This is a genomic window from Mesorhizobium sp. P160219, from assembly GCF_057786095.1.
The window spans coordinates 2,773,709-3,673,362 of the sequence record NZ_JBYNWG010000001.1 but is presented as its reverse complement, the minus strand read 5'-3'; the positions used below and the strand labels follow the sequence as shown (position 1 = coordinate 3,673,362).

Sequence of the window (899,654 nt, the reverse complement as noted above, 5' to 3'; positions counted from 1 at the left end):
CATCGAGGCCGTCTGCCAGCGCCATGGCGTCAGGCTGATCGAGGCGGCGCTGCAGTTTCCGCTGCTGCACCCCTCCGTGGTGTCGGTCATCCCCGGCGGCCAGCGGCCGAGCGAAGTCGAAAGCAACCGCGCCCTGCTCGATGCCAAGCTGCCCGCGGCGCTGTGGGCGGACCTCAAGCAGGAAGGCCTGATGCGCGCGGATGCGCCGGTGGGCTGAAGGCTCGCCTCAGCGGGCTGACGGCTTGCCGCGATCGAGGCAAAAGAAAAGCCGGGCGAACCCGGCTTTCCAACATTCTCTGAAAAAATTTTTAGTTGACCGCGTCCTTGAGGCCTTTGCCGGCCGAGAACTTCGGCACGGTACGCGCCGGAATCTTCACTTCCGCGCCAGTCTGCGGGTTGCGGCCAGTCGATGCCGCACGCTTGGAGACGGTGAAATTTCCGAAGCCGACGAGCCGTACATCGCCGCCCTTCTTCAGTTCGCCAGTGATGACGGAGAACACCGCCTCAACCGCCGACTGTGCGTCACCCTTCGAAATGCTCGCGGATTCAGCGACAGCGGAAACCAGTTCGTTCTTGTTCATAAAAATTCCCTTCCATGAGAAAACCGGAACTTTCGACTCATCCGGCAGGAGAGGGACTTTAGAAAGAAGCGCTCGCAAACCCAAGTCAAAAAGCCGGAAATAAGTTGAAAAAAGCCCGGAAAAGGTGGGTTTTTCACATGAAAAAGCCGGGCTCAAGGCCCGGCTCTCTCTTTGTGCACTGCAACTTTAGTAGTTTCTAATGTGCAAGCGACTTTCCAGCATCGTCAACGGTATCGGTGGAAGCCGGCGGATTGACCGGCTCGACCCACTCGATCGGCTCCGGCATGCGCACCAACGCGTGCCTTAGAACCTCGCCGACACGTGAGACCGGAATGATCTCCATACCGTTCTTCACATTGTCCGGTATCTCCGCCAGATCCTTGGCGTTGTCTTCCGGGATCAGCACCTTCTTGATGCCGCCGCGCAATGCGGCGAGCAGCTTCTCCTTGAGGCCGCCGATCGGCAAGATGCGGCCGCGAAGCGTTATCTCGCCAGTCATCGCCACATCGGCCCGGACCGGAATACCAGTCATGACAGACACGATGGCTGTCGCCATGGCAGCACCTGCAGACGGACCGTCCTTCGGCGTGGCGCCTTCGGGCAAGTGGACGTGGATGTCACGCTTGTCGAACAGCGGCGGCTCGATGCCGAAATCGATGGCCCGCGAGCGGACATAAGAGGCCGCCGCCGAGATCGATTCCTTCATCACGTCGCGCAGATTGCCGGTCACCGTCATGCGGCCCTTGCCGGGCATCATGACGCCTTCGACCGTCAGCAGCTCGCCGCCGACTTCCGTCCAGGCAAGACCGGTGACGACACCGACCTGATCGTCAGCCTCGACCTGGCCGAAGCGGAAGCGCGGAACACCGAGGTAATCGGCGAGGTTCGCCGCCGTGATGCTCACCGTCTTCTTCTTCGTCTTCAGGATCTCGGTCACCGCCTTGCGCCCGAGCTTCATCAGCTCGCGCTCCAGGCTTCTGACGCCCGCTTCACGGGTGTAGGTCTGGATAATGCCGCGGATCGCGTCCTCGCCGACGGAGAATTCCTTCGGCTGCAGGGCATGATCGCGGATCACCTTGGGCATCAGGTGACGCTTGGCGATCTCGATCTTCTCGTCCTCGGTGTAGCCGGCGATACGGATGATCTCCATGCGGTCCATCAGGGGCGCAGGGATGTTCAGTGTGTTCGCCGTCGTCACGAACATCACGCTCGATAGGTCGTATTCGACCTCGAGGTAATGGTCCATGAACGTCGAGTTCTGCTCGGGATCGAGCACCTCGAGCAAAGCCGATGACGGATCGCCACGGAAGTCCTGGCCCATCTTGTCGATCTCGTCGAGCAGGAAGAGCGGGTTGGACTTCTTGGCCTTCTTCATCGACTGGATGACCTTGCCGGGCATCGAGCCGATATAGGTGCGGCGGTGGCCACGGATCTCGGCCTCGTCACGCACGCCGCCAAGCGCCATGCGGATGAACTCGCGGCCGGTCGCCTTGGCGATCGACTTGCCGAGCGAGGTCTTGCCGACGCCGGGAGGGCCGACGAGGCACAGGATCGGCCCCTTCAGCTTCTTCTGGCGGCTTTGCACGGCGAGATACTCGACGATGCGGTCCTTGACCTTGTCGAGGCCGAAATGATCGGTGTCGAGCACGTTCTGCGCAAACGCCAGGTCCTGCTTGACCTTGGAGTTCTTGCCCCACGGGATCGACAGGATCCAGTCGAGGTAGTTGCGCACGACGGTCGATTCCGCCGACATCGGCGACATCGTCCGCAGCTTCTTCAACTCGGCTTCCGCCTTTTCGCGGGCCTCCTTGGAGAGCTTGGTCTTCTTGATGCGCGCCTCGATCTCGGCGGCCTCGTCGCGGCCGTCCTCGCCTTCGCCGAGCTCCTTCTGGATCGCCTTCATCTGCTCGTTGAGGTAATATTCGCGCTGCGTCTTCTCCATCTGGCGCTTGACGCGCGAGCGGATGCGCTTCTCCACCTGCAGGACGGAGATTTCGGCTTCCATGAAGCCCATCGCCTTTTCCAGCCGTTCCTTGACGGACAGCGTGGCCAGCATCTCCTGCTTCTCGGGGATCTTGATGGCGAGGTGCGAAGCAACCGTATCGGCGAGCTTGGAATAGTCGTCGATCTGGCTGGCGGCGCCCACCACTTCAGGCGAGATCTTCTTGTTCAGCTTGACGTAGTTTTCGAAGTCGGTGACGACCGAACGGGCGAGCGCCTCGACCTCGACCTCTTCCTCCTCCGGCTCGACCAGCGCCGTGGCGGTAGCTTCGTGGAAGTCCGGACGGTCGGTGAACGAGACGATCTTGGCACGCGACGCGCCTTCGACCAGCACCTTGACGGTGCCGTCGGGCAGCTTCAGCAATTGCAGCACATTGGCGAGCGTGCCGATGTCGAAGATCGCATCGGGCTCGGGATCGTCATCGGCGGCATTCATCTGGGTGGCAAGCAGGATCTGCTTTTCCTGACCCATAACCTCTTCCAGCGCCTTGATCGATTTTTCACGCCCGACAAAGAGCGGAACGATCATGTGCGGGAACACCACGATGTCGCGCAGTGGGAGGACTGCGAAGACGCCGTCGCTGGGAGCCTTGGATATTTTGGCCATTGTCCAACCTTTCATGTCGCGGCCGCTAATCGAGCCAACCGCGAATCTCATATTAACGACCGAGGATCGTTCCGCCTACCACCGTTTGTGACGGGAGTTTTACAGCACAGAATTCGGCACCACGGCCTTCCGATGTTAGTTGGATGCACGAGGGGCAAAGATCAAGGGTCGACACGTTCGTTCATCCACTCCGTCACAAGGATCGGTACCTCACCACAGCAAAACGGCGCCCCGCGGGCGCCGTTCCATAAAAAGGTTAGGCCAGATGCCAGATCAGGCGCTGACGTTGCCCTTCTTTTCCTTCTGCTCGGAATAGATGTAGAGCGGCCGGGCGCTGCCGGTCACCACTTCTTCCGAAATCACCACTTCGCGCACGCCTTCCAGGGCGGGCAGTTCGAACATGGTGTCGAGCAGGATCGCTTCCATGATCGAGCGGAGGCCACGGGCGCCGGTCTTGCGCTCGATGGCGCGCTTGGCGATCGCCGACAGCGCATTCTCATGGAAGGTCAGGTCGACACTTTCCATCTCGAACAGCCGCTGATACTGCTTGACCAGCGCGTTTTTCGGCTCGGTCAGGATCTGGATCAGAGCCGGCTCGTCGAGGTCTTCCAGCGTCGCCAGGACCGGCAGACGGCCGACAAACTCGGGGATGAGGCCGAACTTCAAGAGATCCTCGGGCTCGACCAGGCGGAACACGTCACCGGTGCGGCGATCCTCGGGCGAAGCGACGATGGCGCCGAAGCCGATGGAAGTCTTCCTGCCGCGATCCGAGATGATCTTGTCCAGCCCGGCGAAGGCGCCGCCGCAGATGAACAGGATGTTGGCGGTGTCGACCTGCAGGAACTCCTGCTGCGGATGCTTGCGGCCGCCCTGCGGCGGCACGGAGGCAACGGTGCCTTCCATGATCTTCAGAAGCGCCTGCTGCACGCCCTCGCCCGACACGTCGCGGGTGATCGATGGGTTGTCGGACTTGCGCGAGATCTTGTCGATTTCATCGATGTAGACGATGCCGCGCTGGGCGCGCTCGACATTGTAGTCGGCCGACTGCAGCAGCTTCAGGATGATGTTTTCGACGTCCTCGCCGACGTAACCGGCTTCGGTCAGCGTCGTCGCGTCGGCCATGGTGAAGGGCACGTCGATGATGCGGGCCAGCGTCTGGGCAAGCAGCGTCTTGCCGCAGCCGGTCGGGCCGATCAGCAGGATGTTGGACTTCGCCAATTCGACGTCGTTGTTCTTGCCGGCATGCGCGAGGCGCTTGTAGTGGTTGTGGACCGCCACCGACAGCACGCGCTTGGCGTAGGGCTGGCCGATGACATAGTCGTCAAGAACCTTCAGGATCTCCTGCGGGGTCGGCACGCCCTCGCGCGACTTCACCATCGAGGTCTTGTTCTCCTCGCGGATGATGTCCATGCATAGCTCGACGCACTCGTCGCAGATGAACACCGTTGGGCCGGCGATCAGCTTGCGCACCTCGTGCTGGCTTTTGCCGCAAAACGAGCAATAAAGCGTGTTCTTCGAATCACCGCTGTTGTTGCCGACTTTGCTCATTTTCCTGTCCTTTCATGGCCGCCCGCCGATGGTCTGGCTGAAAGGGCGCATATTCTATCTATCGCGGGAATTCGCCGCCGCCAGTGTCCCGGCTCCCGCAACGCATTCCGTACGAAACACAAATCAGAAAACGTCGCAATGATTCGCGCCAACCCTGCACAAAGCTAAGCCGTCGAAAATCAACATAGCCTTAACGTAGGCAATCCCATCCACCGAGGGAACAGCCAATTGTGGCCGAAATGCCGCAAATCCCAGCAAAAGCGCGTTATCCCGCCACCCAACTGCCATGCAGCGATTATGCCGCAGCGCCTTCGACCGGCTCGCGCGACGAAATGACCTTGTCGATGAGGCCGAAATCCTTGGCTTCGTCGGCTGTCATGAAATGGTCGCGGTCAAGCGTCTTTTCAATGTCTTCGTAGCTCTTGCCGGTGTGTTTGACGTAGACCTCGTTGAGGCGGCGCTTCAGCTTGATGATGTCCTGCGCGTGCCGCTCGATGTCGGAGGCCTGGCCCTGGAAACCGCCGGAAGGCTGGTGAACCATGATACGGGCGTTCGGCGTGGCAAAACGCATGTCCTTGTGGCCGGCGGTCAGAAGCAGCGAGCCCATCGACGCCGCCTGGCCGATGCACAGCGTCGACACCGCCGGCTTGATGAACTGCATGGTGTCGTAGATCGCCATGCCCGAGGTCACCACGCCGCCCGGCGAGTTGATGTAGAGATTGATCTCTTTCTTCGGGTTCTCGGCCTCGAGGAACAAAAGCTGTGCACAAACCAGCGTCGCCATACCGTCTTCGACCGGGCCGGTGATGAAAATGATGCGCTCTTTCAGCAGGCGCGAGAAAATGTCGTAGGCCCGCTCGCCGCGATTGGTCTGCTCGACCACCATCGGAACGAGGTTCATGTAGGTTTCGACGGGGTTCTTCATGGACTACCCTTTTTGGAGATGGGGATTCCGGCGCCGGAACATCGGGCAGAATCGGTTCTTGATGGTTAGAATGTAAATAGGATGCCGGCTCACCCTAGCGCAAGGCCGCCTCCTCCTAGCCATCTGGTTAAGTCGAATCAAGGTTTCCGCGCAAGGGAAAGTCCGAACGCGGCCAGCGGCGTTTTTGCGGTGTAGCAATTCCTTAACCGCGTCGCTTAACGAAATGCGGCGAAACCGCTTTCCCCCGGAGAACCTTCCCCTACAATTCAACATTGAACCTCACGTTTCGGGTTCAAACAGGGGGAGTGCCATGATCAGGAAAACTGCTTGCCTCGCCATCTCCGGCCTTGCCGGTCTCGGCATGGTGTCCGATGCGGTTGCCGGCGGCCGGGCCGCCGAATGCTATGAGCCGGTGCACAGGCCGGCGCTCTATGACACCGTCTATGAAGACGTCATGGTCAGTCCCGGCGGGCAGTTGGTCGACTATGATCCGCCGATCTATGGCACCATGGAGCGCGTCGAGCAGATCGCGCCGCCCCGAGTCACCTATGACATCGTACCGGCGAGAACCCGCACCGTTTACCGCACGGTCCAGGTCGACGATGGCGGCTATGCCTGGGAATGGCGCGTCATCCACGGCCGCAAGGTGCTGTGCAAGGTGTGGCGCAAGGCCCGCTACGCGCGTGTGGCCGAAACAGTGGTGGTTGAACCGGAGCGCACCCGCCGGGTTGTGCTGCCGGCCGAATATGAGAGCGTCGCCCATGAAGTGCTGGTGCGGCCCGAGCGGCGGCACGTCACCCAGATAGCGCCGTCATACCAGAGGATGGCGCGCCGGGTGGTGGTGCAGGAAGGCTCGACCAGCTGGCGCCGCGTGCATATTGCCAGGCATTGCGAGGATTAGACTTCGGTACTTCGCCGAGGTCCGCCTCGGTTGGCTCAATCCATAGGGCCGTCGGGTGCCAACATCCGGTCTGGCACCAAGCCGGCAAGCCGCGGTAATGGTCTGGCATGACCACATCCATGCCGCCCTACCTCGCCTTTGATCCAGCCACGCGCCGCCTGCGGCTCGATCCGCACGAACCGGCGTTTTTCCAGAACCCCTACGACGCCTATGCCGTCCTGCATGGCGCATCGAATGCCTTCTTCTGGGAGGAATTCGGCTTTTGGTGCTTTGGCGGCTTCGACGACGTCAACCGGCTGTTGCGCGACCGCCGCTTCGGTCGCCAGAACCCGGCCGGCATTCCCGACAGCCGCGGCATCGGCGAGGATCGCTCGCATTTGGCCGCTTTCGACGGCATCGAGAGCAATTCGATGCTGGAGCTGGAGCCGCCGGTGCACACCAGGCTCAGAACCCTGGTCAACCGCGCCTTCGTCTCGCGCCAGGTCGAGCGGCTGCGGCCGCGCGTGGAGGCGCTGGCCAATGAGCTGATCGACCGTTTCGAACCGCGCCAGGTCGATCTATTGCCCAGCTTCGCCGCACCTTTGCCGATCACCATCATTGCCGAAATGCTCGGTGTGCCGGTCGAAATGGGGCCGCAACTGCTCGACTGGTCGCACCGGATGGTGGCCATGTACATGCATGGCCGGACGCGCGAGACCGAGGAAGCGGCCAATCGCGCCGCGCACGATTTTTCCGACTTTTTGCGCGGCTATGTCACCGAGCGGCGCAAGAAGCCTGGCGACGACCTGCTGTCGCTGCTGATCGCGGCGCAGGAGGATGGCCAGAAGCTGTCGGAAAACGAGTTGGTCTCGTCCGCCATCCTGTTGCTCAATGCCGGCCACGAGGCGACCGTCCATCAAACCGGCAACGCCGTGCGCACGTTGCTGGCGCAAGGCGGCGACCCCGGCCGTTTTTTCACCTCGCCGGAAGCAACCGCTGCAACGGTCGAGGAGTGCCTGCGCTTCGACGCGCCGCTGCACATGTTCACCCGCTACGCCTATCAGGAGGTCGAGGTGACATCGGGGGTTGTCGTACAACCGGGCGAGACGATCGGCCTGCTGCTCGGCATGGCCAATCATGATCCGCTTGCCTTTGCCGAACCTGGCGCCTTCCGGCCCGGCCGACTAGACCAGAAGAATGTCTCGTTCGGCGCCGGTATCCATTTCTGCATCGGTGCGCCGCTGGCGCGGCTGGAGTTGCAGGTGTCGCTGAAAACCCTGTTCGAGCGGCAGCCGCAACTCCATCTTGCGGAGCAGCCGCGCTTCCGCGACACCTATCATTTCCATGGGCTGGAAAAGCTCACTGTGAGCTTGTGAGGACGGCGGAGCCGACGCATGCCCGAGAAAATGAGATTCGCCTTTCTACAGGAACCACCCCTTCTGCTTTATCGACGGATCGGGACGTCTGGGCGGCAGCGATGCCCAACTGGCCAAGAGGGTCTGCCTGACGCTCGGGCTGGAACTTTTGCCCATCGAGACCGAGTTTGCCGAGCTGCTGCCTGGGCTTGCCGAAGGGGTGGGACATGACCACCGGCCTGTTCATTTCCGAAGACCGCCGGAAGCTGGTCGACTTCACAAGGCCGATCTGGATGCTGGCGGATGGATTGCTGGTCGCGAAAGACAATCCCCGCGCCTTTGATGGCTATCGGTCCGTCGCCAATGATCGGACGGCGCTGATCGGCGTCATATCGGGCCAGATCCAGCACCGGACGGCCCTGCAAAACGCTATTCAGCCCGAACGGCTAAGGATATTTGCCACCCAGGCCGAAGCAGCTAACGCCGTCGCGGCCGGCGTGGTGCATGCCTATGCGAGTGTAGCGCTCGCGCATCGCGGCTATCTGAGCCGGCGACCCGACGCGCCTCTCGACGTCGTCGACGTCCCGGCAGTCGAAAAACAGCCAGCGCCCGGCGCTTTCGCTCTCGCCAAAGGCAGTGCCACCCTGCTCCAGCGCGTCGACTTATGCCTCAGTGATTTGCTTGGCAGTCCCTGGCACAGGGAGATGATGAGCGGATACGGCTTTTCCGACACTGACATCGATCGGCTTTTGTGAAGTCCAAGCGCGCCGCGAGATCAGAGCTTGACCACATACTCCTTGCGGGTCGTTTCAAGCACTTCCCAGCTGCCCCTGAAGCCTGGCCTGAGCACGAAGCTGTCGCCGGCCCGGACCGTGCGCGCCTCGCCGCCATCCTCGGCAACCACCGAGACGCCGGACAGGATGTGGCAGAACTCCCATTCGTCATATTCGATGCGCCATTTGCCCGGCGTCGCTTCCCAGATGCCGGCATAGAGGCGGCCATCGCGCTCCTCGACATTCCAGGTGCGGAACTTCGGATCGCCCGCAATCAGACGATCCGGCGCCGGGGCGCCATGTTCGGCGTCGACGCTGTCGGTCGATATTGCCAAGTAATGCGCGGACAGGGTTTGCCTCCAACAGATTAGTGACTAGTGAGTAGTGCAGAGTAGTGACTAGTGAGTAGTGAGTAGTGAGTAGTGAGCGGAAAGCGCTCCCTCGAGCGGGTGGCTGATCACTAATCACTGCTAACTAGTGAATACCGACTACTACTCACTACTCACTACTCACTACTCACTACTCACTACTCACTACTCACTACTCACTACTCACTACTCACTACTCACTAAAAAAATTCAAACCTTGGTCAAAGCCTGTTCCAGATCGGCGACGATGTCGTTGACATCCTCGATGCCGACGGAAAGCCGGACCGTGTCCGGTCCGGCACCCGCCTTGACCTTCTGCTCGTCGGAAAGCTGGCGATGCGTGGTCGAGGCCGGATGGATGACCAGCGACTTGGTATCGCCGACATTGGCGAGGTGCGAGAACAGTTCGAGCGCCTCGACGAACTTGATGCCTGCGTCGTAGCCGCCCTTCAGGCCGAAGGTGAAGACAGCACCGGCGCCTTGCGGCGAGTATTTCTTCTGCAGCGCGTTGTTCTTGTCGCTGGGCAGGCCGGGATAGTTGACCCAGGCGACCTTGGGGTGGTTGGACAGCCAGCCGGCTACGGTGATCGCATTGTCGCAATGGCGCTGCATCCTGAGTGGCAAGGTCTCCAGCCCGGTCAGGATCAGGAAGGCATTGAACGGCGAAATCGCCGGGCCGATGTCACGCAGGCCAAGCACGCGCGCGGCGATGGCGAAAGCGAAATTGCCGAAGGTTTCGTGCAGGACAAGGCCGCCATATTCGGGGCGCGGCTCCGACAGCATCGGATATTTGCCGGATTTCGACCAGTCGAACGTGCCGCCATCGACGATGGCGCCGCCGATCGAATTGCCGTGGCCGCCGATGAACTTGGTCAGCGAATGGACGACGATGTCGGCGCCATGCTCGATCGGCCGCACCAGATAGGGCGAGGCCAGCGTGTTGTCGACGATGAGCGGCAAGCCGTGCTTGCGGGCGATGTCGCCGATTTTCTCTATGTCGACGAAGGTGCCGCCGGGATTGGCCAGGCTCTCGATGAAGATCGCCTTGGTCTTGTCGTCTATCTGGCTTTCGAAGGTGGAGACGTCGTTGGTGTCGGCCCAACGCACCTCCCAGCCGAAATTCTTGAAGGCATGGCCGAACTGATTGATCGAACCACCGTAAAGCCTTGTGGCGGCGACGAAATTATCGCCAGGCCGCATGAGATTGTGGAACACGATCACCTGTGCGGCATGGCCGGAAGCAACGGCAAGTGCAGCCGTGCCGCCTTCGAGCGCCGCGATCCGCTCTTCCAGCACCGCCTGGGTCGGGTTCATGATGCGGGTGTAGATGTTGCCGAAGGCCTTCAGCCCGAACAGCGAGGCGGCATGGTCGGCATCGTCGAACACAAAGGAGGTCGTCTGGTAGATCGGCGTGGCGCGTGCGCCCGTCGCCGGGTCGGGCTTGGCGCCGGCATGGACGGCGAGCGTGTTGAAACCGGGCGTGCGGGTCATCGAAAACCTCCCTGAGCGGTAAACGTGTGAATGATGAAATGGTCAATGGTGAGCGATGAATGGTGGTCGCAAAGTCGGCCAGTCCCACCTTGATTGCAAGCCGCTCATATGCGGCTTTACCCGGCTTCCAGGAAAATCCTTCTATTCACCATTCACCATTCACTGCCTTACTTCTGGCGCACACCGAAACTCTGGAATCCCGACCGCATCAGCGGCTTCTTCGACGAAAGCACACCGGAGTTGACGCCGGTCCAGCCGATCTCGCCCGACAGCTTGCCATATTCGATCTTCGGGCAGCGGTTCATCACCACCTTTATACCGGCCGCCTCGGCACGCGCGGCCGCCTCGTCATCGCGCACGCCAAGCTGCATCCAGACGACTTTCGGCAAGGGGTCGAGCTTCAGCACCTCATCGACAATGCCGGGCACCGCTGCGGAGGCGCGAAAGATGTCGACCATGTCGACCGGTTCAGGCAGATCGGCAAGGCTGGCATAGGTCATGCGGCCGAGGATTTCCTTGCCGGCCTGCCCCGGATTGATCGGAAACACCGAAAAGCCCTTGGCCAGCAGGTATTTCAGCACGAAAAAGCTCGGCCTGACATCGTTGGCCGACGCGCCGACCATGGCGATGGTCTTCACAGAATTGAGGATGCCGCCGATATAGGCATTGTCGTAGCTATCGTGATTCACTCGTCGGTCTCCCTCAGTGCTTCCTCCATAAAGGACTGCGGGTCCGTGCAGAAGTCGCGCATCATGCGAAAATGATCGGTATCGGTGAAATCTGTGGGGTCGAGGCCGAAGCGGCTGATGCGGAACAGCCGCGCGCCCGGACAGGCCATCAGCAGCGGCGAGTGCGTCGCCATGATCACTTGAGCCGTGCCGGACCGGTCCATGCGCCGCAGCATCTTCAGCAGCTCGATCTGCCGCGATGGCGACAGCGCGCTTTCGGGCTCGTCGAGGATGTAGATACCTTGCCGGCGGCAGCGCTCCTCGAAGAAGCGGATGAACCCTTCACCATGCGACCAGGACAGGAAATCCGGCGGCGCCCCGCCAGATTCCAGCGCCGCCTGATCGAGATAGCGGGCAACCGAGTAAAAAGATTCGGCGCGGAAGAACCAACCCGCTGTGACCTTCGGCAGCCAGTGGCCGCGCAACGTGTCGGCAAGCGCTGCACCACTCTCGTCGATGGCGCCGGAGTGGTCGACGGGCATGTAGCCCTTGCCGCCGCCGGCTTCGTCGTAACCGGCCAGCGCGCCGATCGCTTCCAGCAGCGTCGATTTGCCGGTGCCGTTTTCGCCGACAATGATGGTGATCGGCGTGGTGAATTCGAGCTCGAATTCGCGGCCGCGGAACAGAGGCAGGTTCCAGGGATACTTGTCCCAATCTTCCACGCGCTCGGGGTCAATCAGGATGCGTTTGAGATAAGGCGCCTTAAGCCGGGTCAGTTGCTTGCGATAGCCCATGCGGACGCTCAGTCCGGCAGCGAGATGGTGCCGTCATCCGCGATCGGGAAGGCCGGATTGTGTGCGACTTCCCAGACATGGCCGTCGGCATCGGCGAAATATCCATACCAGCCGGCCCAGAAGGCGCGGCCTGCCGGCTTGACGATCCTGCCGCCGGCCTTCTCGGCGGCCGCCAGCACGTCGTCGACTTCGGCATCGGAGCGGGTGTTGTAGGCGAGGTAGACCGCCGACGGTGCTGCGGCGAAGGCAATGCCTGAATCCTCCTCGGCGCTTGGCCTCGGGAACAGGCCGAGAATGGCGCCGCCCATCTGGAAGAAGGCGACGCCATCGGTGATGCCGGCGTGGCGCTTCAAGCCCATGCCTTCGTAAAAGCGCACGGCGCGCTCGAGATCGTCGGTGGCGATGGTGATGATGGAGATGCGCGGTTCCATGGATCGAAAACCTATTCGTCCGTCCATTCCGGTTTGCGCTTGCCGATGAAGGCGCCGATGCCTTCCTCGGCGTCGCGGGCCAGCATGTTCTCGACCATGACGCGGCCGGTATAGGCATACGCGTCCGCCAATCCCATCTCGGCCTGCGCGTAAAAGCCTTCCTTGCCGGTCTTGACCACCAGAGATGATTTGGAGGCAATGGTTTGCGCGTATTTGGTGACGATCTGATTCAGGTATTCGCGCGGCACGACGCGGTTGACCAGGCCGAATTCCTTGGCGGTTGCGGCATCGATGGTCTCGCCGGTGAGCAGCATTTCCATGGCGTGCTTGTGAGACACGTTGCGTGACAGCGCCACCATCGGCGTCGAACAAAACAGGCCGATATTGACGCCCGGCGTGCAGAAGGTCGCTTCATGCGAGGCAATGGCGAGGTCGCAACTGCAAACCAGTTGCAGCCCCGCAGCGGTGGCTAGGCCATCGACTTCGGCGATGATCGGGAGCGGATGGCGCACGATCTGCTGCATCAACGCCGCGCAAGCCGAAAATGTCTGCTCGAAAAACCCCTTGCCCTTGTCGGCGTCGGCGCGGCGCGCGGTCATTTCCTTGAGATCGTGACCGGCGCAGAAGACTTTCCCGGCGGCCGCCAAGACGATGACGCGGACCGATTTGTTGGCCTTGGCACGGTCGAGCTCGGCGCTCAATGCCGCCATGACGGAAAGCGACAAGGCATTGGCGGGCGGATTGGCGAGCGTCAGGCGCAGCACGCCCTTGTCCAGCCCGGCGATGACCGGCCCGTCTATGGCAACAGGTTTGATCGAAAGGATTTCGGCCATGACAAGGGTCTCCGCGATTCCGCCGGGCGCCGCCAGACTATCTAATATCGGATCGAGTTTCATCAACACCCATCGCTTGCGCCAGAGGTGTTGCCAGAAGCGCATCATTGCGTTCATACAGGCCCGGCATAGAACGAGAGACCGACATGCCCGCCCAGGACAATCTCAAGCCGGTGCTGACGGCGGCTGAAGTCAATGCGCTGATGGCCAGCGTCTACCCCCAGCTCAACGACGAGTTCACGTCGTATGAGGCGCTCGATGTGTTTCCCGGCGGCTGCACGGTGCGGCTCAACGCCAGCGAACGGCATTTGCGTCCCGGCGGCACGGTGTCCGGGCCCTCGCTGTTCACGCTGGCCGACATTGGCGGCTATGTCTGCGTGCTCAGCCATGCCGGGCCGGATGCGCTTTCGGTTACCGTCAACCTCAACATCAATTTTGTCCGCAAGGCCGAAGCCGGGCCGATCGACGGCCATTGCCGCATCCTGAAGCTGGGCAAGAGCCTGATGGTGTTCGATATCGACATCGTCGCCGGACCGAAGGGACACACGGTAGCGCATGCGACCGGCACCTATTCGATCCCGCCGAAGCGCGCCGCCGATGTGGTAAAATAATACCTTTTGATCAACCCTTTGTTTTTATTACACTTTACGAGCAGACGTGCTTTTCCCGCGCCTTGACGTGCACCACCCCCTCGCCTATAAGCCGTCACGAAGCAGCGGCCCGCAAAGGCCGCCGTTTTGTTATTGGCGGCGGGCAAGTGCCTTGTCGCCAATCCAAGCAACAAGAAACGCCTTCTTCGGAAGGTCAAAATCGAAAGCAGAAAATCCATGGCAACCTTTTCGCAGAAGCCTGCGGATGTGGTGAAGAAGTGGGTGCTGATCGACGCCGAGGGTCTCGTCGTCGGCCGTCTCGCCACTGTCATCGCCAATCATCTTCGCGGCAAGCACAAGCCCACCTTCACCCCGCATGTCGACGACGGCGATAACGTCATCGTCATCAATGCCGACAAGGTGGTGTTCACCGGCAAGAAGTTCACCGACAAGGTCTATTACTGGCACACCGGTCACCCCGGCGGCATCAAGGAGCGCACCGCGCGCCAGCTGCTCGAGGGCCGTTTCCCCGAGCGTGTCGTCGAGAAGGCCGTCGAACGCATGATCCCGCGCGGGCCGCTCGGCCGTCGTCAGATGAAGAACCTCCGCGTCTATGCAGGCACGGAACATCCGCATGTCGCCCAGCAGCCCGTCACCCTCGACGTCGGCGCGCTGAACGCCAAGAACAAGAAGGTTGCATAAGATGGCTGAGCTTTCCTCGCTCGCAGAATTGGGCGCCGCCACCGGCAACACCAACACCCAGCCGGCAGCACCCGTCCATGTCCAGAAGCTCGACAAGTCGGGCCGCGCCTATGCCACCGGCAAGCGCAAGAACGCCATCGCCCGCGTCTGGGTGAAGCCGGGTTCGGGCAAGATCGTCGTCAACGACAAGGAATTCGCGACCTATTTCGCGCGTCCGGTCCTGCAGATGATCCTCAACCAGCCGATCATCGCTTCCAACCGCGCCGGCCAGTACGACATCGTCGCCACCGTCATCGGCGGCGGCCTGTCCGGCCAGGCCGGTGCCGTTCGTCACGGCATCTCCAAGGCGCTGACCTACTATGAGCCGGCACTGCGCGCCGTGCTCAAGAAGGGCGGCTTCCTGACCCGCGACAGCCGCGTCGTCGAGCGCAAGAAGTACGGCAAGGCGAAGGCCCGTCGTTCCTTCCAGTTCTCGAAGCGCTAAGCGCTGCGACGTTCCAGACATCGAAAGGCCGCCTCCGGGCGGCCTTTTCTTTTGGGTCTCGGCAGTCACCCCACCCGGCGCTTCGCGCCGACCTCCCCATCGAGGGGAGGTAGGAGGTCGCGGCAGTTTTGCCGCCCGGACAATCCACGATGGTCCAGCGGCTAGCAAACCAGTTCGACCATAAAAACGCGGCACCCTACCTCCCCTCGATGGGGAGGTCGGCGCGAAGCGCCGGGTGGGGTGATGGCGCCGGCCTCGGTTCAAGTCTCAGAACTTGCCGGCCTTGATGTAATCGATAAACGCCCGTAGCGGCGCTGGAACCAGACGCCGTCCGGGATAGTACAGAAATGGTCCGGGAAAACTCTGCCACCACGGTTCGAGCACGGGCTCCAGGGCGCCGCTTTCGAAGTGAGGGCGAAGCCAGCCCTCGAAGAGAGCGACGATGCCGCTGCCGGCAATGGCCGCATGGACGGCAAGATCGCTCGCCCCGCCGATCCGCACGATCAACGGCCCCGTCGTGTCGACACGCACCACCTCGCCGTCGCGCTCGAATTCCCACGGCAGCATCGCACCGCTGGCAAAACGACCGCGCAGACAAGCATGGCCAAGCAGGTCGCTCGGGTGCTGCGGCCGCCCATGGCGCTCGAGATAGGCGGGGCTGGCGCCAGTGGCGAAGCGCTGGACGCGCGGTCCGATCGGCACCGCGATCATGTCCTGCTCCAGTCGCTCGTCATAGCGGATGCCGGCGTCGCAGCCCGCCGCCAGCACGTCGACGAAGTTCTCATCGGCGATGACCTCCAGCCGAATGCCGGGATAGGCGGCGAGGAAGCCCGGAACGATGTCGGGCAATATCAGCCGCGCGGCGCTGACCGGGACGTTGAGGCGCAGCGAACCAGCCGGCCTGTCGCGAAAGCCATTGACCACGTCGAGGGCCGCCTCCACCTCCGACAGCGCCGGGCCAAGCCGTCCGAGCAGGCTGAGACCTGCGTCGGTCGGAACGACGCTGCGTGTCGTGCGGTTGAACAGCCTGACGCCGAGCTGCGTCTCCAGGCGGCGCACCGCTTCGCTCAGGCCCGACGCGCTGCCGCCGCCGGCGCGAGCCCCTTCGCGAAAGCCGCCGGCACGCGCCACCGTCACGAAAGCGTTCAGATCGCCAAGGTCCATCATTGTTCGCCATTCCGCACAAGCTGTACGGATTGTACCTTATTATCCCGAGGTTGAGCAGCGTCTATCTTCGCCTCCTCAAAGGAGACCGACCATGTCCACCATCCAAAAATCCGGCACATTCACCCTCGGCAGCCACACCGTGAAACGGCTCGGCTACGGCGCCATGCAACTTGCCGGCCCGCACGTTTTCGGTCCGCCGAAGAATCATGACGCGGCCATTGCAGTGCTGCGCGAAGCGGTGGCCTCCGGGGTCAACCACATCGACACCAGCGACTATTATGGCCCGCATGTCACCAACCAGCTGATCCGCGAAGCGCTGGCGCCCTATCCGCAAGACCTCGTCATCGTCACAAAGATCGGGGCGCGGCGCGGCAGCGACGGCTCATGGCTGCCTGCCTATTCCGCCAAGGAACTTGAGCAGGCCGTGCACGATAATCTCAGGAATCTCGGTCTTGAGGTGCTGGATGTCGTCAATCTGCGCATCATGTTCGGGGTGATGGGTCCCGCCGAGGGCTCGATCGAGCCGCAGTTGACCGCGCTTGCCGAACTGCAGCGCAAGGGTCTGGTGCGCCATATCGGCCTGAGCAACGTCACCCCAGCGCAGGTCGAGGAAGGCCGTGGGATCGCCGAGATCGTCTGCGTGCAGAACCAGTACAATCTGGCGCATCGCGACGACGACGGGTTGATCGATGAACTGGCGCGCGCCGGTATCGCCTACACGCCGTTCTTCCCGCTCGGCGGTTTCAGCCCGCTGCAGTCGTCGACCTTGTCGGATGTGGCCGCGCGGCTCGGCGCCACACCCTTGCAGGTTGCGCTCGCCTGGCTGCTGCGCCGCTCGCCGAACATCCTGCTGATCCCGGGGACGTCGTCGATCGGGCATTTGAGAGAGAACCTGGCGGCGGCGGAACTGGAGCTGTCGGCCGATGTGCTAAGGGAATTGGATGGGGTGGCGAAAGCGGCGTGAAGATTTTGCGGGCGGCGCTGTCACCCCACCCGCGCCTTCGGCGCGACCTCCCCATCGAGGGGAGGTAGGAGGTCGCGGCAGCCTTGCATGCCTCGCAATCGCTACGACTGTCGGAATCTAAAGCGCCAACGCCCTACCTCCCCTCGATGGGGAGGTCGGCGCGCAGCGCCGGGTGGGGTGATGGCGCCGACGTACGATTACTAATTGATACTCGCCGTATTCGCGGCTCGGCCGGCTTCGCCTCATCCACATAAGGCACCCTAAACCCGTTGGCCCCCAGCCAGCCAATGGCAGCCTTCGGTTCGTCGGTCTGGATGATGGTGGCGCCGCGTTCGGCCCAGAAACCGTGGTCTCGGCCGGCATGCCGGCCTGCACCGCCAGTTCATCGCCGCAGCCGCCGGAGAGGAAGCCGCCGGGCCTTGCACCTTGGCGATACAAGTCCTTCGCCAAGCTGTGACTGGCATCTTGCGTGCCGGTTCTGTAGTTGTGGCAGCCCGATGAACAAAGAAGGACCCGTAATGGCGAACCAGACCATCGACAACGCGTTCACCGCCCGCTCCAAGACGGGGCCTTCCTTCGAGCCGACCTATGCCGGCGCGCTCTCGTTCATGCGGCGCAAATACACCAAGGATGCAAAGGGCGCGGACGCCGTCGTGTGGGGCATTCCGTTCGATGCCGCCGTCACCAACCGGCCGGGCGCGCGCTTCGGGCCGCAGGCGATCCGCCGCGCCTCGGCGATCCTCGACAACGACCCGCAATATCCGTTCTCGCGCGACCTGTTCGAGCATCTCGCCGTCATCGACTATGGCGATTGCCTGCTCGATTCGGGCAATCACCAGAAGACACCAGGCACGATCGAGCGCGAGGCGGCGAAGATCCTGAAATCGGGTGCCTTCCTGTTGTCGCTCGGCGGCGACCATTTCGTCACCTGGCCGCTGCTCAAGGCGCATGCCGCCATCCATGGGCCGCTGGCGCTGGTGCAGTTCGACGCGCATCAGGACACCTGGCCTGACGATGGCAAGCGCATCGACCACGGTTCGTTCGTCGGGCGCGCCGTCAATGAGGGCATCATCGATCCTGATCGTTCGATCCAGATCGGCATCCGCACGCATGCCCCCGATACGTTCGGCATCAAGATCCTTTACGGTCACGAGATCGAGGAGATGCGGGCTTCCGACATCGCCTATGCGATCGTCGACCGCACCGGCGGCAGGAAGACCTATCTCACCTTCGACATCGACTGCCTCGACCCGGCCTTTGCGCCCGGCACCGGCACGCCGGTTGCCGGCGGACCGTCCTCGGCGAAAATCCTGTCGACGCTGCGCCAGCTCGGCCAAGTCGATATTGTCGGCGCCGACGTCGTCGAGGTTGCGCCGGCCTATGATCACGCCGATATAACGGCGATCGCCGGCTCGATGGTGGCCATGCACTATCTCGGCCTGGTGGCCGAGCGAAAAGCGCGGGCGGAAGAGCTGAACAGCGGCAACCATGGCGCGGCAAACCATGGCCAGGGCATATAGGCCTGAATTAGCAGGGAATTGACGGGCACATGAAACCGAAAATCTTCATCGATGGCGAACACGGCACCACCGGCCTGCAGATCCGGGCGCTGCTGGCCGAGCGCGGCGACCTCGAGATCATCTCGATCCCGGCCGAGCGCCGCAAGGAAACGGCGGCGCGCGCCGAGTTCCTCAATGCAGCCGATGTCGCCATCCTGTGCCTGCCGGATGCGGCTGCCAAGGAAAGCGTATCGCTGATTGCCAACGACACCACCAAGGTGATCGACGCCTCCACGGCGCATCGCGTAGCCGAGGGCTGGGAATATGGCTTTGCCGAGATGGAAAAGGGCCAGGCCAAGATCATCGCCAATGCAAAACGCGTCGCCAATCCCGGCTGCTGGCCGCAAGGACCGATCGCGACACTGCGGCCGCTGGTCGCCGCCGGCCTGCTGCCGGCGGATTTCCCGATCACCGTCAATGGCATTTCGGGCTATTCGGGCGGCGGCCGGCCGATGATCGAGGACTATGTCGCCAAGGGCGAGGATGCCTCTGAATTCCAGGTCTATGGGCTGACCCTGCAGCACAAGCATGTGCCGGAGCTGCGCACCTATGCGAAGCTGTCGCACGATCCGATCATGCAGCCGGCGGTCGGCAATTTCGCCCAAGGCATGATCACAGTGGTGCCGCTGCAGCTCGGCGGGCTCGACCATGTGCCGGTCGGCGCCGAACTGCACGCGGCAATCGCCGACCATTTTGCCGCCATCAAGGGCGGCGTGGTCGAGGTAGCTCCTTACGAGCACGTGGAGCGCCTGCCCGAGATCAATCCCGAGGTCTATAACGGCACCAACCGCATGAAGGTCTATGTCTTTGCCAATGACGACAGGGCGCAGGCGCTGCTGATTGCGGTCTATGACAATCTCGGAAAGGGCGCCTCGGGTGCTGCCGTTCAGAACATGGATCTGATGCTCGGCCTTTAATTCAGTTGGAGAGAGCATGTTGCCCGAAAACCGCTTAACACTTTTCGGCATCACGCTCTGAATGGACGCGCCTGCATTTCCAAAGCGCTGGAAGATCAGCGCGCCCGAGCTCATTGCGGAGACGTTTTCGAGCCGCATCTGGAAGGTGCGGCGTGAGGACGGCTCGCCGGCCATCGTCAAGGCGCTCAAACCATTCGACGATGTCGAGGACGAGTTGCGCGGCGAGCACTATCTCGCATGGCGGCGCGGCGAAGGCGCGGTGCGGCTGCTTGGCCGGGACGGCCACCGCATGCTGCTCGAATATGCCGGCGACACCCTGCTTTCCGACGTTCTGGCCAAAGAAGGCGACAACGCCGCGACCGCAATCGCGGCCGAGTTGATGGGGAGACTGTTCTCGCCCTCAAGACACCCTGCCCCGCCGGACCTGCAGCCGCTGCGGACACGGTTTGCCAGCCTGTTCAAAAAGGCCGGAGCCGATCGCGACGCCGGAGAGCACAGCCTCTATATCGAGGCCGCCGAAATCGCGGACCGGCTGCTCGATGCCCCGCATGCGGTCAAGCCGCTGCATGGCGACCTGCATCACGACAACATTTTGCACGGTGCGCGCGGCTGGCTGGCGATCGACCCGAAGGGCGTGCTCGGCGATCCCGGCTTCGACGCCGCCAATCTGTTCTACAACCCACTGGGGCGCGACGACCTCTGCCTCGATCCCGAGCGCATCGCGCATATGGCTGAGATCTTCGCCAGGACACTCGGCCAGACGCCGGCTGCCATTCTCGACCATGCCATCGCCTATGGCTGCCTGTCGGCCGCATGGCATCATGAGGACGAGAATGCGGTCGACGAGAACCGCGAGCTGTCGGTTGCGGGAGTGATCCGAAAGGTGCGGCTCAGCTTCTGACCGGCGCAGCCTCGCGCTTTAGACGTAGCGAGGCAGTTCGTTCGCGAAATAGATTATTGCGACGGCCAAGACACCGTAGACGATGTACCTGCGTTCATGGGCGGCCGCGTTGGCAGTGGATAGGCGCCCTTGTTGCCGCGCCAGTGGGCGGCGGCAAATCCCAGCAGGACCAGCGCGAAGGCCTGATGGGTCAGCGCCATGTGCAGCGGCACCTGCATCAGCAGCGTGCCGATGCCGATCGAGGCCTGCACCAGCACCAGCAGAAACAGCAGCGTTGCGCGGCGTGCGTGTGTCGTGCCCGGCAGCCGCCGGCGCGTCGCTATCATATGCCAGAGCGCGATGGCAAAGACCGTATAGGCGCCGAGCCGGTGGACGAACTGCACCGTCTTCGGGTTCTCGAAGAAATTGCGCCAGGCCGGTTCGAGCAGCAGCAGCTCGCCGGGGATGATCTTGCCGTCCATCAGCGGCCAGGTGTTGTAGCTCAGGCCGGCGTCGAGCCCTGCGACCAGCCCGCCGAGATAGATCTGGACCAGCGCCAGCAGCACGATGAAACCGGCCAGTCTTTGCGTCGACCGGCCGGCGGCAGGCTCCGAATGCGGCGCCAGCCCGCGCGCGACCACCATGGTGGCAGTGAAGATCAGGGCGGCAAGCGTCAAATGCGTCGCCAGCCGGTACTGGCTGACGGAGACGCGGTCGACCAGGCCGGAGGCCACCATCCACCAGCCGATGGCGCCTTGCAGGCCACCAAGCAGCAGAATACCGACCAGCTTTGGCCCAAGGCCGCGCTCGATGCGGCGCGTCGCCCACAAGACCAGCAACGGCAGGCCGAAGACCAGGCCGACACTGCGCGCCAGGATGCGGTGCGCCCATTCCCACCAGAAGATCGATTTGAAGGCGTCCAGGCTCATGCCCTTGTTGAGCTCGGCATATTGCGGAATCTTTTGATAAAGCTGGAATTCCTCCTGCCACTCCGCGTCATTGAGCGGCGGTATCACACCGTGGATCGGCTTCCACTCGGTGATCGACAGGCCGGAATTGGTGAGCCTGGTGGCGCCGCCGACCAGCACCAGCGCAAACAGCACCAGAAGCACGACATACAGCCAGCCGCGCACCAGCGCCCGATTTTTCAAGTCGCGATCGCGGTCAATGTAAGGCGCGGCGGCTGATATGGCGGCCATGGTTGGTCCCGGCAGGTTGACGTGGCGGATTGGTGAACCATCGCAACCCGGCTGACAAGACCGGACGGCGCGGCACGCCGTCGCGCCGCATCTCCCGGGTTGCACAGGCGCGCGGTTGGGCCTAAGCGGAGGCGATCAACGAGAACGCTCATGCCCATCCGCCTGAAAAAGCTGATCGGAACTTTCCTGCTGGTGGCGCTGGTCATCATCTATGCGCTGGTCGCGTCGATCATAGCGGTCGCGCAGCTGTCGCAATCCAGCCCGCTGGTGCACTTCCTGTTCTTCCTGTTCAGCGGCCTGTTCTGGGTGCTGCCTGCGATGGGCATCATCAAATGGCTGATCCTGGAGCCGCCGCCGAAAGGCTGAAGAGCCCGCCCCAGGTTAGATGGTGACCACCATTTTGCCGGCATTGGCCAGCGGCGTCGTTAAGCCCGACAACATGGTGCGGATATGGGCGACGCTCTGGTAGCGGCCGTTGATCGAAATGCGCGGCAGCGCGTGCAGGAAGCCGGCGTGCTCGGCGTGCAGCACGCCGTGGCGAGTGGTCACCGCCGAGGCGAAGCCGGCGTCGCGGGCAAAGCCCACTTCGCGGCAGCCGACAGCGCTGGCGTAACCATAGGGGTAAGCGAGATGACGGGGGTCTTCGCCGAGCTGCGCCTGCAGTTGGCGCCTGACGTCGACGATCTCATGGCGCGCATCGCCTTCGTCGAGCCGCTTCAGATTGCGGTGGTTGACCGTATGCGCGCCGATCGTCACCAGCCTGTGCCCGGCCACGGCGCGGATATCGTCCCAAGTCATCAGCGTGCTTGGGCGCAAGCCATCGAGGTCGATGCCGTTCGAGCGCGCCAGATCGCGCAGCACAGCGCGCTGATCCTCCTCGCGCACCTCGAGCGTCAGATAGGCATGCAGACGCGCATTGGCGTGGAGTTTCTTGCCGTGGGTCGAGCAGTCGATGGTCACCGGCCCCTTCGGCGTCGCCAGCGTCAAACGCTCCCGCGCGTTGACGATATCCTCGACCACGTCCCACCATAAATCGGCGCTGCCGTCGATCAGACCCGGCGCGACATAGATGGTGATCGGCGCGTCGTGCTTTTCCAGCACTGGCAGCGCTTCGGTCATGTTGTCGCGATAGGCGTCGTCGGCGGTGATGGTGGCGAACTGGCCGTCCTTGCCGCCGGCCTTGATGCGCTCGATCGCCTCGTCGAGGGTGACGAAGGCATAGCCCCTCGCCTTCATGTCGGCGACGAGAGCGTCGAGGAATCGCGGGGCGATGTTGAGGTGGCGGTTGACGCCGTCCGGCTTCTCCGGCGTGGCGGTGACCCGATGCAACATGAGGATTGCGCCAATGCCGCCGACGAACGGCTTGGCCAGCGGTGCAAGGCCGGTAAAGCGGGCGATATTAAGCGCCAGTTTCCGAACTGCCTCACCACCGTCGATCATTCATTCACCTTTTGCGCCTAGGCTCGATCCAAGCACGGAACGCGCCGACGCGAACTCCTGATCGCGACGAATACGCCTTAAGGATTGAGGTATGGTTGACGCCACCGCGTCATTTGACGGCAATCGGCTCGCCGCAAGCAAGGCGTCTGCGCGTGCGCCGGCTGCCGACCAGACCAGTCTGTCGGTGTCGATCGCAGATGCTGCCGCGCTCGCCTCTTACGGCGAATTCTGCCGTTCGGCGCTGTTTGCGCCGGCGCAAAGCGCGGCCTGGGTTCGTGCCTGGACGGCGCAGGCCAATCCCGATGCCGTCATTGCCACGCTGACAATCGAGGACAGGCCGGTCTTTGCACTGGCACTGGAAATCACGCGAACTGGTCCATTCCGCGTCGCCCGCTTCATGGGCGGGCGCCATGCCAACGGCAATTTCGCCGCCGCCGATCCGGCATGGCTGGCAAAGGCCGATGCCGGGGGGATCCGCAGGCTGGTGACGGCGATCGGCAAGGCGCGTCCCGACATCGATCTCGTTGCCTTGGAAAGGCTTCTGCCCGACCTCGATGGCGTTGCCAATCCGCTGGCGGCGTTCTCCAACTTTCCGAGCCCAAACCTGTCGCTCGCCGTCAATCTCGACGGTGGTTTCGATGCGCTGCTGTCGCGTGTGGGCGGCAAGCGCAAGCGCAAGAAGCACCGTTCGCAGACACGCAAGTTCGAGGCGGTCGGCGTTCATCGCCGCATCGAGGCGCAGACACCCGAAGACGTGAACCGGCTGCTCGACGCTTTCTTCGAGATGAAGGAGTTCCGCTTCGCCAAGATGGGCATCGCCAATGTCTTCGGCGAGCCGGAGGTGCGGGCTTTCTTCCGTGCCCTCTTCGCCGGCGCGCTGGCCGAGGAGAAACCGGCCTTTGTGCTGCATGGGCTCGAAGTGGCCGGCAAGCTGCGCGCAATCACCGGCTCGAGCCGCTCGGGCAAACGCCTGATCTGCGAATTCGGCGCCATCGCCGAGGACGATCTCGGCCACACCAGCCCCGGCGATTTCCTTTTCTTCGACATCATCGAGGAAGCCTGCCAAACAGGCTTCGATGTCTATGATTTCTCGGTCGGCGACGAGCCCTACAAGCGGCTCTGGTGCGATATCGAGACCCAGCATTTCGAGGTGCTGGCGCCCCTGACGCTGAAGGGACGCGCCCTGGCGTCGGCGCTGCGGCAGGGCGCACGGGCGAAAGCCTTCATCAAGAACAACCCGACGGTCTGGAAGCTGACCAAGATGCTGCGCCGCAAGGCCGCCGGACAGGCAGCGCCCGCTCCCACGGACGACGAAAACTAGCGTTCAGAAATTCAGCGCTTCGCGGAGCGCCGGGCCGGCCCTGACCCGCAGGTCGAGATCCGCCTCGATGTGGTCGATATGGTGCAGCATCAGCCGGCTCACCAACCCGCAATCGCCGCTTTCCAGCGCGCCGACCATTTCCGTGTGCTCACTGTGTCCGCAGGCCGACACGCCGGATCGTCCGTAAAGGGCGATCACCAGCGACGAACGCGCCACCAGCTCCTCCATGAAGCGCTGCAGGATGGCATTGCCGGCGACGGAGGCGAGCAGCAGGTGGAAATCGCCTGATGCCTTGATTTCGGAGCGCCGCGCGGTTGGGCCGCGCTCGGCGATGAAGCGGCCTTCCTCGTCGAGCTGCGCGCGGAACGCAGCGATATCGGTGGCTGTGACCCGCCCGCAGGCGGCAATGGCGATGCCCGGCTCGATCAGCCGGCGCGATGCGAACACCTGGCGCGCTTCCTCGGGCGTAGGGTTGGCGACGAAGGCGCCACGGTTGCGCTCGGTACGCACCAGCCCCTCGAAGGACAGCATCTGCAGCGCCGCGCGCGCGACCGTGCGCGAGACGTCGAACAGCGTGCCGACCTCGCCTTCCGACAGCTTGGTGCCGGGCGTCAGCCGACGGTCAACGATGGCGTCCCGCAGATTGTCGCGAATCGCCTGGGCGCGATCCTGGTTGGCGCTGTCGGCGGAATGGATCTGATCGGCAATGTTCATGGCGATGATGGTTCCCAGCCTCTTTCTAGCGCAACTCGTCGCCTGCGCACGAGAGGCAAAGTGGACACGAAGCCAAAAAAGATTGCATACGATTCTTGCGCGGATCGCGCACAATCGCCCATAATTTGTGCAATGCACAAGATAGCCCACCGGCTAGGCAGTGGGCACGAATTCCGATTTTGCTGATGATTCAAACGCTTGGCCGAATCTCGCCGATTGGCACGCATAATGCATTGGTTGACGCGACCAAACGGGGAAGCCTGAATGTCCAAAGCCGCCGAGATCGACATCGTCTCCGTTTCGAAAGTGTACGGAACGACGACTGCCGTCGAGGCCATCAGCCTGAAGATACCGGCAGGCACCTATTGCTGCCTGCTTGGCCCCTCCGGCTGCGGCAAGACCTCGACGCTGCGCATGATCGCCGGCCACGAAAGCATTTCGTCGGGCGATGTCCGCCTCGGCAACATCGTCGTCACCGACTTGCCGCCGGCAAAGCGTGGCACGGCGATGATGTTCCAGTCCTATGCGCTGTTTCCGCATCTCGACCTTGTCGACAATGTCGCCTTCAGCCTGAAGATGAAGGGCGTCGACAAGGAGCAGCGCCGTGCCAAGGCGCTCGACATGCTCAAGCTGATGCAGATGGAGGCCTATGCGACGCGCCGGCCGGCGCAGCTTTCCGGCGGCCAGCAGCAGCGTGTTGCACTCGCCCGCGCTCTGATCACCGATCCCGAGGCGCTGCTGCTCGACGAGCCGCTGTCGGCACTCGACCCGTTCCTGAAGATACGCATGCGCGCCGAGCTGAAGAAATTGCAGACCTCGCTTGGCATCACTTTCGTCCACGTCACCCACAGCCAGGAAGAGGCCATGGCCTTGGCGGACCTGATCGTGGTGATGAATGACGGCCGCATCGAACAGGCGGCGCCGCCGCGAGATGTGTTCGAAAGGCCGGCCACCGCCTTCGTCGCGCGCTTCATGGGTGACCACAATGTCATCTCCGGCCGGGTTACCGGCGCGCGCGACGGCATGGTCGTCTTCGACGTCAATGGTGGCGCCTCGCTCGCCGCCCGCGGGCAAGGCCGGGAGGCGGGCCAGGAGGTGGGCACGCCGATCGACATCGCCATCCGCACCGACCATGTGCGCATCGGCGAAGCACCCTCTCCCGGCCTCGGCTTCACCGGCATCGTCTCCAACATCGAATATCGCGGCGCCACGGTGAAGCTGTCGGTCACCGGCGGCGGCATCGACGATTTCACCGTTATCATCGACGATTCCGACTTCTTCGCCAAACCCGTCGCCCTTGGCGACGCCGTACCGCTCGCCTGGGATTCCGAGGACGCCATCGTCCTCGGCCGCCTTCATTCATGAATTCAACGAAGCAAAACAAAACAGGGGAATAGGAATGACAAAAACAGTAGAAACAAAGACCGGAATTTCGCGACGTTCGTTGCTCAAGACAGGTGCGGCCGCCGTCGGCCTCGCCGCAGGCTCGGGCGCCATTACAGGCTTCCCGACCATCTGGGCGCAGTCCAACATCACGCTGCGCCAGTTCGGCACCGGCGTGTCGAACCTGAACGCGATCGCCGACAAGTGCAAGGCCGACCTCGGCATCACGCTGGAAATGACGGCGACCGATTCGGACGCGGCCGCCCAGCGCGCCGTGACCCAGCCCGACAGCTATGACATCGCCGACATCGAATACTGGATCTGCAAGAAGGTGTTCCCGAGCGGCGTGCTGCAGCCGATGGATGTCAGTAAGCTGAAATACTACGACGAGCTGGTGCCGTTGTTCAAAACCGGCAAGCTGACGCCCGACAGCATCATTGCCCAGGGCACCGCGCCGCACACGGTCGGCTATGTCGAAGCGCAGGACTCAAAGACCTTCGCCAAGGCGCCGACCAAGTGGTTCACCATGGTGCCGACGATCTACAACGCCGATACGCTAGGCATCCGGCCCGACCTCGTCGGCCGCGACATCACCACCTGGGCCGACATCATGGACCCGGCCTTCAAGGGCAAGACCGCGATCCTTAACATCCCGTCCATCGGCATCATGGATGCGGCCATGATCATGGAGGCCACAGGCAGCATCAAATATGCCGACAAGGGCAACATGACCAAGGAAGAGATCGACAAGACGATCGACTTCCTCATCAAGGCCAAGCAGGCCGGCCAGTTCCGCGCCTTCTGGAAGTCGTTCGACGAGAGCGTCAATCTGATGGCATCGGGCGAAGTGGTCATCCAGTCGATGTGGTCGCCGGCCGTCGCCGCCGTCCGCTCCAAGGGCATCGCCTGCCGCTTCCAGCCGCTCAAGGAAGGCTACCGGTCATGGGGCGGCGGCCTTGGCCTTGCCGCCCATCTCAAGGGCGCCGAGCTCGACGCCGCCTACGAATACATCAACTGGTATACGTCGGGCTGGGTCGGCGGCTATCTCAACCGCCAGGGCTACTATTCCGCCAATATGGTCTCGGCCAAGAAGTTCATGTCCGAGGACGAATGGGGCTACTGGATCGAAGGCAAGCCGGCCAAGGGCGAGATCAAGGCGCCGGACGGCACCGTCATGGAAAAGGCCGGCGCCGTGCGCGACGGCGGCTCGTTCGAAGAGCGTATGGGCAAAGTCGCCTGCTGGAACTCGGTCATGGGCGAGGACCGCTACATGGTGAAGCGCTGGAACGAGTTCATCGCGGCGTAGAGCGGACGCGTTCACTGTGATGTTGCGATCCTTCGCGCCCCCCTCTGTCCTGCCGGACATCTCCCCCACTTGGGGGGAGATTGGCAGCGTCATGGCCGGCTCTTCGTTAGCAACGTTGGAGTTTGGCGAAGGCCGTTATGAGAGTTCGATCTCCCCCCTCGTAGGGGAGATGTCCGGCAGGACAGAGGGGGGCGCGAAGGATCGCAAGTCATCGCGATCACGCGGAGGATTTTCCCAATGACAGTCGCGCTCGAACGCCCCGCCATCGCAGCAGCCAAGCCCGCCAGACGCCGGCGCTTCTCCATCAGTGCCGTCACGCCCTACCTCCAATCGGCGCCGCTGGCGCTCATCCTCGGTGCGTTCCTGCTCTTGCCGATCATCATGATCGTCGTCGTCTCCTTCTGGGATTATGACTTCGCCGCCATGTATCCGGATTTCCTGACGACGAACTATTCCGACGTGCTGGGATCATGGGTCACCTGGAAGACCTATCTCAACACCATCAAATTCGCTGCCATCGTCTGGGCTCTGACCTTGTTCATCGGCTTCTGGGTCGCCTATTTCCTCGCCTTCCATATCCGCACCACCGCCATGCAGATGGTGCTGTTCCTTGTCTGCACGGTGCCGTTCCTGACCTCCAACATCATCCGCATGATCTCGTGGATCCCGGTGCTTGGCCGTAACGGGTTGATCAACTCGACGCTGGTGCAATTGGGGCTGGTGCCAAAACCCATCGAATGGCTGCTCTATTCGGAATTCGCCGTGGTGCTGGCCATGGTGCATCTCTACACGCTGTTCATGGTAACGCCGATCTTCAACACGCTGATGCGCATCGACCGCTCGCTGGTCGAGGCCGCGCGCGATGCCGGCGCGTCCGGCTGGCAGGTCTTGTGGAACGTCGTCATCCCGCTGGCCAAGCCCGGCATGGCGATCGGCACCATCTTCGTCGTCACGCTGGTGATGGCCGATTTCTCCACCGTGCAGGTGATGTCGGGCGGCCAGAGCGCGTCGGTCGCACTGATGATGAAGAACCAGATGTCGCTGCTGCAATATCCGGCTGCGGCCGCCAACGCAGTGGTGCTGCTGGTGCTGGTGCTCTTGATGGTCGCCGGCATCCTGCGCATCGTCGACATCCGCAAGGAGCTCTGAGGTGAGCCACGAAAAACGCACCGCCGGATTCTACGTGCTGGCCGTCTTCTTCACCCTGTTCGTGCTGTTCCTCTATGGCCCGCTGTCGGCGATCCTGATCCTCTCTTTCCAGGGTGAGACCGGCGGCCTCACCTTCCCGCTCAACGGCGTGTCGCTGCACTGGTTCGCCAATCTGTTCGAACGCCAGGCGGTCGGCGATTTCGGCGGCAGCTTCAAGCGCTCGCTCGTGCTCGGCCTGATGGTGATGATCGTCACCGTGGTGGTGTCGTTGCTCGCTGGCCTCGCCTTCCGCCAGAAGTTTCGCGGCGCCACCGCTTTGTTCTACCTGGCGGTCGCCAGCCTCGTCGTGCCCTCGATCATCATTTCATTGGGCATCGGCGTCGTCTTCCAGCAGGTCGGCTTCCGCCCGGCCTGGTATACGTCAGCCTTCGGCGCGCACCTGACCTGGACCTTGCCCTTCGGCGTGCTCATCATGTTCGCCGTCTTCAACCGGTTTTCGCCGGCTTACGAGGAAGCCGCGCGCGACCTTGGTGCCTCGTCCTGGCAGACCTTCGCCCATGTCGTGCTGCCGATGATCACGCCGAGCCTGATCGGCGTCGGCCTGTTCGGCTTCACGCTATCCTATGATGAGTTCGCCCGCACGCTGATGACGTCGGGCACCTTCAACACGCTGCCGCTCGAGATCTACGGCATGACCACCAATGTCACGACGCCGGTGCTCTACGCACTGGGCACGGTGACCACCGTGTTCTCCTTCCTGGTGATCCTGGCCACACTGGGCGCCATCCTCTATGTCGGCCGCAAGCGGGCCAGGGTTTGATCGTGCAGATACTGGTGGTGAACCCCAACACGACGGCGAGCATGACCGAGACGATCGCGGCGGCGGCGCGCGCCGTTGCCGGCGCCGGGACCGAGGTGATCGCGGTCACCTCCTCGATGGGTCCTGCCTCGATCGAGGGCTATTATGACGAGGCATTGGCCGTGCCCGGCCTTTTGATGGAGATCGCCGCCGGCGAACGTGCGGGGGCTCAGGCCGCCATCATCACCTGCTTCGACGATACCGGCCTGGATGCGGCACGCGCCATGGCCTCCATTCCGGTCATCGGCATCTGCGAGGCCGCACTCAGTGTCGCCTCCTACATTGCCCAGCGCTTCACAGTGGTGACGACCACCGAACGCTCGCGTGTCCCTGTCGAGGGGCTGGTGCAGCGCTACGGCATGGCCGGGCGTGCCCGCGTGCGCGCCGCCGACATTCCCGTACTCTCGCTTGAAGACGCTGCTTCCGGCGCTGTCGAGAAACTGCGCGCCGAGATCGCCCGCGCCATAGCGGAAGACCGCGCCGAGGCCATCGTGCTCGGCTGCGCCGGCATGGCCGACCTGGCACACCGGTTGCAGCAAGAGTTCGACCTGCCCGTCATCGACGGCGTCGGCGCCGCCCTCAAACAGGCCGAGGCGCTGATCGCATTGGGCCTGTCGACCTCGAAGCGCGGCGCCTATGCCAGTCCGCTGGCCAAGCCCTATCGCGGCGTGCTGAAATCCTTCTCGCCGGGGGTGATCGCCGCGGAGTGAACGCTATGAAGCCTACCGTCCGCGCATTGTCTCCGCCGGAACTGACCGTTCTCATCGACTGGGCGGCGGCTGAAGGCTGGAACCCTGGCCTTGATGATGCCGCCGCGTTCCGGCCAACCGATCCTGAAGGGTTCATCGGCGCTTTTGTCGACAACGAGATGACCGCCGCCATCTCGGCTGTCGCCTATGGCGGCAACTTCGGTTTCATCGGTCTCTACATCTGCCGACCAGACATGCGCGGCAAAGGCCATGGCAAAGCAGTCTGGAATGCGGGCATGGCCAGGCTGGCCGGCCGAACGGTCGGCCTCGACGGCGTCGCCGCGCAGCTGGCGAATTATCGCCGCACTGGTTTTAACTCGGCATACGAAACCATCCGCTTCAGCGGCCGTATCGCGACCCCGCCCGTCCGAAGCGAAGGGGTGCGCATGATAACCACGCAACTCGTGCCCGACATCATCGCCTATGACGCCCGCTGTTTCCCCGCGCCTCGACGAGCCTTCCTGCACCGCTGGGCGCAGCCGCCGCATTGCGGGTTCGCCGCGATCAGTTCACTCGGCACCATAGGCTACGCCGTGGCTCGTCCCTGCCGTTCGGGTTACAAGATCGGCCCGCTGTTTGCCGACGACACCGAGACGGCGATGCAGCTCATGGGCAGTCTGGCTGCCGCATGCGAAGGTGGCGACCTGCATATCGACGTTCCTGCCGAAAATTTCGATTTCACCACGGCGCTTTCAGCAATTGGTTTCAGGCCGACCTTCACCACAACGCGCATGTACAAGGGCCCGCCTCCGAAGGTCGACTCGCGCCGAATATTTGGCGTGACGACCCTGGAGTTGGGGTAGATCCCGGCGCCGGCTGACAGGCTTGGTTTTTCGGGAGCCGGCGGGCGATGGACGAGCCGATCCGTAGTAGCGCCGCCTAAGTCGAATTGTCTGATGTCTCAGGCGGCGCTACGTCGTCCCGGCACGGGGTTACCCGGCGTCTCGTGGCCGATCGGCGTCACCAGAGTGAGGTCGGGATAGCCGCTTTCGATCAGCTCGACGGCGGCCTGCGCCACCTCATCGTCCGCCTGCAGCATGGACATGAAGACCTCGGTGCTGTCGCCGACCAGTCGGCTGATGCCTTGCGCATCGGCCGGTCCGCATTCGACGATGACCAGATCATAGGCGGTGGTCAGCGACTGCATGATGATCGGCAGCCGGTCGGCGGCGCGCATGGCGCGCACCGGATCGGCGGTGCCGACGGGAACGACGTGGCAGTCCGAATAGAGGTCGGCGTGGATGACGTCGCTGAACTGCGCTTCCGAAGCCAGCAGATTGGTGATGCCGGGGAAAAGTCCGCTGTCCAGCATCGGCCGCGACGCCGCGCCCGATGCGGTCAGATCGAGCAGCAGCACGCGCAGGCCGGCGTCGGAGACTTCGCGCGCTACCAGCACTGCCGAGGCCGCGGCCTCATCGCCTTCGGGCGAGACGAAGATGGCGCGCGCAGCACCGCTGGCGATCAGCTTCTCCGCCGCCTTCTCGACATCGATCTCGCCAAGGCTGGAGCGGACAGGTTCAGGTTCGGCTTGCGGTTCTGGATCGGCAGCCGCTGCTCCTTCCAGCACTGAAGGAGCCGGCTCCTGCTCCGGCTCGGGCGCCAGTTCAGACTCCATGGCCGTCCGCTGATCGACCACCTCCTCGGCCACGACTGCGGCCGGTTCCGGGTCGACGACCGGCGCCGACATTGCCGGCATCGCAACCTGTTCGATGCGGTCCAAGCGGGCGCCGGGCGCCGGGCGCATGGCGCGGCCGGAAAACAGCTCCTGCAGCAGCGTGATGACCGACATCAGCAGCAGCGAGCCGACTAAGGCGGCGCCGACGATCGGCACGAGCTTGGGGAAATAGGGTTCCGACGGCACGCGCGCCTCGGAAAACACGCTGGCATCGACCGGCAGGTAATTCTTGCGCGAGGACACTTCGCGAAAGCTCGCCATATAGGATTCAAGCTGCTGGCGCCGGACGTTCGCCTCGCGCTGCAGCGCATCCAGCTGGACCTGCTCCTCGCCGGCCCGCGACGACGCCGCTTTCAGCTTGTTGACGTCCGATATCAGCTGGTTTTCGCGCGCCTGGGCGGTCTGCGCCTGCGTCAGCAACCCGCGCATGATTTTTTGCGCTTCGTTGCGGATCTGGCCGTCGAGATCGGCAAGCTGCGACCTCATCGCCCGCAGGCGCGGATGGTTGTCGAGCAAAGTGGTGGAAAGATCGGCAATGTTGGTCCTGAGCTCGATCTGACGCTCACGCAGCCGCTGGATCAGATCGGACGACAGCACTTCGGGTACAGCGTCCAGCGAACCGCCATTCTGCAAAGCCTGGCGCACCCTTTCGGCCGTTGCCTCGGCCGAAGCGCGGCTGGCGCGCACACGCGACAGCTCGCTCGACAGCTCGGACAATTGCTGTGTCGCCAGCACCGAATTGTTGCCAGCCATCAACAGGTCCGACTGAGCGGAGCGGAAGGCCGCGACCTTGGCCTCTGCATCCCTGACCTGCTTCTGCAGCTCCTCGATCTCCGGCCCGAGGAAGGCGGTCGCGGCGGCGTTCGACGTGGTCTTGGCGTCCGCCTGATAGGCCAGGTAGGCCTTGGCGATGGCGTTCGGAATGTCAGCGGCAAGCTGGGGATCTTCCGAGGAAAATTCGACGGCGATGACGCGGGTCTTTTCCACGCCATAAACATTGAGCTTGTCGCGCATCTTCGTCAGCACGCGCTCTTCGAGCGGAATTTCTTCCGGATCACTTTTCAGTCCGGCAATGACAAGAAGTCGGGCTGCCGGCGACATGCCGAGCGCATCGTTGAACTCGGGCTTGTCGCCCAGATGCAGATTGCCAGCCACCTTATTGAGAATGTCGGACGAGGAAATGACCTGAACCTCGGTTGCTACACCTTCCGCATCGAGCACAGGTTTGTCGTCTTCATTGGTACCGGCAGGCCGCGTATAGGCCGATTCGCTCAACTGGATTTTCAGCTGCGTCGTCGCCTTGTAATGCGGCGTGGCAAGCCACGCGAAGGCGAAGGCGAGACCAGTGACGAGAAGCGTGATCACAAGAATGCGCAGCCAGTTCCGCGCCAGGCTGGCGAAGAGCTGTCTCAGGTCGACATCGACATCTGCGGCCGCGGACTGGTCGGACATGCATTCCTGCTCCGGAACATGAGGCTAGATGGTAGCGTAAACAACTATGGTAACTCAGCCGTTAAGATCGCGGTAAGCAGCTGTTAGGGTTTGCTGACATCCGGTAAACAAAGCCAGCAAAACTATACGGCTTTTTGTCGATTGCCGCCAAATCGGCCGCGTCCCTTTACCGGCCATTAACCCTAACAGGATGATAACGAACCCAGATCCTTAAGGTTTGCCGCCGTGTCCTGGCGGCCATAGCGACGAAGGTGTGTGTCCGATCATGAAAAGCGCTGCTGGTCTGTTTCGCGCTCTGCTGGCCGTGTCGATCCTCGCCGGCTGCTCCAGCTACCGGCCGACGCCGGCGGCCTTCCACGAGGTACTCGACCAGCCCTATCGGCTCGGCGCCGGCGACCGTGTCCGCGTCACCGTGTTCGAACAGGACGGTCTGACCAACACCTACAGTGTCGATCAGTCCGGCTACATGTCCTTCCCGCTGGTCGGCGCGGTGCCGGCGCGCGGCCACACGGCCCAGCAGCTGGAAAAAGCGCTCGCCGACAAACTGCGCCAAGGCTATCTGCGCGACCCCGACGTGTCGGTCGAGATCGATCGCTACCGGCCGATCTTCGTCATGGGCGAAGTGGGCGCCGCCGGCCAGTATTCCTACGTGCCGGGCCTCACCGTGCAGAAGGCCATCGCGATTGCCGGCGGTTTCTCGCCGCGCGCCAACCAGGAAAGCGTCGACATCACCCGCGACATCAACGGCAAGGTGATGACAGGCCGGGTGGTTACCTCCGATCCGCTGCTGCCGGGCGACACGGTCTACGTTCGCGAACGCCTGTTCTGACATCAACGTGGCGGACCAGCTCAGGATCGTCCACTGCTTTCGCTCACCCGTCGGCGGGATCTTCCGGCATGTGCGCGACCTGACGGAGGCCCAGCTCGCCGCCGGACATGTTGTCGGCATCGTCTGCGATTCGACCACCGGCGGCGAATACGAGGAACGCCTGTTCGACCAGATGAAGGACAGCCTGGCGCTCGGCATCCATCGCACGCCGATGCAGCGCCATGTCGGGCCGGGCGACTTCGCCTCGGCCTGGCGCACTTACAGGATCATCAAGGAATTGCAGCCGGACGTGTTGCACGGACATGGCGCCAAAGGTGGCGCCTATGCCCGTCTGTTCGGCTCATTGTTGCGGGTATCTAGGTCTCGCGTAGCCCGCCTCTATTCGCCGCATGGCGGCTCCCTCCACTATGATGAAACGACGACGACCGGGAAGCTGTTCTTCGCGCTCGAGCGCTTCATGGCGCGCTTCACCGACTGCCTGCTGTTCGTCTCCGACTATGAGCGGCGCACCTATCGCAGGAAGGTCGGCGAACCGCCTATCCCGAACACGCTGGTCTATAACGGCCTGCGCGCCGCCGAGTTCGAACCGGTGGTCGCGCAGCCCGACGCGGCCGACCTGCTCTACATCGGCATGATGCGCGACCTCAAAGGGCCTGACATTTTCATCGACGCGCTGGTGCTGGCCGGGTCCCAGCTTGAGCGCCGCTTGACCGCGGTCATGGTCGGCGATGGCGACGACCTGCCGCGCTACCATGCGCAGGTGAAACGGCTGGGCCTCGGAAAACAGGTCCGCTTCTTGCCGCCTATGCCAGCCAGGGAGGCCTTTGCACTGGCCGACCTCGTGGTTGTGCCGTCGCGCGCGGAAGCCATGCCCTATATCGTGCTGGAGACGCTGGCCGCAGGCAGGCCGATGATCGCCACGGCCGTCGGCGGCATTCCCGAAATCTTCGGTGAGGGATCCCCTGCCCTGATCCGTCCCGATCCGCGCCAACTCGGCGACAAGGTGGGTGAAGCGCTGCGCGATCTCGACGCATACCGGCGCGTCATGCCCGACACCGCCAGGCTCAGGGCGCGATTCGGCGCCGATGTGATGGCCGCCGAAATCGAAAAGGCCTATTTCGCCGCGCTCAACAGATAGACGACCGTCCAAAACCACAAGTTGTCTCAAGGTTTTTTTAGCTCTCTTTCTGCTATCGTCATCGCGGAAGCTTGTGGGAAACCCGATGAACGAGACCGACCCCACGCGCCGCTTTTCGGCCGATGCGGTGCGCAAATTCGACAGTCCTGCCGAGAGCCCCACGCCCGGCGGCATGAACAGTGTTGCCCGCCAGGTCGCCTCGCAATACCGGCGCGATACGATGTCGCCGGTCATGGTCAGCGGCGTATTGCGCATCGTCGAATTCGGCTTGCTGTTCCTGTCGGGGCTCGCGCTCTACTTCCACTTTGTCGGCTTCTTCAACTATCTCGCCTGGCAATATCCGCTGACCATTGCCGCGGCGTCATTCGTGGCCGTGGTGCTGCTCGACGTCAGCGATTGCTACCAGATCTCCGCCTTGATGCGACCGATCTCCAATCTCGGCCGCGTGCTGATGGTCTGGGCCGGCACCTTCGCGCTGATGGCGCTGACGGCCTTCATCATGAAAATGTCGGAGGATTATTCGCGTCTGCTGTTCGGCACCTGGTTTGTCGTCGGCCTGCTTCTGCTGTTCGGCCTCAGGCTGGTGATGTCGAAGCTGATCCGGCGCTGGGCGCGCAACGGCCGCATGGAACGCCGCGCCGTCATCGTCGGCGGCGGCAAGGCGGCCGAGATGCTGATCCGCTCGGTCGAGAAGCAGCCAGACAACGACATCCGCATCTGCGGCATCTTCGATGACCGCGGCGACAAGCGCTCGCCGCCGATCGTGGCCGGCTATCCCAAGCTCGGCACCATTTCGGAGCTGATGGAATTCGCTCGCATCGCGCGCATCGACATGCTGATCGTGTCGCTGCCGCTGACTGCCGAAACGCGCGTGCTGCAGCTGCTGAAGAAGCTCTGGGTGCTGCCGGTCGACATCCGGCTCTCGGCGCATTCGAACGCTTTGCAGTTTCGCCCGCGCGCCTATTCCTACATCGGCTCGGTGCCGATGCTCGATATCTTCGACAGGCCGATCAACGACTGGGATTCGGTCGCCAAGCGCGCCTTCGACATCGTCTTCTCGCTGATCGGCATTGTCCTGTTCTCACCGGTGATGCTGGCGACGGCCATCGCCATCAAGCTCGACAGCAAGGGTCCGGTGCTGTTCAAGCAGAAGCGGCACGGTTTCAACAACGAGATCGTCGAAGTCTACAAATTCCGCTCCATGTATACCGACCGGTCGGACCCGACCGCCAAGCAGACGGTGACCAAGAACGATCCGCGCGTCACCCGCGTCGGCCGCTTCATCCGCAAGAGCTCGATCGACGAGCTGCCGCAGTTCTTCAACTCGCTGTTCGGCACGCTGTCACTGGTTGGCCCGCGCCCGCATGCGATTGCCGCGCAGTCGCACAACCTTCTCTACAATGAGGTGGTCGACGGCTATTTCGCCCGCCACAAGGTCAAGCCCGGCGTTACCGGCTGGGCGCAGATCAATGGCTGGCGCGGCGAGATGGACACCAATGAGAAGATCCGCATGCGCACGGAATACGACCTCTATTACATCGAGAACTGGTCGATGCTGTTCGATCTGCGCATCCTGCTCATGACGCCGCTGCGGCTGCTCAACACGGAAAACGCCTATTGAGCGCGATTTCCCATGATGTGCCGCAGGCTGCGGTCAATGCCAAGCTGATCGCGCTGATATCGTCGGGCGCGGTGTTTTTCGGCGTCTTCCTGTCAGGCTTCGTCATCGACGAGCCGGCGCCTTACGATCTTTTCATGGTCGGGCTGATCGGGGTGTGGGGGCTGTTTGGCCTGCGCATATCGCGCGCGGCCGTGCCGCTGCTCGTGCTGCTGATCACGATGAACATCGGCGGCATGATTGCCATGACGCAGATGGCCGATCTCGCCAACACACCGCTCTATCTCGCCGTCTCGCTGTTTCTTGCGTTCACCGCGGTGTTCTTCTCGTCGGTGACGGCGGTGCAGCCCGGCCTCTACCGGCTGATCTTCATCGCCTATGTCGTCTCCGCGGTGGTGACCTCGCTGCTCGGCATTGCCGGCTATTTCCACGCTTTCCCCGGCGCTGAAATCTTCACCAGATACGACCGCGCCCAGGGCGCCTTCCAGGATCCGAACGTGTTCGGACCATTCCTGGTGCTGCCCGGCATCTATCTGCTCTATCTCCTGTTGACCGGCTCGATCGCGCGCATGCCGCTTCTGGCGGTGCCGCTGCTGATCATCACCGCCGGCATTTTCTTCTCCTTCTCGCGCGGCGCCTGGGGCATGTTCGCCGTCTCGGCCATCCTGCTCACCGGCGCCCTGTTCCTGCAAAGCAACAGCGGCAAGTTCCGGCTGCGCGTCATCATCATGAGCATTGCCGCCGTCACCCTGCTGGTGGTCGCCATGATCGTCATCCTGCAGCTGCCCGGCGTCGGCGAGATGTTTTCCAGCCGCGCCCAGCTCGAACAGAGCTACGACACGGCGCGCCTTGGCCGCTTTGCCCGCTACACGATCGGCTTCGAGATGGCGCTCGAACATCCGCTCGGCATCGGCCCGCTGGTGTTCGGCACCATTTTCGGCGAAGACACGCACGACATATGGCTGAAGACGCTGATGGATTATGGCTGGCTCGGCTTCGTCTCGTTCCTGTCGCTGACGCTGTGGACGATCGCGGCCGGTTTCCGCATTCTTTTGCGCGACCGGCCGTGGCAGCCCTATCTGCTCTGCGCCTACGTCGCTTTCGTCGGCAATATCGGGCTCGGCACCTTCATCGACATCGACCACTGGCGCCATGTCTACCTGCTGCTCGGACTAATCTGGGGCGCGATCGCGCTGGAATACAGGCATCAGCGCGGGTTGCGGGCGGTGGCGGCAAGCTAAACCGATGGGAAAGCCGCCGAGTTCGGATGACTTCGCCTTCAGAACGAATTGCGACCGACGATTTCGTCTATCTCGCGATACCGGTCACCCGCTCGGGATACCGCACTGCCAGCATCGATTTGTCGGCGTGATCGGCAAAGATGGCGCTAACCTTTTCGGCGTCGAACCGCGCCCGTCGCTTGCGCTTCTCGTCGTTGAGCAAAATCCCGCTGATGGCGTCGAACTTGCGGCCGAGGTTTTTCAGTATGCCTCTCTTGATCGGCCAGTTGCTGCTGAAACGGCCGGCCCAGGGAGTGCCTTTCGCCAGATCGCGATAGATCGCCATGGCGTCGACCTCGACGCCGATCGGCGGACGGTCCCAGGGCTTGCCCCAGGCGAAGTGGCGGGCGTAACAGCGGCTGAAAGGGATCTGGCTGGTGTAGTTGGTCATCACGTTCCAGAACGGGTGCATCGTCTGCCACCTGCCCTCGAAAGCCACGTTCAACGCACCTTGATCCATCCCGTAAACCTGCTCGGAGGCCAACTGCCGGGTACGCTCCAGAAGCCCCTCCTGCCTGACCAGCGGCATGTTGAACACCAGCACGCCGGCATTGAACTTCGGCGCCCCTGGCTGCATCGGCAAATGCTGTCGATACTTTACGTCGAAATAGGTCTGCTCGTCGTGTGCGGCCAGCAGCGGAGCGTTGAGCGGGGTGTTGCAGAGATCTGCTATCGATCGGTTGAAAAGCACATCGGCGTCTGAATAGGCGATGCGGTCATATGGTTCGAACTCCGGCAATTGATCGGCAAACAGCCTGATGTAGGTCGCAAGGGTTGGGTGCGTTCCGCGGTTGAAGTTTGTCGCCTCCATGAACTTCGTTACGTCGATGATGCCGATCCTCCCCTCGAGCAAACGCTCACCGGCAGACCGGTCGTCACTGGGAATGACGCCGGTGTGCAAAATAAAGCCGTCGACGGCGCCGGACAAATCCAACACACGGCGCGCCGCCAAGCAGGTGTACGGAAAATACCTTTGATCGGCGGCGAAAAAGAAGCATGGCTTTTGCGACACAGTCTAATTCTCCTGCCCTGCGCCTTACGGATCAAAGTCGCGAATATCTCAAGCGAAACCGCCGAGTATTTCAGGAAACTGCACGGCCATCGCACCGGCAAGGGCATGCTCGGCATAAATCCTATGCACCTTGCTTCCATCATACCTTGCCCGCCGCCGATACCGATCCTTGGCAGGCAACATCCCCATGATGCCGTCGAATCTGCGAGCGAATCGCCTCATGACGCCTCGCTCGAAGGGAATGCGCTGCCGGAAGGGCTGGAGCCAAGGCGTATCCCTTGCCAGACCGCGCCAGACGGCAAGCGCCTCAAGTTCCACGTCGACCTGGCTCCCCCACGGCTTGCCGCCGGCGAAATGCCGGGCATAGGCTTGGGCGAACCGAAATTCGTTCGTATCGTTGGACATCAAATTCCAGTTCGGATGCATCGTCTGCCACTTGCCCTCGAAGACGATGTTCAGCGCGTTCTGATCGTTCATTTGCCCGGCAACGGCAACATCTCTGGCGCGGTGCAAAAGTCCCTGTTGACGCACCGGCGGCATGTTGAAGACGATGATGCCGGCGTTGAAATAAGGCGCCCCCGGCTGCATCGACAGTTTGTTCCGATAGCCCGGGCGGAAATACATGTAATCGTCGTGAGCGGCCAACAACGGAGCATGAAGTGTCTGGCCCACCAGGTCGGCGATATCTCGATTGAACAGAACATCACAATCGACATGGGCGATGCGGTCATAGTCCGCGAACTGAGGCAGTTGGTCGGCGAAAAGCCGAACAAAAGTGCCGACATTGCTTGGCCGGAAAGTATGGCCAGCCTCCGCAAACAGCCCCGAAACGTCCACTATGCGAAGACGGTTCGTCAGCAGGCGTTCAGCAACACGCATATCGGCATCGCGTGCGCCGACATGCAGAATGAATCCCGGTGTTGCCTCTCCCGAAACATCCAGAATTCTGCGCGCCGCCAAGCATGCATACGGAAAATAATTGGCGTCGGCCGCCAGAAAAAAACAGGAATTTGCCACGCGCAATCCTTCGTATCGATACTGCGCGAGCCATATCGCCTTGGCGTTGCGGCGACAAGGCCGAATGCTGGCGACTTTCAGGCCCGGCGCGCCGTTTTAGCGCTTGCACCATACCCCTTGAAAATATATGGCTTTGCGCGGTCCGGAGTGTAGCGCAGCCCGGTAGCGCACTTGACTGGGGGTCAAGGGGTCGTCGGTTCGAATCCGGCCACTCCGACCATTTTTAGACAGGACTTGCCCCCAAAGGTCCTGCTTCTCAAATCACCAACATTCATCCTTGGCAGACGTCGACCCATTCGGCGCCGACAATCTGTGCCATGCGCTGCGGGCTGAGCCTTACAGCGGCGTTGGTGGCGCCGGCCGCGGGCACGACTTCATCGAAGGCGCGCAGCGAGACGTCGCAATAGACCGGCAGCGGCGCCGGCAGGCCGAATGGGCAGACGCCGCCGACGGGATGGCTGGTAATCGCGACAACCTCGTCGGCGTCAAGCATGCGCGGCTTGCCGCCGAAGCGGTCCTTGAATTTGCGGTTGTCGAGTCTCGACATGCCGCCGGCCACGATCAGCATCGTCGCACCGCCGACGCGCAGGCAGATGGTCTTTGCGATCTGCGCCGGCTCCACGCCGTGCGCCTCAGCCGCCAGCGCCACCGTCGCCGAACTCGCTTCGGTGACGAGCACTTCGACATCGGGCGCATGGGCAGCCAGGAAGGCGCGCACGGATTCAAGGCTCATCTCGGCATTGTCCCATTCGAAAACGGTTAGCGTTCACACTGGATAGCTTCACGCTCGGTCGGCGGCAACCTCCCCGCCCCTCGACGGCTGCAGCGGTACCAGGCCGGGCGGGTCGCGCCGCATGTCAGCAACACAAGGCGCATCCCCCGTGCGGGAGATGTGTTCGGGCTGCTGCATTGGTAGGTCGCAATGGATCAGGGCCGGCGCTGATGCTGTGCTCCCACGACCAACCGGAGAGATCATCATGCTCAAGTTCGCCTCGGCTCTGGCGCTGCTGCTTATCGGGACGGCGCCGCTGCTTGCCGACGACATGCCGATAAACGCGGGCGCCATCAAATGGGGCCCTGCTCCTGCTGTCTTGCCCGCCGGCGCGGACATGGCTGTCATCGCCGGGGACCCCTCGAAGGATGGCATCTACGTGCTGCGGTTGAAGCTGCCGGCCGGCTACAGGATTGCCGCGCACAACCATCCCACCTCGGAATATGTGACGGTGATTTCCGGCAATTTTCATATCGGCATGGGCGACAAGCTCGACGAGACCAAGGGCATCGAACTGACCGCCAGCGGCTTCGGCGTAGCCCCACAGGGAATGAACCATTACGCCTGGACGACAAGCGCTACGATCGTCCAGGTTCATGGCGAGGGGCCGTTCGCGATCACCTACGTCAACCCGGCGGACGATCCGAGCAAGAAGTGACATTCGCCGTTGGGCGAATGCAACAAGCCCGCCAGGGCAAACCATGGCGGGCTTGTTGAACGACGCTTGGCCGTTGTTTATGAAACGGACCGGTTTTCCACAGGCGCCGTGGGCGCCGGGGCATCGATCAGGGCCGTTTCCGGCAATTGCAATGCTGCGGCGATCCGGCGAAGTTTCGTCGGATCGGTGTCCTTGCCGCTCTCTATGTCGGCAATCTCGCTGGTCGACAGACCGCAGGTCAGGGAAAGCTCTTCAATACTGTATCCCTTTGTCTCCCGGATGGCTTTGAGGCCGGGGTGCTCGAGCGCAACGTCGGCCGCCAGCCTGGAGAAGGGTTCGTGTTTTGCAGTTTGGGGCATTGGCAACTCCATGGGGCTAAAGAGTTTTGGATCAAATGATAGGGTGTTGCCTGAGAGCCGGGACAATGCCCGCTTGACGGCGATTTGCCAAGGCCCAAACCGACCGTCACAGCATCGTGAACCGGCGTCAAAACCGCAGGCGCCAGGGCACATATAGGATCTCCGCCCCGATCTCCCAATCAAGTTCTTTTGAAGGGCCGCACGCCGAAGTGTTCAGCGGTTTTGCGCCGCTCGCGCGTTAGCCTGATGTTGCTGGCAGCCGCATCGGGCCAGCTTTTCCCAAGAGGATCAGATCCATGACATTCAAGACATCAGCCATCGTGCTCGCCACGATTTCAGGCCTCGCTGGCGCGAGCATGGTCGCGGCGCAAGCCGCCGAGGCCGTGCGCATTCGCGGCACGGTGACCGCCTTTGCCGGAGCGACGCTGACGGTGAAGACCCGCGAAGGCGCTACCGACGCCATCGCCCTGGCTGAAGGGTGGAAGATTTCCGGCGTCGCCAAGGCGGATGCCGGGGATATCAAGCAAGGCGATTTCCTCGGCATTGCCTCTGTTTCGAAGGCCGATGGCGGCAGCGGCGCGCTTGAGGTGGTGATCTTCCCGGCCGCGCTGAAGGGCGCCGGCGAAGGCGACCGCCCGTGGGATCTCGAGCCCAACAGCCGGATGACCAACGGCACGGTCGCCGATGTCACCGAGATTGCAGGTCGCACGGTGACGCTGACCTACGACAATGGCCAGAAAAAGCAGATCGCGATCCCGCAGACGACGCCGGTGGTGACCTTCGCGCCGGCGACGCCCGCCGACCTCAAGCCTGGCGCTGTGGTGTTCATCAACGCCGAGCGCGGCAGTGACGGCAAGCTGACCGCGGGCCGGGTCGTTGTCGGCACCAACGGCGTCATTCCGCCGATGTAAGTTGCCGACGAAGCCGCCAGACACAATCCAGAAACAAAATTCTACAGTCCGGAAAAACTGTCGAAAAGTTCGGAGGCGATAGTCATGACTGCGGGGTTCACCGGCACCGATCTTGCTCGGTGACGGCCAAATTCAGCCCGCGCAGAAAAGGAAACGAAGTCATGAAGAAGTCCCTCCTGTCGGCTCTCGGGCTGGCTTTTGCCCTGGCTGTCTCTCTGCCGCTCATCGGCGCCAGCAGCGCCGACGCAGCACCGCTGCACAAGAAGCATCACCACCATCATCATCATCACAACAAGCATCACCGCCATCACCATCACCACCACCACCACCACCACCACAAGAAGGTGGAGGCCAAGAAGGCCTGACACGGCCGACTTGCCCAACGGGGAAGGCTGGCCCTGGAGTCCTCGCCAAGGCCGCCTTCCCGTTGGTTTTTGCCAGGCGACATGTGGAAAAGCTGAAGGCAGGATTCGATGGCGCCGATGCGCCAGAACGCGAGCAACCACAGCGCACCCCAACGAACGTATCAGGCGCAAGGCCGACAACACAGCGGTTGCCAGTTGCAGGACACCACGGGTCTCTCAATGCTGTCGGAACCCGCTAGGACGGCGCCGCGAACGCGAGCACTATTGCGATCAAAATCAAAAGCGGTCCCATCCATTTGAAATGCTTCGCGACCTGCAGCCACCATGGCTGCTGACCTTGCTGGGCCTGAAAAGGACTTTGGAGCAGCCCAAAACCAACGCCTGTCATCCACAACCCAGCGCAGAACATGATGAACTCGTCGATGTAATTTGCGACCACGCCCGTCTCCTCCGCCGGTACCTTTGGACTGGCGTTATAGTCGCAGCCGGGAGTGGCAGAAAGCGCGGTGCCAAGTGGCGGCAATGACTGCTGCCGCCACCTGACAAGAGCCGGGGGCGGACTAGGTCTTGGCCGGCCATTTGGGCACGCCACCGTGTGACCTTCGCATGGGATGCCGCGCTGCTACGTCAGCGCCCTTCACGCGAAATGCATGATCGATGCCGGCCCCGCCAGGCGCCGTCCGTTGGCGAAGGTTAAAAATCGACGTCGCGAAAAAACGCGAAGAAAATTCGAACCACGCATGAACCTTTGCTTTGGAGGCCGCACTAACCGGCATGGACGCCGAGAAGGCGATCCCAACACAGAAGGACGCCATGGTGGCGATCCTCGATCCAGAGAAGGAAATGCTCAAATGACCAACTCCAAGCGCATCACGCTCGCCGCGGCCCTCATCGTCTCGGCCTTCGGTTCGGCTTCCGTTCCGACCTCGGCTTTCGCCAACGGCACGCATCCCACGGGCGACGGCGGCGCGGTTTGCAAGGGCTCCGGTCATTGCCTGGTGCTCTCGATCGAGTGCAAAGGCACCTATACCGACGCCACGGACAAGAATGGCACTGTCTATGGCAAGTGCAGCCAGACCGCGCAGGTTTCGCCGCAGGCCAAGATCAAGCTCGCCAAGTAATCGGCCGGAGATCAGGGAAATGGCGGTCGTCCGCGGGACGGCCGCCATTTTCTTTTTGTTTTCGTGAATTGTTTTAGCGCCGGCTGAGCAACAAGCTGGCGAGAAGGCCGACCACGACCAACCCAACAGCAGCGGCTGTTGCCGGACGATCGCGCGCCGTCTTTTCGATCGCCCTGCCCTGCTTCCTGATCGCCGGCAGCGCATCGCTGACAAGGTCGGCAAGCTGCCCATAATAGTCCGAAGCGGCATCGCGCCCGTCCTCGTAGTAAGCACCGCCGCGTTTGGCCACGACTTTGCGCAACGCGGCGAGCTCTTTGGAAAGGGTCGCGACCTGCTTTTCGAGATCGAGATCGGAGAGGGTCGAAAGCGATACCATGATTGTTTTTCCTTCTTTTGAGAGAAGGCCAAACGCATGGCCGCAGAACCGGTTCCGGTCTGCTTGCCCGAGGGCAGCTGAAAGGTTAGCGCACCTGGTCGAGCAGGCGCTTGCACTCCAGGAGGTCAAACAGCGCCTCCTGCAGCAAGGCCCGGTTGTCGCGCGACAGTTTCGATGCGCCGGGCTGGACCGGACCTTCCTCCTCGGTCTTGCCCAGGCCGAAAAAGCGGCGGCTGGGTTTTACCTTGGGCTGACCGACCAGCATCTCGTCATCCATGCCGCGCGGCTGGGCGGCTGGCGTCAGCGGCACCTGATCGGCCTGCCTGCGCTGCGAGATCGCTTCGACGGCAGCCATGTCGCCATTGCCGATGGCGACCAGGAAATGGTTGCCGTTCTCGCGCAGCAGTTTCTGCACGCCCTTGATCGTGTAACCCTGGTCGTAGAGCATGTGGCGGATGCCCTTGATCAGTTCGACATCCTGCGGCCGGTAGTAGCGGCGGCCGCCGCCGCGCTTCATCGGCTTGATCTGGTTGAAACGGGTTTCCCAGAAGCGCAGCACGTGCTGCGGCAGATCGAGATCCTCCGCGACCTCGCTGATGGTGCGGAAAGCGTCGGGGCTCTTGTCCATGGGCGAAATCCTCACGCTGGACGGCGATCCGGCCCAGTCTACCGAATCGGGTATCATTTCAGCGGTTTATGAAACAATATTCAAGCCCGGCGTCAAAACGGCCCGGCGTTTTCAACCGAAGCCTGCGGCAGAACCTATTTGCCGCCCTTGGCCTTGCTGTTCTGGTGCGAGCGCAGGATACGGCTTTTCAGCACGTTCGACGACTTGAAGGTCATCACCCGGCGCGGCAGGATCGGCACTTCCTCGCCGGTCTTGGGATTGCGGCCGATGCGTTCGTTCTTGGAACGGACGTGGAAGGTGGCGAAGGACGACAGCTTCACCGTCTCGCCGCGTACGATGGCTTCACAGATTTCGTCCAGCACCGCTTCGACGAGTTCTGCCGATTCAGTGCGTGACAAGCCGACCTTACGGTAAACAGCTTCGGCAAGGTCGGCGCGCGTAAGTGTCTTTCCCCCCATGCGACCGTCCCATCAGTTCAAAAAACATAAATCGATACAGGTAAAGGCAGAGCCTAAGTAATTGATCCGGCAAGGTCAAGGACCGAAACCGGACCGTTCGGCACTTACCAGCGAACGAGAACCGCGCCCCAGGTGAAGCCGCCGCCCATCGCTTCCAGGAGCACGAGATCACCCTTCTTGATGCGACCGTCGGCGACGGCCACCGAAAGCGCTAGCGGCACGGAAGCAGCGGAGGTGTTACCGTGCAAATCGACGGTGACCACCACCTTTTGCTCAGCAATCCCGAGCTTCTTGGCCGAAGCGTCAATAATGCGTTTATTGGCCTGATGCGGCACGAACCAGTCGAGGTCGTCGGCGGTTATGCCGGCCTGCGAAAACGTCGCCTCGATGACGTCGGTGATCATGCCGACGGCGTGCTTGAACACCTCGCGGCCTTCCATCCTGAGATGGCCGACGGTGCCGGTGGTCGAGGGACCGCCATCGACGAAAAGCTTGTCCTTGTGGGCGCCGTCGGAGCGCAGGCTCATCGCCAGCACGCCACGGTCGGCAATGCCGCCAGTGCCCTCATCCGCTTCCAGCACCAGCGCGCCGGCGCCGTCGCCGAACAAGACGCAGGTCGAGCGGTCGCTCCAGTCGAGGATGCGGGAAAAGGTCTCCGCGCCGATCACCAGCACGCGCTTGGCGAGGCCGCCTCTGATGTAGAGGTCGGCGGTGGTCACCGCATAGACGAAGCCCGAGCACACCGCCTGCAGGTCGAAGGCAAAGCCGTGATGCATGCCGAGCCGGTTCTGGATCTCGACGGCGGTCGCCGGAAAGGTGTTGTTGGGCGTCGAGGTCGCCAGCACGATCAGGTCGATGTCGGCAGGCGCAAGACCAGCATTGTCGAGCGCTGCGCGCGCCGCCGCCTCGCCCAGGGATGCCGTCGTCTCGTCATCGGCGGCGATATGGCGCTGGCGGATGCCGGTGCGCTGGGCGATCCACTCGTCCGAGGTCTCGACCATGCCTTCGAAATCGGCATTCTTCATGATGCGGCGGGGCAGCGCAGCACCGGTGCCGCGCACGACTGATCTGATCAAAGCTCTTTCCTATTCCTTTTCGTCGACGGTGGCGTCGGATTTCCTGCTTGCCTGGGCATGCGGGTTGCGCGCATGGAACAGGTCGAGATCGGCCTCGATGCGGTCGATCAGATTGTTGCGCACCATATCGTAGCCAAGCTCGATCGCTGCCGCGAAACCGTCCGAATCGGCGCCGCCATGGCTCTTTACCACGATGCCGTTCAGACCCAGGAAAACGCCGCCATTGGAGCGGCCCGGATCGAGCTTTTCGCGCAGGCGGTCAAAAGCGCCCTTGGCGAAGACATAGCCGATCCTGGCCATCAGCGTGCGGTTCATCGCGGCGCGCAGATAGCCTGAGATCTGGCGCACAGTGCCTTCTGCCGTCTTGAGCGCGATGTTGCCGGCAAATCCTTCGGTGACGACCACGTCGACCGTGCCCTTGCCGATGTCGTCACCCTCGACGAAGCCATGATAATTCATCGAGGCCATGTTGGCCTCGCGCAGCATGCGCCCGGCTTCCTTGACCTCTTCCTGTCCCTTGATCTCCTCGACGCCGACATTGAGCAGGCCGACTTTCGGCCGGTCGATGCCGAACACCGAGCGCGCCATGCCGGTGCCGAGAATGGCAAAGTCGATCAGCTGGTGCGCATCGGCGCCGATGGTGGCGCCGACATCCAGCACCACGCTCTCGCCGCGCATCGTGGGCCAGATCGCCGCGATCGCCGGACGGTCGATGGTCGCCATCGTGCGCAGGCAGAATTTCGACATCGCCATCAGCGCGCCGGTATTGCCGGCCGAAATGCAGGCCTGCGCGCTGCCACTCTTGACTGCTTCGACAGCCTTCCACATCGACGACTTCCAGCGGCCGTGGCGCAGCGCCTGGCTCGGCTTGTCGTCCATCCTGACCGCGACTTCGCAATGGTGGAACTCGCTGACCTCGGCCAGTTTGGGGAATTTGGCGAGTTCGGGGCGCACCAATTCCTCGCGCCCATATATGACGAAGCGGATGTCGGGACGCCTGACGGCGACCGTCATGAGTGCCGGGATGACCACGTTTGGCCCGTGATCGCCACCCATGGCATCGATGGAAATCCTGATCACGCGGTCTTTATCTCACTAGCTTGGGCCAGGGCACATGGCCCGCGAAAGAAATACTAAACTCGCGAAATTCGGGGGCTCGCGAAGGTTCGGCGAAAATAGCGGTTTTGGGCTGCCGCACAACCGGCTTTTCTCCGATCGCTTCGTGTTTTAGGATTTTCCAAGCAAGGATCGCAGCTTTTGCTGGAATTCATTCTCGATGGGCTCGTTCGGGCCGGCGGCATCGAGCGAGGCGCCTGCCTTGCGCGGATAGGGATCGATCGCCAGCCCGAAGAACTGTTCGGCGAGCGCGCCGACGTCGATCGTGTCGCCGGAGAAAGTTTCCGGGCTGTCCGGCCCTTCGGCGTCGAGCAGGATTTCGCCACCGCCTTCGAAACCTTGCCGTCCGAGTTTGGATTGTTCGGGCAGGAACAGCGCCTCGACCTCTTCGTCGATATGGGCCGCGACCGGCTCAAGGGTGACGATGCAGGCCTGGGTGATATCAGCCTCGACGCGGCCGCTGACCTTGACGCCATTGCGCTTCCACGGCGCCACCAAAAGCTCAGCACGGTAGTTTTCGACCGAAAGCAGCTCGTGCTCGCGCGCAAGCATTGCGCGCTGCGCGGCGTCGGCGTCGATCACCACCTGCAAACCTTTGTGCGGCAGGCGGCCGACATTGGCCGCAAATGAGACCGGGCTAGGCGTGTCCACATGTTTCATCTTGGTCTCCCCTCCTCACTCCGCTTTCGCGACGGGAAACGCCACGGCACCGGAAACGATCGATTCGGACGGCTGTGCTTCAAGCTGCCTTGCGGCATCGATTACATAGGACGCCAGCGGCAAGGCTTGCGGCCAGGCGCCGGCATCGGGTCTGACATTGCGCGCCAGGGCGGCAGCAAGCGCGTCGCGGTCGCTGCGTTCCAGCGCGTCGTCATAGGCGGCGGTACGGCCGTAGAACATTTTGGCCAGCCTCTTCATGCGCTTGGGCACGCCGACATCGCCAACGCCCAGTTCCCGCAGCGAATGCTCGACATCGAGAAAGAACTCGTCGATCAGCACCTGCGCGACCTCATGCGCGACGCCCTCTTCGCCGCGCAGCCGGTGCTGAAACAGGAACATATGCAGCGACAGCATCTCGAAACGGCCGAGCGGCGTATCCGGCACATTCCAGTGGGAATAAAACACGGTCTGCCGCGCCGCCGCCACGATTTGTGCGTAAAGCGCCTCGGTGATAGCGCGGTTGGCGTTGCGTTCGCGGCCAAAAAGGCGCTGGAACATTGAGGGTGGTCTCCTGGGGACCGATTGTTTGAATGGGCCTTGTTGCATCGGCAAGCAAGCTGGTTTACCGGTTTTGCCGCCCAGCGCAAGTTGCGGCCAGCTAATGGAGTTGTTGTTGCGCGCGCTGAAATTCAAGTCGACTTTTCTGCCTGGGGCCACCGCCGCGGTTTCGCTGGTGCTGGTGGCTTCCGCGCTGTCGGGCTGCAATTCGTCCAAGATGTTCGGCGACCTTAACCCTAGCGAGACGCTGACGCAGGGCTATGTTATCGACCAGCAGGCTGTCGATTCGGTGCCGGTGGGCTCCAGCCGCGAACAGGTGCTTCTGGCGCTCGGCACGCCATCGACGAAAGCCACCTTCGACAATGAGGCGTTCTATTACATTTCGCAAACGCGCAAGCGCTATGTCGCTTTCGACAAGCCGCGCCTGGTCGACCAGAAAGTGCTCGCGGTCTATTTTGGCGAGGACGGGCGCGTCACCCAGATTGCCAATTACGGTCTGAAGGACGGCAAGATCTTCGACTTCATCTCGCGCACCACGCCGACCGGCGGCAAGGACCAGAACTTCCTCAGCCAGATCATCAAAGGCGCCAGCAAGCTGGCGCCCCCCATTCCTGGCGGCGGCGCCTAAGAAGCGACCGCCTTCCTTAGATTTTTGCTTCCCCCGAAGCGACACCATCTCAGGCGACCAAAAGCCCGCGGGAGCGATCCTGCGGGCTTTTGTTTTGAGGTCATGCGGCCGCAACACCCGTCGCGCTTTGCCGCGCGTGGCCTGTTCGGCCGCCGGGCTCCAGCGAGGCGCGGTGCACAGCCGCACTCTGCCGCGCTTCCGAAGGCGTCATGCCGAAATGCCGGCGGAAGGCGTGGTTGAAGGTCGAGAGATCGCCGAAGCCGGCGTCGAAGGCGATGGCGCCGATGGTGCGGTGTGCCAGGCGCAGGTCGGATAGCTTGCTGCAAACCAGCGCCAGCCGCCGGCCAAGCACGAACTGCGACAGCGAGGTACCCTCACCCTCGAACAGCTTTCTGATATAGCGCGCGCTGACGCGGTGGCGCCCGGCCAGCGCGTCGGACCCGACATCGCCGGAAGCCAGATTGCTTTCGATATCGGCTTTGATGGCGCGCAGCCGCGCGGCGCGTATGCCGCGGCCTGCGGCGACCTCAGTGGCGTCCTGCGTTGCCCCGACCACGACCGCGACAAGGTCCTGTATGTGCTTGGCGGCAAGCCAGCGCAATTCGGACGCGGCCAGGTTCGGCTCCTGCATCAGCAGACGGACATAGCTGGTCAGCAGCAAGAACTTTTCGCCCACGCATGACATCGGCGTCATCAGGGCGGCATCCGCATTCGCAGCCACGGGCCCGAGCGCTGCCTTGGGGATGGTGATGAAGAGATGATGCGACATCGCCCGCTCGATCACATGCGGATCAGAGGAGGACAGAAGGATTGCCTGGCCGGCCTCGATGCTGGCCTCGCGGCCGAGATGCGAGAAGGTGGCAGCGCCCTCCAGACACATGAAGAAAATGTAGTCATCGGTCCCCTTGGCCATGGCGCTGGAACGGATGGTGCGGAAGGCGGTGGTCCTCGAATTGGCAATGCCGACGCCCGGCAGCCGCAGGATGGTCGCGTCGACGGAGAGCTTTTCCTCCGTGACGTTAAAATCCATGTCGGTCACCATCCGGCGCAACAGGTCGCAATAGACGTTTCTCCATTCGGCTCGGGGCCACATGGCGGTCGAAAAGCGCGCATGCGCAAACTCGGGGGGTCGAATAGTCATGGGGTACTCCCAAGCGATTGTCTTCATTTCACTGTCGTTCGTAGTCGAGGCTCGTTCCATGAACGGCCTCTCATTCCGACGGCGGCAATCGGGGGGCAGTGGATGGCTACAATGATTTGCGCACTTGGACAAAAGACTATTTACGAAGCTATGGATGAGCTTAGTTCATTCATGCTAAGGAACCCATGGGCAGGATAGGGTAACGGCAAATGACAAGACGGCTTCCACAACTGGAATCCATTCGGGCTTTCGAGGTCATTGCCCGGCTGGGCAGCTTCAAGCGCGCCGGCGATGAGCTGAATGTTACGCCAAGCGCGCTCAGCCACCGCATCGCCGATCTCGAAGCCGATCTCGGCGTGCTTCTGTTCACCCGCCATGTCCGCCGCGTCGAACTCACGCTTGAAGGCGAAAGATTGTCCGCAGGCGTGCGACGCGCATTGCTGGAAATCCAGAGCACGATCGCGAGTGTCGCGCGCAACGAGCGCACGAGGCTGAGGGTCACCGCCATTCCTTCGCATGCCGTACGCTGGCTGGCCCCGCGCCTGCACAGGTTTCGCAAAAAGCATCCCGAAACAGAGATCGACATCAATGCGGATCTTGCAGTCGTCGACCTTTCGCAGCGAACAGTCGACATCGCATTGCGCTTCGGCGGCGGACACTATCCGGCCGTCAAGACCGAATGGCTGATGGCAGATGCGATCTTTCCTGTCGTCAGTCCCGACTATCTCGCCGCCAACGGCCCGGTCAGAGACCAGCACGATGTGCTGCGACTGTTTCGCATCCTCGACACGACGGCCGAAAATGACGAGAGCGGCGCCAATTGGCGCCACTGGTTCGAGAGAAACAATCTGCCGCTGGATACGGTTGGCGACGGCATGAATCTGAACGGCACCTTGCTGGCGGTCGAAGCGGCGGCGAGCGGTCTGGGCGTCGCCATCGCGAGGAAGTCGCTGGTCGAGAGCGATTTGCGCACAGGCAGGCTCGTCCGCCTCCTGACAACGGACATACCGACGAACTGGAACCACTACGTCGTCGTCCACCCGTCCATCTCCGCCTGGGAGCCTGCCAGATCATTCATCAACTGGCTGAAGGCGGAAGCCGGCGACAGCGCCGGCGCCGGTTGACCTCGGCGGCCGTTTGGGAACTCTCCTCGGGAGGTCAGCAGAAGGCGCCCCCCGGTGCTCACGGACTCATTGCACCGGCCGGTTGGTCATCCTTGCGGCCCGACTGGTTCGCGGCCTTGGCGGCAAGCGCTGCCGCCATCTGGCTCTCCAGCTCGCGCAGCTTGGCGTCGAGTGTCGCCATGCCGCCCCAGGCGAATGTCGCGCGGTATAGCGGTGCGATCTCGGGCGTCAGGAATTCGACCAGGGTTTCGTCCTCGACCCAGACCTTGAGCACCTTGAACAGGCGGGCATCGATCAGCCCGCTATGCCAGCCCATGCGGGCGGCAATGCCCTGGATGGTTTCGGTCGAATTGGGCGTGCTGAGCAGCACATGCGAGCCGGAGCAGGCGCATGTTCGGGTCGAAGCCGATGCCGAGCGGCGCTTGCTGGTCCAGAACCGTGCCGCACGGCAGGATTTCGATCAGCGAGCCGAAATCGTCGCCGAGGCAGACAAACCATGCGCCCTGCGGGAATGGCGGCGACGGCGCACGAACCGCAGTGGCGACCAGCATTTCGGGAAGGACGCTGGCGACGGCCTGCGGATCGCGGGCGTTGAATGAAGCGTGGTGCAGCATGGCAATACTCCTGTTTTCAACGGCGGCGGCCGGCAGAAGTGCCGACCCATGCCGCGGCGTTCCGCGAAAACTGAATCACCGGCTGAGCGTCAGGATGACCGCGGCAAACAGGCAGGCGTATTCGGCCAGTCCAAGCACAAGGCGCAGATTGTGGTTGGCCGCCCAGCTGTCGCGCGTCTGAGCCCAATCATCGGGGATGGTCACCGGCGTCCAGCTCTGCACCTGTTTGTTGAGCGGCACCTGACGGCTGACGGTGAAGCCAATGTCGATCACCACCAGCGCCGCGGCGACGATGGTCAGGATGCGCGGCAGGCCGGCATCGACCGCAAACATCGCCATCGCCGCGATCAGCACCAGCGTCGTCAGCCTGACTAACGGCATCACCCGGGTAAACGTCCGGTCGCGCATCTGATGCATGGCCATGTACTGGCCGGCGGTAAGATCATCGATGCGAAAATCGTGGATTACGCCCGAGACGTAGATGCCGGCAATAATTCCAGCCAGCGCAAGCGAAGCCGTCATCAAAAAAATGTCCATTTCTTTTCCCTGCCGAAATGTCGTTTCCCTGGCCAAAATCGCCGCAAGGGCGGCGGACACCGCGTCGATCGCAATGTCCTGGCCAATGGCCGGGGTATTAAAGCAGGCGGACGGTCCGGGCTTGGGCAGAACGGAACGACGTTTTGGGCAATGCGGCCCTCCGATGCGTCGGAAACATCAAGTGCCGTGAGGTCGAAACCCATCAGCAAACCTTGACGCGTACTTGCCAGCGACCGGTCAAATTCGTATCAGACCGTGCTGGCCAATCGCGCATCACGCTGAATTGGGGGAGCATCCGTGCAGGACAAAAACCGGACAAAACCGACAGGCTGGATGGCGACCGGAACGGCTGACGGCCAGGTGGTCACGCCTGACTGGATACCCATCGAGCCGGTGGCGATCGATGGCGTGAGGGTCAAGGAGATCAGGCCGGTCGCAACCTCCACCGGCTATCTGACCGAGATCTTTCGCGAGGAGTGGGAGCTCGATTCGGAGCCGGTCGGCCAGGTCTTCCAACGGACCTTGTATCCCGGCGCGGTGACTGGCTGGCATGCACACGCGGTGACCACCGACCGGCTGTTCTGCTGCGTCGGCAGCGTCCGCATTTCGCTGTTTGACGGACGCAAGGCCTCGCCGACCTTCGGCGCCGTCTGGCACAAGATTATCGGCCCGTTGCGCCCGGCGGTCGTCATCATTCCACCCGGAATATGGCACGGTGTTGTTTCGCTCGGAGCGGAGACGGCGGTGCTGCTCAACCTCGTCGACAAGGCCTATGCCTACGATCAGCCCGACCATTGGCGCCTGCCGCCAGACACCGACCACATTCCCTACAGACTGGTGTAGCGTGGAAGCATCGGCGCAGCGCGATCAGGCCGGCGGCGAACCGCTGGTCTCGATCGTGATCGCGACGCACAACCGGCCGGCAGCACTGCGGCAGGCATTGACCAGCGTCATGCGCCAGACGTTGCAAGGCTGGGAAGCCTTGGTCATCGGCGACGATTGCAGGCCGGATACGGCGGCCGTTGTCGCTGAATTTGACGATGCCCGCATCGTCTACATCGATCTTCCTGTCAATTTCGGCGAACAGTCCGGTCCCAACAATATCGGCTTTGCCAGGGCGCGTGGCCGCTTCGTCGCCTTGCTCAACCACGACGATCTGTGGTTTCCCGACCATTTGGCGGCGATGACCGGCTGGATCGACGCCTCGGGCGCCGACGTGGTGCTGGCGCGCGGTGCCGTCATCCAGCCGCCGTCGGCGGCCGGCAATCCTGTCAATTCGATCTTCGGGATCGGCAAGGATGGTTATTACGACCCCGTCACGACGGAAGGATTTGGCTCGGCACACATGTTTCGCCGCGCTTCGTTCAGCCTGCTCGGACCTTGGCGACCCGCCAGCCAGTGCTTTTGCGAAAGCTCGCAGGACTGGCTGTTTCGGGCATGGCGAAAGGGCGCGGTGATCGCGACGATGCCGCACCTCACGGTGATCAAGTTGCATTCCGGCATACGCAAGGGTTCCTATCTCGGCGACAATGCGCAGGAACAGAAGGATCTTCTGGATGCCATGCAGACGCCGGACGCCTTGCGCGTGAAAATCCTTGGCTGCGCGGGCGAACCCATTCGCCTGGCGGCATCGAGTTATCTCAGGCGCAGGCTGATGGCGGCTCTTGGCATCCATCCCCGCGCCCGCGCCTTCCGCCGCAAGTATAAGCGAGGCGCCTTCCTTGCCAAGCTGCGGCGCCTGCGTGGCCTGGCGCCGATGCCTGAGCGCGAACCTGGCGTGAGAGAATTGCTGGATCGCTACAGCAAGCGCGGCGATGTGGGGACCGAGCCGGATGAGGGTTGACTGCCACCAGCGTAAATCTCAAACAAAAACCCGCGGGATCGCTCCCGCGGGTTTGTTCCTGAAGCAGTGGCGTTGCCTTAGCCGTGCGCGAGCACGGCCAGCAGCAGAAGCGCCACGATGTTGGTGATCTTGATTGCCGGGTTGACCGCCGGGCCGGCGGTGTCCTTGTAGGGATCGCCAACCGTGTCGCCGGTGACCGAAGCCTTGTGCGCTTCGGACCCCTTGAGGTGCTTGACGCCGTCCTTGTCGACAAAACCGTCCTCGAACGACTTCTTGGCATTGTCCCAGGCGCCGCCGCCCGAAGTCATCGAGATGGCGACGAACAGGCCGTTGACGATGACGCCGAGCAACGAGGCGCCGAGCGCCGCAAAGGCGGACGCCTTGGAGCCCGAGATCAGCTGCACGCCGAAATAGACGACGAGCGGCGCCAGCACCGGCAGCAGCGAGGGGATGATCATTTCGCGGATCGCCGCCTTGGTCAGAAGGTCGACGGCGCGGGCATAGTTTGGCTTGGAGGTGCCGGCCATGATGCCCGGATCCTCGCGGAACTGCTTGCGCACTTCCTCGACGATGGCGCCGGCCGCACGGCCGACGGCCGTCATGGCGATGCCGCCGAACAGATACGGGATCAGACCGCCGAAGATCAGGCCGGCGACGACGTAGGGATTGGAGAGGTCGAAGGAGACATCGCCCATGCCCTGGAAGTACGGATATTTGTCGCCATTGGCGGCAAAGAACTTCAAATCGTTCGAATAGGCCGCAAACAGCACCAGCGCGCCGAGGCCGGCCGAACCGATGGCATAGCCCTTGGTCACCGCCTTGGTGGTGTTGCCGACCGCGTCGAGCGCGTCGGTGGAGTGGCGCACTTCCTTGGGCAGGCCGGCCATTTCGGCAATGCCGCCGGCATTGTCGGTGACCGGGCCGAAGGCGTCGAGGGCGACGATCATGCCGGCCAGGCCGAGCATGGTGGTGACCGCGATCGCCGTCCCGAACAGGCCGGCGAGCTGGTAGGTCGAGATGATGCCGCCGACGATGACGATTGCCGGCAGTGCGGTCGATTCGAGCGACACCGCAAGTCCCTGGATGACGTTGGTGCCGTGACCGGTCACCGAGGCCTGGGCGATGGAGTTCACCGGGCGCTTGTTGGTGCCGGTATAATATTCGGTGATCACCACGATAAGACCGGTCACAACGAGACCGATCAGGCCGCAGATGAACAGGTTCTTGCCGATGATGGTCATGCCGGCGACGGTGCCGACCTCGCCCCAGCCGACGGTTGCCGAGGTAGCGACGCCGAGACCGACGATCGACAGCAGGCCGGTGACGATCAGGCCTTTGTAGAGGGCGCCCATGATCGAGCCGTTGGAACCGAGCTTGACGAAGAAGGTGCCGACGATCGAGGTCAGGATGCAGGCACCGCAGATCGCGAGCGGATAGAGCATCGCCGCACCCAGAGCGGCGGTTCCGCCGAAGAAGATGGCGGCCAGAACCATGGTGGCAACGACGGTCACCGCATAGGTCTCGAAGAGGTCGGCGGCCATGCCGGCGCAGTCGCCGACATTATCGCCGACATTGTCGGCGATGGTGGCCGGGTTGCGCGGATCGTCTTCGGGAATACCGGCTTCGACCTTGCCTACGAGATCGCCGCCGACGTCGGCGCCCTTGGTGAAGATGCCGCCGCCCAGACGGGCGAAGATCGAGATCAGCGAAGCGCCGAAGCCGAGCGAAACCAGCGCATCGATGACGATGCGGTCATTGGGCTGCAGGCCCATCGGGCCGGTCAGAATATAGTAGTAAATCGACACGCCGAGCAGCGCGAGGCCAGCCACCAGCATACCGGTGATGGCGCCCGACTTGAAGGCGATGTCGAGACCGGCGGCGAGGCTGTTGGACGCCGCCTGCGCGGTGCGCACATTGGCGCGCACCGAGACGTGCATGCCGATGAAACCGGCGGCGCCAGAGAGCACGGCGCCGATCAGGAAGCCGACCGCGGCGGTGATCGAGAGCAGCCACCAGGCGAGCACAAGCACGACCACGCCGACGATGGCGATGGTGGTGTACTGGCGCGCCAGATAGGCTTGCGCGCCTTCGCGGATGGCGGCGGAGATTTCCTGCATGCGTGCGTTGCCCTGATCGGCTGCAAGAACCGATCGTGTCGCCCAGATGGCGTAAAGGATTGAAAGCAAGCCGCAGGCGATGACGGCAGAAATGATGGTCATTGCCGAATTTTCCTCGATTGATGGCCCAAAAGAACCCCTCCCTGGGCCGTTGGTGCGGGGAGCGGATAAGCCTAGGCGGAATCCGTCCTTCGCAGCGGTGTATGCGAAACAGGGCTCGGAACGTCAAGATATTGTTCGGTTTTTGCCCCGCTTTCAGCCAAAAGGTTTAGGCCAGAACATTCCCGTGGCCGATGCCTTGCTATTAGATCGGTTGAAATGACGCTGCGTCAGTCAATGCTTTGCCCGCAGTCCAGCGAAGGTCAGTCGCCAGTCTCCTGCCCCATCTTGCGCGCCGTATAGCGCTCGATGGCGGACAGTCCGTCATAGATCAGCACCGCCAGCGCCGCGACGATCAGGCCGCCTTGCAGGACGAAGGCGAGATTGTTGGACAGCAGGCCGGCGATGATCACCTCGCCCAGCGTCTTGGCGGCAACCGTCGAACCGATCGTCGCCGTGGCCAGGCTGATCACCACCGACAGCCTTATGCCGCCCAGAATGATCGGCGCGCTCAGCGGCAATTCGACCTTGATCAGCCTTTGCCAGCCCGTCATGCCGGCGCCGCGCGCGGCCTCCATGATGTTGCCGGGCAGTGTCGTGAGGCCGGTCAGCGCGTTCTCGAAGATCGGCAGCAGGCCGTAGAGAAACAGCGCAATCAGCGTCGGCTTCTCGCCGAAACCGACGGCGGGCACCGCCAGCGCCAGCACCGCCACCGGCGGAAAGGTCTGGCCGATGTTCACCAAGCTGCGCGACAGCGGCAGGAATTCGGCGCCCGCCGGCCTGGTCACCAGGATGGCAAGCGCCACGGCAACGATGGTTGCGGCGACGGTAGCGATCAGCACGGTCCTGAGATGCAGCAGGGTCAGCGTCAGCAGGCTGCCCTGATTGTAGATCGCCGGCGCATTGTTTTCGGTCAGCGGCTTCAACAGCGGCTCGAACCAGCCGGGATTGGTGACGAAGGCTATGAGAAGCACCACCAGTGCAAGCCTGAGCAGCGAAGGCAGCCAGGCTTTTAGACCGGCCCCTTTCATGCCGGCCTCGCCGCGCGCTTCACCAGCCCGTCGACGGTGACGCGGCCGAGCGGCTTGCCGTCTTCGCCCTTGACCGGCAGCGCGGGCCGGCCCGACCACAGAAGCTCGGCCAGCGCGTCGCGCTGGCTGGCGTCGCCTGGGATCGCCTCGCCTTCGGCAGACCCCTTTTCCACGGCCTCGCGCACGCGGCCGAGCGACAAGAGCCGGAACGGCTTTTCGCTGGCGCCGACCAGGGTTTCGACGAAGGCGTTCGCCGGCCGCGCCAGGATCTCTTCCGGCTTGGCGTATTGCACCAGCTTTCCGGCATCCATGACGGCGATCTTGTCGCCCATGTGGACCGCCTCCTCCATGTCGTGGGTGACGAGGATGATGGTGGTACCGAAGCGCTTCTGGATTGCCAGCAGGTCCTCCTGCGCCTTGGTGCGGATGATCGGGTCGAGTGCGCCGAACGGCTCGTCCATCAGAAGCACATTGGGCTCGGCGGCGAGCGCGCGGGCGACGCCGACACGCTGCTGTTGCCCGCCGGACAGTTCGTGCGGGTAGCGCGGGCCATAAGCCTCGGGGTCGAGCTGGTAGAGTGTCATCAACTCATCGACGCGGGCCTTGATGCGGTCCTTGTCCCAGCCCAGCAGGACCGGCACGGTGGCGATGTTCTGCGCAACGGTGCGGTGCGGGAACAGGCCGTGGCCCTGGATGGCGTAGCCGATGCTGCGGCGCAGTTCGTAGCCGGGCAGCGAGCGGTTGTCGTTGCCGTCGAGCTTGATGACGCCGGCGGTCGGCTCGACCAGCCGGTTGATCATTCGCAGCAGCGTCGTCTTGCCGGAACCGGAGGTACCGACAATGACGCAAACCGTGCGCGGCTCGACGACCATGGACACGTCGTTGACCACGGTCGTCGCGTCATAGCGCTTGGTAATGCCTTCGATCTCGATCATGCCGTTTCAACCCTGCGCCTGGTGGCGGTCATCTCGATTACTGCGTCGAGGATGATGGCCGCGGCAAAAGCCAGCGCCACCGTCGGCACGGCGCCCAGCAGCACCAGGTCCATCGCCGTCTGGCCAACGCCCTGAAACACAAACACACCGAAGCCGCCGCCGCCGATGAGTGCTGCGATGGTGGCCAGGCCGATGTTCTGCACCAGCACGATGCGGATGCCGGTGAGGATCACCGGAAAGGCCAACGGAAACTCGACGCCGAACAGGCGCTGGCCATCGGTCATGCCCATGCCGCGCGCTGCATCATTGGCCGCGCGGGGTACGCCGGCAAGCCCGACCACGGTGTTGGCCACCACCGGCAGCAGCGAATAGAGGAACAAGGCAACGAAGGCGGGCGCGGTGCCGATGCCTCTGATACCGAGCGCTGCGGCACCCGGAACATGGGTGGCGACCCAGCCGAGCGGCGCGATCAGCAGGCCGAACAGCGCGATCGAGGGTATGGTCTGGACGATGTTGAGCACGTTGAGCACACCGGCGCGCAACCGTTCGACGCGATGGCATAGAATGCCGAGCGGCAGGCCGACGATCACCGCCGCCGCCAGCGACCCCAGCGCCAGTGTGATGTGCTTGGAGCCTTCGGCCCAGAAACTATCGGCGCGGTTTGCATATTCCTTGAGGATCGACAGGCTATCCCACTGCCCCGATATCAGCAACAAGCCGATGGCCAGCGCCGCGACGACGAGCACGCCGACGCGGGCCGCTGGCGACAGGTTGAGCCTGGTCAGCACGTCGGCGAGCAACAATGTGAAGGCAAAGATCAACAGCCAGAACCCGGAAGCCGGCGAGATGCGGGCGAAGGTGTTGCCGGCCGGCATCAGGAAGGTGCCGGCGACACCGATCAGGATGGCAAGGGCGGCGAGCGCCACGACGCTTGCGGCCAGGCGCAGGACAAGCGGGGTTTTCAGCAAGGCAACAATTGCGGCCACGACGACGATCGCCAGCAGTAGCGGCCCGACTGTGGCCGGCAGCGCCTCCAGGATCGAGCGCGCCTGACCGGGAACGATACGATTGGCGCGGAAGGTGGCGAACGGAGCCAGAAACGCCGCATAGGCAACGATCGCCGCGATAACCATGCCGAGCTTGTCGAAACGCAGGGTCATGGATGCCCCTCATGAGGAGCGATTTTCCACGTTGCGCAGACTACGCTGGTGATCGGCGCAAGCCGACGCGAAGTCCGATCTCCCCCCTTGCGGGGGAGATGGCCGGCAGGCCAGAGGGGGGTGTGAAGGATCGTCAGCTTTCGAGCGTCGGCCTGTTCGGAAGCAACCCTGTCGAGGCACGCACCTGCTACCGGTTGTGAGGTCGGTGGGACAGCACCCGCCTCTGTCCTGCCGGACATCGCCCCCGCAAGGGGGGAGATCAGCAGCTTCCAGAGAGGGGTGTCTCGCACCAGCGTCACGATCAAATATGCGCTGACTACTTCAAAAACCCGTTCTTCTTCAAAAAGTCCTCGGCGACACCCTTGACCGGCTCGCCGCCGACCTGGACGCGGCCGTTGAGTTCCTGCAGCGTGACGAGGTCGAGCTTGGCGAACACCGGCTTCAACAGCGTCTCGATCTCCGGATGCTCTTTCAGCACCGCTTCGCGGATGATCGGCGCCGGCTGGTAGACCGGCTGCACGCCCTTGTCGTCGGCGAGCACGACCAGGCCGGACGGCGCGATGCCGCCGTCGGTGCCGTAGACCATGGCGGCGTTGGCGCCGTTGGTCTGGTTGGCGGCAGCACCGATTGTCGCGGCGGTGTCGCCGCCCGAAAGCGTGATCAACTGCTCCGGCTTCAGCGTGAAGCCGTAAGTGGTCTGGAACGCCGGCAGGGCTGCCGCCGAATTGACGAACTCAGCCGACGCCGCCAAAACCACCGTGCCGCCGCCGGCGACGTATTTGCCGAAGTCGGTCAGGGTCGCCAGCTTGTTGGTCTCGGCAACCTCCTTGCGCAGCGCGATCGCCCAGGTGTTGTTGGCCGGTGACGGCGACAGCCAGACGATCTTGTTGGCGTCATAGTCGAGCTTCTTGGCGGTCTCATAGGCCTTGGCGGCATCCTTCCAGACCGGATCGTCGGCCTTCTCGAAGAAGAAAGCGGCATTGCCGGTGTACTCGGGATAGATGTCGATCTCGCCGGCGGTGATCGCCTTGCGTACCACCGGCGTGCCGCCGAGCTGGATGCGGTCGGTGGTCTTGATGTTGTTGGCGTTGAGCACAAGCTGGATGATGTTGCCGAGCACGCCGCCCTCGGTGTCGATCTTCGAGGAGACGACCACCTGGGCATTGGCGGAGGCGGCCGTGATGCCGAGCGCCAACGCCGCGCCGGCCAGAATCTTGACTGAAAACATTGTGAAAACCCCTTGCTTTGGACCGAAATGCGGTGGCCGCATATGAGCATGGCTTCAACGCCCCGTCGGGGCACACGGTTTCATAACAATGGGTACAGAAGCAATAATTTTATGCGGTCGCCGCGATTCGGTCGGCGCCATGCTGACAGGTCGTGCCAAGCCAAAGATAGAACCGGATCAGGCGCGGGCTTTGCGCGATCCGGTCAGTTTGAGCGCGCCAAGGGCGACGAAACACAGGGCGACGACCGGGAAAACCAGCCAGTTCAGCATCTCCCAGCCCCAGGCATTGTAGATGGCGCCCGACATTAGCGAGGCGAAGGCGACGGAGCCGAACAGGACGAAGTCGTGGAAGCCCTGCACCTTGCTCTTTTCGGACGGATGGTAGCTGTCGGCGACCATGGAGGTGGCGCCGATGAAGGCGAAATTCCAGCCGAGGCCAAGCAGGATCAGCGCCGTCCAGAACTGCCACAAATGCAGGCCGGACAATGCCACCGCGGCGCAGCCGATGAGCAGGACCAGGCCGGTTGCGACGATGCGTTCGGCGCCGAAGCGATGGATCAGCGATCCGGTGAAGAAGCTCGGCGCAAACATCGCCATCACATGCCAGGAAATGCCGAGCGTGGCGTCGTCCGTCGACAGGCCGCAGCCGACCATGGCCAGCGGCGCGCCGGTCATGACGAAACTCATCAGCGCATAGCTGCCGACGGCGCAAAACAGTGCCGCGACGAAACGCGGCCGGGTGACGATCTCGGACAGCGGCCGGGCGTCGCTTGACGCGACTTCCGCGTGGCCGGGAGCCTTGGCCGGGATGCGCAGGAATGACAGGATGATGGCGCCGGCCGCCGCCAGAACCGGAATGGCCACGAACGAGCCGGCAAACATCACCGGCGCCAGCAATTCGCGGGTGAAGATGACGATCTGCGGCCCGAGAATCGCGGTGATGACGCCGCCGGCCAGCACGAAGGAAATGGCGCGCGCCTTGAATTCGGGCGGAGCATTATCGGCGGCGGCGAAGCGGAACTGCTGAACGAAGGCGCCGCCGACGCCGATCACCAGCAGCGCGAAAGCGAACAGCCAGAAGCTGGCGTGGAACAGAGCCAACGTGGAGATGACGCCGCCAAGCGCGGTGACGATGGTGCCGGTCATGAAACCGCCGCGCTGGCCGAGCCAACGGATGATGGCCGCGGCCGGCAACGCGCCGAGCGCCACGCCGATGTTGAAGCCGGTGATTGGCGCCGTTGCCAGCGACTTATCGGGGCCAAGCAGATATTGCCCGGCCAGCCCGCCCATGGAAATGGCAATCGGCGCGGCCGAACCGATAATCGCCTGCGACGTCGCCAGGATGATCGCCGTGCGGCGCGCGTCCCGTGCTGCGCCGGCGACGGTGCCGGTCACAATGCGTCCTTGCCGCGCCCCTCGCCCCGCACCCGGCGCGACACACGGTCGAGCACGGCGTTGGTCAGCTTCGGCTCGTCTTCCTCGTAGAAGGCCTTGGCGATGTCGACATATTCCGAAACGATGACGGCCACCGGCACGTCGTCGCGCTTCATCAGTTCGTAGACGCCAGCGCGCAGGATGGCGCGCAACGTCGAATCGAGTCTGGACAGCGGCCAGTCTTCCGTCAGCGCCTGGCGTATGATCGGATCGATGGTCGTCTGGTTCTCGACGACGCCGGCCAGGATGGCGCGGAACCACTGCGCGTCGGCCTCCCGATAAAGCGCGCCGTCGACTTCCTTGCCGAGCCGGAACGCCTCGTATTCGGCGGTGATCTCGAAGACGCCGCTGCCGGCCACGTCCATCTGGTAAAGCGCCTGCACGGCGGCCAGACGGGCGGCGCCACGCTTGTTGGCGTGGCGTATCGCGGGCTGGCCGGGCGAAGCGGGTTCGCTCACGATTGCGCTCCCAGCTTCTCCTTGAGCGCGATCATGGTCAGCGCCGCGCGCGCGGCAAAGCCGCCCTTGTCGCCCTCCGAGCGCTTGGCGCGCGTCCAGGCCTGCGCGTCGTTCTCGGTGGTCAGGATGCCGTTGCCGATCGCAATCGCTTCCTGCACCGAGAGATCCATCAGCGCGCGGCTCGATTCATTGGCGACGATGTCGAAATGATAAGTGTCGCCGCGGATGATGGTGCCGAGCGCGACAAAACCATCATAGTCCTTGCCGCCCTCGCCCATGCCGTCGAGCGCAAAAGTGATCACGGCTGGAATTTCCAGCGAACCGGGAACGGTGACGACGTCATAGGTCGCGCCGGCTTCGTCGAGCGCGCTCGTCGCGCCGTCGAGCAGTGCGTCGGCAAGATCGTCATGAAAGCGCGCCTCGATGATCAGAAGGTGGGCCTTCTTCTTCGGGCGAATGAACGCTTTGCCGTGTTGGGATGTGCCAGCCATAAATGTCTCCGGGGGTAGCCGGTGACTTAGGCCGAAGCCGGTTTGATCGCAAGCGGAAGATTGCTGGAGGCGAAGCCTGGCCTAGCGCGTCTTTGGGCTGGGCGTCGGTAGCGGGCACTCGCTGCAGAGGCTTTCAGCCCAGACGAGAACAGCTTCGTGATCCACTACACGACCCGCGTCTACATCGGCCATTGCTTCGCGCGTAAGCCGCTTTTTCTGTTCGATTGTGAGTTTTGCGGCCATCAAAGCCCCTCTTTCGCCGCCTCGACTAGGCGCGCGGCGTAGCGGGCCATGGTGTCGATCTCGAGGTTGACCTTGTCGCCGACCTTGCGCTCGCCCCAAGTGGTCACGGTCAGCGAATGGTGGATCAACAGCACATCGAAACGGGCGCCTTCGACCTTGTTGACGGTGAGCGAGGTGCCGTCGAGTGCGACGGAGCCTTTTGGGGCAATGAATTTTGCCAGTTCGCGCGGCGCCTCCAGCGTGAAGCGAACGGCATCGCCTTCATCCTTCCGCTCGACGATTTCGGCCATGCCATCGACATGGCCGGAGACGATGTGGCCGCCAAGTTCGTCGCCGATCTTCAGTGCCCGCTCGAGATTGACCTTGGTGCCTGATTTCCAGCCCGACGCCGTGGTCAGCCTGAGGGCCTCTTCCCAGGCTTCGACCTCGAACCAGCGTGCGTTGGACCCGCCATCTGGCAGCGCCGTCACCGTCAGGCAGACGCCGCCGCAGGAGATCGAGGCACCGATGGCGATCGTCGCGGGGTCATAGGCGGTGTCGATGCGCAGGCCGACGCCTTCGCTCAGCGGCTTGACGGCCGCGACGGTGCCGATATCGGTGACAATTCCAGTGAACATTTCAGATATCTCTCACCCATTCGGCATAGCTGTCTTCCCCGAAGCGTATCTCGCGCAACTTGCGGAAGCCTGCCGGGATATGGTTGGCGTCGATGGGCGACGCAATGCCGCCCTCGCCGATCGCTTCCGGTCCCTGGAACAGCACGATGCGGTCGACCAGTCCTTCGGCGAGGAAGGCGCTGGCTACCTTGGCGCCGCCTTCGACCAGAACGCTGGCCATGCCGAGCGCGCCGAGATCCTCGAGCAGCTCCGGCAAGGCAATGCCGCCTTCATGGGTTTCGGTGCCGATGAAGCGCACACCGGCACGCTCCAGCACCGACCGCCGCAGCGGGTCGGCCTCCAGGCTCGCGGCGATATAGAGCGGCACCCGGTCGATGCCGGAGACCAGCTTCGAGGCTTCGGGCAGCCTGATCTGGCGGTCGAGCACGATGCGCGCCGGCGAGCGGTTCTCCAGCCCCGGCAGCCGGACGGTGAGCGCGGGATCATCCTCCAGCGCCGTGCCGATGCCGACCAGTATGCCATCGGCTTCGGCGCGCATCAGATAGACTTCGCGGCGGGCGATATCGCCGGTGATCGCAACCTGGCCGGCGCCATGCCTGCCGATCTTGCCGTCGCTGGAAAGCGCAAGCTTCAGAGTCACTTCCGGGCGCTTTTTCAGGGATCGAATCAAATAGCCGGCCATCTGCCCGGCGGCTTCCTCGACCAGCACCTTTTCGACCACTTCGATGCCGGCGGCGCGCAGGATGGCGTAGCCTTTGCCGGAGACGCGCGGATCGGGATCGCTGGCAGCGCCTACCACCCGCGCCACTCCGGCATTAACCAGCGCGTTGGCGCAAGGCGGCGTGCGGCCATGGTGGGCGCAGGGCTCCAGCGTGACATAGGCGGTGGCACCGCGCGCCAACTCGCCGGCTTCAGCCAGCGCTTCGGTCTCGGCATGCGGCCGGCCGCCAACAGCGGTGACGCCGGTGCCGACGATCATCGGGCCGGCGCCATCGTCGCGAACGATTATGGTGCCGACGGAAGGGTTGGTGGAGGTGCGGCCGGCATTTTTCCGCGACAGCCGCAGCGCCGCGGCCATGAAGCGGCGATCGAGGGCCTGCTGATCGGCCTTCCCTGACGTTTGGCTTGCCATGCTCAGCCGGCGTCCTCTTCGCTCTTCAGCTCGTCGCCTTTGAGTTCGTCACCTTTGAGCTCACCCAGCACATCGTGGAAATCCTTGGCCTCGCGGAAATTGCGATAGACAGAGGCGAAGCGGACATAGGCGACGTCGTCGAGCGACTTCAGCGCTTCCATCACGAGCCGGCCGACCTCGCCCGAGGCGATTTCCGTCTCGCCGGAGCTTTCGAGCTGGCGCACGATGCCGGTGACGGCGCGGTCGATGCGCTCGGGATCGACATTGCGCTTGCGCACCGCGATCTCCACCGAACGCAAGAGCTTGTCGCGGTCGAACGGCACCTTTCTGCCGGACTTCTTGACCACCACGAGGTCCCGCAACTGGACGCGCTCGAAGGTGGTGAAACGGCCACCGCAATCGGGACAGACGCGCCGCCGGCGGATCGCCGCGCCATCCTCGGCGGGGCGCGAATCCTTCACCTGCGTATCTTCGGACTGGCAATAGGGACAGCGCATGGAGAGCCTTCGGGTTGGCGATTCTGGCGGAACGATAGGCTTAGAGGTTTTTGCCGGGACGGCAAAGGTTCGGCAACGGCCGCTCGCGCCCTCAGAGATAGCGAGGCGGGAGGAAAATTGCCAGCCGCGCCAGATATGTCAGGGGGCGACGTCCTTGGTCGGGAAGCCGCAGGACGTTCCGAGGTTGCGGTAGGCCTTGGTGAAGCCATCCATCGGGATGCTGGCGACAGCCTGCTTGCCGAACGTCACATCGAGCGAGATGACCTGGCGCATGGCCCGCAACAAAGCGAGACTGGTCTTGGCCTGGTTGTCGACGGTCCAGCTCGGGCGGCCGGCATCATTGGAATAGACGGTCGCGGAAACCTTGACGCCGGGGTCGCCAAAGGTCGCGGCGATCTTCTTGCCGGTCGGCAGCTCCTTGTTGGCGATGGTGAACATGATCGCCGGATAGGCATCGGGCGGCAGGGCGTCGCCAGTCGAGATCGAAAGCGTCAGCGTGCCGGCATTGCCGTTGCCGTCGACAAAGGCTGTCGAGGCCGCACAGGTCTTGTGCGAATCCTGGCCGGTGTCGAGCGCATCGATGATCGTGGTCCACCTGCCAAAGGTGCTGGTGGCCGGGATATCCGTGCCCGGCTGCGTCTGCTCCTCGGCGATCGCGCACGACACAGTGAAGGTGGCAAGCAAGCCGAGGAAGGCCAGAACGGCAGGATGGAACATGCGCATCGTCAGATCTCCACAGGCCGCGCCGCCCGGACAGCAAGCGGCGCAGAGCGCGGGATAAAAGACGATGCGCCGCTGGCGGTCAACCGAGATAGGGATAGAGCGGGAAACGATCGGTCAGCGCCACGACCTTGGCCTTCACGGCTGCTTCCACAGCCGCATTGCCTTCGTCGGAATTGGCGACCTTCAGCCCGTCCAGCACCTCGGCGATCAACTTGCCGATTTCGCGGAACTCGGCCTGGCCGAAGCCGCGCGTGGTGCCGGCCGGCGTGCCCAGACGCACGCCCGAGGTGACGAAAGGCTTTTCCGGATCGAACGGGATGCCGTTCTTGTTGCAGGTGATGTTGGCGCGGCCGAGCGCTGCCTCGGCGCGCTTGCCGGTGGCGTTCTTGGGCCTGAGATCGACGAGCATCAGATGGTTGTCGGTGCCGCCGGAGACGATGTCGAGGCCGGTTTCCTTGAGGCTCGACGCCAGCGCCTTCGCGTTGGCGGCGACACTCTCGGCATAGAGCTTGAAGCTCGGCTTCAGCGCCTCGCCGAAGGCGACCGCCTTGGCGGCGATGACATGCATCAGCGGGCCGCCCTGCAGGCCGGGGAAAACCGCCGAGTTCATCTTCTTGGCGATGTCCTCGTCATTGCACAGGATCATGCCGCCGCGCGGGCCTCGCAACGATTTGTGCGTGGTCGTGGTCACGACATGGGCGTGCGGCAGCGGTGACGGATGCACGCCGCCGGCAACCAGGCCGGCGATATGGGCCATGTCGACCATAAGATAGGCGCCGACCGCATCGGCGATCTCGCGAAAGCGCTTCCAGTCCCAGATGCGCGAATAGGCGGTGCCGCCGGCCAGGATCAGCTTCGGCTTGGTCTCATGCGCGGTCTTTTCGATCGCGTCCATGTCGAGCAGATGGTCGTCCTTGCGCACGCCATAGGAAACGACCTTGAACCATTTGCCGCTCATATTGACGGGCGAGCCGTGCGTCAGGTGGCCGCCGGAGTTCAGGTCGAGGCCCATGAAGGTATCGCCCGGCTGCAGCAGCGCCAGGAAGACCGCCTGGTTCATCTGGCTGCCGGAATTCGGCTGGACATTGGCGAAGTTGCAGCCGAACAGCTTTTTGGCGCGCTCGATAGCGAGTTCCTCGGCGACGTCGACGAACTGGCAGCCGCCATAATAGCGCTTGCCCGGATAACCCTCGGCGTATTTGTTGGTCATGATCGAGCCCTGCGCCTCGAGCACGGCGCGCGAAACGATGTTTTCCGAGGCGATCAGCTCGATCTCGTGACGCTGGCGGCCAAGCTCGTTGCGGATCGAGCCGAAGATCTCCGGATCGGCATCTTCCAGCGTGGTTTCGAAGAAGGATTCGATTTTGTTCGACGCTGCCGCTGCAGTTGCCATGGCCTGAAATCCTTCGGTTCGGGGCATTTATCTATGCATATCGTTGCCCCGAAACCGCTGCACGGTTCCGGGCGACATGCATTGCCGCGCCATTAACACAGTTGTTTTCGCCTCGCCACGTTTGCAGCGCGAAATTTGCTGGCCGGATTGCGCCGGAGCGGCCCTGAACCGCTATTTTCGCTCCTGCCGCCCCTGCAGCAAGGCTTCGGTGAGCGTGATCTCGGTAAACAGCGCCCGCGCCGTATGGTCGTTGATCGCGCCGCTGCTTAACATGTCGCGCACGGCGATGCGCTCGGCCTCGATGCCGGCAAGCCGCATTTCGAGCTCCAGCCGCCCGGCTTCGCGGGCCTCCGCCCGGGCGTCGTCGGCCTCGTCCGAGGTGGCGATGCGGCGCCGGTAGCCGGCGACGATGTTTTCGGCGGCGGCAAGCCTGGCGCCGGGCACCTCGCCCTGGTCGTCGTCGCTGGCGCCCGCCATGCTTTCGATGCGGGCGATGGCCGCCTTGGCGGCGCCGATGCGGGCGAGACGCTCCTCGATGGCGCTGCCATCCTCGCCCGGCTCGACCAGTCCGTGCGCTATCTTCGGCAGCGCCACGCTGGCGATGGCGAGCGAACAGATGATGACGCCGGCGGCGAGGAAGATCACCAGGTCGCGCGCCGGAAAAGACGAGCCGTCCGGCATGGCAACCGGCAGCGACAGGATGCCGGCCAGCGTGATCGCGCCGCGCACGCCCGCCACCGAGCCGGCAAGCCGCACACGCATGCCAAACGGCTCGGCCTTGCGCTTTCCCCATTTTGCCTTGAGGCCTGCCGCGATATCGCCGACCCAGATCCAGAGGAAGCGCAGCGCGATCAGGCACAGCGTCAGCGCTATCACCGTCGCGACCGGCTGGATGATCGGGTAATGGCCGGTCAGTTCGGGCGGCACGCGGCGAATGATTTCGGGAAGCTGCATGCCGAGCACGATGAACAGCGCGCCATTGTAGACGAAGGACAAGGTCGTCCACAGCGAGATCGTCTGCATGCGCGCCGAGACGCCGAGGAAGCGGAAGACGCCGGAGCCGCCGGTCAAAAGCCCGGCGGTGACCGCCGCCAGAATGCCTGAGGCATGCAGATGTTCGGCGACGAGATAGGCAATGAAGGGCAGCAGGACCATGACCAGAACCTGCGCCTCGGCCGGAACGCCGCCGATGCGATTCAGAAGCTGCAGGAGCCTGGCGGCGATGAACAACGCGGCGATGCCGGCCAGGATGCCGATGGCGACGGCATAAAAGAAGCTCAGCGATGCATCGGCGAAGGAAAAGCTGCCGGTCACGGCGGCGGCGACGGCGAAGCGGAACATGACCAGGCCCGAGGCGTCGTTGAGCAGCGCCTCGCCTTCCAGAATATGCATCAGCCGCGCCGGCACCAGGCTTCTGTCGACGATCGAGGACACCGCCACGGCGTCGGTCGGGGACAGCACGGCAGCGAGCGCGAAGGCGACGACCAGCGGGATGCTCGGCACCAACCAGTGCAAGGCATAACCGAAGCCGACAATGGTAAAGAAGACCAGCCCGATGGCCAGATCGAGGATCGGTCCGCGCAGCGCGATCAGCTCGCGTTTGGGCGCTCCATAGGCATCGCCGAACAAAAGCGGCGGGATGAACACCAGCAGGAAGAGTTCGGGGTCGATCTCGACATGGATGCCTTTCACCGGCCAGGCGAGCGCGGCGCCGATGGCAATCTGCAGCACCGGCAGCGGCACCCGAACCAACCGCACCAGTGCGCCGGAAAGAGCGACGAAGACCAGCACGGCGAGGATGAAGATTGCGACCTGCATGGCGCGATTCCGGCTGTTTTGAGGACCATGCGCAATTGCCGTTAGTCCGTCCAGATGGGCCTGCGGCGCAACGTCCGGCAGTGTTCATGGCCTGCATGGCTGGCGGCCACCAGTCTTCTTCTGTTGGGATGTCGAACGGAAAAGGCCACCTTGCGGTGGCCTTTCCTGAAGGAGATCAGCCGCTTAGAGCGAAGAGGTGATCTGCAGTTCGCTGGCGCCATCGAGCGCGTAGACGTCGTCGCGGAACTGCACGACGCCCGGACCCGTCGACCAGGCCGACACATAGAGGAAGTGGACCGGAACCGGGTTGACGACCTGCACCGGCGTGTTCTCGCCGGTCTTGATGGTCGCCTCGAAATGCTGGCGGTCCCAGCCGGGTGTGTCGCGCAGGACCCATGTGACGAGGTCGCGCACGTTCTGGACACGCACGCAGCCCGAGGAATCGAAGCGCATCATCTTGCCGAACAGGCTTTGCTGCGGCGTATCGTGCATGTAGACGCCGTCGGGGCTGGGGAAGTTGATCTTCACCGAGGCCATGGCGTTGCCGGAACCCGGATCCTGGCGGAAGCGGTATTTTGCGGCATCATCCGTCGACCAGTCGACAGTCATCGGATCGACTTCGCTGCCATCAGGCGCAAACAGCCGGATGTGGCTGTCCTTGAGATAGTCGGGGTTCTTCCGCATCAGCGGAATGATGTCCTTGCGCACGATCGAGACCGGCGCGTTCCAGTAAGGATTGACGATGATCTCGTTGATCTTGGAATTGACCACCGGGGTCTGGCGGTCGATCTTGCCGACGATTGCGGTGTGGCGCAGCACGACGCGATCGTTCTCGACCGCCTCGATCTGTGCCGCCGGGATATCGACCAGCACATAACGGCTGCCCAGCGTGCCGGCCTTTTCGCGCAGGCGCTCCAGGTTGGTCTGCAGCTGACCGAGGCGGATCTGCGCCGAAACGTTCATCGCCGCATAAGTGTATTTGCCCATGGCGCCGTCGGCCGGCAGGCCATGGCGCGCCTGGAAGCGCTTGACCGCGGCGTCGACGTAGGAATCGAACGACGTCGAAATGCCGGCGCTCTGCGCCAGGTCGCCCGAAATCATCAGCCGCTTGCGCAGCGGCACCACGTCCGGATCGTCGACGCCAAGCTGCAGCTTCTTGGTCGCCGGCACCTCGCCCCAGCCGCCCTGGGCGACGATGTTCTGATACTGCGCCACCGCCTGTTCGGTGAAGGCGACCGTCTGCAGGCTGAAGATCGGCAGCGTCGAGGCGACCTTGCCGCCTTCCGAGGCGCGGGCGTCGAACTGGTCGTCCCAATTGCCGCGGGCCGAAGATTTCAGGATATCGTCGATGACATCCTGCGCGCTGGCGGCATTGGCAACCATGGCGACGGCGAGCGCGGAGGCTCCAGAAAGGAAAAAGCGGCGGCTGGTTCTCATGGACGTTCCAGACATTCTTGTCGTGTTTGGCTTGTAGCGTTTGGCTGTTGCAGCGTTCGGCTACGTGCTCGATGTTGGGCGATATCGCCCGCACTTTAAAGTTGGCACTGTTAACAATTAGCCAACCATGACCTGCGTCACCTGGCCGTCAAAAGCGGACGGCGATGCGACCTTACAGGCGCGCGAACAGCTTTCGCCGCCGCATACCCACACCCCTCGCTTCCACCGCGAATATGGCGGCAACGTGGCTTTGCGCCGAATTGGAAGCGCAGGCGGCTCGAAAAAGAAAAGGCCGGTGCTTTTCGGCACCGGCCTGTTGGCTGAGACTTGCCTCCGGCCGCGCTTCTTCCGGCGCAGCTGCTATTCAGGCCCGCTGATTACATCCTGTAGGCAATCGTGTCGTTCCAGAAGCGGTCGAGGCGCTGCAGCGCGCGGTTCATCTGCTTGAACTCTTCGCTGTTGATGCCGCCGACCTGTTCGATCGAGCCGACATGGCGCTCATAGAGACCGGCGACGACTTCCGCCACTTCATTGCCCTTCGGCGTCAGCGAAACGCGGACCGAACGGCGGTCGATGCGCGAGCGCTGGTGGTTGATGAAGCCGAGATCGACCAGCTTCTTCAGATTGTAGGAGACGTTCGAGCCGAGATAGTAGCCACGCGAGCGCAGCTCGCCGGCGGTCAGTTCGGAATTGCCGATATTGAACAGAAGCAGCGCCTGGATGGCATTGATGTCGGAACGGCCGTTGCGGTCGAACTCGTCCTTGATCACGTCAAGCAGACGGCGATGCAGACGCTCCACCAGCTGCAGCGATTCCATGTAAAGCGAACGGATAGCCTCGCGGCGATCGTCGGATACGTTGGCGGTCTTCGCCGCCGGACGCGAATTGATCATTGTCTTTGCCTCTCGTTTGTCGCCCTGGTGATTTTTTGTTTTTCACCTTGATTGCGACACTATCGAATACTCATAAAATTCGACTTAAACGCTAGGGCTAACAAGAGCTTACCGGTAATAGGTTTCGCAAGACGCTTAACGAACGGTCACCCGAGCAAGGATAATTAACCTAAAGATTTACCCAATGGCTGCGGGGCGGCGTTTCAGGCGCGCGCGGGGCGCTTGCGCATCCAGATAACGGCGCGGAAGGCGATGTAGAGCAGCGCCACCGCGGCATGCGAGAAGACGATCAGCGGCCGGTGGCCGTACAGATCGGGGAAGCCGGCATACATGATGGTCTCGGTCACCGCGCAGATGAACCAGATCACCGGGCCCCACGACGCCAGCATCCAGAGGCCGGCGGCGGCGAAGGGGAAGAACACGGCCAGCATCACCGCCACGACCTGCCAGTGCACCGGCATCAGGTCGAAGCGCCACAGCGGGCCGGGATAAAAGCCGATCAGCCGGATCCAGTACAGGATGCCGAACAGCAGGCAATAGCCCGCTATGACGCGCTGGAACCAGGCGAAGATGATCTCGACACCCGAGGGCTGCAGCACGATGCGCCGCGACGTGACCTCGCTCACAGTTCGAGCTCCCGTTCGAGCGGCGCGAAATAGGCGTCCACCGAAGCAGCGTCGACCTCGGCCAGGCTTGCCGGCCGCCACTGCGGCGTCGAACCCTTGTCGACGAGGACGGCGCGGATGCCTTCATAGAAGTCGTGCCCGGCCAGCATGCGGTTGAGGATGCGGAACTCCATCTTCATGCAGGCTTCCATCGACAGCGTCAGCCCGGCGCTGATCTGGCGCCACGCGACATTGAGGCTGGTCGGCGAGCGGGTGCGGATGGTGGCCAGCGTCTTGGCGGCAAACTCGTCGGCGCCTGCCGCCCGCTCCAGGCTCTCGAGGATTTCGGCGAGCGAGGGTTGGGAAAAATGCCGGGCAATGGCTTCCAGCACCGGCTGGCCGGTCTCCCGCCTGGCCGGCACGAAAAAGCCGCGCAGCACCGATTCCGGATCGCCATTGGCGCAGAGCCGATCGAGAAAGGCAGCCTGGTCGGCGGCCTTGATGGTGTGGGTGGCCAGGCCAGACCACAGCGCATCGCCATAGCGAATGCGGTTGCCGGTCAGCGCCAGATACATGCCGAAGCTGCCGCCAAGGTCGGGCAGAAGATGGCTGCCGCCGACATCGGGGAAGAAACCGATGCCGACTTCGGGCATGGCGAACTGGGCGTTCTCGGTCAGCACACGCTGCGAACCGTGGAAAGAGATGCCGACGCCGCCGCCCATAACGATCCCGTCGATCAGCGCGACATAGGGCTTTTTGTAACTGTTGATGCGGGCGTTGAGCCGGTATTCGTCGGCGAAGAACTCGACCGGCGGCTTTCCGGCGCGGGCCTCGTAGACGTGCATGATGTCGCCGCCGGCGCAAAACGCCCTGCCCTCGGCCTTGACGATGACGACATCGACGCCGGTATCGCGCTCAAAAGCGTCGAGCGCCTTGTCCAGCGCCTTGATCATGCGATGTGTCAGCGCATTGAGCGCCTGCGGCCGCGTCAGCGTGACGACGCCCGCCTTGCCCAACCGTTCGAAGCGGATCTCGTCGCCGCCGCCAAAAACCATCGTCAGAGAATCCCTCCCCGCGCCTGCGGGACTGAAGTGCTAAAGGTGGCGCATGGGTGCGTCAACCGGCGGGCGCGGTTTGGATTTTCGCAAGGGAACGCGACCGTGCTTTGCCCCCGACAGAAATGCGCGCAAAATTGCCGGGCAAAACAGCCTTTCTTCTGATGCAGGGACAAACGCATGACGCTTGAAACCGCAGCGCCGAGCCATGGCTGGGAGATGCCGAAAAGGTTCGACCCGGATGATGTTCTCAGCCGCCCGCTGATGGCCAATCTGGCGACCGTGACGCCTGACGGCGCGCCGCGCAACGCGCCGATGTGGTTCATCTGGGAGGACGCTGCGATCTGGCTGCTCGGCTCGACCGGGGCAAGTGCTGTCAAACACCTCGAACGTGACCCGCTGCGCCGTGGAGATCGTCCATTTCGACAATGAGGCCGGCATCCTGCTGCATCTCGGCCTGCGCGGCGTCGCCACCATCGAAGCGATGGCGCCGAACCGCTTCAAACGGCTGCTGCACAAATATCTCGGCCCGGAGGCGACCTGGAACCGCTGGTTCATCGACAATGTGGCCGACATCGACCATCCGGACGGGCGCCTGATCCGGCTCGCCCCGGAGAGCATCTTCACCAACAATGTGTCGTTCTTCAAAACCGGCCCCGAGCTGGCGTGGCCGCCGAAGCCGTAAGCAGCGCGTTATCGACTGGCACAATCGTGTCGCATTGGTCAGAGGCAAGGCCTCGTGGTAAAAGCCGCCTCGACCCGGAGTTTTTGCGATGAACAAATTCACCCCCGCGACGAGCAACAAATTCGCACCGGCAAAGCCCGCCGGTGCGCGCAGCGTCGACGAGATCACCGGCAGCCGCCGCTTGCGGCGCATGCGCAAGGCCGACTGGTCGCGCCGCCTGGTGCAGGAAAACCGGCTTACCGTGGACGATCTGATCTGGCCGATCTTCGTGATCGACGGCAAGAACACGCGCGAGCCGATCGCCGCCATGCCCGGCGTCTTCCGCCTGTCGCTGGACCTCGCCGTCAAGGAGGCCGAGCGGGCCGCTAAGCTCGGCATTCCGGCGATCGCCACCTTCCCCAATGTTGAACTCAGCCTGCGCGACCAGACGGGATCGCACATCCTCGACCCGGAAAACATCATCAACCGCGCCACCCGCGCCATCAAGGACGCGGTGCCGGAGATCGGCATCATCACCGATGCGGCGCTCGACCCGTTCACCTCGCACGGCCATGACGGCATCTTGCGCGACGGCATCATCGTCAATGACGAGACAGTGGAACAGGTGACCGCCGCGGCCGTCATCCAGGCAGCGGCCGGCGCCGACATCATCGCGCCGTCCGACATGATGGACGGCCGCATCGGCGCCATCCGCGACGCACTCGACGCCAATGGTTTTCAGGATGTGGCGATCATGTCCTATGCGACGAAATTCGCCTCCGCCTTCTACGGCCCCTACCGCGAGGCGGTCGGCACCGCCGGCCTGCTCAAGGGCGACAAGAAGACCTACTATCTCGACCACGCCAATTCCGACGAAGCGGTGCGCGAGGCCGAGCAGGATATCGCCGAGGGCGCCGACATGCTGATGGTCAAGCCCGGCCTGCCCTATCTCGACATCATCCGCCGGCTGAAGGACGAGTTCCAGATGCCGACCTTCGCCTACCAGGTGTCAGGCGAATATTCGATGATCAAGGCGGCGGCCGCCAATGGCTGGATCGACGGCGAAAAGGCAATGCTGGAGAGCCTGCTCGCCTTCAAGCGCGCCGGCTGCGACGGCATCCTGACTTACTTCGCGCCGGAAGTGGCGCAAATGCTGAAGGGATAAATTCACTCCAGCACATAACTCTCTTTGACATTTCTTGTTTCGAAGTCCAGCCGACCACGCCCGCAAACCGACATGTCTTGGAACAAGTCGGGCTTCTTGATGCCTGCTTCAACACAGGCTTCTCTCAATTTGGGGGTGCAAATGACAATGCCCATGTTCTTCTGTTTGAAGATATGCGCATCGCCAACAATCTCCTCCTTGAAATAGAAGCAGGCGCCTCCGGCGCGGTCGTAGTGGACGCCTCCATTCTCGCCGATCAAAAGCCTAAACTTCGACGATTCGAGATCCACGGCATCAATCTTGCGAACGATGTCGCAAAGGTAGTGCTTTGGTTCGATCGGCTTTCCGCTCAAATAGAATACGTCGCAGTCGTTAAACACGACCCCATCGGGGTCGACTGACTGCAGAACGTCCTTCAGGCGCTCGGATACAAGCCAGTAACAATGAAAATCTTCTAAGTCTTTTGGTGGCCTGCAATAGGCTGTCGCTTCAGGCCGTAGCCTGGGCGTCTCCGGGTACTCAGGAAAGCCGTATCCCCCAAACTCCGTCGGCCCGAGCAGTATGCGGGGTGGCGGCACCAAAGCTTGGGCGTTTTCCAGCTGAAGACAATGGGACCCGCCGCGATATGTCGGTCCGATCTGGAAGAATTTTCCATGTTTCTTGAATTTCGCCTCTTTGCGGAAAACCCGCTCTGGGACTTGAGCTGGCCTATTCTGCGGGCGGTTCCGGTTGGCAAACAGTTTTGCAATGAGTGAAATAATGGTCACGTGCGCGCCTGCTCAGTTTACCGACTTTCGAGTTCAAGACTAAATCGCGTGAGAGTACCCGTCCACCTGCTTCGCGCCCGAAGTGGCGCAAATGCTGAAGGGTTAGCCGGAACCCTGATACACCGGGTTCCGGCTTTTCCTCACGCCTTCGGCAAATAAGGGATCGTTCCAGCGAGATCGGTATCGTCGATCAGTTGGAAGCGGCTGTCGCTGCCCTTCCGGCGCTCCGCCACAAACGGAGCGTATTGCGGATCGTTGGTGAAGGCTTCGGCTGCCTTTGCCGACGGAAACGCCATGATGGCGATCAGGCTGGTGTCGAGCGGCTTGCCCTCCAGCGTCTTCACATTGCCGCTGCGGGCGAGATACTTGCCGCCATGCTTGTGGACGAGGTCATGCACCGAAGCGGCATAGGCCGGCACCCATTTGTCGTCCTTCACCTTGATGTCTGCGATCACGTAAGCGGTCATTGTCCAACTCCTCATGGATCGGCACCGGACTGCCCGGTGACGTGACCGCTGCCTCGCATGGCGGCGCCGGACCGCTCCAGTCACAGAACTGTACCGGGGGTGCCAGTACAGCTTCTGTACTGGCTGAACTCAGGTTTTCTGAATAAGGTCCGGCAACATCTTTTGGAGCTCACCACATGACACAAGCCGGTTACAAGCAATTCTGCCCGCTCTCCATGGCCGCCGAGCTGCTCTGCACACGCTGGACCATGGTGCTGCTGCGCGAACTGGTGGCGGGATCGACCCGCTTCAACGATTTGCGCCGCGGCGTGCCGAAAATGTCGCCAACCCTTCTGTCGCAACGGCTCAAGGACCTCGAGGCCGGCGGCATCGTCGAGCGGACCGAGATCGCGACCGAGAAGGGCGTGTTCGAATACCGGCTGACCGAGGCGGGCCGGGATTTGCGCTCGGTTGTCGAGGCGATGGGGTTTTGGGGCCAGAAATGGGTCGAGGCCAGGCTGTCGCTCAAAAACCTCGATCCGTCGCTGCTGATGTGGGACATGCGGCGCAATCTGAACCCCAGTCCGCTGCCGGACGGGCGCACCGTGATACAATTCCTGTACCATGACCTGCCGGCGTCAAAACGATCGTGGTGGCTGATCGTCGAAAAGCAGGGCGAGGTCGATCTTTGCTGGTACGATCCGGGCTTCGACGTCGATCTCTACGTCTCGACCGATCTGTGCACCATGACCTCGATCTGGATGGGGCTGACGACAGTTCACAAGGAACGCGACAAGATCAGCCTGACCGGCGATCTCGACGTCGCCGGCAAGATGCAGATCTGGCTTGGGCTCAGCCCGTTTGCGGTGATGCCGAAGCGCGTGGCGGCTTGAGGTCCCTGCGCATTCCACAGATCGGTTTGCCTCTAAAAATACTAGTTGCAAAATGCAATCAGTTTGAATACTGATTGCAAATCACAACTGGTCACCAAAGGGAGTCTTCCATGTCCAAACTGCGCGTCAATGCCTTCACCTTGTCGCTCGACGGTTTCGGCGCCGGTCCTGACCAGGACCTGCAAAATCCGCTCGGCGTTGGTGGCGAAGATCTGCACAAATGGATGACCGGCACCCGCACCTTCCACGAGATGGTCGGCAAGGATGGCGGCAGCACCGATGTGGACGACCGGTTCACCGTCCGCAGCTTCGACAATGTCGGCGCCTGGATCCTCGGCCGCAACATGTTCGGCCCGATCCGCGGCGAATGGCCGGATGAGAACTGGAAGGGCTGGTGGGGCAACAACCCGCCCTATCACGTGCCGACCTTCGTGCTGACCCATCACAAGCGCGACCCCATTGTGATGGAAGGCGGCACCATTTTCCGCTTCGTTACCGGCGGCATCCACGCCGCGCTCGAACAAGCAAAGGCTGCGGCCGGCGGCAAGGATGTCCGCGTCGGCGGCGGCGTTTCCACTATCCGGCAATATCTCAAGGAGAAGCTCATCGACGAGTTGCATCTGGCTGTGTCGCCAGTGTTGCTCGGGAGGGGCGAGAGCCTGTTTGCCGGGCTGGATATGCTGAAGCTGGGTTACCAGTGCACCGAGCAGGTGGCCACGGCGCTCGCCACGCATGTGACGATCAAGCGGGTATAGTGGCGAAGTAACAGGCGCAGGCTTCTTTCTCCCCGTTTTGCGGGGAGAAATGCCCGGCAGGCAATGAGGGGCAGCGCTGCTTTTGGAGGTTAGCAGCGTCCGACGGCTGTGAATTCGTCGATGCCGGCGCTGCCCCTCATCCGCCCTTCAGGCACCTTCTCCCCGTGAAACGGGGAGAAGGAAAAGTGCTCAATACTTCTCCGGCACGTAAAGCTCGCGCGGCAGGACCTGGCGCTCGTACTCCGGGTTGAACACCCGCTCGGGCAGCGTGATTTCTTCGTGCGGCACGTCCTCATAGGGCAGCTGTTTGAGGAGATGGTCGATGCAGTTCAGCCGCGCCCGCTTCTTGTCGTTGCCTTCGACGATGTACCACGGTGCCTCTGGGATGTTGGTGCGGGCAAACGTCTCTTCCTTGGCCTTGGTGTACTGCTCCCAGCGCACGCGCGACTGCAGGTCCATCGGCGACAGCTTCCACTGCTTCATCGGATCGTGGATGCGCATCATGAAGCGCATCTGCTGTTCCTCGTCGGTGATCGAGAACCAGTATTTGACCAGCGTGACGCCGGAGCGGACCAGCATGCGTTCGAACTCCGGCACATCGCGGAAGAACTCTTCGACCTGATCGGGTTCGGCAAAGCCCATCACCCGCTCGACGCCGGAGCGGTTGTACCAGGAGCGGTCGAACAGCACGATCTCGCCGCCGGCCGGCAGATGCGGCACGTAGCGCTGGAAATACCATTGTGACTTTTCGCGCTCGGTCGGCGCCGGCAGCGCCACGACGCGGCAGATGCGCGGGTTGAGGCGCTGGGTGATGCGCTTGATGACGCCGCCCTTGCCGGCGGAATCACGGCCCTCGAAAACCACCACCAGCTTCTTCTTGTGGTAGGCAACCCAGGACTGCAGCTTGATCAGTTCCGACTGCAAGCCGATCAGGTCGCGGAAATACTGCATGCGATCGATCGACGGCGGATGCGCGTTCTTGTAGATCTTGGCGATCTCCAGCGACAGCGCCGGCTCCGAGATTTCCAGCTCATAGTCCTCATCGAGCGTGTCGGCGAGTTCGGCTTCCAGCCAATCCCTGGCCGCAGAATTCTGCTTTAGCTCATTCATTTCCACTGCTCCGCTTGCCGGCTGACATGAAACCCTGAGCCGACTTGATATAGGCCGGCAATGACGGTTTTATTGCAAGCCGCCGGCCAGCCGGTCATCACTGCAAACCAGCGAGCATTGCCGATCCATCGCCCTGGGATGGCGACAAGCCGCTCAAATTGTCCTACAAATGGCGGACCCGTTCGGGCTTCCCCGCCCTTTCCTGCTAAAACCACCTCCCCACCAAAACTACGAGGATCTGACATGGAATACCGCACGCTTGGCCGTTCCGGCTTGAAAGTTTCGGCGCTGACCTTGGGAACCATGACCTTCGGCGGCAGCGGGCCGTTCGCTGCCGTCGGCAATTCCGATCTCGCGGAGGCCTCGCGCATCATCGACACTTGCATCGATGCCGGCATCAATCTCATCGACACCGCCAATGTCTATTCCAACGGTCTGTCGGAAGAGATCATCGGCGAGGCGCTCGGCGGCAAGCGCAAGAACGACGTGCTGATCGCCTCCAAGGCGCGCATGCGGATCGGCAAGGGCCCCAATGACGAAGGCCTGTCGCGCCATCATCTGATCCGCGAATGCGAGAAGAGCCTGAAGCGCCTCAGGACCGATGTCATCGACATCTATTTCCTGCACGAATGGGACGGCGCGACACCGCTCGAGGAAACCATCTCCGCGCTCGACACGCTGGTTGCCCAGGGCAAAATCCGCTATGTCGGCTGCTCCAACTATTCCGGCTGGCAGGTCATGAAGGCGCTCGGCATCAGCGACAGCCAGCACCAGCCGCGTTTCGTCACCCAGCAGATCCACTACACGCTGGAAGCACGCGAGGCCGAGTATGAGCTCTTGCCGATCTCGGTCGACCAGGGCCTTGGCGTGCTGGTGTGGAGCCCGCTCGCCGGCGGCCTGCTGTCGGGCAAATACCGCCGCGACAGTCCGACGGCGCGCCAGATCGGCGGCTGGTCGGAACCGCCGATCCGCGACGAGGGCCGGCTGTGGCGGATCGTCGACGTGCTGGTCGACATCGGCGCCACTCGCGGCGTCTCGGCGGCCCAGGTGGCGCTGGCTTGGTTGCTTGGCCGGCCGGCCGTCAGTTCGCTGGTGATCGGCGCACGCAACGAGGCCCAGTTGAAAGACAATCTCGCCGCGGCAAGCCTGACGCTGTCCTTTGATGAACGCCAGCGTCTCGATGCCGTCAGCCGGCCGCCGGTGCTCTATCCCTACTGGCACCAGCAGTTTACGGCGAAGGACCGCTTCGGCCCGGCCGATCTGGTTATGGACCGCAGCGTCATCTGACTTAAGGGCGCCGGAAGCCGCTAGCCCGCGATAAACCGCCAGACCTGCGGATCGGGCTCGATCTGGCCGCTGAGCACGAAATATTTGTAGAGCACGAGCAGGCAGATCGCCTGCTCGGCCCGCTCGTCGGCGAATTTGCGGCAATAGGCGTTGGCCGCCGCAACGATGCGCTGGGCCTCGGCCGGATGCTGCTCGAGATGATGCACCCGCTCGGCCAGATCGCTGAAGTCGGGCGCCAGCGGCACATAATGGACATCGGGCTCGAGCTGCCCCTCGGCGAACCAGGTCTCGTAAGTCGGCAGCGGCATCAGGCAGAGCGAGTTCGAGCTCATGATCCATTTCAGATTGGTCGCGACATCATTGCCTTCGAGCGAGATGATGTAGCGGTAGCGGCGCTGCTGATCGATGCTGAGATAGGGCTTGCGGTATTCCGCAGGTGCTGTCGCCCTCGGCGTGCCGACATCGCAGAACGGCAGATTGCGGGCTGCATCCAGCAACAAGGTGCGGATCGGATTGTTGAGTTCGCCGCGCCAAACGACGAGCGGATGCTTGTCGGCGAAGGCGACATCGTCGGCCGGCATGTAGAAATGACGGAACTTGTTCAGCTTGAACAGGACGCCGTTGCCGTTGTCGCCCGCTATCGGCCGATCCTTGACGATCGACGGCATCTTCGGCACTTCGATGACGTCGCCGAATTCCAGGTCGATGCGCAGATCTGGGTCGAAATAACGGGTGAACTCCTTCAGATCGTAATAGTACATGCTGCGGTCCGACGGCAGTCGGCTGACCGGCACGGCCTCGGGGCTGGGGCTAAAAGGCTCCCGCAGCGTGTTGTAGTAATTGAGCCGCTGGCGGACCGATGCGTCGGAAAGCCTGGCCTGATCGAGCAGCCGGCCGAGCCGGCGCCGGAAAAGAACCGGCGGCGCGATGTCGCGCATGGCGTTGCGCGCATAGTAGATCAGCTTCTGTGCGTTTCTTTGAAGCGTGGCCATCGGTCGTTTTGATTCGAAATCGGTCGGCGGCGGCTCCAGCAACTGTCCCGCAGCCTTTTCTAAACCATTGTGTTCGCCATCACGCAAGTCCAGAACCGCTGGCATCTGCCTCGCGGCGCTGTTGTGTTTGCCGGCCAATGCTTCTAGGCAGGATCAGGCACAGCGAAAGGAAACGATATGGCTCGACCACCGAATTACGGTCAGGAACGCAAAGAGCGCGACCGGCAGAAGGCCGCCAAGAAGGCGGAGAAGCTCGCCGCCAAGGTCGCGGCCAAGGAGCGCGCCGAGCCTGAGAACGAGGCAAGTTCGAAAACCGACACCGAGACAGAAAAATAGGCAAGACAGGATCACCGGCCCGCGAAACGGGCCGGATCCTGGCAAAATGCCGGTCTGATCAGGCCGATGTGATCAGGCCGGGGCCTTGTCGCTGACGAAGACGTTGACCTCGCGCGCGGCGGCGATGAAGGCGCGTCTTGCAATCATCGCCGGCTTGTCGCCGGCCAGCGCGTCATGGCAGGCCTGCAGCGCTTCGCGGTGCTTGGGGCTGCGCTTGCCGGGCCAGCTGTTGAGCAGGTAATCGGAAGCCTCGCGCACCGTACGCAAGAGCTGAGTGCTTCCCTCCGTGCCCGACTTAACGGTCACGGGTGTTTCAAATCGGTTGTTTTCCATGGCCGCCTCTTACGCCATCGGCGTCCGCGAAGCGAGGCCGAAAGCGGATCGCGACGGCGTTCTTTCGTTTTCGTGACCAGTATCAAGCGGCGACGACGGCAAAACCCCTGGCGCGCAGGCCGCGCCGGTCATTGTGCAACGACGTCACCAGGCGGTCGCGGCTGCCGGCGATATGGGCCGAAAGTCGCGCCGCCGCCGCATCGGCATCGCCGGCCCGCACCGCCGCCAGAATGGCGTGATGCTCGCTCCAGGCGCGGCCAAGGGCCGCCTCGTCGCGCACCTCCAGCCAGCGCGCCCGCGACAGCCGCGTCATGGCGTCGCGCACGGCCCGAAACAGGAACTCGTTGCCGGAGAGCCGCGCCAGTTCGATATGGAAATCCATGCCGACGCGGTGCCATTCCTCGCGCGGCGTGGCAGTGTCGCAGGAGCCCAGCATCGCCTCGATGACATCGGCTGCGCTCCTGTCGGCCAGCGCCGAAGTCAGCCTGACCGCCGCGACCTCGACCGCTTCGCGGTACACAGCGATCTGTTCCAGTTCGGCAAGGTTGATCGGCGACACGGTCCAGCCGCGCCCGTCGCGGCAGATAAGCCCTTCCGTCTCCAGCCGCAGCAGGGCTGCCCTGACCGGCGTACGCGAGGCGCCGAAGCGGCTCTCGATCCAGCGCTCCGTCAGCCGCTCGCCAGGACCGACCTCGAGGCCAAGGATCATCTCGCGAAGCGCTTTTTCGACGATCTGCATCTGCGACATAGTTGCTTCCATTGCTGGCGATCAGCCTTGCCCATTGGTCTTGCCGATCACATTGAGAGCGCCTGATTGACAGCAGCCGGGCTTTGCGTCCATGAGGGTGCCAAATTGGTATCCCAAAATGGTATCCGCAGCAAGCGGACAGGACAGGACATGCCGCAGGACAGTGCAGCGCAGGCCGCCGAAGCGCCTTCCACCCACAACATTCATTGGCGGCGCAACCTGTTCGTGTGCTTTGCCGGATCGTTCAGCACGCTTGTGGCGATGACGTTGCTGCTGCCGTTCCTGCCGCTCTATGTCGAGCAACTGGGCGCCGTCGGCCACGCGGCGATCGTGCAATGGTCGGGCATCGCTTTCGGCGCCACCTTCCTTGCCGCCGCCCTTGTCGCGCCGCTGTGGGGACGACTGGGGGACCGTTATGGCCGCAAGGTGATGCTGGTGCGAGCCAGTTTCGGCATGGCGACCTGCATGTCGCTGACCGGCATGGTGCAGACCGTCTGGCAATTGGTGCTTTTGCGCCTGTTGATCGGCTTTGCCGGCGGTTATTCCTCAGGCTCGACGATCCTTGTCGCCATGCAGACGCCGAAGGAGCGCTCCGGCTGGGCGCTCGGCGTGCTGTCGGCCGGCATCACCGCAGGCTCCCTGGTCGGCCCGTTGCTTGGCGGTGCGCTGCCGCCATTGATCGGTATTCGCGCTACCTTCCTCATCGCGGGCGGCGTCATTTTCCTGGCGGCGCTGGCGACGACGTTCCTGATAAAGGAGATGCCTCGCCCGCCAGTACAGGCAAAACGCGAGGAGAAACCAAAGGGAAGTTGGGCGCAGATCCCCGACAAACGCCCTGTCGTGGCTATGCTGGCGACCGGCATGCTGTTCACCTTCGCCAACATGTCGATCGAGCCGATCATCACCGTTTACGTGCAGCAACTGGTCGCGGACGCAAGCCGGGTGACCCTGGTCTCAGGTGTGGTCATGTCGGCGGCCGCACTCGGCGCCATCCTGTCGGCGTCACGGCTGGGTAAGCTCGCCGACCGCATCGGCCACTGGAACGTCATCGTCGCATCGCTGGCCGTCTCGGCGCTGCTGTTGATACCGCAGGCCTTCGTCACCGAGAGCTGGCAGTTGGTCGGGCTGCGGTTCCTTATGGGTCTGGTGCTGGGCGGGCTGTTGCCCTGCATCACCAGCGTCATCCGCCACAATGTTCCCGATGGGGTCGGCGGCAATGTGCTGGGCCTGGCAATCTCGGCGCAATATGTCGGCCAGGTTGCGGGGCCGCTGCTGGGCGGCTTCGTCGGCGGCCATTTCGGCATGCGCGCGGTGTTTCTCGGCACGTCGGTGCTGATGGCGGGCGGTGCCGCGTATAATTGGCTGGCCCAGGCGCGCCGCACGCGCGACATGCTGGCGATATCGGAAAAATCCTGACAGACAGGTTGCGCCGCCTATCGTCAATCACGGAGCCCGAGACATGAGCATCGCCGAGTCAGCACCAGCAAACAGCGCGCGCATCCTCGTTTTAGCCGGCGGCATTGCCGGCGCGGCGGGCGTGGCGCTGTCGGCGGCATCAGCGCATCTCGGCGGCGCCTTCGTCGGCACTGCGGCATCCTTCCTGATCATGCATGCGCCGGTGTTTTTGGCCGTCGGCCTCGCCGGCGCAAGCCGGATCTTGCGGATCGGCAGCCTGGTGCTGCTCGTCGGGCTTGTTCTGTTCTGCGGCGATCTGCTGGCACGGGATTTCGTGGGATCGCGGCTGTTCCCGATGTCGGCGCCGATCGGCGGCACCTTGCTCATCGCGGGCTGGCTGGTGATCGCGGCCTCGGCGCTCGTGCGACAACGGTCCTGACGAGGCAAGAACCCTGCCCCATCAGATATCACACGAGGCTTAATCCTGCCGGTTTTCCGGCAGCAGGTCGCGGTTGCGCTTGGCAGACTTGGTCGGCCGCCGCCTTTCTGGCTGCTCCGTGGCAGGCGAGATACCCCAGTAGTTGCGATAAATGTCTTCGAACAGATGCTTCACGGGATGCATGTTCGTCTCCTCTTTAAGAACTTGAATCGATCCAATCAGCTGGCACGAAAATGCCGGGGCCGATCAGCTGCGCTTGCGTTTCACAAGGTATTGCAGGTCACGCCTCCACGGCCCGACCTTGTCGCGGCGCCTGCGGGCGGCGGCGTCGGAGACTATGCCCCAATCATTGCCGTAGATGTCTTCGAACAGATAATTCACGGGATGCATGGCACCCTCCTCTTGAATCGATCCAAGCTGTACCTGGTGAATCCCTTGGATCGATTCAAATGTAGACCCTCTCCGTCGTCCGATCAAGGGAAAATTTGAACCGATCCAACGAAAGTGCTAAACAGGCTCCGGTTCAGGAGACGAAAATGACGGCATTGACCTCCGGCAAGACGAGACCAGTGCGGCTTGCCGACATCGCCAAGGCGGCCGGGGTCTCGCACGGTACCGCGTCCAACGTGTTCGCTCGCCCGGAAATCGTGCGCGAAGAGGTCCGCGAGCGGGTCAAGGCGGCGGCGGAAGCGATGGGCTATGCCGGCCCGGATCCCAAGGGCCGGCTGCTGCGCGCCGGCAAGGTCAACGCCATCGGCGTGGCAACGGCAGAACCATTGTCCTATTTCTTCGACGATCCCTTTGCCCGCGTCATGATGGCCAGCATTTCGCAGGCCTGCGACGCCACCGGCGCCGGAATTTCGCTGGTCTCGGCCGCCAACAGCGAGCAGCTCGCCTGGAACATCCAGAGCGCCCTGGTCGACGGCTTCATCGTGTTCTGCATCGAGGGTGGGTCGCGGCTGGTCGAACTGGCGCGCGAACGCAAACTGCCTTTCGTGGCGCTTGATCTCGATTCGGAAAATGAGGCGGTCGCTGCGATCGGCGTCGACAACGTCGCCGGCGCGGGTCTGGCGGCGCGCCATCTGGCCGAGTTCGGCCATCGCAGCTTTGCCGTCCTCGCCCTGGAATCTGCCGACGCTGGCTTTGGTCCCGTCACGCAGGAGCAAGTCGAGACGACATCCCTCTACTCGGGCACACGCGACCGTCTGCGTGGCTATTTCGGCGAGCTCTCCCGCTTCGGCATCGACGTCTCGCAAGTGCCAATCTACGAAACCCTCAATGACGAGGCGAGCGTGCGGGCCGGCCTCGATCATATTTTCGCGCTGCCGCAGACGCCGACGGCAATCCTGGCCATGTCGGACAAGATCGCGCTGCATGCGCTCGACTGGCTGCGCGAGCGTAACATTGCCGTGCCGGGCGATGTGTCAATCGTCGGCTTCGACGGCGTGCCGGAAGGCGCCGACTCCGAGCCGCCACTAACCACTGTCGCCCAGCCGATCGCCGAGATGGGCCGGCTGGCCGTCAAGGCGATCCTCGAAAATGACGGCTCGCAGCACCGGCAATTGCTGCCGGTCGATCTTGTGGTGCGGGGGTCGTCCGGCCCCTCGCCTGCTAGCTAGGCGGCTGATGTGGGATCACCGGCTTAGCCTTGGCATCGCGGGCATGCCGAAGGTCTGGTGAACGGCTGGCGCTTCTTTGCGAACCGGCTTTTTGCCCAAGCCGATGCCGGACAGCCACTCAAGATAGAAGGCGAGCGCGAATTGCATGGCGATGCCGGCCGAAATCAGCAAGACGTCATAGGCAAAGCCGCCCGGATTGATCAGCTTCATCACCTGCGCCGCCATGGCGATCAGCGTGCCGGCGAGGAACACCGGCAAGGAGCGCTTGCCGAGCAGGGCAAGCGGATGGTCCGGGCTGAGACGGAACAGGTTCGAGAAAGCCGGCAGGGCGACGATCAGATAGCTCACCGCCAATATGTGCAGGAGCCGCGGCAGCGACAGGAACGTCTTGTCGAAGCCGCCGATCACCACGGGCAGGTTAAACCACGTTATCTCGCCCCAGAGCGGGCTGTGCACCCAGACCGCCGCTGCCGCGACATAGGTCGCCGCGGCGCCCACCAGCCAACGATTGACGGGAATTGTGCCGCCGCGCCTGACATGCAGCATGCCGGCAAGGCCGATGTTGAACAGGAATTGCCAGGACAGCGGGTTGAGGAACCAGAAGCCGGGCTCGGGATAGTTCGGCGGCGCGATCTGCCAGAGGCCGGCGACGAGCCACAGCGCGCCGGAAAAGACCAGCGCCGGCAGCGGCCGGTAGCTGACGAAGAGCAGGAAGAGCGGCGCCATCAACAGCAGCGCCGCATAGACCGGCAGGATGTTGTTGTAGCCAAGCTGGTGGCCGAGCGTGACAATGCCGATCATGACCTCCGGCGTGTTCTTCATCAGCGGCTCGATGTTGATCAGCTTGAGCAGTTCCGGCCGCCGGCCGAACACCGCCGCGGCGCAGAATAACGCCATCACAACCATGGTGGTGACGATGTGGGCGCTGTAAAGCACGCCGGCCCGGCGCCACATCTTCAACGTCGCCAGTAGCCGGCCGCCCGGCTGGAACTTGTTGCCATAGGCGAGTGCGACCGACATGCCGGAAATCAGCACGAAGGCTTCCGCCGCGTCCGAGAATCCGAAATTCTTGTAGGTCAGCGTTTCGAAGACGGTGCCCGGCACGTGGTCGATATAGATGGTCAGGAGTGCGAGCGCACGGAACACGTCAATGCGCGTGTCGCGATCGGGGATACGCGGAGCGCGATCGGCGATACGCGGAGCGCGATCGGCGATACGCGGGGCGCGATCGGGCGGGACTGGCAGGGTCATCGACAAAAGGCCTCAAAGGAGAGCAAGGATGCTCGCGTTGTTCATGCCGGGATGCGACCATCGGCGCACACCGCTTCGATTCCTCCCGCAGGGAGCATATCGGCGCAGAAACGGTCTGAAATGAGCCTGTTGCAATCACATTTGGCGGAGCGTGAAAATATTCCGTTTTGAAGCTGGCAAAGGACCAATGTCTCCGTGAAAACAACGAGATATGAGCGTGCATCGATATAGCGACGAGAACGCCTTTCTGCACCAGGATCTGGCCTTTCCCTACCGCCTCCTCAAGCCGGAGAATGCCGGCGGCGAGAGCCTGTTTTTACTGCACGGATCGGGTGTCGACGAAACGACGATGGTCCCGATTGCGAGGCAGATCGCCCCTAACGCCACGCTGGTCGCGGTGCGTGGCCGCATCCGCCAAGAAGACGGCTTCCGCTGGTTCGAGCGGATCACGCCGACCAGTTTCGAACAGGCGAGCATCCGTGCCGAAACATCGTACTTTGCCGCCTTCGCAAGCGAGGCCGCAAAGCGCCACGGGCTCGACCTCGCCCGGGCGACTTTCCTCGGCTATTCCAACGGCGCCAATCTGGTTTCCAGCCTGATGCTGCTCAACTCCGGCCTCGTCCGAAAAGCGGCGTTGCTGAGAGCAATGCCCGTGCTTGACGATGCGCCGGCAACCAATCTGACCGGAACGCGCGTCCTGATTGTCGCCGGTGCCGCCGATGAGACCTACGGGCCGTTTGCGCCGCCACTGGTGACGCTGCTCAACAAACATGGCGCCGAGGTCGATGCGCGCATCGTGCCTTCAGGTCACGAAATCGGCGACCCGGATGCCGCCATCGTCCGGCAATGGCTGGCGGGACCAGCATTGGTCGCACGCCAGGCAGGCTAAGAGACCTTGGTAGACCGCATCGGCGCCCGGCGGAACGGCTGAGCAGATGCTCGTCGCCTAGCCCTGTCCCATCCGGTTCCAGGCATCGAGCCCGGCGATCTTGTAGGCTTCGGCCAGCGTCGGATAGTTGAAGGTGTTGTTGACGAAGAAATCAACCGTGCCGCCGAGGTTGATCACCGCCTGGCCGATATGGATCAGTTCGGTGGCGCCTTCACCGACGATGTGGGCGCCGAGCAGGCGGCGCGTTTCGACCGAGAACAGCAGTTTCAGAAAGCCGGAGTTGACGCCCATTATGTGGCCGCGCGAGGTTTCGCGGAACCGCGCCAGACCGACTTCATAAGCAGCGCCGCTCTCGCGCACCTGCTCCTCCGACTGACCAACGGTGGAGATTTCCGGCACGGCGTAGATGCCATAGGGGAAGGTTTCCGGCGGCGGTGGCAGTTGCACGCCGAAGGCGTGGCAGGCGGCCACCCTGCCCTGCTCCATCGATGTCGAGGCAAGGCTGGGGAAACCGATGACGTCGCCGGTGGCATAGATGTTGGGCGCACTGGTCTGGAAGGTCTGCGGATCGACCTTGATGCGGCCCCGGGAATCGGCCTCGATGCCGACCACGTCGAGGCCGAGGCTGCCGAGATTGCCGCTGCGGCCGGCGGCGTAAAGCACGATCTCGGAGCGGATGGTGCGGCCATCGGCGAGCGTCACTTCGGCATAGTCGGGTTTTGAGACGATTTCCTTGACCGTACTGCCGAGGCGAATGGTCATGCCGCGGTCGCGCATCTGGTGGATGAAGTCGTCGACGATCTCGCGGTCGACGAAATCGAGGATGGTGTTGCGCGGCTCCACCAGCGTCACCGGTACGTCGAGCGCCGAAAAGATCGTCGCATATTCAACGCCGATGACGCCGGCGCCGATCACCGTCAGCGTGCGCGGCAGATGGTCGAGTTCCAGCATCTCATCGCTGTCGAAGACGCGGATCTTGTCGAAAGGCACGTCGCGCGGCCGGTGCGGCCTGGTGCCGACCGCGATCAGCGCATTGGTGAAACCAACCTCCGAGTAGTCGCCATTGTCTGCCGTCAGGCTGACCTTGTTTGGGCCGACGAATTTCGCCAGGGCGCGGACGCTTTTGACGGCGTTGCGCATAAACTGGTGCTGCAGCACCTCGACCTCGTGGTCGAGCGTCTTGTGCAGCCGCTCGACCAGGTCGGCGATGGAGATGTCCTGCTTGACCCGGTAGCCGCGGCCGTAAAAGCCCCGCTCGCGCCAGCCGGACAGGTTCAGCACCGTCTCGCGCAGCGTCTTCGACGGGATGGTGCCGGTGTGCACCGAGACGCCGCCGAGGCGCCGGCCCCTGTCGACCACCAGCACCGATTTGCCGAGCTTTGCCGATTGCACCGCGGCGCGGCGCCCGGAAGGGCCGCTGCCGATGACCAGCATGTCGTAATCCATGTAACCCCGTCCCCTCGGCGTCTTGTTGCGCCGCAGCAAGCTAACGCCATCCGTCCACCAAATTCAATCGGCTCAACCGCGCCACACTGCCGACCCGGACCGATGGACGAACCGATCTTGATTCCGCCCGCGGTCTTCACCATTTCAGTGGCGGCGCACCCTAGCGTGGCGCCTGTTACGAGGACATGACATGAACGCGCGCGTACTTGACGGCGAAATCATCACCAGCAGGCTCGACGACGTCAGGGCCTATGACGGTGTGCGCACGCGGCGCATCCTGGCCTTCATAATCGACTATTGCATCGTGGCGCTGCTCACCATTCCGTTCGCGATCCTGGTGGCCGTGCTTGGCCTTTTGACATTCGGTCTTGGCTGGGCGCTGTATTCCATCCTCGTGCCGGCGGTCGCCATTCTCTACATCTGGAACACGCTGGGCGGTCGCAACCAGGCCACATCAGGCATGAAGATGATGGGCATTCGGCTCGATCGTCTCGACGGCAGCCGTATCGACGGCCTCACCGCCGTTGTCCATTCGGTGCTGTTCTGGGCGAGCACGGTCATCCTGACGCCGCTCGTCCTCCTGGTGACGCTGTTTTCCGATCGCAAGCGCACACTGCACGACCTGCTGCTTGGCACGGTCGTCAGCCGCAGCGACCGTTGAACCGGCGTCCAACCGACGCCAACAGGCATTTGTGCGCAAATGTGAAGGGGTCCGTTCAACCCCGCCTTCACAATCCTGTTGAATTTTTCGCCAGCCAAGCCAAAGGTAGAGCGATTCGCAGGAGTGTTCCCAAGGTTCGATGACGCACCATCCGACCCAGTCGCCGCAGTTCTTCCTGACCGCGCCATCGCCGTGCCCGTATCTCGAGGGCCAGTTCGAACGCAAGGTGTTCACGCATCTGGTCGGCGACAAGGCGCCGGAGATGAACGATCTGTTGACGCAAGGCGGTTTCCGGCGCTCGCAGAACATCGCTTACCGTCCCGCCTGCGAGACCTGCCGCGCCTGCGTCTCGGTGCGCATCCTGGCGCAGGAGTTCACCGCCAGCCGCAACATGAAGCGGGTGATCCAGCGCAATTCCGATCTGATCGGCGCCATGCACGACGCGCAGCCGTCGACCGAGCAGTATTCGCTGTTTCGCGGCTATCTCGACGCTCGCCATCGCCGCGGCGGCATGTCCGACATGACGGTGCTCGACTACGCCATGATGGTCGAGGATACCCATGTCGACACCAAGGTGATCGAATACCGGCGCCGCGGCCCCGACACATTCATCACCGGCAAGGGCCAGGGCGAGCTGATCGCCGTGGCGCTGACCGACAAGATGGCCGATGGCCTGTCGATGGTCTATTCCTACTTCAATCCCGAGTTCGAGGACCGTTCGCTCGGCACCTTCATGATCCTCGACCATATCGCCCGCGCCCGGGCCATGGGCTTGCCCCATGTCTATCTCGGCTACTGGGTCAACGGCTCGCGCAAGATGAACTATAAAATGCGCTTCATGCCGCAGGAGCATCTCGGCCCAAAGGGCTGGGAACGCTACGACCACGAAGCGGTCACGAGCTGATTTTTCTTCTTACCAAATCCTGATCTAAACATTTTCAGCCGAGACGATGCTGGTCTTTCCGCCCGTTGGCGGGGCGATTGCGCCGACCGGCATCTGCTCAAATCATTGCGAAAGCCGTTGCATGTCCTCTCACAATGCCCACACCAAAGGACTTCTGCTCACCGCGCTTGGCGGGCTGGCGCTGACCATCGACATTCCCCTGATCCGGCTCGCCCATGGCGAAGCCTGGACGATCCTTTTGCTGCGCACCGGCTGCACCTTCGTGGCAGGGCTGATCGTATGGGCCATCTGGCGCTCGTTCAGCAAGAATGCTCCGCAGCTGATACCCGGCTGGTCGGGGCTCGTCGTCGCCACCCTCTACGGGCTCGGCGCAATCGCCTTCATCACTGCCGTCTACAACACCTCGACCGCCAATCTGGTTTTCATCCTGGCCTTCTCCACCATGTTCTCGGCGCTGCTGTCGTGGCTGTTCCTGAAGGAGCGACCACAGCCGCTGACGCTTGCGGCAATGGCGCTGATGATCGTCGGCATCGCGATCATCGTCGGCGATTTCGTCGGCACGGGAAATCTGTTCGGCGATGTGATGGCGCTGTGTTCGGCCTTGGCGATTGCCTGCGCCATCACCGTTTCACGCGCCAGCGGCAGGGATATGGGATTCACCGCGCTGACCGGCGTCCTGCTGCCGTTCGGGCTGGCGGCGCTCATGGTCTCCAGGACCGGTTTCCAGGTGGAAGCGCCATGGTGGATCGTTTTCAACGGCGCCGTCATCATGCCGTTCGCCTTCTTCTGCCTGGCCAATGGGCCGAAATACATTTCAGGCCCGGAAGTGGCGATGTTCTATCTCCTGGAAACGGTTCTGGCGCCGGTCTGGATATGGATGATCTTTGCCGAGGCGCCGTCGCGCAACAGCCTGATCGGCGGCGTGATCCTGATCGTCACGCTGGTCGCGCATTCCCTGTGGCAGTTGCATGAAGGGCGCAAGCGCCGGGCAGCGCCCGCCGTCGCTTACCCAGCCTGACTTTTCTTCGCCGGGCCGGCGACAATCTCGATCTGCGGCGGCCCGCCTTCGAGCTCGGCCGCCCCGTCGGGAACGGTTTCTTCGGCCAGTTCCACCTCGCGCAGCCATTCGCGCCATATCGCCACCAGCAGCGCCATCAGCACGGGGCCGATGAACAGGCCGAGAAAGCCCATCGTCTTGACGCCGCCGATCAGGCCGAAAAAGGTGGGCAGGAAGGGCAATTTGATCGGTCCGCCGACCAGCTTCGGGCGCAAGGTCTTGTCGACGATGAACAGTTCCACCGCGCCCCAGATGAACAGCGCCAGACCCGCCATCGGCGAGCCGCTGGCGGCGAGGTAGATCGACACAAGCGTAAACGACAGCGGCGCGCCGCCGGGGATCAGCGCCATCACGCCGGTCAATGCGCCCAGCGTCACCGGCGACGGCACCCCGGCCAGCCAGTAGGCGATGCCGAGCACCAGCCCCTCGCCGATGGCGATCACGGTCATGCCGGTAACGGTCGAGGAAATGGTCGCCGGCACGACGCGCGAAATCCGCTCCCAGCGCGTCGGCAGGATGCGTTCGCCGAGCCGGTCGATCTGGCTGGCAAAGTGTTCGCCGTCGCGGTAGGCGAAGAACAGCGCGATCATCATGAACAGCAGCGTCAGCAACAGGCCGAAGGCGCTGCCGCCGGCAGCCAGCACGCCGCGATAGATGCTGCCGATATTGGCGCCGCTGACCAGCTGGATCAGCTCGCCGATGCCGCCGGGATGGCCGAAATTGTCGATCCACTGTTCGTTCAGCCACTCGCCGACGACAGGCAGCGAGGTGATCCAGTGCGGTGTGACCGCGCCGTGCCTGTTGGTCTCGATCGCCCAGCCCACCCATTCGCGGACCTCGTTGATGGCGTAGGTGCCGGCGAGCGCTATCGGCACCACCAGGAAGGCGAGGATGAACAGGATGGCGAGCGTCGCGGCGACGGTGCGGTTACCGCCGACACCGGCAAGCAGCCGGCGGTAGAGCGGCCAGCTGGCAAAAGCAATGACGAGGGCTGCCAGCACGGGAAACAGGAACCCGTGGAAGAAATAGACGCCGGCGGCGACGATCAGCACCAACAGCCAGCGCGCAGCCGACAGCGGCGGAATGACGGCGGATCGCAACGGTGTCGACAGGCCGAACAGGCGCTGCTGACGTTCCGGCTTCTGGATCTTCGCTTCCTTCAAACGGTCAATTCTCCCCAGCCTACACAGCGTTTATGCACTGTTATAGTGCCGCAATCGTGACGATAGTCCAAATGGTTGGTGAAGCTGCCAATCTCCCCCCTTGTGGGGGAGATGTCCGGCAGGACAGAGGGGGGCGCGAAGGATCGCCAGCCTGGCACCCGACATTGAAGACCCAAGAGTTGCGACCGAGTGGCGAGCCATGACCATTTGATGCGCTGGCGGGACAGCGCCCCCCTCTGGCCTGCCGGCCATCTCCCCCACTTGGGGGGAGATCAGCAGATTCAACCAAATTTCCCGGTCCGCGGGAATCCCTTCGGCACCATGCGACCGGCCGACGCTCTCGCGCCGATCCATTCCGCCAGCTCCTCGCGCGACCTGACGAAGGTGCGGTCTGCGGAATCCTGCCACGACAGGCCGCTCGCCAGCGTGAAAGGTTTCAGGTCGAGCAGACCGCCATCCTTGTATTTCTGCAGGCGAACGCCCTTGCCGCGGCCCATCTCCGGAATTTCGGAGAGCGCAAACACCAGCATCTTGCGGTTCTCGCCGACAATGGCGAGATGATCGCCTGACACCGGGACGCAGGCCTTGGCCTCGTCGGGCGCCTTGACGTTCATCACCTGCTTGCCCTTTCGGGTGTTGGCGACGACCTCCTCCTCCGGCACGACGAAACCATTGGCATCGTAGGAGACGAGCAGCAGCTTGCGCTTCGGGTCGTGGACGAAGGCGGTGACGATGTCCTGGTCGTTGTCCATGTCGACGATGATGCGGATCGGTTCGCCATGGCCGCGGCCGCCCGGCAGCCGGTCGGCGCCGATGGTGTAGAATTTTCCGCCGGTGGTGAAGACCAGGATCTTGTCGGTGGTCTGGGCATGGAAGGCGAGCTTGAGGCTGTCGCCTTCCTTGAAGGTGAGCGTGGAATGGTCGGCCAGATGGCCTTTCATCGCCCGCAGCCAGCCCTTTTCCGAGACCACCACGGTGACCGGCTCGCGCTCGATCATGGCGTGCGCAATGTCGGTCAGATCATGCTCCGGCGCGTCGGCGAACTGGGTGCGGCGCTTGCCGAGTTCGGTCTCGGGGCCGAACTTGTCGCGAACCTGCGTGACTTCCCATTTGATCGTCGACCATTGCTTGGCGTCGGATGCGAGCAATGCCTCGATCTGCTTCTTCTCGGTGGTGAGACCGTCGAACTCCTTGCGGATCTCGAACTCTTCCAGCTTGCGCAGGGCCCGCAGCCGCATGTTGAGGATGGCTTCGGCCTGGGTGTCGGTGAGCGACCAACGGGCCATCATCACCTGCTTGGGCTCATCCTCCTCGCGGATGATCCTGATGACCTCGTCGATGTTGAGATAGGCGATCAGGTAGCCGGCAAGGATTTCCAGCCGCTTCTCGATCTCGCCAAGCCGATGCTTCGAGCGGCGGATCAGCACATCGCGCCGATGGTCGAGCCACTCCTTCAGCACGCCCTTCAGCGACAGGACGTTAGGCACCTTGCCCCGCGACAAAACGTTCATGTTGAGGGGAAACCGGCTTTCGAGCTCGGTCAGCTTGAACAGCGATTCCATCAGAATGCCGGGATCGACCGAACGGCTCTTCGGTACGAGCACAATGCGGACGTCCTCGGCGCTTTCATCCCTGACATCCTCAAGCAGCGGCAATTTGCGCGCGATCAAAAGCTCGGCGATCTTCTCGATCAGCCTGGCCTTCTGGATGCCGTAGGGGATTTCAGTGACGACGATGCTCCAGGTGCCCCTGCCCTGATCCTCCTGGCCCCATTTGGCGCGCACGCGAAAACCGCCGCGGCCGGTCTCATAGGCCTCCAGGATGGATGCGCGGCTGTCGACGATGATGCCGCCGGTCGGGAAATCCGGCCCCTGGACGAACTCCATCAGCTTTGTCACCGGCGCGTCCGGCTGCTCGATCAACTGCAGCGCTGCGTTGCAAAGCTCGGCGGCATTGTGCGGCGGGATGGACGTGGCCATGCCGACCGCAATGCCGGAGGAACCGTTGGCGAGCAGATTCGGGAAGGCGCCGGGAAGCACTACGGGCTCCTCGTCCTCCTCATTGTAGGTTGGCCGGAAATCGACGGCGTCCTCGGTGATGCCGGCAAGCAAATCGCTCGCCACCTCGGTCATGCGCGCCTCGGTATAGCGCATGGCGGCGGCGTTATCGCCGTCGATATTGCCGAAATTGCCCTGCCCGTCGACGAGGGGATAGCGCATGGAGAAATCCTGCGCCAGGCGCACCAGCGCGTCGTAGATCGACTGGTCGCCGTGCGGATGGAACTTGCCCATCACGTCGCCGACAATGCGGGCGCATTTGGCAAAGCCCTGGTCGGGGTTGAGCCTGAGCAGTCGCATGGCATGCATGATGCGACGATGCACAGGCTTCAGCCCGTCGCGCACGTCAGGCAGCGCCCGGTGCATGATGGTCGACAGCGCATAGGCGAGATAGCGCTCTTCCAGCGCCTTCTTCAGATCCACCGGTTCGATGTGGTCACCGCCGCCATTTTCAGGCGGCAAAATCCTTTTTCCCATGCGGCTGGACTAGCCGAGCGGGTGATTCGCGGCAAGGCGGGGCTGCGGAAATCCGCACTTTGCAGCCTTTGGCTTACGAGGGCGGCTCAAGGTCCGACGATGGATGTGACGAACTTCATGTTCCAGCTTGCCGTCCCTGTGCAACAGCACCGGTAGCAGCGCTGTTGCCAACCAACATCAATCTGTTACACGCCCTCTCTAAGGCAGGAGACGGTACGCAGGGGAGCCCGACCTTCATGACATATTCACCGCATCGAGCGAAGGCTCCCGCTCCGATTTGCCTTTCGCCGTGATTTTCGACAACTCTGCGGGAAAGCGCCTTTTTCCCGTCCAGTTCGTCACGGAATAGTGATGGCGTAGAATTGAGAAAACACTTTTTCAGGACTCTCTCAGGGAACTCGCGATGACAATCCAACGTTCGACACTCAAGAAACTTGCTTTTTCGACCTTTTTGCTGACGCTGCCGCTGAATGCCGCCTTTGCGCAAGACACGGCGGTTGCCGACCGACTGAAGGCCGCACTTGCCGTCCAGGGCGTCGATATCACCTGGACCGGCGTTACCGGCGACAATTCCAGCATGGTGCTGCAGGGCGTGTCGGTCAAACCGGCGGCCGAAAAGGAGGCGCTGCCGATCGGCGACGTCAAGCTCGAGGGCGTGACCGAAGCCAATGGCGGCTTCGATGTCGCCACCATCACGACTTCGGCCTTCGAGCACAGCAAGGACGGCGTCACGCTCAACCTCACCCCCTTCGTCATCCACGACGCCAACATCCCGGCCGAGGGCGCTACAGGCCCGCTCGGCTCGATGATGATCTACAAGTCGGCCGAACTCGAAAACCTGACGGTCAAGGTTGCCGACAAGACCGCCTTCTCGGTGGATGGGCTTGCTGTCCAGATCACGCCGCCGGCCGACGGCAAGGCGATGGAGTTTTCCGCCACCACGGAAAAGTTCAACGCCGACCTGACCCTGGTCGACGATGCGAAGTCCAAGGAAGCCATCGAGGCCCTCGGCTACCAGAACATAACGGGCAATATCGAGATCGGCGGCACCTGGCAGCCGAGCGACGGCAAGATGGACCTGTCGAAATACGATATCTCGGTCGAGAATGCCGGCACGCTCGGCATGACCTTCGGCCTCGGCGGCTACACGGTCGACTTCGTCAAGTCGCTGCAGGAGATGCAGAAGAAGATGGCGGCGCAGCCCGAAGGGGCTGACAATTCGGCGCAAGGCATGGCCCTGCTCGGCCTGTTGCAGCAGCTCTCCTTCAACAGCGCATCGATCCGCTTCGATGACGATTCGCTGACCGGCAAAGTGCTTGAGTATGTCGGCAAGCAGCAGGGCATGTCGGGCAAGGACATCGCCAACCAGGCCAAGGCGATCGTGCCGTTCGGCATGGCGCAGCTCAACAATCCCGAACTGACCGCCGAAGTGACGGCCGCGGTGAGCAAGTACCTCGACGATCCGAAGAGCCTCGAGATTTCGGCCGAGCCGCCGGCAGCGGTGCCGTTCGCGCTGATCATGGCCGGCGCCATGTCCAACCCGGCCGACCTGACCAAGACGCTGGGCGTCCACGTCAAGGCCAACGAAGACTGATCGAAGTTCGCTCCCTTCTCCCCGTCACTATACGGGGAGAAGGTGCCGGCAGGCGGATGAGGGGCGGCGCCAACGCCTGCAAATTGTAGTTCGATGCTGAACCGGTTGTCAGAAGGCGCCAACTGCTAAGGCCGTTCGCCAATCGCCTGCATGCGTGCTGCCCCTCATTGTCCTGTCGGACATTTCTCCCCGTATAGAGACGGGGAGAAAGGGCAGCTGCAACGCTGCCGTCAGTCCTTCTTCACTGCCGCGACACGCAGCGACAGATCACGCAACTGCTGCGGCGAGGCTTCCGAAGGCGCGTTCATCAACAAATCGTAGGCCTGCTGGTTCATCGGGAACATGGTGATCTCTCGCAGGTTCTTGGCGCCGACCAGCAGCATGACGACACGGTCGACGCCGGCCGCCATGCCGCCATGCGGCGGGGCGCCATACTGGAAGGCGCGGTAGAGGCCACCAAAGCGTTCTTCCACCGTGGCGCGGTCGAGGCCAACCGTCTCGAACGCCTTGACCATGGTTTCCGGCAAATGGTTGCGGATACCGCCAGAGGCGATCTCGAAGCCGTTGCAGACCATGTCGTACTGGAAGGCCTTGATGCCGAGCAGGTCGTCGCCGTTGAGCGCGTCGATACCGCCTTGCGGCATCGAGAACGGGTTGTGGGCGAAGTCGATCTTCTTCTCCTCCTCGCTCCATTCGAAGAACGGGAAGTCGACGATCCAGCACAATTCGAAGCGCTCGCGGTCGACAAGGTTCAGTTCTTCGCCGGCACGCGTACGCGCGGCACCGGCGAAGGTAACGAACTTCTTCGGATCGCCGGCGACGAAGAAGGCGGCGTCGCCATCGGCAAGGCCGAGCTGCTGGCGGATCGCCTCGGTGCGCTCCTCGCCGATGTTCTTGGCCAGCGGACCGGCGCCTTCAAGCTTGTCGCCTTCCTTGCGCCAGAAGATGTAACCCAGTCCCGGCTGGCCCTCGCCCTGCGCCCACGAGTTCATGCGGTCGCAGAAGGCGCGGCTGCCGCCGGTCTTGGCCGGAATGCCCCACACTTCGGCCTTCGGATCGTTGGCCAGAATGTTGGCGAAGACCTTGAAGCCGGAATCGCGAAAATGGTCGGAGACGGCCTGCATCTCGATCGGGTTGCGCAGGTCCGGCTTGTCGGAGCCATATTTGCGCATGGCGACATCGTAAGGAATGCGCTGGAATGTCTGCGTCACCGGCTTGCCGTTGGCGAAGGTCTCGAAGACGCCGCGCATCACCGGTTCCATGGTCGACAGCACGTCGTCCTGCTCGACGAAGCTCATTTCGAGGTCGAGCTGGTAGAATTCGCCGGGCAGACGGTCGGCGCGCGGGTCCTCGTCGCGGAAGCAGGGCGCGATCTGGAAATAGCGGTCGAAGCCCGAAACCATGATCAGTTGCTTGTACTGCTGCGGCGCCTGCGGCAGCGCGTAAAAGGTGCCGGGATGGATGCGCGACGGCACCAGGAAGTCGCGCGCGCCTTCCGGCGACGAGGCCGTCAGGATCGGCGTCGAGAATTCGGTGAAGCCGACATCGGTCATACGCTTGCGCATCTCGGCGATGATTTTCGTGCGCGCCACGATGTTCCTGTGCAGCGTCTCGCGGCGCAGGTCGAGAAAACGGTACTTCAGGCGGATGTCTTCGGGATAGTCGGGCTCGCCGAACACCGGCAGCGGCAATTCCTTGGCTGCCGACAGCACCTCGATCTCGCGGGCAAAGATCTCGATCTCGCCGGTCGGCAGGTTGGCGTTGGTGGTGTCCGGCAGGCGCGCCTTGACCTCGCCGTCGACGCGGATCACCCATTCGCCACGCAGCGTCTCGGCCACCTTGAAGGCGGGCGAATCCGGATCGGCGACGATCTGGGTCAGGCCGTAATGGTCGCGCAGATCGATGAACAGCAGGCCGCCATGGTCGCGCACGCGATGCACCCAGCCCGACAGGCGAACCGAAGAGCCGACATCGCTCTTTCTCAACTGGGCACAGGTGTGGCTGCGGTAACGATGCATTGTCATGTCAAAATTCCGGGGTGCTGGGTTGTGGGTCGAGCATCAAAGCCCGGTCCAAAATTTGCGCGAAAAGCGCATGGGAGGCCCGATTTGTCAAGGCAAGCCGGGTTTGGTCGTCTCTCTATCCGCTAGTCAGTGTTGAAGTCTTTGCCAGGCTTGGCGCATTGCCGCCAGAAGTGTTTCTCGCGACAGTGCAGTCATCGAATGATCTGGAGATACTTCATGCCAGAACCCACAGTCCCGCCGGGTGTCGGGCCACATAATGGCCGCGAATTGGAGCTGATGCTTCAGGGCGACAAATCAATGGCCTTGTTCGCGGCGGAACCGGGTATGGACGCCGACGATATTGGCGATGCAGGTTTTGCACCGTTTGTCGACGAAGGTCGCATCCTGAAGTTCACCCAGATTGTTCCTAAAACCTCAGTGGAAGAGCGCTGCTACTGCCTGCCGACAGAAGAATGGCGCTGCAAACTGAGCTTGTTGATCTCCAGAATGTGCCGCAGCGGAGAGGCCTTTGACATCTTCACATCGAATGATCTGGCGAGGCTTGAAGGAGCCCTTCTCGGTTATTCAAAGGAAGATGTCGAAGTGTTCGTCGCCCATGCTGCGTCCCGGACTGCCCGCGCGCCGAGCTCCGTTTAAGCCAAATGGATTTCGGCGCCCTGGCGTTCGAAATCCGCGAGGATCGCGGCCGGCGCGGTCTTTTCGACCACGAGGTGGCGGATCGCCTCTGGCCTGGCAACCCGGTAGGGTGCGGCTGTGGCTAGCTTGTCGTTGGTTACAGCGATGACGATGCCTGCGCTGTTCTTGGCCATGGCCCGCTTTACCTCGGCCTCAGCCGAATCGAAGGCCGTGACGCCGCGCGACGCATCGAGACCGCAGGAGCCGAGAACAAACAGGTCCGCGCCAAGTTGCGCGACAGCGGCAAGCGTGTCGGCGCCGACGCAGGCGCCGAGATGGCGGTCGAACCGCCCGCCCAGCACAATCAGTTCGACCAAAGCGTGGTCTGACAGGACGGAGGCAATTTCGAGCGAATTGGTGGCGACGGTCAGATCGATGTCGCGCGGGATGGCCCTGGCGATCGCGGCATTGGTCGAGCCGCTGTCGATGAACAGGGTCTGTCCGCGCGAAAGCAGTGCCACGGTCGCGCGGGCCAGCCGCGTCTTTTCTTCGACCGCATGGCCGGCGCGCAGGCCGACCGGCGTGGCCGCGAAGGGTGCGGCCGCGACCGCGCCGCCATAGACGCGGCGGCACTGCCCGGCCTTGGCCAACTCCCTGAGGTCGCGCCGAACCGTGTCTTCCGAAACGCCGAAGCGGCCTGCCAGCTCGCCGGCCAGCACCCTTCCCTCGACGGCCAGGCGATCGCGAATAATTTGATGCCGCTCATCGGTCAGCATTGCATGATCCTGTTTTTTTCCATGCACGTTCTTGCACGATTTGCATGTTTGTGCAAGATGTAGGCATATCAAACAGTGACAACCGTCGACTCTCTTCCCCGATAGCATCGTCATGACCTTTGGCCTCCGCCTCGCTCCGCAACACCGGGTCTACGCCGGCTTTGCGATCTATTCGTTCGCCATGGGCCAAATCTTCCCGCGGCTGCCCGACATCAAGCACGCCATGGGCATCGGGGACGGCACGCTCGGGCTAAGCCTGATCGGGACGCCGATCGGCACCTTGACCGCGCTGACGCTGGCGGCGCCGATCCTGGAGCGCATCGGCTTCCGCCGCGCGCTGCTCGGGCTGGTGCCGCTTTTGTCGGTTGTCTTTGCCATTGCCGTGCATGCGCCTGGGCCGCTTGCGCTGTTCCTGATGCTGTTTCCGGTCGGCCTGATGATCGGCAGCGTCGAGATCATTCTCAATGTCGAGGCCGATAGAACCGAATTCCTGCTCAAGCGCCGGATCATGAACCGGGCGCATTCGTTCTGGAGCATTGGCTTTTTCGGCGCCGGCCTGTTCGGCGCCGCGCTTGCGCATCTCGGCATATCGCCGCAACTGCACCTGGCGATTGTCGTACCGATGGTGGCGACAGGAATCGCGCTGTTTCTCGGCGGTTACGAACCGGCGCCGAGCCGCTTCGCCGGCAATGACGAGACGGCGCCAAGGCTGGCGCGGCCGACGCTGCCGATCCTCGCCCTCGTCGCGGTGACACTGTCGGCGATGCTGATGGAAGGCGCCAGCATCGACTGGTCGGCAATCTACATGCGCACCGTGTTCGATGCGGGCCCTTTCGTCGCCGGCTTCACCGTGGCGCTGTTTGCATTCTCGCAAGCGAGCACGCGCTTCTTTGCCGACTCCTTTGTCGACCGCCACTCGCCGAGCGTCGTGGCGCGGGTGCTGCTGGCGACGATGGCGGTCGGCGTGCTGCTCGTCTTCTTCTCGCCTGCCCCGCTCGTATCGATGCTGGGCTTTGCGCTACTTGGCATCGGCAGCAGCGCGATCTTTCCGCTGGCGATCTCGGCGGCGGCCCAACGCACGGACCGCTCCGCGGCAATCAATGTCGCGGCGCTGTCGCAGATCTCCTTCGTCGCCTTCCTGCTCGGCCCGCCATTGCTCGGCTTCGTCTCCGACCATTGGGGCATTCGCTCGGCCTTCGGTATCGGCATCCCCTTCATCATCCTCAGCCTGCTGACTGCCGGCCCGCTTGGCCGAAGGGCGTCCCGGGGCAAGCCTGCGCCGGCGAGCGAAGCTTTGGCGAGGGGCCGACGGAGCTTGAACGGCCGCACTTGAAGCCACACACCTGTTGGCGGCGGGACAAGCCACTGGCATTGGCCACACCGATGGTTCAGAACTGTGGAGCCACCTAAGCAACGGTTCCGTATGTCCTCCATCCGCCCGCTGATCCCGCTCCTCATCGCCGCCGGCATCCTGCTTGGCGGCAACGGGCTGCAGGGCACGCTGATCGCGTTGCGCGGCGCGCAGGAAGGGTTTTCGGCCTCCGACATCGGCCTGATGGGCACGTTCTATTTCGCCGGCTTCCTGCTTGGTTGCCTCGCAGTCACCCGCATCCTCAAGGCAGTCGGCCATGTCCGGACGTTTTCAGCGCTCGCCGCCATCGCCGCGGCCAGTACGCTGCTCCTGGTGCTGATCATCGATCCGGTGATGTGGTGCGCGGTGCGCTTTGCCGGCGGTTTCTGCTTTGCCGGTCTGTTCACCGTCATGGAAGCCTGGCTGAACTCCGGCGTCGAAAACAAGGATCGTGCGCGCGTGCTGGCCATCTACCGCATGGTCGATATCGGCTCGGTGACCGGCGCGCAGTTCCTGATCCCGATCTTCGGCCCCGGCGGCTTTGCCATCTTCGCCATCATGTCGATGATGATCACGCTGTCGCTGGTTCCGGTGTCGCTCGGCGACCGCTCCAACCCGACGCCGCCGGAAGACGTCAAGCTCGATCTCGCCCGCGTCTGGCGGATTTCGCCGCTCGGCTGCTTCGGCTGCATCTGCGTCGGCGTCACCAACAGCGCGTTCCGCACGCTGTCGCCGGTCTATGCCGAGCAGATCGGCATGTCGGTGGCCGATGTCGTCACCTTCGTCAGCGTCGGCATCTTCGGCGGCGCCCTCATCCAGTATCCGCTGGGCTACCTCTCCGACCGCTGGGATCGGCGCGCGGTGCTTTTGGCCACGACATGCGGCGCCATGTTCGCGGCGCTGGCGCTGGTCTTCGTCGCCGGCGCCGATCCGACCCTCAATTTGATCATCGTCTTCATCTTCGGCAGCTTCGCCATGCCGCTCTATTCGCTATCGGCGGCGCATTCCAACGACCGCGCCGACAAGGGCGAGTTCGTGCTGATCAACGCCGCCTTGATGCTGTTCTATTCCTTCGGCGCCATTGGTGGCCCCTTCGCGGCGTCCGCAGTGATGCAACATTTCGGACCGGGCGCCCTGTTTGTCTTCAGCGCAGTCGTCTACGCCACCCTCATCGCCGTCATTCTCTACCGCATGCAGGTGCGCGGCAGCGTGCCGGCGGGCAAGCGCAGCCGCTTCACGGCGCTGCTGCGCACATCAACCGTCTTCGCGCGGCTGGCGCGCAGAAATGGCGATTCCGACGGATCGGCTGATACTTGACCGAAGGGCGGCTTGACGAAAGCGCCCATGGCTGAAATTGAAAGAGAACCTTACCCGTTACTAAAAAGCGATTTGATGCACGTCATCACCACCCAAAATGAGCTCGAGTCCGTTCTCGCCGCTTTTGAAAAGTCGGATTTCGTCACCGTCGACACCGAATTCATCCGCGAAACGACATTCTGGCCGATTCTGTGCCTGATCCAGATGGCGGCGCCCGGCGTCACCGCGCTGATCGACCCGCTGGCGCCCGACATCAACCTCGCCCCGTTCTTCCGGCTGATGGCCAATGAGGCGGTGGTCAAGGTTTTCCATGCCGCGCGCCAGGACATTGAAATCATCGTCCATCTCGGCGATCTGGTGCCCCATCCGGTGTTCGACACCCAGGTCGCGGCCATGGTCTGCGGCTTCGGCGACAGCGTCTCCTACGATCAGCTGGTGCAGCGCATCACCGGCGCACGGCTCGACAAATCCTCGCGTTTCACCGACTGGCGCCACCGGCCGCTGTCGGACAAGCAACTCGACTATGCCTTGGCCGACGTCACCCATCTGATCGACGTCTACAAGCATCTCAGCGCCGAACTGGAGCGGGAAAACCGCGCCCATTGGCTAAACGAGGAAATGGAGGTGCTGACTTCGCGCGAGACCTACGATCCGCACCCCGAAGACGCTTGGAAGCGGCTGAAGATGCGGCTGCGCAAGCCGCAGGAGCTGGCGATCGTGCAGACGGTGGCGGCATGGCGCGAACGCGAGGCGCGCGAGCGTGACGTGCCGCGCGGCCGGGTGCTCAAGGACGACGCCATATACGAGGTCGCCCAGCAGGCGCCGCGCGATGCGGCAGCGTTGGGCAAGCTGCGCACGACGCCGAAAGGCTGGGAGCGTTCGTCGACGGCTACCGCATTGCTTGGCGCGGTCAACACGGCGCTCGCTTTGCCCCGCGAAGAGATGCCGAAGCTGCCCAAGAGCTTTCAGCCGCCCGAGGGCTCCAATGCCGCCTCCGAGCTGCTGAAGGTTCTGTTGCGGATCGTCGCCGAGAAGGAAGGCGTCGCCTCGAAAGTGCTGGCGTCCAGCGACGACATCGACCGCATCGCCGCCGAGGGCGAGGATGCCGACGTGCCGGCCCTGCAGGGCTGGCGACGCGCCGTGTTCGGCGAAGCCGCACTGAAGCTGGTGCGCGGCGAAATCGGCATCAAGTTCGACAAGCGCAAGATCGCGGTGTTCGATTTGTAGACCCCCACCCCGCTCCGCTGCGCGGAGCGACCCTCCCCACAAGGGGGAGGGTAAACAACTGCCCTACACCGCTCCGAGCAGGTGTAGCGCGAACCAGATCCATGCCAGCAAGAGAATGATCGCGCCGACGTAGAAGGCGCGGCTGCGAAACCGCAGATTGTTGCTGGTGAGGTGGACCCAGGCGTGGCCATAGCGGGAAATCACGAAAATCCACATCAAGGCCAGGGTCAGATAATTGACGCCATTGGTCGCGTGCAGCGCCAGGCACAGCACATAGAACAGCACCGGCAGTTCAAACTGGTTGATGAGATTGTTGGCAACCGTGACGCTCGACCCGGGCTCGGTCGTGCGCACCTTGTATTGACCGACCTTGGCCTCGCCCGATTTGACCGCGCCGTAGCGGCGCCGGCCCATCACGACATAGACGATATAGACGAGCAACACCTGCGCCAGCATCGGCCAGAAAATCGCGGTCTGGCTCATGGCGTTGCCCCTGCTCTGTCGTTCATGCCTGTGGACGCCGCTGGGCGGCAAGGATCAAAAACGCGATGACGATGACGGGGATCGCCAGCAGCGCGAATTTGGTGACGATCAGCGACGAGGCCAAAGACAGAGAATCCGGGTTGGCCGACAGCGCATCGGACAAGAGCCGCGCCACCGCAATGTTCTGGGCGTAGTCGGCGCATGTGTAGGGCAGCACGATGACCAGCGCGAACAGCGCCTGAAGCTGCACCGGCATGGCACGAAAATTCTTCAGCCGCCGCCCCGTTGCCAGGATCAGGCTGACCATGGTCAGCGACAGCAGCGCCGGGAAGAGAAGGTCGAAAGTCAAATAGTGCCAGACCAGGATGATCTCGCTGCCGCGTCGGCCGAGTGCCGTCAGCCAGGCCATGCCCTCATCGGGCGTGAACCCGCCAAGGCGCACGTCGAGCGACGGCAGGCCACCGCTCAGCCGGCGGAAATAGAAGAATTCCAGCAGCGTCATGATGATGAAAACCGCCGCGGCGGCAAAGCACAGCGCGCCGGCATGGCGCGCCAGCCGCAGCACGATCGTCGCCTGGTGGCGCCAGAGCATGTACCGCTCTGGCTGCCGGTCAGGCTCCGCCAGGATAGTTCGGGCTTTCGCGGGTAATCGTGACGTCATGGGCGTGGCTTTCACGAAGTCCGGCGTTGGATATGCGCACAAAGGTGGCGCGTTCGCGAAAATCGGCAAGGTCGCGGCCACCGACATAACCCATAGCGGCTTTTAGCCCGCCCGCAAGCTGGTGCAGCACGCCAGACACAGGTCCCTTGTAGGGCACCTGCCCTTCAATGCCTTCCGGGACCAGTTTCAGCGTGTCGCGAACCTCGGCCTGGAAGTAGCGATCGGCCGAGCCGCGCGCCATGGCGCCGACAGAGCCCATGCCGCGATAGGCCTTGAAGGAGCGGCCCTGATGCAGATAGACCTCGCCCGGGCTTTCGTCGGTGCCGGCCAGCAGCGAACCGATCATGGCCGCACTGGCGCCCGCGGCAAGCGCCTTGGCCAGGTCACCCGAATATTTGATGCCGCCGTCGGCGATGACCGACACGCCTGATCTATGCGCCGTCTCGACCGCCGACATGATCGCCGAAAGCTGCGGCACGCCGACGCCGGCGACGATGCGCGTGGTGCAGATCGAGCCCGGGCCGATGCCGACCTTGACGGCATCGGCGCCGGCGTCGATCAGCGCCTGCGTGCCTTCGGCGGTGGCGACGTTGCCGGCCAGGATGCGGACGGAATTGGAAAGCTTCTTGGCCCGCGTCACCGCATCGAGCACGCGCTGCGAATGGCCATGCGCGGTGTCGATGACCAGGAGGTCGACACCGGCATCGATCAACCGCTCGGCGCGCTCGAAGCCGTCATCGCCGACGCTGGTGGCTGCCGCCGCCCGCAGGCGCCCCTGCGCATCCTTGGTGGCGTGCGGGTTGAGCTGCGACTTCTCGATGTCCTTGACGGTGATCAGGCCGACGCAATTGCCGGACTTGTCCACGACGACGAGCTTTTCGATGCGGTGCTGATGCAGCAGCCGCTTGGCCTCGTCCTGGTCGACATTCTCCTTGACCGTGATCAGGTTCTCACGGGTCATCAATTCGTAGACTTTCTGCCCCGGATCGGAGGCGAAGCGCACGTCGCGGTTGGTCAGGATGCCGACGAGGCGGCCGATCTTCTGGCCGCCGGTCCCGCCATTCTCGACCACCGGAATGCCCGAGATGGAATAGGTGCGCATCAGCGCCAGCGCGTCGGCCAGGGTGGCGTCGGGGCCGATGGTGACCGGATTGATGACCATGCCCGATTCGAACTTCTTGACCTGACGCACCTGCTCGGCCTGTTCGGCCGGCGAGAAATTGCGGTGGATGACGCCGATGCCGCCGGCCTGCGCCATGGCGATGGCGAGCCTCGCCTCGGTGACGGTGTCCATGGCGGCCGACAGGATCGGCACGTTGAGGTCGATGTCGGTGGCGATGCGGGTGCGGATGTCGGTCTCACCGGGCATGACCTCGGAATGACCGGGCTGCAACAGCACGTCGTCAAAGGTCAGCGCCAGCGCGCCGGTGGACGTTTCGATGATTTTTGCCATGGCCAGTCCTCGGATACGAAAAGCGCCGGGAGAATACAAAAAAGCGCTGGACCGAAATGGACAGCGCCGACTCGTTTCTTCCCTTTCAGGATTGGCGCTGGCTGGTAACACGTCGCGGCGTGGTTGAAAAGCCGGTCGTGGCCTATTCGGCGGACTTGCCCAACAGGGCATCGAGCAAGACATGGCGCGGTGACGCGAAAGGATTGACGACCGTTACGCCGCCCCAGGTGAAGCCGTCCTGCAGATCTTCCGACAGCAGCAGCCGGCAACCGGTTTGCGAGGCAACAGACAGGATGGTCGCATCCCAGATGCCGAAATGGTGATCGGTCGCAAGATCAGCCGCGACCGTCATCACCTCCGGCGTCGTGCCGACAACCGGAAACGCGTCGCGCCAGCTCAACAGGGCGTCGCGCGCTTGTGCACGTGATCGTCCGGCCTTGCGTGTGAGAACGGTGAACAATTCGCCGAGCACTTGGACTGGAATGACGGCTGCCTCTTGCGCAATGTCGTGCAGCAGGCCGAAAACGATGTCGCGCTTCTCGGCTCCGTTGATCCCCTCGGCATAAACAAGGATGTTGGTATCGAGCGCGACCTTCACCGCTCGTCCTCGTAAAGCTCGTCGCGGCTCCAGCGCCCGGCTTCTACAACAGGCTGGCGTTCGAGGCGCGACAGCAGCGCTGTGCGCGAACGAGACGCCGCAGGGTCGGGCTGCCCTGCAGGCACGATCCGCGCCACGGGACGCCCATGGCTGGTCACGACATAGCTCTGTCCTTCGCGGACACCGCGCAGGAGGAGCGAGAATTTGCGGTTGGCGTCGGCTGCGGAAACGGCTTCTTCCATGGCATTGTCCATATAGTAGTTATATTCACTACAGCATAGTGAACCCGGTCAATTTTCGCAAGTTCATTCAATGTGGCGAAACGCAGCGACGCCTCTTGTCCGCCCACGGTCGCACAAAAGTGACAGCAAATTAATGCGACATCGCGCCTGAGGCGTGATAACCGCCGGTTCGTATCGCTTGCCCCGCCTTTTCATTGCCTGGATTGGCCGGCACGCAATTTTGGCCAATTCGGACGCGTTCGTTGAACCGCATCATTCCGCTCATTCTGGCGGTCGCCTTGTTCATGGAAAACATGGATTCGACCGTCATTGCGACATCGCTGCCGGCGATCGCCGTCGACATCCACACCAGCCCGATCGCGCTCAAGCTGGCGCTGACCGCCTATCTGGTGTCGCTGGCCATCTTCATTCCGATCAGCGGCTGGATGGCCGACCGGTTTGGCGCCAAGACCATTTTTCGCGCCGCGATCGGCGTGTTCATCGTCGGCTCGGTCTGCTGCGCCGTCTCCAACTCGCTGCCGGCCTTTGTCGTCTCGCGCTTCCTGCAAGGCATAGGCGGCGCCATGATGACGCCGGTCGGCCGGCTGGTCCTGGTGCGCGCGACGCCGAAGAGCGAGCTGGTTGCCGCCATGTCGTGGCTGACGGTGCCGGCGCTGGTCGGACCGCTCGTCGGACCACCGATCGGCGGCTTCATCACCACTTATTTCACCTGGCACTGGATCTTTCTGATCAACGTGCCGATCGGCCTGATCGGCATCTGGCTGGCGACGCGCTTCCTGCCGCAAACCGACTCGATGGAGACGCCGCCGCTCGATTTCGTCGGTTTCGTGCTGAGCGGGCTGGCGGCCTCCGGCGTCGTCTTTGGCCTGTCGGTGGTCAGCCTGCCCTATCTGCCGCCGGCGACCGGCCTCATCACCGTGGCGGTCGGGCTGATTTCCGGCGTGCTCTATCTGCTGCATGCGCGGCGCGCCAAGAACCCGCTGCTGGCGCTGGAACTGTTCCGCAACCAGGTGTTCCGCTCCTCGGTGCTCGGCGGCTCGCTGTTTCGCATCGGCATCGGCGCGGTGCCGTTCCTGTTGCCCCTGATGTTCCAGATCGGCTTCGGGCTGACGCCGTTCCAGTCGGGCATGATCACCTTCGTCTCGGCCATCGGCGCCATTGGCATGAAATTCGTTACCGCGCTGATCTTCCGGCTTGCGGGGTTCCGCCGGGTGCTGATCTGGGGCTCGCTGATCGCCGCGGCATCGATCGCCATATACGGCCTGTTCACGCCGGAGACGCCTTACGCGCTGATGCTGGCGATATTGCTGGTCGGCGGCTTCATCCGCTCGATGTTCTTCACCGGCGTCAACGCGCTCTCCTATGCCGAGGTGACGGCTGAAGACACCAGCAAGGCAACGCCGATCACGGCGGTGTTCCAGCAGTTGTCGATCGCGCTCGGCGTGGCGCTGGCCGGCGGCATCCTGGAAGTCTCGACCTCGATCCATGGCGGACCGCTGGCGCTCGGCGATTTCCACATCGCCTTCTTCATCGTGGCGGCGGTGTCGGCGGCAGCGTCCGTGTCATTCATGCGGCTGGCGCCGGATGCCGGCAATGCCGTGTCGGGACATGGCCGGCTGACGACGCCGAAGACGCTGGAGCCGGTGAGCACGGCTGGGAAGTAAGGGGCGAGCGCCCCTCATCACTTCGTTCATCCTAGGGCGAAGCGACTCAAAGCGTCGCGCAGACCCTAGGATCCATGCCGTGATCTTGATCGAAGGATGCAGCGGCACAGAATTCTGCAGCGTTTCAACGCGTTAACGTCACGGCATGGATCCTAGGGTCTGCGCTGCGTCGCTTCGCTCCTTGCTTCGCCCTAGGATGACGATGCCACTGGTGGCTCTCTGCCCTTAAAATCCTTCGCCAGCAAATACAGTTCCACCGACTCATCGCGCGACGCCGGCGGCTTCACGTGGTGCACCGAGCGGAAGTTCTTCTTCAGCATCGAAAGCAGCTCGTTCTCGGCGCCACCCTGGAAGGTCTTGGCGAGGAAATGCCCGCCCGGCTTCAGCACCGACAGCGCGAAATCGGCGGCCACCTCGCACAAATGCATGGTGCGGATGTGGTCGGTTCGCTTATGACCCGTCGTCGGCGCGGCCATGTCCGACAACACGACATCGGGGTCGCCGCCCAACGCCTCGGCGAGCTTTTGCGGCGCTTCCGGGTCGAGGAAATCCATCAGCAGCACCGGCGCACCCGGCACCGCATCTATTTCGAGGTAGTCGATGCCGATGACATGTGGATTTTCCGCCGTCGACTTGGTCCTCGCGGCCGCCACCTGGCACCAGCCGCCGGGGGCCGCACCGAGGTCGATGACCTTCATGCCGGGCTTCAAGAGATGGTGCTTGTCGTCGATCTCGATCAGCTTGTAGGCCGCGCGCGACCGGTAGCCGTCGGCCTTGGAGCGCTGGACATAGGGATCATTGATGTGGCGCTGCAGCCAGCGGCGCGACGATTTTTTGAGGCCCGACTTCTTCTTGATTCGTGTTTTGAGGACGCGAATGCTGGCGGAGCCCGGCTTTTCCGGCTTCTTTGTCATGACGTTATTTCTTGTTTGAGTTTTTGCACTCGCCGAGTTGCCGCCGTTTTTCGGCCGCTTCGCGTTTCGCGGAGGGCTTCCCCCACTCCGTCGCCGCTTCGCCGCGCCACCTCTCCCCCCTCCGGAGGGAGAGGAAAGGCGCTGGTCTGCATAAGTTCGCGCCCTTCCTCTACCCCGTCGATCGGGGGAGAGGTGTCGAGCGAAGCTCGACGGAGTGGGGGTCGACCGTTCACCAAAGCAATGCGGATCATGCTCGGCCCCGCCCACTGTTGCGCCAGACGCCGTCATCGGCCATCAGCTCGCTCAAAATCCCTTCGCGTAAGCCCCGGTCGGCGACGCGCAGCCGCTCCGACGGCCACACCGCACGGATGGCTTCCAGGATAGCACAGCCGGCCAGCACCAGGTCGGCGCGGTCCGTACCGATGCACGGGTTGGCGCAGCGCTGCTGGAAATCCCAGCCGACCAGTTTTTCGACCATGCGGTCGACGCTGTCGCGGTCCATCCACAGCCCGTCGACGCGGCGCCGGTCGTAGCGTTCGAGGTCGAGATGGACGCCGGCCAGCGTCGTCACCGTGCCGGATGTGCCCAGCAGATGGAATTTCGGGCTGGTCAGCACGTGGCTCAACCGGTCGCGACCATCAAAGGATTTTAGCCGCACCGCGACGTCGTCGACCATGGCGGCAAAGATCTCGCGCGTCACCGTGCGGCCGCCAAAACGCTCGGCCAGCGAGACAACGCCGACCGGAAGCGACGTCCACGACACGATGTGGTTGGCAAGCCGCGGCGAGCGCTGGCCGGTGAGGTCGATCAGCGCGATTTCGGACGAGCCGCCGCCGATGTCGAACAGGACCACGCCTTGCGTGTCGCGCTCGACCAGCGAGCCGCAGCCGGATACAGCAAGCCGCGCCTCGGTCTGGCGGTCGATGATTTCCAACTTCAACCCCGCCTCTCGTTCGACGCGCTGCAGGAATTCGACGCCATTATCGGCGGTGCGGCAAGCCTCGGTGGCGATCAGCCGGGCTTTCCTGATCTTGCGGTTGCGCAATTTGTCGCCGCAGATTTTCAGCGCCTCGACGGCGCGGTCCATCGCCGCCTGGCTAAGGTGCCCATTGGCGGTCAGCCCCTCGCCCAGCCTGACGATGCGCGAGAAGGCGTCGATGACGCGGAACTGGCCATGGCGTTGCGGCACCGCGACCAGCAGCCGGCAATTGTTGGTGCCGAGATCGAGCGCGGCAAACACCGGCAGTTCCTGCATCGGCGGCCGATGCATGGGCTGTTCCGGTCGGGGTTGTGGGGCCGAGGGCAAAGGCACGGGCGCTGGAGCGGCCGGGCCGACGGAGGCCGGCGCACCGACCGCCGCGGCCGTTGCGAGAGGGCTGTCGTCGCGCGCAAAAACCTTGCGCCCACGCCGGCGCTTGCGCCGCTTTCTCGCCTTGCCGCGCTGATGCTGGGCGTCGCCGGCCTGTCCGTTGCCGGACTGGGGCCCCGCCTGGCGGGGCCGCCCGGCGGATGGGCTTGGCCCGCCTGATGGCGGCGAAGCCCTGGACACGCCCACTTCCGGCGCGCCAGCGCCGGTGTCGTGGTCTTCCACTTCAGTTCCTTCCGGCGCCGCGCGAACCGGAAAACCGGACGCAGCAGGCGCTTCAATCTTTTAAGTTGCCGCCAGAGTAGCAGCGCCGGACCGGATCACCAAGAGCAAGGACTCAAATTTTGCCGGCTGCGTCCTGCCAGATCCCCGCTGCTTTGCAGCGTCCCGGCGTTCGCTAGCCTTTCATCTTGCCACTGGCACGACGAATTCGCCGTTGGCGAACCGGCTGCTCACCCTTGCCGGTTGAATAGCCGGCTTCAATGAGGCATTTTTGAAATGAGGGGGAATTGGTGAATCGCGGACGTTTTAACGCCCGCCTGGGCGATGGGCAGCAACACATGACGACAACTCCATGAATTGGGGGGCCACGAATTGGAAGCGCTATCTGTGGCCGGTCATCGGTGTCGCGGCGGTCATCGGGTCGCTGTTGTTGCTGTGGCATGAGTTGCGCGGCATCTCGATCGACGATGTCTGGGACGGCATATCAGCCATCCCGACGCGCGGATGGATGCTTGCGGCACTGAGCTCGGTGGTCGCCTACGCCTCGCTTGCCGGCTACGACCACATTGCCCTTCTACATATCGGCAAGAAGATGTCGTGGCTGTTCGTCACCTTCTGCTCCTTCACCACCTATGCGCTGTCGCACAATATCGGCGGCTCGGTGTTTTCGGGCGCCGTGATCCGCTACCGCGCCTACGGCACCAGGGGGCTGACCGGCCAGGATGTCGGCATTCTGGTGGCGATCTGCTGGATCACCTTCGTGCTCTCCAGCATTCTGGTCGGCGGCCTGGTGCTGGTTTTCGAGCCTGCAATCATCGACCGCTTTTCCGGCGCCCCGCACCACGGCCTGGCGATCGCCGCCGGCATCGCTTTGCTGATCCTGGTCGGCGCCTACATCTTCGGCAGCTGGCTGCATCTGAAGCCGCTGAAAATCGCCGGCTTCCAGTTGCACTACCCGGCGCTGCCGATCGTGGCGCGGCAATTGCTGATCGGCCCGATCGAGCTTCTGGCGGCGGCGGCGATCATCTTCTTTGCCCTGCCCGTTGCCGGCAATCCCGGCTATTTCGTCATCCTCGGCGTGTTCCTGGTGTCATTCTCGGTTGCGCAGATCTCGCACGCGCCGGGCGGGCTCGGCGTGTTCGAGGTCGTGTTCCTCGCCGGACTGTCTGATATGGACCCGGTCGGCGTGCTGGCGGCACTTCTGGTGTTCCGGCTGTTCTACCTGATCATCCCGCTGCTGATCGCGCTCGGCGTGGTGCTGTTCTTCGAGCATTCGCAATACAGCCGGACAGAGAGCTGAGGATCATTGGGTGCGGCGCGCCACCCGGGCGTAATTGCCCCTATGAAACGCTGTGATTGAAACGCAGCTTAGGCTTGACTATTTTCCGGCGGCGGCTACAAGGCACGCGCGGCTGCTTCGGCGGCCCACCAGCGCGACAGCGCCTGCTGGGGAATAGGTTAACGGTAGACCCACGGACTCTGACTCCGTTAGTCCTGGTTCGAATCCAGGTTCCCCAGCCAAGGCACGTCATGCCCACTGACAGCCAGTACATCCTCGAACGCATCCGCCAGGGATGCGTGGAGTTGTCCGACGACGAGTTCGCCATCGACAGGCTGGCAAAATATGTCGGCAACGGGAGAATCCGCTGGCATGTCGAGTTCCGTGGGCATCGCATCGAGCTGACAACCGGCCAGATCAAGAAGCAGCCTACCTTTCGCAGGAAAATCCTCGAACAGGCCGGCGTTCTGCCGCCGCAGCGTGCCGGGGCGGACTATAGGCGATGGGCTCTCGATCTGAGGCGGAACGCCATCGAGCTTCCCTGGCGGGACAGGCCGGTCGATGCCGGTTTTGCCATCGACAGGCTGACCAGCCACGGCGATGGGCGCTGGACGGTGGAATACCAGGGCAAGGCGACAAAATTCACGACGACCAAACTGCGCAGGCAGCTCAGCTTCCGTAAACGCATGCTGGCCAAGGCCAAGGTGCTGCCGCCCGAACTGGCCCCAGCCGCTTATCGAAAGTGGATGGACTGGCTTATTCAAAACGCCACTGAGGCGGCACCACAGGCCGGCGAAATCTTGATGACGGAGAAAAGCTGGCTGGACGACCTGCCGGAGCTGGCCGGCTGGCAAGATGAGGCGCCGCCGGAAGGGACCGACTAGGGCAGCGACAGCATCTCCCATAAGGATTTATCCGCATTTTAACTAATGTAGATCATCCTTTCGGATTGTGTTCTCCCGGCTTTTGGACAGAGCAGAATGGTCGATTTCGTGGACAAGGATGACGTTCCAGCACCCGGCCCGCCCAAACGCTGGCGCGCAATAGCTTTGGCGGCACTCCAGATCGTCCCGCCGGTCATTTCATCATGGCCGGCTATTTCACCTATGTGACCTCGCACAACAAGCCGCCTGCAGACATGGCGGCGCTGGCCGTGTCGATCATGAAATCGGGCGATGCTTCTCCAGAACTGCGCGATTGGGCAGCTGGCGTTCTCCGGCAGGAGTTTGGTTGCGCCCAAGCCAGCGGCCGGCGCCGCTCATCCAAGAGATTGCCTGAGGAGGCGCCGGCCAGGCGGGCATTGGGGTACCCGCCGACGCTACATTAGCATTGGTGCATAGATGCGATATGGCGCGAACGCGGAAGGTCGGCAGCCGCGGCACTACAGCAATTTTTCCCAAGACCCGGGCCCGCAACGCTGCAAGGGTTGTGGCGCCCAGCGTTTCCGCGAGGCTTGCCCTGGAGACAATCATGACGACGTTTCTCACCGCTCTCGCATCCGAAGGTCCGCCAGCCGACCGGGCGAAAGACATGGACCTCTATGGATGGTTGATTGGCAGTTGGGACATGGAGACGGTTCACCACCGCAACGACGGCACAATCCAGAAATCGGATGGCGAGTGTCACTTTGGCTGGGTGCTCGAAGGCCGCGCCATTCAGGACATCTGGATCAGGCCCAGGCGCCCTGCCCCGTCCACCATGTATGGCACGACCTTGCGCGTCTTCGATCCCGGGATCGGTGGCTGGCACATTATCTGGAGCGATCCGCTCAACCAGGATTACTCGCGCCAGATCGGGCGGGCCGAAGGCAAGGACATCGTCCAGATGGGCGCCGACTCGCGCGGCCTGCAGGCGCGGTGGCGGTTCACCGAGATCACCGCCGCCAGCTTTCACTGGATCGGTGAGGAGAGACGAGCGGAGAGCGACCCCTGGCGCGTGACATATGAACATTTCGCGCGCCGGACGGGTTCCTGAAGCACGCTTGCGCATTCAGCCCCTCGTGCCTACGGGCGAGGTACGACCATAGATTAGCGATAGCTCAATTAACACCAAACCAGTATCTCAAAACCCGCCGGTACAAGCGCGCCCAAGAACCTTCATATGTACCGAGCGCGAACTGAGGCTAGACAAGTGAAGATTCCAATAGCATTGTTGGCACTGGGACGGGGCTCGACCGGCAAGCGCAAACGATGCTTGTCGGTGGTTGGCAACTGCTAAACCGTACAGCCGTAATTGCCACGGCTGCGAGACCAAGGAGTCCCAAGGATGCCGAACTCAAGCCAAACCAGCGATCAATGGTGGGTCAACGACCAGACGCCGGACAACCCGTACGGCAAAAGCGAAGATTACGGGGCCTTCCTCACCTACCTTGGAGCGCTGGACCGGTCGATAACGCCGGCGATCGCGGCGGGAACGCTGAGGATAAATGTCTCCGAGCTCAATGACCATCCCGAATACAAGGCCGCCGCGATCGGCGCCTTGCAGATGTGGGCCAGTGTCACCCCGTTGAAGTTCGAAATCGTCGACAATGCACCATACAACAGCGCAACGGACTGGATGCAGGTTGTCAGCCCCGAACTGGGCGAAGAGGACGACGGCAGCGCCTATTCCAACGACCGCTATGTCAGCATCGGCCAGCGTTTCCACGACACCGAGGTCAACAAGACGGATATTGGCGGCTATGTCTTCGATTCCTTCATCCATGAATTCGGTCATGAGTTCGGGCTGAACCACCCCGGGCTCTACAATTACAGCGGCCCCGGCGGCGTACAGATCAATTATCTGAACAATGCGACCTGGACCTACGACCGTCAGCAATACAGCGTCATGTCCTATTTCGACGGGATCGATGTCGGTGAAACCAGCCGCTGGTCGGCGTCAACGCCGATGATGGCCGACATCGAGGCTGTCATCCGCCGCTTTTTCTCCACCGTCGACGAGAACGGCGTGCGCACCTATCAGCATATCGATCTCAACACGGGCGACAACGTCTACGGCTTCGGCAGTGCCGTGGACGGCTACCGGCTGACCTCCTCGGGCATGCAGCACGATATCGGTTTTGTCATCCATGACACCGGCGGAACCGACACGATCGACTTCTCCGGCTCGACGGCCGGCACGATCCTCGATTTGCGCGCCGGACAGTTCTCCAGCGTCAACGGCCACAGCAACAATGTGTCGATCTTTGCCGGGCACAACGCCGATGGCACCGATTATTACATCGAGAACGGCATCGGCAGCAGCTATGATGACGTCCTGATTGGCAATGACGGAGCCAACGTGCTGGATGGCCGCGGCGGCGGCGACCGCATGGCCGGCAATGGCGGCGACGACACCTACTTCGTCGATTCCCTCGACGACGTCGTGCGCGAGGAAGCGAATGGCGGGAATGACACGGTCGTTCTGCTGAACCGGAACTTGAATATCCGGAAAATCGCCAACGTCGAACACATCATCTACGCCGACGAGTCGACACTCCAGCCTGGAGACGGCGGCACCGAAACCGCACCGACCATCGGCGACAACACGATGACCAGCGTCATCTTCGGCGACAATGGCAACAATACGCTCGACGGCGGCGCCGGCGACGACACGATCTTCGGTCAGGGCGGCGATGATCTCATCATCGGCGGCCGCGACTCGCTCGCCAGCCGCGACATCAACAACACCATCGATGTCGCCGACCTTCCAGACCAGACCGAGAGCGACGACGGCAATGACACGCTCTATGGCGGCCGCGGCAACGATACGATCCTCGGCGGCCAGGGCAACGACATCCTCGACGGCGGCGACGGCGACGATACGCTGAGCGGCCAGGATGGCGTCGATATATTCAGGGGTGGCGCCGGCGTCGACACGGTAGACTTCAGCAAGGAGAGCCCCTTCCAGCTGCTCGTCAACCTCGAGACGAACGTGGCCAGCGGCGGAACCGCTACGGGCGACACCTTCTACAGCATCGAAAACCTGATCGGCTCCGATGACCGCATCGACCGTTTCATCGGCACGTCGGCGGCAAATCATTTCTGGGGCCGGGGCGGCGGCGACTATTTCAACGGCGGCGGCGGCAACGACATACTGGATGGCGGCAATGACGGCGACATCCTGTACGGTGAAGCCGGCAACGACACGATCATCGGCGGCGCCGGCCAGGACTATCTGGATGGCGGCGCCGGCATTGATACGGTCGTCTACGAAGGCAGCTCCGCCGGCGTGACGATCGACCTCGCCAATGGCACGGCCAATGGCGGCGACGGCGATGGCCCGGTGCAGATCGTCGGCCGCGGCACCGTTGTCCGGCACGACATCCTGGTCGGATTCGAAAACGCCGTCGGGTCGTTCTTCGACGACCATCTCATCGGCAACGCCCAGGCCAACAAACTTTCCGGCGGCGCCGGCAACGACACGCTGACCGGCGGTGGCGGCGCCGATATATTGAATGGCGGCGCCGGCAGCGACACGGCGGACTACGCCGACGCGGCCAGCGGGCAAAACCTCAAGCTGGGTGGCGGCAAATCCGGCGGCGACACCTATATCTCGATCGAAAATCTGGCTGGCTCGGGCTTCAACGATCACCTGACCGGCGACGGCGCGGCCAATGTGCTGACCGGCCAGGGCGGCGCCGACAAGATCGACGGCGGCGGCGGCGATGACACCCTGCTCGGCGATTTCGCCTATCAGGGCGATGCTCCGCCACGCCCGGGCATGGGCACCGGCTACGCCACGCTCGGACCGGACGCGACCAACAATTCGGTCTCGACCGCCTTCGACATCTCGAACAACTTCTCGCTGACCGCCGACCCCGACATCTTCGATTCGACGACCACCCTTCACACCACCGTCAATGCCACCGGAAACGGCTTGGGCGGATATTACAGCATCAACCTGGCGGCCGGCACGATCATCACCATCGACATCGATGGCATTGCCGACCCCAATGTCCATGACAGCATCGTCAGGGTGCTGGACAGCGATGGCAATATCGTCGCCCAGAACGACGATGGCGGCAACGACCCCGGCTCCAACAACGGCCGCGATTCGAGCACCAGCTTCATCGTTCAGGAAACCGGAACCTACTATATTGTGGAGGGCGAATGGTCGGACTCGGCTCCTGGCGATGGCTGGGTTGAATCCGTGCCGGAGGGCTCGACTTACAAGCTGAACGTGTCGGTCGAATTCCCGCCGGCACCAGCTCAGCCGGGCGTTGCGGGCGCCGATACGCTCAACGGCGGCGGCGGCAGCGACCTTTTGGATGGCGGGCTGGCTGCCGATACGCTGACCGGCGGCGCCGGCGACGACTATTTCCGCTTCTCGACAGAACTCGGGAACGGCAATATCGACTGGATCAAGGACTTCAAGGTCGCCGACGATACGATCCTGCTGGACAACCTCATCTTTGCCAGCGTTGGCGGCGACGGCGCCCTCGCTTTGGGCTCATTCTACAAGAGCGCAGCCGGTGCTGCTCATGATGCCGACGACCGCATCATCTACGACACCGACAGTGGAATATTGTCTTACGACGCCGATGGTTCCGGACAGGGAGCAGCCGTTCAGTTTGCACACCTGAACACAAATCTGGATCTTTCGGCTGCAGACTTCATCGTCATCTAACGCGTTGCCGGGAGGGGTGCCGTCAGGCTCCCCTCCCGCATACCCCAGCGCAGTGAAAAGGGAGAGGACGCGATGACCGACCGCCGCACAGTGTTAATGGCCGCCGGAGTTGCGGCAGTCGCCGCGGCCACCGGGGCAGCGGCAGCGCAATCGCCAGATATTCGCGCGCCAGATATTCGCGCAACAGATATTCGCGGCGCCGTCACCTTTGTGGGCGGCAAGGCTATCCCGGAAGGTCATCTCGAGATCTATCTTGAGGATTCCGCCATTCAGGACAGTGGGCGACGCCGCGCCGCCAAAACCAGCCTCAAGAGCGAGGGCGGCTCAAAGACGATAGAATTTTCCTTGCCCCTGCCCGCAAGCTCGACCGCTTCACCAACGCTGCAGGTCGTTGCGCGCCTGGAGCGTGCGGACGGCTGGCTGGTGGCGCGGGGCAGCGCGCAGTTCCAGGCCGGCCTGCCCGTCCATGTCACACTCAAGGCAGTTATCTATTGAAGGACGAGATGCCATATCCTGATTGCGAGCCTGCATGCAGCTGACGCCATCGACGCCGCTTACGCTGGTCGGAATCCTGGCGTCGTTTCGACGTGCGTTTTCGGGCATCGTCCTGATGAGCGGGGTCGTCAACGTGCTGACCCTGACCGGCTCGTTCTTCATGTTGCAAGTCTATGACCGCGTCGTTCCGGGTCGCAGCGTGCCGACGCTGGTCGGCCTGGCGGTGCTTGCGGGAACATTGTTCGTGTTTCAGGGAGTGCTGGAGCTGATCCGCTCCCGCCTCATGGTGCGGCTGGGACAGGAGCTGGACGCAAAGCTGAGCCCGTCGGTCTATTCGGCGCTGATGCGCCTGCCGCTGCGCGCCAAGCCTTCCGGCGACGGGCTGCAACCCCTACGGGATCTCGATCAGGTCCGATCCTTTATCGGCAGTGCCGGACCGACCGCTTTGTTCGACCTGCCATGGATGCCGCTCTATATCGGCATCTGTTTCATTTTTCATTTCTGGATCGGCGTTACCGCGCTTGCCGGCGCCGTTGTCCTGTTTGCACTGACGCTTCTGGCCGAATTCCGGACCCGCGGCCCGACAAGGATCGCCGGACAGCACGCAGCCGTCCGCAGCACGTTGGCCGAGGCGACAAGGCGCAATGCCGAAGCCATGCAGGCCATGGGTTTTGGCGGGCGTATTGCCGAGCGGTGGTCTGCCGTCAATGCCGAGTACCTGAACGCCCATGCGGCGGCCAGCGATGTCGCGGGAACGCTTGGCACGATTTCCAAGATCCTGCGATTGATGCTGCAATCGGCAATGCTGGCGATCGGCGCTTATCTGGTCATCAAGCAAGAGGCGACCGGCGGCATCATGATCGCAAGCTCGATCATGATGGGCAGGGCGCTGGCTCCGATCGAACTGGCGATAGCGCATTGGAAGGGTTTCATTTCGGCGCGGCAAAGCTGGGCACGCCTGAAGCAGCTTCTGTCCGCGCTGCCGGAAGGCGCAACCGGCGTGACCCTGCCCGCGCCTGTCAGCGCGCTGGCGGTCGAGAATGTCAGTGTCGCGCCGCCGGGCGAACGCACGCCGGTGGTGTGGGATGCAAGTTTTTCACTGGCCAGGGGAGCAGGCCTGGGGGTCATCGGCCCGAGTGCTTCCGGCAAATCATCGCTGGTGCGTACGCTTGCAGGTGTCTGGCTTCCGGCGCGCGGCGCCGTGCGGCTGGACGGCGCGACGCTTGACCAGTGGCCGGCCGACGAGCTGGGTAAACATATCGGCTATCTGCCGCAGGATGTGCAGTTGTTCGACGGCACGATTGCGCAGAACATCGCCCGCTTCGACCCGGATGCGTCATCCGACATGGTGCTTGCGGCAGCCAAGGCCGCCGGCGTGCATGATCTCGTCGTGCATCTGGCCGACGGTTACGACACGAAGGTTGGCGAAGCCGGCGCCTCGCTGTCGGCGGGGCAACGCCAGCGTGTCGCGCTGGCGCGCTCTCTTTATGGCGATCCGTTCATGGTCATCCTGGACGAGCCGAATTCCAATCTCGACTCGGAGGGTGAAGTGGCCTTGTCCGCAGCGATCCAGGGCATCAGGGACCGCGGCGGCATCGTTATCGTCGTCGCGCACCGGTCCAGTGTGCTGGCCAATGTCGATACGGTGCTGGTGATGGCCAATGGCCATGTGCAGGCCTTCGGTCCGAAGGACGAGGTGCTGAACAAGGTCTTCCGATCGGCAGCGCCGCTCAAGGTCGTTGCCGCCACGGAGCGAGGCGTTCCGGCATGAGCGAGGACAGAAGCGCTTTGCATCACCGGCAGGTCCGCCGCTATCTCGTGGCTGGCGTTGCTACCTGTCTGCTGCTTGTCGGAGGTGTTGGCGGCCTGGCGGCGGTGACCAAGATGTCGGGTGCGGTGATCGCAGCTGGCCGGCTGGTGGTCGATTCCAATGTAAAGAAGGTTCAGCATCCGACGGGCGGCGTGGTCGGCGAGATCAGGGTGCGTGAAGGCGACCGGGTCAAGGCGGGCGATATTCTGGTGCGGCTGGATGAAACGACAACACGCGCCAATCTGGCGATCGTCTCAAAAGGTCTGGATGAGTTTTATGCACGGTTGGCGCGCCTGGAGGCGGAGCGTGACGGCAAGGACACGATCAGCTTTCCGGACGTTTTGACATCGCGGCGCGACGAAGCCGGTGTTGCCGCATCGATGGCCGGAGAACAATCGCTGTTCGATTTCCGGCACCAGGCGCGGTCTGGCCAGCGATCGCAATTGCGCGAACGGATCGCGCAGTTGAAGCAGGAGAGTGCCGGCCTGACCGAGCAGCTGCAGGCGAAACGCCGCGAGATCGAGCTGATCCAGATCGAGCTGGAAGGTGTGCGGTCGCTCTGGCATCGCAAGCTGATAGGAATCGACCGCATGACGTCGCTGGAACGGGACGCGGTGCGGCTCGAAGGCGAGCATGGCCAGTTGACCGCGGGAATTGCCCAGGTGAAAGGCAAGGCGTCCGAGATCGAACTGCAGATCATCCAGATCGACCAGGATCTTCGCAGCGAGGTCGCGACCGATTTACGCGATACCCAGGGAAAGATCTCCGAGTTCGTCGAACGCAAGGTAGCGGCCGAGGACCAGTTGAAGCGCATCGATCTGCGCAGCCCGCAGGATGGCGTGGTGCTGCAGTTGGCGGTGCATACGATCGGCGGGGTCATCACCCCCGGCGAACAGGTGATGCAGATCGTACCGGTGACGGACGACCTGACCGTTGAAGCGCATATCGCACCGCAGGATATCGACCAGGTGACGATGGGCCAGAATGCGATTTTGCGCCTGTCGGCGTTCAATCGGCAAACCACGCCGGAGCTGACCGGGACGCTGTCGCGGATCTCGGCCGATCTCACCGTCGAAGAGCGCACCGGAGCAGCCTTCTATGTGGCGCGGGTGACGCTGCCGAAAACGGAGGTCGCCAAGCTGCGCGGGCTGGCGCTGGCGCCGGGCATGCCGGCCGAGGTGTTCTTCCCGACGGGCGACCGGACGATGCTTTCCTATCTGGTGAAGCCGCTGTCGGATCAGATCCAGAAAGCTTTCCGGGAAGAGTGAAGCCGCACGTTTGAGAGCTGAAGCCTCGGGACCGGCTGGTTGCCGGTCCCCAAGGGGTAGCCCCTACTCCGCCGCCTCGTAGCCGGCGATGCCCTTGATCTCGAGGAAATCCTCGAGGCCGTATTCGGCGTATTCGCGACCGTTGCCGGATTGCTTGTAGCCGCCGAAGGGCAGGCCGGCGTCCCATTGGGGATAGTTGATGTAGACGTTGCCGGTGCGCATGCGGGCGGCGACTTCGCGGGCCTTCTGAATGTCCTTGGCCTGAATGTAGGAGGCCAGGCCATAGACGGTGTCGTTGGCGGTGCCGATCGCCTCTTCCACTGTGTCGTAAGGCATGATCGCCAGCACCGGTCCGAAGATTTCCTCGCGTGCGATGCGCATGTCGGGCGTGACATCGCCGAACACGGTCGGGCGGACATAGTAGCCGCGGTTGAGTTCGGCCGGACGGCCGGGGCCACCGGCAACGAGCGTCGCGCCTTCATCTATGCCGGCCTGGATCAGGTCCTGGATCTTGTCGAACTGGATCTGGCTGACCACCGGGCCGAGCTTGGTACCGGCCGCATCGGCCGGGCCGACGGTCAATTTTTCGGCCGCCGTCTTGGCGTAGCCGGTCGCCTCATCATGGCGGTCGCGCGGCACGAACATGCGGGTTGGCGCGTTGCAGGACTGGCCTGAGTTGCTGAAGCAGCCGGCGACGCCCTTGCTCACCGCCTTTTCAAGATCGACATCGGGAAACAGGATGTTGGCCGACTTGCCGCCGAGTTCCTGATGCACGCGCTTGACCGTCTCGGCGGCCGCCTTGGCAACCAGGATGCCGGCGCGGGTCGAACCGGTGAACGACATCATGTCGACATCGGGATGGCTGGACAGCGCCTGGCCGACGCCCGGGCCGTCGCCATTGACGAGGTTGAAGGCGCCCTTGGGAACGCCGGCCTCGTCGATGATTTCGGCAAAGATGATGGCGTCGAGCGGCGCGATTTCCGAGGGCTTCAGCACCATGGTGCAGCCGGCGGCGAGCGCAGGACCGACCTTGCAGGTGATCTGGTTCAGCGGCCAGTTCCACGGCGTGATCAGGCCGACGACCCCGATCGGCTCCTTGACGATCAGCGACGAGCCCTTGACTTGGCGAAATTCGAACGACTTCAGCACCTCGGCCATCTTCCGCAGATGTGCCAGGCCGATGCCGACCTGGCTGTCGAGTGCCATCTGGCGCGGCGCGCCCATCTCGCGCGATACGGCCAGCGCCAGATCGGCGCTGCGCTTCTTGTAGACCTCGATTATGCGGTTGAGGATATCCAGGCGCTCCTCGACCGAAGTGAAGCCGAATGTCTCAAAGGCGCGCTTGGCGGCCGCAACCGCCTTGTCGACATCGGCCTTTGAGCCGAGCGAAATCTGCGCGAAAGCATCTTCGTTTGACGGGTCGATGACGTCGAGTGTGCTGGGCACGACAGGATCGACCCACACGCCGTCGATATAGAACTGCAGATTGTGTGACACGGGCTTCTCCTCGGGGGATTTCTGAATTGATGGGGGGCGATCGCCGGATCGTCGTATCGGTTCAGGAATAGGCATGGGGCAAGAGCGATGTCAAACGCAAGGGCGGGCGATTGAGCCTACGGCTACAGAAGCGTGTGCCCCGCCGCGACCAGAAGCCCCCTTGCCGCGGCTTCATCCTTGGCTTTGACGAGCAGATGGTCACCATCGAAGGTGGATACCAGAAAAATGCCGAGTTCGTTTTCCGACAATGGTTTTATCACCGACAGGACGATGCCTGTTTCGTCGAAGGCAAAGGGACCTTGGAGTTTCAGGGCGACCCAGTCCCTGTCATGCTTCACCCCGTCCGGCACCCGATCCTGCAGGCAGACAACCGAAAGCTCGTCGTCGGTCCTGGTAATGCTGACGAAGCCCGGCCCGTCCGCCCAGCCGGGAATGCTGTCTTTTGCTTCGAGGCGCGAAACCGCATACCGCCCCGAGAGCGGCTTCAACCGGACCCTGACTGCCATCCGATCCTCCCTGTTATCGGCCGTCACCCAGTTTCTTGCTCATATAGACCGTCATGCCGCCCATGAACGGCTCCTCCCGGTCGATCGTATAGCCATGCCGTTTGTACAACAACACATTGGCCATGAAGGCGCCATTGGTCAGCAGGCGCAGCTCGAAGCAGCTGGCCTCCAGCGCCTTCTGCTCCGCCCGTTCAAGCAACAGCCGGCCGATTCCCCTGCCCTGCGCCTGTGGCGCGACGCAGACATTCTCGATCCAGAGATGATCGTCGGCCGGCATGGTCTCGATCATGCCGACGATGCGGCCATTTTCCATGGCGAGATCGAACGGATGTTCGGCGACCGCCTTGTCATAGTCGGCGCGCATTGGCAGCGCCTCGCGGCCGATCAGAGGCACCCATTTGGCATAGGCGGCACGCACAATGTCCTTGATGGCAGCAGCGTCCGCCGGTTGGGCCGGCCGAAACAGGATGGAAGAATTGGACATGGCAAAGGCTCCAGACATGAAAACCCCGCCGGCAGACGTCGCGGGCGGGGCTGGAACGAACGAACCGGAATTTTATTGGGCCGGTCCTTTTCGTCGCGCAAACAGCTTGCCGCGCTGCGTGGTGCAGGAACGGCGTCGCTTGGCGATGGCGAACGAGAAAACGAACATGACGCCACGCTGGAGCAGGAAGCGCGGCGCTGTCAAGATTTTGGCGTTGGCCCAGCCTCCGAGTTGACCCGCGCGGCTAGAGCGGGCGGCGCCGGCAAGGCCATAAGTGTACTGCCAGGCAACGCCAGTCTTCACCTTGCGCGGTGGTTGCTCGCCTAAACTGCTGCGCCGTCGAGTAGGGCTCTCGTACGCGTACAAAAAAACAGCAACAGCTAATATTGTTGGACATTCAACCTACCATTGGTTCAAATTTCTATTTGATCTAATCTTGGCATCATAATATAAGCGGAGAAGCACTGGACGGGCTGACGGGGGGCGCCATGCATCGGGGGCTGGCAAAGCGTACAATCTCACGTTTGTTAGGCGCGATGACGGTCGTCTACGCGCTCGCGGGCACGACGTCAGCGCTCGGGCAGTCTTGTAGTCCCACACAGACAGCTCATGCTTTTAGCTTTACTGGCGGCGACCAGTCCATCTCGGTTCCTGGCAACACCCATTCCGCCACAGTATACCTCAAGGGAGCGCAAGGCGGGGTTGGCAAGAGCGGCGCCGGCACCATCGGGGGCAGCCCATTGAGCCCAGGCGGCGCCGGCGGGCTCGGCGGCCAGGTGAGCGGTTCCTTGACTGTCGCGCCGGGTGACATCCTTTCTGTCGGCGTTGGCGGCCGTGGCTCGCTCGCGGTCAATCCCGGTGGCGCGAGCGGTACTCCCGACGGCGGCAATGGTGGCGGGGCGACCGACCTGCGGCTGGGCGGAACCCGCCTGGCAATTGCTGGCGGCGGTGGCGGCGGTGGCAACGGGGGCTGGCACACTACAAATTCGATAGCTGGTGGCGCCGGTGGCAAGAGCGGGGGATCCGGCTCGGCAGGAACCGATGTTTCGGGCGGCCTTGGCCCCTTTGGCGGTGAAGGTGGCACTGTAGGTGCCGGTGGCGCGATCGGCGCTGGGTGCGATAGTTTTCCTGGCACGGCCGGTCAGACAAATGGCCAAGGCGGAACTGCACGAAATTTCTCAGGGTCTTTCCTGGGCGCCGGATATGCTGGTGGCGGCGGTGGCGGGGCTACTGTCGGCGGCGGTGGTGGCGGCGCAGGCGTCGGCACGACCTCGTGCCAGCAGAACTGGAACGGCGCCGGCGGCGGCGGCGGCGGCGGATCATCGGATGCCGGCTCGCTGCAATCGGCTGCGGTGGCGGAAGGCGTCAATTCAGGCGATGGGTCCGCATTGATCTGTTTTGATGAGCCGCTCTATGTGATCAGCGGCACGGCGAGCGGTCAGACCGGGACGGTGAGTTTGAAATTGACATCAAGCTCGCCGGCAGGGACGCAAACCAGGGACGTGAATGTCGGCGATACCACCTTTGCCTTTGCGGATGGCCTGCTGACCGGCTCCAACTGGAGCGTTGATGTTACTGCCAAGCCGGCCGACCAGACATGCACGGTCACGACGGCCTCGGGCACGGTGGCGGGAGCCGACGTGACCAATCTTGTCCTGTCCTGCACCACGGTGACGGTGGAGTTTTCGCCGGCAACATTGCCGAATGCACATATTGGCACGCCGTACAGCCAGACCATCACCGCAAGCAGCCCCAATGGCGGCGCCGCACCCTACACCTTCACCGTGGTTTCCGGCTCGGTGCCTCCCGGCCTCGCACTCTCGCCTGGGGGTACACTGGCTGGCACACCCACTGTCGCGGCCAATTACGATTTTACGGTGCGGGCCACGGACAGCAACGGCTTTACCGGCCAACGTGACTACACTGTGGTCGTCGAGATCCACTTGCCGTCGGCACAGGACCACACGCTGGACGTGATGGCCGGAACGACCGGGTCCCTCGACCTGACGCAAGGGGCTACGAATGGGCCGTTTACCAGCGCCACGATTGCCTCGCCGCCGCCGAGCGAAGCGGGCACGGCTTCCATTGTGCCCGATGGCGGCGCTTATATCCTGCAGTTTGCCGCGGCAGCCACCTTTGCCGGCACAACCAGCCTGACCTACACGCTCTCGAATGCCGACGGAACGTCACCTCCGGCAACCGTGACCATCAACGTCACGGCACGGCCCGACCCCTCCCGCGATCCGGAAGTGATCGGCCTGATTCGGGCACAGGTGGAGGCGGCAAAGCACTTCGCCGACATTCAGATCCAGGGATTTGGACAGAGGCTGGAACAGCTCCACAATGAGGGCGACCAGCGCCACAATTCGATAGGCCTCAGCGTTGCCGTCCAGCAATCGTCGGACAATCCCGACGCATACGCTCAGCAGCAGAATGCGGCGAACGATCCGGCGCTCGCCGCAATCGCCACGGCATCGTCGCAGTCCACTTACGGAGCGCCCAATCCGGAGCGCATTCAGCCCAACGCCAACGCAAAGCAGGACAGGACTTCGACCGGCGCGTCGCCGATCAAGACCGGACAGTCTTCAACTGGCACGGACGTGGACACCCAGACGTCGTCACTGCCGGCCGAGAACCCATTTGGCGAACTGGCCTTCTGGAGCGGCGGCTACGTCAATTTCGGCACCGATGACGATGGAGCCATCAAGCTCGACCATACGCTGGTCGGCGTGAGCGTCGGTGCCGACTACCGCTTTTCCCCGACCTTCACCGCCGGTCTCGGGTTTGGCTATGGCCATGACGTCACCGACGTCGGGAGCAACGGCACCGAAAGCCGCGCCCATGCCATCTCGGTCGCCGCCTATAGCAGCTACCGCCCGGCGCCAGATTTTTTTGTCGATGGCCTTGCCGGCTATGGCGCCCTCAATTTCGACAGTGAGCGCTATGTGACCGATACCGGCGATTTCGCGTCTGGAACGCGCGACGGAAGCCAGGTCTTCGGGTCGCTGACGGCGGGCTACGAATTTCGCCGGCCGGACTCTCTGATATCACCCTATGGACGTCTGTCGGGGTCCCACTCCACGCTTGACGGCTTCACCGAGACGGGTGGCGACATCTATAATCTGACCTTCGGCAAGCAGACCGTCGACACGCTGTCGGGCACCCTTGGCCTGCGCATCGAGAACAACATTCCTACCAGCTGGGGTCTGCTCACACCGCGCGCGCGCTTTGAGTATACGCACGACTTTGCCGGCTCCAGCCGCGTCAGCCTCGGCTATGCCGATATCGGCACCACGCCCTACGCGCTGGACGCAGATGCCTTTTCCAACGACTATTTGTCAATCGGGCTCGGCGTCGATGCGCAAATCGGCGGTATTGCCTTCGGGCTGAACTACAGCACCGCGGTCGGCAGCAACGGCGACAGCCAGGACCATACGATCGCCGCGCGAATTGGGATGAAATACTAGGGCATGATCCCAAAAAGTGGGGTTAGATCGTGATGGGAATTCATCATGATCTAGGGCGGCTCCAGGTTTCGCCCGGCCGCTCTTTCTCATTCTGACCTCGGCCGCCCTAAACGTTCACAAAAATCGATCATTTCAACAAAAACAATTCGTTGGAAAGATCGATTCTGGAATGACATTCTCCTGAGGTCCTTGCGTGGAGAATTGCATTGTCTTCCGCCGCCCAGCTAGCGAACGATATTCCGATCAGCATGATTTCCGCCGATCTGGCCGTGGGCCGGAAGCGGCTCGGTTCCGTGTGGAATGGCGTCATCCCCGGGATCGTGCTGGTGGCGATGATCACGGGGGTGGCCTTCTCGGCCCATAATGTCTCCGGCTTCGCGCTGTTCAGCCCGATGATCCTCGCCGTCGTCGCCGGCATGATCTATTCCAACGTGCTCGGCACGCCCGCCCACGCCAAGGCCGGCATTGCATTCTCGCAGAAGCGCCTGCTGCGCTTTGCCATCGTGCTGCTCGGCTTTCAGCTGACGCTCGGCCAGGTCGTCTCCATCGGCGCCGGCGGCGTCGGCATCGTGGCGCTGACCCTTGGAGCGACCTTCGTCTTCACCATTACGCTTGGCCGGCTGATCGGCGTCGACGCCAAGCTGGCGCAGCTGATTGCCGCCGGCACCTCGATCTGCGGCGCTTCGGCGATCGTTGCCACCAACATCGTCACCGATGCGCGCGACGAGGACGTCACTTATGCCGTCGCCTCGATCACGCTGTTCGGCACCGTCGCCATGCTCGGCTTTCCGCTGCTGGCGCCGGTGCTCGGCCTCGACCAGCACGCATTCGGCCTGTGGGCCGGCGCCTCGATCCACGAGGTGGCACAGGTCATCGGCGCCGGCTTCCAGAACGGCGCCCAGTCCGGCGAGATCGCCACCGTCGCCAAGCTGACCCGCGTCGCCCTGCTGGCGCCGATGGTGATCGCGCTCGGCCTGATGACGCGCCGCAAGAGCAATGGCGATCGCCCAAGCAGCCAATCCGGTGCGCGGCCGCCGATACCGTGGTTCGTCGCCGCTTTCGTCGCCGTCGTGGCGCTGAACAGCCTGGTTGCCGTGCCGGCCGAAGTGAAGTCGGCCATGGCGTTCGCCACCACCATCATGCTGACCATGGGGCTCGCCGCCATGGGTCTGCAGGCCAACATTTCGCAGCTGCGCTCGCGCGGCCTTCGCCCGCTGGCGCTCGCCTCCTGCGCCTTCCTGTTCATCGGCTGCTTCAGCCTGATGCTGGTGAAGTTCGCTTAGTCCTCGAACGAACTCGCCGCGACATAGATCGCGGCAAGCGCCTCGATGCCGGCCTGGTCGTCCTTGTCGAAGCGGCCGGGCGTCGGGCTGTCGAGGTCGATCAGGCCGAAGACGCCGTCACTGTCCCTCAGCAGCACGACGAGTTCCGAGCGCGAGTCGGCGTCGCAGGCGATGTGGCCGGCAAACTCGTGCACATCCTTGACCAGCATCGACATTTCGAGATCGATCGCGGTGCCGCACACGCCCTTGCCGACGGCGATGCGCACGCAGGCCGGCTTGCCCTGGAACGGTCCAAGCACCAGCTCCTCGTCGGACGCCAGGAAATAGAAGCCGGCCCAGTTGAGATCGGGCACCATCTGGAAGATCAGCGCCGATGTGTTGGCGGCGTTGGCGACGGAGTCGCTCTCGCCTTCCAGCAGCGCCTTCAACTGGGTGGCCAGTTCGCGGTAGAAGGCCGGCTTGTCGGTGCTGTCGATGGTCTGGGCCGCAAACATGGCGTCGACTCCATTGCCGGCGGGCCAAAAAGCCCGCTACATTTCCTGTCTGCCACCAATGACGCTCCCAGGAAATACACAATTGTGAATACCGACCGTGCCAGCCAAACACACGACCGGGCGCAACCCGCAGCGAGCGAAGGTCCCCTCACCTTCGCCGTGCTGGTCTTTCCCGGCTTTCCGATGATGGCGTTCAGTTCGGTGATCGAGCCATTGCGCGCCGCCAACGTGCTGGCCAAGCGCGATTGTTACCGCTGGGTGATCGTCGGCGCCGACCAGGGCACGGCCGAGGCGTCCAATGGGGTTGTCATACAACCGGGGTTCTCGGCCTCCGGCGCGCCGAAGGTCGACCGCATCGTCGTCTGCTCCGGCGGCAATGCGGACTTGCTTGTCGCGGACGATGCGGTTGCCTGGATCCGCAGGAGCCTGCGCGCCGGCGCCCATATCGGCGCGGTGGCCGACGCCGCCTTCTTCCTCGCCCGGGCCGGCCTGCTCGACGGCCATGCCTGCACCTTGCACTGGACCAGCCAGGCCGCCTTCACCGAGGCCTTCCCGGATATCGAGCTTCGGCGCGACCTCTATGTCATCGACCGCAAGCGCTTCACCTCGGCCGGCGGCGTCGGCAGCCTCGACATGATGCTGGAGATCATCACCAACGATTATGGCGGCGAGCTCGCGACGGGCGTTGCCGAATGGTTCGTGCACAGCCCCTTGCGCTCGAGCGTCGACCGCAAGCTGATGCCGCTCAGGCTGCGCACCGGCGTCCAGAACGAACTGGTGCTGTCGGCCATCGCCATCATGGAGGATGCGGTGGAAGAGCGGCTTGGCATGACGGAACTGGCGGCCCGTCTCGGCGTCTCCTCCGACAAGTTGGAGCGCAATTTCCGCGCCCAGCTCAGCATTTCGCCCAATGGATATTACCGGCGGCTCCGGCTGCGGCGCGCCGCCGACCTGTTGGCCCATTCGACGCTGATGGTGCGAGACGTGGCGCTGGCCTGCGGCTTCGCGTCCATGTCAAGTTTTGCCCGAGCGTTTCGCGAGGAGCATGGGCACGCGCCGAAGGCGATGCGGCGGCATTAGAGGGCGCTGCGCGCTAACGCGGTGAGATGCTGGCGGGACAGCGCCCCCCTCTGTCCTGCCGGACATCTCCCCCACACGGGGGGAGATCAGATGTCGCCTCGGCTTTCGCCAATCACCATCGTTGCAGGGCGAGCGGGACGCGAAAGCTGCTAATCTCCCTCCTTGTGGGGGAGATGTCCGGCAGGACAGAGGGGGGCGCGAAGGATCGCAACATTGCCCTTTGTATCCATGCCCTCTTGCGGCATTTCGCACGACATCTGCGGATTCTCGCACAGACATTCTGCAGTTCGTAGCTATGTTCAGGCCTTCAGGAGGCGCACCATGAGCATCGTCGTTTTCGACCCGGACAGCACCGAGGATGTGGATTTCAAGGACCGCATGCGCCACCCGGTCGCGGCCGACTCCGCCGGCGGCATGTGGCTGTCGGATACCGAGCCGTCCTTCATCGATGCCGACGCCTTGCGCAAAGGGCGGCTGGCGAAACTGCGCGGCTGGATGCGCGAGGCGGGCTATGGCGGCGTCGTTTTGTTCGACCCCTACAACCAGCGCTACGCCACCGGCTCGCGCAACATGTTCGGCTATTTCCTGCGCAACTCGACGCGGTATTTCTTCATCCCCACCGACGGGCCGATCGTGCTGTTCGAGTACCCGCAGAGCTACCATGTCTCGATGGTGCTCGACACGATCGACGAGGCGCGCCCGTCCAAGCTGGTATGGTCTTCGGTGTCGGGCCGCGACGACGAAACCGCCGGCCCCTTCGCCGACGAGATCGCCGAGCTTTTGAAGAAACATGGCGGCGGCTCGATGAAGCTCGGGCTCGACCGCTGCAGCCATTTGCAGGCGCTGGCGCTGGAAAAGCGCGGCTGCGACGTCAGGGATTGTCAGGGCGAGATCCTGGCGGTGCGCGCGGTGAAAACACCCGAGGAAGTCAAATGCCTGCAGGTATCGATGGCTGGCGCGGAAGCCGCTGTTTATGCCGTGCGCGAGGCGATCAAGCCCGGCGTCTCCGAAAACGAGCTGTTCGCCATCATGTATGGCGAGGTGATCCGCCAGGGCGGCGAGTTTATCGAGACGCGGTTGCTCACCTCGGGACAGCGCACCAATCCGTGGTTCAACGAGGCCAGCGGCCGCAAGATCCGGCCGGGCGAGCTTCTGGCGCTCGATACCGACACGATCGGCTGCTATGGCTATTATTCCGATTTTTCGCGCACCTTCCGCTGCGGGCCTGGCAAGCCGACCGACTATCAGAAATCGCTCTACCGCATGGCGCACGACCAGGTTCAGCACAACATTTCGATTGTCAAACCTGGCATGGCGTTTCGCGAGATCGCCGAAAGAGCGTGGAAAATCCCGGACCGTTTCGTCGACCAGCGCTATACCTCGGTGATGCATGGCGTCGGCATGCATGGCGAGACGCCGTTCATCGCGCATGCCATGGACTATGAGACCTATGGCCGCGACGGTGTTGTCGTGCCCGGCATGGTGGTGAGCGTGGAAAGCTATATCGGCGAGAAAGGTGGCCGCGAGGGCGTCAAGCTGGAGGACGAAATCCTGATCACCGACACCGGCACCGAGCTTCTGTCGCGCTTTCCCTACGAGGATGAGTTTCTGGAGAAACAGGTTTGATGGTCGTTTCGCATCCCTTGGCAACCAGCGCGAACGCCAATCCCGTCGTCATCCTAGGGCGAAGCAAGGAGCGCAGCGACGCGGCGCAGACCCTAGGATCCATGCCGGGACTCATCCGCGCCGCAACGGTGCAAGTTCTGCTCCGCCGCACCCCACGGCCAACCTCACGGAATGGATCCTCGGGTCTTCGCGACGGAGCTTCGCTCCTGCTTCGCCCGTGGATGACGAAGGTGGGGAGGCACCCGCTAATCGCCACCGTTTGCGTCGACACGACCCGAGCGGCGTTGGCGACGACAGGCATAGGCCCATCCGCATGAAAAGCCCCATCTCGATCAAACGCGGCGCGGTCGCCGCGGCGTTCATCGACCTCCAGGAAGAGCATCGGCAGGACAAGCGCTATCTGGTCGAAGGTTATGGCGAGGTGCTGGCCAACGTCCAGCGCCTGCAGGCGGCGGCGCGGCGCAACTTCGTGCCGCTTTGCCACTGGGCCTATATCGTCGATGCCGCCAAGGCGCATCCCTTCCATCCGCTCGACGCCGACGGCAAGTCCGCCTTTTCCGACAAGAGCGATCCTCTGACGGAAATCTGCCCGGAAGTGGCGCCCGCGGCCGGCGAGACGATGCTGGTCAAGACGCAGGCCAGCGCCTTCGGCGCCGGGCCTGCCGCAACCGAACTCAAGGCGCGCGGCATCGAATGGCTGATCGTCGCCGGCGTCTGGACCGAGGCCTGCATCGACGCCACCGTGAAGGACGCGGTGGCATCCGGCTTTCGCGTGCTTCTGGTCAAGGATGCCTGCGGCAGCGGCAGTGCCGCCATGCACCAGACCGCCATCCTCAACCTTGCCAACCGGCTCTATGGCGGCGCCGTCACCAACACGATAGACGCGTGCCGGCTGATGGCGGGCGACACCATCGATGCATGGCAGGTCGAAGGCTCGGTACCGCTGCGCTTCACCTTTGAAAACGCCGAACGGCTCTACGGCGAGCTCTGAGAGATGGGCACGGTCCACAAGCTCAAGACCGCCAGGCGGGGGAAATACGCCACCCTGCTCGATCCGGCGCTGTGGGAGTATATCGACCTGGTCAATGACTGGTTCCCGCCAGAAATCGCCGAACTTCCGATCGCCGAGCAAAGGTCGGTCTATGATGCGATGTGCCGCGCCTTCCATCAGGGTTATCCCAAAGGGGTTTCGGCCAGCGGCGGCATCATCGCCGCCGATGCAGGGCACGCCATCCCGATCCGCTACTATCGGATGGCGGGCAAGCCCGTGCGCGCCGTCATCGTCTACTATCATGGCGGCGGCTTTGTGCTTGGCGGGCTCGACAGCCATGACGACATCTGCGCCGAGATCTGCGCCGGCACCGGTTTCGACGTTGTCTCGGCCGACTACCGGTTGGCGCCGGAACATCCCCACCCGGCCGCCTTCGACGACGCGCTGACCGTGTTCGAATGGGCGGCGGTGACAACGGACCTGCCGATCGTGCTCGTCGGCGAAAGCGCCGGCGGCAACCTTGCCGCCGCGGTCGCGCACGCGTCTCGCCGCCACCTGCGCCGGGCGGCCGGCCAGGTGCTGATCTATCCCGGCCTCGGCGGCGACGAGAGTGCCGGCTCCTATGTCGAACATGCCGAGGCACCGTTGCTGACGCTGCGCGACATCGCGTTCTACCGCACCATTCGCGCTGCCCCGGCACAGTCGCCCGACGACCCGACTTTTTCTCCGCTGAAAGACAACGACTTCTCCGGCCTGCCGCCGACTGTCATCATCACTGCCCAGTGCGATCCGCTGTCGTCGGACGGCGAGACCTATCGCGACCGCGTCGTTGCCGCCGGCGGCCGCGCCTGGTGGTATGAGGAGCCGCGGCTGGTGCACAGTTTTCTGCGCGCCCGCAAAAGTGTTCCGCGCGCCGGCGAGGCGTTCGTGTGCACGCTTGCAGCCATCGCCGCCGTCGCCGTGCTCGGCAAGAACGACTGGCCATATTGAGGCGGCGAAGCGCTGATCTCCCCCTCATGGGGGTTGAGGAGTGGTCCGCGTAGCGGATGGAAAGCCAATTGCTTGGCTTTCCGAACGACGAAAGCCGGCAGGCCAGAGGGGGGCGCGAAGGATCGCGGCCCTTCAGTATCCTAAATCAACGCAACGATTATCTGTGAAGATACTCCAGTCGGCAGACGGGATGGCGGGACAGCGCCCCCCTCTGTCCTGCCGGACATCTCCCCCACAAGGGGGGAGATTGGCCGTCTACCTCTGCGGAGTGGCGCACAAGAATTGCGGAAATGAGAACATTTCCCGGGATCGGCCCGCTTTATCATCACCTGCTCAGGCAACGGCGCCCGATGATCGCATCCGCCCCCCAGCGGAGGCGGACCGTCGGGGCGCCCGACAAAAGAGGGAACAACGATGAAATTCATGCTGACCGACCGCAATTTGCACCCGCAGGCGAAGCCCGTTGCCGATGATTTCAGGAAAGGCGGCGTCAACCGGCGCGAATATCTCGCCATCATGGCCGGCTTCGGCGTCAGCGCCGCCGGCGCGCTGGCGCTGGGCGGCCTTTCCCCTTCGCCTGCCCGGGCCGAAGAGCCGAAACGCGGCGGCACCTTGCGCGTCGCCATGAACGTCAAGGGCTTCAAGGATCCACGTACTTTCGACGGCGTCGAAATGTCCAATGTAGCGCGCCATTGCAACGAATATTTGGTGCGCTGGAACCGCGACTTCACCTTCGAGCCGTGGCTGCTCGAAAGCTGGGAAACCAGCGACGACGCCAAGACGCTGACGCTTCATGTGCGCAAGGGCATCGCCTGGTCGAATGGCGACGCCTTCAACGCCGATGACGTCATCCACAATCTCAGCCGCTGGTGCGATGCTTCCGTCGCCGGCAATTCGGTCGCCGCACGCATGGGCGCGCTGGTCAATGCCGACACCAAGAAGCCGGTCGATGGCGGCATCCAGAAGGTCGACGACTTCACCGTAAAGCTCAATCTGCCGAAACCCGACATTTCGCTGATCGCCGGCATGGCCGACTATCCCGCGCTGATCATGCACCGCTCCTATGAGGGCGGCGACGACCCGATGAAGGCGCTGGCGATCACCACCGGCCCCTGCGAACTGGTCAGCTGGAATGCCGAGACCAGTGCGGAGGTGAAGCGCAAGGACAAGCCCTGGTGGAAGGGCGACTTCTACCTCGACGGCATCAAATGGGTCGATTACGGCTCCGACCCCAACGCCATGCTGTCGGCGTTCGAATCCGGCGAAATCGACACCGACCACGAGACCGCGTCCGACGCCGTGTCGCAGACCGAGCAAATGGGCTTGTTGAATTCCGAGATCGCCACCGGCTCGACTATCGTTGCCCGCTTCAATGTCGGCAACGCGCCCTATGACGACGTCAAGGTGCGCCGCGCCGCCCAGCTTGCGGTCGACAATTCGGCCGTGCTGGCGCTCGGCCTCGGCGGCCGCGGGAAGCCTGCCGACAATCACCATGTCGGCCCGATGCACCCGGAATTTGCCGATATCGGCCCGGCCAAGCGCGACACGGAACAGGCCAAGAAATTACTCGCCGAGGCCGGCAAGACGGACCACGAATTCGAGCTGATCTCGGTCGACGTCGAATGGCAAAAGAGCACCGGCGATGCGATCGCCGCGCAGATGCGTGAGGCCGGCCTGAAGATCAAGCGAACCGTGCTGCCCGCCGCGACCTTCTGGAACGACTGGAGCAAATACCCCTTCTCCACAACCGAATGGCTGGGCCGCCCGCTCGGCGTCCAGGTGTTGGCGCTCGCCTACAAATCGGGCGCCGCCTGGAACGAAAGCGCCTATGCCGACAAGGAATTCGACACGCTTCTCGACAAGGCGCTGGCAACGCCGGACGCCGCCCAGCGCAAGGAGATCATGGCCAGGGTCGAGCAGAATCTGCGCGATGCCGGCATCATCATCCAGCCCTACTGGCGCTCGGTCTACCGCACCTATCGCAAAGGCGTGCAGGGCTGCGAACAGCACCAGTCGCTGGAGCAGCATTTTGAGAAGGTGTGGCTGGAGGGGTGATCCTTTCCAGAACGAAAACGGCTGGGGGTTCGGAGGACCACGCCAGCCGAATGCCATTTGCCATGCGCAAGAATTTTGGCACAGATTGCGCCTGACCGACTCTCGGCTCAGAGCGAATCAGGCATGGATCATTTCGACCTCGGCACCTATCGCCACCCCATTCCACCACCTCGGCCGAGACGCAGCGCTGGTTCGATATCGGGCTGAACTGGTGCTACGGCTTCAACCATGAGGAAGGCATAAAGTGCTTCGAGAAGGCGCTGGAGACAGATCCTGATTGCGCCTTCGTGCATTGGGGCATCGCCTATGCCGCCGGGCCTTTTTATAACCTCACCTGGAAGGAGCACGGACGAGCGTGCAGGCGAAACACGCTTGTTGTCACTGAGATCCCGCCGTCCGACCAGCCGAGTCAGCTTTCGCCTCCTACGAGAAAATCTCCGCCAGTTCGTCGACGCTGGTGCCTTCCTTGACCTGGCGCAGTTCGACATAGGTGACGGCAATGGTCACCGACAGCATCGTCGAAAAGATCGTCGACACCAGAGTGCTGCCGAGCGCTCCGACCAGGACACCGACGCCGGTAATGCCGCCGGTGGTGGCGACCGCCAGTCCGAAAAACAAAGTGAACACCGCCTGGATGAGCATCGCCGCCACGCCAATGATCAGCAGCAGCCAGAATATCGACCAGCGGCTGCCCTTGGTCAGGGCACGGCTACGCGATATCGAGCCGAATACGCCAAGCCGCTCCTGAACCGCAATGGGCACGGAAACCGACACGGAAATCAGCCACATAAAAGCTGGGATCAACGCCAGGGCAAGCCCGATCAGCCAGCCGATAGGGGGGATGACCCAGGCGATGAAAACCATCACAAAAACAGCCACCACCACAGTGACAATGACCAGAATGCCTATGCCCAGCGTGGGCAAGAAGCTGCGCAATGCTATCTGGATGCAGTCGCCGATGACCGGCCGCTTGCCGTTCAAATCCTCGATCGCCGCCCTGACAAGCGCCGCTTGCACCAACAAGGCCAGCACGAAAATGATCAAGGAAGCGATTATCGACAAGGCCGAGTAGTCTCCCATGGCCGACGTTTCGAAAGCGGCGGCGTTCCCGGCGCTGTCGACGTTCACAGATGTAGCCGCCCGGGACAGGTTCCAGAGGTTGTACAGCAGTGCGGGCAGTGTCGAGAAAAGTCCGACAACCACAGCAAGGAAACCCAGATTGCGGCCAATAACCGCGAAGCTGTTGCTGAAGACCCTGCCGATGCGGAATTTTTCCGGTCGGTCCTGCGCCAGTGACGTCACGATGCCTCCTGCCCTGGCACCCGCCTTGACCTGACCGGGTCAAGGCGGTGCAAACCCGTCGGCTTACGAGAAAATCTCGGCCAGTTCGTCGATGCTGGTGCCTTCCCTGACCTGGCGCAGCTCGACATAGCTGACGGCGGCGGCGACCGACAGCAACATCGACATCACGCTCTGCACCAGTGCCGCCACGACAGTAGCGACAATGTCGTGAAACAGGTAGACAAACACGCCCACCGCGCCCTGGATGACCATGCCGATGATGATCAGGACAAGGAACAAGCCGAAGAGCGACCAGCGGCTGCCCTTGGTCAGGGCGCGGCTGCGCGACATCGAGCCGAACACGCCGAGCCGCTCCTGGATCTGAACCGGTATCGCAACCGACCAGCCCAGCCACAAGATGATGCCGGGCACCAGCAACGCAAGCGCGGCTAGGCCTGCGCCCAGGCCGACGAGCAGGCCGATCGCCAATGTCGGCAGAAAATATCGGATGGCTATCTGCAGGCAATCGCCCAAGGTCGGCCGCTTGCCGTTCAAATCCTCGATTGTGGCTCGCACGAGCGCCGACTGCAGCACCAATACGAAAAGGGAGGCAATGAAACTGGCCGGGAGCGTCACCCAAATGTTGCTAAACACCAGGGCGGGGTCGGCCGCAGCGCCGGGATTGGCCGTTAGGAGCGCCTGCATGCGCGATTCGGTCCATAGCCGAAGAATAACTGCCGGCACCCCCGCAAACAGCACCGAAAGCCCCACGAAAAGTACGACGTTGCGGCCGATGACGGAGAAGCTGTTGTTGAAGACCCTGCCGATCTGAAATTTCTCAGGCCGTGCAAATGTTGCCGAAGTCATGATGCGCCCCCTGTTCCACCGCCGAATATTGTCCGGCAGCCGCAGTAGTAAATTTGCCAAGATTAACGACTGGCGTCTAGCCCACTTGCAAAAGTTACGCTGCATTGCCAGTGTCGGCTCGGGGACCGCAGGTTCATGGGGGCGAGAAGGTGACTGCTGCACAGCCGGACGCTGCGCAAGCCGAATGGCTGGCCAAACTGCACAAGCAGTTGCTGTCGGACGATTCGATCCAGTTCGACCTGCCGGCCTTCAGGCCGCCGGAGACGCCGGAGTGGCTGAAGCCGCTGGGCGAGTTCCTCAAGTGGCTCGGCCCCTATATGATCTACCTGTTCTGGGGAGCGGTGATCACAGGTGCCGCCATCATCCTCATGCTGATTTTCCTTGAGGTGAAAGGCGTCGCCTGGCGCCTGCCCTGGTGGCGCAAAAAGAGCGTGACCGAGGCGGAAGCGACATGGCACCCCGACGTTGGCGCCGCGCAGGTCCTGCTGTCGGAAGCCGATGCGCTCGCCGCCCGGGGCGAGTATGACGAGGCGGTGCATCTCCTGCTGCGCCGCAGCGTTGCCGACATTGCCGGCCGCCTGCCCGACTTCCTGCGCCCGTCGCTGACCGCGCGCGATATCGCGGGAGCGGCGTCGCTGCCAACGCGGGCGCGTGGCGCCTTTACCCAGATCGCGCGCATCGTCGAGGCCGCTCTGTTCGCGCGCCGGCCGGTCGGGCCCGAGGGCTGGCAGGAGGCGCGCAGCGCCTATGAGCGATTCGTCTTCAGGGATGCCTGGACGTGAGCGACGCGACAGCCGACATCGCCCAGCAGGAACCGTTCAGCCGAAGGACGCTGTTCTGGGGCATTTTCGCCAGCCTGCTCGCGGCAGCGGGCTTCTTCCTTTTGTCCACCTATGCGCCCGACTTTCGCCAGCCGAGCGTCGGTGGCGCAACCCCACTGTCGAAGAGCGGCATCGGCTATGCCGGCTTGGCGGAATGGCTGAAGCTGACCGGCGAGCCGCCGGATATGGCGCGGTCCGACAGCGATCTTGAGATCGACACGGCGCTGCTGATCGTCACCATTTCGCCTGACAGCAACCCAGATGCGCTCGCCAACATCATCAAGCTTCGCAAGGGCATGCATACGCTGTTCGTGCTGCCCAAATGGGCGACCTTGCCGCTGTTCCAGCACGAGGGCTGGGAGATGAAGATCCAGCGACTGCCGGATGTGGTGGTCAACGACTGGCTCGGCCGCATCGCCAAGGCCAAGCTCGGCGAAGGTGAGACCACGGTCAAGCAACTCGACGTCTCAGGGCAAATGGTCAGCGTTCCCGACCAGTTGCAATGGGTGGCCGACGAACACCCGCTGATTGCCGCCGGCAACGGCAAGGCCGTGCTGACCGAGGTCGAAGACGAGCGGTTCTACATTCTGACGGACCCCGATCTCATCAACAACGCTGGCTTGAAAGATCCCGACAAGGCGGCGGCGGCGCTCAAGCTGATCGAGCTCCTCCAGCCCGAAGAGGGTGCCGTCATGTTCGACCTGACGCTGCATGGCGTCGGGCGAAAATACGATCTCGCCAAGCTTCTGGTTGAACCGCCTTTCCTGGCGCTGACGCTGACCATCCTGGCGGCCGCGGCACTTGCCTTCCTGCATGGCCTTGGCCGGTTCGGGCCGCCACGGGCCGATCAGCGCGCCATCGCCTTCGGCAAACGCGCGCTGGTCGACACCACGGCGATGCTGTTGCGCCGCGCCGGCCGGCTGGAGGAACTGGGCGACCGCTATGGAGCACTGGCACGCGTGCGCGCCGGCGCGCTGCTCGGCGCGCCGCACGGTTTGCAGGGCGAAGCGCTCGACCGCTGGCTCGATTCCCGCGACAAGGACGAAGCCGGCGGTTTCACGACCCGCCTGCAAGCTGCGAACGCGGCAAAGACCCTGACACAAATGCATGATGCAGCCGAAAAGCTGCACGACTGGACGGCAAGGAGGCTCGGTGAACGTCGATGATGTGAAGGCCCTGGCGACACAGATCAGGGAAGAGGTGGCCAAGGCCATCACCGGGCAACACGATACGGTCGATCTGATGCTCACGGCATTGTTCGCCGGCGGGCATATATTGCTCGAAGGACCACCGGGAACGGCCAAGACGATGACGGCGCGCTGCTTTGCCCAGGCGCTGGGCGTCGCCTATGGCCGCATCCAGTTCACACCCGACCTGATGCCCGGCGATATCGTCGGTTCCAACATCTACAATTTCCAGACCGGGCAATTCACGCTGACGCGCGGCCCGATCTTCTGCGACCTTTTGCTCGCCGACGAGATCAACCGCACGCCGCCCAAGACCCAGGCTGCCCTTTTGGAGGCGATGCAGGAGCACGCCGTCACCTTCGACGGCACCACCCATGCGCTCGGCCAGAATTTCATGGTGGTGGCGACGCAGAACCCGATCGAGCACCAGGGCGTCTATCCCCTGCCCGAAGCCCAGCTCGACCGTTTCCTGTTCAAGCACCGGGTGAGCTACCCCGGCCCCGAAGAGGAAAAGGCGATCATCATCCACCATGGCGGCGGCACCGCCTCGCACGACATCAAGCAGTACGGCATCAAGGCCCAGGCCGACCGCAAGACGCTGGAAAAGGCGTTGGCGACCGTCGGCGAGGTTACGCTGGTCGATGATGTCGTCGACTATATCGCCAGGCTGGTGCGGGCCACGCGCGAAAGCCCCGACCTCGAGGTCGGCGCCAGCCCGCGTGCGGGCGCCATGCTGGCGAGAGCCGCACGCGCCCGGGCAGCGCTCGACGGGCGCGCCTATGTCATCCCCGACGACGTCAAGGCGCTTGCCGTGCCGGCGCTGCGCCATCGCGTTATCCTGTCGCCGGCGGCGCAGATCGACGGCCGCCTGGTCGAACAGATCGTGACCGACCTTGTAGACCAGACGGAAGCGCCACGTTGATTTATCCGAGCGGCCGGGCAGTCTGGGCAGGTGCGGCCGGTGCAATACCGGCCTTCCTGATCGCGCTCGCACTGCCGTCGCTGTGGTATCTCGGCCTGTTGTGGATCTGCGTGCTGCTTGCTTTCCTGGCCGTGGACGCCGCCGCCGGGCGCGGACGGGCTTCCCTGGATGCCAGCATCCATGCCCCGCCGCAAGTCAGCGTCGGCGGCCAGTTCACCGTCAATGTCACCGCCAGGCTCAGCGGACGGTCGCGCGCGGTGCAGGCGCGTCTCGGCCATGACGAGCGGCTGGAACCGCTGGGCGGCATCGGCGGCGCATGGACCGCCGAGGCCGGCAGCGCATCGCTCGATCTCAATTTTCAGGCGCTGCGGCGCGGCATTGCCAGGTTCGACCGCTTGTGGGTGCGCTGGCCCGGGCCGTTCGGCTTGGTCTGGAACCAGGTCGTACTGCCGATGGCGAGCCAGGTGGCGGTGCTGCCCGATGTCAGCAGCGCCCGCGACGAGGCGATCACGCTTCTGCAGCGTCAGGCGCTGCCCGACGGCCATGCGCAGCGCCGCGCCGGCCAGGGCCGCGAATTCGAGGCGCTCAAGGACTACCAGCCCGGCATGGGCCGGCGCATGATCGACTGGAAGCGCAGCGCCCGCCACGGCAGGCTTCTGGCGCGCGAATTCCGCATCGAGGAGAACAACAACATCGTGCTGGCCATCGATAGCGGCCGGCTGATGTGCGAGCCCGTCGACGGCGTGCCGAAGGTCGACCGCGCCGTCACCGCCGCCTTGCTGTCGGCGTTCATCGCACTGAAGGGCGGCGACATGGTTTCCCTGTTCGGCTTCGACGCGAGGCCGCGCGTTTCCAGCGGCGCCGTGCGCGGCTCCGCCAGCTTCGCCATGATCCAGAAGCGGGCGGCGGAAATCGACTATTCCACGGAAGAGACCAATTTCACCCTGGCGCTGACGACCCTTGCAGCAAAGCTCGACCGGCGTTCGCTGGTGATCATCTTCACCGACTTCGTCGATCCGATCAGCGCCGAACTGATGCTGCGCACCGTCGGTCGGCTCACCGAACGGCATCTGGTGCTGTTCATGATGATGAAGGATGTCGAACTGGAGACACTGGCCGACATGCCGCCGGACGCACCGGAGGATGTGGCGCGCTCGGTCGTCGCCGGCGGGCTGCTGCGCGAAAGGCAGGTCGTCATCGGCAGGCTCAGGCTGCTCGGCGCGCATGTCATCGAAGCCGACCATCAGAGGCTCGGACCGGCGCTGGTCGAGCGCTATCTCGAGCTAAAGCGGGAGGATCTGTTGTGAACGCGCTGGTCGGCAAGGATGCGGTGCGCCAGTCGCTGGCGAGCTTCCGTTCGGAGCGCGAGGCCGACTGGAAGGCGTTCGAGGCGCTGCTTGCCCGGGTCGAGAAACGTGCGCCACGCACGCTATCGGAAGACGAACTGCTGTCGCTGCCGCTGCTCTACCGCTCGGCGCTGTCCTCGCTTTCGGTGGCGCGGGCGACGTCGCTCGACAATGCGCTGGTCAGCTATCTCGAAGCGCTTTGCCTGCGCGGCTACTTCTACCTCTATGGCGCACGTCGCGGCTTGCGGCAGCGCATCGGCGACTTCTTCCTGCATGACTGGCCGCATGCCATTCGCGATTTGTGGCGCGAGACCTTGCTGTCGGTCGTCCTGACCTTTGTCGGCGCCGGCGCCGGCTACTGGCTGGTGGCCAAAGACAAGGGCTGGTTCGACGCCATCATTCCGCCGAGCCTGGCCGGCGGGCGCAACCCGGACGCCTCAGTCGAAGTCCTGCGACAGGTGCTTTATGACGGCGCCGACAGCAATTTCCTGTCGGGCTTCGCCGCCTATCTGTTCACGCACAATGTCCAGGTGGCGATCCTGGCCTTCGCGCTGGGCTTTGCCTTCGCGGTGCCGAGCGTGCTCTTGATCCTGATGAATGGCTGCCTGCTTGGCGCGATGTTCCAGATCTACGTCGCCAAGGGGCTTGGGCTGGAGCTGGGCGGATGGCTGTCCATCCATGGCACCACCGAGATGTTCGCGATCGCCTTGGCGGGCGCCGCCGGCATGCGCATCGGCACGCGCATCGCCTTCCCCGGCGAACTGACGCGGATGACGGCTGCTGCCGATGCCGGGCGCGTGGCCGCCACCACCATGGTCGGGGTGACGATCATGCTTTTGTTTGCCGGCCTGCTCGAAGGCATCGGCAGGCAGGTGATCACCAGCGACGTGACACGCTATGCCATTGGCGGCGTCATGCTGACGCTGTGGCTTTGCTATTTCTATGTGTTCAGGGTGGTGCGGCATGGCGACCGCTAGGCGCGCTGCCGTCTCGACGATACGGCCGCTGATCACGCCGGAAGGGGTCGATCTCCGGATCAAGCTCGCCGATGCCGGCACCCGCGCCGCCGCCTTCCTGCTCGACTTTGTCATCATCATCGTCACGGCGATCGTGATCTCGATCGTTGCACTGTTCGGGCTGGCCGGCCTCAAAGGCGAAGGCGCGCAGCCGCTGTTCATCGTCTGGATCATCCTGATCTTCTTCCTGCGCAACGCCTATTTCATCGTCTTCGAAGCCGGCCGCCGCGCCGCCACGCCCGGCAAACGGATGCTCGGCATCCGGGTGGCGTCGCGCAGCGGCGCCGGCCTGTCAGTCGATCAGGTCATTGCCCGCAACCTGATGCGCGAGATCGAGATCTTCCTGCCGCTGTCGATCATCCTCGGCCGCAGCGAGATGGGGCTCGCCGACACGCTGACGACGATCTTCGGACTGGTGTGGACGCTGCTGTTTGCGCTCTTCCCGCTGTTCAACCGCGACCGCATGCGCATCGGCGACCTTTTGGCCGGAACGTGGGTTGTCGAGGCGCCGAAACTGGCGCTGGTCGAAGACCTGTCGCAACGCCAGGACACCACCACCCGCGCATTCCGCTTCACCCAGGCGCAGCTCGATGCCTATGGCATCGCCGAACTGCACAAGCTGGAGGAAGTGCTGCGCCGCGACGACTATTTCGCGCTGAAAGCCGTGGCCGAAACGATCGGACGCAAGATCGGCATGATGGTCGAGCCGGTCGATTCCAGGGCCTTCCTCACCGCCTATTACGGCGAGCTGCGGGCACAGCTTGAGCGGAAGCTTTTGCTCGGCACCCGCAAGGCAGATAAGTATCAGCTGTAGATCGGAGTTCGGGATGCCGGCTCAAGTTAGCGAAGCGGAAAAAGCCAGAATAGAACGCGCCATTCAGGCGGCAGTCTCCGGATCCTGGAAGGAATTTGCAGAACTCACCGACGAACCGTTTCTAAACGATGCATCGATGAGGAAGCAATTCGGAGATTCTTCTTCCCGACTTCAGCAAGCCGATGGAAATTGGGAAATGACGTCAGGCATAGGTATCGTGCCTGACGGCAGCGCGCGCCTGATCACAGTCTTGAGCAAGGCGCCGCCCACGGTGGATATTGTCCTGACGCTGCACAGCACGAGCGATCGGGATGACAGCACGATCAGCATCTGGACGTTCTTTCAGCAGCTGAATTGGGGCGATTAGGCCCTCGCCTACCCCACCCACTTCTCATAGTCGGACACCAGCAGGTGCACCGGCGCGACATCGTCGTCGATGTTAGAGAAGCGGCCGATCGGCTCGCGGAAGACGTTGTCGGTGAGATCGTCATTGACGGTCGAGACCTCACCGATCAGCACATCCTTGCCCTCGGCCCAGAAGGCGTGCCAGACGCCGGGCAGCAGCGTCACGCTCTGGCCCGGGTCGAGCTTCAGGAGCCCGCCTGCCGGCAACCTGTGGATGGTGCCGTCGACCGGCACCGTCACTTCGGCCTTCGGATCGATGCCGCCGTCGCGATCGTGCATGAACAGTTCCAGCACGAGCTTGCCGCCGCCGCGGTTGATGATGTCCTCGGCCTTGATGTTGTGGCGGTGCATCGGCGACAGCTGATCCTTGCGCGAGATCATGATCTTCTCGGCATAGAGCATGCCCATGCCCTTCTTCATGTCGGCGTAGACGCCGTTGCGAACGGTGAACAGGAACAGGCCGAGTTCGTCGAATTTTTCCTGGCCGTAATCGGTGATGTCCCAACCGAGCCGCGAGGTGAAAATGGCGGCGGAGTCGGCCTTGCGCGCCTTCATCTCTTCCGGGCTCCAGTAGGCGAAGGGCGGCATGATGTAGCCGAACGAGCGGATGAAGGCGTCTGCATCGCGGATGATGTCGTTGACGGTGGAGCGTTTCATGATCGTGATCCCTTCGCGTCGCGTTCCCTGGAGTTATCTGAAGCGCATAGCCGAATAGCGCTGCGGTGTCGACGCAAACTGCATGCTGGCCCCATGACATCCATGCGGATCGGGGCCATAAGTCCAGCCAGATTTCCCAGGGTGACATTCATGCAAGGCATAGACGACCTCGACACGCCGGCGATCCTCATCGACGCGGCCCGCGCCGAAGCCAACATCGCACGAGCGCAGGCGCATGCCGACCGCCACGGGCTGAAACTCAGGCCGCACATCAAGACGCACAAACTGCCTTATTGGGCGAAGAAGCAGATGGCGGCCGGCGCGGTCGGCATCACCTGCCAGAAGATCGGCGAGGCCGAAGTGATGGCCGATGCCGGGCTGACCGATATTTTCCTGCCCTACAACATCCTTGGCCGCGCCAAGCTGGAGCGCCTCAAGGCGCTGCATGGCCGCGTGACACTGTCAGTGACGGCCGACAGCCTCGAAACGCTGGAGGGGCTCGCCGCCACCTTCACCGATACCGGGCACCCCCTGCCCGTCCTGGTCGAATGCGACACCGGCATGGGCCGTTGCGGCGTGCAGAGCGCCGCCGAGGCGCTGGCACTGGCGAAGTTGATCGACCAAGCCAAGGGGCTCACCTTCGGCGGGCTGATGACCTACCCCGCGGCCGGCCGCGCCGCCGAGGCTGAATCCTGGCTGGCCGGCGCCAAGCAAACGCTCGCGGCCTCGGGTCTCGCCTGTGATCGCATTTCAAGCGGCGGCACGCCTGATATGTGGCGCTCCGGCGAGGACAGCGTCGTTACCGAATACCGCCCCGGCACCTACATCTATCTCGACCGCTACCAGGTCGCCAAAGGCGTCGGCACGCTCGACGATTGTGCGCTGACGGTGCTCGCCACCGTGGTCAGCCATCCGACGCCGGCCCGCGCCATCCTCGACAGCGGCAGCAAGGCGCTGTCCAGCGACACGCTGGGGCTCCCCGATTTTGGCGAGCTGCTCGGCATGCCCGGCGCCCGCGTCACCAGCTTGAGCGAGGAACATGGCACGGTCACGCTTGGAAATGGTGCGAAGCTTCGCATTGGCGAGCGCGTGCGCGTGGTGCCTGATCATTGCTGCGTCGTGACCAACCTGTTCGACCAGGTGCATCTGATCGACGGTGACAAGGTGCTGGAAACGCTGAAGGTGGAAGCGCGTGGGCGGATGGAGTGAGGCTTTTCGTTTTGGAGGCTCGCCCTATTTCGACATTGACGAATTGTAATTTATAACTTACTAGCCACCATGGCAATCCTGAAGCAGACAGCCACCTTTCGGAGGTGGCACCAAAAGCTGAAAGACGGAAGAGCCAAGGCGGCAATTGCCGTTCGGCTGCAATGTTTGATTGTAGGAAATCCCGGCGACGTGGCCCCAGTGGGTGAAGGCATCAGTGAATTGCGCATTCACTATGGGCCCGGCTATCGCGTTTATTTCATAAGCGCGGTGAAACGGTCATCCTGCTCCTGTGCGGCGGGGATAAAAGTTCACAAGAAACCGACATACGGACAGCAAAGCGCCTGGCCGTAGAATGGAGTGACGACAATGGTTGAAAAAATCTATGATTTCGATCCCGCCGAAATGCTCGATTCCGATACGGCAATCGAGGCGTTTCTGGCAGAGGCAATGGAAACCGGAGACGCCAAATTCGTCGCGTCCGCCCTCGGTGTCGTTGCCCGCGCCAAGGGGATGAGCAACATTGCCAGAAAGACCGGCTTGGCTCGCGAGCATCTTTATACCTCGCTCAGCGAAAACGGTAATCCTACGCTGGAAACCACACTGGCGGTCATGAAAGCATTCGGCTTTCATTTGGCCCCAAAGCACGATGCAACTCAGGTCTAATCTACGCCAGCGCGCGTCGAGCGCGAGGTTGTTCGGGCCAACTGAAATCAGGACGGATAAACCGGACCCAGCGCCGCCTTCAGCGGATCCAGCGCGTCGCCATACAGCTTCCAGCGCTCGACCGAGGATGAATAGATCGGCTGGCGCACCTGCCAGCGGCTCGGCGTCCGCACGGTGCGCTCGGTCTCGTTGAAACGCAGGCAGGCATCGTCCCACTCGATGCCGAGGAATCCGATCAATCCACGGGCGCGATTTTCGAAATCGGCGACCGTTTCTTCGTAGGGCATGTCGTGGATATTCAGCGGGATGACCTTGGTCCAATGGCGCATCAGGCGGTCATACTGCCGGTAATACTGCCCAAGCTTGGTAAGATCGGCATTATAGCCGTGCGCCTCGGAAAAATTATGCATGAAACAGGACGCGCAATTGTCCATCGGGTCACGCCGGCAATGGATGATGCGGGCGTTCGGCAAGATCAGGCTGATGAAGGCCAGCAGCTCGAAATTATGCGGCATCTTGTCGACGACAAGCCGCGCCTTGCTGTTGCGTCTGCTGAGATCGTCGAGATACTTCGATCCAAGCTCCTTGGCCTTGGCCGCAGTGAGCGCCGCCATGCCCTTGGTGAAAATGGCTGGGTCGAGCTTGTCGAACCCAAGTTCGCCGGCAAGTGAACGAATGGTCGACAACTCGCCGGCGCCATAGATATCGCGATGGCTGGCGCATATCTGCTCGGTCAGCGTCGTTCCCGACCGGGGCATGCCGACGATGAAGACCGGGCGCCTGGATGGATTTCCCAAACTGGCTCGCGTCTTGAAGAAGCCAGCGTCGAAAGTGTCGATGAAGCTGTCGTAAAGCTGGGTGTGCCGGTCGATGTCGAAATCATTGCCGGAAATCGCCTTGGCCCTCGCGAAATGGCGGATGGCCGGGCCATACTCGCGCTGATCGTTGAGCATCTTGCCGGCGGCGTGGTGCAGCACTACCCGCTCGCGATCGGTGGTTGTCGGCAATTCCAGGCGTTTCAGCACCAAAGGCAACGTCGGATCGTCCTTGACCGCCCGGCGCGCAAGCACCATTCCAGCCAGCGCCTCGACATGGCCCGGGTCGATGGCAAGGGCCTTGCTGAAGCATTCGACCGCCTCGGCCGGCCGGCCAATGTCGGTGAGCAAATCGCCCATACCGGCAAGTGCCATCACCGACTGGCCGTCGATAGCCAGCGCCTGGCGATAGAACCCTTCGGCAATGTCGCCCTCGAGCTGGCTACGATAGGAGCGGCCGAGATTGCACAGCGCTTCGATGAGCCCTCCGTCGAGCTCGATCGCCTTTCTCAGATGTCTGCGCGCCTTGTCGACGTTGCCGGTGACATTGTAGGCATTGCCGAGATTGTTGCGGAAGATGGCGTTGTCCGGTTCGAGCTTGACCGCCCTTTCCATATAGGCAATGGCGGCGTCATGATGCTCGGCCTCGATGGCGAGCGTGCCCATCAGGTTCAGCGCCATGGCATTTTTGGGCTGCGTGCGAAGCACCGTCTGGTAGCAGAACTCGGCCTCGCGAAAACGCTTGCGCCGTTGCAGGTCGATGCCGCGCTGCAATGTCTTTTCCGCCGGCTCACCGGCGGTCGGCAGCGAGGCTGAGATCATTGCCGGCAGACCCAGGGGTTGCCGGCGTGGCAAGAGCGGCATCCGTCAGATCCCGGTCGCGACCTGCGACGAACCAATCAGAACTTCAGGGTAACGCCAAGCTGGAGATTGTGGGAGTACAATTTGGCGTTCTCGTATGTGCCGCCGCCATCATTGTCGTCTAGATCCACGCTTGTCACGGCCTTGAAGCGGTAACCGAAATCGAGGTCGACATTCTGCGTTACCGCGTAGGTAACACCGGCGCCCACCTGGCCGGCGAAACCCCAGCCGCCAGGCCCGTATCCATAGGCGTGGCCATCAAAATGAGTATCGGCGGTAACATAGGCCGCGCCGAGACCGCCGCCGACATAGAGTTTGGCATCACCAAAATGCGCAACATCGGCCCAGACGTTGGCGAGAAGATAGGTGGCCGACAGATTGCCGGAAGCTGGGCCGGAACCTTGGTCGGCAGGAGGGAAGCTGAAGCTGTACTCGCTTGCCTTGTAGCGCGCGTAGGACAGTTCGCCTTCCACGCGGAACGTGTCGTTGATCCGCCGACCGACAGCGCCGCCGATCACGAACCCACTGTCAAGATCCACGGAATACCGACCACTATCGTAGTCCGTCTTCACATTGTTGGCAAAGCTGGCGCCGCCGAAGAGCGTGACGTACCAGAGATCCTCCGCCCTCGGCACGTCGACAAGCGCGTCTGCGGCGTAGGCCGAACTCCAGCCAAGCGCCAATGCAAATGTCGAAACGCCAGCCAGCAGGCACAGTTTCATCGTCGAATCCCCTCGCAACAACTAGTGACTAATATCACTCTTGCTTGGCGGCCGAGCTGTCAAGAACGCAAACGAGATCAAGGAGCAAAGCGAGGTCGGGAACGATCTTTTGAGAATTCTTGTTGCCGCACCGCAACATAGCAGCACATGCTAATGTTTCTGGCGGCAGGCGCATGGCTGTCCCTTCCGTTTGAAATCGCGCTAGTCGGCCTGCCTTGCCGCCACCCTGCGCATGGAGATCACCCGCCGGCGGCGGATCTCGGTGCGCATCACCGTCAGGTGCAGCGCGAAGAACAGCACGGTGAAGCCGAGCGCCATCACCAGCAGCGGCCATAGCAGGCTGGGATCGATCGTCGGTCCGCCGAGCCGGAACACCGAGGCCGGCTGGTGCAGCGTGTTCCACCAGTCGACCGAGAATTTGATGATCGGGATGTTGATGAAGCCGACCAGCGTGATGATGGCGGCGGCCCAGGCGGCACGGCTGGCGTCATCCAGCGCGCGCGTCAGCGCGATGATGCCGAGATACATCAGGAAGAGGATGAAGACTGAGGTCAGGCGGGCATCCCACACCCACCAGGTGCCCCACATCGGCTTGCCCCAGATGGAGCCGGTGACCAGCGCAAGCGCGGTGAAGGTGGCGCCGATCGGGGCTGCAGATTTCAGCGCGACGTCGGCCAGCGGATGGCGCCAGACCAGCGTACCGAGCGCGGCGACCGCCATCACCGTGTAGCACATCATGGCGAGCCAGGCGAAAGGCACGTGGATGTACATGATGCGCACCGTGATGCCCTGCTGGAAATCCTCAGGCGCGGCAAAGCTCATATAGAGACCGATGGCTAGCAGGATCGCGGCGATCGACGCCAGCCACGGCACCAGCCTGTCGGCCAGCCCGACAAAGCGCGTCGGGTTGGCGAGGTCGGTCCAGCCGGCGAGGCGTGAGGAGGTGTCGCTCATAAGGTCTAGATAGACCGGCGGCGCGTTCGGGGCAATCGAGCGGTTGTCGCAGTGCTTACCCTCTCCCTTGTGGGGAGGTCGCTGCAAAGCAGCGGGGTGGGGGTGGTGGGGCACTACCTCCACCCGGACCCTACGGGTCCGACCTCCCCACATGGGGGAGGTAAAAAAGCCTACGCCGCTTCGATATTCACCGTGCGGCTGAGACGGCGGACTTCCTCGTCGTTGAGCAGGCCGCCGGCGCGCAACAGGCTGGCGAAACGGCCATTGCGCAGCGACAGTTCGGCGAAGCCGCCCATCTCGACCACCTTGCCCTTGTCCATGAACACGACCAGGTCGGCGTCGCGAACGGTGGTCAGGCGGTGGGCGATGATGAAGGTGGTGCGGTTGCGCCTCAGTTCGTCGATGGCTTCCTTGACGCGGTCCTCGGTCTCGACGTCGAGCGCGCTCGTCGCCTCGTCGAGCACCAGGATCGGTGCGTCCTTGAGCACGGCGCGGGCAATGGCGATGCGCTGACGCTCGCCGCCCGAAAGCTGGCCGCCGCGCTCGCCAACGACGGTGTCGTAACCGGCGCTCTTGGCAAGGATGAAATCCTGCGCGGCAGCCGCGTTGGCGGCGGCGTGAACCTCGTCATAAGTCGCCTCGGCACGACCGACGCGGATGTTGTCCTCGATCGAGCGGTTGAGCAGGCCGGCATCCTGGAAGACGGTGGCGATCGAATGACGCAGCGACTTGCGGGTCACCGTGCGGGTGTCGATGCCGTCGATCAGGATACGGCCATGAGACGGCGAGAAGACGCGCTGCAAGAGGTTGATCAGCGTCGTCTTGCCGGCGCCGGTCGGGCCGACGATGGCAACCGTCTGCCCGGCCTGGACCTCGAAGGAGACGTCGTCGACGCCCTGCCGCGAATTGGCAAACTCGAAGCCGACATTCTCGAAGCGGACATGGCCGGTGACGTTGGTGAGGTCGCGCAAGCCGTCCGGCTCGGCGGAGTCGGCGGCCGAATCCTCGAGGTGATAGAAGTCCTCGAGCTTGGCGCGGGCTTCGGAAATCTGGTTGGCGAAAGCCGACATCTGGTCGAGGCGGGCAATCAGCAGCGTGGCAAAGCCGGTGAAGGCGATGACGTCGCCGATCTTGAGCTGGCCATGGGTGACCAGATAGGCGCCGATCAAAAGCACAACCATCATCGAAATGGTCGACGACAGGCGGTGCAGCGCATTGGCCATCGCCCACCAGTCGAGCACCGGGTTCTGCGCGTCGAGCAGGTTCTTGACATAGCGGCGCAGCGTATCGGCCTCGTGGCCGAGACGGTTGTAGCTCTGCAGCACGGCGACATTGCTGACCGAGTCGGTCACATGCGCGAACACCTGATGGTAGTGGCGCTCGACCGCGGCCTGGCCCGCCTTGGTGCGCTTCATCACAAGCCGGCCGATGCCGACATAGAGAACGCCCAGCGCCATCAGCACCAGCGACATGCGAAGATCCATGCTTATAGCGGTCGGAATCAGCAGAGCCAGCGCAACAGCCGTCGACAGATGCTGGCGCATGAATTCAAGCCACAGGCTGAACAGCGTCTCGACGGCGCGCAGCAGCGTGTGCAGCGCGTTGGAGGTGCCGCGCTGGTGGTGCCAGGCGAGCGGCATGGTGATCACGCGCTCGAACGACTGGCACAGCACCTCGCTGCGCCGCTTGTGGGCAAAACGGTCGGCGCCGCGCGCCACCAGCACGAAGGCGACGATGTTAAAGGCGCCGAGACCGGCCCACAGCGCCAGCGTCGAAAACACCGAACCCTTATCGGAGATGGCGTCGATTACCCGGCCGAACATGATCGGCTCGAGGATGGCGATAATGGCGAGCGCGACATTCGCACCGCAGATAAACGCAACGCGCTTCCTGTCGGCTGCGAGATAACCCAGCGCTCTCCAGTAGATTTGCAGAAGTGACACTTCAGCTACTCCGCCCAAAACATTATTGTGCACCGCACCATTTCTTGACACGTACCGGTTAACGGGTCGCAAAACAATGCCCGTCTACCTCTTCCGTTCCCATTCTGCGAACAAAAGATGACGACGTTGCGAAATCTGCCGTGATCACCTAACGGTTTGAGATAAAAGGTGAAATGTCAGTCTTGCGGCAAAATCATGGCAGCAGCTGGCCCTGCCACATTTTTAGTCACTGCACGCTTGGACCGCCGTTATCGGGAAGGCACGCCGTTCTGCGCCAGGAGCATGCCGAAGTAGAAAACGCGCGCCTCGAAAGGCGCGCGTCAATAACCTGAAGCCTTTGATTTTACGAGGGTATCTTGACGACCACCTCGGTCTTGTCGCCGGCTTTCGGCTGAAAACCGGAAGATTTTGTCTTGGTTCCATTGACTTCGAGCGAGATGGATTTGGCCTTTTTGTCGCGGATGACGCGAACCTTGATCTCCGACCCCAGCATCTTCAGCGTGGCAGAATAGCCGTCCCAATGGCTGGGCAGTTTCGGCCGGAACGTGATCTGCTTGCCCCGCCGCTCAATGCCCAGAATGCCTTCGACCGCAGCACGGTAGAGCCATCCCGCTGAGCCCGTATACCAGGTCCAGCCGCCGCGACCGCCCTTGTCCTCACCGGAATAGATGTCGGCGGCGACGACGTACGGCTCGACGCGATAATGCTCGGCCGATGCATCGTCGAGCGCATGGTTGACCGGGTTCAGCATCGAGAAGCAGCGATAGGCATCGTCGGTGCGGCCCATTTCGGCGAGCGCGATCACGAACCAGGTCGCCGCATGGGTGTACTGGCCGCCGTTCTCGCGCACGCCCGGCGGATAACTCTTGATGTAACCAGGGTCCTTTCTCGTGTTCTGGAAGGCCGGGGTAAACAGTTTGACGATCTTGAGCTTGTCGTCGACCAGCAGGTTCGTCGCCTGCTGCATCGCCGTGGTCGAGCGCGCGGGGTCGCCCTCGCCGGAGAGCACGCTCCACGACTGCGCGATGGAGTCGATCTTGCACTCGTCCGAATTGTGCGAGCCAAGCGGCGTGCCGTCATCGTAGCTGCCGCGGCGATACCACTGGCCGTCCCAGGCGGTGCTTTCCAGCGCCCGCTTCAGCACATCGGCGTGTTTTGTCCAGGCCTGCGCCCGCTTGGTGTCGCCCTGCCCCTTGGCTACGGTGGTAAAGTCGCCCAGCGTCTTCAAAAGGAACCAGCCGAGCCAGACACTCTCCCCCTTGCCGGCTTCGCCGACGCGGTTCATGCCGTCGTTCCAGTCGCCGCCGAGGATCAGCGGCAGCCCGGCCGGGCTGCTGCGCTTGACCGCAAGGTCGAGCGCGCGCGCGCAATGGTCGTAAAGCGAAGCGCTCGTCTTGGAGATTTCCGGCGTGAAGAAGGCGTCGTGCTCGCCCTCGCCCAACACCTGCCCGTCGATGAAAGGCAGCTGCTCCTTCAGGATCCCTGTATCGCCGGTCACCTCGATGTAGCGATTGGTGGCATGCGCCAGCCAGACCACATCGTCGGAGATCATAGTGCGCACGCCGGCGTCGGTGCGCGGCAACCACCAATGCTGGACGTCGCCTTCGGGGAACTGCCGGCGCGCCGCATTGAGGATCTGGTTGCGCGCCAGTTTCGGATCATGCGCAAGCAGGGCCAGCGTGTCCTGTAGCTGGTCGCGGAAGCCGAAGGCGCCGCTTGCCTGATAAAAGGCCGAGCGGGCGCGGATGCGGCAGGCCAGGCTCTGATAGGGCAGCCAGTGATTGACCATGGCGTCGAGCGCCTTGTCGGGCGTCTCGACCTGGATGGTGTCGAGGAAGCCGCGCCAGACGCGTTCATTATCGGCCAGCCGCTGGTCGAAATCCTTGCCCGAATGGGTCTGCACCAACGCGCTCGCTTCGGCTGATGTAGCGGCGTCGCCAAGCAGCCAGACCAGCGTGACGTCGCCGCCGGCAGGGATGTCGATGTCGCTGGCGACAGCTGCGCACGGATCGTCGCCGGCCTCGACGCGGCGCGACAGGCCGGCGCCGCTGACGACAGTGTGCGGGAAGGCGCTGGTGCCCTGCCTGCCGATGAACTCGCCACGATCGGCTGTCACCGAATGCACCGGACCGGTGGCGGCCAGGAAGGCCACCCGGTCGCCGAAATCGAGACCGTAGGGGTTTTGCGCCAGAAGCGCGCCGGTCGCTGGATCCCTGGACGGGATGATGGTCGCAGCCGTGCTCGAGCGATGGCTGCCGAGAACCCATTCGGCATAGGCATAGATGCGCAGCCGCGCCGGCGCCGAGCCCGAGTTCTGGATGCGCAGCCGCGTGATCTTCACTGGATCGACGGGATCGACGACGTGCGTCAGATCCATTGACAGCGGGCCGCGTTTGGATCGGAAGGTCGAGAAGCCCTGGCCGTGCCATGTCTCATAGGTCATCGAGGGATCGCGGACCACGGCAGCCAGCGGCGAGAATGCCTTGCCGCTGGCCTGATCGTAGATGTAGATGCCCTCGCCCGGCCGGTTGGTGACCGGATCGTTCGACCATGGCGTCAGTTGGTAATCGCGGCTGTTGCGGCTCCAGGTGAAGGCAGCGCCTTCGGCCGAGACATGGAATCCGAACGAGGCGTTCGAGACGACGTTGATCCAGGGCTGCGGAGTCGTGCGCCGGCCGGTGAGACGCGTGACATAGTGACGGCCATCGCCTTCGAAACCGCCGAAGCCGTTCCACTGGCTGAGGCCGCTGCCGTCGGCGCTGCTGTCGGACGCGGCATGGTATGCAGGCGCCGCCGGCACCGGCAGAGACGGCTCGCGCAGTGACGCGGGGGCCGCCGGCTGCAGGCCATCGCGTGCTTGCAAGGCTGCCGCCTCGGCGCGTTCGATCTGGTCGAAGATGGTGCCGTTGCGCGTGTGCAGAACCACGCGGGCAACCGCCAGCAGCGTCTTGTACGTCGCCTCGTCCATCAGGTCGCGGCGCACGGCGAAGATGTGCTGGCGCGGCCCGAGTTCCTTGCCGCGCAGGCGGCTGTTTTCGCACAGCGTTTCGACCGCGCGCTGCAGGTCCTGGACATAGGACGATGCCTGCTCGTTGACGACCACGAAGTCGATCATCATGCCGCGGGCGCGCATATACTCCTGGAAGCGCAGCGCCTGGGCGACAATTTCGAGGTCGGCCACGTCGCCGATGCGGACCAGGAAGATCGGGAAATCGCCCGAAATGCTGGTCGGCCACAGGCTGGACTGCTTGCCCAGCCCCGAAGCGATGGATTCGCCGGGCAGGCGCAGGAACGGATCGGGATAGATCAGGAAGCGCGCCAGCTTCTGCACGTTGGCGGCGTCGGTCAGGCTGAGACCAAGATGGCGGGTCTGCACCTGCGAACGCGTCCAGGCAAGCATCGCCTGGCGAGCAAAACTTTCGGGATGGTCGAGCCTGGCGATGGCCTCGTCCAGTTCGGCGCGGTTGGCGCCGACGGCGGTCCAGAAGGTCAGCGATATCTTCTTGTTGGCCGGCACCCGCACCTGGCGGCGCAGGGCCGCTACCGGATCGAGGGTGAAGCCGTGGTGACCGCCAAGCTTGGCGCCGGGATCGAAGGCCGCCGCTTCCGCGATGGTACGGCCACGGCCGATGAAGGCACGGCGGTCGGTTTCGGCCTCGGCATCGCGCGCCGACCCGGACGGATCGGTGACGAAATGCACCATGGTGACGTCAGGCTCGTTCTTCTCGCGCTTGCGCCTGGTGGCAAAGATGGCGCCGTTATTGGCAGCGATCTCGGTCTCGATAAACATTTTCGAGAACGCAGGATGGGCATTGTCGGAGGCTTCGTTGCCCAGCACCAGCTCGGCAAAGGAGGTCACCTCGATATGCCGGTCAGTGGCGCCGTCGTTGTAGAGCGTGACGCGCCGTCCCTCGCCATTGCCTTCCGAGATGACGATGCATTCGACCTCCGAACGAAGCGAGCCCACTGTTTTGACGAAGCTCGCCTTGTCGTCGGAAAACAGCGTCTGCACTCTCTCGCCGGTCGCCTGCTTCGGCTCCGCGGTGGCCGACCACCAGTCGCCGCTGCCGGCGTCGCGCAGGAAGATGTAGGAGCCGAGCCGGTCTTCGGTCGGGTCGGGCTGCCAACGGGTGACGGCGAGTTCGCCCCAGCGGCTGTAACCGGAACCGGTGGCCGAGACCATGACGGAGTAGCGGCCATTGGACATGACGCTGGTGGCGCGCAACGCCCTCAGCGGGTCGAGGACGATGCGCGAATCCGGGCTCTCGACCTCGGTCTCGTCCTTCGAGCGCTCGTCGGCTTCGGTCCTGACCGTGGCGGTCGGGATGTCGCGCGGCGCCCTCTCCTGCAGCAGGAGTTCGGCAGACTCGATCACCGGATCGCTGTGGAAGCGGTCGCGCAGCCGGCCCTCGAAGATGGCGTCGGCAACGGCGGCGATCGACATGCCGGAGTGATGCGCCATGTAGTTCAGGACAACAGCGTGGTCGGTGCCTTCCGGCACGCGCTGCGGCGTGAAGTCGACGGCGTCGTAAAAGCCATGCCGGCCGAGAGCGCCGATGGAGCGCAGCCTAGCCAGATTCTGGACGGATTCGCGCGGTGTGAACTGCGCCGCGAGGATCGTGGCGTAAGGGGCGATCACCGTGTTCTGGCCAAGGCCGCGCTTGAGGCCAAGTCCGGGCACGCCGAAATTGGTATACTGGTAGGTCAGTTCGCGGTCGCGGGCATTGTAGGCCGCTTCCGAAATGCCCCAGGGCACGTTCTTCGAACGCGCGTACTGGATCTGGCGCTTGATGATCAGCTTGCTGGTCTGGTTGAGGATCGACCCCTGCGGCTCCTTCATTACCAAAGGCGGCATCAGATACTCGAACATCGAGCCCGACCAGGACATCAGCGCACCCTGGAAGCCGATCTCGACGATCGGCCTTCCAAGCCGGAACCAATGCTCCGTCGGCAGGTCACCCTTGGCGATGGCGAACAGGCTGGTCAGCCGCGCCTCGGAGGCGAGCAGATCGTAGCAGCTCTCGTCGAGCTGGTGCTCCTCGACCCGGTAGCCGATCGAGAGCAGTTTGCGCTCCTGACGCATCAGGAAAGAGAAATCCATCTCGAAGGCATAGCGGCGGCAGCGTTCGCGCAGCGCCAGCAGCTTGGCGCGCAAGGCTTCGACGGCGTTTTCGTCGCTGTGCGAGTCATGCACATGCGCCTCGCAGGTCGCTTCCAGCCGGGCCGCCCAGTCGGCGATAATGTCGCTCCGCTGCGATCCGGCCTCGGTGTGGATGGCGGTGGCGAGCTTGCGGATCTCGCCGGCAAGCACGGCCAGGTTGATCGTGCGGATCGAGGCCATCTCCGGCTGCGCCTTGATGGTCATGACGGCGCGCCGCATGCCATCGAGGCGATCGGCCAGACGCTGGCGCAACGGCCGCAGTTGCCGGCGGTCGTCAGGCAATTCCTCGAGGCTCTCGTCGAGGATACTCACCGTGTCGAGGACGCCTTCGAAATCGCCCTGCAGGTGAACGGACGGGGCTTCCGCCCATTCGGCGCAGGCAGCCGCCACCGCGACCAGATGTCCGGCGAGATTGCCGCTGTCGACGGCGGAGATGTAGAGCGGATAGAGCGGTTTGAGCGTCGTGGTGTCGTACCAGTTGAAGAGGTGGCCACGGTTGCGCGGCATGCTCTCGATGGTCGTCATCGTGGCGTCGATCCGGGTGATGGCGTCGGAGAGCGCAATCCAGCCGAAATCGCGTGCCGACACCACCGACAGCAGGTAGACGCCGATATTGGTCGGCGACGTCCGCGGCGCTACAACGGGCGCCGGGCTTTCCTGGAAATTGTCGGGCGGCAGATTGTGGTGCTCGGCCGTGACGAAGGTTTCGAAATAATGCCAGGTGCGGCGCGCCACGGTGCGCAGCGCGTGGATGTCGGCCTGCGATATGCGCAGGCGGTCCTCGGTCTCGGCCGAGCGGCTGATCCAGCAGGCAACCGCTGGCGAACCGATCCAGAACAGAGCGAAGAAGAAGGCGACGAAGGCACCGGTGGAATCGGCCAGCACGGGGATAGCGAGACCGACGACGCCGATGATCACGGCGCCATACATCATGCTGTAATAGGAGCCGATATCGTTGTCGCCGCCCTTGTGCGCCTGCGACGCGGTGCGCCATTCCAGCAGGTTCTGGCGGCTGACGAACAGGCGGTAGAGCGTGCGCACGATGGCGTCGCCCATCATCCAGGCATTGTGCGCCATCAACAGCACTTTCAGCGCCACAAGGGCCGTGCCGAAGACGGTGTCGTGCGCCAGCGCGGAGAAATGGCCGCGCGGCGTCTGGTCGCCGCTCTTGGGCAGGATGGCGTTGACGACATCGAAGGTCGGCGCCATGAACAGCGACAGGATCAGCAGCGCCTGCCACTGCGCGGCCTGCGTGAAGGGCAGCAGCGTCCAGCCGGCGATCGCCGCCATCACCCAGAAGATCGGGGTCAGCGAGCGGCGCAGATTGTCGACCATCTTCCAGCGCGACAGCGCCGGCACGCCGGAACGCGGCGAGAAGATGAAGCGCAGCAGCTGCCAGTCGCCGCGCGCCCAGCGGTGGTGGCGCGAGGCGTCGACCGAGTAGCGGGTAGGATAGTCCTCGACCAGTTCGACGTCGGTGACAAGTGCTGCGCGCGCCAGCGCACCTTCGAGCAGATCGTGGCTGAGGACGGTGTTTTCCTCGATGCGGCCCTGCAGCGCCGCCTCGAAAGCGTCGACGTGATAAAGGCCCTTGCCGGTGAAGGAGCCGTCGCTGAAGACGTCCTGGTAGAGATCCGAGACGGCAAAGACGTAAGGATCGAGACCGCTGTTGGACGAGAAGACGCGCTGGAAGAAAGAAGCGTCGTCGCCGCTGGTGAGCGAGGCTGTGATGCGCGGCTGCAGAATGGTGTAGCCGGCGGTAACGACGCGCTTTGTCGCGTCGAAATGCGGGCGGTTGAGCGGATGGGCGAGCTTGCCGACCAGTGACGACACGGCGTCGCGCGTGGTGCGCGTGTCGGCGTCGAGCGTCATGACATAGACGACCTTTTCCGGCAGCGGCACGTCGAGCGGCAGGAAGGTGGTGTCGCTGTCGCCGCGCAAGAGAAGGTTCAGCTCATGCAGCTTGCCGCGCTTGCGCTCCCAGCCCATCCAGGCGCCCTGCGCCTGGTTGTAGAGCCGGCGGCGATGCAGGATATAGAAACGCGGCGCGCCTTCCGAGGGATAACGGGCATTGAGCCTGGCGATCTCGTCGCGCGCATATTGCAGGATCTCGATGTCGGCGGCGTCGATCTCGGTCTTGGAATCCGGCCAGTCGGACAGCAGCGCGAAATGGATTTCTTCGGCCGTGTTGGCGAGGTGATGCACCTCGATGTTGCGGATGTTTTCCTCGACATCATCGCGCGAGCCGATCAGCGACGGCACCACGACCAAGGTGCGTGATGCCGCTGGAATGCCGTGCTTGTAATCATAGCCGACGAGCCGCGTCGGCTTCAGGAACAGTGAAACAACGGTGTTGAAGAAGGCGAGCGCGCCTTCGCTGGCAGGCACCGCAAACAGCGCCAGCATCAGCGTGATGGATTCCACCGACAGGCCAAGATGGGCAAGCGCATTGCCGGAGACAACCAGCAGTAGCACCGTAAGCAGGAAGACCGGCACAACGATGCCGAGCCAGCCCGTGGCGGTGAAGGCGCGCTTGAAGGTCACATGGAAGGGCGGCCGGTAGCCGATCGCCTCTTCCAGATCCGGCCGGCGCGGGCCGACCAGGAAGAAGCCGACATCGGTATGCATGGCCGGATCGGCTGATGCATCCGGCACGCCGGAGGCATCGGTGACGCCGGGGACATGGCTGGCCAGTTCGATGGCCTTTTCGGCGACACGGAATTCGGACAGGTCGGAGCGGCGCGCCAGTTGCTCGATCGACGTGCGGTACTGGTCGCGCGAAAAGAAATCGAGCGCGGCGAAATCGGTGCGCTCGCGCAAGAGCGTGTCGATGCGGCTGACGCCCTCGAACCACACCGTCCAGTCGACGTCGTTGATGAGGCGCAGGCCGCGGATGATGTTGCCGGTGGTGACATTGCCGCTGGACAGCGTGCGATGCTCGGAAATGATGATTTCCTCGGCGTCGGAGCCGGTTTTCTCGAGCTCGACCTCCAGCCATTCCAGCGCCCTGCCGGCATTCTGCGAGCCGTCGCGCAGGCGGTAGAGCAACTGGGTGGCGAAGGTGGTGTCCTGCGCATGCGCGCCGTAGCCCGACAGGATCTTCCGGCGGTCTGCATTGTCGTCGGTCGCCAGCACGCGGTCGGCGACCTCGTTGGCGATATGGCGCATCTGCCTGGTGCGGTCGACGCGCACGGCGATGCGGCGCAGATTCTCGATCAAAACGAAGCGCAGCAGCGACGGCAGCGCCCAGAGCTCGCCGATCTTGAGCGGCTCGACCGACTGAAAACCCTCGACGATGGATTTGAACATGGTCGCCGAAACCGAACTGTCGGAATGGGCAACATAGCTCCAGGCCAAGGCCAGCGCGCGCGGCACTGCGGCGCGATCGGCCACTTCCAGGGTCGGCAACTGCCGGTAGAAACGGCGCGGCAGGTCGCGCTTCACCTGAAAAATGGTCTCCTCGACGAGATAATTGTTGTCGAGCAGCCATTGCGCGGCAGGCGTGATGGTTTCGCCCTTGGCCTGGGCGGCATTGGTCGAGCGGTAGACTTCGAGGATTTTCTTTGCGCTGTCGCGGATGCGGGCCTGGAAATCGAACTGCGTCAGGCCGAACAGGTCCTTGATGTCGCCCTTGGCGAGGCTTTCGCCCAGCGCGCGCAGCCGCTCTTCGGGCAGGAAATTGGAGCGTATCGGCTCTTCGGTGATGACCGGGAAGCCGGCGCTGGACTTTTCGATATGGGCAGGATTTGTCTGGATATTCATTGAAAATTCCGCATGGGGGACGCGATGCGGCGCCACCGCCACGGCAATGTCCCTAAAACCGATTCAAATGCAATTGGTTGCATGATTACACTGGCCGAAAGTTTTGCTTCGCACCACGCCAGAGGCGTTATCCCTTCGACATTTTAAGTGGGGCTTTCGACAACTTAAGGACGAGCACCCCTGCCCTCCCGTCCGCCTTGGAACGACGGAAGGATTCGGGCTTTTTCGTGATCCAGACAACAGCTTACGCCAGATTTCTCCGGCGTGCGATCATGTTTGGCAACAGGCGTTAATCGTTGTGCTGGCGGTGCGGCTAGCCCAGGCTGGCTATCCGGACGACGAACACGATCGTCGGCCGCACCGGTTCAAGCCGCAGTTTCGCGGCCTGCGGTCCGAGCAACAGCGTGTCGCGAGGTCCAAGGCGCGACGATGTCGCGCCCGTCACGCCGACCTCACCGTCGAACGGCAGGATCAGGGTCATAGCGCTGGTCGGCCGGATATCGGTCGGAACCGAAACCATCAGACGCTGGACCGAGTGCGTTGCCCGCCCGCGGCGGGTCATGACGTTGAGGTCGGTGATCGGACCGGAGATCAGCGCGGCCGTAGTCGGCACATCGGCCGGAAAGGACAGCGGGGCGGAAGCCGCCGTCACTTCGGCCGGCCGCCGGCCAGCAATGTCGAGGACGATGCCCTCGCCTTCCAGCACGGCCAGCGTGCGGTCGACGCCGGCAAAGCCCGAGAACGGCCCGCTATCCTCGACTCGCGCCATCGAAACGCGCCAGTCGAAATCGTCCAGCCCGGCGCCGTCCGGCGAGACGGCGATCTCGGTGGTCGTGCCGCCGCCATTCTTCCACGGCATGACCCGGTAGTCGGCGGCCCATAGGATGCGCATCATTTAAGCCAATCAGCCTAGAATACCGGGCAGATTGAGCTGGTGCTCCTTCGCGCACTCGATGGCGATGTCGTAGCCGGCATCGGCGTGGCGCATGACGCCGGTCGCCGGATCGTTCCACAACACGCGCTCCAGGCGCCTTGCGGCGTCCGGCGTGCCGTCGGCGACGATGACCATGCCGGCATGCTGCGAGAAGCCCATGCCGACGCCGCCGCCATGATGCAGCGACACCCAGGTCGCGCCCGACGCGGTGTTGAGCAACGCATTGAGCAGCGGCCAGTCGGAGACGGCGTCGGAGCCGTCCTTCATCGCTTCCGTCTCGCGGTTCGGCGAAGCGACCGAGCCGGAATCGAGGTGATCGCGGCCGATGACGACGGGCGCCTTCAGTTCGCCCCTGGCCACCATTTCGTTGAAGGCGAGGCCCAGCCTGTGGCGGTCGCCGAGGCCGACCCAGCAGATGCGCGCCGGCAGGCCCTGGAAGGCGATGCGCTCACGTGCCATGTCCAGCCAGTTGTGCAGATGGGTGTTGCCGGGGGTGAGTTCGCGCACCTTGGCGTCCGTCTTGTAGATATCCTCGGGATCGCCCGAAAGAGCAGCCCAGCGGAACGGGCCGATGCCACGGCAGAACAGCGGCCTTATATAGGCCGGCACGAAACCCGGGAAGGCAAAGGCGTTCTCGAAGCCTTCGTCCTTGGCGACCTGGCGGATGTTGTTGCCATAGTCGAGCGTCGGCACGCCGGCATTCCAGAACGCGACCATCGCCTCGACATGCTCGCGCATTGAGGCGCGGGCGGCCTTCTCGACAGCCTTGGGATCGGAGACGCGCTTCTCGCGCCACTCAGCTATCGTCCAGCCCTTGGGCAGATAGCCGTTAATCGGGTCATGCGCCGAGGTCTGGTCGGTGACCATGTCGGGGCGGATGCCCCGCTTGAACATTTCCGGCACGATGTCGGCCGCATTGCCGAGCAGGCCGACCGACTTCGCCTCGCCGGCCTTGGTCCAGCGCTCGATCATTTCCATCGCTTCGTCGAGCGTCTCGGCCTTCTCGTCGACATAGCGGGTGCGCAGCCGGAAATCGATCGAGTCCGGATTGCATTCGATGGCGAGGCAGCAGGCGCCGGCCATGACGGCGGCAAGCGGCTGGGCGCCGCCCATGCCGCCGAGGCCGCCGGTCAGGATCCATTTGCCCGTAAGGTTGCCATTGTAGTGCTGGCGGCCGGCCTCGACGAAGGTCTCGTAGGTGCCCTGCACGATGCCTTGCGTGCCGATATAGATCCAGGAGCCGGCCGTCATCTGGCCGTACATCATCAGGCCTTTTTTATCGAGTTCGTTGAATTTGTCCCAGGTCGCCCAATGCGGCACGATGTTGGAGTTGGCGATCAGCACGCGCGGCGCATCGGTGTGCGTCCGGAAGACGCCGACCGGCTTGCCGGACTGGACCAGCAGCGTCTCGTCTTCATTGAGGGTCTTCAACGAGGCGACGATGCTGTCGAAATCGTTCCAGGTGCGCGCGGCCCGGCCGATGCCGCCATAGACGACGAGCTCATTGGGGTTTTCGGCGACATCGGGATCGAGGTTGTTCATCAGCATGCGCAGCGGCGCTTCGGTCGTCCAGTATTTGGCGTTGAGCTTGTCGCCGCGGGGCGCGCGCACTTCGCGGATGTTGTGGCGAGGATTGTTCATCATTGTCCCTTTGGAGTAAGGCGGCGTCTCAGCGCCCGGCCCAGTCAATGGCGGATTGGAGGATTTTCGTCAGTGTGGCGCGCATCGGCGCGGCGAACTCGGCATCATAAGGCACCGGCCAATTGTCCGGTTCGCCCTTGCCCTCGGGCTCGCGCAAATAGCCGCGATCGGCAAGTTCCATCTGCAGCGCATGGTAGCCGCCTTGCGGATTGCCGAAATAGCGGGTGATCCAGCCACCCTTGAAACGGCCGTTGATGACATTGCTTTCACCGCTCTCGGCCATGATCTGGCCAACCAGCGCCTGCAGCGTAGGATCCGCGGTCTGGCCGTCATTGGTGCCGAGATTGAACACCGGCAGCGTGCCGTAGAACAGGCGCGGCAGCACCGACCGGATCGAGTGGCAATCGTAAATGACGACCTTCTCATGCAGGCCGCGCAGCCTGACGGACTGAGCCGCCAGCATTTCATGGTAGGGCACGAAATACGCTATGCGGCGCTGGTCTATCTCCGATGGCGTCGGTTCCGCGCCGGGCAGATACAGCGGATCGCCGTCGAAGGTCTCGGTCGGGCATAGCGTCGTTGTCGTCTGCCCGGGATAGAGCGAGGCGCCGGAAGGATCGCGGTTGACATCGATGACGGTGCGCGAGATCGACGTGTGCACGACAGTCGCGCCAAGGCCGGCGGCAAAATCGTAGAGATTGTCGATCCACCAGTCGCAATCGCGGCGGCCGAGCCAGGGCGAGACCAGCCGATTGTCGATGCCGGCGAGATCGATACCCGTGTGCGGGATGGACACCAACAGGGGTGCCGTGCCTTCCGTCACTGTCAGCCAGTCGGTCATGTCAGACTCCCGAGATCGAAGGCAATGTCACCGCGCTCGCAGCCTTGATGGCAGCGCCGCTGCGCACCATGGCGATGGCTTTTTCCATGTCAGGGTGGAAATGCCGGTCATTGTCGAGATGCGGCACCTCGGCGCGGACCAGCTTACGAACCGCTTCCAGAGCTGCACTCGACGCCAGCGGCGCATGGAAATCGCAGCCTTGCGCGGCGGCCAGGAGTTCGATGCCGATGACGGCCGTGGCGTTTTCGATCATGCCGATCAGCCGGCGAGCGCCGTGTGCGGCCATCGAGACATGGTCTTCCTGGTTGGCCGAGGTCGGGATGGAATCGACACTTGCCGGATAGGCCTTCTGCTTGTTCTCAGAGACGAGCGCCGCCGCCGTCACCTGCGGGATCATGAAGCCGGAGTTCAGGCCGGGCTTCGGCGTCAGGAAGGCCGGCATGCCGGACAGCGCGGGGTCTACCAGCATGGCGATGCGGCGCTCCGACAGCGAGCCGATCTCGCAGACGGCAAGCGCGATCATGTCGGCAGCGAAAGCCACCGGCTCGGCGTGGAAATTGCCGCCGGACAGCGCAGTATCGTCCTCGGCGAAGATCAGCGGATTGTCGGTGACGCCATTGGCCTCGGTGCCGAGCGTATCGGCGGCCTGGCGCAGCACGTTGAGCGCCGCACCCATCACCTGCGGCTGGCAGCGCAGGCAGTACGGATCCTGCACGCGCTCATCGCCGACGCGGTGCGATTCACGAATGGCGCTGCCGGCCATCAGGTTGCGCAGCGCTTCCGCCGTCTCGATCTGGCCGGGATGTTTGCGCAGGAGATGGATGCGCCGATCGAAGGGCGCGTCCGAGCCCTTGGCAGCGTCGGTCGACAGCGCCCCGGCGACCAGCGCCGACTGATACAGCACTTCGGCCTCGAACAGAGCGGCCAGCGCGTAGGCGGTGGAAAACTGCGTGCCGTTGAGCAGCGCCAGACCTTCCTTGGCGCCGAGCGTCACGGGCTCCAGGCCGTGCGAGACGAAAGCGACCTTGGCCGGGAAGCGGCCATGCGGTGTAAAGCATTCGCCGACGCCGATCATCACCGCCGTCATGTGCGACAGCGGCGCGAGATCGCCGGAGGCGCCGACCGAGCCCTGCGCCGGCACCATGGGGATGACGTCGTTGGCCAGCATCGATTCCAGCAACTCGATGGTTTGCGGCCGTACGCCCGACGCGCCCTGCGCAAGGCTGGCGAGCTTCAGCGCCATCATCAGCCGAACCACCGAAACCGGCATCGGCTCGCCGACACCGGCGGCATGCGACAAAACGATGTTGCGTTGCAGGGTCTCTAGATCCTCGGCCGGAATGCGGACGCTGGCCAGTTTGCCGAAGCCGGTGTTGATGCCGTAGACCGGCTCACCCTTGGCGACGATGCGGGCGACTGCCTCGGCGCTGGCCTTGATTTTTGGCCGGCAGGAGGCGTCGAGCTTCGGCATGGCGCCACGATAGATAGCGCGCCAGTCGGCCAGCGTCGCATTGCCGGGCTTCAGGTTAAGTTCGGTCATTGTCCTCTCCAGATGCGGGCATGGAGCGGGTTGAAGCCCATGCGGTAGACGAGTTCGGCCGGACGCTCGATGTCCCAGATCGCCAGGTCGGCGGATTTTCCTGCCTCAAGCGTGCCGGTCTTGCCAAGCAGCCCAAGCGCGCGGGCAGCCTCGCGAGTGGTGCCGGCCAGGCATTCCTCGACGGTCAGGCCGAAAAGCGTCGCTGCCATGTTCATGGTCAGCAACAGCGAGGTCAGCGGCGACGTCCCGGGATTGTTGTCGGTGGCGACCGCCATCTTGACGCCGTGCTGGCGGAACAGGCCGACCGGCGGCTTCCTGGTTTCGCGGATGAAATAGTAGGCGCCGGGCAGGATGGTCGCCACGGTGCCGGCCTTGGCCATCGCTGCGGCGCCGGCCTCGTCGGTGTATTCGAGATGGTCGGCCGACAGCGCGCCATAGCGGGCGGCGAGTTCGGCGCCATGCAGGTTGGACAACTGGTCGGCATGGAGTTTGACCGGCAGGCCAAGCGCCTTGGCCTTGTCGAAGACGCGGGCAATCTGTTCCGGCGAAAAGGCAATGCCCTCGCAAAAGCCGTCGACGGCGTCAGCCAGGCCCTCGGCGGCGATTCCGGGGAGGATGGTGTTGGCGACGAGATCGACAAAAGCGTCCTTGTCGCCTTTTGCTTCCGGCGGCAGCGCATGCGCGCCGAGGAAGGTGGTGCGGACCGTGACCGGGCGTTGCTTGTCCAGCTGCCGCGCGGCGCGAAGCGACTTCTGTTCATGTTCGAGATCGAGCCCGTAACCCGACTTTACCTCTACCGTGGTGACGCCCTCGGCCATCAGCGCATCGAGGCGTGGCAGCGTCTGCGCAACCAGTGCGTCTTCGCTCGCGGCACGCAGGGATTTGACCGAGGAGACGATGCCGCCGCCGGCACGGGCGACTTCTTCATAGGTGGCGCCGGCCAGCCGCATCTCGAACTCGTTGGCACGGTTGCCGGCATGGACGAGATGGGTGTGGCAGTCGATCAGGCCGGGCGTGATCCAGCGGCCTTCGCAATCGGTAGTCTCGCCGCCCTGAGCCAACGCTGACGGCATGTCGGCTTCCGGGCCGGCATAGACGATGATGCCGTCACGGGAGACGATCGCGCCCTTTTCGACGATGCCAAGTCCGGCAACGCCTTCGGCCATGGTTGCCAGGCGCGCATCACGCCAAAGCTGAAGGCCCCCTGCCCGGCTTTTGTCTTGTGCCGCCATCATCTTTTTCCGTTGCTTGGATGGCGATTATGTATATACATATTGAAACGCGCTGCAAGTGCATTGTTTATGGAATTCGGAGAAAAACGTGACGGCGATCTTTGCGGAACAGGCGCTGCTGACCGATGGCTGGCATGACAAGGTGCGGATCTCGCTGAGCGGCGGTCAGATCGCGAAGGTGGAGCCAGGTTCTTCGCCGCGGAGCGGTGACGAACGCCACGCCATTCTGGTGCCCGGCATGCCGAACCTGCACAGCCACGCCTTCCAGCGCGGCATGGCCGGGCTTGCCGAACTGCGCGGTCCCTCCGCCGACAGCTTCTGGAGCTGGCGCGAGGTGATGTACCGCTTTGCGCTGTCGATGACGCCGGACCAGGTCGAGGCGGTCGCCGCCCAGCTTTATGTCGAAATGCTGGAGGCCGGATTCTCGCGCGTCGGCGAATTTCATTATCTCCACCACGATCGCGACGGAAAACCCTATGCCAACCTTGCCGAGATGGCCGAACGTATTGCCGCGGCCGCCGGCGAAACCGGGATCGGCCTGACGCTGCTGCCGGTGTTTTATGCCCATTCCTCCTTCAGCGGCGCTGCGCCCAACGAAGGCCAGCGGCGATTCATCAACGATGTGAATCGGTTCGAACGCTTGCTTGAGAAAAGCCGCGAATCGGTTCGTGCGTTGAATCAGGCTGTCGTTGGCGTCGCCCCGCACAGCCTGCGCGCCGCGACGCCGGAGGAACTCAGCGCTGTTGCCGCCATTGCGCCGGACGGACCGATCCACATCCACGTCGCCGAGCAGGTGAAGGAGGTCGAGGATTGCCTGGCGTGGTCGGGTGCGCGACCGGTCGAATGGCTGCTCGCCAATGCCGGGATCGACAAGCGTTGGTCCCTGATCCACGCCACCCACATGACCGAGGCTGAGACAACCGGCATGGCCAGAAGCGGCGCCATTGCCGGGCTTTGCCCGATCACCGAGGCCAATCTCGGCGACGGCACCTTTTCAGCACCTCTGTTCATCGAACATGGCGGCCGCTTCGGCGTCGGCTCGGATTCCAACGTGCTGATCGGCCTGCCGGATGAATTGCGCCAGCTCGAATATTCGCAGCGCCTCGCACACCGCGCCCGCAATGTGCTGGCGGTGGCCGGCGGCTCGACCGGGCGGGCTCTGTTCGACGCCGCCCTCGATGGCGGCAGCACCGCACTCGGCACCGGCCCGTCGCGGATCGCCGCCGGCGCCGCGGCTGATTTCGTCTCCCTCGACGAAAACCATCCTTCGCTGGCCGGAAAAAGTGGCGATGCGATCCTCGACGCCTGGATCTTTGCCAATGGCGGCAAGGTCGATTGCGTCTGGGTGCACGGAAAAAAACAAGTCAGCGGCGGCCGGCATGTAGCGCGTGAGACTATCGCCGAGCGCTTTCGTCAGGTGATGACAGCGCTTTCGGCATGAGCATTTCAGAGACAGCGGTGGTAGAAGGCGGCTCGCTGCACCAGCGCATCCTGTCCGACATCAGCGAGAAAATAATGTCCGGCGCCTGGGCGCCGGGCCACCGCATCCCGTTCGAGCACGAGCTGACGGCGCAGTATCATTGCTCGCGCATGACGGTGAACAAGGCGCTGTCGCAACTGGCCAAGGCCGGGCTGATCGAGCGCCGCCGCCGTTCGGGCAGTTTCGTGCGCCAGCCGCAATCGCAGGCCGCGGTGCTGGAAATCCACGACATCAGGATCGAGGTCGAGGCGCTTGGGCTGGCCTATCGCTACGAGCGCGTGGCGCGGCAGAAAAGGCGCAGCAGCGCCGAGGATCGCGCCTTGCTGGAATTGGGAGCGGCTGGACAGGTGCTGGCGCTGGAATGCCGGCATTTCGCCGGCAAGCGGCCGTTCGCGCACGAACAGCGGCTGATCAATCTCGCCGCCGTCGCGGAAGCCGCCGAGGAGGAGTTTCTCGACATCGCCCCCGGCCCTTGGCTGATCGGCCGCGTGCCATGGAGCGAGGCAGAGCACCGTATCCGCGCGGTGGCGGCCGACAGGCATATTGCCGAAGCGCTCGACATCGCAACCGGCGCGCCCTGCCTGGTGGTCGAGCGCCGGACCTGGAGCGCCGAGCACCCAGTGACGCAGGTGAGGTTCACCTACGCCGCGGAGAGCCACACGCTGGTGGCGCGGTTCAGGCCTTCGCAGGGGTAGCTCCTTTACCCTCCCCCTTGTGGGGAGGGTCGCTGCGAAGCAGCGGGGTGGGGGTCGGCGCCAAGCCCCCCACCCGGACCTTCGGTCCGACCTCCCCACAAGGGGGAGGTAGAAGGCTGCACTTTAAATCGCCGCCGTAACAATAATCTCGACCACATATTCCGGCCCTGCAAGCTTGGCCTCGCCCGTGGCGCGGGCGGGCGTGTTGCCTTGCGGGACCCACTTGTCCCATTCCTTGTTCATCTCGGCGAAGGTGCCCATATCGGCCAGCCAGATGATCGCCTGCAGGATCTTGGTCTTGTCGGTGCCGGCCTTGGCCAGCAGTTCGTCGATAGATGCGAGGATCGACCTGGTCTGTTCGCCAACGCTGGCGCCGGGCGTTCCGACCTGGCCGGCGAGATAGACGGTGTTGCCGTGGATGACGATCTGGCTCATGCGCGGGCCAACATCGATGCGACGAATGCTCATGGGATGGTTCCTTCGTTTGTCGGTGCGCCTGTTTAGAGTCGCTGCCGCCTCCGGGCAAGGCCAACAGCGCGAAACCTCTTGAGCCTGGGTTGGATCTTGGGCCGCAAATGTCTATCTGCGCCGAGGTATTTCTTTCCGGCGCGGATTGCCGACCTCGTGTGAGAGTGGCAAGACTTCGCGCCAAACCAGGTTGAGAGGATGAGAGCCATGGAATATCGAGAAATCAGCGAGGACTATTCGGTCTCGGGCCAGATCCAGCCCGAAGATGCCGCCGCCATCAAGGAAGCCGGTTTCAAGAGCGTGATCTGCAACCGGCCGGATGACGAGCAGCCCGACCAGCCTTCGGCCGACAGCGTCAAGGCGGCGGTCGAAGCCGCGGGGCTGGCCTTCCGCTACATCCCGGTAATCAGCGGCCAGATCACAGCCGAGAATGTCGAAGATCAGGCCGAAGCGCTCGACGCGCTCGAAGGCCCGGTGTTTGCTTATTGCCGCTCGGGCGCGCGCTGCACCAATCTCTACGGGCTGATTCAGCAGTCCAAGGGGTGAGCATCTGAGGCGCTGGCGATCCCTCACACCCCCCTCTGTCCTGCCGGACATCATCTCCCCCGCAAGGGGGGAGATCGGATGTCGCCTTCGCTTTTCGCCAATCGCCGACATTGCAGGATGAGCGCTATCGACAAAGCTGCTGATCTCCCTCCTTGCGGGGGAGATGGCCGGCAGGCCAGAGGGGGGTGCTGTCCCGCCGACGTATCAACTGAAACTCTCTCAAACTAGATCGGCAGCGCCCCGGTCTCCTTCAGCGTCTCCAGCACGATCGCGGTCTTTACATGCTGCACGGAGTCGTGCGGCAACAGCACGCCGTTGACGAATTCCGACAGCGATTTCAGATCGGGGGTCACCACTTTCAAGATGTAGTCCATCTCACCGGTCAGCGCGTGCGCCTCCTGCACTTCCGGCAGCCGCGCCAGCAATTCGCCGAAGCGCCGCGCATTGTCGCGGTTGTGGGTGGCCAATGTCACCGAGATGACATTGACCAGCGAGAAGCCGAGCTTGTCGCGGTCGAGCACCGCCCGGTAGCCCTTGATATAGCCGTCCTCTTCCAACCGCTGGCGGCGGCGCGAGCATTGGGAGGCGGAGAGGTTCACCCGCTCCGACAGGTCGTTGTTGGTCAGCCGCGCATCGCCCTGCAGAAGTGCCATTATCTTGCGGTCGAACTGATCGATGCGCGTCTCATTCATGATCTTTGGCCCGTTTGTGCACAATTCACGCACGATCTGATCATTTCAAGCGTTTGAATGCAAGCACCGTGCAGCCGCTCCGCGTTATGATTGCACGTGGTCCGCTGCGGCCACCGCCAGTTTTGGAGCAATGCCATGGGTCCCTTTCCGCACGACGCCCCGCCCGCCAAGATCAGCAAGGAAAACCCCGCCGGCACCGACGGTTTCGAGTTCGTCGAGTTCGCCCATGCGGAGCCGCAGAAGCTCGCCGAGCTGTTCACCCGCATGGGCTATGTCGCGGTGGCCAAGCACCGCACGAAGGACATCACCGTCTGGCGCCAGGGCGACATCAACTATGTCGTCAATGCCGAGCCGGGTTCGCATGCGATGAAATTCGTCGACAAGCACGGCCCCTGCGCCGCCTCGATGGCCTGGCGCGTGGTCGATGCAAAGCATGCGTTCGAGCATGCGGTATCGAAAGGCGCCACGCCCTACGACGGCAACGACAAGGCGCTCGACGTGCCGGCCATTGTCGGCATTGGCGGCTCACTGCTCTATTTCATCGAAGCCTATGGCAAGAAGGGCTCGGCCTATGATGCCGAGTTCGAGTGGCTGGGCGAACGCGACCCGCGGCCGCAAGGCGTCGGCTTCTATTTCCTCGACCACCTCACCCACAATGTCTATCGCGGCCAGATGGACAAATGGTGGGACTTTTATCGCGAGCTGTTCGGCTTCAAGCAGATCCATTTCTTCGACATCGACGGCAAGATCACCGGCCTGGTCAGCCGCGCCATCACCTCGCCCTGCGGCAAGATCCGCATTCCGCTAAATGAATCCAAGGACGACACCAGCCAGATCGCCGAATACCTGAAGAAGTACAATGGCGAAGGCATCCAGCATATCGCCGTCGGCACCGACGACATCTACGCCGCCACCGACAAGCTTGCCGACAACGGGCTGAAGTTCATGCCCGGTCCGCCGGAGACCTACTACGACATGTCGTACAACAGGGTGAACGGGCATGAAGAGCCGATCGAGCGGATGAAGAAGCACGGCATCCTGATCGACGGCGAAGGCGTGGTCGACGGCGGCATGACCAAGATCCTGCTGCAGATATTCTCCAAAACCGTGATCGGCCCGATCTTCTTCGAATTCATCCAGAGGAAGGGCGACGAAGGTTTTGGCGAAGGCAATTTCCGCGCGCTGTTCGAGTCGATCGAGCAGGACCAGATCAAGCGCGGCGTAATCAAGGTCGATGGCAAGGCGGCGTGAACCCCCGTTTGCGGCTCGATCGGCCTTGATCTAAGTTTCGATCAAAAGGGTCAAGCCGTGAACGTCTCCATAACCGAAGCAAAGGCCAACTATCGGAACTCGTCGGCCGCGCGGAAGCCGGCGAGGAGATAGTCATCACTCGTCACGGCAAGATCGCGGCGCGGCTCGTGCCACCAGTTCGAGAAGACTTGTTGTCGCGCATAGGTGCCCTGAAGGGGAAGATTTGGATTTCAGACGATTTCGACAAACTCGGCCCTGAATGGAACGAGTACACCAGATAAAGGTCAGAGGCCCAACCGCTCGACCTCTTCTTTCCTCACCTTCAAATCATAATCGAGCAAAAACTCGTCCAGCTGCGGCGGCGCGACCGAGCTGCCCGAGAGCATCGCGTGCACCTGGCCGCGATGATGGATGTCGTGCAGGAAGACATGGGCGAGAATGTCGCCGATCTTTTCGCGGATCATGCCGTCCTCGCGCCGGTCGGTGATGACCTGACGGTCGACATCCGCTTCCGACAGCTTCTCGCAAAAGGCGATCAGGCGCCAGTCGGCCGCGACCTGAGCGGCAAACAGCGCCTGCGGGTCATCGAACGGCACGTAATCGTCATGGGCGGCCGCGCCGACGCCGCCCTCCTCAAGGAAATCGAGATAGAGATGATCGACCGCGAGGATGTGGTTGAGCGTTGCCTTGATCGACGGGAAGAAGCTGGTGCGTTCGGCTTCGAATTCGCCGGGGTTTAGCTGCAGCACGGCGCGATAGAGCCGGTCGTTCGACCAGAGATTGTTGCCGGCCATGCGGCTGAAATGCTCGAGCAGGGTCACGCGTTCATTCGTCTGATCAGGCCAATGCCTGCCGCCATCACCGCGAAGCCGGCGACGACGATCAGCAGCAGCCGGTTCATGCGCCGGCGCATGGCCTGTGTCTCCTCGTCGCGCGCCACGTTGGTGTTGGTGATGGTGTGAAACATCATCGCCTTGCGCGGGTAGCCACTGTGGTTGGTCAGATCGGGCGAGCGCGCCTCGATGCGGTAGCTCAGCCGGATCGCCTGGATGAAGACCACCAGAATGGCCAACGCCCAGACGCCGGCCAGCAGGTAGAACGCCTCGCCCGTCATTGCATTGCCCCTCTTATGCCTGGGACTTCTCGACCTTCTGCTCGATGGCGCCGAAGATCGAGTTTCCGCTTTTATTCTTCATCTCGATACGCACTGTATCGCCAAAGCGCAGGAACGGCGTCTTGGGCTCGCCAGACTCAATGGTCTCGATCATGCGCAGTTCAGCGATGCAGGAATAGCCGGCGCCGCCGGCCGCCACCGGTTTGCCCGGCCCGCCATCCAGCTTGTTGGAGACGGTGCCGGAGCCGATGATGGTGCCGGCAACCAGCGGCCGTGTCTTTGCGGCATGGGCAATCAGCGCCGGGAAGTCGAAGGTCATGTCGACGCCGGCATTGGCACGGCCGAACGGCTTGCCGTTGACGTCGGCGAGCAGAGGCAGGTTGACCTTGCCGCCATCCCAGGCGTCGCCGAGTTCGTCCGGCGTCACCGCCACCGGCGAAAAAGCCGAGGACGGCTTCGACTGGAAGAAGCCAAACCCCTTGGCGAGCTCGGGTCCGGTGAGCGCGCGCAACGTCACATCATTGACCAGCATGACCAGCCGGATGGCGGCGCGCGCCTGGTCGAGGCTGGCGCCCATCGGCACATCGTCGACGATGACGGAGACTTCCGCCTCCATGTCGATGCCGAAGGCTTCGTCCGCCGTGCGGATCGGCTCGCGCGGCGCGATGAAGGAATCCGAGCCACCCTGGTAGATCAGCGGATCGGTCCAGAAGCTTGCCGGCATCTCGGCGCCGCGGGCTTTGCGCACCAGCTCGACGTGGTTCACATAGGCAGAACCATCGGCCCATTGATAGGCGCGCGGCAGCGGCGAATGGGCGTCATGCTCATGGAAGCGTGCCGACGGCACCGCATTGTTCTCCAGCGATTCGGCGATCGTCGCCAGGTGCGGCGAAATCCGCTGCCAGTCGTCGAGTGCCGCCTGCAGCGTGCGCGCCAGGAACGAGGCGTCGGTGAAGCGCGTCAGGTCGCGCGAGACGACGACAAGCTTTCCGTCGCGCGTCCCGTCCCTCAATGTGGCAAGCTTCATGCGGTTTCCTCTCCTGATGCGGCTTTGGCGCCGTCTAAGTTCACAACAAGGCCGTCGCGGGCAATCGTCAAGTCACCCGCCCACGATTTCCTGACGGCCGCCTCCCAGTCGGCCTCGCCGATCGCGGCATCATCGGCCGGAATGAGGTGGTTGAGCACCAGCCTCTTCACCCCGGCATCGCTGGCGATGCGACCTGCCTGCTCGGCAAATGAGTGGCTGGCAAGCAGATGCTCTTTCAGCCGCGCCCCGTTGCCGGTCCTGGCGACCAGCCGCTCGATGCCTTCTTCCAGCATGGCCTCATGGACGAGAATGTCGGCATTTCGGGCAAAGCCTGCGAGCGGCGGAAAGAAGGCTGTGTCGGCCGAGAAGACGATGCTTTTGCCAGCGTGGTCGAAACGCAGCGCGAAACAGTCCGTGACCGGCGGATGGTCGACGCGCAGTGCCGAGACCTTCAGGCCGCGCTGCGCAAAAATCTCGCCCTCGCCGAATTCCACGATCGAAGCCATTTCGCGAATGTCCGGCCTGCCCTCATCGACGATGCGAATTTCAATGTCGAACTCCATCGCCTGGCAGAAGCGGCGCCAGTATTGGCCGGTGCCGGGCGGTCCGAACAGCGTCACCGGGCTGGCGAGGCCGGCGGTCCAGGCGGTGTGGAGCAACGGACCCAGTTCCAGCACATGGTCGGAATGCAGATGGGTGATGAAGACCAGGTCGAGCGCCTTCAGGCTGACGGCGGAATCGACCAGGCCGCGCGTGACGCCGAGCCCGCAATCGACGACGATGGTTCGCCCGCCCAGTTCCAGCAGCGACGAACTCGGCCACGGCCCGCCCGGCCGCAGCGCCGGGCCGCCCTTGGAGCCGAGAAGCACCAGCCGGTCGTTCATCGGGCTGATCTCAAGACCAGTCGCCCTCCGGCGTGCCGTTGAAACGCTTCTTCAGATCGGTCCAGCAATCGATGTAATTGTCCTGCCTTGTTTCAAGCTCGGCGCCGTAGCGGGTGAGCATTTGCGGGAATCGGGTCTCGAACATGAAGGCCATGGTGTTGTCGAGCTTGACCGGTTTCAGCTCGGAGCGCGAGGCCTTTTCGAAGCCAGGCGCGTCTGGGCCGTGGGCCAGCATCAGATTGTGCAGGCTGATGCCGCCGGGCACGAAACCTTCCTCCTTGGCGTCATACTGGCCGTGGATCAGGCCCATGAACTCGCTCATGATGTTGCGGTGGTACCAGGGCGGCCGGAACGTATCCTCCGCCACCAGCCAGCGCGGCGGAAAGATGACGAAGTCGATGTTGGCAGTGCCTTCCTCGCCGCTCGGCGCCGTCAGCACGGTGAAGATCGACGGATCGGGATGGTCGAACAGGATGGCGCCGACCGGAGAAAACGTCGCCAGATCATACTTGTAGGGCGCGTAGTTGCCGTGCCAGGCGACGACGTCGAGCGGCGAATGGCCAATCTCGGTGACATGGAAATTGCCGCACCATTTCACCGTCAGCCGGCACGGCGTCTCCTTCTCCTCAAACCAGGCGCAGGGCGTCTTGAAGTCGCGCGGATTGGCGAGGCAATTGGCGCCGATCGGACCGCGGTCGGGCAGCGTCAGCTTGGCACCATAGTTTTCGCAGACATAGCCGCGCACTTCCTTGTCGATGAGCTCGACCTTGAACACCAGCCCGCGCGGCAAAACGGCGATCTCGCCGGGCCGCAGCTCGATGACGCCCATCTCGGTGACGAAGCGCAAGGCGCCGACCTGGGGGACGACCAGCAACTCGCCGTCGGCGTTGAAGAAATGATCGTCGACCATCGAGCGGTTGGCGACATAGACATGCGCCGCCATGCCGCTTTGGCCCAGCACGTCGCCGGCGGTGGTGATGGTGCGCATCCCTTGAATGAAATCGGTCGGCTCCTTCGGCATCGGCACCGGGTTCCAGCGGTACTGGCCGAGCGCCAGCTCGTGGTCGCCGACATTGGGAGCGGTCTTCCACAGGGGATAGCTCGCCGCCTTGAAGCGGCCGGTGTGTTTTACGCTCGGCCGGATGCGGTAGAGCCAGGAGCGCTCATTGGTGCCGCGCGGGGCGGTGAAGGGCGAGCCCGAGAGCTGCTCGGCATAAAGTCCGTAAGCCGGCCGCTGCGGGGAATTGCGCCCTTGCGGCAGCGAGCCGGGCAGCGTTTCGGTCTCAAAATCATTGCCGAAGCCCGGCATGTAGGAAAATTCCATCCGATCCTCCCTGATCCCGACCGCCGCGAAGCGCGGCCTGCCGGCGATGTTGACCAAACTGGTTTCATTTGTAACCATCGAAAATGTAACTATCAACGGCTGATGCCGCATCCACGGTGCGCATATGGAAACCCTCGAACTCGAAAATTTCCTGCCCTACCGGCTTTACCGGCTGGCCGACGCTGTCAGCCGAGAATTTTCAAAAATCTACCGCGACCGTCACGGTCTGACGCGGCCGGAATGGCGCACACTCTCTGGGCTCGGACAGCGCGGCACGATGACCGCGACGGCGCTCGGCGAGCAGTCGGCCATGCACAAGACCAAGGTTTCGCGGGCGGTGGCGGAGCTTGAGCGGCGGCGCTGGCTGACGCGCACGCCGGACGAGAATGATCGGCGTGTGGAGCATTTGGCGCTGACCAAGGCGGGACTGGCCGCCTATCGCGAGATGGTGCCGCTGGCGAAAGCCTTTGAACGGCAGTTGCTGGCGAGGCTTGGTACGGAAGAGCGGGCGGCGATTGTGAATGGGGTGGCGGCGCTGGAGGCAAAACTCACCTTGGGTTGAGATCTTCCCATAAGTTCGACCGTCGCTGAAATCAGATCGCGAATGCGGCAGGCAACGCCCCTAGACCGTAATAGGCGCGTTCGGCTTCAATGAAGCCTCTGACACGGCTTCGAAATGCCGCCGGATCATCAATGTAGGCTAGAAGCGCCTGCGCTTGCGAAGCCGCGTGTCTTTGAGCGCTTTCAAACAGTCGCCTTGCCGTTTCAAAATCACCGGCCAAACCAGCCGCCACCCCGGCGTGGAAGGCCGCCCACTCGCCGTAGGCGCCCGGCTGCAATTCACTCACGAGGATTTTCGCTGTCGTTTGGACGGAAGGGAACATCGATCGGTGAACCTGATCGATTTCGACGACCTTCTTGGCCATTTGATCAACCGCGAGAAGAAACTGTGGCGGGCTCTCGAACGGAACGAACTGTCCAATGCGCTCAACGCGATCGAAGGTAATCGTTTCCGGAAGCGAACCCCAGAGCCAGTGGACTGCTACGTTAAGGTAAGTGCCCTTGGACCAGGAACTGGGCTGGAACTCGACTACACTTAGCCAGAAGCCGCGATCGGCGATCCAGATTCGGGACTGCCCTTTGCGTCGAAATCCGGCCGGCTTCAGTACGAGCTTTGCCTGCGAGGCAATGATACGACCGTGCTCATTGTCCGCCATCTTGCACCCACACGTGCCTCACCAATCCATCACCACCTTGCCCGAACTGCCGCTCCGCATCGCGTCAAACCCCGTCTGGAAATCGTCGATCCCAATGCGGTGCGTAATCAGACCCGACACATCCAGCGGCCCCTGCACCAGGGCGATCATCTTGTACCAGGTCTCGAACATTTCGCGGCCGTAGATGCCCTTCAAGTGCAGCATCTTGAAGATGACCTTGTTCCAGTCGATTTCGAAGCCGGTCGGCGCGATGCCCAGAATGGCGATCTTGCCGCCATTGTTCATGGTGTCGATCATGTCGCGAAAGGCGGGCGCGGCGCCCGACATTTCGAGGCCGACGTCAAAACCCTCGGTCATGCCCAGCGCCGGCATAATGTCGCGCAGTTTTTCCTTCGAGGCATCGACGACATGCTGGACGCCGAGCTTTTTGGCCAGCGCCAGCCGCACCGGGTTGATGTCGGTGATGACGACTTTTCGCGCCCCCACACATTGGGCAACGAGCGCGCCCATGATGCCGATCGGCCCGGCGCCGGTGACCAGAACGTCTTCACCGACCAGGTCGAAGGACAGAGCGGTGTGGACGGCATTGCCCAGGGGATCGAAGATCGCGGCGATCTCGTCGGGCACATCGTCGGGGATCGGCACGACATTGTGCTGCGGGATCGCCAGATATTCGCCGAAGGCGCCGGGGCGGTTGACGCCGACGCCGAGCGTGTTACGGCAGAGATGCCCCCTGCCGGCGCGGCAATTGCGGCAATGGCCGCAGACGATGTGACCTTCGCCGGAGACACGCTGGCCGACCTTGTATTCGGTGACCGCAGCGCCGAAATCGGCCACCGTGCCGACGAATTCATGGCCGGTCACCATCGGCACCGGCACGGTCTTCTGCGCCCACTGGTCCCAATTGTAGATGTGGACGTCGGTGCCGCAGATCGCCGTCTTCTTGACCTTGATCAGCACGTCGTTGGGGCCGATCTCCGGCACCGGCACCTCTTCCATCCAGATGCCCGGTTCGGCCTTGGCCTTCACCAGCGCCTTCATCATGTTCGACATGCTACAACTCCTTACCCTCCCCCTTGTGGGGAGGGTGGCCCGAAGGGCCGGGTGGGGGTCAAAAACTGGCGGAGGTCGTGACCCTGCAGACCCCCACCCCGCCTCCCGCCCGCTTGCTTCGCAAGCGGTCGGAAGTCGACCCTCCCCACAAAGGGGGAGGGTAAAACTCTCAGCCAATCACGCCCAGTTCCTTGCCGACTGCGGCGAATGCCGCCACGGCGCGGTCGATGTCGGCGCTGGAATGCGCCGCCGACATCTGCGTGCGGATGCGCGCCTGGCCTTTCGGCACCACCGGGAAGGAAAAGCCGATGACATAGATGCCGCGCTTCAGCATGCGCGCCGCCATTTCCTGCGCCAGGCTGGCATCGCCCAGCATCACCGGGATGATCGGGTGATCGGCGCCGGCCAATGTGAAGCCGAGCTTGCCCATCTCGGACCTGAACCGCGCCGCATTGGCATAGAGGCGCTCGCGTAGCGCATCGCCATTTCGGATCAGCTCGAAAACCTTGATCGAGGCGCCGGCGATCGCCGGCATCAGCGTGTTGGAGAAGAGATAGGGCCGCGAGCGCTGGCGCAGCCAGTCGACCACCTGGCTTTTGCCCGAGGTATAGCCGCCCGACGCGCCGCCCAGCGCCTTGCCGAGCGTGCCGGTGATGATGTCCACCCTGCCCTCGACGCCGCAATGCTCGGCCGAGCCGCGGCCGTTTTTGCCGACGAAGCCGACGGCATGGCTGTCATCGACCATGACCATGGCGTCGTATTTTTCCGCGAGGTCGCAGACGCCTTTCAGATTGGCGATGATGCCGTCCATGGAGAACACGCCGTCGGTGGCGATCAGGCGGAAGCGGCAGTCTTTCGCCTCTTTCAGCCGCGCTTCGAGGTCGGCCATGTCGTTGTTGGCATAGCGGAAACGCTTGGCCTTCGACAGCCGCACGCCGTCGATGATCGAGGCATGGTTCAGCGCATCGGAGATGATCGCATCCTCCTCGCCGAGCAGCGTTTCGAACAGGCCGCCATTGGCGTCGAAGCAGGAGCCGTAGAGGATGGTGTCGTCCATGCCGAGGAATGATGAAATCGTTGATTCAAGCTGCTTGTGCTCTTCCTGCGTGCCGCAGATGAAGCGCACCGAGGCCATGCCGTAGCCGTAGCGGTCGAGCGCGCCTTTGGCTGCATCGCGCAATTCTGAGCTGTCGGCGAGGCCGAGATAGTTGTTGGCGCAGAAATTCAGCACCTTGTCGCCGCCGACTTCGATCTCAGCCGACTGGGTCGAGGTGATCACCCGCTCGGATTTGTAGAGCCCGGCGGATTTCAGCCCTTGCAGTTCGTTGTCGATATGGGAGAGGAATGCCGCGCTCATGGATCAGGTCCTGTTGAGATTGGCGCGACTGTCGCGCTACGCGCACTAAAAATCCATCGCAAAAGCGACCGTTTCGGTGGCACGGCGGGCTCAACCCTGGCGCGACCCGATCGCATGGCCCGCATGCTGGAGTAGCAGGCACGCGAATACGGCTATGCCGCGAAAGAACATGATAACCATCTCGGCAGCTTTCGTTTACTGCCGAAGCAACAGTTCCGCCGGCTTCCAGACCTGTTAACCCTTTCAAGCCAATGGTCTTCTCGCCACGAATCAGTGGCAGAAATCCGTCGACCGAGGGGTCACCTAGAATATGTCGCAGCAGCCGGCGCAAACCGTCTCGGGCAAACTCATCCTGCTGATCAAGAGCGGCTACTGGCTGGCGCTGCTGATCATCGCCGCCATGGTGATGGCCTCCTTCATCCTGCTGCAGCAGATGATGGCGGCGCAACAGCACAACCATACTCTGCTCGACATCGTCAGCACCCAGAAGGCGCTGTCGCAGCGTATTGTCTTTTTGACCAGCGCAACCGGCTCCGCCGCGCGTGACAAGCAGCCGGCCCTGGTTGCCGCGCTGAAACAGGCGACCGCCGAGTTCGAGACGAACTACGACCTGCTGCTCAAACAGACGGGAGCCGACCCACTGTCACCGGCATTGTCCGATCCAAAGTCGATCGAGAGCGTGCTTTACGGCAAGCCGTTCCACCTCGACTATTTCTCGGTCGGGCTGGTCGCCAATGGCGAAAGGCTGATCTCGTCCTTCGAATCCCAGCTCTCCGGCAATGCCGCCTACAAGGGCGGCGGCGAGCGCGTCAATCTCGATGCTTCCGTCGCCAATGCGACGCTGTCGGGTTATGCCGCGCTCGGCCAACGCATCGCCGCATTCGCAGACGAGCGGTCGGAAAAGCTCCTCGATCTCCATCGCACCTTGTTCTACGCCACCATCGGCGTCATCGTCCTGGTGGCGCTTTTCATCTTCCGGCCGATGTCGAAGGCGATCCTGCGCAAGACGCACGAGCTTGTCGATGCCCGCAATTCGATGGCCTTCATCGCCGTACATGACGGGCTGACCGGCCTGCACAACCGCACCTTCCTGACCGATCACTTCGAAACGCTGATCAAGGGCGCGCATCGCCGGCGTGAGAGGCTGGCGGTGATCCAGCTCGACCTCGACCGGTTCAAGCAGATCAACGACACACTCGGCCACGCCGCCGGCGACTATGTTCTGGTCGTCACCGCGCAGCGCATGCGCGATTCCTGCCGCGCGTCGGATCTCTGCGCGCGCCTTGGCGGCGACGAATTCGTGATGATCCTCAATGGCGCCGGCGGCCCCGAGGACATCAACATGCTGGCCCGGCGCATCCTGGAGGAGATCAACGAGCCGATTACCTTCCAGGGCACGACCATCCTTCCAGGGGCCAGCGCCGGCATTGCCGTCTATCCCATCGACGCCGACAATGCCGAGGATCTGCTCGTCCACGCCGACCTCGCGCTCTATTCCGCCAAAAAGCTCGGCGGCGGCAGCTTCTCGTTCTTCTCCGAGGAACTCAGGCGCGAGCTAGACTACCGCAAGCAGCTCGAGCACGACATCAAGGTCGCGATTTCGGAGAACGCCTTCCAGGTCTATTTCCAGCCGCAGGTGTCGCTGAGCAACGGCGCCATCAGCGGCATCGAGGCGCTGGTGCGCTGGAAGCATGCCGAGCGCGGCATGATTGCGCCGGGCGAGTTCATTCCGGTCGCCGAAAAATGCGGCTTCATGCCCGAGATCGGCCGCATCGTCTTTACCAAGGCGATCGAGCAAGCAGCCGAATGGGATCGCGCCGGCATCGCTTTCGGCCGGCTTGCCGTCAACGTGTCCGGCACCGAGCTGCGCGAACCCGACTTCGACCGCTTCCTGTTCGCGACGCTGGAAAAGGCCGGCCTTGCTCCGCAGAAACTGTCGCTGGAAATCGTCGAATCCGTCATTCTCGACGACGAGAAGACGGGCATCGCGGCGAAGCTGCGCCACATCCGCGCTGCTGGCGTCCATCTTGAGCTCGACGATTTCGGCACCGGCTATGCCTCGCTCAGCCACGTCAATCCCAACGAGATCGACCGGCTGAAGATCGACCGCCGCTTCGTCCAGAACATCAACGAGAATGGCGACAACACCAAGATCGTGCGCGCCATCACCGAGCTGGCGCGCGGTCTCGGCATTTCGATCGTCGCCGAGGGCGCGGAAACCGAAGCCGAGCTCGATTCGCTGTTGGCAATCGGCTGCGACCAGGTGCAGGGCTATTCCATCGCCTTCCCGATGCCGCAGGACAAAGCGCGCGAATGGCTGCTGGCGCGCAGCCCGAAGAAAGCCAAGCTGAAGGTGCTTCAGGGCAATTTAGCCTAGACTATTGCCCACCGGTGCCGGTTATTTGGCCGGCGCGACATTCGCCCGCAATGCCGCCAGCACCTCGGCGAACTCCGCCAGCCTGTCGTCCGGCAATCCCGCGCGCAGCCGCTTGTCGAAGATGAGAGCCGCCGCCCGCAGCTTCAGGAACATCGTTTCGCCCGCCTGCGTCAGCTCGACCAGATGAACCCGGCGGTTGTCCGGATCGCGGCGGCGCGTCAGCAAGCCTTGCGCCTCCATGGCGTTGAGATGGTGGGTGAGCGTGGCGCCCTGGATGCCGATCATGCCGGCAAGTTCGCGCTGGTTGGCAAGCTCGCTCGACTTGACCGAAAGCAAGGTCAGCCACACCGGCAGCGTGCCGCCGGCCTCGACCAAAGCGGCGTCAAAGGCCTGCGCCACCAGCTTGGAGGTGCGCGCGAGATTCATGCCGATTGGCGGACGGTCAAAGGGAGTCATGCGCCGACAGTAGAACAAGGCGCCGAGCGATGGAACGCGGCATTATACATTGACATCGAACAATTTGATATCTAACTATTATGCGTGTCGATCTACCGAGTTCGTATCATCCTGCATTCGACAGGGATCCGAGGACGGGCGGCGGGCAAGGAGGAAGCGGTCATGCAATATGTCTACATCGTCGTTATCGGCCTTCACGTCATGGCCGGTGTGTTCTGGGCCGGCACCACCATCACGCTTGTCCGCGACCCCGAGATCAGGGCGGAGCGCTTTATCGGACCGCAAATGGGCTCGGCCGGCATGGTGTTCGTGACCGGCGCCCTGCTCTGGTATTTCTTCCACGGCGCCTATTTCGGCTCGATGGAAATGGTGCTGGCGCTAGGCATCCTGGCCGCCTTCGCCGCTGCCGGCGTTCTCAGCGTCGTCGTCCGCAAGACCAGCCGGCAGCTTGCCGGCGCGGACGCCGCAACGGAAGCGGCGCTGCGCACCAAAATGGCCCGCGGCGAGCGCATCGCCGCCTGGCTGCTGGTGCTCACCGTGCTTTGCATGGCGACCGCCAGGATGATTTGAGCCCTGCCGCACGTCGCCTCCCGGTTGAAGACCATTCCGCATCGTGCGTCGCCTGGCTCTCGGCTGGTGGCGTACGCGGCGCGCAGTTCGGACGGATGTGCAAGGTGGCTCTCCGCACAGAGGTTTGGCTGCGCGCCACCCATCACTTTGATCGATCGGGATGCGCCCGCCGGAAGGGTGAGATCGAGCTTTGGAACAAGCCGTAGGCCGGCTTGTAGGCTCAAACCCGCAAGCCGAACCTGATGCCATCATAGATGGCGGCGTGGATGTTGCGCGAGGCGACCGCATCGCCGATGCGCAACAGCACGAAGCCGCCTTCGGGGTTGCGTGAAGGAAAAATATCGCCGCCGCCGACCAGCCGCTCGTAATCGACCGCGCCACCATTCTTCGACAGCGGTTTCAGCTGGAGATAGAGATCGTCGAGCGGCGCCGTGCCGTGCTCGACCACCACCTGGTCGACCCGCCTTTCGCCACGCCAGCCATCGGCAAAGTCGGACGCGAGTTCGGCGACCAGCTGGTTGCCCTCGCGCCGTACCGAGCGCAGCCTGGTGTTGATGGTGATGGTGACGCCCTTCTCCTGGAAGGCGCGCATATAGGGCACGTGGTTCATGCCGCCCATTTCGGGGGCGAAGAAGCGCTCCGGCGAAACCAGCTCCAGCTTCGAACCGGCATTGGCGATCAGCTCCGCCGCGCCCATGCCCTGATGGCCGCCATTGTCGTCGAAGAGCAGCACGTTCTCCGCCGGCTTGACGCTGCCGGCCATGATGTCCCAGCTCGACGTGACGAGATTGTCGCCTGATGTCAGCGGCGGGTTCTGCGGCAGGCCGCCGGTGGCGATCACCACCACGTCGGGCGACAGCGCCAGCACATCGTCCTGCTCGGCCCATGTATCGTAGCGGATCCCGACGCCGAGCCGGTCGAGTTCGGCCAGCCGCCAGTCGATGATGCCGATCAACTCCTTGCGGCGCGGGTTCTGCGTTGCCAGCCGAACCTGGCCGCCGGCCTGACCGGAGGCTTCAAGCACCGTGACATGATGGCCGCGTTCGGCCATCACGCGAGCTGCCTCGAGCCCGCCAGCGCCAGCGCCAACGACAACGACGTTCCGCCTGGGCCCTTCGGTCTTCAGGATGATATGCGGAATCTCGGCCTCGCGGCCGGTCGCGGCATTGTGGACGCACAGCGCCTCACCGCCTTCATAGATACGATCGAGGCAATAGGTGGCGCCGACGCAAGGCCGGATCTCGTGCTCGCGACCTTCCATGACCTTCTTGATGATGTGCGGGTCGGCGATATGGGCGCGGGTCATGCCGACCATATCGAGCTTGCCGGTCGCGATGGCGTGGCGCGCCGTGGCGACATCGGAAATCCGCGCCGCATGGAAGGTCGGAAATTTTGTTGCCGCCCTCACCTCGCCGGCGAAATCGAGATGCGGCGAAGAGCGCATGCCGGTCACCGGGATAACCTTGGTGAGCGCCGCATCGCTTTCGATCGAGCCGCGGATGATGTTCAGGAAATCGACCTTGCCGGAATTGGCGAGCCGTCTGGCGATCTCGACGCCCTCCGCCTTTGACAGGCCTTTGTCAAAATCCTCATCGGCGACCATGCGGATGCCGACGATGAACTTTTCACCGACGGCAGCCCGCACGGCATCCAGCACCATGTCGGTGAAGCGCAGCCGGTTGTCGAGCGAACCGCCGAACTCGTCGTCGCGATGGTTTGTGGCCGGCGACCAGAACCCGTCCATCAGATGGCCGTACGATTCGAACTCGATGCCGTCGAGGCCGGCCGCCTGGCAGCGCTGCGCAGCGGACGCATAGTCGGCGACGATGCGCTCGATGTCCCAGTCCTCGATGGTTTTCGGGAACGCGCGGTGCGCCGGCTCACGCACCGGCGAGGCCGACAGCACCGGCAGCCAGTCGGCCTTGTTCCAGCCGGTGCGGCGACCAAGATGGGTGATCTGGATCATCACCTTGCAGTCATGCTCGTGGCAGGCGTCCGCCAGTTCGGCCAGCCACGGCACGATGCGGTCGTCATAGACATGCAGATTGCCAAAGGCGGCCGGGCTGTCGCGCGAGACGATGGCCGAGCCCGCCGTCATGGTCAGCGCCATGCCGCCCTTGGCCTTTTCGGCGTGGTAGAGCCGGTAGCGCTGTTTCGGCATGCCGTCCTCTGAATAGGCCGGCTCGTGGCTGGTCGACATCACCCTGTTCTTCAGCGTCAGGTGTTTGAGCTGGTAAGGCTGGAGAAGCGGGTCGTTGCTGGTCATCATCTTCCTGCCGTTCCAGTTTGTGTCGGAGCAGCGCGCGCTGCTCCAGTTCTTGTCTTGAGCATCGAATTTATCCGAAAATCGCTGCACACTTTTTGATCCGATGCTAATGAGCGCGGAAAATCCCCAGGAAAACCACGATGATCGATACCAAAACCCTCACCCAGCTCGGCGCCCACGTCGAGACGCCACAGAGCCCGGAGACCGCGGTCCTGGAGACCGTGCCGTTCCAGCGCGGCGACGGACCGCCGGCGATCGTGCGCTTCACCTGCCCGGAATTCACCTCGCTCTGCCCGGTAACCGGACAGCCGGATTTCGCTCATATCGTCATCGACTACGCACCCGATGCCACCCTTGTGGAATCGAAGTCGCTCAAACTGTTCATGACCTCGTTTCGCAACCATGGCGCTTTCCATGAAGACTGCACGGTGATGATCGGCCGCCGCATTGTGGCGGCAACGAAGCCGCTGTGGTTGCGCATAGGCGGCTATTGGTATCCGCGCGGCGGCATTCCGATCGATGTCTTCTGGCAGACCGGCGCTCCGCCCGAAGGCGCCTGGTTGCCCGACACCGGCGTTGCCCCCTATCGCGGCCGTGGCTGAACTGACGTCAGCCATAGGCGGCTCGGCAGAGCTTTGTCGCCAGAAAGGGAAGGACGGCATCGCGATAGCGCGGCTGGTCATACCGCAGCAGGTCCACATGGCCCGCTCCTTCGAACCAGACCAGTTGTGAGCCGGCAGCAGCGCTGTGCGGCGCCTGCACCTGGCTGCGATTGATGAAGGGATCGGTGCTTCCCGCAAGCAGCATCAGCGGTTCACCGATCTGGCCGAGGCGATCGACCGGCCTGACATTGTCGGCGCTCAACCCCAGACGAAGCGGCATCTGCGCCAAAAGCACATCGGCCTGAAAACCGCGCCAGAAGTTGAAAGGCATGCGCCATGCCGTGGTCTCGCGCAAACTCGCGTAAAGCTGCTCCAGAACATAGGCATCGGCGGGCGCTTGCTGTGCCGCAAAGACGAAAGCAGCGGCGCCTAGCGACGAGCCGACAGCGCCAAGCTTCTGGCCAGGAAAACGTTGCCTGGCATAGGCAATGATGCGGGCGGCGTCCTGCGCTTCCGTGTAGCCGAAACCTTGAATGGCACCGCCGCTCTCGCCGTGCCCGGACAGGTCGAACAGGACGACGGAATAGCCGGCGTCGAACAAAAGTTTCGCTCTTTGAACCAGGGCCAGCCTGTTGGCGCCGCGCCCATGCAGCAGTACGACCGCGCCGCAGCTGCCCTTTCGATCAGCCGCCCAGCCGACCAGATCAGGAGCGCCGGGCTGGTCGAGCACGACGCGCTCGACGGGCAAATCGCCGGGAGCCGCCAAAGCTTGCCAAGGCGCGCGGGCGATCAGCATCGTGCCGATGTGCCAGTCGAGGCCGCAGCCGGCAGCGCCCAACCCGACCAACGCGATCGCGAGCAAAACGCGAAGCTTCATTGCCGACCACCCGGAAACAATCGGCGGCTTATTCGCACTGATACTGGCTGAGCGCCCATTCACCGGTCACCGAAAGCAGATCGGATATCTTCCAGTCGCCGTCGACCTTCTTCAGCTTCCACTCCAGCCGGTGCTGGTTGCCTTCGACGACGAAGGCGACCACCACCTTGGCCTGGTCACCATTGACGGCCTCGATGCTCTTCAGGCTCTTGTCGATCGCAAGCTTGTCGTAATCGGCATTGTCGAGCGCCATGTTGGGGTCGAGGCATTCGCCCTGCCCGGATTTGCGCAACGCGTCGCTCTTGTCGAGTACGGTCTTGGCCGGGTCGACGAAGTTCTTGCGCTGGGTCGGATCGAGCTCCAGTCCGAGATGTTCGTAGAACGGCTTGACCACAGCCGTCGGCGAGCCCGCCAGGACGGGCGCGGCCGGCTCGGCCGGCGGCCGCCCAACCGGCGGTGTCGCCGGCTCCACCGCTGTCCCGGGTGGATTTGCGGGCGGTGCTGCGCCGCCCGGCACTGTCTCGGCCGGGGCATTTGCAGGTGGCGGACCGAGCAGCCCTTGAGCGGCAGCCGTGTTCAATCCTGCCAGCAGGCATACAGTCAACAAAGTCGGAAGACGGCTATGGGCCATCACGCATCACTCCAGGCCCGATCAGTCACATACCGGCCGAAACGTTCAGCCATGTCATCGGCGCCTGGCGGCAAAGATGCAGACTTTGAGGAAGCTAACAAGCCCTCGATTGCTTGCTCCGCCCGGGTGGTTCCCGCGCGAAGCGCTGCAATCCGCAAACCTATTTCTGCGCAATGGTTGGCGGGTTCGGACCGTCAGCCGTGTTGCCGTTGAGCTGATTGGTGCCATAGGACGATATGGCACCGCCATTAACGATGGCCGTGCCCGTCGCATTACCGGAGATCGTCGATCTGCCGACCCGGATGGTCGCGTTGGCGCCGTCGGCACGCAGGCCGCCTGCCGCTCCGTTGTTGGCCACGGCAACGCCGTCAACCATGATGTTGATCGCAGGCCCGCCGACCGGATTCAGGATGCTGATGCCGGCATTCGTGTTGCCCGACACGCTGCTATCCACGATCGTCGTGTTGGAGCCGCCCGTGTTGCTGGTGCCGTCAGCCTTCACGCCGGCCAGGTTGTTGTTCTCGATCGTCGAGTTCTCGATGATGACCTTGGCAACGCCGGCTGCGGTCGGCTGGATATGAACGCCGTCCGCGCCGTTGCCGGTGATGAAGCTGTTGGTGATATAGAGTTCGGACGCGCCCGACGGTGCGAACAGGATGCCGTTGCCGTTCGGCGCCGCAGAGCTGTTGCCACGAATGACGCAATCCTCGATGTGCAAGGCGGCGCCGACGAGAAAGCGGACGCCATTGATTCCAGGCGATGCCGTCGCTGTGTCGATATCGAGACCGCGCAGAACGACGACGTCGGTCGCCAACGCGTTGATGGTCACTTGCGTCCCCGCATTCGATATGCCTGCCTCGACGTCCTCGCAAGCGATCGTTATCGACTTGGTGATCGTCACCGCGCCAAAGCCGCCCGGGTCGACGCAATTGATTTCGCCGCCGGCAGCCGTTTTCGAGATCGCGCCGGCGAAAGTCTTGCAAGGTGCGGTGCGGCTGCACGGATTGACGTCGTCGCCAACGCCGGAAACCCACGTCCGGGGCGCCTGCGCGGACGCCGGCGTGGCAAGACAAGCCATCACCATGGCGACTAAAATAGAAGATACCATGTATACAATTTTATTCATCTTCTCACCCCCTCAATGGAAAACAACTACTATCGCAGATATGCAATAGAAATCTAACACACCACAGCCAAAAGAGCAACTATACCACAATTCAATCTGAAATCGGCTCTGTTTCTCGGCCGGCAAAAGCGATCCCCGCGAAGATTGCGATGGTCTCACTGACAGCCCGGTGGAGCGGACCGACAAATCGGGCGCCCTTGGCAAGACATCGATTTCGGTCGTCTTGTAATCTGGCTGTCAGCCACGCCCTACTTCGCGTGGTCCTGCCTCGAGATCATGTCATCAGGACTGGCAGTCGACAACGACAGAGAGGACTGGTGGCAGTACTCCGGGACCCGCCCGGTCATTCAAACTGGTTGCGCGTCCAGCCATAAAATGCACTTGGCGCGGTGTTGCCGCGCCAAGCGTTGCTATCAACAGTTAACCCCTGCAGCTATTTCAGCGCGATGGTTGGCGGATTGGGGCCGTCAGCAGTGTTGCCGTTGAGCTGGTTGGTGCCGTAGGACGAGATCAACCCGCCGTTGACGATGACCGTGCCGGTGCCATTGCCGGAGATCGTCGAGCGGCCGACGCGGATGGTTGCGTTGGCGCCATCGACACGCAGCCCGCCGACCACGCCGTTATTGGCGACGGCAACGCCGTCGACCATCATGCTGATCACCGGCCCACCAGCCGGATTGAATATGCTGATGCCGGCGTTGGTGTTGCCCGACACGCTGCTGTTCACGATCGTCGTGTTGGAGCCGCCCGTGTTGCTTGTGCCGTCAGCCTTCACACCGGCCAGGTTGTTGTTCTCAATGGTCGAGTTCTCAATGATGACCTTGGCAACGCCGCCGGCGGTCGGCTGGATATGAATGCCGTCATTGTTGCCGGTGATGAACGAGTTGCTGACATAAAGTTCGGCTGTGCCCGACGGTGCGAACAAAATGCCGTTGCCGTTCGGCGCCGCAGCCGTGTTGTCGCGAATGACGCAATCCTCGACATGCAAGGCGGCGCCGGCAAGAAACCGGATTCCATTGAGACCTGGCCCAGCCGTCGCGCTGTCGATATCGAGACCGCGCAGAACGATGATGTCGGTCGCCAACGCGTTGACGATGATGCCATTCACCGACGCATTCAACACGCCCGCCTCAACGTCCTCGCAGGCGATCGTCATGGATTTGGTGATGGTCACCCCGCCGAAGCCGCCTGGATCGATGCAATTGATTTCGCCGCCGGCGGCGGTTTTCGAGATCGCACCGGCGAAGGTCTTGCAAGGTGCGGTACGGCTGCACGGATTGGCGTCGTCGCCAACACCGGAAACCCATGTCCGGGTCGCCTGTGCGGACGCCGGCGTGGCAAGACAAGCCACTACAATTGCAACTAGAATTGATGACAATAGATATGTGATCGATTTCATATGCCCCACCCTCCAAATTTTGAGCAAGTTAATACTTGCAGCCGAGCAAGGAAACGTACCCCGCCACCCCTAAAAAAGCAACTACTGATGTGACCGGCCGTGCGGATGCAACTGTTTCTGGATCCGGCTTTTCTGCAACCGCAAAATAATGCTGAATCGCCGTAAAATATAGCGACCATCACAAAAGATGTTACGATATTTTGCTTAGCAATTTTATGGCTGTCGCGCTGAGAGACCGCCGTTACAGCATGAAAACAATCACTGACCCAGGGTGCTGACCGTTGCACGATTCGGCAAGCCGCGACAATTGCGGCTGTCATGGGCCGAATACACCCTCGCCTGGACCCGGCGGCGGCGATTATGTCTGAATGCTGCCAATATGCTGGCGAGCCGCGACGCCGGAACAGCGCGTCGGGATCACTCCGGCGCTTTGTCGGGCATGCATTCCAGCGCGCTCAGCGTCCAGCTGCTGGTCTTGGAGGTAATGTCGGCGACCTTCCATTTGCCGTCGATTTTCTTCAGCGACCACAGCATTTCGCGTTTGGAATCATCGCCTTCCGCAAAAAGGCTGAAGGTGGCGGTGACTTCGGCCGTATCGCCATTGACGGTCTCGGCCAGCTTCAATGTCTTGGCAATCGACTTCTGGTCGAAATCCTGCGCGTCGAGGCCGGGATCGAAGTCGAGGCAGGCGACTTCGTCGGGCTTGTTCTTCGTGGCCTGGTCGTTGAGATCGAACAGCTTGGTCACCGGCTCGGTGAAGCGGTCGCGGTACTTTGCATCTCCCTCGAATTTCACCTCGGGCAGATAAAAGAACTTCACGGCGTTGGAAGCCGGCCCGGCCAGCACCGTCGCTGGCAAGGCAATCGAAAAGACAGCGGCAAGCACTATCGGTTTCATGCAGGATCTCCGGACGTTTGGCGGCAAGGTGCAATACCAGACATCCTGCATATCGGTTTTTTTGCGGCTCATGAAGCCCCGGCTGCACCGTCTCAGCCATCAAGCCAGACGTTCTGCAGGTCCATCTCGAAGGTCTGGTGGACGCCGTAGTTCTTCACCTTCTTGTTCATGTGGCTGTAGAGCTTCTGCCAGAAGGGTTGAATGATGACGCCGGAATCCTGCAGGATCTGCTCGACATCCTTCATCACCTCACGCCGCTTCTCCACATCGATCAGCGACAGCGCCTGCTTCAGCTTGGCGTCGAAGTCCGGGTTGGAATAGGCCAATTCATTCCAGGCTTCGCCGGTGCGATAACCAAGCGCCAGCACCTGGACGCCAAGCGGGCGCATGTACCAGATGGTCATCGAATAGGGATATTTCGTCCAGTCGTTCCAGAAGGTCGAGCCCGGCAGCACCGTGCGCTTCACCTTGATGCCGGCGTCGCGCAGCTGGCCCGCAATCGCGTCGCCGGTGTTCTTCTGCCAATCGTCCTCGACGGTGATCAGCTCGTGCTCGAAATCGGCCTGCCCTGCGTCCGCCATCAGCTTCTTGGCGCCGGCCGCGTCGCGCGTCTTCTTGGGCAGCGCGAAATATTCAGGATGGATAGGGCTGACATGGTGGTTTTCACCGACCGTCCCTCGCCCGGCATAGCCGAGTTCCAGCACCGCATTGTTGTCGACCGCCATCTGCAGCGCGCTGCGCACCCGCTGGTCGTCATAGGGCTTGTGGGTAACGTTCGTGCGGGCAACCAGCGTGGTTGCCGTCGCAACCTCGGACTTCTCCAGCCCCATCTTATCCAGGATGTCGATGAAGTCGGCCGGCGTCTCGAAATTGAGGTCTATCTCGCCGGATTCGAAGGCGTTGATCGAAGCGTTGAAGTCGGTGCCGTAGTCGATGAACTCGACGCTGTCGAGCGGCGCTTCACCACCCCACCACTTGCCGTTTTCACGACGCTTGACCACCGCCTTCTGGCCAACATCGTAGGAGACCAGTTCGAACGGGCCCGTGCCGATCGGCTTCTTGACCGGGTCGGCGCCTTCGGCGTCGAAATTGCGGTGGACGACGAGCGCGGGATAATCGGTGAGGTTCGGGATCAGCGAAATGTCGGGCGCGCTGAGCGTCAGCTTGACCGTATTGTCGTCGACCTTGGCGATCGCGCCTTCCCTGGCCTTGCCCGACTTTTCGTCGATCAGCCCGCCGACGCGAGCGGCCATGGAGTTGCCGGCGACCTTCTTCTCGCACCAGCGGGTAACATTGAAGACCACGTCATCGGCGTTGAAGGCATCGCCATTGTTCCAGGTGATGCCCTTGCGCACATGCAACGTGTATTCCGTGGCGTTGTCATTGATGTCCCAGCTTTCGAGCAGCACTGGCTCGAAGGTGAATTCCCTGGTGTAGCGGACCAGCGGCTCCAGCCAGCAGCGCGAGATGTTGGCCAGTTCCACCCAGTCATAGGTGCGCGGATCTTTTTGTGCCTTGACCGACATCGATATGTGCAGCGTGCCGCCCTTCTTCGGCTCCTCGGCAAAAGCCTGTCCCGGCGCGGCAAGGCCGATCATGCCGTAGGCCAGCGCCGTCGATGCGCCGAACGCACTTGCCAATGCAAGAAACTCGCGCCGGTCCATACGGCCAGCACGCGTCTCTTGCGCCATCGCCTCGATGGCCGTCGGCACGCGATCGCCATTGCTTTTGAAAAGTGTCATGTCTTTCTCCCTTGCGGTTCCCATCGGGTCTTCGCCCGTTATCAACTCATTCGTCGTTCTCTTAGCTAACGCTGTCGGGCAGCCTCTCTTCGCGCTGCGCGATAAAGTCCCTGAGGCCCTCGGCAATGCCCTCATCGAGTTTCGGCTCTTCATAGTCGGCCAGCATGTTGCGGGCTTTCTCGCGGCCGCGCGTGTCGTGGTCCTTCGCCCCTCCGGCCTTCCATTGTTCGTAGGAGTTGAAATCCATGATGGTGGGCATGAAGAATGCCGACTCGTAATGATCGAGCGTGTGCTGGGTGCCGAGGAAATGGCCCTGCGGCCCGACTTCGCGGATCGCCGCCATGGCCTCCTTGAAATCGTCGAACGGCAGGCCGCCGGCATATTTATACCAGCCGACAAGCTGCTCGCAGTCGGTGGCGAATTTCGAATAGCCGCATGTCAGCCCGGCCTCCAACCAGCCGGCGGAGTGCCAGATATAATTGGCGCCGGCGAGGATGGCGGCATGCATCAGCATGTTGGATTCATAGCCGGCCTGGGCGTCGTTGAGCTTGGAGCCGACATGGAAGCCGGAGGTTCGCCAGGGCAGTTTGTATTTCCGCGCCAGCGCGCCCATCAGATACATCATCTGGGCGGCTTCCGGCGTGCCGCCCATCGGCGCGCCGGTCTTCATGTCGACCGTCACCATGAACTGGCCGTAGATTTGCGGCGAACCCGGGCGCAGCAGTTGGGTGAAAGCGACGCCGGCCAGTGCTTCGGCATTGACCTGCGCCACCGCGCCGACGGCCGAGGCCGAAGTCGATGCGCCGCACAGCGCGAAGGGCGCCAGGATCAGCGGCTGATTGCTGCGGGCATAGACCTTCATCGCGTCCAGCATGGTGGCGTCCCATACCAGCGGCGAGTTGCAGTTGGTAATCGACACCAGCACCGGGTTGTCGCGAACGAAATCTTCGCCAAAGACGATGCCCGCCATCGCCATCGTGTCTTCGGCCCGATCTTTGGAAGTAACGATGCCCATGAACGGCTTGTCGGAATGCTTCAGCGCCGAATGGATGATGTGGAGATGCCGTTTCGGCACCGCGATCTCCATCGGCTCGCAGATGATCGAACTCGACGAATGCAGCGCCGGGGCCATGTAGGCGAGCTTGTGAAAATTGTTGAGGTCTTCAAGCGTGCCATAGCGCCGGTTGTTATCGAGGTCACGCACGTAAGGCGCGCCATACATCGGCGCGAAGATGGAGTTCTTGCCGCCGACGCGCACGGTGCGCTCGGGATTGCGCGCATTGAGAGTGAACTCGGATGGAACCTTCGCGACCAGTTCCATCAGGAGGCCGCGGTCGATGCGGACGCGTGTCTCGGACACGTCGGCGCCCGCCGCCTTCCACATGGCGATCGCCTCGTCGTCGCGGAACTCGCAACCGACCTCTTCGAGGATGGCGAGTGACTCCTGGTGGATCAGTTCCACCGCCTCGTCCGGGACCATCTGGTAGGTGGGGATCTCGCGGACCAGCGTTGGGAACGAGGTGACGGGGGCGCTCCTCAGCGCCTTGCGTCCGAGGCGACCGCCGCCGCGGCGGTGGGTTTGCTCGGTCAGTTCAGCGGCCGGTGCGTTCATGGAGCCTCCTCATTCCGTCCAACCAAGTTAGCGAGAGGAAATATGGATGTGATGCTGGAAAATCCTGATCTCTTGTATAAGCTCAGCTTATGCGAAGCCTGCGCCATCTCCTACCCTCGGCCGGCAGCCTGATCGTCTTCGAGGCGGCGGGCCGGCTGTCGAGCTTCACCGCCGCCGGGCGCGAGCTCGGCATGACGCAGGCCGCCGTCTCCTATGCGGTGCGCGGGTTGGAGGAACAGCTTGGCGCGCAGTTGTTCCAGCGCCGCCACCGCCAGGTCGTCCTGACAGAAGCGGGCGAACGCTTCCATGCCGACGTCTCGCTCGGCCTGTCGCATATCCGCAAATCGGCGGAGGATCTGCGCCTGCAGGCGACCGGCGGTCATGTCACGCTGGCGGCGTCGACCGCCTTCGGCTCGTTCTGGATGATGCCGCGGCTGCAGCAGTTCCGCGACGAACTGCCGGGCATCGACTTGCGCATCCAGACCGCCGACCGCGATCTCGACATCATCGCCGAGGGCATCCCGCTCGCCGTTCGCGGCGGCGAACCGCGGGACTGGGCCGATTATCATTCGCTGCCGCTGGCCGACGAGGAGATTTTTCCGGTGGTTGGCGCCAGCTATCTCGCGAAATTCGGCATGCCAAGGAGCGTCGCGGAGCTGGCGACGCATCGCCTGATCCACCTCGAGGAGCCCTACCGCGAGGCGGCTAGCTGGGACGAATGGTTCCAGTCGGCGGGCGGCAGCCTCGACAACACCGCCCGCGGCCTGCGCATCAACGATTACGGCCTCGTGATCCAGGGCGTCATGGAGGGCCAGGGCATCGCGCTTGGCTGGCGGCATCTGGCCGAACGGCTCCTGGCGTCGGGGCTGCTGGTGCCGGTGACCGACCATGTGCTGAGAACCGGCAAGGCGTTCTACGTGGTTTGGCCGAAGAACCGGGAGTTGAGCGAGAATGCGCGGAAAGTCAGGGACTGGCTGGCGGCGCAGGCTTGAAATCGGTTGCAGCGTAGTCACTATCGCGGAGTTCCTTCACACCCCCCTCTGTCCTGCCGGACATCTCCCCCGCAAGGGGGGAGATTGGCAGTTCATATGTCGCGTCACCCTTCAAGCATTGAAGATTGGCGAAAGCCGTCGTGACATCTGATCTCCCTCCTTGCGGGGGAGATGGCCGGCAGGCCAGAGGGGGGTGCTGTCCCGCTGGCGTCTCCAATGTCCGGCATTCATTGAAGCCTTCCGCACACCCTTCGAATCCGCCTATAATACCCCCATGCCCATTCGCCAGCTTTCCGAAACGATGATCAACCAGATCGCCGCCGGCGAAGTCATCGAGCGTCCGGCGAGCGTGGTGAAGGAACTGGTCGAAAACGCGCTCGACGCCGGCGCCTCCCGCGTCGAGGTCGTCACTGCCGGCGGCGGGCTGAACCTGATCCGCGTCACCGATGACGGCTCCGGTATCCCCGAACAGGAACTGGCGCTGGCCATTGCGCGCCACTGCACCTCGAAACTTGCCGACAACATTCATGATATCCGCTCGCTCGGGTTCCGTGGCGAGGCATTGCCGTCAATTGGTTCGGTGTCGCGACTGTCGGTTCGCTCGCGCACGGCCGCAGGCGACGCTGCAGCCGAGATCGCCATCGAAGGCGGCCGCGTTTCGGCGGTCAAACCGGCGGCGGCCAACCGCGGCACCACGGTCGAGGTGCGCGACCTGTTCTTCGCCACGCCGGCGCGGCTCAAATTCATGAAGGGCGAGCGCGCCGAAAGCTCCGCCACCAGCGACGTGGTCAAGCGCATCGCCATCGCCTTCCCTGCCGTGCGCTTTACGCTCGCCGGCTCCGACCGCTCGACGCTGGAATTGCCGGCAACCGACGACACGGCGGAAGGCAGCCTGCGCCGCGTCGCGCAAGTCATGGGCGCCGAGTTTCCCGACAATTCCATCGCTATCGACGCCAGCCGGGACGGCGTGCACTTGACCGGCCACGTCTCGATCCCGTCCTTCACCCGCGCCAACGCGCTGCAGCAATATGCCTATGTCAACGGCCGTCCGGTGCGCGACAAGCTGATCGCCGGCGCCATTCGCGGCGCCTTCGCCGACGTGCTGCCGCGCGACCGGCATGCTGTCACGGTGCTGTTCCTGACGCTTGATCCGGCGACCGTCGACGTCAATGTCCACCCAGCCAAGGCCGATGTTCGCTTCCGCGATCCCGGCCTGGTGCGCGGGCTGATCGTCGGCGCCATCCGCGAGGTGCTGGCCAATGCCGGCATCCGCGCCGCCACCAGCGGGGCCGCCGGGATGGTGGCGGCGTTCCGGCCGGGAGCCGCCTCCTACGCCCATGCGGGTCCTGCCAACGGTCATCGCAGTTATGACGCGGCCTACCGGGCCTCGGGCTTTTCGGGCTTTGACCGCTCGCCACAGCGGCCGCTGGATATGGGATTTGACGGCGCCGGCTTCCGCGAAAACGACCAGGCTGCATTCGACGCCGGTCCGCTCGCCAGCGCCGATGCGCGTGCCGGCTTAGCCGAGCCGGCCGAGACGCTGCTCGGCACCGCGCTGGGCGCCGCCCGCGCGCAGGTCCACGAGAACTACATCGTCGCCCAGACCAGGGATTCGCTTGTCATCGTCGACCAGCACGCGGCGCATGAGCGGCTGGTCTACGAGGCGCTGAAGAATGCCCTGCACTCGCGCGCGGTGCCCTCGCAGATGCTGCTTCTGCCGGAGATCGTCGACCTGCCGGAGGAGGACGCCGAGCGGCTGGCCATGCATTCCGAAACGCTGGCCCGGTTCGGCCTCGGCATTGAGCGTTTCGGTCCCGGCGCGGTGGCGGTGCGCGAGACGCCGTCGATGCTCGGCGAAACCAATGTCCAGCAATTGGTGCGTGATCTTGCCGACGAGATCGCCGACAACGACACGATCGAGACGCTGAAGGAACGACTGGACAAGATCGCCGCGACTATGGCCTGCCACGGCTCGGTCCGCTCCGGCCGCCTGCTCAAGCCTGAGGAGATGAACGCGCTGCTGCGCCAGATGGAAGCAACGCCGGGCTCCGGCACCTGCAACCACGGCCGCCCGACCTATATCGAACTCAAGCTCGCCGATATAGAGCGGCTGTTTGGGCGGCGGTGAGCACAAGCCAGGTCAGGGCACACGCTCAATTCACCAACAGGCGATAATCCTTGAACCTATGAGAGAAAACGTAATCCCTTGAGTAACCGGCGCTACCGCCGCGAAAATTCACGGAGATTATCTCGAAGCTTCTCCCAACCTGTTTTTGAACATTCATGTAGATGGGAGTCATCAGCATGCCGGCATCGCAATCGTCGTCATCGAAAGCGATCTCCTGAACGACCTTCTTTTTCTTCTTATCGATGACCCGCAGCTTATTCATGCAGACGAGAAAGCCCGCTTTCTCGTAGACCCCGGCAAATCTGTGGGTTGCTGTCTGCGCCCAGAAGGGAATCTCGACGGCGCCGTCAACCTTCGCCTCACCGGTATCGTCGAGGCTTGCGACCTTCTTCAGCGTGATCGGGAACTTGTCCGAGCCCTTGCTCCAAGTCCCTGTTGCGCCGCTTTCGCCAAGGTCAAGAGAAAACGGACATCCGGCGGTGCCAACGGGCGTTTTCGATCCCATGACCAGCAACCTGTCGAACTCCCTGTCGTCCGCAATCTCGCAAAGGAAGAGGCTGGTGCCACTGATCTTGCCGTACACCGCTATCGGGCTTTGCTTCGCGTCGTAGAAATAGCTCCCCTCGACCGTAATCCCGCTGCCGAAACTGTCATATCTCTGCAGCGATAGGTGGACGGGGTTAGGTCCGATGGAGCCTTCGTAGTTTTCGACCTGATACCAGCCCGCAGCGGCTTTCCCGGTCAGCAGCAAAACGCAAAAAATTGCCGATATGAACAGTCTTCCCATTCCGTCCCCCAGTGAAGGCAGCATACCACAGCTGTCCTTCCTCTGGGTGTCTGCATTCTGATGGAATGCGGTTCCCGGTTTGAGTCCGAAAACAGCTCAAATCATTTGTTTTAACGCTTTAAATTCACCACGATCACGCCGCCCAGCGCCAGTGCGCCGCCGAGGATACCAAGTAGCGTCGGCACTTCGCCCAGCCAGAAGAAGCCGATCAGGGCTGACATGGGCGAGACCAGATAGAGGAAGTTCGACGCGCGCGCTGCCGGAAGACGCGACAGTGCGGTTGCCCAGGCGGCATAGGCGATCAGGCTGGGCACGATGCCAAGAAAGATCACGGCGCCGATACCGGCCGTGTTGGCGACCGCGGCCTGCGCAAAGCCGCTCGGCAGAAAGGGTGCCAGGCAAAGAGCGCCAAGAATCATGTTCGAGGCCGAAATGGTCAGCGGGTGATGGCGGGCAAAGAGCGGCTTCTGGACGATCGTGTTGACGGCCGAGCACAGCGCGGAGCCAAGAACCAGCAGCGCGCCGGTGTCGAAACTCAAGCCATTGCCGTCAGCCACAGCGATGATGCCGATGCCGGCGAAAGAAATCGCCGTGCCGAACCAGGCCCAGCTTGAGAAGCGCTCGCCGAGCAATGCCATTGCCATGATGGCGGTGAAGATCGGGCTGACATTGATGATGAAACCGGCGGCACCCGCCGAAACCGTCAATTCGCCGAAATTGAGCATGACAGTGTAGAGCGCGACGAAGATGGCGCCGCCAAAGACCAGGCGCCACACTTCGTCGAGCCTCGGCAGCGCCGGGCGCTTGACGGCAAGAAAGATCGCCGCCGGCACCGCGGCAATGGCAAAGCGCAACGCACCGAGTTCCAGCGGCCCGAAAGCGGCGAGGCCGGCACGGATCGCGGGAAAGGCCGAGGCCCAGCCGACCACCGTCAAGGCCACGGCGATGGCCGCCGTGGTGTCCATCCGCTGTGTCGGATTCGACGTGCTGGTCGTTGCGCTCATCTGCCTGTCCTCGGGTTCCCAGAGTGTTGAAAGGCAGAAAGCGCCTTTTCGGCGCCGTTGACAAACGATCAAATCGAGGATCACCTGTGACTATGGATCACAGCTCAGACACAATGGTGCCGCTCGAGACCCTGCGCGCCTTCGATGCGGCGGCGCGAACGGGGAGCTTTTCGGCCGCGGCCGAGAAGCTCAACATCACCCACGGCGCCGTCAGCCGGCAGATCGCCAAGCTGGAGGACTGGCTGGGCTTGAAAGTGTTCGACCGCGGCGCGCGCGGCGTCTCGCTGACCATCGAGGGCAACCGCCTGCATCTGCGCACGGCGGAAGCCTTTGCGCTGATCTCCAGCCATTCCGACCGCTGGGTCGAGCCGCGCGGCACCGCCGTGGTGCGGCTGACCTCGATACCCTCCGTCAGCGGGCTGTGGCTGATGCCACGCATGGCGGCGCTGGAGAACAATCCAACCAAGCTGCGCATCGTGCTCGACGTCGACATCCGCCAGGGCGACCTTGCCGATGAAGGCATCGACCTGTCGGTCCGCTGCGGCCGCGGGGGCATTCCGGGCCGCATCTCGGTGAAGCTGTTCGAGGAACATGTCTTTCCCGTCGCCGCGCCCGGCCTTGCCCGCGAGATCGGCCGCGGCGACCCGGCCCGGCTGCTGAGGTTTCCACTGATCAACGATTCCGACGCTTCGGGTTGGCGTGCCTGGTTTGCCGCGCAAGGGATGGACTACCGCCCGCGCCCGCAGGATCGCCGCTTCGAGGACTACAATCTGGTGCTCGACGCCGCAGCTTACGGGCTCGGCATCGCGCTGGCGCGGCCGCCGCTGACCGGACACCAGTTGGAGGCAGGCCGCATCGTCGCCGTCGACGAGCGCACGGCGCTGAACCCGGTGTCGTACTGGCTGGACCGGCCGCTGGGGCGGCCGCGTACGGCTGCCGCCGAACTTTCACGCCGTATCGCTGTCGAGGCGGGGCTGGCGATGGACAAGATGGAAGCTTTCCTCGAAGCCGAGCGATAGCGGCGATCGTTCGGTGCTCAGCCAAGCACCAGCAAGGCGAGCCCGACAATGGCGACGGCCAGAAACCCGGCTGCCAGCGCCATCAGGCCGACACGCATCTGCTGCCGGCCTTCGGGCTGGACCGTGTCATTCGACCCAGACATCGCCTGCCCCCGCTTCGCCGCCGCGTCGGTGGCGGAGGCGCGGCGCGGCGGCGAAACCCCCGGTGCGAGAAGCGCAAACCAGGGCAGTCCTGCCGGCTTTGCGGCAGCGCCATCATCGGCCCTGGCCGGCGGCACCGGCAGACCGCGCTGTGCATCGTCGTTGGCTGGCGTCGCCTTGCCTGTCGCAGCCGTTGTCGGCCCGAAATCGTCGGGCGCCGCGTCACCCGGTTCGGCAAGCGCCAGATAGGCCTGCAGGATCTCGGCTGAACCCGTCTGCTGCCCCTTTGCGACGGCTGCGGACAACAGCGCCTGCAGCGCCGGCGCCGCTGCCGGCTGCAAAGGCGCACCGGATGGCGTCGGCGGCTGCACCAGCGCCTTTATAAGTGCTGCTTTCGCCGGATCGGCCTTCGCCGACGGCACCGCTGCCAATATCATGGCCTCGCGCAGCAGCGCAGTCAGGCGGGCGGATGAAATGTCCATGCCGGTCCCATAAGAATGGTTTGGAGCCGACAATAGCGCCTCAGCATTGCGTCAAGCTTGACCTTGCCGGCAATTTATGGCGATGAAATCAGCATGAACTCTGGCACCACCCCATGATGAACCGCTTCGAAGGCCCTGGCGGCAAGGAAGCCCGGATCCGCTATCTCGACGGCGACTTCCAGGTCACCAGCCCCGGCGCATTCGTGCGCTGCGCTGTGACCGGTGAGAGCATTCCGCTGGACGAGCTCAAATATTGGAGCGTCGCCAGGCAGGAGCCCTATGTCAGCGCCGCCGCCTCGCTGCGCCGCGAGATCGAAACGCATCCGGACCTGCGCAGCCGGGGCTAGATCGGCACACCGGAAAGCAAGGCTCACCGTCGATCTGATTTTCCTGGAACGCCTGCAGGACTATGGCTTTGAGGATGCCGGCGCGTTTTCGACCGAAAAGTCGAATTTATGAACAAGCCGATCTCCGACAAGCACTTTGATGGAATACGGCCCGATCGGATCACCCTCGGCCATGCACCACCCATGCGAGATCCATCCGTCCTGCGGTTTGTAGAACATGGTGGTCTCGAAGACCCTTCGATCGCCCGATAGCTTGCTCAAGCTGTATTCGTTTCCGTCGATACCACCCCACTGCCTGGGCTCCGCGGGAAGCGCGAACACCTCGGTGACCGATACCAGTCTGTCGCCTTGCGCCAGACGTACGCGCCATTCAAAGCAGGCGCTATCGGGGATAAGCGGTACAATGTTTGAGGGCCGAACGTGGGTAGCACCGTCCGCTTCGGTGACCGAGACCAGAAATTCGCTGTCGGTCGCGGTGGGTGCCTGCGCCGAAGATGGGTTCGCCATCGCCACAAGAACAAAGCCCACAAAGAGTGCCCGCAACCTAACCATTCCACCCCCCGCGCTGAAGCCGGTCTGACTTATAATTGTGATAAGCGGCGAGAAATATCCTGTGTCAACGCGGGAGCGCCCTACCCTCGCAGCCGGCGCTGTCTCCAGGCATCCAGCGTCTCATCGATGATCCGCTCCGGCACATTGTCGAGTTCGAACGTGGCGTCTATCTCCAGCACGTCGAGTTGACCAAGGAATTCAGCCGAGGCTGCGCCATGGCGCAGCCGGGCTGCGTCCTTGGCGGTGGTCACGAGGCCCAGTCCCTCACGGCGCGCGGTTGCCGCCAGTTCGGCGAGTTCGTCGGGGGCATAAAAATGATGGTCCGGAAACGACCGGCTCAGCGCCACTTCCGCGCCCGTGCCGCGCAGCGTCTCGAAGAATTTTTCGGGATGGCCGATGCCGGCAAAGGCGAGGAACCGCCGGCCGGCGAACCGCTCCTTGCCGCCCGGTTCAGCATGCGCCTCGAAGATCGGCCGGCCGGCGCGCGCCGCCTGGCGCACGACCTGGTCGGCGGCGGTGCCCTCGCCCATCTTCAACAGCCCATCGGTGAACACCAGTTGGTCGACGACGTTGGCGCGCAGCGGCCCACCCGGAATGACGCGGCCATTGCCGATGCCGTAGCGGGCGTCGACGACGACCAGCGCATAATCAATATGGATGCGCGCGCTCTGAAAACCGTCATCCATGATCAGGAAATCGCAGCCATGGGCTTCCATGAGCAGCTTGGCGCCGGCGGCGCGGTTCGGGCTTACCGCGACCGGCGCGTGCTCGGCCAGAAGCAGCGGCTCGTCGCCGACATGCTTGGCGGCGTCGTGACTGGCATCGACGACATGCGGCTGCGCAAACGAGCCGCCATGGCCGCGCGACAGGAATCCGGGATTGAGCTGCATGCGCCTGGCCTGCTTGGCCAGCGCGATGGCGACCGGCGTCTTGCCGCTGCCGCCGACGGTGAAGTTGCCGACGCAAAGCACTGGCGCGTCGATCTTTTGACGTATCGCCCGATGCATATGGCGGCCGGCGACCATGCCATAGACCGCTGATAGCGGCGACAGCGCAAAGACCCGCCAGTCCGGCGCTTCCCACCAGAAAGGTGGTGCTTCCGACGCCACCTATCGCCCGTCGGCGCCCTTCAGGCGCGACTTGACGATCAATGGCTGGATATAAGGCTCGAGCGACTTCAGCGTGTGCGCCAGCGCACCGCGCATCTGGTCGACTGTGGCGGCACCGGCCGCCATCATCTCATGGCGCGCAACTTCATTGCTCAGCAGGAAATTGACGGCGCCGGCCAGCATGTCGCGGTCGCGCACCAGCTTGGCGCCGCCACTGTCGAGCAGGCGCTGATAGGCCTCGCGAAAATTCTGGACGTTGCGGCCGGCCAGCACAGCGGTGTCGAGCATGGCCGGCTCCAGCGGATTCTGGCCGCCTTCCGAGGTCAGCGAGCGGCCGACAAAGGCGATTTCCGTCAGCCGGAGATAAAGCCCCATCTCGCCGATCGTATCGCCAAGGAGGATATCGGTGTCGGCGGTGATCCGGTCCCCCTTGCTGCGCCGCGCCAGCTTCAGGCCCATGCCGGAAATCTGTGCTGCCAGCGCTTCGGCGCGGTCGGGATGGCGCGGGACGATGATTGTCAGCAGGCCATGGTGGCGCTTGTAGAGCGTGGCGTGGACTTCCGCCGCGACCACCTCCTCGCCGTCATGGGTCGAAATTGCCGCCCAGGTCGGGCGGCCGGCGATCTGGCGCTTCAGCGTCGCCAGCGCCCGTTCGTCGACGGGCGGCGGCAAGGTGTCGACCTTGAGGTTGCCGGACACGGTGACCGGCCGGGCGCCAAGCGCGCGAAACCGTTCGCCGTCGACATCCGACTGGGCAACGACATGTGCGAGGTTCTCGAACAGCGCCTCGGCGATGTTGGCGCGCTTCTTCCAGGATTTGAACGAACGGTCGGACAGCCGGCCGTTGACCAGCACCTGCGGCACGTGTCGGGCGCCGAGCTCGAGGATGGTCATCGGCCATATCTCGGATTCGGCGATGATCGCCAGGTCCGGCCGCCAGTGATCGAGAAAGCGGCTGACGGCCGGCTTCAGGTCGAGCGGAACATATTGGTGGATGATGCGGTCGCCCAGCCGTTCGTCGGCAACCTGCGCCGAAGTGACGGTGCCCGTCGTCAGCACGATGTTGACACCGTAGTCGAGGATGCTTTGCACCAGCGGCACGACCGCAAGGGTCTCGCCGACGCTTGCCGCATGGATCCAGATCACCGGCCCTTCAGGGCGCGGCCGCCCGGCAACGCCGTAGCGCTCACGGCTGCGGCTGCGGTCTTCCTTGCCCTGCGATGTGCGCCAGGCGACATAGGGACCCATCAGCGGATAGGCGGCGGCACCGGCAAGGCGGTACGCCGCCAGGAAGGCGCGCGCCCAGCCGACGCTCATGGCCTGCCGTCCACGAGCCGATAGGCCTCGGCGGTCGCGGCATTGAGCGCGGCCGTGACTTCCTGGCGCTTGCGCTCCATTTCGGCCTCGTCGGCATTGGCCGGCACGAAAACCGGCGTTCCGATGACGATCGAGGAGCGGCCGAACGGCAGGTTGATGGTGGTCTTGTCCCAGCTTCTTTCCAGCACCTTGCGGCGGCTGGTGGCGATGGCGGCAGGCATGATCGGCCGGCCGGAAAGGCGTGCCAGCAGAACGATACCAAGCCCCGCGTCGCGCGGCGTGCCGTGGGGAATGTCGGCGATCATGGCGACGTTCTTGCCGGCGACGAGTGACTTTTTCAGGGCGATGAGCGCCTTGGCGCCGCCCTTGTCGAGATGCTTCGTGCTTTCACGCCCGCCGGAGCCGCGCACCGCCTCGATGCCGAATTTTTCGATCATCAGCGCGTTGAGTTCGGCGTCGGCGCTGCGCGAGACCATGGCGACCAGCGGCCGTCCCTTGGGATAATAGGCTGGGGTCAGCAGATGCTGGCCATGCCAGAGCGCGATGATGCCGGGTTCGAATTCGGCGTAGTCGCCGCCTGAAAATTTAGCCGAGCCTTCGACCACGAGGTTGGTCAGGCGCACCAGGCGGACGAACTGGGCGAGCAGGCTGACGATGATGCTCTTGACGATTCGCGACTGCGCCAACGGCTCGCGGATCTTGCGCCAGAACGTCTTCGAACTGCCGCCGCGTCTTCTTCGGACCGCGGCGCCGGTGGGCTGCCCTTTCACCGCTTCATGCTCCATCACTGTCAACCGGCGGCCTTGCTTTCAGGGTCGAGCAGCCGGTGCAGATGGACGACGAAATAGCGCATATGGGCATTGTCCACGCTGGCTTGCGCCTTGGCCTTCCACGCGGTGTGCGCGGTTTGATAGTCCGGATAGACGCCAACGATGTCGAGCGCGTCGAGATCGCGGAACTCGGTGCCTCCCAGTTGCTTCAGCTCGCCGCCGAACACCAGGTGCAAAAGCTGTTTCTTTCCGTCTTCCGCGGCCATTTCGGTCCTTCACATATTGTGAGTTTGCGACAGGTCTAGCCCAAAGCTGCCGACTTTGGAACCTTCGATCACGCTTCCGTATCGGCAATGACGCCGGCAAGCACGGTCAGCAGCTGCCCGCTGCCGGCGACCAGCGCGCCGTGACGGATGATCTCCCCGGCATAAAGCGGCGCGCGGCCATGGCCGTCGAGCACGGCGCCGCCAGCCTCGCGCAAGATGAGATCGGCGGCGGCGATATCCCAGTCATGCGCGTTGGGCTTGACGAAGGTTGCGTCGAGCGTGCCGTTGGCGACCATCGCCAGCCGGTAGGCGAGAGAGGGAATGTGCGCCGCGCGCCGCACCCGGCTTTGCCATTGCGCCGGCATCAGGTCGATCAACTGCTTCAGCCCGCCGATCTCGACCGTCTTACCCAGGCCGCGCACGGCAATCGGCTTGCCGTTGCGGAAAGCTCCATGGCCAGGCAGCGCCCAATAGGTTTCGCCCTTGGCCGGACATTCGAGCACACCGGTGAGCGTGCGGCCATTCTCGACCACCGCGACGCTGACGCACCACGAGCGCAGACCTTCGAGGAAGCCGCGGGTGCCGTCTATGGGGTCGACGACAAAGGTGCGCCGCGCCAGAAGCCGTGCCGGATCGTCAGTCGTTTCCTCCGACAGCCAGCCATAGTCCGGCCGCGCCGCCAGCAGGGTCTCGCGAAGATAGGCGTCCGCCGCGTGGTCGGCTTCGCTGACCGGCGAGGTGCCGCCTTTCATCCACACTTGCGGGTTCTTGCCGAAATAGCGCATGGCGATCGCGCCCGCCTCGCGGGCGGCGTCGCGCAGCAGATCGAGGTCTTCCGAGGCCCCGGCCGATATGACCGGGTCACGCTCCGGCAAGGGTCATTCCTTCGATCAGCAGCGTCGGTGCGGCAGTGCCGAAATCGCGGTCAAGATCGCTCGCCGGAACCATATTGAGGAACATCGTCTTCAAATTGGAGGCGATGGTCACCTCGGCCACCGGATAGGCAAGCTCACCATTGTCGATCCAGAAGCCGGATGCGCCACGGCTGTATTCGCCGGTCACCATGTCGACGCCCTGGCCGAACACTTCAGTGACATAAAAGCCGGATTTCAGCGACCTGATCAGGTCTTCCGGCGTCCTGTCGCCCGGCTCGATGGCGAGATTGGTCGAAGACGGCGATACCGACGAGCCGCTGCGCGCGCCGCGTCCGTTGGTGGTCAGCCCCAATTCCCGCGCGGCGGACGTCGACAGGAACCAGTGCTTCAGCACGCCGTTCTCGACCATCAACAGCTTTTCGCCCTCGACGCCTTCGCCGTCGAACGGGCGCGAGGCCTGGCCGCGACGCCGTAGCGGCTCGTCGGTGACGGTGATGGCAGCCGACGCAACCTGCTTGCCCATCATCTCGCGCAAAAAACTCGTCTTGCGCGCCACCGAAGCGCCGTTGATGGCGCCGGCGAGATGACCGGCAATGCCGCGCGCGACGCGCGGATCGAACACCACGTTGACCGGACCGGTCGCCGCCTTGCGGGCGCCGAGGCGGCGCACGGCGCGCTCGCCGGCCTTGCGGCCGATCAATTCCGGTGCGTCCAGATCGGAAAAATGCTGGTTCGAAGAGTATTCGTAGTCGCGCTCCATGCCGGTGCCTTCGCCCGCAATCACGCTGGCCGAACGCGAAAAGCGCGACGCGACATAGTGGCCGACGAAGCCGTTCGACGTGGCAAGCACCAGCCCGCCGAGGCCTGCGCTGGCGCCGCTGCCGGCCGAATTGGTGACGCCCTTGACTGCAAGGGCCGCTTCCTCGGCGGCCAGGGCCGCTTCCTTCAACTGATCGGCCGAAACCTCGGTGGCGTCGAACAGATCGAGGTCGCGCACCTTGCCGACCAGCAAAGCCGGATCGGCGAGACCCTGATAGGGGTCCTCGGGCGAGACTTTGGCCATGGCCACGGCGCGCTCGGCCAATGCCTTGGGGTCCGATGCCGCCGTCGCCGAGACGCTCGCCACCCGGTTGCCGACGAAGACGCGCAGCGAGACATCGTCGCCCTCGGACGCCTCAGTGTTCTCGACCTTGCCCAGCCGCACCGACACGCCGATCGAGCGGCCGCGCACGGCAACCGCGTCGGCGGCGTCGGCGCCGGCCCGCTTGGCAGCCTCGACCAGTGCCGCGACGCGGTCGGTCAATTTCGCTGCCTCTGGTGTATCGGTCATGCGCATGGTCCTGGCTGAAGCCGCGCCGGGCGGTAGCGGCTGTTGCACCATCTATTGTCCCAATGCGGCTTGTGCAATGGCGCACGGGCAATTGTCCCGCTGCGGCATAGCGCCCAAGCGGCCCGCAAAGCCCATCCGCGGCGGCCGCCACAGACGCGCGGCTTGACCGGTTTGTGAGTTTAACCGAGGCCGATTTCCGTCAAGGAGTGGCGACCGGCGTCCAGATCACGTCATCGATCCTCGTCGCGCCCGTTGCCAGCATCACCAGCCGATCGAAGCCAAGCGCCGAGCCGCTGGCTTGCGGCATGATGGCGAGGGCGGCGAGAAAATCCTCATCCAGCGGATAGCGCTCGCCATAGACGCGCTCCTTCTCGTCCATCTCGGCGGCAAAGCGCCGGCGCTGCTCGGCCGGATCGGTCAGTTCGCCGAAAGCATTGGCGAGCTCGACGCCGCAGCAATAGAGCTCGAAGCGCTCGGCCACGCGCTGGTCCTCCGCGCTCGGCCGGGCCAAGGCGGCCTCGGAGATCGGATAGCCATAGAGGATTGTGGCCCGCCCCTGCCCCAGCATCGGTTCGACCTTTTCCACCATCACGCGGCTGAACAAATCGGCCCAGTTGTCATCGTCGGCCGTGCGCAGGCCGGCCTTGACCAGAGCATCATGGAGTGCGGCGCGGTCTGTGCCGCCATCGGCAGAAACGGTGGCAAGAAGATCGATGCCGGCGTAACGCGCAAAAGCTTCCGCCACGCTCACGCGTTCCGGTTCGGCGAACGGATCGGCCTCGCGGCCGCGAAAGCGGAAGGTTTTGGCGCCGGCCCGCTCGGCTGCCAGCTTCAGCAGTTCGGCGCAATCGGCCATCAGGCTGTCATAGGTTTCGCCGACCCGATACCATTCCAGCATGGTGAATTCGGGATGGTGCAAGGGGCCGCGCTCGCGGTTGCGCCAGACGGCGCCCAGGCTGAAGATGCGCCGCTCACCGGCGGCCAGCAGCTTCTTGCAGGCGAACTCCGGCGAGGTGTGGAGATAAAGCGGCCGGCGCGCGCCGTCGGCGCCGATCGCCTCGGTGGCGAAGGCTGAGAGATGCGCCTCGTTGCCGGGCGAAATCTGCAATGCCGCCGTCTCGACCTCGATGAAGTCGCGCTCGCCAAACCAGCCGCGCATGGCGGCAGCTATGGCGTTGCGGGCCATCAGCCGCGGCCGGCGGTCGGCGTGAACATCCGGCGTCCACCAGGGCGAAGCGCCAGTCATGGGTTTGCCGGGCAACGGAATTGCTGACAGGGCTGGCGGTTCGGGCCAAGATGCGCTACGGCGACGGCTCTCGCAGCCGATTTGCGCCGAACGATCGTTTCAGGCCAACGAAGTCTAGGATTGAAAACCGTGGTGAAGGTCATCGCCAGTTCGCTCCGTAAAGGCAATGTCGTCGACAAGGACGGCAAGCTTTACGTGATCCTCTTTGCCGAAAACATCCACCCTGGCAAGGGTACGCCGGTCACCCAGCTCGACATGCGCCGCATCTCCGACGGGGTGAAGGTTTCGGAGCGCTACCGCACCACCGAGCAGGTCGAGCGCGCCTATGTCGAGGAGCGCGAGCACACCTTCCTCTACGCCGACGCCGAGGGGTATCACTTCATGAACCCGGAAAGCTACGATCAGGTCGCGGTGCCGGAAAGCGTGGTCGGCGACATGGCGCCCTACCTGCTCGAAGGCATGGCGGTGCAGATTTCGCAGTTCAACGGCATCGCCATAGCCCTGGTGCTGCCGCAGCGCGCTACTTTCGAAGTGGTCGAGACGGAGCCGACGACCAAAGGCCAGACGGCGTCCTCGTCATACAAGCCGGCCGTGCTTTCCAACGGCGTGCGCACGCTGGTGCCGCCGCACATCGCGCCGGGCACCCGCGTGGTGGTGATGACGGCCGATGGCGCTTATGTGGAGCGGGCGAAGGACTGAGGCGCGAGCGCCTCCGTCCTGGTTGATCCGTTGCATTGCCTTCTGCGGCCGCTGGCTCGATAGTCCTGCCGATGTGGCAGACCTTTGTGACCTACTGGCCTCTGATCCTTGTGATCATTCCGATGCTGATGGCCGCCATCGGCATCGTCCACGCAATCATGACCAAGGAAGACGTGCGCGCCGCCACCGGCTGGGTCGGCGTGATGATCTTGTCGCCATTCCTTGGCGCGATCATCTATGCCATTGCCGGCATCAACCGCATCCGCCGCGCCACGATCAGCGCCATGCGGCCCGTCGCCGGTGAAGCCGAGACAGCCAAACACGACCACGACATTGCGCTCGAAACACTCATCTCAGCCGAATTCGGCCAGCGCTTTGCCGGCCTGAAGACGCTAGGCGACAGGGTGGCGCGGCGCGGCCTGCTTTCGGGAAATGCAATCACCATCCTGAGGACCGGCGACGAAGCCTATGCGGCAATGTGCGGGGCGATCGACGGCGCACGGCGCAGCATCCTGCTCGAGACCTACATCTTCGACAATGACGAGATCGGACGACGTTTTGTCGGATCGCTGGCCGGCGCGGTCCGGCGCGGTGTGACGGTTCGCGTGCTGATCGATGCGGTCGGCGTGCGCTATTCCGTGCCCAGCATCCTTGGGACACTCCGGGAAGCCGGCGTCACCGTCGATCTGTTCAACGGCAACATCGTCATGGGCCTAAGACTTCCCTATGCGAATTTGAGGACGCACAGGAAAATCCTGATCGTCGACGGTGTGGTGGCGTTCACGGGAGGCATGAACATCCGCAAGGGGTTCTCGGCTGAATTCGCTGGCACTGCCAGCTCGGCGGATACGCATTTCCAGGTCACGGGGCCGGTCGTGGCCGACCTGTTCGCGGTTGCCGCCGAGGACTGGCGTTTTGCCGGCAACGAGGCCCTCAAGGACGAGGTCTGGCACGTGGCAAAGCCCTCGCCGCCTCCCGGTCAGCCGATCCTGGTGCGGGCGGTGGCGTCGGGGCCGGACGCCAGCATCGAAACCAACCACAAATTGCTGACGGGGGCATTTTCCGTCGCCCGCAAATCGATCCGCATCATGTCGCCCTATTTCCTGCCGGACCGGGAATTTGTCAGCGCGCTGGTCACGGCTGCCCGGCGCGGCGTCGAGATCGACATCGTCGTGCCCGCGGTCAACAATCTCTTCCTGGTCGGCCGCGCCATGACGGCGCAATACGACCAGGTGCTGAAGCATTATTGCCGCGTCTGGCGCCATGAAGGGTCGTTCGACCATTCGAAGCTGTTGTCGGTCGATGGCGTGTGGGCCTATGTCGGCTCCTCCAACCTCGACGCCCGGTCGCTGCGGCTGAATTTCGAAATCGACCTGGAGGTGCTGGATACCGGCTTTGCCGCCGAGATCGAGGGGCGCATCGGAGCGGCAATCGCTTCCGCCAAACCCGTCACACTCGCAACCCTAAGAGCGCGGCCATTTGTCATCCGGGTTTTTGACCGGTTGTTATGGCTGGGATCGCCCTATCTTTAGAATCAGGACAGATTGAACGCAGGCCTATGGATATAAACGGACGCAGCCTTCCTGAAACCGTGCTCCTGTCGATCCGCGGCAGGAAAGCGCGCAAGGCGAACGCGACGCCGCGCAAGCACATTGAAGGGGCCCAGATGGTGGTCGCCTCCTACAACGTCCACAAATGCATCGGCACCGACCGCAGGTTCGACCCCGAACGGACCGCCCGCGTCATCCGCGAGATCGGCCCCGACGTCATCGCGCTGCAGGAAGCCGACAACCGATTCGGCGACCGCGCCGGGCTGCTCGATCTTGCCCGGATCGAACACGAAACCGGGCTGGTGCCGGTGCCGGTTTCCGGAAGCGGCAAGGGCCATGGCTGGCGTGGCAACGTGCTTTTGTTCAAGCGCGGCACGGTGCGCGACGTCCATCAGATCAAGCTTCCGGGACTGGAGCCCCGCGGCGCGCTGGTTGCCGAGATCGACCTCGACGAAACGCGCACTCTGCGCGTCATCGCCGCGCATCTCGGCCTGTTGCGCCGCTCGCGCTCGGAGCAGGCCCGCGTCGTGCTCGACATCATGAGCAACCAGGATGAAAGGCCGACCTTGCTGCTCGGCGACCTCAACGAATGGCGGCTGGGCAACCGCTCGGCGCTCAAGACGCTGCACGCCACCTTTGGTTTCACGCCGGCGGCGGTGCCGACTTTCCCCTCAGGCCTGCCGGTACTGGCGCTCGACCGGATCATGGCCAACCGGCACGGCATGGTCTCGTCGGTGGAAGCTCATGATACGCCGCTGTCGCGGGTTGCGTCGGATCATTTGCCGCTGACGGCGTTTGTCAGCCTGTAACTCATCCGTCCCGCAGCCAGACCAGCATCTCACCGGGTTCACGGTTGTCCCAGGCAAAGTACGGGACGGCGGTGATTTTCGTTTCGCTCACCGCCGGCGGATCGGTGCGATAGAGCCCGGTTTCCCAGTTTTCCTGAGCTTCCTTGCTGGCAAGTGCCGAAAGCGTGACGATGCCGCCGAGCAGGTTCGGCTCGGCATGCGCCTCGATTTTTGCCGTTCGCGGCAGAGCGATCCGATGCAACTGGCCGGCATTGTCGGTCTCCTCGACGCAATAGATCAGCGGACCGCGCGCAAGTGCGACGCGGCCGATGTCCTGACGCACCTCCGGATTGGCGAACAGACGGGCGATCGACATTTCGAGATCGAGTTCGACCCGGTCGCCCTGGCGCCACTCGCGCCGGATCGCGGCATAGCCGTCGCTGGTGATGCCGTCCAGATCGACCGCGGCGCCGTTGATCTTGAGCGCCGCCTTGCCGCACCAGGACGGGACGCGCAGGTGCAAGGTGAATTCCGCCGGAGCGTCGGCTTCGATCCGGATCGAGACCGCGCCATCCCAGGGATAATTGCTGGTCTGAATCAGACTGACCGCCCGGTTCGATATGTCGAAGCGCGCGGTGCTGTCGCCGTAGAGATGAACGGCCAGCGCGTCGTCCGACAGGCTGTAGAAATAGCTGCCGATGGAGGCGACCATGCGGCCGATATTGGGCGGGCAACAGGGGCAGCGATGCCATTTCCAGCGATTGTGCCTGCCCCGGCTCTCCAACGGGTTCTCGTAGAAGAACAGCGAGCCGTCGAGCGACAGGCCGGAGATCGAGCCGTTGTAGAGTGCCCGCTCCATCATGTCGGCGTAGCGGGCGTTGGGACCCATGCCGAGCATGCGGCTGGCCCAGAACACGAGGCCGACCGAGGCGCAGGTCTCGGCATAGGCGGTTTCGTTGGGCAGATCGTAGTCGCTGGTAAAGCCCTCATTGTGCGCCGATGGCCCGAGGCCGCCGGTGATATAGAGGTTTTTGGTGGTGAGATCGTTCCAGAGCCGGTCGAGCGCTACCCTGAGCGTATCGTCGCCATATTCGGTGGCGATGTCGGCCATGCCGGAATAGAGGTACATCGCCCTGACCGCATGGCCGACGACCTTGTCCTGCTCGCGCACCGGCTTGTGCGACTGGTTGTACTCATAAGTCTTGAAATGATAGGCCTTCGGGTCGGCGCCGCGCGCACGCGCCTCCTCGTCGAAATAATGCGGCTGCTGCCCGCGCTGGTCGATGAAATACCTGGCCAGGTCCATGTATTTCTGCTCGCCGGTCGCCCGCGCCAGCTTGACCAGCGCCAGCTCGATCTCCTCATGGCCGCAATAGCCCTTCTTCTTGCCCGGCTCCGGACCGAAGGTGTCGGCGATATGGTCGACGTAGCGGCACATGATATCCAGCAGCTTGCGCTTGCCGGTGGCCTGGTAGTAGGCGACCGCGCCTTCGATCAGATGGCCGGCGCAATAGAGCTCGTGGCAATCGCGCAGATTGGTCCAGCGCTTGCCGGGCTGGATGCGCTGGTACCAGCTGGAGAGATAACCGTCTTCCTGCTGCAGTCTGCCGTAGAGGTCGATGACGGCATCGATCTTCGTCTCGAGTGCCGCATTCTTGCGCCGGTAGAGCGAATAGGCCGCGGTCTCGATGGTCTTGCCCCAATCGGAGTCCCAGAACATCTGCGTCGTCACCGTCGAGCCGGTGAAGCCGGGGCTGGCCGCCTCGTCGGGCGACGGCGAATGGAACGGAATGACGACGCCCGGCGAGGGCCGGTCCGGGTCGATCTGCTCCAGCATGCGCGCCTCGACGCAGCGCTCGTAGAGGATGTCGGCGGTGCGCGACGCCACGGCATCGACACGGTCGCCCCAGAAGCCGCGGACATCGACCTGCGGCACCGGCAGTGGGCGGAAGGCGAGTTTGCCGGGCTTGGCGGATGGTTGAACGGTCATCGTGTCACTCCGTTGGATATTGGTCATTTCACGGCGGGTCATTTCACCGCGCCGGCCATCAGGCCGCGGATGTAGAAGCGCTGCAGCAACAGGAAGAGCACCAGGCACGGCACCATCATCACGGTGACGCCCGCCTGCACCGCGCCCCAGTCGATGGCGCCGAAGCGGCCCGACTGAAGTGCGGTCATCATGATCGGCAGCGTGAATTTGGACTGGTCGGTCATCAGCACGAGTGCGGCCAGGAATTCGTTCCAGGCGCCGAGGAAGGCGAACAGCGCGATGGTGACGATGCCCGGCCAGACCAGCGGCAGCATCACCTTCAACAGCATGGTGACGTTGTTGGCGCCATCCATGCGCGCGGCCTCCTCGATCTCGCGCGGCACCGCGTCGAAGGCGTTGCGCATCATGAAGATCGAGAACGGCAGTTGCAGCGTGACGTAGACCAGGACCAGCCCGGTCAGCGTGTTGTGCAGGCCGACCTTGGTCAGCACCAGGAAGATCGGCGTCAGGATCGACTGGAACGGGATCATGATCGTCGACAGGATGACGATGAAGAGCACATCCTTCATCGGAAAGCGGAAGCGCGAAAAGCCGTAGCCGGCGAGCACGCTGACGATCACCGACAGGATCACCGTCATCGAGGCGACATAGAGGCTGTTTTGCGCCGGCAGCCAGAGGCCGTCGCCAAAGGTGTCGAGCGTGCGGTAGTTCTCGACCGAGAAGCCGGTCGTCGGCCATGGCGGCAGCGGCGGCTGGCGCGCCTCCTGGGCCGGCTTGAAGGTCGACAGCACGGCCCAGACGATCGGCGCGATGAACAGCACTGAGGCGATCATGCCGGTCGAATGCTCGGCGATCCTGAGCCAGAGGCGGCTGCTGCGGCTTCTTGCCTGCGCCATCAGTCGATGCCCTCCGGCTTGCGCAGCAGCCAGAGCTGAACCAGGCTGAGCGCCACCAGTATGGCCAGCAGGATCATCGACAGCGCCGCACCATAGCCGAGCTTGAACGAGACGAAGGACTGGTTGAAAATCCAGTACACGGCGGTCAGCGTCTGGTTGCGCGGGCCGCCGCGCAGGATGATGTAGAACTGGTCGAAGGCGAGGATCGAGCCGGCGATCGACAGGATCAGCGCCAGCGCCAGCGTGCGGCGCATCAGCGGCAGGGTGATGGCGCGAAAGCGCGCGAACGGCCCTGCCCCGTCGATCATCGCCGCTTCCTGCAGATCGGTCGGGATCGACTGCAGGCCGGTCATCAGGATGATCATGGTGAAGCCCGCCACCTTCCACACGACCATGGCGATGATCGACCAGAAGGCCGGCTGGAACGTCGCCAACAGGTTGAACTTTTTCGCGGTCAGGCCGAAATCGTAGGCGGCCGGGCTGAACAGGCCGGAATCGACATTGAGCAGCCACGACCACAGCAGGCTGGCCGAGGCGAAGCCGACGACCGCCGGCATGAAGAAGGATGTCCGGTAAAAGCCGGTCAGCCGCCTGGGCTTTTCGATGAACAGCGCCAGCGGAAAGGCGACGGCGAAGATCACGATGGTGACGATCACGGTGTAGTAGGCGGTGAAGCTCAGCGCGTTCCAAAAACGGTTATCGCGCAGGATCGCCCGGTAATTGTCGAAGCCGATATAAAAATGCTCGCCCATCAGCGGCCAGTTGTGCAGCGACATCCACGCGGTCATGCCGAGCGGGATGATGAAGAAGACGACGACCAGCGCCACGGCCGGCGCGACATAGAGCAGGCCGATCCACTGCCGGCGGCCGGCGCCGACGAGTTTTCTGGCGCGTGGCGGGGTGGTGGTGATGGCGGTCATTTACCCTCCCCCTTGTGGGGAGGGTCGCTGCGCAGCAGCGGGGTGGGGGTGCGGCGCCGGCCCCCCACCCGAACCTGCGGTCCGACCTCCCCACAAGGGAGAGGTAGGGCGTCGGTGCGATGATTGAGAATGCCAGGGGTCATGCTGCTCTTCCGTTGGATCTCGTAGGGCGGTGGGACACACCTCCCCCACCCCGCTGCTGCGCAGCGACCCTCCCCACAAGTGGGAGGGTAAGGAGCGCCGGCCGCCCGTCCAGGGAGACGGATCGGGCGGCCGGATCAGGACCTGCGACGGCAGGGGCGTCATGCGCCCTCGCCGCCGGCCAGTCCTTATTTCTGCGCCTGGTCGATGATCGACTGCATGGTCTCTTGTGCATTGGCGATGGCGCCATCGACGTCGTCGCCGAAGACAACCTCGTTGATCATCTGCGTCCACGGACCGTTGGCCGAGTTGATCAGGTCGTTGAACACCACGGAATAGGGCGTGCGGCCCTTGGCCATGGCTTCGGCGGCGATCTGGTAGCGCGGATCGAGATCTTTCAGCGCCTCCTTGGCGATGTCGCCGCGCACCGGCAGGCTGCCGTATTTGGCCAGGATGGTCTGGCCTTCGAGCGAATAGGCGAAGTCGAGAAACTCCTTCACCACGGCGAGCTTCTTGGTGCCCTTGGTGACGACGAAATTGTCGCCGCCGGCAAACGAAGACCAGCCGCTGTCCTTGCCCGGCAGGAAGGTGACGCCATAGTCGATATCCGGATATTGCGTGTTGAGCGCGCCGATGGCGAAGGCGCCGGACGGCGAAATGCCGATATTGCCGGTGGCGAAGGCGGCAAAGAAATTGGCGCCGGTGTCGGTCTGCGCGCCGGCCGGCACCAGGTCCTTCTTGACCATCGAGCGGTAGAGGTCGATGGCGCCGCGCAGCTGCGGGCTGTCGAGCGTCGCCTTCGAGCCGTCCTCGGAGAGGATGTCGCCGCCCGAGGCCCAGATCAGCGGCGTGAAGGTGAAGATGTTGCAGCCGCCGCAATTGCCGGAGAAGTAGAAGCCCTTGATGTCGCCGCCAAGCGCGTTGACCTTTTCGGCATCGGCCTCGATCTCGGCCCAGTTGGCCGGCCCCTTGTCGGGATCGAGCCCCGCCTGCTTGAACAGTTTCTTATTCCAGATCAGCACCGAGGCGTCGGCCGAGAACGGCAGCCCGTAAATGTGGTCCTTGTAGGTGCCGGTCTTGACATGCGCCGGCGACAGGCTGGCGAAATAGGGCAGCGATTTCGCCCAGTCGGTGATGTCTTCGAGCTGGCCGGCGGCAGCAAAGGACGGCGTGTAGATCAGGTCGAGCGACAGCGCGTCGGGCGCCGTGCCGCCGGCGGCGGCGGCGCCATATTTCGGGATGATCTCGGCATTGGGAATGATGTCCAGCTTGACCTGGTTCTCATGGCCCTTGTTGAAGGCATCGACGATGCGCGGCATGAAGTTCGAGCCGTCGGCGCGAACCCAGATGTTGGCGGTGTCGGCGGCCATTGCAGGCAAGGCAATGATGCTCGCGGCGAGCGCAAACCCGGTAATCACAGTCTTCATGGTTTTCCTCCTCATGGTTTTGTTCTCCTCCCTGTTGCGGCGCAGATCGCGCCGCGCGTTCTCCTAGCCGTCCGGCGGACGGCCGCAAGACTGACGCACCACCAGCCGGCACGGCAGTTTTCGAATGCCCGGCGCGGCCGGTTGGCCGCCGACGAGCGAAAGCAGTGTGAGGCCGGCCTCGCGGCCGAGCGCTGCCAGGTTCATGTCGACCGAGGTCAGCGGCGGGCGGGTCGCCTCGGCCACGATCTCCCAATTGTCGAAGCCGACGACGCCGACATCGCCAGGCACGTCTAAGCCTCGCTCGCGCAGCGCATCGATGACGCCGCGCGCGATCTGGTCGTTGCCGCAGAACACGGCGTCGGGTCTCGCTCCCTTCTTGTTGAAGAGCGTTGGGCCGTCGAACAGCTTTCCGACGGCTTCATGCCCCCAGGCTTCCGACCACGAGCCGAGCAAGGGCTCGGTGACCGGCAGGCCGTGGGCGGCCAGCACATCGCGAAAAGCCTGTGCCCGCTCATTCACCACGGCAAAACTGGCGGGACCGCTGACATGGGCGATGCGCCGACGCCCGAGCCGGCAAAAATGCTCGACCGCCAGCCGCGCTCCGCCGGCATCGTCGGAGACGAAGGCGATGGCGCCGGGATCGGGCTGACTGAAGGCGTAGATGACGGGCACGCCGAGATTGGCGAGGTCGACCGGCAGATGGCGGTCGATGCGCTTGCCGCTGGCGATGATGCCGTCGATGCGCTTGTCCAGCATCGCCTCGACATGCAGCTGCGCCAGCCGCGGGTCGTCCTCGACATTGCACATGAACACCGAGACACCGGCGTCGACCAGCGCATCCGAAATGCCCGACATGACCGGCAGCGAAAAGCGGCCATAGGTATCATTGGTCAACAGCCCGACGGTGAAGGAGCGCCGCCGCAGCAGGCTCTGCGCCAGGCTGTTGGGGCGAAAGCCGAGCCGCTGTGCCGTCTCGCGAATGCGCTGCCGCGTCTCGGCAGTCATTCGCCCCTGCCCGTTCAGCGCCTTCGATGCCGTGGCCACACTGACGCCAGCCATCGCCGCCACTTCACGCAGCGTGACGGGTTGTTTGGCGGGTGGTGGCGTGTCGGAGGCCATTGTTGGAATGTCGGTCCTCGGTTGGGAAAAGGTTTTCTCTTACAGGGCTGCGGCGTGTCGAGATGGGCGAACGACGAGTATTGCGAGGTTTGGGAAAACGTTTTCTCAAGAGAGATTAGGATGAGAATTTGGGGATGGCAAGTGGGGATGGTGGAGAATGGTGAGGTGTGGGCGGGTCTACGAAGCGGCCACCCATTAACGACTGCCTAGCGCCACACGGGGACCATCGAGTCATGGCGGGCCGAGCCTGCACGAACTCAGCATGTGCCTGTTCCGGCGTATTGATTGGCTTTCGGAAACTTTGCCGCCGGTTTCGTTCCTCGATGGAATCACTGCCACCGTCTCAGCGGAGAACCCACCGAAGGAGCAAGAAGCCGCACGAATAACTAGTTACTTAATGATTTTTCTATTTCTTAGGCGTATTCCAAGGTAGATGTATTTGCCTCTAGGAGAAGACCCATCCAAATTACTGTGGATAAACAAATAAAGCATTTCTGAGGAGGGGACAGACCCTGCCAACGCGGATACAAGGCAAGCAGCCAACATGACCAAACCGATTCACCCATTTCCCGCTCGCATGGCGCCAGAGATCGCACTGGACGCCTTGTCGGGCTTGCCCGTGGGGAGCGTCGTTCTCGATCCAATGATCGGTTCGGGGACCGTCTGCCGGCAGGCTTCGGATCTCGGCCACACGGCTCTCGGTTTCGACGTGGATCCCTTGGCGGTATTGATGACCCGTATTTGGACCACGCCAGTAGATGACAGTCTCGTATCGGAGATGTCTACCAAGCTCTTTGCGAGGGCAAAGGAGCTCGATCCGGATGAAATCGTGCTGGACTGGATGGACAGCGACCCGGAAACACTCGCCTTTAGCAAATACTGGTTCGGTGATCGCCAGCGCGTCGAACTTCGAAAGTTTTGCTACCTACTTGAAGATTGGAAACGCTCCGCAACAGCAGAGGATCAAAAACACTCCATCGACTTGATGCGCCTCGCCTTAAGCCGCATCATCATCACCAAGGACTCTGGCGCGTCTCTTGCCCGGGACGTTTCGCATAGCCGACCACACAAAGTTACCGACGAAACCAACTACAATGTCTCCGAAGGGCTAGCGAAATCTATTGGACTAATACGCGCTCGTCTTTCGGCAGCACCGCCGTCGGGGAACGTTTACGTCGGACTCGGCGATGCCAGGCGCATGGATAAATTGAAAGATGGCAGTGTCGACGCGGTGTTGACATCTCCACCCTATCTCAATGCGATCGACTATCTGCGCGGCCATCGATTGTCGCTCATATGGCTGGGCCACAAGCTCGGCGATCTGCGAACAATTAGATCTAACGGTATAGGTACAGAGCGCAGCCCAGATACCAAGGACGAGGCCGAGGCCTTTACCGTCGTCCGGCGCTCCATCGGTGACATTGAACGTCTCCCTCCTCGCTTCCAGAATATGATCGACCGCTACGTTCAGGATATCCGGAGTCTGCTCGCGGAGATTTCTCGGGTACTAAAGTTTGGAGGACAGGCAACCTTCATCGTAGGAAATTCGTGTTTACGCGGATGCTATGTTGGCAATTCGAATGCTGTTGCAGCATCCGCAGCACAGGCAGGCCTTTCTTTGATTGCACAGTCCGAACGCGAATTACCAAACGCGAGCAGATATCTACCGCTTACAAGCGATAAGTTGGCGAAACGGATGAGAACTGAGGTCATCCAAACATTTACCCGAAACGCGTAGCCTTGTTTTGTTTCTGCATGTAATTGTAACTGAATTAGTCCTTACATTCATTTATGGCAGGCAGGAGATGGTATGGACGATGAGCAATTCGACCTTGAGGCTATCAAGAGCGCTGCTTCACTGAAGAACCGCTACGAAAAGCAACTCGATGCAATGATAAGCAAAGGGCTGCAGTCGGAATTTGTGAAGGAAGCGGTCGAAGGCTCTTTGAAGAATTTGGCGGGCGGTGGCAAAACTGCCTTTGTCATTTACGGCGATCCTCAGAGTGGGAAGACCGAGATGATGATCTGCCTGACTGCAAAGCTCCTGGATGATGGAAACAAGGTTATTGTCCACCTGATGAACGACAGTGTGGATCTTCTGGCCCAAAACCTGGACCGCTTTAGCACATCCGGCTTGTCGCCAGCTCCCATAAATTCAGTAGAGGCGATTAAGAAGGGCATCTTCGACCAAGAAACCATCATCTTCTGCAAGAAAAATGGACGCAATTTGGCGGCTTTGCTAGAAGCAATCGATGACGCTCGGAAAAAGGGGCAGAGTGTGGACTCGGTTGTCGTCATTGACGATGAAGCCGATTTCGCGTCGCCCAACTCGAGAATTAATTCTGGAACGAAAACGCCAATCAATGATTACATTGATACATTGATCGGCAAGAGTGGCATTTACATTGGGGTTACTGCCACACCTGCCCGCCTCAATCTCAACCATACCTTCGACAACAAGCCTGAGCATTGGGTGCGCTTCCCCGCCCACACCTACTATACAGGTCAAGATACGTTCTTTCCGCAGAACCTGGAAGCTCCAGTTGATTTTCGTAGGATATGGCTCGCAAACGGTGGGAGCGAGACAGAAGCGCGCAGCGCGATCATCCGCTTCTGTGTAACCGTGGCACATCTCAACCAAGGCGATGCATCAGATAATTATTCAATGCTTTTCCATACCAGTGGCAAGAAGGCCCAGCACGAAGTCGACACCGCTACAATCGAAAAGCTTATTCAGGATTTACGTGGCCATGCGGGGCCCGTATTCGAGGCACTAGCAAAGGAAGCGTTCGATGCTGCAAAGCAACTTTATCCGGCTGATTCCGCCAATGCACTAGCAGCCTATGTCATCGGAAACATCTCAAAATCCAGACTCTTCGTGCTGAATAGCACCCGAGACAGGAATGCGCTAACCGGCAGCGCAACCAAACCGAGTTCGCCATTTACCTTTTACGTTGGCGGCAACATCGTCTCGCGAGGCGTCACGTTTGATAATCTACTATCAATGTTCTTTACTCGTAACGTGGCCAATAAACTGCAGCAGGATACTTATATCCAGCGCGCTCGAATGTTTGGTGCCCGCAACAAGTATCTGAAACATTTCGAACTTTCGATACCACAGGCTCTCTATAACGACTGGCAGCGCTGTTTCGTTTTCCATCGCTTGTCGTTGAGATCGATCGAAAACAAGCTGCAAGCTCCAGCATGGGTTGGAGACAAGCGGATCGCCGTCGCCGCACCCTCAAGCATAGATCAGACTACAGTTCAAGTTGATAAGGGCGAAATGTCATTTGCAATGTTTGCATGGGACCCGCAATTGGATGACATAGCGGCAGCAGCGCCCCATTCAATCACTTCGTTGACTGCTATGCAGCAAATCGTGGGGGAGGAAGGGTTGCCCTCGTATCTGATCGAATTTCTCCAGCAGTATGACGATCAGGGGAAGTTGGCTATCCACACCTCATATCAGCTTCAGCGTTATCAGGGCGAGGTAATGGACAAAATTGAACGTCGGCAAGGCTTTCTAGGCAACAACCAGCTCGAACCAGTGAAATTTCCAGACGGAATTCATCACGTGAGAATTATCCGCAACTCTTCCGCAAAGGCGCGTGTGTTCTTCAAAATCAAGGACTCCACCTTTACCAAGCAAGCTGTATAGGGTCATGTCAATCAACTCGGCAATTTCGTAGTCATCGCCCACAAACATGAAGACCGAGATTTATTTTATTCGTGCTATCGGAAAACGCGGCGAGCAACTGCTCGAGGCCGTGGACCGAAACGGGTATTTTGCGGAAGCTGTCGATGATGATCTACATCGCCGCGGCGGTCCGTCACTTCCATGCCTCATGAGTTTCAAAAATGGACGCATTACTCACTTCGGTTCCCTATTTGTTGGGAATAAAGCGGCTGAGGGATCCAAGCGCGTTAATGTACGGGACCTTCGGCGACTAGACACGGAAATCCGAACTGCCCATTTAGTGGAATTGATTTCACCTCGCTTCCAACGAAGGGTCCAGGAGCGCCTCCGCAGTAGTGGTCTCATCGCGGACGAAGCCGCAACCATTCTCACTGAAGCAATTCGGTCGTTGAACCCCAGTCTCGCTAGGCAGATCGAAAGGTTTGCGCAGGATTGGGGCCGCATCAATGCACTATCGCGGCGGGAAAAGCATGCCTTGGCCGTTGAAAAGGAGATGGTTGCGGCGGCTCTATCGTTTGCCGGCATCGATCGGGACGAACTTCGGGACTGGTCGCTGCCGCATAGACCCGGTAGTTCCTTCCTCGATGGTCTACCTCAGGTCAGACTGCGTGAAGATGCAATGGTCATGAACGACATGACCAATGTTCCGGGTTTCGAGTATGTGAGAACCGTAGCTAGGTCGGCAGCCGTTTTTGAGAACGGCAACACGCGCCTGACCGTCGTTTTGGCAAACCACTTGGCAATTGAAGAGCAATTGGGCGGTGATCTAATTTATTACAACGAGACGTTAGGCGCCTTTACCATCATTCAGTACAAAGCAATGGAAATGGGCGAGAATAACACGGCAATCTTCCGGCTGCCGGATAGAAAGCTTTCGGAGGAAATCGGTCGAATGAAGGTTCACCTAGGCGCCCTGCAATCCTGCAGGCCCAACGATCTTCCCGAGGGCTTTCGGCTCTTAGAGAACCCTTTCTTCATAAAGCTTTGTCCCAGAATTGATTTCGAGGCTGGCGAAACTGGGTTGATAAAAGGGATGTACCTGCCTTTGGATTTCTGGAATCTGCTCGAAGCCGACTCGCGCAAGGTTGGATCACGTGGTGGTAGGTTGATAACGTTCGAGAACGTTGGTCGATATTTTGACAACACGAGCTTCATCTCCTTGGTTGCAAATGGTTGGATCGGCACCTCCATCTATCAATCAGCGCTACTTCGTCCGATCGTGAGGGACCTCGTCGAAACTGGGCGTCCATTTACCGTCGCCGTAGCCGCCGATACTACAGGGGTGCAGCCTTGGTCATCGCCTAGGGCAGGACTGATCGATCCTGCACAATGACTGACAAATAAGGTCGGTATCCGCCATTGGGGCAACGCCAGAGGGATCACACGAATCGAGCGCCCGAATTTTCGACGTCGCCGGTTGGGTGAACTGGCTGTTGACGATGATCGGCCGCAGGCGCCGAACATGTTATTGACCGCATCTTAGGAAAACCTCGTCGGCCGAACGCCATATCACGCCCGACGTACGCTGCGTTGCCGCCGCAACTTCAGCCAGGGCGCCAGATGAAAGGCGCTTACCAGCAGGCACACCGGCACCGTGCCGCTGAGCGGCGAGGACCCGCCCATGCAAAGCATGGCTGCCTAGCCTCTGAAAATATACGTCAGCACCTCCATGAGCGCGAAAATCGGCTCTGCTGCAAGCGATAGAAAATCGGGCTGCGCCCTGGCCTGCCTCGCCGGCGCCGTCTGCATGAGGCTCGCTCTCTCTCTCCCTTGAGCTACGGAGGGCCGCCGCCCCCCGCAAGGGTCACAAGAGCCGGGCAATATCCCCGCCCAGACACACTCCAGAAACAAAATTCAACAGTTCGGAAAAACCGGCGAAAAGATCGGGTGGCATAAGCTTCCCAGTCGGGATTCCGGGTTCTTCCTTTTTTGGACCTCCACCAACAAAATCGCAGCGGCGGCGCAGTGCCTGCTGCAGCGGCGGCATGAACAGCCGGGCGATGCCCAGGTAGAACCTGCCATTTGCCAATGTCAGCTTCAATCCAAACAGTCCCTGCGGTCAGATGCGATGGCGGAGCGCGTCGATGATCACCGCCATCGCAGGGGAGAGCTGTCGCCTGCTCGGATAGTAGAGGTGATAGCCGGCAAATGGCGGGCTCCAGTCGTCAAGCACGAGCCTGAGGCGTCCCTCGGCGATGTGGTGGCTGACGAGGTTTTCCGGGACATAGGCGATCCCGAAACCGCTTGTCGCAGCCTCGATCATGGGAATGGACGAATTGAAGGTGAGTTGGCCTTCCACCCGCACACGAAGGTCGCGGCCGTCCCTGGCGAATTCCCACACATACAGTCCGCCGAACGTCGCCTGCCGCATATTGATGCAGTCGTGATCGACCAGGTCCTGGGGCGCGGCCGGAACCGGATGGCGGGAAAAGTAGTCCGGCGAAGCCACGGCCACGAGCCTCCAATCCGGCCCGATGCGCACTGCGATCATATCCCTGTCGATGCTCTCGCCGAGCCGCACGCCTGCGTCGAAGCGCTCCTCCACAATGTTCTTCATGCCGTTGTCGCTGTAGAGCTCGACGCGCACGTCGGGATTGTCGTTGAGCAAGGGCTGGAGCTTCGGCCAGACGGTCGTCTGGAGCGCATGGTCGGACAGGGTGATGCGGACCGTTCCGGAGGGCTTGTCGCGAAACGCCACCAGGCTTGCGAGGTCGGATTCGATTTCCTCGAAGCGGGGAACGAGAGATTGGAAAAGTCGCTCGCCGGCCTCGGTCGGAGAGACGCTCCGCGTCGTACGCGTCAGCAGGCGGACGCCAAGGCGAGCTTCAAGCTCCTTGATTGTCGAACTCAGGGTCGACTGTGAGGTTCCGAGCTTTGCCGCCGCCCTGGTGAAACTGCGCTCCCTGGCGACCGCCACGAACCAGAGCAGATCCTTCATGCCATCGCGCTGCATAGGGCACCTCCCGCCGGACATTCATATCATGAGCAGATAAGTCCATGCGGATTGCTTAGTCTACTTAAATGGGTTCCCCTGCAATATCTTCTGGCAGCGACGGGGATTTGCGGCCGATCCATCCGGCCGCCTTGCCAGGATGCCAATCATGGAAACGACGTACGACACAAGGCTTGTTGAAAACCGCGCCGCATGGGGCGCGGTGTTGTCGATGGCGCTGTGTGTTTTCGTGCTCATCGCGTCGGAATTCATGCCGGTCAGCCTGCTGTCGCCGCTAGCGGCCGATCTCGGCATCACCGAGGGCCGGGCGGGACAGGCGATCTCGATTTCGGGCGCTTTCGCCGTCGTGACCAGCCTGCTGGTCGCCGGCCTCACGCGCCACATCGACCGCCGACTGGTCGTGACCGGCTTCACCTTCCTCCTCATCGTGTCCGGTCTGGCTGTCACCTTCGCGCCGAACTACGCGTTGCTCATGGTCGGCCGGGCGCTGCTCGGCATCGCGATCGGCGGGTTCTGGTCGATGTCGACCGCGATCGTCATGCGCCTCGTGCCGCAAGACATGGTTCCGAAGGGTCTCGCCATGCTGAACGCCGGCAATGCCATTGCGGCCACCATCGCCGCGCCGCTGGGCAGTTTTCTTGGCGCCTATGTCGGCTGGCGCGGCGCTTTCTTCCTCGTCGTGCCGTTTGGTCTCCTGGCGCTGGCCTGGCAATGGACAAGCCTGCCGCCGCTGCCGCCGCGCCGCAGGAATCGTGCCGGCAACCCGCTGGCGCTGCTCGGCCGTCTTCGCATCGCCACCGGCATGGCGTCGATCATGATGCTGTTCATGGGTCAGTTCGCGCTCTTCACCTATCTGCGGCCCTTCCTCGAGAACGTCACCCGGCTCGATATCGCCGCCCTCTCGGCGGTCCTGCTGGCGATGGGGCTGGCCGGGGTGCTCGGCACATGGTGCGTCGGCCGGCTTTTGCGCACGCGTCTGTTCAGCATCCTCACCGTCATCCCGCTGGTCATGGCTGCGCTGGCCGCCGCGCTCATCGCCTTCGGTGCACTCCCGGGTCCCACAGCGCTGCTGCTCGTTGCCTGGGGCTTCTTCGGCATGGCCGCGCCGGTTGGTTGGGGCACGTGGCTCAGCCGAACCTTGCCGAACGACGCGGAGGCCGGCGGCGGGTTGCAGGTAGCCGTGATCCAGCTCGCCATCACCGGCGGCGCGGCGATCGGCGGCACGCTGTTCGATACGGTCGGCTGGTGGGCACCGTTCACTCTGGGCGCGCTGCTGCTCTGCGGATCGGCGCTCGCCGCCCTTGCCGCAGCGCATATGGCCCGGAGGTCTTTGCCATGACGATCGAACATGCGCCGCTCAGCCGCCGGACATTGCTCGGCGTCGCGCTCGCGGCGGCGGCACTGCCTCGCACAGCCGCCAGCCAGGAAGGCCAATCTCCCGTCAGCCAGGAGCCCACCGACATGAAGATCAGGATGGTTTTCAACGGCCGCACCATGACCGCCACGCTCTACGACAATCCCTCGGCGCGCGACTTCTTCTCCATGCTGCCGCTCGACCTCGAGATCGAGGATTACGCCCATAACGAGAAGATCGCCTATCTGCCGCGCAAGCTGACCGAGGAGGGAAGCGGTCCGTTCGCCGACGAGCAGCCCTACGACCTGTGCTATTTCATGCCCTGGGGCAACCTGGCCATGTTCTACGCCGACTACCGCCATCCCGGGCTGATCAGGCTTGGCCGCTTCGACGAGGGCGAGCAGGCCCTGCACATTCGCGGCAAATTCCCGCTTCGCATCGAGCGCATTTGAGGACGCAAAGGAGATCACCATGGACATTCTTCGCGCCGGCACCAGGCCTTCCGGCAAGGGACCGCCTGACTGGTTCACCGGAACGGTGCGGATCGATCCGCTCTTCAATCCCTTCGACGCCGAGCGGGTTCAAGGCGCACAGGTGACCTTCGAGCCCGGCGCCCGCACCGCCTGGCACACGCATCCGCTCGGCCAGACGCTGATCGTCGTCTCCGGCCTCGGCCGAGTTCAGCGCGAGGGTGGCCCGGTCGAGGAAATCCGTCCGGGCGACGTCGTCTGGTTCGCGCCCGGCGAAAAGCACTGGCACGGCGCGTCACCTCGGACCGCCATGACCCACATTGCCCTCCAGGAGGTCAAGGACGGCAAGGTCGTGGACTGGCTGGAACATGTCAGCGACGCCGACTACGGCGCCTGATCTCTCCCCTCGAAAGGAACCAACATGCTTGCAACCGTTCTTCACAAACCGGGCGACATCCGCTGCGAGGAAATCGCCGATCCGAAAATCATGCGGCCGACGGACGCCATCATCAAGCTGTCGGCAAGCTGCATCTGCGGCTCGGACCTGTGGCCCTATCGCGGGCTGCAGCCGGTCGCGGGGCCGATGCATATGGGCCACGAATATTGCGGCATCGTCGTCGAGGTCGGCGCAGAGGTGCGCACGGTCCGCCCCGGCCAGTTCGTCGTCGGGTCATTCTGCCTCTCGGACAATACCTGCCCGCATTGCCGCTTCGGCTTCCAGTCGTCTTGCGTGCAGCGCGAGTTCATGTCGGGCGCGCAGGCGCCTTACGCTCGCGTACCCTTGGCCGATGGCACACTGGTCGCCACCGCCGAGGTGCCGCCGGCCGACCTCATCCCTGACCTGCTGGCGGTGTCCGATGTGCTCGGCACCGGCTGGTATGCGGCCGACGCAGCCGAGGTCCGCGAAGGATCGACGGTGGTGGTGGTCGGCGACGGTGCGGTCGGCCTGATGGGCGTGCTTGCGGCCAAGGAGATGGGCGCCGAGCGCATCATCGCCATGAGCCGGCACGCCAGCCGCCAAAAGCTCGCCCGCGAGTTCGGCGCCACCGACATCGTCGCTGAGCGCGGCGAGGAAGGCGTGGCCCTCATCAAGGAACTCACCAAGGGCGTCGGCGCGGACTCCGTGCTGGAATGCGTCGGCACGGGAGAATCCTTCGACCAGGCGCTGGCCTGCTCCCGCCCCGGCGGCACCATCGGCTATGTCGGCGTGCCGCACGGCGTGAACTTCGACGGCCAAAAACTATTCTTCGGCCAGAAACGCATGCTGGGCGGCCCGGCGCCGGTGCGCCGCTTCCTGCCCGACCTGATGGACCGTGTGCTGCAAGGTCGGATCATGCCCGGCAAGGTCTTCGACCTCAAGCTGCCGTTGGCCGAGGTCGCTGAAGGCTATCGCGCCATGGACGAGCGTCGCGCCATCAAGGTCATGCTTTCGGTGTGAGCAAGATCGGGCGGACGGCCTGTGCGCACCCACAACTCAGAAAAGGAACAACGACATATGACTATGAGATTAAAGATTGCCGCCCTTGCGCTTGCCCTTTCGGTCGCCACGCCGGCTTTCTCGCAAGAGCCTCCGATCATCGGCGCATGGCGCATGATTTCGCTCGAGGCCGGCGCCGAGGGAAACCTGAAGCCCGTGCCCTATTCCGGCCAGGTCATCTTCACCGAGGCCGGCACCCTCTCGGTGCAGGCGCAGAACCCCGACCCCAAGGCGCCGGACACGCCTTACACGGCGAATGGCTACGAAGCCTATTACGGGCCGGTCGCCATCAACGACCAGGACAAGACTTTCGTCATCACGATCGAGTCCTCCCTGGTCCGCAACCTTGTCGGCAAGAGCATGAAACGCAAATTCGAGGTCTCGGACAACAAACTGGTCCTCACGCCTGACAACCCGGCCGAAGGCTGGCGCGTGACCTACGAACGCTACTGATCCGAACAGTTGGGCTGCCGATGGCCAAAATGGCGCGGATTCCAGACCGAGATGGCGTCATGGCGGAGCTGGTACCGATCATGGCGGCCGTCTTCGCCGGCTTCCTGCTGATCGGCCTGGCGCTACCCGTCCTGCCGCTGCATCTTCACCTGCAGCTCGGCGTCGGCCCCTTCGCAGTCGGGCTGGTGACGGGCAGCCAGTTCGTCGCCTCGATGCTGTCGCGCATCGGGGCTGGAAACTATGCCGATGGACGCGGCGGCAAGCGCGCCGTCGTCCTCGGCCTCATTGCCGCTGCCCTTGCCGGGCTATTTTACCTCGGCTCGCTGGCATTGCTCGACCGGCCGGTAGCGTCCGCATCGGCCCTGTTCGCCGGACGGGCGGTACTGGGCGCGTCCGAGAGCTTCATCATCACCGGCGGCGTCGCCTGGGGCCTCTCCGTTGCGGGCGGACAGAACTCAGGAAAAGTCATAGCCTGGGTGGGCACGGCGATGTTTGCGGCGCTCGCGCTGGGAGCGCCGGCCGGATCTGCGCTTTATGCAGCGAGCGGTTTCACCGCGATCGCGCTCGCGACGATCCTCCTGCCGCTGGCGACGCTGCTTGCCATCCTGCCGATGCGCGGCACCGGCGCCGCCGCGGGCAGCGTGCCGCAGTCATGGAGGAGCGTGGCGAAAGCGGTCTGGCTTCCTGGCGTCGGAGCTGCTTTCAGCAGCCTCGGCTATGGTGCTATTCTGGGCTTCGGCGCCCTGCTCTTCGCCGAGCGGGGCTGGCAGCCGGTATGGCTTCCCTTCACGGCCTATGCCGCGTCGCTGATCGTGGCAAGGCTGTGCTTCGGCCACCTGCCCGACAGGCTTGGGGGCGCACGCGTCGCTGTGATCTTCGTCGCGGTCGAGGCGGCAGGGCTGATGCTGATCTGGCTTGCGACCGGGCCTGTTGTCGCCGCGATCGGAGCGGGCCTGACTGGCCTCGGCTACTCGCTGGTCTATCCCGGCCTCGGCGCCGAGGCCGTAGGCCGTCTTCCGTCGCGCAGCCGCGGCCTGGCCATGGGACTCTACACCGTCTTCCTCGACGTGGCGCTCGGCTTCGGCAGTCCGGCGCTCGGCCTGGTCGCTGCGTCGACCGGGCTGCAATTCGTCTTCTTCGCCGTCGCGGCGGCGACGCTTCCGGCGTTGGGCATCGCTCTGCTGCTGGGTCGCCGTAGCGCTCCATTATAGACAGCTCGCCGGCGCCGTCCGCATGAGGTTCGCTCATAGTCTCTTTCCGGGCCGCCACTGAGGCTGAACCCCTGCCCCGCAAGGGTCAACGAGGCCCGGCAAATCCCCGCCCAGACACACTCCAGAAACAAAATTCAACCGTTCGGAGAAACTGGCGAAAAGATCGGGTGGCATAAGCTTCCCCGTCGGGATTCCGGGTTCTTCCTTTTTGGAAGCCCTCCACCAACAAAATCGCAGCGGCGGCACAATGCCTCCTCGAGCGGCGGCATGAACAGCCGGGCGATGCCCGGCCAGGGACGAGAAGAGTATGGACATGGACTTCGATATCGCCGAACTGGACAGCGACGCGGCAACGGCTATCAGCCAAACCGGCCTGGCAAGCATCGATGCGCTGGCACGGATCGCTCGCGGCCCGGCAAGGGACGGCCAGGTCCTGACGGGCGCCGACTTTGCCCGGCAGCCGGGTGAGCGGCTCGATACGGTGTTCGAGCAGCTCGCCGTAACGTTTGCCGCACTGCCGGCGGTGATCTCCGACGGGCGCGTCTGGACGTATCAGGAGCTGAACAGCCGTGCCAACCAGTGCGCCCGCATGCTGATCAAGCACGGCGTGCGGCCGGGCCACCGGGTCGGGCTCATTCTCGACCGGTCGGCGGAGACCTATGTGGCGTTGCTGGCGGTGATGAAGGCGGGGGCTGCCTTCGTGCCGCTGGCCACCGCGTTTCCGCAGGAGCGGATGGCGCTGATCATCGAAGACGCCGCCGTCAGCATGATCGTCACCATCGCCGCCTATGCGTCGCGCGCCGGTCAACTGCCCGTTCCCCATGTGCTGATCGACAGCGCCGCCGCCGAGATTTCCGCGCAGTCGCCCGCGCCGCTGAAGCCGCAGGCGGCCGACGACATTTGCTACATCCTCTATACCTCGGGCACCACTGGCAAGCCCAAGGGCGTGGTCATCACGCACCAGAGCTTCGTCAATTTCATACACGTCGCGGCCGCCTCCTACGGCTACCGGCCGGGCGACCGGGTGTATCAGGGCATGACCATTGCCTTCGACTTTTCCTCCGAAGAGATCTGGGTGCCGTTCGTCGCCGGCGCGACGGTGGTGCCGGCTCCTGGCCAGATGCCGCTGGTGGGCGAGGAACTGGCGGATTTCCTGCGCCTCCATGACATCACCTGCATGGCCTGCAGCCCGACATTGTTGTCATCGATGACATCGGACGTTCCCAGCCTGCGCACGCTTTTGGTGGGCGGCGAGGCCTGCCCGCACAATCTGGTGGTGCGCTGGTCGAAGCCGGGCCGGCAGATCCTCAACACCTACGGGCCGACCGAGGCGACCGTCACCGCAACGATGGGGGCGCTGACGCCGGACCGTCCCGTCACAATCGGCGCGCCGTTGCCGACTTACTCGATCGTCATTCTCGACGCTTCGCTGCCGCAACTTGCCGAGCCCGGTGAACTGGGCGAGATCGGCATTGCCGGCATCGGGCTCGCCGTCGGTTATCTGAACCGGCCGGACCTGACCGACCAGAAATTCATCGCCGATTTCGTCGGCCTGCCGAACAACCCGTCGCAGCGCATCTACCGCACCGGCGATCTTGGCCGGATCAACGATAGCGGCGAGATCGAGTATGCCGGGCGCATCGACACGCAGGTGAAGATTCGCGGATATCGCATCGAACTCGGCGAGATCGAGGCGGTGCTGCTCGACCAGCCCGAGATCGCCCAGGCCGCCGTGACCACCTGGGAGATCGAGCCCGGCCGCGTCGAACTCGTTGCCTATTACGCGCTTAAAACCGGCGTAGCGGCGGTTTCCCGTGCGGATCTCGCCCAGACGATGAAGCGGCGGCTGCCCGACTACATGGTGCCCGCCTATCTGGAGGAACTGCCTGCCATCCCGATGACCGTCTCCAACAAGGTAGACCTGCGCCAGCTGCCGAAGCCGACGAGCATCCGGCTTTCGGCCGATCGCACGATGGTGCCGCCCGCCAATGAGGACGAGCGTTTCCTGGCGGAAGCGCTGGCCACGGTGCTGAAATTCGACGCGGTGTCGGTCGAGGATCACTTCTTCGACGATCTCGGCGCCAACTCCTTGCTGATGGCGCATTTCTGCGCGCGCGTGCGCACCAGGAAGGAATGGGCGACGACGTCGATGCGCGACATCTATCTCTATCCCACAGTGGCGCGCCTGGCGCTGCATCTGGGGGTAGCGGAGGAGATGACGACGGCAACCAACGAGCCGGTCCTCACCCGCCGGGCCTCGAATTTCGCCTACTGGACCTGCGGCGCGGCGCAGCTTTCGTTCTACGGCCTCTACAGCTACGTGGCGCTCTGGGCGATCAATGACGGCCTCAACTGGATGTATGACGCGCTCGACGATCCGCTGCAGCTCTATATCCGGTGCGTGGCGCTCTCGGCCGCCGTGTTCTTCGGCATGTCGGGCTTTGCAGTCCTGGCGAAATGGGTGCTCATCGGCCGCTGGAAGGCCGAGGCGTTTCCGATCTGGGGCGTGCGCTACTTCCGCTTCTGGGTGGTCAAGACGTTGATCCGCACCGCACCCGTCGTGCTGTTCCGCGGCAGCCCGCTCTACAGCCTCTATCTGCAGCTGCTCGGCACCAAACTCGGGAAAAACGCCGTCATCGAATCGAAGTCCGTGCCCGTCTGCACGGATCTTATTTCCATCGGCGCCAACACCATCCTGCGCAAGGAATCGATGATCCTCGGCTTCAGGGCCCAGTCCGGTTATATCCACACCGGGCCGCTGACCATCGGCCGCGATGCCTTCGTCGGCGTCGGCTCCACGCTCGACATCGACACCAGGATCGGCAACGGCGCCCAGCTCGGCCATTCGTCCTCGCTGCATCGCGGGCAAAGCATTCCCGACGGCGAGCACTGGCATGGATCGCCGGCGGTGCCGACCACGGCGGACTATTGCAAGGTGCGCAATGTCAATCCTTACCAGGTCCGGCGCTTCCTCTATGAAGCGCTGCAGCTGGTCGGCCTGTTTGGCCTCGTCACCCCGCTGCCGCTCCTGTTCCACAGCTACTGGGAATATGTCGGCGACGACTATCAGGAGACGATCGGCCTTGTCGCAATCGGCACCACGGTCACGCTTTTCGGCTATATCGCGGCGGCTTTCCTGGCAGCGACGCTGGTGCCGCGCCTGACGAGCCTGATCTTGAAGCCGGGCCGCACCTACACGCTTTACGGTTTCCGCTACTGGCTGCAGACCGTCGCCGAATTCGCCAGCAATTCCCGCGTGCTCGGGCTCCTGGCCGGCGACAGCTCGGCGATCGTGCACTACATGCGCGCCATCGGCTGGAACCTCAACAGAGTGGTGCAGACCGGCTCCAATTTCGGCTCCAACCAGCAGCACGAAAACCCGCTTCTGTGCGAGATCGGCACCGAGACCATGGTCTCGGACGGGCTGTTCATGATCAACATGCACAAGTCCGCCTCGGCCTTCAGGCTCGAGCCGACGCGCATCGGCGAACGCAACTATCTCGGCAACAACATCTACTATCCGCCGGACGGCCGCACCGGCGACAACGTGCTGCTCGGCACCAAGGTGATGATCCCCATCGACGGGCCGGTGCGCCAGAATGTCGGCCTTCTCGGTTCGCCTGCCTTTGAAATCCCGCGCATGGTGAACCGCGACAAGGAGCTTATAGCCGGCGTCGACGAGGCCGACCGGCGCCGGCGCATCCCGCACAAGAACCGCCACAACCTGGTGACCATTCTTCTGTTCCTGGCAACGCAATGGGTCATGCTGTTCGTCACGCTGGCGATCTGGGACCGGGCGCTGAACTACTATACGGAATGGGCGGAGGTCGCCCTGTTCGCCGCCGTGCTTTTGACCTCGGCGATCACCATTCCGTTCTACATTCTGGTCGAGCGGGCAAGCCTTGGCTTTGGCCGGTTAAAGCCGCAGATGACGACGATCTACGACGTCACCTTCTGGCGCCACGAACGCCACTGGAAGCTGGCGGATTCGCCGATCGTGCGCCTGTTCGCCGGCACGCCGTTCCGGCCGATGATCCTGCGCCTGCTCGGCGTCAAGGTCGGCAGGCGGGTCTATGATGGCGGCAGCAACCTGACCGAGCGTTCGCTGGTCGAGATCGGCGACGACGTCACGCTAAACGAAGGCTGCGTCATCCAGGCCCATTCGCTGGAAGAAGGTGCGTTCAAGTCCGATTTCATCCGTATCGGCAAGGGCTGCACGCTCGGACCGTCCGCCTTTGTCCACTACGGCGTGGTGATGGGTGAAGGGTCGATGGTCGATGCGGACTCCTTCGTGATGAAGGGCGAAGAGCTGGAGCCCAACTCGATCTGGCGGGGCAACCCGGCCAAGCTGCATCGCTTCGTCACGCCGGTGCCGGAGGATAGCGTCAAGGCAACGGCTTGATGAGCGCAGACATCCGCCTCGTTTCGGTGACCGGGGCCAACCGGGCCCTGGTCGCGGCTCTGGAACTGGCTGCGGATCAGATGGATTTCGTCGCCAGCAATGCGGAGTCGCTGGACGAAGCCGAAAGCGACGGGGACGCTCGGCCGCGCGTCGTCATGGCAGGGGATCGCGTCGTCGGTTTCCTGATGTACGAGGCGCCGCAGGACGACGACGAGGCGCGGATCTACCGCTTCATGATCGATCGCGTCCATCAGGGCCAAGGCTACGGCAAGGCCGCTTTGCGCGAAGTGCTGGATGAAATCATGCGGCTCGGCCACATCAGCCACGTTTCGATCTGCTACGAACCTGGGAATGAAGCGGCACGCCGCCTCTATCGCGCTGCCGGTTTCGTCGAAGAAGGGCCCGACGAGGACGGGGAAATGATCGCCGACCTCGCTCTGCGGGGCGAACAGCCATGACGCGCCGGCTCGATGCCGGTGCCAGCCTGTCGGCGCAGTTGCTGGCGGCGATGGCCGCCATGGCACCGGCCGGCGTTCGGATCGGATGCCGCACGATCCGCGAAGGCGATGAGAACCATTTGCTGCCGCAGGAAGCACGCTCCATCCCGTCACGCCTGCCGCTGATGCGGCGGGCGAGTGGCGCGGCGCGGTGGATCGCGCACGAGCTGCTGGCGGATATGGGCTTGAACGACGTCGCTATCCTCCGCGGCTCCTCCGGCGCACCGGTATGGCCTCATGGAGTAACGGGGTCGCTGGCTCACGACGACGAGATGGCCGTGGCGGCCGTCGCGCCGCTCTCCCACGTCGCCTCGCTCGGCATCGATATCGAGCCCGCTTTGCCCCTGCCCGACGACATCTTCGCGCTGGTTGCAGCCCCCGCTGACCGGATCGACGCAACCGACTTGTATCTTGCCGGTCGCATCCTTTTTGCCGCCAAGGAAGCTGTCTACAAGGCCGCCTACCCGCTTGATGGCGAAGTGCTGGGCTATGAGGACATCACCGTCGATCTCGACGCAAGCGACGCTGTGACGAAGACGGGCCGCAGAGCGAGACTGGTTTACTGCGTTGCTCCGTGTGTGGTCGTTCTGGCGTTTGTCGATGGTGTCCGAAGCGCCCCCCTTTAAGCGCGATGGGCCAGCGCCCGACAGCAACGCCTGCTCAACAAAGCGCTTTTTTTCGCAGAGCGGTCGCAAAAGGCTCACACGGTTCGTCCTTTGACAGAAGAAGGAGAGCGCCATGAGAAACCTTATTGTCACCGAATTCATCAGCATCGATGGCATCGCCGAGGTCGAGAAGCTGCCCAGCGTGACCTGGAACGATGAGATGCAAAGGTTCAAGGAGGACGAGCTTGCCGACAGCGGGGCCATGCTTCTGGGGCGCACGACCTACGAGATTTTTGCCGGCTCTTGGCCCAAGGAAACCGGAGACTTCGCCGACCGGTTCAATGCGCTGCCGAAATATGTCGCGTCGACAAGCCCGAAGGCACTCGACTGGAAACCGGCCGAGTTGCTGAAGGGTGTGTTGCCGGAAGCGGTTCGGGCGCTGAAGCAAGGCAGCGGCGGCAACATCTATGTGCATGGCAGCCTGAGCGTCGCGCGGGAATTGCTGCGCCATGGTCTGGTCGATCGCGTCAGGCTGCTGAGCTACCCTGGCTCCGTCGGGGAGGGCAAGAAGCTGTTCCCGCCCGATATGCCGGTGGCGTTGGAGCCGATCTCGACCGTACAGTTCAGCAATGGCGTGGTGGCGCTGGAATATGCGGCTGGGAGGGTGTGAGACGCTGGTGGGGTAATCTCCCCTTTAGGGGAGATGTCGCCGAAGGCGACAGAGGCGGTCGGTCCGTCCTGACGCAACCTCCTATCGACAGTAGGAGGTCTAGCTTCACGCGAAACGACCCCCTCTGGCCTGCCGGCCATCTCCCCCTCGAGGGGGGAGATCGGCAGCTCACCCTACTTTCTTCCCCCGCTTGCCCTTGGCACGCGCCTCGACCACTCTTTCCACCTCGCGCTTCAGTTCGTCCTTGACCTCCTGCGTCTCGGCCATCAGCGTGTCGATCTTCATGAAATCGAGCACGCGGTATTTCGACACTGGCGGGCGGATCAATATGTCTGGTGGGCGCTGGTTCAGCTTGTGGGCGATGATCGACTGCATCATCAATTGCGTCGCGCCGTACATCAGGTCGACCGTGGTCGGGTGCTTGCGCTCGGCCTCGCTCGGCGCGCCGACGACGTCGATGGCGATGATGATGTCGGCGTCGTTTTCGATGAGGTCGAACGGCACCGGATTGTAGATGCCGCCGTCGATCAGCACGCGGTCGTCGCGCGTCACCGGGCGGAACACGGCGGGAATGGCAGCCGAGGCGGCGAGCGCCGAATGCAGGTCGCCCTCGTCGAAGACGGCCAGCTTGTGACCGAAATAGTCCGTCGCCGTCACCTTCAGCGGGATTTTCAGCTCGGCGAAGGTTTCCGGGATGGCTTCCGGCAGGAACGCCTTCAAGATGCGCTCTATGTTGAACTGGCTGACTCGGATGCCGCCCTGCATCGCCTCGGCGATGGTGCCGGGACGCGAGCGCCACATGCGCGCCGCCACCTCGGCGCGGCGGCCGAGGATCGAGCGGGCGTAGTCCTCGATGTCCTTGCCGCTCATGCCCGAGGCCATGCCGGCGCCCATGATGGCGCCGATCGAGGAGCCGGCGATGGCCACGGGCTTGATGCCGAGCTCGTCCAGCGCCTCGACGATGTGGATATGGGCGAGGCCGCGCGCGCCGCCGCCGCCAAAGGCGATACCGAAAGTCGGACCTGTCATTTGGCCTCCAGCTTCGGCCCGATGCTCATGATCGCGGGCGCCGGCGTCAGCAGCTTCTTCGCCGCTGCCTTGACCTGATCGAGCGTCACGCCGTTGATGAGCGCCGCGCGGCGCTGCACGTAGTCGATGCCGAGATTGTCGAGCTGCAATTCCACCAGGGTCGCGGCAATGGCGCTGGAAGAATCCAGATTGCTGATAGCATAGGAGCCGACCATGTATTTCTTGGTCGCGTCCAGCTCGGCCTCGGTCGGCCCCTCCTGCGCCATCTTCTTGACCACCTCCTTGACGATGCCGAGCGTCTCGGCGGCGCGGTCGGAACGCGTCGCCGTGGTGATGATCAGCGCATTGGAATGCTGGTGGTCGACCAGGTTGGAATCGACGGAGTAGGCCAAGCCGCGCTTTTCCCGCACCTCGTCATAGAGGCGCGAGGTGAAGGTGCCGCCGCCGAGAATCTGGTTCATCAGCACCGCAGGGAAGAAATCCGGCGCATCGCGCTTCACACCGGGATAGGCAAACTGCAGCGAGGTCTGCGGCAGGTCGTAGTCGACCTCGAGCTGCTGGCCGAGCTTCAGCTCGGTATCGGCAACCGGTTGCAGCACCTGCTTTTCCGGCAGATCGCCGAAGACCTCGTCGAGCTTCCGTTTCAGCGTCGCGGCATCTATGTCGCCGACCACCGCAACATGCAGGCCGCTGCGGGCGAAATTGGCCTTGTGGAAGGCAGCCAGATCCGCCGCCGTGATGGTGGCGATGCTGTCCTTGGTGCCCTGGTCGGGCCTGGAATACGGATGTTCGCCATAGATGGCGCGCAGCCATTTGGTTTGCGCGACGGTGTTGGGGTCACGCTCATTGGCGATGATGCCGGACAGGATCTGGGCGCGGATACGGTCGATCGGCGCCTGGTCGAAGCGCGGGCTGGTGACCGCCAGCCTGAGCAGGTCGAAGGCCGCATCCTTCTGCTCGGCCAGCATCCGCATCGCGCCATAGGTGCCGTCGCGCGCCGCTTCGAAGCCCATTTCGGCGCCGGCATCGTCAAGCTTGATCTGGAAGGCCTCGCTGTCGAGGTCGCCGGCGCCCTCGTCGAATAGGCCGGTCATCAGATTGACCAGCCCTTCCCGCCCCGCCGGATCCTGCGTCGAGCCGCCATCGAAGACGAAGCGGATGGCGACGATCGGAATGGAGTGGTCCTCGACCAGCCAGGCGTTGACGCCTTTCGATGAGGTCACCGGCTGAATGTCCATCGCGTGCGCGGCAAGCGCCGGCAGGATGAGGAAGAAGATGCCGAGGAACAGTGTGGCGAAGACGTGGAGAACCGCGATGCGCCTATGAGTAATCCCATCAGGCCATTGATCGCCAAGGTCAGCTCCGCCCCTCATCGCGCTGCCGGGCACTTCTCCCCGTATAGTGACGGGGAGAAGGGGTCTCGCCGCGACGCTGGCGCTCTTCTTACGACGCTGATGGTTGGCGAAATCGACGATGACAGCGCCCCTCTCCCCGTCACTATAGGGGGAGAGGATGCCGGCAGGCAGGTGAGGGGCAGCGCTAACGCTCAATCTCGTCATCATCAATTCCCCGCCTGTTGCTGCGGCAAGAGATAGCCGGTCGTCGTACGATCGAGCAGCAGATAGCGTGCGGCGACCGCCTTGATCTCATCGGCGGTGACCTTGCGAATGCGGTCCGGCCATTCCTCGATATCCCTGACGTTGCCGCCGGTGGCGAGCTCGGCGCCGTAGAGATTGGCCATCTCGTCCTGCTTGTCGCGGGCGAAGATCATGGCCCTGATATAGCGGGCCTTGGCCTTCTCCAGCTCGTCCGCGGTGACGCCGTCCTTGACGATGCGGGCGATCTCGGCCTCGACGGCCGCCTCGACGTCGCTCAGCTTGGCGTCGCCGCGCGGCGCGCCATAGACGGTGAAATTGGTGGCGTCGAGCATCGTACCCTGGAAGAAGGCGCCGGTCGCCGATGCGATGCCTTGCTTGACCACGAGTTGCTGGTAGAGCCTGCTGCGGCTGCCGCCGCCAAGGATCTCTCCCAGCAGGTCGAGCGCCTCGGCCTCGCCGGGTTTTGCCGTGTGGTAGGACGGAACCACCCATTGCGTCGAAAAGCTCGGCACCGAAACGCGCCCATCGGTGAGCGTCACCGTGCGCTTGGTGTTCTGCTCCGGCTCGACCGGGCGGATGCGCGGGGGCAGGTCGGGACCGCGCGCGACCTTGCCATAGGTTTTTTCGGCCAGCGCCTTCACGACCTCCGGCTCGACATCGCCGGCCACGATCAGCACCGCATTATTGGGGCGGTAGTATTTGTCATAGAAGGCAACCGCATCGGTGCGGTTCAACTGCTCCATCTCCTGCATCCAGCCGATCACCGGAATGCGGTAGGGCTGGTTCTGCCAGAGCGTCGCGTCGACCTCTTCGTCGAGCACCGCCTGCGGATTGCTGTCGATGCGCGCGCGGCGCTCTTCCAGGATCACGTCGCGCTCGGTCTTGATGACCTCGTCGGTCAAGATGAGGTTGCGCATGCGATCGGCCTCGAAGCTCATCATCTCACCAAGTGCCGAGGGCGCCACCGTCTCGTGGAAGGCAGTGTAGTCATATGAGGTGAAGGCGTTGTTGGAGCCGCCGATGGCCGATATGGCGCGGTCGAACTCGCCCGCGGCGTGGTTGGTCGTGGCCTTGAACATCAGGTGTTCGAAGAAGTGCGCTATGCCGGACTTGCCTGGCGGCTCGTCGGCGCTGCCGATCTTGTACCACACCATATGGGTGACGATGGGGGCGCGATGATCGGGAATGACCACCACCTCCATGCCATTGTCGAGCAGGAAGTTGGCCACCTTGCCATCATCCGCGGCCAGGGCCGGGCCGGCCATGGTCAGCGCGGTGGCGAGCAAGGCTCTCCGCAGCCATTCAGTATGAAATGTCATTGATGGCTCCGGTTGTTATCGCGCGACGATAGGCAAGGTTAGCCGCGGAGGCAAAGTGAATTGTGCGTCATTTTGAAGGCGCCGATCGCCCCACCCTTACGCAAGCTCGATGAACCGGACCACCGTCTCGCCGTAGTTTCGTTCATCAACCACCGAGAATTCCGGCCCAATCTCGAAGGGCGCCGAGGCGGCTTCCTCGACCACGCAGAGCGCGCCGGGCAGCAACCAGCCGCCATCCCTGGCCGAGCGCAGGGCGCGCTCGCCAAGGCCCTTGCCATAGGGCGGATCGGCGAAGACCAGGCCGAATGCCGCAAGCGTACCGGCCTCACCCAGGGCGGTCGCGTCGCGGCGGAAGATCTTGGTGCGGCCGGTAAGGCCAAAAGCTTCGACATTGGTGCGGATCAGGCCGCGCCCTTCGGCCGATTCTTCGATAAAGACGCCATAGGAAGCGCCGCGCGACAGCGCTTCGAGGCCGAGAGCGCCGGTGCCGGCGAAAAGGTCGAGCACACGCGCGCCGTCGAGCTTGTCGGCAAAGCGGTGCGCCAACACGTTGAAGACGGCCTCGCGGGCGCGGTCGGTCGTCGGGCGGATGGCATGGTCGCGCGGCGTCGCCAGCGGACGCCCGCGAAATTGGCCGCCGACGATTCTCATTTATGCCCGGGTCTCATTTAAGGCCGGATCTCATTTAAGTCCCGGCATCATCTGGTCCTCGGGCCCTTGGGACCGTTGCGTGGCCGCTCGCCGCCCCGACCGCCATCCGGACGCTCGCCACCCGGCTTGCCGAACGGCTTGGCTCCGCCCGGCTTGCCATAGGACGGCTTGAACGACGCCTTGCGCGCCTTGGCCTCAGCCGCCTTGGCGGCATCGGCTTCCGCCCTGCCCTTGCCGATCGGACGCGCGCCCGGCGCCATCCAGACATTAGCCTTGCGCTGGCCCGGCGGATCGATCGGCCGCTGCTCGCGCTCGGGCTTCTTGCCGCCGCGCGGTTTGTCACCAAAGGCGCCGCGCGGCTTGTCGCCGAAGCCTCCACGGGGCTTGTCGCCAAAATCGCCGCGCGGCTTTTCGCGAAACTCGCTGCGCGGCTTGTCCGAAAACTCGCTGCGCTCAGGTCTCGGGCCGCGTTCGCCAAAGCTCTTTTCCGGCCTCGCGCCCCTTTCGGGACTGGTCGACAGCTTGCCGAGCGCTTCGTCGCGGCTGCCTTCGCGGCGCTTGCGGTTCTTGATCAGACCGCCCTCGCCGATCGGCCGATGGTCACCCTCGCGGGTGACTTTCGGCCGTTCCGGCTCCACGTCACGCTCTCGCCGCACCGGCTGGTTGGAAAACGGCTTGATGATCTCGGCGTCGAAATTGGCGCCGGATTCCTCGACCAGTCGCTCGCCGAGCTGGTCGCGCAAGACGCGGCCCTTGATCTCCAGCACATGGCCTTCGGCGAGATCGTCGAGCTGGAACGGTCCGTAGGAGATACGGATCAGCCGCGTCACGTCGAGGCCGAGCGATCCAAGGATGTTCTTCACTTCGCGGTTCTTGCCTTCGCGCAGGCCGATCGTCAGCCACGCGTTGGTGCCTTGTTCACGATCGAGCGTCGCCTCGATGGCGCCGTAGAAGACGCCGTCGACGGCAATGCCTTCACGCAGGCCTGCGAGCATGCTTTCCTCGACCTTGCCATGAACGCGCACGCGGTAACGGCGCAGCCAGCCAGTGGCAGGCAGTTCGAGCACGCGCGACAGACCGCCATCATTGGTGAGCAGCAGCAGGCCTTCGGTGTTGATGTCGAGGCGGCCGATGGTCATCAGCCGCGGCAATTCGGCCGGCAGCACGTCGAACACGGTCTTGCGGCCCTCGGGGTCGCGGTTGGTGGTAACGACGCCGGCCGGCTTGTGAAACAGGAACAGGCGGGTGCGCTCGATCGGCGGGATCTCCATGCCGTCGAGATGGATGATGTCGCCCGGCATGACGTTGAAGGCCGGCGAGGTCAAAGCCCGGTTGTTGACCTTGACACGGCCCGCCGCGATCAGGTCTTCGGCGTCGCGGCGCGACGCCAGGCCGGCGCGGGCCAACCGCTTGGCGATACGCTCGCCGGCTTCTTCCGCATCTGCCGGACGCGGGCGCGGCTTGAAGGCGCCGCCAGATGCTTGCGGCCGGTCACCACCGAAATCGCGCTTGGGGCGATCGCTGAAGTCACGCTTGGGACGATCTCCGGCGTCGCGCTGCGGGCGATCGCCAAAATCGCGCTTTGGCCGGTCAAAACGCTTTTCGCCCTCGGCGGAAGCAGGCCGATCGCCACGCGGTGCGTAGGGCTTGCGCGGCCCTTCACGCTTTTCGAAAGGCTTGCCTTCGGGACGCGGCCCCTTGCTGAATGGCCGATCGCCGCCCTTGAAATCGCGCTTTGGCCGCTCGCCATCGGCCGCAACCGGCCGATCGCCGCGCGGTGCATAAGGCTTGCGCGGCCCCTCGCGCTTTTCATACGGCTTGCGTTCACCCTCGGCCGCCATAGGGCGATCCCCACGCGGCGCATAGGGTTTGCGCGGCCCTTCGCGCTTTTCATACGGCTTGCGCTCGCCTTCGGCTGCCATCGGCCGGTCACCGCGTGGTGCATATGGCTTGCGCGGTCCCTCGCGCTTTTCGAAGGGCTTGCCTTCGGAACGCGGACCTTTGCTGAATGGCCGGTCGCCACTTTTGAAATCGCGCTTGGGCCGCTCGCCCTCAGCCGCTGCGGGCCGGGCGCCTCGCGGTGAATAGGGTTTCTTGGCCCCGAAGGAGGGTTTGCCGCTTTTGCCGGCGGCGCCATCGCGGCGCGGCCCCGCGGCTCCAGGGCCGCTTTTGCCCGGGCCTTTGTGGCGCGGAGATTTCTTGTCGTTGTCGTCCATGTGGCCTTTGCCTTGTTGCGCTGCTACAGCGTGGCGCATCCTTTCGGACGCGCAAAGGACGCTATAGCACTTTGATTTGGCGCATGATCATTTCCGAAAATCTGTTCCGATATTCGGGTTGACGCGCTCCATAACAGGATCACCGCCAAGTGGCGAGGAGATAATCGGAATGGAAACCGCGTGAAGCGGCCGGATTTCATGGCGCTGGCGCTGAAAGAGGCGCAAGCCGCCGCCTTGCGTGGAGAAGTTCCAGTTGGCGCCGTCATCGCCAGCGGCGACACGGTGGTGGCATCCGCCGGTAACCGCACCCGCGAACTTGCCGATCCGACGGCGCATGCCGAAATGCTGGCCATCCGCGCGGCCTGCCAAACGCTCTCCAGGGAGCGGCTGACCGGCCACGACCTCTATGTGACGCTGGAACCCTGCGCCATGTGCGCAGGCGCCATTTCCTTCGCCAGGCTGCGCCGGCTCTATTTCGGCGCGGCCGACGAGAAGGGCGGCGCGGTGGTCAACGGCGTGCGCTTCTTCGCCTCGCCGACCTGCCACCATACGCCCGACATCTATCCGGGCATGGCCGAGGCCGACGCGGCGCTGCTGCTCAGGGAATTCTTTCGGGAAAGACGCGAAACGTAGAGCCTTCAGCTACCGAAGGCGACGGTTCCTACCAGGAGGGCAGCCAGTCGAAGAGCCCGCCGCTCTTGCCCTTGGCGGCCGCTTCCTTCTTGAGGCGGCGTTCCTTCTTGTATTCATCCTCGCCGAGTTCGCCCTGCGGCGCCGTGTCGGAGGCAGCTCGATAGGCCAGAGGCGGCTCGCTCAGATATCTGCGAGTGTTGGGGTCGCCCTGCTTTTGCTCTGCGGTGCGGCGCTGGATCTCGGCGGCGCGGCCCTTGTCTGAATCCTTCGGCGACCAGGCCGGCGGGTGGCTGGAGCCCGAATCCGCCAGCGCCTTCTTCACGGAAGCCGGATCGGTCTGCACGTCATCGACGATCCCCGACTGATAGGACGGGTCGTCCTGGTGGGCAGTGGCGTCGGCACGCAGGCGGGCGCGGCGCTGCTCGGGCGATTCGGGCCAATCGGTGCTCGCCGTCTCGATGCTTTCCTGCGGCGGCGGCAGCACTTCCTTCTGCCCCGGCGCCGGCTTTACCAGCTCCGGACGCGGCCTGTAGTCGATCTGTTCCTTGTGCTTGGGCGTGATCGCGAAGGCGCCGGAAAGGTCTCCGGCAAGCTGCTCGCCAGCCGTCTTGTCGGTGCCGTAGGTAGGCGAGCCCATGCAACCGGACAGAGCGAGGCCGGACGCGACAAGCGGCGCCAGCAGCGCAACGCGCACGGAAGTTCTGTCGATCATGCCAAAAAGTCCCACTCTAGACAGCCTCTCGATCGTCACCGGCCAAAGGCCCGGTCCCCATCGTCCACGCTCTTGCGACGGAATTCCGGCGACAATTTGTCTTCCGGAGTTTCGCGTGTTTATCTCAACCACTCGTTAAGGGCAACGCGCGGGCGGTTTTCGCCCACGCGGCGTGGCATTTGTGCACCGGCTTATGAGCAGTCACAAACGTCCCAGAGCCTTGAGTTCATGCAGGACGGCGGCATCGCGGGCAGACACGTCGGGGAATTCCACGTCCTGCCCGACATCGGCGGTATAGCGCCACGAACGCGCGCATTTGACCAAGCCGCGGTCCTCGGCTTTTTCGACCACCACCGCGACACCCTTGACGTCGTCGAGCGCAAAGGCGCCTTCCGGCGCCTTGCCATGGGCGATGACGAGATCGCTGGTGATCGCCATTTCGGCCATGTCGACATCGGCGATCGCGGCTTCAAGCGCGGCATCGTCGAGGGTCACGACCGGCACGGCTTCCAGCGAGGCACCGATGACCTTCTGAGCGCGTGCGATCTCGAGCGCGCCGGTGACGACACGGCGAACCTGCCGCACCTTGCGCCATTTTTCCGCCAGCGCCTCGTTCTTCCAGTCGGCCGGAATCTCGGGGAACTGGTCGAGATGCAGCGAGACAGCATCCGGATGACGGTCGAGCCAGGCTTCTTCCGTAGTGAAGGGCAGCATCGGGGCCAGCCATTTCACCAGGCAGTCGAAGAGGTGGCGCACCACTTGCACCGAGCCCTTGCGCTTCACGCTGGCGGGCCCCTCGCAATAGAGCGCGTCCTTCCTGATGTCGAAATAGAAGGCCGACAGCTCGACCACCATAAAGTCCAGCAAAGTGCGGGTGATGCGTTTGAACTCGAACGCGTCGTAGCCCGAGCGCACGACCTCATCGAGCTCGGCCAGCCGATGCAGCATCAGCCGCTCCAGCTCCGGCATCTTTTCGAGCGGCACTTCCTCGCCATCGTCATGGGCGAGCGTGCCCAGCATCCAGCGGATGGTGTTCCTGAGCTTGCGATAGGCATCGATGTTGGTCTGCAGCACGTTCTTGCCGAGACGCTGGTCTTCCCAATAGTCGGTCGTCACCACCCATAGCCGCAGAATGTCGGCGCCGGACTGCTTGATGACGTCCTGCGGCACGACGGTGTTGCCGAGCGATTTCGACATCTTGCGCCCCTCCTCATCCATGGTGAAGCCATGGGTGACGACGGTGTCGTAAGGTGCCCTGCCCCTGGTGCCGCAGCTTTCGAGCAGCGAGGAGTGGAACCAGCCGCGATGCTGGTCGGAGCCTTCGAGATAGACGTCGGCCGGCCATTTCAGGTCCGGACGGTCTTCCAGCGTGAAGACATGCGTCGAGCCCGAATCGAACCAGACGTCGAGGATGTCCATCACCTGCTTCCATTTAGAGGCATCGTGATTGCCGAGGAAACGCTCCTTGGCGCCGGCAGCGAACCAGGCGTCGGCGCCTTCCTTCTCGAATGCGTCCATGATGCGCTGGTTGACGGATTCGTCCTTCAGCACATTGCCGTCCTCGTCGGCAAAGACGGCGATCGGCACGCCCCAGGCGCGCTGGCGCGACAAGACCCAATCCGGGCGCTCCTCGATCATGGCGCGGATGCGGTTCTGGCCGGCCGCCGGCACGAAGCGTGTGTCGTCGATCGCCTTCAGCGCACGGCTGCGCAGCGTCGTGCCGTCGCCGAGGTCCTTGTCCATATAGACGAACCATTGCGGCGTGTTGCGGAAGATGATCGGCTTCTTCGACCGCCACGAGTGCGGATAGCTGTGCTTCAGCCGGCCGCGCGCGAACAGCGCGTTGCGCTTGATCAGTTCGTCGATGACCGCCTGGTTGGCATTGCCCTTCTTGCCGTTGTCGTCGATGACGCGCGCCGCCCCGCCTTCGCGATCCGGGCCAAAACCCGGCGCGTCCCTGGTGAAGAAGCCGGCATCATCTACAGTGAAGGGGATGGCAGGGTCGATGCCACGTGCGCGCAAATCCGATGCCGCATCCATCCAGGCATCAAAGTCCTCGCGGCCATGGCCGGGCGCGGTGTGGACGAAGCCGGTGCCGGCGTCGTCGGTGACATGCTCGCCGGCCAGCATCGGCACGGCGAATTCGTAGCCGCCGCCGAGACCTTTGAAGGGATGTGAAAGTGTAAGGCTTCCAAGCTCTTCGACCGAAACGCTGCGAAGCCGATTCAAGGTGACCTTGGCCTTGGCCGAGGAGTCTTCGGCAAGCGCATCTGCAAAGATCAGCTTTTCACCGGGCTGTGGACCGAACGAATTTTCGGCTGCGGTAACTTCATAAAGGCCGTAGCCGATCCGTGACGAATAATTGACGGCACGGTTGCCGGGGATCGTCCACGGGGTTGTCGTCCAGATGACGACGTGGGCGTTGTCCAAAAGTGCAACGCTTTCCGGAACGCGCATGGACGGTGCAGCGTCTGATACAAAGTGCTCAACGCTCCAAAATCCTGACACAACTGGAAACTTCACCCAGATCGTGTCGCTCTCATAATCATGGTATTCGATCTCGGCCTCGGCCAGTGCGGTGCGCTCGACGACGCTCCACATTACCGGCTTGGAGCCGCGATAGAGCTGGCCCGACATGGCGAACTTCAACAACTCCCCGGCGATGCGCGACTCCGAGTGGAAAGCCATCGTCGTATAGGGGTTCTTGAAGTCGCCGACGACGCCGAGCCGCTGGAACTCGCCACCCTGCACCGTGATCCAGTTCGCGGCGAAGTCGCGGCATTCCTTGCGAAACTCGTTGACCGGCACCTCGTCCTTGTTCTTGCCCTTGGCGCGGTACTGTTCCTCGATCTTCCATTCGATCGGCAGGCCGTGGCAGTCCCAGCCGGGCACGTAATTGGAGTCATAGCCGCGCATCTGGAACGAGCGGGTGATGACGTCCTTAAGGATCTTGTTCAGCGCGTGGCCGATATGGATGTTGCCGTTGGCGTAGGGCGGGCCGTCATGCAGCACGTATTTTTCGCGGCCGGCGGCCGCCTCGCGCAGCTTGGCGTAAAGGTCCATATCCTGCCAGCGCTTGACCAGCAGCGGCTCTTTTTCAGGCAAGCCGGCGCGCATCGGGAAATCCGTCTGCGGCAGGTAAAGCGTCTTGGAATAGTCGATCGTTTCAACAGTGTCGGTCATTGGTCTGCCATGTGCATTGCCCGGCGGGCGTAAAAGCTCGGGCGTGAACTATCATGATTTGGAAAAAGCGCGAGGGCGCGCGCAAAACTCCCGGCGGCTCCGGCGGCGCTCAGGCCGCCCGGAACACCGGGCCTGTAATTCGTATCGTCAGCGCGCGAAGGCGCGAAAAGCTCGTCATTGCCGGGCTTTTAGCCGAGAAAGCCGCAGGAATAAAGCGTCTCTTGTTCGATTCACTTACATCGCGAAGTCGAAGCGATAGGTGGTCGAGACGCCGACCGTGAACTGGTTACGGTCGCCGCGCTCCTTGACCAGGCTGGAATCGGCGGCCGGGCCCGTCAGGCGCGCATATTCGCCGAACAGGCTGGCGGTCATCGGATCGGTCACCTTCCAGGTGATGGCGCCACCAAGGCCGGTCGATTTCAGGCCGCCGCCAGGATGGTATTCGCTCAGGCCCGAGGCCGCAGCCTCCTTGGCGTTGACACCATAATAAGAGTTGAAATAGCCCGACGAGGCAAAGGACACGCGTGGTCCGCCCGAAATTCTGACAGTCGGCGTCACGTCGTAGAAAGCATCGGCGGCGATGTCGGCGACAAAGCCATCATGGGCACGAATGCCATGGCGCAGTTCGGCGCGGGCGCGCAGCCAGTCCGTCGGATAGATTTCGAAGAAGCCGCCGACCTCACCGCCCCAGCGCACCGGGTCGAGGCCCTTGAGCTCATCCTTGCTGTCGCGGGAAAACAGGAATTTTCCGGTCAGGCCGGCGCGGACGCCGCCATCGTCGACCAGCGCCAGCGAGATGTTGTCGTTGCGCGAGCTAAAGCGTGCGGCCGGGCCGGCCTTGCCCAGCGAGATGATCGGCGATGCGCTGAGCAGATAGCTGTTGGAGCCCTCGAATTTCGGCGCGACCATGCCGGTGGCGCCAAGCGTCAGGTACCAGTCGCCGGACATCCAGCCGAAGGCACCCTCGCCCGCATTGGCGGTGGACACAGTGAGCAGCGCCGAGGCGAGAAACAGCGGAATCGTCCAGACAATACGCATCATCACCCCATACGCGAAACAAAACGGAGAGAACACCCGGCAGCCAAAGCCATGGCGCCGGTTCGGTAAAATTTGACTTAAAATCTACAGCAGTGGCGGCAACTGCGACCCTGTTTTTTGCGCTGTGGCCCATTTGAACAGGGCGCCGCCGGGCCTGTGGCGAGTTGACAGAAATAGCGAGGTTGCCTAAATTCGCGTTAGTGCAGACTAACATGAACAGATGGACAGCGCTTGGCGACCCGACCAGGCGGACGATCTTCGAACTGCTGGTCGAACAACCCTGTTCGGTCGGGGAATTGGCTCGTGCGCTTCCTGTCACCCGGCCGGCGGTCTCGCAGCACCTGAAGGTGCTCAAGGACGCCGGCCTCGTGGCCAACACACGGCTAGGCAAGCAACGCATCTACCGGGTCGAACCGGAAGGCTTGGCCAGCCTGCGCGCCGAACTCGACCGGTTCTGGAGCAAGACCTTGGCGGCCTACAAAGTGGTCGTCGAACAGCCCTTGAAGGAGCAGGAATGAGCACGCATCAACCGCCCGTGAGGCACTCCATCCTTGTCGAGGCTACGATCGCACATGCCTTCAAGGTCTTCACCGAGGACTTCGGCAGTTTCAAACCCAAAGAGCATAACCTGCTTGCGGTGCCGATCGCGGAGACGATCTTCGAACCCCGCGTTGGCGGTCACGTCTACGACCGCGGTGTGGATGGCAGCGAGTGCCGCTGGGCACGGGTGCTGGCCTACGAGCCGCCGAACCGACTGCTTCTGAGTTGGGATATCAGCCCTCAATGGCAGATCGAGACCAATCCGGACAGGACCAGCGAGTGGGAAGTCCGGTTTACGGCGGAGACGAATAGCCGGACCTGCGTCGAGATCGAGCATCGCAATCTCGAACGTCATGGCGAAGGCTGGGAAGGCGTGCGCTTTGGGATTGACGGTGATCAAGGCTGGCCGCTGTATCTCAGGCGATTCCAAGATCTTTTTGCCAGCAAGGTGACCTGAAGGAGCACAATTATGGAACCCTATTGGCTAAGCATCCTCGGTGTACTGATCCTCTGTCTTTTGTCAGTCGCGCTGGCGGTTTACTCGGGTTCGTCCAAGGGATTTGCCGGAGCGCTTTCCGGTCCGGTGATCCCGGCCGACGACGCCAATCTCCTCTACAGGATCGACCGCGTGCATATGAACTCGGTCGAGGCGCTGGCGCCTTTTGTCGTCCCGGCGGTGCTGGCCATGATGGTTGGCGTTGGGTCGGCCACGTTGGCGACCATTGTCTGGGTTCATGTGGCGATACGCCTGCTTCACCTGGGGGTTTACCTACGCGGCGGCAATGCCGCCAAGGGTGGCAGTGTCAGAACGATCGTCTACGTCTCTGGAGCGATCGTCACGCTTGTCCTCGTCCTTGTGACTGGGTGGGCTGCCATAAATTGACACGTACGCGCGAGCCTCAAGCCACCGACGCTTTGTTTGTTTGCTAGCCGTCGCCATCGGCTGGACGTCCGCTACAGCCGGGGCTAACCTCCCGGCAAGGTGCCAGGCGATTTCGAGGAGATGCAGCCATGACCCTGCACGGTGATACCCTGAAAGATGCGATCGGCCGGACACGGGACAAATGGGGGTGGTTCGTCGCGCTCGGCGTGCTGCTGCTCATCTTCGGCGGCATTGCCTTCGGCAATCTGTTCATCGCCACCGTCGCCTCGGTCTATGTCGTGGGCTGGCTGATGCTGATGGCCGGCATCATCGAGATCGTGCATGCCTTCGGCGTGAAGACCTGGAGTCGCTTCTTCTATTGGCTGCTCAGCGGCCTGCTTTATGCCGTTGCCGGTTTCTTTGCCTTCGACAATCCGCTGCTGGCCTCGACGGTGCTGACCTTGCTGCTGGCGGTGGCGCTGGTCGCTTCAGGCGCGCTCAGGGCCTGGGTCGGCTATAGCCACCGACCGGAAAAGGGCTGGGGCTGGGTCGTCGCGGCGGGCCTGATCAGCGTGCTGGCGGGGCTGACCATCGCCATGGGCTGGCCGGTCAACAGCCTGTGGGTGCTCGGCCTGTTCCTGGCCATCGACCTGATCTTCCAGGGCTGGAGCTTCATCGCTCTCGGACTGGCGTTGAAGAAGTAGGGGCTTGAAGAGGTAAGCGGCCGGAAGGCTCAAAAAGCGATGGCGCCGTCCAGATCCGAAAGCGGCCTGACGCCGGCCAGCAGCGCGCGCGCCTCCGCCTCGTCGCGCTTCATTTGTGCCACCAGCCCATCGAGCCCATCGAACTTCACCTCGGGACGCAAAAAGCCGAAGAGCGATACGTCGCAGATCTCGCCATAGAGATCGCCGGCAAAGTCGAAGACGAAGGTTTCGAGCAGCGGCGCGCCATTGTCGTCGACAGTCGGGCGACGCCCGAAGCTGGCGACACCATCATAGAGCGTGCCGTCGGCGCGGCGAAAGCGGACGGCATAAATCCCTTCCTTCAGAGTCGTTTCCGGCGAAAGCCTCATGTTGGCTGTCGGGAAGCCGAGCGTGCGGCCGAGCTGCTGGCCGCCGATCACTTCGCTTTCGACGGTGAAGCGGTAGCCGAGCAGGCCTGCGGCCTCGGCGACCTCTCCCTCGCAGAGCAGCTCGCGGATACGGCTCGACGACACCACCTCGGCGCCCTCGTCGCGAAAGGCGTCGACCAGGGTGACGCCGAAACCATGGCGCTCGCCTGCCGCCATCAGAAACGCAGGACCGCCCTGCCGGTCCTTGCCGAAGTGAAAATCGAAGCCGGTGACGGCATGGGTGATGCCGAGGTTCGTCTCCAGCACATCGGTCACGAAAGCCTCGGCCGACAGGCCGGCAAAGGCGCGCGTGAACGGCTGTTCGACGAGTGCGGCAAAGCCCAGATGCGACAGCAGCCGCGCCTTCATCGGCGGCGGCGTCAATACGAACAGCGGCATATCGGGCCTGAACACCTTGCGCGGATGCGGCTCGAAGCTCAGCACTAGCGCCGGCACGCCGCGCCGCCCGGCTTCGGCAAGCGCGCGATCGAGCACCGCCTGGTGGCCGCGATGGACGCCGTCGAAATTGCCGATCGCCACCACGCCGCCGCGCAAATGCGGCGGCAGCGGCGCGGTTGCTGAAATGTGTTCGAAAGCTGCGCTCATGCAGCAACCCTACCGCAGTCTCGGAATGACGGCGACCGGCCGGTAGCCGTGCTTTTGCAGAAAGGCTGCAAGCCTGGCGGGGTCCGGCTGCATGGGATCGCCATAGTCGCGCGCGTGAATGCCGCCCGAGACGTAAAGCACGTCGATGCCGTTGTCGGCGGCGCCCTTGACGTCGGTCATCATGCCGTCGCCGATGGCCAGCACCTCGGTGCGCGCGACGTCTCGGCCTAGAAGCACGGCAACCTCCCGCAGCGCTACGTCATAGACCGGCGCATAAGGTTTTCCGGCGATCAGCGTGCGGCCGCCAAGCTGGGCATAGTCGCGCGCCAAGGCGCCGGCGCACCAGATCATGCGCTCGCCGCGTTCGACCACGATGTCGGGATTGGCGCAGATGAAAGGCAGGTTCCTGGCGCGCAGCCGGCGCAGCAGATCGGCGTAATCCTCAGGCGTTTCCACCTCGTCGTCGAACAGCCCGGTGCAGACCGCGCCGGAGGCCTCGAACTCCTCGACGAGCTCGACGTCCAGACCGTCATAGAGGGTGAAATCGCGGTCGGCGCCGATATGGAAGATTTTTCGTGGGCCTTCGGCGATAAGGTCGCGGGTCACATCGCCTGAGGTCACGACGCGGTCGTAGGCGGCGGCGGGAACGCCGATCGCATTCATCTGCGCCACCACATCGGCATTGCGGCGCGGCGAGTTGGTGATCAGGACGACCGGGACCTTCGCCGCACGCGCGGCGGCAAGCGCTTCGGCAGCCGCCGGAAAATGCCATTCGCCATTGTGGATCACGCCCCAGACATCGCACAGGATGGCCGAGTAGGCGCCCGACAAATCCGCGAGCGAGCCGATGATATCAGGCGAATCCGCCATGCCGTTTACCTGCTGTGACGATCATTGCGAGAGCTGCAGCCGACGGTCCGCCGCAACCGGCCCCGCATTAACCGAAGCGTTTCATCCTGTCACCAGCTTTTCGGCACTTGCCAGGCTGTTGCGCAACGGCTGATCGAAGGTTGCACAGGCAGGAACCACCCTTCTCCGAGCTTCGGTCTATCGAAACAATGTCGCACCGCTGATCACCAGGGCCGAGTGGTTAACGAGCCTTGAAAAGATGGGCCCATGTTGAACGCATTTCAGCAACCTGAAATTTAACGATTTTGTGGGCATCTTCGGACCGATATTGGGGTCCTGGCAGGGGTGCTGAAGGCATGATCCGCAGATTTCTGAACGACAGACGCGGCAACTATGCCTTGATGACAGTGATCACCATGGTGCCCTTGATGGGCGCGCTGGCGCTTGCCATCGACTACACCGATCTCTTGCGCCAAAAGCAGAACATGCTGAACGCGCTGGATGCCGCCGGGATTGCCACGGCACAGCAGATCGTCACCGGGGCGACCGACACGGCAGTCAAGGCCTATGCGAAGGATTTCTTCGAAGCCAATCTCGGCCGCGTCAAAGCAGCCAATACGGCCCTGACGGTGACGCTTCCCAACAACAACGCAGGTGGTGGCACGCTGAAGCTGTGCGCCGAATTGACGTACCACCCCTATTTCCTGCCGGCAGCGGCCATGATGATCGGAAGAACCGCCGCCGACGTCACAACATCGGCATGCTCGGAGATCCGCCTCAAAAACACGCTGGAAGTGTCTCTCGTGCTCGACAATTCCGGCTCTATGAGCATCAACGGCTCCGGCACCGGCCAGCCGCGAATAGATTTGCTCAAGAAGGCCGCGACCGAGCTTGTCAATACAATGGCGCTCCAGGCCGCACAAATGAAGCAGGTGACCAAGCCGGTGCAGTTCTCGCTGGTCCCGTTTTCTGCGTCGGTCAATGTCGGCGCTCCGATCCCCCCGGCTCCATTGCCGACGTGGCTGGACACGACCGGCATTTCCCCGATCCATCATCAGAACTTCGATTGGTCGACGATGACAGCGGCGGCAAATGCCACCAAATGGATCGAAAAAGTAGGCAGCGTTTACTACCAGCGCGGCACGGGCTGGGGCACTGACAAAGACAAGGAGATGACGCGTTTCACCCTCTATCAGGACATGATGGCAACGACCTGTACGAAGAAAAACTCGAACGGCACTTGCAAGACCTCCGTCGTCGCCAAATACGAAGCCTGGAAGGGCTGCGTGGAGGCGAGGCCGTATCCCTATAATGACGACGACACGTCGCCGACCACTGGCACGCCCGCCACCATGTTCGTGCCGATGTTCGCGCCGGACGAAGCTGGCAATTTCTGGACCGACACAACTCGCACCAGCACATCGACGTGGGGTTACGCCAACAATTGGTGGATCGATTATTCCGACACGCTGACTGTCCCCAAACGCCAGGCGGATATGCGCAAGTATTTTCTGACAAAGCCCTGGGACGCAGCAGCCGCTGCGGCCGATGATGGACCCAATTCGGCATGCACGACCGCCGCGATCACGCCGTTGCAGGACATAACCACCACCGATGGCAAGAAAATCCTGACGGATGCCATCAATGCCATGGCCCCGACGGGCAACACCAACGTGCCGGAAGGGCTGGCCTGGGGCTGGCGGACGGTGTCGAGCAACGAGCCTTTTACGCAAGGCCGGCCGAACACCGAAAGAGGCAACGACAAAGTGGTCATCGTCCTGACCGACGGCGCAAACACCTATAGCATCGGCCCCAGCAACGACATGACCAGCAACTACGCCAAGAATGGATCGACCTACGCCGCCTATGGCTACACCGGCCCTAATTTTCCGAAGCCAGTGGAGCCTGCGACCCGCCTGTTCGTCAACACGACCGTCGCCAAGACAACCTATACGGCGACCAACTACACGGCCGCGCTTGACGAGCAGATGCAAACCCTTTGCGCCAATGCGAAGAATTCGAACATTCTCTTGATGACCGTCTCGCTCGACCTTGTTAGTTCCAAGCCGGCGGAAAAGACTGCCATAGATGCGCTCAAGAAATGCTCCTCGGATTCGCGCTTCCGCAAGGATCCGACCGACCCGAGCAAACCGGCGAAGCTGTACTGGAACGCGACCGGCGCCACCTTGTCGCAAAGTTTCAAGGAAATCGCCGACGAACTGTCGAACCTGCGCATCGTCAGCTGATCGGCGCGATCTTTCGAACAAGGCGCTCCGCCTCGGCGGGGCGTTTTGCGTTCGGCAGCTGGCGCATTTGGTTAGCGCCTGGTGAAGCGCTATCCGCGCAATCGAGCAGTTTCCCAAACCCGTCCTTCAACGTTTTGTGAAACTGTGGCGGCATTGAAGAATCCGCAGGCGGGGCCGCTTACATCACATGCGTGAACTCTGGCGCACATTCCGGCGTGACTTCTGGCGTGACCGCCGCGGCAATTACGCTCTGATGACCGTTGTGGCGATGGTGCCACTGATGGGCGGCGTGGCCATGGCCGTCGACTACACCGGCGTGGTCAGCGAGAAGCAGAGGGTGGTCAACGCGCTCGACGCCGCCAACTTCGCCACCGCGCGCCGGCTGGTGGAAGGCGCCACCGACGACCAGTTGCGGGCCTATGCGCTCGACTTCTTCAAGGCAAACCTCAACGACGTCGATCCCGCCGACACGACGCTCAGCGTTACGCTGCCCAGCAGCACGACCGGCGGCGGCATCGTCAAGCTGTGCGCCAGCCTGGTCTACAAGCCCTATTTCCTGCCGGCAGCGGCGATGCTGATCGGCAGGACGTCGGAAAACGTCACCTACTCCGTGTGTTCGCAAGTCCGGCTGAAGAACACGCTGGAAGTGGCCATGGTGCTCGACAATTCGGGGTCGATGTCGAACACGGGCACGGGTGCCGGACAAAAGCGCATCGACCTTCTCAAGCAAGCCGCCAAGCAGCTCGTCGACACGCTTGCCTTGCAGGCCGCGATGATCAAGCAGATCGACAAGCCGGTCCAGTTCAGCCTTGTGCCGTTCGCCGCCTCGGTCAATGTCGGCGCCAGCAACGACAACGCGTCGTGGATCGACGCCTACGGGCTGTCGCCCATCCACAATGAGAATTTCGCCTGGTCCACCCTTAACGCAGCCGACAAATATGCCCAGAAGATCGGCGGCATCTGGTACAAGAAAGGCACTGGCTGGGGTGAGCAGGAGGGGCAGATGCTGACCCGCTTCTCGCTCTACCGCGACATGAAAGTGGTCACCAGCCACGAGCGCATCGTCGGCAGCAAACGCGTGGTCTGCGACAAATATCGTGCCAATCATACATGCTCGGACAGCCACAACGAATACGACTACAACGACACATACGGACCGTTCGCCAGCTGGCAGGGCTGCGTCGAGGTCCGTCCCTACCCCTATAATGTCACCGACGCGCCGGCCTCCGGCGGACCGAACAACACCGGCACCGGCGTCGGCGATCCCGCGACCATGTTCGTGCCGATGTTCGCGCCGGACGAGCCGGGCAATCATTGGTACATAACGCAGGACCCCGACGAGGTGGCCCCCAAGACCTATGGCGCAGCCAACAGCTGGTGGAACGACGATCCGGCGAGCACCACCGGCAAGACCAGGCAGTCCAACATGGCCAAGTATTTCCAGCCACGGCCGATCAATGCTCCGGTGCTGGGGACGGGTGCAGGTCCGAATTACAGCTGCACCACCACGCCGATCACACCGCTGACCGACGTCGCCAACGCCGCCGGGCTGACCAAGATCAAGGCAGCAATCGACCTGATGGCGCCCAACGGCAACACCAATGTGCCGGAAGGCATGGCCTGGGGCTGGCGCACCGTCTCCAGCACGGAGCCTTTCACAGGAGGACGTCCTGAGACGGAACGAGGCAATGACAAGGTGGTCATCGTGCTCACCGACGGCGAGAACACCTATTCGACGGTGAGTTCCGACCCCGCCGGCAACAAGTCGACCTATGCCGGCTATGGCTATACCGGCGTCGGCTACAACGGCACTGCGGTCACCCGCCTGTTCGGCGGCACGTCGAGCGCCATCGGCCAGCTCAACTATTCGTCGAGCAACTACACCGCCGCGCTCAACGAGCAGATGGCGACGCTGTGCAACAACGCCAAGGCGGCCAACATCATGGTGATGACGGTGGCGCTCGACATGTCGACGACCGACGCCGGCGACAAGAGCGCGATGGAGGCACTGAAGACGTGCTCGTCGGACTCGCGCTTCCGCAAGGATCCGACCGACCCGAGCAAGCCTGCAAAACTGTTCTGGAACGCGACCGGCGCCACGCTGTCCGACAATTTCAAGGAAATCGCCAACGAGCTCTCGAACCTGCGCGTGGTGAGCTGAGGGTTGAAGCTGCTGATCTTCCCCCTTGCGGGGGAAATTGGCGGCTTCGCCGCTTTCGCCAATTTTCGACGCTGGCGCAAAGTCTCCGGCCATCATGCTCTTGCGGTGAGTCAAAACGCGTGCTCGGTATCGTCACCGCTTCCCGGAGATTGCCCGTGCCCGAAACCGCCAACCATCTAGCCTTCGCGCTGGTCTGCCTGGGCATGGTGCTGACGCCCGGGCCGAACATGATCTACCTGATCTCGCGCTCGCTGTCGCAAGGCCCCAAGGCCGGGCTGATCTCGCTCGGCGGCGTGGCGGCCGGCTTTCTGTTCTATGTCGTATCGGCTGCGCTGGGCATCACCGCGCTGCTGCTTGCCGTGCCGTTTGCCTATGACGCACTGCGCATTGCCGGCGCGCTCTATCTGCTATGGCTCGCCTGGCAAGCGGTGCGGCCCGGCGGGCGCTCACCATTCCAGGTGCGCGAACTGCCGAAGGACAGGCCGCGCAAGCTGTTCGCGATGGGCCTGATGACCAATCTCCTCAACCCCAAGGTGGCGGTGCTTTATCTGTCGCTGCTGCCGCAGTTCATCTCGCTGGGCAAGGGCCATGTGCTGTCGCAGCTTCTGGTGCTCGGCGCCACGCAGATCTCGATCAGCCTGACCGTCAATGCCATCGTCGCGGTAACGGCCGGTTCGATCGCCACCTTCCTTGCCGGACGGCCGCTATGGATGGTCATCCAGCGCTGGATGATGGGCACGGTGCTTGCTGGGCTGGCGCTTAAAATGGCGACCGACGCGCAACGCTGATCGGACGCAGCGCGCCGAGACTACATCGGCCGCCGACCTTCCCATTCGAATCGGCCGGCCGAACCTGCACGGAGGCCAGCGATTGAGATTTTCGCAGCCCTGCCCGGCAAAAGCCATGATCGCCGCTAAGTCAGGCAGGCATGACAATGATCTGCACCACCAATCACCCGCTCGCGCAAACCCGCTCTGGCGCAGCAAGTCCAAAACCAAACAGGCGCCTACTGCTGATCGGCCTTGCAGCCATGGCCGGCCTCGCTGCTTGCAGCACGGTCTCGGTGCCGACCGGCGAAGGCGCCGGTGTGTCGTCCTCGGCCACCGCGACGCTGGCCGGCATCCGAGCTTCGGCCGGACTGCCGGCGCTGGTGCCGGACGCCCAGCTCGAGCAGGCCGCTCGGCAGCAGGCCGGCTATATGGCCTCACGCGAGCGCATGAGCCACACGACGGGCTGGGGAAAGGATTTCGCGTCGCGGATGAAGGACAATGGCGTGCGGGGCGCCGCCGCCGAGAACATCGCCGAGGGCCGCTTCGACCAGCAGAAACTGTTCGACATCTGGATGCATTCGGCTGGCCACCGCCGCAACATGCTCGATCCGGATTTCAGCCGCTTCGGCCTCGCCTATGTACGCGACGGACGCGACAGCGCCATCCGCTACTGGAGCCTGGTGCTCGGAAAATAGCAGCCAGCGGTTACGGCGCGAGCCAGCCGTCAGCCTTTCGCGATCAGCTCGCCGATATCCCCAGCCGACAGGGGTTTGCTGAAATAATTGCCCTGCACCTCGTCACAATTGTTCTTGCGCAGGAAGGCGACCTGGTCTTCCGTTTCGACACCTTCGGCCAGCACCCGAAGGTTCAACTTCTGCCCCAGGGAAATCACGGCGCCAGTGACCGCCTGATCGTTCTCGTCGGTCGCGAGATCGTTGATGAAGGACTTGTCGATCTTCAGCCGCGCCACCGGAAACGTCTTGAGGGCGCTGAGACTGGAATAGCCTGTTCCGAAATCGTCGATCGATATCTGCACGCCGAGCTTTTGCAGTCCGTTCATCGTTGCGACCGCCAGCTCGAAATCCTGCATGATCAGGCTTTCCGTCACTTCGAGCTCGAGATACCTCGCCTCCAGGCCGCTTTCCTTCAATGCGTTGACGACGCGGTCGATCAGGTTCTTCTCCCGGAACTGCCGCGCCGACACGTTGACGCAGACGGTTACGGGCGACAGACCGGCGCGCTGCCAGGCTTTGTTCTGCCGGCAGGCTTCGTGCAGGATCCAGTCGCCGAGCGGCACGATCAGCCCGGTCTCCTCGGCGGTCGGGATGAACATCGCCGGCGAAACCAGGCCTCGCGTCGGGTGGTTCCAGCGCACCAGCGCTTCGACGGCGAAAACCTGCCCCGATCGCAGATCCACCTGTGGCTGATAATGCAGAGCGAATTCCGACCGGGCGAGCGCGTTTCGCAATTCCTCCTGAAGCAGGAATTTTTCATGTGCCGTTGAGTTGAACTCCGGGGCATAGAACTGGAAATTGTCGCGGCCGAATTCCTTGGCGCGATACATGGCGGCGTCGGCATTGGCCAACAGCGTATCCGGGCTGGTCCCGTCCTTCGGGTAATTTGCGATGCCGATGCTGGCCGTCGTTCTCAGCCGATGCTCTCCGACAAGAACCGGTTCCGCGATCGCATCCCTGATCGTCTGCAGGGTTTCCGAGACCACATCGACATTGGTGGTTTGGTCGAACAGGACGATGACAAATTCGTCGCCGCCAAGCCGCACGACGGTGTCGGTGGCCTTCACGCATCCAACCAAACGGCTGGCGACGGTCTTGAGGAGTTCGTCGCCGGCATTGTGGCCAAACGTATCGTTCACCAGTTTGAAATTGTCGAGATCGATGAACACCACCGTCATCCAGCGATTGTATCGCTGCGCGTAGAGGACCGCCTGGGAAAGCCGATCCTCCAGCAAAGCGCGATTGGGCAGGCCGGTCAGCGCATCATGGTTGGCCATGAAGTGGATCTGGTCTTCCGCCAGTTTGCGCTCGATCGCGATGCCGGCAATGTGTGTGGTGAATTCGATCAGGCGGGTCTCGGCATGGGTGGGTTCGCGCACGGTCATCGAATACATGGCAAAGGCGCCCAACACGACGCCCCGATGCGACAGGATCGGGGTTGACCAGCACGAACGATAGCCATGGGGTGCCGCCAGTTCGCGGTAATCGTCCCAAAGCGGATCCTGCAGAATATCGGTAACAATGACCGGTTCCCGCCGGTAGATGGCGGTTCCGCAGGATCCCACCTTGGGACCGATGGCCGCCCCATCGATGGCGCTCGTATAGGCTTTCGCCAGGCCCGGCGCCGCACCGTGACGCAAATGAATGCCGTCCTTGTCGAGCAGCAGGACGGAACCGAATATCCCCTTCAACTGAGCCTCGACGAAGCGCATGAGGCGGTCGAGCACGTCCTCCAGCGGCGCGCTCGTGGCAATCATTTCGAGGATCTGCGCCTGCCCGCTGCGAAGGACATCCGCCTGCTTGCGGGCGGTGATGTCGTGGGCGATGCCAACCAGGCCGAAGATTTCATTTTGGCGATTGCGCAACGGCACCTTCGTCGACGAAAGCCATTTGCCGTTCCCCGACGCATCGACGACAAACTCTTCCGCGTCGATCATTGGTTGTCCGCTCTTGAGCAGGCGCTGCTCGACCAGGCGAAATTTCCGCGCAACTTCCGGGGGGTGGAGATCAAAATCGGTCAAACCGATCATGTCGCTGGTCTTGTTGCGGCCGCTATCGGTCGCAAGGGCGCTGTTGACCACGACGAAACGGCTTTGCGTATCCTTGACCCAGAGATAATCGGGCACCCAGTCGATCAGCGCCTGCAGCGAAATGCGCTCGTCGACGATCTGCCGATTGGCGAGGAGTTCAGTGATGTCCTCATGCGTGGCGATCCAACTGCCATCGGGCATGGGCTGGTTACGGATCTGGATTGTGCGACCATCGACAAGTTTGGCGGTCCAGAGCCGCGAAGCCTTGCCCGAATTGATCGAGCGAGCCGTTGCGAGATAGGTGTCGGCGGCCGTCGCCGCCGTGCCGGCGGCAACGCGGCGTTCGACTATTTCGCTCAGTGTCACGCCAGGCCGCAATTCCTCGGGCGCAATGCGGTAGATTTCCGCATAGCGCCGGTTGCTCAGGATCAGGCGTTCATCGGCATCGAAAAAGCAGATGCCTTGCGAAATATTCTCGATCGCAGTCTCGAAGCGCAGGGTCTGCCCTTCGAGACCCGCAATGGTCGTGCGAAGTTCTCCCTCGAGCGTATCGTAGGAAACGTCAGCCAGTCTTGCCAATGCGGCTACGCCCACCGGCCCGCGCGCCCCGACGGATCTTCTGGATGACTTCGTGACCAAACAGACCTCCTCCGGTTTGGCACCTGAAACAAGAAAGGGCCTCTGTCGTGCCAAACGAAAGTCGACTGACAATGTTACAGATGTGCTAATTCAAGATGAACTGTAACGGAATTGGAGGCGTCAGCAACCAGATACCAAAGGTGCAAATGTCATTTCAAATCAACTTCCAACGGCTCATTATCGATATTCTTTTGCACACGCGGGTTTTGACGATCATCCGAGCAACAATCATCAGGGGCAACCAGCTTGCTGCCAGCGCTACCGGCGCCCGCCTCAATCCATATGCGCGGCAGGAGCGGCCGCGCCGGCCGGAGCGGTCTTCGGCTTGCGCAGCAGGAAGACAAACGGAATGGCAACCAGCGTCATCACCATCAGCAGTTTGAAGTCGTTGACGTAGGAGATCATCATCGCCTGGATGTTGACCATGCGGTCCACCTGCGAAAGTGCCGTCGGATCGCCGCCTGCTGCCGCCGGCGAGGCCGCCCACAAATTGGGGTTGAACGGGTTGATGAAAGCCGACAGTTCGGTGTGATTGACCTGCGTGTTGCGCACCATGAGAACCGTCACCACCGACACGCCGATCGACGAACCGAGATTTCGAACCAGGCTGAACAGGGCCGTGGCGTCGGTGCGGAAGCGCACGTCGAGCGTGGCGAAGGCCACCGTCGACAGCGGCACGAACACCATGCCCATGCCGAGGCCCTGGATGACGCCGGAGCTAAGGATCAGCCAATTGTCCATCTGCGGCGTGAAGGAGGACATGGTGTAGAGCGACTGCGCGGTGAGCAGAAAGCCGATGACGACGAGGATCCGGGCGTCGATCCTGCTCATGAGCCGCCCAACGACAAGCATCGAAATCATCGTGCCGACACCGCGCGGCCCCAGGACGACGCCGATGGTCACGGTCGGATAGCCGAAGATGGTCGACAGCATCGGCGGCAGCAGCGACATCGAGGCCAGGATCAGCACGCCCATGACGAAGATGAAGGCCAGACCGGTGACGAAATTGCGGTCGAGGAAGATCTTGGGGTCGATGAAAGGACGTTCCGCCGTCAGTGTGTGGATGATGAACACCCAGAAGCCGGTGATCGAAAGAGCAAGCTCGATCCAGATTTCGACCGAGGAAAACCAGTCGACCTCGCCGCCGCGGTCGAGCAGCAGCTGCAGTGCGCCGACGCCGAGCGAAATCATGGCGAAACCGAAGAAATCGAAGCTGCGTATCCGCCGGGCAATGACCGGCAAATAGGCTGCCATGCCGAGGAAGGCGATGATGCCGACCGGCAAATTGATGAAGAACACCCAGCGCCAGTTGAAATTCTCGGTCAGCCAACCGCCCAGCGTCGGACCCAGGATCGGCCCCAGCATGATGCCGGCGCCCCAGATGGCCATCGCCTGGCCGTGGCGTTCCCTGGGGTTGATGTCGAGCAGGAAGGTCTGCGACAGCGGCACGATGGCTGCGCCGAACACGCCCTGCATCAGCCGGAAGAACACAATGCTCTCCAGGCTCCAGGCAATGCCGCACAGCATCGAGAACACGGTGAAGCCGACAACCGCCGCCAGGAACAGTTCCTTGCGGCCGAAGCGGTCGGCCAGCCAGCCGGTCACCGGCGTCATGATCGCGGCGGCAACGATGTAGGAGGTCAACACCCAGTTGATGTTGTCGGGCGACGCGCCGAGGTCGCCGATCATGGTCGGCAGCGCGACATTGGCGATCGTGGTGTCGAGCGCCTGCATGACCGTCGCCAGCATCAGCGCCACGGTGATCAGGCCGCGATGCGGCACTTCCTTGAAAGGTTCTGGTGTGGTCATGATGCGGAACTTCCGACAGGTAACAAAAACGTGTACATTAGGTTTCCGGGCGGCGAGGCCTTCTCTGGTGAAGAGACCCTCATCGCGGTGGGACGCGATCTATCGATGTGGGGGTTACATCGATCGAAGGTCTCGACACATCAGGCGCTTGCCGCCCGGAAATCCAAGGTCCGAGGGATGGGCGCCGAGATGGTCCAGGTTCTGGGCAGGCCGCGATGCGGCCCGGTCCAATCCACCCCTCGTTCAACCTGCCGTCGGACCGATCCTGTCATCTCAACTTCACCTCGCCTGCGGCGGGCGTTCTGCCGGGCCGTGATCCTGTTTTTCGAGATCACGGTCCATTCACAGTCTATTGTGCTTCGCCTGCGGTGGCGTGGCCGAAGATAGCGGGGAACCCGCGAGCAACGCCGGTATCCACCGTAACCGAGGCGCTCATGCCGGTGCGCAGCGCCATTTTGGCGTCGGCATCGGTCAGCTCCAGGCGCACCGGAATGCGCTGGGTGACCTTGACCCAGTTGCCGGTGGCGTTTTGAGCCGGCAGCAGCGAAAACTCCGCGCCAGTGCCGGCGCCGATCGCCTTGACGGTGGCCTCGAAAGTTCTGCCCGGATAGGTGTCGACGACGATCTCGGCCTTCTGGCCAGGCTTCATGTGGGTAAGCTGGGTTTCCTTGAAATTGGCATCGATCCAGGTGTCGCCGGTCTCGACCAGCGCAAAGAGCGGCGTGCCGGAACCGACATACTGGCCGACCTTGAACGAGGAGGCCTGGCTGATGACGCCGTCGGCCGGCGCCTTGACCGTGGTCTGCGCCAGATCGTAGGCGGCCTTGTCGCGCGCGGCGAGTGCGGCCATCACCGTCGGATGCTTGTCGGTCTCGATATCGGGATTGCCGGCGAGAGCCGCCTTGGCGCTGATGATGCCTTGCTCGGCAACGGCCAGTTGCTGCCTGGCCTTGTCGAGATCGTTCTTGGCCTCGTCCAGCGACGATTTGGCGTTGATGCCCTTCTGGGCAAGGTCGGCGGCGCGGTCATACTGCGACTGCGCGTAGTCGACCTGGCTGGCATCGGACTTTTCCTGCGCCAGCGCCTGGCTGTAGGCGGCGCGCAGCTGTTCGATACCGACGCGTGCGACTGCGACCGCCGCGTCGGCCTGCGCCAATGCAATCCGGTAGGGCTCGGGGTCGACGGCAAACAGCACATCGCCCTGCTTGACCTGCTGATTGTCCGAGATGCCGACCTGAACGATGCGGCCGGCGGTGTCCGAGGCGATCGACACCTTGGCCTGCTGCAAATTGGCGTTCTCGGTTTCCTGATAGCGGCCGCCGGTCACCCAGACATAACCGCCACCAATGGCCAGCGCGGCCGGCAGGACGACCATCAGCAGCAAGCGGCCGAGGCGGCGCTTCTTGACCGGAGCCGGAGTGGGCTGCACCGGGGGAGCCACCGCGACAGGTGCTGCGGCCGGCTGTGCAGGCGCTTCGGCGGCCGGCTTTGCCGGCGTCTCGATCTTGGTTACATTCTCGTCCAGCTTGGCTGCCGCGTTCATGCTGCTGCCCCTTCCGTACTCTTCAAGGACGACGTCTCGCCGTCCGCCAGGTTTTGCACGATGGTGTCCAGCGCCCGGATAAGGACGCGGCGGTCGTCCGGCGAAACGCCGACCAGCGATTCCTCATAAACTTCGCCAGCAAGGCTTTTGACCTCGGCATAGGCCGCGTTCGCCTTGGCTGTCGGGAAGATCATACGCACGCGCCGGTCAGTTGCGTCGGAGCGCCGCTCGATCCAGCCGCCCTCCTCCATCCGGTCGACGAGGCGTGAAACGCTGATCGGCTCGATTTCGAGAAGTTCGGCGAGGCGAGCCTGGGCGACGCCCGCCTCCTTGGCAACGCGAACCAGAAGCCGCCATTGTGCCGAGGAAAGGCCAAGTCCGCTGGCGCGCGCCTCGAAGCGCTTGCGCATAAGGCGCTGCACGTCGTGGATCAAAAAGCCCAATCTATCTATGCCGTCGGAAATCATGAGCGGTATATATTATAAGCGTGCTTACCATTCAAGGCGCCGCATTGCACCAGAGCCGAAAAAGAGGGATGGCAGCCATGCAGATGCGGTCATGGCACAGGCAATGACGGTTGCGGATGACCTCCCGACCGAGACGTGAATTGCCGTCGAGAACGCCGTGAGAAGAAATGTCGTCTTGCGCGTCCTCGCCACCGGCACACCTAGGCTTTCGGCGGCATTTCGCCGGCGGCGAAGGCATCGAGCCGGCGGTGGTTCCACAGCGCATAGGCAAGGGTGGTGCCCGCACCCAGCGCGCCCGGATATTGTCCCAGCGAGCCAGGCCGAGGCCGCCCAGCAACGGCTTTCCACGATGGTGACCTGCCACAGTCGACCAGCGCCTTCGATTTTACGACAGGCGCAATTTCGATCAAACTGGCCTCGCAAAAAGCCGACAAAATGTGCCGCCAAATGCGAGGAGACCTATGAACCCGACCGAGAAAGCGCTGTGGTTTGTCGAGAGCCATTTGCCGGAAGCGATCTCGCTTGAAGATGTCGCGCAAAGCAGCGGCGTCTCGCGCTTTCATGTGACGCGCGCCTTTAGCGCCGCCACCGGCCGTTCGGTGATGGGCTATATGCGCGCGCGCCGGCTGACCGAAGCGGCGCGCAAGCTGGCTTCCGGCGCGCCCGACATCCTCGAGGTCGCGCTCGATGCCGGTTACGCCTCGCACGAAGCCTTCACCCGTGCCTTCCGCGACCAGTTCGGCACGACGCCGGAACTGGTGCGCGCGCAGGGCAGCCTCAGCAATCTCGACCTCGTGGAGCCGATCCTGATGGACCAGTCCTTCCTCGCCTCACTGCCGCCGCCGCGCTTCGAGACCGGCCGCCCCTTCCTCATTGCCGGGCTCGGTGAACGCTACAGCTGCGAGACCAGCGCTGCCATTCCGATGCAGTGGCAGCGTTTCGGTCCCTATATCGGCAACATTCCGGGCGAGACCGGCGACGTCGCCTATGGCGTCTGCGTCAATGGCGACGATGCCGGCAATTTCGACTATATCGCCGGGGTCGAAGTTTCGGATTTCTCGGACCTGCCGAAGGAGCTTTCGCGGGTGCGGGTGCCGGCGCAGAAATACGCCGTGTTCACCCATGCCGAGCACATCTCCACCATCCGCCGCACCGTCAACACGATCTGGAACAAATGGCTGCCGGCCTCGGGGCACGATATAGCCGACGGCCCCGAATTCGAGCGCTACGGCCCGGAGTTCGATCCGCGCAGCGGCAATGGCGGACTGGAGATATGGGTCCCGGTGGCCTGAACGCCGCTACAGCTCCAGGTTCCAGTTCTGGCCGACCAGATCCTTGCCGAAGGCGTGATGGCGCTCTTCGTCCACCAGCCTGAAGCCGGCACTCTCGTAGATGTGGCGGGCGGCGGTCAGGATGTCGTTGGTCCATAGGGTCAGCGTCGTGTAGCCCTTGGCACGAGCAAAGCCGATGCACTCCTGAACCAGCCGCTTGCCGATGCCGAGGCCGCGCGCCGATGGTTCGACATAGAGCAGGCGCAGCTTCGCCACCGCGTCGGATTTGCGCACGACGAAGACCGAGCCGACCACCTCCCCTTGCCGTTCGGCAATCCAGCTGCGTTCCCATTCTGGATCGAAGGATTTTACGAAGGCGCCGAGGATCTCGGCGACCAGCGCCTCGTAGGTTTCGTCCCAGCCATAGTCCTGTGCGTAGATCTGTCCTTGGCGGCGCACCACCCAGCCGATGTCGCCGACCTGCAAGGGGCGCAGCATATACGGCACTTTGGACTCCGGGCTGTCGCCCAGGAGTTGCTGCACCGTCTGCATGGCCTTGACCAGCCGGTCCTGTTCGGCAGCAGGAAGCCGCTCCAGCAAGGCCGCGACCTGGTCGTGCGAAGCCCGGTTCAGCGGCGCGAAGGCCTGCCGCCCCACCGGCGTCAGCGTGATCGACGACTGCCGCGCATCCGACGCCAGCGGCGCGCGCGCAATCAGCTGCAGGTGCTCGAACTTCTTCAGGAGCCGGCTGACATAACCGGCGTCGAGGCCGAGATCGCGGATGAGATCGCTGGCGGTCAGGCCATCGCGATGCGCCAGTTCGTAGAGCACCCGCGCCTCGGTCAGCGAGAAGGCGCTTTTCAGCAGGCCTTCGTCGAGCAGACCTATCTGGCGGGTGTAGAAGCGGTTGAAAGCCCGCACCGCGTCGATGCGTTCCTTGCCGGGTTGATGATGGATCGTCATGGGAAGCCTCCTGCCCCATCAACGATCGGTCATTTATTTGACTTAGTCAAGTATCGAGGAGATGCTCCCCCGGTCGTGTCTCAGGCGATGGCGCGGCGGCGCCGTGCGATCAGGACGAACAGGCCGAGCAGCACGACGCTGGCCGCAGCACTGGCGGCGGCAAATTCCGGCACCGGCCGAAAATCCTTGCCGTCGATCAGCAGCGATGCCGCGACCGGGCCGATCGCCAGACCGAAAAGCTGGGCCGCCGGCACCAGAAGCACGGCCGTGCGCGTCTCGTCGGCGGTGATCGCCAGCCGGATCTGATAGGGCACGATGAACAGAAGGATGAAGCCCATGATCAAGGCCGCGACCCAGAAAACCGTCAGGCCGGGGCTGCCGGCGAGCATCACGGAACTGGCGACGGCGACCACGCCGATCGCCACGATGGCGAAGCGGTAGTCGATGCGCGCCTCGAAGACGGTAGCCGTCATTGCGCCCAGCACCTGCAATGCGAGGTTGGCCGAGACGATCAGGCCGACGGTGCGGCCATCGATGCCGTATTGTGCGCCAAGCGGCTCGAGAAACGCCCAGACCGAGCCGAAGAACATGAAGTAGCAGAAGACGCTCAGCAAAGCGGCAAGCGAAGGAACGGTCAGCACATTGCTGAACTGTTCCTCCTTGGGCAGGTCGGCATAGCTATCCGGGACGATGAAGGCGACGGCCACCGAGGCGATGCAGACGACGGCAAGGACGATGAAGCCGCCCGCCGATCCGGCGGCCGGGATGACGTAAAGCGCCAGCAGCAGGGCAAGGGCGCATTGCGCCAGGGTCTGAAGGGTGACGAAGAAGCCGCCGATGCGCTCGGCCCGGCGTGAACGGGCGATCAGTTCCGTGGCGACCGCCACCAGCCCACCCTCGGCGAGGCCTGCCACCGCGCGGGCGGCAATCAGCGAGGTCGAGGTCAGCGCATAGGCGGTCGCCCCGTTCGCCAGCGCCAGCAAGAGCAGAAGGACGGCACTTTTCAAGCGCATATTGTGGGCGGACAGCATCATGGCGATGGCCGCCGATCCGATGCCGATGGCGATCATCTCCGCCGTGGCGACCAGCGCGAGTTCGTCACCGCTGACATGCCCTTCGGTGTAGAGCGCGCCGAGAAGCACCGGCTGCAGCCCGAGAATGAGCAGGCCGACCGAGCCGATCCACAATGCCGAGGCGAGTTGCGCCCCAGTGGGGTTGCCGACCAGCCAGTCGCCGTTCCCGGCATCCGCGTTACCAGCAGAAGTCACGGTCGCCTCCCAACGTCCTTGCCTGACGGCAAAAAAACTGACAGTCTGTCAGCATTTAGAAACTGATACTCGATCATATTCGTTTGTCAATCAGTAGCGGGACTTGGCACCAACAAGGCTGGGGATGGTCTTGGCGATCGAATGGTCTGGGCGATCGAGAGGATGGCGGCATGAACGAAGCAGTGCAGATGACGACCGAACCGAGGCGCAGGCCCAAACAGGAGCGCAGCCGCGAGCGCATCGACGCCATCCTGTCGACGACCATGCGGCTGATCGGCGAGAAAGGCATCGACGCCGTCACCATGAAGGAAGTCGGCGCACAGGCCGGCGGGCCGATCGCCACCGTCTATCATTACTTCCCCAACAAGTCGGCGATCCTGGCGATGCTCTACGAGCGATTCTCCGAAGTGAGCCGCGCCCGGCTTGCCGCGATCGTTGCCGACGTCGGCGGGCTGAGCGACGTTATCGCTGCGGCCGACCGGCTGCTCGACGACTACTATGAGCGCGTCGCCGGCGACCCCGCCATTCAGGACCTGCAAAACGCCATCCAGGCTGACAAGGCGCTGAAGAATCTCGACATCGCCGAAACCCGGCACCAGGCGACGATGTTCTGCGACCATGTCGGCCCCTTTCTCGCGCCAGAGCGACGCAATGAGTTCGGCCGTATGGTTTTCCTGATCTTCCAGCTGGCCGGCGGCGTCGTGCGCATGGCGCTGACCCAGGACCAGGAGGAAAGCCGCCACACCATCGAGGACTACCGGTCGATCATCCATACGCAGTTGGGACTGTTTCTCTAGCGCCCGATTCGACCCCGTCCGGTCTGGTGGATGAGGTTTTCGAAGCCGTCGGACAGGTTGGCTGTGCCGGCGGCAACAATCTTCGACAGGTTCCTGGCGCGACCTGGGGTCTTGTTGGCATCGAGCAGCACGGCCCTGCCCTCATGCACGACAAAGTCGAATTTGCCATAGTCGAAGCCCAGCTTCCGACGCAAGGCGCGCAGTTCGTCGGGAACCGCAACCGGCTGCCGGCGGACGGTGTCGTCGCCCTTGACCAGGCGCTGCGGCGAGACATAGCGGGTGCAGCGCTCCCGATCGCCGCAGAATATCCAGAACCGCGCCGCAAACCCGTCGGGCTCGATTTCGGGAATGAATTTTTCCACGATCAGGTCGGCACGCCTGAAAATCTCCGGCGCCACATCGGCCAGCGAGGCATGCACCTGATAACGGTCGAAGGTCTGAGCGCCCGGGAAAGGCACTGCCTTGCCGGCGCGAACGGATTTTCGGTTGAGCTGCTCCTCGGGCGTCCCCCAATGATTGAGGTTGCTCTTGACGATGACCTGGCCGCTCCAGTTGGCACCCTCCTCGAGGATCGCACCGCTGATGCGGCGCTTGGAAATGTCGGTTGCACCAAGATTGAGACAAATCGGAAATCCGCGCGCGTAGTCGACATAGTCCGATGGCGTCACTGTCGCGTCGACATGCAGGACGGCAATATCGGCGTTATGACTTGCCGAGGGTCCACGCATGATCTGCACGGAGTGACCGCGCCGTTTCAGCTCCGCCAGGACGTCGAACAGCATGTAGGGGCTGTCCTGGCGCAGCAGGAGGCCCCGCCGGCTCTGGAAGCGGTCAAATTCATGCGTTATGACGGCAATGCGGGCCATGGCCTTTCCTGCATGAGGTAACTCGCAAGGCAACCAACAGCCTGGAAGGAAATATGTCCAGCCTTTCCCCAAACCGTTCCGCATGACTGAGCATTGGGACGCAATTCGCCGTCATTGGCGGCTTCTCGGGTCGCCGCTGTGTCCACCCCCGGAAGCTGTCGCCGCCTATGAGCGCGAACTTAGCCTGCAATCAGTCGATGTGGTGCTGCTCGGGGTCACGCCGGAGCTTGCCGGCCTCGGAAGGACCATGCTCGCGATCGACGAGTCCACTGCCATGATATCGGGCATCTGGCCGGGCGATACCGCCTCACGCAAGGCGGTGATCGGCAACTGGCTGGAGTTGCCGCTGGGCGACGAAAGCGCCGGGGCGGTGATCGGCGACGGCTGTCTGTCGGCGCTGGACTCCTCGGTTGCACGGCAGGCGCTGCTTGCCGAGATCGCGCGTGTGCTGAAGTCCGATGGGCGGGCTGCATTGCGCGCCTATGCAAGCCCTCAGGTGCCGGACGATCTGCAGGAGGTCCGGGCGCTGACGCTGTCCGGTGGTGTCGCGACCTTCCACGAACTCAAATGGCGCATTGCCATGGCTTGTGCCGGCGGCGATCCCGACCGCGCCATTCCGGTGCGGGCGATCCTCGACGCCTTCGATGCGCTGTTTGCCGACCGGGAGGCCCTTGCCGCGACGACCGGATGGGAGATGCCGGTCATCGGCACCATCGATGTCTATGCGAATTCGCAGACTGTCTACAGTTTCGCCCCGGCGGCGACGCTGGTCGAAGAGGCGAGCCGGTTTTTCGGCCGTGTCCGCCTCGCACCGACAGGGGGTTATGGGCTGGCGGAACGATGCCCGCTTCTGGTGCTTGAATCGCCGCGGCGCCGGTAGGGTCTGCCGTCGGATCGCGGCACGGCTCCAATTGGCACAATTGTGCTCACCGTTCGCCTTGACTCTCGAAAGCCACGCGCTTATTTCAGCGCACGTTAGCACTCTCCCCAGGTGAGTGCTAACGCACATCCGGCACCGCCGGATCGAGGAACAGCTCTCACCGTTCTCATTCGAGGAAGAAAAAATGGCAAAGTCGAAGTTCCGCCCGCTTCATGACCGCGTGGTCGTACGCCGGGTCGAATCCGAATCCAAGACCGCCGGCGGGATCATCATCCCGGATACGGCAAAGGAAAAGCCGCAGGAAGGCGAGATCATCGCCGTCGGCTCCGGCGCTCGCGACGAAGCCGGCAAGCTGGTCCCGCTGGACGTCAAGGCCGGCGACCGCATCCTGTTCGGCAAGTGGTCGGGCACCGAAGTCAAGCTCAATGGCGAAGACCTTCTGATCATGAAGGAATCCGACATTATGGGCATCATCGGCTGATCATCGGCCTCACCGTCAACTAAATTCGGGCTTGATCGCAAGCCCCCTGCCAGGAGCTAAAAAATGGCTGCTAAAGACGTAAAATTCTCCCGCGACGCCCGCGAGCGCATGCTGCGCGGCGTCAACATCCTCGCCGACGCAGTGAAGGTCACGCTCGGCCCCAAAGGCCGCAACGTCGTCATCGACAAGTCGTTCGGCGCACCGCGCATCACCAAGGACGGCGTCACCGTCGCCAAGGAAATCGAGCTTGAAGACAAGTTCGAAAACATGGGCGCGCAGATGGTCCGCGAAGTTGCTTCGAAGACCAACGACATCGCCGGCGACGGCACCACGACCGCGACCGTTCTGGCGCAGTCGATCGTCCAGGAAGGCCACAAGGCCGTTGCCGCCGGCATGAACCCGATGGATCTGAAGCGCGGCATCGATCTGGCCGTCACCGAAGTCGTTGCGGCTCTCGGCAAGGCTGCCAAGAAGATCAAGACCTCCGAGGAAGTTGCCCAGGTCGGCACGATCTCGGCCAATGGCGACGAGTCGGTCGGCGCCATGATCGCCGAAGCGATGCAGAAGGTCGGCAATGAAGGCGTCATCACGGTTGAGGAAGCCAAGACCGCCGAGACCGAGCTGGAAGTCGTCGAAGGCATGCAGTTCGACCGCGGCTATCTCTCGCCCTACTTCGTCACCAACGCCGACAAGATGGTTGCCGAGCTCGAGGACGTCTACATCCTCCTGCACGAGAAGAAGCTGTCCAACCTCCAGGCCATGCTGCCGGTTCTCGAAGCCGTCGTGCAGACCTCCAAGCCGCTTCTTATCATCTCGGAAGACGTCGAAGGCGAGGCTCTGGCCACGCTGGTCGTCAACAAGCTGCGTGGCGGCCTGAAGATCGCCGCCGTCAAGGCGCCGGGCTTCGGTGATCGCCGCAAGGCCATGCTGGAAGACATCGCCATCCTGACCGGTGGCCAGGTCATCTCGGAAGACCTCGGCATCAAGCTCGAGAACGTCGGCCTCAACATGCTCGGCCGCGCCAAGAAGGTGTCGATCTCCAAGGAGAACACCACCATCGTCGACGGCGCCGGCAAGAAGGCCGAGATCCAGGGCCGCGTTGCCCAGATCAAGCAGCAGATCGAAGAGACCACGTCGGACTACGACAAGGAGAAGCTGCAGGAACGTCTGGCGAAGCTCGCCGGCGGCGTTGCGGTGATCCGTGTCGGCGGCGCGACGGAAGTCGAAGTCAAGGAAAAGAAGGACCGCGTCGATGACGCCCTCAACGCGACCCGCGCGGCCGTGGAAGAAGGCATCGTTGCAGGCGGCGGCGTCGCACTGCTGCGCGCTTCGGCCAACATCAAGGTCACCGGCGTCAATGCCGACCAGGCTGCCGGCATCAACATCGTTCGTCGTGCACTGCAGGCTCCGGCCCGTCAGATCGCTTCGAACGCAGGTGCTGAAGCTTCGATCGTTGCCGGCAAGATCCTCGACAACAAGGGCGCGACCTACGGCTACAACGCCCAGACCGGCGAGTATGGCGACATGATCGCCATGGGCATCGTCGACCCGGTCAAGGTCGTTCGCACCGCTCTCCAGGACGCGGCTTCGGTCGCCGGCCTGCTCGTCACCACCGAAGCCATGATCGCGGAGGCCCCCAAGAAGGAGTCTGCTGGCGGCGGCATGCCTGGCGGCATGGGCGGCGGCGGCATGGGCGGCATGGGCGGCATGGATTTCTAATCCAAGCTATCTGGCTTATGCATACGGAAAGGGCGCCGAGAGGCGCCCTTTTTGTTTTGGAAAGCGGATGGTTAGGCGGCGCTGTCCGCCTGCCGCGCAACCTTGCCTGCAAGCACCGCCTGCTCGACAAGCGCCGCGACCTCGTCGGCCACCACCAGCACCGGGCCACGATCGCGGGTGGCCCTCGCAATCACCATCAGCCCTTCCAGCGAGGATTCGACCAGCAGTGCCAGGGCATGCGCCCGGCGTTCGGGCACTCCTGCCCTGACAAAGGCCTGTCGCAGCAAGCCGATCCATTGCTCGAAAGCCGATCGGCAGAGTTCCGCCAGTTCCGGCACATCGGTGGGTGAATCCAGCACCACCGGCGCGATGGGGCAACCCAGCGAAAAATCATTGTCCTCCAGCATGCGCCCGACCGACTGGTAGATGTGATGGACGGCCACTGCAGGATCGCTCTCGGCTGCCAGTGCTTCGCCCAGCCTTTTCGTGACGTCGGCAACGCTGTTGCGCGTCACCTCGATGACCAGTTGGTCCTTGCCGCCTGGGAAATGAAAATAGAGCGAGCCGCGCGGCGCCCCGCTGGCGCCCAGAATGTCGTTGAGCGAGGTGCCGTGATAGCCGCGCTGCCTGAGCAACAGGCCTGTGGTCTCGAGTATGCGGGTGCGGGTGTCGTTGGCCATGTCAACCTCTGTCAGCAGTGACGCATTATAGGCCTTGCCAAGAATATGACAATCGGTCTATATAATATGTGGATCAGTCTATATACTATTAAGGAGAGTGACATGCGCAGCTACCGTCTCGAAGGGTTTGGTGGAACCGAATCCCTGGCGATGCGCGACGAGGCGCGGACGGAACCGAAACCGCATGAGATCGTGGTGCGAGTCCGCGCCGCCTCGCTCAATCGGCGCGACACGATGATCCTTGGCGGCACCTATCCCTTGCCGGCGCGGCAAGGCATCGTGCCGCTGAGCGACGGAGCCGGTGACGTCGTCGCAATCGGCGATGCCGTCACCCGTTTTGCCGTCGGCGACCGCGTCACCGGCAGCTACTTCGCCCGCTGGATCGATGGCCGCATCAATGCCGGTCTGATCGACCAGCTCGGCTGTACGCTTGACGGCATGCTGACTGAGTTTGCCGTGCTCGACGAACAATGGGCGGCGCGACTGCCCGATCATCTGAGCTGGCACGAAGCGGCGACGCTGACCTGCGCCGGCGTGACGGCCTGGAACGCGGTGACCGGGACCCGGATTCCGAAGCCTGGTCAATGGGTTCTCACCATCGGTTCGGGTGGCGTTTCGCTGTTTGCTCTGCAGTTCGCCAAGTTGCTCGGCTGCCGGGTTGTCGCCATCACATCGCGCGCGGAGAAGGCCGACAGGCTGCGGGCGCTGGGCGCCGACCTCGTTGTCTCCAGCACCGACATACCGGAATGGGGCGGCTGGGCGCGCGAGCAGACAGGCGGAGTCGACCTCGTCGTCGAAACCGGCGGCCCGGCCACCTTCGCGCAGTCGCTGATTGCCAGCACGCTTTATGGACACATCGTGCTGCTGACGCTGCAGGACGCCAGTGGCAGATCGATCGAGATGCCGGCAGCGCTTTATCAGCGCAGCCTCGCCACCATCAGCCGCCTGTTCGTCGGCAGCCGCAGCAATCTTGAGGCCATGCTGCGCGCCGTGTCGCAGCATCGCCTCAAGCCCGTTGTCGACAGGGTCTTCCCCTTTGCCGAAGCCCCCGAAGCGTACCGCCACTTCCAGCAGGGCGACGTGTTCGGGAAGGTTGTCATCGACTGCGCCTGACCCAATTGCCCGCTTTTCAACCCCGAATCAGGAGAACGACCATGACCATCCGTGAAGCTTCCGCAGAATGGCAAGGCACGCTGAAGGAAGGCGGCGGCCGTCTGCGGCTTGGCAGCGGCGTCTTCGAAGGCGCCTATTCCTTTCCGTCGCGGTTCGAGGACGGTCCGGGCACCAATCCCGAAGAGCTGATCGGGGCAGCACATGCCGGCTGCTTCTCGATGGCGCTGACCTTCATCCTCGGCCAGGAAGGCCACGTCGCCCGCACCATCCGCACCGTCGCCAAGGTGCATCTCGGCGCGACCGCCGCCGGGCCGACGATCACCCGCATCGAGCTCGAAACGGAAGCAGAGATTCCCGGCCTTCAGCCTGCCGAATTCCAGCGTATGGCGGAGACGGCGAAGACGACCTGCCTTGTCTCTCGCGCTTTGGCCGGCGTTACAACCATCACCCTCAAGGCCGAGCTGGCCGCCACCACTGCCACGGAACAATGAAAACCAGGAGGTATGAGATGAGCCAGGACAGCATCACGAGCATTCATCCGGGCGACCACTCTAGCCAGACGGCCGAGATCATGCGTCGCTTCAACGATGTGTTCCAGTTGCACGATCCGTCCGCGCTTGCCGAGTTGGTGGCGCAGGATTGCGTTATCGAAAACACCGTGCCGGCGCCGGACGGCGCCCGCCATGCCGGCAAAGAGGCATGCATTGACCTATGGTCGGCGATCGCCACCCAGCCCGGCACGCGCTTCGACCTCGAGGAAACCTTCGTCGCCGGTGAACGGGCGACGATCCGCTGGCGCTACTTCATGGCCGACGGCAACTCCATCCGCGGCGTCAACCTGATGCGTGTCGCGGACGAGCTGATCGTCGAGGCGATGGGTTACGTCAAAGGATAGAAGCGTTGCCCGGCACTCCCGTTCCCAGCCCGGAATCTCGCTCAAGTCGAGTTTCCGGGCCGGTTTTCTGGTCACTGGATGACGCGGTGCAGCTTCACCGTGGTGCTGGGACTGTTCTGGATGGTCTGGAAGATCACGCAATAGCGATCCGTGAGTTCGAGCAGTTGGTCGAGCTGACTTTGGGGAGCGTCGGTGTCGATGTCGAAGCGCAAGCGGATTTCCTTGAAGCCGACTGGAACACCCGCAGTCACGCCGAGCGTGCCGCGAAGATCGACGTCACCTTCCGCGGAAACTTCGGCGGACCTGATCGGAATTTCGAGCACGGCCGCCGCCGCGCGCATCGAGACACCGGCGCATGCGATCAGCGCCTCCAGCAGCATGTCGCCGGAGCACAGTTCCTGGCCGCTGCCCCCGGCCATCGGATGAATGCCGGCAAGCGCCAGCCCGCGTCCGGTCTCGACCTTGCAGGTCACGGTGGACGCGTCGGCGACGCCTTTGGCCTTCAAGGTGAGGAACGCGGCCTTCGCATCCCTGCGATAGAGATCCTTGATCGGCTCCTGCGTGGCGCGAAATGTTGCGATTTCCATGAACAATCTCCTGTCTTGAATTGTCGTTGTCAAAAATGGCGAGCAGTGGCCGGGCCTTATTCCGGCACCGCGATGCCGGAGCCGCCGAGCTCAGCCGGAAAGTCCCTGAGCTTGGGCAGCCCATCCTTCATCGGCAGCACGGTCTCAGCGTAGTTGACGTGAACCCCAGGCGTGAATTTCACGCCTGGTATGGTTGCCGCATAGACATCGACCAGGCCGAGCGGCGGATGAACGGTCATCAGATGACCACCGCATTTCGTGCAGAACTGGCGATCGCTCATTTCGGTCTTCTCGAACCCGGACAGGAACTCCGCGCCCCTGGTGACCTTGACGTTCTGAGGCTTCCACAGCGTGAAGGCGTTCACGGGAGACGCCGACCACGATCGACACGAACCGCAATGGCAATAGCCCATTGCCTCGGCGGCTCCGTGCACTTCGATTTCCACGGCGCCGCAAAAACACCCGCCCTTATGTACCGTCATGACATTTGTCCCTGGTTGGTTTCGACAGCACTCAGCGCCCTCTCTCGGCAGCGCTTGAGCACCGGTGCAGGTTTAGGAGTTCTGGCCGCGAACTGAATGATACGGCGTCCGCCTCGCTTGACAGCGCGTCCGGAACTCGAAAGGGATGGCTGACCGGCTAGCCGGGTGCGGGACGAAACGGAATGGCCGGGGATGCTCTGTCTGATCTGTTGAGGACGGTACGCCTTACCGGCGCGACGTTTTTTGACATTGAGGGCCACGAGCCGTGGGCCGTCTGCTCGCCGGCGCCATCGTCCATCCTGCCGAAGATCCTGCCCGGTGCGGACCATCTGATCTCCTACCATGTGGTAACGGCCGGTCGCTGCTTCGCGCGCATCGTCGGCCAGGAAGCGATCGCGCTGGAGGCCGGCGAAGTCGTCGTCTTCACCAGGAGCGACCCGCATATTATGTCCAGCAATCCGGCGCTGCGCGCCGATCCGCCGACAGCCGACGTTCTCGACATCGCAACAGCCGGCCGGATGCCGTTTTACATCAACTGCGCCGGCGACGGCGCGACCTCGGCCAGGCTGGTTTGCGGCTATCTCGCCTGTGATGCACAGCCTTTCAATCCACTGCTCGAGGCTTTGCCGCCGGTGATCAAGGCCGGAGCTGCCAAAGGCGATGGCGGCTGGCTCAGCCAGTTCATCAACCTGGCTGTCACGGAGGTGGCGCAAAAGCGCGCAGGCAGTGAAACGGTGCTCACCAAACTGAGCGAACTGATGTTTGTCGACGTGTTGCGCCGTTACTTGGAATCGCTGCCGCCACAAACCACGGGATGGCTGGCTGGCCTGCGCGATCCGCACCTGGCGAGGGCACTGGCGCTGATCCACGACCGGCCGGCGCATAACTGGACGGTGGAGGCGCTGGCGAAGGACTCCGCGCTGTCGCGCAGCGTGCTCGCCGAACGCTTCACCAGGCTGGTCGGCATGCCGCCAATGCATTATCTCGCCAAATGGCGCATGCAGATCGCCTCGGAGCTGCTCAGCGCCGGCTCCAGCAACATGGCCAGCATCGCCGCTGAAATCGGATACGAATCCGAGGCAGCGTTCAGCCGCGCCTTCAAGAAGATGATCGGCCTTCCGCCCTCCGCCTGGCGTCTAGGCATCCGGACCGGATCCGGAACCGACGAAGAGTAGGCCGATGCCTGCCAGATCCTGTTCTATCGATCAGCAAGCGCCAGCTTGGCCCCAAGCATGACAAAGGCGCCGGCGAAGGTGCGGCGCATCCAGGTCAGCACCATCGGCCGCGACACGACATGGCTCCGGATCGAGGCGGCAAAGATGCCGTAAGCGACGAAGACGACGAAGGTCAGCAGCATGAAGACGCTCGAGAGCTCCAGCATCTTGGCAAATGCGTTCGGTTCGGTCGTGCTGACGAATTGCGGCAGGAAGGCAAAGAAGAAGATCGACAGCTTCGGGTTCAGGATGTTGATCAGGATGCCGGAGGTGATGACCTTGGCTGCCGAGCGGGGTGCCGCGTTTTCATCGACGCTCAGGCCGCCCTTCTCCTTCAGCGTGTTCCAGGCCATGTAGAGGAGATAGGCGACGCCGAGATATTTCAGCGTCTCGAAGGCGACAGCACTTGTGTGCAGCAGCGCCGCCAGGCCGGTGATGGCGGCGGCCATATGCGGGATGATGCCAAGCGTGCAGCCGAATGCAGCAGTGATCGAGGCGCGCGCGCCTCGCGAAAGCCCGGCGCTCAGCGTGTAGAGAACGCCGGTGCCGGGCGAAGCCACGACGATCAGCGACGTCAACAGGAATTCGATGCTCATGGTTCCTCCAACGCCCTGCCCGTGGTGGAAGCTATCGGGGGATGTGGGATGAGGCAAGGTGGGCGTCGGCTAGATCGTTGGCATCCCGTGCGCCTTGCGCGCCATCAGGCAATCGTCGCCGCCAGGCATGCAGGCGTGGCAGACGTCCGGGCGGATCTCGTAGATGCCGCAGGCTGTGTGCTTGCCGATCTCGCCCGTAAGCGCCGAACAGCGCACGCCCTCGCAGCGCATCCCGGACAGGTCGGCGGACACGAACTTTTCCGGAATCCGGTCAAGTTGCGCATCGTCCTCGGTCGAGAAGCGCGGCCATTCGGCCGAGTAGGAACAGCAGGCGCCGCAGCTCTGGCAATCGAAAACCGGCTGGTCGTCCTGTTTTGACGACCGGATATCCCTGGCGGCCAACGCGACCAGCCCAGGTGCTGCGAGATTGCGATCGGCTTGGTGCGGCAAGGCGCTATTTCTTCTTGCCTGCCTTGCCCTTGGGCGTGGCGGCTGGCGCCTCGAACAGATCGGTTGCCGACGGTTCGGCGGCCTTCGGCGCGGCAGCGGGCTTGGCCTGCTTTGCAGTGGCAGCAGCCGGCGCTGCCGGCTGGTCCTTGGTGGAAAACTTTATGGCCATGTCAGTCCTCGTCGGAAAAGCGGGATGATGGTGCGCGCGGATTGCGCAAGCGGCCGATCAGCGCCGAGACCGCTGTGATGTTCATTTCCTCGGGCGACCAGTTCCTCGCCTCGGCAATGTGGTGCGCCGCCAGTTCGCGATGCGTGCTGCCGCTATAGGCGGCATCCTGGTAGGTCACGCGCTCCTGGGTCTTTTTGTCCTCGCGGACATATTCGACCAGATAGTTCGGGGCTTCGGCACGGCCGCGCACGCCGACGCGCACCTGGGCATCGCCATGCGCGCGCTTGCAGCGCTCGAGCTTTTCCAGCACACGGCGGACATATTCGACCGGCTTGTCCAGGCCCGGGACCATGGACGCTATGGTCGCATCGGCATCGATCGGCGTGGGCGGTACGCGCTTGGTGGCCATCAGCGTTTGCCTGCCCGCTTTGGCAGCGCCGCAAGGACTGCGGCCGCTGCCATGTCGTCGGCTTCCTTTTCCTTGCGCAGTTCGCGCAAGCGCGCGGTCTTGGCTTCGCGCGCCTCGCTGACGGCATCACGCTCGGACAGGATGCGGTTGAGTGACATCGACTGGGTTTGCGTCTTGCTGAACAGCGAGCCGGCCTGGTCGGCGGTCTTGGATTGAGTGGTCAAAACTTTCTCCTGTCGGGAGCCTGGTGCCGATAGAGCGAGAGCGGTCTTCGATTACGACCAAAGCAATACGGCAGCGGGGCAGTATGGGCGGTTCAGATTGCTGGAGCGTCCCTTAGCACGTTCCGGCCGGCGTGCGGCGCACTTTTAGCGGCACGACGCACAAAATGAAAAAGGCCAGGCACCGCCTGACCTTCCATGAAAGCGCCGCGCATCCAGTTGGATGCGCAAGGCGCTCCTTTCAGCCTTTCATCGGTGCCAGTACATCCGTGGTCACCGGAAGGCCGAATTCCTTATCAGGCCGCCTTCAACTGGTCGGCGGACATCTTGCCCGACTTGTTGTCGCGGGTCATCTCGTAGCCGAGCTTCTGACCCTCGACGATGTCACGCATGCCGGCGCGCTCTACGGCCGAGATGTGGACAAAAACGTCGGCGGAGCCGTCGTCAGGCTGAATAAAACCAAAACCTTTGGTGGCGTTGAACCATTTCACTGTGCCGGTGGCCATGAAGAACCCTTTCCCTGGCAAACATTCGTTCACCATCGTGCGACTGCACAACAGCGTTTTGTCTCGATTTTTGATGGGGAAGTTCGTCAAAGGCGCGCATCATGCGCGGATAACAAAAGTCGGTCAAACAAATATCGACATGTTTCTTATAGACTTCTTTTAGCGCCCAGTCAATTTCTGGTTTGGCCGGAGCCCAAATTCAACCTGAGGGTGCCTGAGGCATAAGCCTCAACTGACGAGGTGGCGGAGCGCAAGGCGTTCCAAAAAATATTCCACGCCCCGGAACCAATCGCAAGCCGGCGCATTTCCGTGATGTCAGCAATTCAGAGAACAATCTCGGTAATGCTGGCAAAAGAACGCCTCCCGCACATTAAACGGTGCGAGAGGCGTTCTTGTATGTGCCGTTGTCTGACACAATTCCCAAGTGGAAAACCGTTTCACATCCATAAACTTACGCTCGCCTACAGGATCGCGCTGATCAGCGGCAGGATCTCGTAGTGGAAACCGCGGCCGAAGCTCGACACCGGATCGCCGTCGGTGACCGCTCTTGCCTCGGCTTCGCTGCCGACACGCAGGATCAGCAGACCCCAAGGGCCGGCCGGGTCGGCGACCGGCCCGGCCAGGATCATGGTGCCCTCGGCAAGCTTGCCGCGCAGATAGTCGGCATGCCGGCCCATCAACTCCCTCTCCTCCTCCGTCAGGGTGAAGGCGAAGTCCGGCCGAGGCGGGATCAGCCGGCAGTGGAAGATTGTTGGCGCGGTAGTCTCACGCGGTCCATCATTGCTGGCCATCGGTCACTCACCGTGATGTCACTAGTGGTCCTATTCGTCCGGGCCGGGTTCCGGCCAAGTCTCCTTCGCCGCTTCCGCGTACCAGTGCCGCATCGCCGGCGTTGCCAACACGGCGTCGACATAGGCGCGCGTGTCGGGCGCGAGTTCGCCGCCATAGGTGTCGAAGCGGGTGACGACAGGTGCATACATGGCATCGGCCGCGGTGAAATGACCGAACAGGAAGGGGCCGCCCTTGCCGTATTGTTCCCGGCACTGGCGCCAGATCGTTTCGATGCGCGCGCGCTGCATTTCGCCTTCGGCGTCGAGCGGCTTGTGGGCCTTCGGCCGGCGCAAATTCATCGGCCAGCCATAGCGCACCTCGCGAAAGCCGGAATGCATCTCGGTCGCCACCGAGCGAGCCAAGGCGCGGGCGCCGATATCCTGCGGCCAAAGTTTTTTCTCAGGAAACAGGTCGGCCAGATATTCAAGGATGGCAAGGGTTTCCCAGACGATCCTGCCATTGTGATTCAACACTGGCACAAGGCCGGTCGGCGACACTTTCGCCAGATTGGCAAAAGTCTCGGGCGTGCGCAGGCGCACGAAACCTTCCTCGAACGGGATCTCCAGATGCTTCATCGCCACCCATGGCCTCAGCGACCAGGACGAAAAGCACTTGTTGGCGATGATGAGCGTAAATTCAGCCAAGGCGGTCTCCCCAAAATTTCGACACACTAGTCACACGATACGACGCGGCAAAGCGTTTCGGCGACCATATAAGCGACCAGATGCGACGATGATCGCCGCCCAGGGAACCTAAGCCAAGCCGGCCCGTTTGCCTCCTGCGAATGAATCCCCGGAATCCCAGGAGATGCAAAGATGGTGAACAAGGATCAGGTTGCCGGCGTGGCCAAGCAGGTCAAGGGCTCGGTCAAGGAGGCCGGCGGCAAGGCGACCGGCAACAGGCAGACCCAGGCCGAAGGCACGGCCGACAAGACCGCCGGCAAGGTGCAGAAGGTCTATGGCGACGTGAAGGACAAGATCAAAAAGGCGCTCTGACCCGATCTTGCAGGCAATGAGGAAGGCGGCTCAAGGCCGCCTTTTTCTTGTCAGAGGCTGAGGCTCTTGCTGAAGGCGCTGGTGAACTTGACCCCGCCCCGGTCGCCCGCCGCCTCGCCCAGCACCACGTCCATGCCGTCCCCGGTTACCCTCACCAGCGCGAAGCCACCCATATAGGCAGCCTTCGGCTTGAACAGGTCGAGGCCATCGCTTTTGTAGATCATAGGCACTTCGTGCTGATGGCCATGGAAGATGGCGATGACATTGTAGCCCTTCAGCGCCGCCAGCAGCGCCTGGCGGTCGGCCTCGCTCCACCAATGCGGCGCGCCTGCGCCGTCATCGTCATAGGTGCGCTTGGCCGGGTCCCAGCGCTCGACCGAGAAAGTGTCCCAGCCATAGTGCTGGAACAGGATGACGGGACGGCCATCCGCAGCGTAGGTCGTCAGATCCTGCTTCAGCCACGGCAGGCTGCTCACCGCGCCGTGGCCGGTGTCGCCGGCAAACCGGTGGGTCTGGACGAGATGCAGGCCGCCCCAGTCCCAGGAATAGCAGTCGGTGTCGACATCGTATTCGGTGGCCGGCACCGGGGGCTTGAAGAACACGCCGGGGCGATGGTTGACCTCGACATAGTCGCGCAATTCGCGCCGGTACCAGTCGACGTGCGGCGGCGAGCCGTTCTGGTCGAGATCGTGATTGCCGAGGCCGACATAGACCGGCATGTGCACGCGATCGGGACCGACGCCCTGTTGATAGCGCTGGCTGAACTGCAACAGTTGCGTGCCTTCGCTGGGCTCGGTGATCTGGCCGCCGCCATCGTCGGTGATGTCGCCGCCGACAACGAGGCCGAGCGGCGCATCGATGCGGCCGCCGGCCGAACGCAGGCGGGTTGCAACGCCATCGATCTCGACTGGCCATTGCCGGCCGGCCAAGCCATTGAGGACAGCGACATTGCGCAACAGCGCGGCATCGGTCTTGCCTTCCTCCAGGCAGTTGGGGCTGAGGCCGCTCGACATGCGGCAGGCATGGACATCGGCGATGAACAGAAAGGTGGCGTCGATGGGCTGGATGCGCTTGCCGGTCTGGCCAAGCGCGGCGCGCGGCAGCATGCCAGCCATGGCAAGGCCGGCTGCCTGTGCGAGGAAATTGCGACGGGAGAGGACGAGCTTGCGATTCATGACCTGAAATTCAGCACAGCCGGCGCCCCACCGTCCAGTTGCCAGGAATTGGCAGGTCGACACGGCACTGAGGCTCTGGCATTTCTTGGGTCATGCTGGCGCGCAGCAAATACAAGCAGAGGGGAGGATTTCATGAGAGCCGTTTCGATAGGCGTGGTGCTGGCTGGGTTGCTGCCGGCGGCTGCGGTGCATGCCGCCGATTGTGTCGACGCAAAATCGGCCAAGGCCGGCTTCGTTCTGGAAATGCCCGGCGTCCGCAGCGAGTTTCGGCCGGTGGCCGGCGGCATGGTCTCCGTTGCCAACACCTACGAATCGCAATCGCCGCAGACACAGTTCCTGTTTGCCGGCCTGGTCGAAGTGTTTCGCGACAGCGATACCGGACGGGTGGCGACGATCCCGTTTTCCGATCTGCGAAAACTGTTTCCGCTGAAGACGGGAGCCAAGAGCACGATCGAATTCGTCGAGTTGTCGCCGAACAAGCAGCCGAAGAGCACCAAGACACTGAGCCTGGTCGTCAAGGGCAAGGAGACGTTCAGCGTCGGCGGCTGCAAATACAACGTGCTGGCGGTCACGGAGACCTTCAAGAACGGCGCCGGCGAAACGCTGGACACATTCACCGCGCTTTATGCTCCCGATCTGCAAGCGTCTCTCGCCCGGCGTTACGACGAAGGGACCAGCGCGGAATCGGTGAACGGTTACGAGACGATCAAGCCGCTTTCCAACTAGAACAGCGCAGTTCCGGCCTCAAGGTTTTCCCGGCCGCAGCAGGATCCTGCGACGCCGCTTCGCTCTGCTCGGGAATGGCGGCGTTGAGCTGCGCTGAAGTTCGGCCAGGCAATCGCGCAGCACGCTGGCATCCTGTGCCGCCTTGGCCATCGACATGGCGCCGGAATAGGCGGCGATGGCGAGTGCCGCAAAGCGCTCGGGGTCGGTGCCCTGCTCCCTCCCCGACTGCTGGTCGGCTCGCACCTTGTCGGCAACCGCCTGACGCCATCCGGCAAAGATATCGTCCAGAGCGGCGCGGAAATCCGGGTCAGCGAGCGACAGTTCATGCGCCAGATTGTTGAGCGGACAGCCGCGCACGAAGCCTTGCTGCTCAAGCTCGGTCGCCACCGCCTCGAACACCGCGCGCACGCCTTCGCGCGCCGAGCCTGCCGCCCGTACAGGGTTGATCCAGGTTTCATCGAGGGCCGCTGCCACGCGCTCCTCGATCACCGCCAGAGCGAGCGCCTTCTTCGTCGGGAAATGATGATGCAGCGCGCCGCCGCTGACGCCTGCGGTCGTCATCAGCTCGCCAAGGGCGGATGCATGATAGCCACGCGCCTGGAACGACGCTTCGGCGATATCGAGCACCTTGTTGCGCAGCCCTTCGGGATCGTTGGTGCGTTTTCGCGGCGGCCCTTTCGGAGCCCGAGCAATCTCTGCTGACATTTGCCAACGATAGCAGATTGACAAAACAGGACAACCGGTCTGTTTTATAAACCGGATGATCATCCTGTTTTTTGGAGACGACACAATGACCGTACCCCTGAATGCGCCTGCGGCGGCAAAACTGCTCGCTTCGCCTGTCGTCGAGTTGCGGCAGTACACGCTGAAGCCGGGCCGGCGCGAGACGCTGATCGACATCTTCGACAGTCGGTTCATCGAAGGCCAGGAACACGCCGGCATGACCATCATCGGACAGTTCCGCGACCTCGACCGCCCCGACATGTTCGTCTGGCTGCGCGGCTTCGATGGCATGGAAGCGCGGAAGCAGGCGCTCACCGCCTTCTATGACGGGCCGGTGTGGACGGCGCACCGCGACGCCGCCAATGCGACGATGATCGATTCCGACGATGTACTGCTCTTGAAGCCGGCATGGCCAGGCGCCGGCTTCGATCTGTCAGGCTCGCAGCGAGGCGCCATGCCGGCGGATGGAAAGCCAAGCGCAGACAATGGCTTGACCGGTGTTGTTGTCATCCAGATTCATCATCTGCGGTCTGGCGCCGAAGCCGATTTCGCCGGCAATTTCGAAACGGATGCCGTTCCGGTCCTTATCGGCGCTGGCGGACGGTTGCTTGGCGCCTTCATCACCGAGCACGCTGAAAACAGTTTTCCCCGCCTGCCGGTGCGCTTGAGCGAAAACGTCTTTATCGCGGTGACGGGTTTCGACAGTCCCGAGGCGCATGCCAGTTACGAAGCCGCAGTTGCCGCTTCGCCCCAATGGCAAGCGGCCGATGTGACGTGGCGGACCGAAACCTTGCGCCTGACGCCGACGTCGCAGTCGCTGCTGCGGTAACCGGATCGGCACGCGGCCAACCGAAGTTCATACTGAGCGATAGGCCGGCGGCTTGACCGCCCTCGCCGATCGGCATTGCTTCGTGACGCGGGCAACAGCGAGAGCATTCGATGCGACTTGGCCTTCAATGAGACTTTCTGGCAAGCGAGCACTGGTGACCGGCGGCTCGGACGGCATCGGCCTGGCCATATCGGAAGCTTTCTTGCGCGAGGGCGCCGACGTGCTGATCATCGGCCGCGACACCAGCAAGCTCGAGACCGCCCGCGAGACACTTGCGGCGGCGGGCAACGTCGGCACCCAGTCGGCCGATCTCTCGACCTCTTCCGGCATCGATGCCGTGGTCGATCGCGCGAAAGCAACCGGCCCGCTCGACATCCTCGTCAACAATGCCGGCGTCGCTTATCTGGTGCCTTTCGAGACCGTCACCGAGCACCAATTCCAGCAATCCTTCGCGCTCAATGTGACGGCGGCGTTCTTCCTTACCCAGCGGCTGCTGCCGCATCTCGGCGCCAACGCCTCCGTCATCAACATCTCGTCCTACTTCGCCGACAAGATGATCCCGAAGCGGCCGTCGAGCCTGTATTCCTTGTCCAAGGGCGCGCTGAATTCGCTGACCAAGTCGCTGGCCTTCGAGCTTGGTCCGCGCGGCATCAGGGTCAATGCGATTGCGCCCGGCACGGTCGACACCGCCATGCGGCGCAAGTCGATCGACAACCTGCCGGCGGCAGCGCAAGCCGAGCTGAAAACCTATGTCGAGCGCAGCTACCCGCTCGGCCGCATCGGCCAGACCAGCGATCTTGCCGGCATCGCCGTCTATCTGGCCAGCGACGAGGCGGCGTGGACCAGCGGCGGCATTTTCGCGATCGATGGCGGGTATACGGCGGGGTGACCGTTTGGACGGCCCTCGGCCTCGAACAAGCGGAGCACTTGACCAAACTTCCGATACCGCGTCTGTCTGCAGATTGAGCAATGCTTCAGACATTCGTGGTGCCATGCCGTCTATCGATCCACTGATCCTCTTCTACACAACGTTCTTCAGCAAACCCGTCGATATCGCGTCGATACAGTGCGAAATGCCCGGGCGGTGGACACTGGACAAACGACGGATTTCCGAGGCCGCGGCAGTCGTCTTCCATATTCCGAACTTTCGCGAAGTTGGCGATGCCTACAAATACCCTGGTCAATATTGGGTCGCCTGGTCGATGGAATGCGGCCAAAACTACAAGCGACTTGCCGACCCCAAATTCATGCGGCACTTCGATATCATCATGACGCATGAATCCCGGTCCGATGTCTGGGTACCCTACCTTCCGCGTGCGGTGTGGTGGAAAGATGCGCTGGCCAGACCAATCGTGCCGAAAACGGAAGAAGCGCCGGTCGCACTCTTCCAGTCGGCCGGCCTGAATTATAGCGGCCGTGTCGATTTGGCGAACGAACTGGCGCGCCACATCAAGATCGATTCTTATGGCCGATATCGCCACAACCGATCGGTCTCTGGCCCCGATCTGGGCTCGAAGACCAAGATCGAAACCATTGCGCGGCACAAATTCTGCCTGGCCATGGAGAACTCGATCGAGGCCGACTATGTCACCGAGAAAATCTATGACGCGTTCATGGCGGGCACGGTGCCGATCTACCTTGGCGCTCCCAATGTGGACGAGTTCGTTCCGGAGCACTCCTTTATTGACGCCAGTGCCTTCGCCAGCGCCAGCGATCTTGCAGCCTATCTCCAGCACCTGATCGCAACGCCGCAAGACTACGAGGCTTATTTCGACTGGCGCTCAAAGCCATTGCCCGACAATCTCGTCAAACGGGTGCAATCATTGGAAACACCCGCGTTCTGCAGACTGATGAGCGTCGTGCGCCAGCGTCTGGAGGCGCGGACAAGCACGCCTTCCGGACGGCGAACACTTCCGTTCGGCTATAGATCCTATCTCAGGACAAAGCTGCGCCGTTGGAGGAAAAAGGTTCCGAGCTGACGGTCCGCGATCAGGCGCGTTTCAGCAAAATACGGAGGACAAAGAGCGTCACTTGCGACGTCGAGACGGCTTCGACCTTGCCGCCATGCATCTTGGAAAACTCCGAGGCCATGTGGAGGCGCTCCCAGGGTGGACTTGAAATTCTCGGCTTCGCGATCCGAAGCTCGATCCGGATGCGATGCCGGATTTTGGACGGAAACTGAACAGAAGGACAAGTGCATAAGCTACCTCATCGCTGCTGTTGCCAGTGAGACGCCGGCACGGATGGTAGTTTGTGTGGCAGCGTCGCTCGTAGGTAGACGTGAATTGCGCATTGCTGATCCTGGGGGAAGTTTGCGTAGAGCAATCCGCCAGCTCGACATGATCTCATCGAGCTAAATCCGCAAGTTTCCGTCCACTTTATGGGATCAAGCCGCACTGAGGAGCAATTTCCTTCACACGAAAGTGGAGGGTGCAGGATTCCGAAGGGCGGCGCTACTGCTTCAACCGATTTACTGCCTGCCGGCCGCAATCTCTGCTTGAAGGCCATTGTGCAACGCGATACGCCGTTGCCGAATTCGATCGTCGGAGAGACAAGTGACCGCTGCCAGGACCAGAACCGAAACCGACACGTTCGGCCCCATCGAGGTTGCCGCCGACCGTTACTGGGGCGCGCAGGCGCAGCGTTCCCTCGGCAATTTCAGGATAGGCTGGGAAAAGCAGCCGGCCTCGATCGTGCGTGCGCTCGGCATCGTCAAGCGAGCGGCGGCGGAAGCCAATATGGAGTTGAAGCGGCTCGATCCGGCAGTCGGCAAGGCGATCATCGAGGCGGCGCAAGAGGTGATCGACGGCAAGCTGAACGATCATTTCCCGCTGGTCGTCTGGCAGACCGGCTCGGGCACGCAGTCCAACATGAACGCCAACGAGGTGATCTCCAACCGGGCCATCGAACTTCTGGGCGGCGTCATGGGCTCGAAGAAGCCGGTGCACCCTAACGACCACGTCAATATGAGCCAGTCGTCGAACGACACCTACCCGACAGCCATGCACATCGCGTGCGCCGAGCGCATCGTGCACGATCTGCTGCCGGCGCTGAAGCATCTGCACGCTGCGCTCGAGGTCAAGACGAAGGCCTTCGCCCACATCATCAAGATCGGCCGCACCCATACGCAGGACGCGACACCCCTCACGCTGGGCCAGGAATTTTCCGGCTACGCCGCGCAGGTGGCCTCTTCGATCAAGCGCATCGAGATGACGCTGCCCGGCCTGCAGGAACTGGCGCAGGGCGGCACCGCCGTCGGCACCGGCCTCAACGCGCCGGTCGGCTTTGCGGAAAAGGTGGCGGCGCGCATCGCCGACATTACCGGCATTGCCTTCGTCACCGCGCCGAACAAGTTCGAGGCGCTCGCCGCGCACGATTCCATGGTGTTCTCGCATGGCGCCATCAACGCGGCGGCCGCCGCCCTCTTCAAGATCGCCAACGACATCCGCTTCCTCGGCTCCGGCCCGCGCTCGGGCCTCGGCGAACTGTCGCTGCCGGAAAACGAGCCGGGTTCCTCGATCATGCCGGGCAAGGTCAACCCGACCCAATGCGAGGCTCTGACGCAGGTCTGCGTGCAGGTGTTCGGCAACAACGCCTCGCTGACCTTCGCCGGCAGCCAGGGCCATTTCGAGCTCAACGTCTACAACCCGCTGATGGCCTACAACTTCCTGCAGTCGGTGCAGTTGTTGGCCGACGCCTCGATCTCCTTCACCGACAATTGCGTCGTCGGCATCGAGGCTCGCGAAGACAACATCAAAGCCGCGCTCGACCGCTCGCTGATGCTGGTGACCGCGCTGGCGCCGACGATCGGGTACGACAATGCCGCCAAGATCGCCAAGACCGCGCACAAGAAGGGCACCACCTTGCGCGAGGAAGCACTGGCCACTGGGCTGGTCAGCGAGGCAGACTACGACCGGCTGGTGCGGCCGGAGGACATGACGCATCCGGGTTAAGCCATTCCAGGGAAAGTGCCTTGCGTTTCCTCGGGAAGCGCGCAGCCCTCTTCTTGGGGATTGCGTCAACTAGAAATCCGAATTTGTGGCGGGACAATTTGCTCCCGCCGCTGCTGGCCGCGACAAGAATTTTGCGTCGGTCGAACGATCCCGAAATGTACGTCCTGTGAACAATGTGTCGCCGGACTGGCGGCTTTGGTGAACAGTCGGCTTGGTCTATCTGACGGGACATCAACCCTTTTCGGAGAGCCACCATGTCCATCAACACTTCCGCTGCCGGCGCCGGCATCGCGTCCAACAGTTCCACCACCATCCTGCTCGGCCGCATCCTGCTCGCCGCCATCTTCCTGCTTTCCGGCTTCGGCAAGCTCACCGCCATTTCGGGCACCGCCGGCTATTTCGGCGCCATGGGCCTGCCGGTGCCGACCGTAACGGCCATTGTCGTCGGCCTGATCGAATTGCTCGGCGGCCTTGCCGTGCTCGTTGGCTTTCAGACCCGCATCGCCGCCTGGGTGCTCGCGGTCTTCACCATCGCCTCGGCCTTTGTCGCCCATACCGGCTGGGCCGACCAGAACCAGATGATCCATTTCCTGAAGAACGTCGCCATCACCGGCGGTTTCCTGCTGCTGGCTTCCTCGGGCCCTGGCGCCTACTCGATCGATGCCAAGCGCGGCTGAGCTTTCCCTTCCCAAGCCTGAAAAAGCGGCGTGGAATTTTCCACGCCGCTTTTTCGTTGTCTGCCCAAGCGCACGCTCGTCCCATCCCTGCTAGGATCGGTCTCGAAACAGCCGGCGGACAGACAACGGAGATCACCATGCCCCGCGATGCATTGCTTCTGATTTCCCGGCTGCTGCTCGCCGCCCTGCTCGTTCCCTCCGGCTACCACGCGCTCGCCGACATTGCCGGGACGACCGGCTATTTCGCCGGCCTCGGCATGCCATTGCCGACGCTTGCCGCCTGGGGCACCGGGCTGTTCGAGTTGATTGCCGGTCTCTTGATACTGGTCGGCTTTCAGACGCCGGTCGTTGCGATACTTCTTGCCGCTTTCTGCATCGTTGCAGGCTCCATCGGCCACTACGGCCAGGGCGGCGATGACCCGATGCTCACCTTCCTGCACCAGCAGATGCTGATGAAGGATATTGCTATCGCCGGTGGATTCCTGGCGCTAGCCATGGCCGGCGCCGGGGCCTGGTCGATCGACGGGCGCCGCGCCGCGGTCTGACATCGTCAAATATCGTCCCGGATGAACCATCGATGCCCGAGGCAGGTCGACCCCCACTCCGTCTCGGCTTCGCCGAGCCACCTCTCCCCCGATCGACGGGGTAGAGGAAGGGCGCGAGCCTATTGCCGCCAACGCTTTCCAACGAGGCTCCCTTCCTTTCCCTCCGGAGGGGAAGGTGGCGCTGCGAAGCAGCGACGGACTGAGGAAGCCGGTCCTCGAACGCGAGTTCGACGACGACATGGTTTTGCTGTCAGGCCGCGCCTACTTCACCGACACGCTCTGCCCACCCTCGACCGCCAGCACCAGCCGGCGGTTGGTGATCCGCGCCAGTTGCGCCAGCCGTCCGGCCGGGCGTTCGCCGTAAAGATCGGAAAGTGAGGCCGGCAGCACCAGCGCCAACGTGCCATTGCCGCGGTTTTCCCATTTCAGCCGCGGCATGACGCCGGGCATGGCCGCAGTCAGCAGATAGACGACGCGCAGCACCGCCGCCAGGATGCGGGCGCGCTCGAGATAGCGCGGCGTCGCCAGGCCGCGGATTTCCGGCGCCGCATCGTTGAACACGCCTTCGTGGCGGAACAGGCCGACCAGCGCCAGGAAGGCACGGCCGGGGTGATCGACGCCAATGAAGGAGGCGTGGGCAATGATGTTGAGCGACTGCTTGCCGCGATATTCCGGGTGTGCGCGCCAGCCTATATCGGCCAGCAGACAGGCAGCGTGGCGATAGCGCGCCTCATCCTCCGTCTCGTCGATGCCGAAGGCGGCAAAGGTCTTGTCCGTCCATTCGACAAGCTCATGCGCATGGGTGACCGAGCGCGACCGCAGCCGCGCCAGTTCCTCCGAAGCGGAGACCAGCGGATCGGCCTTCTGCTCGGCAGGGTCGAGCAGCGAATAGAGAAACCCTTCGCGCACGCCCAATGCCGAGACGATGATCTTCGACGGCTGCATCGCCGCCATGATCTCCTGCAGCACGACCGCGCCATAGGGCAGCAGCGAACGGCGGTTCTTCGACACACCTTCGATGCCCTTGACCTTCTCGATCTCGCCTTTCGCCACCTGCTTCAGGAAATTGGCGGCGCTTTCGACACCGATCTCATAGTGGTGCATGACGCCAAGCGGGTAGTTGGTCATTTCCATGTGCAGCCGGGCAAGGTTTCGCCAGGTGCCGCCAACGGCGTAAAAGGGCCGTCCCAGCCCGCCCTTCAACAATTTGGCGCGCGCCAGTTCGTCGCGGGTGATCTTTGCCGCCTGGGCGAGCGAATTCCTGGCCATGTCCTGCAGCCGCAGGCCACCCAGCGGCAGCGTGATGCCGTCGCCGATCGCCTCGCCATTGATGTCGATAAGCTCCAGGCTGCCGCCGCCAAGATCGCCGGCAATGCCATTGGCGGGGTGGAAGCCCGAAATGACGCCAAGCGCTGAATAATGCGCCTCCTGCCGGCCAGTGAGCACGCGGATCTCGGTCTTGAGCACATCCTGGGCGCGGTGGATGAAGTCGGGTCCGTTGATCGCTTCGCGGGCCGCGGCCGTTGCCAGCACAAACATGTGCTCCGCACCCGCCTGGTCGGAGAGCGCGCGGAAACGGCGGAACTCCTCCATCGAGCGCGTCACCGCCTCGGGATCGAGCTTGCCGGTCGAAACGATGCCGCGGCCGAGACCGGCCAGCATCTTTTCGTTAAACAGCAAGGTAGGCGAGCGCGCCAGCCCTTCATAGACGACAAGGCGGATCGAGTTCGAGCCGATGTCGATGATGGACAGCGGCCGGCGATCCTGCAGCCGGCCTTGGGACGTTGAAATCATCAGCCGGTGTTCTTCTTGCGACGCTTGAACTGCGCGATGCGCTTGGGCGCATGCGACTTCAGCGCGTCACCCCGTCCCGACAGGCTCGGATTGGTCATGAAATATTCCTGCGCGTTGAACGGTTCCTCACCCTCCTCCAGCACGACGCGCCGGGAGGTTCCGTCAGCCAATACGTCGAAACTTTGCTGGTTGTCCATGATGTTGCCCAGCATGATCTGGCCAAGGATCTGTTCATGCACCGTCGGATTGGTGATCGGCACCATAGTCTCGACGCGGCGGTCGAGATTGCGTGGCATCAAGTCGGCCGAGGCGATGTAGACGATCGCCTCGTCCGACGGCAGGCCATGGCCGTTGCCGAAGCAGTAGATGCGGCTGTGTTCGAGGAAGCGGCCGACGATCGACTTGACCCTGATGTTTTCCGACAGGCCGGGCACCTGCGGCCGCAGGCAGCAGATGCCCCGCACGACGAGATCGATCTCGACGCCGGCACGGCTGGCGTCATAGAGCGCGTCGATGATGTTGGGATCGACGAGCGCGTTCATCTTCATCCAGATGCGCGCCGGACGGCCAGCCAGCGCGTAGGCGACCTCGTCGGCAATGTGCTTGAGGATACGGCTGCGCAGCGTAAACGGCGAGATGGCGATCCGCATCTCATCGGTCGGCTCGGCATAGCCGGTGATGAAGTTGAACAGCTGGGCGACATCGCGCGCGATCGTCGGATCGGTGGTGAAGAAGGACAGGTCGGTGTAGATGCGCGCGGTCACCGGATGGTAGTTGCCGGTGCCGAGATGCACATAGTTGCGCAGCTTGCCGTCCTCGCGCCGCACTACTAGCGACATTTTCGCATGGGTTTTGAGTTCGAGGAAGCCGAACACGACCTGAACGCCGGCGCGTTCGAGGTCGCGCGCCCAGCGGATGTTGGCTTCCTCGTCGAAGCGCGCCTTGAGCTCGACCAGGGCGGTTACCGACTTGCCGGCCTCGGCCGCGTCGACCAAGGCGCGCACGATCGGGCTGTCGTTGGAGGTGCGGTAGAGCGTCTGCTTGATCGCCACCACCTCGGGGTCGGCCATCGCCTGGCGCAGGAATTGGACCACCACGTCGAAGGATTCATAGGGGTGGTGGACGACGATGTCCTTCTCGCGGATGGCCGCGAAACAGTCGCCGCCATGCTCGCGGATGCGCTCGGGAAAGCGTGGATTGTAGGGGGTGAACTTCAGGTCGTCGCGTGGCACGGCGACGATCTCGGAAATCTGGCTGAGCGCCAGCGGGCCGGTCAGAACGCTGATGCGGCTCGAAGAGACGCCAAGCTCGCCGGCGACGAACTCGCGCAATTCGCCGGGCATCGACTTGTCGAATTCGATGCGGATGACCGAACCGCGGCGGCGCCGCTTCAGCGCCGTCTCGAACAGGCGCACGAGATCTTCCGACTCTTCCTCGACCTCGATATCGCTGTCCCGGATGATGCGGAAGGTGCCGGAACCCTTGACCTCATAGCCGGGGAACAGCTTGCCGATATAGAGGCCGACAGCCTCCTCCAACGGAATGAAGCGAACGTGCTGCTTGCGGTCGGGCAGACGGATGAAGCGCTTCAGCGCCACCGGCAGGCGCAGAAGCGCGCTCATCTCCTCGCCATTCTTGCGATGGCGCAATTGCAGCGCCATCGAGAAGCCGAGATTGGGAATGAACGGAAACGGATGCGCCGGGTCGATCGACAGTGGAGTCAGCACCGGGAAAACCTGGTCCTGGAAATGGTCTTCCAGCCAGACTTTTTCATCCTTGGTCAGTGCATCGCGGGTGATGCTCTCAATGCCTTCCTTGTTGAGCAGCAACATCAGCGCCGAAAGGCTATTCTGCTGGTCCTCCTGCAGCCGCTCGACCTCGCGCAGCAATTGTTCCAGCTGCTGCTCCGGCGTCCGGCCGTCGGGGCTCTTGAGCGCAATGCCTTCGCGCACCTGGCCCGCAAGGCCGGCGACGCGGACCATGAAGAATTCATCGAGATTGGCGGCCGAAATCGACAGGAAACGGACGCGTTCGAGCAGCGGATGGTGCTCGTTCTGCGATTCCTCGAGCACACGCCGGTTGAACTGCAGCCAGGAGAACTCACGGTTGACGAACCTATCGGGGTTGCCGCCCTCGGGGCTCGCCACCTCGACATTGATGAATTCGCTCTGCACCGGCTTCAGTTCGTTCATGGTTCCTGCTCTTCCCCGCCAACCGTCCCTTGGAGCGCCGCTGGACGTGCCATGCCTCTAACACGCTTTTGTGACGCATGACCCTTCGGCGAAAACCATTCCGATTTCAGGGACATGCACTTAACCGGCTCACCGTATCCTCTGACAGGCTTTTGCGACAGTTTCATTTCATCGATCTTGCAAACAGGCCTGTTATGTTCCAGATGCTTTTCGACGAGATCAAGGAGACGACGATGGCAGGCGGTTCCATTCCCCATTTCCAGAACGATGCGGGCCATCCGGCAATCGACATCGGCGTCAAGGAATTCATGTGCACCGGCGCCAACCCGCCCTTCGACCACCCACATGTGTTCCTCGACATGGGCGACGACAATGAAAAGGTCTGCCCGTATTGCTCGACGCTCTACCGCTATTCGGCGAAGCTGAGGGCGACGGAAACGCTGCCGGCTGGTTGCCTTTATATCGACCAGGCCGCCTGATCCTTCCGCGACAAGCCCGATGGAAGACATAAGGTCCCGGCAGGTCATAATCGCCGGGGCCGGCATCGCCGGGCTGACCGCCGCCCTTGCCTTCGCCGGAGGGGGTTATCCGGTAAAGCTTATCGAACAGGCACAGCACCTAGAAGCGGCTGGCGCCGGCATCCAGCTTTCGCCCAACGCAACACGCATTCTTGGAAAACTCGGCGTGCTCGACCGACTGCTGCCCGCAGCGTTGCGGCCGGAAGCGGTCGTGCTCAAGGACGCCGGGACGCTGCGCGAACTGGCGCGGGTACCGCTCGGGCACGCCGCCGAAGCGCGCTGGCAGTCGCCTTATCTCGTTGCTCACCGCGCAGATCTGCAGGCAGCGCTGTTGGCGCAAATGGCTGAACGGCCGGAGATTGAGTTCATCACTGGCGCCCGCGTGACCGGCATCGTCAAAGACGCGCAATATGTCGCCGTGACCGCCGAAGTGGACGGCCGCGAGATCGAGGCAGGCGCCAAACTCCTGATCGGCGCCGATGGCGTCTGGTCGGCGGTCCGGGCGCAACTCGCAGGCGAGGACTTCGTCAAAAGCCGTTTTTCGGGCGAACTCGCCTGGCGGGCTACAATCGCAGGCGACGGTGCGGCCGGAGAGGCCTTTGCCGCGATCGGCGCCGCCGACTGCGTCACCACGTTCCTGCATCCAGGCTTCCACATGGTCGCCTATCCCGTCAGCAAAGGCCGGGCCTTCAATCTCGCCGCCTTCACCAAGGGTGAGCGCATGGCCGAAGGTTGGTCGGGCCATGCCGATCCCGCGATCCTCACGGCTGCCCTGCGCGGCACCGCGCCGGGCCTGACGAAGCTTGTGGCACTGGCCGGCCCATGGACGGCCTTTCCGATCCACACCGTCGAACAACAGCGGTGGACGAGCCCGCAGGGCATCGCGCTGATCGGCGACGCTGCGCATGCGATGACGCCGTTTGCCGCACAGGGCGCGGCAATGGCGATCGAAGATGCCATCACGCTTGCCGACGCTATCGCCGATTTCCCTGGCGATCTGCCCAGAAGTTTTCAAATCTGGGAAAATCTTCGGCGGCCGCGTGTCGCCAAGGCCGCGCGTCGTGGGGCCGTAAACCGCCTCGCCTGGCATGCTGCCGGCCCGGTGGCGATCGCCCGCAATCTGTTCCTGGCCATGCGCTCGCCCGACAAGCTCGCCGCCGACCTCGACTGGCTCTATGGATGGCGAGCGGACGCTCGGCAGTCTAGATCGTCGACTTAGCGATCCTTCCCACCCCCCTCTGTCCTGCCGGACATCTCCCCCGCAAGGGGGGAGATTGGATGTCGCCGCCGCCTTCGCCAAAATCGCCGGCGTTGCAGCAGGAGCGCCGCGGGCAAAACGGCTGATCTCCCCCCTTGCGGGGGAGATGGCCGGCAGGCCAGAGGGGGGTGCTGTCCCGCTGGCTTCAAAAGATCCAACACTGTCGCGGTGCGATGAAGGACTGCTAGTTATAAAACCGCATCGACAAGCCCAGCGAGGCCGGCAGCGGGTTCCACCAGCCGGTGCGCAGGCCGGCGGTGCGCAGGCCGGCGGCTGTCCAGGTGTTACAGCCGACAAGCGCGTTGAAATGGCCGTTCGCCTCGAAGAAGCGGTCGAAGCTGGAATAGGCGGCGTTCTCGATGACGACCGGACCATGCGGCCCTTGCTGGAAACTCGCGTCGATATAGTCGAGCAGCGCTGCAAAACGTTCCTCATCGATGTCGAAACCGGTGACAGCAGGGTGCGGCTCGGCGATGGCCCCGGCGATATCGACATGCATGACCGAGGCGTCCAGTGTCAGCGCCTTGAGGACGGGCACTGCTTTCAGCTGCGACCAGCTCGGCGTCTCCAGATAGAAGGCCCGGCCGCCCCAGCCAAAGACGATGTAGCTCACTTCCGGGGCGTCGACAGGGATGCCGGCAGCGACCAGGAAATGGAAGCGCCGGTGCACCTCGTCATCGACGGGAATGGCGATGTCGGTGTGGATCGGATTCTCCAGCACCAGAATATGGCGCGTGCCCTCACCCGCCGCTGACGCCGGCCACAGCGGACGCGGCACCAGCGTGCCGAGCGTGGCAGCGAGCGCGACCACGATAATCAGCATGGCCACGAAACGCAGGGCTTTTCTCATGCGGCGGCGGCTTTGTGTTTCAATGGAGAAGATCAACCCCGACCCCAGATAGCAAAAGAGCCCGGCCGCATTACGGCCGGGCTCTTTTGGTTCGCATGAAAATGCTCAGTGCAGGATCTGCGACAGAAACAGCTTCGTGCGCTCGTGGCGCGGATGGTCGAAGAACTCGGCCGGCGTGTTCTGTTCGACGATCTGGCCCTGATCCATGAAGATCACCCGGTTGGCGACCTTGCGGGCAAAGCCCATTTCGTGAGTGACGCACAGCATGGTCATGCCTTCCTCGGCCAGGCCCACCATCGTCTCCAGCACTTCCTTGATCATTTCTGGATCGAGCGCCGAGGTCGGCTCATCGAACAGCATGATGCGCGGGTTCATGCACAGCGAACGCGCGATCGCCACGCGCTGCTGCTGGCCGCCCGACAGCTGGCCCGGATATTTGTTGGCCTGTTCGGGGATCTTGACGCGCTTGAGGAAGTGCATCGCGATTTCCTCGGCCTGCTTCTTCGGCGTCTTGCGCACCCAGATCGGCGCCAGCGTGCAGTTCTCCAGGATGGTCAGATGCGGGAACAGGTTGAAGTGCTGGAACACCATGCCGACCTCGCGGCGCACCTCGTCGATCTTCTTGAGATCGTTGGTGAGTTCCTTGCCGTCGACGATGATCTTGCCCTTCTGGTGCTCTTCCAGCCGGTTGATGCAGCGGATCATGGTCGACTTGCCCGAGCCCGAAGGACCGCAGATGACGATGCGCTCGCCGCGCATCACCTTGAGGTTGATGTCCTTCAGCACATGGAACTCGCCATACCATTTGTGCATGCCGATGATGTCGATTGCGACATCGGTGGTCGAGATGTGCATCTTCTTGGCATCGACCTTGATCTCTTCGGCGCTGACGGCGTTTTCTATGACCATGGCAGGTTCCCCTTTTTTGTTTTTAACGTTTGTGGCCGGTGTCCAGCCGGCGTTCCGTATACATCGAATAGCGCGACATGCCGAAGCAGAACAGCCAGAAGACGAAGGCAGCGAAAATCAGGCCGGACTTGGTGGTCTGCGGCGTCGCCCAGTTGGGATCGGAGAAGTTCTGCTTGACGACACCGAGCAGGTCGAACATCGAGATGATGATAACCAGGCTTGTGTCTTTCAACATGCCGATGAAGGTGTTGACGATGCCGGGTATGACCAGCTTCAGCGCTTGCGGCAGCACGATAAGGTTCATCTTCTGCCAGTAACCGAGACCAAGCGAATCCGCACCCTCATACTGGCCCTTGGGGATCGCCTGCAGACCGCCGCGCACCACCTCCGCCATGTAGGCGGCGGCAAACAACGAGAAGCCGATCAGCGCCCTGAGGAACTTGTCGAACGAAACGCCGGGGGGCAGGAACAGCGGCAGCATGACGCTGGCAAAGAACAGGACGGTGATCAGCGGGATGCCGCGAACGAATTCGATGAAGATAACGCACAGCATCTTGACTATCGGCATCTTCGAGCGCCGACCGAGCGCCAGCACGATGCCGAACGGCAGCGACACTGCAATGCCGACGAAGGCCAGGCTGAGCGTCACCAGCAGGCCGCCCCATAGCTGCGTCTCCACATGCGGCAGGCCGAACATGCCGCCGACCAGCAGCACGAAAGCGACGATCGGCAGCACCAGGAAAAGCAGGATCGCGTTCAGCCCCTTGCGCGGCACGCGCGGGATCAGCAGCGGCACCAGCAGCGCCACGAACAGTATGGCGACCAGGATCGGCCGCCAGCGCTCCTCAATAGGATAGCGGCCGAGCATGAATTGGCCGAACTTGGCGTTGACGAACGCCCAGCAAGCGCCGGACCAGCCATCCGGCTGAACGCCGCCTTGCGCCGCCGTGGCGCATACCGAGCGATCGGACCCTACCCACTGGGCGCTGATGAAGGCCCAGTTGATGATTGGCGGCAGGATCATCACCACCAGTGCGATGCCCAGTACGGTCAGGATGGTGTCGCCCACCGAACCGATCAGGTTCTTGCGGACCCAGGCGATAGGCCCCCGCACGCCGGCCGGCGCCTGTTGCGCCAGTGCCATTTCGGTCCGCACCCAAGCGGTATCATGTTCCTGCATGGCCTTACCTCTCCACCAGCGCCATCCTGGCGTTGACCACATTCATGACCGCCGACGTCACCAGGCTGATGACGAGATAGACGACCATCATGATCAGCACGTTTTCGACCGCCTGCCCCGTCTGGTTGAGCACTGTGCCGGCGGTCGCCGTCAGGTCCGGGTAAGCAATAGCGATGGCCAGCGACGAGTTCTTGGTCAGGTTCAAATACTGGCTGGTCAGCGGCGGGATGACGATGCGCATGGCTTGCGGCACGACGACTAGCCGCAGGATCGATCCCGGCCGCAGCCCGAGAGCGCCAGCCGCTTCCGACTGGCCCTTCGAGACGCCGAGAATGCCGGCACGCACGATCTCGGCGATGAAGGAGGCTGTGTAGCAGGACAGCGCCAGATAGAGCGACAGGAATTCCGGCCCGATGTGGAAACCGCCGGCCAGGTTGAAGGTCGATTGCTTCGGAAAATCGAAGGTCAGGGGAAAGCCGCTCAGCGCATAGGCCAGAATCGGCAGGCCGACGATCAGCGCCAGGGACGTCCAGAATACGGGAAACTGCTGACCGGTCGCCATCTGCCGCTGGCGCGCCGTGCGGGCGACGAACCATGCCATGGCGATGCCGACAAGCAAGGCGACAAAGATCAGCCAGGAGCCATCACCCCAGATTGCACGAGGAAGATAGAAGCCGCGCTGGTTGAGAAACGAGCCGAATGGCAGGTTGATGCTTTCACGCACCACGGGCAAGACCGCCAGCACGCCCGAATACCAGAAGAAGATCACCAGCAGCGGCGGGATGTTGCGGAAAATCTCGACATAGACCGTGCAGATCTTGCGGATCAGCCAGTTGTGCGACAAGCGGCCGATGCCGACGATGAAGCCGATGATGGTTGCGGTGATGATGCCGGCAACGGCGACGATGAGGGTGTTGATCAGCCCGACGACAATGGCTTTGCCATAGGTATCGTCCGAGTTGTAGGGGATGGCGCTGACTGAGATATCGAAGCCGGCACGGCTTTTCAGGTAGCCGAACCCGGAAGAAATGTGCAGGCGCTGCAGATTGTCGATGACGTTGTGGACAATCCACCAGACGCTCGCCACCAGCAAGACGACAACCACCGCCTGGAAGACAACTCCACGGACTTTTGGATCGTTGATGAAGGAACCGCGGCTCGGCTCCTCGCGTAGGACTTCCTGCGACGCCATTGCCCATCCCCTGCAAAGAGAAACCGGAAGGCAGACAATCTGCCTTCCGGATCGCATTTCGATCAGCGGATCGGTGGCGCGTATTGCAGGCCGCCCTTGGTCCACAGCGCATTGATGCCGCGCGCGATCTTCAGCGGGCTGCCGGTGCCGACATTGCGCTCGAACATCTCACCGTAATTGCCGACTGCCTTGACGATGTTGACGACCCAGTCATTGCTAACGCCGAGATCGGTGCCGATCTTGGTTTCGGGTTCCTGGCCGAGCACGCGCTTGATCTCCGGGTTGTCCGAGGTCTTCATCTCGTCGACATTGGCCTGGGTGATGCCCAGTTCCTCTGCCTGCAGCAGCGCGAAATAGGTCCACTTGACAATGTGGTACCACTGGTCGTCCCCCTGGCGCACGGCCGGGCCGAGCGGTTCCTTGGAGATGATCTCGGGCAACACGACATGGTCTGCCGGCGCGCTGAGCGTCAGGCGGATGCCGTAGAGACCCGACTGGTCGGTGGTGTAGACATCGCAACGGCCCGCGTCGTAGGCGGCGTTGACCTCTTCAAGCTTTTCGAAGACGACCGGGTTGTACTCCATCTTGTTCGCCTTGAAGTAGTCGGCGAGGTTGAGCTCGGTCGTGGTGCCGCTCTGCACGCAGACTGCCGCACCCGAAAGCTGCAGCGCCGAATTGACGCCCGGCAGCTTCTTGGCGTTGATCATGAAGCCCTGGCCGTCATAATAGGTGACGCCGACGAAGTTCAGGCCAAGTGCCGTATCGCGATTGATGGTCCAGGTGGTGTTGCGCGACAGGATGTCGACTTCGCCCGACTGCAGTGCGGTGAAGCGCTCCTTGGCGCTGAGCGGCGTGAACTTGACCTTGGTGCCGTCGCCGAAGACGGCGGCCGCGACCGCGCGGCAGAAATCCACATCGATGCCTTTCCATTCACCCTTGTCGTCAGGCGCAGCGAAGCCGGCAAGACCTGTGTTGGTACCGCACTGGATGAAGCCTTTCGCCTTGACGTCGTCGAGCGTGCTCGCCGACGCGGCCGAAGCCATCCATCCAAGCGCAGCGGCGCCGAGAATGCCAATTGCAATGTGTTTCATAACCCACAGACCCTTTTCTGTTTTCAGGTAAACCCTGATCCTCAGGCAAATCCTGATCTTTTCCCGCGTGAACCCGGCTCCCATCCGGCTCATTCCCGGAACCCCGCGTCGTAACCGACGCCCGGCCCCTCCCATTCACGAACTGCATCGAAGGCGATTATCTCTGTGAGGTCAAGGGAAATGACCGTTTCACGACAGCTTTGAAAACCAATTGCCGCAAATGCCTGAATTGCAGACAACATCATCAGGAAAGCAGCAAGCCCCGCAAATAAAACCGGCAAAGTCCGTCGACGCTAATCCACATCCACTCATGAAATCCGCGGCTCTGGATCGCCACGCATTCCAGACTATTCATGGGGGAATTGGCCTATGCAAAGGGCACCGTCTGGCGGGCGCCCGCTGTTGCACGGCCAATGCCGCCGCTCTATGGCTAGCGCTTTCACCACAAGGCGAAGAGCAATGGCGACTGACGGCAACGAAATGGGTATCAACACGCGGCTTGCCCATTCGGGCAACAATCCGCACGACTATTTCGGCTTCGTCAATCCGCCGATCGTGCATGCCTCGACCGTGCTCTATCCCAACGCGTCGGTGATGGCGGCGCGCAGCCAGAAATACACCTATGGCACACGCGGCACGCCGACCACCGATGCGTTGGCGCATGCGATCGACGCGCTGGAAGGCTCCGCCGGTACCATAATCGTGCCGTCGGGCCTGGCGGCGGTGACCGTCCCGTTGCTGGCGTTTCTCTCGGCAGGCGATCACATCCTGATTGTCGATTCCGTCTACCATCCGACCCGCAATTTCGCCGACACGATGCTGAAGCGGCTGGGTGTCGACGTCGAGTATTACGATCCGCATGCCGGCGCCGGCATCGCCAGCTTGATCAAGCCGAACACCAAAGTCGTGTTTACGGAATCACCGGCCTCCAACACCTTCGAGGTGCAGGACGTTCCGGCGATCGCCAAGGCGGCGCATGAAACGGGCGCCATCGTCATGATGGACAACACCTGGGCAACGCCGCTCTATTTCCGTCCGCTCGACCACGGCGTGGATATCTCGATCCATGCGGCGACGAAATATCCGGCCGGCCATTCGGATGTGCTGCTGGGCACAGTGTCTGCCAATGCCAACTGCTGGAAGCAGCTTTGCGAGACGTTCTACACGATGGGCTGCTGCGCCGGCCCCGACGACGTCTACCAAGTCCTGCGCGGCCTGCGCACGATGGGCGTTCGGCTGGATCACCATCAAAAGAGCGCGCTTGCCATTGCCGTCTGGCTTGAAGGCCAGCCCGGCGTGGCCCGCGTGCTGCACCCGGCGCTCCCCAGCCACCCCGACCACGCGGTGTGGAAGCGTGATTTTTCCGGCTCGAGCGGCATCTTTTCCATCGTGCTCAAAGGCGGCGGCCAGAGACAGCAGCACGCTTTCCTCGATGCGTTGAAAATCTTCGGTCTCGGCTATTCCTGGGGCGGCTATGAGAGCCTTGCCGTGCCGGTCTTCCTTGGCGACCGTACCGTTGCCAAGGGCCCCTATGACGGCCCGCTGATCCGGCTGCAGATCGGGCTCGAGGATGTCGAGGACCTCAAGGCCGATATCCTGCGCGGGCTGGAAGCGGCCGCTGCGGCATGACACCAGCAAACTTGCGAAGCTGATTCCGCTGGTCCGCCCAACCCGTTGAAAGGATTGGCGAGCGACTTTCGCAGGCGATCGACGTCGCAAAGCCGCTCATCGGTCAACCAAGCGCAATGTTATTTCCCCAATGCGCGCTTTTTCGGATCGGTTTGACTTTCAAAATCGTCGGTCCAACGCCATTGCAGGCGCTGCGCGCACAATTCCAGCCGGACTGAGCTTGCCATGGCCTTTCGTCTCTTTGTCCCCATTCTCGCCGGCGCGACGCTGCGCGAGCGCCTCATCGCCTGCATCGGGGCGATGATCGGCATTGCGCTGACCGGCGCGATCGGCGCGCTGGTGCTTGGCAATGGCCCGCATGTGCCGCTGCTGGTGGCGCCGATGGGGGCGTCGGCGGTGCTGCTGTTTGCGGTGCCTGCAAGCCCGCTGGCGCAGCCATGGTCGATCATCGGCGGCAATACAATATCGGCGCTGGTCGGCGTGATCGTGGCCCATTTCGTCCATCAGCCCGTTCTCGCCACGGGCATTGCCGTGGCGATGGCGATCGCCGCCATGTCGTTCTCGCGCTGCCTGCATCCGCCGGGCGGAGCCGCCGCACTGACCGCCGTGCTCGGCGGGCCGGCCGTGATCGGTGCGGGCTTCCTGTTTCCGTTCGTGCCGGTGGCGCTGAACTCCATGATGCTGGTCGCGCTCGGCTATGCTTTCCACAGGCTGTCGCGACGCAGCTACCCGCATGTGCCGGCCCCTGCCCCGAAAAGCACGCACGGAACCATCGATCCGCCGGCTCAGGAGCGCATCGGCTTCCGGGCCGAGGACATCGATGCCGCGCTGGCTGCGCTCGACGAGACCTTCGACATCGACCGCAACGATCTCGAACAGCTGCTGCGACAGGTCGAACTGCAAGCGACGATGCGCGCACACCGAACCATGTTGTGCGAGGACATCATGTCCCGCGACGTGATTTCGGTCGATGAACACGCGTCCGCCGATCGGGCGCGTCATCTGCTGCTCGACCACAATATCCGCACGCTGCCGGTTGTCGACAAGGACGCCAGGCTGGTCGGCACCGTTGGATTAAGGGAATTGGCGCGAGCCGACGAAGCCGTCGGAAGCGTTACCTCGACAGCGTCGACCGCCGCCGCCGGTACGCCCGCCATGGCCCTGCTACCGGTGCTCACCGACGGCCGCACCCATGCAGTCATCATCTTGGACGGGGACAGCCGCATCCTTGGCCTGATCACGCAGACCGACCTGCTTGCGGCCACGGCGCGAGCGCAGGCTGCTGACAAGCCGCTGGCGGAAGCAGTATTCTAGGCGCCGTCGGAGCCGGGCGAAAATGGCCGGGAACCTTTTGCCGGCGATGTCATCCAATGTCTTGATCGAGGTTTCGGACGGGGATTGGATCGAGGAACTGACCATGCCTGCTATGTCTGTACCAATGCCCACAGCTGCTTCAAGCGAGATGCTTCTCGTGCGCCGCGCGCTGGCACGCGAAGGCAACGCCTTCCGCATCATCATGAAGACCCATAATCAGCGGCTCTATCGCATCGCTCGCGGGGTGGTGCGCAACGATGCCGAAGCCGAGGACATCGTCCAGGAGGCCTATGTCAGAGCCTTTGCCCATCTCGATGCCTTTCGCGGGGAGTCCTCATTGGCCACCTGGCTGTCGCGCATCGTCATCAACGAGGCGCTCGGCCGTCTGCGCAAAAGGCGGCGGACGGTGGCGAAAAACCCGCAAGCCGAAATCATCCAGTTCCCCCTCAATCCCAGCGACGATCCGGAGCGGACGATGGCGCAGCGGCAGATCCTCGAGTTGGTGGAACGGGCGACCGACAGCCTGCCCGATGTTTATCGGACGGTGTTCGTGGCGCGGGTTATCGAGGGGCTCAGTATCGAGGAGACCGCCGAGCTGCTTGGCGTGCGGCCGGAAACCGTCAAGACAAGGCTACACCGCGCCCGCGCCCTGGTACGCAAGGCACTCGACGACCAGATCGGGCCGGTGCTGCTCGACGCCTTCCCGTTTGCCGGCCGGCGCTGCGACAGGCTGACCAGCGCCGTCATGCAGCGGCTCGGCCTGGAGAGCTGATCATCGGCTGATTTGGCCGATTTCCCCGGGAACGTTTGCCGCCGCTGCGCATCCAATGACCGTCAACTGAAAAACATGGCCCGGCGCGATCCCGCGTCCGGGCGAAGGAGATGCCATGCTTACCCGACACACCGCCGCCCTCGCTGCCTTGCTGCTGCTTGGCGCTGCCCCGCTCGCACAAGCCGCCGACAAGCCGACGGACCCGCAGATCGCCCACATCGCCTACACGGCAGGCGTCATCGATGTGGAAGCCGCCAAGCAGGCGATCAAGAAATCGAAGACCAAGGAGGTCGTGGATTTCGCCAACGACATGGTGCGCGACCACGAAGCGGTCAACGCGCAGGCACTGGAACTGGTAAAGAAGCTGAAGGTGACGCCGGAAGACAACGCAACCAGCCAGGCGCTGACCAAGGCTGCGGCCGAGGAGCGGGCGAAGCTCGCCAAACTCGACGGCGCAGCCTTTGACAAAGCCTATGTCGACAACGAGATCGCCTACCACAAACAGGTCGACGGCGCGCTTGAAACCCTTTTGATCCCATCGGCCAGCAATGCCGAGTTGAAGAGCCTGCTGCAGACCGGCCTGAAGATTTTCCAGGGCCATGAACAGCACGCCGAGCATGTTGCAGGTATGCTGAAGTAAGGACCAGGCCATGTCGAAACGGCTGCTATGGATTGCACTGGCGCTGGTCTTCGGGACCTCACCCGTGCAGGCCGAAACCATCCAGGTCACCATCGACAAGCTTGTCTTTTCGCCGACCACCGTCGAGGCGAAGGTCGGCGACACGATCAAGTGGGTGAACAATGACGTGTTCGCCCACACGGCTACCGTCAAGGGCGGCTGGGAAGTGATGATCCCGCCGAAGTCAACAGCGAGCCTGACCCTGCAGAAGGCGGAAGCGGTCGACTATTTCTGCCGCTTCCACCCCAACATGAAAGGTCATCTGGCCGTGACGGCGCCTTGATCGCGGTCCGCAAGCCCGTCCTGCTGCGTTGAGGCTCGCCTGGCTTCATCCGGCCGGGTGATGTGCGTCCACGAGCCGTGACAGCCCGGCTGGCGGCGTGCGATCCAGGCATCCAGCCCTTCGCGCAGATCAGCGGTCGGAGCCATGCGGGCGAACTGCTCGGCCTCGACAGCCAAGCCATCCGCGATGCTCTGGTTCAGGCCGCGCGCCACTGCTGTGAGGATCGAGGCAATTGCTGCAGGAGAATGCCTGGTCACGCGCCGGGCGAGATCAATTGCGGCGGGCATCAGCTCCTCATGCGGCACCACCTGATTGACGAGGCCGAGTTCGAGGGCGCGCGGCGGCGGGAACCAATCGCCGGTCAACAGCAGCTCGAGCGCCCGCTTGCGCCCTGCCAGCCTCGGAAGCCGCTGCGTGCCGCCGAAAGCAGGCGGCATTGCAAGGTTGATCTCAGGCTTGGCGAACAAGGCGCGGTCGCTGGCGATAGCGAGCGGCACGGCTTCGGTGATCTCGCAGCCGCCGCCGAAGGCGATGCCGTTGACGGCGGCGATGACGGGCTTGCGGAATGCCTCCAGCCTTGCAGTCAGCCGCTGTCCGCGCATGACGAAGTCGCGCAGGGCAACGTCGACGCCGATGGCCACGCTGCCTGAGAATTCAAGGATGTCGGCGCCGGCGGAGAAGGCGCGCGCTCCTGCTCCAGTGAGGATGATGGCGCGGATGGCATCGTCGGTCTCGGCGGCATCGAGGAGCGCAAGCAGGCGATCAATCAGCGCATAGTTCAAGGCGTTGAGCTTTTCCGGCCGATTAAGTGTGAGGATGGCGATCCCGTCGCGGGCCTCGGTGAGCACAAGCTCGGTCATGTCTTTTCCTTCCCTGTGTTTGTCGACCGGAGAGGATCAGGCTTTCGGTTGTATGTATATTCACTAGTCGGTATACTTGCCCTATGAGCGAAGCACCGAACCCCACCCGCAAACGCATTGTCGATGCCGCAACGAAGCTGTTCTATGCCGAGGGGATCGGCCGCGTCAGCGTCGATGCAGTGGCGGAAAAAGCCGGGCTGACCAAGCGCACGCTCTACTATCATTTCAAGAGCAAGGACGATTTGATCGCGGCCTATCTCGACGGTCGCGACCAGCCGAACCTCAAGCAGATGGCCGGCTGGTTCGAGACGGCCGAAGGCGATGTCGAGCGCAAGGTCGAGGCGATTTTCACCAATCTGGCGCGCGTGGCGAAGCACCCGAAATGGAGAGGCTGCGGCTTTCTGCGCACGGCAGCCGAACTCGCTTCCATGCCCGGACACCCGGCCGTTAAAGCGGGGGCGCGGCATAAGCAGAATTTCGAGACCTGGCTGGCCGGCGAACTCACAGGCCACGGCGTCGACGAGCCGCAGACCCTGGCGCGCGAAATCGTGCTTTTGATGGACGGCGCGTTCTCGATCATGCTGATCCACCGCAACCCCGACTATGTCGAGGCGGCCGGACATGCCGCTGCAACGCTGGTTCGGGCAAGGTCAGGATCGGCGACTATCCGCTAGAGCGTTCATCGTTTAATGAAGACGGCGAAACACGCTATCTCTTTGTTTTGACGCAATTCCGGACCGAAAAACCGCTTCACACTTTTTCCTGGAATTGCTCTAGAATCCAGCCGCCAGCCATGCCGTCCCGACGGCAAGGGTCAGCAGCGTCAGTGGCAGGCCGACCTTGAAGAAGGCTGAGAAGGACAGCTGCGTGCCGGCCGCCCGCGCCTGTTCGGCGACGATCAGGTTGGCGACTGAGCCGAGCAAGGTGAAGTTGCCCGCCAGCGTCGAGCTCATCGCCACCACCAGCCAGGCACGCCCGGGGTTTTCAAGGCCGGGTATGAATGGCCGCAGCGCCAGCACGGCCGGAACATTGCTCATGATGTTGGAGAGCACCGCGGTGAAGCCCGATAGACGCCAGACGTCGTCCAGCCCGAGGTTCTTGGCCGAGGCGATGATGTCGGGCGTCAGCAGCGTCTTTTCGGCGCCGGCGACAACGATGAACAGGCCGGCGAACATGAACAGCAGCGGGCCGTCGATCTCGCGGTAGATGCGGGCCGGCTTGATGGCGCGGGTGAGCAGCAGGATGGCCCCGCCGATGAGCGCTGCCTTGGCAACCGGAACGCCGGCGAAGAAGGCGATGGCCAGGCCAATGCAGACAACCACCGCCTTCAGCACCTGTCCCGGCAGCATGCGGCCGCGATAGACTTCCGGGTTGAGATCGGCGGGGCGGGCGAATTCGGCGCGGTAGACGATGCGCACGATGACGACGACCGCGACGAGGCCGAAGAGGGCAACCGGCGCCAGGGCGGCCGAAAAGGCTGGGTAGGAAATTCCCGACAGCGCGCCGATGACCATGTTCTGCGGGTTGCCGGTGATGGTGGCGACGCTGCCGCAGTTGGACGCGGTGGCGGTGGCGATCAGATAGGGAATGGGATTGCGATTGATGACACGGGTGACGTGGACGACGATCGGCGCCATGACCAGGCAGATGGCGTCGTTGACCAGGAACGCCGACAACACGCCGGTCAACAGCGTCACCATCACCAGCAGCACGAAAGGCGCGTGCGCATGCTCGATAGCGTAGGCGCCAAGCGCCCGGAAGGCGCCGGACACCTTCAGATGCGCCACCACGATCATCATGCCGAGCAGCAGCGTAATGGTGTCGAAATTGATGGCGCGATAGGCATCTTCCATACTGAGTGCGCCGATGGCGATCATCGCCGCCCCCCCCAGCAAGGCGATCCCTGCCCGGTCGAGACGGAGGCCTGGAATACGCCCGACTGCGACGCCGGCATAAGTCAGGACAAGGATCAAAAGTGCCGCTGCGCCCATCAATGTCATTGGCAGACATCCTTGTCCAAACGAACCGACGCAGGAACGGACTGTTCCCGCTCAGGATTTGCCGGGCAGCTTTAACGCCGCTCCAGCAAAGCGAAAGCCTATAACGATCCGAATGCGAAAATCGGTGGGCAAAATCGCGGGTCGACCGATGCCGGGAGCAACCGGAGCTTGATCTTGAGACGGCCGAAATTGGGAATGAGACACGCGCGGCGGACTGCGGCGGACTGAGATCGCCATCCGCGAAACTTCCCCCTCGGAAGGCTCGTGATCTATGTGATTAAATTCTAATTTAGGCTTTCCGGGTATGGATAGCTTAGCCGTATTTCGGCCTTGGGGTTTCAGATGGTCCAGGTTCTTGAGAGGGAATGCCGTGTCTCGGAAAACGAGGCTCTGCTGGCGCGTCCGATAGAATGTCCACAATGCCACGGAACCCGCAAGGTGTTTGTCTGTGCCCGGTGGGCGAGCTCGAACGGCCATTGCTGCCCTGGAGGAACACACCGGCTCAGGTGCCCCGGTCACAGCGTCACGTGCATGGAGTGCGAAGAGAACCTTGAGCGTATCTGAAAGCGATCGCGACCATTTCCTGTTCGGAAAACGCAAAAAGCCCGCTCCGGCGAACCGGAGCGGGCTTTGCAACCATACGCCAAGAGTACCCTGCTGAGACCAGTACCCTGCCGAGAGCCGACCCGCTTTGCGTTTCCGCCACTGCAATAAATTGGTAGCGGCACTTCCAGAAAAAGCGATTGTTGGCTAACCGCCGTCGGATTACTCGCCCGACTGGCCGTCGCCAGTCACACTGCTGCCCAGAATTCCAAAGTCCTGAGACTTAGTTCCTTGTCCCGCAGTCAGGAATCCATCCGCATCCAGGCCGCGCCGCAGCAGTTCCCGCACCGCCGCGGACCGGCTTGGCATGCGCTTTTCGAAGCGCCAGTTTTCCAAGGCAGCCAATTCCTCGGCTGTCAGCATGATCTGCAGTCGCTCGGGTCGTTCCAGCTCGGCCATTCGCGCCTCCAACCGTCAAGACCAAAAATATGGTGAGTTAGTATGTGTCTCAATTGCAGTATAGCTAGGGGTCCCCGTGCAGCGCGTCAAGAGAGGCTGATGGGTGACTCACATACAAGACCAACGATGAGGAAGACACGCCGATAGCACAACCCGCGCAGTCTGCTAACTACTTGATTTACCTGAGAATATTTTATATTCTTCTTGCCATCGGAAGGTCGTTGGCGCATCTTGACCACGACGGGACAACCGGCTCCTGAAAGGAAGGTTTCCATGCGCTACGGATATTCGGCTCGGCTACGGGAGGATCTCAATTCACGGGTCCTGGGCGCGCTGCGCTCGCGCGGAATGGTCAATATTGCGGTGGTTGCCGAGGACATACGATTGCGTAACCTGGACGAGAACGTCGCCCTTGAAGATGTCGAGCGGCTTGTGATGCAGACGGCCCAACTCTACGGCGCGGTGATGGAATTGGACGGACTGACCTCCGTCGAGGCGGGGAGATTGACTTCGCTTGCCGACGATAAGCACGAACTGTCTGGCATCGGCAATTCCGACACCACAGGCGGCCAAACCGCTCCCCTGCTGGGATTGTCCTAAGGCGCGACCCGCTCTTTCAATCGACAAAATCCGCGAGAGAGATTTGGACCGAGCGCAGCGGCGCCTGGAGCGTCCAGACGACGCCTTGTTCCCCAAATTCCAGTTGTCCGGTGCCGCTAAGCGCTTGTGGTGCAACCCGCTTGAGCACGACGGAGCCAAAACCGCGGCGCGTCGTCCCACTCAGGTTCGGCGGCCTCGTTGTAGAAGGTGATGCGGCCCTGTGTGTCGATGGTGTAGGCTGCAACGGGCAACGCTTCCAACAAACTGGCGGGCCCGACACCTGGGATTCCAATCCCCGCATGTTGGATGACGTATTCCCCTACCCCAAATTCCCCACCTGCTCGATTTGCCCGTTCCGCGGTAGCTGAGATGCACGTGCGAGGTTTCGGTTCCCGTCGTCCCCTTGGGACGGCAATTGTTCTCCTCAGAAAAGGCGATCACCCGCCGGGCGGCGCCGGATCTCAGGGCTCGCGCAAATGTCGACAACGAAGCGCAACTCAGGCCGTCTTTGTCGGAAGCTCGTCAACCCGAGGCGGTTCTCCCGTTAGCCCCGCCTGACGCCAGCAACAAGTTGCCTGGAACTGTGTCGCCGATGGCAAACGACAACATTGCGGCAAACAGGCCCTGATCGGCATCCAGCTTCAAAGGCCGCGGAACGTTGTTTCGCAGCCTTTACGCTGCGCCGATGGCTTCGCATCGACAGGAACCAATCAAGGGCCAGAGCGTTTGCCGCTGCGTACTCTTCTCAGACGTAGCCAGACGGAGTGAGGGACATGGCTTCATCGGTACTTATCGGCATTCTGATCACTTTCCTGGTGATCATCCTGGTGCTCTATCTCATCCAGCGTCTGCCGCTCGATGGCCGCACGAGGCAGATCGCGCAGATCGTTGTCATCATTATCGGCATCATTTCGCTGTTGAAATACCTGGCCGTATTTTAGGATAAGGATCGCCATGACATCCCAAACAATCGCATGGATCATTGGAACGGCGTTGTTTGCAGCAACAAGCACGGCCTACGCCCGACCCGACACGCGTTCGATGAGCTGCGAGGAGACGCAGCACCTGATCCAGAGCCATCACTCGGCGGTGTTGACGACCGGCCGGAATACTTACGATCGCTATGTCCGCCAATACGGCAACGAGTGCGACTGGCCGGAGGTGCCGGTCGCTGCCTCCGTTCCGACACGTGATGGCCAGTGCCGTGTCTATTGGTGCCGGGAACCGGTGTTCGATTTCCCGAACTGACATATCCAGCAGCCTTGCGGCGGTCGTTGCCATGGCGCTCCCGGGTTCAGACGATGCATTGCGCGAGGCGACATGGAACCCTTGCGCCGCGCGTGAATTGATTGTGCGCATGGCGCTGCAAGATGTAGCGGTGTGATGCCCAACCAGATGGAGGAGCGGTCATGCCCAATGATACAAGGCGGAGCGGCAGCTGCCTGTGCGGCGGCATCCAGTTTTCGGTGACGGGAGATCCCTTTCGGATTGGCCTTTGCCATTGCAAGGACTGCCGCAAGGCTAGCGGGTCGGCTTTTTCGGCGTTTGCAGTGTGGCCGCTCGAGGCGTTCGAAACGACGGGTATCGTCAACAGCTACGGCGACAGAAGTTTTTGTCCCACCTGCGGCGGCCGGGTCCCTTTGGTTCGTGAGAATGAGGTGGAAGTGACGATTGGCAGCCTCGATGAGGTGCCCACCGAAGGGCTGGAGCCCAGCTATGAACTCTGGGTCAATCGCCGTGAGCACTGGTTGCAACCCTTGCCTGCCGCCCGGCAATTCGAGCACGACCGGGTCGATGACGAGCCGACAAACCGGACAGCCGAACCGATTTCTGACGGTGTCGAGACGCCGTCTAGCTTGCCGCAACGCAAGTCGGCCTAGCGCGAGCGGCGCAGAAAGCCGGCAGGCAGGAAATTCATTCTCGAAACCGCCCGATGCCGACAGGACCGGGTCCGACAACATTTCACCCGGTAGAAGCCAAACGCAAAAAGCCCGCCTTGGCGTCAAGCCAAGGCGGGCGGTAGATCATCCGGCCTGCGCTGCCGTGGAACGATGGGTTGGCCAAAGCCCTGGGCTGAGACCCGGTGCCGTTTGTAACCGGCGATTGACTACGGAGCGGCCCCGGTCAGCTGGAATTCGTCTTGTGGTTGCAACGATGCTACGTTTTGTTTCGAAACGAGAGCCTAAGGCCACGCAATATCGTTACGTCAACTATGCTGTCCAAGTATCTCATGGTGTGAACTGAAGGAATCTTCCTGTCTTGTACAAAAGAACGCTTTGTTTATTTTCTTTCCGTCAAATAGTGTAGCGAATCTTGAAGCCGGATGGGGCGGCTTTCATGCAGCCAGCGCCTTCGCAGGATTGCGGTCCGCACGTGCAATATCCACTTCACGGCAATCTTCATGCAAGCATAGCCAGCGCAAAGTTCATACGCAGACGTTGGGGGGCACCGATGGACCAGCCGAGCAAAATGGAGAACCTGCAGTTCGCGCAAGGGATACTGCGGGAGCTTAGGCAGAAAGCCGAAGCCGACGGCGAGAAGCTTCTGACTTATCTCATCGACATGGCCTACCTTGAAGCCAGCGACCGCATCCGTGCACATTGGGTCGGCAATCACGAGCCCGAAAGCCGCAGGGCCATGGGGTAACCGAAACGCGGCGATGGTTGCCCCCACGGGGCGTTTTTAACCAGACGCCTGGGGCCGGGGAGACCATTGGTCAGTTGGCGATACCGGCTGAGATGTCAGCCAGAGCCTCCCTCACCCGAGTTTCGCTGATGCCCCGCGTGTCCTTGACCCAGCTGGGCGTCGAAAGCGGCGGTTCGATAAAGCGAACATGGTTGTTTACGGGCCCATGCACATAGGGGCGATTCAGCCCGTAGATGAGCGCGCATGGGACGTTCAGGGCAGCGGCGGCGTGGGAAATCCCGCCATCAACCCCGAGGAACATGGTCGACGCAGCGATTTGGCACATCGCGTCAGCAATCGACGGGGTCGAGGTGAAGTCGATTGCCTCAGGAATGGCGGCGCGGATTTTTGCGGCACCGGCGTGCTCGCGCGGTCCGCCTACAATCCAGATTGCCCAGCCGCGATCATGATGGTCTCTGGCGATCGAAATGAAGCGCTCGACGGGCCACGAGCGGAAATTCTCAATGTCGGCAGTATAGAGCGCCAGGGCCGGTCGGCCGGCATCGATCTTCTTGTGCTGGCGCCAATCGTCCAACTCGGCCGGATCGACCACAAGCCGGGGCGCCGGCCACTCTGCGCCCGCAGCCGGCTTTTCGCCAAGCGAGGCAATCGAGCAAACCTCCTCGAAGAGCCGCGTCTTGCGGGGTCCGAAGGCCCATAGATGCGCCAACCAGCCGGCGGGGAAGCGATTGAGGAGGCCGAATTGCAACTCCTGCGGATAGCCGATGCGCTCCTCTATTCCGGCCATGAACGCCATCAGCGCCGCCTTGGTGCTGCTGGTCATCAGATAGGCCGTACGGTAATTTTCCTTGCGCAACTCGCCAACCAGGCGGCTGCGCTCGCCAAAACCGGGGCGCTGATGACGCTTGGCAAGCGTCCAGCCCTTCCTGACATGCGGCATCAGGCGCGCCAGCGGCGCTGCGACAGGCGAGGTGACGACATCTATGGGGCGATCAGGAAATCGCGCAGCGATGATCTGGATGGCGGAATGGCAACGGACGAAGTCGCCGACCGCGGGGAAGCCGACGAAGAGGATTGGATCGCCGGTCGTCAAGGAAGCGCTTCGCCGTCAACGATGCGGAGTGTAGGGGTCGCGCGAAAATGGACGGGAGGCATTTCGGGATCGATCGAGGCGTGCAGGACTTCGTCCTGTGGGCGGCCGGTGCCGGCCGACGACCTAGCGCCGGTGCAAACCAAATCGACATGACGCTGAATCGGCCGCATTGACCTTGCCTCACAATGCTCTCAAGACGGCCCAGTTGCGTCACGGGCTGGGCATTGTCAAGGTCGCGCCAGAAACGCAAAAAGCCGCGGCGGCCTCGACCGGGTTACGGAATCGTTAATCAGCGCTTGCTACTATTCTGGATGACCAAGAATCTCGGCAATGCGCCCACGACCATCTCCAGGCAACAGCCAAAGACCTCCGCTCTTGGTCGGCTGGCGCCCGCCCTGTTTCCCCTTGTGGTCGTCGCGCTTGGATACATGATCGGCCGGCAATTCTTCGGCTTCTAGGGCGACTCGACTCGTCTATCCGCGCACGGTTAAGCCTCGCGCCTCGCCGGGGATGCAGTCAATGTCCACCCAACCTCCAAAATCAACCGGCGGCACGTACGCCGCTACCCACTGCCCCGCACGTAAGCAAATTTTGTGCAATAACGGGAACGTGATATTCACTGATCACCGGACAAAGGGGGCGCTGATGAGGTGTCTGGTGATCAATCTTGATCGTTCTCGCGATCGGCTGGCGCATGTCGCGTCCGAGTTCGGCCGGATCGGAGTACCATTTGAGCGTGTCTCCGCCATTGATTGCCCCGATTGCTGCTCTGTCGCCAAAAGCCCGCTGAGCGCTGCTGAGGTTTGCTGTTTCCTGAGCCACCGCTCGTGTTGGGAGATCGTTGCGAACGGCGCGGATCAATATGGCGCGGTTTTCGAGGACGACGTCGTTTTCGGCGCTGGCGCCGGCTCGCTGCTTGCTTCCGATCGATGGGTGCCACGCGATGCCGATGTGATCAAGCTGGAAACGCATTTTGCCAAAGTGAGGGTCGGACGCAAGGAAGTCGCTCTCGATGATGGGTTTTCGCTTGCCAGACTTTATGGGCTGCACGCGGGCGCCGCAGGCTATGTCCTCTCCAGATCGGCAGCGCAAAGATTGCTGCGCAGGACCATGCATCTGAGAGGAGAGGTCGACTTCGTTCTTTTTCACCCAGGATTCATGACCTGCTCGCTCAACCGAATCTATCAGATCATGCCGGCGCTTTGCGCACAGCACCATTTTGTTTCGGGACGAGAGCGCAAGCCTCGTGCGACGGCCCGGGAGGCGGCCAAAGCCGTTTCTCGATCGAATTGTTGGAGAAGCGGTGCGAACCTTCGCCTATCTTCGAAACCAGAGCCTGACCGGAACAAAGAAGATCGAGGCCGTCGCGTTCTCAGACTCTGAGGTCGACGACAAACCCGTCCACGGCGCGTTCGTCTATGGGCAGCCCGAGCACGGCCACCTGTACGAGGCGGCCGGCATACCGATCGCGCGGAAGAATAGTTCGACCGCCAGATAAGCAGACGATAGCGGCTGCGTTACGAAACAGCCTTTTCGCGGACCGGAAGCTTCCAGCCCGGCCTGACAAAGTGGCAGGTATAGCCGTTGGGGTATTTCTCGAGATAGTCCTGATGCTCTGGCTCCGCCTCCCAGAAATCGCCCACCGGCGCAAGCTCGGTGACGACCTTGCCCGGCCACAGTCCAGAGGCATCGACATCGGCGATGGTGTCTTCGGCGACGCGCTTCTGCTCGTCGCTGGTGTAGAAGATCGCCGAGCGATAGCTCATTCCGATATCGTTGCCCTGGCGGTTCCTGGTGGTCGGATCGTGGATCTGGAAAAAGGATTCGAGCAATGTGCGAAAGCTGATCCTGGCCGGATCGAAAACGATCTCGATGGCTTCGGCATGGCTGCCGTGGTTGCGATACGTGGCGTTGGGCACATCGCCACCGCTATAGCCGACGCGGGTAGAGATCACGCCGGGATAGCGCCGGATCAAATCCTGCATGCCCCAGAAACAGCCGCCGGCAAGGACTGCACGTTCGGTGGACGTCGCCATATCATACCTCCATTGGATTGCTCCTTAGGTAGGCATTGTCGCTGGCTTCTTCCAGCATCTCAAGTGCATCACTCGTTGCCGGCCGAGCCGAACCGCCGCACGATGACCTCGAAGACGATGTCGGAAATCCACATGGCCGAGACGCCGATCAAAAAGGCGGCGGCGAGCGTCGTGGTATCGTCGGCCGGATCGCGGATAGGCATGCCGGTTGCCCTGACCCAGGCGACGGCAGGCAGCGTCAGATACGCAGCCGCCAGCGCCCCGCAGATCGGCGAGGCAATCATCTCGCGCAGCTTGTAGCGATGGCGCGACAGTGCTCGCAGCACGCCGCCGGCTAGCCCGGCGGCGACGACCGGCCCCTTGATGCCGAGCATGTCGAAGAGGTCGTGCATCGGCTAAGGCCTCCATCCGCAGAGCTTTTGTCCCTTGCGGTTGTGCGCCAGGAGCGCTCTCGCCTCGGCGTCCGACAGGACGTCGACGGCTTCGGCCGACAGGCGCAGCGGGCTCGAAATCGCGCAGAAGCCGCCCGAAGCAGTCGTGCACCCGGCAAGCGCCACAAGCAGCGCAAGCATCAGTCCCTTGCCCATGATTTCAGCTCCTTTCGAACAGCGTCCGCCGGCAGTGCGCCGACGTCGTTCTGCACCTGCTCAGCGACCGCGCGCGCCGCGGCCTCAGCGGCCGCCAGTTTGCCGCGCTCGGCCCTGGCGCCGGCCAGCCGCTGGTGAGCGCCCCAGCAAAGGGCGGCGATGACCGATGCCAGGAAGCCCAGCAGCGCTTTGTTGCCAAGCAGGACGGCGAGGAGCGCGCTCACAGCAGCCACCCGGCGACAAGCCCGGCGGCAAAGCCGATAGCAGAGGGTTTCGCGGCTTCGAGATAGGCGATGAGCAGTTGTTGAAACCCTTCCATGTCAGTGCTCCCAGCCGGATTTGCGGGCCAACCAGTGCCAGGTCTCGGTGACCGAGGCGATGGCGAGACCGGCGGCGATCTCCAGACCAGCTTGAATGTCGGGGTCGGAAGAAAATGCCGCCGCGTCGTCGGCGCCGAGCAGGCCACGCGCGACCAGAACACCGGCGCCGTAACGCAAGCCGATGCGGATGAAGACGGCGATCATGTCGAACTCCTTGCGAAAATCGATTTCAGGATTTGAAGCAGCGCACGCCAGAACGGCAGGCGTTCGACGGGGCTGACGCGCCCGCCGGTAGACACCGGCGGCATCGCACTGCCGGGCTTCGGCGAGAGCGCTGATGGCAGGGTCGGGGAGCCCGGCAAAGGTGCCGGAGCGGGCTGTAGTGCCGACATCAACAGCGCCTGGGAACGGACCGACCTGATGCGATCGCTCCAACCCTTGCCGAAAACCGGCCAGGTCGGCAGCCGCCGCAGGAATGCCAGGCGGGCATCGCAAAGATCGTCGATGACTGCGCCCGGTGGCCTGGCGCCCACAGCTTTGAGCGTGGCCGGGCCGATCCTGCCGTCCTGTGCGGTGCCAACTGCCGCCTGCAGATATTTAGCCGCCCTGCCCGGCCCACTGTTCACGGCGAAGTCGAAGACAGCATAGTCGACACCGCCGGGAAGCTCGGCGCCGGCTACCGCGTCCCAATAGAAGCGGCGATAGACCGTCGCCACCTGAGCGTTGCTGATCTCTCGCAGATCGGCCTTGCTGGCATCCGCCTTCACGTAGCGGCGGAAATTGGCGATGGTAACGCCTTTCATGGTAGCGCCACCGGGATCGGCCGGATTGTCGGACCAGCCGCCTTCCGATTTGAGGACGAGCGCAAGCGCCCGCGCGAAGTTGCGGTCCATGGGTAACCTCTGGAGATTGTGGAATTTAGCTCGGAGATTTTAGCCAGTCACAGATCACGCAAAGGAGACGAGTGTCCTGTTGATCCTGTTTGTGCCGACGGCATGTCGGTTGGCCAGCTATAACGCTTCCTCACCGGATAGGAATTTTGGATGGAGCGGCTAAAGCGGGCTCACGGAAGCACTTCGCCGTCAAGGATGCGCTTATAGAGTTCCAGGTAGGCCGTTGCGGTTTTCTGGATCGGAAATCTTTCGGCTGCCGATTCACGGCATGCTCGCGCGGAAATGCTGTTGATCTCATTGAGACCGTGAGCAAACTCATCATCGGTTTCGAAGAAACGCCCGCTGTCTGCATCGACCGTTTCGGCAAGCGCACCGCACCGAGTGGTCAGCACAGGCGTTCCGCACAGCATTGCTTCGACCGCCGCCATGCCGAACGGCTCTGCCCAGGAGATCGGGTTAAGGAAGGCGTACGCCTCGCCGAGCAATCGGAGCTTTTCCTCGCCATCAACAGTGCCGTGGAAGCGGTAGCGCCGCGATAAGCTCTTGAAGAACAGAGACTCTTTCCGGGTTTGGCTGCGCCCGAGCAACTTCCACCTCGAGCCACCCGCAATATCGAGAGCGAAGTTAAACTTCTTCGCCAGATCGACGGCCCGGTTGAGGCCCTTCCCGGCCCTCGCGATACCGCCCAAAAACAACAGCCGCTCACCTTTCCGATCTGCCAGCCGGTAGGCATCCACAGGGAAGCCGTTGTAAACAAACGTTTCTCGATCATGATGATGCGCGTGACTGGCGCTGACGAAGCTGTAATTTTGCCCCTTCCTCGGGGCGTTTGGAACATAGCCGTGCAGAGTGTAAAGCGCACGATATGGGCTTTCTACATCGTACCAGCCGTTGAAATGCACGATGTCAGTATTGATAGGGATCGCCCCCAGACATTCCACTACTGACGCGGCCTGCCGGACCTCGCAACGCGGATGGGTGGAGCCCACTCCGGCAATGAGTGTGATTTCATGTCCGAGAGATGCGAGTGCGCTGGCGAGCCAATCGATTTGCCGCTGGGTGCCGCCATAGCCTCGACAGGGAATTTTGCCTTGCACTGCAATAGTAATATGCATGTTCCAACGTTTAGACCGTTGCTCACATTTCGCAAGCTAGGCCCACGCTCTCACAACGAGTTTCCAGCTAGCGTTCGTTATGTCGTTAAAACCTGTTCCAGCCTTGTTAAGGACTTTAAGTGCGCCAGCAGCATTACCAATCCGTACATTCAAATTGGTCGCATCTGGCACGATGCTAATAGCTTGAGCGGTCGCATCAGTTGTATTGAGAGATGGGTTAATGGGTATCTCGTCACCAACCGAATACCCCGAATTAACCGTAGTACATTGAATGAAGGCCGCATAGAGCTTCGGCTTCACCCCCAGCCCATGAGCCAACGTCAGCGACCCGCCGGATGTGATGGTCTGTTGCGGGCTTTCATAAAACTTCTGAAGCAACGCCGTGGACGACTGGACATAGCGTGCATCCTGTTCGGCCTGCGACCATTGCAGCTTGATCCATCCTCCCCAGGCACCGCCAGCCTGCCTGCGCCGCCATAGCTTTTGGTCTGCCGCCGTAGTGTCGTTGACGAAATCATGCACCGTCTGCGTCCGGTAGCCAGTGCTTCCGTGCGCTTCCACAAACCCCAGGAACCAATTTACGCCGTCTGGCGCATTAGCCGCCGCCGAGGCCATATACCAGCCGTTGTCCAGGGCGTTGTTCCAATCGGTGATCGTCTGCGCGACGACACCGAGGTTAGGTCGGCTATCAAGTTTCAGATCAAACCCAGCCTTGACGAACCCCGTTGTAGCCAATTGCGTGGTATTCGTTCCAGGCGCTGCGGTCGGCCCCGTTGGCGTCCCGGTAAATGTCGGGCTGGCCTTCGGCGCCAGGCTGGACACCGCGATCCCACTATCCTTCCCCACCTTGCCCGTGGTGCCCGCGAAAGTGACAATATTGTCGGTTGCCGAAGACGCAGGCCCCAAAAAATCTCCTACTCCCGTCCCGTCGGCGCCTCTGTCGCCGGTACGGTCGAACATCAGCCAGATGCCGTTGGCCACCGTCGGCAAAGTGCCGGCGCCGCTGACATAGGCGAGCGTCAGTTTGCGGTAGCGCGTCGCGGCCATCAAATCGTCGCGCAGTTTCACCACCTTGCCGTCCTTTCGGTGAAAAAGCCTGAATTCCTCGAACCAGGGCAGCAGCGTCGAAAACACCTTGAAGCGGCCGGATTGCATGCGGTCGAGCATTTCCATCAGCCCCGCCTCGACCGAGACCGAGCCGTCGGCGAAGCGGGCGTGGCCCGACAGCATGTTCAGCCCGTGCGCGGCGTATTGTCTGGCAAGCGCGGTGCCCGCGCCTTCCAGCGTCTCGCGGCGGCCGTCGCGCGGCCAGGCCCAGGGCAGCCACTCGCCCCACGGCTTCAGGGCCAGTACCTGCATGGCCGGCGTCTGCTGCGAGGCCCGCGCCGCCTTGGAGATATAGACGACATCGGCCTCCGTATCCCAGGCCAGCTCGACCGCGGCCGACGGATGGTCCCAGCCGAAATCGAGGGCGCCGATCCGCGGCCAGTAGCGCGGCAGCCGGAACGGCTCGCAGGCAATCAGCTCCTCGGCAATCGGAAAGATGCGGCCGGAGCCCAGCACCGGAATGCCCTTGGCCCTCGCTTCGCGCTCATGTTCGGGATAGGCGGCGATGATCGCGGCACGCTCGTCCGGCGAATAGTGTTCGACGTCGTCTATGGTCATGAAGGTGACGTGACGGGTCATGCAAGCATGCTCCAATAGAGTGTGGCCATTGATACCAGCGCTCATCAATGCGAAGCTGACCCAAGACTTGGGGGAACACATGATTCGGATTGCAATCGTTGTCGGCATTGCCGCCAGTGCAACGGCATGCACCAGCCAGGCGAATGTTCCTTACGATACTAGTAAAAAAATCTGCAGAACCCGTACCGATCCAGGAACAGGGTTCAAACGCGAGGTCTGCGTCCCCGACACTCCCAATCAATCCTGTATGCTCTATATATATCAGTATACCGGTCGAGAGAAAATATTGTGCGGCCCATTAACGCGCAAATCGTCAACCGCCGAAGGTCGTGCCAGGCAACTTGCCGGCACCAAATACCCCTGATTCGACTTATCAACTGGGTTTGATGCGGATCACCTTTGGCGCCTGCGCATCCATGAACATGTAGCACCTGCCAAGCAGCGCCTTTTTGCCGAGCTCATCGAACACATTCTGCCCCAGCGGCGTGATCAGCACCTCGCCCGTAGCCAGCCCATCCTGGTGGCGGGCCTCGATCTCTTGCCAATGCGCATTCGCAACGTCGGAAAGCACGACATTGAAGGCTGGATGATTGTAGCTGACCAGCACGTTGCCATCATCCATGTCAGACGGCTTCATGTCCGGGTGATAGTTGTAAATCATGGCAAGCGTCTGGATGGCGGCCATGGCTGCCGCCTCATCGGACAGGCCGGCTTCCGTCAGCACGCAGGTGCCGTTTCAAGGATGGCAAAGTCACGGCCTCTGTCGAAGTAATAGCCGAACCGTTCCTCGATGCGATCGATGGGTTGTGAAAACGAGGGTCGCCATTTGGGCACCTGGGGCTTTGATACCTCAGCACCACCCGCCGGCGACACGACAAGCGAAGACAAACCGCCTGTCAATACCTGCCGCCTGTTCATGGACTTGGTTCCTCGACAACCTGGCCACCAGTCTAGTCGCGGTTCGCAATTCCGCAACGCGCCGAAACGGGAAAGCTTCGCTCTCATCTTTTCCTTTATCGCTTTATGCGGTAGGTCTTGCCGTGCATCGGCGACATCGATGCGTCTGGGCTGGTGCATTCTGCGCGGCCTGTACTCTACGCGGGTGGGACAGCCACTCTTTGCCATGACAGATCTATTCGAGGCGATGCGCCTGTCCGCCGAGGACAGCGAGGTTGCTCATCTTTTTTTCAGCGAAGGCGGTAAGATCCTGCTGCCACTCGGCAAATCGACAAATGCCATGACAGGTCAGGAGATGCTGGAGCGGCTGCTGTCGTCCCCGCATGATGACGATGGCGCGCTTGCCAACGACCTTCTCGGCGAGCTCGGCAAGACGGTGCCGTTGGAAAGCCTTCGTCTCCTGCTGACATCTGCCAATGCTGAGACGCGAGCGGCGGGTGCGTTTATTGCCACCTTTCAAAACCAGAACATAAGTTCGATGGTGGGTGAGCTGGCCGCGCTGCTTGGGGACAGCAACCCGCGCACGCGCTTCGATGCCGTGGAGTCTATCTTGCGATGCAGTACGCGGAACGATGGTCAGCATCTCGCGCAGGCGTTGTTTGCCCTTGATGATTATCACGATGGTGTACGCATGGGAGCCGTCAAATTTGTGCGCTTTGCAAAAGACTGGCAGTTAAAGCTTGCGCGTCAGCACGCCGCGTTGCTCAGGCCGCAAACGCCGTTTTCGGCGATCGCCGATATCTCCGGGCAATGGCGAGGTGATGCATCAGGCATGATCCGTGCTATGCTCGACCATTCAGAGCCGGTAGTGCGCCGTTACGGCTTGGGGCTGGCCAGCCGGGCGAGGTTGGTCGTTGTTGACGCGTTCGTCGAATGGGCGCAGGCGTCCGCCGATCCTGAAATCAGCAAACTGGCAACCGATTGCATCGAGCACAACCAGATATCGCACCACGCCGTATGGCAATCATCGTTGCCGGCAATCGCCTGAGGCACCGCTGATCTCGGGGTCAAGATAGCGACGTGACAGGGCGTAGAGCCTGCCGAACTGATTCAAAGTAATGTCGTATGATGTTGTCCGCGCACGATATTTGCGCCGGGCGTGGCGGTTCTTACCTTCTCCCTTTGTGGGGTGAGAAGCGGTCCGCGTGGCGGACGAAAAGCCAATTGCTTGGCTTTTCGAGCTTCGAACGCCCTGAGCCTGCGAAGGGCCGGGTGGTGGCCGATCCAACCTGCCGGGTCCCCGCTGCTCCGCAGCGTCCCGGCGTTCGCCGGCCTTTCGTCGTGCCACTGGCACGACGAATTCGCTTCGCGAACCAGCTGCTCACCCCACAAGGGGGGAAGGGAGAACCTCCTGCGCCGTCAAGAACCGCAGCACCACGTCGCTCATGCCAAGCAGCGGCGTAAACGTCACCATGGTGATGCCGCCCGTCGCGTTGGTGCGGGTCAGGCCTTCGGAATAGATATCGAGCGGCGGCTCCTCGTCGAACCAGACGCCGTGCAGGGTTTCGCCCTGCCACTTTTCGCGGCCCTTCTCATAGCTCTTGAACGACAGCACCGATTCATCGGCCTGCACGTCGCCGCCGCCGCCCCAGCGCACCACGATGCTGTCGAGCGCGCCCGGCGCGCCGCGGCCCATCGTGGTCTGGCGGATGGCATCGGCGGGGATCATGCCGGTGCCCCATGCCGCCTGCTGCTGCGGCGGGCCGACCAGCACGCGCTGCGGGTTGTCGCGCGTGCCCTCCCCCGTCACGCCGGCAGCCCATAGCCTGACGGGGGTGTCGAAGGTCTTGCCCTGCCACCACGCGGGGTAGCGGCCGGTGAGATGCATGGCCCATTCGGCGCCGCCGGCCCTGGTCTTGCCGAGCTGGTTGCCGGCCATGAACAGACGTTCCCGGTTCTGCGCGCCGGCGGCGTGAAACTGCGCCTGCCTGGGATAAGGCCGGTAGGCGGCAAGCTGGTTAGTCCTGCGCCTGCGGTCCAGCTCCTGCAGCAGCGCCAGATAGTGGCGGCGCGCCTTCAGGCTGGTCGCCAAACGGCCCGAGGACGGCTTCGAGGCCGCGGATGCGGCGGCGGATCTCGTCATCGCTCAGGGCTTCCAGATTGTCAGATGAAACATGCAAATCCTTGGCCAGATCCTTGGGCAGCACCGATTGCACGATCTTCAGATACTGGTCGGGCTTGTCGGCCCGGACCGCGGCAATGACGCCGGCTCCATGGGCGCGGAAGTCGGCGCGCACCGCGTCGAGGAAATCATCGCCAAGCGTCTTCTTCGTCCGCTTCGGCTTGGCAGCGGCGGCGGCAGGCGCCTTGCGGTCAGGGCGCGCACGCGGCGCCGTCCGGTCAGCCATGATCCGAGATCCCGGCGGGCTCGGCAGTCGCTGCCTGCTTCGCCGGCCCCTTGATCTTGCCGGACTTGATCTTGCCGGACTTGCGCCGTGCCGATTTTGGCCCTGACCGTTTTGGGGCGGCCTTGCGGGCTGCATCAGCGGCCGGCGCGTGGCGCTTTCCGGCAGACGCGGCTTTCAGGCTTGCCCTGGCGATCGCCCTTGCGTCGTGCGCGCCGCGCGGAAAGCCGAAGCCGCCGATGGCATCGACAGGACCACCGCGAACCATGCCGATCAGCACGCCCGGCACGACCGGCTCCATACGGCCGATGCGCGCCTGCGGGGCAGCGCCCTCGAACACGCCAATGGCGCTGACGACCTCGCGGCCGTCATCGTCGGTGATGATGGTGGCATAGCGGTTGGACAAGGGAGGCCTCGCGGATAAGGCAGAATGAACCGAGGATAGCGTTCCTTCACGCCCCCCTCTGTCCTGCCGGACATCTCCCCCTCAAGGGGGGAGATTGGCAGCTCCAGGGTCGCGACCAATTTGCAGCGCCGACGATTGGCGAAAGCAAGGCGGCAGTCCGATCTCCCCCTTTGAGGGGGAGATGGCCGGCAGGCCAGAGGGGGGTGCTGTCCCGCCGACATCCGATATCCGCACGTTGTGGGCATCAGGAAAACAAAACCCGCCTCGTGGGCGGGTCGGTGGCGCAAATCAGCACCATGGACAAATCATAGCAAAGCTGCCCTCACCCGTCAATGCAAAAAAGGAAATAATTCCTACTCCGGTCAAAGCCTCGTCCTTGGCGGCGGCGCGCATTGCGCGAGGGCCGCATCGATGGGATGCTGGGTCTCGTCGGAGAGCGCAATGAGCGATGTGACCAGTCACTATGGCAGCGGCGGCATTGTCGAGCGCATCCTGTCGGCTGTGCCGGACGCAAAGGCCGGCAGCCTCGCAGCCAAACAACTCTATCCGTTCGATCAGCTTCATGGCCGCGAGCTGATCGCCACGCAGGACCATGCTGCGCGTCTTGCGCCCTCCGCCGGCGATCGGGTTCTGGACATCGGCAGCGGCATTGGCGGCCCGGCCCGGTTCCTTGCCGAGACCTATGGGTGCAGCGTCGACGGCGTCGACCTGACGCAGGCGTTCGTCGAGGCATCCCGCCGATTGACCGAGCTCTGCGGCCTCGGCGACAAAGTGCGTTTCCATGAGGCCGATGCGACAAGGCTGCCTTTTGCGGACGACACATTCGACGCGGCGATCTGCTTCTATGTCGGCATGAATATCGCCGACAAGGCGGCGGTCATCGGGCAAGCGTGGCGCGTACTGAAGCCGAAGGCCAGGCTTGTCTGGACCGAGGCGGTGCTGGCGGACGGCGAGCCTCACTATCCCTTGCCTTGGGCGGTGTCGGCTGTGGCCAGCCATCTCGTCGACCGCGAAACCCTGAAGGCTCTGTTTGCTTCAGCCGGATTCCAGGTCGACGACGTCATCGACGAAACCGGCGATCACGTCGAGCTGGCGTTGAAACGGGCAAATTCCAGCATGGTTCCGTCGCCCGCCCAGCAGCAGGCCAATGAGATCGTGCTCGGCGCCGAGTTCGTGCATCGGCGAAAAAACTACATAAGCAGCCTGAGCGAGGGAAAACTCGCCTCACTGGCCGTTATTGTTTCCAAGCCGGCATGAAACAAAAACCCGCCTCGGCGGCGGGTTGCTGGCGCAAATCAGCACCATGAAAAAATCATAGCATAGCTGCCCTCACCGGTCAAGATATGTCAGGAAATAATTCCTACATCGACATCGATCGGAGACTCGGCGATGCTAGCGCTACCACATCCGGCGTCAAGTCATATGCATATGTTCTAAAGTGCCATGCCGTCGGCGGATGTTGTCTGATAATTTGCCCTTTGGCATCAAGGGGGCAAAAGAAGCCATGTCTGAGGACAAAATCCGAAATATAAATCTGACCGCCGACATCGTCGCGGCATTCGTGCGCAACAATTCAGTGACTCCGGATAGCCTGCCGGCGTTGATCGAGAGCGTCAATTCGGCGCTCGCGGCCGTGGACAATCCCGTTGCTCCGCCGCAACCTGCGCCTGAGCCCGCGGTCAACCGCAAGCGCTCGGTGACGCCCAATTTCATTTACTGCCTGGAGGATGGCAAGAAGTTCAGGTCGCTGCGGCGTCATCTCGGCTCCGCCCATGGCATGACGCCGGAAGCCTATCGCGCCAAATGGGACCTGCCCGGCGACTATCCGATGACGGCGCCCAGCTACGCCGCCAAGCGATCGGAGCTGGCAAAGGAGTTCGGGCTCGGCATCAGGACACCCGAGGCGCCGGCCGCCAAGGCGCCGGCCAAGAGCAAGACCAAGGCGTAAAGGCACGCCCCCTCCGTGTCGTACGCCTGCTGGAGGACGATCGTGGTGGCCGGAGAGCCCAATGACGTTCGCGTGGAACGTGTGGACCGCCGCCAATGGGCGGTGCTGGTTGCCGAGAATGGCACGGTGACCCAGCATCTATTCATGGCCCAGGAAGCGGCCGAGGAGTTTGCCGACGGCGAGCGGACAAGACTCGGCCTTCCCGCCAGGCCGCCGGCGGCGGATCCGCTGGCCTGAACAGTCCTTCAACGGGCTGCAGGATACAAGACGCAGCCTTCGACAGGCCGTCTAGCGACTGGTCATTAGCTGGCTCTTATGGAATCATTCCACTCCAACTCGGGGGAGAGCGGGATGGACAAACCAGCCATGGCATCCGTGTTCAGGATGCGGCAAGCGCCAGCCACTGTTTCGGGCGTTCGCAGCGTCGGCCAAGGCCAGGCCGATCCGGTCATCGGCAGAAGGCCGCTCGGCGAGGCGATCCGCTTCGTCATCGACGCCCATCCCCATTACGACATCAGCGGCGTTTCGATCGCCTATGGCGACGGCTCGGCCCCGCGCCTCGGCAGCCGGGATGTCAAGGCGCTGTGGGCCGAATATGGCCGCCGCTGGATGGAAGAGTAGCGCAGGTCGGCCGACGCCTATCGCTTGCATCCCCGTCCGGATCGTAACAGCGGCTCATGCGTTGAGCGTGAGCCAAATGGGAGCAACAGCCATGAACGTCGCCAATCTGCAACTCGAAGGCCTGCTGATGGCCGTCGCCTCGATCAATCAGGTGCTGGTGCGCAAGGGCCTGCTCACGGTGGAGGATATCGACATCGCGCTGCGCAAGGCCGAGGCCATCGAAACCGGCGAGGAGCGGTCCGACGGCATGTCGGAGTCCAACCGCGACGCCGTCAACTTTCCGATCCGACTGCTGGAACTGGCCAATCAATGCCAGCCGGAGGCGGACATGCCGTCCTTCTCGAAACTGGCCCGCATGGTCGGCCAGATGAAGGAACCCTACAACGACCAGATGTGAGGCGGTCTGCCGACGCGGGGCCTCACCCTCGGCCGAGCTTCGAGGCCAGCACGCTGCCCGGTCCATGCACGGCGGCGAACAGCAGGCCGGCGGCGAACGGGAAATGGGACATGAAGGCGCCGAACTCGGCCTGGTTGCCGGTCCAGTGCGACGGACCGTGGAAGGCAAAGCCGAGGAAGACCACGTAGACGGCGGCGACCAGGGCGGCCGGTGTGAAGAATGCTCCGGTCAGGAGGGCGATCACCAGCAGCGTTTCGAGGATCGCGGCGCACCAGGCCAGAAACAGCGGGAACGGGAAGCCGGCGGCGGCGATGTAGCCGGCGGTCATGTTCATATCCATGAACTTGAAGGCTGCCCCCATCGCGAACATGGCGGCCAGGGTCAGGCGGGCGATGAGAATGGCCGCGGTCTGCCACGGCGATTGAACGGCTTCCATGATGTTCTCCAAAGGTTTGCAACGGGTTCGTCCCAAGGACGGGCGCCACGCCTCCGATCCTACACCAGCCCGCGAAATTCTTTCCCGGCAAAGCCGGACCTCGCAAAAGGAGGCGCTTGCAATCCTCTTGCCGCGCGTGGCCGCTCAGAGCTTCGCCATCAGCTCCCGCCCCAGCCGCTTCGGCGGCTCGGCGCGCAGCACCACATTGGTCGTCACCGCGCCGTAGCGGCCGATGGCGTCGACGATGCTTTCGAGGTCGGGCGGCGACGGGACGACGACCTTGACCAGAAAACAATCCTCGCCGGTCACCCGCAGCACCTCAACCACTTCCGGCATGGCCGCGAATTTCTTCAGGCAGGTCTGGATGTGCTCATGCGTGGTGCGCAGGCGGATCATGGCCATGGTGCCGAGACCGAGGGCGGTGGGATCGATCGCGGCCCGGTAGCCGGCGATGATGCCGCGCTCCTCCAGCCGCTTCACCCGCTCCGACGTCGCGGGCTGGGACAGGCCGACGCGGCGGCCGAGTTCGGAAATGCCGATGCGGCCATCCTCCTGCATGATCTCGATGATTGCCATGTCGGTGGGGTCGAGCCGTGGCCGGTAATCGCCGTTTGCCATGAACACCTTCAATCCATCGGAATTCTTCGTCGCTTTCCGATGATCTCTCATTCCGCGAACAAGGAGAAGCCCTAGGATTGGGACATCATCTGCGGCGAAGAAACAGGATTTTCCATGACCGACTTCATCATTCTGCCGGGCAGCGGCGGATCGGGCGAGGCCCACTGGCAGACACGCTGGCAACAGGCCGACCCGGCGATGCGCCGCTTCAGCCCGGCAAGCTGGGAGCTGCCGGATTTCGACGACTGGGTGGCGGCGCTGGACGTCGCGGTGTCACAGGCACAGACCCCGCCGGTGCTCGTCGCCCACAGTCTCAGCTGCCTGCTGGTCGCGCATTGGCAGGCGGTGTCGAGCCGTCGGATCGGCGGGGCGTTTCTGGTTGCGGTTCCCGACCCGGCCTCGCCGGTCTATCCCGCTTACGGAATTCCCTTCGCCGATACGCCGCGCGGGCCGCTTCGCTTCCCCTCGCTGATCGTGGCCAGCACCGACGATCCCTATGATCCGAACGGCTATGCCGGTGAGAAAGCCACACAATGGGGCAGCGAACTGCACATCGCCGGGCCGCTTGGTCACATCAACAGCAATAGCGGGCTGGGCGACTGGCCGGCGGGAATGGAGCTGCTGACGGCCTTCGTGAGAGAGAGACAGGCCGACCACGCAATCGCACCGTAGGCGCCCGAAGCGTGCGCGCGGGCTTGCCCCGACTTGTCCCGCCAGCTATCTCTCGGGAGGGGCCTTTGTGAGGGAGCCTGCGAATGGTGTCCGTCCGATATCTGGTCCGCGATGTCGATCTGTCCATCGCGTTTTATACGAGCCATCTGGGCTTCGCGCTGAAGCAGCAATTCGGTCCGGCGATGGCCATCCTGACTCGCGGCGACCTCTCGCTCTGGCTCGCCGGTCCCTTGGCGTCGGCAGCCAGGCCGATGCCGGACGGCCGGACACCCGAGCCGGGCGGATGGAACCGCTTCGTGCTCGAGGTCGAGCAATTGCCGTCAATCGTGACTAAGATGGGCGAGGCCGGCGTGGGGTTCCGCAACCAGATCGTCGAAGGTCCGGGCGGGCGACAAATTCTTTGTGAAGACCCCTCCGGCAACGTGATCGAGCTGTTCGAGCCAAGCTAGGCTTCGGCCGTCGCCTCGGATTCGGCGCCGGGCTTTGCCTGGCCTTCCCACTGCCGCTCCGCCTCTGCTTCGCGCTTCGGACAATCCTCGTAGTCATGCTCTCGCGAACCGCAATAGGAGCAGCATTTTGCCGGCGTGTCGGTTCGAAGCATTGTGGCCATGCACAAGAATGCACGAAAATTCATCCGGTTGCAGCAGCGTCCGCGACGTCGCTGCTGGGATGCGTGACCGCCAGCCTGGCACCGCCCTCAATAGCCGCCGCCGAGGATCGGCAGAATCTCGGCGGCAGACATTGCGCGCGGCGCGTATTCGTCCGGCCTATATCAAAGTTAAATGCGGATGCTGGGCGTGAGGTGGTAGGTGATCGCGATGGGGGGACTCTCAACGCGCTCGAGGTGTCCCATGGACGTTCGAAATCTGATTGCCAAATTGTCAGCCGCGGTATTGCACCGCCGCGCCGCGTCTTCGCCGATACTGTTCAGGCCGATCCGCAACTCGCTCGCCGACATCCCGTTGAAGCCGGCGCCGCGGCCGCCTTATCGTCCGCATCGGCCGATCTGGCCGGCAAGCAACATGTAGCTCGCCGGGCTGCAACCAGTTTGTGATTTCCTCGTTTATGGCGATCCCGTTTTCAAGGAGGCAAGTGATGAGATCGATCCGGGCGAGGCGCGAATGGTTTGGATGGTGAGCGCATGAGCCGTTTTCTGCCCCTGACGATCAGATTCGTGGACGGCAGCGCGATGACGGTGTCGTCGATCGCCGACGCCAGGAGGGCGCTAGGCGGAACATGGAAGAACAAGCAGACGGCGGCCTACAAGGCGGCCGACAGGCTGGTGGATGACGCGTTGAACGGCATTTGCCGCCCGGACATCGCCTTTGCCGCTTTCCAGAATGCCGCCGCCCAACAGGGCTTGCTGAAGCCGGCGAAGCCAAGTGCCGCCCTTGCCATGCTCGACGAATTGGCGTCGCTGGATGGGCATCGTTGAAAGACCGGCTGACGGATTGCCTGCGATGTCATGGCGAACGCCGGATAGCCTATCTCGGCTCGCGGTTCATGCTGAGATAAGTCGGGTCGAACTCGGCGATTTCCACCAGCTGCTGCCAGTCCAGAATGGTCACCATGTAATTTGCCCAGCCGATCACACCGATCTTGCGCAGCGCGCCGATGACCCGGTTCATGTGGACGACCGAAAGCCCAAGCACATCGGCCAGTTCCGCCTGCGACAGGGGAAGCCGGAAACTCATGCCGTTGGTCTGCTTGACGACCTGGAGCCGCACGAACAGCTCGCACACAAGATGCGCCAGATGCGAAGTCTTGGACCGCCGGCCCATGGCCACGATCCATTCCCGATGGATGGCGCCATCGACGAGCGTGTCCAGCCAAAGCAAGCGGCTGAGATGAGGCGCCTGTTCGGTGATCGTCCTTAGCCGACTGTGGTCGGCGGCGATCACCCGGCATGGCGACAAAGCTATAATGCCATGGTCCATTGTCTTGAGCAGGAAGGCGTGCAAATCGACAAAATCGCCTGGCACCTGCAACGAGGTGAACTGGCGGCCGCCATCCTCCAGCACCTTGTAGCGCGCCGCCAGACCCTCGATGATGAGCGTGCTGTAGCCTGGCCTCGATCCCTCTGAAACGATGTCCTGACCGGTGGCAAAATCCATCTCGATGGTCATGGCGGCGGCCAGCAGCCCCTTTTCCTGCTCGGACAAAGCGTCATGCTGGCCAAGGTTGAGATAAAGCGGTTCTAGCATCGAGGATCCAGTTCGAGATTTCGTGGACATTCGTGGCCTAGCCAAACGCCGGAGATCGGGTGCGGTTGCAATCGGCCGGCACGGCGACGGCTCCTGGCAGGAAATCTGCTCAGGGCACAGTCGCATGGAACCATGGGTGCGGGTTGGGATTTAATCCATGTCGCTCAAAAATGGCCCCGATTTTGAGACAACGACATGCATAAAAACACAGACCTGAAGCGCGTCGCCTGCGTCCTTCAACCGCGATGCGCCTTAGCGTTCTCACGCAGGGATCCTTGCACACATGGAACGGTTCTACTTCGACTTGTACAACGCCGAGACCCAGATTGATGAAGAGGGGCAGCTTTTTCCCAGCCGGGAGCGTGCGGGAGCCGAAGCGCTGCGCATATTGCACGATGTGGCGCGCGACGAGATACCGGAGGGCGACCACCGGCGGATCACCGTCAAGATGCTGAACGAGAACAGGGAGCAGATATTCGAAGCGTCGCTGACCATGGCGTCGCTGTGGAGTTGAACTCGTCGACCCTGTCGAGGACTGTATGGAACCTCTTGCCCTCCCCTCTGTTTCCTAAGGAGGGGCCAGCGGCAGAAGCTGCACGGCTGATTGACTGGAGGCATCTATGTCCTTGCAAAAGCTTCATCCCGAGCAGGTCGACGACACACGCAGGCTTGCCTATTCGACCTTTGCCCCGGCGCTGATCGGTTCGCTCACCAAGCGTCTGGCGCGGTGTCAGGGCGTCAAGGAACTGGGCGCCCTGGAAAAGTCGCTCATCCGCCTGATCGAAGACTCTGATGTCGATGGGCCGCAAGCCGAGGCGATGAAAGAGTTCGCCATCGAGCTGGTGGTGTCGACGATATCGGAAGCCCGCGCTCACCCCGACACCAAGAGCGATGTCGAAGCCGTTGGCGAGCGCCGCGCCGAAGGCCGCTCCGAGAACCCGCAGACGCTCGAGGAGCAGTTGCAATCAGGCCTCGAAGACAGTTTTCCGGCCAGCGATCCGCCCGCCGTCCTCTCGACCGCCATTTCCGGCGGCTCGAAGGACCTTGTCGGCACCGACGAGGTGTTGCGCCGCAAGAAGGAGGCGGCGCAGCGAAAGCAGGAGAAGGCCGACGCCGGTTAGCCGGACAAGTCGCGCCAGCTCGGGCGATGAGAAGCCGTCAGCCGAAGCGCTTTTCCGGTGACTGTCCGCTGGATGGTGACTGTTCGCCGGCCCGCGCGACGATCGCCTCGAGCGGCTCCGGCCGGTGCAGCAGAAAACCCTGGCCATAGGCCACGCCCATGCCGCGCAGAATGTCGAGCGCTTCCTGCTGCTCGATCTTTTCGGCCACCACCGCGCAGCCGAGACTTTTGGCGATGCCCGCTATGGCCGAGACGATCTCGCGGTCGAAACGGCTTTCCGCGATATTCTCGATGAACGAGCCGTCGATCTTGATCTGATCGACCGGAAAGCGCCGCAAATATTCGAACGAGCTCATGCCGGCGCCGAAATCGTCGAGGCTGACACGGCATTGCCGCTCGCGCGCCTTGCGCACGAACTGCTCGGCGGCGTCGAAATTGGTGACGGCCGCGGTCTCGGTGATCTCGAAGCCGATGCCGGAATGCGGCGCCCCGGTCTCGGCGATGACGGCGTCGACGAAATCCCATAGCAGCGGATCGCTCAGCGTCTGCGCCGACAGGTTGAAGCCGAGCATGATGGCGCCTGACCGCATCGCCGCGCCATGCTGCGAAAGCGCTGTCCTGATGATCCAGCGGTCCAGCCGCGAGGCAATGCCGAAGCGCTCGGCGACCGGAATGAATTCGTTGGGCGGGATCAGCTTGCCATTGCGCCCGGCAAGCCGCGCCAGCACCTCGACGTGGCGGCTCTCCTGCCAGGGCTGGCCGAGCAGATGGATTTCCTGGCCGAACAGTTTCAGCCGCCCGTCATCCATGGCGTCGACCGTGTCGGCGGCGACACGCGCCGCGTTGAGGCCGCCGGAGCCCGACGCCGCATCGGCCGAAAACACCGCGAAGCGATTGCGCCCGGCCGCCTTGGCGGCATAGCAGGCGTCGTCGGCGCAGGCCAACGCATCGGCAACTGTGGTGGTGGTGTCCTCGACGAAGGCGATGCCGATGCTGGCCGCGAGTTTTCGCGAGGTCGCCGGCAGTCCGAGGTCGGCGTCACGGACCGCCGCAAGAATCGCGCCGGCCAGCGCCTCGGCCTTGGCCGATTGGCAATTGGGCACCAGCAGCGCGAACTCGTCGCCACCGAGGCGCGCGGCACGCGCCGATGCCGGCAGGCAGCCCAGAATACCGGCGGCCACACCCTTCAGCGCCAGGTCGCCGGCGGCGTGGCCGGCGAAGTCGTTGAGCGCCTTGAAGTAGTCGAGATCGACGTAAAACACCGCCAGCGGCAAAGCCCGCTCGGTGGCGATGTGCACGGCCAGCAGCCGGTCGAAGGCGGCACGGTTCAAGAGGCCCGTCAGCGCATCGTGGTGAGCGGCGTAGGCGAGTTCCCGCTCGCGCTTCTTGTCCTCGGTGATGTCGCGCACGGTGCCGAGAATCTGGCCCGCCGTCTCGGGCGCCGCGATGAAGCGCACCAGCGATTCGACATGGCGGATTTCGCCGTCGCGCCTGACGATGCGGTATTGCGCGGCGACGACGCCGTCGGTCGAAAGCGGCGCCAGATGGGCGCGCTCTGCGGCATCCTTGTCGTCGGGGTGCAGATAGGAATGCCAAAGGTCGGCAGCCACCTCGTCGGCGTCGGCGACCAGGCCGAATATCTCCCTGGTGCGGGCGTCCCAATAGCTCTTGTTGGCGTCGATATCGTGATGCCAGATGCCGGTGCCGCTGGCCGCCAGCGCCAGGCGAAAGCGCACATTGACCCGCTCCAGTTCGGCTTCCGCCTCTTTCTGCCGGCTGATGTCGGTCTGCACGCCCATCAGCCTGACCGGCCTGCCCGTCTCGTCACGCTCGACAATGCCGCCGCGGTCCAGCACCCAGATCCAGTGGCCGTCCTTGTGCTTGAGGCGTAGCTCGGTCTCGATCGAGGCGGTCAGGCCGGAAATGTGCCGCTCTCCGCTGGCCAGCGCCCGCTGGCGGTCGTCGGGATGCGTCAGCTTCAGCCAGAGGTCGTCGCTGTTGGCAAGCTCGCCATCCTCATAACCCAGCATGTGCGACCAGGTTGGCGAATAGAAACAGTCGCCGCTCAAAATATCCCAGTCCCATACGCCGAGATGAGCGCGTTCGAGCGCAAGCGCCCAGAATTCGCCGTTGCGTATTTTCTCTTCAGCCATGCCCTGGTTTCGCTCACTCCGTCGCCGCCACTATGCACGCAAGCAGAGAAGAAACCGTTACCGGGTGCGCCGCGCCCACAGTGCGGACAAGGCCTGCAATCGTGCCGGACCATGCCGTAAGGCGTCATCATGCGATTGGGGCTCGTCATGCCATTGGCGCCCTGATTGGAACCGCCCTGGCCGGGCCTGGCTCGACGATCCTTATCGCGCGGCGGCGCGCATTGTCCTCGAGCAGGCCGCGCAGTTCCTCACGGCCGCGCGCAATGCGCGACATCAGCGTGCCGGCCGGCACGCCGAGCATCTCGGCGGCCTCGGCATAGGAGAAGCCCTCGATGGCGACCATGGTCAGCGCGGCACGGCGGTCCGGGCTGATCGCCTGCAGCGCGTCGATGATCTCGCGCGCGGCGACGTTCTCCAGTTGGTCGGCGGGAGAGGCTTGCGCCTCTCCCGCTTCCAGCGGCAGCATCGACGCCTCGCCACGCCGGTTCACCTTGCGCATCTGGTCGATGAACAGATGATGCATGATCGTGAACAGCCATTTTCGCGGGCTCTCTCCCTTCTGCCAGTTGTCCAGCCGCAGCAGCGCCCGCTCCAGGCAGTCCTGGACGAGATCGTCGGCGGAATCGCGGTCGCGCAGCAGCGAGCGCGCATAGCGGCGCAGGCGCGGGATTTCGTCGAGAATGGCTCTCTGCTTTTCGTCCATGACCTTTTGTCTTCGTTTCGGCATGCCGTTGCCGCAAAACCGCTGCGCCCCCGGGTGAGGACAGCTTTGGCTGATCTGAAAAATTCCTCTGTTCATGCCTATCGTCGGCTCCAAAAACGCTGGGCACTTTTGGGCGACAGGCATGACGCGCTCAGCTCAGCGCGGCGTGGCGTCGATGGTGACCCGGTCGGGATAGAAGGCGCCGTGGGCGCGAATCTCGGCCATCTCGTCGAAGGGCTGCTCATAGGCCCACATCGCGTCGTTGCCGGTTTCACCCGCCGGCAGCACGTTCCAGTAGCTGGAGTCGCCCTTGTAGGGGCACAGCGTCGACCGCTCCGTCTTCCTGAGCTTCCGGAAGTCGATGTCCTCGAACGGGATGTAGAAGGAGAAGGGATGGGGCGGCTCGGTCACCATTTTGGCTTTTGCCGAGGAAGCGATGATGGTGCCGTTTGCAAACACGACGACACGCCCGTTGAAGGGCTCGACGGTGATCACCTTGCCCGGATTGCGCCTGAAGCCGGGTGACGGGTTCGCATGCTGATCCATGACTGCTCTCCTTGTCCGCTGGTGGTTCGATGTCGGTCGACGGCGTCAGCTCTCACTGGTCACTGACGGGCCGGCGACAGCGGTCACACGCGACAGCTTCTGGCGCTTTTCGAGCTGTGGCTTTTCATAGGTCTTCTTCATCGTTCTTCCTTTTCTGACGTCTGGCAGCCGGTCCGCGCGGCTGCCGGCCGTGGATCATGGCTCCAAGGGACAACAGGCGCATCTCCCGTCCGGCCGATGCGCCGCCGAAGGAAATCCGGGCCAGCGTGGCAAGAACGATTCGCATGTGTTTCGCCGCGATCCGACGGCGGTGGATTTATCTCAGCCGGGACGGCCATGCTTGGGCCGGGCGGAACACGGTTTTGGCGGATGCGGCCCTGTCAGCACGGCCGCAAGGCTTGGACAGGCGCGAACAGCTACCGGCGCGGCTATGGCGATGGCTGCTTGGCGCCGGTGCACGCCGCGAAATATCGATAATAAAGGACGACAGGTGAGACTCTACAAAATCAAGATGATTTGCCAGATATTTTCGCCTTTTCGGCACGAGAAGCAAAATAAATTTTCGACAGACGAACTTTCACTTCGGAAAAATGTCCATTTCATCTCTGTTAACCAAATATTAACCAAAATTATCCGATACATACCGAAGTTATTCGCTGTCGTAATCCGAATCTAAGTTGTAATAATCATTGCACAGTTCGCTTCTGACATTACTGTATCGTTGATGTCTTGCGAAGCATGCAACGGAGGAGCTGTAGGAGTGAAATCCGGGTCAAGACTGTGTTGCGAGGAACGGTCTGCCCGACGGAGGAAACACGCATGAGATTGCTGAAATATGCGCTGCTGGCGGGAGCGTCGCTGCTTCCCATCCTGCCCGCGATCGCCGCGACCGCGACGGGCAGCATGAATGTCCGCATCACGATTACCGACGAATGCAAGGTGCAGACGGCGAGCGATCTCGATTTCGGCTCGCACGGTGTCATTGATGCGAATGTCGACCAGACCAGCACCATCAACGTGCAATGCACGACCGGCAAGTCCTACAATGTTGGTCTGAGCGCCGGAGCGGGCGCGGGCGCAACGGTTGCTGTTCGCAAGATGACCGGGCCGGCGTCGGCGACGATCGACTACACCATCTACAGGGAAAGCACCCGGACGCAGCTTTGGGGCACCACGATCCCCACCGACACGGTCGGCGGAACCGGCAACGGCGCCATTCAGCCGCTGACGGTCTACGGGCGTGTTCCACCGCAGACGACACCGGCGGCGGGCCTCTACACCGACACCGTTGCGATCACCATAACGTACTGACAATCGATACCAACACGAGGACGATCATGCGATCCATGCTTTCATGCATCGGAGCCACGGCTGTTCTGTTGCTGTGCGCCGGTCTCTCACAAGCCGCTTCGCTCAGGGTGGCGCCGACAGGTCTCGAGCTGATCTCGCCCGACGCCTCGGCGGTTCTCAACCTCAGCAACGATGACGCCAAGCGGCCGATCAATGTGCAGATCCGGGTCTTCGCATGGAGCCAGGCCGGCGGCATCGAAACGCTGACGCCGACCACGGACGTGGTCGCCAGCCCACCATCGACCAAACTCGGACCCAATGCCCAATACGTGGTTCGCGTCGTGCGCGTGTCGAAGGCGCCGGTGCGGGCCGAGGAAAGCTACCGCGTCATCGTCGACGAACTGCCGGACCCCTCACGCAAGAAGGCCGGTACGGTCGCGCTCGCGCTTCGCTATTCGGTCCCGGTGTTTTTCCGCGACGCCGATGCCGCCGCGCCGGCAGTCGCCTGGAGTGTTTCGCGCAAGGGCGGCAGTCTTGTGCTGACAGCCAGCAATACCGGCGAAAGTCGCCTCCGCCTGTCCAACCTATCCCTGACCCAGAACGGCAAGAAGCTTGGCAGCCGAAACGGACTCGTCGGTTATGTCCTGGGCGGCGCGACCATGCAGTGGCCGATCGGCAGCAGCAAATCACTGTCCGCGGGCTCGGTGCTTTTGAAGGCACAGAGCGATCTTGGACCCTTCGATGCCAAAGTTGCCGTCAAGGGCAAATAGGATCGCGCTAGTCGTCGCGCTCGCGATTTTCACACCTTTCTCGGCGGTGAACGCGCAAGAATTGCCGGCCGTGACGAACCCTGAAGACCCTGGCCAGCAAGCCGGCCGCAGCCTTTATCTAGAGGTGTTCATCAACGACGTCTCGACCAAACTGATCGGCAGCTTCACCCAGATGCCGGATGGCGGCCTGGCATCGACGCCGCTAGAGCTGAAGGAGCTCGGGCTGAAGCCGCCGCAGGGCGCTGTAGACACCGACGGCCTGGTCAGGCTCGACCAGCTGGCGGATGTGTCGTTTCAGATCGACGAAGCGGCGCAGCGCCTCTACGTCACCGCCGCCAATGACAGCCGCGAGGCGCGCATGGTCGATCTCGGCTTGCGCTTGCAGGACCGGCCGGCGCCGCAATCGGGCTTGGGCGCGGTTCTCAACTATTCGCTGTTTGCCAGCTCCAACACATTGTTCGACAAGGACGTCGAGCTGTTCCAGGGCGTTTCCGGCGGCTTCGATGCGCGCGTGTTCAGCCCCTATGGAACGCTCAGCCAATCCTTCATCGCCGGCTATTCCGACGGCAGGCTGGGCGGCTTCACGCGGCTCAACACGACATGGAGTTATTCCGACCCCGACCGGCTGATGACCTATCGGGCCGGCGACTTCATCTCCGGTGGATTGTCGTGGACGCGTCCGGTCTATCTCGGCGGCATCCAGGCGCAACGCAACTTCCACCTGCGATCGGACCTGGTGACGCTACCCCTGCCCTCCTTCGGCGGCACCGCGGCAGTGCCGTCGACGCTGGAGGTCTATACGCAGAACGTGCGCACCTATTCCGGCGACATCCAGCCCGGGCCGTTCCAGGTCACCAATCTGCCGGTGTTCACGGGCGCAGGACAGGCGCAGGTGGTGCTGCGCGACAGCCTGGGCCGCGAGACCACGGCCACCTTGCCGTTCTATGCCTCCAGCATGCTGCTGCGCCAGGGACTGCTCGACTTTTCCGTCGAGGCAGGGATGGCGCGGCGCAATTTCGGCATCTCCTCCGACGATTATGACAGCCGCGTCATGGGGGTCGCCAGCGCGCGTTACGGCGTGACCGACCGGCTGACATTGGAAGCCCATGCCGAGGGCGGCGCCGATCTGATCAATGGCGGCATAGGTGCTGCCTTCCCGCTCGGGGCATATGGCGCAGCTTCGCTGGCCGTCGCCGGCAGCCATCATGACGGACGCACCGGGTCGCTGGTCGATGCCAGGGCCGAGTTCGGTTATGACGGCTGGGCGATCAACGCCCGCATGCAGCGGTCATTCGGCGGCTTTGAAGATATCGCTTCGGTGACGGCACAGCCGGTCATACTCGATCCCGATGATTTCACCCGTTTCAGCGCCGGCGTGCCGCGGGCGGTCGACCAGGTGACGCTCAGCGTGCCGATGCCGATCGACTTCTCCAGCCTCAACTTCTCCTATACCCACCTCAAGGATGCCGAAGGCGAGACCAGCCAGATCGTCGGCCTCTCCTATAGTCAGGAGATCTTCAAGCGCAGCACGCTCTATGCCACGGCCTTCGCCGATCTCGACGACGGCGACAGTTATGGCATCTTTGCGGGGATTTCGATCCCGTTCAATGACGACGTCATGGCGTCGACGGGTGTCGAGCATGGGCCTGACGGCCTCAATGTCGTGGCCGACCTCGCCAAATCGGAGCGGGCCGAGGACGGCAGCATCGGCTGGCGGCTGCGCACCTCCGAAGGCGAGGTTCCCAACCGTTCGGCAGCGGTGAGCTACCGCGCGTCGTTTGCGCGTTTTGAGGCCGGCGCCCAGCAATTCGACAAGGACTTTCGCGTGACCGGTCAGATGGACGGCGCCATTGCGGTCGCAGGCGGCGGGGTGTTCGCCACCAACCGCATCGACGATGCCTTTGCCGTCGTCGATGTCGGCACGCCTGATGTCGAGGTCTTGCATCAGAACCGGCCGGTAGGCAGGACCGACAGCAAAGGCCGCATCCTGGTCACCGGCCTCAACTCCTATGAGCTGAACACGGTCTCCATCGACCCGAAGAATCTACCAGTCGACGCGGATGTCCCGGCTACCAAGGAGACCGTCGTCCCAGCCGACCGCAACGGCGTCGTGCTGAAGTTCGGCGTGTCCGAGGCGGCGCAGGCCGCGCTGGTGACGCTGGTCGACTCGAGCGGAACGCCGCTCGAAGCCGGACTGTCGGGACGCGTCGATGGCGGCACCGAAGACTTCGTCGTCGGCTATGACGGGCAGGCCTATATCAAGGGCCTCGGCAAGCAGAATTCAGTGCAGGTCGAGCGCGCTGACGGCGGTTCATGCCGGGCAGAGTTTCCCTTCGAGGCGGCGCGCGGCCGGCAAGTGGTGATCGGGAACGTGGTGTGCCAATGAGAGCTGGAGGAAAAATGCTGCGCGCCGTAATCATCGCCCTGCTGCTGGTGCTGCTCCCGTCGCTCGCCCGGGCGCAGAGCTGCAGTTACACCGTCACCAGTTTGAATTTCGGCATCATCGACACGCTGTCGGGCACCGCGGCGACATCGACAGCCACCTTCACCGCGACTTGCAGCGGCAGTTTGCCATTGCTGCTGCCCGTCCTGGTCTGTCCGCATATTGCCGCCGGCACCGGCGGTGCAACCTCGGCGGCGGCCCGGCAGATGGCGAGCGGCGTCAACAGCCTCAACTATCAACTCTATTCGGACCCCGCAATGAGCGTTGTCTGGGGCACCTATAACTGGGCCTATGCCTCGCGCCCGCCACCGCTGCTGCTGAGCCCCAATCTCTTCGGCAACTCAATCGACACCCTGACGCTCTATGGCCGGGTTCCCGGCGGCCAGGCGACCGTTCCGCCGGGCACTTATCTGTCGACATTTTCGGGCGGGCAACTCGAGTTCCGCTCCCGGACAACCCTGTTGAGCAGCAGCTGCAACACCGGCGCGGGCAACTTGGGCACCAGTCCGACCTTCACCATCAACGCCACGGTCGCGGCAAACTGCCTGGTCGCCACCCAGAACATCGATTTCGGCCCCAAGGGGGTGCTCGACGCCAATGTCGATGCCGCCGGCCAGGTTACGGTCACCTGCACCCCGTCTACCGCGTACACGGTTTCGCTCAATGGCGGCACGACAGGGGGCACGCCGACCACCCGCAAAATGTCGAAGGGCGCCGAGAGGGTCACCTACGGCCTCTACAAGGATCTGGCGCGCTCGCAGCCCTGGGGTGACGCCGGAACGCCGGGAAGCACGGTGGCCGGCACCGGAACCGGTACGGCCCAGGCGCTCACCGTCTATGGCCGCGTGCCGCCGCAGACGACGCCCTCGGCCGGCGTCTACACCGACACGGTGGTGGTGACCATCACCTATTGATCGCGGCCATTGCCTGGTGAAAGCCAGCGCGCGTAAATCTCGCCGACGATGCCGCGGCGAAAGACCAGCACGCAGATCATGAAGATCAGGCCGGTGGCGATGGTCACCGGGAAGCCGGAGGTGGCGAGCGTGTTTTCCAGCCCGACGACGAGGCCAGCGCCGACGACCGGCCCGACCATGGTGCCGATGCCGCCGAGCAGCGTCATCAGGATCACCTCGCCCGACATCTGCCAGGTGACGTCGGTCAGCGTCGCGAACTGGAAGACGATCGCCTTGGTGGCGCCGGCAAGCCCGGCAAGGGCTGCCGACATGACGAAGGCGGCGAGCTTGTAGCGGCCGACCGAATAGCCCAGCGAGATGGCGCGGTTCTCGTTCTCGCGGATCGAGCGCAGGATCATGCCGAAGGGCGAGTTGACGATGCGCCAGACGGCGAAGACGCCGATGAGGAAGACGGCAAGCACGACGAAATACATGTTGAGCGTGACGTTGAGATCGACGATGCCGAACAGATGCCCGCGCGGCACGCCCTGTATGCCGTCCTCGCCTTCGGTGAACGGCGCCTGGACGCAGAAGAAATAAAACATCTGCGCCAACGCCAGCGTGATCATCGAGAAATAGATGCCTTGCCGGCGGATGGCGAGGAAGCCCATGACCAGGCCGAGCACGGCCGCGCCGGCGGTGCCGAGCAGGATGCCGGCCTCGGGCGGCCAGCCCCATGCCTTGACGGCGTAGGCGCAGAAATAGGCGGCGGCGCCGTAGAAGGTGGCGTGGCCGAACGACAGCAGCCCGGTGTAGCCGAGCAGCAGGTTGAAGGCGCAGGCAAACAGCGCGAAGCACAGCATCTTCATCAGGAAGATCGGATAGACGAAGAAGGGCGCGGCTATCAGCGCCAGTATGGCCAATGCCAGCAATACCCGCTCAAGCCGCACGGAGGCGGCGGTGCGCTGGTCGTGAAGGGCTGCCTCGCTCATCTCAGGCGTCCCTTCCGAACAGGCCGGCGGGGCGCAGGAGCAGCACGACCGCCATGATGACGAAGACGACGAGGTTCGACGCCTCGGGATAGAACACCTTGGTCAGGCCCTCGGCGAGGCCGAGCATGTAGCCGGTGACGATGGCGCCGAGGATCGAGCCCATGCCGCCGACCACGACGACGGCGAACACGACGATGATGAGATCCGAGCCCATCAGCGGGCTGACCTGATAGACGGGTGCGGCGAGAATACCGGCAAGGCCGGCGAGCGCCGCGCCGAGCCCATAGGTGAGCGTCAGCAGCAGCGGCACGTTGACGCCGAAGGCCTGCACCAGCTCGGGATTTTCGGTCGCGGCGCGCAGATAGGAGCCGAGCCTGGTCTTTTCGATCAGGAGCCAGGTGCCGATGCAGATAATGAGCGAGGCCACCACCACCCAGCCGCGATAGTTGGGCAGGAACATGAAGCCGAGATTGGTGCCGCCGGCAAGCTGCGCCGGAACGGCATAAGGGTTGCCCGACACGCCGTAGTAGAAACGGAACACGCCTTCGATGACCAGCGCCAGTCCGAAGGTGAACAGCAGCCCGTAGAGCGGATCCAGGCGGTAGAGCCGCGACAGCGCCACGCGCTCGACCGCCATGCCGAAGACGCCGACGATGAGCGGAACCAGGAGCAGCGCCGGCCAGTAGCCGATGCCGAGATGGACGAGCAGCAGGTAACCGATGAAGGCGCCGAGCATATAGAGTGCGCCATGGGCGAAATTGATGATCCGCAGCAGGCCGAAGATGACGGCCAGGCCGAGGCTCAGCATGGCGTAGAAGGAGCCGTTGATCAGCCCGACCAGCATCTGGCCGAGCAAGGCCTGGACGGGGATGCCGAAGATCATGGTCATGGCGTCACCGAGGGTGTTGCAAGCGGGATGCGTCTGTGCGGCACGTACCCCACCCGGACCTTCGGTCCGACCTCCCTACAAGGGGGAGGTAGGGCGGTGGCCCTCCACCCTCCCCCTTGTGGGGAGGGTCGCTGCGCAGCAGCGGGGTCGGGGTACTGCCGTGGGCTGTCGTCATCATACCCCCAACACCTCGTGCAGCTGTTGCGTGTGAGCGGCAAGCTCGCTTACGGCAAAACCCTCCACCACCTTGCCATGCTCCATCAGATAGAAGCGGTCGGCGATGCGCGCGGCGAAGCGGAAATTCTGCTCGACGAGCAGGATGGTCATGCCGCGCTTTTTCAAGGTCGCCAGCAGTTCGCCGATGCGCTGGACGATGACCGGCGCCAGGCCTTCGGTTGGCTCGTCGAGCAGCAGCATCTGCACGCCCGTCCGCAGGATGCGGGCGATGGCCAGCATCTGCTGTTCGCCGCCGGAGAGTTTGGTGCCGGGGCTGTTGCGGCGCTCCTTGAGGTTGGGAAAGAGATCGAAGATCTCGTCGACGCTCATGCCGCCCTTGGCCACCACCGGCGGCAGGATCAGGTTCTCGTCGACGGTGAGCGTGGCGAAGATGCCGCGTTCCTCCGGCACGAAGCCGATGCCGCGATGGGCAACACGATGCAGCGGCAGGCGCATCAGGTCGCTGCCATCGAAGGCGACGCTGCCGCTGCGCTTGCGGACCAGCCCCATGATGGCGCGCAGCGTTGTGGTCTTGCCGACGCCGTTGCGGCCGAGCAGCGTCACGGTCTCACCGCGAAAAACGTCGAGGTTGACGCCATGCAGCGCATGGCCCTCGCCATACCAGGCATGGAGATCGCGCACGGCAAGCAGCGGCTCACTCATGCTCGGTCCCCCTGCTCGGTCCCCATGTAGGCGACCCTGACGCGCTCATCGTTGCTCACCGTCGCGTAGTCGCCGGCGGCGAGCACCTGGCCGCGCTGCATGACGGTGATCCAGTCGCAGAGGTCGGCGACGACGGTGAGATTGTGCTCGACCATCAGCACGGCGCGGTCCGTTGCCAGCGAGCGGATGATGCCGGAAATGACGCCGACATCCTCGTGCCCCATGCCGGCCATCGGCTCGTCGAGCAGCAGCACTTTCGGGTCGAGCGCCAGCGTGGTGGCGATCTCGAGCACGCGCTTTCGGCCATAGGAGAGATCGCCGGCCGGACGATGCGCGACATCGTCGAGACCGACGACGGCAAGCAGTTCGCGCGCCCGTGGAGTCAGTTGGTCAAGCGCGGCCAGCGAGCGCCAGAACTGGAAGCCGAGCCCGCTCGGCCGCTGCAAGGCGACGCGGACATTGTCGAGCACGCTCAGATGCGGAAAGATCGCCGATATCTGGAACGAGCGGACGAGACCCATGCGCGCCACCCTGGTCGGCGCGGTGCGGGTGATGTCGTTGCCCAACAGTTCGATCCTGCCGCTGCTCGGCTGCAGGAACTTGGTCAAGAGGTTGAAGATCGTCGTCTTGCCGGCGCCGTTCGGCCCGATCAGTGCATGGATCTGGCCGTGATGGACGTCGAGGTCGACATTGTTGACGGCGACGAAACCGGCAAAATCGCGCCGCAGGCCGCGGGCGGAGAGCACCACCCGCGGCTTGATTTCGGCACCGTCCGGCTGGACGGCCACGGCTTGCGCCAGCGTCACTTGGTGACGAGCGGGCAGCCGCTGTCTTCAGCCTTGATGAAGGCCTTGTCGCCCGGAATGGTCGCAAGGTAGGTGTAGTAGTCCCAGTCCTTCTTGCTCTCCTCGGGCTTCTTGACCTGGTAGAGATACATGTCGTGGACCATCGAGCCGTCGGCCTGTACCTTGCCGTTGGCGTTGATGATGTCGTCGACGGGCATTTCATGGAGTTGCTTGGCGACCGCCTCGGTCTCGTCGGTGCCGGCCTTGTCGATGGCCTTGAGATATTGCAGCACCGCCGAATAGGTGCCGGCCTGGATCATGTTGGGCATGCGGTTGGTGCGCTTGAAGAAGCGCCCGGCGAAGTCGCGGCTCTTGTCGTCGCGGTCCCAGTAAAACCCTTCGGTGAGCACCACGCCCTGCGCCGCCTGCAGTCCGAGGCCGTGCACCTCGGCAAGCGTGAACAGAAGTGCTGCCAGCCGCTGGCCGCCGGCGACGATGCCGAACTCGGCCGCCTGCTTGATGGTATTGGAGGTGTCGAGGCCGGCATTGGCAAGGCCGATAACCTTGGCGCCGGAGGACTGCGCCTGCAGCAGGAAGGAGGAATAATCCGTCGATCCCAAGGGGTAACGCACCTCGCCCAGCACTTTGCCGCCGCTTGCCTCAACAACCTTTGAGGTCTGCTCCTTCAGCGAATAGCCGAAGGCATAGTCGACGGTGATGAAATACCAGCTGTCGCCGCCCTGCTGCACAAGCGCGCCGCCGGTGCCGACCGCCTGCGAGTGGGTATCGTAAGCCCAGTGGAAACCGTAGGGCGAGCATTGCTTGCCGGTCAGGTCGGCCGATGCCGCTCCGGTAACGATGTCGATCTTCTTCTTTTCCTTGGACAACCCCTGGACGGCGAGCGCCACCGAGGATGTCGTCAGTTCCATGATCGCGTCGACCTGCTCGGTGTCGTACCACTGGCGCGCAATGTTGGAGGCAATGTCGGGCTTGTTCTGGTGATCGGCGTTGACGATCTCGATTGGCGCGCCCTGCACCTTGCCGCCAAAATCCTCGACCGCCATCCTGGCGGCCTCGACCGACCATTTGCCGCCGAAATCGGCATAGACGCCCGACTGGTCGTTGAGGATGCCGATCTTGACCTTGCCGTCGGAAATTTCGCCGGCCGCCGCCGGCATCGCAGTCGCCGCAAGCAGCACGGCTGAGACGAGATAGGATGCTTTCACAGGTGGTTCCTCCCTTGTGGCCGACGCTGGAAAACGCGGCGGCCTTGCAATGGTTCAACAACTCCGTCCGGTTCTCGCTGAAATCCGGGCCAGCGCCCGCCACTTCTCCTCTTGGCAACCCCTCCGCCCTGGGTGCGCCGGGAACCGTAGCATCACATTTCGCGAGGCGAGAATGCTATTTTCGTAGCATGGCGTGCTAGCGCGGCCGCTACCAGTCGGGCTCAATTGGAGAGTCTTCGGAAAAGCCGCTCGGGCCAGGCAGAGAGAGCGTTGCGGCCGCAGCGTCCAGCAGTGCCCCCGGAAGCCCTTTGAGATGCTCGCTGTCCAGCGGAAGCGCAAGATAGCCCGTGGCAATGCGTGCAGCCGCTTCCGCCTGTTCACGATCTCTCATTGCCTTGACCGCAGACCGATCAGGCCGCGTGGCCAGCCAAGCCTTGTGCAGAGCGAACATTCGAGGGTCGACCGTCGGCATGCTTACGGGATAGCCACGCTCATCGATCGCCACAGCCTCCACCTTCGGGGCGTTGATGAGCCATTGCAGCCCCTTCATGGGTGCGCTGTCGAGGTCGTCGGCAAGCTGTGTAATCGAGGTAGTGGCGTTGTCCTTGAGGACATGTCTTGCCCGCGGACGGATCAGGTCGACCAGATAGCCATCACGGTTCGCTGCCCTGAAGGCCCGGGGCTGGAGCGGCTTGAAGGACCTGTCCACTTTACGCAACACGCCTATCAGGCCGGACTGGCTTACCCTCTCGCCGGTCACGAAGCTGATGCGGCGTCGGGAATCGAAGAGCAGGTCGATGTCGCCGGTTGCCGTGAGACCGCTGGTGATCTGGACGCCCGCCAGAGCCTCGTAAGCGAACAGCGCATTCGTGCCGACGACCAGCAACTGCTTGCCCAGCGGGTCTGTTTCGGCGCACCGCCGCAATATCCGTGCGGCGATGGCCGGTACCCTGCCCAACCCCATTGCCACATTGACTTTCGCCAGGCCGTTCAGGCGATCGGCCAGACCTGCCAGCAGATCCTTGTTCTGCACCCTGCCCTCGGAAAACGCAGCGAACGCCTTCTCCGTCTGGCTGCTTTTCGGCCCGAGTGAATTCTCGACCTGCCGGACCTTCCGCAGCAGGTATTCAGCACCGCTGCGCTCAACCCAGCGCATGCTGCCTGCAAAGCGCCTTTGGCGCTGGTCATCAGCACGCTGCCAGGCCTCGTAGACCTGTTGCGTATCTATGAGTTGGCGCCGCTGCTCGCCGGTCAACTCTCTCAGCATCGTTTTCCACTCTTAAGCCAGGATCAAGTTAACATAGTGGAAAACTCTTAATTAACAATAAGTTGCTATGTTTTTTCCACTATCGCATCTATCACCCACACGCCGAGTGGAAAATACCGTAAAAACAATAGGTTATGTCCGAGAAAGGGAGGCCAGAACCTCACACGCGGGTTTTTAGCTGCGCGCGCCATGGCAGCCGCTTGCCGTCGCCTCACCGCTTCTGCGGATAGATCGGCTCGCCGCGCTTCAGCATCTCGACAAAAGCCTCGATCTTCTTCCTGCGCCCCGCCTCCGTCTTCATGTTGTGCGTTCGAAACGCCAGCGCGAACCGGTTCTGGGCGGAAAGCTTTGCCAGCATCTCCTTCGCCTTCGGCTCGGCGTCGATGGCGGCCTGCAGATCGTCAGGGATCTTCATGTCCTTGCCTGAGGCATAGGCGCGGTCCCAGCGGCCGTCGGCCTTGGCCGCCTCGACCTGTTTCAGCCCGTGTTCGGTCATGCGGCCCTCCTCGACCAGGCGGGCGACATTGTCGATGTTGATCTTGCTCCAGATGCTCTTCTTGCCGCGCGGCGTGTAGCGCTGCAGAAAGCTCTTGTCGTCGAGCGGCTTGCGTATGGCGTCGATCCAGCCGAAGCACAGCGCCACGTCGATGGCCTGCTTCGGCGTGATCGAGGCGAGGCCCGAGCCGACCTTGTGGACCTTGATCCAGACCTCGCTCTCGCCGGCATGATTTTCGCGCAGCCAGGCGTAAAAACTGTCGGGATCGGGGAATTCATGAACCTTGTCGGGATCGACCTTGAACGGCGCCATCATCACCTCGTTGTTGCCGGGCCGGCTGTATCGGCTGTCGATGCCAGTTTCCGTCAGCGGCGTCGATACCCCCTAGCCTATTGCGAGCCGGCTTGCGCCCAAGCCGGCGCTCATGGCAGTTTCCCGGCTGGTCGAGCCGGGCAAGGCAGACTGCAATTCGGGGGAAATGCCATGCGATCGATGTTACTCGGCCTCATCCTTCTGCTGCCGGCCTCGGCGCTCGCCGAACCCATCGAAACCCAGAAGATCATCACCGCGCTGACCGGCGACTTCAATGGGGACGGCGCCGCCGATCTGGCGATGATCGTCGAGACCGAGCCCGAAGACGATACCATGGACATGCATTTCTTCCTGAGGGACAAAAAGTACAATTTTCTGAAACCCGCCGGCGTCGTGCATGAGCAGGTCTACGGCGAATGGAACGACTACGACCAGCCGCATTATGAGGGCTCCGGCATCGAACCGGAGTTGACCTTGCTGCCCAACGGCTCGATCAAGATCTATCTGCCGGGGCTGATCGGCCCCGGCGAGCGGACCGACATGACGCTGACCATCGCCTGGCGCAACGAGGCCTTCGTCGTCGCCGGCGTTGCCTATGACCATTACAAATACCAGTCCGTTGTCGTCTACAGCAGCTGCGACTACGACGTGCTGACCGGCAAGGGCAAAAGTATGCAGACGCAGGATGATGACAGCAAGGTGAACAGTATCGTGTCTGTCGAAGGCCAGGTCGTGCCCTTCGCGGAGTGGGACACGGGGACGCCTTTTAGGGTATGCGGGGATTGAGGGGGCAGCCAATCTCCCCCCTCGTGGGGGAGATGGCCGGCAGGGGGGCCGCTGTCCCGCCAACGCACCGGCCAGTGTCAGCCACGTTTATCCCGCGATTCTTGTCAGAAAATATAGATTGAGAGGTCGCGATCCTTCGCGCCCCCCTCTGCCCTGCCGGGCATCTCCCCCACTTGGGGGGAGATTGGCTTCACTGCAGATGCGGTTTCTTCAAAAAGCTGTTTCGGTCGGCGGATTTCACTCGCAGCCAAGTCTCACGACCGTCACGCACGACCCTGAGAGGAATCTCCGAACCCGCCGGATTCTGCCATAGCTTGCGGTAGAAATCGGCGAGACCGTCGACCTCGCCATCGCGCACGTCGGAGATGATGTCGCCCTGGCGCAGGCCGGCCTTGGCGGCGGGGCCGCCTTCGGCGACGCTCATCACCACGACCGCACCGTTCGACTCGGCCGAGAAGGCGCCGAGCCATGGGCGCGGCGGCTTCGCCACCTGGCCGCGCGTCAGGAGATCGTCGAGGATCGGGGTCAGAAGGTTGATCGGCACGACCATGTTGATGTCGGCGACCTCGCCGTTGCGGCTCATCTGCAAAAGCAGCGAACCGATGCCGAGCAGGCTGCCATCCTGGCCGATGAGCGCCGCGCCGCCCCAGGACGGATGCGCCGGGGCAATGAAGATCGCCTCGTCGAGCAGATATTCCCAATAGCCGGCGAATTCCTGCTTGGTGACGATGTGTGCCTTGACCGAGCGGCCGGTGCCGTCGGCAAACACCACGGGGTCGCCGATCTTCGCCTTCGAGGCGTCACCCAGCGCCACCGCCGGCAGGCCGAGCGGCGCCAGCGCCTGCACTAGGCCGAAGCCTGTCTCCTGGTCATAGGCCAGCGCATGCGCCGGCACGACGCGGCCGTCCTGGTCGGTCAGCCAGACCTCCTCGGCCTCGGTGATGAGATAGCCGATGGTGAGCACCAGCCCGTCGCCGCGGATGACGACGCCGCTGCCTTCCCGGCGCGTGCCCAGGGCATTGGCCGTGAAGGCATCGTCGGGAACCATGGCGCGCACGCCAACGACGGAGCGCAAGAGCGGGGAAACGGGATCGATCGGCATGCGGTCATCCTGGCAGATATGCGTGGGCAGTATCCTCTATAGGTATGCCGCGCTGCACAGGGCGCAAGGGCTTAGGCAACAAGGCAATCATTTCAGAGGCTGGCGCTGCCCCTCATCCGCCTGCCGGCACCTTCTCCCCGTATAGTGACGGGGAGAAGGGAGATGGCCGCAACATCGGCGCTCTTGGCAACGCTGGCAATTGGGGAAATCAGTAGGCGACAGCGTCCTTCTCCCCGTCACTATACGGGGAGAAGTGCCCGGCAGGGCGATGAGGGGCGGCGCCGACATCGATAATAGTTCAACACAAGTTGAACCTTTCTGAATTGCACCTATGTGTTCCCGTATCTAGGTTCCGCCGACTTTTCCGCCATCAGTCTCGCGCCGTCGCGCAAGTCGTTTCGCCCGCCAAACCAAGGAATTTCCCGCATGACCGAATACACCCCGCCGAAAGTCTGGAGCTGGAAGAAAGCCAATGGCGGTACGTTCGCCAGCATCAACCGGCCTATTGCCGGTCCGACGCATGACAAGGTGCTGCCGGTCGGCAAGCATCCGCTGCAGCTCTATTCGCTGGCGACGCCGAATGGGGTCAAAGTGACTGTCATGCTGGAGGAGCTTCTGGCGCTCGGCCACAAGGGCGCCGAATACGACGCCTGGCTGATCCGCATCAACGATGGCGACCAGTTCGGCTCGGGCTTTGTCGAGGTCAACCCCAACTCCAAGATCCCGGCGCTGCTCGACCGCAGCGGCAAGACGCCTGTCCGCGTCTTCGAGTCCGGCTCGATCCTGCTTTATCTCGCGGAAAAGTTCGGCGAGTTCCTGCCGACCGAACAGCCGGCGCGCGCGGAAACCTTGTCCTGGCTGTTCTGGCAGATGGGTTCGGCGCCCTATCTCGGCGGCGGCTTCGGCCATTTCTACGCCTATGCGCCCGAAAAAATCGAATACGCCATCGACCGCTTCGCCATGGAGACCAAGCGCCAGCTCGACGTGCTCGACCGGCGGCTGGCGGAGACTGAATATCTCGGCGGCGCCTTCTATTCGATCGCCGACATGGCGGTATGGCCCTGGTATGGCGGCCTTGCGCTCGGCCGCATGTACAATGATTCCGCCGAATTCCTGTCGGTGCAGGACTACGAGCACGTACAACGCTGGGCCAAGGCGATCGACGCCCGCCCGACGGTGCAGCGCGGCCGCATGGTCAACCGCGCCTTCGGCGACCCGGCCATGCAACTGCACGAGCGCCACGACGCCAGCGATTTCGAGACGAAGACGCAGGATAAATTGGTGGTGGCGGAGTGAGCTAATCTCCCCCCTTGAGGGGGAGATGGCCGGCAGGCCAGAGGGGGTCGGCTCGACTGGGCGCGACCTCCTGCGACTGATGAAGGTTAGCGCTCCACGCGCGGCGACCCCCTCTGTCGCCTTCGGCGACATCTCCCCCTCGAGGGGGGAGATTAGCCCATCAATTTCGCCAGCCTCGGCACGCCTTCACCCACGGCGCGTTCATCTGCGAGCGTAAAGCTCATCCGCATCGTGTTGCGGCCCGAACCGTCGGCGTAGAATGCGTTGCCCGGCACGAACGCCACGCGGGCTTCCTTGACCGAGCGGGCGAGCAGCGCGGTGGCATCCGAACCCTCAGGCAACGTCAGCCAGACGAACATGCCGCCTTCCGGTCGGCTCCAGCTGACGCCATCCGGCATTTCCGCTTCGAGTGCCGCAAGCAAGCCGTCGCGGCGCTGGCGATAGGCGCCGATCAGCTTTTCCACCTGGCCGTCATACACGGCCTCGGAGACGCGGTGCATGACCAGCTGGTTGATCGACGGGCTGTGCAGGTCCGACGCCTGCTTCATCAGCACCAGCCGCTCGACGACGCGGCGCGGCGCGCAGACCCAGCCGACGCGCATGCCCGGTGACAGGATTTTCGAGAACGAGCCGCAATAGAGCGTGCGGGCGTTTTCGATGCCGCCGGAGCGTTCGCAGTCGAGCGCCAGGATCGGCGGCTGGCCCTCGCCGTCATAGCGCAGCGCGCGATAGGCGGCGTCCTCGATGATAGCAATGTCGAGCTCGTCGGCGAGGTCAAGCACCGCCTCGCGCTGCTGGCGGTTCAGCGTCTCGCCGGTCGGGTTGGCGAAATCGGGCACCAGATAGGCGAATTTCACCTTGCCGCCTGCAGCGGCAGCAGCGGCCTGGTAGGCGGCAGGCGTCATGTTGCCGCCGTCCGGCGTCAGCCGGTCGTAGCGCGGTTCGTAGGCGTTGAAGGCCTGCAGCGCGCCGAGATAGGTCGGCCATGTTACCAGTGCTGTGTCGCCGGGCGACAGGAAAAGCTTGCCGAGATAATCCAGCGCCTGCTGCGAGCCGGAGGTGATGAAGATGTTGTGCTCGTCGCAGGCAATGCCGAGCTTGCCCATCTGGCCGGCCAGCCATTTTCTGAGCGGCAGATAGCCTTCGGAGACCTGATACTGAAGTGCTGCGCTCGCCTCCGCACCGCCCAGCACCGAGGCATAGGCATCGGCGATCGCCTGGGCCGGAAACAAGGCCGGATCGGGGATGCCGCCGGCAAAGGAGATGATGTCGGGCTGGTCGAGCAGTTTGAGCAGCTCGCGGATTTCCGACGCCTTCATGCGCGAGGCGCGCGACGCCAACAGGTCCATCAAACTCACGAGCCCACCTCCCGGGATACGGCATCTGGTCCAGCATGACCGTTCTGGCCATGCGATTTAGGTCAATCTGACTGACCTATTATCAGGCTCCCTCACCCGCTGGAATAGCCAAACCCTCATTCCGCGTGGCCCAGACGAAAAAGCAAACACATTTCTGCCCTGGACAGGGAAAATTGTTGCGCGCCGAGGGGCGCGGATGCAACCTCATTCCGAGCGGACCGGCATAAAAAGAAAAGCGGTCTCAACAAGGGGGGTAAAATGACGCTTGAGCTCATCGGGGCCGGATTCGGCCGCACCGGCACATGGTCGACCTTTGCCGCGCTGAACAGGCTGGGCCTTCCCAGCTATCACATGCAGGAAGTCATCCTCAACAAGGCCAACAAGGGCCATCTCGACTTCTGGCGCAAGGTGGCCAACAGCCCGCCCGGCAGCCAGCACGACTGGACCAGAGTCTTTGCCAATTACAAGGCGACGGTCGACAATCCGGGATGCTGCGTGTGGCGCGAATTGATGGCCGCCTATCCCGACGCCAAGGTGCTGCTCACCCTGCATCCGCGCGGCGCCGAGGCCTGGTACGACAGCACCATCGACACCATCCACTTCACCGAGACATTGTGGCAGTTCAAGGTGCTGGAATGGCTGACGCCGTTCGGCCGCAAATTCGGCGACATGTCGCACAGGCTGATCTGGGGCCGCACGCTTGCCGGCGTGATGGACGACCGCGCCAAGGCGGTGGCGCGCTACAACGCCTATACCGAGGAGGTGATAGCGGCCGTGCCGCCGGAGAAGCTTCTGGTGTTCAAGGTCAGCGATGGCTGGGCGCCGCTCTGCGGCTTCCTCGGCGTGGCGCTGCCCAACGAGCCTTTCCCCAACCTCAACGACCGCGAAAGCGTGAAGAAGATCATCCGCGACATCATCAAGGGCAGCTACATCATGCTGGGGCTGTCGGTGGCGGCGGTGCTTGCGGCGGTCGCGGCGCTGTGGTGGTGGCTGGGGTAGCCGCCGGACCGTCAGAATATTGCTACTTGCGCGTGATCCAGCCGAGCAGATCCGGCTCGACGTCTTCGTGGTCGGTCAGGTCGCGAACCAGGGAGGCGGCGAGCGCGCGCCACCGCTTTTCCGGGACATTGTCTTCCATCACCGATTTGATGAAGGCGGCGCGCAGGATGGCGCAATCGAAGGCGGATACATCGAAAAGCAGTTCTGCCATTTCGGTTTTCCCCGTTCACATCGGGCGCGCGAGCCTGTCGAAGTCTCAGGCGCCAGCGCCCCATACAATGGTCGACGACAGCGGATTCATACTCTTGCCGAACCAAGGTTCAACACAATTCGATTGTACGGTTTTTACCAAGCGATTGCGGTTCGTTGCCCGCTTTTGCGCCGATGCTAGATTTGCCGGGCGGCCTCTCCCCAGATGGCCGCAAATGGCCGGCGCGGCTCTGGCAACATGCTTTCACCGGCATTCGCGTCGGCCATTTCCAGCCCGTGCCAGGCTCAGCCCAGCAGCCGTTCGTATTCGGCCTCGGCCTGGCCGTAGAAACCATCGGCGACGGCGATCAGGCCATCCCGGTCGCGAATGACGATCTCGCCGCGCCGCGACCGGATCAGGCCGCGCCCTTCCAGGATCTGCAGGCCGATGGTGACGCCCGGACGCCTGACGCCGAGCATGACGGACAGGAACTCATGCGTGATCTGGATCTGATGGCCGACCACCCTGTCGTCGCACATCAGGAGCCATCTGGCCAGCCGATCCTCGAGCTTGGCGCGGGCATTGCTCAGCGCTGTGGATTTGGTCTGGCCGTGCAGATAATGGGCATAGCGCAGCAGGAAGGCGCGAAGCGTCGGGCTTTTCTGCAACGCTGCCTTGAACGGCTCGGAACCGATGCACACCGCCTCGCCCGGCATCTGCATGTAGCAGTCATGGGGCGCCCAGTCGGCGCCCATCACCAAGGCGGAGCCCGACATGCCTTCGTGGCCGATGATGCCGACCTCGGTGTCCAGGCCCGGCCGGTTCCTCGCCACCACCGAGGCCAGGCCGTTTTCCAGGAAGCAGACCGAGGCGACCGGCTCGCCCGCCATTTCGAGCGGGGCTTTGAGATCGAGCACACGATGGTGCAAATGCGGCGCAAGCAGTGCGAAGTCGGCCGGGTTCATGCGGCGCAAGAGGCCGCTTTTCTCCTTGCTGACCGACTGGTCCATCGCTCTCTCCCGTCAAGGGCAAGAGCACATGTCATCTCCCAGCCGTCGGCGCCCTGCCCAAATGCAAACGGTCATTGGACGATAGCTGACTCGGATTCAGCCATTGTACTTCGTACAAAACCGACAAATCAGGGGCGACGCCCCATCAATCAATCCAGCAGCTTTTTCCTGGATCAGCGCTTCGGGCGGTCAGCCGCAACCATGCGCGCTTCGCGCACGATGGACGAGCGATCGTTGCCGATCAGCGATGCGATCTCTTGTATCTGCTGCTCGGAGGCCCCGGTTTCCCGCGCCAAGGCCGCGAGCGTCTCGGCGCTCAGACCGGACTGTCTCGGTTGCTCCGCCATGGCTCCAATGCCTCCTGTCGGGGCAGGAGTGCGATGGTCGCTCCCAAGCGTCAGCGCCCATTGATGTGGCCGACGATGCTGCACTGTACGCTTCCGAACAATCGATGGCGAGCGATATATTAGCGACGCTGGATGCGGCCCTAGAACGGCAGCCTTATCTCATCGATCGACCTCGACTCCGTCCAGCCAATGTCCTTCTGGATCTCCGTCGGCAGCGCATTCAGTGCGCGGACGGTCTTCCTGTGCTTGCTGGCGCGCGCCAGGGCAGCGCGAATTCTGCTGAGACTTTCAAACATCGGTTACCTCCATGCAGCAGCAGAGCGCTGCCTTAGGCCCGCTCTTGCGCCACCTCTGTAACCGATCGATTGCGCGGCAACGGTGAAGCGCTTCACAAACCGATGCCGCCAGAAACATTTGTATACAAATCAATTCAGGGAACGGGAGAGTCGCTAAGGAGGCCGCGCCAGACTGCCCGCGTCCAAAAGGCCGATATCCGCGTCGAGCTTGCGGGACGCTGGACCAAGGGCATCTGCAATTTCGAGAAAATGGGCGGCATGCACCATTTCGGCGGCACGGCGAGCGAGCAGACCGACTTCCGTCACAGCGTGGCGGTGAAGCTCGACCATGCGAAGTTTTGCGATCTGATCGTGGCTGCGCTGGAGCGGCTCAAGGGGTGACTCCCTCTTCCCGGGCAATCGCGTAGGATGCGCCGCCTTATGCGATTGCCCTGCCCTCCGGCGTCCGCCCGCCTCGGCTATGGACGAATCCCATCATGCGCAATAAGGATGGGGTCTGCCGTGGCGCTTTCGCGCCGAGGCAGGCGACGTTCGATCAATGACGCTGCGCCGGGCGCCTTTGACGCCCCGCAAAAGTGTCGATACCGGGGGATCTGGTCATGACCGACAACAAGCCGACCGTAGACGTAACCAAGGACTGGCAAGCAACGCAGGGCCAGAAGTCCGGGGCCACGCGGCTGCGCCTGTTCGCCGTGCTGTCGTGGGTCATCGCCATTGGCGGCGAGATCGCCGGGATCGTACTGCTCTACAAGCACAAATTCGACCAGGGCAACCTGCCGCTGCTGATCGGCATCCTGGTCGGGATCGCGATCTTCGCCATCGCCGGCAGCCAGCTCTGGAAGGCGGCCAACCGGAAGGACCCGGCCCGCGAATCCGACACGTTCCGGTTCTTCGTCCAGAACCAGCTCGGCGCGATCATCACCCTGATTGCCTTCCTGCCGCTGGTTCTCTTGATCCTCAACGACAAGAACATGGACCCGAAGAGCAAGAAGGTGGCCGGCGGCATCGGCGCCGTGCTGGCCGTGCTGGCGACGCTGATCGGGGTCAGCTACCAGCCGCCATCGGTCGAGCAGTACACGCAGGACATGAACTCGTGCGCGGAACAGATCAAGGCGGGGCAGCCGACGACGGCCTGCTCGCCCGAAGTCGCCGCCCAGGCGCAGGCGATCGCCACCGACTCCACCACGGTGGCCGCGGCGACGAAGGACGCGGCGCACCCCAATGGCCAGGATATCGTCTACTGGATCGCGCCGGAAAACGGCGCCGCCAAGTCCGACACCGAGCATGTCTTCCACCTCTGCGCAGCGGTCAGCCCGCTGAAGGACAAGACCGTCAACAGCGGCTCGGTAACGCAAGCCTACGCCCAGAACGCCATCCGCATCACGAAGCAGATCGAGATGGAACAGAAGCAGTGCGGGTTTACGGCTGCGCCGTGAATGAGGCTGCGGGCTGGCGTGGCCGATTGGGTGCGCCAAACTGGTGGTCCACATCATAGTTGTCCGTCAGTGGCGTGCGGTCCCTCGTGGCGCGAAGGCTTACATGGCGGGACTAGACGCAACGTAAGCGGCTGGGGCACGCCAAATCCCTGGCAGGGGCACGACGAAAATTGAATGTCGCATTTGGGCCGCTTCCTGCCTGTCCGGTTTCGGGTGGTAGCATTCGGAAAGCGGACACACTCGTTGACTGGCGCGACAGCTAAATCCCGTTTGCCGGACACGGCGAGGATGCCGAGTGCCTCTCGGATATCGATGTGATGAAGCCTTTCGCGTTCGTGTCGACAGGATTCAATGGATCTCGGCCGGCGGTGACAACCAGGGCGCACAACATGGCCATCGTGCGGAACTCCCGTCGCCAGTTATGTCGCCGAGCCGATGCGCCCCACGCCCGCCCTCTAGACCGAGGACAGCCCCGAGACCAAGACACGGAAGGCCGTACCCAACCCGCGGAATGAGAGTCTGATCAACCGTCGTCTCTGAGCTCCACCCCCAGCCCTGTGCAGCTTCAGCCGATCCGACTGCATGGCAAACCTGCCAAGCAGGCGAGCCTTCTTGCCTTCAACCTTTGACAGGGAACATGAGAGACTAGTCGTTCAGCTTTCCGCCACGGTGTCCCATCGTCATCTTGGATGCGTACATCGTCGGTGAACGCTTGCCTGGAAGGTTCGCCTCGAGGACGATCTGTTCGACAAAGCCCTGGTTCATCTCCAACTCCACGCATTCGTTGAGCTTATCGACGAGCCAAACCGCGTAGCCTTCAGGTTCCTTGGCGTCAAATTCCGAATCGTCCGCCGGAATCTTGGGTTCCGGAAACGCCGGGATGATCATTATCTTGGGCTTTGGCAAATCGTAGGTATGTCCCTCATAGGCATAACCGACAATTATCCCGCACGATGTTTTCTGTTCTGGAGATGATCCGAGCATGAAGGTACTGCCTACCGTTGAAAGGACCGCAGCGCCAAAATTCTTCAGGTCGATCTTGAAATGGTAGGAGACTCTGATTGGTATTTTTGGAAATGGGATATTTCCATTTATTATATCTTGGCGGCCTTTGTTGCTGTCATACTTCTTCAATACTTCAAGTGCGTTGACATGTTGCTCGTCGGTGATAGGTTCCCCAGGCGCGGTTTCGACATACATGCCGGTGTCACCAAAGGGTGCTGGCGCACCGGGCACGCTGAGTCCAATTTCCGCCCCCAAGCCATAGAGCCTAACCTGTGTTGCGTTGTAAGCGCCTGACGGAAAGGTTAGTGTCGGTCGGTGATAGTCGTCGCTCATTTTCCTCGCTCCTTTTTGCTGCATCCTTCAGTTCACAAGATCTCCCGCCAGCTGAAATTCTCATCGAATTTTTCCGCGAGCATCGGCGCGACGCGATCGCTGGAGTCCACCACCAACGCCGCGGCCTTTTCGAACGACAGGTCGTCCGCATCGAGGCGTGGCCATGCCTGAGCAAGTGCGAGAGCCACCTCGTCCCTTGCTCTGATCAGCATGCTCTTGAACATGAAGGGCCGAGCGCGGAAGGCGCGGGACGTGAAATCCGAAATGCGCTGCATGTCGGATTGGTCGACATCCTTGATATCGATCCCCAGCAGCCGCTCGTCGGCCAACCCCTCGTGCACCAGTGCCGCGTGGTAGACGTGGACGATCGTGTCGAACACAGCCCCCGTGAATGGCCGTGACCTGTCATGGATTTCCGCCGTCACCTCCGACATGCGGCGTGCGTTGCTGGCGAGGCGGATCTGCCGATCGCCAGTCAGCTCGGCAATCCGGTTCAACTCATTGAGAACAAGCAGGTTGCCATTGCAGTGCCGCAGCAGCCGGTCCATGCCGCTGTCGAAATTCAGGAAGGACAAGAGCGAGACCAGATCCGAGCTGGCTTCGTGGAACGGTCCGAAATCGCCTTGAGTCAGGCCGCCAGTTGGTGTCCCGAACAGCGAAAACAAGATTGCGTGGCCGACCTCATGTGCGATCACATCGAAGTTGAGCGCATAGGGATAGTTGCCTCCGTCGATGCCGCGCTCTCGGCCGAGTTCCAGATAGCCATAGCCCGATTGCGCATTCTCCCAGTCGACGAAGGGGATGATTTCGAGCCGCTCGAACGTCTCGGCGAAATACCAGACAATCGGTTTGCCGAGGTAGCTTTCCCAGATGTCCAGCACGCGGCTGACCGAGGCGAAAGCGTGCGCAGAAAGGAACTGCCGCGAGGTCAAGGAAAGCTGATCGAAATGGCCGTCAAAGCCAGCCTGTGCAGGTGGAAAGGTTTCGCCGACAAACGGTGGCAGATAAGGGTAGTCGTAAGGCTCCTTGTCGAGGAGCGGATCGCGAACGTAGATGCGGTGATCTTCCGGGCCGGAGCGGATCAGATCGGGTGGAGTAGAAATCCATACTGTTTCGGGTGTTCCGTAACCCGAAAGGTGAGGGACCTGCGGGTAGACCAGGAACCGCGTACCCAGCACACCTTGCGCAACGGCACGATCGACCGCGTCCAATTGCTTGGCCCCCTCTGACGATGCCACGCTATCACGGTGCTTACGTTACGTAAATCGTCGGCCGCCAAGAGGTCAGGGCCTATAGCGCCAGCCCCGCATCATCCATATCCTTGGAGAAGGCCGTGGTTAGCTGTAATTCCGGCACGGGGTATGCTTTTTCAAATGCTTGCTCTCGCAAAAGTTCGAGTGCCCGCAGGGCATCTTGCTTTTTTTGCTGGACGAAAGCGGCGCCGAGCTCCCTGCACAATTTCTCGACGTCGTCCTTGCCGTCGTGCGCATCCCGGACCATCCGTGCCAGGGTGCGATCGCGAAAATTGACGGCCTGCGCCGCACCCTCGAGCCTCGCCTGCTGTTCGGGTGAAATCACGCCGCGCCGGCAAGCAGCACGAAGGGTCCGGCGCAGGTCAATCAGCGCATGCGTCAATTGAGCGAAATTCACCTCGGCCGGTCCATGCAATACCGCTACTGCGTCGTCGGGTGCAAAGGCGCAGCGGCGATACCATCGGTAGATAAGCCCGACGCCTTGCATATGGGGGAACAGCTCGGCTGCTCGAAGGGCACCCATGCTGGCCGCGCCGACGACATGAATGCCGCGGCTGAGGGCCCACAGGATTTCCTTGTGCCGAACCGCCGGCTCGGTCTGAAAACCGCCATCTATGAGAAGGATCGCACTCGGGTCGAAATGCTGCACGGCCGAAACGATCGAGCCTTGCACGGCCGGGGGAAGGCATACCGCATCGACGACCTTCAACGCGTCGGAATGGGACACGGTAGGGCCAGTGAAGACGAGTTTCGGGCGCATAATCCCTACCCCTGCAAGAGCGGCTGCAAGGCAGGGATGACAATCCTGACAACCGACAGGGCGTCGAACGGTTTCGTTCCCACCCGGATTAGGTGAACCGCATCGAACCCTCTCTCTTCGAGAATTGCCAAGAGGACCGACAGCCCGTCCGACGCCGTGTTGAACTTCTGCTCGGCGAACGCGCCGAAATCCACGCTGTGCGGGCCGTCGCGGAGGAGCCGGCGATGCGCTGCAATCACCTGCCGATCGGGGTATTTCGGATAGGACGCGCGCGTCAGGTCATCGCGCGCGCCCGAGATCGCCGCCAGACGGGCCTGGGCCGCTTCGTAGATGGCGTGCACCGCCGCGCCGGCGGGACTGAAACCGGCAGCCGAGCCATCAGCCGGATGATCCAAAAGGACCGTTTCTGTCGGTTCGTCTTCCAGCAGATGGCACCACACCACCGGTATGCCCAACGGCGACAAAGCTTGCCAAAGGCCAACCAGCACGTTCTTGGCCGCCAAAGTTTCCAGGAGATCGCGGAGCGACGGATCATCGATCGTCTCGGGATCGATGCGTTGACGGTGGAAAAACCCGTGGGTCCGGTATGCCGTGGCGATCGCGTCGCGTTCGATGCATTCAAGCATGCCATGAACGATGGCATCCGGCTCCGCGAAGCCTGCTGCCAAACCGCTCGTCGATGCCGCGAAAATGCCGTCATGGGGCAGCGACGGCAACACATAGGCGGTGTGCACGAGCTCGAACGGGACCAGGTCGCGGCTGCCGGTAAGAAGATTGTCTGCGGCTACCCACGCGGTCTCCCTGCCGCGCCATCCCGGCGCGGTGCCCCCTTGGAGATACCTTTCGAAACGATCTGGCGGGATGCCCAATTGATCGGCGCAGCCGACGACTGGTTCGAAATTCGCCACCTGCTCTGCAAAGAAGCTCTCGGCCGATTCCAGCATGGCCGATATCCCGGCTTGCACCAGGGTGGCGCCCTTGCCTTGCGCGACCGCGTTGGAGAGCGAGAAAGGTCTTGTCACCTGCACGACCGGGATGCCGAGCTGGTCGAGCCCGGTGATGTCGGCGATCCGCGTGATGCCCAGGCCTTCGCGCATCTTCATCAGCCTCGCCAGCGCCTCGTCGGGCGGCGGACCAAGGCGTTGATATCGCTCCAGCATCGCGGATGCTCTTGCAGGGCCCGCTAGTGCCGAACGGCCGATTCGGGATTGACGATCAGCGCGGCGCCCGGCTCGAGAGCGGATTTCGCACGTTCGACCCGATCGCGATAGCGCGACGACAGTTCAGGCGACAGGCCTGATGATTGAAGGGTCTCGTATGTACTGACGAGGAAAGGCACGGCACTTTGCTCCGCGGCTATGGCGATGCTCTTTTCGAGGGCAGCGATTACGTCCGCCTCCGCATCGCCCTGGAGAAGAAGTAGCTCCGCCCTTCGCCTGTAGAGCTCTGCCAGCCAGAAGCGGCTGCCGCCGGCCTCGGCCTGCGCCACAGCCGAGCCCAGCAACGCGAGCGCCTCATCGACCTCGGCAGTTCGTGTCAAAAGCTCTGCCAGCATGCCGCAATAGACCGGTTCGTCCTCAGGCGTCTGGAACTCGCCATGGAGGCCAAGGCCTTGCCGCATTTTCTCCCTGCCGCTCTCGACCTGGCCGGCGTTGCCGTCGCACCAGCCTTCGAAGATTTGCGCTGCGGCGGCGAGAGCGGGCATATAATGGCGCTCCGTCAAGTGGCGCAGATCCGCTATCACGCTTCGTAACCTCGAAAAATCTCGGCGATAGCAATGCAGCATCGCCTCGTTGAGATAGGCATGTGCGATGCTGCCGGCATGTCCGGTTTGCTGCGCCCAGCTCCTAGCTTCCGACATCGAATGGATCGCGCTTGCCGGCTTTCCGACAAACCAAAGCGACAAGGCGCGGTGGGCGAGCCCGCAGACCCTCGCGTCATGCCCGCCGAACAACGCAGCATTGGCTTTGCCCTGGCCGTGCTCATAGAGCGAAAGTCCTGCGTCGACTGCCGCGATGCAGCGGTCGTGGCGGCCAAGATTGAAGTCGATTGCCCACACGCAATGCCTGGCCTGGAGTTGCACTTCGGCATCCTCGACATCCCTGAGATCGCTGAGCACCACTTCCGCGCGCTCGCCGTCCATGACGGTATCCGTGAACCACCAGCCCCAGTAGATCGGGAACCACTTGGCCCGCTCGGCCACCGGCCGCCGCCGGGCTATCACCACGCCGTCCTCGTACAATTTGCGGGCGGGCCCCGAGTTCGGACCTTCGACAGCGGTCAGGATGGGACCGAGCACGATCATGGCCGATAGCCGCAGCGCGTCTCGCCTGTCGGCTGCCGCAACGTGCTCGCAGAGCGCCAATGCATGCTCGAGTATCTGCCTCGCTTCCGCCATTGCCGAGCGCGACGAGCTTTCCGTGCCTGCGATCACGAACTGAGCGATCGCGTCCTCCATAAGGCCTGCGCGCTCGGCGTGCTCGGCGACCTCGGCGGTGCTCAGCCACCCGGCCAGGTTTCGGTTGCGGCTCACCGCGGCAAACAGGTGGCGATGCAAGGCCTGCCGTTTCTTGCGCAGCGTTGCGTTGTAGATCGTCTCCTGGATAAGCGCATGGCGCACGCCATAGACCGGAACGCCAAAAGGCCGCACGCGGATCAGGAACCCGGCCTCGCTCAGTGAATCCAGCGCGTTTGTGATGATTTCGTCGTCGAGCTCCGGCAACAACGCGCGCAGCAATTCCTGATTGAAACGATTGCCCGCGACGGCCGCGGCGCGCGCGACTTCACGTGCCGGCCCTAGCGTTTCGAGCCTGGCCTCGATCACGCTTTCAAACACCGAGGCATGACTGCGCGTCGCGGTCTGCGCCAGCCGATCCGTTGCCGAGGCCGCGTTCTCGGCCATCCACTGGCAGATTTCTTCGATGAACAGCGGGACGCCTCCGGTCACGCGTTCCACCACGTCGAGCAATTCCGGGGAAGTTGAAGGCTTGCCTTGCGGCCACATGGCCGCGATCGCCAGCCGCGTTTGCTCGCGGTTGAGCGGCTTTAGCGAGATATGCCTTGGATTCGATGCTCCCAGCCAGCTCCCGGATTCAGGGCGCGTGGTCGCGATGACAAGCGCCCGGAAGTGACGGGCCGACTGTGCAAGCTCAGCCAACAATTGTCTAGACGTCAGGTCGATCCAATGGATGTCCTCGACCACCAGGACGATCGGTCCGCTGGCGCACAGGGCTTCGAGCGAGTGGCGAACCGCCCAATTGGCTTTCGCGCGCATCGCCTCGGCGTCGATTTCCTTAAGCATCGGATCGGCTCCCGCAGCGCCGAGCAGGAACGAGAAGACGTCTATGATTTCAGGATCGCGGACGTCATGATCGCGGAATACTTCTGCCACAGCGGCAGCGCTCAGCTGTCCTTCGTTGCCGGCGAAATCGCCGCGTACGTTCTGTAGCAGCGGATGCAGCGCCGAGCGCAAGCCGCCGGGCGTGCACTGGAAGAGCAGCAGTTTCGCGCGCTGGTGACGCGTGCGCCGGCGCACTTCGTGAAGAATGCGCGACTTGCCGATCCCGGCCTCGCCCTCGATCACCACCACGCCGCCGTTTCCTGCAACGGCGCTGTCCCATGCTTCGGCGATCGTGGCAAGTTCGGCCTCGCGATCGACGAGCGGACTGCTCAGCCGCCCGAAGGCGAAGAAGCGGTCGACCTCGCGCTTGTGACTCAGCGCGCGCCAGACCAGCTCCGGCTCGGCAAAACCCTTGATCGTATGGCTGCCCCTAAAGCTGAACACATGCGACCGTCGCGCCAGGTTGCGTGTCGCCTCCGAGACTAACACCGTATCCGGCTGCGCGATGGCCTGGAGCCGCGTGGCCATCGCGAAGGCAGGGCCGGTGACATTGTCACGACCCGTCTCGGCGTCACCCTTCTGGATCAGGGTCATCGATGTCGCGATTCCGACCCGGACATGCAAATCGGCGCGGCCTTGGTTCGAACCGACGCGCCTGCAGGCGTCGATGATTTCGAGCCCGGCCCGGATCGCCAGCGATGCCGCATCCTTGGCGTCTATTTCGGCAGGAAACAAAGCAACGCCGCCATCGCCGACCTCGACCTCTACGGCACCCGAGCACGACGCGACCGCCTGTCTCGCCGCCCGCTGGAAGGCTGATATCAGTTCCTCGAACTCTTCGATGTCCAGGATGCCAAGAAGGTCGGTCGATCCGACCAGGTCGTAGCAGAGCGCGGTCAGGATCCGGCGCTCATGCCGGGCTTCCGACGCATTGTTGCCGTTGCCGCCCAGAAAACCTGTTGCCACCGACGCCGCCGGCAACGCGACCGGACTCTTCTCCGACATGCTGGGATTTCCTCGCCGAGCACAGTGACGGCAATATTAGCAAAGTGCGATGCTGTTCACAAAACACTTGATCGGTGGGCAGGGCAGGAAAAAGCCGATGCTGGGATCATTATGGAGAGAAATGCTCACGGCGCAAACTCCCCATGGCGTTGACACCAACTGTGACCGCTTTTGGCGGGCGGCCGGGATGACTTCGATGACCGAGATGAGGCGCGAAGCGGCCGTTCCCATACGTTGCCGCAATGCAACAAGGCCCCTCGGGGCCTTGCGCATCACCTCAATAGACGCGCTCTGCCCGCCCCTCACTTCCCCATCAGCTGCTTGGCATTCTCGGCCGTGATCGCGGTGGTCTCCACCGTCACCGTCTTGTCCACCTCGGTCGCGCAATCGAGCAGGATCTTTTTCGACATCTCGATCGCTTCCTTGGCGCCCGTCGGGTAGGTGAAGGTTGCGACCCAGTCGCCCTTGGCCACCGCCTCGATGCCGCCAGCCGGGCCCGGCAGGCCGTCTGTGCCGATGATCTTGACGTCCTTGCCCGCCCCCTTGGCGGCGAGCAGCGCGCCGGCGGCCATCATGTCGTTGGAGGCGTAGAGCACCTTGATGTCGGGGTGCGCCTGCAGCATGGCGGCGAAGGCGACTTGCGCCTTGTCCGGCACCCAGTCGGCGGCCTGCTCGGCGACGATCTGGACCTTCGGGTTTCCCTTGACGCCTTCCTTGAAGCCGTTGAGGCGCTCGACGGCCGGCGTCGAGCTTGGCAGGCCTTGCAGCACCGCCGCCTCGCCGCCATCGGGCAGCAGGGTCTTGGCGGTGTACTTTCCGGCTTCCTCGGCGATCTTGAAATTGTCGCCGCCGATGAAGGCGGTGTAGTCCTTGCCGGGGTCGCCGACCGTCTTGCGGTCAAGCTCGATGACCGGGATGCCGGCATCCATGGCGCGCTTCACCGCCGGCGTCAGCGGTGCGGCCTCGAAGGGCGAGATCAAAAGGATATCGACCTTCTGGGTGATGAAATTGTCGACCTGCGAGGTCTGCGTGTTGACGTTGCCGGCGCCGTCGGCGATCTGCAGCGTGAAGCCGGGCACTTCCTTGGCCGCCGCCTCAAGCTCGTCATTGACGTGCTGGCGGTAGGGCTCGGCATTGTTGGCCTGCGAAAAGCCGATGACGAACTGGCCGTCCTTTGCGCAGGCTTTCACCAGCGGCTCGGCGGCGTAAGCGGAGCCTGCAATGCACAGGCCAGCGCCTGCCAGCAGGACGGCCTTGAGGGTCGATCCTCTTAGTGTCGTTTTCATAACTCACTCTCCTCCTCGTCTGGCCGGGGGGCCAGACCTTGGTTTGACGTTCACGTGTTGCCGTCTCCTCCTTGTTTGTTGGTGCATGTCGTCATCGCAAAACCTTTTGCGCGACATGCACTAACGACCCAACCCCTCGCGGCGGCGAACGAGGGACTGAAGCACTGCCGCCAGGACGATGATCGCGGCGGTCGCGAGCAGCTGCATGGCGGGCGTGATGTTGTTGAGCTGCAGGATGTTGGCGAGCGCGCCCAGCATGATGGTGCCCGCAACGGTGCCGACCATCGAGCCGGCGCCGCCAAACAGGCTGGTGCCGCCGATGACCACGGCGGCTATGGCCGTCAGCTCATAGCCCATGCCGTCATTGGCGCTGCCGAAATTGAACTGGCCGGCATGCACGATGCCGGCAAGGGCGGCGGCAAAGCCGGTGATGGCGTAGACGGAGATTTTCACCATCGAGACCGGCACGCCGGATATGCGCGCGGCGCGCTCATTGCCGCCGACGGCAAAGACATAGCGGCCGAAGCGCGTGGTGTTGAGGACGATGGTGGCGATCGCGGCAAAGACGACGAACACAAGCGTCGCCACCGGCACGGTGTTGTTGAACAGCCGCTCGCCCAGCACGGCGAACACCGGCGGCGCCAGGCCCGGCCCTTCGCCATAGGAAATGTTGATGTACTGGTTGCCGGAGACGACCAGCGCCAAGCCGCGCGCGGCCTGCAGGCCAGCCAGCGTGACGATGAACGGTTCCAGCCTGAAACGCGTCGAGATGGTGCCCTGGATGGCGCCGAAGACGATGCCCAAAGCGAGCACGGCGAGGATGGTGGGGATCAGGCCGAAGCCGCCGGAGATCATCATCGATGCGGTGACGACGCTGGACAGGCCAAGCACCGCGCCGACGGAGAGGTCGATGCCGGCGGTGATGATGACGAAGGTCATGCCGATGGCGATGATGCCGGTCTCCGACACCGCGCGCACGATGTTGGCGATGTTGTCGGGGTTGAGGAACAGGATCTCGCCGTGGCGGCGCGGCGAGAAGATGATGCCGCCGATCGCCACCAGCACCAGGCCGATCAGGCTCTGGAAGCGCACGATCAGCGCCAGCGGGTCGCGATGCTTTTGCGCTGCTGCTGTGACTGGGCTTGCTGCCACGGAAATCTTCTCGTCAGACATCAGGCCTCCCTGCCGTTAGCCGCGGCAAGCACCGTGTGCTCGTCGACGCCGCCCAAAAATTCCGCCACATTGCGCCCCTGGCGCAGCACCACGATGCGGTCGCACAGACCGATCAGCTCCGGCATCTCGCTGGACGCCACCAGAATGCCCAGCCCTTGCGCGGCGAGTGCCCTGAGCCGCTGGTAGATCTCGCCCTTGGCGCCGACATCGACGCCGCGTGTCGGCTCGTCGAGAAGCAACAGGCGCGGGTTGCCGAGGATTTCCTTGGCCAGCACCACCTTCTGCTGGTTGCCGCCCGAGAGCGCGCCGACGGCGATATCGGGGTTCTTCGGCCGGATATCGAACTGACCGAAGGATTCCTTCACCGCCTCGGCCTGGCGGCGCGGCGAGACCAGCCAGTTCGGCGAGATTCGGGATATGACCGACATCACCAGATTGAGGCCGACGGCCATGCGCAGCATCAGGCCCGAGCCCCGGCGGTCGTCGGTGACGAAGGCGATGCCGGCGTGGCGGGCAGCGCTGATCGAATCCAGTTTCACCGGCTTGCCGCCGACAGCGACCTCGCCCTCCCAGCGGCCGGACAGGCCGGTGCCGTAGAGCGCGGACAACAGTTCGGTGCGCCCTGCCCCCATAATGCCGGCCAGGCCGACGATCTCGCCTTCATGGACATCGAGCGAAACGCCTTGCGGCGCCTGCCAGCCGGCGCTGTCGCGGGCGAGCTTGAAGCTGGCGTTCCTCAGGCTGAGCAGCGGCTTGCCCGCGGCCTTGGCGCGTTGCGGATAGAGTTCGTCCAGCGGACGTCCGACCAGCAGCCTGACCAGCTCGGCCTGCGGCGCGTGCGGCTCGGTGATGCCGGCGACACGGCCGTCGCGCATTACCGTCACCCGGTCGGCAATGCCGGGCACTTCCTCCAGCCGGTGCGAGATGTAGACGATGCCGACGCCGGTGGCGGCGAGCTTGCGCATGATATCGAACAGCCGCTCGACTTCGCCGACGGTGAGTGCGGCCGTCGGCTCGTCCATGATCAGCACGCGGGAGGCGTAAGACAGCGCCTTGACGATCGCCACCACCTGGCGCTGGCCGATCGACAGATCCGCCACCATGGCGGCCGGATCGATGGCGATCTCGATGGCTTCCAGCCGCTTCTTGGCCTCGCGGCGCATTGCCGGCACGTCGAGGAAGCCGCCCGGACGCATCAATTCGCGGCCGAGGAACAGATTGGCGGCGACATCGAGCGACGGCACCAGGTCGAGCTCCTGGAAGATGGTGGCGATGCCGGCCGCTTGCGCCTCACGCGGGTTGTTGAAACGCACGGGTTTGCCGTCGATCTCGATGATGCCTTCGTCCGGCGTGTAGACGCCCGACAACAGGTTCATCAGCGTCGACTTGCCGGCGCCGTTCTCGCCGAGCAGCGCGTGGATCTCGCCCGCCTTGAGGTCGAAGTCGACGCCGCGCAGCGCCTGCACGCCGCCGAAGCGTTTGACGGCGCCCGTCATCACCAGCAGCGGCGCGGTCATGTTAGCCTCGTGTGGGTCGGCCTCCCGCAGGAGGCGCGCGCCCGCAGCGTCGCCTGCAGCCGCACCGAACGTGGCTCTGAACCGGTCGCCGCGATGCGGGCGCTGAGCAGGGCTGCCGCCTGCCTGCCTATCTCGGTGCAGGGCTGCGCGACCAGCGTCAGGCGCGGCTCGAAGCAATCGGCCCATTCGAAATCGTCGAAGCCGGCCAGCGACAGATCGCCCGGAATGGTGAGGCCTTTTTCGCGGATGGCGCGGACGGCTCCGATCGTCGTCATGTTGTTGCCGGTGACCAATGCGGTTGGTGGAGACGGCAGGGACAGGATGGCGTGGGTGGATGCGGTCGCCGCCGCCGTGTCGACATTCTCGGCCGAGAGATAGCGCGGCACGCACTCAAGTCCATTGGCGGCGAGCGAAGCCTGGAACGCCTCGATGCGCTCGCGCGTCGTCGTCAGGCCCGGCTGTCCGGCGATATAGCCGATGCGCTTGTGGCCGAAGGAGGCGACATGGTCGATCAGCGCGCGCATCGACGTTTCGTTCTCGACGCCAATCTGGTCGAAGCGCTGGTCGGCGAAACGGTCGATCAGAACGCATGGCATCTTCTTGTCGGCGAGATAGTCGATGGCCCGCTGCGGCGAGCCCGAGGGCGCCAGGATGACGCCGTCGACGCGGCGCTGATGAAAAGCGCGCACCACCTGCAGTTCGCGGTCGGGATCTTCCTGGGTGTCCGACAGGAAGACCATCAGCCCGAGCCGCGCGCATTCGGCCTCGACCGCGCAGATGATGTCGGTGAAATAAGGGTTGGAGATCGCCGAGATGGCCAGGCCGACGCTGTTGGTGGTCGAGGCCTTCAGCGAGCGCGCCAGCTCGTTGGGCTGGTAGCCCATGGCGGCAATGGCGTCGTTGATCAGCCTCGCCTTTTCCAGCGAAACGAAGCGCGTGTTGTTGACGACATGCGAGACCGTCGACACCGACACGCCGGCGCGCCGCGCCACTTCAGCCATTGTCGGCAAGACTTATCAGCGCCTGCAAGCGCTCCTCCCGATGCGTTTTCCGTCCGCTCTGATGGCGGATTTTAAGGGAGCTTAGGGCCATCGAAACGTTTGCGCAATCGATTCGATGCAAATTTTTAGCGGGGCTTATCTCCCCCCTCGAGGGGGAGATGTCGCCGAAGGCGACAGAGGGGGTCGCCGCGCGTGAAGCGCCAACCTTCCATCTGCAGCAAGGACGTCGAGCCCAGTCGCACCGACCCCCTCTGGCCTGCCGGCCATCTCCCCCTCAAGGGGGGAGATTCGCGGTTTCACCGAACTCAGCCACCAGCCCCTCATATTCCTCAAAGGCCGGCAGCGCCTCGTAACTGTGCACCGCAGGCGTGGTTGCCCAAGGCAGCTTCTCGCTGGTCCATGTCTCGATGAACGGCGTGAACCAGCCGGGCTCGTCGAGCATGGTCGGACGCAGATTGACGAACCAGTCGAGCCCTTCGGGGCGCGTGAACATCCAGCTCATGCAATAAGGGCAGAAGTAATGACGCGAGGCGCCGTGCAGCCCGCCGATCACCGGCTCGCCTTGCATGATTTCGAAGCCGTCCGAGGGAATGGCGGCGCTCAGTGAATAGGCGCTGGCCGACATGCGCTGGCAGCCGATGCAATGGCAAGCCATGGTCAAAAGCGGTTTTGCGGAAATCTTTAGCCGCACACGTCCGCAGCGGCATCCGCCTTCGGCCGGCAATTTCAGGGTTGGCACGGCAGTCTCCCACTCTTCGAAGCGCGGTGCTTCAGTCGCCGGTCAGCGCCTTCGTCGTCACCAGCGTGACGCCGGCATCGGTGAAGTCCGCATTGTACCGGGCGATGATCTCGGTCGCGGTTTCGCCTTCAGTGTCCAGCGTCGAGTGCGCATCGGAAACGACAGTGACGCCGAAGCCTTCGGCCAGGGCGCCCTCAACGGTGCCGGCGATGCAGAAATCGGTTTGCGCTCCGGCAAGCACGACTTCGCCGACCCCTTGCCCGGCCACCCAGGCGCCAAGCTCGGCATTCGAGAAGGCGTTGCGGACGGTCTTGGAGAATGTCGGCTCGTCCTTGGCCTGGCCGAGTTCCGGCCATACCGGCCAACCCGGCTCGCCGGGCGCCAGCGGATCGCCGGCCGGCCCGTCATGCCTGACGAAAGCAACCTTGCGCCCCTCGCGCCGCGCCCAGTCGATCAGCGAGCAGGTACGCTCGGCTATGCCAGGCGCATCGTGGATCGGCGGCTCGACGCGGCCGTCGAACATGTTGGTCTGGAGGTCGATGACGATGAGGGGAGCGAGGTTTGGCATGGCGCGAAGATAACGCGGGCGATGGGAGGGTCAAGACGGCGAAGCTGCTGATCTCCCCCTTGGGGAGATTACATGTACCTCACCCGATTCCACCCGCGACCACGTAAGCACCAGCCGTGCGTCCATCCTCCAGCCGGATGACGGCCGTAACGATCGAGCCGTAAGCGCCTCGCCACACACTGTGCATTCTTTCGTGCTCGCCGGCGGGCACCAGGATGCGACCGTGAAAGCTTGTGCCGCTGCGCCGCAGAGCGACCGGTTCGCCATTGACGTGAACCTTGACGCCAGCGGTCTCCGCATCGAGTTCAACCGTCACGGCGATCTCGGCCTGGTCTCCTCGCCGCGTCGTCTCGGCAACAAGCGTAAGCCTCGGCGCCGGCGCATCGCTGGCCCGCAATCCACCAGGCCGCCCCGCAAACGCATCGTCCGGCAATTCCGGCGTGCGCGGCGGGCTGGTGCGGCGTTGGGTGGCGCGCTCGTAATCGCCGGCGAGCCGCAGCAACTCCGCATCATCATAGGCCTTGCCCGCAAAGGTCAGCCCGACCGGCATGCCGATATCGGCCATCGTTCCCATAGGCACGGTGACGGTCGGAATGCCGAGATGACGCCACACCAGATTGCCATTGGCGACCCAGGTGCCGTTGCGCCAGGCGATTTCTGCAGAGGTCTGGTTGACGTCGGCGCTGGCCGGCCCGACATCGGCGACCGCCGGCAGCACGACGGCGTCGAGCCTGTGCTCGTCCAGCCAGTCCTCGAAGTCGATGCGCCGCGTCGCCTCCAATCCCTTCAGACCTTCCGCCAGCGTTGGGATATCCAGCAATGGCATCACGCCCTGCTTGACGCTCGTGACGTAGTCGGCCAGATCGAAACCGTCGTCGCCATAGCGGTCCGGCAGCGCGCCCGGCGGCTGCGGGAAAATCTTTGGGCCGTCGACCGCAGCCAGATCGGGGATCGCCGGATCGGCATTTGCGCGCAGGAAATCGTCCCAGCCCCAGATGCAGAGATCCCAGATTTCGCGCTCTGCGAATGCTTCCGGCACCAGCCCGCGTTCGACCATGGTTTTTGTGCCCGGACGGTCGCGCTCATAGTTCGAGACGACGGGGAAATCGACCTCGACCACCTCCGCGCCGAGCTTTTCCAGATCACGCGCCGCCTGCCGCCAGAGGTCGAGCACCGAGGCGCGGGTCTCGATGGGTTTGGGCGCGCCGCCGTCGCGGCAAATATACATTTTCGGCACGCCGAGGCGTTTGCCTTGTAATGAGCCTTGCAGTTGGAGCGCAGTGTAGCTTGGCGGCCTGAGAGCAGCGCTTTTCGCGATCGACACCCAGGGCTGCACACGCCAGAAATCGCCGCGCGTCTCGGTATCGTCGGCGACGATCACGTCGAGCAGCTCCAGCATGTCGGCAATGCCGCGCGTGTGCGGCACCACCACATCCATGGTCGGCACCAGCGGCCAGTTGCCCCTGACCGAAATGACGCCGCGCGACGGCGTGTAGGCGACAAGTGCATTGTTGGACGCCGGCGCGCGGCCGGAAGACCATGTCTCCTCGCCCAGCCCGAAAGCGGCAAAGCTGGCGGCGGTGGCCGTGCCCGAGCCGTTGGACGAGCCGGAAGCGAAGGCGGCGGTCAGGTAATCTGCATTGTAGGGGCTTTCGGCCCGGCCATAGACGCCGCGCTGCATGCCGCCATTCGCCATTGGCGGCATGTTGGTCAGCCCGATCAGCACAGCACCACCGGCCCTCAGCCTGGCAATGGTGAAAGCGTCCTCATTGGCGACGAGATGCTCGAAGGCGGGCGAGCCGGCGGCCACCGTCAGGCCCTTCACCTTATAGCTGTCCTTGGCGGTGTAGGGGATGCCGTCGAGCGGCCCGAGGGTGGCGCCATTGCGCCGCCGCAGGTCGGACGCCGCCGCCTCCTCGAACATTGCCGGGTTAAGCACCGGCACGGCATTGAGCGCGATGCCATGGCGGTCGTAGTGCGCGATGCGCCTGAGATAAGCGCCCACCAGCTCGACGCTGGTGACGGTGCCGTCTTCGAGGGCATGCCGCAGATCGGCAATCGAGGCTTCGACGATGTGGAGGTTGGGCATGGGATTCTCGAGATGCAGCGGCAAATAAGTCTTCGCATCGTGCGATGCGAGTGTCATGCCTCAAACGGAAGGCGTGACGGCGACGCTGCTGGTCTCCCCCCAATTTAGGAGATGGGCCGGTAGGCATAAGTGGCCTCCGAAATTGACTGATGAAAGACAGTTTTGGTGTCCGCTGCCGATGTCCGTTATATGACACGATCTCGGCGATTTCAGCGGAGTTGCCTGACCTCAGCTCACAGCGTCTTGCTGTCGAACTGGCCTTTTTCCTTCATCATTTCGAGGAAGATCCTGGCCTCGGCGTTTCCGTGGCTTGCCGATGTGGAAAACCACTTGGCAGCTTCCGGATAGTTCGGCTTGCCGTCGATGCCGGTGTAATAAAGCTTGCCAAGGTTGAGTTCTGCTTCGACATTTCCCACCTTGGCTGCCTCCAGCAACCAGAATTCGGCGGATTTGTCATCCTTGGCTATCCCTCTGCCGCGGGCATAGGCAACAGCCAGGTACAGTTCAGACGAAACGTCCCCCTGCTTTGCGGCCTTGAGCCACCACGAAACGGCATCAGCGTCGCTCTGGGTCAGTCCGGCGCCCGTCCAATATGCAAGGCCGAGGTTCGCCTGCGCATAAGCGTCTCCCTGGCTCGCCGCCTTCAGCCACCAGGACGATGCTTCGGCATCACTTTTGGCAGTGCCCTTGCCCGTAGCATAGGCATAGGCCAGCGCAGACTGCGCCGGGACATTGTCCTGTTCCGCCGCCTTGACCAACCAGGCGAACGACTGGGCGTCGTCCTTGCCGATGCCTTTTCCCAATTCATACGCGTTTGCTAAGGAGTATTGCGCTTCCGGCACACCGGCGACCGCGGCCTTCATCCACCATTCGAAGGCCAGGCGGTCATCCTGACCGACGCCGTGGCCAAGCGAATACAGCGTGCCCAACAGAGACTGGGCACTCGGCTCACCCTTGTCGACCGCCTTTCGCACCCACGTCACGGCGAGCTGATCGTCCTTCTCAACGCCTTCACCGAGATAATAGGACCGACCGATGCAGTAGGCAGCTTCGGTACTGCCGCCATCGGCTGCCTTGCGCCACCAGGAGAGAGCTTGCTCATAGCTTTGCGGAACACCTTGGCCCTGCGCGTACAGGGTGCCGATGGCATAGTAACCATTCGCGTTGCTCTTGTCGGCCGACTGTGTGGCAAATTTTAACGCCAGTTGGTCGTTTCTTTCGACACCTCGGCCATGGGAATAGGCCTGGGCGAGCAAGGATGCCGCATCTGCATTTCCTTGCTCGGCTGCTTTGCCCCACCAGTAGGTCGCCTGCCTGTCATTTTGGGCAATACCCTGGCCACGCCAGTACATTAATCCCAGATTGTACTGTGCGTCAGCATTTCCCATGTCGGCCAGCACGGAGATCTGATGGAATTGCTCGCGATAATCCTTTGCCAGGACAGCCGCTTGAATCTTCTTAATGGCTGACCACTGCACATAGTAATTTCGGCCAGGCCCGAGCAGCACAAAAGCCGCCAGCAACACCAGAACGACGGTAAGGACCCCTCGGCGACGCGACTTGGGCGGGCTGTAGACAGGTGTATCCACTTTGGGCGCCCAGTCGTTGTTGCTCACCGTCCCCAATCCATTTGCAGCCACCAGTAATCCATAGCGCAAGCCAGGCCGTTCTGGAATATCCAAAGCATTTGATGTCGCTACTGCGGTGCGCCGGCGAACAGGATTTCGCCATCGCCGCCAGCCGCCGGCCAATCCCTGATGGTGCGATCGTCGCCGCCGGTGACCAGTGTGCCGTCGGTGGCGAAGGCAACGGCGTAGATCGGGCCGGTGCGGCTGTCGAACATGGCGATCTGGCCGCCGGTGCCGACATCCCACAGCCGCGCCGTGCCGTCGAGCGAGCCGGAGGCCAGGCGCTTGCCGTCGGCCGACAGCGCCAGCGTATAGACGGTGCCTTCGTGACCCTCGAAGCGGCGCAATTCCCTAAACGTGTCGAGGTCCCAGAGCTTGATCGTGTAGTCGCCGCTGCCGGTGACGACATGATGGCCGTCGGCGGTGAAGACGGCGCCGTAAGTGCCCTGCTCGTGGCCGTGCCAGCTGCGCAATTGCTTGCCGCTTTCGACGTCCCAGAATTTCAGCGTGCCGTCGATGGAGCCGCTCAGCGCGCGCGTGCCGTCGGGCGAAATTGCGACCGTGCTGATCGGCCAGTCATGTCCGGTCATCACATGCAGCACCGATTTGTTGACGAGATCCCAGACGATGACGTTGCCGGTGTCGTGGCCACTGACGGCGCGCTTGCCGTCCGGGCTGATCGCCAGCTTACGCACGCCGCCATTCGCGCCCGACGAGAAGACATGCAGCACCGCGCCGTCGGCAAGCTTTCGCAGCACGATCTCGCCATCGTCGCCGGCGGTCAGCGCGGTTGCGCCGTCGGGCATGAACAGCGCCGTGCGCGCCATGTCCTTGTGTTCACCAAGGTTGCGGATCAGCCGCTTGCCGGCGATGTCCCAGAGCTTGATCATGTGGTCGGTGCTGGCGCTCATGACGTCGCGGCCATCGGCCGAGACGGCGAGCCAGACGACGGCGTCGCGGTGGCCGTCGGGCTCGGTCGGCAGCGTCGGCGGAGGCGGCGGCAACGGCGCGACGGTCTGAGGTGGCGTGGCCGGAGCCGGCGGTGGAGCAGTCTCCGGTGGCGGTGTCGCCGGAGCGAGTGCGACTTGTGGCGGCTGAGGGGGAGCAGCCGGAGGCGTAGGCTGCGCCGGCTCGGGCGGTTTGGCTGCCTGCACCGGCGGAGTTGGCTCGGGCGGCATGGTGACCTGCGGCGAACTCGGCGGGGCCGGTGGCGTCGCCAGGGCCGGCGGGACACCGTCGATGCCCTGGTTCTTCGGCTCGGCTTTGGGTTCGTTCGGGGCGGCTACCTCAGCGCCCGGGCCGGCGTCACGCGCCCAAGGGAAGTGGTCGGCCAGCAGCGCCAACACGGCGAGCACCGGCAACATGAGGAAGGCGCGCCGCAGACCGGGGCGGCCCTTTGGGTCGATCTCGGCGTCGCGGCCAAAAAGCGGCGTTCCAGCAGGCTGGCTTCGCCGACCCGGCAGCAGTCCGGCCCAGAACAACAGGGCGCCAAGCAGGCAAAGCCCGCCGACGGTCAGGAACACCACGGGCTGCAGCGTGGCTGGGCCGTGCAGCATGTGGTCGATCCCGCTCCAGCTGAAATCTCTGTCGCCGAGCAGCAGATACGCCCGCACCAGACAAGCCAAAGCGGCCGCCAGCAGCGGAAGCGCAAACAGCCTTTCGGCCAACCTGTCCATCGGACTCCCCCTCCGGTGCCGCACCTTGCTCATCATGCGGCCGCCGCAGCGAAACAAATAGCGCAAAACTGCGCCCACGAAAGTGGGCGCGATCACGCAGCCAAATTCACTTCAATTCGACCCATACCGGCGCGTGGTCGCTGGCGCCGTCCTCACCTCTGACATCGCGGTCGATGCCGGCAGCGGTGAGGCGGCGCGCCAGTTTCTTCGACAGCAAGATGTGGTCGAGCCGCAGCCCGGCATCGCGCAGCCAGCGGTTGCGGCGATAATCCCAGAATGTGTAGAGCGTTTCCTTCGGATGCTTCTTGCGGAGCGCATCGGTCCAGCCCTGCTCGAGCAGACGCTGGAACGACGCCCGGCTTTCCGGCTGCACCAGCGCGTTGTCGTCATAGGAGCGGGTGGCGTAGATGTCGCGCGGCTCGGGCACGATATTGTAGTCGCCGACCAGCGCCACCGGCAGGCCAGTGTCGAAGAGTTCTGCGGCATGCGCCTCCAGCCTTTCATGCCAGGCCAGCTTGTACTGGAATTTCGGCCCCGGCTGCGGGTTGCCGTTGGGCGCGTAGACACAGGCGATGACGATGCCGTTCACGGCCGCCTCGATGTAGCGGCTCTGCTTGTCGGCGGTATCGCCGGGCAGGACGTCACAGGTCAGCACCGGCTCGGACCCGCGCGCGAGTATCGCGACGCCATTCCAGGTCGGTTCGCCCTTCCACACCGCGCCATAGCCGGCCGCCGCAAGCGCCGTGCGCGGAAACTGCAGGTCGCGCGCCTTCAGCTCCTGCAGGCAGACGACATCGGGCTTGGCTGCCGCCAGCCACGCCAGCAGGTTTTGCAGCCGGCTGTTGACGTTGTTGATATTGAAGGTGGCGATTTTCATTTGGCGATCAGGAAACGATCCGCCCTGTCCACGCCTTCACCGTCCCGGCCAGCGTCTTCAAATGATCGGCGGTCGAAAACCCCGACACGCTCTTGCGCGGCTTCAGGTCGTGGTCGCCATCCTCCAGCCAGATCACCTCGATGGCTTTGGAAAGGCCGTAGGTCGCGACCTCTTCTTTCGTGCCGAACTCGTCGCGGGTGCCCTGGAAGATCAGCGTCGGCGTCTTGAGGTCGGCGAGATGTTTTGTCCTGAGTTGCTCGGGCTTGGCCGGCGGATGAAAGGGATAGCCGAGGCAGATGAGGCCCGAAATCTCGCCCTTGGCGAACATCTCGTCGGCGACCATCGAGGCGACGCGCCCGCCCATCGACTTGCCGCCGATGATGAGCGGACCAGCGACGCCCCTCGCCCTCAGATCGGCGATGGCCTTGATGTATTCCGGGTTGACCGTTTCGGCGCGCGGTGGCGGCTTGCGCTGGCCATAGCGGCGGGCCGCCATATAGTGAAATTCGAAGCGCGCGACCTGGAAGCCGGCGGTGGCCAGCGCCTTGGCGGTGGCGGTCATCGAAGGCGAATCCATCGACGCGCCGGCGCCGTGGGCTAGCAAGATGGTGACCGCGGCGGTTTCGTTACCGTCGAAGAGGAAGGCGGTCATGGGGTGCGCTGCCATTGCGCCTCACCCCGCCGTCCGCGCCAGCTGCAGATCGACGAACTGTATCCCCTTTTGCGCAGTGCGCGCCCATTCGCTGTCAGCATCGAGTTCGAGATAGCGCACCCAGTGGCGGCGGGCTTCGGTCAGATTGCCGGCGTCGAACTCCAGCCGGGCAAGGTTGAACACCGGATCGGCGTAGCTCTTGTCGAGCGCGATGGCCTTGACCAGATGCCGGCGCGCCGAGGCGATCTTGCCTTCGTCGCTCATCAGCCCGGCGAGGTTGAACCAGGCCTCGACGAACGCCGGATCGAGCTTGATCGCTCTTGCATAGTCATGCGCCGCGTCGGCCACGCGACCGGCGCCACGCAAGCAATTGGCGCGGTTGAACGCGGCGATGGCGTCGCTCGGATCGATGCTGAGGCAGCGTTGGTAGAGCGCCGCGGCATCGTCGTGCCGGCCCTCCTGTTCCGCGCTTTCAGCCTCGGCGAACAATTCTTCCAGCGTGTCGTCGCCGGCGGCGCTTGCGCTGCCGAGATCGAACAGCAGCTGGCCGTCGAGTTCGCTCTGGCCATCCTCGAGATAGATCTGATCGGGCCGGCCATGCTGCGAGCCGACATTGAGCGATTTGGCGGTGAGCGAAGCGACCGGACCGGAGCGATGCACGGAGCGCGCGATCGCGCCCCAGGATGCACCGCCGGCGACCAGCCCGGCATATTTGCGGGCAAGGATCAGATCGCGGAACGAGTAGGGTTCACAATCGTGCTCGAAGGCGTCGAACAGGCTGAGCAGGTCGAGGTCGGCACCGGACAGTCTGGACTGGTCGACGAGAGACTGCCTGGACAGCGAAGACGCCTCCGGCGCCTTCATCAGACCAAGCAGGCGCAGGAAGCCATTTTCGCTAAGGAGTGTTCGGCCAGCGGAGCCCTCGGCTGCAACCCGGCGCTCGATCTCGGCATCGCCGCCCTTCGCCGTGCCGGCCTTGGCGATCAGCGTTCGGCCGAACACAACATGGCTGGTGCGCCTGGTGACGCCGCGCCGCAACTGGCCGTGCTGACGCTCCACCTCACGGGCCGCGAGCCGCAGCGGAAATGCCGCCAGCGCGCCGATGGCGCCGAAAACGGCGCCCGGGATTATACCGGTCGGCGCCGTCACCCCTTGCTCTTGCCGACGGCCTTGAGCAGATTGGCCTTCAACGGGTTTTCCTTGGCCGCACCCGCCTTACCCTTGGCGGCAGGTTTTTCAGCGTCGTCGGCCTTGCTCTTCGACTTGGCCGGCGGCTTGGCTGATTGCGACAGGCTCGCCTTCAACGCGTCCATGAGGTTGATGACATTGCCACGCTCGGGCGCCGCCGCAATGATCGGCTTATGGCCCTTCAGTTTCTCGCGGATCATCGTCATCAGCGCGATCTCGTAGCGGTCCTCATAATTCTTCGGATCGAAGGTGGTTTCCTTCTGCTTGATCAGCGCTTCGGCCAATTGCAGCATTTCGGGATCCGGCTTGCCAGCCGGGATGTTGCCGAAATATTCAGCCGTGCCGCGCACTTCGTTCGGGTTCCTCAAGGTGCAGACGAACATGCCGTTCTCGCGCGCGCCGATCGTCACCACGCGCTCGCGGCTGGACAGGACAAGGCGGGCGATGGCCAGCTTGCCGGATTTGCGCATGGCCTCGCGCAGCACAGCGAAGGTTTCCTCTGCCATGGCGCCATCCGGCGCCATGTAGTACGGCGCATCCTGATAAATGACGTCGACCTCGTCTTCGTCGACGAAGGCCTCGATGTTCATCGTGTGATTGGATTCGATGCGCACTGCTTCGAGGTCCGCCTCATCGATGATGATGTACTGCTTGTCCTCGTATTCGTAACCCTTGACCAAGTCCGCGCGCTCGACGAGGCCGAGTTCAGGGTCGACCGGCTTCATGTTGATGCGGTTGTGGGTCTTCTTGTGCAATTGGTTGAACGATATGCGCTCGCTGGTCGTCGTTGCCGGATAGAGCCGGACCGGACAGCTGACGAGGCTGAGCTTGAGGTAACCTTTCCAACTTGCCCTGGGCGCCATGATACTCTCCTACGCGGCCACGCACTGACATTTCAGACTGAGCATGATCTTAACCGAAAATCGGTTCCCACGTTTCGGGATCATGCTTACTGCAGCGCTTCGTCCAAAGGACGAATGGTGCTGCGGAAATCCTACACCGGCCCCAAACATACCGGCAAATTCCTGACGAAACCTTCCAGGTGAGCTGGAGGGCACCGACGGAGGATAATTCAAATTGTCCGCATGGTCGATGGACTTGGGGAAGTAAGTCATGCCGGAGGGACAGCACCCCCCTCTGTCCTGCCGGACATCTCCCCCGCAAGTGGGGAGATTGGCAGCTTCAACCTTATCGCTCCTCTTGCAAGGTTTGCGATTGGCGAAAGCAGAGGCGACATCCGATCTCCCCCCTTGCGGGGGAGATGTCCGGCAGGACAGAGGGGGGTGTGCCGGATCGCCAACACCTCCCGATCTACTTCCCCGAAAACAACGGCAAATCTCTTGCGAAATCCTCCATGTCCGCCCACGGATCGCCCGACGTCGCCAACAGCCCCGGCAAGGACGAATAGTTCAGATCCTGCGGCGCATCGATCGTCTCAAGGTCTGCCCAACTCACCGGCGTCGACGCCGGCAGGTTGGTGCGGGCGCGCAGCGAATAAGGCGCCGCGGAGGTGTGGCCGCGCGCGTTGCGGTGATAGTCGATGAAGATGCGGCGCTTGCGGTTTTCCTTGCCCATTGTGGTGGTGAAAGTGTCGGGCGCGGTGGCCGCCAGGTGCGTGGAGATGGCGCTGGTCGCCTGGTGCAGCTTCTTCCAGTTCTGCTTTTGCGTCACCGGCACGGTTATGTGGATGCCGCTGCCGCCGGATGTCTTGGCGAACGGCACCAGGCCGAACCGCTCCAATTCGCCCTTGATGTGGACGGCGGCCTCGACCACCTCGCGCCAGGCGATGCCCTCACCCGGATCCAGATCGAAAACGATCTGGTCGGGCTTGTCGAGGCTCAAGCGATGCGTGCCCCAGGTGTGGAACTCAACGACGCCGAACTGCGCGAGTGCCAGATAGCCTTTTGCTCCCTCGACCGACAGATAGGATTTGGTTTCACCTTCGGAGTTGGTGGCGTCAAAAGTGACCACCGACGGCGGCATGCCGGTGAAGGCGTGGCGCTGGAAGAAACAGTCCTTCGGCAGGCCCGTCGGGCAGCGCACCAGCGACACCGGGCGGCCCATAATGTGCGGCAGCATGAAATCGCCGACCAGCGCGTAATAGACGGCGATGTCGAGTTTGGTCGGTCCGGTCTTGCCGAACAGCCGCCGCTCCGGATTGGTCACCCAGATGGTTGCGAGATCAGCTTCGGCGATCAGCCGCTTGCGCTTCGGCGACACCGGCGTCGACAGGCCGACATCGCGCAAGCCCCGAAACACACCGTGGCGCAGCGAATTGTCCGCCGTTCGGTTGGCGTAGTGGATGCGGGCCGACAGCATCGGCCGCACCCATTTCATCTCGCGCATGATCTCGCGCGGCACACCCTCGGGTGCTGTCGCGCCGTCGCGCAGCGGCTGCAGCCGGGCCAGCAAGTCGCCCGCCGTAGCGGCATCGAAGCCGGTGCCAACCTTGCCGCGATAGTGCAGTTCGCCATCCGCGAATTCAGCCATGCCGAGTGCCGCCAGTCCTTCGGCCGCGTCGGAAACGGTGTAGCCGGCGATGATGAAATCGCCGGTCTCCAGCGCCTTGACCTTGGTCCAGCTCTTCGTGCGGCCGCTCTGGTAGATGGCGTTGGCGCGCTTGGAGACGACGCCTTCCAGCCCAAGGATCGAGGCCTGATCGTACAGCCCCTGTCCGTCGCCTTCGACATGGTCGCTCAGCTGGATGGCGGAGTTGGCGCCCTGTCCGGCTAGCAGTTCGGCGAGCAGGGCCTTGCGCTTTGCGAGCGGCGCCTTGCGGAGGTCCCAGCCGTCGAGATGCAGCAGGTCGAAGGCATAGAAATGGAGCTTGCTGCCCGCACCCGCCGACAGCGCATCCTGGAGCAGCGCGAAACGCGAGATGCCCTTCTCGTCCAGCACCATGATCTCGCCGTCGATGATCGCCTGGCTGAGGGGCAGCCGGGCGAATGCCTGCGGCAGGTCGCCGTAACGCTTCGTCCAGTCGATGCCGCCGCGGGTGATCAGCCTGACCTCGCCATCGGCGATATGCGCCATGGTGCGGTAGCCGTCGAATTTTATTTCGTGCAGCCAGAGTTCACCTGTGTCTTCCACTGGCCCACCCGGTGGCTTCGGCACCTGCGTGGCGAGCTGCGGCTCGATGCGCGACGGCGGATCGCCCCTGGCCGCACCGGGCAGCGCGCCGGGTTTCAGCGCGCCGGGCTTGGGCGGCAGGCGGGCCGGCTTCTTCGGCGGCGCCACCAGCTCCTCGATCCGCTTGCCGGACTTCACGCTTTCCGGCCGCGCTTCCAGGATGTCGAGGCCGGTATCGGCGGCGAGATCGCGCTCCTTGAACAGCAGCCAGTTTTTCTTCTCGCTGTCTTCGCTGGGCTTGGGCTTCAGACGGGTCAGCATCCAGCCGCCATTCAACTTGTCGCCGGCCAGCCGGAACTTGAAGGCGCCGGTGCGCAGGCTCTTGTCGACATCGTCCATCGGTGCCCAGGTGCCGGTGTCCCAGACGATCATCGGCCCACCGCCATATTCGCCTTCGGGAATGACGCCCTCGAAGTCGATATATTCGAGCGGATGGTCCTCGGTCTCGACTGCAAGCCGCTTGTCGGCCGGGTTGAGCGAAGGCCCGCGCGGCACCGCCCAGCTTTTCAGCACGCCGCCGACCTGCAGGCGCAAATCGTAATGGTCGGCGGTGGCGTGATGCTTGTGGACGACGAAGCGGTTGCCGTCGCCTGAAATGAGCCCGCCAGCCGGTTCCGGCGTCTTCGTAAATTCGCGCTTGGCGCGATAGGCCTTGAGTTTTGGCGGGGTTGGCATGGGTCAGGCGGGAGCGGCGGCGGCGGACGAACCTTCCCTGCGCCGCGTTCCTGCACAGTGCTGTCCCGCCAACATTTCAGATTTCCCAGCGTGGTGCGAAGAATGTGGAGATCACGCTCAATCGTCTGAGGCGGGCGTCAGGTCTAGCTCGGCCGGGGACAGCCCTTGTTGGAGCTGGCTCAGCCGGAACTCGTCGACCCAGTAGGCCTCGCCGTCGACCAGCACGCGGGCCGAGTAGACGCCGCCGGAAAAGCTTTGCGCGGTGACGTAGACCTTGTGGCGGTCGAGCGCCTTGCGCACCGCGGCGCGCTTGGAATTCTGGCTGGTGACGGAACTGGCCATGGCTCACTCATACACAAGACCGCAAGACATGGCGGCGGCATAAGGATGCTGGAGATCGGCCGCTCTGTCAATTTTGACCGCCTGCTTCTGGCAGCGCTACGATCCGGCGGCAGCAAAAAACCGCTGCGCCTCGGCAGCGGACTTTGCAATGGCGACGACAATATTCGGTTAGTGGTCCGAAGGAATTATGAGCGCGGTGACGCGCGAGAGCTGCTGACGCCGGTTCAGCGTCGGCTTCTCGTAGATCTTCTTCATTGGTATCCCATGGCCCCCAATGGCCGCCGGCAAAGGCGCTTGCGGCTGGGTTTTGTCAAGGGAAGCGCTGTTCTTCCGCCGAACAGCTATGGAAACTGGAGGAGCGGCCGCTATAGTTTTCCTCAGCCCCAAGGAGAACGGCAATGACCCTCAGCACCCGCAAACTCGGCAGCCAGGGGCTGCAGGTCTCGGTGATCGGCCTCGGCTGCATGGGCATGAGCCAGTCCTATGGCCCTGCCGACGAGGCGGAATCGATCGCTACCCTGCACCGAGCCATCGAACTCGGCTGTACCTTCCTCGACACGGCGGAAGTCTACGGCGCCTATGCCAATGAAGAACTGCTCGGGCGGGCGCTGAAGGGCCGGCGCGATGAGGTGACCCTTGCCACCAAATTCGGCTTCCGCATCGAAAACGGCAGACAGGTCGGCACGGAGCGTGACAGCCGGCCCGACCATATCCGCGAGGCGCTGGAGGGCTCGCTGAAGCGGCTCGGCACCGACCATATCGACCTTTACTACCAGCATCGCGTCGATCCGGCGGTGCCGATGGAAGACGTCGCCGGCACGGTCGGCCGGCTGGTTGCCGATGGCAAGGTGCGCTTCTTCGGCCTGTCGGAAGCGGGCGCGGCGAATATCGGCCGTGCGCATGCCGTGCACCCTGTCTCGGCGCTGCAGAGCGAGTATTCGCTTTGGGAGCGCAATCTGGAGCCGGAGATCATCCCGCTGCTCAAAAAGCTCGGCATCGGCCTGGTGCCGTTCGCGCCGCTCGGCCGCGGTTTCCTCGCCGGCGACGTCAAACGCGCCGAGGATTATCCGGAAGGCGATTTCCGCCGCGGCGACCCCCGCTATCAGGGCGCCAACTACGACGCCAATGTCGCGGCTGCGGCTGCGGTGCAGGAGGTGGCCGCGGCCAAAGGGGCAAAGCCCGCACAGATCGCGCTGGCCTGGGTGCTCGGCAAGGGCGACGGTTTCGGCATTGACATCGTGCCGATCCCGGGGACAAAGCGGCGCAAGTATCTCGAAGAAAATGTTGCTGCGGCCGCGATCACGCTCGACGCGGCCGAGATAGCTGCGCTCGACGCAGCCCTTGCGCCGGGCAAGGTCTCAGGGCCGCGCTACAATGAGCGGGTGATGACAACGATCGACAGGTAGAGGCGTCTAAGCTGCCAATCTCCCCCCTCGTGGGGGAGATGCCTGGCAAGGCAGAGGGGGGCGCGAAGGATCGCCCGCATCAAGTATTCTGCGTAGAGGTTAGCTCAAAGATGTAAGTGAAATTGGCCAATGTCGGCGGGACAGCGCCCCCCTCTGTCCTGCCGGACATCTCCCCCACAAGGGGGGAGATTAGCAGTTTCAGCCCCTCGCCTCACCTTGCGTAATCGATTTTCCTTGGCTAGCATCCTCGGGTCGGCGCCGTGCGGAGGAGAACGTTGCGGCGGACCGGCTGGAGCGCCTCGCGTCCCCTCGGGGCGGTCACAGGACACTCCATTTTTGAATTGACGCAAGGACCGTCCCGAGCCGCTCCCGGTTTCGGGCTCCTGCGTTCATGTGGAGGATATCTGATGAACAGACGCGAATTCCTGTTGTCGACCGTGGCGACCGGCGCCATGGCGCTGGCCGCGCCCATGGCCTTTGCCGCCGACAAATTGACCATATTGGGCTCGGTGCCCAATCTCGGCTTTCCGTTCTTTGTGCACATGCTGAACGAGATCAAGGCGGAGGCGCAGGCGCAAGGCGTCAATCTGACCGAGAGCGACGGCCAGAACTCGGCGCCGAAGCAGACCGCCGACATCGAGGCCGCACTTGTGCAGAAGGTCAACGCCATCGTGATTTCGCCGCTTGACGTCAACGCGCTGGCGCCGGCGATCGAGGAAGCGGTCAAGGCCGGCGTTCCGGTGGTGACGATCGACCGCCGCGTCGACGGCGTCGAGGGCATTCTCGCCCATGTCGGCGCCGACAACGTCAAGGGTGGCGAAGCCGAGGCGCAGGCCATGGTGGCGGCGTTCCCGAACGGCGCCAAGCTGTTCCATTTGCAGGGCCAGCCGGGTGCCGGGCCCGCGATCGACCGCAACAAAGGCGTCCACAATGTGCTCGATCCGCTCAAGGACAAGTACCAGATCATCTTCGAGCAGACCGCTAATTTCGCCCGCGCCGAAGCGCTGTCGGTGACCGAGGCCGGGCTTGCCGCCAACGGCAAGCCGGACGCCATCATCTGCGCCAATGACGACATGGCGCTCGGCGCGCTCGAAGCCTGTGCCGCGCGCAACTTCACCGACGTCAAGATCTACGGCTTCGACGCGCTGCCGGAAGCGCTGGTCGCCGTGCGCGACGGCAAGCTCGCCGGCACGGTCGAGCAGTTCCCCGGCGAACAGTCGCGCAAGGCGGTGCAGATCGCGGTCGCCTTCGCCAGGGACAAGACCGAGCCGAAGGAGAAGCTGGTGCTGTTGACGCCGATCGTCATCGGCAAGGACAATCTCGACAAGGCGGAGAGGTTGAACGAGACGAAGTGAAAGTAGGGCCCATGACGGGTGGAGGTCGCGCTCTGTCGCGCCCCCCTCTGTCCTGCCGGACATCGCCCTCACTTGGGGGGAGATTGGCCGTCACGTCTGCTTTCGCCAATCGCCAACGTTATAGAAATAGTGCTGCCGGCAAAACTGCTGATCTCCCCCCGTGTGGGGGAGATGTCCGGCAGGACAGAGGGGGGCGCTGTCCCGCTGCCTATCGCAATCCGGGAGCAATGCTTGTCCGCCGTTGAACCCACCGCATCATCGCCCCCGCTCCTTTCCGTCGAAGGCGTGACCAAGCATTTTTCCGGCGTCACCGCGCTCATCGACGTTTCGCTCGAGGTGCGGCCCAGTGAGATCCTTGGCCTGCTCGGCGAGAACGGCGCCGGCAAGTCGACGCTGTTGAAAATCCTGTCCGGCGTGATGCCGCCGTCAAGCGGCCGCATCGTCTTCGACGGCGCCGACTACGCGCCGTCCAGTCCGCAGGATGCGAAGCGGCATGGCATCGTCACCATCTATCAGGAACTGAGCCTGATCCCGACGCTGACGGTTGCGGAAAACATTTTCATCGGCCGCGCGCCGCTCGGGCCGCTCGGGCTGGTCAGCTGGCGCAGGATGGAGGACGCCTCGCGCGCGATCATCGCCCGCGTCGGTCTCGACATCGATCCGGCGACGCCGGTGTCCTCGCTGTCGGTAGCCGAACAGCAGCTGGTCGAAATCGCCCGCGCTCTGTCGCTGGAAAGCCGCCTGATCATCATGGACGAGCCGACCTCGGCGCTGACCGAGACCGAGGTGCAGAAACTGATGTCGATCATGGACAGGCTGCGCAAGGACGGTGTCGCCATCATGTTCGTCACCCACCGGCTGGAAGAAGCGTCCGCCATTTGCGACCGCATGACCGTGCTGCGGGACGGCAGGCTGGCCGGTCATCTCGACCGCGACGGCCGGCCCATCCAGATTCCGAAGATCATCGAGAAGATGGTCGGCCGCGCCGCCTCCGAACTCTACGCGCGGCCGACGCAGCGCGACGTCGCCGGCGAGGTCCGGCTCTCGGTGCGAGGCTTGCGAACGGTGCGCGATCCGCTGGCGCCGCACGCCATCGTGCTCGAAGGCGTCGACCTCGATGTGAAGGCCGGCGAAATCCTCGGCGTTGCCGGTCTCGTCGGTTCCGGCCGCACCGAGCTTGCCCGCGCCATTTTCGGCGCCGACCGCATCGCGGCGGGTAATATCACGCTGGACGGCAAGCCGATCGCCCCGGCCTCCCCCGCCGACGCCATCAAACTCGGCATCGGGCTGGTGCCGGAAGACCGCAAGCACCAGGCGATTTTTGCAGCACTTGGCATTCTCAACAATTTCTCGATCGCCTCGCTCGGCCGCTACAGCAATGGGGCCGGCTTCATGGCCGAACGGCGCGAGCGCGAGGCGCTGGCCGGCTATCGCAAGGCACTGTCGATCCGCATGGCTTCGCCCGAGCAGGCGATCGAGGGGCTGTCCGGCGGCAACCAGCAAAAGGTGATCCTGGCCCGCTGGCTGGCGCGCGACCCGAAAGTACTTATCGTCGACGAGCCGACGCGCGGCGTCGATGTCGGCGCCAAGGCCGAAGTGCACCAGATCCTGGTGCAGCTTGCCGCACGCGGCATCGCCATCATGATGATCTCGTCGGAGCTGCCGGAGGTGCTGGCAGTGTCGGATCGCATCGTTACGATGCGGCGCGGCCGTATCACTGGCGAAATGCCGGGCATCGAAGCGACCGAGGAAAAACTGATGGAACTGATGGCGCTCGACCGCAAGCAGGACGCAACGCAATGACCAGCACCACCGAACAGACCCGGCGCAGCGGCATCAACATCGCGCGGCTTCTGATGAGTTTTGGGCCGCTGATGTTCCTGGCGGTGTTGATCGTCATCTTCACCGTGCTGAAGCCGAGCTTCATCGATCCAATCAACCTGTTCAACATTTTGAGGCAGATCTCGATCACCGGGCTGATCGCGCTTGGCATGACTTTCGTCATCCTCACTGCCGGCATCGACCTGTCGGTCGGCTCACTGCTCGCCTTCTGCGGCATGGTGGCCGCGGTGGTGGCCAAGGGCGGCACCGCCAACACGCTGTCGCTGTCGACCACGGGCACGCAAGGCTATGGCTGGTTCGCCGCCTTGCTTGCCGCCGTCATCGTCGGGGCGCTGGCCGGCGGCGTCCAGGGCTTTGCCATCACCCGGCTGAAAGTACCGCCCTTCGTCGTCACGCTGGGTGGGCTCACCGTGTTTCGCGGCCTGACGCTGACCATCTCCAATGGCGGACCGATCTCCGGTTTCGACGCCTCGATGCGCTGGTTCGGCACCGGGCTCATCGGACCGGTGCCGGTGCCGGCGATCATCTTCGCGGCGGCGGCCATCCTGTGCCACATCGTGCTGCGCTATACGCGCTATGGCCGCGCCGTCTATGCCGTCGGCGGCAATGCCGAGGCCGCACGCCTGTCGGGCCTGCGCGTCGACCGCATTCTGATCTCGGTCTATGTCATCGTCGGCTTCTTCGCCGGGCTGGCCGCCTTCGTTTTGTCAGCACGGCTCAACTCCTCCGAAGCCGTGGCCGGCATCGGCTACGAGCTTACGGTGATTTCGGCCGTGGTCATCGGCGGCACCTCGCTATTCGGCGGCATCGGCTCAGTCGGCGGCACGGTGGTGGGCGCAGCACTGATCGGCGTGCTGCAGAACGGGCTGCAGTTCAACAATGTCTCGTCCTACACACAAAGCATCGTCATCGGCCTGATCCTGATCCTCGCCGTGGCCTTCGATCGTTGGCTGAAGTCGCGGGTGAGGCGGTGAGGATTTAGGCCATGGTTCAGATCAGGGCGATGACCGAGAAAGATATAGCGGCGGTGTCGCGGCTGTTGGGGGAATCCTGGCGGCGCACCTATTCGGCAATTATGGGGCCAGAGACCACTGCGCGGCTCTCGGACGACAAGCATGCGCCCGAGCGGCTGGCCGAGGAACTTGCGGACGACAACAAGATGTCGTTCGTGGCCGAACGGCCGGACGGTTCGATCGCCGGCTACGCGATGGCGGCGATGGACGATCGTGGCGATGTCCTGCTCGACCGGCTGCACATCGAAAAGACAGAGTTTGGCAGCGGGCTCGCCACCGACCTGCTGCACGCGGTGCTTGTCGCGCATGCCGGCATCCCCAGCATTGCGCTGGAAGTGATCGAGGGCAACGACCGGGCGATCGCCTTCTATCGCAAGCACGGTTTCGAAGTGGTCGAGCGCCACACGGCCGCGCACGGCGTTGGCGGCCACGCCTCGCTGATCATGCGCCGGCTGCTGTCGAGGGCGTAAGGGAAGGGAATAGGCCGTAGGGAATAGGGAATAAGGTGGCGCAGACCGATACCCTACGCCTACGGCCTACTGCGACGCCGCTTGCCGGCCGTCCTCGTCGTCCGGCATATCGAGAATTTCGATCAGCCGCGCCACCTTCGTTCCCGGCAAGGGGCGACCCTCGTTGACCAGCGCCTCGTCGGCACCGAGCCAAGCGAACGCCTCGCGCAGTTCTTCAAGGGTGGCGCCGGTCAGCGCGATGTCGGCTATGACCGCCTCGTCTACCGGCCCCAACACCGAAATGATGTCGTTGCGTGTCATGGTCACCTCCATGCTAAGTGCCGGCCGGTCGTCGAGATGACGCCGAGACCCGGCCATCCAGCCAACGGATTGCGAGAAAAAACCGCCGACAAAGCAGAATCTGGGTCTTCTTTTCGACTAAGCAAGGTGAACGCGCCTTTTGCCTTCAAGCAGCCGAATGCCGATCGATGCTGTAGAGATGCACGGGATAGCCGGGACCGATGGCGTCGCGTACCCGGCCCGTCCAGGCACGAACCGCCGGATAAGCCGCCAGCGCAAAGCCGCAATCTTCGGCACGGTGGCCGTAGGCATAGACAGCAATGTCGGCGATGGTGAGCATGTCGCCGACAAGGAAGGGCGTGTCGTTCAGGCTGCGCTCCAGCGCTGCCAGCGTGCGGGCGCCGGCTTCGCGCTTGGCCGGAAGCGTCGCCTGGTTGCGCTCCAGCCTTCCGGCCAGCGTCCAGAAGCGCAGGGAGCCGATGACCGGCTCGACATGGTACTGTTCGAAGAACAGCCATTGCATAACTTTCGCGCTGACATAGCGATCCGCCGGCAGCAAGGGCGTGCCTTCGGCGAGATAAATGAGGATCGCATTCGATTCGGCGATCGCACGGCCATCCTCGAGTTCGAGCACAGGAACGGCGCCGGCCGGGTTGAGCTTCAGGAAGGCGTCGGTGTGGCTCTCGCCCTCGAAAATCGACACCAGGCGGCTTTCATAGGGGATGTTGAGCAGGCCGAGCACGACCCTCGCCTTCCAACCGTTTTGCGACGGCAGATAATCATGAAGCGTGAGCATGGCTGTCCTTTCACTGCGGTCGACGCCTGATTTGCACGGTGCCACGATCCCAGCCACCCGAATCCTGCAATGTGTACGCGCAGAATAAATAAACTATACGCATGTAAGGTTTTATTGACTTCGCCCTATGTGCGATTTACCCGATAAACATTTGTGCCGAACAACTGCGCGAGCAAGCAATCAGTCTGTGACAAGGAGGAATCGCAAGCATGAGCCTTTCGCGCCGCAGCGAAATCGCCGCCGAGGCCGTGGGGCCAACAATTGCCGCCGGCGAAATCCTGGTCGAGATCATGGCGACGGAACGGGGTTTCGGCTTCCTCGAGCCGCAAACGCTCGTCGGGCCATTCCCCAGCGGTGCGCCGGCGATCTTCATCGATCAGGTTGCGCGGCTGGGGGGCGGCGCCGGCATTATCGGCTGCGTCGGCCGCGACGATTTCGGCACGCTCAACCTGGACAGGCTGAAGCGCGACGGTGTGGACGTCTCCGCCGTCGATATCAGCGACCGCTTCCCGACGGGATGCGCCTTCGTGCGCTATCGGCCCAATGGTATCAGGGACTTCGTCTACAACATCGCCGAATCCGCCGCCGGGCAGATCCACCTGACCACTGCTGCGCGCCTGCTGGCGGACAGAGCCGGCCATCTGCATATCATGGGATCGACGCTGTCGGTGGCAGGGCTGAAGGAGATTGTGACCTACGCAGTGAGGGCGGTGCGTGCCCGCGGCGGCTCAACCTCGTTCGACCCGAATGTGCGCAAGGAGCTGATCGGCGCCGACGGTGCGCTGTTTTCCGCACTCATCGACGATGCCGACCTGCTGCTGCCGTCCGGCGACGAATTGCTCGCTACGGCGGGCGTCGATGACGAGCATCAGGCGGTGGCGGCGCTGTTTGCCAGAGGCGTCGGCGAGATCGTGCTGAAGCGCGGTGCTGACGGCTCTTCCTGGTTCGGCGCCGACGGCGCCAGGATCGACTGCGCCGGTTTTCAGGTCGAGGAAGTCGACCCGACGGGCGCCGGCGATTGTTTCGGCGCCACTTACCTGACCTGCCGGCGCCAGGGGATGGAGCCCGGCAAGGCGCTGCTTTATGCCAATGCCGCCGGCGCCCGCAACGTCACCCGGCGCGGCCCGATGGAGGGCACCGCCGGCTTCGATGCGCTTGACCAATTCATCAAGGGAACAGCGAGACGGACATGAGTGCCAACCCGCTTGCAGGCCTCGCCAGCGCGCGCAAAAACGGCCCGCCCTACGGCATCACCTCGATCTGCTCGGCTCATCCGCTGGTGATCCAGACAGCAATACGGCGCGCCGTTGCCGACAGGGATAAAAGCCTGCTGATCGAGGCAACCTGCAATCAGGTCAACCAGTTCGGCGGCTATACCGGAATGACCCCGGCGCTGTTCGTCGCCTTCGTGCTGGAGATCGCCTGTCGCGAGGGGCTGGAAGCCTCGCGCATCATCTTCGGCGGCGACCATCTGGGACCGAACCCGTGGCGCGCAGAGCCGGCGGCGCAGGCGATGGACAAGGCCGAGGCCATGGTCGGCGCCTATATCGCGGCCGGCTTCACCAAGATTCATCTCGACGCATCGATGGGCTGCGCCGGCGAGCCGGCGGCGCTTGACGACGAGACCATCGCCACCCGGGCGGCGCGACTGGCAAAGGCGGCCGAAACGGCCGCGCACGCCGCAGGCAGCACCTTGCCGGTCTACATCATCGGCACCGAAGTCCCCGCCCCCGGCGGCGTCCACCACGCGATCAGCGAGTTGAAGCCGACCGAGGCGGAGGCGGCGCGGCGCACGATCGAGGTTCACCGGGAGATCTTTGCCCGTGAGGGGCTGACGGAGGCCTTCGGCCGCGTCATCGCCGTGGTGGTGCAGCCGGGCGTGGAATTCGGCAGCCAGAACGTCGTCGCCTACGCGCCCGAGAAATCCAAGGGCCTGACCGGCTTGCTCGATGAGCAGCCGTCGCTCGTCTACGAGGCGCATTCGACCGACTACCAGAGCCGTGCGGCTTTGACCGCGCTGGTCGCAAACGGCTTTCCCATCCTCAAGGTCGGCCCCGGCCTGACCTTCGCCTTGCGCGAGGCGCTTTACGGGCTCGACCTGATAGCATCCGAAATGATCACGGATTATGGCGACCGGTCGCTCGCCCGGACCATGGAAGGCGCGATGCTGGCAGCACCCGGCCATTGGCACAGCCACTATCACGGCAACGAAGCAGAGCTCTATGTGCAGCGGCATTACAGCTACAGCGACCGCATCCGCTATTATTGGAGCAACCCCACCGCTGTCGCGGCCGTCGAGCGCCTGCGCAAGGCGCTGGACGGGGTCGCCATTCCCGAAACGCTGATGCGGCAATTCCTGCCGGCGCTGCCGGCCGAACTCGGGTCGGCGGGCAATCCCGAGGCTATCCTTCTCGAAGCTGTCGATCAGGTGCTGGCCGACTATGACGCGGCCTGCCGTGGGACCTGAGTGCATTTGCGCCGGGTTGATCTTTGCCTCAGCCCAGTGTCTCTGACGTTTCCATGAAACCAGCCATGTTCTTTCTCCTGTTCGCGGCCTCTCTGCTGGCGTCGCCGGCACGCGCCGACTGGAAGCCGGTCGAAAAGGTCGAGACCTACGCCATCGCAGGGCGGACCGGCCCGGAACTCTATGCCGCGATCGGTGAAGCCGGCCCCTTGCTCGGCAAGGGCCGGGTCATCGCGCACACCAATTTCAAGCTGACCTGGACCAGGGACTACAGGCCGAAAGGCGACGCCTGCGAGCTGGTGTCGGCGCGGCCGAAACTGATCATCACCTATACCTTGCCGAAGCCGGCCGAACCGTTGCCGGCTTCCGTCCAGAAGAACTGGACGGTGTTCATCGCCGGGCTCGCCGCCCACGAGAGAGTGCATGGCGCAGCCATCGCCGAGATGGTGCGCAAGATCGAGGCGGTGAGCGTCGGCCTGACCGTTACTGATGACCCCGGCTGCAGCAAGATCAGAACCGAGCTGACGAGGCAACTCGCCCAGATCTCGCTGGCTCAGCGGCAGGCGAGCCGCGACTTCGACCGGGTCGAATTCGGCCCCGGCGGAAACCTGCAGAAGCTGGTGCTGGCTTTTGTGAATGGGGGGTAGTTTGCCGGCGAACCGGTCATTGCGCCGGTGTTCCGAACGACAAGAGCACCGGCCGCATGGCCGCTTTACAGGCAGGCTTGGTAGCGCTACCGTCTGATCGTCACGCGACCTGTTGGGGGAATGGGAGACGGTCGCGAGGCGGGAGAGGAGCGGTTTCCTTCGGGGCGTCGCAAGAAGCATTCGGGAGGAGATCGATGGCGTCTGTCGCGATCGGCGATGTTTACAAATCGTTCGGGACCGTCGAGGTCCTGCATGGCGTCAGTGTGGATATCGACGACGGCGAATTCGTCACGCTGGTCGGCCCGTCGGGTTGCGGAAAATCGACCCTTCTCAGGATGATCGCCGGCCTGGAAAAAATTTCTCGGGGCGAGATCGCGATCGGGGATCGGGTCGTCAACAACGTTGCGCCGAAAGAGCGCGACGTTGCCATGGTGTTCCAGAACTACGCGCTCTACCCGCACATGACGGTCGCCGAGAACATGGCGTTCTCGCTCATGCTCAAAGGTGTTTCGAAGGCCGATTGCGCTACCAGCATTCAGCGCGCCGCCGAAATCCTCGGGCTGGTGCCATTGCTGACGCGATATCCGCGCCAGCTTTCCGGCGGCCAGCGCCAGCGCGTCGCCATGGGCCGGGCGATAGTGCGCGATCCACAGGTTTTCCTGTTCGACGAACCGCTCTCCAATCTCGACGCCAAGCTCAGGGTGCAGATGCGCGCCGAGATCAAGGAACTGCACCAGCGGCTCAAGACGACCACAGTCTATGTCACCCACGACCAGATCGAGGCCATGACCATGGCCGACAAGATCGTCGTCATGCATGACGGCATCGTCGAACAGATCGGACCGCCGCTGGAGCTCTACGACAGGCCAAACAATCTCTTCGTCGCCAGTTTCATCGGCTCGCCCGCCATGAACCTGATCAAGGGCGAGATCGTCACCGACGGATCTCCGTCCTTTCGCGGCGCCGGGGGAATTTCCGTGCCGCTGGCCGGCGCGCCGGCCGTTGGCAACGGTCATCCGGTGGTGCTGGGAATACGGCCCGAGCATTTGCGGCTATCGTCAGACCAAGGCATTCCAGTCACCGTCGCGGTGGTCGAGCCGACCGGGTCGGAAGTGCAGATCATCGGCCGCACCGCCGGCGGCGACGAGATCGTCGCCAATTTCCGCGAACGCCATGCCTTCACACCGGGCGAATCCATACGGCTCTCTGCCGCGCCTGGCCTGATTCATCTCTTTGACGGCAAGACCGGAACACGATTTGAAACGCGTAAGGGATGGTAAGGACCGCATAGCAAGGAAGATAAACCGGAGGAGACGACCATGAAATTCACGAGACGCGATGTAATCCGCACGACCGCAGGTGCCGCGGCGGGAGCTCTGGGAAGCCGGTTCGTCGGCTCGCCGGCTTTTGCCCAGGAGGGCTTGAAATACAAGCCCGAGGAAGGCGCAAAGCTGCGGCTGCTGCGCTGGTCGCCCTTCGTCAAGGGCGATGAGGATCAATGGCTGGCCAACACCAAGCGCTTCACCGAGGCGACAGGTGTCGAGGTTCGTGTCGACAAGGAAAGCTGGGAGGACATTCGCCCCAAGGCAGCGGTCGCCGCCAATGTCGGTTCCGGCCCGGACCTGATGTTCGTCTGGTTCGACGACCCGCATCAATATCCCGACAAGCTGCATGACGTGACCGAGCTCGGCGAGTATCTGGGCTCGAAATATGGCGGCTGGCACGACGGACCAAAGCAATATGCGACGCGGGACGGCAAGTTCGTCGGCCTGCCGCTGGCCACCATCGGCAATGCCATCGTCTATCGCGAAAGCTGGGTGAAGGAGGCCGGCTTCTCGGAATTTCCGAAGGACACGGCAGGCTTCCTCGAGCTCTGCAAGGCGTTGCAGGCAAAGGGACATCCGGCCGGCTTCACGCACGGCCATGGCGTCGGGGACGGCAACAACTACGCGCACTGGCTGCTGTGGAGCCATGGCGGCCAGATGGTCGACGAGAGCGGCAAGGTGGCGATCAACAGCCCCGAGACGCTAAAGGCGATCGGTTACGCGCAGGAACTCTACAAGACCTTCATTCCCGGGACCGAAAGCTGGCTGGACGTCAATAATAACCGCGCCTTCCTGGCCGGCGAACTCGGCGTTATCGCCAACGGCATTTCCGCCTACAACACAGCCAAGATCAACAAGGACAACGATCCGAAGCTGGCTGAGATCGCCAAGGACATCCGCACCACCAACCTGCCGATCGGTCCCGTCGGGAAATCGGTCGAACTGTTCCAGGTGACCACGGCCGTCATCTTCAACTACACGCCCTACCCCAATGCGGCCAAGGCCTATCTGCAGTTCATGTTCGAGGATCCGCAAATGACCGACTGGATCACCTCCTCGGCGGGCTATTGCTGCCAGACGCTGAAGGCCTTCGACAACAATCCGGTGTGGACGGCCGACCCGAACAACGCCGCCTACGCAAAGGCCTCGGCGACGCTGCGTCCCAACGGCTATGCCGGGCCGCTCGGCTATGCCTCGGCGGCGACCATGGCCGACTATGTCCTGGTCGACATGTTTGCCAAGGCGGTGACCGGCCAGGCGACGCCGCAGGAGGCGATGGAGGAGGCGGAGAAGCGCGCCAACCGCTACTACCGCGTTTGATCACGGCACCGCCGGGCAGCGTCTAGTGCGCTGCCCGGCCCGTCGCACAATCCCATGGCGGCCGTTGACGCCGTGACCTGATTCCCCGATGAGGAGCCCTCCATGGCCGTGCCGTCCGTTGCCGCCCAGCCGCGTCCGTCGATGCTTTCGCGGATTCCCGAAAGCCGCAACGCGCTGGGCTTCGGCTTCATGCTGCCGGCGGCGGCGCTGCTGCTGGTCTTCCTGACCTATCCGCTCGGGCTGGGCGTCTGGCTCGGTTTCACCGATGCCCGGATCGGCCGCCCCGGCATATTCATCGGCGTCGAGAACTATCAGTACCTTTGGAATGACAACGTCTTCTGGCTCTCCGTCTTCAACACGCTGCTCTACACGGTCAGCGCCTCGATCCTGAAGTTCGTGCTCGGCCTGTGGCTGGCGCTCATCCTCAATGAAAACCTGCCGTTCAAATGGTTCTTCCGCGCGATAGTCCTGCTGCCCTGGGTGGTGCCCACCGTACTGTCAGCCATCGCCTTCTGGTGGATCTACGATTCGCAGTTCTCCATCCTGTCCTGGGCGCTGCAGCAAATGGGCCTGATCGACCACCGCATCAATTTCCTCGGCGATCCGGAGAATGCGCGCGCTTCGGTTATCGCCGCCAACGTCTGGCGCGGCATTCCTTTCGTCGCCATCACGCTGCTCGCCGGCCTGCAGACCATTCCGCAGTCGCTCTACGAGGCGGCCACGCTCGACGGCGCCAGTCGCTGGCAGTTGTTTCGTTATGTGACTCTGCCGCTGCTGACGCCGATCATCGCCATCACCATGACCTTCTCGGTGCTGTTCACTTTCACCGATTTCCAGCTGATCTACGTGCTGACCCGGGGCGGACCGGTGAATGCCACGCATCTGATGGCGACATTGTCTTTCCAGCGCGGCATTTCCGGCGGCCAGCTTGGCGAGGGCGCGGCCATCGCGGTGGCCATGATCCCGTTCCTGCTGGCGGCGATCCTGTTCAGCTATTTCGGCCTGCAACGCCGCAAATGGCAACAAGGCGGCGGAGACTGACATGGTCAAGACGGCCGCGACAAGGAAGGCGAAACGTGGGGATATCGACGAAGGCGGCATGGGCTACCTGCAGAGCCTGCCGCGCCGCGTGGTGACGGTCTATCTGCCGCTGCTGGTGTTCGTCTTCGTGCTGTTGTTTCCGTTTTACTGGATGACGATCACGGCGGTTAAGCCCAATCTCGAGATGACCGACTATGCGCAGTTCAATCCGTTCTGGGTGGTGCATCCGACATTGGAGCATATCCGCTATCTCCTGTTCGAGACCTCCTATCCGGGCTGGCTGCTCAACACGATCATCATCTCGACCGCCGCTACTTTCCTGTCGCTGCTGGCGTCGGTGTTCGCCGCCTATGCGATCGAGCGGCTGCGGTTTTCCGGGGCGCGGCAGGTCGGCCTCGGCATCTTCCTCGCCTATCTGGTGCCGCCCTCGATCCTGTTCATTCCGCTGTCGGTAATGGTGTTCAACCTCGGGCTCTACGACACGCCCTTCGCGCTCATCCTTACCTATCCAACCTTCCTGGTGCCGTTCTGCACGTGGCTGTTGATGGGTTACTTCCGCTCCATCCCGTTCGAACTGGAAGAATGCGCGCTGATAGACGGAGCGAGCCGGTGGCAGATCCTCACCAAAATCGTGCTGCCGCTCTCGGTGCCGGGCCTGATCTCCGCCGGCATATTCGCCTTCACCCTGTCATGGAACGAGTTCATCTACGCGCTGACATTCATCCAGTCCTCGGAAAACAAGACCGTGCCGGTGGGTGTGCTGACCGAGTTGGTGCGCTCCGACGTCTACGAATGGGGGGCGCTGATGGCGGGAGCGCTGATCGGCTCGCTTCCGGTGGTGGTGCTCTATTCGTTCTTCGTCGAGCACTATGTCTCGTCGATGACCGGCGCGGTGAAGGAGTGACGCGCCGGCTCACGCAAGGCGACCGGCGCGGTCAGATCGCGCCGATGATGCCGCCGTCGACGCGGATGTTCTGGCCGGTGATGTAGCCCGCACCTTCGGAAGCGAGGAAGGCGATGGTCGCGGCGATCTCCTCCGACGTGCCGTAGCGCTGCATCGGCACGCTGTCGCGGCGCTCCTCGGTGGCCGGCAGGCTGTCGATCCAGCCGGGCAGCACATTGTTCATGCGCACATTGTCGGCGGCGTAGGTGTTGGCGAAGATCTTGGTGTAGGCGGCAAGCCCGGCGCGGAACACGGCGGATGTCGGGAACATCGGGCTCGGCTCGACCACCCAGGCGGTCGAGATGTTGATGATGGCGCCAGCCCTCTGCTTGACCATCTGCGGCGCCACGATGCGCACCGGCCGGATGACGTTCATCAGATAGACGTCGAGACCGGTGTGCCACTGCTCGTCGGTGATTTCGAGGATCGGCGCGCGTGGCCCGTGGCCGCCGCTGTTGACCAGCACGTCGATGCGGCCGAAGCGCTCGAGCGTCAGATCGGCGAGCCGCTGCAGATCGTCATTCGACTGGTTGGAGCCGGTGACGCCGAGGCCGCCAAGCTCCTTGGCCAGAGCCTCGCCCTTACCGGAGGACGACAGGATCGCGACCTTGAACCCGTCCGCCGCCAGCCGCTTGGCCGCCGCCGCGCCCATACCGCTGCCACCCGCGACGACGACTGCTACTTTTTCTACACTCATCTCGATTTTCCTTCGCACGGGCTGGCGGGACTCTGAAGCACATGTTTCCGACCTTCGAGCAATGCTATAAACGGTTTTGCCATCTGGTTCGAACCAGAAAGCCTGAAATCAAGCTGTAGAAAAACTCCTGCATGCCTGAAGCCTTCCTGAGCCTGCCACCATTGAATGCGCTGCGTGCCTTCGAAGCCGCCGCGCGTCATCTCAACTTCCGCATCGCCGCCGAAGAGCTGAACGTGACGCAAGGGGCGGTGGCGCAGCATATACGCGGGCTGGAGGCCGATCTCGGCACAAAACTCTTCGACCGGCTGCCGCGCGGCCTGGCGCTGACCGATGAGGGCCGCGCCTATATGCCCAACATCCGCCGCGCCTTCGAGCTGATCTCGGAGGCCACCTTGCTGCTGCGGCCCGAACCGGCGCGGCTGACGATCAGCGTCACGCCGAGCTTTGCCACCAAATGGCTGATCCCCAAACTGCCGGAGTTCGTCGCGCACAACCCGCTGGTCGATTTGCGAATCCTGGCCAGCGAAAGCCTGTCGAGTTTTCAGGCCGATGGCGTCGACATTGCGGTCAGGCAAGGCCGCCTGCCCTCCGGCGCCGGCCTGATGGTGGATCTTTTGTTTCCACAGCAGATCATCGCCATCTGCAGCCCTGCCCTGCTGCCGACCGGCGCGAACGAGATCGCGGCGGCCGATATCCAGCATCACGTCCTGCTGCACGACGCGCACAATCTGTGGCCGGAATTCATGGAGAGAGTACTCGGCCTGAGGATGGCCACCGAGGCCAAACGCATGCGCTTCAACCAGACAGGCCTCGCGATCGACGCCGCCATTGCCGGCCAGGGCATCGCGCTGGCCAGCCGGTTTCTCGTATCCGCCGACATTGCCGCCGGCCGGCTGGTGCAGCCGATCAACGCGGAGATGCGTGGGACGCACGATTTCTATGTCGTGATGCCGCGCAAGCAACGGCACCCAGAACCGACGCAAGCCGTGCGGCGATGGCTGCTGGATGAGGGCGATGCGGCGCGGCTGTGATGGATAGCCGATCTCCCCTTTTACCGCCGCCGCGCAATGTCGGCCGCCACCGCCTTCGCCTCCCTGCCGATTTCTCGTAGCAGACCGGTGACCGGATTGTAGAAGCCGACGAGGTAGAGGCCGAGTTGAGAGGCGCGGGCGTTGACGCCACTGCGCTCCGGCTGCAATTCCACGGGCAGAAACTTTTCGTAGCCCGGGCGATAGCCGGTGGCGAGGATGACGGCGTCGAAATTTTCCTGCCTGCCGTCGGTGAACGCAGCGCCGCGCTCGGTGAAGCCCGCTATGTCGGGTGCGATCTTGATGGCGCCTTTGGTGATGGCGTCGACCGTGCCGACGTCGATGACCGGGATGCGGCCGACTTCGTCGATCTGCTGCAGGATGCCCTGCTTCGGCCTGACGATGCCGTATTTCTCGAGCTTGCCCAGCGCGAAATCGAGGATGATCGGGAACATCCAGTCGTTCAGCGCCTGCGGCATCGGCCGGCTGGCGATGCCGACCATCTGGATCGGCACGCCGAACAGCTGGCGCGGCACGATGTGGACGCCCTTGCGCACCGAAATGGTCGGACGCGCGCCACTTTCCGCCAAGTCGAGCGCGATCTCGGCGCCGGTGTTGCCCATGCCGACGATCAGCACGGAGCGGCCGGCAAAGGGCGCCGCTTGCGTATAGTCGGCGCTGTGCAGCACCTCGCCCTTGAAAGCCTCGATAGCAGGGAGCCGGGGGACGATCGGCTCGGCATTGTTACCGCTGGCGATGACGACATGGCGCGCCTTGATGTTGTCCGATCCTGTCTCGACCAGAAAACCGCCGTCCCCGAGGCGAATGGCTTTCACCGTCACGCCGAAGCGCGGGCGCAGATCGAATTTTTCCGCGTAGTCGTCGAGATAGCGGACCACCATTTCGCGCGGCACGTAGCGCGGATAATTTTTGGGAAAGGGCAGGAACGGCAGCGACGAGAACGACTTGACCGTATGCAGATGCAGCCGCCGATAGTGCCGCCGCCAGGCGGGCGCGATCTCCTGCGATTTTTCGAGCAGGATGAAATCCACTCCTGCCCGCTTCAGGCAGGCACCGACCGCAAGGCCGGCGGGCCCGGCGCCGACAATAACGACAGTGGTGTCCAAGCGATTCTCCTCCCGCTAGCTCCTTAGGCTACGCGTAGAAGCGCAGGCGGGACAAGGCGCGCCTCACCTTCTCCCCTTGTTGGAGAAGGTGGATCGGCGCGCTAGCGCCGAGACGCCTTCGCATCGCGGCGCGCACGCTGCGCATCCTGTCCGGTCTCGGCTCACCCCCGGTGACGAATGTCTATCCCGGCAATCGCCCATGCTGTCGGACGGGCTGCCTGTCGCCGGCCGCACCGCGGTCGAAGAGCTCTACGTGCATGGCGGCATGGGCCAATCGGCATGCATGCCGCCCCCGCCATCGCGCGCTGGCTGGAAGAGGCCGTGGTTCGGGCGATGGCAATCCGAAGCAGACATGGCTCCGGCCACAGCGATTTGCGGGATGGGAAGGGTGAGGCTGCGCGACGTCGTGTCGATGTAGCCCGCCATCGGCCCGAAGGGAGGGCTGGCGTTGCTCCCTAGCCGATATGCTCGGCGCGCAGCTTCTTCTTTATCTGCTCCAGGCCTGCCTCGCCGCCCGTCGCCAATTCATCGGCGATCCTTGCCAGCTTGTCATCGGCGGTGCGGTATTTGCTGCCCCAGGCGCCGAGCGTCGCCAGCACCGGCAACAGGTCGATGCCCGCCTCGGTCAGCTTATAGATCGCCTTGAGCTTGTGCGTGGGGTCGTCGCTTCTGGTGACAATGCCCTCATCCTGCAAGGTCTGCAGCCGCTCGGCCAGCGTGCGCGACGAGATGCCTTCGCCTGATAGCAGAAACTCCCGGAAGTGCCTTTTTCCCGCGAAAATCATGTCGCGGATGATCAGCAGCGTCCAGCGGTCACCGAGCAATTCGAGCGACAGGCTGATGGGGCAGCCGGATCTTTCCCTGGTCGACATTCTCAATGCTTCCATTTCTAAATCACTTTACTATTGACATCATTTTTCTCTCATGTCAATGGTTCCGAAAGTAAAGCGATCACCAACGCCGCCTGACCTGGCGCTGGTGACACCAGAGCTCAATCAGGAGAACGACGATGAGAAAACTGATCCTGCAGATGCAGATGTCGGTCGACGGTTTTGTCGGCGCGGCCGGCGATGAGCACTGGCAGCTCTGGGAATGGGGCGCCAACTGCCCGTGGGACGACGACTTGAAGCAGGATTTCAACGCGGTGTTCGCCGGCATCGATACCATTCTGCTCAGCCGCAAGATGGCCGAAGAAGGCTATCTAACCCATTGGGGCAATGCGGCAAAAAACTATCCGCGCGATCCCTTCTACGCCTTTGCGCAGCGCATCGTCGAGGCGCGCAAGGTGGTGCTGAGCGACAAGCTCGCGGCATCGCGGTGGGAGCGCACGACGCTTGCCAGCGGCGACCTGCCGCGCGAGGTCAAGGCGCTGAAAGCTGAAGGTGAAGGCGACATGGCGGTATTCGGCGGCGCCGGCTTTGCCTCGGCCCTGATTGCAGCGGGACTGGTCGATGAGTTCCAGCTGTTCATCAATCCGGCCGCGCTGGGCGACGGCGAGCGGATTTTCGACTGTGGCGGCTTCCTGAAATTGCGCCTGCTCGGCTCTAAAGCCTATGCCTGCGGAATGGTGGTGAACCGCTACGCGCCGGCAATGTGAAGTAGTTCAGCGATTGAATCCGTGGACCGCTTCAACTCTTTGTTTTTACGAGAACTCCGGACGGATCACCGCAACCCGCTCCTCGTGAACCTGCGCTAGAAATTGATCTCGACCGAAGCGGCACTTCGCTTTGCCGGCCCGTGAAACACCGCCTCGATGTTGTTGCCGTCGGGGTCGAGCAGGAAGGCGGCGTAGTAGCCGGGGTGGTAGGGCCGCTCACCCGGCGCGCCATTGTCGGCGCCGCCGGCATCGAGGCCGGCCTTGTAGAACGCATCGACCATGGCCTTGTCCCTGGCCTGGAGGGCCAGATGATGGCGCCCGGTCAGCTGTCCCCTCGCCGCCCGGCTGTCGAGGCTTGAGATGAACAGCTCGTCGGCCCAGAAATAGTCCTCGGCCTCGCCGCCGATCGGAATGCCGAGCACCTTGAAGACGGCTTCATAGAAGCGCCGGCTCGCCTTGAGGTCCCTGACCACCAGCTGGACGTGGTCGATGAGGCGGCCGCGATGCAGTTCCATGAGCGATATCTCCCGTCGCGAGACCACAAAGCTAGTGCCGCGGAGCGGCTCGTCAATTCGGCAGTCTATCTTGTCGGCGCGCTTGGCAGCCTTACACCCCTGCTTTTGTCATATCCGGATGGACTTCCACGCAGACCGGATAAAAAATGCAACCGGATTGTCGGATTCGAAATCCCGCCAACGTCCTTCGGACGCAAGCGGCGCAACGGAGCTGGAGCGAGTGGCGCCGCATCGAAACCGATCTCGGGAGAAGAGCATGAACAGTTCCTACCGTTGGGTGATCGTCGCGTGCGGCGCGCTGATGACCTGTGTGGCGCTCGGCGCGATGTTTTCGCTGGCGATCTTTCTCGAGCCGATGGCGCTCGACACCAACTGGTCGCGAACCGGCATTTCCAGCGCCATGACGCTGAATTTCTTGGTGATGGGTGCAGGCGGTTTCGCCTGGGGCGCCATCTATGACCGTGTCGGCGCCCGCCCGGTGCTTTTTGCCGGCGCGGTGCTGCTCGGCCTGTCGCTGGTGGTGGCGAGCCGAGCCCAATCGCTGCTGGTCTTCCAGCTGAGCTATGGCGTCATCGTCGGGCTGGCGGCCAGCGCCTTCTTCGCGCCGATGATCGCGCTGACCACCGCCTGGTTCGAGACCCATCGCAGCCTGGCCGTGTCGCTGGTCTCGGCCGGCATGGGCGTGGCGCCGATGACCATTTCGCCCTTCGCGCGCTGGCTGATCACGGCCTATGACTGGCGTACCGCCATGTTCGACATCGGGATCATGGCCTGGGTGCTGTTGCTGCCGGCCGTCTTCCTGGTGCGCCAGCCGTCGGCGGCGGTCGCGGCAGCGGATGGCAGCGCGCCCGCGCCTGCCGCGGCCCCCGGCATGTCAGTCGGCCAGGCGCTGCGCTCGCCGCAATTCCTGGTGCTGGGCATGACCTTCTTCGCCTGTTGCGCGGCGCATTCGGGGCCGATCTTCCACATGGTGAGCTATGCCATGTCGTGCGGCGTGGCGCCGATGGCAGCCGTGTCGATCTACAGCGTCGAGGGCCTTGCCGGCCTTGGCGGGCGCGTGCTCTACGGCGTGCTCGGCGACAGGTTGGGCGCCAAGCCGGTGCTGATCGTGGGCCTCGCCATCCAGGCGGTGGTGATCGCCGCCTATCTCGCCGTCGGCAATCTCGAGCAGTTCTATCTCCTGGCGATCATCTTCGGCGCCACATATGGCGGCGTCATGCCGCTCTATGCGGTTCTGGCGCGCGACTATTTCGGGCCACGCATCATCGGCACGATACTTGGCGCCGCGACCCTGTTGTCCAGCCTCGGCATGTCGTTCGGCCCGCTCGCCGGCGGCATGATCTTCGACGCCTATGCCAGCTATTCCTGGCTGTTCATCGGCTCGGCGCTGATCGGCCTCGGTGCTGCCGGCATCGCCATCGCCTTCCCGCCGCAGCCCGGCCGAGAGAGGCTGCAGGCGGCATGAGCGAAATTTCCCCTCGAGGGGAAATACTCATCACCCTGTCCCCGTTCCCGAGCGCAGCTCTTCCCTGCCCTCGTCGTCGCGGCTGAGCCTGGCGTCCGAGATCAGCACCACCGGGCATTGGCAGCGCTGCAGCACGCCGGTGGTCGTCTCGCCGAAGAAGAGTTCCTCGCCAGGGCGCCGCGCCACGCCCATGACGATCAGCGCCGCCCCCCTGCCGGCCTGGCGGGCAATGGCATCGGCGGCGGCGGCCCGGCTGCGGATGGCCGTCTCGATCTCGACGCCATAGCGGTCGGCTAGTGCGACGGTATCCTTCAGCACCGCCTCCCTGCGGCGATGCGAGACAGTGTCGCGCGGTTCGTCGCGGCCGACGCGCGCGACATAAAGTATCTTGACCCGCGCACCCGTGACCGCTGCAATCGCCAGCGCCATTTCGGCACCCCGGCGGGCGATCGCGGTGCCGTTGACCGGAACCAGAATCTTCCCGCCTTCAGGTCCTAGCCTTGGCATCTGGCGGCCGGCGCCGGTCGCCTTCAGCACCAGGCATAGCGGGCCCTCGAAGGCGCCAGCGATCTCGTTGATGCGGCGGGCAAACCCACCTTTCGACGTGACCGCGCGGCCGAGCCCGATCAGCAGCAGCCCATAGCCTTTGCGCGCCTCCTTGGCAACCGTTTCGGCCGAAAGCTCGGCCTCGTGGCGCCGCGTGACAGGCGCCGCGCGGGCCAGCTCCTCGTCCGAACTCCTGGCGGCCTCGCGGCTGTCCTCGGCACCCTTTTCGATCGGCTCGAGCTTCGCATCCGTGCCGGGCTCGGCCTCCTCCCCCTCGCCTCGGGCATGCAGCACCGTCGTCGGCCTGCCGGCGCCCACGACTCCTGCGAGGTAAGCAGCAAAGCGGCCGACGACGCCCTCATCGGTCACCACCAGCAGTCGTTCCAGATTGGCGATGAAGCCGCGTTGGTCGATCTCCTCGCGCTCCAGACGCTTCTTCTCGTTCTCGCCCATCGGCAAGCGGCCGAGTGCCCAACGCAAGGTCGGCGGCATGGCGAGCGTGGTGATGACGGCCATGGTCACGATCATGGTGAAAAGATTGTGCGACAGAACGCCGATCGACAGGCCAATAGAGGCGACGATGACTTCGGTCGAGCCGCGCGCGTTCATGCCGCAACCGACGGCGATGCCTTCCTTGCGGCTCATGCCGGCAAGCTCGGCGCCGATGAAGGCGCCGGCGAATTTGCCGAAGCTGGCGATCAGCACCAAAGCGGCCGTGAGTAGCGCAAGCTCGTGGTCGACAAGCACTGTGAGATCCGCCGAAAGGCCGGCGACGCCGAAGAAAACCGGCATGAACAGCGCCATGATGACGCCGCGCAATTGCCCTTCGATATGACGCGACAGGATCGGCGATTCCCCAACCAGTATGCCGGCGACGAAGGCGCCGAGCACGGTGTGGACGCCGATCAGATCGGTGATCAGCGCCATTGCGCCCATGATGGCGAGAATGACGGTGACGACGGCGTATTCGCTGCGGAACGTATCGTTGGTCCAGCGGATGGCGTCGAAGACGATGCGGCGGCCAATCGTGAAGGAAAACCCCATGAAGGCGGCGACGCCGACAATGGTGAAGGCAAGGCTGCCGAGCTCGATGCGCCCCTTGGTGGCGATGCCGATGGTGATGGCGATGATCACCCAGCCGATCGTGTCCTCGATGATGGCCGACGAGACGATGGTCTGACCGAGATCGCGGCGCATGAAGTTCATCTCGCGCACCACCATGGCGACGATCTTGACCGAGGAGATCGACAGCGCCGTGCCGAGGAAGAGACCGGCGACAATGCGCTCGGTTCCGTCGGCCAGCAGCGAGGCCGGCATGAACTGCGCGGCGGTGAAGCCGAGCGCGAAAGGCACGGCGACGCCCGCGGCGGAGATGGAAAAGCACGCACGGCCGACCCTGCGCACCAGCCGCAGATCCGTCTCCATCCCGGTGAGCAACAGAAGCATCAACACGCCGAGCTGGGCGATGGCGCTGATCATGCTCTTTTGGGTGGCGTCGCCTGAAAAGATCACGCGTTCTGCTTCCGGCAATAGCCAGCCGAGCAGCGATGGCCCGAGCAGGATGCCGCCGATGAGCTGACCCATCACCGCCGGCTGGCCGAGACGCTCCAGCAACTCGCCGATGCCGCGGCCGACGAGAAGCAGAAGGAGGATTTCGAGAACGAAAATGCCCTCGCTGGACATGCCGGTCTTTTCGGCTGCCAACGATGCGGCCGGCATGAATGCCAAAGCTGCCACGGCAAGCGCGACCGACCGGCGCCGGTTGACCACGAAGGACATGCACCCCCTCATTGTGCCCGGTATAACGTTTGCGGGCGAGATCGGTTGCACGCCACGCTCCCTTGGCGCGCCGCAGGTTCCTCCTTACCTGAATCGCATAACGGGCCTATCTGACTGCGGATAAACCGCCGAGACCCGGGCCGGCGACGGAACATTTTCAACCGATTGCGCGTTGCGCAGATGGGGATGACCGGCGTCGTTTCGGCCGGCCATGGCGTTGGGAGGCGCGTGGCAAGGGATGTCCCAGGTCAAGACCGTGAAAACCGACGAAGCGGCTGCAGCGCCGCGGGCCTCTGATGCGTTCGCGCTGAAGCTCACCTCATCGGAATTCGTGGCCACCATGTCGCATTTCCACCGCGCCGAAATCGCCCGCATGGCCGGCTGCGCGACCGGCTGGACCGTACCAGCAACTGGGCGATTACTGTCGTCGCCGCCATGCTCTCAGTCTCACTCTCGACGCCCAGCGCCCATCACGGGGTGCTGCTCTTTGCCATGCTGCTGACCACGCTGCTGCTATGGATCGAGGCGCGGCGCTATCGTTTCTTCGATGTCTACCGGGCCAGGGTGCGCCAGTTCGAGCGCTATTATTTCGCGCAGATCTTCTCGCCGCAGCCCGACTACGCCTCCAACTGGCTGGCCATCGTCGGCGAAGGCCTGCGTTCGCCGCGCTTCCTGATCTCGCAACGCGCGGCGTTGGTGCGCCGGCTGCGCCGCAACTACATTTTCATGTACACGATCCTGATGCTGGCGTGGGTGCTGAAGATCACGACGCCCAGTCTGCAGCGCGAAGGGTCGCCGATAGGCTTGGGCGCGTCATTTCTCGACGCCGCGCGCGTGGCGCAGCTCGGCCCGGTTCCAGGCATCTATGTCGTGTGCATGGTCGGGCTGTTCTATGTCGGCCTACTCGCAGCCGCTTTCCTCATCTCAAGCGACGAGGGCGAGCTTTCGCATGGCACCGTGCATGTCTGAGAGCGGCCTCGAAAAGCGCAATCTGCCGCGGTGATCTTCAGCAGACATTGTCGACCATCAGAGCGGTCGCTTCCGACCGGCTTGCGGCTTCCTCAACCGGAAGCCGTGCGCGATGGCGCTTGTAGGCGGTGAGCGCGATGACCAGCACGCAGCATACGGCGTTCAGCCAGTTGATCGCCGCCAGCGCGGGATCGTTCAGATTGATGTGGGCGTAGAGTCCCGTCGTGGCGTTGGCGCCTGTCCACAACAGCCAGGTCGCGTAGGAAATCGCCGACGCCCCGTGCCTGTCCCGGGCCACCCGCACGATCTGCGGCAGGTAGGACACCACGCGCAAGCCATTGAAAATAGTGAAGAGATAAAAAGACAGATCAGCAAGTGTCATCCGAAACCCCTGTCATGGCCGGACGTCCCATAGCGTTCCTTGCAGTGGCGGCATGTGAGCCCGTTCACATGCCGGCTTCGATTTTCTTGTTGCGGCCCGGCACCCGGATTCTTTCGCCATGTGGGCGTTCGCCGTGAGCCAGCCCGACGAGGTCGACATGAACCAGATCCAGTTTCGGCCGACGGCGCGGGAGTACTAAACAGATCTCGTGCTTGGGCAAAGTTCGGGTTGACCGCTGCCAAGAGCGCGGCGACTATCCCTGCAACGTGCAGGAGGACATGAGAATGGACGAACCCGATCGCTGGCGGCACATGGCGAGCGCGCCCAAGGACGGCAGCCGCATCCTGGTCACGGTCAGGCCATCGGAGCAGGGGCCGGCCGAGGTCGACCTCGCTTACTGGTCGCGCGCCGACCAGTTCGGCACGGAGGGCTGGCGCTCTTCCGATTCGTCGCCAGGACGGGTGATCGAATACCCCGAACCGGAGTTGAAATGCTGGATGCCGCTGCCGACGGCCAATCTGAGCCGGGCTTCAATGCCAAGTCCGTGGCAAGGCGAAGACGTCCCGCTGCTCGACGGCTCCGGGATATGATCTCGGCGGGATGACCGTAGGAAATACGCTGCCGGCCCAATACTTGACGGCCTTACTTCGGCCGACGCACCGATCGCACCATGCCGCCAGGGCCGCTGCCGCAAAAGAAGCGGTCGCCGCCGTCGGATTCGAGCCCGGAAACGCCCACCCCCGCCGGCATGTCGAGCCGTTCCAGCACCTTGCCAGTTTGCGGATCGACGCGCCGGACATCGCTCTGGTCGCCTTCCCAGGTGCCGTGCCAGAGCTCGCCATCGACCCAGGTCACTCCGGTGACGAAGCGGTTTGAGTCGATGGTGCGCAGGATTTTCCCGGTCTCGGGATCGATCTGGTGGATCTTGCGCTCCCGGTTCTGCCCCACCCAGAGCGTGCCCTCGGCCCAGGTCATGCCGGAATCGCGGCCGCCGCCGGGCGCCGGGATGGTGGAGAGCACCTTGCCGGTATCGGGGTCGATCTTCTGGATGCGGTCCCCGGCGAGCTGGAACAGATGCCGGCCGTCATAGGCGGTGCCGGCATGTGCCGCGACATCGATCGAGCGCAGCGTCTCGCCGCTTGCCGGATCGAAGGCGGTCAGCCGCTCGCCCGTCGCAAACCAGACATTCTGTCCGTCGAAGCTCACGCCGTGCACGGTGTCGACATCAGGAAAGGGCCCGTATTCGCGCAGGATTTCCGCTGCTGAATGTTTCATGTCCTGGTCCTCGATCATGGTCACCTTTCCTAGCCGTTCGGCAGCGGCGACGGGAGTAACAAGGTGGTCGTGAAACCAGCGACCGGTGGCGTCATCCAGCGCCGCGCCCGGCCGTGGCCGAAGGACTGCACTTTGCCGGTCTCGGCCAACTGCTCGAGCGCCCGCTGTACGCTGCGCTGTCCGGCGCCCAGCGCCAGCGCCAACGCCGAGCTGGCCCAGGATTCACCATCGGCCAGGAAGGCCAGCACCGCGGCGTGCCGCTCCTCGATCGGCCGCGCCAGCACCGCCACGGAGCCTGCTTCGCGCGGCTTTAGCGCAAAGCCCTGGCTGGTCGCGCCGATGCCCGCCAGCGGCCGCAATTCGGCGCGCAGCCGGCCGATCTCGACCCGCAGCCTGGCGCGATGCGATTCATCGGCATGCCGGCCGCCAAAGGCGCGGGCAATCAGCGTCGCCCTCGGCACATCCGCCGGCCAGGCTTCGGCAAGCGCGCGCGCCAGCGCAAACAGCACCGGCCGCGTTGCCAGCGAGATCGTTGTTTCCTGCTTGTGCACGATATAGCGGAACGTATCGACGACCAGCGCGCGCGACGCCTGCAGCGCCTCGACTTCTTCGAGCAACAGCGGATGCTCCTCGCCGCCTGCGATCAGCCGCGCCGCCGGCGTCTCCAGCGCCAGGAAGGCGCTGTCGACCTCCGCCATGAGACCCGGAATGCCGGCCCGGCGGGCGGCATGGCGCGCCCACTCAAGGGCTGCGCGCGCGGCCTTCGTCTTCAGGCGCCGCATGGCGATGCCGGCAACCGCGAGTTCATGCGCGGCGCGTGAGGCCGGCGGAAGCGGCGACGGATCGAGCCCAGCCAGCACGTCTTCAGCCTCGTCGAGGCGGCCGATCAGCAGCAGGCGGCGCACTTTGAGATGCCCGGCATGCGCCGCGTTCAGCCGGTCGCCATGCTTTTCCAATGTCGACCGCGCCGCGTCGAGCGCCTTGGACGGCCAGCCGAGATCACGCGAAACAAGTGCGATCTCGGCTTCGGCGACAACGCACCTGGCGCGCGCCACCGCCTCCTTTGGACCGAAGGCACGGCCGGCCCTACGCAACAGTACTTTGGCGCGATCGAAATCGCCGAGCTGCGCCATGGCAATGCCGCGCAACGCCAGCGCCGGGGCATCCTCGCGCAAGGCGACGCGGTCGAGTGCCGCCAGCGGATTGCCCGCCGCCAGCGCCAGCCCTGCCGCGGTGATCAGCGAGTCCATGCAAATCCCGTCACATTTGTAACTCCCACCGCTCCCCTTATCGGCCCTAACTTAAGTCACCACCGCCAAGCAGCAAGCCGCGGACGGCGACCTAGCCATCTGGACTGGTTGAAGACGCCCAGGCCTGCGTTGACGGCAATATTCGCATTCGCTAGCCTGAGCATCTCAGACAGTCGCGTTAAGCTTCTCAATAAGGAAAAACCGACCATGCCTGCTTCCGAGGACTTCGAGCCCACCGTGCGGCCTCGCCACCCCTGCTGCGGTGGCCCGCCTGCAAATGCCGTCACATTTGTAACTCCGCCCTCGCCGCCTCGCGGCCCTAGCCTGCCTCACGATCAACAGGCAACGACAAGCCACAACGGCTCAACAACTGGCAAAGGAAACAAGCAATGACCAAGCACGTGGCAATGAAGACCCCACCGGTCGTTTCAAGGCAAGAATGGGAAGCCGAGCGCGAAAAGATGCTGGTGAAGGAAAAGGCAACGATGCGCGCCAGGGACGCGCTGTCGGCCGAGCGCCGGCGCATGCCATGGATGGAAGTAGACAAGGCCTATGTGTTTGAAGGTCCCAACGGCAAAGCGAGCCTGCTCGATTTGTTCGAGGGCCGGCGCCAGTTGATCGTCTACCGCGCCTTCTACGAACCCGGCGTCCACGGCTGGCCCGAACATGCCTGCCGCGGCTGTTCGCTCGGCGCCGACCAGGTCGGCCATCTCGCCCATCTCAACGCCCGCAACACCACGCTTGCCTATGCCTCCCGCGCGCCGCAGGCCGACATTGCCAGCTTGAAGCAGCGGATGGGTTGGGAGATGCCCTGGTACACAATCACCGACAGTTTCGACAAGGATTTCGGCGTCGACGAATGGCACGGCCACAACGTGTTCATCCAGGACGGCAAGAAAGTGTATCGCACCTACTTCATCAACAACCGCGGCGACGAGCAGATGGGCACGGTCTGGAGCTACCTCGACGCAACGCCGCTCGGCCGCCAGGAAATCTGGGAGGATTCGCCCGAAGGCTATCCGCAGACCGAGCTCTACAGCTGGTGGAACTGGCACGACAATTACGACGCCGCACCCGACAAGACGTGGGAGGAAGTGTCGGCGGCCGGCGAAGCCGCGTTCCGCAACAAGGACGGCAAGTAAGGACCTGGAGCGGCGCCCATCCAGCTTGGTTTCCTGTCCCTCACGGGACAGGAAACCCGGGCATTGATCATCAAGGGATTACGACCATGAGCGATATCGGCACAGGGACCGACAGTGAGGTCCCTAAACGCTCCGATGCAGTTTCTCTCCGCACCGCCGACTGGCTGTGCCTCGCCGCGGCCCCTGTTTTCGCCGTGATGGCGCTGCTTACCTGCATTCACGCTGGCGACGGCGTCATGTCGTGCCTGGGGGCCGATGCCTCCCCGCTCACCGGCATGCCGCTGATGTATCTCTTGATGAGCGCCGTCCATCTGGCGCCTTGGCTGCGCGTGATTTCCGGCCGGCCGGTCCGGCGATAGGCTGGACCGCCGCCGCCATGCTAACGCTCTTTACGTCGGAGAGAGACTATGAAGCTGGTCAGGCTGAGAGCGCCGGGCGGGTTGGACAAGCTCGACCTGGTCGAGGTGGATCAGCCCCGGCCTGGGCCGGGAGAAATGCTGGTCAGGATTCGCGCCTGCGCGCTGAACATGCGCGACGATTTCGCCGTACAAGGCAAGGTGCCGCTCGCCGAAGGCCGCGTGCCGCTGTCGGATGGCGCCGGCGAGGTGATCGCGATCGGTGACGGCGTCGACACGTTCAAGCCGGGCGACAGCGTCGTCAGTGTTTTCTACCCCTGGTGGCTGGCCGGCGACATGAGATCCGATACAAGCCGCGACATTCCCGGAGACAGTTTCGACGGCTTCGCCAGCGAGTATGTGTGCATGCCGGCGCACGCATTCACCAGGGCGCCGGCGGGCTATACGCATCTCGAGGCGGCAACGCTGACCTGCACGGGCGTCACCGCCTGGCGCGGGCTGGTGACATGCGGCAAGGTAAAGCCCGGCGACACGGTGCTGATCCTTGGCACCGGCAGCGTGTCATTGTTTGCGCTGCAATTTGCCAAGGCCGCCGGCGCAAGGGTCATCGCCACCTCGTCCGATGAAGGGAAGCTGGAGAAGCTCAGACGACTCGGGGCCGACAGCGTCATCAACTACAAGGCGGTGCCGCAGTGGGGCGGCAGGGCCAGGGAACTGACGGACGGACGCGGCGTCGATCATGTGATCGAGGTCGGCGGACCGGCGACGCTGGCGCAGTCGATAGCGGCCTGCCGGACAGGCGGGCATATCGCACTCATCGGCGTCCTGACCGGCTTTGCAGCAGAAGTTTCAATCCCGGCGCTGTTTTCAAACCAGATCCGCATCAGCGGAATTTCCATCGGCAGCAAAGCCGACCAGCAGGACATGATCCGTGCGATAGAGGTCAACCGCCTGAAGCCTGTCATCGACAGCAGCTTTCCACTGCAGGATATCGCCGCCGCCTTCAGGCACTACGAAGCGCAAAGGCATTTCGGCAAGGTCTGCCTCGAGCTTTAGATCCTGCGATCGGCATTCCTACCCAGCGGCCGGCGCCAGCGTCCCGCTTGCCATCAGGCCCCAGAGCTGATCGGCGGTCAGCTGTTTGGCCGAGCCGTCGTAAGCCACCCTGCCGAGGCTGAGCACGACGATCCTGTCGGCCAGCGCCCTGACCGTCGACAGGTCGTGCGTGACCAGGATGACGCCGGTGCCGCTGGCGGCGATCGAACGGATCAGCTTGACGACCTGCGCGGTCTGCTTGACGCCGAGCGCGGCGGTAGGCTCGTCGAGGCAGATCAGCTTGACGTGATCGGCAAGCGCGCGGGCAATGGCGATGGACTGCCGCTGGCCGCCCGACAGCGAGCGCACCAGAACGTTTTCGTCGCGAAGCGTGACGCCCAGCGCGGCAAGCCGGGCACGACACTGCTCGGCGGCCTTTCGGTCGTCGCGAACCGGGAAGACACCGAGCCAACGCCGCGTTTCCTCACGCCCGAGGATCATATTGTGGGCGACGCTGAGGTTCGGGCAGAGCGCCAAATCCTGATAGACGGTCTCCAGGCCGGCGACGCGTGCATCCTGCGGGCTCCTGAAGGAAATCGGCTGGCCCTCGAGGGTCATCGCGCCGGCATCGGGCTGGATGGCGCCCGAAATAATCTTCACCAGCGTCGACTTGCCGGCGCCATTGTCGCCGAGCAGACAGACGATCTCGCCTTTGCCGACCGTGAAACTCGCCTCTTCCAATGCCGTCAGCGCGCCGTAGGATTTGCGGGCGCCGGCAATCGAGAATGCCGGACCTTGCGGGGCCTCTCCATTGCCCTCCGTCACGGCAGGGCCGGCCGAGGCGACGGCACCATTGTCCGCCACCGTGAAGTTGGTCGCGGCGGCCCGAGCGCGCCGGCCGCGAAAACCGATCGCAGCCTGGTCGGCCACCAACGCCAGCAACAGCATGCTTCCCACCGAAATGGATTGCCACCATGATTGCAGGCCGACGAAGATCAGTCCTGCATTGAGGATGCCGATGGTGGCAACGCCGATGGCGATGCCGAGCGGCCGGCCGGAGCCGCCGGAAAAAGCGACGCCGCCAAGGATCGCGGCGGTGAGCACGTCGAGCGGAACGCCGATGGTCGGCGTGATGCTGCCGAGACGACCGGCGATCAGAACCGAGACCAGGCCGATCAGCAAGCCATTGGCGGCGTAGAGGCCAACCACCGTGCGCCCCACCGGAATGCCGCAGAGTTCGGCTGCGCGCGGGTCGCCGCCTATGGCGTAGAGCCTCAAGCCGGTGACCGTGCTGGTCAAGATAAAGGCTCCGATGACAAAGACAGATGCGGCGATGATCACGGTGTACTGGATGCCGAAGATCTTGCCCCGCCCCAATTCGAGCAGAGCCTCGGGAAAACCATAGACCGCGGTGCTGGAGACGACGAAGGCAAGGCCGCCATAGAGCGCCAGCATCGCCAGCGTGACGATCAACGGCGAGATGCTCAGCCTGCGCACCAGCAGACCGTTGAGCAGACCGAGCAAAAGGCCGAGACCCAGGCCGACGCAGATTGCCAGCGGCGCGCTCTGCGTCGCCACCGCAACCTTGGCAGTGATGATGCCGATCAAGGCGACCATGCTGCCGATGGAGAGGTCGACATAGCCGGCGATCAGCAGCGCGGAGGTGCCGAGCACGGCGATCAGGATCGAGGTCGAGTTGACGCCGATGACGACGAAATTGTCGAGGCTGAAGAACGATTTGTTCAACAGCGAGAAGGCGATGATCAAGCCCAGCGCGACCAGCGCCAGCCCGATGCGGCCAGACGCTTCGCCCGGCGCCTTGACGCCCGGCAGCAAGGATGAAAACCGGCCCGTTTGCAGCGGTGTCGTCCCCGTTCGAAGGCTGTCTGTGCTCATGCTTGCCTCTCACTGAAGCGGGCGGTTTCAGGTCAGGCTGAACCGCCCGTATCGCGCGGGAAAAACAGGCGCTACTTTGCCTCGGATGACCAGGGGAAATTCACATACTGGTCGCGCGTATCGTAGCAGATGTTGCCGTACATCCTGAGATAGATATCGCGGCGCTTCGGGTCCTTGTAGACCGCGGCCGGGTCGGCGACATCGGCCTCGTACTGGGCCATGTAGTCGCTGGTCAGCGCCACGGGCAGGATATCCATCGCCTGCGGGATGCTCTTGCCCTCCAGCCAGTCGGCCGCGTGCTGGCCCATGGCATAAGCGAAGACCGGCGACGCCAGGCTGATGCTTGCCTTGTAGGGACCGCCGCCTTTCTTGATCGCGGCGACTGCCTCCGGTTCGCCGTCGATGCCGCCAAGGAACTGGTCCGGCCGCGCCTTGCCCGCCGCTTCCAGGGCAGCCAGCGCGCCGAGCACGACCGTGTCGGCGCCGAGCACGACATCGACGTCGGGATGGGCCTGGAGAATGGTGCTCATCGTGGCAAAGCCGCCTTCCTTGTTGACGGGATTGGGTGAGATGTCGGCGACGATGGTGACATCAGGCATGGCCTTGAAGATGTCGCGCATGGCGGCAAAGCGCGGCGCCAGGAATTCCATGCTGTCATGGGACAGGATGACGACATTGGCCTTGCCGCCGAGCTTGTCCTTTATGTAGGCTGCGGCCGCTTCGGCCAGCACCTTGCCGGTCTCGTATTGCGGCGCATTGAGCAGCGACGTGGCTGGCGGCGGCACGATGGTGCCGACATAGGCGCCCGACCAGATAAGCTCCTGCAGGCTGCGGCTCATGGAGGCCGGGTCCACAGGCGCCGCCACCAGACCGCCGATCTTGGAGGCGAGAAACAATTGCACCTGCTCGACCCCCTTGGCGGCGTCATTGTTGGCAAGCGCGCGGCGATATCCCAGCCCGCGATCCTTGGCGGCGGCGGCCAGGCCGCGGTCGACGCCCTGCATGAATTCACGCTCGTTATCCTGCGCGAAGGCCAGCACCTTGTTCAGGCCGGGCGGTGGGCTGCAGGCCGGCGCCTTCGGATCGAACGGCGCAAATACCGCCGGCTTGGTGAGCCCGGCCGGGCCGTCCTGCGCGCCTGCCAGAATGGTACCGCCCGCGAGCACACCGGCAACGCCGAGCAGCGTCGCCAGCATCATGTTCCTGTCAGATCGCATTTCACTTCCTCCCTGTCGTTGATTGTTGCCGCGCATCGCAAGCCTCGCGGTCGCTACTCTTCCCAGTCTCCCCAGATACCCACCTTCCCGCTCGCAAGTCAAAACTTTTTCCAGTGGAATTAATTAATCAGAGATAGTCGGGTGACTCGCCCACGCGATCACGCCTTGCCGATCAGCGACTGGACGACTTTGGCCAATTCCGTGCCGAGCACGCGATGCGCGTCGCTGTCGAGGTGAATGCCGTCTACCGCGCTCGACTCGACGACATCGCCGGCGTTGAAGAACGCGGCGCCGGCGCGCCGGGCGGCATCACGGAACAAGCCGGCAAAGTGCATCGACTTTGAAGCGCCGCCCAGGAACATCTGGCCGAACCAGTCGACCTCCAGCATCGGCGGCGGCGCAACAATCAGGACCGCGGGCGCCACGCCTGCGGGGCCAGCTTCGCTGCGCAGCACAATTCTGGCCAAGATCTCAATAGAATCAGCGACATCATTCGGCGTTACCGAGAACCTATGCTTGAGATCGTTGGTGCCGAGCATAAGGATGACGAGGTCGAGCGGCATATGCGTTTCCAGGCACACCGGGAGCGATTTGAGCCCGTTCTTGTGGAGACCTTCGATCGGATCGTCGTGCACGGTGGTGCGCCCGCCCTGCCCTTCTTCGATCACATCCCATCCGCTGCCGAGCTGGCGGCGCATGATGCCCGGCCAGCGCCGGTCGGGCGTGAAGCGGCGCCGTCCGACGCGGGCCAGGGTGGGAATGGCGCCATAGGTATTGGAATCGCCAAAGCACATGATTGTCCGGGTCTGCGTCACGGCATTGCTCCTCCAGGCTTGCATACTTTGAACGACAGCAGGCCGGCCGGCGTCAACTACATTTTTCCATCGGGTGGATTTAAGTGTTGCCTTGCCGTTCCCGCATTGCTACGTCAGCGCTTTGATCGGCTCGCCTTGCGGCCAACCTCCTTGCGCAGGGGAAAGCGTGACCGGCACCAGCTTCTTCAGTCTCGAAAAGATCGCCGAGGGCCGCAGCGGCGGAACCACGCAGGCCGAGAGCCGCGTCTACAACGAACGCCTGATCGTCTCGCTGATCCGCCGGCACGGCCAGCTGGCCAAGACCAATTTGACGCGGCTGACCGGGCTGGCCGCGCAAACCATCACCACCATCGTCAACCGCGCCGCCGACAACAAGCTGCTGCTGCGCCTGGAGCCTTTGCGCGGACGGCTGGGGCAACCCTCGGTTCCCTATGCGTTGAACCCGAAAGCCGCGTACGCCTTCGGCCTCAAGGTCGACCATCGCAGCGCCGATGTCGCCCTGGTCAATTTCGTCGGCGACGTGATGGCGTTCGAACGCACGCTGTTCCACTATCCGACGCCCGTCGAGGTGATGAAATTCGCCAAGGGCGCCATCGCGCGCATGTGCCGCAAGCACAGATCGATAGAGCAAGACCGCATCGCGGGTCTTGGCATCGCCTCGCCATTCCATCAGTGGAACCTGAGCGAAGAGGGCGCGGTGCCGGCGAGCAGGCTGGATGCCTGGAGGGAAATCGACATTCGCGCCGAACTGGACCGGGCGTTCGACTGGCCGGTGTTCCTCTACAACGACGCCACGGTGTCGGCCGCGGCCGAACTGATGTTTGGCGCCGGCGGATCGCGCGCCGACTTTCTCTATGCCTATGTCGGGCACTTCATCGGCGGCGGCCTGGTGCTCGATCATCACTTGTTCCCCGGCCGCAACAAGCTGGCCGGGGCGCTGGGCGACATGCCGGTGCCCGCGCCGGGGCGCAAGGGCGACCGGATGACCCCGTTGCTGCGCGTCGCTTCGCTGCATTCGCTGGCCGGCAAGCTCAACGACCAGGACAATGGGGACGAGGGCGCCGGCCGCATCTGGTCGTCGCCCGACGACTGGGGCGACCTTGGAGAGCCGCTCACCGCGTGGATCGATGAGGTTTCGGACGGGCTTGCCTATGCCGCCCGCAGTGCCGTTGCCTTGCTCGACATCGACAATGTGGTGATCGACGGCGCCATACCGAATGGCGTGCGCAAGGAGATCGCCAAGGCCATGCGCAGAAAGCTGGCACGGATCCTTGTCGATCGCCCCGAGCCGTTCTCCGTCATCGAGGGGACGTTTGGCCATCTCGGCCCCGTTATCGGCGGCGCCAGCATTCCGTTGCTGGTGAAATATTCGAACGACAAGGAACTGCTCTTCAAGGAATAGGCGCGCAGCCGCCGGCACCAGGCATTCCCCAAACAGCGAACTGTGAGACTTGTCACATACCTGCTCGTGAAGCGCGTGCTACTTGCACCCTGCGGTCGGTCGACGCCGAAAGAAATCGCCTGCCATGGTCTGGCGGTGACGGGCCTTTCACTTTATGCTGTGGCAGGTTGCATACTCTCAACGGACCTTGATGCCGCAAGCGGTGTTCTCGTCGGCGTCAGGCCGCGACCAGGAGTTTTGTCATGCTCCGACTTTGCGGATTTATCGCGGCCTTCATCCTTGCCGGCTTCACAAGCTTCGAGGCCTGCGCCGATCGAAGGGTCGCGCTCGTCATCGGCAATTCCGATTATCGCGACATCCCGGCGCTGAAGAACCCGGCCAAGGATGCCCAGGACGTATCGGCCACGTTCCGGCTGGCCGGCTTCGAGGTTTTCGTCGCCGAGAACCTCACCAAGCAGCAGTTCGAAGGCCAGTTCCGGGACTATCTGGCCGCCGCCGACGGCGCCGATCTCGCCGTCGTCTACTATTCCGGGCACGGCTTTCAGATCGGCGGCGAGAATTTCCTGATACCCGTCGACGCCTCGTTGAAGAAGGCGGCCGACATCGAGGTCCAGGCCATCAAGCTCAACGACGTGCTGGAGCAGCTGCGCTCGAAGTCGAAGATCCAGGTGATCATCCTCGATGCCTGCCGCAACAACCCCTTCCCGCGCAACAATTACTGGCTGCGCGACCAGCTTGTCACCGCCGGCAATACCGGGCTGGCGCAGGTGCGAAGCTCGCTCAACACGCTGATTGCCTTCGCCACCGAACCAGGCGCGGTCGCCTATGACGGCAGCGGCGACCTCAGCCCGTTTTCATCGGCCTTTTCGCGGCGCGCGCTGGCGCCGAACCAGGAGATCCGCACGGTCATGTCGGCGGTGCGCCGCGATGTCGTGCAGGCCACCAACGGCATGCAGGTGCCCTGGGAAAATTCCTCGCTGATCGATGACGTGGTGCTGGTGCGCCGCAACAACCGGCCTTCGCTGCCGCCAGTGCTGGAGAAGGTAGTGCTCTCGGGGGTCGGTCCTGTCGCTCTCGGCCTGCCGGAGCCGGTCGATGTCGATGGCGGCGCTATCAGCGTCAGCATCGAACGTCCGCCGGCAATGGGCCGTCTGGTGCTGGACGGCAAAGACGTCGCGGTGGGCGAACCGATCGCCGGCAAGGACCTGCCGCGCCTGCAAATGGATGTCCCCAAAGGCGCCGCCACGCAGGACGAGGTGGATATGCTGGCCTATGCCACGCATGACAATTGGGGCGGCGGGAGCCAGGGCATACTCGTGTTCCGCGTCAAGAGCGGCGAAGGTGCGGCGGGTCAGCAGATCATGGCTTCGCTCGAGGCCGAGCAGAAGCAGCAGGTGCTGGATCGCGGCATCCACATCACCGGCGCTGCCGAAGCGATCGAGAACCGCAAGCTTGATATTCCCGTCGGCGTCGGCCCGGTCGCGCTCAATCTGGATTTCCCCACCGACGATCCGGCGGTCAGCCTAAAGGTCACGGGGTATCCGGCAACGGGAACGCTGTCATTGCCTGATCGAACCTTGTCGCCGCAATCCAGCCTTCTGGCCGGTGAAGTCGACCATCTCCGTTACGAGCCGCAGATCGGCGCCGGCGCGCCGGTCGAGGTCGGCTTCGAAATCCGGGCCGACAGCAGCTCGGCTAAGCCCGCGACAATGAAGCTGTCGCCGACGGTCGATGCCTGCGATACCGCCGCCGGCGAGCCTCTCGACCTGCAAGGGGTGGTGCCCGGCCTGCTGCCGAACGAGATCGGCGCCGGTGCGGTGGCAGCCTGCGAGGCGGCCGTGAAAACCTATCCAGACGTCGCCCGCTTCCACTACGAGCTCGGCCGCGCCCTGCTTGCGGCAGGCAGGGTCGGCGAGGCCAGGTCAGCCATCGAGGACGCCGCCAAGAAAGGCCATGTGCGCGCCGTCTTCGAACTCGGCTATCTCAACGCAACCGGAACCGGAACGACCATAGACCGCACCCAGGCCAACGCTCTCTACAAGGCTGCCGCCGACAAGGGTGATCCTTACGGTATGACCTCGTGGGGACGCGCGCTGTTCAATGGCTATGGCGTCAACCGCGATACGGCCAAGGGCCTCGACCTGCTGCTCAAGGCGGCGGCCATGGGGCACACCTATGCCATGAACGATCTTGCCGCCATCTTCACCGAGGGCCGCAATGGCGTGCCTGCCGATCCGGCCCGCGCCGTCGCCTTCCTGCAAGCGGGGGTGCAGCGCCAAGACATGTATTCGATGAACCTGCTCGGCCGCAATTACCTCGCCGGCCAGGGCATCGACAAGGATCCGAAGACGGCGCAGGCCCTGTTCCAGCAGGCCACCGATCTTGGCCAGCCCTACGCGCCCGGCAGCCTCGCCCGCATGTACAGGGATGGCGCCGGTGTGCGCCAGGACCCGGCGGAAGCGCAAAGGCTGTTCGAACTGGCGACCACGCGCGGCGATCCGTCGAGCGCCTATGATCGCGCGGCGCTTGAAATGGCGAAAGGCGACAAGGCCGATCAGGCTGTCGCGGTGCGCTTCCTGGCATTCGCCGTCGCGCTCGATCTGCGCAAGGAGCTGCCGGACGCCAAAAAGGGCCTGGCGCAGTTCGGCACCAAGCCGAAAACGGCAGCTTTGGACGCCCTGCGTCGAGAGCTCAAGTCGAAGATTCCCGCGTCCGGTTCGCTGGACACGCAACTGGTCAATGCGGCCCGGGGGGTCTGGGAAGAAGCCAATCCGCGTCGGGATTTGTTCTGAACAATAAGGAGGCCATGGTGGGCAAGGCATTCAAGCAGACATTCGGGCAGGCATTCATCGGGATAATTCTATCCGGCGTTCTGGCCGGGCTCATGGGCTGCACCTCGGTGTCGCCGATGTTTGAGCCGGCGCCGCCGGTGAACCATCGCAAAGTGGTTCGCGTAGCACCTCAGCCAAAGGTGGTCAGATACAAGAAGGCGGCCACCGGCAAAGTGGTCAAGCCGGCCGAGGAGATCCCGCAAAAGCCGCCCGTGATTCCTTCTCTCGGCGGCAGCGGAGGCGGCGGTGGGGCTGGCGGCGGCGGCGGCGGTTGGGGATGAGATCGTCGACCAAGGGCGCTGCACTCAGCGGCCCCAAAGGGTCTTGCTAAATTCCGCATGAGCCTTGGACAACGTCAAGCCGAAATCGTCCATCCCTGTCGCGGCATCGGTTGGCCAGCGGACAATTCGGCGCAGCGCTGCACGGAAAAGGCAGCGGACGAACGCTGCCAGTGCAGAGGCCACGACCGCCGCCGGATCGAGTCTGCGAGCCGCCAATGCCCGATGGGCCTGTTGTGTTTCGAGATAGCGGGCCAGCGCAATATCGTGACGCGATGGTGCGCCAAGCTCCTGCCGGTCGCGCCCGGGGTCGTCATGCCAGATGGGCCACTCGGTCGGGCCAGGGTGATGCACGGTATCCTCCTGCGAAAAGAGATCCAGTGCGAACAATCTCCTCAAGCGCCGTGAGCAACGCGTGGGAACCTGCGTGATGGAATCGTGAAAAGCGCCTCGGCGGCGGAATAAGTGTTGAAATGGACCGAGCTTGAGCGGATCGTCGTCGCGCTGTGACCGTGGCGGATCCGATGACCGGACCTTATCTTCACCTGCTGGGTGGTTTCGACTTTGCTGGCGTCGGGGCCACGGTTCCAGCCATCAGCCGCAAGGCGCGTGCGATGGTCGCCTATCTCGCGCTGCAGTCGGGGCATTCGCAGTCGCGCGAGAAGCTGGCGACCCTGCTCTGGGGCATCAACAGCGAGGCGCAGGCGCGAATGAGCCTGCGGCAAGCGGTATCGTCTGTCAGGAAGGCCATGCAGACGTGCGGCGGCGGCCGCTTCCTCACCGATGGCAACAGCGTCGCTCTGCATCTCGACGGCCTTGATTTCGACGTCGCGCGGTTCGAGGCGCTGGTCGCCAGCCCGGCACCCGAAGACCTCGAACTGGCGCTCAATGTCTACCGCGGCGACCTGCTCGACGGCTTCGGCCTGAAGGAGGAGCCATTCGAGGACTGGCTGAGGATCGAACGCGAGCGGCTGCGGGCACTGGCCGTCGCGGCGCTCGACAGGCTCGTCGCGCATTATGCCGCGACGAACGATCCTGCCGCATGCGTGCGCGCGGCGGCGCGCCTGCTGGCCATGGACCCGTTGAGGGAGGATGTCCACCGTGCCCTGATGCGCGCCTATGCGGCGCAAGGCAGGACCAATCTCGCGCTGAAGCAATATGAGCACTGCCGCACCGCGCTTCTACGCGATCTCAAGCTGCAGCCGGAGCCGGAGACGCGGCAATTGTTCGAGACGCTGCGCACACGCCGCACAATGGCGCCGGCACGGCCACCCACGACTGATGCGGATGACGCTACCGGCTTCAGCCACGAACTCGCAGCCCCCCCGACCCACTATGTCAAATCGGCCGGGATCAACATCGCGTATCAGGTGACCGGCGACGGTCCGGTCGACCTGATCCATGTGCCGGGATGGGTCTCCAACCTCGACCACGCCTGGGGCTCGCCGCGGCTTTCGCATGTGCACCGGCGGCTCGGCACTTTCTCGCGCCTAATCCGCATGGACAAGCGCGGCACCGGGCTCTCGGACCGCAATGTCGGTCTGCCGACCCTGGAAGAGCGGATGGAAGATGTGCGGGCAGTGCTGGATGCGGTTGGCTCGAAGCGCACGGTGCTTTTCGGCAGCTCCGAGGGCGGCCCGATGTGCATGCTGTTCGCGGCGACCTATCCCGAGCGCACAGCGGCACTCGTGCTCAATGGGGCCTACGCCCGCGGCAGGTGGTCACAAGACTATCCGTGGGCGAAGACAAGCGAGCAGGTGGAAGAGGATCTGGCGATCGTCGAGAAAGAATGGGGAGCGGCGGCGGATATGAGCAACGCGGCGCCCAGTCTGATGAGCGACACGTTCGAGACAGAATGGTTCGCCGCCTATCTCAGGAATTCTGCCTCGCCCGCCGACGCGATCGCCCTGTGGCGCTGGGGAGCCGAAATCGATGTTCGCGACATTCTGCCTGCTGTCCATGTTCCGACACTGATCATGCAGACGACTGGCGACGGCTGGGTGAAGCGGGAAGAAGGACGTTACCTGGCGACGCACATCGAGGGCGCCCGATACATTGAGTTCGCCGGCCGCGACCACGTCATCTGGGGCGAGAATTCCGATCGGATCGTCGACGAGATCCAGGCTTTCGTCACCGGCGCCTTGCCGGCGGCCCCAGGCGAACGGCTGCTTGTGTCGGTGCTGTCCCTCGATATGACGGGCTCGCCTTTCGGCATCGACCCGGCCGAGCGGCACGCCGAAGCGCTCCGTGGCGAACTCCTCGCGGCCGAAGGCAGAGAGATCAGCCGATCGGACGGCAAGGTGCTCGCGGTGTTCCAGCGGCCAACGCGGTCGATCCAGTGCGCGATCGCCATCCGCGATCGCTTGCGGCAATCCGGTGTCGAGGTCCGCTCGGCGGTGCATATCGGCGAGTGCGAGCAGCGGGGCCATCAATTTTCAGGCGCGGCGATCGAACTGTCATCGCGTCTGCTTGACCATGCGCGGCCGGGCGAAATCATCGCATCAAGGACGGTGCGCGATCTCGTGGTCGGCTCCGGCCTGCGGTTCGAGGAGCGTGGCGAAATGGCGGCAAGCGGGCTGCCCGGCGCGTTTCGGTTCTATGCGGTCGATGGTTCGGCTTGAGCCGCTAGGTCACCTCTTCCCTGCCCCGAACCGCAGCCCGTCCATCAGCAGCTTGACCAGCCGGCGCGAGCGGTCGCGCCAGTCCTTGGTGTCGGGGGCCGAGTAGATGCCGCCGAGTGCGTGCAGCACATCGGAGGCGTCGACGTCGCTGCGGATCGAGCCTTCGGCCACCGCCGCCTCGACCAGTTGCCGCAAGGCCAGCGACACCCGGCCCGACATGTCGGAGAACACGGCGGAATTGGTGTTGAACAGGATGCGCAGGCTGGCCGCCAGGCCGCGCTTGGTGGCGATGTAGTCGACGAAGCGCTGCATCCACTGTTCCAGCGCCATGTCGGCCGAATGGTGGCTGGCGAGGTCATCGGCCGCCGCACAGAGCGCCTCGACTTCACGCCGGTAGACCACTTCGACCAGATGCTCGCGGGTTGGGAAATGCCGGTAGAGCGTGCCGATGCCGACGCCGGCCTGGCGCGCGATCTCCTCCAGCGAGGCATCGACACCGTGCTCGGCAAAGGCCGCTGCCGCAACCTCGACCAGCCGGTCGCGGTTGCGCTGCGCATCGGCGCGCAGCGGCCTTGGCGCTGCGGCTTCGCGCTTCTCGTCGGCAATTGCTTGCGACTGCTCGGTCAATTTTTTCTCCACTGTCGATATATGGGGGCTTGAACCCAAAGGGGTAAGTCCCCAACTAGATAAACGGAGGCGCCTCCGTTTTAGTGGAGCAGTCTTATCATATAATCAGGGGAGCCGGTATGTCACGTGTTGAGATTGTGAAGACTGAAGCATCCCTGCCCGCTGGAGAGTTGGGGCGGCAGAGCTGCCAATCTCCCCACTCGTGGGGGAGATGTCCGGCAGGACAGAGGGAGCGCTGTCCCGCCGACCAACACCCGCTTGGAAAGGTCTATTTCGACGCATGTAAATCGGGAACGTCGCATTCCTTCGCGCCCCCCTCTGCCCTGCCGGACATCTCCCCCACAAGGGGGGAGATTAGGCGCACCGTCGCCTCTTCCCTTGTCCTCTCCCACTCGAGCCCATTTCAATCCCCTAGCGTCAAGCAACTGGAGCCAGACGCCTCATGACCGACCAAACCAAATCCACCACTATCCCAATCCGTCTCACCATCAACGGACACAGTCACGAACTGCAGGTCGAGCCGCGCGTCACGCTGCTTGACGCCTTGCGTGATCGCCTCGACCTGACCGGCACCAAGAAGGGTTGCGACCAGGGCCAGTGCGGCGCCTGCACGGTGCATGTCGAGGGACAGCGCGTGCTGTCCTGCCTGACGCTTGCAGCACAGGTCGAAGGCCGCGAGATCACCACCATCGAAGGATTGGCCGGCGATGACGGCACGCTCAACGCGGTTCAGGCTGCTTTCCTCGACCAGGATGCTTTCCAGTGCGGCTACTGCACGCCGGGACAGATCATGTCGGCGGTCGCCTGCATCCGCGAGGGCCATGCCGGCTCGGATGACGAGATCCGCGAATACATGGCCGGCAATCTGTGCCGCTGCGGCGCCTATCCGCACATCGTTGCCGCCGTGCGCCAGGCGGCACTGGAGGTCGCGTCATGAGGGATTTTTCCTACGTTCGCGCCGATAGCATCGATGCGGCACGACAGGCAGCCGCCCTGCCTGGGGCCATGCTGCTTGCCGGTGGCACGACGCTGGTCGATCTCGCCAAATGCGGCGTGGCCGAACCCGACAGCCTGGTCGACATCACCCATCTCAAAGGGCTCGACGCCATCAAGGTCGACGCTGACAGTGCCATGATCGGCGCGCTGGCCAAGATGAGCCACGTCGCCGACCATGCCGAGATCAAGACCCGCTTTCCCGCGGTCTCCGAAGCGCTGTGGCAGGCGGCTTCCGCGCAACTGCGCAACATGGCGACCATCGGCGGCAATCTGATGCAGCGCACGCGCTGCCCCTATTTCCGCGATCCCGCGAATTTTTCCGCCTGCAACAAGCGCTCGCCCGGCACCGGCTGCTCGGCGATCGGCGGCGTCACCCGCGGCCATGCCGTGCTCGGCACCAGCGACGCCTGCATCGCCATGTATCCCGGTGACCTCGCCACCGCGCTGGTCGCCTTCGATGCCGTGGTTCATCTTGGCGAACGCCAGGTTGCCGTCGACGACTTCTTTCTCCTGCCCGGCGCCACGCCCGACAGGGAACATGCCATCCAACCGGGCGAGATGATCACCGCCATCAGCATACCGGCTTCCGGCACGGCCCGGCGTTCGACCTATCTCAAGATCCGCGACCGGCAGTCGTATGAGTTCGCGGCTGCAAGTGCCGCAGTCGGCATCGACTTCGAAGCCGATGGCCGCACCATTCGCGACCTGCGCGTCGCGCTGGGCGGCGTCGCGACGAAGCCGTGGCGGGCGCACGCCGTGGAAGCGGCGTTGAAGGGCAAGGTGCTCAGCGAAGACAGGGTGCGGGCAGCCAGCTTGCTCGCCGTGGAAGGGGCCATCGGCCACGGCGCCAACCACTACAAGATCGAACTGGCGCCGCGCGTCGTCGCCCGCGCCATCCTCAAGACGGGAGCCATGGCATGACCATTCACGACCCCAGGACACGGCACGGCGACGCTTCGGACGGCACTGCCGATCAGGTTGGCGGGCGGCTGTCGCGCGTCGACGGCCCGGCCAAGATTACCGGTGCGGCAAAATATGCCGTCGAGCAGCAGCTCGACGGGCTAACCTACGGCGTCCTGGTCGAAAGCACGATCGCATCAGGCAAGGTGCGCTCGATCGACACGTCAGCCGCCGAGGCGGCACCTGGTGTGCTCAAGGTGCTGACGCCGGACACCATCATGCCGCTGAAGACTGCATCGGACTGGTTCGGCACACCGCCGCCGGACAAGCCCTACTGCCCGCTGGCGCGCGATATCACCTTTTCGGGCCAGCATGTCGCCGCGGTCATCGCGGAGACCTTCGAGCAGGCCGTTGCGGCCGCAGCCCTGGTCAAGGTCAGCTATGACGAGACGCCGGCCATCGTCGACCTCAGCGACGCCAAGGCGGGCGACGGCATTCCGATCGCCGCCATGACCAAGGAATGGGGCGATGCGCAGGCCGCTTTCGCCGCTGCCCCGGTGCGCGTCTGCGGCGCCTACAACACGCCGCGCGAATATCAGGCGCCGATGGAGCCGCATGGCCTCATCGCCCGCTGGGAGGGCGACAAGCTGACCGTGTGGGAACCAAGCCAGTGGCTCGACGGTATGGCCCGCACCTATGCCGAATGGTTCGGCCTGCCTTTCGAGAATGTGCGGCTGGTCTCGCCCTATATCGGTGGCGGCTTCGGCTCCAAGGCGCTGGCGCTCGGCCACGGCGCGGTAGCGGCTGCCGCAGCCAAGATGCTGGGACGGCCCGTGAGGGTGGTCATGACTCGGCCGCAGACTTTTACCGGCTATGGCGGCCGCGCCGCGACCCGCCAGACGGTGACGATCGGCGCCGACCGTGACGGAAAAATCCAGTCGATCGTGCATCGCGGCGTCAATGAAACGTCGATCGACGGCATGTGGGTCGAGCCGTTGGGCGTGGTCACCTCGATCATGTATGCGACGCCCAACTTCTCCTCGAAGCAGAATGTCGTGCGGGTGAATTCGGTGGTGCCTGGCGCCATGCGCGCGCCGGGCGAAAACCCTAGCGCCTTCGGCATCGAAAGCGCCATTGACGAGCTCGCCTACGAGGTCGGCATCGATCCGCTGGAGATCCGGCTGAGGAATTACGCCGAGCAGGATCCGCACGCAAAAAAGGCTTGGTCGACGCGGCAGTTGCGCGAGGCTTTCGCGGCTGGCGCCGAACGCTTCGGCTGGCCCCAGCGCACGCCCAAACCGCGTTCTATGCGCGATGGCAACCAGCTGATCGGCTGGGGCGTCGCCGCCGGCACCTATCCGGTACGGCGCGCTTACGGCGAGGCCATCGTGCGTATCCTTGCCAACGGCTCGGTCGAGGTCGAAAGCTCCTCGATCGACATGGGCCAGGGCACCTACACGATCCTGGCGCAGACGGCGGCCGAAACGGTCGGCGTGGCGGCCGACCATGTCGTCGTGAAGCTCGGCGATTCCCGGTATCCCCGCGCCGGCGTGGCCGGCGGGTCGCGGCTGGCCGGCGTGATGACGGGCGCGGTCTACAAAGCGGCGACATCGGCGCTCGATCAGCTTGTCGGACTGGCGATCAGCGATCCGCGCTCGCCCTTCCACGCGCTCCAGGCCAACACGCTGGTCGTCGCCAATGGCCGCATGAGGTCGCCGCGCGGCGATGGTCCCGATGTCTCGATCGCCGACCTGCTGGCCAGCGTCGGCCGCGACCGCATCGAGGCCACCGGCGACACCATGCCGGCGAACTCGACCGCCGAGGATCGCTACAAGAACTACACCACCATCGCGGCGGCACTGCCGCACACCGAGGGCGACTATTCGCGCCACTCCTGGTGCGCGCATTTCATCGAGGTGCGCGTCGACGAGGATTTCGGCACCGTGCGCGTGTCGCGCGTGGTGTCGGCGCTGGATTCGGGCCGGCTCTACAACCCCAAGCTGGCCGAAAGCCAGTGGAAGGGCGGCATCATCATGGGCATCGGCCAGGCGCTGCTGGAAGAAGGCATTGTCGACCGCAGGCATGGCCGCATCGTCAACAACAATCTCGGCGACTATCTGGTGCCGACCAATGCCGACATCCCCGATATCGAGGTCATCTCGGTCGGCATTCCCGACCTGCACTCTTCGGTGCTCGGCGGCAAGGGTGTCGGCGAACTGGCCATCGTCGGCGTAGCGCCAGCGATCGCCAATGCGGTGTTCCATGCGACGGGAAAAAGAGTGCGGGATTTGCCGATCACGCTGGAGAAGTTGATCTAGGAAGCGGCGTGCGTAATCTCCCCCCTTGAGGGGGAGATGTCGCCGAAGGCGACAGAGGGGGTCGCCTCTCGTAGAGCGCCAACCTCCTTCCGCCGCAGTAGGTCGAGCCCGGTCGGACCGACCCCCTCTGCCCTGCCGGGCATCTCCCCCTCAAGGGGGGAGATTGGCAGCTCGCGCGCCTCGGTTACCAGTCGAGCTTGAACGCAAGCTTGCCGAAATGCTGCCCGCCTGCCGCCATGTGCGCGTAGGCTTCGGCCGCCTGCTCCTGGCTGAACACCTTGTCGACGACCGGGTCGATGCGGGCGGCGGCGATGGCGCGGACGGCGGCGCGAAGGTCAGATACCGACCCGGTGTTGTTGCCGATCACCTTCAGTGCCTTGATGATGATCGGCAGCAGGTCGACCGTGGCCTCGGCGCCGGTGACGAAACCGATGGTGAACAGCGTGCCGCCAGGCGCGGTGGCGTTGACGGCGCGGGCGAAGGTGGCGGTGCCGGCGGTCTCGACGACGAGGTCGGCGCCGAGGCCGCCGGTCAGTTCCAGCACCTTGCCGTCCCAGTCGGGCGTTGCGCGGTAGTTGATGAGATGATCGGCGCCGAGTGCCTTCGCCCGCTCCAGCTTCTCGTCCGACGAAGAAGTGATGATGACGGTTGCGCCGGCGGCTTTCGCCAGCTGAAGGGTGAAGATGGAGACGCCGCCGGTGCCGAGCAGCACGACGACCGAGCCCGGCCCGACATCGGCGGCGCGGACGGCGTTCCAGGCGGTGGTCGCGGCGATCGGCAGGGTCGACGCCGCCTCGAAGGAGAGACGAGCCGGTACCGGCACGAGCGAGTTGGCCGGCAGCGCGACATATTCGGCGAGCGACCCCGGCAGCGAAATTCCGCGCATCTGCGTCATCTCGTTAGGCCGGGGCGGACCGCCGATCCAGCGCGGCTTGGCATGGGCAACGACGCGATCGCCGACGGCGAAATCCGTAACGCCCTCCCCCAGCGCGACGATCTCGCCGGCGCCGTCGGCGACGGGAATGAGCGGAAAGCCGGGCACGCGATAATTGCCGCTGGCCACCGCCACATCGACGAAATTCAGGCTCGCGGCGCGCTGGCGGATCAGCACTTCGCCGCGCTGCGGTTCAGGCGTGGCAATGGTGGTGGCGCGAAAGGCGTCCAGCTTGGCGGCGGTCAGTTCGATGGCTTTCATGGCTCACGCATTCCTGTTTAAGGGGTCAATCGTCAGGATTGAGTGAAGCTATCTGCTGCGCTACAAGCAGATAATCTGGAATTTTTACATTTGAATCCTGTGCTTTATGCAGCAATCACACGACCCCGCCAGCCTTGCCGAAATGGCCGCCTTTGCGGCCATCACGGAAGCGCGCTCCTTCACCAAGGCAGCGTTGCGCGTCGGGCGCGACTCGACGGTTCTGTCACGCCGCCTGCAATCGCTGGAGGAGCGGCTCGGCGTGCGGCTGCTGCACCGGACCACCCGAAGCGTGTCGTTGACGGAGGCCGGAGCGGAGTTCCTGGTGCGTGTCCGCGCCATCCTCGCCTCGGTAGACGAAGCTGAGGCTGCTGCTTCCGCGCATGCCAGCGGGGCTCCGCGGGGCTTGCTGCGGCTGGCGATGCCGGGAACCTTTGGCCGTATGTGGATCGGGCCGCTGCTGCCGCAATTTCTAGCGACGTTCCCGGATGTCCGCATCGAGGCCGAGTTCTCCAACCGGTTCGTCGATCTCGTTGCAGAGAACTTCGATGTCGCCGTCCGTCTCGGCGCGCTGGAGGACTCGCGCCTGGTGGCGCGCAAGATCGCGACACGGCGGCGGTTGCTGTGCGCTGCTCCCTCCTACCTCGCCCGCCGGGGCACGCCGGAAGCGCCGGAAGCGCTCACAGAACACGCCTGCCTCGGCTTCTCCGGCTTCCAGACCTTTCCAACCTGGGAGATGACCGACAGTTCGGGACGCCGCGTCAACGTCGACGTCTCGGGGCCGATGGTGTGCGACGATGCCGAGGTGCTGGTCGAAGCCGCGGTGCAAGGCCTCGGCCTGATGATGAGCACCGACTGGCTTGTCGGACGCGAACTCGCCGACGGACGGCTGGTGCCGGTGCTGGCGGACTGGACGCTGGCCGACGAAGGCGCGGTCTATGTCGTCATGCCCTCGGCCAAGGGACAAGCCGCCAAGACACGCGCCTTCGCCGAGTGGATCGGCAAGCGCTTCGCGCCGGAGCCGCCCTGGACGTCGAGGCCGGTCTCAAAGGCTTGATCAATGGGGCGCGCCGGGGGCTAAGACGGCATATGCCGCTGTCACCAGGCCTTTTGTCCTGTATGATCTCGTTGAATGTAGCTTGGGAGGGGATCATGCAAAGTGCATTGGCGAAGTTCATGATGGCAGGTTCCGTTCTGGCCGCGCTGCAAGCCGCGCAGCCGGCTTTTGCCGCATCCTGCAACTGGAGCGCCAAGATGGAAGAAGACGAAGGCGGCAGCGTGCTGACGGCTTCGGTGTGCGGCGGACCGAAGGCCGATGCGCATCTGATGCTCGTCTGTTTCGACAAGCCGGTGCTGAGCTACGATCTGGGTGCGGCCGGCCAGCAGCTGGAACCCGGCATCAGCGCTTCCTTCACCTTCAAGGGCGGTGACAAGAGCGTGACCAAAAAGCTCGACCTCGAGGCCATGTATAATTACTTCACGGCTGAGCTGAGCAAAGACGATCCACTGCTCGGCCTGTTGCGCGGCAAGGGCGACGTCACGGTTACGGCCGACAAATATGGCGAGAACAGCTTTCCGCTGACGGGCTCGAGCGCTGCGATCGGTAAGGTGCTGGCGCAGTGCGGCAAAAGTTCGGCCGGCGAAGCGGACTGAAGCTCCCTACTTTCGACCACGCAGCTTGGTCCCGCGCCTCCATCAGGGCAAAGCCAAGCAGGTTCTCGCCGCGCCCGGTTTGCCGTTTCGCTCATCGACGGGGGCACGGGTTTGGAGGCGGCAATATGCGGCCTGAGTTTTCAACGCGAGCTGCGCTTTCCCTCCGGTGTCGCCACCAGCGAGGCGGCGGCGGCATTGGCCGTGGCGATCGCCGCTTCCATCGGATGGCCACGGGCGAGGCCTGCCGCGAAGGCGCCGACGAATTCGTCGCCGGCGCCATGGGTGCTGACGACCTTGACCGGGACGGCCGCCAGTGCGAAGGCCGCGCCGGTCCGGTCGCAATAGGCGACACCTTCGCCGCCGGCGGTGACGATCGCCGAGGGGTAGGCATCGATCAGCCGCCGCGCGGCTTCGGTTGCGCCGGCGAGCGTATCGACGACCGGAACGCCGGCCAAAAATTCCGCTTCGATGGCGTTGACGATGACGATGTCTATCAGCGCGGTCAATTCGGCCGACAGTGTTCGCGCCGGTGCGGCGTTGAGCACGACGCGGCCTCCGGATGCCCTCACCGCGCGCGCGGCAGCGATGTTGGCGGCATCGGGCACTTCGTTCTGCAGCAACAGCACTGCCGTCTGTACCACCACCTCGCCCGCAGCCGCGATGTCATCACTGCCCAGGGTGAGATTGCTGCCGGAGACGATCACCGCACCATAGTCGCCATCGCTGTCGAAGATCGCCACGCTGATGCCGGAGCCTGCGCCTGCCGCCACGCGCACGAAGCGGCGATCAACGCCGGCGCGATCGAGATTGGCCAGCAGCGCCGTGCCGAAATCGTCGTCGCCGACGGCGCCGATCATCGCCGCACGCACGCCGGCGCGTGCCGCCGAGACCGCCTGGTTGCCGCCCTTGCCGCCGCATTTCGGCTGCCAGGCATGGCCGGTCACAGTCTCGCCCTTGCGCGGACGGTCGGGCGCGTCGACCATGATGTCGTAGTGCAGGCTGCCGAAGACGGTGACCAGCGGAACCGTCATGTGCCCCGGTCTTTTCGTTTCGAGGTGACCGCCGACATGGTGCGGCCGAGATTGCGCTCCGCCGCCTGGTAGTCGCGCTGCGCCACCGCCACGAACAAAGCGTCGAGGATGTTGAGTTGCGCGATGCGCGCCGCTGCGTTTTCGCCCATCAGCGGCGAGCCTTGCGCGGTCGAGCACAGCACGATGTCGGCAATCCGGGCCAGCGGCGAGTTGTCGTAGTTGGTGATGGCCAGCGTGCGGGCGCCGCTCTTGCGGGCAAGATGGATGGCGTCGATGACGGCCGACGTGTTGCCGGAATGCGAAAAGCCGACGGCGATGTCGTCGGCGCCGAGCAGCGAGGCCGACATCAGCATCATGTGCGAGTCGTCATAGACAGACGCGCGGATGCCGATGCGCAGGAATTTGTGCGAGACGTCGCGGGCGATCTGGGCGGAGCCGCCGACACCATAGAAATCGCGGTTCCTGGCGCGGTAGAGCAGATCGGCGGCACGGTCGAAATCGTCCATGTCGAGGATCGCGAGCGTCTCCTCCAGCGCCTGGATCGAGGTGCGGAACACTTTCTGCACGATCTCGGCCGAGCTGTCGTCGACCGACAGTTCCTGGTGCATCTCGGCGGTCGGGAGGCGGCTGTATTCATAGACGGCGGTGCGGAAGTCGCGGTAGCCGGAGAAGCCGAGTTTCTTGGCGATCTTGACCACCATCGCCTCGGACACGCCGGCCTCCTCGGCGATCTGCTTGAGCGGAATGGTCTCGTCGAAACCGCGCCGGCCGAAGACGGTTTCCACCACCTTGGCCTCAAGCGGGGTGAGATGCGGCATCATCATGCGGATGCGCGGCCCCACGGCTTTCAGATCGAGATTGCTCAACGTCATCCACGTCCCCTCGTCTCCGGCCCGAGCATGGCTTCCTGGACGATAGCCTGCGACGTCACGGCGTCCTGGCTGTCCATGGCGGCGGACAGGCGGTTATCCTTCTCCAGCCGGTCGACAACGCGCAGCAGGCGCTTGACGGTGGCGATGTTGACTTCGCATTCGCGCACCGGATCGAGCCCGGTCATGTCGGGAAAGGTGTCGAAGTAGATGGCGCCGGCATAGCCGTCGCACCGAATCTGGCGCAGCAGTTCGATGGTCTGCAGCGTGTGCACCGCGCCGACCATCAGGCCGTCGTCGCGCTTGGCATAGCCATCGTTGAGATGGACGCCGAGCAGCTTGCTGTGGCGAGCGATCAGCGCCGCGGCGAAGGCCGGCTGTTCGTCGGCATAGAGCACATGGGCAAAATCGAGCGTGACGCCGAGATTGGGTAGGCCGACATCGCGGATCGCCAGCAAGGTGGTCGCGGCATCCGGCATCAGCGAGTAGGAGCGCGGTTCGTTAGGCTTGTACTCCAGGCTGATCTGGCAGCCGGGATCATGCGCGGCAACTTCACGAATCCCCTCGATTTCGTGCTGCCAGAGCGTCGCATAGTCAGTTTGAAATGCATAGTCGAAGCCATCCTGGCCCAGCCACAGCGTCATCAGACTGGCGCCGCACGCGCGCACCGCATCGATACCGGCCTTGGTCAAGTCGATGGCTTCGCGGCGCACCGCCGGGTCCGGATTGGTGAAGGCGCCGAGCTTGAAGGCCGGATTGGAGTAGTAACGCATGGCAAAGCCATTGATGGAAAGCCCGAGACCGCCGAGCTTTCGGGCGATTTCAGCCGGCTTTTCACTGACATGATCGGGGAAATTAAGATCAAGATCGGTCAACCCGTCGACCTTGGCCGCGCGAGTGGCCATCTGCAGCATGGACGGCTTGCCGGTGAGATCAGGCCATTCGGCTTGCGGCCGCGAGGCGAAGGAATTCAGGCGGGTGGCGAAGCGACTGTTTGTCATGATCGACCTTTCAGTGATTTACTTCACATAAATACGAGTATTTGTAAAGTTCTCATTTGCGAGGCGGTTTGTAGCGCGCAACATCCTGCTTGGCCGAGATCTTCGGCTGCGCCTCTGCATCCATGCCGGGAGTTTCGAGTCCCGCAACGGTGCGGATGCTGGTGCGAGCCCTTGCGCCCTGCCTGCCGATTGACCAATCTCGCCGACACTGTCATGAGCCGCGGTTGGGGGATCGCACATGCCAACGCTTTATCAACTGAAACCGGCCTTTCAGGCCAGGCTGCGGCCGCTGGCCGACCGGCTGGCCGATGCCGGCGTCACCGCCAACCAGATCACGCTTCTCGCCGCCGCGCTCTCCATCGCCACCGGCCTGGTGGTCGCGGCCTTTGCCTTCCATCCCCTGGTTTTCCTCTTGATGCCGGTGGTGCTGTTCGTGCGCATGGCGCTCAACGCCATTGACGGGATGCTGGCCAGGGAACATGGGCAAGCATCAAAACTCGGCATGTATCTCAACGAACTCTGCGACGTCGTCTCGGACCTGGCGCTGATCCTGGCCTTTGCCACCTTGTTCCCGGCCTGGGGTGTCGTCGCCTTCGCTATTACCGCCATGCTTGTCGAGTTCGCCGGCGTGTTTGGCGTTGCCGCAGGCAGCGGGCGCAACTATGCCGGGCCGTTCGGCAAGAGCGACCGAGCCCTGGTGCTCGGCGTCATCGCCTTCCTCATCGCCTGCGGCCTGTGGTTCCAAGCGATTGTGCCCTTTGTGTTTCCGGTCATGGCTACACTGTCAGTCGTAACCGCCATCAACCGGATACGCGGCGGCCTTAGAGCGGGCGGCGCATGATGCCAAAGCGTCAGGCACCCGACCGCCAGAGGGAAACCATGATCCACCAGACCATTGCAGCCGGAGCACCGGCAAGCCTCGAGCGCATCGCGCAGGAGCGCACGTTCAAGAGCCATGACGGCACCGAGATCTTCTACCGCTACTGGCCGGCCGCCGGGTCGACGCCAAAGGGTGCGATCCTTCTGTTCCATCGCGGCCACGAGCATGGCGGCCGCATGGCGCATCTGGTCGACGAACTCGCCATGCCCGACCATGCCTTCTACGCCTGGGACGCGCGCGGCAATGGCCGATCGGCCGGCGAGCGCGGCTATGCGCCATCCTTTGCCGCCCTGGTTCGTGACATCGACTGCCTGGTGCGCGAGATCGGCCGGGATGGTTTTGGCCAGCGCGACATCGCGCTGATCGCGCAGTCCTTCGGCGCCGTGCTGGCCGCTGCCTGGGTGCATGACTATGCGCCCGACATCCGCGCGCTGGTGGTGGCTTCACCGGCCTTTTCGGTCAAGCTCTACGTGCCCTTCGCCAAAGAGGGCATTGCGCTGTGGCAGAAGCTCAAGGGCCGCTTCTTCGTCAATTCCTACGTCAAGGCGAAGTTCCTGACGCATGATGCCGAGCGCATCGCTTCCTTCGACGCCGATCCGCTGATCACGCGACCGATCGCCTCCAACATCCTGGTCGAGCTTTACGACCACGCTGCCCGCATCGTCTCGGACGCGCGCGCCATCACCGTGCCGACGCAGTTCTTGATCTCCGGCAGCGATTGGGTGGTGCGGCATGGACCGCAGCACGAATTCTTCGTCAATCTCGGCAGCAGCGCCAAGGAGCGGCATGTGCTGCCCGGCTTCTTCCACGACACGCTGGGCGAGCGCGATCGCCAGCAGGCGCTGGACTTGATCCGGCCGTTCCTCGAAAAGCAATTTGCCACGCCGGAGAAAACCATCGACTTGCTTCAGGCCGACCGCGCCGGCTACACCCGCGACGAGGCCGAGAGGCTCGCCTCGCCGCTGACGCTGTTGTCGCCCAAGGGAATTTTCTGGGCGATGAGTCGCGCCTCGATCCGCATGGGCGCCTGGCTGTCTTCGGGCATGAAGATCGGCATCGCCACCGGCTTCGATTCCGGCTCGACGCTCGACTATGTCTACGAGAACGATGCGCGCGGCACCGGCTTCATCGGCCGCATGGTCGACCGCACCTTCCTCGACGCCATCGGCTGGCGCGGCATCCGCCAGCGCAAGCTGCATCTGGAAGAGCTGATCGGCAACGCCGCCGCCAGCCTGAAGGCAGCCGGCCGTCCCGTCCACATGCTCGACATCGCCGCCGGTCACGGCCGCTATGTGCTCGATGCCGTCGCCAAATGCACTGAACCACCAGCAAGCGTGCGGCTGCAGGATTATTCCGAGCTCAATGTCGGGTTGGGTTCGAAGCTGATCGCCGAGCGGCGTCTGCCGACCAGCGTCAGCTTCCACCAGGCCGACGCCTTCGATGCCGACATGCTGGCCGGGCAAAAGCCGGCGCCGGACCTCGCCATCGTCTCCGGGCTTTACGAATTGTTCGCCGACAACACGATGATTTCCCGCTCGCTCGGCGGGCTGGCCAGCGCCATGCAGTCCGGCAGCCTGCTCGTCTACACCAACCAGCCATGGCATCCGCAGCTGGAGATGATCGCGCGCAGCCTGACCTCGCATCGCGGCGGCCAGGCCTGGGTGATGCGGCGGCGCACGCAGGGCGAGATGGACCAGTTGGTGACGGCTGCCGGTTTCGAAAAGATCGACCAGCGCATCGACCAATGGGGCATCTTCACCGTCTCGGTCGCACGGCGCGTCTGAGACCATGGCCCTGCCTGTCACTGACCCTGCCCCGGCGCGGGAACCCTATTTGGGCATCGTGCTGAGGGCCGCCCTTTGGCTGGCGCTGCTGGCGCCGTTCTTCTATTCGACCTATGGCTTTGCCAACTGGCTGGCGTCGCGGCGCGACCATGTCGGCAGCATCGTGTTTGCCTGGGAACACGCCATCCCTTTCGTCGCCTGGACGATCGTGCCCTATTGGTCGATCAATCTGTTCTACGGCCTATCGTTGCTGCTCAACACGACCAGGCGCGGTGTCGACCGGCTCGCCGGCCGTTATCTCTCGGCGCAGATCATTGCCGTCGCCTGCTTCATCGCGTTCCCGCTGACGGCGACATTCGTGCGGCCGGAAACCACCGGCCTGCCGGGTTTCCTGTTTGCAGTGCTCGGTGGTTTCGACAAGCCGTTCAACCAGGCGCCATCCCTGCACATCGCACTCCTGGTGATCATCTGGGACCATTGGCGTCACGTTCTGGCACGTCACCGTCTCGGCGGCATTCTCCGCCCCGTCTGGCACGTCTGGTGTTTTCTCATCGGCGCCTCGGTGCTGACGACGTGGCAGCATCATTTCATCGACATTCCGACCGGCGCGCTGCTCGGCCTGTTTGCGCTATGGCTGTTTCCGTTCAAGGGCGAATTGCCTTTCTGGGGTTTTCGTCTGACCGCCGACCCCAAGGCGCGGCGGCTGGCGGGCTACTACGCGCTGGGCGCCGCCCTTGCCTTGGCCGGCGCTGCCGGCGGAGCGTTTGTCTCCGCCGATTTTCTCATCCTGTTGTGGCCGGCATTGGCGCTGGCCATCGTCGCCTTCGCCTATGCCGGGGCCGGCGCCAAAGTGTTCCAGAAGGCGGCCGATGCCAGTGTCTCACTGGCCAGCCGCATCCTGCTCCTGCCCTACCGGCTTGGCGCCCGGATCAATGTGTGGGTATGGACCCGCCAACTGGCGCCGCAAGCGGAGATCACCGACGGTGTTTTCCTCGGCCGGTTTCCGAGTGCCGACGAGGCCAACCGCTTCGGCACAGTGATCGACCTTGCCGGCGAGATGGAACGGCCGCGCGGCGTGACCTGCCGCTGGATCAGCTACGCGATGCTCGACCTCGTGGCGCCGCCTCACGACAGGCTGGAGCGAGCGGTGGCGGCGATCGAGCTGGCGCGCCGGCGCGGCACCGTCCTGGTCTGCTGCGCGCTCGGCTTCCAGCGCAGTGCAGCCGTCGTCGCCGACTGGCTGGTGGTGACGGGGCGCTCGTACACAGCTGCACAGGCGCGCAAGAAACTCGCCGCGTCGGGCAGGCCCGTGCACCTTCAGATCGGGCTGGATGAACCGGGGCTGGAAGAACCGACATGAGTTGGCCGGCATGAGTGGCGACAATTTTCCCGAGAAGGCCGAAATATTCGCCGCCGGGCTGATGGTGCAGGCGGTGTGGCCGATCCTGCTGGTGGTCGCGGCTGTGATGGCAGCGCCGGTCATCGGCCTGGTGGCCGGACCGCAGACGACAGCGCTGTCCGCGGCGGCCTGGCTGGTCGCGGCGGCGAGCGCCGTGGCCACGCTGGCTCTTTCGGCCTTGCTTTTGTTCGATGCGCTGCTGTTCCGGCTGATGGCAAGCCACGCCAGCGAGGCCGCCGGGGGTGCCGCGGTCGACGATGTGCTGGCGCGCATGCGCCTGAAATCCACCACTGCCGGCGGCCGCTCGCTCGACCATCGCATGGCAGGCACGCGCCGCCTGCTGACAAGGCAGCGCATGGCGCTCGCCATGTTTGCTGCGGCATCCCTTTTCGCAGCATTTGTTTGAGCCATGACAAAACTTCACCTGCGCGCCAACACCTTCACCTTGCTGCAGACGGTGACGTCGGTCGGCCTGTCGGCGGCGGCCTGGGTGGTAACCGGCGTCAGACCAATCTGGAACGGCAGCCAGCCGTCGGAGCGGCAGCGCATCTACTTCGCCAACCATGCCAGCCATGGTGATTTCATCCTGCTGTCGGCCTGTCTGAGTGAGAAGGTGCGCGCCCGGACCCATGCGATCGCGGCGGCCGAATATTGGGGCAAGTCGCGGCTGCGCCGCTTCATCGCGCAGGACATGCTGTCGTCCGTGCTCATCCACCGGCAGTGGACCGACGAAACGCAACACCCGATCTCGATCATGCTGTCGGTGCTCGACGACGGCCACTCGCTGATCCTGTTTCCCGAAGGCACTCGCAACACGACGGAGGCGGATCTGCTGCCGTTCCGCTCCGGCCTCTACAATCTGTCGATGGCGCGGCCCGATGTCGAACTCATCCCGTGCTGGATCGAGAACATGTCGCGCGTGCTGCCCAAGGGCCAGTTCCTGCCGGTGCCGCTTCTGTGCCGCGTCGTCTTCGGTCCGCCGGTGGCGATCGCGCCCGGCGAAGAACGCCGCACCTTCCTCGAGCGCGCGCGCCAGACGCTGCTGTCGCTCAACCCGCGTCCCGATCGGGACCACTAGCATGACCAGGCAAAGAGACTTCGTATGACACTGCCGCCAATGCATGAAACCGTCATCCTGCTGGCCGGCCTGATCTGCGTGCTGACCATGGCGAGCATCGTTGCCGGTATCCTCTCATGGCGGGCGCCGAAGCCGCTGCCCTCGACGCTCGTCAACTTGAACCAGCGCATCAACGCCTGGTGGGTGATGGTGCTGGCGATCACCGTCGCCTTCTTCTTCGGCCGCACCGGCATGACCATCCTGTTTGCGCTGATCTCGTTTGCCGCGCTGCGCGAGTTCGTGACGCTGACGCACAGCCGGCGCAGCGACCACTGGGTGCTGCTCGGCATGTTCGGCATCATCATTCCCTTCCAGTACTGGCTGGTGTGGACCGCCTGGTACGGGCTCTTCACCATTTTCATCCCCGTCTACTGCTTCCTCTTGATGCCGGCGGTCACCGCGCTCAACGGCGACACCGAGCGCTTCCTCGAGCGCGTGTCCGCGCAGCAATGGGCGGTCATGATCTCGGTCTACTGCGTCAGCCATGTGCCGGCGCTGCTGACCCTCAACGTGCCCGGTTTCGAGGGCCGCAACCTCCTGCTCATCGCCTTCCTGATCATCACCGTGCAAGGCAGCGACGTGCTGCAATACATTTTCGGCAAGCTGTTCGGCAGGCATCTTCTGTCGCCCTCCGTCTCGCCCTCGAAGACCTGGGAAGGGCTGGGCGGCGGGCTGGTGGCATCGAGCCTTCTCGGCGCGCTGCTGTCGTTCCTGACGCCGTTCTCGCCGCTGGCGGCGGCAGGCGTCGCCTTCATCGCCTGCCTGATGGGGTTCCTCGGCGGGCTGGTGGCGTCGGCGATCAAGCGCGACCAGGGCGTCAAGGACTGGGGTCACCTGATCGAGGGTCACGGCGGCATGATGGACCGCGCCGACAGCCTGGTCTTCGCCGCACCGGTGTTCTTCCACATCGTCCGCTATTTCTGGACGTGAGCGAAGCCGTTCAATCGCGGATGGCCCGGCCTGCCTGCTGCAGCAATTCGAAGGCGGCGAAGCGCTTGTCGTGCCAGGGCACGAGGTCGCCACCGGCCGGGCGATAGATGTCGCCGATGCGCGACATGCCGGTCATCGCCGCGATCACATCGGGAAATTTTTGCGCCGCCACCGCAGCCAATATGGCTGAGCCGAGCAGCACCGGTTCGGGCGAGGTCGAACCGGCGACGGTCAGGCCTGTGGTGTCGGCCAAAAGCTGACGTACCAGCTCGCTTTGCGCCGCACCGCCGCTGACGACGATAGTGTCGATGGCAATGCCTTTTTTGGCCATCGCCGCCAGGATCTGGCGAACGCCGTAGCCGATGCCCAGCAGGCCGGCGACATAGAGCGCGACCAGACTGTCGAGGGACGTGTCCATGCCAAGCCCGGCGATCAGTGCCTTGGACTCGGGATCGGCGAAGGGCGAGCGGTTGCCGAGGAATTCCGGCACGACATGCAGTCCATCGGCTAGGTGCGCTACTGCGGACAGGTCGGCGGACTGTTTCGCCGCCTGCTGACCAAGCCAAGCGGTCAGGCCGAGACCTTCCGCCTTGGCTTTTGCGGATGCCTCAGCCGTGGCCGGATGGAAAGCGACGAGGTGGTCGATTGCAGCACCCGCCGCCGATTGCCCGCCTTCATTGAGCCAAAGCCCCGGCACCATCGAGGAAAAATACGGACCCCAGACGCCGGGCACGAAGGCCGGCTCGCTGGTGCTGGCCATGGTGCAGGCCGAAGTGCCGAACACATAGGCCATGCGCGACTGCAAGGTGCCGACCGAGCCCTGCCCGCCAACCGTGCCGACGCCGCCGGCATGGGCATCGATCAGGCCGGCCGCAACCGGCGTTCCCGGCAGCAGGCCGAGATCGGCCGCGGCGGCCTCAGTGAGGCCTTGGGCAAGTGCCGTGCCACCCTCGACGATTTCGGTGCCGATGCGGGCAAAGCCTTCATCGGCGAGCGCGCCGAGGCCGATGGCACGGAAATAGGCATCGTCCCAGCGCCGCTCGTGGCCGAGATAGGTCCATTTGCAGGTCAGCGTGCAGATCGAGCGCGCCAGGCTGCCGGTTGAGCGCCAGGTCAGATAGTCCGTCAGGTCGAAGAAATGCTCGGCCGCATCGAAGGTGGCGGGCAGGTTCTCGCGCAGCCACAGCAGCTTCGGCGTTTCCATTTCCGGCGAGATGGTGCCGCCGACATAGTCGAGCACGGCGTGCTTGCCGGCATTGATGCGCTGCGCCTGGTCGAGCGCGCGGTGATCCATCCAGACGATGATGTTGCGCTGGCTGTCGCCGGAACTGCCGGCCGGCAACGGCGCGCCATCCTGGCCGACCACGACCAGCGAACAGGTGGCGTCGAAGCCAATGCCGGCAATGTCGCGCCCGGCAAGCCCCGACTCCGTCACCGCCTCGCGCACGCTGGCGCAAACCGCGCGCCAGATGTCCTCGCTCGACTGTTCGGCGATTTCGCCGGACTCGATGAACAGAGCGATGTCGCGCTTCGCCGAGGCAAGCATGGTGCCCTTGCTGTCGAACACCCCCGCCCTGGCACTGCCAGTGCCGACGTCGATGCCGAGGAAGTGGGACATGGGAAACCTCAGAAGTTAGGCAGTAGGCAGTAGGCAGTAGGCAGTAGGCAGTAGGCGAGATGGTCAGCAGTGAACGGCCAGTTGCAAGAGCCTCTCCCCATTCCCTACTGCCTAATGCCTACTGCCTCACAAATCATTGCTCTGCGGCAGGATCACCAGGTCCCGGATGGTGACGTTCCGTGGCCTAGTCAGCATGAACAGCACGGCTTCGGCGACCTCGACCGGTTGAATCAGGCCGCCCTTGGCCAGTTCATCCTCAAGCTTGTCCTTCGGCCAGTCGCTGATCAGCGCTGTCACCACCGGCCCCGGCTGCACCGCGCCGACGCGCAGGCCGTGCGGGGCGACCTGGCGGCGCACCGTATGGACGAAGGCCTGCACGGCGTGTTTCGACGCTGTGTAGATCGGCTCCCAGACCACGGGCACCAGTCCGGCGATCGAAGACGTGACGATGATGTCGCCGGTCTTGCGTTCGACCATATGCGGCAGCACGGCGTGGATGGAACGAAAGACCGCATTGATGTTGAGGTTCAGCATGCGGTCCCACACATCGGGGTCGCCTTCGAGCACCGGGCCGCCGACATAGGCGCCGGCATTGGCGTGGAAGATATCGAGCGGGCCGGCCTTGTCCAGGATTTGCGGCATCATCGTCGCGACGCTGGCCGGCTTCATCAGATCGATCACCAGCGGGATCGCGTCGGGACCGAGTTCGGTGCAGACGCTTTTCAGCGCGTCTTCGGCGCGGTCGACGAGCACAACGCGAACGCCGGCGGCAATCAGCGCTCTCGCGCATTCCAGGCCTATGCCCGACGCGGCGCCGGTGATCGCCGCGACCTTTCCACTCAAATCCTGAGCCATTCTATCCTCGTATCGATTGCGGTTGCGTTCAGGCGCGGCCGTGGGAAACCCGCGAGCGGCGTGCCAGGGAGTCGACGATGACCGCAATTGCCAGAACGGCGCCGGTGATCATGTAGCGAAGCGACGATGACAGATCGAGCAAGGTCAGCCCGCTGGCGATCGACTGGATGACGATGATCCCGAGCAGCGCGGAATAGGCGCTGCCACGGCCGCCAAACAGGCTGGTGCCGCCTATGACCGCCGCCGCAATGGCGTTGAGGTTGACGTCGCCGGTGCCGGCCTGCTGGCTGGCAGAGGCCAGCCGCGCCGCCGACAGCACGCCGCCAAGGGCGGCGAACATCGAGCACATGACGAAGGCGCTGAGGTAGATCGAGCGCACCTTGATGCCGGCGCGGCGCGCCGCTTCGCGGTTGCCGCCGACGGCGGTCATCGAGCGGCCCCATTGGGTGCGGGTCAGCGCATAGTTCATCGCCACCACCAGGCCGACGAACAGGCCGAACATCCACGGTATGCCGCGCGCCTGGTTGAGATAACCGACGATCAGTTCGAGCAGGATGGTCAGGGCGGCGACGCGCACGATGAGGCCGCCGACAGACGGCGCCGACAAATTGACGGCCCGGCGGCGGCTGACGGTGCGCAGGCCGGCGATCAGCATGACAATGCCGGGCAATGCCGCCAGTGCATAGGACAGCCAGTCCGGCATGACCAGCAACTGGCCGAAATTCACCAGGTTCGAGCCATAGGGCAGATTGATCGAGCCGGTGGAGCCCAGAATATACAGCTGCAGGCCCAGCACGGCGAGCAAGCCGGCCAGCGTCGAGACGAAACTCGGCATGCCGAGCCGGTTGAACAGCAAGGCATAGAGCGCGCCGATGAAGCCGCCGACGGCGATCGCGGCGAGGATGGCGAGCGCCACCGGCCAGCCCTGGTTGACCCACAGCGTGCCGACCATGGCCGAAGCAAAGCCGCTGATCGAGCCGACCGACAGGTCGATCTCACCGACCATCAGCACACAGACGATACCGAGCGCGATGACGCCGACGGTCGAGCAGTCGAACAGGAGATTGACCAGATTGCTCGACGAGACGAAGACCGGATTGAGGGCAGTGAACACGCTCCAGATGATGACCAGTCCGACAATCACCGGCAGCGAGCCGAGGTCGCCGGAGCGGACGCGGTCGAAGAAGGCGCTGATGGCGCCACCAACGCCGGCCTGGTGCTTGACGCGGACGTCGCTGCGGTCGAGCGCCGTCGACGAGGAGGTGTCCTGCTTGGGCTCCGCGCTCATGGCCGCTGCTCCTGATTGTTCGCTTGTTCGGCGGCCTTGCGCCGTTCGGCGCGGCGCGACACTGCATTGTTGGCGGCGCCGGTGATGGCGCTGACCAGTTCCTGGTTCGAGGCGTCGGGTTCGAAGACGCCGTTGTTGCGGCCGAGCCTGAGCACCACGATGCGATCGGCGACGGCGCGCACGTCCTCCATATTGTGACTGATCATCAGCACGCCGAGCCCACGTTCGCGCACCCGGTCGATGAGGTTCAGCACTTCCGCCGTCTGGGCGACGCCAAGCGCGGCGGTCGGCTCGTCGAGGAGGATGACCTTGGGGTCGAGCAGCAGCGAGCGGGCGATCGCCACCGTCTGGCGCTGGCCGCCGGACAGCGAGGCGACCGCCTCGCGGACGCTTGGAATACGCGCCGACAATTCGTTGAGCAGCGTCCAGGCGCGAATTTCCATCGCCACCTCGTCCAGCCGCAGCGGGTTGAGCTCCTTGCCGAGAAAGATGTTGGCTACGACGTCCAGGTTTTCGCACAGCGCCAGATCCTGGAAAACGGTGGCGATGCCGAGCGTCAGCGCGGCGCTCGGGTCGGGCATCGTCACTTGCCTGCCGCGGAAATTGATGGTGCCCGAGCTCGGCTGGTGGACGCCGGCCAGAATCTTGACCAGCGTCGACTTGCCGGCGCCATTGTCGCCGACCAGCGCCACCACCTCGCCGGCATGGACATCGAGATCGATATCGGTGAGCGCCGAAACGGCGCCGAAATTCTTCGAGATGCCGCGCAGGCTGAGCACCAGCTCGCCTGCCGAAACCGGTCCGTCAGAGATGTCAGACATGGTGGCAAACCTTTCCGGATGGACGGTCAAGAGTGACTGCGAACTTCCGGCCGCCGCAAGGGCGGCCGGAAAGCAGGATCAGGATTCTAGGTCATCCTTTTATGCATGTCTTATCCCAAAACCGCTGCGCGATTTTGGGCGACCTGCATTGTCACTTTGTGATGCCGAGCTTCTTGCAGCCTTCGGCATAGCGGTCGACGCAGAGCTCTTCGGCGGTGTTGATCTTCTTGTCGATGATCTCGGCCTTGAGGTTTTCCTGCGTCACCACCGCCGGCGTGAACAGCTGCGATGGGGTGTCGTAGAGGGTCATTTCGGCCTTCGGCGTCTCGCCCGACAGAAGCTGGACGGCGACGTTGGCGGCAGCCGCCGCAACGATCTCGCTCGGCTTGGAGATGGTGTTGTACTGATCGCCGGCGATGATCAGCTGCAGTGCGGCGATCGTCGCGTCGTTGCCGGTCACCGGCGGTACCGGATCGACACCGGCGGCCTTGAAGGCGGCGATGGCGCCACCACCGGTGCCGTCATTGGCCGCAACGACGCCGACGATCTGCGTGGAGAAGCGGGTGATCTGGCCGCTTGCCCATTGCTGCGCCTTCGGCGGCGCCCATTCCGGCGTGTCGTATTCGGCAAGGATCTTGTAGCCGCTGTTGTCGAGGCTGGAATGGATGCCCTTCTTGATCAGCCCGGCGGCCGCGTCGGTCGGCGATCCGTTGATCTGCAGCAGGCCGCCGCTGGCGGGGTCGACCTTCAGCGCCTTGAGGTGTTCGACGAGCGAGTCGGCAATGGCCTTGCCGATGCCTTCATTGTTGAACGAGACGTAGAAGTCGGCAGGTGCGGTCGGGATCGGGCGATCATAGGCGATGACCTTGACGCCCTGGCTCTGCGCCAGCTTGACCAGCGAGGCGGCGGCGGTCGAGTCGACGGGGTCAAGCACGATCGCCTTGGCGCCTTGCGAGATCACCGAGTTGAACTGCTGCTGCTGGCGCGAGGCGTCGGCATCGGCGTTCTGATAGATCACCTTGCAGCCGGGGCAGAGTTTTTTCATCTCGGCGACGAAGCCGGGATAGTCGTGCTGCTCGTAGCGCGTCGAGGCCTGGTCGGGCATCAAGAAGGCGACCGTGGCGTCGGTAACCGGGGCGGCAAAGGCAGCGGTGCCGCCAAGAAGAGAAAGAGTGAGCGCGATGGCTCCCGTCGATTTCCAGGCAAATCTGGTCATTTCGATAGCTCCGTTTCAAGGAATGGTTTCATGAAGCCTTGGACACCACATGGCGCCGGGCCTTGACTGCAGTCGGCTGTTGCGAGGAACAACGGAGCACTTGATCCGTGCTGCGCATCCTCTTGATATCTCTGGATTTCGGGACAAGCGATCTCCAGCACGGGGCGCCTCCAACGCACCCCGCGTTCTTACCTCAGTAAATGTCTAGGCTCCTCCCGGTCCTCCCTGTTAGGCGGCAATCTCCGCGCTGACGTTTTCCGCCAGCAGGGCCCTGAAGCGCGAAGGCGACATGCCTTTCTGGGTCAGGAACTGGCGGTTGAAATTCGAGATGTTGTTGTAGCCGGCGGCGTAGCAGATCTCGGTGATCGGCATGTCGGCCTCGCTCATCAGCAACTGGCAGGCAAGGTTGATGCGCAGCCGGTTGACGTACTGAACCAGCGCCATGCCGGTATGACGGCGGAAGCTGCGCGAAAACGCGCTCGGGCTGCGCCCGGCAATCGCCGCCAGATCGCTTTCGCTGAACGGCTCGGTCAGGTTGGCGTTGATAAAGGCAAGCGCCTTGTTGACGCCGGCCGACATGAAGCCTGAGGGATCCGGCAGATAGCCGGCGCTGGTCAGCGTCCGTACATCGGCGGCGCGGCTCAGAATATCGATCAGCTCCATGAACAGCGCGATGCGGCGAACGCCTTGCGCCTCGACCAGTTCGGCCAGCACAGGTGCGGCGAGCTTGGCGGTAGCGGTGGAGAACAGCGCGCCGCGGCGGCTGAGCTCGAGAATGTTTTCACAACCGGCAAGTTCCGGCAACGCGGCGGTGGCGTCTGCGATGAACTCTTGCGAGAATTGCACGACGCGGCCGCGCAGCGGCACGCTGGCGCCTGCCGGCACGTCGCTGACCCAGTTGTGCGGCAGGTTCGGGCCGGTGAGCACGAGATTGCCGGGCTCGAACTCGCCGATGAAGTCACCGACGAAATAATGGCCCGTGGTGGCGACGACGTGATGGATTTCGTATTCGGGGTGGAAGTGCCAGCGCACCGTGTGGAAGGGGTAGCCGTGGGCCCAGGCCTTGAACGACTCGCCGCGTCTGATCTGGACGACTTCCAAGTCCGGATTCATGTCAGTTCCTCCCGGCGCCGGTCCGGTCATGCGACCAGTTGCAGTGCCATCTCCCGCAGGCCGCGTTTGCCGCTCTCTGCAGTGATCGAAGCTTAGGCGGCAATTCATGCAGCCGCCACCACGGTGTGTCCACCTCACTGATACTTTTTTGACGTTTTTGTGGTCAAGGCGATACGTTTGCGAGTACGCGGGAGAGATCAGGCCCCGCTTGCGAGACGGTGACGACGCAAACGATGTCGCCGGCGGCGAGAGCTGGTCGCTCGATTTCGGCTCCGTCACAGTGATAATATGCAAAGGGAGCGGATCGGCATGACAAGGACGTTCACCTATTCCGGCAGCCCTGCGCATATTGTCTTCGGCAATGGCGCGTCGTCCGAGGTGGGCACCTGGATCGAAAAACTCGGCTGCAATCGCGCGCTGGTGCTGTCGACGCCGCATCGGGCTGCCGACGGCGAGGCGCTTGCCAAATCCCTCGGCGCGCTGGCGGCCGGCACCTTTTCGGGCGCCGCCATGCACACGCCGGTCGAGGTAACCCAAACGGCAATGGCCAAGGCGACCGAGGTCAACGCTGACTGCGTTGTCGCGCTTGGCGGCGGCTCGACCACCGGTCTCGGCAAGGCGATCGCCTGGCGCACCGACCTGCCGCAGATCGTCATCCCGACCACCTATGCCGGCTCGGAGGTGACGCCGATCCTCGGTCAGACCGAGAACGGCGAAAAAACCACAATGCGTGACGCAAGGATCCTGCCGGAAGTGGTGATCTACGATCCAGAGCTGACCGTCGGCCTGCCGATAGCGATGAGCGTCGCGTCAGGACTCAACGCCATGGCGCACGCGGCCGAAGCGCTTTACGCGCAGGATCGCCATCCGATTTCCACCCTGATGGCGAAAGAAGGATTGCGCGCCATGACGGCGGCGCTGCCGGTGTTGACCAAGGAGCCTGGAAATATCGATGCACGCGGCGATGCGCTTTACGGCGCCTGGCTGTGCGGTACGGTGCTCGGCGCCGTCGGCATGGCGCTGCATCACAAGATCTGTCACACGCTCGGCGGCTCTTTCGACATGCCGCATGCCGAGACGCATGCGGTGATGTTGCCGCACACGATCGGTTTCAACGCCGTCGCGGTGCCCGACTTGTTGAAGCCGGTCGCCGACTTGTTTGACGGCAGCGCCGGTAGCGGTCTCCACGATTTCGCCAAGGCGGTCGGCGCGCCCCTTACATTGAAAGAACTCGGCCTCAAGCAGGCCGATCTCGACCGCGCCGCCGAGATTGCGACCAGGAACCCATACTGGAATCCGCGGCCTTTCGACCGCGCCGCAATCCGCGCCCTGTTGCAGGACGCGTGGGAGGGAAGGCGTCCGCAAAACTGACGGCAACAAGCAAGGAACTTACCCGCCGCGAATTCATCAGGATACCGCCACGACCGGTGTGCTCGCGGCGGCCTCGCGGTGCCGGCGATCGCCTGCCCTTTCGCATATAGCCGACAGGCATGAGTGGCTCCGCCTGAACGGCGCAGGCCGCTCACGCTTTTGTGCGCGTGAAAAACTGCGCGGCTCGAAAAGCCCATTGACATCAGCCGTATTTTCGACGCAAACGTTATATTGTTACTGTTATACAGTTACACAGCCCGCCTCTCCGGCGACATACCTTTCAGACTGCAAGGAGACCACGGATGCGTCGCATTCCCTTTCTCGCCGCGCTGCTCGTCGCGGTGCCGCTTTTGACCGGCACGGCTGCCCGCGCCGAAGACAAGCTGACCATCGTGGCGGCCGAGAATTTCTATGGCGACCTTGCCCGCCAGATCGGCGGCAGCAACGTCACCGTCACCAGCATCCTGGCCAATCCCGATGACGATCCGCATCTGTTCGAGACCAGCCCGTCGACGGCGCGCACCATCGCCGACGCCAAGATCGTCATCTATAACGGCGCCGACTACGATCCGTGGATGGACAAGCTGCTGTCGGCCTCGACAGCCAAGGATCGCACGACCATCGTCGCCGCCGACCTGATCGGCAAGAAGTCGGGCGACAACCCGCATCTGTGGTACGACCCGGCGACGCTGCCGGCCATCGCCAAGGCGCTGAGCGCCGACCTTGCCAAGCGCGATCCGGCCAATGCCGTGTATTATGAGACGAACCTGAAGGCATTCCAGACCTCGCTCGAGGCCATTGACAAGGAAATCACCGACGTCAAGAACACCTATGCCGGCACCGAGGTGACGGCTACCGAGCCGGTCTTCGGCTACATGGCGGAAGCGCTCGGTCTCAAGATGCTGAACTACGATTTCCAGGTGGCCTTGATGAACGATGCGGAGCCGAGCGCCACGCAGGTGGCGGCGTTCGAAAACAGCCTGAAGGACGGCTCGGCCAAGATCCTGTTCTACAATTCGCAGGTGACCGACGAGGCAACGACAAGGCTGCTCGACATCGCCAAGCAGAACAAGGTCACGGTCATCGGCGTCACCGAGACGGAACCGGCGGGCCAGACGATCCAGACCTGGTTCGGCGGCCAGATCGACGCGGTCCAGAAGGCGCTCGCCGCCCGCACACAATGAATGTGACTGCGAATGAATGTGACTAAATGAACGCAATCGAATTCGACAAGGTCACGCTGACCTATGGGGGACGCCGGGTTTTATCCGACGTCTCCTTTTCTCTACCGCAAGGCGCCTTTGTCGGCCTGCTCGGCGCCAATGGCGCCGGCAAGACGACGATGCTGCGCGCCATTCTCGGCCTGATCAAACCGGCCGGCGGCGCCATTTCGGTGCTTGGCAAATCGCCGACGCGCGGCAACGCCGACATCGGCTATATGCCGCAGGCGCGGCGCGCGCTTGGCGATGTCGGCGTCAGCGGCCTCGACTTCGTGCTGAGTGCCGCCGGCGGGCATCGCTGGGGCTGGCCCGTCGCATCGGCTGCCGAGAAGGAGGCGGCGTGGAAGGCTCTTGAAGAGGTGGGCGCCGGCGACCTTGCGCGGCGGCCGCTGGGCGAGCTTTCCGGAGGCGAGCGCCAGCGCATCCTGATCGCGCAATCCTTGATCGGCAATCCGCAACTGCTGCTGCTCGACGAGCCGCTGATCAGCCTCGATGCAGGCCATCAGCGCGCGATCATCGACCTGGTGCATCAGATCGGCGAGCGGCTCGGCATTGCCGTGCTGTTCTGCTCGCACGAGATCAACCCGCTGCTGCGCGCCGTCGACCGCGTGCTCTATCTCGGCAACCGCAAGGCGGCGATCGGTTCCGTCGACGAGGTCATCAGCGGTCCGGTGCTGTCGAAACTCTATGGCACGCATATCAATGTGGTGCGGGTTGCCGGCCGCATCTTCGTCATGGCCGACGATGTCGAACTGGAGAGCGGGGCGCATGTCCACGATCTTTGACTATGAATTCATGCGCAACGCCTTCTATGCCTGCACCATCGTCGGCATCGTTTCGGGCGCGGTCGGCTATTTCCTCGTGCTCCGGGGCCAGACCTTCGCCGGTCATGCGCTCTCCCATGTCGGCTTTCCCGGCGCCACCGGCGCCGGCCTGATCGGGCTGTCGCCGTTTCTCGGCCTCACCGTGTTTACCGTCGCCGCCGGCATCGGCATCGGCCTGCTCGGCGAACGCGCGCATCGCGACGTCGCCATCGGCATCGTTTTGACGCTGTCGCTCGGCTTGGGCTTGCTGTTTCTGCATTTCTACACCGCCTTCGCCTCGCAGGCGACCAACGTGCTGTTCGGCAATGTGCTGGGCATCAGCCTGCGCACCGTTATCGTGCTTGCGGTGCTGGCGGTGGCGATCCTTGTCGCGCTTTTGCTGATCGCGCGGCCGCTGCTGTTCGCCAGCCTGCAGCCGGAACTCGCCGAAGCGCGCGGCGTGCCGCTCACTCTTGTCTCGACCCTGTTCATGGTGCTGGTCGCCGTCGCCACGTCCGAGGCGGTGCAGATCGTCGGCGTGCTGCTCGTCTTCGCGCTGATGGTGGCGCCTGCAGCCACCGCGCTCAGGCTTACTAGCGGCGTCGGAGCCGGCGTGCTGACGTCCATCGCGCTTGCCGTGATCATCGCCTGGATCAGCCTGACGCTCGCCTTCCTGACCGACTGGCCGACGAGCTTCTGGATCACGGCGCTGGGCGCGGCGGCCTATGTCGTCAGCGGCATGGTCCGGCGCCCGTCGGTCCGAGAGACTCAGAGCGCCGACGCCGGCCCCTGAGGCTTGCCCTCCGGCGGGTCGATCGGGCCGGCTGGAGTGCAAAACTGACGTGAGGGAAATACACCCAAAAAAAGTCAGGTTTACAAATCGGCTCCTGAAACGTTTCAGCCGCGAAAGACAAATTCATCCAATCGCCTAGATCGCGACCTCTGTCGCGCCAAAGGGCCGCTCCGGAGCGGCCGGAACACCCGGAAAACCGCCATTTCAAGCGCATTTTGTAGCGGCGAATGGCGTCCGCGCGGCCGGTTGGAAGCTGGCCGGGAGGTGCAAAGGCGACCCCCCGCGGCCATCGCGGGCGGCGTTGACAGACCGCGGTGCTGCATGCGTATAGCAAGCCATGGGTCACGCCATGGCCGTGGCGGTTGAGACGGGGCTGGGGGGTTTCGTAACAACAGCATTGACGGCCCGGCGCCGGACGGGCGGCATGCACTCTCGAAGTGCGCCGCTCGCTCTTGGCTGACGCGCCGGCGACCCGGCAGCAGTCCTGGCCTGCGTTATCTCGACCAGGCTCCGCAGAACGCCATCGTCTCAGCTTTTCGATCCGCATCGGTTCGAAGCGAACGAGGTGACGCCCTCTTAACCGATATTCGCTTCGCTACGTCCCCCTCCCCCTGCTGGGCGAGGGGGACGCTGGCGATGAACCGCGCCGGCCGACGTGTATCGGCACCGATCAGGCACTCCTGACGACGCGATCAAGCAAGCCTGACGACGAGCCGATCAGGCGACCCTGGCGACGTCGATCAAGCAAGCTTGACTACGTCGATCAAGCAAGCTTGACGACGAAGTGCTTGGTTACCGGCTCGAGGATCTGCCAGGTGCCCTTGAAATCGGCTTCGACCACGAACGCATCGCCCGGACCGACCTCGACAGGCGTGCCGCCATCGGGCGTGATGATGATGCGGCCGGCGATCATGTGCACGAACTCATAGTCGGTGTAGGTGGCGTGATAAGTGCCGGGCGAGGCCCGCCAGGTGCCCGACAGCACCTTGCCGTCGGCGGTGGTGTGCTGCACGGCGGTCTGCATGGTCGGCCGGCCCGCGACAACGATCCAGCCCGGTAAGTCGCCGCCCTCGGCATGCTCGACAGCGCCGAATTTGAAAATGGTGGTGTTGGTCATGGGAGGCTCCGTTTGAATTGCATGGCTGCCGGTTGGATAGCCGATGCGTGTGACGGGGGCAACGCAAGGGCCGACCCCGGATGTCGGAGATTTGGCGAAGGAGGCGGGGACCTAATCTCCCCCATCGAGGGGGAGATGTCGCCGAAGGCGACAGAGGGGGTCGCCGCGCGTGGAGCGCCTGCCTTCACTTGCAGGATTGGGCCGAGTCCGGTCGAACCGACCCCCTCTGGCCTGCCGGCCATCTCCCCCTCAAGGGGGGAGATCAGCGGCGTCGCCTCCTCCAATGTTGCACTGCGTTAGATTTGTTGCATTGCGATATCGACCCATAGGGCGGAGTCTTGGTCCGACTGTGAACGGTTGCAGCGCCGTGTCCCGTTGGGCGCAAAGCTGCCGCACGTATGATCCCGGCGCGATCGTTACTCGCCGAGGCGGGGTCATGCACCAGCACGAGGTGGCAAATCGTGTCAGCATCGTTCCGGCCCGATATCGAAGGACTGCGTGCCTTGGCGGTGGCAGGCGTGATCGCCTTTCATTTCGGCTTCACCGGCCTGCCCGGCGGCTTCACCGGCGTCGACATCTTCTTCGTCATCTCGGGCTATCTGATCACAAAACACCTGCTTGCCGAAATCACCGAGACCGGGCGGCTCAACCTGTGGCGCTTCTATGCCAGGCGCGCTCGGCGGCTGTTGCCGGCGTCGCTGTTCGTCATCCTCGCCACACTGGTGGCCGGCGCCTTCATCCTGTCGCCGGAGGAACAATCGCTCTATTCCAAAGGCGCCATGTTCGCCTCGGCCTACATGATCAATTTGTGGCTGATCCGCTGGTCGTTTGATTATTTCGCCGCCGATGCGGCCAGCAACCCGTTTGTCCATTTCTGGTCGCTGTCGGTGGAGGAGCAGTTCTATGTCGCCTGGCCGGCGCTGCTTGTGCTGGCGGCATGGCTGCGCCCCGGCAAGCGCGGCGCGATCCTGGTGATCGGCATTGCCGGCCTCGTCTCGTTCGCCGTCTGCGCGTGGCTCACCACGGTCTCGCAGCCCTGGGCCTTCTATTTCTCGCCGCTACGCGCCTGGGAGTTCGCCGCCGGCGGGCTGGCCAGCATGGTGCCGCAGCAAGTCTGGCAAAACCGCCCGCGGCTCGCCACGCCGCTGGCGTGGCTCGGCCTAGCGCTGATTGCCGGCGCCTATCTTTCCTTCAGCGACGAAACGCCCTTCCCGGGTTTCCTCGCCCTGGTGCCGGTGGCCGGCACCGTGCTGTTGCTGCTGGCAGGAGCGGCGCACGCGCAGCAGGAGAGCGCTAAGAAAAGCCCGATCGAGGCACTGGCGCTGGCGCCGCTGCAATGGGTCGGCAAACTCTCCTACTCGCTCTATCTCTGGCACTGGCCGGTGATCGTGTATGCCACGATGCTGACGCCGGAACTTTCGCCGCTGCAGCGGCTCGGCTGCTTGGCGCTGACGCTGGCGCTGTCGGGGTTCACCTATCATGTCATCGAAAACCCGATCCGCCGCAATGGCTGGCTGATGGCCAGTGCGGCGCGGGCGCTGGTGCCGGCCGTCCTCCTGACCGGCACCGGCGTCGCAGCCGCCTACGCCAATGCCAGGCTTGCCGTCCACGATCTGGACCCTGAGCAGCGCAGCATTGCCGCCAGCGCCGCGCAGCCGTCCACGGCGCGCGCGGCCGGCTGTATTCTCTCCTTTGAGACGGTGACGCCGAAGGCCTGCGTGTTCGGCAACAAGGACGCCGGGCGCTCGATTGCGCTGTTCGGCGATTCGCATGCCGACCACTGGTCGACGCCGCTGATCGACGCGGCGGCCAAGAACAATTATCGCCTCGTCACCTATCTCAAATCGTCCTGCCGTGCCTCGCGGGTGACGACCTGGAACTGGCGGCTGAAGCGCGACTACACCGAATGCGACCAGTGGCGGGAGCAATCGGTCAAGGACATTATCGCGTTGCACCCGCACATGGTGGTGATCTCGGAATTCTCGATCGGCAATGTGATGAAGGAATCGCCCGAGGAACTGAAGCACGCCGATTGGAACGAGGAGTGGAAGGCCGGCCTGCGCTGGACGCTGGCGGCATTCAGCCGGGCCGGGATCAAGGTCGCGGTAATCCGGGACGTTCCCTACAATGGAAGCTATGCCGACAAATGCGTGGCGCGGGCGCTGTGGCGCGGGCAGGTGCCTGAAGTCTGCGACACGCCGAGGGACGCGGCGGCGAACGACGACATCGCCGCGGCCGAGCGCGACGTCGTGCGCAGCGTGCCCGGCGCCACCTATGTCGACCTGACCAGCCAGTTCTGCGACGCCCAAACCTGCCACGTGTTCATCAACGGCCAACTCGCCTTCCGCGACCGACACCACCTGGCGACGCCATTTGCTGAATCACTGGAGCCGGTCTTGGAGAAGGCGGTGTTTTAGGGGGCGGCGAGGTAGGGGGACCTGACGGCTGACCGCTCAGTTGATGCGAGCTATGCCACAAACACATCCTCTCGATGGTGAGCGAGGTAAGCCTGCTGCGGCGGGGTGAAGGTGCTAGTGCGCCAGACGGCGGGGGCTTCGGCAAAGCCGAAACTCTGCATCACCAATTGCTCGAAACCGAGCCGCCGCAAATCAGTCTTGTCGACGCGCTGGGATATGAGGACCTGCCCGCTATCTTCAAAACTGATGAAGCCACGGTCAAAGAGGTGGTCGGCATCAGGCGTGAGGAGCAGCCCGTTCATGCCGTCCAAGCGCTCCTGCGCGGAAGCGCATAGGCGCCAAGGCTTGATGTGGCTTGCAATCAGCAACGAGGGATTGGTGACCCCTGTGAGTCGGCACGAGCGCTCCATGGCTTCGACATTGGAACGAAATTTACCTTGGCCGCGACGAGCTTGAATGACGCTCGTCTTTACAGTGTCCTCGAGTTGGAGGTCGTCTCGGATACGGCGCTCAACGACGTCCTCTAAAATTTCATTGACGACTTCGAAAGTGAGACTGTTTGCGCCACCACGCCTCAGAGCTTCGCGGTCGAAAGCTGTACCCGCGACAATTGTGTGAAACACCTCTTGCGATACGCTCGCGAGATAGGCGTTTTGACGGCCTGATCCGGAGTTTGGGTCGATGGGCGAATATCGGGGAGGCAGAAGCGGACCCAATTCGCCAATTATGTCCGACGGGCGCACCGTCGGCAGGAGCGGCGCCCAATACACCGGGAGAAGCCAACCTTCCTCGTTCCAATTGGCTCCAGTGTTCTTGAACTCCGGTGGTTTCGGTGCTGTGAATGCAAACTCCGCTACCCGACCAATATAGCGCACGGCTTGACCGAAAAAAGACAACACGAGGTCACCAGGTGTCGCCCGACGCATATTTTTGTAGAACTCGCTGCGTGCCCCATTCTTCTGAGTTTTGGGCGACCAGAGATATTGCCCGTCGATCTCTTGGCAGGCGGTCTGACTGTGATTTACCCACCAGAATTGCGACATCGTTTTTGATTTTAATAGTTGCCGTCGGCTGGGTAAGCTCTATTCGAGACCTGTCTCGCCTACAAGCATGGAGCCGACCTTATTGCCAGGTGCGACAGGCGGCGTAACTGCATCTTTCGGCGAGACGCCAAGAAGAGCGTAGGGCGACGATAGTCGCCGCCCCCACCCCGCTTGCAAATCCCCACCCAAATGCCATCTACATCACAGGCGCACCGCCGGTGCGCGGCATCCACGGAGCATTCACTTGACGCAGCGAAGCGGCAGTGCGGACTTGCCGCTGCATGGCGGGCGGGTTCCGAAATGGCTGGGCGATCGTATGACGCGACTGGGCGCGGTGTTGTGCGAGGCGATCATCCATCACTATGGCCGCGACGAGCTGTTGCGGCGGCTGGCGCATCCGTTCTGGTTCCAGTCCTTCGGCGCCGTCATGGGCATGGACTGGCACTCCTCAGGCATCACCACCTCGGTCGTCGGCGCGCTGAAGCGCGGGCTGAACCCGATGTCGCGGGAGCTCGGCATCCATGTCTGCGGCGGGCGCGGCGCGCATTCGCGCAAGACGCCGCAGGAGCTGACCGCGATCGGCGAGCGCGTCGGCATCGATGGTGCGGCGCTTGCCACCGCCAGCCGCCTGGTCGCCAAGGTGGACAGTGCGGCCGTGCAGGACGGTTTCGACCTCTATCTGCACGGCTTCATCGTCACCGACGACAGCCGCTGGGTGGTGGTGCAGCAAGGCATGAACGGCGACAGCCGCCAGGCGCGGCGCTATCACTGGCTGTCGGAAGGGCTGACAAGCTTCGTCGACCAGCCGCATGCGGCGATCGAGGGCGAGCGGCAGGGCGAGATCGTCAACCTCACCGACCATCGCGCCGAGCCGTCGCGGACCGGACAGCTCGATTTGTTGAAGACCATGAGCCCGGAGCGGATCCTTGACGAGCTTGCCCTGCTGGAGCCGCCGCCGAAAGCGGAGCCTGCGAAGCCCCCGGCGCAGCCGATGCTGCCCAATCTGGTGATGCCGGCACATCATGACGTGCGCGAGAGCGACATCGTCATGCACCGGCTGCACGGCAACATTTCCGCGGCAATAGAAAGCGGGCCGGCCGATTTTCCCGAACTGCTGCTGGTGCCCGGCGTCGGCGCGCGCACAGTGAGGGCGCTGGCCATGGTGGCGGAAGTGGTGCATGGCGCGCCTTGCCGCTTCTCCGATCCGGCGCGCTTTTCGCTTGCCCATGGCGGCAAGGACCGGCACCCCTTCCCGGTGCCGCTGAAAGTCTATGACGAGACGATCGCGGTGCTGAAATCGGCCGTCGGCAAGGCCAAGCTCGGCCGCGAGGAAGAGCTCGGCGCGCTGAAGCGGCTGGATGGCGAGTCGCGTCGGCTGGAGCGCTACGTCACCGGGCCGAGCCTGAAGGAAATCGTCGCCGGCGAGTTCGATCAGTCGCATCTGCTGGGAGGGCGCAGTGTGTTCGGGTGGGAGGGGGCGGCGGAAAGCGACGACGGTTCAGACAGGGGCCGCCAGTAGCGGCCTGTCCATCATGCAGAGATAGTGCGCGGCCCATAGAAACACGTGCTCGGCTTGTTTTGATAATGCTTGCAAAGACCCATTTCTCAAGTGATGCTCTGCCAGGCGAGGCTCGGCATGAAGACATTCGCATGGACGTTGGTTTTCGTGCTGCTGGCGATTGGCGGCGCGATCGCCCAAACGACGCCTGAGCCTGCCATACTGGCATATACACCGCCGATGCACTTCGTCGTTGTACGCAACAGCACGCCAGGATGCGAGCCGACATGCCCGGAATGGATTTCGGCGGAAGGTCACATCGTGGCCGGCACGCCAGCTTTGCTGAAGGCTTGCTGAAAAAACTCGGCCCCCGCAAATTGCCTTTGGCGTTGAATTCCCCGGGCGGCGAGACCGATGCGGCGATGGCGCTTGGCCATATGATCCGCGCCAGCGGGCTCGACACGATGGTTGGCAAGACGGAGTTCTCCGAATGCGCGCCAGACACAAAAGCCTGCGGGCCGGGCGACCTCCGCTTCGGCGTCGCCAACCCCGTCGGCGCAGTCTGTTCGTCAGCTTGTACGATGGTTCTTGCGGGCGGCGTACGGCGCCTGGCAGACAGCCGCGCCTTTGTCGGCATTCACCGGATCATGCTGCCGACCGCCAAGAAAATCCACGGCAAGAAGACCATCGTCCTCGTTCCGATACCCAAATGGTATGAACGCAAGGTCGACAGCTATTTCACCGAGATGAAAGCAGGTTCGTGGATCGTATCGGCCATGCAAAAAACACCCGACGACAGCATACGATACCTCATGACATACGAACTTTTGGACCTGAATCTGATAACCGAAACCGGTCACGGCGACACGCGCACCTCCATCGATATCTGCAAGACCACGCCGCCGGCGGGCAACTGCCGAACGGTCAGGCAATAGGAATAGCGGGCCACGTAGGTCGTCGAAGCGCCTGTTTCTCAACAGCAACCCTTCACTTTACGCGGCACCCTTCAACAGGTCTTCCGGCCGGCCCTCGACCAGCGCCGCAATATAGCTTTCCAGGCTGGTCGTGCCGCGCTCCGGGTTTTCCGGCTGCATCGGCTTGTCCAGCGTGGCCCCGGTCATGCGGGCATAGGACTCGGCCGCCGTTTTGGAGAAGCCGAGTTTTTCGTAGGTTTCTGTCCAGCGCTCGCGCGGCACCGTGACCACGCGCACGTTTTTGCGCAACGCCGCACTGAAGGCTGCGGCGACATCGGCGGCTGAGTAGCGCCGAGGGCCCTCGATATAGTGCGTGCCGGTCTTGTCCGCCGGCTCCAGCAGACGTCTCGCCGCGGCCTCGCCGAGATCCTGCGGCGCCACCATCGGCAGCTCGAAATCCGCCGGGAAGAAGGAGGTGATGACGCCGTCGCGCCGCGCCGTCTCCAGGGCCTGATCCCAGTTGCTCATGTAATAGGCGGCGCGGTTGATGCTTGCCGGAATGGCTTGGGCCTTCAGCTTCTGCTCGAGGCCGTAAAGGACGGTGAGATCGCCGACACCCTCGCCGGCCTGCGCGCCGTAGGTCGATTCCGCCACCAGCTTTTCGAGGCCGGAGCCCTCCAGCGCCGCCGCAATGGCGCCAACCGTCTTGCGCTCCTCGGCGTCGGTGTCGGTCGATGGATCGGCCGGCGGGTTGAGCAGAAACGCCCGCTTGCCGCGCCGCAAGACTTCACGCAGCGCCTCGACATCGAGCACATCGGCAACCGCGGCCTCCGCGCCCTGTTCAACCAACCATGCGGCCTTCGACTCGTCGCGCGTCACCACCGTGACATCCTCGCCCTGCCGCAACAGCGCCATTGCCGCCGCCGAGCCGACATGGCCGGTACCTCCAAGAATGACATGCATGGTCTCGTCCTTCCCTTGCTGATTCATGCCGGATTAATGGCTGGGGCGGCGAAGGGTTCAAAAATCGGGGGACGATGCTGACAGGAGGTGACGCTGACTTTCCTCGCAATGCACGGCGCAGGGGTCGTTCGCATCTTGCAAAATTATGGAACGAGGTCGTGTCCAGCGAGTTATATTAGCGCAACCTTGAATAGGAGGCAGCTATGAGAAAGCTCCTGCTTGCTTCGGCTATCGCTATCACTGCGGCGGCGGCGATGATCGCTCCGGCGAATGCCGGCGGGCGCGTCGTGATCGGCATCGGCAACGGCTACTATGACGATGACTACAATGACAGCTATGGCGACTATTACGATCGCTACGCTCCTCGCCCTTACTACCAGTATAATGCCTACGATAACGGCTTCAGGTACCACAGGTATCACAGGCACCATCGCCATTGCCGCATAGAGTTGGTCAAGCATTGGCGCCATCATCACAGGATCGTCGAGGAAATTCGCGTTTGCGAACGGTGATCCGATAGGGTGAAACCGGTTCGGCCGGCATCTGCCGGCCGGCCGCTTCACTACGCGGCTGCCGGCCTTATCGCGGCTTCCGCATCATCATCCCGTAATCAACGGCCAAAAGGTCGAGCCCGACCTTCAACAGCTTCACCACCACATCTCGTCCCTCGCCGGTGCGTTCGGCGAGCGCCTTCACCGACTGGCCTTCGAGGCAGATTTTGCGAACCACCTCCGCCACTTCCCAGTGGGCCATGGCGGCGATGGCATGGGTGTGGGCGCGGCCGGCGTTGAGCACGCGGTCGGGGATGCCGCCATTGATGCGGCCGCCGTCAATGCGCTCTTCCCACGGCATCGGCCGCAGCCCGTCACGCGAGGCGCGCTCGAAATCGTCGCGAAACCGCTGGCCGGCCTCACGCTGCTGGCGGGTCAGTGAGGTGATGCCGACCAGCGGATCGACATTGCGCACCCGCACGATGCCGCCGGTCGCGGTGTAGCCGTCATTGGAGACCTCGTAGACGCGCCGCGCCTCTTCGGTGCCGACGCTCAACCGCTTGCGGCCGAAGCGATCGTCCTTCAGCGCGAAATCATGGCCGATCTCGCGGCGGATGCGCACCTGCTCGGCTTCGCCTGTGGGGAGTTTTGGTGGCTGCCGTTTCTGCGCGGTTTTTTTGCTCATCGGAGGATCCTTGTGGGATTGGGTTGTTGAGCCGGAAGGTTGGCGTTCCTTCGCGCCCCCCTCTGCCCTGCCGGGCATCTCCCCCACGAGGGGGAGATTGGCAGTTTCGGCGGCTGCGCCTCTGCAACGTTGGCAATTGGCGAAATCGGCGGCGATATCCGATCGCCCCCCTCGTGGGGGTTGAGGAGTGGTCCGCGAAGCGGACGGAAAGCCAATTGCTTGGCTTTCCGAGCGACGAACGTCCGGCAGGACAGAGGGGGGCGCTGTCCCGCCGGCTTTCGATCATTGGTGGGGTCGTCCGGAGGCGAGGAACGGAGCCCAGCCGCTCACACCACCTCCGCCACAGGTCGGTGGAAACGCGTCTGATGATATTCGCAGTAGCTTTTCAGCGCCCTTGTGCGCAGGCCGCAGCACAGCATCTCGAGCCCCGGCCGACTGCCGGGAGCATCGTTGTCGGGGTCTTCCTCCAGCGTCAGGTCGAGCGGCGCGCGGCAGCGGTCGAACAGGCAGTCGATGAAGCGCATGGCGGCGACATGCGGCTGACGCCCGAGCGAGGCAGGGCGCGGCGCCGGCACATTGAAGCGGTAGATTTCGCCGTCCACCACCAGCCGTCCTTCGCCCGGGATCGAGGGCGCCGGACGGGCTGGCAACAGAGGCCTGGCCGATGGCTGACGGCTCGGTTTGGCGGCCGGTTTGACCGGCGCGGCCTGCTTCGAAACTCCTACTTCCGTTACGGGCTTGCTTGGCTGCGCCGGCGGATTCCTCTTGGCGGTATTCTCGTTTGCCGCAGTCTTCCCCGTCGCATTCTTCCTCGGTCGGCCGCCGGACCTGCCGCCTCTGGGGTTGGCGAAGCCGATGGTCTTCAACGCGCTGTTGCGGTGGACGATGCCGATGATGGCATTGCGCGAGACCGGACTGCCGCGCAGCGCCGTGAAGCGGACGGCGATCCCTGTGGCCGACAGGCCATCCCTCAGCCAGACGGCGATCTCCTGCAATTCGGTGTCGGTATAGGCAGTCATGTCGGTATCCATTGATTGCGCGCGCAAAGGCCGAGCGCCGGCCCCGGGGGCCCACGGGAAAAAATCAGAGCGGATGGTCGGTGCGGTCAGCCGATACTGGCGGCCGGCAGCGAGCCGGCGAGATGCCGCAAGGCGGCTTCGGCGGCCGCTTTGGTGAGGGCGGAAACCGCCCTGCCCGTCAGCCGGTCGAACAGGATGACGGTGCCATCTTCCGTGCGGATGCAGGAAATACCCTGCCCGCCGGAGACAGCCCTTGGCGCACCGGCGGCGCCATGGGCTGAAGAGGTGGCCGGAGCCGGGAGAGGAGCGGCTCCGGCCGTTCCGGTCGATCGGGGGGACGACGGTTCGACCGGATCCGGGGCAGAAGCCCCGGTTTGCGTCCGGACCGGGGAGGAGGACAGCCCGGACGATGGGAGAAAGCTGAGGATGTCTGCGGAAACGCTTGCGATTTGTTCGATCATGCGCTAAGCGTACGATATGTACGAAACGTACGCAAGCGAAATCGTACATATTGGACGATAAATTTCAGGCAATTTGTACGATGCAGGAACCGAGGCACAGATTGCAGCAGGCGCGGGCGGAGGCGGGCTATGCCTCGCCGAGCGACGCTGCGCGGGCATTGCGCGACATCAACAAGAACACGCTGATCAGTCACGAGAACGGTAACCGGCCGCTGTCGCGCAAGGCGGCGGAGAAATACGGCCGCCTGTTCGGCGTCGATCCCGGCTGGCTCTTGTTCAACGGTGACGGCGGCAGCCTTGCGGGGGGCCATTTCGGCTTTGACGAGTCGGGCCGGCAGATCCCGATGCCGTCGCTGGCCACCGTCGATGTGCCCATCGTCTCGTGGATCAGCGCCGGCGAACTCGGCAGCCAGGATACGGTGGTCAATCTCAGCGACTATCCGACCATCCCCACCACCGATCTGGAGCAGGGCCAATGGATTGCGCTGCGCGTCGACGGCCTGTCGATGAACAAGATCTCGCCACCGGATTCGATCATCTTCGTCAACCTCAGGGACAAGCGGCTGGTGACCAATGGCTGCTATGTCATTTCGGACGAAAGCGGCCAGGCCACCTACAAGCGCTATCGCCCCAACGAGAACCCGCCCTTCCAGCCGGCCTCCTACATGGACATCCCGCCGCCGGCGCTCGAAGGCGCCATCACCATCATCGGCCGGGTGAAGCGCTCGATGATCGATATGTGAGGGAGAAGGCGGTGAGGCGCAATCTCCCGCCTCGAGGGGGAGATGGCCGGCAGGCCAGAGGGGGTCGCCGCGCGTAAGGCGCTGACGTCCTCTGTCCGCGATAGGAAGTCGCGTCAGGACGTACCGACCCCCTCTGTCGCCTTCGGCGACATCTCCCCCTCGAGGGGGGAGATTACGCTCCCAAAAACTCGTTCGTAAAATACCCCCCGAAATCCGGCTTCTCCTTCAGAGCCTTGCCATCGCCATCGAGCAATATGCCGGCCCTGAAGAGGTAGGTACCGATCGCCTCGATCTTGGCCCTGTCGATGGTGCCGATGACGCCGTCCTGGCTGCGCAAGAAATGCCCGTCGACGAGCATCTTCAGCGAAGCGTGGATCAGCGCCGGGTCGGTCAGCGCATCCTTGTTGGAAGCCATCAGCAGATCGCCGGCTTCCTGCGGGTGATCGCAGGCAAATTGGTAGCCGCGCCGCGTTGCCTCGACGAAGGCCGATGCGGCCTTCGGGTTTGCCTGGAGATAGGCATTGCTGGAGGCGATCAAGGTAGTGTGCTCGTCGGGCACGCCGTAGTCGGCGTAGCGGAAGCCGCGCTGCCTGACGCCTTTCAGCTCGGCAGCGACGCCTTCCCAGGTCGAGACCTCCAGCGTGAAGTCGACCGAGCCGTTGGCCAGCGCCTCATAGGCCGAGGTGCCTAATGTCACCGTCTCGAAAACGCCCTTGCCGCCATCGTGGCGGATGATGGTCGAGATCAGCGTGTTTTCCCAGGCGCTGCCGAAGCCGCCATAGGTCAGACCGTCGAGATTCCTGGGACTCTTGATCTCGCCGCGATCCGCGTTGAAGACCAACCGGCCGGTCTCCTGCTGGACCACGGCGTAGACCGCCTTGAGATCGGCGCCGGCAGCCCGCTGGGTGAACAGGCCGACGCCGGCAATGCCGAAATCGGCGATGCGGTTGGCGACCAGCGTGCCGGCGCCGGTATCGCCATAGGGCAGGATCTCAACATCGAGCCCAGCCTCGTGGTAGAACCCTTTGTCGCGGGCAACGAACAGGCCGACATGGTTGGTGTTGACCGTCCAGTCGAGCGCGACGGTGATTTTTTGCGCAGCCGCATGAGCGCGCGAGGCAAGCGGCAGTCCGGCAGCCAGCGTCAGCAGCAAAGCCTGCCGGCGTGTGAATTCGGTCATGAAAAACTCCTTTGAGCGGTCTGCGGGAACGAGGGCCGGTCAGTCCCGGGATTGAGCAGCGTGTCGAGGATGTCGGCTTCGAGCGCGGCGGCCTGGCGCGCGGCATCGCTGCCGGTGGTGCGCGGGCGCGGCAGCGGCACGGCAATCTCGCCGATGATGCGGGCCGGCCGCGCCGACATCAGATAGATTCGATCGGAGAGGTAGACGGCTTCGCGCACGTCATGGGTGATCAGCAGCGCGGTCCAGCGGTGGCGCTGCCACATGCCTTCCAGCCAGCGCTGCATACCCGCGCGGGTCAGTGCATCCAGCGCGCCAAAGGGCTCGTCGAGCAGCAGCATGTCGCGCTGCTGCACCACGGTGCGCAAAAGCGCCGCGCGCTGGCGCATGCCGCCGGAAAGTTTCGCCGGCCAGGCGCGCTCAAAGCCGGCAAGGCCGAACTCGGCAAACAGCGGCGCGACGCGTTCGCGCGCCGCCTTGCGGCCAAGACCCTGCACTTCCAGCCCCAGCGTCACATTGTCGATGACGCGCCGCCACGGCATCAGCGCGTCGCGCTGCGGCATGAAGGCGAAGGGGCTGCCCTGCAATGGCGCGCCGTCGAAGCGCATGTCGCCCTCGCCTTTCAGCGCGCCGGTCAGCAACTGGAACAGCGTCGACTTGCCGGCGCCGGAAGGGCCGAGGATGGAGACGAACTCGCCGGCCGCGACATGAAGCGAAATGCCGGCGAGCACCTCAAGCGCGCCGAAGTTCTTCCTGATGTCCCGGAGTTCGAGCCGCGTCATTGACGGTTCTCTTCTGCAGCTTCAACCTTGCCGTCGCGGCTTTCGCTCCCTGCATTCTCCCAAGGCATGGCGAAGCGCTGGACGAGCACCGCAATGGCGAACAAGACAAGCGTGAGCGCGGCGCTGACGGCGACCGCGGCGAGCACCAGATCGGGCCGAAAGTTGTTCTTGGCATTGAGCATGTAGATGCCCAGCCCCTTCGCCGCCCCCGCATATTCGGCGAAGATCGCGCCGACGACGGCGTAGGTGATGGAGATGCGCAGCCCGGCGAAGAAATAGGGCAGCGCCGAAGGCAGGCGCGCCAGCCAGAAGATGCGCCAGCGCCCTGCCCCCATGGTGGCGAGCATCTGCGAAATCGCCTTGCTGGTCGCGGCAAAACCCTCGACCAGCGCCACCATCATCGGGAAGAAGGTAACGAGCGCCACAAGCAGGATTTTTGGCATCAGCCCGAAGCCGAACCACAGTACGATGAGCGGCGCGATCGCGACCAGCGGCAAGGTCTGGCTGACGATCAGCAGCGGAAACAGCGCGCGGCGCAGCGGGGCCAAGAAATCGACCAGCGCCGAAAGCACGAAGGCAGCGACCAACGAGCAGGCGAAGCCTGCTGATGTGGCGCGGATGGTGGGCAGCGTGTTGTCGGCAAGGGCAGCGCGATGCTCCCAGGCCTGCTGCAGCACGCGCGACGGCGCCGGCAGCATGGTGGGCGCAGCGCCACCATAGCGGGCGTAGAGCTCCCACGCCGCGAGGAGCAGGGCGGAGGCGCAGGCGGCGGGGATGGTCTTGGCGATGGCTGCGGCTAATCTCCCCCCTCGAGGGGGAGATGTCGCCGAAGGCGACAGAGGGGGTCGTCTCGCATAGAGCGCCCACGCCTTGCCGATGCGAAAAGGACGTCGGCGCTCCACGCGCTGGGACCCCCTCTGGCCTGCCGGCCATCTCCTGCTCGAGGGGGGAGATTCGTGGGCATCGCGGTCTTCGCCAATCGCCAATGGCTCCCCTCCTCTCTGTGCTGAGGGGTCAGAGGCATCTCCTCCACGCAATGGGTCAGATAAACCAGCCACGGCAATATCCTCAAGGAACGACGCTTGAGCCGCGGCTCAGACGGCGCTCGGGCTGTTCGCCGAGATCGTGATGTCGAGGGTGACGTGGCCGGCGCCGGGGCCGAAGCGGCAGAAGGCCTCGTTGAGCGTGGCAAACACCGCACCGGCATCGCCACGCAATTTGGTGCAGAAGTTCTTTGAGCGCTCAAAGACGCCGGACTGTTTCAGGAAATCGATGCAGCCGTAGATCTCGTCCATATGGTCGCCCGTGCCCATAACGTAGAGCGAGAACTGCGCCGCCACCGGCTGGCCGGTCGACGGCGTGGCCTGGACAGCGCGGATCGCGGCGATCTTGCGCTCGTCCAGCGGAATGGCGGGGCCGCCGGTCTCGTCGGAGCGGCAGATCGGATCGTTGGGCTCGCCCGGACAGCCGCGCGAGACCGCCGCCGAAAGCACGCAGTGCTTGCCGCTTTTGGCCGCCGCGACGAACAGGTCGCGCATGGCGGGAAACAGCACCTCGGGCGGCCCGACCATAAGGGTCGAGATGTCATCGGTTTCGATCCGCAGCCGGTCGCGCCAGGGATCGAGCGCGCCGAGCGCGCCGAGGATGACGCCGACGAAATCGTCGGTCATGGGATAAAGGGAAATCTGTGCGCCTGAAAACATCGCCCGCCTCGCTCCGCTGGTATTATCCAGATCAGCTTTAGGGTCCGAAGGCTTGCCGCCCTCATCTCAGCCCCGACGATACGGAGCACCCCTGTGGATGGGCGGGTTAAAGCACCGTTCGCGGCATTGGGGAAGCCGTTTGTTGAGGCACTGCGGGAAAGTGTTTTGGGCCAGACGTGCCGGGCGCCCGGGCGTTAACAGACGACTCGTCAGTTCGTTGCGTTATAACGTTTCCACGAACTTCTTATAACTGCGTTGAAATTCAAGCTGATAAACGTAATTATAAGAAAACGGCAGAGACTCCGCGCAGCCCTTACGGTTTCTGGATTTCCTTATCCGCGACCCCATCCGGACTGTGCTCCTGCATCGCTCGGGCTTGCCTGTGCTGGTCCCCTCGCCCCAGCGCTACGCCATCCACAAGCTGATCGTCGCCTCGCGACGCGGGCCGAGCGCTGGCGCCAAGCGGGAGAAGGATCTCCATCAAGCGCGCCTGCTGACCCAAGCGCTCGAAGCCACGCGTCGCCAGGACGACCTTGCCTTCGCCTTCATGGAAGCGTGGGACAAGGGCGAAAACTGGCGCGAGACGATCCGGGGCGGCTTGAACCTGTTCGACGCCGCCACGAGGGAAAACAGTCACACCATCCTGGGGAAATCCCTCCGCGAAATTGGTGCGACTCCTGAAGGATTCACGATGCGGGATTAGCTGAAGCGACCGCTGCTATATTCATTTTCATCGTCCCAACCGTACGAAATTGGCTTGACGCTTATTCGTACATAAAGTACGATATCTCTTTTCGCAGAGAGGAATGTCCTTGAGCACAGCGAACCATGTTGCCTTCGCCGATCTCTCTCGGCCTTTGCTGTCACCCCCGTCGTTGCCGCCGCCTTTGTTGCCGCCGCCTTTATTGCCGCCCCCTTTGTTGCCCTTGTCATTCGATCAGTGCGAACGCCTCGCCGGGGCTTGGCGAATGGCCAGCCAAGACATCGCCGACGACATCCGCTTCATCCGCCAATATCTGAAAGTCGTTGCCGAGAAGGACGAGAGGCTGTCGACCGGCACCCTTGTTCACAGCCGCGCCTATGTCGAGGCCTGCGCCGGCTGGCTGCCACAGACTGTAACGCGCTATCTGCGCCACCTGCGCCAGATCACCGAATGCGAACTGGCCATGACAGCTGCCGGCATTCGCTTTGCGCTGTCGAGTTATGCCTGGGAGGCATGAGGGCGCCTGTCGCCAAACACAAGGAATTGCGCTGCCCGTCGCAGGCGCAATTCGTCAGGTTGAGAGGCTCGGGCGCGCCTGAACGGCGGGCGCCAAGGATGGCCCGGCCAGCGAATTCCGGCCTTGCTTTATTTCGACTGGTCTTATTTCGACTTGGCCTTATTTCGATTTGGCTTTGCCGGACTTTGCGGCGGCAGGCTTCGCTGCCTTTGGCTTGGCGGCTGCCTTGGCGGGCTTGGCGTCAGCTTTCTTCGCCGCCTTTTTTGGCTTGGCGACCGCGCCATCGACTTCAGCCGTGGCCTGCTCCCAGTGTTCCTGATGCGCGCCTTCAGGCCGGCCGGCCTTTTCCCAGATCTCGTGCGCGCGCTGGCGAATGCGGTCCTGTTTGTCGTCCGTCACTTAAGCCTCCGTGGTTGGGTCCGGTCGGTTGGTCCAGATTCCACGAAAACATTAGCCGAAAATTCGGCCGGCGTCTTGAGTGACGAGACATCTCAGCGCGGGTCGGAAATCACCGCAACGCCGAGCAGCGCCGCTTTCTTGACGATCAGCCCGGCGAGGTCGGCATCCGAACGATCGGTGCCGGTGCGCTCCCGCAGGAGCGCGATCGCTTCCTTCATCGATAACAGCGCCGTGTTGCGCTCGGCCAGCAACTTGTCGCAACACGCCGCAACATTGGCGGAGTTCGGGGTCTCGACATGCGGCAACATGGCAATTCTCCTTTCATCATGTTCGTCATTCGGCCCTGCCGCCCTTTTGGGAAGAACGACAGGGCCGTATCACCGATGAATGGTTAGGTTGTCGAGCGTTACTCGACCACCTCGACAATCCTGCGCGTGCTGGGGTCGACCAACACGGTATGGTTGTCGACGACGGCGTATCTGTACTGAACGTCGGGAACCTCCTGCAGCTCGACAGTGTCAGGCAAGGCAGTGCCGACATTCAATTCGACGCCGAGCAGATTGACCGAGGCAAGCGGATGTTTCTTTACGTATTGGTGCACGACCGTGCGCTGTTCCGGGGTGATGATCACCTGCTGCTGTGCCGGCTGCGTGACGATGACCTCGTCGGCGGCGGCAATGCCGATACCAGCGATCATGGCGAGCCCGGCGACGGCGGGAATAAGGATGGTTTTCATCTTCGTCTCCTGTCGTTGTTGGCGAGCTCCGCCGTGTTCCCGCATGAGGCGAAAACAGCGCAGATCGAGGTGGCGGGCTCCTGGAGGCAAACGCAGCCGGTACGGTCTTGTTCCGCAAGCGGAGACTAAATTGATCGGCTTCCGGTCATGCCAGCAGAACCCACACCCGCAAGATTCGCATTGAAGCACAATCCCTCAGGAGACCTTCGACATGGACGATGCACGGCTCCAATTCCGGTGGCGATCGCGGCCGGCGCCGGCATTGATCCGGTGACCGCGTCGCGCCCGGCCAAGACCGGAACCGACCGCCTTCGTGCCACGCCGTGAAGTTTCAAGCAAAGGTCATTGCTTCGGCGGCTGCGCAGGCACCTCGCCAGGCTTGATCACCGGCGTCTTGCCCTGATCCGGCGGCGGCTGCGTCATACCCTGGTCACCACTGGGCGGCGGCTGCAGAACGCCGCCGCAGGGACCGAGCGTGCTGGTCGATTCGCCGCCGCCATTGGCGACCGGCGGCTTCTGACCATCGTCCTGAGGCTGCGCTTGGCAAGGCGCGGCAGGGCCGTTCTGGTCGCTATTGTCCTGCGCGGCCGCCGGGTCGACCAGCGCCAAGAGCAGCACGCATGGGATGAGGGGGAAAGTCTTCATGGTCCAGCTCCTCTGGATTCATCTCCTTGGCAAAGCAGACTAGTCCTTGGCAAAGCAGACTGGCGGCAATTGGTTCCACGGAGATGGAGTGGTTGCCGGAACCTGGCAGCCGGAAGTGAGTTCCACCTTCTCGACGCTAAGCCGCCCAGAGGAGGCAATCATGGAAGAACGAAACAGAAAACCCAATGACGAGGTCGAGGCGCCACCGAGCAAAAACGATGCCCGCGACAGGATCGCCAATGACGACGTGGAAGCGCCGACGCCGGGTCGGCAGGATTGGGATGCGCTGCGTGGCGCAACGGTCCTGCCCGACGGAGCAGATGAGGAAAGCCTGCCGGACACCACCGGTGTCGAGAAGGAAGGCGAACTGCCCGAGGAGGATGACGACAACCCCTACCAGGACAGTGACGATGCCTTGCCCGACGACGCCGAGGAAGCCGCCATTGGTCACGACCTGGCGAGGCGCGGCGGCCCGTTCGACGACGTGTAAGGCAGCGACCGCGGACTTTCGAGAAGTTTCCCGGGACGTCCACGCCGTCACCAGTTGGACCAAGGATGAGCTGAAGGCGATGCCGGAGCATCGCGATTGATATTTCGAAGGATCCGGCTGGCCGGATCCTTCGTTTAAGGCGCCTTGGCGATTTTGGCTTAGCCCTTGTGGTCAAGGGCTGGACGGCGACGCAATCTCAGCACGTTCGACAGCCGCGAGGCAGCCGAGAAGCACGAACGCGAAGTCCGATATTTCAAGCGCCGTGGAGGCCGCTCGCCTGAAAGCTTCAAAGTGCGCAAGAGATCCCCGGCGCGGGCGGTGCGGGCACGCTCGCATGCAGCGCTGCGAATCGGGCCATCGACCGCCGGCACTTGAGTGCCGACGGGCTCTGGCCTTCAGTTCGACCCGGGATCGCCGAGCGCCTCGGTGACGAAGGACGCCGCGATCAGGTCGTCGGCGTCGAGGCGTAGGGAGCCTTCGACACCCCCCATGATGGCCGCGACCTTCTGGAAGGTCTGCATCTCGTGTTCAGTAACGCTGGCGTCTCGCATCCTGGCTTTCAGATCGGCGATGCGTCGGCCCAGTGAGGCCGACGTTCCGATTTCTCTGTTCGACATGGTGGCCTGCTCCTCCCCCAACCCATGCTGTGGACGTACTCAAGTCTGCCTATATATAAGGCAGCGCGAATACAGTCGCCGCAACGCGCGATATCTGGGAAGGTTCCGGCGCCAAATAGTCACGAAATAATACGTGGTGGGACTCGGGTATGTTAAGCGCCGACGCGGCGATAGACACCGCAGCCAGCGGCTGCGGCCATCGGCCTGGCCAACCCGCGTGGCGGGTCGCGAACGCGGGTCGGACTTGATCGCTGCGCGAACAGTCAGCGAGAAGCCGGCACCACGCCGGACACCGAGCGCGCCGTTTCGGGCGAAAACACCACGAAAGCAAAAACCAGAACGGCAGCGGCGACGATGAGCGAGCCGCCGGCGACGATCGGTTCAAGCGCCGGGTTTCCCTGCAGCATCACATACAGCGCCGGCAGCATGATCACCAGGCCGAGTGTGTAGAGCCCGTAGTGGATCATGGCGATGCGACGCGCCGCCTTTTGCGGATTGAGCGCGTAGTAGCCGCCGAAGATGGCGCTCGTCACCCAACCGAGCAGATTGATATGCGCGTGCGCCGGAAAAGCGGCGTGGTCGCCCGAGATCGCCATCTGCAGGCCGGCCGCAATCCCCAACATCAGGAACAAGATGGCAGTTTTGAAAAAGAGTTCTGAAACCCTCGGCATGTCATTTCTCCCCCTATGCGGTCTGCGACCGCTTGCGACCTGGAGAATACACCCACGCGCAGAACTTTTCCACGCCCCGGTTATGGGGCCATGCCTGCACAGCTTTTTGCACGCTGTTCGACTTTTCTGGCTGCCACAACCCGGCGCCGCCGCGCTACGGCGTCAGCAAGATGTCGGCGCCCGCTCGCTCGTCGAACACCACCGCGCAGCCGCGCCCCAGCGCCACTGCCGACAGCGCGTTGGCCACCGTCTCGTCCGGCGATACGAAATCACCGGTCAGCACTCGCAACTCCTCCACCGCCCTGGCCATTGACACGCAGTGCCCGGCAACGCGATCGCTCGTGCAGGCGTCAACGACGCTGACGAGGTCGATCATCTCGAACTGGCCCATACCGGCCTCCACAAAAACAGCGTCCCGTCGCGGATATGAACGCCGAGGCGAGAGACAATGTTCCGCAGGTCCGATGCCCAGGCGGAGCACTCGACAGCCCGACCTGGAACGGGCCGGCCGGCGACAACCGCTTCGCTTGACAATAGGCCCTGTTTGTTCTCTATTTGTTCGGCAAAAACGCCTCTCACAACAGACGCGGCTAATGCTGCAACGCCGCAAAGGGAACGGTCGGGATGGAGCCCACCATCCTGCATGCGGATCTCGACGCCTTCTACGCCTCGGTCGAGCAGCTGCTCGACCCGGCGCTCAGGGGCAAGCCGATCGCCGTCGGCGGCGGCGTCGTGCTTGCCGCTTCCTACGAAGCCAGGGTTTTCGGCGTGCGCGGCGGCATGCCCGGACGACGCGCGCGCGAGCTTTGCCCCGGACTGATCTTCGTCGGCGGCCATTTCGCCGACTATCAGCGGCTGGGCGACGCCGCCATCAAGGTGCTCGACGATTTCACGCCGCTGGTCGAGCGGATTTCCATCGATGAAGCCTTTGCCGACGTCGCCGGCTGCACGCATCTGTTCGGGCCGCCGGCCGAGATCGCCGCCACGGTGCGTCGGCGCGTCCGGGCAGAGCTCGGCCTGCCGATCTCGATCGGCGTGGCGCGCACCAAGCATCTGGCCAAGATCGCCTCGCAGGTGGCCAAGCCCGACGGCCTGGTGGTGGTCGATCCGAACACCGAACTTGCCTTCCTGCATGATCTGCCGGTCGGCCTGATGTGGGGCGTCGGCCCGGCGACCAAGGCGCGGCTGGCCGAGATCGGCATCGAGACCATCGGCCAGTTGGCAAAGACGCATAGCGGGGCGCTGCGAAGGTTGCTCGGGCCCGCCACCGGCGAAAAGCTGGCGTCGCTGGCATGGAACCGCGACCCGCGAAAGCTCGAAACCCACAGGCGGTCGCATTCCGCCGGCGCGCAGTCGGCGCTTGGCAGACGGCCGGCCGAGGCGCGTATCTTCGGACCCGTCCTGCTGCATCTGGCAGACCGGGTCGCCAGCCGGCTCAGGGCGAAATCACGGCCCGGGCGCACGGTGACGGTGCGCGTGCGTTTCGCCGATCTGCACGCCGTCACACGCTCGCTGACGCTCGAGCAACCGATTTCGGCAACCGCGATGCTGGCCGAAATCGCCGGGGAGCTGGTGCGCGGCGTGCTGGCCGCCAACCCTCGGGAGAAGACCATCTCGCTGCTGGCGATCTCGGTGTCGCAGCTGGAAGAAAGTGCCGAGCTGCAGTTGGAGCTGCCGCTCGGGCTTGCCGATGAAAAGCAGCGACCCGGCAGCAGGCAAGGCCTGGCGCGCTTTGGCGCCGACCGCGCCATCGACAAGATCCGCCAGCGCTTTGGCAGAGAGGCTGTCGGCTATGGCGCCGTGGCGCTGGAAGCCCGGCGCTCGGTTCCCGATGCCTTCCGCGAACTGGCGGAAAAGGAACTGTGAGTGCGGCGCGACGGCAAGGCCAATGTTTAGGCTGGGCCAGTCCGCGCTGCATTGCCGCTCTGTTTGAGCAAGCCGACCAACCAGGCCAGACCCGCCGCAGTTTCGGACATTTTTCGCACCGCAACCCGGCCACGCCATGCACGCCCAAGAACAACGCTTTGTCGATGAAGGTGGACTTGCAGTTAGCGCATCGGCGCCAAGAAAAACCGGGATGGGACAGCGAGGCCGCGAAGGTTGACAGTGCCGATCCGTCTGGCATTATCGCGTAAGCTTGGAGGATTCACTATGAGGAAAACCTATTCGAAGCCTGTTCTGGTCAAAAAAGGCAAGCTTTCGCAGGTTACGGCGCTCGCCAATGGAGCGGGTTCCGGCCCGATCGAGTGAGGTCGTTGAGTCGGACTGTCGCCTGATCTGGCGGCCTCGCCTGACACTGGAGATGCGGCATGAAGAAGACCTATTCGAAGCCGGTGCTGGTCAAGAAGGGCAAGCTCTCGCAGGTTACAGCCGACAATGGTAACGGCTCCGGGCCGGTCGCAGTCTAGCAGCCGATTATCCGACGCCTCGTGCCGTCTGGCCGGGAACAGGGCTTTGGGTGCCCGACGTGGAGAGTGGAAAATGAGGAAGACCTATCTGAAACCGGTGCTGGTCAAAAAAGGCAAGCTCTCGCAGGTCACCGCGAACGGTGCTTCCAATCCGCGATAAACCCTTTCACCCCGATTAATCGCGACACGCTTCAGCGCACAACCACCAGATCGTCGAGCACGAGCTGCCAATAGTGACTCGTGGAGAGGCGCACGCGCGTCACCGCCGCCAGCATCGGCGCATAGTGGACGGGCGCCAGTGCCGACAGGACGATCGTGTCGCTGGCGATCAGCCGGTCGCCAAGCCAGCTCTCGACCAGTGCGGTTTCGCCTTCGGACTTCAACCATGCCGCTGTCAGCATCACGGAATGGAACCCGAACGGTTTGTCGCTCGAGAATTCGGCCGGGTGTCCGCTGCTCGTATAGCAGACATGGTCTCCCGAGATATTGCCGTTGACGTAGCCTTCGCTGCCTTCGGTATGATCGCGCGCCAGTGCGTTCAGGTTGAACCAGGTCAACCCGGCATAACCTGACGGCACCTTGCGCAGGCCGCGCGTCGTGACATCGTCGAAACCGATGGCCTGCAAGGACGCGGCGCTGTCGACAGCCGCGTTCTCGGGCGACAGCAGGCCGAGTTCGGTCGGGTAGGCCGACAAGGCCAGTCGTCGTTCCATGCCACCGCCGGTGATTTCGATCGCGTCGGCGTCATCGGGCAGATCGAGGCGGAAGCCATCGCTGAGCGGATGCACCGCCACCTCTTGCCCTTTCGCCATCACCGAGATGCTCGCCGAGACACCGTCCGCTACGCGGCCGCTGAGCCGGCGTATCGCAAACAGGCCGACCGGCTGCAGCATTGATTCCGAGACCAGCCCGGTGGGCGAGCCCGGCAGCGGCCGGAGGTGCTGCGACTGGACCTCGTTGGCGCTGCTCGAGCGCCAGCCGGGCGGCACAGACACGCTGAAGCGGTAGCTGCCCGGCACATGGATGGGCGCGGCGCGACGTTTCGTCGACGCCAGGAAATTGGCAAAGCCGCCGCGATTGCTCCGCGCCGCGGCGACGAAGCGGCCGTGGCCATCATGCAGTCTGACCATGATGCCGGCCATCGGGCGGTCGCCGAGCCCGTAGCGGCCGTCGCGATCGGCATCGAAATAGACAAAGGACGAATGATTGAGCTTGCCGTGGTTGCCCGACCAGTCGCGGCGCACGGCGTAGTCGTTGGCCGGATCTTCACGAAGCCGGGCTCTGCGACGAGACCGCGCCAGCCGCCAGGCCAAAGCCGCAACGACAGCGGCGAGCCCGACAAGGAGTATTGCCTTGATCACGGACGGCTCAAGCAATGCTGTCGGCATCTGGATCTCCTGCGCATGCATCGATCATATATCGATGCTGCAGGCGCTTGAGCAACCGGACACGGGACCGGCGGACCACGGCATCGGCGTCACATACCCATTTCAGGCACCTATTCCGGCGACGGCACCGGCGGCCTGGTGGTCAGCGCGGCTCCGAAGGCGGCGACGACCACGGCGGCGATGCCCGCGCATTGCAACGGGCTCAGGATCTCGTGCAGGAACAGGAAGCCGGCCAGCGCGCCCAGCGCCGGCTCCAGACAAGTCAGCGTGCCGTAGAGCCTGGCCGGCATCCGGGTCAGCGCCACCATCTCCAGCCAGAACGGCAAGGCGCTGGAGAACAGCCCGACCAGCAGCGCGCTGACCAGGATCGCGGGTGCGATCAGGCCGGTACCCGCCTCGGCGAGGCCGAACGGCAGGGCGACGGCAGCGGCTATGACCAGCCCGTAAGCCGTGGTCTGGCTGCCGAGCTCGGCGCCCGCCTTTTGCGCAAAGACGATGTAGAGCGCCCAGCAGCAGCCGGCTGCCAGCGCCAGCATCACGCCGAGCGGGTCGAGTGCACTGCCGGAGTGGATGAAGGGCGACAACAGCAATATGCCGGAAACGGCCAGGACCACCCAGACGAAGTCGGTGGCGCGCCGCGACGACAGCGTCGCCACAAGCAGCGGGCCGGAGAATTCGAGCGCCACCGCGACGCCGAGCGGGATTCTGGCGAGCGCTGCGTAAAACAAAAGGTTCAGCGCCGCGAGGTTGACGCCGTAGGCGATGAGCCAGGGCAGCACGGCGCGCGACGGCCGCACCCGCCACGGCCTCAGCACCGCCGCCAGCATCAGCGCGCCCACGACCAGCCGCAGCGCCGTGGTGCCATTGGCGCCGATCAGCGGAAACAGGCCCTTGGCGAAGGTGGCACCGATCTGGATCGACACCATGGCGCCAAGCAACGCGCCGATCGGCAAGGCCTTCGCTTCAGCTGAGGCAATCGGCGTCGACGTCAATTCCAGTCCCTCCCCGCGCGACCAGCAGGCCGTAGCGCAGGCCGGAGATAGGGATAAAGGGCCTGGCTGTCGTGTGGCACGAGCGGGCTGTTGATAGGGCAAGGGTGGGAGGCGAACGCCGACGCCCTTCCTCTCCCCCGTCGATCGGGGGAGAGGTGTCGAGCAAAGCTCGACGGAGTGGGGTCGACCGTCCATCACATCCGCCCGATTGCCTGCTTGCCGGAGGCGGCGACCGTGGGTTTCATGAGCGCCTTCCCCCACTCCGTCGCCGCTTCGCGGCGCCACCTCTCCCCCCTCCGGAGGGAGAGGAAAATGCCAGCTCGCATAAGCTCGCGCCCTTCCTCTCCCCCGTCGATCGGGGGAGAGGTGTCGAGCGAAGCTCGACGAAGTGGGGGTCGACCGTTCATCCGCCTGATTGCCTGCCTGCAGGCGTTTCGCCTCGCTTCCGTCGCTCCTGTCTTGCGGCGACCGTGGGTTTCATGAGCGCCTTCCCCCACTCCGTCGCGGCTTCGCGGCGCCACCCCTCCCCCCTCCGGAGGGAGAGGAAAATGCCAGCTCGCATAAGCTTGCGCCCTTCCTCGGGGGAGAGGAAAAGAAGCTAGCTCGCCAGCCCATACACCAGGCTCACACGTCCATCCGACAGCGCCTCGGCCTTGCGCAGCTCCAGTCCGTGCCGGGCGTGCACCGTGCCGAACAGCGCCTTGCCGTCGCCGGCGAGCAGCGGGTAGACGATGAGCCGCATTTCATCCACTAGCCCCGCCCCGATCAGGCTGGCGGTGATGCTCGCGCCGCCCATGAGGTAGATGTTCTTGCCGGGCTCGCGCTTCAGCGCGGCGATGTCGTCGAGGCTGCGCAGGAAGCGCGTCGATGCCCAGGCGGCCGAAGTCATGGTGTTCGACAGCACATAGTGCGGTGTCTTGGCGGCAAAGCGCGCCCATTCGAGTTCGGCCGGGTCGACCAGCCTGCCGGTCATTGGCAATGGCTGGTCCGGCTCGTTCTGTTGGATCGCGCTCCAGTAGCGCTCATAGCCGGCATACATGACGCCGCCGAGCAGGCAGGCGTCGATCCCGGGCATCAGGCCGTATTCCTCCGACCAGTTGTCGACCCAGTCGGCGAAGCCTTCGGGGCCTTCCATCTTGCCGTCGATGGAGATCTTCATTCCGGTGATCAATTTACGCATGACTTCCTCCTTCGGGCTTGCGGGATGCAAGCACGTTGCCTGGTTTCACTTCCGATGACGCGCCGCGGTGTCTGGCGAAGGCGCGTGTTTCGCCGGCCCTTGCGCCGGCATCCGGCGCAAGGGATCGATGGTGCCCGGTTGGACCGGGCGATGCGTTAGGTCAGGTCAGGCCGGCAGGCGCCGGTCGTATTCCGCCACGATACGGCTAAAGCTGTCCCAGAACGGTTCGGGCTTCTCGGCCGCCACGCGGGCAACCAGGAGGTCGAGATGCACGTGCCAGCCGGCGGCATGCATCATCAGGCTCGAGCGGTCCGGCAGGCGGCGGTGGACCAGGGTGAGCAGGACGTCGTCGCCGCGCTGCGCCAATTCGAAGGTGACATTGCCGCTGCCGTTCCAGGTGATGGTGAGCTTGCGCGGCGGATCGCACTCGACGATCTGGTTGTGCATCCGCTGCTCGCCGCCACTGAAGCTGGCCGGCCTGTCGCCGGGCGGGTCGGTCAGTTCGTCATTGCGCCAGACCAGCTCGAAGGAAGAGCCTTCCTCCATCTCCATGTCGCCGGCCGCCAGCCATTTGCGGCGCAGATCGCTCTGCGTCAGATATTCCCAGACGCGCTCCCTGGTTCCGGGCAAAAGCCGTTCGACCCTCAACGTGGCCGGCTGGATCAGCTGGGCGTAGCCGTCGAAGCTGTTCATCTGGTTCATCGGTCGTCTCCCTTGGAAGGTGTTGGCCTGGGTGATTCCGGCTTCGATGGTTCTGGATTTGCCGGTGCCGGCGTTGACGGCGTTGTCGACGTTTTGCGCCCCGCCTCCTCGCGCAAAAGCTGTTCGAGGACATCGAGGCGGCTGTTCCAGAAACGCGCGTATTGGCCGAGCCACTGATAGGCGGTGGCCAGCGGGCGGGCCTCGAGGCGGCAGACATGGGTGCGCCCGCGCACTTCGCGCCGGATCAGCCCGGCATGCTCCAGCGCCTTGATGTGCTTGGAGGCGGCGGCCAGCGACATGGCAAAGGGTTGAGCCAACTCGCTCACCGTACGCTCGCCGCCGGCGAGGTGGTTAAGCATGTTCCGGCGCGTGGCGTCGCCGAGGGCGTGAAAAACCTGGTCCATCTGGGGCGCCTCTAATTCAACCATGTAGTTGAATATAGAGGCGAGATTTTAGATAGTCAACTAGTTGGTTGAATGTTTTTTGGGGAGAGGCGCTGGCCCCCTACCTCCCCCTTGTGGGGAGGTCGGACCGTAGGTCCGGGCGGGGGTACTAGCGCTGACCGTGGGGGATGTGGATTTCCTCTTCCCTCACGAAAGTCTGGGAGAGGAACCCAAGATGGCGGAGGTCCGCGCAGACCCCCACCCCGATCCGCTTTGCGGATCGACCCTCCCCACAAGGGGGAGGGTAAAGTGCCCTCACCCCGCCATCGCCAGCGGCACCGCGCTCTTGTTGGGGATCTGGATGTCGATCTCCAGCGTCGACATGGTCTCGCCGCGGTCCATCGAAACTTGCAGATAATCCTGGTCGATCTGCACATGCTTGGCGATCACCGCCATGATCTCCTCGCGCAGGATGGAGACGAGATCGGGCTGGCTGCGGTTGCGGCGCTCATAGGCGAGAAGCACTTGCAGCCGTTCGCGCGCCACCGGCGCGCTGGTGCGCCGCTTGAAGATGTCGAGCAGGTTCATGCCGCCCTCCTTCCCAAAAGACGATCGAGGAAGCCCTTGCGTTCGAAGGGCACGATGACCGGCAGCTGTTCGCCCTCGAGGCGCTTGGCCGCGTCGATGTAAGCCTTGGCAGCGGCGTTCAGCGGCTCCGACAGCGTCACCGGCGAACCGAGGTTGGAGGCGCGCAGCACATCCTGGCTCTCGGGGATAATGCCGAGCAGCGGCACCGACAGGATCTCCAGCACATCCTCGATCGACAGCATTTCGCCCCGCGCGGCGCGTCCCGCATCATAGCGCGTGACCAGCACATGCTTGGCGATCTGCTCGCCCTCCTCGGCCCGCAAGGTGCGGGAATCGAGCAGGCCGATGATGCGGTCGGAATCGCGCACCGACGACACTTCCGGATTGGTGACGATGACCGCCTCGTCGGCAAAGCGCATGGCGAGCTGCGCGCCGCGCTCGATGCCGGCCGGGCTGTCGCAGAAGACGTAGTCGAACACCGAGCGCAGCTTGCCGATGACCTCGGCGACGCCCTCCTCGGTCAGCGCATCCTTGTCGCGCGTCTGCGAGGCCGGCAGCAGGAACAGCGTCTCGACCCGCTTGTCGCGGATCAGCGCCTGCGACAGCTTTGCCGAGCCCTGGATGACGTTGACGAGGTCGAACACCACGCGGCGTTCGGCGCCCATGATCAAATCGAGGTTGCGCAGGCCGACATCGAAATCCACCAGCGCCACCTTCTTGCCGGTCTTGGCGACCGCCGCCCCCAGAGCCGCGGTAGAGGTCGTCTTGCCGACGCCCCCCTTGCCCGAGGTGACCACCACTACCTTGCCCATCAATAAAGCCTCCGTTGTTGTTCGTTATGTCGTTGTCGGGCGAGACGCATTAGCTGAAAGGGGCGATGCGCAGCATGCCGTTTTCGAGAAATGCCTGCACAGGCTTGCCCCGGACTGACGGGTCCATCTCCTCGGCCGTGCAATACCAGCCATCGACCGAGAGAAGTTCGGCTTCGTTCCTGCGGCAGAAGACACGCGCCGCCGTGTTCCCTTGAGCGCCTGCCGAAGCGCGGCCGCGCAGCGTGCCATAGACGTGGATGGAACCAGTGGCGACGATCTCGGAGCCGGACGCGACGGAGCCCAGCACGATGACATCGCCATGCGGATGGAAGATCAGCTGCCCTGAACGGATCGGCGAGCGGATCATCAGCGTGCCAGCGTCGGGTGCGGCAATTTTGGCGTCTTTCGGCTGTGCCTTGGCATCGCTCGCCGGTTTCAAATCGCCCGCCTTCAAATCGCCGGCCTCTGCCTTGATGTCACCGGCCGCCTTCATGTCGCTTACCGCAGTGTCCTCCTCCGCCCTGCCCGCCTTGCGGCTCGGCTGCAGCAGCCCGTCGGTGGTCGCCTCCTTGGCGCCGACCAGCACCGGCGGCAGATGCGTGCCAAGCTCGGCGCCACCATCGAGTTCCATGGCATAGATGCGGATTCCGCGCTGGCCGAGCAGATCGACCAGCGCTTCGATGGCCACGACATCGGGCTTGAGCACGTTCAGGTCGAGCACCACCGGGCGCCCCGCAAAATATCCCGGCGAATTGCCGACCCAGCGATCGAGGCTCTCCAGCCAAACGTCCAAAGGCGCCTCGGGCGTCAGCGTGAAAGCCACGAAGGAGCGGGCGCGAAAGCGAATGGATTTGGCCTCGAGGGGAGCGGCAAAGGTCACGGCGGGCGATTCCTTACTGAGAGGTAAACGCTAGCGGTGGTATGGTTAATGAAAGGTTAATGGACTGAATAACCGCATGGCAGATCGCAAGAAATTTGAAGATCGGGGTAGACGCCGGTTGCGGACGCCAATTGGCCACACAGACCGCGACATTCACGAACCTAAGCGCGATTGCTAAGGAACAACGCTGGCGTTGCAAGGGCTTTCTAAAGTATCACCACTGGGTGAAATCTGGGGCTTGGCGAGATGAAGTTCTTTCGTGTGGCGTTGGCGGCAATCACCGCCGCGGCAATCTACCTGCCGTCCGCGGCAAGCGGCGGCGAGATCGCTTGCGCAACCACCTACGCCGGCCGGCGAATCACCCTCGTTGTCCCCAACGCTGCCGGCGGCGGCTATGATACCTATGCCCGTGCATTTGCGCCGGCCCTTGCCAGCACGACCGAGCTCAATGTCAGGGTCGTCAATATGCCTGCGGCAGGCGGATTTGCGGCGCTAAAGCGTGTAACCAATGCCCCGTCCGACGAACTGGTCCTTATGATTGAAAGCGTCTCAGACATAATTTCGCAAGGTGACATTCCGGCTGGCGTCGACAACTGGATGAATCGGCTAAATCCGATAGGACTGATTCACATCGATCCCGAAGCGTGGATTGTTCGGAACGATGTCGATTTGCAAAGCGCCAAACATCTGGTCGCGTCGGTTTCATCGCTTGAAGCCGGCATCCTGCCGATAGTGCTCACCGCGCACCTCCTCGATATCAAGGTCGACGTGGTCTCGGGCTATGAAGGCAGCGGCGCACTCATGTCCGCGCTCCTGCGTGGCGAAGGCGATATGACATCCAATTCATTGACGACAGGCTTGCGCTCGACCGCCGCAGGCGAAGCCAAAGTCGGTCTGGTTCTCACGGAGGGACCTGACCCGAACGCGCCAGGCGTGGCTTTCCTGGCGGGTGAAGGAGGGTTGGTGTGGCAGCGCAGCCAAGGCCTTTCCAAGGAGAAGCAGGAAGAACGATTGCGGTTGGCCATCGCCGTCGCGAAAGCTTCGGCGACAGCGCGGGGATTTTTTGCCCCTGCCGACATGGAGCAGAAATCGCTAGGTTGTCTTCGTGACGCCGTCTCCGCCGCGGTCAAGAGCGATGGGTTCAAGGTGGCGCTTGAAGCTCAGAAACGTCCAATCGAGCCGCGCGACGCTGACCAGACCGTCATCGTGATCAACGATATGCTCAGTGCCTTCCATGAGGCGGAAGCGTATCTGAAAAAACACCCGGAACTCGAGCGGGATGCGCGAGCAACGCGCTGATGACCGGATATTGGGCTGCCCTCGGCACTGGACTGGGCAATGTATTCTCCTGGCCGAACATACTGATCCCGGTGCTTGGCACCTTGGTTGCCATGGCTACGTCCTTTCTTCCAGGGATTGGCGGCGCCAGCCTTGCAACCCTTCTGCTGGTCGCAACCGTGCATTGGGATCCGGTATCGGTGTTGTTGCTGTTTGGCGCCCTGACCGGCGGCGCGACCTTCATGGGATCTATAACGGCTATCCTCTTCAACATACCGGGCAACGCGCCAAGCGCGGCAACCCTGCTCGACGGCCATCCGATGTCCAGGGCCGGCCTGCCTCGCACCGCGATAGCCGCCGCGGCAACGGCCTCGGCCGTCGGATCGGTTTTTGGCGTCCTCGTCCTCATAGCGCTCATGCCGATCATTCGGCCGTTCATCCTGCAATTCGGACCGTTTGAATACGTGCTGCTCGGCGTGTGGGGCCTGTCGACGATCATTGCGGTTCCAAGCGCGTCCCGTCTGAAAGCGCTGGCGATGGCGCTGCTGGGGCTTTTGGTCGGTCTTGTCGGAACTGATCCGACCTATGGCCAACCACGCTGGACGTTTGGGAGCATCGCTCTCTTCGACGGCGTCGACATGGTCGCGCTGCTGCTTGGCTTTTTCACCGTTTCTGAAATCATCTCGTGGCGAAAAAGATTGCAGCTTGAAAAAGCGGCTGGCCTGGAAAACCCGAACGACTCGATCTGGACCGGTATGCTTGCTGTCTTTCGTCATTGGGGACTAACAATGCGATCGTCGGCCATCGGCGTGTTGGTCGGCATCATTCCAGGTGTTGGAGGAACGGTCGCCAGCTTCGTTGCCTACGGGCAGGCGATCCAGACAACCCCCAGGGACCAGCGCTCAAGGTTCGGATCTGGTGACATCAGGGGCATCATTGCGCCGGAAGCGGCCGTCGATTCGAAGGACGGAGGCTCGCTTCTGCCGACCGTTGCCTTCGGCCTTCCCGGCAGCGAGGGCGGCTTGATCCTGCTGACAGTCCTGACGGTACACGGCATCGTTCCGGGCATACCGATGCTGACGACCGGCTTGCCCCTGACGTTCACGTTGATTACCGCGCTGCTGCTGTCGAACCTGCTGACGTCCGCAGTGGGATTGGCGTTGACACCATATTTTGCGCGCCTGACTGCTCTCAGGATCGACCGCATCGCGCTCCCGATCATTGTCGTCAGCTTCGTGACGATCGTGCAGCTAAACGGGCTGCTGATCGATCTGTACGTAGCCGTCGCTTTCGGGCTGGCCGGCTACATGCTGAAGCGCCTCGCCTGGCCGCAAATTCCTTTTGTCATATCATTCGTCCTGGGCGGCTTCATCGAGCGAAACCTGGCGCTCAGTGTGGAGTTGGCCCGTGTCGGCAGGCTGAACCCTCTACAACGGCCGGCGTCGTTGACGATCATGGTCATAATCGCGCTTTCCCTCGCATGGATCGTGCGCGGTGGTGTTTTGCCGCCGCGACGTGTCAAGCCAAAGCGTGCCGATGCCGCAGTCGCATGGCTGTTGACCGGTGGATGCGCTGTGATGGCAGCGATATCGCTCCAAGGGCAGCCAGGCTATTCGATCTTCGCGCAGGCCGTGGCCTGGTGTTGTCTGTTTGCGATGCTCGCGGTCGCCCTTGTGCAAACGATCTCGCTTGTTGGCCACGAGAAACAGGGAGGCGGACGGACCCATACGATCCCGGAAAGCCATCGTGTGCCGTTGATGATGATGCTCCTGTTGCCGGCCGCTGTCTGGCTGGCGGGCCTCCCGGCGGCGCTATCCCTGTTTACCCTGATATGGATTGCAGCCGGTCAGAAGCTGACCTTGAAGTCGGCGGCACTGGCATCTTGCACCTCGGTTGCGGTCGCAGTGGCGACCTGGTTTTATCTAGATCGGATAGCGGCTATCGACCTTCCCGCTTCTGCGATGTCGCACTTGTTCTAGTGGTCGGGCTACATCCTGACGGCGACGATTTCGTATCTTGGAATTGTCTGGACGCTGTCGGCAGCGGCAAGCGGGGAAACGCTTTTCCCGGTATGATGCTGCTCCGAGCCGACAATCGTCAGGTTGGATTGCTTCAGCATATCCGCAAGGTCTGAATATGTAGTGCGATCTTCATGCAGCGGTTCACCCCAGAGCGCTTCGACGGCCGTCTTCAGCTCCGCCACGGCAGCGGCAGGAAAATGCGCCGCGACGGCGGCCTTCTCGATGGTCGAAAGCCTTCGGCCGATTTCAGCGATGCCGCGAGGCCCCCTCGGCTGGTCTTTTTCCGATAGCAACCTCTGGGAGAGAAGCAGGCGTCCGCCAGGCTTGAGACTACGCGCCCAACTGTCGACCACCTGCTGGCGTGCGCTGCGGTCGAAGAAATTAAGAACGCTATGCGCGACAACTGCCTGCACCGGCGCACAGTCGCAACCGCGAATGTCGGCGCGGTGGGTCTCGAGCGCAAAACCGGCGGAGCGGGCAAACAGCCTGTTCTGTTCGACCGTCGTTTCACAGCGATCGATCAGCACAAATTCGGGCTCGATGCCGACCGGCCTCGTTTGGCCCAGAACCATTGCCGCCAGGCCGGTGTCGGCCGCGCCCGACAGGAGAATGCGACAGCGGCCCTCCTGGGCCACGGCAGCCAATTCACGTCCAAAGAACCCCCCGCCGGCCGGCTTGGCACCTTTCGATTCCAGCAGGCGGATCATGCTCCACGTGCGATGGTAGGGCATACACCCATGGCTCGGGTCACACAGCACCTCAGCCCAATCAAACGAAAAACGGGCAAGTTGCGTGAGTGGTTCGTCGGTGTAAATCGAGAGCCGTTGTCCTGCCGGTGGGCTTTCTCGCGGGCCGTTCATTGCGATTGCATCTTCCTTCGCCGGGCCATTCTTGTTCTCCAAAGCCATCTCACCGGCCATATCCAGCGGCCCGACTGAATGAATTGGTAAGATCCGGCTGAAGGCAGGAAGTCGATTCTCCCGGTGCCGGAACTGTCGATTGCCTCGAATGCAACTTTCAACGCCGCGATAATGTGGCCACGTCGTTCCTCACGGGCGGCTGCGCCACCTTTGAACTTCGGAAAAGTCGGATTGGGGTTGACCTCGAATATCACCAATGCGCCGTCTCGCAACGTGTAGTCCACGCGGCCGAACTGGATATGGCCCGTATTGCAGGCGCGAAGCAGGTCCTCAGCGTGCGGATTGTCCTTTACGAAGGCGAGTTCCTCGCGCACGAAATCCGGGTCGGTGCTGCTTGCCGATGACTTAACGTTCCAGTCGACGGACCTAAGTATGTGCTGGGACACAATCGCGTCCCCAATGCGGAATGCGCCATACTTTCGATAGTAGCCGTTCGAATCGCGATCGGCTTCAAAGGAGACGGCGATGCGCCGCTTCATCGGCTTGGCGTTGCCCTGGAGAACGGCGATCGCCTCTTCAAGTTGGCGTGGGTTTTCCAGAAGCTTGGTTTCCGGCCCCCAGAAGCCATCTTCCATCCGGATAAAAACAGGGTAACGGGTTGGTCGCTCATCCTGCTCCAGACGCGATACTTCGACCGGGTTGATTCCTCTAATACGAAGCCGGCGGAGCAGGGCGAACCGCTCCAGGACAGTCGCGGGATGGTTTAGAATTCGAGCATCAGGGTCGGCGCGCTTTGCGGCTTCGGCAATATCCGCCGCCGCCATCATTTCCATGCCATTCAGATACTCAAAATCAGTAAAAACCAAGGTACCCGCGGGAAAGTTCAGTCGGCGGAAGACTGACTGATAGGTTTCCATGCGCAAAAGCGGCAACAAGTGCCCTGCCGACGAAATCAGCCGCCGCATCGGCGTCTGATTCAACTCGTGCACCAACACTGTGATCATCGTTGCTCGCCACCCCGTCTCGACGTCGTATAGAGAAAGTGGCGAGAGTGTCTACAGGCACGCTGGTGCCGCGAAGTGGTTGGCACTTCGTATCGCAGCATCTGGGCTGCTTCGCCGGCATCGGCACCGTCCGCTTACGGATGTTGCTATGGCCAGCACGGATCAATTTAGGCGCAAAGCTGTCAGAGAATGACGGCCTCTGTCGCGACTGCCAAAGTGATAAGTGTCAACAAGACCACTCTGAAAGATCGTCCTGGGCCTCTGATCAGGACGTCGCCCGCCTCTTCCCCTCAATCCCCCGCGCAGCCTGCTCAACCACCGCCCGGTCCGTGCCCAGCCTGTCGATCAGCTCCTGCGCCTCGTCGCCCGATATGCCGGTGCGCACGGCGAGTTCCTCGACGGTCAGGACGTCGGTGCTGGCGATCTCGCGCGGCAGGGCGTCGTCGGCCGTCAGCGGCAGGGCTGCTTCGCGGTCGATTTCGGCCTCGGCCCGGTGCCAGTGGTGCTCGGGGTCGCCAGTGCCTTCGCGCTCCCAGATCTGGTAGGCGCGCTGCTGTATCTTATGATGCCTGTCGTCGTTCATAGTGGTTCCTCCCCTGGGCTTTGAGGACGATCCGAACGATCCCAGAAATCGCGCGGTCGCAATCGTTCGCGGCGCCCTTCGCGCTGGCTACTCGCATTGCCGTCTCGGCCCGCCGGAATATGGCTGGTAGCTGTTGTCTTCCGGACGGTAGGAGCGATAGCGGCTGAAGCAGGAGGCGACATGGTCCGGTTCGCCGCCGGCAGCCGCGTAGGCGCCCGCGCCCTCGACATAGCTTGCCTCTCGCGGCGCGACGCGGTCGGCGGCGAGATAGGGCGATACGCAGGTGCGCTGCTGTCCGCTATAGGACATGTAGCTGTTGTCGTCGAGATCGTAGGAGCGGTATCGGCTGGCGCACCAGGCGAGATGCGGCGGCGGCAGTTCGGCCGGCGCGATGGCGCCGGTGACTGTGGGATCGGGCTGCTGCCTGGCCGGGTCCTGGGCTGGCTCCCTGGCGGCGATGTCGGCAGGCGCGGACTGCTCGGGCGGCACACGTTCGAAGTCCTGCGCCGTGTTGTCCACCGGCCGCGCTTTCCGGGTCCACAGTTCCGCCACGCTGACGGTGGGCCTTGCTTCCCGCACAGGCTTGGCGGCAAGCAGCCAGGCTGCGAAAACCAGCCCGCTGCCGAACACCGCAAGGGTCAGCACGAAGCCGCCGACCAGTCCCAAAATCGCTTTCACTCGACACTCCTTGTGTCCCTGCCAATAAAATGCGGGACATCACGGCTTGTTCCAGAAAAGCAGGCGCGAGGGACCTAAGTCTGACCGACCCACAACCGGCAGCTCGCCGAGAACCGGGTGCGGCGCGATTTTTTTCGACGGTGAAAATCAAGGGAGCGGTCGAGCCATTGGGCAAGATCACGTCCCGGCTATTCCGCCGCCTCGGCATAATCCACGGGCACATAGTTGAGGATCGGCCCAAGCCAGCGCTCGGCATCGGCCAGCGGCATGGCTTTACGCCGCGCATAGTCCTCGACCTGGTCGCGTTCGACCTTGGCGACACCGAAATAATAGCTTTCGGGATGGGCGAGATAGATGCCGGACACAGACGAGCCCGGCCACATCGCATAGCTCTCGGTCAGGCCGACGCCGGCATTGCGCTCGCCGTCGAGCAGCCGGAACAAGGTCGCCTTCTCGGTATGATCGGGCTGCGCGGGATAGCCGGGCGCGGGGCGGATGCCGCGATAAGGCTCGCCGATCAGTTCGTCGGGCGCCAGCTTCTCGTCTGATGCATAGCCCCAGAATTCCTTGCGCACCTTCTCGTGCATGCGCTCGGCGAAAGCTTCGGCGAAACGGTCGGCCAGCGCCTTGACCATGATCGAGGAATAATCGTCATTGGCGCGCTCGAAGCGCTCTGATATCGCCACCTCCTCGATCCCCGCGGTGACGATGAAGCCGCCGATATAGTCCGGCTTGCCGCTGTCGGCCGGCGCGACGAAATCCGACAGCGCGACATTGGCCTTGCCGTCGCGCCTGGTCAGTTGCTGGCGCAGCGTGAAGAAGGTGGCCAGATCCCGCGAACGCGCCTCATCCGTGAACAGCCTGATGTCGTCGCCGACGGTGTTCGCCGGCCAGAAGCCGATGACGCCGCGCGGCGCGAACCATTTTTCCGCGATGATCTTTTTCAGCATCGCCTGCGCATCCTCGAAAAGCTGGCGTGCCGCCGGTCCCTGCTTCTCGTCGTCGAGGATCTTGGGGTAACGCCCCTTCAGTTCCCAGGTCTGGAAGAACGGCGTCCAGTCGATGTAGCGCGAGAGCTCAGTCAGGTCCCAGTTCTCGAACACTTTCACGCCGGTGAAGGACGGCTTCGGCGGTTCATAGGCGGACCAGTCCACCCTGTGCGCATTGGCCCTGGCTTTGGCCAGCGGCAGCCGCTGCTTGTCGGCCTCGGAGCGGGCATGCGCGTCGGCGACCTTCTTGTACTCGGCCCGCACTGTGTCGACGTAGCCGCCCTTGGTCTCGTTCGACAGCAAGGACGAGACGACGCCGACCGCCCGGCTGGCGTCATTGACATAGACCGTCTGTCCCTTGGAATAGCGCGGGTGGATCTTCACCGCCGTGTGCACACGGCTGGTGGTCGCGCCGCCGATCAGCAGCGGAATGTCAAACCCTTCGCGCTCCATCTCGGCGGCCATGTGCACCATCTCGTCCAGCGACGGGGTGATCAGGCCGGACAGGCCGATGATGTCGACATTTTGCTCGCGAGCCGTCTGCAGGATCTTCGCCGCCGGCACCATGACGCCGAGATCGATGATCTCGTAATTGTTGCACGCCAGAACGACGCCGACGATGTTCTTGCCGATGTCGTGGACATCGCCCTTTACAGTCGCCATCAGGATTTTGCCGGCCGTCTGGCGCTCGCCATTGTCGATCCCATTGGCGGCATTCGCCAGTTTTTCCGCCTCCATGTGCGGCAGCAATCCGGCCACCGCCTGCTTCATCACGCGCGCCGACTTCACCACTTGCGGCAGAAACATCTTTCCAGCGCCGAACAGATCGCCGACGACATTCATGCCGGCCATCAGCGGGCCTTCGATGACATGCAGAGGCCGCTCGGCCGCAAGCCGCGCCTCTTCGGTGTCGGCGTCGATGAATTCGGTGATGCCGTTGACCAGCGCATGCGAAATCCGCTGCTCGACTGTCCAGTCGCGCCAGGCGAGATCGCGCTCCCTGGCTTCCTTGCCGGCCGTGCCCTTGAAACGCTCGGCGATCTCCAGCATGCGTTCGGTGGCGGTGCCGCCAGCCCTGGGCGCGCGGTTGAGCACGACGTCCTCGCACGCTTCGCGCAGCTCCGGCTCGATCGTGTCGTAGACGGCCAGCTGGCCAGCATTGACGATGCCCATATCCATGCCGCGCTGGATGGCATGGTAGAGGAACACCGCGTGCATCGCCTCGCGCACCGGCTCGTTGCCGCGGAAGGAGAAGGACAGGTTCGAGACGCCGCCCGAGATATGCACATGCGGCAGCGTGGCGGTGATCTCGCCGGTGGCCTCGATGAAGTCGACGCCGTAATTGTCGTGCTCCTCGATGCCGGTGGCGACCGCGAAGACATTGGGGTCGAAGACGATGTCTTCGGGCGGGAAGCCGGCCTGTTCGGTGAGCAGCTTGTAGGCGCGGGTGCAGATCTCGACCTTGCGCGCCCTGGTGTCGGCCTGGCCGGCCTCGTCGAAGGCCATGACGACCACCGCGGCGCCATAGGCGCGCACCAGTTTCGCGTGATGAAGGAAGGCTTCCTCGCCTTCCTTCATCGAGATGGAGTTGACCAGCGGCTTGCCCTGCACGCATTTCAGCCCGGCCTCGATGATCTCCCATTTCGAGGAGTCGACCATCACCGGAACACGGGCGATGTCGGGCTCGGCGGCGATCAGGTTTAGATACTCGACCATCGCCTTCTTCGAATCGATCAGGCCTTCATCCATGTTGATGTCGATGATCTGTGCGCCATTGGCGACCTGGTCGCGCGCCACGTCGAGCGCCGGGACATAGTCGCCCGCCGTGATCAGCTTTCGGAACTTGGCCGAGCCGGTGACGTTGGTGCGTTCGCCGACATTGACGAAGGGAATCTCGTCGGTCAGCGTGAACGGCTCCAGCCCGGACAGGCGCATCTTGCGCTCGATCTCGGGGATGGCGCGTGGCGGATATTTCTTGACAGCCTCGGCGATGGCGCGGATGTGGTCCGGCGTCGAGCCACAGCAGCCGCCGACGACGTTGACGAGCCCTTCCCGCGCAAAATCCTCGATCTGCGCGGCCATGAAGTCCGGGCTCTCGTCATAGCGGCCGAATTCATTGGGCAGGCCGGCATTCGGATAGGCGCAGACGAAGGTGTCGGCGGCGCCTGAAATTTCGGCCAGATGCGCGCGCATCGCATTGGCGCCGAGCGCGCAGTTGAGGCCGATGGTGAAGGGGCTCGCATGGCGCACCGAATGCCAGAAGGCGGTCGGCGTCTGGCCCGACAGCGTGCGGCCGGAGAGATCGGTGATGGTGCCCGAAATCATCACCGGCAAACGCACGCCCTTTTCGATGAATATCTCGTTGCAGGCGAAGATCGCCGCCTTGGCGTTCAGCGTATCGAAGATGGTTTCAATGAGAATGATGTCGGCGCCGCCGTCGATCAGGCCGCGCAGCTGCTCGCCATAGGCCAGGCGCAGATCGTCGAAGGTGACGGCGCGGTAGCCTGGATTGTTGACGTCGGGCGACATCGAGGCGGTGCGGTTGGTCGGCCCGAGCGCGCCGGCGACGAAGCGCCGCTTGCCGTCTTCCTGCTGTGCCCTCGCCGCTGCCCGACGCACCAGTCGCGCGCCGTCCCGGTTCAGCGCGTAGACGGCATCCTCCATGCCGTAGTCCGTTTGGGCGATCGAGGTCGAGGAGAAGGTGTTGGTCTCGAGGATATCGGCGCCAGCGATGGCGTATTGATAATGGATCTCCTCGATCGCCTTCGGCTGCGTCAGGATCAAGAGGTCATTGTTGCCTTGCTGGTGGCAGGCGCAGCCGGCGAATGCCTCGCCGCGAAAATGCTCCTCGTCGAAACCGAGACCCTGGATCTGCGTGCCCATGGCGCCGTCGAGGATGAGGATGCGCTCGCGTGCCGCCGCGGTGAGCGCCGCAAGCACTTCCGAACCGTCGGGCTTGGCCGCGACGGGGCCGAACAAAACGTCCAGCGATGCAGAATTCTGCGACATTTTTTATCCTTGAGGCGACAACCATCACATAAGGATATCTTTATGTCAACATACGGAATGCAGGCGAACGCGTCGTGGCGGGAGTTTGGTGCGATGGTCATCCCGATCGACAATGTGACGGCGGCGGTCATCGTCGCCGCTGCGCCGTGCCTACACCACCACGTCCCGATATACCCTTACCTCGCCATCCTGGCCGCGGATGCGCCAGTCCTGCCCGTCCCGGCCCTCGACATGGCATGGCCCGAGCGGCACCTTGCCACCGCCTTCCGGCAGGTCCAGCACATAGACCGGATTGCAGATGCCCGACAGGCGGGCGCGCAGCGCGCCGGCCAGCGCCTGTCCCTGCGCAATCGTGGTGCGCCTGTGCGCCATGCCGCGCGCGAGGTCGCCATGGTGCAGGTAATAGGGTTTGACGCCGAGCCGGTACATCAGTTCGCGGCAGAGTTCCTCCAGCACCTCGACCGTGTCGTTGACGCCCTTGAGCAGGACACTCTGGTTGAGCAGCACGAAGCCTGCCTGGCGCATGACGCGGCAGGCCAATTCGGTGGCCGGCGTGATCTCCCGCCCATGGTTGAAATGGGTGACGATTGTGACCATCAGCCGGCCCTGCAAGGCGCCAACCAGCCCCGGCGTGATGCGCGCGGGCAGTACGACAGGCACGCGCGTGTGGATACGCAGCAGCCTCACATGCGCGATCGCCTCGATACGGGCGCGGATTTCGGCCAGCGCCTTGTCCGGCAGCGAAAGCGGATCGCCGCCGGTCAGGATCACTTCGCGGATTTCGGTATGGGCTTCGATATAGGCAAAGGCGTCTTCGAGCGCCTCGCGCGTGTAGCCGCGGCCGATCGAGGTCAGAGACTCCTTGCGGAAGCAGAAGCGGCAAGAGACCGCGCATTGGTAGGTCGCAAACAACAGCACGCGGTCGGCGTGGCGGTGCGTCAGTCGCGGCACCGGACTGAAGGCATGGTCGGCGATCGGATCGTCGAGCTCGCCTTCCGTTTCCGTCAGCTCATCCGGCGATGGAATGACCTGGGCGCGGATCGGGTCGGCGGGATCGTTCCAGTCGATCAGGTCGAGATAGGTTTTTGGGGCACGCACCTTGTGGCGCGTAGCCGCCTCCTGCGCCGCCGCGTGCTCGGCGGGTGACAGCGGCAGCGAGGCGAGATCGCGGACGTGGCGCACGCCCGCGCGGATGTCGTTTTGCCAGGCGGTGTCGGCATCGCGTCCTTCGTCGGCTGTGGCCGAGTCATGGAAAGTTGAGTCTGGGATCATTGGGGCCTCGGGGCAATTCTGGCGGTGCTATCGGCCGGATGGACGGTTCGGTCAACAGCAGTGGCTCGGCGCGGATTGTCGCTGCGCTGCGATCCTTCGCATCCCCCGACTATCGCCGTAATCGACCAGCGCAGCAATTTCAGGCAATCTCACCGATAAGGCGCTCCAAGGGGAGATGGGCGCCGCCTAGGGAGGATCGCCATGAGCAAAATGCCGCGTTATGAGGATGCCGTTCAGCGCTTTCGCATCGAAGATGAGATCGCCCGGCTGTATGGCAACCCTAGAACCGGCATCAATGCCTATGTCGAATGCTGCGGCCGCTACACCGGACAAAACCGGCTGGCGCTGCGCGCGATCTCGGCCGGCGGCGAGCTTCGCGAATTCAGCTTCGACGATCTCGCCGACATGTCCGGGCGCGCCGCCAATGTGCTCAAGGCCGCCGGCGTCGGTGCCGGCGATGTCGTCGCCGGCATGCTGCCGCGCGTCCCCGAACTGGTGGCGCTGATGCTCGGGACGTGGCGCATCGGCGCGGTCTACCAGCCGCTGTTCACCGCCTTCGGTCCGAAAGCCATCGAGCACCGCCTCGGCTATAGCGGCGCCAGGATCGTGGTGACCAACCCGGCCAATCGCGGCAAGCTCGACGAGGTCGAGACATCAGCGCAAATCGCCACCATCCTTGGCAATGGCGGTGAGCTACCTGCAGGCGACATCGATTTCCGCGCCGCGCTTGCCGCCGCCTCGCCCGAGTGCCAGCCGGTGATGCGCAAGGGCGACGACTTGTTCATGATGATGTCGACGTCGGGAACGACCGGCCTGCCCAAGGGCGTGCCGGTGCCGCTTCGCGCCCTGCTCGCCTTCGGCGCCTATATGCGCGACGCGATCGGCTTGCTGCCCGACGACATCTTCTGGAACATCGCGGACCCCGGCTGGGCCTACGGCCTCTATTACGCCATCACCGGCCCGTTGCAGCTCGGCATCGCCACGACCTTCTATGAAGGCGCCTTCAACGCCAAGAGCACTTACGACATCATCGAGCGGCTCGGCGTCACCAGCCTTGCCGGCTCGCCGACCGCCTATCGCCTGCTGATGGCGGAAGGCGCGGAAGCTGCGGCCCGTGTCAAAGGCAGACTGCGCGTGGTGAGCAGCGCCGGCGAGCCGCTCAACCCGGAAGTCATCCGCTGGTTCGACGCAAATCTCGCCGCGCCCATTCACGACCATTACGGCCAGACCGAGAACGGCATGATGGTCAACAACCATCATGGGCTCTCGCACGTCGTGCGCGTGGGCTCGGCCGGCTTCGCAATGCCCGGATATCGCATGGTGGTATTGGACGAGGCCGGCAACGAGCTCGGCCCCAACCAGCCCGGCATCCTCGCCGTCGACATCGCGAAGTCGCCGCTGCGCTGGTTCGACGGCTATCACCAAGCCGAGACGCCAGCGATCACGGGCGGCTACTACCGCACCGGCGACACGGTGGAGTACGAGCCGGACGGTTCGGTCTCCTTCATCGACCGCGCCGACGATGTCATCACTTCGGCCGGCTATCGCATCGGCCCGTTCGACGTCGAAAGCGCGCTGATCGAGCATCCGGCGGTCAACGAGGCGGCTGTCGTCGGCGTGCCCGATCCGCAGCGCACCGAGATCGTCAAGGCCTTCGTCGTCCTGGCGCCGGCTTACAAGGGCAATTCGGAGCTCGCCGAAGAGCTGGCCCAGCACGTCAAGAAACGGCTGTCGGCGCACGCCTACCCGCGCGAGGTCGAGTTCATCACGGAACTGCCGAAGACCCCAAGCGGCAAGATCCAGCGCTTCCTGCTGAGGAAGGCGGAGGTGGAGAAGCGCAAGGCGTGATTAGGCGCCAATCTCCCCCCTCGAGGGGGAGATGTCGCCGAAGGCGACAGAGGGGGTCGTTGCGCGTGAAGCGCTAACGTCGTCTCGCGCTGCAAAAGGAGTCAGCGCTTCAAGCGCAACGACGCCTCTGGCCTGCCGGCCATCTCCTTCCTCAAGGGGGCAGCTCCAACGCCGTCTTTTTTCAGCCCAATGTTGTCATGTATCCTTGGAATCGAACGTAGAGCAGGGTTTATATCATGCGGTGGGTCTGGACGTTTCTGTTTGCGCTGGTGAGCAGCGTGGCTTTCACGGCCTCGCCGGAGGACGACTATGTGGCCGCGCGTGACAAGGCGATTGCTGATATCGCGGCGCTGAACAGTGCGAACGCGGCAATCGAGACCATCGACGCTGAGAACGAGAAGGCGCTGGCCGACCTCCAGCAGCGTCTTGCCGGCATTATCGGGCCGCTGGCGGTCAAGGACTTTCCGCCAACCGGCACAATCAATATCGAAAGCCTCAGCGACTCCGATATCGGCTATGGCATGCTCGATGGGCTGCGATACACCAAGGGCGACGACGGCCCCAGCCTAGTGGCAACGACGCGAGGGCTGCTGGAGCGCTGGCTCCAGTCCAGAACCGCCGAGACCGACGAAAGTTTCAAACTGCCCGCCGGCATCGATGAGGCGCTTAAGCTGGATGCCTTCTATACCCAGGCGATCAACAGCGACGCCGCCTTCGAGGGAACGCTCGACTTTCCATTGAAGAAACCCGAAGGCGCCGACATCGCCTTCGCACGGCTCGGCGGCTGGACGCAGGACGTCGGGCCGATCTATGAGCAGGAAGTCATCGTTACGCTCGTCAAAGGCAACAGCGTGAGAATTATCGCAGCGCCGGCAGCCCCTGCCGTTCCGAAGATCGCCGCCTGCGACGCCGTGTGGGCTGCTGCGGACGCCGCCGCGCAGAAATTCCAGGAGGCCTACCAGGCATCGGACCTGAAGGACGAAAAAGCGTTCGAGTCCTCCAACGCCGCCTGGGACAAGGGCGACAGCGACTACCGGGCCTGCATGGCGCAGCGCCTGCCGGCTGACCCGGCTTTCCCGGCGCTGCTCGCCCAGGCGCAGGCGCTGGCCGATCAAATGGCTGGGAAGTAAGCCTCCCGCAAGGGCCCGCGCGGCAAGATCAGGCGGCTTGTTGCAATCTGAGGCGAATATGACTTCGCCGCTGGGTTGCAGAACGCTGCAACCTGGCGTCCTACTTTCGGACACTCATTCAGATTTCGGCTGGACCCTGGCAGCCAAAAGCTTACCGTTTGTTCTCGGATTCGTCTCGAAGCTCAAACTTAAGCTTTAGCTACTATGGTCGACCGAAGGACTACTGTCCTGGAAAGGTCTTCGGATCGAGTTGGCAGGTGCAATGCTCAATTCCGGCCGGTTGAAACGGGCCGTTTTTTCTTCCGCCAACTTGCCGGCGGCGATTGCCTTTGTCGTGCTTCTCGTCTGCGCCCTGGTTGCCGACCAGAGGAACAGAGAGGTCTCCGATCAGCTGGCGCGCGCCGACGTCCTGGCCAAGGTCAACATCATACGCGCCAAGCTCGAAGGCAACATAGGCGGCAATCTCCAGCTGGTTCAGGGTCTCGTTTCGACAATCGTTACCGAGCCCTATATGGGCCAGCAAAGATTTGCGGCACTCGCCCGTAATCTGTTCGAGCAAAAATCGCAGTTGCGCGATATTGCCGGCGCCCCCGACCTCGTCATCGCGCTGATGTATCCGCTGGAAGGCAATGAAAAAGCCATCGGGCTGGACTACCGCAAGAGCGATACGCAACGCATGGCCGCGCTTCGCGCCCGTGACCAGCGCGCGCTGGTGCTCGCCGGGCCGGTCAAACTGGCGCAAGGCGGACGTGGCTTCATCGGCCGTATCCCGGTCTTCGTGCCGACGGCGGGTGGCGGCGACCGTTTCTGGGGTATCGTCTCGGCCGTGATCGATGTCGATCGGCTCTACGCTGCCAGCGGACTGACCGACCCTGATCTGGATATCGATGTGGCGCTTATCGGCAAGGATGCGCTCGGCGGCGGCGGGGAACTGTTCTTCGGCGGCGATAATGTCGTGTCCGGCAATCCGGTGATGGCAGAGGTGCAATTGCCTTCAGGCTCCTGGCAAATTTCAGCCATACCGAAGGGCGGCTGGCCGACCGCTCCGAAAAATGAGTGGCTGTTGCGTCTGCTCATGGCGCTTGCCGGCGCGCTGGTGGTGCTGCCGATCCTCGTGGCAGGACGTCTTTTCGGTGAGCGGCAGAAAAGTGACGCCGAGTTGAGGCGCCTGTCCCGGCGGCTGGAGCTGGCGTTGGAAGCCTCTGCTATAGGCGTGTGGGAGCACGATACCGTCAGCAACGAACTCGTATGGGACGACCGCATCAACGAAATCTATGGCAAACCCGGCGGCGGCAAGACCCGTAGCTATGACGACTGGGCGCTGGCGATCCATCCCCAAGACTTCGAACGGGCTAAAGCAGATTTCGATTCGGCTGTTGCAACACAAGGCCCCTACTCTTCGCAGTATCGGCTCCTGCGGCCGGACGGCACCATTCGCCATGTGCGCACCCGCGCCAGTTTCTTCCGGGACATCGACGGCACGCCAAAAATGATCGGCGCCGAATGGGATGTGACAGGCGACGTGCTGCTCAACGAGAATCTCGTGCGTGAACGTCGCCTTTCAGAATCGAAAAATGCCGAACTGAACCTGGCCAAAGCCCGCATCGAGCATGTCGCGATGCATGATTCGCTGACCGGTCTGCCCAACCGTCGGTATCTGGACGAGATGCTTGCCGAAAACCGCGAAGCCGACGGCCGTGCGGCGTTGCTGCATCTCGACCTTGACCGGTTCAAGCAGATCAACGACACGCTCGGCCATGCAGCGGGCGATGCATTGCTGGTGCATGCTTCGAAAGTCATCAAGGCCAGCGTCGGCAGTGCCGATTTCGTTGCGCGCATCGGCGGCGACGAGTTTGTCGTGCTGAGCCATGGACGCGACGACAAGGAACTCGCCGCGCTGGCCGACCACATTATCGATGCGATGCGCCAGCCGGTCGACTATCTGGGTCACCAGTGCCGGTTCGGCGTCAGCATCGGCATTGCGGCCAATAGCGGCGTCGATGCAAGGCAGTTGCTTGTCAATGCCGATCTGGCGCTGTACCGGGCGAAAGGCCGCGGCCGCAACCGCTACGAGTTTTTCAACGAAGAGCTGCAGAGCGAGATCGTGCGGACCAAGCAGACCGCCGACGAGATTCTGGGCGGGCTCGAGCGGAACGAATTCATCGTCTACTATCAGCCGCAGTTCGACGCCAAGACGCTGGAGATCGTCGGCGTCGAGGCGCTGTCGCGTTGGGATCATCCGCAACGCGGCATGCTGACCCCCGACGCCTACATCAAGGTGGCTGAAGAACTTAATGTCGTGGCGCTTATCGACCGCACCGTCCTGGAGCAGGCGCTCGATAATTTTGAGCGTTGGTCGCGCAGCCACCTCAACATCCCGCGCGTCTCGGTCAACGTTTCCGCACGGCGCCTGGAAGACAGGGACCTGATCAAGGGTTTGCGCAAGCTTCCGATCAAGGAAGGGACCGTGTCGTTCGAACTGGTGGAGTTGATTTTCCTCGACGAAAACGACGAGCTGGTCAGCTGGAACATCGAACACATCAAGGGGCTCGGCATCGACGTCGAGATCGACGATTTCGGCACCGGGCATGCCTCGATCGTCTCGCTGTTGAAGTTGCGGCCCCGTCGCCTCAAGATCGACCGCCAGCTGGTCACCCCCATCACCAGCTCAACCGCACAGCGGCAGCTTGTGTCGTCCATCATCGACATCGGCAAGTCGCTCGGGATCGAAGTGATCGCCGAGGGCGTCGAGACGATGGAGCACGCGCGCATCCTGAAAGAGCTTGGCTGCGACATCCTGCAAGGCTTCCTGTTCGGCTACCCGATGGATGCCAAAGCCTTCAAGGCCTTCGCGCAGTCGCGCAAATGGCTGGCGGCGAGCTGACAAATCCTGGCTTTGCTGGACGCAAATGCGGACGCAGGACCTGCGTCAGGTCCGCAGCCCCGGCGCCTCGTGCCCGGTCCTCTCCACATATTCGGTATAGCCGCCGCCATAGGTGTGGATGCCTTCTGGCGTCAGTTCCAGCACGCGGTTGGAGAGTGCGGCCAGGAAATGGCGGTCGTGCGAGACGAACAGCATGGTGCCTTCGTATTGCGACAGCGCCGTGATCAGCATCTCCTTGGTCGCGATGTCGAGGTGGTTGGTCGGCTCGTCGAGCACCAGAAGATTGGGCGGATCGAACAGCATCAGCGCCATCACCAGGCGCGCCTTTTCGCCGCCTGACAGAACCCGGCATTTCTTCTCGATCTCGTCGCCGGAAAAGCCGAAGCAGCCGGCGAGTGCCCTGAGCGGCGCCTGGCCGGCTTGCGGAAACGCGTCCTCCAGCGTCTGGAACACGGTGCGTTCGCCCTCCAACACCTCCATGGCGTGCTGGGCGAAATAGCCCATTTTCACACTCGGCCCCCGAGCAACTGTGCCGGCATCCGGGTCAGACGCGCCGGCCACCAGCTTCAGCAGTGTCGACTTGCCGGCGCCGTTGACGCCCATGATGCACCAGCGCTCGCGGCGGCGGACCTGGAAGTCCAGCCCCTCATAGATCGAGCGGCTGCCATAGCCCTTGTGGACGTTCTTCAGCGTCACGACATCCTCGCCGCAGCGCGGCGCCGGCTGAAAATCGAAATTCACGATCTGACGGCGCTTGGGCGGCTCGACACGATCGATCTTGTCGAGCTTCTTCACCCGGCTCTGCACCTGGGCGGCGTGTGACGCCCGCGCCTTGAAGCGCTCGATGAAAGCGATCTCCTTGGCCAGCATGGCCTGCTGGCGCTCGAACTGCGCCTGCTGCTGCTTGTCGGCGATCGCCCGCTGCTGCTGGTAGAATTCGTAATTGCCGGAATAGGCGGTGAGCGAACCGGCGTCGATCTCGACCACCTTGTTGACGATGCGGTTCATGAACTCGCGGTCGTGCGAGGTCATCAGCAGCGCGCCCTCATAACCTTTCAGGAACTGCTCCAGCCAGATCAGGCTTTCGAGATCGAGATGGTTGGACGGTTCGTCGAGCAGCATGACATCGGGCCGCATCAACAGGATGCGGGCCAGCGCCACGCGCATCTTCCAGCCGCCGGACAGTTTGCCGACATCGCCGTCCATCATTTCCTGGCTGAAGCCCAGGCCGTCCAGCACTTCGCGGGCGCGGCCATCGAGCGCATAGCCGTCGAGTTCCTCGAAACGGTGCTGCGCCTCGCCATATTTCTCGATGATCTCATCCATCCGGTCGGCCTGCTCGGGATCGGCCATGGCCGCCTCGAGTTCGGCCATTTCGGCCGCCACGTCGCTGACCGGCCCGGCGCCGTTCATCACTTCGGCCACAGCACTGTGGCCGGCCATGTCGCCGACATCCTGGCTGAAATAGCCGATGGTGACGCCGCGATCGACCTGCACCTGGCCCTCGTCGGGCTGCTCCTGGCCGGTAATCATGCGAAACAAAGTCGTCTTGCCGGCGCCGTTCGGACCGACAAGGCCGATCTTCTCGCCCTTCTGTAGCGAGGCCGAGGCCTCGATGAAGACAAGCTGGCGGCCGTTCTGTTTGCTGATGCTTTCAAGACGGATCATGCGACTGGAAGAACCTTGGAGGATTTTCCCCGGCCCTTACGCGATCGGCCGCGCCAGAGGAAGCGCCCATTTGACGCCGCGCGCAAAAGCCGCTGCGGTCCGCACCTCCAGAATGCAAAACAGCCCGCCGCGCGATTTTGCGCAACGGGCTGTTTTTGAACCAGCTTCTGTACTCAGTTCGGTGCGGGCACTTCCGCTTCTATTGACGGCACCTGCTGGGCGGCGAGCGAGGCGAGCTTGCCCCGTCTGACGAGTGTCGGCTTCTCATAGGATCGTTTCATAAATGCCCCTCTCTTACACAAGCGGAGACTGTTCCGCCGAACTCGCCATGTCAATAAGCAGCGGTAGTGAGGTGCTTTGGCTGTGTCCGACGAATTGTCACTTCGCGTCGTGGAAAATGATCCCCACTGTATGCCGCCTGCCGGAGCGCAGGCGGCTGACGCCGTGCCTGAGGTTGACGCGGTAATGGCCTTTCGTGCCTTGCACCGGGCGGTTGTGGACAGCAAAGATCACCGCATCGCCCCGGGTCAGCGGCACCACTTCGGCACGGCTTTGCATGCGCGGGCGCTGTTCGGTCAGGACGAATTCGCCGCCGGTGAAATCCTCGCCGGGCTGCGACAACAGGATCGCCACCTGCAGGGGAAAAGCGAGATCGCCATAGAGGTCCTGATGGAGGCAGTTGAAGTCGCCGGGACCATATTGCAGGAGAAGCGGCGTCGGCCGCGTTTGGCCGCTTTCGTGGCAAAGCTGGAGGAAGGCGGCGTGGTCATCGGGATAGCGCCGTGCCGCGCCCATGCGTTCGTTCCAGTCGTTGGCGACGCCGGCGAGCCTGGGATAGAGCGCGGTGCGCAGGCCACCGACCAGATCCGGCAGCGGATAGCGGAAATAGCGGTACTCGCCCTTGCCGAAGCCATGGCGGGCCATCACCACATGGCTGCGGAAATGGTCCTCATGCGGATAGAGACCGGCGATCTCGGTGCACTCCTCGGGTGAAAGCAGCGCCGGCATGACGGTGCTGCCGTGGCTGTTCAGTTCGCCGACCAGAGCACTCCAGTCCTGCGCTGCGACGCGCGCTTCGGCCGAATGGGCTGCGCGTTTGGTGCTTATCGAATGGATGGTCATGGATGCCTCCTTTGCTTGCGGTCAAAGTGGGGCGAACGAGGCGCCTGGGCCACCCGATTCCTGCGATGAACATTGTCATCTGCTGCCGGCAGCGATTAACTGTGTACATGCATCTTTCGATCGAACCGCTAAATGGCGTCAAAGGGCTTCCTCTCGGATCGTCTAAGGCGACTGTCAGATCCTTCTTTTCAGGAGAGCTCAAGGTCTTTCGGCGGAGCCCAACCAGCGTTCCGGCCGACTATTGGCCGGACCTTGGAGTATTCGCCTATTACAAGGCCGATGGCGCACTCGAAGCGCTAGAATTCACCTCGCCTGCGATCTTGGAACTGGGTGGCGCGTCGCTGTTTCCGATTTCCATGGAGGTTGCGCTGAGGTTCTTGAGACAAACCGACCCCAATGTGAAGGTCGAGATCGATAGCGCGATTTCGAATGCTCTCGGCATCAGCATCTGGACAGCCATAGGAAAAGAAGCGGACTCCCAGGTGGAAACACTTTTGCTGTTTGGAGCCGGCTACTACGGCTGATCCTTCCGGGCGATATCCACTGCAGATCGACTGCGTATCGATCGCATCAGACCGGATCGGCACCCTTGCGGCGATACGCCTCCAACTCAGGGTCCAGATCGACCCTCACCGCGTTTGTGAACAGGCAGGTCGCCACCATGATGCCGGCGAAGGCGACGAGGTTGACCAGCAGTGTGTCGTCGTAGCTAGCCTTGAGTGCCGCCCAGACATCGTCGGGAACGGCGTTGGTATCGGCAGCGACTGCCTTGCCGAATTCGATCAGCAAAGCTTCTTCAGCGCTGGGCTCGATCGCCTCGGGATCAAGACCGCTGTCGATCAGCGCGCGGCGGAAGAAGGTAAGCGGTATCTCGGCGCGGCATCTCTCGGAGATCGCCAGCGACAACAGCCAGACAGCGCGGTCGTCGAGTGCGGGCTTGAGCAGATCGCGCAGGGTGAACCATTCGGCATAGATGCGGTGGGCCGCCGGTGAATGCAGCAGGATGCGCTTCATGTTGGTCATGCGTCCGCGCAGGCCAAGCTCCCTGTCGTGCTCGGCGCGGATGTCTTGCGATGCCGAGGCGTAGTCGATCGGCGGGATCATGGCCATGGGACGGTCCTTGGTTGGTGGCAGCGAGGCATTCTGCGAAGCCCTCACCCAAGCGTCGTATGCAATTGCGGCGCGGCGCGCAGCGTGTTGGACACCGTGCAGATCGCTTCGGCGTCCTCGACGATCCGCTGCTTGGTCGCAGCGTCGAGATCGCCTGAGATGTCGAGCCTGATGTTGAGCCTTTCGACGCGCGACGGCTCGTCCTTGGCCTTCTCGCCGCTGACCTCGGCGCGCACCTCGCCAAGCGCGGCGGCAACCCCGAGGCGGGAGGCGGCGATGCGCGCACTCAGCACCATGCAGGCGGCGAGCGAGGCGTAGAGCAGGTCGAGCGGATTGAAGCCCGGCGCGCTGACGCCGGTGACGACATCGACTGCACCGCCGGTCGGAGTGGTGATGGAAGGCAAGCCGCCGGGCTGCAGCGTCGCCGTCGCGCCGGTGACGCGGGTTCTGACCTTCAACTCAGCCATCGCAAATCCTTCTGGCCGGCAGTCCGGCAAAGGGGTAAGGATCGCCCGTGGCGTGTCCTGTCCCGCTATATGGTATGTCCTGGGCCGATACCGCAACCTCCGCAGAAGCGGCACCCTGTCAGCAATCTTCACCACGCCCGTTCCCTCTCCGCCCTGCCCTGCGGTAGGCTCGCGCGATCCGCAACAGGATCGCGAGAGCCATGATCGTCCAGGCCTGCATCAATGGCGCGCGCGCCGCCGATTTTCACCCCACACTGCCGCTCGACTCCGACGCTATGGCGCGCGACGGGGCGGCTTCGATTGCCGCGGGCGCAGCTGAGCTGCATGTCCATGCCCGCAGCGCGGACCGCCGCGAGAGCCTTGCGCCGGCAGCGATGGATCCGACCATCGCAGGGCTGCGCCGTGCCTGCCCCGGTACGCTGATCGGCGTCTCCACCGGCGCCTGGATCGAGAATGACGATACAAGCACGCTGGTCGCCATCGCCGGCTGGCGCGAATTGCCGGACTATGCCTCGGTCAATCTCAGCGAGGCGGCCGCGCCTATCGTCATGGAGAGCCTGCGGCAGCGCGGCATCGGCATCGAGGCGGGTCTGGCGTCGGTCGCCGACGCCGAGCGGCTGGTCGGCCTCGACCATGGCGGGCGCGTGCTGCGCGTGCTGATCGAGATTTCCGAGCAGACGCTAGACGAGGCTTTTGCGGTCGCCGACGGCATCGAACAGGTCCTGGAGCGCGCCGGCATTCGCCGTGCCATCCTGCTGCATGGCGAGAACGCGACGGTGTGGCCGTTCGTGCGCCGTGCGGCGGATCGCAACTGGTCGACGCGCGTCGGGCTGGAGGATGGGAAGCATCTGCCGGATGGCACGGTTGCGGCCGGCAATGCCGCGCTGACGGCGGCAGCGGTGGCGATCTTCCAGGCCGGGCGATAGCGCATACAAGCAGCGCGCCAAGGCATCGCCGAGACGATGGCGATCGCAAGGCCCGCGCCGCGAAAGTCGGTGGAAGCTATTCAAATTTTATGTATTAATTAAACCGGCAGTTAATAGTCGCATCAACGGTCTCATCTATGTTAATATTCTCCCGCATCGGGGACTTTTTTAATGAACGTCATTCCGGATAATGATCACGCTGCGCCGCGTCGGATTCAACAATATACATCGATACAGACCCTGCGGGGGCTAGCAGCCCTTATGGTTGTTATCTATCATCTTCCGGCCGCACTAGGCGTGCTCGATTTGCCTATTCCCATTCTAAACAGCGGCGTCGACCTGTTTTTCGTCATCAGCGGTTTCGTCATGGTTCTCTCGACGGAGAACAGACATCGCGACCACCGTGCTTTTTTGATGCAGCGGTTCACGCGCGTCGTTCCGTTCTATTGGGTCATGACCTTCCTCATGGTCGCCGCACTTTGGCTGTTTGCCGGTCGTGGAGTGTCCTTTGAGCAGATTGCCAACAGCCTGCTTTTCGTGCCCTATCTCGATACGGCCACAGGCTATGTCCAGCCAGTGCTTGGCGTGGGTTGGACGCTCAATCTGGAAATCCTGTTTTACATTCTGTTCGCGGCGACTATGGGTTTTGGTGCGCTGACGCAAATGGCCACCATTGGCGTTGTCTTTGCAATCGCCGTAGCCGCACGCATTATCTTCAAACCCGCCGCCGACACTGTGCTGTTTTTCTATACCACGCCAATCCTGTTTGAGTTCCTTGCCGGCATGGCTGTCGGCCATCTGGTCGGCAGACTGGTGCGTTTGCCCGCTTTCCTGGGTGCCTCGGCTGTCGGGTTCGCTATTGTGTCCACACTGGTGATGGTACTTGGCTTCAACTTGCCGCGAACCCTTGCTCAAGGTATCCCGGCGCTGATCCTTGTCGCGGGTTGCATCAGCCTGGAGAGCTACTTCCGACTTTTTGCTCCTCGCGTGCTGGCAAGGCTGGGAGATGCTTCCTACTCTCTCTATCTGACCCATCCTATCGTGCTGCTCGCGATCGCTCCTGTCGTTGCAACCGCCAATGTGTCACCATGGCTTGCAGGCATAGCTATTGTCACCGCCTGCATCGCCGTGTCCCTGGCGAGTTATAGTTTTATCGAAAGGCCGCTTTTGGCCATGTCGCGAATGAGCCTCTCCGCTTATCAGGTGAAGGCGTGAGTTGCGGCTACGCCGCAACTCGGTCGGCCTGCTATGCGGGTGCGTTGCTCACTACGACCTCGCGTCGCGTTCAAGCGACCACGGCGGCGGCAAGATCGTCTTCGAACTCCGTCGCCTAGTGCTGTCGCGCACATCCTCGACTGCCCCAAAATGTGCAGCGGTTTTGGGACGACATGCATCCTGTCTTGCCTGAACGCACACGGGAACTGACACAGAGGGATGACATAGCTCTTGCTGCTGTTAAAAATTCCCCATAAGGTATTTTTCATATCCGACAGAAAATCCGATCGTTTCTTTCCCATTATGAAAGCCTTGCCTTTGCGTGAGCATCTCGATCAAACCGATCGACGGCTGGTAAAGCTGTTGTCGCAGGATGCCCAGCCCGGCATCAACCGGCTCGCCGAGACGATGGCGATCTCGGTGCCGACGGTGCGCTCAAGGTTGCGCAATCTGCTCGACCGCAACCTCTTGAAGATCGTCGGGCTGCTCAATCTGACCGAACGCCCCGAGTTGATCTCGGCCATTGTCGGCATCAACGCTCAGGGACGTGGCCGCGCCCGGGAACTGGCGCAGCGCATTGCCGAACTGCCTTTCGTCAACTCGGCCTCGGTGGTTACCGGGCGCTTCGACATCATCGTCGACGTGACCGTCGCCGGCGATGTCGCCGACCTCTACCGCATCACCAGCGAGCTGATTCCGGGCGCCGGCATTCCCGGGGAAGTCGTGCGCAGCGAAACCTTCGTCGTCATGGCTTCATGCAACAAATGGGTCAGCCTTCCCGAAGGCTGCTGGTCGGAAGAAACACCGTCACGCAAGGAGCCGGCATGAGAATAGCTGTTCTCGGCGGCCTCGGCCTGCAGGGACGGGCGGCCATCGCCGATCTCGTCGCCAGCGCCGGCGTCGAGGAAGTCGTCTGCGTCGATACGTCGGCCGACGGCCCTGCCCGGCTTGCCGGGCTGACCGACCTTTCCCGCGTGCGTTTCGTCATGCCCGAGGGCGCGATCGGTCCGGCGCTTGCCACCGTGCTGGCGGATGTCGACGCCGCCATCGATCTGTTGCCGCAGCCATTGATGCGCGAGGCGGTGCAGGCCGCGATCGCAACGCGCACGCCGCTGGTCACTACCAATTACGGCAAGGCGATTGCCGATCTGGCGCCGGAGGCTGAACAGGCCGGCGTTTCGATCATGACCGAATGTGGGCTCGATCCCGGCATCGACCTCGTGCTCTATGCGCGCGCCGCAAAGCAGTTCTCTACGATCTCCTCGATCAATTCCTATTGCGGCGGCATCCCCGAACCGAAGGCGATGGCGAAGCCGCTTTGCTACAAGGTAAGCTGGAATTTCGACATGGTTCTGGTCAGCCAGAACCGCGACAGCGTGATGATCGAGCATGGCAAGCGCGTCGAAGTGCCGGCCGGCCGACAGCACGACAATGCCTTCATCCACGAGATCGAGGTCGCGGGCCTCGGCCGGCTGGAAGCTTTCCCCAATGGCGACGCTCTGCACTATGTCGAGATGCTGGCAGCCGCCAAGGGATTGCAACGCTCGGGCCGCTATACGCTGCGCTGGCCGGGATGGTCGGCGTTCTGGGCGCCGCTGAAGGAACTCGGCTTCCTCTCCGAAGACAAGGTGCCCGGCACCGGCGCCAGCCCACGCGAATTTCTCGGCCGTCTGCTCGGCCCGCAACTGCAATATGGCGCCGACGAGAAGGACCTTTGCGTGATGCGCAATGTCTTTTCCGGTCTCGAAGGCGGCCGCGCCAAAACGGTGACGTCGGACCTGATCATCGAACGCGACCTGGCATCAGGCCTGTTCGGCATGAGCCTTGGCGTCGGCTATCCCGCCAGCATCGTGGCGCAGATGCTGGCGCGGCGCGAGATCGCCACACCAGGGCTTTTGAACCCGCTGCTGCATGTGCCGGACGGGCCGTTCTTCGACGAGCTGGCCAGGCGTGGCATCAAGGTTGCCGAGACGGTGGCCTGGGACTGAGGATTTTCGAACGGTGGCTGCCGCCGGCAAACGGTGCCGCCGCTCAAAAAACACCCAAAAGGGTGGAATAACAAAGTGGAACAACAACGATAACAGGAGGAATGCCAAATGAAGATTGCCAAGCTTTTCATCGCCGGACTTGCGCTTGCGGGCCTGACCGCTGCTGCCAGTGCCGGAACGCTCGACGAGATCACCAAGCGCGGCGAACTGCGCGTCGCGGTACAAACGCAAGGACCTCCCTTCTCGCTGGTCGGCGCGGCCGGCGAGCGCACCGGCAGTTCGGTCGAACTCGCCGAACTGATGGCCAAGGAAATGGGCGTCAAGATCACCTTCCTCGACTATGATTGGGACGGGCTGATCCCGGCGCTGCTTTCGGGCAAGGCCGACCTGCTCGTCGCCGACATGACGCCGACGCTGGCGCGCGGCATGAAGGTCGCCTTCACCACACCTTACATGTATACGGGCAGCACCGTCTTCACCAAGGCCGACAGCAAGTTCAAGACAACCGAGGACTGCAAGGCCAAGGGCACCAAGATCGCCGTGCTGTTGGGCGCCACCGGCGAAAAGGAAGCCAAGAACGCCTTCCCGGATGCCGACATCAAGAGCTACAAGGGCGGCGGCCCGCTGCTGCTCGACGCGGTCAACAACGGCCAAGCCGATTGCGGCGTCAACGACGTCTCGGCGGTCAAGGGTCAGTCGACAGCCTATCCCGCCGGCACATTCACCATCATGCCGGACCTGTTGTCGAAGGAGCCGCTTGCCTTCGCCACCCGCTACGACGAGCCGGATCTGTTGATCTGGATGAACCTGTTCCTCAACCAGGTCAGCATCGACGGCCGCCTGCAGAAGAACCTCGACTACTGGGTCAATTCCGACGCCTGGAAGAAGGATCACTAAACAGAGGTAAGCAGGGAGTAGTGAGTAGGAAGTAGTGAATGGTGAATGGTGAATGGTGAATGGCCATTCCGGACGCCCTTCACTGCTCACCACTCACTACTCACTACTGCCCATTCACCATTCACAATTCACCGCCATGCTCGAAAATTTCAGCTTCCGCACCATCGTCGAATATCTGCCGCTGTTCGGGCAGGGTCTGATCACGACCGTGTGGCTGTCGGCGCTGTCTTTTGCGGGCGCGCTGGCCGTCGGCATCGTGCTCGCCGCCATGAACCTGCAGCGCGGCCAGCTGTTTCGCGTGCTGGCCAAGGGCTATATCGATGCCGTGCGCGCCACGCCGTTGCTGGCGCAGCTCTACTTCCTCTATTTCGGCCTGCCGCGTCTCGGCTTCGTCCTGCCCGAGCTCGTCGTCGGCATCATCGCTTTGTCGCTGAACAGCGGCGCCTATGTCGCGGAAATCATCCGCGCCGGCATCCTGTCGATCCCGCGCGGCCAGGTCGAGGCCGGGGTTGCCTCGGGAATGACCTATGTCCAGCGCATGCGCCTGGTCATCCTGCCGCAAGCCTTCAAGGTGACGATCCCGCCGCTGCTCGGCCAGGCGATCGTGCTGGTCAAGGATTCCGCGCTTTTGTCGCTGATCTCGGTTTCCGAACTGACGCGCGCCGGCCAGTTGCTGGCGTCCGACCGCTTCATGCCGGCGGAAGGCTTTCTCACCATCGCCGCTTTCTATCTGCTGCTCTATTACTGCCTCAAAGGACTGGCGGGGCTGTCCAGTCGGTGGCTCGGTCTGGAGCCGGCAAGGAGCAGCACATGATCTGGCAACAGCTGCAAAGCCTGGCCGGCAGCTACCCCCTCGCCTTGCGCGGCCTTGGCATGACCGTGATGCTGTCGGCGATCAGCCTGGTGCTGGGCACGCTGCTTGGCTTCGGCCTCGGCATATTGCGCACCGGCGGCAACCGGCTGATCTCGAGCGTGATCGGCGCCTGGGTCGACCTGATCCGCGGCACGCCGTTCCTGGTGCAGATCTTCCTGATCTTCTTCATCCTGCCGGAATTCGGCATCGAGCTCGATGCCTTCACGGCCGGCATCATCGCGCTCACCAACCTCGCCGCGTGCTTCATCTGCGAGATCGTCGCCGCCGGCATCCGCTCGGTGCCGACCGGCCAGGTTGAGGCAGCTCTGGCGTCTGGCCTGTCGCGCTGGCAACGCATGCGCCAGGTGGTGCTGCCGCAGGCGATGCGCATCGTGCTGCCGCCGCTGGTCGGGCAATATGTACTCTTGATCAAGGATTCCTCCGTCGTCTCGGCGATCGGGCTGACCGACCTCACCCGCGTCGGCTGGCTTGTGGTGCAGCGTGTGCCCAACGGCCTGCTGGTCTTCTTCCTGGTCGGCGTCGGCTATTTCGTCGTCTGCTATCCGCTGATCATGCTCGCCCGCCGGCTGGAGCGCCGCATGGGCGCGGCGCATGGCGAGGTGCAGCTGTGACATCGAACCCAAAGGGCTGACCGCCATGACCAATCCAAGCCCGACCAAGACAAACCTGACCAAAACGGGCATGATCGACTTTCGCGGCGTCAACAAATGGTTCGGCTCGCTCAATGTGCTGAAGGACATCACGCTCAGCGTCGAGCCGCGCGAAGTGGTCGTCGTCTGCGGCCCAAGTGGTTCGGGCAAGTCGACGCTGATCCGCTGCATCAACGGCCTGGAAGCGATCAAGGATGGCGACCTCGTCGTCGACGGCCAGCGCCTCGGCGACCCCGCCACCAACATGACGCAGCTGCGCACCGAGATCGGCTTCGTCTTCCAGTCGTTCAACCTCTACCCGCACAAGACGGCGCTGGAAAACGTCACGCTGGCGCCGATCCATGTGCGCAAGATCCCCCGCGCCGAGGCCGAGCAGGCCGGGCGCGACTTGCTGGCCAAGGTCGGCCTCGCCGACAAGGTCAACGCCTACCCGTCACAGCTGTCCGGCGGCCAGCAGCAGCGTGTGGCCATCGCGCGCTGCCTCGGCATGCGCCCCAAGATCATGCTGTTTGACGAACCGACCTCGGCGCTCGATCCCGAGATGATTTCCGAAGTGCTCGACGTCATGGTCGCGGTGGCCGAGGAAGGCATGACCATGATGGTGGTAACGCACGAAATGGGCTTTGCCCGCAAGGTGGCGCAGCGCGTGGTGTTCATGGACGCCGGCGCCATCGTCGAAAGCGGCACGCCGGAAGCGTTTTTCTCCGACCCGAAGACCGACCGCAGCCGGGCTTTTCTAAGCAAGATTCTAAGGCATTAGAGTTTAGCCAAAGCCGGTCGTCCGAAAGGCCGCGGGGCAGGAACTGTCGACGCACAGCGCCAAACAACGAGCCGCCGGTAGAGTGGATCGGCTACGTTTAGGTCTCCGGCTACGCCTCTGGGAGCTTCCACGTGCCGTCCAGAACCTTCGCGCGTGGTCGATAGAGCCGTACCATCCAGTTCCAGCCGGGCCACCATCGGCTGTACGGTCAAGCCACCGGCGCCGCGCCGCGCCGCTCGAGCGCTGTCCTGCGGATGATTTCCGCAATTTCCGGGCTGCTGCTGCACAGCATCTGGAAATCCGCCGCGTGCAGCGACAGGAGTGAGACAGAAGTTGCGGCAGTGACGGTCGCCATACGCGGTTCGCCGCTGATCAGCGCCATCTCGCCGAAGAAGGCGCCAGGGCCAAGCTCCACCGGGTTCGGCGTCGCGACGCTGACGCGGCCCTCCACGACGAAGAACATCCGATCGCCGGTCTCGCCGCTGCGGCAGATCACGGCGCCCGCCGGCACCGTGCGGGGTCTTAACGCGCGCACGATCTCGACCAGCGTGGCCGGGCCAAGCTTCTGAAACAACGGAACGCCGGCAATCAATTGCCAATTGCGGACGAAATCCTCGCGACGGACTTCTTGATAAAAGCCGGAGGCAAGAATGCCGGCCCAGAGCCCGAAGATGCCGATGCCACACATCATGACAGCCCCGGCAAGGACGCGGCCGGCGAAGCTTTGCGGAATGTCGTCGCCATAGCCGGTAGTGGACAGCGTGACCACCGCCCACCACATTGTCTCGGGGATGCTGCCGAACTTTTCCGGTTGGACGTCGCGCTCGATGACATAGGCCGCAAGTGCGACACCGAACAGAACCAGGCCGAAGACCGTGGTGACGCCGACCAGGTTGCGCGCTTCGTTGGCCAGAACCCTGCCAAGCAGCGGGAAGAACGTCGAGTCGCGCAGCGGCTTCAGCAGCCAGACAGCACAGTAGAGGCTGCGGTCGGGCGTGCCGTCGAGCAGGAATGCGGCGAGTGGAACCAAAACCGCGAGCACATCGATTGCGATTGCCGGCGTCCTGTCCCGAAGGTCTCCCGCCCAGCGCTTGAGCAGGGTCTCGGCCATCTGCAGAAGATAGGCGGCCCAAATGACAGCGAGCACGGCAGCCAGAGCCAGTCTGCTTCGTCCGGACATGTTCGGCATCGTGAGCGCAGCCACCGCCAGAAGCCCAGGCGCAGCGAGCACCGCATTTAGCGGTGCGTAGATTCTCAGAAAAGGCAGTACCGACATTCTATCCCACCAGCGGCCACTGTGCTCCAGAATAGAGGCCTTCCGGGCAAGCGCAAAGGGTGCTTTGCGATCGCAAGATCAGGTCACGCCAATGGCTTTCGGGCGCCGCTATCGGCGCTCCACGGTCGCACCGCAGGCGACGGATCAGCTCGGGAGCCGCCACATTCGCACGCGACCCGCACCGCGCAATTCCGTTTCCTCGAGTGGGTCGCAAGCAAATTTCGGTCCAAGCAGTTGGCAAGTTGCATCGGAAATACGGATTTCATCGGGCTCCGCGGACGTTTGAATACGTGAGGCGAGATTAACGGTCTCACCCCACAGGTCGTAGGCGAACCGCCTCTTGCCTATGACGCCGGCGACGATCGGTCCTGAGTGAATTCCAATTCTCAGCCTTATCGGTTCTCCTGCGAAGCGTTCCCGCTTGACCGCTTTGCGCAGCTCAATCGCATAGCGCGTGAGGGCCTTTGCATGATCGGATCGCGCCGTGGGCAGGCCGGCGACCACCATCACACAATCGCCAATTGTTTTGATCTTTTCGCAGCCGTATCGCTCAGAGAGCCGATCCGCCGCCTTGAAGAAGTAGTTTAAAATAGCGAGCGTCGTCACCGCTCCGACGCTGCGCGCTCGTTCCGTAAAACCGACGATGTCGGCAAAAAGCACACTCACCTCTGCGTGGTTGTCGGCAATTTTCTTTTGCGCTTTCAATCGCTCCGCGATCGACGCCGGGAGAATGTTGAGGAGCAGGTTTTCGGCGCGCTGGTATTCACGCGCCAATCCCTCCTGGCTCTTTCTCAGTGCCTCGTTCGTCGATTGCAATTTTTCGTTGAGTTGACGCTCCCTCTCTTGCAGGAGCGTCATTTCATAGGCCTTCTGTTGAAGCCGCTGCCTGTTGTCTCGTTCGGCAGTGGCGTCCAGAAAAAGCAGCCACACGAACGCATTGTCAGCAAAAAAATGGAGGTCGGCGACACGCCCGCGGGGCAGTTCAACCATATCCATGCGAAACGGAAGCTCCGGGCAAGGCAGCAAACCTTCCATGAATTCAAGCTGCTCCGCAACAGGCTTGCCGATGCGAAGCGATGACAGCCCGTAATGTTCAACATTACCGCCCTTGGCAGCTATGCAAAGCTCAGCGTCGATTTTCAGATAAGCGACAGCGTGCCCGTCGAAGAAGAAATTGAAAAACCAATTTCTGACTTCTTTTGGCAATTCATGCATGGTCTATTTGGTGACCATCAAGGCAAGTTGACGAAAGGCGTCATCGACCTGCTCGCCCGAAAGCGCACTTGTTAGATAGATTTGCCATCCACGTTGCCTCAACTCGTTGATCTCACCATCCGATATCGCCCACCGATCGGCCAGATCGGACTTGTTGAACAGCAATACGAACGGCATGGCGCCGAATTCGGCCTCGACCCGTTCGCGCAGCGTGAGTGCCACGGCAAGAGTAGCAGCGCGGGTTCCATCGACGACTAGCACGAGCCCGGTTGCACCTCGAACATAGCTGACGCGGAATGAGCCGATATCGTCCTCGCCGGCCAAATCCCACAAAATCAGATCCACGGTTTTGTCCGGGAGCGCGACGCTTTTCTTGTCGATTTTCACTCCGACGGTGGTCAAGTAGGTTTCTGAGAAGATGCTCTGCACAAACCTGCGGACCAGACTCGTCTTTCCGACGGCGAAGCCGCCCAGCATGCAGATCTTTTTTTGCAACATGTTGGGCTCCGCTAGTCCAGGTTTACCGTAATCGAAACCCGGCGATTGGTGGAGCTACCGGTTAGACTGTTTTCAGGTACAGCCGGCTCAAAAGTGCCCGCGCCCCGAACCAGCAGCAGTTCGGGAGCAACGCCGCGCTTGTTGAGAAGCGCACGAACTGTCTCGGCGCGGGCGGCGCTGATCGACGCGTTGGCCGTCTCACGGCCCGTGGTGTCCGAATGCCCGGTCAACATGAACCGCGCCGTTACGCCGGAATTGCGGGCACTCTGGGCGAATTCCTTTATTTGATCCGCCAACCTGTCGAGAACCGGCGTCTGCTCCGGTCCCGGCACAACCTTGCCGGAAGAGAAGAAAATATCGGTCGTCTGGATCGCCTGCCTCAAATGATTAAGTTCTGCGAGGTTCAGCTCACGCAGCTGCGAGACATCCAGAACCACTCCGTCCGCCGAAAGTTGTTCAGCGGCGGCCCGCGCGCGGTTGATCCAGCCGGCAGGAGCCTCACCCACGGCCACAATGCGACCCTGGATGATCGAGAGCTGAACGGTTTTCGGCGGGGACAGCGCCGCCGTCAGCCGCTTCACCACAAACTTCGGATCAAGGCTCTGATAGAATTGCCACTGTGCATGAACGCGGGCAGGATCAACGTCCGTTCCGGACAGCAGGGCTTGCGGGTCGGCGGCAAGCGGGTCTCTCAAGCCGGAAATATAGAAATGTCCGCCCCTCGCCGTTTGTTGGGCGACGATGATTCCCGGTTGGGCCTCAAGTCGCGACACATAATACTGCCAGTGCTCCGCCGCGCGTGCTTCGGGGCTCACGTCACGAACCTTGGAGATGTCGAATTCGGGTCCGCCTGCCGAAAGCTGCCGGGCCGCCGCGCGCGCGCGATCGATCCAGGTGTCGGGAGCCTCACCCTCGGCAACGATGCGATCATCGACGATCGAAAGTCGTACTGTTTCCGGCGGATACAGTGACGCCGTCAGCCGCTTCAGCACGAACTCCGGCTCAAGGCTCTGATAGAACTGCCACTGCGCATGAACCCGGGCGGGATCGACCTCTGTTCCCGACAACAGCGACTGCGGATCGGCGCCAAGCGGGTCTCGCAGGCCGGCAATATAGAATTGGCCGTCGCTTATCTTTTGGTCTGCAACGATGATGCCCGGCTGGGTCTCCAGTCGCGACACATAGGCGTGCCAGCGCTCCGCCTCGCGCACTTGGGGACTTACGTCACGAACCCCCGAGATATCGAAGACCGGCCCGCCTGCCGAAAGCTGCTGGGCCGCCGCGCGCGCCCGGCTGATCCAGGTGTCGGGAGCCTCACCCTCGGCGACGATGCGGCCATCGACAATCGAAAGTCGCACTGAATCCGGCGGAGCCAGCGACGCCGTCAGCCGCTTCAGCACGAACTCCGGCTCAAGGCTCTGATAAAATTGCCATTGCGAATGAACCCCGGCCGGATCGACTCCCGTGCCTGACAACAGCGACTGCGGGTCGACGGCAAGCGGGTCCCTCAGGCCGGCAATATAGAACTGGCCATCGCGTACCTGCTGTTCGGCAACGATGATGCCCGGCTGGGCCTCCACTCGCGACACGTAAGCCTGCCAGCGCGACACGTAAGCCTGCCAGCGCTGCGCTGATTGCCAGGAAAGAAAGTACCAACCGCCTGCCAGACTCAAAAGCAGCAGGGCAACGGCCGCCACCAGCCACGGAAATCCGTCGTTTGATTCCTCCTGCTTCAGCTCGACGCAGGTCTGCAACTGCGCCTCTACGCTGGCCAGCTGCGAACCGTCGCCGTCAAACTGCTCTAAGGCCTGTGAGCTTTCCTCATGGATGCGAAGCAACACATCGCGAACGATTTCATGCAATTCCTCCGGCGGATTTCCCCGGATCACCGAAACCAGGGTCGCAAACGGTCCAACTTCCGACCAGAGACGAAGCTCGCCGAAACGGATTGTGTCCAGGCCGCTCTGCTCTTTCTCGTTAAATGAGTCTTTTACAAAATCCTGAATCGCACTGAGCATCGAAGAAATGAGCTGAGGATCTTCGCTCGTTGCATTGTCGGCCGTTACATGCGTTATCAAAAGGCCGGAATTCCGATGAATGAGAAACGCATGTTCCACACGGTAGACAAGGGAATGCTTCAGAACAACTGCCGAGAAGCTTGCCCCTGTTCTCCAGGCTTCAAGTCTCCACTTGAGCCCGTGCCAGGTGAATATGTGCCTTAGAGTTTCATTCAGCGACTGAAAGGTCTGGTCGATCTTTTCGCCGATCGACTTGCGAATTGCCGGCAGAAACACCGGGTACAATATGTCCGTCAGCGTGCGCGGGCTCTTCTGGATCGACCGTTGCACAGCCCGTTCGACAGCTGGCGCAAGCGCCTCGCCGAGTTGCGCGTAAGGCGCTCGTCCGGCAGCACTGGGAAGAACGTCGCCCACGGCCGCCGCAAGCTGCTCGGGTTCGTCGAGCAGATGCGTGACGCGTGAAAGCTCCGAGATTTCGCGGCTGACCAGCAACTGCCGCAGCGTTTCCATGCGCGGATCGGCGGTTGGAACCGCCTCGAACTGCGCACGGTAGTCCGGATCAACGTTCCGGGCAATTTCGATCAAAAGACGAGCCAGAGCCTCGCGATCAATCTCTGTATCGTTCGAGGCTGTTCTTTGCGGAAGGTTGAATGGGTCGACGGTGGACGTCAAGGTCCCATCAACTCACTTTCCAGCTACGGTCCGAGTTGCTCTTGCTCCCGACGGGATCCTGATTGAGACATTTTGCAACCTCGACAAACAGGCCAGCCAAAAGATTTCGGTCGGTCTTGACGTTGCTGAGGTCGGCAAACATCTTCTCGATCAGCATCTGAACGCCTTCATTCTTCTGCTTGATTTCCTCACGCAGCAAATGATCGTTTCGATTTATCCGGTCCGAAACGTCGCGCTCGAGCGCGCTCAACTGATCCGACAACGTGCGCACCTGCTTTTCAAGAGCCTGGTTTTGCTCGCGAAGATTCCGGTCGATCTCCTTGTCGGCATCGGCTCGTGAATCTTTTTCGCTCCGCAATTGCCCTGCAAGCGAATCGATCTGCTTCTTTGCATTCGACTCGTACATTTCGAGATTGCGCTTGGCCTCGGACTCGACATCCTTGAAGCGCTGCAACACCCGTTCTTCAAGCTTGGAAAAACGGCGGTCATAGTCCTGCATCTGGTTGCCGAAGAGCAGGTCACGGATCTTGTCGACACCGACGGCGTCGCCGGCGGTTCCGTTTTCGCGGGCCTGAACTCCCATGAAGTTCAGCCCGTTTCCTTCTGTGTTACCTATCAGATTTACGTCCGCCTTCTTTTCTGAAGAAGCGGAATTCGAAGATTCCTTAGCCATCCATATACCCCCATTGAACACATGCCGTCAGGTAAGCATGTCAGCAATCGGGCCGCAAGCCGGATTCGTCTTGACTTATGCCTATTCATGGGGCAGCCGAGCGCGATGGCTAACGGCCCGGCAATGGCAATCAGGGGCGATGCCCTCTTGAAGGCGCGGAGCGTGCGGACGGTTTCGCGTATCCAAAAAGCGGTCTTCAGTCGAACGTCGCCAGCGGCTCGGCATTGATCTCGACCCACTCACAGCGACGGCTTTCGTGGTAAAAAGACTGGAAGGGCGGCGGGAACGACGGGTCGGCGAAGGCGCCGACGGGAATGGCGATCACACCGGGCTGCGTGTCGATGCGATAGTGGACGGCGGCGCCGCACTCCGGACAGAAATTGTAGATGACGCGGCCGCCCTCGTCGCCAGCGCGCGTGAACTGCTTCGCCCGCCCCTCGATCGATACATCAGCTTGCGCAAACCGGACATTGTAGCTGAAGGCGCTGCCGGTGCGGCGCTTGCAGTCGAGGCAATGGCAGACCGAGATGCGCACCGGCTCGCCCGAACAGACGGCTGAAAGCTGGCCGCAGAGACATTGCGCGCGGCGCGTGACCATTGTTTCTTCCTCCCTTCACATCACTGCGTATCGGCGCTGGCCCTCAGTTCCGTCCGCTTCTGTTCCGAAACCATGGCTAGATCCAGCACCTTCTGCAGTTCGGCGGCATGGTGGAATGAAGGCTCGGCCTGCACGCCGCTGCGAACCGCATCGACGAAGCGCTGGTAATTGGTCGGCACCGTGCCGGCGTCGAGCACCTGCCATTTGGCGTTCTCGATATCCTCGCCGACACACGCCTTCAGTTCCGAACCCTCGAGATTGTGCACGACTTCGATGCCGCCCTTGTCGCCATAGATGCGCAGGCGCAATTCGTTGATGTGGCCAGTCGCCCAGCGGCTGGCGTGAACGACGCCAAAGGCGCCGTTGGAGAAATCCAGCGTCATGGCGAAGCTGTCATTGGCGTCGAGGTCGTATTCGCCGATACGGTTGCCTGGCGCCTTGTCGAAGGTGCGCAGCCGGCAAAACACGTGGTCGACGTCGAGTGCGGCGCCATAGCTGGCGAAATCGAGGATGTGGATGCCGACATCGCCGAGCACGCCGTTGGAGCCGTGGTCGCGCGACAGCCGCCACAGCCATTTCGGGTCGGTGCGCCAGTCGCCCCAGAATTTCGAGACCAGCCAGCTCTGTAGATAGGAGGACTCGACGTGGCGGACGGTGCCGATCTCGCCGGCCAGCACCATCTGCCGCGCCTTCTGCAAGGCAGCGACATTGCGATAGGTGAGATTGACCATGTTGACGATGCCGGCGGCCTCAGCCGCTTTGGCCATCTCGCTTGCCTTGCCGAAGTCTTCGGCCAGCGGCTTTTCGCACAGCACCGGCTTGCCGGCCGCGATCAGCGCCATGGTGGTCGGGTGGTGAATGCGGTCGGGCGTGACGTTGGCGACCGCATCGAACTCGCCCCACGCCAGCGCGTCTTCCAGGGATGTGAACCGCTTCGGTATCTTGAACCCGTCGGCAAATTCGCCAACGCGCTTTTCATCGACGTCGACAGCACCGACGATCTCGACGCCGTCGATACCGCCGAAGCGGCGGGCATGCTCCTGCGCCATCCAGCCGGTTCCCAGTATCAAAAGCCGCATTTTCTGCACTCCGAGCGAATTGGTTCGATTCAATCATATGGCGCGGATGGGCTCTAGGCAAACCCATGCGGAAAGCCGCTACGCCTTTTCCTGGATTTTGCTTTAGCGGAAGCCGGCCTCGCCCGAGGCGTGCAGCTTGCCACCACGCTCGACGATCGGCTCCAGCGCCTTGTCGACAGGCACATTCGGCGCATCGAGAATCGCCGACTTGGTGCCTTGCGGGTTGTGCGCCCACTTCACCGCATTGCGCAGCACCTTGTGCACATTGGCGTCGTGGTAGGTCGGATAGGTCTCGTGGCCCGGGCGAAAGTAGAAGACATTGCCGGCGCCGCGGCGATAGGTCAGCCCGGAGCGGAATACCTCGCCGCCCTGGAACCAGGAAATGAAGACGGTCTCCAGCGGCTCCGGCACGGCGAACTGTTCGCCATACATTTCTTCATTCTCGAGCTCGAAATATTCGCTGACGCCATCGGCGATCGGATGGCTGGGACTGGTCACCCAGAGCCGCTCGCGCTCACCCGCCTCGCGCCATTTCAGCGTGCAGGGCGTGCCCATCAGCCGCTTGAAGATTTTCGAGAAATGACCGGAATGGAGAACGATCAGCCCCATGCCTTCAAAGACCCGGCGGGCGACGCGCTCGACGACTTCGTCGGCCACCGCGCCATGATCCTTGTGGCCCCACCAGACCAGCACGTCGGTCTCGGCCAGACGGTCGGCCGGCAGGCCGTGCTCCGGCTGCTCGAGCGTGGCGGTCGAGGCGGAGATCGCCTTGTCGGCATTCAGCGCCTTGGCGATGGTCGTGTGCATGCCCTCGGGATAGAGGGCTGCGACCACCTCATTGGTCCGCTCATGGATGTTCTCGCCCCAAACGACAGCGCGTATTGTCATGATGTCCTCGTGGTGAAGCCGACCCGCAGGGGTCACTCATAGTCTGCCTGGGGGTGAAAAGGGAATAGGCAGTGGGGAATAGGCAATAGGGGCAGAAAAACAATCAACAGGCGATGGACGCTCCTGGGCCCTACTGCCTACTGCCTACTGCCTACTGCCTACTGCCTACTGCCTACTGCCTACTGCCTACTGCCTACTGCCTACTGCCTTACGCTCCCCGGCCTTCCTGAGCGACCCGCGTCAGCGGCTTGGTCAGGCGCGGCACGACGACGAGGCGTTTGATCTTGCCCTTCTTGTAGGCGGCAAGGAAGCGGGCGTAGTCCTTGAAGACGACGCAGCCATTGGATTCCGCACGGCCGCCGCGCAGCATGTAGGTGTGGGCGAGCAGGCCGTCGCGGCCGTATTTGTTGCCGCCGCTGACGGGAGTGAGACGGAGCGCCTCGACGCCATGGAAGCGGGATTCGCGCAGCCGCAGATCATAGGTGTTGGGCGGCGTCGGGCCGACATTCTTCTTGTGCACGAAGCGCGGCTGGTCGACCATCGAACCCAGCCCCGAATGGGCCTCCAGCCGCGAGCCGTCCGGCATGTAGACGGTCTTGGCCGAGATATCGTAGACGGCGACGCCGCCGCCCATTCCGGGCGTGGCAAACAGATCCTTGAAGGCGCGACCGACACCGCCCGCCGGGACGTCCGGCTTGGCATAGGCCAGCATCTCGCCGGCCTGTGTCTTCGACCGTTTGCCAGGCTTGATCCGGCTTGATTGGATGCTCTGGCTGTCTGGCACGCCAGGCAGTGCGGCGACCTCCGAAGTACTGCGTGGCGAGCGCGGCGACGAATTGCCCGGCGACTGGGGTGCGGGGCTCTCGGCCGTCCTGTCGGTCTGTGGCTTGGCTGCCCTGGGCTTGCTGGCTTGCCGAGCCTCGGCAGGCTGAGCGGTTTCGGCGCGTGGACGCCAACCGGGCAACGCAATGTTGTCGGGCAGATCGTCCTGCGGCGGCAGCGAAGCGACCTGAACCTCGGCCTGCTCAGGATCCTGCCCTCCGGCGATTGCTTCAACGGCCGGCGGCGGGGCCAGCATGTCAGCGTCTTCCGGCAAGCTGTTGGCCAGCGCCAGCGCCAGGCGCGACGAGCGTTCGATCTCAGCCACTTCCGGCCCAAAGCGTTCCGAGGCCGGGCCATGCTGATCGGGCAGCCGGACTTCGGCGAAACGGGCAGCGACCGGAAGGCTGGCAAGCATGAAGGGCGCATTCGAGGCCTTGGCGAAGGCGGCAGCCAGCTTTTGCGGCGACAGCTCTGCCTTGGCCACCACGCCGTCGAAGCGCATGCCGCGCGAAGTGGCGAGAGCGACGCTGGTGTTTGGCGCAATGTTTGAGGCGACACTGCTCGGGGCCACAGCGTGCGCGGCCGGCTTCAGCCGCGCCATCTTGCCGTCATGCGCGAAGTTCGCGGCGGCATGCGCGCAGCCGGCGTCGCATTGGCTGAGCAGCGAGGTCTGTAATTTTTGCGCCGAAAGCCGAGGCGCCCACGAATTGGCGAGGCTGCGGCGCGAATCGGCAAGTGCTGCGTTCGGCAGAAGCAGACTGCGCGGAAGGCTGTTGGAAGCGGCGGTGAGCGAGGTGCCGAGCGAATAGAGGCCGGCCATGGTTGCCACCGACCACAGCGCCAAGGCCGCGCCGACAACCGGCACCACCACCCAGCGCTGGCCGGATCTCTTCGAAGTCAAACCCCGTTCAGGAGTGTCGCCCCGGTCTTTCAAACGCAAAAACGCCATACAACCACTCTCAATCGGCATGCAGGCTTGCGACCCTCGCATCCGTGACATCCACAGTTCGCTGGTGCCCCCTGCACCTTTCGCGTCTGTTGCCGATTGAATCAAAAGATGGACAAAGTTGGTTAACCAATCCCTCCATCAGCCACCGATTATGCGGCGCCTGATACGAAAAAAAGAGCACTCCGTGGTCTGCGCCACGGTAGAAATGCTCTCCCTCACCCCCGCCTTGCTGCCCGTTTTTGCGATCCAAGTCAAGGAAACGCTGCGTCAGCCTGCTGCAAGCCTGTGCTGATTGCCCGCTGATCGGCCTTCTCAATCAGTTGACCTTCCGGTGGCTGGAAGGTCTATCTGATTAGAGACGGAGACCTCCGGCGACGGAAATTTACCGATGAGAACCGGCATCACGACCGAAGAATCCGACTGCAGGTCGAACCCCTGCTGCGGCTGGCTGATCACGGATGGATGGGGCAAGGACATGGCGCCGTGAGATGGACTGTGAAAGCGGCGCTGCTGTGGCTGGTCTGTGCCCTTACGATGGCCGCCTCCGTCGGCAGCGGACCGATCGTCGCGGCCCGCCAGGCGTCGATGAAGGAGATGGCGGCGGCTGCGAAAACCATTGCCGGCATGTTCGACCGCAGGCAAGCCTATGACGCGGCAGCCTTCAAGGCGGCTGCGGACACGCTGCGCGCGCGCACCGGCCCTGCCCTGATTGCCGAATTTCCCAGCGGCTCGCTTGGACCGCCTTCGCAGGCTAGGCTGGTGATCGATCAGTCACGGGAATTCGAGGCGCTGGCAAATCATATCGGGGCGCTGGCGCGCGCGCTGGCCGCCAAGGCCCAAAGCGCGCCGGCCGTCATCACCGATGACATGCGCATGGGCACCGGCCTGGCGATGCGCGGCGGCAGCCTGCTCGGCAAGCACTCGATTCCAGAGGAAGCCGATCCGACCAAACTGCCGGCGGAGCATATCCTGCATCTCATCCTGCAGGATTGCTCGACCTGTCATTCGAAATTCCGGCAAAAGGTACAGTGAAGCAACATTATCCGGCGGAGCATTTCCTTGCTGGCCTGCGCCACAGCCACTTTGCATACAAGTAAATTCGTTTGTGCTAATATATCGAGGATCGTGCATATCCATGCATGACGAGCATCGGGAGGATGCAATGAAAACCATGAATCGCAGGTCTGCAATTGCCCTCGGTCTGACGACCGCCGCGGTAGCGCCTTTGTTCACCTTGGCGGCATCGGCAAAAATCAAGAAATACGGCCCGAAAGAGGGCAAGGAGATTGCGCCCGGTGTCAGGGTGGTGGAGGTCGGCACCGGCAATGCAGACATTCCCGCCTACAAGAGCATCGCCATTATCGACGTTGTGTTTCAGCCCGGAGCACATGCTCCTCAAACCGTGATGGACAACGACATGGTGTGCACCATTACCTCAGGTGCATTCACGATCAAGAAAGCGGACAAGGAATTCAAGCTCAAGACGGGTGATATGTACACCTGCTCCAAGGGCAAGACCGATGAAGCGACGAATACAAGCAAGGAGGTCGGCGTGCATCGCATCGCCGTATTGATACCCGCATAGCAGATGGAATTCCGGCCGGACCACGCCGTCGCGAGTCCGGCCGGCCAGACGAGGCGATCTCGTTCCGTCGTCAGCGCGGCCATCTCACGCCAGCCACTCCCTGATCGCCGGGCGGGCGGGAACGGCGCGCATGTGGTCTTCGCGCTATGGCTTTGTTTGGGCATGATCTTTTGGGGAAGCTGGCTTGGTTTCACAATCAACGGCTAGGTCGAATGGCTAATCAATCAGCGCATCCACGTGGCCAATACGGAGATCGAAAACCGCACGAGCTTTGCCGGCCACCAGGCGGTGTTCGAGGCGATCGAGCGCCGCGACCCGGAAGCGGCCGGCCAAGCGATGCGGGCGCATCTGGAAAACGCCCGGCGCAAGTTCAATTCAGGTTCGGGCAGATTGGACTAGCCCGGCAGACGCGGCAGCGCTCTGGCGCAAAGCAAAAAGCCCGCCGTTCAAAGCCGGCGGGCTCCCTTCAATCATACAGCGCGATCCGGTCGTCGATAACCAGGACGACCGAATTTCGGCCTCAGCGGCTGGTTGCGCTCAGGGGGCGGGCTTCGACGGGTTTGAAGCAACCAGCGATCCGAGTTTGCCGGCTTTGGCCAGACTCGGCTTTTCGTAAGTTTTCTTCACAGAATCCCTCCTCTAACGGCATCAATTTCCTCTGCCGGGCCTGTTTTGTCAAATCTGGCAGCAGTCCGTCACAGGTCCCGGCGGCAATTCGTGCCCTTACGCCGGCTCGCGCTTGAGCGCCTGCGCCATGCAGTGAATGCCGCCGCCGGTCTTGGAAATCTCGCTCATGTCGACGGCAGCAACCTCGAAGCCGCGTGCCTTGAGCTGGCCGATCAGCGACTGGCTCGACGTCGGCGCGATGACCCTGTCCTTGCCCAGCGACATGAAGTTGCAGCCGAGCGCCATCGTGTCCTGGAAGGGCACGTCGATGATCTCGTGGCCCTTGCCCTTCAGCCAGTCGACAATGCCGGGCTCGGTGCAGGCGAGGCACACCGCGGTGAGCTTTTCAGCGATCGGCACCACCATCAGATCGATATGGACATAGTATTCGTCGATGAAGGCGAGGCGCGTTTCCCAGCCTTCCTTTTCGAACCAGTCCTGCACCTGCCGGGCGCCCTCTTCCTGCGTGCGGGCGCCGCCGCAGCCGATCAGCACCACGCCCTCCTCGATGACGTTGAAGTCGCCGCCTTCGAAGGTGCCAGCCGTGACCATGTCGTAGATGGGGATGCCGAGCTTTTCATAGGTGCGGATGGCGGCATAGTTCTCGCCGCGCCGCCACCAATTGGCCATGGCGGTGATGAAGGCGCCGTAGGGCGTCATGACGCTGGAGTCTCTGGAATAGACCTGCATCGGCAGTTCCGGCGTCGGCTCGTGCCAGTGGATGTTGACGCCGAAATGCTCGTAGGCGGCGACGAGGTCCTTGTGCTGCGCCTGCGCGATCTGGACGTTGCAGGGCGCTTCGCGCAAATGCTTGCGCGAGAGCGAGCTGGTCGAGAGGTGGCGCAGGAAGTTTGGCGAGCCGAGCAACACGTCTGTCAGCACGTCGGTCTCATTGGCAAAGCCCCATGATGTCAGCGGCTTGGTGCCGCCGGCGGGATTGCGGCGCTGCAGCGAGAACGGTTCGGCGACGATGCGGTCATGGACGGTCATAAGGTTCTCCTCGATTTGACTATGCAGCTTGATTGGATTGGCTGCTCGGAATCCACCAATCGCGTCCGCGCGCGGTGGTGACATATTCCGGCCAGCGGAAATTGATCGGCGGGTCATAGTCGCAAAGCGGCGCGATCCAGTTCGAGCCGCCGACGCCGCCGCCAGTGCGGGTGACGAATTCGTCCATGGCCGCATCGCGCGCGGACTTGTCCTCGAGCAGGCGGAGGGCTGCAAGCGCAACCGTCTTGGCGGCGCAAATGACCATCGGGTCGATGGTGGCCGAGATACCGCCCAGCGCGTTCATCGCCCAGGATGGATAGGCATGGCCATTCGCCGAGCGCAGCGCCGGGCGGGCGACATAGAAGCGTGCGGTCGGCGTGTGCCACGACATGTCGGTGTAGTCGTCGGAGGTCGAGTTGATCTGCGACGGAGGCAAATCGCGGCGCAGGATTGCCTCGGCCTCTTGCGGCGCAACCAGCCGCTCCATCTCGTCGATGAAAGGGTTGTCGGTCGCGGTGCCGCCGGCATTGACCTGGACCTCGCGACCGATCGCTTTCGCCGCCTCGTCCCAGTTCGGAGCGCCAACGGTGGACAGCGCCTCATAGGCAATCCCTGCCATGGCGTGATTGGCGAGGCCCGGCCGCGACTTCGACACCCAATGGCGCTCATAGCGACAACCGCTAATCGCCGCGGCCGCGGCCGCATTACGGTCGAGCACCGCGGTGACCTGCTCTGCCATGGCAATGGTCGGCACGCGGATCATGTACTGGATCTCGGCCAGCCCCGCCGGCAGATTGTCGGCGGTCGCCTGCCCGGCGGTGAGGATCGCCTCGCTGATCGACCAGCCGCCCTGGTGGGGTAGCATGGAATCGCGCAGTGCCTTGGAGGCCATGTACATCGTCATCAGTGCGTCGTTGGCGCCGGGCGCCCGCACCGCCGAATGCGCCTGCGGGATCGGCGCGCCATCGCTTGCGCGAACCCAGTTTTCGGGTTCGTCGCAGACAAAACGGTAGATCATCGCGTAGGCCGCGCCGCAATGCGTGTCCCAACGCGCCGTGTTGCAGAGCGGCAGCATATAGAAGGGATGGAACGAGATCATGCCGGCAAGGCCGTCATAGTAGCCCTTGGCCGCATGGATCGGCTTCGAGCCCCTGACCTTCTCGGCCGGCTCGCCGGTGAAGCGCAACGTCCCCTCGATGCCGTGGCGTTGCATTGCCGCCTTGGTGGCGAGAAGTCCGCCGAGGCCGGCAATGCCAAGCCCGGAATGCGGATCGGTGTGGCCGCCGGCCTCGCTGCCGAGGCCCGGCCGCGATCGCTTCACCGTTGCCGCGTCCTGGCAGTTGCCGGGCACGGCGTCGTATTCGCCGTACATGCCGATGGTCGGCCCCGGGCCGTTCGTCCAGTGGGCGCAAAAGGCGGTCGGCATGCCGGCCGACCCTTCCTCGACCGAAAAGCCCTCATGCTTCAGCCGCGCGACATACCAGGCCGCCGACTGGTATTCGCGCCAGGCTGTTTCGCCGAAATCGAAAATGGTGCGCGTCCACGCCGACAGCGACGGCTGGATGCTATCGAGACAGGCAAGCGCGGTGGCTTGCGCCGAGGTCGTCACCGGTTTCTCCATGCGGCCCAAGAAAGCAGTGAAGCGGCATTGCAAAAAGTGATATGTTTTTCCGGTTCATGCAAATTCGGTTCACCTGAGGCCTCTTGCGAATACCTTCCACACAGGCGCTGCGCGCCCTCGACAGTTTTGCCCGTCACGGCAGTGTCTGGCGCGCAGCCGATGAACTGCATTTGACCCGCAGCGCCGTCAGCCATCAGTTGCGGCTGCTCGAACGCGACCTCGGCTTCGACCTGCTGGAGCGCATCGGCAAGTGCGTGGCGCTGACACCGCGCGGCCAGCGCTATGCCGCCGATGTGAGAAAGGCGCTGACGGTGCTCGGCGATGCGGTGACGCGCCAGGCCGGCACGGGCGTCGGCGGTTCGTTCGCCGTTTCCTGCACGCCGGGCTTCGCCTCTCTGTTTTTATGCACGCATATCGGCGAGTTCCGGCAAATGTATCCGGATGTGGCGCTGTCGATCCTGACGCCGCGGCGGCTGGACGATGTCAGCAATCCGGACGCCGATGCCTTCATTGCCTTCGGCGTCGGCAACTGGCCGAACCGCTCGGTGGAGTTGCTGTGCGAAATCTCGTTCACGCCACTTTGCAGCCCGACACTGCTCAACAAGGTCGGCGGCTTTTCAAAACCGGCCGACGTGCTGCGCGCCAATCTCCTGCATCTCGGCGACACCGAGGACTGGGCGCGCTGGCTGGCGCTGTCCAAGGTGGAAAACCCCGACACCGAAGGCGGCATCTTCTTCTCGGACATGAACCTCGTTTTTTCCGCGGCGATCGCCGGCCAGGGCATCGCCATGGGCGACGAGTTGACCAGCCGCCGGGCGCTGAGCGAAGGCCGTCTGGTGCGCCCCTTCGATATCGCGATCCCCTCGCCGCGCTCGTATTTCCTGGTGTCGGAACATGCCAAGGCCAGCCACCCGGTGCTGGAAGCATTCAATGGGTGGTTGAGGTCGAAGCTGTCGGAGAACCGGATCAGCCCGTACTAGCCTCCCATCCGTGAATCAAATTTGCCGATCAGGCGAAAACTATTCGGTTGCGGTGAGCCGGGGCCCTGCCCTACGCTCAAGCTACGACCAAGGAAGAGGCAGGATGCAGCAACCCGGCCGGGCCGCAGAGATCAAGGCAATCGGGATCGGCAAGAGCTTCGGCTCGTTCCGGGCGCTGGACGACCTGACGCTCAATATCGGCCGTGGCGAGTTTTTGACGCTGCTCGGCCCCTCCGGCTCGGGCAAGACCACCTTCCTGATGATCCTGGCAGGCTTCGTGCAACCGACCGCCGGCAAGCTTTTCAGCGACGGTTTCGACATCACCGATCGGCCGGCAGAGCAGCGCGCCGCCGGCATGGTGTTCCAAGGCTATGCGCTGTTTCCGCATATGTCGGTCGAGGCCAACATCGCCTTCCCGCTCAAGGTGCGCAAGAAATCGGCCTCCGAGATCAAACGCCGCGTCGCCGAGATGATCGAGCGCGTCGGGCTGAAGGGCCATGAGACGAAACTGCCGGCGCAGCTTTCCGGCGGCCAGCAGCAGCGCGTGGCACTGGCGCGCGCGCTGGTGTTCGAACCCGGCGTGCTGCTCCTCGACGAACCCTTCTCGGCACTGGACAAGGGCCTGCGCGGCCAGATGCAGGCCGAAATGAAGCGGCTGCATCAGGAGACCGGCACCACCTTCGTCTTCGTCACCCACGACCAGAGCGAGGCGCTGGCGCTGTCGTCGCGCGTCGCCATCTTCAACCATGGCAAATTGCTGCAGGTCGGAGCGCCGGACGAGGTGTATGACCGGCCGGCCAACCGCTTCGTCGCCGAGTTCCTGGGCGAGATCAACATGCTGCCGTTGAAGGGGGTCAAGCCCGCCGACAATGGCTCGACGGGCCTCTGCGAGGACCGCGCGGTCAACATGCTCTGCAAGGCCGAGAAAGTCCATGGCGATGCGATCCTGGCGATCCGGCCCGAGCATATGTCGATCGCGCGCGAAGCCGCCGCCGGCGAGAATGGCATCGCCGCCACCGCCATCGGCTCGACCTATCTGGGTGCGGCGACCAAACTCGATCTGACGACGCGCCAGGGCGCCAAGGTGACCGTCTCGGTGCCGAACGAGGTCGCGGCGGCGGCGCTGAGCAAAGGCAATTCCGTCTGGCTGACCTGGCCGGCGGAAAAGGGTTTCCTCCTTCCGGACGGAGGATGACGACGAGAACGGCGAAGTCTTCCAGCAAAGAATCTGGAGCGCGCCATAACCACCGGAACCAACAACGAAAAAGGGGAACTAAAATGACAGACCAAAGCAAAAAACAAGCCATGGACGCGCTATCCGCCCGGGCTGTGCGCGGCGAGATTTCGCGCCGGCAATTCACCCAGCTTGCAGCCTTCGTGCTGGCTGGCACGCCGATGCTGCTGCGCTCGACCGGCGCGTTTGCGCAGGCCAAGGAACTGGTGCTGGTCAACTGGGGTGGCGATGCCCTCACCGCTTATGACGCCGCCTATGGCCAGGCCTTCACTAAGGAGACCGGCATCGCCGTCAAGATGGACGGTTCGGGCCCGACCGAAGGCGCGATTGCCGCACAGTTCAAGAGCGGCGCGCCGACCTGGGATCTCGTCGATGTCGACCCGTTCTCGGCCATCACGCTCGGCGCCCAGGGTGCGCTCGAGCCGATCGACTACGCCGTCGTCGACAAGAAGAAGATGCGCGACGGCTTCGGCTGGGAATACGCGGCCTCGACCTATTTCTTCTCCTACGTCATCGCCTATGACTCGGAGAAATACGGCAAGGACGCGCCGACCGGCATGGCCGACTTCTTCGACGTGAAGAAGTTTCCGGGCAAGCGCTCGCTCTACAAATGGGGCGTGTCGAGCTGGGAAGCCGCACTTCTCGCAGACGGCATCGCGCCGGCCTCGCTCTACCCGCTCGACCTGAAGCGCGCGCATGACAAGATCGCCGCCTTCAAGGAAAACGTCGTGGCCTATTGGGGCGGCGGCGCCGAAAGCCAGAGCGTGCTGCTCAACGGCGAAGCCTCGATGGCGATCGTGTGGTCGACCCGCGCCTCGCTGATCGAGCAGGATTCCGGCGGCAAGATCAAGTTCATCTGGGATCAGGGCCTGATTTCGCCCGGCGCGCTGGCCGTGCTCAAGGGCAACCCCGGCGGCAAGGACGCAGCGATGAAGTTCATCGCCAGCGCCCAGGATCCGCAAAAGCAACTGGTGATGTTCGACAAGCTCGGACAGGGTCCGGCCAATCCGGCCGCCGATGCGCTGATCCCCGCCGACAAGAAGCGCATCAACCCGGTCGATCCCGAAAACATGAAGAAGCAGATCGCGCTCGACATGGACTGGTACGCCAAGAATTACGGGGCAGCACTCGACGAATACACCAAGATCATCTCGGCCTGACCAGGCCGGGCACGAGCTTCGATGAGAGGCACCCTCTCCGACAGGATGGGCGCGGCGGTGCTGATGGCGCCGCTGCTGCTGTTCCTTGTGCTGGCCTACGCCTGGCCGTTCCTCGGCGTCGTCAAGTGGAGCGTCACCTTGCCGACACCGGGGCTCGGCCAGTATGGCGCGCTCGCCACCGATGCCCTGGTGCAGTCTGTGTTCATCCGCACGCTGCGCATCGCGCTGATCGTCACCGTGATTTCCGTGGCGGCGGCATACGCCATCACCATGGTGTGGGTGCGCGGCAGCCCGGCACAGCGCATAATCGCTGAATTCTGCATTCTCGTCCCCTTCTGGATCTCGGTGCTTACCCGCGCCTTCGGCTGGGTGGCGCTTTTGTCCAACCGCGGCCTGATCAACACCTGGCTGCAATCGATCGGCTTCATCTCCGAGCCGCTGGCGCTGGTGCGCAACGAGTTCGGCGTCATCGTCGGCATGACGCATTTCCTCATTCCCTTCGCGGTGTTCCCGCTGGCCTCCGCCATGCGCAGCTTCGACGAGCGCGTGCTGCTCGCGGCGCGCGGGCTCGGCTCCAGCCGCATGCGCACCTTCTGGACCGTGTTCGTGCCGATGACGCGCTCCGGCATCATCGGTTCGGCGATGATCGTGTTCGTCTTCTCGCTCGGCTTCTTCGTCACGCCGGCGATCCTCGGCGGCGGCCGCAGCGTGATGATCGCCGAGCTGATCTATCTCCGCATCTTCCAGAGTCCCGACTGGGGACTGGGTGCGGCGATCAGCGTCGTGCTGGTGCTGTTCGTCGGCGCGCTCATGGCGCTGCTGTTCCGCTATGTCAGACCGAAGCAACTGATCTGATGCCGACCTATCGCCCCGGTCCCGTCTCGCTGATCCTCGCCGTGCTGGTGGCACTGTTCCTGCTGCTGCCGCTGCTGGCGGTCATCCCGGTGTCGCTGACGCCAAGCCGCATGCTGGCTATGCCGACGGGCGAACTGTCGCTGCGCCACTACCGCGCGCTGATCGAGGATCCGCGCTGGTTCGACGCCATCCTGCTGTCGATCCGCATCGGCATCGTCAGCAGCGTCATCTCCACCGTGCTGGCGCTGTGCTTCAGCCTTGGCGCCTGGATGTTCCAGCCGCGATTTACCGCCGCCCTTGTCGGCTTCGTGCTGTTGCCGATGGTGGTGCCGCCGGTGGTCTCGGCGATCACGCTCTACTTCCTGCTGACGTCGATCTCGGGCATGAGCTCGTTCTTCGGCTACGACACCTGGCTCGGCGTCGCCATGGCGCATTCGGTGATGACGGTGCCTTTCGCCACGGTGCTGATCCTGGTCGCGCTCAGCCAGCTCGACCGCCGCATCGACCTTGCCGCGCGCGGCCTTGGCGCCGGCGTGTGGGAACGCGCCACGCGCATCATCATGCCCAACATCAGGTTCGGCATCGTCACCGCCGCGCTGCTGTCCTTCGTGCTGTCCTGGGAAGAGATCGGCGTCACCCTGTTCATCACCTCGGTCAACGCCATCACGCTGCCGCGGCTGATGTGGATGGGCCTGCGCGACAACATCGACCCGGCGATCGCCGCGCTCTCGGTGATCCTGATCATCATCACTGTGCTGGTGCTGGCGGTGAGGACTGTGGTGGTGAAGATGCGCGGCGGGCACTGAGCCAAGGTGGCCAACAACAATCGGCGATAGCCAAGCCGCTGTGTGAAGGGCGTTACGGACGGTGAGCGCCGGGTACATTACGCGGCGTCATGGGAAACCTGCCGCTGGTGACATTTGCCTTCGTGTCGGTGCTCGGAATGGCGGTTCCGGGACCGGACGTCGTGCTCGCCATCACCAACGGCTCCCGCTACGGTTTTCGACGCGCGTTTCTCGGCATGGCCGGCGTCGTACTGTCTGATTTCATTCTTATCAGCATCGTCGCGCTGGGCTTCGGCGCTCTTCTGCTGGCTTCGGAATTCTATCTCTCGGCTCTCAGGATGTTCGGCGCGGGCTATCTGCTTTTCGTCGCCATCGGTACCCTGCGCACCGCATCCCGACCTTCGTTCAACCCTAACCTTCCCGAAACACGCCATTCAGCCAAGGCACTCGTTGGGCGCTGCTTCCTGGTGGCGGTCACAAATCCGGCGGCCTGGCTGCTTTTCCCCGCGATCCTGCCGCATTTTGTCCGCGTGGATGAGCCGATCGCGATCCAGTATGGAATCCTGGCCATTATCGCCGCGCTTGCCGATGTGTTTGTGCTGACGTTTTACGCAGCCCTTGGCGCGCGGGCTGCAAGGCTTCTGGCTGGGCCAAACGCCGTGTGGATCGACCGGTTTTACGGTATCGCCCTGCTTGGTCTTTCGAGCACTTTGATCCTGCAATCCCTCGGCCATCTGAGATAGTCGACACAGGAACACACAGGCCCGGATTTTAGCAATCGGCCCGCAGTCAGCTTGCGAAGAATCTCGACAGCCTTGCAGCCGTGTCTCCGGGGTGCTCTTCCGGGAAGAAATGCCCACCCTTGACCGAGCCGCCTCCGACGTTATCAGCCCATTGCCGCCAGATCGCCAACGGGCCGCCCTCCTCCGCATACCAGTTCTCTAACCCGCCCTCGCCGCTCCAGAGCGCAAGCAGCGGGCATCTGATGCGACAGCCATTAGTCTGGTCCTGCGCGTCGTGCTCGCGGTCGATGCCTGCGGCGGCGCGATATTCCTCGCAGATGGCGTGGGCATGGGCGGGATCACGCAGCGCCTCGATATAGGCGGCCCTGACCTCAGCGGGAAAAGCATCTGGAGCCGAGCCCCAGCCTGCGATCGCATTGTCGACAACTGCGTCGGGTGCTGCGGACAACAGGCGCTCAGGCAGCGGTTCCGGCTGGGCGAGCAGGCTCCATGGCCAGAAGGCCAGCGCCAGCCTGGCATCGGCCCGATCCCAGGCGGAGGCCGTGGGGACGATGTCGAGAACGGCGACTTTCGACACGGTTTCGGGATGGTCGAGCGCCAGCCGGTAGGCGACGCGACCGCCACGGTCGTGGCCGGCAACCATGAAACGGTCGAAACCGAGAACGTCCATAACCTGCACCATGTCGCGCGCCATCGCTCGTTTGGAATAGGCGGCATGATCGGCAGTGGAGACTGGACAGCCGCTTTGGCCGTAGCCCCTGAGATCGGCGGCAACCACGCTGAAGTGCGATGCCAGGGCCAGCGCTATGTCGCGCCACATCACATGCGTTTCGGGAAAGCCATGCAGGAGCAGCAGCGGCGGCCCTGAGCCACCGGCCCTGACGAAGATCGATGTCTCCTCCATTTGAACGGTCCTGGCGTCAAAGCCCGCAAACATCAGCTGCCGCCAACCAGTCCGTGGCTGGAACGGATTCGCAGCACCTGGACACCCTTCGGCAATTCGATCAGGAACTCCTTGTCGCGGTCGAGATGGTGGATGCTTTGCGGATCGCCGCCGGTAAAGGCGGCCATCGCCTCGACGCTCTCCCAATAGGAGATGGTGATGAATTCCGAATGTGTCGGCGTGTCCTCGCGAAAGGTCTGCACGCCAAGCGCTTTCTCGATCAGCGGCTTGATGCCGGCCTCGTAATTGTAGCGCTCATAGGCATCGGCCTTGTCGGGCAAGGTCCTGCCGCGCCAGATGCGCGCAATGGTGGGCGTCTTCGGTGCCATCTCCTATAACACCCGAAGGCGCGCCGCGTTCCGACTATCCTGACTGGCCGCACAACTGGCTGATAGTCGACGTATGGCAAAGGTTCCGTACAGTAACTTGCACTGGACACGCGGCTATCCTGTCAAGCCCAAACGTGCTCTCTTGTGCTCAACTTGGGAGGGCACAATGAAACTACGTCTAGCTTTCGCTGTATTCACCGCAGGAATTTTCTTCGCATTGTCGGCTGCCTCGGCCGGACAAGGGGAACAGCAAAACATCAACTTCCTGGCTCGGATGTCCGATGCAAGGTTAAATTTGGCCGCCAGAATGGCCGGTGACCTCGTTGGCGTAAGGCAAAGATGTCCGGCGTTGAGGCCAACGGAAGACGGAAAAGCAATTTTCGCCGTCCCGGTCCTTTTGTATGATGGGCGGGACAAACACCTGACCCCAGACCCCCGAAAGTTCAACATGGCCATCCATACCTATGAGAGGGCTTTCGCAATGGCGGCCCAGAGATCGGCAAGTTGCCAAAGCGAGAGGGCCAAATACCCGAAACTTTACCGGTAGATGGCTAACAAGGACGACCTTCAGTCTCCGGCGCCGCGACGCCTCACCTAACGTATTGAAACTATTGGCAGGATTCGAACCTGTGACCATCGGCTTAGAAGGCCGGTGCTCTATCCGGCGGAGCTACGGGACCGCTGCCGTCAGCGAACGCGCCCTACCTTCAGGCAGCATGCAGGGTCGGGATGGCGCTAACGTCAACTTCGCGCTCCGCATGCCAGGCATCATACGCGGCCTGCATCCTGAGCCAGATCGCGGCAACATCGCCGAACATCTTGCCAAGGCGGGCGGCCACGGCAGGCGATACCGGCTTCTTCTCACGGATGATATCGTAGAGCTGCTGGGCGCGAGATTCAGAGCAGATTGGCGATTTCCACCTTGGTCTTGCCGGTGGCGGGAACGATGTCGTCGAGCAACGCGCCAGGATGGGAAGGGCAGCGCTCGGTCGTTCTGTTTCCGTTCGTACACCTTCAGAGTGCTACCCATATGCCAGGTACAAACCGTAACCTATGTGTCCGGAATGGACCCCCGGCAAAATTGGCGATCCCGACAGGATTCGAACCTGTGACCATCGGCTTAGAAGGCCGGTGCTCTATCCAGCTGAGCTACGGGACCGCTGGCCGGCATTTGATATCTTGGCCGGCTGGTGTCTATGTGCCAGGCGCTGACCGCCGGTCAATGCGTCCAGGGTATCCTGCGGTCATAGCGGAAATTTTCCGCATAGGAAATCTGCCGGCGCTTGGTCTCTTTCGGCTCCTCGACACGGAAGGCCAGCCCCTGCTTTTCGGCATAGGCCACCGCTTCTTCCCTGGTGTCGAAGGTCAGCCTGATCTGGCTCAGCATGTCGCCCGATGTGGTGTAGCCCATCAGCGGGTCGATCTTCTTGCGTTGGGCGGGATCGAATTCCAGCACCCAATGGCCGGTCTTGGCCTTGCCGGACTGCATCGCGGTTTTGGCTGGGCTGAAAATTCGCGCGGACATGGGCACCTCGTAGCTGCGTTGGCGGTAGCGCCGCCTTATTTCAGTCAATACTGTGCAACACTGCCGACGGCAAGGCCGAAGCGGCCTGCAACCAGGCCGCTTCGGCAGCGGCATCGGCCCGATACACTGGCGTAGCATCAAAAGTCATGGTCATGATGGCGACACAAAGAGGCATGGACGCAGGGATTTTGCACGCCGAGGCCGACAGCCAAGCGATTTTCGACGGCGCGATCGTGATCGGCGCCGGGGCAGCCGGCTTGACCGCAGCCCATGCGCTGCTCAAGACCGGCGTGCCTGTGATGGTGTTGGAAAAGGAAGCCCGGCTGGCCGAGCCATGGCACGGGCGGCACGAGCGACTGCATCTCAACACGCATCGCGACCTTTCGGCGCTGCCGGGCGTTTCCTTTCCTGCCGGCACCCCTGCCTTTCCGCACCGAAACACCATCATCGGCCATTTGAACGAATTCCACGCCATGCACCGGCTGCCGGTCGAGTTCGGCATCGCGGTCGAGGAGATTGGCTTCGAGGGCGACCACTGGCTTGTGCGGACCAGTGCCGGGCCGCGGCTGGCGCGCCATGTCGTCATCGCCACCGGGCGCGACCGGCAGCCCTTCATCCCGGCCTGGAAAGGCATGAAGGCCTTTGCCGGACGCATCATCCATTCGGCCGCATTCGGTAACGCCAAGGCCTATGCGGGCAAGAAAGTGCTGGTCGTCGGCGCCGGCAATTCCGGCTTCGACGTGCTCAATCACCTGGCGGCAGCCGGCACGGGACAGATCTGGCTGTCGGCGCGCAACGGTCCGGCACTGCTGCCCAAGCGCCTCGGCCAGATCGCCGTCCACCGGTTTTCGCCGATCCTGGCGCGGCTGCCGTTCAAGCTCGCCGATGCGGTGATGGCGGCGACGCAGCGATGGGCCTTCGGCGACCTCACGGCTTACGGCCTGCCGCCGACGCCTTCGGGCGGCGCAAGCCGGCTGGCGTCGGATTATACCGCCATCGCCACCGATGACGGCGCCGTCGATGCCATCAAGGACGGCAGGATCATCGTGCTGCCAACCGTGCGGGAATTTACCGGCGACACGGTCGTTTTCGACGATGGCGCGACGATCCAGCCTGATATCGTCATCGCCGCGACCGGCTACCGCACCGGGCTCGAGGCCATGCTGGGCAAGCTCGGCGTGCTCGACCAAAAGGGCGTGCCGCTGTTCAACGGCGCCGACAGCGACCCGAAACTGCCGGGCCTGTGGTTCACCGGCATGCGGCCAAGCATCCGTGGCTGCTTCGCCAATGCTCGCATCCAGGCCAAGGCGATCGCAGCCAGGATTGCGCGGGAGCGCAGACCGCCAAGCCCCGTTTGATGTTTTAGGGGTTGCGCGACAGGGTCCGGAACCGTATACGCCGCAGGGCCTCGGAGTGTAGCGCAGCCTGGTAGCGCATCTGGTTTGGGACCAGAGGGTCGGGAGTTCGAATCTCTCCACTCCGACCATTTTTTCCCACAAAGCCAGTCCTTGCCCAAGGTCACTCCCAAGGTCGCCAATGGCTGCCTCGCCGGTAGCGCATGGCGGCACGCATTGCCCAAGCAGCAGCCGCTCGCCGATCGGACCCTACATTGGAACACCAGTTCGCTCCGAGAGTTGTGTATGTTCAACCCCAGGAGCAAACAATGAAAACCCTTCTCATCGCCTCGATGATCGCGTTCGCCGGAACGGCGGCTTTGATCGCACCGGCGAAAGCCGCCAGTCTGACTATCCAGTCCGATGACGACGATCAATATTCGTCCGACGATGGCGATATACAGATTCTTCGCCATCACCAGCGCCACAAAGACTATAGCGACGACTATGGCGACGACTACAGCGACAACCAGGATGGCCAATGGCGGCGCCACCATCGCCATCACCGCTGCCATATCGAACTGGTCAGGCACTGGCGCCATCACCACAGGGTCGTCGAAGAGGTCAGGGTCTGCGGCTGATCCGATCGCTTTGGACCTGCTCCGGCCGGGTTGGCGGCCGGAGCACCAATCTGACCTAAAGCGCGTCGCATTTGAACGGACTCACGGACGCGCTTGAGGTCTTGTTTGATGCATGTGGTTCTCTTAAAACCGGGGGCGCTTGAGCGACATGCATCAGGCGCCCGTGTCATCGAACAGCATCCCTTCGGCGGGTTTGGCTGAAAATCGACGCAGGGATAATCCCCTCGCTTCCACCTCTACCGCCGGTCTAAAAGTACGTCGCGCTGAAACGTATCCAGGTGATGCATGTCGTTCTCTCAAAACCGGGACCACTTTTGAGCGACATGCATTAGACTCCGGGCAAAGGGGAGATTCTGGATGCTTGGTCTCGAGACATGGCTTTCGCTGATTGGCCCTGCCTACTTCGCTTACATCGGCATCACGGTTCCGTTCGTCGTCGTCTGGGCCATTATCTGTGCAGCCCTGTGGATCTGGAACAACCGGCCGAGCAAGAGGCAAGGCCGTCCCCGCTCGTGGCCCGCCAGCGTCCTGTTCTTTGTCGTCGTCGCCGCGTGCTACGTGGCAGCGCATACGGTGGTCTATCTGCTGGTCCGGTATCTGGCGGCGTTGTGGCTATAGGGCACCCTCCCGGACACTCCGGTGACTGCTCCACGAAGGTAAGCTCGCCGGGCGAGAACCCCAATCATCACTCCCGGCGAGCCTACAACCCGACCATGAACGCGACCAGGACCGGGGTCAGCCGGCAAGTTCCCAGGTGCAAGACGGATGCCAAATAATGTTTCCCGAAATGGGACAGCGGCCCTCATGCGGCGGTGGGCACGGAGAGATCGAGTGTATTCATTCGAACACGCTGTCGTCGCTGAAGAGGAAATCCTGCCGAAACGCATGTTCGCAGCTCGCGCTCTGGTCGGGCTGCCGTACCTGGTTACGGCTGCCAAGGATCGATGACAGGCACGCCGGCCGCATGGAATGGCGCCGTGTCACGCGAGGCGACATGAAAGCCGTTTGCGGAGGCGATTGCCGCGATGTAGCCGTCGGGCACAGGAAACCCCTTGCCGGCTGCCCTCGCCTTCACTGCAAGTCGGGCATAGTGCCGGGCCGCCTCGGTATCGAAAGGCAGGATGCGGCGCTCAAACACGGCGCACACACCGGCGAAGGTTTCAGCGAGCGCAGCCTTGCGACGACCCGCCGGCATGGCCTCGATGCCGAACAGCACTTCGGCGAGCGTCACACTGGAGAGGTAAAGCGTTTCCTCGGCCTGGTCATCAAGCCAGGCCAACACAGCTTGATGCGGTTCGGGCTTCATGGCCTCCGAAACGACATTGGTATCGAGGAGGATCATTCGAACCCCAGCGGTTCGGCCGGCGCCTTGTCGCGAGCCTGCTCCAGGACCTCCACGTCTTCATTGGTCAGCCCGGCGCGTCGGGCAATGTCTGCCAGAACGGAGCCGAGTTTCACACGGCCGTCCGGCCGCACCGCGTTTTCCAGAATGTCGCGTATCTCGGCCTCGGTGCTGCGACCGTGCAAGGCCGCCCGTACACGCAGAGCTCGGTGGGTCGCTTCCGGAAGATTTCGGACGGTCACTGCAGGCATTGATATCGCTCCGATGTCATTGATTGAAAGTATCATATTGTTTCAGGTGATGTCACCATGCATGTTTTGAAAACGTCGCACGGGCGGGATCGACAATCGCCGTCCAGGGAATTGCAGCAGGATCTAAACCTCGAACTCGCCCTGCCCTTCGTCCATTGCGCTGACGGTTTCGGCGGCGAGCGCCCTGGTGATCGGCGTCTTGCGCTCGAGCGCGGTGCGGTCGAGGCGCTCGACCACGCGCATGGCGGTGGCCAGCGAGCGCTCGATGCGGCGCACCAGATATTGCACGACATGCGGCTCGACCTCGACCTGGCGGTCGGCGAAGAGTTTGGTGATGACACCGGCCAGAAGCAAATCGTCCGGCTCATGGATCTCGACGGTTGCCGCCGCCTTCAGCCGCGAGGCAAGATCGGGCAACGTCACCCTCCAGGCGGCGGGGAAGCGCCGCGCCGTCAACAGCAAGGTGGCCCCGGCGCCGCGCACTTCATTGATGAGATGGAACAGGCCCGCCTCGTCGATGGCTGTCTTGTCGACATCGTCGATCAGCGCGGGCCCGCCGCCAAGCCCGGTGATGGCATTGCCGATGTGCTGGGCATCGACCGCCACAGCGTTGGCCCGCGCCTGCCAGATCGAGCCCAGATGTGTCTTGCCGGAACCGGCCGGGCCAGCGAGCACGATCACCGGCGACGGCCAGTCCGGCCAGCGATCGACAAGGGCTGCCGCCTCACGGTTGGTGGCCGACACCACCAGTTCGTCGCGCGAGTAGCCGGTGCCGTGGCCAAGGTCGAGCGGCAGCTGGCGCGGCGGTTCGGTCTTTTGATCCGCCACGTTCAGCCGCGCGGCGAGCGGTGGCCGCCGCCGCGATCGGCAGGCAGCGGCGGGACTGGCTCGGTGGAGTGTCCCTTGTAGAGCGGCGATTCGAGATAGCGGGCAATGGCAAAGCGCACCAGCACGGCAACCGCCGCCGAAGCAGGAACGGCGATCAAAAGGCCGACGAAGCCGAACAGGGCGCCGAAAGCGAACAGCGCAAACATCAGCCAGACCGGGTGCAGGCCGACGCTTTTTCCGACCAATCTGGGCTGCAGGATGTTGCCTTCGATGAACTGGCCGATGAAGAACACCACGGCGACAGCAACGATCATGGTCCAGTCCGGCCAGAACTGGACGAAGGCGACGCCGACGGCCAGGACCAGTCCGGTCAGCGAGCCGACATAAGGGATAAACGAGATCAGCCCGGCGAAGAGGCCGATGAGGATGGCGAAATTCAGCCCGGTCAGCGTCAGGCCGGTGGCATACATGCCGCCGAGCACCAGGCACAGCGTGCCCTGGCCGCGCACGAAGCCGGCGGTCGCGGTGTTGATGTCCCTGGAGATCGCCCTGACCGTCCCGACATAATCACGCGGCACCCAGCTGTCGACGACCGCCACCATGCGATCCCAGTCGAGCAGCATGTAGAAAGCGACAACCGGAGTGACCACGAACAGGCTGACCACCGACACCAGAGCAACGCCGGAACTCCAGATCGAGGTGAAGACGGTGCTCAGCAGGCCGAAACCGGAAGTGAGCAGCGAATTCAGCCCGTCGCGCAGGCCATTGGCATTGACGCCGAATTTCTGCTCCAGCCATTTCGGATCGAAGCTGGTGATCAGCGACTGCAGCCGGGTCAGATATTCCGGCAGCTTGCTGGCGAAATCGGCCATCTGCGTGGCCAGTACCGGAACCAGGATGACGAAGGCCAGCACCAAAAGGACGATGAAGGCAATCAGGATGACCACCGTCGCCATCAGCCGGGAGAGGCCGAGGCGTTGCAGCCGGTCGGCGACCGGGTCGAGAAAATAGGCCAGCACCATGCCGGCAACGAACGGCAACAGGATGCTGGAAAAAATGTAGAGGAACAGCGCCAGGAAGATTGCCGTGCCCAGCCAGAAGAAAATCTGGCGGCGAAACGCCAGGGACGCAGCCGCGTCTGCTAACGCGGCAGTCGCGGCATTCTTGTCAACTACCCGGGGTGGAGCCTTCGCCATAGCCGCTCATATGCCTCAGCCAAGCCACGAGATAGGCCGCGGCCGAAGCCACGGTCAAGACCCCGGACAGCAATATGAGCGCAGGCCTGAGCGGGTCGAGGCGGAGGCCAAGGGCAAGTTCGCCCAGCACACGGCGCCAGCACGATCTGGGCGGCGGTGTTGGCCTTCGACACATAGAGCGGCTTCATCTCGACCGGATGCGCCATGACCGTGGACAAAAGCACGGCGCAGATGATCAGCGCACGCGTGACACCATGGTCACCACCAGCCACAGCGGCAATTGCCCGATGAAGCCCATGACCACGAACACCGAGACCAGAAGCACCTTGTCGGCCATCGGATCGAGATAGGCGCCGAGTTCGAATGCTGGTTGAAGCGGCGGGCGATGAAGCCGTCGACGCCATCGGAAATTCCGGCAACGAGAAATCCGGCAAAGGCCCAGTCCCAGCGCATGTTCAGCATCGCCAGCACCAGCACGAAGCGCAGGATGGTGATGAGGTTGGGAATGGTCAAAGGCATGTCCCGCCATGCTTGTTCTGCAGATCGATGGTGGAGATGGATTGTGGCTGCAAGGACCAGCGGTGAAGGGGCGACTGTCCACGTATTTATCTTGGGCAAAAGCCCGGTATCCTGTCGTCATCCTTGCCCCCCGAAACCATTCATGCGAAGAGCCGCCGAGGGAAACAGGGATGCGCCGACGATGAGCAAGGGCGACCGGGCCAAGCGCAAGAACGGGCTCACCTATGCCGAGGCGGGCGTCGACATCGATGCCGGCAACCTCATGGTCGAGAAGATCAAGCCGCTGGTGCGCGCGACGCGCCGGCCGGGCGCCGATGGCGAGATCGGCGGTTTTGGCGGCCTGTTCGACCTCAAGGCGGCGGGTTTCACGGATCCGGTGCTGGTTGCCGCCAATGACGGCGTCGGCACCAAGCTGAAGATCGCCATCGATGCCGGCAAGCACGACACGATCGGCATCGACCTCGTCGCCATGTGCGTCAACGACATCGTCGTGCAGGGCGCCGAGCCACTGTTCTTCCTCGACTATTTCGCCACCGGCAAGCTCGACCCCGACCAGGGGGCGGCAATCGTCGGCGGCATAGCAATCGGCTGCCGACAGGCCGGCTGCGCGCTGATCGGCGGCGAGACGGCCGAAATGCCCGGCATGTATCACGACAAGGATTACGACCTGGCCGGTTTCGCCGTCGGTGCTGCCGAACGAGGCCAGTTGCTGCCGACCGACGATATCGTCGAAGGCGACGTGCTGCTTGGCCTGGCTTCCTCGGGCCTGCATTCGAATGGCTTTTCGCTGGTGCGCCGCATCGTTGGCGTCAGCGGTCTTGCCTGGGGCGATCCGGCGCCGTTCAACGATGAGGCGACGCTGGCAGAGGCGCTGCTCGAGCCGACCCGCATCTATGTGAAGTCGGTCCTCAAAGCGATCCGTGGCACGCACGGCATCAAGGCGCTGGCCCACATCACCGGCGGCGGTTTCCCCGAAAACATCCCGCGCGTCCTGCCAAAGGACTTTTCCGCAGAGCTCGATCTCAATGCCATCGATGTGCCGCAGGTGTTTTCCTGGCTGGCGAAGACTGGCGGCGTGGCGCCGGAGGAGATGATGCGCACCTTCAACTGCGGTATCGGCATGATCCTCGTCGTCGCCTCCGGCCAGGCCGCACAGGTCGCAGCCGTGCTGCAGGAGGCCGGCGAGACGGTGACGCCGATCGGCCGCATCGTGCCGCGCCGCGACGCCGGCGTTATCTATCGGGGCTCGATCGGCCTATGAGCAGGAAACGCACGGTTGTTTTGATCTCGGGACGCGGCTCGAACATGACGGCGCTAATCGCGGCGGCGAGCGACCCGGCCTATCCCGCCGAGATCGTTGGCGTCATTTCCGACCGGGCCAACGCCGCCGGCCTCGGCATCGCGGCCGCGCGCGGTATCCCGACCAAGGTCATCGTGCGCGCCGACCATGCCAGCAAGGAAGCCCATGATGCGGCGATCGACGCCGCGCTGATTGCGTTCAATGCCGAGATCGTGGCGCTGGCCGGCTATCTGCGCATTCTCTCCCGCGGCCTGGTCGAGAAGTGGCAAGGGCGCATGCTCAACATCCACCCTGCCCTGCTGCCGGCCTTCAAAGGGCTCGATACGCATGCGCGCGCCCTGCGCGCCGGCATTCGCATTCATGGCTGCACGGTGCATTTCGTCACATCAGAGATGGATGACGGCCCGATCATCGCGCAGGCAGCGGTGCCGGTGATGGTCGGCGACAACGAAGACACGCTGGCCGCCAGAGTGCTGAAGGCCGAGCACCGGCTTTATGCGCTGGCACTCGGGCTGGTCGCCGACGGCAAGGCGCACATGGAAGGCGGCCGCACCGTGCTGGCGCATTTCGCCGACGATGCCGAAAACGGAACTTCCGTGGTGATGGCGCCCGACCCGCTGCGCGAAGAACGCGATCTCGAACATCTGGCGCGGATCACGCCGTAGGCCGACATGGCGACACCGAGACAATTGCTCCTGCTGCGCCACGCCAAGTCGAGCTGGGACGACCCGGCGCTTGCTGATTTCGACCGGCCGCTCGGGCCGCGCGGGCTGAAGACGGCGCCGCTGATGGGGCGCGAACTGGCCCGGCGCAGTTGGCTGCCTGACCTGGCGCTGGTGTCGCCGGCGCTGCGTACGCGCGAGACATGGCGGCTGGTCTCGGCGGAACTGTCGGCGAGCGTAACGGTGGAGTTCGCCGAGGCGCTTTTCGAAGCCACGGCTGGCGACATTCTGGCCGAGCTGCAGCAGGCAGTCGCATCGGCTAGCTGTCTCCTGGTGCTCGGCCATAATCCCGGCCTGGAGGACTTTGCCCGCCGGCTCGCCGGTCCGCGATCGGGTGTGGCTGCTCTCAGGAAACTTGAAGAGAAATTCCCGACCGGCGCCCTTGCCCGCTTTGTCATCGACGGCGACTGGGCGGATCTCGGCTTCGGCGCGGCCCGGTTGACGCATTGCATCAAGCCGAAGGATCTAAGCTAGACCAAGCTGCCTAACGGGCTAGCCGCAGGTGACAGCCGCAAACCGTGTTTTGAAAAGACCACGGTCAAACAAGGAGATAGGACCAATTGCTGGCGGATTGATTCAAGATCTTTGCGGCCCCGAGTTCGATTGCATAAAAACAAGAGCGGTGGGCCGGGCCCACCGCTCTTTGTGGTCGTAGATTTCTCAGAAAATCAACGACCCCAGATGCCCTGGCCGGATTCCGGCTGGTTCGAGTCGCCCTTGATCGTGAAATCGCCGAGGCTGGCCGGCTTGCGGATCGAGGCGGTATAATTGTGATCGATGTTGCCGGCGGGCGCTGTTACAGCAGGCTGGTTGACGCTGTCGGAGCCGTAGTGGTCGCTGCCTGCGAAAGCGGTGCCGGTGGCAAGGAGGATGGCAGCAGCGGTAAGTGCGATCTTGGTCATTTCAGGTAATCCAGATTTTTCAGTTCTGTCCGTCAAGTGGCGTGCCTTGGGAGGAATTCGCGTCGCTCGGACCACCCCGAAATGGGTGTGCGTTGCTGCCATTGCCAATCACAAAAATGTGCGAACCGAACCGTTCGGTTCGGTGTTGGAAGGCGCGAAATGGCGTAGTTGTTGCTATATTCTATTCTCTAGGCGGCTCCGACCTCCAACGCCCCTCGTTGCGTTACCCTTGCATCTCAAAAGGTCGTGAAGCCCAGTACGTCGCGCATGTCGTATTCGCGGGGCGGCCGGACGGCGACCCAGCGTGCTGCCGCAATGGCGCCGCGCGCGAACATCGAGCGGTGGCCCGCCGAATGGGAAAGCGTGAGCGTCTCGCCCTCGGCCAGCAAGCTCACGCTGTGCTCGCCGACGATGCTGCCGCCGCGCAGCACGGCAAAGCCGATCTCGCCGGCAGGGCGTGGACCTGTAAGGCCGTCGCGGATGCGTTTCGCCACATCGTCCAGCCTGACGCCATGTCCGCGAGCGGCCGCCTCGCCCAGCATCAGCGCCGTGCCCGACGGTGCGTCGACCTTCATGCGGTGATGCGCTTCCAGGATTTCGATGTCGGCGGCGGGACCAAGTGCTCGCGCCGCCTGCTCGACCAGCCCGGTCAGCATGCTGAGCCCGAGCGAGTAGCTGCCGGAGCGAACGATGGCGACGGACTTCGAAGCAGTAGCGATGGCGGCGAGATCGGCCGGCTCGAAGCCGGTCGAGCCGATGACCAGCGCCGGGCCGCCGCAGGCCGCGCAAGCTTGTGCAAGATCGACGGAGGCCGAAGGCGTGGTGAAATCGATGACGACATCCGCAAGCGCCAGTGCTTCGTCGCGCTCGACCAGCCCCTCACCGATGCTGCCCGGCCTGTGAAAGCGGGCGACGAGCGTCAGCCTGGGATCGGCCTCGACGGCCAGCGCCATCTGGCTGCCCATGCGCCCGTTCGCGCCGGCTATGGCTATTTTCAAAGGATGCGGCATGCGGCTTTCACTGGAAATGCGAGTCACAACAATGATCTACCATGCCGCCCTGCCAGATTGATTCAGCCGGCGCCATGCGTCTTGAGCATCATGCCGGCGATCTCCTTGACCAGCTTGGCGGCAACCAGCGCGGTGAGATTGGAGACGTCCTGGCTTGCATTGTATTCGACGACATCGGCGCCGACGATGGGCTGGTCGATCCGCTGGATCAGGTTGATCACTTGCCGGGTTGTAAGACCACCGGGTTCGCGGTGCGACACGCCGGGCGCACAAGCCGGGTCGAGGCCGTCCAGATCGACCGAGAGGTAGACCGGCGTCTTGAGGTCGAGCTGCAAATCCTCGCTGAAAAGCCGCGCCTCGATCATTTCGACGCCGAAGCGCTTGAGCTGGTCACGAAGTTCATCATTGAGGGTGCGCAAGCCGATCTGGATCAGCCGGTCGGCCAGCCCCTCCTCCAGGATGCGCGCGAAGGACGAGGTGTGCGATCGCCTGTTGCCCTGATAGGCATCGTAGATGTCGGGATGGGCGTCGATCTGGACGATCGTTAGCCTGGCATGGCGGCGGCGCACGGCACGCAGCACCGGCCAGGCGATGGCATGATCGCCGCCGAGGCTGATCAACGGGTGGCCGGCATCCAGCGCGCGGCCGACCTCGGCCTCGATTCGCTCCCACGGATCGCCGGCGCCTGAAAAGTCGATGTCGCCGTGGTCGACGAAACTATCCGCCACATCGAAGCCGGTTTCGCTCCACGAGCTGTGCGCGCCGCTTTTGAGTTCCCGCCGGATCAGGGCCGGCGCTGCAGCCGCGCCCTTGAGATAGGACGAGTTCTCGTCATGTGGTATTCCCAGAAGCGAAACCCTGGTCATCGGCGTGCGATCTCCGGCAACAGGCAATCTCCCTAAACCTGGGTGCTGGCTGGCGATAGCAGTGCCGCTTGGGCCAGTTGCGAAGGCGATCAGGCGTCATTTCCCGATCGCGCCGCCCAGTCTTTGCCTGACGATCGCGATATGGAAATCCGTGCCGTGCAAAAGTCCGTCATCGTTGAAGTCGTAGCTGGAATTGTGCAGCGGCGGCGAGGTCTCGCCATTGCCGAGAAACACGAAACAGCCCGGTACGTGATCGAGGAAGCGGGCGAAATCCTCCGAGGCGGTCATCGGCTCCGCCGCGATGCTGGCGGCGCCATCGGCCAGCACGCGCCTTGCGGCGACAAAGGCCGCGTCCACCAGGTCGGCATCGTTCTGCAGCGGCACGAATTCCCTGCTATAGGTCACGTCGGCGGCGACATTGTAGGCGGCGGCGGTGCCCGCCGCGATGACCCGCATCTGGCGCTCGATCTCGGCGCTGACCTCGGGACGAAAACTGCGGGCGTCACCAAGGATGCGGGCGAGGCCGGGCAATGCGTTGCGGGTGCCGTCGGTGATCAGTTCGGTCACCGAAACCACCGAAATGTCGGCCGGGCTCAGCCTTCGCGAGACGATGGTTTGCAGATTGGTTACCAGCGCGCAGGCGGCGACCAGCGTCTCGTTCCCGGAATGTGGCCGCGCCGCATGGCCGCCGATCCCCTTGAGCACGATCTCGAAATTGTCCTCCGCCGACATGAACGGGCCGGCACGGGTCTCGAAATGCCCGATGGGCAGGCCAGGCATGTTGTGCAGGCCAAAAATCTCGTCAAAGGGAAAGCGCTGCATCAAGCGATCATCGAGCATTGCCAGCGCGCCCTTGCCCCACTCCTCGGCCGGCTGGAAAACGAAACGCACGGTGCCGTCGAAACCGCCCTCGGCGGCGAGCAGCTTTGCCGCGCCGAGCAGCATGGTGGTGTGGCCGTCATGGCCGCAGGCATGCATGATGCCGGGGTTCTGCGAGCCATAGGCTGTCGCGGACTGCTCGGTGATCCGCAGCGCATCCATGTCGGCCCTGAGCGCAATCGCCCGGTTGCCGCTGCCGCGCTTCAACGTGCCGACGATGCCGGTGCCGCCGACCCCCTCTGCAACGTCGTCCAGCCCGAATTCGCGCAGCTTCGCGGCGACAAAGCCAGCGGTGCGCTTTTCCTCGAAACCGAACTCGGGGTGCGCGTGCAAATCGCGCCGCCAGCCCGTCATCTCCCGCTTCAGCGCATCACGATCGAGTTCAGCCATTTTTCTCCCCGACCTCTTTTGCAAGCTCACTGGCGACATCAAGCAGGATGTTGGCGCCGGCGACAAGCTCGGCATCTTCAGTGTGTTCGCGCGAATTGTGGCTGATGCCACCGGCGCTCGGCACGAAGATCATTGCCGCCGGCGCGAGGCGGGCCATCATCTGCGCGTCATGGCCGGCGCCCGATGTCATGCGCCTGACGCCGAGACCGCGGTTCTTCGCGGCCGCCTCGATCAGTTCGACGATGCCGATGTCGAACAGCACCGGTTCGAAGCGGGCGAGCCGCTCGACCGAGATCGATACGTTCTCCGAAACCTCAAGCTCCTCGAGATAGGCAGCAAGGGCCGCCTCATGCGCCTGCAGGCGCTGTTCGTCGGGATCGCGCAGGTCGATGGTGAAGACGGCGCGCGCGGGAATGACGTTGATGGCGTTGGGTTCGAAGCGCATCGTGCCGACCGTGGCCACGGTTGGCCCATTTGAAGCCCTGGCCCGATCGTGCAGGAAGGTGATGATGCGGGCGGCGGCGTGGCCGGCGTCGCTGCGCATCGACATCGGCGTGGTGCCGGCATGGTTGGCGGCGCCGTCGATGGTGATGCGCTGCCAGGAAATGCCTTGCAAATTCTCGACCGCGCCGATCGGCACGCCTTCACGCTCCAGCACCGGCCCTTGCTCGATATGAAGTTCGAGATAGGCATGCGGCTTGAGGAAGCCGGGTTCGCGGTCGCCGGCATAGCCGATGCGGGCGAGCTCCTGGCCGAGCACGCTGCCATCCGTGCCGATGGCGGCCAGCACGGCCTCGGCGCTGACGCCACCGGCATGGCATAGCGAGCCCATCATGTCAGGCGTGTAGCGCACGCCTTCCTCATTGGTGAAAGCGGCGACCGCGACCGGGCGCGACGGCGAAAAGCCCGAAGCCTGCAGCGTCTCGATCACCTCCAGCCCGGCCAGCACGCCGTAGCAGCCATCATAGATGCCGGCATCGATAACGGTGTCGATATGCGAACCGATGAGCAGCGGCGCCTGCCCGGCATTGTCGGGGCTTTGCCAGATGCCGAAGATATTACCGACCCGGTCGATGGCGACTTCCAGCCCGGCCTGCCTGAGCCAGCCGACAAAGAGGTCACGGCCCTGTCTGTCTGTGTCGGAGGCGGCGAGCCGGATCAGCCTATCCTCACTGTCGCGGCCAACGGCGCCGAGTTCCCGGATGCGGCCAAGCAGACGCTGTGCATCGATCCCGATCATGGCTATGCCTCGGCCTTCAGCTTGCCGGCCAGCACATCGGCGGGGCTCTGCCCGACCAGCTCGGTATAGCGATGCGGGTCTGTGGCGCCTTCGGTGTTGATCAGCAGCACGCGGGATTTGTCGTCGAGCCCGAGCGCGGCCTTGTGGTCGGCCACCGCCCGGATCAGCCCGGCCAGACCGACGCCGCCGCTTTCGCCGGCGACGATCACTGGATCATTGCCAGCCGGCCGTGCCAGCCGCCGCATCACCGCGACCGCCTCCTCCTCATCCACTGTCATGAAGGCATCGGCAACCCGCGCCAGAACGCGCCAGGCAACTTGCGAGGCCTCGTAGCATTCGAGCATCGCCATCACCGTCGGCTGATCGTGTGCGACCTTGACCACGTGGCCCGCCCGGGCGGCTGCGACAACGCAGGCGGCGCGGGCCGGCTCGACGACGATGAAGGTCGGCCTGGCGTCACCGAGCACGATGGCGAGATGGCCGGCCAGGGCGGCGGCAATACCGCCGACACCGGCCTGCACGAAGACATGGGTCGGCGGCTGCGGCAACTGGCCCAACGCTTCGCGCACGATCGCCGTATAGCCCTGCATGACCAGACCGGGGATGCGCTCGTAGCCCGGCCAGGAGGTGTCGGACACCACGGTCCAGCCTTGCTCCGCTGAAACCTCGGCGGCCTGCCTGACCGAGTCGTCATAATTGCCGTCGACGCGGATCATCTCGGCGCCATAGCGGGCTATTGCTGCAATGCGCGCCTCGCTGACGCCGGCGTGAACGAAGATTGCCGCTTTCGCGCCAACCAACTGTGCACCTTGCGCGACCGAGCGGCCATGATTGCCGTCGGTGGCGCAGGCAACCGTCATGCCGGCAGCGACCGCCCGGACGTCGAACCGGTTGAGATCGGCCACGTCAACGGGCCGATGAAGCGATCGGCTCGCCTCCTCCAGCACCAGTCGAAAAACGGCATAGGCGCCGCCGAGCGCCTTGAAACTGCCGAGACCGAGGCGAAAGCCTTCATCCTTGATGTGGACGGCGCCGAGGCCGAGTTCGCCGGCCAGCGTCGGCAATGCATGCAACGGAGTTGCGAGGTGATTGTCGCGATGGGCAAGAAAGCGCTCGACCGTATCGGCACCGGCATTCCCCAGCGTTTCGGCATCGACCGGATCGAGCGGCCGGCGGTGCAAGGCATTGCTGTTGAGCAGGAACACGGGTGGCCTCCTTTGGGTGTGACGAAATCATATTGCAGCCGAGGCGCAAATAGCGCTGTTATTGGCGCTTCGAAATGCAAGTTTGTTTCGCCAGGATAGCGCTTTGCCTCGATCGCCTTCGCTCGACAGTTTCGACCTCGCCATCCTTGCCATTCTGCAGCGGGACAACACGACGCCGCAGCGGCTGATCGGCGAAGCCGTCAACCTGTCGGCGCCGGCGGTGCAGCGGCGCATCAAGCGCATGGAACAGTCCGGCGTCATTGCGGGCAATGTCGCCGTGGTCGACCCGGCGGCGGTCGGCCATCCCATCACCATCTTCGTCGAAGTGGAACTGGAGAGCGAACGCTCGGACCTGATCGACGCGGCCAAGCGGCAATTCTCGGCAGAGCCCGAAGTGCAGCAATGCTACTACGTCACCGGCGAGGCCGACTTCATCCTAGTCATCACCGCGGCCGACATGGGCGCCTATGAAGCGCTGACGCGCAGACTGTTCTTCGACAGCAAGAATGTCCGAAAATTCCGCACCTTCGTTGCCATGGACCGTGTCAAGGTGGGGCTGACGGTGCCTCTGCCGGGATAGCCAGTCACTTCTATGCAATTCCGGACGGAAACCGCTCACACTTTTCCTGGAATTGCTTCAGCCCGCCGGCCGCAGCCAGACCTTGTTGTCGTGGAAGGCCGCACCGCCATAGGGCGCTGGTGCGTCGGCGCCGGTGAGCACATTGATGCCTTCGCCACGCTCATGGGCGCTGTTTGGCCAGATGCCCTCGGCGATCACCACGCCGCGCTTGATGCCATCGAACAGCTTTGCGTGCAGCACCACCTCGCCGCGCCGGTTGCCGACCTCGATACGGTCGCCGTCGTCCAAGCCAAGCGCGGCAGCGTCGTCCGGATGCAACAGGAGTTCCGGCCGGCCTTCCTTGGCTCTCGACACCGGTGTCTCGGCGAATGTCGAATTGAGAAAATTGCGCGCCGGTGATGTCGTCAGCCGGAACGGATGCTCGGCATTCGCGACCTCGATCAGGTCGACATGGTCGGGGAATTCGGGGAGTTCCGCCACCGGCCCGAACAGGCCCATGCTTTTCGGCGGCCGGTTGGGCGCCGCCTGCCCGCTCCAGTTGGCGCGGAAGTGAAATTTCTTGTCGGCATGGCCGAAACCATCGATGAAATGCGCCGCCTCGAAATCCGGCTGCAGGTCGACCCATTTGTCTTCCTTGAGGCTGGCGAAGGAGCCCAGCCCGCGCTTGCCGAGGATGATGTCGATATGCTGCTGCTCGGTCAGGCCAAAGCCCGGCCGGTCGGAGACGCCGAGACGCTGCGCCAATTGCTCGATGACGAAGTGGTTGGTGCGCGGCCCTTCCGGCGGTTCGATCAGCTTGGGACCGAGCGTGATGTGCTGGTTGCCACCGCCCTTGTAGACGTCATCATGCTCGAGGAACATCGTTGCCGGTAGCACGACATCGGCAAGCTTTGCCGTGTCGGTCATGAACTGTTCGTGCACGCAGGTGAACAGGTCATCACGGAGAAAACCATGTTTCACCAGCCGCTGCTCGGGTGCGACATTCACCGGGTTGGTGTTCTGGATCAGCATCGCCGTCACCGGCGGGCCACCGTAAAGCGCGTCCGCTGCGCCGGTCAGCACCGGACCGATGCGCGACTGGTCGAGATGGCGAATATTGGGATCGCGCATCGCGGTGCCTTCCAGCACATCCTGGTTGAGCTTGAAGATGCCGGAATTGGAATGGAAGGCGCCGCCACCCTCATATTGCCAGGCGCCGGTGACGGCGGCGATGCAGGATGCCGCGTGCATGTTGACCGCGCCGTTGCGCTGGCGGGCAAAGCCATAGCCGAGGCGGAAATAGGTTTTCCTCGTCGTGCCGACGAGGCGTGCGAAAGCCTCGATCTCGGTGACGGCAAGACCGGTGATGGCGGACGCCCATTCCGGCGTGCGCGTCTCCAGATGCGCTTCCAGCCCCTTCGGATCGTCGGTGTATCTTTCGAGATAGGCGCGGTCGGCCATGCCTTCCCTGAACAGCACATGCATGACCGCGCAAGCCAGCGCGCCATCGGTGCCGGGCTTCAGCACAAGGCCCATATCGGCCTGCTTCATCGTCGCGTTCTCGTAGACGTCGATAACGACGATCCTGGCGCCACGCTCCTTCCGCGCCTTGATGGCGTGGGTCATGACATTGACCTGCGTGACCACGGCATTGGTGCCCCAGATCACCACGCAGTCGGACTTCGCCATCTCCCGCGGATCGGGACCGCGCAAGGCGCCCGCTCCCATCATCCAGCCGGTCCAGGCCAGATTGGTGCAGATCGAGCCGAAGAAGCCGGAGTATTTTTTTGCATGGCGCAGCCGGTCGATGCCGTCGCGCTGCACCAGCCCCATCGTGCCGGCATAGTAATAAGGCCAGACGGTCTCGGAGCCGTATTTTTCCTCGGCCGCGATGAATTTCTCGGCGACGAGGTCGAGTGCCGCTTCCCAGCTGGATTCTTTCCAGATGCCGTCGCCCTTGGCGCCGGCGCGAACAAGCGGCTTCAGCAGTCGGTCCGGATGATGGACACGATCGGCATAGCGCGCGACCTTGGCGCAGACCACACCAGCCGTATACGTATTGGACTTGGCGCCATGGACACGGCCGATGCGGTTGCCATCGAGCAGTTCGACCTCGAGCGCGCAGGTCGAAGGGCAATCATGCGGACAGGCGGAGTGGCCGATTCTGAGCTTGGCGTGCTGGTTCATGGGGCGTTTTTAGCGGGTTTCGCGGGCGGCGTGTAGGGCCAGATCTTACCCTCCCCTTGATGGGGAGGGTCGGCGCGCAGCGCCGGGGTGGGGTGCGGCGCAGACCCCCGCCCCGCTCCGCTTCGCGGATCGACCCTCCCCACAAGGGGGAGGGTAAATCACTCCGCCGTGCCTTCCTCGTACTCGGCCGACATGGTCAGCCACTTTTCCTCGTGGCCAGCCAACTGCTGTGCCAACTGCGAGCGCTCCTTGGCCAGCCGGGTCGCCGTCGATGGATCCTTCTCATAGACGGCCGGATTGGCGAGTTCGTCCTCGATCAGGTCGATGCGCTTGCGGATGCGGTCCATCAGCGCTTCGGTGGCGCGGATTTCCTTGGCCAGCGGCTCGAAGGCGGCGCGGCGCGCCGCGGCATCGCGGCGGCGATCGGCCTTGGATGCCTTCTCGGCCTCGCGCTTGCCGCGTCGATCGCCGGACACGCCGGTGACGAGCGTCTTGTAGTCCTCAAGGTCGCCGTCATACGGGTTGACCGCACCATCCTTGACCAGCCACAGCCGGTCGGCGGTCGCTTCCAGCAGATGGCGGTCATGCGAGATCAGGATGACGGCGCCGGGAAACTCGTTCAGCGCATGGATCAAGGACTCGCGGCTGTCGATGTCGAGATGGTTGGTGGGTTCGTCGAGGATGAAGAGGTTCGGGCCTTCGAAGGCCGACAGGCCCATGAGCAGGCGCGCCTTCTCGCCGCCCGACAGATCCTTGGCGGCGGTGTTCATCTTCTCGGTGGTGAGGCCGAACTGGGCGACGCGGCCGCGCACCTTGGATTCCGGCGCTTCCGGCATCAGCCGGCGGACATGCTCGTAGGCGTTTTCCTCCGGCCTGAGATCGTCGAGCTGATGCTGCGCGAAGATCGCCACCTTCAGGCCCGGCGCCACCGTCATGGTGCCGGTTTCCTGCTTCAGCCTGCCCGAGAGAAGCTTGGCGAAGGTCGACTTGCCGTTGCCGTTGGCGCCGAGCAGCGCGATGCGATCGTCGGCATCGATGCGCAACGTCATCTTCTTGAGGATCGGCTGGCCCTCGGTGTAGCCGACATTGACGTTGTTCAGCGCCACGATCGGCGACGCCACCGTTTTCACCGGCTCCGGGAAAGAGAACGGCCGCACCGTGTCGTTCACGAGCGCTGCGATCGGCTTCATCTTCTCCAGCGCCTTGATGCGCGACTGCGCCTGTCTCGCCTTCGAAGCCTTGGCTCGAAAACGCTCGACGAAGGATTCCATGTGCTTGCGGGCGGCTTCCTGCTTGACACGGCCCTTCTCCTGCAACTCCTTCTGCTCGGTGTACTGGCGCTCGAACTGGTCGTAGCCGCCGCGCCAGAAGGTCAGCTTCTTCTGGTCGAGATGAACGATGGAATTGACGGCGCGGTTGAGCAGGTCGCGATCGTGCGAGATCAGAAGCACCGTGTGCGGATATTTCGACACGTAGTTTTCCAACCAAAGCGTTCCTTCGAGATCGAGATAGTTGGTCGGCTCGTCGAGCAGCAGAAGGTCGGGCTCGGCAAACAGCACCGCGGCGAGCGCCACACGCATGCGCCAGCCGCCGGAGAAGGACGAGGCCGGGCGGCGCTGCGCGGCGTCGTCGAAGCCAAGGCCAGCGAGGATGGTGGCCGCGCGAGATTCCGCCGAATGCGCATCGATATCCGCCAGCCGCATATGGATGTCGGCAATGCGGTGCGCGTCGGTGGCGGTCTTTTCCTCCTCGAGCAATGCGGTGCGCTCGAGGTCGGCCTTGAGCACGATTTCGATCAGCGGCTCCTCGGTGCCGGGCGCTTCCTGCGCCACCTGGCCGATGCGGGTGTTCTTGGGCAGGCTTATCGAGCCGGTCTCGGAGGGAAAGTCGCCGGTGACGGCCTTGAACAGCGTCGTCTTGCCGGTGCCGTTGCGGCCGACGAGGCCGGCCTTTGTGCCGGCCGGCAAGGTCAGCGAGGCATGATCGAGAAGCAAGCGTCCGGCCATGCGGAGCGAAAGATCGTTGATGATAAGCATGCCGGGGCTTTTGCACGGGAGGGCGGCGCTTCGCAAGGGCCTGGGCGCCGGCGGGGGCATAAGGCATGAAAACGGCGCGCCTTAAGCGCGCCGTCCATTGCAAACAGCAGACTGACTTTTCAGAGGCTGCCTGGTTCAGGCTTTGGGTTTGCGCTTCGTCACCTTGGCCGCGGCGGCCGGAACGGCCGGCTTGCGGCCGAGGCCCGAAGACTTGGCCAGTGCCGAACGGGTCGCGGAGTAGTTCGGCGCCACCATCGGATAGTCCGACGGCAAGCCCCATTTGCCACGATATTCCTCCGGGCTGAGACCATGGTCGGTCATCAAGTGGCGCTTCAGCGACTTGAATTTCTTGCCGTCCTCAAGACAGACGATGTGGTCGGGAAACACCGACCGCTTCGGATTGACAGCCGGGTTCAGCGCGGGGCTTTCCACGGCGGCAATGCTGCCCAGCTTGCGCACCGATGCGCTGACGCTGGCGATCAGATCCGGCAGGCCGGACGCAGGGAGCGGATTGTTGCCGACATAGGCCGAGACGATGTCAGCAGTCAGTTCAATAGCGGTCTTGCTGTCGATGGTGTGCAATTCTGTTTCTCCCGCCGGTCATGAAGTTGCCGGCTTTTTTTAAGACTTCTCTTGATGTATCGACCTAGCTGCACCCCCCAACGGGTCGCTAAGTCTCAATAAACGATCAAGAATCGGAACAGGAGGATGTTTCCACAACAGGTTGCAACGTTGCAAATTAGAAAATCTAATACTTGGAAACGGCCGACTTCGCGCCAGCAGATTTCAACTGCACGGACCCGGCAGGTTTGGAGTCGGCCAGTATCTCCAGAATGCGCTTCCAGCGGGCGCACCGGCCGAAATCTTTTTGCTCTATCGCCTTTTCGGCCTTCATGGCGGCGTAGAGCGGCGCCTCGGCGCCGAACTCCTTGAGCAGCCAGAATGCTTCCTGTCTGGCGAGGCGTTCATCGTCGTCAAGCATGTTCAGCCTCCGAGCGTTCTATGCCCACCGCAATACAGCTGCCGATGACGAGGACCGCACCGGCTATCGCGGTAAGCGTCAGCCTTTCGCCCGAAAGTGTCAGCAGCAGCGTCGATGCGATCGGCGTCAGATAGGCGATGACCGCAACCTTGCCGCCGCCTTCAAGCTTCAAGGCGCGCGACCAGAAATAATATCCCAGCCCCATCGGGCCGGCGCCGAGATAGAGGCCAAGCAGGAGGTGCTCGCTGGATGGCCAGGCTGCGCCGTCGTGAATACACCACAGCAAGGTCAGGCCGACGCCGACCAATGCCGAAGGCAAAAGCAAACGCTCCGACGGTGTGGCCAGGCGGGCGACCGCAATCGAATAGAAGGCCATGCACAGCGCCGAGCCGAATGCAGCGAGATAGCCGACGATGCTGCCTTGGAGAAAAGGCTGGCCGCGACCACCCGAAATCACCAGCGCCACGCCGACAAAGCCAAGCACGGCAGTTAAACCCAGCAGCGCGGGGCGTTGCCGCTTGCCCAGCACGATGACCGCCGCCGCGACCATCAGCGGCCAGGTGTAGGCGACGAGATTGGCCTCGATCACCGGCATGGAGGCAAAGGCGATGTATTGCAGCACCATGGTGCCGACCAGGCCAATAAAGCCGACCGCGACCGGCGCCAGGGTGCCGTCAGCACCCTTGGAAAAGGCTGCGTCTTGCGTGTCCCCCTTCCGGCTCGCCAGATGGATGACGGCGAACACCAGAGCCGCTCCACAAAACTGCAGCAACTGCACGAGCGACACTGGATGGCTGGCCAGCAGGGATTTGCCGACCAGCGCGTTGGTCGACCACAGGGCGACCGCGCCGGCGGCGAAGACCAGGGCCGATGGCGAGCCGGATCCATCCCGGAATCGGCGCGACGGTGCCTTGTCCTTATCGCCGACCATGATGTTACCGACGGCCAAACCGGCGTCCACTTCTATGCCCTGGCTACCAGGATTCCCTTGACCCGCCCGGGACCGGCGCATCCGTCGCCGCCGCAACCGGACGCTCTTCCTCGAAGCGGCGATAGGCCGGCAGCTGGTTCGTCCAGACGTCTTCGGCCAGTTCGTTGACCCATTCGCGATCATGATCATTGTCGGCTGCGAGATAGAACATGCGGTTGTCGTCGACATAGGGCTTGGCCACAGAGCGCTGGTTGAGGACCAGCGTGACGCGCGAGCCGAGCTGGATCGGCGCGGTGCGGTGCAGGACGCCGAGAAACTGGCCGAGCGTGGCGTAGTTCATCTTGTGGTCGATGCGCATGACCTGGTTGCGCGGAATCTCGCGGCCGGATTCAAGGATGGCGCGGCCGGTCTCGGAATCGTCGCAGTAGATTTCGAGATGGCCGCCGACCAGCGGATTGCTGATCGACAGCGGAATGAGTTCGGTGACCGGGACACCGTCGCAATGCCAATCGACGGCGCCGTCCTTGGGATTCATGAAAGTGACGGTCGAGCCGACGATCGACAGCGGATAGGGCTCGAGCTTGGTGCCCATCATGTCGGACAGACGTTCCAGGCGCAGCTTGTCATGCAGCAGTTCCTTGATCTCCGGGATGAAACGGTCGGCGCCGGTGATGAAGGTCAGATCGAGGTGCTTGTGCACGGCGTGGCTGGCCTTGAGCTTCAACGCCGCCTCTTCGATCGCCGCCAGCAGCGCCGGGTCGTAGCCATGCAGATACTGCGCAACGCCGAAACCCGACACTTTCCAGGCCGTCTCATGACCGATAATGGCTTCTCGGCTCATCGCGTAGCGCAGTTCAGGTATGGTATGGGCGTTCATTCTACTTCTCCAGGATGGGGGCATCACTTGGTAAACTGTCAATTAATTTCCCCACCCCTGTAAAATTAGGAATGCTGGTGCTAGTGTAAGCCCAGCTTAAGGTCGAAACGCGTGCGTCTGCTCAGTCAGGTCAACCTCAATTCGCTGAAGATTGTCGAAAGTGCCGCCCGGCACCGTAACTTCACGCGCGCCGGCGAAGAGCAGTTTATTACTGCTTCCGCCGTCAGCCAGCGCGTCAAAAGCCTCGAGGAACAGCTGCGCTTCAAGATCTTCCAGCGCGGCGGCAATGCGGTGTCGCTGACGCCCGAGGGCGAGACCTATGTGTCGCGCGTTCGCGAGGCGCTGGAGCGCATCGTGGCGGCCAGCATGGAGGCGACCGGACAGTCGCAGGCACATGTGCTGAAGATTTCGGTGCTGCCGACGTTCGCGGCGCGCTGGCTGTTTGCCCGCCTGCCGCTGTTCCAGCGGCAATATCCCGAAATCGAAATGCGGGTCTCGACCTCCTACGCCACCAATGAGTTCGCCACCTCCGAGTTCGACCTCGAGATCCGCTATGGCGACGGCAGCTTTCCCGACCTCAAGGCAGACCTGCTGTTCAAGGAGGATTTGACGCCGGTGTGCAGCAGGAAGCTGTTCCACGAGGTTCTCGGCGACAGGCCGCCGTCAAAGGTGACGCCCGACGACCTCAGGCATTTCACGCTGCTGCATTCCGACACCTGCACGCAGAACTGGCAGTCGTGGCTGGGTTTTGCCGGCGCGAGTTCCGTGCTCGGCGAGACCAAGAGCATCTATTTCGATTCCTGCATGATGTCCTATGAGGCGGCCAATGCCGGCATGGGCTTTGCAGTCGCCAACCGCGCCTATATGGCGAGCGAGATCCGCGCAGATAGGCTGGTGGCGCCGTTTGCCGTGCATCACCCCAACACCGCCGGCTGGTATTTCGTCTGCCCGGTCACCGCGCCCTACACGCGCAAGGTGGAACTGTTCAAGCAGTGGATAATGGCCGAGGCGGCGCTGACGCAGTGCCAGTTGGACGCCGGGATTGCCGGCGGCCCGGTGCTGCGGCAGGCGATGGCCTGAGGTCGGATTCTTTCCGCGGCCTTGCGGGATTTGCGGCCGTTTCAGCTGGTTTTGCGCAGACGGCACGAGCAGAACCGGCACGAAAACTGCCACCTCATGACGCAGGCGAGAGACTCAGCTATCTTCGGTTGTTGCGGCGGACCTGATATCCGCCTGGCCGGCGCTATCAGCTCACCTCCCAAGCGGCGCCGGCCTTCTTCTCCTGAAAGCCATTTCTCGTCTCCCGCCGGAAAACGATCATTGCGCCGGCTGATCGCCGCTGGCCGCCGGCTTTGGCGCCGAATCCGTCTGCGGAGTTTGATCGAGCACCGGGGCTTTGGTTGGCTGGATGTCGCCGTCGCAGGCGGCGAGCGCCAAGCTGGCGGCTAGCAGAATCAGAAGCCTCTTCATGGCGACCTCCTAGGTCTGCCCTCTCCTTCGTAAGGCAACGAGGTGGTTCGGCTTTGGTTGCACGCTCGCAAACGACGCCGCGTCGGCTGGAACCAAACGGCGGCTCTGAGGTTGGTTGCCCAAAGGAGATCGCGCCATGATCCGTCTGCTCATTACCGGCCTTTTCGCTTACGCGACCTATCGCATCGCCAAGGAGATCATCAAGGACGTGCCCGACAATTTCGATCCGTTGCCGGTGCCTGGCGACGAACGCGCCGCCTTGCGGCGCCAGTCGGCGGCAACGGGTGTCGCGCCACGGCGGTAAGGGCGACTTCCGCCCGTTGCGAACAAAGCGGAAACGATGCTTGATAGGCGATGACCATCGCCATCAATGATTCGTCCTTGCAGCCCGCCTATCTGGCGAAGCTCAACGCCGAGCAGCGGCTCGCCGTCGAACATGGCGACGGCCAGATCGCCGGGCCGCTGCTGGTGATCGCCGGCGCCGGCTCCGGCAAGACCAACACGCTCGCCCACAGGGTTGCGCATCTGATCGTCAAGGGGGCTGATCCCAGACGCATTCTGCTTATGACATTCTCGCGCCGCGCCGCCACCGAAATGGCTAGGCGGGTCGAACGCATCGCCGGCGAGGTGCTGGGCCGAGACGCGTCCGTCATCGCCGATGCGCTGGCCTGGGCCGGCACGTTTCACGGCATCGGCGCCAGGCTGCTGCGTGACTATGCGCTGACGATCGGCCTCGACCCCGCCTTTACCATCCATGACCGCGAGGATTCCGCCGACCTGATGAATCTTGCCCGGCATGAGCTTGGATTCTCGAAGACCGAAAGCCGGTTTCCGACCAAGGGCACCTGCCTGGCGATTTATTCGCGCGCAGTAAACGCGCAAGCGCCGCTCGGCGAGGTGCTGGGTTCGGCCTTTCCCTGGTGTGCCGGCTGGACCGAACAACTGAAGGCGCTGTTCGCCCGATATGTCGAAGCCAAGCAGGCGCAGAACGTGCTCGATTACGACGACCTCCTGCTCTACTGGGCGCAGATGGCCGCCGAGCCGGAGATCGCGGCGCATCTCGGCTCGCGTTTCGACTATGTGCTGGTCGACGAATACCAGGACACCAACCGGCTGCAGGCCTCGATCCTTTCGGCGCTGAAGCCGGACGGCGCCGGACTGACGGTGGTGGGCGACGACGCGCAGTCGATCTATTCGTTTCGCGCCGCGGACGTGCGCAACATCCTCGATTTCCCGCAACAATTCGCGCGAGCCGCCGATGTCATCATGCTGGAGCGCAACTACCGCTCGACCGAGACCATTTTGGCGGCAGCCAATGCGGTCATCTCGGAGGCATCGGAGCGCTTCACCAAGAAGCTCTGGTCGGAGCGCAAATCCTCGCAAAGGCCGAAACTGGTCAGCGTGCGCGACGAGGCCGAGCAGGCGAACTATGTCTGCCAGGCCATCCTTGCCGAGCGCGAGGCCGGCACGGTGCTGAAATCGCAGGCGGTGCTGTTTCGCGCCTCGCACCACAGCGGCCCGCTGGAGATCGAATTGACGCGCCGCAACATCCCCTTCGTCAAGTTCGGCGGGCTGAAATTCCTCGACGCCGCCCATGTCAAGGATGTGCTTTCGGTGCTGCGTTTTGCCGAGAACCCGCGCGACCGCGTCGCCGGCTTCCGCGTGCTGCAGCTCCTGCCCGGCATCGGCCCTTCGGCGGCGAGCACCATCGTCGAGACCATGGCGACATCGCTCGACGAGGAAATGGGGCTGGCCCGCTACCGGCCGCCGCAACGCGCGGCTGAGGACTGGCCGGCCTTCGTTGCGCTTTATTCCGGCCTGCGCGCCCGGTCGGGGAAATGGCCGGCCGATCTCGAACAGGTCAGGCTGTGGTACGAGCCGCATCTCGAGCGCATGCACGATGATGCAACGACGCGGCGGGCCGACCTCATGCAGCTCGAGCAGATCGGTTCCGGCTATGCTTCGCGCGAGCGCTTCCTGACCGAGCTGACGCTGGATCCACCGGATGCGACCAGCGACCAGGCCGGGCCGCCGCACCGCGACGAGGACTATCTGATCCTGTCGACCATCCATTCGGCCAAGGGCCAGGAATGGAAGAACGTCTTCGTGCTCAACACCGTCGATGGCTGCATCCCGGCCGATCTCGGCGTCGGCACCAAGGAGGACATCGAGGAGGAGCGCCGGCTGCTTTACGTCGCGATGACGCGGGCCAAGGACGGCCTGCATCTGGTGACGCCGCAGCGCTTCTTCACCCACGGCCAGGCAGCGCGCGGCGACCGCCACGTCTATGCCTCGCGAACCCGTTTCATCCCGGCCTCGATCCTCGGCGCCTTCGAGCAGACGTCGTGGGCGAGCGTCCACGCCAAGGACGATCCGCGCCACAGACCTGAAGTCCGCGTCGACCTCGGCGCCCGCATGCGCGGCATGTGGAAATAGCCGCAACCGCGAATGCCGGCAGGGAGCGACCTCAAGAGCAAATCGTCCTGTCATGGCATCTCTCAGGGAACCTCGGGCCGCCAGCCGCGTTTTCTGGCGTCCAACCCGCGATCGGAGGGCGGCGGCCGCCGCCCTTCCGCCCATCCAGAGAGGCCAGAATGCACGACGCGATGTTCTTCACCCCGGTTGCCGTTAGCGTTGGCGCCGGCCACAAACGCATGCTCGCCTCGCTGTTCGAGATGCATGATTTCCTGACCGAATTTCCGCCGTCACGCCGGCGCCTGAGCTATGGCGCGGCCGTGAGGGCCTGCGAGGCGGCACGCGCCGGCGAAATCTCGACCGAGGCCGCACGCGATGCCCTGATCACCTTTGCAGTCACGGCAGGCATCCTCTGGCCCGCGGTCCAGCCGGCCGTCTCGGTCAAGCCGGTCGCACACGGTTATGGCGGCTACGCCGTCTGAGACGGCCGGGACCGGGCCTGCCCAGCAAAAAGATCACTCGGACTTGCCGGCAGACGTCGGCGAGGCCTGTGCCAGCCTTGCCGACGGGGCGGTCTGTTCGGTGTTGCCGACAAAGAGTTGATCGCCGACAAAGGGATAGGCAAGCTGCCGATGATAGAGCGAGGGAACCGGGTCATCGGTGCCGTATTTCTGCGGCATCCTGTCGGGCATGAACAATGTGCCTCCCAGCATGTCGAGCAAAGGCAGCTGCCCGGCGAAATTCTTGTCCCAGGCTTCGCGCTCATTGGCATGATGCCAGTGATGAAATCGCGGTGACGCCAGCAGGCATTTCAACGGTCCGACCGTGATGCGCGTGTTCGAATGGATGAACAGCGACTGCCATTGATAGATCACTGTGAAGACCAGTATGGCGGGGTTCGAAAAATCGAGAGCGAAGACCGGCAGGAACGACGCCGATTTGGTCAGGATCTGGTCGACAGGATGGACGCGGTGCGCTGCCAGCCAATCCATCTCCTATGACCGGCACCGCCTTGAGGCACCCTGCCCTCGTTGGGCCGAAGATCAGCTCGCCAGAGATTAATGCTAAGAGATGAACGGATTGCTGACGGCGGCTGGCGGCTGCTTATCGCCAGAAAAATCGAGATTTTGGTTGTATAACGATATTCTCCACCGCTTTCGTGTAACATCGTGGTTATCGCGAAGTCGTTCTCAGAAGCGGTAGTTTTACCTGCGCCACGGAAACAAATATGTTGGCCGCCGCTGCACCAAAACTTGGGCGCAATTTTCAATTTTTGCTTTACGAAAACTCGCACCCCACGTAGATCAATTCTTGATGTACATAACTCTCAGAGCATATTGTGCGATCAAGCTTTGAGGGCTAACGTGCCTTGGTGAACCGGGAGGACGATCAAGCGACCTGTGCGCTGAACACGTTATTTAGCAGAAACCAGCAACTATATCAGCATAGGAATGGGTGGGGCGTTGCAGAATACACAGGGTATATTGACGTACCGACTGGGCAGCCTTTTGAATAGAGCCAATCTTGGCTCTCTGTTCACAGCAGCCGGTCGACCCGGTTTTCGACAGCTTTTTGCTTTTCGAAAACAGCCTGACCTCGACACGACCAATTCGCTGAGTTTTGCGGCACCGCCTCCCGAAGCGCCACCTTCCGAAGCACCGCCTCCCGAAGAATCGTCTGCGGAGCCACCGCATGCCGAAGCACCGCATGCCGAAAAATTTGTCCATTTGATCGACAATCTGTGGTGCGATACGTATGGCGTGTTCGTAAAAGGCTGGGCCCATGCTTGGGACCTCCCGATCACGGTGATGCGGCTGAAGAGCGGGGATTTTCGGGTAGAGGTTTCGGACTTCCACGACCGATCCGACTTGGCGACCTTCTTCCCATCACTGCATTCAATGAAATGCGGCTTCTCGGCCTACTTGGCCTGCAGTCCCTTCCGGCCGGTGGTTTTGGAAATCGAGACCGTCGATGGCTCGGCGGAATTCGAAATCTCCGCACTTTCGGCCAATCATCCTGTCAATACTGTCCTTCCCGAGCCGATGTTCACGCAACGGCGCTTTGCCGATGAGATGAAGAGGACCGGTGGTGTCGTCGTGGAAATCGGTGCGCGTGTCGTGGGGCCGTCATCTTCGCTACAGGCAGGGCAGTTCCAGCCCGAGTGCAAGTTCATCGGTGTCGACATTCATGAAGCGCCAGGCGTCGACGTTGTGGCAGACGCACATTTCCTGGGTGAGCATTTCGAGCCCGGCTCAATAGACGGAATATTCTCTTATGCGGTGATGGAGCATCTTAGTTGTCCGTGGCTGCTGGCGGCGCAAATCAACAGGGTGCTGAAGGTCGGAGGCCTGACCCTGCACTCGGTGCCTCAAGCCTTTCCAGTCCATGAAATGCCCAACGATTTCTGGCGGATTTCGAGCGAAGGCTTGAAAGTCCTGTTCGCACCTGAGATGGGCTTCGAGATCCTCGAAGTCGGAATGACGACGCCGGTCAAAATGTATGTGCACCCGGCGTTCCGGGAAGGTCCCATGCTCGAATTTGCGCTCCACGATGGAATGGCGGCGTCCTATGTCCTGGCGCGCAAGACTTTCGATCTTCCGGATGGTGCGGTTTCCTGGCCGCTCCAGCGCAGCGATTCCATGGACCACAGCAAAGCCTATCCGAAGCACTGATCACACCGATGCCAGAGAGGGGATTCATAAACTTCGACTGCCCACCGGCCCCGGCGGAATTCGTTTGCCCAGCGTGTGGTGGCGCCAATGCCAAGGCAAAAGTTCTGAGCGCCGGCACGATGTCGCTTTACCGATGCGATCAATGTGCGTCGCTGATTTATCACCCGTTCCCATCAATCGACTATACGGAACACACCAACCCGTTGGGTATCCGCAACTACGTTGAAATGAACGCCTCCATCGACACTGTCGCGCGGAACATTCTCAGGGTCGTTCCAGAAGGTCGAGTCGGCAGAGTCGTCGATATCGGTTGCGGTTTCGGCTTTGCCCTGGATGCCGTTCGCACCATCGCCGGCTGGGAGGCCAAGGGCTTCGAGCCTTCACAGTATGGTGGCGCGGGGCGGGATCAACTCGGCCTCGATATCGTCCGCGATTTTGCGCCGCTGAACGCCAATCCACAATATCTGTACGATGTGGTGCATTGCTCGGAGGTAATCGAGCACATTCACGATGTGACCGGCTTTCTGGCAATCCTTAAATCGTATTTGGCCGAGGACGGGGTGATTGTCCTGACCACGCCCAATCCCGAGCGGATCAATCCTGCCACTGAACAATCCACCCTTCTGGCTCTGCTGTCACCTGGAGCTCACACGATCGTCTTTAGCGCTGAAGCGCTGACACGGCTGTTCGATGAAGCGGGATTGCCATTCGTATCCGTCGACAAAAGCGCAGACAGCACCTTGTTCTATGCATCGCGCAAACCGATCGAATTCCAACCCACCGAAAGTTGGCAGAGTAAGATCCTTTGGTATCTGGAGAATGCGGTTTCGCGCGCCACTCCTGGTTCTTCGTTGGCAATCGGCTTGCGCTATCGCCTTTTTCGCGGGGCCATCGATCACGGCAAGTACGAACTGGCGGAAAAGAGCTTCGCTTCAATTCTTGCTGATGCGCGGCCCAGACTGGATGACATAAACACGTTGGCGGAGTTTGCCGACCGGTGGCCGCTTTGCATAGCGGCTTCGACCTACTATCGCGGAATGCTGCTGCTCATCCACAAGGGCGACTACCTGCACGCGGCCGAGCATCTCTGTGCGGCACATCTGCTGTGCCGGAAAAAGCTGTCAATCGATTCCTCGGTAGCGGGCGTCGAAGCCGATTTAATCTGGCGGGCGAAGTATCACGAAGCGCTTTCGTTAAAATATGCAGGCCAGAACCGTCGTGCTCTCTCTGTTCTTCGGGCATTCGAAGAGAATGATTTATCGGTGAAAGTACCGCCAAACCTCATTCCGGATGTCGAAAACCTTAGGATCGATCTTACAAGCTTACTTCCTCGATGTGAAACCCTAAATGCTTGAGTTATTCGGTTCTTGGCCACCGTGAAGGTTTTTATTAGATGAAACGATCGATCGTTGCCTGCATACCGCTCTACAATGGTCGAAATTTCATTGGAGCGTCGCTGAAAAGCGTGCTCGAGCAAACTCGTCCGCCAGATGAGGTAATCATTGTCGACGATGGTTCCACCGACGGTGGTGCTGAAGTCGCTCGGGAAGTTGCCCGGGGCGACAACCGGGTATGTGTCCTGGCGAAAGAGAACGGCGGTCAATCGTCGGCCCGCAATATGGGCGTCCGCAACTCCAAAAGCGACCTGATCGCTTTTCTTGACCAAGACGACTGGTGGTACCCAAAGCATCTCGAGACTTTGGAAGCTGCGGCAGGGCCTGAGCCTCAGGTAGGTCCATTCGGATGGGTCTACAGTGACCTTGACGAATACGATCGGGATGGAAATTTAGTGGTTCGGCAGATGCTCAAGCGACTTGGTTCAGAACATCCGAAACGAACGATCTTCAACTGCCTGTCCCAGAACATGTATGTCCTCCCGTCTGCCTCCCTCATCTCTCGCGAAGCGTTCGAGGCGGTAGGTGGATTTGACGAGCGGCTTTCCGGCTACGAGGACGACGATCTTTTTCTGCGGCTGTTCAGGGCGGGCTACACCAACAGGTTTCTGAGAGAGGCCTTGTCCGCGTGGCGCATTCATGGTGACTCCGCGTCATATAGCGCAAGAATGGCTAGGTCGGCTCTAATCTACGCAGACAAACTTCTGGTGGCATTTCCTGACGATGTTCCCTTGCGACGCTACTACGCCAGAGACCTGATAACGCCGCGTTTCTTTCGCAGTGCGGCTGGCACCTACCGGATTGCAGGCCAGTGCGGAAGCGCTGAACTGCTGATGCCGGCACTTGCGCTTATCGACAGGATCACGCCGACGATGAGGATCAGGCGATGGCTGATCATGCGGGCGATACGGCCTTTCCTCGGCAGCCACTTGGTTGCGAAACTGGCATCTTTGGAATTTACACGTAGCTTTGTAAGCCGGGTTCTCGCAATTTAGCGGCGTCTGGCAATAGCCTGTCCGACTATGCAAGTTGGCTTCGGCGCATTCCCCACGCGACGGCCAGCAAGTAATTGCTCCCCACTCCCGGTCTCCAGTCTGGCTGCGTTGTCGCGCCGGGCATGGCAGCGCGGCTCTCGCGAGATATTGGTATTGGGGTCGATTTCAGATGCTGGGAGACGGATTTCTACACAGATACTTTCTCAATAATGGAGGAAAGCGGCTTCATAAGTGGTTCCATTATTTCGATATCTACGAGCGCCATTTCGAACGCTTCAGAAACAGAGCGCCAACGATTCTCGAGATAGGCGTGTCCGGAGGCGGCTCCCTTCAGATGTGGAAGGCTTACTTCGGCCACGGCGCTCGCGTAATTGGCATCGATATCGATCCGATCTGCAAAGCGCATGACGAAGTCGGCATAGAGATATTCACTGGCAGCCAAGACGATCCGGCGCTGATCAACCAGATCATCGACAGATATGATGCCTTCGACATCATCATCGATGACGGAAGTCATATCATGCGACACGTAATGAAGAGCTTTGAGCTGCTGTATGACAAGGTCGACCCTCATGGCGTTTACCTCGTCGAGGATCTTCATACTGCGTATTGGGATGAGTATGAGGGCGGCCTGAAGCGAGCCGGGACTTTCATGGAGTTCGTCAAGGACAAGCTTGATGAGATAAACGCGGCACACGCAAGAGGCGCGATCCCCGTCTCTACCTTCACCCGATCGACAGCCTGTATCGCCGTCTACGACAGCGTGGTCGTGTTCGAAAAACGGCCGCAAGGCACCCGCCAAACCTCCATAACGACAGGAATGGGATATGCTGAACAGGAATGAGTTGCTGTTTTCATTATTCGATCCGAGCGGCTTCGGCCTGGAAATCGGACCAAGCTACAATCCTCTTTTGCCAAAGCGCCGTGGCTACAATGTCGAAATCGTCGACCATGCCGACGCCGCCAGCCTGCGCGAGAAATATCGCGACGATGCATCAAAGATCGAAGAGGTCGACTATGTCTCGGACGGCCGCACTCTGCTCGAGACTATCGGCTATGAGCAACGATACGATTTCATCTTTGCCTCGCATGTGATCGAACATGTCACCGACATCGTTCGTTTCCTCCAAGACTGCGAAACACTGCTGAAACCCGGGGGACGGCTTGTGCTGGCGGTACCAGACAAGCGCTTTTGCTTCGATGCGCTACGGCCGCTGTCCACTGTCGGTCAGACGCTGCAGGCCCATGCGGAAAAGCGCAAACGCCACACGCCGGGAATTCTGTTTGACCAGGTTTCGTATGTTTGCACCAAGGCCAAACAGACCGTCTGGCTCGAGCCGACCTTTGACGATGTCGCCTTCCTGCAAAGCGACGAAGAGGCAAAAAGCATGTTCGAAGCCGTTCAGGTAGACACGGCCTATTACGATGCTCACGCGTGGCAGTTCACGCCGGCCTCGTTCCGATTTCTGATCAAGAAACTTCGTTCGCTCGGATACATCAAGTCGGGGGAACTTGCGTTTCACAAGAATGAACCGGGTCAGTTACACCTGCATGAGTTTTATATCAGTCTCTCGAAGAACGCCCCTGTCCTGCATGATTCCGATGTCGATCTGCTCAAGGAGGCGGAGCGGGAGCTGCGCGAAGTTGCCGTAAGCCGGGATGAGCTAAGCTTGCAGATCGCGGCCGCACACCAACAAATCCAGAGTCTCATTGCAACGAACCAGGCCCTGCTGAAATCGACATCCTGGAAGATAACCGCCCCGCTACGCTATGTCAGATCGGTGTTCCTGTAACACCACGCACGCCATGCAGGCTCACCCTCAATGCAACGTCGGATCACCGGCGAGCAGGCCGCGCGGCCCGGTCGTTTCGAAACTGACCTGGTCGCGGCCGTTGGATTTGGCCTTGTAGAGGTGCCGGTCGGCCGTCAGGAACATGTCGGCATAGGTGGTGGGTCCGCTGAAGGCGACGCCACCGATGCTCACCGAGAGGGGACAGGGCCGTCCATCCGGGGCAAACTCGACCTCGCGGATGCGCCGCCGGATCCCCTCGGCAACCAGCCAGGACTGCGACGGGTCGGCGCCAGGCAGGAAGATGGCGAACTCCTCGCCGCCGATGCGCCCGACGATGTCGGCGCCGCGCAGCTGGGCCTTGATCGTCTGCGCAATCAGCTTGAGCGCCTGATCGCCGCAATCGTGGCCCAATCGATCGTTAATGGTCTTGAAATGATCGGCGTCGACGATCAGCAGGGCGCCGGCATCGACGACGGCCTGGCTGCGCGCCTGTTCGAGATAGGCCTCGACCAGCATCGAAAACGCGCCGCGGTTGAACACCGCGGTCAGGCTGTCGGTCGCCGCGACGATGCTCAGATTCTTCTGGGCGATCGCCAGCTGGCGCATCTTGTACATCAGGAAAGAGAAGAACGATCCACCCAGCACGAGCGGCAGCAACAGGTCGGTGAGCTGCGCCCAGCGCAACGCTTCGGGCGACAGCGACGGAAAATTGTAGGAATCGACAAGGAAGGCCGCCGCGATACAGATCGCCGTGCCGACAACCGTGACTGCTATGACCCTGCCCAAGCTCGTGGGCGAAAGATCGACCCGCATGCCATTTCTCCCACTGTGTTCGCCATTTTGCAGCGGGAACACAAATGAAACCCTAAAATCTTACCTGCAATTCGAATGTGGTTAACCAGAACAATTCCAGGAAAGTGTGAGCAGCTTTCCCGGGAGAAGCGCGTGGGCGCTTTCCCTGAGAATTACCAAGACAAAGGGATAGCGCGTTTCACCGTTTCCGTTAAACGATAAAACGCTCCGGCAATCGAAAGGCGCGATCGGTTGCCTTGTGAGTGGCGACAAAAAGCCCGCCACTTGCGCGGCGGGCTTTCCGACTGGCCGGAGGCTTCTCGTCAGCGCATGTCCCTCGGGAAGTCTGGGCCATGCGGTAGGAGAGTGCCGTAAAGCCTCACGGCTGGCTCGACACTCCCGGCGAAACCTGTCTCAGCGACGCGAGATCATAAGGCATAGCTGCCGCAGATCGCTGTCGTAGGTGCCCTCGCTGGCGAGCACATCGACGCAGCGCTTCTTCATACGTGTCAGCTGGCTGTTCGACATGCTGGCGACGACACCGGGTGTCCCAGGGGTGCCTGGTGTTCCAGGAGTTCCTGGAGTGCCGGGGGTACCGGGCGTACCGGGCGTGCCCGGCGTTCCGCCAATGCCGACGCCGACACCGACGTTGATGCCGCTGCCGACGTTGACGCCGACACCGGCCTTGATACCTCCGCTGCCGCCGACCGTGGCCCCAACACCGGCCTTGATGCCACCGGCTCCGCCGACCGTCGCGCCAGCGCCGGCCTTGATGCCGCTGCTACCGCCGACTGAGGCGCCGAGGCCCGCAGTAACGCCGCTATTGCCGCCGACCGTTGCGCCAGCACCCGCCTTGATACCGCCGCTGCCGCCAACCGAGGCGCCGGCACCGGCCTTGACCCCGCCGCTGCCGCCGATCGAAGCGCCAACACCGGCATTGATGCCGCCAGCACCGCCGATAGATGCGCCGACACCGACGCCAATTCCGCCGCCTGCATTCGCGGGAGCGGCAAAAATGACGATAATTGCACCCGCCGCCAGTGTTCTAGCGATTTTTTGAGTGATATTAACCATGACACTCTCCTTGTTGCCGTTCTGCTTTGTGCATTGCAACATGCCAGCAAACCAAAGCAGACATATGCTTATGCACTCACAGCTACGCACGAGTCTTCCTTATAGTTTCTTTATTTTTTCCAAGAATAAGGATTGTAGTTCTCAAGGCGTGCACTGGTCTGCTAAAAAAAAATATGTTTTTGCTTCAACATTTAAACTTTGTTTAATTCTCTAAACAGAAATTCCACCGGAGTTGGAGCGGGTTGTGGCTGCGGCGGCCTGGAGCCGAAGGCCCACAAAAGGCGGGCCACTGACAGCCCAGCCATCTGGCCCAGTCACCGGGCAGCGTTGTGCCGACAGGGTCCTCAAACCCGGCTTGGATCCAGAGCTGGTGCCGGGCATCGACGGCCGCGCAAATGCACCGGTTAACGCTCCCGTGCGTTTAAACGGGAAGCGCGGTCAGGAGATCAGGCGTAGGCGCGGCCTTCGTCGGTGCGTTGGAAAAACGCCAGGTCGAGCTGCACCGAAGGCCGGCCGAGAATGGTCAGGATGGTATGCGCCTGGCCGCGGTGATGGGTCTGGTGGTTGAAGACGTGTCCCAGCGCCGGCGCCAGCCGCTGCGAGACGGTGCGCATGTCGGAAACGGTCATGTAGGAGAAGCGGCCGGACAAAGCCTTTTCGGTCAAACCGCCGACCCAGTCGACGATCCGCCTGTCCTCGGCCTCACGCGCCAGCTTTAGACCAGGCAATGCGCGGTGCAGGATGGCGTCGAGCTTTGCCGGCGCGTCGCCCTCGCCGGTGAAGCGTTTCATCCAGATGCGGTCGGTGGCCAGCAGATGGTTGAGCGTGCCCATCATCGAGCCGAAAAATGCGCCGACATCGCGATTGAACTCTTCTTCGTCAAGTGCGGCGACGGCATCGTAGATGCGGCCATTGGCCCATTGATTGTAGGCCGCGAACATCATGAAATGCTGTTTCATCTTTTTCCCGCCGACGAGTTCCGCTTCAGCCGCAGGCGCCTAATTAGACCGCGAGGACGCAGCCGCCAATGACCATTCTGTTCTATGAACTCGCCGGACACGACGCGACCCGTCCGTTCAGCCCGCCTTGCTGGAAGGAGGCGGCGGCCGCAGCTTAGGGAATAGGCAGTAGGCAATAGGGTCTGAGGGCTGTACTGCCTACTGCCTACTGCCTACTGCCTACTGCCTACTGCCTCTTCCCCACACAAGTCTCCTGATCGCCATGCCACCACCCCCCGATTTCACCGATGATTTTCGCGCCGGGCTGGTCACGTTGCTGCGCTGGCGCCGGGATGTGCGGCGCTTCGAGCGGACGGCTTTGCCCGAGGGTACGCTGGAGCGGCTGCTGGAGCTTGCCAGCATCGCGCCGTCCGTCGGTCTCAGCCAGCCGTGGCGCTTCGTGGTGGTCGAGAGCGCCGAGCGGCGGGGCGCGGTGAGAGACTGTTTCGAGCGGTGCAATGCCGAAGCTCTTGAATGCTTTTCAGGCGAGCGCGCCGCTCTCTATGCCCGGCTGAAGCTCGCCGGTCTCAATGAAGCGCCCTGCCAGTTCGCGGTTTTCGCCGACCGCACGACGCAACAGGGCCATGGGCTCGGCCGCATGACGATGCCGGCGACCATCGACTATTCGGCCGTCATGGCGGTGCACACGCTGTGGCTGGCGGCGCGGGCGGAAGGCATCGGCATGGGCTGGGTGTCGATCCTCGACGCCGCCGAGATGGCCGCAATCCTGGACACCCCGCCTGAGTGGACGCTGATCGGCTATTTCTGCCTCGGCTATGCCAGCGAGGAGCATGATCTGCCGACACTGGAACGCGAAGGCTGGGAGCGGCGGCGGCAGCCGGTGGTGATCAGGCGGTAAAGCTGCCCATCACTTCGTCTCTTCCTTGGCGATGAGCTTGACGCAGATCGGGTCGCCCTTCGGCATCGGAGTGCACTGCCATCCAGGCCCGAAACCGAAATTCGTATCTGTGCGGCGACCCGAAAAGAGCAGCAGAACAAGGCCCACGGCAGCCAAGATGCCGATAATCCAAAGGCTCCCTTTTATGTCGCCCGGTCTGAGGTGGAGGTGGGGCCAGCGCGTCCCGTCAAACATGGTCCGATGTCTTTCCGTTCCGCTGATTTCCGTTCGAAACCGTGCGTGCCTGCGCAATCACCATTTTCCCGCAAGCCTTGCCTTTGACCAGAGCGTTGCGAACAGCCATGCTGGCGGTCGCGGCCGAATAACGCTGCCGGGGCGCGTCCCCTTGGCAATGGGCCGGGCGGCTTGTATAGAGCCCGCCACTCCACATTCCGATCTCAAGACTTTCCATCTCAAGACAAGGACGACCCCATGGCGCTCGAACGCACCTTTTCCATGATCAAGCCGGACGCGACCCGGCGCAATCTTACCGGCGCCATCACCAGGATGCTGGAAGAGGCCGGCCTGCGCGTCGTCGCCTCACGTCGCGTGTGGATGAGCCGCCGCGAGGCCGAAGGCTTTTACGCCGTCCACAAGGATCGTCCGTTCTTCGGCGAACTGGTGGAATTCATGTCGTCGGCGCCGACCATCGTGCAAGTTCTGGAAGGCGAAAACGCCATTGCCAGGAACCGCGAAGTTATGGGCGCGACCAACCCCGCCAACGCCGCCGAAGGCACCATCCGCAAGGTGCACGCGCTGTCGATCGGCGAGAATTCCGTGCACGGCTCCGACGCGCCGGAAACCGCCGCGCAGGAGATCAAGTACTGGTTCTCCGACACCGAGATCGTCGGCTGAGCCGACGCGAACCAATGTATGCAAGAGGCCGGCACTTCGCCGGCCTTTTTCTTTGGTCAGGTCCCGGCTTCGGCTTCATGCCGCTTTCAACGGATGAGCGGCGTGTCCCAGAGGTCGCCGAGCAGCGTTTTCAGCTCCGTGAAACGCTTCTCGCCCAGTTCCTCGGCCCATTCCCGCTCGACGTCGAGCAGGATGTCGGCCATCTTCTGGTATGCGGCGCGCCCGCGGTCGGTGAAGTGGACGACGGTCCCGCCGCTCTCATCGGGTGCCGCCGAGCGAGTGATATAACCCATCGCTTCCAGCGTCTTCAGCAGTTGATTCATGGCCTGCTTGCTCATCGCGGCGCGCTCGGCGAGCGCGCTCGGCCGAAGGCCATCCGGGCCGGGATATTGGATCACCGCCATATGCGGCGGGCTGAGGTCCTCGAAACCCGACGCCCTGAGATCCCTGATCAGCTTGCGGTGAATGGCCATGGCCGGAACGCGCAGCAGTGCACCGATCAGCGGTGGCTTCTTTGGCGGTGCTTCCGCGGATAATGGCATTGACACTCTGGTAAATCGAGTTTACTCATTTCGGTAAATTCAATTTACCACGTGGGAGGATGAAATGCTAGACAGAGCTAGCCAGATCAGCGTCAATCCGGCCGACGAGACAATCAGCCATGGCGGCCTTGCCGTGCGCTTCCTGCTTACCGGCGACCAGTCGAACGGCAGCATCGCCGCCTTCGAACTGACGGTCGCCGGCTCGCAGCGCCTGCCCGCCCCGGCGCACAGCCACGATCACTATGAAGAGACGATGTACGGGATCGAAGGCGTGCTGACGCTGACCGTCGACGGACACCGGCACGATATCGGGCCTAGGCAGGCGCTGTGCATTCCGCGCGGCGCGGTCCATCGCTTCGACAACGACACCGCCGCGACCGCCAAGGTGCTGTGCGTGGTGACACCGGCGGCGATCGGCCCGGAATATTTTCGCGAGGCCTTCGCCATCTTCAGCACTGGCGGCCCGCCAGACCGCACCAGGCTGATGGACCTGATGCGCCGGTTCGGCCTGACGCCGGCGCCCCCGCCGCCGCAGTCTTGATTCTTAGCTCGCTGCGTTGAAGCGCAAGATATCGTGGCCGTCCTTGTCGGCGATGATCAGCTTGCCGCCATCGACACGGTATGACGCCGCCTTGGCGAGCGCCTCGAACAGCGCCTTTTCCTCGGCCATGATCTCCGGCGCGCAGGCCTTGTAGGTCGAGCCGATGTCGCTGATGACGATGGTCTCGCCATCGACCTTGGCGGTGGCGAAATAGGCGTTGCACGGGCCGCTGCCGCCCGCCTTGCCGGCTTCGCTGACCCGGAACGTCGCCTGCGGCTCCGAAATCACGCCGATACCGTCGATATATTCGACTAGCCAGCTCTGGCCGAACAGCGAGGCCGAGGTCGGCTTGTCGCTCGGCGCCACCATTTTCAGCACAATGGCCTGCGGCGCCTCGCTGAGCGGATCGACCTGATAGCGCGAGTCCGTGACGAACAGCAGCTTGTCGTCGGCGATGATGCGCGCCTGCAGCGCATAGGTCATGTTGGGCCGGATCACCGTTGGATCGAAGCTGATCTCGAACTTGATCGGCACCTGGCCGGCCGGCGCTACCTTGCGCTCGCCGACAATGGCGGCCGGCGCATCGGCCAGCGATACATCGGCAAGTTGAACCGACAGCACGGCGTTGGGCGGCAGCGCGATGCGCTCGCGATACATCACCTCGCCCTTCAGGGTTTTCTCGGCGGCGACGGAAGGCTCGGGAACGGCCAGAACGCCGATAACCAGCGGCACAAAACCGAAGACGAAGAATTCGGCGATCCTGTCCAGCATGCCCTTGCTCCCTTTTTGCCGATGCGATTTGGCCAAGGGAATGCGGTCAATACATGGCTGCGCCGAGATTTATTCGGGCCGCGCCTTCCAGCGCGCCACAGCCTGGTCGTCGGCGTCCTTGGCCTCGACCCAGCCGCCATCGGTGCCGTCCACGCGGTGCTCCTTCTTCCAGAAGGGTGCACGCGATTTCAGGAAATCCATCAGGAAATTCGCCGCCTCGAACGCCGCCTGCCGGTGTGACGACGCCGCCACCACCAGCACGATGTTTTCGCCCGGTGCGATCTTGCCGTGGCGGTGGATGACAATCAGGCCTTGCAACGGCCAGCGCTGAAGTGCCTCGCGGGCGATGCGGGTGATTTCGGCCTCGGCCATGCCTGGATAGTGCTCGAGTTCCAGCGCCGACAGCTGGCCCTGCTCGTCGCGGCAAAGTCCTGAGAAGGACACTACGGCGCCGATGTCGGCGCGACCCCCGGTCAGTTTCGCGATCTCGGCGGCAACGTCGAAATCGTCGCGCTGGATGCGCACCGTCGGCGCGCCGGACATGGTGTCAGCCCCCGGTCATCGGCGGAAACAGCGCGATCTCGCGCGCGCCGGCTATCTTCTCGCGATGCTCGACATGTTCCTGGTTGATGGCGACGCGGATCACATCAGGATATTGCAGCGCGTGCTCATATTCCTCGCCACGCGATTTCAGCCAGCGCAGGAGGTCGGCCACCGTCTCGATACCGGCGGGCAGTTCGACATCCTCTTCCGGCTTGCCGATCCGTTCGCGCACCCAGGCGAAATAAATGAGCCGGGTGATCATCTCACTCGTCCATGATGTGCTTGAGGCCGGCGCGGAAATAGTCGTAGCCGGTGTAGAGCGTGACGAGGGCTGCGATCCACAGCAGCACCAGTCCGGTCTGCGTGGTCAGCGGGAAGATCTTGTCGCCGGCAGGCCCAGCCAGCAGGAAGGCGATGGCGACCATCTGGATGGCGGTCTTCCATTTGGCGAGCTGCGTCACCGGCACCGAGACTTTCAATGCCGCCAAATATTCGCGCAGCCCCGAAACCAGGATTTCGCGGCACAGGATGATGATTGCCGCCCACAACGACCAGCCTGCGATGCCGGCATGACGGTCGGTGTCGGCGGCGAGCAGCAGCAGGCAGGTGGCGACCAGCAGTTTATCGGCGATCGGATCCAGCATCTTGCCGATGTTGGACGTCTGCTGCCAGGCGCGCGCCAGATAGCCGTCGAGATAGTCGGTGATCGAAGCCAGCAGGAAGATGATCAACGCCGACCAGCGGGCGAAGTCGCTCGATTTCAGATGCCCCTCGAGAAAAAAGCACAGCACCACCAGTGGCACCGCGACGATGCGGGCATAGGTAAGCATGTTAGGCAGGTTGAACGCGCGCTTGGCCATATCTCAGGGACTCTTTCTGCCTGCGTACTCAAATCAGAACCGGATGTAGGGGGTCAACAGGCGAGATTCGATTGGCCAGACGAAAATAGCGCGCGATTGCCGGGATTCGAGTGGCCTGCGAGAAAAGAACGGCTGCTGCCATTTGATCGGGACAGCGGCGTCACCGGCGCTCAGCTCTCATGGAAATGATTGTAGACGAGCTTGGCGACCTGCTCTGAAATACCGTCGACCTTGACCAGATCCTCGACTGCCGCGCGGCTGACCGCCTTGGCAGTGCCGAAGGCCAGCAGCAGCGCGCGCTTGCGGCCGGGACCGATGCCGGCGATCTCGTCGAGCGGGCTCTTGACCAATTCCTTCTTCCGCCGCGCGCGGTGCGAACCGATGGCGAAGCGATGCACCTCGTCGCGCAGCCGCTGGACGAAATAGAGCACGGGATCCCTCACGGGGAGCGAAAACGAGTCCCTGCCTCTGACGAAAAAACGCTCGCGGCCGGCATCGCGGTCCTGGCCCTTGGCGATGCCGATGGCCGCCACGCGATCCTCGATGCCGAGGTCGGCGAGGATCTTGCGCACCGCGCTCATCTGGCCCTGGCCGCCATCGATCAGGATGACGTCCGGCCAGGCCGGGAAGCTGCCGGAGATGTCTTCCTCGATGTCGTCGCCTGCTCCACCGGCTGCCGCGTCGTCGGGAACGACATCGCCATGTTCCTTCAGCAGCCGCGAAAAGCGCCGTTCCATCACCTCGCGCATCATGCCGAAATCGTCACCGGGCGTGATCTCGGTCGAGCGGATGTTGAATTTGCGGTACTGGTTCTTCACAAACCCTTCCGGCCCCGCAACGACCATGGCGCCAACGGCGTTGGTGCCCATAATGTGCGAATTGTCGTAGACCTCGATGCGCACCGGCGGCTTCGGCAGGCCGAAGGTCTCGGCAAAGCCGGCGAGCAGCCGGCCTTGCGTGGAGGTTTCGGCCAGGCGGCGGCCGAGCGCCTCGCGGGCATTCTGCAGCGCGTTGTCGGTCAAATCCTTCTTCTCGCCGCGCTGCGGCACCGAGATCGACACTTTACGGCCGGCGCGGGTGGACAGCGCTTCGGCCAACAGTTCCTGATCCTGGACGCCTCGCGACAGAAGGATGTTCCGTGGCGTCGGCTTGTCGTCATAGAACTGCGCCAGGAACGAGCCCAGCACTTCCGCCCCCTCCAGTGCCGGATCGGCCTTGGGGAAATAGGCGCGGTTGCCCCAGTTCTGGCCGGTGCGGAAGAAAAACACCTGGATACAGACCTGGCCGCCCTCCTGATGGATGGCAAAGACATCGGCCTCGTCGACCGTGGCCGGGTTGATGCCCTGATGGCTCTGCACATGGGACAGTGCAGCCAACCGGTCGCGATAAATGGCGGCGCGTTCGAAATCGAGCTCCTGCGAGGCCTGCTGCATGGCGGCAGAGATTTCGGTCTTCACCTTCTGGCTGCGGCCCGACAGAAAATCCTTCGCCTCGCTGACCAGCTCGGCATAGTCGCTATGCGAGATCTCCCCGGTACATGGACCGGCACAGCGCTTGATCTGGTAGAGCAGGCACGGCCGGGTGCGGTTTTCGTAAAAGGAGTTGGTGCAGCTCCTGAGCAGGAAGGCGCGCTGCAGCGAATTGATGGTGCGCCCGACCGCGCCGGCCGACGCAAAAGGTCCGAAATAGTCGCCCTTGCGCGAGCGCGCACCGCGATGCTTGTAGATGCCGGGCGAGACGTGATCGCCGGTCAACAGGATGTAAGGGAACGACTTGTCGTCCCGCATCAGCACATTGAAACGCGGCCGCAAACGCTTGATGAGATTGGCCTCGAGCAGCAGCGCTTCGATTTCGGTGCGGGTGACGACGAACTCCATCGTCGATGTCTCGCGCACCATGCGGCCGATGCGGGCGGTGTGGAACCGGCCTTGCGCGTAGTTGGTCACCCGCTTCTTCAGGCTGCGCGCCTTGCCGACATAAAGCACGTCGCCGGCAGCGTTCATCATGCGGTAGACGCCGGGCGCATTGGGCAGCCGCTTGACCAATGTCTGGATGACCTCGGCGCCGACCATGCCGTCGGCGTCGCCGGCATGCGGCGCCCAGTCTATCGCTGTGAAGGCGACATCGGGCCCGGTGGCCTCGGGCTCGACGATCTCCTCGACCGCTTCATCCTGAAGGTTGATCTCGGGCGGCATATCGTCGGCGGCGCCGGCGCGCGTCTTGTGTTTCTGGTCTGCGGGACTCATTCCACCATGCCTGTCACATCCGGCGTCTGCCATGCAAGATGCTGGCCGCCGTCAAGCGCGATCATCTGGCCGGTCACCGAGCGCGCATCCCAGAGATAGCGGATGGTGGCGCCGAATTCGGCCAATTGCGGGCCGCGCTCCAGAATCAGGCCATCGACCTGCTTCTGGAAATCATGATCTTCCTGGCGCGTATTCTTCAGCGTCGGACCGGGACCGATGGCGTTGACGCGGATGCGCGGACCGAGCGCCTGTGCCAGCATTTCGGTCTGCGTCCACAAGGCCGACTTCGACAGCGCATAGGAGAAATAGCGCGGCGTCGGCCGCCAGACGCGCTGGTCGATGATGTTGACGATCAGCCCCTCCTGCCCTGGCGGCAAGGCGCGGGCGAAGTTTTGCGCCAACAGCGCCGGCGTCTTCACATGGATGGCGAAGTGAAGGTCCCATGCCGCCCAGTCGAAGTCCTCGACGCTATCGTCGACGAACAGCGACGCATTGTTGACAAGAAGCGTGACCGGGCCGAGCGCTGCCGCGGCGCGGCCGACGAGATCGCCAACCGCATCCATGTCGGTCAGATCGGCGGCTACCGCGCCGGCGCGGCCGCCTCCGTCCCTGATGTTCGCAGCCAGCGCGTCGGCCTCGGCGGTCGAGCGGTTGGCGTGGATGGCGACGGCAAAACCGTGCGCGGCCAGATCCTCGACGATCGCCTTGCCGATCCGCTTCCCCCCGCCCGTCACCAGCGCCGTTCCGGCGGCTTCGATCATCTGTCAATCCTCAATCTGCGCCTCAATTCGGCTGGCGGCACATTGTGACGCGTCCAGGGGTTAAATGCCGTTTCCACCTGGGGCAGGAATGTGGCGAAACGGCTTTTTCGCCGCCGGCACCGCCCCGGATTCGGGTCGGCAGGACCGCAATATAGGACGCTGAACCCGTTGCACCAAGCCGAGTGCAGTGCAGCATCGCCTGCGTACTGACATTTCGCTGTTGCGAAGATGCAACGTCAAGCTTCGGCCTCATTCGTGCCGGGGAATGACCCATTTTCAGGTTCGCTGCCGCCGCATTTTGACACGACATTCGGAACCGTTGAGTGCCAGATCCGTTTCACCCCCCGGACGGGTTGATGGCGCTCAGGACAAACAAGCCTACGTGTCTTGTGGCTTAAGGAGTAAACAACAATGCAAACCAATCTCAAATTCGCGCCGCTCGCGGTTGCGCTCGGGCTCTTCGCCCTCAGCGGTACCGCTTTTGCTGCCGATGTCGTCTCGGAAGAACCACCGGCGCCGGCCCCGATCGCCGAGCTCCCCGTCGCTTCCTGGGCCGGCCCGTATGCCGGTCTCAGCGCCGGCTACGGCTTCAGCGGTCATGCCAAAGTCCAGGACGGCGGCCCCGACATCAAGACCAAGGGCTTTGTCGGCGGCGTTTTCGGCGGCTACCAGTGGCAGCAGGAAAACTTCGTGTACGGTGCTGAAGCCGATCTCGGCTACAATGGCGTCAAGGGTGACAGCGGCGGCGTCAATTCCAAGGGCGGCTTCGAAGGCTCTCTGCGCGCCCGTCTGGGTTACGCCGTGACCCCGGAAATCCTGCTCTACGGCACCGGCGGCGGCGCCCTGAAGAACCAGAAGGTCTCGGTCCCCGGCGACAGCGACAGCAACACCATGCTCGGCTGGACGGCCGGCGTCGGCACCGACATCAAGATCACCGACAATGTGTTCGGCCGTGTCGAGTACCGCTACACCGACTTCGGTTCCAAGAGCTTCGACAGTGTCGGCACCAAGGTCAAAGAGAGCGACAACCGCGTCACCTTCGGCGTCGGTATGAAGTTCTAACTGTCGTTCAAGCCACGACACAAGAAAGCCGGGCCTCGCGCCCGGCTTTTTTTGTTTCGCCCGTCAGGCCGGCACAGCCACCTTCAGCCCTGGAAACTTCTCATCGAAACGCGCTGCCCAGCGGGTCAGGCGGCCGCGGCCCTTTTCCCATTTGCCGGCGAAGCGCAGAGAGAGGTAGCCGAGGCAGGCACGCAACGCCAGCTGGCCAAGCGTGATCTTCTTCGGCAGCTTCGGCGGATTGGCGTTGAGGAAATCGAGTGCGGCGGTGATCTTGGTCCACTGGCGATCGAGCCAGGGTTGATAGACCATCTCCTCCGGACGCGTGCGCCGCTCATAGACCATCGACAGCGCGCAGTCGCATATGCCGTCGGCCAGCGCCTCCAGCACTTCGGCCTCGAGGCGCTTGTCGGCATTGCGCGGCAACAACAGGCTCTTCGAAGCGCGGTTGAGATGCTGAGTGATCGCGCGGCTGTCATGGATCGAGCGGCCGTCGTCGAGCACCAGCACCGGAATCTTGCCGAGAGGATTGGCTGACATCAGTTCAGCAGGCTTGTCCTCGGTCTTGACCGGCACGAGCTCGACGGCAATGCCGGCATGGAGTGCTGCCATGCGCACCTTGGAACTGTAGGGGGATGAGGACGCGTAGAGCAGCTTCGGCATGATCGGTTCCCTGTTTTCGGACGGCCAGTGCATGTCGCTCAAAAATGCGATTCCGGTCTTGAGAACGACGCACGTAAAACAAAGGTCTAGAGCGTGTCGCCTGAACCCCATCGAATGCGACCGCCTTAGTGTTGGCCGATCTTCCCTGAGGGAGCAACTGCCAGAAGGGCAAAACCAGGCGGCCAATCCGCCGACAATGAAATCGCCATGCATGTCTCACAGAAGTGGCGTCAATTTCGAGAGAACGACATGCATCAAAACAAGACCTAAATCACAACAAAAAAGCTCCCGGGAATCTGCCAGTCGGCAAAGTTCCCGGGAGCTTTGAGATGGACCGCTGTTACTTCTTCTTGGCGGCTGGCTTTTTGGCCGGTGCAGCCTTCTTCACAGCGGCCGTCGACTTGGCGGCGGCGGCCTTCATCGGAGCCTTGGCGGCGGGTTTTGCCGCTGCCTTGGCTGCCGGCTTCTTGGCGGCGGGCTTGGCTGCTGCCTTCGCAGCAGGCTTCGCCACAGCCTTGGCGGCCGGCTTCTTGGCGGCGGGTTTCGCTGCTGCCTTGGCGGCGGGTTTTGCTACTGCCTTAGCTGCCGGCTTTGCCGCTGCCTTGGCAGCCGGCTTTGCCGCTGCCTTCGGTGCTGCCTTCTTTACTGCTGCAGGTTTCGCGGCAGCTTTCGGTGCCGCTTTCTTTGCCGGCGCTTTCGCCGCCGGCGCCTTCGTCGTGGTCTTTGCCATGCGATGCCCCTTGCGTTTGTGCCGATGGCCGTGAGTGACCCGGCGAGCTAATGCATATCTGACTCGTGCGTATCTAGCCAGCGAAGCATTACATAGAATTTTGCAGATTAAGTTTCGGTTACGCTGAGAGCAAGATCGCAATGATCGGCACAGAAATCGGCAAAGAATCTTCCCGCTTCGCAGCGAACTATTGCGAGAGAAATCTCTGATATCGCGACTCACACGATCTTCTCGTCAAGCTCACATTGTCTTGCAACGCCGTCGATCTCACGCGGTCATCGGCGGCCTATCGGATGGCAACAATCATCGCACAGCAGAGGCTGATCTTGCTTCATCCCCACGGTTGCAGGAACAGCACTAAACTAAACGCGAGCTTTTTACTCGTATATCGAAAGTGGTTGGATGGAAGCCAGGAAAGACAGCACTTGAAGGGACAGCCTGTTGTGTCGGAGTTTCCCAGACGAGAAGGGAGATCGCCAGCTTCGGCGCAAGAGATGCCTAACGGAAATGGGAAACGAAGATCGGGGAATCCTCCTCCCAGGAAGCCGCGATCCCTTGGAAGCCAAGGGGTGCCGGCCCCTAAGCGCCAACCCTCTCGCGCACCTGCAGCCGGCGCGAAGGCTCGGCGTGGTGGAGGTGGACGGCAAACGTATCCCACGGCGGCGCAATTCCGATCTGCATCAGGATCCGCCCGATCTCGCCGCGGTGATAGCCGCCATGCGTGACGACATGTGTCAGCATTTCCTGGCGTGACATCATCGCCCTGTCGCCGTCGGTGAAGGTGAAAGGCACAGGCTCTGACATGAGCTTTGGCGAGACGGCTTCGATATAGTCGAGATACCAACGATCCATCGCAGCGACATCAGCGCTCAATTCATCGAGTGCCGGTGTGTCCTCGGTGTTGTCGGACGCATAGCCATGACGCGTGCCGGAAAGATGCGCGGCGAATATCTTCGATACGACAAGGTTGTGGTTGATGAGACCGGTCGCCGTGTGGCGCTGATCGATATGCTCCTGCTGGTCGAGGCCCGCAAGCTTCTCCAGCAATTCACCATTCGCCCAGGCTTGATAAACGAAGAGGTTGCGGAGCAAATCCAGCGCGTCCATGGTCTATATCCTTTGCAAAAAATGTGAGTATGTTATCTATATTCTTGGCTGCTGGAGCAGACATGTCTACTCGCATTGCAAAGCCGCGCTCACGCATGCGCAAGCAGCCGCGCCAGGCGCGTTCGAGAGCGACGGTCGAGGCGCTCATCGAAGCCGGTGCTCATGTTCTGAGCGCGCTCGGCTGGGCCGGCTTCACCACCAACAAGGTGGCCGATGCGGCCGGCGTCAGCATCGGCTCGCTCTATCAATATTTTCCCGACAAGCTGTCGCTGGTCGAAGCAATTCGCCGGCGACATTTCGATCAGGTGCTGTCGGTGATCGCCGAATCAGCAGAAGGCGACAAGCCGCTCAAGCGATTCGCGCAGGAGCTGGTGCGCGGCATGATCGATGCGCACAGCATCCATCCGACGCTGCATCAGGTGCTGCTCGACGAGGCGCCGGGCGATCGCGGCTCACGCGCCGCCCATGCCTCGTTCCAGTCGCGCTATCTGGATCACTACACGGCGGCGGTGGCGCAATATCGCAGGCGCAGAAAGGACAATGAGACCGTGGCCCGGGTGCTGTCCTCAGCGGTCGAGGGCGTCATCCACAATGCCGCGCGGCGAGACATGCTCGACTTGCCGGAACTGCAGAAGCAGTTGGTCGAGCTGATCTGCGCTTACGTATCTGGTGGGAAGGCGATGTGAGGCAGCGGCAGCAGTTCGGAGATTGGCGAAACCGGAGCGACATCAGATCTCCCCCTTGCGGGGAGATAGCAGGTTCAACGGCGGTTCTTATCCGACCTTAGCGCAGGACGCGGCAGCGGCCGTTGTAGACCATCCAGCGGTCGAAGCCCGAGACGCAGAATTCGACATTGTCGCCGATCGAGGCAAAACCCTGGCCTTCCTCGATCAAGTACCAGATGGTGCGGGCGCGGCCATCGGAAAGGCTGACGGTGGCGCCGCAATAGCGGCGGCCGATCGGCCATTCTTCGCTGGCCGGGAGATAGCGATGCTGGTGGATGCGTTGGAAATCGGTGATCGAAACATCCGGCAGATGCGGCACGTGATGCACCTGGTAGGAGAAGCGGCTGGAGATTTTGCTTAGCACCCAGGCCTCGCCGCAAACGCCGCTGTCCTCGTCGGAATAGACGGAAAGATCGGCGGCCTGCGCTGGCTGGCCGAGGGGTGCGGCCAGCGGCGTGCAAAGCGAAATCAGGGCAGCAAGAGCGGATTTGGCAAAGCGAGTCATGGCAGCCTCTCAAAGGTCGACTGCGCCCACTTTGCGGATTCGGCGGCGCGCGGTCAAGCGGTCGCCCTGACGATGGTTTCCCGCTCCGCAACCGGTTTTGCCGGTGCGAAGCTGCGAAACCACGTCCTGACCTTCGAAAAAGCTCGCCTTGCCCATTAGGAAAAGCGGCCTGCCCATGGCCGGCGGGCGCCGAAACCCGGTTCAGCCTTGCTTGGCGTCGCCCTGCGGTATGGCGGCCGGGTCCATCCACATCGCTTCCCAGACGTGGCCGTCAGGATCGGCCAGGCTGCGATTGTACATGAAGCCATAATCCTGTTGGGCGTTGATGTCGGCGGCGCCGCCATTTTTCGCCGCCGCCTCGTTCATCGCATCGACCGCCGCGCGGCTGTCGCAGGACACGGCAAGCATGACCTCGCTCGAGGTGGCCGGCGGGATGGGGCGATCGGTGAACTGACGCCATTTGGCGTGGGTGAGCAGCATGACGTTGATCGTTTCGCTCAGCACCATGCAGGCTGCGGTGTCGTCGGTGAAGTGCGGGTTGTTGTCGAAACCGAGAGCTTTGTAGAAGGCCATCGACGCAGCGAGGTCGGCGACGGGCAGGTTGACGAAGATCATACGGGGCATAGGGTCTCCTTGACAGTACACAGTTGAAACCGGACCGGCGTTGCGCCGGACCATCCTTCGATGCCTTCTCTCAAGGCACCGGTTTTGCTTTGCCGCGCAGCCTCTCGGTCTACACCTTCTGCATCGCTTCGACCTCTTCGATGAAGCCGAGCAAAACTGCATCTCGGCCACCGTGTATTTCTCCAGCAATGCGGCACCTGCCTCGAAGATCGGATGGTAGCAGCGCCGGACGAGTTCCTCGGTCTTATTGCCCGCCGCTGCCATAACCTTGCGCCTGTCACCGGGATCCGGCTGGCGGCTGACGAAGCCGCGCTTTTCCAGCCGGTCAATCAACGTCGTAGCCGCCGCCGGCGTGAGATTTGTCTCCCTCGCTACGACGTTTGCCGGCCGCGGGCCGTGACTGATCGCGCCGAGACAGCGGCGCTCGGCAGCGCTCAGCACATAGATTTCGGCAACGGTCCCATCGAACGTTTCAACGGCATCCTGCCAGCGCGACATCGCGAAGCCTATCGCGTTGACCAGTTCCTTTTTTGTCGATCTTGGCTTCGATTCGAAATCTAATAATTAGATATCTATCTATCTGATTCTGGGATTAGCGTCAACGCCAAGCCGATTAGATGTGCATCTCCATGGTTTCGGTTCGTTCAACACAACTGAGCATTCGCGGATGGCGCCACCGTCAAAACTTCTAGCGACTTTGTGTCTTTGCCGCGGGCGTCGCCCGCTGCGAAGCGTCGCTACCCCCCGGCCAGCCATTCCAGCGACCAGTGCGCCGGCTTTTCGACCGCCAGCAATCTGTGCAGGACCGGCAGCACGATGCGCAGTTCGCGCTCCAGCGTGAAGGGCGGGTTGACCACCACCATGCCGCTGCCGTCGAGGCTTGGTTCACGCGATGCCGGCCGGATCTCGAACTCGATGTCGAGCAGTTTTGGAACGCCGGATTGCTTGAGCGCCTTGCGGAAGGCGATGATCGCTTTGCGGTCCTTGATCGGATACCACAGCGCGTAGATGCCACCCGGCCAGCGCCTGTGCGCTTTCTGCATGCCATCGACCAGGCGGTCGAATTCGCCGGCTTCCTCGAACGGCGGATCGATCAAAACCAGGCCGCGCTTTTCCTTCGGCGGCAGATGCGCGCCAAGCGCCAGCCAGCCGTCGAGTTCGATCACCCTTGTCTGGAAATCGCCGGCAAACAGCGTCTTCAGCCTGGCGGCATCTGCGCCGTGCAGTTCGATCGCCGACAACCGGTCCTGCTTTCGCATGAGGTGCCTGGCGATCAATGGCGAGCCCGGATATTTCTTCACCCCGCCATCGGGATTGAGCGAACGCACCGCTTCAAGATAGGGGGCAAGCAGCGCAGCCGCCGATTTTTCGATCGGGGCGTGGATGAGGCGGCCGATGCCGCCTTGCCATTCGCCGGTCTTTTGCGCTTCCGCCGACGAAAGATCGTAGCGGCCAATGCCGGCATGAGTGTCGACGACACGGAACGCCTTGTCCTTCTGCTTCAGATAGTCGAGCAGAAGGCTGAGCACGACATGCTTGACGACGTCGGCGAAATTGCCGGCGTGATAGGCGTGACGGTAGTTCATGCCGCGCTCATGTCGAGGAGCCTCTGCCCCAACGCGGCGGTGGCGGCTTCGAGTTCGGGTTCTCCGGCCGGCGACCGCCGAAAGCCAGAGTAAGCAGGAAGCCGATCAGGCCGACGGCCATCAGCCCATAGCCAACCGGCCGTGCGCGTTGATCGATCTCACCGGCGCCGGAGCGCAGTATCAGATCCACTGCGCGTATCGGGATATCGTCGGCGTCGCCCAGGCCGGCGGTGAAGAGATAGGCGCCGGGACTGACGGTTTCGATCACGCCGGCCTCGTCGCGAAAGATCTTGTCGGGCAGTTGTGGGCTGACCTGGCGCGGATTGTCGGCGTGGTTGAATTGCAGCGTCGAGGCAAGCACCGTGCGGCCGGCTGTGGCGGCAGTCAGCGTCAGCACGGTGCGCTGCTGCGAGACAATGCGCTCGGCCTTTGCCGTCAGGTCGACCAGCACTCTGACCGGCGCGTCGCCAGCTTTCAGCGTCACCGTCACAGGCCTAAACCGTCCCTGGTCGTAGACGCGCCAGGCGCCGATCTCGTGGCCGGAGAAATTGCTCATGGCCCAGGGATAGACGAAGCCAATGGCGGCGCCGGCAAGCAGTATCAGGACAAACAGAAAGCGCATTGAGGAGATCCGGGTGTTCGACAGATTGCCAATAACGCCCTGAAGGCCAAAAAGCGATGGCTGACGCAGCGGAGCCACCTTTGTGGAGTCCGTTGGCGGCACGCAAGCCATGTGGCACTTATGGCGAATGAAGCCTTCCGCAGAAGCATTGACTCGTCTTTTCCAACCGATGCCGGTGGCTCATGCCCAATAACACCGTGCTGATCACCGGTGCCCGCGCGCCGGTGGCGCTGCACCTGGCGCGGCTGCTGCATGGCGCCGGTTGCCGGGTGATCCTGGCCGACAGCCCGGCCCGGCCGATCGCCGCAGCGAGCACGGCCTGCGCCGCCTACAATCGCCTGCCGCCGCCGCGCTTTGCCGCCGACGCCTATGCCAAGGCGGTGGAAGCGCTTGTCCGCGCGGAAGGCATCGAACTCGTTATCCCGACCTGCGAGGAAGTCTTTTATCTCGGTCGTCTCTGGCAGCACCGCGCCATGCCGGCCCGCCTCTTCGCACCCGAGATGGCGATGCTCGCCCGCGTTCACGACAAGCATGCCTTCATCCGGCTGGCGCAGAGCCTTGGGCTCGACGTGCCGGAAACGATACTGCTGCAAAGCGAGGCCGATCTCGACGGCGTTCGTGGCCAATCGCGCGAATTGGTGTTCAAACCTGTGTGGTCACGTTTTGCCCGTGACGTACTGCTGCGGCCATCGCCGGACGAACTCGACGCCGTCCGCCCCTCGCCCGCCGCTCCTTGGGTGGCGCAGCGCTACATCGCAGGTGAAGAGATCAGCGCCTATGCGGTGGCGGTCGAGGGTGAACTCAAAGCGCTGGCGCTCTACAGTTCGCTCTATCGCGCCGGCATGGGCGCCGGCATCTGTTTCGAGCCAGTCGGGGATGCGGCTGCCCGGCGCTTCGTCGAAACCTTCGTCGCCGGCGCCGGCTGGACCGGCCAGATCTCCTTCGACCTGATGCGCGAGAATAACGGCACGGTGCTGCCACTGGAGTGCAATCCGCGCGCCGTGAGCGGCCTGCACTTCTTTCGCGATCCGCGGCGCTTCGCCGACGCGGTCCTGGAGGATGGCGCCGAGGTGAAGCCCGACGTGACGGCGCCGCAGACGGTGAGGCTTGCGATGTGGATCTACGGGATGCCGGCGGCACTGCGCTCCGGTGGTCTCGGCAGCTTTCGCCAGGCGATGCACGATGCCGATGAGCTGCTCGACTGGCCGGGCGACCCCGCGCCGAAGCGGGCGCAGTGGCGCACGCTGGCCGAGATCGCCGGCACAGCACTGCGCCAGCGTATCAGCCTTCAGGCTGCGTCGACGCGCGATATCGAGTGGAATGGGCCGGAGCAGGACTAGTCGAGTTGAAGCGGAACTTCCCGTTTTCAGCTGAGTGCGTAAGTCCTGCTAAGGTTGCCTAAACGGGATTAACTGGCTTTGCGGACAATTGCAGGCCAAGCGCCTTGGTTACGCCCAGCAATGTACTGAGGCGCGGATCGCCCTTTTCGCTCAGCGCCTTGTAGAGTGCCTCTCGGGTCACGCCGGCGTCCTTCGCTATGCTTGTCATGCCGCGGGCGCGCGCGACAATGCCGAGGGCGTGCGCAATATAAGTCGCGTCCCCGGTCTCGAACGCATCAGCGAGCAGTTCGGCTTGAGACTCAGCATCATCAAGATATTCGGCGGCGTCGAATGGTGTGGTTCTGAGGGTCATATCAAACTTCCTTTGCCATTTTCCTGGCTTTTCCGATGTCCCTGTCCTGCGAGCCTTTGTCACCGCCGCAGAGCAGGATAATGACCGTGTTGCCGCGCCGGACGAAGTACACGCGGTATCCCGGACCGTAATCTACGCGCAATTCTCCTATGCCATCGAAGAACTTGGCATCTCCCAACAGCCCAGCCTGAACGCGGACAATCCGTTGGGTGATCTTCTTTACGGCGCGAATGTCCGTGAGCCCTCTGAGCCATTTTCGGAATTCGTCAGTGGATCGAACTTCGATCATCCGTGAACTATAATTTACAGCAGAACTGGAATCAAGTGCCGTGAACTTTAGATTACAACTCGATTTGGTGCACCCGCGGCTCTGCCGCCGCCGGTGGCATCTTGCCGTCGATGATCGCCGCTATGTCGCGGCGCAGGAAATCCAGCGGGCCGATCGCCGGCTGAACCTGCGGCGATATACGGGCGTTGTCGCTGGCCGATTTCAGCACATGGCGATCCTGCTGCAGGGCAAAGGCAAAGAGCGGCCGGAAAGCAAGCGCCTTGAGTTCGCCGAACAGGCCCTGTCGCGGGCCGATCAGCCAGCCGACGCCTTCGACGGTCCGTTCGTCCGCCTGACGCAAATGGAAAGTGGTCGCCAGCGCCAAGCCGCCCTTGCCCCAATATTCGAGTTCGACGATGCCGGGATGGCGGTAGCGGCCGATGGTCTTGGCGCGCTCGCCTTCCAGCAGCCGGCTGACCAGCCCCTGTTGGCGGTCCTCGCCGGTGTAGCAGCTTTCGACCCAGCCCTTGCCGCCGGTCACCTCGACGCGCACGAGGTGGCGCTTTGCGGTCAGGCCGCGCAGCACCCCCTTGTGGGTGAAGTGGGTATGGGTGGCGTCGAGAATGTTCTCGGCGGCGTCGAGCACCGTCGATTGCGCCGAGCTGCGCACCCGCTTGATGACGACATCCTTGCCTTGCATGCAATGGAGATAGGGCTCGCCCTGGGGCGTGCCTGCCGAGACGAAGACGACGCCGTCGCGCTCGATCGCGCTGTAGCGGCGGACACGGTAATGCGGGACGTCGCCGACATGGCCGGGAATGGCGGTGCAGCGCCCTTCCCCATTGTAGCGCCAGCCATGATAGGGACATTCGATCTCGCCACCGACGACCTTGCCGGTCGAGAGTTCGACCAGGCGGTGAGCGCAGCGGTCGAAGAGGGCTGCAATCCCCTGCGCCGAGCGGAACAGCACCAGCGGCGTGCCATCGAACAGGATGCGTTTTGGCTTGGCTTTGATATCGGCAGACCGCACTACCGCCTGCCAATAGTCTTTGTCTTTTTGCTGCCGGGCTTCGCTCAAAGTTCAAATCTCCTGAGCAGAGGAATGCCGATCTTCGCGAGCACAAATTCCATGATACGCACTGCCGCGCGCTGGCGGCGCGGCAGATGGGCAGCATAGACGGCGTTGTATTCCACCGTCGCCACGGCGCCGCGCAAGCGTTTGAAGGCGGCGGCACCGGCGCTCATGTTGAAGAACAGGCCGTGCGTCGTCGCATGATCCTGAGCCAGCGCCATCATCATGCGGTAAAGGCCTTCGCTCACCGGGAGGCCGGTGTCGTAGCCGACGATGGGCTGCGTCAGTGTCCTGCCGTTCTGAGACAAAGCGGCGACGGCGACCAGTTCACCGCCGGGACGACGCAGGCCTGCCAGTTGCAGGATGCCGCGACGGTGCGTCTCGCCGATATAGCGGGCGGTGTAGTGCGGGTTGAGCGGCGTGTATTTGTCGAGATAGAGCATCCGGTAGAGCGCTTCGGCGCGCGCATAGTCGGCCTCGGTGAAGTCCCCATTGCCGACCCGCTCGAACGGCGTCGTGCGCAGCCGCTTGCGGTCGCGCTTCATGTCGTTGGTCATGGCCGAACCGCGGCCGGCGAAGATGTAGATTTGCCGCGCCGCCAGCATTCGAAAACCCTCCGCCTTCAGCGCTGCGATTGTCGAGGGATCGGCGATCTCGTTCAGGGAGCGGATGAGAACAGCGCGATCGGGAAAACGCGCGGTGAGATCGTCGCGCATCGCCGCGACCGCGTTGCGATCGAGCAGCGGCACCGGATTGGTCGAATAGAGCCAGTTGTTGACCTGAACCTGATGGTCGAGGCCGCTCATCCTGACCAGCGGCGCGCACAGGCCGATCAGCATCCGCATCGTTTTTTGCAGCAAGGGCGAGGAGACGAAATTGCGGGTCTCGTCGATGGCATAGTCGATATAGGCGCTGGACGGGCAGCAGATGTAGCAGTTCGGCGCTTCGCTTCTGTCGTTCAGCGTCAGCGGAAAGGAGCGGCCGGCGATCTCGAAGGTTTCGACAGCCACTGTCAGATTGCGCACGAGGTCGCGCACCGGCACCTCGTTGAAAAGCTGAACGAAGGCTTCGACCTCACGCGGGTTGTTTTCTACCCGGTTCGTCTGATCGAGTGGCAACATAGCGAGCCGGTTCATGATGCCGCTCCCAGGTGGCATTCGACCCGACGCAGTTTGCGGCCGGTCTCCAACGGCAGGTCCCTGCGAACAAGGCTGACCGAAGCTGTCGCCTGGCGCGCCGCCAGCAAATTGCGCACGGACTGATGGGCGGCGGTGGCGGCTTCGTCGGCAAGCCCGGGGGCGAGGCTGAGTTCGATTGCATCTTCAGCGGTCTGGACCAGGCGGAAATCGTCGATGCGCCGGTCGGCCTTGAGCACCGCATTGCGTAGTATGTCGGGCGTGACGAGGAGCTGCCCGTGCGGCGAGGCTAGCCGGAAAGCGTCGTCCATGCGGCCGACGATCTCGTCCAGCGTGCGCAGCGGCGAGCCGCAGCGGCATGGCTTTTCGGACAGCCGCAGCAAGTCGTTCATCCGGTAGCGCGCCATGATCTGGGTCCGGCGGCGAAAGGCGGTGATCAGCGGCATGACCAGGCCGTCGCCGGCCGGTTCGAACTCGAAGAACACCGAATCCTCGGCCAGATGCAGCCCGCCCTGGCGGCAGGTGACGGCGAACAGCCCTTCGGTCGCCATGTAGATCTGGTCGACCTGACCACCAAAGAATGCCTCGATGACCGGCCGGTCAACCGGGTCGAGCGTTTCGGCGGCGCTGAAGACACGCTGCGGCTTGAGCCGAAAGCCCTCGGCCGCGAAGTGCCGCAGTATCTTCGGTGGCGCGATGATCACCGTCGGCGCGAAATCTTCGAGAGCGCCGCGCCAGCTCTCCGGACCGCGCGTCAGATCGAAGAAGCGCAGGTCGATACGCCGCGATTTGCGCGCGCTATCGTAGAGCCCGGTGTTTTGCGGCAGGATCACCGCAACGCGCTGCCGGCGCCAGAGCAGATCGGGCACGGCTTTGGCCAGGATGGTGCCCAGCCAGCGGTATTTTTCCGCCTCGGAAATGACGAACAGGCCACGATTGCCCGACGTGCCGGTGCTGGAGCCGACAGTCAGCTCGCCAATGCGGCTATCGCCGGCCTGCGCCTTCCAGGCCTCGGCGGCCGAGACGCCATGAATGTTGAAGCGCTCGAAATTGCCCATCAGCGTCGCCTTGTCGGTCACCGGCAGATCGCCGAGATGACGCGGCGTCTTGCCGTAGAACGGCGCGCGCGGCAGGTCGCGGTCGAGAAAGCGGCGCAAGGCATGACCTTGCCAGCGTTCGAAATTCTCACGGCTCTTGCGCGAGAGCCATTGCGTCAACACAAACGAACGGGCCGCTTCCGTCGGCCCGTTCATGCGCTCTCTCCGGCCAGATCGTAGGCCGTCACCGCCGGATCATGACAAAGAACAACCTCGCCGCCGGTCGCCAGAAACCGGCGCAACATTACGCTGGTCGGCTCGATCGCGGCGGCATCCTCGGCCAGCAGGGTTGCCGGCAGATCGGGAGTTCGGTTTTCGACAAGGGCCGCGAACAACCATTGCGCGTCGACGGCGTAGAGCAGCGGCCGCTCCAGATTTGGGAACGAAAGGCCGAACTGGCCATCGGCATGGCCGGGCAGACCGACTGCGATGACGCTGCCGTCGCCGAACAGATCGGCGCCGCCCGGTACGCCGCCACGCGGCTCGACCTGCCGCTTCGACGACAGCCCGTCGAGTCGGGCCTCGAAGTCAGACGGGAACAGTTCCTTGAAGACGCCATGGCGCAGATTCTGCAGGGAAGTCTTGGCCTTCGCCCGCGCCCAGGCGGTGTCATTGGCGATAAGCCGAGCGTTGGGAAACAGCGACAGGCCCGACATGTGGTCGGCATGGAAATGCGTGACGATGACGGTGCGCACGTCCTGCGGCGAGAGGCCGAAGCGCGCCAGTACCGCGAGCGGCTGCTCGGCTTCGTTGAGCTGGGGCCGGAGGATCGCACTGTAAAGACGCAGCGCCGTGCTGCGCCCACTGCCTTGTGTCACATGCGGCGTGTAGCCGGTATCGATCAGGACGGGGCCGGCTCGCGGATGCATCATCAGGCCGTAGCGGACACGTAGCCTGACCTTCGCCCAGCTGCCGCCGCGCAGGATCAGACGCTCGGCTGCGCTGACAGAGGCGCTGTTGGCGAAGACGATCTTCACGCTGCCCTCCTGCTTTCCATTGCCTTGCCGAATGTGCGATCGAGCCCTTCCTCGAACGACACTTTCGGCGCCCAGCCGAGGATGCGGCCTGCCTTGGAAAGATCGAGGCTCTGCGCATAGGCGAACAGGCCAAGACCGTAGCGCGTCACCGGCGGTTCCGGGCGGCCGGGCAATATATTCGCTACCGCCTCCGCTATCCCGGCCGTCAGCATGGCGGGCCAGAGCGGCATTCTGCGCCAGCGCGGCTGCACGCCGGCGCGGGCGCAGGCCGCCTCGGCAATGCGGCGGACCGGCACCACTTCGCCGCCGGAGATGTTGAATATCTGTCCCTCGGCAGCGCTCCCGGCGGACAGCGCGGCAAGCACCGCATCGACGACATCCTCTATATAAGTGAGATCGATGCGCGCCTTGCCGTCGCGAAACAGCGGCAGCGGGCGCTGCCGTGCCACCTGCAGCAGACGCGGCAGCAGCGTGCGATCGCCGGGACCGTAGAGGCCGCGCGGCCTCAGCACCACCGGGCTGATCTCAGGCGCCGCCAGTACGATCTCCTCGGCCTGCCGCTTGGTGCGGGCATAGTGGTTGACCGGAGGGGGCAAGGCCGCATTCTCGGAAACTCCGAGCTGGTCGCGATAGGCGAAACAGACCGTCGGGCTGGAGATATGGACGAAGCGGCGCACGCCTTGCCCGCGCGCGAAATCGCTGAGGTTGCGGGTAGCTGTGACATTTGCCGTCTGGAAATCCGCCAACCTGCCGAAGGGCGCGGAAAGTGCCGCGCAGTGGATGATCGCATCGACGCCGTCGAGAGCGCGCGCGGCAGCTGCATCGAATGGTTGAGACAAATCGAGCCGAACGACCCGATGACCAGCGGCTTCGAGCGCCGCGCAGCGTTTGGCGTCCCTGCCAAGACCCAGCGTCGGTGTACCCAGTGCAGCCAGCCGCGCCATGACATGCGCGCCGAGGAAGCCGCTGGCGCCGGTGACGAGGACGCGTCCCACGGTCATGCTTCCAGCGCCATGCCGCCGAACGACACGCCGGCCGAGGTGCCGAGGAACAGCACTTTGGCGCCGGGCACAATGCGTTGTTCGCGGCGCGCGACGTCGAGCGCAAAGGGGATGGAAGCGGCGATCTGATTGCCGTAGCGCGCCGCGATGTCGACCAGCTTTTCCCTGGCGAAGCCGGTCTGGCGCGCCATGTGGGCGAGCGCCAAAGGGCTCGCCTGATGCGGCACGACGAGGTCGACATCGTCGTGCCGCCAGCCGGCGCGATCGAGCAACTCCGCTACAAAGCCGTTGAAATGGCGTGACGTGACGCGAAACAGTTCCTTACCCTCCATGTGGAACAGGCTGTGGCGGGCGAATTCCTCGGGCTCACGATGAAAGTCGAACCGGGTGCCACCGGAGCCGATGCTGCAGGCCTCATAGGCGGAAGGGTAGGTGCGCATCAGGTTGGCCGCGACCCGACCCTCGCTTGGGGCCTGTTGCAGCACGGCGGCCGCCGCGCCATCGCCGAAGAGGGCCGCAATTTCCGGCTGGTCCTGCCACGGCAGGGCGCGCGAGGCGATTTCAGACGAGAACACCAGCGCCGTCCGGCATTGCCCGGCCTCGATCAGGCGCGACGCGGTCTCGAAGGCTGTGAGGAAGCCGAGGCAGGTGCTGTTGACGTCGAAGGCGGCCGCCGACCCATCGGCAAGGCCGAGGCGCTGCATGACCAGCGGCGCCGTCGACGGCAACGGCTGGTAAGGCACGCCGCAACCGCCGATGACCAGATCGACACTGCCTGCCTCAAGTTCGGCATCGGCAAGCGCCAGACGGGCTGCGGCACAAGCAAGGTCGACCTGCGATTCGGCCTCGCAGACATAGCGTTCGATGATGCCGGTCGCGGCCTCGAAATGTCCATCGCCAAACCCCAGCCGCGCATCGAGGGCGCGCGACGTCACGCATCGAGCCGGCACGGCCCGCCCCGTTCCGATGATCCTGATCCGCATTCTCAGCCCGCCGCTTGAGTTGCGCTTTTCGCAATCCTTAGATCGGATCGTTCGGCGACAACAGCGTCGTTTTCAAGACGCGCCGGCAAAAGCGCTTACGCCTTGCGCTCCCAGCGGCGGTCGGGCGTCTGCTGCCAGTAGGTGACCGCGTGGCCCGCTTCTTTCAACACCTTCCAATGTGTCCGCGCGCTTTCGACTTGGGCCGCGTCATGGCCGTCGAACAGGAACACGGCGCGTTCGTAGCCGGCGAGATCGGCGGGTGCGGCGCCATCGACGAGGAAGCGTATCTGCGCCTGGTTGGGGTTGGCGTCGCTCGTGGTGAGCAGGATTGGCTGTTCGGCCGGATGGGCTTCACGGTCGGTCGCGTGCGCGAGGAACGAATCGTCCCTGAATGTCCACAGATGCAGGTCGAGCGCATCGCGCCGCTCCTCGGTCCCGGTCTGCACCACGGCGCGCCAGCCGCGATCGACGCTGCGCTCGAGCAGGCCGGGAAGCGCATCCTCCAGCGTCGATTCGGTCAGGTGGTAGAACAGGACATCGGCCATTCCCTGCCTTATCCCTCGTAATTGTCGCGCACCAGCCGGTCGAGCAGCCTGACGCCGAAACCCGAGCCCCAGGACTGGTTGATCTCGCTCGGCGGAGAGCCCATCGCGGTGCCGGCGATGTCGAGATGCGCCCACGGCGTTTCCTTGACGAAGCGCTGCAGGAACTGCGCGGCGATGATGGCGCCGCCATAGCGGCCGCCGATGTTCTTCATGTCGGCGTTCTTGGAATCGATCAGCTTGTCGTATTCGGGCCCAAGCGGCATGCGCCACAGCCGCTCCTGAGTCGCCTGGCCGGCCGCCGTCAACCTGTCCGAAAGTTCGTCATTGTTGGAGAACAGGCCGGCATAATGCTGGCCGAGCGCGACCATGATGGCGCCGGTCAGCGTCGCCAGATTGACCATGAATTTCGGCTGGAAGCGGTCGTTGCAATACCACAGCGCGTCGGCCAGAACGAGGCGTCCTTCGGCATCGGTGTTGAGCACCTCGATGGTCTGACCCGACATCGAGGTGACGATGTCGCCGGGGCGCTGGGCATGGCCGTCGACGGCATTTTCCACCAGCCCGACGATGCCGACGACATTGGCCTTGGCCTTGCGCGCGGCTAGCGCCTGAATGAGCCCGATGACGGCCGCGGCGCCGCCCATGTCGCCCTTCATGTCCTCCATGCCGGAAGCCGGTTTCATCGAATTGCCGCCGGTGTCGAAGGTGACGCCCTTGCCGACGAAGGCGACCGGTGCGTCCTTGGCCTTGCCGCCCTTCCATTGCATGACAGCCATCCGGGCGCCGCGTGGCGAGCCTTGCGCGACACCGAGGAGCGAGCCCATGCCGAGCTTCTTCATTTCCTTCTCGGTGAGGATCTCGACCTCGACGCCGAGCGCTTCCAGTTCCTTGGCGCGGGCGGCGAATTCGATCGGGCCGAGCGTATTGGCCGGTTCGTTGACAAGGTCGCGCGCCAGAAGCACGCCGTCGATGACCGCAACCTCGTCGGCGAAGGCCTTTTTCGCCGCGGCAGGATCGGCGGTGTGGATGGTCACCTTGACCGGTTTCTTCGGCTCGGCATCGTCCTTGTCTTTCCTGGTCTTGTATTTGTCGAAGGAGTAGCTGCGCAGAATGATGCCGGCGGCAAGGCTCGCCGCTTGCCTGCCGCCAATCTTTGCGCCCGGCACATCGAGGATGACGGCCACCTCCGCTGCCTTGCGCAGGGACGCGGCGATGGTGCCGCCAAGCTTCAGCCAGGCAAAGTCATCGAGGCCGGCGACCTTGCCGGCGCCGACCGCCACCAGTCGGTCGAGCGATGTTCCCTGCGGCGCCAGCACTTCGACGACACCGGCGAATTTTCCGGAAAACTCCGCCACCGGAAACGCCCGCGCCAGCGTTCCTGAGGGGTCGCAGGCCTTTGCCGGTTCGCCAAGGCCACCATCGTCGGCCGCCAGCACGAAGATGCTGCCCTTTTTGGGTGCGGCAAATTTGGCGAAGGCGATCAATGGTCTCAAAGTCATCAGGTCCTGCTTTCGGGAAACGGCTCAGATTTTCAGGAAAAATGCATTCTCAGGGAAGATGCGCGACATTTGGTCGTTTTCCTTGATTTGGCAAGACTTTGCCGGAATCAGGGCTCATATGCACAGCGGAATCGATAACGATTCGTCGCGGCACGGCCCCGCTTTCCTGCCGCAACCTGTTGTTAACCATCGATGTTCTCCCTTTCTTATCCATTGCCGCCGACACTCCGGCCTGCGGGACGGGCGATGTGGGACGGAGAATCGGATCGAACCGCCTGAAAGAAATGGCCAAACGCACCCAGTTGTACAGCCGCAGCCGGACGACTACCTTGTCCGCGGGCATGATGCCGTTCGGCAAATCGAGAAAAGCCTTACATGAAGGTCGTTGAACGCTACATCATGCGTCGCGCGTTGGCGGTGTTTCTCGCTGCGCTGATCTGGACGCTGGCCATTGTCTGGACGACGCAGGTGCTTGCCCGCATCGACCTGGTCACCGACAGTGGCCAATCGGCGCTGACTTTTTTCGAGGTCGCGGGCCTCATCATCCCCACCATCATCCCGATCGTGGTGCCATTCGCCCTGGTGGTGGCGGTGGCCCAGACGCTCAGCGTCATGAACTCCGATTCGGAATTGGCCGTCATCAACGCCGCCGGCGCCTCGCGCTGGACGATTGTGCGGCCGGTCCTGCTGATCGCGCTGGCGGCCAGCGTCTTTTCCTTCGCGGTCGACAATGGCGTCGAACCCTATGCCAGGCAGAAGAACCGCCAGCTGATAGCATCCTCGCGCGCCGATCTCTTGTCGCTGATCATCCAGGAAGGCACGTTCCGCAAGATCGACGACGGGCTGTTCCTGCAGATAGGCGAGCGGCTGCCGGACAACCGGCTCGGCGGCATCTTCGTGGCCGATTCGCGCGAAGAAGGCGCCAATCTGATCTATTATGCCAAGAGCGGCAGCGTCGTCGAAAAGGGTGACGAGAAGGTGCTGATGATGAATGACGGCGTCATTCATCGCAAGACGCTGACCGGCGACCTGTCGGTCATCCGCTTCACGTCCTACGCCTTCGACCTTTCCGCCTTCATGTCGGCGGCGAACGATATCATGCTCCTGCCCAAGGACCGAACGACGCAATACCTGCTCAACCCGGATCCGAACGACAAGATCTTCCAGCGCAGGCCCGGCGCCTACAAGGCCGAGCTCGACCAGCGCTTTTCCGAATGGTCCTATTCGCTGGTGTTCGCGCTGATCGCGCTGGCCGTGGCAGGCGATGCGCGCTCACACCGCGAGGCGCGCATCCACCCGCTGATCACAGCCATCGCCATTGCGCTGTTCGTGCGCTGGCTGGGCTTCTTTGCCGCCGGCAAGGCGGACAAGATCCCGCAATACGCCTATATGGTCTATGGCGTGCCGGTCATCGCCTCGGCGGTCGCCATCTGGTTCATCGTCACCTCGCGAAGCATGGAACTGCCCGGCAGCTGGGCCGACTGGATGACGAATTTCGCCGGCCGCGTCAGCGATGGCTGGACGGCGCTCAAGCTGCGCCTCAATCGGCGCTACACATCCGGCCAGGGAGCCTGACGATGGGCTGGACCCTGGGCCGCTACTTCTTCTTTCGCTACGTGTCGATCACGATCTGGTTCTTCATCGGCCTTCTGGCGCTGGTGTTCCTGATCGACTTCACCGAGCTGTCCGGCCGCATCACCGGCCTGCCGGGCTTCACCTACGGCACGGCGGTCGCCATCTCGGCGCTGAGGATGCCGATGATCATGCTGCAGACGGTGCCGTTCGTCGGCCTGTTCTCGGCGATGGCGACGCTGGTCTCGCTCAACCGAAAATACGAGCTGGTGATTGCGCGCTCGGCCGGAGTGTCGGCCTGGCAGTTTCTGTTGCCCTGCTGCATCGGTGCGCTGTTATTCGGCATATTGTCGGTCGGCGTGCTCAATCCGATCGCCGCGCATGGCTTCTCATGGTCGGAGCAGATGGAAAACCAGCTGCGATCCGGCAATTCGAACGCGGTGGCGGCCGATGCCACGCCGTGGATCCGCCAGAAAACCAACTCCGGCGATACCATCATCGGCGCCCGCGCCATCCTGAACCAGGGCCTGGAAATGGCCGACACCGTGTTCTTCGTCCTCGATCCGCAGGGCAATATCGTCGAGCGCAAGGACGCGGCCCGGGCCTTTCTGCGCGACGGCTACTGGGAATTGCAGGACGTCAAGGTGTTCAAGGACGGCTACATCCGTTCCGAAACGACCGACCAGTTGCCGACCAACCTCAAGCCGGAATTCGTGCAGGAACGGCTGGCGCGCCCCGAAACCATCCCGTTTTACGACCTCCCCGGCAAGATTGAGGTTGCCCGCTCCTTCGGCCTCAAGGCAAATGCCTTCGCCATGCAGTTCGATTCGCTGGTGGCGTTACCGTTCCTGCTTGTGGCCATGACGCTGATTGCGGCAACAGTTTCAATGCGATTTGCGAGGATGGGGCAGTCGGCAACGATGATTCTGGGTGGCGTCCTCGCCGGCTTTCTGCTTTATGTCGTTTCGGTATTGGTCAAGGCATTCGGCGTTGCGGGATTCGTGCCCACAGCCGTGGCTGCATGGGTGCCGGTTGTCGTGGCTATGTTCTTTGGGGTGACATTCCTGCTATACAAGGAAGACGGCTAGTGAGGGAGGCGGCTTTGCGCAGCCATAGGCAGGCCGGTTTGGCGCGCCTCTATTCGGCGAGCGCCTTGGCATGCCTGCTCGCCTGCGGCGTGCTGACGGCCCCTGCGCTGGCGCAGGACGTTACCGACGTGGCAACGAAGGTTCCCTCCGGCTCCCAGATGCTGCTGGCGGCCGACACGCTCGTCTATAACAACGACAACCAGACGGTCACCGCCATCGGCGGCGTCCAGATCGACTATGGCGGCAACAAGCTCGTCGCCCAGCGCGTCGTCTATGATCGAAACACCAAGCGGCTGGTTGCCAGCGGCAATGTCGAGATCGTCAACAGCGACGGCACCAAGATCAACTCGCAGCATATCGACATTACCGACGATTTCGCTGACGGTTTCGTTAATGCGCTGCGCGTCGAAACGCCCGAAAAGGCCTATTTCGCCGCCGAAAGCGCCGAGCGCATGGGCGGCGTGCTGACGACGTTCCACAACGGCGTCTATACGGCCTGCGAGCCTTGCGAAGACAAGCCGGACAAGGCGCCGACCTGGCGGATCAAAGCCAGGAAGATCATCTGGAACGGCGAAAAGAAAACGGTTCGCTTCGAGAACGCGAATTTCGAATTCTTCGGTTTCCCGCTGGCTTATCTGCCGGCGTTCGAGATCGCCGACCCGACGGTCAAGCGCAAAAGCGGCTTCCTGATCCCCAGCATCGGCTACAACAATCGTCTCGGCGTCGGCGTCAAAGTCCCCTACTACTTCGCTTTGTCGCCGACCTACGACCTCACCGTTACCGGCAGCGGCTACACCAAGCAGGGTTTCCTCGGCGAGGCCGAGTGGCGCCAGCGCTTCAACAATGGCCAATACACGCTGAAGCTTGCCGGAATCAACCAGCAGGACCCTGGCGCTTTCCGTGATTTCGCGGCTTTCCCCGGCGGCTACAATGTCAATTCGGGGCCAGCAGGCGATCCGAACAAGTTCCGCGGCATGATGGGCACCAAGGGCCAGTTCGCCATCAATCCGCGCTGGGACTTCGGCTGGGATATCCTGCTTCAGACCGACAAGAATTTTTCGCGTACCTATACGATCGAAGGCTACAACGACGCCGTGCATCAATCGTCGGTCTACCTGACCGGCCTAAACGACCGCAATTATTTCGATGTGCGCGCCATGCGCTTCCAGGTTCAGGAGAACACACCGGACGGCAACGTCGCATCGCGCAGCGACAAGCAGCCCTGGGTGTTGCCGTCGCTCGATTATGCCTACATTCCCGACATGTCGGTGGCCGGCGGCCAGCTGTCGTTCAACGTCAATGCACGAGTCATTCGCCGCGACGATCTCGATCAGGCCTATTTCGTCCCCTATCAACCAAATGCGCCAGACTCGGGCGTCCAGCGCGTGCGCGGCATCGAGGGTGAATCCGGCCGTCTCACCGCCGAAGCCGAATGGAAGCGCACCTTCACCACCGACGGCGGACTGCAGCTGACGCCGCTTCTGGCTCTGCAGGGAGACGTCGACTATCTCAATGCATCCTCAAGTTCGCTCGCTGCCATTGATGCGATGGCCGCCGATCATCGAATAGACACCACCGCCGATATGAGATCCTCGTTTGCCCGCTATATGGCGACCGCCGGCCTTGAGATGCGCTGGCCGGTGCTGTTCTCGATGACCGGCTCCAGCCATATCGTCGAGCCGATGGCGCAGGTCTTCATGCGCCCGAACGAACAGTATGTCGGCGGGCTCGCCGTTCCCAACGAGGATGCACAGAGCTTCGTCTTCGACGCCACGACGCTGTTCGAGCGCGACAAGTTCTCCGGCTACGATCGCGTCGAAGGCGGCAGCCGCGCCAATGTCGGCTTCCGCTATTCCGGCGCCTATGACAATGGCTGGGGCACCAATGCGATCTTCGGCCAATCCTACCAGTTGGGCGGCCGCAACTCCTTCGATTCACCCGATCTGGTCAATGCAGGCGCCGATTCCGGCCTGGAGACTTCGGCCTCCGACTACGTCGGCCTTATCGGCTTCAGCAGCCCCAGCGGCTTCTCCGGCTCTTTTAGCGGCCGCTTCGACGAGCAGACCTTCGAAGTTCGCCGTGCCGAGGTGAAGGCCGCCTATTCCGGGCTGCCGGTTTCGCTGAGCGCCAAATACGCCTTCATCCAGGCGCAGCCGCTCTATGGTTTCACCACCGATCGCCACGAAGTCACGCTCGGCGCCTCGACGCACCTGGCCGAAAACTGGCGCGTCTTCGGCACCGGCACCTACGACCTGCAACAAAGCGTGCTGGTCAAGGACGGCGTCGGCTTTGCCTACAATGATTCCTGCTTCACCTACCTGATGACTTACTCGGAATCACGCGACATCAACACCAAGGAAGTGTCGCAGAATGTCGGCTTCAACCTGTCGTTCCGCACGCTCGGCGATTTCGGCTCGTCCCAAAGCTCGATCGACTCCATCCAGTAGAGCCGGCTGACGACATCGTTTTGCCGCATAAAGCGGGCACGGATTTCGCCAATATCGGGGTGGAATCGGCCAAAACCGGGCTAGAATTGGATGCTTTCGATGAGGAAATACCTGTTTTCGGCAGGATTCGCGCTCCTGTTAGCGGCGACCTCGGTCTCTGTCACCACGATGGTACCGCCGGCCTTCGCCAGTGAAATCAAGTATGTCGTCAACAACATGCCGATCACCACCGGCGACATCGCGCACCGGGCTGCCTTCCTGAAACTGCAGCGCAAGAAGGGTGACGCGGGTCAGGAAATGATCGACCAGACGCTGCGTATGGCGGAGGCCAGGCGTCTCGGCATCCGCATCTCCGACGCCCAGGTAGAGGCTGCCTATCAGCGCTTTGCCTCGAGCAACAAGATGCAGCTCAAGCAGCTCGACGGTGTCATGGCGCAGTCCGGCGTGACCAAGGAGCATTTCAAGGAATTCATCCGCTCCCAGATGGCGTGGAACCAGGCGCTGAGCGCACGCTACAGCGGCGGCGGCGGGGAGGTGAGCGAACAGGATCTGGTCAAGCGCATGCTCGAAAAAGGCGGCGCCAAGCCAAGCGCCACCGAGTACATGCTGCAGCAGGTGATCTTCGTGGTGCCGAAGGCCGAGCGCAGTGCCACACTCGCCAAACGCAAGCGCGAGGCCGAAGCCATGCGCGCCCGCTTCAATGGCTGCAACACCACGCGTGAATTCGCCAAGGGCCTGATCGACGTCACCGTTCGCGACCTCCCCCGATTGCTGGCGCCGCAACTGCCGCCGGACTGGGCCGAGCAGATCAAGGCCACCAAGCTGGGCGGCGCCACGGCCGTGCGCGAGACCGATCGCGGCATCGAATTCATCGGCATCTGCTCATCGCGCGAAGTTTCCGACGACAAGGCGGCCCAGATGGTGTTCCAGAGCGAAGGCAGCGGCGACAAGAACGCCGACGAGCTCTCGGCCAAGTATGTCGAAGAGCTGAAGGCGAAAGCCAAGATCGTTACGCGCTGAACCGGCCCAGCCGTGCATGAGACAGAGCTTCCGCTGGCGCTGAGCGTCGGCGATCCATCCGGCGTCGGTCCGGAAATCGCCATTGCCGCGTGGCAGAGCGCCCGCGGTTCCGGTGCCGCGCCCTTCTATCTTCTCGCCGATCCGGCGCTGATTGCCGCGCGGGCGCGCCGGCTCGGCGCGGCGGTGGCAATCGCCGAGACGGTGCCGGCCCAAGCAGCTGGTGTCTTTCAACACGCCTTGCCCGTGGTGCCGCTGGCGGCCCACTTCACCGACGATCCCGGCCGGCCCGACCCGGCCAATGCCGCCGGTATCATCGAGGCCATCGATCGCGCCGTCGCCGACTGCCTTGCCGGTCACGCGGCCGCGGTCGTCACCTGCCCGATCGCCAAGAAGCCGCTTTACGATGCCGGCTTCGGCTTTCCCGGTCACACCGAATATCTGGCGCATCTGGCCTCGCTCCACACCGGCGGCACGGTGACGCCGGTGATGCTGCTCGCCGGCCCCGAATTGCGCACCGTTCCGGTCACCATCCACATCGCGCTGGCCGAGGTGCCGAAGACGCTGACGACGGAGCTGATCGTTGCCATCGCGCGCATCACCGCCGGCGATCTTGCACGCCGTTTCGGCATCGCCAGGCCGAGGCTCGCGCTTGCCGGCCTCAATCCGCATGCCGGCGAAAGCGGCGCCATGGGGACAGAGGACGAGCGCATCATTCGTCCTGCGGTCGACATGTTGCGGGCGCAAGGCATCGATGCCTTCGGGCCGCTGCCGGCCGATACGATGTTTCATGCGCGCGCCCGCGCCGGCTACGACGTGGCGGTCTGCATGTATCATGACCAGGCGTTGATCCCGGCCAAGGCGCTGGCCTTCGACGAGGCCGTCAACGTCACGCTTGGCCTGCCGTTCATCCGCACCTCGCCCGATCACGGCACAGCCTTCGACATCGCCGGCAAGGGCATCGCACGTCCCGACAGCCTGATCGCGGCGCTGAAGCTGGCCCGCCGGCTGGCCGATACCGGCGCAAAGCCCGCAGCTGCATGAGCCAAAAATCATGAGCCCAAATCATGAGCCCAAAATTCATGAGCATTGACGGGCTGCCGCCGCTGCGCGAGGTGATCGAGCGCCATGGACTGCAGGCAAAGAAGGCGCTTGGCCAGAATTTCCTGCTCGACCTCAATTTGACCGGCAAGATCGCGCGGGTCGCCGGCGACCTCAGCGACAGCACGGTGATCGAGGTCGGCCCCGGCCCCGGCGGGCTGACCAGGGCGCTGCTCTCTGCCGGTGCCCGTCGCGTCGTCGCCATCGAGCGCGACGAACGCTGCCTGGCGGCCTTGGCCGAGGTCTCCAACCACTATCCGGGCCGGCTCGAGGTGATCAGCGGCGATGCGCTGAAGACGGATTTTGCCGCTCTTGCCAAGACCGCGTCACAAGACGGCCCGGTGAGGATTGCCGCCAACCTGCCCTACAATATCGGCACCGAGCTGTTGATCCGTTGGCTGACCGTGGCGGACTGGCCACCCTTCTATCAATCAATGACGCTGATGTTCCAGCGCGAGGTGGCCGAGCGCATTGTCGCCGGTGCCGGCAGCGATGCTTATGGCCGGCTCGGCGTGCTGGCGGGCTGGCGGACCGAGGCGAGGATCGCCTTCGACGTGCCGCCGCAAGCGTTCACGCCGCCACCCAAGGTAACGTCCTCGGTGGTGCATCTGGTGCCGCGCGCCAGCCCTTTGTCAACCGACGTGAAAAAACTCGGTCGCGTCACCGAAGCCGCTTTCGGCCAGCGCCGGAAAATGCTGCGGCAGAGCGTGAAGAGCCTGGGTGGCGAGGCACTGCTGACGCGCGCCGGCATCGATCCGACCCGGCGTGCGGAGACGCTCAGCGTCGAGGAATTCGTGCGGCTGACAAACGCGGTTTGACCGGCGGCGCTAGCGCCGCCTAGCAATCGTCATTCAAACGCATTACATTGACGGCGAAGGAGATTGCCATGCCAGCAAATGCACTGGTCCAGACGCGTATCGACGCCGACATCCGGGATCGAGCTTCGGCGGTGCTCGAAAGCATGGGGCTGACGGTCTCGGATGCGGTGCGGATATTGCTCACCCGAACCGCCAACGAGGGTGCGCTGCCCATCGATCTCGTCACAAACAACGAGGCGTATGATTTATGGTTTCGCGCCAAGGTTCGCGAAGCGCTCGACGACACCCGACAAGACATTCCTGATGATCAAGTCGAGGCGCATTTTGCCGAGAGACGCGCCGCGGCGCGGCGTTCGGGTGAACCTAAATCTTGAAGATCGTCTGGTCGCCATTCGCGCTTCAGATCGCGACGGCATCTTCGCGCATATCGAGGCCGACAATCCTGCGGCCGCGATCGCCACCGATGAGCGGATCGTCGCCGCAATCAACCGTCTTCGGGACCTTCCCCAAAGCGGCCGGATCGGCAGGCTTGCAGGGACACGAGAGATCGTCATCGTCGGCACGCCATATGTCGCGGCCTATCAGCTGACCAACAGCACGATTCGAATCCTGCGCGTGCTTCACGGAGCGCAGCGTTGGCCGGACGATCTGCCAGGCAGCTGATGCGGCTAATTTAGATTGCCAGCGGTGGACGAGCTATTCCGTCTTCTCGTCCAGCAACCCCGAGACGAAATCGAACAGCCCGGGCCGGCGGTCGCGCCGCAGCCTTTCCGCCGTCACGATGCCACGCACTTCGGCGAAGGCGCGGTCGAGATCGTCGTTGACGATGACAAAGTCATATTCCTTCCAGTGCTCGATCTCGTTGCGGGCGTTCTTCAGCCTGGTCTCGATCACGTGCTCCTGGTCCTCGGCGCGGCGCTTGAGGCGCGACTTCAATTCCTTCATCGACGGCGGCAGGATGAAGATCGAGACGATGTCGGCGCGCATCTTCTCCTTGAGCTGCTGGGCGCCTTGCCAGTCGATGTCGAAGAGCATGTCACGGCCCTGCGCCAGCGCCAGTTCGGCCGGCTCGCGCGGCGTCGCGTAGCAATTGCCGTGCACCTCGGCCCATTCGAGCAACGCGTCGGAATCGCGCAGCCGCTCGAACTCGCGCGTGGTGCGGAAGTGATAGTGGACGCCCTCGATCTCCGAGCCGCGGCGTGGCCTGGTGGTGACCGAGACCGATAATTCCAGGCTGCCGTCGCTTTCCAGCAGGTTGCGCGCGATCGTCGACTTGCCGGCGCCCGACGGCGACGACAGAACCAGCATCAGCCCGCGGCGGCGAATGCGGGATCCGAGATCCCTGGCAACCATCGGCTCCTTGCCACCCATTCGGGTTTACTCCAGATTCTGGACCTGTTCGCGAAACTGGTCGACCACCGCCTTCAGTTCCAGCCCGATGGCGGTGACAGTGGCGGCGTTCGACTTGGAACACAGCGTATTCGATTCGCGGTTGAATTCCTGCGCCAGAAAATCGAGCTTGCGGCCGATGGCGCCGCCATTTGCCAGCAGCGCTCTGCCCGACGTCACATGCGTCTTCAGCCGGTCGATCTCTTCACGGATATCGGCCTTGGTGGCCAGGAACGCCGCTTCCATGTGCAGCCGGCCGGCATCGAGGTTGGCCGACGCATCCATCAGCAGCCGCACCTGTTCGGCGATCCGCTCGCGGATCGCCGCCGGTTCGCGCGACGGGTCGGCCTCGGCTTGAAGCGTCAACGCCTCGATGGCGTCGATATGGCCGGAAAGCAGCGAACGCAGCGCTTCGCCCTCGCTCTGGCGTGCCTGCTCGAGGCCTGTAAGCGCCGTTTCCAGCGCGGACAGGATTGACGCGTCGAGTGCTGCCCGCACCTCCTCGGTTTCGCTGGTTTCAGGGATATCGAGCACGCCGCGCAGGGAAAGCAGACCGTCGGCAGTTGCCGGACCAACACCGAACTGGTCCTGCAGCCGCTTGGCCAAGCCCGCCAGATCCCTGAGGAAGGCTTCGTTGACCACTGGCTGCGCCTGCTGGCCGGCGGCGCGGCCGACGGTCAGCGTCGCCTGGAAATTGCCACGCGAAAAGCGCTTCTGCAGCGTCTGCCGCACAGTCGGTTCGAGCCGCTCGAAACCTTGCGGCAGCCGCAACCTGACCTCGACGCTCTTGCCGTTGACCGACTTGACCTCCCAGGCGATCGAGGCGCCGTCATGTTCGGCAACAGTGCGTGCAAATCCGGTCATGCTCTGCAAATTCATGATGCGGCTCGTGTCTCCCTGATGGTCCGATTCTAACAATTGCGCATGCGTTCGATATCACGGGCAGCGCGAATGTCAGAATCGCAATACCGGCAAGATCTTGATTTCCGCTGTCGTTTCGATCTCGCTGGGCTGAAATCGAGAAGCAGAGGCACCCGAGCAAGACCGAAAACGCTTCGAACCCCGCTACTCGTTCAAAGCAGCAGCGCGTCCGCCTCTGTCCGCATCGCTTAAGGTCGATCCGTCTGAAAGCGCCGGCCTGCTACTGGGCGGCACCCGTATCGCCGGCATCACCGCTGTCACCGGCGGCATCGCCACTTGCGTCACCGTTGTCGTCGCCATCCGCCGGCGCATCGGTCTGGCCCGGAGTCTTGGCGCCCTTGGCGGCGTCTTCAGCCTGCTTCTTCTGCAGTGCCCGGTAGCGGGCAACGTTCTCATTGTGCTCGGCAAGCGTGGTGGCAAAGACGTGGCCGCCGGTGCCGTCGGCGACGAAATAGAGATCATCGGTCTTCGACGGGTTGGCGACGGCTTCGAGCGCGGCGCGGCCGGGATTGGCGATCGGCGTCGGCGGCAGGCCGTTGATCAGATAGGTGTTGTAAGGCGTCTGTTTCTGGATGTCAGATTGATAAATCGGCCGGTCGGCGGGTTTGCCCTTGCCGCCGAACAGGCCGTAAATGATGGTCGGATCGGATTGCAGCCGCATGCCCTTGGCCAGACGGTTGAGGAAGACGGCGGCAACGCGCGAGCGCTCGTCGCCCCGGCCGGTTTCCTTTTCGACGATCGAGGCCAAGGTGACGAAGTCGTCGACATTGGCCAGAGGCAGGTCGGGCGCGCGCCGCTGCCAGACCTCGTCGACCAGCTTCTTCTGGTCGGCGAGCAGCTTGTCGACCATCTGTTGGCGCGTGGCGCCGCGGGTAAAGCGCAGCGTGTCGGTGGCGAGGCTGCCCTCAGCCGGCTTGGCGGCCGGCATGTCGCCGGTCAGCGCATCCTGCTCGGCGATGCGCTGCAGCGCCTGCTCGACCGTCAGGCCCTCGGGAATGGTCAGCGAATACATCACCGACTTGCCGCTCTTCAGAAGCTCCATGATGTCGCGCATGGAGGCGCGCGGCTTTATCTCGTATTCGCCTGCCTTCAGCGCTGAATCATTGCCATAGACCCGCACGGCGATGCGGAAGATGCGGGCATCGCTGATCAGCCCACGCCGTTCGAGCTGGTCGGCAATATCCTGGACGCCGGTGCTCGGCTTGACCAGGAAGGTGTCGCCGGCCACCGACGGGCCCGGTTCGTTGAATGCCTGCTTGCCGAAATAGAGCGAAACGCCGGCGGCGAGGATCATCAACATCACCGCGGAGATGACGAAGTTCATGAACACGACGACTTGGCTGCGCGAGGCGCGCGAGCGCTTTGGTGGTGGTGTGCCGGCTTCCGGGCGCAAAGCTTCGGCCGCGGTCTTCGGCACGATCGGGCCGGTCTGCTGGTTTTGTCCGAATTGTCCGCTGCCGCCCGGATTGGTGTTCATTAGCGCCCTACCATCTGATCTCTTAGAGCGACCATGCGCCCGATTGGACTCACAGCGTGCCCTAACATTTCAAGCCTACGCATCGTGCTTTTAAAAAAGCGCCTTCGGTTTCAGGCCGATGCGACGAATCCCCAGCGGCAGAGTAGGCTTGAATATGGCAAAATTGACGACAGACCGCTGGCGCGCCGGTCGATACCGCAATCAGCCTGTATAACGCTGGAATACCAGCGAAGCGTTGGTGCCGCCGAAGCCGAAGGAGTTGGACAGCGCCACGTCGACCTGGCGATGCCGTGGCGTGTTCGGAACAAGGTCGATCGCGGTTTCGCGTTCCGGGTTGTCAAGATTGATGGTGGCTGGCGCGATGTTGTCTCTGATAGCGAGGATCGAAAAGATCGCCTCGGCGGCACCCGCGGCACCCAGGAGATGGCCGATCGACGACTTGGTCGACGACATCGAGATTTTCGAGGCGGCGTTGCCGACCAGCCGCTCGACGGCGCCGAGTTCGATCGTGTCGGCCATGGTCGAGGTGCCGTGCGCGTTGATGTAGTCGACGTCGGCGGGCGTCAGCCTGGCCCGGTTCAGCGCCGCCGTCATGCAGCGGAAGGCGCCGTCGCCGTCTTCGGCCGGTGCAGTGATGTGATAGGCATCGCCGGTCAGGCCGTAGCCGGTGACCTCGGCATAGATCTTGGCGCCGCGCGCCTTGGCGTGTTCGAGTTCTTCCAGCACGACGACCCCGGCGCCCTCGCCCATCACGAAGCCGTCACGGTCGCGGTCATAGGGACGCGAGGCCTTCTCAGGCGTGTCGTTGCGGTCGGTGGACAGTGCCCGGCAAGCAGCGAAGCCGGCAAGCGATAGTCTGGTCACCGGCGATTCCGCGCCGCCGGCCAGCATCACGTCGGCATCGCCGAAGATGATCAGCCGGGCGGCATCGCCAATGGCGTGCGCGCCGGTCGAGCAGGCGGTGACGACGGCGTGGTTGGGGCCTTTCAGCCCATGCCGGATCGATACCTGGCCAGATACCAGGTTGATAATGTTGCCGGGAATGAAGAATGGACTGATACGGCGCGGTCCGCGCTCTTTCAGGATGATAGCGTTCTCGGCGATGCCCTCGAGGCCGCCAATGCCGGAGCCGATCATGACGCCGGTGGCGCAGCGCTCGGCTTCGGTGCTGGGCTCCCAGCCGGAATCCTTCAGCGCTTCGTCGGCGGCCGCAATCCCGTAAAGGATGAAGTCGCCGATCTTGCGCAGTTCCTTGGGCTCGAGCACGGCTTCGGGATTGAGCGTGCCGTTGGTGCCGTCACCGCGCGGAATGACGTGGGCGATCTTGCAGGCAAGATCTTCCACTTCGAACTCGGTGACGCGCTTGGCGGCGCTGCGGCCGGTCAGAAGTTCCTTCCAGCTGTGCTCGAAGCCCATGCCGAACGGCGAAACCAGGCCAAGGCCCGTGACGACGACACGCCTCATCGCAGGTCCTCCCCGGTGATGACTGCGGATAGTGTCAGGCCGAAGCCTTGTCGATGTACTTCACGGCATCGCCGACGGTCAGGATGGTCTCGGCCGCATCGTCCGGAATCTCGACGCCGAACTCTTCTTCGAAGGCCATGACGAGTTCGACCGTGTCGAGGCTGTCCGCGCCCAGATCATCGATGAAGCTCGCCTGCTCCGTCACCTTGTCGGCATCGACGCCAAGATGTTCGATGACGATCTTCTTGACGCGCTCTGCGGTGTCACTCATTTGGGGCATCCTCGTCTTTTGTTTGTCTGTCTTCGTTAGCGGGCAGAATGCCGCTAATCAAGCTGAAAGATGGTCCTGCCGGAAACGCAACGATGCCGGACCGGTTTTTGCCCGAACCGCCGGGTTGCGGGCCGCATTACACGAAAAATGGCTGAGGTCCAAGGCGAAATGGTCTCTTTTCACAAGCCGGCCATGTCTTCTTATCACCCGGCAATATCCTGTCAGATCATGGCCATGCCACCGTTGACATGGATGGTCTGGCCGGTGACGTAGGCTGCCTCGTTGGAGGCGAGATAGGCGACGGCCGACGCCACTTCAACACTCGTGCCCATGCGGCGCGTCGGGATCGCGGCCATTATCGCGTCTTTCTGCTTGTCGTTGAGCTTGTCGGTCATGGCCGATTCGATAAAGCCCGGGGCGACGCAGTTGACGGTGATGTTGCGGGTGGCGATCTCCTGCGCCAGCGACTTGGAAAAGCCGATCATGCCGGCCTTGGAGGCGCAATAATTGGTCTGACCAGGATTGCCGGTGACGCCGACCACCGAGGTGATGTTGATGATGCGGCCATGGCGGCGGCGCATCATCGGATGGGTCAGCTCGCGGGTCAGCCGGAACACGGCGGTGAGGTTCACCTCCAGCACGCTGTCCCAATCCGCGTCCGCCATGCGCACGAACAGGCCGTCCTTGGTGATGCCGGCATTGTTGACCAGTATGTCGACGCCTTCGAGTTCGGCTTCTGCCTTCTGGCCAAGCGCCTTGACCTCGTCACGGTCGGCAAGATTGGCCGGGAACAGCTTTACCCGGTCGCCGAGTTCGCCGGCCAGGGTCTCCAGTTTCTCGACGCGGGTGCCGTGCAAGCCGACAATGGCGCCTTGCGCATGCAGCACCCGGGCAATCGCCTCGCCAATGCCGCCCGATGCGCCGGTGACGAGCGCCTTGCGGCCGGTCAGTTCGAACATTTTCGTCTCCTGATCTTAAGAGAACACCCTTCCCACGGGAGGGGTTGAATCGCCAGTGGATTATGCAAGCGCGGCCAGCGCCGCCTCGACATCGGCCGGCGTGCCGACGGCCGATGTGGCGATGTCGCGGCTGATCCGCCGCGCCAGGCCGGAAAGCACCTTGCCGGCGCCGATCTCAAACAGCGTGGCGACGCCATTGGCGCCGAACCACTCCACCGTTTCGCGCCAGCGCACGCGGCCGGTGATCTGCTCGACCAGGCGGCGCGCGATCTCGTCGGGGTCGCTGGTCGGGACTACAGTGACGTTGGAGACGACGGGCACCACCGGTGCATTCTTGGTCACCCCGGCCAGCGCCTCGCGCATGACATCGGCCGCCGGCGCCATCAGCGCCGAATGGAAGGGGGCCGAGACCTGCAGCATCAGCGCCCGCTTCGCGCCGTTTTCGGTGCACAGTTTCGCGGCGAGTTCCACCGCTGCCTTGGCGCCGGAGATCACCAGCTGGCCGCCGCCATTGTCGTTGGCGATCTGGCAGACCTTGCCGGATCCCGTTGCGGCCTCGGTGCAAGCGGCTTCGACGTCGGGCTGTTCCAGTCCGATGATCGCCGCCATGGCGCCCTCGCCGGCCGGCACCGCCGCCTGCATGGCGTTGCCGCGGATGCGCAGCAGCCGGGCAGCATCGGCGACCGAAACGAAACCGGCCGCGGCAAGGGCGGAATATTCGCCGAGCGAATGACCGGCAACGTAGGCAACCTTGTCCTTCAGCGAAAAGCCGCGCGCTTCCAGCGAGCGGATTCCCGCCAGCGAGACCGCCATCAGCGCCGGCTGGGCATTGGCAGTCAGGGTCAGCGCCTCTTCCGGGCCTTCCCAGATCAGTTTCGACAGCTTTTCGCCCAACGCATCATCGACTTCCTCGAACACCCTGCGTGCCTCGGGGAAGGCGTCGGCGAGGTCCTTGCCCATGCCGACAGCCTGGCTGCCCTGTCCCGGAAAGGTGAATGCGACGGCCATTTGGGCGCTCTCCAGCGGCTGATTTTTCCTGCCTGTGACGCAAGGCGGACCGTCAAGTCAAGCCCGGAGGCGGCATTTCCGCTCTCGCTTGAACCGGAGCTGACCTCGAGTCCCTGTTCCCAAAGGCTTTTTGCCGATCACACCTGATGAAAACCGCTCACGAATCGTTTGCTGGCTCTTCTTATTTTCGCCACAGGCGCTAGCTTTTGCATGACAGTTCTATGACAGAACGGTGGCGCGAGTGGAAATGCGCGTTGCTTGGGCCGGGGGAAGAGACGTGGCTAGGATCAGGAAGGGCGCGGCCGTACCCGCGCCACAGTTCTTGGAAGACGATCCGTCCACCGGCTACCTGCCGGGGCGCAGATGGCCGGTCATCCGTTACGGTCTGGTCACGCTGCTTGCCTCCGCCATCCTGGTGTTCGCCATCGAATGGATCGTGCGCGGCGACTTCTTCGGCACAGTCGACTTCTTCCTGCAGCCATTCAAGCCGGGCTGGACCACCATCATTGTCTTTGCATTGGTGCTGATGGGACTGGACGCCGTGCTTGGCCGCAGTCACCAGAGCCTGATGATCGTGGCGCCGCTGACGCTGGCGCTAGCCTTTGTCGGGCACCAGAAGTCGCATTATCTCGGCGATCCACTCTACCCAACCGATTTTCTTTATTCGCGCCAGATCATGGCACTGATGCCGCTCCTGGTGCGCGAACGGCCCTGGACGGCGCTCGCCATGGCGGTCGGCATCGTCGCCGGCCTGTCGCTGCTGATCTATGGCTGGCGGTTGTGGCGCCGCAAGGTTCCGATCCTCAGCCGCAAAGGGCGGCTGGCGCGGCTGACGCTGGCAGTGCCGCTGCTCGCCTTCTTCGTCTCGATTATGGACTACGCCACCTTCTCGTGGACCCGCGACCGGCTGCAGATCATCCCGATCATGTGGGACCAGAAGGAGAACTACGCCTCCAACGGGTTTGCGCTGGCCTTCGCGCTCAACGTGCCGATGGCGCATGTCTCGGCGCCGGCGGGCTATTCCGACAAGGCGATCGACGCGATCGACAGGCCTGATGTGGCGGCCTCGGTACCGGATGAGAAACCCGACATCATCGTGGTGATGAGCGAATCTTTCTGGGATCCGACCAAGCTGCCCGGCGTCACAATCACGCCTGACCCGATCCCCAATGTGCGGGCGCTGCGTTCCGGCTATATGTTCTCGCCGGAATTCGGCGGCATGACCGCCAACATCGAATTCGAGGCGCTGACCGGCTTTTCCAATGCCTTCCTGCCGGCGGGCTCGATCCCCTACCAGCAATATGTGCGCACGCCGACGCCGTCGCTGGCGACCTTCCTGAAAAGCGAGGGCTACCGGGCGCGCGCCATCCATCCGGGCACCAACTGGTTCTGGAACAGGGGCGCCGTCTATGCCGATTTCGGTTTCAACGAATTCCGCTCGGAAGAGACGCTGCCGCCACTGGAAAAGCGCGGGCCGCTGGCTTCCGATGCGTCGATGACCGACGAGATCATCGCAGAGGCCGACGCCAGCGAGCGGCCGGTGTTCTTCTTCGCCGTCAGCCTGCAGAACCACGGTCCCTACGAGCCGTACCGCTATTACAATCCGACCCACAAGGTCGCGGCACCGATCAGCACATGGGCGCGGGAATCGCTGCTCAGCTACGCCGAAGGCTCCGCCGATGCCGACCGTGGCCTCGAACGATTGATCGAATGGGCGAAGAAGCGCGAGCGGCCGACGGTCATCGCCTTCTTCGGCGACCATCTGCCGCCGCTCGGCCCCGTCTATGTCGAAACCGGTTACCTGAAGGACAATGTCGCGCCGCGCAAGGAACCGACGCCGGAGGCGGCACTGGAGCATCATCAGACGCCGCTGGTCATCTGGTCTAACCGCACCGGTCCGGCGCAGGATATGGGCGCGGTGAGCCCGGCCTTCCTGCCCTACCACATCCTGACAACGGCCGGGATCACGCACCCCTACTACACCGGCTTCCTGGGCGCGCTGCGCGAACGCTATCGCGTCGTCGACCGCAATCTGCTTTTGACACCGTCAGGTGAGGCCACGCCGGACTGGGCGCGGCAGAAGGACATCGATCCGGCGATCAACGACTTCCGCCTGCTGCAATACGACATGATGTTCGGCAAGCGTAAGGCGGCTCCGGACTTCTTCCCCGAAACGATCAACGGTGGTACCCCGCATACGAGTTGATGCCTGGTCTGCGACGCCAGGACGCTGTCCGGAGCATGCGTTACCCTTGCCTTCCAGCCAATTTGCTATATAGACGCCCGCAATCTGCCGGTCCTTGCTGGGGGCTGAACGGAGGGCCGGAGGTTTTACCCAAAACCTTCGTGTGAAGCCAGAAGCGCTTCCGCCTCCCGTGTCTCCGCTCTCGACCGTCTCGAAATGCTCCTTTCTTCCCCGCCCCCTCGGGACCAGCGGGTCAGAGAAGTTGCAGAGGCTTTGCCGCGAGGATCCGGGAGAGAAACGAAGAAAGGCACTGAACCACTATGGCTCTATACGAACATGTGTTCCTTGCCCGGCAGGACCTCTCGCAGCAGCAGGTCGATGCGCTTGTCGAACAGTACAAGGGCGTCATCTCCGCAAATGGCGGGTCCGTCGGCCGGGTCGAGAACTGGGGACTGAAGTCCCTCACCTACCGGGTCAACAAGAACCGGAAGGCTTACTACACGCTTATGGACCTCAACTGCCCGCCGGCAGCGCTCAACGAGATGGAGCGCCAGATGGGCCTGTCCGAGGACGTGCTGCGTTTCCTGACCGTCAAGGTCGAGGCGCATGAGGAAGGCCCGTCGGCCATGATGCAGAAGCGCGAAGAGCGCTCGGAACGCGGCGGCTTCGGCGACCGCGACCGTGGCGATCGTGGTCCGCGCTCGTTCGGCGACCGTGACCGCGGCGACCGTGGCGATCGTCCGCCGCGCTCTTTTGGCGACGCCGGTGGCGATCGTGGTCCGCGCCGTCCGCGCGAAGGCGTTGAAGGAGGTGCAGAATAATGGTCGACATCAATCAGATCCCGACCCGGCGCCCGTTCCATCGCCGCCGCAAGACCTGCCCTTTCTCCGGCGCCAACGCGCCCAAGATCGACTACAAGGACGTGCGTCTTCTGCAGCGCTACATTTCCGAGCGCGGCAAGATCGTGCCGTCGCGCATCACCGCCGTCAGCCAGAAGAAGCAGCGCGAACTCGCCAAGGCGATCAAGCGCGCCCGCTTCCTCGGCCTGCTGCCCTACGTGGTTCGCTAAGACTTTCGAGCGGGCGGTTCGCCGCCTGCTTCCTTCTCCCACGGCGACGGGCGCCGCAGGGGTAATTTGATGATGCACGTCGTTGTCCCAAAACCGGGACCACTCTTGGCGACGTGCATTGAAATCCCGAGTTGAGGTGAAAAGCCTCTAACTGCCGCGACAGGCAGGACAGCGACACCGGCGCCAAGGCGCTCAGAGCTTCCTGACCTGTTCCATTCAATTCGGCGCCGATCCCGCGGTCGGTGCCCAGACGAAGGAACAAGACCATGCAAGTGATTCTTCTCGAACGCGTTTCCCGCCTCGGCCAGATGGGCGATACCGTCAAGGTCAAGGACGGCTTTGCCCGCAACTTCCTCTTGCCGCAGGGCAAGGCGCTGCGCGCCAACGAAGCCAATAAGAAGAAGTTCGAAGGACAGCGCGCGCAGCTCGAAGCCCGCAACCTCGAGCGCAAGTCGGAAGCCAGCCAGGTTGCCGAAAAGCTCGACGGCAAGAGCTTCATCGCCGTACGTTCGGCCGGCGAGACAGGCCAGCTCTACGGTTCGGTGTCGACCCGCGACATCGCCGACCTGCTGACCGCCGAAGGGTTCTCAGTCAACCGCAACCAGATCCAGCTCAACCAGCCGATCAAGACTATCGGCGTCACCAATGTGGCGATTGCGCTGCATCCGGAAGTCGAGGTCACCATCAGCCTCAACATCGCCCGCACGGCCGACGAAGCCGAGCGCCAGGCCAAGGGCGAGACGCTGACCACCGCCGAAGCCATCTATGGCGATGACATCAACGACAACGCACGGCCGGAGAACTTCTTCGACCCGAACACCGAGTTCGAAGGCGGCGAAGAAGACAACGCCTGATCCCGCACGGGGCCTGATCGGGAAGCGAGGGGAGCAGCGCTCCAATCACTTCCTCGTCATCCAGCCTTTCTGGACCAATGCCCGGGCCTCTCGCCCGGGCATTTTTGTGCCAAATGGAACTTTTCGAACCCCTATATATTGTTGCAGAATTGGTCCGCCAGTCTGACCGTGAGGGGACATTTGGTGATGAATATTCTGTTGAAACGCGTTCTCGACCGCCTGGTGCGTACGGGCAATCTGAAAGTCACCGGCCCGAAGGGCTCGACAGTGGTTTTCGGCGACGGCAGCGGCGAGCCGGTGCATATGCACATCAAGACCGCGCATGCCGAGCGCGCCATTACCTTCGATCCGATGCTGGCCGTGCCGGAAGCCTATATGGACGGCGAACTCGACATCATCGAGGGCGGCGTACTGGGTATGATGCGCATCGCCTTCCAGAACATGGGCAGCGGCGGTATCGACGCCACTTGGTCGAAGGCTATCGAGGGCCTTCGCCACGCCTTTCGCCGCCTGCAGCAGATCAACACCGCATCGCGGGCGCGCCGCAACGTGCAGCGCCACTATGATTTGTCGGGTGACCTCTACCGGCTCTTCCTCGACGAGGACATGCAGTATTCCTGCGCCTATTTCGAACAGCCGGACATGACGCTCGACGAGGCGCAGATGGCCAAGAAACGCCATATCGCCGCCAAGCTCAGGCTGAAGGCCGGCCAGACCGTGCTCGATATCGGCTCCGGCTGGGGTGGGCTCGGCCTCTATCTCGCCAAGGCTTTCGATGTCGACGTGCAAGGCGTGACGCTGTCGACCGAGCAGCACGGCGTCGCCACCGACCGGGCGCATGCGCAAGGCTTGCAGGACCGCGTGCATTTCGACCTCAAGGACTACCGCGAACTCAACGAACGCTTCGACCGCATCGTCTCGGTCGGCATGTTCGAGCATGTCGGCGTCAACCACTTCCGCACTTTCTTCGACAAGTCGGCGACGTTGTTGAAGCCCGACGGCGTCATGCTCTTGCACACGATCGGCCGCTCCGGCGTGCCGTGGGCGACCAGCGCCTTCATCCGCAAGTACATTTTTCCGGGCGGCTACATTCCCTCGCTGTCGGAGGTGATGCCGGCGATCGAGAAGTCGGGCCTTGTGGTCACCGACATCGAGATTCTGCGGCTGCACTATGCCGATACGCTGAAGCATTGGGGCCAGCGCTTTGCCGCCAACCGGGACAAGGCCAAGGCCATCTACGACGAGCGCTTCTGCAGGATGTGGGAGTTCTATCTGGCGGCTTCGGAAGCCGCCTTCCGCTGGCAGGATCTGGTGATCTTCCAGATCCAGATCGCCAAGAAGAACGACACGCTGCCGATGACGCGCGACTACATGGCCAAATGTGAAAAGGCGCTCGAAATGCGCGAAATGGGGCATCGTCAGGAGGCGGCGGCCGCCGAGCCTGCTGTCGCCAGGTCTGTGCCTGCCAGGTCCGTTGCTGTCAGGTCCGTTGCGGCCAAGCCAGCGCGCCGTCGCAAGGTGGCGGATCGCGAATAACGCCTCGATTGCGATTGCCGCTTGCCATTGACGGCTCTGACACTGAAAAAGGTCTCGTTCTCGCGAGACCTTTTTAATGACCTGCCTGCCCACCATCGCCACCACCCTTGTCGAGTTCGCCGGCGCCTCGGTGCTCGCGCCACGCGGAGCCTGAGCGTGGAACTCCCCGCCTCGCTGCGACAAGGCGTCGAGCGCCTGCTCGAAACGATACCGCTGGCGGTGCTGCGCCAGGCGGCGAAGACGCTGTCTGACCGCTACCGCGCCGAATTGCGCGACGGCCGCCTGCACATGGCCGAAGAGATGGCGGTAAAAGCCTATCTGGCGACGCGGCTGCCGGCGACCTACGCGGCGGTACGGGCCGGTCTCGACGAACTCGCCTATGCGCGGCCCGATTTCCAGCCAACGAGCTTGCTCGATGTCGGCGCCGGTCCTGGCACGGTGCTTTGGGCCACTACAGACCTGTGGCCCGACCTCGAAGAGGCGGTTCTGGTTGAAGCAAGCGCCGCGGTGCGCAAGGTTGGCCAGTCGCTCGCCCTTGATACCATCGCCACCAGGATGGACTGGCGCGCCGGCGACGTGACCATCGACCTTGCCGATCTCAAGCCTGCCGACCTCGTCACCTGCGCCTATGTGCTGGACGAGATCGCGCCAGCATCGCTGCCGAAGCTTGTCGGCCGGCTCTGGCATTTGACCGGCGACACACTGCTGATCGTCGAGCCCGGCACACCGGCAGGCTGGCAGCGCATCCTGGCAGTGCGCAGGCAATTGCTGGAGGCCGGGGCGCATGTGCTGGCGCCTTGTCCGCATGAGGCGCCCTGCCCACTTGAGCCGCCCGACTGGTGCCATTTTTCGCGCCGCGTCGCCCGCTCGCGCCTGCATCGCCTGGCCAAAGACGCCGACGTGCCGTGGGAGGACGAGAAATTCATCTACGTCGCGGCGTCGCGGCAACCCGCGCCTGTACGTCAGCCGCGCGTGATTGCGCCGCCGAAATCGGGCTCCGGCAAGGTGCTGCTCAAACTGTGCCAGCCGGATGGCGGCGCCGGCGAGACACTTTTCACCAAGCGCGAGGGCGAGCTGTTCAAGGCAGCGCGGCGACTGGACTGGGGCGATACATTGGACGGAAGAAGCGGATAATCACCGAGATTGTTCTTGCTCTGTTCCAACGACTCGGATAAAAGTCAGCGCCTTTCTGAGTCAACCGGAATCGGGGCGCGGAAACACTCTTCTGTGGACGGTTTGCCGCCCCTGTGAACAACGGGCATCGAGGTTGATTGGTCGTGCGGTGATGCAGAAAGGTCAGCACCGATTTATCTCGTTCTGATATCGAGAAGCCGGGATCAAAATCGGGGACATCATGGCAGAGGCAGCGCGAAAATTCGGCGTGGCGGAGCAGCAACCGCTTTATCGTGAAGCGCCGAACAACATCGAGGCCGAGCAGGCGTTGCTCGGCGCCATCCTCGTCAACAACGATGCCTTCTACCGCGTCTCCGACTTCCTCAAGGCCGGCCATTTCTACGAGCCGCTGCACCGGAAAATCTTCGAGGTCGCGGCCGAGCTCATCCGCATGGGCAAGGTGGCGACGCCGATCACGCTGAAAACCTTCCTGCCGGCCGACGAGAAGGTCGGCGACATGACGGTGGCGCAATATGTGGTTCGTCTGGCGGTCGAAGCCGTCACCGTCGTCAACGCCACCGATTATGGCCGCGCCATCTACGATCTGGCCACGCGCCGGGCGCTGATCACCGTCGGCGAGGACATGGTCAACATCGCCTATGACGCGCCGGTCGACATGGCGCCGTCCGAACAGATCGAGGATGCCGAGCGGCGGCTGTTCGAACTGGCCGAAACCGGCCGTTACGATGGCGGCTTCGAGAGCTTCACCGACGCCGTCAAGACCGCCGTCGACATGGCCAACGCCGCCTATATGCGCGACGGCCATTTGTCGGGCCTCGCCACCGGCATGCGCGATCTCGACCGCCGCATGGGTGGCCTGCAGGCGTCGGATCTGATCATCATTGCCGGCCGTCCGGGCATGGGCAAGACATCGCTAGCCACCAACATCGCCTTCAACATCGCCGAGATGTATGAGCCGGCGCAACAGGCCGACGGCTCGTTCAAGGCAGCCAATGGCGGCGTCGTCGGCTTCTTCTCACTGGAAATGTCGTCCGAGCAGCTCGCCACCCGCATCATTTCCGAACAGACGGAAATTTCGTCGTCAAAAATTCGCCGCGGCGAGATTTCAGAGATGGATTTCGAAAAGCTGGTCGCCTGCTCGCAGACCATGCAGAAGATCCCGCTGTTCATCGACCAGACCGGCGGTATCTCGATCGCGCAGCTGTCGGCGCGGGCGCGGCGGCTGAAGCGTCAGCGCGGCCTCGACCTCATCGTCATCGACTATATCCAGCTGATGCAGGGGTCGAGCGCGAAATCGTCGCAGAACCGGGTGCAGGAAATCACCGAGATCACCACCGGCCTCAAGGCGCTGGCCAAGGAACTCTCCGTTCCGATCATCGCGCTGTCGCAGCTGTCGCGTCAGGTCGAAAGCCGCGAAGACAAACGCCCTCAGCTGTCCGATCTTCGCGAATCCGGCTCGATCGAGCAGGACGCCGACGTGGTGATGTTCGTCTACCGCGAGGAATATTATCTGAAGAACCGCGAACCGAAGCCCGGCACCGACGAATACATCAAGTGGGAACACGAGATGAACGAGATGCGCGGCAAGGCCGAAGTCATCGTCGCCAAGCAGCGCCACGGCCCGACAGGTTCGGTGAGCCTCGCCTTCCATGGCGAGTTCACACGGTTTTCCGACCTCGCCGAAGAGCATCATATTGCGGAGAGGTTCGAGTAGTCTGTTGAGAAAGGCCTCATTCCTCCGCACCCCCCTCTGTCCTGCCGGACATCTCCCCCTCAAGGGGGGAGATTGGATGTCATGTCGGCTTTCGCCAATTATCAACGTGGCACGGTGGGCGCCGAGACCAAAGCTGCTGATCTCCCCCCTTGAGGGGGAGATGGCCGGCAGGCCAGAGGGGGGTGGTGCCCCACCAGCCTTTCTAGCAACGCTCGAAGCAGGCCGCGCCTGATGGCTAAATCGCGCGTCCAGTTCATCTGCCAGAATTGCGGGTCGGTGCATCAGCGCTGGGCCGGCAAATGCGATGCCTGCGGCGAGTGGAACACACTCGTCGAGGAAGGCACGTCCGGCGGCATCGGCTCGGGACCGGCCAACACGCGAAATGCGCGCAAGGGCCGCGCCGTGGTGCTGACCAGCCTGTCCGGTGACATCGAGGATGCGCCGCGGATCATCTCCGGCATTGGCGAACTCGACCGCGCCACCGGCGGCGGTTTCGTGCGCGGCTCGGCGCTGCTGGTCGGCGGCGATCCCGGCATCGGCAAGTCGACGCTGCTTACCCAGGCCGCAGCAGCATTGGCGTCAAAAGGCCACCGCATCGTCTATGTCTCGGGCGAGGAGGCGGTCGCACAGATCCGGCTGCGGGCGCAGCGGCTTGGCGTCGCCGACACGCCGGTCGAACTTGCCGCCGAGACCAATGTCGAGGATATCCTGGCAACAATAGCCGACGGCAGAAGGCCGGACCTCGTCATCCTCGATTCCATCCAGACGCTGTGGACCGACATGGCCGACTCGGCGCCCGGCACAGTCACCCAGGTGCGCGCCTCCGCGCAAGCGATGATCCGCTACGCCAAATCCACCGGTGCTGCCATCGTGCTGGTCGGCCATGTCACCAAGGAAGGCCAGATCGCCGGTCCGCGCGTCGTCGAGCACATGGTCGACGCCGTTCTCTATTTCGAAGGCGAAGGCGGCCATCACTACCGCATCCTGCGCACGGTGAAGAACCGTTTTGGGCCGACCGACGAGATCGGCGTCTTCGAGATGTCGGACAAGGGCTTGCGCGAGGTCGCCAATCCGTCGGAGCTGTTCCTCGGCGAACGCCACGCAAAATCGCCGGGTGCCGCGGTATTTGCCGGCATGGAAGGCACACGTCCGGTGCTGGTCGAGATCCAGGCGCTGGTGGCGCCGTCCACATTGGGCACGCCGCGCCGTGCCGTCGTCGGCTGGGACGGCGCACGGCTGTCGATGATCCTTGCCGTACTCGAAGCCCATTGCGGCGTGCGCTTCGGCACCCACGATGTCTACCTCAACGTCGCCGGCGGCTACCGGATTTCCGAGCCGGCGGCCGATCTGGCGGTTGCCGCTGCACTGGTTTCGTCGCTCACCGGTCTTGCCCTTCCCGCCGATTGCGTCTATTTCGGCGAAATCAGCCTGTCGGGCGCAGTGAGGCCGGTTGCGCATGCGCAGCAGCGCCTTAAAGAGGCCGAAAAGCTGGGTTTTGGAAGTGCGGTTCTGCCCTTGGGCAGCGAGGAGGTTGTCGGGGGGATCGGGGCCGGCGCTTTCCAGCCGACCGAACTTGCCGATCTCGTCGCACGCATAGCCGGCTCACGGCGCAGCCGTGTCGACGTGGAAGATTGACGCGGCTCGCCCGAGCCGTGAAAAGACAATCTGAGTGGGGCGAAAGACATGCCGATTACGCTGCTGGACGGAATTCTCGTCGGCTTCACCCTGGTCTCGGCGATGCTCGCCATGGTTCGCGGCCTGTCACGCGAAATCCTGTCCGTCGTGTCCTGGGCGGCTGCCGCCGCGGCGGCATTCTTCTTCTACAAGCCGGTGCTGCCTTACGTTCAGCCCTATGTCGAAAGCGACAAGATCGCCATGGCGGCATCCGCCGGCATCGTCTTCCTCATCGCGCTGATCGTCGTTTCCGTCATCACCATGAAGCTTGCCGACTGGATCATCGATTCCAGGATCGGCGCGCTCGACCGTACGCTGGGCTTCCTCTATGGCGCCGCGCGCGGCGTCCTCGTCGTCGCCGTGGCGCTGCTGTTCTTCAACTGGCTGGCCGGCGCCAAGGCCCCTGCCTGGATCGCCAACGCCAAGTCGAAGCCGCTGCTCGAGACCATCGGCGCCAAGCTGGAAAGCCTGCTGCCCGAAGATCCGGAAAACGCCATCCTGAAGAAGCTCAATCCGAATCAGCCGGCAGCCGAGACGCCTCCGGCGGCCGATGCACCGGCGGCGGATGCTCCGGCAACCGGTGACGATACGCCGGCGCCCGACGACGAGACCGACGCTCCGGCCGATAACGCACCCGCTGCTCCGGCTCCGGCCCCAGCCGCGCCGGCAAACTGATACGGACGGATGGTGCCTGACAGGCGCCATCCCGGCAGTTCCGGCCTGACTATGGTGTGAACGGCGCACGACGTGCGTTGCTTTCGCGGTGCTATCGCACTATATGGCCATTTTAGCGGAGCTTGAGCCCCATGGCAGTTTCGAAGGCAGACGCGGACGACGTCCTTTCCGCCGAAGCAGACGATCATTTCCACGATGAATGCGGGGTGTTCGGCATTTTCGGCCGGCAGGACGCTGCGGCCATCGTCACACTAGGCCTGCATGCGCTGCAGCATCGCGGCCAGGAAGCGGCCGGCATCGTCTCCTATGACGGCACGCAGTTCCATGTCGAACGCCATGTCGGCCTGATCGGCGACACCTTCACCAAGCAGCACGTCATCGACAGCCTGCAAGGCAACCGTGCCATCGGCCACACGCGCTATGCCACGACGGGCGGCGCCGGCATGCGCAACATCCAGCCCTTCTTCGCCGAACTCGCCGATGGCGGCTTTGCCGTCGCCCATAACGGCAATCTCACCAACGCCATGACCGTGCAGCGCGCGCTGCAGAAACAGGGCGCGATCTTCTCGTCGACCTCCGACACCGAGACGCTGCTGCATCTCGTTGCCACCAGCAAGGAACGCGATTTGAATTCGCGCTTCATCGACGCCGTGCGTCAGGTTGAAGGCGCTTTCTCGCTGGTTGCGATGACCTCCAAGAAGATGATCGGCTGCCGCGATCCGCTCGGCATCCGCCCGCTGGTGCTCGGCGACCTCGACGGCGCCTGGATCCTGGCCTCCGAAACCTGCGCGCTCGACATTATCGGCGCCCGCTTCGTGCGCGACCTGAAGCCCGGCGAAATGGTCGTGGTGACCTCGAAGGGCATCGAGAGCCTGTTCCCCTTCGAGCCGCAGAAGACCCGCTTCTGCATCTTCGAATATGTCTATTTCGCCCGCCCGGACTCCTCGGTCGAAGGCCGCAATGTCTACGAAGTGCGCAAGCGTATCGGCGCCGAATTGGCGCAGGAAAGCCCGGTCGATGCCGATATCGTCGTGCCGGTGCCGGATTCCGGCACGCCGGCGGCAATCGGCTTTTCCCAGGCGGCAGGCATCCCCTTCGAACTCGGTATCATCCGCAACCACTATGTCGGCCGAACCTTCATCCAGCCCGGCGATTCGATCCGCCATATGGGCGTCAAGCTCAAGCACAACGCCAACCGCCGGATGATCGAGGGCAAGCGCGTGGTGTTGGTCGACGATTTCGATCGTGCGCGGCACCACCAGCCAGAAGATCGTGCAGATGGTGCGCGACGCCGGCGCCAAGGAAGTGCACATGCGAATCGCCTCGCCGCCGACCAGCGCGTCGTGCTTCTACGGCGTCGACACGCCGGAGAAGTCGAAGCTTTTGGCATCGCGCATGTCGATCGAGGAAATGGCCGAGTTCATCCGTGTCGATTCGCTCGGCTTCCTCACCATTGACGGGCTCTACCGCGCCGTCGGCGAAGCCAGCCGCGACAATGAGCAGCCGCAATTCTGCGACGCCTGTTTCACCGGCCAGTACCCGACCCGCCTGCTCGACTTCGAAGGCCACGACAATGTGCGCACGCTGTCGCTGCTGGCGAACAACGGGGCGTAAAGCCCAACTGCTATCCTTGAAAGCGCTCGCATGACCCTCGACCTCTCCGGCCGCGTCGCGGTCGTTACCGGCGCCTCGCGCGGCATCGGCTACTTCATCGCCAAGGAACTTGCCGCCGCCGGCGCGCATGTCATTGCGGTAGCCCGGACCGTCGGCGGGCTGGAAGAACTCGACGACCAGATCAAGGCCGAGCGCGCGAAAACCGGCAAGGGCGAAGCGACTTTGGTGCCTCTCGACCTCTCAGACATGGCCGGCATCGACCGGCTGGGCGGCGCCATTCACGAGCGCTGGGGCAAGCTCGACATTCTGGTGGCCAATGCCGGTGTGCTCGGCGTCATCTCGCCGATCGGCCATGTCGAGGCCAAAACCTTCGAGAAGGTTATGACCATCAATGTCACCTCGACCTGGCGGCTGATCCGCTCGGTCGACCCGCTGCTCAGGCTGTCCGACGCCGGCCGCGCCATTCTCATGTCGTCCGGGGCCGCGCATTCGGCGCGCGCCTTCTGGGCGCCCTATGCGGCGTCGAAGGCGGCTGTGGAAGCCATGACGCGTTCCTGGGCGCATGAGACGCAGAGCCTGGCGCTCCGCATCAATGCGGTCGACCCCGGCGCCACCCGCACCGCCATGCGTGCGCAGGCCGCGCCCGGCGAGGATCCGGAAACGCTGCCGCACCCGTCAGAGGTGGCAAAACGCATCGTGCCGCTGGCGAGCCCCGAGATGAAAGAGACGGGGCTGATCTTCCAGGTCAAGAACAACCGCTTCGTCGCCTACCGGCAGCCGGAATAAACCGGGTTGTAGCGGGATTAAACAGGCCTCCAGTTACGTTTCTTCGAATGTAGGACATTCGAAACCGGAGGACCGACATGCGTAGACTTCTTCTCGTTGCCGCCGCCGCGATTGCCGCCACAGCCGGCGTGGCGCTGGCGCAAGACGCCAAGATGAGTTTCTTCGTCACCAGCGTCGGTTCCGGCAAGGGCGCCGATCTCGGCGGTCTCAAGGGTGCCGACGCGCATTGCGCCTCGCTGGCGGAAGCGGCTGGGGTTACCGGCAAGGAATGGCACGCCTATCTCTCGAGCGCCAATGTCGATGCGCGCGACCGTATCGGCAAGGGTCCCTGGGTCAACGCCAAGGGCGAGAAGATCGCCGATGACGTCGCCTCGCTGCACAGCGACGCCAACGCCATCACCAAGCAGACGGCGCTCAACGAAAAGGGCGAGATGGTCAACGGCCGCGGCGACAAGCCGAACCGGCACGACATTCTGACCGGCTCGAAGCCCGACGGCACCAAGATCGCCGACCAGACCTGCGGCGACTGGACCTTGAGCGGGGCGGAGGGCGCGGCGATGATGGGCCATCACGACCGCACCGGCCTCGACGAGTCGGCGGCGGCGAAATCCTGGAACTCCTCGCATGCCTCGCGCGGCGGCTGCAGCCAGGAGGCGCTGAAAGGCACCGGCGGCGACGGCCTGTTCTACTGCTTTGCGACGAACTGAGAGAAGTCTGGGGAGCGGTTCGTTCACGGGTCTGTGATGGTCCGGCAGGCCCCCTCCCCCCTCGCCCTGCTTTCGCCATCAGCCGGGAGTTGCTAGGGTCAACCCGACTCCGACACCCAGCAAAGCGAGGAATTCCCATGGCTGCTCCCAGCGTAGCATTGGTCTGGTACCTGGTGATCGCCGGCCCGCAAGGCGGCATGGTGGTGCTGCCCAGCACCTTCGACACCCGCGAACAGTGCACAAACGCGATTACCGAATATCAGAAGCAGCCGACGCCGGCCGGCTGGGCGGTCAACTGCGTGCCGAGCGCCTCGCCTTTCACCGATGAGGGTGATGCGGAAGAGCCGGCGGCGCAGTAGCGTAGTCTCCCCCCTCGAGGGGGAGATGGCCGGCAGGCCAGAGGGGGTCGCCTCGCGTAGAGTGCCAACCTCCTTCCGCACAAAGGGCGTCGCGTCCAGTCGGCCCGACCCCCTCTGTCGCCTTCGGCGACATCTCCCCCTCAAGGGCCCTTGTGGGGGGGAGATCAGGCGCGCGCCTTCACCGTCAGCTCCGGCTTGCTGTTGATGGTCTGGAAGACCACGCAATAGCGTTCCGTCAGCTTGATCAGCGCGTCGATGCGATCCTGCGGCTCATCCGTGTCGAGGTTGAAATTCAACCGGATGGCGCGAAAGCCCACGGGGGCGTCCTTGGCCACGCCCAGCGTGCCGCGAAAGTCGAGATCGCCTTCGGCCTCGACGGTGGCTGCGCCGAGTTTGAACTCTAGTGCGGTGGCCACCGCCTTCATCGTCACCCCGGCGCACGCCACCAGCGCCTCGAGCAGCATGTCGCCCGAACACAATTCGAGCCCGGAACCGCCGGTCGCCGGATGCAGGCCGGCGACCGCCAGCGCCCTGCCCGTCTCGACCTTGCAGGCAATCGACTGGTCGTCGATGGAGCCTTTGGCGCGAAGCGTGATCAGCGCTTGCGAGGAATCGTCGCGATAAGCCTCCTTGATCGGTGCCTGCATGGCCTTGAGTGCGGTGGCGTCCATGTTGCATTCCTTTTCGAGTCCGTCGCGCTTTGATAGCACTGATATGCCAGCGAGACAGCGCCCCCCTCTGGCCCGGCCACCTCCCCACAGGGGGGAGATCTGCAGCTTCGCCGATGGCGCTTTCTACGCCGGCGATTAGCGAAAGCGGTCGCGACATCCAATCTCCATCCCTGTGGGGGATGTCCGGCAGGACAGAGGGGGCGTGAAGGAACGCTAGCTCGCGAAGAGTTACTTTGACTTCGACCGCCCGAGCCATACCTAAGCAGAGTCATTCCCGCGGAGGCATCATGCCGTTCAAGCTGAAACTGATCTCGCTTACCCTGTTGGTGCTTGCAGCCTTCGCGCAGCCCGGCCTCGCCGAAACGCCCGAGCGCCCCGCCCCGGCAGGCGTGCTGTCGCTGCTGCCGGCACCGCAGACGACCAGCCATTCAATCACCATTGCCGGGCGCAAGCTGGACTATCAGGCAAAGGCCGGCGCGCTGTCGCTGCTATCCGGCAAGGGCGAGGTCACCGCGGAAATCTTCTATGTCGCCTACACGCTGCCGCCACTGGCGGGCGCGGAGAAGGCTCGCCCCATCACCTTCGTCTTCAATGGCGGCCCGGGCGCGGCATCCGCCTATCTGCATCTCGGCGCACTCGGCCCGCGTGTCGTCGCGACCGGCGCCGATGGCCAATTCCTGCCGCCGCCGCAAAAGCTGATCGACAATCCCGACAGTTGGCTCGACATGACCGACCTCGTCTTCGTCGATCCGGTCGGCACCGGCTACAGCCGCGAGGCCCCCGGCCAGGACACGAAAGATTTTTGGGGCGTCAGCCAGGACGCCAGTTCGATCGGCGCTTTCATCCGGCTCTATCTCGCCCAGAACGGCCGCACCGGATCGCCGCTCTTCCTCGCCGGCGAAAGCTATGGCGGGTTCCGAGCGGCACTTCTCGCCAGGACCCTGCAGGAAGATGTCGGCCTGAGCCCCAACGGCATCGTGCTGATCTCGCCTGCACTGGAGTTCACGCTGGTGCTGCCCGACGAATTCCAGCCACTGCATTGGGCGCTGGAACTGCCCTCGCTGGCGGCGGTGCGCCTGCGCAGCGAAGGCCTCAGCGGCGAGGCGCTGCGCGAAAAGCTCGCCGAGGTCGAACACTATGCTATGGGTGACTACCTCACCGCTCTGGCCGGCGGGCTGGAACAGGGTGGGCGACTGGCCAGCCAGCGCGTGGCCGAGATCACCGGCCTGCCGCTCGACCTCGTGCAACGCAATTTCGCCCGCATCCCGACCGCCCTGTTCGCGCGCGAATTCCAGCGCCCCAGTGGAAAAGTGCTCAGCCCGTATGACGGCACCATCGCCACGAGCGACATCGCCCCGGAGAGCGCCCGCAGCGCCGGCCCGGATCCGGTGCTCGACCGCAGCGTGCCGGCGCTGACCTCGGCCTTTGTCGGTTATGCGCGCGACGAGCTGAATTTTCGCACCGATGTCAGCTACAGGTTGCTCAATGGCGATGTGACCCACGCCTGGGACTATGGCGGCTCGCGGCAAGGCTATGCCGGGGTGATGGACGATCTGCAGCGGGCGCGCTCGCTCAACCCGGGGCTCGGCGTGGTGATCGTCAACGGCGACACCGATCTGGTCACTCCCTATCTGGCCTCACGCTATCTGGTGAGCCAAATCCCGACGCTCGGCGGGGCAAAACCTATCCGTCTCGACGTCATCGAGGGCGGCCACATGATGTATCTCAGGCCGGGCGGCCGGCGCGCCCTGAAGGAGGCTGCTTCGGAGCTCTACCAGGCAACACAGTGAACGGCGTGCCCACGCTGTCGGCCAGGCTGCGCCAACGCAAGCTTGCCACTGGCGTAGCGCCCCGCAGGCTTTCGCCCGTATAGCCTGCAATGGGAGCCTGATTGGGGCAGGCTTCTTCTTCGTCCTCTTGACAGCGCCGGACACGCCGCATGGCCGATATTGCCATTCTGGAAACCCGCGAAAGGGTGCTTGCCGGCATCCTGTTCACCGGCTGCGCCTATTTCCTGTTTTCGACGCAGGACGCCGCGATCAAGCTTCTGGTCGTCGGCATCAGCGTCTGGCAGATCATGTTCTTCCGCTCGATCGCTGTGCTTATCGGCTGTGCTGCAATCGGCGGACCGCCCATCTTTGCCGACACAATGCGCTCGCCCATCGTGCGGCCGATGCTGGTGCGCAGCGCCTTCACGCTCGGCGCCTGGCTCTGCTACTACAACGCGGCCCGCTCCCTGCAGCTGGCCGAACTCACCACCATCTATTACGCCGCCCCGATCATCGTCACCGTGCTGTCGGTGGCGATGCTTGGCGAAAAGGTGCCGCTGTTGCGCTGGCTGGCGGTGTTCATCGGCTTCGTCGGCGTCTTCATCGCCTGTGATCCCACTCGTCTCGGCTTGTCCGTGCCGATGCTCTTGGTACTGGCTGCGGCAGTGCTGTGGGGCATTGCCGTGGTGCTGTTGCGCAAGACGGCGCTGGCCGAGCGCACGCTGATCCAGCTTGTGCTCAACAATTTCTACTTCCTGGTGTTTTCCACGGTGCCGGCGCTGTTGGTCTGGCAGATGCCGGACTGGCGCCAGTTGCTGCTTTTGATCAGCGTCGGCGCGCTCGGCGGCGTGGCGCAATTTATGCTGTTCGAAGGCATGAAGCGGGCGCCGGTGTCGATCGTGGCGCCGTTCGAATACACCTCATTGGTCTGGGCCTTCGGGCTCGGCTTTGCGATCTGGGGCGACGTGCCGCGTCGCGAGGTGTTTCTGGGGGCGGCGTTGATCGTCGGCGCCGGCCTGCTGATCATCGGCAACGAGCATTTCCGCAAGCGGCTATGAGTACCCCGTGCTGACAGCATGGTGGCAGGAGAAGACGGATAGGCTGCTGAGATGACGGAAGCGCTCGACGGCCCAGGCACCACAGATACCGCTGCCGAGCGTACGCTCGGCATCATGCTGGTGGCGGCCTCGGCGGCTTTCTTCGCCCTCACCGGCGTGCTGACCAAATCGATCCACGCCGACCCGCTGACCATCACTTGCTGGCGCGGCTTTGTCGGCGCGATCCTGATCACCTTCTATGTGCTGTGGCGCCGGCGCCGCTCCGGCGGGCGGGAAAGCTTGCGGCTTGGCTGGCGCGGCTGGTTGCTGGCCCTCGAGGGCGCCGCGGCCAGCATCGCCTTCATCTCGGCGTTCAAATTCACCTATGTCGCCAATGTCGCGGTCATCTACGCCACCGCGCCCTTCATCACCGCGCTGCTCGCCTTCGTGCTGGTGCGCGAGCCGTTCCGGGCGCAGACGCTTGCCGCCGCCGCCGTTTCGCTGTGCGGCGTGGCGATGATGGTCGGCTCCGGCTTCGGCAGCGGTCATCTGTTTGGCGATGGGCTCGCGCTGCTGATGACCGCCGGCAGCGCGCTCTACATGATCATGGTGCGCGCCTTCCGCGACACGCCGGTGGTGTGGGCGGGCGCAGTCTCGGCGCTTCTGCTGTTCGTGCTCGGCTGGTTCGTCACCGACCCCCTGGCGATTTCTGCTCGCGACGCCGTGCTGCTCGTCGCCTTCGGAGGCTCGTTTGCGGCGGCGTCGATCCTGTGGACGGAAGGCTCGCGGCTGATCCCTGCGCCCGAGTCCGGCCTTCTCGGTGCCGCCGAAGTGCCGTTTGCGATCCTGTTCGCCTTCCTGTTCCTCGGCGAGATCGCGCCGGCCGCCAGCCTGATCGGCGGCGCCATAGTACTGTGCGCGGTTTTCGCCCATGCGGGGCGCGACTGGCTGGCCGCGAGAAAAAGTGCGGCAACCCAATAATTATTTTCCAAGTCATGGAACCATCATGCGGATCAGGCAGTTTTATGTGCGACGGGTCACCCCCCAAGTCCCCCCAAACCCCTCGACCCGTCCTCCTCAAAGCCGACCGTAAAGGTCGGCTTTTTCTTTGGACATCAGCCGGCAAAGCCGGGCAAGGCGAGGTTGTCGCTGAGCAGGATGGCAAGATCGCGCGCCGGCCGCTCGGCGCCCTGGCCGAGTTTTATCGCGAATTGCGCTGTCGGCACCGGCGGCAGGGCGAATTCGCGCGGTGCTTCGGCAATGCCTGAATGGGCAAAGCGGGCGGTGCGCAAGGTCAGCGCGATGCCGGCATTGACCGCCGTGCGCAAGCCGGCAAGGCTGGCGCTGCCGGCGGCAATGCGGTAGCGGCGGCCGGCAGCATCGAGGGCCGCGAGTGCTGCTTCGCGAAAGCCGCAATAGGGGTCGAGCAGCGCCAGCGGCAATTCCTCTTCCCGCACGGCAAGCCCTTTTTGCGAGCACAGCCACAGCATCGGCTCACTGAACAGCCCGACTTCGTCATTGGCCGGCGTCTTGCGCATGACAACGGCCAGATCGAGCTGCCCGGCCTGCAGCGCCTCGCCAAGCTCGGCCGAACGGCCGACGCGGAGTTCGACCCTGACGCGCGGATGGCTGGTCGCGAAGGCGCGCAGCAGCTCCGGCAGGCCGCTATCGGCGAAATCCTGTGTCGTGCCGATGGCGACGCGACCAGCGGCACGCGCGCCCTTGAGCGCCAGCCAGGCCTCGCTGTGCACGGCAAGAATGCGGCGGGCATGACCGACAAGATCCTCGCCGGCCGGCGTCAGCCCGCGCCCGCGCCCCTGCGCCACCAGCAGCGGTTCGCCGACGATCTCCTCGAGACGCTGCATCTGCGCGGTCACCGCCGAGGGCGAGCGGCCGACAGCAGACGCAGCCTGAGCCAGCGAGCCGCCATCGACAAAGGCAAGGAAGGTTTTGAGCAGATCGGGATCGAGAGCTTGCATACTTCGATAATACAGAACCTTTTGTTCGAAACAATTCGATTTTTTTGATTCAAAGATGATGGCATTGTCTCTCCAACGGCAAACAGACGCCGCTCAAACGAAGGAGAGAAAAATGCCCATCATCAACATCAGCGTCACCGGCAAGCCCGACGCCAAGCTGTCCGCCACAATCGCCAAGGAAATCACCGGCCTGACCGCAACCCATCTGCGCAAGGACCCGACGATCACTGCCGTCGCTGTCACCTATATCGACCCGCAGCACTGGTTCGCCGGCGGCAAGTCGCTGGCCGAGCACGGCGCCAATACTTTCTGGCTCGACATCAAGGTGGTCGACGGCACCAACACCAAGCTGGAGCTGGAAGCCTATCTGAAGGCGATCTTTGAGGCCTTCGGTAAGTTGCTGGGTGGTGTGCACGAGGAAAGCTATGCCTTCGTGCATGAAGTCCCGGCCGCGGCATACGGTTATGGCGGCAAGTCGCAGGAGTTCCGGTTCATCAGTGGGCGGCTGAAGGCCACGGCCTGATTGCTACCCAGCGGGAGGATGAAGCCTTGTATCAAGCGCGAAGTCCTCCCGGAGATGCAAGCTATAAAGGCCTGCCGCCCGGTTGGGATCGAACACCAGGTTCCAGCTGTGCTGGGATACCGCGCTGGGGATCAGAAAGAACGGATGCTTTGCCAGCAGACCATCGCCGAACTGCTGCTGTCCGGCGCCCGGGATGCCGGGACGCAGCCAGTTCGCGTTCGGAATATCGTCGGTTTGGACCACATAAATCTCTGATGGATCGACGATGTCGAATGCCGTCAGCACGTGAGGGACAGTATCCAGCGTGCGAAACCCCTTGTGGACCGCCACCTCCAAGATGGCGGTCGATGGGTCGATGGACGCATATACGGCTCTGATCCCTTTGCTGTTCCACCTTCCCCCAAGCTTGAAGGCTCCTTCGCCACTGTCCCAGCTCGCCATGAAGCGTCTGTGATCAAGCCTCCAGCCCAACAACTGCCCTGTTCCGAGGGAGCCCGGCAAAGGCGTCACGCGTAGACACCATAGTCGAGCCGCTCAAGAAACTCCTGCACAAGCGCAGTGCCCGCCGCCGTGGCCAGCAGATCGATCGGCCGGCGATTGTCCAAACCCATGGCAGACTCGATCATCCATTTTTCCGCGTCTTCCTGAGTCCCGAGCACGGACGTGGCCTTTGTCAGGAGCTTGGCGAAGTTCCAGGTTCTGGAACCTTGCTCCCGACTGAGGGTCTTGGAGTGATCCGATTTGTGCCGCTGAAATGTCCGCTCGCTCATGCCGAATGCGGTCTCAAACGCATCGGCGGGATCAATGACCATCAGATGCCGGACGAGGCTTTCGAGCGCCTGGCCCGGAATTCCATGCAGGATCATTTCATGTGCCTCAAGAGGACTGGCTACCGAGAATCCAAGAACCTTCCGTCCACCAAACAGGTCGACCATTCGTTCGAACTCCGGCTCCATATGTGGTGCCTCGGCAAAACCCAGCGGGGAACTGGCCATATTACCTCTCCGTCACGTGTCGCTTTTATTTACGACACGTGTCGCAACATTTCAAGGCCTGCGTTTGGGTCATTGCCTGGTGAGGTCGGGTGGAACACCGCTCCCTCGCACCCGCGCATTGACCTTGCTCCCCATTGCGCTACCCTCTGCTCTCGAAGCGGACGAAGAGCCGCATACCGGACCGTTGGGAGAGACGCGGCATGATCCTGACACTGGCGCTGCTTGCAGGCCTCGTGCTGGCCTGGCTGCTGATTGGCGCTATCGAGACGTTTCGTCTCGACCTGCGCTTTACCCAGGCGCTACTCTATGTGCCGTTCAAGCTCGCCTACCGGATCGATGACCGGCGCATCCGCATTGCCCGCAACGCGCCGACGCCGGTGATCTATGTGGTCTCGCACCAGTCACGCTTCGAGCCGGCGCTGATGCTGTCGCTGCTGCCCGACGACACGCTGCACATTCTCGACGAGGCCTCGGCGCGCTCGCCCTGGATGGAGCCTTGGCGCGAGCTTGGCCGCACCATCGCCTTCAACGCCGAGCATCTCTTCGTCAGCCGGCGGCTGGTCAGGGTGCTGAAGGGTAAAGGCCGGCTTGCCGTCTATCTGCCCGATGACGTCGAGCCCGATGTGAAGACGTTTCGCCTGTTCCGCGCCGTCACCCGCATCGCCATGCAGGCCGACGCCCGCATCGTGCCGATCTTCGTCACCGGCTCGCGCGACCTGCCGGTTTCCTTGACGCCAAAGAACCGGGCGCCGCGCCACTGGTTCCCAAAACTCTCGATCAGCGTGCTGGAGCCAATGACGATTGCCGAACTGGTGGCGCGCAACCCCGACCAGGCTTCCAACACCAATGCGTTGTTCGACCGCATCGCCGAGGCGCGCCTTTATGGCAGCAACCTCGATCGCGGCCTGTTCCTGGCCATGCGCGATGCCGCGGATCGCACCGGCGCCTCGCATCCGATCATCGAGGATGTGATCAGCGGCTCGCTCAGCTATCGAAAAATGTTCATCGGCGCACGCGTGCTCGGCCGCCGTTTCGAGGCGGTGGCGGCGCCCGGCGAAGCGGTCGGGGTTTTGCTGCCCAACGCCAATGGCGTGGTGCTGTCCTTCGTCGGCCTGCTCTCGGCCGGCCGGGTAGCGGCGATGATCAACTACACGGCAGGGCCGGCCAGCGTAACCGCCGCGGTGCGCGCGGCAGTCATCCGAACGGTGGTTTCCTCGCGCGCGTTCGTCGAGAAGGCGGCGCTTGCCGACATCATCGCCGCCATCGAGGCCGGCGGCGCCAAAATGCTGTGGCTGGAGGATGTGCGCGCAAGCGTCACGACGCTGGAAAAGCTCGCAGCAGCGGTGCTGTGGCGGTTCCCGCTGCAGCGGCAGGATGCGGCCAAGCCCGCCGCAATCCTGTTCACCTCAGGCTCGGAAGGCACGCCCAAGGCCGTGGTGCTGTCGCACCGCAATCTCCACGCCAACGCCATGCAGGCCGAGGCGCGCATTACCATTTCGCCGTCCGACATCCTGCTCAACGTGCTGCCGGTTTTTCACTCTTTCGGCCTGACCGGCGGTACCATCCTGCCGCTGGTGACCGGGGTGAAACTGTTCCTCTACCCGTCACCGCTGCACTACAAGATCATCCCGGAGATCGCCCGCAAGGTGAAGCCGACCATCATGTTCGGCACCGACACTTTCCTTGCCAACTATGCCCGCACCGCCAAGGATGGCGATTTCTCCAGCCTGCGCTTCGTCGTCGCCGGCGCGGAAGCGGTGAAGCCGGAGACGCGGCGCGTTTATCGCGAGCGCTTCGATGCCTCGATCATCGAGGGGTTCGGGCTGACGGAGGCCGCTCCCGTCGTCGCCGTCAACACCGCCATCCATGGTCGCGACGGCACGGTCGGACGGCTGTTGCCGGCGATGCGCATGAAGCTCGAACCGGTCGAGGGTATCGAGGGTGCCGGCCGCCTGTGGCTCGACGGGCCGAATTTGATGATGGGCTACATGACCGCTGACCGGCCCGGCGAATTGCAGCCGCTGGACGGCTGGCACGACACCGGCGACATCGTCTCGGTCGACCGCGAAGGCTTCATCACCATTCGCGGCCGGGCAAAACGCTTCGCCAAGATCGCTGGCGAGATGGTGTCGTTGGGCGCCGTCGAGATGCTGGTGCAGTCGCTGTGGCCGGAAGAGCGCCACGCCGCGGTGGCGGTGCCGGACAAGAGGCGCGGCGAGCGCATCGTGCTGGTCACCACCGCCGACGACGCCGATCCGGAAGAACTGCGCGCCTTCGGCAAGAAGGCAGGTGCGGCCGAACTGATGGTGCCCAACGACATCGTCAAGGTCGGGGAGATCCCGGTGCTGGGTTCCGGCAAGACGGATTATGTCTCGACGCGGAACCTGGCGATCGAGAAGCTGGGGCTGGGCCTGGCGGCTTAGCGTATCTCCCTCCTTGAGGGGGAGATGGCCGGCAGGCCAGAGGGGGTCGCCTCGCGTGAAGCGCCGACGTCCTCTTCGCTCAAACGAGGTCGCGTCCGGGGCGTACCGACCCCCTCTGTCGCCTTCGGCGACATCTCCCCCTCAAGGGGGGAGATAACAACTACCCAATATCCGACGGCGGCACTTTTTCGCCCTCGCGCTTGGCGCGCTTCGAATACGCCCGCACGCTGAAAGGCAGGAAGATGAGATAGCCTGCGACAGAGGCGGTCAGCGTGTACCAGGGATAGGTCATCAACAGCAGGACGTAGAGAACGACCGCCAGGATGATCGGCAGCACCTTGTCGCCCGGCACTTTCAGGCTTTTGCCGGAATAGACCGGCAGCCGGCTGACCAGCAGGAAAGCGACCAGCACAGTGAAGCCGGTGGCGACGAATGCCGTCAGGCGGTCCGGCTCGAGACCGAGCCGCAGGAAGGACAGATAGAGCGGCAGCATAACCAGCACGGCGCCGGCCGGTGCCGGCACGCCGACGAAGTATTCGCTCTGCCAGATCGGCCGGTCATGGTCTTCGTCGAGCACGTTGAAGCGCGCCAGCCGCAGGCCACAGGCGATGGTGAACAGAAGAGCTGCGATCCAGCCGAAGGAGCCGGCGCGGTCGAGCAGGAAGGCGTAGAGCACCAGTGCCGGCGCGACGCCGAAATTGACGATGTCGGCCAGCGAATCCATCTGCGCGCCGAATTTGGATGTCGCCTTCAACATGCGCGCCAGGCGCCCGTCTATGCCGTCCAGGAAGGCGGCGAGCAGCACCATCACCACGGCCGGCTCGAAACGGCCCTCGAAGCCGAAGCGGATGCCGGACAGGCCGGCGCAGATGGCAAGCACGGTGACCAGATTAGGCAGCACCATGCGCATCGGAATTTCGCGGATGCGCGGGCCGCCGCTGCCATGGGCCTCGAACTTTTTGAACGGCGCGCCCACCGCTTACGAAATCCTGACGAGCGGGGTTGCGGCGACGCCGCCGAATTCGGCGAGCACGGTTTCGCCGCCGACCGCCGTCTGGCCGACGGCGACGCGCGGCACCGCGGTTGACGGCAGGAAGACATCGACGCGCGAGCCGAAGCGGATCAGGCCAAAGCGTTCGCCGACGGCAATGGAGCCGCCGGTCTCGGCCCAGCAGACGATGCGGCGCGCCACCAGGCCGGCAATCTGCACGGCGACAACGATGCCGTTGGGACTGTCTATGACCAGCCCGTTGCGCTCGTTCTCCGAGCTTGCCTTGTCGAGTTCGGCATTCAGGAACTTGCCCGGCCGGTGCTCGATTTTGGTGATGCGGCCGCGCACCGGAGCGCGGTTCACATGGCAGGAAAAGACGTTCATGAACACCGAGATGCGGGTCATCTCGGTGTTGCCGAGGCCAAGCTCGCGCGGCGGCACGGCCGGGCCGACCGCCGAGATGACGCCGTCGGCGGGACTGACCACCAGCCTGTCATCGACCGGGGTGACACGCTCGGGGTCACGGAAGAAATAGACGCACCAGGCGGTCAGGATCAGGCCGATCCAGAACAGCACCGAGGAGAAATAGCCGAGGAACAGCGTGCCCGCACCAAAGGCGGCAATGAACGGATAGCCCTCGCGATGGATCGGAACGAAGGCATTCTTGATCGATTCGACAAGGCTCATCGGATGGGGCTCATGGGATGGGGGCGGTCCCTGTTTCAGGTCCGGCCTCAATACCGGAAAGGCTCCGCTGCCGCAACGCAACATTGGGCAAGGCCGCATCGTCCGCAGCCGGCAGGAACGGTGACGTGCTTGCCTGCCGCCGGCTTTGCCGCCAGAATTCGGGCCAACGCCGGCTGAACGCGCGGCGAAAAGGCCGACTGCCATGGCGCCAAATTCAGGCAAAACGTATCTTGTTGCCATACGATCGGCAGCCGTGGGTGCCGTTTTGACCGTACTTGTGGCAGCGAGCGACCACGCAGTTGCGCAAGGCAAGCCATCCTTCGACTGCGCCAAGGCCGCCAGCTTGGCGGAAAAGGCCATTTGCGCCGATCCGGTCCTGGCGCAAGCCGATGCCGACGTCGCGAAGAATTATACCGCGCTGCTGAAGAGGCTCGATGCTCATGCCGGGAAGGCGCTGCGGGACGACCAAAGCGATTTCATCGCCTATCGCGATCAGATCGCCGGTTTCAACGAAAGTTCGCCCAAGAACCAACAGACTTTCGATCTCGGCGAATTCCTGCGCGACCGCGCAACCTTCCTGTCCGGCATACGCAAGCCCCCCGATGCAGGTTTGATCGGCACATGGAGCAGCGTGCGCGGCAGCGTCGACATCAAGGCTGTTGGCGGAGGCAAGGTCGAAATCTCGGAAGATGTCGTTTCCAATCCAGTCTCGGGAAGTGGGTCATGCGAGATCGACGGCACGGTCGAGGAGCGCAACACTCTGCGGCTGGTCGACCGTGCCGTCGACAACGACAACCCAACCGGTTTTGTCTTTACCTTTCGACGCGACGGCGATGCGCTTGTCGTCGAGCAGAGCGGCGCCGGCAAGGATGGCAGATCGGAGCCCCTGTCATGCGGTGCCAACGGCCATGCCGATGGCATGTTCTTCCTGACTGAGAAAAAGTAGGCTTGCTGTCGCTAACCCGCCGCAGCGGAGCGATCAAAGTGGGCATTGAGCTCGGCCATAGCGGCCTCAGCGAGGCTTTCATCATCCTTGCCGCGCAAGAGCACACCGCCGTTCCGCAACGATTGGAAAAGGAAGACTTGGCCTGATGCCAGCACCACCCAATTCACGATTGCTCCTTCCTCCTTCTGCACCACCGAATTCGCAGAACGATGGCATCCGTCGGGTCGAAGCCTGCCTTGCGGAGCAGGAGGTCGACGGCGGCGGGAGCATGGTATTGTTCCGCCAGCTCAATGACCGCTGTGATCTCGGGCTCTTCAGCAATGCCAAGCTTGGCGCCAACTTTCGGGGCGTTAGCCGCTAGCGGGCTCTCGCCTGGCGGTATGACAAGCAACTCTTCTGGAGCGATGTACTCGTAGACCGTGACGTGTGTCTCCGTCGCACTGCATAGTCGGGTCTTCTTCGCGCTGGTCTGAAGTTGAAAAACCAGCTTTTTCTCTCCTTCTATGTTCAGCATCCTTGCCATGCCGAACGCGATTTTGATCTCGGGCGGCGCGATCTTGGCGCAGGCAAGGCCGGCCCCGACATCGCGCCAGCTCAAGATCATCTGGCCTGCCAAGTTGCCAACGGACTTATGAAGAGCCTGCCTTCGCGCTTCGGATTGGCCATCACCAGCCGGTGTATGACGTCGTCGTAATCGTCACTATCGACAACTTGCAGATCAGGCCATGACGCGATCCAGCGCGCCAAAAGGTTTTCCATGGGCGCGGCCTCATCCGCAACGTAGAACGCATGATCAAGTGTATCGAGAAAATCATCCCGCCCGCCCTCGAAGCCCGTCTGCTGGGCGGCTTCGTTGGGATGGTCTGTAATCCAGCTGGACATCTTTTCCAAAGTCGCAAGCTGGCCCTTTGCGCCACAAGCAGTGAGTCCAGCTCGTGCGTTGGCAATCATGGCGCCGATTTCCTGCCCGGCATTGTGGATGAATTGACTATGGCCGCCGTTCTTTACCTCCGAAGAGTACGAGTCGGCATGAAGGACCTGCATCGCCTTGGTGTCGATTTCGGGATAACGATAGAGTCCTTTGGAAACCATCGCTGTGACGAATTGCATGACAGCGAAGACGAGAAAAAACGGCTCTTCATCAGGATCCTCGACCGTTCGAACGCAGTACGACGACCGGCAACGGCAGGCCGAATTCCAACTGCTTTCCAGAATCTGATGCCGACTTCTCGGGCGTTTTCTTGGATTTGCGGGAAAAGAAACCGAACATCGAAATACTCTCTTGGTCGCAAAACTTGCGCGAACGGGTTATTTCCGACGCGACAATATCAGCTGCCCTCAAGGATTAAAGGCACTCTGATCCAGAGGCATCCGCACGATGGTTTGCCGAAATTGTCGACGGTGTCGGGGCGCCACAGATTCATACGTCCTTGGCAGGAAAGCGCTTCGCGACAATGCCGAATTGCGGCGAGTCGACAAACCAGGGTCAGAGATGCCATCCTCGAAATCAGTCGCCCTGAACGCCAAGGTCATTACAGAAGGCCTCGCTTTCGGAGAGTCTCCCCGCTGGCACGACGGACGCCTGTGGCTCTGCAACTGGGGAACCGGAGAGATCGTCGCGGTGGATGAGGACGGCGGGAACCAGGTGATGCTCACCGTGCCGGCCATCCTGCCCTATTCGATCGACTGGTTGCCGGATGGCCGATTGCTGATCGTCTCGGGTCGGGATGGCTTGTTGCTGCGGCAGGAGGCGGATGGAACGCTGGCCACCCATGCCGATCTTCGGTCGCTGTCAAACAGCCCGTGGAACGAGATCGTCGTCGACGGGCGCGGCAACATCTATGTCAATGGCGGCGGGTCGGCGCCTGCACCGGGCGAGCATTTCGGGCCCGGCACCATCGTGCTGATCACGCCGGACGGCTCGGTTCGACAAGTGGCCGAGAACATCGCTTTCGCCAACGGCATGGCGGTGACGCCGGACAACAGGACACTGATCGTGGCGGAGTCGCATGCCAACCGGCTGACCGCCTTCGATATCGCGGAGGATGGCGGGCTTTCCAACCGCCGGGTCTGGGCCGATCTCGATGGCTTTCCCGACGGCATCTGCCTCGATGCCGAAGGAACTGCCTGGTATGCGGATGTTCCCAACAAACGCTGTGTGCGGGTGCGCGAAGGTGGTGAGGTCTTGCAGTCCGTCAATGCCGATCGCGGCTGCTTTGCCTGCATGCTCGGCGGCCTGGATGGCAAGACGCTGTTCATCGTCGCCGCCCAATGGCGCGGCTTCGAACATATGATCAGCGATGCCCGCACCGGCCAGGTGCTGAGCGTCGAGGCGCCAGCACCTGGCACGGGCTGGCCCTCCTACATCTCAGGCAGACGCTGATAGTTGGCGATATCGGCCTTCACACCCAGCCGGGCAATGGTCTCCTGCGGGTTGAAGCCCGCCCGCTCGTGGGCCGCCTTGACGATCGGCACGACATTGTCGACGGCCGCCTGGTTTTCCCATTCGACAATGGTGACTAGGTTGAACTCACCCGGACCCGAAAATTGCTCGAGCACGAAATCCTGGACGAAGCCTTGCTGCAGGCGCAGCAGTTCATGCGTTGCCCTGACCTTGCGAAGGATTTCTTCACGGGCCTCGGCAGGAACGACGAATTTGTCGACCCTGAACACGGCTGCCTCGGCAAGTTTATCCATTTGAATCTGTCTCCGTTCTTGAATGACTTGGGTTCGGTGGCTCAGGAACGGGTTTGCGATCTCAACTTAGGTTGAGGTCAAGGGGAAATTTTCGGTGGTGATGATGGCGACGACGCTGCATATCTCCCCCCTTGAGGGGAGATGGCCGGCAGGCCAGAGGGGGTCGGTTCGACTGGATGCGCCCCCTTGCGACCGATGAAGGTTAGCGCTCCACGCGCGGTGACCCCCTCTGTCGCCTTCGGCGACATCTCCCCCTCAAGGGGGGAGATTGGCGCTCCGCCGCCTAGTTCACCTCCGAAGTCCTTCTGCGCACAACCACACCCAACTCATCGCTCTCCCTGGCAATCCGAAGCCTCTCTTCGGCTTCCGTCGCCTCGCGCTGGCGATCCCACATCGAGGCGTAGAGGCCATGTTGGCGCATCAGCTCGGCATGGGTGCCGCGTTCGGCGATCTCGCCGTCCTTGAGTACGATGATCTCGTCGGCGGTGATCACCGTCGACAGGCGGTGGGCAATGACGATGGTGGTGCGGCCCTTGCTGACCAGGTCGAGGGCGGCTTGGATCTCCTGTTCGGTGTGGCTGTCCAGCGCCGAGGTCGCCTCGTCGAGCATCAGGATCGGCGGCGCCTTCAAAATCGTGCGGGCAATCGCCACGCGCTGCTTTTCGCCGCCCGATAGCTTTAGCCCGCGCTCACCGACCATCGAGCGATAACCTTCCGGCAGCCGTTCGATAAACGGGCCGATCTGGGCAAGCTCGGCGGCTTTCTGCATATCCTCTTCGCTGGCACCGATGCGACCGTAACGGATGTTGTAGGCGATGGTGTCGTTGAACAGCACGGTGTCCTGCGGCACCATGCCGATCGCGCCGCGCAGGCTCGCCTGCGTCACATCACGGACATCTTGGCCGTCGATCAGCACCTGACCACCCTGGACGTCGTAGAAGCGGAATAGCAGCCGCGAAATCGTCGACTTGCCGGCGCCGGACGGTCCGACAATGGCCACCGTCTTGCCGGCCGGTACCTCGAAGGAGACACCTTTCAGGATCTTGCGGTTGGGATCGTAGGCAAAATGCACGTCGCGGAACTCGACCTTGCCGGCTGTAACGGCGAGTGGCTTGGCATCGGGCTTGTCGGTGATCTCCTGCGGCACATCGAGCAGGTCGAACATTTGCTCGATGTCGGTCAGCCCCTGGCGGATTTCGCGGTAGATGAAGCCGATGAAATTGAGCGGCACCGAAAGCTGCATCAGCATGGCGTTGATGAAGACGAAGTCGCCGACCGTCTGCGTGCCGGCCTGCACCTCCAGCGCCGACATGCACATGACGATGACGGTGCCGAGACCGAAGATGATGCCCTGGCCGAAATTCAGCCAACCGAGCGAGGTCCATATCCTGGTCGCCGCCATTTCATAGCGCGCCATCGAACGGTCGAAGCGCTCGGCCTCCATACCCTCGTTGTTGAAGTATTTGACGGTCTCGTAGTTGAGCAGGGAGTCGATCGCCTTGGTATTGGCGTCGGTGTCGCTGTCGTTCATGTCGCGGCGGATCGAGATGCGCCAGTCGCTGGCGCGCACCGTGAACCAGACGTAGAGCCACACCGTGGCCGCCACCACGACCACATATTTCCAGCCATAGGTGTAGGCGAAGATGCCGGTGGTCAGCGCGAATTCGAGGATGGTCGGCGCCGTGTTCAGCATGATGAAGCGCACGATCGTCTCGATGCCCTTGGTGCCGCGCTCTATGATGCGCGACAGGCCGCCGGTGCGGCGCTCGAGGTGAAAGCGCAGCGACAGCTGGTGCATGTGAACGAAGGTGCGGAACGCAAGCTGACGCACCGCATACTGGCCGACGCGGGCAAACAGCGCGTCGCGCAGCTGGTTGAAGCCGAGTTGCACCAGCCGCACGACATTGTAGGCGACGACCAGCATCACCGGCGCCAGCAGGAAGGATGGCAGCGGCGGCGGCGATTTGGCGTCACCGGCCAGAGAATCGGTCGCCCATTTGAAGAAGTACGGCCCGGCAACCAGTGTCAGCTTGGCAACGACTAGAAGCAGCGTCGCCCAGGTGACGCGTGCCCTGAGATCGGCGCGGTCGGCCGGCCACATATAGGGCCACAGATTGCGCAAGGTGCTGAAGGTCGAGCTATCGGAAACGGTTTTTTCTGCCACTTGTCTTGCCTTTTGGGTGAGAAATCAGCGGCCGGAGCAGCAGGAATTGACGAGTGCGGTCAGCGATGCGGAAACGTCGGCGAGCGCGGCGCGGTCGAGCTGATAGCGCGAGCGCTGGCGGTCGGGCTCGAAGCGGACCAAGCCTGCTTCGACCAGGATTTTCAGATGCTGGGAGACCGTCGACTGCGCGAGGTCGAGATGGTCGACAACCTCACGGCAGCAGCAGGAGCGGCTGGCCGACAGATGTCTAAGGATCTCGATGCGCGCCGGGTGCGAGAGTGCGGCGAAGCTCGCGGCAACGGCGCGGCTTTGGGGCGGTGCGCAGTTTGCGTGGTCTGGTTCAGTGAGCGAGTCTGCCATCGTTCATCGGCGATAGACGATGAACGGGTGCGTGGCAAGCTAACCCGATGGGTAGAGCGACCTAATCTCCCCCCTCGAGGGGGAGATGTCGCCGAAGGCGACAGAGGGGGTCGGTACGTCCTGACGCAACGTCGTTTGCAGCAAAGAGAAGGTCGGCGTTCTATGCGCGGCGACCCCCTCTGGCCTGCCGGCCATCTCCCCCTCAAGGGAGGAGATCAAGCGCTCGGCCGCTACTGCGTCTTCACCGGCGCCGTTGTCACCTGCTCGCCCATCGCCTTGAGGTCGGCGGCTTCGCCTTCCTTGGACTTTTCCGGAACCTTGAACACCTGCCCCGGCCAGATGCGGTCGGGATCGCTGATCTGGTCCTGGTTGGCGAGATAGATAGTCGAGAAGCGCACGCCGTGACCGTAGACGCGCCGTGAGATCCGCCACAGCGTGTCGTGCCTGCGGATGATCACCGCGCCGTCGGCATGTTCAAGCTTTGGCGCCACCGTCTCTGGCACATCGGGCGTTGCCGCCGCGACGACGGCTGGAACCTCAGCGGCAGGCGCTGCCGGTGCCGCAGGTGCCCCGGCAACCGCCGGGGCAGCCGGAGCCGGCGCTTCAGCCGCCGGTGCGGCTGGTGCGGACGCGGCAGCAGCTGGTGCGGGCTTCGCAGGGGCAGCCGCGATAGTGGCTGGCGCCGCAGGCTTCGGAGCGGCCGGTGCTTCGGCAGCAGCCGGTGCGGCCGGCTCAGCAGGCTTTGCTTCGGCGGGCTTGGTCTCGGTGGGCTTGGCCTCCGCGGGCGCCACGGCGGCGATCGCTTCGCCGGGTTCGCGCTCGAACGGCACGGCGGCGCGGGCCACGACCTTCACGCCGTCGGCGTCGAGACCGTCGACATGGATGGTGTAGCTGCCGACCGGGATGTCGCGCGTCGCCTCGACCAGGAAATGACCGTCGGGCGAGGTCACCGCATCACCAAGCAGGATATCGTTGGCATAGGCGCGCACCTTGCGGCCGGCGTCAGCCAGACCGGCGACGAAGATCTTGTTGCCGTCGATCTCGACCGCCTCGACGACGATCTTGGGTGCAGCCACGCCTGCCGCCGGCGGCGCTGCAGGTACTGCTGGCGCTGCAGGGGCAGTTGCGGCTTCCACAGCCGGAGCAGCAGGTGCTGTTTCAGCGGCCACGGCAGGCGCAGCCGTAGCAGGCACCTCAGCGGCTGGGGCAGCGGCCTGATCGCCGGCGGCCGGTGCCGCGGGCTTGGTCTCAGGCGCCGGGACGCTAAGCAGCTCGGCCGGCTTGCCGGGTTCCTCGACCATCGCCAGCACCTGGCCGGCGGCGTCCTTGGGAACCGAAACGACGGCGGTCTGCACGGAAGGGGTAACCACATCGCCGGCCGTCGCGCGCAACGCAATCGTATAGTCGCCGGGCTTCAGCGGATCGTCGAGAACGATGACGAAGGCGCCGTCCGGACCGGCGACAGTCGAGCCAAGCACCGAGGAGCCGTTGAGGATCTCGATCTTCGAATTGGGCGCAGCATTGCCGGCAACGACGATCGAGCCGTTGCTTTCGACGCGCACGACGTCGAAGCTCGGCGCAACCGGGCCGGCCGCGGCCGGCGCTGGGGTTGTTGGGGCAGCAGCGGGCGCGGCAGGTGCCGCCGGAGCCGCAGCTTCGGTCGCGGGAGCCGTTGCGTCGGCAGGCGCGGGTGCTGCGGGAGCCTTGGCATCGGTGGGCGCGGCGGGCGCCGGCGGCAGCCTTCCCTCGGTCCCCGGATCGGCCAGCTTTTCAGCCGGCGGCGTCAGCGATGCAATCGCCGCAGGCGGCGTGGGATTCAGATACGGGTCGAGTGCGCCCGATACATAGGCGGTTCCGACGACCGCGACGGTGCCACCGGCCGCGAACAGAAACGCCTTCAATGGATTAACAGCCATATTTCCCCTACCCCTTAGCCACCTGAAGCCGGTCTAGCGTGTTTTGCCGGCACCGACAAGAAAAAGCCCGGGCTTGTCAGCCCTTGGGGCTTGACCCCGCATTCAGACCCAATCACCAATCACGAATGAACACGATTCGATCCGTCTGCGTCTATTGCGGCTCGTCTCCGGGCCGCGATGAAATCTATGCCAAGGCCGGGCACCTGCTTGGCCGCTCGCTCGCCAAAGCCGGCCTGCGGCTGGTCTATGGCGGCGGCACCAAAGGCATTATGGGCGCAGTCGCCGAAGGCGCGCTCAAGGCCGGCGGCAAGGTAACGGGCATCATTCCGCGCTTCCTCATCAACAAGGAGGCGACCGAAACCGCGCTTGACCGGCTCGACGAGTTGCTGATCACCGACAACATGCACGAGCGCAAGCACAAGATGTTCGAGAAATCCGACGCCTTTGTGGCGCTGCCCGGCGGCATCGGCACGGTCGAGGAAATCGTCGAGATCATGACCTGGGGCCAGCTCGGCCATCACCGCAAGCCGATCGTCTTCGCCAACGTTCAAGGATTCTGGGATCCGATGCTGGCGCTGCTCGACCATATGGCCAGCGAAGGCTTCATCCACACCGCGCAACGGGTCAAGCCGCTGGTGGTCGAAGACCCCGAGGCCATCGTCGCCGCCATCATGGTGGCGGGGTCGTCGGTCGATGCGCCGACGGAAGGCGTGCAGTCTGTAATTGACAAGATGTGAGGACGAAGCCGGCCTTGGCGCAGGCGGCCAGGAATTGAGCCCGGTTGGTGTCGTCGGCCTGGCGCACCAACTGCGCCGCGTCGTGCTGGCGCTCAAGGCTGCCGGCTACGAAACACTGGGCAACACCTGGATCGGCGACAGCAACAAGGCCAGCCTGGCCCAGAAGCAGAAGTCCAATGCGAAGCCACTGATCGACTGCATCTGCTTGGCAAGGATCTGTAGCGTTGGGGCAGCTGACTTCGATCTGTCCAGCTTTTCTTGAGCTCCGTCTTGTGCGCAATGTAAGCACGTTGGCGACGATTTCCATTTGCAGCCCGCTTCGCAGTTGGTTATCGGAGAACATTGGGCGGGAACGGAAATTTGGAGAGCGAGACAAAGGGGAGATGAATCCGCGCGAGCGATTGACGGCCGCGAAGGGCGAGATCGCGTCGGAACCAAGGACGGCGATCCTGGTCCTCGGAATGCACCGCAGCGGCACCTCGGCGCTCGGCGCCCTCGTCGCCGCGCATGGAGCCACGCCGCCGAAACATCTGCTGCCCGGGAGCCTCCACAATCCCAAGGGACATTGGGAAAGTACCCCACTCACCATCGCCGACGACCACCTGCTCACGGCGGCCGCCTCCTCCTGGCAAGATTGGCTGCCGCTAGATCGGCAGTGGCTGCAGTCGCCGGCAGCCGAGCGATTTCGGCCCATGATGACGGCGATCATTGCCAGCGAGTTCGGCGATGCCCCCCTGTTTTTCGTCAAGGATCCGCGGATCTGCCGGTTCCTTCCCTTCATAGCCTCGATCCTGGCCGATCTCAGGATTGACCCGATCGCATTTCTGCCTGTTCGCAACCCGCTCGAAGTCGCCTGTTCGCTGCAGGAACGGGATCAAATGGCACTGCCGACAGCGTTCATGCTGTGGCTCAGGCACGTGCTCGAAGCGGAGCATCATTCGCGACACATGCCGCGCTGTATCCTGCGCCACGAAGACCTGTTGAGCGACTGGCGACATCAGATGGACCGCGCGGCCAGGGAGACCGGAATCGTCTGGCCTGTCACGTCCGATCACGCCGACGCCGCAATCGCCGAGTTCCTGGACAAGGATCTGCATCATCAGCGGGCCTCGGTCGCTGATCTGCAAAACCATCCGGATGCCACGCCGTTAGTCCGCAGTGCCTATGCCATTTTGCGCAGTATGGCGTCTGAAGGCGACAGCCAGGACTTGCGCGACCAGCTCGACAGGGTGCGGGCGACGTTCGATGAGAGCTGCGATGTGGTTGGCAAGGCCGTTGCCGCAGGGAACCTGGCCGCTAAACGGCTACACGGCGAACTGGGAAAGGGCATCGTCGAGCGTGACGCCCTCGCTGACGCCCAACAGGCCCTCATCCGAGACCGAGACAGCTTCATGGCGGAGCGTGACGCGCTCGCTCACGCCCAGCAGGACCTCATCCAAGCCCGAGACAGCTTCATGGCGGAGCGTGATGCGCTTGCTCACGCCCAGCAGGACCTCATCCAAGCCCGAGACAGCTTCATGGCGGAGCGTGACGCGCTCGCCCTGGGCCAAGACGGCCTCGTAGCCGAGCGTGGCGCGCTGGCCAGGATCCGAGACGACCTGGTGGCGGAGCGCGATGCGGCGCTTGCGTCACGCAGATGGCGATTGACCGGACCATTGCGATGGGTGAGCTCCATTCGTCGGCGATAGCAGCAAACACTCTAAACGCTGCTCGACAAACTGTGATCGCCTGTCAAGAAACCGTCACACGGAACCCGCCTCCCTCGTGTTACGAAGGACGGGTCGGCATCCGCGCGTCGGCATAGTCGAAATCTGAACCTGGTCGAAATTTCTTGGCGAGGCGAGCCGTGAACATTGCTCTCAACGCGGAAGGCCTGTCGCCTTACCTGCCCGACGAGCACGGGCTGTTCTTCATCTACCATTTCACCGCCGAGGGCCTGCGCACCAAGGACGCGGCCGAGGTTGCATGGACATGGCGCAGCTACCAGCTGTCCGACCTGCGCGCCCGTCATGAGATCGCCGCCGAGCAGGCTCTGCCCGGGCCGGTGCGCGAAGCTTTCCTCGGCGCCAGCCAGGGTTGCCACATCGATCTCGAGGATGCCTGGCTTTATGGCGACCTGCCGGATCTGCGCCACGACTATTCGGCGGAAGCGCGCGGGCTCGGCCATTTCCGTTTTGCGCTCAACGACAAGACGCTGATCGGCGCGCGCAAGCAGCCACTGGAATCGGTCGATCTCATCCGCAAGGCGGTGGAGAGCGGCTCGCGCAAATTCCGCTCCCCCGCCGACCTGGTCGAAGCGGTCATGGGCCAGTCGCTCGACGGCATGGCGGCCGAGCTCCACGGTCTTGGCGATACGCTGGACGGCATCGAGGACCGTATCGTGCGCGATGCCTGGCACGGCGAGCGGCAGGCGCTGGTCGAGGCGCGCCGTCAACTGGTGGTCATCCACCGGCAGATGGCGACGCTCACAAACCTTTTTCGCCATCTCGACCATTCGCATCGCAATGAGCTGCCCGATCGGATCAATGACATGGCGACAAGGCTCTCGCACAGGGCACACACGCTCTATCACGACGGCGAGCAGTTGCAGGCACGCGCAAGGTTGCTGCAGGACGAGTTGATGGCCAAGCTGACAATGCAGTCCAACCAGCTGCTCTATGTGCTGTCGGTGATGACGGCGGTGCTGTTGCCGATGACCATCATATCAGGCCTGTTCGGCATGAATGTCGGTGGCCTGCCCATGGTCAATACGCCGATGGGCTTCTGGGTGGTCTCGGCGGTTTCGATCGTGATCGCCGCGGCGACCTACATGTTCGTAAGGCGGCTCGGGCGGACGTAACGCCCCGATCCCTTTGTTTTCACGCAATTCCCAAGGGAACGCGGCGCGCTTTTCCTGGAATGCCCATCACGCCGTAGCGCGAAGATCCTCGACGATGGTGCCGGCGGCAGCGACCTCCGCCTCATGGTCCGGCTCCCGCCAGGTCTCGGCGAGACCCGCCGCATACCATTCCTGCATGGCCGGCAGGCCAAGCAATTGCGGGGGATAGGCTGCAGCTGCCCCTTCGAAAGACAGCCCATAGGATAGCACACGGAACGCCACCGGAGCAAAGAAGGCGTCGACGGCGGTAAAATGGCCGCCGGCAAGGAACGGCCCGCCGAACAGGGCAAGGCCATCGTTCCAGAGATCGCCCAAACGGAACAGATCCTGCTTCAGCGCGTCCGACATCGGCAACGGTTTCACCCGCAAGCCGCAATTCATCGGGCATGCGCCGCGCAAGGCCGTGAAACCAGAATGCATTTCGGCGGCGGCCGAGCGCGCCCAGGCTCGCGCCTTGGCCTCGGCAGGCCACACACCATGGTGGCGCTCGGCGAGATACTCGGCAATAGCCAGCGAATCCCAGACAGCCCAGCCGTCATCCACCAGGCAAGGCACGCGCCCGCTGGGCGAGAACGCCCGGTAAAGATCGAAACTGGGCCCGGTCGGAAACGGCGTCAATTGCTCCTCGAACGGAATGTCGAGGGTGCGCATCAGCACCCATGGCCGCAGCGACCATGACGAATAGTTCTTGTTGGCGATATGCAGCACGTACATCGAAAGGCTCCCTACTTCGGGGCCAACGCCACCGGGCTGATTTCACGGCCACGAAACATCGACCAGGAATACATCGCCAATGCCGCCCAGATCAGCGCGAAGGCAATTGCTTGCGTGGTGCCGAACGGCTCGTCGAAAATCAGCACGGCGATCAGGAACACCATGGTCGGTGCGATGTACTGCATGATGCCGATGGTGGAGAGGCGCAGAAGCTTGGCGCCGAAGGCGAACAGAAGCAGCGGCACCGAGGTGACTGGGCCGCAGCCGATGAGCAAAGCCATATCGGTGCCGTTGCTGGAGATGAAATGGTCCTGGCCGTTGACGACCAGGAAGACGATGTAGGCAAGCGCCGGCACCGACAGCAAAAGCACTTCGAGCAGAAAGCCCTGGCTCGGGCCGATCGGCAACGTCTTGCGGAAGAACCCATAGGCAGCGAAGGAAAAGGCCAGCGCCAGCGACACCCAGGGCAATTTGCCGGCGTCGACGGTGAGCACGGCAACGGCGATCGCCGCCAGTGCCACGGCCGCGATCTGCAGCCGGTCGAGCTTCTCGCCGAGAAGAGCCGCGCCAACGACGATGCTGACCAGTGGGTTGATGTAATAGCCGAGCGCCGTCTCGACGGTGCGGTCAACCGAGATCGCCCAGACATAGATGGCCCAATTGACGGAGATCAGGGTCGCCGTCAGCGCCGCCATGGCGATGCTGCGCGGCGAGCGGATTGCCGCCTTGAAATCGGCGGTCCGACCGGCCCAGACCAGCACCGCGGCGGCAATCGGCACCGACCAGACGATGCGGTGGGCGATCACCTCGATCAGCGGCAGATGCGCAACCGCCTTCATGTAGAAGGGCAACAGGCCCCATAGCAGATAAGCGCCGAGCGCGAGGAGAAAGCCGCTGCGGGCTTTGGAGTCGGCGTCGGGCTGGATCGTGTCGCTGGCCATGGCAAACGCTATGGCCCAGTGGGCCATCCAAAACCATCGCAAAATTATGATGGATCAATGGACTTCCGCTGATGGCTCAAGGGGCGGCGCCAGGTCCTCGCCCCACTTCGGGTGGCGAGGAAACCCACGTCTTGCAACCCTACTCCGCCGCCACCAATCCCGCCATGTCGCGGTTCTTCATCAGCTTGTAGACGATCGAATCCATCAGCGCCTGGAAGGAGGCGTCGATGATGTTTTCCGACACGCCGACCGTCCACCAGCGTGCGCCGGTGCCGTCATGCAATTCGATCAGGACGCGAGTGATCGCCTCGGTGCCGCCATTGAGGATACGCACCTTGAAATCGGCGAGCTCCATGTCGGCGATCTCGCTCTGGAACTTGCCGAGGTCCTTGCGCAACGCGATGTCGAGCGCGTTGACCGGGCCGTGGCCTTCGGCCACCGACATCTTCTCCTCGCCCTCGACCATCACCTTGACGATGGCTTCGGAGACCGTCTTCAACTGGCCGTTGACATCGAAGCGGCGCTCGACCATGCAGCGGAACGAAGTGACGTTGAAGAACTCCGGCAGGCCGTGCAGCATTTTGCGCGCCAACAGCTCGAAGGAGGCATCGGCGCCCTCATAGGCGTAGCCCTCGGCCTCGCGCTCCTTGACCACCGAGATCAGCGCATCGAGACGATGGTCGTCTCTGGGCACATCGATGCCGCGCCGCTTCAGCTCGGCGAGGAAATTGGCCTTGCCGCCCTGGTCCGAAACCATAACGCGGCGGCGGTTGCCTACCGCCTCGGGCGGCACATGTTCATAGGTCGCCGGCTCCTTGGCCAGGGCGGAGGCATGGATGCCGGCCTTGGTGGCGAAGGCTGAGGCGCCGACATAGGGCGCCTGCGCTTCCGGAGCGCGGTTCAGCAATTCGTCGAAGGCGCGGGAAAGCCGGGATATCCCGGTCAGCGCCTCGGCCGAGATGCCGGTTTCGAAGCGATCGGCGAAAGCCGGCTTCAGCGCCAGCGTCGGTACGATCGAGACCAGATTAGCGTTGCCGCAGCGCTCGCCGATGCCGTTCAGCGTGCCCTGGATCTGGCGCACGCCGGCCTCGACGGCGGCGAGCGAATTGGCCACCGCTTGGCCGGTGTCGTCATGGGCATGGATGCCGAGATGGCCGCCCGGAATGCCTGAAACAATGACCTTGTCGACGATGGCGCGCACTTCCGAGGGCTGCGTGCCACCATTGGTGTCGCACAACACCACCCAGCGCGCGCCGGCATCATAGGCGGTCCTGGCGCAGGCCAGTGCGTAGTCCGGATTGGCCTTGAAGCCGTCGAAGAAATGCTCGCAATCGACCATCGCTTCCTTGCCGGCGGCAACAGCTGCTTCGACCGACGCGTTGATCGAGTCGAGGTTTTCCTCATTGGTGCAGCCGAGCGCGACGCGGACATGATAGTCCCAGCTCTTGGCGACGAAGCAGATGGCGTCGGACTTGGACTGCACGAGCGCTGCCAGGCCCGGGTCGTTGGATGCCGACACGCCTGCCCGCTTGGTCATGCCGAAGGCGACGAACTTTGCCTTCGCCGTGCGCTTCTGCCGGAAGAAGGCGGTGTCGGTCGGATTGGCGCCGGGATAGCCGCCTTCGACATAGTCCATGCCGAACTCATCGAGCAGCTTGGCAATCGCGATCTTGTCCTCGACGGAAAAGTCGATGCCCGGCGTCTGCTGGCCATCGCGGAGGGTTGTGTCGAAGAGATAGAGGCGTTGTTTGGTCATTGTTCTGTTGGCGCGCGAGCACCCCCCTCTGGCCTGCCGGCCATTTCCCCCTCAAGGGGGAAGATCGGCAGCTTTAGCGTCGGATCGTTTCCTGCAGCGACGGAGATTTGCGAAAGCGCCGATGACAGCCAATCTCCCCCCTTGAGGGGGAGATGTCCGGCAGGACAGAGGGGGGTGCCACGCGCTGTCATTTCCCCGCAAACCCATCCGTCGCGCGTATCAGCCGATCCAGAATCCCCGGCTCCGAATAGGCATGGCCGGCGCCTTCGATGAGGTGGAAATCCGCCTTCGGCCAGGCCTTGTGCAGGGCCCAGGCATAGCGCGCCGGGCACGGCATGTCGTAGCGGCCGTGGACGATTGTGCCGGGAATATCCGCGAGCTTATGGGCATCGCGCAGAAGCTGCCCCTCCTCCAGCCAGCCGGCGTGGACGAAATAGTGGTTCTCGATGCGGGCAAAGGCGATGGCGAAGTCGTCCTCGCCGAACTTGTCGCTGGTCTCCGGCTCCGGTAGCAGCGTGATCGTCTCACCTTCCCACAGGCTCCAGGCAAGGGCGGCTTCCAGCTGCGCCTTGCCATCGGCGCCGACCAACCGCCTGCGGTAAGCGGCCATCATGTCGCCGCGCTCGGCCTCAGGAATTGGCGCCAGGAAACGCTCCCATTTGTCGGGGAACATCTCGGAGACGCCGAACTGATAGTACCATTCGAGTTCGGCGCGGGTCAGCGTGTAGATGCCGCGCACGACAAGCTCGCTGACGCGATTAGGATGCGTCTCGGCATAGGCCAGCGCCAGCGTCGAGCCCCACGAGCCGCCGAACACCAGCCATTTTTCGAAGCCGCACATCTCACGCAGCCGCTCGATGTCGGCAACCAGGTGCCAGGTGGTGTTGGCCTCGAGCGAGGCGTTGGGTGTCGATTTCCCGCAGCCGCGCTGGTCGAACAGGATGACGTCGTAAAGCTTCGGGTCGAACAATTGCCGATGTTTTGGCGAGAAGCCGCCGCCGGGACCGCCATGCAGGAAAACGGCCGGCTTGGCGCCCCTGGTTCCGGAGCGCTCCCAGTAGATATGATGGCCGTCGCCGACATCGAGCATGCCGGACTCGTACGCCTCGATCTCTGGATAAAGAGTACGAAGTTCACTGTTCATTTCATTGCTCATATCTTCAGGCCGTGCGCGGGCCAGTCCGTGGTTTCGTGGTCGGGATGCTGGAAGGAGATGATCTGCTCCTGGCGGGAGTAGAAATCCGGATCCTGATGCATGGGCTGGTCAAAGATCGTTTCCACCCAAGGCAATCGGACCGCGTAGTTGACCTGGATCTGCGGCGCCAGATCGGAGCGGTCGTCGAAGGCGCCGATGGCGATCTCCAGTGCGCCAGGTTGGCGATAGGTCAGCGGTGTACCGCAGCGGGCACAGAAGCCGCGATCGATGTTGACCGACGACTGGAAATAGGTGGGCTCTTCGCGCATCCATTCGACGCCATCCTTGGGCACTGTCACCAGCGCGCCGAAAAACGAACCGAACTGTTTCTGGCACATGCGGCAATGGCAGATGGACGCCCGGCCGAGCTTGCCCTTGATGCGGAAACGCACGGCACCGCACTGGCAGCCGCCGGTTCGAACTTCATCGGTCATGATTTTCCCTCTGGCGGCCGGTGTTCGGTGTCCCATTGTTCGGTGTCATGGTCGGGATGCTGGTAGGAGACGAGCTCGGCGAGATAAGGCGCCGACGACATGTCGGCCATGGTGTCCTCGCCCGGCAATTGCGGGATGGTATCGACATAGGGAAGTTTTGCCTCCGTGCCCCACTGGATCAGCGGCACGATATCAGCCGGATTGTCGAAGGCGCCGATGGCGAGGCCGATGCCGTCGGGCGCGGTAAAGGTCAGCGGCGTGCCGCAATTGGCGCAAAAGCCGCGATCGACATGGCTGGACGAGGCGAAATATTTCGGTTCGCCGCGCGTCCAGTCGAGTTTGGCGCCACGCACCGAGACCAGGGGCGCGTAAAATGAGCCGAACGCCTTCTGGCACATGCGGCAATGGCAGATCGAGGCGTCACCCAGCGCACCCTCGACGCGAAAGCGCACCGCGCCGCACTGGCAGCCACCGGTGTAGATCGGCCGGTTGTCGAGGCTCATGGCGTCTCACTCCGTTTCATAGTCATTCGGGCGCATGGCAGACGGCCTCGACATTGTTGCCGTCGGGATCCAAGACGAAGGCGCCGTAATAGTCCGGGTGATAATGCGGGCGCAGCCCCGGCCCGCCATTGTCCTTGCCGCCGGCGGCGAGCGCCGCGGCATGGAAGGCGTCGACCTCGGCGCGGCTGCGCGCGGTGAAGGCGACGTGCTGATGGGTCCTCGGCTTGTCATCGCTGGCCTGCAGCCAGAACACCGGCCGGTCGCGGCCATAGCCACCGACCTTGGCGCCGCCGGTATATTCCAGTGGCACCATGTAGATCAGCGAGGCGCCAAGCGGCGCTATCGCCTGGTCATAAAAGGCTTTCGACGCGTCGAAGTCGGCGACATTGATGCCGAGATGGTCGATCATGAAACAAGCTCCTCCCTTGCTGGCGCCGGCACGTCGGCGCCGGCCAAGCCGGCCCCGATGACGATGTGCTGGCAGGCATTGTCGATATCGCGGATGACGTCGTCCTTCCAGAAGCGCAGGATGGTCCAGCCCAGCGCTTCCAGCTTGGCGGTTCGCGCGGCGTCAGATGCTGATGCTTCGGCCTGAGCGTGCTGAGAACCGTCCAACTCGACGATCAGCTTTTTGATAGGGCAGGCGAAATCGACGATGTAACCGGCGATCGGCATCTGGCGCCGGAAGGCCAGTCCCATGAGCCGGTGGGCGCGTATCTCATTCCAGATTTTTAGTTCTGCCTCTGTCATGGCTTTGCGCATCTTGCGCGCGTTGCCGCGATTGATGGGAGATACGCGATAATGGTTCATCGCGAGGCACCCCCCTCTGTCCTACCGGACATCTCCCCCTCAGGGGGGGAGATCAGCAGTTTCAATGACGGCTCCAACCCTTGAACGTCGGCGATTGGCGAAAGCCGACGCGCCGTCCAATCTCCCCCCTTGAGGGGGAGATGTCCGGCAGGACAGAGGTGGGTGCCTAGCGCCACCCTCACCGCTTCACCTCCCACGTCGTCACGCGTTCGTTGGTGACAGGATCCTTGCCGTCCTTCAGCTGCACGCCTTGCTCCAGAAGCTCGTCGCGGATGCGGTCAGCTTCGGCCCAGTTTTTGGCGGCGATGAACTCCAGGCGCTGCGCGATCGACTTGGCAACGCTGTCCTCATCCACGGCGGCCGCGCCGATATCGAAGCCGAGGAACAACAGCGATGCCTTCAGCGATGCGGCCGCTTCGTTGCCCTCCGCGGCCTCACCGGCAAGCTGCGTGAGCTGCTGGAAGGCGGCATAGGTGGCGAGGTCGTCCGACAGCGCCGCCACAATCTCCGCCGGGACTTGCCCTGCCGACGGCGCCAGGTCAGCCGCGCGTTTCCATTTGCGCAGCGTGTTCTCGGCTTCCTCCAGCTTGCGCACGGAGAAATCGATCGGCTCGCGGTAATGCGTCATCAGCATCGCCAGACGCAGCACCTCGCCCGGCCATTTGCGGCCGCCGAAAGTTTCGGTCTCCAGCAGTTCGGCGATCGCGTAGAAATTGCCGACGCTCTTCGACATTTTCTGGCCCTCGACCTGCAGGAAGCCGTTGTGCATCCAGACATTGGCCATGACGTCGGTGCCGTGGGCGCAACGCGACTGGGCGATCTCGTTCTCATGGTGCGGGAAGATCAAATCGAGGCCGCCGCCATGAATGTCGAAGACATCGCCGAGATAGGCGGCCGACATGGCCGAGCATTCGATGTGCCAGCCCGGACGGCCCCTGCCCCACGGGCTGTCCCAGCCGGGCTCTTCCGGTGACGACAATTTCCACAGCACGAAATCGCCCGGGTTCTTCTTGTGAGCGTCGACGGCAATTCGCGCACCGGCCTGCTGTTCGTCGAGATTGCGCTTCGACAGCTCGCCATAATCCGGCATCGAGGCGGTGTCGAACAGCACTTCGCCGGCGGCGACATAGGCGTGGCCGCGTTCGATCAAACGTTCGATGAGGGTGATCATGTCAACCTTGCCGTCGGCGCGGCGCGCAACGAACTCGGTGGCGCGCGGCTCGACCGTAGGCGGCAAGCAACCGAGTGCGGCGACATCCTTGTGGTACTGGTCGGCGGTCTTTTCGGTGACGCGGCGGATCGCCTCGTTGAGCGTCAGGTTTCCCGACGCGATCTCGGCGCCGAAATCGCGCAGCGCGCGGGCGTTAATCTTGTCGTCGACATCTGTGATGTTGCGCACATACGTGACACCAGCCTCGCCGTAGAGGTGACGCAGCAAACGGAACAGCACGTCGAAGACGATCGCCGGACGCGCATTGCCGATATGGGCAAAGTCGTAGACGGTCGGACCGCAGACATACATGCGCACATTCGACGGGTCGATCGGGACGAACACGTCCTTCGTCCGCGTTAGCGTGTTGTAGAGGCTGAGACCCTTCGATGCGTCAGACATGCGTGCCCTTCCGGTCCGTTAAGTTCTGGATGGAGCCTACCTGTGCCAAGGCACAAATCGGGCTCCAGCCTGCTGGCCGGGGCGTTTGTCCACTCTGGGGAAAGATGAGGCGAAAACGTCCGGACCAGCGCGAAGCTAGCCAATAATGCAAATGCCACAAATGGCGAAAAACGTTTTCATCGGCGGCTTTATCGCCTTGGCCGGTGTTGCCGTCAAGTCGCAACTTCCGGCAAAAGCGTCGCTGGATCATAGGTCAGGAGCCGCTGAAACATTTTATTAAACATGTCGGCACAGTCATGAAACATTCGCCGGCTAGTCCACCATAGGTCACGATTCGGTCAGATTCGGCCGGCAAACGCAGACACGGAAATGTTACCAGGGAAGAGATCGATGTCACGAACCAAGCAGGAATCGAGCCGCGCCAAGCAACCGGCGCTCGCCAACCACTACCGTGCGATCGGCCCGGCCGCGATCGTCGCCGCCCTTCTCCATACCGCGAAGAATAAAAAGCCGGCGCCGAAAATCACTTCGCCCCGCGCTGCCTGAACAGGCATCGTGCCGGCCGCCGACAAGGCGTGCGCCGGAACGGAAGGCTGAGGCGCCCATAGCGCGCCTGAAAACAACAGCTCTTCCTATTGAGCAGGTTCTTCCCGAAGACCGGACCTGGCTTCTTGGGAGCGCGCTCTAAAACAGCGTCATCTGACTGTCGTCCGCGCCGGGCTTCTGGCGCCTGACCTTGCCGGGCTCGACGATGCCCATGTCCTGTATCTCCGGCCCGATGTTGGCGACCTTGTTGACGAGGTCGGAGACCGGAATTGCCTCGAAGAAATCGGGCAGCGCGGGCTTGAGCAGGTCGGCCACATCGCGCGGTTCGAGCGTGCGGCAGTCCAGCCAGCGGGCAAAATCTTCAGGCGCGATCACCACCGGCATCCGGTCATGGATATGGGCGATGCCGGCATTGGCGTTGACGGTAAGAATGGCGCCGGTGTCCATTTCCGAACCGCCCGGCTCGGCATAGGTTTCGATCAGCCCGGCAAAGGCGATCAACCCGCCATGCCTCGGCCGTATCCAGTAGGGCTGGCCCTTCTTGCCGCTGCCGGATTGCTGCCACTCATAGAAGCCGGAGGCCGGCACCAAGGCACGGCGATGGCGCATGGCGGCTTTGAACGAGGCTTTTTCAATAGCGCCTTCCGAACGCGCGTTGATGAGCAGCGGAAATTTCCTGGTGTCCTTGACCCAGGTGGGGACCAGCCCCCAGCGCACCAGCATCGCCTGGCGATCCGGGAAATTCGAGCCCGGCATGCGCGGCGGCCCCGACAGCGCCATTAGCACCGGCTGCGTCGGCGCGATGTTGTAGCGGGCCGGAAAATCCTCCAGCTCCGCCAGGCCGAACAAGGCGGCGGTCTGGTCCGGCGTGGCCGTCAGGGCAAAGCGTCCGCACATGGGAAAGCTCGATGAATTGATCCGATCGCGAACGTGGCGATGGAACCGGCGCTGCGCAACCGCTAAAGCTGCTCGCTGCCAGCCGGTCCACAAGGGTTTGGCCTCACATAGGCGAAACGAGATCGATGAACGAGCAGCGCAAGACACTTCCCGCAGTCTCGGTCGCCGTCGTGCGCGGCAGGACGGTGCTGCTGGTCAAACGGGCGCGGCCGCCGTCGCAGGGGCTTTATGCCTTTCCCGGCGGCAAGGTCGAGCCCGGCGAGACGCTGCAAGAAGCAGCGTCGCGCGAATTGCTGGAGGAAACCGGGCTGCGGGCGCAGGACTATCGTCCGCTTCGCGACATCCACATCGACGGCAGCGGCGAGAATCACCCGGTCGACTATCTGCTGACCGTGTTCGGCGCCGTTTATGCCGGCGGCGAAGCGACGGCCAGCGACGATGCCGAGACCGCCGCCTTCTATAGTCTTGATGAAATGGCGACGCTGCCGCTCGCGGGTGACGTCATGGAGGTGGCTGAAGAGCTTTTGGCCTGAAGCAGGCCCATATCTGCCCGCTCCGAGAATCGCCTTGCAGGCGACAAAATGTTTCGTCAGATAGACTTATGACCCGCACCTCGCTGTTCCTTGCCGCATGCATCGCCGCCGCCACGGCTTTTGCCGTGCAGCCGGCGCTGGCCGCCGAGTCGCCGTTCGAGCCCGGGCTGATGCGACTGGCCGAGGTGCTGGGGTCGCTGCATTTCCTGCGCAATCTGTGCGGCGAAAAGGGCGACCAGTGGCGCACCGAGATGGAAAAGCTGATCAATTCGGAAAATCCCGATCCGGAGCGGCGTGCCCGCTTCATCGCCAGCTTCAACCGCGGTTACCGTTCCTTCGGCGGCACCTATACCCAATGCACGCCGTCAGCGACCGAAGCCATCAGCCGCTACATGAAGGAAGGCGAGACGCTGTCGCGCGACATCGCCTCGCGTTACGGCAACTGACGAGCGCCAGACGGCGTTTAGCCAACGCCTTTTCGAGCACCCGCCTTGTATCCACGGCACGTTGATGCAATCTTGGTGTTGCACTTGCGCAACAGTATTAACGAAACGTTAGCGCGCGAATGCGGAATTAACTCAAACTGAAGGTTTTCATCCCGCTCACCGGTCTAATCGGCTAAGTTTGAATCGGACCGAACGCAGGCGACGAAGTTTGTAAAGACGATCAAAAAAATGTCGTATTTACAGATACTTACTTAGCCTGCGTGAGATAGGGGCAGCCCAAGCCGGATCCGACCCGTCGGACCGCCGCTTGAAAAGGTGGACATCGCAAATGGAACATGGCGTCAACGACATCGACGCGCTTGTCAGGGAAGAAAAGCGCCTGACCGCGGTGGAAAGCCATAGCGAGGCCTGGGCGGAAGGTCTGTCGGCCGGCATAGAACCTGAAATCATCGCCGAGGCAGCGCTTGAAACCGCGTTCGGCGAGATGCTGCGAGCCAATGGCGAGACCTCGGCCCTTGCCCTGCTCGACCGCATGCGTGAAAAGGTGATCGCCGGCGCCTTCGAGCCGGAGCGGTTTCGGCACTAGGCGGCGCGCGTCTCAGAGGGTGCATCGCCAGCTTACCGGTTCTTTGACGACGGCGCGCCGTTTGGGCATCATGCCTGAAGAGCCTAGGCCCGAGGAGAGGCAAGCGGTGAATTTTTCGATGTCAGGCCGGCCTCGCGGCGTGGCCCTCAGCATCTGGCTTGCCGCTTCCTGCGCCGCGGGTCCGCTGGCGTTTGTCCTGACCAGCAACCCTGCCTACGCGTTGAGCGAGATCAAGCGCGAGGAGCTTCCAGTTCCTGCCGGGCCACCAGCCAATGGTGAGACGGCGCCGTCTGAAAATTCAGTGCCAATGCCCGATCTGCCCGGCACGGCGCCACCGGCCGCCAGCCAGCCGAAATCGCCCACGGAGCCCGGACAAAGCCAACCGGAAGCCCCCGCCAACGATGGCGGCGTGGCCAACCCGCGTGCCGATCCAGAAGCGCCGGTGCCCGAAGTCGTCTATGACCTTTCCAAATTGCCCGAGCCCGTCAGGCGCATGCGCGATCTGATGGTCGAGGCCTGCGTCAGCGGCGACATCGAGAAGCTGCGGCCGCTGATCGGCAAGGGCGACACCATGACCCAATTGTCGCTGGGCGAAATCGAGGGCGACCCGATCGCCTTCCTGAAAGGGCTATCGGGCGACAAGGAAGGTCAGGAAATCCTCGCCATCCTGGAAGAGGTGCTCAATGCCGGCTATGTCCATGTAGACGTCGGCACACCGCAGGAACTCTATGTCTGGCCGTATTTCTTCGCCCTGCCGCTGGACAAGCTCAACGCCAGGCAGCGGGTCGAACTGTTCAAGATCGTCACCGCCGGCGACTATGACGACATGAAGCAGTTCGGAGCCTACATCTTCTACCGCGTCGGCATTACGCCCACCGGGCAGTGGACGTTTTTCGTCGCCGGGGATTGAACGGCGATTCCCCTGGGATGGCTACTGGCTAGGGCTAGAAAGCTCGAGGCCTGTGTCAGGCCATATGCGGATACCTTCATTTCGAAGGGCCGAAATCGCTTCGACCGCCGCGTTGGGATCCATTTGCAGCACCTCGGCGGCATGCCGCAATTCTTCCTTGTCCCGCAGCCTGTTTACCACCCAAGCCACCTTGCGCTCGATATCCACGCCATAGGCCGCCTTCGCCTTGCCAACAGCGTCGCTCGGGATTTCCTTATAGATGCCAACCAGCACTCCAAGATCGATGGCATCGCGATATGCAATTGCACGGTCCTGACATCGATCCGCGTTCGCCAGCAACTTCTCGGCAAACATATCCGCCGGGACCAGGGCGGATACATTCAGATCGTCGTCGAAATGGCCTCGCAGTTTTATGCGGCCTTCGCGGATGACTTCAAACTTGATCGTTTGGCCTTTCAACCGCACGATCGTCCGCAAGCCATATTGATCGATCTGGAAGTCCCGAACAGCCTCGACCGGCTCAGGAAAGAATGCTCTGACGCCACGTTCGGCTGCGGAGGTCCGCAATTCGCGATAGCCATCACTGTCGGCACACAGGAAGTCCACATCCAGTGAGCGGCGATATTCCCCGAATTTCATAACGATCGCAGTGCCACCGCCGAACCAGCACTGGTTTGCGGTCAGGAAATGGCGATCCATCAACCCGAGCGCTTCGGCAATGATCTGGTGCTCGGGCCTCTTGAATTCCATCATGACGCTCGCGGTGTGTCCTGTTGATATTCCGGCTGCGAGGAACGATCAGGTGAGGGAAATCAGCCGGCGGTCAAGAGCACGCCGTGACCGAATTTGTCTGCCAAACTTTGGATAAGCATCTTCTCACGCACAGTAAGACGCTTTTGATCGACAAACCGCCAATTACGCTCATACAGCGCAAATGCCTCTTCGGCCGGAATCGGGCGTGCCGCATCGCGGTTCCAGGCGAGCGCCTGGAGCTCCGGAAACTCCGCAGGGACGATCATGGGCGCGATATCTGCGTTCATAATGCCCTTAACGTAGTGGATAGCGCTTAAAAAATCCAACGCAGCAAGAAACCGCTAAGCCGGCAGCGCCTCGGAAAACTCTACCGGCCTGCCCTGCCCGGGCGTGACGATCTCGCCTTCCCACATCACGCGACGGCCGCGCACGATGGTGCCGATCGGCCAGCCGGTGACTTCCTTGCCGTCATAGGGCGTCCAGCCGGCCCTGGAGCCGGCTTGCGCATTGGTGATGGTCTCGCGCCGCTGGAGGTCGACAATGGTGAAATCGGCATCGTAGCCGGCGGCGATGCGGCCTTTCCTGGCCATGCCGAAGATGCGCTGCGGGCCGTGGCTGGAGAGGTCGACGAAGCGCTGCAGGGTCAGCAGGCCTGAATTGACATGGTCGAGCATGATCGGCACCAGCGTCTGCACCCCGGTCATGCCAGACGGCGAGGCCGGATAGGGCTTTGCCTTCTCGGCCGGCGTGTGCGGGGCGTGATCGGAGCCGAGCACGTCAATGATGCCTTGCGCAATGCCGTGCCAGACGCCGTCGCGATGGCGGGCCGCGCGAACCGGGGGATTCATCTGGATCAGCGTGCCCAGCCGCGCATAGTCGTCGGAGGCGAGTGTCAAATGGTGCGGCGTCGCCTCGCAGGTGGCGACATCCTTGTGCTGTTGGAGGAAGATGATTTCCTCGGCAGTGGAGATATGCAGCACATGGATGCGGGCGCGGGTGTTTCGCGCGATGCGCACCAGCCGCTCGGTACAGCGAAGCGCCGCGATCTCGTCGCGCCAGACGGGATGCGATGACGGGTCGCCCTCGACGCGCAGGCCCAGGCGCTCGCGCAGCCGGAACTCGTCCTCCGAGTGAAAGGCGGCACGGCGGCGGGTGTTGCGCAGGATCGATGCGACACCCTCGTCGTCCTCGACCAGCAGGTCGCCGGTGGACGAGCCCATGAACACCTTTATCCCGGCAGCACCCGGCAGCCGCTCGAGCTCACCGACATCATCGGCATTCTCGCGCGTGCCGCCAACCCAGAAGGCGAAGTCGCAATGCATCCGGCTGGTGGCGCGGCGCACCTTGTCGGCAAGCGCCGCCTCGCTGGTGGTCAGCGGATTGGTGTTGGGCATTTCGAAGACGGCGGTGACCCCGCCCAGCACAGCCGCGCGCGAGCCCGTCTCCAGATCTTCCTTGTGCTCCAGCCCCGGCTCGCGAAAATGCACCTGACTGTCGACGACGCCTGGCAGGACGTGCAGCCCGCGACAGTCGATCGCTTCGCCGGCCGAAGCTTGGCGAAGATCGCCCATTGCGACGATGCGACCACCCTTGACGCCGACATCGCGCGCGCCCTCGCCATCATGGTTGACCACCGTGCCGCCTGTCAGGATGAGGTCGTAGGTGGTGGCCATGGGCGTTCGGTCTCTTGCGGGGGGAGTATCGTCGGCTTACGTAAAGGCCGACCGTTTTGCAAGATCAGGTTCTTTGCCGCCCATGCCTTTTGCCCTGCTCAAAGACCGCGCTCTCATTTCTGTGTCAGGCCCGGATGCCGAGCATTTTTTGCAGAACATCCTCACCACCGACCTCGACACGCTGGGCGCCGGTGCGGCAAAACCCGGTGCGCTGCTTTCGCCGCAAGGCAAGATCCTGTTTGATTTCCTGATCTCGCGTAGCGGCGAGGACGGATTCCGGCTGGATTGCCGTGCCGACGTCGCAGACGACTTCCTGCGCCGGCTGATGCTTTACAAGCTGCGCGCCAAGGCCGAGATCGCGAAGCAGGATCAAGTGCTTGTGACGGTTGCGTGGGGCGATGATTCAAGCGCCTCACCTTCTGATTCAACGACACTTGCCGATGCCCGCTTCCGCGATGTGGTTGTGAGCCGTTCCTATGGCGGCGCATCCCTAGGTGGCGATCCGGCTGCATGGCAGACGCTCCGCATCGCCAACGGCATTGCCGAAAGCGGTCCCGATTATCAGCTCGGCGATGCCTTCCCTCACGACGTGCTGCTCGACGAGACCGGCGGCGTCGGCTTCAAGAAAGGCTGCTATGTCGGCCAGGAAGTGGTCTCGCGCATGCAGCATCGCGGCACCGCCAGGCGGCGCGTGCTGATCGTTTCGGCCGACCATGCCTTGCCCGCGCCGGGCTCGGAGCTGACGGTTGCGGGGCGGCCGGTCGGCACGCTCGGCTCGACCGCGGGCACGGCCGGCCTCACCATTGCCCGCATCGACCGGGTCAAGGCGGCGCTCGACGCTGGCCAGCCGGTACTGGCCGGTGATGTCACCGTCTCGCTCGCCATCCCGGCCTGGGCGCAGTTCAGCTTTCCCAGGGAAGCCATCGGCGCGGAGGATGCCTGATGGCTGCCGATCGCGTCGGAGCGCCACCGCGCGCGTGGCAGCGCATGCTGTCGGGACGGCGGCTCGACCTGCTCGACCCCTCGCCGCTCGACATCGAAATCTCCGACATCGCCCACGGGCTTGCCCGCGTCGCCCGCTGGAACGGCCAGACCCGCGGCGATCACGCCTTTTCGGTTGCCCAGCATTCGCTGCTGGTCGAGGCGCTGTTCAGCGAGTTGCAGCCGGACGCCTCGGCCAACGCTCAGTTGGCAGCACTGCTGCATGACGCGCCGGAATATGTCATCGGCGACATGATCTCGCCGTTCAAATCGGTAATGGGCGGCTCCTACAAGGAGTGTGAGCTGCGTCTCCAGCGCGCCATCCATCAGCGCTTTTCGCTGCCGCCCGAACTCGGCGTCGGCTTGCGCAAGGAGATCAAGCGCGCCGACCAGATCGCCGCCTATTACGAGGCGACGCTGCTTGCCGGTTTCTCGACCGCGGAAGCAACCGAGTTCTTCGGCCGGCCGCGCGGGTTCAATGCCGACCGCTTCGACTTTAAGCCGCACTCGGTGACCTCCGCGCAAGCTGCCTTCCTCAAACGCTACGCCAGGCTTGAAAAGCAACGCCAGGCAACGGTTGCCGTGCATTCGGCGCAGTGAACATACGCTAAATTAACCAGCGGCAACCACAGTACCGGGTTTCGATCACGGTCAGCAGGCACGCCTCATGTCCGTTGCGCACGTCAAGGGTGGTTCGCCCGTCCGCAGACGGGGAGCCGGAGGCGTGGCCGCGCCACGGCAGATCGCCGACGAACTGCGCCACCAGAACGAGCGCTTTTCCGCGGCCGTCGAGAATATGTCGCATGGGCTGTGCATGTTCGACGCCGACGAGCGGATGATCATCTGCAACGGCAACTATATCAGCATCTTCTCCCTCGACGCGAAGATCGTGCGGCCCGGCATCGCGTTCCTGGACATTCTAAAGCACAGCGTCGACATCGGTGTCGCCTCACAGAGCGCCGAAGACCTGTATGCCATCCGCAAGCCCTATATCGAGCGCGCGCAAGCCTCGACCTACGAGGAAATACTGTCGGACGGACGTATCGTTTCCATCACGCACCGGCCGCTGGCCTCAGGCGGCTGGGTGTCGATCTATGAGGACATTACGGAGCAAAGGCGGGCCGAGCAGGAACTGAAGGAGCAGCACCGCCGCTTCGATGCGGCGCTCGCCAACATGTCGCAAGGCCTGTTGATGTACGACGCCGAAGGCACGCTGATCGTGCGCAACCAGCGCTTCCTCGACCTCTACAAGGTCACGCCTGACGACTTCCCGCTCGGCATGAGCCAGCGCGCCCTGCTCGAACAGATGGTGCGACTGCGCATCTATCCGTCGATGGACATTGACGGCGAGATCGCCAACACCAGAGCCAGCCTGCAGGCCGGTGAGGAGCGTTCGACAGACCGCAGCCTTGCCGATGGCCGAACGCTGCTGGTTGCGCGCCGGCCGCTTGCCGGTGGCGGCTGGGTGGCGACCTTCGAAGACATCACCGAGCGCCGGCGCGCCGAAGAGCGCATGAGCCACCTTGCACATTACGACACGCTGACCGACCTGCCCAACCGCTCGATGTTTCGCGAACGGCTCGACCAGGCGATGGCCGGCGATACACCGCTGGCGATCTTCTCGCTCGACCTCGATCGTTTCAAGGCCGTCAACGACACCTGGGGACACCCTGCCGGCGACTGGCTGCTGAAATGCGTGGCTGAGCGGTTGCGGCACAGCCTGCGCAGCGACACCGATATGGTCGCCCGCCTCGGTGGCGACGAGTTCGCCATCCTGCAGTTCAATCCCAAAGGCTCCACCGATGCGGAACAACTGGCAAAACGCATCGTCGCTGTCGTCAGCCAGCCGTTTCGCGACAAGGGCCGCGAGATGCATGTCGGCATCAGCCTTGGCATCGCGCTGTATCCCGGTGACGGCAAGGACGCCGACACGCTTTTGAAGAACGCCGACATGGCGCTTTACAGCGGCAAGAGCGAAGGCCGCAACGTTTACCGCTTTTTCGAGCCCGGCATGGATGCCTTGGTGCGGGCGCGCCTGGCGCTCGAAACCGATCTCGAGACGGCACTGAAGCGGCGGGAGTTCGTGCTGGAGTTCCAGCCGATCACCAACATCGCGTCGGGCAAGATCGTCGGCGCCGAAGCGTTGATGCGGTGGAATTCACCGACGCGCGGCCTGGTGGCGCCCGACGATTTCATCGCAGCCGCCGAAGACAGCGGGCTGATCGTTCCGCTGGGCGAATGGGCGCTGAAACAGGCCTGCAGCGTGGCCGCCGGCTGGCCGCCTGGAATGCGCATCGCCGTCAATGTCTCGGCAGTGCAGATCAGAAGCGCCGACTTTGCCCGCAGCGTGATTTCGGCGCTGGCCGTTTCCGGCGTGCCGGCCAGCCGGCTCGAACTGGAAATCACCGAGACCGTGCTGATGGATGAGAGCGAGACGGTGCTGAAGACGCTGAGGCAGCTGCGCGAACTCGGTATCCGCATCGCGCTCGACGATTTCGGCACCGGCTATTCGTCGCTCGGCTATCTCAGGCGTTTTCCCGTCGACAAGATCAAGATCGACCGCTCCTTCATCCACGATATCGACAACAAGGACACGGCGGCGATCGTGCGCACGATCATCGGGCTTGGTGCCGAACTTGGCATCACTGTCACCGCCGAAGGCGTCGAGACCGAAGCGCAGCTCGACATATTGCGCAAGGCTGGCTGCATCGAGGCGCAGGGCTTTCTGATCGGCATGCCGTCAAAGGCCGCCGACATGGCTCGACTTCTCAAGACGAGGGCAGCGTCCCGGCGCGCCTGAACATCCCCGGCGTCATTCCATGCGCGGCGCGGAAGGTGCGCGAGAGATGGCTTTGGTCGGAGAAGCCGGCCGCAAAGGCGGCACCGGCGAGATCTGAACCTTGCCGGATCAGCAGATCGGCACGGCGCAGCCTGCGGTCACGGATGAAGGCAGCAGGGGTGAGACCCAGCACTTTCCTGAAATCGCGGATAACTTGAAAGCGCGTCACGCCTGCGGCTTCAGCGAGCCGCTGCAAATCGAGGTCCGAGTTCAGATGGTCTTCGATGACCTGTTCATAGACCCGGAGCCGGCTTTTCGATCCGAAGCTTTCGACCGCCTCGCGCCGCCGGCCGCCCCAATCGCCATGGCGCAGGATGAGCTTGCGCAAGGCGATCAGCATGGATGTTTCGGCGCTCGTGGCATCACCCGATGTCGAAGCCAAGTGCGCGACGCCTACTGCCTGGACGAGATCGGCATCATCGACGATCGCTTGCGAAAACAACGGCGGGCGATCCTGCCCGAGTTCGTCCGCGATCGCACCCATGAGCGAGGCCGACGGATAGAAGGTGCGGTAAGCCCAACCCTGGTCGGCACCCGCCTCGCCGTCATGCCATATCTCCGGATTGACGAGCAGAACCGTGCCCGACGGAGCGAGGACAGTCTCGTTGCCGATGCGGACCCGCTCGCACCCTTGCGTGATCAGGGCGACGACATAGGTCGGGTGCGTGTGCAGCTGGTAGCGATGCCGCGTGAAGCGCGCCTTGAGCATGCCAAGATCGCGAAAGCGCGGATGACGCCAGAACTGCGTCGTCTCCTGAGGCTGTTGAATTCCAGACACGGTCAATCCTGTTCAAGACGCTGCCGGCGCAAATCCTTTACGTGCTGGCATCGACAAGGCCGAATTTACGATAGCCGGCAAGGAGAGCGCAATGCTGCACAACGACCCCATCGCCGCCCTCACCCCGCAGGTGGTGGAATGGCGGCATCACATCCACGCCAACCCCGAACTCGGTTTCCAAGAGTATGAGACCGCGCGCTTCGTCGCCGACAAGCTGCGCACCTTCGGGCTCGACGAGGTTCATGAAGGCATAGGCGGCACCGGCGTGGTTGGCGTCCTCAGAGGACGGCCAGGCGTGCGCGCCATCGGGCTTCGGGCCGAACTCGATGCCTTGCCCGTGCTGGAGAAGACAGGATTGCCATATGCGTCGAAGAAAGACGGCGTGATGCATGCCTGCGGCCACGACGGGCACATCGCGATGCTGCTCGGCGCCGCCAAGCTGCTCGCCGACAACAGAGCCTTCGACGGCACCGTCTGTTTCATCTTCCAGCCGGCGGAAGAAAATGAAGGCGGCGCCATGCGGATGATCGAGGACGGACTGTTCGAGCGCTTCCCCGTGGAAGCCGTCTACGCCGTCCACAACTGGCCGGGGCTGCCGCTCGGAAAGATCGCGGCCCGTGCCGGGTCGATGATGGCGGCCGTCGACACTTTCGAACTGAACTTTGAGGGGACCGGCGCGCATGCCGCCATGCCGCAGCTAGGCGACGATCCCGTGCTCGCGGCCGGCGCCTTCGTTCAAGCCGTGCAGCGCATCGTCAGCCGTTCGGTCGACCCGCAAATGGCGCTGGTCGTTTCGATCACCCAGATCCATGGCGGCAATGTCGGCAACATCGTGCCGGGCAAGGTCTGGCTGCAAGGAACCTGCCGCTTCTTCGAGCCCACTTTGTCGGACCATTGCGAAAGGCTGATCGGCGACATCGCGCAAGGCATTGCCTCGGCGCATGCCCTCACCGCCAAGCTCGCCTACAAGAAAGGCTACCCGCCGCTGGTCAACACGTCGGCTGCCACTGACCGGGCCGTCCAGGCGGCAACCGCGGTTGTCGGCCGCGAGCAGGTCGAGACCGCATTCAACCCGAGCCTCGGCTGCGAGGATTTTGCCTACATGGTCCGCGAAGCCGGCGGCTGCTATGCCTGGGTCGGCGCAGGAGCGGTCAGACCGGGCGAAGGGCTGCACGGCGATCGCTATGTCTTCAACGACGCCATCGTCCCCACCGTGCTCCGCTATTTCGTCACGCTCGTTGAGCAGACGCTACGCTGACGGCCGAGCGCCTCAGCGCAAGGTCGCGACGTATTTCTCGTGGAAGCTGACATAGCCGGGTTCGACGACTTTGAGATGGCGCTCGATCAGCTGGTGGAAGGCCGGCAGCTGATGGAAGGGCACGCCGGGATAGGCGTGGTGCTCGGCGTGATACGGCATGTTCCAGGCGACTTTGCGCACCAGCCAGTTGGTCAGCGTGGTGCGGGTGTTTTCCAGCATGTTGGCGACAAGCGGGCAGCGGCCATGCTCGGCCAGCAGATAGAGCCTGAGGAAGGGCTGGCCGAGCAGCGCCGGCACGATCCAGACATAGAGCAGTACACTTGCCTCGAACCACAGGGCTAGCGCGGCGACCACGACATAGAAAGCGATCATGGCGCGGGCTTCAGTGCGCACCTTGGGCAGGCCTTTCGGCGGCACGTAGCTGTCGTGGCAGCCGCCAATCGCGTTGGTGTAGAGTGTCTGCAAATGCCCCCACCACACCGGCAGGCCCGAGACGTGGACGATGTATTGCCGCATCGTCTCCGGTTTCGGGAAGGCGAGTTCCGGATCGTTCTCGGGATCCTGGGTGAAACGGTGATGGGCGAAGTGGAAATAGCGAAACCAGTCGGCGGGCAGCGCGATCGCCAGGCTGCAGACCCTTGCGGCGGCATCGTTGAGCCACTGCGTCTCGAACGCCGTCCTGTGCACCGTCTCATGCAGCAGCGTGAACAGGAAGACGATAAGAATGCCTTGCGGCAACATCAACAGCGGCCAGTACGACACCTTGGCCGCAATCAGCCCGCCGATAGCCACGATCGCGCCGAGATGGAAGGCGAGTTGGACCAGACCCGGCCCGTCCGACTTGCCGGTCAGGCGGCTGCGCTGCTCATTGGTCAGGAACGCGATGACGTCGCGATGGTCTCTGGGTTCAAACTGGGCCGATACGGTCATGGCGCCAAGCTACTCGAATAAGAAAGCTTTCAAAAGACGAGGATTTCTGCGACACAGATAAGCTGACCTTACCTATCGGATCACCCAATGACCGCGCTTCCTTCCCTGAGAGGACTTCAAGCCTTCGAGGCGGCGGCGCGCTCGGGGAGTTTCGCCGCAGCGGCGGATGAGCTCTCGATCTCGGCGGCTGCGGTCAGCCAGCTCATTCGCACCGTCGAGGAGCAGATGGGTCGAAAACTGTTCCATCGCGTCAACCGCCGCGTGGTGCTGACGGAAGCCGGTGTCGAGATGCTGCCCCGGCTGACCCTGGCTTTTCGGGAGATCGGCAGCATCGCGCGTGGCAGCGATGCCTTCCGCCCGCGGCTTGTCGTATCGGTGCCGCCGTCCATGGCGATGGGCTGGCTTTCCGAACGCCTCGCCGGCTTTGTCGCCAGCCACGGCGCCGTCGACATATCCCTGCGCGGCGATGACGATCCGGTGCCGTTCGACCGCGAACTGATCGACATCCGGCTGTCCTTCGGCCCGCACTATCGTGAACACCCGAGCGAGGAGATCGTCAGGGACGCCGTCTACCCCGTCTGCGCGCCAGAACTCACCGCCAAAACCGACAGCCTCGCCGGCCTGCCACTGATTCACACCGACTGGGGACCGACCGGCGCGTCGTTTCCGTCTTGGCGCACCTGGTTCGAGGCGGCGGGCATAGAACCCGGCCGCGCAGTGCAGCGCGGCCTGTCGGCGAACTCGTCGCGGGCAGCGCTCGACCTTGCCATTTCAGGGCTGGGCGTGGCGCTGGCGCAAGGCATTTATTGCGCCGGGGCGCTGGAAGAGGGCCGTTTGGTCCGGGCTAATGCCCTATCGATCGCGCTGCGTCAGCCATATTGCCTGACGATCCCGGAACGCAGTGCAAGGCGCGACCTGGTGGCGGCGTTTCGCAATTGGCTGATTGAGGAATGCCGGCGGTCGGTGGGTTCGCCGGTGCTCGGCTGATGGACCGAACTGCTCAGAGATGGCCGGCCAGTGCGGCGACCATGTCCTTGTTCGTCGCCACGGGAATGATCTCGAACTCCACCAGGTCAGACCATTCGATGACCCAGCGCTGTAGCTGCGTGACGTCATCGGCCTCGACCAAAAGGAAGCAGCGGCTCATATCAGCCGCGATCCAGGAGTGGTGCACGACAAGCGCGTCCGGCTTCAATCGGCCGCGCTCGCCGAAACGGCGGTAGATCTCCTTGCGGTCGCAGCCGGTGAAATCCTCGATGACGATGAACTGCATTTTTCCCCCTCGGTTGAATTACCGCCCGGGACGGCAAACTAACGCCCGGGACGGTCCAGCCGCTCCAGGAACCATTGCGTCAGCCGCACCCAGACTTCGTCCTTTTCGCCGGAATCCTCCCAGCCATGGTCGAGGTTCGGGTTGTCGTTGACCTCGATGACGAAGACGCCATCCTTGGTTTCCTTGAGATCGACGCCGTAAAGCCCGTCGCCGATGCAGCGCGCCGCCTTCACCGCGGTGTCGACGACATGCGGCGGCGTCTCTTTCAGCGTGAAGGTCTTGATGCCGCCCTGGTCGGGCTTGCCGCTGGCCTTGTGGTTGACGATCTGCCAGTGTTTTTTCGCCATCAGATAATGCACGGCAAACAGCGGCTGCCCACCGAGCACGCCGACGCGCCAGTCATATTCGGTCGGGATGAATTTCTGCGCGATCAGGAGATCGGAATCCTCCAGCCACTCGGTGGCGAGCGTCTTCAGTTCTTCGAAGTTGCCGCATTTCTTGACGCCGCGCGAGAACGATGAATCCGGGATCTTCAGCACCAGCGGAAAGCCCAGCGTCTGCGCCGCCAGTTCGAGGTCCGAGGTGCCGGCTATCATCACCGTCGGCGGCACCGGCACCTTGTTGTAGGCCATCAGTTCGTTGAGATAGACCTTGTTGGTGCAGCGGATCATCGACAGCGGGTCGTCGATCACCGGCATGCCTTCCTGCTGGGCGCGGCGCGCGAAGCGGTAGGTGTGGTTTGAGATCGAGGTGGTCTCGCGGATGAACAGCGCGTCGTAATTGGCGAGCTTGGCCAAGTCCTTCCTGGTGATCGGCTCGATTTCGACGCCCATCTTTTCGGCGATCTTGGCCCAGTAACGCAGCGAGGAAATCTCCGACGGCGGCAGTTCCTCATGCGGATCGACCAGCGTGGCGAAGGTGTAGCGTGCCGGGGTGCGGCCCTTGGTGTCGCGCCACTCGCGGTTGGTGTACGTCTCGAGCGCCTGCACGAATAAGGCTTCTTCCTCCTCGGCCATCCTGGCCAGCGGCAGGAATCCGATCTTGCGGATCGAAGCCCATTCGGCGCTGTCCTTGATGTGAACCTCAAGCGCCGGAGCGCGGAACCAGTCGAACAACAGCTTGGCGAAGCGGTCCCAGACCTTCGACGGTCCGATGCCGAAGAAGATGCAGATTTTTTGCGGGAAAACGCCTCCGAGATCCTTGCGGCATTTGTTGAGCGCCAGCTCCAGTTCCGGCAGCGCGTGCTCGTAGAGCTTGCGCTCGGACAGGTCGATCATCGTCTCGACCGTCGGGATGACCTTGTGGCCGCGCGAACCGGCGAGCAGAGAGGCATAATAGCCGCGGCTCTGGTAGGCGTAATTGTTCGACAGGTTGATGACCTTCGGCTGCTGGCCGCGAAACAGCGCCGGATGCGCAAGATAGTCACGGTTGGTGATGATCTTGTGCGGCGTCGCCGCCGGGTCGAGATCGTTCTGACGGCCGGTGAGGATGACCCAGGTCATTGTTATCAGCGTTTCCCAAGAGTGATGGCAGCACGCAGTCCGTCGCGGCCGAATTGCGCCATGTTCATGAAGATGCCGTGCGGCACGGGAATGTTGGCGGCATCGAGGATGGTCTCCTGTCTTTCGTCCTCGACCCAGGGATCGTGGATCAGGATGTGGTCGCCATCGTCGCCGATAGCCAGCACCCAATGCGGCACCTTCTTGCCGAACATCAGGAAGCCGCTGATCAGCACCAGCACCAGTTTTCCCTGAGCCAGGGCGCCGCGGATATCGTCGATGGTGAATGGACGGTAATTCACCGGGATGCCGTAAAGTTCCGCGCGGCGGCGAAAGTCCACCTGGGCAAGTTCCATCACCCGGCGCTTGTCGTCGCTGCGCACTGATTGCAAGAACAGCGCGCCATAGAAGGACACGAAGATTTCCGCCGCAAGCCCGCTTTCGTAGCCGGAAACCGCAAGGCCGAAGGGCTCGCAGCCGCCTGGGCCGGACATCATGAACACGGTCGTTGCCTCGCGCCATAGGCGGATTTCCATGACCGGATCGGGCACGAAGCCGGAATCGAAATTGGCCATCGCCATCATCAGGCAGCATGGACCGCAGGTGAACTCGCAGGTCTGCTGGTAGAATGGGACTTTGGTGGCGACCGGAATATCGCCGCGCAAGGTCTTTTCGTAGCGCAGCGCGGTGGCGCCATCCTCGTAATAGTGAGGCTCGCGACCGATCTTGCGGTAGCCGCTCTGCTCATAGATGCCAATGGCGCGAAGATTGTCCTCGCGCACTTCGAGACGCAACATCATGCGGTCGTGCTCGAAGGCAGCTTCTTCGGCCGCTGCAAGCAGCATGCGGCCAATGCCGCGGCCGCTGAAAAACGGGCTGGTGGCAAGCGAATAGAGCCGGGCGACGCCGCTGCCCTTGCGAAACAGCACGATGGCGTAGCCGGCGACACGACCATCGCTTTCGGCGACCAGCATCTCGGCTGTCTCGCGTTCGATCAACAAGCGGAAGGAGCGCCGGGAAATGCGGTCACTGGAAAAGACCGCCTTCTCGATGGCGGCGAGGTCATCGACGTCGGACGCGCGGGCCTTGCGAATCTCGGCAGGCATGCGGGTTTGGAAAACCTCGATTGGGTGGAGGAAAAGACCGCAGTCAAAAACGTCGCAAACATCAGCCGAAACGCCGATACTCCATCAAGCGCTATCGCACTTCGAATAGGGCCGAATTGTGACACTTTCTACCCCGGCGCATTCCCGAAACGGAATGCGCTTAACTGGCGATACCAGCCAGAAGCTGACCGTAGGCCCGCTTGGCGACCGCAGCCAGTTGCTCGCGCGGCAGCGAGCCGACGACGGCGCAGGCATAGCCCTTGTCCAGCCAGTAGACCGCCTCGGGGCCGTCGGCGTCCGCCATGTAGGTGCCCTTGGACTTGGCTGAGGAATCAGCGGTAACGAACAAGGAGATGCGCTGACCCTTGGCGTCCTCGTAAAGCAGCATCGCTGCCTTGCCCTGGCCGGCGGGCAGCAGCCGGCCGCCAACCAGCTGGAAGCCTTCCGCCACCAGATCCGGCGCCACCAGTTTCAGGCCGACGCGGTTGGACAGCCAGGTCTGCAGGTGATCCTTGTCGCTTGCCGGCACTTCCACCGCATGGCGCTGTTCGGCGGCATAGATGACATGGGCGGCGATCGCCTCTTCGGCCAGTTGGTCATCGGCGCCATCTTCCCTGCCGATGCCGTCGATGCCGGCAAAATAGCCGCCAAGACCGCCGATGACGAGCACTGCGGCCGCCGCGGCCGCAAGCCACCAGCGCGACTGCCGCGCCGCCGCCTTGGTCGCGCCGTCACCGCTAACGATCTGCTTGAACAGCACCGGCACGGGCTCGTCGAGCACACCGGCAAAGGCGGCGCGCAACGCGGCGCGGTCGGCGGTGTAGCGGGCGCTTTTCGCCTTCATTTCGGGATTGGCGTCGATCCAGGCGTCGTAGGCGGCGCGCTCGTCGCCCGGCAGCTCGCCGTCGAGAGCCATGTGGATATCGCGTTCGGAAAAATCGCGGCGGGTCATTTCTCGACGATCCTTATCGAGCGGCGGCGCGCCGTGTCATCGAGCAGGCTGCGCAGCTCCTCGCGTCCGCGCGCTATGCGCGACATCAGCGTGCCGGCGGGCACGCCGAGAATGTTGGCGGCTTCGGCATAGGAGAATCCTTCGATGGCGACCATGACGAGAGCGGCGCGACGGTCGGGGCTGATCGCCTGCAATGCGTCGATGATCTCGCGCGAGGCGGCGTTCTCCGCCTGCTCGGCGGGGACTGCCTGTGCCTCGTTTGCGTCAAGCGGCAGGATCGCCGCCTCACCGCGCCGGTTCACCTTGCGCATCTGATCGATGAACAAATGATGCATGATCGTAAACAGCCACCTCCGGGGGCTTTCTCCCGTCTGCCAGCTTTCAAGCCGCAAGAGCGCTCGTTCGAGGCAATCCTGGACGAGATCGTCGGCGGATTCGCGGTCGCGCAGAAGCGAGCGTGCGTAGCGGCGCAGGCGCGGTATTTCGCCAAGGATTGCTGCCTTCTTTTCGTCCATGACCGCTGGTTCTGAGGTCGCCCTTGTTTAACCCGATTGAACGCGCCTTCCCGGCGCGGCGCAAGCGGCCAGCGCGAAGCGGTCTGCCGCCCCGGTCACCCAAGCAGTGAGATAACGAGTTGATCGGCTAAATTATTCCCCGCAATCAACAAAAGGGCCGAATTATCCTAAATCGGTCAGTGCGAAATCATGGCCTTTGTACAGCAGTGGAAGATCGCGGCTTTTCGCGCAGGCGTAAGCAAAACAGTCCCCGAGATTCAGATCCGCCTTGTGGCCAACGGCTTTGCCGTAACGGGCGCTCGCGTCAATGGCCCGAGAGCTGATGTTGTCGTCAATGGCCAGACTCTCTCCCATGATCTCCACAATGAACTCATCGATCAGATCGCGGGCATGGAGAAGGGCTTCAGCGCTGGGTCTGCGCGGGCCGGCGCCGGCCCTTGCCAATGCCTGTGTTGCTTCGAAGTGAACCAACGGAGAAACCCAGACCTGCCCGGAAAAACCGGATAGCTGCTTCAGCAATTCCTCCCACCCAGGTTCCTGGTTGAGAATGGCGACGATCACCGACGCGTCGACAAACATCAGTCTTCCCACATCTCGTCGGTGAACTTCTTCATATCGAAATCGGGATTGGGCAGGCCAAGCTTCCTGGCCCTGTCCTGAAGACTGGCGATCCGATCGCGCAGCGGCACCTTCGCCCGATTGCGCTCAAGTTCGTGCACGAGCGCGACCCGCACCGCCTCCGTTTTGCTCGGAGCGTTCGTCTCGCGTTGCAATCTGCTGGCCAGCGCATCCACTTCGTCGTCGCGGATATAGAGCGGCATCGAATATCCTCCGTTGGATATTGATATATTCCATCTCGTATATCACTTCAAGTTGCAGCGTTGGCCTCCCTCGCCGCCCGCGTCAGCAGCCGCTGGTAGAACAGGCCGATGCCGATCAGCACGGCGCCAAGACCGATGAAGGACAGCGCCCTGAGCACGCCTTCCAGTTCCGACATGTCGAACAGGAAGACTTTTACCACGGCAATCGCGATCAGCGCCGCCGAGGCGATGCGCAGCACCTGCGACTTCAGCCAGACGCCGGCGGTGAGCAGCACGACGCCAATGACCAGCCAGAGCGCCGAATAGGTGTAGGTCTCGAGCTGGCCGAGGCCGCTCCACAGGCCGATCAACTCGCCCTTGAACACGCGCCTGACCGACAGTGTGGCGTAGGCGAAGACAAGCAATGCCGCCACCACCGCCAGCATCTGCGCATACCATGGCGGCCGCTTGTCCCTGGCATAGAGCGCCAGCCCGCCGACAGCGATGGCCGGCAGGAGATAAGCCAGGAACAAGAGGTTGAACACCGGGATCTGGCCGGTCGATTCGTCGGTGAACAGCGGATTGAGCACCAGGAAATGCTGGAGGACGATGAAGGCGACCGAGAGCACGCCGGCAGCCATCGAGCCGTAGCGCAGCACAGAGCTTGGCGAGCGCATGTCGATGGCCACCAGTATCGCGCCGGCGCCGATGGCGATCAGCGTATAGATCGCCTGTTCGGCGAGCGTCACCGGACCGGTGTCGATGACGCCGCCATGCATGGCGTGGCGCACCAGCATGGCGACGGTGAGCAGCGCAAACAGGGCTGCACCCGCCTCCATCGCTAGGCGCGGCCGGCCATTACCAGCTGTTGGTAGTGCGGGGGTGGTACGCGCGAGTTGCCAGGCGGCAAAGCCGAAGGCTAGCGCCGGTACGCCGTATCCCGGCAGCAGCCAGTTGAACACCCGCGTCGTCGTCAGGAACTCGGCGCCGACGATGGTCGGATCGAAGGCGACGCGGCCCAGCACGGCAACGACCGCGCCGACCGAAATCCAGCCAAGCACCGGATAGCTGCGCCACCGCGTCGCCAGCGCCGGCACGATGGCGGCAACGCCGGCAAGAATGGTCGTCCAGCCGGATCCGAAGGCCATGTGCAGCATCAGCAGGCCGGCCAGAGCCGAGCCGCAAAGCGCGAAGGAGACGGCGATGTCGCCCTTGAGCGGCGGCTGTTCGGCGCGCGCGATCCATTCGCCACCGGCAGCGAAGACAACAACCAGAAGGGCAGCTATCTCTGCGTAGACAAGGTCGCGGTCGAGATTGCCGTAGGCAAGCCACAGCGTCAGCAGAATAAGCAGCGGCGCAGCGACGCCCCATGCCGCCCAGCATGCCGCGCGGACCCGTGCTGAGGCGGCGAAGCGGCGTGCGGCCCAGAAGCCGGCGCCGATGAAGACCAGGCCGAGGCCAATGCCGATGCGCAGCGTCAACGGATTTCCGGCCGCCACCGGCATGCCGTCAAAGCCGATATTCCCCTGGGTTATGTCGGAGCCGATGGTGGTGGGCGGAATGATGCCGAGATGGATCATCACGCTCACCACGCCGGCGGCATGCAGCAGCGGCAGCGCGCGCGGCCGGTAGAGTGCGGTGGCGACAAGGGCGACGAGGACGAAGGCGCCCGGCAAGGCGCCACCGGCGGCGACCAGCGTCGTGTCGACGGACAGGCCTAGCGCTGAAAACGCAACGAAAACGCCTGGCACGATCGAGGGCCAGTCGAAGCCGGTCTTCGCCGTCTCCGCTTCGCTGTCACGTGTGCCCAGCCAGACAAAGGCAAGCACCGCCAGCGTCACCGCGTCGATGAACAGGATGACGGCAAGGTCGGCGACTAGCGTGCTCATCATGTAGACGATGGTCCAGGCGCCGGTGCCGAAGAAGGCCGCCGCAATCAGGAATTTCCAGTCGCGAATGCGGGCGATCACGGCTGTAGCGGCAAGCACGATCGCCAGGTAGACGAACAGCGCCCATGGGTTGGGCGCCTGCGAGGACACAAGCGCCGGCGTCGCCATCGAGCCGACGAGACCGATGCCGGCCAGGGCCTGGCCGTGGACGAGGGCGGCGACAATGGTCGCCACGCCGATGGCGCCGAGCACGGTGAAGGCGAAGGCCGGCCCGACGAAACCGTAAATGGCATGCGCGGCATAGACCGTACCGAACAGGATGAAGGCGCCGGCAGCCGTCAGGATCGCCGGAATATAGGCGCCTGCAGCCCCTTGCACCGGCACCTTGAAGCCGGTGCGGCGGATGAACTCGCCGCCGCCGATCAGCACCAGGCCGAGCAGCGCCGCCAGGGACAGCCGCACTTCAGGGCCGAAAATGCCGGCCTCGATGGTGTAGCGGATCAGGAACAGGCCGCCCAGGGCCAGCGCGACGCCGCCGACCCAGACCGCCCAACGGGTGCCGAGCGCCGTTTCGACCTCTGACTGGCGGGCTGCCTTCGACGTGGCGGCAGGCGCGGATCCGGTGAATGCCGCCTTGGCCGCGGCCGACAGTTCTGGTACGGCCTCGCTGGTGGCCGCATCGGCTTCGGCGGCCGGTGCCTGGGCATGTGCCGCGTCTGCTGTTGTTGGCGAAGCTATGTCGGCAACTGGTGCGCTAGCGTGAGCGGCATCCGCCGGTGCGCTTGCAGCCTGCTCGGCCGGTTTGGCAACGGGCGGTGTCGCATGCACTCCGGACAGAACCAGGCTGCGCAGCGCTCCGAGCTCGCGCTCGATCAGACTGACGCGGCCCTGCTGGCGCAAGACGAGGACAAAAAGCACGATAACGACGACGGCGCCAATCAGGCTTTCAAACATGGCGGTTCCCCCAAACCAGGCCAGTTTTCACTGACAATTGCGGCGGCCACACGGCCACCCCAGACGGCTATTCAAGTCACGCCACCGCAATGGTGGCCGAAAAGAAGTTATCGAGCATGTTTCGTCGGCAAATTCCAGCGGCCTACGGTCTTTATCCTCACCCATCATCTGAGATAGCCAGGAATGGCATGCCGCCGCCACTTGCCCAGGAGCCATGCTATCCTCGGATGAACTACGAGGAAATCGAATGCCGAAACGAAGTGCAGGGCTGCTGATCCACCGGACAAGGGCCGGCATTCTCGAATTTCTGCTCGTCCATCCCGGCGGCCCGTTCTGGGCAAGGAAGGATGAAGGCGCTTGGTCGATCCCCAAGGGCCTCGTCGAGGACAATGAAGATGAGTTGGCCGCCGCCCGGCGCGAGGCTGGGGAAGAACTCGGAGTCAGCATCGATGGCGATTTCGAACCTGTCGGCAGCTATCGGCAAGCCGGCGGCAAGATCGTCATCGCCTGGAGTGTCGAAGCCGATTTCGATCCCGATGCCGTTAAAAGCAACATGTTCACGATGGAATGGCCGCCCAGGTCAGGCGTGACGAGGGAATTTCCCGAAATCGACAGGGCCGGCTGGTTTTCCTTCGCCGAGGCCAGCCTCAAGATCCTCGGCGGTCAGCGCGCCATCCTCGATGATTTCATGGAGCATCGCAAAGCCGGCTGAGGCTCTTGCCCTACGAGTACCCCCACCCTAACCCTCCCCAAAAGGGGGAGGGAATGCTCCCGCATGCAGCTTTTGGTGTGAACCTGGACGGTTTGCGGAGGTCAGCACCCACCGAGTCTCCCTCCCCCTTCTGGCGCAGCGTCTGCCGTAAGGGCGGCCTTGCCGCCCGAATGATGCTTGCGCAAGGCGGCGAGGAAGCCGGCACGGGCATCGGGCTGTTCGATGCCGCGCGGCTCGTAGACATGGCGGGTGAAAAAGAAACCGGTCAGATGGAAGGCGTCCTCGAGTGCCGCGTGGTCCGCCCGCAAGCCGGAGCCGCGCCGCAGGAAGGCCGGCAGCGCCAGCATCTTGTCGCGCCATGGCGCGCCGGCCTGGCGCGAAACCGCGCGGCCGGATTTCGGCGAGACATAGGCCAGATCCTGCCTGGCGCCGGTCGCCGCGCACTGGCTGAGATCGAGGCCGAAGCCGAGTTCGTCGAGGATGAGCAGTTCGAAGCGCGCCACCAGTTCGCCGGCGGCATCCGAATCGTCCAGATGGGCGATCATCACGGCAAGCGTCTCATACAGGCCGCCATGGGCGTCGCGCTCCGGCAGGAGCCTGAGATGCGCGGCCATGGTCTGCAGGCCGTAGACGGCGACTGCGCTGTCCATCAACCGGGCGGCATTCATCTCGATCGCCTCGGCCTGGAAGGTGCCGAGATGCTCGTCGAGGCGTGCCCGCCACAAAAGGTCGACGCGGTTGCCGGGCTGCAGCACCGGCTGCTGCTTGCGCGAGCGCCCTCCGCGCACCAGGCCGAGATGGCGGCCATGCGCACGCGTCATTACCTCGAGAATGGCGCTGGTTTCGCCATGCTTGCGGGTGCCGAGTATGATTCCCTCGTCGCGCCATTCCATGGCAGGAGCTTGTCACCGGTTGCTTGGCTAAATCAAGGTTTTGGCGCGCCGCGTGCGATCTGTGCTGACATTGGATCCCCACACATCGTCGAAAGGCTCTGATCACGCGAATTCCCGGTGATCGGCCAGGACGTCGTCGATGACGCGGCGCGATCGTTCCGCCTCGGCCTGGTTGGCGTCGTGTCCGGCAACGGTGATCAGCGCTTTCCACAGCGTCCAGCCGCGGCCGCGCGCCCAGGTCGCTTCATCGACGTCGATGGCAGCCCGGAACGCCTCCCGGCTCTCGCCCTGGAAGAATGTCCAGGCGATCGCCAGGTCGCAAGAGGGATCGCCGATGCCTGAGGTGCCGAAGTCGATGATGGCGCTCAAACGGCCGTTTTGGACCAGAAGGTTGCCCCAGGCGACGTCGCCGTGAAACCAGACGGGCGACCCTTGCCAGGTGGCGGCAAGGGCCGCATCCCAGACAGCGGTGGCCGCCTGGGTGTCGATCTGCCCCTCCAGCGCCTGGAGTGCTTCCCTTGTCTGGTTGTCATACACGCTCGGCGATCCGCCGCGGAAGAAATTGTGCTGGCCCGCGGGCGGCCCGCCCGCCGGATCGATCCGCCGGAGCGCAATGAGGAACTTGGCCAGATCGACCGCGAACTGTGGGCGATCGGCGATTTCGGCGGTCTTGGCTGTTTCGCCGTCGATCCAGCGGTAGACGGACCATTGCCAGGGGTAGTCCTCCCCAGGCTCGCCCATCGCCAGTGGAACCGGGATCGGCAGCGGCAGAAGCGGCGCCAGCCTGGGCAGCCAGCGGTGCTCTTTTTCGACCTGCAAGGCATATGGTGCGGCACTCGGCAGCCGCAGAGTCATATCATTGCCGAGGTGGAAGGTTCGGTTGTCCCAACCGCCAAACGTCACCGGGCTCACCGGCAGATGCCGCCATTGCGGAAACTGCGCGTTGACCAGCCGGCGCACGAGATCGGTATCGATGGTCGGTTTTGGATCAGGCATGTCATCGTCTCAAACTGCCGGAGCGGCATTTCTAGACGATGAAGCTCAATGGGGAAACTCAAGCCCCATCTCACGGTAGCGTTCGGGGTCGTCGCCCCAGTTTTCACGCACTTTGACGAACAAGAACAGGTGCACTTTCTGCTCGAGAATGCCGGCTATTTCCATGCGCGCCGACTGGCCGATGGCGCGGATGGTCTCGCCCTTGTGGCCGAGCACGATCTTCTTCTGGCTGTCGCGCTCGACATAGATGGTCTGGTCGATGCGCACCGAGCCGTCCGGTTTCTCTTCCCATTTCTCGGTCTCGATATGCGAGGAATAGGGCAACTCCTGATGCAGCCGCAGATACAGCTTCTCGCGGGTGATCTCGGCGGCCAGTTGGCGCATCGGCAGGTCCGAGATCTGGTCTTCCGGATAGTACCAGGGGCCGACCGGCAGCGCTTGCGCGAGATAGTCGAGCAAATCCTTGCAGCCGGAGCCGGTCAGCGCCGAGACCATGAAGGTGCGCTTGAACGGCACCTTTTCGTTTGCTGCCGCAGCCAGGGCCAGCAGCGCCTCGTGCTTGACCCGGTCGACCTTGTTGAGGATCAGCACCATCGGCTGGCGGACGTCCTTCAGCCGCTCGAGGATGGCGTCGGCGTCACCCCTGATGCCGCGCTCGGCATCGATCAGCAGAAGCACGATATCGGCGTCCTTGGCGCCACCCCAGGCGGTGGTCACCATCGCGGTGTCGAGCCGGCGCTTCGGCTTGAAGATGCCGGGCGTATCGACAAAGACGATCTGCGCGTTGTCATGCGTGGCGATGCCGCGCACGATGGCGCGGGTGGTCTGCACCTTGTGGGTGACGATCGACACCTTGGCGCCGACCAGTTGGTTGACCAGCGTCGACTTGCCGGCATTGGGCGCCCCAATCAGGGCAACGAAGCCGGAATGCGTGGCCTCCGCTGCCGGAGGGAGATCTTCGCTGCCGGTCACGCCGCACTCCCTTGGTTGGCCCAGATGCCCTCGCGCATAAGAAACGCCGATGCCGCCGCTTCTTCGGCTGCGCGGCGAGAGCCGCCCGTGCCGCTTGCCGGCGCAAAACCGCCGACCTTCACGGACACCGTGAAAACCGGTTGATGTTCAGGTCCCTCGCGTTTCTCGATCGCGTATTCGGGCCTGACATCGCTGGTCTTGGCGATCCATTCCTGCAGGTCGGATTTCGGATTGGGCGGCTTGGCCACCACCTTTTGCGAGCGCGGCTCCCAGTAACGCAGGACGAATTGCCTTGCGGCATCGAGGCCGCCGTCGATATAGACCGCCGCGATCAGCGCCTCGACCGCATCCGCCAGATAGTTTCCGCCCGAGCCGCGCGAGCGCGCCTTCAAGGCAGCGTCGGCCCGAACCAGATCTTCGAGCTGCATTTCAATGCCGATCTCGGAGCATGTCCGCGCATCGACCAGGGCATTGAAGCGCGGGGCGATTTCACCTTCCGGCGCTTCAGGAAACTTTTCGAAAAGCAGGTCGGCAACGATCAGGCCGAGCACGCGGTCGCCAAGGAATTCGAGGCGCTGGTTGTTGCTGCTTGCCTTGACCGCACTGGAATGGGTCAGCGCGGTCTCGAGCAAACGGACATCCCGGAAGGAATGGCCGGTTTTGGCTGTCACCAAATCGGCCAGAGTTTCACCCGTCGGGCGCTTCAAAGCCATCAATTCACGAAATGGAACAGGCGCGACAGGCGCACCAGCGACGGCCATTTCCAGATCTCGAGCGGGCTCGCCTTCCCGGCGATCGAGAAGAAGACGATGTTAGCGCGGCCGACAAGGTTCTCCGCCGGCACGTAGCCGACGCTGAGGCGGCTGTCGGAGGAATTGTCGCGGTTGTCGCCCATCATGAAATAGTTGCCGGGGGGCACGACGAACTCGCGGGTGTTGTCGGTGATCGAATTCGGTGTCAGGTCGAGCGTGTCGTAGCTGACGCCGTTGGGCAGGGTCTCGCGATAGACGTCGACCGGCTCAGGCACTTCCGTGATATCAGGATTTTGGATCTGGCCGGTTTTCACACGAGGCACGCCCTGGCCGTTGATGAACAATTGGCCGTCCTTCATCTGGATCTTGTCCCCCGGCAGGCCGACGACGCGCTTGATGTAGTCGAGCGACGGATCCGGCGGGAACTTGAAGACCACCACGTCGCCGCGCTTCGGATCGGAACCCCAGATGCGGCCGGAAAAGATGTCGGGGCCGAATGGCAGCGAATAACGCGAGAAGCCGTAGGACCATTTGGTGACGAACAGATAGTCGCCTTCGAGCAAGGTCGGCCGCATAGAGCCGGACGGGATCGAGAAGGGCTGGAATAGCAACGTGCGGATGACCATGGCCAGCAGCAAAGCCTGGATGATGACGCTGACGATTTCGCCAAGCCCGCCGGATTTCTTCTCGGATTTTTCAGCCACGCTCATGTCGTCCTCGATTGTGCGTTGGATGGTATAGAGTCTCGGCGCGCGCTCGGCAACGTCAAGTCGGCGTTAGATAGCGGTCGTCTGATGCAATCAATGTGGCGCTTGTTCGGCGGGCAACGCCTCGATGATCACAAAGGCTTGAGCAAGCGGGAAATCATCGGTGATTGTGAGGTGGATCGCCGCTCTGTGCCCCTGTGGCAGGATTTTGGCCAGCCGTGCCGCCGCTCCCCCGGTCAGCGCCATCGTCGGCGCGCCGCTGGGCAGGTTGGCGACCCCCATGTCGCGCCAGAACACGCCCTGCGCCAGGCCGGTGCCAAGCGCCTTGGCGCAGGCCTCCTTGGCGGCGAAGCGCTTGGCATAGGAGGCTGCGCGGCCCTTGCGGCCTTCCGAGCGGACCTGTTCGACCTCGGTGTAGATGCGCTGGATGAAGCGCTGACCATGCCGTTCCAGCGACTTTTCGATGCGTCTGATGTCGATCAGGTCGCTGCCGATGCCGATGATCATTCCGCCGGAACTTCCCGTCCGCGGTGCTCGGCCTTATGCGCCCGCTCTGCCATGCGCTTCCTGCGCTGCTCGCGAAAGGCTGTCATCCCCCAGCGGGTGATACCGTAGAAGATCAGCCCGAAGATCAGGCCGAGCGGCACAGCGCCGATCAGCATCGGCTCGAGCACCGGATGCCACAGTTTTGCAAACGACAGCGTGTGCATCATCTCACCAAGATGCGCAGGCGGTCCGTTCTTGGGCAGGCGTTCATGCAGGATCAGCTTGCCGACTTCCCAGGACGCTCCCCACAGCAGCGGGAAAGTCAGCGGATTGCCGAAGAATACCGCGCCGAGGGCGGCGGCCACCAGATTGCCGGCGACCACCCAGCAGAGCACGGCGGCGACGGCGAAATGGAAGCCGAGCGGAAAGAAGGAGGCGAAAACGCCGGCCGCGACGCCGGCCGCGACCGCATGCGGTGTCGCCTTCAGCCGCAGGATGCGCTTGGAGAAATATTGCAACGAGCGCGAAAACGAGCGGCGCGGCCACAGATAGGTACGCACCCGCTCCAGAATGCCATCAGGCTTTCGGCGTCGAAAAAGCACTCTGTTCCAGTTCCCGGTTCGTCACGCCCAAATTGCAACCATCCCTGGCCGGGCGCGGTCGCTCCATCTTGCGCTTCGAGGGCGCAGAAAGGCAACAACGACTTTGATATAGCGACTGCCTTGCGGCGGAACAATGAAACGCCGCCGCGATGGTCTGCCGCAGGCGGGTAACGATGGTCTGCCGCAGGCGGGTAACAAGAGCGCCATTGGGGCGAAACTGAGGACAATATCGATGAAAGCTCCCTGACGACGGCAATGTCCGCGCGAAGACGACGCCGAGGCGGATAGACTATTCCCGATATTCGCTGACTTCGACCAAATTGCTGTCCGGATCGCGGAAATAGACCGACATCATCTTACCGCGGGCGCCGGTGCGCTCGACCGGGCCGACTTCGATGGCAACGCCGTTGGCTTCCAGACTGGCGCAAATCTCGGCAAGCGGCCTTGCGGCGATCAGGCAGAAATCGCCGGACCCAGGCATCGGCGTCTTGGCTTTCGGTTCGAAAGTGTGCGTTGCCTGATGCAGATTGATCTTCTGCGATCCGAACAGCAACCCCGTCGGCCGGTTCGGCTCGTCGAGGCGCTTGAGGCCAAGCACCCGCTGGTAGAAGGCGCAGCTGTCCTCCACCGAGCGGACCGTCAGCACGAAATGATCGATGCCGGCGATCATGGTGATGTCCCCTAAATGTTGCGGCTACCCGGCTTGATCGCCGGGATGGCGGCAAGTTCCGGCGGCAGGCGGTCGGCGGGATAGGCCGGCACCTCATATTCGGCAAGCGCGATCAGCGGCACGCCGACATTGGTCTTGCCGGCCGAGCGGTCGATGATGCAGGCCGCCGCCACGACCTCGGCGCCAATCGCGCGCAGGCAGTCGATGGTTTCGCGGATCGAAAGACCAGTGGTGACGATGTCCTCGACGATGACGACGCGCGATCCCGGCGCGATCTCAAAGCGGCGCAGCCTGAACTCGCCGCCTTCGCGCTCCACCCAGATTGCTGGCACACCGAGATGGCGCGACGTCTCATAGGCCGGGATCAGGCCGCCGATCGCCGGGCCGACGACGTAGTCGACCTTGCCCGGCACCGCCTTGCGGATCTTTTCGGCCAGCGCCTTGCAAAGCCGCTCGGTCTTGTCGGCATGCATGAAGACGCGCGCCTTCTGCAGGAAGACCGGGCTGCGCAGACCCGACGTCAGGATGAAATGTCCCTCCAGAACAGCGCCTGCCTCGCGGAAAATGCCCAGAACTTCGTCGGTATTCATAACTCGCCCCATGTCCATGGTGAATGGTGAATGGTGAATGGTGAATTGGTGAATGGTGAATGGTAGTGAGAACGCCTTCTTTCACTATTCACTATTCACTATTCACTATTCACTATTCACCCATTCACACGCCGCGCATCGCTGACGCTCGAATTATCCTTGAGCTGCGACAGCAGCCGGTTGAGGTGCTTCAGATCCCAGACTTCGAGATCGATCAGCATTTCGGTGAAGTCGGGCGCGGTGCGCACCATCGACAGCGTATGAATGTTGGCGTCGTTGGAGGCAACGACCTGGGCGATGTCGGCGAGCGAGCCCGGCGCGTTGATGGCGGTGACCGAGACGCGCGCCGGAAAGCGCTCCTTGGTCTGCTCGTCAATGTCCCAGCGCACGTCGATCCAGCGCTCCGGCTGGTCGTCGAAGGCCTGCAGCGCCGGCGACTGGATGGGATAGATGGTGATGCCGGTGCCCGGCTGGACAATGCCGACGATGCGGTCGCCAGGCACGGCCCCTTCCGGCGCGAAACGCACCGGCAGGTCGCCGCGCACGCCGCGGATCGGCACCGCGCCATCGCGCGGCTGGTCCTTGTCCTTGCGCGCGGCTCGTGTGCCGGGCATCTGGAACAGCATGCCGGCGGCGTTGCGGATCTTCGACCAGCCCTCCTCGCGCTGCTTGGGGGCGCTGACGGTGACGCGCTCGTCCTTGTAGTCTGGGAAGACGGCCTTCATGACGTCGGTCGAGGCAAGTTCGCCGCGCCCGACCGAGGCCAGCACATCCTCGATGTCCTTGCGCGCCAGCCGGTGCAGCACCGGCTTCAGGCTTTCCTTGGTGAAGGTCTTGCCGGCGCGTTCGAAGGCGCGCTCGAGAATGCGGGCACCAAGACCTGAATATTGCTTGCGAATGGCGTTCTTGGTGGCGCGGCGGATGGCTGAACGCGCCTTGCCGGTGACCACCACCGACTCCCACGCCGCCGGCGGCACTTGCGCCTTGGAGCGGATGATCTCGACCTCGTCGCCGTTCTTCAGTTCCGTCATTAGCGGCATGATGCGGCCGTTGACCTTGGCACCGACGCAGGTGTCGCCGACATCGGTGTGCACGGCATAGGCGAAGTCGATGGGCGTGGCGCCGCGCGGCAGCGCAATCAGCATGCCTTTCGGCGTGAAGCAGAATACCTGGTCCTGGAACAGCTCCAGCTTGGTATTTTCGAGGAAGTCTTCCGGGTTGTCGCCTTCTGCCAGTTGCTCGATGGTGCGCCGCAGCCAGGCATAGGCGTTGGTCTCCTTCGAGATCGCATGGGCGGCGCCGTTCGTCTTGCCGCCGGTGTCCTTGTAGATCGAATGGGCGGCGACGCCATATTCGGCGATCTTGTTCATCTCGCGGGTGCGGATCTGCAGTTCGACGCGCTGGCGCGACGGGCCGACAATGGTGGTGTGGATCGAACGGTAGTCGTTCTGCTTGGGCGTAGAAATGTAGTCCTTGAAGCGGCCAGGCACCATCGACCATGTGGTGTGGATGGCGCCGAGCGCGCGGTAACAGTCTTCGACGCTGTCGACGACGACGCGGAAGCCGAAGATGTCCGAGAGCTGCTCGAAGGACAGCGCCTTGGCCTCCATCTTGCGGAACACCGACCACGGCTTCTTCTGCCGGCTCTTCACCCCGGCATTGATGGCATGCTTCTCGAACAGCGCCGACAGCGCCTTTTCGATGTCGGTCAGCACACCCTTGTTGCGCTCGAATATCTCGGCAAGCCGCGCGGTGACGGCGCGGTAGGCTTCCGGATTGATGAAGCGGAAGGCGATCTCTTCCAGCTCCTCACGCATGCCTTGCATGCCCATGCGCCCGGCCAGCGGCGCGTAGATGTCCATCGTCTCCTCGGCGATGCGCAGGCGCTTGGCCTCGGGCATGTGGTCGAGGGTGCGCATGTTGTGCAGCCGGTCGGCGAGCTTGACCAGCAGAACGCGGACATCCTCCGAGATGGCCAGCAACAGCTTGCGCAGGTTTTCCGCCTGCTCGGCCTTCTTGGAGACGAGATCGAGCTTCTTCAGCTTGGTCAGGCCTTCGACCAGCTTGCCCATTTCGGGGCCGAACAGATCGTCGATCTCGGCCCGCGTCGCGGTGGTGTCCTCGATCGTGTCATGCAGCAAGGCGACGGCGATCGTCGCCTCGTCCATGTGCATTTCGGTGAGGATGGCGGCGACTTCGAGCGGATGCGAGAAATAGGGATCGCCGGAAGCGCGCTTCTGGTGGCCATGCTTCTGCATGGCGTAGACATAGGCCTTGTTGAGCAACGCCTCGTTGACGTCAGGCTTGTAGCGCGCAACGCGCTCGACAAGCTCATACTGACGCATCATGGGCGGGTTCTCACGGTGCTGAAATGATTGATGCGCCGCACTGATGTACGGCGCATCTCATAGATAGCCACGAAACTCACGGGACGGAAGTGCCGGAACCATATTCCCGGCAGGTCCAGGGCAGCGATTAGTAGTCGTCGCTCTTTTCCGGGGGAACCAGGCCCTCGATGCCGGCCAAAAGGTCTTCCTCGGTCATGCGATCGAAGGTGACGTTTTCTTCGGCGTCGTCGGCATCGGTAGCTGCAACTGCGTTGCCGGTCTGGTCGGCGATCGCCTCGCCGTCGGCCTCGGGCTCGTCGACCTCGACATGCTTCTGCAGCGAGTGGATCAGATCTTCCTTGAGGTCGTCGGGCGACAGCGTCTCGTCGGCGATCTCGCGCAGCGCTACGACCGGGTTCTTGTCGTTGTCGCGGGGCACGGTGATCGGCGCGCCCTGGCTGATCTGGCGGGCACGGTGGCCGGCGAGCAGCACGAGCTCGAAGCGGTTGTCGACCTTGTCGATGCAGTCTTCAACGGTTACGCGGGCCATTGATTGCCCCTTTCATGCCTGGATTTGATGGAAAACAGGCGCGGTCCATAACCCGAACGCCGCCAAAATACAAGCATTATGGCGCCGTGGCCCCATCGGCTGGCGAATGCCAGTCTCTGGCGCCGGTGAATGCCTTGCCGGCAAAGCCCGCCTACCGGCGACGACACGGCTCCGATCACAATTGCTTGCAGTGCGCCCCGGCACCCTTGGATTGCCGTAAAACTGGCGCTATCTCGGTTGACGAAAGGTCAGCCGGTTTATTTACGAGCCGACCGATATAACGACCCATTTCGATTAGTCCGCCACCTATTTCGAAAAAGGAATATTGCCATGTTCGACCCCCGTGAAAAAATCGCTCTTTTCATAGACGGCGCCAATCTCTACGCCACCTCGCGCGCACTCGGCTTCGACATAGACTACCGCAAACTGCTGTCCAGCTTCCAGAAGCGCGGCTATTTGCTGCGCGCCTATTACTACACCGCTCTGGTCGAGGATCAGGAATACTCTTCGATCCGCCCTTTGATCGACTGGCTCGACTACAATGGCTTCAAGGTGGTGACCAAGCCGGCCAAGGAATTCACCGACTCGACCGGCCGCCGCAAGATCAAGGGCAATATGGACATCGAACTGACCGTCGATGCGCTCGAACTTGCCGATGTTGTCGATCACTATGTCATCTTCTCCGGCGACGGCGACTTCCGCACACTGGTCGAAGCGCTGCAGCGGCGCGGCCGCAAGGTCTCGATCGTCTCCACCATGGCCTCGCAACCACCGATGATCTCGGACGATCTGCGCCGCCAGGCCGACCATTTCATCGATTTGACCTCGCTGAAGAACGAGGTCGGCCGCGATCCCTCCGAACGGCCGGTGCGCAGGCCCGAGCCGGCCGAAGTCGAAGAGGAAGACTATTGACGGCGGCGGCCTTGGACGCCGCTCCCGAACCCGACCGCGACTGCCCGCTCTGCCCGCGCCTGCATGATTTCATCGCAGACTGGCGGCAGCGCGAGCCGTCGTGGTTCAATGCGCCGGTGCCGACTTTCCTGCCGCCTGATGGCGAGGACGCCGTCGAGCTGCTGATCGTCGGGCTGGCGCCCGGCCTGCGCGGCGCCAACCGCACCGGGCGACCGTTCACCGGCGACTATGCCGGCGACCTGCTCTACTCAACGATGATCGCTCACGGTCTTGCCCGCGGCGAGTTCAAGGCGCGGCCGGATGACGGGCTCGAACTGATCGGCACCGCGATCACCAATGCGGTGCGCTGCGTGCCGCCTGAAAACAAGCCGGTCGGCGCCGAGATCGCCACTTGCCGCAGCTTTCTGGTGCCGACGATTGCACGCTTTCCCAAACTGCGCGCCCTGCTGGCGCTGGGCTCCATCGCCCACCAGTCGACCGTCAGGGCGCTGGGCCAGCGCGTCGCCGCCTATCCGTTCAAGCACGGCGGTCAGTTGCCGGCCGGCGGCGTCACGCTGTTTTCCAGCTATCACTGCTCGCGCTACAACACCAACACCGGTGTCTTGACGGAGACGATGTTCGTCAAGGTTTTCAGCGACATCGCTGAGTTCCTGCGCAATTAAGCCTTCAGAACCCCGCCAGCACGATCTTGCCCTTGGCTTGCCCGGGCGCGGATGACGAAGCTTGCCGAAAGGCAGGCACGACGAGACAGGCGCTCTCCAAAGCCTTGAGCGGCGACGGGAACCCGGAATTGCGACAATCATGAAAGTCCGGAAGCGCTCGGTCTGAAACCGACCTTCGTTAGCGCGCAGACTGGCCGGAACGCTGGGTAGGGCCGATCAGCGCCGCGATGTTTGGTTCCAATCTCGCGCCGGTCGAGCACGCCAGGTCAAGGCGCGGCAAACAACTCAGCCAGCTTCTCCTGCCCGCCCTTCAGCACATTCAGATCGACATCGCCGACGATGCCGTCGACGCGGCCCATATTGTGGTACTGCCAGTAGATCCAGTCGTTGCGACCTGGCTCCAGGAGCAACGAGCGACGCCAGAGCGGGCGAACGTCGATTTTCCCGGCATAGGCGTCCTCGGCCTCGTCGGTCAGGTAGATGATCGCCGGCTTGCCGAACGCAGCTTCAACCGGTCCGAGGAAGGCCTGGAGTTCCGCGCTCAGCTGTTCCGGCGACGGGCGTTGCGGGCAGTTGCCGCCGAATTCGATGTCGACGACCGGTGGCAGCAGCGGCTGGTCGTGCGGCACCACCGCGATGAAATTTTTCGCCTGGTCGGCGCCCGGCCGGCAGAAGGTGAAGAAGTGATAGGCGCCGACGGCGAGGCCGGCCGCGCGCGCCTCGCGCAGATTCTTGGCGAAGGCATCGTCGACATGGTCGCCGCCCTCGGTCGCCTTGATGACCGCGAAGGCGACATCGTCGGCGGCAACGCGCCGCCAGTCGATCTCACCCTGATGATGGGAAACGTCGATACCCCTGACCGGATAGCTGTCACGATCCGGCGAGAAGGCCCGGAAATAGAAGAAGCCGCCTGCCCCGACAAGACCCGCAAAGACCAGACTGGCCGCACCCCAGAGGATGATCCGGTTCTTCAAGCCTTCCCCCATCGTGTTTTGCTGCTGCAGCTGTTCGAAACCTGAAAGCCGACGTCTGGCTTTTCTGGGACTGCCCGAGGTTCTAGCCGCGTTCCTTCATGAGCCGGCCCTTTTCGCGCGACCAGTCGCGCTGCTTTTCGCTCTCGCGCTTGTCGTGCAGTTTCTTGCCGCGGCCGACGGCAAGCAGCAGCTTGGCGCGGCCCTGGTCGTTGAAGTAGATTTTGAGCGGCACCAGCGTCATGCCTTCGCGGTCGATGCTCTGCGCCAGTTTTGCCATCTCGCGCTTGTTGAGCAGCAGCTTGCGGCGCCGTCTGGGCTCATGGTTGAAGCGGTTGGCCTGCAGATATTCCGGCAGATAGGAGTTGATCAGCCAGATCTCGCCGCCCTCGACCGAGGCGTAGCTGTCCTGGATGTTGGCCTGGCCCTGGCGCAGCGACTTGACCTCGGTGCCGGTCAGCACAAGGCCGGCCTCGACCGTGTCGAGCACCTCATAGGAAAACCGCGCCTTGCGGTTTTCCGCAACGGTCTTGTTGTTGGGATCGGCTTTTCTGACTTGGTTCATGATGTGGAGAGGTGGCGCCTCATCCCTAGTTTATCAAGCCGGCGTGCTTCATCGCCGCATCGATCTTCTCGGCGGTCGATGGCTCGATCGTCACCAGCGGCGAGCGCACCACGTTCTCGACCTTGCCAATTTTCGACAGCGCGTATTTGACGCCGCACAGGCCGGGCTCGAGGAAGATCGCCTTGTGCAGCGGCAGCAGACGGTCCTGCAATTCCAGCGCCTTGGCGCTGTCGCCGGACAGCGTGGCCTCCTGGAACTCGGCGCACAGCCGCGGCGCGACATTCGACGTCACCGAGATGCAGCCGACGCCGCCATGGGCGTTGAAGCCGAGCGCCGAGGCATCCTCCCCTGAAAGCTGGATGAAATCCTTGCCGCAGGTGGCGCGCTGTTCGGACACGCGCTCGACCTTGCCGGTGGCATCCTTGACGCCGACGATGTTCTGGAAGTCGTGCGCCAGCCTGCCCATCGTCTCCGGCATCATGTCGATCACCGAGCGCGGCGGGATGTTGTAGATGATGATCGGCAGCTTGGTCGCCCTGGCGACAGCGGCGAAATGCTCGTACAAGCCGCGCTGTGTTGGCTTGTTGTAATAAGGCGTGACGACCAGAGCGGCATCGGCGCCCGCCTGCTCGGCATATTGCACCAGACCGACCGCTTCCGCGGTGTTGTTGGAGCCGGCGCCGGCGACGACCGGAGCGCGGCCCTTGGCCACATCGATGCAGACCTTGACGACATGGCGATGCTCGTCATGCGACAGCGTCGGCGACTCACCGGTGGTGCCGACCGGGACGAGGCCCGTCGTGCCCTCGCCAAGTTGCCATTCGACGAAAGCGCGAAAGGCTTTCTCGTCGAAACGTCCGCTCTTTTCGAACGGCGTCACGAGCGCAGTAAGCGAGCCTCTCAGCATGTCGTCCAACTCCTTGGGACTTGTTTGTTTATGCATGTCGTCGTCCCAAAACCGGTTCCCACTTTTGGGCGACTGCATCGGGCGCCTTCTAGCCGAAAGCGAAGCCGCGCACCATAGTCTCGACACTGTTGCGCGGCAAGCATGCCGATGGTGCCAGCAAGCGCAATTCGAACGGCCTCGATAACCCTTTGTTTACGAGCTCTTCACGACCTAAGTCTAGGCTCTCGGGCACCTGGGCTTGCCATCTAAAGTGCCGCAACAGGGAAAGATCAGGATCATGCCGGCCAGTCGGCCACTCCGCTTCATATTGCTTGGCGCCGTTGCCCTGCTGATAGTGGGAACGGCGGCAAACGAGAGCGTCGACGAGCAGACGACCTCATCGATCCCGATGCCTGACATGCAAGATGGAGCGCAGACCGATGCGCCCTCCGCCAATATCGCCGTGTTGAAAGGCAGTCTCGACGCGTTGGCGACCGGCGATATCGCCGCGGCACGAGCGGTGCGCGAAACATTGCCGGCCAGTTCGCTGGACCGCCATATCCTGGCCTGGGCGATCGCGCTCTATGGCGGCGACCGTGTGCCGAGCAGCGAGATTGCCGATACCGCAAAGATGTTGCCGAATTGGCCCGGCACCATCGCTCTGCGCAAGAACAGCGAGCGCGCGCTTTATCGCGAAAACCCCTCGTCGCAGACCGTGGTGAAAGCCTTTGACGGCAGCCAGCCGCTGACCTTTCAAGGCGTGGTCATCCTTGCCCGTTCTTATGTAGCTCTTGGCAACACCAAGGCTGCGCTTTCCGTGCTGTCGCCATTCTGGCGCACCGAGAAGCTGGAAGCCAGGGACGAGGCGGCCGTCAGCAAGGAGTTTGGCGCCATCATTCCGGCTGCCGACCATCGTTTCCGCATGGAACGGATGTTTTATGCCGACCGGGAGAATTCGGCACTGCGGGTCGCAGCACTTGCCGGCACGCAACCGCTGGCCGATGCCTGGGCCGCCGCCTCGCGTGGCGACAAGAACGCGGCCAAGCTGTTGAAAGCGGTGCCTGCCGCGCAGCAATCGGCCGGCTATTTCTTCGCGCAAGCCGAATATCTGCGCAAGCAGCGGAAGTTTGCGGACGCCGCCGCGGTGATGATGAAAGCGCCAACGAGCCGCGACGCGCTGGTCGATCCCGATGCCTGGTGGGTCGAGCGCCGCGTGCTGTCGCGCGCACTGGTCGACCAGGGCGACTGGAAGACCGCCTACAAGATCGTTGCCGCGCATGCCGCCGAAAGCCCCGCCAGCGCCGCCGAGGCCGAATTCCACGCCGGCTGGTATGCGTTGCGCGGCCTTAACGATCCTGCGACGGCCTCGACCCATTTTGCCCGCATCGCCGATCTCGCGCAGGGACCGATGTCGCTGTCACGCGCCTATTACTGGCTTGGCCGCGCGGCGGAAGTCGGCGGTCCCGGCAATGCGAAGGATTATTTCACCAAGGCGGCAGCCTATGGCACCACTTTCTACGGGCAGTTGGCGGCGGAACGGGTTGGCTTGCGCACGCTGAACATCGTCTATCCCGAGCCAAGCACTGCCGACCGCCAAAGCTTTGACGGCCGCGAAGCCGTCAGCGCCATCAAGCGGCTGCAGGAGGCGGGCTACGACCGCTATGCCGAGACGCTTTACCGCGACCTCGCCGGGCAGTTGACCAGCCCCGGCGAGCTGGCGCTGCTTGCGGTGCTGGCGGAAAAGCAGGGCAATCATTTCATGGCGCTGAAGATCGGCAAGATCGCCGGCGCGCGCGGCATCGATGTCGGCGCGCTGTCGCATCCGCTGGGCGTCATTCCCGACACCGCCGACATATCCGGCTCGGGCAAGGCGCTGGCCTATGCGATCGCCCGCCAGGAAAGCGAATTCAATGTCGGCGCCGTCTCCAGCGCCGGCGCGCGCGGCCTGCTGCAGCTGATGCCGGGCACCGCCAAGCAATTGGCGAAGAAGGCAGGACTGAGCTTTTCCCAGGATCGGCTGACCAGCGATGCCGGTTACAATGCGACGCTGGGGGCTGCCTTCCTTGGCGAGCAGCTCGACCGCTTCGGCGGCTCCTATGTGCTGACCTTCGCCGGCTACAATGCCGGCCCTAACCGCGCCAGCCAATGGGTAGCCAAGTACGGCGACCCGCGCGGCAAGGGCATCGACGCCGTCGTCGACTGGATCGAGCGAATTCCCTACACCGAAACAAGAAGTTACGTGCAGCGCGTGATGGAGAATTACGAGGTCTACAAGATGCGCATTTCGGGGAAGTACGATATCGTTGGGGATTTGGTGAACGGAAGAGGCTGAGGCCGCAGAGCTGTCGCCACGGGCAGACGTTGGCGATCCTTCGCGCCCCCCTTGCCGGCCATCTCCCCCACGAGTGGGGAGATCAGCTGTCATTGCCGATTCCGCCGATCTCCAACGTCGAAGGAAGGGCGTAGCGCCTGAACCGCCAATCTCCCCCCTCGTGGGGGAGATGTCCGGCATTTCCAAGAGTGTCAGCTTGCCGACAACCCTCGATTTGACCGCTCCCACCCTCGCCTGTAGCAGACGGAGACAATCCGGACAGGGAGTCCTTTTAATATGTCGAGCACCGACGGCTTCTCCGACTTTTTCTACACCGCGCCGGACGGGCTCAAGCTTCACGCCCGCGTCTATGGCGAGACCAATTCGGCAGACTGGCAGGTCGTTTGCCTGCCCGGCCTGACCCGCAACGCGCGCGATTTCCATGAGCTGGCGCTTTATCTGTCGCAGCGGGCCGACCATCCGCGCAAGGTCATCGCTTTCGACTATCGCGGCCGCGGCCTGTCTGCCTACGACCCTGACATCAGCCATTACAATGTCGGCATCGAGGCCGGCGATGTCCTCGCCGGCCTCGATGCTCTGAACGTCGAGGAAGCGGCCTTCATCGGCACGTCGCGCGGCGGGCTGATCATCCACGTGCTCGGCGCGCTGCGGCCAGCCGTGCTGAAAGCCATTGTGCTGAACGACATCGGACCGGTGATCGAGGCTGCGGGGCTGGCCCATATCCAAACCTATCTCGACCCGGCACCGAAACCGAAGAGCCGCGCCGGGGCAGTCGAGGCCCAACGCATCGCGCATGGCGCGGATTTTCCCGCTCTGACCGAGGCGGGTTGGAAGCGGATGGTGTCGGCCCTCTACCGCGAGACGGACGAAGGCCTCCTGCTGCCGGATTTCGACACGCGGCTGGTCCAGACGGTGGCGGGCCTCGACGTCAGCAAGCCGTTGCCGGATCTGTGGCCGCAGTTCGAGGCGCTGGCGGCCATACCTTTGCTTGCCATACGCGGCGCCAACTCGAAACTTTTGTCGGCCGACACACTCGACGAGATGCAAAAGCGGCATCCCGGCATGGACGCGATCACGGTCGACGGCCAGGGCCATGCGCCCTTCCTGGAGACAGGCAATCTGCCGAGCGCTATCGCGGCTTTCCTGGACGAAGCGGAAAATCTGGATCGGATAAAGTAAACCCCAAGATCAAATCTGACCTTGGGGTTGAGATAGCAATATAGGAAGGACTGCCGTAACTATTTTGCCTTCGAGCTTTTCCGCGGCGCCTTGGCTGCCTTCGCTGTGGCTGCTTCACCCTTTTTCGCGGCCACCGGCGCCGAGGGCGTGGTCAGCGGAGAGGCGAATGGCGAACTTCCACCGGACGGAGACTCGCCGCGGGGCGTTTCCAGCACGACGACGCAGCCGTCGAGATCGTTGGTGGCCAGATGCGCGTAACGCATCGTCATCGAAAGCGTCTGGTGGCCGAGCCACATCTGCACGCGGCGAATGTCGATGCCGCCCTGGACCAGACGTGAGGCACAGGTGTGACGCAAGATGTGCGGCACCACCTGGTCGTCGGCGCCGAGACCGACTTCGGCCTTCGCATCGTTCCAGATGGCGCGAAATTGTGCCTGGCTGAGTTTTGTGAACGGACCCTTGGGCCGGCGGCCCTCTGAGGGCGGCAGTTTGATCACCTCTTTGACCCGCTCGGTCATCGGGATGGTGCGGCTGCGGCCGGATTTGGTGATCCAAAACGAGACGCGATGTTCCTGGATATCGTTCCAGATCAGTCCGAGCGCCTCGCCGAGGCGGCAACCGCTATCGACGAGAAAGACCGAAAGACGGTAGGCATCTTCGCTGCGGATCCTGATGGCGGCGAACAGCCTTGCTTCTTCGTCCCTTTCGAGGAAACGAATCCGTCCCGCCCGCTCCTTCTGGCGGCGGAACTCGGGCAGGCTGTGGATATCCCCCATCTTGTAAGCCTTGCGCAGCAGTTTCCTGAGGGCAGCCATCTTTCGATTGATGGTTGCGTTGCTGTTGCCGCGCTGGCGCAAGGTGCCGATAAGGTTGTCCAGGGTGCTCTGGTCAAAGGCGCTAAAACGATCGCCGAGCAGGATCTCGTCTATTTCGCCGATGAAGGAGCTGACATTGTATTTATGCCGCCCGTCATCCCAAAGTATGTCTCGGTATGCTGAAAAAAGCTCTCCGACCCGGTGCGACTTTACTTCTCTGATCTTGTTGTAGCTGTATTTTATCTTCGCATTTTGAGAAGAGAACATTGAGAAATGTTCGGAGGGATCCCCCTCTTGTATCGCGTCGATGGTCATAAAGTGCCACACCCCCGAGTGGATAGAGTCAGACCTACCCGCTTGGAAGCGTCCTTTCAAGAGATTTAATCACGCAGTTGTGAATTCATCGCCCATCAGCGGATCCCACGAACTCACCCTACGGACTGTTCAGCTGCCGATTCCCCCTGTTCCTTTTGCTTGTCTTGACCCCAGTCACGAAACAAAACAGCCCGGGCGTTGAAGCGCCCGGGCTGGTATTCACCTGTTTAAAGCCAGCCCTTAGAACGAGCGCTGGAAGCGGAGCATGCCGCCAACAGAGTCCTTCTTAGGATCCGCGCTCCGGTCGGTCCAGTTGTTGCCATCTTCGCCCCAGTGAGCATAGTCCACTTCGGCGGTGACCGTCAGGCCGGGGACGACGTCGTAGGCGACGTTCGCCGCGACGGCATAGTTCTTCTCATCGTCGCCCGACCCCTGGATGTTGAACGAGGTCTTCTCGTTGATCTGGTAGGTACCACCACCCCAGACTGCCCAGTTGCCGCCCCACTGCTTGTAGAAGCCGCGACCGCCAGCATCGAAGGTATAGCTCGAATCCGACAGGTTGTCGTCGGTGCCATAGCCGGCCATGATGAAGAGGGACAGGGCCTGCGACACGGTGACGTCCAAACGAACCTTGCCGGCGACTTCTTCGTAGTTGCTGTCATAGGCGACGACGCCGGTGATGGCGCCCCAGCCTTGCGTCCATTTCACGCCGCCGACGACATGCGGAACGTAGCTGTCGATCGTGCCCGCGCCGTAGAAACCAGTGGTGCCGGCGCCCGAGCCTTCTTCGAGCGAGAGAACGGCGGAGAAGCCGTTGCCAGCATCGAAGTAGTACTGGATGACGTTGGTGTCGAAATCGCCGTAAGGAACCAGCGTATCCTGGATGACGTTGCCGGCGTAGCCGATGAACGTATTGAAGGCCGATTCATCCTTACCGACGCGCAGGCCACCGAGCTGGATCCAGGCGAAGTTAAGCGAGGCGCCAGTGTTGCCAGCAGGATTTCCAGAGATGGTGGCATAGCGGTTGCCATTCTGGAAGTTGAAACGGGTCTCGGTGTAGGTCTTCAACGTGCCGAGCTCAGTTTCCTGGCCGGTCCAGGTCTTCAGCGCGAAGCGGGCCTTCTTGCGCCAGGTCTCCTGCTCGTCGCCATCCTTCACGTCACGGCTCTTGGCGCCGTCGAACGAACCGACGTCACCGCCGCTGATGTCGTAACGGACATAGCCACCGATGCGCAGGCAGGTTTCGGTGCCGGGGATGTAGAAGTAGCCCGAGCCGTAAACGTCGCAAATCTTGACGTATTCAGCCGGTTCCGGCTCGGCGACGACGACGGCGTCGGCGGCGCGCGCACCGGAAACTGCGATCAGGGCCGCAGCGGAGCCGAGAAGAAGGCTCTTAATGTTCATTTTCTGACCTCCAGTCAAAAGTTAAAAAACGGGTCTGGGTATTCTTTGCTGAAGGACAGCGTTCCCTGCCCCATCCCCACTACCGAAAAAGATGCGCACCGCGCCGCTCCTTCGAATTCGACATTACCCATGAGGCGGCGGCGTTCAACCACGATCGTACCGGCAAAAGGGCTATCCGGGCGCTATCCCCTGGCGTTGTTGCACAAATGACACGATTTGGCCTCAGTCAGAAAGCTCTCGTTAACCATCGAAGAGCCTGGAAGCCTTGGCCAGGGCTTCGAAATGCGGCCGAATCCGGCGATGGCCGGCCGAAATTACGGCTCCGTCGCCGACTCGCCGGCCAGGGAGCTGCCGCAGAATCGCCGCATGCGAAGGGGCTGAGGCGGCCGAATCCGGATTTTTCACCGATAATGGCGCCGGCTTGTTGATTGTGCCGGCGCTTTTCTTTATCCACCGGCGCAACGGAGAGGTGGCCGAGTGGTCGAAGGCGCTCCCCTGCTAAGGGAGTAGAGGTCAAAAGCTTCTCGTGGGTTCGAATCCCATCCTCTCCGCCACCCTACGCCCTGCGGGCTTCGGGTGGCAGGCCACCCGGAACCGCATTTTGGGCGTGGGAGTGTCGCCCGAAGCTACGAAGTAGCGTAGGGGGACCATGTGGTACGTCTATTTCCTTCAGCTCCACAACGGCGATGTCTATGTCGGCTCGACAGATGACCTTCGACGCCGTTTCGAATCGCACCGATCAGGCCATGTGACGTCGACGAAGGCTTATCTGCCTGTCACCTTGAAGGCCTATATTGGGGTTGAAACCGAGGCCAACGCCCGGCAACTCGAGCGGTATTTCAAGACGGGATCGGGCAAGGCCTTTGCGAGCAAGCGGTTTTGGCGAACAGTGCCAGCCGGCAACCCATGAGGTTTATCTATTTGAAATAAAACAGAAAAGCGGAACAACAGCCTGCTTTTCATCGACCTCCACTCTCGATTCTGACTGGAGGTCAGAAAATGAACATCAAGAGCCTTCTTCTCGGCTCCGCTGCGGCCCTGATCGCAGTTTCCGGTGCGCGCGCCGCCGACGCCGTTGTCGTCGCCGAGCCGGAACCGGCTGAATACGTCAAGATCTGCGACGTCTACGGCGCCGGCTACTTCTACATTCCCGGCACCGAAACCTGCCTGCGCATCGGCGGCTATGCCCGCTATGACATCGGCGCCGGCGACGTCGGTTCGTTCGACGGCGCGAAGTCGTTCGACCATAAGGACGGCGACGAGCAGGATACCTTCTTCAAGAATACCCGCTTCACGCTGAAGACCTGGACCGGCCAGGAAACCGAACTCGGCACGTTGAAGACCTACACCGAGACCCGCTTCAACTTCGGCAACCGCAACAACTACGGCGGCTTCAGCACCTCCGGCGACCCGATCGGCAACCCGGCCGGCAACAAGAATGTCTCGCTCAACTTCGCCTGGATCCAGCTCGGTGGCCTGCGCGTCGGTAAGGATGAATCGGCCTTCGATACCTTCATCGGCTACGCCGGCAGCGTCATCAACGATACGATCGTTCCTTACGGCGACTTCGACACCAACGTCGTCCAGTACTACTTCGACGCCGGCAACGGCTTCTCGGCCGTGGTCTCGCTCGAAGAAGGCTCGGGCACCGTCGGCACGATCGACAGCTACGTTCCGCATGTCGTCGGCGGCGTGAAGTATACGCAGGGCTGGGGCGCCATCACCGGCGTCGTCGCTTATGACAGCAACTACGAAGAAGTCGCAGGCAAGGTCCGCGTCGACTGGAACGTGACCAACGAACTGTCACTGTTCGGTATGGCCGGCTATGGCAGCGACGACAATCTCAATGACTCGAGCAACTTCATCGACGCCCACGACCGCGGCTTCTACAAGATCTGGGGTGGCAACTGGGCGTTCTGGGCCGGCGGCACCTACAAGTTCAATGAGAAGACCTCGTTCAACGTCCAGGTGTCGGGTGATGAGGACAAGAACTATGGCGTGGCGGCGAACGTCGCTTACGACGTTGTTCCCGGCTTCACGATCACGGCCGAAGTCGACTACGATCACTTCGGCAAGTTCGACCAATGGAATGCGGACCATTCCTCGACCGTCAACTTCACCAATGCAGACGGCAAGAACAGCGTCGGCGGTCTCCTCCGCTTCCAGCGCTCGTTCTAAGACGCACAGCCTGGCTCAAAATCGAACCCGGCGGGCAACCGCCGGGTTTTCATCGACCAACGGCATCAGCCGCGCCACCCAACGATTTGATCGACCTGCAACGATTTGAGGCACGTCGCAATGCGGCCGCGGCGAAACTTGCTGCCCGTAGTCTCTGGTCTCAAATCTCAGCAAGATCACCCAAGGCATCGATCAGCGGCTGGATACTGCCTTCATAATTTTTCCAGCGCTTGATTGACGACGTATAGATCGGTTGCCGAACCTGCCACCGGCTTATCGTTTCGACAGACCTGCCCTCGTCGAAGAAACGAAGGCAAGCGTCATCCCAAGTCAAGCCAAGGTGTTCTATTAGACGGCGCGATTGACCTTCCTGATCCGCGACGAGGTGTTCGTAACGATTTTCAAAAATTCTTCCCGGAAGAACGGTCTGCCAATGACGCATAAGACGATCATACTCACGATAAAACAGACCAAGGTTCTCGAGATCGTAGGTATAACGATGATTGTTGTTCAGATTTGAAATGAAGCATGACAAGCAGTTGTCTATTGCGTCACGTCTGCAATGAATAATGCGGGCGTTTGGAAAAAGAATTGCGATGAGACCAATAATCTCGAAGTTATAAGGCATCTTGTCGACTATTCGATGAGCGGCAGGCGCCCGCTCTCGCAGGTATGACAAGTGTTCTTCCGCGAGCGTCTTGGACACGTCGACCGTCATTGACGCGAGCGATCCTTGTAGAGTTCCCGTCAAGCGGCTTCCGAAGCCCATTTTATTGGCGACCCGTCTCAGCTTGGCAAGTTCCCCTGCGCCACGAACTTCCGGATGGCTCGCGCAAATTTGCTCGACTAGAGTCGTCCCCGAGCGAGGCATGCCGAGTACAAACACAGGCACTTCGGACATATTCCCGTAGCCGGCCTTTCCAGCCAACATTTCGGGGGAAAAGGCGTCGATTGTTGAATCTATCCGGCGACGGTAGGAGTCCAGATCGAAATGAAGGCCGGCGACCTGCTTCGCTTTCTTGAAATGACCCATCGCGTCTTCATAGCGCTTAAGGTCGTTCAGCACCTTGCCTGCGGCATGATGGAGTTGTTGCGCGACATCTGGGGTAAGGTTTGGATTGGCGAGTTCACCAAGGATGGATCCAAGTTCGGCGGGCTCTTCAGTAAATTTGTACGTATGCACCAGCTCATTGTATGCCGTCCCCAAATCGACGCGACGTTCTATCGCCTCATGCATATAGGCTCTGGCTTTATCCATGCGCCCGAGGCTGGTTAGCGCACTAGCCAGGCCCGTCCGAACCCGAGGATGATCGCGGTTGATCTTCAGCGCTTTCTCATATTGCTGCAAGGCCATGTCAGGCTTGTCAAATGCCGCGTAAGCTCGACCGAGCGAGCAAAGTGCTTCAACCAAATCGGGCTTTAATTCCAAGGCGCGTTGGATCTGCCTGATAGCAAGCGAATATTCGCTAACCTTCAGATAAACCTCACCCAAGTGAAGGTGGTAATAAGGGTTTTGAGGCTCCGCACCCACCGCTCGAACGAAATACTGCAGAGCCATTTCATCATCGGAAACGAGCGCCAGCGTGCCCATGATGTATAAGGCCAGCGGATGGTTTGGCGTGCGTGCCAGCACGCGACGGCATAGTTCCTGGGCCTCGGCAAGTCGCTTCGCCTGCTGAAATCCATACGCCTGTTTCAGTAGGTCATCGTCGGCTCGTGCGCGCGACCGTGTGTACACCTCTTGTGCAGGTGAGGCCTTTGGACCGACTCGAGTCTTTAAATGCTTGGACCAGGCAGGCGGCATCCGAGTGTTCATCGTGCCTCGCTAGCAAAAAAGATAGACTGAAACCAGCATAAACATATTCGGGGAAAAAGGCGGCCATACGCTACCATGCTGGGTCGCTACGCGATTTTGGAGCGCAGAACCGCCTAATATGATCGGCAAAGTCGGGTCAGATTTCAGCAAGGTCGCCCAATGATTCAATCAGCGGCTGGATCTCGCTTTCGTAATTCGTCCACTGCTTGACGGACGACGTATAGATCGGCTGGCGGACCTGCCAATTGCTATAGGTCTTTACGGAGCCGCCCCTGTCAAAAAAGCGCAAGCAGGCATCGTCCCAGGGTAGTCCGAGATAATCTATGAGACGGCGCGACTGCTTCTCTTGATTTTCAATCAACGTCTCGTACCGGTTTTCGAAGATACGGCCCGGGAATATCTTGTCCCAATGCCGCATCAGACGATCATACTCTCTGTAGTAAAGCCCCAGTGTCTCCAGATCGGCGCTATAGCTATGCCCTTCACTGAGTTGCAGGACAAAGCAGGAGATGCAGTTGTCAATGGCGTCGCGGCGACAATGAATGATGCGCGCGTTGGGGAAAAGGATGCCAATCAGGCCGACCAGCTCGAAATTGTGAGGCATCTTGTCGACAATTCGAAGCGCATCAGGGGCCCGCTCGCGCAGGTAGGCAAGATGCTCCGCGGCCAGCGCCCTGGACAGCTGTGGAGTCATCGATGCGATCGCCTCACCGGGGCTTATGTCGGAACCATGCCTAAGGTCGAGCCCGTTAGATGTGCGTCTAAGTTTTGCTAACTCGCCAGCGCCATGAACATTGGGATGGCTGGCGCAGATCTGCTCCGTCAGCGTTGTGCCCGAGCGAGGCATCCCGACTACGAACACGGGCACCTCCGAGGCATTGCCACAAGCAGTCCTTGAAGCCACCAGATCCGGTGTAAAGGTTTCGATCAGGGAATCGACCCAACGACGGTAGGATTGCACATCGAAGCTCTGGCCGCCGGCTTGATTTCCTTTCTTGAAGTGGTCCATCGCCTCCTTGTAGCGGCGGAGGTCGTTGAGCACCTTTCCGGCTGCGTGATGGAGCGTCGCCGCTCCCTCGGATCCGTGGTCCGGGTCTTGAAGCTCCGTCAGGATCGCCGCGAGTTCTGGCGGCTCTTCCGTGAATTTGTGCGTGCGTACAAGCGTACTATAGGCAGCGGGTACCGCGATGCGCCGATCTATTGCCTCTTTGAGATGGACCGCGGCTTCGTCCATACGGCCGAGGCTCGCCAGCGCACGAGGCAGCCCCAACCGGGCCGTGGGATGATCTTGGTCGATCCTGAGCGCCTTCTCAAAGAGCGGCAGCGCCATTTCGCACTTGTCAAACGAGTTGTATGCATCGCCCAAGGCGCAAAGCGCTTCCACCAGATCCGGCTTCAATGCCAGTGCGTGCTGAATGTGTTCGATCGCCGGTGTAAATTCGCTGAGCCTGAAATAGGTTTGACCGAGGCCAAGGTGGAAGTAGGGATTTAGAGGCTCCTGGGCGATCGCCCGACCAAAATACCGCAGGACCTTTTCATCGTCGTACCCGATCCCCAGCGTCCCCAGTATGTAAAGGGCCAGCGGATGTTCGGGCGTTCTCGCCAGAACGCGATGACAGAGTTCTTCCGCCTCAGGCAATCTTTCCTCTTGCTGGAACACGAGCGCCTGCCTCAACATCATATCGTCAGCCTGAGCACGAGACGGAGCCGCTTTTGCGGGCTGGGGTTTCGGTTGCACAAGCTTCGGCTGCGTGCCCTTCGGCGCGGCTTGCGTTTTAAGGTGCTTGGCCCAAGCGGGTGGCAATCGGTTGCTCATTCCATTTCGCTAGCAAAACGGTCCCGCGAAATCTAGTGCGGCATTGTCATCTTGCGCCCGACATGCCTCCACGCTAGCAAGAAGGCCCTTTTCGAGTGAGCCTTTGCCATGCGCCAGCGCCCTGCCCTCACGCCGCTTGTCGGCGCGCTTCCCTCGACGGTGCCGTTTGTCGGCCCGGAGGCGCAGGAGCGCGAGCGTGGCCGCGCGTTTCGCGCCCGCATCGGCGCCAATGAGAGCAGTTTCGGGCCTTCGCCGCGCGTCATTGCGCGCATGGAGAGCGTCGCGCGCGACCAGTGGATGTATTGCGACCCCGACAATTACGATCTGAAGCAGGCCGCGGCCGCGCATCTCGGCATCAGTGCTGAAAACGTGGTCGTCGGCGAAGGCATAGACGGGCTGCTCAGCCTGGTGGCGCGCATGTATGCGGCGCCCGGCGACGCGGTGGTTACCTCGCTCGGCGCCTATCCGACGTTCAATTTCCACATTGCCGGCGTCGGCGGCCGGCTGGTCACGGTGCCTTACGAGAACGACAAGGAAAGCCTGGACGACCTGCTCAAGGCCGTTGTCCGGGAGAAGGCGCCGCTGGTCTATCTCTCCAATCCCGACAATCCGATGGGCAGTTGGTGGGATGCAAGCGAGATTGCCGGCTTCATCGAAGCCTTGCCGGAAACCACCATGCTGGTGCTCGACGAGGCCTATGGCGAATTGGGGCCGGCCTCGGCGCTGCCGCCGATCGATGTCGCGCGACCCGATGTCATCCGCATGCGCACCTTCTCTAAGGCCTATGGGCTGGCCGGCATTCGCTGCGGCTATGCGGTGGCCGAGGCTGAGGTGATTCGCGACTTCGAGAAGATCCGCAACCATTACGGCGTCAGCCGCATGGCGCAGATCGCCGGCGTCGAGGCGCTGGCCGACCAGGACTGGCTGCACAGCGTGGTGGCGCGAGTCGCTGCCGGCCGCACGCGAATCGCCGGTATTGCGGAGACAAACGGGCTGAAGCCGCTGCCATCGGCGACCAATTTCGTCACCATCGACTGCGGCCAGGACGGCGCCTTCGCGCTGAAAGTGCTGCAAAACCTTTTGTCGCGCGACGTTTTCATCCGCAAGCCGATGGCGCCAGGGCTCGACCGCTGCATCCGGGTCAGCGTCGGCCTCGATCATGAGCTCGACATCTTTGCCGAGGAACTGCCCGGCGCGCTCGCCGCGGCGCGGGGAAATTAGCCCGGCCGATTGCCGCCGCGACACGGCCTGCCAATGCCGCCAAAGGCCAAGACAGAATCAGCCGGGTCCCCGGCTTCCGTCGATCCAACAACAATCCAACCGTTCAAGGCTGTTGCTTTCGTCCGATCCCGCGCCAGTTCTTGAGCATGGGAGATAACGACCGGCAAAAGGCGGTGCAGGCGCGCGTGCATGGTAAGGTGCAAGGCGTCGGCTATCGGATGTGGGCGCGACGCGAAGCGATAGGGCTTGGCCTCGTAGGTTGGGTACGCAATGAACGAGACGGCACGGTGACGGCCTCGATTGCCGGTGCCGATGCTGCGGTTTCCACAATGATCGAACGGCTCCGGCAAGGGCCACGGGGTGCTTCGGTTTCGAAGGTCGAGATCGAAGAATTCGAACTCCTCGACGCGCCCATCGACTTTCGGATCATTGTCTAGACGGAACCACTTTATTGCCGCTTGAATTAATCGAACGTTCGTTTTATTACTAAAAGGGGGAGGCGATCATGGCACGCACAACGGGATCCGATGGCGAAAAAACTGAAGCGGCCGTCCGCGAGGCGGCGGTCAGCCTGATCGCCCGCTTCGGCTACGAGGCGACGTCGATGCGGCAGCTTGCCGCCGAGGTCGGCGTCCAGGCGGCCGCGCTCTACCGCTATTTTCCGACCAAGGAAGACCTGCTGTTCACGCTGATGCGCGAACATATGGAAGGGCTGATCGAAGCGTGGGACGCCGCACGCCCCGACGCTGCCGATCCGGCAACGCGGCTTGCCGCCTATGTCGAAAACCACATCGCTTTCCACATCGAGCGCCGCCACTCCACCCATGTCTCGAACATGGAATTGCGCAGCCTGTCACATGACCGGCTGACGCAGATCCTTCGCATGCGCACCGCCTATGAGAAGGAGTTGCGCGCCATCCTGCGCGACGGCGCGGAGGCCGGCGCCTTCAGTGTCGATGACACCGGGCTCACTGCCATGGCGCTGATCCAGATGATGACCGGCGTCATCGTCTGGTTCCGGCCGGGCGAGCGGCTGTCGATGGCTGAAGTCACGGCGACATATCTTTCAATGACAATGCGCCTGGTTGGCGCGAACATAGACGGCAAGACTTACAGCGCCGCGCGTCCCTTCGGACGCGCAAATGACGCTGTAGCATTTTGATTTCGCGCATGATCCTTTCCGAAAATCAAAGTTGATTTCGGGGTCATGCGGCAGGAGGGAACGGCATGTACACGAACATACTCAGCTTCGGGCATGACGAGGACATCGAGGCGCTGCGCGATCTGGTGCGCCGCTTTGCCCAGGAGAAAATAGCGCCGATCGCCGCCGAGATCGACCGCAGCAACCAGTTCCCCGCGCATCTGTGGAAAGAACTCGGCGCGCTCGGCCTGCTTGGAATCACCGCCGATCCCGATTTCGGCGGTAGCGGCATGGGCTACCTCGCCCATGTCATTGCGGTGGAAGAGATTTCGCGCGCCTCGGGCTCGGTCGGCCTTTCCTACGGCGCCCATTCGAACCTCTGCGTCAACCAGATCAACCGCTGGGCGACGCCTGCGCAGAAGGAGAAATTCCTGCCGGCATTGTGCTCGGGCGAAAGGGCAGGTGCGCTGGCCATGTCGGAATCGGGCGCCGGCTCCGACGTCGTCTCGCTCAAGCTGCGCGCCGAAAAGCGCAACGACCGCTATGTGCTCAACGGCTCGAAAATGTGGATCACCAACGGCCCCGACGCTGAAACGCTGGTGGTCTATGCCAAGACCGATCCGGAGCGGAAATCGCACGGCATCACCGCCTTCATCGTCGAAAAGACCATGGCCGGCTTCTCGGCATCGCCAAAGCTCGACAAGCTCGGCATGCGCGGCTCCAACACCGGCGAACTGGTGTTCGACAATGTCGAGGTGCCCTATGACAATGTGCTGCATGAGGAGGGCCGCGGCGTCGAGGTCCTGATGTCGGGCCTCGACTACGAGCGCACCGTGCTCGCCGGCGGCCCGCTCGGGCTCATGGCGGCCTGTCTCGACGTGGCGATCCCCTATGTGCATGAGCGCAAGCAGTTCGGCCAGCCGATCGGCGAGTTCCAGCTCGTGCAGGGCAAGCTCGCCGACATGTATTCGACGATGAACGCCGCGCGCGCGTACGTTTATGCTGTCGCGGCTGCCTGCGATCGCGGCCAGACGACACGCAAGGATGCCGCCGGCTGCGTGCTGTTTGCCGCCGAAAAAGCGACGCTGATGGCGCTCGACGCCATCCAGCTGCTTGGCGGCAACGGCTATACCAACGAGTATCCGACCGGCCGGCTGTTGCGCGACGCCAAGCTCTACGAAATCGGCGCCGGCACCAGCGAGATTCGCCGCTGGCTGATCGGGCGCGAGATCATGGCGGAAGGGGTGTGAGCGATTTCAATGCCTGGTTTGCCAAAATACCTTGGAGTATTAGCACGGACTATCGTCGCATTGATCCCATTGTCGGGATTTGCGAATGCCGCCTCTTCAGATATGCCGCAATTTCGAGATGTTGCAGCACTGCGGGTTGAAGTCATTTCCCGCCTGAAGGCTGACAGCCGAGTCAAGCAAGCAATTCCCAACCCCGCCGATCCGGCGCGTCTTGACGTAACCAGGGTCGGTTCTACCGGCAAGGATATTCATCTTCAGGTGGACGTTACGAACCTGCTAGGCCGCATTCGCGACCTGCCGGCGGGAGAGGCGGAAACCGAAATCGAACGTTTTCTAACCACGCTCGTGCTCAGCGATAGCGAAAGCGGCTTCCAGGCCGATCTACTGATTGCCAACATTCGACCGCGCGAACATCTCGACGCTTTCAAAGGCGATGGCACAGAGCCCGACAAAGGACCGGCGTTTGAAACCTTGGCGGGTGACGTCGTGATCCTTTACCAGATCGACAATGAGGACTCGCTCGCCAGCGTCCGGCTTGACGATGTTGGAGACCGCTCACTCGCACAGCTTCGCCAGCTTGCTCTGGAAAACATCAACAAGCAGATTACGAAGGTCAAGCAGGAGCGTATCCTCGACGGGATATCGATCTTCACCGTCGAAGGGGATGAGGCCATCTCACCCGCTCTCCTCCTGACCGAAAAATTCTGGGCCACGCTTGGACCGCAATTCCCCAACGGCGTTTTCATAGCCATTCCAAAACGCGATGCCATCGTCGTTGTAGACAAGCGGCTTCCCAATGCGGTTCAGTTTGCTCGCTCATTTATCGACAAGGTTTTCAAGACCGAACCTGATCTTCTCTCCGAGTACATTTTCGAGCGCCGTGACGGCAAGCTGCAAGTCGTGGCAGAGCAATAGGAACCGATGTGGCCGTACTCCAAACCCAGATCTCGCCCTCCTCCGAAACCTACCTCGCCAATGCCGAGCGCATGCGGGCGCTGGTTGCCGACATTGCGGACAAGGCGGCAACCGTCGAGCGCGGTGGCTCGGAGGAGGCGCGCGAGCGTCATGTTTCGCGCGGCAAGCTGTTGCCGCGCGAGCGGCTGGCGCAATTGCTCGACACCGGCTCGCCTTTCCTCGAGATCGGCCAGTTCGCGGCATGGTCCATGTATGGCGAGGAGATTTCCTCGGCCGGCCTCATCGCCGGCGTCGGCCGTGTCGAAGGCACCGAGGTGATGGTCGTGGTCAACGACGCCACGGTGAAGGGCGGCACCTATTATCCGCTCACGGTGAAGAAGCATTTGCGCGCACAGGAGATCGCGCTGCAAAACAATCTGCCTTGCGTCTATCTGGTCGACAGCGGCGGCGCCAACCTGCCCAATCAGGACGAGGTGTTTCCCGATCGCGAGCATTTCGGCCGCATCTTCTACAACCAGGCCAACATGTCGGCGGCCGGCATTCCGCAGATCGCCTGCGTCATGGGCTCATGTACTGCGGGCGGCGCCTATGTGCCGGCAATGTCGGACGAGACGATCATGGTGCGCAACCAGGCGACCATTTTTCTCGGCGGCCCGCCGCTGGTGAAGGCGGCTACGGGCGAAGATGTCAGCGCCGAGGAGCTTGGCGGCGCCGACGTGCACACCAGGCTGTCCGGTGTCGCCGACCACTATGCGCTGGACGACGAACATGCGCTGGCCATCTGCCGGCGCATCGTCAAAAACCTCAACCGGCGCAAGACTGTAAGCTTGACCTTACAGAAACCCATGCCGCCGCTTCATGACGCGCAGGAACTCTACGGCATCGTGCCGACGGATCTGCGCCAGCCCTATGATGTGCGCGAGGTGATCGCGCGCGTCGTCGACGGCTCCGAGTTCGACGAGTTCAAGCAGAATTACGGCACCACGCTGGTCACCGGCTTTGCCCATCTTCAGGGCATGCCGGTCGGCATCATCGCCAACAATGGCGTGCTGTTTTCCGAAAGTGCTGTGAAGGGCGCGCATTTCATCGAACTGTGCTGCCAGCGCAAGATCCCGCTGATCTTCCTGCAGAACATCACCGGCTTCATGGTCGGGCGAAAGTACGAGGCCGGCGGCATCGCCAAGGACGGCGCCAAGCTGGTGATGGCGGTTGCCACCGCCAAGGTGCCGAAGGTGACGATGATCATCGGCGGGTCGTTCGGCGCCGGCAATTACGGCATGTGCGGCCGCGCCTACTCGCCGCGCTTCCTGTGGATGTGGCCGAACGCGCGCATTTCGGTGATGGGCGGCGAACAGGCGGCGACCGTGCTGGCGGTGGTCAAGCGCGAGGGCATCGAGCGCAAGGGCGGTGAGTGGAGCGCGGACGAGGAAGCGAAATTCAAGAAGCCGATCCTGATGAAATACGAGCATGAGGGCCACCCGCTCTACTCCTCGGCGCGGCTGTGGGACGACGGCATCATCGATCCGGGGAAAACGCGCGAAGTGCTCGCGCTCAGCCTTTCGGCAGCGCTCAACGCCGACATCGAAGAAACGAAGTTCGGCGTGTTCAGGATGTAGATGAGCAAGTTCGGCGAACGGATACATGTCCACACCGGCGACATCACCAGGCTTGCGGTCGATGCCATCGTCAACGCCGCCAATTCCTCGCTGCTGGGCGGCGGCGGCGTCGACGGCGCCATTCACCGCGCCGCAGGCCCGGAGCTCGAATTCGAATGCCGGATGCTGAACGGCTGCAAGGTCGGCGAAGCAAAGCTTACCAAGGGCTATCACCTGCCGGCACGTTACATCATCCACACGGTCGGACCTGTCTGGCAAGGCGGCGGAAAAGGCGAAGCCGGGCTGCTCGCCTCCTGCTATATCAGGTCGCTCGAAATCGCCGCCGCCAGGGATTGCCGGACCGTGGCATTTCCGGCGATCTCCACCGGCATCTACCGTTATCCGAAAAATGAGGCGACGCAGATTGCCGTTGGCATCGCAGGTACCTTCGTCGGACAGAACTCAACGCCCGAAACAGTTATTTTCTGCTGCTTCGACGAGCCAACAGCTCAACTATACCGACAAGCCGTTGCTGCCATTGAAGGATGCTAGTCTGCATGGATAAGATGGTTCATCCACCTACGCAAAAGAAATTTTCGGTGAGCAGGCTGGCGGCACTGGAGAATAGACGCTATTGTTCATCCCGCATTGGGCAACGGGGATGGGGTAAAGATGAGGCCGAAATATTCGGGAAAAACGACTGCGTCGGTACTTGCAGTCTTGCTTATATTTGCGGTACCCGGCGTTGGCGCCGCGGCATCGCTGGCGGGAAGCAAAGGCGACATCCATTTCTATCCGTATTTGCCGAAAAGCCCGAAAGACCAGTGCACCATGGCTTACAACGCCTATGTGGCCGCCGGCGGCCATTCGGCCTATGCGACCACGCCCTATGCCCGGATCCGTTCGTTGTACATCATCTGCGGCTCGGGCTTGAATGCACCGTCACAGAAGGCTGCCGAAGAACGGGCGATGAAATCCTGCGAGTCCGCCCGCAGCCATTACAAGGTCATTACAGGGGCGGGCTGCGAAGTTGCGGCATCGAAGTAGGCCGACAAGCATCGGCTTGGGCATTTTTCAAATGGGCGGCGCAAGATGAAATCGACACGCATCAAACGAATTACTGTATCGATGCTTGCCGGCCTGCTCGTATTTACGGCACCCGGTATCGGAGCGGCTGGATCGCTGGCGGGCAGCAAGGGAGACACCCGATTCTGGCCTCCGTTGTCACTGAATCCAAAGGAGCCCTGCACGAAGTCGTACAACGCCTATGTCGCGGCGAGTGGCCACTCGGCCTACGCGACCACATTCTACTCGCGCGTCGACGATCTTTACATCATCTGCGGTGCGCGGCTGAACGCGCCATCTCAGAAGGCCGCGGAAGAGTTGGCGTTGCGAAGCTGTCAGGTTGGCCTGAAAAAGTGGAAGGTTCAGACCGCGAGCGGCGGCTGCAAAATCGCGGCTTCGAAATAGGCTCATTCCTGCCAGACCGGCGCCGCCCGAGACAAACCCGGGAGGCTCCATGTTCGCCAAGATCCTGATCGCCAATCGCGGCGAGATCGCCTGCCGGGTGATCCGCACCGCACGTAGGCTCGGTGTGCGCACGGTTGCCGTCTATTCCGACGCGGATTCCGAGGCTCTGCATGTCGAGATGGCCGACGAGGCGGTGCATATCGGTCCCTCGCCCGTCGGCGAAAGCTATCTGCGCGGCGACAGGATTGTTGCGGCGGCGCTGGCGACCGGCGCCGAGGCCATCCATCCCGGCTACGGCTTTCTCTCGGAAAACCCCGATTTCGTCGACCAGGTGGTGGCGGCGGGATTGATTTTCATCGGCCCGTCGGCTGCCTCGGTCCGCGCCATGGGTCTGAAGGACGCGGCCAAGCGGCTGATGGAAAAGGCCGGCGTGCCGGTGGTGCCGGGCTATCATGGCGAGGCGCAGGAGATCGTGCTGCTGGCGTCCAAGGCGCGTGAGATCGGCTATCCCGTGCTGATCAAGGCGCGCGCCGGCGGAGGCGGCAAGGGCATGCGCCGCGTCGAACATCCCGAGCATTTTTCGGAAGCGCTGTCAGGCGCACGGCGCGAGGCCAAGGCCGCGTTCGGCGACGATCGCGTGCTGGTCGAAAAATATGTCGACAAGCCGCGCCACATCGAGGTCCAGGTGTTCGGCGACAATTTTGGCAATGCCGTGCATCTCTATGAGCGCGACTGCTCGGCGCAGCGCCGCCACCAGAAGGTGATCGAGGAAGCGCCGGCGCCCGGCATGACGCCGGCGCTGCGCAAGGCGATGACGGAAGCGGCGGTCAAGGCCGCCAAGGCGATCAGCTATTCGGGCGCCGGCACCATCGAATTCATCGTCGACGCCTCGCAGGGGCTGAAGGCCGACCGTTTCTGGTTCATGGAAATGAACACCCGCCTGCAGGTCGAGCATCCCGTCACCGAAATGGTCACCGGCACCGACCTGGTCGAGTGGCAGTTGCGGGTAGCCGCCGGCGAAAAGCTGCCGAAGACGCAGAGCGAAATCACGCTTTCCGGCCACGCCTTCGAGGCGCGCATCTATGCCGAGGACGCGGCGAAAGGGTTTCTGCCGGCGACCGGCACGCTGCATCACCTGGCGTTTCCCGACAACGCGCCCGAAGGCGCCAGCATGCGCATCGAGACCGGCGTGCGGGCCGGCGATGCGATCTCGCCCTTCTACGATCCGATGATCGCCAAGCTGGTCGTCCACGCCAAGGACAGGCAGGCGGCACTCGATGCGCTCGGGACTGCGTTGTCGCAGACCGAGATTGCCGGCTCGACCGTCAACACCGCCTTTCTCGCGGCACTTGCCGCGAACACCGATTTTTCGGCCGGCGACGTCGATACCGGCCTGATCGGCAGGCATCAGGAAGCGCTGACCGCGGTCGCCCCGCCGCGCAGCGAGATCGTTGCCGCGGCGGCCCTTGCCGCGGCGGGCGCCGGTGCCTTGCCGCCGTCGAACGATCCGTGGTCGTCGCTTGCCGGCTATGCGCATTTCCACAGCATTGCGCGCCGCACGCGCCTGCGCCATGGCGAGGACGATATACTGGCGCGTGTTTCAGTGCGGCCGGACGGGCGCTTCGAGGTGGCGCTGGACGCGCCCTATGACAGCGTCAATTCGCATGATCTTCGCGCCGCCCCTCGCCTTGCCCGCTGGCCAGGCCACGTCACCGTCTTCGAAGGCGCGGTCGGCTACAGTTTCTTCGTCCCGGATCCGCTGGCGCGCACCGACGAGGCGGCCGCCGCTTCCGGCAGCCTGCGCGCGCCGATGCCAGGCGTGGTCAAGCTGGTGCGCGCGGCAAAGGGCGAAAGGGTGATCAAGGGCCAGCCGCTACTGATCCTGGAAGCGATGAAGATGGAGCACACGATCGCGGCCAGCCATGACGGCGTGATCGCGGAAATCGCCACCGAGGGCGCGCAGGTCACCGACGGAACGGTGCTGGTGCGCTTCGTTGAAGAGGCTGCATAGCCGGCTGGAGGCTTGAACGAAAAATGGCCAGGACAAGCCCGGCCATTTCCTTGAGTACGCGGACGATTACTGCGCGATTGGCGCGTATTTGCCGTCATGCCACTGGTTGATGTCGTAGCTGGCGTTCTTCAGATCGCCCTTCTCATCAAAGGTCACGTCGCCGACCACGGTGCTGAAAGGCGTGCCGTTCTTCAGCGCTTCGGCTACCTTGACCGGATCGTCCGTTCCGGCGCGCTTGACGCCCTCTGCAAACGCCTGAACGACGGCGTAGGAGAACAGCGTAAAGCCTTCCGGCACGAAGCCGCCCGCCTTGATCTTGGCGATGGCCTCCTTGGCTTCCGGCTTGGCCTGCGGGTCCGACGGGAAGACGAACAGGGTGCCTTCACCGGCGGGGCCGGCGACCTGCCAGAATTCCGGCGAGGCGATCGAGTCCGGCATGATCAGCTGGAACTTGACGCTCTGCTCGGCCGACTGACGCAGGATAAGCCCGGCTTCCGGGTGATAGCCGCCGAAATAGACAACGTCGGCCTTGAGGTCCTTCAGCTTGGTGACGAGAGCCGAATAATCCTTCTCGCCGGCATTGATGCCTTCATAGTCGATCTCCTTGAGGCCACCGGCATTCATCGTCGCCTTCACGGCATCGGCAACGCCCTGACCGTAGGCGCTCTTGTCATGCAGGATAACGACATTCTTGCCGGCATATTTCTTGGCGATCCACGGGCCAATGAAGGCGCCCTGCGCGTCGTCACGCGTATAGAGACGCATGATCGTCGGCCAGCCGGCCTTGGCGGCGGCATCGGTCAGCTCGGGATTGGAAGAGGCCGGGCTCATCATCAGCGCGCCGGCCTCGGCGTAGACGGCGGAAGCCGGGATGCTCGAACCTGAACAGGCATGGCCGTCGATAAACTTGACGCTGTTGGCAACGATCCGGTTGGCCACCGAAACCGCCTGCTTGGGATCGCACTGGTCGTCCTCGATGTCGAGCTTGATCATCGAGCCGTTGACACCGCCGGCGGCGTTGATCGCGTCGGCGGCTGCCGTTGCGCCCTGCTTGAACTGGTCGCCGATCGTGGCGAGCTGTCCGGTCATCGGGCCGACCACCGAAATGGTGATGTCATCGGCAAAGGCAACCGGCGCGCTCATCATCAGGCCAAATACGGCCGCGCTCAAAATACCCGTTTTTTTCATGGTGATAGAACTCCTCCCACACTCGCGCAGCCGCTCTGGCCGCGCTTCTTTCCGAAGGCGGGACAATTTCATCCTTCATTGGGCCTGTCTAGGCGCATCGGCGCCGCTCGATTGGGCCTCATCAACGCAAAAAGCCACGCCAGCCTGTTCCGGCCGGTCGTGGCTTTTTGCTCGTAGCAGTCCCCATGCGCCCCCGCGCCACGAAAACCTGCCCGCCGTCCCCATTGTGCACGACTGGACCGTGCCGGCCTGCCGCGTTCTTGTTCTTTCATGGTCGGCCGTCTTGTCGCGGCCTTGTCGTTTCACCGGTTCCGACCGTCTTTGCGGTCTTGATCCCGGGGCTTCCCTGTTTTCGATAATCTGCCTGCGATAATCTGCTCGCGATCTCAGTGCATCGTCATCCATTCGCGGGCTTCGCGCAGCGCCTTGGCGATCTCGACCTTGGACATTGCGGCCGACAGTTCCGAGCGCAGTTCCGCGGCGCGGACCGAGCCCTTGATGGCGGCGATGTTGAACCATTTGTGGGCGGCAACGACATCGGTCTCGCAATCGCGGCCGGTCGCATACATCATGCCCAGTTCGAAAAGAATGTCGGCCTGGGCAGTTGCCCCCATGGCGCCGAAGCCGGCTTCAAGCATTTCAAAACGTGCCATTTTAGTCCCCTGTCTGGCTCCCGAGAGCGGGCCTCTTCTGTCCCCCGGTGTTCCCTGGGGAGCCGCTCTTTCGATGCTTCCGAGAATGAGGCCGAGCCTTGAATCCGTCGTTAAATGGCGTGCTTAATTTGGAGAAAACAAAGCTAAAACAAGAGGTAAACGCGGAAATTCGTTAAGGATACAAAGTCAGCAATCCCGCCGTTTTTCGATCGATTTGACGAAAATTTGCAAGGCGCCGATCAACACTCTGCTAACCACGCAAACCAAAGCCAACGCCTCGATCGTTTCATTTTCACGGGCTGCGCTCTCCCGACCCCGCATGAAAATTGCGAAACCTTCCGTCGCGGCACGCTTTTGTTTTGCCGGGAGCTGGATTAGCTTACGTTTGCGTAAGCGGCAGAGAGGCGGCTGCCCCATCTAAACCAGGGAGGACAGATATGTTTCGCAAAGTGAGCTTGGCCCTGGCGGCCGCCGTGATGATGGCTGGTGCGGCTTGGGCCGATCCGATCGAAGGCAATTGGAAGACACAAGCCGGCGACACAGCAGTAATCGGCGGCAGCGGTTCATTCTCCATCACGCTGAAGACCGGCAAATATGCCGGGAAGACCATCGGTTCGCTCAAGGCGGCCGGGGGCAACAAATATGCCGGCAACATCACCGATCCGGCAAACGACAAGACCTATTCGGGCAAGGCAACACTGTCGGGCACCTCGCTCAAGATGAGCGGCTGCGTGCTCGGCGGGCTGATCTGCAAGAGCCAGACCTGGCATAGACTTTAATTCTGCAGAGTGGTATTCGGCGGTCTTCCAAGGCAACAAGGGAGACCGCCTAGCCATGCTACAGCCCCGCGAACTTAAGGGCCGCAACGCGATCTCGTACGCCCGCTGGTCATCAGGCAAGCAGGCGCAGGGCGATAGCCTAGCTCGACAGACCAAAAATGCCGAGGCCTTCTGCGCCACATTCGGCCTCACCCTCAACAAGCAGTTGAAGGACGAAGGCGTGTCAGCCTTCAAGGGTGGCAACCTCGACCTTGAGGCCAGCCTTGGGCAGTTCATTGCCGATGTGAAGGCAGGGACCATCCCAAGCGACACAGTTCTCCTCTTAGAGAACCTCGACCGCTTCTCGCGCATTCATCCCATGGATGCCCAACCGGTCCTGGCGGACTTGCTTAAGACCGGCCTCACCTTGGTGACCCTGCAAGACCAGAGGGTCCACACCTATACCGATTACCGCGCCAACTTCGCCAGCCTCATGATGTCGCTCATGTCCATGCAGGCCGCCTATGAGTACAGCGCCAAGCTGTCGCATCGGGTGGGCGAGGCGTGGTCCCGCAAGGCCGAGAAGGCCCGTGCAGCTGTCGCAAGCGGCGGGGCAAGGATCAAGGTTGCAAAGGTCCCCTTCTGGATTGACCGGGAGACCAACGAGTTGAACGCACGGGCCGAAGACGCGCTGCTTCTCTTTGAACTGGCCAAGGAAGGGCACGGCCAGCAATCCATTACGCAGATGCTGAACACGCGCGGCATTCCCTCTCCTTCTGGAAAAACATGGGCGCAAGCCGTCGTAGGCGAAGTCCTCCGCTCTCCAGCCGCCTATGGATGCCTTGTCCTCAAGGGCGAGGAGGTGCCGGGCTATTTCCCCGCGCTTATCAGTGAGGCGGAATGGCTGGCTACCCGACAGCGCACCAAGGCCCGTCGACACAGCCGACAGGTAGGGCGGACATCAAATCTGTTTTCTCGCATGGTCCACTGCGGACACTGCGGCTCCCCGATGGTCCTCACGTCGTCCAGGAAGGGCGGTGCGGTATGGGGTTATTTCACCTGCACGGGAAAGACGTTCAAGCGCACGGGATGCACCGCACCCAACTGGCGCTATGACCAGTTCGAGCAAGTGATGATTGACCGGATTGGGTTCCTAGCCATTCCTACACCGCAAGACCAGACGGCTCCCGATCTCTCACAGGAAATTGAGGAAACTATAGGTGCCCTTGAGGCCAAGCGCGAGAACGCCCTTGCTGGTGCCCTCGACGCTGAAACCGCCGAAACTCGCAAGGCCTTCTCAGGGAAGGCGGATGAACTCACCCGCCAGATCGAGGCCAAGCGTCGGGAGATAGTAGCCATCCGCGAGAATGACGCGAGATACCGTGAGAGTGCGGCGGCTGTGGTGGACTTTGAAATGGACCAGGACGAAATCAGGCGGCTCGCTGACGAAGACCGGAAGGGAGCCCAAGGGCTCATCTCCAGCCTCGTAAAGCGCATCGAGCTTGAGAGCGACAGCAAGACCCTCAGGCGGGCGGTTGTCACCATGCGAAGCGGCTACAGCCACGCCCTTGTTTTCGACAGCACAGGGGAGCCGGGTGGTTAGGTTGCCATACTGCACATACTAATTCATCAAAACGGCCCCAATTGTTTGACTTCGTTGGGTTTTCTGGAGTGGTCCGTAATTACCCACCCATCTAGAACAGAGAAGACTCGAAAGCGTGGGACGATTAGGGGCCCATACTGAGAAGAAAACGCCTTCCATTAGCGCGAGCTTAATTCGCAATGCCGAGACATACGAACGCCTGAACGGGCGTGTCCTCACGCCTGCTCCCTGTTTTTGCCTTGGTGGTCCCTTCTGATCGCCGGCATCTCATCTACATCTTGCGCTACAGCGCCGCACATAAACAACATCTAGGAACCCATGACCTATACCGCGTCGGCGGAGATCACCGCGACCATTGACGCTATGCGCGCCACTCCCATCAAGGCCTCACTAGCTGCCACGTTTCCAACCCATGGACGCCATTGGGGCCGCCATTCTCCCCTGCCCGTCCGCATCACCCGCGCCGCGCGCCGTCTTGCCTACGTCGGCGGAATGGTGCCGGAAGGATGCAGCCAAAAAGACATGGAAAGGGTCCGATGCAACCACCGCATCTCTGTCGATGCGATCAAGGAAATCCTCGGGACACTCTGGTCCTTCCGGCTCCTCGGGTGGCTCCCTTCGGACACCGTCTATCTGGATTACGAACAGATCACCGAGACCGTGACCGCTGGCACCCGTCGCCCCAAAGACACCCAAGACCTCATGCCGGACTGGTTCATCCGCCGTCACACGGTCGATGAACTCAAGGCATTTCGAGACGGCAAGGACGCATAGGACTGGGCAAATTGCCCATGTAGCGTTGCCCATGCCACCTCCCCTGACCCTTTATCTGATGAAGGGCTGCCTTGCCCGTGTAGCGTTGCCCTGCCACCCCTCAGCCCCCTCATCTGACGAGGGGTCACACGCTATTTCTCAATCTTTTCCATGAAAGGTTCCAAATGACGGAACAGATAACCACCCCCGAGGCCCTCCGGTTGATCCGACTGGCTCTCGAAACCAACGGGTCCACGCCACCCCCTCCTCTCCCGACGCACCTCGACCTCAAGGGACCCATCGGTCCCACGCGCGTCACTTCAATGACAAGCGTGTTCCAGCCCCGCGAACTCGATGGCCGCAAGCTGGAGGGCGAGCGTCACATTGAGACCCTCATGGCCGCTATCGGCTCCCCGTCCAATCCCACCTACCTCGACCCGCTTGTTGTCTGGTGGGGTGGTGACCGCTGGTTTGTGATCGATGGCCATCACCGTCGCCATGCCTATCTCCGGGCAGGCGTTCACAAGCGCATCCCGGTTGAAATCTTCGAGGGGACCCTTGAGGAGGCCTTGGCGTTCGCCGTCGAGGCCAATTCCAAGGACCGTCTGCCGATGACCCTTGCCGAGAAGCTGGACCGAGCATGGTTCCTCACGGTCACCACAGACTTATCCCGCGACCGCATTCGCCGCAGTTGTTCCGTAGCGGATGGCACCGTCAAAAACATGCGCAAGGTCCGTGATGCCCTCGGAGAGACAGGTGCATCCCAAGAGCATCTCATGTCCCTCACATGGCAGGAGGCCCGTGACGAGTTGCAGGGTTTCGCGCCCAAGGAGCCGACACCCGACTGGCGTTCCAAGCTGGTCGCCGATTATGAACGCCGTCTCCGCAAGACCTTCGGCTCCCAGTTGTTCAAGAATGCCGACATCCTCGCCGAGGCTCTTGTGGTTCTCGATAAGCGTTTCCCCGAGTGGCTCCTTGAGGCACCCGCGTTCAGTGAGCATGTCGCGGCCAACCTAGATCGCTTGATCGAGGAACGGGACAATCCAGACTATTGAGCCCGCTTGGCATTTTGCCCATGTAGCGTTGCCCAGTTCGTGAGCCTTGGGCAAACCGCTAGGCAACACACAACTTCACGCCTCCCTCGCGGAGGCTCTCCACATCCAACCACATAGGAGGTCGCTATCTGCGATCTAGGTCTTACCCTCGGCATCGCTGCCGGGATCGCTAATGCTGCGGGTCAGGCATCTGCCGCCGCTGCCAACTCCAAAAACATCCAACAGCGCTACAATGTGGCTCAGGCTTCCAACGAACATGACTTCGTTATCAAGGCCAATGCCGCCAACAAGGAAGGCTATCAGGCCACCCTTGAGGGTGATCGCGCCAAGTCAACCGCCATCACCTCGGGCGTTGGCATGAATGGCAACACCGCTGGCCTCCGGCTGGCCGAACAGTCCCGCCAATCCGCCTTGTCCATAGCCAACGCCAGGGACCAGCGGGAGGGGGCAAAAGCCAACTACATCATGCAGGGCAAGGCTGACCAGCTTGGGGCGCAGGACGCACTCAACAAGCAGCAAATGAACCCCATGACCACGTTCTTGGACGTCGCCACATCGGGTCTCAAGAACTACGGCGCATTCCAGTAGACCCCAAGGAACCCGATGGCATCTCCCGTCACCTCGGGCCCCCCCCGCGATTGGCGCGTGGGTGCCCAATCTGTTTTCAACGCTCGGCAACTTCGCTGCCGCCAAGTCACCAACGAGACCAAGCCTTGCGACTGCCCCGGCTGCACCCGGAAACGCTGCGGAGTCTCCCGTTACTGTGGTCCTCATAGGGACGCTGCCAGCAAGCGGGGTGATCCCTTGGCCCGTCTTCCCTCCCGCAACGAACTGGCCATCTTCAAGAAGGCGATTGACCTGTACATGCAGACGGACCCTAAGTTCGCCGCGCGTGTGGGGGTGGACCTCAGGGGCCTTGAGAACCGCATGGTTCTCCCTCCGTCCTTCTGCTTGAGTGTATCTGACCTCCACTCAAAGCTGCCCCAGATCGCAAAGGCCAAGGGTCTCCTCGCCAACTGGCAGCACAAAGACCACCGTACCTATACCGAAGCGATCATTCACGCGCTGGCCCTCATCGGGTGGATGCATCTCTACTTCCATTCCGGACAGGCCGGGGGCCTCTGGGAGAACCGCAGCCGGTTCCTTGAGACCCGCGCGGGTGCCCTCCTGGGGGACTTCCGCAAGACCATCGGCACAACCACGCTGGTCAGGAAGGCCTCAGGGGCAACCCATCGCCACCTTGGCCGCGACTTCGTACGTCACGCCCAGCAGACACATGGCAAGGACTTCTGGTCCTCGGCTGTCTCCACCAACGACGGTCATTTAATGACCCTCCTCGATTACACCCGAATGGCCCTTAAGGCCGCGCAGCTTCTTTAGGAAACCCGCTATGTCCAATTACTTCGACCACACCGCAACCGAAACCATGCGCATGCCCAACCCCATGGACGACAGGTCCGGTTGGTCCCCCACAAGTAACCCCAACTACGCCAGCGGCTCCGCTACCGGTCCTGCCCCCGAGGGCAAGATCTTTGTTGCCGGTCTCAACACCTATGTCGATGCCGACATTGCCGAACAGCTTGGCCTCGCCGGGTCCCTAAGAAATTCTGAGGGTCAGACCCATGACATGGTCCACACCCGCAATGAAGCGGCTTTCAATCCTCTTGCGATTCCGGCTGGCGACGATCCGCTCGAACACATCGACATCGACGAACTGTCAGACGAAGACCTTGAGGCACTCCAGCAAGAGCTTGAGATTGAGACCGACGACCTCGAGCCATCACCGTCCGAAACTCTCGACCAGATTGCCGAGTGCTTCACGCCTGAGGCCTTCGAGGCTGGCGTTGATGCCATGGTTGAAACGGGCGACTTCAACGACACGTTGGCCCGTCTCTCTGAGGCCACCGGGTTGGACGAGGCCACAGCGTCAACTCTTGTCGAGACAACGGTGATGGAGGCAACCCCAATTGCAGCCGCACAGATTGGCGGCGAGCGTTGGAGTTCAATGCTCTATGCGGCCACCAGGACCGACGACAGCTTGGCCCGGCGCATCGTGTCGGATGTGGTGACTGGTCGGTTGGACCCTGCCCGACTGGCGAACGCCTATGACATCTGGTGGCAGTCGCTGCCCGATGCCGACTGAGCGAGGGCAACCCATGCTCGGCTACATCGCTACCGCTTATGCGGTCACTACCCTAACCGCGACTTTGCTCGCCGTACTCCAATTCTGAATTTTGAAAGGAACCCACCACAATGGCAAAGAAGCCAATGACCCGCGAGGAACTCCTCGCCCAACTCGAGACCCTCGACAATTCCACCGAGATCAGCAAGCTCAATGCCGAGGTGTCCCGGCTGAGCGAGGAGAACGCCTCTCTGGTCGCCCAGCGCCAGGAACTAGAGCGCCAGCTTAAGCATGAACGCGAGGCCCTCCAGTTAGTCCGCGAGGCCGTCCGCAAGGTTGACGTTCGGACACGGTCCCACGGGGCAGACAGGCCCGGCCATGCCGAGCTTGCCGCAGCTGCCGAACGCGCTGGTCGCATGGAATGGGCAGAGGTGCAGCTTGGTGTCCAAAAGGGCACCCACGATCCCGCAACGGGGCTGCCCTATACCGCTGAGACAAAGCCGCAGCGCAGTTTGATCGCTGGGGCGCCAAAGGTAACTCAAACGGAACTGGACTCATTCTTTCCGTCTCTCAGCGGCCTTGAAATCGACGTGACGGCCAACGCCGACGCTCTGCTCGATGCCGACCTAGCCGATCATAAGAACGCGTTGGAGATTGCCACCGCAGAATAACGAACAATACAGTTCCCGCGCTTCTCCCTGCCCCCCTTTCGTATCTCAAATTCGGTTTGAGGGGGTGGGAGGGCGCGCGGGGGTCCTTTAGGTGCCCATGGTTTTCGTCACGGTGAATGCAGGGGCAGCGATCAATCTCTGCGGGGTAGTGGCCGCGTCAGGCCTGCCCGCTTCCTGAGGACGTGAAATGCCTTCAGGATGATCTTGTCCTCCTCTGCTTCAGATGTTTCAACTTTCTCCTCGAAGGACGCCTCCTCGGCGTGGAAGTCATGCGCTCTCGATGGCATGTGCTTCCATCCCCACTGACATGCCTCCCAGTGGCTTTCGCAGTTCACGACACGCTGTTCGATAGCTTGTCCGTGCTTCCCGAAAAATACGATTTTGTAGCTAGTCATGGTCTCGGCTTTCCAAAGCTTGGCTTGATTGCCGATGCCCATTTTTCATAGATCGAAGATAAAAAAAATAGGCTCCTACGGAGACATTCCGGTAGCGGAGAGGTTCCGCTAGTGGAGGCAAATGCAGGGGATCATGTAGCGATGTCACGCAACTGTTTGGCAGCAGGGCTAGAGCCGTATCGAACTTCACCGCACGCAGTTCTGGCGTAGGCTTGGCCGAGCTTTCGGCCGCCAGCCATTTCTCGTGGATCGAAGTACGCGGAGACAGATTCGCGGGCTTCCAAGCGGCGAGGCCACGGTTTGCGGTCTATAAGGATGGGCAGAGCGACCGCTGCTCGAGTCCGGCTCTTTATGGTGTTGCCGTCAAGCGTGAAACCAACTTCGGTGACCGTCACGGCGAAATTACTCAAGTTCACCACCTCAATCGAGAACATCATTTCACCAGCTGGAACTCCTATCGCGTACGCGGGCTTGACACGTAGTCGGACGCGACCCGCACTGATCGCCTGCCATGTGTTCATAATCCCTAGCCCAGCGCCCAGAAGCGCCACACCCATTGTGATTGCGTTGTTCCAAAAGACAGTGTCCATCAGCCCCCTCCCCCAAAACTATCAATCCTAAGCGAATTTGCCTGGGAAGGGCCAGATCGCTCTGTCACTCCATGTCCGGGACATCGCCACCCAGAAAGAGTATAGGATGCGTTGCGAGCGGTGCGGCAAGAACGATTTCATGCACGCCGAGACTCAGAACCCGTCGGCAAGTGAACGGCAGGGCATCCGAGTAAGGCGGCTCGCGGAAATCAAGTTGATACGGCGGGTGGTCTGGCGGGATGAAAACTGAATGCTCAAGGTTGACCGCACCGCGAGTTGGGGGCTCGCCGCCCCCCAACCGGCTGGCCGGTGAAATGGCTTGGAAACTTGGACTCTGCTATAGCGTCGGGACTCAGGAAATGCATTGAGTACAGACATTCATCTTGAAACAACCATTGCGGAGGTGCGCTGGTGTCGACAAAGCAGTTCATTGCACTTCTCACCTCGCACGTGGCTGGCGACGAAGATCAATTCATGTCGATAGCCCTACAGGTGGCTGCGCAAGAGGCACGAGATGGCAACACTGCAGACGCCGAGAAGCTGAAGCGGCTCGTCCAGCGTATGCGCGAGCGCGGGACCAACCCGCCAAAGGGCCAATCGGTAATCCCCCTCGCACGGCCACGAGCAGAACTTCAAGAGCTTGTTCAAAGCTCCTATCCGAAGACTAGACTTGATAGCATGGTGCTGGCCGATAGCGTTCGGGCTCGGCTCGACCGTGTGGTGCGGCAGCAGTCGGAACGGGCCCTGCTGCGCAACCATGGGCAGGTACCTGCAACCCATCTTCTACTAGTGGGCCCGCCTGGCACCGGAAAAACGATGACAGCTTCCGCCCTTGCTGGTGAACTCCGCCTTCCGCTTTTCACCGTCAGACTTGATGCCCTCTTTAGTCGCTTCTTCGGCGAGACGGCTGGCAAGCTTCGTCTCCTATTCGACCAAGTTGCGAAGACAAGGGCGGTCTATCTCCTTGATGAATTTGATGCGATGGGCACAAGCCGTGGTGATACCAACGATGTGGGCGAAATCCGACGGGTGCTCAATTCGGTCCTGACCTTCATGGAGGAGCCGAACGCGACAGATAGCCTTGTTGTGGCGGCAACCAATCACCCCGAGATCCTCGACAAGGCTCTGGCAAGGCGGTTCGATGAGATCGTTGAGTATGACGTGCCCGATCACCAAGCAGCCCGCGCGATCCTCGCCCGTAGGCTTGGGCGGCTAAAGATGACGGCAAAGGCGTGGGCTGAAATAGCGAGCGCTTCAGAGGGCTTGAGCCAAGGTGAGTTGGTCCGCGCGGCTGATACCGTCGTTAAGGATGCGATTTTGGGAGGGGCTGAAACCCTTTCGGTGTCGGCGCTTCGTGCGGCACTCAGCGACCGCATTGCATTCAAGGGACGACTGAAGGCCTATCGCTGATAGTTCCCGGGGGGATTGAATGGCTGACGACGGTGAGGGCTTCTCAGCGCACAATTTGACGCACATTCGCATTGAGGCTTTCCGTGCGCCTGCACAATACGAGTTCCCTAACAAGCCCCAAGATCGCAAGCCGCGCCGCGACGACTATCACGCTCACGCACAACTTCTCATTCAGCATGTCACTGCTGCCCTTGGCGCCATACCTGCGCCCGATCATGATGCACGGGTGCCCATAGTTGGGCAGAAGCGGGGCGCCATTGTTGAGCTTGAGACGATGGTCCCCGCCAGTCACCGGAACGGGCCGACCAAAACCCCAGCGCTGGACTATCCCGCCCAGGACATTTTGGTGCTTCGATCCACGCGACAGGATGACAGGACGGAGCGGGCTGTTCTCTTTGTCCCCGACGACGCACGTGACTTCCTTCTCGGTCGCATAAACGCCTATGGCGCCGAGAACTTGGGCAACAAAAAGCGCCCTGATGTCCCGAAGTTCGAGCCCATCGAAGTCATACGAGTTGCCGAGGCCCGGGCGCTTTTCGGAAGTGATGTAGATTTCAACGTGCCGGAGCCGAAGTGGTGGGAACTGTGGGTAAGGGAACCTTCGACAGAAAAGCCCGGCCCTCGCACCAATGCCGTGGTTCAGGAGGCTCACAATTCGAACCTCGAAGTACACAACGAGAGCCTGAAATTCCCCGACTCCGAAGTCGTCTTCGTTCACGGCCCGGCTGGGGCCTTAGCCGCGTTTCTTGCACGCATCCCCGGTGCTGTTTGGGAGGCTCGGAAGGCCCAGGGCAGCATTGAGCCTTTCCTAAAACTCGACGGTGACGGATTTGGGCAACACGATTGGGTCAACGAACTAGTTGGTCGCACTCAAGGTCCCGGTGACGATGCTCCCGCCGTCTGCGTCATAGACACAGGTGTCGCTGCAGGTCACCCGCTCATCACTCAAGGTGTCGCTGGAGCGTGGACCATCAATGACCAATGGGGCACGGACGACCATCATCCACATGGGGGCCACGGGACGCCGATGGCTGGAACGGTTCTCCACGGGGATCTTGTTTGGCGAATGAACGACAATCAGCCTGTGGTCCTCAGCCATCATGTAGAGTCGGTGAAGTTCCTACCACCGCACGGCTTCCCGCCTAACCGCCCCTCGGCTTATGGCCTTGTCACCCAATCTGCTGTTTCGATCGCAGAAATCCACCGGCCAAATGTTCCGAGGAGCTTCTGCCTCGCCTCGTCGACGAACCTCTTCGCCCCTGACTCTCCCTCATCGTGGAGTGGGGCGCTGGATCAAATCAGCGCGGGGTCAATGCCCGGCGAGCGCGATAGTAACTTTGCTGCCAAAGATCACCCGAAGCGACTTATCCTAGTGGCAGCCGGTAACGTGATTGGCGGACCCCGCACACAGGTCGAACAACACCATACCATCGAAGACCCGGCACAGAGTTGGAATGCGCTGACGATAGGTGGATACACAACAAAGAGCGAGTGGGTCTGGAATTTAACGCCACTCGCAGCCGTGAACGACAAGAGTCCGTTCAGCACCGGCTCACAGAACCTCGTAGGAGAACTCACACCGATCAAACCTGAGGTACTCTTTGAGGCCGGGAACATGATGGTCAACCAAGCAGAGGACTGTGATTGGCACCCGGCCGTTTCCGTTCTTTCTACCGGTTCTAACTTGGATGAAGAACCATTGGTGCCCTTCTGGGCGACCAGCGCGGCGACGGCGATGGCAGGCAACTTTGTGGGGCAGCTCAAGGCCGCAGTGCCTGGCTTGTGGCCGGAGACCTATCGCGCATTGGTAGTGCAATCCGCTGACTGGCCCGCTCCAATTCGCAAGAGGCTGATCGGTACGGGCGCACACTGGAAGGGCACAAGCAAGGGAGCCAAGCAGCTCATTCTTCGGGACGTGGGCTTCGGCGTGCCAAACCTTGGCCGCGCGGTTGCCTCGGCGCGCAACGACGTCACTTTGCTAGCCCAATCCGAAATTCAACCGTTTGCACTCACGCAAGGCGGCAACGCAGTGTTCAACGAGATGCATTTTTATGAGTTGCCGTGGCCGCGCCTAGCGTTGCAGGACCTTGAGAATGCCATCGTTGTTATGAAGGTCACGCTTTCCTATTTTGCAGAGCCCAACCTCTCGGGGCGAGCGGCGACACGGCCTGAGACTTACCGCTCCTATGGGCTGCGCTTTGAGTTGAAGAAGCGGCTGGAGACTGACGATGAGTTCAGGAAGCGCCTTAGTCGACCGGAGGAGGAAGCCGATGAAGATTCAGAGGAGCAGCCTATTGAGGCACCCAAGCAGCCCAACGAACCAAGCCATTGGCTCCTAGGGCCGAAGGCCGTGCAAGCAGGGTCTCTTCACTGCGACCTTTGGCGCGGCTATGCAGTTGACCTCGCTAGCCATGATCACATCGCAATTTACCCAGTCGGGGGATGGTGGAAGTCACATCTCGGGCAGAAAAGGGCAGCCGACAGGGCTCGATACTCGCTTACTGTATCCATCACTGCCGAAGGGGAGGAAGTGGACCTCTATTCGGAGATTTCCGCCAAAGTGGAAGCGAAAGTCGCAGCGGACCAAGTCGTGGTCGCAACACTGGAATTGGGGTGACCCGAAGCGCAGGATTGCACCTGATTGCCTGTTTCTAGAGCAAACGCAGTTGGTCGCCGGGCGTTGAGCCCAGCGGAAACTTAATCTGCGTGGCGGGCTTCTCGACGATCACAAGGGTGTCGTCAGGTGCCGTGCGCTGCAAGCCCTTCGCTTCCGACCAAGGGGCACTCAGCCATGTCTGGGTCTCCTCTTGCGTCCTCAGGATCACCGGCATCGCCTTCTCGTGGATCGGCTTAATAAGGGCGTTAGGTTCGGTCGTCAGGAACCCATAGACCTCATGATCGCCGGGACCGTCCTTCACCTTGCGCACCCCATGCCAAGGGGTCCATAGACCAGCGAAGAAGAACAGCGGACGATCCTCGTTTAAAGCAAACCAGTAGTTCCGCTGAATTCCGGTCTCGGGGTCCCTATCGCTCGGTGTCGGGCTCGGCTCCGCGAAGCTTGTCACCGGCACCACACAACGATGCTCGACACCGAGGTACGGCTGCCAATGAAAGTAGTTGGTCTTGCGAATGTTGGTGGTCCCGTAGTCCGCCTTGCCTTTCACTCGCTCTGGCGGTGACGGCATCCCCCACAGGAGGTTGGCGACCTCACGTTGCCCGTCTGCCGCATCGCGGACCACCGGGCCGAGTTGATTGGGGTAAATGTCAATGGACGGCTCAAGGTTGCCCAAGATGTCTCTCAAGGTGCCGGTCCACTGGCGGATGGCCTCTTGCGAGGTGGTGAGGTTGTAGAGGTTGCACATGCTCGCGAATGTGCCTCGGATTCCCAAGACTTTCTAGGACCCTGTCCAAAATGTCACTTGTTTCGTTTCCGGCATTTGCAGCCAACCCAGCTAGGGCATCCCGAACTAGCTCCCGGGGGTATCCCAAGGCTCAGGGACAGGACTGCAATGCGTCTCTCAGCAGGGGCATCGTGACTCCAGCCAGCGTACCGGTGTCGCTCTACAAGCTCAGAGGGAACCATCGAAACTCCTTTGAGTTTGGCGCCATGAGAGAACTTAGCAAAGCAGAGCAGGAGGCTATCTCGCGCCTCATTCGCAAGTGGATTAAGTCAGAGGCTGTCCGCCGTTACCTTCGCCACTTGCTGAAGCTGCCTGTCGAGACAGAGCTGCCCAGTAGACATCGATCCCTGCTCGACGAGATTGATCGAAACCGCACGGCAGATAGGCCACATTGGACGACAGCAACCTACCGGATTGTACGAAAAAACCACCCGGTGGCTTTCAGCGAAAAAGACCTTGACAGGGAACCTAAGTGGAAGTTGATTTCCGATTCGTCGCTGGCTGAAGTTCTGGGCGCTGGCGAGTGGGGAGGGTCTCCAACCTCCTGCCCCTCACGAGGGTCATGACGATGGGCAGCCAATCGGTGTTGTCGGTTGTCGTTTTGGAAGACGAGCCGCTGATTGCGCTCGATGTTGAAGACACATTGCGTGATGCCGGCTTCAATGTCTTGGCAGTCATGCCATCTTGCTCCGAGGCTCTTGAGTGGCTGCAATCAAATTCCCCCGATGTAGCCGTCCTTGATGTCGAGCTGAATGATGGAAGTTGCGAGGACATAGCCAAGCTCCTTTATGAGCGGAACATCCCGTTTGTTGTCCACTCGGGGAGCGTGTTCGATCCTCGCTACTACGACCCGATCTTCCAAAAGGGAACGTGGGTGTCGAAGCCCGCTGGGGAAGGTGATGTGACTAATGCAGTGGCGGCTTGTGTCTGCATGGCTACAGGTTAATGGATCTTCCCTGTGGCCTGTTTGTGTGGGTGTTATGCACAGAAAACCTTGGGGGTCCCGCATTGACGAGGCCTACGTTTGTAGGCACATGTAACCAATCCGGTGCGGGAATTTCCGTGCAGGATAAGGGTGCCGGTGGGGAACGCTGAGGTTTGGACACCCAGTGTCCCCCTCCGACTAGCGCAGTGTCGCTACCTCCACCCGGTTGGAATCAAGGCTTCATTGGCGCGGTTTCGACTGCACTATCTCCGGTGTAGGGCTTGCAGCGACTCCCTGACAAGGGTTCCAAGTGCAACAACCACAGGTATTTTGAGTTTTCCCCAAGTTGGCCCGTAGGGCTTAGAAGTCCTTAAATTGCCCGCCGGAGCTTCCCGGCCTCCCGCGCTGCCGACTCAAAGGGCTCCCTGACGCTCTCCGGGGGAGCCTCACCTGCTAACGCAGCGACACACGCCTCGACCGCCTTCCGCCATAAGGGTCCCCTTTGGGGCCAGCTCCTCAGATGCCCCCTGGACACTGTTGACATGCAGGGTGATCCCGACCCGCTCGGTGCTCACTGGGACATCTGGAGAGAACCAGAGGGTCACTCTAGGTACCACAAGGGGCCTCGTGTCAGCTTCTGCTTCATGTCCTGAGACTCCAAGATCGCCATCAGGTCCTCAGCGAATGTCTTGTCCAGATGCTCTGTCTGGACCCCCAGGAGGTCCGCAGGTTTCCCGGTGGTGCCGTCAACAACCGACCACAAGCCTCCAGGTTCCTCTAAGAGCGTGTAGCGCATGCGGACCTTTTTGCGAAAAATGCGTTTCCCTTTACGTATACACCAGAGACCCCAGTTCCCCCCGTGGCCCCCTAGAAGACCTGTGACGCGCGCATTGCGCTGCAGCGGTTAGGACCCGTGGGGAGCTATGCATCTGATGCATTCCGTAGAATAAAAGCTAGGTCTGGCACAAGCTCTGATCTTGCTGCTTTGAGTTGACCAACGGGGCCTTCACAGGCCCCGTTTTCTTTTGCAGGACGGTCCGCGCCATAGCGACGACCGTGCCGTTTGCGGCGGCGCAAACCCGAACCGATGCTCTCCCTAAAACATCGTCAATCACTTTGAACCGCAGATGAACGTCGGCATCAGCGCCGGTTCAGTCGCATCAGGGCATTTTGATGGCGTGTTCAAGGAGACACTCCGCAAATGCTCGCTCGCCGCTTCACCATCGTCTGCCTGTTGATGAGCCTGTTCGGGATGCTCTTCGCCATCCTCGTGGCCGAATCCGGCCGTCCGGCCCGTTCCTGGGATGCAGCCAGTTCCTGCCAATTCGATTGCATGAACCATTTTCGCCCCTGAGACGACAAAGACATAGATCCAAACAGAAAAGCAAAAGCCATGAACCGCATCGCCATCAACGCCCTCCAGACCCTTCGGCTCCTGCCGCGGGCGGCGCTCGTCCTGGTCGTGCTGTCGGCGCCGGTCCTGGCCATGCCAATGATGCGGGCCAATGCCGACACGACGATCGACGCGCCGGCGACGAAGAAGCATGGCGTCGGCTTTGTCTTGCTGGTCAGTCTGCAGCGCGGGTAAGGTGTGCCGGTATTAAGGTGATGCCGGCCTGCAAGTGGCGGCCTTGGTGCTCACATGCTTCGAGTACGCTCCGCTCCGGTTCTCGAAGCCAACCAGTTTGGTCGCTTCGCGCCCGTCCTCGACTCCGGCTCAGCCTTACCTGAATCTCAGCACACCTTGGGCGTGGACGAATAAATCGACCACTTGGCGGCAACCCTCCCCTCCCAAGTGCGGCCTCAAGTCTCTATATTGAGCCATGGAAAAGCGAATCTACCCACAAGCTATCGAATCGGTCGTCATGCCGGAGCCTTTCGGCAAGCAGAGCTTCGACGACGCCAAAAAGGCCGTGGCCGCCTTGCAGGTGCTCTACGACCGCAACACCAAGTTTCTGCGCGACTCCTTTGCCACGCTTGCCGCCGGCGGCGACGAAAGCAAGCGCTACCGCGCCTTCTACCCGGAGATCGGCGTCACCACCAATTCGTTCACCCAGATCGACTCGCGCCAGGCCTACGGCCACATGCCGACCCCCGGGCATTTCTCGACCACCATCACCCAGCCGGTGCTGTTCGAACGCTATCTCGTAGAGCAGCTTCGCCTGATCATGCGCAATCACGGCGTGCCGGTAACGGTTTCGGAATCGACCACGCCGATCCCGCTGCATTTCGCGTTCCTTGAAGGAACCCATGTCGATGGCGCCGCCGCCGACCGCATCAAACGGCCGATCCGCGACCTGTTCGACGTGCCGGATCTCGACGGCACCGACGACCAGATCGCCAACGGTACCTTCGAGGTCGCGTTCGGCGAACCAAGGCCGCTGGCGCCGTTCACGGCGCAGCGCATCGACTATTCGCTGCACCGCATGACGCACTACACGGCGACCAGCCCGCAGCATTTCCAGAACTTCGTGCTGTTCACCAACTACCAGTTCTACATCGACGAGTTCGTCGCCCGAGCGCGGGCCCAGATGGCTGAAGGCGGCCACGGCTATACCGAATTCGTCGAACCGGGCAATGTCATCACCAAGGCAGGGCAAAACGCGCCCAGCGAAGGCGTGGCGGCGCCGCGCCTGCCTCAGATGCCAGCCTATCATCTGAAGAAGCCGAACCATGGCGGCATCACCATGGTCAACATCGGCGTCGGCCCGTCCAACGCCAAGACGATCACCGACCATGTCGCGGTGCTGCGGCCACATGCATGGCTGATGCTCGGCCATTGCGCCGGCCTGCGCAACACTCAGGCGCTGGGCGACTATGTGCTGGCGCATGCCTATGTCCGGGAAGACCATGTGCTGGACGATGACCTGCCGGTGTGGGTGCCGATACCGCCGCTGGCCGAGATCCAGGTGGCGCTGCAGGAGGCGGTCGCCGAAGTCACCGGACTTTCCGGCTACGATCTCAAGCGCATCATGCGCACCGGCACCGTCGCCACCATCGACAACCGCAACTGGGAACTGCGCGACCAGCGCGGACCGGTGCAGCGGCTGTCGCAGTCGCGCGCCATCGCGCTCGATATGGAATCGGCCACGATCGCCGCCAATGGCTTCCGCTTCCGCGTGCCCTACGGCACGCTGCTTTGCGTCTCCGACAAGCCGCTGCATGGCGAGTTGAAGCTGCCCGGCATGGCGACCGAATTCTACAAGCGGCAAGTGGCGCAGCATCTGACCATCGGCATCAAGGCGATGGAGAAGCTGGCGGAAATGCCGATGGAACGGTTGCATTCGCGCAAGCTGAGAAGCTTTTCGGAGACGGCCTTTCAGTAGACCGGCTTGCCGTAAATGTTTGCCGCGAGGCGTTTCGTCATCTTGATTGGGCCGCATTTCAGCCGATAAAGGCCTGATACCTCGGCAATGTATTACCCGGTCTATGGGCAAAACCCGGTCTGATGGCACGCGTGCGAAAGATGATGGCTTCAATGGCGTTCCTGGCAATGCTCGGCCTCTCGGCCGCGCTTGTAGCCGGGTTCTTTGGCGCACTGCATCCGGCCTTCGATTCCTTCGCCCATTTCCGCATCCATTTTGCCGTGCTGATGGGGCTGATTGCGCTGCCGCTGCTCGCCACCTCGTTTCGCCTGCAGGCGGGCGTGGGCCTGCTGCTGGCCGTGGCCGCCTTCGCCAGCACGTTGAGCACCTTGCCGCGCCTGTGGCCGGTGCAGGCCGCCAATGACGCCGCGCCCGGCAACGAACCGGTCTACCGGCTGCTGCAGATGAACCTGCGTTTCAACAATCCGACACCCAAGAAGGTTCTTTCGCTGATCGCCAGGACCAACCCGGACGTGATCACGCTCGACGAAGTATCGGCCATGTGGGCGACCGAACTCGGCTATATCGAGAACGCCTATCCCTATCGCATCCTGTGCGCCCATCCCGACGGCGTGTGGGGCGTGGCGCTTTTGTCCCGGCGACCTTTTGCGGCCGGCACCGAGCCGCATTGCGAACCGCGCGGCGCGATGGCGGCCGCCACCGTCGATTTCGGCGGCACTCCGGTCGATGTCGCGGCGATCCATTTGAGCTGGCCGTGGCCGAAGGAACAATACTGGCAGATCGGCGAGTTGACCGAGACGCTCACCTCGCTCGGCGAGACGGCGATCATGGCCGGCGACTGCAATGCCGTGCCGTGGAGCGCCGCGGTACGGCGCGTTGCCTCGCTCGGCGGACTGACCGTGATGCCGTCGGCCGGACCGACCTGGATCCACCGGACCCTGCCCGATTTCCTGCGGCGCTATGTGGGCCTGCCGATCGACCAGGTGTTTTCGAAGGGCGGGGTGACCATCCTGTCGTCGACGCAGATGGAAGAGACCGGCTCCGACCATCTGCCGGTGATGGTGGAATTTTCATTGATGCGCGACGAGACCAAGCCGGTCGACGAGGATTCTACCGCGACTGTGTCGCTGATCCAGCCCAGCATGGGCGGCTAGATCGTACGCCACGGGGCTTACGGTTTCACAAGCCTACCAAGGCCTCGATGATGCGCTCGACATGGCCGCCTTCACTGTGCTCGCGCGCGTCGAACGCGATCTGTTTTGCCTCATAGAGCTTGGAAGTGGCTTGCAAGCGCCGCGTGGCTTCGACGCGCGTTTTGTTGCATTGCGGATCGTTGGCAAATTTCAGGCCGCGAACCGACCGCTCGGCAGCCTGCATCATCTGCCCGGCGATACGGCCATGGGTTCCTTCATGAGCGAGAACGCCTGTGAAAAACCGGTTCCAGCGTTTGCGCAGCGCCGGCGTGACGGCCGAGGCGACGCGCGGGTAGGTGTAGGCGATGTTGAGCGTTCCATTGGCCTGGCGCAGGCGGCAGACGCCGTTGACCTGACCCACGTCCAGGCTCCAGTCGGCGGTGTAGCTTGTCTGCGCGATGGCGTGGGTCATGAAACCGTGCTTGGGGCCCCTGCGGTTCATGGCGATAACCAGACCGGCACCTGTCGTGCCGGTGATGTCATAGGTTCGCGTCTTGACGACGGTTTTCACCCCCGCCGACGCCGTCCCGACGACGCCGCAGGCCGCGCTTACGACGGCGACGCAAAACAAGACCACCACGCGCATGCCATTTTCCCCATGGACGCGGCAATGAGACCACAAGCAGACGACGGTTTCAACAATCTTTGGCGCCGAGCGCCTTACATGCCTTGGTAAACCCGGCCATCGCCGCCATTTTTGCTGGTTGAGACGGCCCCGGTCGGTGAGGCTCACATGCCCTGATAGACCGGGCCTTCGCCGCCTTGTGGCGGCACCCAGTTGATGTTCTGGTTGGGATCCTTGATGTCGCAGGTCTTGCAGTGCACGCAGTTCTGCGCGTTGATGACGAAACGCACATCCTTGTCAGACGGATCGGCGGCGGCGTTGCCGTCCTTGTCGACCCATTCGTAAACACCGGCCGGGCAATAGCGGGTCGAAGGCCCGGCAAAGACATCATGCTCGGAACGCTTCTGCAACTCCATGTCGCCGACGATGAGATGCACCGGCTCGTTTTCCTCGTGATTGGTGTTGGACAGGAACACCGAGGACAGGCGGTCGAAGGTCAGCACGCCGTCCGCTTTGGGATAGGCGATCTTCTTGTGCTTGGCCGCGGGCTCAAGCGTGGCATAATCGGCCTTGCCATGTTTCAGCGTGCCGAAGGGCGAGAAGCCGAACAGCGTGTTCAGCCACATGTCGAGACCACCGAGGCCGACGCCGATAATGGTGCCGAAGCGCGACCAGAGCGGCTTGACGTTGCGGACCTTCTTCAAATCCTTGCCGATATCGGTCGCGCGCCAGGCGTCCTCATAAGACGACAGTTCGTCATTGGCGCGGCCGGAGCCGATCGCTTGCGCGACATGCTCGGCCGCCAGCATGCCGGACAGCACCGCATTGTGCGAACCCTTGATGCGCGGCACGTTGACGAAGCCCGCCGCACACCCCATCAGCACGCCGCCGGGGAAGGAGAGTTTCGGCACCGACTGCCAGCCGCCTTCGGTAATGGCGCGCGCGCCGTAGCCGATGCGCTTGGCGCCCTCGAAGGTGCGCGATATCGCCGGATGCGTCTTGAAGCGTTGGAATTCCTCGAAGGGCGACAGCCAGGGGTTCTTGTAGTTGAGATGCAGGACGAAGCCGACCGCGACCTGGTTATCCTCGAGGTGGTAGAGGAAGGAGCCGCCGCCTGTCTTCAGGTCGAGCGGCCAGCCGAAGGAGTGCTGCACCAGGCCCGGCCGGTGGTTCTCGGGCTTGACCTGCCACAGCTCCTTGAGGCCGATGCCGTATTTGCCGGGCTCACGGCCGTCGGACAGTTTGTATTTTGCGATCAGCTGCTTGGACAGCGAACCGCGCGCGCCCTCGCCGATCAGCACGTATTTGCCCATCAGCGCCATGCCCGGCGCAAAGCCCGGGCCATGTGTGCCGTCTTTTTCGACGCCCATGTCGCCGGTGATGACGCCCGTGACGGCGCCGGCATCGTTGTAGACGAGGCTGACGGCAGCAAAGCCCGGATAGATTTCGACGCCTAGCGCTTCAGCCTTGGTTGCCAGCCAGCGGCAGACATTGCCGAGCGAGACGATGTAGTTGCCGTGATTGCTCATCAGCGGCGGCATCAGGATATTGGGCAGACGGAACGAGCCGGCGGGGCCGAGCACCAGGAAATCGTCGGCCGTAACCGGCGTCTTGAAGGGGTGGCCATCTTCCTCGCGCCAGCCCGGCAACAGGCGGTCGATGCCTATGGGATCGACGACGGCGCCTGACAGAATGTGGGCACCAACCTCGCCGCCCTTTTCCAACACCACGACGGAAAGCTCGGGATTGACCTGCTTGAGACGGATCGCTGCGGCAAGGCCCGCCGGGCCGGCCCCGACGATGACCACGTCGAATTCCATGCTCTCGCGTTCGATCTCGCTCATCAACCCCTCCGCACTGGCCGACCGTTTCCGGGCATTTTGCTGGCTCCTGCGCTGCATAGCGCATCAATCCGCGACAGGAAACCGGCGCTGACGTGACAATGCCGATTTCGACAAAAAGTCGCGGATGACAACTCTGCCGCAAGCGTTTTGCGCGCGGCCGCGCTCAGCGTCCCATATTTTAATTGTTCGACGGCTCTCTTATCGGCCATACTTATTTCCATGCGCACGCCGTCCGGCTATTCATTGACGCGCTTCCCCCTTCCGCCCGGCCGGACCTGCCGAGCGATCCTTCTCGCCCTTTCAATGCTTACGCCGGTTCGCGCTCAGGCCGAGCCGGTGAAGGTGTGGGCGACCGGCGCCTATTCCTTTTCCGACGAGCTTGGCGGTTTCCACATCACCGGCGCCTCGGGCACCGGCACCAAGGAAGATCCGTTGGTCATCTCCGAGGAGCTGAATTCGTCGACGCCGGTGACGCTCACCATCCGCACCACCAAACCGATCCAGCCGTTCAGCACCAACGGCGAATTCGCCAACGGCATCCTGTACATGCGTATCGAGGTGCTCAACAACAGCGGCCAGGCCTGGGTTGAATTCCAGTTCGAGCTGCAGGAGATACTCAACCAGCCGAGCGTGTTCGGCGACGGCCTGTCCTTCGACCAGCGCAACAAGACGCCCGACAACATCCTGTCGAGCGCGTACGCCGATTTCGACCGCGATTTCGAACCCTATGACCGGCTCTTGTTCAAGAGTGGACAGATCGACCCGCTGAAGAGGGGACGCTTCGAGTTTCTGATCACCGACTACACGCCGCGCTGGACGTTCTATCTGGTGCAGGATCCGCGGATACCGACGGGGTAAGCGGCAGACGCCGTGAAAATCGCCACGAAATGCCCTTCGTGATTGGCGAAAGCCGACGAGCGCGTAATCTCCCTCCTTGAGGGGGAGATTACTAACCGCCCAACCTTGCAAATCGTCTCTCGGCGGACGAATGTGCCCGGTATGACTGCCGCCTCCCCCAACAACCGATCCGACCTGGCCGAGTTGCTCGCCTTCTACGCCTCTGCCGGTGTCGACGAAGCGTTGGAGGACGCGCCGGTGAACCGGTTTGCCGGGGCAGCACCGAAGCGCCCCGAGCGCACAACGGCGCCTGCCGCGCCGCCTCGCGAAAACAAGTTTCCGGAACAAGCCGCCGCCAGCCCCGGGCTGGACGCAAGCCGGGTGCCGGACGCGCCGGCGCGTTCCGTTCCGGCCATGGCGACGGTGCCCGACGAGGCACAGGCGGCCCTGGCCCGGCAAATGGCGGCAAGTGCCTCGACGCTCGACGAACTGCGCCAGCACATGGCGTCGTTCGATGGCTGCAACCTCAAATTCACCGCCAAGAACCTGGTCTTTGCCGACGGCAATCCGGAAGGTTCGGTGATGTTGGTCGGCGAGGCGCCCGGCCGCGACGAGGATATTGAGGGCCTGCCCTTCGTCGGCCGCTCGGGCCGGCTGCTCGACCGCATGCTGGCGGCGATCGGGCTTGACCGGACTTCGGTCTATATCGCCAACGTCATTCCCTGGCGGCCACCCGGCAACCGCACGCCGACGCCGCACGAGACCGAAATCTGCCGTCCCTTCATCGAGCGGCAGATAGAGCTGGTCAATCCGAAGGTGCTGGTCAATCTCGGCGGCCCTTCGGCCAAAACCCTGCTCAACACTACCGAGGGCATCCTGCGCCTGCGCGGCAATTGGCAGGTGCACACGACGGTGTCGGGCACTGCCATTCCGGCCATGCCGACGTTGCACCCGGCCTATCTCTTGCGGACGCCGGCGCACAAGAAACTGGCGTGGCGGGATTTTCTCGAGGTGAAAGCGAAGTTGCGAGAGGTGGGCTAGCTAGCTGATCTCCCCCTTGAGGGCCCTTGGAGGGGGAGATGTCGCCGAAGGCGACTGTGGGGTCGTTGCGCGTGGAGCGCCAACGTCCATTTCCGTAAGAAGGTCGCATCCCGTCGAACCCCTTCTGGCCTGCCGGCCATCTCCCCCTCAAAGGGGGAGAAGATTTCGCCTCGGCCTCCGCTATAACCTCCGACGTAATTGAAATCCCTCTCCCGCCGCCTTAATCCTGCCCGATGACAACAGCCCAAACCTCCGCCGGCAGCCTGATCCGCGAATGGCGCACGCGCCGGCGCATGAGCCAGCTTGATCTCGCAATGGAGGCTGAGATTTCCCAGCGTCATCTCTCCTTCGTCGAAAGCGGCCGCGCCGCGCCCTCGCGCGAGATGGTGCTGCATCTGGCCGAGCAGCTTGAGATTCCGCTGCGGCAGCGTAATCAGCTGTTGCTGGCTGCCGGCTTTGCCCCGAGCTTCAGCGAGCGGCCACTCACAGATGCGACTCTGGCGCCGGCGCTTGCCGCGGTCGAGAGCGTGCTCAAAGGGCATGAGCCGTTCCCCGCCCTCGCCGTCGACCGGCACTGGAACCTGATATCCGCCAATGCCGCCATCGGCCCGTTTCTGGCCGATGTTGCCGAGCCGTCGCTGCTCCAGCCGCCGGTCAATGTGCTGCGCCTCAGCCTGCACCCGAACGGCATCGCACCGCGCATCGTCAATCTCGCGGAATGGCGGGCGCATCTGCTGGAGCGGCTGAAACACCAGAACGATGCCGCCGGCGATCCCGTCCTGGTCGAGCTGGAGCGCGAATTGCGAACCTATCCGTCCGGGCTCAAGGGTGCGCGGCCGGTGCCGGTCGAGCCCAACGGCATCGTCCATCCGCTGCGGCTGGCGCATGGCGACCAGGTGCTGTCCTTCATCAGCACCATCACCGTCTTCGGCACGCCGCTTGACGTGACGCTGTCGGAACTGGCGATCGAGTCTTTCTTCCCGGCCGACGAGCAGACGCGAGCGGTGCTGGTGCGGCTGGCGAAGGAACGTGCGGAAGCTAGCTGAGCAACCCCGCGGACCTCCTCACCCCTGTGGTGGCGCTGCCTTGCGCGTTCGGGTGCGTTCCAGGCCGAGTTGGCGCTCGCGCCAGATGATGAAGATGCCGGCGGCAACGACGATCACACCGCCGACGAGCGTGTTGATGGTGGCAATATCGCCAAAGGCGAAATAGCCGACGACGACGCCGAGGATCATCGAGGTGTATTCGAACGGCGCCACCACCGAAGCTTCGGCATGGCGGTACGCCGCCGTCATCAAAATCTGCGCCAGCCCGCCACAGAACCCTGCTGCGACCAGCAGACCGGCCTGCAGCGGCGTCAGCGCCTGCCAGCCGAAGGGCAGCGTAAGCAGCGCCATGACACTCGCCGTCGCCGAGAACCACAACACGATGGTCGCTGTTCGTTCAGTCTGGACAAGATTGCGCACGAGCAGGATGGCATTGGCGGAGATTGCTGCAGAAACAAGAGCAGCGATGACGCCCAGCACCTCCTGGTCGCCGAGCGCGACGCCCGACGTGAGCAGCGTCAGCTCCGGCCAGGAGATGATCAGCACGCCGACCAGACCGACCGCAACCGCGCTCCAGCGATAGACGCGAATGGCTTCGCCGAGGAATAGCGAGGAGAACACCACCACCAGCAAAGGCTGGGCATAGTTCAGCGTGATCGCCTCAGGCAGCGGCAGCCGGGTCAGCGCAAAGAAGCCGAGCCCCATGGCGCAAACGCCGACGACACCGCGCGCAATGTGGTTCAGCGGGCGTTTGGTGGCGAACGCCGTACCGAGTTTTCTCTTGAAGGCCAGGAAGGCGATGATCGGGAAGATGGCGAAGAAGGAGCGGAAGAAGACGATCTGGCCGGCCGGCAAAGTGCCGGCGGCCTTGATGCAGGTTTGCATGCCGACAAAGACCGCCACCGACATGACCTTGAGCATGATCCCGGTGAGAACATTAGAGCGCCGCGCGTCGTCTTCGACGCGCAAAGGACGCTCTGACACTTTAAATCTGCGCATCGTGCTTTCCAAAAATCGACATCGATTATTGGGCCGATGCGCGCCGGGATGATCGGACAGTTTCCCGCCCGCTTCGTCTCCAGGCCCGGCTTTCACTGTTTTGTTGCTTCCCGGATCTCCGCTGAGATGCGCGTCGAACGACGCGGTACACAGGCGCCCATTCCGAACTTCGATGTGACGACGGTCATCAAGGCCTCACGATAATGGCGGAAGGGGAACGCCCCGAATAGGCATTGGCGCAGTTTTGTCGAGTGACCGTTTCGTGTAAAGAGCGCGCAACTTTAGATTTAATGGGCCATGACACGTCAGCGGCTCCGATAGCGACAGGGAAACCCAAGGGAATGCGAACCGATACCGGCCAGGTCTTCAAGCTCGAAGACTACCGCCCCAACGACTTTTCCATCCCGCAAACCGGCCTCACCTTCCGCCTTTCGCCAGACGCAACGCGTGTCACCGCAGTGCTGACGATCGAACGCCGCGATGGCGCCGCCGCCTGGACGTCGCTGGTGCTGGACGGCGACGGCCTGGTGCTCAAGCGCATTGCCATCGACGGTCGCGAGCTTGCCCCGGCCGAGTATCTCGCCACGCCGGACCAGCTGACCATTTTGAGGCCGCCGCCCCGTTTCCAGCTGCTGCTCGAGACCGAGATCGCGCCGGCCAGCAATGAGGCGCTGATGGGCCTCTACCGCTCCAGCAATGTCTATTGCACGCAATGCGAGGCCGAGGGCTTTCGCCGCATCAGCTATTTCCTCGACCGCCCCGACATCCTGTCGGTCTATACCGTGCGTATCGAGGCGAGGCTGGACGAAGCGCCGCTGTTGCTTTCCAACGGCAATCCGGTCGAAAGCGGCGCGCTTGCCGACGGCTGGCACTTTGCAGTCTGGGACGACCCCTTCCCCAAGCCGTCCTATCTGTTTGCGCTCGTGGCCGGCAATCTCGGCAAGGTTGCGGACAGTTTCGTCACCATGTCCGGGCGCGAGGTCGAACTCGGCATCTATGTCGAGCCAGGCAAGGAGGGGCTTGCCGGCTACGCCATGGATGCGCTGAAGCGCTCGATGCAATGGGACGAGCAGGCCTTCGGCCGCGAATACGACCTCGACGTCTTCAACATCGTCGCCGTTTCCGACTTCAACATGGGGGCCATGGAGAACAAGGGCCTCAATATCTTCAACGACAAATATGTGCTGGCCGACCGGGAAACCGCCACCGATGCCGATTTCGCCAATATCGAGGCGATCATCGCGCATGAGTATTTCCACAACTGGACCGGCAACAGGATCACCTGCCGCGATTGGTTCCAGCTCTGCCTGAAAGAAGGGCTGACGGTTTTTCGCGACCACGAATTCTCCGCCGACCAGCGCTCGCGCGCGGTCAAGCGCATCGCCGAAGTGCGCACGCTCAGGGCACACCAGTTCCCCGAGGACCAGGGACCGCTGGCGCATCCGGTGCGGCCGCGCCGCTACCGCGAGATCAACAATTTCTACACGGCGACCGTCTACGAAAAAGGCTCGGAAGTCGTGCGCATGATCCGCACCATTCTCGGACCTGACACGTTCCGCGCCGGAATGGATCTCTATTTCGAGCGCCATGACGGCGAAGCAGCGACGATCGAGGATTTCCTCAAAGTGTTCGAGGACGCCTCCGGGCGCGATCTGTCGCAATTCGCGCTCTGGTACCACCAGGCGGGCACGCCGAACCTGACCGTCAGTTCGACGCACAATCCGGCCACGCGCGAGTTCACGCTCGAGATCGAGCAGTCGGTGCCGCCGACGCCGTCGGAAAGCCGCAAGCGGCTGATGCACATCCCGCTCGCCTTCGGGCTGGTCGGCGCCGGCGGCGAACCGGTTGCCTATGGCGGCGTCGAGGGCGCCGCCGTCGAGGACGGTGTCATCCATATTCGCAAGCGCCGTCACATGGTGCGCTTCTCAGGCGTTGCCGAGCGGCCGGCGGTGTCGCTCAATCGCGGCTTTTCGGCGCCGATCACGCTTTCGGTCGAGCAGAAGGCCGACGACCAGTTCTTCCTCGCCGGCCATGACAGCGATGCCTTTGCGCGCTGGCAGGCGTTCAACACGCTTTTGACCGATGCGCTGATAGCGGCCTTCCGCCAGATCCTCGGCGGCGCAAAGCCGGCCTTCACCGCCAGGCTGACCGGACTTGCCGGCAAGATCGCCGGCGACGAGACGCTGGAACCCGCTTACCGGGCACTGGCGCTTTCGCTTCCGGGCGAGGCCGACATTGCTCGCGACATCGGCAGGAATATCGACCCCGACGCCATCTTCGCCGCCCGCGAGGCGCTGGCGCTGGCAATCGCGCGCGCCAATCAGCAAACGTTCACCGACCTATACGGCCGCCTCGCCGACGACGGGCCGTTCAGCCCCGACGCGGCAAGTGCGGGACGCCGCGCGCTGCGCAACATCCTGCTCGACTACCTCTCGCTGCTGCCGAAAGGGGCTGCGCTCGCCGCCCGGCATTTCGAGGTCGCGACGAACATGACCGACCGCGCCGCAGCGCTGACCGTCCTTGCGCACCGCCATGACGGTTCGCCGGAGGCGATCAAGGCGCTGGCCGATTTCGAGGCCCGTTATGGCGCCGATCCGCTGGTCATGGACAAATGGTTCCAGATCCAGGCCAGCGTGCCGGGACCCCGGACAGTCGACACGGTACGCGAGCTGACTGGTCACGCAGCTTTCTCGATGGCCAATCCGAACCGGGTGCGCTCGCTGGTCGGCACATTCGCCAGCGCCAACCAGACCGGCTTCCACCGCGCCGATGGCGAAGGCTACCGGTTTTTTACCCAGACCGTACTCGAGGTTGAAAAACGCAATCCGCAAGTGGCGGCCAGGCTGGCGACAGCGCTGCGCTCGTGGCGCTCGCTGGAGCCGGGCAGGCAAGCCAAGGCCAGGGAAGCGCTGCTGGCCATCGCCGGTGCCGAGAACCTGTCGGCGGATTTGCGGGACATTGTGGAGCGAACGCTGGCCTGATCCCTCCCCCTTGAGGGGACGGTGGACAGCCGCCGAAGGCGGATGGACGGGTGGGGTCGTTGCGGCAGTGCGCGACCTCGACCAACTTCGACCGTGATTGAGAGAGTCGAGCGCTTCGCCGAGGACCCCACCCGGCCCTTCGGGCCACCCTCCCCTCAAGGGGAGGGATTTCAGCGTTATTTCAATGAATTTTTAATGTTTTTCGGCCGCGCGTCTGGACAAGGCGAATCACCTTTGATTCTTTACAGACGATTCGGATGTGCGGTGTTGCCGAATCGTCAAGCGTACGGAAATTCGGGGAGTGCCATTTATGGCCAAGGCGGACGCGTGGGGCGCGCCCGAAGGGACGGCTTTTGAGCGGCGCAAGGCGCGAGGCGACGGCCTCGCCGGCAATACGCGGCTCATCGCTGAACCAGCCTACCGGCGGCTCCTGGCTGCCGAACCCCTTCTGCGCCGTTCGATACCGGCTCTCATCATCATCTTCCTGATCGTCATCGCCGCACTGCGCGTGCTGTCGCTGATGAACGAGCGCGACGAGGCCGAGCGCGACGGCAAGGCGGTGCTAGGTCTCGCCGCCGGCCAGATGGCGAACGCAATCTCGGCCGACCCGACCGCGGCATCCAGCGGTGCAATTGATCTTCTGGAAAGCACGAGCCGCCAGGGCGCCATGGGCAGAAGCCATGTGCTTGTGATCACCGACAGCGCCTTCAAGATCATTGCCGTGTCGCCGCTGTCGACCGGCTGGCAAGGGCGATCGCTGGACAGCCTGGTGCTGGACGGCCAGCCGCTGTTCATGTTCGGCGACCGCGCCGGGGTCATGGATGTCAGCATCGGCGGCCAGGACTGGTACGCGGCGGTGAGCCTGACCCGGGACCGCAAGTACGCCGCCGCCGTGCTGGTGCCGCAGGAAGCGGCGTTCGACAACTGGCGCAAGACCGTCTCGCTCAACGTCACGCTGTTTGTGCTGACAGCCGGCGTGCTGATCATCATCCTCTACGCCTATTTCGGCCAGGCATCGCGCGCCCAGACAGCCGACCGCATCTATCTCGAAGCCCATCAGCGCATCGACATGGCGCTGGTTCGCGGTCGCTGCGGCCTGTGGGACTGGGACATGGTGCGCGGCAAGATGTACTGGTCGCGCTCGATGTACGACATGCTGGGCTACGAGCCCTGCAACTCGATGCTGTCGTTCGGCGAGGTCGACGACATCATCCACCCCGAGGACGGCGACCTGTTCGAGCTGGCCAACAAAATCGTCGAGCGCGAGATCGACCATATCGACCAGGTGTTCCGGATGCGTCACGCCGACGGCCAGTGGGTGTGGATGCGCGCCAGGGCCCAGGTGATCGACCCGGAAGCGCCTGAGATCCAGCTGATCGGCATTGCCGTCGACGTCACCGAGCAGCGGCATCTGGCGCTGCGCTCGGAGGCGGCCGACCTGCGCCTGCGGACCGCGATCGAAAACATCAACGAATCCTTCGTGCTGTGGGATGCCGCCCAGCGCCTGATCATGTGCAATTCCAAATACCAGAAGGACAACGGCCTGTCGGACCGCGACGTCATGCCGGGCGCTGCGCGCGCCGTGCTTGAAGAGCGCATGCTGGCCTTCGCCTCTGAACGGCGGCTGGCCAACACCAACGGGCCGCAAGGGGGCGCAACCTTCGAGCGGCAGCTCTCCGACGGCCGCTGGCTGCAGGTCAACGAACTGAGGACCCGGGACGGCGGCACGGTCTCCGTCGGCTCCGACATCACCCAGATCAAGCTGCACCAGGAAAAGCTGGTCGACAGCGAGCGCCGGCTGATGGCGACCATCCACGACCTCAGCCTCGCCCGCCGGGCCGAGGAAGAGCGCGCCAAGGAACTGGTCGAGCTCAACCGCGAATATATGAAGGAAACCGAGCGCGCCGAGGCCGCCAATCGGGCCAAATCCGAATTCCTAGCCAACATGTCGCACGAGCTGCGCACGCCGCTCAACGCCATCATCGGGTTCTCCGAACTGATGGAACAAGGCCTGTTCGGGCCGCTCGGTTCGCCGCGCTACGAGGAATATGCCAACGACATCAACGGCAGCGGCAAATATCTGCTCGGCGTCATCAACGACATACTCGATATGTCGAAGATCGAAGCCGGCCAATTCTCGGTGGACCGCGAGGAAATCGATCTCTGCCCGCTGATCCGCGAGACGGTGCGGGTGATCTCGCTGCAGGCGGCGGAGAAATCGATCACGGTCGAAACCCGCATCGCCGATACGATGACGCTGTTCGCCGACCGCCGGGCGATCAAGCAGATCGCCATCAATCTGCTGTCGAATGCGGTGAAGTTCACCGGTCAGGGCGGCCATATCTCGGTGCGCGCCCGCAACACGTCAGGCGCGCTGGTGCTGACCATCGAGGACAATGGCTGCGGCATTCCGAAGGAGGCACTGAGCAAGCTTGGCCGCCCCTTCGAACAGGTGCAGAACCAGTTTTCGAAGAACCACGCCGGCTCCGGCCTCGGCCTTGCCATCTCGCGCTCGCTGGCCGAGCTGCAGGGCGGCGCGCTGAAAATCCGCTCGACCGAAGGCGTCGGCACGATCGTGTCGGTGCGCATTCCGGTGAAGAAGCCGGCGCTGGCGGTGAAGGCGGCGGCCTGACGGCCCGCCAATGCGAGCGGTGCTCTCCGCCGCGTTCAAGGACTGAGTAGCCCCGGTCATGTAAGGGCTCCGGCGGCTTTCGCCGCCGGAGACATATCGCCATTTCACTCCATGCTGTCGTCGCCGCCGTCCCATTGGTGGTGGCGGCCCATGCGGCCTTTCTTTGGCAGTTCGTTGCGCTCGATCTTGCCGTCATTGTTGCGGTCGAGCATGGCGAACACCTTCTTCTCGCGCCCGGTGATGTCGTCCGTGGTCAGCGTGCCGTCGCCCTTGCTGTCGTAGCGGGCAACTATGCGCTTGGCCATTTCCTCGAACCGCGCCTTCTCCAGCGCGTCAGCGAGCTGGGCGACTGTCAGCTTGCCGCCATTATCGGCGACCAGCTTCTTCAGCCGCGCGTTCATGGCGTCGGAAAACTGGTCGAAGCTGATGGTGCCGTTGGAATCCTTCATCGCCTTGTCGAGGCGCATCATCGCGCCCTCGCGCATTCTGGCGCTGGCATTGTTCTCGGCATAGGCGGTGGTGCCAACGGCGCCGGCAAGCGCGACAAAGGCAAGGGCAAGTCCGGTTGTCTTTCTCATGGGTATCTCCTGTTGCATCGTCACCCCCGATGCGATCCGAAACAGCCGCCAACGCTTCACGCCCTCACGACCGTTTCGTACGAAGCAAAAGGTTGAAATCCTTTCTGACCTTTTGCGACGTTTCCTTGAGATGTGCTTCCAGCACACCGAAATCCGGCAGGTCAGTCACCGCCAGAAGCAGATCCGACAATCCCGGCGGAACGTCATCGCGTTCGAATGCACCGGTGAGGCAAAGCCGCGTCATCTGGGTCAGCGCCAGATAGAGTTGGTAGGCTTCGCAAAGCTGCTGCCTGACGTCAGCCTCGGCGAAATCCGGCGACAGATGCGCCAGGATTTCGCCGGTCGCGGTCACCCTGCGGCCGGCTTCGACCTGCCCGGTTATAACCGCCACCTGCGCGATGAATTCGAGGTCGATGAGGCCGCCGGAGATGAGCTTGATGTCCCAGAGATCGCGCGGCGATTTTTCCTTCTCGATCAGCGCGCGCATCTCGGATGCCTCCGCCCTCACCTTGGCGGCGTCGCGCGGCAAGGCCAGAAGTGCCGCCACCTCGGCCTCGACCTCGGCGCAAAGGGCAGCGTCACCGCCGATGGCGCGAGCCCTTGCCAAAGCCATGTGCTCCCAGGTCCAGGCCTCCTGGCGCTGGTATTTCTTGAAGGCGTCGATATGGGTCGCCACCGGCCCCTTGTTGCCGGATGGCCGCAAGCGCAGGTCGAGTTCGTAGAGAACGCCCTCGGCGGTCGGCGCCGAGACAGCCGCGATCAGCCGCTGCGTCATCCTGGTGTAGTAGTGCGACGGTGCGAGCGGCTTGTCGCCGTCGGACTCGTCGGCATCCGGGTCGTGATCGTAAAGCAGGATAAGGTCGACGTCCGAACCCGCCGTCAATTCGCGGCTGCCGAGCTTACCCATGCCGAGCAGCGAAACCGTGCCGCCGGCGATACCGCCGTGGCGCAGCGCGAATTCGGTGGTCACCGCCTGCAATGCGGCGTCGATGGTGAGGTCGGCGAGATCGGAAAAGGCGCGGCCGGCGCGCGCCGGGTCGATCGAGCCGGCGAGCAGCCTGACACCGATCAGGAATTTCTGCTCGGAGGCAAAGATGCGCAGCCGGTCAAGCACATCCTCGTAGGGCCTGTCGCCATCGATGAAAGCGGCCAACCGCGCTGAGAGATAGGCGCGGTTGGGCAGTTCGGTGAGCAGCGCCGGGTCGAGCAGACCGTCGAAGACATGCGGGCGCCTTGTGATGATTGCCGCCAGCCGAGGCGCGGCGCCCATGATCGTCGCCATAAGCTTCAGCAGAGCGGGATTCGACTGCAGCAGCGAAAACAGCTGGATGCCGGCGGGCAGGCCGGCGAGGAGTTCATCGAAGCGAACCAGCGCCTCGTCGGCCCGGCGCGTCTGGCCGAAGGCTTTGAGCAGCGCCGGCGTCAGTTCGGTCAGCCGCTCGCGCGCTTCCGCCGACTGGGTGGCGCGATAGCGGCCGAAATGCCAGCCCCGAATGACGCGGCAGATGTCGCTTGGCCGCTGGAAGCCAAGGCCATGCAAGGTCTGCAGCGTGTCGGGATCGTCGACATCGCCGGTGAAGACCAGATTGCCGACGCCGGCCGACAATTCAGGCGCAGTCTCGAACAGCGCGGCGTAATGGCGCTCGACCTCATGCAAAGCCGCGCGAAAGGTTTCGGCAAATCTGGCGGCATCGGCAAAGCCCAGCATATGGGCGATGCGTTCCAGCCCTTCATCATCGTCGGGCAGAATATGCGTCTGCTCGTCGGCGACCATCTGGATGGCGTGTTCCACGCCGCGCAGAAACCAATATTGCTGCGTGAGCGCGTCGCGTGCATCGGCGGTGATCCAGTTGCGCGCCGCCAGCGCACCCAGCATCGGCACCGTCTCGCGGCCGCGCAGCTCCGGAAAACGGCCGCCGGCGATCAGTTGCTGGGTCTGGACGAAGAACTCGATTTCGCGAATGCCGCCGCGGCCGAGCTTGACGTTGTGTCCTTTGACCGCGATCTCGCCATGACCCTTGTGGGCATGGATCTGGCGCTTGATCGAATGAACGTCGGCGATCGCCGCATAGTCCATGTATTTGCGCCAGACATAGGGCTGCAATTCCCGCAGGAACGCATCCCCGGCATCGAGATCGCCGGCCACGGGACGCGCCTTGATCATGGCGGCGCGCTCCCAGTTCTGGCCGCGCGCCTCATAGTAGCGAAGTGCTGCCTCGACCGGGATCGCCAGCGGCGTCGAGCCTGGATCGGGACGAAGCCTCAAATCGGTGCGGAAGACATAGCCGTGCCCGGTGCGGTCCTGCAGGATGCGGACCAGCCTGCGGGTCAGGCGCGCAAACAGCTCTGTGGCGTCGAGCGGATCGACGATTGCCGGCGCATCCGGATCGAAGAAGACGACGAGGTCGATGTCGGAGGAGAAATTCAGTTCATGCGCGCCAAGCTTGCCCATGCCGAGCACGATCCAGCCGGATTGCCGTGACGGATTTTCGGGATCGGGCAATTTGAGCTTGCCTTGGCTGTGCGCCTCGCGCAGCAGGAAGTCGACCGCCGCACAGGTGCAGGCATCGGCGAGATTGCTGAGGCGCCTTACCGTCAGCGCGGCATCGGCCTCGCCGGAGAGGTCTGCAAGTGCGATCAGAAAGTGAGCTTCACCCTTCCACTGCCTGAGTTCCATCATCAGGCTGGATTCGGAAACGGTCTCGGAAAAGGCGGCCTTGCCGATCGCTTCGGCGATGGTGAGCAGCCGAGCCTCGACACTGCCATCGAACAGCGCGTCGAGGATTTGCGGCCGGCGGCGCGCGACATCGCGGAGGAAAGGCGAGAGATCGAAGACGGCAGCGAGAAACTCCTGGGCCGCGCCCTTGCCCCCTAGGAATTTCGCCAGCCGCGGCAGGTTCTCGTCCTTGGCATCGCCAGCGATCTCCGACAGTTCACGCCGGGCGCGGGTCTCATCCAGCGGCGCGAGCTGCGCCGCCAGTTGCAGGCGCCATTCGGTCTCGATCCGTTTCGCAGCCATCCTCACCGCCATCAATGGTCCTCCCGCGCCGGGAAGCTCATGATAACGGACAATCCGGGATTGGCAGGCAGAAGTTCAAGCCGGCCATTGTGAAAAGTCATGATCGCCTTGGCGAGGCTGAGGCCAAGACCGGATCCCGGCTGCGAGCGGCTCTTTTCCAGCCGCACGAAGCGCTCGGTCGCCCTGGCGCGGTCGGCGTCATCAGGGATGCCATGGCCATTGTCGGCAACAGAAAGGCGGATTTCGTGACCGACGCGCTGCAGGGCTACGCGCACAGCAGGCTTTTCCGTCGCATCGGTCGAGTATTTGATGGCGTTGTCGACGATGTTCGACAGCGCCTGGCCGATCAGCTCGCGGTTGCCATTGACGGAAAAATTCCCGTCCGCGGCAGTTTCGAGCACCACGCCAGCCTCCTCCGCCACCGGCTCATAAAGCTCGACAACGTCATGCACCGCGGCGGCGAGATCGACCTTGCTGGTGCTCTCCGAGGAATAGCCGGCCTCCAGCCTGGAGATCATCAGGATGGCGTTGAAGGTTTTTATCAGCTGGTCGGATTCGGCCATGGTGCCTTCCAGCGCCTGCCGGTAGTCGGTGGTCTTGTGCTTGCCCGAAAGTGTCGCCTCAGCGCGGTTGCGCAGTCTGGTCAGCGGCGTCTTCAAATCATGGGCGATGTTGTCGGAGACCTGCTTCAGCCCTTCGTTGAGCGTCGCTATCCTGGCCAGCATGGTGTTGAGGTTTTCCGACAGGCGGTCGAACTCATCGCCAGCGCCGGTCACCGGCAGCCGTCCCGTGAGATCGCCGCCCATGATGCGGCGGCTTGCCTCCGAGACGCTGTCGATGCGCTTCAGCGCGGCGCGGCCGACAAGGAACCAGATCAGCAGCCCGCCCAGGCCCATCATGCCCAGCGCCAGCATCAGGGCGCGGCGGACGACGGCGCGGAAGCGCTCGGGCTCGCCGAGATCGCGGCCGACCAGCATGATCATCTGGTTGGGCAGCCGCAGCACCAGCGCGATGGCGTTGTGGCCCTTCTCGCCCTCGGACTGAATTTCGGTCTCGCCGGGCTGCGCGCCGTTCGGGTCAGAAGCCTGGTTGCGCTGCCGTTCGAGCTCACCTTCGCCGAAACGGCGATAGGAGAAGGGTTCGGTCGTCCAGCCATCGGTCTCGAGCACCCCCGGCGCCAGGCTCTGCACGTTTCCGGTGAGGATCTGGCCGTTGACGTCGGCAATGAGATAGAGGTTGGCGCCGGGCTGGCGCGAGCGCTGCTCGACGACGCGCACCAGCCGCGGCAGGCCGCCGCTCTGATAGGCACGGGCGAGGCCGAGCACCTCGTCATTGATGGTCTGCTGGGTCTGGCCGGTCAGCATGCGGGCCGACAACGACGTCATGTAGAAGACCAGCAACACGGCACATAGCGCGAAAAGCAGGAAATAAAGCGCTGAAAGCCGCGCCGCCGTCGTCCTCATGATGGCCGGCAGGGAAAGGGCCATCGAGTTCTAGCTCATGATGAGATTTGGCTGAAATCTCATCATGACCTACCCCTTTGTTGGAGCATGATCTTCTCCAAAAACCGGTACCTACTTTTTGGGATCATGCTCTAGCCGCTCTTCAGCATATAGCCGGCGCCGCGAACCGTATGCAGGATCGGCTTGTCGAAACCCTTCTCGATCTTGCCACGCAGGCGCGAGACGTGAACGTCGATGACGTTGGTCTGCGGATCGAAATGATAGTCCCAGACATTTTCGAGCAGCATGGTGCGCGTCACCACCTGGCCGGCATGGCGCATCAGATATTCGAGCAGGCGGAATTCGCGCGGCTGCAGCGTGATCTCGCGCGCCGCGCGCTTGACCGAATGGGACAGCCGGTCAAGCTCGAGATCGCCGACCCGGTAGACGGTTTCGGCCTCCCTGGCGCTGGCGCGGCGGTTCAGCACCTCGACGCGGGCGAGCAATTCGGAAAAGGCATAGGGCTTGGTCAGATAGTCGTCCCCGCCGGCGCGCAGACCGGTGACGCGGTCATCGACTTCGCCCAGCGCCGACAGGATCAGCACCGGCGTGGTGTTGCCGCGCGAGCGCAGGCCGGCAATGACGGAGAGCCCGTCGCGGCGTGGCATCATGCGATCGACGACCATCACGTCATAGTCGCCGGCATCGGCCAGCGCAAAGCCGGTTTCGCCGTCGCCGGCGACATGGGCGGTGTGCCCAGCCTCGGCAAAGGCCTTCTGCATATAGTCGGCCGCCTCGCGATCGTCTTCTATGACGAGAATCTTCATAGAGCCGTTATACGCGATTTCGCCGGAAGATTGAGGGGCCGCCATGAGCGCAAAAGCTTTCGTTCAAGCATGTCGTTTTGCCAAAACCGCAGTGCACTTTTGGGCGACATGCTTCGCTGTTAGAGCGGCAGCGGGCGATGGGGGCCCGCTGCCGCCGGGGGCAGAACACGATGACTGACTAACGCGATCGGCCCCTTGCTTCCCGTGCGGCGGCTCGGGGGTGTTGAAACCGCCGCACTGGAAACTGTGTGATGTCAGCCTTTGGCGACTGGCAGCGCGACGAAGCGGTTTAAATCGTCGCGGGTGATCTGCATCAGCACCGCCTTGCGGCCGGACTTGACCGCATCGGCCATCGCCTTGGCGACGTCGTCGGTGCCGTTCACCTCCGTCGAGTTGACCGAGGTGATGACATCGCCGGGCTGGATGCCGCGGTCGGCGGCATCGCTGTCGGGATCGACATCGGTCACCACCAGGCCCTTGCCGTTTTCCGACTTGGTGACGGTGAGGCCGAGATCGGCCAGCGCGGCGGGCTTTGCCGGTGCCGCGGGCTGCTGCGGGTCGGCCGAGGCCTGCTTGTCAGTGGATGGCAACGTGCCGAGATCGACCTTGATGGTCTGGCTCTTGCCGTCGCGCCACACCGTGACGTCGACCGACTTGCCGGGTGGGTAGGCGCCGATCAGACGAGCCAGTTCCTTCGGCGATGCGACGTCCTTGCCTTCGACCTGGGTGATCACGTCACCGGCGGTGATGCCGGCCTTCTTGCCGGGGCCACCGTCCTGGGCGCCCGAAACCAGAGCCCCGTTCTGCGACTTCAGGCCCAGCAATTCGGCGATGTCCGATGTAACCGGCTGGATTTCGACGCCGAGCCAGCCACGCTGCACCGAGCCGCTCTTCATCAGATCCTGCACCACCTGCTTGGCGGTCGAGGCCGGAATGTCGAAGGCGATGCCGACGCTTCCGCCCGACGGCGAGAAGATCGCGGTGTTGATGCCGACGACCTGGCCGTTAAGGTTGAAGGTCGGGCCGCCCGAATTGCCGCGGTTGACCGAAGCGTCTATCTGGATGAAGTCATCATAGGGACCGGCGCCGATATCACGGCCACGGGCCGAGACGATGCCGGCGGTGACGGTGCCGCCGAGGCCGAACGGATTGCCGACGGCCACCACCCAGTCGCCGACGCGAACCTTGGAATCGTCGGCGAAATCGACATAGGTGAACTTGCCGACGCCATCGACCTTGAGCACCGCCAGATCGGTGCGCGGATCGGTGCCGATCAGCTTGGCGTCAAGCTCCTTGCCGTCATTCATCACCACTGTGAAGGCGGAGCCTTCCTCGACGACATGGTTGTTGGTGACGAGATAGCCGTCATCGGAGATGAAGAAGCCAGAACCCTGCGCCACCGGACGCGGCTGGTCGTTGTTATGGTCGCGGTGGCTGAAGCGACGATTGCCGCCGTCATGGCCGTTCTGATCACCAAAGCCGCGGAATTGCTTGAAGAACTGGCGCAGCTGCGGATTGTCGGGCAGGTTGTTCATGCCGTCCGGATCGTCGGACTGGTCGGAGCCGTCATCGGCGGCAGGCTCGATCTTGGCCTTGACCTTGACGCTGACCACGGCCGGCGAAACGCGCTCGACGACATCGGCAAAGCCCGGCACCTGGGGCGCTTCGACCCGCACGGCGTCGGCCAGAACGGGAGCTGTACCAGTGGCAACGGCGCCGAAACCGATGCCGCCGGCAATGGCCAGCGAAGCGGCGGCGGCCAACAGGCGTTTGCGGGTGCGGGAATATGGGTTGGGGGCGATAGTCATGGGTCTCGTATCCTCTTTTCACTGGATGCGGCTCAGGCAGAGCATCCTCGGACAAGAGAAATAGAGAGGCGCACATTACGGCGCCATTTCCGGTGCATGAAAGTTTTGTAATGTTGGGCGGTCGCACAAATCGCTTGGTTGCGCTCGCCTGCTGCCCTATGGTGTACACAACTCAGCACAAGGCTTTCACAATGACAGCAAGCACCACCATGACCATTCGAGTCTCGTCCGAGACCAAGCTGAAGCTGGAGCAGATCGCTACCGATACCAGGCGTAGTAAATCGTTCCTCGCCGCCGAGGCGGTCTCAGCCTATGTCGATCGCGAGCTGGATATCATCGAAGGCATAAAACGTGGCATGGCCGACGCAGAGGCTGGCCGTGTCGTGCCCCACGACGACGCCATGGCGGAGCTCGACGCGGTGATCGAAGCAGCGAAAGCCAGGCGCGCAGGCAAGGCGTGAAGCGGTTCGTCACCTGGTCGCGAGAAGCGCTGGACGATCTCACGCAGCAAGTTGCCTTTATCGCTCAGGACAATCCTGCCGCCGCCCGACGCCTCGCGGACCGTATCCGTGAAATGGGCCGGGGCCTTGGTGATATGGCGACGGGCCGACCTGGCCGGGTAACAGGCACTTATGAGAAGCCCATCGGCCGCCTGCCCTACATCATTGCCTATGAATTGCGCCTGATCGCCGGCCGTCAGAGCATTGTTATCCTGCGCGCCATCCACACGTCGCGGGACTGGCCTTTGGAGGAATGGCCGAGCTAGTCGCTCAGCATCTTGTCCAGCGCCGCCTGTTCCTCGGCGCTCAGCGCCTTGGTTGCCAACGAGCGGCGGGAGCGTGTGGTCAGCACAATGAAAATGCCGCCGACTAGAAGCAGAAGCACCGGCGTGCCCCAAAGCAAGGCGTTGCGCGGGCTAAAGCGCGGCTTCAACAGCACGAACTCGCCGTAGCGCGACACGATATAGTCCATCACCTGCTGGTCGGTATCGCCGGCAACCAGACGCTGGCGCACCAGGATGCGCAGGTCGCGGGCGAGGTCAGCATCGGATTCGTCGATGGACTGGTTCTGGCAGACCATGCAGCGCAGGCCTTCCGACAGCAGCCGCGCCCTCGCCTCGAGCGCCGCATCGGCGAGAACCTCGTCCGGTTTCACCGCTTGCGCCGCGCCGGCAAACAGCAGCGCCAGCAAAAGCACGAGCGAGGCCAGAGACCTGGTGCTCACGGCACACCTGCCGACGGCATGGAGGCTGCCTGCTTGCGGCGGCGCGAGGGTACGCCAACCCGCAGGCGACGGTCGAACAGCGACATTGCGGCTCCCGCCATCATCACCAGAGCTCCGCCCCAGATCAGCGTCACCAGCGGCTTCCACCACAGGCGCACCACGACCGACCCATCGGTGCCCTCATCGCCCAGCGACAGATAGAGTTGGCTGAAGCCGATCGTCTCGATCCCAGATTCGGTCGTCGTCGTCTGCCGCACCGGAAAGAAGCGCTTGGCCGAGGTGATCTCGGCTGAAACGCCGCCACCGGCGCCGATCACGGAAAAGCGGCCGCGCTGCTCGCTGTAATTCGGACCCTGCGCCGGGAAGAGGCCGTCGAAACGCAGCGTGTGGCCGGAGAGTTCGACGCTCTCGCCGGCATGCATCGACAGTATCCTTTCGGTGCCGAAGCACAGCGTGCCGACAATGCCGAGCGTCGTCAGCCCGAGGCCGAGATGGGCAAGTGCAGTGCCGAACACCGAACGCGGCAGGCCGGCGAAACGGCGCAGCATGATGGCGGGCGACGCATTGCCAAAGCCGGACTTGACGGCGAGGTCGGTGAGCGCGCCGCAGACCAGCCAGCAGGCGAGGCCGACACCAAGGGCGGCGAACACCGACGCGCCGTCGATGAACAGCCCCGTGACCAGCATCGCCAGGAGAGCGGCGCCGAAAGCCGCCATCAGGCGCTGAGCGACGGCATAGAGGTCGCCGCGCTTCCAGGCTAGCAGCGGCCCGAACGGAACCACGACCAGCAGCGGCACCATCAGCGGGCCGAATGTCAGGTTGAAGAACGGCGCGCCGACCGAGATCTTGCCGGCCGAAAGCGCCTCGACCGCGAGCGGATAGAGCGTGCCGACCAGCACGGTGGCGGTGGCCGTGGTCAGGAACAGATTGTTGAGGACAAGCGCGCCTTCGCGCGAGATCGGGTGGAACAGGCCGCCGGCCGTCAGCCGCGAGGCGCGCAGCGCAAACAGGGCCAGCGAGCCGCCGATGAACAGCGTCAAAATGCACAGGATGAAGATGCCGCGGGTCGGATCGGTGGCGAAAGCATGCACCGAGGTCAGCACGCCGGAGCGCACCAGGAAGGTGCCGAGCAGCGACAGCGAGAAGGTGAGGATGGCAAGCAGCAGCGTCCAGATCTTGAGCGCCGAACGCTTCTCCATGACGATCGCCGAATGCAGAAGAGCCGTGCCGGCCAGCCACGGCATAAAGGAGGCGTTTTCGACCGGATCCCAGAACCAGAAGCCGCCCCAGCCGAGCTCGTAGTAGGCCCAGTAGGAGCCCATCGCGATGCCGCCGGTGAGGAACATCCAGGCGACCAGCGTCCACGGCCGCACCCAGCGCGCCCAGGAGGCATCGATGCGGCCTTCGATGAGGGCGGCGACCGAGAAGGAAAAGCAGATAGAGAACCCGACATAGCCGAGATAGAGCAGCGGCGGATGGATGGCGAGGCCAAGATCCTGCAGGACCGGGTTGAGATCGCGGCCCTCGATCGGCGCCGGATTGAGCCGGGTGAACGGATTGGATGTCGCCAGGATGAACAGGAAGAAGGTGGCGCCGATCGCCCCCTGCACGGCCAGCACATTGGCGCGCAGCGTCGCCGGAAGGTTGGAGCCGAAGACAGCGACCAGCGCACCGAAGAAGGTCAGGATCAGCACCCAGAGCAGCATCGAGCCTTCGTGATTGCCCCAGGTTCCGGTGATCTTGTAGATCAGCGGCTGCAGCGAATGCGAGTTTTCCCACACGCTCGCCACCGAGAAATCGGAACTTGCATAGGCGCCGGCGAGTGCTGCGAACGATAGCGCCGTGAGCGCGAAGCCTGTGACCGTGACGGGACCGCCGACAGCCATCAGCCTCTGGTTGCCGGTACGGGCGCCGATCAGCGGCACCAGCGTCTGCACCAGCGACAGCACAAAGGCGAGGACGAGCGCGAAGTGTCCGGTCTCAACCATTACTGGCTCTTGCTCTCTTGCCACACGCCCTTGGCCTTCAGCCCGTCAGCGACTTCCTTGGGCATGTAGCGCTCGTCATGCTTGGCCAGCACGCTGTCGGCGACGAAAACGCCGTCGGCGCCAAAGCTGCCTTCGGTGATGACGCCCTGCTCCTCGCGGAACAGATCGGGCAGGATGCCGGTATAGCTGACCTTGACCGATTTGTGCGTGTCGGTGACCGAGAACGCAACCGTCGCGCCCTGCCCGCGCACGACCGTGCCCTTTTCGACGAGGCCGCCGAGCCTGATGCGCTGTCCCGGCTGCAAGCTGGCGGTGGTCAGATCGGCGGGCATATAGAAATAGGAGGCCTTCTGGCCCAACGCATAGAAGGTCAGCCCGGTGGCGGCGCCGAGGAAGGCAAGACCTCCGACAATCACCGACAATCGCTTCTGCTTGCGCGTCATGTCCTACTCCGTCGCCGTCAGGCCGAGCGAGGCGGCAAAGGCGGTGAATTTCTTCGCTTCCTCACTGTCGGCGCCAAACACGGCAATACCGCGATGCAGCGCGTCCCGCGCCTGGTCGGCCTTGCCCAGCACAACATAGGAACGAATGAGCCGCATCCATCCTTCCGTGTCGCGCGGATTTTGCCGCAATTTTTCGTCGAGGCCGGCGACCATGGTTTCGATCATGGCCTGCCTGTCCCGCGGCGCCATCGACGAGGCGGCATCGACGGCTGCGGCGTCGGGGCCTTTGGCGGGCTCTCCTGACGCGACGCTGCGGTTGGCGGCCTCGGCCAGTGCCCGTTGGACAGCTCCGCGCCATGGCGAATCCTGCGGCAGGGAATCGAGCATTTTCTGCCAAGCCGTGGTTGCCTCGGGTATGCGGCCTTCCTGGGCCAGCGCCATCGCCAAATAGAACGAGGCTTTCGCGTTTGCCGGGTCGAGTTTTAGCGCCTGTTCGAAAGCGGATTGCGCATCGGCCGAAACGATGCCGCCGGCCGCATTGGCAATCGCTTCGCCGAGACCGGCCTCGCGGGCAGCCGTGTCGCCATCGAGGCGGATGGCATTGCGATAGGCGGTCACGGCATCGGGAAAGCGCTGCAGGCGCAGATAGATCGGGGCGAGCACGTCCCAGCCGCGTCCATCGCCAGGGTTGGCGGCAAGATGGGCCTCGGCGCGCGCCACCAACTCATCGACCGAACTATCGGCCGGATTCTTGGCCAGCCGTTCGGCAAGCGGCTGCGACGGCAGATCGGGCGAGCCGAGCTGGCTGTACATGCCCCAGCTGAGCAGCGGGACCATCAGCACCGCTGATGTCGCCACCAGCCTGGCCGCCTTTGACGGCTGCTGAAGCGTCGCGGCATCGGCCTGGCCGGCATTTCCCAGCCGAAGGATGCGGCGGGCGATTTCGGCGCGCGCCTCCTCGGCTTCCGCCGGCTGGATCAGGCCGCGCGCGGCGTCACGCTCGAGCTCGGCCAATTGATCGCGATAGACTTCGAGGTCATGGTCGCTGCTGGTCGGAGCGTCCGTGCCGCCGGTCAGCGGCAGCAGCACCGCCAGGCTTGCGCCCAGCGTGAGGAGTGCGGCTATGACCCAGAACAGCATGGTTCTTCCAATAGAGCGAGAGCCCTGCTCTCACAACATGAGGTCGCTGCGACGCTTTGACGGGATTCCGACCCCGGCCCAATGTTCAGGTCAGCGGCGTCCAGCTGCCGTCGGCGTTGCGGCATGCGGTGCCCCGCGCGGTCTGGCCGCCCGTGCCGGTAAACACCGTATGGGTGTACTGGCGGCAATCCTGCGAGCCGACGCGGTAGGGCTGGGCCGCGACGACTTCGCCGGAATGGGCCGAACTGTCGCCCTTCCAGGTCACCTTCTGGCCGCTCGCGGTATATTCGAGCGCCTTGTACTCCGCCTCGAGCGCCTTGCGCTTCTCGGTGCTGGTCAGGCCGCTGCCGATCGACCCGCCGACGAGCCCGCCAGCCATGGCCGAGATGATCGTCGTCGCGACCTTGGCACCCGAGGGAGGTGACGCGGGCGGATTGGTGATGGAGATATCCGGGCCACTGCCCTTGCCCAGCGTTCCGCAGCCGGAAAGAGCGAGCAGTGCGGAAACGAGCGCAACGCGAATCTTCATGCCAACAACCGGTTTTCTTGAACGGGATGCGCTGGGGGCCGCGTCATCGGGGGCGTCAGGACGTCATACTATTGACATTTGTCGGAAATTTGGCCGTTTTTAACGGCTTTTGTGCAATCGAGGGGCCGCCATAACACAGGCATTCGGCCGTGTCGATTGGCCCTGGGCAGTACATCATTGCAAGCTCCGCAAGCGCACAACCGCCTTCAGCCCGCCCATCGTGGAGCGTTCCAGCGCCAGCGCCCCGCCATACTCGTTGACGAGGTCGGCAACGATGGCAAGTCCGAGCCCGGTTCCCGGCTTTGTCTCGTCGAGGCGCCGGCCGCGTTTCAAGACATCGCGGGCCTTGTCCTCGGGGATGCCGGGACCGTCATCCTCGATCGATAGCTCGAACAGGCCGGCTGCGGCCGGCGTGACGGATACGGCAACAGTGCTCTTCGCCCATTTCATCGCATTGTCGAGAAGGTTGCCGAGCAGTTCCTCCAAATCCTCGCGCTCGCCAGCAAAGACGATGTCGGCCGCCAGCAGCGTAAGCGACAGGCTGACATCAGGCTTGAGTTTTTGCAGCACGCGCACCATGCGCTGCACCAGCGGCGTCACCGGCGTGCGGTAGACGACGCTGTCGCGCTGCGCCGCGACCCGTGCCCGCTGCAGGTAGTGGTCGACCTGTTTCTGCATCGACGCCGCCTGGTCGGCGATGAGCTGGCCCTTGGCGCCGCCTAGAGCCCGGCCCTCATTGATCAGCACGGCGAGCGGCGTCTTCAGCGAATGGGCAAGGTTGCCGACCTGCGTACGCGAGCGCTCGACGATGCGCTTGTTGTTTTCGATCAGCGCATTGGTTTCGTTGGCGAGCGGCTCGATCTCGGCGGGAAACCGGCCATCGAGCCGCTGCGCCGTGCCTTCGCGCACCTGGGCAAGCGCGTTGCGAACCCGGCGCAAGGGCTGGAGGCCGAGCAGGATAGCGATCGCATTGATGGCGATCATGCCGACGCCGAACAGGCTGAGATAGGTCAACAGGCGGCCCTGGAAGGTGGCGATCTCGTGCTCGAGCTCGGTCTTGTTGCCCATCACGCGGAAGCGCGCGGCGCGGTTCTTGGCATCGAGGACGAATTCGCTTTCGAACACTTGCAGTTCCTCGTCACCGATGCCGTCGGTGGAATAGCTGCGCTGGAAACTGGAATTGAAAGGCACCTCGGCAACGGTCGGCGACGGGATCGTCGTGGTCATCGAGGACGAATGAAGGTTGCCGTGCACGCCTTCGGAAGCCGGCTCCACCGACCAGTACCAGCCCGAATTCGGCTCCGAGAAGCGCAGGTCGCCAAGGTCGGGAGCGCCGGTGAGCTGGCCGGTTTCGGAAACGCCGACGGAGCCGATCAAATTGAACAGATGCGCCGACAGCAGGCTGTCGAAGCCGCGCTCGCTGGCCTGGCGGTAGAGCGTGGTGATCAGAGTGAAGATGACGATCAGGGTGAGGATCGCCCAGATCGTGGAAAAGCCGATGACGCGGAAGGCCAGCGAGCGAGGCCAGAGCCGCGCCGAAAAAGGCTTCCTTGCTGGTATGGGGAGCGGTTCCGCCTTACGCCTCCGGCTCACGCATGCGATAGCCCATGCCGCGCACGGTTTCGATCATGTCGATGCCCATCTTCTTGCGCAGCCGGCCGACAAAGACCTCGATGGTGTTGGAATCGCGGTCGAAATCCTGGTCGTAGAGATGCTCGACCAGCTCGGTGCGCGACACCACCTCACCCATATGGTGCATCAGATACGCCAGCAGGCGGAACTCATGCGAGGTCAGCTTCAGCGGCACGCCGTTGACATCGGCCTTGGAGGCCTTGGTGTCGAGGCGCAGCGGCCCGCAAGTGAGCTCGGACGAGGCATGGCCGGCGGCGCGGCGGATCAGCGCCCTCACCCTGGCCAGCACCTCCTCGATGTGGAACGGCTTGGTGACATAGTCGTCGGCGCCGGCATCGATGCCCGACACCTTGTCGCTCCAGCGGTCGCGCGCTGTCAGGATCAGCACCGGCATCTTGCGGCCGTTGCGGCGCCAGCGCTCGACGACGCTGATGCCGTCCATCTGCGGCAGGCCTATGTCGAGCACGACGGCATCGTAGGGCTCGGTGTCGCCGAGGAAATGCCCCTCCTCGCCGTCATAGGAGCGGTCGACCACATAGCCGGCATCGACCAGCGCGTCGGCCAGCTGCCGGTTGAGATCCTTGTCATCTTCGACGACGAGTACGCGCATGATCGGTCAGGCCTGTTGATGTGTCAGATATAGGCCGATTCCGGTGGTCTGGGAAACGAGCCCTGCAAGGGGAAGATTGGATCAGTTCGCCGGGACGACGATCTCGGAGCGGCGCGGACGCTGGCCGTCCTTGCCCGGCACAAGCACGATGATGATGCAGACCTCCTGGCCGCCACGCGTCGTCTGCGAAGCCTTGGCCAGCGTGCCGCCATTCTGCTCGGCAACCTGCTGGCCGATCGCGTAGCAATCCGCCGCGGCTGTTGGCGTCGCTTGCGACGCCAACAGGCCGGCCGCTGTGAGCGCCAGTATCGCGGTTCTGACATGAGAGCGAAGCGTTTTCATGGTCGGCGTTGTAACGCAACTGTGCTGAACGTGAAATGAACGGTGAACGGGTGAAAATCCATCCCCGCAATACCCCCTGCGCGCGCAACGAATGAATGCGATCCTACCGCCCAGTCCCTCAGACCGGGCAATGGATTCATAACCGGAAAACCGGCTGCGCGGCTATGGTGTTTGCGCGCAGGTTCTCAATTCGCAGCCAGATTGGGAACAGGTCAAGGCGAGACCATTCTGAAGGGCCGCCCTAAATAGCGCGGGAAACGCCAAATCATCGGAGTGCGCCATGACGGATAAAGACCTTGCCGACCTTTACCGGGGCTATATCGCTTGCCTGAATGCCCAGGACTGGGCGAAACTTGGAGACTTTGTCGGCGACGAGGTGCAGCACAATGGCGAAATGCTGGGCCTGTCGGGTTATCGCCGTATGCTCGAAGGCGATTTCGAGGCGATTCCCGACCTCCGCTTCAACATCGAACTGCTGGTCTGCCAGCCGCCGCGCGTGGCGGCGCGCCTGCATTTCGACTGTCATCCCAAGGGCGTGCTGTTCGGCCTGCCGGTGAACGGCAAGCGCGTGTCGTTCGCTGAGAATGTTTTCTACGAATTCGGAGAGGGTCGCATCCGCGAGGTGTGGTCAGTCATCGACAAGGCCGAGATCCAGGCGCAGATCTAGGTTGCTTCAATCACTTTGTTCGGTGAGAGCGCGTATCCGCAGCACCCCGTGGTAGAGCGCCAGGTCCTCGTCGTAGCGGGCCTCGGCGAACTCCAGCGACAGGCGGGTCTGGTCGCGCGAGCCGGTGGCGAAAGCGGCGCCGTCAAGGCGCGCCCGGATGCTGTCCATAATCAGACGCGTCTCGGCCTCGCCTTGCGCCTTCGACCAGACATGCAGCGTGATGAGCTGGTCGTCATCATTGTCGGCGCCGGTGTCCAGATCGAATGCGCTGGTCCTGCCATAGGTCACATAAGGGAAGGCGGCACTGTCGGCCGCCTGCTCGCGCAACCCGGCGCCGCCGAGCAGCGCCGTCAGCGAGGCATCGCTCTTCAATCTCATGAACAAGGCTTGCAGCAAATCGCCGGGCGCCGTCATCGTCGTCTCCGTTCGCCTGTCACGCTTTGAACAACCTCAGTTTCGCGCGCAACCTAACCGCGTTGCACGGATTTCGCCAGATGACGATCCGCCTGATGGAAGGCGGCGAATCGGGCGGCATGGCCCTTTCACGGACCGGGTTCTATTTGGCATGCGGGGAGTTTCAAGAAGGGTGTTATGAGGAGCCCTGTTTTCTCCGGCAATTCGAGGTCATTTCATGCGAACGCCACCGCTGCTGCCGGCTTTTGGAAAGCTTGGCGTCAAGCCCCCGGTCGCGATTGCGGCAGCACCCGCCCTGTCGAAGAGCACCGTGGCCCTGCGCATGCGCGAGATACTTTCAATGCATGGCGGCCTGGCCTTGAAGCTGTCGGTGGTGGCCTGGACAATCCTGATCCTGGCGGCGGCATTTTTCATGTCAAGGGCCTGATGCCGATATGACAAACCGCTACGCGTTGCGCATGTACGAGCCCGAGAGCTGGACTATCTTCGACATCTTCACCGGCCAGCCTGTCGAGCTTAAGCAACAGGTAATGGTGGCCATGAATTTGCGCGATGCGGAAGCGATGGCCGACCGCCTGAACAGCCGGGACGTCAAGCGGCGGGCAAAAGCCGACCGCAAGTCCTGACGCACGCTGATCTCAGCCGCTCTGATGCAAGACGAACGCGCGCTAGCCGAAATCCGCGGCTGTGAGCACATAAATGCTCTTGCGGGTGCGGGCGTAGGCCTTGCTGGCAATGTCATGGATGGAGCTGGACGCGGTGTCGAAGGCCGCCAGATAGGTGGCTTCCGCGGTCGCCGTCCCTGATGGCGCCTTCGAGAGGGCATCGGCGGCGACAGAGAAGGAAATCTGGAACATGCCGTCATGGCCGACAAAGCGGATGCGCTTGCCGGCCTCGTCATAGAAGCGGCTTGGATTGGGGAATGTCAGGCTCATGACGTGCCCCCCTTCGGCGCGGCGGCGGCTTTCTTGACGGTAGCCCGCTTCTTCTTCGGTGTCGGGTTCAAGGCTTCCGCGACGCGGTCGGCCTCTTCCTTGGCCAGGCGCAATTCCCTGAGCCTTGCCGTCTTGATCTCCCTGGCCCTCGCTTCGGACATGTAGTCGGAGGTTGCCTTGTTGCGCTCGGCCGTCTTCTTCTGCTTGTCCATGAAGCGGGCTTCAGCTTTTTCCATGATGCTCTGATTGCCTTCGGCCATCGCCTAAATCTCCTTCGTGCCTGAAATTGTGAAATCGAACTTACGATATAAATAGTCACTTTTGCCTCGAAATTCAATTTTTTGAAATATCTAGGCGCCTCGCGACGTTTCGAACCCTGCATACATCATAATACTTTTTAATATTTAATTTTGGCCACGAATAATTTTTGGCACTCCTATCTATCGAGTGCCAACACGCCTATAAGAACGGCGCGGTCGCCTATGCCGGCCCCAGAAAGAAGTTCTCATGAAGTTTCGGCCACTCCACGACCGCGTCGTCATCCGGCGCGCCGAAGGCGATGTCAAATCCAAGGGCGGCATCATCATTCCCGACAATGCCAAGGAAAAGCCGCAGGAAGGCGAAGTCATCGCCGTTGGGCCGGGCGCACGCGACGAAAACGGCGCGCTTGTTCCGCTCGACGTCAAGGCCGGCGACTTCATCCTGTTCGGCAAATGGTCGGGCACCGAGGTCAAGATCGACGGCGAGGACCTGCTGATCATGAAGGAAGCCGACATTATGGGCGTCATCGACAAGAGCGAGACGGCCGCTATCGGCAAGAGCGGGACGGTCGTCACCGAGAAGAGCGTCAAAGCCAAGAAGGCTGCCTGACCGGCCTGGCTTTGCCAGGCTCCGGCGAGCCGCTTGCTTCACCACACCAACGGGATTGAAAAAAATGTCTGCCAAGGAAATTAAATTCGCCACCGACGCGCGCGACCGCATGCTGCGCGGCGTCGAGATCCTCACCAATGCGGTGAAGGTCACGCTCGGCCCCAAGGGCCGCAACGTCATCATCGACAAGGCCTATGGCGCGCCGCGCATCACCAAGGACGGTGTGACGGTGGCCAAGGAAATCGAGCTTGCTGACAAGTTCGAGAACATGGGCGCGCAGATGGTGCGCGAAGTGGCTTCGAAGACCAACGACCTCGCCGGTGACGGCACCACCACCGCCACGGTGCTGGCCGCATCGATCCTGCGCGAAGGCGCCAAGCTGGTTGCCGCGGGCATGAACCCGATGGACCTCAAGCGTGGCATCGACCAGGCTGTCGCCGCCGTGGTCAAGGACATCAAGGCGAAGGCCAAGAAGGTCAAGTCGTCGGCCGAGATCGCGCAGGTCGGCACCATCGCCGCCAATGGCGATGCCAGCGTCGGCGCCATGATCGCCAAGGCGATGGACAAGGTCGGCAATGACGGCGTCATCACCGTCGAGGAGGCCAAGACCGCCGACACCGAACTCGACGTCGTCGAAGGCATGCAGTTCGACCGCGGCTATCTCTCACCCTATTTCGTCACCAATGCCGACAAGATGCGCGTCGAACTGGAAGAGCCTTACGTGCTCATCCACGAGAAGAAGCTCGGCAATCTGCAGGCGATGCTGCCGATCCTCGAAGCAGTGGTGCAGAGCGGCAGGCCGTTGCTGATCATCTCGGAAGACGTCGAAGGCGAAGCACTGGCGACGCTGGTCGTCAACAAGCTGCGCGGCGGCCTCAAGGTCGCGGCCGTCAAGGCGCCGGGCTTCGGCGATCGCCGCAAGGCGATGCTGGAAGACATCGCCGTGCTGACATCGGGCCAGATGATTTCCGAGGATCTCGGCATCAAGCTCGAAAACGTCACCATCGAGATGCTTGGCCGCGCCAAGCGCGTACTGATCGAGAAGGACACCACCACGATCATCGACGGCGCCGGCACCAAGGCGACCATCCAGGCGCGCATCGCGCAGATCAAGGGCCAGATCGAGGAGACCACGTCCGACTACGACAAGGAGAAGCTGCAGGAGCGGCTGGCCAAGCTCGCCGGCGGCGTCGCCGTGATCCGCGTCGGCGGCGTCACCGAGTCTGAAGTGAAGGAAAAGAAGGACCGCATCGACGACGCGCTGAATGCGACGCGCGCGGCGGTGGAAGAAGGCATCGTGCCCGGCGGTGGCGTGGCGCTTCTGCGCGCAAGATCGGCTCTGGCCGGCCTGACCGGCGCCAATGACGATGTGACCGCCGGCATTTCGATCGTGCTCAGGGCGCTGGAAGCGCCGATCCGCCAGATCGCCGAGAATTCCGGCGTCGAAGGCTCGATCGTCGTCGGCAAGCTGTCCGACAGCAAGGACCAGAATCAGGGCTTTGACGCCCAGAACGAGGTCTATGTCGACATGATCAAGGCCGGCATCGTCGACCCGGCGAAAGTGGTGCGCACCGCGTTGCAGGACGCCGGCTCGATCGCCGCCCTTCTGATCACCGCCGAAGCGATGATCACCGACGTTCCGGCCAAGGATGCGGCGCCTGCGGGCGGCGGTGGCGGCATGGGCGGCTACTGACCATCGCCCGAAAATTGCCCGCTGGGAATCTGGGCGGGCATAAATCAAAACAGGCTGCCGGGGACATTTCCCCGGCGAGCCAGGAATTTCCGTCAGTCAGTCAAGACCAGTCATCAACGACAGGGAGATCGACAGATGATCACATTCGCCCCGAAGCCAAACGCTGTATCCGCGACCAAGCCGGCGGAGGAGAGCCGCTTCGATCGCATCCGCCGGATTGCCGCCGACAAGCACAGGCAGGCCGATGCCGGGCCAATTCGCCGCGAGCCGTCGAAGACCGGCGACAAGCGGCCGACGTGACGGCTGCCAACCTCACGACACCGGCAACGCTCCGCCCTCTTCGGTGCGGCGGGCAATGTACTCGTCGAGCACATCGGATGTGGCAACGGCCGACGCCGGCGGCTGGAAGTCGGCCAGCGTCCGCTTCCAGATGCCGGTGGCGCGCTCGGTGGCCGACTTCGAACCGGACTGCGTCCAGCTGCCGAAATTCGACCAATCGGCGACCAGCGGCTCGTAGAAGGCGGTGCGGTAGCGCGTCATGGTGTGGCCGGCGGAGAAGAAATGCCCGCCCGGCTGGACTTCAGCGATCGCCTCGAAGCCGATCGAATCCTCGTCGCCGGGGGTCGTAGCGCAGAGTTCGGCAACCGTCTGCAATGCCTCGATATCGGTGATCAGCTTCTCGTAGGAGACGCTGAGGCCACCCTCCAGCCAGCCCGCGGCATGGATGCAGACGGTGGCGCCGGCAAGCACCGAGCCCCACAGCGCGAACTGCGTCTCGTGCGCCGCCTGCACATCGGAAATGTTGGCCGCACTGCCGCCGCCGGACCGCCAAGGCAGGCCGGTGAAGCGCGCCAGCTGGCCGGCGCCCAGCGTCGCCTTGACGTGCTCGGGCGTGCCGAAGGCCGGTGCGCCGGACTTCATGTCGACATTGGAGGAGAAGGATCCGTAGACCACCGGTGCGCCCGGCCGCACCATCTGCGCCAGCGCGAGACCAGCCAGCGCCTCGGCATGCTGCAGCGTCAATGCGCCGGCGACGGTGATCGGCGCCATGGCGCCGGCCAGGCAGAAGGGCGTGATGACAGAGACCTGGCCGGCCCTGGCGAAGTCGATGATGCCTTGCGCCATCGGGATATCGAGCTGGCGCGGCGAATTGGTGTTGATCACGGTGTAGCAATGGACGCCGGCCAGGAACTCGTCCTGCGAGAGCCCGCGCGCCAGCCTGATCATCTCGAACCCATCCTCGACCTGCGGCGTGCCGCGGGCGAAGACGAAGGGGAACTTGTCCGACAGGGTCAGCTGCGCACGGTTGACGGCATAGTGGCGCAAATGGTTGTCGACATCCTGCGGCTCGATCCAGGGGCCGAGCATATGCAGCACGTCGAAATTCTGAACAAGCTTGGTCAGTTCTTCGAAAGCGGCGAGCGTGCCCGGACGCCGTCCGCGTTCGAGATCGGTGACGTTGGGCGCCCCGGCTCCGGCCAGGAACGTCATCGAGCCGAGCTCCAGCATGAGATCGCGGCTACGGTTGCCCGCCAGCGCCCGGATGGATTTCGGCGCCGAGGCCAGTGCCGCAGTGACAATATCGCGGCCGATGCGCACCATCTGGCTGTCCTCGTCGACCAGCGCACCGGCTTTGGCGTAGATCGCCCGTGCCTCCGGCAGCAGCACCTTGATGCCGAGCTCTTCCAGCACGCGCAACGCCGTGTCGTGGATGGCCGCGACCTGGTCGTCCGAAAACACCGGCTGCGGCAGGAACGGGTTCTTGAGCGAGCGATAGTTCGGGTGGCGGCTTGACCCGCTGCCGGCCTCACCGGTGTGCCCGCGCCGGCGCTCGCGCCTGGTCTCCCTTATAATGTCATCGACCATGGCCAAAACTCCTCATTGCCGCATCGCCTGCCCTCGGGGTCGTATGGCGAGGCCGGAATAATTCGCGCCGGCCGCTCGACGCCGACAATGTGCACCCAAAGCGCGGTCCCCTCCCCGGCGAATTCGTCGCCCAGCAACGTCAGCGCGACGCTTTTGCCTATTGTGTAGCCATAGCCGGCTGAGGCGACGAAGCCGACGCGCCGGCCCTTGTGCCAGACTGGCTCGAAGCCACTGGCGTCGGCATCGACGGCGTCGACCTCCAGCGTCACGATCCGGGCGGCGCTCAACAAACCGTGCGGTGTGGCCTGGCTGCCCTTGTGAGCCGGGCTGAAATGGAAGAATAGTCTTCGCCGGGTATGCCCGCCCTGAAATTGCCCGCTTGCGGTTCTCAGGTGGGTGGGGTGAGTTTCGGGAATGGCCAGTCCTTTAGAACGACGTCCAAGACGAAGAGGTCCGATCGCCGCCGCACTGCTGGCGGTGGACGCGTGGATCAATTCCTCGCTCTACGAAATCGGCTTCAAGGCCGGCCAGTTCTGGGAATCGGCGACCATTTTTTCGCGGCGCTTCCGAGTCACCGGCTGGCGACGCGGCATCATCGAGGTGCTGAGCGAAGGTTTTACGATGGGCGCCGGCGGCGTCGTCGTGCTGCTCGCACTCGCGATGCCGGCCTTCCAGATCACCACCGGCGACTGGCGCAGTCAGGGCGATTTCGCCGTCACCTTCCTCGACCGCTACGGCAACGAGATTGGCCAGCGCGGCATCATCCAGCGCGATTCCGTGCCTGTCGACGAGATGCCGGACCATGTCATCAAAGCAGTGCTGGCGACCGAGGACCGGCGCTTCTTCGAGCACTACGGCATCGACGTGCTCGGCCTGTCGCGCGCCATCTTCGAGAATGTGCGGGCCAATTCCGTCGTCCAGGGCGGCTCCAGCATCACCCAGCAGCTGGCCAAGAACCTGTTCCTGTCGAATGAGCGGACCTTCCAACGCAAGATCAAGGAAGCCTTCCTGTCGCTGTGGCTGGAGGCCAATCTGTCGAAGAAGGAGATCCTGCAGCTTTATCTCGACCGCGCCTATATGGGCGGCGGCACGTTCGGCATCGAGGCGGCGGCGGATTTCTATTTCGGCAAGAGCGTCAAGGATCTGAACCTCGCCGAGGCGGCGATGCTGGCCGGCCTGTTCAAGGCGCCGACCAAATACGCCCCGCACATCAACCTGCCCGCTGCCCGCGCTCGCGCCAATGTGGTGCTGTCGAACCTCGTCGATTCCGGTTTCATGACCGAAGGCCAGGTGCTGCAGGCAAGGCTGCATCCAGCCGAGATCGTCGACCGCGGCGAGCAGAAGAGCCCGGATTATTACCTCGACTGGGCCTTCGATGAGGTCAAGAAAATCGCCAAGCCCGGCCAGCATTCGCTGGTCGCCCACACCACTTTCGACGCCAACATCCAGAAAGCGGCGGAGGAATCCGTCGAATTCCATCTCCGCCAGTTCGGCAAGGAATACAACGTCACCGAGGGCGCCGTTGTAGTGATCGAGACCAATGGCGCGGTACGCGCCATTGTCGGCGGCCGCGACTATGGCGCAAGCCAGTTCAACCGCGCCACCAAGGCGCTGCGCCAGACCGGCTCCTCGTTCAAACCTTACGTCTACGCCACCGCCATGGAGCACGGGTTCACCCCGGACTCCGTCGTCTCAGGCGGGCCGATCAGCTGGGGCGGCTGGTCACCGCACAATTACAATGGCGGCTCGGCCGGCAATGTGACGCTGATCACGGCGATCGCCAAATCGATCAACACCGTGCCGGTACGGCTGGCCAAGGACTATCTCGGCATCGGCCCGATCAAGGCGATGGCCGAATCATTCGGCGTGGAATCGCCGCTGGAGTCGCACAAGACCATGGTGCTCGGCACATCGGGCATGACGGTCATGGACCAGGCGACGGGCTACAGCGTGTTCGCGCAGAACGGCTTCGCCGGCTCGCGGCACGGCATCACCCAGCTCGTCACCCGCACCGGCGATGTCGTCTACGACTTTGCCAAGGATGCGCCGGCGCCGCATCGGGTTCTGTCGGAACAGGCTTTGAAATACATGAACACCATGCTGGCTGCGGTGCCGGCGATCGGCACCGCGCGGCGCGCGCAGCTGCCCAACATCGTCGTCGCTGGCAAGACGGGGACGACGCAATCCTACCGCGACGCCTGGTTCGTCGGCTTCACCGGCAATTACACGGCTGCCGTCTGGCTCGGCAATGACGACTTCACCCCGACCCGCAACATGACCGGCGGCACGCTGCCGGCGATGGTGTGGCAGCGGCTGATGGTCTACGCGCACCAGAATATCGACCTGAAGCCGATCCCCGGCCTAGACAAGCCCTTCGTCGACGAAGAGATCGCGGCCAAAGCCGAGGAAGCGGAGAAGAAAAACGCCGATCAGGCAGCCGCCGATGCCGCGGCCGAGCGCCCGGCGGTGTTGTCCAGCCGCACGACACAGACGCTGCGCGAGATGACCAAGGTGTTCCAGACAGCGCCCGTGCTCGGCTCGCCGCAGACACCGGAGACCCTGTCGGCGCTTTGATTCCACAGCGCTGCTTGCTCTGTGGCCTGCCCCGCTATATCCCCGAACGATAATTCTCTCGTCCCGGTTCTTCATGCTCAAGACCGCCTTTTTCACGCTGCTTTCGCTTGCCATAGCCATCGGCCTCGGCGGCGGCAGCGTCTGGTATGCGCTGCAGGCGCAGAGCGGCGTCGGCGCGATCAGCATCGGCCAATGGACCGCCTTCCCCGAGATCGGCACGCAAGATGCCGACCCCTATTCGAAGGCGCGCGTGGCGCGCGAGGGCGTGCTGGCGCTCGGCAAGGCGGAAGGCTTGTCCTTCATCGCCGAACGCGATGCGGCCGGCGATGAGCTTCAGCGGCAATGCGACTACAGGATCGAAGGCAGTTTCCCGACCGCCCGGTTCTGGACGCTCTATGCCGCGGATCAATCGCTCGGCGTGGTCGACACCGGCAAGCCGAGGCTGGCGGCGCTGCAATCCTACCAGGTGCTGCGTCAACCCGACAATTCGGTGATCATCGCCGTCGGCAACCGTCCGGCCCCCGGCAACTGGCTTCTGACCGAAGGTTTTGGCCGGATGTATTTCGTGCTCACCTTCTACGACACGCCGATTGCCTCAAGCACCGGCCTTTCCGACGTGTCGCTGCCCCGGATCGTCAAGGCTGGCTGCAATGCGTAGGTTGCTGCACGCCATCCTGCTCGGCCTGCTCGGCGCCGGCATCGTCCACATCGTGGTGCTTTTGCTGGTGCCGGAATTTACCGAGCGCGATGCCTGGTCACGGCTGGCGATGGCGTCCGACCTCTACAAGATGACCAGGCTGGATGCCGAGGCGGGCGGCGCGCCGGTGGTGAAGTCGGTGGATCCGCTGTTTTACGCCGCCGCCTGCCGCTTCGACCTTGCCGAAGGCGTGGTGCGGATCAAGGCGCCGGGCAGCGTGCCGTTCTGGTCGGTGTCGGTCTATGACCGCAACGGCCACAATTTCTATTCATTCAACGACCGCACGGCGACCGGCAACAAGCTGGACACCGTGGTGCTGACGCCGGCACAGATGATCGACGTGCGCAGGGAGCTTCCCGAAGACCTGCAAGGGGCAATCTTCGTCGAGGCGCCGATCGAGGAAGGCATCTTCGTCATCCGCGCCTTGGTGCCTGACGACAGCTGGAAGCCGGTTGTGTCGCAGTTCCTGGACCAGAGCTCCTGCGAACTGCAGGACTACTGACCTCACCCCGACGACCAGCAAATTCAGTGGTGCGGAACAGGCGTCCGTGGTGTGCCCGGCTGGTCCGCCGGTCGCGCCTGGCCCGCCAATGGCGGATGCTCGTAGCGGACGCCGGGAAAAATGATCACCGCCGCCGGCGTACCGGTGTCCTGAACTGCTCGATTGACTGGTGCCGGTCGCGGCACGAAAGACAGTACCATGCCCATGGTTCGCGTATTCCTCTCGGTTGCCCCGGAGCACAACGCAACGCCTCCAAATGTGATTAAGGCAGGCAGAGGGTTAACGGAGCGCTAACGGATCGCGGCTAATTTGATGTTTGTTCCGGGCCTTGCGCGAAACCGACACAGTTGCGGTTGAGCATGGTCCGGGTTGTGTCGAGTGTCGGGCGTATCTTCCGTGTCAGCTTCGGATTTCAGGCAAATCGCCATACGGACGGAATCGGGAAAAGCCGAAAGGCTGTTTCGCGCCGCCGTGTCGGCGTTCTGCTCGCTGACCCGCCCATCGCGCCGCGAGATCGCCCAGCTCGAGGATCTGACGCTGCCGCTGTTCGACAGCGTGCCGGTCGAATCGCGCCGCTATGTCGCCGCCGCCCTGTCCGAATGCGAATATGCGCCGGCCGCCCTGGTGCGGCGGCTTTGCGAGGAGCCGGTCGATGTCTGCGCGCCCTTGCTGGTCCGTTCGCGGGCGCTGGGCGACATCGACCTGATCGCGTTGATCGGCCGCCACGGCCTGCCGCATGCGCGCGCCATTGCCCGCCGCAAGGATTTGAACCCGACCATCGCGCAGTTGATCAAGGCGCTGGAAAAGCCGACCCTGGTGCGCGTGCGGCAGCCCGAGCCGATCGCCGACGTGGCGGGCGACGGTGCCGAAGCCGCTGCCGCCGCTCCCAGCGCACCAAAACTGCCCGGCAGCGCCGCCGAAACCGCCAGGCGCCGCCTGCGCTCGATGATGCTCGCCGAGGGCGAGGCGACATCGGTCAATCCCTTCGTCGGCTCAGCAACTTACAGCAAGCTGCGCGAGACGGCGCTGACCGGCAAAGCCGCCTTCTTTCAGACCGCGCTTGCCGACGCGCTCGACATCGACTTCTCCACGGCGCGGTCGCTGACCGAGCATTCGAGCTATGTCTCGTTGCTCGCCGCGCTGCGGGCGCTCGACCTCAGCGAGGACAGGGCATTCCTGATCGTGGTCGCGGTTTACCCCCGGGAGTTTCCGCACCCGCAGGCGATCCGCATCTTCCTCGACCGATACCGGCTGCTGCACCACGAGGCGGCGCTCGACAAGGTGCGCGGCTGGAAGGCCGAAACATTGTCGCGAGCGGTGCGCGGCAACACCCCTGTCGCCGCGAATGGCGACCAAGCGCCGGACGTCGACAAAGCCAGCCTAGGGGCCAGCCTCAAGGCGTCTTGACGGAGAGAAGCTCCTCGACGGAAACCGTTGCGGCCTCGATCTCGACCACCCAGATGTCGGGATCGAATTTTTTCTCCCGCTCAAGCCTGGCGTCAAGGGCGGCGGCATCGTCGCCGGCGCCGAGCAGCGTGAAAAAGCGATCATCCGGTTTGTCCGAATCGTAGCTCGTCTGGGGCGCCGGGCCGAACAGGGAGACCTCGCCCAGCCTGCCGCGGGAGAGCACGAAGACAGCGCCGGCCTCGGTTGCGCCGCGCTTGACGACGGCCGCAAAGCCGCCGGCGCCGAAAACACGGCGCAGCAGGGCCGACACCCAAAACTCGGTGGTTACGCGCATGACGAGGCTCCGGAGGACATGCGCGGCGTCTTAGCCGGATTTTCGTCTATCCGCGAGCGGTCGTCTTGACCACTCAATTGGTCAGGCCGATCTCGCGCATCTTGACGTAGACGACCTCGTCGGGCTCGCCCGTTTCCGGCAGGCCGAATAGCGACTGGAATTCCTTGATCGCCGCCTTGGTGCGGGCGCCGACGACGCCGTCGAGCTGCATGTCGTCATTGCCGAATGCCTTCAGGCCGGCCTGGATCTTGACGATGCGGGCATCGGGCGCCTGGGCGGATACCGGCGCGGAAACCGGGATGGGCGCAGGCGCGGCCTCGGGCGCGGCAACTCGAGCGGCGGCCATATCCACGGGCCTCGGCACAGGATGCGGGATGCCAGCTGTTGTCTGCTTGGCGCCGAGCTGGTCGAGCAGGACGGCGTCGATCTCACCGGAGGCCGGCAGGCCAACTTTCTGCTGGTATGCCTGGATCGCCTTTTGGGTATTCGGCCCGGAAATGCCGTCGACCGTTCCCGTGTAGAAATCGAGATCCTTCAGGATGCCCTGGACCTGCTCGACGGTCGGATCGCTTTTGACCGGAGCCGGGCCGGGCCGCAGGATGTTGATGGTGGTTTCGGGTTCGTCCGCGCCGGGGTGCGGAAAACCCTCGATGCTGCGGGTGGCGAAGAAGGCGCCGGCATGCGGAAACGGCTGGTACCACAGCGCGTTGGCGGAAACGTAGAACAGCGTCACCAGGAAGGCGGTCGAGCCGCCGACCAGGACCGGATTGCGCGAGATCGCGCCGCCCAGCGCAATCGCGCCGGCCTCGAACGCGCCGCTGCGGCGCTTGACCGCCTTAGGCTGTTTTGCGGAGCGAGCCATTCCTGTCCCCTTTCGCGTCGCCTTTCGTCCTGGTCGCGGGCATCGGCAGCACGCCGTTCCTCTCGGTCGCGCTCCTCTTCGGCCCGTTCACCGGCAGGCTGATCGTGACCGTCGTCCCCTCGCCCGGCATGCTTTCGATCGACATCGTGCCGTCATGCAGCGCCACCAGGCCCTTGACCAGCGACAGGCCGAGCCCGGTGCCCTCGAAGCGGCGCGTATAGTCGTTCTGGATCTGCATGAACGGCTTGCCGAGATTGACAAAATCTTCCTCGGCGATGCCGATGCCGGTGTCCCTGACCCAGAAATGCAGCCGCGAGCCGATCCGCTTGGCGCCGACGATGATATCGCCGCCATCGGGCGTGAACTTGACCGCATTGGAGACGAGGTTGATCAGGATCTGCTGCACGGCACGACGGTCGGCATTGATCTCCCCGGCGTCCGGCGCAATCTGCGCCTGGAGATCGATGTTCTTGGCATTCGCCTGCAGCTGCATCATCGACTGGCACATCTCGACCGCTTCGATGAATCGGAACGGTTCGGGCTCGGTCGCGTAGGCGCCGGCCTCGATCCTCGAGACATCAAGGATGGAGGTGACGACGGCAAGCAGATGCTGGCCCGACTCCTTCACCAGGCCGACATACTCCTTCTGGCGCGGGTCCTTGAAGCCGCCGAACATCTCATGCAGCAGCATGTCGGAAAAACCGATGATGGCGTTGAGCGGCGTCCGAAGCTCATGGCTGACGACCGCCAGGAAGCGGCCCTTTGCCACCTCGGCCGACGCTGCGGCCTCATTGGCGGCAGCAAGCTCGTCGCGCAATTCGGCAGTCTCGTCGTTCTCGCGCAGCAGCAGAGTGAAGGTCTCCTGCTGCTCTTCGGCACGCATCAGTTCGAGCTGAAATGGCCGGTAATTGTCGGCCGTCGAGGCGCTGCCGTCCTGCGGCAGCCTTACCCGAAGATCGAGCCGGCGCGCCAGGGCGCCATCGCGCATGTCGGCAAGCGCGCTGAGATAAGCGACGCGATCGGACAGGTGGATGCGGTCGAACAGCCCGGCGCCGAAAAGCAGTTCCGGCGGCAGCTTCAGGATGGTGCGCGCCTTGGCTGAGGCATCCAGGACCTCGCCATGCCGGGCGACATGCAGGACAACGGCGTCGATCATGTCTTCAAGGCGGTCGTTTGGAAGCCGCGCGGGCTGCGCGCGTGCGGCATCGCCTAGGGCTGCGAGCCGGGGAACCAGCGTCAGGCCCCAGGCGAGCGGCAGCAGCCAGTGCCACGCCGCGACTTGCGCCCCTCCGAGCGGGACGACAGAGCCGACAAAGGGCTGCAGCAGCATTGCGGCCAAGGTTGAGAGGCCGCCCCAAAGTGCCGCGCGCTTTGAACCGCCGATCCACCAGGCCTCGAATGGCAGTGCCAGGGCCAGCAGCGCAACCGGCGACGCCAGGCCGCCTGCTGCCGCGACGGCGCCGGCAAGGGCAAGACCGCCGGCGGCAAGGGCAACCTGGGCTGCCAGCGTCATCTTACCCGACGCCGCCACCAGCAAGGCGGCGAACCAGCAAAGACCGAAGGCGGCGAAAATGGTTGCGACGGTGACGGCGGCGCCCATGCCCGAGGTGACCAGTGTCACCGCCGCACCGGCGGCGAAGAACGGAGCGGCAAGCATGATGCCGATGAACCGGCGCTGGCGCAGGCGATCGCCCTGGCCGATGATGGCCGGATGGACCATGCGTTCGCAACCGGCCGCCAGCGCGCCAGGCAGTTCAATATATCTGGCAGTTGTCAAACTCAACGCACTCGCACCCGGTCGTGACTGCCCCTGCTTTGCAGGTCGCTTTTGCTTGTTTGAAACTCGCATCCAGCGTTTAAGGAATGAATAAGGCTGACCGGAACAACGAGCGCGCTGCGGCAAAAATTGGAGCGCCGGCACCGGAATGCACCGCCATTTGTGGCCATAGTAAACGGAGCGTTATGTGCAAAGGGCGTGCCCGTGGCTGCGAAACCCTGAGCCGGCATGCCTGCTCTTCTGAAGATATCCATGCGCAACAATCGCTTAGATGGTTACTGCAAGGTTAAGAAAATTGTCGGCATTTGAGGCTAATGCACTGCAAAACGCCTCGCTTCGAATTTGCCTAAAATTTGAGGAAAATTTTCGCTGAGCAGGAAAGCCGTCCTTTGCGCCTCATGTGCCATTGTGGCTGATATAAAGAGGTCATTGCGCATGGACGCATGATCCGGTCATTGGACGAGAGGGCAGATCGATGGGCTTTTTGATAAGAATGGCGTTCTGGTTTTCGCTGGTGTTGCTGGCGCTGCCGCTGACCGTCGGCCCCGACGAGGATGGCCGCGAGAGCGTCGGGCCGTTCCAGGCGCTTTTTGCGGCGCGCGAAGCGGTCGGCGACATCGCCGGCATTTGCGAGCGTAAGCCGGACGTCTGCGAAACCGGCAAGTCGGCGATGCATACGATCAGCGCCCGGGCCAAGGAAACCGCCAAGATCGCCGCCGCCATGCTGGACGACAAGAGCGCCGAGACCTCGCCCGATACATCGCTGGCCACCGGCAGCGTCGCCAAGGACATCGTGCTGCCGGCGACAGTCAACATACCTGCCAAGCTGGTGGCGAAGAACTAAACACCGTTTCAGCTGTATCTACAGCGACACCGCAGGCCGGTCGGACCTCTCGATGCCTGCGGTGCTTTTCTTCTTTTTCCGTGACGCCGCAGCCGCGGATGACTATATCCCGAGCAATGGCCACGACGATCCAGACGATCCGCGACGACTTCTCCCTGCTCGACGAGTGGGAAGACCGCTATCGCTATGTCATCGAGCTCGGCGAAGCGCTGCCGCCATTTCCCGACGCCGAACGCAACGCCGCCAACAAGGTGCCGGGCTGCGTCAGCCAGGTCTGGCTGACCACGAGCCGAGCGCCGGGCGCCGATCCGGTCATCACCTTCACAGGGGATTCAGACGCTCATATCGTGCGCGGTCTGGTCGCCATCATGCTCGCGCTGTTTTCGGGACGGACTGCCAGCCAGATCCTTGAAACGGACGCCGAGGCGACGCTGAGGTCGCTTGGCCTCGACGAACATCTGTCGCCGCAGCGGGCCAATGGCCTGCGCTCGATGGTCAAGCGCGTCAAGCGCGACGCCGAGATGGCTCTCAAGCAGACTGCTTGATTGCTCTATCTTCTCTTCTTTCGACGCAATTCCAAGGGAAAGCGCTCGGCAGTTTTCCTGGAATTGTTCTAGAAACAAAAACGGCGCCGTAAGGGGCGCCGTTGATCTTGTCCATTGGAGCCGGTGTTACCGCCCCTTGCGCTTGCGGCCGAGGCCCATCTTCTTGGCCAGCTGCGAACGGGCAGCGGCATAGTTGGGGGCAACCATCGGATAGCTGGCGTCGAGATTCCACTTCTCGCGGTATTCATCGGGCGTCAGACCGTAATGGGTCATCAGGTGGCGCTTCAGCGACTTGAACTTCTTGCCATCTTCAAGGCAGACGATGTAATCGTCATGAACAGAGCGCTTCGGGTTTACCGCAGGCTTCTGCTTGTCGGCCGGAGGCTGTTCGCTTGCTCCGCCCACGCGCCCGAGAGCGGCATGGACATCAGCGATAAGGTTCGGCAATTCGCCGACCGGCACGGGATTGTTGCTGACATAGGCTGCCACCACATCGGCGGTCAGCTCGATCAGCGCATCGCTATTTCTGGAAGGTGTTTCGACGATATCCATGGTTTAGGCCCCAACGAAGGATGTTTCTGTTTGCGCCCTTTTTGGAAGATCGGGCATGGCGCGAATTTCACGAGGGAAGAGCTTCATGGATTCGCGTCCGGGCATCTTAATGAGCCCACAGACAAAGTAAGTCAATTCGCATCTTGCGCTATATTCAACGATATTCATCGAATAGTCGCTCTTCAGCTTCAATCTTTCGTGCACTCTGTAACTTCGCGATATTTTCTGGTCGGACCAGGACTAGCATGACGTAAGGTCACGCCGTCGCTAAATCAGCAAGGACTCATAAAGTGGGCAGCGATGCTTGGTCTATGCTTCAAGATTTGGGCGGCTGATTGTCGGATTCGTACCAAACCGCAAGTTGCAAAGCGTTGGCGAAACACGCCGAAGAAGATCTTCGGTCTGACCGGATTCAATACGGCGTGAGGTATTTTCCATAGACCCAGCCACTAACAAAACCACCATTTTGCGCCGGGTCGTGCCAAACTTGACACCATTGATAGCGAATTGCCTGTTTCTGTTTCCAGTGCGGCTGGCCGGCGATCTCCAGAAGATTCAAGCCGCTGGTGCACTTGCCGGTCATCTGCAGGATCGTCCCGTTGGGATAGGCGGCCTGCTTCTGCGAGGTGCCGGACGGATATTTGCGAACGTTGAGCGTGTCGCCGAACGGCACGCCAGCCACTTGCCAAGCGGCGAACGCGGTTGCATGAGACTGGCCGGTGAAAGCCAGAACGGTCGAAGCGACGACGGCGAGAGCCGCAGCGGTGTTGATATGGAAATTCATCATCCTCTCCTTTTGGCTCATCTCCCGAGCCCGCCGCAACCAATACATCCCGGCCCTTGAACCCGCGCTGATCGGCGTGTTCATTTGCCATTCAAGTAATTTCTTCAGTGAGACGCAATGACCAAGACCTCAGCTTTTCCGACCGCCAGCCCGCCGAGCCCCGAGAAACACCCCGTCTTCGACACGCATCACGGCATTACCCGCACAGATGACTATGCCTGGCTGAGGGCCGAGAACTGGCAGGCGATGTTCAGGGACCCTTCCCTGCTTGAGGGCCGCATCCGCGCCCATCTCGAAGCCGAAAACGCCTATCAAGCAGTGCTTATGGCCGATACGCTAGAGCTTCGGAAGCAGCTGTTCGGCGAGATGAAGGGGCGCATCAAGGAAGATGATTCGACGGTGCCGATGAAGGATGGCCCCTATGCTTACGGCTCATCCTTCAAGCTTGGCGGCGAACAGCCCCGCTATTTCCGCATGCCGCGCGATGGCGGCGATGAGCAGATCCTGCTCGATGGCGACGCGGAAGCCGAGGGCAAGCCCTATTTCCGCCTCGGCGGCGTCGACCATTCGGCCGATCACCGCAAGCTGTTGTGGGCGTTCGACGACAAGGGCTCTGAATTCTTCACACTTCGCGTGCGCGATCTCACCAGCGGCAAGGAACTGAGCGACCAGATCGAGGCCACCAGTGGTGGCGGCGTCTGGAATGCCGCCGATGACGGCTTCTTCTACACAAGGCTCGACGACAATCATCGCCCGTCCAAGGTGCTGTACCACGCGCTCGGCGGCAGCCCCCTTAATGACCGGCTGATTTATGAGGAAACCGATCCCGGCTTCTTCATGGATGTCGGCGGCACGCGCTCCAACGAATGGATCATGATCGGGATCAACGATCACGAAACCTCGGAATATCACCTGATGCGCGCCGATGAGCCTTTCGCCGAGCCAAAGCTGGTGGCAAAGCGCGAGACTGGCCTGCAATATGATCTGGAAGAAGGCGGCGACATCTTCTTCGTCCTCACCAATGCCGACGGCGCCAAGGACTTCAAGATCATGACGGCGCCGGCTAATGACCCGGTTCGCGCCAATTGGGAAGAGCTGGTGGCGCACGAGCCAGGCCGGCTGATCCTGTCGGTGGTCGGCTTCAGGGATCATATGGTCAGGCTCGAACGCAAGGAAGGGCTGCCGCGCATCGTCGTGCGCGATCGCCGCAGCGGCGAGGAGCATCTGATCTCGTTCGACGAAGAGGCGTTCTCGCTCGGCCTGTCGGGGTCCTATGAATACGACACCGAGATCATGCGCTTCACCTATTCGTCGATGACGACCCCGGCGCAGGTCTTCGACTACAATATGCGCAGCCGCGAGCGTGTGCTGCTGAAGACCCAGGAAGTGCCGTCCGGTCACAATCCGGATCATTATGTCACGCGCCGGCTGATGGCGCCGGCCGCCGATGGCGAACTGGTGCCGGTCTCGCTCCTGCATCACCGCGACACGCCGCTCGATGGCTCCGCACCGTGCCTGCTTTACGGCTACGGCTCTTACGGCATTGCCATCCCGGCGGCGTTCAACACCAACTGGTTCTCGCTGGTCGACCGTGGCTTTGTCTTTGCCATCGCCCATGTCCGCGGCGGCAAGGACAAGGGCTATGGCTGGTATGACGACGGCAAGCGGGCGCACAAGATGAACACGTTCACCGATTTCATCGCCGTCGCGCAGCATCTCGTCGCCGAGCGTTACACCCAACACGACCGCATCGTCGCGCAAGGCGGCTCGGCCGGCGGCATGCTGATGGGTGCGATCGCCAACATGGCACCGCATAGTTTCGGCGCCATCGTTGCCGAGGTTCCCTTTGTCGACGTGCTGACCACGATGCTCGACGCAAGCTTGCCGCTGACGCCGCCGGAGTGGCCGGAATGGGGCAACCCGATCGCGTCGGCGGAAGATTATCAAACGATCGCCGCCTACTCGCCTTATGACAATGTCGCTGATCACGACTACCCGCCGATCCTGGCGCTGGCCGGCCTCACCGATCCGCGCGTCACCTATTGGGAGCCGGCCAAATGGGTGGCGCGGCTGCGCGAGCGCAAGAGCGGCGACAATCCGGTGCTGTTCAAGATCAACATGGATTCCGGCCATGCCGGCGCGTCGGGCCGGTTCTCCAGGCTGGAGGAGATCGCCTACACCTATTCCTTTGCGCTCAAGGTGACTGGCAAGGCCGAACCCGAGGTTACGGGCAAGCCCGAACGTGAGGTGACGGGCAAGGCTGAGAATGCAACGGAGGCGTCGCAATGATCGATCTATCCACCTTGACGGCTTACATAGCGGTTGTGCTTGGCTTTGTGTTTATTCCTGGCCCAGCCACGCTTTTGACGGTCGCGCGCGCGACGAGTTCCGGAACCAGGGTTGGCGTCGCGACGGGCGCGGGCGTCGCGGCTGGCGATGTGTTCCATACCATCATGGCGATGGTCGGCATTTCGGCGATCATCGCCACTTCGGCAACGCTGTTCAGCGTCGTAAAATATATCGGCGCGGCGTATCTGGTTTACCTCGGCATTCGCGCGATCATCGAGAGAATACCGGCCGACCCTACTGCCGGCGCACTCGCGATCTCCGCCAGCAAGGCGTTTCGTCAAGCTGTCCTGACCGAAGTGCTAAACCCAAAGACGGCGCTTTTCTTCCTCGCCTTCCTGCCCCAGTTCGTGCGGCCTGAAAACGGATCGGTGATGCTCCAGCTGATGACGCTGGGCATAATCTTTGTTCTGCTCGGCTTTTTCAGCACAATCGTCTTTGCCGTGAGTGCGGGCCGGCTCGGCACGTTCCTGCGCCGCAATCCGTCGGTGGTGAAATGGCAAGGCAAGGTGGTTGGCGGCATCTACTGCGCGTTAGGCGTTCGTCTGGCCTTGCAGCAGCGCTGATGTCGAAGCCAAAAGCGCGCCCGTCGAGGCGCGCCGGTCGTCACTTTTTGAATTCCGGGCTGCTCATTTTCACTCGCATTTGCAATGGCTGCGCGCTACCCATGCGCGCCACCTTCCAGACCATGACATACGCAAAGGGGCCACTATGTTGCTCGTCGACACCTATCTCGAGAAATCACCGATCCAGGGCATCGGGGTTTTCGCCAGGAACCACATTGCCAAGGGCACGCTGGTCTGGAAGCTCGACCCCAAATTCGACCGGATCATCGACGTCGAGACCTATGAAGGCGAGAGCGGCCCGGTGAAGAACTATCTCGACCGTTATTCCTATCCAGACCGCCGGGATCCGAACTACATCGTCTTCGAAGCCGACGACGCCCGCTACATGAACCATGACGACGAACCGAATTGCGATGTCTCCTCGCCCGAGGAAACCTATGCCTTGCGCGACATCGCACCCGGCGAGGAACTGACCTGCAATTACAGCCATTTCTTCGAGACGGGCTTCGACTTCCTCGGCGATCGCCACCTGTAGATGGCCACCTGTAGCCGGGATCACTTGGCCGGCTTGCTGCGCACCGGGTAGCCGTTGGGATGTGGCGGCACCGCCTTGAGATAGGCGGCTATCGCCGCGCGATCTGCCGGCGGCAGTTCGGCCATGTTGCGCTGCACGTCGACCATGGCGCCGCCTACCGAATCGAAATCAGGGGTAAAACCGGTTTCGAGATAGTTGGCGATGTCGGCTTCCGACCAGTCACCGAGCCCGCCTTCGCCCGATGTGATGTTCGGCACGATGCCGCTGCCTTCGGCGGCCGCCGCGCCAGCCAGCCACTGGCTCTTCCTGGTGGCGCCGGTGACGTCGCGCGGCGTGTGGCATTCGCCGCAATGGCCGGGTCCCTCGACCAGATAGCGGCCGGCCAGTACCGGATCAGGCGTGCCATCGGCAAAGGCAATCACCGGCTCCTTGCTGAGATAGAGCCGCTTCCACAGGCCGAGGCCGCGACGGATGTTGAAGGGGAAACTCAGCGAATTGTCCGGCGCCTTGCCGGCCACCGCCGGCAGCGTCTTCAGGAACGCATAGAGATCGGCAATATCAGCCGGCTTCATGCGGGCGTAGGATGTGTAGGGGAAGGCCGGATAGAAATGCTCGCCCGACGGCGACACGCCCTTCAGCATGGCGTTGGCAAGGTCCTCGACCGTCCAGGCGCCGATGCCGTCCTTGGGATCCTGCGAGATGTTGGGCGGCACGAAGGTGCCGAACGGCGTCTTGAGCTCGAGGCCGCCGACCAGTTGCAAACGGCCGTCGCCTTGCGAGCCCGGCTTGGCGTGACAGGAGGTGCAGCCGCCGGCATTGAAAATGCGCTTCCCCCTGGCGGCGTCGCCGGGGCCGAGCTGCGCCAGGGTGCCAGTGTCGAGCTTGACCGGCGCCGACAGGAACCAGCCGGCGCCGGCACCGACGACGCCCAGGACAAGGGCGGCGCCGACAAATTTTTTCCACAAGGGCATTGCCCGGGATCAGCTCTTCTTCACCCGATAGGTCTTGTGGCAGGTGCCGCAATCACTGCCGAGCGTATCGATCTGCGCCTTCAGCGCATCGACATCGGCGGGTGCGGCGGCGACTGCGGCCTTGACGTCGGCGAGGTACTTGTCCTCGGTCGATTTGAAGCCCGCCATGTCTTCCCAGATTTTGGGCGAGGCGGTGGTATCACCGCTGTCGCTGCCGGCCGGGAACAGCGCGTCGACATCGAACTTCTCGGCATTGACTTGCAGCGCCTGCAGCGCCGTCAGCACGGCGGCGGCATCGAAGTCTGCCTCGCCCTTGGCGATTTTCGACAGGCCGCCGACAATCTTGCCGCGTTCCTTCATCAGTCCCTGTCGGTCGAGGATCGGGTCGGCAAAAGCCGCCGAGGCGGCGAGGCTGAGCATAGAGATGGCGATAACAAGCTTTCTCATTCAATTGGCTCCAGGATGATGAGGGGTCGCGACCTAACGTTAACGGAGGGCGGGCCGGGATTATTCCCTGTCCGCCGGCCGGATTCTGCCGAATTTTGTGTGCCTGCTGCTTCAGCTGAGAAAGAAAAGCCCCGGAGTACCGGGGCTTCTCTGGGTCGATCAGGCTTTCGCCTCTTCGTACATTTCAAGGACATGGTCCCAGTTGATGAGGCTGTCAACGAAGGCCTCGAGATATTTCGGCCGCGCGTTGCGGTAGTCGATGTAATAGGAATGTTCCCAGACATCGACGCCGAGGATCGGCGATGCGCCATGGACGAGCGGGTTCTCGCCGTTCGGCGTCTTGGAGATCGCCAGCTTGCCGTCCTTGACCGAGACCCAGGCCCAGCCCGAACCGAACTGCGTGGTGCCGGCGGCGATGAAGTCGGCCTTGAACTTGTCGTAGCCGCCGAGGTCGGCGTCGAAAGCCTTCTGCAGGGCGCCCGGAAGCTGGTTGCCGCCGCCGCCCTTCTTCATCCACTTCCAGAAATGGATGTGGTTGTAGTGCTGGGCTGCGTTGTTGAAGAGGCCGGCATTCTTGCCGAACGACTGCTTGACCACCTCTTCGACCGACAGATCGCCAAGGCCCGCTTCGGCGGCCAGCTTGTTGCCGTTGTCGACATAAGCCTTGTGGTGCTTGTCGTGGTGATACTCCAGCGTCTCCTTCGACATGTAAGGCTGCAAGGCCTCGTAGTCGTAGGGCAAGGCGGGCAATTCAAAAGCCATCGGTCATACTCCTCATGGAAAAATCCGGTGCGGATACCGGATTAAGATAGGGCTGCATTGATCTGGAACAACTCCGGAATGAAGCGCCAATTGCCTTTTAGCGGCTCAACCGGCGGAAGTCGAATGCGCCCATTCCCAATAAAGGTCGCGCGCTTTCTTGGCCACCGGCCCGGGCTGCAGATCGCGGTCCTCGATGCGGGTGATCGGCACGACCTTGGAATGATTTCCGGTCGAAAATATCTCGTCGGCTTCGAGAAAGTCGCGCACCGACAGCATCTTCTCCGTGGTCTTGAAGCCGTAATCGCCAAGCAGCGTCATGGTGCGCGAGCGGGTGATGCCGGACAGGAAGGTGCCGTTGGGCGCCGGCGTCAACACGTGGCTGTCCTTGACCAGGAAGATGTTCGAGGTTCCGGTCTCGGCGACATTGCCCAGCATGTCCAGCACCAGCGCATTGTCGAAGCCGCGTCCCTTGGCTTCGAGAATGGCGCGGCCATTGTTGGGATAGAGGCAGCCGGCCTTGGCATTGGTCGGCATGGTCTCGATGGTCGGCCGCCGGAACGGCGACACGGTGATCGAAAAGCCGGTCGGCGAGATCATCGGCGATTCGTAAAGGCAGAGGCAGAAACGGGTCGAGGCCGGATCGGCCGGCACGCCCATGTAGCCGCCATGCTCGGCCCAGTACATCGGCCTGATGTAGACCGCTGTCTTGCCGTCGAACTTCTTCAGCCCGTCCCAGGTCAGTCCAACAATCTCATCGGCGCTCATCGACGGCGCGAGGCCGAGCGCGGTCGCCGATGCGTTCACCCTAGCGGCATGCAGCTCGAGATCGGGGGCGACGCCTTCGAACCAGCGGGCGCCGTCGAAGACGCTGGTGCCGAGCCACATGGCGTGGCTGCGCGGACCCAGAATGGCGACGTTGCCTTCGTACCAGTCGCCGTCGACGAAGGTCCATGTCGCCGATAGCGCCGCAGTCGCCAGTGTCATTGTTCGGTTCCGCTTCAAAGCTGCCTGTGCCAAGCATTGGAAGATGCTTTGACCGGCGCCGTCAACCGGCATGGAGCGGTTTTTGTTGAGGCCAGAGCGCCCCAAGAAAGCGATCAAGACTACAATCGATGCTTGCACCTTGCGCCGCCTGCCCTCAAAACTGTCGCCATGCATTACGCGGCTTACGTTTTCGACGCCTATGGCACGTTGTTCGACGTGCACGCCGCCGTGCGCCGTCACGACGGCGAGATCGGCCCCGACGGCCCGCTGCTTTCGGAAATCTGGCGCGCCAAGCAGCTGGAATATTCCTGGGTGCGCACGCTGATGGGCGGCTATGCCGATTTCTGGCAGCTCACCGAACAGGCGCTCGATTTCGCCCTGCTCAAGGTTCCCTCCGCCGACAAGGGACTGAAGGCCAAGCTGCTCGAAGCCTATTGGCGGCTCGACTGCTATCCGGAAGTGCCGGCCGTGCTCAAGGCGCTGAAAGCATCCGGCGCCAAGCTCGCGATCCTGTCCAACGGCTCGCCCGAGATGCTGGAAGCGGCGGTCAAGTCGGCCGCCCTCGACCAGGTGCTGGACGATATCTTTTCGGTCGACGCCGTCAGGCGCTTCAAGACCGACCCGTCGACCTACGACATGGTGGCGACGGGCTGGCGACTCTATCCGGGCGCCGTCTCATTCCAGTCGTCCAACCGCTGGGACGTCGCCGGCGCCACCAAATTCGGCTTTCGCACCGTATGGATCAACCGCGCCAACCAGCCCGAGGAATACCGGGATTTCCCGCCGGCGCTGATCCTGCCGTCGCTTGAAGGCCTGCTGACCGGCGGCTGATCACTCTGTTGCCTTCGAGCAACAGTGGCAGGGCGGTCACAGCTTCGCCTTTGTTTGTCCACCCTCAGGCCAGAATCGGAACCGCCTATCGCGTCAGGCATTGGGGGAGGCCGACCACTGCGCCGCTTGAAGGCATTCACGCTTTCTTGCGATTCGAGACTTAAAAAAGGCAACCATGTTGAAGACCGGAATCGACCCCTATCGCCTGAGCCGTCGCGGCTTTCTGAATGCTGCAGCCCTTGGCGCCGCTTCGATTGCGGTCTCCGCCTGCACCACCACCGGACCGACGCCGGCGCCGGTCGAACCGCCACCGCCGACCTATGACGAGCCGCCGCTCGGCGACTATGCGACGATGTACGGCCCGATTTCCGACAGCGGGTTCGAGCTCCCGGCCATCCCGATCAAGAAGATGGACCCGCAGTTCCTGCGCCAGATCGTTCCCGATCCGACCGGCCAGCGGCCAGGCACCATCATCGTCGATACGACCAACCATTTCCTGTATCTGGTGCGCGAAGGCGGCCAGGCGATCCGTTACGGCGTCGGCCTCGGCCGCGCCGGCTTCGAATGGTCGGGAGACGCCGTCGTCCAGTGGAAGCAGAAATGGCCGAAATGGACGCCGCCCGATGAGATGGTTGCCCGCCAGCCTGAACTGGAAGAATACAGCGCCAAGAACGGCGGCATGCCCGGCGGCCTCAAGAACCCGCTCGGCGCCCGCGCGCTCTACCTGTTCCACGACAACGTCGACACGCTCTACCGCCTGCATGGCTCGCCGGAATGGAACTCGATCGGCAAATCCGTCTCGTCAGGCTGCGTGCGCCTGATAAATCAGGACATCATCGACCTCTACGACCGCGTGCCGTCGAAGAGCCCGGTCATCGTGACGTCCGACATCGGCCAGCCGATGGCGGCGAGCGCAAACCGCAGAGCCATCCCGATCGATGGCGGGGTGCCGGATGGCTCGGTCCTGCTCGGCCCGGTGACCTGATCGACTTCATCGATGCCATGAAGCGGCAGGTTCCGCTCCATGCGGCAAAGCTCGCCAGGATCCCGATAGCTTTACGCGAATGCCTGGGGTTCGCATCCAAGATATGCAATGCCGGCAACAGGAGGCCAAAAAAGACGTCCAGACGAACCATGGAGCCGCTGCAATCGGGGCGGCCATGCCCTGTCAATCTCGACGCTGCTGTGTTTCGTTACCGATTGATGTATATTAGACGGGAGTATGATTGCAGAGACATACATTTCATTAGATCATTGATGGCGGGGGAACGCCGATGGTGGGATTTGATTTCGATAGTCCGCCTGCCGACGGCGCCGAGGCCAACCTGTCGGCCGAATGCGAGCGCCAATTGCTGCCGCTCGTCCGCGGAATTGTCGAGGCGGCGGTTGCCGCCGGGTGGAGCCAGGAAGACGTTCTTCTGGCCATGGTCGAGCTGTCCTGGGATCTGTACGAGAAACGCCGAGGCGATCTTTAGCAGGCCTGCGTGAGCCGGATAATTCCGTAGCGCCGGCCAAGCCAGGCCATGTTTTTCTCGCGCGAACTTTTTTCTTCACCTACAATGTTTTTTCTATCCGCGGGATGCGCTACGCTGCCTTTGGGCAGGACTATGGGGGATACAAATTACCGTCCGGATTTCCGGGTTGGCTGTTTGCACGGCACGGAATTTCGATGGGCTGGCAAAGCGGCTGAGGCAAGGCTGAATGAAAAATGCGGGCGAGGTTCAGGAACGCAGCGCAGGCGCCGATCGGGTCGATCGGCACGCCCTCGACACAATCCCCGAAAATGCCAATCCCAGAAGAGCAACCATGCGGGGGAGCGGGATATGCTCTGTCCGCAGCCCTGGATCGCTCCCGGAGGGTCGCCATCGCCGAAGTCGCCTACCTCGCGGGATTTTCGGATCAAGGCCATTTGGCCACCGCCATGAAGAAGCACAAGGGAAAGAAGCCATGGTTCGGGCGATAACTGCTGCTGGATCGTCCGTGGCGATGACAGATAGTCGACCAGCTCTGTCAATGGCCGCGCGATCTATATTCAGAATACAACGCTGGATTGTGACGGCGCACTATGCACAATAACTAGGCTAAAAATGGTAAGATAAGATCGGAAAATAGTCAGGTAGCCTTGGCTAAAAATTCAAACCTGTAAATTTATAGTCAAAATCCTGGTAAAATTTTCGCTTGAGCTCAAATTCTTCTTTGCAATATAAAGCAGCATCTGTAGGATTCGAAGGAACGCCCAGGAGCAAACGTGAATTCTGGGCGCCTCGATACAGCACAGGATTGGATTGATCGGCGCAGCAGTGGCAGAGACGAAGATGCAACATAGAGGCAACGTCCAGGAAAGCGCCGGGACAGAGCGGCGGCGCGCGGATCGTCGCATCTTCGACGGAATTCCGGAAAGCGCGGGGCGCTACCTGGTCACGTTTCGAGGCGGCGCGGCTCATGTCGTTCATGGGCCGGGATCACACACATTCAAAGCGGCGGAACATTTCGCTTCGGTTCTGCTTGCACCCTCACCAGGGATTGCGGCATCGCTGGGCAGCGACAAAGTCCACGAATACGACGGCGACGTCGGCATGATCATGATCGTCCCAGCCGACCTCGGCGGCAAGGTGACCCGGTCATCCACCACGGAAAGCGCAATCGTGGCGCTCACCCCCGAGAGTCTCTTCGAGCTGGCAACGCGTGAATTCGACACCGGCCATGCCGAGCTTCAGCCGCCGCCGTTCGGGACCGTCGACTTCCAGGCGCTGCAACTCGCGCAGTTGCTGAAGGCGGAACTGACGGATCGGGAAACTCCAAACGAGTTCTATGTCAATTCGTTGGTCACCATGTTCGGCGTCCATTTGCTTCGGAACTACGCAGGAGCGCGAAAGTTGCCACAAGCCCCAAAGGGCGGTCTGTCGAACCGCAGCGCCCGGCGGGTGCGCGAATTCCTGGAGGTAAGTTTTTCCAGCAAGATCGCGGTGGCCGAGTTGGCCGCACTCTGTGGCCTTTCGCCGAGCCATTTCATCCTGGCATTCACCAAGACCTTTGGCGAGCCGCCGCACAAATACCTGCTGCGGCTGCGTCTCGATTTCGCCGAAAAACTTCTCATCGAGAGCGACCTGTCGATTGCGGAAGTCGCTCATCTCAGTGGATTCTCGGACCAGAGCCACTTGACAGTCACCATGTCCAGATACCGGAACAGAACCCCCAGGCAGGTGAAGCTGCAACGTTAACGACTGTTGCGGCGCGCATGATTGTCCGCGGCGATACCTCGATTGATCTTCAGTATAGTCGAAGGTTGTGTGGCAGAGCAGTCACAGTTGTCGCGCAGGGACCAAATACCGGATTTTCCTACAAAGATTCCGGATTATTCCAAAATACCTGCACCGCGAATGTGCTCATGGTCGCGATGGAAGTCATTTGGGGCGGGGGGAGCAACCAGATGATACAGCATGTCGGATTGTCCCATGGACATTCAATTCGCGGAAATCGAGGTCTTCGCGCCTAAGGCCGAAGCGGCCTGGGCTGCACTGCAACGCCAATACGCCAGCCGGATCAGCGCTGCGGAACTCGACCATCTCCTGGCCTGTTTCGTGCTTGGACTGACCTCTCCGGCTTGTGGTGAAGGCGATCCGGGATTTCATTTCGATCTCTGCCGCGCGCTGGTGGCGGTAAGCCTGCCGCCGGAACGGACGGAGGCTGCACTGCATACGGTTCCAGAACCGACGCAGCCATGGGTCGCGAGCGCCTATCAGCTGATTGAAAAACAAGGCGCGAAGGTCGGTCTCTCGTTGCGGGAGAAGACGCGCAATTTCGAAGATTTTTTGGCCACCGAGGCGAATGGTGCGGCACATCAGAGCGCCTCGGCAATTGCGAGGAAAAACTAGCATGACCAAACGCGTCGAGGGGCGGAGAAGGATCGAACTTTCTTCAAGCTTTGTCGGAAACTGGATCGCGGGTGCGGCCGACAGCCGCTCGGTGCGGCGCCGCCTGATGGCGGTGCTGCGCAACGCGTGCCGCGTGCTCGGCATGCGACGCAAATGTCTGGGGCTTGGCACGCTGGGCAGCGGCAGAATTGCGGCAGCGGCGCTGGGTGCAATCGCATTCGGGAGCATCGCCACCCCGGCGTCCGCGCAGTATGCCGCCGGCGGCGGCACCGCGACGGCCAGTGGCTCAGTCGCTATCGGCCCGGCCGCGACGGCCTCTCAGCTCAATGCTGTTGCGATCGGGACCCGGTCTGTCGGGTCAACGCAATACGCAGTGGCAATCGGCCAGGATGCGCAGGCCACAGGCACCGGCGGCGCGGTGGCGATCGGCGGCGGCGCGATTTCAAACAACATCAATACGGTAGCCATTGGCGTTCAGTCCGACGCCACTGCGGCCGGGGCCAGCGCACTGGGCACAAACTCCCACGCTTCGGGATCGAACTCCACCGCGGTCGGTGTCGGCGCCACGGCCAGCAACAATTATGCGTTCGCCACTGGCTACGGGTCGGTAGCCAGCGCCCAATACGCATACGCCATGGGCTATCAGTCCAGTGCTAGTGGCCTGCGCGGTATGGCGCTTGGATATCAAGCAACCCAGAGCGGAATCGATTCCCTTGCCCAAGGCACCAACGCCAATGCAGGCAGTCAAAACGCCATCGCGATAGGCTTCCAGTCGGTCGCGTCCGATATCAACTCTATCAATATCGGCGCGCGCACCGTTGCGGGGTCAGGGGCCTTGGCCCAAGGCGCCATCGCCCTTGGCACGGATGTCACAGCAAATCAGCAAAACGCCCTTGCCATTGGCGTCCTGACCAAAGCAACGGGAACGAACGCCGCAGCGGTGGGTAGAGGAGCCAGTGCATGGGGCAACCAGTCCATCGCATTCGGCACGGGCGCGCAGGCGGGCGTTCAGGCCAACACGGCTGTGCCCAACAGCATCGCGATCGGTACCAATTCGCTCTCTTCGGGCGCTTTCGCCACGGCGATGGGTGCTACCTCGGTTGCGAGTGGCTCCGCCAGCACAGCGATCGGCAACACGGCTGTCGCCAGCGGCGCGAACGCCTCCTCATTCGGGTCCGGCGCGAATGCGACGGGAGACAATTCTCTTGCCGCCGGTGTCAGCGCCGCCGCTAGCGGGATTGCCAGCACCGCGCTCGGCATCGGCTCCAAGGCCAGTGCCACCAACGCCGTGGCGATCGGTAATGCGGCGGTCGCCAATTCCGCCGACGCTGTTGCAGTTGGCACGAATGCGACGGCGACGGGCGGCAAGGCTGTCGCCATTGGCGCCGGCAACACGGCTTACGGCAACGGCGCGGTCTCCATCGGCGATCCGAGCTATGCCAGCGGCACCGGCGCCTTCACCGGCGGCGCCAACAACATCGCCAACAGCGACGGCACGGCAACCGCCACAGCCGCAAACCAGGCCGCAGGCGCGGTTGCCATCGGCAACAACAACAAGGCCGTCGGGCAAGGCTCCGTGGCGCTGGGCAATGGCTCGACGGCGGGTGCAGCCGGCCTTGCCGGCAATGTCGCGCTGGGCAACGGCGCGACGGCGACGGCAAGCTCCGGCGACGTAGCGCTCGGTTCGGGCTCGGTGACCGCGACGGCGGTCGGCACCAGCGGCGCGACGATCGGCGGCACGGCCTACAGCTTCGCCGGCACGACGCCGACGAGCACTGTCAGCGTCGGCGCGCTCGGCGCGGAGCGGACCATCACCAATGTCGCGGCGGGCCGGCTCAGCAACTCGTCGACCGACGCCATCAATGGCTCGCAGCTCTTCGCCACCAACCAGCAGGTGACGCAGAACACGACGGCCATCGCCGCCAACACCGCCGACATCACCAATCTCGGCAACACGATCAACAGCATCAGCACCGGCGGCGGCATCAAGTATTTCCACGCCAATTCGACGGCGGCGGACTCGTCCGCAACGGGCACGGACTCCGTTGCTATCGGACCAGTCGCGACCGCGACGGGGACGAACGCCATCGCGGCCGGCACCAATTCGAGCGCCTCCGACGCCAACGCCTCGGCCTTCGGCAGCGGCGCCGTCGCATCGGCGCTTGACGCAACGGCTATGGGATACATCTCCAAGGCTTCGGGCCAATACAGCACCGCGGTCGGCGCCAACGCCAATGCTACTGCCACGTCCAGCACCGCGATCGGACAGAACGCGTTTGCGACCGGCTTTCAGGCAACCGCTCTCGGCGTAGGCGCGAATGCCGCCGCCCAGAACGCGATCGCGCTGGGCGCCGGCTCTGCTGCCAGCAACGTAGGTGACGTGGCGCTGGGTTCGGGCTCGGTGACCGCAGCGGCGGTCGGCACCGCCGGCACGACGATCGGCGGCGTCGCCTACAACTTCGCCGGCACGACGCCGGCGAGCACCGTCAGCATCGGCACGGTCGGCGCGGAGCGGACCATCACCAATGTCGCGGCGGGGCGGCTCAGCAATTCGTCGACCGACGCGATCAACGGCTCGCAGCTCTTCGCCACCAACCAGCAGGTGACGCAGAACACCACGGCGATCGCCGCCAACACCGCCGACATCACCAATCTCGGCAACACGATCAACAGCATCAGCACCGGCGGCGGCATCAAGTATTTCCACGCCAATTCGACGCTGGCGGATTCGCAGGCGCTGGGGACGGATTCCGTTGCCATCGGCCCGAATGCCGTGGCCAACAATGCCGGCGACGTGGCGATCGGCGCGAATGCGGTGTCGACCGTGACGACGGCGGTCGGCGGCACCACGATCGGCGGCGTTGCCTACACCTTCGCCGGAACCACGCCGGCGGGAGCGTTTTCGGTCGGCTCGGTGGGCGCGGAACGCCAGATCCAGAATGTCGCGGCCGGGCAGTTGAGCGGCTCCTCGACCGACGCGGTCAATGGTTCGCAGCTGTTTGCGACCAACCAGCAGGTGACGCAGAACACGACCGACATTGCCGCCAACACGGCTGACATCGCCAATCTCGGCAATTCGATCAGCAACATTACCGGCGACACCTCGCTGGCCTACACCGACGCCAATGGCGACGGCATACGCTATGTGCGCACCAACGACCGGACGCTCGCCGTCGCGGACTCCTTCGCGCAAGGGATCGGCTCGTCCGCCCTCGGCTACCAGGCGACCGCGAGCGCCGACAATGCGCTGGCGCTCGGCCGCGACACCCAGGCCAGCGTCATCGGCGGCGTGGCGCTCGGCGCCGGCTCGGTTTCGGACCGGGCGGTCGCGCCCGTCTCGGGATCGATCCTCTCCGGCACCGGCCTCATTCCCTACAACACCGCGGACATGAGCCTGCTCGGCGCCGTCTCGGTCGGCACCTCCACCTCCTATCGCCAGATCATCAACGTGGCCGACGGCACGCAGGACCAGGACGCGGTCACGCTTCGCCAGTTGAAGGGCGCGCTGAGCTCGTTCGCGGTGACGGGGAGCCTGTACTTCCACGCCAATTCGACGGCCGCGGATTCGCTTGCGGTCGGCGTCGATTCGGTTGCGGTCGGTCCGCGCACCACCGTCAATGGCGACAACGGCATCGGCATCGGCAATGGCGCCATCGTGCAGCAGACGGCGCCGGGAGGCATCGCGATCGGCCAGAATTCGACGGTCAACCAGGCCGACAGCATCGCCCTCGGTACCAACGCGACCACCAACGGAGCGCAGGCGGTGGCGCTCGGCGCCGGCGCAAAGGCCAACGAGCCGGGCAGCGTCGCGCTCGGCGCGGGCTCGACGACGGCGGCGGCGGTCGCCACCACCGGCACCACGATCAACGGCGTTGCCTATACCTTCGCCGGAACAGCTCCGACGAGCACGGTCAGCGTCGGCACCGTCGGCAACGAGCGCACCGTCACCAATGTCGCGGCGGGCCGGATCAGCGGCACCTCCACCGACGCCATCAACGGCAGCCAGCTCTTCGCCACCAACCAGGCGGTCGAAGCCATGCAGGGTAGCGTCGGCGACCTCAACCAGTTCGCCGTCCAGTACGACAAGGACGGGAACGGCAACAAGTCCAACTCGATTACCCTTGCCGGCGGCGATCCCAACACGCCGGTGGTCATCCACAATGTCGGGCCGGGCGTTGCCAACACCGATGCGGTCAATGTTCAGCAGTTCAACAGCGGGTTAGCACTCAACCTGGACAATTCGAAGAACTACACCAACCAGGTGGCGGCCACCACGCTGCAGCAAGCCAATGCGTATGCGGACTCCAAACTCAGCCAGCTCAACATGGACATGGGAGAGGTCAGGGGCGAGGCGCGCCAGGCTGCGGCAATCGGCTTGGCGGCCGGCTCGCTGCGCTACGACGATCGTCCCGGCAAGCTGAGCGTGGCCGCCGGCGGAGGCTATTGGCGCGGTGAAGGCGCCCTGGCCTTCGGCGCCGGCTACACCAGCGAGGAAGGACGTGTTCGAGCGAACCTGTCCGGTACGACGGCAGGCGGACACTGGGGTGTCGGCGCGGGCGTCAGCCTTACGCTGAACTAGAGCCCGGCCATGATCAGGCAGGCAGTCCTTGCTGTCGCGATATCCATGACGTCAATGCTCCTGTCCGGCCCGTTAGCGGCCGGGCAGGAAGCAATCCCTTCCGGCTACAGGGTAAAACCTTCCGACGTAGCGATCCCTGCGGATGCGAAGCTTGGCGAATATCAACGGACCACCCGTCCGTTCGAGAACTGGACGCTGATCTGCGACGAGAACCTGAAGGCGCGCCAAAAGGTCTGCAATGTCACCCAGATCATCGAGGACCAGGCAGGACAGGTTGCGTTCAGCTGGTCGCTTGCCGCCACCAAGGAAGGCAACCCCTACATGATCTTGCGCGCCCCGCCGATCGCCAAGAGCGACGCTCCTGTCTCGCTGACGTTCGAGGGGCGCAAGGAGCCGATAAAAATTCAACTCGACGGATGCAATCAGGCCGTCTGCGTCGGCATGCTGCCGGTTGGTCCGATCATGCGCGAACAGATTTCGAAGGCCGCGGCATCCGTCATCTCCTTCCCGACCACGGATGGCAGGACGATCAACGTAACCGCGACCCTCAAGGGCTTGGCCGCGGCCGTTGCGGCGATCAATTGACGAGGCAATCGCGATGAACCAGCAATCGATCCATGACCGGATAATGTCCCGCAACCAGGGAAAGGATGCTGTCCGGGTCGGCATCGAAGACCGGAGCAGACCGCAACGAAACCGCGCGAGGACCGCTGTCTTCTCGTTGCTCGCCATTGCCGTCGTCGCCACGGCCGGCTTCGCGGCCATGCGCTACGACCTGCTCCACAATTTATTGCCGCAGCCGGCGGTCGCGGAGACCAACCAGCCCAATCCGGCCCTGGCCGAGACGCCATTTCTGCAACACGCCAAAGAGGCAGGCTTGCAGTCTTGTTCCAACATTTTCCCAGCCCTTGGGCAGATGCTGACAACCGGCACGACGTACAGCGTCCAGTCGATCTGGAACAACGAGGCCCCCGACAAACACCTCGTGGAAGCCCTGGTCGGCATGAACTACGCCACGCAGGGCTACAGCGGCCCGGCGGCAGGCCTGGTGTTCGCAGCACCCACCGCATCCGTTTGCGAAGGTACGATGGTCAGGGTGGCGCCATTCGCGGCCAATTGCGCCGATGTTCCGGCCCTGCTTCCGAAAGACAGCAAGCTCGCCAACAATCTTGGACAAATCAGCGTCTATGAACTCGCCAATGGAGGGGGCAACGCGATGCTGCTGCCAACCGGCAACAGCTGCGTCGTCATTTCCGTGGCCTCGGCAGCAGGTAAACAAGGAGGCGTACAATGAGGGTGAATTCCGCCATTGCGGCGATTGGTATGCTGTTGCTTTGCGCCGGACGGCTGGGCGCGGCGGACCTCGCCCCGGCGGCGGACGTGCCCGAGCCGCCGGCCCAGGAGGAGAGAGGCATCTGGGCGGCGATCGCCTATTCGAGCCCCGACGAGAAGCACGGCTTCTTTTGGGGCGCCGACAAGCGGCAGGAGGCGATGGACATCGCGCTGAAGCATTGCCAGAACGCCGGCGGCGGCAGCTGCGCCGTGGTCAGCGTATTCCGCAATCATCGCCATTGGGACGATGACGACAATACCGGCTTTCCCTACAAGCATTGCGGCGCCCTCGCCGTAGGCGAGAAGCCGGAAGGGCGGCTGACCAGTTGGGGCGCCGAGACGGCGCAAACACGCCGGGATGCCGAAGACCTGACACTGCAGGCGTGCGAGCGGAACGGACAAAAATGCAAGATCCGCGAGTGGGTGTGCACATGACGCATCAGAGCGAAGCAGCGGAACGCCAATCGAGGCGCATGTTTGCACTCAGTGTAGCGCCGTGCTCAAGCGGGGTCAGCCCTTTGCCGTGATGCGCATCGACGGTATGCGACACCGGCTCGAAGCAGAAGAAATCGGCATCCTGCGACGGCGAATAGAGGATGAAGACGTCGAGCAATGGCGAGGCGGTGAGCGAGATGGCGATCCTGTCCTCGGGCCGGGTGATCCTGGCGCGGTGGTCCCAGCCGTCGAAGGCGTTGTTGACCCAGCTTCGCGGCAACAGGGAGGCGTTCGAGAAATTCCACGCGGGGTAATCGGCCACCGGCGCCACGCCGACCGGCAGATGATGCTTGTCCTCCAGCCAGACCCGCGCCGCCTTCGCCTCGAGCGTCGTTCCGGCGCTGCGCGGGAACCACGGATGAAAGCCGAGCCCGTAAGGCAGGCGAATGCCGGTGCGATTCTCCACCGTGAGCGTGGCATCCAAGGCCCCGTCATGCAGCGCATAGGCGACCCGCGCCGTATATCGGTAGGGGCCGATTTCACCGGCGTCGAGGACCAGTTCTGCCTCGGTGGCGCTGTGGCTGGCAATCCGCCACTCCCTCTGGAAGCCGTCGCCATGGATTGGAAAGGCCTCCCCCGGCACGTTCGGCTCGATCGCATGGAAGCGGCCGTCGAAGGCGAAACCGCCGCCTGAGATGCGGTTCGACCAGGGAACCAGAAGCTGGCAGCCGGAGGCGCCGGTGCCATCGTCGGGGCGGAGCAGCGGCACCGTTGCGCCGCCGACCAGTGCATCGAAGCGGGCGATCGCCGCGCCATTTTGCGGCGCCAGGACCAGACGGGCGCGGTCGTCGCGCAGTTCCAGGAGGCCGGCCATCCCTACCAACCGCCGTCAATAGCGATATTTTGGCCGCTGATCATGTCCGAGGCGGGCGATGCGAGGAACAGTACGAGATCGGCAACGTGATGCGGCTCGATGCGCATCTTGAGACCCTGGTTCTCCAGGATCCACTCGTTGTATTGCGCCAGCCGGTCGCCGAACACCCGCGCCTCGGCCTCCGAAACAACCGCGCCCGGGGACACGGCGTTGACCCGGACGCCGTGCGGCCCAAGCTCCCGCGCCAGCGATTTGGTCAGACCCAGCATCGCGCCCTTGGACGCGACATAGGGCACGTAGCCGTCCCAGCGGCCGTTGAGCGTGATGGAGCAGAAATTGACGATCTTGCCATAGGCCTTCGCCTTCATCGCCGGCGCGCAGGCCCGCGCCAAGGCGAAGGCGGCCGAAGAGTTGACACGGATCTGATCCTCATACTCGGTCAGCGAGAATTCTTCGAACGGCCGGTTGATGATCAGGGCAGCGTTGTTGATCAAGACGTCGATGCCCCCTTCCCTCGCCGCCAGCGCCGCCACCGTAGCCTCCGCCTCCGCAAGCCGGTTGAGGTCGCAGCCGACAAAGGCGACGTTGCCGCCTGTCTGCGCGGCCATTTCCGAGGCAATCCCTGGCCCGTCTTCGCTATTGGGGCGATCGAGCACCAGCACGCGCGCGCCGGCCCGCGCCAGCGTCACCGCCTGGGCACGGCCGAGCGAGCCAAGGCCGCCGGTCAGAAGCACGACGCGATCGGCAAGGGCTTTCATTGCCGCCACCTCTTACAGAACGCCGTGGACTTCATCGATCGAGGTCTCCGCGACCCGCTTGTCCAGCACGATTTCGCCGCGCGCCATCGCCACGACGCGGTCGCAGCATTCGAAGACATGATGCATGTTGTGGCTGATGAAGACGCCGGTGATGCCTTGCTCTTTCAGGCCACGCACGAAGCCGATCACCTTCCTCGTCTCCTTGACGGAGAGATGGTTGGTCGGCTCGTCGAGGATCATCACCTTCGACTTGAAATGCATTGCCCGGGCGATGGCGACGCCCTGCCGCTGGCCGCCGGAAAGCTCGCCGACAAGGGCATCCGGCGAGCGCAGGTGCAGATCGACATTGGCAATCGCGCGGATGCTTTCGCTGGCCATCTTCTTCTGATCGAGCAAGCCGACGCCGAAGACCGAAAACCGGGTCGGCTCGCGGCCGATGAACAGGTTCCTGGCGATCGACATGGTCGGTACCATGGAATTGTACTGGTAGATCGTCTCGATGCCGAGATCCATCGCATCGCGCGGCTTGGCGATGCGGACAGTCCTGCCCTCGACCTTGATCTCGCCCTGGTCCGCCGTGTGGACGCCGGAGAGGATGTTGATGAGGGTCGATTTGCCGGCGCCATTGTCGCCGACCAGGCCAAGCGCCTCGCCCCGGGTGAAGTCGAGCGTCACCCCTTTCAGCGCATGGACGCCGGAATACCATTTGTGAAGGTTGTGCACGGAGATGATCGCGTCGGCCATCGCTCAATCCTCCATCTTGATGGCCTTGGCGCGCTTGCGCATCCAAGCATTGGCGACGACGGCGAATATGGTCAGGAAGCCGATGGCAAACTTGAACCAGTTGGCGTCGACATGGCTGAGCACGAGGCCGTTATCGATGACGCGGATAAGCGTCGTGCCGATGATGCCGCCCATCACGGTGCCGATACCGCCGGCGAGCGAAGCGCCGCCAATGACGGCGGACGCCACCGCCTGCAGTTCCATGCCCTCGCCGATCGAAGGCAAGGGCGAGCCCAGCCGCAGCACTTGCAGCATGCCGGCGAAGCCGGAGAGCATCGAACAGAGCATGAAACAGATGATCTTGACCCTGGTGGTCGGGATCCCCATCGCGGCGGCGGCCGGCGGGAAGCCGCCGGTGGCCTTGATCCAGTTGCCGAAATTGGTGCGCGAAAGCATCAGCGAGGTCAGCACCGCAATGCCGGCAAACCAGAGGAAGGACATGCGGAACATGTTGCCGGGGCCCACGAAGGATGTGAACAGCCAGTTCGGCAGGTCGGCAGGCAGCAGCGGCGGGAAGCCGCCCGAAACGACGACGGTGAGCGAGCGCGCCATGAACAGCATGCCGAGCGTGGTGATGAAGCTCGGTATGGCGAAGCGGATGGTGATGTAGCCGTTGATGAAGCCGATGGCGGCTGCGACAAGCAGTCCGGCGAGCAGCGCCAGCGGGAACGGGGCGTCGTGCACCATCAGCACCGCCATCGTCATCGGCATCAGCGCGAACACCGAGCCGACGGAGAGGTCGAACTCGCCACTGATCATCAGGATGGTGACGCCGATGGCAACAAGGCCGGCCTCCGGCAGGATGCCGAGAATGCCGCGAAGATTGTCCTGGTTGAGGAACACGCCATGCGAGCGGATCTGGAACACGATGATCAGCAGCAAGAGCAGGATCAGACCGGCCAGCTCCGGCTTTTCGAGATAGGTCTTGAACAGACGCTTCACGTCAGGCTCCAGGAATTCGAACTTCTGTTGAGGCATCGGCGGCGCGCGGGCGCCGCCGATGCAAAACCGCTCATCGGCGCTGCGCTGTCAGCGCATCCCCTGGGCGGAAAGCGCCATGATCGCATCGGCTTCGTTCGGCCGCACGATGCCCTGGCCGGTGTCGATGTCGGAAGGCGCCAGGCCGATCTTCTTGTTGAGATAGGCCTCCATCACCGGCATGAAGCCCTGCATGTAGGGCTGCTGGTCGACCAGCGCCTGCACGTAGCCCTTCTGCATCTGCTGCAGCACTTCGGGCACCAGGTCGAAACCGCCGAGCAGGACCTTGCCCGGCGCTACGCCGCGATCCTGCAGCACGCGGGCGACACCGGCGCACCAGAATCCGGTGTCGAAATAGGCGGTGGTGTCCGCATGGGCGTTGAGATAGGCGCCGACGCGGTCGGAGGTGACGGCAAGGTCGGTGCCGCTGTCGATGCGCTCCCACGACACATCGCGGTCGGCATGCGCCGCCTTGTATTCCTCAAGGAACTGCATCACGCCGGCGCCACGGCTCTCGGACCAGTTCTGGCCGGGCGCCGAGATGCCAACCAGCACCTTGATCGGGCCATCCTTCGGGAAGCTTTCGGATATAGCCTTGGCGAGCGAATAGCCCGCCGGCTTGAAGCCCTGCCCGACGAAGGCCTGGCGCGCATTGCCCTTGGCGCCTTCGGTGTCGTCGACATTGACGGCGATCACGAGCACGCCGGCATCGCGCGCCTCCTTGATGACGTCATCGAAAGCATGGTCGTCGACGATCGAGGTCAGCAGCGCGTCGGGCTTGGCGGCAAGGGCCGCGCGCATGTTGGCGACCTGCTGTTCGATCGAACCCTCGGTCTGGGTGAAGACCATGTTGCAGCTGGCCTCGACCTTGGCGCAGCCGTCGTCAAAACCCTTCTTCACCGCCTGCCAGAAGGTGTTCGATGCCGACGAATGGTGGGTGAAGACGATGTTCAACCCGTTGGCACGCGCGGCGGTCTGGGCGCCGAAGATAGCGACGCCAAGCAGAAGTGTTGCAGTCAGTTTTCTCATTTCAATTCCTCCCTTTGGATTTCCTAGATGTCGGTCTTGTCGGAGACGCGGCGCTGGACGGTGTAGGCCTTGCCGAGGTCGGGGTTGAGCGCCAGCCCCAGGCCCGGTCCAGGCGGCACGGTGATCATGCCGTTCTTCACTTCCGGCAGCGCCGTCACCAGGTCCCGGTACCAGGTGCGGTAGAAGGCGCGCACGCTCTCCTGCACCAGCGCATTGGGTGCATTGAGCGACAGATGCGTCGAGGCGGCGAGCACGACCGGACCGGTGCAGTCATGTGGCGCGACCGGCAGTCGCCAGGCCTCCGCCATCGCGGCGATCTTGCGCGCCTCCGACAGGCCGCCGCACCAGGAGATGTCGAGCATGACGATGCCGGCAGCCCCGGTTTCGAGCAGGTCGCGGAAGGCCCAGCGGCTGCCCAGTGTCTCGGAGGCCGAGATCGGCGCCGGGCTCACCGCCTCGTAGCGTTTCAGGTCGCCGAGGCTGTCCATGCGGATCGGGTCCTCGTGCCAATAAGTGGCATAAGGTTTCAGCGCGCCGGCGATCTTCATGGCCGGCAAAAGCTGCCACATCGAATGGAACTCGACCATGATGTCGATCTTGTCGCCGACGGCGCGGCGGATCTTCTCGAACGGCTGCAGCGCCGATTTCAGGTCGGCCGCCGAGATGTCATTGCCACGCGTCTTTTCGGCGGCGTGATCGAACGGCCAGATCTTCATGGCAGTGATGCCGTCCTCGAGCAGTTCCTCGGCCAACTCGCCGGCGCGGTTGAGGAAGCCGTTGAGATCGTCGTAGTCGCGCCCGGCGCCGATGCCGTAATTGGCCGTCGTCTGGCCCTTGGCGTCCTTGATGTATTCGGTGCCGGCGCAGGTGTTGTAGGTGCGGATGGAGCGACGGCTGAAGCCACCCAGAAGCTGAGCGATCGGCTGGCCTGTGACCTTGCCGAAAATGTCCCACAGCGCGATGTCGAAGGCCGAATTTCCGCGCACCTCCGCGCCGCTGGAGCGGAAGCCGAGATAGCCGACAAGGTCGGCGGATAAAAGGTCGATCTCGAGCGGATCGCGGCCGATCACGCGTGGCGCGACATATTCGTGCAGATACGCTTCGACGGTGCGCGACAGGAAGAAGGTCTCGCCGAGCCCGGTGATGCCCTCGTCGGTATGGACCTCGACCCAGAGAAGGTTGGGCCGCTCCTCGATGCGAATGGTCTCGATCGCGGTGATCTTCATGTCAGGCGATTCCCGCGTCGAGGAGCGCCTTGACGCTCTTGTCGAAATGTTGCGCCATGTGCTCGACGGCGAGCCGCGGATCGCCCTTGAGGATCGCCTCGGCTATGTCCTCGTGCCCCTTGATCATCTTGAGCTGGTCTTCGCTGGAGGAGCGTGTCCGCCAGCCGATCACCCAGGTGCGGCGCGTGACCCCGCTGAAGGCGGTGACGATCAGCGAGAAGACCGGGTTGTGCGAGGCCGCCGCGATCGCCTCGTGAAAGGCGATGTCGTGCTCCATGACGATCTCAGGGTGCTGGAAATTCTCACGCATCAGCCTGGCGGATTGCGCGATTGCCGCGGCTTCCGCCTCGGTGCGGCGGAGCGCCGCCAGCGCCACGGTGCGCATCTCGATCGTGCGCCTGACATCATAGACCTGATGCACGCTGATCTGCTGCGTGGTGATGCCGTGCTCGATCACCATCGACATGGCGCCGGTGTCGAGCTTGGCGACGGTGGCGCGGCGCCCGGCGCTCATGTCGATCAGGCGCATTGCAGAAAGCGACCGGAACGCTTCGCGCACGACGGTTCGCGAGACATTGAGCTGGCGCGTCATGGCCGCTTCGCTGGGCAGCGGATCGCCGGCCGCAAGGCCCTCCGAGCGGATGTGCTGGGTGATTGCCTGGATCGCCGTGCTCACAAGGCCGGGATTCGGCTCAGCCGCTGCCTCCGTCGGATCCTGCATGTCTCTCCCTTAAACCTGTATGACAGGTTGTTATTCAGTTGCTGATAATTCATCCGAAAGATATATGTCAAGCGTGTTCTGGATGCGCTGGTCTGGAGGAACCGCATGGACGATATGAACGCTGGCCTGCTCTTCGATGCGCGTGATGTCGTCGGCGAGAGCCTGATCTGGGACGACCGCTGCGACCGGCTGGTCTGGATCGACATTATCGGCCGCAGGATCCACAGACTGGATCCGCTGACCTCAGTTCACGAGTCCTGGGAGACACCCGATCTGGTCACCTCGATCGGCCTGCGCACCGATGGCGGCGCCATTGTCGGCCTCAGGAACGAGATTGCCTTGTGGGACTTCGGCGGGAAGTTCCGAACGATTGCGACGATCGAGCCGGACAGACCCGACATCCGGCTGAATGAAGGCGTCATCGCGCCCGATGGGTCATTCTGGGTCGGCACGATGGCCAACAACATCGGACCGGATGATACGCCCGTCGCCATCACGCAGGAGGCCGGGCAGCTGTTTCGGGTTGCTCCCGACGGCCGCGTGACGCGCCTGTCCGACGACCGCTTTGGCATCACCAACACCATGGCATGGACACCGGACGGTCGCTTCATCACCGCCGACACAATGAAGAACGAACTCTACAGCTATGCTTGGGACAGGACCGCATGGCGGCTTGAACACCGGCGCCGGTTTTTCGGGGCCTTCGAGCGGGGCCTGCCCGACGGCTCCTGCATGGACGCCGAAGGCTACATCTGGAACTGCCGGGTCGTCGGCGGCAGCTGCCTTGCTCGCATCGCGCAGGACGGCCTACTGGATCGGATCGTCGAACTACCCTGCTCCTGGCCGACAAGCTGCGCCTTTGGCGGCGCCAAACTCGATACGCTGTTCGTCACCTCGGCGCGCTTCACGATGACGGCGGAGCACCTTGACGCGCATCCGAACGAGGGCGGCGTTTTTGCGCTCCGGCCGGGAGAACGAGGCCGACCGAGCAACCGTTTTGGTTAGGTGCCCGCCATGCGGCATTCTTGCGGGCTGATGCCTTTTACCGCCCCCTGGACAGGCTGCCCAGAATCCCGCGCACGATCGCGCGGCCGACCGACGAGCCGACCGAGCGCACCACCGCTTTGATCGCGGCTTCGGCCACCGTCTGGCGGTTGGACGGCCGTGGTGCAGGGGCGCGGCGACCGCCTGATTGCTGCGGCGGCGGATCGTCATTGCCGAAGCCCGGAATGGTCCAGCGCGAGCGCCCGCTGTCGGCCTGCTGCGCCTGCTCGTCCTGCGCATCCCTGGCTTTCTTCTGCAGCATCTCGAAGGCCGATTCGCGGTCGATGGTCTGGTCGTACTGGCCGGCGACCGGGCTCTGGTCGATCAGCTTGCGGCGCTCGTCCGCTGTGATCGGGCCAAGCCTAGACGATGGCGGCCGGATCAATGTCCGCTGCACCATGGACGGCACGCCCTTGACCTCCAGCGTCGAGACCAGCGCCTCGCCGGTGCCGAGCTGGGTGATGGCGGTGGCGCAGTCGAAATCGGGATTGGGCCGGAAGGTGTCGGCGGCGGTCTTGACCGCCTGCTGCTCACGCGGCGTATAGGCGCGCAGCGCGTGCTGCACACGGTTGCCGAGCTGGGCGAGAACCTTTTCAGGGATGTCCAAAGGGTTCTGCGTGACGAAATAGACACCGACGCCTTTCGAACGGATCAAGCGAACCACCTGCTCGACGCGGTCGATCAGCACCTTCGGCGCATCGTCGAAAAGCAGATGCGCCTCGTCGAAGAAGAACACCAGCTTCGGCCTTTCGGGATCGCCGACCTCGGGCAATTCCTCGAACAGCTCCGACATCAGCCAGAGCAGGAAGGTGGCGTAGAGCCTGGGGTTCATCATCAATCTGTCGGCAGCGAGCACGCTGATGGCGCCGCGGCCGTCGCGGGTGGTGCGCATGATGTCGGCGATGCGCAAAGCCGGTTCGCCGAAGAAATGCGCCGCGCCCTGCTGTTCCAGCACCAGAAGCGTGCGCTGGATTGCGCCGACCGACGGCTTGGTGACATTGCCGTAGCGCGAGCTGATCTCGTCGGCGCGCGCTGCGATGTTGGCCAGCAGTGCTTGCAGATCCTTCATGTCGAGCAGCAGCAGGCCATCCTCATCGGCGATGCGGAAGGCGATGTTCATGATGCCTTCCTGCGCTTCGGAGAGGTTCATCAGCCGCGACAGAAGCAGCGGCCCCATTTCCGAGACGGTGGCGCGGATCGGATGGCCCTGCTCGCCGAACAGGTCCCAGAAGATGACCGGGAATTCCTGGAAGTCGTAAGGGTCGAGCTTGACCTGCTCGGCCCGCTTGACCAGGAAATCCTGCGCCTTGCCCATCATGGCAATGCCGGACAGGTCGCCCTTGATATCGGCGCAGAACACAGGCACGCCGGCATTGGAAAACCCCTCGGCCAGGATCTGCAGGCTGACTGTCTTGCCGGTGCCGGTGGCGCCGGTGATCAGGCCATGGCGGTTCCCATATTGCAGCAAGAGCTGTTCGGCGCGCTGATAGCTGTCGTCGGGCTTGCGGCTGGCGCCGAGGAAAATGCTGGTGTCGTCAGCCATATGACCATGTCTCCGCAAACTGATGTGTTAAAAGCCTGTGGCCGTGCCGCAGGGTATAGTCAGGCCATTGCGCAGCGACAATGCTATTCTCCAATTGGGCTATCCATCCAGTTGGCTATTCATCCAGATTGGGCCAATCGTCTAAATTGAACCAATCCTCCAAATCGGTTTTTGGAACTTGCGGATTTTGCCGCTGTTTGGCAATCGTTCCATGGTTCGTCCACGCAGGCTGCCCTATGTCAGGGAAGCGAATCCCAACCGCGCAAGCGCATTGCATTGCGATATCTGGCAGGGAACCGTAGACTGGACGGCTGACGCTGGTGCGGCCGCATAAAAACGAGGAACATGGATGGGCGCCGGAGCCTTGACCAGGAGCATCGAACCCGCTGACGTCGAGCGCCAGCGTTGGCTGGCCTTGGCCGAAAAGGCGCTCGCCGGCGCCTCCTTCGAGGAAAAACTGGTCTCGCATACCGACGATCAGATTCGCATCGAACCGCTCTACGATCGCGCCGCCGGCGCCGAGCCGCTTGTGCGCGCCAACCCCAAATTGCCCTGGATCGTCAGCCAGCGCATTGACGATCCCGATATCGGCCGCGCCAAGGCGCAGGCCCTGGACGATGTGGCACAAGGCGCGACGGGATTGTCGCTTGTCTTCGAGGGTGCTCCGAATGCGTTCGGCTATGGCCTGCCAAGGACGGCGCAGGCGCTGGAAACGGTGCTGGATGGCGTACCGCTCAACCGCACGCAGATCCGCATCGACGCCCATCCCTGGAGCCGTGCCGTCGCCGACTGGCTGGTGGCGTTCCTGAGCAAGCGCCGCTCCGACCCGGCAAAGCTGAACCTCTCCTTCGGCATCGACCCGGCGGCAATCTTTGCCGGAACCGGCCGGCTGCGCATGTCGATCGAGGCGTTGCAGGCATCGATGCCGCAATCGCTGGCGCATTTCTTCTCGCTGGGCGTGCCGGGTGTGCTGCTGGAGGCCGACGGGCGGGTGTTCCACAATGCCGGCGCCACGGAAGCGCAGGAACTCGGCACCATGCTCGCTTCCGCCGTGTCATACCTCAGGATGTTCGAGGATGCGCGCCAGCCGCTTGTCTATGCCGCTCCCCATATCGGCTTTGCGCTGAGCGTCGACCAGGACCAGTTCCTGTCGATGGCCAAGGTCCGGGCCTTGCGCAGGCTGTGGGCGCGCATCCAGGAAACCTGTTCCATCCCGGCATCGACAGCCAACATCCATGCCGAGACGTCGTTCCGCATGATGACGGCGGCGGATCCCGAAACCAACATCCTGCGCACCACCATCGCCAGCTTTGCAGCGGCAGCAGGCGGCGCGGACTCGATCTCCATCCTGCCACACACCGTCGCCCTCGGGCTGCCGGCCGGCTTTGCCCGCCGCATCGCCCGCAATGCGCAGTTGATCATGGCCAATGAAAGCCATATCGACCATGTCGCCGACCCAGCATTTGGGTCGGGCGCAGTCGAGGCGCTGACCCTGGGCCTGTGCGAAGCGGCGTGGGAAGAGTTCCAGCGGATCGAAGCGGAAGGCGGCGTTCTGGCAAGCCTGCAGCAAGGGCATATCCAGAAGCGCGTCAAGGCAGCATCCGAGCGCCGCGCCGAGGCCTACCGGTCGGGTGAACGGGCAATCATCGGCACCACGCTTTACCCGCTGAAAAACGATGCCCCGGTCGAGACGCTGGCGGCTGAGCGGCGGCCGCCTTTCACAGAGGGCGTGGCGGTGTGCGAGGCGCTGTTTCCGGTCCGCATCGACCAGGCAATCGGAGCCGCACAGTGATCCCGGATTTCAGCCACATTGGCTGGTCGGCGCCACGGCGCGCGCCGGTCGAGGTCAAGGGCCAGCGGCTGACGCCGGAAGGTATTGCCGTCAAGCATCTCTACAGCCAGGGCGATCTCAAGGGGCTGCCGCATCTCGACACCTATCCGGGAATGCCGCCCTTCGTGCGCGGTCCCTACCCGACCATGTATGTCCAGCAGCCGTGGACGATCCGGCAATATGCCGGCTTCTCGACGGCCGAGGAATCCAACGCCTTCTACCGGCGCAATCTCGCCGCCGGCCAAAAGGGCCTTTCGGTCGCTTTCGATCTGCCCACCCATCGCGGCTATGACAGCGACCATCCGCGTGTATCAGGCGATGTCGGCATGGCGGGCGTGGCCATCGATTCCATCCTCGACATGCGGCAATTGTTCGACGGCATCCCGCTCGACGAAATGACGGTGTCGATGACCATGAATGGCGCGGTGCTGCCGATCATGGCGCTCTATATCGTTGCGGCCGAAGAACAGGGCGTCGCGCAGAAGGATCTCGCCGGCACCATTCAGAACGACATTCTGAAAGAGTTCATGGTCCGCAACACCTACATCTATCCGCCGAAGCCCTCGATGCGGATCGTGTCTGACATCTTCTCCTATACCTCCCAGCACATGCCGAAGTTCAATTCGATCTCGATCTCCGGCTATCACATGCAGGAGGCCGGCGCGACCGCGGACCTGGAGCTCGCCTACACCATCGCCGACGGCATCGAATATGCCCGCGCCGGCGTCGCCGCCGGGCTCGACATCGACCGTTTCGCCCCGCGGCTTTCCTTCTTCTGGGCGATCGGCATGAACTTCTTCATGGAGATCGCCAAGCTCCGCGCGGCGCGCATGTTGTGGGCGACCCTGATGCAGAAGAATTTTGCACCGAAGGATGAACGCTCGCTGTCGCTGCGCACCCATTGCCAGACCTCCGGCTGGTCGCTGACGGCGCAGGACCCCTACAACAACATCACCCGCACCATGATCGAGGCGATGGCGGCGACGCAGGGACATACCCAGTCGCTGCACACCAACTCGTTCGACGAGGCGATGGCGCTGCCGACCGACCACTCGGCGCGCATCGCCCGCAACACGCAGTTGATCCTGCAGAAGGAATCCGGCACCACCCGCATCATCGATCCATGGGGCGGCTCGGCGTATGTCGAACGGCTGACGCATGATCTGGCGGCGCGTGCGCTCGCCCATATCGAAGAGGTCGAGGCGCTTGGCGGCATGGCGGCGGCAACCGAACAGGGCATTCCAAAACTGCGCATCGAGGAAGCGGCGGCGCGCACGCAGGCGCGTATCGATTCCGGCGAGCAGATACTGGTTGGCGTAAACGCGCATCGCCCCGAGAACAACATCGAGGTCGACGTGCTGAAGATCGACAATGCCGAGGTCAGGGCCCGACAGTTGTCGAAGCTGCAGAACCTCAAAGGCACGCGCAATGTCGGCGCGGTCGAGAGCGCGCTCGATGCGCTGACCCGCGCTGCGCAGGGTAACGGAAACCTGCTGGAATTTGCCATCCGCGCCGCGCGCGCCTATGCCACGGTCGGCGAGATCTCGCTGGCGCTGGAAAAGGTCTTTGGCCGTCACGTCGCCTCGGTGCAAACGATCTCCGGCGTTTATCGCAATGCGCTTGGCGACAATCTGACGGTCGGCCGATTGCTGGAGAAGCTCGAAGCTTTCGAGAAGAAGTCCGGCGGCAAGCCGCGCATCCTGGTCGCAAAGATGGGACAGGACGGCCACGACCGTGGCCAGAAGGTGATCGCCACGGCCTTCGCCGATCTCGGCTTCGACGTGACGGTCGGCGCGATGTTCCAGACACCCGACGAGATCGCCAGGCTGGCGGTGGCGCAGGACGTCCATATCATCGGCGCCTCGTCGCTGGCGGCGGGGCACCTGACACTGATCCCCGAATTGCGCGATGCGCTGAAGAAACTCGGCCACCCCGACATGCTGATCGTCGTCGGCGGCGTCATCCCGCCGCAGGATTACGGCGCAGTGCTGGAAGCGGGTGCCGCGGAAATCTTCCCGCCAGGGACGGTTATCCCGGAGGCTGCGGATCGGTTGCTGGACCGGCTGCTGGCGAGCTGATTGAAACAGTTGCACTGCTTATCAAAGTTGCGTTACAATATCGGGCGCAACCTATGGTATAGCTATGAACACCATCATTCACGGACTTGAGGACGGATCGGGCGTTGTAATCCTGCCGCGGGAAACGCTCGACAGCTTGAGCCTGCAAGTGGGCGATGAACTCCAGATCATCGAAACCACGACGGCATCATCCTAAGGCCGGTGCCGTGTGACGACGTCGAACGGCAAATACGTGCTGCTCGCGATGTCATGGACAAGTATGAGCCCGCGTTGCGAAAGCTGGCTGTGCAAATAGGGTGAGCTGGCGTCAGGCGTCCGACAGCTTGACAATTTCCCATTCCTTGCCGTTGACGCTTGCGACGTCGCCGACCTTCTTGCCGAACAGCGCCACGGCCATTGGCGAGACGTGTGAGATGCTGCCCTTTGAGGGGTCGGCCTCGTCCTCGCCGACGATCTTCCAGTGCACTTTCTTGCCGTCATCGCTTTCCAGCGTGACACCCATGCCGAAGCGCACCTGGTCGCTGCCCGGTTCCGGCACGGAAAGCTCGGCGCTTTCGCGGCGCGCTGTCCAGTAGCGCAGGTCGCGCGAGACGACGGCAATGCGCTCGCGATCGGCTTTTCGCTCGGCTTTCGCCAAAATGTCGCGCAGATCGGCCAGATTGTCCTCGATCATCGCCAGGCCGCGCTCCGTCACCAGATTGCGGTGTTGGCTGATCGGCCGCTCGCCGATGCCGGCAATGGCGTTTTCGCTGTCTTCCTCGCGGGTGAAAGCCCTGCTCATCGGATAAACTTAGGCCCGCTTCGGCGACTGTACAAGCCACTTGGCGGACCCGGTCATTGGTCGGACTATCGCCGAGCGGAGACCTATGCGGCTGGCCCAATTCCTGCGAAGAACCATTTCATCGCAGGGATCTGTGCCGATGTTGAACAGACGAACGCTTCTCAAGGGGACTGTCGGCTTTGCGGTGCTCGGCGTTTCGCTGGACAACGCCTTGGCGAAGACGGCAGCGCTTGGCTCGATCAATGCCGCCGAGCTTGGCGTGGAGCCGGACGCACCGGACGACCAGAGCAAGGCCTTCGCCACGATGCTAGCCGAGGCAAGCCAGCGCAATGCGCCGGTGTTCCTGCCGCCGGGCACCTATGTCGTGTCCAACCTGACCCTGCCCGCCCGCGTCAGGCTTTCGGGCGTGCCGGGCGCCTCGCGCATCCTCTATGGCGGCAATGGCCATTTGCTGACGGCCGAACAGGCCGAGCATATAGAGTTCACCGCATTGGTCTTCGACGGCGCCAACGGCGGGTTGGCCGACGATGCGCAAGGCCTGCTCGACCTGCGCCGCGTCGCCCATCTCGTCATTGACAATTGCACGATCACCGGCAGCGGCAAGCATGGGCTGGCGCTGGAGCATGCGTCGGGCCGCATCGAGCGGTCCGAGATTTCGGGGGCTGCGGACGCCGGCATCTACTCCGTCGAGGCCGCTGGCCTGGCGATATCCGACAACACCGTATCCGACTGTGGCAATGGCGGCATTCTTGTGCATCGCTGGCAGCAGGCCGAGGACGGCACGATCGTCAGCGGCAACCGCGTGCAGCGGATCGGCGCGCGCGGCGGCGGCACCGGGCAGAACGGCAATGGCATCAACGCCTTCCGTGCCGGCAATGTCTCGGTCACCGGCAACATCGTCTCGGACTGCGCCTTCTCGGCGATCCGCGCCAACAGTTCCAGCAATCTGCAGATGACCGGCAACACCTGCTCGCGGTCGGGTGAAACCGCGCTCTATTCCGAATTCTCCTTCGAAGGCGCCATCATCGGCAACAACATCGTCGATGGTGCCGCTAACGGCATCTCGATCGTCAATTTCAACGACGGCGGCCGTATGGGTGTCTGCTCAAACAACATCATGCGCAACCTCTCGACCACCGGCCCCTACCCCGCCGACGCGCCGGGCTTCGGCGTCGGTATCAGCGTCGAGGCCGACACCACCGTCTCGGGCAATGTCATCGAGAACGCGCCGCTCTACGGCATGCAGATCGGCTGGGGCGCTTATATGCGCAATGTTGTGGCGACGGGAAACATCATCCGTCAGGCCGGAACCGGCATCGCCGTCACTGTGGTAGAAGGCGCTGGAAACGCCATCATTTCCGACAACGTCATCGACGGCGCCAAGAACGGCGCCATCATCGGCCAGCGCTGGGCCGAACCGGCGACCGGCGACCTCGCGCGGTCGAGCGATAGCGGCTATGCGCACCTGACGGTCGAGCGAAACAGGGTCAGCTGAGCGTCGTCGTCGGCCGCAGCGAGCCGACCTTGGCGCCAATGCGGCTTTCGATCGGAGGATTGGCCCGCTCCAGAAGGTTCGCCGCCAGTGCGCCGTCGGCGCTGAGAAGTTTTGCCAGCACAGTGGCAATCATCACCTCGGCGGCGCGGCCGGCGCCGTCATCGCATTTTAGCGCGATGCCGAGGCCAAGCTCCGGAACGGCAGCGCAATAGACACCCTCGGCGCCCGTCTTGACGAATATGCGGCCGGGCGCGGCCTGCATCAGCGCCACATCCACTTTGCCGGTGCCGGCGACCAGGAAAGGCTCGGCCATACAGGCAGACAGCAGGCGTTTGGCCGCCTTGGCGCGCTCAGGGCCAAAGCTCCTGCCCGTCGCCATGCGGGCAAAGCCAAGGGCAAAACTTTTCAGCGGCACGGCATAGGTGGGAATCGAGCAGCCATCGGTTGCCCGGTGATCCGCATCGTGGGCAGCGCCGGTCACCGCCTGCATGGCGTCGCGCACCATCTCCTGCAAACCATGGCCTGCCTTGACGTAGCCTTGGTGGGCAATCCCTGAGTGCACGCAGGTGCAGAGAAATCCGGAATGCTTGCCCGAGCAATTGTTGTGCAGTGCGTTCGGCGAGACGCCTGTGCGGGCCAGTGCGATCGTCGCGTCGTGGCTCGACGGCCAATGCGCGCCGCATTCCAGCGCCGACTTGTCGAGCCCGGCCTTGGCCAGCATCGCCTGCGCCAGTTCGACATGCGCGGGTTCGCCCGAATGCGAAGCGCAGGCCAGCGCCAGTTCGCGGTCGCCCAAGCCGTACGCATCGGCAGCACCCGTTTCAACCAGCGGCAGCGCCTGGATCGCCTTGACCGCCGAGCGCGGAAACACCGGCCGCGCCGTATCGCCGATCTCCAGGACAGGCTTGCCGTCACCGTCGAAGATTGCGACAGCGCCGCGATGGACGCTCTCGACGATCGCGCCGCGCAAGACCTCGACCAGAACCGGATTTGTCATCACCACGCCCCAAAAATACGGGCCGCTTCTACCTGATCCGGTCGAGAATGGAAACGTAGTTGGCGACGGCAGCGCCACCCATGTTGAAGATGCCGCCGAGCTTTGCGCCCGGCACCTGGATGCCGCCGGCCTCGCCCGTCAACTGCATGGCAGATAAGACGTGCATCGACACGCCGGTGGCGCCGATCGGATGGCCCTTGGCCTTCAGGCCGCCCGAAGGATTGACCGGCAGCCTGCCGTCCTTGGCCGTCGTGCCGTCCAGCGCCAGCCTGGCGCCTTCGCCGGGCTTGGCCAGGCCCATCGCCTCATATTCGATCAATTCGGCGATGGTGAAGCAGTCATGTGTTTCGACGAAGGAGAGATCGTCGAGCGTCACGCCGGCCTTTTTCAGCGCCTGGTTCCAGGCCTGTTCGCAGCCTTCGAAGGACAGGATGTCGCGCTTCGACATCGGCAGGAAATCCTGGACATGCTCGTTGGCGCGGAAGGCGACGGCGCGGCGCATCTTCAGCGCCGTCGAGGTGTCGGTCAGCACAAGGGCGGCTGCACCATCGGAGACCAGCGAGCAGTCGGTGCGCTTCAGCGGACCGGCGACGAAGGGGTTCTTCTCGCTTTCCTGGCGGCAGAATTCGTAGCCGAAATCCTTGCGCATCTGCGCGTACGGATTGTCGACGCCGTTCTTGTGGTTCTTGGCGGCAATCATCGCCAGCGCGTCCGACTGGTCGCCATAACGCTGGAAATAGGCCTGCGCGATCTTGCCGAAGACGCCGGCAAAGCCGGCCGGCGTGTCGCCCTCCTCCGGCAGATAGGAAGCTTTCAGCAGGTTCTTCCCGATCTCAGGCCCGGGCGTCGTCGTCATCTGCTCGGCGCCGACCACCAGCACGATGCGGGCAGCGTTTGCGTCGATGGCGCGGATGCCTTGCCGGACCGCGGCCGAACCGGTGGCGCAAGCATTCTCGACCCGCGTCGCCGGCTTGAAGCGCAGTCGGTCGTCGGCCTGCAACACGAGGCTGGCGGTAAAATCCTGTGGGGAAAAGCCGGCATTGAAGTGGCCGAGCACGATCTCGTCGACCTCATCCGGGCCGATGCCGGCATGGTCGAGCGCGTCGACCGCGACCTTGGTGATCAGGCCTTCCAGCGTCTCGCCTTCCAGCTTGCCGAAGCGCGAATGCGCCCAGCCAACGATGCATGCGGTCATGGCGGTCTCCATCCTTGGCGCCAGCCTAACATGTGGGCAAATGGCGCACTTCGCCTTTATTGTTCAAATATAAACAATCCCGCCCGCATCGAAAAGGGCCGCAAGCCGACAATCGCTTGGTGCAGGTTCCAATCGGATCGTTTTTTGTTGATTGACGCGTCAATAAAAAATAATCTCCGCCGCAAAAGCCGGGAACATCATGCCTAAAGTCGGAATGGAACCGTTGCGCCGCAAGGCGCTCATCGACGCGACGATCTCGGCGATCGGCGAGCGCGGCTCGCTTGACGTGACCATGTCGGAGATAGCGGGGCGCGCCGGTGTGTCGTCAGCATTGGCTCACCACTATTTCGGCGCCAAGGATGAGCTGCTGCTGGCGACGATGAGGCATATTCTGGCCGAGCTGACGATCGACATGCGGCGCGCGCTGCAATCCGCCGGCTCGCCGCGCGAACGTGTTTCGGCCGTGGTGGCCGTCAACTTCTCCGACATCCAGTTCCAGCCGGAAACCATCGCGGCCTGGCTCGCCTTCTATGTCGAGGCGCAGAAATCATCGGCCTTGCGCCGGCTGCTCAGGGTCTATGCGCGGCGGCTGCATTCCAACCTAATGAGCGGGCTGACCGGCATCTTGGCCAGGCACGAAGCCGACCGCGCGGCGGAAGCGACCGCGGCGATGATCGACGGGCTCTACATCAGGCGGGCGCTGAAGGACGGCGTGCCGGACGCGGCGACCGCGATTGCGCTGGTCGAGGACTATCTGGAAACCAAACTCGGCGGGCGACAGACACAGTGACAGCCTCAGTGACACAAAGGCGACCCAACATCCTGATCGTCATGGTCGATCAGCTCAACGGCACGCTGTTTCCGAACGGACCGGCGGACTTCCTGCACGCGCCGCATCTCAAGGAGCTGGCCGCGCGCGCGGCACGTTTCCGGAACAATTATACGCCCTCGCCGCTTTGCGCGCCGGGGCGCGCCGCCTTCATGAGCGGCCAATTGCCGTCGCGCACCCAAGTCTACGACAACGCCGCTGAGTTCGCCTCCTCAATTCCGACCTATGCTCACCATCTGCGCGCCGCCGGCTATTACACCTGCCTGTCGGGCAAGATGCATTTCGTCGGCCCCGACCAGTTGCATGGTTTCGAAGAGCGGTTGACCACCGATATCTATCCCGCCGATTTCGGCTGGACGCCGGACTACCGCAAGCCCGGCGAACGCATCGACTGGTGGTATCACAATCTGGGCTCGGTGACCGGCGCCGGCGTCGCCGAGATCACCAACCAGATGGAGTATGACGACGAGGTCGCCTTCCACGCGGTGCAAAAACTCTACGACCTTGCCCGCACCTCCGACGATGCGGCCAGCCGGCCCTGGTGCCTGACGGTTTCCTTCACCCACCCGCACGACCCCTATGTCGCACGGCGGCAATATTGGGATCTCTATGAAGATTGTCCGGCGCTCGAACCGGAGGTGGGATTCATCCCCTATGCCGATCAGGACCCGCATTCGCAGCGGCTTTACCGCGCCAGCGACTACGACAGTTTCAACATCACGCCGGAGCAGATCCGCCGCTCGCGGCGCGGCTACTACGCCAACATCTCCTATCTCGACGACAAGGTCGGCGAGTTGATGTCAGTGCTGGAACGTACGCGCATGCTGGACGACACGGTCATCCTGTTCTGCTCCGACCATGGCGATATGCTTGGCGAGCGCGGCCTGTGGTTCAAGATGAACTTTTTCGAGGGCTCGGCACGGGTGCCGCTGATGATCGCCGGCAAGGGCGTTGCCGCGGGGCTGATCGACGCGCCGGTTTCCAATCTCGACGTGACGCCGACATTGTGCGATCTCGCCGGCATCGACATCTCGGCGATCGCGCCGTGGACCGACGGCCAGTCGCTGCTGCCGCTGCTCGAGGGCACGAAACGCGATGCTCCAGTTCTGATGGAGTATGCCGCCGAAGGCTCCAACGCGCCGTTGGTGGCGATCCGCGACGGCCGCTATAAATTCATCCATTGCGAGATCGATCCGCCGCTTCTGTTCGATCTCGAAGCCGATCCGCAAGAACTCACCAATCTTGCCACCGATCCGACGCATGCCGATCTGGTGGCGGCCTTCACGGGAGCCGTACGAGCGCGCTGGGACATGGCCGCCTTCGACGCCGCCGTGCGTACCAGCCAGGCGCGGCGCTGGGTGGTCTATCCGGCGCTACGCAACGGCACGCATTACCCCTGGGAGTTCCAACCGCTGCAGAAGGCGTCGGAACGCTACATGCGCAACCACATGAACCTCGACAATCTCGAGGAACAGAAACGCTTTCCGCGAGGCGAATGATGACAATTGTCCCCTCCCTCGAGCACCTCAGACAGGCCTATGCCGTGACGTCGAAGGCGACGCAGATCACGCCTTTGCTGGAATCGACAGCCTTGGCCAAGGAGACGGGTGCGGCCCGCGTCTTTATCAAGCCGGAATCACTGCAATGGGCCGGCTCGTTCAAGGTGCGCGGGGCCTATTGGCGGTTGAAGCGGCTGTCGCCGGATGAGGCCATAAAAGGCGTCGTCGCCTACTCCTCCGGCAATTTCGCGCAAGGGTTGGCGGCTGCCGGCCAGGCGCTCGGCATTCCCGTCACCATCGTCATGCCGATCGACGCGCCGGCCGCCAAGCGCGATGCGACCACAGGCTATGGCGCGCGCGTCGTGCTGACCGATCATGGCGAGCGCGCCCGTGAAGAGGTCGCAGCCGCCAAGGCCTGCGAGATTGCCGAGACCGAAGGGCTGGCGTTGCTGCATCCATTCGACGATCCGGAGATCGTTGCCGGCCAGGCCGGCGCCGGGCTCGAAGCGCTCGAACAACTCGAGGCAAAGGACGCCAGTGCCGACCTTCTGTTCTGCTCGGTCGGCGGCGGCGGACTGATCGGCGGCATGTCGCTCGCCTTCCACTATCTGTCGCCGGCAACCGAGATCATCGGCGTCGAGCCGGAAGGCTTCAACGGCATGGGTGCATCGCTAGCGCATGGCGCCATCGAGACCATGCCGATCGCGCCGAAATCGATTTGCGACGGGCTGATGTCGCGGCGGCCGGGCGACGCGCCGTTCGCGGCGGTCAAGACCGCTGGCGTGCGCGGCATCACCGTCGACGACCAATCGGTTAGGCGAGCGATGAAGATCGCCTTCGAGCGGATGAAGCTGGTGCTCGAGCCGTCAGGCGCCGCCTCTCTGGCGGCGCTGCTCGGCGGCAAGGTGGATGTGACGGGTAAAACGGTCCTGGTCATGGCTACCGGCGGCAATGTCTCGCTCGCCGATTTTATTTCGCATATGAACGATGGGCGCATGTGAACCATGCTTGAAGCAGACTTCGTCATCATCGGCTCCGGCTCGGCCGGCTCGGCCATGGCCTACCGGCTGTCGGAAGACGGCAAGCATTCGGTGATCGTCATCGAGTTCGGCGGCACCGATATCGGGCCGCTGATCCAGATGCCGTCGGCGCTGTCGATCCCGCTCAACATGAGCCTTTACGACTGGGGCTTTGCCAGCGAACCAGAGCCGCATCTCGGCGGCCGCGTGCTGGCGACGCCACGCGGCAAGGTGATCGGCGGCTCGTCCTCGATCAACGGCATGGTATATGTCAGGGGCCACGCACGCGACTTCGACCACTGGGCCGAACAGGGGGCGGCCGGCTGGGGCTTCGCCGACGTGCTGCCCTATTTCAAGCGCATGGAGGACAGTGACGGGGGCGAGGACGGCTGGCGCGGCCACGGCGGCCCGCTGCACGTCCAGCGTGGCCCGCGCAAGAATCCGCTCTACGGCGCCTTTGTCGAGGCCGGCCGCCAAGCCGGGTTCGAACTGACCGACGACTACAATGGTTCGAAGCAGGAAGGCTTCGGGCCGATGGAGCAGACCATACGCGGCGGCCGCCGCTGGTCGGCCGCATCAGCCTATCTGAAGCCGGCGCTCAAGCGACAAAATGTCAGCGTGATCAAAGGCTTCGCCCGTCGTGTGATCATCGAGAATCAGCGCGCTGTCGGCGTCGAGATCGAAGCTCACAAACAGATTCAGGTCGTTAAGGCGCGACGTGAGGTGATCGTTGCCGCATCATCGATCAATTCGCCCAAGATCCTGATGCTATCCGGTATCGGCCCGGCCGCGCATCTCAAGGAGAACGGCATCCAGGTCGTGGCCGACCGGCCCGGTGTCGGCCGCAATCTGCAGGATCATATGGAGCTCTACATCCAGCAGGAATCGACCCAGCCGATCACGCTGAATTCGGTTCTCAACCCATTCTCCAAGGCTCTGATCGGGGCGCAGTGGCTGTTCTTCAAGACCGGCCTCGGTGCCACCAACCATTTCGAGGCCGCGGCCTTCGTGCGCTCGCAGGCCGGCGTCGACTACCCCGACATCCAGTATCACTTCATCCCGGCTGCGGTGCGCTATGACGGCAAGGCGGCGGCGAGGGCCCATGGCTTCCAGGCCCATGTCGGGCCGATGCGGTCGAAGTCGCGCGGCTCGGTGACGCTGCGCTCTCCCGACCCGAAAGCGACGCCGGTCATCCGCTTCAACTACATGTCGCATCCAGACGACTGGACCGAGTTCCGCCACTGCATCCGGCTGACCCGCGAGATCTTCCGCCAGAAGGCTTTTGACGGCTTTCGCGGCAAGGAAATCTCGCCGGGTTCGCACGTCCAGTCGGACGAGGATCTCGACGCCTTCATCCGCGATCATGCCGAGAGTGCCTACCACCCGTGCGGCACCTGCAAGATGGGCCGCGCCGACGACATCATGAGCGTGGTCGATCCGGAGTGCCGGGTAATCGGCGTCGACGGCCTGCGCGTCGCCGACTCCTCGATCTTCCCGCGGGTGACCAACGGCAACCTCAACGCGCCGTCGATCATGACCGGCGAGAAGGCCTCCGACCACATTCTCGGCCGCACGCCACTGGCGCCGTCCAACCAGGAACCCTGGATCAATCCGCGCTGGCAGGTGGCGGATCGATAGGGCATTGTCCGGCGGACTGCTCCGCAATAGCGAATACATCTGGAGAACAGCATGCGCGCCCAGCCAACGGCATCGCACTATGTCAACGGCCGCTACATCGAGGACGAAGGCGGCGCGCCGCTGCCGGTGATCTATCCGGCGACCGGTGAGGTCATCGCCACTTTGCATTCGGCGACTCCGAACGTGCTGGAGCTCGCCATCGAAGCCGCGCGGGCCGCACAACCGGCCTGGGCGCGGATGAAGCCGGTTGAGCGTGGCCGCATCCTGCGCCGCGCCGCCGACATTTTGCGCGCGCGCAACGCCGATCTGGCGCGGATCGAGACGCTCGACACCGGCAAAGCGATCCAGGAGACGCTGGTGGCGGATGCACTATCGGCCGCCGACTGCCTCGAATATTTCGGCGGCGCGGTTGCCGCCTTCAACGGCGAGGCGATCGATCTTGGTGGACCTTTTGCCTATACGCGCCGCGAGGCGCTCGGTGTGTGCGTCGGCATCGGCGCCTGGAACTATCCGATCCAGATCGCCGGCTGGAAATCCGCCCCGGCGCTCGCCATGGGCAACGCCATGGTATTCAAGCCTTCGGAGAACACGCCGCTGTCGGCGCTGGCGCTGGCCGAGATCTACTCAGAGGCGGGCCTGCCCGACGGGCTGTTCAACGTCGTGCAAGGCTATGGCGAAGTCGGCGCCGGCCTGGTCGGCCATGATGTCGTTGCCAAGGTTTCGGTGACCGGCTCGGTGCCGACCGGCCGCAAGGTGCTGTCGCTCGCCGGTTCGAAGATGAAGCACGCTACCATGGAGCTCGGCGGCAAGTCGCCGCTGATCGTGTTCGACGATGCCGATCTCGAAAACGCCGTCGGCGGCGCCATGCTCGGCAATTTCTATTCGACCGGGCAGATCTGCTCCAACGGCACGCGCGTCTTCGTGCAGAGCGGCATCCATGACCGCTTCGTCGACCGGCTGGTCGAGCGGACGAAAAAGATCCGCATCGGCGATCCGCTCGATCCTGAGACGCAGATGGGGCCGCTGGTCAACAAGGCGCAGCAGGAGAAGGTCGTTTCCTACATCGCGGCCGGCAGGCAGGATGGAGCAACGCTCGCCTGCGGTGGCAACGTGCCGTCGCTGCAAGGTTTCGATGGCGGCTTCTTTGTCGAGCCGACGGTGTTCACCGGTGTCACCGATACGATGCGCATTGCGCGCGAGGAGATTTTCGGGCCGGTGATGAGCGTGCTGAAGTTCGACGGCGAGGACGAGGTGATCGACCGCGCCAACGACACCGAATTCGGCCTCGCCGCCGGCGTCTTCACCCGCGACCTGCAGCGCGCTCATAGGGTGATCGCCGAACTGCAGGCCGGCACCTGCTGGATAAACGCCTACAATCTGACGCCGGTGGAAATTCCGTTTGGCGGGGTGAAGCAATCCGGCATTGGGCGCGAGAACTCGCTGGCGGCTTTAGCGCTCTATTCGCAGCTGAAGGCGGTGTATGTCGAGACCGGGGATGTAGCGAGCCCGTATTGAGGGGTTGGCGCGAGGCACCCCCCTCTGCCCTGCACGGCAGAGGGGGGTGCCTCGCACCGGCCTCTCAACAACCTCACCCCTTCTGCGCCGTGCCGTCCAGATACTGCGTCAGCGCGCAGACCAGATGATAGAAGATGCTGGCCGGCACGTCCGATGCCAAGGAGCGGCCGCGTTCGTCGATGCGGTCGATCCACAGGCCGAGCGGGGCCGGATCGATGTGCCAGCGGAACAGGCGGCCGACGCGCGCCTCGATCTCCGGCTTGAGGTCGGGACCACCCGAGCCATCCAGCGCAATCGCCGCCTTGATCGCTTCGGCCTGTGGCCAGCTCCGCGACACAAGGTCGAGCGGCAGGCCCTGTCTGGAGACCGCACCGTAGGCAAGGCCGGTGGCGCGGTTGAGGCCGTTGGCGATGGCCGAGGCGTAGAGCTTGCGGGCAAAATTGCTCAACTCGCCCTGGCCGCTGCGGGCGACGAAATCGGTGAGCAGCGAGGCCCATTCGAAATGATGGCCGGGCTCGGTCCATGTGCCCTTCTCGCCGGCGGCCGGCTTCCACCCGGCGTCAAAATATTCGCCCAGCGTCCAGCTCTCGGCATCGAAGAAATGACTGCGGAAAAGGTCGATGATGCGCGCGGCGCGGCGCAGATAGGTGCGGTCGCCGGTCGCCTTATACCAGGCGAGGAAGGCCTCGAGCAGATGCATATGCGGGTTGGAGCGCCGCTCGCCCTCGCCATCGGATGTCTCGAGAAAGCCGGTCATGCGGCTGTCCTCGAGATGCGCGTCGAGGAACACGAAGGTCTCCTGGCCCAGCCGCAGCGCATCCGGATCGCCGCACATATGCGCATGCGCCAGCGCCAGCAGCACGCAGGAATGGTCGTAGGCATCCTCGGTTGGGTCGGCGACGGAGCCGTCGACATTGAGCGTGCGCACCCAGCCGCCCCGGTCCGTGCGGCCCTTGCCGGCCATGAAGGCGATGCCATGGGAGATCAGGCGATCGGCTGGACCGTCCCAGCCGCGGGCCTTGGCAACGGCGAAGGCGTAGACTTGCCTCGCCGTCGTGCGCATGCGCTTGGGCTTCAACAGCGCCTCGCCGTCGAAGCCGAGCGCCTCGTGGAAGCCGCCATGACGCTCATCGACGCCTGAAGTCGACCACAGCGGCAAGGTCTCCTCGAACAGCCAGTGATGCACGCGCCGACGCCAGGCGCCGCTCTCGATGACGCGGTCGTGTGCCGGGGTGAACCTGGTTTCCAGCCGGCCCGACTTTTCCAGCTGCTCGACGATCTTCTTGACGTGCTGGCTGTGACTGACCGGGGCAACGAAGGTGGCGTCCGCGGTCGAGACGATGGCGACATCCTTCATGCCGATCGCCGACAAAAGCCGGCCGTCGCTGCGGATGTAGGAGTTCTCGCAATCGATGGCGACGACATCGCCGACGACGACATTGCCCTTGGCGTCGGCAGGGCCGACATCAAGCAGCGACTGCCAGGAGCCGAGGTCGTTCCAGCGGAAGCCGGCCGGCACCATGGCGATGTCCTTGGCCCGTTCCATGATGGCGTAGTCGATCGAGTTCGACGGGATGGCGGCGTAGAGGTCGAGCGGCATATAGAGGCCGGACAGGTCGCTCGTTGCTGCCTTGTAGGCCGCTTCGGTGGCCTGCCAGATGTCGGGCTGGAAGGCCGCAAATGCGTCGCGCATGGCGCCGGCGCGAAATAGGAAAATGCCGGTGTTCCAGTAGAAGGTGCCCGCACTGAGATAGCTCTGCGCAGTGGCGAGGTCGGGCTTTTCGACGAAGCGCGACACGTCGAAGACGCCGCCGCTTTCGGCTGCGACTTCGATATACCCATAGCCGGTCTCGGGCTGCGTCGGCTTGATGCCGAACACCACCAGACGGCCGGCAAGCGCTGCCTGGCTGCCCGCCTCGACGCTCTGCCAGAACTGCTTGGGCGTGGCGATTTCGTGGTCTGACGGCACCACCAGCACCAGGCTGTCGCCGAACTCCGACAATGTGCGCAGCGCGGCCAGCGCCACGGCGGCAGCCGTGTTGCGCCCGGTCGGCTCGAACAGCGGGCCACCGCCGGCGAGGTCGAGGCCGGCAAGGTCGGCATGCACGCGCTCGGCATGGCGCTCGGCGGCGATCAGGAAGATCGGCGTTTCGCCCTCCGGCCGCGCCGTCAGCCGGCGCAGTGTCTTGGCCAGCATCGAGCCGTCGCCGGAAAGATCGTGGAACTGTTTCGGGTTGTCCTCGCGTGACAGCGGCCACAGCCGCGAACCGACACCGCCGCTCATGACAAAACTGACGATGCGCTCGGTCATGAAAGGTCCAATCAGAACGTCTGGTTGTAAGCGCCGACTTCGGGGCTGCGGCGCAGCACGGCGTCGACCGCCTCGAACATCTGCCGGCGGCGGTCGGACGATACCGGGCTTTCGACAACCACGACAAGCTCCGGCTTGTTCGACGACGCCCGTACCACGCCCCAGGTGCCATCTTCGGCCACGATGCGCACGCCGTTGACGGTGATCAGCTCGGCGATCTTCTGGCCGGCAAAAGCCTTGCCGGCGCGCTGTATCGCCTGGAAGTCCGCCACCACCCGACCGACCACGCCGTATTTCACGTCATCGGCGCAATGCGGCGACATGGTCGGCGTGCCGAAGGTCAGCGGCAGCGCGCGATAGAGATCGGCCATCGAACTTATGGGGTTGCGGACGAGCATCTCACAAATGGCTATTGCCGTGATGAGACCGTCATCATAGCCGCGGCCGATCGGCGGATTGAAGAAGAAATGGCCCGACTTCTCGAAGCCGGCGACGGCGCCAAGCTCGGCGACGCGGCGCTTGATGTAGGAATGGCCGGTCTTCCAGTAATCTGTCTTCGCGCCGTTGGCGCGCAGGACGCTGTCGGTGTTGAACAGGCCGGTCGACTTGACATCGACGACGAAGGTCGAGCCGGGGTATTGGGTTGATATGTCCCGCGCGAGCATGACGCCGACCTTGTCGGCAAAAATCTCGTTGCCCTCATTGTCGACCACGCCGCAACGGTCGCCGTCGCCGTCAAAGCCCAGCCCGACATCAGCACCTGTTTCCAGCACTTTGTCCCTGATGGCATGCAGCATCTGCATGTCTTCCGGGTTCGGGTTATAGCGCGGAAAACTGTGGTCGAGCTCGACATCGAGCGGGATCACCTCGCAGCCGATGCGCTCCAGCGCCTGTGGCGCGAAGGCGCCGGCAGTGCCGTTGCCGCAAGCGGCCACGACTTTCAGCTTTCGCGCGATGCGCTTGTCGCTCACCAGATCGTCGAGATAGGTCTCGCGAAAACCGGAGACGAATTCGTAGGAGCCACCGCCGGCAAGATCGAAATCGCCCGACAGCACGATCTGTTTCAGGGCGCTCATCTCCTCCGGTCCGAAGGTGAGCGGCCTCGCCGCACCCATCTTGACTCCGGTCCAGCCATTCTCGTTGTGCGATGCGGTGACCATGGCGACGGAAGGCGCGTCGAGCGCGAACTGGGCGAAGTAGGCCATGGGCGACAGCGCCAGGCCAATGTCTTTCACCTTTGCGCCCGCAGCCATCAGGCCGGAAACCAGCGCCAGCTTGATGGCAAGCGAATAGGAGCGGAAATCATGCCCGGTGACGATGTCGGGACCCGCGCCAAGACGGCGGATCAAAGTGCCCAGGCCCATGCCCAGCGCCTGGACGCCGATCAGGTTCAGCTCCGGCGGTTGGGTGGAGCCGGCATGGCCAAACCACCAGCGCGCGTCGTATTCGCGAAAGCCGGACGCCTTGATCAGCGCTTCGGTTTCGAATTCGAAGCTGTTGGGCCGGGCGTCGCCTACGATTTTCAGGGGCAAGACAGCAAAGCTCCAGATGGCGAAAACACGATTTATCGAGGCTGCTGCCTAGCACACAAGGCTTTAAGCGGGGTTTATCCCGGGCGGGAAATCCAAGCTTTGCGGCAATGCCCGACGAAAGCCAACGAAATGCGACAGAAGCGCTGCCATTGCCGCTTGCGGGAACGGTATGTGGCAGCTATAAGCCCGCGGTCTGGTCACGGAGTGTAGCGCAGCCTGGTAGCGCACCTCGTTCGGGACGAGGGGGTCGCAGGTTCAAATCCTGCCACTCCGACCAGAAAAAACAGACACTTAGGTGTTTGTTCTCCCGACCCACAAGATAGCTTGATGCAACCGGCCGCGTCGGCGTCGCTGTCAGCATGGTGTTTTGACGCGACAACCATCCGCGCTAACTCGATAATAGGAATGCCGCCGAGACAGCGGCCCGGAACGAGGTTTGCGGAAGATGAATTTGTTTATTTCAAGCGCAGGCCGGCTGTCAGCGATGCTTGTTCTTTTCCTGATGGCAGGCTGCTCATCGCTGGGCAGCGCGGTGAACCCGGCGAAATACGACAGCATGACATGCGCCGAGTTCAACAACGCGGTAGGCGATACCGCGCGCGACATCTCGCAAACCGCCATCACCCGCGGCAGGGTCACCAACACCAGAGTTCCCAACTGGCTGCTCGGCGGCACGCGCGTGAAGAGCGCAGTGGCCAACCGTGAGACGGCCAGAATCGAACTGCTGAAGCAGCGGCAAGAGGCCATTGTCGCGACAAGAGCCAACAGATGCCCCAGGTCAGCGGGCTAAGCGAACTGGCCCTACCTAACTATCTGCTCAACGTCACGCCTTAAGCACTCAGCCGGAAGCGCGTGACATCGATCGCCGCAGCCATCAGCGTCTGGGTGTAGGCGGCCTGCGGGTTGCTGAATATCTGTTCGGTCGGGCCTTCCTCGACGATCTTGCCCTGCCTCATGACGATGATGTAGTCGGCCATGGCACGCACCACGGAGAGATCGTGGCTGATGAAGAGGTAGGACAGTTCGTGGTCGGCCTGCAGCTTGCGCAGCAATTCGACGATCTGCTTCTGCACCGAGCGGTCGAGCGCCGAAGTCGGCTCGTCCAGCACCACCAGTTTGGGCTTCAGGATCACGGCACGCGCGATGGCGATGCGCTGGCGTTGGCCGCCGGAGAATTCGTGCGGGTAGCGGTTGCGTGCGTTGGGATCGAGGCCGACCTCGAGCAAGGCCTCGACGGCGCGCTGATCGCGTTGCTTGCCTGACAAGTTCGGCTCATGCACCAGAAGCCCTTCGGTGATGATCTGGCCGACGGTCATGCGCGGCGACAGCGAGCCGAACGGATCCTGGAAGACGAGTTGCATCTCGCGCCGCAGCGGCCGCATCGCCTGGCGGTCGGCGGTGGAGATGTCGCGGTCGCCGAAGCGGATGACACCGTCGCTGGGCAACAGGCGCAGAAGTGCGCGGCCGAGCGTCGACTTTCCCGAACCGGACTCGCCGACAATGCCGATGGTCTGGTTGCGCTTCAGCCGGATCGAGATGTGGTCGACGGCGCGCAAAAGCAGCGGCTCGCCGGCAAGGAAGCCGCCACCGATCTTGAAGGTTACCTCGACATTCCTGCCCTCGAGCAGCACCGGCGCGTTGGCCGGCGGCGCCGCCTTTGTGCCGGTCGGTTCGGCGGCCAGCAGCATTTTGGTATAGGCATGCTGCGGGTTGGCGAAAAGTGCTTCCGCCTCGCCTTCCTCGACCACCTCGCCATAGCGCATGACATAGACGCGGTCGGCAAAGCGCCGGACGATGCCGAGATCGTGGGTGATAAAGACGATGGCCATGCCGAGCTTGCGCTGCAGTTCGGCGAGCAGCACCAGGATCTGCGCCTGGATGGTGACGTCGAGCGCCGTCGTCGGCTCGTCGGCGATCAGGATGTCGGGGTCGTTGGCCAATGCCATGGCGATCATGACGCGCTGGCGCTGGCCACCCGACATTTCGTGCGGATAGGATTTCATCCGCCGCTCGGGATCGGGGATATGCACCAGCCTGAGCAACTTGAGCGCCTCGTTCCGTGCCTCGGCTGCGTTCAGCCCGCGGTGCTTGCGGATCGGTTCGATAAGCTGGTTGCCGATCGAATAGAGCGGATCGAGCGAGGTCATCGGCTCCTGGAAGATCATGCTGATCTTGGCGCCGCGCACCTTGTTGAGGTCGGGCTTGCTCATGGTCAAAAGGTTGCGGCCGCGATAATCGACGTGACCCGTCGCCTCGCCGTTGGACGCCAGCAGGCTCATCGCCGCCATCATGGTCTGGCTCTTGCCGGATCCGGATTCGCCGACCACGGCAACGGTTTCACCTGCCTTGACGTGGATGTTGATGCCCTTGACCGCTTCGACCGCGCCGTCGAGCGTGCGGAAGCGGACGCGGAGGTCCTTGACGCTGAGGATCGTTTCGGGCGTTTCCATCGCAACGGTCCCCATCTTATCGGTCCCCATCTTTATCGGTCCCATCTTCATCGGTCTCTCGGATCGAGCGCGTCGCGCAGGCCGTCGCCGACGAAGTTCAGTGCAAACAGCGTCGACACGAGGAAGAAGGCGGGGAACAAAAGCAGCCAGTTGGCGGTGCCGATGTTCTTGGCGCCGACGGAGATGAGCACGCCCCAGCTGGTCATCGGTTCCTGCACGCCAAGGCCGAGGAAGGACAGGAAACTTTCCAGGATGATGACCTGCGGCACCAGCAGCGTCATGTAGATCACCACTGGTCCGAGCAGATTGGGGATGACATGGCGCAGCAGGATGCCGCGCTGGCCGACGCCCATGGCTTCGGCCGCCTGGACATACTCCTGCCGCCGGATCGACAGCGCCTGGCCGCGCACGATGCGCGCCATGTCGAGCCACAGCACCGCCCCGACCGCCAGGAACATCAGCACGAAATTGCGGCCGAAGAACACCACCAGCATGATGACAAAGAAAATGAAGGGCAAGGAATAGAGCACGTCGACGATGCGCATCATCACCTCGTCGATCTTGCCGCCGGAAAAGCCGGCCGCCGCCCCGTAGAGGACGCCGATGACCACGGCGACAATGCCGGCAAGCAGGCCAATGGCCAGCGAGATGCGCCCTGCCATCAGCGTTCGCGAGAGAAGATCGCGACCGGTGTTGTCGGTGCCGAACAGGAAGTACTGCTGTTTGACCGACGCAGTCATAGTCAATTCGAGCCCGTCGGCCGATTTGCTCTCTATCTTGGTATCGTCGAAGGCATCGGAGCGGTCAAGATAGCGGATGTTGCGGTCGTCGATCGGTTTGGTCGAGGTGACGGTGACGGTGACGCGACTGCCGTCCAGTTTCCACTCCTTGATGTCGACGCGCATGCGCTTGACGGCATCCTTGAGCGCCGTCTCGATCATGTCGGGCTTCGGATAGGCTGAAAAGCTTGGCGGCGTGCGCACATAGTCGGCATAGATGGTGGTGTACTGATGCGGCACGAACCAGGGGCCGAAGATGCTGATGACGCCAATGAAGGCCAGGTAATAGAGGCTGAACATGGCGGCGCGGTTGGCTTTGAGGCGCGCCCATGCGTCGCCCCAGAGCGAGCGGCCGACGACGGCCGGCGGAGCGGCGGCGGCTGTGATGTCAGTCATAGCGCACCCTCAGTCATAGCGTACCCTCGGGTCGACGACCGCGTACATGACGTCGACGATCAGGTTGAAGACGATGGTGAAGAGCGCGATCACCACCACGGTCCCCATCACCAGCGTGTAGTCGCGGTTGAGCGCGGCATCGACGAAATAGCGGCCGACACCGGGAATGGAGAAGATGGTCTCGACGATGACCGAACCGGTGAGCAGCGCCGCGGCTGCCGGACCGGTGAAGGAAACGATCGGCAGGATGGCGCCGCGCAGCGCGTGCTTGACCACCACCGACCAGTCGGAGAGGCCGAGCGCACGCGCCGTTCGGATATGATGCGAACGCAAGCTCTCGATCATCGACCCGCGCATCAGGCGGGCAACGATGGCGATCTGCGGCAAGGCCAGCGTCAGCACCGGGCCGATCTTGTTGATCAATGCGCCATCACCCCAGCCGCCGATCGGCAACAGCTTCCAGGTCAATCCGAACACCAGCTGAATCACAGGAGCGATGACGAAGGTGGGGATAGTGCTGCCGGCGGTCGCCAGCGCAATCACCGTATAGTCGCCAAGCTTGTTCTGGTTGAGCGCGGCGATGGTGCCGAGCACCGAACCAAGCAGCAGCGCCAGGATCAGCGCCGAGGTGCCGAGCTGGACCGATATCGGCAGCCCCTTGGCAAACAGTTCGGTGACGGTGAAGTCAGGCAAATTGTAGCTCGGCCCGAAATTGCCGCGCAGAAGATTGCCGAGATAGTGGGCATATTGCAGCCAGAGCGGATCGTCGAGGCCGAACTGTGCTTCCAGATTGGCCCTGATCTCGGGACTGAGGCCCCGCTCCTGATTGAAGGGGCCGCCCGGTGCGACGCGTATCAGGAAGAACGCCATGGTCACGATGACGAACAGCGTCGGAATGGCGGTCAGAAGCCGCCGTAAGATGTATCGCAGCATCGGCGCCCCGCTTCGGCCAGAGCGACATACGTCCATGCGGACGCATTGCCACGCTCCGGCGCCAAATCTTCGCACCGGGCTTGCCGAAAATCGACCACGACTTTCGGACCGGTGCGATGACCGACCAGTCCGCCCCGCCCGGAGGGGGCGGGGCGGTCCAGTCAAGGATGATTATCAGTCCTTGGAGACGAAGCGGGACGGATGGATGTCCATCACATTGTCATCGAAGCCATGCAGCTTCGAGGAAACGATATCGTGGAAGCTGTAGTAGAGAAGCGGAATGTTGCCGACGTCATCGACAAGGATGCGCTCGGCCTCGGTGAGGTCCTTCATGCGCTCTTCCGGCTTGCCGCCGGCAGCCGCGGCCTTGTCCATGGCCGCCTCATATGCCGGGCTGACGTAGCTCGAATAGTTGTTGCCGCTGGCCTTGCGGGTGATGCCGAGGAAGGTCTCGGGATCCTTGTAGTCGGCGATCCAGGCGGCACGCGCCACGTCGTAGTTGCCCTTCTGCTCGAGGAAGGAATAGTGGGTCTTGGTATCGGTGTTCAGCAGCGTGATCTCGACGCCAAGCGGCTTCAACTGTTCCTGGATGGCAACCGCGGTGTTCTTGTGGTTTTCCGAGGTGTTGTAGCGGATCTCCATCTTCAGCGGATGCTCGGGCGTATAGCCGAGTTTCTCAAGGATCTTCTTGGCGGCGTCCTCGCGGTCGATCTGCGGCATGTCGGCGTATTTGGCCATTGCCGGCGTGTAGCCGGCGATGCCCGGAGGCACCATCGAATAGCCGGGCAGCATGGAATTCTGCCAGACCTTTTCGGCCAGGAAGTCGCGGTCGATCGCCATCGAGATGGCGTTGCGCAGCTCGACATTGTCCCAGGGCGCCTTGTCGGTCTTGATCGCGTAATAATAGGTGCCGAGATACGGTCCGACGCGGACCTGATCGCCGAACTTGGTCTTGAGGTCAGCGAGCTGTTCGGTCGGCAGGTCGCCGTAGCTGTCGAGTTCGCCTGCCTCGAAGCGCTTCATCGCCGAAGAGCGGTCTTCGGTCGGGATGTAGTTGACGACGTCCATCTTGACGGTCGCGGCATCCCAGAATTTCGGATTCTTGACCAGCTTCATGTGGTCGTTGGGAATCCACTCGGCCAATGTATAGGCGCCGTTCGAAACGAGATTGCCCGCCTTGATCCAGTCGGCGCCGAGCTTGTCGATCGAGGCCTTGTTGACCGGATAGGTAGCTTGGTGGGTCAGCATCTCCAGGAAGTATGGCGTCGGCGCCTTCAGCGTCACTTCCAGGGTGTTGGCGTCGATCGCCTTGACGCCCATGTCCTCGGGCTTGCCTTTCTTGGTGTTGACTTCCTCGGCGTTCTTCACGGGATAGAGCATGGAAGCGTATTCGGCGGCGGTCGCCGGATCCTCCAGCCTACGGAAGGAATAGACGAAGTCGTCCGCCGTCACCGGGCTGCCATCCGACCACAAGCCGTCCTTGCGCAGCTTGAAGGTGTAGACGGTGCCGTCATCAGATACCGTCCAGCTTTCGGCGGCGCCCGGGATGAGGTTCGTCTTCTGATCGTGCATGACCAGTCCCTGGAACAGGTCGCGTATGATATCGGCTTCGTAGACGGTCGAGGTCTTGTGCGGATCGACCGTCTCCGCTTCGGCGGCGCTGCCTCTGTTATAGACGGTCTCGGCAAGGGCCGGCGTCAGGAACGTGCCTGCGGCAAAGGTCATGGTCGCGGCGACAAGCGTCGCCTTCAGCATATTTTTCAGCATGAAGTCTCTCCCTGTGGCGCTGCCCATCGGCTGCGCCTTACGAGTGTTGACGCCCCGGAACCGATTTCTGGCCCCTTCGAGCGCGCCGCCGGTTCCCGTTCCGGCAGCTGGTGGCAGGAGACTAGACAGACGGAAATATTATTTCAACCGAGTCTTGCTTGACGCTAAGTGAGCATCCTCACCCTAAACCAGCCATAGCTAATCTATATTACCAGGTTCAATTGGGTGCAGCTTGCGGTTGTGCTGTAATTTTGCGTTTTGCCCTCAGCAGTTGTCATTAGCGCAACCATCTGGAAATATTCCAGGAATGCCGTTCGTGGCCAAGCTCGACGAAAGTACCGAAGAAGCCCGAAAATGAAAAACATGGCGCCGGTGGCGTTGCACGGATCACTCGGCACGGTTGCATGCGGACACGATCTTTGTTGACGCCGGACGGCGTCCCTGAAAGATCAGCCTACCTTGCCGACAAACCAGCCCAGGGCCGGCAGCAACAGCCCCTCCTCCTGCAGGACGGCACCGCCACCCTGAGCGATCGTCTCGACAGGCTGGAGATCCGGCGGCAGCCGCCAGTCGGCCGGCTTGTCGGCGAAATTGAAGACGCAGAGCAATATCGCGTCCTCACCCTGCCGGATGAAGGCAAGGACATCGCCGTCGGCATCAAGAAAGCGGATCGGGCCCTTGACCAGCGCCAGATGCGCCTTGCGCAAGGCGAGCATCGTCCGGTAGCCGGCGAGCACGGACTTGTCGTCGGCGTTCTGGATATCGACCGCCCGAGCGCGGTGGCTTTCCGGCACCGGCAGCCAGGGTTTTCCCGAGGAAAAACCGGCATTGTCGGCGCCCGCTTCCCAGACCATCGGTGTGCGGCAGCCGTCCCTGCCCTTTACCCCCGGCCAGAAACGGATGCCGACGGGATCGCGCAGATCCTCGAAGGTCAGTTCCGCCTCCTCCAGCCCAAGCTCTTCGCCTTGGTAGAGACAGATCGAGCCGCGCAGGCAGGAGAGCAAAGCGATAGCGAATGTCGCCACCGCATCTGGATCGCCGCCCGGCCGCGTCCAGCGGCTGACATGGCGCACGACATCGTGGTTGGAGAACGCCCAGCAGACCCAGCCGTCGGCGACAGCTGCCTCGAAGGCCTCGACACAGCCGCGCACATGGGCGGCTGAGAATTGCTGGCCGAGCAGGTCGAAGGTGTAGCACATGTTGAGCTTGTCGCCGCCGGATGTGTAGGCGGCCAGCGTCTGCAGGGAACGGCCTTCGTCGCCGACCTCGCCGACACTGGCGCGGCCGTCATATTCGTCGAGCAAAGCGCGGAAGCGCCTGAGGAAGTCGAGGTTTTCCGGTTGCGTCTTGTCGAACAGGTGCTCCTGGAAGAGATAGGTGTTGGTTTCGCCGTTGGTGCCGGCGACGCTCGACGCCAGCGGCGGGTTGCTGCGCAGCCAGCGGTCGTGGACATAGTAGTTGACCGTATCCAGGCGGAAGCCGTCGACGCCGCGCTCGAGCCAGAACCGCACCGTCTGCAACAACGCGTCTTGAACCTCAGGATTGTGGAAGCTGAGGTCCGGCTGCGAGGCGAGGAAATTGTGCATGTAGTATTGCCGGCGGGTCGCGTCCCACTCCCAGGCCGGGCCGCCGAAGACCGACAGCCAGTTGTTGGGCGCGTTGCCGTCCGGCCTGGTGTCGGCCCAGACATACCAGTCAGCCTTGGGATTATCCTTGCTGGCACGGCTCTCTACAAACCATTCGTGCTTGTCGGAGGAGTGCGACAACACCTGATCGATGATCACCTTCAGGCCGAGCCTGTGCGCCTCGGCAACCAGCGCGTCAAAGTCGTCGAGCGTGCCGAACATCGGATCGACCGCCTGATAGTCGGAGACGTCGTAGCCCATATCGGCCATTGGCGATTTGAAGAAGGGCGACAGCCAGACGGCGTCGACGCCGAGCGAGGCGACGTGCGCCAGCCGTGAGGTGATGCCTGAGAGGTCGCCGCTGCCGTCGCCGGTGGTGTCCTGGAAGGAGCGAGGATAGATCTGGTAGATGACGCAGCCGCGCCACCAGTCGGCGCTCTGTTCGGGTCCCGGCTGGGCATTGTCGTCGGCCATTACGGACCCTTCCTGGCGCGGGCCTTTGCGGTCCGGCGCTCGATCATGAAACTGACACTGCGGCCGGGCAGCGGCCGCGCGAGGTCGACCGCTTGCGCTTCAACAGCCGGCTGCCATTCAAACCCTTGCCGCGCGGGCAGCGTGAAGACGCATTGGCGGCGATCGCCATTGACGATCACAGCCAGGCGGCCTTCCCCGCCATCGCCGAGCAGCATGACGAGGCGATGGCGCGAGCCATCGTTCCAGTCGGCTTCGCTGAGCAGCGCGCCGGTCTCGGTCAGCCAGGCGACGTCGGGCACATCAGAACCGTCCGGCGGCTCTCCGGTCAGGAAGCGCGTATCGGAAAGCGCCGGCACCGCGCCGCGCAGAGCTGCGAGCGCCGACACATGGGCTTCCAGCCCGACGTCGCGCCCGGCCCAGTCGAGCCAGGTGATGGCGTTGTCCTGCGCATAGGCGTTGTTGTTGCCCCCTTGCGTGCGGCCGAATTCATCGCCGGCCGTCAGCATGATGGTGCCGCGCGAGGCAAACAGAGTGGCGAGCAGCGCGAAGCGATCATGGGAACGGGCCTCGGCAATCACCTTGTCCGAGGTTTCGCCCTCGACGCCGTTGTTCCAGGACAGGTTCTCATTGTGGCCGTCGCGGTTCTTCTCGCCATTGGCTTGGTTGTGCTTGGCTTCATAAGCGACGATATCGGCCAGCGTCATGCCATCGTGCGCGGCGATGAAGTTGACCGTGCGGCTGGCGGATTGGCCCTCCCTGCCGAACACATCGGAGGAGCCGGCGAGCCTTGTCGCCAGCGCACCGACCGTGCCGGCATCGCCGCGCCAGAAGCGCCTGACGTCGTCGCGGTAGCGGTCGTTCCATTCGAGGTAAGGCGGCCGGAAATTGCCGAGCTGATAGCCATTCGGGCCGATGTCCCAGGGCTCGGCGATCAGCACCCTGTCGGCAAGGATGGGATCGGTTGCGATGGTTTCGAGCAACGGGGCTGCCGGATCGAATGCGCCATCGACGCGACCGAGGACCGGCGCCAGGTCGAAGCGGAAACCGTCGACGCCGGCTTGGCGGACGAAATGGCGCAGCGTGTCGAGTACCATGTCGCGAACGACCGGATGGTCGCAGGCGATGGTATTGCCGGTGCCGGTATCGTTGGCCAACCTGCCGTCCGGCTCGCTGCGGTAGTAGGCTTGATTGTCGAGGCCGCGCAGCGACAGCGTCGGCCCGAGCCGGTCACTTTCGCCGGTATGATTGAAGACGAGATCGAGGATGGTGCCAATGCCAGCCTTGCGCAGCACCCCCACCGTATCGCGCAATTCGGCGAGGCCGCCCGGCGCCAGCCGCGGATCGAGCGCCATGAAGGTGACTGGGTTGTAGCCCCATGCGTTGCTGAGGCCGAGCGGCGGTAGATGGCGCTCATCGATCCATGCCGTCACGGGCATTAGCTCAACGGCGGAGACGCCGATCTTTCTGAGGTGTTCGAGGATGGCCGGATGCGCAAGTGCGGCAATGGTGCCGCGCTGCGCTTCCGGTACGTCCAGATGCAGCCTGGTGAAGGAGCGGACGTTGAGTTCGTAGATCAGGCCGCCTGGCTGGAACAAAGGCGGCTTGGCCGGCAGCGGCTTCGGTTGAGCCCGCGCGATGGTCTTCGGCATCAGTGGCGCGGTGTCGGCGCCTTCGTTGCGCCGGGCGGCAAGCCGCCAATGATGCTGGTAGGGCCGGTCGATTTCGACGGCGTAGGGATCGGTGAGCAGCTTGTCGGGATCGAACCACAGCCCGCGCTCCGGCGCATATTCGCCGTCGGCGCGAAAGCCGTAGCGCGTACCCGCGGCAAGGCCGGCGACGAACAGCGCATGGACGCCCTCGCCTTCCGGCTGAAGTTCGAGCCGGTCGATTTCACGGGCGCCGGTGTCGTCGAAGATCGACACCCACAGGCGCCGCGCGGACGACGACCAGGCGGCGAAGCGGATGCCTTCGGGAGTGACCGTTGCGCCGAGCTGGGTCATCGGCGCATCCTCCACCCTCCCCCTTGTGGGGAGGGTCGCGAACGAAGTGAGCGGGGTGGGGGTCGGCGCGGGGAAAGCGCTTTACGAGCACCCCCAACCCGAGCGGCTGCGCGGATCGACCCTCCCCACAAGGGCGAGGGTAAAGACGTCACCACCCTCAAGTAATCACGCTCGGCTTGTTGCGCCCGGTGTGGCTCTTGATCCCGGCGATATCATCGGCAGCCGCGATCAGGTCGGCGAGCGCCTCTTGCGTGTCGAGATCATGCCGCGCTCTGTCCGGCTCGTAGCGCTCGATGTAGACGCGCAGCGTAGCACCCGACGTGCCGGTGCCGGACAAACGAAACACGACACGCGAGCCGCCTTCGAACAGGATGCGGATGCCCTGGTTCTTGCTCACCGAACCGTCGACCGGATCGTGATAGGCGAAGTCGTCGGCATTGGCGATCTTCAGGCCGCGCACGCTGGTGCCGGGCAGCGAGGTCAGCTTGGCGCGCAACTCGTCGACCAGGGCGTTGGCGCGCTCGGTTTCGACCTCCTCATAGTCATGACGTGAATAGTAATTGCGGCCGTAGGTCGCCCAATGTTCGGTAACGACGTCCTTGCAGCTTTCGCCGCGCACGGCCAGGATGTTCAGCCACAACAGCACCGCCCACAGCCCGTCCTTTTCACGGACATGGTTCGAGCCGGTGCCGGCGCTTTCCTCGCCGCAGATCGTTGCCATGCCGGCATCGAGCAGATTGCCGAAGAACTTCCAACCGGTCGGCGTTTCGTAGATGCCGATGCCGAGCTTTTCGGCGACGCGGTCGGCAGCGCCGCTGGTCGGCATCGAGCGGGCGATGCCTTTGAGGCCGTCCTTGTAGCCCGGCGCCAATTGCGCATTGGCGGCAAGCATGGCCACCGAATCCGACGGGGTGACGAAAATGCCCTTGCCGATGATGAGATTGCGGTCACCGTCGCCGTCGGAAGCGGCGCCGAAATCGGGCGCATCCGGTCCCATCATCTCGTCATAGAGATGCTTGGCGTGGACCAGGTTCGGATCCGGGTGATGGCCGCCAAAATCCGGCAGCGGCTTGTAGTTGCGGCAGGTGCCATTCTCCGCGCCGAGCCGGCGCTCGAGGATTTCCTTGGCATACGGGCCGGTGACCGCATGCATGGCGTCGAAGCGCATGCGGAAGCCGTATTTGAAATTGGCGCGGATGGCGTCGAAGTCGAACAGGCTCTCCATCAATTCGGCATAGTCGGTGACCGGGTCGATAATCTCGACCGCCATGCCGCCGGCGGTCACCGTGCCGATCTTATCGATGTCGATCTGGTCGATGTCGGCGGTCTTGAAGCTCGAAATCGTCTTGGTCTTTTCGAAGATCGCGTCGGTCAGCTTTTCCGGCGCCGGGCCGCCATTGCCGGCATTGTACTTGATGCCGAAATCCTCGTGCGGGCCGCCCGGATTGTGACTGGCCGACAGGATGATGCCGCCGAAGGTCTTGTATTTGCGGATGACATGCGACGCCGCCGGCGTCGACAATATGCCGCCCTGCCCGACCATCACCTTGCCGAAGCCGTTGGCCGCCGCCATGGCGATGGCCTTCTCGATGACCTCGCGGTTGTAGAAGCGGCCGTCGCCGCCGATCACCAGCGTCTTGCGCTCAAAGCCCTCCAGCGCGTCGAAGATCGACTGGATGAAGTTCTCGGCATAGTGCTCCTGCTGAAAGACAGGCACCTTCTTGCGCAGGCCGGACGTGCCGGGTTTCTGGTCGAGATAGGGTTTGGTGGCGACGGTCCGGATCATGCTTCAGGCAACCCTTTTCGAAAGCAGCAGGCGGTAGAGTTCAACGTATTTGTCGGCGCTCTTGTCCCAGGAGACATCGGCCTTCATGCCCTGGCGCTGGATCTGTTCCCAGACGGCCGGGCTCGAATGCGCATCGACCAGCCGGCGGATGGCGTGCAGCATGGCGCCGCCACTATTGGGCGCGAACTGGAAGCCGGTGGCGACACCGGCCGAGATCGCTGCTTCATTGGCGTCGATGATGGTGTCGGCAAGGCCGCCGGTGCGGGCGACGACCGGCACGCAGCCATAGCGTAGGCCGTAAAGCTGGGTCAGCCCGCAAGGCTCGAAGCGCGACGGGATGACGATGGCGTCGCAGCCGCCCTGCATGGTGTGGGAAAGCCCCTCGTCATAGCCGACGACGACGCCGACACGGCCGCGATGGCGGGCGGTGGCAGCCAGCAGCGCGCCTTCCAGGCCGGCGTCGCCTGAGCCGAGGATCGCCAGCCGCGCGCCGGTGGCGACGACGCCGTCGACCACAGCCGCCAGTATGTCCATGCCCTTCTGCCAGGTCAGCCGGCTGACGACGCAGACGATCGGACTGTCGTCGCGCTCGAGGCTGAAGCGGTCCTCGACAACCGCCCGGTTGGGAAGCCGAGCCTTGAGCGTCGCGGCGGAGTAGGCCGACACCAGATGCTTGTCGGTCTCCGGGTTCCAGATGTCGGTGTCGATGCCGTTGACGATGCCGTAGAGGTCGGAAGAGCGCATGTTGATCAGGCCGTCGAGGCCCATGCCGAATTCCGGCGAGCGGATTTCCTGGGCATAGGTGGGGCTCACCGTGGTGATCGCCCAGGCCGCCTGCAGGCCGGCCTTGAGGAAGCCGACGCCGCCATAGTATTCGACGCCGTCGAGCGCCATCGCCGCGGCCGGCAAGCCGAGCTCGCCAAAAATGCCGGCGCCGAACTGACCCTGGAAGGCAAGGTTGTGAACCGTGATCAGCGACGGCACGCCGACCGCCTTGCCGTAGCGCATATAGGCCAGCGTCATCGCCGACTGCCAGTCATGGGCGTGGACGAGATCCGGCTGGTAGCCGGAAATGGCGCCGCCGGCGATATCGCCACCGACCTGGCTCAGCGCAGCAAAACGCCGCCAATTGTCGGGCCAATCGGCGCCGGCCGCATTGCCGTAAGGGCCGCCGGGACGGTCGTAGAGATGCGGCGCGTCGAGCACGAACAGGTCGAGCCCGGCGATCTTGACGGCATGGACCGAAGCCTTGCCGCCCTGCAGCAGCGGGTATTGGTAGACAGCCTTCTTTTTCTTGAAGGCGTCCATCACCTGGGGAAAGCCGGGGATGAGCGTGCGCATGGTCACGCCCTTGGCGGCCAGCGCGATCGGCAATGCGCCGGTCACATCGGCAAGTCCGCCGGTCTTGACCAGCGGGAATATTTCGGGCGTGACCGACAGAACCTGCATGCGTCTATGGTATCCCGTCTTACAGCTTCAGCTTGTCGATCATGTCCTGCGTGACCAGGCAGATGCCCTTTTCCGAAACCCGGAAACGCTTGGCGTCGAGAACAGGGTCTTCGCCAACCACCAGCCCTTCCGGTATCCTTACACCGTGGTCGATGACGACGCGCTTCAACTTTGCGTTCCGGCCGACATGAACGTCGGGCAGCATGACGACCTCTTCCAGCGTCGAATAGGAGTTGATGCGCGCGCCGGTGAAGATCAGGCTGCGCTTCAGCGAAGCACCCGAGACGATGCAATCGCCTGAGACCAGCGAGGACACGGCCGAACCGCGCCGGCCATCCTCGTCATGCACGAACTTTGCCGGCGGCTTCAATTCGGCATAGGTCCAGATCGGCCAGTCACGGTCGTAGAGGTCGAGTTCGGGGGTAATGTCGGTCAGGTCGATATTGGCTTCCCAGTAGGCGTCGACCGTGCCGACATCGCGCCAATAGGCCTCGTTCTCGGCCGTCGAGCGCACGCAGGATTTGGCGAAGCGATGCGCGATCGCCTTACCGTGCTGGACGATGTAGGGGATGATGTCCTTGCCGAAGTCGCGGCTGGAGCCTGGCTCGGCCGCATCGCGGCGCAGCTGTTCCATCAGGAACTTGGTCTTGAAGACATAGATGCCCATGGAGGCCAGCGCGAATTCCGGCTTGTCGGGAATGCCGGGCGGGTCGGCGGGCTTTTCGACGAAGGCGATGATGTTGTCCTTGCCGTCGACATGCATGACACCGAAGCCGGTCGCTTCCATGCGCGGCACTTCGAGGCAACCGACGGTGACGTCGGCATTGGCATCGACGTGCTGGCGCAGCATCAACTCGTAGTCCATCTTGTAGATATGGTCGCCGGCCAGGATGACCATGTATTCGGGCCCATAGGCCTCGATGATGTCGATGTTCTGGTAGACGGCGTCGGCGGTGCCTTCATACCACTGGGTTTCCGAGACACGCTGGGAGGCCGGGAGGATGTCGAAGCTTTCGTTTCGCTCCGGGCGCAGGAAGTTCCAGCCGCGCTGCAGGTGGCGGATCAGCGAATGCGCCTTGTACTGGGTGGCGACACCGAGGCGGCGAATGCCGGAATTCAGCGCATTGGACAGCGCGAAATCGATGATGCGCGTCTTGCCGCCGAAATAGACAGCCGGCTTGGCGCGGCGGTCGGTCAATTCCTTGAGCCGGCTGCCGCGGCCGCCGGCCAGCACATAGGCCATGGCATCGCGCGCCAGCGGCTGGGTTCTCTTCAAGTCTGCCATTTTTTACCCTCCCAAATTACCAGTCTGGAGCATCGCCCGGTCCGCAACGAGTCGACGGACCTAATCCGAAACGAGTTGACGGACCTAGTCCGCAACGAGTTCAAGCATGATCGTCGACAGCGGCGGCAAAAGCATCGTTGCCGAAATGCCTCCTCCTTCCGCCCTGGCTTCGACCACACCGCCATTGCCCTTGCCCGAACCACCGTAGTCCGAAGCGTCGGTGTTGATGATTTCGCGCCATTTGCCGACCTTGGGCAATGGCACGCGATAATTGTCGCGCGGCACTGGCGTGAAGTTGGAAATGACGGCGATCGGGTTGCCGCCGGGCGCGCTGCGCAGCCAGGCGAAGACCGAATTTTCCTTGTCGTCGACGATCAGCCAGGAGAAGCCGTCCGGCTCGCAGTCGCGTGCATGCAGCGCTGGGCGCGAGCGATAGAGATAGTTGAGGTCGCGCACCGTCTGCCAGACGCCGCGATGCGGGTGGAAGTCGAGCAGGTTCCAGTCGAGCGCGCGCGCCTCGCTCCACTCGCGGCGCTGGGCGAATTCCTGGCCCATGAACAACAGCTTCTTGCCGGGATACCCCCACATGAAGGCGTAAAAGGCGCGCAAAGTCGCGAACTTCTGCCAGTCGTCGCCGGCCATCTTGCCGAGCAGCGTGCCCTTGCCGTGCACGACCTCGTCATGGGACAGCGGCAGCACGAAATTCTCGGAGAAAGCGTAGGTCAATCCGAACGTCAGGTCGTTGTGGTGGTGCTTGCGGAAGATCGGCTCCTTGGCGAAATACTCCAGCGTGTCGTGCATGAAGCCCATGTTCCATTTGAAGCCGAAGCCCAGCCCGCCTTCATGCACCGGCGCCGAGACCTTCGGCCATGAGGTCGATTCCTCGGCGATGGTCATCACGCCGGGATGGTGGCCGTAGACCTCCTTGTTCATCTTCTGCAGGAAGGACACCGCTTCGAGGTTTTCGCGGCCGCCCTTCTCGTTGGGGATCCATTCGCCGGCCTTGCGCGAATAATCGAGGTAGAGCATCGAGGCCACCGCATCGACGCGCAAACCGTCGACATGGTATTTCTCGGCCCAGAACAGCGCGTTGTTGACGAGGAACGACACCACCTCGCGGCGGCCGAAATTATAGATCGCGGTGTTCCAGTCGGGATGAAAACCCTTGCGCGGATCGGCATGCTCGTAGAGTGCGGTGCCGTCGAAATTGGCGAGGCCATGCGCGTCGACCGGGAAATGCGCCGGCACCCAGTCGAGGATGACGCCGACGCCGGCGCGGTGCGCACCGTCGACGAAACGGGCGAAGCCGTCGGGGTCGCCGAAGCGCGCCGAGGGGGCATAAAGTCCGGTTGTCTGATAACCCCATGACGGGTCATAGGGATGTTCGGAGATCGGCAGGAACTCGATGTGGGTGAAGCCAGTCTCGACAGCATAGGGGATGAGCTGGTTGGCGAGTTCGTCCCATGACAGGAAGCTGCCATCATCGTGCTGCTGCCACGAACCGGCATGGACCTCGTAGATCGATATGGCTTCGCGCCGCGGATCGGCCTTTCGCCAGTAATTGCGATGCGCCTCGTCGCCCCATTCATGCGCCGGCGGCACCGCCGTCACCGATGCTGTGGCCGGGCGTAGTTCAGACTTGAAGGCGAACGGATCGGCCTTGAGCGGCAGGCGCACGCCGTCCGGGGCAATGATCTCGTATTTATAGGGGTGGCCGGCGCCGATATCGGGAATGAACAGCTCCCAGATGCCGGTGTCGCGGCGGTCGCGCATCGTATGGCGGCGGCCGTCCCATTCGTTGAAGTCGCCGACCACGGAGACGCGCCTTGCATTGGGCGCCCAGACGGCGAAATGGACGCCCGACGCGCCTTCATGGTCGAGGAGATGGGCGCCGAGCTTGTCGAACAGCCTGAGGTGCGACCCTTGCGCGATATAGTAATCGTCCATCGGGCCGAGCACCGGGCCGAAGGAATAGGGATCGGTCAGCCACCAGTCGCCGCCGGCATTTTTGGCGTGATAGCGCAGCGGCTGACGCTTCTTGATCGACAGTCTGCCTTCGAAGAAACCGGCGTCGTCGCGCCGCGTGAGTTCGCCGGCGTTCTTGCCGGCCAGCGTGTATGCGGTGACGAACTCGGCATTGGGGACGAAGCAGCGGGCAACCAGGCTCTTGCCGGCATCATGCACGCCCAGGATTGCAAAAGGATCGCCATGCGTGCCTGCAACAATTGCGGCGACATCGCCGGCTGACGCCAGCCCGTCCGACCCGCTCGTCGTCGCGGTCGCGCGCGGTTTCTTCATCAGGCGGTGTCCCTCCCTGGGAACCAGTTCTTGTGCACAAGACCTTTGCTCGTGGCCTCATGCAATCATATCAGGCGGGCACGTTCCAGATTTCTTTCGCATATTGGCGGATCGTGCGATCGGAAGAGAACCAGCCGACGCGGGCAACGTTGCGGATAGCGCGCGCGTACCAATCGGGGCTGTTGCGCCAGACGGCGTCGACATCGCGCTGGGCGGCGGCATAGGCGTCGAAATCCGCCGCCACCATGAACCAATCGCTGTTGTAGAGACCGTCGACCAGCTCGCGGTAGCGATCCGGCTGGTCGGGCGAGAACACGCCCGACGATACTGCGGCAACAGCCTGCGCCAATTCAGGGGAGCCCTCGATCACGGCGCGCGGGTTGTAGCCATTGCTGCGCCGCTCGGCGACTTCCGCCGTGCTCAGGCCGAAGATGAAGATGTTGTCGTCGCCGACGCATTCCGTGATCTCGACATTGGCGCCGTCGAGCGTGCCGATGGTCAAGGCGCCGTTCAGCGCGAACTTCATGTTGCCGGTGCCCGACGCCTCCATGCCGGCAGTCGAAATCTGCTCGGACAGGTCGGCGGCCGGCATCATCACCTCGGCCAGGCTGACATTGTAGTTCGGCACGAACACCACTTTCAGCAGGCCGCGCACCGACGGGTCGCTGTTGATGACCTTGGCAACGTCGTTGGCCAGTTTGATGATCAGCTTGGCATTGTGGTAGCTGGGCGCCGCTTTGCCGCCGAAGAATTTGACGCGCGGCATCCAGTCCTGTTCGGGATGCGAGCGGATCTGGTCGTAGAGCGCGATCGCTTCCAGGATGTTGAGCAGCTGGCGCTTGTATTCGTGGATGCGCTTGACCTGGATGTCGAACAGCGCCGACGGGTCGAGCTTGATGCCGAGCCGGTCGGCGACCAGATTGGCGAGCTTGATCTTGTTGGAGCGCTTGACGGCGGCGAACTTGTCGCGGAAGGCGGCGTCACCGGCAAAGGCTTCGAGCCCCTTGATGGCGTCGATGTCGTCGAGGAAACGGTCCCCGATCGCCGCGCGGGCGAGCGCGGTGAGGCCTGGATTGCACTGGATCAGCCAGCGGCGTGGCGTGATTCCGTTGGTCTTGTTGTTGATGCGATCGGGATAGAGCTTGTGGAGATCGGCAAACACCGTCTCCTTCATCAGCTCGGTGTGCAACGCCGACACGCCATTGATCGAGTGCGAGCCGACAAAGGCCAGGTTACCCATGCGCACGCGGCGGTCGCCATTTTCCTGGATCAGCGAGATGCGGCTGATCTGCTCATTGGAAAACTGGTTGGTGGCGCGGGCCTCAAGCAAAACCTGCGCATTGATGGCGTAGACGATCTGCATATGGCGCGGCAAAAGCCGTTCGAACAGCGGCACCGGCCAGCTTTCCAGCGCCTCCGGTAGCAGCGTGTGGTTGGTGTAGCCGAAGGTGCGCTTGGTAATATCCCAGGCCTGGTCGAAATCCATGCCATGGACGTCCATCAGCAGGCGCATCAGCTCCGGCACGGCGATCGCCGGATGGGTGTCGTTGAGATGGATCGCCGCCTTGTCGGGCAGCGAGGCGAGATCGCCATACTGGCTGAGATGGCGCTGGACGATGTCCTGCAGCGACGCGGTGGAGAAGAAATATTCCTGCCGCAGCCGCAGTTCCTGGCCGGCCTTGTGGGAATCGGCGGGGTAAAGCACGCGCGACAAGGCATCGGCCTTGTTGCTTTCGGCCAGCGCGCCGATGTGGTCGCCGGCGTTGAACTTGTCGAGCAGGATCGGATCGACCGGCATGCCGGACCAAAGCCGCAGCGTGTTGACGCGGTTGGCGCGCCAGCCGACCACCGGCGTGTCGTAGGCGACGGCCTGGACATGCTCGGTCGGCTTCCAGACGTGACGCTCGAGCCGGCCATCCTTGGAGGTGATCGATTCCACCGAGCCGCCGAAGCCGACCTCGAAGGCACGTTCGCGGCGCTCGAACTCCCAGGGGTTGCCGTGGTCGAGCCAGGTTTCGGGCAGTTCGACCTGCCAGCCGTCATGGATCTCCTGGCGGAACATACCGTTGGCGTAGCGAATGCCGTAGCCGTGGGCCGGAATGTCGACGGTCGCCATGCTTTCCATGAAGCAGGCGGCGAGCCGGCCAAGACCGCCATTGCCGAGCGCCGCATCCGGTTCGAGCCCGGCGATGAGGTCCAGGTCGACGCCCAGCGACTTGAGCGCTTCGCGCATATTGTCCATCAGGCCGAGATTGGAGAAGGCATCGCGCATAAGCCGGCCGATGAGGAATTCGAGCGACAGGTAATAGACGCGCTTTTCCTGCTGGGCGTAGGCCTCCTGCGTCGCCTGCATCCAGTGATCGACGATGCGGTCGCGCACGACCTTGATCGAGGCGGTCAGCCAATCATATTGCGTAGCAACGGAGGTGCCTTTGCCGACCCGGTATTTGAGAGCCAGCAAGACTTCGTCGGCCAGCGTCTTGGGATCGGGTATTTCGAGATCGGGGGCTTTGGCTGTCATTGTTCGCGTCATACTGCCTCTCGTGATCGTGCTGCGATCATACCGGCTTTCGCTCTCAGTCCCAGCCTATCCTAGTGCATCGCAACATACGTTCAATCGATTTAGACCAGCATGCCGCCAGTTCCCCTGCGGCAATTTATCCGTCGAGCGGATCAGGCAGCGAGTGCAGCCTCCGGCGGAACCTTCGCTCCCGTCATGAAGGCGACGGCGTCGGACATGGTATATTGCTTGGGATCGATGACGCAGAGGCGACGTCCCAGCCGATGGATATGGATACGGTCGGCCACCTCGAAGACATGCGGCATGTTGTGCGAGATCAGCACGATCGGCAGGCCTCTTTTCTTGACATCGAGGATCAGTTCCAGCACGCGGCGGCTCTCCTTGACGCCGAGTGCCGCGGTCGGCTCGTCCATGATCACCACGCGGCTGCCGAAAGCGGCGGCGCGCGCCACCGCCACGCCCTGACGCTGGCCGCCCGACAGTGTTTCCACCGCCTGGCTGATGTTCTGGATGGTCATCAGGCCAAGCTCGGTCAGCTTGTCGCGGGCGCGCTTTTCCATTGCCGGCCGGTCGAGCATGCGAAGCCAGTCGCCGAGGAAGCCGGGTTTGCGGATCTCGCGGCCGAGGAACATGTTGTCGGCGATCGACAGGGCCGGCGACAAAGCCAGGTTTTGGTAGACCGTCTCGATGCCCGCCTCGCGCGCCTCCATGGGCGATTTGAAAGCGACAGCCTTGCCTTCAAGACGGATCTCGCCTTCGTCGGGCACGGCGGCGCCGGAAATCGCCTTGATCAGCGATGATTTGCCGGCGCCATTGTCTCCGATGACGGCCAGGATTTCGCCGGGGTAGAGGTCGAAGTCGGCATTGTCGAGGGCGGTGACACGGCCATAGCGCTTGATCAGGCCGCGCGCGGTGAGGATGGGTTCCACGGTCATGCCGAAACCTTTCTGATCCATTGGTCGATCGCCACGGCGCCGATGATCAGCACACCGGTGAGCAGCACCTTCCATTGCGGATCGGCGCCCAGCATGTTGAGGCCCATCGAGACGACACCGACGATCATCGCGCCGAAAAGCGTGCCCAGAATTGAGCCGCGCCCGCCGAACAGTGAAATGCCGCCGATCACCGTCGCAGTTATCGCCTGCAGGTTGTAGTCGGTGACGGCGGCTGACGGTGAGATCGAGCCGTTGCGGCCGATGGAAACCCAGGCAGCGAAAGCTGCGATCAACCCGGCAAGGGTGTAGACCGTCATCAACACCTTCTTGGTCTGGATGCCAGACAGCTTCGCCGCCTCCTGATCATCACCAACGGCGTAGACGTGGCGGCCCCAGGCGGTGTGATTGAGCACGTACCAGAGGATCAAAACGAGCACGACCGTGGCGATGACGCCCAGTGTCAGCACCGCCGTGCCGATCTTGAAACTCAGGGCAAAGAGATGCAGCAGCGGCGCCTGGGCGTCGACGTCGGTATCGCGGATCGTCTCGTTGGCCGAATAGATGAAGTTGGTCGCCATGACGATGTTCCAGGTGCCGAGCGTGACGATGAACGGCGGCAGCTTCATGTAGGCGACCAGCAAACCGTTAAGCAGGCCGCAGGCTGCGCCGGCGGCAAGCCCGATGGGCACTGCGAGCACGGCCGGCATGCCGTAGCTGACCGCGCAATTGCCCATGATCACGGCTGAAATCACCATGATCACGCCGATCGACAGGTCGATGCCGGCGGTCAGGATGACCAGTGTCTGCGCGGCACCGAGGATGCCGACGATGGCGATCTGCTGCAGGATCAGCGTCAGCGTATAGGATGAGAAGAAACGCCCGCCAATGGCGATGCCGAAAATTACGATCGACAGGACCAGCACAATCAGCGGCACCGCCGCCGGCGTGGAGTGCAGGAAATGCTGGATGCGCTTGACGGCCGATTTGTGCTCGTCAAAGGCGGCAACGCTTGTGTCGCTGCTCGAGAGAACCTTCTCGAATTCCTGTGCTTGAGCCATGTTTCCTCCCCTGGGCTTCAGCTCCATGCCGATACCCGCTCGCGCCTGTCCGGTCTGCTGCCGGGATTATTCGCGTGACGCATCGTCCACCCGAAGCGGCCGGGGATCAAGCCCCCGGCCGTCAGCTTGCCGCTGGCTGTCAGGCAGCCATCAGCCCCAGCACTTGGCGAGGCCTTCCTTGGTGTCGATCGACTTCACGCCATTGGCCGGCTTGTCGGTGACGAGGTTGACGCCGGTGTCGAAGAAGTTCTTGCCTTCGGTCGGCTTCGGCTTGGCGCCGTCCTTAGCGAAGGCGGCGATCGCCTCGATGCCGAGTGCCGCCATCTGCAGCGGGTATTGCTGCGAGGTGGCGCCAATGACGCCTTCGGTCACCGACTTCACGCCGGGGCAGCCGCCATCGACCGAGACGATCAGCACCTGGCTTTCGAGACCGACCGCCTTGAGCGCCTGGTAGGCGCCGACAGCGGCGGGCTCGTTGATGGTGTGGATGACGGTGATGGAGTTGTCCTTCTGCAGAAGGTTTTCCATCGCCTTGCGGCCGCCTTCTTCATTGCCGTTGGTGACGTCGTGGCCGACGATGCGGGCATCGTCCTCATCGCCGATCTTGTTGGGATCCTTCACGTCGATGCCGAAGCCCATCATGAAGCCCTGGTCGCGCAGCACATCCACGGTCGGCTGTGAGGGGGTCAGGTCGAGGAAACCGATCTTGGCGTCCTTGGCCTTGTCGCCGAGGGTCGCGGCTGCCCAGGCGCCGATCAGCTTGCCGGCTTCCAGATTGTCCGTCGCGAAGGTCGCGTCGGCGGCATCGATCGGGTCCAGCGGGGTATCGAGCGCGATCACCAGCAGGCCGGCGTCACGCGCCTTCTTCACCGTCGGCACAATTCCCTTGGTGTCGGACGCGGTGATCAGGATGCCCTTGGCGCCGTCGGCGATGCAGCTTTCGATCGCCGCCACCTGGCTCTCGCTGTCGCCGTCGATCTTGCCGGCATAGGTCTTGAGGTCGACGCCAAGTTCCTTGGCCTTGGCGGTCGCGCCCTCCTTCATCTTGACGAAGAAGGGGTTGGTGTCGGTCTTGGTGATCAGGCAGGCGCCGACGCCGGCGGCCGATGCTGTCGAAGCAAACGCCATCAGGCCGAGGCCCGCCGCGGCGAACACGGTGGACTTCAATAATGCTTTGGTCACGATCTTCCTCCCATGGAACCATGCGGATGCCGCCAACCGGCATCTCGAGCGCATCCACTGAAGTTCTCCCAGTGTGGACGCGCCCTCAAATGACACCAGCGGGAGCCGCCTGTCAATAATTAAATCACTCTTATTTATTATTGACAGCTTTGCGTGGTTCACTCATTCTGCCGCAAAAGCAGTAAGAATAAACCAAGGGAAGGAACAAGGGTGGAGACCGGCATTGCAAGGCACGGTTCGCCCGAGGCGGCCGCCAGCCGTCTCCACCGTGGCACCAACCAGAGCGGCATGCGCGACCACAATGAGCGGCTGGTGCTGTCGCTGGTTCGCCAGCATGGCAGCCTGGCCAAATCAGACATTGCGCGCATGACCGGGCTTTCAGCGCAGACCGTCTCGGTCATCATGCGCGAACTGGAGGAAGACAGCCTGCTGCTGCGCCAAGCGCCGTTGCGCGGCAAGATCGGCCAGCCCTCCATCCCGATGGCGCTGAACCCCGAAGGCGCCTTCTTCATCGGCCTCAAGATCGGCCGCCGCAGCGCCGAACTGGTGCTGATCGATTTCCTCGGAACTGTGCGTTCCATGCTGCAGCACTCCTACCGCTATCCGGCGCCGCGCGAGACGGTTGAGTTCGTCACCGAAGGCATGAAGACGATGCGCGCCGAACTGACACCTGCGCAGGACAAGCGCATTGCCGGGCTCGGCATCGCCATGCCGTTCGAACTGTGGAACTGGGCCGACACCGCCGGCGCGCCGCGCGACATCATGGACGAATGGCGCCATCGCGACATCCGTGCCGACATCCAGGCGCAGTGCGAATTCCCGGTCTATCTGCAGAATGACGCCACCTCCGCCTGCGGCGCCGAACTGGTGTTCGGCCAGACCGGCGGGGCGCGCGACTTCGTCTATTTCTATATCGGCGCCTTTGCCGGCGGCGGCATCGTGCTCAACGGCCGGCTGTTCGGCGGGCCAACCGGAAATGCCGGGGCGCTGGGTTCGATGCCGGTGCCGGGGCCGGACGGCAAGCCGACGCAGCTCATCGACGTCGCCTCGATCGCCATGCTGGAAAAGGCGCTTAACGCACGCGGCGTCGAGGCTTCGCATCTGTGGACGTCGCCTGAGGATTGGGGCGAGATCGGTCACGAGCTCGACGACTGGATCGCCAATGCCGCTCAGGCGCTGGCCTATGCCATCGTATCGGCGTCCTCGGTGATCGATTTCGAGGCCGCGGTGATCGACGGCTGGATGCCGCTCGCTGTCCGGCGCCGGCTCGTCGATGCGATCAGGCAGGCGATCGGTACGATCGATGGCGAAGGGCTGAAGCTTCCGGTGGTGCGCGAAGGCACCGTCGGCATCCATGCCCGCGCGCTGGGCGGCGCCAGCCTGCCGCTGTCCGAACGCTTCCTCATCGGTTCGACCACGATTTCCAGGAGCATCTGAATGCTGATCGGTATTCCGTCGCTGCTCGGTCCGGAGCTTCTGGCGACATTGCGCGCCATGGGCCATGGCGACGAGATCGCGCTCGTCGACGGCAACTATCCGGCGGAAGAACAGGCAAACCGGCTGATCCGCGCCGACGGTCTTCACCTCATACCGGTGCTTGACGCCATTTTGAGCGTGCTGCCGGTGGACGACTTCGTGCCGGAAGCGCTGTTTCGTGCCTCGGTAAAAGGCGATCCCTCGGTCGCCGATCCGGTCCACCATGAAATCGAAACGATCTGCACCAGGCGCGCGCCGGGCCGCAAGGTGGTTGCGCTGGCGGGCGCCGACTTCTATGCACGCGTCCGGTCGGCATATGCGATCGTCGGGACCAGCGAACCCCGGCTCTACGCCAACATCATCATCCGCAAGGGCGTGATCTATCCGCCGGAGAACAAGAAATCATGATCCTCTGCTGCGGCGAAGCCCTGATCGACATGCTGCCGCGCACCACGACACAGGGCGAGCCGGCCTTTGCGCCCTATGTCGGCGGCGCGGTGTTCAACACGGCGATCGCGCTTGGCCGCCTCGGCGCGCCCGCCGGCTTCTTTTCCGGCCTGTCGTCGGATCTGTTCGGCGGCCAGTTCCGCGAGGCGCTCGGCGCAAGCAAGGTCAGCTCCACCTATGCGCACACCTCCCCTCGCCCGACCACGCTCGCCTTCGTGCGGCTCACCAACGGCCAGGCGACCTACACTTTCTACGACGAAAACACCGCCGGGCGCATGCTGACGACAGAGGATCTGCCGAAACTGGGCGCCGAGATCGAAGCCATGCTGTTTGGCGCCATCAGCCTGATTTCGGACCCGGCGGGTGCTGCCTACGAAGAATTCATGAAACGCGAGCACGAACGCCGCGTCATGATGCTCGACCCCAACATCCGGCCGAACTTCATCCCCGACAAAGCCAAGCACCTCCGGCGCATCCGCTCGATGATGGCGATGGCCGACATCGTGAAGCTATCGGATGAGGATCTGCACTGGTTCGGCGAGGCCGGCTCGCATGAGGACGTCATCCGCAACTGGCTGGATCGCGGCCCGAAGCTGATCGTCGTTACCCACGGCAGCGAAGGTGCCGTCGGCTACAGCAGGGAACACAAGGTCACGGTGATGCCGCATAAGGTGGAGGTGGTCGACACGGTCGGCGCCGGCGACACTTTCAATGCCGGCATTCTGGCCTCGCTGCACGAGCAAGGCCTGCTCACCAAGGCCGGGATCGGCGGCCTTTCGGAGGACGCCATCCGTCAGGCGCTGGCGCTCGGCGCCAAAGCGGCGGCGGTGACCGTGTCGCGGGCCGGCGCCAACCCGCCCTGGCGGCACGAAATCGCCTGATCCACGCTTAGTCCGCCGCCAGCCGCTGCAAGCAGCCGATCACTTTATGTTTCCGCGAGCCGGAAAGACGGACTGATCAGCCGGATTAATAGGCGGCGAAGCCCGGATTTCCGGCATCTTGCGGCAATGCAGGGAAAGCCTGAAGTAACAGGCTGCGACACCTAGACAACCCGTCCCGCGGCCGGTCCGGCTTTCTAGACCGGCCCAACTCTGGTACCAGCGGCCCGGTTAAGTTGTTGTTTCTGTGCGTGTCATTGTCCCCGGGGCAGCCCGCACCACACCGTTTTGAGGCCGACATGCAGTTCATCGATCTTGGCGCGCAGCGCGAACGTATCCGCGACCGGCTGAAGGCCGCGATCGACAATGTCGTCGAGGAAGGCCGCTATATCCTCGGACCGCAAGTCACCGAATTCGAAAACAAGCTCGCAGCCTATATCGGCACCAAGCATGTCGTGGCCTGCGCCAACGGCACCGACGCGCTGCTGTTGCCGCTGTTTGCCGCCGGCATCGGCCCCGGCGACGCGGTGTTCGTGCCGAGCTTCACCTTTGCCGCGACGGCGGAAGTGGTGGCGCTTGCCAAGGCCGAACCAGTGTTCGTCGATGTCGAGGCCGAGACCTACAACATCGACATCGCCAGCCTCGAGGCGGCGATCGCCATGATCAAGAAGGAAGGCCGGCTGAAGCCGAAGGCGATCATTCCCGTCGACTTGTTTGGGCTTGCCGCCAACTACGAGGCGATCATGGCGATTGCCAGGCGCGAAGGGCTGCTGGTGATCGAGGATGCGGCGCAGTCGATCGGCGGTTCGGCCGACGGCACAATGTGCGGCGCCTTCGGCCATGTCGGCTCGACCAGCTTTTATCCGGCCAAGCCGCTGGGCTGCTACGGCGATGGCGGCGCGATGTTCACCAATGACGACGCGCTGGCCGACCAGCTGCGCTCGTTTGCGTTCCACGGTAAGGGCGGGACGCAGTATGACAATGTCCGCGTCGGCATCAATTCACGCCTCGACACCATCCAGGCGGCGATCCTGATCGAGAAACTCGCCATCCTCGAAGACGAGATGGTCGCCCGCCAGGTCGTGGCCAAGCGCTACGCCGAAGGTCTCGGCGACATCGTCAAGGCGTCACGCAATCTGGGCGGTGGCCGCTCGGCCTGGGCGCAATACGCCATCGAGACGCCGAAGCGCGACGGGTTGAGGGCGCATCTCGGCGAAAAGGGCATCCCTTCGGTGATCTATTATGTGAAGCCGCTGCACGAGCAGGTCGCCTATCGCGACTATCCGCGCACGCCGACCGGGCTTGCGGTTTCGGAGGAACTGCCGAAGCGCATCCTGTGCCTGCCGATGCATCCCTATCTCAGCGAAGCCGACCAGGACCGCATCATCGAGACGATCCGCAACTACATTGGCTCGAACTCGGCGCATGTAGCGGCGGCGTAAGTTACGCCGCGTCCGCCGCCTTCCCGCTCGCAATAAAATGCGGGTTGGCGAAATCCTCGTCGTCGCTCTGTTTGCGCTTGCCATAGGTGAGCGGCTCGCCGTCCAGCGTGCGCGTCATGCCGCCGGCGGCGCGCAGTACGGCGTCGCCGGCCGCCGTGTCCCATTCCATGGTGCGGCCGAAGCGCGGATAGATGTCGGCTTCGGCTGCGGCGAGCAGGCAGAATTTCAGCGATGAGCCGACCGAGACGATCTCGGCGGCGCCGAGATCCTTGATGAAGGCTTCGGTCTCCGGGGTGTTGTGCGAGCGGCTGGCAACGACCGCCAGCGGCGTGACCGCCCTCCTAACCGAAATCCGCCGGCGGCCGACGATACGGAAGTCGCCATCGACCTCGATTGCTTCGGCCCAGCCCGGCCGTCCAGAGAAGAACCGCCCGCTGCACGGTGCGAAGACGACGCCGATCTCCGGCACGCCGTGCCGGACAAGCGCGATGTTGACGGTGAAATCGGTCCGGCGGTTGACGAATTCCTTCGTTCCATCGAGCGGATCGATCAGGAAGAAGGCGCCATCCAGATCGGGCGGCACAATGCCTTCGGCGACCTCTTCCTCGGCCACGCAGGGAATATCGGGATAGGCCGCACGCAGGCCGGCGAGGATGATCGTCTCGCTCTCGCGGTCGGCTTCCGTGACCGGCGAGGAGTCCGACTTGCTGTCGACCGCGCAGCCGGCCTTGAAGACCCGCATCACCTCGCGTCCGGCTTCGAGCGCCAGGCGCTCGAACACGTCGAGCATCACTTCGTCGTCAGATGCCGCCGCCGCTGTCATATTGGTCTTCGGCAATGTCGCGCTCATTCAGCCAGTGTTCCAGAGCCTCTACCATCTCCTCGGCCGTCTTGCCGAGTGTCTTGAGATGGATTTCGGGATTTTCGGGAGCTTCATACGGGGAATCGACGCCGGTGAAGTTCTTGATCTCGCCATTCAGCGCCCGTGCGTAAAGGCCTTTCGGGTCGCGTCGGGCGCATTCCTCGAACGGCGTATCGACGAACACTTCGACGAACTCGCCGTCGGCCATCAACTCCCTGGCCATGCGCCGCTCGGCGCTGAAGGGGGAAATGAAGGAGACGATGACGATCAGCCCGGCATCGGCCATCAGCTTTGCCACTTCGGCGACACGGCGGATGTTTTCGACCCGATCGGCGTCGGTGAAGCCGAGATCGCGGTTGAGGCCGTGGCGGACATTGTCGCCGTCGAGAATGTAGGTGTGGCGCCCGGAAGCGAACAGCTTCTTCTCGAGCAAGTTGGCGATGGTCGACTTGCCCGAACCGGAAAGGCCGGTGAACCAGAACACGGCGGGACGCTGGCTCTTCAAGTCGGAACGGCCACGCTTGCCGACATCGAGCGACTGCCAGTGGATGTTTTCGGCGCGGCGCAAGGTATGCAGGATCATGCCGGCGCCGACCGTGGCATTGGTGATGCGGTCGATCAGGATGAAGGCGCCGGTATCGCGGTTGTCGGCGAAGGTGTCGAAGGCGATCGGCGCCCGGGTCGAGATGTTGCAGATGCCGACTTCGTTCATCTCGAGCGACTTCGCCGCCTCGCGAGCGAAGTCGTTGACGTTGACGCGGTATTTCAGGTCGGTGACGGTGGCGCTGGTCTGGTCGGTCTCGGTGCGCAGTATATAGGAGCGTCCCGGCAGCAGCGCTGCCTCGTCGAACCAGACGATGTTGGCGGCGAACTGGTCGGCGACCTGCGGCCGTGCCGCCGGCGACACCAGCATGTTGCCTCTGGAGACCTCGACCTCGTCATCGAGCACAAGGGTGATGGCCTGGCCGGCCACCGCCTGGGCAAGATCGCCGCCTTGCGCGACGATGCGCTTGACCCGCGAGGCCTTGCCGGATTTGGCGACCACCACCTCGTCGCCCTGCGCGACGGAGCCGGACGCGATGGTGCCGGCAAAGCCGCGGAAGTCGAGATTGGGCCGGTTGACATACTGCACCGGAAACCGGAACGGCAGTTCGACCGCGGCCTCGTCGACCGATATAGTTTCGAGATGCTCGATCAGCGACGGGCCGGAATACCACGCCGTCTTGCCGGAGCGGCTGGTGACATTGTCGCCATAGCGGGCCGACATCGGGATCGGCACGATCGTCTGGAAGCCGAGCTCGTGCGAGAACTGCCGGTAATCCTCGACGATACGGTCGAACACCGCCTGGTCGAAATCGACGAGGTCGATCTTGTTGACGGCAAGCACGATATGGCGGATGCCGAGCAGCGAAGCGATGATCGAGTGGCGCCGGGTCTGGCGCAGCACAGCCTGGCGCGCATCGATCAGCACGATGGCGAGATCGGCAGTCGATGCGCCGGTCGCCATGTTGCGGGTGTACTGTTCATGGCCGGGCGTGTCGGCGACGATGAACTTGCGCTTGGGCGTGGCGAAGAAGCGGTAGGCGACGTCGATGGTGATGCCTTGCTCGCGCTCGGCCTCGAGGCCGTCGACCAGAAGCGCGAAGTCGATGTCGTCGCCAGTGGTGCCGTGCTTGCGGGAATCGCGCTCGAGTGCGGCGAGCTGGTCCTCGAAGATCTGCTTTGTGTCGGACAGAAGACGGCCGATCAGCGTCGACTTGCCGTCGTCGACCGAGCCGCAGGTGAGGAAGCGCAGCAGCGACTTCTTCTCCTGCGCCGCCATGTATTCGCGCACGCCGTCGGTGGGAGCGAGGCTCTTGGCCAGGATATGGCGCATGCTCAGAAATATCCCTCGCGCTTCTTCTTTTCCATCGAGCCGGCTTCATCGCGGTCGATGAGGCGGCCCTGGCGCTCGGAGGTGCGCGCCGTCAGCATCTCGCCGACGATGGCTTCGAGCGTGTCCGCGTCGGATTCGATGGCGCCGGTCAGCGGATAACAGCCGAGCGTGCGGAAACGCACCAGACGGTTCTCCATCGTCTCACCGGGGCGCAATTGCATGCGATCGTCATCCTTCATGATCAGCATGCCGTCGCGTTCGACCACCGGCCGCTCCTTGGCGAAATAGAGCGGCACGATCGGGATGTTTTCCTGCAGAATGTACTGCCAGATATCGAGCTCGGTCCAGTTCGACAGCGGAAACACGCGGATCGATTCGCCCGGCGCGATGCGGGTGTTGAAGATCTTCCACATCTCCGGCCGCTGGTTCTTCGGGTCCCAGACATGCTGGGCGTTGCGGAAGGAAAAGATGCGCTCCTTGGCGCGCGACTTCTCCTCGTCGCGCCGAGCCCCGCCGAAGGCAGCGTCAAAGCCGTATTTGTCGAGCGCCTGGCGCAACGCCACCGTCTTCATGACATGGGTGTGGGTGTTCGAGCCATGGTCAAAGGGGTTGATACCGTCGCGCACGCCGTCTTCATTGACGTGGACCAGCAGGTCGAAGCCGAGCTTCTGCGCCATCTGGTCGCGAAAGGCGATCATCTCGCGGAACTTCCAGGTGGTGTCGACATGCAGGAAGGGGAAAGGCGGCTTGGCCGGATAGAAGGCCTTCATCGCCAGATGCATCAGCACGGAGGAATCCTTGCCGACGGAATAGAGCATCACCGGCTTGGAGAAGGAGGCGGCAACCTCACGGAAGATGTGGATGGACTCGGCCTCGAGCCGCTGCAGGTGCGTAAGCGCGATGTTCATGGACTGTGAGCGTTCTCTCGTGCAATCCAGACCTTGCATCAGATGGATCGGGCGTCCTTTTCAGCCGCCCGGTTCAAGCTTCACTGCTGGACACTATCGGTTCGTGCCGGCGTTCTAGCAGATCGCCACCTGATATAACAACGCTGGAAAGGCCGGCGGCCACACCGATCGGCAACGAATTTTCCATGAAAAGCCTAGAATCCGAAAATTCCTGCCCGACGGAGCGATAGCATTCAAAGGCCGGGAAAAATCTTGCCTGGACCGAAAGAAACGCCGGCCGGACCTCGTCGCACTTTCGAAAACCGCACCCAGCCGCTATACCGGCTCCTGAACCTGCGCCGGGCGGCATGCCGCAAATGCCGCCGCCAAACGCCGGGCGGCATGCCGCAAATGCCGCCGCCAAACATTGTCCGTCGCCACGCGACCCAGCGCATTGTGAACCAGAGCATTGACCCCGATCTCCGCCATCAAGCAGCACGTTTCGCCGTCACGGATCAACGTCACCTTCTCCATTTTGTGCTTCTTTTTCCCGCCGGTACTGGGATCGGCGGTCAGCTTTTTGTTCAATGGCGGCGGCCTGTGGTCGGTGCTTCTGCTTGCGCTGAAAAGACGGCGTTTCAACATCGACCGGCCGATGACCGCGATGACGGTGGCCATCTATGCCTATTGCGCAGCCAGCGTGCTCGCCTCCATCGTCAACAATTCGATCGCCAGGGATGCGCCGCATCTGGCAGGGCTGATCACCTTCCTGTTTTTCCCTGTCTCATACGCGACCTGGAGCATTACCGAGAAAACCACGCTGACGCGCATCGTCGTGCTGGCGAGCGCCGCCGCCTGTTTTGGCGCCCTGCTGCTGGCGGTCGTGCAATATCACGGGCTGGGCATACGGGCCGAAGGCGGCGCCGGCAATCCGATCGTGTTCGCGACCGTCGCCTGCCTCAGCATGATGATGTGCCTGGCAGGCGCCTTATCGGGTGTCGAAAAGAACAGGGCGTTGCTGGCCTGCGCGACACTGGCCGGCGCGGTCGACATTGTCTATTCGGGGTCGCGGATCATCTGGCTGGCGATGCTGGTGGCCGGCATCGCGGTCCTGCTGATCAACCGTCGCAAGCTCAACAACAGAAACGCCATTCGGCTTTTGCTGATTGCGGGCGCGATCGGCATCGTCATCGCGGTCATTGGTCTCCCCATCATTTCCGAGCGCGCGGCCTTCCTGTTCAGCGACTGGGATGCGCTCGCCACGAAGGGCGACCACACGACCGCGCTCGGCTTGCGCGCAGCACTTTGGCAGATTGGGCTGAGCGCCTTCCACGACATGCCGATTTTCGGTCACGGCATTGCTGCAAGCCGTGAGCTGATAAAGGATGGATTCCACAATCAGTTCCACATGCCGTCCACGGGCTTCAGCCATTTTCACAATGGCTTCCTGACTGCATTGGTGGAGGCCGGGCTGCTTGGAGCCGTAACGCTCGCGGCTGTGTTCTTCGTTGCCGCGAGAAACGCGGCCATCGTGCTGCGCACCAGCACGGACGCGATCGAGCGGTTCGGCGCCACGATGATTGTCGTCACTGCGATCATCTACCTCATCGGCGGCCTGACCGGCATCCTGGTCGGCCACGACATCCTCGATGCCACACTGATGGTGTTCCTGGTGTCCGGGACATATCTTGCATCGGGCCGGCAACAAATGCTGCCGGAACAACAGGCACCGGCCCCGGCGCCCCAGGCAAGCCGGCCGTGAAAGTGCTGGTCACAGGCGCGACGGGTTTCATCGGCAGGCAGGTCGTCAACCAGCTGCGCGAAGCCGGGTTCGGGGTGCGCATGGCATCGCGCCACCCGGAACGGCTCGATCCCGTGAGCGATGCGGTTTTGTTGCCGGACTTCGACGCACCGGCTCAGGCATACCAGGCGCTGATGCGAGATATCACCCATGTCGTCCACTGTGCGGCGCTCAACAACGACCGCAAGGCGAGCGAAGCCGACTTCATGGCAGCCAACGCGACACTGACCGCGCAGCTGGCGCGCGCGGCCGCCTCGCGGACAAGCGGGCGCTTCATCTATCTGTCGTCGATCCGGGCAGTAGCCGGTCCCGGTTTCAGCGGAACGATCAGCGAGGCGACGCTCCCTGCCCCGCAATGCGCCTACGGGCGCTCGAAACGCGAAGGCGAGATCAAGACACTGGAAGCCTATGCGTCCAGGCCCTCCGATGCCACGGCGCTGCGCCTGCCGCCGGTCTATGGCGAAGGCATGAAGGGAAACCTGCGTGGAATGATGCGCATGGGCGGCACGAACCTGTCGCTGCCTGCGGCGATCTTCAGCGGCGTACGATCGCTGATGTCGAGCGAAGCGGCAGCGCGGACCGCGGTGTATCTGTTGAGCCGTCCGCAGCCGCTCCGCCCCGCCTATGTCGCCTGCGACCTACCGCCTCTCCCTGTCTCGGCAATCATCGGGGGTTTCAGGGACGGTCTTGGCTACTCATTGCGGCTGTCCGCTGTGCCTGCTGGCCTGATGCGGGCAGTGCTGACCCTACTGGGCAAACGCAAGGCATGGGACGCGATGGCAGCGACACAGATTTGCGATCCGTCCCTGCTGGTATCCGAAGGCTGGGTGCCGCAGACCGATACGCTCGAACGGCTGACCGAACTCGCGCGGCGCTACAAATCAGGTGCCGTTCGGCAGTAGAAAATCGTGCCTATGAGAATGCGGATATCGAGGCCGATCGAGGCCGCTTTGAGATATTGGGCATCGGTTTCGGCGCAGAGTTTCGGATCCGACATGTCGATGCCTCTCATCTGCGCAAGCCCGGTAATGCCTGGAAGTGCGGCAAGCACACCCAATTGCCTGCGGCGGTCGACCAACTCGGTTTGCGTGGGCAGGCATGGACGCGGCCCGACCAGGCTCATCTCGCCCTTCAGCACGTTCCAGAGCTGCGGCAGCTCGTCGATCTTGAATTTTCGCAGCACCTTACCGGCGGCGGTGACGGAGTTTGCCGGCGCCTGATGCGAGGGCAGAGACGGCGTTCCCACAACCATCGTCCTCAACTTGTGGCAGCGAAACAGCACCCCGTGCTGGCCGACGCGAGTTTGGGAGAGGAGTGCCGGTCCGGGCGACGACAGCCTGATTGCCAGTATGGCAAGCAGGGTGACGGGCGAGGTCAGCGGCAACAGAACCGCCGCCGCGACGAGATCGAAAGCTCGCTTGGGTCCCCTCATGGCCATCTCAGCATGCTCTAGATCCGCCGCCAGATGAAGGCCAGATAGAGCCCAAGTGTACCAGCCAGCGTCTGCCGGTAGACGCCGCTTTTCCGGAGAAGGCGCAGGCGTCGCAAGATACCGCCCTTTCGCGCCCTGATGAACAGGCCGAGGCAGGCGGCGGCATCCCTCGTGAGGATGTCGCGATTGACCGCCAGGCCGCTCAGATTGTGATCGGTCCAGACGGCGAACTCGCCCCTGAAGAGGCGCCCCAGCCGCGACAGCCTCGCCTTCCACGAGACGTTGGCGCCGACCAGGTTTGCCTCATGCTGGCGGTAGCGCACCAGCGGTCGCGGGTCATAGCGGACAATGCCGCCGGCAGCCGTGACGATCAGATAGGTCCACCAGTCATGGCTGACGAACTCGGTCCTTGCCGATGCCTTTGCCAGCAACTTTCGCGCGGCGCGGTTGATCATCATCGTATTGCCGCCGGCAATGCTTTGCACAAGCGCATTGCGAAATGCGGGTGGATGCTGGAACAGCGGCGAATACCCTTGCGCTGCTCCGGTTTCGGACATGGTCGCGGTTCTGGAGCAAAACAGCAGCGGCGTTCCGGCATCGTGCCCTTGCATCCAGGCAATGGCGCTCTCCAGCCTGTCCGGCTCCCAGATGTCGTCCTGGTCGCAGAAGGCGTAGTAGTCGGCCTCGATGCGCGGATCGATGATCATCGCGCGGAAGTTGGCGGCAAAGCCCTGGCGAGGACCATTCGACAGGGTCAACCGGCCTTTGGTCCAGCGGCTCTGCCAGGCGCCGATAATGGCCGAGGTGCCGTCTGTCGAACCGTCGTCGGAAACCCAGAGGTCGACAACAGGATACGATTGCGCAGCCAGCGACGCGAGTTGCTCGTCAAGGAAAGCCGCGCCATCTTTCGTGCCCAGCAGCACGGCCACGCGCTGATCTTGTCTGCTCACTGGTTCAAAATCATCTGCAAACGCCTGGGAACGGCCATCGGATCGGCTTCAATAGCCAATCCCGGTCGATCAGGACAGGCTCTTTGTTTTGACGCAATCCCGGACGGGAAAACCGCTCGACACTTTTCCTGGAATTGCTCTAACCAGCTTGCCCGACTGTTTTCGCAACGGTTTCCCGGCGTGCGTCACTTGGAGGCTCTTCCGCCTGATAGAGGCCGGCCATGACGGCGAGCGCCGAGGCCTTGTCCTGATCGCGCATGGCCGCCTGCAGCAATGTCAGCGCCGCCTGGACCTTGGGCCATCCCACGACATCGGTCCTGAGGCCGAAGATCTTGGGGATATCCAGCGCGACGATCTCCTCATTGCCGCCATGCAGCACTTCGTGAAGCTTCTCGCCCGGCCTGATCCCGGTGAAACGGATCGGAATGTCGGTGTAGGGGCTTTTGCCGGCCATGCGGATCATGGTTTCAGCGACTTCGAGGATCGGCACCGGCTTGCCCATGTCGAGCATGTAGATGGCGTAGTCGTCCTTGCCCTGGCGCCGCTCGGCGTCGGCCGCCGACATGATGACGAGGTCGACGGCTTCGGCCACCGTCATGAAGTAGCGGGTCATGCGGCGATCGGTGATGGTGACCGGACCGCCGGCCTCGATCTGCGCCTGGAAGATGGTGGCGACCGAGCCATTGGAGCCGAAGACGTTGCCGAACCGCACGGCGATGAACTTGGTGCCGGAGCGACGGCCGCTGGGCCCGGTGGCGTGCGTTTCGTGCAGCGAAGAGACGATCTGCTCGGCGGCGCGTTTCGTCATACCGAGCACCGAGGTCGGATCGACCGCCTTATCGCTGGAAATCAACAGGAACTGCGGCACCCCGCATTTGGCGGCAACCTCGGCGCAGACGAGGGTGCCCAAAATGTTGGTCTGGATCGCCGATTCCCAATTTTCCTCGAGCAGCGGCACATGTTTGAGCGCGGCGGCATGGAAGATGATGTCGGGCTTGAAATCGCTGACGACGCGGGTGATCTGGCGCCGGTCTGTGACATCGACGATGCGGCTCTTGAGCCGGACATGGTCCTTTTCGTCAACCTGCTGGTCGAGCTGGAAAATACCGAACTCCGAGATATCGGCGACCAGAACCGCCTCGGCGCCAAGTTCCAGCGACCGCTTGACCAGGATGCGACCGATTGAGCCGGCGCCGCCGGTGACCAGGACGCGCTTGCCACCGATAAAGCCGCCGATCCGCTCAATATCGGAAGCAACTGTGGAGCGGCGCAGGATGGTTTCCATCTCGACAGCGTCGAGTACCAGCTTTCCGCCTTGGCCGAGCTCCGAAACGCCGGAGAATTGGACGACGGCGATACCGCTGTGACGGGCGACACGGACCAGTTCCGAATATTCCTCGATCTCGCGTTCGGTGCCATTGCCGAAAATCAGCATGTCGAGGCTTTTGGTGCCTCTTGCATATTCTTCGAGGACCTCGACCAGGCGGGGCCGCACGGCCACCACCGGAACGCCCTGTATCTGCGTGCCCAACGGCGCGCCGTTCTCGATGGCCATGATGCCGGCGATGGAATATTCGGCCGGCTCGGCCGTGCGTGTGAAGCGGATGATGACGTCTGCTTCGCCAAGCCTGCCGACGAACAGCGCTTGTTTGATCGCCGCATTGTTTGCGTTGCGGCTCAGGATTTGCCAGCTCGCCCCGTCGCGCAGGAACCGGTAATAGAGCCGAGGCGCCGATATGATGGTGAAGGAGACGAGGAAAAAGACGATGAACTGGCGCTCGTTGAGGCCGGTCACCGGCTGAAACGAACGAACCGCCAGCGAGACGACATAGAGCGTGACGGTCAGGATGGCGCAGCTCTTCAGGATGTTGAAGAAGTCCGGCGTGGAGGCGAAACGCCACACGGTGTTGTAGAGGCCGCAATAGCGAAACAGCATATGGCTGAGAAAAACAATACTTGCCCAGCAGGCCAGGCCGGCCGTGGAGAGCGCGTCGAATGAAAGTCTCGACTGAGAAAGCCCCAGACTCAGCGCCACCGCGACCAGGACCATGACCAGATCCTGGATCATTATAATGGCGCGCCGCATCTTCGGCCGAAGTCCGGACACGACCTCTACATAGGATGTCATTGGGTAGTACTGAACTCCAGGCGCAAGGACATGGACACTAACGTGGTGCAAGAGCGACGGAAACCCGTCACCGATCACCTGTTTAGAGTGCCAATCCCCAGCCCCGCCGCTTTGTATCGCATAGCGTGGAGTTGTAGTGATCGCCAGATATTTTTTTGGAAATTCCCTTGGCTGGCCTTCAATCCAGGCGATCGGGCGGGAGGCGCGCACCGAGATCCATGCGCATTTGCTCAAAGCGGGCGTCGCCGGCCAGATTGTTCCACTCGTAAGGGTCGGCGCTCAAATCATAGAGTTCTTCCGACAAGTCGGAGTAGCGCGTGTAGCGCCAGCGGCTTGACCGCACAGAATGATTGCCGCGCAACCATGTCATGATCGCACAATGGTCTTCCATTTTGCCGCCCCGCGCCAAAGGCATGAGTGAACGGCCGTCTATGTCCGCTGGTGGCTCGAACCCGCAAAGATCAAGAAGCGTAGGAAACAAGTCGACCAGACTGACCGGCTGGTCGACGCGAGCCGATGTCGCCATACCTCGTGGCGGCACCAGAATGAAGGGCACTCGCGTTGCTTCCTCCCACAGCACGAATTTCCGCCAGTGCAGCTTTTCGCCCAGGTGGAACCCGTTGTCTCCCCAAAGGACCACGATCGTATTGTCGGCGGCGGGCGAAGCATCCAGGGCGTCAAGCACACGTCCAATCTGACTGTCGCAGTAGGAAATGGCCCCGAGATAGCCTTGGACGGCGTTGCGCCATTGCCCGTGTTTCAGGACGGTTTCGTGGTCAGGCGGCGACAGAGCCCAAGCCTTTGCGATGGCGGGAACGTCGTCAAGGTCGTCATTCTTGACAAAGGGCAGGCTGACCTTGTCGAGAGGATAAAGATCAAGGAATTGTTGCGGTACGTACCAGGGCAAATGCGGCTTGTAGAAACCCGTCGCGCAAAAGAATGGCTGCTCGTGCGGTTTTTGCAGGAAGGCGCAAACCGCGTCCGCAGTCTTGAAATCGGGCATCTCCGGCTCGCGAGCGGATTCGATGGCGCCCCAATCGAAGTGATGATTCATCGACGCTACGTTCGGGAAATCATCAAAATCAAACATGCGGTTGAGCGGCCGATGCAACGGCATCGGCTCGGCGGCGGTCGTATGGAATTCGTCCCACAAGGCTGGGCGGTTCTCGATGTCGCTCCATCTTGCCGACGGCGTCCTGTTGCGCCCTGCATCGGCGTAGTCGAAACTGCCATGGAACACTTTCCCCGCACCCATGCAGAAATACCCGGCCTCGCGCAGGCGCTCGAGCAGTGTGACCCGGCGCAGCGGCGCCTCCCAGAATGGCTCGTTCTGATAGACACCCGTTGTCGTCGGCAGGCATCCGGTAAACACGGACATCCGGCTGGCATTGCAATAGGGCGCCGTGCAGTAGGCGCGCAGAAACGTCGTTCCACGCGATGCGAGTCGGTCGATTGCAGGCGTCTTGACGTCCGGATGGCGGCCCAACGGCGCAATCCAGGAATTGAGGTCGTCAGCCACGATGAAGAGGATGTTGGGTCGCTCCATCAGCCTTCTACCGCCAAGCCCGAATCAATAGTCGGCCAGTCGGAAACCGACAGCCCCGAAAGTCGGGAGAATTCGACGGTGTCATCGTAAAAAATCTCGCGCAAATAGGTTACGTCCTCAGGTCGAAGCTCGTTCTCACATCGTCTCCCAAGCTGATCTGTTCGCGGAGCAAGGGGGAGAAACGGTTGGATGGAAAGGAACCCGGCAACGGCATCCAGCGTAGGTTGGTGATCCCTCAACAAATCCAGTGAACGCAGGAGCAGAACGTTCTCCCTTGGGAACAAGGCAAATAGCCGGCGTAGTTGGCGTGCGTAAAAGCCCCGTTCGACATAGCTATACACACGCCATGCCGGATCGGTCTGATCCAACCCCTTTAGTCGCCAGCGGCCTTGCCGGATCGCCAGGTGAAAAGGCAGATACTCCGACCGGTTACCGGTCTCCATACGCCATTGCGACCACGCTCGCTCGATCGGATCGCGAAAGATGAAGACAAGCTTAATTGCGGGATTGTATCGCTTTATCCGTTCCAGCGATGGCGGCCAGAAGAGATAGATCGGGGTCACGTCAAATCCGATGCCTCTCCCAGCATCGTCGGAAAAAAAGCTTCCCAACTTGCGATAGTCCGGCTCCGTCCAGTTCTGCGTCTCGTCGTCAAAGAAATGCATCTCCTTGACGGACGGCGTCGCCAGCTGTGGGTGTTGGCTGAGATAGCCGAACAGGCTGGTCGTGCCGGACTTCTGCACCCCACCAACGATGAAACCCAACACAGGCTGGTCCAATGCATGCGCCCCCATGCCAAGGTTACGTCCTTGTTACCACTGTCTCTCGCCCCCCGACGAAAGTGCCCGGCAAGCCATCAAGGAAGCCTAGACAGCGGCGTTTGCCAAGTCCAGTTCCTGATAATCCCGCCCGGAAGCGAACTGCTTGATGAAATCAAGCTGTCTTTCGCTGGGGGGCTCAAGTCCAATAAAATCTGCGATCTCGCACAACAGTGACTCCGGGTTCAACAGCGAACGCTCATAGCTGACAAGGAGCGTCGGCCACTGCAATCGCTGCAGCAATTCCCAATATCTGCTGTACCTGATCAGCGCCAGGTCATAGGCTTGCTCGATCGAGGACTGCATCTGCTTGACTTCGGACTGGGCGACCGCAGCCATGTCACGGTTGACGAACACGATGAACGGGTTCCTCACGACCTCCGCTATCGCCCCGAGGTAAAGATCGGCAGACGGATCTTTCCAACCCCATAGATCATTGGCATCATTTCTCGCCTCGATGATCTCTTCCAGCTTCTTCAAGCCATCATCTGCCGAATCATCGATCAGGCGGCCATCGATGTCCCGACCCTGGGCCGCATAAACGAGCTCCATATCCTCGTGGATGATGGAATCGGGTGACGATCCCATGGGCACGCCCAGGATTATGGCCGCACCGGCGACGAGACTTGTGCCGCCCCGGCCACATCCGACCACTATCAGGGTTCGTGGCCCCCGCGGCAACGCGAGTCTGACCGCCTTGTGTGATGTAGCCATCGCCACCGTCTTACGCTCCTAGTGTCCCAATGTTCGCAGTCGCCCCGACCGCGGCGCCGGCAATCGAAAAAATTCATGACGGTTATTGTTTGCCTGTTGCTGCTTTTTCCGCGCGAACCTGCAGGCGACGCTTGAAAAAATTCAGATGTTTGGCAGTGAGCGACTGGTCCCAATCCCGCGGATACTTCATTGCCTTGGCGAATTTGTACCTCTGCTCCAGGTCCTCGCTCCTCGACTTTGCCAGCTCCAAAGCTGAAACGATTTCATTCAATTCCGAAGCAGCCGGGATGATATTTCCGCTGAGGTCCTTCAAATAATCATCAGTTTTTGTCTTGAAGGTATTTGTCACAACGACACAGCCGGATCCGGCCAGATCCATCGGGATCATGCTCGGATGCGGAGAAGCCATCAGCGTGAGACAGATATCAAAACCCGAGACCTCCTCGATGTATTTGCTGAGGTCCATCCTTGGCAACGAAACCGATCGAACCCCGGGCTGCAGCTCGACAACACCTTCTCCCAAGCCCATGCCCACGCAATCCCATTCCTCGGGGTCGAAAATGCCCCGCCTGAAGGCCGTCGTAAGAGCTAACGCTGTAAGTTCGAACATATTCCGATCCACCACCGGCCGAGAATAGAAGACGATCGTCTTCTTTTTCTTTGCAAGATTGCGTTGGATGAACATGTCCTTGGGCAGGAGATTGGACGAGCAGGCGTTGTTGAAAAACGTATGCGACATGCCGCGAGACCTTATGCCGCCGACATCATTCGAAATGAAGAACTGCATAAGGCTTTCGCTTGAAAATATCGCGTCGTAGTCCATCGCGTATGTACGATCTGCAACGGCATATAGACTATTTGCCGGATAAAATGCAGCCTCATAGTCCTGTATCAGGTATATAAACTTCTTTCTCTCTGTGCGCGCTGTAATCTTTTCTGCAAAATAGGCTGAATACCAAACGGTTGCCACGGCATAATCGTAGCGCGATATAGCAAGAGGTTTCCGCCTCTCGCCGATATACTCGACTTCGAGTTCGTCGAAGACACCCTCCATACCGGGGTATTTCAAAACCTTTTCTCTGAAGTCGGCGATATTGAAATAGAAATTATCAAATAGGACGAGGCGAACATTGATGCCCGTCTTGCGCAAGAACAGCGCCATCTGGAAGACGCCGAAGAACCCGGCCGAGATCGATTTGAAGTCGAAAGCAGGAACCAGGACATTGATCGTCTGCGGCCGGCGCTCGTCTATCTCGACGTCCGGCATGTCGTAGATTCGATTCAGCCGCAGGTTCAAGAACTCGTGATCATAGACATGGTTTGGCGGAGCGACCGCCGGGACGAGCGGCAGCTGCGACAGGTAGGACAGTTGCAGGTCGGAGAGGAAGCCAAGGCGGTGCGCCGCCGACATGCACCAATAGGCAAGCCTGCCCCTATAGCTTTGCAGGGGAACGTCGGGGTCGAAGACCTTATGGTAGGATTGTTTCAAATCCTGGTGCCCGAAGATGCGGGCGCCGGCGCCGGCGAGCGTTGCAGTCAGCTGACGACGCATTAGCCAAAGGTCTCCTCTCTCACGACGCGACCTTTCTCGAGAAACACCGCGGAACTGCACATCGACCGGATCAGGGCATCGGAATGCGATGCCAGCACGACAATGGCGGCATTGTTGAGCCAATGCTCCATTCTCTCTCTGGCCTTCTTTTGAAATGACGCGTCGCCCGTGCCCAGCCCCTCGTCAAGAAGCACGATATCGGTCGGATATGCGGTGACAACCGAAAACGACAGCCGTGTCTGCATGCCGGACGAGTAGGTGCGTACCGGCAAATTTATGAAATCGCCCAGTTCCGAGAACTCGATAATCGATTCGGTCTGGCGCTCGATTTCACGGGGGGCGATACCGGTCATGAGGCTCTGGAGCCGGATGAACTCTCGGCCCGTGAGTTCGGGAGATAAACCCATGGAGGGCGTTATCAGGACGGCCGAGTCCCCGTTGATCACAGCTGTCCCGCTGGTGGGTTTGAGAATGCCTGCCAAGACGCGCAACAGTGTCGTCTTGCCAGCACCGTTGTGCCCGCTCAGCCCCAGCCGGGTGCCGGGTTTAAGATCGAGCGACACGCCATCGAGAGCCGCGACTTCGAAACGGCCGGAGTCACCGGCCAGCAAACGCCCGCCCGTGGTGAAACGGAGCGCGGCTTGCTTGAGAGAACGATTTGCCGGAGCGGACCAGACCGGAATTCGGACGGTGACGTCGCTCAGATGAATGGATGGCGGTGACATGGGGCTTCCAATATAATTGTGTGACGGCGTCAGAATTCAAAGCCAGTACGGAATTCGGTGCTCCGTCCTTCGATAGAGAAGATAGGCGGCGATGCTCCCCGCGCCGGCAATAATGGCGGACACGAGCACGCTCATGTAGTCGGTGCCGTCGCTCATCAGTGGAGTTCGCGCTGCATCGATGATGTAGGCGACAGGATTGTAGACCAGGAACGGAGAGCTGGTAGGGAGAACCTTTGCCGTCCAGATAATCGGCGAAAGCATGAACAGAAGCTGCATAACGGCAGCGGTGATCAGCGGAACGTCTCTGTATCGCACAGAAACAATCGCTACGATGGTCGATATCCAGGCGGCATGGGCAGCCAACAGCGCGGTTCCGACGATGAACATTGGTATGTTCAAGCCGGAGTTCGGATAGGCAATAATTAGAGTTATGAATATAATTAGCACATTGTGCATCAATATTATTATGTTCTTAGAGACACAACGAAATATGCATGAGGCCGGCGAGATCTTCGTATTTAGAAGAAGATCGTGAGATCCAATTAAAGTTTCCGAACCTTCAATTATTGCTCCAGATAGAAATTGCCACAAGACTACACTCGTAGCCAAGTGATGTATGAACTCCCTGATAGGCTGCTTAAACAAGACAGCATATAGAATCCCAACTGAAAGGGCAAATATTGCCGTGTTCAGCGTAATCCAGAAAGGCCCGAAAGTCGAATTCCGGTAACGAAGCCGTATGTCAAACTGCGCGAGCCGAAGCCAAACCATTGATACACCCGACATTATGATACTTCCTTCAGTGTAACTTGCTCAGGCTTGGTAATTTCCGCGACAGACATGAAGGCGCCGCGATATGGCGACTCGGCCGACATAAAGATAGCGACAAGCTGTTTCATCGCTTAACAGACACAATCGCTACGTCTTTCCATGCTGCCGGCTGGGCTTGCAAGATGCGGCGCACCACAAGCCCTGTCGATTGCTGCCACCCCTGTGCCTCCGATCCGAATGCGGCTGTGAATTTTTGCGTCGAAAGACGCGAATTAGCCGGGCGACGCGCTTTGGTCGGGTAGTCGCGCGCCGTAATATCCCGTACCGCAGCATACGGCCCGCCATGTGACAGGCTTGCCTCCAGAATGTGGCGTGCAAAGCCGCTCCAGTTGACGTCTCCGGCTCCGGCGAGATGGTAGATCCCATAGCCGTCGAAGCTGTCGTCGCCGCGCAACACCGCCGCCGCATGCAGGATCGAGTCGGCAATATCAAGTGCGGATGTCGGATTTCCCCATTGGTCGGCGACCACGGCGATCTCGTCGCGGTCGCCGGCCAGCCGCAGCATGGTTTTCACGAAATTCTTGCCGAACGGGCTGTAGACCCAGGCGGTGCGCAGGATCAGATGGCGCGGATTGACGGCGGCCACGGCCAGCTCGCCGGCAAGCTTGGAGGCGCCGTAGACGCCGAGCGGTGCGGTGGCGTCGGTCTCGACATAGGCGCCGTCCTTGGTGCCATCGAAGACGTAGTCGGTCGACAGATGGATTACGGGCACGCCGAGCTTCGCGGCCGCCTCGGCGACCTTGCCGGCGCCGACGGCGTTCACAGCGAAGGCAAGATCGGGCTCGTCCTCGGCCTGGTCGACGGCGGTGTAGGCGGCAGCCGACACCACGATATCCGGCCGCGCTGCCGCGAGTGCGTCGAACACCGTATCGGGCCGCGCCAGATCGAGCACTGGGCGGCCGAGGGTGACGACCTCGATGCCATCGCGCCTCTGCCCGGCCTCCAGCAGGCTGGCAGCGACCTGACCGTCGCGTCCGGTGACAACCAGCCTCACGCCGCGCCCTTCCTGCCTTCAACCTGGCCGCGCGACCGGACTTGCCCCAGCCGCTCGCCGGCGTAGCGCTGCTCGCGGATCGGTCCCCACCACCATTTGTTGTCGAGGAACCAGTCGACGGTCCTTGCAAGGCCGCTGTCGAAACTCTCCGCCGGCGCCCAACCGAGATCCCGGCCGATCTTGGAGGCATCGATTGCATAGCGGCGGTCGTGGCCGGGCCGATCGGTGACGAAGCTGATCAAATCGCGGTAGCTCCTGCCGCCGCTGCGCGGACGCCTGATGTCGAGCAGGCCGCAAATCGTCTCGACGACGCCAAGGTTGGTACGCTCGGAATTGCCGCCGACATTGTAACTTTCGCCGGGCTGGCCCTTTGTGGCGACCAGTTCCAGAGCACGGGCGTGATCCTCGACGAACAGCCAGTCGCGCACATTGGCGCCAGCGCCGTAGACCGGCAGCGGCTTTTCGTCGAGCGCGTTGAGGATGACCAGCGGGATCAGCTTTTCGGGGAAGTGATAAGGCCCGTAATTGTTCGAACAGTTGGAGAGCACGACCGGCAGGCCGTACGTCTCGTACCAGGCCCGCACCAGATGGTCGGATGCGGCCTTGGAGGCGGAATAGGGCGAGGATGGCGCGTAAGGCGTCTCCTCCACGAACATGCCGCCATCGAAGGGCAGATCGCCGAACACCTCGTCGGTCGAGACATGGTGGAAGCGGAAGCGCGCCTTCCTGTCCTCGTCAAGGCCGCGCCAATATTCGAGCGCCGAATTCAGCACCCGGTAGGTACCGACGATGTTGGTCTCGATGAAGGCGCCGGGTCCGTCGATCGAGCGGTCGACATGGCTTTCGGCGGCGAGGTTCATGACGACGTCGATCTCGTCGCGGTGGAGGATGTCGAGAACCGCCCGCTCGTCACAGATGTCGGCCTGCGCAAATTTGTAGTTGTGTGCATTCTCGATGGTGCGCAGCGAGGCCAGATTGCCGGCATAGGTGAGCTTGTCGAGATTGGTCACATGGTAGGCCGGATTGGCGCACAAATGCCGGCACACGGCCGAGCCGATGAAGCCGGCACCGCCTGTCACCAGAAAATTCATGGCGCTCTCCTCACATCGTCGCGCGTCATGCGAACACCTCGGCCTCAGCAAGCGCCGACGCCTTGAGGTCCTTGGCCGAGAGCTCGAAGGCGCCGGCCGGCGACGGCCAATCGATGCCGATATCAGGATCGTCGAAACGGATCGATCGATCATGCGCCGGCGAATAGGTGTCGGTGACCTTATACAGAACCTCGGTGTCCGGCACGAGCGTGACGAAACCGTGCGCGAAACCCTTCGGCACGAGGATCTGGTTGCCTCTCTCGGCCGATATTTCGAGCGCGACCCATTTTCCGAAGGTTTTCGAGCTGCGGCGGATGTCGACCGCCACGTCGAGAATGCGGCCTCTGATTACGCGCAGCAGCTTGTCCTGCGCGTGTGGAGGCAGTTGATAGTGAAGCCCCCGCACGACACCTGCGGCAGCCGAATAGGAATGATTGTCCTGGACGAAACGCAGATCGATGCCGGCCTCGGCAAAGGCCTCGGCATTCCAGGTTTCGATGAAATAACCGCGCGCATCGCCGTGCCGCTTCGGCACGATTTCCAGCACGCCGTCCAAACCGAGCTGCCTGACTTCCAGCACCCTATGTCTCCGTCAGCTCGGTGACACGCCGGCGCAGATAGGCGGCGTATTCGTTCTTGCCCAGGCGCGTGGCGCGCTCAAGCACCTTGTCGGCGGTCAGCCAGCCCTGCTCGAAAGCGATTTCTTCAGGACAGGCGACCTTGATCCCCTGGCGGTGCTCGATCGTGCGCACGAAGGAAGAGGCTTCATGCAGGCTGTCATGCGTGCCGGTGTCGAGCCAGGCATAGCCGCGGCCGAGCTGATGCACATGCAATTTCCCGCGCTCGAGATAGACGTTGTTGACCGCCGTGATCTCGAGTTCGCCGCGCGCCGAGGGCTTGATCGTCGACGCGATGTCGACGACCTCATTGTCGTAGAAATAGAGGCCGGTGACCGCCCAGTTGGACTTCGGCTCCCGCGGCTTCTCCTCGATCGTCAAAGCCGTGCCGCTGAGCTTGTCGAACGACACCACGCCGTAGCGCTGCGGGTCCTCGACATGGTAGGCGAACACCGACGCGCCGCTTTGGCGCTGCGCAGCAGTGCGGCAGAGCTGCGACAGGCCCTCGCCGAAATAGATGTTGTCGCCGAGAATCATTGACACATTATCCTTGCCGATGAAGTCGCGGCCGATGATGAAGGCCTCGGCAAGCCCGTTGGGCTGCGCCTGCTCGGCATAGGAGAATTCGACCCCGAATTCCGAACCGTCGCCCAGCAACTCCCGAAACACCGGCAAGTCGCGAGGTGTCGAAATGATCAAAATCTGGCGGATACCGGCGAGCATCAAGACGCTCAGCGGATAAAAAATCATCGGCTTGTCGTATATCGGCAGAATCTGCTTAGAGATCGCTAATGTAAGGGGATACAGACGCGTCCCGCTGCCTCCTGCAAGGATTATTCCCTTCAACAAGCTCTCCTTGAATTACCGGCCCCCGCCTCGAAATCAAGTTGCCCGTGCTTAGGTTTCGCGCAATGGCTTGTCAATTCAATCTCGGCCGTGGATCGGCGCCAGAATTACTCTGCATCTGCCGCCTCGCGGCAATTTGACCGACCAGGCACAAGCTGACGGTGCAAATGGGCGTGGCGATTTGGCAACCGGCTTGCACCATCGGCTGGCGGACGCGTGACAACAAAAAGCCGGCGGGCCTTGGACCCGCCGGCTCATTCATTTGTCCGGTTTCAGGGCTGCTTGGGCAGCAGCGACCATACCGCCGGCACCAGGCTGGCGGCGAGCGCAACCTTGATCAGGTCGCCGAGGACGAACGGCAAAACGCCGAACTGCCACGCCTTTTCCGCGCCGATGAGGGTGGCCAGCCAGGCAAAGCCCATGGCCATCATGACGATTTCGGCGACCAGCATGGCGTTGAACAACTTGATCGGGTGGCGGTCCCAGCCGCGGTCGGCGGCCCAGCCGACAATGGCCGCCATGACGACGAAGCCGGCGAGATAACCGCCGGTGCCGCCGATCATGTAGGCGATGCCGATGCCCTTTTCAGGCGTGCTTTGGAAGACCGGGAAGCCCATGGCGCCTTCGGCCATGTAGAGAAGCAGGGTAGCGACGCCAAGCCGCAGGCCAAATGCAGTGGCGATCAGCAGGACGGCCAGCGTCTGCAGCGAGATGTCGACCGGCCCGAGCACGACTTTCGTCTTGGCCGACAGGGTCAAAAGCAGCGTTCCGGCGATCGCCAGCAAAAGCTGGGTTGCCAGGCGCTGCGCGCCCTCCTGGGGCAAAGCGAGAGAAACAAGCGGGCGCATCGTCGTTGCAAGTGCCATGGTCTTCCCCAATCCGGATTGCCGCAGATCGCGGCCTTGCGTTTTTCTATATTGGCTTCCGTGTTATGCGGCAATCAGTTTTGCCGTCTTCCTGAACAGAGATTCAACGACACCGCCATGGCGCTCAAATTCGACACCAGCTTCGATCCGGCATATGGCGAGGGCGTCACCGTTGCGCCGGACGTCTTGCGCGTCACCGCCAAAAACCCCAGCCCGTTCACCTTTCACGGCACCAACAGCTACATCGTCGGGCGCGATACGCTGGCGGTGATCGATCCCGGCCCCGATGACGAGGCGCATTTCCAGACGCTGCTCAAGGTGATCGCAAACCGGCCGGTCAGCCATATCTTCGTCAGCCACACGCATCGCGACCATTCTCCGCTGGCCGCCCGGCTGAAAGCGCACACCGGCGCTATTGTACTGGCCGAAGGCCCGCACCGCCCGGCAAGGCCGCTGCGGATCGGCGAGATCAACCCGCTCGACGCCAGCGCCGACACGGTTTTCGTCCCGGAGATCGCGTTGCCCGACAATGCGCTGGTCGAGGGCGATGACTGGACGATCCGGACGGTGCTGACGCCGGGCCACACCGCCAATCACGCGGCATTTGCGCTCGAAGGCACCGGCATCCTGTTTTCAGCCGATCATGTGATGGCGTGGGCGACATCGATCGTGGCGCCGCCGGACGGAGCGATGGCCGACTACATGGCCTCGCTCGACAGGCTGATCGCGCGCGACGACCGCCTGCTGCTGCCCGGCCACGGCGGCCCGGTGACCGCGCCGCTCAGCTTCATGCGCGGGCTCAAGACCCATCGCAAGATGCGCGAACGGGCGATCCTCGAGCGGATCCGCGACGGCGACCGGACGATCCCGGACATGGTCAAGGCGATCTACCGGGACACCGACCCACGCCTGCATGGCGCTGCCGGTCTGTCGGTGCTTGCCCATCTCGAAGACCTGGTGGCGCGCGGCCTGGTTGCTACCCAGGGTGACCCGGCCATCGACGGCGTTTTTGTGCCGGTGGGGTAGAACTACTCAGCCGGCGCCGCACCCACCTGGCCCGCAACTTCCTGATCAAGTTCGGCGAGGAACCCGACGATACGGGCGGCATTGTCGCCGAGGTCGTAGCGGCCGTAGCGGGAGGCCGAGCGCATGTCGACGACGATGGTGTCGCCATCATTGCTGACCCGGATGGCGACGTCGGCGGGCAGGCCCACGACGAAGCTCCGGGCCACGGCCGATATCGTCACCTCGTCTTGACCGTCGGTCACTGGGTATGGCGCGGTAAGTTGCCAATCGCGGCGGTCGAGCACGGTTTCAACGGCGTCGACGACGGTTTCGAAAGGCAGATTGTAGCTATGCCCGGTGACCAGCGGATAGGCGTCGGCCTGCAGGCGCGCTTCGCCCGGCGTTGGCAGCGCGAGCACGTTCATGTCCTTGGTGCGGTCGCTGGTGTCGAGCACTGGCGGATTGTCGAGGTCCGTCGTGATGTCCCTCAGGGGCGGCGTGGTCGCCGCCAAATAGGTGGCAAAGCCGTAGGGCGTCAGCACCAGCAGCGCCAGCAGGGCGCCGACCGAGAGGTCGCGGCCGCCACGGTCACCGAAATGCCACAGCCGGGACAAAGCGAGGCCGGCAAACAGCAAAGCGAACGCGGCAAGCAAGGCGACGATCGCCAGCACCCACAGGAAGGCCGGCGTTTCGACCAGTTCGAAATGATGGCCGGCCAGCACGGTGAGCAGCAGGACCAGGGCAAAAGCGCCCGTGCGCCGCGACCAGCCGGCCGCCTTCGATGTCTGCCGCTCGTCAATTTCCATTGTCTTCAGCACCGCCCCAACCCGCACAGACGCTTAGAGCAAAGGATGCTCAAATTGAACATCCCCTGCCCTAACGTTTTTGCCGCCGGTAGCTTGAAGGTCAAGGAAACGCACGGTCCCGGTCAATCCGTCGGCAGGCGGTAGTCGCTGAACTGCTTGCGCAAGGTGATCTTCTGGATCTTGCCGGTGGCGGTGTGCGGGATTTCGCTGATGAAAGCGACGTCGTCGGGCATCCACCATTTCGCCACCTTGCCGTCCATGAACGCCAGTATGTCCGCCTTGCTCGGCTCCTTGCCGGGTTTGGCGACCACGACCAGCAAGGGCCGTTCGCCCCATTTCGAATGATGGACGCCGATCGCCGCGGCCTCGGCGACATCGGGATGGCCGACGGCGAGGTTCTCCAGGTCGATGGTCGATATCCACTCGCCGCCCGACTTGATGACGTCCTTGGCGCGATCGGTGATCTGCATGTAGCCGCCGGAATCGATATGGGCGACATCGCCAGTGTCGAACCAGCCGTCCTTGTCGAACTGCTCGGCTCCGACGCCGCCATAATAGGCGCTGGCGACGGCTGGACCGCGCACCTTCAGCCGGCCGAAGGTCTTGCCGTCCCAAGGCAGTTCCTTGTCGTCGTCATCCGTCACCTTCATCTCGACCCCGAAGGGCGGGTAGCCCTGCTTGCCCTGGATATCGAGCCGGTCCTCGCCCTCGAGCGCTTGATACTGCGGCTTCATGGTGCACAGCGTGCCGAGCGGCGACATTTCGGTCATGCCCCAGGCATGGATGACTTCGACACCGTAATTGTCCTGGAATTTCCTGATGATGGCGCGCGGGCAGGACGAGCCGCCGATGACGACTTTGCTGAGATAGGGAAGCTTCTTGCCGGTCTCTTCCAGATGCTGCAGCAGCATCATCCAGACGGTCGGCACGGCGGCGCTGAAGGTCACCTTCTCGGTGTCGAGCAGCTCGTAGATCGAGGCGCCGTCCATCTTGCAACCGGGCATGACCAGCTTGGCGCCGATCATCGGCGCGCTCTGGCCAAGGCCCCAGGCATTGGCATGAAACATCGGCACGACGGGGAGGATCGTGTCTCGCGCGGAGAGGCCCATTGCGTCGGGCATGGCGGCGATCATGGCATGCAGCACATTCGAGCGGTGGCTGTAGAGCACGCCTTTGGGATCGCCCGTCGTGCCGGAGGTGTAGCACATGCCGGCTGCGGTGTTTTCGCCGAAAACCTTCCAGGCGAAGTCGCCATCGGCCTCGTTCAACCAGTCCTCATAGGCAACCACATTCGGCAGCGTCGTTTCAGGCAGATGCGCCTTGTCGGTCAGGACGATCACCTTTTTCAGCGATTTGACCGCGCCGGCGATCTTTTCCAGCAGCGGCATGAAGGTCAGGTCGACGAAGATCCCTCTATCCTGCGCATTGTTCATGATCCAGACGATCGGCTCGGGGAACAAACGCGGGTTAAGCGTATGGTAGATGGCGCCGATGCCCATGATGCCGTACCAGGCCTCTATGTGGCGCGCCGTGTTCCAGGCCAGGGTCGCGATGCGGTCGCCGAGCACAAAGCCATCGCGCTCCAACCGTTGAGCGACCTTGAGCGCGCGGCGATGAACTTCAGCATAGGTGGTGCGAACGACAGGACCTTCGATCGAGCGCGAGACGATCTCGCGCGTCCCGTGCTGCCGCTCGGCATTGTCGATCAGCTTGTGGCAGAGCAGCGGCCATTCCTGCATCAGTCCGAGCATCTGGTTCCTCCCATCGCTTCCTCGTTTTTCCCGTCTTTTGTTCCATTGTGGGACGAACGGACGGATTGTCCAGCCATGACGTCTCCAACCGTTAACGGCTGAAGCAAGCAGTGATCGAAAGGCGGGGAAAACCGCCACAATCCGGCCATCGTCGACGTTAAGGTTCGTTAACGGGGTAGGGGTGCGGATTGGCGACTGAAAGAGGTTCGCATGGACACGCAGCTCGACGACAGGCAGATCGACGACAGGCAGCTGGCTGACAGCGAGGCCCAAGACGTGCAGTTGGACGATATTCAACTCGACGACAAAGAGCTTGAAGACACGCTTGCCGCAAGTCTGGCCGATCTCGTGCCGGAGGCCAAAAAGGTCTCCGAAGACGAATTTGTCGAGGTGGTCGGCGGCGCCCTGGAAGCGGTCGGCGGCACGCTGCTGTTCAAAATGTGCGTCCAGAACGAAGGCGAAGGCCAGCATGTCGCCGCCGCATCGATCGGCGACGGCGGCAATCGCCAGTTCCTGCTGCTCACCTTGCCGACCGGCGGCGGCCCGCTGAAGGTCGAGACGACGTCAAGAAGCACCAACCCGGTAGCCGGTATTGCCGCGGCCTATGCCGGCCTAATGGACGTGTTCAAGACCGCAGCCTAGCATTCCACGCGGGATCGTTTTTAGTGATCGGAAGGCCAGCTCTGGCCTACTGGCGAAGGCTTGCGCAACGAGTTCTCCAGACACATTTTAGGGACATGGGAAGCAACCCCGCACGCTCTCAATCGGACTGTGCTCCCAATCGAACAAGGAGAACCCCGCATGGACCAGATCGCCAACCCCGCCCCCGGCTTTCAGAGCAATCCCGGCAAGGTCATCACCGTCGAGCCCTATCGGGGTACCGTGGTCGTGCGTGCCGGCGATATGGTGATCGCCTCATCGAGGCGGGCGAAGCTTCTGTCCGAACCGCCCTACCCCCAGGCATTCTACATCCCCTTCGAAGACATCGACTTCACCCAGCTCGGCAAAACCACCCTGTCGACCCACTGCCCCTACAAGGGCGACGCCAGCTACTGGAGCGTGCTGCCGGCCGGCGAGACCGGCAAGGACGCGATGTGGGGCTATGAGCAGCCCTTCGACGAAATGGCTGAGATTCGCGACCACGGCGCCTTCTATCCCAACAGGGTGACGATCGAAGCAGCACCGGCCTGAGCAAGCGACTCAAGCGCCGTTGCTCGCTTCGTCATCCCAGGGTCTTGGCGACGGAGCTTCGCTCCTGTTTCATCCTGGGATGACGAAGTTTAGAGGCCTCGGCTAATCTCAAATGTCGGCGAGGTCAGTCCAAAGGCGATGAAACTGCCTGCCGCCGCCCAATCCTAATCAGTCGTCCCGTCGTTACCGACACCGTCGGCGTCATCCAGCCGCACGAACATCAGCCCCTTGGCCTTCAGCGCGAGCAGACCTTGCACGACGCCCTCGCCGGCGGCGTGGGTCGGCTGGTTGATGTGGGCGATGATGACATCGCCATCCTTGGCGGCGGCGATGCGCCGGGCGGTTTCTTTTGCACCAAGCAACGAGCCGCCATCGCCGTTGATCGAAAAGCCGGCGATCTTGAAGCCGAGCCTGCGGATCATGGCGATGGCCGACGGACTGTATTCGGCGGTCGCGCCGCGAAACCATTTCGGCGCCGGCTCGCCGGTGCCAGCGAGAGCGGCGGCGCCCGATTCGACTTCGGCCCGCACCGCTTCCGGGCTGCCGGCGCTGCGGATGCCATAGATCTTGCGCGGCGTGTCGACGGCCGGGATGTGATGGCCGCCATGGTTTTCCAGTTCGAACAGGTCCGGATGCGCGCGCATGATCTCGACGACGGCGGCGTTGCGCTTCAGCCAGATGCCGGTGACGAAGATCGTCGCCGGAATCCGGTTCTCCACCAGCGCCGACAGGATCCTCGTATCGGTCTGGCCGCCGCAGGCGTCGAGCGTAAGCGCGACGCGGCCGACATTGCCACTGCCACCATCCTCAGCCTTCAGATGCAGCGTCGGCTCGACAAGCGGCGCGGCCTGGGCCGAGGACACGGCCAGGATAGATAGCGCCAAGGCGCAAAACAGCTTTTGCAAGGGATGCCTGTCTTGTCTGAGAATCAGCGCTGTCATAGCCGCATCCCAGGACCCGCAACAAGGCGGAAATTGGGATAGTGGCCGTGAGAAAGCTGATATCCCGACAATGTGACCGCCGCGCACCGTCAGACGGCGTGTTCCAGTTCCACATGCGTGCGTGAGAGGACTTCGCGCACGGCCGCGACGACCGGTTCGACCTCGAGGCGCCAGACGCAGCAGGCCTTGCTGGGATCGAGCGGATTGCACAGGCTGCCCGCCACGCAATTGCACGGCATAGATGGCTGCAAGGCGAGGCTGGGCACGCCGACCGGTCCCCAGACGGCCGGGCTGGTCAGGCCGAAAAGGCCGACAACCGGCGTTCCGGCCGCTGCTGCCATGTGCATGGGGCCGCTCTCATTGCCGACAAACAGCCGCGCCTGCTGCAACACCGCCAGCAGCGTTTCCAGCGACAGCGCGCCGACGAGGTTGACGATTGACGCGGCACTGGCGAGGATCTGCTCGGCCGGCTTGCGCTCGTCAGGGCCGCCGACGAGTACGAAATCCAGTCCCGTTTCGCGCGAAATCGTGTCGATCACGGCGGCAAAGCGTTCATGCTGCCAGCGCCGGCCGTGAAAACTGGCGCCGGCATGCACCGCGACAAAGCCGTTTGGCCGCAAATGGTGTTTGTCCAGCAATGCCTGGGCCCTCGCCGTCTCCATCGGCAATGGCCGAATCGACGGCACCCGCACGCGCAGGCCGACGCCGAGCGGCTCGAGCGGCGAAAGGTAGCGGTAGAGATAGTGACGTTCGCCAAAACCGAACGGCTCGGCAAAGACATTGGCGGGCTGGCGCTCATGCCAGCGCAGCGGCCTTTCCGGAGGATTGTAGCCGATGCGGGTGCTGGCGTTGAGGAACCTGACGATGAGCCGCGATGTCTTTGAATCGGTGAGGTCGATGGTCAGGTCGAAACGGAATTGGCGCAGCTTGCTGATCATAGAATAGAGCTCGCGCCCACGCTCCAGCGGGGTGCCGCGCATGGCGGCGCGGCGGAAGCTGACGACCTCGGCGGCGATGCCGTGCGCGGTGACGAAACTGGCGAGGCGCGCCTCGCAGAGAAAGACGATCCTGACACCGGGATATTCGAGCTGCAGGTTCTTGGCGAGCGTGGAGGACAGAACAATATCGCCGATGAACTTGGTCTGGATAATCAGGATCGAGCGGAAGGGTCTGGGCGAAATCTGTAACATCTTTTTCTCGGCACCGGGCGGGTTGGGGGGCCGTGAAATTGGGCAGAAACGATGTCGGGATTGCGTGTTGGGGCGCGCACATCAGCGTGAATTTGCTTACAAAATCGTAAGCTTAGCGCCAAACGGCCACCCAGGGGTGGCCGTTTCATCGATACCGAAAGGACTGTGTCGAAATCAGGATGCCGCGGCGCTCTTTTTGGGGCGCGGCACTGCTGTTTTGGCAATCTGCACCGCGGCTTGGGCTGCGGCCAATCTTGCGATCGGCACGCGGTAGGGAGAGCACGAGACATAGTCGAGGCCGACCTCTTCGCAGAAGCGGATCGAGGCGGGATCGCCGCCATGTTCACCGCATATGCCGAGCTTGATGTCGGGCCGTGTCGCCCTGCCCTTTTGCGCAGCCATGCGCACCAGTTCGCCGACGCCCTCGATGTCAAGCGAGACGAACGGGTCCTGCTCGATGATGCCTTTCTGCCGATAGGTCTCGAGGAAGGACGCCGCATCGTCGCGCGAGATGCCGAAAGTGGTCTGGGTGAGATCGTTGGTGCCGAAGGAGAAGAACTCGGCCGTAGCAGCGATGACGTGGGCGCGGATCGCCGCGCGCGGAAGCTCGATCATCGTGCCGGTGAGATAGTCGATCTTGACGCCGGTCTCGTCCATGACAGCCTTGGCGACCGCATCGATGCGCGCCTTGACGTAGTCGAGCTCCTTCACCAGGCCGACCAGCGGCACCATGATCTCGGGAACGACCAGCGCGCCGGCCTTCTTGCCGGCCTCGACGGCTGCCTCGAAAATGGCGCGCGCCTGCATCTCGGCAATCTCGGGATAGGAGACGGCGAGACGGCAGCCGCGATGGCCGAGCATCGGGTTGAACTCGTGCAGGGCTTCTGTGCGCTGCCTGAGCTTGTCGGGCGAGACGTTCATGGCGGCGGCGACCTCCTCCACCTCCGCTTCCGTCTTGGGCAGGAATTCGTGCAGCGGCGGATCGAGCAGCCGGATCGTCACCGGCAGGCCGGCCATAATCTCGAACAGTTCGAGGAAATCCGAGCGCTGCATCGGCAACAGCTTGGCAAGCGCGGTGCGGCGGTCCTTCTCGGTATCGGCCAGGATCATCTCGCGCATGGCGACGATACGCTCGCCGTCGAAGAACATGTGCTCGGTGCGGCAGAGGCCGATGCCTTCGGCGCCGAAGGAGCGCGCCATGCGCGCATCGAGCGGCGTCTCGGCATTGGTGCGCACCTTCATGCGGCGCACCGCATCGGCCCATTCCATGATGGCGGCGAAATCGCCCGACAGTTCCGGCTGCAGCATCGACACGGCGCCCTTCAGCACCTGGCCGTTGCTGCCATCGATGGTGATGATGTCGCCCTTGCGGAAGGTCTGGCCCATCGACATCAGCGTGCCGGCCTTGTAGTCGACACGCAGCGAGCCGGCGCCCGAAACGCAAGGCTTGCCCATGCCGCGCGCGACCACGGCGGCGTGGCTGGTCATGCCGCCGCGCGTGGTCAGGATGCCTTCCGAAGCATGCATCCCATGAATGTCTTCGGGGCTGGTTTCGATGCGCACCAGGATTGCCTTGCGACCTTGCGTCTTCAGATCCTCGGCATCGCCCGAGGAGAAAACAATCTCGCCGGTCGCCGCGCCCGGAGAAGCCGGCAGGCCGACGCCGATGACATCGCGCGCGGCCTTGGGGTCGATGGTCGGATGCAACAGCTGATCGAGCGAGGCCGGATCGATGCGGGCGACCGCCTCCTCCGTCGTGATCAGCTTGTCGCGCGCCATCTCGACGGCGATCTTCAGCGCCGCCTTGGCGGTGCGTTTGCCGGAACGCGTCTGCAGCATCCACAATTTGCCGCGCTCGATGGTGAATTCGAGGTCCTGCATATCGCGGTAGTGCTGTTCCAGGCGGTCGGAGATGTCGACGAAGGAGCGAAACGCGTCCGGCATCAGTTTCTGCAGCGACGGCTTGTCCGAGCCGGCGGCAATGCGCGCCGCCTCGGTGATGTTCTGCGGCGTGCGGATGCCGGCTACGACATCCTCGCCCTGCGCGTTCACCAGGAACTCGCCATAGAGCATCTTTTCGCCGGTCGAGGGATTGCGGGTGAAGGCGACGCCAGTGGCCGACGTCTCGCCCATATTGCCGAACACCATGGCCTGGACATTGACCGCCGTGCCCCAGCTTTCCGGGATGTCGTGCAGGCGCCGGTAGGTGATGGCGCGGTTGTTCATCCAGCTGGAAAACACCGCGCCGATCGCCCCCCACAGCTGCTCGTGCGGGTCCTGTGGAAACGGCCTGTCGAGCTCCTCCTCGACCTTGGCCTTGTAGAGGGCAATGACGCTCTGCCATTCCTGCGCTGTCAGTTCGGTGTCGAGCTCGTGGCCGAGGCTCGCCTTCTGGTCCTCGAGGATTTCCTCGAACACTTCGTGGTCGAGACCCATGACGACATCGGAATACATCTGGATGAAGCGGCGGTAGCTGTCATAGGCAAAGCGGGCATCGCCGGAATCGGCTGCCAGCGCCTCGACCGTCTCGTCATTGAGGCCGAGATTGAGCACGGTGTCCATCATGCCCGGCATCGAGGCCCTGGCCCCGGAGCGGACCGAGACCAGAAGCAGCTTCGACGGATCGCCGAAACGGCGTCCGGTCAGTTGCCCGATATGGTCCAGCGCCTTGACGACATCGGCCTGCAACGCGGCCGGATAGCTGTTGCCGTTGGCGTAATAGGCGTTGCAGACTTCGGTGGTGAGCGTAAAGCCCGGCGGCACCGGCAGGCCAAGACTGCACATCTCGGCCAGATTGGCGCCTTTGCCACCGAGAAGGTTGCGGTCGCCCGCACGTCCTTCCGCGGCGCCATCGCCGAAGGTGTAGACCCATTTGGTCATGCTCGCCCTCCAAGTTCTCGGAAGATTAGAACCCCGGGGCCCAAGACCCGGTTCCCCCGCGCTCCGACCCGAGCGTTATTATGCTGCAGTGCGAAAGGCAAGGCGTGGCCGGCCAGGCGCGCCAACTACAATCGATTAAGGAAAGCCGCATCAAAAAGACTTGCCGTATCGCTGCCCAAGATATAGAACATATAGGGAACAAGTTGGGAGCAGCGTGATGAAACTCAACGGAAAACTCGACTATCTCGAACTGCCCGCGACCGGCGCGACGCTGGACAGCGTCAAGGCTTTCTACAGCGCCGCCTTCTCGTGGTCGTTCACCGATTACGGGCCGACCTATTCAGCCTTCGGCGAAGGGCTCGATGGCGGCTTCCAGGCCGATGCAGGCGAGGCTCTGGCGAAACCATTGCCGGTGCTCTATTCGCAGGATCTGGAAGCAACCCTCGACGTTGTCGAAAGCGCCGGCGGCACGATCGTCAAGCCGATATTCTCGTTCCCGGGCGGCAGGCGGTTCCATTTCACCGATCCCGCTGGCAACGAGTTGGCGGTCTGGGGCGAATAGCGCGTCCCCCCGCCAAGCGGTGGATCAGTTTTGCACAGTGGCCAACTCGGCATTGAGCTTTCGTGCCGCTCGTCCTATAAGGCCGCGCGCAGCGGGCAAAGCTCGTTTGCTGGGGCGTCGCCAAGTGGTAAGGCATCGGTTTTTGGTACCGACATTCCCAGGTTCGAATCCTGGCGCCCCAGCCAAATCACATGCCTTTGGAATCAATGATTTACCGACCTTATCGATGGCTCCCGTCAGGAGCTATCTGACTCCCACGCGACCCCGACTCCGTTGACAGAGCCGGGGCCGTGCGGAGAGGATCAGTAATCGTTGTCGTCCTGGATGACGACGGGATGATGCCGATGATGTCGATAATAGCGATGATGGCTGCGCTCGATCGAGCCGGTCACGATGACCGTATCCCGGCGATGATGTCTGCGGCCGTGGTCGTAGAAGGCAACCGTGCCGTGTCTGCGGTGATGAAGGCGTTGACCCTGGTCATTGATGACCTTTACGCTCCTGTGATGATGTCGATGGTGGGTCGTGATGACCACGTCAGCTTCGGCTGCCGGAGCTATCGTCGGCATGGCAATGAACAGCGCCAAGGCGCTCACGATCATTGTTTTCATTGTAATATCTCCACCTGCTAATTATCCCTTCGCGGGGATAACCGCGTCCCATCCCTTTGGTTCCGAGTAGCGTCGTCGGTCCACGGGCGCGATCAGTGACGGCTGCTCCCGTGCAACACGGCGTATCGAAAGAAGAAGTTGCGACAGCAGCTCCTGTTGGCAACTTCTGGTAAAGGCGCTCTTTCAAGCCGACCACCAGGGTTACGCCACTCGACAAAGGAGCGCTGCACAGGACCCTTCTATGTCGTCGCGTTCGATCTCCTGATCTGTGACGGGAAACACCCGTCTTGCGAGGAAGACCGTCGGCACAATTTGTGAGATTTACGAGACCAATCAGGCCATCTTAGATCGCCTAAGTCGGGCCGTCTCAGATCCCGTAAGAAAGTGCAAGGTAAACCACCGGCGCCAAGATCAGCAGAACCGCGATTCCGATAACCACTGCGATTGCCAGGCGCTCTGTTCGCCTGACAAGCTCAGCGACCTTGTCGTCGTCAGCCGATGGTATGAGGTCAAGAACGGAAGAAACCTCCGCAGGACTGTCGTTGTCGTTTGCGGGTCGGGTTGCGCCGTCACGCACAGATCTCTGGACAAAGGTCACTGTTAGCCTCGCTATTGAAACGCACGCCGTTGGCGGTGTCACGACAATCGGGTGCCCGCTAACCTCTCAGGAATGGCGGGCACCCGATTGACCACCGATGAAGGGACTCATGCTCGGCAGCCCGGTTCCAATGTATCGGGAGGGCATAGGTTGCCCGCCTTCAGGCCTATGGCTCCGACGTCAGGACTTCAGTCATACCCTGTTCGGACCTTGGTCTGGCAATCGACGAAGCGATGGCCGCCATTTTGTTTCGATGCAGAAAATGCGGGAACATTAGTAGGCTCTTACGAGTTCACTCCCAGCAACTAGTTCGGGAGAGATACGGTGAACAACATAATCTGGCTCATCGGAGCAGTCGTTATCGTGATTGCGATACTGAGCTTCCTGGGCTTCCGATAAACGTGGCAGCTGAATTGCGGTCGGAGCCTATTGCCATCTGCGCCTTGTAGGCATCGCTTTCGCGTTGGCCGGGCGCTTTGCATGTGGGCTTTGGCGTTCGCTCTCAGGTGGCGCTTAAATTCCTTCTCTTCGAACCTTACAGAATGCGCGTCGCAAGCAGGTCGCAAGGGCGACGGTCCTATTGCAACAGTCGGATCGACGCCATCGCCGACGAAATCAACAAAGCATGCTGCGTCAGCTCGCCTCGCGCATCGCCTCGGCGGCCTGCAGATCGACCGAGACCAGTTGGCTGACGCCCTGCTCGGCCATGGTCACGCCGAACAGGCGGTTCATGCGCGCCATCGTGATCGGGTTGTGGGTGATGATGACGAAGCGCGTCTCGGTGGTCGCGGCCATTTCGTCCATAAGGTTGCAGAAGCGTTCGACATTGTGATCGTCGAGCGGCGCGTCGACTTCGTCGAGCACGCAGATCGGCGCCGGATTGGTCAGGAACACGGCAAAGATCAGCGACATCGCCGTCAGTGCCTGCTCGCCGCCGGACAGCAGCGTCATGGTCTGCGGCTTCTTGCCGGGCGGACGTGCCAGGATTTCGAGCCCGGCTTCGAGCGGGTCGTCGGATTCGATCAGCTGCAGTTCGGCCGTGCCGCCACCGAACAGATGCGAGAACAGCCGCTGGAAATGGCCGTTGACCACCTCGAAAGCGGCAAGCAGCCGTTCGCGGCCTTCGCGGTTCAGGCTCTGGATCGCTTGCCTGAGCTTGCGGATCGCCTCGATGATGTCCTCGCGCTCGGAGACGATGGTCTCCAGCCGGTCCGACAATTCCTTCTGCTCTTCCTCGGCGCGCAGATTGACGGCGCCGAGCCGCTCGCGCTCAACCTTCAGCCGGTCGAGCTGGCGCTCGATCTCGGCCATTTCCGGCATCGGGCTGTCGGCTTCCAGGCCAGTATGGCGAATGACCAGATGCGGCGGCGTGTTCAGCGTTTCCTGGATGCGCGCCTCGACCTCGAGCCGGCGCTCATCGGCGGCGGTCAATCGCTCTTCGGCGCGGACGCGGGTTTCGCGGGAATCGGCCAGCGACTGGATGGCCGCGGTGGCGGCCTTGTCCAGCTCGGCCTGCTTGTTCTCGGCCTCCTGCAAACGGTCGGCGGCCGCCTTGCGCAAGGTCTCGGCCTCGGTCAGCTGCGACAGCAGCGCGCGCCGCCTGGCGTCGATCTCGTCGGGGGCGTCGGCCAGCGTTTCGCGCTCGGCCTCGGCCTCGGCCCTGCGCTCGCCCAGCGAGGCAATCTGCGTCGAGGCGTTTTCGGCCCGCTGCAACCAGTTGCTGCGCTCGGCGCCGATGGCGTCGAGCCGGCGCGTGCGCGCCTCGGCTTCGCGGCGCAGGCCTTCATGGACGGCGCGCGCGTCGGCCAAGGTTGCGCGATCGCGGCTGACATTGGCGGCGGATTGTTCAAGCTGCAATTGCAGGTCGCCGAGATCGGGGGCGTCCTGCAGCAGCATTTCGGCCTCGGCGAAGGCGGCGGCCGTTTCTTCATGGCTGTCGACGATTCGCGCGCGCGCCTCGTCCAGGGCGGCGCGGCGGCTTGCCAGCTCGCCACCGGCCTTTTCGGCCTCGGCCAGCGCGCTGCGGGCGGCGTCCAGGCCGTGCTGGGCATCGCGCCCGGCCTGGCGGGCGTTGCGTTCGGCCTCGCTCGCCTCACGCAGCGCCTGTTCGGCCTGGGCAAGGGCAGCCTCTGCCTCACGCATCATCTGCGTCGCCTGCACCGCCTCGGCATCGAGCTCGGCCAGCCGGTTCTTCTGCGCCAGCCTCTGCGCGGCCGCGGTCGGTGCATCGGCGCTGGCGGTCAAGCCATCCCAACGCCACAGCGCGCCGTCACGGCTGACCAGCCGCTGGCCGGGGGCAAGCAGCGTCTGCAGGCGTTTGCCGTCCGCCGCATCGACGATGCCGATCTGCGCCAACCGGCGGGCAAGCTGCGAAGGCGCGCGCACCACGCTGGCGAGGCTCTTGAGGCCTTCCGGCAAAGCCGCATCGCCTGGTTCAACATGGCTTTCGCCCCAATGCACCGGCGCGCTGCGGTCGAGCGGCACGTCGAGATCCTCGCCAAGCGCAGCACCGAGGGCCGTCTCATAGCCGCGTTCGACGCTGAGTTGCTCCAGTACCGACGGGAAAAGATCGCCGCTGGCGGCATTGAGGATCTTGGCCAGCGTGCGGGCTTCGGTCTCGATGCCGGCGAGTTCGGCCCTGGCATCCTGCAGCGGCGGACGGGCGGCACTCTCGGTGGCGCGCGCCTCGGCGACCGCCTGTTCGGCAGCAATGGCGCCGGCCTCGGCTTCCTCCAACCGGGCGAGCGCGTCCTCGACCAAAGCGCGCTTCTCGGCGGGATCGGGCAGGCCGGCGACTTTCGAGACGATCTCCGATAGCTCGCGGTCGACATCGGCCAGCTGGCGGGCAAAGCGATCGCGGCGTTCGGCGGTGTCGCGCAGCGTGCGCTCGATCTGGTTGCGCGAGGCGGCGGCCTCTGCTCGTTCGGCGGTCAGCGCCGCGAGCTTTGCTTCGCTTGTTATAAGCGTTGCGCCGGCCTGCTCGAAAGCGGCCCGCGTCGTGGCTTCGCGCTCGGCGGCGCCGGCATTGTCTGAGTTGAGCGTGGCTTCTTCCTCGCGCAGGCGCTCAAGAATATCCGCATTGTCGCGGACCATGCGCTCCTCGCGGGCGATGTCGCCGTCGAGCTGCTGCAGCCGGCGCTCGAGTTCGGCCTGGCGGGCGCGGATGCGGCCTGCCTCCTCCTCGATCTGCGCCTTGGCGATCGACAGGCGCTGGAAGGCGGCAGCCGCGGCGGCCTCGGCATCGCGCAGATCGGGCAGCCGGTGGGCACCGATGCCTTGCTCACGGGCGGCAGCCATCTGGGCGGCGGCGCGGTCGCCGACCAGAGCTGTGGCAACCGCCAATGCCGACCGCGCATCGCCCTCCTGGGTTTTGGCCAAGGTCCAGCGCAGATGCAAGAGCGTGGCTTCCGCCTTGCGGATATCGGCCGACAGGTTCTTGAAGCGCGATGCCTGGCGCGCCTGGCGCTTCAGGCTTTCGATCTGGCTTTCCAGTTCGCCGACGACGTCGTCCAGCCGTTCCAGATTCTGTTCGGCCGCCTTCAGCCGAAGCTCGGCCTCGTGACGGCGGGTGTGCAGGCCGGAAATGCCGGCGGCTTCTTCGAGCAGCGCGCGGCGCGCCTGCGGCTTGGCCTGGATCAGTTCGCCGATGCGGCCCTGTCCGACCATGGATGGCGAGCGCGCGCCGGTCGACTGGTCGGCGAACAGAAGCTGCACGTCCTTGGCGCGGGCTTCCTTGCCGTTGATGCGGTAGAGCGAGCCGGCTTCGCGCTCGATTCGGCGCGACACTTGCAATTCATCGGCGTCGTTGAAGGCGGCGGGCGCGGTCCGGTCGCTATTGTCGAGGAACAGCGTGACTTCGGCGGTGTTGCGGGCCGGGCGCGTTCCCGAGCCGGAAAAGATCACGTCGTCCATGCCGGACGCGCGCATGTTCTTGTATGAGCTTTCGCCCATCACCCAGCGCATCGCCTCGACAAGGTTCGACTTGCCGCAGCCATTCGGCCCGACAATGCCGGTCAGGCCGCGTTCGATGACGAACTCGCCGGGTTCGACGAAGGACTTGAAGCCGAGGAGGCGAAGGCGCGAAAACTTCATTCGCGCCTGCCTGGAAGGCACAAAGGTGCGCTGACGCCAAAGCGCAGTCGCTCCGGCGCCGCCTGGACGTCAGAGCAGAGGGTCGATGATGGCCGATATTTCCTCAATCGACATCGCACCTTTGTAGGTTTTCCCGTTGATGAAGAAGGTCGGTGTCGAGTCGACCTTGAATTCATCGGCGCCGCGCTTCTGGACCGATCTCACATCGTCCAGAAGTTTCTGGTCCGTCAAGCAGGCCTCGAAGGACTCCTGTGTAAAACCGGCGAGCTTGGAGATCTGCAGCAGCGCATCCTTGGTATTGTTGACGCCGACCCAGTTGGCCTGCTGCTTGAACAGCACGTCGACCATCGGGAAATAATTGTCCTTCGAACAGCGCGCCAGCATGAAACCGGCCTCGGCGCTCGGATCGAACGGGAATTCGCGCAGGATGTAACGCGCCTTGCCGGTGTCGATGTATTTGGTCTTCAACTCAGGGAAGGTGGTCGCCGCGAAATGCGCACAATGCGGGCAGGTCATCGACGCATATTCGACGATGGTGACCTTGGCGTCATCCTTGCCGAGCTGCTTGTCGGGCAAAGCGCCGGGCTTCAGCAGTTCGGCCATGTCGACATTGCCGGAAGACTCCGGGACCTTGACGGCGGCCGGAGTGGCAGGCGTCGAAGCAGGCACCGCGGGAGCCGCAGGCTTCACATCCGCTGCTTTGGCATCCTCGCCTGAATCGCTGCATGCGGCGAGCATAGCCACTGCCGGAATGACGGCCAGCGAAGACAGGAGGTTTCTGCGGGACAAGCTACGGTTCATGCGAATCACCTGACTGTGGTTTGATTTTGCAACGCAAAGGCTAGAAAAGGCGAGAGTTGGCGGGAATTAAGGCATCGCCGTCCCCATTCCAATCGCCAAACTCTACATGCAGGATCACGAATGCGCGAGATAGATGACGCGTTCATGACCGACTGATTACCGGTTGATTACCTTGGCCGCTTCCTTTGGCCAAGAATTGTGGCGCCAAGACGCTCCAGCGAGGCGCGCAAGCCTTCATCCTCGATCTTGCCGACGGTATCGGACAATTTGGCCTTTTCGACAGAAGTCAGTGCTCTCGGCGTCAGTTTCGGCCGGGCTTTGTCCCTCAGCACCGGCTTTTGCACGATCCGGATCCTGCCGATCGCGTTGAAGCCGAGAAAGGCATTGACGCGGTTGATGATCTCGCCGGTCTCGTGCTGTAGGTGCAGCGCGGCCATGCCCTCGCAGGCGATGACCAGCACCGCCGGCTCGAACGGATCGTCCTCATGCATGCGGCGCGGCCACTGGATTTTTTCGGGGCGCGAATGGCCGGCGAGCCTGGGGCCGGCGATCTCTTCCCATGACTGCACCAGCCCGATCGAAATGCCGGTCCGCTTGCGCAGCACGGGGTCGAGGATCGCGGTCGCGAGATCGCTCACCGGAACGGGATTGCCGTAAGGCGTTCTCCCTGCCATGTACGTTCTCCAGCCACGCTCCTCACCAGCCTAGAGCCAGCCCGCGATCAATGGCACTGCACGAACAGACCCGCAAGGCCGCATCCGGACCAACTCTATCGGGAGAGATCGCCGCGCGTCTGCTTGCCTGGTACGACGCGCACCATCGCGAACTGCCGTGGCGGATCACGCCGCACGCCGCGGCCGGCGGTGCACGGCCGGACCCCTATCGCATCTGGCTTTCGGAAGTGATGCTGCAGCAGACCACGGTCGAAGCGGTAAAATCCTATTTTCGCGCCTTTGTCGAGAAATGGCCTGATGTGAAGGCGCTGGCGGCTGCGCCGGCCGAGGATGTGATGAAGGCCTGGGCCGGGCTCGGCTATTATTCACGGGCGCGCAACCTCAAGGCCTGCGCCGATCTGGTTGCGAGCCAGGGCGGCCGTTTTCCCGACAACGAAACGGGATTGAGGGAATTGCCGGGGATCGGCGCCTATACGGCGGCGGCGATCGCGGCGATCGCCTTCGACCGTCCGGCGGCGGTCGTCGACGGCAATGTCGAACGTGTCATCTCGCGGCTCTATTCGATCGCAACGCCGCTCAGCGAGGCAAAGCCTGAAATCCGCGCGCTCGTCGAAAGACTGGTTCCGCAGACAAGGCCGGGCGACTTCGCCCAGGCGATGATGGACTTGGGCGCTACGATCTGCACACCAAGACGGCCGCGCTGCATGCTGTGCCCGGTGCGCGAGGATTGCAGCGCCATCCTGTCCGGCGACCCCGAGCGCTTTCCGGTCCGCCTGCCCAAGGTTGACAAACCACTCAGGCGGGGTGCCGCCTTCGTCGTCGAGCGCGGCGACGGCGCCATCCTGCTGCGCAAGCGGCCTGACAAGGGCCTGCTCGGCGGCATGACCGAGGTGCCGACCACAGGTTGGACAGCGCGGATCGACGGCGCAACCACTTCGGAGGCAGCGCCCTTCGCTGCGGACTGGCGGCGCGCCGGAGAGATCGCGCATGTCTTCACCCATTTCGCGCTCGAACTCGAAGTCTTTCACGCTCAAGTGAAAAGTGATGCGCCGGAAGGGCATTTCTGGTCGCTGGCCCATGACATTTCCGGAGAAGCGCTGCCGACGGTCATGAAAAAGGTCATCGAAGCAGCGATACCGGGCGCAACCAAAAAGCACCGCCCCATTGACTAGCATTCGCTTTGAAAGGCCCGAAATGACTGAAATCCGCCATATCGTGTTCGACATCGGTCGCGTCTTGCTCCACTACGATCCGAACATTCCGTTCAGCCGCCTCATTCCCGATGCCGAAGAGCGCAAGTGGTTCTTCGACAATGTCTGCACGCATGACTGGAACATCGAGCAGGACCGTGGCCGGACGTGGGAAGAGGCGGAAGCGCTGCTGATCGCGGATTACCCGGATCATGCTGAAAACATCCGCAATTTCCGACGCTATTGGAACGACATGGTGCCGCATGCCTATGAGGACAGCGTCGCCATCATGCTCGGCCTGATCGAGAGCGGCCGCGACGTGACCATGCTAACGAACTTCGCCGCCGACACGCTTGCCGAGGCAAGACTGCGCTTCGATTTCCTTAGCCGCCCGCGCGGCGTGACCGTGTCGGCCGATATCCGTGAGATCAAGCCCGACCGCGCCATCTACGACCATCACGTCGCCGCGTTCGGTCTCGAACCGTCAGCCACGCTGTTCATCGACGACAGCCCCAGAAATGTCGATGGCGCCAGGGTGGCCGGCTGGAATGCTGTGCTGTTCACAGATGCAAAAACGCTCAAGGCGGACCTTGAGCGGTATGGCATCGCGACCTGAGCTACGCAGAGGGGTCGAAGGTAGCGCTTTATGGCGCCCCCCTCTGCCCTGCCGGGCATCTCCCCCACGAGGGGGGAGATTGGCAGCCTCGCCGACGGCTCTTTCTTACAACGTTGAAGGTTGGCGAAAACAATGAAGCGCGCGATCTCCCCCCTCGTGGGGGAGATGGCCGGCAGGCCAGAGGGGGGCGCCGTAGGGCGCCGACCTTTATGTGGTAGCGTCAGGCCCCTGCCCGTTCCATGCCGAGCCTGGCGATGCGGCGTAGTTCGTCGATCGGGGTCAGGCCGCCCGAGCGCTCATAGTGCCAGAAGGTCCAGCCATTGCAGGCGTCCAGGCCCTGCACTTCGGCGCCGATCTTGTGGATCGAGCCGGCGCTGTCACCGATGGCAACCGTGCCGTCGGCGCGTACCTTGGCCGACCAGCGCTTCTTGGCATCGTAAAGCGTGGCGCCGGGCTGCATAAGCCCGGTATCGATGAGGCTGACAAAGGCGACGCGCGGCTCGGCGCGCTTGCCGGTGAGCACGGCGAGATCGGCGCTTTCCAGCGGCCGCACGGCGTCGATGCGCTCATTGGCGGCGTCGATATAGGCCTGTTCGCGCTCGATGCCGACGAAGTGACGGCCAAGCCGCTTGGCCACGGCGCCGGTGGTGCCGGAGCCGAAAAACGGGTCGAGCACGATGTCGCCCGGCTTGGTCGAGGCCATCATGATGCGGGCGAGCAGCGCTTCCGGCTTCTGCGTCGGATGCAGCTTGTCGCCATTGTCGTTCTTCAGCCGCTCGCCGCCAGTGCAGATCGGGAACAGCCAGTCGGAGCGCATCTGGATGTCGTCGTTCGATGCCTTCATGGCTTCGTAATTGAAGGTGTAGCCCTTGCCCTTCTGATCGCGCGAGGCCCAGATCATGGTCTCATGCGCGTTCTGGAAGCGGCGACCGCGGAAATTCGGCATTGGGTTGGTCTTGCGCCAGACGACATCGTTGAGAATCCAGAAGCCGAGATCCTGCATCTTGGCGCCGACGCGGAAGATGTTGTGATAGGAGCCGATGACCCAGATGGTGCCATTGGGCTTCAGCACGCGGCGCGCCGCCAGGAGCCAGGCGCGGGTGAAGGCGTCATAGGCCTCGAAGCTCTCGAACTGGTCCCAGTCGTCGTCGACGGCGTCGACCTTGGACTGGTCGGGCCGGTGCAAATCGCCGTCGAGCTGCAGATTGTAAGGCGGATCGGCGAAGATGACGTCGATGGATTTTTCCGGCAGCCGGTCGAGCGCGGCGACGCAATCGCCCTTGAGGATCGTGTCCAGCCACTCGGATTGCTGGGGGGCGTGGGAGAGGTCGGCGAGAAGACGCACGGCAGACATTTTTACACCCAAGGCACGCGTTACTGTTTACTCCCCGTTATGGTTACCGATCAGCGTAAATATTCGGTGAAGGACGCAACAGGCCAGGCAGCCCTGAGGTCGTCAGTTTGCGCAGCCCGGCCCGTTGGTGTATGTCGCGCCGCTTGAGCCTTGCCGGGCCTCCATCACCCTCCCTCGTTCGGATTGCCATGCCCCAGCCAGACCTTGTCATCTTCGATTGCGACGGCGTGCTCGTCGATTCCGAAATCATCGCAGCCCGCGTCGAGGCCGAATTGCTGACCTTGGCCGGATATGAAATCTCGGCCGAGGAATACGCCGAAACCTATGCCGGACTGACCTTCAAGGACATCATGATGCGGGTCGAGGCAAAATCCGCGATCCCGTTCCAGGCCTCGATGATCGACCGGGCCGAAGAGCTCGTCGACCGCAAACTGCGCAGCGACGTGCGCGCCATCGACGGCGTGCGCGAGGCGGTCGCGGCGGTGACCGCGCCGCGCTGCGTCTGCTCGAACTCACGCTTGGAGCGGATCGAGTTCATGCTGGAGAAAGTGGGCCTGCTGCCGTTCTTCGCCGGCCGGATTTTTTCAGCGCTGGAAATACCAAGCAAGAAAACCAAGCCCGCGCCGGATGTGTTCCTGATTGCGGCGGAGCAACTCAACGCCGATCCGGCAAACACCTTCGTCATCGAGGATTCGGTGCACGGCGTCACCGGCGCCAGGGCCGCTGGCATGCGCGTGATCGGCTTCACCGGCGCCGCGCACAGCTATCCCGGCCATGCCGATGTGCTGACCGAAGCCGGCGCCGAAACCGTCATCCGCCGCTGGGCCGAACTGAAAAGTGTGATTGCCGCTCTGTCGGAGTGGTCGGACGCCTGAACCGATCAGTCCTTGGCTTTGGCCGACCTGGCCGGTTTCTTCTTAGCCCTGTTGTAGGCAATCGCGGCGCGGACGAGCGCTTTCAGCGCATCCGCATCGATCACGTCGCCCTCCGACACATCGATGGCGCGCCACACCTTGCCGTTGAGCCCGTTGTTGAACAGCCTGTCGGGATCCGGCAGGCTGGCGCCGTGAGAAAAGGTCAGCTTCACCTTGTCCTTGTGAGCGTTGCCGACGGCGATCATGCCGTCGCGTGACCATACCGGGCTGCCCATCCACTTCCACTCCTCGATGATTTCCGGGTCGGCGTCGAGGATGGTCTTGCGCAGGCTGGCCAACGTCTTGCCCCGCCAATCGTCCAGCTCCCGGATTCGGGCATCTATCCGCTCGGAGGCAGAGGCGCCTCCCTCATCCTTGCTCGACATGCTGATCTTCATGGTCTGCCTCCGTTCGCATCTTATCGCCGGGCAATCGGCTGGCCTGCTTCACCCAGGAGGCGAAGCGGGCTTCGTCGATCTCTTCGCCTTCATGGATGTCGAGATAGCGCACTTCCTTTTGCCTGGAACCGCCGGGAGGCACAGGATCGAGCGACGTGCCGCGAAAGAAGGCGACTTTGACGTATCTGGTGAAGCAATGCAGGCTGAGGAACCAACCCTCGCCCTCGATGCCATAGAACGGTGAGTTCCACTTCACCGCCTTGCAGACGCCGGGGACGGCGCTGACGATAAGTGCGTCGATCCAGCGCCCGACATCGCTTTTCCAGCCCGGCATGGCAGCAATATAGGCCTGCACCGGAGCGTCCCCATAGGCCTTCGGGATCTGCGGGTTGCCGCCCGAAAGCAGGACCGGCTTTTCCGGCTTGTCTGGCGCCGGTTTTGCGACCTTCGATTTTCCCGGCGCCTTGGCCATGTCCTACCCTTGCGCGCCCTGCTCGCCACGCGATCTCGCGACGTAAGGCAGCACGAACATGTAGAGGCCGCTGAACAGCAGCAGGAATAGCGGCAGCAGCGGCGAATAGACCACCCAGGCCGGAGGTTGCCCGAACGCCATGGTGATGAAATTGGCTGCCACGGTCAGCGTGAAGATGATCGACAGCCAACGATGGGTTTGACGTATCCATTTGCTCAAGTTCATTGCAACTTCCTCTTGAAACCAGCGCCTACCAACGCGCCAGTTGGGT

General features: G+C 63.0%; 882 protein-coding genes, 8 tRNA genes, 12 pseudogenes and 1 riboswitch (2 of these 903 running past the window's edge). Of the genes and pseudogenes, 401 read left to right on the top strand and 501 right to left on the bottom strand.

Translation table 11 applies throughout. From position 1 onward, the window contains the following. On the top strand, positions 1-217 hold the end of the coding sequence (locus AC3EMP_RS17835; RefSeq protein ID WP_352712404.1) for an aldo/keto reductase. It extends 806 nt beyond the left edge of the window; only the last 217 of its 1,023 coding nucleotides appear in the window; its start codon lies off the left edge, out of view; its stop codon occupies positions 215-217. A gap of 91 nt (positions 218-308) precedes the next feature. Here AC3EMP_RS17835 and AC3EMP_RS17830 read toward each other — a convergent pair whose 3' ends face one another. The 4 genes from AC3EMP_RS17830 to clpP form a co-directional block, all read right to left on the bottom strand. Continuing rightward, positions 309-581 carry an HU family DNA-binding protein gene (locus AC3EMP_RS17830; protein WP_023669423.1) on the bottom strand — a complete coding sequence of 91 codons (273 nt, stop codon included), beginning with the start codon at positions 579-581 and terminating at the stop codon, positions 309-311. A 196-nt stretch (positions 582-777) separates the two neighbouring features. Continuing rightward, the gene (gene lon, locus AC3EMP_RS17825; RefSeq protein ID WP_023682304.1) at positions 778-3,189 is read right to left on the bottom strand and encodes an endopeptidase La; all 2,412 of its coding nucleotides are present in this window, start codon (positions 3,187-3,189) and stop codon (positions 778-780) included. 273 nt (positions 3,190-3,462) lie between these two features. After that, positions 3,463-4,737: an ATP-dependent Clp protease ATP-binding subunit ClpX gene (gene clpX / locus AC3EMP_RS17820; protein WP_023682305.1), complete on the bottom strand. Its 1,275-nt coding sequence runs from the start codon at positions 4,735-4,737 to the stop codon at positions 3,463-3,465. 295 nt (positions 4,738-5,032) lie between these two features. After that, positions 5,033-5,662, bottom strand: coding sequence for an ATP-dependent Clp endopeptidase proteolytic subunit ClpP (gene clpP, locus AC3EMP_RS17815; protein ID WP_023682306.1), 630 nt, complete (start codon positions 5,660-5,662; stop codon positions 5,033-5,035). 310 nt (positions 5,663-5,972) lie between these two features. Between clpP and AC3EMP_RS17810 the strand changes: the two genes are divergently transcribed. The 3 genes from AC3EMP_RS17810 to AC3EMP_RS17800 all read left to right on the top strand — a co-directional run bounded on the left by AC3EMP_RS17810 (position 5,973) and on the right by AC3EMP_RS17800 (position 8,652). Further along, positions 5,973-6,563, top strand: coding sequence for a hypothetical protein (locus AC3EMP_RS17810; protein ID WP_023689466.1), 591 nt, complete (start codon positions 5,973-5,975; stop codon positions 6,561-6,563). 107 nt (positions 6,564-6,670) lie between these two features. Further along, positions 6,671-7,918 carry a cytochrome P450 gene (locus tag AC3EMP_RS17805; protein ID WP_352712402.1) on the top strand — a complete coding sequence of 416 codons (1,248 nt, stop codon included), beginning with the start codon at positions 6,671-6,673 and terminating at the stop codon, positions 7,916-7,918. Positions 7,919-8,124: 206 nt separating this feature from the next. Further along, a complete protein-coding gene (locus tag AC3EMP_RS17800; protein WP_280790547.1) occupies positions 8,125-8,652 on the top strand; it encodes a type 2 periplasmic-binding domain-containing protein in 528 nt (175 codons plus the stop codon). A gap of 20 nt (positions 8,653-8,672) precedes the next feature. Here AC3EMP_RS17800 and AC3EMP_RS17795 read toward each other — a convergent pair whose 3' ends face one another. From AC3EMP_RS17795 to AC3EMP_RS17770, 6 genes are all read right to left on the bottom strand, one after another. Continuing rightward, the gene (locus AC3EMP_RS17795; RefSeq protein WP_373420123.1) at positions 8,673-9,005 is read right to left on the bottom strand and encodes a cupin domain-containing protein; all 333 of its coding nucleotides are present in this window, start codon (positions 9,003-9,005) and stop codon (positions 8,673-8,675) included. A gap of 243 nt (positions 9,006-9,248) precedes the next feature. Beyond that, positions 9,249-10,529, bottom strand: coding sequence for an O-acetylhomoserine aminocarboxypropyltransferase (locus tag AC3EMP_RS17790; protein ID WP_023693295.1), 1,281 nt, complete (start codon positions 10,527-10,529; stop codon positions 9,249-9,251). Positions 10,530-10,696: 167 nt separating this feature from the next. Then, positions 10,697-11,218, bottom strand: a complete 522-nt coding sequence (locus AC3EMP_RS17785) for a CoA-binding protein (protein WP_023669414.1) — start codon at positions 11,216-11,218, stop codon at positions 10,697-10,699. Continuing rightward, positions 11,215-11,991, bottom strand: coding sequence for an AAA family ATPase (locus AC3EMP_RS17780; RefSeq protein WP_023693294.1), 777 nt, complete (start codon positions 11,989-11,991; stop codon positions 11,215-11,217). The genes AC3EMP_RS17785 and AC3EMP_RS17780 overlap by 4 nt, the downstream gene beginning before the upstream one ends. A gap of 8 nt (positions 11,992-11,999) precedes the next feature. After that, the gene (locus tag AC3EMP_RS17775) at positions 12,000-12,422 is read right to left on the bottom strand and encodes a VOC family protein (RefSeq protein ID WP_352712399.1); all 423 of its coding nucleotides are present in this window, start codon (positions 12,420-12,422) and stop codon (positions 12,000-12,002) included. 11 nt (positions 12,423-12,433) lie between these two features. After that, the gene (locus AC3EMP_RS17770; protein WP_352712397.1) at positions 12,434-13,255 is read right to left on the bottom strand and encodes an enoyl-CoA hydratase; all 822 of its coding nucleotides are present in this window, start codon (positions 13,253-13,255) and stop codon (positions 12,434-12,436) included. Between the two features lie 146 nt (positions 13,256-13,401). Here AC3EMP_RS17770 and AC3EMP_RS17765 point away from each other — a divergent pair, with 146 nt between their 5' ends. The 3 genes from AC3EMP_RS17765 to rpsI all read left to right on the top strand — a co-directional run bounded on the left by AC3EMP_RS17765 (position 13,402) and on the right by rpsI (position 15,031). Then, the gene (locus AC3EMP_RS17765) at positions 13,402-13,866 is read left to right on the top strand and encodes a PaaI family thioesterase (protein ID WP_023693292.1); all 465 of its coding nucleotides are present in this window, start codon (positions 13,402-13,404) and stop codon (positions 13,864-13,866) included. A 216-nt stretch (positions 13,867-14,082) separates the two neighbouring features. Continuing rightward, positions 14,083-14,547, top strand: a complete 465-nt coding sequence (gene rplM, locus AC3EMP_RS17760) for a 50S ribosomal protein L13 (protein WP_023669409.1) — start codon at positions 14,083-14,085, stop codon at positions 14,545-14,547. A gap of 1 nt (position 14,548) precedes the next feature. After that, positions 14,549-15,031 carry a 30S ribosomal protein S9 gene (rpsI, locus tag AC3EMP_RS17755; protein ID WP_023669408.1) on the top strand — a complete coding sequence of 161 codons (483 nt, stop codon included), beginning with the start codon at positions 14,549-14,551 and terminating at the stop codon, positions 15,029-15,031. Between the two features lie 267 nt (positions 15,032-15,298). On the opposite strand, the gene AC3EMP_RS17750 is transcribed toward rpsI, so the two are convergent. Further along, positions 15,299-16,198: a LysR family transcriptional regulator gene (locus AC3EMP_RS17750; protein WP_023693291.1), complete on the bottom strand. Its 900-nt coding sequence runs from the start codon at positions 16,196-16,198 to the stop codon at positions 15,299-15,301. Positions 16,199-16,289: 91 nt separating this feature from the next. Between AC3EMP_RS17750 and AC3EMP_RS17745 the strand changes: the two genes are divergently transcribed. Further along, the gene (locus AC3EMP_RS17745) at positions 16,290-17,162 is read left to right on the top strand and encodes an aldo/keto reductase family oxidoreductase (protein ID WP_023689475.1); all 873 of its coding nucleotides are present in this window, start codon (positions 16,290-16,292) and stop codon (positions 17,160-17,162) included. Positions 17,163-17,362: 200 nt separating this feature from the next. On the opposite strand, the pseudogene AC3EMP_RS17740 reads toward AC3EMP_RS17745, so the two are convergent. After that, a pseudogene (locus AC3EMP_RS17740) lies at positions 17,363-17,582 on the bottom strand (glycerophosphodiester phosphodiesterase family protein); the annotation flags it as partial. 98 nt (positions 17,583-17,680) lie between these two features. Between AC3EMP_RS17740 and speB (AC3EMP_RS17735) the strand changes: the two are divergent. The 3 genes from speB (AC3EMP_RS17735) (at position 17,681) to AC3EMP_RS17725 (ending at position 20,539) form a co-directional block, all read left to right on the top strand. Then, positions 17,681-18,682, top strand: coding sequence for an agmatinase (gene speB, locus AC3EMP_RS17735; RefSeq protein ID WP_023669405.1), 1,002 nt, complete (start codon positions 17,681-17,683; stop codon positions 18,680-18,682). 29 nt (positions 18,683-18,711) lie between these two features. Further along, a complete protein-coding gene (gene argC, locus AC3EMP_RS17730) occupies positions 18,712-19,638 on the top strand; it encodes an N-acetyl-gamma-glutamyl-phosphate reductase (RefSeq protein WP_023700521.1) in 927 nt (308 codons plus the stop codon). Between the two features lie 61 nt (positions 19,639-19,699). Continuing rightward, positions 19,700-20,539: an aminoglycoside phosphotransferase family protein gene (locus tag AC3EMP_RS17725; protein WP_023669403.1), complete on the top strand. Its 840-nt coding sequence runs from the start codon at positions 19,700-19,702 to the stop codon at positions 20,537-20,539. A 53-nt stretch (positions 20,540-20,592) separates the two neighbouring features. On the opposite strand, the gene AC3EMP_RS17720 is transcribed toward AC3EMP_RS17725, so the two are convergent. Beyond that, positions 20,593-21,717: a COX15/CtaA family protein gene (locus AC3EMP_RS17720; RefSeq protein ID WP_023669402.1), complete on the bottom strand. Its 1,125-nt coding sequence runs from the start codon at positions 21,715-21,717 to the stop codon at positions 20,593-20,595. 150 nt (positions 21,718-21,867) lie between these two features. On the opposite strand from AC3EMP_RS17720, the gene AC3EMP_RS17715 reads away from it, so the two are divergent. Further along, the gene (locus tag AC3EMP_RS17715; RefSeq protein ID WP_023669401.1) at positions 21,868-22,083 is read left to right on the top strand and encodes a DUF2842 domain-containing protein; all 216 of its coding nucleotides are present in this window, start codon (positions 21,868-21,870) and stop codon (positions 22,081-22,083) included. Positions 22,084-22,098: 15 nt separating this feature from the next. Here the strand turns inward: AC3EMP_RS17715 and AC3EMP_RS17710 are convergent, their stop codons facing one another. Next, a complete protein-coding gene (locus AC3EMP_RS17710) occupies positions 22,099-23,157 on the bottom strand; it encodes a polysaccharide deacetylase family protein (RefSeq protein ID WP_023834213.1) in 1,059 nt (352 codons plus the stop codon). Between the two features lie 91 nt (positions 23,158-23,248). On the opposite strand from AC3EMP_RS17710, the gene AC3EMP_RS17705 reads away from it, so the two are divergent. Next, complete coding sequence (locus AC3EMP_RS17705; protein ID WP_352712394.1) at positions 23,249-24,478, top strand: GNAT family N-acetyltransferase; 1,230 nt, start codon at positions 23,249-23,251, stop codon at positions 24,476-24,478. 3 nt (positions 24,479-24,481) lie between these two features. Here AC3EMP_RS17705 and AC3EMP_RS17700 read toward each other — a convergent pair whose 3' ends face one another. Then, entirely contained in the window at positions 24,482-25,192 is a 711-nt protein-coding gene (locus AC3EMP_RS17700) for a GntR family transcriptional regulator (protein ID WP_023697427.1), read from the bottom strand. 264 nt (positions 25,193-25,456) lie between these two features. Between AC3EMP_RS17700 and AC3EMP_RS17695 the strand changes: the two genes are divergently transcribed. From AC3EMP_RS17695 to AC3EMP_RS17670, 6 genes are all read left to right on the top strand, one after another. Continuing rightward, entirely contained in the window at positions 25,457-26,557 is a 1,101-nt protein-coding gene (locus AC3EMP_RS17695; protein ID WP_023689478.1) for an ABC transporter ATP-binding protein, read from the top strand. Positions 26,558-26,591: 34 nt separating this feature from the next. Next, positions 26,592-27,881 (top strand): ABC transporter substrate-binding protein, encoded by a 1,290-nt coding sequence (locus AC3EMP_RS17690; RefSeq protein ID WP_352712393.1) that lies wholly within the window; start codon positions 26,592-26,594, stop codon positions 27,879-27,881. Between the two features lie 237 nt (positions 27,882-28,118). Beyond that, positions 28,119-29,030 carry an ABC transporter permease gene (locus AC3EMP_RS17685; RefSeq protein WP_023823251.1) on the top strand — a complete coding sequence of 304 codons (912 nt, stop codon included), beginning with the start codon at positions 28,119-28,121 and terminating at the stop codon, positions 29,028-29,030. Position 29,031: 1 nt separating this feature from the next. Then, on the top strand, positions 29,032-29,850 hold the full coding sequence (locus AC3EMP_RS17680) for an ABC transporter permease (RefSeq protein ID WP_023823252.1): 819 nt from the start codon (positions 29,032-29,034) through the stop codon (positions 29,848-29,850). A 2-nt stretch (positions 29,851-29,852) separates the two neighbouring features. Further along, on the top strand, positions 29,853-30,599 hold the full coding sequence (locus AC3EMP_RS17675; RefSeq protein WP_352712391.1) for an aspartate/glutamate racemase family protein: 747 nt from the start codon (positions 29,853-29,855) through the stop codon (positions 30,597-30,599). A 5-nt stretch (positions 30,600-30,604) separates the two neighbouring features. Next, on the top strand, positions 30,605-31,441 hold the full coding sequence (locus AC3EMP_RS17670; protein WP_023823254.1) for a GNAT family N-acetyltransferase: 837 nt from the start codon (positions 30,605-30,607) through the stop codon (positions 31,439-31,441). A 98-nt stretch (positions 31,442-31,539) separates the two neighbouring features. Here the strand turns inward: AC3EMP_RS17670 and AC3EMP_RS17665 are convergent, their stop codons facing one another. Further along, positions 31,540-33,765, bottom strand: a complete 2,226-nt coding sequence (locus tag AC3EMP_RS17665; RefSeq protein WP_023823255.1) for a GumC family protein — start codon at positions 33,763-33,765, stop codon at positions 31,540-31,542. Between the two features lie 265 nt (positions 33,766-34,030). Between AC3EMP_RS17665 and AC3EMP_RS17660 the strand changes: the two genes are divergently transcribed. The 4 genes from AC3EMP_RS17660 (at position 34,031) to AC3EMP_RS17645 (ending at position 38,591) form a co-directional block, all read left to right on the top strand. Beyond that, a complete protein-coding gene (locus AC3EMP_RS17660; RefSeq protein ID WP_023682330.1) occupies positions 34,031-34,594 on the top strand; it encodes a polysaccharide biosynthesis/export family protein in 564 nt (187 codons plus the stop codon). Between the two features lie 7 nt (positions 34,595-34,601). Next, on the top strand, positions 34,602-35,732 hold the full coding sequence (locus tag AC3EMP_RS17655) for a glycosyltransferase (protein WP_023823256.1): 1,131 nt from the start codon (positions 34,602-34,604) through the stop codon (positions 35,730-35,732). 85 nt (positions 35,733-35,817) lie between these two features. Beyond that, positions 35,818-37,353 carry an undecaprenyl-phosphate glucose phosphotransferase gene (locus AC3EMP_RS17650; RefSeq protein WP_023711534.1) on the top strand — a complete coding sequence of 512 codons (1,536 nt, stop codon included), beginning with the start codon at positions 35,818-35,820 and terminating at the stop codon, positions 37,351-37,353. Then, positions 37,350-38,591, top strand: a complete 1,242-nt coding sequence (locus tag AC3EMP_RS17645; protein WP_352712388.1) for an O-antigen ligase family protein — start codon at positions 37,350-37,352, stop codon at positions 38,589-38,591. Before AC3EMP_RS17650 ends, AC3EMP_RS17645 begins: the two co-directional genes overlap by 4 nt. 67 nt (positions 38,592-38,658) lie before the next feature. Here AC3EMP_RS17645 and AC3EMP_RS17640 read toward each other — a convergent pair whose 3' ends face one another. Beyond that, on the bottom strand, positions 38,659-39,642 hold the full coding sequence (locus tag AC3EMP_RS17640) for a glycosyltransferase family 8 protein (RefSeq protein WP_352712386.1): 984 nt from the start codon (positions 39,640-39,642) through the stop codon (positions 38,659-38,661). A 48-nt stretch (positions 39,643-39,690) separates the two neighbouring features. Further along, on the bottom strand, positions 39,691-40,659 hold the full coding sequence (locus AC3EMP_RS17635; RefSeq protein ID WP_352712385.1) for a glycosyltransferase family 8 protein: 969 nt from the start codon (positions 40,657-40,659) through the stop codon (positions 39,691-39,693). A gap of 143 nt (positions 40,660-40,802) precedes the next feature. On the opposite strand from AC3EMP_RS17635, the gene AC3EMP_RS17630 reads away from it, so the two are divergent. Beyond that, positions 40,803-40,879: transfer RNA gene (locus tag AC3EMP_RS17630), tRNA-Pro, on the top strand. 51 nt (positions 40,880-40,930) lie between these two features. Here the strand turns inward: AC3EMP_RS17630 and AC3EMP_RS17625 are convergent. Further along, positions 40,931-41,392, bottom strand: a complete 462-nt coding sequence (locus AC3EMP_RS17625) for a YbaK/EbsC family protein (protein WP_023815653.1) — start codon at positions 41,390-41,392, stop codon at positions 40,931-40,933. Positions 41,393-41,636: 244 nt separating this feature from the next. Between AC3EMP_RS17625 and AC3EMP_RS17620 the strand changes: the two genes are divergently transcribed. Beyond that, a complete protein-coding gene (locus AC3EMP_RS17620) occupies positions 41,637-42,089 on the top strand; it encodes a cupin domain-containing protein (protein WP_023815654.1) in 453 nt (150 codons plus the stop codon). Positions 42,090-42,166: 77 nt separating this feature from the next. Here the strand turns inward: AC3EMP_RS17620 and AC3EMP_RS17615 are convergent, their stop codons facing one another. Then, positions 42,167-42,448 (bottom strand): helix-turn-helix domain-containing protein, encoded by a 282-nt coding sequence (locus tag AC3EMP_RS17615; RefSeq protein ID WP_023689492.1) that lies wholly within the window; start codon positions 42,446-42,448, stop codon positions 42,167-42,169. 296 nt (positions 42,449-42,744) lie between these two features. Between AC3EMP_RS17615 and AC3EMP_RS17610 the strand changes: the two genes are divergently transcribed. Beyond that, positions 42,745-43,359, top strand: coding sequence for a hypothetical protein (locus AC3EMP_RS17610; RefSeq protein WP_023815655.1), 615 nt, complete (start codon positions 42,745-42,747; stop codon positions 43,357-43,359). Positions 43,360-43,520: 161 nt separating this feature from the next. Beyond that, complete coding sequence (locus AC3EMP_RS17605) at positions 43,521-43,724, top strand: hypothetical protein (protein ID WP_081731016.1); 204 nt, start codon at positions 43,521-43,523, stop codon at positions 43,722-43,724. A gap of 235 nt (positions 43,725-43,959) precedes the next feature. Here the strand turns inward: AC3EMP_RS17605 and AC3EMP_RS17600 are convergent, their stop codons facing one another. Then, complete coding sequence (locus AC3EMP_RS17600) at positions 43,960-44,163, bottom strand: hypothetical protein (RefSeq protein ID WP_023697438.1); 204 nt, start codon at positions 44,161-44,163, stop codon at positions 43,960-43,962. 412 nt (positions 44,164-44,575) lie between these two features. On the opposite strand from AC3EMP_RS17600, the gene AC3EMP_RS17595 reads away from it, so the two are divergent. Next, the gene (locus AC3EMP_RS17595; RefSeq protein WP_352712382.1) at positions 44,576-44,845 is read left to right on the top strand and encodes a hypothetical protein; all 270 of its coding nucleotides are present in this window, start codon (positions 44,576-44,578) and stop codon (positions 44,843-44,845) included. A 73-nt stretch (positions 44,846-44,918) separates the two neighbouring features. Here AC3EMP_RS17595 and AC3EMP_RS17590 read toward each other — a convergent pair whose 3' ends face one another. The 7 genes from AC3EMP_RS17590 to AC3EMP_RS17560 form a co-directional block, all read right to left on the bottom strand. Next, on the bottom strand, positions 44,919-45,221 hold the full coding sequence (locus AC3EMP_RS17590; protein WP_023669375.1) for a hypothetical protein: 303 nt from the start codon (positions 45,219-45,221) through the stop codon (positions 44,919-44,921). An 85-nt stretch (positions 45,222-45,306) separates the two neighbouring features. Continuing rightward, positions 45,307-45,849, bottom strand: coding sequence for a MerR family transcriptional regulator (locus tag AC3EMP_RS17585; RefSeq protein WP_023669374.1), 543 nt, complete (start codon positions 45,847-45,849; stop codon positions 45,307-45,309). A 134-nt stretch (positions 45,850-45,983) separates the two neighbouring features. Continuing rightward, a complete protein-coding gene (locus tag AC3EMP_RS17580; protein ID WP_006201891.1) occupies positions 45,984-46,307 on the bottom strand; it encodes an integration host factor subunit alpha in 324 nt (107 codons plus the stop codon). Positions 46,308-46,411: 104 nt separating this feature from the next. Next, entirely contained in the window at positions 46,412-47,383 is a 972-nt protein-coding gene (locus AC3EMP_RS17575; RefSeq protein WP_023823265.1) for a beta-ketoacyl-ACP synthase III, read from the bottom strand. Positions 47,384-47,392: 9 nt separating this feature from the next. Continuing rightward, a complete protein-coding gene (gene plsX / locus AC3EMP_RS17570; protein ID WP_023700539.1) occupies positions 47,393-48,463 on the bottom strand; it encodes a phosphate acyltransferase PlsX in 1,071 nt (356 codons plus the stop codon). Positions 48,464-48,610: 147 nt separating this feature from the next. Further along, the gene (locus AC3EMP_RS17565) at positions 48,611-49,159 is read right to left on the bottom strand and encodes a YceD family protein (protein WP_023727526.1); all 549 of its coding nucleotides are present in this window, start codon (positions 49,157-49,159) and stop codon (positions 48,611-48,613) included. Positions 49,160-49,174: 15 nt separating this feature from the next. Beyond that, positions 49,175-49,717, bottom strand: a complete 543-nt coding sequence (locus tag AC3EMP_RS17560; protein ID WP_023669369.1) for a ubiquinol-cytochrome C chaperone family protein — start codon at positions 49,715-49,717, stop codon at positions 49,175-49,177. Between the two features lie 115 nt (positions 49,718-49,832). On the opposite strand from AC3EMP_RS17560, the gene AC3EMP_RS17555 reads away from it, so the two are divergent. Next, positions 49,833-50,345: an outer membrane protein assembly factor BamE gene (locus tag AC3EMP_RS17555; RefSeq protein WP_023669368.1), complete on the top strand. Its 513-nt coding sequence runs from the start codon at positions 49,833-49,835 to the stop codon at positions 50,343-50,345. Positions 50,346-50,445: 100 nt separating this feature from the next. Here AC3EMP_RS17555 and AC3EMP_RS17550 read toward each other — a convergent pair whose 3' ends face one another. Next, entirely contained in the window at positions 50,446-51,486 is a 1,041-nt protein-coding gene (locus tag AC3EMP_RS17550) for a helix-turn-helix domain-containing protein (RefSeq protein WP_488494639.1), read from the bottom strand. Between the two features lie 209 nt (positions 51,487-51,695). Between AC3EMP_RS17550 and AC3EMP_RS17545 the strand changes: the two genes are divergently transcribed. Then, complete coding sequence (locus AC3EMP_RS17545) at positions 51,696-52,610, top strand: LysR substrate-binding domain-containing protein (RefSeq protein WP_023727524.1); 915 nt, start codon at positions 51,696-51,698, stop codon at positions 52,608-52,610. Between the two features lie 58 nt (positions 52,611-52,668). Here AC3EMP_RS17545 and AC3EMP_RS17540 read toward each other — a convergent pair whose 3' ends face one another. The 3 genes from AC3EMP_RS17540 to AC3EMP_RS17530 all read right to left on the bottom strand — a co-directional run bounded on the left by AC3EMP_RS17540 (position 52,669) and on the right by AC3EMP_RS17530 (position 53,761). After that, positions 52,669-52,926, bottom strand: coding sequence for a hypothetical protein (locus tag AC3EMP_RS17540; protein WP_352712379.1), 258 nt, complete (start codon positions 52,924-52,926; stop codon positions 52,669-52,671). Continuing rightward, positions 52,913-53,224, bottom strand: a complete 312-nt coding sequence (locus tag AC3EMP_RS17535; RefSeq protein WP_023697444.1) for a hypothetical protein — start codon at positions 53,222-53,224, stop codon at positions 52,913-52,915. Before AC3EMP_RS17535 ends, AC3EMP_RS17540 begins: the two co-directional genes overlap by 14 nt. Before the next feature lie 75 nt (positions 53,225-53,299). After that, complete coding sequence (locus tag AC3EMP_RS17530) at positions 53,300-53,761, bottom strand: anthrone oxygenase family protein (protein ID WP_023697445.1); 462 nt, start codon at positions 53,759-53,761, stop codon at positions 53,300-53,302. 297 nt (positions 53,762-54,058) lie between these two features. On the opposite strand from AC3EMP_RS17530, the gene AC3EMP_RS17525 reads away from it, so the two are divergent. Together AC3EMP_RS17525 and AC3EMP_RS17520 are read left to right on the top strand one after the other, a co-directional pair. Continuing rightward, a complete protein-coding gene (locus AC3EMP_RS17525; RefSeq protein ID WP_352463583.1) occupies positions 54,059-54,604 on the top strand; it encodes a dTDP-4-dehydrorhamnose 3,5-epimerase family protein in 546 nt (181 codons plus the stop codon). A gap of 1 nt (position 54,605) precedes the next feature. After that, complete coding sequence (locus AC3EMP_RS17520; protein ID WP_023697447.1) at positions 54,606-55,604, top strand: glycosyltransferase family 2 protein; 999 nt, start codon at positions 54,606-54,608, stop codon at positions 55,602-55,604. 77 nt (positions 55,605-55,681) lie between these two features. Here the strand turns inward: AC3EMP_RS17520 and AC3EMP_RS17515 are convergent, their stop codons facing one another. The 19 genes from AC3EMP_RS17515 to AC3EMP_RS17425 form a co-directional block, all read right to left on the bottom strand. After that, positions 55,682-57,823 (bottom strand): sodium-translocating pyrophosphatase, encoded by a 2,142-nt coding sequence (locus AC3EMP_RS17515; protein WP_023689501.1) that lies wholly within the window; start codon positions 57,821-57,823, stop codon positions 55,682-55,684. Positions 57,824-58,083: 260 nt separating this feature from the next. Then, positions 58,084-58,851 carry an ABC transporter permease gene (locus AC3EMP_RS17510; RefSeq protein ID WP_023693265.1) on the bottom strand — a complete coding sequence of 256 codons (768 nt, stop codon included), beginning with the start codon at positions 58,849-58,851 and terminating at the stop codon, positions 58,084-58,086. Continuing rightward, entirely contained in the window at positions 58,848-59,786 is a 939-nt protein-coding gene (locus AC3EMP_RS17505; protein WP_023697448.1) for an ABC transporter ATP-binding protein, read from the bottom strand. The genes AC3EMP_RS17510 and AC3EMP_RS17505 overlap by 4 nt, the downstream gene beginning before the upstream one ends. Beyond that, complete coding sequence (locus AC3EMP_RS17500) at positions 59,783-60,946, bottom strand: ABC transporter permease (RefSeq protein ID WP_023743616.1); 1,164 nt, start codon at positions 60,944-60,946, stop codon at positions 59,783-59,785. The genes AC3EMP_RS17505 and AC3EMP_RS17500 overlap by 4 nt, the downstream gene beginning before the upstream one ends. A gap of 316 nt (positions 60,947-61,262) precedes the next feature. Beyond that, positions 61,263-62,174, bottom strand: coding sequence for a glycine betaine ABC transporter substrate-binding protein OsmF (osmF, locus tag AC3EMP_RS17495; RefSeq protein WP_023689505.1), 912 nt, complete (start codon positions 62,172-62,174; stop codon positions 61,263-61,265). 177 nt (positions 62,175-62,351) lie between these two features. Further along, a complete protein-coding gene (locus AC3EMP_RS17490; protein WP_023689506.1) occupies positions 62,352-63,569 on the bottom strand; it encodes an MFS transporter in 1,218 nt (405 codons plus the stop codon). Beyond that, positions 63,566-64,066, bottom strand: coding sequence for a transcription antitermination factor NusB (gene nusB, locus AC3EMP_RS17485; RefSeq protein ID WP_023682390.1), 501 nt, complete (start codon positions 64,064-64,066; stop codon positions 63,566-63,568). The genes AC3EMP_RS17490 and nusB overlap by 4 nt, the downstream gene beginning before the upstream one ends. Next, positions 64,063-64,557 carry a 6,7-dimethyl-8-ribityllumazine synthase gene (ribH, locus tag AC3EMP_RS17480; RefSeq protein ID WP_023693260.1) on the bottom strand — a complete coding sequence of 165 codons (495 nt, stop codon included), beginning with the start codon at positions 64,555-64,557 and terminating at the stop codon, positions 64,063-64,065. The genes nusB and ribH overlap by 4 nt, the downstream gene beginning before the upstream one ends. An 81-nt stretch (positions 64,558-64,638) precedes the next feature. Next, positions 64,639-64,749, bottom strand: coding sequence for a hypothetical protein (locus AC3EMP_RS17475; RefSeq protein WP_488482040.1), 111 nt, complete (start codon positions 64,747-64,749; stop codon positions 64,639-64,641). Positions 64,750-64,799: 50 nt separating this feature from the next. Further along, positions 64,800-65,417, bottom strand: coding sequence for a riboflavin synthase (locus AC3EMP_RS17470; protein WP_023823267.1), 618 nt, complete (start codon positions 65,415-65,417; stop codon positions 64,800-64,802). A 1-nt stretch (position 65,418) separates the two neighbouring features. Further along, complete coding sequence (gene ribD / locus AC3EMP_RS17465; protein WP_023823268.1) at positions 65,419-66,549, bottom strand: bifunctional diaminohydroxyphosphoribosylaminopyrimidine deaminase/5-amino-6-(5-phosphoribosylamino)uracil reductase RibD; 1,131 nt, start codon at positions 66,547-66,549, stop codon at positions 65,419-65,421. 2 nt (positions 66,550-66,551) lie between these two features. Beyond that, a complete protein-coding gene (gene nrdR, locus AC3EMP_RS17460) occupies positions 66,552-67,046 on the bottom strand; it encodes a transcriptional regulator NrdR (protein ID WP_023669351.1) in 495 nt (164 codons plus the stop codon). Between the two features lie 138 nt (positions 67,047-67,184). After that, positions 67,185-67,769 (bottom strand): invasion associated locus B family protein, encoded by a 585-nt coding sequence (locus AC3EMP_RS17455; protein ID WP_023708668.1) that lies wholly within the window; start codon positions 67,767-67,769, stop codon positions 67,185-67,187. 79 nt (positions 67,770-67,848) lie between these two features. Beyond that, positions 67,849-69,162 (bottom strand): serine hydroxymethyltransferase, encoded by a 1,314-nt coding sequence (gene glyA / locus AC3EMP_RS17450; protein ID WP_352498383.1) that lies wholly within the window; start codon positions 69,160-69,162, stop codon positions 67,849-67,851. Positions 69,163-69,333: 171 nt separating this feature from the next. Continuing rightward, the gene (locus AC3EMP_RS17445) at positions 69,334-70,980 is read right to left on the bottom strand and encodes a Na+/H+ antiporter (RefSeq protein ID WP_352712376.1); all 1,647 of its coding nucleotides are present in this window, start codon (positions 70,978-70,980) and stop codon (positions 69,334-69,336) included. Between the two features lie 183 nt (positions 70,981-71,163). After that, on the bottom strand, positions 71,164-72,417 hold the full coding sequence (locus AC3EMP_RS17440; RefSeq protein ID WP_023711542.1) for a L,D-transpeptidase family protein: 1,254 nt from the start codon (positions 72,415-72,417) through the stop codon (positions 71,164-71,166). A gap of 377 nt (positions 72,418-72,794) precedes the next feature. Then, entirely contained in the window at positions 72,795-73,310 is a 516-nt protein-coding gene (gene ldtR, locus AC3EMP_RS17435; protein WP_023672997.1) for a transcriptional regulator LdtR, read from the bottom strand. Positions 73,311-73,513: 203 nt separating this feature from the next. Continuing rightward, positions 73,514-73,936, bottom strand: a complete 423-nt coding sequence (locus tag AC3EMP_RS17430) for a DUF6163 family protein (protein WP_023736468.1) — start codon at positions 73,934-73,936, stop codon at positions 73,514-73,516. Further along, complete coding sequence (locus tag AC3EMP_RS17425) at positions 73,933-74,970, bottom strand: enoyl-CoA hydratase/isomerase family protein (RefSeq protein WP_023697452.1); 1,038 nt, start codon at positions 74,968-74,970, stop codon at positions 73,933-73,935. Before AC3EMP_RS17425 ends, AC3EMP_RS17430 begins: the two co-directional genes overlap by 4 nt. A gap of 180 nt (positions 74,971-75,150) precedes the next feature. Here AC3EMP_RS17425 and AC3EMP_RS17420 point away from each other — a divergent pair, with 180 nt between their 5' ends. The 3 genes from AC3EMP_RS17420 (at position 75,151) to hemB (ending at position 76,799) form a co-directional block, all read left to right on the top strand. Continuing rightward, positions 75,151-75,402 carry a pyridoxamine 5'-phosphate oxidase family protein gene (locus AC3EMP_RS17420; RefSeq protein ID WP_352712374.1) on the top strand — a complete coding sequence of 84 codons (252 nt, stop codon included), beginning with the start codon at positions 75,151-75,153 and terminating at the stop codon, positions 75,400-75,402. After that, a complete protein-coding gene (locus AC3EMP_RS17415; protein ID WP_245260449.1) occupies positions 75,362-75,655 on the top strand; it encodes a hypothetical protein in 294 nt (97 codons plus the stop codon). The genes AC3EMP_RS17420 and AC3EMP_RS17415 overlap by 41 nt, the downstream gene beginning before the upstream one ends. Before the next feature lie 88 nt (positions 75,656-75,743). Then, positions 75,744-76,799 (top strand): porphobilinogen synthase, encoded by a 1,056-nt coding sequence (hemB, locus tag AC3EMP_RS17410; protein WP_023697453.1) that lies wholly within the window; start codon positions 75,744-75,746, stop codon positions 76,797-76,799. Between the two features lie 2 nt (positions 76,800-76,801). Here the strand turns inward: hemB and AC3EMP_RS17405 are convergent, their stop codons facing one another. Together AC3EMP_RS17405 and AC3EMP_RS17400 are read right to left on the bottom strand one after the other, a co-directional pair. After that, entirely contained in the window at positions 76,802-77,566 is a 765-nt protein-coding gene (locus tag AC3EMP_RS17405) for an imm11 family protein (protein ID WP_023697454.1), read from the bottom strand. Between the two features lie 140 nt (positions 77,567-77,706). After that, positions 77,707-78,033: a DUF1330 domain-containing protein gene (locus AC3EMP_RS17400; RefSeq protein WP_023673003.1), complete on the bottom strand. Its 327-nt coding sequence runs from the start codon at positions 78,031-78,033 to the stop codon at positions 77,707-77,709. A gap of 176 nt (positions 78,034-78,209) precedes the next feature. Here AC3EMP_RS17400 and AC3EMP_RS17395 point away from each other — a divergent pair, with 176 nt between their 5' ends. Together AC3EMP_RS17395 and AC3EMP_RS17390 are read left to right on the top strand one after the other, a co-directional pair. After that, the gene (locus tag AC3EMP_RS17395; protein WP_352712372.1) at positions 78,210-78,905 is read left to right on the top strand and encodes a winged helix-turn-helix transcriptional regulator; all 696 of its coding nucleotides are present in this window, start codon (positions 78,210-78,212) and stop codon (positions 78,903-78,905) included. A 110-nt stretch (positions 78,906-79,015) separates the two neighbouring features. After that, positions 79,016-79,660 carry a dihydrofolate reductase family protein gene (locus tag AC3EMP_RS17390; protein WP_023689515.1) on the top strand — a complete coding sequence of 215 codons (645 nt, stop codon included), beginning with the start codon at positions 79,016-79,018 and terminating at the stop codon, positions 79,658-79,660. Positions 79,661-79,849: 189 nt separating this feature from the next. Here the strand turns inward: AC3EMP_RS17390 and ppk2 are convergent, their stop codons facing one another. After that, positions 79,850-80,770 (bottom strand): polyphosphate kinase 2, encoded by a 921-nt coding sequence (gene ppk2, locus AC3EMP_RS17385; RefSeq protein WP_023689516.1) that lies wholly within the window; start codon positions 80,768-80,770, stop codon positions 79,850-79,852. Positions 80,771-81,013: 243 nt separating this feature from the next. Between ppk2 and AC3EMP_RS17380 the strand changes: the two genes are divergently transcribed. After that, a complete protein-coding gene (locus AC3EMP_RS17380) occupies positions 81,014-82,057 on the top strand; it encodes an aldo/keto reductase (protein WP_023700559.1) in 1,044 nt (347 codons plus the stop codon). A gap of 20 nt (positions 82,058-82,077) precedes the next feature. Here the strand turns inward: AC3EMP_RS17380 and AC3EMP_RS17375 are convergent, their stop codons facing one another. Beyond that, positions 82,078-83,049 (bottom strand): glycosyl transferase family 90, encoded by a 972-nt coding sequence (locus AC3EMP_RS17375; protein ID WP_023753659.1) that lies wholly within the window; start codon positions 83,047-83,049, stop codon positions 82,078-82,080. A gap of 177 nt (positions 83,050-83,226) precedes the next feature. Here AC3EMP_RS17375 and AC3EMP_RS17370 point away from each other — a divergent pair, with 177 nt between their 5' ends. Continuing rightward, positions 83,227-83,385 carry a hypothetical protein gene (locus tag AC3EMP_RS17370; RefSeq protein ID WP_023673009.1) on the top strand — a complete coding sequence of 53 codons (159 nt, stop codon included), beginning with the start codon at positions 83,227-83,229 and terminating at the stop codon, positions 83,383-83,385. A gap of 72 nt (positions 83,386-83,457) precedes the next feature. On the opposite strand, the gene AC3EMP_RS17365 is transcribed toward AC3EMP_RS17370, so the two are convergent. Then, positions 83,458-83,691, bottom strand: coding sequence for a DUF982 domain-containing protein (locus AC3EMP_RS17365; RefSeq protein ID WP_245259900.1), 234 nt, complete (start codon positions 83,689-83,691; stop codon positions 83,458-83,460). Positions 83,692-83,800: 109 nt separating this feature from the next. Next, positions 83,801-84,466 carry a GntR family transcriptional regulator gene (locus tag AC3EMP_RS17360; RefSeq protein ID WP_352712370.1) on the bottom strand — a complete coding sequence of 222 codons (666 nt, stop codon included), beginning with the start codon at positions 84,464-84,466 and terminating at the stop codon, positions 83,801-83,803. Positions 84,467-84,616: 150 nt separating this feature from the next. Between AC3EMP_RS17360 and AC3EMP_RS17355 the strand changes: the two genes are divergently transcribed. Together AC3EMP_RS17355 and AC3EMP_RS17350 are read left to right on the top strand one after the other, a co-directional pair. Then, positions 84,617-85,882 carry a multidrug efflux MFS transporter gene (locus AC3EMP_RS17355; RefSeq protein ID WP_352712368.1) on the top strand — a complete coding sequence of 422 codons (1,266 nt, stop codon included), beginning with the start codon at positions 84,617-84,619 and terminating at the stop codon, positions 85,880-85,882. Between the two features lie 43 nt (positions 85,883-85,925). Next, positions 85,926-86,300 carry a DUF423 domain-containing protein gene (locus tag AC3EMP_RS17350; RefSeq protein ID WP_352712366.1) on the top strand — a complete coding sequence of 125 codons (375 nt, stop codon included), beginning with the start codon at positions 85,926-85,928 and terminating at the stop codon, positions 86,298-86,300. Positions 86,301-86,339: 39 nt separating this feature from the next. Here AC3EMP_RS17350 and AC3EMP_RS17345 read toward each other — a convergent pair whose 3' ends face one another. Beyond that, a complete protein-coding gene (locus tag AC3EMP_RS17345; protein WP_352511385.1) occupies positions 86,340-86,483 on the bottom strand; it encodes a hypothetical protein in 144 nt (47 codons plus the stop codon). Positions 86,484-86,546: 63 nt separating this feature from the next. Continuing rightward, positions 86,547-86,690 carry a hypothetical protein gene (locus AC3EMP_RS17340; RefSeq protein WP_352712364.1) on the bottom strand — a complete coding sequence of 48 codons (144 nt, stop codon included), beginning with the start codon at positions 86,688-86,690 and terminating at the stop codon, positions 86,547-86,549. A 146-nt stretch (positions 86,691-86,836) separates the two neighbouring features. On the opposite strand from AC3EMP_RS17340, the gene AC3EMP_RS17335 reads away from it, so the two are divergent. Continuing rightward, positions 86,837-87,919, top strand: a complete 1,083-nt coding sequence (locus AC3EMP_RS17335; protein WP_023682412.1) for a LacI family DNA-binding transcriptional regulator — start codon at positions 86,837-86,839, stop codon at positions 87,917-87,919. 15 nt (positions 87,920-87,934) lie between these two features. Here the strand turns inward: AC3EMP_RS17335 and AC3EMP_RS17330 are convergent, their stop codons facing one another. Next, positions 87,935-89,170: an OpgC family protein gene (locus AC3EMP_RS17330; protein ID WP_023711549.1), complete on the bottom strand. Its 1,236-nt coding sequence runs from the start codon at positions 89,168-89,170 to the stop codon at positions 87,935-87,937. A 217-nt stretch (positions 89,171-89,387) separates the two neighbouring features. On the opposite strand from AC3EMP_RS17330, the gene AC3EMP_RS17325 reads away from it, so the two are divergent. Beyond that, positions 89,388-90,059: an alpha/beta hydrolase gene (locus AC3EMP_RS17325; RefSeq protein ID WP_245260287.1), complete on the top strand. Its 672-nt coding sequence runs from the start codon at positions 89,388-89,390 to the stop codon at positions 90,057-90,059. Between the two features lie 57 nt (positions 90,060-90,116). Here the strand turns inward: AC3EMP_RS17325 and sthA are convergent, their stop codons facing one another. Beyond that, entirely contained in the window at positions 90,117-91,505 is a 1,389-nt protein-coding gene (sthA, locus tag AC3EMP_RS17320) for a Si-specific NAD(P)(+) transhydrogenase (protein WP_352712362.1), read from the bottom strand. 190 nt (positions 91,506-91,695) lie between these two features. Between sthA and AC3EMP_RS17315 the strand changes: the two genes are divergently transcribed. The 3 genes from AC3EMP_RS17315 to AC3EMP_RS17305 all read left to right on the top strand — a co-directional run bounded on the left by AC3EMP_RS17315 (position 91,696) and on the right by AC3EMP_RS17305 (position 94,088). Then, positions 91,696-92,166 carry an RDD family protein gene (locus tag AC3EMP_RS17315; protein ID WP_023673020.1) on the top strand — a complete coding sequence of 157 codons (471 nt, stop codon included), beginning with the start codon at positions 91,696-91,698 and terminating at the stop codon, positions 92,164-92,166. 139 nt (positions 92,167-92,305) lie between these two features. Beyond that, positions 92,306-93,070 (top strand): arginyltransferase, encoded by a 765-nt coding sequence (locus AC3EMP_RS17310; protein ID WP_023673021.1) that lies wholly within the window; start codon positions 92,306-92,308, stop codon positions 93,068-93,070. A 121-nt stretch (positions 93,071-93,191) separates the two neighbouring features. Continuing rightward, positions 93,192-94,088 (top strand): DMT family transporter, encoded by an 897-nt coding sequence (locus tag AC3EMP_RS17305; RefSeq protein WP_488494638.1) that lies wholly within the window; start codon positions 93,192-93,194, stop codon positions 94,086-94,088. Here the strand turns inward: AC3EMP_RS17305 and AC3EMP_RS17300 are convergent. Together AC3EMP_RS17300 and parC are read right to left on the bottom strand one after the other, a co-directional pair. Then, positions 94,076-95,290, bottom strand: coding sequence for an AI-2E family transporter (locus AC3EMP_RS17300; protein ID WP_023834259.1), 1,215 nt, complete (start codon positions 95,288-95,290; stop codon positions 94,076-94,078). The genes AC3EMP_RS17305 and AC3EMP_RS17300 overlap by 13 nt on opposite strands. Positions 95,291-95,571: 281 nt before the next feature. Next, entirely contained in the window at positions 95,572-97,824 is a 2,253-nt protein-coding gene (parC, locus tag AC3EMP_RS17295) for a DNA topoisomerase IV subunit A (protein ID WP_023694915.1), read from the bottom strand. Between the two features lie 403 nt (positions 97,825-98,227). On the opposite strand from parC, the gene AC3EMP_RS17290 reads away from it, so the two are divergent. Beyond that, positions 98,228-99,418: a hypothetical protein gene (locus AC3EMP_RS17290; RefSeq protein WP_023734156.1), complete on the top strand. Its 1,191-nt coding sequence runs from the start codon at positions 98,228-98,230 to the stop codon at positions 99,416-99,418. A gap of 230 nt (positions 99,419-99,648) precedes the next feature. Here AC3EMP_RS17290 and aspS read toward each other — a convergent pair whose 3' ends face one another. Continuing rightward, the gene (gene aspS / locus AC3EMP_RS17285; RefSeq protein WP_023682421.1) at positions 99,649-101,436 is read right to left on the bottom strand and encodes an aspartate--tRNA ligase; all 1,788 of its coding nucleotides are present in this window, start codon (positions 101,434-101,436) and stop codon (positions 99,649-99,651) included. 222 nt (positions 101,437-101,658) lie between these two features. Here aspS and AC3EMP_RS17280 point away from each other — a divergent pair, with 222 nt between their 5' ends. Continuing rightward, positions 101,659-102,078, top strand: coding sequence for a hypothetical protein (locus AC3EMP_RS17280; protein WP_023734157.1), 420 nt, complete (start codon positions 101,659-101,661; stop codon positions 102,076-102,078). Here the strand turns inward: AC3EMP_RS17280 and AC3EMP_RS17275 are convergent. After that, complete coding sequence (locus AC3EMP_RS17275; RefSeq protein ID WP_023734158.1) at positions 102,075-102,833, bottom strand: DeoR/GlpR family DNA-binding transcription regulator; 759 nt, start codon at positions 102,831-102,833, stop codon at positions 102,075-102,077. The two genes, AC3EMP_RS17280 and AC3EMP_RS17275, sit on opposite strands and share 4 nt — an antisense overlap. 112 nt (positions 102,834-102,945) lie before the next feature. On the opposite strand from AC3EMP_RS17275, the gene AC3EMP_RS17270 reads away from it, so the two are divergent. The 3 genes from AC3EMP_RS17270 (at position 102,946) to rnd (ending at position 106,728) form a co-directional block, all read left to right on the top strand. Next, positions 102,946-104,166, top strand: a complete 1,221-nt coding sequence (locus tag AC3EMP_RS17270; RefSeq protein WP_352712359.1) for an MFS transporter — start codon at positions 102,946-102,948, stop codon at positions 104,164-104,166. 90 nt (positions 104,167-104,256) lie between these two features. Next, entirely contained in the window at positions 104,257-105,501 is a 1,245-nt protein-coding gene (locus tag AC3EMP_RS17265) for an MFS transporter (protein WP_023689528.1), read from the top strand. Between the two features lie 75 nt (positions 105,502-105,576). Continuing rightward, a complete protein-coding gene (gene rnd / locus AC3EMP_RS17260; RefSeq protein ID WP_023682426.1) occupies positions 105,577-106,728 on the top strand; it encodes a ribonuclease D in 1,152 nt (383 codons plus the stop codon). Positions 106,729-106,791: 63 nt separating this feature from the next. Here rnd and AC3EMP_RS17255 read toward each other — a convergent pair whose 3' ends face one another. The 5 genes from AC3EMP_RS17255 to AC3EMP_RS17235 form a co-directional block, all read right to left on the bottom strand. Then, on the bottom strand, positions 106,792-107,211 hold the full coding sequence (locus AC3EMP_RS17255; protein WP_023673032.1) for an MAPEG family protein: 420 nt from the start codon (positions 107,209-107,211) through the stop codon (positions 106,792-106,794). Between the two features lie 22 nt (positions 107,212-107,233). After that, positions 107,234-107,803 carry a hypothetical protein gene (locus AC3EMP_RS17250; RefSeq protein WP_050587175.1) on the bottom strand — a complete coding sequence of 190 codons (570 nt, stop codon included), beginning with the start codon at positions 107,801-107,803 and terminating at the stop codon, positions 107,234-107,236. Between the two features lie 19 nt (positions 107,804-107,822). Next, positions 107,823-109,325 (bottom strand): IMP dehydrogenase, encoded by a 1,503-nt coding sequence (gene guaB, locus AC3EMP_RS17245; RefSeq protein WP_023734161.1) that lies wholly within the window; start codon positions 109,323-109,325, stop codon positions 107,823-107,825. Positions 109,326-109,467: 142 nt separating this feature from the next. Beyond that, a complete protein-coding gene (locus AC3EMP_RS17240) occupies positions 109,468-109,923 on the bottom strand; it encodes a PIN domain-containing protein (RefSeq protein ID WP_023673035.1) in 456 nt (151 codons plus the stop codon). Continuing rightward, positions 109,920-110,165, bottom strand: coding sequence for a type II toxin-antitoxin system Phd/YefM family antitoxin (locus AC3EMP_RS17235; protein ID WP_023673036.1), 246 nt, complete (start codon positions 110,163-110,165; stop codon positions 109,920-109,922). The genes AC3EMP_RS17240 and AC3EMP_RS17235 overlap by 4 nt, the downstream gene beginning before the upstream one ends. Before the next feature lie 242 nt (positions 110,166-110,407). Between AC3EMP_RS17235 and AC3EMP_RS17230 the strand changes: the two genes are divergently transcribed. Beyond that, positions 110,408-111,829 carry an MFS transporter gene (locus tag AC3EMP_RS17230; RefSeq protein ID WP_023734162.1) on the top strand — a complete coding sequence of 474 codons (1,422 nt, stop codon included), beginning with the start codon at positions 110,408-110,410 and terminating at the stop codon, positions 111,827-111,829. A gap of 191 nt (positions 111,830-112,020) precedes the next feature. On the opposite strand, the gene AC3EMP_RS17225 is transcribed toward AC3EMP_RS17230, so the two are convergent. Both AC3EMP_RS17225 and AC3EMP_RS17220 read right to left on the bottom strand, forming a co-directional pair. Further along, positions 112,021-112,743 (bottom strand): RlmE family RNA methyltransferase, encoded by a 723-nt coding sequence (locus AC3EMP_RS17225; protein ID WP_488494637.1) that lies wholly within the window; start codon positions 112,741-112,743, stop codon positions 112,021-112,023. A gap of 247 nt (positions 112,744-112,990) precedes the next feature. Beyond that, positions 112,991-114,334, bottom strand: a complete 1,344-nt coding sequence (locus AC3EMP_RS17220; RefSeq protein ID WP_023715378.1) for a Ppx/GppA phosphatase family protein — start codon at positions 114,332-114,334, stop codon at positions 112,991-112,993. 349 nt (positions 114,335-114,683) lie between these two features. On the opposite strand from AC3EMP_RS17220, the gene AC3EMP_RS17215 reads away from it, so the two are divergent. The 9 genes from AC3EMP_RS17215 (at position 114,684) to AC3EMP_RS17175 (ending at position 124,790) form a co-directional block, all read left to right on the top strand. Continuing rightward, entirely contained in the window at positions 114,684-115,631 is a 948-nt protein-coding gene (locus tag AC3EMP_RS17215; RefSeq protein WP_023715377.1) for a lysylphosphatidylglycerol synthase domain-containing protein, read from the top strand. Between the two features lie 147 nt (positions 115,632-115,778). After that, positions 115,779-115,852, top strand: a tRNA-Gln gene (locus AC3EMP_RS17210). A gap of 9 nt (positions 115,853-115,861) precedes the next feature. Further along, positions 115,862-116,494: a hypothetical protein gene (locus AC3EMP_RS17205; protein WP_023682880.1), complete on the top strand. Its 633-nt coding sequence runs from the start codon at positions 115,862-115,864 to the stop codon at positions 116,492-116,494. Between the two features lie 203 nt (positions 116,495-116,697). Continuing rightward, positions 116,698-116,937: a hypothetical protein gene (locus tag AC3EMP_RS17200; RefSeq protein ID WP_023682881.1), complete on the top strand. Its 240-nt coding sequence runs from the start codon at positions 116,698-116,700 to the stop codon at positions 116,935-116,937. Positions 116,938-117,080: 143 nt separating this feature from the next. Further along, positions 117,081-117,584: a hypothetical protein gene (locus AC3EMP_RS17195; RefSeq protein WP_023682882.1), complete on the top strand. Its 504-nt coding sequence runs from the start codon at positions 117,081-117,083 to the stop codon at positions 117,582-117,584. Positions 117,585-117,875: 291 nt separating this feature from the next. Continuing rightward, the gene (locus AC3EMP_RS17190; protein WP_352710202.1) at positions 117,876-121,217 is read left to right on the top strand and encodes a M10 family metallopeptidase C-terminal domain-containing protein; all 3,342 of its coding nucleotides are present in this window, start codon (positions 117,876-117,878) and stop codon (positions 121,215-121,217) included. A 72-nt stretch (positions 121,218-121,289) separates the two neighbouring features. Then, positions 121,290-121,712, top strand: coding sequence for a hypothetical protein (locus tag AC3EMP_RS17185; RefSeq protein ID WP_023750467.1), 423 nt, complete (start codon positions 121,290-121,292; stop codon positions 121,710-121,712). Positions 121,713-121,746: 34 nt separating this feature from the next. Then, positions 121,747-123,483 (top strand): type I secretion system permease/ATPase, encoded by a 1,737-nt coding sequence (locus AC3EMP_RS17180; RefSeq protein WP_023672554.1) that lies wholly within the window; start codon positions 121,747-121,749, stop codon positions 123,481-123,483. Then, entirely contained in the window at positions 123,480-124,790 is a 1,311-nt protein-coding gene (locus tag AC3EMP_RS17175; RefSeq protein WP_023700598.1) for an HlyD family type I secretion periplasmic adaptor subunit, read from the top strand. The genes AC3EMP_RS17180 and AC3EMP_RS17175 overlap by 4 nt, the downstream gene beginning before the upstream one ends. Positions 124,791-124,853: 63 nt before the next feature. Here AC3EMP_RS17175 and AC3EMP_RS17170 read toward each other — a convergent pair whose 3' ends face one another. The 3 genes from AC3EMP_RS17170 to AC3EMP_RS17160 form a co-directional block, all read right to left on the bottom strand. Next, positions 124,854-126,287 (bottom strand): aldehyde dehydrogenase family protein, encoded by a 1,434-nt coding sequence (locus AC3EMP_RS17170; RefSeq protein ID WP_023672552.1) that lies wholly within the window; start codon positions 126,285-126,287, stop codon positions 124,854-124,856. A gap of 122 nt (positions 126,288-126,409) precedes the next feature. Further along, positions 126,410-126,793 carry an ACT domain-containing protein gene (locus tag AC3EMP_RS17165; RefSeq protein ID WP_023700600.1) on the bottom strand — a complete coding sequence of 128 codons (384 nt, stop codon included), beginning with the start codon at positions 126,791-126,793 and terminating at the stop codon, positions 126,410-126,412. Positions 126,794-126,806: 13 nt separating this feature from the next. Beyond that, positions 126,807-127,277 carry a GNAT family N-acetyltransferase gene (locus AC3EMP_RS17160; RefSeq protein ID WP_352710201.1) on the bottom strand — a complete coding sequence of 157 codons (471 nt, stop codon included), beginning with the start codon at positions 127,275-127,277 and terminating at the stop codon, positions 126,807-126,809. Between the two features lie 740 nt (positions 127,278-128,017). Here AC3EMP_RS17160 and AC3EMP_RS17155 point away from each other — a divergent pair. Further along, positions 128,018-130,744 carry an autotransporter domain-containing protein gene (locus AC3EMP_RS17155; RefSeq protein WP_352710199.1) on the top strand — a complete coding sequence of 909 codons (2,727 nt, stop codon included), beginning with the start codon at positions 128,018-128,020 and terminating at the stop codon, positions 130,742-130,744. Between the two features lie 248 nt (positions 130,745-130,992). Next, on the top strand, positions 130,993-132,027 hold the full coding sequence (locus tag AC3EMP_RS17150; RefSeq protein WP_460221790.1) for a YeiH family protein: 1,035 nt from the start codon (positions 130,993-130,995) through the stop codon (positions 132,025-132,027). On the opposite strand, the gene AC3EMP_RS17145 is transcribed toward AC3EMP_RS17150, so the two are convergent. Then, the gene (locus tag AC3EMP_RS17145; RefSeq protein WP_023730524.1) at positions 132,024-132,521 is read right to left on the bottom strand and encodes a GAF domain-containing protein; all 498 of its coding nucleotides are present in this window, start codon (positions 132,519-132,521) and stop codon (positions 132,024-132,026) included. The genes AC3EMP_RS17150 and AC3EMP_RS17145 overlap by 4 nt on opposite strands. Positions 132,522-132,704: 183 nt before the next feature. On the opposite strand from AC3EMP_RS17145, the gene AC3EMP_RS17140 reads away from it, so the two are divergent. The 6 genes and pseudogenes from AC3EMP_RS17140 to AC3EMP_RS17115 form a co-directional block, all read left to right on the top strand. Next, positions 132,705-133,601, top strand: a complete 897-nt coding sequence (locus AC3EMP_RS17140) for a GlxA family transcriptional regulator (RefSeq protein ID WP_352499267.1) — start codon at positions 132,705-132,707, stop codon at positions 133,599-133,601. A gap of 321 nt (positions 133,602-133,922) precedes the next feature. Then, the gene (locus tag AC3EMP_RS17135) at positions 133,923-135,227 is read left to right on the top strand and encodes a M24 family metallopeptidase (protein ID WP_023705794.1); all 1,305 of its coding nucleotides are present in this window, start codon (positions 133,923-133,925) and stop codon (positions 135,225-135,227) included. Positions 135,228-135,540: 313 nt separating this feature from the next. Continuing rightward, positions 135,541-136,218: an isochorismatase family protein gene (locus tag AC3EMP_RS17130; RefSeq protein WP_023824570.1), complete on the top strand. Its 678-nt coding sequence runs from the start codon at positions 135,541-135,543 to the stop codon at positions 136,216-136,218. Positions 136,219-136,221: 3 nt separating this feature from the next. Further along, complete coding sequence (locus AC3EMP_RS17125; RefSeq protein WP_023713599.1) at positions 136,222-137,208, top strand: alpha/beta hydrolase; 987 nt, start codon at positions 136,222-136,224, stop codon at positions 137,206-137,208. Positions 137,209-137,622: 414 nt separating this feature from the next. Then, a complete protein-coding gene (locus tag AC3EMP_RS17120) occupies positions 137,623-139,263 on the top strand; it encodes an ABC transporter substrate-binding protein (protein WP_023711598.1) in 1,641 nt (546 codons plus the stop codon). Positions 139,264-139,386: 123 nt separating this feature from the next. Continuing rightward, a pseudogene (locus AC3EMP_RS17115) lies at positions 139,387-139,619 on the top strand (hypothetical protein); the annotation flags it as partial. 67 nt (positions 139,620-139,686) lie between these two features. Here AC3EMP_RS17115 and AC3EMP_RS17110 read toward each other — a convergent pair. Next, the gene (locus tag AC3EMP_RS17110; RefSeq protein WP_023711599.1) at positions 139,687-140,565 is read right to left on the bottom strand and encodes a hypothetical protein; all 879 of its coding nucleotides are present in this window, start codon (positions 140,563-140,565) and stop codon (positions 139,687-139,689) included. 63 nt (positions 140,566-140,628) lie between these two features. Beyond that, positions 140,629-141,516: a hypothetical protein gene (locus AC3EMP_RS17105; RefSeq protein WP_245264537.1), complete on the bottom strand. Its 888-nt coding sequence runs from the start codon at positions 141,514-141,516 to the stop codon at positions 140,629-140,631. Between the two features lie 44 nt (positions 141,517-141,560). On the opposite strand from AC3EMP_RS17105, the gene AC3EMP_RS17100 reads away from it, so the two are divergent. The 7 genes from AC3EMP_RS17100 to AC3EMP_RS17070 are packed head-to-tail and all read left to right on the top strand — an operon-like array spanning position 141,561 to position 147,884. Then, the gene (locus tag AC3EMP_RS17100; RefSeq protein WP_023711601.1) at positions 141,561-142,193 is read left to right on the top strand and encodes a DUF4129 domain-containing protein; all 633 of its coding nucleotides are present in this window, start codon (positions 141,561-141,563) and stop codon (positions 142,191-142,193) included. Further along, entirely contained in the window at positions 142,190-143,398 is a 1,209-nt protein-coding gene (locus tag AC3EMP_RS17095; RefSeq protein WP_352710198.1) for a DUF4350 domain-containing protein, read from the top strand. The genes AC3EMP_RS17100 and AC3EMP_RS17095 overlap by 4 nt, the downstream gene beginning before the upstream one ends. Then, positions 143,385-144,341 carry an AAA family ATPase gene (locus AC3EMP_RS17090; protein WP_352710195.1) on the top strand — a complete coding sequence of 319 codons (957 nt, stop codon included), beginning with the start codon at positions 143,385-143,387 and terminating at the stop codon, positions 144,339-144,341. Before AC3EMP_RS17095 ends, AC3EMP_RS17090 begins: the two co-directional genes overlap by 14 nt. Continuing rightward, on the top strand, positions 144,338-145,648 hold the full coding sequence (locus AC3EMP_RS17085; RefSeq protein ID WP_352710192.1) for a DUF58 domain-containing protein: 1,311 nt from the start codon (positions 144,338-144,340) through the stop codon (positions 145,646-145,648). The genes AC3EMP_RS17090 and AC3EMP_RS17085 overlap by 4 nt, the downstream gene beginning before the upstream one ends. Next, positions 145,645-146,664: a stage II sporulation protein M gene (locus AC3EMP_RS17080; protein WP_023694395.1), complete on the top strand. Its 1,020-nt coding sequence runs from the start codon at positions 145,645-145,647 to the stop codon at positions 146,662-146,664. The genes AC3EMP_RS17085 and AC3EMP_RS17080 overlap by 4 nt, the downstream gene beginning before the upstream one ends. Then, the gene (locus AC3EMP_RS17075; RefSeq protein ID WP_352710189.1) at positions 146,651-147,517 is read left to right on the top strand and encodes an RDD family protein; all 867 of its coding nucleotides are present in this window, start codon (positions 146,651-146,653) and stop codon (positions 147,515-147,517) included. Before AC3EMP_RS17080 ends, AC3EMP_RS17075 begins: the two co-directional genes overlap by 14 nt. A gap of 13 nt (positions 147,518-147,530) precedes the next feature. After that, complete coding sequence (locus AC3EMP_RS17070) at positions 147,531-147,884, top strand: hypothetical protein (protein WP_023724873.1); 354 nt, start codon at positions 147,531-147,533, stop codon at positions 147,882-147,884. An 8-nt stretch (positions 147,885-147,892) separates the two neighbouring features. On the opposite strand, the gene AC3EMP_RS17065 is transcribed toward AC3EMP_RS17070, so the two are convergent. Continuing rightward, the gene (locus AC3EMP_RS17065) at positions 147,893-148,579 is read right to left on the bottom strand and encodes a D-lyxose/D-mannose family sugar isomerase (protein ID WP_352710187.1); all 687 of its coding nucleotides are present in this window, start codon (positions 148,577-148,579) and stop codon (positions 147,893-147,895) included. 150 nt (positions 148,580-148,729) lie between these two features. Here AC3EMP_RS17065 and AC3EMP_RS17060 point away from each other — a divergent pair, with 150 nt between their 5' ends. From AC3EMP_RS17060 to AC3EMP_RS17050, 3 genes and pseudogenes are all read left to right on the top strand, one after another. Further along, positions 148,730-149,788 carry a D-TA family PLP-dependent enzyme gene (locus tag AC3EMP_RS17060; protein ID WP_023711607.1) on the top strand — a complete coding sequence of 353 codons (1,059 nt, stop codon included), beginning with the start codon at positions 148,730-148,732 and terminating at the stop codon, positions 149,786-149,788. 69 nt (positions 149,789-149,857) lie between these two features. After that, positions 149,858-150,162: pseudogene (locus AC3EMP_RS17055) on the top strand (type II toxin-antitoxin system RelE/ParE family toxin). Beyond that, complete coding sequence (locus AC3EMP_RS17050) at positions 150,155-150,451, top strand: addiction module antidote protein (protein WP_023672893.1); 297 nt, start codon at positions 150,155-150,157, stop codon at positions 150,449-150,451. Before AC3EMP_RS17055 ends, AC3EMP_RS17050 begins: the two are co-directional and overlap by 8 nt. A 47-nt stretch (positions 150,452-150,498) precedes the next feature. On the opposite strand, the gene AC3EMP_RS17045 is transcribed toward AC3EMP_RS17050, so the two are convergent. From AC3EMP_RS17045 to hutI, 10 genes are all read right to left on the bottom strand, one after another. Continuing rightward, positions 150,499-152,088: a tetratricopeptide repeat-containing sulfotransferase family protein gene (locus AC3EMP_RS17045; protein ID WP_352710185.1), complete on the bottom strand. Its 1,590-nt coding sequence runs from the start codon at positions 152,086-152,088 to the stop codon at positions 150,499-150,501. Positions 152,089-152,165: 77 nt separating this feature from the next. Further along, entirely contained in the window at positions 152,166-152,849 is a 684-nt protein-coding gene (locus tag AC3EMP_RS17040) for an outer membrane protein (protein WP_023672895.1), read from the bottom strand. A 201-nt stretch (positions 152,850-153,050) separates the two neighbouring features. Next, complete coding sequence (locus AC3EMP_RS17035; protein WP_023672896.1) at positions 153,051-153,803, bottom strand: heme ABC transporter permease; 753 nt, start codon at positions 153,801-153,803, stop codon at positions 153,051-153,053. A 170-nt stretch (positions 153,804-153,973) separates the two neighbouring features. Beyond that, positions 153,974-155,746: a glucan ABC transporter ATP-binding protein/ permease gene (locus AC3EMP_RS17030; protein ID WP_023672897.1), complete on the bottom strand. Its 1,773-nt coding sequence runs from the start codon at positions 155,744-155,746 to the stop codon at positions 153,974-153,976. A gap of 343 nt (positions 155,747-156,089) precedes the next feature. Then, complete coding sequence (locus AC3EMP_RS17025) at positions 156,090-164,669, bottom strand: glycoside hydrolase family 94 protein (protein WP_352710183.1); 8,580 nt, start codon at positions 164,667-164,669, stop codon at positions 156,090-156,092. A gap of 313 nt (positions 164,670-164,982) precedes the next feature. After that, complete coding sequence (locus AC3EMP_RS17020; protein ID WP_023831555.1) at positions 164,983-165,561, bottom strand: HutD/Ves family protein; 579 nt, start codon at positions 165,559-165,561, stop codon at positions 164,983-164,985. A gap of 12 nt (positions 165,562-165,573) precedes the next feature. Continuing rightward, complete coding sequence (hutU, locus tag AC3EMP_RS17015) at positions 165,574-167,247, bottom strand: urocanate hydratase (RefSeq protein WP_196815078.1); 1,674 nt, start codon at positions 167,245-167,247, stop codon at positions 165,574-165,576. A 25-nt stretch (positions 167,248-167,272) separates the two neighbouring features. Beyond that, positions 167,273-168,085 carry an N-formylglutamate deformylase gene (hutG, locus tag AC3EMP_RS17010; protein WP_023689634.1) on the bottom strand — a complete coding sequence of 271 codons (813 nt, stop codon included), beginning with the start codon at positions 168,083-168,085 and terminating at the stop codon, positions 167,273-167,275. Position 168,086: 1 nt separating this feature from the next. Continuing rightward, entirely contained in the window at positions 168,087-169,625 is a 1,539-nt protein-coding gene (hutH, locus tag AC3EMP_RS17005) for a histidine ammonia-lyase (protein ID WP_023689633.1), read from the bottom strand. Next, positions 169,622-170,857 carry an imidazolonepropionase gene (hutI, locus tag AC3EMP_RS17000; RefSeq protein WP_023831553.1) on the bottom strand — a complete coding sequence of 412 codons (1,236 nt, stop codon included), beginning with the start codon at positions 170,855-170,857 and terminating at the stop codon, positions 169,622-169,624. Before hutI ends, hutH begins: the two co-directional genes overlap by 4 nt. Positions 170,858-170,945: 88 nt before the next feature. Between hutI and AC3EMP_RS16995 the strand changes: the two genes are divergently transcribed. Both AC3EMP_RS16995 and hutC read left to right on the top strand, forming a co-directional pair. Next, the gene (locus AC3EMP_RS16995) at positions 170,946-172,298 is read left to right on the top strand and encodes a formimidoylglutamate deiminase (protein WP_352595623.1); all 1,353 of its coding nucleotides are present in this window, start codon (positions 170,946-170,948) and stop codon (positions 172,296-172,298) included. Next, on the top strand, positions 172,295-173,032 hold the full coding sequence (hutC, locus tag AC3EMP_RS16990; protein ID WP_023682918.1) for a histidine utilization transcriptional repressor HutC: 738 nt from the start codon (positions 172,295-172,297) through the stop codon (positions 173,030-173,032). The genes AC3EMP_RS16995 and hutC overlap by 4 nt, the downstream gene beginning before the upstream one ends. Before the next feature lie 123 nt (positions 173,033-173,155). On the opposite strand, the gene AC3EMP_RS16985 is transcribed toward hutC, so the two are convergent. Then, complete coding sequence (locus tag AC3EMP_RS16985) at positions 173,156-173,500, bottom strand: RidA family protein (protein WP_023682919.1); 345 nt, start codon at positions 173,498-173,500, stop codon at positions 173,156-173,158. Positions 173,501-173,707: 207 nt separating this feature from the next. On the opposite strand from AC3EMP_RS16985, the gene AC3EMP_RS16980 reads away from it, so the two are divergent. Further along, entirely contained in the window at positions 173,708-174,046 is a 339-nt protein-coding gene (locus AC3EMP_RS16980) for a protein tyrosine phosphatase family protein (RefSeq protein ID WP_023672907.1), read from the top strand. 224 nt (positions 174,047-174,270) lie between these two features. On the opposite strand, the gene AC3EMP_RS16975 is transcribed toward AC3EMP_RS16980, so the two are convergent. Then, on the bottom strand, positions 174,271-174,738 hold the full coding sequence (locus AC3EMP_RS16975; RefSeq protein WP_023689628.1) for an Lrp/AsnC family transcriptional regulator: 468 nt from the start codon (positions 174,736-174,738) through the stop codon (positions 174,271-174,273). Between the two features lie 135 nt (positions 174,739-174,873). On the opposite strand from AC3EMP_RS16975, the gene hppD reads away from it, so the two are divergent. Further along, on the top strand, positions 174,874-175,989 hold the full coding sequence (gene hppD, locus AC3EMP_RS16970; RefSeq protein ID WP_352710179.1) for a 4-hydroxyphenylpyruvate dioxygenase: 1,116 nt from the start codon (positions 174,874-174,876) through the stop codon (positions 175,987-175,989). A gap of 122 nt (positions 175,990-176,111) precedes the next feature. Next, positions 176,112-176,270, top strand: a pseudogene (locus AC3EMP_RS16965) (type II toxin-antitoxin system Phd/YefM family antitoxin); the annotation flags it as partial. 3 nt (positions 176,271-176,273) lie between these two features. Here the strand turns inward: AC3EMP_RS16965 and AC3EMP_RS16960 are convergent. Genes AC3EMP_RS16960 through hmgA form a run of 5 tightly spaced genes read right to left on the bottom strand, consistent with a single transcriptional unit; the run spans position 176,274 to position 180,338 of the window. Next, the gene (locus tag AC3EMP_RS16960; RefSeq protein ID WP_352710178.1) at positions 176,274-176,810 is read right to left on the bottom strand and encodes a DinB family protein; all 537 of its coding nucleotides are present in this window, start codon (positions 176,808-176,810) and stop codon (positions 176,274-176,276) included. Then, complete coding sequence (locus tag AC3EMP_RS16955) at positions 176,807-177,103, bottom strand: hypothetical protein (RefSeq protein WP_023682921.1); 297 nt, start codon at positions 177,101-177,103, stop codon at positions 176,807-176,809. The genes AC3EMP_RS16960 and AC3EMP_RS16955 overlap by 4 nt, the downstream gene beginning before the upstream one ends. Positions 177,104-177,116: 13 nt before the next feature. Continuing rightward, complete coding sequence (locus tag AC3EMP_RS16950; protein WP_023672913.1) at positions 177,117-178,130, bottom strand: fumarylacetoacetate hydrolase family protein; 1,014 nt, start codon at positions 178,128-178,130, stop codon at positions 177,117-177,119. Beyond that, the gene (locus AC3EMP_RS16945) at positions 178,127-179,014 is read right to left on the bottom strand and encodes an MBL fold metallo-hydrolase (protein WP_023672914.1); all 888 of its coding nucleotides are present in this window, start codon (positions 179,012-179,014) and stop codon (positions 178,127-178,129) included. Before AC3EMP_RS16945 ends, AC3EMP_RS16950 begins: the two co-directional genes overlap by 4 nt. Before the next feature lie 10 nt (positions 179,015-179,024). Next, positions 179,025-180,338: a homogentisate 1,2-dioxygenase gene (gene hmgA, locus AC3EMP_RS16940; protein WP_031215466.1), complete on the bottom strand. Its 1,314-nt coding sequence runs from the start codon at positions 180,336-180,338 to the stop codon at positions 179,025-179,027. A 124-nt stretch (positions 180,339-180,462) separates the two neighbouring features. On the opposite strand from hmgA, the gene AC3EMP_RS16935 reads away from it, so the two are divergent. Then, on the top strand, positions 180,463-180,900 hold the full coding sequence (locus tag AC3EMP_RS16935) for a MarR family winged helix-turn-helix transcriptional regulator (protein WP_023724852.1): 438 nt from the start codon (positions 180,463-180,465) through the stop codon (positions 180,898-180,900). 31 nt (positions 180,901-180,931) lie between these two features. Here AC3EMP_RS16935 and AC3EMP_RS16930 read toward each other — a convergent pair whose 3' ends face one another. The 3 genes from AC3EMP_RS16930 to AC3EMP_RS16920 form a co-directional block, all read right to left on the bottom strand. Next, complete coding sequence (locus AC3EMP_RS16930) at positions 180,932-181,555, bottom strand: DUF4304 domain-containing protein (protein ID WP_352519327.1); 624 nt, start codon at positions 181,553-181,555, stop codon at positions 180,932-180,934. 18 nt (positions 181,556-181,573) lie between these two features. Then, positions 181,574-182,608, bottom strand: coding sequence for an L-threonine 3-dehydrogenase (gene tdh, locus AC3EMP_RS16925; protein ID WP_352710174.1), 1,035 nt, complete (start codon positions 182,606-182,608; stop codon positions 181,574-181,576). 169 nt (positions 182,609-182,777) lie between these two features. Further along, positions 182,778-183,965 carry a glycine C-acetyltransferase gene (locus AC3EMP_RS16920; RefSeq protein WP_023829514.1) on the bottom strand — a complete coding sequence of 396 codons (1,188 nt, stop codon included), beginning with the start codon at positions 183,963-183,965 and terminating at the stop codon, positions 182,778-182,780. A 310-nt stretch (positions 183,966-184,275) separates the two neighbouring features. Between AC3EMP_RS16920 and AC3EMP_RS16915 the strand changes: the two genes are divergently transcribed. After that, positions 184,276-186,342, top strand: coding sequence for a putative bifunctional diguanylate cyclase/phosphodiesterase (locus AC3EMP_RS16915; RefSeq protein ID WP_352710171.1), 2,067 nt, complete (start codon positions 184,276-184,278; stop codon positions 186,340-186,342). Between the two features lie 21 nt (positions 186,343-186,363). Here AC3EMP_RS16915 and AC3EMP_RS16910 read toward each other — a convergent pair whose 3' ends face one another. After that, positions 186,364-186,768, bottom strand: a complete 405-nt coding sequence (locus AC3EMP_RS16910; RefSeq protein ID WP_023672921.1) for a MarR family winged helix-turn-helix transcriptional regulator — start codon at positions 186,766-186,768, stop codon at positions 186,364-186,366. A gap of 192 nt (positions 186,769-186,960) precedes the next feature. On the opposite strand from AC3EMP_RS16910, the gene AC3EMP_RS16905 reads away from it, so the two are divergent. Beyond that, entirely contained in the window at positions 186,961-187,368 is a 408-nt protein-coding gene (locus tag AC3EMP_RS16905; protein WP_352710170.1) for a hypothetical protein, read from the top strand. A 220-nt stretch (positions 187,369-187,588) separates the two neighbouring features. Here the strand turns inward: AC3EMP_RS16905 and AC3EMP_RS16900 are convergent, their stop codons facing one another. Next, positions 187,589-189,634 (bottom strand): oxidoreductase, encoded by a 2,046-nt coding sequence (locus tag AC3EMP_RS16900; RefSeq protein ID WP_023835128.1) that lies wholly within the window; start codon positions 189,632-189,634, stop codon positions 187,589-187,591. A 140-nt stretch (positions 189,635-189,774) separates the two neighbouring features. Here AC3EMP_RS16900 and queF point away from each other — a divergent pair, with 140 nt between their 5' ends. Then, complete coding sequence (gene queF, locus AC3EMP_RS16895) at positions 189,775-190,236, top strand: preQ(1) synthase (protein ID WP_023682931.1); 462 nt, start codon at positions 189,775-189,777, stop codon at positions 190,234-190,236. Between the two features lie 7 nt (positions 190,237-190,243). Here queF and AC3EMP_RS16890 read toward each other — a convergent pair whose 3' ends face one another. From AC3EMP_RS16890 to AC3EMP_RS16860, 7 genes are all read right to left on the bottom strand, one after another. Beyond that, the gene (locus AC3EMP_RS16890) at positions 190,244-191,113 is read right to left on the bottom strand and encodes an alpha/beta hydrolase (RefSeq protein ID WP_352710169.1); all 870 of its coding nucleotides are present in this window, start codon (positions 191,111-191,113) and stop codon (positions 190,244-190,246) included. 28 nt (positions 191,114-191,141) lie between these two features. Then, entirely contained in the window at positions 191,142-191,744 is a 603-nt protein-coding gene (locus tag AC3EMP_RS16885) for a YqhG/Tai3 family protein (RefSeq protein ID WP_352710167.1), read from the bottom strand. A gap of 160 nt (positions 191,745-191,904) precedes the next feature. Beyond that, the gene (locus AC3EMP_RS16880; protein ID WP_352710165.1) at positions 191,905-192,870 is read right to left on the bottom strand and encodes a right-handed parallel beta-helix repeat-containing protein; all 966 of its coding nucleotides are present in this window, start codon (positions 192,868-192,870) and stop codon (positions 191,905-191,907) included. Between the two features lie 433 nt (positions 192,871-193,303). After that, positions 193,304-194,221, bottom strand: coding sequence for a right-handed parallel beta-helix repeat-containing protein (locus tag AC3EMP_RS16875; RefSeq protein WP_050590409.1), 918 nt, complete (start codon positions 194,219-194,221; stop codon positions 193,304-193,306). A gap of 465 nt (positions 194,222-194,686) precedes the next feature. Continuing rightward, the gene (locus tag AC3EMP_RS16870; protein WP_023671589.1) at positions 194,687-195,166 is read right to left on the bottom strand and encodes a DUF3828 domain-containing protein; all 480 of its coding nucleotides are present in this window, start codon (positions 195,164-195,166) and stop codon (positions 194,687-194,689) included. A 92-nt stretch (positions 195,167-195,258) separates the two neighbouring features. After that, a complete protein-coding gene (locus AC3EMP_RS16865; protein WP_488494636.1) occupies positions 195,259-196,908 on the bottom strand; it encodes an ABC transporter substrate-binding protein in 1,650 nt (549 codons plus the stop codon). Positions 196,909-196,969: 61 nt separating this feature from the next. Then, positions 196,970-198,520: a trimethylamine methyltransferase family protein gene (locus AC3EMP_RS16860; RefSeq protein ID WP_023715227.1), complete on the bottom strand. Its 1,551-nt coding sequence runs from the start codon at positions 198,518-198,520 to the stop codon at positions 196,970-196,972. Between the two features lie 89 nt (positions 198,521-198,609). Between AC3EMP_RS16860 and AC3EMP_RS16855 the strand changes: the two genes are divergently transcribed. Then, positions 198,610-199,512, top strand: coding sequence for a LysR substrate-binding domain-containing protein (locus AC3EMP_RS16855; protein WP_023682936.1), 903 nt, complete (start codon positions 198,610-198,612; stop codon positions 199,510-199,512). A 274-nt stretch (positions 199,513-199,786) separates the two neighbouring features. Further along, a complete protein-coding gene (mutL, locus tag AC3EMP_RS16850) occupies positions 199,787-201,640 on the top strand; it encodes a DNA mismatch repair endonuclease MutL (RefSeq protein ID WP_023702313.1) in 1,854 nt (617 codons plus the stop codon). 25 nt (positions 201,641-201,665) lie between these two features. Here mutL and AC3EMP_RS16845 read toward each other — a convergent pair whose 3' ends face one another. Continuing rightward, positions 201,666-202,427 carry a hypothetical protein gene (locus AC3EMP_RS16845; protein ID WP_023702314.1) on the bottom strand — a complete coding sequence of 254 codons (762 nt, stop codon included), beginning with the start codon at positions 202,425-202,427 and terminating at the stop codon, positions 201,666-201,668. A gap of 110 nt (positions 202,428-202,537) precedes the next feature. Then, positions 202,538-203,431, bottom strand: a complete 894-nt coding sequence (locus tag AC3EMP_RS16840) for a DMT family transporter (RefSeq protein WP_023671583.1) — start codon at positions 203,429-203,431, stop codon at positions 202,538-202,540. A gap of 92 nt (positions 203,432-203,523) precedes the next feature. On the opposite strand from AC3EMP_RS16840, the gene AC3EMP_RS16835 reads away from it, so the two are divergent. Beyond that, positions 203,524-204,450: a LysR family transcriptional regulator gene (locus AC3EMP_RS16835; protein ID WP_023705759.1), complete on the top strand. Its 927-nt coding sequence runs from the start codon at positions 203,524-203,526 to the stop codon at positions 204,448-204,450. A 17-nt stretch (positions 204,451-204,467) separates the two neighbouring features. Here the strand turns inward: AC3EMP_RS16835 and AC3EMP_RS16830 are convergent, their stop codons facing one another. Continuing rightward, positions 204,468-205,073, bottom strand: a complete 606-nt coding sequence (locus AC3EMP_RS16830; protein ID WP_023671581.1) for a hypothetical protein — start codon at positions 205,071-205,073, stop codon at positions 204,468-204,470. A 113-nt stretch (positions 205,074-205,186) separates the two neighbouring features. Between AC3EMP_RS16830 and AC3EMP_RS16825 the strand changes: the two genes are divergently transcribed. Then, positions 205,187-205,420 (top strand): DUF2093 domain-containing protein, encoded by a 234-nt coding sequence (locus AC3EMP_RS16825; protein WP_023671580.1) that lies wholly within the window; start codon positions 205,187-205,189, stop codon positions 205,418-205,420. A 60-nt stretch (positions 205,421-205,480) separates the two neighbouring features. Here the strand turns inward: AC3EMP_RS16825 and AC3EMP_RS16820 are convergent, their stop codons facing one another. The 8 genes from AC3EMP_RS16820 to epmA form a co-directional block, all read right to left on the bottom strand. Further along, positions 205,481-205,963 carry a hypothetical protein gene (locus tag AC3EMP_RS16820; RefSeq protein WP_352595650.1) on the bottom strand — a complete coding sequence of 161 codons (483 nt, stop codon included), beginning with the start codon at positions 205,961-205,963 and terminating at the stop codon, positions 205,481-205,483. Between the two features lie 89 nt (positions 205,964-206,052). Beyond that, positions 206,053-207,081 (bottom strand): tetraacyldisaccharide 4'-kinase, encoded by a 1,029-nt coding sequence (gene lpxK, locus AC3EMP_RS16815; RefSeq protein ID WP_023671578.1) that lies wholly within the window; start codon positions 207,079-207,081, stop codon positions 206,053-206,055. Further along, a complete protein-coding gene (gene waaA, locus AC3EMP_RS16810) occupies positions 207,082-208,398 on the bottom strand; it encodes a lipid IV(A) 3-deoxy-D-manno-octulosonic acid transferase (RefSeq protein ID WP_023671577.1) in 1,317 nt (438 codons plus the stop codon). Next, positions 208,395-209,183, bottom strand: a complete 789-nt coding sequence (locus AC3EMP_RS16805) for a lysophospholipid acyltransferase family protein (RefSeq protein WP_352710158.1) — start codon at positions 209,181-209,183, stop codon at positions 208,395-208,397. Before AC3EMP_RS16805 ends, waaA begins: the two co-directional genes overlap by 4 nt. Before the next feature lie 5 nt (positions 209,184-209,188). Further along, complete coding sequence (locus AC3EMP_RS16800; RefSeq protein WP_023671575.1) at positions 209,189-209,434, bottom strand: DUF4170 domain-containing protein; 246 nt, start codon at positions 209,432-209,434, stop codon at positions 209,189-209,191. A gap of 68 nt (positions 209,435-209,502) precedes the next feature. Next, positions 209,503-210,309 (bottom strand): 3'(2'),5'-bisphosphate nucleotidase CysQ, encoded by an 807-nt coding sequence (locus tag AC3EMP_RS16795; protein ID WP_023671574.1) that lies wholly within the window; start codon positions 210,307-210,309, stop codon positions 209,503-209,505. Beyond that, positions 210,296-211,639, bottom strand: coding sequence for a TldD/PmbA family protein (locus AC3EMP_RS16790; protein WP_023816274.1), 1,344 nt, complete (start codon positions 211,637-211,639; stop codon positions 210,296-210,298). The genes AC3EMP_RS16795 and AC3EMP_RS16790 overlap by 14 nt, the downstream gene beginning before the upstream one ends. Before the next feature lie 199 nt (positions 211,640-211,838). Further along, positions 211,839-212,885, bottom strand: coding sequence for an EF-P lysine aminoacylase EpmA (epmA, locus tag AC3EMP_RS16785; protein ID WP_023700603.1), 1,047 nt, complete (start codon positions 212,883-212,885; stop codon positions 211,839-211,841). A gap of 129 nt (positions 212,886-213,014) precedes the next feature. Between epmA and efp the strand changes: the two genes are divergently transcribed. The 3 genes from efp to AC3EMP_RS16770 all read left to right on the top strand — a co-directional run bounded on the left by efp (position 213,015) and on the right by AC3EMP_RS16770 (position 215,943). Beyond that, entirely contained in the window at positions 213,015-213,584 is a 570-nt protein-coding gene (efp, locus tag AC3EMP_RS16780) for an elongation factor P (RefSeq protein WP_023682947.1), read from the top strand. Between the two features lie 71 nt (positions 213,585-213,655). After that, positions 213,656-215,116, top strand: a complete 1,461-nt coding sequence (locus tag AC3EMP_RS16775) for a phospholipase D-like domain-containing protein (protein ID WP_352595653.1) — start codon at positions 213,656-213,658, stop codon at positions 215,114-215,116. Between the two features lie 26 nt (positions 215,117-215,142). After that, the gene (locus AC3EMP_RS16770) at positions 215,143-215,943 is read left to right on the top strand and encodes an endonuclease/exonuclease/phosphatase family protein (protein WP_023671569.1); all 801 of its coding nucleotides are present in this window, start codon (positions 215,143-215,145) and stop codon (positions 215,941-215,943) included. A 1-nt stretch (position 215,944) separates the two neighbouring features. Here AC3EMP_RS16770 and AC3EMP_RS16765 read toward each other — a convergent pair whose 3' ends face one another. From AC3EMP_RS16765 to AC3EMP_RS16745, 5 genes are all read right to left on the bottom strand, one after another. Continuing rightward, positions 215,945-217,912 (bottom strand): glycoside hydrolase family 127 protein, encoded by a 1,968-nt coding sequence (locus tag AC3EMP_RS16765; protein ID WP_023705754.1) that lies wholly within the window; start codon positions 217,910-217,912, stop codon positions 215,945-215,947. Between the two features lie 38 nt (positions 217,913-217,950). Next, entirely contained in the window at positions 217,951-218,808 is an 858-nt protein-coding gene (locus AC3EMP_RS16760; RefSeq protein ID WP_023705753.1) for a carbohydrate ABC transporter permease, read from the bottom strand. Beyond that, the gene (locus tag AC3EMP_RS16755; protein ID WP_023705752.1) at positions 218,808-219,728 is read right to left on the bottom strand and encodes a carbohydrate ABC transporter permease; all 921 of its coding nucleotides are present in this window, start codon (positions 219,726-219,728) and stop codon (positions 218,808-218,810) included. The genes AC3EMP_RS16760 and AC3EMP_RS16755 overlap by 1 nt, the downstream gene beginning before the upstream one ends. 329 nt (positions 219,729-220,057) lie before the next feature. Beyond that, on the bottom strand, positions 220,058-221,296 hold the full coding sequence (locus tag AC3EMP_RS16750; RefSeq protein WP_023689585.1) for an ABC transporter substrate-binding protein: 1,239 nt from the start codon (positions 221,294-221,296) through the stop codon (positions 220,058-220,060). A 63-nt stretch (positions 221,297-221,359) separates the two neighbouring features. Beyond that, positions 221,360-222,415, bottom strand: coding sequence for a LacI family DNA-binding transcriptional regulator (locus tag AC3EMP_RS16745; protein ID WP_352460538.1), 1,056 nt, complete (start codon positions 222,413-222,415; stop codon positions 221,360-221,362). Between the two features lie 544 nt (positions 222,416-222,959). Between AC3EMP_RS16745 and AC3EMP_RS16740 the strand changes: the two genes are divergently transcribed. The 3 genes from AC3EMP_RS16740 (at position 222,960) to AC3EMP_RS16730 (ending at position 227,445) form a co-directional block, all read left to right on the top strand. Next, positions 222,960-224,153: a hypothetical protein gene (locus tag AC3EMP_RS16740; RefSeq protein WP_352460537.1), complete on the top strand. Its 1,194-nt coding sequence runs from the start codon at positions 222,960-222,962 to the stop codon at positions 224,151-224,153. Between the two features lie 72 nt (positions 224,154-224,225). Further along, positions 224,226-226,073, top strand: coding sequence for a Z1 domain-containing protein (locus AC3EMP_RS16735; RefSeq protein WP_352460536.1), 1,848 nt, complete (start codon positions 224,226-224,228; stop codon positions 226,071-226,073). A 46-nt stretch (positions 226,074-226,119) separates the two neighbouring features. After that, complete coding sequence (locus AC3EMP_RS16730; RefSeq protein WP_352460535.1) at positions 226,120-227,445, top strand: hypothetical protein; 1,326 nt, start codon at positions 226,120-226,122, stop codon at positions 227,443-227,445. A gap of 471 nt (positions 227,446-227,916) precedes the next feature. Here AC3EMP_RS16730 and AC3EMP_RS16725 read toward each other — a convergent pair whose 3' ends face one another. Both AC3EMP_RS16725 and AC3EMP_RS16720 read right to left on the bottom strand, forming a co-directional pair. Continuing rightward, on the bottom strand, positions 227,917-228,153 hold the full coding sequence (locus tag AC3EMP_RS16725) for a hypothetical protein (RefSeq protein ID WP_352710154.1): 237 nt from the start codon (positions 228,151-228,153) through the stop codon (positions 227,917-227,919). 18 nt (positions 228,154-228,171) lie between these two features. Further along, the gene (locus AC3EMP_RS16720; protein ID WP_352710152.1) at positions 228,172-229,065 is read right to left on the bottom strand and encodes a LysR family transcriptional regulator; all 894 of its coding nucleotides are present in this window, start codon (positions 229,063-229,065) and stop codon (positions 228,172-228,174) included. Positions 229,066-229,213: 148 nt separating this feature from the next. Here AC3EMP_RS16720 and AC3EMP_RS16715 point away from each other — a divergent pair, with 148 nt between their 5' ends. The 10 genes from AC3EMP_RS16715 (at position 229,214) to AC3EMP_RS16670 (ending at position 240,204) form a co-directional block, all read left to right on the top strand. Next, positions 229,214-230,404 carry an MFS transporter gene (locus AC3EMP_RS16715; protein WP_352710149.1) on the top strand — a complete coding sequence of 397 codons (1,191 nt, stop codon included), beginning with the start codon at positions 229,214-229,216 and terminating at the stop codon, positions 230,402-230,404. Next, positions 230,401-230,871, top strand: coding sequence for a cyclophilin-like fold protein (locus AC3EMP_RS16710; RefSeq protein ID WP_023697678.1), 471 nt, complete (start codon positions 230,401-230,403; stop codon positions 230,869-230,871). Before AC3EMP_RS16715 ends, AC3EMP_RS16710 begins: the two co-directional genes overlap by 4 nt. A 19-nt stretch (positions 230,872-230,890) precedes the next feature. Continuing rightward, entirely contained in the window at positions 230,891-231,286 is a 396-nt protein-coding gene (locus AC3EMP_RS16705) for a (R)-mandelonitrile lyase (protein ID WP_023697679.1), read from the top strand. Between the two features lie 24 nt (positions 231,287-231,310). After that, entirely contained in the window at positions 231,311-232,327 is a 1,017-nt protein-coding gene (locus AC3EMP_RS16700) for a zinc-dependent alcohol dehydrogenase family protein (protein WP_023682961.1), read from the top strand. Positions 232,328-232,384: 57 nt separating this feature from the next. Further along, positions 232,385-232,819, top strand: coding sequence for a lipocalin-like domain-containing protein (locus tag AC3EMP_RS16695; RefSeq protein WP_352710146.1), 435 nt, complete (start codon positions 232,385-232,387; stop codon positions 232,817-232,819). Between the two features lie 20 nt (positions 232,820-232,839). Beyond that, complete coding sequence (locus AC3EMP_RS16690; RefSeq protein WP_352710143.1) at positions 232,840-234,030, top strand: arabinose transporter; 1,191 nt, start codon at positions 232,840-232,842, stop codon at positions 234,028-234,030. Positions 234,031-234,337: 307 nt separating this feature from the next. Then, complete coding sequence (locus AC3EMP_RS16685) at positions 234,338-238,432, top strand: Pls/PosA family non-ribosomal peptide synthetase (protein WP_352710141.1); 4,095 nt, start codon at positions 234,338-234,340, stop codon at positions 238,430-238,432. Then, positions 238,432-238,890, top strand: a complete 459-nt coding sequence (locus tag AC3EMP_RS16680) for a GNAT family N-acetyltransferase (protein ID WP_023697683.1) — start codon at positions 238,432-238,434, stop codon at positions 238,888-238,890. Before AC3EMP_RS16685 ends, AC3EMP_RS16680 begins: the two co-directional genes overlap by 1 nt. After that, positions 238,887-239,555 (top strand): 4'-phosphopantetheinyl transferase family protein, encoded by a 669-nt coding sequence (locus AC3EMP_RS16675; protein ID WP_023712769.1) that lies wholly within the window; start codon positions 238,887-238,889, stop codon positions 239,553-239,555. Before AC3EMP_RS16680 ends, AC3EMP_RS16675 begins: the two co-directional genes overlap by 4 nt. A 112-nt stretch (positions 239,556-239,667) precedes the next feature. Then, a complete protein-coding gene (locus AC3EMP_RS16670) occupies positions 239,668-240,204 on the top strand; it encodes a dihydrofolate reductase family protein (protein ID WP_023712768.1) in 537 nt (178 codons plus the stop codon). Between the two features lie 168 nt (positions 240,205-240,372). Here AC3EMP_RS16670 and AC3EMP_RS16665 read toward each other — a convergent pair whose 3' ends face one another. From AC3EMP_RS16665 to AC3EMP_RS16645, 5 genes are all read right to left on the bottom strand, one after another. Further along, positions 240,373-241,233: a patatin-like phospholipase family protein gene (locus AC3EMP_RS16665; protein ID WP_023712767.1), complete on the bottom strand. Its 861-nt coding sequence runs from the start codon at positions 241,231-241,233 to the stop codon at positions 240,373-240,375. Beyond that, positions 241,230-242,606, bottom strand: a complete 1,377-nt coding sequence (locus AC3EMP_RS16660; protein WP_023821174.1) for a M16 family metallopeptidase — start codon at positions 242,604-242,606, stop codon at positions 241,230-241,232. Before AC3EMP_RS16660 ends, AC3EMP_RS16665 begins: the two co-directional genes overlap by 4 nt. 188 nt (positions 242,607-242,794) lie before the next feature. After that, positions 242,795-244,150: a M16 family metallopeptidase gene (locus AC3EMP_RS16655; protein WP_023747744.1), complete on the bottom strand. Its 1,356-nt coding sequence runs from the start codon at positions 244,148-244,150 to the stop codon at positions 242,795-242,797. Between the two features lie 96 nt (positions 244,151-244,246). Next, positions 244,247-244,801 carry a 16S rRNA (guanine(966)-N(2))-methyltransferase RsmD gene (gene rsmD / locus AC3EMP_RS16650; RefSeq protein ID WP_023671544.1) on the bottom strand — a complete coding sequence of 185 codons (555 nt, stop codon included), beginning with the start codon at positions 244,799-244,801 and terminating at the stop codon, positions 244,247-244,249. A 47-nt stretch (positions 244,802-244,848) separates the two neighbouring features. Further along, positions 244,849-247,017 (bottom strand): pseudouridine synthase, encoded by a 2,169-nt coding sequence (locus AC3EMP_RS16645; RefSeq protein ID WP_023742979.1) that lies wholly within the window; start codon positions 247,015-247,017, stop codon positions 244,849-244,851. Between the two features lie 180 nt (positions 247,018-247,197). On the opposite strand from AC3EMP_RS16645, the gene AC3EMP_RS16640 reads away from it, so the two are divergent. Beyond that, positions 247,198-247,650 (top strand): nucleoside deaminase, encoded by a 453-nt coding sequence (locus AC3EMP_RS16640; RefSeq protein ID WP_023724815.1) that lies wholly within the window; start codon positions 247,198-247,200, stop codon positions 247,648-247,650. 28 nt (positions 247,651-247,678) lie between these two features. On the opposite strand, the gene AC3EMP_RS16635 is transcribed toward AC3EMP_RS16640, so the two are convergent. The 3 genes from AC3EMP_RS16635 to AC3EMP_RS16625 form a co-directional block, all read right to left on the bottom strand. After that, on the bottom strand, positions 247,679-248,362 hold the full coding sequence (locus tag AC3EMP_RS16635) for a hypothetical protein (protein ID WP_023682973.1): 684 nt from the start codon (positions 248,360-248,362) through the stop codon (positions 247,679-247,681). A gap of 201 nt (positions 248,363-248,563) precedes the next feature. Beyond that, on the bottom strand, positions 248,564-251,545 hold the full coding sequence (gene ileS / locus AC3EMP_RS16630; protein ID WP_023712763.1) for an isoleucine--tRNA ligase: 2,982 nt from the start codon (positions 251,543-251,545) through the stop codon (positions 248,564-248,566). Positions 251,546-251,779: 234 nt separating this feature from the next. After that, complete coding sequence (locus AC3EMP_RS16625; RefSeq protein WP_488494732.1) at positions 251,780-252,583, bottom strand: MipA/OmpV family protein; 804 nt, start codon at positions 252,581-252,583, stop codon at positions 251,780-251,782. A 212-nt stretch (positions 252,584-252,795) separates the two neighbouring features. On the opposite strand from AC3EMP_RS16625, the gene AC3EMP_RS16620 reads away from it, so the two are divergent. The 4 genes from AC3EMP_RS16620 to AC3EMP_RS16605 all read left to right on the top strand — a co-directional run bounded on the left by AC3EMP_RS16620 (position 252,796) and on the right by AC3EMP_RS16605 (position 254,689). Then, entirely contained in the window at positions 252,796-253,101 is a 306-nt protein-coding gene (locus AC3EMP_RS16620; RefSeq protein WP_023689559.1) for an ArsR/SmtB family transcription factor, read from the top strand. After that, entirely contained in the window at positions 253,098-253,580 is a 483-nt protein-coding gene (locus tag AC3EMP_RS16615) for an SRPBCC family protein (protein WP_023694759.1), read from the top strand. Before AC3EMP_RS16620 ends, AC3EMP_RS16615 begins: the two co-directional genes overlap by 4 nt. A gap of 12 nt (positions 253,581-253,592) precedes the next feature. Next, complete coding sequence (locus tag AC3EMP_RS16610) at positions 253,593-254,006, top strand: MAPEG family protein (RefSeq protein WP_023671536.1); 414 nt, start codon at positions 253,593-253,595, stop codon at positions 254,004-254,006. 128 nt (positions 254,007-254,134) lie between these two features. Next, positions 254,135-254,689: an HdeD family acid-resistance protein gene (locus tag AC3EMP_RS16605; RefSeq protein ID WP_023671535.1), complete on the top strand. Its 555-nt coding sequence runs from the start codon at positions 254,135-254,137 to the stop codon at positions 254,687-254,689. A 29-nt stretch (positions 254,690-254,718) separates the two neighbouring features. On the opposite strand, the gene AC3EMP_RS16600 is transcribed toward AC3EMP_RS16605, so the two are convergent. Next, positions 254,719-255,702: a bifunctional riboflavin kinase/FAD synthetase gene (locus AC3EMP_RS16600; RefSeq protein ID WP_023694758.1), complete on the bottom strand. Its 984-nt coding sequence runs from the start codon at positions 255,700-255,702 to the stop codon at positions 254,719-254,721. A 9-nt stretch (positions 255,703-255,711) separates the two neighbouring features. Then, positions 255,712-256,572: a TIGR01459 family HAD-type hydrolase gene (locus tag AC3EMP_RS16595; protein WP_023671533.1), complete on the bottom strand. Its 861-nt coding sequence runs from the start codon at positions 256,570-256,572 to the stop codon at positions 255,712-255,714. Positions 256,573-256,907: 335 nt separating this feature from the next. Between AC3EMP_RS16595 and AC3EMP_RS16590 the strand changes: the two genes are divergently transcribed. From AC3EMP_RS16590 to AC3EMP_RS16575, 4 genes are all read left to right on the top strand, one after another. Next, positions 256,908-258,797 (top strand): pilus assembly protein, encoded by a 1,890-nt coding sequence (locus AC3EMP_RS16590; protein WP_023694757.1) that lies wholly within the window; start codon positions 256,908-256,910, stop codon positions 258,795-258,797. A gap of 187 nt (positions 258,798-258,984) precedes the next feature. After that, positions 258,985-260,958 (top strand): pilus assembly protein, encoded by a 1,974-nt coding sequence (locus AC3EMP_RS16585; protein ID WP_023705732.1) that lies wholly within the window; start codon positions 258,985-258,987, stop codon positions 260,956-260,958. A gap of 155 nt (positions 260,959-261,113) precedes the next feature. Continuing rightward, complete coding sequence (locus AC3EMP_RS16580) at positions 261,114-261,746, top strand: LysE family translocator (protein WP_023734257.1); 633 nt, start codon at positions 261,114-261,116, stop codon at positions 261,744-261,746. A 242-nt stretch (positions 261,747-261,988) separates the two neighbouring features. Beyond that, positions 261,989-262,423 (top strand): CAP domain-containing protein, encoded by a 435-nt coding sequence (locus AC3EMP_RS16575; protein ID WP_023700638.1) that lies wholly within the window; start codon positions 261,989-261,991, stop codon positions 262,421-262,423. A 29-nt stretch (positions 262,424-262,452) separates the two neighbouring features. Here the strand turns inward: AC3EMP_RS16575 and AC3EMP_RS16570 are convergent, their stop codons facing one another. From AC3EMP_RS16570 to AC3EMP_RS16550, 5 genes and pseudogenes are all read right to left on the bottom strand, one after another. Next, positions 262,453-265,071 carry an EAL domain-containing protein gene (locus tag AC3EMP_RS16570; protein WP_245263080.1) on the bottom strand — a complete coding sequence of 873 codons (2,619 nt, stop codon included), beginning with the start codon at positions 265,069-265,071 and terminating at the stop codon, positions 262,453-262,455. A 333-nt stretch (positions 265,072-265,404) separates the two neighbouring features. Beyond that, positions 265,405-266,940 (bottom strand): DHA2 family efflux MFS transporter permease subunit, encoded by a 1,536-nt coding sequence (locus AC3EMP_RS16565; RefSeq protein WP_352710133.1) that lies wholly within the window; start codon positions 266,938-266,940, stop codon positions 265,405-265,407. A gap of 349 nt (positions 266,941-267,289) precedes the next feature. Further along, positions 267,290-268,483: an HlyD family secretion protein gene (locus AC3EMP_RS16560; protein ID WP_352710131.1), complete on the bottom strand. Its 1,194-nt coding sequence runs from the start codon at positions 268,481-268,483 to the stop codon at positions 267,290-267,292. After that, positions 268,480-268,950, bottom strand: a complete 471-nt coding sequence (locus AC3EMP_RS16555) for a MarR family winged helix-turn-helix transcriptional regulator (protein ID WP_023682981.1) — start codon at positions 268,948-268,950, stop codon at positions 268,480-268,482. Before AC3EMP_RS16555 ends, AC3EMP_RS16560 begins: the two co-directional genes overlap by 4 nt. A gap of 126 nt (positions 268,951-269,076) precedes the next feature. Next, positions 269,077-269,284: pseudogene (locus AC3EMP_RS16550) on the bottom strand (iron chelate uptake ABC transporter family permease subunit); the annotation flags it as partial. A 127-nt stretch (positions 269,285-269,411) separates the two neighbouring features. On the opposite strand from AC3EMP_RS16550, the gene AC3EMP_RS16545 reads away from it, so the two are divergent. Continuing rightward, a complete protein-coding gene (locus tag AC3EMP_RS16545) occupies positions 269,412-270,242 on the top strand; it encodes an AraC family transcriptional regulator (protein WP_352710128.1) in 831 nt (276 codons plus the stop codon). Positions 270,243-270,248: 6 nt separating this feature from the next. Here AC3EMP_RS16545 and AC3EMP_RS16540 read toward each other — a convergent pair whose 3' ends face one another. Continuing rightward, positions 270,249-271,184, bottom strand: coding sequence for a bifunctional helix-turn-helix transcriptional regulator/GNAT family N-acetyltransferase (locus AC3EMP_RS16540; RefSeq protein WP_023712754.1), 936 nt, complete (start codon positions 271,182-271,184; stop codon positions 270,249-270,251). An 80-nt stretch (positions 271,185-271,264) separates the two neighbouring features. Then, positions 271,265-272,452 carry an MFS transporter gene (locus tag AC3EMP_RS16535; RefSeq protein WP_023700643.1) on the bottom strand — a complete coding sequence of 396 codons (1,188 nt, stop codon included), beginning with the start codon at positions 272,450-272,452 and terminating at the stop codon, positions 271,265-271,267. Positions 272,453-272,622: 170 nt separating this feature from the next. On the opposite strand from AC3EMP_RS16535, the gene AC3EMP_RS16530 reads away from it, so the two are divergent. Continuing rightward, complete coding sequence (locus AC3EMP_RS16530; RefSeq protein ID WP_023712752.1) at positions 272,623-273,249, top strand: TetR/AcrR family transcriptional regulator; 627 nt, start codon at positions 272,623-272,625, stop codon at positions 273,247-273,249. Here AC3EMP_RS16530 and AC3EMP_RS16525 read toward each other — a convergent pair. Further along, the gene (locus tag AC3EMP_RS16525; protein WP_352710126.1) at positions 273,246-274,115 is read right to left on the bottom strand and encodes a hypothetical protein; all 870 of its coding nucleotides are present in this window, start codon (positions 274,113-274,115) and stop codon (positions 273,246-273,248) included. The two genes, AC3EMP_RS16530 and AC3EMP_RS16525, sit on opposite strands and share 4 nt — an antisense overlap. Positions 274,116-274,197: 82 nt before the next feature. Between AC3EMP_RS16525 and AC3EMP_RS16520 the strand changes: the two genes are divergently transcribed. The 3 genes from AC3EMP_RS16520 (at position 274,198) to groL (AC3EMP_RS16510) (ending at position 277,195) form a co-directional block, all read left to right on the top strand. Continuing rightward, positions 274,198-274,995: a class I SAM-dependent methyltransferase gene (locus AC3EMP_RS16520; protein WP_352710124.1), complete on the top strand. Its 798-nt coding sequence runs from the start codon at positions 274,198-274,200 to the stop codon at positions 274,993-274,995. Positions 274,996-275,179: 184 nt separating this feature from the next. Further along, a complete protein-coding gene (gene groES / locus AC3EMP_RS16515; RefSeq protein WP_006203049.1) occupies positions 275,180-275,476 on the top strand; it encodes a co-chaperone GroES in 297 nt (98 codons plus the stop codon). A 63-nt stretch (positions 275,477-275,539) separates the two neighbouring features. After that, positions 275,540-277,195: a chaperonin GroEL gene (gene groL, locus AC3EMP_RS16510; RefSeq protein ID WP_023709705.1), complete on the top strand. Its 1,656-nt coding sequence runs from the start codon at positions 275,540-275,542 to the stop codon at positions 277,193-277,195. A gap of 71 nt (positions 277,196-277,266) precedes the next feature. Here groL (AC3EMP_RS16510) and AC3EMP_RS16505 read toward each other — a convergent pair whose 3' ends face one another. Continuing rightward, positions 277,267-277,875: a TetR/AcrR family transcriptional regulator gene (locus AC3EMP_RS16505; protein ID WP_023697706.1), complete on the bottom strand. Its 609-nt coding sequence runs from the start codon at positions 277,873-277,875 to the stop codon at positions 277,267-277,269. Positions 277,876-277,977: 102 nt separating this feature from the next. Between AC3EMP_RS16505 and AC3EMP_RS16500 the strand changes: the two genes are divergently transcribed. From AC3EMP_RS16500 to AC3EMP_RS16490, 3 genes are read left to right on the top strand one after another with little or no spacing between them, the layout of a single operon-like run. After that, positions 277,978-278,988: a zinc-dependent alcohol dehydrogenase family protein gene (locus tag AC3EMP_RS16500; RefSeq protein WP_023697707.1), complete on the top strand. Its 1,011-nt coding sequence runs from the start codon at positions 277,978-277,980 to the stop codon at positions 278,986-278,988. A 41-nt stretch (positions 278,989-279,029) separates the two neighbouring features. Continuing rightward, positions 279,030-279,479 (top strand): OsmC family peroxiredoxin, encoded by a 450-nt coding sequence (locus AC3EMP_RS16495; protein WP_023697708.1) that lies wholly within the window; start codon positions 279,030-279,032, stop codon positions 279,477-279,479. Between the two features lie 17 nt (positions 279,480-279,496). Continuing rightward, positions 279,497-279,883, top strand: coding sequence for a nuclear transport factor 2 family protein (locus AC3EMP_RS16490; RefSeq protein ID WP_023697709.1), 387 nt, complete (start codon positions 279,497-279,499; stop codon positions 279,881-279,883). A gap of 71 nt (positions 279,884-279,954) precedes the next feature. Here the strand turns inward: AC3EMP_RS16490 and AC3EMP_RS16485 are convergent, their stop codons facing one another. Further along, on the bottom strand, positions 279,955-280,470 hold the full coding sequence (locus AC3EMP_RS16485; RefSeq protein WP_023671510.1) for an OsmC family protein: 516 nt from the start codon (positions 280,468-280,470) through the stop codon (positions 279,955-279,957). Positions 280,471-280,526: 56 nt separating this feature from the next. Next, positions 280,527-280,952, bottom strand: a complete 426-nt coding sequence (locus tag AC3EMP_RS16480; protein WP_023734267.1) for a GFA family protein — start codon at positions 280,950-280,952, stop codon at positions 280,527-280,529. 182 nt (positions 280,953-281,134) lie between these two features. On the opposite strand from AC3EMP_RS16480, the gene AC3EMP_RS16475 reads away from it, so the two are divergent. Beyond that, the gene (locus AC3EMP_RS16475; RefSeq protein ID WP_023697711.1) at positions 281,135-282,127 is read left to right on the top strand and encodes an AraC family transcriptional regulator; all 993 of its coding nucleotides are present in this window, start codon (positions 281,135-281,137) and stop codon (positions 282,125-282,127) included. A 23-nt stretch (positions 282,128-282,150) separates the two neighbouring features. On the opposite strand, the gene AC3EMP_RS16470 is transcribed toward AC3EMP_RS16475, so the two are convergent. From AC3EMP_RS16470 to AC3EMP_RS16435, 8 genes are all read right to left on the bottom strand, one after another. Next, a complete protein-coding gene (locus AC3EMP_RS16470) occupies positions 282,151-282,762 on the bottom strand; it encodes a LysE family translocator (protein WP_023689918.1) in 612 nt (203 codons plus the stop codon). Positions 282,763-282,831: 69 nt separating this feature from the next. Next, a complete protein-coding gene (locus tag AC3EMP_RS16465) occupies positions 282,832-283,164 on the bottom strand; it encodes a YkgJ family cysteine cluster protein (RefSeq protein ID WP_023671506.1) in 333 nt (110 codons plus the stop codon). 52 nt (positions 283,165-283,216) lie between these two features. Next, the gene (locus tag AC3EMP_RS16460; protein WP_023671505.1) at positions 283,217-283,381 is read right to left on the bottom strand and encodes a hypothetical protein; all 165 of its coding nucleotides are present in this window, start codon (positions 283,379-283,381) and stop codon (positions 283,217-283,219) included. A gap of 1 nt (position 283,382) precedes the next feature. Beyond that, positions 283,383-283,790 (bottom strand): hypothetical protein, encoded by a 408-nt coding sequence (locus tag AC3EMP_RS16455; RefSeq protein ID WP_023671504.1) that lies wholly within the window; start codon positions 283,788-283,790, stop codon positions 283,383-283,385. After that, positions 283,790-284,014 (bottom strand): hypothetical protein, encoded by a 225-nt coding sequence (locus tag AC3EMP_RS16450; protein ID WP_023689917.1) that lies wholly within the window; start codon positions 284,012-284,014, stop codon positions 283,790-283,792. The genes AC3EMP_RS16455 and AC3EMP_RS16450 overlap by 1 nt, the downstream gene beginning before the upstream one ends. 293 nt (positions 284,015-284,307) lie before the next feature. Continuing rightward, entirely contained in the window at positions 284,308-284,517 is a 210-nt protein-coding gene (locus AC3EMP_RS16445; protein WP_023671502.1) for a cold-shock protein, read from the bottom strand. A 461-nt stretch (positions 284,518-284,978) separates the two neighbouring features. Further along, the gene (locus tag AC3EMP_RS16440) at positions 284,979-285,308 is read right to left on the bottom strand and encodes a YciI family protein (RefSeq protein WP_050588150.1); all 330 of its coding nucleotides are present in this window, start codon (positions 285,306-285,308) and stop codon (positions 284,979-284,981) included. Positions 285,309-285,338: 30 nt separating this feature from the next. Next, complete coding sequence (locus AC3EMP_RS16435; protein ID WP_023827237.1) at positions 285,339-285,992, bottom strand: glutathione S-transferase family protein; 654 nt, start codon at positions 285,990-285,992, stop codon at positions 285,339-285,341. Positions 285,993-286,163: 171 nt separating this feature from the next. On the opposite strand from AC3EMP_RS16435, the gene AC3EMP_RS16430 reads away from it, so the two are divergent. After that, entirely contained in the window at positions 286,164-286,343 is a 180-nt protein-coding gene (locus tag AC3EMP_RS16430) for a CsbD family protein (RefSeq protein WP_023671498.1), read from the top strand. A 50-nt stretch (positions 286,344-286,393) separates the two neighbouring features. Here the strand turns inward: AC3EMP_RS16430 and AC3EMP_RS16425 are convergent, their stop codons facing one another. Further along, positions 286,394-287,518, bottom strand: coding sequence for a metallophosphoesterase (locus AC3EMP_RS16425; RefSeq protein WP_023671497.1), 1,125 nt, complete (start codon positions 287,516-287,518; stop codon positions 286,394-286,396). 132 nt (positions 287,519-287,650) lie between these two features. Between AC3EMP_RS16425 and AC3EMP_RS16420 the strand changes: the two genes are divergently transcribed. Next, the gene (locus AC3EMP_RS16420; protein WP_023671496.1) at positions 287,651-288,244 is read left to right on the top strand and encodes a hypothetical protein; all 594 of its coding nucleotides are present in this window, start codon (positions 287,651-287,653) and stop codon (positions 288,242-288,244) included. 18 nt (positions 288,245-288,262) lie between these two features. On the opposite strand, the gene AC3EMP_RS16415 is transcribed toward AC3EMP_RS16420, so the two are convergent. Further along, positions 288,263-288,949 carry a TetR/AcrR family transcriptional regulator gene (locus AC3EMP_RS16415; protein WP_023727887.1) on the bottom strand — a complete coding sequence of 229 codons (687 nt, stop codon included), beginning with the start codon at positions 288,947-288,949 and terminating at the stop codon, positions 288,263-288,265. An 85-nt stretch (positions 288,950-289,034) separates the two neighbouring features. On the opposite strand from AC3EMP_RS16415, the gene AC3EMP_RS16410 reads away from it, so the two are divergent. The 6 genes from AC3EMP_RS16410 to AC3EMP_RS16385 all read left to right on the top strand — a co-directional run bounded on the left by AC3EMP_RS16410 (position 289,035) and on the right by AC3EMP_RS16385 (position 294,971). Continuing rightward, the gene (locus AC3EMP_RS16410) at positions 289,035-289,796 is read left to right on the top strand and encodes an NIPSNAP family protein (protein ID WP_023727886.1); all 762 of its coding nucleotides are present in this window, start codon (positions 289,035-289,037) and stop codon (positions 289,794-289,796) included. 127 nt (positions 289,797-289,923) lie between these two features. Beyond that, complete coding sequence (locus AC3EMP_RS16405; protein WP_023727885.1) at positions 289,924-290,685, top strand: SDR family NAD(P)-dependent oxidoreductase; 762 nt, start codon at positions 289,924-289,926, stop codon at positions 290,683-290,685. Between the two features lie 4 nt (positions 290,686-290,689). Further along, positions 290,690-291,775 (top strand): glycosyltransferase family 10 domain-containing protein, encoded by a 1,086-nt coding sequence (locus AC3EMP_RS16400; RefSeq protein ID WP_245260232.1) that lies wholly within the window; start codon positions 290,690-290,692, stop codon positions 291,773-291,775. Between the two features lie 576 nt (positions 291,776-292,351). Further along, the gene (gene fumC / locus AC3EMP_RS16395) at positions 292,352-293,749 is read left to right on the top strand and encodes a class II fumarate hydratase (RefSeq protein ID WP_023712733.1); all 1,398 of its coding nucleotides are present in this window, start codon (positions 292,352-292,354) and stop codon (positions 293,747-293,749) included. A gap of 254 nt (positions 293,750-294,003) precedes the next feature. After that, positions 294,004-294,426: a DoxX family protein gene (locus AC3EMP_RS16390; RefSeq protein ID WP_023694684.1), complete on the top strand. Its 423-nt coding sequence runs from the start codon at positions 294,004-294,006 to the stop codon at positions 294,424-294,426. Positions 294,427-294,563: 137 nt separating this feature from the next. Beyond that, on the top strand, positions 294,564-294,971 hold the full coding sequence (locus AC3EMP_RS16385; RefSeq protein ID WP_023712732.1) for a DoxX family protein: 408 nt from the start codon (positions 294,564-294,566) through the stop codon (positions 294,969-294,971). A 261-nt stretch (positions 294,972-295,232) separates the two neighbouring features. Here AC3EMP_RS16385 and ppx read toward each other — a convergent pair whose 3' ends face one another. Together ppx and AC3EMP_RS16375 are read right to left on the bottom strand one after the other, a co-directional pair. After that, entirely contained in the window at positions 295,233-296,765 is a 1,533-nt protein-coding gene (gene ppx, locus AC3EMP_RS16380; protein WP_023697723.1) for an exopolyphosphatase, read from the bottom strand. Next, the gene (locus AC3EMP_RS16375) at positions 296,765-298,957 is read right to left on the bottom strand and encodes an RNA degradosome polyphosphate kinase (protein ID WP_023700662.1); all 2,193 of its coding nucleotides are present in this window, start codon (positions 298,955-298,957) and stop codon (positions 296,765-296,767) included. Before AC3EMP_RS16375 ends, ppx begins: the two co-directional genes overlap by 1 nt. Before the next feature lie 233 nt (positions 298,958-299,190). Between AC3EMP_RS16375 and AC3EMP_RS16370 the strand changes: the two genes are divergently transcribed. Then, positions 299,191-299,436, top strand: coding sequence for a zinc-finger domain-containing protein (locus tag AC3EMP_RS16370; RefSeq protein ID WP_023705697.1), 246 nt, complete (start codon positions 299,191-299,193; stop codon positions 299,434-299,436). A gap of 19 nt (positions 299,437-299,455) precedes the next feature. After that, on the top strand, positions 299,456-300,694 hold the full coding sequence (locus AC3EMP_RS16365) for an FAD-dependent monooxygenase (RefSeq protein ID WP_352710119.1): 1,239 nt from the start codon (positions 299,456-299,458) through the stop codon (positions 300,692-300,694). A 223-nt stretch (positions 300,695-300,917) separates the two neighbouring features. On the opposite strand, the gene AC3EMP_RS16360 is transcribed toward AC3EMP_RS16365, so the two are convergent. From AC3EMP_RS16360 to AC3EMP_RS16335, 6 genes are all read right to left on the bottom strand, one after another. Beyond that, entirely contained in the window at positions 300,918-301,583 is a 666-nt protein-coding gene (locus AC3EMP_RS16360; protein WP_352710116.1) for a TIGR02117 family protein, read from the bottom strand. 105 nt (positions 301,584-301,688) lie between these two features. Beyond that, on the bottom strand, positions 301,689-302,492 hold the full coding sequence (locus tag AC3EMP_RS16355; protein ID WP_023671483.1) for an amino acid ABC transporter ATP-binding protein: 804 nt from the start codon (positions 302,490-302,492) through the stop codon (positions 301,689-301,691). 22 nt (positions 302,493-302,514) lie between these two features. After that, positions 302,515-303,672: an amino acid ABC transporter permease gene (locus tag AC3EMP_RS16350; protein ID WP_023684325.1), complete on the bottom strand. Its 1,158-nt coding sequence runs from the start codon at positions 303,670-303,672 to the stop codon at positions 302,515-302,517. Between the two features lie 4 nt (positions 303,673-303,676). Then, positions 303,677-304,864 carry an amino acid ABC transporter permease gene (locus tag AC3EMP_RS16345; RefSeq protein ID WP_023684326.1) on the bottom strand — a complete coding sequence of 396 codons (1,188 nt, stop codon included), beginning with the start codon at positions 304,862-304,864 and terminating at the stop codon, positions 303,677-303,679. A gap of 62 nt (positions 304,865-304,926) precedes the next feature. Beyond that, complete coding sequence (locus AC3EMP_RS16340) at positions 304,927-305,955, bottom strand: amino acid ABC transporter substrate-binding protein (protein ID WP_023684327.1); 1,029 nt, start codon at positions 305,953-305,955, stop codon at positions 304,927-304,929. Between the two features lie 89 nt (positions 305,956-306,044). Next, positions 306,045-306,236 (bottom strand): hypothetical protein, encoded by a 192-nt coding sequence (locus tag AC3EMP_RS16335; protein ID WP_023753133.1) that lies wholly within the window; start codon positions 306,234-306,236, stop codon positions 306,045-306,047. A 178-nt stretch (positions 306,237-306,414) separates the two neighbouring features. Between AC3EMP_RS16335 and AC3EMP_RS16330 the strand changes: the two genes are divergently transcribed. From AC3EMP_RS16330 to AC3EMP_RS16310, 5 genes are all read left to right on the top strand, one after another. Further along, positions 306,415-307,584 carry a cystathionine beta-lyase gene (locus tag AC3EMP_RS16330; protein WP_023753134.1) on the top strand — a complete coding sequence of 390 codons (1,170 nt, stop codon included), beginning with the start codon at positions 306,415-306,417 and terminating at the stop codon, positions 307,582-307,584. A 225-nt stretch (positions 307,585-307,809) separates the two neighbouring features. Further along, on the top strand, positions 307,810-308,898 hold the full coding sequence (locus tag AC3EMP_RS16325) for an HPP family protein (protein WP_023715181.1): 1,089 nt from the start codon (positions 307,810-307,812) through the stop codon (positions 308,896-308,898). A 103-nt stretch (positions 308,899-309,001) separates the two neighbouring features. Further along, positions 309,002-309,670 carry an RNA polymerase sigma factor gene (locus AC3EMP_RS16320; RefSeq protein WP_023743964.1) on the top strand — a complete coding sequence of 223 codons (669 nt, stop codon included), beginning with the start codon at positions 309,002-309,004 and terminating at the stop codon, positions 309,668-309,670. Between the two features lie 115 nt (positions 309,671-309,785). Then, positions 309,786-310,310, top strand: coding sequence for a DUF4142 domain-containing protein (locus AC3EMP_RS16315; RefSeq protein WP_023697729.1), 525 nt, complete (start codon positions 309,786-309,788; stop codon positions 310,308-310,310). Positions 310,311-310,320: 10 nt separating this feature from the next. Continuing rightward, positions 310,321-310,632, top strand: a complete 312-nt coding sequence (locus AC3EMP_RS16310; RefSeq protein WP_023743015.1) for a cupredoxin domain-containing protein — start codon at positions 310,321-310,323, stop codon at positions 310,630-310,632. Here the strand turns inward: AC3EMP_RS16310 and AC3EMP_RS16305 are convergent. Beyond that, positions 310,608-311,492, bottom strand: coding sequence for a crotonase/enoyl-CoA hydratase family protein (locus AC3EMP_RS16305; RefSeq protein ID WP_023743016.1), 885 nt, complete (start codon positions 311,490-311,492; stop codon positions 310,608-310,610). The two genes, AC3EMP_RS16310 and AC3EMP_RS16305, sit on opposite strands and share 25 nt — an antisense overlap. Before the next feature lie 83 nt (positions 311,493-311,575). Here AC3EMP_RS16305 and AC3EMP_RS16300 point away from each other — a divergent pair, with 83 nt between their 5' ends. Continuing rightward, on the top strand, positions 311,576-312,166 hold the full coding sequence (locus AC3EMP_RS16300; protein ID WP_023727874.1) for a TetR/AcrR family transcriptional regulator: 591 nt from the start codon (positions 311,576-311,578) through the stop codon (positions 312,164-312,166). 99 nt (positions 312,167-312,265) lie between these two features. Here AC3EMP_RS16300 and AC3EMP_RS16295 read toward each other — a convergent pair whose 3' ends face one another. Together AC3EMP_RS16295 and AC3EMP_RS16290 are read right to left on the bottom strand one after the other, a co-directional pair. After that, entirely contained in the window at positions 312,266-313,492 is a 1,227-nt protein-coding gene (locus tag AC3EMP_RS16295) for an anion transporter (protein WP_031194071.1), read from the bottom strand. A gap of 765 nt (positions 313,493-314,257) precedes the next feature. Then, positions 314,258-314,494 (bottom strand): hypothetical protein, encoded by a 237-nt coding sequence (locus AC3EMP_RS16290; protein ID WP_023671471.1) that lies wholly within the window; start codon positions 314,492-314,494, stop codon positions 314,258-314,260. Between the two features lie 273 nt (positions 314,495-314,767). On the opposite strand from AC3EMP_RS16290, the gene AC3EMP_RS16285 reads away from it, so the two are divergent. The 5 genes from AC3EMP_RS16285 (at position 314,768) to AC3EMP_RS16265 (ending at position 317,740) form a co-directional block, all read left to right on the top strand. Beyond that, the gene (locus tag AC3EMP_RS16285; RefSeq protein WP_023727873.1) at positions 314,768-315,094 is read left to right on the top strand and encodes a hypothetical protein; all 327 of its coding nucleotides are present in this window, start codon (positions 314,768-314,770) and stop codon (positions 315,092-315,094) included. Positions 315,095-315,867: 773 nt separating this feature from the next. Continuing rightward, positions 315,868-316,035, top strand: coding sequence for a Thivi_2564 family membrane protein (locus tag AC3EMP_RS16280; protein WP_023671469.1), 168 nt, complete (start codon positions 315,868-315,870; stop codon positions 316,033-316,035). A gap of 13 nt (positions 316,036-316,048) precedes the next feature. Beyond that, positions 316,049-316,342 carry a hypothetical protein gene (locus tag AC3EMP_RS16275; protein ID WP_023814798.1) on the top strand — a complete coding sequence of 98 codons (294 nt, stop codon included), beginning with the start codon at positions 316,049-316,051 and terminating at the stop codon, positions 316,340-316,342. Between the two features lie 161 nt (positions 316,343-316,503). Continuing rightward, positions 316,504-316,974: a GFA family protein gene (locus AC3EMP_RS16270; RefSeq protein ID WP_023715175.1), complete on the top strand. Its 471-nt coding sequence runs from the start codon at positions 316,504-316,506 to the stop codon at positions 316,972-316,974. Between the two features lie 571 nt (positions 316,975-317,545). After that, the gene (locus tag AC3EMP_RS16265) at positions 317,546-317,740 is read left to right on the top strand and encodes a hypothetical protein (RefSeq protein WP_023684343.1); all 195 of its coding nucleotides are present in this window, start codon (positions 317,546-317,548) and stop codon (positions 317,738-317,740) included. A gap of 70 nt (positions 317,741-317,810) precedes the next feature. Here the strand turns inward: AC3EMP_RS16265 and waaF are convergent, their stop codons facing one another. Then, positions 317,811-318,833 carry a lipopolysaccharide heptosyltransferase II gene (gene waaF / locus AC3EMP_RS16260; protein ID WP_023814800.1) on the bottom strand — a complete coding sequence of 341 codons (1,023 nt, stop codon included), beginning with the start codon at positions 318,831-318,833 and terminating at the stop codon, positions 317,811-317,813. A 510-nt stretch (positions 318,834-319,343) separates the two neighbouring features. Between waaF and AC3EMP_RS16255 the strand changes: the two genes are divergently transcribed. Together AC3EMP_RS16255 and AC3EMP_RS16250 are read left to right on the top strand one after the other, a co-directional pair. Continuing rightward, entirely contained in the window at positions 319,344-320,216 is an 873-nt protein-coding gene (locus tag AC3EMP_RS16255) for a glycosyltransferase family 25 protein (protein ID WP_081727289.1), read from the top strand. Further along, entirely contained in the window at positions 320,137-320,331 is a 195-nt protein-coding gene (locus AC3EMP_RS16250; protein WP_023814802.1) for a hypothetical protein, read from the top strand. Before AC3EMP_RS16255 ends, AC3EMP_RS16250 begins: the two co-directional genes overlap by 80 nt. 19 nt (positions 320,332-320,350) lie before the next feature. On the opposite strand, the gene msrA is transcribed toward AC3EMP_RS16250, so the two are convergent. The 9 genes from msrA to AC3EMP_RS16205 form a co-directional block, all read right to left on the bottom strand. Beyond that, on the bottom strand, positions 320,351-320,869 hold the full coding sequence (msrA, locus tag AC3EMP_RS16245; protein ID WP_352595745.1) for a peptide-methionine (S)-S-oxide reductase MsrA: 519 nt from the start codon (positions 320,867-320,869) through the stop codon (positions 320,351-320,353). 68 nt (positions 320,870-320,937) lie between these two features. Continuing rightward, entirely contained in the window at positions 320,938-321,261 is a 324-nt protein-coding gene (locus AC3EMP_RS16240) for a hypothetical protein (protein ID WP_352595748.1), read from the bottom strand. A gap of 3 nt (positions 321,262-321,264) precedes the next feature. Beyond that, positions 321,265-321,456 (bottom strand): hypothetical protein, encoded by a 192-nt coding sequence (locus AC3EMP_RS16235; protein ID WP_023671459.1) that lies wholly within the window; start codon positions 321,454-321,456, stop codon positions 321,265-321,267. Then, complete coding sequence (locus tag AC3EMP_RS16230; RefSeq protein WP_023684348.1) at positions 321,441-321,680, bottom strand: hypothetical protein; 240 nt, start codon at positions 321,678-321,680, stop codon at positions 321,441-321,443. The genes AC3EMP_RS16235 and AC3EMP_RS16230 overlap by 16 nt, the downstream gene beginning before the upstream one ends. 96 nt (positions 321,681-321,776) lie before the next feature. Beyond that, positions 321,777-321,980, bottom strand: coding sequence for a Pam3-gp28 family putative phage holin (locus AC3EMP_RS16225; protein ID WP_023689878.1), 204 nt, complete (start codon positions 321,978-321,980; stop codon positions 321,777-321,779). After that, a complete protein-coding gene (locus AC3EMP_RS16220) occupies positions 321,977-322,669 on the bottom strand; it encodes a glycoside hydrolase family 108 protein (RefSeq protein WP_023814806.1) in 693 nt (230 codons plus the stop codon). Before AC3EMP_RS16220 ends, AC3EMP_RS16225 begins: the two co-directional genes overlap by 4 nt. A 170-nt stretch (positions 322,670-322,839) precedes the next feature. Further along, entirely contained in the window at positions 322,840-323,784 is a 945-nt protein-coding gene (locus AC3EMP_RS16215) for a glycosyltransferase (protein WP_023814807.1), read from the bottom strand. 36 nt (positions 323,785-323,820) lie between these two features. Further along, on the bottom strand, positions 323,821-325,470 hold the full coding sequence (locus AC3EMP_RS16210; protein WP_352595750.1) for a terminase large subunit domain-containing protein: 1,650 nt from the start codon (positions 325,468-325,470) through the stop codon (positions 323,821-323,823). Between the two features lie 373 nt (positions 325,471-325,843). Continuing rightward, positions 325,844-326,155: a hypothetical protein gene (locus AC3EMP_RS16205; RefSeq protein WP_155922511.1), complete on the bottom strand. Its 312-nt coding sequence runs from the start codon at positions 326,153-326,155 to the stop codon at positions 325,844-325,846. Between the two features lie 114 nt (positions 326,156-326,269). On the opposite strand from AC3EMP_RS16205, the gene AC3EMP_RS16200 reads away from it, so the two are divergent. Further along, a complete protein-coding gene (locus AC3EMP_RS16200; RefSeq protein WP_155922510.1) occupies positions 326,270-327,415 on the top strand; it encodes a HEAT repeat domain-containing protein in 1,146 nt (381 codons plus the stop codon). Between the two features lie 333 nt (positions 327,416-327,748). Here the strand turns inward: AC3EMP_RS16200 and AC3EMP_RS16195 are convergent, their stop codons facing one another. The 3 genes from AC3EMP_RS16195 to AC3EMP_RS16185 are packed head-to-tail and all read right to left on the bottom strand — an operon-like array spanning position 327,749 to position 329,178. Beyond that, positions 327,749-328,459, bottom strand: a complete 711-nt coding sequence (locus AC3EMP_RS16195; RefSeq protein ID WP_352710214.1) for a terminase large subunit domain-containing protein — start codon at positions 328,457-328,459, stop codon at positions 327,749-327,751. Then, a complete protein-coding gene (locus tag AC3EMP_RS16190; RefSeq protein ID WP_023693740.1) occupies positions 328,386-328,775 on the bottom strand; it encodes a hypothetical protein in 390 nt (129 codons plus the stop codon). Before AC3EMP_RS16190 ends, AC3EMP_RS16195 begins: the two co-directional genes overlap by 74 nt. Then, entirely contained in the window at positions 328,768-329,178 is a 411-nt protein-coding gene (locus tag AC3EMP_RS16185) for a hypothetical protein (protein ID WP_023832798.1), read from the bottom strand. Before AC3EMP_RS16185 ends, AC3EMP_RS16190 begins: the two co-directional genes overlap by 8 nt. A 441-nt stretch (positions 329,179-329,619) precedes the next feature. On the opposite strand from AC3EMP_RS16185, the gene AC3EMP_RS16180 reads away from it, so the two are divergent. The 5 genes from AC3EMP_RS16180 (at position 329,620) to AC3EMP_RS16160 (ending at position 332,144) form a co-directional block, all read left to right on the top strand. Continuing rightward, positions 329,620-330,435 (top strand): class I SAM-dependent methyltransferase, encoded by an 816-nt coding sequence (locus AC3EMP_RS16180; protein ID WP_352710109.1) that lies wholly within the window; start codon positions 329,620-329,622, stop codon positions 330,433-330,435. Positions 330,436-330,682: 247 nt separating this feature from the next. Then, on the top strand, positions 330,683-331,126 hold the full coding sequence (locus tag AC3EMP_RS16175) for a Ros/MucR family transcriptional regulator (RefSeq protein ID WP_352710107.1): 444 nt from the start codon (positions 330,683-330,685) through the stop codon (positions 331,124-331,126). Positions 331,127-331,198: 72 nt separating this feature from the next. Further along, positions 331,199-331,363, top strand: a complete 165-nt coding sequence (locus AC3EMP_RS16170; RefSeq protein ID WP_023685951.1) for a hypothetical protein — start codon at positions 331,199-331,201, stop codon at positions 331,361-331,363. 114 nt (positions 331,364-331,477) lie between these two features. After that, positions 331,478-331,747, top strand: coding sequence for a hypothetical protein (locus AC3EMP_RS16165; RefSeq protein ID WP_352710106.1), 270 nt, complete (start codon positions 331,478-331,480; stop codon positions 331,745-331,747). A 91-nt stretch (positions 331,748-331,838) separates the two neighbouring features. Continuing rightward, complete coding sequence (locus tag AC3EMP_RS16160; protein ID WP_023671444.1) at positions 331,839-332,144, top strand: hypothetical protein; 306 nt, start codon at positions 331,839-331,841, stop codon at positions 332,142-332,144. A gap of 22 nt (positions 332,145-332,166) precedes the next feature. On the opposite strand, the gene AC3EMP_RS16155 is transcribed toward AC3EMP_RS16160, so the two are convergent. Beyond that, positions 332,167-332,580, bottom strand: a complete 414-nt coding sequence (locus AC3EMP_RS16155; protein ID WP_023685949.1) for a DoxX family protein — start codon at positions 332,578-332,580, stop codon at positions 332,167-332,169. A gap of 144 nt (positions 332,581-332,724) precedes the next feature. Beyond that, positions 332,725-333,198: an Lrp/AsnC family transcriptional regulator gene (locus AC3EMP_RS16150; RefSeq protein ID WP_023693744.1), complete on the bottom strand. Its 474-nt coding sequence runs from the start codon at positions 333,196-333,198 to the stop codon at positions 332,725-332,727. A 114-nt stretch (positions 333,199-333,312) separates the two neighbouring features. Between AC3EMP_RS16150 and AC3EMP_RS16145 the strand changes: the two genes are divergently transcribed. Further along, positions 333,313-333,870, top strand: coding sequence for an RBBP9/YdeN family alpha/beta hydrolase (locus AC3EMP_RS16145; RefSeq protein WP_023671441.1), 558 nt, complete (start codon positions 333,313-333,315; stop codon positions 333,868-333,870). Between the two features lie 83 nt (positions 333,871-333,953). Further along, a complete protein-coding gene (locus tag AC3EMP_RS16140) occupies positions 333,954-334,319 on the top strand; it encodes a VOC family protein (protein WP_023753167.1) in 366 nt (121 codons plus the stop codon). Here AC3EMP_RS16140 and AC3EMP_RS16135 read toward each other — a convergent pair. Continuing rightward, a complete protein-coding gene (locus AC3EMP_RS16135; protein ID WP_352710103.1) occupies positions 334,316-334,480 on the bottom strand; it encodes a hypothetical protein in 165 nt (54 codons plus the stop codon). The two genes, AC3EMP_RS16140 and AC3EMP_RS16135, sit on opposite strands and share 4 nt — an antisense overlap. Before the next feature lie 241 nt (positions 334,481-334,721). Here AC3EMP_RS16135 and AC3EMP_RS16130 point away from each other — a divergent pair, with 241 nt between their 5' ends. Further along, positions 334,722-334,898: a hypothetical protein gene (locus tag AC3EMP_RS16130; RefSeq protein WP_023671438.1), complete on the top strand. Its 177-nt coding sequence runs from the start codon at positions 334,722-334,724 to the stop codon at positions 334,896-334,898. Between the two features lie 113 nt (positions 334,899-335,011). Next, entirely contained in the window at positions 335,012-335,305 is a 294-nt protein-coding gene (locus tag AC3EMP_RS16125; protein WP_023685943.1) for a DUF982 domain-containing protein, read from the top strand. 49 nt (positions 335,306-335,354) lie between these two features. Here the strand turns inward: AC3EMP_RS16125 and AC3EMP_RS16120 are convergent, their stop codons facing one another. Next, entirely contained in the window at positions 335,355-336,074 is a 720-nt protein-coding gene (locus AC3EMP_RS16120; protein WP_023671436.1) for a Crp/Fnr family transcriptional regulator, read from the bottom strand. Between the two features lie 283 nt (positions 336,075-336,357). Between AC3EMP_RS16120 and AC3EMP_RS16115 the strand changes: the two genes are divergently transcribed. Continuing rightward, on the top strand, positions 336,358-336,588 hold the full coding sequence (locus AC3EMP_RS16115; protein WP_023671435.1) for a DUF6894 family protein: 231 nt from the start codon (positions 336,358-336,360) through the stop codon (positions 336,586-336,588). A gap of 106 nt (positions 336,589-336,694) precedes the next feature. Beyond that, positions 336,695-337,195, top strand: a complete 501-nt coding sequence (locus AC3EMP_RS16110) for a hypothetical protein (protein WP_023671434.1) — start codon at positions 336,695-336,697, stop codon at positions 337,193-337,195. A 37-nt stretch (positions 337,196-337,232) separates the two neighbouring features. Here the strand turns inward: AC3EMP_RS16110 and AC3EMP_RS16105 are convergent, their stop codons facing one another. The 3 genes from AC3EMP_RS16105 to AC3EMP_RS16095 all read right to left on the bottom strand — a co-directional run bounded on the left by AC3EMP_RS16105 (position 337,233) and on the right by AC3EMP_RS16095 (position 340,596). Next, a complete protein-coding gene (locus AC3EMP_RS16105; protein WP_352710102.1) occupies positions 337,233-339,347 on the bottom strand; it encodes an EAL domain-containing protein in 2,115 nt (704 codons plus the stop codon). Between the two features lie 145 nt (positions 339,348-339,492). Further along, positions 339,493-340,050 carry an RNA polymerase sigma factor gene (locus tag AC3EMP_RS16100; protein WP_023685940.1) on the bottom strand — a complete coding sequence of 186 codons (558 nt, stop codon included), beginning with the start codon at positions 340,048-340,050 and terminating at the stop codon, positions 339,493-339,495. Between the two features lie 156 nt (positions 340,051-340,206). After that, complete coding sequence (locus AC3EMP_RS16095; RefSeq protein ID WP_023685939.1) at positions 340,207-340,596, bottom strand: DUF427 domain-containing protein; 390 nt, start codon at positions 340,594-340,596, stop codon at positions 340,207-340,209. A gap of 819 nt (positions 340,597-341,415) precedes the next feature. On the opposite strand from AC3EMP_RS16095, the gene AC3EMP_RS16090 reads away from it, so the two are divergent. From AC3EMP_RS16090 to AC3EMP_RS16075, 4 genes are read left to right on the top strand one after another with little or no spacing between them, the layout of a single operon-like run. Beyond that, entirely contained in the window at positions 341,416-341,907 is a 492-nt protein-coding gene (locus AC3EMP_RS16090; protein WP_023685937.1) for a Csu type fimbrial protein, read from the top strand. 26 nt (positions 341,908-341,933) lie between these two features. Continuing rightward, positions 341,934-342,656, top strand: coding sequence for a fimbrial biogenesis chaperone (locus AC3EMP_RS16085; protein ID WP_031204518.1), 723 nt, complete (start codon positions 341,934-341,936; stop codon positions 342,654-342,656). Further along, positions 342,628-345,042, top strand: coding sequence for a fimbria/pilus outer membrane usher protein (locus tag AC3EMP_RS16080; RefSeq protein ID WP_023828876.1), 2,415 nt, complete (start codon positions 342,628-342,630; stop codon positions 345,040-345,042). Before AC3EMP_RS16085 ends, AC3EMP_RS16080 begins: the two co-directional genes overlap by 29 nt. A 14-nt stretch (positions 345,043-345,056) precedes the next feature. Continuing rightward, a complete protein-coding gene (locus tag AC3EMP_RS16075; protein ID WP_023685934.1) occupies positions 345,057-346,013 on the top strand; it encodes a Csu type fimbrial protein in 957 nt (318 codons plus the stop codon). On the opposite strand, the gene AC3EMP_RS16070 is transcribed toward AC3EMP_RS16075, so the two are convergent. From AC3EMP_RS16070 to AC3EMP_RS16040, 7 genes are all read right to left on the bottom strand, one after another. Continuing rightward, the gene (locus AC3EMP_RS16070; protein WP_023685933.1) at positions 346,007-346,984 is read right to left on the bottom strand and encodes a branched-chain amino acid ABC transporter permease; all 978 of its coding nucleotides are present in this window, start codon (positions 346,982-346,984) and stop codon (positions 346,007-346,009) included. The two genes, AC3EMP_RS16075 and AC3EMP_RS16070, sit on opposite strands and share 7 nt — an antisense overlap. 1 nt (position 346,985) lies before the next feature. Beyond that, on the bottom strand, positions 346,986-347,873 hold the full coding sequence (locus AC3EMP_RS16065; protein ID WP_023685932.1) for a branched-chain amino acid ABC transporter permease: 888 nt from the start codon (positions 347,871-347,873) through the stop codon (positions 346,986-346,988). Between the two features lie 174 nt (positions 347,874-348,047). Beyond that, the gene (locus tag AC3EMP_RS16060; RefSeq protein ID WP_023671422.1) at positions 348,048-348,752 is read right to left on the bottom strand and encodes an ABC transporter ATP-binding protein; all 705 of its coding nucleotides are present in this window, start codon (positions 348,750-348,752) and stop codon (positions 348,048-348,050) included. Then, positions 348,749-349,540, bottom strand: coding sequence for an ABC transporter ATP-binding protein (locus tag AC3EMP_RS16055; RefSeq protein WP_352710095.1), 792 nt, complete (start codon positions 349,538-349,540; stop codon positions 348,749-348,751). Before AC3EMP_RS16055 ends, AC3EMP_RS16060 begins: the two co-directional genes overlap by 4 nt. A 14-nt stretch (positions 349,541-349,554) precedes the next feature. Further along, positions 349,555-350,763 (bottom strand): ABC transporter substrate-binding protein, encoded by a 1,209-nt coding sequence (locus AC3EMP_RS16050; protein ID WP_023685930.1) that lies wholly within the window; start codon positions 350,761-350,763, stop codon positions 349,555-349,557. A gap of 208 nt (positions 350,764-350,971) precedes the next feature. Further along, on the bottom strand, positions 350,972-352,030 hold the full coding sequence (locus AC3EMP_RS16045) for a GSU2403 family nucleotidyltransferase fold protein (RefSeq protein WP_023685929.1): 1,059 nt from the start codon (positions 352,028-352,030) through the stop codon (positions 350,972-350,974). Between the two features lie 211 nt (positions 352,031-352,241). After that, the gene (locus AC3EMP_RS16040) at positions 352,242-352,838 is read right to left on the bottom strand and encodes a YdeI/OmpD-associated family protein (protein ID WP_023743926.1); all 597 of its coding nucleotides are present in this window, start codon (positions 352,836-352,838) and stop codon (positions 352,242-352,244) included. Between the two features lie 171 nt (positions 352,839-353,009). Here AC3EMP_RS16040 and AC3EMP_RS16035 point away from each other — a divergent pair, with 171 nt between their 5' ends. Further along, positions 353,010-353,624, top strand: a complete 615-nt coding sequence (locus AC3EMP_RS16035) for a hypothetical protein (RefSeq protein WP_023715162.1) — start codon at positions 353,010-353,012, stop codon at positions 353,622-353,624. A gap of 190 nt (positions 353,625-353,814) precedes the next feature. Here AC3EMP_RS16035 and AC3EMP_RS16030 read toward each other — a convergent pair whose 3' ends face one another. Next, positions 353,815-354,726 (bottom strand): S1C family serine protease, encoded by a 912-nt coding sequence (locus AC3EMP_RS16030; protein WP_023671416.1) that lies wholly within the window; start codon positions 354,724-354,726, stop codon positions 353,815-353,817. Between the two features lie 426 nt (positions 354,727-355,152). Here AC3EMP_RS16030 and yghU point away from each other — a divergent pair, with 426 nt between their 5' ends. Beyond that, complete coding sequence (yghU, locus tag AC3EMP_RS16025; RefSeq protein WP_023693764.1) at positions 355,153-356,022, top strand: glutathione-dependent disulfide-bond oxidoreductase; 870 nt, start codon at positions 355,153-355,155, stop codon at positions 356,020-356,022. Positions 356,023-356,174: 152 nt separating this feature from the next. Here yghU and AC3EMP_RS16020 read toward each other — a convergent pair whose 3' ends face one another. Then, entirely contained in the window at positions 356,175-357,371 is a 1,197-nt protein-coding gene (locus tag AC3EMP_RS16020; protein WP_023708936.1) for an aminotransferase-like domain-containing protein, read from the bottom strand. A gap of 267 nt (positions 357,372-357,638) precedes the next feature. On the opposite strand from AC3EMP_RS16020, the gene AC3EMP_RS16015 reads away from it, so the two are divergent. Next, the gene (locus AC3EMP_RS16015; protein WP_023697773.1) at positions 357,639-358,379 is read left to right on the top strand and encodes a sulfotransferase family protein; all 741 of its coding nucleotides are present in this window, start codon (positions 357,639-357,641) and stop codon (positions 358,377-358,379) included. A gap of 22 nt (positions 358,380-358,401) precedes the next feature. Here AC3EMP_RS16015 and AC3EMP_RS16010 read toward each other — a convergent pair whose 3' ends face one another. The 4 genes from AC3EMP_RS16010 to AC3EMP_RS15995 all read right to left on the bottom strand — a co-directional run bounded on the left by AC3EMP_RS16010 (position 358,402) and on the right by AC3EMP_RS15995 (position 360,222). Continuing rightward, positions 358,402-358,590 (bottom strand): hypothetical protein, encoded by a 189-nt coding sequence (locus AC3EMP_RS16010; protein ID WP_023671412.1) that lies wholly within the window; start codon positions 358,588-358,590, stop codon positions 358,402-358,404. Positions 358,591-358,874: 284 nt separating this feature from the next. Next, positions 358,875-359,579 (bottom strand): Crp/Fnr family transcriptional regulator, encoded by a 705-nt coding sequence (locus AC3EMP_RS16005; protein ID WP_352500359.1) that lies wholly within the window; start codon positions 359,577-359,579, stop codon positions 358,875-358,877. A gap of 173 nt (positions 359,580-359,752) precedes the next feature. Continuing rightward, positions 359,753-359,926 (bottom strand): hypothetical protein, encoded by a 174-nt coding sequence (locus tag AC3EMP_RS16000; RefSeq protein ID WP_023671410.1) that lies wholly within the window; start codon positions 359,924-359,926, stop codon positions 359,753-359,755. 140 nt (positions 359,927-360,066) lie between these two features. Beyond that, positions 360,067-360,222 (bottom strand): DUF1127 domain-containing protein, encoded by a 156-nt coding sequence (locus tag AC3EMP_RS15995; protein ID WP_023671409.1) that lies wholly within the window; start codon positions 360,220-360,222, stop codon positions 360,067-360,069. Between the two features lie 69 nt (positions 360,223-360,291). Between AC3EMP_RS15995 and AC3EMP_RS15990 the strand changes: the two genes are divergently transcribed. Then, the gene (locus AC3EMP_RS15990; RefSeq protein ID WP_352710091.1) at positions 360,292-360,603 is read left to right on the top strand and encodes a hypothetical protein; all 312 of its coding nucleotides are present in this window, start codon (positions 360,292-360,294) and stop codon (positions 360,601-360,603) included. A 218-nt stretch (positions 360,604-360,821) separates the two neighbouring features. Continuing rightward, positions 360,822-361,658, top strand: a complete 837-nt coding sequence (locus AC3EMP_RS15985; protein ID WP_352710088.1) for a hypothetical protein — start codon at positions 360,822-360,824, stop codon at positions 361,656-361,658. A 645-nt stretch (positions 361,659-362,303) separates the two neighbouring features. Here the strand turns inward: AC3EMP_RS15985 and AC3EMP_RS15980 are convergent. The 20 genes from AC3EMP_RS15980 to AC3EMP_RS15885 all read right to left on the bottom strand — a co-directional run bounded on the left by AC3EMP_RS15980 (position 362,304) and on the right by AC3EMP_RS15885 (position 387,894). Next, entirely contained in the window at positions 362,304-362,996 is a 693-nt protein-coding gene (locus AC3EMP_RS15980) for a hypothetical protein (RefSeq protein WP_155923581.1), read from the bottom strand. 32 nt (positions 362,997-363,028) lie between these two features. Continuing rightward, positions 363,029-364,207 carry a gluzincin family metallopeptidase gene (locus AC3EMP_RS15975; RefSeq protein WP_023689836.1) on the bottom strand — a complete coding sequence of 393 codons (1,179 nt, stop codon included), beginning with the start codon at positions 364,205-364,207 and terminating at the stop codon, positions 363,029-363,031. Between the two features lie 79 nt (positions 364,208-364,286). Then, complete coding sequence (locus AC3EMP_RS15970; RefSeq protein WP_031244619.1) at positions 364,287-365,009, bottom strand: TfuA-like protein; 723 nt, start codon at positions 365,007-365,009, stop codon at positions 364,287-364,289. Between the two features lie 5 nt (positions 365,010-365,014). Beyond that, positions 365,015-366,169: a YcaO-like family protein gene (locus AC3EMP_RS15965; RefSeq protein ID WP_352710085.1), complete on the bottom strand. Its 1,155-nt coding sequence runs from the start codon at positions 366,167-366,169 to the stop codon at positions 365,015-365,017. 23 nt (positions 366,170-366,192) lie between these two features. Beyond that, positions 366,193-369,354, bottom strand: a complete 3,162-nt coding sequence (locus AC3EMP_RS15960; protein WP_352668651.1) for an AAA family ATPase — start codon at positions 369,352-369,354, stop codon at positions 366,193-366,195. Positions 369,355-369,656: 302 nt separating this feature from the next. Beyond that, positions 369,657-370,640: a substrate-binding domain-containing protein gene (locus AC3EMP_RS15955; RefSeq protein WP_023689831.1), complete on the bottom strand. Its 984-nt coding sequence runs from the start codon at positions 370,638-370,640 to the stop codon at positions 369,657-369,659. 120 nt (positions 370,641-370,760) lie between these two features. Beyond that, a complete protein-coding gene (locus AC3EMP_RS15950) occupies positions 370,761-371,813 on the bottom strand; it encodes an ABC transporter permease (protein ID WP_031199588.1) in 1,053 nt (350 codons plus the stop codon). Beyond that, entirely contained in the window at positions 371,813-373,330 is a 1,518-nt protein-coding gene (locus AC3EMP_RS15945) for a sugar ABC transporter ATP-binding protein (RefSeq protein WP_352519791.1), read from the bottom strand. Before AC3EMP_RS15945 ends, AC3EMP_RS15950 begins: the two co-directional genes overlap by 1 nt. Further along, complete coding sequence (locus AC3EMP_RS15940; RefSeq protein ID WP_023814831.1) at positions 373,327-374,340, bottom strand: LacI family DNA-binding transcriptional regulator; 1,014 nt, start codon at positions 374,338-374,340, stop codon at positions 373,327-373,329. The genes AC3EMP_RS15945 and AC3EMP_RS15940 overlap by 4 nt, the downstream gene beginning before the upstream one ends. Before the next feature lie 265 nt (positions 374,341-374,605). After that, positions 374,606-375,070 carry a GFA family protein gene (locus AC3EMP_RS15935; RefSeq protein WP_352710082.1) on the bottom strand — a complete coding sequence of 155 codons (465 nt, stop codon included), beginning with the start codon at positions 375,068-375,070 and terminating at the stop codon, positions 374,606-374,608. Positions 375,071-375,101: 31 nt separating this feature from the next. Further along, a complete protein-coding gene (locus tag AC3EMP_RS15930) occupies positions 375,102-375,638 on the bottom strand; it encodes a cysteine hydrolase family protein (RefSeq protein ID WP_023747809.1) in 537 nt (178 codons plus the stop codon). A gap of 79 nt (positions 375,639-375,717) precedes the next feature. Beyond that, positions 375,718-377,727 (bottom strand): amidase, encoded by a 2,010-nt coding sequence (locus AC3EMP_RS15925; protein WP_352595794.1) that lies wholly within the window; start codon positions 377,725-377,727, stop codon positions 375,718-375,720. Between the two features lie 233 nt (positions 377,728-377,960). Next, the gene (locus AC3EMP_RS15920; RefSeq protein ID WP_352710080.1) at positions 377,961-379,343 is read right to left on the bottom strand and encodes an SEL1-like repeat protein; all 1,383 of its coding nucleotides are present in this window, start codon (positions 379,341-379,343) and stop codon (positions 377,961-377,963) included. Positions 379,344-379,423: 80 nt separating this feature from the next. After that, on the bottom strand, positions 379,424-381,031 hold the full coding sequence (locus AC3EMP_RS15915; RefSeq protein ID WP_352710077.1) for a WD40 repeat domain-containing protein: 1,608 nt from the start codon (positions 381,029-381,031) through the stop codon (positions 379,424-379,426). 106 nt (positions 381,032-381,137) lie between these two features. Further along, positions 381,138-381,908, bottom strand: coding sequence for an exodeoxyribonuclease III (locus tag AC3EMP_RS15910; protein ID WP_023693779.1), 771 nt, complete (start codon positions 381,906-381,908; stop codon positions 381,138-381,140). Positions 381,909-381,915: 7 nt separating this feature from the next. Next, positions 381,916-382,560, bottom strand: coding sequence for an alpha/beta hydrolase family protein (locus tag AC3EMP_RS15905; RefSeq protein WP_352710211.1), 645 nt, complete (start codon positions 382,558-382,560; stop codon positions 381,916-381,918). 21 nt (positions 382,561-382,581) lie between these two features. Further along, positions 382,582-383,709 carry a tetratricopeptide repeat protein gene (locus AC3EMP_RS15900; RefSeq protein ID WP_023821232.1) on the bottom strand — a complete coding sequence of 376 codons (1,128 nt, stop codon included), beginning with the start codon at positions 383,707-383,709 and terminating at the stop codon, positions 382,582-382,584. Next, positions 383,706-384,611, bottom strand: a complete 906-nt coding sequence (gene ku, locus AC3EMP_RS15895) for a non-homologous end joining protein Ku (protein ID WP_023685883.1) — start codon at positions 384,609-384,611, stop codon at positions 383,706-383,708. The genes AC3EMP_RS15900 and ku overlap by 4 nt, the downstream gene beginning before the upstream one ends. A gap of 448 nt (positions 384,612-385,059) precedes the next feature. Continuing rightward, positions 385,060-387,552 carry a DNA ligase D gene (gene ligD / locus AC3EMP_RS15890; RefSeq protein WP_023824464.1) on the bottom strand — a complete coding sequence of 831 codons (2,493 nt, stop codon included), beginning with the start codon at positions 387,550-387,552 and terminating at the stop codon, positions 385,060-385,062. A gap of 117 nt (positions 387,553-387,669) precedes the next feature. Then, positions 387,670-387,894 carry a hypothetical protein gene (locus tag AC3EMP_RS15885; protein WP_023673483.1) on the bottom strand — a complete coding sequence of 75 codons (225 nt, stop codon included), beginning with the start codon at positions 387,892-387,894 and terminating at the stop codon, positions 387,670-387,672. 45 nt (positions 387,895-387,939) lie between these two features. On the opposite strand from AC3EMP_RS15885, the gene AC3EMP_RS15880 reads away from it, so the two are divergent. From AC3EMP_RS15880 to AC3EMP_RS15855, 6 genes are all read left to right on the top strand, one after another. Beyond that, positions 387,940-388,296, top strand: coding sequence for a hypothetical protein (locus AC3EMP_RS15880; RefSeq protein WP_156033644.1), 357 nt, complete (start codon positions 387,940-387,942; stop codon positions 388,294-388,296). Beyond that, positions 388,293-389,300: an aldo/keto reductase gene (locus AC3EMP_RS15875; protein WP_023742427.1), complete on the top strand. Its 1,008-nt coding sequence runs from the start codon at positions 388,293-388,295 to the stop codon at positions 389,298-389,300. The genes AC3EMP_RS15880 and AC3EMP_RS15875 overlap by 4 nt, the downstream gene beginning before the upstream one ends. A gap of 407 nt (positions 389,301-389,707) precedes the next feature. Continuing rightward, positions 389,708-390,655 (top strand): substrate-binding domain-containing protein, encoded by a 948-nt coding sequence (locus AC3EMP_RS15870; protein ID WP_023673481.1) that lies wholly within the window; start codon positions 389,708-389,710, stop codon positions 390,653-390,655. Positions 390,656-390,826: 171 nt separating this feature from the next. Continuing rightward, positions 390,827-392,458 (top strand): sugar ABC transporter ATP-binding protein, encoded by a 1,632-nt coding sequence (locus AC3EMP_RS15865; protein ID WP_488494635.1) that lies wholly within the window; start codon positions 390,827-390,829, stop codon positions 392,456-392,458. Next, positions 392,455-393,471 (top strand): ABC transporter permease, encoded by a 1,017-nt coding sequence (locus AC3EMP_RS15860; RefSeq protein WP_023727059.1) that lies wholly within the window; start codon positions 392,455-392,457, stop codon positions 393,469-393,471. Before AC3EMP_RS15865 ends, AC3EMP_RS15860 begins: the two co-directional genes overlap by 4 nt. Before the next feature lie 11 nt (positions 393,472-393,482). After that, entirely contained in the window at positions 393,483-393,980 is a 498-nt protein-coding gene (locus tag AC3EMP_RS15855) for a GNAT family N-acetyltransferase (protein ID WP_352842630.1), read from the top strand. A 66-nt stretch (positions 393,981-394,046) separates the two neighbouring features. Here the strand turns inward: AC3EMP_RS15855 and AC3EMP_RS15850 are convergent, their stop codons facing one another. Beyond that, complete coding sequence (locus tag AC3EMP_RS15850; RefSeq protein ID WP_081731260.1) at positions 394,047-394,280, bottom strand: hypothetical protein; 234 nt, start codon at positions 394,278-394,280, stop codon at positions 394,047-394,049. A 145-nt stretch (positions 394,281-394,425) separates the two neighbouring features. After that, positions 394,426-395,055 carry a glutathione S-transferase family protein gene (locus AC3EMP_RS15845; RefSeq protein ID WP_023703088.1) on the bottom strand — a complete coding sequence of 210 codons (630 nt, stop codon included), beginning with the start codon at positions 395,053-395,055 and terminating at the stop codon, positions 394,426-394,428. Between the two features lie 209 nt (positions 395,056-395,264). On the opposite strand from AC3EMP_RS15845, the gene AC3EMP_RS15840 reads away from it, so the two are divergent. From AC3EMP_RS15840 to AC3EMP_RS15810, 7 genes are all read left to right on the top strand, one after another. Further along, a complete protein-coding gene (locus AC3EMP_RS15840; protein WP_031246361.1) occupies positions 395,265-396,248 on the top strand; it encodes a tagatose kinase in 984 nt (327 codons plus the stop codon). Beyond that, positions 396,245-397,522, top strand: a complete 1,278-nt coding sequence (locus AC3EMP_RS15835; protein ID WP_023742422.1) for a D-tagatose-bisphosphate aldolase, class II, non-catalytic subunit — start codon at positions 396,245-396,247, stop codon at positions 397,520-397,522. Before AC3EMP_RS15840 ends, AC3EMP_RS15835 begins: the two co-directional genes overlap by 4 nt. A gap of 53 nt (positions 397,523-397,575) precedes the next feature. Next, entirely contained in the window at positions 397,576-398,166 is a 591-nt protein-coding gene (locus AC3EMP_RS15830) for a DUF922 domain-containing Zn-dependent protease (protein ID WP_023742421.1), read from the top strand. 194 nt (positions 398,167-398,360) lie between these two features. Further along, complete coding sequence (locus tag AC3EMP_RS15825) at positions 398,361-399,446, top strand: ABC transporter ATP-binding protein (RefSeq protein WP_023742420.1); 1,086 nt, start codon at positions 398,361-398,363, stop codon at positions 399,444-399,446. A 39-nt stretch (positions 399,447-399,485) separates the two neighbouring features. Then, positions 399,486-400,811 carry an ABC transporter substrate-binding protein gene (locus tag AC3EMP_RS15820; protein ID WP_023693796.1) on the top strand — a complete coding sequence of 442 codons (1,326 nt, stop codon included), beginning with the start codon at positions 399,486-399,488 and terminating at the stop codon, positions 400,809-400,811. Positions 400,812-400,952: 141 nt separating this feature from the next. Then, positions 400,953-401,852 carry a carbohydrate ABC transporter permease gene (locus AC3EMP_RS15815; RefSeq protein ID WP_488494731.1) on the top strand — a complete coding sequence of 300 codons (900 nt, stop codon included), beginning with the start codon at positions 400,953-400,955 and terminating at the stop codon, positions 401,850-401,852. A 1-nt stretch (position 401,853) separates the two neighbouring features. Further along, complete coding sequence (locus AC3EMP_RS15810; protein WP_023673469.1) at positions 401,854-402,756, top strand: carbohydrate ABC transporter permease; 903 nt, start codon at positions 401,854-401,856, stop codon at positions 402,754-402,756. A 31-nt stretch (positions 402,757-402,787) separates the two neighbouring features. Here the strand turns inward: AC3EMP_RS15810 and AC3EMP_RS15805 are convergent, their stop codons facing one another. Further along, entirely contained in the window at positions 402,788-403,492 is a 705-nt protein-coding gene (locus AC3EMP_RS15805) for an SDR family oxidoreductase (protein WP_023673468.1), read from the bottom strand. A gap of 131 nt (positions 403,493-403,623) precedes the next feature. On the opposite strand from AC3EMP_RS15805, the gene gcvA reads away from it, so the two are divergent. Next, entirely contained in the window at positions 403,624-404,523 is a 900-nt protein-coding gene (gcvA, locus tag AC3EMP_RS15800) for a transcriptional regulator GcvA (RefSeq protein WP_023742418.1), read from the top strand. Positions 404,524-404,543: 20 nt separating this feature from the next. On the opposite strand, the gene AC3EMP_RS15795 is transcribed toward gcvA, so the two are convergent. Further along, positions 404,544-405,647, bottom strand: coding sequence for a flavin-containing monooxygenase (locus tag AC3EMP_RS15795; protein ID WP_023708708.1), 1,104 nt, complete (start codon positions 405,645-405,647; stop codon positions 404,544-404,546). A 455-nt stretch (positions 405,648-406,102) separates the two neighbouring features. Further along, a complete protein-coding gene (locus tag AC3EMP_RS15790) occupies positions 406,103-406,519 on the bottom strand; it encodes a winged helix-turn-helix transcriptional regulator (protein WP_023708707.1) in 417 nt (138 codons plus the stop codon). 137 nt (positions 406,520-406,656) lie between these two features. Here AC3EMP_RS15790 and AC3EMP_RS15785 point away from each other — a divergent pair, with 137 nt between their 5' ends. Then, complete coding sequence (locus AC3EMP_RS15785; RefSeq protein ID WP_023673464.1) at positions 406,657-407,244, top strand: dihydrofolate reductase family protein; 588 nt, start codon at positions 406,657-406,659, stop codon at positions 407,242-407,244. Positions 407,245-407,339: 95 nt separating this feature from the next. Here AC3EMP_RS15785 and AC3EMP_RS15780 read toward each other — a convergent pair whose 3' ends face one another. Continuing rightward, complete coding sequence (locus AC3EMP_RS15780; protein ID WP_155927330.1) at positions 407,340-407,768, bottom strand: VOC family protein; 429 nt, start codon at positions 407,766-407,768, stop codon at positions 407,340-407,342. A gap of 247 nt (positions 407,769-408,015) precedes the next feature. Here AC3EMP_RS15780 and AC3EMP_RS15775 point away from each other — a divergent pair, with 247 nt between their 5' ends. Then, positions 408,016-409,224 carry an MFS transporter gene (locus AC3EMP_RS15775; RefSeq protein ID WP_352710070.1) on the top strand — a complete coding sequence of 403 codons (1,209 nt, stop codon included), beginning with the start codon at positions 408,016-408,018 and terminating at the stop codon, positions 409,222-409,224. Between the two features lie 30 nt (positions 409,225-409,254). Here AC3EMP_RS15775 and AC3EMP_RS15770 read toward each other — a convergent pair whose 3' ends face one another. Then, positions 409,255-411,549 carry a cation:proton antiporter domain-containing protein gene (locus AC3EMP_RS15770; RefSeq protein ID WP_023742417.1) on the bottom strand — a complete coding sequence of 765 codons (2,295 nt, stop codon included), beginning with the start codon at positions 411,547-411,549 and terminating at the stop codon, positions 409,255-409,257. Positions 411,550-411,787: 238 nt separating this feature from the next. Here AC3EMP_RS15770 and AC3EMP_RS15765 point away from each other — a divergent pair. Next, positions 411,788-412,518, top strand: a pseudogene (locus AC3EMP_RS15765) (DUF2270 domain-containing protein). Positions 412,519-412,555: 37 nt separating this feature from the next. Here the strand turns inward: AC3EMP_RS15765 and AC3EMP_RS15760 are convergent. Then, complete coding sequence (locus AC3EMP_RS15760) at positions 412,556-412,900, bottom strand: PQ-loop domain-containing transporter (protein ID WP_023673886.1); 345 nt, start codon at positions 412,898-412,900, stop codon at positions 412,556-412,558. Positions 412,901-413,184: 284 nt separating this feature from the next. On the opposite strand from AC3EMP_RS15760, the gene AC3EMP_RS15755 reads away from it, so the two are divergent. Continuing rightward, a complete protein-coding gene (locus AC3EMP_RS15755) occupies positions 413,185-413,490 on the top strand; it encodes a hypothetical protein (RefSeq protein ID WP_023689804.1) in 306 nt (101 codons plus the stop codon). 52 nt (positions 413,491-413,542) lie between these two features. On the opposite strand, the gene AC3EMP_RS15750 is transcribed toward AC3EMP_RS15755, so the two are convergent. Continuing rightward, positions 413,543-414,175, bottom strand: a complete 633-nt coding sequence (locus AC3EMP_RS15750) for a Vgb family protein (RefSeq protein WP_023730380.1) — start codon at positions 414,173-414,175, stop codon at positions 413,543-413,545. Positions 414,176-414,204: 29 nt separating this feature from the next. After that, on the bottom strand, positions 414,205-415,425 hold the full coding sequence (locus AC3EMP_RS15745) for a hypothetical protein (protein ID WP_023685490.1): 1,221 nt from the start codon (positions 415,423-415,425) through the stop codon (positions 414,205-414,207). A 389-nt stretch (positions 415,426-415,814) separates the two neighbouring features. On the opposite strand from AC3EMP_RS15745, the gene AC3EMP_RS15740 reads away from it, so the two are divergent. From AC3EMP_RS15740 to AC3EMP_RS15730, 3 genes are all read left to right on the top strand, one after another. Beyond that, the gene (locus AC3EMP_RS15740; protein ID WP_023695474.1) at positions 415,815-416,567 is read left to right on the top strand and encodes a DUF899 domain-containing protein; all 753 of its coding nucleotides are present in this window, start codon (positions 415,815-415,817) and stop codon (positions 416,565-416,567) included. An 86-nt stretch (positions 416,568-416,653) separates the two neighbouring features. Further along, a complete protein-coding gene (locus AC3EMP_RS15735; protein WP_023672530.1) occupies positions 416,654-416,926 on the top strand; it encodes a hypothetical protein in 273 nt (90 codons plus the stop codon). 48 nt (positions 416,927-416,974) lie between these two features. Beyond that, positions 416,975-417,979, top strand: a complete 1,005-nt coding sequence (locus AC3EMP_RS15730; protein WP_023672529.1) for a zinc-dependent alcohol dehydrogenase family protein — start codon at positions 416,975-416,977, stop codon at positions 417,977-417,979. Positions 417,980-417,997: 18 nt separating this feature from the next. Here the strand turns inward: AC3EMP_RS15730 and AC3EMP_RS15725 are convergent, their stop codons facing one another. The 3 genes from AC3EMP_RS15725 to AC3EMP_RS15715 all read right to left on the bottom strand — a co-directional run bounded on the left by AC3EMP_RS15725 (position 417,998) and on the right by AC3EMP_RS15715 (position 421,886). Beyond that, entirely contained in the window at positions 417,998-419,854 is a 1,857-nt protein-coding gene (locus tag AC3EMP_RS15725; protein ID WP_352710067.1) for an ATP-binding cassette domain-containing protein, read from the bottom strand. 71 nt (positions 419,855-419,925) lie between these two features. After that, positions 419,926-421,071: a sugar ABC transporter substrate-binding protein gene (locus AC3EMP_RS15720; protein WP_032886623.1), complete on the bottom strand. Its 1,146-nt coding sequence runs from the start codon at positions 421,069-421,071 to the stop codon at positions 419,926-419,928. Positions 421,072-421,229: 158 nt separating this feature from the next. Then, positions 421,230-421,886 (bottom strand): SGNH/GDSL hydrolase family protein, encoded by a 657-nt coding sequence (locus AC3EMP_RS15715; RefSeq protein ID WP_023705133.1) that lies wholly within the window; start codon positions 421,884-421,886, stop codon positions 421,230-421,232. A gap of 166 nt (positions 421,887-422,052) precedes the next feature. On the opposite strand from AC3EMP_RS15715, the gene AC3EMP_RS15710 reads away from it, so the two are divergent. The 3 genes from AC3EMP_RS15710 to AC3EMP_RS15700 all read left to right on the top strand — a co-directional run bounded on the left by AC3EMP_RS15710 (position 422,053) and on the right by AC3EMP_RS15700 (position 426,400). After that, complete coding sequence (locus tag AC3EMP_RS15710) at positions 422,053-423,288, top strand: ROK family protein (RefSeq protein ID WP_352710064.1); 1,236 nt, start codon at positions 422,053-422,055, stop codon at positions 423,286-423,288. Positions 423,289-423,530: 242 nt separating this feature from the next. Then, complete coding sequence (locus AC3EMP_RS15705) at positions 423,531-426,080, top strand: caspase family protein (protein ID WP_023705135.1); 2,550 nt, start codon at positions 423,531-423,533, stop codon at positions 426,078-426,080. A 14-nt stretch (positions 426,081-426,094) separates the two neighbouring features. Next, a complete protein-coding gene (locus AC3EMP_RS15700; protein ID WP_023705136.1) occupies positions 426,095-426,400 on the top strand; it encodes a hypothetical protein in 306 nt (101 codons plus the stop codon). Positions 426,401-426,424: 24 nt separating this feature from the next. On the opposite strand, the gene AC3EMP_RS15695 is transcribed toward AC3EMP_RS15700, so the two are convergent. Continuing rightward, positions 426,425-426,787 (bottom strand): hypothetical protein, encoded by a 363-nt coding sequence (locus AC3EMP_RS15695; protein WP_023672522.1) that lies wholly within the window; start codon positions 426,785-426,787, stop codon positions 426,425-426,427. Positions 426,788-426,921: 134 nt separating this feature from the next. Between AC3EMP_RS15695 and AC3EMP_RS15690 the strand changes: the two genes are divergently transcribed. Further along, positions 426,922-429,018: an alpha/beta fold hydrolase gene (locus AC3EMP_RS15690; protein WP_031195131.1), complete on the top strand. Its 2,097-nt coding sequence runs from the start codon at positions 426,922-426,924 to the stop codon at positions 429,016-429,018. Positions 429,019-429,027: 9 nt separating this feature from the next. Here AC3EMP_RS15690 and AC3EMP_RS15685 read toward each other — a convergent pair whose 3' ends face one another. Then, positions 429,028-429,645, bottom strand: coding sequence for a TetR/AcrR family transcriptional regulator (locus tag AC3EMP_RS15685; protein WP_023709407.1), 618 nt, complete (start codon positions 429,643-429,645; stop codon positions 429,028-429,030). Positions 429,646-430,087: 442 nt separating this feature from the next. Between AC3EMP_RS15685 and AC3EMP_RS15680 the strand changes: the two genes are divergently transcribed. The 3 genes from AC3EMP_RS15680 to AC3EMP_RS15670 are packed head-to-tail and all read left to right on the top strand — an operon-like array spanning position 430,088 to position 433,859. Continuing rightward, entirely contained in the window at positions 430,088-430,582 is a 495-nt protein-coding gene (locus AC3EMP_RS15680; protein WP_023672519.1) for a (2Fe-2S)-binding protein, read from the top strand. Then, positions 430,579-431,562, top strand: coding sequence for an FAD binding domain-containing protein (locus tag AC3EMP_RS15675; protein WP_023672518.1), 984 nt, complete (start codon positions 430,579-430,581; stop codon positions 431,560-431,562). Before AC3EMP_RS15680 ends, AC3EMP_RS15675 begins: the two co-directional genes overlap by 4 nt. Further along, positions 431,559-433,859 carry a xanthine dehydrogenase family protein molybdopterin-binding subunit gene (locus AC3EMP_RS15670; RefSeq protein ID WP_352595832.1) on the top strand — a complete coding sequence of 767 codons (2,301 nt, stop codon included), beginning with the start codon at positions 431,559-431,561 and terminating at the stop codon, positions 433,857-433,859. The genes AC3EMP_RS15675 and AC3EMP_RS15670 overlap by 4 nt, the downstream gene beginning before the upstream one ends. A 184-nt stretch (positions 433,860-434,043) precedes the next feature. Here the strand turns inward: AC3EMP_RS15670 and AC3EMP_RS15665 are convergent, their stop codons facing one another. Next, the gene (locus AC3EMP_RS15665) at positions 434,044-435,054 is read right to left on the bottom strand and encodes a zinc-dependent alcohol dehydrogenase family protein (RefSeq protein ID WP_352497225.1); all 1,011 of its coding nucleotides are present in this window, start codon (positions 435,052-435,054) and stop codon (positions 434,044-434,046) included. Between the two features lie 106 nt (positions 435,055-435,160). Between AC3EMP_RS15665 and AC3EMP_RS15660 the strand changes: the two genes are divergently transcribed. Both AC3EMP_RS15660 and AC3EMP_RS15655 read left to right on the top strand, forming a co-directional pair. Continuing rightward, complete coding sequence (locus AC3EMP_RS15660) at positions 435,161-436,108, top strand: LysR family transcriptional regulator (protein ID WP_023688979.1); 948 nt, start codon at positions 435,161-435,163, stop codon at positions 436,106-436,108. Between the two features lie 95 nt (positions 436,109-436,203). Next, positions 436,204-436,704, top strand: coding sequence for a hypothetical protein (locus AC3EMP_RS15655; RefSeq protein ID WP_023713519.1), 501 nt, complete (start codon positions 436,204-436,206; stop codon positions 436,702-436,704). A 140-nt stretch (positions 436,705-436,844) separates the two neighbouring features. On the opposite strand, the gene AC3EMP_RS15650 is transcribed toward AC3EMP_RS15655, so the two are convergent. The 3 genes from AC3EMP_RS15650 to AC3EMP_RS15640 are packed head-to-tail and all read right to left on the bottom strand — an operon-like array spanning position 436,845 to position 439,605. Then, positions 436,845-437,735 (bottom strand): ribokinase, encoded by an 891-nt coding sequence (locus AC3EMP_RS15650; protein ID WP_023695490.1) that lies wholly within the window; start codon positions 437,733-437,735, stop codon positions 436,845-436,847. Continuing rightward, complete coding sequence (locus tag AC3EMP_RS15645) at positions 437,732-438,607, bottom strand: MurR/RpiR family transcriptional regulator (protein ID WP_023730361.1); 876 nt, start codon at positions 438,605-438,607, stop codon at positions 437,732-437,734. The genes AC3EMP_RS15650 and AC3EMP_RS15645 overlap by 4 nt, the downstream gene beginning before the upstream one ends. Continuing rightward, positions 438,604-439,605: a sugar phosphate isomerase/epimerase family protein gene (locus AC3EMP_RS15640; RefSeq protein ID WP_023685468.1), complete on the bottom strand. Its 1,002-nt coding sequence runs from the start codon at positions 439,603-439,605 to the stop codon at positions 438,604-438,606. The genes AC3EMP_RS15645 and AC3EMP_RS15640 overlap by 4 nt, the downstream gene beginning before the upstream one ends. A 238-nt stretch (positions 439,606-439,843) precedes the next feature. Between AC3EMP_RS15640 and AC3EMP_RS15635 the strand changes: the two genes are divergently transcribed. The 6 genes from AC3EMP_RS15635 to AC3EMP_RS15610 are packed head-to-tail and all read left to right on the top strand — an operon-like array spanning position 439,844 to position 445,715. After that, positions 439,844-440,446, top strand: a complete 603-nt coding sequence (locus tag AC3EMP_RS15635; RefSeq protein WP_352710059.1) for a CDP-alcohol phosphatidyltransferase family protein — start codon at positions 439,844-439,846, stop codon at positions 440,444-440,446. Positions 440,447-440,487: 41 nt separating this feature from the next. Further along, positions 440,488-442,269 carry a bifunctional alpha/beta hydrolase/class I SAM-dependent methyltransferase gene (locus AC3EMP_RS15630; protein WP_488494730.1) on the top strand — a complete coding sequence of 594 codons (1,782 nt, stop codon included), beginning with the start codon at positions 440,488-440,490 and terminating at the stop codon, positions 442,267-442,269. Positions 442,270-442,273: 4 nt separating this feature from the next. Beyond that, positions 442,274-443,629 carry a phosphatase PAP2/dual specificity phosphatase family protein gene (locus AC3EMP_RS15625; RefSeq protein WP_023807771.1) on the top strand — a complete coding sequence of 452 codons (1,356 nt, stop codon included), beginning with the start codon at positions 442,274-442,276 and terminating at the stop codon, positions 443,627-443,629. Positions 443,630-443,639: 10 nt separating this feature from the next. Beyond that, a complete protein-coding gene (locus AC3EMP_RS15620) occupies positions 443,640-444,074 on the top strand; it encodes a hypothetical protein (RefSeq protein ID WP_023693832.1) in 435 nt (144 codons plus the stop codon). 3 nt (positions 444,075-444,077) lie between these two features. Continuing rightward, entirely contained in the window at positions 444,078-444,746 is a 669-nt protein-coding gene (locus AC3EMP_RS15615; RefSeq protein WP_023672504.1) for a lysophospholipid acyltransferase family protein, read from the top strand. 39 nt (positions 444,747-444,785) lie between these two features. Continuing rightward, a complete protein-coding gene (locus tag AC3EMP_RS15610) occupies positions 444,786-445,715 on the top strand; it encodes a phosphatidate cytidylyltransferase (protein ID WP_031193489.1) in 930 nt (309 codons plus the stop codon). Positions 445,716-445,725: 10 nt separating this feature from the next. Here AC3EMP_RS15610 and AC3EMP_RS15605 read toward each other — a convergent pair whose 3' ends face one another. The 6 genes from AC3EMP_RS15605 to AC3EMP_RS15580 form a co-directional block, all read right to left on the bottom strand. Further along, entirely contained in the window at positions 445,726-447,333 is a 1,608-nt protein-coding gene (locus AC3EMP_RS15605; RefSeq protein WP_352710055.1) for an FGGY-family carbohydrate kinase, read from the bottom strand. 126 nt (positions 447,334-447,459) lie between these two features. Beyond that, positions 447,460-448,188, bottom strand: a complete 729-nt coding sequence (locus AC3EMP_RS15600; RefSeq protein ID WP_023685460.1) for an SDR family oxidoreductase — start codon at positions 448,186-448,188, stop codon at positions 447,460-447,462. Positions 448,189-448,216: 28 nt separating this feature from the next. Further along, positions 448,217-449,476: a sugar ABC transporter permease gene (locus AC3EMP_RS15595; RefSeq protein ID WP_023695496.1), complete on the bottom strand. Its 1,260-nt coding sequence runs from the start codon at positions 449,474-449,476 to the stop codon at positions 448,217-448,219. Next, entirely contained in the window at positions 449,473-450,297 is an 825-nt protein-coding gene (locus tag AC3EMP_RS15590) for an ATP-binding cassette domain-containing protein (protein ID WP_023695497.1), read from the bottom strand. Before AC3EMP_RS15590 ends, AC3EMP_RS15595 begins: the two co-directional genes overlap by 4 nt. A 151-nt stretch (positions 450,298-450,448) precedes the next feature. Then, positions 450,449-451,513, bottom strand: coding sequence for an ABC transporter substrate-binding protein (locus AC3EMP_RS15585; protein WP_023672498.1), 1,065 nt, complete (start codon positions 451,511-451,513; stop codon positions 450,449-450,451). Between the two features lie 228 nt (positions 451,514-451,741). Beyond that, positions 451,742-452,626 (bottom strand): AraC family transcriptional regulator, encoded by an 885-nt coding sequence (locus AC3EMP_RS15580; protein ID WP_352710052.1) that lies wholly within the window; start codon positions 452,624-452,626, stop codon positions 451,742-451,744. Positions 452,627-452,935: 309 nt separating this feature from the next. Between AC3EMP_RS15580 and AC3EMP_RS15575 the strand changes: the two genes are divergently transcribed. The 4 genes from AC3EMP_RS15575 to AC3EMP_RS15560 all read left to right on the top strand — a co-directional run bounded on the left by AC3EMP_RS15575 (position 452,936) and on the right by AC3EMP_RS15560 (position 456,813). Then, positions 452,936-453,997: a maleylacetate reductase gene (locus AC3EMP_RS15575; RefSeq protein WP_023695499.1), complete on the top strand. Its 1,062-nt coding sequence runs from the start codon at positions 452,936-452,938 to the stop codon at positions 453,995-453,997. A 302-nt stretch (positions 453,998-454,299) separates the two neighbouring features. Then, positions 454,300-455,181, top strand: coding sequence for a metal ABC transporter solute-binding protein, Zn/Mn family (locus AC3EMP_RS15570; RefSeq protein ID WP_023712495.1), 882 nt, complete (start codon positions 454,300-454,302; stop codon positions 455,179-455,181). A 26-nt stretch (positions 455,182-455,207) separates the two neighbouring features. Next, positions 455,208-456,002: a metal ABC transporter ATP-binding protein gene (locus AC3EMP_RS15565; RefSeq protein ID WP_023685455.1), complete on the top strand. Its 795-nt coding sequence runs from the start codon at positions 455,208-455,210 to the stop codon at positions 456,000-456,002. Then, positions 455,986-456,813 (top strand): metal ABC transporter permease, encoded by an 828-nt coding sequence (locus tag AC3EMP_RS15560; protein WP_023685454.1) that lies wholly within the window; start codon positions 455,986-455,988, stop codon positions 456,811-456,813. The genes AC3EMP_RS15565 and AC3EMP_RS15560 overlap by 17 nt, the downstream gene beginning before the upstream one ends. Before the next feature lie 763 nt (positions 456,814-457,576). On the opposite strand, the gene AC3EMP_RS15555 is transcribed toward AC3EMP_RS15560, so the two are convergent. Further along, positions 457,577-457,930 (bottom strand): cupin domain-containing protein, encoded by a 354-nt coding sequence (locus AC3EMP_RS15555; RefSeq protein WP_023688994.1) that lies wholly within the window; start codon positions 457,928-457,930, stop codon positions 457,577-457,579. 461 nt (positions 457,931-458,391) lie between these two features. Here AC3EMP_RS15555 and AC3EMP_RS15550 point away from each other — a divergent pair, with 461 nt between their 5' ends. Then, on the top strand, positions 458,392-460,347 hold the full coding sequence (locus AC3EMP_RS15550; RefSeq protein WP_023712494.1) for an acyltransferase family protein: 1,956 nt from the start codon (positions 458,392-458,394) through the stop codon (positions 460,345-460,347). A gap of 50 nt (positions 460,348-460,397) precedes the next feature. Here the strand turns inward: AC3EMP_RS15550 and AC3EMP_RS15545 are convergent, their stop codons facing one another. Further along, entirely contained in the window at positions 460,398-461,390 is a 993-nt protein-coding gene (locus AC3EMP_RS15545) for an HNH endonuclease (protein WP_023702917.1), read from the bottom strand. 244 nt (positions 461,391-461,634) lie between these two features. On the opposite strand from AC3EMP_RS15545, the gene AC3EMP_RS15540 reads away from it, so the two are divergent. Together AC3EMP_RS15540 and AC3EMP_RS15535 are read left to right on the top strand one after the other, a co-directional pair. After that, on the top strand, positions 461,635-462,909 hold the full coding sequence (locus AC3EMP_RS15540) for a DUF763 domain-containing protein (protein WP_023828799.1): 1,275 nt from the start codon (positions 461,635-461,637) through the stop codon (positions 462,907-462,909). A 266-nt stretch (positions 462,910-463,175) separates the two neighbouring features. Then, positions 463,176-463,823, top strand: a complete 648-nt coding sequence (locus AC3EMP_RS15535) for a COG3904 family protein (RefSeq protein ID WP_488494634.1) — start codon at positions 463,176-463,178, stop codon at positions 463,821-463,823. Between the two features lie 57 nt (positions 463,824-463,880). Here AC3EMP_RS15535 and AC3EMP_RS15530 read toward each other — a convergent pair whose 3' ends face one another. Further along, the gene (locus AC3EMP_RS15530) at positions 463,881-464,765 is read right to left on the bottom strand and encodes an NmrA family NAD(P)-binding protein (protein WP_352710047.1); all 885 of its coding nucleotides are present in this window, start codon (positions 464,763-464,765) and stop codon (positions 463,881-463,883) included. Between the two features lie 203 nt (positions 464,766-464,968). On the opposite strand from AC3EMP_RS15530, the gene AC3EMP_RS15525 reads away from it, so the two are divergent. After that, positions 464,969-465,277: a hypothetical protein gene (locus AC3EMP_RS15525; RefSeq protein ID WP_023672486.1), complete on the top strand. Its 309-nt coding sequence runs from the start codon at positions 464,969-464,971 to the stop codon at positions 465,275-465,277. A gap of 67 nt (positions 465,278-465,344) precedes the next feature. Here AC3EMP_RS15525 and AC3EMP_RS15520 read toward each other — a convergent pair whose 3' ends face one another. From AC3EMP_RS15520 to AC3EMP_RS15510, 3 genes are all read right to left on the bottom strand, one after another. Further along, entirely contained in the window at positions 465,345-465,941 is a 597-nt protein-coding gene (locus AC3EMP_RS15520) for a DUF6456 domain-containing protein (RefSeq protein WP_352497216.1), read from the bottom strand. 326 nt (positions 465,942-466,267) lie between these two features. Next, a complete protein-coding gene (locus AC3EMP_RS15515; RefSeq protein ID WP_023689006.1) occupies positions 466,268-466,960 on the bottom strand; it encodes a GcrA cell cycle regulator in 693 nt (230 codons plus the stop codon). An 86-nt stretch (positions 466,961-467,046) separates the two neighbouring features. Then, the gene (locus tag AC3EMP_RS15510; RefSeq protein ID WP_023689007.1) at positions 467,047-467,421 is read right to left on the bottom strand and encodes a hypothetical protein; all 375 of its coding nucleotides are present in this window, start codon (positions 467,419-467,421) and stop codon (positions 467,047-467,049) included. Positions 467,422-467,501: 80 nt separating this feature from the next. Between AC3EMP_RS15510 and AC3EMP_RS15505 the strand changes: the two genes are divergently transcribed. Then, positions 467,502-468,164: a LexA family transcriptional regulator gene (locus AC3EMP_RS15505; RefSeq protein WP_352710045.1), complete on the top strand. Its 663-nt coding sequence runs from the start codon at positions 467,502-467,504 to the stop codon at positions 468,162-468,164. Positions 468,165-468,336: 172 nt separating this feature from the next. On the opposite strand, the gene AC3EMP_RS15500 is transcribed toward AC3EMP_RS15505, so the two are convergent. The 4 genes from AC3EMP_RS15500 to AC3EMP_RS15485 all read right to left on the bottom strand — a co-directional run bounded on the left by AC3EMP_RS15500 (position 468,337) and on the right by AC3EMP_RS15485 (position 471,826). After that, entirely contained in the window at positions 468,337-469,344 is a 1,008-nt protein-coding gene (locus AC3EMP_RS15500; RefSeq protein ID WP_352710043.1) for an ABC transporter substrate-binding protein, read from the bottom strand. Continuing rightward, on the bottom strand, positions 469,341-470,123 hold the full coding sequence (locus AC3EMP_RS15495; protein ID WP_352710042.1) for an ABC transporter ATP-binding protein: 783 nt from the start codon (positions 470,121-470,123) through the stop codon (positions 469,341-469,343). Before AC3EMP_RS15495 ends, AC3EMP_RS15500 begins: the two co-directional genes overlap by 4 nt. Next, entirely contained in the window at positions 470,120-470,962 is an 843-nt protein-coding gene (locus AC3EMP_RS15490; RefSeq protein WP_023689011.1) for an ABC transporter permease, read from the bottom strand. Before AC3EMP_RS15490 ends, AC3EMP_RS15495 begins: the two co-directional genes overlap by 4 nt. A 255-nt stretch (positions 470,963-471,217) precedes the next feature. Next, positions 471,218-471,826, bottom strand: coding sequence for a YkoF family thiamine/hydroxymethylpyrimidine-binding protein (locus AC3EMP_RS15485; RefSeq protein WP_352595864.1), 609 nt, complete (start codon positions 471,824-471,826; stop codon positions 471,218-471,220). Continuing rightward, positions 471,817-471,929, bottom strand: a riboswitch (TPP riboswitch). Its footprint overlaps the gene before it by 10 nt. Positions 471,930-472,139: 210 nt before the next feature. Here AC3EMP_RS15485 and AC3EMP_RS15480 point away from each other — a divergent pair. Both AC3EMP_RS15480 and AC3EMP_RS15475 read left to right on the top strand, forming a co-directional pair. Next, positions 472,140-472,529, top strand: a pseudogene (locus tag AC3EMP_RS15480) (GSU2403 family nucleotidyltransferase fold protein); the annotation flags it as partial. Between the two features lie 265 nt (positions 472,530-472,794). Next, a complete protein-coding gene (locus AC3EMP_RS15475; RefSeq protein WP_023684826.1) occupies positions 472,795-473,046 on the top strand; it encodes a hypothetical protein in 252 nt (83 codons plus the stop codon). 159 nt (positions 473,047-473,205) lie between these two features. Here AC3EMP_RS15475 and AC3EMP_RS15470 read toward each other — a convergent pair whose 3' ends face one another. From AC3EMP_RS15470 to AC3EMP_RS15455, 4 genes are all read right to left on the bottom strand, one after another. Next, positions 473,206-473,445 (bottom strand): DUF2934 domain-containing protein, encoded by a 240-nt coding sequence (locus AC3EMP_RS15470; protein ID WP_023684825.1) that lies wholly within the window; start codon positions 473,443-473,445, stop codon positions 473,206-473,208. Between the two features lie 92 nt (positions 473,446-473,537). After that, positions 473,538-473,753, bottom strand: a complete 216-nt coding sequence (locus AC3EMP_RS15465) for a hypothetical protein (protein ID WP_023670360.1) — start codon at positions 473,751-473,753, stop codon at positions 473,538-473,540. Between the two features lie 98 nt (positions 473,754-473,851). Further along, positions 473,852-474,181 carry a DUF1236 domain-containing protein gene (locus AC3EMP_RS15460; RefSeq protein ID WP_023670359.1) on the bottom strand — a complete coding sequence of 110 codons (330 nt, stop codon included), beginning with the start codon at positions 474,179-474,181 and terminating at the stop codon, positions 473,852-473,854. Positions 474,182-474,523: 342 nt separating this feature from the next. Further along, complete coding sequence (locus tag AC3EMP_RS15455) at positions 474,524-474,826, bottom strand: hypothetical protein (protein ID WP_023814876.1); 303 nt, start codon at positions 474,824-474,826, stop codon at positions 474,524-474,526. A gap of 160 nt (positions 474,827-474,986) precedes the next feature. Between AC3EMP_RS15455 and AC3EMP_RS15450 the strand changes: the two genes are divergently transcribed. Next, positions 474,987-475,316: a hypothetical protein gene (locus AC3EMP_RS15450; protein ID WP_352595867.1), complete on the top strand. Its 330-nt coding sequence runs from the start codon at positions 474,987-474,989 to the stop codon at positions 475,314-475,316. A 395-nt stretch (positions 475,317-475,711) separates the two neighbouring features. Here the strand turns inward: AC3EMP_RS15450 and AC3EMP_RS15445 are convergent, their stop codons facing one another. From AC3EMP_RS15445 to AC3EMP_RS15435, 3 genes are all read right to left on the bottom strand, one after another. Beyond that, positions 475,712-475,933, bottom strand: a complete 222-nt coding sequence (locus AC3EMP_RS15445; protein WP_023670355.1) for a hypothetical protein — start codon at positions 475,931-475,933, stop codon at positions 475,712-475,714. Between the two features lie 263 nt (positions 475,934-476,196). Continuing rightward, positions 476,197-476,604, bottom strand: coding sequence for a heme-copper oxidase family protein (locus tag AC3EMP_RS15440; protein WP_023684822.1), 408 nt, complete (start codon positions 476,602-476,604; stop codon positions 476,197-476,199). A 154-nt stretch (positions 476,605-476,758) separates the two neighbouring features. Then, the gene (locus AC3EMP_RS15435) at positions 476,759-476,995 is read right to left on the bottom strand and encodes a hypothetical protein (RefSeq protein WP_023689015.1); all 237 of its coding nucleotides are present in this window, start codon (positions 476,993-476,995) and stop codon (positions 476,759-476,761) included. A 233-nt stretch (positions 476,996-477,228) separates the two neighbouring features. Between AC3EMP_RS15435 and dinB the strand changes: the two genes are divergently transcribed. The 3 genes from dinB to AC3EMP_RS15420 all read left to right on the top strand — a co-directional run bounded on the left by dinB (position 477,229) and on the right by AC3EMP_RS15420 (position 479,012). After that, positions 477,229-478,470: a DNA polymerase IV gene (gene dinB, locus AC3EMP_RS15430; RefSeq protein ID WP_023728140.1), complete on the top strand. Its 1,242-nt coding sequence runs from the start codon at positions 477,229-477,231 to the stop codon at positions 478,468-478,470. Positions 478,471-478,755: 285 nt separating this feature from the next. Further along, positions 478,756-478,854 (top strand): hypothetical protein, encoded by a 99-nt coding sequence (locus tag AC3EMP_RS15425; RefSeq protein ID WP_023695511.1) that lies wholly within the window; start codon positions 478,756-478,758, stop codon positions 478,852-478,854. Positions 478,855-478,913: 59 nt separating this feature from the next. Beyond that, positions 478,914-479,012 carry a hypothetical protein gene (locus tag AC3EMP_RS15420; RefSeq protein WP_023684816.1) on the top strand — a complete coding sequence of 33 codons (99 nt, stop codon included), beginning with the start codon at positions 478,914-478,916 and terminating at the stop codon, positions 479,010-479,012. A 191-nt stretch (positions 479,013-479,203) separates the two neighbouring features. Here the strand turns inward: AC3EMP_RS15420 and AC3EMP_RS15415 are convergent, their stop codons facing one another. From AC3EMP_RS15415 to minC, 8 genes are all read right to left on the bottom strand, one after another. Then, positions 479,204-480,400: a hypothetical protein gene (locus tag AC3EMP_RS15415; RefSeq protein WP_031243020.1), complete on the bottom strand. Its 1,197-nt coding sequence runs from the start codon at positions 480,398-480,400 to the stop codon at positions 479,204-479,206. 110 nt (positions 480,401-480,510) lie between these two features. Next, positions 480,511-481,392 (bottom strand): EamA family transporter, encoded by an 882-nt coding sequence (locus AC3EMP_RS15410; protein WP_023735468.1) that lies wholly within the window; start codon positions 481,390-481,392, stop codon positions 480,511-480,513. Between the two features lie 598 nt (positions 481,393-481,990). Next, the gene (locus AC3EMP_RS15405; RefSeq protein WP_023735469.1) at positions 481,991-482,572 is read right to left on the bottom strand and encodes a dihydrofolate reductase family protein; all 582 of its coding nucleotides are present in this window, start codon (positions 482,570-482,572) and stop codon (positions 481,991-481,993) included. Positions 482,573-482,737: 165 nt separating this feature from the next. Further along, entirely contained in the window at positions 482,738-483,274 is a 537-nt protein-coding gene (locus AC3EMP_RS15400) for an SRPBCC family protein (RefSeq protein WP_023695516.1), read from the bottom strand. Continuing rightward, positions 483,271-483,702: an ArsR/SmtB family transcription factor gene (locus AC3EMP_RS15395; RefSeq protein WP_023693878.1), complete on the bottom strand. Its 432-nt coding sequence runs from the start codon at positions 483,700-483,702 to the stop codon at positions 483,271-483,273. Before AC3EMP_RS15395 ends, AC3EMP_RS15400 begins: the two co-directional genes overlap by 4 nt. 270 nt (positions 483,703-483,972) lie before the next feature. After that, a complete protein-coding gene (minE, locus tag AC3EMP_RS15390; protein ID WP_023684809.1) occupies positions 483,973-484,245 on the bottom strand; it encodes a cell division topological specificity factor MinE in 273 nt (90 codons plus the stop codon). After that, positions 484,242-485,057 carry a septum site-determining protein MinD gene (gene minD / locus AC3EMP_RS15385; protein ID WP_352710039.1) on the bottom strand — a complete coding sequence of 272 codons (816 nt, stop codon included), beginning with the start codon at positions 485,055-485,057 and terminating at the stop codon, positions 484,242-484,244. The genes minE and minD overlap by 4 nt, the downstream gene beginning before the upstream one ends. A gap of 49 nt (positions 485,058-485,106) precedes the next feature. Next, positions 485,107-485,937, bottom strand: coding sequence for a septum site-determining protein MinC (minC, locus tag AC3EMP_RS15380; RefSeq protein ID WP_023695517.1), 831 nt, complete (start codon positions 485,935-485,937; stop codon positions 485,107-485,109). A 246-nt stretch (positions 485,938-486,183) separates the two neighbouring features. On the opposite strand from minC, the gene AC3EMP_RS15375 reads away from it, so the two are divergent. Beyond that, entirely contained in the window at positions 486,184-487,236 is a 1,053-nt protein-coding gene (locus AC3EMP_RS15375) for a Bug family tripartite tricarboxylate transporter substrate binding protein (RefSeq protein WP_023695518.1), read from the top strand. After that, on the top strand, positions 487,236-489,194 hold the full coding sequence (locus AC3EMP_RS15370; protein WP_023695519.1) for a tripartite tricarboxylate transporter permease: 1,959 nt from the start codon (positions 487,236-487,238) through the stop codon (positions 489,192-489,194). Before AC3EMP_RS15375 ends, AC3EMP_RS15370 begins: the two co-directional genes overlap by 1 nt. Positions 489,195-489,202: 8 nt before the next feature. On the opposite strand, the gene AC3EMP_RS15365 is transcribed toward AC3EMP_RS15370, so the two are convergent. From AC3EMP_RS15365 to AC3EMP_RS15340, 6 genes are all read right to left on the bottom strand, one after another. Further along, on the bottom strand, positions 489,203-490,144 hold the full coding sequence (locus tag AC3EMP_RS15365; protein ID WP_196814857.1) for a class I SAM-dependent methyltransferase: 942 nt from the start codon (positions 490,142-490,144) through the stop codon (positions 489,203-489,205). After that, the gene (locus AC3EMP_RS15360) at positions 490,093-491,100 is read right to left on the bottom strand and encodes a hypothetical protein (RefSeq protein ID WP_023695521.1); all 1,008 of its coding nucleotides are present in this window, start codon (positions 491,098-491,100) and stop codon (positions 490,093-490,095) included. The genes AC3EMP_RS15365 and AC3EMP_RS15360 overlap by 52 nt, the downstream gene beginning before the upstream one ends. Positions 491,101-491,365: 265 nt before the next feature. Then, positions 491,366-491,683 carry a DUF2934 domain-containing protein gene (locus AC3EMP_RS15355; protein ID WP_023695522.1) on the bottom strand — a complete coding sequence of 106 codons (318 nt, stop codon included), beginning with the start codon at positions 491,681-491,683 and terminating at the stop codon, positions 491,366-491,368. 87 nt (positions 491,684-491,770) lie between these two features. Then, positions 491,771-492,361 (bottom strand): BA14K family protein, encoded by a 591-nt coding sequence (locus AC3EMP_RS15350; RefSeq protein ID WP_352710036.1) that lies wholly within the window; start codon positions 492,359-492,361, stop codon positions 491,771-491,773. A gap of 188 nt (positions 492,362-492,549) precedes the next feature. Next, positions 492,550-496,359, bottom strand: a complete 3,810-nt coding sequence (metH, locus tag AC3EMP_RS15345; protein WP_352710034.1) for a methionine synthase — start codon at positions 496,357-496,359, stop codon at positions 492,550-492,552. Between the two features lie 150 nt (positions 496,360-496,509). Continuing rightward, on the bottom strand, positions 496,510-497,631 hold the full coding sequence (locus AC3EMP_RS15340) for a KamA family radical SAM protein (RefSeq protein ID WP_352595875.1): 1,122 nt from the start codon (positions 497,629-497,631) through the stop codon (positions 496,510-496,512). 201 nt (positions 497,632-497,832) lie between these two features. Here AC3EMP_RS15340 and AC3EMP_RS15335 point away from each other — a divergent pair, with 201 nt between their 5' ends. From AC3EMP_RS15335 to AC3EMP_RS15325, 3 genes are all read left to right on the top strand, one after another. After that, positions 497,833-499,479 (top strand): acyl-CoA synthetase, encoded by a 1,647-nt coding sequence (locus AC3EMP_RS15335; RefSeq protein ID WP_352710033.1) that lies wholly within the window; start codon positions 497,833-497,835, stop codon positions 499,477-499,479. Between the two features lie 236 nt (positions 499,480-499,715). Beyond that, entirely contained in the window at positions 499,716-500,609 is an 894-nt protein-coding gene (locus tag AC3EMP_RS15330) for a hypothetical protein (protein WP_023827697.1), read from the top strand. Positions 500,610-500,871: 262 nt separating this feature from the next. Next, positions 500,872-503,493, top strand: a complete 2,622-nt coding sequence (locus tag AC3EMP_RS15325; RefSeq protein WP_488494633.1) for a bifunctional diguanylate cyclase/phosphodiesterase — start codon at positions 500,872-500,874, stop codon at positions 503,491-503,493. A 45-nt stretch (positions 503,494-503,538) separates the two neighbouring features. On the opposite strand, the gene AC3EMP_RS15320 is transcribed toward AC3EMP_RS15325, so the two are convergent. Together AC3EMP_RS15320 and AC3EMP_RS15315 are read right to left on the bottom strand one after the other, a co-directional pair. After that, complete coding sequence (locus AC3EMP_RS15320) at positions 503,539-505,161, bottom strand: ABC-F family ATP-binding cassette domain-containing protein (RefSeq protein WP_023689031.1); 1,623 nt, start codon at positions 505,159-505,161, stop codon at positions 503,539-503,541. A 378-nt stretch (positions 505,162-505,539) separates the two neighbouring features. Beyond that, positions 505,540-506,283 (bottom strand): 2OG-Fe(II) oxygenase, encoded by a 744-nt coding sequence (locus AC3EMP_RS15315; RefSeq protein WP_023805622.1) that lies wholly within the window; start codon positions 506,281-506,283, stop codon positions 505,540-505,542. A gap of 65 nt (positions 506,284-506,348) precedes the next feature. Here AC3EMP_RS15315 and AC3EMP_RS15310 point away from each other — a divergent pair, with 65 nt between their 5' ends. Beyond that, a complete protein-coding gene (locus AC3EMP_RS15310) occupies positions 506,349-506,807 on the top strand; it encodes a hypothetical protein (RefSeq protein WP_050586866.1) in 459 nt (152 codons plus the stop codon). Between the two features lie 46 nt (positions 506,808-506,853). Here the strand turns inward: AC3EMP_RS15310 and AC3EMP_RS15305 are convergent, their stop codons facing one another. Next, on the bottom strand, positions 506,854-507,393 hold the full coding sequence (locus AC3EMP_RS15305; protein ID WP_023695530.1) for a carboxymuconolactone decarboxylase family protein: 540 nt from the start codon (positions 507,391-507,393) through the stop codon (positions 506,854-506,856). 44 nt (positions 507,394-507,437) lie between these two features. Further along, the gene (locus tag AC3EMP_RS15300) at positions 507,438-507,860 is read right to left on the bottom strand and encodes an OsmC family protein (protein ID WP_023670326.1); all 423 of its coding nucleotides are present in this window, start codon (positions 507,858-507,860) and stop codon (positions 507,438-507,440) included. 200 nt (positions 507,861-508,060) lie between these two features. Between AC3EMP_RS15300 and AC3EMP_RS15295 the strand changes: the two genes are divergently transcribed. The 8 genes from AC3EMP_RS15295 to AC3EMP_RS15260 all read left to right on the top strand — a co-directional run bounded on the left by AC3EMP_RS15295 (position 508,061) and on the right by AC3EMP_RS15260 (position 515,170). After that, entirely contained in the window at positions 508,061-508,786 is a 726-nt protein-coding gene (locus AC3EMP_RS15295; RefSeq protein WP_352710031.1) for a 3-keto-5-aminohexanoate cleavage protein, read from the top strand. Between the two features lie 171 nt (positions 508,787-508,957). Then, entirely contained in the window at positions 508,958-510,001 is a 1,044-nt protein-coding gene (locus tag AC3EMP_RS15290) for an acyltransferase family protein (protein ID WP_081731617.1), read from the top strand. Positions 510,002-510,319: 318 nt separating this feature from the next. After that, entirely contained in the window at positions 510,320-510,829 is a 510-nt protein-coding gene (locus AC3EMP_RS15285) for an Lrp/AsnC family transcriptional regulator (RefSeq protein ID WP_023670324.1), read from the top strand. Beyond that, positions 510,826-511,989 (top strand): saccharopine dehydrogenase family protein, encoded by a 1,164-nt coding sequence (locus tag AC3EMP_RS15280; RefSeq protein WP_488494632.1) that lies wholly within the window; start codon positions 510,826-510,828, stop codon positions 511,987-511,989. Before AC3EMP_RS15285 ends, AC3EMP_RS15280 begins: the two co-directional genes overlap by 4 nt. A 108-nt stretch (positions 511,990-512,097) precedes the next feature. Continuing rightward, positions 512,098-512,886 (top strand): ABC transporter substrate-binding protein, encoded by a 789-nt coding sequence (locus AC3EMP_RS15275; protein ID WP_023684789.1) that lies wholly within the window; start codon positions 512,098-512,100, stop codon positions 512,884-512,886. Positions 512,887-513,022: 136 nt separating this feature from the next. Further along, positions 513,023-513,700, top strand: coding sequence for an amino acid ABC transporter permease (locus AC3EMP_RS15270; protein WP_352710028.1), 678 nt, complete (start codon positions 513,023-513,025; stop codon positions 513,698-513,700). Further along, positions 513,697-514,371, top strand: coding sequence for an amino acid ABC transporter permease (locus AC3EMP_RS15265; protein ID WP_023684787.1), 675 nt, complete (start codon positions 513,697-513,699; stop codon positions 514,369-514,371). The genes AC3EMP_RS15270 and AC3EMP_RS15265 overlap by 4 nt, the downstream gene beginning before the upstream one ends. Before the next feature lie 70 nt (positions 514,372-514,441). After that, a complete protein-coding gene (locus AC3EMP_RS15260; RefSeq protein WP_023670319.1) occupies positions 514,442-515,170 on the top strand; it encodes an amino acid ABC transporter ATP-binding protein in 729 nt (242 codons plus the stop codon). Positions 515,171-515,378: 208 nt separating this feature from the next. On the opposite strand, the gene AC3EMP_RS15255 is transcribed toward AC3EMP_RS15260, so the two are convergent. The 9 genes from AC3EMP_RS15255 to AC3EMP_RS15215 all read right to left on the bottom strand — a co-directional run bounded on the left by AC3EMP_RS15255 (position 515,379) and on the right by AC3EMP_RS15215 (position 525,810). Then, positions 515,379-516,446, bottom strand: coding sequence for a cyclic nucleotide-gated potassium channel (locus tag AC3EMP_RS15255; protein ID WP_023693904.1), 1,068 nt, complete (start codon positions 516,444-516,446; stop codon positions 515,379-515,381). A 144-nt stretch (positions 516,447-516,590) separates the two neighbouring features. Next, on the bottom strand, positions 516,591-517,661 hold the full coding sequence (locus tag AC3EMP_RS15250; protein WP_352710024.1) for an adenylate/guanylate cyclase domain-containing protein: 1,071 nt from the start codon (positions 517,659-517,661) through the stop codon (positions 516,591-516,593). 3 nt (positions 517,662-517,664) lie between these two features. Further along, entirely contained in the window at positions 517,665-518,159 is a 495-nt protein-coding gene (locus tag AC3EMP_RS15245) for a Rab family GTPase (protein ID WP_023670316.1), read from the bottom strand. An 11-nt stretch (positions 518,160-518,170) separates the two neighbouring features. Further along, the gene (locus AC3EMP_RS15240; RefSeq protein ID WP_031197149.1) at positions 518,171-520,849 is read right to left on the bottom strand and encodes an OmpA family protein; all 2,679 of its coding nucleotides are present in this window, start codon (positions 520,847-520,849) and stop codon (positions 518,171-518,173) included. A gap of 7 nt (positions 520,850-520,856) precedes the next feature. Continuing rightward, positions 520,857-521,522: a hypothetical protein gene (locus AC3EMP_RS15235; RefSeq protein ID WP_023670314.1), complete on the bottom strand. Its 666-nt coding sequence runs from the start codon at positions 521,520-521,522 to the stop codon at positions 520,857-520,859. A 196-nt stretch (positions 521,523-521,718) separates the two neighbouring features. After that, complete coding sequence (locus tag AC3EMP_RS15230; protein WP_023715108.1) at positions 521,719-522,120, bottom strand: GFA family protein; 402 nt, start codon at positions 522,118-522,120, stop codon at positions 521,719-521,721. Positions 522,121-522,140: 20 nt separating this feature from the next. Next, positions 522,141-523,199: a Gfo/Idh/MocA family protein gene (locus tag AC3EMP_RS15225; RefSeq protein ID WP_023684783.1), complete on the bottom strand. Its 1,059-nt coding sequence runs from the start codon at positions 523,197-523,199 to the stop codon at positions 522,141-522,143. Positions 523,200-523,301: 102 nt separating this feature from the next. Further along, entirely contained in the window at positions 523,302-524,087 is a 786-nt protein-coding gene (locus AC3EMP_RS15220) for a ThuA domain-containing protein (RefSeq protein ID WP_352595897.1), read from the bottom strand. 208 nt (positions 524,088-524,295) lie between these two features. After that, a complete protein-coding gene (locus AC3EMP_RS15215) occupies positions 524,296-525,810 on the bottom strand; it encodes a tlde1 domain-containing protein (RefSeq protein ID WP_352597538.1) in 1,515 nt (504 codons plus the stop codon). Positions 525,811-526,341: 531 nt separating this feature from the next. On the opposite strand from AC3EMP_RS15215, the gene AC3EMP_RS15210 reads away from it, so the two are divergent. The 3 genes from AC3EMP_RS15210 to AC3EMP_RS15200 all read left to right on the top strand — a co-directional run bounded on the left by AC3EMP_RS15210 (position 526,342) and on the right by AC3EMP_RS15200 (position 527,842). Next, positions 526,342-526,890 (top strand): cytochrome c, encoded by a 549-nt coding sequence (locus tag AC3EMP_RS15210; RefSeq protein WP_352597537.1) that lies wholly within the window; start codon positions 526,342-526,344, stop codon positions 526,888-526,890. A gap of 130 nt (positions 526,891-527,020) precedes the next feature. Continuing rightward, complete coding sequence (locus tag AC3EMP_RS15205) at positions 527,021-527,443, top strand: hypothetical protein (RefSeq protein ID WP_023684778.1); 423 nt, start codon at positions 527,021-527,023, stop codon at positions 527,441-527,443. A 237-nt stretch (positions 527,444-527,680) separates the two neighbouring features. Next, positions 527,681-527,842: an FCD domain-containing protein gene (locus tag AC3EMP_RS15200; protein WP_023752549.1), complete on the top strand. Its 162-nt coding sequence runs from the start codon at positions 527,681-527,683 to the stop codon at positions 527,840-527,842. Positions 527,843-528,166: 324 nt separating this feature from the next. On the opposite strand, the gene AC3EMP_RS15195 is transcribed toward AC3EMP_RS15200, so the two are convergent. Then, positions 528,167-529,099: a dimethylarginine dimethylaminohydrolase family protein gene (locus AC3EMP_RS15195; protein ID WP_023693913.1), complete on the bottom strand. Its 933-nt coding sequence runs from the start codon at positions 529,097-529,099 to the stop codon at positions 528,167-528,169. A 19-nt stretch (positions 529,100-529,118) separates the two neighbouring features. Beyond that, on the bottom strand, positions 529,119-530,720 hold the full coding sequence (locus AC3EMP_RS15190; protein ID WP_352597536.1) for a zinc-binding metallopeptidase family protein: 1,602 nt from the start codon (positions 530,718-530,720) through the stop codon (positions 529,119-529,121). Between the two features lie 83 nt (positions 530,721-530,803). Here AC3EMP_RS15190 and AC3EMP_RS15185 point away from each other — a divergent pair, with 83 nt between their 5' ends. The 6 genes from AC3EMP_RS15185 to AC3EMP_RS15160 all read left to right on the top strand — a co-directional run bounded on the left by AC3EMP_RS15185 (position 530,804) and on the right by AC3EMP_RS15160 (position 536,477). Continuing rightward, positions 530,804-531,700, top strand: a complete 897-nt coding sequence (locus AC3EMP_RS15185; protein WP_352597535.1) for a LysR substrate-binding domain-containing protein — start codon at positions 530,804-530,806, stop codon at positions 531,698-531,700. A 103-nt stretch (positions 531,701-531,803) separates the two neighbouring features. Continuing rightward, positions 531,804-532,895 (top strand): ABC transporter ATP-binding protein, encoded by a 1,092-nt coding sequence (locus AC3EMP_RS15180; protein WP_023754685.1) that lies wholly within the window; start codon positions 531,804-531,806, stop codon positions 532,893-532,895. Between the two features lie 83 nt (positions 532,896-532,978). Continuing rightward, positions 532,979-534,094 carry an ABC transporter substrate-binding protein gene (locus AC3EMP_RS15175; RefSeq protein ID WP_352597534.1) on the top strand — a complete coding sequence of 372 codons (1,116 nt, stop codon included), beginning with the start codon at positions 532,979-532,981 and terminating at the stop codon, positions 534,092-534,094. 21 nt (positions 534,095-534,115) lie between these two features. Beyond that, positions 534,116-534,949, top strand: coding sequence for an ABC transporter permease (locus AC3EMP_RS15170; RefSeq protein ID WP_352597533.1), 834 nt, complete (start codon positions 534,116-534,118; stop codon positions 534,947-534,949). After that, on the top strand, positions 534,949-535,755 hold the full coding sequence (locus tag AC3EMP_RS15165) for an ABC transporter permease (protein ID WP_023743839.1): 807 nt from the start codon (positions 534,949-534,951) through the stop codon (positions 535,753-535,755). Before AC3EMP_RS15170 ends, AC3EMP_RS15165 begins: the two co-directional genes overlap by 1 nt. A gap of 107 nt (positions 535,756-535,862) precedes the next feature. After that, positions 535,863-536,477 (top strand): LysE family translocator, encoded by a 615-nt coding sequence (locus AC3EMP_RS15160; RefSeq protein ID WP_352597532.1) that lies wholly within the window; start codon positions 535,863-535,865, stop codon positions 536,475-536,477. A gap of 46 nt (positions 536,478-536,523) precedes the next feature. Here AC3EMP_RS15160 and AC3EMP_RS15155 read toward each other — a convergent pair whose 3' ends face one another. Both AC3EMP_RS15155 and AC3EMP_RS15150 read right to left on the bottom strand, forming a co-directional pair. Beyond that, positions 536,524-537,414 (bottom strand): alpha/beta fold hydrolase, encoded by an 891-nt coding sequence (locus AC3EMP_RS15155; protein ID WP_488494631.1) that lies wholly within the window; start codon positions 537,412-537,414, stop codon positions 536,524-536,526. Then, entirely contained in the window at positions 537,414-537,749 is a 336-nt protein-coding gene (locus tag AC3EMP_RS15150) for an antibiotic biosynthesis monooxygenase family protein (protein WP_352710018.1), read from the bottom strand. Before AC3EMP_RS15150 ends, AC3EMP_RS15155 begins: the two co-directional genes overlap by 1 nt. Positions 537,750-537,915: 166 nt before the next feature. Between AC3EMP_RS15150 and AC3EMP_RS15145 the strand changes: the two genes are divergently transcribed. After that, on the top strand, positions 537,916-538,296 hold the full coding sequence (locus tag AC3EMP_RS15145) for a hypothetical protein (RefSeq protein WP_023743836.1): 381 nt from the start codon (positions 537,916-537,918) through the stop codon (positions 538,294-538,296). 66 nt (positions 538,297-538,362) lie between these two features. Here AC3EMP_RS15145 and AC3EMP_RS15140 read toward each other — a convergent pair. The 4 genes and pseudogenes from AC3EMP_RS15140 to AC3EMP_RS15125 all read right to left on the bottom strand — a co-directional run bounded on the left by AC3EMP_RS15140 (position 538,363) and on the right by AC3EMP_RS15125 (position 539,274). Continuing rightward, positions 538,363-538,421: transfer RNA gene (locus AC3EMP_RS15140), tRNA-Arg, on the bottom strand. A 35-nt stretch (positions 538,422-538,456) separates the two neighbouring features. Further along, positions 538,457-538,709 (bottom strand): annotated as a pseudogene (locus AC3EMP_RS15135) (HigA family addiction module antitoxin). 122 nt (positions 538,710-538,831) lie between these two features. After that, a tRNA-Arg gene (locus AC3EMP_RS15130) sits at positions 538,832-538,908 on the bottom strand. A gap of 60 nt (positions 538,909-538,968) precedes the next feature. Continuing rightward, on the bottom strand, positions 538,969-539,274 hold the full coding sequence (locus AC3EMP_RS15125) for an ETC complex I subunit (protein WP_023670294.1): 306 nt from the start codon (positions 539,272-539,274) through the stop codon (positions 538,969-538,971). Between the two features lie 173 nt (positions 539,275-539,447). On the opposite strand from AC3EMP_RS15125, the gene AC3EMP_RS15120 reads away from it, so the two are divergent. The 4 genes from AC3EMP_RS15120 (at position 539,448) to AC3EMP_RS15105 (ending at position 541,867) form a co-directional block, all read left to right on the top strand. Continuing rightward, positions 539,448-540,632 (top strand): flavin-containing monooxygenase, encoded by a 1,185-nt coding sequence (locus tag AC3EMP_RS15120; protein WP_352597529.1) that lies wholly within the window; start codon positions 539,448-539,450, stop codon positions 540,630-540,632. 51 nt (positions 540,633-540,683) lie between these two features. Continuing rightward, positions 540,684-540,760: transfer RNA gene (locus AC3EMP_RS15115), tRNA-Pro, on the top strand. A 177-nt stretch (positions 540,761-540,937) separates the two neighbouring features. After that, the gene (locus AC3EMP_RS15110) at positions 540,938-541,249 is read left to right on the top strand and encodes a hypothetical protein (RefSeq protein ID WP_023743834.1); all 312 of its coding nucleotides are present in this window, start codon (positions 540,938-540,940) and stop codon (positions 541,247-541,249) included. A gap of 357 nt (positions 541,250-541,606) precedes the next feature. Continuing rightward, positions 541,607-541,867 carry a hypothetical protein gene (locus AC3EMP_RS15105; RefSeq protein WP_352518962.1) on the top strand — a complete coding sequence of 87 codons (261 nt, stop codon included), beginning with the start codon at positions 541,607-541,609 and terminating at the stop codon, positions 541,865-541,867. 307 nt (positions 541,868-542,174) lie between these two features. On the opposite strand, the gene AC3EMP_RS15100 is transcribed toward AC3EMP_RS15105, so the two are convergent. The 5 genes and pseudogenes from AC3EMP_RS15100 to AC3EMP_RS15080 all read right to left on the bottom strand — a co-directional run bounded on the left by AC3EMP_RS15100 (position 542,175) and on the right by AC3EMP_RS15080 (position 545,379). Continuing rightward, the gene (locus AC3EMP_RS15100) at positions 542,175-542,591 is read right to left on the bottom strand and encodes a type II toxin-antitoxin system VapC family toxin (RefSeq protein ID WP_023684763.1); all 417 of its coding nucleotides are present in this window, start codon (positions 542,589-542,591) and stop codon (positions 542,175-542,177) included. Then, positions 542,588-542,842 (bottom strand): FitA-like ribbon-helix-helix domain-containing protein, encoded by a 255-nt coding sequence (locus AC3EMP_RS15095; RefSeq protein ID WP_023670289.1) that lies wholly within the window; start codon positions 542,840-542,842, stop codon positions 542,588-542,590. The genes AC3EMP_RS15100 and AC3EMP_RS15095 overlap by 4 nt, the downstream gene beginning before the upstream one ends. Before the next feature lie 123 nt (positions 542,843-542,965). Then, positions 542,966-543,670, bottom strand: coding sequence for a DnaA regulatory inactivator HdaA (gene hdaA / locus AC3EMP_RS15090; protein WP_352597528.1), 705 nt, complete (start codon positions 543,668-543,670; stop codon positions 542,966-542,968). A 2-nt stretch (positions 543,671-543,672) separates the two neighbouring features. After that, positions 543,673-544,866, bottom strand: coding sequence for an AI-2E family transporter (locus AC3EMP_RS15085; RefSeq protein WP_023695549.1), 1,194 nt, complete (start codon positions 544,864-544,866; stop codon positions 543,673-543,675). Further along, positions 544,838-545,379, bottom strand: a pseudogene (locus AC3EMP_RS15080) (CDP-alcohol phosphatidyltransferase family protein). The gene AC3EMP_RS15085 and the pseudogene AC3EMP_RS15080 overlap by 29 nt, the downstream one beginning before the upstream one ends. Before the next feature lie 187 nt (positions 545,380-545,566). Between AC3EMP_RS15080 and purM the strand changes: the two are divergent. Genes purM through AC3EMP_RS15065 form a run of 3 tightly spaced genes read left to right on the top strand, consistent with a single transcriptional unit; the run spans position 545,567 to position 547,881 of the window. Further along, entirely contained in the window at positions 545,567-546,646 is a 1,080-nt protein-coding gene (gene purM, locus AC3EMP_RS15075) for a phosphoribosylformylglycinamidine cyclo-ligase (RefSeq protein WP_023689059.1), read from the top strand. Then, on the top strand, positions 546,643-547,350 hold the full coding sequence (gene purN / locus AC3EMP_RS15070) for a phosphoribosylglycinamide formyltransferase (protein ID WP_023689060.1): 708 nt from the start codon (positions 546,643-546,645) through the stop codon (positions 547,348-547,350). Before purM ends, purN begins: the two co-directional genes overlap by 4 nt. 6 nt (positions 547,351-547,356) lie before the next feature. After that, complete coding sequence (locus AC3EMP_RS15065) at positions 547,357-547,881, top strand: SixA phosphatase family protein (RefSeq protein ID WP_023705321.1); 525 nt, start codon at positions 547,357-547,359, stop codon at positions 547,879-547,881. Between the two features lie 194 nt (positions 547,882-548,075). Here the strand turns inward: AC3EMP_RS15065 and AC3EMP_RS15060 are convergent, their stop codons facing one another. The 6 genes from AC3EMP_RS15060 to AC3EMP_RS15035 form a co-directional block, all read right to left on the bottom strand. Next, positions 548,076-548,309 carry a DUF680 domain-containing protein gene (locus AC3EMP_RS15060; protein WP_023689062.1) on the bottom strand — a complete coding sequence of 78 codons (234 nt, stop codon included), beginning with the start codon at positions 548,307-548,309 and terminating at the stop codon, positions 548,076-548,078. Positions 548,310-548,545: 236 nt separating this feature from the next. Then, complete coding sequence (gene dapB / locus AC3EMP_RS15055; RefSeq protein ID WP_023684757.1) at positions 548,546-549,319, bottom strand: 4-hydroxy-tetrahydrodipicolinate reductase; 774 nt, start codon at positions 549,317-549,319, stop codon at positions 548,546-548,548. A 62-nt stretch (positions 549,320-549,381) separates the two neighbouring features. Continuing rightward, positions 549,382-550,185 carry an agmatinase gene (speB, locus tag AC3EMP_RS15050; RefSeq protein ID WP_352710013.1) on the bottom strand — a complete coding sequence of 268 codons (804 nt, stop codon included), beginning with the start codon at positions 550,183-550,185 and terminating at the stop codon, positions 549,382-549,384. A 96-nt stretch (positions 550,186-550,281) separates the two neighbouring features. Beyond that, entirely contained in the window at positions 550,282-551,454 is a 1,173-nt protein-coding gene (locus AC3EMP_RS15045) for an amidohydrolase (RefSeq protein WP_352597526.1), read from the bottom strand. Further along, positions 551,447-552,694, bottom strand: a complete 1,248-nt coding sequence (locus AC3EMP_RS15040) for a Zn-dependent hydrolase (protein WP_031196559.1) — start codon at positions 552,692-552,694, stop codon at positions 551,447-551,449. The genes AC3EMP_RS15045 and AC3EMP_RS15040 overlap by 8 nt, the downstream gene beginning before the upstream one ends. Positions 552,695-552,696: 2 nt before the next feature. After that, positions 552,697-553,899 carry a diaminopropionate ammonia-lyase gene (locus AC3EMP_RS15035; protein WP_023752542.1) on the bottom strand — a complete coding sequence of 401 codons (1,203 nt, stop codon included), beginning with the start codon at positions 553,897-553,899 and terminating at the stop codon, positions 552,697-552,699. Between the two features lie 103 nt (positions 553,900-554,002). Here AC3EMP_RS15035 and AC3EMP_RS15030 point away from each other — a divergent pair, with 103 nt between their 5' ends. Further along, positions 554,003-554,479, top strand: a complete 477-nt coding sequence (locus AC3EMP_RS15030; RefSeq protein ID WP_023689068.1) for an Lrp/AsnC family transcriptional regulator — start codon at positions 554,003-554,005, stop codon at positions 554,477-554,479. A 57-nt stretch (positions 554,480-554,536) separates the two neighbouring features. Here AC3EMP_RS15030 and AC3EMP_RS15025 read toward each other — a convergent pair whose 3' ends face one another. The 6 genes from AC3EMP_RS15025 to AC3EMP_RS15000 form a co-directional block, all read right to left on the bottom strand. Then, complete coding sequence (locus AC3EMP_RS15025; RefSeq protein WP_352710009.1) at positions 554,537-556,645, bottom strand: molybdopterin-containing oxidoreductase family protein; 2,109 nt, start codon at positions 556,643-556,645, stop codon at positions 554,537-554,539. A gap of 158 nt (positions 556,646-556,803) precedes the next feature. After that, positions 556,804-558,681 (bottom strand): ABC-F family ATP-binding cassette domain-containing protein, encoded by a 1,878-nt coding sequence (locus AC3EMP_RS15020; protein WP_023695560.1) that lies wholly within the window; start codon positions 558,679-558,681, stop codon positions 556,804-556,806. A 135-nt stretch (positions 558,682-558,816) separates the two neighbouring features. Then, positions 558,817-559,263 carry a Ros/MucR family transcriptional regulator gene (locus AC3EMP_RS15015; RefSeq protein WP_023670270.1) on the bottom strand — a complete coding sequence of 149 codons (447 nt, stop codon included), beginning with the start codon at positions 559,261-559,263 and terminating at the stop codon, positions 558,817-558,819. A gap of 166 nt (positions 559,264-559,429) precedes the next feature. Continuing rightward, the gene (locus AC3EMP_RS15010) at positions 559,430-559,663 is read right to left on the bottom strand and encodes a hypothetical protein (RefSeq protein ID WP_023733893.1); all 234 of its coding nucleotides are present in this window, start codon (positions 559,661-559,663) and stop codon (positions 559,430-559,432) included. Then, positions 559,656-560,624: a DMT family transporter gene (locus AC3EMP_RS15005; RefSeq protein WP_352597523.1), complete on the bottom strand. Its 969-nt coding sequence runs from the start codon at positions 560,622-560,624 to the stop codon at positions 559,656-559,658. Before AC3EMP_RS15005 ends, AC3EMP_RS15010 begins: the two co-directional genes overlap by 8 nt. A 13-nt stretch (positions 560,625-560,637) precedes the next feature. Further along, on the bottom strand, positions 560,638-561,471 hold the full coding sequence (locus AC3EMP_RS15000) for a hypothetical protein (protein WP_023684748.1): 834 nt from the start codon (positions 561,469-561,471) through the stop codon (positions 560,638-560,640). A 111-nt stretch (positions 561,472-561,582) separates the two neighbouring features. Here AC3EMP_RS15000 and AC3EMP_RS14995 point away from each other — a divergent pair, with 111 nt between their 5' ends. Then, the gene (locus AC3EMP_RS14995; protein WP_023733891.1) at positions 561,583-562,551 is read left to right on the top strand and encodes a LysR substrate-binding domain-containing protein; all 969 of its coding nucleotides are present in this window, start codon (positions 561,583-561,585) and stop codon (positions 562,549-562,551) included. 237 nt (positions 562,552-562,788) lie between these two features. Here the strand turns inward: AC3EMP_RS14995 and AC3EMP_RS14990 are convergent, their stop codons facing one another. After that, positions 562,789-562,941, bottom strand: a complete 153-nt coding sequence (locus AC3EMP_RS14990) for a hypothetical protein (protein WP_023693936.1) — start codon at positions 562,939-562,941, stop codon at positions 562,789-562,791. A 136-nt stretch (positions 562,942-563,077) separates the two neighbouring features. On the opposite strand from AC3EMP_RS14990, the gene AC3EMP_RS14985 reads away from it, so the two are divergent. The 3 genes from AC3EMP_RS14985 to AC3EMP_RS14975 all read left to right on the top strand — a co-directional run bounded on the left by AC3EMP_RS14985 (position 563,078) and on the right by AC3EMP_RS14975 (position 565,838). Continuing rightward, positions 563,078-563,245 carry a hypothetical protein gene (locus AC3EMP_RS14985; protein WP_023684745.1) on the top strand — a complete coding sequence of 56 codons (168 nt, stop codon included), beginning with the start codon at positions 563,078-563,080 and terminating at the stop codon, positions 563,243-563,245. A 50-nt stretch (positions 563,246-563,295) separates the two neighbouring features. Beyond that, a complete protein-coding gene (locus AC3EMP_RS14980) occupies positions 563,296-565,377 on the top strand; it encodes an ATP-dependent helicase (RefSeq protein WP_352710005.1) in 2,082 nt (693 codons plus the stop codon). Positions 565,378-565,535: 158 nt separating this feature from the next. Then, positions 565,536-565,838, top strand: a complete 303-nt coding sequence (locus tag AC3EMP_RS14975) for a DUF982 domain-containing protein (RefSeq protein WP_023670262.1) — start codon at positions 565,536-565,538, stop codon at positions 565,836-565,838. Between the two features lie 33 nt (positions 565,839-565,871). Here AC3EMP_RS14975 and AC3EMP_RS14970 read toward each other — a convergent pair whose 3' ends face one another. Beyond that, positions 565,872-566,348 carry a sterol desaturase family protein gene (locus AC3EMP_RS14970; RefSeq protein ID WP_352710002.1) on the bottom strand — a complete coding sequence of 159 codons (477 nt, stop codon included), beginning with the start codon at positions 566,346-566,348 and terminating at the stop codon, positions 565,872-565,874. A gap of 471 nt (positions 566,349-566,819) precedes the next feature. Between AC3EMP_RS14970 and AC3EMP_RS14965 the strand changes: the two genes are divergently transcribed. From AC3EMP_RS14965 to AC3EMP_RS14945, 5 genes are all read left to right on the top strand, one after another. Next, positions 566,820-568,028 carry a methyltransferase domain-containing protein gene (locus AC3EMP_RS14965; RefSeq protein ID WP_352710000.1) on the top strand — a complete coding sequence of 403 codons (1,209 nt, stop codon included), beginning with the start codon at positions 566,820-566,822 and terminating at the stop codon, positions 568,026-568,028. Between the two features lie 8 nt (positions 568,029-568,036). Beyond that, positions 568,037-569,383 carry a class I SAM-dependent methyltransferase gene (locus tag AC3EMP_RS14960; protein ID WP_352709997.1) on the top strand — a complete coding sequence of 449 codons (1,347 nt, stop codon included), beginning with the start codon at positions 568,037-568,039 and terminating at the stop codon, positions 569,381-569,383. 38 nt (positions 569,384-569,421) lie between these two features. After that, positions 569,422-570,417, top strand: coding sequence for a glycosyltransferase family 2 protein (locus AC3EMP_RS14955; RefSeq protein WP_352709994.1), 996 nt, complete (start codon positions 569,422-569,424; stop codon positions 570,415-570,417). A 169-nt stretch (positions 570,418-570,586) separates the two neighbouring features. Further along, complete coding sequence (locus AC3EMP_RS14950) at positions 570,587-571,261, top strand: class I SAM-dependent methyltransferase (protein ID WP_023738637.1); 675 nt, start codon at positions 570,587-570,589, stop codon at positions 571,259-571,261. After that, positions 571,245-572,210: a class I SAM-dependent methyltransferase gene (locus AC3EMP_RS14945; protein ID WP_023738636.1), complete on the top strand. Its 966-nt coding sequence runs from the start codon at positions 571,245-571,247 to the stop codon at positions 572,208-572,210. The genes AC3EMP_RS14950 and AC3EMP_RS14945 overlap by 17 nt, the downstream gene beginning before the upstream one ends. 27 nt (positions 572,211-572,237) lie before the next feature. Here AC3EMP_RS14945 and AC3EMP_RS14940 read toward each other — a convergent pair whose 3' ends face one another. The 3 genes from AC3EMP_RS14940 to AC3EMP_RS14930 form a co-directional block, all read right to left on the bottom strand. After that, complete coding sequence (locus tag AC3EMP_RS14940; protein ID WP_023711912.1) at positions 572,238-573,023, bottom strand: GGDEF domain-containing protein; 786 nt, start codon at positions 573,021-573,023, stop codon at positions 572,238-572,240. A 393-nt stretch (positions 573,024-573,416) separates the two neighbouring features. Then, a complete protein-coding gene (locus tag AC3EMP_RS14935; protein WP_023814918.1) occupies positions 573,417-574,076 on the bottom strand; it encodes a hypothetical protein in 660 nt (219 codons plus the stop codon). 446 nt (positions 574,077-574,522) lie between these two features. Beyond that, entirely contained in the window at positions 574,523-575,035 is a 513-nt protein-coding gene (locus tag AC3EMP_RS14930; RefSeq protein WP_023673440.1) for a DinB family protein, read from the bottom strand. A gap of 262 nt (positions 575,036-575,297) precedes the next feature. On the opposite strand from AC3EMP_RS14930, the gene bluB reads away from it, so the two are divergent. Beyond that, positions 575,298-575,933, top strand: a complete 636-nt coding sequence (gene bluB, locus AC3EMP_RS14925) for a 5,6-dimethylbenzimidazole synthase (RefSeq protein ID WP_352462883.1) — start codon at positions 575,298-575,300, stop codon at positions 575,931-575,933. A gap of 9 nt (positions 575,934-575,942) precedes the next feature. On the opposite strand, the gene AC3EMP_RS14920 is transcribed toward bluB, so the two are convergent. Then, on the bottom strand, positions 575,943-576,167 hold the full coding sequence (locus AC3EMP_RS14920) for a hypothetical protein (protein ID WP_023673442.1): 225 nt from the start codon (positions 576,165-576,167) through the stop codon (positions 575,943-575,945). A 237-nt stretch (positions 576,168-576,404) separates the two neighbouring features. On the opposite strand from AC3EMP_RS14920, the gene ndk reads away from it, so the two are divergent. Further along, complete coding sequence (ndk, locus tag AC3EMP_RS14915; protein WP_023673443.1) at positions 576,405-576,827, top strand: nucleoside-diphosphate kinase; 423 nt, start codon at positions 576,405-576,407, stop codon at positions 576,825-576,827. Between the two features lie 86 nt (positions 576,828-576,913). Here the strand turns inward: ndk and AC3EMP_RS14910 are convergent, their stop codons facing one another. Continuing rightward, a complete protein-coding gene (locus AC3EMP_RS14910) occupies positions 576,914-577,369 on the bottom strand; it encodes a MarR family winged helix-turn-helix transcriptional regulator (RefSeq protein WP_023673444.1) in 456 nt (151 codons plus the stop codon). Between the two features lie 64 nt (positions 577,370-577,433). Between AC3EMP_RS14910 and AC3EMP_RS14905 the strand changes: the two genes are divergently transcribed. Beyond that, positions 577,434-577,910 (top strand): cupin domain-containing protein, encoded by a 477-nt coding sequence (locus AC3EMP_RS14905; protein ID WP_023701902.1) that lies wholly within the window; start codon positions 577,434-577,436, stop codon positions 577,908-577,910. Positions 577,911-577,913: 3 nt separating this feature from the next. Here AC3EMP_RS14905 and AC3EMP_RS14900 read toward each other — a convergent pair whose 3' ends face one another. The 6 genes from AC3EMP_RS14900 to AC3EMP_RS14875 form a co-directional block, all read right to left on the bottom strand. Continuing rightward, the gene (locus AC3EMP_RS14900) at positions 577,914-578,681 is read right to left on the bottom strand and encodes a YbaY family lipoprotein (protein WP_023727330.1); all 768 of its coding nucleotides are present in this window, start codon (positions 578,679-578,681) and stop codon (positions 577,914-577,916) included. 69 nt (positions 578,682-578,750) lie between these two features. Continuing rightward, positions 578,751-579,224: a molybdenum cofactor biosynthesis protein MoaE gene (locus AC3EMP_RS14895; RefSeq protein ID WP_352709990.1), complete on the bottom strand. Its 474-nt coding sequence runs from the start codon at positions 579,222-579,224 to the stop codon at positions 578,751-578,753. A 4-nt stretch (positions 579,225-579,228) separates the two neighbouring features. Beyond that, positions 579,229-579,486 carry a molybdopterin converting factor subunit 1 gene (gene moaD, locus AC3EMP_RS14890; RefSeq protein ID WP_023673448.1) on the bottom strand — a complete coding sequence of 86 codons (258 nt, stop codon included), beginning with the start codon at positions 579,484-579,486 and terminating at the stop codon, positions 579,229-579,231. 1 nt (position 579,487) lies between these two features. Beyond that, complete coding sequence (gene pgsA / locus AC3EMP_RS14885) at positions 579,488-580,084, bottom strand: CDP-diacylglycerol--glycerol-3-phosphate 3-phosphatidyltransferase (protein ID WP_023673449.1); 597 nt, start codon at positions 580,082-580,084, stop codon at positions 579,488-579,490. 170 nt (positions 580,085-580,254) lie between these two features. Then, the gene (gene uvrC, locus AC3EMP_RS14880; protein ID WP_027048824.1) at positions 580,255-582,330 is read right to left on the bottom strand and encodes an excinuclease ABC subunit UvrC; all 2,076 of its coding nucleotides are present in this window, start codon (positions 582,328-582,330) and stop codon (positions 580,255-580,257) included. Next, positions 582,327-583,091, bottom strand: coding sequence for an SDR family oxidoreductase (locus tag AC3EMP_RS14875; RefSeq protein WP_023727332.1), 765 nt, complete (start codon positions 583,089-583,091; stop codon positions 582,327-582,329). Before AC3EMP_RS14875 ends, uvrC begins: the two co-directional genes overlap by 4 nt. A gap of 411 nt (positions 583,092-583,502) precedes the next feature. Between AC3EMP_RS14875 and AC3EMP_RS14870 the strand changes: the two genes are divergently transcribed. Next, positions 583,503-584,153, top strand: coding sequence for an outer membrane protein (locus AC3EMP_RS14870; RefSeq protein ID WP_023673452.1), 651 nt, complete (start codon positions 583,503-583,505; stop codon positions 584,151-584,153). A gap of 63 nt (positions 584,154-584,216) precedes the next feature. Here the strand turns inward: AC3EMP_RS14870 and AC3EMP_RS14865 are convergent, their stop codons facing one another. The 3 genes from AC3EMP_RS14865 to AC3EMP_RS14855 all read right to left on the bottom strand — a co-directional run bounded on the left by AC3EMP_RS14865 (position 584,217) and on the right by AC3EMP_RS14855 (position 586,650). Continuing rightward, positions 584,217-584,813 carry a glutathione S-transferase family protein gene (locus tag AC3EMP_RS14865; RefSeq protein WP_023689091.1) on the bottom strand — a complete coding sequence of 199 codons (597 nt, stop codon included), beginning with the start codon at positions 584,811-584,813 and terminating at the stop codon, positions 584,217-584,219. A gap of 340 nt (positions 584,814-585,153) precedes the next feature. Further along, positions 585,154-585,543, bottom strand: coding sequence for a hypothetical protein (locus tag AC3EMP_RS14860; RefSeq protein ID WP_023673454.1), 390 nt, complete (start codon positions 585,541-585,543; stop codon positions 585,154-585,156). Between the two features lie 579 nt (positions 585,544-586,122). Continuing rightward, positions 586,123-586,650, bottom strand: a complete 528-nt coding sequence (locus AC3EMP_RS14855; protein ID WP_352709986.1) for a DinB family protein — start codon at positions 586,648-586,650, stop codon at positions 586,123-586,125. Between the two features lie 62 nt (positions 586,651-586,712). Between AC3EMP_RS14855 and AC3EMP_RS14850 the strand changes: the two genes are divergently transcribed. Beyond that, complete coding sequence (locus AC3EMP_RS14850) at positions 586,713-587,336, top strand: TetR family transcriptional regulator (RefSeq protein ID WP_031202005.1); 624 nt, start codon at positions 586,713-586,715, stop codon at positions 587,334-587,336. A gap of 97 nt (positions 587,337-587,433) precedes the next feature. On the opposite strand, the gene AC3EMP_RS14845 is transcribed toward AC3EMP_RS14850, so the two are convergent. The 4 genes from AC3EMP_RS14845 to AC3EMP_RS14830 all read right to left on the bottom strand — a co-directional run bounded on the left by AC3EMP_RS14845 (position 587,434) and on the right by AC3EMP_RS14830 (position 590,712). Continuing rightward, complete coding sequence (locus AC3EMP_RS14845) at positions 587,434-587,880, bottom strand: hypothetical protein (RefSeq protein WP_023673457.1); 447 nt, start codon at positions 587,878-587,880, stop codon at positions 587,434-587,436. 201 nt (positions 587,881-588,081) lie between these two features. Further along, the gene (locus AC3EMP_RS14840) at positions 588,082-589,002 is read right to left on the bottom strand and encodes a MarR family transcriptional regulator (RefSeq protein ID WP_352907540.1); all 921 of its coding nucleotides are present in this window, start codon (positions 589,000-589,002) and stop codon (positions 588,082-588,084) included. Positions 589,003-589,241: 239 nt separating this feature from the next. Then, positions 589,242-590,090, bottom strand: coding sequence for a 23S rRNA (adenine(2030)-N(6))-methyltransferase RlmJ (locus tag AC3EMP_RS14835; protein WP_352709984.1), 849 nt, complete (start codon positions 590,088-590,090; stop codon positions 589,242-589,244). Positions 590,091-590,097: 7 nt separating this feature from the next. Beyond that, positions 590,098-590,712 (bottom strand): hypothetical protein, encoded by a 615-nt coding sequence (locus AC3EMP_RS14830; RefSeq protein WP_023805656.1) that lies wholly within the window; start codon positions 590,710-590,712, stop codon positions 590,098-590,100. A gap of 182 nt (positions 590,713-590,894) precedes the next feature. Between AC3EMP_RS14830 and AC3EMP_RS14825 the strand changes: the two genes are divergently transcribed. Then, positions 590,895-592,052: an ATP-grasp domain-containing protein gene (locus AC3EMP_RS14825; RefSeq protein ID WP_352709982.1), complete on the top strand. Its 1,158-nt coding sequence runs from the start codon at positions 590,895-590,897 to the stop codon at positions 592,050-592,052. Between the two features lie 58 nt (positions 592,053-592,110). Here the strand turns inward: AC3EMP_RS14825 and AC3EMP_RS14820 are convergent, their stop codons facing one another. The 11 genes from AC3EMP_RS14820 to AC3EMP_RS14770 all read right to left on the bottom strand — a co-directional run bounded on the left by AC3EMP_RS14820 (position 592,111) and on the right by AC3EMP_RS14770 (position 601,325). Continuing rightward, positions 592,111-592,404, bottom strand: coding sequence for an addiction module antidote protein (locus tag AC3EMP_RS14820; RefSeq protein WP_023672747.1), 294 nt, complete (start codon positions 592,402-592,404; stop codon positions 592,111-592,113). Between the two features lies 1 nt (position 592,405). Next, entirely contained in the window at positions 592,406-592,693 is a 288-nt protein-coding gene (locus AC3EMP_RS14815) for a type II toxin-antitoxin system RelE/ParE family toxin (protein ID WP_023672746.1), read from the bottom strand. Positions 592,694-592,745: 52 nt separating this feature from the next. Next, a complete protein-coding gene (locus AC3EMP_RS14810) occupies positions 592,746-593,750 on the bottom strand; it encodes a Rieske (2Fe-2S) protein (RefSeq protein ID WP_023754722.1) in 1,005 nt (334 codons plus the stop codon). Then, complete coding sequence (locus tag AC3EMP_RS14805) at positions 593,747-594,880, bottom strand: GNAT family N-acetyltransferase (RefSeq protein ID WP_352709978.1); 1,134 nt, start codon at positions 594,878-594,880, stop codon at positions 593,747-593,749. The genes AC3EMP_RS14810 and AC3EMP_RS14805 overlap by 4 nt, the downstream gene beginning before the upstream one ends. Next, positions 594,877-596,133, bottom strand: a complete 1,257-nt coding sequence (locus tag AC3EMP_RS14800) for a F390 synthetase-related protein (RefSeq protein WP_023715075.1) — start codon at positions 596,131-596,133, stop codon at positions 594,877-594,879. The genes AC3EMP_RS14805 and AC3EMP_RS14800 overlap by 4 nt, the downstream gene beginning before the upstream one ends. Then, a complete protein-coding gene (locus AC3EMP_RS14795) occupies positions 596,130-596,954 on the bottom strand; it encodes an MBL fold metallo-hydrolase (RefSeq protein WP_352709976.1) in 825 nt (274 codons plus the stop codon). The genes AC3EMP_RS14800 and AC3EMP_RS14795 overlap by 4 nt, the downstream gene beginning before the upstream one ends. Next, positions 596,951-597,955, bottom strand: a complete 1,005-nt coding sequence (locus tag AC3EMP_RS14790) for an NAD-dependent epimerase/dehydratase family protein (RefSeq protein WP_352709974.1) — start codon at positions 597,953-597,955, stop codon at positions 596,951-596,953. The genes AC3EMP_RS14795 and AC3EMP_RS14790 overlap by 4 nt, the downstream gene beginning before the upstream one ends. After that, positions 597,952-598,890, bottom strand: coding sequence for a 3-oxoacyl-ACP synthase III family protein (locus AC3EMP_RS14785; protein WP_245270981.1), 939 nt, complete (start codon positions 598,888-598,890; stop codon positions 597,952-597,954). The genes AC3EMP_RS14790 and AC3EMP_RS14785 overlap by 4 nt, the downstream gene beginning before the upstream one ends. A gap of 143 nt (positions 598,891-599,033) precedes the next feature. Continuing rightward, a complete protein-coding gene (locus tag AC3EMP_RS14780; protein ID WP_023738611.1) occupies positions 599,034-599,483 on the bottom strand; it encodes a DNA polymerase III subunit chi in 450 nt (149 codons plus the stop codon). A gap of 8 nt (positions 599,484-599,491) precedes the next feature. Further along, complete coding sequence (locus tag AC3EMP_RS14775; protein ID WP_352709971.1) at positions 599,492-600,982, bottom strand: leucyl aminopeptidase; 1,491 nt, start codon at positions 600,980-600,982, stop codon at positions 599,492-599,494. A 49-nt stretch (positions 600,983-601,031) separates the two neighbouring features. After that, positions 601,032-601,325, bottom strand: coding sequence for a hypothetical protein (locus tag AC3EMP_RS14770; RefSeq protein WP_352709968.1), 294 nt, complete (start codon positions 601,323-601,325; stop codon positions 601,032-601,034). A gap of 32 nt (positions 601,326-601,357) precedes the next feature. Between AC3EMP_RS14770 and lptF the strand changes: the two genes are divergently transcribed. From lptF to AC3EMP_RS14730, 8 genes and pseudogenes are all read left to right on the top strand, one after another. Continuing rightward, positions 601,358-602,557, top strand: a complete 1,200-nt coding sequence (gene lptF, locus AC3EMP_RS14765) for an LPS export ABC transporter permease LptF (protein ID WP_023672737.1) — start codon at positions 601,358-601,360, stop codon at positions 602,555-602,557. Between the two features lie 2 nt (positions 602,558-602,559). Next, complete coding sequence (gene lptG, locus AC3EMP_RS14760; RefSeq protein ID WP_352709966.1) at positions 602,560-603,642, top strand: LPS export ABC transporter permease LptG; 1,083 nt, start codon at positions 602,560-602,562, stop codon at positions 603,640-603,642. Beyond that, positions 603,642-606,089: an LPS-assembly protein LptD gene (locus tag AC3EMP_RS14755; protein WP_352709964.1), complete on the top strand. Its 2,448-nt coding sequence runs from the start codon at positions 603,642-603,644 to the stop codon at positions 606,087-606,089. Before lptG ends, AC3EMP_RS14755 begins: the two co-directional genes overlap by 1 nt. A gap of 90 nt (positions 606,090-606,179) precedes the next feature. Next, positions 606,180-607,109 (top strand): peptidylprolyl isomerase, encoded by a 930-nt coding sequence (locus AC3EMP_RS14750; protein ID WP_023754728.1) that lies wholly within the window; start codon positions 606,180-606,182, stop codon positions 607,107-607,109. A 12-nt stretch (positions 607,110-607,121) separates the two neighbouring features. Beyond that, positions 607,122-608,150: a 4-hydroxythreonine-4-phosphate dehydrogenase PdxA gene (pdxA, locus tag AC3EMP_RS14745; RefSeq protein ID WP_031202010.1), complete on the top strand. Its 1,029-nt coding sequence runs from the start codon at positions 607,122-607,124 to the stop codon at positions 608,148-608,150. 38 nt (positions 608,151-608,188) lie between these two features. Continuing rightward, the gene (gene rsmA / locus AC3EMP_RS14740; protein WP_352710207.1) at positions 608,189-609,025 is read left to right on the top strand and encodes a 16S rRNA (adenine(1518)-N(6)/adenine(1519)-N(6))-dimethyltransferase RsmA; all 837 of its coding nucleotides are present in this window, start codon (positions 608,189-608,191) and stop codon (positions 609,023-609,025) included. Positions 609,026-609,093: 68 nt separating this feature from the next. Next, complete coding sequence (locus tag AC3EMP_RS14735) at positions 609,094-609,399, top strand: type II toxin-antitoxin system RelB/DinJ family antitoxin (RefSeq protein ID WP_023672731.1); 306 nt, start codon at positions 609,094-609,096, stop codon at positions 609,397-609,399. Beyond that, positions 609,396-609,688: pseudogene (locus AC3EMP_RS14730) on the top strand (type II toxin-antitoxin system RelE/ParE family toxin). Before AC3EMP_RS14735 ends, AC3EMP_RS14730 begins: the two are co-directional and overlap by 4 nt. Positions 609,689-609,721: 33 nt before the next feature. Here AC3EMP_RS14730 and gmk read toward each other — a convergent pair. The 7 genes from gmk to fabD all read right to left on the bottom strand — a co-directional run bounded on the left by gmk (position 609,722) and on the right by fabD (position 616,514). Further along, the gene (gene gmk, locus AC3EMP_RS14725; RefSeq protein ID WP_023672729.1) at positions 609,722-610,396 is read right to left on the bottom strand and encodes a guanylate kinase; all 675 of its coding nucleotides are present in this window, start codon (positions 610,394-610,396) and stop codon (positions 609,722-609,724) included. Between the two features lie 6 nt (positions 610,397-610,402). Next, positions 610,403-611,293, bottom strand: coding sequence for a YicC/YloC family endoribonuclease (locus tag AC3EMP_RS14720; RefSeq protein WP_023743798.1), 891 nt, complete (start codon positions 611,291-611,293; stop codon positions 610,403-610,405). Between the two features lie 262 nt (positions 611,294-611,555). Beyond that, positions 611,556-612,812: an endolytic transglycosylase MltG gene (gene mltG / locus AC3EMP_RS14715; RefSeq protein ID WP_023715070.1), complete on the bottom strand. Its 1,257-nt coding sequence runs from the start codon at positions 612,810-612,812 to the stop codon at positions 611,556-611,558. 201 nt (positions 612,813-613,013) lie between these two features. Next, complete coding sequence (fabF, locus tag AC3EMP_RS14710) at positions 613,014-614,276, bottom strand: beta-ketoacyl-ACP synthase II (protein ID WP_023731139.1); 1,263 nt, start codon at positions 614,274-614,276, stop codon at positions 613,014-613,016. A gap of 34 nt (positions 614,277-614,310) precedes the next feature. Continuing rightward, positions 614,311-614,547 (bottom strand): acyl carrier protein, encoded by a 237-nt coding sequence (locus tag AC3EMP_RS14705; RefSeq protein WP_006203723.1) that lies wholly within the window; start codon positions 614,545-614,547, stop codon positions 614,311-614,313. 221 nt (positions 614,548-614,768) lie between these two features. Beyond that, a complete protein-coding gene (fabG, locus tag AC3EMP_RS14700; protein ID WP_023705359.1) occupies positions 614,769-615,506 on the bottom strand; it encodes a 3-oxoacyl-[acyl-carrier-protein] reductase in 738 nt (245 codons plus the stop codon). 60 nt (positions 615,507-615,566) lie between these two features. Further along, entirely contained in the window at positions 615,567-616,514 is a 948-nt protein-coding gene (gene fabD / locus AC3EMP_RS14695) for an ACP S-malonyltransferase (protein ID WP_352597505.1), read from the bottom strand. 277 nt (positions 616,515-616,791) lie between these two features. On the opposite strand from fabD, the gene AC3EMP_RS14690 reads away from it, so the two are divergent. The 13 genes and pseudogenes from AC3EMP_RS14690 to AC3EMP_RS14630 all read left to right on the top strand — a co-directional run bounded on the left by AC3EMP_RS14690 (position 616,792) and on the right by AC3EMP_RS14630 (position 630,821). Further along, complete coding sequence (locus AC3EMP_RS14690) at positions 616,792-618,720, top strand: LTA synthase family protein (protein WP_352597504.1); 1,929 nt, start codon at positions 616,792-616,794, stop codon at positions 618,718-618,720. Between the two features lie 299 nt (positions 618,721-619,019). Beyond that, positions 619,020-619,520 carry a 30S ribosomal protein S6 gene (rpsF, locus tag AC3EMP_RS14685; RefSeq protein ID WP_023672722.1) on the top strand — a complete coding sequence of 167 codons (501 nt, stop codon included), beginning with the start codon at positions 619,020-619,022 and terminating at the stop codon, positions 619,518-619,520. Further along, on the top strand, positions 619,520-619,768 hold the full coding sequence (gene rpsR, locus AC3EMP_RS14680; RefSeq protein ID WP_006203718.1) for a 30S ribosomal protein S18: 249 nt from the start codon (positions 619,520-619,522) through the stop codon (positions 619,766-619,768). Before rpsF ends, rpsR begins: the two co-directional genes overlap by 1 nt. A 266-nt stretch (positions 619,769-620,034) precedes the next feature. After that, entirely contained in the window at positions 620,035-620,622 is a 588-nt protein-coding gene (rplI, locus tag AC3EMP_RS14675; RefSeq protein WP_023672721.1) for a 50S ribosomal protein L9, read from the top strand. A 186-nt stretch (positions 620,623-620,808) separates the two neighbouring features. After that, the gene (locus AC3EMP_RS14670) at positions 620,809-622,158 is read left to right on the top strand and encodes a cyclopropane fatty acid synthase (RefSeq protein WP_352543812.1); all 1,350 of its coding nucleotides are present in this window, start codon (positions 620,809-620,811) and stop codon (positions 622,156-622,158) included. 156 nt (positions 622,159-622,314) lie between these two features. Then, entirely contained in the window at positions 622,315-623,292 is a 978-nt protein-coding gene (locus AC3EMP_RS14665) for a small ribosomal subunit Rsm22 family protein (protein ID WP_352597503.1), read from the top strand. Positions 623,293-623,512: 220 nt separating this feature from the next. Beyond that, positions 623,513-625,006: a replicative DNA helicase gene (locus tag AC3EMP_RS14660; RefSeq protein ID WP_023672717.1), complete on the top strand. Its 1,494-nt coding sequence runs from the start codon at positions 623,513-623,515 to the stop codon at positions 625,004-625,006. Positions 625,007-625,237: 231 nt separating this feature from the next. Continuing rightward, positions 625,238-626,641, top strand: a complete 1,404-nt coding sequence (gene radA / locus AC3EMP_RS14655) for a DNA repair protein RadA (protein ID WP_023672716.1) — start codon at positions 625,238-625,240, stop codon at positions 626,639-626,641. Positions 626,642-626,689: 48 nt separating this feature from the next. Next, positions 626,690-627,355 (top strand): CvpA family protein, encoded by a 666-nt coding sequence (locus tag AC3EMP_RS14650; protein ID WP_023711951.1) that lies wholly within the window; start codon positions 626,690-626,692, stop codon positions 627,353-627,355. Between the two features lie 103 nt (positions 627,356-627,458). Continuing rightward, positions 627,459-628,969: pseudogene (gene purF / locus AC3EMP_RS14645) on the top strand (amidophosphoribosyltransferase). A 30-nt stretch (positions 628,970-628,999) separates the two neighbouring features. Continuing rightward, a complete protein-coding gene (locus tag AC3EMP_RS14640; protein ID WP_023705364.1) occupies positions 629,000-629,755 on the top strand; it encodes an SDR family NAD(P)-dependent oxidoreductase in 756 nt (251 codons plus the stop codon). Between the two features lie 77 nt (positions 629,756-629,832). Continuing rightward, positions 629,833-630,462, top strand: a complete 630-nt coding sequence (locus AC3EMP_RS14635; RefSeq protein ID WP_023819181.1) for a hypothetical protein — start codon at positions 629,833-629,835, stop codon at positions 630,460-630,462. Positions 630,463-630,599: 137 nt separating this feature from the next. Next, positions 630,600-630,821 (top strand): hypothetical protein, encoded by a 222-nt coding sequence (locus AC3EMP_RS14630; RefSeq protein WP_023689120.1) that lies wholly within the window; start codon positions 630,600-630,602, stop codon positions 630,819-630,821. Between the two features lie 164 nt (positions 630,822-630,985). On the opposite strand, the gene AC3EMP_RS14625 is transcribed toward AC3EMP_RS14630, so the two are convergent. Next, positions 630,986-631,492, bottom strand: coding sequence for an OsmC family protein (locus AC3EMP_RS14625; RefSeq protein ID WP_352597502.1), 507 nt, complete (start codon positions 631,490-631,492; stop codon positions 630,986-630,988). A gap of 287 nt (positions 631,493-631,779) precedes the next feature. Between AC3EMP_RS14625 and AC3EMP_RS14620 the strand changes: the two genes are divergently transcribed. The 3 genes from AC3EMP_RS14620 to AC3EMP_RS14610 all read left to right on the top strand — a co-directional run bounded on the left by AC3EMP_RS14620 (position 631,780) and on the right by AC3EMP_RS14610 (position 635,279). Further along, a complete protein-coding gene (locus AC3EMP_RS14620; RefSeq protein WP_352597501.1) occupies positions 631,780-633,282 on the top strand; it encodes a S10 family peptidase in 1,503 nt (500 codons plus the stop codon). 149 nt (positions 633,283-633,431) lie between these two features. Next, positions 633,432-634,319: a DMT family transporter gene (locus AC3EMP_RS14615; RefSeq protein ID WP_023693977.1), complete on the top strand. Its 888-nt coding sequence runs from the start codon at positions 633,432-633,434 to the stop codon at positions 634,317-634,319. Positions 634,320-634,370: 51 nt separating this feature from the next. Continuing rightward, positions 634,371-635,279, top strand: a complete 909-nt coding sequence (locus AC3EMP_RS14610) for a DMT family transporter (protein WP_023689124.1) — start codon at positions 634,371-634,373, stop codon at positions 635,277-635,279. A 134-nt stretch (positions 635,280-635,413) separates the two neighbouring features. On the opposite strand, the gene AC3EMP_RS14605 is transcribed toward AC3EMP_RS14610, so the two are convergent. Then, positions 635,414-636,277, bottom strand: a complete 864-nt coding sequence (locus tag AC3EMP_RS14605) for a LysR substrate-binding domain-containing protein (protein ID WP_023693978.1) — start codon at positions 636,275-636,277, stop codon at positions 635,414-635,416. A gap of 112 nt (positions 636,278-636,389) precedes the next feature. Here AC3EMP_RS14605 and AC3EMP_RS14600 point away from each other — a divergent pair, with 112 nt between their 5' ends. Then, positions 636,390-636,800: a tautomerase family protein gene (locus tag AC3EMP_RS14600; protein WP_023693979.1), complete on the top strand. Its 411-nt coding sequence runs from the start codon at positions 636,390-636,392 to the stop codon at positions 636,798-636,800. A gap of 3 nt (positions 636,801-636,803) precedes the next feature. Here AC3EMP_RS14600 and AC3EMP_RS14595 read toward each other — a convergent pair whose 3' ends face one another. Together AC3EMP_RS14595 and parS are read right to left on the bottom strand one after the other, a co-directional pair. Beyond that, on the bottom strand, positions 636,804-637,310 hold the full coding sequence (locus AC3EMP_RS14595; RefSeq protein ID WP_023805675.1) for an RES family NAD+ phosphorylase: 507 nt from the start codon (positions 637,308-637,310) through the stop codon (positions 636,804-636,806). Next, positions 637,307-637,795: a type II RES/Xre toxin-antitoxin system antitoxin gene (gene parS, locus AC3EMP_RS14590; protein ID WP_023727360.1), complete on the bottom strand. Its 489-nt coding sequence runs from the start codon at positions 637,793-637,795 to the stop codon at positions 637,307-637,309. The genes AC3EMP_RS14595 and parS overlap by 4 nt, the downstream gene beginning before the upstream one ends. A 200-nt stretch (positions 637,796-637,995) precedes the next feature. Here parS and AC3EMP_RS14585 point away from each other — a divergent pair, with 200 nt between their 5' ends. Next, positions 637,996-640,218, top strand: coding sequence for an AMP-binding protein (locus tag AC3EMP_RS14585; protein ID WP_352518929.1), 2,223 nt, complete (start codon positions 637,996-637,998; stop codon positions 640,216-640,218). Between the two features lie 160 nt (positions 640,219-640,378). Here the strand turns inward: AC3EMP_RS14585 and pssA are convergent, their stop codons facing one another. Together pssA and AC3EMP_RS14575 are read right to left on the bottom strand one after the other, a co-directional pair. Next, positions 640,379-641,194 carry a CDP-diacylglycerol--serine O-phosphatidyltransferase gene (gene pssA / locus AC3EMP_RS14580; RefSeq protein WP_023672701.1) on the bottom strand — a complete coding sequence of 272 codons (816 nt, stop codon included), beginning with the start codon at positions 641,192-641,194 and terminating at the stop codon, positions 640,379-640,381. Positions 641,195-641,197: 3 nt separating this feature from the next. Next, entirely contained in the window at positions 641,198-641,980 is a 783-nt protein-coding gene (locus AC3EMP_RS14575) for a phosphatidylserine decarboxylase (RefSeq protein WP_352597500.1), read from the bottom strand. 181 nt (positions 641,981-642,161) lie between these two features. On the opposite strand from AC3EMP_RS14575, the gene AC3EMP_RS14570 reads away from it, so the two are divergent. Continuing rightward, complete coding sequence (locus AC3EMP_RS14570) at positions 642,162-642,842, top strand: lysozyme inhibitor LprI family protein (protein WP_352597499.1); 681 nt, start codon at positions 642,162-642,164, stop codon at positions 642,840-642,842. 2 nt (positions 642,843-642,844) lie between these two features. Further along, positions 642,845-642,988 carry a hypothetical protein gene (locus AC3EMP_RS14565; protein ID WP_352907525.1) on the top strand — a complete coding sequence of 48 codons (144 nt, stop codon included), beginning with the start codon at positions 642,845-642,847 and terminating at the stop codon, positions 642,986-642,988. A gap of 17 nt (positions 642,989-643,005) precedes the next feature. On the opposite strand, the gene AC3EMP_RS14560 is transcribed toward AC3EMP_RS14565, so the two are convergent. Together AC3EMP_RS14560 and AC3EMP_RS14555 are read right to left on the bottom strand one after the other, a co-directional pair. Continuing rightward, positions 643,006-643,446, bottom strand: a complete 441-nt coding sequence (locus tag AC3EMP_RS14560; protein ID WP_352709959.1) for a hypothetical protein — start codon at positions 643,444-643,446, stop codon at positions 643,006-643,008. Next, the gene (locus AC3EMP_RS14555) at positions 643,443-643,952 is read right to left on the bottom strand and encodes a DMP19 family protein (RefSeq protein ID WP_352597497.1); all 510 of its coding nucleotides are present in this window, start codon (positions 643,950-643,952) and stop codon (positions 643,443-643,445) included. Before AC3EMP_RS14555 ends, AC3EMP_RS14560 begins: the two co-directional genes overlap by 4 nt. A 382-nt stretch (positions 643,953-644,334) precedes the next feature. Between AC3EMP_RS14555 and AC3EMP_RS14550 the strand changes: the two genes are divergently transcribed. Next, positions 644,335-645,225, top strand: a complete 891-nt coding sequence (locus AC3EMP_RS14550) for an SMP-30/gluconolactonase/LRE family protein (RefSeq protein ID WP_352597496.1) — start codon at positions 644,335-644,337, stop codon at positions 645,223-645,225. Here AC3EMP_RS14550 and AC3EMP_RS14545 read toward each other — a convergent pair. The 4 genes from AC3EMP_RS14545 to AC3EMP_RS14530 form a co-directional block, all read right to left on the bottom strand. Next, positions 645,204-645,539: an antibiotic biosynthesis monooxygenase gene (locus tag AC3EMP_RS14545; protein WP_023685667.1), complete on the bottom strand. Its 336-nt coding sequence runs from the start codon at positions 645,537-645,539 to the stop codon at positions 645,204-645,206. The genes AC3EMP_RS14550 and AC3EMP_RS14545 overlap by 22 nt on opposite strands. 283 nt (positions 645,540-645,822) lie before the next feature. Further along, a complete protein-coding gene (locus AC3EMP_RS14540; RefSeq protein ID WP_023689133.1) occupies positions 645,823-647,703 on the bottom strand; it encodes an ABCB family ABC transporter ATP-binding protein/permease in 1,881 nt (626 codons plus the stop codon). Positions 647,704-647,727: 24 nt separating this feature from the next. After that, positions 647,728-648,063, bottom strand: coding sequence for an ArsR/SmtB family transcription factor (locus tag AC3EMP_RS14535; RefSeq protein ID WP_023805680.1), 336 nt, complete (start codon positions 648,061-648,063; stop codon positions 647,728-647,730). Positions 648,064-648,293: 230 nt separating this feature from the next. Beyond that, positions 648,294-649,979: a LysM peptidoglycan-binding domain-containing protein gene (locus AC3EMP_RS14530; RefSeq protein WP_352597495.1), complete on the bottom strand. Its 1,686-nt coding sequence runs from the start codon at positions 649,977-649,979 to the stop codon at positions 648,294-648,296. Between the two features lie 125 nt (positions 649,980-650,104). On the opposite strand from AC3EMP_RS14530, the gene AC3EMP_RS14525 reads away from it, so the two are divergent. The 4 genes from AC3EMP_RS14525 (at position 650,105) to AC3EMP_RS14510 (ending at position 653,555) form a co-directional block, all read left to right on the top strand. Further along, a complete protein-coding gene (locus AC3EMP_RS14525; protein WP_023673582.1) occupies positions 650,105-650,716 on the top strand; it encodes an LOG family protein in 612 nt (203 codons plus the stop codon). Beyond that, positions 650,703-650,978, top strand: coding sequence for a hypothetical protein (locus AC3EMP_RS14520; RefSeq protein WP_023727585.1), 276 nt, complete (start codon positions 650,703-650,705; stop codon positions 650,976-650,978). Before AC3EMP_RS14525 ends, AC3EMP_RS14520 begins: the two co-directional genes overlap by 14 nt. Before the next feature lie 121 nt (positions 650,979-651,099). Continuing rightward, positions 651,100-652,404, top strand: coding sequence for a sulfotransferase family protein (locus AC3EMP_RS14515; protein WP_023754761.1), 1,305 nt, complete (start codon positions 651,100-651,102; stop codon positions 652,402-652,404). Between the two features lie 158 nt (positions 652,405-652,562). Further along, positions 652,563-653,555 carry a transporter gene (locus AC3EMP_RS14510; protein ID WP_023805684.1) on the top strand — a complete coding sequence of 331 codons (993 nt, stop codon included), beginning with the start codon at positions 652,563-652,565 and terminating at the stop codon, positions 653,553-653,555. Positions 653,556-653,621: 66 nt separating this feature from the next. Here AC3EMP_RS14510 and AC3EMP_RS14505 read toward each other — a convergent pair whose 3' ends face one another. From AC3EMP_RS14505 to cysS, 9 genes are all read right to left on the bottom strand, one after another. After that, a complete protein-coding gene (locus AC3EMP_RS14505; protein WP_023673578.1) occupies positions 653,622-654,308 on the bottom strand; it encodes a glutathione S-transferase family protein in 687 nt (228 codons plus the stop codon). Between the two features lie 11 nt (positions 654,309-654,319). Continuing rightward, entirely contained in the window at positions 654,320-655,249 is a 930-nt protein-coding gene (gene rarD / locus AC3EMP_RS14500; RefSeq protein ID WP_352710204.1) for an EamA family transporter RarD, read from the bottom strand. Between the two features lie 139 nt (positions 655,250-655,388). After that, on the bottom strand, positions 655,389-657,005 hold the full coding sequence (gene cimA / locus AC3EMP_RS14495; protein WP_488494630.1) for a citramalate synthase: 1,617 nt from the start codon (positions 657,003-657,005) through the stop codon (positions 655,389-655,391). 187 nt (positions 657,006-657,192) lie between these two features. Next, complete coding sequence (gene pip, locus AC3EMP_RS14490; protein WP_352709954.1) at positions 657,193-658,149, bottom strand: prolyl aminopeptidase; 957 nt, start codon at positions 658,147-658,149, stop codon at positions 657,193-657,195. Positions 658,150-658,157: 8 nt separating this feature from the next. Then, positions 658,158-658,634: a GFA family protein gene (locus AC3EMP_RS14485; protein ID WP_023687309.1), complete on the bottom strand. Its 477-nt coding sequence runs from the start codon at positions 658,632-658,634 to the stop codon at positions 658,158-658,160. Further along, entirely contained in the window at positions 658,631-659,137 is a 507-nt protein-coding gene (locus AC3EMP_RS14480) for a GFA family protein (RefSeq protein WP_023687308.1), read from the bottom strand. The genes AC3EMP_RS14485 and AC3EMP_RS14480 overlap by 4 nt, the downstream gene beginning before the upstream one ends. A gap of 22 nt (positions 659,138-659,159) precedes the next feature. Beyond that, positions 659,160-659,546 (bottom strand): VOC family protein, encoded by a 387-nt coding sequence (locus AC3EMP_RS14475; protein ID WP_023673572.1) that lies wholly within the window; start codon positions 659,544-659,546, stop codon positions 659,160-659,162. Beyond that, positions 659,543-659,947, bottom strand: a complete 405-nt coding sequence (locus AC3EMP_RS14470) for an endonuclease domain-containing protein (protein ID WP_023709770.1) — start codon at positions 659,945-659,947, stop codon at positions 659,543-659,545. The genes AC3EMP_RS14475 and AC3EMP_RS14470 overlap by 4 nt, the downstream gene beginning before the upstream one ends. 178 nt (positions 659,948-660,125) lie before the next feature. After that, a complete protein-coding gene (cysS, locus tag AC3EMP_RS14465) occupies positions 660,126-661,559 on the bottom strand; it encodes a cysteine--tRNA ligase (protein WP_023709771.1) in 1,434 nt (477 codons plus the stop codon). 390 nt (positions 661,560-661,949) lie between these two features. Between cysS and AC3EMP_RS14460 the strand changes: the two genes are divergently transcribed. Then, positions 661,950-662,105 carry a hypothetical protein gene (locus AC3EMP_RS14460; protein WP_023673568.1) on the top strand — a complete coding sequence of 52 codons (156 nt, stop codon included), beginning with the start codon at positions 661,950-661,952 and terminating at the stop codon, positions 662,103-662,105. Positions 662,106-662,243: 138 nt separating this feature from the next. On the opposite strand, the gene AC3EMP_RS14455 is transcribed toward AC3EMP_RS14460, so the two are convergent. Continuing rightward, positions 662,244-663,002, bottom strand: a complete 759-nt coding sequence (locus AC3EMP_RS14455) for an SOS response-associated peptidase (protein WP_352709951.1) — start codon at positions 663,000-663,002, stop codon at positions 662,244-662,246. A 125-nt stretch (positions 663,003-663,127) separates the two neighbouring features. Here AC3EMP_RS14455 and AC3EMP_RS14450 point away from each other — a divergent pair, with 125 nt between their 5' ends. The 4 genes from AC3EMP_RS14450 to AC3EMP_RS14435 all read left to right on the top strand — a co-directional run bounded on the left by AC3EMP_RS14450 (position 663,128) and on the right by AC3EMP_RS14435 (position 665,477). Then, positions 663,128-663,535, top strand: a complete 408-nt coding sequence (locus tag AC3EMP_RS14450) for an NUDIX hydrolase (protein WP_023753097.1) — start codon at positions 663,128-663,130, stop codon at positions 663,533-663,535. Between the two features lie 68 nt (positions 663,536-663,603). After that, complete coding sequence (locus tag AC3EMP_RS14445) at positions 663,604-663,981, top strand: TIGR02301 family protein (protein WP_488494629.1); 378 nt, start codon at positions 663,604-663,606, stop codon at positions 663,979-663,981. A 328-nt stretch (positions 663,982-664,309) separates the two neighbouring features. Beyond that, on the top strand, positions 664,310-664,567 hold the full coding sequence (locus AC3EMP_RS14440; protein WP_023673564.1) for a hypothetical protein: 258 nt from the start codon (positions 664,310-664,312) through the stop codon (positions 664,565-664,567). Between the two features lie 106 nt (positions 664,568-664,673). Beyond that, positions 664,674-665,477: a hypothetical protein gene (locus tag AC3EMP_RS14435; RefSeq protein ID WP_023824157.1), complete on the top strand. Its 804-nt coding sequence runs from the start codon at positions 664,674-664,676 to the stop codon at positions 665,475-665,477. Positions 665,478-665,498: 21 nt separating this feature from the next. Here the strand turns inward: AC3EMP_RS14435 and AC3EMP_RS14430 are convergent, their stop codons facing one another. The 3 genes from AC3EMP_RS14430 to AC3EMP_RS14420 form a co-directional block, all read right to left on the bottom strand. Then, positions 665,499-666,227, bottom strand: a complete 729-nt coding sequence (locus tag AC3EMP_RS14430; RefSeq protein WP_023684480.1) for a nucleotidyl transferase AbiEii/AbiGii toxin family protein — start codon at positions 666,225-666,227, stop codon at positions 665,499-665,501. A gap of 62 nt (positions 666,228-666,289) precedes the next feature. After that, complete coding sequence (locus tag AC3EMP_RS14425; protein ID WP_027049982.1) at positions 666,290-666,517, bottom strand: hypothetical protein; 228 nt, start codon at positions 666,515-666,517, stop codon at positions 666,290-666,292. 54 nt (positions 666,518-666,571) lie between these two features. Next, positions 666,572-667,903: a dihydroorotase gene (locus tag AC3EMP_RS14420; RefSeq protein ID WP_023816815.1), complete on the bottom strand. Its 1,332-nt coding sequence runs from the start codon at positions 667,901-667,903 to the stop codon at positions 666,572-666,574. Positions 667,904-667,985: 82 nt separating this feature from the next. On the opposite strand from AC3EMP_RS14420, the gene ygfZ reads away from it, so the two are divergent. From ygfZ to AC3EMP_RS14405, 3 genes are all read left to right on the top strand, one after another. Then, a complete protein-coding gene (gene ygfZ, locus AC3EMP_RS14415; RefSeq protein WP_023832482.1) occupies positions 667,986-668,846 on the top strand; it encodes a CAF17-like 4Fe-4S cluster assembly/insertion protein YgfZ in 861 nt (286 codons plus the stop codon). Next, positions 668,846-669,484, top strand: coding sequence for an HD domain-containing protein (locus AC3EMP_RS14410; RefSeq protein ID WP_352709949.1), 639 nt, complete (start codon positions 668,846-668,848; stop codon positions 669,482-669,484). Before ygfZ ends, AC3EMP_RS14410 begins: the two co-directional genes overlap by 1 nt. A gap of 67 nt (positions 669,485-669,551) precedes the next feature. After that, a complete protein-coding gene (locus AC3EMP_RS14405) occupies positions 669,552-671,684 on the top strand; it encodes a putative bifunctional diguanylate cyclase/phosphodiesterase (protein ID WP_352709947.1) in 2,133 nt (710 codons plus the stop codon). On the opposite strand, the gene AC3EMP_RS14400 is transcribed toward AC3EMP_RS14405, so the two are convergent. After that, on the bottom strand, positions 671,653-672,501 hold the full coding sequence (locus AC3EMP_RS14400; protein ID WP_027049985.1) for an AraC family transcriptional regulator: 849 nt from the start codon (positions 672,499-672,501) through the stop codon (positions 671,653-671,655). The two genes, AC3EMP_RS14405 and AC3EMP_RS14400, sit on opposite strands and share 32 nt — an antisense overlap. A gap of 91 nt (positions 672,502-672,592) precedes the next feature. On the opposite strand from AC3EMP_RS14400, the gene AC3EMP_RS14395 reads away from it, so the two are divergent. Further along, positions 672,593-673,759, top strand: a complete 1,167-nt coding sequence (locus tag AC3EMP_RS14395) for an amidohydrolase (RefSeq protein WP_352709944.1) — start codon at positions 672,593-672,595, stop codon at positions 673,757-673,759. Between the two features lie 12 nt (positions 673,760-673,771). On the opposite strand, the gene AC3EMP_RS14390 is transcribed toward AC3EMP_RS14395, so the two are convergent. Next, the gene (locus tag AC3EMP_RS14390) at positions 673,772-674,689 is read right to left on the bottom strand and encodes a fatty acid desaturase family protein (RefSeq protein ID WP_352709942.1); all 918 of its coding nucleotides are present in this window, start codon (positions 674,687-674,689) and stop codon (positions 673,772-673,774) included. Between the two features lie 87 nt (positions 674,690-674,776). Between AC3EMP_RS14390 and AC3EMP_RS14385 the strand changes: the two genes are divergently transcribed. Then, complete coding sequence (locus tag AC3EMP_RS14385) at positions 674,777-675,676, top strand: LysR substrate-binding domain-containing protein (protein ID WP_023824163.1); 900 nt, start codon at positions 674,777-674,779, stop codon at positions 675,674-675,676. A 13-nt stretch (positions 675,677-675,689) separates the two neighbouring features. On the opposite strand, the gene AC3EMP_RS14380 is transcribed toward AC3EMP_RS14385, so the two are convergent. From AC3EMP_RS14380 to AC3EMP_RS14345, 8 genes are all read right to left on the bottom strand, one after another. Next, on the bottom strand, positions 675,690-675,962 hold the full coding sequence (locus AC3EMP_RS14380; protein ID WP_352597676.1) for a DUF3303 domain-containing protein: 273 nt from the start codon (positions 675,960-675,962) through the stop codon (positions 675,690-675,692). Positions 675,963-676,000: 38 nt separating this feature from the next. Further along, on the bottom strand, positions 676,001-677,464 hold the full coding sequence (locus tag AC3EMP_RS14375) for a RimK family ATP-grasp domain-containing protein (protein WP_023692866.1): 1,464 nt from the start codon (positions 677,462-677,464) through the stop codon (positions 676,001-676,003). 5 nt (positions 677,465-677,469) lie between these two features. Continuing rightward, positions 677,470-678,567 carry a peptidase C39 family protein gene (locus AC3EMP_RS14370; protein WP_023692865.1) on the bottom strand — a complete coding sequence of 366 codons (1,098 nt, stop codon included), beginning with the start codon at positions 678,565-678,567 and terminating at the stop codon, positions 677,470-677,472. 160 nt (positions 678,568-678,727) lie between these two features. Further along, positions 678,728-679,519, bottom strand: coding sequence for an anti-sigma factor family protein (locus AC3EMP_RS14365; RefSeq protein ID WP_027049988.1), 792 nt, complete (start codon positions 679,517-679,519; stop codon positions 678,728-678,730). Next, positions 679,516-680,034, bottom strand: coding sequence for an RNA polymerase sigma factor (locus tag AC3EMP_RS14360; RefSeq protein ID WP_023670250.1), 519 nt, complete (start codon positions 680,032-680,034; stop codon positions 679,516-679,518). Before AC3EMP_RS14360 ends, AC3EMP_RS14365 begins: the two co-directional genes overlap by 4 nt. Before the next feature lie 162 nt (positions 680,035-680,196). After that, complete coding sequence (locus AC3EMP_RS14355) at positions 680,197-680,613, bottom strand: type II toxin-antitoxin system VapC family toxin (protein WP_352443838.1); 417 nt, start codon at positions 680,611-680,613, stop codon at positions 680,197-680,199. Then, positions 680,613-680,855 (bottom strand): type II toxin-antitoxin system VapB family antitoxin, encoded by a 243-nt coding sequence (locus tag AC3EMP_RS14350; protein WP_023670248.1) that lies wholly within the window; start codon positions 680,853-680,855, stop codon positions 680,613-680,615. The genes AC3EMP_RS14355 and AC3EMP_RS14350 overlap by 1 nt, the downstream gene beginning before the upstream one ends. Positions 680,856-680,902: 47 nt before the next feature. Continuing rightward, entirely contained in the window at positions 680,903-683,677 is a 2,775-nt protein-coding gene (locus tag AC3EMP_RS14345) for a DUF2339 domain-containing protein (RefSeq protein ID WP_352709939.1), read from the bottom strand. 247 nt (positions 683,678-683,924) lie between these two features. Between AC3EMP_RS14345 and AC3EMP_RS14340 the strand changes: the two genes are divergently transcribed. After that, positions 683,925-684,389 carry an NUDIX hydrolase gene (locus AC3EMP_RS14340; RefSeq protein ID WP_023670246.1) on the top strand — a complete coding sequence of 155 codons (465 nt, stop codon included), beginning with the start codon at positions 683,925-683,927 and terminating at the stop codon, positions 684,387-684,389. Positions 684,390-684,490: 101 nt separating this feature from the next. Here the strand turns inward: AC3EMP_RS14340 and recO are convergent, their stop codons facing one another. From recO to rpoZ, 11 genes are all read right to left on the bottom strand, one after another. Next, positions 684,491-685,282, bottom strand: a complete 792-nt coding sequence (recO, locus tag AC3EMP_RS14335; RefSeq protein WP_023670245.1) for a DNA repair protein RecO — start codon at positions 685,280-685,282, stop codon at positions 684,491-684,493. Positions 685,283-685,384: 102 nt separating this feature from the next. Beyond that, a complete protein-coding gene (locus AC3EMP_RS14330) occupies positions 685,385-686,278 on the bottom strand; it encodes an aminoglycoside phosphotransferase family protein (protein ID WP_023816807.1) in 894 nt (297 codons plus the stop codon). Positions 686,279-686,323: 45 nt separating this feature from the next. Further along, complete coding sequence (gene era, locus AC3EMP_RS14325; protein ID WP_023670243.1) at positions 686,324-687,250, bottom strand: GTPase Era; 927 nt, start codon at positions 687,248-687,250, stop codon at positions 686,324-686,326. Beyond that, positions 687,247-687,963: a ribonuclease III gene (gene rnc, locus AC3EMP_RS14320; RefSeq protein WP_023692856.1), complete on the bottom strand. Its 717-nt coding sequence runs from the start codon at positions 687,961-687,963 to the stop codon at positions 687,247-687,249. Before rnc ends, era begins: the two co-directional genes overlap by 4 nt. Then, entirely contained in the window at positions 687,963-688,712 is a 750-nt protein-coding gene (lepB, locus tag AC3EMP_RS14315; protein WP_023670241.1) for a signal peptidase I, read from the bottom strand. Before lepB ends, rnc begins: the two co-directional genes overlap by 1 nt. A gap of 90 nt (positions 688,713-688,802) precedes the next feature. Continuing rightward, complete coding sequence (gene acpS / locus AC3EMP_RS14310) at positions 688,803-689,216, bottom strand: holo-ACP synthase (RefSeq protein WP_023670240.1); 414 nt, start codon at positions 689,214-689,216, stop codon at positions 688,803-688,805. Next, the gene (locus AC3EMP_RS14305; protein WP_023709783.1) at positions 689,213-689,797 is read right to left on the bottom strand and encodes a DUF2062 domain-containing protein; all 585 of its coding nucleotides are present in this window, start codon (positions 689,795-689,797) and stop codon (positions 689,213-689,215) included. The genes acpS and AC3EMP_RS14305 overlap by 4 nt, the downstream gene beginning before the upstream one ends. Positions 689,798-690,086: 289 nt before the next feature. Then, complete coding sequence (locus tag AC3EMP_RS14300; RefSeq protein ID WP_023702681.1) at positions 690,087-690,467, bottom strand: VOC family protein; 381 nt, start codon at positions 690,465-690,467, stop codon at positions 690,087-690,089. An 11-nt stretch (positions 690,468-690,478) separates the two neighbouring features. Then, positions 690,479-691,057 carry an orotate phosphoribosyltransferase gene (gene pyrE, locus AC3EMP_RS14295; RefSeq protein ID WP_023670237.1) on the bottom strand — a complete coding sequence of 193 codons (579 nt, stop codon included), beginning with the start codon at positions 691,055-691,057 and terminating at the stop codon, positions 690,479-690,481. 116 nt (positions 691,058-691,173) lie between these two features. Then, positions 691,174-693,405, bottom strand: a complete 2,232-nt coding sequence (locus AC3EMP_RS14290; RefSeq protein ID WP_023670236.1) for a RelA/SpoT family protein — start codon at positions 693,403-693,405, stop codon at positions 691,174-691,176. 127 nt (positions 693,406-693,532) lie between these two features. Continuing rightward, a complete protein-coding gene (gene rpoZ / locus AC3EMP_RS14285; protein WP_023670235.1) occupies positions 693,533-693,934 on the bottom strand; it encodes a DNA-directed RNA polymerase subunit omega in 402 nt (133 codons plus the stop codon). 330 nt (positions 693,935-694,264) lie between these two features. On the opposite strand from rpoZ, the gene AC3EMP_RS14280 reads away from it, so the two are divergent. Next, positions 694,265-694,846: a LabA-like NYN domain-containing protein gene (locus AC3EMP_RS14280; RefSeq protein WP_023670234.1), complete on the top strand. Its 582-nt coding sequence runs from the start codon at positions 694,265-694,267 to the stop codon at positions 694,844-694,846. Beyond that, positions 694,843-695,508, top strand: coding sequence for a uracil-DNA glycosylase (locus AC3EMP_RS14275; protein ID WP_352597671.1), 666 nt, complete (start codon positions 694,843-694,845; stop codon positions 695,506-695,508). The genes AC3EMP_RS14280 and AC3EMP_RS14275 overlap by 4 nt, the downstream gene beginning before the upstream one ends. 266 nt (positions 695,509-695,774) lie before the next feature. On the opposite strand, the gene AC3EMP_RS14270 is transcribed toward AC3EMP_RS14275, so the two are convergent. From AC3EMP_RS14270 to dapA, 3 genes are all read right to left on the bottom strand, one after another. Then, a complete protein-coding gene (locus AC3EMP_RS14270) occupies positions 695,775-696,494 on the bottom strand; it encodes a glycoside hydrolase family 25 protein (protein WP_352653187.1) in 720 nt (239 codons plus the stop codon). Positions 696,495-696,564: 70 nt separating this feature from the next. After that, a complete protein-coding gene (smpB, locus tag AC3EMP_RS14265; protein ID WP_023687280.1) occupies positions 696,565-697,044 on the bottom strand; it encodes an SsrA-binding protein SmpB in 480 nt (159 codons plus the stop codon). 25 nt (positions 697,045-697,069) lie between these two features. Beyond that, complete coding sequence (dapA, locus tag AC3EMP_RS14260; protein WP_023822747.1) at positions 697,070-697,951, bottom strand: 4-hydroxy-tetrahydrodipicolinate synthase; 882 nt, start codon at positions 697,949-697,951, stop codon at positions 697,070-697,072. Positions 697,952-698,228: 277 nt separating this feature from the next. On the opposite strand from dapA, the gene AC3EMP_RS14255 reads away from it, so the two are divergent. Both AC3EMP_RS14255 and AC3EMP_RS14250 read left to right on the top strand, forming a co-directional pair. Further along, complete coding sequence (locus AC3EMP_RS14255) at positions 698,229-700,262, top strand: lytic transglycosylase domain-containing protein (RefSeq protein WP_352709936.1); 2,034 nt, start codon at positions 698,229-698,231, stop codon at positions 700,260-700,262. 276 nt (positions 700,263-700,538) lie between these two features. After that, the gene (locus AC3EMP_RS14250) at positions 700,539-701,441 is read left to right on the top strand and encodes an alpha/beta fold hydrolase (RefSeq protein ID WP_488494628.1); all 903 of its coding nucleotides are present in this window, start codon (positions 700,539-700,541) and stop codon (positions 701,439-701,441) included. Positions 701,442-701,500: 59 nt separating this feature from the next. Here AC3EMP_RS14250 and AC3EMP_RS14245 read toward each other — a convergent pair whose 3' ends face one another. Both AC3EMP_RS14245 and AC3EMP_RS14240 read right to left on the bottom strand, forming a co-directional pair. Continuing rightward, positions 701,501-702,571: a tyrosine-type recombinase/integrase gene (locus AC3EMP_RS14245; RefSeq protein WP_352712906.1), complete on the bottom strand. Its 1,071-nt coding sequence runs from the start codon at positions 702,569-702,571 to the stop codon at positions 701,501-701,503. 240 nt (positions 702,572-702,811) lie between these two features. Next, positions 702,812-703,975 (bottom strand): porin, encoded by a 1,164-nt coding sequence (locus AC3EMP_RS14240; RefSeq protein ID WP_027050001.1) that lies wholly within the window; start codon positions 703,973-703,975, stop codon positions 702,812-702,814. A 463-nt stretch (positions 703,976-704,438) separates the two neighbouring features. On the opposite strand from AC3EMP_RS14240, the gene AC3EMP_RS14235 reads away from it, so the two are divergent. The 3 genes from AC3EMP_RS14235 to AC3EMP_RS14225 all read left to right on the top strand — a co-directional run bounded on the left by AC3EMP_RS14235 (position 704,439) and on the right by AC3EMP_RS14225 (position 706,153). Beyond that, positions 704,439-704,529, top strand: a tRNA-Ser gene (locus AC3EMP_RS14235). A gap of 95 nt (positions 704,530-704,624) precedes the next feature. Continuing rightward, complete coding sequence (locus AC3EMP_RS14230) at positions 704,625-704,885, top strand: GIY-YIG nuclease family protein (RefSeq protein WP_027050003.1); 261 nt, start codon at positions 704,625-704,627, stop codon at positions 704,883-704,885. Positions 704,886-704,974: 89 nt separating this feature from the next. After that, positions 704,975-706,153 carry a porin gene (locus AC3EMP_RS14225; protein WP_027050004.1) on the top strand — a complete coding sequence of 393 codons (1,179 nt, stop codon included), beginning with the start codon at positions 704,975-704,977 and terminating at the stop codon, positions 706,151-706,153. Between the two features lie 160 nt (positions 706,154-706,313). Here the strand turns inward: AC3EMP_RS14225 and AC3EMP_RS14220 are convergent, their stop codons facing one another. Together AC3EMP_RS14220 and AC3EMP_RS14215 are read right to left on the bottom strand one after the other, a co-directional pair. Then, positions 706,314-707,969, bottom strand: a complete 1,656-nt coding sequence (locus AC3EMP_RS14220) for a tetratricopeptide repeat-containing sulfotransferase family protein (protein ID WP_027050005.1) — start codon at positions 707,967-707,969, stop codon at positions 706,314-706,316. Positions 707,970-708,105: 136 nt separating this feature from the next. Then, the gene (locus AC3EMP_RS14215; RefSeq protein ID WP_027050006.1) at positions 708,106-709,785 is read right to left on the bottom strand and encodes a tetratricopeptide repeat-containing sulfotransferase family protein; all 1,680 of its coding nucleotides are present in this window, start codon (positions 709,783-709,785) and stop codon (positions 708,106-708,108) included. 108 nt (positions 709,786-709,893) lie between these two features. Here AC3EMP_RS14215 and AC3EMP_RS14210 point away from each other — a divergent pair, with 108 nt between their 5' ends. The 10 genes from AC3EMP_RS14210 to AC3EMP_RS14165 all read left to right on the top strand — a co-directional run bounded on the left by AC3EMP_RS14210 (position 709,894) and on the right by AC3EMP_RS14165 (position 719,388). Beyond that, positions 709,894-711,006 (top strand): pyridoxal phosphate-dependent aminotransferase, encoded by a 1,113-nt coding sequence (locus tag AC3EMP_RS14210; RefSeq protein WP_352712905.1) that lies wholly within the window; start codon positions 709,894-709,896, stop codon positions 711,004-711,006. Positions 711,007-711,152: 146 nt separating this feature from the next. After that, on the top strand, positions 711,153-711,443 hold the full coding sequence (locus AC3EMP_RS14205; protein ID WP_023709796.1) for an acylphosphatase: 291 nt from the start codon (positions 711,153-711,155) through the stop codon (positions 711,441-711,443). A gap of 68 nt (positions 711,444-711,511) precedes the next feature. Continuing rightward, the gene (locus tag AC3EMP_RS14200) at positions 711,512-712,168 is read left to right on the top strand and encodes a TetR/AcrR family transcriptional regulator (RefSeq protein ID WP_023735525.1); all 657 of its coding nucleotides are present in this window, start codon (positions 711,512-711,514) and stop codon (positions 712,166-712,168) included. A gap of 65 nt (positions 712,169-712,233) precedes the next feature. Next, positions 712,234-713,397: an isovaleryl-CoA dehydrogenase gene (locus AC3EMP_RS14195; protein WP_352712903.1), complete on the top strand. Its 1,164-nt coding sequence runs from the start codon at positions 712,234-712,236 to the stop codon at positions 713,395-713,397. A 9-nt stretch (positions 713,398-713,406) separates the two neighbouring features. Continuing rightward, positions 713,407-714,312: a hypothetical protein gene (locus AC3EMP_RS14190; protein ID WP_155922473.1), complete on the top strand. Its 906-nt coding sequence runs from the start codon at positions 713,407-713,409 to the stop codon at positions 714,310-714,312. Positions 714,313-714,320: 8 nt separating this feature from the next. Further along, the gene (locus tag AC3EMP_RS14185) at positions 714,321-715,928 is read left to right on the top strand and encodes a carboxyl transferase domain-containing protein (protein ID WP_023834423.1); all 1,608 of its coding nucleotides are present in this window, start codon (positions 714,321-714,323) and stop codon (positions 715,926-715,928) included. Then, positions 715,929-716,459 carry an O-acetyl-ADP-ribose deacetylase gene (locus AC3EMP_RS14180; RefSeq protein ID WP_023670208.1) on the top strand — a complete coding sequence of 177 codons (531 nt, stop codon included), beginning with the start codon at positions 715,929-715,931 and terminating at the stop codon, positions 716,457-716,459. Positions 716,460-716,579: 120 nt separating this feature from the next. Beyond that, a complete protein-coding gene (locus tag AC3EMP_RS14175) occupies positions 716,580-716,954 on the top strand; it encodes a hypothetical protein (RefSeq protein ID WP_023670207.1) in 375 nt (124 codons plus the stop codon). 45 nt (positions 716,955-716,999) lie between these two features. Next, positions 717,000-717,377: a hypothetical protein gene (locus tag AC3EMP_RS14170; RefSeq protein ID WP_023684512.1), complete on the top strand. Its 378-nt coding sequence runs from the start codon at positions 717,000-717,002 to the stop codon at positions 717,375-717,377. A gap of 49 nt (positions 717,378-717,426) precedes the next feature. Further along, complete coding sequence (locus tag AC3EMP_RS14165; RefSeq protein ID WP_352497135.1) at positions 717,427-719,388, top strand: acetyl/propionyl/methylcrotonyl-CoA carboxylase subunit alpha; 1,962 nt, start codon at positions 717,427-717,429, stop codon at positions 719,386-719,388. Positions 719,389-719,454: 66 nt separating this feature from the next. Here the strand turns inward: AC3EMP_RS14165 and AC3EMP_RS14160 are convergent, their stop codons facing one another. Continuing rightward, complete coding sequence (locus AC3EMP_RS14160) at positions 719,455-720,576, bottom strand: ABC transporter substrate-binding protein (RefSeq protein ID WP_023687260.1); 1,122 nt, start codon at positions 720,574-720,576, stop codon at positions 719,455-719,457. 386 nt (positions 720,577-720,962) lie between these two features. Further along, on the bottom strand, positions 720,963-721,229 hold the full coding sequence (locus tag AC3EMP_RS14155; protein ID WP_006199745.1) for an SEL1-like repeat protein: 267 nt from the start codon (positions 721,227-721,229) through the stop codon (positions 720,963-720,965). 437 nt (positions 721,230-721,666) lie between these two features. On the opposite strand from AC3EMP_RS14155, the gene AC3EMP_RS14150 reads away from it, so the two are divergent. From AC3EMP_RS14150 to AC3EMP_RS14115, 8 genes are all read left to right on the top strand, one after another. Further along, on the top strand, positions 721,667-722,008 hold the full coding sequence (locus AC3EMP_RS14150) for a DUF2147 domain-containing protein (RefSeq protein ID WP_352463379.1): 342 nt from the start codon (positions 721,667-721,669) through the stop codon (positions 722,006-722,008). Positions 722,009-722,063: 55 nt separating this feature from the next. Next, complete coding sequence (locus AC3EMP_RS14145; RefSeq protein ID WP_352712901.1) at positions 722,064-723,590, top strand: recombinase family protein; 1,527 nt, start codon at positions 722,064-722,066, stop codon at positions 723,588-723,590. Positions 723,591-723,908: 318 nt separating this feature from the next. Beyond that, positions 723,909-724,364, top strand: a complete 456-nt coding sequence (locus AC3EMP_RS14140) for a hypothetical protein (RefSeq protein ID WP_352712899.1) — start codon at positions 723,909-723,911, stop codon at positions 724,362-724,364. Between the two features lie 164 nt (positions 724,365-724,528). Continuing rightward, the gene (locus AC3EMP_RS14135; protein ID WP_352712897.1) at positions 724,529-725,398 is read left to right on the top strand and encodes a ParB/RepB/Spo0J family partition protein; all 870 of its coding nucleotides are present in this window, start codon (positions 724,529-724,531) and stop codon (positions 725,396-725,398) included. Between the two features lie 234 nt (positions 725,399-725,632). After that, positions 725,633-725,986, top strand: coding sequence for a hypothetical protein (locus AC3EMP_RS14130; RefSeq protein ID WP_352712895.1), 354 nt, complete (start codon positions 725,633-725,635; stop codon positions 725,984-725,986). 216 nt (positions 725,987-726,202) lie between these two features. Then, complete coding sequence (locus tag AC3EMP_RS14125) at positions 726,203-726,778, top strand: hypothetical protein (RefSeq protein ID WP_352712893.1); 576 nt, start codon at positions 726,203-726,205, stop codon at positions 726,776-726,778. Between the two features lie 10 nt (positions 726,779-726,788). Next, complete coding sequence (locus AC3EMP_RS14120) at positions 726,789-727,541, top strand: hypothetical protein (protein WP_352712891.1); 753 nt, start codon at positions 726,789-726,791, stop codon at positions 727,539-727,541. 110 nt (positions 727,542-727,651) lie between these two features. After that, positions 727,652-728,191 carry a cell division protein ZapB gene (locus AC3EMP_RS14115; RefSeq protein ID WP_352712889.1) on the top strand — a complete coding sequence of 180 codons (540 nt, stop codon included), beginning with the start codon at positions 727,652-727,654 and terminating at the stop codon, positions 728,189-728,191. Between the two features lie 131 nt (positions 728,192-728,322). Here AC3EMP_RS14115 and AC3EMP_RS14110 read toward each other — a convergent pair whose 3' ends face one another. Both AC3EMP_RS14110 and AC3EMP_RS14105 read right to left on the bottom strand, forming a co-directional pair. Next, a complete protein-coding gene (locus AC3EMP_RS14110; protein WP_352712888.1) occupies positions 728,323-728,628 on the bottom strand; it encodes a hypothetical protein in 306 nt (101 codons plus the stop codon). 89 nt (positions 728,629-728,717) lie between these two features. Beyond that, the gene (locus AC3EMP_RS14105) at positions 728,718-729,176 is read right to left on the bottom strand and encodes a hypothetical protein (protein WP_352712886.1); all 459 of its coding nucleotides are present in this window, start codon (positions 729,174-729,176) and stop codon (positions 728,718-728,720) included. Positions 729,177-729,587: 411 nt separating this feature from the next. Here AC3EMP_RS14105 and AC3EMP_RS14100 point away from each other — a divergent pair, with 411 nt between their 5' ends. Continuing rightward, positions 729,588-730,586: an AAA family ATPase gene (locus AC3EMP_RS14100; protein WP_352712884.1), complete on the top strand. Its 999-nt coding sequence runs from the start codon at positions 729,588-729,590 to the stop codon at positions 730,584-730,586. 19 nt (positions 730,587-730,605) lie between these two features. Then, complete coding sequence (locus AC3EMP_RS14095) at positions 730,606-733,203, top strand: S8 family peptidase (RefSeq protein ID WP_352712882.1); 2,598 nt, start codon at positions 730,606-730,608, stop codon at positions 733,201-733,203. A 34-nt stretch (positions 733,204-733,237) separates the two neighbouring features. Here AC3EMP_RS14095 and AC3EMP_RS14090 read toward each other — a convergent pair whose 3' ends face one another. Then, positions 733,238-733,948: an SOS response-associated peptidase gene (locus AC3EMP_RS14090; protein WP_352712880.1), complete on the bottom strand. Its 711-nt coding sequence runs from the start codon at positions 733,946-733,948 to the stop codon at positions 733,238-733,240. Between the two features lie 607 nt (positions 733,949-734,555). Between AC3EMP_RS14090 and AC3EMP_RS14085 the strand changes: the two genes are divergently transcribed. Then, positions 734,556-734,933 carry a response regulator gene (locus AC3EMP_RS14085; RefSeq protein ID WP_352712878.1) on the top strand — a complete coding sequence of 126 codons (378 nt, stop codon included), beginning with the start codon at positions 734,556-734,558 and terminating at the stop codon, positions 734,931-734,933. A gap of 349 nt (positions 734,934-735,282) precedes the next feature. Here the strand turns inward: AC3EMP_RS14085 and AC3EMP_RS14080 are convergent, their stop codons facing one another. Further along, positions 735,283-735,456 (bottom strand): DUF982 domain-containing protein, encoded by a 174-nt coding sequence (locus AC3EMP_RS14080; RefSeq protein ID WP_352712876.1) that lies wholly within the window; start codon positions 735,454-735,456, stop codon positions 735,283-735,285. A gap of 657 nt (positions 735,457-736,113) precedes the next feature. Here AC3EMP_RS14080 and AC3EMP_RS14075 point away from each other — a divergent pair. The 4 genes from AC3EMP_RS14075 (at position 736,114) to AC3EMP_RS14060 (ending at position 739,392) form a co-directional block, all read left to right on the top strand. Beyond that, positions 736,114-736,266, top strand: coding sequence for a hypothetical protein (locus AC3EMP_RS14075; protein WP_023670201.1), 153 nt, complete (start codon positions 736,114-736,116; stop codon positions 736,264-736,266). Between the two features lie 39 nt (positions 736,267-736,305). Further along, positions 736,306-736,500 carry a hypothetical protein gene (locus tag AC3EMP_RS14070; protein ID WP_023670200.1) on the top strand — a complete coding sequence of 65 codons (195 nt, stop codon included), beginning with the start codon at positions 736,306-736,308 and terminating at the stop codon, positions 736,498-736,500. A 277-nt stretch (positions 736,501-736,777) separates the two neighbouring features. Continuing rightward, positions 736,778-738,238 (top strand): AMP nucleosidase, encoded by a 1,461-nt coding sequence (locus AC3EMP_RS14065; RefSeq protein ID WP_023731828.1) that lies wholly within the window; start codon positions 736,778-736,780, stop codon positions 738,236-738,238. Between the two features lie 140 nt (positions 738,239-738,378). Further along, entirely contained in the window at positions 738,379-739,392 is a 1,014-nt protein-coding gene (locus AC3EMP_RS14060) for an endonuclease/exonuclease/phosphatase family protein (RefSeq protein WP_156933752.1), read from the top strand. Between the two features lie 25 nt (positions 739,393-739,417). On the opposite strand, the gene AC3EMP_RS14055 is transcribed toward AC3EMP_RS14060, so the two are convergent. Beyond that, on the bottom strand, positions 739,418-740,164 hold the full coding sequence (locus AC3EMP_RS14055; RefSeq protein WP_348625725.1) for a DUF922 domain-containing protein: 747 nt from the start codon (positions 740,162-740,164) through the stop codon (positions 739,418-739,420). Further along, the gene (locus AC3EMP_RS14050) at positions 740,161-741,840 is read right to left on the bottom strand and encodes an electron transfer flavoprotein-ubiquinone oxidoreductase (RefSeq protein WP_023732013.1); all 1,680 of its coding nucleotides are present in this window, start codon (positions 741,838-741,840) and stop codon (positions 740,161-740,163) included. The genes AC3EMP_RS14055 and AC3EMP_RS14050 overlap by 4 nt, the downstream gene beginning before the upstream one ends. Before the next feature lie 303 nt (positions 741,841-742,143). Here AC3EMP_RS14050 and AC3EMP_RS14045 point away from each other — a divergent pair, with 303 nt between their 5' ends. The 3 genes from AC3EMP_RS14045 (at position 742,144) to AC3EMP_RS14035 (ending at position 744,764) form a co-directional block, all read left to right on the top strand. Then, complete coding sequence (locus AC3EMP_RS14045; RefSeq protein WP_023698594.1) at positions 742,144-742,698, top strand: hypothetical protein; 555 nt, start codon at positions 742,144-742,146, stop codon at positions 742,696-742,698. Positions 742,699-742,839: 141 nt separating this feature from the next. After that, positions 742,840-743,718: a uracil-DNA glycosylase gene (locus AC3EMP_RS14040; RefSeq protein ID WP_023670194.1), complete on the top strand. Its 879-nt coding sequence runs from the start codon at positions 742,840-742,842 to the stop codon at positions 743,716-743,718. 233 nt (positions 743,719-743,951) lie between these two features. Beyond that, positions 743,952-744,764: a helix-turn-helix domain-containing protein gene (locus AC3EMP_RS14035; protein ID WP_352712874.1), complete on the top strand. Its 813-nt coding sequence runs from the start codon at positions 743,952-743,954 to the stop codon at positions 744,762-744,764. A gap of 18 nt (positions 744,765-744,782) precedes the next feature. Here the strand turns inward: AC3EMP_RS14035 and AC3EMP_RS14030 are convergent, their stop codons facing one another. Further along, positions 744,783-745,685: a DMT family transporter gene (locus AC3EMP_RS14030; protein ID WP_245263951.1), complete on the bottom strand. Its 903-nt coding sequence runs from the start codon at positions 745,683-745,685 to the stop codon at positions 744,783-744,785. Between the two features lie 419 nt (positions 745,686-746,104). Between AC3EMP_RS14030 and pepN the strand changes: the two genes are divergently transcribed. Further along, a complete protein-coding gene (pepN, locus tag AC3EMP_RS14025; RefSeq protein ID WP_023709805.1) occupies positions 746,105-748,744 on the top strand; it encodes an aminopeptidase N in 2,640 nt (879 codons plus the stop codon). Positions 748,745-749,054: 310 nt separating this feature from the next. Beyond that, entirely contained in the window at positions 749,055-751,376 is a 2,322-nt protein-coding gene (locus AC3EMP_RS14020; protein WP_023702180.1) for a PAS domain-containing sensor histidine kinase, read from the top strand. Between the two features lie 104 nt (positions 751,377-751,480). Here AC3EMP_RS14020 and AC3EMP_RS14015 read toward each other — a convergent pair whose 3' ends face one another. From AC3EMP_RS14015 to AC3EMP_RS13995, 5 genes are all read right to left on the bottom strand, one after another. Further along, positions 751,481-751,954 (bottom strand): EF-hand domain-containing protein, encoded by a 474-nt coding sequence (locus AC3EMP_RS14015; protein ID WP_023702181.1) that lies wholly within the window; start codon positions 751,952-751,954, stop codon positions 751,481-751,483. A gap of 64 nt (positions 751,955-752,018) precedes the next feature. Then, positions 752,019-754,985 carry a bifunctional [glutamine synthetase] adenylyltransferase/[glutamine synthetase]-adenylyl-L-tyrosine phosphorylase gene (locus AC3EMP_RS14010; RefSeq protein ID WP_027050017.1) on the bottom strand — a complete coding sequence of 989 codons (2,967 nt, stop codon included), beginning with the start codon at positions 754,983-754,985 and terminating at the stop codon, positions 752,019-752,021. Further along, entirely contained in the window at positions 754,985-756,460 is a 1,476-nt protein-coding gene (locus tag AC3EMP_RS14005; RefSeq protein ID WP_023709807.1) for a sensor histidine kinase, read from the bottom strand. Before AC3EMP_RS14005 ends, AC3EMP_RS14010 begins: the two co-directional genes overlap by 1 nt. A gap of 107 nt (positions 756,461-756,567) precedes the next feature. Then, a complete protein-coding gene (locus tag AC3EMP_RS14000; protein WP_023670185.1) occupies positions 756,568-757,242 on the bottom strand; it encodes a response regulator transcription factor in 675 nt (224 codons plus the stop codon). Between the two features lie 254 nt (positions 757,243-757,496). Beyond that, positions 757,497-759,050: a Do family serine endopeptidase gene (locus AC3EMP_RS13995; protein ID WP_488494627.1), complete on the bottom strand. Its 1,554-nt coding sequence runs from the start codon at positions 759,048-759,050 to the stop codon at positions 757,497-757,499. A gap of 191 nt (positions 759,051-759,241) precedes the next feature. Between AC3EMP_RS13995 and AC3EMP_RS13990 the strand changes: the two genes are divergently transcribed. Both AC3EMP_RS13990 and AC3EMP_RS13985 read left to right on the top strand, forming a co-directional pair. Further along, entirely contained in the window at positions 759,242-759,511 is a 270-nt protein-coding gene (locus tag AC3EMP_RS13990) for a CopG family ribbon-helix-helix protein (RefSeq protein ID WP_023684527.1), read from the top strand. Continuing rightward, positions 759,508-759,816, top strand: a complete 309-nt coding sequence (locus tag AC3EMP_RS13985) for a type II toxin-antitoxin system RelE/ParE family toxin (protein ID WP_023670182.1) — start codon at positions 759,508-759,510, stop codon at positions 759,814-759,816. Before AC3EMP_RS13990 ends, AC3EMP_RS13985 begins: the two co-directional genes overlap by 4 nt. On the opposite strand, the gene AC3EMP_RS13980 is transcribed toward AC3EMP_RS13985, so the two are convergent. The 8 genes from AC3EMP_RS13980 to AC3EMP_RS13945 all read right to left on the bottom strand — a co-directional run bounded on the left by AC3EMP_RS13980 (position 759,813) and on the right by AC3EMP_RS13945 (position 766,958). Further along, on the bottom strand, positions 759,813-760,274 hold the full coding sequence (locus AC3EMP_RS13980) for a cytochrome c-type biogenesis protein (protein ID WP_023732023.1): 462 nt from the start codon (positions 760,272-760,274) through the stop codon (positions 759,813-759,815). The two genes, AC3EMP_RS13985 and AC3EMP_RS13980, sit on opposite strands and share 4 nt — an antisense overlap. After that, complete coding sequence (locus AC3EMP_RS13975; protein WP_352712871.1) at positions 760,271-762,262, bottom strand: heme lyase CcmF/NrfE family subunit; 1,992 nt, start codon at positions 762,260-762,262, stop codon at positions 760,271-760,273. The genes AC3EMP_RS13980 and AC3EMP_RS13975 overlap by 4 nt, the downstream gene beginning before the upstream one ends. Next, positions 762,262-762,705 (bottom strand): cytochrome c maturation protein CcmE, encoded by a 444-nt coding sequence (gene ccmE, locus AC3EMP_RS13970; RefSeq protein WP_023670179.1) that lies wholly within the window; start codon positions 762,703-762,705, stop codon positions 762,262-762,264. The genes AC3EMP_RS13975 and ccmE overlap by 1 nt, the downstream gene beginning before the upstream one ends. A gap of 3 nt (positions 762,706-762,708) precedes the next feature. Then, positions 762,709-763,845 (bottom strand): c-type cytochrome biogenesis protein CcmI, encoded by a 1,137-nt coding sequence (ccmI, locus tag AC3EMP_RS13965; RefSeq protein ID WP_352712869.1) that lies wholly within the window; start codon positions 763,843-763,845, stop codon positions 762,709-762,711. Positions 763,846-763,930: 85 nt separating this feature from the next. Next, positions 763,931-764,374, bottom strand: a complete 444-nt coding sequence (locus AC3EMP_RS13960; RefSeq protein WP_023670177.1) for an RT0821/Lpp0805 family surface protein — start codon at positions 764,372-764,374, stop codon at positions 763,931-763,933. Positions 764,375-764,548: 174 nt separating this feature from the next. Further along, entirely contained in the window at positions 764,549-765,967 is a 1,419-nt protein-coding gene (locus tag AC3EMP_RS13955) for an ATP-binding protein (protein ID WP_023692813.1), read from the bottom strand. After that, positions 765,951-766,616, bottom strand: a complete 666-nt coding sequence (locus AC3EMP_RS13950) for a response regulator transcription factor (RefSeq protein WP_023670175.1) — start codon at positions 766,614-766,616, stop codon at positions 765,951-765,953. The genes AC3EMP_RS13955 and AC3EMP_RS13950 overlap by 17 nt, the downstream gene beginning before the upstream one ends. An 81-nt stretch (positions 766,617-766,697) precedes the next feature. Beyond that, a complete protein-coding gene (locus AC3EMP_RS13945; protein ID WP_352597549.1) occupies positions 766,698-766,958 on the bottom strand; it encodes a hypothetical protein in 261 nt (86 codons plus the stop codon). Positions 766,959-767,238: 280 nt separating this feature from the next. Between AC3EMP_RS13945 and AC3EMP_RS13940 the strand changes: the two genes are divergently transcribed. Then, entirely contained in the window at positions 767,239-767,625 is a 387-nt protein-coding gene (locus tag AC3EMP_RS13940) for an ester cyclase (protein WP_023684533.1), read from the top strand. 6 nt (positions 767,626-767,631) lie between these two features. Here AC3EMP_RS13940 and AC3EMP_RS13935 read toward each other — a convergent pair whose 3' ends face one another. Beyond that, positions 767,632-768,039: a DUF3168 domain-containing protein gene (locus AC3EMP_RS13935; protein ID WP_023670173.1), complete on the bottom strand. Its 408-nt coding sequence runs from the start codon at positions 768,037-768,039 to the stop codon at positions 767,632-767,634. A gap of 217 nt (positions 768,040-768,256) precedes the next feature. Between AC3EMP_RS13935 and AC3EMP_RS13930 the strand changes: the two genes are divergently transcribed. Further along, complete coding sequence (locus AC3EMP_RS13930; protein ID WP_023692810.1) at positions 768,257-768,466, top strand: hypothetical protein; 210 nt, start codon at positions 768,257-768,259, stop codon at positions 768,464-768,466. Between the two features lie 7 nt (positions 768,467-768,473). Beyond that, positions 768,474-768,665 (top strand): hypothetical protein, encoded by a 192-nt coding sequence (locus tag AC3EMP_RS13925; RefSeq protein ID WP_023692809.1) that lies wholly within the window; start codon positions 768,474-768,476, stop codon positions 768,663-768,665. A 42-nt stretch (positions 768,666-768,707) separates the two neighbouring features. On the opposite strand, the gene AC3EMP_RS13920 is transcribed toward AC3EMP_RS13925, so the two are convergent. Together AC3EMP_RS13920 and AC3EMP_RS13915 are read right to left on the bottom strand one after the other, a co-directional pair. Then, complete coding sequence (locus tag AC3EMP_RS13920) at positions 768,708-768,974, bottom strand: DUF1488 family protein (RefSeq protein ID WP_023670170.1); 267 nt, start codon at positions 768,972-768,974, stop codon at positions 768,708-768,710. Beyond that, on the bottom strand, positions 768,971-769,234 hold the full coding sequence (locus AC3EMP_RS13915; RefSeq protein WP_023670169.1) for a hypothetical protein: 264 nt from the start codon (positions 769,232-769,234) through the stop codon (positions 768,971-768,973). The genes AC3EMP_RS13920 and AC3EMP_RS13915 overlap by 4 nt, the downstream gene beginning before the upstream one ends. A 247-nt stretch (positions 769,235-769,481) precedes the next feature. Here AC3EMP_RS13915 and AC3EMP_RS13910 point away from each other — a divergent pair, with 247 nt between their 5' ends. From AC3EMP_RS13910 to AC3EMP_RS13900, 3 genes are all read left to right on the top strand, one after another. Continuing rightward, positions 769,482-769,844, top strand: a complete 363-nt coding sequence (locus AC3EMP_RS13910) for a co-chaperone GroES (protein WP_023698577.1) — start codon at positions 769,482-769,484, stop codon at positions 769,842-769,844. 64 nt (positions 769,845-769,908) lie between these two features. Continuing rightward, the gene (gene groL / locus AC3EMP_RS13905) at positions 769,909-771,537 is read left to right on the top strand and encodes a chaperonin GroEL (protein ID WP_023687238.1); all 1,629 of its coding nucleotides are present in this window, start codon (positions 769,909-769,911) and stop codon (positions 771,535-771,537) included. A 135-nt stretch (positions 771,538-771,672) separates the two neighbouring features. Next, a complete protein-coding gene (locus AC3EMP_RS13900) occupies positions 771,673-771,837 on the top strand; it encodes a hypothetical protein (protein WP_023687237.1) in 165 nt (54 codons plus the stop codon). Between the two features lie 12 nt (positions 771,838-771,849). Here AC3EMP_RS13900 and AC3EMP_RS13895 read toward each other — a convergent pair whose 3' ends face one another. Beyond that, positions 771,850-773,403, bottom strand: coding sequence for a trimethylamine methyltransferase family protein (locus tag AC3EMP_RS13895; RefSeq protein ID WP_023727643.1), 1,554 nt, complete (start codon positions 773,401-773,403; stop codon positions 771,850-771,852). Further along, positions 773,385-773,690: a glycine cleavage T C-terminal barrel domain-containing protein gene (locus tag AC3EMP_RS13890; protein ID WP_023727644.1), complete on the bottom strand. Its 306-nt coding sequence runs from the start codon at positions 773,688-773,690 to the stop codon at positions 773,385-773,387. Before AC3EMP_RS13890 ends, AC3EMP_RS13895 begins: the two co-directional genes overlap by 19 nt. Before the next feature lie 127 nt (positions 773,691-773,817). Here AC3EMP_RS13890 and AC3EMP_RS13885 point away from each other — a divergent pair, with 127 nt between their 5' ends. From AC3EMP_RS13885 to AC3EMP_RS13870, 4 genes are all read left to right on the top strand, one after another. Next, entirely contained in the window at positions 773,818-775,977 is a 2,160-nt protein-coding gene (locus AC3EMP_RS13885) for a transglycosylase domain-containing protein (RefSeq protein ID WP_488494626.1), read from the top strand. Between the two features lie 73 nt (positions 775,978-776,050). Next, positions 776,051-776,635, top strand: a complete 585-nt coding sequence (locus AC3EMP_RS13880; protein ID WP_023670163.1) for a DUF1214 domain-containing protein — start codon at positions 776,051-776,053, stop codon at positions 776,633-776,635. Further along, positions 776,628-777,176, top strand: coding sequence for a DUF1254 domain-containing protein (locus AC3EMP_RS13875; RefSeq protein WP_023702197.1), 549 nt, complete (start codon positions 776,628-776,630; stop codon positions 777,174-777,176). The genes AC3EMP_RS13880 and AC3EMP_RS13875 overlap by 8 nt, the downstream gene beginning before the upstream one ends. Before the next feature lie 396 nt (positions 777,177-777,572). Then, a complete protein-coding gene (locus AC3EMP_RS13870; RefSeq protein WP_023816457.1) occupies positions 777,573-778,583 on the top strand; it encodes a DUF2336 domain-containing protein in 1,011 nt (336 codons plus the stop codon). Here AC3EMP_RS13870 and AC3EMP_RS13865 read toward each other — a convergent pair. The 3 genes from AC3EMP_RS13865 to AC3EMP_RS13855 all read right to left on the bottom strand — a co-directional run bounded on the left by AC3EMP_RS13865 (position 778,570) and on the right by AC3EMP_RS13855 (position 781,499). After that, positions 778,570-778,917, bottom strand: coding sequence for a DUF1491 family protein (locus AC3EMP_RS13865; RefSeq protein WP_023808038.1), 348 nt, complete (start codon positions 778,915-778,917; stop codon positions 778,570-778,572). The genes AC3EMP_RS13870 and AC3EMP_RS13865 overlap by 14 nt on opposite strands. A 73-nt stretch (positions 778,918-778,990) precedes the next feature. Continuing rightward, on the bottom strand, positions 778,991-779,779 hold the full coding sequence (locus AC3EMP_RS13860) for a peptidoglycan-binding domain-containing protein (RefSeq protein ID WP_023670159.1): 789 nt from the start codon (positions 779,777-779,779) through the stop codon (positions 778,991-778,993). Next, positions 779,754-781,499 (bottom strand): sensor histidine kinase, encoded by a 1,746-nt coding sequence (locus tag AC3EMP_RS13855; protein WP_023684545.1) that lies wholly within the window; start codon positions 781,497-781,499, stop codon positions 779,754-779,756. Before AC3EMP_RS13855 ends, AC3EMP_RS13860 begins: the two co-directional genes overlap by 26 nt. Positions 781,500-782,031: 532 nt before the next feature. Between AC3EMP_RS13855 and AC3EMP_RS13850 the strand changes: the two genes are divergently transcribed. Both AC3EMP_RS13850 and AC3EMP_RS13845 read left to right on the top strand, forming a co-directional pair. Beyond that, positions 782,032-782,400, top strand: coding sequence for a DUF5330 domain-containing protein (locus AC3EMP_RS13850; RefSeq protein ID WP_023684546.1), 369 nt, complete (start codon positions 782,032-782,034; stop codon positions 782,398-782,400). Positions 782,401-782,516: 116 nt separating this feature from the next. Continuing rightward, positions 782,517-782,945: a SufE family protein gene (locus tag AC3EMP_RS13845; RefSeq protein ID WP_023673679.1), complete on the top strand. Its 429-nt coding sequence runs from the start codon at positions 782,517-782,519 to the stop codon at positions 782,943-782,945. 126 nt (positions 782,946-783,071) lie between these two features. Here AC3EMP_RS13845 and AC3EMP_RS13840 read toward each other — a convergent pair whose 3' ends face one another. Both AC3EMP_RS13840 and AC3EMP_RS13835 read right to left on the bottom strand, forming a co-directional pair. Further along, a complete protein-coding gene (locus tag AC3EMP_RS13840) occupies positions 783,072-783,497 on the bottom strand; it encodes a Ros/MucR family transcriptional regulator (protein ID WP_023673680.1) in 426 nt (141 codons plus the stop codon). A 412-nt stretch (positions 783,498-783,909) separates the two neighbouring features. Then, on the bottom strand, positions 783,910-784,284 hold the full coding sequence (locus tag AC3EMP_RS13835; protein ID WP_023684548.1) for an SH3 domain-containing protein: 375 nt from the start codon (positions 784,282-784,284) through the stop codon (positions 783,910-783,912). Between the two features lie 114 nt (positions 784,285-784,398). Between AC3EMP_RS13835 and AC3EMP_RS13830 the strand changes: the two genes are divergently transcribed. From AC3EMP_RS13830 to AC3EMP_RS13820, 3 genes are all read left to right on the top strand, one after another. Further along, complete coding sequence (locus AC3EMP_RS13830) at positions 784,399-786,570, top strand: S9 family peptidase (protein ID WP_352712862.1); 2,172 nt, start codon at positions 784,399-784,401, stop codon at positions 786,568-786,570. Continuing rightward, a complete protein-coding gene (locus AC3EMP_RS13825; protein ID WP_023684550.1) occupies positions 786,567-787,193 on the top strand; it encodes a LysE family translocator in 627 nt (208 codons plus the stop codon). Before AC3EMP_RS13830 ends, AC3EMP_RS13825 begins: the two co-directional genes overlap by 4 nt. A gap of 145 nt (positions 787,194-787,338) precedes the next feature. Beyond that, positions 787,339-787,728 (top strand): SET domain-containing protein, encoded by a 390-nt coding sequence (locus tag AC3EMP_RS13820; RefSeq protein ID WP_460221704.1) that lies wholly within the window; start codon positions 787,339-787,341, stop codon positions 787,726-787,728. Positions 787,729-787,748: 20 nt separating this feature from the next. Here AC3EMP_RS13820 and AC3EMP_RS13815 read toward each other — a convergent pair whose 3' ends face one another. The 4 genes from AC3EMP_RS13815 to AC3EMP_RS13800 all read right to left on the bottom strand — a co-directional run bounded on the left by AC3EMP_RS13815 (position 787,749) and on the right by AC3EMP_RS13800 (position 790,892). Next, complete coding sequence (locus tag AC3EMP_RS13815) at positions 787,749-788,699, bottom strand: cytochrome c (protein ID WP_023699274.1); 951 nt, start codon at positions 788,697-788,699, stop codon at positions 787,749-787,751. Positions 788,700-788,708: 9 nt separating this feature from the next. Further along, the gene (locus tag AC3EMP_RS13810) at positions 788,709-789,146 is read right to left on the bottom strand and encodes a c-type cytochrome (RefSeq protein ID WP_023687226.1); all 438 of its coding nucleotides are present in this window, start codon (positions 789,144-789,146) and stop codon (positions 788,709-788,711) included. Between the two features lie 159 nt (positions 789,147-789,305). Next, on the bottom strand, positions 789,306-789,908 hold the full coding sequence (locus AC3EMP_RS13805) for a superoxide dismutase (protein ID WP_023699276.1): 603 nt from the start codon (positions 789,906-789,908) through the stop codon (positions 789,306-789,308). Between the two features lie 105 nt (positions 789,909-790,013). Then, positions 790,014-790,892: a branched-chain amino acid aminotransferase gene (locus AC3EMP_RS13800; protein ID WP_023673688.1), complete on the bottom strand. Its 879-nt coding sequence runs from the start codon at positions 790,890-790,892 to the stop codon at positions 790,014-790,016. A 168-nt stretch (positions 790,893-791,060) separates the two neighbouring features. On the opposite strand from AC3EMP_RS13800, the gene AC3EMP_RS13795 reads away from it, so the two are divergent. From AC3EMP_RS13795 to AC3EMP_RS13755, 9 genes are all read left to right on the top strand, one after another. Beyond that, on the top strand, positions 791,061-791,723 hold the full coding sequence (locus AC3EMP_RS13795; protein WP_023673689.1) for a haloacid dehalogenase type II: 663 nt from the start codon (positions 791,061-791,063) through the stop codon (positions 791,721-791,723). Positions 791,724-791,898: 175 nt separating this feature from the next. After that, positions 791,899-792,708 carry a L,D-transpeptidase gene (locus tag AC3EMP_RS13790; RefSeq protein WP_352712859.1) on the top strand — a complete coding sequence of 270 codons (810 nt, stop codon included), beginning with the start codon at positions 791,899-791,901 and terminating at the stop codon, positions 792,706-792,708. Between the two features lie 289 nt (positions 792,709-792,997). Next, positions 792,998-793,198 carry a hypothetical protein gene (locus tag AC3EMP_RS13785; protein ID WP_023684556.1) on the top strand — a complete coding sequence of 67 codons (201 nt, stop codon included), beginning with the start codon at positions 792,998-793,000 and terminating at the stop codon, positions 793,196-793,198. Between the two features lie 810 nt (positions 793,199-794,008). Continuing rightward, on the top strand, positions 794,009-794,944 hold the full coding sequence (locus AC3EMP_RS13780; RefSeq protein WP_488494625.1) for a helix-turn-helix transcriptional regulator: 936 nt from the start codon (positions 794,009-794,011) through the stop codon (positions 794,942-794,944). Between the two features lie 234 nt (positions 794,945-795,178). Beyond that, positions 795,179-795,598 carry a hypothetical protein gene (locus AC3EMP_RS13775; protein ID WP_023687221.1) on the top strand — a complete coding sequence of 140 codons (420 nt, stop codon included), beginning with the start codon at positions 795,179-795,181 and terminating at the stop codon, positions 795,596-795,598. 1 nt (position 795,599) lies between these two features. Beyond that, entirely contained in the window at positions 795,600-800,177 is a 4,578-nt protein-coding gene (locus AC3EMP_RS13770) for a YadA-like family protein (protein WP_352712856.1), read from the top strand. 9 nt (positions 800,178-800,186) lie between these two features. Next, the gene (locus AC3EMP_RS13765; RefSeq protein ID WP_023670757.1) at positions 800,187-800,762 is read left to right on the top strand and encodes an invasion associated locus B family protein; all 576 of its coding nucleotides are present in this window, start codon (positions 800,187-800,189) and stop codon (positions 800,760-800,762) included. Positions 800,763-800,775: 13 nt separating this feature from the next. Then, entirely contained in the window at positions 800,776-801,471 is a 696-nt protein-coding gene (locus tag AC3EMP_RS13760; protein WP_023727661.1) for a hypothetical protein, read from the top strand. Then, entirely contained in the window at positions 801,468-801,944 is a 477-nt protein-coding gene (locus AC3EMP_RS13755; RefSeq protein ID WP_023687219.1) for a DUF4189 domain-containing protein, read from the top strand. The genes AC3EMP_RS13760 and AC3EMP_RS13755 overlap by 4 nt, the downstream gene beginning before the upstream one ends. A gap of 4 nt (positions 801,945-801,948) precedes the next feature. Here the strand turns inward: AC3EMP_RS13755 and AC3EMP_RS13750 are convergent, their stop codons facing one another. The 7 genes from AC3EMP_RS13750 to AC3EMP_RS13720 all read right to left on the bottom strand — a co-directional run bounded on the left by AC3EMP_RS13750 (position 801,949) and on the right by AC3EMP_RS13720 (position 808,313). Next, a complete protein-coding gene (locus AC3EMP_RS13750; protein WP_352712854.1) occupies positions 801,949-802,818 on the bottom strand; it encodes an aldose 1-epimerase in 870 nt (289 codons plus the stop codon). Between the two features lie 2 nt (positions 802,819-802,820). Then, entirely contained in the window at positions 802,821-803,576 is a 756-nt protein-coding gene (locus tag AC3EMP_RS13745; RefSeq protein ID WP_023692781.1) for an SDR family oxidoreductase, read from the bottom strand. Between the two features lie 12 nt (positions 803,577-803,588). After that, positions 803,589-804,320, bottom strand: a complete 732-nt coding sequence (locus tag AC3EMP_RS13740) for an ATP-binding cassette domain-containing protein (RefSeq protein ID WP_023692780.1) — start codon at positions 804,318-804,320, stop codon at positions 803,589-803,591. Between the two features lie 3 nt (positions 804,321-804,323). Then, positions 804,324-805,301: an ABC transporter permease gene (locus AC3EMP_RS13735; protein WP_023702213.1), complete on the bottom strand. Its 978-nt coding sequence runs from the start codon at positions 805,299-805,301 to the stop codon at positions 804,324-804,326. 87 nt (positions 805,302-805,388) lie between these two features. After that, positions 805,389-806,366, bottom strand: a complete 978-nt coding sequence (locus AC3EMP_RS13730; RefSeq protein ID WP_023692778.1) for a sugar ABC transporter substrate-binding protein — start codon at positions 806,364-806,366, stop codon at positions 805,389-805,391. Between the two features lie 23 nt (positions 806,367-806,389). After that, positions 806,390-807,592 (bottom strand): mandelate racemase/muconate lactonizing enzyme family protein, encoded by a 1,203-nt coding sequence (locus tag AC3EMP_RS13725; RefSeq protein WP_023702214.1) that lies wholly within the window; start codon positions 807,590-807,592, stop codon positions 806,390-806,392. A 1-nt stretch (position 807,593) separates the two neighbouring features. Further along, positions 807,594-808,313, bottom strand: coding sequence for a FadR/GntR family transcriptional regulator (locus AC3EMP_RS13720; protein ID WP_023732047.1), 720 nt, complete (start codon positions 808,311-808,313; stop codon positions 807,594-807,596). A 105-nt stretch (positions 808,314-808,418) separates the two neighbouring features. Between AC3EMP_RS13720 and AC3EMP_RS13715 the strand changes: the two genes are divergently transcribed. Continuing rightward, positions 808,419-809,318 (top strand): SMP-30/gluconolactonase/LRE family protein, encoded by a 900-nt coding sequence (locus AC3EMP_RS13715; RefSeq protein WP_352712851.1) that lies wholly within the window; start codon positions 808,419-808,421, stop codon positions 809,316-809,318. A gap of 37 nt (positions 809,319-809,355) precedes the next feature. Here the strand turns inward: AC3EMP_RS13715 and AC3EMP_RS13710 are convergent, their stop codons facing one another. Continuing rightward, positions 809,356-810,900: a helicase HerA-like C-terminal domain-containing protein gene (locus AC3EMP_RS13710; protein WP_023702217.1), complete on the bottom strand. Its 1,545-nt coding sequence runs from the start codon at positions 810,898-810,900 to the stop codon at positions 809,356-809,358. A gap of 349 nt (positions 810,901-811,249) precedes the next feature. Here AC3EMP_RS13710 and AC3EMP_RS13705 point away from each other — a divergent pair, with 349 nt between their 5' ends. From AC3EMP_RS13705 to AC3EMP_RS13695, 3 genes are all read left to right on the top strand, one after another. Continuing rightward, positions 811,250-812,692 carry a methylmalonyl-CoA mutase subunit beta gene (locus AC3EMP_RS13705; RefSeq protein ID WP_023709822.1) on the top strand — a complete coding sequence of 481 codons (1,443 nt, stop codon included), beginning with the start codon at positions 811,250-811,252 and terminating at the stop codon, positions 812,690-812,692. Then, positions 812,689-814,809, top strand: a complete 2,121-nt coding sequence (gene scpA / locus AC3EMP_RS13700) for a methylmalonyl-CoA mutase (RefSeq protein ID WP_352712849.1) — start codon at positions 812,689-812,691, stop codon at positions 814,807-814,809. The genes AC3EMP_RS13705 and scpA overlap by 4 nt, the downstream gene beginning before the upstream one ends. 64 nt (positions 814,810-814,873) lie before the next feature. Beyond that, complete coding sequence (locus AC3EMP_RS13695; protein ID WP_023732052.1) at positions 814,874-815,005, top strand: AbrB/MazE/SpoVT family DNA-binding domain-containing protein; 132 nt, start codon at positions 814,874-814,876, stop codon at positions 815,003-815,005. Positions 815,006-815,116: 111 nt separating this feature from the next. On the opposite strand, the gene greA is transcribed toward AC3EMP_RS13695, so the two are convergent. After that, positions 815,117-815,590: a transcription elongation factor GreA gene (greA, locus tag AC3EMP_RS13690; RefSeq protein ID WP_023670749.1), complete on the bottom strand. Its 474-nt coding sequence runs from the start codon at positions 815,588-815,590 to the stop codon at positions 815,117-815,119. A gap of 139 nt (positions 815,591-815,729) precedes the next feature. Between greA and AC3EMP_RS13685 the strand changes: the two genes are divergently transcribed. Beyond that, on the top strand, positions 815,730-817,085 hold the full coding sequence (locus AC3EMP_RS13685; RefSeq protein WP_023698160.1) for a TIGR03808 family TAT-translocated repetitive protein: 1,356 nt from the start codon (positions 815,730-815,732) through the stop codon (positions 817,083-817,085). Here AC3EMP_RS13685 and AC3EMP_RS13680 read toward each other — a convergent pair. Continuing rightward, the gene (locus tag AC3EMP_RS13680) at positions 817,078-818,082 is read right to left on the bottom strand and encodes an asparaginase (protein ID WP_023735549.1); all 1,005 of its coding nucleotides are present in this window, start codon (positions 818,080-818,082) and stop codon (positions 817,078-817,080) included. The genes AC3EMP_RS13685 and AC3EMP_RS13680 overlap by 8 nt on opposite strands. A gap of 28 nt (positions 818,083-818,110) precedes the next feature. Beyond that, the gene (locus AC3EMP_RS13675) at positions 818,111-819,277 is read right to left on the bottom strand and encodes an acetyl-CoA acetyltransferase (RefSeq protein ID WP_023698158.1); all 1,167 of its coding nucleotides are present in this window, start codon (positions 819,275-819,277) and stop codon (positions 818,111-818,113) included. A gap of 199 nt (positions 819,278-819,476) precedes the next feature. On the opposite strand from AC3EMP_RS13675, the gene betI reads away from it, so the two are divergent. The 5 genes from betI to betB are packed head-to-tail and all read left to right on the top strand — an operon-like array spanning position 819,477 to position 825,777. Then, positions 819,477-820,067, top strand: a complete 591-nt coding sequence (gene betI, locus AC3EMP_RS13670; RefSeq protein ID WP_023692769.1) for a choline-binding transcriptional repressor BetI — start codon at positions 819,477-819,479, stop codon at positions 820,065-820,067. Between the two features lie 8 nt (positions 820,068-820,075). Next, entirely contained in the window at positions 820,076-821,605 is a 1,530-nt protein-coding gene (gene betC / locus AC3EMP_RS13665) for a choline-sulfatase (RefSeq protein WP_023687209.1), read from the top strand. Next, positions 821,602-822,606, top strand: coding sequence for a threonine/serine dehydratase family protein (locus AC3EMP_RS13660; protein WP_352712845.1), 1,005 nt, complete (start codon positions 821,602-821,604; stop codon positions 822,604-822,606). Before betC ends, AC3EMP_RS13660 begins: the two co-directional genes overlap by 4 nt. Before the next feature lie 3 nt (positions 822,607-822,609). Then, positions 822,610-824,262 (top strand): choline dehydrogenase, encoded by a 1,653-nt coding sequence (betA, locus tag AC3EMP_RS13655; RefSeq protein WP_023687207.1) that lies wholly within the window; start codon positions 822,610-822,612, stop codon positions 824,260-824,262. A gap of 51 nt (positions 824,263-824,313) precedes the next feature. Beyond that, positions 824,314-825,777: a betaine-aldehyde dehydrogenase gene (gene betB / locus AC3EMP_RS13650; protein ID WP_023805737.1), complete on the top strand. Its 1,464-nt coding sequence runs from the start codon at positions 824,314-824,316 to the stop codon at positions 825,775-825,777. A 73-nt stretch (positions 825,778-825,850) separates the two neighbouring features. Here betB and AC3EMP_RS13645 read toward each other — a convergent pair whose 3' ends face one another. Together AC3EMP_RS13645 and AC3EMP_RS13640 are read right to left on the bottom strand one after the other, a co-directional pair. Then, positions 825,851-828,088: a mannose-1-phosphate guanylyltransferase/mannose-6-phosphate isomerase gene (locus AC3EMP_RS13645; RefSeq protein ID WP_023670740.1), complete on the bottom strand. Its 2,238-nt coding sequence runs from the start codon at positions 828,086-828,088 to the stop codon at positions 825,851-825,853. An 11-nt stretch (positions 828,089-828,099) separates the two neighbouring features. After that, a complete protein-coding gene (locus tag AC3EMP_RS13640; protein ID WP_023684571.1) occupies positions 828,100-829,620 on the bottom strand; it encodes a phosphomannomutase/phosphoglucomutase in 1,521 nt (506 codons plus the stop codon). A 200-nt stretch (positions 829,621-829,820) separates the two neighbouring features. Between AC3EMP_RS13640 and AC3EMP_RS13635 the strand changes: the two genes are divergently transcribed. Beyond that, positions 829,821-829,897 (top strand) — tRNA-Pro (locus tag AC3EMP_RS13635). A 168-nt stretch (positions 829,898-830,065) separates the two neighbouring features. Next, positions 830,066-830,410: a hypothetical protein gene (locus AC3EMP_RS13630; protein ID WP_352711163.1), complete on the top strand. Its 345-nt coding sequence runs from the start codon at positions 830,066-830,068 to the stop codon at positions 830,408-830,410. Between the two features lie 40 nt (positions 830,411-830,450). Here the strand turns inward: AC3EMP_RS13630 and AC3EMP_RS13625 are convergent, their stop codons facing one another. The 14 genes and pseudogenes from AC3EMP_RS13625 to AC3EMP_RS13560 form a co-directional block, all read right to left on the bottom strand. Then, positions 830,451-832,070 (bottom strand): ABC transporter ATP-binding protein, encoded by a 1,620-nt coding sequence (locus AC3EMP_RS13625; protein ID WP_352711161.1) that lies wholly within the window; start codon positions 832,068-832,070, stop codon positions 830,451-830,453. A 47-nt stretch (positions 832,071-832,117) separates the two neighbouring features. Continuing rightward, the gene (locus AC3EMP_RS13620) at positions 832,118-833,245 is read right to left on the bottom strand and encodes an ABC transporter permease (RefSeq protein ID WP_023743707.1); all 1,128 of its coding nucleotides are present in this window, start codon (positions 833,243-833,245) and stop codon (positions 832,118-832,120) included. 9 nt (positions 833,246-833,254) lie between these two features. Further along, a complete protein-coding gene (locus tag AC3EMP_RS13615) occupies positions 833,255-834,178 on the bottom strand; it encodes an ABC transporter permease subunit (protein ID WP_023684574.1) in 924 nt (307 codons plus the stop codon). A 426-nt stretch (positions 834,179-834,604) separates the two neighbouring features. After that, a pseudogene (locus tag AC3EMP_RS13610) lies at positions 834,605-835,750 on the bottom strand (peptide ABC transporter substrate-binding protein); the annotation flags it as partial. A 644-nt stretch (positions 835,751-836,394) separates the two neighbouring features. Then, positions 836,395-838,044 (bottom strand): beta-galactosidase BglA, encoded by a 1,650-nt coding sequence (bglA, locus tag AC3EMP_RS13605; RefSeq protein WP_352711159.1) that lies wholly within the window; start codon positions 838,042-838,044, stop codon positions 836,395-836,397. Then, positions 838,044-840,044 (bottom strand): glycogen debranching protein GlgX, encoded by a 2,001-nt coding sequence (gene glgX / locus AC3EMP_RS13600; protein ID WP_352711156.1) that lies wholly within the window; start codon positions 840,042-840,044, stop codon positions 838,044-838,046. The genes bglA and glgX overlap by 1 nt, the downstream gene beginning before the upstream one ends. A gap of 157 nt (positions 840,045-840,201) precedes the next feature. Continuing rightward, positions 840,202-841,830 (bottom strand): alpha-D-glucose phosphate-specific phosphoglucomutase, encoded by a 1,629-nt coding sequence (locus tag AC3EMP_RS13595; RefSeq protein WP_027050038.1) that lies wholly within the window; start codon positions 841,828-841,830, stop codon positions 840,202-840,204. Between the two features lie 3 nt (positions 841,831-841,833). Beyond that, on the bottom strand, positions 841,834-843,279 hold the full coding sequence (glgA, locus tag AC3EMP_RS13590; RefSeq protein WP_352498450.1) for a glycogen synthase GlgA: 1,446 nt from the start codon (positions 843,277-843,279) through the stop codon (positions 841,834-841,836). 19 nt (positions 843,280-843,298) lie between these two features. Continuing rightward, on the bottom strand, positions 843,299-844,564 hold the full coding sequence (gene glgC / locus AC3EMP_RS13585; RefSeq protein WP_023670729.1) for a glucose-1-phosphate adenylyltransferase: 1,266 nt from the start codon (positions 844,562-844,564) through the stop codon (positions 843,299-843,301). 84 nt (positions 844,565-844,648) lie between these two features. After that, the gene (glgB, locus tag AC3EMP_RS13580; RefSeq protein WP_023735557.1) at positions 844,649-846,862 is read right to left on the bottom strand and encodes a 1,4-alpha-glucan branching protein GlgB; all 2,214 of its coding nucleotides are present in this window, start codon (positions 846,860-846,862) and stop codon (positions 844,649-844,651) included. Positions 846,863-846,932: 70 nt separating this feature from the next. Then, positions 846,933-849,395: a glycogen/starch/alpha-glucan phosphorylase gene (locus AC3EMP_RS13575; protein ID WP_352597366.1), complete on the bottom strand. Its 2,463-nt coding sequence runs from the start codon at positions 849,393-849,395 to the stop codon at positions 846,933-846,935. Positions 849,396-849,535: 140 nt separating this feature from the next. Further along, a complete protein-coding gene (locus AC3EMP_RS13570) occupies positions 849,536-850,318 on the bottom strand; it encodes an ATP-binding cassette domain-containing protein (protein ID WP_023670726.1) in 783 nt (260 codons plus the stop codon). Next, positions 850,315-851,376: an ABC transporter permease gene (locus AC3EMP_RS13565; RefSeq protein WP_023670725.1), complete on the bottom strand. Its 1,062-nt coding sequence runs from the start codon at positions 851,374-851,376 to the stop codon at positions 850,315-850,317. The genes AC3EMP_RS13570 and AC3EMP_RS13565 overlap by 4 nt, the downstream gene beginning before the upstream one ends. 150 nt (positions 851,377-851,526) lie before the next feature. Next, positions 851,527-852,504: a sugar ABC transporter substrate-binding protein gene (locus AC3EMP_RS13560; RefSeq protein ID WP_081725578.1), complete on the bottom strand. Its 978-nt coding sequence runs from the start codon at positions 852,502-852,504 to the stop codon at positions 851,527-851,529. A gap of 264 nt (positions 852,505-852,768) precedes the next feature. On the opposite strand from AC3EMP_RS13560, the gene AC3EMP_RS13555 reads away from it, so the two are divergent. From AC3EMP_RS13555 to AC3EMP_RS13540, 4 genes are all read left to right on the top strand, one after another. After that, on the top strand, positions 852,769-853,995 hold the full coding sequence (locus tag AC3EMP_RS13555) for an ROK family transcriptional regulator (RefSeq protein WP_023702241.1): 1,227 nt from the start codon (positions 852,769-852,771) through the stop codon (positions 853,993-853,995). After that, the gene (locus AC3EMP_RS13550; RefSeq protein WP_023684581.1) at positions 853,996-854,442 is read left to right on the top strand and encodes an RbsD/FucU family protein; all 447 of its coding nucleotides are present in this window, start codon (positions 853,996-853,998) and stop codon (positions 854,440-854,442) included. Then, positions 854,439-855,362 (top strand): carbohydrate kinase family protein, encoded by a 924-nt coding sequence (locus AC3EMP_RS13545; protein WP_023684582.1) that lies wholly within the window; start codon positions 854,439-854,441, stop codon positions 855,360-855,362. The genes AC3EMP_RS13550 and AC3EMP_RS13545 overlap by 4 nt, the downstream gene beginning before the upstream one ends. A 296-nt stretch (positions 855,363-855,658) precedes the next feature. After that, complete coding sequence (locus AC3EMP_RS13540; RefSeq protein ID WP_023684583.1) at positions 855,659-856,801, top strand: DegT/DnrJ/EryC1/StrS family aminotransferase; 1,143 nt, start codon at positions 855,659-855,661, stop codon at positions 856,799-856,801. Between the two features lies 1 nt (position 856,802). Here the strand turns inward: AC3EMP_RS13540 and cysQ are convergent, their stop codons facing one another. The 4 genes from cysQ to AC3EMP_RS13520 all read right to left on the bottom strand — a co-directional run bounded on the left by cysQ (position 856,803) and on the right by AC3EMP_RS13520 (position 861,104). Beyond that, complete coding sequence (gene cysQ / locus AC3EMP_RS13535; protein ID WP_031196090.1) at positions 856,803-857,591, bottom strand: 3'(2'),5'-bisphosphate nucleotidase CysQ; 789 nt, start codon at positions 857,589-857,591, stop codon at positions 856,803-856,805. A gap of 10 nt (positions 857,592-857,601) precedes the next feature. Beyond that, positions 857,602-859,539 carry a sulfate adenylyltransferase subunit CysN gene (gene cysN, locus AC3EMP_RS13530; RefSeq protein ID WP_023684584.1) on the bottom strand — a complete coding sequence of 646 codons (1,938 nt, stop codon included), beginning with the start codon at positions 859,537-859,539 and terminating at the stop codon, positions 857,602-857,604. A gap of 2 nt (positions 859,540-859,541) precedes the next feature. After that, a complete protein-coding gene (gene cysD, locus AC3EMP_RS13525; RefSeq protein WP_023670717.1) occupies positions 859,542-860,447 on the bottom strand; it encodes a sulfate adenylyltransferase subunit CysD in 906 nt (301 codons plus the stop codon). Between the two features lie 315 nt (positions 860,448-860,762). Continuing rightward, positions 860,763-861,104: a hypothetical protein gene (locus tag AC3EMP_RS13520; protein WP_245260079.1), complete on the bottom strand. Its 342-nt coding sequence runs from the start codon at positions 861,102-861,104 to the stop codon at positions 860,763-860,765. Between AC3EMP_RS13520 and AC3EMP_RS13515 the strand changes: the two genes are divergently transcribed. Continuing rightward, positions 861,082-862,188: an O-antigen ligase family protein gene (locus AC3EMP_RS13515; RefSeq protein WP_352597364.1), complete on the top strand. Its 1,107-nt coding sequence runs from the start codon at positions 861,082-861,084 to the stop codon at positions 862,186-862,188. The two genes, AC3EMP_RS13520 and AC3EMP_RS13515, sit on opposite strands and share 23 nt — an antisense overlap. Continuing rightward, positions 862,185-863,129, top strand: a complete 945-nt coding sequence (locus AC3EMP_RS13510) for an NAD-dependent epimerase/dehydratase family protein (RefSeq protein ID WP_023816493.1) — start codon at positions 862,185-862,187, stop codon at positions 863,127-863,129. Before AC3EMP_RS13515 ends, AC3EMP_RS13510 begins: the two co-directional genes overlap by 4 nt. Here the strand turns inward: AC3EMP_RS13510 and AC3EMP_RS13505 are convergent. The 14 genes from AC3EMP_RS13505 to AC3EMP_RS13440 all read right to left on the bottom strand — a co-directional run bounded on the left by AC3EMP_RS13505 (position 863,102) and on the right by AC3EMP_RS13440 (position 877,337). Then, entirely contained in the window at positions 863,102-863,659 is a 558-nt protein-coding gene (locus tag AC3EMP_RS13505) for a sugar transferase (protein ID WP_023816494.1), read from the bottom strand. The genes AC3EMP_RS13510 and AC3EMP_RS13505 overlap by 28 nt on opposite strands. A gap of 17 nt (positions 863,660-863,676) precedes the next feature. Further along, positions 863,677-864,609 (bottom strand): glycosyltransferase family 2 protein, encoded by a 933-nt coding sequence (locus AC3EMP_RS13500; RefSeq protein ID WP_023816495.1) that lies wholly within the window; start codon positions 864,607-864,609, stop codon positions 863,677-863,679. Positions 864,610-864,748: 139 nt separating this feature from the next. Further along, positions 864,749-866,737 (bottom strand): UDP-N-acetylglucosamine 4,6-dehydratase, encoded by a 1,989-nt coding sequence (locus tag AC3EMP_RS13495; protein ID WP_488494624.1) that lies wholly within the window; start codon positions 866,735-866,737, stop codon positions 864,749-864,751. A gap of 178 nt (positions 866,738-866,915) precedes the next feature. Further along, a complete protein-coding gene (locus AC3EMP_RS13490; protein ID WP_023805749.1) occupies positions 866,916-868,283 on the bottom strand; it encodes a sulfatase in 1,368 nt (455 codons plus the stop codon). Then, positions 868,283-869,062, bottom strand: a complete 780-nt coding sequence (locus tag AC3EMP_RS13485) for a sulfotransferase family protein (protein WP_156941022.1) — start codon at positions 869,060-869,062, stop codon at positions 868,283-868,285. The genes AC3EMP_RS13490 and AC3EMP_RS13485 overlap by 1 nt, the downstream gene beginning before the upstream one ends. Positions 869,063-869,149: 87 nt before the next feature. Beyond that, positions 869,150-869,815, bottom strand: a complete 666-nt coding sequence (locus AC3EMP_RS13480; RefSeq protein WP_023805751.1) for a sulfotransferase — start codon at positions 869,813-869,815, stop codon at positions 869,150-869,152. Positions 869,816-869,897: 82 nt separating this feature from the next. After that, entirely contained in the window at positions 869,898-871,367 is a 1,470-nt protein-coding gene (locus AC3EMP_RS13475; protein WP_352711148.1) for a rhamnosyltransferase WsaF family glycosyltransferase, read from the bottom strand. After that, entirely contained in the window at positions 871,367-872,092 is a 726-nt protein-coding gene (locus tag AC3EMP_RS13470) for an ABC transporter ATP-binding protein (RefSeq protein ID WP_023687183.1), read from the bottom strand. The genes AC3EMP_RS13475 and AC3EMP_RS13470 overlap by 1 nt, the downstream gene beginning before the upstream one ends. Before the next feature lie 36 nt (positions 872,093-872,128). Next, positions 872,129-872,863 carry an ABC transporter permease gene (locus AC3EMP_RS13465; RefSeq protein WP_352711171.1) on the bottom strand — a complete coding sequence of 245 codons (735 nt, stop codon included), beginning with the start codon at positions 872,861-872,863 and terminating at the stop codon, positions 872,129-872,131. 124 nt (positions 872,864-872,987) lie between these two features. Continuing rightward, complete coding sequence (gene rfbD / locus AC3EMP_RS13460; protein WP_023735563.1) at positions 872,988-873,917, bottom strand: dTDP-4-dehydrorhamnose reductase; 930 nt, start codon at positions 873,915-873,917, stop codon at positions 872,988-872,990. Continuing rightward, positions 873,914-875,008, bottom strand: coding sequence for a dTDP-glucose 4,6-dehydratase (rfbB, locus tag AC3EMP_RS13455; protein WP_023725246.1), 1,095 nt, complete (start codon positions 875,006-875,008; stop codon positions 873,914-873,916). The genes rfbD and rfbB overlap by 4 nt, the downstream gene beginning before the upstream one ends. Positions 875,009-875,033: 25 nt before the next feature. Next, on the bottom strand, positions 875,034-875,588 hold the full coding sequence (gene rfbC, locus AC3EMP_RS13450) for a dTDP-4-dehydrorhamnose 3,5-epimerase (protein ID WP_023670703.1): 555 nt from the start codon (positions 875,586-875,588) through the stop codon (positions 875,034-875,036). 1 nt (position 875,589) lies between these two features. Then, complete coding sequence (gene rfbA / locus AC3EMP_RS13445) at positions 875,590-876,471, bottom strand: glucose-1-phosphate thymidylyltransferase RfbA (RefSeq protein ID WP_023698135.1); 882 nt, start codon at positions 876,469-876,471, stop codon at positions 875,590-875,592. A gap of 272 nt (positions 876,472-876,743) precedes the next feature. Then, a complete protein-coding gene (locus AC3EMP_RS13440; protein ID WP_023703207.1) occupies positions 876,744-877,337 on the bottom strand; it encodes a biotin transporter BioY in 594 nt (197 codons plus the stop codon). Positions 877,338-877,454: 117 nt separating this feature from the next. Between AC3EMP_RS13440 and AC3EMP_RS13435 the strand changes: the two genes are divergently transcribed. Further along, complete coding sequence (locus AC3EMP_RS13435) at positions 877,455-878,363, top strand: MBL fold metallo-hydrolase (protein WP_352711145.1); 909 nt, start codon at positions 877,455-877,457, stop codon at positions 878,361-878,363. A gap of 2 nt (positions 878,364-878,365) precedes the next feature. Here AC3EMP_RS13435 and AC3EMP_RS13430 read toward each other — a convergent pair whose 3' ends face one another. After that, positions 878,366-879,148 carry a DUF1499 domain-containing protein gene (locus AC3EMP_RS13430; protein ID WP_023684603.1) on the bottom strand — a complete coding sequence of 261 codons (783 nt, stop codon included), beginning with the start codon at positions 879,146-879,148 and terminating at the stop codon, positions 878,366-878,368. 122 nt (positions 879,149-879,270) lie between these two features. Then, on the bottom strand, positions 879,271-880,899 hold the full coding sequence (locus AC3EMP_RS13425; protein WP_352711143.1) for a fatty-acid--CoA ligase: 1,629 nt from the start codon (positions 880,897-880,899) through the stop codon (positions 879,271-879,273). Positions 880,900-881,109: 210 nt separating this feature from the next. On the opposite strand from AC3EMP_RS13425, the gene AC3EMP_RS13420 reads away from it, so the two are divergent. After that, positions 881,110-881,541: a hypothetical protein gene (locus AC3EMP_RS13420; protein ID WP_352597358.1), complete on the top strand. Its 432-nt coding sequence runs from the start codon at positions 881,110-881,112 to the stop codon at positions 881,539-881,541. Between the two features lie 159 nt (positions 881,542-881,700). After that, positions 881,701-882,090 carry a DUF427 domain-containing protein gene (locus tag AC3EMP_RS13415; protein ID WP_352597357.1) on the top strand — a complete coding sequence of 130 codons (390 nt, stop codon included), beginning with the start codon at positions 881,701-881,703 and terminating at the stop codon, positions 882,088-882,090. A gap of 164 nt (positions 882,091-882,254) precedes the next feature. Here the strand turns inward: AC3EMP_RS13415 and AC3EMP_RS13410 are convergent, their stop codons facing one another. From AC3EMP_RS13410 to ppdK, 3 genes are all read right to left on the bottom strand, one after another. Then, positions 882,255-883,031 carry a polysaccharide deacetylase family protein gene (locus AC3EMP_RS13410; protein WP_352597356.1) on the bottom strand — a complete coding sequence of 259 codons (777 nt, stop codon included), beginning with the start codon at positions 883,029-883,031 and terminating at the stop codon, positions 882,255-882,257. A gap of 89 nt (positions 883,032-883,120) precedes the next feature. Beyond that, positions 883,121-884,221, bottom strand: a complete 1,101-nt coding sequence (locus AC3EMP_RS13405) for a glycosyltransferase family 9 protein (protein ID WP_352597355.1) — start codon at positions 884,219-884,221, stop codon at positions 883,121-883,123. A 174-nt stretch (positions 884,222-884,395) separates the two neighbouring features. Further along, positions 884,396-887,101, bottom strand: a complete 2,706-nt coding sequence (ppdK, locus tag AC3EMP_RS13400; RefSeq protein ID WP_352545013.1) for a pyruvate, phosphate dikinase — start codon at positions 887,099-887,101, stop codon at positions 884,396-884,398. A gap of 217 nt (positions 887,102-887,318) precedes the next feature. Between ppdK and AC3EMP_RS13395 the strand changes: the two genes are divergently transcribed. Both AC3EMP_RS13395 and AC3EMP_RS13390 read left to right on the top strand, forming a co-directional pair. Further along, complete coding sequence (locus AC3EMP_RS13395) at positions 887,319-887,663, top strand: VOC family protein (RefSeq protein WP_023752797.1); 345 nt, start codon at positions 887,319-887,321, stop codon at positions 887,661-887,663. A 110-nt stretch (positions 887,664-887,773) separates the two neighbouring features. Beyond that, positions 887,774-887,848, top strand: a tRNA-Gln gene (locus AC3EMP_RS13390). 117 nt (positions 887,849-887,965) lie between these two features. Here AC3EMP_RS13390 and AC3EMP_RS13385 read toward each other — a convergent pair. The 4 genes from AC3EMP_RS13385 to AC3EMP_RS13370 all read right to left on the bottom strand — a co-directional run bounded on the left by AC3EMP_RS13385 (position 887,966) and on the right by AC3EMP_RS13370 (position 894,439). Next, positions 887,966-888,274, bottom strand: a complete 309-nt coding sequence (locus AC3EMP_RS13385) for a hypothetical protein (RefSeq protein WP_023670691.1) — start codon at positions 888,272-888,274, stop codon at positions 887,966-887,968. A gap of 1,231 nt (positions 888,275-889,505) precedes the next feature. Beyond that, complete coding sequence (gene smc / locus AC3EMP_RS13380) at positions 889,506-892,964, bottom strand: chromosome segregation protein SMC (protein ID WP_352711140.1); 3,459 nt, start codon at positions 892,962-892,964, stop codon at positions 889,506-889,508. 69 nt (positions 892,965-893,033) lie between these two features. Further along, entirely contained in the window at positions 893,034-893,765 is a 732-nt protein-coding gene (locus AC3EMP_RS13375; protein ID WP_023687169.1) for a DsbA family protein, read from the bottom strand. A 167-nt stretch (positions 893,766-893,932) separates the two neighbouring features. Then, complete coding sequence (locus AC3EMP_RS13370) at positions 893,933-894,439, bottom strand: DUF721 domain-containing protein (protein ID WP_352711137.1); 507 nt, start codon at positions 894,437-894,439, stop codon at positions 893,933-893,935. 50 nt (positions 894,440-894,489) lie between these two features. Here AC3EMP_RS13370 and mutY point away from each other — a divergent pair, with 50 nt between their 5' ends. Then, positions 894,490-895,611: an A/G-specific adenine glycosylase gene (gene mutY / locus AC3EMP_RS13365; protein WP_023834463.1), complete on the top strand. Its 1,122-nt coding sequence runs from the start codon at positions 894,490-894,492 to the stop codon at positions 895,609-895,611. A gap of 22 nt (positions 895,612-895,633) precedes the next feature. After that, a complete protein-coding gene (locus AC3EMP_RS13360; RefSeq protein WP_027050048.1) occupies positions 895,634-896,245 on the top strand; it encodes an HAD family hydrolase in 612 nt (203 codons plus the stop codon). Between the two features lie 220 nt (positions 896,246-896,465). On the opposite strand, the gene AC3EMP_RS13355 is transcribed toward AC3EMP_RS13360, so the two are convergent. Beyond that, positions 896,466-897,599 (bottom strand): site-specific DNA-methyltransferase, encoded by a 1,134-nt coding sequence (locus tag AC3EMP_RS13355; protein WP_023687165.1) that lies wholly within the window; start codon positions 897,597-897,599, stop codon positions 896,466-896,468. Positions 897,600-897,787: 188 nt separating this feature from the next. Between AC3EMP_RS13355 and AC3EMP_RS13350 the strand changes: the two genes are divergently transcribed. Further along, complete coding sequence (locus AC3EMP_RS13350; protein ID WP_023732087.1) at positions 897,788-898,474, top strand: HAD family hydrolase; 687 nt, start codon at positions 897,788-897,790, stop codon at positions 898,472-898,474. A gap of 5 nt (positions 898,475-898,479) precedes the next feature. Here the strand turns inward: AC3EMP_RS13350 and AC3EMP_RS13345 are convergent, their stop codons facing one another. The 4 genes in view from AC3EMP_RS13345 to AC3EMP_RS13330 are tightly spaced (at most 25 nt apart) and all read right to left on the bottom strand, a layout consistent with a single transcriptional unit that may run on beyond the window. Beyond that, positions 898,480-898,911 (bottom strand): DUF1801 domain-containing protein, encoded by a 432-nt coding sequence (locus AC3EMP_RS13345; RefSeq protein WP_245260083.1) that lies wholly within the window; start codon positions 898,909-898,911, stop codon positions 898,480-898,482. Continuing rightward, complete coding sequence (locus AC3EMP_RS13340; RefSeq protein WP_352597353.1) at positions 898,883-899,383, bottom strand: DUF1801 domain-containing protein; 501 nt, start codon at positions 899,381-899,383, stop codon at positions 898,883-898,885. The genes AC3EMP_RS13345 and AC3EMP_RS13340 overlap by 29 nt, the downstream gene beginning before the upstream one ends. A gap of 3 nt (positions 899,384-899,386) precedes the next feature. Continuing rightward, positions 899,387-899,608, bottom strand: coding sequence for a hypothetical protein (locus AC3EMP_RS13335; RefSeq protein WP_023668396.1), 222 nt, complete (start codon positions 899,606-899,608; stop codon positions 899,387-899,389). A 25-nt stretch (positions 899,609-899,633) separates the two neighbouring features. After that, on the bottom strand, positions 899,634-899,654 hold the 3' end of the coding sequence (locus AC3EMP_RS13330; protein ID WP_023668397.1) for a VOC family protein. 372 nt of this gene lie beyond the right edge of the window; the window shows 21 of its 393 coding nt (coding positions 373-393); its start codon lies beyond the right edge, outside the window; its stop codon occupies positions 899,634-899,636.

Coding starts and splice junctions, on each gene's coding strand:
- rpoZ (WP_023670235.1), bottom strand. CDS start 693,934: ATGGCCCGCGTAACCGTTGAAGACTGCATCGACAAGGTCGACAACCGC.
- AC3EMP_RS16365 (WP_352710119.1), top strand. CDS start 299,456: ATGGAAGACATAAGGTCCCGGCAGGTCATAATCGCCGGGGCCGGCATC.
- AC3EMP_RS14430 (WP_023684480.1), bottom strand. CDS start 666,227: ATGGAATTCAAGAGGCCCGAGCACCAGATCATTGCCGAAGCGCTCGGG.
- AC3EMP_RS17040 (WP_023672895.1), bottom strand. CDS start 152,849: ATGAAACTGTGCCTGCTGGCTGGCGTTTCGACATTTGCATTGGCGCTT.
- AC3EMP_RS14000 (WP_023670185.1), bottom strand. CDS start 757,242: ATGAAGATTCTCGTCATAGAAGACGATCGCGAGGCGGCCGACTATATG.
- hutH (WP_023689633.1), bottom strand. CDS start 169,625: ATGACCGAACTTAACCTGAAGCCCGGCAATGCGACGCTGGCCGACTGG.
- AC3EMP_RS14210 (WP_352712905.1), top strand. CDS start 709,894: ATGCGCCAGCGCCCTGCCCTCACGCCGCTTGTCGGCGCGCTTCCCTCG.
- groL (WP_023687238.1), top strand. CDS start 769,909: ATGTCTGCCAAGGAAATTAAATTCGCCACCGACGCGCGCGACCGCATG.
- AC3EMP_RS15625 (WP_023807771.1), top strand. CDS start 442,274: ATGGCCCTGCCTGTCACTGACCCTGCCCCGGCGCGGGAACCCTATTTG.
- AC3EMP_RS16330 (WP_023753134.1), top strand. CDS start 306,415: ATGGCGACTGACGGCAACGAAATGGGTATCAACACGCGGCTTGCCCAT.
- AC3EMP_RS14390 (WP_352709942.1), bottom strand. CDS start 674,689: ATGACCGTATCGGCCCAGTTTGAACCCAGAGACCATCGCGACGTCATC.
- AC3EMP_RS17425 (WP_023697452.1), bottom strand. CDS start 74,970: ATGGTTTTTGGCGGCGGCGACGAGATCCGCTTCGAACGGTTGGGCAAG.
- AC3EMP_RS13805 (WP_023699276.1), bottom strand. CDS start 789,908: ATGGCTTTTGAATTGCCCGCCTTGCCCTACGACTACGAGGCCTTGCAG.
- bluB (WP_352462883.1), top strand. CDS start 575,298: ATGCCACCACCCCCCGATTTCACCGATGATTTTCGCGCCGGGCTGGTC.
- pip (WP_352709954.1), bottom strand. CDS start 658,149: ATGAACAGTGAACTTCGTACTCTTTATCCAGAGATCGAGGCGTACGAG.
- AC3EMP_RS14200 (WP_023735525.1), top strand. CDS start 711,512: ATGGCACGCACAACGGGATCCGATGGCGAAAAAACTGAAGCGGCCGTC.
- AC3EMP_RS13975 (WP_352712871.1), bottom strand. CDS start 762,262: ATGGTTGAGACCGGACACTTCGCGCTCGTCCTCGCCTTTGTGCTGTCG.
- AC3EMP_RS16930 (WP_352519327.1), bottom strand. CDS start 181,555: ATGGCGGACAATGAGCACGGTCGTATCATTGCCTCGCAGGCAAAGCTC.
- AC3EMP_RS17045 (WP_352710185.1), bottom strand. CDS start 152,088: ATGATCTCAGCCTCGCTGCCGACCGCCGGTGAGCCGGCGGAAAAGACA.
- AC3EMP_RS15750 (WP_023730380.1), bottom strand. CDS start 414,175: ATGAAACATTCAGCAGCGGAAATCCTGCGCGAATACGGGCCCTTTCCT.
- rpsI (WP_023669408.1), top strand. CDS start 14,549: ATGGCTGAGCTTTCCTCGCTCGCAGAATTGGGCGCCGCCACCGGCAAC.
- AC3EMP_RS14410 (WP_352709949.1), top strand. CDS start 668,846: ATGGCTGCCGATCGCGTCGGAGCGCCACCGCGCGCGTGGCAGCGCATG.
- AC3EMP_RS16585 (WP_023705732.1), top strand. CDS start 258,985: ATGCGTGAACTCTGGCGCACATTCCGGCGTGACTTCTGGCGTGACCGC.
- AC3EMP_RS14920 (WP_023673442.1), bottom strand. CDS start 576,167: ATGTTTGACGGGACGCGCTGGCCCCACCTCCACCTCAGACCGGGCGAC.
- AC3EMP_RS14365 (WP_027049988.1), bottom strand. CDS start 679,519: ATGACCCGCCGCGATTTTTCCGAACGCGATATCCACATGGCTCTCGAC.
- AC3EMP_RS14165 (WP_352497135.1), top strand. CDS start 717,427: ATGTTCGCCAAGATCCTGATCGCCAATCGCGGCGAGATCGCCTGCCGG.
- AC3EMP_RS15970 (WP_031244619.1), bottom strand. CDS start 365,009: ATGCGCCCGAAACTCGTCTTCACTGGCCCTACCGTGTCCCATTCCGAC.
- AC3EMP_RS17035 (WP_023672896.1), bottom strand. CDS start 153,803: ATGAGCGACACCTCCTCACGCCTCGCCGGCTGGACCGACCTCGCCAAC.
- AC3EMP_RS14815 (WP_023672746.1), bottom strand. CDS start 592,693: ATGATCGAAGTTCGATCCACTGACGAATTCCGAAAATGGCTCAGAGGG.
- AC3EMP_RS17200 (WP_023682881.1), top strand. CDS start 116,698: ATGGCCGGCTATTTCACCTATGTGACCTCGCACAACAAGCCGCCTGCA.
- AC3EMP_RS17445 (WP_352712376.1), bottom strand. CDS start 70,980: ATGCAGGTCGCAATCTTCATCCTCGCCGTGCTGGTCTTCGTCGCTCTT.
- rnc (WP_023692856.1), bottom strand. CDS start 687,963: ATGGCTTTGAAGCGCCCGACGGGTGAAACTCTGGCCGATTTGGTGACA.
- AC3EMP_RS16110 (WP_023671434.1), top strand. CDS start 336,695: ATGTCCTTGCAAAAGCTTCATCCCGAGCAGGTCGACGACACACGCAGG.
- mltG (WP_023715070.1), bottom strand. CDS start 612,812: ATGAACACCAATCCGGGCGGCAGCGGACAATTCGGACAAAACCAGCAG.
- AC3EMP_RS13990 (WP_023684527.1), top strand. CDS start 759,242: ATGACAGCAAGCACCACCATGACCATTCGAGTCTCGTCCGAGACCAAG.
- AC3EMP_RS13385 (WP_023670691.1), bottom strand. CDS start 888,274: ATGAAAACAATGATCGTGAGCGCCTTGGCGCTGTTCATTGCCATGCCG.
- AC3EMP_RS16935 (WP_023724852.1), top strand. CDS start 180,463: ATGGAAACCCTCGAACTCGAAAATTTCCTGCCCTACCGGCTTTACCGG.
- AC3EMP_RS15170 (WP_352597533.1), top strand. CDS start 534,116: ATGAGAGGCACCCTCTCCGACAGGATGGGCGCGGCGGTGCTGATGGCG.
- AC3EMP_RS13550 (WP_023684581.1), top strand. CDS start 853,996: ATGCTGATCGGTATTCCGTCGCTGCTCGGTCCGGAGCTTCTGGCGACA.
- AC3EMP_RS17420 (WP_352712374.1), top strand. CDS start 75,151: ATGACGCTTGAAACCGCAGCGCCGAGCCATGGCTGGGAGATGCCGAAA.
- AC3EMP_RS16600 (WP_023694758.1), bottom strand. CDS start 255,702: ATGAGCGCAGCTTTCGAACACATTTCAGCAACCGCGCCGCTGCCGCCG.
- AC3EMP_RS14085 (WP_352712878.1), top strand. CDS start 734,556: ATGGGCAGCCAATCGGTGTTGTCGGTTGTCGTTTTGGAAGACGAGCCG.
- AC3EMP_RS15665 (WP_352497225.1), bottom strand. CDS start 435,054: ATGAAAGCCATCGAACTGACCGCCGCCAAGCTGGACGCCTTTCGCGCC.
- AC3EMP_RS14800 (WP_023715075.1), bottom strand. CDS start 596,133: ATGAACGGGCCGACGGAAGCGGCCCGTTCGTTTGTGTTGACGCAATGG.
- AC3EMP_RS14440 (WP_023673564.1), top strand. CDS start 664,310: ATGGAACATGGCGTCAACGACATCGACGCGCTTGTCAGGGAAGAAAAG.
- yghU (WP_023693764.1), top strand. CDS start 355,153: ATGACCGAATACACCCCGCCGAAAGTCTGGAGCTGGAAGAAAGCCAAT.
- AC3EMP_RS14790 (WP_352709974.1), bottom strand. CDS start 597,955: ATGACCGTGGGACGCGTCCTCGTCACCGGCGCCAGCGGCTTCCTCGGC.
- groL (WP_023709705.1), top strand. CDS start 275,540: ATGGCTGCTAAAGACGTAAAATTCTCCCGCGACGCCCGCGAGCGCATG.
- AC3EMP_RS13750 (WP_352712854.1), bottom strand. CDS start 802,818: ATGGCCGGCCTCCTGGAACTGCGCGACGACCGCGCCCGTCTGGTCCTG.
- rpsR (WP_006203718.1), top strand. CDS start 619,520: ATGGTCGACATCAATCAGATCCCGACCCGGCGCCCGTTCCATCGCCGC.
- lepB (WP_023670241.1), bottom strand. CDS start 688,712: ATGAGCGTGGCTGAAAAATCCGAGAAGAAATCCGGCGGGCTTGGCGAA.
- AC3EMP_RS14135 (WP_352712897.1), top strand. CDS start 724,529: ATGACGGAACAGATAACCACCCCCGAGGCCCTCCGGTTGATCCGACTG.
- dapA (WP_023822747.1), bottom strand. CDS start 697,951: ATGCTGAGAGGCTCGCTTACTGCGCTCGTGACGCCGTTCGAAAAGAGC.
- AC3EMP_RS15205 (WP_023684778.1), top strand. CDS start 527,021: ATGAAAACCATGAATCGCAGGTCTGCAATTGCCCTCGGTCTGACGACC.
- AC3EMP_RS16360 (WP_352710116.1), bottom strand. CDS start 301,583: ATGAGAAAAGCCCTGCGTTTCGTGGCCATGCTGATTATCGTGGTCGCG.
- AC3EMP_RS17175 (WP_023700598.1), top strand. CDS start 123,480: ATGAGCGAGGACAGAAGCGCTTTGCATCACCGGCAGGTCCGCCGCTAT.
- AC3EMP_RS16180 (WP_352710109.1), top strand. CDS start 329,620: ATGAGCGATGTGACCAGTCACTATGGCAGCGGCGGCATTGTCGAGCGC.
- AC3EMP_RS17620 (WP_023815654.1), top strand. CDS start 41,637: ATGCTCAAGTTCGCCTCGGCTCTGGCGCTGCTGCTTATCGGGACGGCG.
- AC3EMP_RS17560 (WP_023669369.1), bottom strand. CDS start 49,717: ATGTTCCAGCGCCTTTTTGGCCGCGAACGCAACGCCAACCGCGCTATC.
- AC3EMP_RS15165 (WP_023743839.1), top strand. CDS start 534,949: ATGCCGACCTATCGCCCCGGTCCCGTCTCGCTGATCCTCGCCGTGCTG.
- AC3EMP_RS13695 (WP_023732052.1), top strand. CDS start 814,874: ATGAACACCATCATTCACGGACTTGAGGACGGATCGGGCGTTGTAATC.
- AC3EMP_RS17625 (WP_023815653.1), bottom strand. CDS start 41,392: ATGAGCCTTGAATCCGTGCGCGCCTTCCTGGCTGCCCATGCGCCCGAT.
- nrdR (WP_023669351.1), bottom strand. CDS start 67,046: ATGCGCTGTCCCTATTGCCAGTCCGAAGATACGCAGGTGAAGGATTCG.
- AC3EMP_RS16300 (WP_023727874.1), top strand. CDS start 311,576: ATGAGCGAAGCACCGAACCCCACCCGCAAACGCATTGTCGATGCCGCA.
- AC3EMP_RS16605 (WP_023671535.1), top strand. CDS start 254,135: ATGACCCTGCACGGTGATACCCTGAAAGATGCGATCGGCCGGACACGG.
- AC3EMP_RS17120 (WP_023711598.1), top strand. CDS start 137,623: ATGAAATTCATGCTGACCGACCGCAATTTGCACCCGCAGGCGAAGCCC.
- AC3EMP_RS13615 (WP_023684574.1), bottom strand. CDS start 834,178: ATGCTGCGATACATCTTACGGCGGCTTCTGACCGCCATTCCGACGCTG.
- ppx (WP_023697723.1), bottom strand. CDS start 296,765: ATGATTTCAACGTCCCAAGGCCGGCTGCAGGATCGCCGGCCGCTGTCC.
- AC3EMP_RS17770 (WP_352712397.1), bottom strand. CDS start 13,255: ATGGCCGAAATCCTTTCGATCAAACCTGTTGCCATAGACGGGCCGGTC.
- AC3EMP_RS14990 (WP_023693936.1), bottom strand. CDS start 562,941: ATGAAGAGGCTTCTGATTCTGCTAGCCGCCAGCTTGGCGCTCGCCGCC.
- AC3EMP_RS16310 (WP_023743015.1), top strand. CDS start 310,321: ATGTCGAAACGGCTGCTATGGATTGCACTGGCGCTGGTCTTCGGGACC.
- hutI (WP_023831553.1), bottom strand. CDS start 170,857: ATGGCGGCACAAGACAAAAGCCGGGCAGGGGGCCTTCAGCTTTGGCGT.
- AC3EMP_RS16775 (WP_352595653.1), top strand. CDS start 213,656: ATGTGGCAGACCTTTGTGACCTACTGGCCTCTGATCCTTGTGATCATT.
- AC3EMP_RS16280 (WP_023671469.1), top strand. CDS start 315,868: ATGGCTTCATCGGTACTTATCGGCATTCTGATCACTTTCCTGGTGATC.
- AC3EMP_RS13760 (WP_023727661.1), top strand. CDS start 800,776: ATGAACCAGCAATCGATCCATGACCGGATAATGTCCCGCAACCAGGGA.
- AC3EMP_RS16090 (WP_023685937.1), top strand. CDS start 341,416: ATGAGATTGCTGAAATATGCGCTGCTGGCGGGAGCGTCGCTGCTTCCC.
- ribH (WP_023693260.1), bottom strand. CDS start 64,557: ATGGCTGGCACATCCCAACACGGCAAAGCGTTCATTCGCCCGAAGAAG.
- AC3EMP_RS17140 (WP_352499267.1), top strand. CDS start 132,705: ATGATGGCGTTCAGTTCGGTGATCGAGCCATTGCGCGCCGCCAACGTG.
- AC3EMP_RS16655 (WP_023747744.1), bottom strand. CDS start 244,150: ATGACATTTCATACTGAATGGCTGCGGAGAGCCTTGCTCGCCACCGCG.
- AC3EMP_RS16460 (WP_023671505.1), bottom strand. CDS start 283,381: ATGGCCATAAAGTTTTCCACCAAGGACCAGCCGGCAGCGCCGGCTGCT.
- AC3EMP_RS13930 (WP_023692810.1), top strand. CDS start 768,257: ATGCGAACGCCACCGCTGCTGCCGGCTTTTGGAAAGCTTGGCGTCAAG.
- AC3EMP_RS16490 (WP_023697709.1), top strand. CDS start 279,497: ATGAGCCAGGACAGCATCACGAGCATTCATCCGGGCGACCACTCTAGC.
- AC3EMP_RS15585 (WP_023672498.1), bottom strand. CDS start 451,513: ATGACCAGATTTGCCTGGAAATCGACGGGAGCCATCGCGCTCACTCTT.
- AC3EMP_RS15275 (WP_023684789.1), top strand. CDS start 512,098: ATGAAGATTGCCAAGCTTTTCATCGCCGGACTTGCGCTTGCGGGCCTG.
- osmF (WP_023689505.1), bottom strand. CDS start 62,174: ATGTTTTCAGTCAAGATTCTGGCCGGCGCGGCGTTGGCGCTCGGCATC.
- AC3EMP_RS16045 (WP_023685929.1), bottom strand. CDS start 352,030: ATGCTGAGAGAGTTGACCGGCGAGCAGCGGCGCCAACTCATAGATACG.
- AC3EMP_RS15270 (WP_352710028.1), top strand. CDS start 513,023: ATGCTCGAAAATTTCAGCTTCCGCACCATCGTCGAATATCTGCCGCTG.
- AC3EMP_RS17700 (WP_023697427.1), bottom strand. CDS start 25,192: ATGAACATTGCCGATCAGATCCATTCCGCCGACAGCGCCAACCAGGAT.
- AC3EMP_RS15805 (WP_023673468.1), bottom strand. CDS start 403,492: ATGAGTGTAGAAAAAGTAGCAGTCGTCGTCGCGGGTGGCAGCGGTATG.
- AC3EMP_RS16140 (WP_023753167.1), top strand. CDS start 333,954: ATGGTGTCCGTCCGATATCTGGTCCGCGATGTCGATCTGTCCATCGCG.
- waaA (WP_023671577.1), bottom strand. CDS start 208,398: ATGAGCGTCGGCTGGGCGCGCGCCTTCCTGGCGGCGTACCGCCTTGCC.
- AC3EMP_RS16955 (WP_023682921.1), bottom strand. CDS start 177,103: ATGACGGGCGAGGCGTTCTACCTGCTGGCCGGCGTCTGGGCGTTGGCC.
- AC3EMP_RS13620 (WP_023743707.1), bottom strand. CDS start 833,245: ATGACTGACATCACAGCCGCCGCCGCTCCGCCGGCCGTCGTCGGCCGC.
- AC3EMP_RS15825 (WP_023742420.1), top strand. CDS start 398,361: ATGGCGTCTGTCGCGATCGGCGATGTTTACAAATCGTTCGGGACCGTC.
- AC3EMP_RS15125 (WP_023670294.1), bottom strand. CDS start 539,274: ATGTCCGCGCGAATTTTCAGCCCAGCCAAAACCGCGATGCAGTCCGGC.
- AC3EMP_RS14395 (WP_352709944.1), top strand. CDS start 672,593: ATGCTGCACAACGACCCCATCGCCGCCCTCACCCCGCAGGTGGTGGAA.
- AC3EMP_RS17765 (WP_023693292.1), top strand. CDS start 13,402: ATGCCCGCCCAGGACAATCTCAAGCCGGTGCTGACGGCGGCTGAAGTC.
- AC3EMP_RS16235 (WP_023671459.1), bottom strand. CDS start 321,456: ATGGGCAAGGGACTGATGCTTGCGCTGCTTGTGGCGCTTGCCGGGTGC.
- AC3EMP_RS16210 (WP_352595750.1), bottom strand. CDS start 325,470: ATGACCCGTCACGTCACCTTCATGACCATAGACGACGTCGAACACTAT.
- AC3EMP_RS15455 (WP_023814876.1), bottom strand. CDS start 474,826: ATGAAGACTTTCCCCCTCATCCCATGCGTGCTGCTCTTGGCGCTGGTC.
- AC3EMP_RS14970 (WP_352710002.1), bottom strand. CDS start 566,348: ATGGATTGGCTGGCAGCGCACCGCGTCCATCCTGTCGACCAGATCCTG.
- AC3EMP_RS17590 (WP_023669375.1), bottom strand. CDS start 45,221: ATGGTATCGCTTTCGACCCTCTCCGATCTCGATCTCGAAAAGCAGGTC.
- purN (WP_023689060.1), top strand. CDS start 546,643: ATGAGCAGGAAACGCACGGTTGTTTTGATCTCGGGACGCGGCTCGAAC.
- AC3EMP_RS13960 (WP_023670177.1), bottom strand. CDS start 764,374: ATGAAGATTCGCGTTGCGCTCGTTTCCGCACTGCTCGCTCTTTCCGGC.
- AC3EMP_RS17225 (WP_488494637.1), bottom strand. CDS start 112,743: ATGACAAAGAAGCCGGAAAAGCCGGGCTCCGCCAGCATTCGCGTCCTC.
- AC3EMP_RS14385 (WP_023824163.1), top strand. CDS start 674,777: ATGACCGCGCTTCCTTCCCTGAGAGGACTTCAAGCCTTCGAGGCGGCG.
- AC3EMP_RS17505 (WP_023697448.1), bottom strand. CDS start 59,786: ATGATCGAGATCGAAGGCATTACCAAGCGCTATGACGCGACGACCGTG.
- AC3EMP_RS13545 (WP_023684582.1), top strand. CDS start 854,439: ATGATCCTCTGCTGCGGCGAAGCCCTGATCGACATGCTGCCGCGCACC.
- hemB (WP_023697453.1), top strand. CDS start 75,744: ATGAACAAATTCACCCCCGCGACGAGCAACAAATTCGCACCGGCAAAG.
- AC3EMP_RS14530 (WP_352597495.1), bottom strand. CDS start 649,979: ATGGCTGTTAATCCATTGAAGGCGTTTCTGTTCGCGGCCGGTGGCACC.
- AC3EMP_RS15600 (WP_023685460.1), bottom strand. CDS start 448,188: ATGGCTCAGGATTTGAGTGGAAAGGTCGCGGCGATCACCGGCGCCGCG.
- AC3EMP_RS14050 (WP_023732013.1), bottom strand. CDS start 741,840: ATGAGCGAGATCGAACGCGAGAGCATGGAATTCGACGTGGTCATCGTC.
- AC3EMP_RS15845 (WP_023703088.1), bottom strand. CDS start 395,055: ATGCTCACGCTTCATGATTATCTGCCGTCGCAAAACGGTTGGAAGGCG.
- AC3EMP_RS15025 (WP_352710009.1), bottom strand. CDS start 556,645: ATGAACCAGCACGCCAAGCTCAGAATCGGCCACTCCGCCTGTCCGCAT.
- AC3EMP_RS13885 (WP_488494626.1), top strand. CDS start 773,818: ATGGCCAGTCCTTTAGAACGACGTCCAAGACGAAGAGGTCCGATCGCC.
- AC3EMP_RS17205 (WP_023682880.1), top strand. CDS start 115,862: ATGCCCACTGACAGCCAGTACATCCTCGAACGCATCCGCCAGGGATGC.
- AC3EMP_RS14775 (WP_352709971.1), bottom strand. CDS start 600,982: ATGACTTTGAGACCATTGATCGCCTTCGCCAAATTTGCCGCACCCAAA.
- AC3EMP_RS17255 (WP_023673032.1), bottom strand. CDS start 107,211: ATGAGCCAGACCGCGATTTTCTGGCCGATGCTGGCGCAGGTGTTGCTC.
- AC3EMP_RS13490 (WP_023805749.1), bottom strand. CDS start 868,283: ATGGAGCGACCCAACATCCTCTTCATCGTGGCTGACGACCTCAATTCC.
- AC3EMP_RS14825 (WP_352709982.1), top strand. CDS start 590,895: ATGCCCAATAACACCGTGCTGATCACCGGTGCCCGCGCGCCGGTGGCG.
- AC3EMP_RS13765 (WP_023670757.1), top strand. CDS start 800,187: ATGATCAGGCAGGCAGTCCTTGCTGTCGCGATATCCATGACGTCAATG.
- AC3EMP_RS16765 (WP_023705754.1), bottom strand. CDS start 217,912: ATGACCGTTCAACCATCCGCCAAGCCCGGCAAACTCGCCTTCCGCCCA.
- ccmI (WP_352712869.1), bottom strand. CDS start 763,845: ATGCTGTTCTGGGTCATAGCCGCACTCCTCACGCTGGGCGCAAGCCTG.
- greA (WP_023670749.1), bottom strand. CDS start 815,590: ATGAGCAGGGCTTTCACCCGCGAGGAAGACAGCGAAAACGCCATTGCC.
- AC3EMP_RS13940 (WP_023684533.1), top strand. CDS start 767,239: ATGACGGATAAAGACCTTGCCGACCTTTACCGGGGCTATATCGCTTGC.
- hmgA (WP_031215466.1), bottom strand. CDS start 180,338: ATGGAATTTTCCTACATGCCGGGCTTCGGCAATGATTTTGAGACCGAA.
- AC3EMP_RS16545 (WP_352710128.1), top strand. CDS start 269,412: ATGAACCCGACCGAGAAAGCGCTGTGGTTTGTCGAGAGCCATTTGCCG.
- AC3EMP_RS13575 (WP_352597366.1), bottom strand. CDS start 849,395: ATGACGCGAACAATGACAGCCAAAGCCCCCGATCTCGAAATACCCGAT.
- fabG (WP_023705359.1), bottom strand. CDS start 615,506: ATGTTCGAACTGACCGGCCGCAAGGCGCTCGTCACCGGCGCATCGGGC.
- bglA (WP_352711159.1), bottom strand. CDS start 838,044: ATGGCCGACGACAATGCCCAGCCGGGACCCGAACAGAGCGCCGACTGG.
- AC3EMP_RS15260 (WP_023670319.1), top strand. CDS start 514,442: ATGATCGACTTTCGCGGCGTCAACAAATGGTTCGGCTCGCTCAATGTG.
- AC3EMP_RS13745 (WP_023692781.1), bottom strand. CDS start 803,576: ATGAAAGCCCTTGCCGATCGCGTCGTGCTTCTGACCGGCGGCCTTGGC.
- AC3EMP_RS14935 (WP_023814918.1), bottom strand. CDS start 574,076: ATGGTTAATATCACTCAAAAAATCGCTAGAACACTGGCGGCGGGTGCA.
- AC3EMP_RS16115 (WP_023671435.1), top strand. CDS start 336,358: ATGGAACGGTTCTACTTCGACTTGTACAACGCCGAGACCCAGATTGAT.
- AC3EMP_RS16720 (WP_352710152.1), bottom strand. CDS start 229,065: ATGCAGCGCGATGGCATGAAGGATCTGCTCTGGTTCGTGGCGGTCGCC.
- AC3EMP_RS14280 (WP_023670234.1), top strand. CDS start 694,265: ATGTTCGACCCCCGTGAAAAAATCGCTCTTTTCATAGACGGCGCCAAT.
- AC3EMP_RS16420 (WP_023671496.1), top strand. CDS start 287,651: ATGAGAGCCGTTTCGATAGGCGTGGTGCTGGCTGGGTTGCTGCCGGCG.
- pgsA (WP_023673449.1), bottom strand. CDS start 580,084: ATGGCCAAGCGCGCGTTCAACCTGCCTAACATGCTTACCTATGCCCGC.
- AC3EMP_RS16255 (WP_081727289.1), top strand. CDS start 319,344: ATGCAGTCAATGTCCACCCAACCTCCAAAATCAACCGGCGGCACGTAC.
- AC3EMP_RS15740 (WP_023695474.1), top strand. CDS start 415,815: ATGACCAAGCACGTGGCAATGAAGACCCCACCGGTCGTTTCAAGGCAA.
- AC3EMP_RS16320 (WP_023743964.1), top strand. CDS start 309,002: ATGCCTGCTATGTCTGTACCAATGCCCACAGCTGCTTCAAGCGAGATG.
- AC3EMP_RS16770 (WP_023671569.1), top strand. CDS start 215,143: ATGGATATAAACGGACGCAGCCTTCCTGAAACCGTGCTCCTGTCGATC.
- AC3EMP_RS15860 (WP_023727059.1), top strand. CDS start 392,455: ATGACCAGCACCACCGAACAGACCCGGCGCAGCGGCATCAACATCGCG.
- AC3EMP_RS17615 (WP_023689492.1), bottom strand. CDS start 42,448: ATGCCCCAAACTGCAAAACACGAACCCTTCTCCAGGCTGGCGGCCGAC.
- AC3EMP_RS14225 (WP_027050004.1), top strand. CDS start 704,975: ATGAACATCAAGAGCCTTCTTCTCGGCTCCGCTGCGGCCCTGATCGCA.
- parC (WP_023694915.1), bottom strand. CDS start 97,824: ATGGGAAAAAGGATTTTGCCGCCTGAAAATGGCGGCGGTGACCACATC.
- AC3EMP_RS16040 (WP_023743926.1), bottom strand. CDS start 352,838: ATGGCGCCGTTCAAGGTCGATCCCGACAAGGTTCATGAATTCCCCGAT.
- AC3EMP_RS15375 (WP_023695518.1), top strand. CDS start 486,184: ATGAAGTTCTTTCGTGTGGCGTTGGCGGCAATCACCGCCGCGGCAATC.
- AC3EMP_RS14040 (WP_023670194.1), top strand. CDS start 742,840: ATGACTGCCGCCTCCCCCAACAACCGATCCGACCTGGCCGAGTTGCTC.
- AC3EMP_RS14340 (WP_023670246.1), top strand. CDS start 683,925: ATGCCGAAACGAAGTGCAGGGCTGCTGATCCACCGGACAAGGGCCGGC.
- AC3EMP_RS15610 (WP_031193489.1), top strand. CDS start 444,786: ATGCATGAAACCGTCATCCTGCTGGCCGGCCTGATCTGCGTGCTGACC.
- AC3EMP_RS16285 (WP_023727873.1), top strand. CDS start 314,768: ATGCGCTACGGATATTCGGCTCGGCTACGGGAGGATCTCAATTCACGG.
- AC3EMP_RS17250 (WP_050587175.1), bottom strand. CDS start 107,803: ATGCTCTGGCGCCACCAGGCGACGATCGTGCTGCGGCTGGCGCGCCAT.
- AC3EMP_RS13705 (WP_023709822.1), top strand. CDS start 811,250: ATGGGCGCCGGAGCCTTGACCAGGAGCATCGAACCCGCTGACGTCGAG.
- AC3EMP_RS16800 (WP_023671575.1), bottom strand. CDS start 209,434: ATGGCCGCGGAAGACGGAAAGAAACAGCTTTTGCACCTGGTGTTCGGC.
- ileS (WP_023712763.1), bottom strand. CDS start 251,545: ATGACCGACACTGTTGAAACGATCGACTATTCCAAGACGCTTTACCTG.
- AC3EMP_RS14070 (WP_023670200.1), top strand. CDS start 736,306: ATGAACCGCATCGCCATCAACGCCCTCCAGACCCTTCGGCTCCTGCCG.
- AC3EMP_RS14950 (WP_023738637.1), top strand. CDS start 570,587: ATGCTGGGAGACGGATTTCTACACAGATACTTTCTCAATAATGGAGGA.
- aspS (WP_023682421.1), bottom strand. CDS start 101,436: ATGCATCGTTACCGCAGCCACACCTGTGCCCAGTTGAGAAAGAGCGAT.
- AC3EMP_RS17790 (WP_023693295.1), bottom strand. CDS start 10,529: ATGACCCGCACGCCCGGTTTCAACACGCTCGCCGTCCATGCCGGCGCC.
- cysN (WP_023684584.1), bottom strand. CDS start 859,539: ATGCGCCATATCCTGGCCAAGAGCCTCGCTCCCACCGACGGCGTGCGC.
- AC3EMP_RS14980 (WP_352710005.1), top strand. CDS start 563,296: ATGACCATCGCCATCAATGATTCGTCCTTGCAGCCCGCCTATCTGGCG.
- AC3EMP_RS13370 (WP_352711137.1), bottom strand. CDS start 894,439: ATGGCAGGGAGAACGCCTTACGGCAATCCCGTTCCGGTGAGCGATCTC.
- pepN (WP_023709805.1), top strand. CDS start 746,105: ATGCGAACCGATACCGGCCAGGTCTTCAAGCTCGAAGACTACCGCCCC.
- AC3EMP_RS14455 (WP_352709951.1), bottom strand. CDS start 663,002: ATGTGCGGACGCTTTGCCCTGACGGCCACGCCGGACCAGACCGCCGCC.
- AC3EMP_RS16160 (WP_023671444.1), top strand. CDS start 331,839: ATGAACGTCGCCAATCTGCAACTCGAAGGCCTGCTGATGGCCGTCGCC.
- AC3EMP_RS16425 (WP_023671497.1), bottom strand. CDS start 287,518: ATGAATCGCAAGCTCGTCCTCTCCCGTCGCAATTTCCTCGCACAGGCA.
- AC3EMP_RS16520 (WP_352710124.1), top strand. CDS start 274,198: ATGACTGAGCATTGGGACGCAATTCGCCGTCATTGGCGGCTTCTCGGG.
- AC3EMP_RS16695 (WP_352710146.1), top strand. CDS start 232,385: ATGACTATGAGATTAAAGATTGCCGCCCTTGCGCTTGCCCTTTCGGTC.
- AC3EMP_RS15615 (WP_023672504.1), top strand. CDS start 444,078: ATGACAAAACTTCACCTGCGCGCCAACACCTTCACCTTGCTGCAGACG.
- AC3EMP_RS16505 (WP_023697706.1), bottom strand. CDS start 277,875: ATGGCCAACGACACCCGCACCCGCATACTCGAGACCACAGGCCTGTTG.
- AC3EMP_RS13465 (WP_352711171.1), bottom strand. CDS start 872,863: ATGGTTTGGCTTCGGCTCGCGCAGTTTGACATACGGCTTCGTTACCGG.
- glgB (WP_023735557.1), bottom strand. CDS start 846,862: ATGAAGAAACCGCGCGCGACCGCGACGACGAGCGGGTCGGACGGGCTG.
- AC3EMP_RS17315 (WP_023673020.1), top strand. CDS start 91,696: ATGAACGCGCGCGTACTTGACGGCGAAATCATCACCAGCAGGCTCGAC.
- AC3EMP_RS13755 (WP_023687219.1), top strand. CDS start 801,468: ATGAGGGTGAATTCCGCCATTGCGGCGATTGGTATGCTGTTGCTTTGC.
- AC3EMP_RS16150 (WP_023693744.1), bottom strand. CDS start 333,198: ATGGCAAACGGCGATTACCGGCCACGGCTCGACCCCACCGACATGGCA.
- AC3EMP_RS14115 (WP_352712889.1), top strand. CDS start 727,652: ATGGCAAAGAAGCCAATGACCCGCGAGGAACTCCTCGCCCAACTCGAG.
- rarD (WP_352710204.1), bottom strand. CDS start 655,249: ATGGCCAGCGACACGATCCAGCCCGACGCCGACTCCAAAGCCCGCAGC.
- gmk (WP_023672729.1), bottom strand. CDS start 610,396: ATGGGTGGCAAGGAGCCGATGGTTGCCAGGGATCTCGGATCCCGCATT.
- AC3EMP_RS15520 (WP_352497216.1), bottom strand. CDS start 465,941: ATGAGCAAAAAAACCGCGCAGAAACGGCAGCCACCAAAACTCCCCACA.
- AC3EMP_RS17510 (WP_023693265.1), bottom strand. CDS start 58,851: ATGAAAGGGGCCGGTCTAAAAGCCTGGCTGCCTTCGCTGCTCAGGCTT.
- rplI (WP_023672721.1), top strand. CDS start 620,035: ATGCAAGTGATTCTTCTCGAACGCGTTTCCCGCCTCGGCCAGATGGGC.
- AC3EMP_RS15690 (WP_031195131.1), top strand. CDS start 426,922: ATGACCGGACCTTATCTTCACCTGCTGGGTGGTTTCGACTTTGCTGGC.
- AC3EMP_RS16555 (WP_023682981.1), bottom strand. CDS start 268,950: ATGATTTCCGACGGCATAGATAGATTGGGCTTTTTGATCCACGACGTG.
- AC3EMP_RS15980 (WP_155923581.1), bottom strand. CDS start 362,996: ATGAGCGACGACTATCACCGACCGACACTAACCTTTCCGTCAGGCGCT.
- ldtR (WP_023672997.1), bottom strand. CDS start 73,310: ATGATCAATTCGCGTCCGGCGGCGAAGACCGCCAACGTATCCGACGAT.
- AC3EMP_RS15565 (WP_023685455.1), top strand. CDS start 455,208: ATGAACGCAATCGAATTCGACAAGGTCACGCTGACCTATGGGGGACGC.
- AC3EMP_RS13720 (WP_023732047.1), bottom strand. CDS start 808,313: ATGCAGGATCCGACGGAGGCAGCGGCTGAGCCGAATCCCGGCCTTGTG.
- AC3EMP_RS16010 (WP_023671412.1), bottom strand. CDS start 358,590: ATGGCAGAACTGCTTTTCGATGTATCCGCCTTCGATTGCGCCATCCTG.
- AC3EMP_RS17470 (WP_023823267.1), bottom strand. CDS start 65,417: ATGTTCACTGGAATTGTCACCGATATCGGCACCGTCGCGGCCGTCAAG.
- hutG (WP_023689634.1), bottom strand. CDS start 168,085: ATGACCGACTGGCTGACAGTGACGGAAGGCACGGCACCCCTGTTGGTG.
- AC3EMP_RS17290 (WP_023734156.1), top strand. CDS start 98,228: ATGACAATCCAACGTTCGACACTCAAGAAACTTGCTTTTTCGACCTTT.
- cimA (WP_488494630.1), bottom strand. CDS start 657,005: ATGACCAAACAACGCCTCTATCTCTTCGACACAACCCTCCGCGATGGC.
- AC3EMP_RS16475 (WP_023697711.1), top strand. CDS start 281,135: ATGGCCGGGGATGCTCTGTCTGATCTGTTGAGGACGGTACGCCTTACC.
- AC3EMP_RS15790 (WP_023708707.1), bottom strand. CDS start 406,519: ATGTCGACCAGGGAAAGATCCGGCTGCCCCATCAGCCTGTCGCTCGAA.
- AC3EMP_RS16275 (WP_023814798.1), top strand. CDS start 316,049: ATGACATCCCAAACAATCGCATGGATCATTGGAACGGCGTTGTTTGCA.
- AC3EMP_RS16350 (WP_023684325.1), bottom strand. CDS start 303,672: ATGCAGGAACATGATACCGCTTGGGTGCGGACCGAAATGGCACTGGCG.
- gcvA (WP_023742418.1), top strand. CDS start 403,624: ATGCCTGAAGCCTTCCTGAGCCTGCCACCATTGAATGCGCTGCGTGCC.
- AC3EMP_RS16240 (WP_352595748.1), bottom strand. CDS start 321,261: ATGCACGACCTCTTCGACATGCTCGGCATCAAGGGGCCGGTCGTCGCC.
- AC3EMP_RS15785 (WP_023673464.1), top strand. CDS start 406,657: ATGAGAAAACTGATCCTGCAGATGCAGATGTCGGTCGACGGTTTTGTC.
- AC3EMP_RS17530 (WP_023697445.1), bottom strand. CDS start 53,761: ATGGACATTTTTTTGATGACGGCTTCGCTTGCGCTGGCTGGAATTATT.
- AC3EMP_RS14575 (WP_352597500.1), bottom strand. CDS start 641,980: ATGTTGCGTTGCGGCAGCGGAGCCTTTCCGGTATTGAGGCCGGACCTG.
- AC3EMP_RS16865 (WP_488494636.1), bottom strand. CDS start 196,908: ATGACACTTTTCAAAAGCAATGGCGATCGCGTGCCGACGGCCATCGAG.
- AC3EMP_RS14475 (WP_023673572.1), bottom strand. CDS start 659,546: ATGATCGACCATCTCGGCATCAATGTCGCCGACTTCGACGCGTCGAAA.
- AC3EMP_RS15535 (WP_488494634.1), top strand. CDS start 463,176: ATGCCCGGAATGGATTTCGGCGGAAGGTCACATCGTGGCCGGCACGCC.
- AC3EMP_RS16590 (WP_023694757.1), top strand. CDS start 256,908: ATGATCCGCAGATTTCTGAACGACAGACGCGGCAACTATGCCTTGATG.
- rsmD (WP_023671544.1), bottom strand. CDS start 244,801: ATGAGAATCGTCGGCGGCCAATTTCGCGGGCGTCCGCTGGCGACGCCG.
- AC3EMP_RS13800 (WP_023673688.1), bottom strand. CDS start 790,892: ATGACACTGGCGACTGCGGCGCTATCGGCGACATGGACCTTCGTCGAC.
- AC3EMP_RS17690 (WP_352712393.1), top strand. CDS start 26,592: ATGACAAAAACAGTAGAAACAAAGACCGGAATTTCGCGACGTTCGTTG.
- AC3EMP_RS15280 (WP_488494632.1), top strand. CDS start 510,826: ATGAGAATAGCTGTTCTCGGCGGCCTCGGCCTGCAGGGACGGGCGGCC.
- AC3EMP_RS15850 (WP_081731260.1), bottom strand. CDS start 394,280: ATGACACGCAACGACATCATTTCGGTGTTGGGGCCGGTAGACGAGGCG.
- AC3EMP_RS15725 (WP_352710067.1), bottom strand. CDS start 419,854: ATGAGCACAGACAGCCTTCGAACGGGGACGACACCGCTGCAAACGGGC.
- AC3EMP_RS15120 (WP_352597529.1), top strand. CDS start 539,448: ATGGACGCAGGGATTTTGCACGCCGAGGCCGACAGCCAAGCGATTTTC.
- AC3EMP_RS13710 (WP_023702217.1), bottom strand. CDS start 810,900: ATGGCTGACGACACCAGCATTTTCCTCGGCGCCAGCCGCAAGCCCGAC.
- AC3EMP_RS16835 (WP_023705759.1), top strand. CDS start 203,524: ATGGATCACAGCTCAGACACAATGGTGCCGCTCGAGACCCTGCGCGCC.
- AC3EMP_RS16445 (WP_023671502.1), bottom strand. CDS start 284,517: ATGGCCACCGGCACAGTGAAATGGTTCAACGCCACCAAAGGTTTTGGT.
- AC3EMP_RS16145 (WP_023671441.1), top strand. CDS start 333,313: ATGACCGACTTCATCATTCTGCCGGGCAGCGGCGGATCGGGCGAGGCC.
- AC3EMP_RS13685 (WP_023698160.1), top strand. CDS start 815,730: ATGTTGAACAGACGAACGCTTCTCAAGGGGACTGTCGGCTTTGCGGTG.
- hutU (WP_196815078.1), bottom strand. CDS start 167,247: ATGATGAACAATCCTCGCCACAACATCCGCGAAGTGCGCGCGCCCCGC.
- AC3EMP_RS14370 (WP_023692865.1), bottom strand. CDS start 678,567: ATGCCTGCCGAGATTCGCAAGGCCCGCGCGTCCGACGTCGATGACCTC.
- AC3EMP_RS15525 (WP_023672486.1), top strand. CDS start 464,969: ATGAGAAAGCTCCTGCTTGCTTCGGCTATCGCTATCACTGCGGCGGCG.
- AC3EMP_RS16290 (WP_023671471.1), bottom strand. CDS start 314,494: ATGGCCGAGCTGGAACGACCCGAGCGACTGCAGATCATGCTGACAGCC.
- betI (WP_023692769.1), top strand. CDS start 819,477: ATGCCTAAAGTCGGAATGGAACCGTTGCGCCGCAAGGCGCTCATCGAC.
- AC3EMP_RS15485 (WP_352595864.1), bottom strand. CDS start 471,826: ATGTTTTCAGGCGCACAGATTTCCCTTTATCCCATGACCGACGATTTC.
- AC3EMP_RS14985 (WP_023684745.1), top strand. CDS start 563,078: ATGATCCGTCTGCTCATTACCGGCCTTTTCGCTTACGCGACCTATCGC.
- AC3EMP_RS15300 (WP_023670326.1), bottom strand. CDS start 507,860: ATGGCTGAGTTGAAGGTCAGAACCCGCGTCACCGGCGCGACGGCGACG.
- AC3EMP_RS14845 (WP_023673457.1), bottom strand. CDS start 587,880: ATGACTCGCTTTGCCAAATCCGCTCTTGCTGCCCTGATTTCGCTTTGC.
- AC3EMP_RS15910 (WP_023693779.1), bottom strand. CDS start 381,908: ATGAAAATCGCCACCTTCAATATCAACAACGTCAACAGCCGGCTGCAA.
- AC3EMP_RS17265 (WP_023689528.1), top strand. CDS start 104,257: ATGTCCTCCATCCGCCCGCTGATCCCGCTCCTCATCGCCGCCGGCATC.
- AC3EMP_RS16155 (WP_023685949.1), bottom strand. CDS start 332,580: ATGGAAGCCGTTCAATCGCCGTGGCAGACCGCGGCCATTCTCATCGCC.
- AC3EMP_RS15620 (WP_023693832.1), top strand. CDS start 443,640: ATGAGTGGCGACAATTTTCCCGAGAAGGCCGAAATATTCGCCGCCGGG.
- AC3EMP_RS16385 (WP_023712732.1), top strand. CDS start 294,564: ATGCCCCGCGATGCATTGCTTCTGATTTCCCGGCTGCTGCTCGCCGCC.
- AC3EMP_RS17125 (WP_023713599.1), top strand. CDS start 136,222: ATGGGCACGGTCCACAAGCTCAAGACCGCCAGGCGGGGGAAATACGCC.
- AC3EMP_RS16690 (WP_352710143.1), top strand. CDS start 232,840: ATGGCCAAAATGGCGCGGATTCCAGACCGAGATGGCGTCATGGCGGAG.
- AC3EMP_RS13395 (WP_023752797.1), top strand. CDS start 887,319: ATGAAACTCAACGGAAAACTCGACTATCTCGAACTGCCCGCGACCGGC.
- AC3EMP_RS14610 (WP_023689124.1), top strand. CDS start 634,371: ATGACGGAAGCGCTCGACGGCCCAGGCACCACAGATACCGCTGCCGAG.
- AC3EMP_RS14095 (WP_352712882.1), top strand. CDS start 730,606: ATGGCTGACGACGGTGAGGGCTTCTCAGCGCACAATTTGACGCACATT.
- dapB (WP_023684757.1), bottom strand. CDS start 549,319: ATGCCGCATCCTTTGAAAATAGCCATAGCCGGCGCGAACGGGCGCATG.
- AC3EMP_RS14140 (WP_352712899.1), top strand. CDS start 723,909: ATGACCTATACCGCGTCGGCGGAGATCACCGCGACCATTGACGCTATG.
- AC3EMP_RS15155 (WP_488494631.1), bottom strand. CDS start 537,414: ATGTTTGCGGGCTTTGACGCCAGGACCGTTCAAATGGAGGAGACATCG.
- clpX (WP_023682305.1), bottom strand. CDS start 4,737: ATGAGCAAAGTCGGCAACAACAGCGGTGATTCGAAGAACACGCTTTAT.
- AC3EMP_RS15305 (WP_023695530.1), bottom strand. CDS start 507,393: ATGGCCATGATCCCGCCGATCGACTACGCCTCGGCATCGCAAGACATC.
- AC3EMP_RS17750 (WP_023693291.1), bottom strand. CDS start 16,198: ATGATGGACCTTGGCGATCTGAACGCTTTCGTGACGGTGGCGCGTGCC.
- AC3EMP_RS13560 (WP_081725578.1), bottom strand. CDS start 852,504: ATGGCGTTTGCTTCGACAGCATCGGCCGCCGGCGTCGGCGCCTGCCTG.
- AC3EMP_RS14110 (WP_352712888.1), bottom strand. CDS start 728,628: ATGGGCATCGGCAATCAAGCCAAGCTTTGGAAAGCCGAGACCATGACT.
- tdh (WP_352710174.1), bottom strand. CDS start 182,608: ATGTCGAACATGATGAAGGCGCTGGTGAAGGCCAAGGCCGAACCGGGC.
- AC3EMP_RS13410 (WP_352597356.1), bottom strand. CDS start 883,031: ATGACAGCGCTGATTCTCAGACAAGACAGGCATCCCTTGCAAAAGCTG.
- AC3EMP_RS16565 (WP_352710133.1), bottom strand. CDS start 266,940: ATGACCACACCAGAACCTTTCAAGGAAGTGCCGCATCGCGGCCTGATC.
- AC3EMP_RS15220 (WP_352595897.1), bottom strand. CDS start 524,087: ATGACAATACGCGCTGTCGTTTGGGGCGAGAACATCCATGAGCGGACC.
- AC3EMP_RS16790 (WP_023816274.1), bottom strand. CDS start 211,639: ATGACCGATACACCAGAGGCAGCGAAATTGACCGACCGCGTCGCGGCA.
- AC3EMP_RS15555 (WP_023688994.1), bottom strand. CDS start 457,930: ATGACCAACACCACCATTTTCAAATTCGGCGCTGTCGAGCATGCCGAG.
- AC3EMP_RS14955 (WP_352709994.1), top strand. CDS start 569,422: ATGAAACGATCGATCGTTGCCTGCATACCGCTCTACAATGGTCGAAAT.
- AC3EMP_RS14780 (WP_023738611.1), bottom strand. CDS start 599,483: ATGGCCGATGTCCTGTTCTACCACCTGACCGAATCGACGCTGGAGGAT.
- radA (WP_023672716.1), top strand. CDS start 625,238: ATGGCTAAATCGCGCGTCCAGTTCATCTGCCAGAATTGCGGGTCGGTG.
- AC3EMP_RS16915 (WP_352710171.1), top strand. CDS start 184,276: ATGTCGCAGCAGCCGGCGCAAACCGTCTCGGGCAAACTCATCCTGCTG.
- AC3EMP_RS16375 (WP_023700662.1), bottom strand. CDS start 298,957: ATGAACGAACTGAAGCCGGTGCAGAGCGAATTCATCAATGTCGAGGTG.
- AC3EMP_RS16370 (WP_023705697.1), top strand. CDS start 299,191: ATGGCAGGCGGTTCCATTCCCCATTTCCAGAACGATGCGGGCCATCCG.
- AC3EMP_RS15045 (WP_352597526.1), bottom strand. CDS start 551,454: ATGGCTGAACTCGATCGTGATGCGCTGAAGCGGGAGATGACGGGCTGG.
- AC3EMP_RS13345 (WP_245260083.1), bottom strand. CDS start 898,911: ATGAAGATCAGCATGTCGAGCAAGGATGAGGGAGGCGCCTCTGCCTCC.
- AC3EMP_RS17380 (WP_023700559.1), top strand. CDS start 81,014: ATGGAATACCGCACGCTTGGCCGTTCCGGCTTGAAAGTTTCGGCGCTG.
- AC3EMP_RS13660 (WP_352712845.1), top strand. CDS start 821,602: ATGATGACAATTGTCCCCTCCCTCGAGCACCTCAGACAGGCCTATGCC.
- AC3EMP_RS17685 (WP_023823251.1), top strand. CDS start 28,119: ATGACAGTCGCGCTCGAACGCCCCGCCATCGCAGCAGCCAAGCCCGCC.
- AC3EMP_RS15020 (WP_023695560.1), bottom strand. CDS start 558,681: ATGCTTATCATCAACGATCTTTCGCTCCGCATGGCCGGACGCTTGCTT.
- hppD (WP_352710179.1), top strand. CDS start 174,874: ATGGGTCCCTTTCCGCACGACGCCCCGCCCGCCAAGATCAGCAAGGAA.
- lptF (WP_023672737.1), top strand. CDS start 601,358: ATGAAGGTCGTTGAACGCTACATCATGCGTCGCGCGTTGGCGGTGTTT.
- ppk2 (WP_023689516.1), bottom strand. CDS start 80,770: ATGAATGAGCTAAAGCAGAATTCTGCGGCCAGGGATTGGCTGGAAGCC.
- AC3EMP_RS13430 (WP_023684603.1), bottom strand. CDS start 879,148: ATGGAAATTGACGAGCGGCAGACATCGAAGGCGGCCGGCTGGTCGCGG.
- fabD (WP_352597505.1), bottom strand. CDS start 616,514: ATGGCCGTCGCATTCACCTTTCCGGGACAGGGCAGCCAGGCTGTCGGC.
- AC3EMP_RS17535 (WP_023697444.1), bottom strand. CDS start 53,224: ATGCTGCACCACGCTTCATTCAACGCCCGCGATCCGCAGGCCGTCGCC.
- AC3EMP_RS16085 (WP_031204518.1), top strand. CDS start 341,934: ATGCGATCCATGCTTTCATGCATCGGAGCCACGGCTGTTCTGTTGCTG.
- AC3EMP_RS15330 (WP_023827697.1), top strand. CDS start 499,716: ATGCGGTGGGTCTGGACGTTTCTGTTTGCGCTGGTGAGCAGCGTGGCT.
- minD (WP_352710039.1), bottom strand. CDS start 485,057: ATGGGCAAGGTAGTGGTGGTCACCTCGGGCAAGGGGGGCGTCGGCAAG.
- dinB (WP_023728140.1), top strand. CDS start 477,229: ATGGAGCCCACCATCCTGCATGCGGATCTCGACGCCTTCTACGCCTCG.
- AC3EMP_RS14875 (WP_023727332.1), bottom strand. CDS start 583,091: ATGATCGAAGCCGCCGGAACGGCGCTGGTGACGGGCGGGGGGAAGCGG.
- AC3EMP_RS16065 (WP_023685932.1), bottom strand. CDS start 347,873: ATGACCATGATCTTCGGCATCCCCGTCCAGGCCTTGCTCGGCCAGATG.
- AC3EMP_RS13360 (WP_027050048.1), top strand. CDS start 895,634: ATGACTGAAATCCGCCATATCGTGTTCGACATCGGTCGCGTCTTGCTC.
- cysD (WP_023670717.1), bottom strand. CDS start 860,447: ATGAACATCGCGCTTACGCACCTGCAGCGGCTCGAGGCCGAGTCCATC.
- AC3EMP_RS16135 (WP_352710103.1), bottom strand. CDS start 334,480: ATGGCCACAATGCTTCGAACCGACACGCCGGCAAAATGCTGCTCCTAT.
- AC3EMP_RS16740 (WP_352460537.1), top strand. CDS start 222,960: ATGACCAAACCGATTCACCCATTTCCCGCTCGCATGGCGCCAGAGATC.
- AC3EMP_RS15965 (WP_352710085.1), bottom strand. CDS start 366,169: ATGCTGGAGCGATATCAACGCCTTGGTCCGCCGCCCGACGAGGCGCTG.
- AC3EMP_RS15150 (WP_352710018.1), bottom strand. CDS start 537,749: ATGGCACCGAAGACGCCCACCATTGCGCGCATCTGGCGCGGCAGGACC.
- AC3EMP_RS14120 (WP_352712891.1), top strand. CDS start 726,789: ATGTCCAATTACTTCGACCACACCGCAACCGAAACCATGCGCATGCCC.
- AC3EMP_RS16105 (WP_352710102.1), bottom strand. CDS start 339,347: ATGGCTGAAGAGAAAATACGCAACGGCGAATTCTGGGCGCTTGCGCTC.
- AC3EMP_RS14820 (WP_023672747.1), bottom strand. CDS start 592,404: ATGACCCTCAGAACCACACCATTCGACGCCGCCGAATATCTTGATGAT.
- AC3EMP_RS17390 (WP_023689515.1), top strand. CDS start 79,016: ATGTCCAAACTGCGCGTCAATGCCTTCACCTTGTCGCTCGACGGTTTC.
- AC3EMP_RS16675 (WP_023712769.1), top strand. CDS start 238,887: ATGACGCGCCGGCTCGATGCCGGTGCCAGCCTGTCGGCGCAGTTGCTG.
- AC3EMP_RS14515 (WP_023754761.1), top strand. CDS start 651,100: ATGAATCCGCGCGAGCGATTGACGGCCGCGAAGGGCGAGATCGCGTCG.
- AC3EMP_RS16760 (WP_023705753.1), bottom strand. CDS start 218,808: ATGGCGCAGGCAAGAAGCCGCAGCAGCCGCCTCTGGCTCAGGATCGCC.
- AC3EMP_RS15060 (WP_023689062.1), bottom strand. CDS start 548,309: ATGACCAAGATCGCACTTACCGCTGCTGCCATCCTCCTTGCCACCGGC.
- AC3EMP_RS17830 (WP_023669423.1), bottom strand. CDS start 581: ATGAACAAGAACGAACTGGTTTCCGCTGTCGCTGAATCCGCGAGCATT.
- AC3EMP_RS14640 (WP_023705364.1), top strand. CDS start 629,000: ATGACCCTCGACCTCTCCGGCCGCGTCGCGGTCGTTACCGGCGCCTCG.
- AC3EMP_RS16265 (WP_023684343.1), top strand. CDS start 317,546: ATGGACCAGCCGAGCAAAATGGAGAACCTGCAGTTCGCGCAAGGGATA.
- AC3EMP_RS17585 (WP_023669374.1), bottom strand. CDS start 45,849: ATGGACAAGAGCCCCGACGCTTTCCGCACCATCAGCGAGGTCGCGGAG.
- AC3EMP_RS16825 (WP_023671580.1), top strand. CDS start 205,187: ATGATGAACCGCTTCGAAGGCCCTGGCGGCAAGGAAGCCCGGATCCGC.
- AC3EMP_RS14190 (WP_155922473.1), top strand. CDS start 713,407: ATGCCTGGTTTGCCAAAATACCTTGGAGTATTAGCACGGACTATCGTC.
- AC3EMP_RS13570 (WP_023670726.1), bottom strand. CDS start 850,318: ATGACCGTGGAACCCATCCTCACCGCGCGCGGCCTGATCAAGCGCTAT.
- AC3EMP_RS17665 (WP_023823255.1), bottom strand. CDS start 33,765: ATGTCCGACCAGTCCGCGGCCGCAGATGTCGATGTCGACCTGAGACAG.
- AC3EMP_RS15425 (WP_023695511.1), top strand. CDS start 478,756: ATGAGGAAAACCTATTCGAAGCCTGTTCTGGTCAAAAAAGGCAAGCTT.
- AC3EMP_RS17705 (WP_352712394.1), top strand. CDS start 23,249: ATGGTTGACGCCACCGCGTCATTTGACGGCAATCGGCTCGCCGCAAGC.
- AC3EMP_RS15575 (WP_023695499.1), top strand. CDS start 452,936: ATGACAAGGACGTTCACCTATTCCGGCAGCCCTGCGCATATTGTCTTC.
- AC3EMP_RS15450 (WP_352595867.1), top strand. CDS start 474,987: ATGGAAGAACGAAACAGAAAACCCAATGACGAGGTCGAGGCGCCACCG.
- AC3EMP_RS15830 (WP_023742421.1), top strand. CDS start 397,576: ATGAAACCAGCCATGTTCTTTCTCCTGTTCGCGGCCTCTCTGCTGGCG.
- AC3EMP_RS14545 (WP_023685667.1), bottom strand. CDS start 645,539: ATGGATAAACTTGCCGAGGCAGCCGTGTTCAGGGTCGACAAATTCGTC.
- AC3EMP_RS13895 (WP_023727643.1), bottom strand. CDS start 773,403: ATGGTCGATGACATTATAAGGGAGACCAGGCGCGAGCGCCGGCGCGGG.
- AC3EMP_RS15095 (WP_023670289.1), bottom strand. CDS start 542,842: ATGCCTGCAGTGACCGTCCGAAATCTTCCGGAAGCGACCCACCGAGCT.
- AC3EMP_RS17455 (WP_023708668.1), bottom strand. CDS start 67,769: ATGCGCATGTTCCATCCTGCCGTTCTGGCCTTCCTCGGCTTGCTTGCC.
- AC3EMP_RS14670 (WP_352543812.1), top strand. CDS start 620,809: ATGAATATTCTGTTGAAACGCGTTCTCGACCGCCTGGTGCGTACGGGC.
- AC3EMP_RS15440 (WP_023684822.1), bottom strand. CDS start 476,604: ATGCCGAGGGTTTCAGAACTCTTTTTCAAAACTGCCATCTTGTTCCTG.
- AC3EMP_RS17545 (WP_023727524.1), top strand. CDS start 51,696: ATGACAAGACGGCTTCCACAACTGGAATCCATTCGGGCTTTCGAGGTC.
- metH (WP_352710034.1), bottom strand. CDS start 496,359: ATGTCGCAGAATTCTGCATCGCTGGACGTTTTGTTCGGCCCCGTCGCG.
- lptG (WP_352709966.1), top strand. CDS start 602,560: ATGGGCTGGACCCTGGGCCGCTACTTCTTCTTTCGCTACGTGTCGATC.
- AC3EMP_RS17695 (WP_023689478.1), top strand. CDS start 25,457: ATGTCCAAAGCCGCCGAGATCGACATCGTCTCCGTTTCGAAAGTGTAC.
- AC3EMP_RS16120 (WP_023671436.1), bottom strand. CDS start 336,074: ATGCTAGAACCGCTTTATCTCAACCTTGGCCAGCATGACGCTTTGTCC.
- cysS (WP_023709771.1), bottom strand. CDS start 661,559: ATGTCTGACGCATCGAAGGGTCTCAGCCTCTACAACACGCTAACGCGG.
- AC3EMP_RS15960 (WP_352668651.1), bottom strand. CDS start 369,354: ATGTCGGAGAAGAGTCCGGTCGCGTTGCCGGCGGCGTCGGTGGCAACA.
- AC3EMP_RS16415 (WP_023727887.1), bottom strand. CDS start 288,949: ATGTCAGCAGAGATTGCTCGGGCTCCGAAAGGGCCGCCGCGAAAACGC.
- AC3EMP_RS14080 (WP_352712876.1), bottom strand. CDS start 735,456: ATGTCAACAGTGTCCAGGGGGCATCTGAGGAGCTGGCCCCAAAGGGGA.
- AC3EMP_RS15925 (WP_352595794.1), bottom strand. CDS start 377,727: ATGCCCAACCTCCACATCGTCGAAGCCTCGATTGCCGATCTGCGGCAT.
- AC3EMP_RS16530 (WP_023712752.1), top strand. CDS start 272,623: ATGAACGAAGCAGTGCAGATGACGACCGAACCGAGGCGCAGGCCCAAA.
- AC3EMP_RS17165 (WP_023700600.1), bottom strand. CDS start 126,793: ATGGCAGTCAGGGTCCGGTTGAAGCCGCTCTCGGGGCGGTATGCGGTT.
- AC3EMP_RS14355 (WP_352443838.1), bottom strand. CDS start 680,613: ATGTTTGTCGACGCGTCGGTGATCGTCGCCATTCTCAACCAGGAACCT.
- AC3EMP_RS15100 (WP_023684763.1), bottom strand. CDS start 542,591: ATGATCCTCCTCGATACCAATGTCGTTTCGGAGGCCATGAAGCCCGAA.
- AC3EMP_RS15290 (WP_081731617.1), top strand. CDS start 508,958: ATGAACGTCATTCCGGATAATGATCACGCTGCGCCGCGTCGGATTCAA.
- AC3EMP_RS14240 (WP_027050001.1), bottom strand. CDS start 703,975: ATGAACATTAAGAGCCTTCTTCTCGGCTCCGCTGCGGCCCTGATCGCA.
- AC3EMP_RS16035 (WP_023715162.1), top strand. CDS start 353,010: ATGCGATCGATGTTACTCGGCCTCATCCTTCTGCTGCCGGCCTCGGCG.
- pyrE (WP_023670237.1), bottom strand. CDS start 691,057: ATGAATACCGACGAAGTTCTGGGCATTTTCCGCGAGGCAGGCGCTGTT.
- AC3EMP_RS16080 (WP_023828876.1), top strand. CDS start 342,628: ATGCCAAAGTTGCCGTCAAGGGCAAATAGGATCGCGCTAGTCGTCGCG.
- AC3EMP_RS14075 (WP_023670201.1), top strand. CDS start 736,114: ATGCTCGCTCGCCGCTTCACCATCGTCTGCCTGTTGATGAGCCTGTTC.
- AC3EMP_RS16620 (WP_023689559.1), top strand. CDS start 252,796: ATGAACAGATGGACAGCGCTTGGCGACCCGACCAGGCGGACGATCTTC.
- AC3EMP_RS13840 (WP_023673680.1), bottom strand. CDS start 783,497: ATGGATATCGTCGAAACACCTTCCAGAAATAGCGATGCGCTGATCGAG.
- AC3EMP_RS15755 (WP_023689804.1), top strand. CDS start 413,185: ATGGACGAACCCGATCGCTGGCGGCACATGGCGAGCGCGCCCAAGGAC.
- AC3EMP_RS15315 (WP_023805622.1), bottom strand. CDS start 506,283: ATGACCATCCATTCGATAAGCACCAAACGCGCAGCCCATTCGGCCGAA.
- argC (WP_023700521.1), top strand. CDS start 18,712: ATGAAACCGAAAATCTTCATCGATGGCGAACACGGCACCACCGGCCTG.
- ccmE (WP_023670179.1), bottom strand. CDS start 762,705: ATGACGCGCAAGCAGAAGCGATTGTCGGTGATTGTCGGAGGTCTTGCC.
- AC3EMP_RS17350 (WP_352712366.1), top strand. CDS start 85,926: ATGAGCATCGCCGAGTCAGCACCAGCAAACAGCGCGCGCATCCTCGTT.
- cysQ (WP_031196090.1), bottom strand. CDS start 857,591: ATGCTCGACGTGTTCGAGCGCCTGGCGCTCGAAGCCGGACGCGAGGTG.
- AC3EMP_RS16645 (WP_023742979.1), bottom strand. CDS start 247,017: ATGGACGACAACGACAAGAAATCTCCGCGCCACAAAGGCCCGGGCAAA.
- AC3EMP_RS15595 (WP_023695496.1), bottom strand. CDS start 449,476: ATGAGCGCGGAGCCCAAGCAGGACACCTCCTCGTCGACGGCGCTCGAC.
- AC3EMP_RS14005 (WP_023709807.1), bottom strand. CDS start 756,460: ATGGCCCTTTCCCTGCCGGCCATCATGAGGACGACGGCGGCGCGGCTT.
- AC3EMP_RS15505 (WP_352710045.1), top strand. CDS start 467,502: ATGCAGGAACCGAGGCACAGATTGCAGCAGGCGCGGGCGGAGGCGGGC.
- AC3EMP_RS16885 (WP_352710167.1), bottom strand. CDS start 191,744: ATGGCCCATAGCCGTCTTCCGACTTTGTTGACTGTATGCCTGCTGGCA.
- AC3EMP_RS13565 (WP_023670725.1), bottom strand. CDS start 851,376: ATGGCTCAAGCACAGGAATTCGAGAAGGTTCTCTCGAGCAGCGACACA.
- AC3EMP_RS15395 (WP_023693878.1), bottom strand. CDS start 483,702: ATGGTTGAATTAGAGGCGCCCCAGATGGACCAGGTTTTTCACGCCCTC.
- AC3EMP_RS15730 (WP_023672529.1), top strand. CDS start 416,975: ATGAAGCTGGTCAGGCTGAGAGCGCCGGGCGGGTTGGACAAGCTCGAC.
- AC3EMP_RS15590 (WP_023695497.1), bottom strand. CDS start 450,297: ATGTCTGACATCTCTGACGGACCGGTTTCGGCAGGCGAGCTGGTGCTC.
- AC3EMP_RS16295 (WP_031194071.1), bottom strand. CDS start 313,492: ATGACATTGATGGGCGCAGCGGCACTTTTGATCCTTGTCCTGACTTAT.
- AC3EMP_RS17075 (WP_352710189.1), top strand. CDS start 146,651: ATGGCGACCGCTAGGCGCGCTGCCGTCTCGACGATACGGCCGCTGATC.
- AC3EMP_RS13910 (WP_023698577.1), top strand. CDS start 769,482: ATGAAGTTTCGGCCACTCCACGACCGCGTCGTCATCCGGCGCGCCGAA.
- AC3EMP_RS16225 (WP_023689878.1), bottom strand. CDS start 321,980: ATGATCGCCGTCTTCATCCGCATCGGCTTGCGTTACGGCGCCGGTGTT.
- AC3EMP_RS14650 (WP_023711951.1), top strand. CDS start 626,690: ATGCCGATTACGCTGCTGGACGGAATTCTCGTCGGCTTCACCCTGGTC.
- AC3EMP_RS16070 (WP_023685933.1), bottom strand. CDS start 346,984: ATGAGCGAGGCAGCCCTTCACGACCAGCGCACCGCCGCCTCCGTGCGG.
- AC3EMP_RS17500 (WP_023743616.1), bottom strand. CDS start 60,946: ATGACCCTGCGTTTCGACAAGCTCGGCATGGTTATCGCGGCGATCGTT.
- AC3EMP_RS13770 (WP_352712856.1), top strand. CDS start 795,600: ATGACCAAACGCGTCGAGGGGCGGAGAAGGATCGAACTTTCTTCAAGC.
- AC3EMP_RS14975 (WP_023670262.1), top strand. CDS start 565,536: ATGCACGACGCGATGTTCTTCACCCCGGTTGCCGTTAGCGTTGGCGCC.
- AC3EMP_RS16750 (WP_023689585.1), bottom strand. CDS start 221,296: ATGAAGACTGTGATTACCGGGTTTGCGCTCGCCGCGAGCATCATTGCC.
- AC3EMP_RS13855 (WP_023684545.1), bottom strand. CDS start 781,499: ATGGTCCATCCGGCCATCATCGGCCAGGGCGATCGCCTGCGCCAGCGC.
- smpB (WP_023687280.1), bottom strand. CDS start 697,044: ATGAACCAAGTCAGAAAAGCCGATCCCAACAACAAGACCGTTGCGGAA.
- AC3EMP_RS16430 (WP_023671498.1), top strand. CDS start 286,164: ATGGTGAACAAGGATCAGGTTGCCGGCGTGGCCAAGCAGGTCAAGGGC.
- AC3EMP_RS13880 (WP_023670163.1), top strand. CDS start 776,051: ATGCTCAAGACCGCCTTTTTCACGCTGCTTTCGCTTGCCATAGCCATC.
- AC3EMP_RS14625 (WP_352597502.1), bottom strand. CDS start 631,492: ATGGACGCCACCGCACTCAAGGCCATGCAGGCACCGATCAAGGAGGCT.
- AC3EMP_RS16270 (WP_023715175.1), top strand. CDS start 316,504: ATGCCCAATGATACAAGGCGGAGCGGCAGCTGCCTGTGCGGCGGCATC.
- AC3EMP_RS17050 (WP_023672893.1), top strand. CDS start 150,155: ATGGTTGAAAAAATCTATGATTTCGATCCCGCCGAAATGCTCGATTCC.
- AC3EMP_RS14215 (WP_027050006.1), bottom strand. CDS start 709,785: ATGAGCAACCGATTGCCACCCGCTTGGGCCAAGCACCTTAAAACGCAA.
- betB (WP_023805737.1), top strand. CDS start 824,314: ATGCGCGCCCAGCCAACGGCATCGCACTATGTCAACGGCCGCTACATC.
- AC3EMP_RS16860 (WP_023715227.1), bottom strand. CDS start 198,520: ATGAACGCACCGGCCGCTGAACTGACCGAGCAAACCCACCGCCGCGGC.
- AC3EMP_RS15815 (WP_488494731.1), top strand. CDS start 400,953: ATGCTTTCGCGGATTCCCGAAAGCCGCAACGCGCTGGGCTTCGGCTTC.
- AC3EMP_RS16840 (WP_023671583.1), bottom strand. CDS start 203,431: ATGAGCGCAACGACCAGCACGTCGAATCCGACACAGCGGATGGACACC.
- AC3EMP_RS16215 (WP_023814807.1), bottom strand. CDS start 323,784: ATGCATATTACTATTGCAGTGCAAGGCAAAATTCCCTGTCGAGGCTAT.
- AC3EMP_RS15545 (WP_023702917.1), bottom strand. CDS start 461,390: ATGTCGCAATTCTGGTGGGTAAATCACAGTCAGACCGCCTGCCAAGAG.
- AC3EMP_RS15945 (WP_352519791.1), bottom strand. CDS start 373,330: ATGACCGCGCCGCTGCTGGTGATGACGGGCGCCGTCAAACGCTTCGGC.
- AC3EMP_RS16900 (WP_023835128.1), bottom strand. CDS start 189,634: ATGACCAGCAACGACCCGCTTCTCCAGCCTTACCAGCTCAAACACCTG.
- AC3EMP_RS16830 (WP_023671581.1), bottom strand. CDS start 205,073: ATGGACATTTCATCCGCCCGCCTGACTGCGCTGCTGCGCGAGGCCATG.
- AC3EMP_RS14375 (WP_023692866.1), bottom strand. CDS start 677,464: ATGACCTGGGTCATCCTCACCGGCCGTCAGAACGATCTCGACCCGGCG.
- AC3EMP_RS14635 (WP_023819181.1), top strand. CDS start 629,833: ATGCGTAGACTTCTTCTCGTTGCCGCCGCCGCGATTGCCGCCACAGCC.
- AC3EMP_RS14405 (WP_352709947.1), top strand. CDS start 669,552: ATGTCCGTTGCGCACGTCAAGGGTGGTTCGCCCGTCCGCAGACGGGGA.
- AC3EMP_RS15145 (WP_023743836.1), top strand. CDS start 537,916: ATGAAACTACGTCTAGCTTTCGCTGTATTCACCGCAGGAATTTTCTTC.
- AC3EMP_RS16340 (WP_023684327.1), bottom strand. CDS start 305,955: ATGAAACACATTGCAATTGGCATTCTCGGCGCCGCTGCGCTTGGATGG.
- AC3EMP_RS13645 (WP_023670740.1), bottom strand. CDS start 828,088: ATGACCGAGCGCATCGTCAGTTTTGTCATGAGCGGCGGTGTCGGTTCG.
- AC3EMP_RS15325 (WP_488494633.1), top strand. CDS start 500,872: ATGCTCAATTCCGGCCGGTTGAAACGGGCCGTTTTTTCTTCCGCCAAC.
- AC3EMP_RS16980 (WP_023672907.1), top strand. CDS start 173,708: ATGGAATATCGAGAAATCAGCGAGGACTATTCGGTCTCGGGCCAGATC.
- AC3EMP_RS15605 (WP_352710055.1), bottom strand. CDS start 447,333: ATGTCCCACTTCCTCGGCATCGACGTCGGCACTGGCAGTGCCAGGGCG.
- AC3EMP_RS16345 (WP_023684326.1), bottom strand. CDS start 304,864: ATGGCGTCGCAGGAAGTCCTACGCGAGGAGCCGAGCCGCGGTTCCTTC.
- AC3EMP_RS17610 (WP_023815655.1), top strand. CDS start 42,745: ATGACATTCAAGACATCAGCCATCGTGCTCGCCACGATTTCAGGCCTC.
- AC3EMP_RS16495 (WP_023697708.1), top strand. CDS start 279,030: ATGACCATCCGTGAAGCTTCCGCAGAATGGCAAGGCACGCTGAAGGAA.
- AC3EMP_RS13995 (WP_488494627.1), bottom strand. CDS start 759,050: ATGACTATCGCCCCCAACCCATATTCCCGCACCCGCAAACGCCTGTTG.
- AC3EMP_RS15460 (WP_023670359.1), bottom strand. CDS start 474,181: ATGAAAACCATCCTTATTCCCGCCGTCGCCGGGCTCGCCATGATCGCT.
- rnd (WP_023682426.1), top strand. CDS start 105,577: ATGCACGTCATCACCACCCAAAATGAGCTCGAGTCCGTTCTCGCCGCT.
- AC3EMP_RS16905 (WP_352710170.1), top strand. CDS start 186,961: ATGCAATATGTCTACATCGTCGTTATCGGCCTTCACGTCATGGCCGGT.
- AC3EMP_RS15955 (WP_023689831.1), bottom strand. CDS start 370,640: ATGAAAACGACACTAAGAGGATCGACCCTCAAGGCCGTCCTGCTGGCA.
- mutL (WP_023702313.1), top strand. CDS start 199,787: ATGCCCATTCGCCAGCTTTCCGAAACGATGATCAACCAGATCGCCGCC.
- AC3EMP_RS16325 (WP_023715181.1), top strand. CDS start 307,810: ATGGCCTTTCGTCTCTTTGTCCCCATTCTCGCCGGCGCGACGCTGCGC.
- AC3EMP_RS15670 (WP_352595832.1), top strand. CDS start 431,559: ATGACCATTCACGACCCCAGGACACGGCACGGCGACGCTTCGGACGGC.
- AC3EMP_RS15680 (WP_023672519.1), top strand. CDS start 430,088: ATGACCGACCAAACCAAATCCACCACTATCCCAATCCGTCTCACCATC.
- AC3EMP_RS13935 (WP_023670173.1), bottom strand. CDS start 768,039: ATGACGGCGCCCGGCGATTTGCTGCAAGCCTTGTTCATGAGATTGAAG.
- AC3EMP_RS14560 (WP_352709959.1), bottom strand. CDS start 643,446: ATGATCTTGAGCTGGCGCGATGTCGGGGCCGGCCTTGCCTGCGCCAAG.
- ribD (WP_023823268.1), bottom strand. CDS start 66,549: ATGGCAAGCCAAACGTCAGGGAAGGCCGATCAGCAGGCCCTCGATCGC.
- AC3EMP_RS17060 (WP_023711607.1), top strand. CDS start 148,730: ATGCAAGGCATAGACGACCTCGACACGCCGGCGATCCTCATCGACGCG.
- AC3EMP_RS17280 (WP_023734157.1), top strand. CDS start 101,659: ATGCCAGAACCCACAGTCCCGCCGGGTGTCGGGCCACATAATGGCCGC.
- AC3EMP_RS14850 (WP_031202005.1), top strand. CDS start 586,713: ATGTCTACTCGCATTGCAAAGCCGCGCTCACGCATGCGCAAGCAGCCG.
- AC3EMP_RS17150 (WP_460221790.1), top strand. CDS start 130,993: ATGATTTCCGCCGATCTGGCCGTGGGCCGGAAGCGGCTCGGTTCCGTG.
- AC3EMP_RS15365 (WP_196814857.1), bottom strand. CDS start 490,144: ATGGCTTTGGAGAACAAGAATGGCCCGGCGAAGGAAGATGCAATCGCA.
- AC3EMP_RS16975 (WP_023689628.1), bottom strand. CDS start 174,738: ATGAATGAGACGCGCATCGATCAGTTCGACCGCAAGATAATGGCACTT.
- acpS (WP_023670240.1), bottom strand. CDS start 689,216: ATGATCATCGGCATCGGCAGCGACCTGATCGACATCAGACGCATCGAA.
- AC3EMP_RS13785 (WP_023684556.1), top strand. CDS start 792,998: ATGGTGGGATTTGATTTCGATAGTCCGCCTGCCGACGGCGCCGAGGCC.
- glyA (WP_352498383.1), bottom strand. CDS start 69,162: ATGGCAACTGCAGCGGCAGCGTCGAACAAAATCGAATCCTTCTTCGAA.
- AC3EMP_RS14470 (WP_023709770.1), bottom strand. CDS start 659,947: ATGAACCATTATCGCGTATCTCCCATCAATCGCGGCAACGCGCGCAAG.
- glgX (WP_352711156.1), bottom strand. CDS start 840,044: ATGACCCAGCTCGGCGCAACGGTCACTCCCGAAGGCATCCGCTTCGCC.
- AC3EMP_RS17275 (WP_023734158.1), bottom strand. CDS start 102,833: ATGCTGACCGATGAGCGGCATCAAATTATTCGCGATCGCCTGGCCGTC.
- AC3EMP_RS15265 (WP_023684787.1), top strand. CDS start 513,697: ATGATCTGGCAACAGCTGCAAAGCCTGGCCGGCAGCTACCCCCTCGCC.
- AC3EMP_RS17550 (WP_488494639.1), bottom strand. CDS start 51,486: ATGACTATTCGACCCCCCGAGTTTGCGCATGCGCGCTTTTCGACCGCC.
- AC3EMP_RS13945 (WP_352597549.1), bottom strand. CDS start 766,958: ATGAAAACGCTTCGCTCTCATGTCAGAACCGCGATACTGGCGCTCACA.
- AC3EMP_RS17355 (WP_352712368.1), top strand. CDS start 84,617: ATGCCGCAGGACAGTGCAGCGCAGGCCGCCGAAGCGCCTTCCACCCAC.
- AC3EMP_RS16945 (WP_023672914.1), bottom strand. CDS start 179,014: ATGAACGACCGGCTGGTGCTTCTCGGCTCCAAGGGCGGCCCGGCGCTG.
- AC3EMP_RS15500 (WP_352710043.1), bottom strand. CDS start 469,344: ATGACCGAATTCACACGCCGGCAGGCTTTGCTGCTGACGCTGGCTGCC.
- AC3EMP_RS14620 (WP_352597501.1), top strand. CDS start 631,780: ATGCCGTTCAAGCTGAAACTGATCTCGCTTACCCTGTTGGTGCTTGCA.
- AC3EMP_RS15255 (WP_023693904.1), bottom strand. CDS start 516,446: ATGTCGGTACTGCCTTTTCTGAGAATCTACGCACCGCTAAATGCGGTG.
- AC3EMP_RS17195 (WP_023682882.1), top strand. CDS start 117,081: ATGACGACGTTTCTCACCGCTCTCGCATCCGAAGGTCCGCCAGCCGAC.
- AC3EMP_RS16870 (WP_023671589.1), bottom strand. CDS start 195,166: ATGAAACCGATAGTGCTTGCCGCTGTCTTTTCGATTGCCTTGCCAGCG.
- AC3EMP_RS16575 (WP_023700638.1), top strand. CDS start 261,989: ATGGCCGGCCTCGCTGCTTGCAGCACGGTCTCGGTGCCGACCGGCGAA.
- AC3EMP_RS13515 (WP_352597364.1), top strand. CDS start 861,082: ATGACCGCGATGACGGTGGCCATCTATGCCTATTGCGCAGCCAGCGTG.
- AC3EMP_RS16710 (WP_023697678.1), top strand. CDS start 230,401: ATGACGATCGAACATGCGCCGCTCAGCCGCCGGACATTGCTCGGCGTC.
- AC3EMP_RS13355 (WP_023687165.1), bottom strand. CDS start 897,599: ATGTCTGCCGTGCGTCTTCTCGCCGACCTCTCCCACGCCCCCCAGCAA.
- AC3EMP_RS13815 (WP_023699274.1), bottom strand. CDS start 788,699: ATGCCCTTGTGGAAAAAATTTGTCGGCGCCGCCCTTGTCCTGGGCGTC.
- AC3EMP_RS16745 (WP_352460538.1), bottom strand. CDS start 222,415: ATGGCCTCCGACACGCCACCACCCGCCAAACAACCCGTCACGCTGCGT.
- AC3EMP_RS17800 (WP_280790547.1), top strand. CDS start 8,125: ATGACCACCGGCCTGTTCATTTCCGAAGACCGCCGGAAGCTGGTCGAC.
- AC3EMP_RS14505 (WP_023673578.1), bottom strand. CDS start 654,308: ATGTACGTGCTGCATATCGCCAACAAGAACTATTCGTCATGGTCGCTG.
- AC3EMP_RS15870 (WP_023673481.1), top strand. CDS start 389,708: ATGAACAGACGCGAATTCCTGTTGTCGACCGTGGCGACCGGCGCCATG.
- AC3EMP_RS14900 (WP_023727330.1), bottom strand. CDS start 578,681: ATGCTGGACAGGATCGCCGAATTCTTCGTCTTCGGTTTTGTGCCGCTG.
- AC3EMP_RS15475 (WP_023684826.1), top strand. CDS start 472,795: ATGGCCAGCCAAGACATCGCCGACGACATCCGCTTCATCCGCCAATAT.
- guaB (WP_023734161.1), bottom strand. CDS start 109,325: ATGGCAAAAATCATCGAAACGTCCACCGGCGCGCTGGCGCTGACCTTT.
- AC3EMP_RS16670 (WP_023712768.1), top strand. CDS start 239,668: ATGAGAAACCTTATTGTCACCGAATTCATCAGCATCGATGGCATCGCC.
- AC3EMP_RS15320 (WP_023689031.1), bottom strand. CDS start 505,161: ATGATCCGTCTTGAAAGCATCAGCAAACAGAACGGCCGCCAGCTTGTC.
- purM (WP_023689059.1), top strand. CDS start 545,567: ATGAGCAAGGGCGACCGGGCCAAGCGCAAGAACGGGCTCACCTATGCC.
- AC3EMP_RS16685 (WP_352710141.1), top strand. CDS start 234,338: ATGGACATGGACTTCGATATCGCCGAACTGGACAGCGACGCGGCAACG.
- AC3EMP_RS14420 (WP_023816815.1), bottom strand. CDS start 667,903: ATGGCCACCACCTACGACCTCATCCTGACAGGCGGCACGGTGGTCAAC.
- AC3EMP_RS13540 (WP_023684583.1), top strand. CDS start 855,659: ATGCAGTTCATCGATCTTGGCGCGCAGCGCGAACGTATCCGCGACCGG.
- AC3EMP_RS14060 (WP_156933752.1), top strand. CDS start 738,379: ATGATGGCTTCAATGGCGTTCCTGGCAATGCTCGGCCTCTCGGCCGCG.
- AC3EMP_RS16855 (WP_023682936.1), top strand. CDS start 198,610: ATGCGAAGCCTGCGCCATCTCCTACCCTCGGCCGGCAGCCTGATCGTC.
- AC3EMP_RS16700 (WP_023682961.1), top strand. CDS start 231,311: ATGCTTGCAACCGTTCTTCACAAACCGGGCGACATCCGCTGCGAGGAA.
- AC3EMP_RS15250 (WP_352710024.1), bottom strand. CDS start 517,661: ATGCATGAATTGCCAAAAGAAGTCAGAAATTGGTTTTTCAATTTCTTC.
- lon (WP_023682304.1), bottom strand. CDS start 3,189: ATGGCCAAAATATCCAAGGCTCCCAGCGACGGCGTCTTCGCAGTCCTC.
- groES (WP_006203049.1), top strand. CDS start 275,180: ATGGCAAAGTCGAAGTTCCGCCCGCTTCATGACCGCGTGGTCGTACGC.
- AC3EMP_RS16755 (WP_023705752.1), bottom strand. CDS start 219,728: ATGACCGCCATCACCACCACCCCGCCACGCGCCAGAAAACTCGTCGGC.
- AC3EMP_RS14720 (WP_023743798.1), bottom strand. CDS start 611,293: ATGAATTTGCAGAGCATGACCGGATTTGCACGCACTGTTGCCGAACAT.
- AC3EMP_RS16305 (WP_023743016.1), bottom strand. CDS start 311,492: ATGACCGAGCTTGTGCTCACCGAGGCCCGCGACGGGATCGCCATCCTC.
- AC3EMP_RS14830 (WP_023805656.1), bottom strand. CDS start 590,712: ATGCGCTTTCTGTTTGTCCTGATACTGCTTGCCGGCGCCGCCATTGGC.
- mutY (WP_023834463.1), top strand. CDS start 894,490: ATGGCACTGCACGAACAGACCCGCAAGGCCGCATCCGGACCAACTCTA.
- AC3EMP_RS13790 (WP_352712859.1), top strand. CDS start 791,899: ATGTTGAAGACCGGAATCGACCCCTATCGCCTGAGCCGTCGCGGCTTT.
- AC3EMP_RS15195 (WP_023693913.1), bottom strand. CDS start 529,099: ATGACCGTCCATGACCGCATCGTCGCCGAACCGTTCTCGCTGCAGCGC.
- AC3EMP_RS17395 (WP_352712372.1), top strand. CDS start 78,210: ATGACACAAGCCGGTTACAAGCAATTCTGCCCGCTCTCCATGGCCGCC.
- AC3EMP_RS17670 (WP_023823254.1), top strand. CDS start 30,605: ATGAAGCCTACCGTCCGCGCATTGTCTCCGCCGGAACTGACCGTTCTC.
- AC3EMP_RS17805 (WP_352712402.1), top strand. CDS start 6,671: ATGACCACATCCATGCCGCCCTACCTCGCCTTTGATCCAGCCACGCGC.
- AC3EMP_RS17565 (WP_023727526.1), bottom strand. CDS start 49,159: ATGAAACATGTGGACACGCCTAGCCCGGTCTCATTTGCGGCCAATGTC.
- AC3EMP_RS14425 (WP_027049982.1), bottom strand. CDS start 666,517: ATGAACGCAGATATCGCGCCCATGATCGTCCCTGCGGAGTTTCCGGAG.
- AC3EMP_RS17475 (WP_488482040.1), bottom strand. CDS start 64,749: ATGGCCGATGTAGACGCGGGTCGTGTAGTGGATCACGAAGCTGTTCTC.
- AC3EMP_RS13505 (WP_023816494.1), bottom strand. CDS start 863,659: ATGAGGGGACCCAAGCGAGCTTTCGATCTCGTCGCGGCGGCGGTTCTG.
- AC3EMP_RS13375 (WP_023687169.1), bottom strand. CDS start 893,765: ATGAACCGTAGCTTGTCCCGCAGAAACCTCCTGTCTTCGCTGGCCGTC.
- AC3EMP_RS13715 (WP_352712851.1), top strand. CDS start 808,419: ATGGACGATATGAACGCTGGCCTGCTCTTCGATGCGCGTGATGTCGTC.
- AC3EMP_RS15010 (WP_023733893.1), bottom strand. CDS start 559,663: ATGCTTGACGACGATGAACGCCTCGCCAGACAGGAAGCATTCTGGCTG.
- AC3EMP_RS16610 (WP_023671536.1), top strand. CDS start 253,593: ATGGAACCCTATTGGCTAAGCATCCTCGGTGTACTGATCCTCTGTCTT.
- AC3EMP_RS17775 (WP_352712399.1), bottom strand. CDS start 12,422: ATGGAACCGCGCATCTCCATCATCACCATCGCCACCGACGATCTCGAG.
- AC3EMP_RS16560 (WP_352710131.1), bottom strand. CDS start 268,483: ATGAACGCGGCAGCCAAGCTGGACGAGAATGTAACCAAGATCGAGACG.
- AC3EMP_RS13405 (WP_352597355.1), bottom strand. CDS start 884,221: ATGTTACAGATTTCGCCCAGACCCTTCCGCTCGATCCTGATTATCCAG.
- AC3EMP_RS15310 (WP_050586866.1), top strand. CDS start 506,349: ATGAACATTGTCATCTGCTGCCGGCAGCGATTAACTGTGTACATGCAT.
- AC3EMP_RS14460 (WP_023673568.1), top strand. CDS start 661,950: ATGTCACGAACCAAGCAGGAATCGAGCCGCGCCAAGCAACCGGCGCTC.
- AC3EMP_RS16315 (WP_023697729.1), top strand. CDS start 309,786: ATGCTTACCCGACACACCGCCGCCCTCGCTGCCTTGCTGCTGCTTGGC.
- AC3EMP_RS14835 (WP_352709984.1), bottom strand. CDS start 590,090: ATGAACTACCGTCACGCCTATCACGCCGGCAATTTCGCCGACGTCGTC.
- AC3EMP_RS17335 (WP_023682412.1), top strand. CDS start 86,837: ATGACGGCATTGACCTCCGGCAAGACGAGACCAGTGCGGCTTGCCGAC.
- AC3EMP_RS13740 (WP_023692780.1), bottom strand. CDS start 804,320: ATGGCCGACGCGATCATCTCCGTGCACAACCTTCACAAATGGTATTCC.
- AC3EMP_RS13480 (WP_023805751.1), bottom strand. CDS start 869,815: ATGGCTACATCACACAAGGCGGTCAGACTCGCGTTGCCGCGGGGGCCA.
- AC3EMP_RS17605 (WP_081731016.1), top strand. CDS start 43,521: ATGAAGAAGTCCCTCCTGTCGGCTCTCGGGCTGGCTTTTGCCCTGGCT.
- AC3EMP_RS13915 (WP_023670169.1), bottom strand. CDS start 769,234: ATGGCCGAAGGCAATCAGAGCATCATGGAAAAAGCTGAAGCCCGCTTC.
- AC3EMP_RS14230 (WP_027050003.1), top strand. CDS start 704,625: ATGTGGTACGTCTATTTCCTTCAGCTCCACAACGGCGATGTCTATGTC.
- AC3EMP_RS13900 (WP_023687237.1), top strand. CDS start 771,673: ATGATCACATTCGCCCCGAAGCCAAACGCTGTATCCGCGACCAAGCCG.
- AC3EMP_RS17370 (WP_023673009.1), top strand. CDS start 83,227: ATGGCTCGACCACCGAATTACGGTCAGGAACGCAAAGAGCGCGACCGG.
- AC3EMP_RS15640 (WP_023685468.1), bottom strand. CDS start 439,605: ATGACAAACAGTCGCTTCGCCACCCGCCTGAATTCCTTCGCCTCGCGG.
- AC3EMP_RS14615 (WP_023693977.1), top strand. CDS start 633,432: ATGGCCGATATTGCCATTCTGGAAACCCGCGAAAGGGTGCTTGCCGGC.
- AC3EMP_RS14350 (WP_023670248.1), bottom strand. CDS start 680,855: ATGCCGCTCTATATCCGCGACGACGAAGTGGATGCGCTGGCCAGCAGA.
- AC3EMP_RS15230 (WP_023715108.1), bottom strand. CDS start 522,120: ATGGTCACGCGCCGCGCGCAATGTCTCTGCGGCCAGCTTTCAGCCGTC.
- AC3EMP_RS15650 (WP_023695490.1), bottom strand. CDS start 437,735: ATGACGGTTCCGCTGGTCACCGTCTTCGGCAGCCTGCACTACGACATC.
- AC3EMP_RS17130 (WP_023824570.1), top strand. CDS start 135,541: ATGAAAAGCCCCATCTCGATCAAACGCGGCGCGGTCGCCGCGGCGTTC.
- AC3EMP_RS14480 (WP_023687308.1), bottom strand. CDS start 659,137: ATGAGCCTCGACAACCGGCCGATCTACACCGGTGGCTGCCAGTGCGGC.
- sthA (WP_352712362.1), bottom strand. CDS start 91,505: ATGGATTACGACATGCTGGTCATCGGCAGCGGCCCTTCCGGGCGCCGC.
- AC3EMP_RS14250 (WP_488494628.1), top strand. CDS start 700,539: ATGTCGAGCACCGACGGCTTCTCCGACTTTTTCTACACCGCGCCGGAC.
- AC3EMP_RS17710 (WP_023834213.1), bottom strand. CDS start 23,157: ATGATCGACGGTGGTGAGGCAGTTCGGAAACTGGCGCTTAATATCGCC.
- ligD (WP_023824464.1), bottom strand. CDS start 387,552: ATGCCAACCCCGCCAAAACTCAAGGCCTATCGCGCCAAGCGCGAATTT.
- AC3EMP_RS15775 (WP_352710070.1), top strand. CDS start 408,016: ATGAACAGTTCCTACCGTTGGGTGATCGTCGCGTGCGGCGCGCTGATG.
- AC3EMP_RS16540 (WP_023712754.1), bottom strand. CDS start 271,184: ATGACGATCCATCATCAACCCGGCAAGGAACGCATCGACGCGGTGCGG.
- clpP (WP_023682306.1), bottom strand. CDS start 5,662: ATGAAGAACCCCGTCGAAACCTACATGAACCTCGTTCCGATGGTGGTC.
- AC3EMP_RS14525 (WP_023673582.1), top strand. CDS start 650,105: ATGAACACGATTCGATCCGTCTGCGTCTATTGCGGCTCGTCTCCGGGC.
- AC3EMP_RS15415 (WP_031243020.1), bottom strand. CDS start 480,400: ATGCCGACAGCATTGCTTGAGCCGTCCGTGATCAAGGCAATACTCCTT.
- AC3EMP_RS15000 (WP_023684748.1), bottom strand. CDS start 561,471: ATGAACGCCCATACCATACCTGAACTGCGCTACGCGATGAGCCGAGAA.
- glgC (WP_023670729.1), bottom strand. CDS start 844,564: ATGGCAGACTTGAAGAGAACCCAGCCGCTGGCGCGCGATGCCATGGCC.
- AC3EMP_RS14630 (WP_023689120.1), top strand. CDS start 630,600: ATGGCTGCTCCCAGCGTAGCATTGGTCTGGTACCTGGTGATCGCCGGC.
- AC3EMP_RS14870 (WP_023673452.1), top strand. CDS start 583,503: ATGCAAACCAATCTCAAATTCGCGCCGCTCGCGGTTGCGCTCGGGCTC.
- AC3EMP_RS16410 (WP_023727886.1), top strand. CDS start 289,035: ATGACCGTACCCCTGAATGCGCCTGCGGCGGCAAAACTGCTCGCTTCG.
- rplM (WP_023669409.1), top strand. CDS start 14,083: ATGGCAACCTTTTCGCAGAAGCCTGCGGATGTGGTGAAGAAGTGGGTG.
- AC3EMP_RS17020 (WP_023831555.1), bottom strand. CDS start 165,561: ATGCGCATCCTATGGGCCGCCGACTACCGGGTCATGCCGTGGAAGAAT.
- AC3EMP_RS13340 (WP_352597353.1), bottom strand. CDS start 899,383: ATGGCCAAGGCGCCGGGAAAATCGAAGGTCGCAAAACCGGCGCCAGAC.
- AC3EMP_RS15515 (WP_023689006.1), bottom strand. CDS start 466,960: ATGACTGCCTATACCGACACCGAATTGCAGGAGATCGCCGTCTGGCTG.
- AC3EMP_RS15705 (WP_023705135.1), top strand. CDS start 423,531: ATGCTCCGACTTTGCGGATTTATCGCGGCCTTCATCCTTGCCGGCTTC.
- AC3EMP_RS14860 (WP_023673454.1), bottom strand. CDS start 585,543: ATGGCAAAGACCACGACGAAGGCGCCGGCGGCGAAAGCGCCGGCAAAG.
- AC3EMP_RS16095 (WP_023685939.1), bottom strand. CDS start 340,596: ATGGATCAGCATGCGAACCCGTCACCCGGCTTCAGGCGCAATCCGGGC.
- AC3EMP_RS14380 (WP_352597676.1), bottom strand. CDS start 675,962: ATGCAGTTCATCGTCATCGAGGATTTCACCGGCTGCGACCGCAAGGAG.
- AC3EMP_RS14840 (WP_352907540.1), bottom strand. CDS start 589,002: ATGTCGCGCTGGCAGGATGCCGTTGAAACGTTCGATGGGACCGTTGCC.
- rsmA (WP_352710207.1), top strand. CDS start 608,189: ATGAGCATTGACGGGCTGCCGCCGCTGCGCGAGGTGATCGAGCGCCAT.
- smc (WP_352711140.1), bottom strand. CDS start 892,964: ATGAAGTTTTCGCGCCTTCGCCTCCTCGGCTTCAAGTCCTTCGTCGAA.
- AC3EMP_RS15360 (WP_023695521.1), bottom strand. CDS start 491,100: ATGATCACAGTGTTGGTGCACGAGTTGAATCAGACGCCGATGCGGCGG.
- AC3EMP_RS16680 (WP_023697683.1), top strand. CDS start 238,432: ATGAGCGCAGACATCCGCCTCGTTTCGGTGACCGGGGCCAACCGGGCC.
- AC3EMP_RS16470 (WP_023689918.1), bottom strand. CDS start 282,762: ATGAGCATCGAATTCCTGTTGACGTCGCTGATCGTCGTGGCTTCGCCC.
- AC3EMP_RS16200 (WP_155922510.1), top strand. CDS start 326,270: ATGGGTTGTGAAAACGAGGGTCGCCATTTGGGCACCTGGGGCTTTGAT.
- AC3EMP_RS17810 (WP_023689466.1), top strand. CDS start 5,973: ATGATCAGGAAAACTGCTTGCCTCGCCATCTCCGGCCTTGCCGGTCTC.
- AC3EMP_RS15880 (WP_156033644.1), top strand. CDS start 387,940: ATGCTGGAGATCGGCCGCTCTGTCAATTTTGACCGCCTGCTTCTGGCA.
- msrA (WP_352595745.1), bottom strand. CDS start 320,869: ATGGCGACGTCCACCGAACGTGCAGTCCTTGCCGGCGGCTGTTTCTGG.
- AC3EMP_RS16500 (WP_023697707.1), top strand. CDS start 277,978: ATGCGCAGCTACCGTCTCGAAGGGTTTGGTGGAACCGAATCCCTGGCG.
- AC3EMP_RS16405 (WP_023727885.1), top strand. CDS start 289,924: ATGAGACTTTCTGGCAAGCGAGCACTGGTGACCGGCGGCTCGGACGGC.
- AC3EMP_RS14030 (WP_245263951.1), bottom strand. CDS start 745,685: ATGCTCAAGGTCATGTCGGTGGCGGTCTTTGTCGGCATGCAAACCTGC.
- AC3EMP_RS16130 (WP_023671438.1), top strand. CDS start 334,722: ATGGACGTTCGAAATCTGATTGCCAAATTGTCAGCCGCGGTATTGCAC.
- AC3EMP_RS13865 (WP_023808038.1), bottom strand. CDS start 778,917: ATGCGCGTAACCACCGAGTTTTGGGTGTCGGCCCTGCTGCGCCGTGTT.
- AC3EMP_RS16125 (WP_023685943.1), top strand. CDS start 335,012: ATGAGCCGTTTTCTGCCCCTGACGATCAGATTCGTGGACGGCAGCGCG.
- AC3EMP_RS14735 (WP_023672731.1), top strand. CDS start 609,094: ATGCCAGCAAATGCACTGGTCCAGACGCGTATCGACGCCGACATCCGG.
- AC3EMP_RS16525 (WP_352710126.1), bottom strand. CDS start 274,115: ATGGCCCGCATTGCCGTCATAACGCATGAATTTGACCGCTTCCAGAGC.
- AC3EMP_RS15810 (WP_023673469.1), top strand. CDS start 401,854: ATGGTCAAGACGGCCGCGACAAGGAAGGCGAAACGTGGGGATATCGAC.
- AC3EMP_RS15560 (WP_023685454.1), top strand. CDS start 455,986: ATGTCCACGATCTTTGACTATGAATTCATGCGCAACGCCTTCTATGCC.
- AC3EMP_RS15040 (WP_031196559.1), bottom strand. CDS start 552,694: ATGATCGGGATCGATGCACAGCGTCTGCTTGGCCGCATCCGGGAACTC.
- AC3EMP_RS13920 (WP_023670170.1), bottom strand. CDS start 768,974: ATGAGCCTGACATTCCCCAATCCAAGCCGCTTCTATGACGAGGCCGGC.
- AC3EMP_RS14855 (WP_352709986.1), bottom strand. CDS start 586,650: ATGGACGCGCTGGATTTGCTCCGCAACCTCTTCGTTTATCAAGCCTGG.
- AC3EMP_RS16880 (WP_352710165.1), bottom strand. CDS start 192,870: ATGAATAAAATTGTATACATGGTATCTTCTATTTTAGTCGCCATGGTG.
- AC3EMP_RS15875 (WP_023742427.1), top strand. CDS start 388,293: ATGACCCTCAGCACCCGCAAACTCGGCAGCCAGGGGCTGCAGGTCTCG.
- AC3EMP_RS17160 (WP_352710201.1), bottom strand. CDS start 127,277: ATGTCCAATTCTTCCATCCTGTTTCGGCCGGCCCAACCGGCGGACGCT.
- AC3EMP_RS13420 (WP_352597358.1), top strand. CDS start 881,110: ATGGACACGCAGCTCGACGACAGGCAGATCGACGACAGGCAGCTGGCT.
- AC3EMP_RS16735 (WP_352460536.1), top strand. CDS start 224,226: ATGGACGATGAGCAATTCGACCTTGAGGCTATCAAGAGCGCTGCTTCA.
- AC3EMP_RS16845 (WP_023702314.1), bottom strand. CDS start 202,427: ATGGGAAGACTGTTCATATCGGCAATTTTTTGCGTTTTGCTGCTGACC.
- AC3EMP_RS15930 (WP_023747809.1), bottom strand. CDS start 375,638: ATGCCAAACCTCGCTCCCCTCATCGTCATCGACCTCCAGACCAACATG.
- AC3EMP_RS14960 (WP_352709997.1), top strand. CDS start 568,037: ATGCCAGAGAGGGGATTCATAAACTTCGACTGCCCACCGGCCCCGGCG.
- AC3EMP_RS17135 (WP_023705794.1), top strand. CDS start 133,923: ATGAGCATCGTCGTTTTCGACCCGGACAGCACCGAGGATGTGGATTTC.
- AC3EMP_RS14065 (WP_023731828.1), top strand. CDS start 736,778: ATGCCGGAGCCTTTCGGCAAGCAGAGCTTCGACGACGCCAAAAAGGCC.
- AC3EMP_RS16030 (WP_023671416.1), bottom strand. CDS start 354,726: ATGCCGATCGATCCCGTTTCCCCGCTCTTGCGCTCCGTCGTTGGCGTG.
- AC3EMP_RS15865 (WP_488494635.1), top strand. CDS start 390,827: ATGTCCGGCAGGACAGAGGGGGGCGCTGTCCCGCTGCCTATCGCAATC.
- AC3EMP_RS15510 (WP_023689007.1), bottom strand. CDS start 467,421: ATGATCGAACAAATCGCAAGCGTTTCCGCAGACATCCTCAGCTTTCTC.
- AC3EMP_RS14550 (WP_352597496.1), top strand. CDS start 644,335: ATGCCATCCTCGAAATCAGTCGCCCTGAACGCCAAGGTCATTACAGAA.
- AC3EMP_RS13850 (WP_023684546.1), top strand. CDS start 782,032: ATGGGCTTTTTGATAAGAATGGCGTTCTGGTTTTCGCTGGTGTTGCTG.
- AC3EMP_RS14895 (WP_352709990.1), bottom strand. CDS start 579,224: ATGTCCGGCGCGCCGACGGTGCGCATCCAGCGCGACGATTTCGACGTT.
- AC3EMP_RS17595 (WP_352712382.1), top strand. CDS start 44,576: ATGACCAACTCCAAGCGCATCACGCTCGCCGCGGCCCTCATCGTCTCG.
- AC3EMP_RS15530 (WP_352710047.1), bottom strand. CDS start 464,765: ATGCATGTCATTCTTGGAGGTACCGGCCATGTCGGCTCGGCGGCGGCA.
- AC3EMP_RS16595 (WP_023671533.1), bottom strand. CDS start 256,572: ATGGCGGATTCGCCTGATATCATCGGCTCGCTCGCGGATTTGTCGGGC.
- glgA (WP_352498450.1), bottom strand. CDS start 843,279: ATGCAGGTTCTGTCGGTCACGCCCGAAATATTCCCGCTGGTCAAGACC.
- AC3EMP_RS16730 (WP_352460535.1), top strand. CDS start 226,120: ATGAAGACCGAGATTTATTTTATTCGTGCTATCGGAAAACGCGGCGAG.
- AC3EMP_RS15985 (WP_352710088.1), top strand. CDS start 360,822: ATGACCGACAACAAGCCGACCGTAGACGTAACCAAGGACTGGCAAGCA.
- uvrC (WP_027048824.1), bottom strand. CDS start 582,330: ATGAGTCCCGCAGACCAGAAACACAAGACGCGCGCCGGCGCCGCCGAC.
- AC3EMP_RS16665 (WP_023712767.1), bottom strand. CDS start 241,233: ATGACAGGTCCGACTTTCGGTATCGCCTTTGGCGGCGGCGGCGCGCGC.
- AC3EMP_RS15855 (WP_352842630.1), top strand. CDS start 393,483: ATGGTTCAGATCAGGGCGATGACCGAGAAAGATATAGCGGCGGTGTCG.
- AC3EMP_RS15580 (WP_352710052.1), bottom strand. CDS start 452,626: ATGAATCCGGACTTGGAAGTCGTCCAGATCAGACGCGGCGAGTCGTTC.
- AC3EMP_RS14175 (WP_023670207.1), top strand. CDS start 716,580: ATGAGGCCGAAATATTCGGGAAAAACGACTGCGTCGGTACTTGCAGTC.
- AC3EMP_RS14770 (WP_352709968.1), bottom strand. CDS start 601,325: ATGCCCGCGGACAAGGTAGTCGTCCGGCTGCGGCTGTACAACTGGGTG.
- AC3EMP_RS15760 (WP_023673886.1), bottom strand. CDS start 412,900: ATGACACTTGCTGATCTGTCTTTTTATCTCTTCACTATTTTCAATGGC.
- AC3EMP_RS17400 (WP_023673003.1), bottom strand. CDS start 78,033: ATGACCGCTTACGTGATCGCAGACATCAAGGTGAAGGACGACAAATGG.
- AC3EMP_RS17065 (WP_352710187.1), bottom strand. CDS start 148,579: ATGAAACGCTCCACCGTCAACGACATCATCCGCGATGCAGACGCCTTC.
- AC3EMP_RS14945 (WP_023738636.1), top strand. CDS start 571,245: ATGCTGAACAGGAATGAGTTGCTGTTTTCATTATTCGATCCGAGCGGC.
- AC3EMP_RS17235 (WP_023673036.1), bottom strand. CDS start 110,165: ATGGAAGAAGCCGTTTCCGCAGCCGACGCCAACCGCAAATTCTCGCTC.
- AC3EMP_RS15295 (WP_352710031.1), top strand. CDS start 508,061: ATGATCGTCCAGGCCTGCATCAATGGCGCGCGCGCCGCCGATTTTCAC.
- AC3EMP_RS17070 (WP_023724873.1), top strand. CDS start 147,531: ATGCCGGCTCAAGTTAGCGAAGCGGAAAAAGCCAGAATAGAACGCGCC.
- AC3EMP_RS17745 (WP_023689475.1), top strand. CDS start 16,290: ATGTCCACCATCCAAAAATCCGGCACATTCACCCTCGGCAGCCACACC.
- AC3EMP_RS15675 (WP_023672518.1), top strand. CDS start 430,579: ATGAGGGATTTTTCCTACGTTCGCGCCGATAGCATCGATGCGGCACGA.
- AC3EMP_RS17105 (WP_245264537.1), bottom strand. CDS start 141,516: ATGCAGCGTAACTTTTGCAAGTGGGCTAGACGCCAGTCGTTAATCTTG.
- AC3EMP_RS17270 (WP_352712359.1), top strand. CDS start 102,946: ATGACCTTTGGCCTCCGCCTCGCTCCGCAACACCGGGTCTACGCCGGC.
- AC3EMP_RS16480 (WP_023734267.1), bottom strand. CDS start 280,952: ATGACGGTACATAAGGGCGGGTGTTTTTGCGGCGCCGTGGAAATCGAA.
- AC3EMP_RS13950 (WP_023670175.1), bottom strand. CDS start 766,616: ATGCGCGTACTCGTCGTCGAAGATGACAAGGATCTCAACCGGCAGCTG.
- AC3EMP_RS17360 (WP_352712370.1), bottom strand. CDS start 84,466: ATGTCGCAGATGCAGATCGTCGAAAAAGCGCTTCGCGAGATGATCCTT.
- AC3EMP_RS14600 (WP_023693979.1), top strand. CDS start 636,390: ATGCCCATCATCAACATCAGCGTCACCGGCAAGCCCGACGCCAAGCTG.
- AC3EMP_RS15635 (WP_352710059.1), top strand. CDS start 439,844: ATGCCAACGCTTTATCAACTGAAACCGGCCTTTCAGGCCAGGCTGCGG.
- AC3EMP_RS15225 (WP_023684783.1), bottom strand. CDS start 523,199: ATGCGGCTTTTGATACTGGGAACCGGCTGGATGGCGCAGGAGCATGCC.
- AC3EMP_RS15645 (WP_023730361.1), bottom strand. CDS start 438,607: ATGACGTTGAGCAATCTCGATCTGAAAGCCGTGGGGCCGCGCATCCGC.
- AC3EMP_RS13625 (WP_352711161.1), bottom strand. CDS start 832,070: ATGGAAACGCCCGAAACGATCCTCAGCGTCAAGGACCTCCGCGTCCGC.
- AC3EMP_RS15745 (WP_023685490.1), bottom strand. CDS start 415,425: ATGGACTCGCTGATCACCGCGGCAGGGCTGGCGCTGGCGGCGGGCAAT.
- AC3EMP_RS15245 (WP_023670316.1), bottom strand. CDS start 518,159: ATGTTGCAAAAAAAGATCTGCATGCTGGGCGGCTTCGCCGTCGGAAAG.
- speB (WP_352710013.1), bottom strand. CDS start 550,185: ATGACCAGGGTTTCGCTTCTGGGAATACCACATGACGAGAACTCGTCC.
- AC3EMP_RS16440 (WP_050588150.1), bottom strand. CDS start 285,308: ATGGCCAGCAATGATGGACCGCGTGAGACTACCGCGCCAACAATCTTC.
- AC3EMP_RS14300 (WP_023702681.1), bottom strand. CDS start 690,467: ATGATCGCCGGCATCGATCATTTCGTGCTGACGGTCCGCTCGGTGGAG.
- AC3EMP_RS14195 (WP_352712903.1), top strand. CDS start 712,234: ATGTACACGAACATACTCAGCTTCGGGCATGACGAGGACATCGAGGCG.
- AC3EMP_RS14940 (WP_023711912.1), bottom strand. CDS start 573,023: ATGCGGGTCGATCTTTCGCCCACGAGCTTGGGCAGGGTCATAGCAGTC.
- AC3EMP_RS16190 (WP_023693740.1), bottom strand. CDS start 328,775: ATGGCTGACCGGACGGCGCCGCGTGCGCGCCCTGACCGCAAGGCGCCT.
- AC3EMP_RS13835 (WP_023684548.1), bottom strand. CDS start 784,284: ATGATGAATTTCCATATCAACACCGCTGCGGCTCTCGCCGTCGTCGCT.
- AC3EMP_RS13820 (WP_460221704.1), top strand. CDS start 787,339: ATGTTGCTCGTCGACACCTATCTCGAGAAATCACCGATCCAGGGCATC.
- AC3EMP_RS15835 (WP_023742422.1), top strand. CDS start 396,245: ATGAGTGCCAACCCGCTTGCAGGCCTCGCCAGCGCGCGCAAAAACGGC.
- AC3EMP_RS17305 (WP_488494638.1), top strand. CDS start 93,192: ATGTCCTCTCACAATGCCCACACCAAAGGACTTCTGCTCACCGCGCTT.
- AC3EMP_RS14105 (WP_352712886.1), bottom strand. CDS start 729,176: ATGGACACTGTCTTTTGGAACAACGCAATCACAATGGGTGTGGCGCTT.
- AC3EMP_RS17720 (WP_023669402.1), bottom strand. CDS start 21,717: ATGGCCGCCATATCAGCCGCCGCGCCTTACATTGACCGCGATCGCGAC.
- AC3EMP_RS15065 (WP_023705321.1), top strand. CDS start 547,357: ATGGCGACACCGAGACAATTGCTCCTGCTGCGCCACGCCAAGTCGAGC.
- AC3EMP_RS17215 (WP_023715377.1), top strand. CDS start 114,684: ATGAATTGGGGGGCCACGAATTGGAAGCGCTATCTGTGGCCGGTCATC.
- AC3EMP_RS15495 (WP_352710042.1), bottom strand. CDS start 470,123: ATGACGCGGCTCGAACTCCGGGACATCAGGAAGAACTTCGGCGCGCTT.
- AC3EMP_RS17540 (WP_352712379.1), bottom strand. CDS start 52,926: ATGGGCTGGCATAGCGGGCTGATCGATGCCCGCCTGTTCAAGGTGCTC.
- AC3EMP_RS14045 (WP_023698594.1), top strand. CDS start 742,144: ATGCTTACGCCGGTTCGCGCTCAGGCCGAGCCGGTGAAGGTGTGGGCG.
- ygfZ (WP_023832482.1), top strand. CDS start 667,986: ATGCCTTTTGCCCTGCTCAAAGACCGCGCTCTCATTTCTGTGTCAGGC.
- AC3EMP_RS15700 (WP_023705136.1), top strand. CDS start 426,095: ATGGTGGGCAAGGCATTCAAGCAGACATTCGGGCAGGCATTCATCGGG.
- speB (WP_023669405.1), top strand. CDS start 17,681: ATGGCGAACCAGACCATCGACAACGCGTTCACCGCCCGCTCCAAGACG.
- AC3EMP_RS17650 (WP_023711534.1), top strand. CDS start 35,818: ATGAACGAGACCGACCCCACGCGCCGCTTTTCGGCCGATGCGGTGCGC.
- AC3EMP_RS16175 (WP_352710107.1), top strand. CDS start 330,683: ATGTCTGAGGACAAAATCCGAAATATAAATCTGACCGCCGACATCGTC.
- AC3EMP_RS15355 (WP_023695522.1), bottom strand. CDS start 491,683: ATGAACGACGACAGGCATCATAAGATACAGCAGCGCGCCTACCAGATC.
- AC3EMP_RS13825 (WP_023684550.1), top strand. CDS start 786,567: ATGATCGATCTATCCACCTTGACGGCTTACATAGCGGTTGTGCTTGGC.
- ndk (WP_023673443.1), top strand. CDS start 576,405: ATGGCGCTCGAACGCACCTTTTCCATGATCAAGCCGGACGCGACCCGG.
- AC3EMP_RS15180 (WP_023754685.1), top strand. CDS start 531,804: ATGCAGCAACCCGGCCGGGCCGCAGAGATCAAGGCAATCGGGATCGGC.
- rfbB (WP_023725246.1), bottom strand. CDS start 875,008: ATGAATTTTCTGGTGACAGGCGGTGCCGGCTTCATCGGCTCGGCCGTG.
- AC3EMP_RS14155 (WP_006199745.1), bottom strand. CDS start 721,229: ATGGCACGTTTTGAAATGCTTGAAGCCGGCTTCGGCGCCATGGGGGCA.
- AC3EMP_RS13440 (WP_023703207.1), bottom strand. CDS start 877,337: ATGGCACTTGCAACGACGATGCGCCCGCTTGTTTCTCTCGCTTTGCCC.
- AC3EMP_RS13335 (WP_023668396.1), bottom strand. CDS start 899,608: ATGAACTTGAGCAAATGGATACGTCAAACCCATCGTTGGCTGTCGATC.
- AC3EMP_RS14220 (WP_027050005.1), bottom strand. CDS start 707,969: ATGAACACTCGGATGCCGCCTGCCTGGTCCAAGCATTTAAAGACTCGA.
- AC3EMP_RS16165 (WP_352710106.1), top strand. CDS start 331,478: ATGGACAAACCAGCCATGGCATCCGTGTTCAGGATGCGGCAAGCGCCA.
- AC3EMP_RS15660 (WP_023688979.1), top strand. CDS start 435,161: ATGCAGCAATCACACGACCCCGCCAGCCTTGCCGAAATGGCCGCCTTT.
- AC3EMP_RS15820 (WP_023693796.1), top strand. CDS start 399,486: ATGAAATTCACGAGACGCGATGTAATCCGCACGACCGCAGGTGCCGCG.
- AC3EMP_RS13415 (WP_352597357.1), top strand. CDS start 881,701: ATGGACCAGATCGCCAACCCCGCCCCCGGCTTTCAGAGCAATCCCGGC.
- parS (WP_023727360.1), bottom strand. CDS start 637,795: ATGGCCAGTTCCCCGCTGGGTTTTGCCGAGGCACCACATATGGAGCCG.
- AC3EMP_RS13495 (WP_488494624.1), bottom strand. CDS start 866,737: ATGACATCCTATGTAGAGGTCGTGTCCGGACTTCGGCCGAAGATGCGG.
- AC3EMP_RS14555 (WP_352597497.1), bottom strand. CDS start 643,952: ATGCAATTCGTCACAGCGATGGTTTCCAAAGGACTCTATCGTTATCCC.
- AC3EMP_RS16890 (WP_352710169.1), bottom strand. CDS start 191,113: ATGAAGCTTCGCGTTTTGCTCGCGATCGCGTTGGTCGGGTTGGGCGCT.
- AC3EMP_RS14485 (WP_023687309.1), bottom strand. CDS start 658,634: ATGACCGATGAAGTTCGAACCGGCGGCTGCCAGTGCGGTGCCGTGCGT.
- AC3EMP_RS15770 (WP_023742417.1), bottom strand. CDS start 411,549: ATGTCCTTCGTGGTCAACCGGCGCCGGTCGGTCGCGCTTGCCGTGGCA.
- AC3EMP_RS16205 (WP_155922511.1), bottom strand. CDS start 326,155: ATGGCCGCCATCCAGACGCTTGCCATGATTTACAACTATCACCCGGAC.
- AC3EMP_RS14160 (WP_023687260.1), bottom strand. CDS start 720,576: ATGAAAAAAACGGGTATTTTGAGCGCGGCCGTATTTGGCCTGATGATG.
- AC3EMP_RS16705 (WP_023697679.1), top strand. CDS start 230,891: ATGGACATTCTTCGCGCCGGCACCAGGCCTTCCGGCAAGGGACCGCCT.
- AC3EMP_RS17515 (WP_023689501.1), bottom strand. CDS start 57,823: ATGACCATCATTTCTGCCGTCATCGCCTGCGGCTTGCTTTCAATCCTT.
- AC3EMP_RS14015 (WP_023702181.1), bottom strand. CDS start 751,954: ATGAGAAAGACAACCGGACTTGCCCTTGCCTTTGTCGCGCTTGCCGGC.
- AC3EMP_RS17185 (WP_023750467.1), top strand. CDS start 121,290: ATGACCGACCGCCGCACAGTGTTAATGGCCGCCGGAGTTGCGGCAGTC.
- AC3EMP_RS17375 (WP_023753659.1), bottom strand. CDS start 83,049: ATGGCCACGCTTCAAAGAAACGCACAGAAGCTGATCTACTATGCGCGC.
- AC3EMP_RS14010 (WP_027050017.1), bottom strand. CDS start 754,985: ATGGCGGTGAGGATGGCTGCGAAACGGATCGAGACCGAATGGCGCCTG.
- AC3EMP_RS17180 (WP_023672554.1), top strand. CDS start 121,747: ATGCAGCTGACGCCATCGACGCCGCTTACGCTGGTCGGAATCCTGGCG.
- AC3EMP_RS16805 (WP_352710158.1), bottom strand. CDS start 209,183: ATGGAGCATGAAGCGGTGAAAGGGCAGCCCACCGGCGCCGCGGTCCGA.
- AC3EMP_RS14360 (WP_023670250.1), bottom strand. CDS start 680,034: ATGGACGAAAAGAAGGCAGCAATCCTTGGCGAAATACCGCGCCTGCGC.
- AC3EMP_RS14345 (WP_352709939.1), bottom strand. CDS start 683,677: ATGTTTGAAAGCCTGATTGGCGCCGTCGTCGTTATCGTGCTTTTTGTC.
- AC3EMP_RS16920 (WP_023829514.1), bottom strand. CDS start 183,965: ATGAGCGCGGCATTCCTCTCCCATATCGACAACGAACTGCAAGGGCTG.
- AC3EMP_RS15340 (WP_352595875.1), bottom strand. CDS start 497,631: ATGATCCCAGACTCAACTTTCCATGACTCGGCCACAGCCGACGAAGGA.
- AC3EMP_RS15110 (WP_023743834.1), top strand. CDS start 540,938: ATGAAAACCCTTCTCATCGCCTCGATGATCGCGTTCGCCGGAACGGCG.
- AC3EMP_RS14205 (WP_023709796.1), top strand. CDS start 711,153: ATGGGAGATAACGACCGGCAAAAGGCGGTGCAGGCGCGCGTGCATGGT.
- AC3EMP_RS15235 (WP_023670314.1), bottom strand. CDS start 521,522: ATGGCTAAGGAATCTTCGAATTCCGCTTCTTCAGAAAAGAAGGCGGAC.
- AC3EMP_RS14805 (WP_352709978.1), bottom strand. CDS start 594,880: ATGAACCGGCTCGCTATGTTGCCACTCGATCAGACGAACCGGGTAGAA.
- ppdK (WP_352545013.1), bottom strand. CDS start 887,101: ATGACCAAATGGGTCTACACCTTCGGCGATGGCGCCGCGGAAGGACGT.
- AC3EMP_RS15370 (WP_023695519.1), top strand. CDS start 487,236: ATGACCGGATATTGGGCTGCCCTCGGCACTGGACTGGGCAATGTATTC.
- AC3EMP_RS13875 (WP_023702197.1), top strand. CDS start 776,628: ATGCGTAGGTTGCTGCACGCCATCCTGCTCGGCCTGCTCGGCGCCGGC.
- AC3EMP_RS15915 (WP_352710077.1), bottom strand. CDS start 381,031: ATGGACAGGTTGGCCGAAAGGCTGTTTGCGCTTCCGCTGCTGGCGGCC.
- AC3EMP_RS17340 (WP_352712364.1), bottom strand. CDS start 86,690: ATGCATCCCGTGAATTATCTGTTCGAAGACATCTACGGCAATGATTGG.
- AC3EMP_RS14180 (WP_023670208.1), top strand. CDS start 715,929: ATGAGCAAGTTCGGCGAACGGATACATGTCCACACCGGCGACATCACC.
- AC3EMP_RS14535 (WP_023805680.1), bottom strand. CDS start 648,063: ATGGCAGACTCGCTCACTGAACCAGACCACGCAAACTGCGCACCGCCC.
- AC3EMP_RS17725 (WP_023669403.1), top strand. CDS start 19,700: ATGGACGCGCCTGCATTTCCAAAGCGCTGGAAGATCAGCGCGCCCGAG.
- AC3EMP_RS14255 (WP_352709936.1), top strand. CDS start 698,229: ATGCCGGCCAGTCGGCCACTCCGCTTCATATTGCTTGGCGCCGTTGCC.
- AC3EMP_RS17580 (WP_006201891.1), bottom strand. CDS start 46,307: ATGGGGGGAAAGACACTTACGCGCGCCGACCTTGCCGAAGCTGTTTAC.
- AC3EMP_RS16100 (WP_023685940.1), bottom strand. CDS start 340,050: ATGGACGAAAAGCAGAGAGCCATTCTCGACGAAATCCCGCGCCTGCGC.
- AC3EMP_RS16005 (WP_352500359.1), bottom strand. CDS start 359,579: ATGGACCAGTCGGTCAGCAAGGAGAAAAGCGGCCTCTTGCGCCGCATG.
- AC3EMP_RS14910 (WP_023673444.1), bottom strand. CDS start 577,369: ATGCCATTATCCGCGGAAGCACCGCCAAAGAAGCCACCGCTGATCGGT.
- fabF (WP_023731139.1), bottom strand. CDS start 614,276: ATGAGGCGTGTCGTCGTCACGGGCCTTGGCCTGGTTTCGCCGTTCGGC.
- AC3EMP_RS16000 (WP_023671410.1), bottom strand. CDS start 359,926: ATGGCGGAGCAACCGAGACAGTCCGGTCTGAGCGCCGAGACGCTCGCG.
- minE (WP_023684809.1), bottom strand. CDS start 484,245: ATGAACCTGCTCGACATCTTCAAGCGGCGCACCAGCGCGCCGGTGGCG.
- AC3EMP_RS15335 (WP_352710033.1), top strand. CDS start 497,833: ATGAGCAAAATGCCGCGTTATGAGGATGCCGTTCAGCGCTTTCGCATC.
- AC3EMP_RS14930 (WP_023673440.1), bottom strand. CDS start 575,035: ATGAAACAGCATTTCATGATGTTCGCGGCCTACAATCAATGGGCCAAT.
- AC3EMP_RS15085 (WP_023695549.1), bottom strand. CDS start 544,866: ATGGCGAAGGCTCCACCCCGGGTAGTTGACAAGAATGCCGCGACTGCC.
- AC3EMP_RS16625 (WP_488494732.1), bottom strand. CDS start 252,583: ATGCGTATTGTCTGGACGATTCCGCTGTTTCTCGCCTCGGCGCTGCTC.
- AC3EMP_RS13860 (WP_023670159.1), bottom strand. CDS start 779,779: ATGGCTCGCTCCGCAAAACAGCCTAAGGCGGTCAAGCGCCGCAGCGGC.
- AC3EMP_RS16985 (WP_023682919.1), bottom strand. CDS start 173,500: ATGAGCATTCGTCGCATCGATGTTGGCCCGCGCATGAGCCAGATCGTC.
- AC3EMP_RS13350 (WP_023732087.1), top strand. CDS start 897,788: ATGCCCCAGCCAGACCTTGTCATCTTCGATTGCGACGGCGTGCTCGTC.
- AC3EMP_RS14905 (WP_023701902.1), top strand. CDS start 577,434: ATGCTAGACAGAGCTAGCCAGATCAGCGTCAATCCGGCCGACGAGACA.
- AC3EMP_RS16615 (WP_023694759.1), top strand. CDS start 253,098: ATGAGCACGCATCAACCGCCCGTGAGGCACTCCATCCTTGTCGAGGCT.
- AC3EMP_RS16015 (WP_023697773.1), top strand. CDS start 357,639: ATGACGCTTGAGCTCATCGGGGCCGGATTCGGCCGCACCGGCACATGG.
- AC3EMP_RS14270 (WP_352653187.1), bottom strand. CDS start 696,494: ATGGGGGAAGGCTTGAAGAACCGGATCATCCTCTGGGGTGCGGCCAGT.
- AC3EMP_RS15400 (WP_023695516.1), bottom strand. CDS start 483,274: ATGAACCAGATGAACAGCTTCGACGGCTACGCCCAGCTGATCCAGCCG.
- hutC (WP_023682918.1), top strand. CDS start 172,295: ATGAGCATTTCAGAGACAGCGGTGGTAGAAGGCGGCTCGCTGCACCAG.
- AC3EMP_RS16485 (WP_023671510.1), bottom strand. CDS start 280,470: ATGGAAATCGCAACATTTCGCGCCACGCAGGAGCCGATCAAGGATCTC.
- AC3EMP_RS13475 (WP_352711148.1), bottom strand. CDS start 871,367: ATGCGTCGTCAGCTGACTGCAACGCTCGCCGGCGCCGGCGCCCGCATC.
- AC3EMP_RS15950 (WP_031199588.1), bottom strand. CDS start 371,813: ATGTCTGACGAGAAGATTTCCGTGGCAGCAAGCCCAGTCACAGCAGCA.
- AC3EMP_RS13595 (WP_027050038.1), bottom strand. CDS start 841,830: ATGATCCGGACCGTCGCCACCAAACCCTATCTCGACCAGAAACCCGGC.
- AC3EMP_RS13435 (WP_352711145.1), top strand. CDS start 877,455: ATGGCGCTCAAATTCGACACCAGCTTCGATCCGGCATATGGCGAGGGC.
- AC3EMP_RS16060 (WP_023671422.1), bottom strand. CDS start 348,752: ATGAGTGAGCCGCTGCTTGCCGTGCGCGATCTCCATGCCTGGTATGGC.
- AC3EMP_RS17190 (WP_352710202.1), top strand. CDS start 117,876: ATGCCGAACTCAAGCCAAACCAGCGATCAATGGTGGGTCAACGACCAG.
- AC3EMP_RS13830 (WP_352712862.1), top strand. CDS start 784,399: ATGACCAAGACCTCAGCTTTTCCGACCGCCAGCCCGCCGAGCCCCGAG.
- AC3EMP_RS15885 (WP_023673483.1), bottom strand. CDS start 387,894: ATGGCCAGTTCCGTCACCAGCCAGAATTCCAAGCGCGCCGCGGTGCGC.
- recO (WP_023670245.1), bottom strand. CDS start 685,282: ATGGAATGGCGCGACGAGGGAATCATACTCGGCACCCGCAAGCATGGC.
- AC3EMP_RS13725 (WP_023702214.1), bottom strand. CDS start 807,592: ATGAAGATCACCGCGATCGAGACCATTCGCATCGAGGAGCGGCCCAAC.
- AC3EMP_RS16715 (WP_352710149.1), top strand. CDS start 229,214: ATGGAAACGACGTACGACACAAGGCTTGTTGAAAACCGCGCCGCATGG.
- AC3EMP_RS16660 (WP_023821174.1), bottom strand. CDS start 242,606: ATGAGGGGCGGAGCTGACCTTGGCGATCAATGGCCTGATGGGATTACT.
- epmA (WP_023700603.1), bottom strand. CDS start 212,885: ATGACTGGCGCTTCGCCCTGGTGGACGCCGGATGTTCACGCCGACCGC.
- AC3EMP_RS14020 (WP_023702180.1), top strand. CDS start 749,055: ATGGCCAAGGCGGACGCGTGGGGCGCGCCCGAAGGGACGGCTTTTGAG.
- AC3EMP_RS14170 (WP_023684512.1), top strand. CDS start 717,000: ATGAAATCGACACGCATCAAACGAATTACTGTATCGATGCTTGCCGGC.
- AC3EMP_RS17345 (WP_352511385.1), bottom strand. CDS start 86,483: ATGCATCCCGTGAAGCATCTGTTCGAAGACATTTATCGCAACTACTGG.
- AC3EMP_RS14145 (WP_352712901.1), top strand. CDS start 722,064: ATGCTACAGCCCCGCGAACTTAAGGGCCGCAACGCGATCTCGTACGCC.
- AC3EMP_RS16635 (WP_023682973.1), bottom strand. CDS start 248,362: ATGATCGACAGAACTTCCGTGCGCGTTGCGCTGCTGGCGCCGCTTGTC.
- moaD (WP_023673448.1), bottom strand. CDS start 579,486: ATGATCACCCGGCTCATTTATTTCGCCTGGGTGCGCGAACGGATCGGC.
- AC3EMP_RS14245 (WP_352712906.1), bottom strand. CDS start 702,571: ATGACCATCGACGCGATACAAGAGGGGGATCCCTCCGAACATTTCTCA.
- AC3EMP_RS14090 (WP_352712880.1), bottom strand. CDS start 733,948: ATGTGCAACCTCTACAACCTCACCACCTCGCAAGAGGCCATCCGCCAG.
- AC3EMP_RS15720 (WP_032886623.1), bottom strand. CDS start 421,071: ATGCGATCTGACAGGAACATGATGCTGGCGACGCTGCTCGGCGTTGCC.
- AC3EMP_RS16355 (WP_023671483.1), bottom strand. CDS start 302,492: ATGGTCATAGAAAACGCCGTCAGCGCCGAAGAGATCAAGGTCGATGCC.
- AC3EMP_RS14750 (WP_023754728.1), top strand. CDS start 606,180: ATGCTTTCGATGAGGAAATACCTGTTTTCGGCAGGATTCGCGCTCCTG.
- AC3EMP_RS16390 (WP_023694684.1), top strand. CDS start 294,004: ATGTCCATCAACACTTCCGCTGCCGGCGCCGGCATCGCGTCCAACAGT.
- AC3EMP_RS13730 (WP_023692778.1), bottom strand. CDS start 806,366: ATGAGAAAACTGACTGCAACACTTCTGCTTGGCGTCGCTATCTTCGGC.
- AC3EMP_RS14035 (WP_352712874.1), top strand. CDS start 743,952: ATGACAACAGCCCAAACCTCCGCCGGCAGCCTGATCCGCGAATGGCGC.
- AC3EMP_RS15735 (WP_023672530.1), top strand. CDS start 416,654: ATGAGCGATATCGGCACAGGGACCGACAGTGAGGTCCCTAAACGCTCC.
- AC3EMP_RS14150 (WP_352463379.1), top strand. CDS start 721,667: ATGTTTCGCAAAGTGAGCTTGGCCCTGGCGGCCGCCGTGATGATGGCT.
- AC3EMP_RS16950 (WP_023672913.1), bottom strand. CDS start 178,130: ATGAAGCTTGCCACATTGAGGGACGGGACGCGCGACGGAAAGCTTGTC.
- AC3EMP_RS15465 (WP_023670360.1), bottom strand. CDS start 473,753: ATGTTGCCGCATGTCGAGACCCCGAACTCCGCCAATGTTGCGGCGTGT.
- AC3EMP_RS17025 (WP_352710183.1), bottom strand. CDS start 164,669: ATGAATATCCAGACAAATCCTGCCCATATCGAAAAGTCCAGCGCCGGC.
- AC3EMP_RS14705 (WP_006203723.1), bottom strand. CDS start 614,547: ATGAGTGACACCGCAGAGCGCGTCAAGAAGATCGTCATCGAACATCTT.
- ku (WP_023685883.1), bottom strand. CDS start 384,611: ATGGCGCCCAGGGCAAGTTGGAAAGGTTACCTCAAGCTCAGCCTCGTC.
- AC3EMP_RS15840 (WP_031246361.1), top strand. CDS start 395,265: ATGAGCCTTTCGCGCCGCAGCGAAATCGCCGCCGAGGCCGTGGGGCCA.
- AC3EMP_RS14605 (WP_023693978.1), bottom strand. CDS start 636,277: ATGCAAGCTCTCGATCCCGATCTGCTCAAAACCTTCCTTGCCTTTGTC.
- AC3EMP_RS14585 (WP_352518929.1), top strand. CDS start 637,996: ATGATCCTGACACTGGCGCTGCTTGCAGGCCTCGTGCTGGCCTGGCTG.
- AC3EMP_RS13680 (WP_023735549.1), bottom strand. CDS start 818,082: ATGACAAATCCGGTTCTGGTCGAGGTCTTGCGCGGCGCGATCGTCGAG.
- rpsF (WP_023672722.1), top strand. CDS start 619,020: ATGGCTCTATACGAACATGTGTTCCTTGCCCGGCAGGACCTCTCGCAG.
- AC3EMP_RS15420 (WP_023684816.1), top strand. CDS start 478,914: ATGAAGAAGACCTATTCGAAGCCGGTGCTGGTCAAGAAGGGCAAGCTC.
- queF (WP_023682931.1), top strand. CDS start 189,775: ATGATCGATACCAAAACCCTCACCCAGCTCGGCGCCCACGTCGAGACG.
- AC3EMP_RS16455 (WP_023671504.1), bottom strand. CDS start 283,790: ATGGCCACCAAGCGCGTACCGCCCACGCCGATCGATGCCGATGCGACC.
- AC3EMP_RS13810 (WP_023687226.1), bottom strand. CDS start 789,146: ATGAGAAAGCTTGTTATCGCCATCTCTATGCTCAGCCTCGCCGCCTCG.
- AC3EMP_RS13845 (WP_023673679.1), top strand. CDS start 782,517: ATGGCCACGACGATCCAGACGATCCGCGACGACTTCTCCCTGCTCGAC.
- AC3EMP_RS15190 (WP_352597536.1), bottom strand. CDS start 530,720: ATGGAGAAACCGGTGACGACCTCGGCGCAAGCCACCGCGCTTGCCTGT.
- AC3EMP_RS14865 (WP_023689091.1), bottom strand. CDS start 584,813: ATGCCGAAGCTGCTCTACGCGTCCTCATCCCCCTACAGTTCCAAGGTG.
- AC3EMP_RS14450 (WP_023753097.1), top strand. CDS start 663,128: ATGAACGAGCAGCGCAAGACACTTCCCGCAGTCTCGGTCGCCGTCGTG.
- AC3EMP_RS13520 (WP_245260079.1), bottom strand. CDS start 861,104: ATGGCCACCGTCATCGCGGTCATCGGCCGGTCGATGTTGAAACGCCGT.
- AC3EMP_RS14290 (WP_023670236.1), bottom strand. CDS start 693,405: ATGATGCGTCAGTATGAGCTTGTCGAGCGCGTTGCGCGCTACAAGCCT.
- AC3EMP_RS13630 (WP_352711163.1), top strand. CDS start 830,066: ATGAATTTGTTTATTTCAAGCGCAGGCCGGCTGTCAGCGATGCTTGTT.
- AC3EMP_RS15570 (WP_023712495.1), top strand. CDS start 454,300: ATGCGTCGCATTCCCTTTCTCGCCGCGCTGCTCGTCGCGGTGCCGCTT.
- AC3EMP_RS13425 (WP_352711143.1), bottom strand. CDS start 880,899: ATGCTCGGACTGATGCAGGAATGGCCGCTGCTCTGCCACAAGCTGATC.
- AC3EMP_RS16910 (WP_023672921.1), bottom strand. CDS start 186,768: ATGAATCTCGCGCGCACCTCCAAGCTGGTGGCGCAGGCCTTTGACGCC.
- AC3EMP_RS15445 (WP_023670355.1), bottom strand. CDS start 475,933: ATGTCGAACAGAGAAATCGGAACGTCGGCCTCACTGGGCCGACGCATC.
- AC3EMP_RS17310 (WP_023673021.1), top strand. CDS start 92,306: ATGACGCACCATCCGACCCAGTCGCCGCAGTTCTTCCTGACCGCGCCA.
- AC3EMP_RS17330 (WP_023711549.1), bottom strand. CDS start 89,170: ATGACCCTGCCAGTCCCGCCCGATCGCGCCCCGCGTATCGCCGATCGC.
- AC3EMP_RS17145 (WP_023730524.1), bottom strand. CDS start 132,521: ATGTTTGCGGCCCAGACCATCGACAGCACCGACAAGCCGGCCTTCTAC.
- AC3EMP_RS14660 (WP_023672717.1), top strand. CDS start 623,513: ATGGCAGAGGCAGCGCGAAAATTCGGCGTGGCGGAGCAGCAACCGCTT.
- AC3EMP_RS15435 (WP_023689015.1), bottom strand. CDS start 476,995: ATGGGCCAGTTCGAGATGATCGACCTCGTCAGCGTCGTTGACGCCTGC.
- AC3EMP_RS13470 (WP_023687183.1), bottom strand. CDS start 872,092: ATGTCACCGCCATCCATTCATCTGAGCGACGTCACCGTCCGAATTCCG.
- AC3EMP_RS17440 (WP_023711542.1), bottom strand. CDS start 72,417: ATGAGAACCAGCCGCCGCTTTTTCCTTTCTGGAGCCTCCGCGCTCGCC.
- AC3EMP_RS15905 (WP_352710211.1), bottom strand. CDS start 382,560: ATGACCGCCTTCCTCTTCGACGGTAACGAAACCGCCGCGGTCACCATC.
- AC3EMP_RS13795 (WP_023673689.1), top strand. CDS start 791,061: ATGCATTACGCGGCTTACGTTTTCGACGCCTATGGCACGTTGTTCGAC.
- AC3EMP_RS15405 (WP_023735469.1), bottom strand. CDS start 482,572: ATGCGTAAATTGATCACCGGAATGAAGATCTCCATCGACGGCAAGATG.
- AC3EMP_RS17660 (WP_023682330.1), top strand. CDS start 34,031: ATGAAAAGCGCTGCTGGTCTGTTTCGCGCTCTGCTGGCCGTGTCGATC.
- AC3EMP_RS13675 (WP_023698158.1), bottom strand. CDS start 819,277: ATGACCGCATGCATCGTTGGCTGGGCGCATTCGCGCTTCGGCAAGCTG.
- AC3EMP_RS13925 (WP_023692809.1), top strand. CDS start 768,474: ATGACAAACCGCTACGCGTTGCGCATGTACGAGCCCGAGAGCTGGACT.
- AC3EMP_RS16220 (WP_023814806.1), bottom strand. CDS start 322,669: ATGGACCGCAACTTCGCGCGGGCGCTTGCGCTCGTCCTCAAATCGGAA.
- AC3EMP_RS14445 (WP_488494629.1), top strand. CDS start 663,604: ATGACCCGCACCTCGCTGTTCCTTGCCGCATGCATCGCCGCCGCCACG.
- AC3EMP_RS14330 (WP_023816807.1), bottom strand. CDS start 686,278: ATGCCTGATCCAAAACCGACCATCGATACCGATCTCGTGCGCCGGCTG.
- AC3EMP_RS15995 (WP_023671409.1), bottom strand. CDS start 360,222: ATGTTTGAAAGTCTCAGCAGAATTCGCGCTGCCCTGGCGCGCGCCAGC.
- AC3EMP_RS16075 (WP_023685934.1), top strand. CDS start 345,057: ATGCTGCGCGCCGTAATCATCGCCCTGCTGCTGGTGCTGCTCCCGTCG.
- AC3EMP_RS15655 (WP_023713519.1), top strand. CDS start 436,204: ATGCAAAGTGCATTGGCGAAGTTCATGATGGCAGGTTCCGTTCTGGCC.
- AC3EMP_RS17715 (WP_023669401.1), top strand. CDS start 21,868: ATGCCCATCCGCCTGAAAAAGCTGATCGGAACTTTCCTGCTGGTGGCG.
- AC3EMP_RS15105 (WP_352518962.1), top strand. CDS start 541,607: ATGCTTGGTCTCGAGACATGGCTTTCGCTGATTGGCCCTGCCTACTTC.
- AC3EMP_RS17780 (WP_023693294.1), bottom strand. CDS start 11,991: ATGGGCTATCGCAAGCAACTGACCCGGCTTAAGGCGCCTTATCTCAAA.
- AC3EMP_RS15175 (WP_352597534.1), top strand. CDS start 532,979: ATGACAGACCAAAGCAAAAAACAAGCCATGGACGCGCTATCCGCCCGG.
- AC3EMP_RS16020 (WP_023708936.1), bottom strand. CDS start 357,371: ATGGACCTGTTGGCGTCGCGCGCCTCGCGCATGAAGGCGTCGGAAATC.
- AC3EMP_RS13775 (WP_023687221.1), top strand. CDS start 795,179: ATGGACATTCAATTCGCGGAAATCGAGGTCTTCGCGCCTAAGGCCGAA.
- betA (WP_023687207.1), top strand. CDS start 822,610: ATGCTTGAAGCAGACTTCGTCATCATCGGCTCCGGCTCGGCCGGCTCG.